Here is an 891,324-nt window from a genome sequence, read left to right as displayed (position 1 = left end):
ATGATGAGCATGAGGCAAAGCTGATTCATACTGTGCGTGGTATGGGGTACCGATTGGAGGCTGTCGATACAGTGCTTGATAATAATCCGTCTTACGAAGCTGGCAATATCTAATATGAAACACAGGTTGGACAATCGACGCTTGCCACTATTGTGGCGTACTGTGTTGTTACTCACGATATTTGTCGTTATGTCACAGATTATTATTTATATTTGGGTACAGCACTCTGTTAAGGGCCATTTTGAGCAAATGGACTCAGAGATTATCACCCATGCGGCTTTTAACCTGCGTAAGCAAGTGGCAGAGCCTAACAGCCATATAACCTCTCAAATGCTAACAAATTCTCAAGGCCTATTAAATAACCAGCCACCGTTAAGCTTGTCATCTGATACAACGTCATTTTCTGCAGAAGCATCAGAGGAGGCTGGTCATCTACATTCTTCTTGGCTAGATTACGATCTAAAAACGGTCATTGCTAACAAAGACGGACAGATACTGTCTAGCACCCCCAACAACTTTACTCAAGAGCTAGGGGAAGCGTTTAATCTGTTGTCACTGCGACAAGATAATGATAAGCAACAGTTTGTGATGAGTATTAACAGCAGATATTATCGAGCGATGGTCATTGAAGACGACAAAATGCTCGCGCTTATCGCGTTACCTATAGATGTACATCATCAGTATTTATTACAGTTCAATCGTCAGCTTAGTATGATTTTATTCGCCATTACACTATTACTCGTCTCAATCGCCGCATTGAGCGTGTATTGGGGTTTTGCGCCTTTGGCCACTATCGTACAAAAAATGAAAAGAATCAATCCTGAAAGGTTGGATGAAAGAGTAACTGTCAGTGACATGCCATTAGAGCTGCGACCGCTAGCAGAATCTTACAACTCAATGATGGTCAAGCTTGAAAGCAACTTTGAATCTTTGTCACGATTTTCAGACAATATCGCCCACGAGCTCCGCACCCCAATAGCGACGCTTAGTACACAAACGCAGGTCATGCTTAGCAAACCTCGTGAGGGTACTGAATACATAGAACAATTGCATCATCAGCATGATACGTTAGAGCAGTTATCGGTTCTGATTAATAATATGTTGCTGCTGGCAAAAACTCAGAAAGGATTAAGTGACTCGCAAATTAGTCACGTAGATACGGACAGCTTAATCACCAAGCTCGTTGATTACTATGAAATGATTGCAGAGGATCGAGGGATAACTTTTGAAAGATCAGGCGAATTTAAGACAGTATTAGGTGATGAAGGCCTATTGCAGCGGCTGTTTGCCAATCTGATGTCAAATGCCATTTATTACGCCGCTAGTGACAGTGTTATCACAATATCAGCTACCATTATTACCTCAGGCAGCACCCTTGATACGGCAAAGGAAGAGGCTCTATCCTCAAAGCAATCTTTATTAATAACAGTGACTAATCGCTTAGACAAGATGCTCAATCAGAGTGAAGCTGATAAGTTGTTTGAGCGATTCTATCGTCATGATAAGACTAGCCATCAGCATTCAGGCACAGGATTGGGATTGTCTATCGTTCAGGCTATCGCTAATGCACATAAAGGCAAAGTTGGCATCACGATTAAGGATGACTATTATTTTCAAGTCAGTGTAGAATTATTGACTGAGGGTTGAGGTCTGTGGAGCATTCAAATATTAGGACTGCTGATTTTAGCATCAGCCTTTCAAGGCAGGGCTATTTTTTGCCAATACCTGGCGAAATTGTCTACCCTAGAATGACTAGGCGTCAAAAATTTCACTGCGTATTGGCAAAAAATAACCACTGCCAGTACCACATTTGAATGCTCAACAGACCTTAATCTAAACCTTCGATAGTTGAGCATATAAATTTGATCTGAATAGATATAGCAGATTCACTTTAAAAAGAATGCAGTACTGCTGGGATAAATTTTTCGACGCCTCTAGAGGGCAAAACACGCAGCAAGCGAAAAAATTTTATACCAGCTGAGTGCTTTATTTTCCATATCTTTTTATATTGAACTGACTATATCGTTCTAAGCGATGTTGAAGAGGTCGAAAGATAATAAAAGCAATTCTCTGGAAAATACATACAGGTGCATCTTCCCATTGAACCGTCCCAGTATTGTCGGAGACTCAACATTCTGGGAGGATACGCCAATGATTTTCATCTTATACACCGATTAAAACGAGCTACTAGAAGAACGAGTTGTTTTTCTAAGAAGCTCGACAATCATTCTAGCGTATTTGAGTTGATGTTCTTTTATTTCAATTATGGCTATGTTTGATGCCAGTATACTTTTTAGAACACTACCAAATTTTCAAGCTTACTATTATTTTTACGCTGCCGAAGTGTCTAACCTTGCGGGTTGCATTTTACTTTCCTTGCTGTCCACTGCTGCAGTAAGATTTACTAAGAAGATAGCAATGGCTGCGATAATGCCTGGTATAGCGATAAACAAAAAATTCATCTGATGAGTTAGTTCTAAGGTGAGTAGCGCACCAGTTAGAATAGGACCTACGATAGCACCAATACGTCCAATCCCTGACGCCCAACCCATAGCAGTCGTGCGTACAGCGGTAGGATAATATTGAGCCACAAAAGTATAAAGTAGGATTTGTGAGCCGATGGTTGTAGCACCTGCAATCGCAATGAGCGTATATAGTACCATTTGAGGACTGTTGTAGCCAAGTAGGATTAATGCTACTGCCCCAGCGACAAACATAATAGTTAGTACAGGTTTTAAATGGAATTTATCAGCTAGGACACCACCACCAATAGCTCCAATCATCCCACCAATATTAAGTGCAAATAGAAACAACATACTAGCACCTAGCGAGTAACCGGCTTGAATCATTAGCTTTGGTAACCAGCTTGCTAAAGCATAAACCATCAGCAAACACATAAAAAATGCTACCCAGAACATAATAGTAGTGAATCCACGTCTGTTCAGAAACAATGCTTTAATTGGCGCGTCATCACCTTTGGTAGGTTCATCTAATACTAAAGTGGTAGATGGCGTAACTTTTTCTTGAGGAGCCAATTTTTGGACGATATTTTTAGCTTCACCTTCTCGCTTTTCTTTGACCAAATACATCAGGGATTCAGGTAGCATCTTCCAGATGATTGGTAATAGCAAAGTAGGGATACCCGCAATATAAAACATAATTTCCCAGCCAAAATCCAGAACCAAAAAAGACCCTAATAATGCTGATGTCATACCACCAATTGCATAACCGCTGAACATAATAGCGACTAAAGTACTACGCATACGTTTCGGTGCGTATTCAGATGTTAGTGCCACGCATATTGGCATCACACCGCCAATACCTAGACCTGCAATGAAGCGTAAAGCCGCAAACTGCATAGGCCCACTAGCGAAAGCACCAAAGAAAGTAAAGCTGCTGAATAGAGCGACACAGATCATAATTGTTTTTTTACGACCGATTTTGTCAGATAAAGTACCAAAAATCATGGCACCAAACATCATACCGAATAATGCTGCGCTAGCAAGAAAACCCGCTTGTACCGAAGTTAACGACCACTCTTCCATAAGCAATGGCAGGGCCACGCCATAAATAATGAGGTCGTAGCCGTCAAAGATAATAATCAGTAAGCACCAAAACAGGACTTTCCAATGAAAAGGTGAAAATTTGGCTTCATCAATAACTTTATTGATGTTTAAGGTTTGAGATTCCATTCATGTTCTCCGTTGATGATATCCTTATACGTGCTTTACAAGTTAGGGTTTTACAGGGGCTAAGTCAAAAACTATCTAGGTATTAATTGATACCTAAAAGGTATAGCTCTCTATATAACACGCTGTTGAAAAAATGTCGGCTTCCATCTTTATGAGAGGAGTGAGTACTCTCATAAAGTATTATGATACGAAGAATGATGCTTGCAGTGAGCGTATGTAAGACAACTAACACCAAAAAGTTTCATTAATTTCTATTATAAAAATACTGGATGCACAGAAAATCATCCATATACTAAAAAAATATATAGATGATTAAAAATATAAGATAAATAGATTAAATTAGCTTAATTAATCAACGCTAATAAATGTGTTTTTTAAAAGCATTTACTGGTGTTATTGTAGGTAATATCTAACATAATCACTAAACGCTTCAGGTTGTTCAATATTTGAGATATGCGAGGCATCGATAGTGGCGAGCTTAGCGTTAGGTATATGATCGACCATATATTGGCCATCGGCAACGGTCGTCACCGGGTCTTCAACGCCTGCTAACACTGTAATTGGCACACGAATCTCTTTTAACTGCTCACGAGTATCAGCGATAGATAAAGCCTCGCAGCAGCTTGCGTAACCCTCGCTACTGCCAGCCGCAAGAGCGCTAGACAATGCCGCGACTACATCTGGGTAATGATCGATAAAATCTGCTGTGAACCAACGCGGAGAAGCTGTGGCCGCGATAGGATCGAGACCTTGCTCACGTACCAATTGCGCACGATCTCTCCATGCCGCCTCATTACCAATCTTCGCAGCGGTATTGCATAACATCAAGTGATGGAAGCGGTCAGGGTGATTGATAGCCAACCATTGACCAGTCATACCGCCCATAGAAATGCCACAAAAAAACGCTTTATCGATACTTAGATGATCTAATAAATCAATCACATCTTGCCCAAGCTGGTTTAAAGTATAAGGACCTCTGGGTGCTGATGACTTACCATGGCCACGAGTGTCATAGCAGATGACAAAGTAATCGGCTTGTAAGGTATCGATTTGTGGTTGCCACATATGATAGCTAGTACCTAAAGAGTTGGAGAATATTAGGGCAGGGTTGCTGCTATCGCCAAAGGTGGCATAGTTTAGCGTGACACCTTTATTTTCAAATACAGGCATGATGAACGTCCTTGTTTTAACTGTCGGGTGATTAAGGTCTTCTTTTTGATTTATTAAGCTGGGTGTCTATTTTATTTTGAACGATTAATCAGCTCTCAACACGTTCAATAATCATTGCGATGCCTTGTCCAACACCGATACACATTGAGCAAATTGCATAACGCTTACTCGTTTTTTCAAGCTGGTTGAGAGCGGTTAAGATCAAACGTGCACCTGATGCGCCAAGTGGATGACCAAGGGCAATTGCACCGCCATTCGGATTGACACGTGCGCTATCGTCAGATAAACCCAAATCACGTGTGCAGGCTAGAGCTTGGGCGGCAAAGGCCTCGTTTAATTCAACGACATCCATATCATCAAGTGACAGACCAGTTTGCACTAGGAGCTTTTTCATCGCTGGTGCTGGGGCAAAGCCCATAATACGTGGCTCAACGCCTACCGTAGTTGAGGCCACGATACGTGCACGCGGCTTCAGATTGAATTCTTTAACCGCTTGCTCTGACGCTACTAAGAAGGCTGCTGCGCCATCATTGATTCCAGAAGCATTTCCAGCGGTTACTGTGCCATCTGCGATGACGATAGGGCGTAATTTGGTCAACTTTTCAAGTGTAGTATCAGCACGAGGATGCTCATCAGTATCGATGGTGAAAGGCTCGCCTTTACGTTGTGGGATAATGACAGGAGTAATCTCATCTTTGAAGAATCCTGACTCTTGCGCCGCTGCGGTACGTTGTTGGCTACGTAATGCAAATGCATCTTGGTCAGCTCGATTGACATTAAATTGCTCTGCAACATTTTCAGCCGTTTGAGGCATAGTTTCTGTGCCATATAGCTCATCAAGTTTTGGATTGATAAAGCGCCAACCCATGGTGGTATCTTCAAGATTTTGGCTACGACCAAAAGATTTTTCTGATTTACCCATCACAAATGGCGCACGGCTCATGCTCTCAACACCACCTGCAATAATTAGATGAGCTTCACCGGCTTTAATCGCACGCGCAGCTATCGCTAACGCATCCATCGACGAGCCGCACAAGCGATTAACCGTAGTTGCAGGAACTTGATAAGGTAGGCCGGCTAGCAATGACGACATGCGTCCGACGTTACGGTTGTCTTCGCCGCTTTGATTGGCACAGCCATAGATGACGTCATCTACTCGTACCCAATCGACATTAGTATTACGTTCCATTAACGCCTTGATAGGGATAGCACCTAAATCGTCTGCACGTACAGGTGCTAGACCGCCGCCATAACGACCAAAAGGGGTACGAATGGCATCGATAATATAAGCATTATTTAAACTAGTGATTGAATCAATCATGGTGATTATCCTGAGTTTTAATTGTTCTAGGCTTTTAGTAAGAGGGTTTTTTATTGAGTAGCGTCAATTAACATTGCACCAGTCAATGCTTGCAAGTCCAAAAAGCTCATATCATCGACCATTTCAGTGACTAGCAGTCCTTTATCAGTGACATCAATGACGCATAGGTCAGTATAAATCCGATCTACGCAATTTTTCCCAGTCACAGGGTAGGTAAGTTCGCTGACGATTTTAGGATCCCCAGTTTTGGTGATGTGATTGGTCATTACAAAGACTTTTTTAGCGCCGACGGCTAAGTCCATAGCACCTCCAACAGCGGGTATCGCATCCTCTGCACCAGTACTCCAATTGGCCAAGTCACCATTAGCAGCTACTTGAAACGCACCCAACACGCAAATGTCGATATGGCCACCGCGCATCATGGCAAAAGAGTCACCATGATGAAAGTAGCTACCGCCATCGAGCATGGTAACGTATTCTTTTCCGGCATTAATTAGCTCGGCATCCTCTTCGCCTTTGGCAGGTGATGGACCAAAAGCTAATAGCCCATTTTCTGAATGCAAAAATACGTCTTTATCATTAGATAAGTATTGTGCGATTTTGGTCGGTAGTCCGATGCCTAAGTTGACATAGGCTCCATCTGGAATGTCTTGTGCAGCTCGTTCGGCTATTTGGTCACGGGTCAAAAGGGTGTAAGAGGTATGGCTCATGATGACGCTCCTTATAATTGGCAGTATTTAGCGGTGGCTACGCTGCAGTATCAGAAAGTTCAGTACTAGTGCTAGCAGGTTGGACTTGCACCACGTGCTGCACAAAAATGCCTGGCGTAATAACGTGCTCAGGATCAAGCTCACCAAGATCAACCGTTTGAGAGACTTGAGCGATAGTCACGTCAGCTGCCATTGCCATGATTGGACCAAAGTTACGTGCAGATTTTCGGTAAACTAAGTTACCCCAACGATCACCCTTGTTCGCTTTTATTAAGGCAAAATCAGCTTTAATTGGATATTCCAAAACATAGTCTTTACCATCGATATGACGAGTTTCTTTGCCTTCTGCGAGTAGAGTGCCGAACCCTGTTGGTGTATATACGGCTCCAAGGCCCATGCCTGCCGCTTGAATACGGCAAGCCAAATTACCTTGTGGTACTAATTCCAGATCAATTTTGCCCGCATGATAAAGCTCATCGAATACCCATGAGTCTGATTGACGAGGAAAAGAGCAAATGATTTTACGTACCGCGCCCGTTTTTAATAATCTGGCAAGACCATGATCACCGTTTCCAGCGTTATTATTAATAATGACAAGGTCTTTAATACCTAAATTTATAAGGCCATCAATGAGTTCAGCTGGCTGCCCTGCAGTTCCAAAACCACCAATCATAATAGTGGCGCCATCTTTAATTTGGCTAAGTACATCCGTGATATTTTTTTCAGCTTTATTAATCATGTTTATGTCCTATACAAAAGTAATATTAGGTATTGCGATACTTCAGTTTTATGCATCTTAGAGACTGTCTTGTTGTTTTGACTGTTCTATTAATAAAAGTGACGTATATTTTTGCTTATGAAAATAGAGGTAATAATCGTTTTTTGCTTAAAACATAGTAAGCAATCATGCCGATAAGAATGCCCCAAAAAACAGAGCTTAATCCAAGAAAACTCATACCAGATGCTGTTGCTAAAAAAGTGATTAGCGCTGCATCTCTTTGAGAGTCATCTTTCATTGCTATAGTAATGTTGGTAGAAATAGCACCGATAAGTGCAAGACCGGCTAATGCTGCAACTAGCTCTTTGGGCAGCAAGCTAAATATCATCACGATGCTACCGGCAAGTAGTCCTCCTAATAGATAAAAAATACCGTTTGCTACACCTGCTATGTAGCGTTTCTCTTTTAATTCATGGGCATCCTTACCAGTACAAAGTGCTGCGGTGATTGCTGCTAGGACAATCGTAATACCCCCTACACAGGCGACTGCTAACGAAGCGAGGCTTGTAATACTGACGATAGGCTTGGCTGGTGTGTCGTAACCATTGAGATTAAGAATCGCCATGCCAGGTAAAAACTGTCCAGTTAAGCTGACAAGAATGAGTGGAATCGCAAGGTTGAATACGGCATTCCACGTCCACTCAGGCCATATCACAGTAGGTATGGTAAGGGCTAAATCTATATCGACAGGGTTCATTTTTCCTAATAGAACACTTAAAATGACACCGCATAGCAGTACCCAAATCATGGTATAACGTGGTGAAAAACGTTTGGCTACTAAGTAACAGCCAAGCATGCTAAACACGATAAATGGCATCGTATTAGTTGCTACAAATAACTCTAAACCAAATTGAAATAGGATGCCTGCCATCATGCCGGCAGCGATACCATTAGGAATCCATCTTAAAATTTTGTCAAAAGATCCAGTTGCGCCTACTAAAAAAATCACAATCGCTGATACGATATAAGCGGCTATCGCTTCATTAATACTCATATTCGGAAAGACGGTTACCAATAGTGCGGTACCAGGCGCTGACCAAGCAGTAATAATAGGGGTTTTATACTTAATGGATAAATAGATACCTGAGACGGCGGCACCTATAGATACTCCCCAGATCCACGATGCCATCATCGTTTCTGATACCTGCGCTGCTTGTGCTGCCTGAAAAAAGATAATCAATGGGCCAGCATAAGAGATTAGTACGGCCAAAAATCCTGCCACGGTGGCAGAGATTGACCAGTCGTCTTTCAATGTGTGTATTACGTTTGCCATATTGCTTCCTTGCAAATCAGCAGCGAGTAGATAGTTCTCTGTTCAATGCTATGCTACTTAATAACCTGACGAGAGAGATTAGCCTGCATCACCACCGCCTACAGGGATAGTGCTTCCAGTGATATAGGAAGATTCATCAGAAGCCAAAAATGCGATGGCATTGACTTGTTCATCTATTGTGCCGTAACGTTTCATAAATGTGCTGTCGATGGTTTGATCAACAACTGCGTTCATCCAGCCTTTCTCTTCATCAGTTAAAGGCTTTGTATTACGTGGAATCTTTCTAGGCGGGGCTTCAGTACCACCCGTTGCTACTGCATTAACGCGAATTCCATCACTTGCATGCTCAAAAGCAAGTGATGCAGTCATGGCGTTTATACCGCCTTTTGCAGTTGAGTAGGGTATACGGTTGATACCACGTGTCGCGATGGAGGAAACATTAACGATAGTGCCAGATTGTTGTTTGATCATCGTTGGCAGTACCGCATGGCAACACCATAATGTTGGAAATAGTGAGCGACTAATTTCTTTTTCAATCTCTATCTCAGAGAAACTGACGAATGGTTTCATCCATATTGCACCGCCTACATTATTGACCAATATGTCAATACGACCGTAGGTATCAAGTGCTTTATCGACAACATCCTGTGCCCCTTGATAAGTCTCAAGATCAGCTTGGATAGTCGTCGCATGCCCGCCATTTGCAGTGATTTCTGCTAACACGTCTTCTACCAAAGGTGAAAAGTCTGCCATGACTATCTTGCCACCCTCATTTGCTAAGCGTAATGCGACCCCGCGACCGATACCTTGTGCGGCACCCGTTACGACACATACTTTATTATCAAAGCGCTTACTCATTGCTGTCTCCTAGAGAAAAGTATTCTATCGCTGTATTGTTTTAGCTATATTACTGCTCACTAGGTGTGAACTTTTCATAATAAAAATTGCTAGGTTTGAGGCTACTTGTATCTAACCAATTACTAACGGCATCGACCATCGCCAGAGGACCACACAGATAGACATCAACATCGCCATCATTTAGCCAATCAGCTTCAACATGGCTGGTTACATAGCCTTTGCGTTCATGGACGCTTTCCTCGCTTGCTACACAGGTATAATAGTCAAACCAATCGTGGTTTTTCTTCACTTCTTCCAGTTTTTCAATCTCTATCAAATCAGCATCATTAGTAACACCGTAGACCATCTTGATAGGATGATGAGCGCCCGATATTTCTAAGCTTTTTAGCATCGATAAAAAGGGTGCGATACCTGTACCACCAGCTAAAAATACAGTAGGACGTACGATAGGACGTAAGTAGAAACTGCCGAATGGTCCTTCAAAGTCAATATCTTGACCTAGCTTGGCAATATCAGATAAAAAGGTACTCATCTTGCCATTTGGAATATTACGGACGACAAATTCAGCCTGATTGGTACTAGGCATTGAGCTAAAAGAGTAGGAACGTGTCTCATCAGAGTCAGGGATGGTGATATTGACGTACTGCCCAGGTAAAAATACTAAGGCATCTGGGTTATCAACTTCAACGCCGAAGTGAATGGTGGATTCTGACAATACATTTAGCTGCTGTAGCTTACCTTTGAACACAGATTTGCTGACTTTGCAGGCTTCTGATGAGGTTGGCACTTTAATGACGCAGTCGCTCTCAGGAATCATTTGACAGGTCAAGACGTAGCCATCATTAGCTTCGGTTTCGGTCAGCGCCTCTTCAATATACATATCAGGATGCATGTCATAGCTGCCCGACTCACAATGACAACGGCAGGTGCCGCAGGCGCCATCAAGACAATCCACAGGGATATTATATTTTTGACGATAAGCGGCTTCGGCGACGGTTTCATCCTCTTCGCATTTGATAAATCCCGTGATACCATCTTCAAACTGTAGAGCTATGTTGTATTCCATGAGAAACATCCTTTTTCAATATATGGCTACTGACTAACATCACTATATTTTTGGTTGGCTCGTTGATACTTCATAAATTACCAACAAGTTATTTCTAAATCTGATTATTTGTACTAGCTGGCAAGCATAAATAAAATCATGCGAACTCTAGACGTGATATACATCCATAATTTGATGTACGTAATCATCTTTTAATACGATGTATTTGTCCAAGATCTTTGGGCTAGCTTGATTCATGTCTATCTTGTATTTAGAGAACCCCCAATAAGTGTTGGTCTCATGATAACGATAAGACTTATTGATCCAGTTAAATCGGACGCTAACAATACCGTCATTATCTTCAAGTAATTCGATATTAGATAAGTTATGCGTGGTGCGAGTATCCGGAATGGTTGCAGAAGAACGCTCAGTCTCGATACGGAAAATTCGATCTTCAAGCCCGCGACGATCAGGGTAATAAATCAGAGATATTTCGCGTTGCGGGTTGTTTATTAGCTCGCCATCATCATCCCAACTAGGCATCCAAAACGGACATTCTTCGTCATAACAAGCCAGCCATTCTTCCCATTTTTTTTCATCAAGCAATCGTGCTTCACGGTACAGAAACTGACGCACATCTTCGATATTAACCGTTGCATTTTTCATTAGCGATATCCTTTTATATTTGTTCGTCCTGCAATAACTAGCAAGTTACTGGTCTAAGTAGGTAGCTAATATTAGCCTGCGCCATGTAGCTGCTGTTCTTGCTCTAGGGCTTTTTTCATCTCTTCATGCCAATATCGATGTTGCACGGTATACAATCCTTCATCTTCAGTCTTAGCTCCGCTTAACAAAGGCTTCAGGTCGATGGCTTTTGCACCTTCGTCAGCGCCTTCTATCCAGTGCTCGGAACCACGACACATGTCGTTCCATTCGAGCTTAATGCCGTTATAGCCTTGCTGGCATGAGCGGAATTCTTCTAAGTCATCTGGTGTTGCCATACCAGTTACGTTAAAGAAGTCTTCGTACTGACGGATACGACGAGTACGTGCTTCATCGCTTTCGCCTTTCGGTGCGATACACCAGATAGTGACTTCAGTTTTATCAACGGCTATTGGACGCAGCATACGGATTTGCGAGCTAAATTGATCCATGATATAGACGTTTGGATATAAGCATAAGTTACGAGAGCGTCCAATCATCCAGTCGGCCATTGCTTCACCATACTGGGCAACATAGTCATCGCGATACGCAAAATTAGGACGATCCTGCGGGTTTTCCCATTGAGTCCAGAGTAGTAAATGACCGTTCTCAAAAGAATAGAATCCGCCACCTTGACGACCCCATTTACCAGCGTTCATGGCTTTAATATTGTCTTCTTTTTTTGCTTCTTGCTCTTTGCGACGTGCTGTTGTCGCAGCATAGTTCCAATGGACAGCTGAAACATGGTAGCCATCAGCACCATTTTCAGCTTGTAGCTTCCAGTTACCATCAAAGGTATAGGTTGAGGTGCCGCGTAGTACTTCTAGGCCTTCTGGTGATTGATTGACAATCATGTCAAGAATTTTGGTTGAGCCGCCAAGCCAGTCTTCAATCGGTTCGACATCATCTTTAAGACTAGCAAACAAGAAGCCTTTGTAATTGGCAAGTTTGACTTGCTTTAGGTCATGAGAGCCGTCTTTATTAAAAGCGTCAGGGTAACCTGCGCCGCGTGGATCTTTAACTTTAAGTAGCTTGCCAGAGTTGTTATAAGTCCAACCGTGAAAGGGGCACGTATAAGTTGCCTTATTGCCTTTCTTATGACGGCATAATTGAGCGCCTCGATGAGAGCAGGCATTGATCATACAATGTAGTTCACCTTCTTTATTACGAGCAACGATGACCGGCTGGCGGCCGATATATGTTGTATAGTAGTCGTTGTTATCAGGGATTTGAGTCTCATGAGCCAGATAAACCCAATTGCTTTCAAAGATATGTTTCATTTCAAGCTCAAACAACTCTTCATTGGTAAAAGCACTGCGATGTAGACGATAAATCCCTTTTTCTGCATTTTCTTCTAAAAAATCATCGATAGCGATATCTGATCCTTCAGGTATTAGATTAATACGCTCGCTCATGGCTGTCTTCCTTGTAAATAACGGTGTTAAACGATGTTGGGGTATGACGCTTGATACGCCAACTGCATGCATATCAAGCGAAAATCTATAATATTTAGTAGTTGCTAACAGTAGCTAGGGATATTCAACAACTAAGCTTGCGCACGACGGCGTTCAACTTCACTGCCTTGTACTGGCTTATCGATGTCTTTTACTAAGTGAAAGTCAAAGTCGATACTGGCATAAGGCTTGTCCAGACCGTGCTCTTTTAACTTGTCAGCATCTTCTACCATATTTACTTTAGGGACTAATCCTTCACGACTAGCAAAGGCAAAGTCATCCCATAGGTACTCATCACCATCGATGTTAATTTGGGTCGTCAATTTGCGATGACTGTCAGCACTCGCGAAGAAGTGAATGTGTGCTGGACGATGACCATGACGTCCTAGTGCGCCCAATACCTTTTGCGTCATACCTTCTGGCGGCACTGAATAACCTAATGGGACGATACTGCGGAAAGCATAAAGTCCGTTTTTATCAGTGATAATGCTACGACGTAGGTTAAAGTGAGACTGCGACTCATCAAAGAAAGAGTAGTTACCTAAGCTGTTGGCATGCCAGACTTCTACTTTTGCATTTGATAAAGGCTTGTCATCTTCGCCATAAACGCATCCTTGCATGAATAAAACGGTACCATTCTCAATATCAGTGCCATCATCTAAACGCGCAAAGCCTTTTTCTTCTGGCGCACCAGCGACATATAGTGGGCCCTCGATAGTACGTACAGTGCCACCGTCAAGACCCGCCGCTTTTAAGTCTTCTTCAATCATTAAATCCATAAAGTGATCAAAACCAAGACCAGGGGAGAGTAATCCTGCCTCTTTGCCTAAATCTCCAATGAACTCAACCCCAGACCAGTATTCATCGGCCGTGATTTTCAAATCATTGATGGTTTGCATGAGGTCGGTTACGATACGTAAGACAATGGCTTGTATACGTGGGTTAACTTGTTCAGGAAAGTCAATTTTACCTTTGATGAACTGAGTGGCTAATGCTTCAATTTGGCTGCGTTCCATGTCTCTCTCCTTGTTGAGGACTATTTAAAAGGTAGTTATATCGAGTACTCTTACTCAAACTTTATTCACTCATTGCTTATTTTTGGCAACAGGTGTCCGTTGGTCTGGTATAGACCAATAATTGTTAAAAAATAGATTAAGGCGATTTTGGGGTGCTATTATTTGATTAACATCAACTGTATTAATGAAATCTAGTAATAGCGTTATAAGGCACTAACTATCATCATCGCGAATAGAAGAAGGATGACGAAGTAGAGGGGTGACTTCGACTTTCATATAAGGGTAAAGTGGTAGCGACATCATAATGTCGTGTAGTTCTTCATTACTTTCGACATCGAAAATACTAAAGTTAGAATACTCTCCCGCTAAGCGCCAAATATGACGCCACTTACCTTGTTCCTGCAGTTTGTGTGATAGCGCTTTTTCAGCTTGCTTAAGTTCATTAACTTGATCAGCATTCATATCTGTCGGTAACAACACATCCATTCTGACGTGATATAACATAATTATGTCCTTATATTTTATGGTTAGTCATATGGCTGATATTTGGTCTATATCAGCATTTATTTTACGGAGCTTTTGGCAGAGCACTATCAGACCCCAGTGTGAGAGTCGCTTACGTAAGTTCCTAACGATATAGGATTTGAGGATGATAAATTTGCTTGTCTGGCATAGTGATAGACTTTGTCATTATCTACTTCTATACCTAGACCAGCGCCAGTTGGAATAGTTAAACCAAAATTTTGATAATCAAGCGGCTGAGCTAGGATATCCTCTATTAATAGCAACGGACCAAACAGCTCCGTGTCAAAGTTCAGACTAGGATAAGTAGAGAACACATGCGCTGATGCAGCAGTACCAATGGGTCCTTCTAGCATCGTCCCGCCATAAAGCTCGATACCCGCTAGATGTGCCATTTGTCCAATGAGACAGGCAGCCTTCAATCCGCCGGCTTGATTGATTTTTACAGCAAAGACATCGGCACAGTGATCCGCTGCCAATTGAAACGCATTATATGGATCTTGCACGACTTCATCAGCCATAATAGCCACGTCGAAGTGTTCAGCTAAACGCTTTAACGCTGATTTATTACGCATCGATACTGGTTGCTCGATCAAATCAACGCCGCCGTCCTGCAACAGACTAATACCTTTCATAGCTTCAAGCTCTGTCCATGCTTGATTAACATCAACGGTGATGCGGCAATCGGGTAAAGCTTGTTTAATAGCTAACACATGGGCGACATCATCAAGGATAGGGTTGCTGCCTATTTTTAATTTGAAAATCCGATGTCTTCTTTTCTCAATCATTTGATGAGCTTCGGCGATGTCGGTATCAGTATTTCCGCTAGCAAGTGTCCATGCCACTTCGATACAATCACGGACGCGACCACCAATCAGCTCGCTGATAGGTAGGTTGAGTCTTTTGCCTTCGATGTCTAGTAGAGCAGTTTCAATCGCGCATTTTGCAAAACGATTGCCGCTGATGTGGGTGCTCAATAGCTGCATTGCTTTTGCTGTGCTTGTAGGCTTCTCTTTCATCAAGAGAGGGGTAAAGTAAGTATCGATATTGGTTTTGATACTATGAGGACTTTCTTCAGCATAACTTAAACCGCCAATCGTCGTTGCTTCGCCCCAACCTTCGTAGCCATCTTCGGTTTGGATATGTACTAGAACCAATACCTGTTCATTCATTACGGTACAAGCCAATTTATGCGCTCGAATAGTAGGTATTGGTACTAGTAAAGTATTAATTGAACGAATCATATCTGTCCTTAGTATAAAATTTTGGCTTCCTTATGCTTAATAAGAACTATAGGTGCTAAGTATTGATATGTCTAAGACCTATTTAGTCTTATTTTGATACCTTTTAGGTATTTTGTTGAAAGGTATATAACATGTTATGTTCTTTAGGTATGAATATTCTGTATATGAAGTAGATTGTAGAGAAGAAGGAAATAGAACGAATTAGGATAGAAACGATAGATAGTCAATCAAGGAAGAATAATGGAACTCAGGCATTTACGCTATTTCGTAGCCGTGGCAGAAGAAAAAAGCTTTAACAAGGCAGCTGCTCGTTTGTATATCTCGCAGCCACCACTTAGCCGGCAGATAAAACAATTAGAAGAAGAAATTGGCGTTACGCTTATCGATAGGGAGAACCGTCCCTTGAAATTGACTGAGGCTGGCGAGTTCTTTTATGATCACGCGATTCAAATTTTAAAAAAATCAGACGACCTACGTACCATGACTATCCGTAAGGGAAATTTTGATAATTCGCTTTCGATAGGCTTTGTGTCGTCTATATTGTATGGCATATTACCGAGAGTGATAGCGCGTTTTAGAGAGGTTCATCCGAATATTGAGATTAAACTGTATGAGTTGAATTCTTGGCAGCAAACGCAGGCATTGACAGAGGGCAAGATAGATGTAGGTTTTGGCAGATTGTTATTTGAGGATGCTTCTATTAGGCGAATGGTGCTTAGAGAGGAAGACTTAGTAGTTGCTGTTCCTATTGAGCATCCTTTATCAAAAGAAAAATGCAAAAGTTTGAGCCTTATTGATTTAACGAATGAAAATTTATTACTCTATCCAACAGCACCGAGGCCAAGTTTTATCGATTACGTATTGGACTTATTTGAAACTCGCAACTTGAAAGCGAACTATTTTATAGAAGTGCGTGAGTTGCATATTGCCTTAGGGTTGGTAGCAGCAGGAGAAGGGTTGACTATCGTACCAAAGACACTTGAGCACTTACGCGGTCAAGAGATAACCTATATACCATTTGAAGAGGGGATACTAACTTCGCCAATTGTGATGAGTATCAGGCATTTCGATAAGTCCGAACTATTAGAAACGCTATTAGATGTCACTTATCAAATTTATGATGAAGAAAGCTTTATTTATAAGCGTGAATATATTTAGAGGATTTGAAAAAACAAAGATAGACAAGTTTAATTAAGAGCTTTGGGTGTTGAAAGTTCTTGCTTGATAGCTATACAGTATTGATAAGTAGGGGTTGGGGCAATGATAAACTTTAAAAGGTATGCGTAAAAACTTGGTCAGCCAATGACTTGAAAAGAAATTTACTATGACCAAGTAAATGCATATCTACCATTTTTCTTATATTTCACCATATGTTTTAAAACACAACTATTTTAAAACACAACTATAAAAAACAATTAAGGAGCGATTATGCATATCACAGCGAATTTTGACGCAGGAAATATTGACGTTATCAATGCAGAAGACAAAAACGATATTCAATTAGCCATTCGTCCAGACGTTGGTGAAGCGTTTTTTCAGTGGTTTAACTTTCGTCTGTCCGGTCAGATAGGCGAGCAGTACGTTCTCAATATTATGAATGCAGGGGAGGCATCTTACCTTGAAGGGTGGGAAAATTACCAAGCAGTTGCGTCTTATGACCGTCAGGAATGGTTCCGTTTGCCAACCTCTTATACAGATGGCAAATTAACCATCGTGGCAGAGCTAGAATGCGAAACCATTCAAATTGCTTATTTTGCGCCCTACAGCTATGAGCGTCACCAAGATTTATTGGCGGCAGTACAAACGCATCCATTGGTAACGTTAGAGCATTTAGGCGAAACACTTGATAAGCGCGACTTGACGCTAGTTAAAATTGGTGATGGTGACAGTAATAGTGATGTGAATAAGCGCAATATATGGATTACCGCTCGTCAGCACCCTGGTGAAACGATGACTGAATGGTTGGTCGAGGGTTTATTGTACAGCTTGTTAGACAGTGATAATGCGACAGGCAAACAGTTACTAGACAAAGCAAACTTCTACATCGTTCCTAATATGAATCCCGACGGTAGCGTGCGCGGACACCTGCGTACTAACGCGGTAGGAACCAATTTAAACCGTGAATGGGAAAGCCCAAGCTTAGAGAAAAGCCCTGAAGTATTTCATGTGATTAATAAAATGAAAGAAACCGGCGTGGATCTATTTTATGATGTGCATGGCGATGAAGCATTGCCGTACGTATTCCTTGCTGGCTCTCAAGGGACGCCAAGTTATAGTGACCGTCTCGCCCAGCTACGCAATAGATTTTCAGACGTATTAAAACTAGCCAGTGCCGATTTTCAGTCCGAAGTTGGCTATAAAATTGATGCACCGAGTGCTGCCAATATGACCGTTGCAACCAACTGGGTGGCAGAACGTTTTGATTGCCTTGCTAATACATTAGAGATGCCATTTAAAGATAATAATAATCTGCCTGACGAAGAGATGGGTTGGTCACCAGAGCGTTCTATAAAATTAGGGGAAGCATCACTAATTGCAATTCTAGCTATCGTCGATGATTTACGGTAGGTAGTGATTCAGATGGATTATTTGGTAACCTCTGCTAAGTATAATTAGCCTTTATCCGTCCAAATATAAGTAATAAATAGGAGGGAGAAAATAATAGATAACCCAATTACAGTAAATAGTGCTCTTGAACATACGCAACACAGAGATCATAAAAAGCTTGAGCTGGGGGAGAGATAGATTTATTAGCGAGTTTAAAAATTCCGATCTGTCGGTTTAAAGAAGGGTCAATTAAATCTATCCAAACCAGCTCGGGTTCATTAGCAGGAAAGGCAAGCTTAGGTAACGTGGTGATACCCAGATCATTACGCAATAAAGAAAACAGCGATGTGATGTTTTCTACCGTATATCTTGCTCTGCGATTGAGCGCCTCGGCTGGTGTGTTTTCGAGCAATCTGCAAGTACCGTTATAAATAAATGGCTGCGACATAAGTTGCTGCCATGTTAGCCTTAGCCCTTGGGACTGATTTAACTCGTTGTTCAGTTCATTGCTTTTAAGACAGACTACTCCAATCGGGTCTGATATGAGTAGGGTGAAATCTATATTCGTTTGATCAATACTGGTGCAATTGCCCAATGCCAAATCTATCTCACCGGCTAACAATCGATTGGCCACACCAACAGAATTGTCATCTATCAATACAATCTCTATATCAGGATACTTTTTTGAATATTCGACCAGTACGCTCGGTAGTAGCTTGGTCACTAGCGACGGCACGCTTGCAATCCTAATTTTACCTTTATCACCAGCTGCGGATGCTTTTAAGTCATCTTCTAGCGCTTGATAAACGGTAAGGAATTGCTCCATTTTTGGTAAGCAGGTTTCACCAAATGGCGTCAATATGGCTTTGTTTCCCACTTCAAATAAACGCTGACCCAAGGTTTTTTCTAATTCTTTTATTGAGGCTGACAAAGCAGCTTGCGAACGGTTGGCGCGATCAGCCGCCGCACGAAACCCTCCTTCTTCCACGACAAATAAAAAATGACGCAATTGCTGTAGCTTCATATTCAGACCATCCAAGACTATTTTTCAATAACTTATCTTAAATGATAGATTAAATCTATCAAAACTCAAATTTAATTAGTTAGATTTATCGTTATGAATTGAGTAGGATGAGTCATATAGCAATTGGCAGTGATTAAATAAATCTCAGATCGCTTACTGCTGAAACCACTTATCAAAGGACATGACAATATGACGACTCACTCAAACAAACAGGCCGTTAAAACCTCGCTTTATGCGTCTAAAGCACCTTTGGAGTGGGCCATCACTAATAACGGAACATTGTACACTGCGCAGATTCCTATCGATGAAAATGGTGATGTGGTTGCAGGTGGTATCGAAGCGCAAACTCGCCAAACGCTAGACAATCTTAAGCACACATTAGAATGTGCCAATGTTGGCATGGATTCGGTATTACAGGTCATGATTTATGTGACCGATCGCGACTATCTAAAAACCGTCAATCAAGTCTATGCTGAATACTTTGAAGCACCCTATCCAAATCGGGCAGCGCTCGTGATAGCAGGACTGGCTCGTGAAGAGATGCTGGTTGAGCTGGTTGTATATGCCGCTGTGCCTTAATTCTAATATTCCATTTTTTAATACTTTATCAAGGAAGATCTTATGTCAGCTCACACCGCCCAACAGATATTGCAGCAAGACCCAACCAAATCACTTTATATTAACGGTGAATGGCAGGCGGGCGTAAATACCGTTGCCAATATTAACCCATCTGATATCACTGAAACTATCGGTGAGTTCGCCCAAGCGAGTAGCGATCAAGTCAAAGATGCCATTGCAGCGGCGCGTCAAGCCCAGCCAAAGTGGGAAGCGACTCCTTTAGAAAAAAAGCAGTCTATCCTACAAGCGATTGGCGATGAAATGATTGCTCGCTGTGATGAGCTAGGTACGCTGTTGTCTCTTGAAGAAGGTAAGCCGTTTGCGGAAGGTCGCGGCGAGATTTACCGCGCAGGTCAGTTCTTCCATTACTATGCCGCTGAAGTGCTGCGTCAAATCGGTGACAACGCTGATTCAGTGCGTCCTGGTGTTAAGGTCGAAGTCACTCGTGAAGCAGTCGGTGTGGTTGCCATTATCTCACCTTGGAACTTCCCAACCGCCACCGCTGTGTGGAAAATCGCACCAGCGCTAGCCTTTGGTAACACTGTCATTTGGAAGCCTGCAAATTTAACGCCTGCCAGTGCGGTCGCGTTGGCTGAAATTATTCATCGTCAAGGTATGCCAGAAGGTACGTTTAACCTGCTATTGGGTGGCGGCTCGTCAGTCGGTGATGCGCTCATTAATTCTACAGATATCGATGCGGTTAGCTTTACAGGTTCTGTACCAACAGGTCGCAAGGTCGCTGCTGCAACGGCACCAAACTTTATTCGTTGTCAGCTTGAGATGGGCAGCAAAAACGCCTTGGTTATCGCTGACGATGCTGATCTGCAAGTCGCTATCGATGCGGCAGTGGCTGGTGCGTTTGGTGGTTCGGGACAAAAATGTACCGCTTCGTCACGCCTCATCGTAATGGACAGTATTCATGATGCCTTTGTCGAAGGTGTGGTCGCAAAAATGAAAACCTTAAAAGTCGGCCATGCGCTTGATGCAGGTATCTTTATGGGTCCTGTTGTCGATGACAAGCAGCTGGCATCAAACATGGACTGGATCGAAAAGGCCAAACAGTCTGGTGCAAATTTAGCCTTTGGTGGTGAGCGTTTAGAGATGCCGCATGACGGCTACTATATGTCGCCGACGTTATTTACCGAGACGGACAACAGCTGGGATATCAACCAAGAAGAGGTGTTTGCTCCGCTGGCTTGTGTCATGCGTGTCAAGGATTTGGACGAAGCGATTGCCATGACCAATGACACGCGTTTTGGTCTGACGGGCGGTATCATTACCCAAAGCTTACGCAGCAGTGCGATGTTCAAAGAGCAAGTACAAGCTGGCTGTGTCATGGTCAATCTAGCAACTGCAGGTACTGATTATCACGTGCCATTTGGTGGTCGTAAACAGTCAAGCTTTGGCCCGCGCGAGCAAGGTCAATATGCCAAAGAGTTCTATACCATCGTCAAGACCGCTTATCAAAAAGCGTATTAGAAACCTTTTTGACAAGCATGTTAGCCGCTATCGACGCGGCAGGGTGTAAACACGCACTTAATAGCGGTCACTTATAAAAGTATTAAATGGAGTTGATATGTACCAAGACCATATCGTTATTGACGGATTACAGTATAGCCATTGGGATCGCGACTACTTCAAGATGCTACAAGCTAGTGGCATCAATGCGGTACACGCCACCTTGGTCTATCACGAAGACGCTCGCCAAACCACAACTCGCTTTGCTGAATGGCATGCACGCTTTGAGCAAAACTCAGATCTTATCTTGCCTGTGTACTCAGTAGCTGATATCAAGATGGCCAAAGAGCAAGGCAAAGTTGGCATCTTCTTTGGCGCGCAGAACTGTTCACTAATTGATGATGAAATTGGTTTGATTAGCGTGATGCGCCGCTTAGGTTTATTGATTATGCAACTGACTTACAACAACCAGAGCTTACTGGCGACGGGTTGTTATGAGCAGAATGACAGCGGTATTACCCGTTTTGGTCAGCAAGCCATCGCTGAGATGAATCGTGTCGGTATGATTATCGATATGTCACACAGCGCTGAGCGCTCAACGCTTGAGGCGATAGAAGTGTCATCGCGTCCGATATGTATCAGCCATGCCAATCCCGCCACGGCTCATGAGGCCCTGCGTAATAAATCGGACACCGTCATCAGTGCCTTGACCCAAGCAGGCGGGTTGTTAGGGTTTAGTTTATATCCATTCCATTTGCCAAATGGTAGTGACTGTACGCTTGATGATTTCTGTACCATGATTGCCAATTGCGCTGATAAGTATGGCGTAGAGCATTTAGCGATTGGCAGTGATTTATGTCTTAATCAACCACAAGCTGTACTTGAGTGGATGCGTAATGGACGTTGGTCAAAAGCGATGGACTATGGCGAAGGCAATGCCAGTAATTCAGGTTGGCCAGATACTTTGCCATGGTTCGCTGGCAAAGACGGTATGGAAAATATCTATAACGGTCTGCTCAAACATGGCTTTAATGAAAGTGATGCTGGAAAAGTCATCGGTCAAAACTGGTTTGATTTCCTTGGAAATGGCATAAAGCCTTTAGTCTAGCCAATTATTTTTAAAGTATTACTATTAATGAATGGGCGATCGACATTGCTATAAGACGACATGCGTTTTATAGCATAAAACCTTTTGAAGTAGACGGTGTAGCGAGATTGTTTAGATACATCATTATTGCTATGCACCTGATTTAAATAACGAAACGTTAGAATATGGAGCCACATCATGGCCGATTTAAAGGGATTTAATCAAGATGAGCAAGGACGCTCAGCGCCTGTTAATCAAGGAGCAAATGACACCAAAGCCGCCGCTATTTCTACCGATACATTAGGTCTCAAAAATCCAGCATTTTGGTACAGCGGTGGTTTCATTGTAGCTTTTGTCTTGATGGCAATCTTTGCAGAAGCGCGCTTAGCAAAAATAGTCGAAGTGGGCTTCTCGTGGTCCGTCAAAATATTTGGGCCTTTTTGGCAAATATTGCTACTAGCGACCTTTGTTATTGCTTTGGCTGTCGGTGCTGGTCGTACAGGTCGCGTGATACTGGGTAATTTACCTGTACCTGAGATAGACAGTTTTAAGTGGATGGCCATTCTTTTCTGCACACTACTGGCCGGTGGTGGGGTTTTTTGGGCTGCCGCCGAGCCAATCGCGCATTTCGTGTCAGCACCTCCTTTATACGGTGAGTCAGCCGACCTACAGCAACGCGCTTTTAATGCTTTGTCTCAATCATTTATGCATTGGGGGTTTTTGGCGTGGGCGATTGTAGGCAGTTTAACCGCGATTGTGATCATGCATTTGCATTATGACAAAGGCTTACCGTTGAAGCCTCGTACCTTACTCTATCCTATGTTTGGTGAGCGCGTACTCACAGGCCACACGGGCGCAATCATTGATGCTTGCTGTATTGTAGCGGTTGCTGCGGGCACGATCGGTCCTATTGGTTTCTTGGGCTTGCAGACCAGCTATGCACTCAATGAGTTATTCGGTATTCCCGATACGTTCACCACTCAGCTAATCATTATTGTCTTCGCCATCATACTCTATACGTTGTCTGCGATCAGTGGACTGACTCGTGGTATGCAGCTGCTCAGTCGCTTCAACGTCATCTTGGCTTTTGCACTGATGGTCTTTATCTTAATATTTGGTCCGACCAATTTTATTGTCAACGGCTACATTCAGGGTGTCGGCACTATGATTGACAACTTTGTCCCGATGGCGACGTTTCGTGGTGATGAAGGTTGGTTGAGTTGGTGGACGGTATTCTTTTGGGGTTGGTTTTTAGGTTATGGTCCGATGATGGCGATATTTATCGCTCGCATCTCACGTGGTCGCACTATTCGTCAATTGATTACCACCGTCTGTATCATTGCGCCGCTTGTCACCTGCTTTTGGTTCACTGTCGTTGGGGGCTCTGGCTTAGCATTCGAGATTGCCAACCCTGGTAGTGTCAGTAGTGCATTTGAAGGATTCAACTTACCTGGTGCGCTATTGGCCGTGACGCAGCAACTCCCATTTCCTTTGATTACCTCGATATTGTTCTTAATTTTAACCACAGTGTTTATCGTTACCACGGGCGATTCGATGACTTATACCATCAGTGTGGTCATCAGTGGCGAGCGTGAACCAAACGCCATGATTCGAACCTTTTGGGGCATCATGATGGGGGTGACGGCGATTGTTTTAATTTCGCTTGGCTCAGGTGGCGTGACAGCATTGCAGTCCTTTATCGTTATTACTGCCGTGCCAGTCTCTTTTGTATTACTGCCTTCATTATGGAATGGGCCACAGATTGCTCAGAAAATGGCACGAGAGCAGGACTTGTATCGTCCTAATCAGGTAGAGGTGAGACACAAAATCAGTGAAGCCGAAAACGCTCAAACGTCTAAAGAAAACATGACGCAAAAAACTGATTAAGGTTCTAGATCACCAAACGGTAAATAATAGACATCCTCATTGAGATTATTAACAAAGCTGCTGGCTCAGTATATTAGGTAAGGTAGTGACATTATGAATATGGTTTATGCAAATGATAAAAGTATCGACGTAAAGCCGCCTTTACTTAGTACAAGTTTCCGTACTCGTGATGTGATTATGGATGCCCAAAGACTGGGCGCGATGCATCAAACCCGCGTTAGCTTTGTGCGTACGTTATTGCGTAAGATTGATAGAGAAAAATGGACGCTCAGCACTCATTTGTGGGATTTGGATGAGAACGGCTATGGCAAGGTTATCTATCGTCTACATACCCCAGAGCATCTGTATCATCTGGTGGTGTTTTGCAATGAGCTGGCTGATGACGAGCGTAACGATAGGGTGATTGCCCAAAAATGGGATGTCACCTTTGGGCTGGTATTTGGTGAAATAAGCGAAGAATTACTGAATAATCTACAAGCCAACGTACCGCTACAAGAAGCCGGTCGTAACTCCAACATGATGATGGTGCTGGCACGAGCAAACAAGAGCGTGCGGGTCTTTGATCATATTGTCAGCTCACTTGCGGCTGGCAAGCAGCCTGAGATTGATGTACTCGCACAAGTCGGCTACATCCTGCGTACCACGGCGGTCTATGGCAATGGTAAGTTCGGTATTTATGATTTTAAGCCGTTAGATCATAGCGAGGACTTTAATCAGTCGTTTCGAGCGCAGATGTGTGCTGTGTACCTGCTACGTGAATTCAGCCTTGATTGGGTCGATTATTTGGCACAGAAAAAAGGTGGCAGCAACGCAGTCAAGCTGCATCCAGAAATCAAGCGTTATTTGGGCATTGGTAATGCCACCGGTCTGGGTATGGCGCCTTATTTAATCAATCATCCATGCGTCGTTGACCAATGGCTGACCACCCGTGAAGAGGCATTACAGGCGACACTGGTTTGCCATATTGAGCCTAAAGAAACCGCACATTTTGCCAGTCTAATCAAACGTGCTATTCAGCATTTTAACGAGATTGTCACTATTAATGAGCAGCAAGTCAAACGTAATGAAACGGTTGTTAGCGAATTAATTATTTTACAAAACAACTTGATGACAACTATTAATAATAATGCGACATGGGCGGATTTTTTACAGGCACATGACCATTTGAGCTTTGAAAGCCAAGAAGTCATTATTTCTTGCTTAATAGAGCTGTATCCTGAACGTGTCGATGCGCTGCTCGAAAGCGTCAATGCTGATGAAGCCTTATCGTTACCAAAAGGCAAAGTCATTCAGGATCTAATTGACGTCTTAGAGCAGCATTATCGCTGGGCCATTGATATTGACTTTACTCAGCCTGAGAATAGCCATTGGTTTTGGTATCGTTCCATCGATAAGGAAGAGCCACGTATGGGTATACGTGGTCAGGAGCCGGGTGCTGATCGTGAGCTGTCCTTGGATATCGCTCGCCAAGCCAATCATTTATATTTGGCTTTAAAACAAGCCAATTCGAAGCAGCTAATATCCGAGTTCATCTTGAATAAGCCCAAATATCGCTCAATTGCGCGCCGCGTCTGGACGATGGGGCATAAGCAGCTGGGTGATATTCAGATGAATGTCTTACACAAAGACGCGTTACCCATGCATCTATTACGGTGTAAATTATCGATGTTTGGGGCAACCAAGTTCGATCCCAGATCTGATCGCTGGGTCAGGATTACTTTGTTTCAAGGCGCGCCATTATTTGCAGAAGTAGGTAGTGATGAATGGTTGTTTCCTTTACTGCCTGATGTATCAATAGAGCAAGGAGGCTCTGACTTATGATGGTATCGCACAATGAAATCGTCACGATGGTATACAAAGCCTTTACTGGGCTGCACCGAGAGGTGGGGGAAGCTGATGTGATAGCCACTATGGTCGCCGAACTACAGATGGCAGGCTTGGATGGTATCAAACATTTTAATAATGCCACTCCTTATATCTTGACCGAGATTGATACGCCAATCGATATCGTCCATCAGGAAGAAGGTGCTATCCGTTTAGATCTGCATGGTAGTAGCTTAGCCTGTCACTTGCCGACCATCATTGACTATGCGCTTGAAAAAATGGGCGACTCAGCGCATTTTTATATTTATTTGCAGAACTGTCATAATCGCTGGTTGGCTTATAGCGAGTTGGTGGGACTGGCTGCCAAAGGCTTTGCTTGCTTGGCCAAATGGGACAATGGCTCTGTGCCTAAACATACATTGTTTACGTTAAATAAAGACTTTGTCTATCCTGATTTATACTTTTTTGATAAGGCACAGTCCAACTATAATACCAATGATATGGTCATTGAAATTGCCACGCAAAACTTTGATATCGAATCAGACATCCAGCATTTCGATCGTAAAATATCGACAGATGAATTGTTTGAAACCCATCAGCGCGCATGGAAAGAAGGCATCTATGTCGATGATGCGCAGTGGGAAACACTCAAAAAAACAGCCGCTGCCATATTGGTAGAAAACAGCGAGGAATCAAGTAAAGGCGCGGGAGGCGTATAAAGAATAAAAACATTTATTTTAGGTTATATGAGTAGCAACTGTTAAACATATTCGACGCGAGCAGTCAGATATTATTTAATTGACATACACCACGGCTAAATTCTGCAAAATGGTACCAATACTTCTACCAACGTTTGAACCTCTTTTCGGTCTGACTCATAGTTTCATTTATATAACTAACCCCTCCTTGTCTATCCTCATTTATGTATCGTATGCGTTTATTTGCAACGCTTACGTCTTGTCATTTTAAAAATGTTCTGCTAGGTTACATAACGATAATATAGTTATCTATATATAAAATACTGTTACAAAGTGCCAACTTCATACAGTTTTTATTAGATGATTTTTTATCTGCCAGAAATGTCAAAACGTAAGAGGTTGTAATCATGTTAGATTTAGCAAATATGACGCCACAAGAGGTCAGAGCATTAATTGGTAAGAACGAAATCAACAAGCCAACTTCTGGCATGTGCAAAGGTCACATACAAGCAAACCTAGTCATAGTACCCAAGAAATTGGCCTATGATTTTTTATTGTTTGCACAAAGAAACCCAAAATCTTGTCCTATTTTAGACGTAACAGATGTTGGTAGTTCGGAACCACGGCTGATGGCGAAGGGCGCAGACTTAAAGTCTGATGTCCCAAAGTATCGAATATACGAGTTTGGCGAGCTAGTAGCTGAGGTGTCAGATCTAACAGACTATTGGAGAGAGGACTTGGTCTGCTTTCTTTTAGGATGTAGCTTTTCCTTTGAGTCTGCCATGCTCAATGCGTTTATTCCTGTCAGACACATCGAAGACAATCACAATGTGCCGATGTATATCACGAATATAGAAACTGAGCCTGCAGGACAGTTTTATGGAAAAATGGTGGTCAGCATGCGACCGATACCTTATCCATTAATCACCAGAGCCGTACAAGCCACCTCTCGGTTTCCGCAAGTACATGGCGCGCCTATTCATATTGGAGACCCTAGTGTCATCGGTATAACAGATATCCATTCTCCCGATTTTGGTGATGCATCACTCATAAAGGAAGGTGAAGTGCCTGTGTTTTGGGCTTGTGGTGTGACGCCTCAAAGCATCGCAATGACCAGCAAACCTGAACTGATGATAACGCACGCGCCGGGGCATATGTTTATCTGCGACCCAAAAGATGAAGACTTGGCAGTTCTGTAATGTTGGGTGACAACGCTATTTTAAAACGCCATTTTAAAATGTAATGGCATCCAATCTTGTTTATCCACAAAGCTCTTAGTAAATAAAAATGTATCGCATCGCACAAATTTTTTATAAAAAACAATTATTCACTTTTACTCTAATGGAATAGCTAAGAATATGAATATTAACTTTACAGATCTAGAAAAGCTGATCAAAATCGCAGAAAGCGCTGACATACAATCATTAGAGGTGATCGATGGTGATGCACGCATCTCTATCATTTGTCAGGCTAATGGCAATACCCCTCACTCAAAAACTACTCATTCAGAACCACACACATCAACCTCCCACAATAACACTCCTAATAATACCAGTGCAGACAATAGCTCTATTGATGAAGCGGTGACGACAGAGGTCACTGATTCATCTTCATCTCAAGTATTGGCGCCTATGCTCGGCACTTTCTATCTTCGCTCTGAGCCGACCGCTGAGGCGTTCTTTAAGGAGGGCGATCAGGTAGTAGCAGGGCAGACCCTATGTATCATTGAAGCCATGAAAATGATGCATGAAGTGAAAGCAGAAGCTGACGGTACGATTCAAGAGATTCTGATTGAGGAAGGTGATGTCGTAGAATATGCACAGCCTTTATTTATTATAGCGCCAGACAGTTAAAGTCAATCAATAGCTACTCAATATTGTATAGACGCTGCACAAACACTGTATTTGACACTATATTTTAAGGGAATAAATATGTTCACAAAAATCTTAATTGCCAATCGTGGCGAGATTGCTCTACGTATTATCCGAGCTTGTAAGCAGTTGGGTATTAAATCCGTCATTGCGCATTCTGAATCAGACAAGGACTCATTGCCCGTACGCCTAGCCGATGAAAAAATCTGTATCGGGCCTGCCAATGCCACACACAGCTACCTTAATCAAAGAGCGCTGGTTTCTGCTGCAAAAATCACCAATGCACAAGCCATCCATCCAGGCTATGGCTTTTTGTCTGAAAACGCAGACTTTGCTGCCTTGATTGAAGACTCAGGTCTCACGTTTATTGGCCCAACGGCTGACAATATCAGAAATATGGGTGACAAGGTTGAAGCCAAAAAACAAATGACAATGGCTGGCGTGCCCTGTGTGCCTGGTTCTGATGGCGCATTGCCTGCTGATTCAGAGCAAGTTATCAAGATTGCCAGTGACGTTGGCTATCCAGTCATTATCAAAGCGGCAAGCGGCGGTGGCGGGCGTGGAATGCGCGTGGTCGAAAAAGAAGCCGACTTACTCTCTGCGATTTCTATGACGCAAACAGAAGCCAAAGCCAATTTTGGTAGCGCCATTGTTTATCTTGAAAAATACTTACAAGCCCCTCGTCATATCGAAGTGCAGGTCATGTCCGATACTCACGGCAATGCGATTTATTTAGGCGAGCGTGATTGCTCTATGCAGCGTCGTCATCAAAAAGTCATTGAAGAAGCGCCAGCACCTGGTATCACCGAAGAGCAGCGTCAGAAAATCGGTCAAGCCTGTGTCACAGCTTGCGAGCAAATGCAGTATAGAGGCGCAGGCACGTTTGAGTTTTTATATGAAAACGGCGAGTTCTTCTTTATCGAGATAAATACTCGTGTGCAAGTTGAGCACACCATCACTGAGATGGTGACGGGCGTCGATATTGTGCAAGAACAGATCAGAGTGGCTGCAGGGCTTCCATTGGCATACAAGCAAAGTGATATCGCCATTACCGGACACGCTTTTGAGTGCCGTATCAATGCCGAAAACGCGCAGACATTTTTGCCAAATGCTGGGCGCATAGACTACTGCCACATGCCAGCAGGGTTTGGTATCAGAGTGGATAGCCATGCTGAGTCGAACTACACTGTGCCGCCATCTTATGACAGCTTGATTGCCAAGATATGTGTACAAGATCGTTCAAGAGAAAAAGCGATAGAAAAAATGCGTGCGGCTCTATCGGAAGCGCAAATTACGGGCATTGATACCAATATTGGTCTGCATCAACGACTGTTTGAAGATGAGGTGTTTTGTGAAGGTCAAATGAGCATTCATTATCTGGAACAGTGGATACAAGATAATATATAAATCAGTTCTTGCCCGCAAAAGCGAAAACCAAATCTGACATTAGCGTCAGAAGCGTCAGAATCAAGATATAGTCGGTTCAATATAATTTGGATACCAGGAAGGCGAGTGAAAGTACTACAAGTCGTAGACTAAGCGAGCCTGACACCGTATCCAATTTATAGAGGATTTGACTATAGCAGATAAAAAATAATGGAGTACGTGCTAATGGAACTACAATGGCAACTATGCAGTGAAACCAATCTAGCGTTGTTTTTTCCTAAACCGATCACCTTAGAAAAACAACAAAAATGCTGGGCTTTATCAGACAGTATCCAGAAAATGCCAGAAGTCATCGAAGTGGTGATTGGTATGAATACGCTCAGTGTATTCATCGTGCCATTAACGTGGGCTGAGCTTACTACCTTTAAAGATAGGCTGTCAGATCTGCTCAATGATATCCCTTCAAAAACCATCCAAGGCAAGCACGTCGAGATACCAGTGCAGTACGGCGGTAAGTATGGCCCCGATCTAGCGGCCATGGCGAATGACCTAAACCTCTCGGTTGAAGCGGTTGTCGATCTACATACTAAAGCCACTTATACCGTTTACTTTATCGGTTTTCAGCCAGGATTTCCTTATCTTGGCGGCTTGTCTGAGTCGCTGTATTTCCCAAGGCATGCCATCCCTAGAACTCAAGTGCCGGCAGGCTCAGTGGGTATAGGCGGCGAGCAGACAGGGGTGTACCCTTTTGAGTCTCCAGGCGGTTGGCAGTTACTCGGCCAGACGGATACTGCTTTATTTGATTTAACCAAGACCTCTCCGACGTTACTTAACGCAGGCGATACTTTGACATTTAAAGCGATTGATATTCATCAATAAGCGATAAATAAAAGATGCATGAATCAAAAAGACAAAAAAACAGGTGGTATCAATGAAAGTTTTAACCGCAAGTGCCCTTGCCAGTATTCAAGATTCGGGACGACTGGGTTACCGAAGCATGGGTGTGGGTAGAAATGGCGTGATGGACAGCTGGGCGCTACAAGCCGGCAATGCTTTGATGAAAAACGAAGCCAATGAACCCGCTATTGAAATAGCGCTCGGTGAGCTAACCATACAATTTGAAGAAAGCGTCAGTTTTTGCTTAACAGGTGCTTTATACGAGGCCTATTTAGATGACAAACGTGTTCCTTGCTATTGGCGTATCAATGCAACAGCTGGGCAAACGCTCAAACTTTTGCGCCCGCTACAAGGCATGTATAGCTATTTATGTGTGCATGGCGGCTTTGATATCGAGCCAGTATTGCAGTCAGTTAGCACCAATCTCAAAGCAGGATTTGGCGGATTTGAAGGCAGATATTTAAAAGTCGATGACAGCTTAACGGTAAAATCCGAATCAAACCTGCCTGTCATTGGGGTGGCTCGACTTTCACCAACCGATGTCATTAGAGTTATAAAAAGCAGTGAGTATGATTGCTTCACTGAGTCGTCTCAACAAGCTTTTGAAAATCAGCCTTGGAAACTACAAAGCAGTAGCAACCGTATGGGTTACCGCTTAGAGGGAGCTACAGCGCTTGAGTTTAGTAAGCCAGTAGAAATGAGCTCACATGGCGTTGATATCGGTATGATTCAGGTGCCACCACAAGGACAACCGATTGTCCTAATGGCAGACGGGCAAACGACGGGGGGCTACCCCAAAATCGCAACCGTGATTCAAGCAGACATAGGTCTGATGGCACAGATTAGATTTGGCAAAGCCTGTCAGTTCGTCGTTGTGTCGTTAGAGCAGGCATTGCGTGAACAACAAAAAAGACAACATTACATCGATCAAATAAAGGAGTATGCCAATGAAAATTGATTTAAATGCTGATGTGGCTGAAGGCTGCGGGCAAGACGATAAGTTATTGACGATAGTCAGCTCAGCGAATGTCTGCTGCGGCTTGCACGCTGGGTCTTATAGCGAGATGCTAGCCACGTTGCAATTGGCAAAAGTAAACAACGTAAGCGTAGGCGCGCACCCTGGTCTAAACGATAGAGAAAACTTTGGTCGTATTCATCAGCCGTTAAGTGAAGCCGACTATCGTGCTTTATTGGTGTATCAGCTGGGCGCAACCAAAGCACTTTGTGACTTAGTCGGCGTGACTTTGGACTATGTAAAACCGCATGGTGCGTTGTACAACCAAGCGGCCATTGATGAAAATTTAGCAGACATTTTGGTCAGTGAAATCAAACGATTTGATCCAAGCCTAAAGGTCATGGGTCTGTCTGGTGGTTATCTGGTTAAGGCAGCCAAAAAACAGGGTCTAGAGGCGATATCAGAAGTGTTTGCCGATAGGAACTATGAAAAAGACGGCTCATTGGTCTCTCGTAGCAAAGACAACGCCCTGATAACCGACACAGACGATGCGGTTAAGCATGTGTTGCAAATGATTACTGAAGGGACAGTCACCAGTGTCTGCGGTCAAACCGTACCTGTAGAGGCGCAAAGTATCTGCCTACATGGGGATGGTGAGCACGCTATTTTATTCGCGCAAGAAATAAAGAAACAACTAGAGCTCAAAGGTATCACTATATCTGCCCACTAAATATCCGCACGCTAGGGCATGTCCTCAATTCAATCGATGGTCATCTAAATGGGTTAAAAATGGCTAAATCTTGCCAAACAGCGTCAAATAGCTGACTAATATCTCGATATTATCTGCGCTACTTTTCTTGTTTGACTGCAGTTTATCTCATTTTTACCACCATTTTTAAAATGAGGACACGCCCTAATCATTTGATTAAATAATCCCATATAGCACAAGGATGTTTATGAGCACTATAAAAAAACATAATACCGCCATTTTAGGCGCTGCCTTCCTGATGGCTACATCAGCAGTAGGGCCAGGGTTTTTGACCCAAACGGCCACATTCACCGAAAGCCTAATGGCAAGTTTCGGTTTTGTTATCTTAATATCTATTGTTATGGACATCGGCGTCCAGCTTAACGTTTGGCGCGTAGTCGCGGTCTCCAAAAAACGTGCACAGGAAATCGCCAACTTGGTGTTTCCTGGTGTCGGTTACTTGCTCGCGTTCTTAATCATTGCGGGTGGTCTGGCTTTTAATATTGGTAATATTGGCGGTGCCGGACTTGGCATGCAGTCCATGTTCAACATGTCACCCATTACAGGCGCCCTGATCAGTGGTGTGATTGCCGTCGCCATATTTTTAGGCCGAGAAACTGGGCCTATGATGGATAAGTTCGCTCAATTAATGGGCTTTATCCTGATTGTATTGGTCATTTATGTGGTCTTTAAATCTGATCCGCCATTAGCAGAAGCCGTCAGCAAAACCATCATGCCTGACAAAATTGATGCAGTCGCTATCGTAACGCTAGTCGGCGGTACGGTTGGTGGTTATATTACCTTTTCAGGTGCGCATCGCTTATTAGAAGCAGGCGTGAGCGGAGAAGAGAATTTAAAATCAGTGACCAGAAGCTCGGTCTCTGGTATTTTGATTGCCTCTGTTATTCGCGTATTTTTATTCCTTGCCGTATTAGGCGTGGTATCTCAAGGCTTTGCATTGGATCCCGCCAACCCAGCCATGTCGCCGTTTCAGTACATTTTAGGAAATGCGGGTAAAGTTATTTTTGGTATGGTGATTTGGGCGGCTTCTGTGACCTCGGTTATTGGTGCTGCTTATACCTCTGTATCTTTTATGACCAATTTCCATCCATTCATTGAAAAGCACAAACGCTACTTCATTATTGGTTTCATCGTGATCTCGACAATGGTGTTTGCCACTATCGGTAAACCGGCCCAAGTACTGGTATTGGTCGGTACGCTAAATGGTTTGGTATTACCTATCGCCATGGTCATCATCCTGATTGCCGCCTACAGAAAAAACATCGTTGGCAATTATAAGCATCCTATTTGGATTGCGGTATTTGGTTGGTTAATCGCCATCGTGATGAGTATCCTAAGTGTCATGACCATTGCTAAATATCTGGGCATGAGTTAAAAAATTAAGAGAAGGAATGTATTATGGATATAGAGCAAATAGCACGTGTGGTCAAACTGGTTGAAAGCAGTCAGCTGCACGAAGTCACGATTGCAGACAACGGGCAATCTATTACGGTGGTTAATAATCTAGGTGCGCAGAATAATGTTAGCGCTAATCCTATAGAGGCCACGCCTACTCATGAGCCTGAACAGACTGGTAGTGATGTCTTGCAAGTAGGTGCCACTTATGTAGGGCAGGTCTACTTAAGTGAAGACGATGCAACAGACGATCTAGTCAAAGAAGGCGACCACATTCAAAAAGGTCAGACCATTTGCTTCATTGATGAGTTGACTCGTTTGCAGCCAGTGATTAGTAATAAAGAAGGTGTGGTCACGGCAGTTTTGGTTGAAAATGGTCAGAACGTTGAATACGGACAGCCTATTTTAGACCTATCGGGCGTTCCTATTTAGACAGGTAGGCATTTAATATTCGTATAGGTGGTATTACCTAAGGCGGTTTCGATAGCTGACATTGATTTTTTATTGACCTATGATGTCATGCTGTCTCTTTTTTACATTGACCTGACTATAGCCTTTAGACTGGAGTTTTGACTCTGTTAGTTACCCTGCTATCACAAAGAGAATTTAAGCTATAACTATTTTGGTAGCAAAAACAGCTTTTGTTAAGCGAGCTTGAACCACAGAAAGAACAATAGAAAGGCCACTCAAAGGTGGCCTTTCTATTGTTGCAGTGAATCAATTACTGAGCATTGCGTTTGATAAACGCGAGCAACGGATCAATCACATTGTTGTTGGCATCGTCGTCAGCGGAAAGTATATCGTTATGTGCATAGCCTTCACTCATATATACTTCAAAGCCACCTTCTGACCCACCATAAGTTGGAAATGCGCTTAAATCTGCCGCGCCAGACAACATTCTTGGTGTCCCATTACACGTCATTGTGACACAAGGCGCGATTGCATTGGCAAAGCTACGCCAGAGCCCCGATACAGGTGTCAGACCGTTAGTACCACCAAAACCAATCACCGGCACATCAATCTTACGGGCTTGAGTTTGATTGACAATATCTGATCGGCCCCGTCCACCTTGGGCTATTGGTAATGATAATCTACTGGTATCGAGCCCTAAATTTGCACCACCTGCCGCCGCGTTGTTAGCAAGTAGCAAACCAGTACTAGGATAATACCAATCACTGTAGTTAGTACCACCGACAAAGAACGATGGTGCGATGCGCTTCAGATTGGTTGGCTCTGCCTCAACACCCCAAATCAAAGACTGATTCGATAGCATGGTCGGCGCAGGCCCATTGTCAACAAAGACTGAACTTGGCAAGGGCTGATCGTTATCTAACCATGTGAACACGCCATCAGCATTTGAATTGCCAATGATACCCATTGATAGTTGAATGAATGCTGGTGTGAGGATATTATCATCATCCTGAAAAGTACCTACAGCAGCGCCAGCGGTCACTGGCACAGGACGATCGACAAGGCCTTCTACCTGCTGATAGACACTATTTGTTTTGCCATTGCGATCTGCACCGAAACCTTGTTGTAGTATATTCTGGGTGCCATTAATCGTATCCTCAAATACCATTTGCATACCCAATACTTCAGTCGATGCCACTAGCCGCGGACTTAGGCCTGGTAAAGCAATATATGAGCTTATTCGACCTGCTTGCGCTGCTGCATAAAGTCCACCATCAGCAGCAGCTTCCACAGCATCTAACTGGGTATCAGAAGGAGGCTCACCTGCTAGCGCGCCACCTGAACCTTCCAGTAGTACCAGTCCTCGCAGCTTAGCGTAACCGGGCTCTTCAGCACCCATACCACTAAAATTAAAATCAGTCGCCGCATAACGTGCTACAAATCCCGTACCAGCAGAATGACCTGCTAAAAAGACGTTGCCACTACGCGCCGCTTCTCGTGCCAACTCGACCACCACATTAATATCTTGTGAATGAACTTGAGGCGTCCAATTCACCATAAAAGGAACGTCATTTTGCTCATAAAATTCAGCACGACGATTCAACTCAGGACTCAGATCTAGATCCAGCTCACCACCAAAAAGAGAGTCTAAAGCGATCTTAACATCTCTATTTTTTTCAGCAATATCCAGACCAGCTGTGTCCTCAAGTAATGTAGAGCGACGATCAAAACCCCATACCTCGACTGTCATTCCAGCAGCCTTCGCCTTTATCATAAGGTTTTCAGCCAGCCGGAAATAATTGTGCGCTGAGCCTAGTGTGCCGGGTACGGCAACTAGAATAGCGTCGGGCTGTTGATTGTCTTGATCAGCGAGTGCGTAACGAGTGTAGCGCGCTTGGTTGAGATCAGCGTTTGCACCTAAATGAGTGATGAGTTTGTGATTAGTGACGACTACGCCTGCCGTACCAGGGGTTTGTGCTGCTTTGGCAGGACTCGATACAGTTGTGGTCGATACACACATATCATTTACTTGAATAGCATTAAGTACCGAGGAACAAGGCTCAATTACCGAAGGTGTGCTAGTAATATTATTGTCATCATCAGAAAAACATCCTGTCAAAGCAATGCTAGCTGCAAAAATAGCAGCCGCATGAACGGCCATCGAAAGCTTATTCAGTCGCATTTAAATCTCCATTTCCGGCTAGACCGGCAACATTTCCGTATGTAGGATTTTTTATATCACATAATTATTACATTGTGTTAAATTTAAGTAATAAATAAAAAAATAACAGGTATAAAGAACGCTAGATTATGAGTCATAACTCACTGAATATTAAGTAATTTTACTCTTAAAACAGTAAAGCCATTTGCGCTAATTTTACAGCTAATGCCTGCTATCAAGTTTTATAAACAAACAATGACGTTTTAGTTATGCGCCCTGACGATGACAATCAAACTACATTTTTTTTGGCGATTTATGGCCTAAACTTTTTTAAATTCTATTTCCATGGCGCGCACAGCCCTGCGGATGGCACTCGACCAAAGCAGTATTTTGCTTATTCTCACTTATATAGTCAGAGCACTTTTAAACCGCTATGGTGTTACCCGTCCTAGATGTACTCAATGTACTATCTGCGGTCGGTCGCCTTGTAGTGATTCTAAAATTCCTTGACTATAGAATAATACGCCATAAAAAAGACAGCCTAGGCTGTCTTTTTTATGGCGTAATTTATTAGCGTAAGGCGAGGCGATATTGCCATCTCAAACTGAGTGAGAATAGCGAATATTTTAACGGTATTGAGCAAAAAAACCATTTGCCATTTGACCTGCCACATCCTCAGCCTATGTTTTGTCTGAAATAATGGCCGCTAAATATGGCTTACGCATTCAGGTATCAAAGAGGCGTACATTTAAATCAAAGGTGTGCTGATTTATTTTCACAGATAACATCCATGTAGATTTGAATAATACCTAACAAAAATCATCTTATAAAAACTGTTCGAATATACCATCAATATATCTGTCTACCGCTTCTGTATCATTACTTACTTGTGCATAAGTCCTCAAACCGATGAGTTGAATTTGGAAGTAGCGCGCCAGTTCGTTTGGATCTTTATCACTGCTTATTTCACAGTTATCGATGGCTTGCTCAAAGGCTCTAACAAAAGAGGTCTCCACACGTTCTAAAATGCTTGTCGCGTAAGCCAGTAACTCTGGGCTGTCGTTTTGTGTGAGCTCCGCGATGGTTTTGACCACCATGCACATGCCGCTGGGTGCAGTGCCTTTGCTACAGATAGTCACACTACGGACAAACCGCTTGAGGCCAGCTAGGACGGTTTTTTCTTGCGCAATGCCATTGGTAAGATTGACCGCCCCTTGCTCAGCATAGCGGTTTAAGGCTTCTTTAAACAAATTGTCCTTGTTACCAAAGGCGGCGTAAAGACTACCAGGGCGCATGTCCATGACCTCCTGTAAGTTTCTCATGGAGGTGGCGTGGTAGCCTTTTTCCCAATAAAGATTTTTGGCTTTTTCGATTACGTCATCACGATTAAACTTCGCTTGTTCACTCATCATGTTCACCTTAAAAGCTATTGTTTTATAAAACTGTTATCTTAAATTTTGGAAAACCAAGTATTATTGGTAGAGTTAATCTCAAACTACAAAAGCATAACCATTATAACGTGTTACTAGGATAACTGTTTCTTGCGTGCTGTGCCTATGTGCCTACGCCGACAGAGGCGATAAAAAATTATCCTAGCAGCACTGTATTGGTGCTAACCAGTTACTCCGGTTTTAGTGCCAACACTTTATCGATATCTGTCGCACTGTGACGGTTTTCCAGTTGTTCCCATGCTTCGCCCCACGTGCGGTTGACGATACGACCACGTTGTACTGCGGGACGCGCTAAGATAGCTTTTGCCCAACGCTGCACATGGGTGTAATCATCGACTTGCAAAAAGTCTTTTGCCTCATACTGATTGCCCAACACCAAGTTGCCATACCAAGGCCAAGTAGCAATATCGGTGATACTATACTCATCACCGGCAATAAATTCATTTTTTGCCAATTGCTTATCAAGCACGTCCAACTGGCGCTTGGTTTCCATGGTAAAGCGATTGATGGCATATTCAAATTTTTCGGGCGCATAAGCATAAAAATGCCCAAAACCGCCGCCCAAGTATGGGGCAGAACCATGTAACCAAAATAGCCAGTTAAAGACTTGGGTGCGTTTGCTGCCTGCTTTAGGTAGTAATGTATCAAACTTTTCAGCAAGGTAAAGCAAAATAGATGCCGACTCAAATACCATTTCAGTCTCTGAGACAGAGCGATCAACGAACGCTGGGATTTTTGAGTTGGGGTTGATATCGACAAAGCCTGATGAAAACTGATCGCCGTCGCCAATATTAATCATATGGGCGTCGTATTCTGCATCTTTGCCTAGCGCTAGTAGCTCCTCTAGCATGATGGTGACTTTTTGACCGTTGGGCGTGCCCATCGAATATAGCTGCAAATCATGCTTGCCGACTGGTAATTCTTTCTCATGGGTAGCACCGGAAACGGGGCGATTCACACTGGCCCATTTACCGCCACTCTCTGCATCATGCGTCCAGATTTTGGGAGGTACGTATTGGTTTTCCATTTTTATTATTCCTGTTTTTATATTCGAGGTTATTTAATATCTTTGGCGAAGTTTTGTGGATATAAGGCGCGTGCAGCTACGTCATCAAAATCTGATTTGAACTCAATGTCTTTGGCGATATTGCGAGCTTTATCAACCGCAGGACGAGTGTTTATACTAGCAAACCAACGTTTGAGATTCGGGTAATTGTCTAACCCTGCCTCGCCCAATACAAAGGCGGCCTTATCAACCCAGCCCCAAGCAGAGATATCCGCAATAGAGTAGGTGTCTCCAACCAAGTAGTCACGGCCTTCCATGTGCTTATCCAGCACTTCGTAATGACGCTCTGCTTCACGAAGGTAACGATTGATCGCATAAGGGTTTTTTTCAGGCGCTTTATGTCTGAAGTGTACTGATTGACCAGAAAATGGACCTAGGCCTGTCGCGACAAACATTAGCCATGACAGCATCTCGCCTCGGTCTTCTGGTTTTCCAGCAAGCTTGCCTGTTTTTTCAGCTAAGTACATCAAAATAGCTGTTGAATCAAAAACTCGGTGGCCATCGTCTTCGATAGCGGGCGCTTTACCGTTTGGATTAATCGCGCGATACTCAGGCGTGTGTTGCTCACCTTTCAAAGTATCTACCGGCATCAGCTCGTAAGCGAGGCCTGTCTCCATAAGATACAAAGCCACTTTCATTGGATTAGGCGTTTGGTGAAAATAAAATTTAATCATAATACTATCCTTAAAGGGTGAAAAGAATTTAGATGTCCGTCGCGTAGCTACAATAAACATAAATGAACGACCGTTCAAGTGTATTTTGACCAATTATTTGTTTTATTAAGGTCAACTGTAGCGATAATTTTTATTAAACAGACTTTTGTGGTCGTAATAATAAGGCGAGTCCAATCGCGACAAAAGCGGCAATGCCAGACATCATATAACTGATACTAAAGTCACCGGTAAGCTCTGCGAGATAACCTGCTGCCACTGGTCCGAGCGCCTGCCCACCCGAAAAAGCAAAAGTCAGCGCTGCAAGAGCACTTGCTGCCGCCGCAGGTCCGAAATAATCGCCAGCGGAGGCTGCCATAATGACAGGCACGCTCCAGACCACCAAGCCAAACAGAATGATGGACATATACAGTCCTAAAGTCCAATCGGTCAATCCGACCAGCAGATAAGCGATGGCCAGAAAGAAAAAAGCCAGAGCGAGCCCAAGACGTCTGCCAATGTGGTCAGAAATCCAGCCAAAGAGCATACCTGAAAAGACACTAAGCAGCCCAATCCATGCCCAGATACCACCTGCAGTCGCTTCGCTCAGTTGATATGAGCCAACCATGCTAGTCACGATAAAAGTCACGTAGACCATATAAGTGGCGCCATAAATAGCAAATATAATGCCCAAATGCACAAGCAGCTTGATATTGCTACGCTCTAGTTTTTTCTTATTCTTTACAGGCAAGGTTGGGGTGCGCCCAAAGGGACTTTGATTGACATCGTTTGGGTGGTTGCGAATCAAAGTGAAAGTAAGGCAAGCCACCACAACATTGATAACCGCAAAAATTAGCCAGCCTGTCTGCCAAGACAGTAGTGTGGAAACAGGCAGGAGTTTTGGGACGACAAAGCCAGACAAAATAATGCCAAACCCAGGACCAGCCATGACCAGTCCTAAAGCGAGACCACGGTGCGAAGGAAAAAACCAATGCGACATGACGCTCATCATAGGTAAAACCACGCCGCCACTACCAATACCAGTGAGCACATAAAGTGTGCATAGTAGAGGAAAGCTTGTGGTAAAAGCCATACCAAGCATGGAGGCAGCAATTAAGAGAAGGCTGGCCGTCCCAGTAGCTCGAGTACCAAATCGAGGTAGGATGAGCGGACTTAAAATAACGGCGACGAGATAGCCTATCAGGTTAGTAAACCCCAATATGCCGCTTTGAGTGTAGTTTAATTCCAAAGAAGCCGACATAGATGGCAACAGCATTCCAAAGGCAAATCGTCCTAAGCCAAGTCCGCAAAACATTGCCACAGCGCCTGTGGCAGCTACTATCCAAGCATAGTGTAATCCACCTAGTCTAAGGGGAGGCGTGCGACCTTGGTCTTCTTGTTGAATGATCCCATCATGCATTGTGATTCTCCGATAAGTGGAGAAGAGCAAATTTTTCGATCACAGTGCTCATGTTAGATAGATCGAATAAAGCGGTTATCTGGCTTAAAGTATTACCCATTTTACACACATCCTTTTGTGTTTAGGTCTCGTAGAATTTCCAAGCGACTGTGGCATGATCGTGATATAAGCAGCTTTTTCTGCTTCCTTAGCGACGGATATCGACTAGATCTCTCTAATCATCATCATGCACAATACAAATGAGTATAACTTTGCCTGAACGTTCGTTCAATAGGGTTTTACATAAGAAGCTAAATACTTCATGAATGACATAAAAAAATGCCAGAACATTTGAGGGACTGGCATTTTGATTACTACTTCTACGGTACAGTCTTCATACGGATGTCTTTCTACTATTACAGTAGTATTTTTCTTTGACATATAGATCTCTCAGTTGCTTGTTCGCGTTCAAATTTTCAAGGCAACCGTAAGTATTAATAAATCAGTGGTTGATCATTGAAGTTTTTAATCATTTCCTGCTGATACATTCATCCCAATATGGCGGTGTACCATAATAGTCTGCCATAAAATCAATAAAGCACCTGATCTTGTGAGGTAGCAGTTTTCTATGGGCATAGATGGCATATAACCCGATAGGGGTCGGTTCATATTCAGGTAGCACTATGACTAGCTTGCCAGCATTTAATGCTTTGCTAGCAATAAAGGTCGGTTGCAATACCAATCCAGCGCCTTCGATGGCTGCCTCTACCAATACGTCGCCATTGTTACTCCGAAAAACACTACTTTCCTTGAGTTGTTTGGCTTTTAGGTATTTGAAAACTTGTCCCTTAGTGTCTATATTCATATAGCTATAATGCAAATAGCGATGCGCTTCTAAATCCTCAAGTCGTTTAGGTGTACCGTGAATATTAAGATAGTCGGGTGATGCACATAAAACCACACGAATAGGTGCGATTTTTTTAGCAATAAGTGATGAGCTTTCAAGCTGTCCAATACGCAGTGCAACATCAAACCCTTCTTCAACAATATCGACTTTTCGGTCGCTTAGCTGTAGATCAACAGTGACTGAAGGGTAACGTGTTTGAAAGTCAGTGACCAATTTTGCCATATGCTTTAAGGCGAACGAGACGGGCGCACTGATTCGTAAGATACCTTTAGGGAGCTGCTGTAAACCGCCCAATTGCGCCTCCATTTCATCAATACTCAATAAAATCTGCTGCGCATGGATAAAATACTGGCTGCCAGCTTCAGTCACGCTTACTTTACGAGTCGTACGATTGAGCAGGCGAGTATGTAGCTGCTCCTCTAGTTTTGCAATATATTTGCTGACCAGTTGTGGTGAGAGCTGTGTAGTAGTTGCCGCCTTACTAAAGCTGCCCTCGTTCACCACCGCTACAAAGGTACGCATCGCATCGATTCTGTCCATATTACTTCCTACTACCAGTTAGTCATCGAAGAAATTATAAATGTTTTGTTGTTAATCATTCAATATTATCTATCTTACTCTTTTAATTTATTGATAGTAAAGTGTGTTCATTCCAATAGATCGAATAACTTTAAATAATAAACATGATGGAGTAATCATTAGTGAAAACGTCAATACTACATAAGGCTTTACTATCAAATGCTGGTGCAGCTGCTCTAATACTACGTGTACCAATAGGTTTGATTTTGGCCGCCCATGGCGCGCAAAAGCTATTTGGTTGGTTCGGTGGCAATGGGCTAGCAGGCACTGCGCAATGGCTGAGTAGCATGGGTATGGAGCCTGGTTTGCTAATGGCGATATTGGCAGGCGGCGCTGAGTTCTTTGGTGGTCTTGCATTAGTCTTGGGCTTACTCACACGACCTGCCGCACTGGTTGCTGCATTTACGATGTTAGTTGCGATCTTCTCTGTACATATCAGTAATGGTTTATTTGCCGCTGATGGTGGTTACGAATACGCCTTAGTCTTGATGGTCGCTTTGCTTGCTTTAGCCGTACAAGGTGGCGGTTCTCTTAGTATGGATAAAGCGTTATCAGAGAAAATAGGGTCGGTTAAATAACGATCGAAGATAAAACCTGCAAAAAATTGTGCTTTTTGAATCTCAATGTTGACACGTACCAGCGCTTTATTTGTCATTGAAATAAAGAGCAATGGGGTAATAGCTGATGGGTAATCAATCATAGCCAAGCAGCCCGTATTGTTTAATAGATAAAAAGGCTATCATAGGCCTCTTTAAATATTTGGGAATCAACGATGAAAAACATTTTTATTATTGGGTTAGCCACTATAGCCCTAGCAGGATGTAGTTTATTAAAGAGCGAAGCTATATCTGCTCCTCAAGTAAAAAATGAAGTGGCGACATCGGGACAGATAGAAACAGTAATCGGTTTGCCTATTCGGCCAGGAAATGTCATGGCTACTAGCGATGGTCGGGTGTTTTCTACCGTGCATCCGAACGATGGTGAACAGGGGGTGCAGTTATTTGAAGTGACTGGTGCCAACAGTTATAAGCCTTGGCCTTCAAATAAGTTTCAATCACCTAAAGGTCAGTACAGTGAAGCGACCATTGATACGCCACTAGGTATCACCAAAGATGATGCAGGTGGATTATGGATTGTTGATATGGGTCAGCACGTCGGTAAAACTCGTGTTTGGGGCTTTGATATTAAAACCGGTGCATTAATTAGCAAAATCGATATACCTACAGACATCGCACCAAAGAATAGCTTTGTGCAAGATTTAGTGGTTGATAGAAAGAACGGATGGATTTATTTGGCTGATATTCCCAATCCAGCTATTATTGCCATTGATATGAATACCAATGAAATACGTCGTTTTGGCAATCACGTCGCTTTACAACCCGAAGCTGACGCAAAAATGGTGATCAATGGCGTGGATATCATGCTAGGTGGGAAGCCGACAAATAATGGTATCAATCCGATCACGATGTCCGCCGATAATAATACGATTTATTTTGGCGCGATGAATGGTAAGTCTTGGTATAGCTTAGACGCGACCTTATTTAGAGCGAATGCCAGCGATGAACAGATTAGCAATAGCATTGTCCGTGTTGGTGACAAGCCCGTATCTGACGGTGCGACTACAGACAGTCACGGAAACCACTACTTTACCAACTTAAACGATAATGGCGTAGATGTGCTTGATAATAAAGGACAGCTAACATCGTTGGTAAGAGATAGTCGATTCGATTGGCCTGACAATGTGTCTTTAGATGCAAATGGATGGTTATATGTTGCAGTCAATCAATTACATAAAACACCACAGTTCACTGGCACTGTCGATCAAGGTCAGCCACCTTATTATATCTACAGAGTGTGGGTAGGTCGTTAATGTAGATACAGGTTATCTTGTTTAGGGAGTGTCTTCAATCTGAACGAAAGCGACTAAATGGGCTAAAAATGGCTAAATCTTGCCAAACTGCATCAAATAGCAGGTCAATATCCCAATATTATCTGCACTATTTTTCTTGCTTGGCTGCAATTTATCTCATTTTTATCACCATTTTCAAAATGAAGACACACCCTAGTAAACTAAATCATTTATTTTTGATGGAATATCAAAAACTATGCTGCGGAGAGAAAAGAAAGCTATTGCTGATAAGCCAGCTTGCAGAGCAAGGCAAACTGGTGAGTAAAAGCCGAATTTATAATCTATTTGTCATTTTAAAAAATCAGGATTCATAAAGGCAGGGTTTGGATAAGTATAAAATCCTTCGCCAGTCGCAGCACCCAGTTTGTTTTGATCGATCAACTAATCTTTTAGATACTTAGCGGCCTTGAATCTGACTGGGTTTTGAGTCGTTTCAGCGGCTAGTTTAGTGATGTTGTAGGCCGTATTGATACCTATGGTATCCAATATGCCAAATGGCCCTACAGGCGCGCCAGTCACTATCATCCACGTCTTATCTATTGTATGCGGATCGGCAACTTCTTTGGCTAGTAATTGCAGGCCTGCGTCTATGAAAGGCGCTAATAAACTGTTCATTATATAGCCGGGTTGCTCCTTATCCAGCGGTAGTGCCACCATGCCAATGGCGGTAGCAAAAGCAACAACATCATCAAATACTTTAGGATCTGTGCCAGGATGTCCCATGATTTCAGCGACATTATGCATCCAAATTTTATTGGCAAAATGTAGGGCTAAAAACTGAGCAGGTCGTCCCGTTGATGCTGCAAACTGGCTAGGGAGTAAGGTTGAGGTATTGGTAGCAAATATCGTTTTCTCTGGCGCTAGTTTGGCAAGTTTTTCATAGAATTCGATTTTAATTTTAGGGATTTCGGGAATGGCTTCAATCATTAGATCGGCATCTTTGACCGCTTCTGCTAGGTCTGAGGTATAGCTCAGATTTTCAAAGGTCTTGTCCAACTGCTCTTGCGTTGCTCCCAAATCTTTTCGAAATGCCTTGCTCATCAATGGAAACTTTGACTTTGCTTTTTCCAAAACCTCATCATTAATGTCATAGACACTGACATTAAAGCCATGGAATGCGGCTTGAAAAGCAATTTGATAGCCTAGGATGCCGCTTCCAGCGACCGTTACATTTTTATACGTCATTGTATTCATTTCCTAAAAGTAGTGGATATAAGTCGCTAGATAAATCTCTAAAACTTATAGACCTATTATTAAGTCAATTTACTTTATTATTCAACCTTCATTTCTATAAAAATATTAGGGTCGGTCCTCAATTAGTTGACCATTACATCTTGGTGATGGTTGAGTTTATTTATGATAAGTAATTCTTTCCGGTAATATTTGATAATAATCAAATTTAGCAGGTGCTACACTTAGATAGCTCTTTACTATGAACTGGAGAAACTCATTGCGCGCTATTCCTTATAAATCTATTGTTAGCGCACTATTACTCATAGCTGTCGCAGGTTTCTTAGTGTTTCGCTGGTGGCAAGGACCGCTGTTACCAAGCTATAAGTTATCTTCTATGCCTTTGGTACAGACGGTAGTAGCGACTGGACGTATCGTTGCAGTCTCACGTACTGAGATTGGTAGTGAAGTGGCTGGTGTGGTATTAGAACGACTGGTACAGGAAGGTCAGCAAGTAGCAGCTGGTGATTTATTGCTAGTTCTTAGCGCCGATGAAATTACCGCTCAAGTGCGTCAAGCAGAAGCAGAACTGGCAGAGCTGGTCAGTAGTAACCGTCCACAGGCAGCAGTGGATTTGGCCAATGCCGAAGTCGCATTGGCGCAAGCTAGCCGTAATGTCGAGCGGAGGCGTGAGTTAGCAGCCATCTCGGCCATTTCTGATGAAGAAATGGAGCAGGCAATCCAAGTGCAAAAACAAGCCCGTAATGACCTTGAAAACGCCCGCCTCAAAGCAAAGGCATTATCCACTGGTGGTGTAGAGGAGGACTTATTACGTGCCCGTATCGCAGCATTGCAGGCGCAGCTCAATAAAACGCAAGTACGTAGCAAAGTATCCGGCACTATCTTGACTCGTAATGTTGAGATAGGGGAGTTAGTACAGCCGGGTCAGAGCTTATTCACTATCGCTCTCGATGGTAATACTGAGATACGAGTACCGCTTGATGAGCGTAATTTATCAAGCCTAGAAGTTGAGCAACAAGCGGTCGCTATTGCTGATGCTTATCCTGATAAGCCATTCCCAGTACATATCAGCTTTATTGCGCCAAGCATAGATCCACAGCGTGGTACGGTAGAAGTGAGATTGGCTGTCGATCCTATACCTGAGTTTTTGCGTCAAGATATGACGGTATCAGTAAATATCGAAACGGATCGACGTGCAAAAGCGGTGGTGGTTCCTAATGATGCGTTAGCCAATGTCAAAAAAGACAATGCTGACGTTCTGCTATCACGCAATGGTCAAGTACAACGCCAGCAAGTGAGATTAGGATTGCGTGGGTTGTCAGCATCAGAGGTGCTCTCAGGTTTAAGCGCAGGCGATGAGATCTTGGTTGATGCCACTGCCTCACTAGCTGATGGCGCACGAGTTAGAACCGTTCAGCAAGCAGCCCCTTTTGCTAATACTGATGCTGACAAGATAACGACGGCAAATGATAAGAGCCAATCAGTGGAGACAGTCAATTGACGGCTTTTTTTGGTAGATTTTGGATTGATGCAAACATTGCCATCAGTTTTTTGCGCGAGGGACGAATACAGTCACTGATGATTACGTTGGGAGTGGCAATAGGTGTTGCGGTTATTATATTTATCACCGCATTGATTCAAGGATTGCAGACCAACCTTATTGATAGCACCCTTGGTAGTCAGGCACATATTCGCTTAGTATCGCCAGATGAAGTCAACCTAATAGCGCCGCCTGTTGATGATACGCTACAACTGATACAAGAGGACAAGCGTCCGCAGCGCCTGCGTTCAATCAATAATTGGCAGCAAATCACTGATACTTTAGATCAGCTGCCTCTCTTAACAGCAGTGTCACCAAACGTATCTGGGCCTGGTTTCGTACGGCGTGGTGAGGCATTAGAGTCAGTGATACTAGTCGGTACTGATCTGGAGCGCTATCAAAAAATCATACCACTCAGTGAGTATTTAATCAGTGGCGAGCTACGAGTGAGCGCAGATAATGTATTGATTGGCAGTGAGTTGGCTAAAAACTTGGGTGTAGAAGTCGGTAGCAAACTGCGCTTAGATAGCGGTCAAGATGATAGTAGTCGCGATAATAATTTCAATAACAACAGCGCTGTAGTTAATATCGCTGGTATATTCGAGCTTGGCGTACGAGAGCTCGATGCACGCTACGTTTATCTAGACCTAAAACAAGCGCAGTCCTTACTAAACTTGCCGGGTGGTATCACCGTTATTGATTTGACTGTTGAAGACATCTTTGAAGCAGAGGAGATCGCTGCGCAAGTTGGACGTTTGACCTCGCTGCAAGCAGAAAGCTGGATAAAGACCAATGCCCAACTGCTGAGTGGTCTCACTGCTCAAAGCCTATCTAGCAACATGATCGTAGGTTTTGTAGCGATCTCAGTGGCTTTTGGCATTGCCAGTGTGTTGTCGGTCAGTGTGGTTCAGCGTACGCGAGAAATTGGTATTCTACGAGCAATGGGTGCAACCCGACAGCAAATTTTGCGAATATTCTTGATTCAAGGGGCTGTATTTGGTTTGTTAGGCTCGATTGTCGGTAGTGGCGTCAGCTATGTATTGGTATGGTCTTTTAATACCTTTGGACCCAATATATTTACGATCCCAATATCGATAAACTTGATCTTAGTGACTATGTCGTTAGCAACGCTAACCGGTATTATAGCCGCCGCTATTCCAGCGCGGCGAGCAGCGGCACTTGATCCCGTGGTGGCTATTCGCTATGTCTAACAATGATTCCACAGACACTCTTAACAGCCGTTCTACTAATTTTCTTAATAAGACGTCAACCCTTATGTCCAGACAATCTCACGAAGTCTTGCGTTTAGAGGCGCTCAAAAAGTCTTATAACATCGGTCAGCCTAATGAGATTGAGGTGCTTCACGGTATTGACTTAACTATTGGTACTGATGATTTTGCAGCCCTGATTGGTCCTTCAGGCTCAGGTAAAAGTACTTTATTAAATGTGCTAGGGCTATTGGATCAGCCAACTAGCGGTGAGCTGTATCTGTTGGGTCAAGCAACCAGTGCTATGAATGATGCTGGTCGCACCGCTTTGCGCGGCAGTAGTATCGGCTTCGTGTTTCAGTTTCATCATTTAATTCAAGCTTTCAGTGCCTTAGATAATATCTTGATGCCTCTAACGCTAACACAGGGTCGTCCAGATAAATTCGCTATTCAAAAAGCGCGCGAGCTGCTAGCAGCGGTTGGTCTAGAACGCTTTGCTGACAGCAAACCTAACGAGCTCTCAGGTGGACAGCAACAGCGTATCGCCATTGCTAGAGCGCTTATAACTGAGCCTGCATTATTATTAGCCGATGAGCCTACGGGTAATCTGGATACCGTTACGGCCGGAGAAGTGTTCGAGCTTTTCCGAAAAGTCCATCAGGAACGTGATTGCGCAGTATTGCTGGTTACTCATGATCCGCGCTTGTCAGCATCCTGTGATCGAACGATTAACTTGGTTGATGGTCGTATTGATAGTGATACGTTGAATAATTAAAAAATGTAGGGTCTGTTCCACATTTGAATGTTCAACAGACCCTAATATTAGCGGCGTGCTTGATTAGATAAGTAACCGCTCATCATTACAATTCTTAATAAGAAAATTCAACCAATTTTATCCTACCATCATAGAGGAAGTTTTTATGAAACTACAATACGCAAATCTCCCAAGTTAATGTCTATAGATTTGAAAGCATAGGTCAATGTTATCGAAGATTATTATGATAGATTATTAGCATTGATAAGCGATGATTAATAAAGCTGCTAATATTCTGCCAAAACTAACTCAACAGCACACCGCATAAACCGACAACAGCTATAACACGTTGAATAATCAAGCTGTCTTGCAGGTGAGTGTTTAGATAGGTAGCAACCCCTTTGCCGACAGTATATAGACTTAGCATGGCAACAATCATACCGATAAAGAAGCCAGCAGTATTACTGTTGGCAGGAACTTCAATGGCATGTGCCGCACCATGGAACATAGCGAGTGCACCAAAGCCAACGATGGCTAAGTTATGCCATGTGTTTACTGATGCTTCGTCGCTTTGATTCGGTGCATGGTTAAAGTAGCGGCTCATAAGTGCTAGGGTTAATAAGACGATAGACAGTAGGATACCGAATTCAATAAACGTGCGGTTAAGGCTCACACTTAAACTCAACGCAAACCCTGCTACCAAACCAATGGCTAATGAGGTAAAGCCTTTTTTGAAGCTGTGCATTTGGGTAAATAGCAAGCCCATGCCCAGTGCTAGCATCAGATGGTCGAACCCAGTCAAAGGGTGCAACATACCAGACAACATTGAGTTGCTAAACGAGCCCTCTGCTACTATCAAGCCATGGCCTGGGTGAGCAAATGCCAGTGTCGGTAGCGTTGCCAACCATGTTAGCAGTGCTAAGCCACTGACCATTGCCGTTTTGTTAGTCAGGTTTTTACGTGTCATGGATTGTGAGGTTTTTATGGTCATGATAAATCCTTAATGTGTAAGCTAATCGATATGATCACTGTCTGATAATCTGCTTATCATTCAGTAGTTTGCAGAACCTCTATTTATGCCATAGCATGTGGCATTACAGGCATGGTCTTACGCTATGTTTATCATGCCTTTATCAAGGATAAAAGCAACGATGTCATCAACGCCTTCACCCGTTTTCATGTTGCTAAAAACCACAGGCTTATCGCCGCGCATTTTTTTGGCATCACGTGCCATCACCTCAAGTGACGCGCCTACGTAAGGGGCAAGGTCGGTTTTATTGATAATGAGCAAGTCCGATTTCATGATACCAGGGCCGCCTTTACGAGGGATTTTATCGCCTGCCGAGACATCAATGACATATAGCGTCAAGTCGGACAATTCAGGGCTAAAAGTTGCTGCCAAATTATCGCCACCAGACTCGATGATAATAAGCTCAAGACCTGCAAACTGCTGCTGTAATTCGGCGATGGCAGATAGGTTAATCGAGGCATCTTCACGGATGGCAGTATGCGGGCAGCCGCCCGTTTCGACACCGCGAATGCGCTCAGCTGGCATGGCCTCATGACGCGTTAAAAATTCAGAGTCTTCTTTGGTATATATATCATTGGTCACTACTGCCATATTGACGTTATCGCGTAGGCGTTGACACAATCTCAGCGTTAATGCCGTTTTTCCTGAGCCTACAGGGCCACCAATACCTAAGCGTAGAGGAGAGAGCGTCGTGTCTGAATGTTTGTTTTCGACTTTGGGTGTCAGTGCCATAAATAAAGTTCCTCAATAAGTGTTTGGGTTATCAGCGATTAAGAGCGAAATAGGCGGCTATATTGCCTTTCATGCTGGCAAGACAGGAGCGCTAAATTTGGTAGGTTAGCGGATATTTGTAACTGTTTATAAAGTAGATTTAGCCTTGATATCGCTATGTCAGAGCTATCTGCCATTAACGGCAGCCTTTGAGCGTACAAAAAGCTTTGCTCGACGCGAGCAGCCAGTGGCTGTACTTGTTGGCTTAGTAGCTGTTGCAGCTGCCAAATGATTCGCTGTCCTGCCATTTGTCCAAGCGGTACAGTCTTGACCGCAGCCAGCACCATATTTTCGATTTGACCAAAGGCGTAAGTGGTCATGGCTTGTACAGGGTTAAATTGCCAGTGCGAGCTAATATGGGCAAATAGTGGCAAAAACCCATGGGCGAGTAAGCTATCAGGTACATTGAGCTCAAGGACATTATCAAGCCATGCGGATAAAGACAGAGCCAATTGACTTGACTCATAGACGAATTCTTTGGTTTCGCGGCTAGCGTGGTAATCTGCACCTAAAGCATCAGCAAGTGCGACGTCCTCAATCATAAGGGCTTCAATAATGAGCGCTAGTAGCGGTAGCTCATAACGACATAATGCCAGCTCTAGATAATCACTCATAAAATCCATGCTACTGCTTTCATCATGAATAAGCCCTGACTCAATAGCAGGTTCTATGCCTTGCGAGTAGGTATAACTGCCAATAGGTAAGTTGCTTGACGCCAGCATGAGCAAACGTCCGGTCACATCTGCATGATTCAAATAATTCATACCTTGTGGTGTACTAGCAGGATGCTGGGAGTGCGTGGCATGATTAGTCATGAGAGTTGCCGTGGGTGTGTGAATGGTCATGGTTTTGATTGTGATGACTATGATTATGACCATGGGAGTGAGAGAGTCCGCCTTGATTGCCTTTATAGGCACCCGTCTCTGGCTCAAATGGCGCTTGTACGGTTTGGGTATGTAGGCCAAGTTGATGTAACATCGCTTCTAAAACATGGTCAGGCTCAAAGTAGAGGGCAGTAGGGGTCAGCATTAAAGGCACATGGCGGTTGCCTAAATGGTAAGCGCCTTTCATAAGGTCAAAATCATTATCGGCAGTCACTTCGATTAAAGCTTGCTTGGCAGCCATAATCTGTATTAAATTACCTTGATAGTCTGCTAGCACACTGCCATTCTTAATGGTTTCCGTACGTGGCAAATCAACACCAATGGATTCTTGATGCTGGGTTTCTGCTTTAAAACGGCTACGCTGACGGGTATCGAAATCTAAATATAAAAAGTTTTCTGCCTGTTTTTGCCTATCAATAATCGCCTGTTGTTCAGAGTTGAGGGTTGATGGATCAAGGCGTTGCGTATAAATGTTCATAATTATATTTATAGTCCGTTAAAGTAGATTATTCACAGCTGATGGGGAATTATCAGCACGACAATAAAAAGCAGCTAGAATAAAAAATAGCGCTGTGCCATTGGCAGATGCTCGGCAGGCTCACAGGTCAGTAGTTCGCCATCGGCATACACTTCATAAGTCTCAGGATTGACCTCCATCTGAGGACAGTAGCTGTTAAACTTCATGTCTTGTTTGCGTACCTTGCGAATGTTGTGTACCGCTTTGATGACCTTTTCTAACCCTAATTGCCTATCAACACCCTTATCAATAGCCGCACTTGACATAAAGGTGATGCAAGTCTGCGCTACTGTCTTGGGGAAGCTGCCAAACATGCTGCGATAGTGCACAGGCTGCGGGGTAGAGATAGAAGCATTGGGGTCACCCATAGGTGCCGCTGCAATCAAACCGCCTTTTATAATTAAATCAGGCTTGACACCAAAAAATGCAGGCGACCACAACACTAAATCTGCCCATTTTCCCAACTCCAGTGATCCTACTTCATCACTAATGCCATGGGTAATGGCAGGATTGATGGTGTATTTTGCGAGGTAGCGTTTGATACGAAAGTTGTCATTGCCGCTATCAGAATCCGTAGGACTTAGCATGATATTGTCTAAGGACTGCTCGGTTTTAGCTGATTGATCAGGAGCAAGGTGACCACGCTGGGCTTTCATCTTATCAGCCGTTTGCCATGTGCGAATAATGACTTCTCCCACGCGTCCCATGGCTTGCGAATCACTACTCATCATGGAGATGGCGCCCATATCTTGTAAAATATCTTCAGCGGCAATGGTTTCTTTACGAATACGGCTTTCTGCAAAAGCGACATCTTCGGCAATGGCTGGGCTTAAGTGGTGACAAACCATGAGCATGTCGAGATGCTCGTCAATGGTATTGATGGTGAAAGGGCGTGTAGGGTTGGTTGATGAGGGTAAAACATTGGTTTCGCCAATAGCTTTTAAGATATCTGGAGCATGACCGCCGCCAGCGCCTTCGGTATGGAAAGTGTGGATACAACGGTCTTTAAACGCGCCAAGAGTGCTATCTAAATAGCCACTTTCATTTAACGTATCAGTATGAATAGCCACTTGCACATCATATTCTTCAGCCACGCTAAGGCAGTTATCAATGGCTTTGGGCGTGGAGCCCCAGTCTTCATGAAGCTTAAGCCCGATAGCACCCGCTTCAATCTGCTCAACAATGGGGGCAGGTAGACTAACATTGCCTTTACCCAAGAATCCGATATTCATCGGAATAGCATCAGTGGCTTTTAGCATGCTGTGGATATGATAGGCACCAGGCGTACAAGTAGTGGCAAGAGTGCCTTCAGCAGGCCCCGTGCCACCGCCTAACATTGTGGTTACACCAGACATCAATGCCGTCTCACATTGCTGCGGTGCAATGAAATGAATATGACTATCGATACCGCCAGCAGTCAAGATTTTACCTTCTCCTGCGATAATTTCGGTAGCAGCGCCAATAGGTAACGTCACGTTAGGCTGAATATCAGGGTTGCCAGCTTTACCGATGCCACTGATACAACCCTCTTTGATAGCGATATCTGCCTTATAGATACCGCTGTAGTCCACAATCAGAGCATTGGTAATAATAGTATCGGCAACTTGCTCACCCAGCAGCTGTGACTGACCCATGCCATCGCGGATAACCTTGCCGCCGCCAAATTTAACCTCTTCACCAATGCTAACACTATCAATATCAGGCTGGTGATCAATATGACTGGTCAAATCATACTCAACCTCAAGCCATAAATTTGTATCTGCCAAGCGTACTTTGTCCCCTGTGGTAGGGCCAAAATGTTCGGCATAGATACGTCGGTCAATGCGTTTTTTCGAGGTATTCTGAGAGGTTTTAGGGTCTACAACGCCCATGACTTTGCCCGCAAAACCATAGATATGCTGTCTACCTGAGATGGCAACCAGCTCCACTTCGCGCGTTTGTCCCGGCTCAAAGCGTACCGCAGTGCCAGATAGGATATTGAGTCGATAGCCAAGCGTCGACTCTCGATCAAAGCTCAGTGCTGCATTGACTTCATAGAAGTGATAATGAGAACCGATTTGAATAGGGCGGTCGCCTGTATTGATTACTGCTATGGTTTGAACGCAGCGACCAGCATTCAATGCCATATCGCCTGCTTTAATCTTATATTCGCCTGCTTTCATCGTCATTTTTATTATCCTTAATCGTCTTATCGCATTAGCTACAATTTAATTTTAAAGCGTTTTTCGTTTTATACCATTTTACTAGTAGGTTACATCGTTTCTTAGTGCGATTTATTACTAGAGCAGAGACATCGCCATACACAAGCAAGTTATACGATGGGGTTATGTACCGTCACCAGCTTAGTGCCATCGGGGAAAGTGGCTTCAACTTGGACATCATGTATCATCTCTGCGATGCCTTCCATGACGTCATCGGCAGAGAGATAAGTGGCTCCTTCACTCATCAGTTGCGCCACGGTTTTGCCATCACGCGCGCCTTCCATCAGTAGCATGCTGATATAAGCGATAGACTCAGGATAATTAAGCTTGACGCCACGATTTTTACGACGTTCCGCCACCATACCGGCTGTAAATAGTAAGAGTTTATCTTTCTCTGTAGGATTTAATTGCATAAAGCTTCCTTAATAATTATTGTGCTTTAAAGGCTATTAACCGTTTTTAATCTTCATAAAGTAAATGTACTAAGTTAAATGTACTAAGTAGAGTCATTCTGGTTTGGTTCAGCATTGTTCAGGGATGAGATTAAGTGGGAGCACATGATACTAAGTGTCCCAAATTCTCGGTCGATGAGGCTCAAGCGCATACCATTTAGACCTGATAAGCTCGCGAATTTGGTAAAAAGCTTCAAAGCAGGCACGCACATCTGCCCCTAAATAACGGCAATTAATACCTTGAAAATTATGAGTACAATAAATAGGTAGTGACTGCGTATCAATGAGCTGGCGTATCTCGGTAATAGTGGCATCTAAATACTGACCAAGCTTGAGCGGATTATTCTGTAGTTCTGGCGCAATGACCTCTATACTAGGTATTGCCCAAAAAGAGCCATGCACATGTTGATTGTTCAGTCCTAACGGTGATGTAAACCAGCGCGTATTGGCTTGCTGGGAGGTGCACTCACTGACCAATAAATTACTCTCACGCCATATCTCTAAGCGGTTGGCATAATGACCATTAGCAAAAGTCTCTTGATACGCTTGACGTCCGAACACCGCAATATCCCAAGTCAGCAAACTTGCCGTTTTAGCCAAATAAAAGCGGTTATTGGCAGTAGAGATAGAATGATCGTAATAAATGCTTTCTTGTGGTAGCCATTCAAGGACAGCATAATCATCTAGGCGGGCGTCGATATGTTGTTCTGCGCTGACGGTATTGTTGAAAGTATTGTCGATAATATGGGAACAGGAGTTATCATAAAGGGGATGGTCGGAGTCGTTGCTGTTTGTCGCTTGAGTACCGTTGGTAAATTTTGATGAGTCGCTAGGTTTAGAGGATCGCAATGACTTGCGTTGTCCGTACCATTTTCCGGCTCCAGGGGTGGTAATCACCGCGTGACTGTTAGATTGTAGATTAAATGCTAACGTCAAGCGGTCATCATCGGCAATACCAGCAGGAGGATACAAAACATAAATATGGCAAATCCCTGTTTGACTGTTATCAGTACTGTCAGGCTCAGGATAAAGCGCGCGCTGCACCATGAGTGCGCCAGTGTGGGCACGATGACACAGCCGAGTTTTAGCAGTATTAGAGGCGCAGTCGAAATGGAGCTGTAGTGAGGATTGCCAAGTCAAAATTGTGTTTCCTTTTAGAAAGTGTCCTTTTAGATTGCCACCAATTCTTGAATATTATTTTTTGCCATGTCACATCCAGATCCATGAGCAACGACTTGTCCACGAGAGAGCACGGTATAGTTATCGGCAAGTTCTTCTGCAAACTCATAAAATTGCTCGACCAAAATGATGGCCATATCGCCTTTATCAGCAAGACTACGAATGACTCTACCGATGTCTTTAATAATTGACGGCTGAATGCCTTCGGTAGGCTCATCGAGTACCAGCACTTGAGGTTCAGAAGCAAGCGCACGCGCAATAGCTAACTGCTGCTGTTGACCGCCTGATAGATCGCCGCCGCGACGATGTTTCATCTCATCAAGTACGGGAAATATATCATATAAGTGTTTGGGTACTTTACTTGCTTTTCGTTGAGAGAATTTTGCCATACCAATTAGAATGTTTTCTTCAACGGTCAAGGTGGAAAAGATATCGCGTCCTTGCGGTACATAAGCGAGTCCTGCGCGTACACGCTGCTCGGGCGTCATCTTACTAATATCTTTACCGTTTAATAAAATTTCACCTGATTTGATCGGTAGGATACCCATCAAGCATTTAAGCAAGGTGGTTTTACCGACGCCATTACGACCCAGTACCACGCTACATTCTCCTACAGGGGCGGCGAGGGTGACATCACGTAAGATGTGACTGCCACCGTAATATTGATTTATGGCATTGACTTCTAACATATAAATACCTTTATTCTTTTTTAAACCAAGTATAAGAGCTACTATTTATTATCGACCTGAATGTATCATCGACCTAAATAGGTCTCAATAACGGCCTCGTTGTTCTGTACTTCGCTCAACGTTCCTTCAGCCAAAATAGCGCCATTTGCTAAGACCGTTACTGTCTCACTGATGGCATCAATGAAAGTCATGTCATGCTCAACCACGATTAAAGTATGATTCTTTTTGAGGCGCAGACATAACTCAGCGGTATGTTCGGTTTCGGCATCTGTCATGCCTGCCACTGGTTCATCAAGCAAAATAAGCTTTGGTCTTTGCATCAACAACATCCCAATCTCTAGCCACTGTTTTTGACCATGAGATAACAGTCCTGCTGGCTTGTTAATCAGATCTTTTAGGCGTATTTGATCAAGCGTTGAGTCAAGCGTATCTTGGATTTCTGCGTCAATACGAGTAAACCAGCTTTTTGACACTCGCTTATCCTTTGGCGCGGCCAGCATTAAGTTATCAAGTACAGTAAATTTCTCAAATACGGTAGGTTTTTGAAACTTACGACCAATGCCTGCTTCCGCGATTTCTTCGGTAGATAGTTTGGCTAAATTATGTATTTGACCGAAAAATGCACTGCCTTTAGTAGGACGCGTTTTGCCCGTAATAACATCCATTAATGTCGTCTTACCTGCGCCATTAGGGCCGATGATGCAGCGTAGCTCGCCTGCCTCAATGTATAAAGATAGATCATTGAGTGCACGGAACGAGTCAAACCACACGCTAACGCCTTCTAAATACAGCGCAATACCATGTCTCATATCCGGCCCTGATTTGGGAACAGGATGCGCCAAGCCTCCGCTATCTCCGCTATCTCTGCTATCTCCGTAATCTTCAGTCAGAGTAGTGACTGGTCGGGTAGGCGTGTTTTCTGCGACCGTTATGTGTGGTGTATTTTTAGAGTTTTTCATTGGATTATTGATACTAAGATTGTTTTTAACAAGCGCATCGTTATTAACTTTTTGGGAAGTAGCAACATTAGAAGTAGCAGCATTAGTTATTAACATTATTCTTTTTCCTTTTTAAAACGATCAAGTACGCCAATGATGCCGTTAGGGAGAAATAAAGTAACCACCACAAATAATCCACCTAGGATAAGCAACCAAAACTCCGGATAGGCGACGGTAAAATAAGTCTTAATCGCATTGATTGCACCTGCGCCTACGATAGCACCAATGAGTGAACCTCTGCCTCCCGCAGCTACCCATACTGCCATCTCGATAGAGTTGACTGGGTTCATCTCGCCCGGATTAATGATGCCAACTTGCGGTACATATAGAGCACCAGCGATACCAGCAATGACTGCAGACAATACCCAAGCAGAAAGCTTGTACCAAAGCGTGCGATAGCCTAAATACTGCAAGCGATTTTCACTATCACGAATGGCACCGAGCACGCGCCCATAAGGCTGGCTCATCAGATAGCGTAGTCCAAGATAGGACAGTAGCAGCGCTAAAGCAGTCGTAAAACACAGTACAGCTCTCGTTGAAGAGGCAGTGATGTCATAGCCTAGTAGCGTGGTAAAACCTGTGAAGCCATTATTACCACCAAAGCCTGTTTCGTTACGGAAGAATAATAAGGCTGCCGCATAGGTCATGGCTTGAGTAATAATCGAAAAATAAACCCCTTTGATTTTTGAGCGAAAAGCAAAATAGCCAAAGATGAAAGCGACCAAACCGGGAACTAATACCACTAGAGCCATCGCCCACCAGAAATGTTGAGTGCCTGCCCAATACCACGGCAGCTCGGTCCAACTTAAGAAACGCATAAAGTCTGGTAAGCCCGTGCCAGCAGTTTCACGCGTCAAGTACATGCCAAAGGCATAACCTCCTAGCGCAAAATAAAGACCATGACCTAAGCTTAGAATGCCAGCATAGCCCCAGACCAAGTCTAAAGCCAGTGCTACCATGGCGAGCGCCATTATTTTGCCAATCAAAGTTATCCAGTAAGCAGACAGGTGAAAACTAGAGGTTTCGGGTAATAGATGGAGCCAAGGCAGTATCAGTAGCACTAAAAAACACAAACCAATCAAAATGGCATTACGTGGGGAATCAGATAATAATTGAGTCAAACGCATGAGGTTCTCCTTAATCCACAAAACGGCCTTTGAGGGCGAATAAACCTTGTGGACGTTTTTGAATAAACAAAATCACAAGAACCAGTAATACAATCTTAGCCATCACAGCACCAATGCCGATTTCAAGCACCGTACCACTGACACCAAGACCTAAAGATGCCAAGACCGCGCCCCATACTTGCCCAACACCGCCAACCACGACGACTAAGAACGCATCAATAATATAAGTTTGACCTAAGTCGGGTCCGACATTGCCTACTTGCGCTAAGGCACAGCCAGCGAGACCTGCGAGACCCGAGCCAAGTCCAAAAGCCAACATGTCGATACGAGCAGATGAGATACCCACTGCACGTGCCATTTGCCGGTTTTGAGTGACAGCGCGCACAAACAACCCAAAGCGAGTCTTGTTAAGTAAGTACACCAGTAGCATAAGAATAATGATGGTAAAGCCGATAATAGCGATACGGTTGAAGGGAAGCACAAGGCTCGAGGACACTTGATAGGCACCGCTCAACCAGTCGACATTGCTGACTTCGACGTTTTGCGCGCCAAATATCATCCGAACCAACTGCATAAGAATCAGACTGACACCGAAAGTTGCCAGTAAGGTTTCAAGCTCACGACCGTAAAGCGGGCGAATAATGATTCGTTCGATAATCATGCCGATAATGGCACTGACTAAGAAAGCGACGGGTATAGCAGCAACCAGATACCATCCAGTCATACTAGGAAAATACGCCTGAAAGAGATTTTGCACCATATAAGTGGCGTAAGCACCAATCATAATGAGCTCACCGTGAGCCATATTGATGACCCCAAGCAGCCCAAAGGTAATGGCCAGCCCTAATGCCGCGAGTAGTAAGATACTTGCCGTACTAAGCCCCGTGAATAGATGACCTATCCAAGTACTGATAGTAATGCGCTGCTCAATACTATCCTCAGCGTCTAACAGCGCAGATTTGAGCACAGGATCGATATTATCTGCCGCCAATGCTTTTTTGACATCAACTAAGACTTGTGGACTATCGCTATCAGCAAGCACGGTAAGCGCGGCAATTTGGGTAGTGACGTCGCCATCTCTAAAATCAATCCTCGCTTGTAAAGTACTCAACGCCGTTTTGACGTCGTCGTCTTCCTCATTAGTGGCAGCAGTACTTATGAGTGCTGGATCTAGCTGTTCGATATTGTCCGCTAAGATGGCGACTGCCTGCACACGTTGCGTAGGATCGTTTGACTCAAGCTTAACCTTGGCTTGTCCAAAGACTAAGGCTGAGCGTAGCGTATTGGTCAAAGTCACTTGCGCCAAGTCACTCGGCCACTCGGTGGTCAGCTGCTTAGCAGGATAAGTAAATAGCTCATCTTCGCTGTTAAGTAGATAAGTTTGCCCACCATTGCCTTGGTATAGCTCATCGTTTTTTATCAGCTCAACTAAAGTATCCAAACTCTCAACTGATCCCGGCCACTGGTTGAGCATGGTTTGGCGCTTGGTGAAGTCAGCAGCAACGAACTGCTCGATAGCATCCCCTTTACTTACCGCAAGATCAGCAGGCGTAGTAAGAGACTGCTTGTTTTGAGCAAGTAAGGTGTCGTCTTGAGCAAGTAAGGTCTCTTCACTTACAGCATTGGATGTCGCTGCCACAGTATTAGTCGATAGTTTCTCGCCATGGCTGTGTACTACTGGCGTCTCGTGAGCATGGGCAGCTGATGTGATAGCAATGAGGAGGAGTAAAGATAGTAAGGCGATGATAAAAGTCTTATTAGAATAATTGGCTTGCGCGTCACTTTTATAATAGGAAGAGTAATGTGACATGATGGTTCCTTTTTTGCAGTCAACACTCCTCTAACCTCTACTGAAAAACTGTTTTATCAGTAGAGGAGCTAAAGGGTTGCTGGTATTGATACCATTAAGGGGCTAAGGGTTAGGGACTAAGGCTTGGGTTACCACAACCTTATTTAGGAATGTACTGACTCCATGGCTCAGCACGAATGACTTTTGGCGTTTTGCTGATCACATCGAACTGACCATCGGCACGGATTTGACCGATCATGACAGGCTTCCATAAGTGATGGTTTTCCTCATCCATTTTTAATGTATACCCTGATGGCGCGTCAAAAGTCTGACCTCCCATACTAATACGCACTTTATCGACATTAGTAGTACCTGCTTTTTCGACTGCTTGTTTCCACATATTGATACCCACGTAGGTGGCTTCCATGGGATCATTGGTCACGACCTTTTCAGCATTCGGTAGCTTATGATCTAGCGCATATTTCTTATACTTTTTAGTGAAGCCGCTGTTGACAGGATTTTTAACCGACATAAAGTAGTTCCATGACGCCAAATGCCCTTGCAATAAGCTGGTATCGATACCGCGAAGCTCTTCTTCTCCTACTGAGAATGCCATGACTGGGATGTCAGAGGCTTTAATACCTTGGTTGGCAAGCTCACGATAAAAGGGTACGTTTGAATCCCCATTAATGGTAGAGATAACTGCCGTCTTTTTACCAGTAGAGAAGCTTTTAATGTTGCCCACGATGGTCTGATAGTTGCTAAAACCGAAAGGGGTGTACTCTTCCATGATGTCTGTTTCAGCGATGCCTTTAGATTTTAAGAACGCACGCAGTATCTGGTTAGTAGTCCGAGGATAGACATAATCGGTCCCAAGTAAAACGAAGCGTTCTGCACTACCACCCTCTGGACTCATTAAGTATTCAACGGCAGGAATAGCTTGTTGGTTAGGTGCCGCCCCAGTGTAGAAAATATTTTTTGACTGCTCTTGACCCTCGTACTGCACGGGGTAAAACATAAGGCCATTTAGCTCTTCAACGACAGGCAGCACGGACTTACGTGACACCGATGTCCAACCTCCAAATATGACATCCACTTTGTCTTGAGTTAATAGCTGACGTGCTTTTTCAGCGAATAACGGCCAATCAGAAGCGGGATCTACGACGATTGGCTCTAGCTGCTTACCCAACACACCACCATTGGCATTAATTTCATCAATGGTCATGAGAGCAGTATCTTTTAATGAGGTTTCAGAGATGGCCATCGTTCCAGATAAAGAATGCAAGATACCAACTTTGATGGTGTCACCATCTGCCGCAGGGGTAGTAGTCGTCTCAGCTGTTTCTGTTTTTGTGGCTGTAGAATTGGTTTCAGCACTAGTTTCCGCAGGTTTCTGACAACCTATAAGGCTTAAGCTACCTACGACAGCTACTGCTAGTAGAGACAAACGTGATGTGAGTTTTGAGTCGATACGATAATTTGTACTTATAGGAGTAGCAGTGATAAGCGTTGGCAATAAAGACATGTATTTCTCCAAAAAGATAAAGTAGCAGCTTGGCAGGCCGAGTTAACAAACCATTCCTAACTGCTATTAATACTTCAATATTTATGCCATTCCAAAATACAAAATAAACGCACCAATATCGGTCTTTTTAGGAGATATTGCACTTTTTTCGCACCATGATGGTTTTTATGGTTTTCTATGCACCATCTGTGTCTGGTTAAAAAGTGACTTATACTGTCAATGTCAAATCCGTACAAACAAGCTTGGGAGATATCAATTACGCAGCTACAAGTTTTGTCAGCATAGTTCAAATGCCGATTAACTCCTTTTATTATCAAAAGATTAAATAGGTTGTTGTTGATATTATTGGCTTCATGCCTACGTTATTATATTGTGCTTAAAGGCTGGTCTAATATCAAAATGGCATCTCTGCCGACTATTAGATGTCAAAATATTATCGAGGAGATTACAAAAGAGGGGAAGATAGAGGAGGTATAGGCGGTAACCTATGTGTTAGTGATTTTCTATCAAGTCCATGGTGAGATAAAAGTGAATAGCAGTGCTTGGTGATTCATAAGTAGTTATTCATAAGTGGTTATCTACAAGCTATATTTATAGTTGCAGCTTGGCAAGATAAGCATTCTCCTAAAGTTAATGTTTACGGGATTAATAGCATAGGTCAGAATTCAGGACTATTAGAATTGTGGGTACTCCAAGTAGTACTTCCTGGCAATGTCATGGTAAAAGCCAAGCTTGAATCGACAGACCTATTCTTCATGTAACGCGGAGGGTAAGTGCTGTTATTGTTGCCACCATCTACTGCAAGGCAGACCGATAGATATCCTGCAGAGCCGCTAAACCGGTTATTTCAGGAACAACTCAAAAAATATTGTATATCGTAAAACTACGGATGAAATCGAGGAATTACTATATATTTTTCGGAGATACAGCGGCATACGTGAGGCCTTCGTACTCCGTTGAAACACGAGTACCTCCACCTCCTTCAAGTGTCTGACCAATATTGGTCAGTGAGCCGATGATGGCGGTGTTTCCAGTCGCACGCGCAAACTCGCAAGCCGCTGCAACTTTTGGTCCCATAGAGCCCGCAGGAAGATCAAGCTCACTTAAAGCATCTGGATGCGCCTGCAAGATACTTCGTTGTTTGTCAGTTCCAAAGTCTGTATAAACATACGCCACATCCGTGGCAATCACCAATAACTCACATTCAAGGCTACGGGCAAGTAACGAGGCACACAAATCTTTATCGATTACTGCCTCGACCCCTTGCAAACAGCCATCTTCATCAAATGCCGTTGGTATACCACCACCACCTGCACAGATCACAATCGCACCTTTTTCAAGCAGCCACTGTATGGGTTTCAGCTCAAATATCTTTTTGGGCTTAGGGCTTGCAACCACTCGCCTAAAATATTGACCATCGGCTTTAACAACCCAGCCTTTTTGCGCACTTAGCTTTTCTGCTTCCTCTTTTGAGTATACAGGGCCAATAGGCTTGGTTGGATTGTTAAAAGCAGGGTCTTTACGGTCGACTTCTACTTGAGTGAGTAGGGTAGCAATGGATGAGTCTCTCGGCAGGACATTCCCAAGCTCTTGCTCGATGATGTAGCCAATCATACCTTCTGTTTCTGCGCCCAAAACGTCTAATGGATAAGTATCGACTTCAGTGTAAGCCGCTCCTTGCAACGCAAGCAAACCGACTTGCGGGCCATTACCGTGAGCAATAACTAACTTGTTACCCTCCGTGACCTTGCTGATTTGTTCAACGGCCGTCTTAATGTTTTGGCGTTGGTTTTGAGCAGATAGCGGCTCTCCACGTTTTAATAAAGCATTACCACCTAAGGCAATTAGTAACCTCATGATATTTCCCTACGCATTGTCTTCAGTTAACGTCATATCAGGGCGTGTCTTCATTTCAAAAATAGTGATAAAAATGAGATAAATGGCAGTCAAACAAGAAAAATAGCGCAGATAATATCGAGATATTAGTCAGCTATTTGACGCCGTTTGGCAAGATTTAGCCACTTTTAACCTATTTAGATGACTATCGATTGAATTGAGGGCACGCCCCAGTAGCACGCGTTGCTAATGTTGTACATTAGATATTACCAAGCGCAGAGACCAGAACGGCTTTAATCGTATGCATACGGTTTTCGGCTTGCTCAAATGCGATGTTGTAAGGGGATTCAAATACCTCTTCGGTCACTTCGATACCATCTGCGAGCTGTGGGTATTTTTCAGTGATTTTTTTACCAACCTCGGTATCTGAATTATGAAAAGCGGGTAAACAATGCATAAACTTCACTTTTGGATTGCCAGTGGCTTTTATCAGATCCATATTGACTTGATAAGCCATTAGTCCGTCGATTCGCTCAGCCCAGCTCTCAATAGGCTCACCCATCGATACCCATACGTCGGTATGAACGAAATCAACGTCTTTTGCCGCCGTTTTTACATCATCGGTGATGGTAAGACGCGCACCTGATGCTTTGGCAAAGTCTGCACAAGTGGCCAAAAAGTCTGCTTCAGGCCACAACTCTTTAGGGGCACAAAGGCGTACGTCCATGCCCATCTTAGCGCCCATTAAATATAATGAGCGGCCCATGTTATTACGTGCGTCACCAAAATAAGCATATTTAATCTGATGGATTGATTTGTCGGTATGCTCACGCATGGTCATTACGTCTGCTAGCATTTGTGTGGGATGAAACTCATTCGTTAGGCCATTAAAGACAGGAATATCCGCATATTCTGCTAACTCATTGACAATCTCTTGACCGAACCCGCGATACTCGATGGCATCATACATACGGCTCAACACACGAGCGGTGTCTTTCATGCTTTCTTTGTAGCCGATCTGTGATGAGTTTGGGCCAATAAACGTCACATTGGCACCCTGATCATATGCCGCTACTTCAAAAGCACAACGAGTGCGGGTTGAGGTTTTCTCAAAGATTAGCGCAATATTTTTGCCTAAAAGATGCTTTTGTTCTGTGCCTGAGTATTTTGCTCTTTTGAGGTCACGAGCCATATCCAAAAGATAGGTAAGCTCACGTTCACTATGATGCATAAGACTCAGCAGATCACGGTTGTGAAGATTGAAACTCATGATGGTTCCTTAATTTTTGGTGTTTTTTTATATTGGTTCATATGATCAAATGATCTTTGAGTAATTAATAAGACTATAAAGTATCGATTTATCAATCAGCTGGATCGCGAATGATAGGACAGGTCATGCAGTGACCACCACCACGTCCACGGCCCAGCTCGGAGCTTGGAATCGTAATCACTTCAATGCCTTGTTTGCGCAGTAACGTGTTGGTATAAGTGTTGCGGTCATAAGAGATAACAACGCCTGGCTCAAGGGCAAGGACATTATTACCATCATCCCATTGCTCACGCTCAACTTCGTAGCTATTGCCGCCTGTCTCGACCACTCTTAATTTATCGACCCTTGCGGCTTCTTCTACCACTTTCAAAAAATGTCTGTCATCTTCGCGCACATCTATACCGTGTGGCTTGCTTTCATCAGGACGAATATGAAAAGTCGTAATATGATCTGTCACTGCTGGAAACACATTGACCAAATCAATATCGCAAAACGTAAATACGGTGTCCAAATGCATCGCAGAACGTTGCTTAGGTAGGGCCGCTACGATGACATGGTCAACCGAACCATCGATGAATAAAGTTTTGGCCAGTCTGGTAATCGCTTGTTGTGACGTTCGCTCACCCATACCAATCAGCACGGTTTTGTTGCCGATAGGCATGACATCACCACCTTCTAAACTACAGCCACTGAGATCTTCTTCAGTGTCATCCATCCAAATTTTGAAATCAGCGCCTTTAAAGTCTGGATGAAATTTATAAATAGCAGAAATAAGGAGCGTTTCTTGCTGGCGAGCGGGCCAGTACATCGGGTTAAGCGTCACGCCGCCATATATCCAGTTTGAAGAATCGCGAGGGAACTGAGTGTTTGGCAGTGGTGGCAATACAAACTCAGTCGTACCTGAAAGTGCGGATAATTTTTTGAGTGACGCCCCAATATCATTCGGTAACTCTTCAGTGGTGACACCACCAATTAAAAATGAGGACAGTTTCTTGTGCTCAAGTTTGGTCAACCAATCTCTCACTTCGCCCGCCAATAAAGTACCGACATGATTGTCAGTGATTTTGTGATCCATAATCCACTGCATGGCATCACTATTATCAAGGGTTTGTGCGAGCAGTTGATGCATCTCAACCACCTCAATATCGCGATCTCGCATCTTCGTGACCATATCATAATGATCACTTTTGGCCTTGCTCACCCACATGACATCATCAAACAATAAATCATCACAGTTTTGCGGTGTCAGTCTTTGATGGGCAAGACCTGGAGAGCACACCATAACTTTATGTAATTTACCGACTTCTGAATGAACACCTAAAGACTTGTCAGACATTTTTGTATCCTTATGCGGTTTGGGTGCAAGTATCTCACCACTGTTTAGAGGACGAACAATCTGAAAAAAGCAACTGATATGAAAATTACGACGAACGGATTTTTCTGGTGATTACAAATGAAAGCGCTTTATTTAGTATGGTCGTTACAAGCTTAACGTACCGCTGTACAGGCCATAGGCTGCATAGATGGCACTGACAGTAATGACTGCAAGCACCACTTTTTCGGCTGTATTGAACAGCTGATACTTGTGCTCTCTGCGTGCTTTTATATAGAGAACCACACCAGGAAGATACAATAAAGCGGATAGTAAAAAGTACTGAATACCAGCGGCATACAACAGCCAAATACTATAAAACAGCGCGGTTAACCCAATAATAATGTCTTTTGTGGCGCTCTCGGATGCTTTGTAACCCTCTTTGCGATAGGCCACCAAAAATCCATAGGCAGCAGAAAAGAAATAGGGAATCAAAATCATGGAAGTGGACAGATAAAAAATATTGTTATAAGTGCTTTTACTAAAGTAGGTGATGACTAAGAATAATTGTGTCGCTGCAGAAGACACCAATAGTGCATTTACTGGCACATCAACGGCATTTGTTTTATAAAAGAACTTCGGCATGGTTTCGTCTTTGGCGGCAACGAACAAAACTTCAGCACAGAATAGCGTCCAAGCCAATAAACCACCGAGCAGCGAGACGACCAAACCTACTGAGATAAAGGTAGCGCCCCACGGGCCAACGGCATACTCTAGCAAATAAGCCATCGACGGGTTTTTCATCGCTGCAAGCTCAGGGAGTGATCTAACACCCATCGCTAAAAAGTTAACCAGCATTAATAGTACTAACGTAAAAATGAATCCCAATACGGTGGCTTTGCCAATATCAGAGCGTTTTTTGGCACGTGCAGAATACACACTGGCCCCTTCAATACCAATAAATACCCATACCGTCACCATCATCATGTTTTTAACTTGATCAGGGACTGACCCTAGATCCGTCTCTCTGCCCCAAAAGTCGCTATTAAAAAGATCCATATTAAAGACCGTAAAAATAATGACAATAAAGGTGAACAGCGGTATCACTTTGGCGATGGTGATCAACGTATTGACTGAGGTAGCCGTCTGGATACCTTTAGTAATCATGAAGTTATATGCCCACAATAATACAGAGGCACCCACCAATGCAGTCAGGGTATTGCCATCTCCAAACACATTAAAAAAATAACCCAGCGTACTAAATATCAGCACATAGTAACTGACGTTACCCAACCAAGCAGAGAGCCAGTAGCCCCATGCAGAGTTGAAACCCATATAGTTACCAAAACCTGCCTGTGCGTAGGCATAGACCCCACTGTCAAGCTCAGGTTTACGATGTGCTAAATTTTGGAACACGAAGGCAAGCATCAGCATACCAACGCCAGTGATTACCCAGCCAATCAATGAGGCACCAGGGCTTGCGGTTTCAGCGATGTTTTGCGGCAATGAAAAGATACCACCGCCTATCATAGAGCCTACGACAAGAGCAATGAGTGCGGTAAAGTTTAGATTTTTCTCGGATGGATTATGCGTTGTTTCAGACATGGTGACGACCTTTTATTCTCTAATTGAGAAATATATGAAAGCAACAAAATAGATTTGGTCTTGAAGAATATTTAAAAACAGTATTTACTATATAAAAACCACAATATTAGCATGGAATATTGTGGTTTTGTTAGCTCAATGGCCATCATTAAAAATATTTATGTATCTATACCAGTTAAATAACTGTGATAACTCATGATAAAAATGTTTGCTATGGCAGCAGTGTTTGTACAACTAGTATCCTGAGTCGGTCAAAAAACTTGCAGAATTATATTAAACGAATTATAAGATGCTCAAAATAAATGCAGTTTCTGATGGTGTATTGAGGTGGTATCGAGTACCATAACCACAATAAAATTATGGATTTATTGGTATTTCTTACTAGGTCGTGTCCTAATCGGCCCAATATCTGATGAATCCACTGTATGCCGAACATCTTATATAAATCACTCACCATTCCGCCTTGGTGTAGAAATTGTCTTGTGCCCACACAGCGCCAATATTGCCAGTCATCGTGATCAACACGAGATGTGCTTGATCTGATTTCCTATATTCAACACGCCCTATACTAAAAAATCATTAAAATTTTTAAATTGAGGACATGCCCTAATACGGTTAAAAGACGTATGGGTTGGTTATTTTCTGTTTTATTTCCGCATATAAATAATATATAGGAACCGTTATGAAGAAAGCATGGGTTTTGATTCTATTGCTTGTCGTGGCCGCTGCTGCCGGTTGGTATTACTGGCAACAGCAGCAACTTGCACAAGCCTTACCACTAGGAATAGTAAGCTCAAACGGTAGGCTGGAGCTTGAGCGGTTTGATATTGCTAGCCTTTATCCAGGCAGAGTTGAGCAAATGCTGGTGGCGGAAGGGGAAGATGTCGATGTCGATCAGCTGCTTGTTAAGCTGTCTTCCTCGCAAAGCGAAAGTCAGTTAGTAGCGGCACAGGCAACCGAGCAGCGCGCACATGAAATGGTGTCACAGGCACGGGCGGGTCGTAAGCAAGGAGAGCAGGCAATGGCGCGTGCCAACGCCCAAATTGATGCGCAGATTGAACAGCAAAAAGTAGCCAAAATGGAGTTGGATAATGCCCGCAAGATGCGCCGCGAAGATTTGGTTTCAGACTCAGAAGTGACCAAACGCCAAGCGGCATACAATGGCGCGGTTGCGGTCGTGCAAGCGGCTAGAGCAGCGTACGCAGAAGCGCAGGCAGCCGTTCAACAAATCGATGCTCAAGTAGCGGAAGCAAATGCTGGCGTCAATCAGGCCAAAGCTCAAGAAAAATCTGCCGCATCGATGAATGACGATATGTTGATACGCAGCCCTAAAGCTGGCCGCGTGGAATACCGAATTGCTGAGGTTGGTAGTGTGATTGCAGCAGGCAGCAAAATGGTCAGCCTGCTAGATACAGAGGATGTGTCTATGAATCTTTTTTTACCTAATGGGCAGATGAGTGGCTTACAAGTCGGTAATGACGCGAGAGTCGTGCTGGATGGTCTGGATAGTGTGTGGCCAGCAAAAGTATCGTTTATTGCGTCACAAGCACAATTTACGCCCAAGTCAGTGGAAACGCAGAACGAGCGCGAAAAGCTCATGTTTAAAGTGCGTATCAAGTTACCTGTTGAGGTAGCCAAAGAATACAAAGGCCTACTCAAGGGCGGCATGACAGGTAATGGTTATGTGCGTAGCAATACCGACGTAGCATGGCCGAGCAATCTTGCTATAAACCTTCCCAGAAAAGGCCAATCCTAATTTCTCACGTTCGAGTATGACAGCAGAAAATGACGTCATAAATTATTCAGAGGGTTTTACAACCGAAGAGTTATCTTTATGAATAAATTAACGATACAAACTGAGAGATAACGTATGGATAGCCAACATACCGCCGTTGAAATTAACACTGTGTCGCATACATATGGCAAGACGGTTGCTCTTGATAATATTTCCCTAAATATTTTACAAGGGAGCACCGTTGGACTAATTGGTCCTGATGGTGTCGGAAAATCAACGTTGTTGTCTCTTATTGCAGGGGTCAAGGTCATTCAAAATGGCTCCGTGCAAGTATTCGGTAAGGATATGGCAGAAAAATCTGCACGTGAGGCGCTGTCAAAACATATCGCCTTTATGCCACAAGGCTTAGGACATAATCTTTATCCAACCCTGTCAGTATATGAGAACGTGGAATTTCATGCGCGACTGTTTGGATTGAATGCACATGAGCGCCATGTACGAATAGCCCGTTTGCTTGAGGCAACTGGGCTAGCACCGTTTCCTGATCGTGCGGCTGGCAAGCTATCGGGCGGAATGAAGCAAAAACTGAGCTTATGCTGTGCATTGGTGCACAATCCTGACTTACTGATTCTGGATGAGCCAACCACAGGGGTAGACCCTTTATCACGCCGTCAATTCTGGTCATTAGTGGCCTCGCTACAAGCTGAACGTCAAGAGATGACGGTCATCGTGTCGACAGCCTATATTGATGAAGCCAAAAATTTTGAATACCTGCTAGCGATGGATGATGGCAAGCTCTTAGCCAATCAGCGGACGCAAACCGTTATGACAGAGCTGAATGTCACGTCACTTGAAGAAGCCTACATCAAGCTATTGCCACCAGAGAAACAAACAAATGCAGGCGCATTGGTTATCACGCCATTTGTTCCTGATCCTGATGCACCGCCCGCTATTGAGGCAAAAAACCTAACCAAGCGTTTTGGAGACTTTACAGCGGTTGATAATGTCAGCTTTTGTATTGAGAAAGGTGAGATTTTTGGTTTTTTGGGGTCTAACGGTTGTGGTAAATCGACCACGATGAAAATGCTGACTGGATTGATTGATAAAACAGAGGGTTCAGCCAAATTACTGGGTCAATCTATCGATGCAAATGACATAGCGACAAAAATGCGTGTCGGCTATATGTCGCAGTCTTTCTCGCTTTATGAAGAATTGAGCGTACGTCAAAATTTAGAGCTGCATGCAACCCTTTATCAAATAGAAGGAGAGCGTGGACAGCAGGCCGTAAAGGATGCATTAGATAAATTTGACCTCAGTGCCGTGGCGGATACAGCGCCAGCCTCGTTGTCACTGGGTATCCGCCAACGATTACAGCTGGCAGCGGCTTGTCTACATCATCCCGAAGTATTGATTCTGGATGAGCCAACCTCAGGTGTCGATCCTGGTGCTCGTGATATGTTTTGGCGACAGCTATTGACGCTTTCACGAGAAGATAAAATCACGATATTTATTTCTACTCATTTTATGAATGAGGCCAGTCGATGCGATCGCATCTCTTTTATGCATCGTGGTCGCGTGCTGGTCGTTGGTACACCGACAGAGCTGACACATAATAAACAAGCAGAGGACCTCGAAGAAGCCTTTGTAGAGTATCTGCTCGAAGATGAAAAAAATGACACTGAACCCACCAGCCAAAACGACACGACTGAAAATACGCCAGCAGAATCAGCGATCATAGCGTCTGAACCTGATAGTCAAACCGACAAAACCGACACGCTTAAGTATTGGTTTGCCACTGTTTGGACATTTGCCACGCGCGAATTTAAAGAGCTATTACGCGATAAAATCAGGCTGTTCTTTGCTATCGTTGGGCCCATTATTTTGATGGTCATGACTGGTTGGAGTATCTCGTTTGATGTGCACGATTTACCTTATACCATACTGGATCAAGATCACTCTGCACAAAGTCGACAGTTGACGGAGTACTTTTCGGGCTCAGAATATTTTACATCTACGTCACCCGTAGACTCTATAAAGGCCGCTGAATACGCGCTTAGAAGCTCTGAGACGCAATTGGTCATTGATATTCCAGTGGATTATGGACGTGATTTATTGGCCAATAGACAACCAGAAGCGAGCTTTTATATTGATGGGACAGTGCCATTCAATGCGGCCAATATTGAGGGCTATGTAGGAGGGATTATGAGGATATATATCAAAGACCTTCTTCAAGATACTGGCTTGGCTATCGACTTAGACCCTGCCGCTGAAGTGGTTCCACGCTTTATGTATAACCAAGATTTCAAAAGTGTGAACGCGGTCATTCCCAGTGTGCTAATGATGATACTCATGTTGATTCCGGCAATGATGACCACGCTGGGTGTGGTACGTGAGCGTGAAGTTGGCTCGATATCAAACCTCTACACATCACCAGCCAGTGTGCCTCAATACCTACTTGGAAAACAGCTACCTTATGTCGTTCTGGGACTGATCAATTATCTCATACTTGTGCTCATGGCCATATTTTGGTTCAAAGTGCCCATAAAAGGCTCTTTTTTGGCGATGTCTTTTGGCGCATTGCTGTTGGTCTATGTGTCTACAGGACTGGGGCTTTTAGTGTCTAGTTTGGTTCGCACACAGGTTGCCGCCTTGTTTGTCACAGCCATCGTCACTCTGATACCCACCATTAACTACTCTGGGTTGTTGTACCCGCTCTCTAGTATGGACGGCATCGCTTATGCCATTGGGGTCGGGTTCCCCGCATCTTGGTATCAGCGTATCAGTATTGGCGGGTTTACTAAAGGACTGAGTTGGTCCAGTTTTTTGACGGAGTACATGGTTTTGACCGCTTTTGCCTTGGCATTTATCACATTTGCCTCTATTTTCCTGAAAAAGCAGGAGGTATAAGTGCAGACTTTTAAAAATATCTGGACGTTGACCATCAAAGAATTACGCAGTCTGTTTGGAGACAAGATACTGTTTCTCATGATTGGCTTCGTGTTCTCTGTCACTATTTATACTGTGGCAGAAGGCATCAATACGGATGTACGCAATGCGCCTGTCGGTATTATAGATTTAGACCGTACAGCCCTGACCAGACAAATTCGAGATGCCCTACAACAACCTTACTTTCTGCCTCCTGTCGATGTGAAACGCGAAGATGTCGATGAATTGATGGACAAAAGCAAGCTTATTTTTGTATTGGAGTTTCCACCTGAGTTTGAACGGGATGTGCTGGCTGGACGAAAACCGCAAGTTCAGCTGTTAATTGATGCCACCACCATGACTCAAGCAGGTATTGGGCAAGCCTATATTCTCCAAATATTTAATCAGGAAGTGAGTGATTTTTTAAAACAAGCCGATCCACCGTTATTGGTCAAGCCAGTACTGAACATGATATTTAACCCAAACGGAGACAGCTACTGGTACACACCAGTTATGGAAGTCTGCAATATGATTGCGCTCTTGGCAATAGGGTTGTCCGGTGCTGCCGTTATCCGTGAACGCGAACGTGGCACCATCGAGCATCTGTTGGTGATGCCAGTCAATACAACAGAAATCGTGATTTCAAAAATACTTGCCAATAGCTTGGTGATTTTATGTGCCTCCATGTTATCGATGGTTTTTGTGGTCCAGTATCTGCTTGGCATTCCCATTAACGGGTCGCTGCTTTTATTCGGTAGTGGTGTGGTCGTGTATCTGTTCTCCATATCTTCTCTCGGCATTATGCTATCAACCATGGCACCGAGTATGCCGCAGTTTGCCTTATTGATGTTGCCTGTCCTAGTCGTATCATTACTCTTATCTGGCTCTATAGCACCGCGCAGCAATATGCCCGAAGCGGCACAAATGATAAGCGAGTATTGGCCCACGACTCAGTTTGTCAGCTTTACTCAAAATGTTTTATTCCGTAATGCTGGCTTGGACATTGTTTGGCCTGAGCTATTAGTCATGACAGGTATCGGCGTCGTGTTTCTTATTTTTGCTTTAGTACGATTTAAAGCGATGCTTGAAAAGCTAGGATAATGTGCAAAACAGGCTGGCCCAATTTGGCTCAATAAAAGCCAGTCATATGTATACCGATATCCTAAGAGACGTCCTAGGGCGTGTTTGATATTCGACCATGGCACTGAATTAAAAATAATGATAGAGAATATAAGGAGGAGAAGCGCATGTTTCCATTATCCAAAATTGTGAGTTTGGGAGCATTGGTCTTGATCTTAAGCGCCTGCCAAAGCACACAGGTTGTACGCCAAAGTGACATTTCTATTCCGACAACATTTGACGAAAACAAAGCGGCGAAGGGCAGTCCAGAAATTAGCCACTGGTGGCGACAATGGCAAGATCCGCTATTAAGTCGCCTGATAAAGCAAGGCTTACAAGACAGCCCCGATATCCGTATCGCTAAAAGTCGTTTTACAGAAGCAGTGGCAATCAGTCGTCTTGCCACTGCTGATCTTGGGCCACAAGCTGGCGTCAATGCTTCAGCGGGCATTATAAATGGTTCGGCTCATCTATCTGCAAATGACAACCTCAGTCGTCTATTGGGTGCTGGTACAGCGCTGCTGGAGACGCACCAAGATATAGACAGCAGTCATGCTAATGCGGGATTCTCTGCTGCGTGGGAGCCAGATATATTTGGCAGAAAACAAAGTGATGCTGATGCCGCACGTTATGCGGCGTTGGGTGTACAAGAAAAAGTATATGGCGCGCAAATGCTACTGGCAGATCAAATTGCTGATCACTATTTTCAAGCCCGTGCCGCCCAGCAGCGTGAAGTCATTACCGCCCGCAATGTAGAGATATTGACGCGCTTTGAGCGATATATAAAAGGGCGTTTTCAAGCGGGTCAAGTCACCATGTATGAAGTTAATAATGTCCAAAGTAAACTCAATGCTATGCGTGCGAAGAAAAGCACAATCAATTCAGAGTATGCCATGCACGTACGTAGCATAGCCGTACTTATCGGGCAAGTACCGCAAGGTTTTGAGCTGCCTTCTACGACTGTGGACATTCTCAATCATCAACCGAGTGCGCCCAGTGGCCAAACGCCCCAAGGGTTGCTAGAACGTCGTCCAGATCTGCGTGCCTATGGTGCACAAGTCAATGCCTATTCTGCCAAACTGGCAAGTGCCAAAGCCGATCTGCTGCCACGTTTCTCCATTCGTTTTTTAGGTCAAGGCGGACGCATTGACGTTGACAGTGATGTGCCAGATTTGAAAGGTTGGGGCAGTATATTGAGTGTGGGTATACAGGTTCCCATTTTTACGAATGGTCGGATTAAGGCCAATATTGACAGCGCAGACGCTCGATTGCAAACGGCGCTACTGCAATATGATCGACGGCTACTGCGCTCGCTCGGTGAGGTGGATAATACCTATCAGGCGCATCAGGCTCTACAACAGCAACAAAAATTGCTGAATACGGCCTATCAGCAGTCTGCCAAGCGTGCCAGCGATGCCGAAAAGCTGTTTCGTTATGGTTATCAAACGTTAGATGAAGCTCTGACAGCGCAGCTCGACTCGGAACAAATACAAGAAAACTTGATTTACTCGCAGCTTGCTCGAGCACAAATGCTACTGAACCTTTATAAATCACTAGGAGGAGGATGGGGAGAGGATGTCACTGCGAAGGCATTGTAAATTTCGCTAACTATTTGCTACTGATTTGCTCACTATCTGCTCATCCCAGTAAGGCGGTGTGCCATAGTAGTCCATCATAAAATTGTTAAAATATCTGACTTTATGGGGAAGCAGTTTTAGAGAGGCTGAACCGCCCCGAGTATACCGGAGGCTGATTTACTTGAGTCAGGCAGTGATGCCTGACAGGATTAATATCATAATACCGTCTTTCAAATCAGACCTATATGCTCCATTGACCGTTTCAGCCAATGCATTGTCGTATGAACCACCAGTCGTGCCAACAGAAGCAATAATGCTAGAGTCAGTCATTTTATCCTTGATCGTTGCGTGTTTATATTTAACACTCCAGTATTTTACTGTTAGTAGTAATATCAGTGTCATTGTTAGTTTGGTTGCTGGTTATTTAATCCGTATGGCAGCGGTTAGAGCAAAGTGGCGACTACCCGTATTCCATTTGTTAGAAACTTCCAAATAAAATAATGATCCTACCGTTATAAGAGTTTCTACGAGCGAGCTGTGTTATTTTAGAGAGTCGTTACTATCTGTGAACATCTCATTTTTATCGTCATGTTCAAAATGAGGACACGCCCTAATACTACTATATAGTAAGCGTAATCTTACCCACTGCTTTACCTGATTCAAGATGGTCATGCGCGCGTGCTACCTCCCAAATAGAGTAGTTACTATCATCTATGATAGGCGTGATTTTGCCACTATCAACCAGCTCTGCAATCATTGTCAGGATACGACCGTGCGATTCATAGTTGACACCATGAAATAATGGAATGAGCACCAAAACACTGTGAAAGGATAAGGCTTTGAGAGCAACTTGCAATGGATCTGCAATCGGTAAAATAGTGGCGACATGGCCATTGAATCTAACGGCTTCAAAAGATTTTTGAATATTATCACCAGCCACCGTATCGAAAATTTTGTCAAAACCCACGCCGTCAGTATACATCGCCACATAGTCATCAACCTCCGCTGTTGTATAATCCACTAGATGATCCGCGCCTAGTGTTTGTGCTAATGCACGATTAGCAGGAGAGTAGGTAGCGGTGACTGTCGCGCCAAGTACTTTTGCTAGTTGAACGGCAATATGACCAACACCTCCTGTTGCACCATGAATCAAGACATTATCGCCTTCTTTAACATTCATTTTTTGTACGAGTGCCTCATAAGCAGTGAGTGCGACCAACGGCAGGGCTGCGGCTTGCTTCATATTGAGTGTTTTAGGTTTTTTAGCCATTAAACGCACATCAACTAACATAAATTCAGCAAGTGCACCATCAGTACCGTTGAGACCACCAGCCATACCATAAACTTCGTCACCAACACTAAATTCAGTGACGTCAGCACCTATTTCACTCACAATACCAGCTACATCACCGTGTAGTATCTCTGGCAAATTCTCCGACCAAGGCAGCTCGACTGAGCGCAGCATGGTATCAATAGGGTTCACACTAGTGGCTTTCACTTCCACAACCATATGACCTAGTGTTGCCGTTGGTTTTGGTTTTTCTGCCAATTGAAAAACTGCAGTTGTACCGATTTCTTTAATGATCATCGCTTTCATGCTATTGCCCTTTACTGGTGTGAATGTCTTATTGTTTGTTTCAGGACAATCAGTTTAGACGTTGCTAATCCAGCATGCCATTACCCAGTAAACAAATTACTTTTGCTTTTTGAGCAAGCCATGGTTACAGTTAAATGGAATACCTATCAACTTAATAAAGGAGTGGCGATGAGCTCAATAAATCGATTGGCATATTTCAATAGTGTTGTCGAAACCGGTAGCATTTCAGAAGCCAGCCGCATCTTTGATGTACAGCCGTCTTCCATTTCACGGCAGTTAGCGGTGCTTGAAAAGGAGTTGGGGGTACGTCTGCTGAATAAAACGACTAGAAACACCAGTTTGACTGAAGCGGGGCACAAATATTATGAATACTCTCAGCGAATTGTGTCAGAGTTTGATAATGCCAAAAGAGTCGTTAATGATTTACAAATAGCGCCACAGGGTAAGCTGAAAATCAGCATGACAGTCGGTTTTGGTGAAAGTATGGTATTACCGTTAATACCGAAATTTATGTCGTTATATCCAGATATTGATATAAAAATTGAGTTAACAGAACGGGTTGTAGATCTTATAGAAGAAAATATTGACGTGGCTATTCGAAGTGGACGTCTATCTGATTCGACCATGATTGCCAGACGCTTGGTATTTAATGATTTTCTGCTGTGTGCAAGCCCCCAATATTTAAAAAATAATGGTACGCCTTGTAGCATTGACGATCTAGCTGATCACCAATGTATCCGATATGGTTATAACGGTTGGAAAGAGTGGTTTTTGATAGCAGAAGATAGTAAGAAGTTGATGATTAATAGTCAGGTTTCAGTGAACTCCGTGAATGGTCAGAAGCAGCTGGTATTGAATCATACAGGTCTGACGCTAATCCCATTGTGGGCTGTTAAAAGTGAATTGGCGAACGGGTCATTGGTTCAAGTCATGCCAGATCATATTTTTAGTCCTTATGAAGAACTCAGTGCCACTTACGCTATTTATTTAAAGCGAGATATGGTCTCACCAAAAACACGCGTTTTTTTAGATTTTTTGGTAGAACACATGATAGCGATTTGAGTTTGGGTCTACAGCTTGATCGCACAAATTGTTATAGTCAACGACTGATAGATTTACTTTCATGAAGGTTGATGTTCTTAAAGACCGAGTATGAATAGTTTATGAAAAAATAGGAGCGCGCCCAATCCGCGGATTATTTCATATACGATATATGCCTAAGCACTCATGACTTGATGAATGCTTCTAAATTTAGAATGACTTATTATTCTTAAATATCAGCCTATGGAGCTTTCATGACATCTAAATTATTTATCAGCGGCTCAATTATGCTGGCCCTCGCTACACTGTCTGGACTGATGGAAAGCTTATTTTATGGTGACATTGGTTATGATGGCGTGCTTCAAGAAAGCTTGTTTTTACCTCTGACTTTTATTTTCTTAGCCTTAGCACTAATTCTTTATTGCTTATCACTAATCATGCAGGCAAAAACAAGTGTGACAGGTATTCAAATGAACTAGGGCGTGTCTTCAATTCACTCGATAGTCATCTGAATGGGCTAAAAATGGCTAAATCTTGCCAAACATCGTCAAATAGCTGGTTAATATCCCGATATTATCTGCGCTATTTTCCTTGTTTGACGGCAATTTATCTCATTTTTATCACCATTTCTGAAATGAAGACACGCCCTAAACACTTACTCTACAACCACATTCTCTACAACCACATTCTCTACAACCACATTTATTGTTCCCAAGAGAGCAATTATGATAAATGGATTTGATGCAAAAAAATTAATTCGCAAGATACGTATACAATGAAAAAACTAGGATGCTTTTTTCAAACAGTCTAACCAGAGGTATCTAAAGAATTCATCAAAGCAGTCACCACTAAATTGTTTACATTTTTGAGTGAAAAAACTACCTCGTCATAATCTGAAGGTAGCTCCGCAATGGGCACCTTCACAAAACCATCCTTTCTTATTGTGCTTTCGCTCCATGCAAATCCTACACCTAAGTTTTGGTAAACCGCATCGTAAACACTTTCTTGGGTGTTTACGATATACGTAGGGGTTATCTCTAAATTAATTTTTGCTAGTGCCTCATTTATAAGTTTTTGAGTGGTAGAGCCGTGCGTGCGGAATATGACGGTTTCCGACGCCAACTCAGTTAAGCTTATAGACTCTCTTGATGCAAAAGGATGGTTCGGTGAGCATAAAGCAACGAGCCGCTGGGTAGCACATTTCTTAAACTGTAACCTGTCATCTTTTGGCACATTTGCAAGAATGCCAACATCTACTTGACCGTTAACGACTCTACTGAACGTTTCATAGAAATTACCAAAATAGATTTCAGTCTGTAGCTTGGGATAGCGCTTACTAAACTGCCTGATAATTTCAGTGCCCGGCAGCGGGCTGCATAGAGCTACCTTTAATATAGCCGCTTCAAAGATTTTACTTCTTTGAATCAGCTGCTCTAGATCATCTTCAACTGCTCGTATTTTACTCGTTAACGACCCAAGCTCTAAGCAGTAATCTGTTGGCACAAGATGTCTGCCACGCTGTATAAATAGCTTAAATCCAAGGTTGTTTTCAAGCGTAGATAGTGCTTGGCTAATGGCAGATTGAGACACGCCTAAACGTTTAGCTGCCTGCGTGTAATTACCTTCCTCAAGCACAGAGTCTAAGATGTTTAGTTGATTATAAGTATAAGGTTTTTTCGTCATATGACCGCCGTCTTTCGTTTTGGTTTCAGAGATTGTCAGGCTTATCTCTGGGAAGTACGAGAAGTTATACACGATAAATAAGACTGAATGATTAAATGTATAAGTTAACCTTATATTTGACGCCAAACTGTCATATTCATCTTCTATATTAGTTACATGTAAACGATTAAAGCATTGAACAATTTACCTAAATGTATTTGCTTGAGCTATCACTCACTGCCAATACCAAAATATAAGTTTGGGCTTAAAATTATGTTAGAACTAAGAAATGTGACTAAGAAGTATGATGGTAAAGTTATTTTTGAGGATATCTCCCTAAAAGTGAATAAGGGTGAGATTGTTTCAATATTAGGCCCATCTGGCTGTGGGAAAACCACGTTGCTGCATATTATTTTAGGTCTAACCGATATTAGTTCTGGTCGACTTGCTTATGATAAGGAAGACATCACACGTGTGCCTATGAAGCACAGAGGTTTCAATATTGTATTCCAAGACTATGCTTTGTTTCCTAACTTGAATGTAAAGCAGAATATTGAATATGGGCTACGTAATAGACCTAACGTAAGTACGCAAGCGGAGGTTGATGAGCTGGTTGATCTTTTGGAGATTAAGCCGCATTTGAACAAGCGAATCAGCCAGCTCTCTGGTGGGCAAAAGCAGCGTGTTGCATTAGCGCGTACTTTAGTGATGAAGCCGAAAATTTTATTGTTAGATGAGCCTTTATCTGCTTTAGATGGAGTTATTAAAGAGACGATTAAGGCACGTATTCGTGAGATTGCAGAGCGTTATGAGCTAACCACTTTGATTGTGACACATGATCCTGAAGAAGCGATGACACTCTCTGATCGCATTTTGTTGTTATCAGACGGCAAAGTAGCTCAATATGCCAAACCATCAGAAATCATCAAAAACCCTGCCAATGATTTTGTTAAGAGCTTTATCTTAAATCAGCTCAATATCAAACGTCGTAATATCTTGAGCCTATTTGAAACGGACGATGCGCCAGCTGATCCATTAGAAAAATACACTCAAATGAGACCTGTGCTAGATGGCAGTTCAGTCACTGAAGATATCAATTCCATAATCCAGCGCACAGCTGCTAAATCCATTAAAGATACCTCCAAGGGTTAACAAAGGTTAATCGCACTAGGCCAACGCTGGTCTTTCAAAACTTACTTATTTTGCGCGTAGGTCATTATGAAACTTAATAACTCACCGCTAATGAAAGCTTCGTGGCTTTTCATTGGTGCGCTATTTCTCGTCTTTATGTTTGTGCCTTTGGGTAAAATGTTGGTGCTGTCATTTAATGTGGCTGATGGATTAGGTCTAAGCCACTATGTCGATATCATCAGCAGTAATGACTTCAGACAAGTGATGTTAAATAGTTTTTTTGTCGCCATTGTTAGTGCGATGAGTGCCACCTTTTTGGCATTTATCCTTGCCTATACGGTGCACTGGACTAACTTGCCAAAGGGTTTTAAACAAACCATTAAGCTTGCATCACTGTTTCCTATGCTATTGCCAACAGTGACTTATGGATTTGCCATTATTTACACCTTTGGTAAGCAAGGTCTACTTACTAAGATGATTGGCTTTCAGTTGTTTGAAGACATATATGGTTTCTATGGTATGTGGCTTGGCTACACCATCTATACCTTGCCAATAGCCTTTTTACTACTTAACAATACTTTTCAATATTTGGATAAGAAGTTCGTAATCGTATCAGAACTGATGGGCGATTCACGCTTACGCCAGATAGATATGACGGTCATTCGTCCTTTAATTGGTACGTTTGCAGCCGCTATCATTCAATGCTTCTTTTTAGCCTTTACTGACTTTGGTATTCCAGCCTCTATTGGTGGTCAGTACAAGGTTATCGCCACTGAGCTTTATACCCAAATATTGGGTGCATCTCCCTCGTTTGAAAAGGGCTCTGTGGTTGCCTTGTTTATGCTAATTCCCTCTGTCTTGAGCATTCTACTGCTTTGGTATGTGGCTCGATTTAATGTCAGGTATGACTCAGTAGAGCATTTTGACTTGCCCACCTCAAAAGTCAAAGACAGGATTCTGGGTGTGTTGTCCAGTGGCATTTTGATTTCACTATTATTCGTATTTGCTGTGATCTTCATCATTCCATGGATTAAGACATGGCCTTACGAGATGGCGTTTAGTACAGACACATTTACTAAGGTGATTGAGTCCTCGAACCTAATGCGAGTGTATAAGAACTCACTTATGGTCGCGACCTTAACGGCTATTTTTGGCACTATTATTACCTATGTTGCCGCGTTGATATACGAGCGCTCAGGGTTATTCAAGATAGGAAAGCTGACGATAGAAAGCTCAGCCTTAGTAACCAATACAGTGCCGGGTATGGTTATTGGTATTGCTTACCTGATGGTTTTCTCAGGCTCATCGATATCGAACACCATCTTTATTATTGTGATTAGTAATATCATTCATTACTTCTCAACACCTTATCTCATGAGTAAAAACGCACTATCAAAAATGAACTTAGGTTGGGAGACCACAGCTTCTTTACTTGGAGACTCATGGCTACAGTCTTTACGCCGAATTGTTGTACCCAACTCAATATTTACACTTATCGAAGTGGCCTCGTACTTCTTTATCAGTGCGATGGTCAGCATCAGTGCAGTGATATTCATTTCAGGTGCAAAGACGATGGTGCTGACTACAAAAATTGTTGAACTACAGCACTTCGCCCGCTTTGATGAGATTTTTGTCTTGTCGCTGATGGTGCTACTCACAAATATCACGGCATTAATATTCTTCGCAGTGGCGCGATACCTTTATACCAGAAGCATCAATGGCACAATAAAAATAAAAGTGAACAAGACCACAGTGACGACGGTCGCTTAAATATCTCAACACAGTTTAGGCATTGATGTTACGAAAACCAATTTAACTTTTAACCATTCAAATAATCAGGAACAACAATGAATTTATTTAGAACGATAGTAACGGGATTGACTTGTGGAGTTTTAGTGGCAGGTTGTGGATCGCAAAGCTCAGACGATACAGCTGGCGAGGAGGTGATTATTTATAGTAATGCTGATGAAGAGGCAGTCGAGGTTATTCAAGAGGTGCTTGATGAGGCAGGCTTTGAAGGTCAATACATATTTCAATCATTCGGAACAGGTGAGCTTGGTGGCCGACTATTAGCTGAAGGAAAAAATATTGAAGCTGACATGGTGACAATGAGCTCATTTTATATCGAAAGTGCTCAAGCAAAGAACCCAATGTTTAAAGCGTTAGCGTTTACGGCAAACCCACAGATTGCGACGCCTAATTACTATGCACCAATCCTTAGCTTTACGGGTGCCATTTTACTCAATACCAAAGAGATGGAAGCCAATAACCTTCCAGTACCTGCCAGTGCTAAAGACTTAGCCAATCCTATTTATAAAAACCAAATTTCTATGGTTGATCCAAATGGCTCGTCAACCGGTTGGCTATTTGTACAAGATATTGCTGCTGAATATGGCACCGATGTTGAAGGTCAACAAATCATGAATGCTATTCGTGAAAATGCAGGACCTAACTTAGAACTATCTGGCTCTGGTCCTCTTAAAAAGGTAATGGCAGGTGAGGTGCCTATCGGTTTTGGTTTACGTCATCAGGCAGTCGCTAATAAAGCAAAAGGTTTACCTATTGATTTTGTTGATCCCAGTGAAGGTAATTACACATTGACTGAATCGGTTGCTGTTATTGATAAAGGAGAGAAAACCAATCCTAAAGCAATGAAAATGGCTGAATTAATTGTCACTAAAGCTCGCCCAGGTTTATTAGAGATTTATCCAAATATTGTGTATGACGGCGAGACAGTAGCTGCTGAGAATCAGATTGATAATTCTAAGACCTATCCAGAGCCATTAACTGCCGAGCTGTTAGATAAGCACCGTGCTTTTTTCCATGGTGAGTAATTTTAGTTGAATCAAAATAATGCCCATTCATGCTTAGCTATATTAGTTCATAGGTTAAGCAAGTAGAGGGCTAATTAATAAAGATGTATGGGAAGAGCAGATATGACAATGAGCAAAATACTTTCTGATAAAACATACGATGTCGTCGTCGTAGGTGGGGGCATCGTTGGGCTGGCAAGCGCCTACGCCGCCTTTAAAAAGGGGCTGAGTGTTGCAGTTGTAGAACGCCAGTCTCAGAACAAAGATGCTTCTGTTCGTAATTTTGGATTTGTGACAGTTAGTGGTCAGCGTCGAGGTGAGCATTGGCAACGCGCCATGCACTCGCGTAATATTTGGGCCGAGATTGCGCCAAAAGCAGGTATTCAGGTAGAGCATATCGGTTTGCATATGTTAATGCAGCGACCTGAAGCGGTAGATGTTGCACACGCTTTTTTAAAGACTGAAATGGGTGAGGGGTGCCGACTACTGACACAGTCTGAAATTAATGAAGCCGCGCCTTATCTGAACAAGGGAGAAGGGGTGTTATATAGCCCGCATGAGCTTAGAGTGGAGTCCAATACTGCAATTGCTAAGCTGGCTCATTGGTTACAAGAGACGCAGAGTGTGGACTTTTATAATCATACCACAGTGACTTCGGTGGAATTACCAAAAGTGCATACCAGCCGTGGTGTCCTTAACGCTGAGCATTGTGTGGTCTGCCCAGGAGCTGACTTTACTGGCTTATATCCAGAAGTGCTCGCTAAGACCAAAGCTAAAATTTGCACGCTAAATATGATGCGAGTCATGCCCAAAAAAGCATTTAGATTAAATGCCGCTGTCATGTCAGATTTAAGCTTTGCCCGTTATGATGGATTTGCTCAGTTACCTGAAGCTACGGTACTAAAAACCTTACTTGACGATATTCAAAGTGCAGAGCGTCAAGCAGGTGTCCACCTAATTGTGGTTCAGTCTGAAGATGGCTCACTAATCATTGGCGATAGTCATGATTATAGTGATAGAGAACTACCGTTTAGAGACACTCGAATTGATGATCTAATCATTAATGAGTTTAAGCAGGTGATGGATATTGGCGAGATAGATATTACTCAGCACTGGTTGGGTGTATATCCAAGTGCGGACGAGGTGGTATTTAAGACATCACCTGAAAAAGGTGTGGTGGTCGGTGCAGTCACCAGTGGTACAGGGGCATCAACAGGTTTCGCATTTGGCGAAGAGTTAATTGAATTAGTATTGGAATCAAAGTAATGAATACAGTAAAGAATAATGTAACAAGCAGCAGCTCACATAGTGATAGTTTAAACAGTATTAAAAATAAATTTTTTGATATTAGACTCTGTGTGTTTGATATGGCTGGCACCACAGTAGATGAAGGTAACTTGGTCTATAAAACCGTATGTAATGCTATCAATGAAGCACTGATGCGCGCTGGCAAGTCAGATAAGCAAGTGAGTCTTGAGTTATGTTTAGAATATGGTGCAGGTAAAGAAAAACGCAACGCCATCCGTGATATTTTGGACATGCTAGATTTATCTGATGCTGATATTGAATCGTTAACGGATACGGCGTTTGCAGCCTTTAAAGTCAATCTTGCAACTGCTTATAACAAGGACACCTTATCTGAGTTTGAAGGCATGTCAGAGTTGTTCGAGCAGTTGAAGGCGAGCGGTCGTAATGTCGTATTGAATACAGGATATGATGCTAAGACTGCTAATAAAATTTTGACTATCTTAGGGTGGTCTGTGGGAGATCAAGTAGATGCACTAGTAACAGCCGATGACGTAGAAAATGGCCGCCCAGGTCCTGATATGATTACTCTTGCGATGAAGCAGTTTAATATCGAGAATTCACAGCAAGTATTAAAAGCAGGGGATAGTGGTATCGATATTGAGGAAGGCCAAAATGCAGAGTGTGGGCTGGTTTTAGGTGTGCTATCTGGTGCACAAAATGAGCAGCAGCTGGTGAAATATTCACCTGATGGAGTTTTAGACAAGCTGACTGATTTAAAGGCGCTTATTTAATTTAAAGCTAGGTCTAAGCTTCAAAATATACAACAGAACAGTAAAGCCATAAAAGTAATGACTTTTATGGCTTTTTTGATTTAGAAGGACTGTCCCAGATTCTGTGTAACTGCCGTTTAGATTAAGTGTTCCTGCCTAAAGGCTGTAACTTTAGACAGGTACTTGATATTAGAATACAGACTATTGAATATAAATCTCATAACACACCAAGCGTGCTCAATTGGCTTTTAGCGGACGCTAATCGAGCACTCTATTATTTAGCGTTGCGCTTGCTGTATCTTCTTGGTGCGTGTAATTAGCATGTTCCTAAGTATGTATATCTAATAAGTATGTATATCTAAGTTATGGTTCGTCGACCGGATCTATCGTCTCTAGCCTAGCTGGACTGGTATCATAAAGAATGGCTTTGACCAGTGATATTCCCATGAGTACCATCACAAAACTAAAGGGCAAGGCACCAATAACCATCGCCGTTTTAATCGCACCCAGTCCTCCGCTTATCAGCAGTACGCCAACAACCAATGCTAGTATTACGCCCCAAAAGATAATATGTGGGCGGCCTTTTGGACCCTCGTTACCACCTGAATTGATGGTATTGATAACTAAAATTGCCGAATCTAACGTCGTGACTAAGTAGGTCAGTAGCAAGACCAGAACTAAAATTGCCATTACCCAAGCAAAACCTGGGGACAACATCACATCAAGCATTGCCAATAATTGAGATTCTTGACCCACGCTTGAGATGGCATTGGTGCCACCTAGCGTTAAGTCAATCGCGGTACCACCCACCATTGAAAACCAAATAAAACACATCAGAGCAGGTAGGATAACGGTACCGAATAAATAAGTCCGAATACTACGACCACGTGAGATGCGAGCAAAGAAAACACCAACAAAAGGACCAAAAGCAATCCACCATGCCCAATAAAACACTGACCAGTCTTTTTGCCATGTGGCAAGCGTGTCACCGACCACCGTACCATCTGGCTGCCAAACCGTAAATAGCAGCTCAGGAAGTGCGACAACATAGTCAAACATACCTAAGAAAAAAGATTGTAAACCAAAGAATGTCGAACCGAATACTAAGAAAAAGGCAAACAGAACCAGACTCAATCCCATGTTGATGTTAGAGAGCCATTTCACCCCTTTACCTAGCCCAGAAAGCGCAGATAGGGTTGCTATACCAACGATAACGACCAGTGCAACGATAATGGCTGCCGTTGACGATGTGCCATCAGCATTCATCAACCATTCGCCCAAACCAACACGGTACATACTAGAAACGAATTGCTCAACCCCAAACCCTAATGTCTGCGCAACGCCCAAAATGGTTGCAATAACGGCAACGATGTCAATGGTATTACCGAGCTTACCTGATAGTTTTTGGCCGAATAATGGCGCAAGACCTGAACGAATGGTCAGCGGTAATTTACGTCGAAAAGAAAAATAGGCCATCGATAATCCGACTAAGGAATAACAAATCCATGCGCTGAATCCCCAATGTAGAAAGGCCCATTTATAGGCATAGCGTACATTGTCGGCACCAGAGGCTGTTGCCAACCCTTTGATCACTTCAGGGTTATTAGCAAAATGATACATTGGCTCTGCGGTCGCAAAAGTCAACATACCAACACCGATACCTGCGCCAAAAATCATCGAAAACCATGAAAAGTTGGAGAACTCAGGTTTATCTCCGGTGTCCCCTAAAATCAATCTCCCATAGCGCGGCACAACGGCCAGAATCAACGCCAAAATTAAGAAAAAGGCGACACATAAGATATACCATGTCGAAAAGTGATTGAGTAAGAAAGTATTGATCGATTCTAATATCGTCGTTGAATTATCAGGAAAGATGACAGCCCAAACAATGAGCAGACCCAGTAAGATTTTGGCGGTAATCGTAACGTCTTTATTAAACCCTTCATAAAAACCTTTTGTCGCCACTTTAATCGGCAATTTGGTTAAAGGTTTTCTGCTGCTATTTTTCATATCTAATCCTTTAGATGGTTTTCCTTTTGTTCAAATGAGCATCAAGCTGCACCGTCCTTTGAGCAGCTTAATTCCTATCATTTAGGGTGTGTCATCAGCCAGATACCAACCAACTTGCATCATGGTTAGCAGGGTACTCCAACTGATGACACTGCCTCATTTAACTTGGTAAAAACTCTTGACTCCAACTATCACTCAAATCACCACTGGCAATACTGGCGTCAATGTCTGCCTCGCTATAGCCAAGTTCTAGCATGATCTGACGGGTGGATTGTCCAAATTTTTCGGGTCGAGGCAGTGCGTATATAACACTATTCGATGGACGAATAGCATAAGGATCAAGCTGAGTCACTGTATGGCCACTTGGATGATCTTCATAAATTGAGAAAGAATAACTACCATTGTCAGTACCTGATGTGCCATCTGCTGTGCGGCTGTATTCAGCACGTAATGCATTGATATCCGCACAGACGACAGCCGCAATATCGGCAGCTTGCAGACGTTCTACCCAGTCATGAGCAGGCGCTTTTTGAAAGGTATTAGATAAGAAAGCGGCACGATCATTTTTATCCAGCTCACTGAAACCTTGTAAGTCTTCAACGTTTTCGAAGTTTTTTACATCGACTTCATACGCGTTTAATAACAAGTAGTTCCCTGAAGAGGTATAGTAAAAGCGCGTCAGCTCATCATGGCCGTTGGTTTCGCGACCTGATGGCTCATTGAATAACCCGCGTTTTTCAAAATCATAACAATAGGGGATTTGTAGTAGGGCGCTATTGGCGACCAATGAAGTACGACCACGTCCAATGCGGCCTGTACGATATTTTTGATAGAGCGCCACACCAATACTCATGGCGCCGCCAAAGCCGCACATGACATCAATAGTACCAACGTGTGCATGTTCTTCAGGAGTATCCATAGCACCGCCGCAACGCAACATGATGCCAGTAGACGCCTGTACCACATCGTCATAGCCTATGAAGTCACTACTCGGACCCTTACGGACACCACTAAAACAATCAAGCTTACAGAATATAGCATCAGGATTTAAGGCTTTTAAGCCTTCAGTATCCAAGCCCATTTTTTTGATTTGTGTGTCTGTTGCATTCCAAACAATAACGTCAACGGAACGAACCAACTTCTCGAACACTTCTCGTCCTGTGCCTTTGCTAATATCAGCAAGTATGGAGCGTTTACCGACCATTTGAGACATACCATAAATGACAGTATTCCAGCTGTCGTATAATGGAGAAGCAGAATCAAGCTTGATAACTTCTGCACCAAAACGCGCCAAATAGCAGGCAGAATGCGGGCCTGCAATGACGTTGCAAAGATCAAGTACTTTAATACCGTCTAACCAACCGCTTTTTTCATCAACATTATTGATTGAAGGCAACTTGGTTTTGATTGCCTTTAATTTTTTCAATGCACCTTCAAATTCGATAGGCTGCGGTGCTTTTGGTTGTAACATCAACTCGCCACATTCTTCTAACCACACAATTGGTCCTGGCTGAATCATCTTGCCATAAGTGGGATCATCAACTTCAATCATGAGTCCTGTTGTTTCTGCATGATCATCATGGATCCACTCTTGTAGCCAACGCTGCGGTGCACCAGGTATACCGCGTTTACCAAAAATCTTCTGCCACTCTTTTGACGTACGTAATAAAAATGCCACTTTCATTTTTTCGGCAATACGATCTGCCCAATGTTTTGGCATGGGATAAACCCCAAGCGATGTATCAGATGTCCACTGACTAGAAGGCAAATAAGTGTCTTCCTCCTCAGTCAATCCTTCCTCAAGTAATTCGTCGTATAACCCCAATACTTGCAAACAACGCTTGGCGTGATGTTTGTGGCTGGGGCATACAACGTAAAACATACGGCCATCTTTACACATGTAACTGCGGTAAAAAGGATCTAGCAGTTCCTGCAACGATTCGTAGTCCATATTCATGGGAATACCTTCAACGCGGCGACGTTGAATCTCAACTTCACGTTGGGTCAAATAGCGTTCAGGTAGGTTTTCGATATCGATTGAATTGTAACAAAGACCTTCCATCACAGCCGCAGCAAGTGGAACTTCAATAGCATCGCCAAGTCCCGTGTTTTCACGTGCTTGTAGTGCAAAAACAACCGAAGAACCTGCCAGCATTGCGCCATAAGCAGAGGGCAATGGTAGGGGTGAGAACGAGGGGTTAATGCCCATGAGCACACGGTTTAAACCCATGTCAGTAAACACGCCCGAGCTCGCTGCCACAATGCTCTCATAGGCACGTAACTCACGGCGATTTTCGTCATTCGATGCAAATCCAGGGATTGACAGTGTGATCAGCTGTGGCCGCTCTTTTCGTAGCGCGACCAGATCTAATCCCATTTCTGCCATTTTTCCAGGGCGAAAGCCTTCGATAACGATGTCACTTTCTAAAATTAATTGCCTAGCTTGTGCCAAGCCTTCATCAGTCTTAAGATCGAGTGTTAACATCAATTTGTTGCGATTCAATACCGCATTGGCTGGACTGTGCCACTTTGGGCCTGATGGCGGATCTATATGAACCACGGTTGCGCCTAAGTCGCCAAGCATCATACCGACAGCGGGACCGGCAATATATTGACCAAAATCGATGACTTTGACACCCAGTAATGGTAATTCAAAAGTTTCTCGCATAGTTATCTATCCTTAGAATTTTATGGTACGACTATGAAAAATTAGAATTCAGTCAGAGCACTTGCCAGTCGTCCACTAATGGAGAGAGTCAGAAGCAAGCAGCATTTTTTGAATACAAACGACTGCTTTTAAGCGCACTGATTATGCAGTGCGCTTAAAAGGTAAGGGCTTTATAATGTAGCGCCTTTATAATGTAGTGTTCTTAAAGGCTAGCGCCTTGAAAAGGCAGTGCTATTAAGTTGGCATAGAGAACTGTTTTTCTTCTCTCAATGCCGCACTAGGCCAGCGCTGCGTAATGGTCTTACGACGAGTGAAGAATCTCACGCCGTCTGGTCCGTACATGGCCAAGTCACCAAATAATGAACGTTTCCAGCCACCAAAGCTTTGAGACGCTACAGGTACTGGTAGTGGAATATTGACACCAACCATACCGACTTGAATGTTGTCAATAAAGTAACGCGCCGCTTCTCCATCTCTCGTATAAATACAGGTGCCGTTACCATATTCATGGTCGTTTATGAGTTGCACTGCCTCGGCCATGGTCTGCACACGCATCACCTGTAACACGGGACCGAAAATTTCTGCCTCGTAGCTGTGCATCTCTTTAGTGACATGATCAATCAGAGTAGGACCTACGAAAAATCCATTTTCATTGCCTTCTGGTGCAGCATCAGAGCCATCGATGATGAGCTCTGCACCTTGCTCGGCAGCACTTTTGATGTAATCTAAAATCTTAGATTTGTGCGCCGCTGTAATGACAGGGCCAAAGTCGTTGCTCTTATCTGAATGAAGCCCCAGTTTTAGCTCTTTAATAGCAGGCTGTAGGGCCGCAATCATCTTGTCAGCCGTTTCGTCACCGACGGCAATAGCAACAGATAGCGCCATACAACGCTCGCCTGATGAGCCAAAAGCAGCACCCAATAGTGAGGTGACGACGTTGTCTAAGTCTGCATCTGGCATGACAATCGCGTGGTTTTTTGCACCGCCGAGTGCTTGGCAACGTTTGCCTTGTGCAGCGGCTGTGGTATAGATGTATTCAGCGATAGGGGTTGAGCCCACAAAGCTAACGGCTTTAACATCTGGATGATGCAAAATAGCATCAACGGCTTCTTTGCCACCATTTACGACGTTGATGACACCATCTGGTAGGCCCGCTTGCTGTAAAAGCTGCGCGATGAAAAGTGTGGCACTTGGGTCACGCTCAGACGGTTTTAATACAAAGGTATTGCCGCACACGATGGCCATCGGGAACATCCACAGTGGCACCATCACAGGGAAGTTAAACGGTGTGATACCAGCGACGACGCCTAGTGGATGAAACTCACTCCAAGAGTCTATATCGGTACCCACATTGCGGCTGTGCTCGCCTTTGAGTAGCTCAGGCGCGCCGCATGCATATTCGACGTTTTCAATACCGCGCTGTAGCTCGCCTGCCGCATCGTGTACGATTTTCCCGTGCTCTTCGCCAACCAGTCTGCAGATTTCATCCGCATTTTGCTCTAACAGCTCTTTGAATTTGAACATGACGCGCGCGCGTTTTAGTGGCGAGGTTTTGCTCCATGCGGGAAAAGCCGCTTTAGCCGCAGCGACTGCTTCGCCAATTGTTTTTTCACCACCCAAAGCGACTTGCTTGCTGACATCACCAGTTGATGGGTTGTAAACGTCTTGAGTTTGGCTGTCATTGTTTGACAGGCTGCCGTTGATAAAATGTCCGATTGTTTGCATAAGTTTAATTCCTTTAAACATGTGAATAATTAGTAGGTTAATCGTAAATGAGGGCTTTTTAACTGACTGAACTCTCAGCAACAGTGTTGTCATTCCATAGCAAGGTATAGAGTTGGACCATTTCTTCTAGGGTAGGTATTCGAGGGTTGTTATTGGGTGAACCTGATGCAAATGCTTGCTCGCACATTGTGTTTATTAGCGCATCAAAATCTGCTTTTTGAACACCAAACTGTGCCAATGTGGGCACGTGAAGCTCATCATTTAAGCTTTTTAGATACTTGACCAAGCTAACGTTGGCCTGATCATCTGTCTCACTATGATCCGCTATGCCTAAGGCACGCGCGCAGTCCGCATAACGGTCAGGCGCACTAGAGATGCCGAATTCTGTAATGGTTGGCAATAACATCGCGTTTGATAGGCCATGTGGCACATGAAAAAAGGCACCAATCGGACGACTCATACCATGTACCAGTGCCACTGAAGAGTTGCAGAACGCAATACCTGCCAAGGTAGAGCCTAGCATCATCGCTTCACGGGCGGTTTCATCTTTGCCGTCGTGATAAGCGGTTTGGATATTAGGTCCGATTAAGCGTAGGGCGGCGAGCGCCTGTTGGTCGCTATAGGCATTACGTTTAGGGCTGATATACGCTTCAATAGCATGAGTCATCGCATCGATACCCGTATCTGCCGTGGTGCGCGGCGGTACGCTGAGCGTGAGGCTATAATCGATAATGGCTGCGACGGGCATAAACCCCATACCCACGCACAGCAGCTTTTCGTTATTAGCCTCATCGGTAATGATGGTAAAGCGTGTCACTTCTGATCCTGTGCCTGCCGTCGTCGGTATGGCAATAATAGGCAAGCCTGCTTCGTCCACTTGGCGAGGAAACTTATAATCGCGAATCACGCCGCCAAATTTTCCTAGAATAGCAATGGCCTTTGCACTATCGATAGGGCTTCCGCCACCTAGGGCAATCAGACCATCGTAATCTTGTGCTTTTACTTGAGACACGCCAGCCTCAATAGAGCTTTCAGTAGGCTCTGGCACCGTATCTGAAAATACATCGGCATTGATTTGTGCTGCTTTCAAAATGGTTTGAATGTTATCGACATAGCCGAGTTTAACCATCATCTCGTCAGTGATAATAAGGGGTTTTTTTACCCCTAAGCTGGCCAATATTACTGGCAGCTTTTGGCAGGCATCGCGTCCAATTTCCATCGTTCTTGGGAGCAGGATACTGTGTGACATAGTGACTCATCCTTGAATTAATGACTTCAGATATAAGCGTAGTAGGCAGCTCAATCGTCGCACGAACTATTCACAAAAGTGTATAGTATTTAAATATAAAATTCACATAACGATAAATATATTATCGATATGTGAAAGGTAACAGAATGTTTTTGTAATAGCAAGACGCAAAAGCGTAAATTTTATCGTTATAATAAATAAATTTATTTGCTGCGAGTCAGCCAGAGGTTTAAACCAAACAATGAGTAATACTAAAAAGAAAGGTTCAAGTGTTGAGCGCGTTTTGCAGATAGTAGAAGTGCTAGCCAGCTCGCAAAGACCAATGAGTGTCAGCGATCTAGCAGAAACATTAGAAGTGCCAGTGCCGAGTATGTATCGGCTATTGGATCAACTGCAAGGTCTTGGGTTTGTGCAGTTAGATTTGCCAGGGAAGGTAACCTGTGGAAAACGCACTTATAAGCTTGCCATGAACTTATTGCAAAACAGTGACTTTAAAAATGAAAGGTTGGCCATACTGAACGAGCTGTCAGCGCAAATAGGGGAGACGGTGGGTATTTCGATTTTACAAGACTTAGATGTGGTTTATATCGATCGCGTTATGTCGGATTGGCCATTACAAATATTCTTACCTTCGGGCACTCACGTACCTGTTTGGGCCAGTGCCAGTGGTAAATTATTGTTATCGCAGCTATCGGATGAGAAATGTACACGCATCGTTGAGAAAATGTCGTTACACGCACTAACGACTAAAACGCAGACCGATAAAAAGCAACTGATGCAAACGATTACTGCAACACGTGAGACGGGAGTAGGCGTGGATAATGAGGAGTTTATTCCAGGTATGGTCGCGTGTGCGGTCATGATTCCTAATGGGGATCAACAGGCATTTGCGACGGTGTTTACCCATGGGCCGACCGTGAGAAAAAGTCTAGAGGAGCTGCTCAGCTATGTGCCTCTTATGCAAGAGGCGGCAAATGAGCTGTCTGTTATTTTCAATCAAAACTATGAATAGACAAGTAGGCGCAAAGCAGGGTGATAAATTACTATGAGTGTTAGTTGATCTTATAGCAAACCCCAGTCAGGACCTAATCACCTTAGTAAGATAAAGAGTAATAAAAAAGGTTGGTAACGCTACATATAATGTGGTGTTACCAACCTTTTTTACTGCAAATCATATTTGGTAAGTAACAAGAGATCGAGTCATCTAGCTTAGTATATTTATAATTACTGTATTGCATTTAACTATGACATCACTACGATTTTGATATTTAAGAATAATTACTCTACAGCTATTTACTTTCCAGTAACCTCTTTCATAAATACTACTTAATACATCTCTGGCCAAAAAATTAATAGTGAAAAGCTATGAAACATAATTTTGGGCAATTTTCATATCTATTAATACTCATCTTAAAGCGAACCTATCTCTTAACAAATATCCTAATATTTTGTGGCATTACTTTTAGTCATGGTTGACAGACTTTATATCATTTTCCAATGGTCTATGATTTGAAGTAATCTTGACAGCAATCAGAACCATTACAGGGAAGTTTGTATGGCAAAATTACGACCAGTGACTTTTTGGCCCGCATTTATTTGCTTGGTATTAACCGTCGCTTACACACTCATTGATAAACAAAATTTTATCACGGGCACATCAAGCCTAAACACGATGATCATGGCTAACCTTTCTTGGTTATTCAACCTTAGTGCTTTATTCATGGTGTTTATCGCAGCATATGCCTTTTTTGCCCCAATCGGGCGCGTACGTATTGGCGGCGAAAGCGCCTCTCAAATGCTGACTCCATTTCGTTGGTTTGCAGTGTCGCTAACCACCGTTATCGCAATGGGCATTTTGTTTTGGTCTGTTGCCGAACCAGTGCTGCACTATCATGAGCCCCCCGCATATTTAGGCATCATTCCTGAAAGCCCTGAAGCGATGCGCTTTTCGATGTCTACTATTTTTGTACATTGGACGATTACCCCTTATTCAATTTATACAGTTGCCGGTTTAGCATTTGCTCTAGCCTTTCATAACCTGAAACTGCCATTTTCGATTGGCTCAATGTTACGTCCAATTTTAGGGCGCTGGGTTGATGGTGTTGGTGGTCAAGTGGTCGACGGTTTAGCGCTATTTGCTGTCGTACTGGGTATGTCTGCCACATTGACTTCTGGGCTATTGGTGATAAGCGATGGCATGGAGTCTGTACTAGGCATTCAGAAGAGTACCACTGGATATGCGATTATCGCTATCGTCATTATAGGAGCTGCGCTTATATCTGCTGCGTCTGGACTGCACCGCGGCATCCAAAACCTCGCTCGAATCAACACTTGGCTCTACTTTGTAGGCGCTATATTCATATTTATTGTAGGTCCCACGGCCTTTATCTTGTCACTAGGTGTTGAGTCATTAGGGGTTTATCTTTCTGACTTTTTTGCACGCAACCTAGTAACAGGCGCTTCGGGTAATGATCCTTGGCCAGGTTGGTGGACAGTGGCTTTCTTTGCCAGTTGGTTTGCTTGGGCTCCATTAAGCTGCTTATTTCTTGGAAAAATTGCTCGCGGCTATACAGTGCGTCAGTTCATCATGGTCAATCTGTTGCTACCATCTGCTTTCGGATTTGTGTGGTTCAGTATATTCAGTGGTTCTTCATTGTTCTTTGACACCACGATGGGCGGCATTATGTATCAAGCTTACCAAGACAATGGTTTTGCTTCGGTGATTTATGTGCTGTTCGATCAGTTACCTGGTAGCACCCTACTCAGTGTGCTATTTATATTTGCCTGCTTTATCACTTTTGTGACGGCGGCCGATTCGACGACCGATGCGATTGGTGGTCTGTGTATCCAAGGTGTTGATGCGGAAAACCTGACGTCTCCTATATGGGTAAAAACGATTTGGGGCTGTGCCGTGGCCTTTGTTGCTTGGATCAGTGCGAGCTTTATCGGCACTGATGCCATCAAAATGTTGTTCAATTTGTCTGGTGTACCCGGCATGTTGATTGTACTAGGTGCAGGATTTTCATTTTTAAAGTTAGCCCGTAGGGTTGAGATTAATGGCGATATTGTTGAGCTAAAACCAACGCTATCGGCTGATATAAAGAAAAACAGTGAGCCTTCACGCTCAATAACGTAAGCAGAGTGGCAGTAAAAACACGTTCAAAAATGCGGTAACCATACTATCTAGTAGAACTATATCTACGACTACCTTTAAGGATTAAACATGCAATATGTCAAACTCGGACAGTCTGGCCTAAAAGTATCTCGCCTTTGTCTTGGCACCATGAATATGGGTTCAAAAGAATGGAAACCTTGGATCTTTAACGAAAAAGAAAGCGAGCCGATCATTGCACATGCGCTCGATATGGGGGTTAACTTCATCGATTTAGCCGACTTTTACTCTCTTGGCGCTGGTGAAGAAGTCGTGTGTAACGTGTTGCGCCGTATCGCTCGTAGAGATGACCTGGTTATCACCACTAAAGTGGGATATGCCATGAGCAATGACATCAATGCACAAGGGCATTCACGAAAAAACATTTTCAATGCCATTGATAACTCATTAAAGCGTATGGGCATGGATTATGTCGATATCTATATGCTGCACTACTTTGATACTGAAACCCCAGTGGAAGAAACCATGGCAGCACTGAACGACATCGTATTGGCAGGCAAGGCACGATATATCGGTGTTTCAACTATGTACACTTGGCAGCTGGCCAAAATACTACAAGTTTGCGATAAAAATGGTTGGGCACGTCCAATCAATATGCAGTTGCAATTGAACTGTGCGTACCGAGAAGAAGAGCGAGAAATGATTCCGTTCTGTATGGATCAGGGCATTGGTGTGTCGGTTTTCAGTCCTTTAGCGCGCGGTATCTTAACCAGTGACTTGCAATCAACTCGCAATCAGACGGACTTCTTTACTGCAGAGATGTACAACGATCAGGCTTCTAAAGATATCGCACATTCAGTGGCCAAAATTGCCAATGCGCGTGGCTGCTTACCTGCACAAGTAGCACAGGCTTGGGTTTTAAATAAACCTGAAGTGTCTTCTATGTTGGTTGGCGCCGACACAGTGGCGCAGTTTAATAGCGCAGTGGCAGCCGTTGAGATGAAACTCACTGTTGAAGAGATATATGAGCTTGAGCGTAACTATACACCTTGTGACCTGATAAACGACTATACGTCAGGCAAGCGCATTCCACGTGTTGCTCGCCCAGAAAAATTAACTTTTATGGATCAAGTAGTTTAGATGTATTGGACTTTAAAAGCTATGGAGAGGACAGACGACTAAGCAGTCTTTAGTGGCAGACATCTCGTTTGACTCTCCAAACTGACAATTGCAATCAATCAAGGATATCTAAAAATGTCGGAGTATCAGTATCGCGTCGAAGAAGACTCGATTGGTTGTCTTGAGGTCCCAATCAACGCTTTATATGGCGTACAGACACAGAGGGCCATACGGTTATATCCCTTAAATGGTGAAAAACCTTTGGCAGCTTATCCTGAGCTGTTACAGGGGTTGCTAAAGGTCAAAAAACTGGCGGCTTTAATCAATATAGAAACAAAAGAAATCGACGCTGAGATGGGTCAAGCTATTGTGGCTACTGTTGACTATCTACTTGAAAAAATGCCCATGGAGCAATTTCAGGTGCATTCTTTTCATGGCGGCGGCGGCGTTTCTAGCAATATGAATCTAAATGAGGTTATTGCTAACGTCGCAAACCGCGATACCTTCAATCAGCCGCTTGGCAGTTATTACCCCATACATCCCAATGATCATGTCAATCTCAACAACTCGACAAGTGATGTTTTGAACACTGCTTGTCATTTAGCAGTGATTGATAAGAGAAAAGAATTCACGGGGACATTGCAAGGGTTGATTGACACTTTTGAGGTGCAAGCTGATAAGTGGAAAGAGGTGTTAAAGCTTTCTCGTACATGCTTGCAAGACGCTGTCGATATCAGTTTCGCCGATATGTTTGGAGGCTATCGCGCGCAGCTTAAGCGTCAAAAGCAACGGTTAGACAATAGTATCGATGAGCTTTACAAGATTAATTTGGGTGGCAATATTATTGGCCGCAAAGGAGATTGCTCTGATGCGTTTTTTGACAAAATAATCGGCAATATAAATGAGATGGAAGCATCAGATCGTTTTATGCACACCGATAATTTTTTTGATGCATCTCAAAGTTATGATGATTTAGCGAAAGTGGCTGCCGATTTAGATCAACTTGCAAGAGCACTGTTACGCATTGCGAAAGATTTTCGGCTGATGGCATCAGGGCCAGAGACAGGTTTTGGTGAGATTATACTACCTGCTGTGCAACCCGGTTCTTCAGCCATGCCAGGAAAAATAAATCCAACTGTCCCTGAATACTTGGTGCAGTGTGCTATGCAAGCTTGTGGGCATTGTTATGCGGTTCAGATGACGCAAGACCACGGCGAGTTAGACTATAGTCCTTGGCAGTCTATTATCATTAGTAACTTGCTCGATGCAATGTCAGTACTGACCAGTGGCATGCAGGCGTTTGATCAGCATTGTCTGTCTGGTATGGCGCCAGATATAAAGCGTAATAACGCTAACGTCAACACGCTTATCCCCACACTGATGCGTCTTAAAAAAACCCATGGTTATTCATTTACCGCACGTGTCTACAAAGAAACAGGCGGAGACCTAGAAAAGATTAGAGCGTATTTAGAAAAATAAAATACGATCAGAAGGATGAGTTTTTTGCACAACACTATGCGCTAATGTCAATTGCGACTCAACCAGTGTTCCTTCAGACTCATTAGTAATCGTGAAGATAGCAGCGAAAATGCTCTCTATCATGAAAAACCACGTTATAACGGAAAGTCACTTAAATAAAACATGGAGCATCACATGAATTCTAACGAAAATATTCCTTTATCTTGGGCTTATAACTGGCTCACCAGTCCTAAACGTCAGTACATTAATGGTGAATGGGTCGATGGTGCAAGCGATGTAAAGTGGGTCGTCACCAACCCTGCAAATCGTGAAGCACTATGCAGTTTTGAGATAGCTGATGCAGATCAGGTTGAATACACAGCGACTATGGCTAACCAGTGTCATGAGTCGGGCGTATGGGCAAAAATTAGCCGCCCACAGCGCGCCAATATGCTGCGTCAGATCGCCCAGTTGATTCGCGATAACACAGAAAAGTTATCAGTACTGGAGTCTTTACCTAATGGTAAGCTGTTTTCTGAGTCTATGGTAGATGATATTCCGACTTGTGCTGATATTTTTGAATACTACGCTGGCTGGACGGATAAATTTTATGGCGAAACTTCACCTGTTGAAGAGGGTTTTTTAAACTATACGATAAAAGAGCCAATAGGGGTTTGCGCACTGATAGCACCTTGGAACTTTCCTTTATATCAGACCAGCTTAAAGTTAGCCGCCGCTTTATCTATGGGTAATCCTGTCATCATCAAGCCATCAGAATATACCCCATTAACGAGCATTTTTTTGGTAGAGCTGATCCATGAGCATCTAGATTTTCCTAAAGGTGTGATCAACATGCTATTAACCAATGGCGAAATGGCAAATCAGCTTACCTTGAGCGACAACGTACACAAAGTTTCTTTCACAGGTAGTACTGACGTTGGCCGTAAAATCGTACAGAACTCAGGACTGTCTAATCTTAAGTCTGCCACTTTAGAGCTGGGTGGTAAGTCACCTTGTATCTTCTTTGAAGATACACCAGACCTAGATGGTGCGATTGACCGTGCCTTTACTGTCATGTTCTCCCATAAAGGTGAGAAGTGTTCAGAGCCGACTCGCTTTTTGATTCATGACAGTCTTTATGACCAAGTGGTTGATAAGTTAATCGTAAAGGCTAATGCTGTGAGGTGTGGCAATCAGTTTGATGAAACAGTCACTCAAGGGCCACAATGTAACGAAGCACAGTTCAATAAAATTTTAGAATACATAGAAATCGGTAAAAAAGAAGCCAAGCTTGTCGCTGGTGGTTATGCAGATACCGAGGGCGACAATGCCAATGGGTATTTCATTCGACCTACTATTTTCTCTGAAGTTAGCCAAGACTCACGCATTGCACAAGAAGAAATCTTTGGTCCTGTATTGTGCTGTACTCGATTCCATACGACTGAAGAAGCGGTAGAGATGGCCAATGCCACTGCCTATGGGTTAGCTGCAGGTCTGTATACCAGTGACGTGTCTCGCGCTCATCGTGTGGCAGAGCAGATTGATGCAGGTATGTTATTTATCAACCGTTACGGCTGTTATGGACTTGCTGCACCGTTTGGTGGTTTCCGTCAGAGTGGTTGGGGTAAAGAGATGGCCATTCATTCGTTGTCTTCTTATACCAAAACTAAAGGTGTGTGGGTGTACTTTGGTGACGGTTAGTCGCTAAGCGTTAATGATTATAAGTTTCGCAGCCGTGCTGTGGGACTCACCCCTCTAAAATAGTTTTGTTTTAAGGCCTGATATATTCAGGCCTTTTTGTGTTTAATAGTTTGTGACTGTTCAACACGCCCTAATGAGGGCTGATACGGATATTATCGTGAACAAAACAGCAAGTGGCTAGAATGCTTAGGAATAGCCGTTTTTGAGAAAGTAGCGTAGTATTATTATTTCATAGTGGAATATAATAAGCCAAAAACTACGAATTGCTTATGATGCTACATAATCAAACTCTCAATATAGCTTTGCTTAAGGTCACTTTATGCGTTCATTGCCCGCACTGACATCGTTACGTGTTTTTGAAACAGCAGGAAAATGCCTGAGCTTTACTAAGGCCGCCAGTCAGCTGAATGTCACTCAAAGCGCCGTAAGCAGACAAATTAAACACTTAGAGGACTATCTGGGCGTTCCTCTGTTCGTGCGTCGTCATCATCGATTGGAGCTAACAGCAGCCGGTCAACAGCTATTGAGCAAGCTTGAGCAGTCTTTTAATCTGATGGAAACGGCCGTTCAAGAGCTTAGGGATCCTAATCAACGTCAAAAACTCACGCTATTATTCCCGCCAACATTTGCGACTCGCTGGCTCGCACCAAAGCTTGCTGATTTCCATATTCATTCTCCTGAATTACAGTTATCTATCCATAATAATGACAGTGAACATAATATTTTTGACTGTCATATACGTTTTGGACGTACTGCTCGGCCCAATCACTATAGTGAATTGATTATGCTAGAGCAACACGTGGCCGTATGTGCACCTAATTTACTAGAGCAAGCTAAGCAACTAAACGGCAATTTATTACACATACTTCACGAAGGACAGCGGCTACCAGTATGGGAAAACTGGCTACAAGCAGCAGGTTTGACAGGAGAGGTCGATGTGAATGGAGGAATGGAATTTAGCACATTAGATCAGGTCAGTAATGCTGCTATTAATGGTGCCGGCTTTGCTATTGTAGACAAAAGAATGATCAGTCATGAGCTCAAAATGGGTACGTTGGTACCTTTTAGTCAGGTTGAAGTGAGCGGCCCTTATGGTTACTGGCTTGATATTAAGGCTGAACGTCAAGGGCTTGCTAAGGTTATCCGCTTTACAGAGTGGCTCAGGCAAATCAGTCCTGATTAATTATGCTCACTTTAATAGTGGATACTATAAGTCAGACAATCCTAGCTGATAGTTGTCTCGCTGCCTGAACCATGTTTTTTGAGTAGTTACGCGCATCTTGTGGATTCAATGTTTTACCGACAATTCCGGCACTAATCGCTGCGACGGCCTCATTACGTAGGTTGAGAATAGGCGTGGCGATACTGCTGACTTGACTGCCAACCTCATCATGAGTGACGGCATACCCTAATCTTCTAGTCCGTTCTAAATCTTCCTGTATTTGTTCCATACTGTCTTGAAGAGAGGGATTCAACTTCAGCTCTGCTTGGAAATAACTTGCCTGAAATTCAAGTGATCGCATTGCCAAAATCGTTTTACCTGATGCTGAGAGGTGTAATGGCATTGTCTGACCCACGTAAATATTGAAAGAACCACTGAGTGACGACTCAACTTTGGAAACAACGACTATTTTATTACCAATAGGAACACAGAGACAAATTGATTTATGGATTTCATTCTTTAAAATTTCAGCAATAGGATAAAAAAAAGGAATAATATTCTGTTTGTTATAGATAGTTGATGCAATTTGGAATATTTTTGAACCAATGCAGTAGGATTTATTGCGGCTTGGGTCTGGTGCTACCATCTGATGCTCAAGCATCGTATTAAGTATGCGATGACCACTTGCAATGGCAATGCCGGTTTCTTTACAAATTTCGGAAAGTGTTAAAGGATAAGCTGCAGATGCCAACAAATCCAAAATCATCATCGTACTATCTACTGCTGGTGCTTTAGATTTTTCTTTGTTCTGCATGTCTTTATCGACCTTTTTTCATATATAAAAAAATATTAGTGTGCTTTGCCGTCATAAACAGCTTAGTAAAATTGCTTTTTGCTAAATATTCTTTGCTCAGTCTTTTCTAAGCCTGATTCTTCTAGGGCATAATAAGCGTATATTTATATTGAATGCAAGCTGATCCTGAGCGTTCTTTCCCACAAATATACTCTGTTATTAACGAGTGTTCGTCTTACATAAGTATAGATGCAACTAACTTTATATTTAGCTAAACAACAATATGCATTGAAAAAATCCTAGTAAAACTATCTGATTGAAGGTAGAGACATCCTAGCCTATATGATGCTAAGCCCTTATAGATGTTAAATCGAGATATCTATCTTTTATTCTAAATCGTTGGTCATTTTCTAATACCTATACCTATACCTTTATCACTATCAGCCAATATTCGTATGCTTAGATCTATTAAGTAGGTCGTTTTGCACTCGAATAAATGAGCCACTTTACATTATTTAACACCTCCATCAATGCCTGACTACACCACATTAGTGTGTAACAGATTATGACTGCCTTCTATAAATTCAGTACTTATCTTTTGAAATATCCTCTTTGTTTAAATGAGGTTATTGCTTGCGTATAACCCTATATATTACATAAAATTCTATATATGGAAATATTATTTTAAATATGAAAAAATTATTGACAATTAATTAGAGTGAATCTAGGATGGTTCTAACAACAACTAGGACGTTTTTGACGACAAAAGGATCATAGTCATGAGAATAGAACAAAACTTTATCAACAATGAATTTGTAAGCTCAGCAAACCTTTCTACTATTTCTGTTTATAACCCTACCAACGAAGAACTCATTGCACACGTTCCTTCAACGACCTCAGAAGAGGCAATCAATGCTGTATCGATTGCAGCGGAGGCTCAAAAAGCTTGGCGAATACTGACAAGCGTTGAACGAGCAGCACATTTACACAAATTAGCTGATAGCTTGCTAAAGCATAAGCATCTCATTGGAAGCGCTTTGGCTGAGGAATCAGGTAAAAGCCTCGAAGATGCGACCAATGAAGCAGTGTATGCATCTGATATCACCCGTTACCATGCAGAATGGGCACGTCGTATTGAAGGCGAAATCATTCCTAGTGATACACCGTCGGAAAACCTGTTATTACAGAGAGAGCCAATAGGGGTCGTTAGCTGTCTTATTCCTTTTAATTATCCTGTCTACACTCTGCTGCGTAAGATTGCTCCAGCATTGATAACGGGTAATACGGTTGTCGTGCGTCCAAGTAACAACACACCTTGTTCAGCATTTGCTATTGCTAAAGCCGTGCAAGACGCAGGTCTGCCGAAAGGGGTTGTCAATATCTTAACCATGGATCACGCTACTGCAGAAATTTTATGCACACACCCTAAAGTTGGCATGATTACACTAACAGGTAGTGTGGGTGCAGGACGTAAAGTACTTGAATACTCACAAGTGAACATTGCTAAGTCTTCTTTGGAGCTTGGAGGGAAGACGCCTGCTATCGTTGAACCAGATGCCGACCTTGAAAAAGCAGCAATGGAAATTGTTGCCTCCAAAACGACCAATTGTGGTCAGCTGTGTACAGCGGTTGAGCGCGTTTATGTTCATGAAGATATTTATGAGAAATTTGTTGCGTTACTTCGCAAGCACATGAGTGAACAACAATTTGGTGATCGTTCTATAAATCCTAGTTTCATGGGGCCATTGGTTAATGACAATGCTCGCTTAAACATTCATCAAATGGTAGAGCGCGCTATTGATGATGGTGCAACGTTGGAAGTGGGTGGTTATATTCCTGAAGGTATAGGCCATTTTTACCCACCCACACTCTTAACCAATTGCCGCCAAGATATGGAGATTGTTCAAGAAGAAATCTTTGGGCCTGTTTTACCTGTATTGAAATACAGTAATTCTGATGAAGCGCTTGCTCTTGCAAATGATCACCAATTCGGTCTAGCCTCTGTTGTTTATACTGAAAAATATCGTACAGCAATGAAGATTGCTAACAATATTGAAGCTGGTGAAGTATATATCAACCGCACACCTGCTGATCCTTATCAAGGATTTCATGCAGGCTGGAAGCGTTCTGGGTTAGGCGGTGACGATGGAAAGCACGGGATGCTAGAGTACACCCAAACACGCCTCGTAGTTTTAAACTACTGATTTATTATCAGCCACAATTCAGCCATAAGTTTTTGGCGAGGTAATAAAAACCATGAATACGCTCATTCCACAATCTAAACCTGTATCTACAAACCAGAGTAGTAATCTCAAGCGTTACTTCCAATTTGCTCTATTGCTGTTGGCAGCTGGCGCAATTTACCCTTTGCTTTACCTGCGCCAAAACTTTGAAACTTCAATTTTAGAAGCCTTTCAAATTACCACTATCGACCTAGGCAACTATTATTCGATGTTAGGAATCGTCTATTTCCTTTCCTATGTTCCTAGTGGTTGGCTAGCAGATAAAATATCTCCCCGTATATTAATTGCTTTCTCAATGGCTTTAACAGGGGGGCTGGGATTATGGTTCGCCTCCATACCTTCCAAAGAAGTATTACCCTATATCTTCATAGCTTGGGGTATTGGGGCAGGTCTGACTTTTTGGGCCTCTATGCTAAAAGGTGTAAAAATGCTGGCTCGCCCAGATGAACAGGGCCGTTTTTTTGGTATTCTCGATGGAGGCCGTGGCCTTGTTGAAGCGGTTCTTGCGACTATTGCCATCAGCATATTTGCCTATGTTGTTGAGTCTCAAGGGCAAAGCAATACAGTGGCCTTAAAACAAATTATCTATATGTACTCTTTCGTATGTATTGGGCTTGCAATACTGACATTCTTGTTTGTGCGTACCGACAAGTTAGTCGATGATCCTAAAGACAAAAAAAGTGGTAGTGGTAATCTATTTATAGACTTAAAAACGCTACTCTCTATTCCTGAATTATGGATGGTCGCTGTTGTCATTTTTTGTGGCTATCAACTCTTTTGGGCAACATATTCTTTTTCTGCATTTATGCAAGAAGGCTATGAAATAACGGCAGTTACCGCAGGCTTTATCACAGTTGCTAAGCTTTGGATGCGCCCTATTGGTGGCATTGGTGCAGGGTTTCTTGGTGATAAATATGGCAAAGAAAATATTCTAGCAATAGCATTGATGGGTGCTTCTCTTGGTTTGATCAGTATGATTGCATTCCCTAACTTGAGCTCAATTTACTTGTTGCTGGCTGTCGTATTATTTATAGGGGTACTGACCTATGCCATTCGAGGCTTGTATTGGGCAATACTTGATGACTGCAATATCCCATTACATGTGACAGGACTTGCAATCGGTATTATCTCGCTGATTGCTTATACGCCAGATATATTCTTACCGCAAATCTACAGTTTTATCGCTGATCGCTATGAAGGAATGTCTGTCTATAATCTCTATTTTGGCTACATCGCAAGCATGGGATTAATTGGTACGGTTGCCATATTGAAACTGAAAAAAATGACTGCTAAGAAAAAATCTTTGTAACTAAATCTAAGCCACATCTATTCAAAAAATAATTGCTACTCAAAAGGACTTGTCATGAAAGCTGTATCTTGTGAAACACACATAGTCGCTACGCCAGCACCACATGTCGGTGGTATGTACTGGATTTTCGTAACCTTAAAAACGGCCTGTGGAATAGAGGGTGTGGGGGAGGTTTATGCAGCAACGTTTCACCCCTCAGTAATGAAGCATGCTATTGAAGATGTTTTCGATCGTTATCTGAAAGGATATGATCCCCATCATATAGAACGGTTTTTTCGTGAGGCATACTCTAGTGGCTTTACCCAAAGACCTGATCTGACAATGATGGGTATCATCAGTGGTCTTGAAATGGCTTGTTGGGACATTATCGGTAAAGCTGCAAACAAACCAGTGTATGAACTCATCGGTGGCAAAGTAAACGATAAGTTACGTTCATATACGTATTTATATCCTAAGAATAAAGAGGGTGATTACGATTATGATAGCGTAGAGCTGGCAGTTGAATGCGCTATCAAGGACATGGAAATGGGGTTTACTGCTCTCAAGTTTGATCCTACAGGGCCTTATACCGCTTACTCTGGACATCAGATATCACTAGAAGCGTTAGATAAATCAGCGACATTCTGCCAGCGTATTAGAGAAGCGGTGGGTAATAAATGCGATCTTTTATTTGGCACTCATGGACAGATGGTTCCTTCTTCTGCAATAAGACTTGCCAAAAAACTAGAGCCCTTTGATCCTCTATGGTTCGAGGAGCCTGTGCCTCCTGGACAATCTGAAGCAATGGCAAGCGTTGCTAGAAAAACCAGTATTCCCATCGCTACTGGCGAACGTTTGACAACGAAGTATGAATTTCACGATGTCCTGAAGTCTGGAGCTGCGTCTATTTTACAAATGAATCTCGGACGGGTCGGAGGGATTCTTGAAGGCAAAAAAATAGCCGCTATGGCAGAAGCTTATTATGCTCAAATAGCACCCCATTTGTATAATGGACCAGTAGGTGCTGCCGCTAGTATCCAATTAGCAACAGCAACGCCAAACTTTTTGATTCAAGAAAGTATTGGTACTTGGGATGGCTTCCACGCAGAAGTTTTACAGGAAAAAATCGAATGGAAAGACGGGTATATTATTCCATCTGATAAGCCTGGTTTGGGTATAGAACTGAATATGGATGTGGTTAAAGCACATTCTCCATACACAGGAAAAAAACTTCATTTATCTATGGATTCAAAACCATACGACTATAAAGAGCAATCTTGCACCAGCTGGAATAGAAAAACGGAGATTTAAAAATGGAGTATGATTTTATAGTCGTCGGATCTGGCTCTGCAGGATGCATATTGGCAGACCGATTGAGTGAGTCTGGTCAGTATTCGGTGTTAATTCTCGAGGCAGGAGGTAAAGACAATAGTCCTTGGATAAAAATACCTCTGGGTTTCGGTAAGACCTACTACAACCCACAATATAATTATATGTATTACAGTGAACCAGAAGAGGCCTTAGATAATAGAAAAATTTATGCGCCAAGAGGTAAAGTGCAAGGGGGCTCAGGTTCTATCAATGCTATGATCTATGTGCGTGGTCAGCCCACCGATTTTGACGACTGGGCTACAGCAGGTAATGAAGGTTGGTCTTACAAAGATGTTTTACCTTATTTTAAAAAACTGGAACAACATGCTGAAGGGGATACTGAGTACCATTCGTCTAAAGGTAAAATAGCCATCACCTCAATGAAAGAGGGTGCTCATATTATTTGTAGCCATTATTTAAAAGGCGCAGAAGAGCTCGGCTATAAAATTAATAAAGATTTCAACGGTGAGCATTTTGAAGGCGCTGGAATCTATGATATCAATGCTCGTAATGGTCAGCGCGACTCTAGTAATGCCGCGTATCTTAAGCCGGCACTGAAGCGTACGAATCTCAAAATTCTACACAATACTGTCGCAGAAAAAATATTATTTGATGAACAAAAAAAAGCGTATGGCTTAGCGATTTGTCGAGACAATAAGCGTGAAATCGTGAAAGTTAAACGTGAAATTATTGTAGCCGCAGGTGCCATTGACACGCCAAAACTATTACAATTATCCGGTATTGCAGATAAAGCATTACTGACTCAGCATAATATTCCGGTCGTTCATGATGCCCCTGCTGTGGGTCAGAATCTACAGGATCATTTGTGTGTTAGTTACTATTACCGCGCTAATATGAAAACTTTGAATGATGAACTTGGCTCTTTATTTAGTCAGGCAAATGCAGGCTTGAAATATATGTTGAATCGGACTGGTCCACTGTCTATGAGTGTCAATCAAGCAGGAGGGTTTTTCAAAGGCGATGCTAATGAGACACTACCAAATATTCAACTATACTTTAACCCAATGTCGTATCGGATACCTAATGATCCAAAAGCCAGCTTAATACCAGAACCTTATTCAGGTTTTCTGCTTGCTTTTAATCCTTGTCGCCCAACGAGCAAAGGGACTATCGAAATAGCTTCTTCTGATCCAGTACAACCCGCATTGATTAAGCCAAATTACTTATCAACTGAGAAAGATATTAGAGAAGTCATTCAAGGTAATAAACTGATTCGTAAAATAATGACTGCACCTGCTCTTAAAGCCATTACTGTAGAGGAAGTTAGCCCTGCAGAAGAGGTAACGGACGAAGATAGTATGCTGCAATTTTTTAGAAAAAATGCTGGCTCCATTTATCATCCTTGTGGTACCTGTGTGATGGGTCCTGATCCAAAAACAGCAGTCGTTGATAGTCGCCTGCGTGTGTATGGAGTCGAGGGATTGCGCATCATTGATGCCTCTATTTTCCCTAATATAACATCGGGTAATATTAATGCTCCAGTGATGATGGTCGCAGAAAAAGGGGCTGACATGGTATTACAGGACAATGTCAATTAAGCATATGCAAGAACTAGGGCGTGCCTTAAAATGACAAAAAAAGGTTGCTAACTCTATATTTTATATAGTGCTAGCAACCTTTTTAATGCTGTCGATGTTGAACTGTTAAAGCAATGCTTTGATATAGGTATAGTGCATTATCTGCGGGTTTAGGTGGTTGGGATACTGATCAACACGTTGATAGCCATTATTGTTGTAGTACTGATAAGTGCATAAAGTGTCTGTATGTAATGCATACGTGGTTACGCTCTGTGCGATGAGATAAGTCTCAAATGCCTGAATCAACGTTGCACCAATACGGTGGCGACGATAGTCTGGATCTACACAGAAGAATTGTAATTCGTTATCAAAATTGACTGTCTTTCGTTTCGTGCTAGCAGCCTCTTTTTCTTGTAAGTCTCTCAATACTTGTCGTCCTTGTTCAGACAGACTCAGCTTGTTTTCTATCTGATCAATAATGGGCTTATCATCGAATGACAAAGCTTTATGTGGATCTTGTTTAGTGATCCCTATCACCACACCACAAATGATGTCATCATATTCTGCAACTTTTATAAAAGTAGCATGATGATAGTCTTTAGCTAGAAATAGGGTAGCCAGTTGCTTTAGAACCCGCTTATCTGTGGCGCTAGTAAATACACTCAAATTCATATTGACGACAAAAAGGTCGACAATGGCTGAAAAGTCTTCAGGCGTAGCACAACGATATCGTATTGTCATAAGTTGCTCTCTTTTATCATTAAAAGTACTGGCGTATGCTTCTTGAAAAAGCATTCATACGGCAGCACCTTGACACTAACATCTGACTAATAGACATAGTTAGATGTTAGTATTTTTTACTTAATAGTTGTCCTATATTTACCACTCTATCTCACCTGTATTGACTTGACTGCTCAACTCTAAATCACTTCCTCCGGGCAACGCTGGATAAGCCGATTTCATGGTGGTAATCACTTTTTCTGATTGCTTGGAATCTTGTCTTTTTGCCTCGTCGAGTGCTTGCTCAAAAGTTTTTAGATAATTGAGGGTGAAATCAACAGCGTAGTCTTTTTTGAGTAGGTTGCCTGAATAGTGACCTGGTATCACGACATTCGGCTTTAATTGCTTCATTTGTTCTAACGATTGTATCCAAGCGCTACGAGCTTCTTTAGTTTGGGTATCAGCAGTCCACACATGCATGCCTGATGTTACCGACACGCCGCCTAAAACGGATTTTGACTCCGGTACCCACATGTATGCTTGAGGGGTTCCGAACGCTTTAATTTCAATTTTATGGCCTTCTAAGGTCAGTGTAGACTGATCAAGTGTTTGCGGTACTGTGACCTTGGTAGGCGCATGTTTGCCAAGGATTGGACCCCAATGCTTTAATTTTGCATCTTTAGTCGCCTCAATGTGTTCAACAATAGAAGGGCTAGACATAACCTTTACGTTAGGGAAAGCTTTGACTAAAGGCTGAAGACCGAAATAGTAATCTGGATCGCCTGCCGTGATATAGATCATTTTAAGGTCTTTATTGCTTTTTTTGATCATATCAACCAATGCTTCACCATCTTTGACACTAAACTGTGCATCGAACAAGATAGCATCTTTCTCACCACTTGCCAGTAAAGAGGTCACTGGGAAAATAGCATTTTTATCAGGTTTATATGCTTGTAGTTGTAGGTCGGCTGCGTTTGCTTGGGTTGCAAGCAGTAGAACACTGGCCGCCATAGAAGCTGTCATTAATTTTTTCATAATTCACCTGTATTTTCGTTTGAGTAAATAGACCGCGTTAATGGCGGTATTCGTTGTTAGTGGCTATTCTATTCGATTGTATTTCGTTTAAATACGCTATAATCCAGTGTTTACTGTTTCAGTTTTCGCGCAAATAAGGATGGATAAATGGATAGGCTGACCGCGTTACAAGTGTTTGTTACTATCGTCGAGCAAGGTAGCTTGAGCCGTGCGGCGGACAATTTAGACATGTCTAGAGCTAAGGTAACGCGCTATCTGACAGAGCTTGAGAGCTGGATGGATATACGCTTATTACATCGCACGACTAGAAGTCTGAGCCTGACTGCCCCTGGTGAGCAGACGCTTGAGGTGGCGTATCAGTTACTTGAATTGACCGATTCATTGGATCAGATACGCAATCAAAATACTTTGGAGCTAAAAGGTCAGTTGCGGATTACTGCTAGCCTTTCGCTGATTGATAGCCTTCTTATGGATGTGGTTGGTCGCTTTGTATCTCACTGGCCGCAGACAGCGATTGATATTCTTGCAACTGATGATTCAGTGAACTTGATTGATGCTCGTATTGACTTGGCGATTCGTATTACCAATGATTTGGAACCAAATGTCGTGGCTAGACGTATTGGGGAGTGTCAATCCATTGTGTGCGCTGCACCTAAATATCTAAAAAAGCGTGGAAAGCCTAAGGATGTACAGTCTCTTATTCATCATAACTGCCTATCTTTTGCTTATTTTGGACGATCTGCATGGGTGTTTGATGGGCCAAATGGACCAGAATCTGTCCCTATTTCGGGCAACATCAGCGCCAATATCTCTGAAGTCTTGCTTTCTGCCACGCTACGTGGACACGGGATCAGCTTGCAGCCATCTGGCGCAGTCAAATATTTGATTGCATCTGGACAACTTATTGAGTTATTGCCTGAATGGAAACCCAAAACTTTGGGTGTTTATATAGTTTATGCCAATCGAAAGCAGGTGACACCACTACAAAGAAAGTTTATTGATTTTCTCGCTGAAGAAATAAAGCATTCGCCTTACTGGTAGCAAGCAATGGATGAATATGGACTATTTATAAAACTCAATATTAGCAACATCACCTAAAAACGTTTAAATTAGCACTTAATTCCTCAAATATAATAGGTACGTAGACACTTCTGCAACCTGTACGCTTTCTCATGCTAAAACTCCTTATCCATACCTTATAACGAGTTCTGTTGTGAGCTTAATTATCATGAGAAGTGGAATAGCAAAATACTGCTTTGCAGCGACGTTAGACAAGAGCTATGATCGCAGTGAAACGAGAATTCAAAAGTGTTTAGTCTATAGATTGCCAAGATAGATGTGGTTTGATTATTATCGTCAGGTTGCATGACTAAAATGTCCCAAGTTTGATTGCAAGGATTCGGATGGCAGGGGTTATTTTCAAACTACAAACCAAATACGCAAATTTGCCCTGCGTAAGTAAAATATTTATTCGCTTATTTGCATCAGTACCAGTAAAATGCGCGAATGTTTTCTACACTAGTTTATGAGTAACCAATGATACGTTTAACTGAAATTAAATTGCCATTAAATCATGCACCTGAAGATCTAACGACGGCTATAACGACAAAACTTAAAATTTCTGCTGAGCAAATGGCGTCATTTGTGATATTTAAACGTGGTTATGATGCTCGTAATAAAAGAAATATCCAATTAATTTATACGCTAGACATTACACTTACCGACTCGGATTTGACCAATGATTTACTGGTTCAATTTGAGTCAGACAACCATGTTAAAGCAACACCAGACACCAGCTACAAATATGTAGGCGAAGCGCCAAAGGATTTAACTGAGCGTCCTGTTGTTATTGGTTTTGGACCTTGTGGTTTATTAGCAGGGCTTACTCTTGCCCAGATGGGTTTTAAACCTATTATTATTGAACGCGGTAATGAAGTCAGACAACGCACCAAAGACACCTTTGGCTTTTGGCGTCAGCGCAAATTAAACACAGAATCTAACGTACAATTCGGTGAAGGCGGAGCGGGTACCTTTTCTGACGGTAAACTATATAGCCAAGTGAAAGATCCCAATCATTACGGCCGTAAAGTCATGACAGAATTTGTAAAAGCTGGCGCACCAGATGAGATTTTATTTGTCAGTAAACCGCACATAGGCACTTATAAGTTAGTCACTATGGTAGAAAAAATGCGTGCCGAGATCATAGCGCTTGGTGGGGAAGTCCGTTTTGCGACTCGCGTAGACGACTTGCATATCACTGACTCAAAAGTAACTGGCGTGACACTCAATACTGGCGAAACCTTAAAAACTAACCATGTTGTTCTTGCTGTTGGTCATAGCGCCCGAGACACTTTTGAGATGATCCATGATAAAGGCGTATATGTTGAAGCAAAGCCTTTCTCGATTGGTTTTAGGATTGAACATAAACAGTCAACCATAGATAAAGCACGCTTTGGTGACAATGCTGGAAACGAAATACTTGGCGCTGCGGATTACAAATTGGTTCATCATTGTAAAAATGGTCGTTCTGTCTATAGCTTCTGTATGTGTCCAGGCGGAACCGTGGTTGCCGCAGCATCAGAAGAAGGCCGTGTTGTCACTAACGGCATGAGCCAATATTCAAGAAATGAGCGCAACGCCAACAGTGCTATTGTTGTAGGCATTGACCCAGAGCGAGATTACCCAAATCACCCTCTTGCTGGTATTGACTTACAAAGACAGCTAGAAACCTTAGCGTTTGAATTGGGCGGCAAAGACTACAGTGCACCAGCGCAAACCATTGGCGATTTCTTAAAAGGAAAACCAGACTCAGAATTAGGCGATGTAAAACCCTCTTACACACCAGGCATTACCTTAACCGACTTAAGCAAAGCGTTACCAGACTTTGCCGTAGATGCCATACGTGAAGCCATTCCAGCGTTTAATAAAAAAATCAAAGGATTTTCATCTGATGATGGTCTACTAACTGGCGTAGAAACCAGAACATCGTCACCAATCAGTATTAAACGCAATAAAGAATTCCAAAGCATTAATACCAAAGGCTTATTCCCTGCAGGCGAAGGCGCGGGCTATGCAGGTGGAATATTATCAGCAGGGATTGATGGTATTAAAGTGGCCGAAGCTGTGGCGAAATCGATGTTGAACATAGAGTAAGAGCGGCTTTAGGCAAACCCCAATATCAAACCTCTTACCTAGATAAAAATATGCGATCGAAAAAGCCTTTCAAGCTATGAAATATAAAGCTTGAAAGGCTTTTTTGTGTTCTTGGGATGATGAGTTGCTTTTGTGTTTTTAATGGACTTTTAGGTTCTAAGCGCTTGAAAATCAAAAGCTTTGGCTCCCAATATATTTTGTAAAAGTATGAATATAATTCACTATCTAATATAATACAACGAAAAATATTAAACTAAAACCAACTCAAAAGATTCTTATATTAAATAAGGACAATCTATTTATTCATAGTGATGCTAGAAAGTAACCAACATAGACCTACCTTTAGATGATTTTTGAGGCCCGAACATTACTAATATTTTCAAAAGATTGTTACTGCTTGACCCTTGACAACAGTTGATGATATATTTCGTAGCGTGGTGGATTCCAACCAAATTTAGGGTGTTTCGATAAATAATCTTAGGAATAAAAATAAATGATAAAAAGATTTGATCGGGCGGATGTTGAAAAGCTTTCACTAGAGTTTGCTAAAGAAATGATCGATTTTAGCGATGGCGGTAGTAATGCCATGATTGAAGATCATTTAATCAAGCGTGCTACAAACATGGCTATTGCTTGGCTTGAAGGAGAGGATTTACGTTCGAAAATGTTTGAGCAGCAATGCGCTAACTGGATCGATTTGGCTGAGGTAGATATTTCAAGCCTTAATTTAGAGTCATATAAAAAATATTGGTTTATAGCGCGCGAGCACGGTTCTACTAATCCTCTTGAGTTGATTCATGGTAAATTTATAAAGCCAGTTGAAAGTAAACTTGTAGATGCCGGAAAATACAACAAATACTATGCCTCGTTTGCTGATATTCAAGATGACAGAGGCACTAATTACATAGCTCAGTATATTATCCCTGCAGAAGATGGGGTGATATTTAATCAAGACTTTGAGCCACTAGCACCCAAAGGTGTAGTGGTTAAAAATAAAAGCTTTTCGTCTACTATACATATACAGCCGAAACACTAATGTTGGTGTAAGCGATGATAGCCCCTAAAATATTAATAAGTCATCTTGGTAATAAGGCGGCTTTTTTTATGCCTGATTGATTTAGTCGCGCTTAGCACACGCCATGAGGCACCAGTTAGCAGATGACGACTGCGACATACTATGTGAACCGCCCCGAAATTGTCGGAGACTTAACATTCTGAGAGAATACGACAATGAAAAGACAAACCTACACTCCTGAGATTAAAGAACACGCCGTTCGCATGTTGATAGAGGTAGCAGGCGACTATCCATCCGCTACACTTCTAGTATGACTGACTCTGGCATTATCGCTTCTGTCGGCACGACTGGCGATTCATATGACAATGCATTGGCTGAAACGGTCGACGGGCTTTATAAGTCTGAGGTGATGCATTATTTAAAAGAGAGCTAGAATGGGGTTAATGATGCTGAACTGGCAACTCTTGAGTGGGTAGGTTGGTTCAATAAAAAACGACTGCATAGTACGATTGGTTAGGTGTCACCTTTTGAGTTCGAAAAACGGTATTATGATGATTTAACCCTGTTATGCAAAGGTATCGTAAGTTATATAAAGCTAGGATGTAATATATTAAACAATCAAAAAACCCCACAGCGTATACGCTATGGGGTTTTTCGATTGCTTCTGATAATATTCGTTGGTGCGCCCACCAAGACTCGAACTCGGATCGATCGCTTAGGAGGCAACTGCTCTATCCTGTTGAGCTATAGGCGCATTATGGAGTGCTATTGTAAAAAAAAGCCTGTACAAAAGCAATGAGGAAAAGAAAAATAGAGACAATTTAAATTTATTCGCTGTTGCTTAGGGCATCAGAGACATCCACTGGGTTGTTGCCTGTTGCTTTTTTTGCCCGTGATGTTGGTTTGAACAAGTCATTTACGCTGTTTTTGTAGCCACTGATGTTTTCATAATCATATGTCTTCAATATGTCTTGCCCTACACTTGAAAGCAAAAAGTTGCGAAAGCTGATGGCAGCAGGGTTGTTTGTTAAAATGACACCATCAACTTTTTGTGTGTCTTTTATAGCATAGCTAAAAGAATTCAGGCGACGTGCTTCAGTATTATCCGTTACAGCTTTAGCAACATCTGTTTCACTCGCAACTTTATTTGCTTTCATGCTATCAGAGTTATCTTGAGCGGCACTATCAGTCTTAGCTTTGCGCTGGTTGTGCTTGCCTTGCTCGACGTCGATCTGGGTCTGTAAGGGTGACAGTTGCTCGACTGACAGACCATCATCAGCAATAATTATATCGGTATTGTTGATAACAGACATACCATTAGTATTGCCCTCTGGCAAAGTCAAAAGCGCTGTCGAAGGTACATAGCTTGCCAACACCTGCACATGCGGATAGCGGGTTTTAAAGCGAGTGATAACATGGTCTAGTGGGGTTTGCAAACTGTCCTCTACTTGCACATATAAAGTGCTATCGCTGGCAGCCTTAGCATCGTCTTCAGTTGTCTCAGTCATTGGTTCATTCTCGCTTGCCATAATGGGCAGCGGGTCTATGTTTTTACGGTTGCTACTCCACAGCCAAGTAAAGACAGCGATAAGTATAATCAGCAGCAGCAAAAGCAGGCCAGCCAATAGCAGCTTGTAGTCTTTCATATATTATCGTTCTTGTTTTAGTGGATTTAATTAAATCTTCAAATGGCATATAGTGAGTGATTTTCTGCTAAATATAAAGCTATTTATGCAACACTTCCTCTACCAAGTCTGCCAGCATATCAGCAAACACATCCTTTGCTTGCAAGTTATCATCTTGTTTGCGTGCTTTTTTAGTATCGCTATTTTGCACACGGCTCTGCTGTCCAGTGCTCTTGTTATTGACTGAGGGTGACTTGCTGTTTAGCGGGGCAGTAGAGTCAGTTTCGCCATTATTGATAGCGCCTGTCTTAGTATGCGCTGCTAGTGGTGATTCACCTGTTAATAGTCTGTCTTTTAACCATTTAAACCCATGTGCCTCCCACCATGCTTCAAAACGTGGCAACGTGCTACCACGTACCGCCACAGGTAGATCTAGCGTTCTCAATTTCTGCGCAAGTAGAGGATCGCTGATAGCTTGATGAATACTCAGGTAAAGTGAGCTACTATCGTCCTTATAGGGTCGTCTGTTCTGCCATGATCTGTCATCGATTTTCATACGTGGCAATTGCCACAACTCACCTCGATAATACACGACGTATAAGCGTTGTTTTGGATGGACAAAAATGGCATCAATGGGACGCAATGGCATAATATTAAGTAATCTCGTCAATAGAAAGTGTTATTTATATACAGGTTGTAAAGGTCAATTTAAAAACCGCAATGAAATTATTTCATAATAAATATGAATGATAGTATAAAACGACACTAAATGTCGCAAGCTTATTATAATGTCGGCATCTACACTAGTAAACGATAACCATCAATGGCACACTGATAGCGAGTTCGGCATGTCAACGTCATCAATGGCTATATAGAATTTGCTACTATGGTTGTTTTTGTTTATGGCCCTCATGCTAGCAGAAATGCATAACAGTAACGACCATCAAACATGGATTGATGAGTATTGATTTTTGTTTTGTCTGGACGTTTTATAGCGTTTGTGAAATTGGATACAGACATCCCATCTATAAATTAAACCTTTTTTATCAATCTTAGTATCTCACCCTTATTCCAATCAGATTGCCCTTCTATGTTTAAAATAATTCAATCGCACCGTACCGAAAACCTTGTTGATCAATTGCTTGTACAATACCAGTCCAAGGATCAGCCTGTTTTTGAGCCTTTTATTGTCATTGTGCCCTCAATGGTATTAGGTGACTGGTTGGATAAAACCATTGCCAGTCGCGCTGGTATTAGTACATTGGTGCGTACTAAGTTCTGGGGACAGTATCAATGGACATTGATGCAAGATGTATTGAGTCGCCATAATGCTTATTTACTAACGCAAAATCCTGAAGCGCAAACTCTGAATGTACCCGAAGTGGCGGTGTTGTCACCGACAGTAATGCAATGGCGATTGTTTGGGTATTTGACTTACTATCAAGAGTCGATTGTTAAAGATGAGAAGCATCCAGTCAATCCACTACTGGCGTCTTTGATTAATGAACCGCAGGCAGATGCTCAGCAGGACAATGTACGACAGGATAAGGCGCAACAAGATGCCCGTATTTGGCAGTTGGCAAGCGATTTGGCAAGAGTGTTTAACCGCTATTTGACCCATCGTGAGGACTGGTTGGCATTATGGTCACATAATAAACCGCTGAATGTGGATGAGTTGATAGCAGATAAAGATGCACTGTCACTGCGCTTTGATAAATATGCGCGTGGCACGCCTGAGTGGTTGGTCGAGCATTATGTTGAGTTGGAAGTTGCCCAAAGATTCTTGTGGTCGCATTTATTCGCTGATGTTCATCTACACCGTGTGGCACTTGAGCGCGCATTTTGGTCGGCCTTAAAAAATAACAAGGCAAATGAGCGTGACCAGTTGCCAACCATACTGCGTATCTTTACTATCCAGCAACTGCCACAGACCGAGTTAGACTTTTTGCAGAGTCTGTCGCAATACATGAATATCACGCTATTGCATTACAATCCATCAAAGCTGTTTTGGGCAGATATCGTCGATAAGTCTTGGTTACAGCGTCAGCAGATTATTAATCCTGAAAGTGTGTTTTTGCGTGATTACGGACACAGTTTGTTGTCGCGTCTAGGGAAGCAATCGCGTGATGCTTTTGCCATGCTTGCCAACTTGTCGGGTAATGAGCAGTACGACGATGCACTGGTTGAATGGCAAGATAATTTTGATGATACGCTGAGCATTGGTTCTAATAATGGTGTTGCTGCTGAGTATATTGATGATGCTACTAGCGCTCAAAATAGTCCAAGTTTGTTAAAGCGTTTACAGAACGATGTGTTAATGCTTGATGAGCAATCGACCCAGCAAGCAACGGCTGCTACAGTCTCGCAAGCAGTGAGCAAGCAACTAGAGTCGAGCTTTGATGAAGCTAAGCCAGCAACGGCCTGGTATGAAGATGAAGCGTTAGAGAATAAGCGCTTTGAGAAAGACCGTTTTTGGGCAATCTCTTCGCAGGATAATAGCCTAAGCATTCATTCGTGTCATAGTTTGCAACGTCAGCTTGAAGTGTTGCGTATCATGATTGGTCATTGGTTGAATGAACCTATCAAACTGGGTGAGAAAAAACGCCATATCTCTGACATTGTTGTGCTGCTACCCGATGTTGAACGTCATCATGCACTGATTGGCTCTATCTTCGTCAATGGTAAGGGTCAAGACGGTTTGACCTTGCCTGCCAAAGTGACTGGTGTTGTTGATGCTGATATTCGCCAGTTATGGGAAGCCATTATTGGTTTTTACAAACTATTGGGTAGTCATAGTGCTCGTTTTGAAGCGGCTGAAGTCTTAGACTGGCTCATGTTACCGCCTTTATTTGAAAGCTTTGGACTGACTCATGAGCAAATGAGCCGTGGCTGTGACTTGTTGGTAGAGGCAGGCTTTATTCGCGGTTTCGACGAGCTGCATCTTAAGCAAACTTTGGACAGTAATGATTACGACTATCGCTTTAGCTTTGCACAGGCATTAGACAGATTGACCCTAGGTCTGGTCATGCCAGAGGCTGAGTTGAGCAACTGCTTATATGCTCTAAATGAAGATGAATGGCCAAATACTGCATTACCAGAAATGACCTTGCCATTGCCACAAGTCAGCCTAAATGATGCGATAATCGTTGAAGCGCTTTGCCGAATCTATACTGGCTTGGTCGCGCGTCGTGATGACCATACACAAAAAATGAAAGCGGAAGATTGGCTCGATCAGATTGAGACACAAGTTATCCATCGCTACTTTGGCGATGTGGACCAAACGCGTACCATGCGCGCCATCTACAATGCGATGAATGGTTTTAAATCAAGTCTGCGAGCCAATCGTCACTATAGACAGTACGCTAGTGGTGATATCGACAACAGAGAAGTAGAGCAGAGGCTGGCAGGTGTGGAGCAGTTGCCGCTCAAGCTGAGCTTTATGCTAGACAGTATCGAAAACGAGCTTGAAAGTCAGCAGGTCAGTGCGGAGCCGACGGGGGTGATTACCTTTGGTCGATTCGGTGCACTAAGAAACGTGCCATTTGAGCTGGTGGTGATGCTCAATATGGATCTCTCTGAGTTTCCTGGGCGTGATCGTGACAACCGTTATGATTTGATGAAAGCGACCAATGCACGCCGCGGTGACAGAGTTAGTGAAGATGATGACAACGGCGCATTTCTAGATGCGCTACTGTGTGCGCGCAGTGCTTGCTGGATGTTCTATAACGGTCAAAGCTTGACGGACACCCATGAGCATCTGCCAGCCAACCCAGTGAGCGAGCTATTACAGTTTTTGCAAGGCGAGGTGCAATGGCAGGTGAACTCGCTGGAGACATTACCTGAGAATATTGATCCCACCACCGAGAGTCTCAAGCGTTACTTACCTAAATTGATTAAGCAGTGGCTAGTGACTGAGCATCCTGCATTGCCTTTTCATGAGAGTCTGTTTGAGACAGAAATGGAAGGCACTGATATTTTTGAGCAAGCGTCTCCTGATATTGATGCCAATGCTAAGGTTAATGCTCAGGATACCAGCCCTGTTGATATGATTGATGAGCTGGATACTCTATTAAATAGAGCCATGCGCAAAACCAAACTGGCTCAGAAAAAACAGTTTCCGCCTGCGCCGCTTTGGCAAGCGGTGTTTGATACATTGAAGGGGCGAGTGTCTAGTGAGCACAGACAACTGGTCGGCTTACCCACAAAGTCACAGTATGAGTCAATCGCTCAAGTGCTTGGTCAAGGCTTGGGTCAGCTAGGTCAAGTAGACAATCAAACCTTGTCTGCGTTGGTCGAACTATTGGCGCTAGATACGGTTGTTGATGCTAGCGATGTCAATAGCATGACCGAGGCGCTCATCCAAGATTTATCTGATAGCGTATTTAACATCGGAGAGATAGATATTGAAGGGGTGTTGGCTTACCAAGTGCGCCACCCTGCCAAAGCGTTCTTACGGTCTCAAAAAGTGCATGTGGTGCAAGGTGAAGAAGCGCTGTCGCAGCAAGAGCCGTTATTTTTAAACAGTTTAACTACCTATCAAATCAAAGATCATTTGATTAAACAGTTGGTTACTGATGAGGCTAAGAAGAATGATAGTGATGCAGCGGCTGAAAGTACCACTCCAATCCTGATGTATCAAAAAATTATGCCCGCTGGTGTCGCTCGCCAAACTACATTACCCAATCAACAAAAAAAACTGCAACAACAATGCTTGGAGTTCAAAGAGCAATTAATGGCTAATGGCTTTGATGAGAGCAGTATTCTCAACGAGAGTGGAGCAGATGTCGCTACAGTATTACAGCTATTGACGCCAACCGCCGAACATCCTGTTCAGATAGAACTAAAAAATATACTGAGTAGTACTGACAACGAGTCAAGTAATCAGACGAATATAGAGGGTATAGAAACACTGTTTAAGCTGTTGCCGAAAGTCATTAAGATAAAGGGCTCAGTACCAATATCAGCACCCATATCAGTTATTCAGGCAGGCGTGCCTTATGCTCAGCAATCGCCTAAGCAATGGTTAAATATACTGCCCAATTCTGCTAGCCCTAGGCATTTGCTTAAGTTTTGGTTGTCACATTTGTATTGGCAAGTGGCCAGACGTACTACTGCCGAGCAAGTGGTATCAAATGATGGCGTGAGTCTTTGGCGCTTCAATAAGGCCAGCTCGCAAGTTAGTAACTATAAAGATGTAATCGCATTTAAACTAAGCCCAATTGTCTATGAAGACGCAGTAATTGAGCTGATAAAATGGGCTATTTTTGGCAAATTAACGGGTCAAGTGCCCATTACGTTATTACCAGAATATGCACTTAATTACCTTGATAAGTATCTAACAACTGAAGAAGGTGAAGGCAATAGCTACTGGCCAAAACGTGCCGACTTCTCGGACTGGTTAAGACCTAACTATAACTCAGACACGGTATATGATACTTGCTCGCAGCATGCCATTTGGCAATATGTACTACGTGACCAAGATGCGTTTAAGGCTTTGTCAGCAGCGTTGACTACATTAGCTCAGCCATTATACGCGCCGATGTTTAATGCGTTAACTAACTTAGATGGTTAGCCCATTATCTAGAACAGCCTCTAATTAGTTTTTGCTATCTTGTTCTAATAAATAATAATTAAAAGTATGCGCCCATATGACAGACTTTACCGACCCAACCAATATCATTGACTTGTCTACACAACCGAATTTATTTGATGAATATTCAGATGAGCTGACTTTATCTGCTGTGCCTGAACGTAAAAATGATGTCATACCGGCAGTTGATGTTGATCTGACGGGCAAGCACCTAATTGAAGCCTCAGCGGGCACGGGTAAGACTTGGACGCTGACTGGTATTGTACTGCGCCTACTGATCGAAGCGCGACGTGCGCCAGAGCAAATCATTGCCACGACTTTTACTCGAGCTGCCGCTGCCGAAATGCGTCAGCGTATCCACGATCGTTTGGTAGATTTTTATCAGTTATTACAATGGGTCAATAGCCTAAGTGCTGATACTAGCAACAAAGAGAGTCTCTATCCAAACATACTACAAGTCATGCCTGAGAGTAATAAAGACGCACAAGCAGGCAATGATTCAGACGTAGACGCAAACGTTGAGACAGGTATTGACGATTTAAATCAAGACCTTGCTGCTGATAAGCAAGCGGCGGCAGAGAAACGTAAACAGGCAAAGAAAGACCGTGAAGGTTGGCTAGTTAATCAGGCCAAATATGTGCGTTTAGATGGCATTATGCAAGATCCTATTAACTTGCATCTAGTCAGTTATTTGCTAGATCACGTGTACAGTTACCCAATGGCGGAAGCTATTAGGCGTACCGCATTAGTACTAACTACCCTAGATAAGCTATTCGTAGGCACGCTAGATAGCTTGGCGCAAAAATGGCTGACGGAGTACAGCAGCGAAACTGGTCACCAGCAGGGTATGGGGATTATTGAAGACAGCAGTATTGAACAGGTGACTGACAGTATTATCCATGATGAGCTACGTCAGTTTCAGAGCCGTTTGTATTATGAGCAGCCTAAACTTTACGCGCTAATGGATCAGCAAGGTAAGCTGACTGCAGTTGGCGATCATAAGAAATATGTGACTCGATCGCTTAATTTTATCTCTGCGCCGATTGATGAGATTTTGGCAAGTGATTTTTCGTTTGATGGTTATGAGCGGCTTATACATACTATTATTGAACGTAGCGATGAGCTTGATATTTTCTTTAGACCTGAGGGTGAGTACTATGAAGTGCCAAAAGGACAGTTATTTAATAATAGAGATACTTGGCCAAAAATAATTGAAACATTACAGGATTTTGGAACAGCTGCTTATAAGTTTGTATCTGATAAAAAGAAGAAAACAAGCAAGTTAATTGAGGCTTTTCAAAAAACTGACAATATTGGTAATCAATTTCGTGTTCCTCAAGATGGCAAAAGAATTAATTTAATATTCAATGAGTTGCAGGTCGTGCGCGACTTTAAACGGTATATTGAACAAAGCAAAAAGTTAGACGAATACATAATAACTGTTTTAGCCAATCTTAACCGCCATATTGTGCTTGCTGTGCGTAATAGACTACCAGTAATTTTAGAAGAGCACGGCGAGACGACCTTTAGTTTGCAGATGGTACGCTTAAACCAAGCATTAACTGGTCGTCAAGGAGATAAGCTGGCGCGTTATATTCGTCATCACTATCCAGTGGCATTGATTGACGAGTCGCAAGATATCAATGGCGAGCAAGCCATTATGATTGAAAGCATCTATTTGCCAAAGAATAAGCGTAAACAGTCGGACAGTGATAAGCAGGCAACCACTAAGAAAACCAATCATGAGTTTCTGCTATTGGTTGGTGATCCCAAGCAGGCTATTTATGGGTTTCGTGGCGGTGATGTGGCCAACTATAACTATATGAAAGCCCAGTTTGATAAAAGTGCTCTTTGGACGCTCGATATAAATCGCCGCTCAAATGCGGGTGTGATTAACGCATTGAACTGTTGGTTTGGTATGGCGAATGCAACAACTGCTGAGAATAAGCTGTCGCAACTGGGTACTGGGATTCACTACCAACATATCAAAGCAGCAAAGCCGGAATATGAGCTGTCTTGGTTTAATGCGTCAGATAGGCTGGATGATGTACTGGTGACAGAGGTGCTTTCTGCTCAGCCAGTGAGCTTGTTGCACTTACCTTATGACAAGGACAAAGAGTTTGATTACGATGAACATGAGATAACAGCTCGCCATATAGCCACTTTGCTTAGTAGTGGTCAGACACTTAAAGGTAAGCCTATTCAGCCAAGTGATATTGGGGTGCTGGCACGTGCCAAAAAAGATCTGAAAAGGGTCGAAGATGAGTTAGTAAAACTTAATGTGCCGACCTTGACCACCAGTGACGTCAGTATTTTTGAGACTATTATGGCAGAGGATGTGGCAGCATTACTGAGTGCCATGCTATACCCGTATCGTCATGACATGATTAATCGGGTGTTGACCAGTCACCTATATGGACTGAGTATTAAAAACATCAAAGCCATGATGACGGACCATGAGTCAGGCGTTACTGAGGGCAGCAGTACGCCAAGCGCCCATTCAAACCATTCTAATTCGAAAGACTTCTCAACTAATGAAGTTACTGATACTAAAAAAAGCTATCAAGACTTTATTACCTATCTAAAAGAAGGTGCACAGCGTTGGCAGCACTTTGGCATATTATCGGCGCTACATTATTTATTAGATAAAAGCCCTGTGCAGCCGCAAGGCGTTTGGCAAGCCCTAGCTGCTCATCCAGAAGGTGACCGTCATATCATGGACTTGCGTCATGTGATGGACATCTTGGCGCAGTATGGCCTCGGTATGGGTGAGCATGAGCTACTGGCGTGGTTCAGACAGCAGATAGATACAGCACCCAACAGTGATTGGGCTAAGCAATATCCGCTACCGACAGAGTCTGGTGTGCAATTGATGACTATTCATAAGTCAAAAGGGCTTGAGTTCCCTATTGTCTATGTATTGGGAATGGGTGATGCCAGTAGGAAGTCTGGGAATAAAGAAAACTATGGGCTGTATCTATATAACGCGCAACAAGCGCCTTCAGCGCTAGTGCGGCAGTCGATAGAAGTACAGCAGTCGACAGATAATCAATCGGGTAATCAGCGCCGCTTCTCACCATTGCAAGGATCTGCTACTGTCGAGGGCTACTACACCGATATCGAAACACAAGAAGGTTTTGATGAGCTGCGCCGCCTTGGCTATGTAGCATTTACTCGGGCCAGTGAGCAGCTCTATGTAGTGTTAAAAGAGGCCTATAGAAATACCGATTGTGACCTAAGACCAGTGTGCCATTGGTTTGACTCCAAGGAGGCCAAGTTTGAATTACCTGATAGACTCAAAGGTACCATAGGCATGCTCAGAGGGCATAAGGTTAATGAGTTTTATGGCAATAATTACGCTAACTCAGCAGGCGTAAATGACAGTGTTCAGTTGGCTGCAACCAAGTCAAATGCTCATAAGCCTACAACAGAGGCTATTGAGTACGCGCCATTTGCTGAGGTGATGAAAACCAATTATTTTTATGGTTGGGCTAAGACCAGTTTTACCGCTTTGGCACGTCAGCTAGATGAATCTACACAAGCAATGGCAATAGTGGATGAGCGTATTGATGATGCGATAGACATTGATATGACAGAGTCTGCAGTTTCGAATATCTCTTTACTTAATAACGATGAATTTAGAGAACAAAACAGTGAACTCAGTCTCAAGTCAGAAGATGATATCCGCTTTACCTTTGTAAAAGGTGCCAATGCCGGTACGTTTTTACATGAGATATTTGAACAAATAGATTTCACCAATAAAGCTCAGTGGTCTCAGGTTATTGATAGAGCGATTAGTAGCTATCAGTTGCCGCTCATATATAGTAGTGCTGAACAACAGAGCCGCAGATCACAAGGCAAGAAACAAAGAAATAGTGATGGGTTTGATCTTGAGTCAATAGATACAACGAAGCATGAGGCATTAATCAATTGGGTTGAAGAGGTACTGCATGCGCCATTACTATCTTCCAACCAACCTTTGATCGCTCTCAGCAAAGGTAAGCGATTTGCTGAGTTAGAGTTCAACATGGGGCTGTCAGAAAGGTTTAAAGCACAGGATATCAGTAAGCTTTTCCAACAGTATTTACCTGACGAGATAGATAAGCACGTCACTTTAGTGCCACAAAACAAAGCTCATCTGTATCGTTATTTGCGTGGTGAAATTGACTTAGTGTATGAGCATGCTGGCAAGTATTATGTGGTCGATTATAAGAGTAATTTTTTAGGAAATAGCCTAAGCGATTATAATGAAAATACACTAAAGCAAGCAATGTCTAAGGCAGGGTATTGGTTACAAGCAGCGATTTATCAAGTGGCATTACATCGATTCCTAACCATGAGAATTAGTGATTATGTAGGTAACGAAGATAAGTACTTGGGCGCTGTAGAATATGTGTTTTTACGCGGTGTGTATGATCCAAATGCTAAAATCGCTGACACTACCTCTCAAGATAATAATAAACCCAGCAGTAACAACTTAGAGAATTATGGCTGCTATGGATTGGTCACTTGGGATATTCCCATCGACTTTGTTAAAGGTTTAGACGCACTATTTGGCCTGCCGGATTAATAAACTTTATATGACAATTAGATGGGCAAAAATTGTTATAACACTTAATTAGATCAAAAAGAGAAAAGCACGCGATGAGTAATAATAACAACAAGAGCAAGTCAGCCATTAGCTTACAAGAGAGTTGGGCCAGTAATCTCAGTGATTATATTTTGCTGCGTCGTCAGCAAACGCATGTAGCGTATAACGTGACAGATATAAAGGTAGAGGCTCAGAGTAAGCATATCGGTAAGGCAGAGGATAACGGCTTATTTACGGCTTTATTCGTTATGTTGGCCACTCATTTGGATGAGGGTCATACCGTATTGACCATTGAGGCAGCTGAGCATGACACGCCGCTACAAGGTCAAATTAATGGTGAGTTGGTCGCACTATATGCGTGGCAGCAGAACTTACTAGAGATGATGGCAACGCCAATACTCGCATTAATGGACGCTCAAATAGACGCGCCATCAAAAGATGACTCTTCAATTGAGCCACCATTATTTGGCTCATTAGATACTTTGTTTAGTAAACGAGCTCAGCTATGGGCGCAGCTAGCACTTAGCAATCATGAAAAAGAGATGATGGTCAAACGGTTTGATACGATTGCTATGCTATATCAGCGCCTAAAAAACACGGACTTAACGACTTTCCTTCAGTCAATTCACGAGCATACGTTATTTTCTGACGTTAATCTAAATACTAGTAATATTAAAAATAGCCTAAGTAAAAATAGACCTATCATATACCAAATACAAGAAATCGAAACAGATAATGAAACAAGAATATCGCTCACCTTTTGGTTACACCGTGCTTGGCAAGCAGAATTTAATTTAGCAAAAAATATCAACAATATCTTAAATCAGCAGGTAAGTCCTTTACATATAGCAATGCCTGAAAACCTTCATGAGCACCAAGTGAAGGCAATCAATGTTGCGAATAATAATGCGTTTAGTATTATTACTGGCGGCCCAGGTACAGGTAAAACATATACCGTGGCTCAATTGGTCATTGCGCTGCAACAAGCGACAGAGAGTGGGGGAGATGGGGATAAACATATTCGGTTCAGTACGGACAGTGCCAGTTTGGCATTGGCCGCACCTACTGGTAAGGCTGCCCAGCGAATGCAAGAGTCTCTACAGGCGGCTTTAGATGCAGCGAATGTAGAACTACAGTTGCAAGAAGCAAAAACCATTCATCGTCTGTTAGGCATTGGGCGGACAGGTAGACCTCGTTACAATGCTGATAATCCATTAGGTGAAGATATTATCATCGTTGATGAAGCATCGATGCTCGGGGTCGAGTTGGCCAATTATCTTGTGAGTGCGGTAAAACCAGGTGCAAGGCTGATATTATTGGGCGATGCGAACCAGTTAGCAGCAGTAGATGCAGGGGCAGTATTGGCTGATCTCTGTCGTATTCCACTACTGCAATCTATTCATGCAGAGCTAACCGAGAGCCGCCGATTTAGCGCTGATTCAGGTATCGGCAAGCTTGCCTCTCAAATTAACAAAGCAGAGGTAGATACGCAGGCCATTTGGAAGTTGTTAAGACAAGATGAAGCGTTGAGCTTTCAATATGTGAATACGCTACAAACGGAGTCTATATTAGATAACCGAATAAAAAATAGCCTAAGCAATAAAAAATTGTTGTTAGGAATCACCCATAATTACAATCCCTACGTAAATAAAATTCGAAATTTACTGGAAAATCCAATAGAAAAATTCGTGCCAGATTCAGTTAAAGGTACTATTACGCTATTAATGGAAATATTTAACCAATTTAGAGTCTTAAGCGCTGGTCATAATGGTGAGTGGGGCGATCATTATATTAATAACTATCTCACCCAGTGGCATCTTGCTGAGCTAAAACTACCATTGGGTCAAAACACATGGTTCCATGGTCGACCTGTTATGGTTTTACAAAACAACTATGAGCTTGGGCTATTTAATGGTGATATTGGTTTTTGTCTGCAGACCAGCAATGATAGAAGCCGACTAGAAGTGTTTTTTGAGAATAAAACACAAGGAATTGCGGTTAATTTACTAAATGAAGAGGTAATCGCCACCGCGTATGCCATGACCATTCATAAGTCACAAGGGTCTGAATTTGATCATGTAGCGATTACTTTTGATAATAGTCATGCAAGATTACTGAGTAAAGAGCTTATCTATACAGCAGTGACCCGTGCTAAACAACAAGTGACCATTTATAGTACCAAGCAAGCTTTCGAACGTGCTGTCAAAACACCGACTGAGCGCCATACAGGCTTGGCATTACAGTTTTCTAAGCTTTAATAGATAAGTATTACAGGACATGAAAGTACAAGATGTATAAAAGGAAGGTTAAAGTTGCATACCTTTGATAGTGTGCTAGATCATATCAATGAAATCATTTATGAGCCTCACCAATTCATTGTATCCTCGATTAAACAGGAGGTACAAAACTCTGAATACGCAGCAGGATTATTTACCTTATCCTCTCGGTCGGCTATTAAAACAGCTAGAGGTAGAGTGGCTAAGCAAACAACTACCAAAATAGGGCAGTTCGTTACCTTTTGGGAAAAGGACACCACAGGCATTAATCAACCTTTCCAATATGATCAATCACCAGACTTGTTAGTAATCACGACATTTAAAGACAATCATACATTTGGTCAGTTTGTTTTTCCGAAGCATGTCTTGCTTAAGCATAATATTCTTCAGTCTCATTTTACAAAAGGTAAGATGGGTATGAGGGTGTATCCTAGCTGGGATAAGCCAACCAGTAATACGGCTTTAAAGACTCAGAATTGGCAGCTCGATTATTTCTTCACGGTTACTGATACAGGCATACTACCTACAGAAAAAATACGAGCATTGTATGAGTTATAAAATCTAAGCAATAAAAAAGCATCCAATTTGGATGCTTTTTTAGAACTCAAATATTTTTAAGCATTTAAAGTATAAGACTTAAATTTTGCCTTCTTTGATTGCATAGATACCAGGCAGATGGCGCAAGTAGCCATGAAAATCCATACCACAACCATAAACATAACGGTCTGCAACATCAATACCCACAAAATCAACGTCAAACCCTTCAACTTTACGATCGTGTTGCTTATTGAGTAGGACGCAAGACTCGATAGACAATGGCTTTTCTTTACCCAGTTCTTCAACGATAGCTTTTAGAGTGATGCCTTCGTCAAAAATATCATCAATCAATAAAACGTGTTCGCCCTCGATGTTAACATCAGGCTTAAATTTCCAATCAAGCTCACTGGTACCTTCGTTATCACGATAGCGTGAGGCATGGATATAATGCATGCGATGATAGAAAGTAAGGTGAGTAAGCAGTTGACCGGCTGGGATAAGACCACCGTTCATAACGACCATAACGATTGGGTTTAAACCCACATAATGTAGGTTGAGCTGCGCTGCAAGGCGCTCATAAGCAGCGGCTACTTCGATACTGCTGATAAGGCACTCTGAGTTGCGTAGGGTTTTTTCAATTTCTTGATTACTAATTTGGGTCATGAGTTGCGCCTTGGATAAAAGTGCCGCCTATTTTAGCAAATTTTAGCAAATTTGCCCAACACTACCTTTTTAATAAAAATATAAATTTTATTATGATGGCTTTTTAACAATGAACGGACGGTAATAATTGGCCAAACGATTCAATGATGTATCAGGTAGGTCTGGCAATAACTTGTTCAGCGCCATGCTCATTCCTTTATCAATGGCGGCTTTGGCAACTGGCACAGACTTACGTTTAATCATGCCGAGCTTCAGCGTTTCAGCAAAGCGACTGACAAAATGGGTAAGCGTCTCTTCATTGACAGTTTCGAGTGCTGTTTTGAACTTCGCTCTATCCACATGCTCAGGTGTAATAGCGGCAAAACCTTCATCGATGGTCTTTGCATCTGAGTCTGACAGTTTGAAACCTATACGCTTGACACCTTCATTGTCGATAAATGTGGCACGATCCCTTAGAAAATGAAAGCTAGGAAGCACTTCTTCATTGTTTTCTTTACCCAATAAAATATTGAGTAGAGTATCGGTCGCACGCTCAATCGTTACAACAATTTTTCGCATAGAGGCTTGACGCTCGGGATTAGGAATAATATCTACCAAGCCAACCAATAAGTTATCTGTAAGGTCGCGAGCCGTCTGATGCGTAAGCGCATCACGATACGGGTAATAATCCACTTGCTCATTTGAAGCAATGACTTGCTCGGCCTCAATGATTAATGCTTTTAATTTATCTGAAGGTACGAATCCAAAATAATGTTCCATGATACTTCCTTTATTTGTTGTTTTTTATGTTTAACCAGCATTACATTTATCGTCAAATCGGTTATTATTTAAACAAAGTCTTTAATCTCAGGCTCATCACACGAGATGCGAATTAGTGAAATGCCCTAGTTATAAAATACATGACTTTTACATGACTTTGTTGATTGGCAATAGTTTTACAAACTGCTAGGATTTACCTAAACGATAGGTGAGCTGAGTCAATCATCGCATACTAATTTAGCATATTTTTCATATTTTAATTCAAAAAGCTTGAACTTATAAGGCTACCGATACTTGTCTAGGGAGAGATAAGATGAATAGTGCTATTGTACTGGTGTTCGCTGTGGCTGCTATGCTCTGCGGCTACGTGTTTTACTCAAAATTTATCGCCACCAAAATTTTAGCATTGGACAACAGTCGTCCAACGCCTGCACATACAATGAAAGATGGGGTAGATTATGTGCCTACCAATAAGTATGTATTATGGGGACATCATTTTACGTCAGTGGCAGGGGCAGCACCGATTATTGGTCCTGCAATTGCGGTTATTTGGGGCTGGGTGCCTGCCATCATTTGGGTGGTATTGGGCACTATTTTTATGGCTGGTGTGCATGATATGTCGGCCATTTGGGCGAGTATGCGCAACAGAGGCCAGTCGATTGGCTCTATCGCTGGTAATGTTATGGGCACACGTGTCCGTAGTTTGATGATGGTCGTTATTTTCTTATTACTACTAATGGTGAATGCTGTATTTGGTGTTGCTATTGCTAATATGATGATCAAAACTCCATCTGCTGTGTTACCAGTCTGGGGTGCCTTAGTGGTTGCCTTTATCATTGGACAGTGTATTTATCGCTACAAGATGAATTTGGTCTGGGTATCAATTATCGGAGTAAGTGCTCTATATGGGCTGATCTATCTTGGCCCTATGTTCCCTATTGTGTTACCTGAAACCGTCATGGGTTTACCTGATAACGCTGTCTGGATTCTTATTTTGTTTGGTTATGCGGCGGTCGCCTCATTATTACCTGTCTGGATGCTGTTGCAACCACGCGATTATATCAATGGCCTGCAGCTATTTGTCGGTTTGATTCTGCTGTATGCTGCTATTTTTATTGCTACGCCAAATATTGTCGCGCCCGCTATTAACACCGCGTTGCCAATTGGCACGCCGTCACTCATGCCATTGTTATTTGTGACAATTGCTTGTGGTGCGATATCAGGGTTCCATGGTTTGGTCGCGACAGGTACGACTTCTAAGCAGATTGATAAAGAAGAAGACGTCCGTTTCGTTGGTTACTTTGGCGCACTGGGCGAAGGTATGCTGGCACTGGGTGCAATTTTGGCTGCTACGGCAGGTTTTGCTACTCTTGGTGATTGGCAAGCAGTTTACCAAAAATTTGGTGACGGCTCTATTGGTGCCTTTATCGATGGCGGTGCGACCATCTTGAATGCGGGCGTCGGCATCGATATGGTGCTATCACAGACGATGCTGACGGTAATGGCTGCACTATTCGCAGGTACTACAATGGATACTGGCGTACGTTTGCAACGTTATATCTTCCAAGAAGTTGGTGAGATTTACAAGTTGCCTGTACTGAATAAAAGTGTCGTCGCAACACTATTGGCTGTCGGAAGCTGCTTGCTATTGGCATTTGGTGCCGGTGGTATCGATGGTGCTGGTGGTATGATTATCTGGCCACTATTTGGTACGACTAACCAGTTAATGGCGGCACTAACACTCATGATTGTCACTGTTATCTTGTTACGTAAAGGCAAACCAGTCTGGTATACCTTAGCACCATTATCATTTTTACTAGTTATGACCGTATTTGCACTACTGATTCAGCTCAAAACCTTCTTTACTGATGGTAATTGGCTACTTATCATTATGGACATCATTATCTTGGTTGCCACGATTTTAGTGACATTTGAGAGTCTATCGGTATTGCGTAAAGAGTGGTCGATACACAAGGGTAAAAGCGGCGACGCTTAAACGCTAAATCATACTGAATGTCTATCTAACAAAAAACGCTAGCAGCAATTGCTGGCGTTTTTTGTATCGGATAGGCATGATGGATTATAAGTATTAAATAAAATAAGAGGTCATTATGGACGACGAAAACACACCAAATGAGCTAGAAAATACCCAACCATGGTGGCAACGGTTTGTGGCTGGATTGAATGAGTTTTACCATGCGCCTTATCGACAGACGATGGCGCGCGCTGCTCGTGATGAAGAAGATTTTTTTATGTTGCTTATGTTTGCTGAGAGCTTGGGAATTGATAACCCAGCCAGCTTTTATACACTAGAGCTACAGCCATTGTTTTTAGAAAATTTCCACGAATGGCACACGCGTATGGGGATGGATAGATGTCCATTTGACCATGTTGGTTGCTGCTAAGAATTTGTTGATTATAAAAAATAAGTATTGATTGAATAACGAGATAAAAATATGGCATTACACCCTTTACATAAATTGGTAGAGCAGCTGGCGACACAACCGATTATATTTATCGGTGGGAAGGGCGGCGTGGGGAAAACCACCACTGCTGCTGCACTAGCCAGCTACTATGCAAGCCAGCAGCAAAAAACACTGATTGTTTCGACCGATCCAGCACATAGCTTGGGCGATGTGCTCAATATGCGTTTAAAGAACGAAAAAACTACGATATCACCTTATCTCGATGCCATTGAACTGAATCCTGACGTGATTGTCGATGAGCATTTTGCCCAAGTTGAACGCACAATTAAATCCTACGCCAATCCAGATATGATGCCAAAAATTCGTGAGCATCTACGACTATCTAAGTCGGCACCCGGCGCCCAAGAAGCAGCGATGCTTGAATCCATGTGCCACCATTTAGTCGAGGCGGCACATGCTGGTTATGATCATATAATATTTGATACCGCGCCGACAGGTCATACCTTACGATTGCTGGTACTACCAGAGATGATGGGTGCATGGACGGATGGTCTACTGGCACAGCAACGGCGACAGGCGAAACTGCGCTCGGTAGCAACACATTTGGACAGTCACAATCAAAAGGGCGATCAAACAGATAGCCTCAAAAACGATGTTACCAATCCGTTTGCCGCAAAGAAATCTGATCGCTGGGAGCAAGCAGTATCGGTGCTGGAGAAACGTAAAAAGTTGTTTAGTCAGGCGGGAGCACTGCTACATGACCGTAAGCAGACTGCTATTGTATTGGTTATGACCGCCGATGTCTTACCATTGGCTGAGACCAGACGTGCTATCGAACAGTTAGAAGACAGCAAACTCACGCCAGCAGCGATAGTCATCAATCAGCTCATCGCACCCGCACAGTCTGATGAGTTTTGGCGCCATCGTGCTGAGCGCCAGCAGCAATTGATGCAAGATATAGAGAGAATTTTTACCAAGTATCCGCTATATCCAATTTATCTGCAGCAAACTGACGTACGCGGCACTGAAGCATTGAGTGCGTTGTTAAATGCATAGAGTACATAGATAGTTCGCTAGCAATTTATGACTCACGCTTATACGACTGCAATTTCCCTGAAAGCGACCATGCCATGTCGAGCCGCAAACTTTGGGCAAGCTCTGCTTTACCACTACTGAGCGATGACCATTGCGGTTTGCCCCGTGCTTTTTTTAGCTCGCTTGGTAGCTTATTCGTTGGCCATGGTGTCACGTTATTGTCTTCTCCAGACAGATCGTTACTATCTTTATCACCTTTGTATAATAGCTGCGTGGCATCAGTCGCAGCGTGACCACGATGGCGTAGGGCAGTGAGTAAATCTATCGCACGAGTGGCGAGCAAGGTTAGGGTAGCAGGGTCAATGTATAAGCGTTTTACTCCAGTAATCCGGTCGGCGATGCTACTGGTATTCGATAATAGCCCACCTGCGATACCACCTATTGCCGCACCCAATCCCAACGTCGTGCCAAGTGCTGCCGCATCAATGCCCAATCCGAGCAGTGCACCAGCTGCCGCGCCCGATGTCGTACGAATTCCATAGCTTTTGAGCAGTTCAGGGTCAAAAGGATCTTGCTGATACGCTTGTAACTCAAGCGGAGTCGCTGCTACCGCATTATCATAAAATTTATATAAATTAAGCAGATTGTGCTGCATAGCGCGCTCACTTTGCCTAACGGCTTCTTGCATTTGCTGCAATACTGGCATCGGGTCGTCATCATCGCTAATCTCACGCACGAAAGCGGCAACGTTCAATAAAAAATCCGCAATGATGATATTAGCCTCATCGTATAGCTGTGCCCAGTCTTCTGTGCGTCTCTGCATGAGCTGTTCAAGCATCTCTGAATGGGTGAGCATGGTCGCAAGATTTTGCCACAAATGCATTTCATCTTCGAATTCAAAAGCGACTGAATCGAAGCGGGTAGAAATGTGCAGATTGCGTCTTGCCAGCATGGTCTGCCACTCATCAATATTGGCATTTTGGCTATCAGTGAAGTTGAACACCGGCATAACAGGTATCGCTGCCCACGATAAAATGGTGAGTTCATCCTTGTATTTACCCAACACTGGTTCACGAGCATCGACGACATAAACCGCCATATCACTTGCCAGCAATTGGCGGATAACTTTGGCTTCTTGGCTATAGTCCTCATTGCTACTTAACGCATCACCACCTTGAGCGATATCAGCTGCCAAAAATTGCTGTAGACGTTCAATACCATCGCGACGACTGGCGGTATTGTCTTCCAACCAATCCATCAATCCCGATGCATCTTCTAGACCTGGGGTGTCATATAACGCCACCAATACTTCACCAGTCTGACTATCGGTCAGTTGGGCGCGTTCGACATGGCGTGTCGTCGCGGCTTCGTTTTTGACTTCACCAAAATACACGTCACGTAATAAGGTGCGCAAAATAGAGGTCTTACCTGTATTGGTATGACCGACTACTGCCAATTTTAATGCCTCACCGCTGGCTATCGTGGTTTTCTTGCTCTCGCGAGTTGTTGAATCTTCTGCTTCATCAATAAAATTAGAACTGGTATCAATGGAAGTGGCGACGTTGGCTGTATGGCTAGCCCTGGTTTTATTAATGTTAATAGGCTGGGTAGGTGCTGTCGTTGAATTTTCTACGTTAATAGGCTCATCTTTTAATGCCTTGTCGGCAAAGAGACCGACAGGCTCATTCTTCGTTTTATTATTATCCATCATCTGATCCCGTATTATATTTATTAGAGTCTAGCGAAAATTTTAAAAAGTTATTATCGTTTTTTATTAAGCAGTATAAGTACTTACCAAGCCAATATTTCGTGCTGATAGAGCCGTTTGCCATTGTTGGTATCGCACATCTTGTTGCAAGGCGTCAGTAGTGTCAGACTCATCATTAAGTAGCTGCACAATCAGCCCGTCTTTAGCATGAGCCGCAATTTGATCGAGCTTGCGTAGCGTGCCACGATCAGGCAGTGCTTTGCTATGCATACCAAGCAAGACTTGTACTGGATGGGTCTTTAGATACACTGTTAATCGATCCATATCATCGCGGTCATCAACGATGCCGAAATTCTCTATTTCACTATTATCATCAGTATTGGCATCCAGACCTTTTTGCCACCAGTTATCTTGTTCTGAAGGATATTCCAGTAGCGCAACCAGCTTCTTGCCAGCGCTGACAGTTGCCTTTGGAGCGATAGGCGCCGCTACCTCAGTAAAATCGTTGGCATCAACCACATGACGCTGCCAAAAATTTAGGATTTTTTGATAATAAGGCAGCTTGATATCCAAACGCATTTTTTTACGACGAAACATGAAAGCACAAAACGCCCACGCTATCGCCCGTGGCACGATACCATACATCAGCAAACTACCAATTAACAAGCTTGCCCATTGCCGCGCGACAGACAATGGCATGGCATCAGTCACCAGTCGACTCTGCACGATAGCGGCATTGTCAGGTACACCAAATCCGACCATACTGGGCAGCCAGCCAAGCACTTGGGTGAGGGTAATCAATGCCTGATCGGATAGCAGCGTCGACTCCCAACTAAAGCTATATTGGCGCACGATCAATAAGAATATAATCGCAAAGAGCATACCGGTTAAGGTAGCAAGCCATAACTGATGACTAAAACGACCCAAATACCAGCGCATACCACTGTGCTGTAATTGACGCTCGTACAAGTCAACCGCCGCTTGGGTAATATCATCTTTGCCACGGATAAGATAACTGGGGCTAACAAAACTGGCAAACCCGCTGGGCGACTGACGACCTTGGTTAAGCAAGGTCATGACCAGCCAACCAGCCAGCATAAGGGTATGAAACCCAAGCAAACAGACCAAGACATAAAAGAAATTGACGACATTGGCTTGTAGTAAGGTAAATAACCCTAAAAACCCCGAGATACACCACACCACACTCATGACCACCATGATGCCTTTTATGCGTCCATCAATCTTGCCGAGTACACGTGCTAGCGCACCGTTACTATCGATACGTGAGGCACGGCGGTGCAGTTTTTGGACGGGTTTTCCATCCTCATTTTGCAGTTTTTCCGTGATGAGTAGCGGGTCAGTGGCAAAGACATGCTGCTGCGTCTCAAGCGTGCGTACCAGCTCAGTCAATTGATCTTGTGGTGAGAGCATAAGGTGATAATATCCGTATAAAGGCGTTCATTTAGAAGACAATTTTTAATTATTGTAGCGTATATATAATGGCAATTACTGCTGTTATTTTGCAGCGTCACAAACCAATGCTAACTAAATGAGTCATTATTAAGCATTTTTGTCATGGTAAAGGTGATAAAAATCAGCCAGAATGAATGATAGACAGGATAGTCATAACCATAAAGATAAGCCATACACTAGGCATGTCCTCATTTTAGAAACACAAAAAAAGGAATCGTTATGAGTACCAAAACTTATCTAATCATCGGCGGTACGGGTGGCATTGGCAAAGCCATGGTAGAGCAATTGGTAGAGAGTACGGCCAACAATAATGATGGAGACAACCTGAGCGTCTTTGCCACTTACCATAAGAGCGTTCCTAATTTTGCAGCGGACAATCTCTATTGGGTGCCCATGGACATCTGTGACGAACAGAGTATCAAACAAGCGGCGGATGTCATTAGCCAGCATACCAGCCATATTGATTGGCTCATTAACTGTGCAGGACTCCTACATACTGCGACGCAGCAACCCGAAAAATCACTACGGCAGATTGAGACGGATTTTTTCTTAATAAATATGCAGGTCAATGCCTTGGCCGGTCTGCTTATTGCTAAGCACTTTAAACCTTTATTGGCCAAATCTGAGCGTAGCAATGACAGTCCTGCCGTTTTTGCCACCATTTCTGCACGAGTCGGTAGCATCAGTGACAATCAGTTGGGCGGTTGGTATAGCTATAGGATGAGCAAGGCGGCGCTCAATATGGGCATGAAAAATCTGAGTATCGAATGGTCACGGTCGCTAAAAGATGTGTGCGTGGTGGTCATGCAGCCGGGGACGGTCAACACGCAACTGTCAGCGCCTTTTCAAGGTAATGTGGCTGATGGGCAATTATTCTCGCCAGCCTATAGTGCAGAATGCTTATTAGAAGTGCTAAGCCGCATGACGGCTGCGCAATCTGGCAGCTTTGTTGATTGGGCAGGGGAATCTATACCTTGGTAGCGCCAAACGATTGAATATTAAAATTGATTCAACTCAATAGAACAAAATAGGGCGTGTCGTTATCATGATATTAACGACACGCCCTATTTTATTGATAAGACAAGGATAAATTAAGCGTAAATCTCTAGGTGAGCAAATGCTTAGTTCGCCATAAACAAGTCCATAAACTCATGCACGGGTGTCTGCTCCAAGCGTTTTTGATCGCTGCATAACGCAAAAATAGCCTCGCAGCGACTGTCTATAAAACGCGTCGCCAGACTGGCTCGAAACTTGGCTTCTAATACAGGCAAACCTTCTTCACGGCGGCGTTTGTGACCGATGGGATATTCTACAGCGACTTTATCGGTACTGGTGCCATCTTTAAAGAACACTTGAATGGCATTGGCAATCGAACGTTTGCTTGGGTCATGATAGTCTTTTGAATAACGCGGATCTTCCTCTACCACCATTTTGCGGCGCAACTCATCGATTAATATATGATGCTGCTCATGGTAATCATCTTCATAGTTCTCTGCCATTAGATCTCCGGTGAGCAACGGCACAGCCACCATGTATTGCAAGCAATGATCTCTGTCAGCAGGATTGGCAAGCTCGCCTTGTTTGGAGATGATCCTAATCGCTGAATCATGCGTCGTCAAAACGATTTTTTCGATGTCATCAATTCTGTCTTCGATACGCGGGTACAAAATAACGGCCGCCTCGCATGCCGTCTGCGCATGAAACTCAGCGGGGAAGCTTATTTTAAATAAGATGTTTTCCATGACATAGCTGCCAAAGTCACGCTGGAAGGTAAAGCGACGCTCGCTTTCGGGTTTGGTGGCTAAGTCTTTATTGGTGTGGCTAAACAACACATCATAAAAACCCCACTGCGGTGCGGTTAGTGCGCCGGGGATACCCATCTCACCGCGTTTGGTGATATCTACCAAGCGTACCGCACGACTGGTCGCGTCACCTGCGGCCCAAGACTTGCGGCTTCCTGCATTGGGCGCATGACGATAGGTGCGTAGTGCTTGTCCATCGACGAGGGCTTGTGAGATAGCCGCCATGATACGCTCACGAGGTAGGTTGTAGAGCTTGGCGACGACCGCAGTTGAGGCCAATTTTACTAAGAATACATGGTCAAGACCAACGCGGTTAAAGGAATTGTCTAGTGCCAATACGCCTTGGATTTCGTGCGCCATAATCATCGATTCGAGCACGTCTCTCATGGTGAGCGGTGCGCGACCTTGGCTGACGTTTTGCTGACTAATATAATCTGCGACTGCCAAAATGCCACCGAGATTGTCTGACGGATGTCCCCATTCAGCCGCCAGCCACGTATCGTTATAGTCTAGCCAGCGTACGATGCAGCCTATGTCAAAGGCGGCTTTGATAGGGTCGAGACGATAATTCGTGCCGGGCACACGCGCGCCATTTGGGGTAATTTGATCGGGGCAATCGGGGCCCAAGTGCTTGGTGCATTCAGGGAAACGTAGCGCCAGTAAACCGCAGCCCAGTGTATCCATCAAACAGTAACGGGCGGTACTCCAAGCGTCATCACTGTTTTCGGAGTCTTTATCGATAGAGTAAGTTAAAACATAGTCGGCGATTTTTTGAATTTCATCGTCATATTCTGGACGGACGTTGCTTTCTACTGTCGCACTACTTATATCCGGATTGGTTGTATCTGAATTGGCATTTGACATGGTCGTCTCCTTTTCCTTGAGTGTGCTACTTCTTTAACCAATTATCTTGGTTATCCTTTTAAAGCAGTCATCATTTAAAAGTAGCATACTCAATATGGAACAACCAAATTGAATTATGTTAAGAATTAAGACGTTAGCAGCCGTTTAAATCATTAAATACAGCAGACCTAAAATAAACAAAGCGGCCATAATAAACAGCAAAAATCCCAAAATTTTGGTCGTCGTTGTCGCGGTATCCGTGCTCTCTTTTTTGACTTTGTTTTTCTTAGCAACGTATAGCACCATTTTCACATGCTCGATATTGTCCTCAAGATAATGCTCGCCTTCAGGCACAAAACCCAAAGACTCATAAAAGCTGAGTAAGTAAGCCTGTGCAGAGAGTATAATCGGGCGCTTCTTACCATACTTTTTGCGGCAATGCGCAATGGCTTGATTCATCATCTGCCGTGCTAGGCCGTCCCCTCTATGCTCTGATAATACCAGCACTCTACCGATGGCAGGCATAGACGTATGATTGGTCTTAACCGCGGGGTCGGCGACCGACAAATTGGACTTCAGCTTATTGAATTCAGGTGGAATGATGCGGCAATAGCCAATTAGCGTTTCATTTTTATGCGCAACTAAGTGCAGACAATCAAAGTCCACCTCATCCATATCTTGGTACGCACAGTTTTGTTCGACAACGAAGACCTGCGAGCGCGCTTTTAAAATATGATAAAGATCAACTGCGGTCAGCTCGTCAAAGGTTTTTATAGAAAATTCACAAGTCATAGTGGGCTAGCTTCTGGCAATAGGCGGTAAAATAATGGGCATTATAACGATTTAGGCAGGTATTAACCATTCCTAACCGTTTAGGGTCTGGCTGATCTTATCTAAGTTTAGGCTATCCGACATAGCGCTAAAGATTTCAAAATATTTGCCACGCTGGGCATAAAGTGCCTCGTGCGTACCGGTTTCAACCACGCGACCATCTTCTATCACGACCAAGTCATCAGCATCGATGATTTGGGCAATATTGTGTGAGACCATAATCACGGTGCGATCTTTTTTGATGAGATCTAGGCTTTTCTTCACTTGTTGGCTGGCAATCGCATCGAGGCTGGCGGTTGGCTCATCCAAAAACACAATAGGTGGGTCTTTTAAAAACATCCTTGCCAAGGCGATACGCTGCTGTTGACCGCCTGATAGGGATTTTGCGGTGCTCTCATAACCTTTAGATAAATTAATAATTTGCTCATGGATGGAGGCTTTTTTTGCTGCAATGATAATATCTTCATCAGTCGCATTCATATCACCATAACGGATATTTTCGCTAATCGTACCGGAAAAAATATGATTGCTTTGCAGTACCAAACCGATATTTTGACGCAATTCATGCGTATCGCAGTCGGCTAAATTATGCCCGTCTAAGCATATCATGCCAGCATCCGGCGCGTAAAATTTTACCAATAAGCTAATAATCGTACTCTTGCCAGCACCACTTAAGCCTACCAGTGCAGTGATACGATTTGGCTTAATAGTAAAGCTGACATCTTTTAGTGCTTGTGTACCGTTAGGATAGGTAAAATCAACGTTCTTTAGCTCAATGTGACCTTTTAAGTCTTTACTACTTCTGCCACTGATATTTTCAACTTGCTCGTCATCTTCTAATATCTCAAAAAAACCTTCGGCATAGGTCAGGGCGTTATTAATCTGATCATAGATGCGATGCAATTGACGGATAGGGGCCGCGACGTTTTGGAACAGCATGACATGAAACAAAATCATGCCAATCGTCATCTCACCTTTTAATACAAAATAAGCGGTGAGAAGAATGATAACCACCACACCAATCTGCTCGATAAAGGTCTTTATCGCATCATAAATAAAACCGATACTGCGAATACGCAGCTGATTATCTGTCATCTCTTTTTGAATGGTTAAATGCTTCTCCGCCTCAATAGATTCGCGGACAAAGGATTTCACTACGCTGATAGAGTTAATCAGCGAGATAACCAACCCACTCTTAGCTTCTCTATAGCCACGCATCTGACGACGAAAGCCTTGCAGACGCCGCGCTTGTTTTTGGCTGATGAAGAAATATATCGGAATGATAATAAGACCGACCAAGCCTATCCAAAAATTGGTCGAAAACATGATCATGAGTGAGACGATCGCACTGGCAAACAGCGGCAGCATATCGATAAAGAAGTTTTGCACTAAACTGGTTAAGCTACTGACCCCATAATCAATACGCGTTTGCAATTTGCCGCTGTCGTTTTCGCTACTGGTATAAAAAGCCATGCGATAAGTGAGAATGCGCTCAATGATTTTTTGGGACAAGTCGCGAGACAAGTTAATACGAATCTTTTCACCAAAAAAGCGCTGACCAAAAGAGATAAATATTGATAGTATTTCTTTGGTCAAGAGCACTGCACTAATAATCCCTAGCATCCGAAGACCAGCCTGCCATGGATCAGCAAGCGTGGCAATTTCGGTCAAGGTATCAACGGTATAACGCAATACAAAGGCGTTGACCTGAGCGGTAAACGAGCCAAGCACTGTTAGTATTAAAGTGGCGATAATTAAGGTTTTATAAGGCGCGGCAAATACTGCCAGTTTTTTGAGGATATCCCACAGCAACGCCCCCCGTTCAGTTTTCTTGATCGGAGGTTTCTTGTCTAGTGGCTTATCTAGTGACGTGCGGCTCGGTTGGGGAGAATTTGGCATAAACGCTTAACTCATAGGTATTAATATTTCACTAAATCGTATTTATATTAAATTTTTGAAATAAAGTTTAGTATTATATAGAGAGATTTTTTATTTCATTTTGGTGGATACCGTTTGAAAATCCTTCCTTACGTCTTAATCAGCCTTTTAGGTGGTGCTATTGTTCCGCTGCAACTGGCCATCGTCAATGCTTTTCGAGAAAGTACACAAGCCTCTCAAATACAATCTACCTTTTATTTATACTTAGGAGGTGCATTAGCTTCTTTAGTACTGTCGTATATAATGAGTGGAGGTATCAAGCCGCCAATGATCGAAAACGCGACGTGGTGGATGTGGTTGCCAGGATTTTTGGGCAGTTTTTATATCTTATTCATGTTTATTGCCGCGCCAAAGATAGGCGCAGGTAATACACTGCTTTGGGTGTTTCTTGGGCAAATGTATTTTGCCCTGATACTAAGCCAAACTGGATTGTTTGGCTTAGAGGTTAAAGCGATAGATATCTATAAAATCGCTGGCTTAGCCTTAGTTACTATAGGTGGGATGTTAATGATATATGGTGAGACGAGAGTTAACGCTTAAAAAGCATCCGCTGGTACAAAAACTTCACCAACCATGATACGCCTTGCTGAACGACTCATCGATACCTTTTTGGCTTGCCAGCGTCCATCAACCAGTTCAGTTTTGCCACCGACAAGCAATGTACCTGATGGATGACCAAAACGTACTTCATTAAGCTGCTTTTCAGATTGACCTTCACCAGCTGCCGCTTGATTGACGAGCGTGCCTTGTGTGGTTGCCGCGGCAGCAATAGCAACTGCTGCTGTACCCATCATGGCATGATGCAATTGCCCCATACTCATGGCACGTACGACTAAATCAATATCGCTTGCATCGACCGATTTACCACTAGAGGCCGTATAGCTCTGTGCTGCGCCCACCCAAGCGATTTTAGGAATGTGTTGGCTAGTCTGCGCCTCGCTCACATCTTTAAACAATCCCATTGCCACGCCGCCTGTGGCACGGATTTTCTCCAGCTTGGCAAGTAGCTCACCGTCACTGTTGATATCACCTTGCAATTCAGTACCCGTAAAGCCCAAATCTTCCGCTTTCATAAAAATGGTTGGGATACCTGCGCTAATAAAGGTGGCTTTGACACTATCAGCATCTAGACCGCAGCCAGTTACATCGAAGTCATCGACCAAGTTGCCAGTAGGGAACATATCGCTGGTGGCATCCACAGGGTCGATAAACTCAATTTTGACTTCAGCAGCAGGGAAGGTCACGCCATCTAATTCAAAGTCGCCTGTTTCTTGAACTTGTACTTTGTTTTGTGCATCTAAATAGACAGGTACATGCGCAATGATGGTTTTACCGATATTCTCTTGCCAAATGCGTACTTCACAAATACCACTTTCAGCACCTTCATCGATGCTGCTAGCAATTTTGTCAGCATCAACTAGACCCATATTAATGGCACAGGCACCAACGGCTGCGGTTAAGTTGCCACAGTTACCCGCCCAATCAATCATTGGCTTGGCGATATTGACTTGTCCAAACAGATAGTTCACGTCGTGATCTGATTTGTCAGAGGCCGATAAAATGACCGTTTTTGACGTGCTGGAGCTGCCATTACCTAAGCCATCGATTTGCTTGCCATAAGGGTCAGGGCTGCCGATGACACGTAGCAGAAACTTATCGCGCGACTCGCCAGCGACTTGGCAACGCTCAGGTAAATCGGATAATTTAAAGAAAGTGCCTTTTGAAGTGCCACCGCGCATATAGGTAGCCGGAACTGAGATTTGTGGGGCGAATTTTGGTTTTGATTTAGAATTGGTTTGGGTCACTGTATTAAGTCCTTTTTATATGGTTATAAGATTGGGTGTGGTTTAATCGACAAATAAACCCTAACGACTAAGAACGCTCGTTAATAATGATAGCGACAAGAGATAATCGTGAGGTAATTATCATCGACGGCATATACCAAACGATTGGCGTCATCAATGCGTCGGGACCAAAATCCAGATAGATTCTCTTTTAGGGGCTCAGGCTTGCCAATGCCATCAAACGGACTACGCTTGCATTCGGTGATGAGCTTATTGACACGTTTGAGTGTTTTTTTGTCTTGTGTCTGCCAGTACAAATAGTCCTTCCACGCAGCATTTGTCCATGCTAGTTGCTCACTCATTATCAGACCTTTTACGTTTATTAAAGCCTTTGAGTTCAAGCATTCTCAATGTTGCTATCCGTATGCTCACTATCATCGCTGCTACCATCACCTTTACCACAGCCTTCTGCCGCATCAATTAGCTCACGCGTAACAGTTTTGCCAGCTTTATATTGGGCAATAGATTCCGCTAAGTGCGCCGCATTGGCAGGAGATTTTAGTAGATAGACAGTTTCCATTAGACTATTGTAATAATCAAGCGACATCACCACTGCATCATCAGCGTCACGGCGGGTCACGATAGTGGCGTTGGCATCATCATTTACCGTGTCTAGGACGGACTTTAAGTGCTTTCTGGCTTCTGAAAAACTAACGACTCTCATGGCTTACTCCTTTCATGACATACTCTATAACTTGTACAGTATATAGTACATATTACGCTATTAAGTACAACCATTCAATATCATTATGACTTACGACTCTTTTGCCTCTGTACTATCTTTGATTAGAGTGAACTTGTCTTCGTGAGGCTGAATGCCCATCCGAAACGACTGATTGCCAGTCAAAAAAGCAGTCATCCAATTCCAAGTTGTTGCCAAACGATTCTTGGCAGTGCTGAGCGACAAGATATGAATAATCACCCATGCAAGCCAAGCTATGATGCCTTTTAAGTGCATGCCTTTTATATCGGCGACTGCTGTTAAGCGTCCAATCATCGCCATATCACCACTATGTTTATATTGAAATGGTTCAACTGTTTTGTCACTTAAGTATTTTCCAAGGTACGTACCCTGACTACTCGCAACCTGTCCCAATTGAGGATGACCATTCGGATAGTTGTCATCATGAGTCGCCAGTGCAATATCACCAAGCGCATAGATATCTTTGTGGTGTTGTAAGGCTAGATGACTATTGACAACTAGTCGATTTCCTCGACCATAATCGTCTGGATTAAGACCGTTTATAGGCTCGCAAGTGACACCCGCTGTCCAAATTAGATTGTGTGTATGAAGGGTTTTACCACTTTTTAGTGTGACTATATGACCATCGTAACGCGCTACAGGATCACTAAAAACAAGGTCAACTTTGAATTTTTCCATCTGTAATTGAGTATAACGTTGTGCCTCAGCACTCATCGGTGCGAGCAAAACGGGATCAGCCGTGACCAGCGTGATACCACCGACATTTTCTAGTAGCTCAGGATATTCTTTATGTAGCGTATATAAGCGAATCTCGGACATTACACCTGCCAGCTCAACACCACTAGGGCCACCACCTGCAATCACAATAGAGAGGTAAGGCTCACGCTCTGCTACTGGCAAAGAGGCAGCGTAATTAAATTGCGCCAGCATATGATTGCGAATACTCAAGGCATCCTTGATCGTCTTCATAGGCAGTGCATGGGCTTCAATATCTTTATTACCAAAATAATTGGTCTCAGCACCAGTGGCGATAATCAGGCGATCGTAAGACACATTGCCTGTATCAAGGGTCACGACTTTATCTTTGGTATTGATACGAAGGAGATTGCCTTGACGGTAGCGCACATTGTCATAATTTTCGATGAATCGTCGTAGCGGATAACTAATATCTGATGACGCTAAAAATCCAGCAGAGACTTGATATATCAGCGGTGGGAAAAAGTGATAGTCATTACGGTCAACTAAGGTGATACGATCAGCGCTATATTTGGCCAATTGCTCAAGACAACGAATACCGGCAAAGCCTGCACCAATCAAGACAATATGACGGCGGTTATCTGTTTTTGCAGTTAATTTTAGAGGTAGCTTTGGAGGTAATGATGCTTGATGACTGCTCAATGGCGGGTTGCTTTTATTCAGCTTGATTTCATTGTCTACGATAGGAGTGCTCATTATATTTCCTTTTTGTCTTTACAGTAATTTGTGAAATAACAAAAACTGATAAGAGGTCAATAAAACAATGCAATTATCAGGATAATACTTTGTGAACCAAACCAGTATATTATAAATCAATAGGGTTTGAAACCTATAGCAAGAGAACAAAGGCTGAATTTTGTTCATTAATTTAGCGAAAATTAAAAAAAGAGCCACTCTTAAAGTAGCTCTTTTTATCTCTACGTTTTAAAAAACTTGAAGCAAAGGCAAGGATTTACACAATATCTAGCGTACCCTCGATAAACTCTTTGGCAAAGCGTTGTAGCATACCGCCTGCGTTGTACATTTTGACTTCATCAGCCGTATCTAAACGGCAGATAATAGGTGTCTCAGTAGTGGTGCCATCAGTACGATGAATAACTAGCGTCATCAACCCGCCAGCAGAGACTTCGCCCGTGACATCAAAGGTTTCCGTGCCATCAATGTTTAAAGTATGACGAGTCGTACCTTCTTCGAACTGTAAAGGTAGCGCGCCCATGCCAACTAAGTTTTGACGATGAATACGTTCAAAGTCTTCAGCGACAACGGCTTCCACACCAGCGAGACGCACACCTTTGGCAGCCCAGTCACGGCTTGAGCCTTGACCATAACCATCACCTGCGATGATGATGAGCGGCTGCTCACGGTTCATGTAGGTTTCAATTGCTTCCCACATACGCATGACTTGACCTTCTGGTTCAACGCGCGCCAGTGATCCTTGGATGACTTCACCGCTGTCGTCGAGTACCATCTCGTTCAATAGCTTAGGATTGGCAAAAGTGGCACGCTGGGCGGTTAAGTGATCACCGCGATGGGTGGCATACGAGTTATAGTCCTCGGCAGGCAAGCCCATGGTATCAAGATATTCACCAGCCGCTGAATCACCCAAAATAGCATTCGATGGTGACATATGGTCGGTCGTGATATTGTCGCCCAATACTGCCAACGGACGCATACCTTTTAATTTGTTCATCGCTGCCATTTTGCCTTCCCAATACGGCGGACGGCGGATATAAGTGGTCATCTCGCGCCAGTTGTATAATGGGCTTAAAGCCTTGCCCGTGTCTTTTTTGGCCTCATCAAACATCGGGATATAGACGGCATTGAACTGTTCAGGCTTCACGGCTTCTGCCACGATAGCATCCACTTCGTCATCGTCGAACCAGATGTCTTTTAGGTAAACCTCATTACCGTTTTGGTCTTGGCCTAATGAGTCTTTTTCAATATCAAAGCGAATATTACCCGCGATAGCATAAGCGATAACCAGTGGTGGTGATGCTAAGAAGGCTTGCTTGGCATAAGGATGGATACGACCATCAAAGTTACGATTGCCTGATAAAACTGCGGTGGTGAATAGATCGTTATCGATGATTTCTTTTTCGATATCAGGATCAAGCGCGCCACTCATACCATTACAGGTGGTACAAGCAAAGCCAACCACATCAAAGCCTATTTGCTGCATCTCAGACATGAGACCAGCTTCTTCTAAGTACATCTTGACGGTTTTAGAGCCGGGCGCTAACGATGATTTTACCCAAGGCTTACGTAATAAGCCTTTTGCATTGGCATTACGGGCGACGAGGCCTGCGGCAACCATGTTGCGAGGGTTAGAGGTGTTGGTACAGCTGGTAATGGCAGCAATGATAACCGCACCATCTGGCATCAGACCGTCTTTTGGTTCAGGTAGTTTTTCGTCAGCGCCGTGGGCAATGCCTTTGGCAACCAAATCCGTGGTCGATACCCGTGCATGTGGACGCGAAGGGCCAGCCAGATTACGTACGACTGCTGACAGATCAAATTCAAGTACACGAGCATACTCGGCTTTTTCCATACCATCAGCCCAAAGACCTGTTTGCTTGGCATACTGCTCAACCAATTTGATCTGAGGCTCAGAACGACCCGTTAGACGCAAATAATCGATGGTTTGCTCATCGATATAGAACATCGCTGCGGTCGCGCCATATTCAGGGGTCATATTAGAGATAGAGGCACGGTCACCCACACTTAGCTGGCGTGCACCATCACCAAAGAATTCGATATAGGTAGAGACTACGCCTGCATCGCGCAAAAACTCAGTCATCGCCAATACTAAATCCGTACCTGTAATGCCTTTTTGCAATTTGCCCGTGAGCTTGACACCGACGAAGTCTGGCAGGCGCATATATGATGGGTTGCCTAGCATCACACTTTCGGCCTCAAGCCCGCCAACACCGATTGAAATCACACCTAGTGCATCAACCATGGGCGTATGGCTATCCGTACCAACAAGCGTGTCAGCAAAGGCCACTTCACGACCGTCTTTGCCTTTTACGACTTGTACCACTGGCGACATTTTCTCTAAGTTAATTTGATGCATGATGCCGTTACCAGGCGGTACGACGTTGACGTTATCAAAGGCATATTCACACCAGTTGATAAAGTGAAAACGGTCATCGTTACGGCGTTCTTCGATAGCACGGTTTTTCTCAAATGCATCTTTTTCAAAGCCTGCGTGCTCAACGGCCAATGAATGGTCAACGATAAGCTGAGTAGGAACGATAGGATTAACTTTCGATGGATCGCCACCTTGTTCAGCGATGGCATCACGCAAGCCTGCCAAATCAACAAAAGCGGTCTGACCCAAGATATCATGACAAACGACGCGAGCCGGATACCAAGGAAAATCAAGGTCTTGCTTACCCTGAATATGCTGGGTCAATGCGGCGGTTAAGTCTTCAGGTGGGCAACGACGAACTAAGTTTTCACACAGTACTTTGGATGAGTACGGTAGTTTGTCATATGCGCCCACTTCGATATTCTCAACGGCTTCACGGGTATCAAAGTAATAAAGGTCAGTATCGGGTAGTGGCTTTTTGAATTGCTCATTCATGGGTTGTACTAGGGCGTTGTCCATAAGTCACCTTTGGCGGTTGGCTGATTAATTTAGGTTAAAATTTTTTTAGCAAAATCATTGCTATGCCGTTGTTATCGCTAATGTTGTCATTAGTAGTGCTGGCAGGCTTTGCTAAAAAAACGGTATAAATTTGCAAGGGAAATAAAGGTAAGAATAAGAAAAGGTAGGGTGCGACCTGTGTACCTGAAAGTCGTTATTAATACGATGGAACACACCCTACCAAGCCAAAACTTACTTAACATTAAGTGCTAAATTAACGCGCACTCATATCTGGTACAGAACGCAACTCTTCACCAGTATATTCGGCACTTGGGCGAATGATACGGTTATTCGCACGCTGCTCAAATACATGAGATGCCCAGCCCGTCAAGCGTGAGCAGACAAAGATAGGTGTGAATAGTTTGGTTGGAATACCCATGAAGTGATAGGCCGACGCATGGAAAAAGTCAGCATTACAGAACAATTTCTTCTCGCGCCACATCACTTCCTCACAGCGTACTGATACGGGGTACAGCACTTCATCACCAACGTCAGCGGCCAGTTTTTCCGCCCAACCTTTAATCACGACATTGCGTGGATCTGACTCACTATAGATGGCATGACCAAAGCCCATGATTTTATCTTTACGAGCCAGCATCCCCATCATTTCTTCTTCGGCTTCATCAGGTGAGCTAAAGCCTTCAATCATATCCATCGCGGCTTCGTTGGCACCGCCATGTAAAGGACCACGTAAGGTGCCAATTGCACCAGTAATACAAGAATGGATATCAGATAGGGTAGAGGCACAGACGCGCGCAGTAAAGGTTGAAGCGTTGAACTCATGCTCAGCGTATAAAATAAGCGAAACGTTCATTACTTTGGTATGTAGCTCGTTTGGTTTCTCACCTTTTAGTAGATGTAGGAAATGTCCACCGATGGTTTCATCATCCGTCTCGGTTTCGATACGTACATTGTCATGCGTGAAGCGATACCAATAGTTAATAATCGATGGGAAAACAGCAAGCATACGATCAGCTTGGTCGTTTTCTTCGTCGAAACTCATTTCAGTCTCAAGGTTACCGAGCATAGAGCAGCCAGTACGCAAGACATCCATCGGATGGGCGTCAGCTGGGATACGCTCAAGCACGTCTTTTAGCGGCTGTGATAGACCACGTAGACCTTTTAACTTGGTTTGATACGCATCAAGCTCACTTTGGGTTGGCAGGTTGCCATAAAGCAATAGATAGGCGACTTCTTCAAAGATGCATTTGTCTGCCAATTCTGACACATCGTAACCGCGATACGTCAAGCCGGAGCCGGATTTGCCAACGGTAGATAAAGCGGTCTTGCCAGCGACTTGACCGCGTAGTCCTGCGCCTGACAATACTTTTGTTGATGGGTTCTGTGCTGCCATGATTAAATTCCTTTTGTGGGTAGCTTTTTTGAATTGAAAAGGGAGTATTTCTTACCGTTAATTTATGACTTACTATATCGCTGACTGACAGCTACGTAGGCTGTTCAGGCTGTGTGTCATCTAAATCGACATTGCAACGCTCAAACTCAGCTTCAATAGGCACATTCAATACTTCCATCGCGCTGCCTGCGCCTTCTGCATTGTTAATTTTCATGTACTTGACGCCAAGCGGTGATTCCATAAAGGTTTGGATTTCAGTCATTTCTTCTGGGGTGGGATCAGCCATTGGCGTTGCAACTTCCTCACCATTCATGACGCGCAATTGCTCATTGCCAAAAGCAATCAACTTTTCCCCTACATCTGAGGTATAAAACTTATCCAGCTCTTTTAACTCAGCATCGGTAAACTGACTTTTATAGAAGCTATCGACTTCGGCTTTGCCCAAGTCTTTGTCACGCGATTCAAGGCAGCTTACTTGCTCTGCACTGAGCGCACCGCTAGTGATAATCGGGGCGAACAACAGACTGTTGACGGTATCTAACGTAATTGTCGTCATCACAAGATCATCTTGACTGGCTGGCTGCGCAGCAGACGTATCGGCAACAGCAACGTCACTTGCATTACTGGTCGTGTCATCAGCGGTTTCTGGTGTTTTATCACAGCCTGTTGTGAATAACAAAGCGGCAAGCGTGCTGCTAAGTAGTGAAGCTTTTACAACAGAACTAGAATTAAAAAATGACATAAATAACCTAAAATTAAATAAAGACGAATTTCATAAAGATAAAAACACTCAGAGGTGATTTATCTCTACGGCGTTGTCAGGTGCTAACTATTAATGACTAACTACTTATTATCAGCGAACAAGTTATCTAGCGTTTGCTCAAATTCATGATAATTCAAGAAATCATACAGCTCCATGCGGGTTTGCATGGTATCCACAACTTTGTCTTGGGTGCCATCATTCAATAGATGCTGATAAACGTTTAATGCCGCTTTGTTCATCGCGCGAAAAGCTGATAGTGGATACAGCACCATATCAACACCAACGGCATATAATTGCTCCGTGGTATATAGATCCGTCTGACCGAACTCTGTCATGTTCGCTAGTACTGGGATATCAAGTACATCAGTAAACTTACGATACATCTCGATATCGGTTAAGGCTTCTGCAAAGATCATGTCAGCGCCCGCTTCTTGAAAGGCAACAGCGCGCTCAACGGCGGCATCAAGTCCTTCAACAGATAAGGCATCAGTACGAGCCATGATGACAAAGTCCTTATCCGTTCTGGCATCAAGAGCGGCTTTTAAGCGGTCAACCATTTCTGAGATGCTAACGATTTCTTTATTTGGGCGATGACCGCAGCGCTTTTGAGCGACTTGATCTTCGATATGTACCGCTGCCACGCCTGCTTTTTCCATTTTTCTGATGGTTTGGGCGATATTGAATGCGCCACCAAAGCCAGTATCAATATCGACAAGCAGCGGCGTATCAACCGCATCCGTAATACGGCGGGCGTCTTCTAGGACATTATCAAGGCTAGTCATACCCAAATCAGGTAAGCCGAATGAGGCATTGGCCACGCCAGCCCCAGAGAGATATAAAGCCTGATGACCGACCTGCGTCGCCATCATCGCTGTATAGGCGTTAATCGCGCCAGCGATCTGTAATGGTTGATTGTTATCATTTTTTTGTTTCATTGCACTGCGGAAGCGCGCGCCAGCGGATGGTGAGGTCATGTCGTAGTCCTTACGTGGAGGGATAGTGTTATCGTTGTTGTTGTTGTTGATTATACCCAATTAATCACCCCTGCAAAGGCTATGCATTGAATCGTTGTTTATTTATTTTAACAAATAAGTGTAGTATTTTTAAAAGTATTCATAAATAGAATAGCATTATGCGTTTTATAACGATCTGCTTGGTTGACTATTCATTTTTCTCAAGTAATCAAAATTCTTATCATTAATTTTTTACATTTAGTTACAATTATTGGAAGCATTATCGCTTTGTCTACTTATCAGTAGCCATTAAAAAAGCCCTAACAACTCAGCTATTAGGGCTTTTATGACATACAACTAGACGCGTTAGGTTATCAGTGTTTATTTAACCAAACAGACCCGCCAAATTAGCTAGGAATAATAGCGCAAAGCCGCCTAAGAAGATTAAGCCTGCAACTGATAGCGCATTCATGCCTGCCGATAGTTTTTGATGACTACGAACCAACGAGTAGTTTAACCAGCCAAAGATAGGCGCGGAGACAAAAGCGGAGATCATGGCAAATTTCAGCATAGAGCCTAATTGTCCAGTAAAGAAAGTGATAATAACCAAGCCACCACCGATGGCATAGGTCGTCCAAAAAGCAATTTGTTTTTTGGTGATTTCACTTTCGCCTTTAATCAAACGCCAGCACTCTGCATTGGCGCGACCGTAGCCATCCGCACAGGTAATCGTGGTGCCAAACATACACATAAAGGCGACGAAGGCGACCAGTAATCTCGACCATTCACCAATGGTGGCGGTATACATGTTAATCAGCTGATTGATATACGCACCGCCGACCAGCTCAATCTCTTGACCCGAGCCATATTGCACAAAGACACCAAGCGATAAAAAGAACAATGCCAAAATAGCAGAAATTGAATAACCAACATTAAAGTCCAGTAACCCTTGACGCTTGGTTGTATGGTCGGCTTTGACTTTAGCAGACGTCCACATAGAGGTAATGGCGGCAAATTCGAGCGGCGCTGGCATCCAGCCCATTAGCGCGACGATGAAACCCAAGGTCGCCAAATTCCAAGGAGAGGCAGCAACAAAGTCAACGGTCATCACTGTCGGCTTGCCAGCAGCAATAATCACGGCAGCGACGGTCGCCGTCGTCAGCGCAATCATAATCCACTTGGTCAGGCCATCGAGCAACTTATAATGTCCTGCTATCAAAAAGAACCAAGAAACGGCAACGATGATTAACGACAACGCCATCGTCGATAACCCGAGGGAGGCGGGGAGCATAAAGCCCAATATCACTGCGGCGATCAAAGAGACTGCGCCAGTACTGATGACGGCTGATAAAATGGATAAGATAAAGTAAATCCACAGATAGGCTTTTGAGCGTTTGGCATAGCCAGCGATTAAGCTCTCGCCCGTGTCATAGACATAATCTGTCGCGAAACGAAAGAACGGATACTTGAAGACATTGGCCAAAATAATCATGATTGCCAGCTGCCAGCCATAGATAGCACCCGCCTGCGTTGATGAAATTAAATGCGAGCCGCCAATGGCAGCCGTTGCCATTAGAATGCCAGGACCAAAGATGCGCCAACTAAAGCCTTCCTGGGCAGTAGCGCTATCAGGGTTGTTCATACGTTGTGTGGTCATAAATACCTCGAAATGGTTAAAACGGCAAATTATCACTTACCTGTGTCAGCTTGCCAATGATCATTAGAGAATCGGTCTATCACTTGCTTAAATATAAAACGATTCATCTTGTATCGACTTTAGCACACCAATGCTACTCAGGAGAACGATTATTCTAGTCATTATTACTATTTGTTTGCATTGCCATTCTTTTTAGTTAGCATAATCACTCCATAATATCAAGCATTAGGATTGATTATTTTTTGGCGGTTCTTTATAACACAATATTCATTCGATAGCTGATAATTTAAGGCTCTGACACAAATTTTTGCTGCCGGTAAGTGATGCCGCGCTGCTCATAGACATGATAAATGGCGACGAGCAAATCAGGTATTTTTGGATGCACAAAATCTTTGAGGGTGTGCAGAAAAATAGGCGAGGTGACGTTTTCATGAACCAAACGTTGATAGCTGATTTGTTCCGTGCGTACCGTTTGTAGGCTGGCAGGCACTAAGGTAATACCTTCGCCCGCAGCCACCAAACCAAGTGCGACTTGCAAGTCGCTCACTGTGGTGGTCATAAATGGCGAGATGCCATATTGTGCAAACAGATGTAGCAAAGGTTCGGTAATGGGCTCATTCAGCGGTGGCTGCTCACTATTGGCGTTTACCGTGCTACTTCCTGTATCAGCTGTTAATGTGCTTGCTGTCGTCGTCAAGACTGGCAGATGCGTTTGATGGTATAGAATCAAGCGGTTGTTTGCCAAATCAATCAAACGCTGCTCACGCACATGAGCCAACGGATGGGCTTTAGGAAGCGCCACCACATAACGCTCATGACGCAATAGTATCTGTTGAATCCATGCGTCCTGATGAGCAAAACGACCAAAACCAATGTCAATTTCACCACTTTTTAGGGCATCCATTTGCTGATAAGAGCTAATATCCTTTAAATTGACCTCAATATCAGGATTGGATTGCTTGAGCGTTGCAATTATTTCAGGCAGTAGTCCATACAGCACTGACGGCACAAAACCAATGTTTAAGACGCTGCTTGGCGCTGATAAGCGTTGCGTCATGCTGGTAACGGTATCAATCTCTGTCAGTATGGTACTGATTTTATCGTAAAAAAACGCACCCGCCTCAGTCAGATGGAGCGGTCTATGGTAGCGATCAATGAGTACCACGCCCATATCGGTCTCAAGCTGTTTGAGCAGGCGACTCAGACTTGGCTGTGACAATCCAGTTTTAGTCGCTGCTGCGCTAAAGCTACGCAAATCTGCAACAGCAATAAACGCATTGAGCTGTTTTAAATCCATATTATTGCGCCTGTTATGGTATAGGGTGTCTCTATAGAGATCGGTTTTTCATACGTATTCACTTTACTGTTTAAGAGGCGACGTATAAATATTAGTGATATCGAATAAATTATGCTTGAAGATAATGAGGTGAGCAACTATATTGAGGGTTGGTAACATTGTTACACTTGCGCAAGAAAAATTACAATTTCATTTTAGCAGTCATTTAACGCCAGTAGAATAAACTGGCTTGGTGTTATTCTATGAACGATGAAAAAAAAGACATCGGTACTGATTTTGACGAGGAGTTGGCCAAACTTGTTAATAAAAAATCGCGTAAGCTTGTCAAAAATAATATCTATGAACGCTTTATCAGTCGTGTTGACGGTACAGAAGATGACGATCAAAATGAAGGCAAGTCTGACCAATTAACGCCATGGGAGAATATACGACAATCTCCTAATTATGAGTCTTTAAGCTCAGAAGAATTGCAGTTTTTTGCCACCTCAGAGGATAATGAGGGGATAGACATTGATGTATCAGATACGACAACTACAGATGTCAGCTTTGACTTTATTAATGAAGAGGAAATATTTGGCAACGATGAGCCACTAGCAGATACGCCTCAATCATCAAATAAAGACTATCCAAATAGCTATGATTTGGATAAAAATTCAGACCTTGAACTAGACAGCCATCATGTTGAGCATACCAGTGATGATACTGATACTTTTCACCCAGCTCATAATGATGAGCAAGTGGTTGAAAGCAAAGTTGCTGAAAATACAGTCGTTGAAAACATGGCAGAACCTGCTAACAACGCAGCAGTAAAACCGCAGGGTAAGCTCGCCAGTAATAAAAAGCCTCTCATCATTGGCATTGCTATCGGGACATTATTGGCCGCTATTATTGTGTTAACCATTAATGCCAGTGGCATCTTATCTCCTTCGACAGAAGGTACAGTGTCTGACGCCTCTAAAGAGGTGGCGAGCGATATTGACACCAATGTCAGTAGCGATACTCAACCTAAGATTCAGGCTAAGGCAGCTAAGGCGACAGCCATCTCGAATAATCCATCAGTGACTGACGCTGAACCATCAGCAGCGACCAGTCCCAATCAAAATGATGCGCCATCAAGTGTCGCAGCGGATAAAGAGACAGAGCAGATAGTAGAAGCAACTACCGATGGCTTGGACAACGAAGCCGCGATTTCTTATGAAGATTTTAGGCAAGAATCGCAAAGTACGCTGTACCGTGAGACCAGTGATTGATGCTATCAACCAAATAACGCATTGATATTGATCAATGCTATTATCCAAATTATCTTAGAGAATTGTCTTAGAGAAACGACAGCCCAAAGTGATACTTTCGCAAAAAAAATGTACCGTTTGTCTGTCAGTCATAGCGCTCATACCAAAATAAGTTGAATAGAATCAATATATTTGTATTATTACGAATATACAACACGATTATGTGCCGTTGCTTACGAAGACTGACTTGGTATTGACTTATGGAAATTGCAGATAGTGAAAGTAGCCTTAATAAAGGCATGGAGTTACCTAAACATGGTGACATTGAGCTGAATATTAACAAGCGTACTCGTGATGTCTACGAACAATATTTGAAAAACACCATAGAAAACGTAGTTCAAGGGCAAGAGCCTATCTCAGAAACAGCAGATCGGGATACTTATAATTATCTCAATCAAACACCTATAAAAGCTGCATCCGAACAAACACAGCCAGTTCCCAATATCCCAAAAAAATCAGCAAGTGAGTCTCACAGCAATATCAAATTAATGGCTGTGACTGCTATAACCAGCGCCTTAATTATTGCCGCCACCGTCGTAACTCTTGATATGAATGGCATTTTAGTCGCTTTCTCTGAGCGCTCAACTTCGTTTATTGAGCAAACGCCAATAACGAGCACCGATGCGGCTGTTGCTGAAGATGAGCTCGTAGCAAAGGCAGTTTCAATAATCCAACATACCGTTGATGACAGTTTAAACACAGTTAATCATGCGGGTGCTCATAGCAATGCAAGAGATATCAACACAAACATAATAGTAGAGAATAGGTCTGTCAGCATTGAGCCTGCTATTACTTACGAGGATTTCATGGCAGAGGCGCAAAATCCCTTATACCGTGATAACGAATATTAAGCCCAGTTATTTACCAAGATTCAGGCTGAACAACAAAACGTACTATCAACCAATATAGTTAATTTTTAGAGAAACTATAAATGAGTTAATGGTCATTAAGGTCTGTTGAACATGCAAATAAAAAAAGCAGATATCATAATCGATATCTGCTTTTTTGTTTCTAAATTACTTTTTAAACAACAATTAAGCTTGAGGCGTGATTAAGTACTTTTCACCGGTCGCTTGCTTACCGTAAGCGGCGATTGATTGTAGTTTTAATGCCTCTGCCAATGACACCTCATGCGTATAGCTGCTGGCAAATGTCGTGGTGATTTCTTCTGCAACACGTTTGCGCATCGACATGACTGTCTTGGTGCCAAGTTTGCCTAGCGCATTGAACAATAAGAATCCATTAACACCCCAAGCAAAACCAAAGTTACGGTTCAATGTAATAGGGCCGCGGTTTAGGGCGCCATAAATATAAGCTTGTTTAAAAGTGTCAGACCCATAAACGCTGTATTCTTCTACATCACGAGTGATAGCAGTTTCCATACAGTTAAGAATATCGCTGCTTAACTGACCGCCACCGATAGGGTCAAATGAGATAGTGGCACCTGTTTCGATAATCGCTGCCGTTAAATCAGCAATGAAATTATCACTGCTTGAGTTGACCACATATTTTGCGCCCATATCACGCAATAGCGTTTCTTGCTCATCTCTACGTACAATATTGATCAAATCAATGCCATCAGCGATACAAATACGGTTTAACATTTGACCAAGGCTAGAGGCTGCCGCTGCATGAATGATGGCTTTATGCCCTTCAGCACGCATGGTTTCGACCATCGCTAACGCAGTAAGCGGGTTCACAAAAGAAGAGGCACCTTCTTTAGCCGTGGTGCCTTCTTTTAGTTCTAGGCAGCTTTGTACATTGACACAGTGGTATTGACGATAAGTTCCACCGCCAATCACAGCTACCGTCTTACCCATCAATGCTTGTGCGGCATCTGATGAGCCCGCTGCGACCACAGTCCCTGCGCCTTCATTGCCCACAGGCGTGGCTTTACCCACACGTGTTTTTAGCGATGGCATAAACTGAGCGGGGACATCAGCCGTGATGACTGGGTTTTCGTCGGTGCCTGATTGTACAGCGGTTGCCATATTGGCGGCGCTGAACATAACCCCCAAATCAGATGGGTTCAATGGGGCCGCTTCAATGCGCACAACGACTTCATCGGCACCAGGCTGCGGCATATCAATCTCTTGTAATGCCAATGTCAATTTGTTGTCTTCGCTGATGGTTGAAGTCAGTTGGATGTTTTTATCAGTCATAGGGTTTGCTCCTGCAAATCGTTATAGTTATTGAACCAATGATGGTATTGTATTGGCCCTATTTTTTGGTTATTGAATACAAAGGTTGTTCTGTAGTTAAGTACTTTTTAATATCAAACTAGCCAGCGTTTGCGGCTTTAATTTGGGCTGTCACATGCTGCATAAACTCTGGCATGTTTGCTAGACGACCTTCTTCTACTTGTTTGGCAGTATTAGACTCTTTCACAGCAGCATTCCACTCTTTCATACCTGGGATTTCTGCCAGCACATCCCAGTTAAGTTGGGTAGAGGCAAATGCGCTGACAATAGTATTCACATAATAAACATAGATGTCAGCCATCGTGAATTCGTCACCTGCAATCCAAGGCGAGAATTGACACAAGCGATTCAAGGCAATAATACCGCGGCTCAATACTTGGCGTACTTCATCCTTGACAGATTCAGGGGCATCAGTGCCTGAAAAAACATAAGGGATTAGCCTACGGCTTGGTAGCTCAAAATAAAGCTCTGATATCTTCATAATTTGACGCACAGTTGCGCGTTCTGCCGCATTTTTAGGATATAACGGCTTTTCTGGATAAGTTTCTTCTAAAAAATCACAAATAACGCTAGATTCTGACAAGTTAAAGCCATCAGGGGTTGTGATGGCAGGTACTTTGCCAACTGGGCTGACTTTCATCAACTCATCACTACTACCGTAGACAAGGTTTTCTTGGAATGATAGTTCTTTGAATAAAAGGGTGTGTTTCACGATATTGTAATAGTTGCTCGCAGCAAAACCATGCAAAGTAATCATAAGTCCATTTTCCATTGTTGATATAAAAGTTGTAATTTTTAAGTTAAACACATTATTACTGGTTTTAATATGGTTATATATAAGGTAAAACGTGAATCACTATTGTTATTAAGACAATAATAGAGCGAAAATACTCAAATATTTATTGAATGGAGAAATAGGTTGGATCAACTACGTGCAATACGGTATTTTAGTAAAGTCGTCGAAATGGGTAGTTTTACCAAAGCGGCAAGTGCCTTTAATGTGCCGCCATCATCATTGTCGAGACGTGTTTCTGATTTAGAAAAAAGTTTGGGCGCGACATTATTAAAGCGTTCGACCCGCATCGTTAAGCTGACCGAAGTGGGGCAAGTCTATTACAACGACGTGCAGCAGATATTGAACCAATTAGAACAAAGCAAAGAAACGGTTCGCAGCTACCAAACGACGCCAATGGGGCGTTTGCGAATCAGCTCGATGGTGGGTTTTGGTGAAAAAATACTGCTACCTTTATTAGATGAATTTAGTCTGTTATACCCAGAGATTGTATTGGATGTCAGTTTGAGTGATGAGCTGTCAACGCTTGGGCGTGATGATGTCGATATTGCGATTCGCGGTGGTTACGCGCCCAATGAGCGCGTGCTCGCAATCAGGCTGATGGACAATGGCTTTATTCCGGTTGCGTCCCCTAGTTATCTGAAAAAATACGGTATACCTAGCCATGTAATGGAATTAAAAGATCATAATGGCCTTTATTTTAAAGCACCAACAGGGCCAACGCCTTGGCTATGTCATGTGGATGATCAGTGGCATGATGTCTCAGGGCCTGCGGTAGCGATTTCAAATAACGGGCCGTGGCTGGCAAAAAAAGCTTGTGATGGTGACGGTGTTTTGATGTCAACTCAATGGGCATTAGCGTCATATCTTGAGTCAGGACAACTGATAGAACTAAACTTTGAGCATAGATTAACGATTACCCAACATGCTGATATGGCGGTGTATTTGTTGTACCAAAAACAGCGCTACTTAGTCCCAAAAGTAAAAGCTGCTGTGGACTTTTTAGTTGAGAAAATAAAAATCGATAATGAACCTATGATAAACGTATAAGGAAATAGATATGTATAGAGCACCCGTTGCAGTTGTCATTGGCGCAGGCGATGCCACTGGCAGCGCTGTTGCAAGACGTTTCGCGAAAGAGGGTTTTACCTTATGCGTGACCAGAAGGAGTGTCGAAAAACTGAGCGCTTTAGTCAGTGATATTGAAGCGGCTGGGGGAGTCGTCAAACCATTTGGTTGTGATGCGCGTGTCGAGCAAGAGATGGTTGAGCTGTTTGCTCATATTGAAAAAGACATTGGACCGATTGAAGTGGTGGTATTTAACATAGGTGGAAACGTGCATTTCTCCCTCTTAGAGACCACAGAAAGAGTTTATAGAAAAGTGTGGGAAATGGGAGCGTTATCTGGGTTTTTGACAGGTAGAGAGGCGGCGAAAGTCATGATTCCGCGTGAAAAAGGAACCATTATATTCACTGGTGCGACGGCTTCTGTGCGAGGTGCTAAAGGTTTTTCTGCTTTTGCTAGCGCTAAATTTGCGTTACGGGCTTTGGCGCAAAGCATGGCTCGAGAGTTGGGACCAACAGGCATACACGTGGCACATACTATTATTGATGGTGTGATTGATACCGCCTTTATCCGTGACAACTTTCCTGAGCGCTATGCCTTAAAAGATCAAGACGGTATATTAAATCCAGAGCACATCGCTGAGCAATATTGGCAATTGCATTGTCAACCAAAAGATTGCTGGACACACGAGCTTGATCTACGCCCATGGTTAGAAACTTTCTAAATGTATAACGTGCCGTTTTGCTTTAATCTTTTTTTCCGTTAAATACAATGCAGCTGATGCGCGGCGCTTCTAACAGCGGTATTCAATGGTATATGGGCGGAAAAACTGAATATGCAATCACAAGAAGTTATCGCCGACGTTCTGTCTAAAGCAGGGATTGATGCTACTGATTTTATGCATCATATTGGCCAGTCTGAGGTGAAAGAGCGCTTGAAAGCGATCACTGAAGAGGCGGTCACACGAGGGGTATTTGGCGCACCGAGTTTCTTTGTGAATGATGATATGTTCTTTGGGCAAGACCGCTTAGACTTTGTTGATGCTGCTTTAGGCGACTGGCAGTAAGGTTCGATGCTGGCATGCCCCATATGGCGCGGGTAGTTTTTATTGACCCTGCCCAAGATCCTCTAAAATAGCGCACTCTGCATTATCATCGCCTGCACAATATTTATCGCTAACTCTGTGAAAACTGAAATTTTTATGGAAATCGTGGTTTAATAAGGTGTTGAACACGGAGAAATAACAGCTTTTTCCTCCGTTGCTAATTTTACCAACTACTTTCAGCCTGTTAAAAAGTCGTAGTTTTTAGCTGTTTTAATTAACCGTTTACAAAGGTAACTATTGGTGGAATTATCAGAATACGAAATATTTGCCGTTTTGATGTATCATAAACCACCGAAATTTTGTTCAATAATGTTTTAGGAGAGTTTTGTGGCAATACCTGAACATGTGGAAGTCTTCAAAAAAGGCTCTCAAGTATGGAATGCTTGGAGAGATAAAAACCCAAATTTAAGCCCTGACCTTTCTGATATAGATTTCGAAAAAGACGTTCATACATATAAAGAAATGTATGATATGCCAGAATTCACTGGTTACAACCTATCGCATATGAACCTAAACCGTATAACAGCAAGAAACTCTTATTTCATACGTTGTTATTTTGCTGGTAGTACGATCAATTTCTCAGATATCTGCTTCTCTTTTTTTCAAAACTGTAGTTTCGAAGATACTAGCCTAGCCGTTTCAAAAATGGGTTCGGCTGAATTTCACGCATGTGATTTTACAAACGCAGATCTTTCATATTGCTCTGCGGAAGAAACAAACTTTTCAGGTTCGAAATTTATTTCTACTAAATTAAGTAATATGAGTTTAGTAAAAACGGACTTCACAGATACGGTTATTGACGAAGCTAGGGTTTATGGCATATCTGCTTGGGATTTAATTCTAGATGGTAGCACCCAAAGTAATATTTTAATTGAAGAAGAAGGAACATCAATTACAGTTCCAACTATTGAAATGGCTCAATTCATTTCACTGTTAGTCAATAACTCAAAAATCAGGGATATAATCGACACTATCACTTCTAAAGTTGTTTTGATTTTAGGTAGATTTACAGAAGAACGAAAAGTAGTTCTTGATACTATCAAGACTGAATTACAAAGTAGAGGCTATCTTCCTGTATTGTTTGATTTTGAAGGTCCGAGTAGTCGGGATGTAACCGAAACCATTATTACTTTGGCATCCTTAGCTAAATTTGTTGTTGCCGATTTATCAAGCCCTAAGAGTATTCCACAAGAGCTCACTCAAATAATCCCAAATTTTCCATCTTTACCAGTGCAGCCAGTGATAGAAAAGACACAAAAAGAATACGGTATGTTTGAACATTTTAAGCGCTACCCTTGGGTTCTTGAGCAGATTCAGTATTGTGAAAATGATATTCAATCATTAGTTGAAAAAGTCACTAAAAACTGTGAGAGCTATGTGGCAACTAAAGCCTAATAAGAAATTAAACACGTACAAAGACAGTTAGTTTTTGCTCCTTCGCCACTAATTTTAGCCTGATAACAGGGTATTACTAATGTCCGAAATCGGCACTGAGCTGACCGTCAATACTTGAACAGTATGAATATTTACTTCTATTTTAGTTGTGCAAAACAGCATGACCTAACGTTTTAACGCCTTCTAAGTTGGGAAGTGCCTGTTAAAGGCTCTATTTAGCTTGCCCTAGATCCTCTAAAATAGCGCACTCTGCATTATCATCGCCTGCGCAATGATCAAAAGAATTCTGTAGCGAGTTGACCATCTCCTGCAATTGAGTGATTTTTTGGTTTAGCGTTTCGATATGCTCTTGTGTCAGTTGCTTAACATCTGCACTCTGACGATTGGCATTTTTGCGCAGATACAGTAACTCTTTCATTTGCTTGGATGAGAATCCCAAGTCACGAGAATGTCTTAAAAAGCATAAGTCGTCTACCTCGTCTTTAGAATATAAGCGATAACCTGAATTCGAGCGATTTACTGTTTCTAGCAAGCCAATCTGCTCATAGTAGCGAATCATTTTGGTAGAGATACCTGATTGCTTTGATGCTTGACCAATATTCATATTTATCCTCCTAGGGCGTGTCCTCAATTCAATCGATAGTCATCTAACTGGGCTAAAAATGGCTAAATTTTGCCAAACAGTGTCAAATAGCTGGTTAATATCTCGATATTATCTACGCTATTTTTCTCGTTTGACTACAATTTATCTCATTTTGATCACCATTTTTTAAATGAGGACACACCCTAACTTAAAAAGGGACTTAAATAACAAAAGGGTTTAAATAACCTGTGTATTTAAACCCTATATGGATATCCTTTACGGTTCTACATTCACTCTGTAGCGGTTTAGTAGTTCGCTGACTATGCTTTAAAGTACTTGAGACGTAACGCATTACCCAATACGAAAACAGAAGAGAGTGCCATGGCACCTGCCGCAAAAATGGGTGAGAGCAGGATACCAAATGCTGGATACAAGACACCTGCGGCAATCGGAATCAAAGCAACATTATAAATAAAAGCCCAAGCCAGATTTTGTCTGATATTGCTGATGGTGGCTTTACTCAAGGCAATCGCGGTAGGCACACCTTGCAGACTACCTGACATTAGCACCACTTCAGCCGCCTCAATCGCCACGTCTGTGCCTGTGCCAATGGCCAATCCAACATCGGATTGAGCCAATGCAGGGGCATCATTGATACCGTCACCAACAAATGCCACTCGGCCATATTGTTCTTGCAACTGGCGTATTGCATCTACTTTGCCTTCGGGCAACACTTCTGCTACTACCTGATCAATATTTAATTTTGCCGCAATCGCTTGGGCGGTATGGCGATTATCACCTGTAATCATAGCCACTTTTAAGCCCAACTGATGTAGTGCGGCGATGGCGGCATGAGTCGTTTCTTTAATAGGGTCGGCAACGGCAATGATAGCGGCTAATTGCTGGTCAATAGAGACATAGAGTGGGGTTTTACCTTCTTGCCCCAAACGTAGCGCATCTTGCTCAAAAGGCGCGACATCAAGCCCCAATTGTTGCATATAACGATCCGCGCCAATATGAACCACTTGGCCTGCCACGTTTGCTTGAATACCCAAACCTGTCATCGCTTCAAAGTCAGCGATAGGTAGCAGCTGAATATTCTGTTGTTCTGCAGCTTGAACAATAGCTAAGCCAATGGGATGCTCAGACTTTGCCTCAACCGATGCCACCACACGTAAGACCTGTTCTTTCTCAAACCCTTGTTGGACTTGGAAATCCGTTAACGTAGGTTTGCCTTCAGTCAATGTGCCTGTTTTATCAACGGCAACCACGCTCACATCCTGAAGCATCTGTAGCGCTTCGCCTTTACGGAATAGCACACCCAATTCGGCACCGCGACCCGTACCGACCATAATAGAGGTGGGAGTGGCCAATCCCATTGCACAAGGGCAGGCTACAATGAGCACGGCAACTGCATTGATTAAGCCGAAGGTTAAGGCAGGGTCAGGGCCAAAAATCAACCAAACTATAAAGGTCAATGCTGATAAAAACATCACTGCTGGTACAAACCACATGGTGACTTTATCCACCAATGCTTGAATTGGTAATTTAGAGCCTTGGGCTTGTTCTACCATACGAATGATTTGCGCCAATACAGAATCTTCACCGATGGCCGTTGCTCGAATATTCACGGTACCGTTTTGATTGATAGTACCGCCGACCACTTGAGCGCCTGCTTGTTTTTTTACAGGAACAGGTTCACCCGTAATCATCGATTCGTCAATATAGCTGTGACCGTCAACGACTTCGCCATCGATAGGCACACGCTCGCCTGGACGAATCTCAACTATCATTTGTGCAGTGACGTCTTCTACAGGGACTTCAATGACTTTACCATCTTGCTGTACACGGGCGGTCTTTGCCTGCATGCCCACTAAGTGCTGAATGGCTTGAGAAGTACGACCTTTAGCCTTTGCTTCAAAATAACGACCTAATAATATCAAGCTTACAATCATGGCAGCGGCTTCGTAATAGACGTGCACCGTGCCTTCAGGTAACGCTTGCGGGATAAAGGTCGCTATTAGAGAAAAGCCATACGCTGCGATAGTACCAATCGCCACTAGCGAATTCATATCTGGCGCAAAACGCAATAAGGCTGGCACGCCTTTTTGATAAAAGCGTCGGCCTGGAAAGAGTAGTACCAGTGTGGTCAAAACAAACTGTATTAGCCAACTTTGCTGAGTGCCGAGGTTATTCACCACCCACATATGAAAGGCGGGAATCATATGCGAGCCCATTGCTAGAATGAATACGGGCAGTGACAACAGCGCAGAAAGCCCTAAATCTCGTTTAAGCTGCTTTTGCTCCGAGGCTTTTTTATCTTGTCGATCACTTTGGTCTTGTTCTACCAGTTTGGCCTCGTAGCCCGCTTTTTTAACGGCATCAATTAAGTCACTCGTTTGTATTTGAGCATCGCCTTTAATCCAAGCGCGTTCAGTCGCAAGGTTTACTGTGGCTTGTTGCACGCCAGCGACTTTGGCCAAGGATTTTTCTACTCGTCCAACGCAAGAGGCACAGCTCATGCCTTCTATTGATAGCTCGATAGGCTTGGTTTCAGTCACCTTATAGCCTGCACGCTCTACTGCTTTGTTTAACTGAGCTACATCTAAAGGCTGAGATGAGTAAACAGTCGCCTGTTCAGTGGCAAGGTTTACCTCGGCGTTTTCAACGTGTTCAATGTTTTTTAATTGTTTTTCAATACGTCCAACGCAAGACGCGCAACTCATGCCTTCAATGCTCAGCACTTCATGATAAGTAGGGGCTTTAGTATTTTTTGTTTTCATAACAACCTCTGTCGCTTTTAATTCTGTTTTTAATCTATAGTGACAGCATATAGGTTGACATCATGGTAAGGTCAAGCGTATTCCTACAATACTTTCAAGAAATTACTCCTAAGCCTTGCTGTAATGACGAAGTAAAGGTGCGGAAGGTTAAAATGAGAGGAGTTGTAGACAAAAAAGGAGGGTATTGCCGATAACTTATCTCATGGAAACAAGGTCGGTTCCCTAGTGAGGCCTTGAATCTTCGGCTGTAGGCTACGAGTATCAAGGGTTTGAATTATCGTGATAATTGCAGTGTACTTCACAGTGTACTTTCTGAGAAGTGACACAGAATATGGGGTATTCTCTATTAAGGTGAACCGTTCTAATCTTACAACAATCAAATAATATTGGAATCAATCTATGAGTCAAAAATACGCCATCCGTGCAATCTCTTATCCTTACGACAATTATTTTTTCACAGAAAAACCCGATAGTATCAACATTGATGAAGTTTTTGATAGCAAAGAGCAAGCACAAAATAGACTCAAAGAACTATTAAGTGACACTTATCGTGAGTATCAGGCAGTTGAACAAAATATACAATATGGCGAAACATTTGGCTCATTTGATATCTTTGCAGGATATGGATTGGAAGATGTAATTCAAAAACTTGAAAACTTCTATGAGCAAAGAACAGGTGAAACCCTAGAATCCTTTGAACAACTATTGACCCTGCCATTAACGGACGAAGACGTTGTCGAATTTATGATGGTATCGGGTATTAATCAATACGACATGATTCCACTTCTTGATGAGGAAACAGATTTATATGCGGTTTGGATAAACGGCGCCCAAAAATACTTTGGACAAATCTATGGGCAAACCATTACTCCTTTTAATAATAATTATTTAGCCTTTAATGGCGATGAAATGATGGCAGAGTTTGTGGCGTGTCTAGAAGATTACTGCCCGAAAGGTGAGCTTTCTGAATTAATTAATCAACCTCAAGCTGTAGCTAATCTTCTTAATAACGTAGGTTATATCCATTATTTTGAGGGGAATGAATCAATTTATATTGAACTAAATGATTACAGTTCAGGTCGTTATAAAGATATGTCTGAGTTAGTCCAATTAAATGCCTTACTCAAAAAACCGTGGTTTGAAATCAGACCTATTACTCCAACACAGCTACAGCAATTAAACACAGAATTTATTGAAAAAAATAATGCGATTATCTTGGGGCAACAATATTTTGCTAAAGCAGGTGCCGTTGATAATTTACGTTTTACCGATCAAGATGAAAAATATCAGGCGCAACTTGATGCCATCAGTCATTATCAGCAAGGCGTGAATTATGCTAGGCAAGCATTACTCACTGATGATAAACCCAACCAAGTCAAAGTAATGATATGCAATAACCTATATCGATTAGCCAACCTTGCCGGTAGTACTGCCACTCTGCTTATAAAGAAAGATGACGATAGTGATAAGCCGCGCTTTAGTCAGCAGTATCTACTGACTATTATGAATCACTGGCAAGTTGTGATTGATTCCTATAGCACCATGATGGCGATTGATGATATTAACTATTTTGACCATAAACTTAACTATGCAATTACTTGCTATACAGAATATACGCTACGTCTATTAGATATTTATCTTAAAAACGAGTTTGCTGATAAAGATAAATGCATGGCAATCTATCTACGTTGGTTATCAGAATTAGCAGACTTATTAATAATCAGCAGGGACAAATTTGGTGATGAACTATTGCAGCGTAATACGCCGGTATTAAAATTTGAGAATCAGTTAAAGGTGCCGATTATCAAAGGACTGTCACACCTAATGTTCAATGGTGGCTTAGACGCAGGTACGTTTGCAGATATTGTCAGCTACACAGACTCAAACCAAGCGGGGCAATATTATGAGATCGCCAAAAAAATGTTGTACCAAGCATTGTTAATAAACCCAAAAGCTGGCACTACTAAAAGCATCTTGAGTATGTATGTTCGACACTATCAAGCGGATAAACAACAATTTAACGATCAACTAGCTGCAGCAAAAGAAAAATTCCACGAATTTTTAGCGAAATATCCTGAATTTTTGGGCGAGATGTCATATAACAGGGCGTGTATAGCTGGGTTAGAAAATGATGTTGAAGAAGCGATTAAGTATTTAAAATTATCTGAACAAACAGACTATTTACCTAGTAAAGAACAAATTATTAATGATCAGGATTTTAGGAGTATTTCTGCACGTATGGAGTTTCAAAAATTTTTGTCGATGACTGATGAATAAAACAGTTATGGTTTAAAAGGTATACCCCTAGGGAACCAGTGATTTCGTCCTTCAAAGCTATTAACAGACTACTTAAAACAGACCGATATAATGGAACCACTAATAATAGACCGCGAGCCTTGATACTCTAGATCCTCCTTAACTAGACGTTTCTCAAATTGTGAAGCGTCCTTAGAAAATTGTTTATTAATATTCTAAATTCACAGCATCACCTCATAACTCGTACTACACCCTGAGGCATCAGGTTTTTCTAACATGCCTTTTTCTACCAAATCATTAATGTCTCTTAATGCAGTATCAGCTGAACACTTGGTTATCGTTGCCCATTTTTTGGTGGTCAGCTTGCCATAAAAATTCGTTAGTAAGGTATTGAGGAGGATGCGGAGATTGTCGGAGTTATTCGATGCTTTTTAAGTGTGCATATAGGTCTTACAGGTACGTTCTGTCATGTTTTGCTAAAGTTTATACCTGATTTATGATTCCGCAGCCCATCTATATAATTGGCCCAATCCTGCATCATTTGCACTCTGGTATCGATCTCATCAAGCCGGTTATAAGCACCGCCATGCGTGTCTTTGATTCTATGGCCCAGCTGCAACTCTGTCACGATGTCCGAATAGCGCAGTTCGGGTTGCTCCATCAGCAAGGTTTTGGCCGATGCCCGAAATCCATGAGCGCATTGCACATCCTTATATCCAAGCCGATGAAATATCTGTACTAGGGTTGCTTTGCTAATATATGAATTGCTTGAGGCGCGCATCGATGCAAATACGCACTCTTTATGACCTGTGATTGACTGTATATTCCTTAAACGTGCAATTACTTGTGTCGCTAATGGTACAACTAAGTGCGACACCATGTCCTCACGACCTTCGCCCTTGGTAGGGGAGAACGCCCATAGCTTATTGTCCCAATCTATATCCTGCCAGCGCATAGATCGCAAATCGATACTACGCACAAACACATAAGGCAACAGATTCATTGCCTCTATCGTAATGGCGCTTGCGCCTTTAAATGAGTCCATGTCTCGTAACAATATTGCAAACTTATCAGGCTTAGTGATGGCTGGCAAATGATTGCCTGAATGGGCTGGGGCAAGCTCACCGCGCGTGTCCATTGCCACATTTTTGTCACATAATCCTCGCGCTACCGCGAACGAAAATACTTTTTCAGTATAAAGTCGGGTACTTGCGCCAACAAAGGTGGCTTGGTTTTCATTGTTTTGAATGGCCTCGCATACACCCAAAATAATTTCGCTAGTGATATCATTCATTTTTAAGTCGCCAATCTCACGACACATATATCCTAGACACAAATCCCAAAACTTGAGGGTCGACTCACTAAACGAGGGCTTTTTAGCCTTACTATGATGACGACTCCCTATCTTGTGGTCTCTCCAAGCCTGTGCAACCTCAGCAAACGTGGCGTTTTTTAGATGAGCATACTTATTAACTTGTTCTTGTTGCTGTATGGCCTTGGGGTCAGAGCCTTTTGAGACTAGAGTGAGTATGGACTCGGCTTTATGCTTAACTTCATACAAGCTAATATCATCAACCTTACCAAGCATCATTCTAGGTCGTTTGCCGTCGATATGTGGATGCGAATAACGAAGGTAGTATTCTTTTTTGCCATTTGGGTAAATACGAACACTTAGACCAGAAGTGCCTGAAATACTGATTGAATAATCTTTATCTCGGCATTCAAGTTTATTGATATCGTTTATAGTATTGACAGCCATTATGTATATCCGTAAATGTTGCAGGTGGAATGTGTCCAAAATATTTATAAGTTCGTTTGAGAGTATAGTTTCTAAAACAATGATGACTACTGAAAGTCATACTTTGTATAAACTAAAAAGATCATTGGACACTGGTATGGACACTAATTATTACCAGATATATGAATAAAACTATTTATTATAGTAACTTAAGTCTTAATTATTCCCAAGGCTCACTTGGGGATGAATCTAGTATAGTGAAGATAGAGTGACTAAGCTATATCTCAATTGGCGTGCGGGCGATTAGTGAGTGGTGAGCACCATAAATATGGAGAAGCCTATCAAGATTTGCATTCGATAAAAGAGGATTTGAGCGCCTTTAGGCAAAAACGCATGCTCCTGTACTTGCACAGAATCACTTAATCAGGGTCATAGTACTGTTCTGTGCAAATTTGGACGGCATCAAATTCAATGCGTTAGATTTAAATAGCTCAGTGGGAACAAGAGCCATTTAAAAGACCACTAACTGCTTCTCTAATAAGTGACTCTCTAATAAATGATTCTCTAATAAATGATTCTCTAATCTGAAACACTTTTTGATGGTGCAAAGCGCAGAGTACTAGCGCAAAGTTATTATGACCCCTTTTATCAAAATAAAGCGCTCCGGTATTGTCAGAGATATAACGTCATTTATGCAAACCTAATCGTGACGCCAATATACTTTTACCACAACATCGGTACGACTGAGTTCTAGTCGCTCTCTCAACAATGGGCGCAGTGCTTTGGCAGTATTTGCTTCTAGTGCGCCCCAAACTTTATCAATCTGTAGAGGGTTGTCAGTTAAATAATCACCTAATGTACTGTCAATCAGCGTGGCTAAATCTGATCCTGAGTTTGGTTGATTGGTCACTATAGGCAATACGGTAAAATGATCATCCTTGCGGCTTTCAGTATCGCAATCATTATCAGTGTCACTGTCACTGTCACTGTCAGTATTTCTGTTGTCATTACCAATGTTATCAATGCCACTGCGCATTTTTACAGTATCAAAATAGCTTTGATCGTCTGCATCTTGCGTCACACAAATGACCAATGGTGGCGTAGGATTGTTCCATAGCTCCAGCAGTCGTGCTGCCGTTGGCATCGAGGTCTCATCAACAATCAATACCGCTTGACCGTCTCGTAAGTGCTCTACCTTTTCTGGAAACTCTCGTTTTGTGACAACGGTCTCGCCTGCTTGTAGTGCTGCTGCCCAGTTGCCACCAGACGTATCCCCATGCAAAAAAACATCGACCCAAACTCTTATCTCATCATCAGCTTGCCATGCTTTTCTTAAAGTGTAATAGCAGTGAGGACGAGCAGGGCATACGTTTTCCTTTTCGCTATCATTAGTGCTGTCAGTCATCAATGCATTCGTCATTGCATTGTGCTCTAAATCAAATAAATACGCGTAACCTGCTTCGTTAGTAGGTACTGAGGTCGAGATTGTTGTGCCCTTAGTATTTCTTAATTGAACATCATCATTTGATTGAGTGTCATCTAATGACGGCATGCTCAATTCAAGGCGCAGCATATTTTTGCTGACGTTATAACTGTTTTGTACATCAAATACTTGCTTGGTCAGTTTGATTGTTTTTTTGCCCAGCTTTTTATCTGCTCTTTGTTTTAGCAAGATATATTGGGCTTGTAAATCATCAAGCTGCGAGATAGGTGTGGCAAAATTAATAAAAAAAATCTGGTCATGGAGTGGGTTATCTTGAGCGTTAGTCGGTTGATACTTTGAATTTTTTTGGCGGGTTTGTATTGTAATGCCTTCAGCGTAAATATCGGTTATCTGTGCATCTACGCGATCCAATTCAGCTGTGGATAGTGAGGTAAATACACTCAAAAATCCGAGTAATTCATCGAGATGCTCTTCATTTATATGAGCGACGACACTGGCTATTTCAGAGTCATTTAATGAGGTGTATTGGCTGTTTTGGTTGTTGGCGTTTTCTGTAGTAGCTAAAAGCTGGTTAGTCATATAAATACTCGCAATCAACAGAGCGTTGAAATTAAAGTGAATGAGTTTTTAGGGCGTTTCCTCATTTTAAAAATGGTGATAGAAATGAGATAAATTGCAGTCAAACAAGGAAAATAGCGCAGTTAATATCGTGATATTACCCAGTTGTTTGACGAAGTTTGGCAAAATTTAGCCATTTTTAGCCCATTTAGATATTCATCGATTGAATTGAGGACACGCCCTAGTTAATGATAATTGTTTTTGTTATCATTTACGAGTAAAATCAATTCTTATTATAGTTTGATCTTCAAAAATTGGTCTATAACCAATGATCGATACACCATCATTCTTATGACATATTACTTTTATCAACAATGAGTGCTTATATGCTACGTGCAAACCAGCTGACTATCAGCCGTCAAGGAAATACTCTATTAGACAATGTGAGCTGTGAGATTGATACCAATCAACTGGTGGCTTTGGTTGGACACAATGGCTCTGGCAAGTCGACCTTGATTAAAGCATTGGCAGGCGAGATGGCAAGTAGTAGCGGCAATGTCACTTTAGATGAGCACAGTATCAATGACTACGGCAGTAAGGAATTAGCGCGGCAAATGGCATATCTGCCGCAGCAATTGCCAGAAGCGGCTGGATTCACGGTGCGTGAGCTGGTCATGCTAGGACGCTACCCACATCAGAAATGGCTACAAAAGCCAACTCAAATAGATAAAGAAAAAGTCTCGCAAGCATTAAAGTTGACTCAAACTGAAGCGTTTGCTGATCGAATCACGGCCACACTATCAGGCGGTGAGCGCGCTCGTGCTTGGCTCGCCATGTGTCTGGCACAGGATACCCGTTACCTATTGCTCGATGAGCCACTTGCTGCCCTTGATATGCATTATCAAATCGAGGTCATTCAGCTTATTCGTCGTTTGGTCGATGAGCAAGGCTTGAGCGTGGTGATTATTATCCATGATATCAATTTGGCCGCGCAGTATGCCGATCGAATCATCGCACTGAAAAATGGTCAGGTATGTCATAACGGCGATATCGCCAGTACCATGCAACCTACCGTGCTACGCGATATCTTTAATGTCGATATGCAGCTGCTCAGTCACCCCATTACTGGACAGCCTGTCGCAGTCGCTTAACCTCTAGTTTCTGCTGCCTTTTTTTAATTCGCCTACAAAGATATGCTTCTATGCCTCCCATTCTTTATACAGAACAATCATCGAAACGTTCAATAGTTACGCCTAAGCCAGTATCAGTGACGCCAGTGCCAACAGTGACAACACTGAAATGGTTCGCGCTCTCATTGTGCTTGGTATTGACGGCCTGTAATAACCAGACGTCCACACAAAACAGTAGCGATCAGCTCGATGAATTACCATCAAGCATTACCCCAGCAGCAGAAAACAGTCATAGCGATAGGATGAACATCGTCTCTCCTGACTGGGGCAATGCGGCGACGTTGACAGCGATGGGGCATGCACCAATTGCGACAGGTGATATAAGGGTGTGGGACAGATGGGTGGGAAGCCCTAAATTGCCCTCATCAACTGTAGATTTGGGTATCCGCTATCAGCCCAATGCTGAGCTAATCGCCCAACTGCCTGTTGATATGGTTATAGACAATTACTTTTATGAGCATGCGCGTAATTTATACGGCGATGTCCCTGCTGAGTCTGTGATGTCTGCCGCCAAAGGAGAGACGGCAACGTGGGCTGACTATACCGAACCGACGCGGGAGCTTGGCGTACTGATTGATAATCCAAAGATGGCTGAGGACTATATTGTACAAAGTCAAAAAGACATACAGCTAGCCAGTCAGCAATTGCAGCAGCGTTATCCAAGAGTCAAAAAGTTTGCGGTGGTGCAGTTTGCGGATGCTAACAATATGCGTATGTATGTGGCAAACAGCTTATTTCAACCTGCGTTAGAGCAAATGGGTAAAGAGCTTGTGGTATTGGGCAAAGGCAATAATTGGGGATTTGTGCCCATACGGATGGGAGATTTGGCGCAATTAGATGATGAGACTTGTTTATTAATTATCGATCCACTCAGTCCAATCACTAGAGCTGAAATTGATGATAGCTTGATTTGGCAGCGTTTAGGTTATGGCAATACCCGCTGTGTGGCGGAGCTACCACCAGTATGGATTTATGGCGGTATGTCGTCATTGGTCAGCCTAGCAAATAACTTGTCAGAAGTATCATTAAAAGGCGGGGATGTACTATGAGCGCCAATGCAGATACTCACAACAATCATATCAATAACAACACCGACAGTGCTCATACGATGACATCAGCTTCTGAAACCGTAACGACTCCAAAACTATTATCGTCGTCATCTTCATTGCCGCCACCGAATCAACCCAACCCCCAGACTTCTTTGTTTGCCAGTATGTCTTGGCGACTGTGGGCCATGCTCATCGGACTAGCGGCTTTGTCATTATGGAGTAGTTGGGTATTGCTAGATCAGCAGTGGACACGCCCAATTAGTGATTTGCTCATACCAAGCTCGCAATTGGATATTGCCAGTATGGCGATACAGCTGCATATAGTGGCGACCAGCGTAGTGGCGTTGTTGGCTGGCGGGCTATTAGGTGTGGTCAGTATTCTATTACAGCAATTGGTAAAAAATCCCTTAGCATCAGATACGACGCTAGGCGTCGGCGTTGGTGCGCAATTAGCCATGCTCATCGTCACGTTATTTTTGCCAAGCTTGGCAATTTATGGCGGACTTTATGTAGCCTTTGTCGGTGCTATCATCAGTATGGGTCTGGTATTTGCCTTATCAGCACCCAGTCGATTTAACCCATTGATTTTGATATTGGCCGGTTTGGTGGTCAATATTCTGCTGGCGGCCATAGCCAATGTACTGGTGTTGTTTTTTGCTGAGCGTAGCAATGGCATGCTGTCATGGGCGGCTGGGTTTTTGGCACAAAACAGCTGGCATACCAGTATCGCGCTAGTCATCACTGCTATTTTGATGGCGGTTGTATGTCTGCCATTACTAAAGCCATTAACGCTGATGAGCCTAGATGACACGCAGGCAAAACGTCTGGGTGTGCCTATTAATGGGATTCGCGCACTTGTTGTATTAATTGTCGCCGTTGTGACTGCTCTAGTGATTAGTGAAGTTGGTTTAATTGGTTTTATCGGTCTTGGTGCGGCAAGTTTGGTTAATGCGCTTGGCATCTCCGCGATTGGTAAGCGTTTGGCCACTGCCTTTGGGTTAGGGGCGCTGCTGTTGTTATTGACCAGTAATGTCGCGTTACTGCTTGAGCCGATACTTGATATGCAGATTCCAGCTGGTGCCATGACAGGTATCTTGGGTGCACCGTTGATTATTTGGCTAATTTTACGTCAGCGCCGCGAGCGGATAGAGATAGTGACGCCGATGCTTACCGGTAAGCATACATCCATTGCATTTTGGCGATGGGGTGTTAGTGTGCTCGCTGTCATCATGCTGGCTTGTTTGTTTGTACAAGATATCAATGGTTGGGGGCTCAGTACGGACTGGGCACTCACGCAGCAGTATCGCTTGCCTCGTAGTTTGAGCGCTGCGGCCACAGGCTTGATGCTGGCAGTCGCTGGTGTGCTATTACAAACTTTAACGCGTAACCCCATGGCCAGTCCTGAAGTGTTGGGGGTCAGTTCAGGTGCCGCACTGGGGGTGATTTTAGGGTTTTTATTATTACCAAGTTTAGGGCTATCTGCTGGAGCAGGGACGTTGCTGATTTCAGGACTCTCAGGTGCGATGGCTGTGCTGCTATTGATTATTTGGCTGGCACGCAGGGTCAGCTCAGGTTATTTATTATTAGTAGGTATAGGTATTGCCGCCATGATGGATGGGGTGATGCATATGGTCAAGCTCTCAGGAGACCCGCGTTTAGAAGCTATGCTCAGCTGGCTGTCAGGGACAACTTATAGCGCCCAGCCCAGTACGGTATGGTATCTCATTGGTATTGCCGCTATCTTATTTGTGCTCAGTCTGCTGCTGATAAAACCCTTGCGCGTCCTTGGCTTAGGCACAGGTGTGGCGCGTAATCTGGGTGTGGCAGTTACGCCCGTTACCTTGTCACTACTGGCATTAGTGGCAGCGCTTAGTACGGCCAGTACGCTTGCCGTTGGTCCATTGAGCTTTATTGGTTTGATGGTGCCTCACTTAGCTACTTCACTGGGAGCTGTAAAGCTTGAACGGCAATTGCCATTAGCTGCCCTTTTAGGGGCAGGCGTGATGGTGATAGCAGATTGGATTGGCCGTTATGTTATTTTCCCTTATGAGCTGCCTGCAGGCACGATTGCGGCCATTATCGGTGGTGGCTACTTTTTATGGCTCATTCGTAAGGTGCCAGCCTCAGCCAATAGATAACCGCTGTTTTAGATAGTTACTGGCAAATGATTTAGGCGAGCACAGATAGTCTAGAGCTATCTGTGCTGGGTAGCTGTGTGTCACTGATCGGTTGACGGTTTATGATGGTTTTCTTCATCTTTAATTCATCATTCTGAACTTCACGCTAACAGCTCTCTTTATCGTGTTAATCTACTGAAAAATTCGCAAACTGGGTTGACAGTCAGTTATTGGTAGTAGATACTACGCCTCATTAATAATAATGATTATCATTTACATTATTATTCAATATAATGAGCGTTATTTTAAGAAGTAAGCGTCAAACCTTACTTTCGAATGTTTATCCAAGACTACTGACAATAACAAGGCTGAAGCTATGGACACGATCTTATTAGACGAATCACGTGATAACGAATGCTACTTAAATCGTCAAGAACAATTTGAATCAAAGGTTCGTAGTTATCCACGTAAGCTGCCCTTTGCGATTCAATCAGCTAAAGGCGCTTGGATTACCGATGTGGAAGGTAATAAGTATATCGATTGCCTATCTGGTGCTGGCACGCTGGCGCTTGGGCACAATCATCCTGTGGTCATAGAAAGCATCAAAGCGCTGTTAGACAGCAATCTACCGATGCATACATTGGATATCACCACACCGTTAAAAGATAAATTCAGCGAGTTCATGTACAAGCTACTCGCGACCAATAGCGATGAGTATTGCTTGCAGTTTTGCGGGCCGACAGGCGCTGATGCAGTAGAAGCCGCTATCAAACTGGCGAAACAAGTCACGGGGCGTTCAGGTGTGGTTAGTTTCAGCGGTGGCTATCATGGCATGACACATGGTGCTCTGGCTGTGACAGGAAACTTGGCACCTAAACAAGGTATCGAAGGCTTGATGAGCTCGGTGCAGTTCTTACCTTATCCCAATATGTATCGCTGCGCGTTTGGCTTGCCTTTTGAGCAGAGCATTCATGCCCATATGAGCTACTTTGAAAGCTTCCTAAAAGATGTAGAGAGCGGTGTGGTAAAACCAGCAGCGGTCATTTTAGAAGTCATACAAGGGGAAGGCGGTGTCAACCCGGCACCCATAGAGTGGTTGAAGCATGTGCGCCGAGTGACAAAAGAGCTGGGTATTATGCTGATTATCGATGAAGTGCAAACAGGGTTTTGCCGTACCGGACGTTGGTTCGCTTATCAATATGCGGATATTGATCCCGATATGATTGTGATGTCAAAGGCAATCGGTGGTGGGCTGCCACTTGCGGTACTGGGCATCAAAAAACAATACGATGTATGGCAAGCAGGCAATCATTCTGGCACGTTTAGAGGCAATCAATTGGCGATGGCGACTGGCCTTGCCACTCTTAATTACTTAAAAGACAACAACGTTGCTGACTATGTTTTAGAAATAGGCACATGGTTCATGGCGCAGCTAAAAATACGCCAACAGCGCTATCCACAAATTGGCCAAGTCAGAGGACGTGGTCTCATGATTGGCATAGAGATTATCAATCCCAGCCTGCCCAAACAAAATGATGGCAGCTATCCAGCAGACAGCGATGTGGCTGCCAAAATCCAACAAGCGTGTTTTAAGCATGGATTGGTGATTGAAAAGGGCGGGCGCGGTGGCACAGTACTGCGATTATTACCGCCACTCAATATAACCAAAGATGAGCTGCAGCAAGTCTTGCAAAGGCTCGATATGGCGCTAGAGGACAATCAATAGTCTTGCCAGCGCTTTAGCATGATTCACACTTTTATAAAAAACTCTGATAACGACTCTAATAATAAGTCACTTATTTGCGATTTATACATCGTAGAATAAACAAGTGAGGACATTTTGCATTTATTAAACCAGCAAACCAGTGCGCAATATGTCACGCATATGCAAAAAACCAGCGCTGTCATCAAACAGTGGCTAGACGACAATAACGTGTATTTGGGCGGCACACCGCAACAAGTGCAAGTAACCAATGCCTTTAGCATCGGTGAACAAGGCCGAGACATCGACACGATACTCGCTGATATTCAAAGTAAGTTTTTACCCAGTTGTGTGTCGACGGCCAATGCGAATTGCTTAGCCCACTTACATCCACCCACACTGGTTATTGGTCAGATTGCTGAGATGATTATCGCAGCCACTAACCAAAGTATGGACTCGTGGAATCAAAGCCCAGCAGCGACCTATATCGAAAAAGACTTGATACATTGGCTGTGTCAACGTTGCCAGTTTAATAGCGATAGCAATCAAAAAAGCAGTAACGCTGGTGGTGTCTTTACCAGTGGTGGTACGCAAAGTAATTTGATGGGTCTACTGCTGGCACGCAATCAATTCTATAAGGCTAAGGGCGTTGATGTGCAAAAGGACGGCCTGATGGGTCAGCCTAGCGGCAACATCCTATGCTCAGACCAAGCGCACTTTTCTATTGAAAAAAACGCGGCGCTACTGGGCCTAGGCCAACGTTCCGTCATTAAAGTAGCGACCGATGCATCAGGCGCCATGCTGATGTCTGACTTACAGCATCAGATAGATAGTCTAGGCGCTGACAATGTAATGGCCATCATCGCAACTGCTGGCACCACCGATTTGGGTGCGATTGATCCTCTAATCGCTATCGGCAAAATTTGCCGTGATGAAAACATATGGCTACATGTCGATGCAGCATGGGGCGGGGCATTGCTACTATCACAGCGTTATCGACACTTGATTAACGGTCTGAATCAAGCTGACTCTATCACTCTAGATTTTCACAAGCATTTCTTCTTGCCGATTAGCTGTGGTGCTTTTCTCTTACGAGACAATCGAAATTTCGAGAGCATTCGCCATCATAGCGAGTATCTAAACTCTGCTGATGACGAACAGGAAAACATTCCAAACTTGGTCACGTACTCTTTACAGACCACACGCCGTTTCGATGCCTTAAAACTGTGGATGGCTCTGGACTTACTGGGAACGGAGGACTATGCAGCCTTGATTGATAGCTGTTTGGATACTGCTAAGCAGGCGGCACAGCTGATTGATGCAAATGAAAATTTTGTACTGGTACATGAGCCTATTATTAGCAGTGTTTTGTTTTACTTTACACCCAAAGATACCGCGCTATCTGATGACCAACTCGCACAGCTCAATCGCCACATTGCTCAAGCGTTATTGGTCAATAACATCGCCAATGTGGCCACCACACAGTTTAAGCAGCGCCTTTGCCTTAAATTCACCATTCTAAATCCCAATACCCAAATCAATGATATTGCAGACATCATTGAGCAGATGGCTATTGCTGGTTTTAACCGACTCAATTCTGACAACCTGAACGTTGATGGGAAAAAATAACATGATGCAGCATAAAACGCTTGATCGACTTACACTACAAAATCTAATCAATGCTTATTGTTTTGAAACTGGGCTCGGCGATATTATTGCCGTAGAACAGCAGGATGATATACAGAAGCAGGCCTCACAAAATAAGCCTCTATTAGTGCTAATGCTATTGCCTTCGAACACGGTAATGGTCGTACCTGTCGACAGAGTGAGCCAATTGGGTCAGCACCGTTTGGCGGGCACGCCGCTTATATTGAATAAGCAGGTAAGCATACGAGCAGACTCGAAACTAGACACGCAACTGGACGACCCTTTGCAAAACAGTCGATGGATAAAATCCTCCGCTATGAGCCTAGCGTCTTTGATTATTGAAGACATCGTGCATCGTTATAAAGACAAAGCGACGCTAGATGCCAATGGTGTATTAAAGCGCTGGATTGAGAGTTATGAGGGGTTGCAGATTATTTTAGAGCATCGCAATGATGAGATTGATGACATCATTGACTATCAGCAAGACTTTATTCAGACCGAACAAAACCTTATTTACGGTCATGCCATGCACCCTACACCCAAAGGCCGTGCTGGTTTTTATGGTGCCGAATGGGCAAAGTATGCGCCCGAGACCAGTAGCAAAACCCAGCTGCATTATTGGCTAGTGCACCCCAGCTGCATTACAGAAGAATTCGTAGATGGCGAGAGTATTACCACAGCGCTCAAATCAAAGCTACAAGCTGATATGAGTGGCTATCAGCAGCAACTTGTGGATGAGCATCCAGACTATAAGCTGTTGCCATTGCACCCTTGGCAAGCAAGGTTTTTGCAGCAGCAGCCGTGGTATCAAAAATTGCTAGAAAAAGGCCAATTGTTTGACTTGGGTGAACTCGGTTGGTATCTGCATCCGACTACATCAGTACGCACACTGGCGGCCTTTGATGCGCCTTGGATGTTTAAACTGTCGTTGTCTGTAGCGATTACCAATTCTGTGCGGATTAACCTGCCCAAAGAATGCAAACGCGGTATGCATGCCTGCCGAATCTGGCGTAGCGACTATGGTACTCAGCTCAAAACCGAGTATCCTACGATTGCGGTATTGAATGACCCTGCTTGGATTGCCTTACGTGTCGATGGAAAAATCATTGATGAGACTATTTGTATCTTACGTGATAATCCTTTTACAGAAGATACGCAAGTCACCAATCTTGCCAGCTTAAGCCAAGACCATCCAACCCGTTTCACCAACCGTTTAGAGACATTGTTTAAGTCTATCCATAAACGGACAGATGAACCTTTAGAACAGGTGGCTATCCAGTGGTTTGACACTTATTTGCAAGTTGGTTTTATACCGCTTATTCATATGTATTATCAGCATGGTATTGGGTTTGAGGTACATCAGCAAAACAGTCTGATCGAGCTAAAAGACGGCTATCCTACTAAATTTTGGGCCAGAGACAATCAAGGGTTTGGCTATATTGCAGAGTATGCCACGCCGCTCATTGACGCTTATCCCGAGCTGATTAGCGAAGGAGAGTGTGTCATTCCAGAAGACTTTGCCGACTCACGCTTTGCCTATTATTTAGTTGGTAACAGTATATTTGGTCTTATCACTGCTATTGCTCGTACTCAGCTTGTGAGTGAGGAGACATTAATTACGACGTTTAAAGAATGCTTAATGGCGTTAGAGCAACAATACCCGCATCGCTCGTTATTTGACTTGTTGTTGCGTAGTCCTACATTGCCGTTCAAGGGCAATCTACTCACCAGACTCTATGCGCTCGATGAGCTGACCGCACCTGTTGAAACCCAGTCTATTTATGTCGACATCCCAAACCCTATGATGACGTAGCACGTCATATTGGAACGGCAAAATTAGCACACGATAAAAGTTGGGCAACACAGAAATAACTATAAGAATGAACGTAATCACTAAGGGGCGACCGTGTTAGATATTATTGGTATTGGCGTAGGGCCGTTTAATTTAAGTTTGGCGGCATTACTGACAAAGACCGACGTAACCGCCAAGTTTTTTGAGCAAAAGGCTGAGTTTAATTGGCATAAAGGCATGATATTGCCAAACACTACGCTGCAAGTACCTTTTATGGCAGACTTGGTGACGATGATAGACCCAACCAGTCCGTATTCTTTTTTGAATTATTTGCATACTCAGCACCGATTGCTCAAGTTTTACTTTTTAGAAGAATTTAAAATTTATCGTAAAGAATATAACCATTATTGCCAGTGGGTAGCAGGGCAACTGGATAGTTTGAGCTTTGATGCGGCAGTGATAGACGTGGCGTTTGACGACACCAATGATGGATTTGTAGTGACCGTCTGTGAGCAGGGCACACAAAACACCTATCATGCTAAAAATTTAGTCATAGGCACGGGCACACAGGCCATGCTACCACTATCGTTGCAAGACATTGCCAAGCAAGCACCCAACCGTTGTATGCACACTGCCCATTTTGCAGACAATTTTGACTTAGATAGTCTAAAGCCAAATAGCGGTAAGGTAGAAGAGGGGTTACCCAAAGTATTGGTGTTGGGATCTGGGCAGTCCTCAGCAGAGGTGTATCGAACGCTGTTTGATCAGCAGTTTGATGGCGATGATAGTACTAATGACTACCCTAAGTTTCAGCTAGATTGGATGACTCGCTCGGCAGGATTTTTCCCCATGGAGTACTCCCCATTAGGCTTGGAGCATTTTAGCCCTGCATATACAGATTACTTTTATCATTTAGACTCAGCAACCAAGCCCCAAGTCACTGCCAAGCAAGACCTGCTCTATAAAGGCATGGGCTTTGAGACCATACGCGATATCTATCACCGTCTCTATGAGCGCAGTATTACCAATCAAGATTTGTATTCGACGTTAATGTCTAACTGTGAAGTAATTGAAGCAACACTGACAACAATGCTAGAAGCGCCAGAGCCGACAGACACCATAAAACTGGTAGTTAAACAGCGTGAGCAGAATCAAGATTTTACTGCTGAGTATGACTGTGTGATTGCTGGTACAGGCTATCGTTACGGTCTGCCTGAGTGTTTAAACACGATACTGCCTAGCATCGCGCACGATGAGTTTGATCAGCCAGTCATTGATAGAGACTATGCACTGAAATATGCATTGACGCATCAAAAAGACATCGCGACTGATGGCAAAATTTTTGTACAAAACCAAGAAGTGCACACCCATGGCGTTGGCGCACCGGACTTGGGGCTGGGTGCTTATCGAGCAGGGTGTATCGTCAATCAGTTGACAGGTGAGCAGACTTACGATACCGATGCCTTAAAAGTGTTTCAAAATTTTGGCGCGTAGTTTTTATAAGCATCGTATTTCATAAAAACCATATTAATCACATAACAATATAATTGTATAACAATCAGGAGCAAGTCATGCCGACCATCACCCAAAACCTACCCGATACTTTTAGTATTGAAGCTTATCAAAAGACGTTTGCATTGAGACCTGTCAAATACCCAGATGATATGCCATTGCTGTATAAATGGATGCATGCTGAGCATGTGGTTGATCAGTGGCAGCTACATCTCCCAATGCCGCAACTAAAAACCCATTTTGAAAAAATGCTGGCCGATGATCATCAGCGTCTCTACCTCATACTTTGTGATGATAAGCCGATTGGCTATACAGAGGTTTATGAGACGGCTCGTGACCGGTTGTCTCATTATTACAAAGCCAAAGAGACGGACATGGGCTGGCATATTTTGCTTGGCGATCCAGCGGTGGTTGGCAAAGGCTATCTAAAACCAACGGGTTTGATGATCAGCAAGTTTATATTTGAGCATACTGAGGCCAAAAAAATCGTGGGTGAGCCTGATAGCAAGGTTGAGGTGTATCAGTGGGTGGCCGATAGCTTTGCCTATAGAGTACAACGCCTGATTGAGATGCCAGAAAAGACCGCCGCCTTGTATTTTTGCAATCGCGATGAGTTTTTGGAATCTAGAGGTTATCTCAGCTTTTATGGTGCCACTGCTTAATGAGCAAAGCTCCTATAAATAAAGCCCCTATAAATAAGGCATCTACTAATGAATCGCCTATAAACGAAGCCTCGAATATTAGCAGTCATAGCTTGACCGACAAACAGGTACAGCAGGTATTACTGACATTACTACTCGGCGGTACGGTCGTCAGCTTTAGTAATAGCGCGCTTAACCCGGCTATTCCTGTCTTCATGTCTGTATTTGATGTCGATATTGTGATGGGCGGTTGGGTACTAAATGCCTATGTCTTGGCCATGAGCGTAGGGCTAATGCTGAGTGGCTACTTAAACAAAAAGTTCCCTTTTAAGCATGTTTATTTGGCGGCCATTTTTGGGTTTATGCTAGGCTCAGCCATTGGCATGCTGGCCTCTAGTATGAGCCTTGTTATCATTGCTAGAGCCATACAAGGGCTGAGTGGCGGTCTGATTATTCCACTTTCTATTGGTATGCTGTATCAGATTTATCCGCAGCAGCAGCATGGCAGAGTAATGGCGCTATGGGGCATTGTTATTATGATGTCGTTGGCGTTTGGCCCTTTGGTGGGGGCTTATTTGGTTGAGCAGTTTGCGTGGTGGACACTGTTTGCCATTACCTTGCCACTCAGTGCGGCGGTCATGACGATGGTGTGGTGGTTAATACCTGACATGCGCTCACATGATGAAAAAAGCCCTTTTGATACCATCGGGTTTATCAGCTTACTTACTTGGCTGCTGGCTATGATGGTTTGGCTGAGCACGCTGAAAATAGATTTTACTGGTGGCTTATTCAACAGTGATGGCTTATTAAAGATAGCTACCTTGGGTTTATTGTCTATTGGATTTTTACTGTCCGCGATGGTTTGGTGGGCCTATGAGCGGCGGCAGAAACATCCATTATTAAACGTGCGTTTGTTTAACAACAAAACCTATTTGCACAGTAATATCATCAGCATTAGCCAAACAGTCGGTTTGATGCTGTGTCTCTTGTTATTACCCGTGCTGATACAAGACGTGATGGGCGAGAGTGCTTTATGGACAGGTGTTGTCCTGATGGTCGCGACGCTCGTGGCCAGTATCACCACGCATTACGCTGGCAAGATGGTAGATAAGCAAGGTGCCAGAGGGATTGGCATCGTAGGAATTGCGATTAGTGCGCTGTCTACCTTGATGCTGGCATGGTGCTTGTATCAGCCCACACTTTGGCTATTAATGCTAATTATGAGTATGCGCGGTGTCGGAGTGGGTCTAGCATACCTGCCAACCACGACCGTTGGGTTTAGCAGTTTACCCAAAGACGCAGTCACTGAGGGAGCCGCACTTAATAACATCAGTCGCCGCATCATCTCTACCATATTTATCACGCTGTCCACCCTTTATATAGACAGTCGAAGTGCGCAGTTATTAGTAGCAGGTAGTAGTGATGGTATGGCAAGCGCGATCCAAGAAATACTGGTGGTCATCGCGGTGATTTTATTATTCACAATTCCTTCAGCGTGCAAATTACCACGATCCCCATAAACAAATACCCCGTATCGGGGTTTACTTTAACTTATTAACATAAATAATTATCATTCGCTTTAATACGTCTAAATTCATACTTTTATTTGATTCAATTTTCAGACAGGAAGCTTATATCTATGTCCAATCATCTAGCAAACTCTACCAAAAATAATAATAGTACAAATATCACTTATGCAACTAAACCGTGGCAAGCACCTGTTAATTCTCAAATTATCGCACGCGCTGAGCAACGAGTGATTAAGCAATTGCTACAAGCATTGTTATATGAAAATATTATTGATTTTGAATCTGAAAGTGCGAACACCGCTAATGACAGTGCTGATGATGGGGCACTGCTGAATTTTGTTATCAAGGCAGGTGATGATGTCAGTTATACCGCGCAAGGTTATATCCATTATAGTTTTGACATCATTCGTTTAAATGACTTGAATGTGCAGCGAGTGGTTAATAGTGTTGCCCAAGACGCTATTCTTGAGCATGTAATCAGTGATATCTTGCTCAACATTGAAGGTGCAGAACTCAAAGACAGCTTTATCAAAGAGCTGCGCCATACCTTAGTGAATGAAACACAGTCTCAGATACTGGCTTCTAATATACCTGTGCCTATTGATACGCTCACTTATGAGCAACTCGAAGGTTATTTGACGGCAGGGCATCCTTATCATCCGTGTTTTAAATCTCGTATTGGTTTTGATTTACAAGACAACTATGACTACGGGCCGGAGTTTGATCAAAACATCGACGTAGTGTGGTTGGCGGTCAAAAAAGAGCTACTGGTGAGCAATACCACTACCGGCATCGATATAAATGAATGGGTAAAAGATTATGTAGGTGCGGATGAATTTTCTGCACTCAATGCCAAACTCATAGAAGTACTTACAATCACAAATGAGACAGCTAATAATTATTGCCTAATACCTGCACATCCTTGGCAATGGCAAAACACCTTAATTCAAGCATTACAGCCACTGCTTGCCACGCAAGAAGTTATCTACTTAGGTAGTGCAGGTCATCAGTACCGCGCTCAGCAGTCTATTCGCTCACTGACGATGCTTGGTGATAGCGATGACAATGGTAACAATGACACTATTAATGATAAAGCCTACTTAAAGCTGAGTATGCATCTGATTAACACCTCAAGCACGCGAATATTGGCAAAGCATACCGTGATGAATGCGGCTGTTGTCACTACTTGGTTGAATCAACTGATTGCAGATGACAAGACTGCCCAAGCATTACCCATTGCATTTTTGGGTGAGACCGTTGGCGTCAGTTTAGACCATGAGGCGTTACGCGCGCGTGGCTACCAGCATCCAACTATGTACGGTGGGCTAGCTGCGATTTGGCGAGAAAACGTCAGTCAGTATCTATCAAAAGGGCAAACAGCATTCCCGCTCAATGGTGTCAGTTATATCAATGCTGATGGCTCGCATTTAATAGCACCTTTAATAGCACCTTGGCTTGATAAATATGGTGTAGAAACATGGATTGCGCAGTTAATTAAGGTCACTGTCACCCCTTTATTGCATATTTTATTTGGTTATGGTGTGGCACTAGAATGCCATGCGCAAAACATCGTCTTGGTACATGAAGATGGCTATCCCGTAAAAGTCTTGCTAAAAGACTTGCATGACGGGGTTCGTTATTCACCTGAGCACTTAACCCAACAACATCTGCGTCCAGAATTTTATAGCTTGCCACCTGCCCATGCTGCCTTAAATAGAGGCTCATTCATCGAGACCAAAGATACCGACGGCATTCGAGATATGACGGTTGCTTGCTTGTTTTTTGTGGCGTTGTCAGACATTGCGATTTTTATGCAGACGCATTATCACTATTCTGAAGTGGCGTTTTGGCAACAGGTTGCTGACTGCGTGACCGACTATCAAACCTCTCATCCAGAGCATCAAGTACGGTTCGACTTGTTTGATGTATTCGCTGAACAAACGCGCATTGAGTCATTGGCTAAGCGCCGATTATTCGGAGACAAAGCATTCCCGATTAAATACATCAATAACCCATTGTTTAAAAGTCGGGGGTAAAACGATGCATACATTATTTCCTGTGCAAACTTCTGCGCAAAACAGCCATCTTGATGTAAATCCTGAACCAGATATCGAGGCCATTCAATGGTCGCTGATTAGTCATTTGGTAGAGTGCTTTCTATTAGAGCAGTGGGTGGATGAGCACCTTATTCAAGTGACAACCATCCATGAGTATTTAGCAAATCATCAGACGACTCAAGCTCAAGACGCGCATCAATTTTTAGCGTTGCTACCACAGCAGTATCAAGACTTCTTTGACCAAGATAACCCATTAATGGTGATGAAGGTTGACCAAGATAGACAGTTATTACTACTGGTAGAGCCTGCTTACGCTTCACCGTGGCGATTATCTAAATCTTGTCTTCCTATCGTACACAACGTCAATGACAGTCTTAATAACAAGCGTCATATGGACAGTGCTTTGCTAGAGCCAGTAAGCTCAGCACAGCAGTTGTTAGATATCTTTTTATCAATGATGGATAGTGCCAGCTTATCTGATATCGGTGTCTTAAAGCTAAAAGAAAGCTTAGAGGCTTCTTTTATAGCTCAGCAACAGTCAGCGGTGGCAAACATCACGACGGCAGTTTGTCAGTATCCGCATTGGCATCAAACCTTAATTGCGGCGGAGCAGTGGGCTTCGCTGATGGATCGTCCGTTTCATCCATTGGCTAAAGGCAAGTTAGGCTTTACGGCAACAGAATACAAACGTTATATGGCAGAGTTTAACCAGCCCATTACGCTGGTATGGGCTGCCATTGCCAAAAGCCATGTCATGGTGGCAGAGCATGTTAAAGACATGACAATAAAAAATCCAGCGGCCTACCTTTTGGACGCTACGCAGCAGCGGAAATTAATGCGAGAGCTAGATGACAAAGGCATAGCGGATACGCACATTGCGATGCCCGTACACCCTTGGCAAATGACTCATGTAATTGATGACATGTATGCCGACGATCTTGCCAATGGCACAGTTGTCGCCCTGACTTTTGAAGCGCTCATCACTTATGCCAGCTCGTCCATGCGCAGTATGTTAATTGATGCTGATACGCCAAATAGCATTAAGCTGCCTATAGGTGTGTACGCACTAAACTCAAAACGCTACTTGCCAGCCCTCAAGCTGATCAATGGTGAAAAAAACCAAGCCATATTGATGCAGGCAAGAACAATAGACTCGGTACTATCATCACAGCTACGGTTATGGGATGAACGTCTGTGGTGGGGTTATATGTCTCCGTCTCATTTGCATGACAAAAGCGCTATCAATCCGCAATTTTATCAAGAAAAACCCACGCATTTAGGCGCGATGCTACGTCAACTGCCAGAAGATCTGTGTGACGATACGATTCAACTGTTACCGATGGCAAGCTTGGGTATGTTGGTATATCAGCAAGGTGTCAGCCATCACATTTTTGACGGGATTGTTCAGGAGGGCATTCATAGTACTAACCAGAATAGTAGTCAGGACAGTGCTCAAGAAAAATTGCCACAGAATAAAAAACCCGCTGTCATAGCGTGTTTTAAAAATCTTTGTGATGTATTTTTGGGGACTATGCTGCGCTGTTTACGCCTAGGGTTTGCGCCTGAGATGCATGGGCAAAATATTGTTATCGTATTAAAAGACAATCGTTTTACCAGTCTGTTATTGCGTGACCATGATTCCGTACGCATCCATCTATCATGGCTGGCACGTCAGAAAATAGCAGATCCTGAATATCTGAGCCCACCAGATTTTAAAAACCGTCTATATCGCGAGACGCCGCAAGCGTTAATATTTTATCTACAGTCGCTAGGGCTACTGGTTAATATTCGGGCGATTATCGAGTCATTGGTTGAGCACTATCATCTTAATGAAGATACGCTGTGGCACGAGGCAATGACTAGTATCGAGGAATCCTTAGTGACTATCGATTTTGATGACGATCAACGTCAGATACTTCATGACGAGTTATTAAGCAGTTCACACTATCCGCATAAAACATTGCTATTGCCTGTGATTGCACGTGGCTCTGACCCTCATGGCAGTATGCCAGCTGGTGAAAGCAAAACAACAAATCCGTTCAAGCGTGTTAAGAAAAGCCGCTAGCCAATTAACTCTTTTAACTAACTAATAGCTACTTAGTGATGCGATAAAAGTTATCGAGAAACAAGCAAAAGCTAAAAAGTGCGATAGTGAGAACACAATGAATGACATCGATATTCACGACCTTATAGACAGATATAAGGAGATAGGCACTTCAACCATTGGTCATCTAACGAGGGAAGGGTATTTACCAGATATTAAAGCTCTGAATCATTGCACGGCTACCATAGTCGGCCGAGTGTTAACAGTACAACTAACCTCTGACAACACGGATGTGATCAATCAGGCATTGATTCAAGCAGCGCCAAATGATGTGCTATGTATTGATGCTCAGGTATTGGGCGTCACCGCATGTTGGGGAGCACTGCGCACTTGTGCTGCTATCTACGAGAAGCTGTCCGCCGTCATTGTCATTGGACAGGCGACTGATTCGCTACAGATTCAGCAGCTGGGCTTCCCTATATTTGCACAAGGTATCAGTGCTGTGACGACATTTAAAAGCGATCAAGCACAAGGAGTATTAGCCTCTGATATTGCCTATCGCTTTGGTGAGCAAACAACGATTATCCGTTCAGGCGATATCGCTATGATGGATAATGATGGCGTGTTTATATTATCTGTTGATGTAGCGCAGCAGCTATTACCAGATTGCCAAGAGAAGCATAAAGAGGATGAGGTTAAGTTTCAGCTATTTTTTGAGGCGTATCGTAATAATCAGTTAGATAAGTTGTTTGAGAGCTAGGGTGTGTCCTAGTGAAGTTATCAAAAATTAGGTTTTAAGCTAAGCCGCAATCATCATAAGTAAGCACTTACTAACAAAGTATAAATACATATAGAAATAAAAACGATTATCATTTACAATATCGTTCACAAAGTTAGTACACACAGTATTGTTAGCTAAATATAACTGATACCACTATTTGACTATCCAACTAAGTGAAGTAAATATGAAAAGCCATCATCAAGTTGCTCTATCCGTTCTTACCCTTTGCATCAGTCAGCAATTATATGCACAAACCGATGTCAGTACTACGGGTGTTGCTGTCAATGCGGCTACGTCAGAAGCGTTGACCTCAAATTCAACATCAAATTCAACATCAAGTTCGGCATCAACTGAGACGCCCAATGTGACTTTAGACACTATCAATGTCACTGCTAAAGCCAGAACAGGTACGGCACTGGCGCAAAAAATTAGCGAGATGCCAGCCGTCACGCAAGTAATCACTGAAAATGAGATTCAGATGCAGGCAACGGGTGACCGTACCACTGGTGATATATTGGCGCAGCTGATTCCGAGCCTAGGTGCCAGTAGCGGTTCAACCAGTAACTATGGCACTACCATGCACGGTCGTCCAGTACAGTTTTTGCTGAATGGGGTGCCATTGAGCAGTTCACGTAGCCTATCACGTGAGCTAAATAGTATTGATTCTGCACAGCTTGAGCGGGTAGAGGTACTCTCAGGTGCTACCAGTATCTATGGTGCTGGCGCGGCAGGTGGTCTTATCAATCTCGTGACCAAATCTTTGGTCGGTTATGGTCCTATCAGACAAACCAGAGTCGGCGTCAGTAGCAGTCGTGGCTTTGAGTCAGACTCATTGGGTTATCATGTAGGACAAACCTTAGGATATGGCGGCGAGCGAGTGTATGGTCGTCTAGATGTTGATTACGATAGCAAAGGCGGCAAGTTCGATAGCAAAGGCAACCGTATCAGCCCAGATGTGAACCAAACGGACCAACAAGATACCGAATCGCTAAGTGTTAATGGTAGCTTAGGTGTAGAGCTCACTGACAGCCAACGTCTTGACCTTGCAGTGACTTACTATAAAGATGAGCAGGATACGGACTACGGCCCAGACTATGGTGATGGTTTGGGAGTATTGTTTGGCGCAAAACCTTCTTTAAAAGCCATCGATGGTGCCGACGTAGAAAACGAGCCTTATACCACTAAGACCTCAATGAACTTGAACTATAATAATGACGATATTGCAGGTTCAAGCTTAAGTGTGACGGGCTACTATCGAGACGAAAAAGGCCGTTTTTATCCTTCTGCCAAGAGCGCAGCAACCCAAGCAGCTGAAGTATGGCAGGCCAATGGTTTGACTGATGAAAAAACCGTGAACAAGCTTACCAGTGCTGCAGTATTTGTAACCCAGTCAGAAGCTGATATCGAAGTAATGGGTTTGCGGGCAGCCATGCAAACCGAAACCGAAATCGCAGGAAAAAAGACACTGTTTAGCTATGGTGCTGATTTCGAACGAGAAAACAGCGAGCAGACCTATTATGGTCAAAACCTAAACACCTTTCTTGCCAGTAATGGCTTGACCGCCCAAACCAATGGGCTTACTTATAATGGTGGACCAGATACTACCATCGATAAATGGGGCGCTTTTGTCAATGCAGATGTAGACATCACTGACAAATGGCATACCAGTGCTGGCGTGCGCTATCAAAAGCTTAAGTCAGAAACCGATACCTTTACGCCCATCTATGAGCAGCTGCTTGAAGAATATTTTAACGACCCTCGTATCAGTGGGACAAGCGCAGCTTATGGCATTGACTATCAAGCAGGCGACGTAGAAAAAGGCAGTACAGACCACGACAAAACCTTGTTTAATCTCGGTACTAGCTATCAGTTAACCCCAAATGATCAGATATTTGCCAATTTTTCACAAGGGTTTACCACAGCAGATATCCAGCGTGCGCTGCGTGATGTGCGTGCAGGTTTTGTAGTCAACTCAGACAATGTTCAACCAATTGCGATTAACAACTACGAGTTTGGCTGGCAAGGCAAGCATGGCGATACAGCAGCACGCTTGAGCGGTTTTTATAACGAATCAGACAAAGTCGTACGCTTTACTGACAGCTATACCGTAGAAGTTGTCGATACTGATGAGCGTGTTTATGGTGTAGAAGGGTCGCTCAGTCATGACATTAGTGATAAATGGCAAGTAGGTGGCAGTGTGGCGTACACCCGTGGTCAGTATGACAAAGATGGTGATTGGTTGGAGCTAGATGCAGTACGTCTAACACCGCTCAAAGGTACCGCATTTGCACAATACAACTTTGATGAAGGCAGCAATGTCCGCTTGCAGGCATTAGCGATAGGCGGCGATGATAAAGCCTTTAAAGACCAACAAAAAGACCCTGACTCTAGTGCCTTGCCTGTCACCGGCTATATGACACTTGATGTATTGGGACAAGTAAAAATGCCAGTAGGCCGAGTAGATTATGGGGTTTATAACTTGCTCAATAAGGACTATTTAACAGTCTATCATCAAACCACGTATGGAGACCTGAACCGCTTACCGGCATCAGGCACCACCTATGGCTTAAGTTACACCGTTGATTATTGAATAATAAGTACTCAAAAGCCTTTCATACTAATTGTTTGATAGTATGGAAGGCTTTTTTGTTTAGGGCGTGTCCTCATTTTAAAAATGAGATAAATTTTCTCTATTTGATATTATTTAATACTACTACTGTAATTGGAAAATAATATGCTTGAGCTAAAACCCAATTGTGAATGCTGTGATAAAGACCTGCCGCCTAATGCTACAAATGCGATGATCTGTAGCTTTGAATGTACGTTTTGCACCTCTTGTGCGGCTAATGTTTTAAATAACTATTGTCCTAATTGTGGTGGTAATTTAACTAGCCGCCCTATACGTCCTACGTCTTTACTTAAGCAGTATCCGGCATCATTAAAGCGTGTGGTCAAAAGAGACAGGTAAAATGCAGTTAAAACATAGCGTTTAGATGTCTATTCATTGCCATGCCATTTACTAGGGCGCGTCTTCAATTCAGTCGTTATCAATAAATGCGCTGCGTTATCCGCATCTGCTACTAAGTAAGAATAGCCTTCCTTCCCAGTCCTATCTTCACATTTGCCAATATCAATCCAGATAAGATGAGCATCATCGCTAGCATCTTCCACCATGTCACCACCTCTCCTGTGAACAGCACTGAGGTCGCCATACCGAATATGGGCACCAGTAGAGCAAAGGGCATAACCTTGGAGGCGGTATTTTGCGCCAGCAGATGTGCCCACAGTCCAAAGCCAATCAGGGTTGAGATATAGACTATAAACCCAAGCGATAGCCAAGACTTGAGCGATGCTTGCGTGAACGTCGCTAACTGCCATGCTTCGGTTTCGAATAGTAGAGAAGATAACGTCAAAATCACACAGGCGATCAGACCGCCCCATACCACCAGTGCTAGCGCAGAAAGTGCCGATGTCTTATTTGAAGTTTTATTGTTGCTATTGACAGGCAAGGCAGTAGAAATATTACTGGTACTCTGCTGCGTTGAGGCTTGTTTTGAAGCAATATTTCCAAAGCTCCAGCCTATGGCCGCAATCAAGATACAGATGAAGCTAACCAAGGGCATATCACCACCAAGGTTAAGCGCAATGACACCCAGTCCTAGCACACCGACTACCATCCCGATGATCTGCATGCGACTCACTGCTTCACCCAGTATGACAAAAGCCAGTAATACGGTAATAAAGATCTGAACTTGTAGCAATAACGCCGTTAGTCCTGCCGATGCACCCAAATGCATGGCGGTGAATACAAAAGCATACTGCATGACAAAGGTGCCGATCGCATAAATAAATAGCGTACGGTTGAATTTAGGTGGTTTGAGGAATAAAACCAACGGCACAGCGGTAAAGAAAAAGCGTAGGGCAGTGAGCATTAATGGTGGAAAGCTTTCAAGCGCCCATGCAATAAAGGTAAAGTTCACGCCCCATATAAAGGTAACCAATACGGCTAAGGCAATGTGGATTGGGGTCATAGGATTATCCTAAATAATGATTATTCGTTGTTGATGCACTCAACTATAGTTTAAATGTCCATAACAGACCCGATACAGTTTCACTAATGGTGAACAAAGTGTATAGTTATTCTCAGCATGACACTTCTTTTATTCATAAACCTCATATAAAAATAGGCGTCCTTCATTATGGTCGAAACCTATACACTCAATCCTAATTTAACCAAAACTGCTGCCGTCGCTGAATGGCTACAGCAGCGTATTGACTGGCAGATTTACTTGGCCAATCAGCGTGTTCCCTCGGTGCGAAAGTTAGCGAAACTATTAAATATATCAACCTTTACGGTGGTACAAGCTTATGAGCAATTGGTCGCTACCAACATATTAACCGCCAAACCCAGCTCGGGCTATTATGTCAATACGCAAGCACAAGTAGTCCAGCCCAATGATGATAAAAGAGTAGTCGTTAAGCACCCAGTAATAGATACGCGCTGGCTGGTACAGCAAGTCTTTAGTGATATTCCACATCATCGCTCGCCAGGAGTGGGAACATTACCGAGAGACTGGATACGTAATGATAAGATGGAATGGGCCATACGGCAGGTCACCCAGCAAGCCGATAGCTTTATCTATGATTATGGCAATGTTCACGGCTATCTACCGCTACGTCAACAGCTGGTTCAACACCTACATACGCTAGGCATGCAAACTAATGCTGACCACGTAATTACTACAGCAGGAGTGTCGCAAGCCGTGACCATGGTGGCGCGGCTTCTTACTCAATCTGGGGATACGGTGGTCGTTGATGGGCCGGGCTGGTATTGGCTATCAAGCTGCCTGCAACAACAGGGATTAAACGTCGTCTCTGTAGAACGTGACCATCAAGGGCCTAATATCGAGCACATGCAAAAACTGTTTGCCACGCATCGTCCTAAGCTATATTTAACCAACAGTGTGCTACATAATCCGACTTCTTATAACCTGCATCCTGCGCGAGCGCACCAAGTGCTCAATCTTATTCATGAGTACGACGCTTATATTTTTGAGGACGATTTATACGCCGCATTCGTACCGGGTGGCCAAGTGCTGCGTTATGCCAGTCTTGACCAGTTTGAACGGGTGTTTTATGCGACAGGGTTTTCAAAGTCGATGGCGTCCGGCTGGCGAGTCGGCATGTTGGTCTGTCCTGATAACTATATCGATGATGTATTACGTATGAAAACCTTGAGTAATTCAAATACGCCAGAATTTGGTGAACGAGTTTGTCATCATTTATGGACGCATGGTGAGTATCGCCGGCAGATTAAAAAAGTGCAGCAGCATTTATATAGCGCTCATGAAAGAATGCGCAACGCATTACCAGAGATAGGCCTTATCTACCCTGAGCATACACAAGCAGGTCTCTTTGTTTGGGTAGATACTGGACAGGATACGAGCCAGCTGGCACTAGATGCCTACAAAGAAGGCTGGCTGGTCGCACCGGGGCAATTGTTTTATCCAGATGCGAGCGCCTCAAGCCATCTACGACTCAATGTATCAACAACGGGCGATGATTTTTTGGCGTGGTTAAGGAAGTATTTAGATAATTAAATATAAGTAACTGCCTTCTATCAAAAATATAATTTTACCACTAGTAAGCAAAATAATAGTAAGCAAAATAATGTTCACACCTACCTAATTTATACTAAGCAAGTAGCAAAGACAAATGCTGGCAGGATTGTATCTTCTAACATCAACACAGTTGTCGCTAAAATTAAAAGCTACTGGTTAACACCTGATAAAACAAAACTTTTGTCATCATATTGTCATGACGGCATCGTATCCTTGAGCCCACTATAAATGGTGGTTGCGTATCACTGATGTCTTTATTCATTAAGTGATTCATTGATGTTGGTAGACGCATCAATATAAGGTTTATCTATGAGTGTTGCTGGTCGGCTTGGTAGTATTTCCACACGTATGCTGATTATTTTAGCGTTGGCTTTTTTACTAATTATCCTGATGGTGTACTGGGTCATCGAAACCCAAGCTAAGCCTCGCATACTGGAGATGACCTCAGAGACGGTGGTTGAAACGGGTAACGAAGCCATTAATAGCATTATGGCAAATATCAGCCACGTCGACGGACTGGCAAAGGCAGCCAGTGCGATGGCTGGCGGGTTACCAAAAGAAGACCGCCTTTATAAAGAAACCTTTGGCAATCTCATGCAACAGACCGATCAACGGATTGTGGGCGGTGGCGTGTGGTTTGATCCAAATATGTATGCTCAAAACCGAGAGCGCCAGTCGTTTGTGTGGGCGCGTGATGACTCAGGCAACATGCAGCCGTTAGAGTATTATAATCAAGTGCGCCAAACGCCGAGTCCCTATTATCGAGAGTGGTGGTACATTCCTGCGATGTACGCACGCCATGACCACTGTGTCTGGAGCCGTGCCTATGTCGATCCGCAAAGCAATCAGCCGATGATGACGTGTGCCAAGGCATTGTATGACAGTCGCAATCAGGCTTTTGATGGGGTAGTGAGTTTTAATCTGCTATTAGATAACCTCGATGACGCCATGAAAAAGTGGCAAGATAAGCTGGGTGGTTATGTCTTTTTGGTAGACTTGGACAATCGATTTTTGACCTTTCCTGATCAATCTATGGTCACGCAAGTGACTGAGGATAACCCCCAAGGCGAGATGGTAACTGCGCATCAATTGGCCGAGAAAAACCCTACCTTTGCACCTATTGCGGACAGCCTAGATAATATTAACCAAACACTCATCGATGAGGCCGTTGCCAAAGATGAAGGTCGTTATACGCTCGCGGCACGTAGTATTTTGAGTACGACTAACCTGAATAAAATCGGCGAACAAGAATCCAAGTTACTGTCAGCATTACTGCTATTAAATATTGACCAAACATTTAATTTGGTAGACAGTCACTTGATTGGGACCATCGCTGTGCCCAATGATTTTGTGTTGCAGCAGCCTGCCACCGCCTTTGTGTTTCGTATGCCGTTTACCTATTGGAAGATGGTCATCGTCAAGCCCAATAATGACATGATGAGCGTGGCAAATGCATTGTCAAACCAGCTGATTCAAACCATGCTACTGGGTTTTATTCCTATCTTGTTGTTGACCGCATGGGTGTTCCGTCGCTACTTTACGCGACCACTAAAGCACATGGCACTAGCAGTGGCTGATATGGGCACATTGATTGAGCAAAAAAAATATCAACAATTAAGCGCGCTTAAACTACCACACTCAAATGTCAGCGAAATTCAAATCATCAGTGAGCAGACCAATCAATTGATCGACCGCGTCGTTGAAAATGAAGGCGCACTTGCTGAAATCAATGTTCATCTAGAAAAACAAGTCGCCGCCCGTACGCAAGACTTACAGCAAGCCATGGATGAGTTAAAAGCCTCACAAGTGCATCTGGTGCGCTCTGAAAAAATGGCTACATTAGGTCAAATGGTGGCAGGCGTGGCACACGAGGTCAACACGCCGCTGGGCTACGTGCGTAGTAACATGGAGCTGGTCGGCGATAATCTTGTTCGTTTTGATGAGCTGCTACAACATACCGATCAATTATTGCAGGCGTTAAAAGCGCCAACTATCAACCAAGAGCAAGTCAAACAGCTGATAGAGCAAACGCTACAATGCTGTGAGGAAATCAAAGAAGATGAAGTCAGTGAAGATTTGACCAATCTAATTAAGGACGGACTGTATGGTGTTGATCAAATTGCTGAACTGGTCGTCAGCTTGCGCGATTTTTCTCGAATTGACGAATCTAAGGTAAAAGATATCGATATCAATGAGTGTATCAATACCTCATTGATTATGGCTCGCAATAACTTAAAAACTCTAGACGTCAAAACCAATCTAGCCGAGCTGCCGCTGATTCAATGTAATCCTTCACAAATCAACCAAGTACTATTAAACCTATTTAATAATGCCGCCCAAGCCATACCGAGTGATCATAAAGGGACATTACAAGTCACGTCGTCTGTGGATAAGGCACAGAAGTCTGTTGTGGTACGCATTATAGACAATGGATCTGGTATTAAAGAGGATGTTTTAAATCATATCTTTGAGCCGTTTTTTACCACCAAAAAAGCAGGCGATGGCACAGGGTTAGGATTGGCCATTACGGCACAAATTATGGAGCAACATGATGGCCGCATTGAGGTTAGCTCAATAGTCGGGGAGGGCACGACATTTACCCTCATGCTACCGATACAGTCTATCGCTCATGAAAAGAAACCTTCGCAAGCCTTATTTGAAAGTTAAGAGACTTCCAGCCACTTATTTAAAGAGAGCGTCATGCAAAAACCAAAAATCGCTTTTATCGATGACGAGCCGCGTATCCTGCGCAGCTTAAAAATGCATTTTCGCCAGTCACATGACGTATTTATTACAACCGATGCTACTGAGCTGATGGAGTATGTCAGCCAGAATGAGGTGCAAGTGGTCATCAGCGACCAACGCATGCCAGATAAGCAAGGTACGGAAGTATTGAGTGACATCAAAGCGGCTTCGCCAAATACTATTCGTATCTTGCTAACCGGTTATGCGGATCTAAATGCCGTGATGGATTCTGTGAATGAGGGCGAAATTTATCGCTATATCACTAAGCCATGGCAAAATGATGAACTTAAAAAAATCGTTAATAAAGCCACAGAAATTGCTCAGAAAACCCAAGAAATAACGCAAAACTCTACGGAAAAGGATGCGACTCAAAACCATGCTGATAGTGGTACTGTTAGCAATCGCAATATACTGGTATTAGATGACGATGAGAGCGTCTATCAACAAATAAAAAGTCATTTTAAGAGCGCTTATACCGTGAGCTGGGCCAGTAACCTTGAACAGGCCGCGAAGCTATTACAAAAAAAACGCTTTGGCGTCACTATTACGGATTCGACGCTCAATAAAGAAAATATTACACCCATCGTTTATGCCTTAAAAAATATCCAGCCAGATCTGATGGTTCTGATGCTGACGGAGTTCAAAGACGCTCATATGGTCATTGATTTAATTAACAAGGGTCAGGTGTATCGCTGTCTACCAAGGCCAACTAATTTATCTATCATGAGTATCAGTCTTGATCGTGCTTTTGATCATCACGAAAGATTGGTACAGCAGCCGATACTGGCAGCGCGCCACCATGTCGAAGAAGTGCCGGAGTCAGAGGCTTTTAACTTTTCTGAAAGATTGAAAGGTTTCTTTTCTAAATTCAGAGGTTGGCGCATTAGTAGATAAAAAGAATAGGGCATGTTAAACATTCTCTATTCATGGTTTGAAAAATCATCGCCTCATATAAGCCATTACATATAAGTGTCAGCTCACTAGGTACTAAATTGTATATAGACTTCATTTAACATAATATACATTATGCGAAAACAAACCAACGGTCTTAGAAGGTAAGTATCCTATATTTAAACACTGTCTTAGCTCAGATATTTCTGGTATTAAGTTCAACTGTTAACGACACGTTTCCTGCAAATATCTGCGTAAAGTTCTGCCATCCTCATTTAAACTTACATCTGCGACTTTGCAATCAGCAGTCTTATTATTAGCATCACATGACAACTCATAATAGATATCGCTACCTTGCGCCAAGCTAACCTGAACCAAACCTTGCTCAGTCATCGAAAACTTTTTGTCTTGTGTATAGTCAGGATCTTGAGAATCCCACAGCACATCATAATCGATATTGCAGGACGTTTTATTTTTATCAAAATAATTTTGTTCAAGTTGTATGGCTGCTTGTAAATCAGCATCTGCATATTGCTGTAGCGCAGCAGGATTGCTCAACCCTTGGTCATCAGCATCTTGTTGATACATCTTTGTGATGGTCGCAATCTTCATGGCAGCCATAACAGCTTGTTTCTGATCTGATGTTGTCACATCTGCTGTAGCGCTACCGACAGGCATCAGTCCTATGGTTAGCAGAAATATGAGTGATTTATATGTTGGCATGATGTTCTCTACAAGCTTTTACTCTATAAGTGTTACAACCTATTACATCATACCCATATTTGGACTCTGCTGTATTATCGTATCATTCAGGTTTACTTACCAAAAGAACCATTTCATAGCGCGCTTATGCTACTTTTTTATTTGTTCTCATGACAATTTTGAGTGATTTTTTATCTCTGATAATCGTGTTAAGGATGATTTTATGACGATATTACCTGCTTTTTTTAAGAAAAAATCTGCGACATTGGCTTCTAGTAGCCTTTTATTGCTTACTTTGACCGCGACTGGCTGCCAGTCCGTTTCTGAGTCCAGCGAAGCCATTGTGTCTCAACCAACCAGTAGCTCATCAATGCCTAGCAATGCTGATATCAGTCAGCAAACGCTTAAACAGCAATCATTGCGCATTCAGCACGCACTGGCTAATGGCGACTATGCCAGTATCACCAATGATATTCATCCCACACGTGGCGTCCGGTTCTCGATGTATGCTTATGTGCGCCCTGAGTCTGATAAAGTCTTTAGTCGCGGGCAGTATGCACAGTATCTACAACAGTCCAATATTCGCTTTACGTGGGGTGAAAAAGACGGCACGGGTGATTTATTGATCACGCCGCTACCTGACTATTTGAGCAATTGGGTCGCTGCTAGTGCATTTGATCAGAACGCAGAGATCAGTATTAATAGTAGTAAAGCTATGGGCAACAGTATTAACAACTTAAACAAAATATATCAAAATTCTGAATTCGTTGAGTTTTACAGTAATGGCAGTGAAAAATATAGCGGTATGGATTGGCGTGCGATGCGTTTGGTGTTTGAGGAATATCAAGGTAAGCGTTATCTGGTGGCTGTCATTAATGACCAGTGGACAGTTTAAAGCATATAAAAACGATTGACTGACCACTTTTGTAGGGCGCGTTTAGAATAGCAGACTACTCTACTTGGTTTATCATCATGGTTATATCCAAATATAAAGATATACGTTGCCACCTATGCTACAGGATTGTTGACAATAATCCTGTTTATTACCCTTCTAACGACAGCATATTCATAATCAGTTTAATCAAAGTCTCTTTTTGATTGGGGTCGGATTCAGCGACCAATAAGGTTAATGCCGCAAGCCCAGTATTATTGATGACCATGTCACCTTTATCATTCAGCAGTCGGTGATTACGGTGCAAAAAATCCACGAACAGAAAAGCGCCGCTGCGTTTATTACCATCAGTAAAAGGATGGTTTTTTACCATAAAGTACAGTAGATGTGCCGCTTTACTCTCGATAGTTGGGTACGCAGGCTCACCAAAGACAGTTTGTTGTAAATTACCCAATACACTATCCAAACCATCACCACGAGGCTTGGCAAATAATTCAGTCGCCTCACCCCTATCTATCAGCTGCGCTTTCAAATCAGTTAGCGCTGCCATGGCCTCAGCCGTACTGGGTAAGACACCACCATCTTGTCCTGCAGGACTATCCAGCAAACCTTCATCATAGCGCTGTAACCATAAAAACGTCTGCGTATAACGACTTATAATCTCAACCAGTCCGCGTCCTTCGTCGGTTTTAAGCTCGGGACTTTGTGCGGTTTTCTTGATTAGTTTTAGCGCTTGTTGCAATTCAGTAGAGTTTTTATCGAAGCGCTGTTGATTGAGCGTATAGCCTTGTACCAAGTACTCACGTAGGCGCTGTGTTGCCCAACGCCTAAATTGCACACCTTGAGGAGATTTTATGCGATAACCGACTGATATAACCACGTCTAAGTCATAAAAAGTCACCGGACGGTCTGAATTTGCAATATGCATTTTTTGCATATTGCTTTTTTCATCGATTTCTTCATCTTTTATGGCATTGGCAATATGACGAGAAACCACGGATTGGTCACGACCAAATAACTCGGTCATTTGTGCTTGTGACAACCAGACGGTCTCTTGCTCAAAACGTACATCTACTTGCGCCTTTCCATCAGCACTTTCATAGATCTCTACTGTTGACATGTCGTCATTTATAGCGTTAATCATCTCAGCTTCCCAATCCTAAAGCCTTCAATTGATCAGCCCGTATTGAAGGCTTTAGGTTCTGTACTCTTTATTCATAGTGGTGTTTGCTTAAAGAATTTCACCATAATCTCATAAATATCTGGATACGCGTCCACTAGCTTTTGCGGTGTCTCAAAAAACACTTCACTCAGAACCGCAAAAAATTCCGCAGGATTGGTCGTTCCATAGCGATCTAGCCCTGACTTGCGATGGGTTTGAAAGTCCTCAAAATCTCGCGCCATAATCTCAGTCCAGCGCGCAGGATCCATATCAGGTTGCATCGGTGGAAAACCGTTGGCGCGGCCATTCATCATATCAAGTTTGTGCACAAACTCATGAATCACGACATTATGACCATCGCGTTCGCCTGAATGTTTGGCATCTTTCCATGACAATATAACAGGACCTCGCTGCCATGCTTCCCCACTACGGTGCTGACTGCCTTCGTGGACGATACCAAACTCATCTACAGTAGTGCTGTCGCTTTTGTATGAACCTGGATAGATAATGACAGATGACCAGCCAGCGTACCATTCAAGGCTTAGGTTTAAGATAGGCAAACAGGCTTGCAGCGCAATAGACTGCCTAACAGCATTGGTTATTTCAAACCCTTGCGCACCAGTAATGGATTTATCAGCCAAAAACAAAGTCGCCAGCTCAAACAGATGCGTCATCTCGTCATTGTTTAATCTATCCAGTATCACAATACGCTCAGCCGCTTGTACCCAATCGGCATGGGTAAACTCGCTGTTGTCCAATATACGCTGTTCACGCCAGTCTTTTATAATGCCAAACATACACATCACCCCTATTCTTATAATATTTGGAACACATTTTTTATTACCACCTCTGAATATTATAGCGGTAACCAATAATACGCCATTATAATTGGTATATTGAAATATATAAGAAAAAAAACGCTGCTCATAAATCAATTATTGAGCAGCGCAGACTTACATCATACATTGATATTTAAAACTGATATTGCAAGCCTAGTTGTACTGAGCTGTCTTTATCGTCACGTGCAAAGGTGGTGTCGCCATTCAGATACGCATAAACGTTTTTATGAACCTTGTTACTCACACTCAGCTCAAAACGTCCATAATCGTCGTCTTTATCTGCTTGAGTGATGCTAACCTCTCTTGTCCGACCATCAGCTAAAGACGTGGTCGATAAATTATCTATTAGACCATCTTCAATCACATGCACATAAGCGACTTTGCCTTGAAGCTTGGCAGGCGTGCCCATCAAATTAAAACCATACTGTAACTGGTAACCAAGCTCTGAATCCCATGCCTCGCTAGAGGTATCATCAATCTTGAGCGCAGTGCGAGAATTACCATTGCCACTGGTATAACCCTCTATGTCTGTATCACTGTAATTGAGACCCAAAAAGGCACCATGGGCGATATTTTTTTGCATAAGAAAATTATATCCAAGCTCATTGTGTGCGCTAAACACATCGGCATCAGAATTACCACGTTCGCTATTGTTGATAATATTGATACCATCATTACCATCCAGCCTGACGGTTCTATTAACGTCCAAGTCATGCTTAGACAGACTTAAAGAAGTAGTATTCCACCAAGCTGTGTCTTTGCCGCCCAGTAACGAGTAGGCCTGAACACCATAACTCGTATCTTTTTTAATACCGTTTTCTACGCTTTTATTGTTTTGATTGGCCGCTTGCACACCTACGCCAACACGCCAGCTAGGTTGTATAACGTACTCGCCATATAGACCAATATTGGCACGAGTGCCTTCTTGTGCATTATCAGCGTCCACATAGCTTTGAGATCCATCTACCCAAACCTGAGCACGCGACTCATAATCCATTGGATTGGTGTTATCCATTGCCTGTAGCGCCAAAGCATTGGCACGTTCAAGCACAGCTGAATGTGAGTCGGTAGCATTAATTTTTAATGCGGCGCCCATTGTGTTTTGCAGAGTGATAGCGCTTTTGGTTGAGGCGATGATATCGGCATTCGTTTGCTCGACAATCAATTTACTAATGATACGAGAGTAGTCGCGCATTCTTTGTGATAGTCGTTCTGCGCCAAAGGCCGCCGTGAGCACTTCCTCATTGTCTAATGCAGGGTTATGCCACGTATAGCCGCCTGGGATATCTGGGTTTTCAGTTTGTGTATAACCATCATAGTCAGGCCCGAGGCTCCAGTTGGTTGCCTCAAATCCTACGACCTGCATGACGCTATCAAAAGACTCTTGATCACTACAGCACCCAACGCCATAAGGCTCGTATGGTTCTGTATTACCTGGTGCAATAATGGCTGGATTGACCTCCACTGTAATACCAAGCTCTTTAGCAATACGCAGCGCATTTTCACGCAAACTTACATTGGCAGCCACTTCATTGCCGTTATTGTCATAAGCATTTCGCCCTGCGTTGGCATACATTTTGTCGCCTGTAATCAGACTGTCTAGGTTAATCATACCCAGTGCGGTCGTTTTTTCTGCGTCCGTGAGCTGATTAACAAACGCCTTTGAACCATTGAGACCACCCTCCTCTGCACCAAATGCTACAAACTGAATGTCATGCTCTGTTTCAATGCCAGTCAGGTTTCTGGTCAACTCAGTTAAGACGCCAGATCCAGAAGCGTTATCATCCAACGCCTCTAAATTCTCATAATTTGGATAGGCGACGGCAGAATCATAATGTGCACCGACAAACAGCGTTCTGTTGGTATCAGCACTGCCTTTTTGAGTCACGACAACGTTATTGCTCGTTAACGTCTCACCTTTGAATAAACCACGAGGCGCTACGAAATCGAAAGTTTGGCGATTGACTTGGTTATTACTGCCATCGATGGTCATACGCTGCTGCATATAGTCAGCAGCTTGGACTTCTTTGTCAGAACCTGTATACCTGCCAGCATAATCGCGGGCAAGCGTTAACGCCGTTTCTTCACCATAAGTACCGTACTGAGCATCTGCAAATGTTTGCGAGCCTGTTAGCATTGTTAGAGCTGCAACGACTGAAACGGTAAGCGGTGATAAGATAGTATTCAAACGGCCTCTCCTTGGTCAAAGAAATGTAATCAATGTTAAAAAGTAACCTAAAAAAATATGGTTTACAAGACAAAAAATCCATGTTTACTTATTTATTTTTTTTGAATAAAAGAGCGGTTGATTGAAATGCCAATTGTCTGCTTATTATGAGTATTTATTGATTGCTGTTTGATATCTATACTGCTAATTACGATCGTCTTTAGAAGGGCTTTACTTTAGCTTTAGTTATGTCAACGGCATCCAACTGTACTTCTACCACTCGCAGAGCCATCGTCTTCCAATCTAAATCTATATCATGGGTAAACACCATATGGTGGCTGATACTTACATAGCCATGCACGATTGCCCAGATATCTAGCGCTATTTGTCGACGCTCCGTCGCGCTAGCATCCTCTGGCAAATAAGAACCAGCCACCCGTACCAATTTTGAGAAAGCACTATCTCTTGCTGCAATGGCCTCGCTTGAGGGCTGATATCCTGCATCAGACTCCCCAAAAATCAGCCGATAATGGGCCTCATGTTGCGCGCCAACATTGAGATACCCTAGGCACGCCTCTAGCACTTGCTCTTTGCTTGCCTTGCCTTCCGGAATGACATCCATAGCTTCACGGACTAGGTTAAATCCTTCAATGTACAGCGCATCTAATATGCCTTGCTTGCCTTGGAAGTGACTGTATATACCGATGGTGGACAATCCTGCGCGTTTAGAGATACCGCGCACGCTTAAGGCATCCCCGCCGCCTTCTAAGAAAAGCTCAGATGCTGCGTTTAGTATTTTGGTTCTGGCATCCATTAGATTCTCACTATCTCTTGACAATTATAACAGCGTTATTCTAGTATATAACACTGTTATGCACAAACGATTATGAATTGATTGTATTGATAAAAATTTAACTTGAGAGTAAGGACGCTATGAGTATTCAACAGCTAGAAACGGATTATCTAATCATTGGTAGTGGCGCGGTGGGCATGGCTTTTGCTGATGTACTGCTCACAGAGACAGATGCCAATATCATTATCGTTGATAAACATCATAAGCCAGGTGGCCATTGGAATGACGCCTATTCGTTTGTCACACTGCATCAGCCATCGTCTTTTTATGGTGTTAGCTCACGTGAGCTTTGCGGCGGTATGATTGATAAGATTGGTTTAAACAAAGGCTTGTCTGAGCTGGCATCAGGCGCAGAAGTTATGGCCTATTTTGACAAAGTCATGAAGCACACGTTTTTACCAAGCGGACGCGTGACATACTTCCCGATGTGTGAGTACAAAGGCGACGGCAAGTTTTCATCGTTGCTGTCTGATACCAGCTATGCGGTTAAGGTCAATAAAAAAATCATTGATGGCACTTACTTCAAAACTTCAGTACCAGCAACCCATACCCCTAATTTTAAGATTGCTGAAGGTGTGAAATTTGGCCCGCTAAATGACTTGCCGAGTATAACCACATCACATAATGGTTATGTCATTATAGGTGGCGGCAAAACAGGTATCGATGCGGTTTTATGGCTACTAGAAAATCATATCAACCCAGACCATATCACGTGGATTATGCCCAGAGACGCTTGGCTAATTGATCGTCAGAACACCCAGCCCTCTCGTGATTTTTTCACCCATACTATTGGAGCACAGGCCACTCAGGCAGAAGCAATTGCCGATGCTGAAAATATCGAAGACCTTTTTGACCGTTTAGAAAAAGGCGGCGTATTAATGCGTATTGATCCAAATGTACGCCCGCAAATGTTCCATGGTGCTACCATTAGTAGTGAAGAGCTTAAGCAGTTACGTAGAGTTGAAAACATTGTGCGTAAAGGACGCGTGACCCGTTTAGAGACTGACAAGATTTATTTCGGTGATGACAGCATTGCTACCACTCCCAACACAATGCATATCGATTGCTCTGCACGCGCAGTGCCAGTAACAGAGACGTACGATGTATTCAAAGGTGATACCGTGGTAGTACAAACCGTACGTACCTATCAGCCTGTATTCAGCGCAGCATTCATCGCTCACATTGAAGCCAATTATGATGATGAAACTGTCAAGAACGAGTTGTGCCAAGTGGTGCCAATCCCAAATCATGATACAGACTTTTTGGTTGGGCTCGTTAAACAAATGCAGAATCAGATGCGTTGGTCAAAAGAGCCTGCGCTACGTGAATGGATGATTAACAATCGCTTAGACGGTTTCACCAAATTGGTAGGTGCCAGCGAAGATACGCCACCTGAAGAGCTAGCTATCCTTAAACGTCTAAAAGAAGCAGGACCAAAAGCCGCTGCAAACATGCCCAAGCTCATGGGTGAAATTATGCAAATCACGGCAGCACGTCACGCCAACACCGCTAATGCCTAAAAAATGCTAGAACTGCCAATAATATCTATCAAGGAAGCGACTATGACAGAATTTCAAACCAACAAAGCAAACCTAACCCAAGCTCGCCTGCAAGAGACGCCTATACACACTCTTGGCGATGGTGAAGTACGCGTCAAAGTTGATCGCTTTGCTTTTACTGCCAATAACATTACTTATGCAGTCATGGGCGACCAATTACGCTATTGGCAGTTTTTTCCGCCAAATGGGAATGAACCCGAAAAATGGGGCATTATTCCAGTCTGGGGCTTTGCCGATGTTGTGGAGTCCAATAGCAATGCGCTGCCCGTCGGTGAGCGACTATTTGGTTACTTTCCGCCTGCCAGCGAATTGGTGATTACCCCCAAGCGAGTCACGCAAACCAGCCTGCTCGATGGTAGTGCCCATCGTGCCGAGCTGCCGCCTGGCTACAATATGTATCAGCGCGTCAATCATGAACCTGGTTATGACCATGCCAATGACAATCAGCGCATGCTACTGTTCGTATTGCACTTAACCTCATTCTGCTTGCATGATTTATTAAAGCGCAATGACTGGTTTGGCGCAGAGCAAGTGGTGATTATCAGTGCCTCTAGTAAAACTAGTATTGGCCTAGCCTATGGCCTCACTGATGATAAAGACGCGCCGCACGTTATCGGCCTCACCTCAAACCGTCATATAGATTTCGTCAATTCAATCGACGCCTATGACAGCGTATTGAGCTACGACACGCTTGAGCAGATTGACGCCAGCAAACCTACGGTCATTGTCGATATGTCGGCCAATACCGACGTGCTCAGCCGTCTACATAGACACTTAGGCGATAACATGCGCTACACTAGCAATGTCGGTCTCACGCATTGGGACGAACCGCGCCATGTAGACGGTATTATTCAAGAACGTAGCCAACAGTTTTTTGCGCCCAGTCATGTACAGCAATGCATGAAAGAATGGGGTCCTGAAGAGTTCAATAAACGCTCTATGCGCTACATCATGAATAGCACCGAAAAAACCAATGAATGGCTAAAGATTCAGGAGCTTGATGGAGTCAATGGCTTGCTAGAGGTTTATAAAGATATCTGCGAAGGTAAAATAGCTGCTGATGAAGGTTTGGTAGTAGTCATGGGTGATAATGAAAAAGACTAGGCTATAAAAGTCTGACTATAAAATTTATCGACTATTTATCATTAGCAAAATGAAAATAAAAAAGCAGAGAGCCTAGTCAACAAACTCTCTGCTTTTTTGTGCTTCATACACTGACTACAGACATACGCCCTACTCATAATTTTTAAACTTAAAAACTGTGGTTTAAATTTCGGTTTAACGTACCCAGCCTTCGTCTTTTAAATAACCATGTAATCCTTCGGCGAACTGTCTATAACCTGCAGCATTGGCATGAATTCTATCAGATTTTAATGCGTCATCTGATAGCACAGTCGACCAACCACTCGAATATAAAGGGACATCTTCAGCATCTGCAATGTCTTCATAAATAGGGTTGTCACTGGCCTTACCGAACAGCGCACTGGTACTAAAATAAGGCTGTGCCATCAGTACCACTGAAATGTCAGCGGATTTAAACTGATTAATCGTTTCGGTAATATTGGCACGCGTCGTATCAGGTGCAATACGCTGCAGCACATCATTTCCACCCACGCCAAGCAGTACCAAGTCAGGGTTTTGCTTAGTGATTTCGTCCACCCGAGCCAGCACATCTGCGGATGTATCGCCATTGACACCTGCATTAATGACTCTCCATTTGCTTAAGTCTGCAAGTACCTTAGGATAGGCAGTTTCTGGACTCGCGCCATAGCCATAAGTCAATGAATCGCCAAGCGCTATCACTGTGCTACCAGCGGGCAAGATATCTTGTTGTGGTTCGCTACCACAGCCAGTCACACTGATAGTCGCTGACAATCCTATACCTGCCAGTATTAAAGAACGATGGTATTTTTTCATGGTTTTATTGACCTTGTTCAACGATTTCTTGTCTTATTTAGTGGACTATAGAACACTTGTTTGTAATATCCTAATTCATAACATATTGAATATATTCCATTTTATTATAGAACGATTGTTGTATATTGCCCAGTAGACGTTGTATAGTTCATACAAGATACAGGCGCTATGTATGGCGAATTGACGCTATTGTCTGTCCACTATCATCTAGATTCTACCAAGGATACGTGTGGTATTTATGAATAAAAAATCATCTCAATCTCAGTCTCAGTCTCAGAGCCAAAATCAATCACAAGAAGACCAGTCGCAAGACCAAAGTCAGAATCAAAGCACAAATAAGGACACGGCTGCCCCTAAAACAAGTACAAAAGACAACGCTTCAGAGCCATCGCAAAGCCAATCACAGAATCAGTCAGAGGATACACCCGTCAAGAATTTAGCAGATACTCCCCCATCACGAGCACCAAGTTTTGATGAGCTCCAAACGGCTAAAGGTCAGTATCGCCCAGTTGCAAAAGCCGTTGGTAATTGGCTTGATAACATCAACATGGATGCCCTCAATTATCTAAACGAACAAGCAGAAAATATCTTTTATCGTAAGGGCGTTACCTTTACCGTCTATAGCGATGCCAAAAACATCGAGCGTATGATTCCGTTTGATATTATCCCCCGTATTATTGCTGCAAGCGAGTGGCGTCTGATAGAAGCCGGTTGTAAGCAGCGCATCACCGCACTCAATGCTTTTTTGCATGACATCTACCATGACCAAGCCATCATGAAGGCCGACATCGTGCCTGCCAGCTATGTCTATGCCAGCGGCTGCTATGAGCCTTGGATGATGGGTATTGAGCTTGACAAACCCATCTACTCGCATATCAGTGGTATCGACTTGATCCGTGACGAGTCTGGCAAGTTCTGTGTATTAGAGGACAATTTGCGTACTCCGTCTGGTGTCTCCTATATGCTTGAGAGCCGTAAAATATCAGAGACATTATTGTCTGATATGTTTGCTGACACCTCTATTATGGGCATCAGTGATTATCCCGACCGCCTCAAAGCCTGTCTTGCCAGCTCAACCTCCAAATATGATCCACAAGTTGTCATCTTGACACCTGGCCGCTTTAACAGTGCCTATTATGAGCATGCGTTCTTAGCACATGAGATGAATGTGCCACTCGTACATGGTTATGATTTGGTAGTTGAGGACAGTAAAGTCTATATGCAAGGTATTCGTGGCAAGGTACAAATCGATGTGATCTACCGACGCATTGATGACCCCTATATTGATCCGCTCGCTTTTCAATCTGACTCGATATTGGGCGTCTCAGGGCTAATGAGCGCCTATCGCGCTGGTAATGTCGTTATCGTAAATGCACCAGGTACAGGTGTGGCTGATGATAAGAGCCTATATCCTTTTGTACCAGACATGATTAAATTCTATCTAAACGAAGAGCCGATTCTGCCTAATATAGAAACCTATCAATGCCGCAAGCCTGATGAGCTCAAATACGTGCTTGATAATTTAGACAAGCTAGTCGTAAAAGAAACCCAAGGTTCGGGAGGCTACGGCATGCTTATTGGGCCGACTTCTACCAAAAAGGAGATTGAAGAGTATCGCCTGCGCCTACTTGAAAACCCAGCCGGTTTCATTGCCCAGCCGACTATTTCGTTATCGACCAACCCCACTGCTGTCAGCGATGGCATTGCGCCGCGTCACATTGATCTGCGTCCCTTTATCCTCAGTCACGGCGATGGCACAGTCGATATCGTACCGGGTGGCTTGACTCGTGTGGCCATGGTTGAGGGCTCATTAGTCGTCAACTCATCACAAGGTGGCGGTATTAAGGACACTTGGGTCGTCGATGACAGTCACCTACAATCTGAAACCAAAAAACCAAACGGTAATGGTCAAGCTGGCAAATACACGCCTGTGCCTTTAGATGCCAACAACTCAGATCACGCCAACTATTATGATCGTGTGCAGCCTAAAGAAGCAGGCTATGAGATGCTAGATGACGCACCGATGATCTTGCTACTTTCCACTGCCAGTCATCTCATATGGCTAGGCCGATACAGCGAGCGCCTGTATTACTATGATAATGTCATGAAGCAACTGGTCAAAGACGATCTCAAAAAATCACAGCTGAAGCATTTAATCAGCCATTTAGGTTTTGACGCGGATGCGGATGAATCGTTTAAGACCATGAAAGCGCAGATGCTGTCTGATCTGGAACGAAATATCATACCGAACATCGTTCAATCGATAGATGACAATGTGCAAGAGGCCAAAGGCGTCATTGGTAAAGACACGGCTGAGTTATATAATTTGATTAAGCGGCTTTCAAGTGCTGGTACTTATCGGGCTGCAACCTTGCAGCTACATGCATGTAACGCAGCTATGAAACAAGAGCATCCAACGGTGACCTGCTTCTGGCAATTAGGGCGTCATTTTGAGCAGCTAGAGCGGGCTGTGCTACTGGAAGAGGACTCAATAGAAGTCAGTCTTGAGTTTAAGTACTGGATCAATGAGCTGCCTGAAAACACGCGCTGGCGTGAGCTGACACGTCTGGCCAATCAGATGATTAGATCGAAGAAATTTAGTGATTTTCAGCTGATTAGCAAAGAGTTTAATATCATCTTGCGTCAAGGTGTCTAGTCGCAAGATGATTACAGGCGCTAATGATACAGTCGATTCCAGATAATTTGGATAATAGCAAGGCGAGTAACAGTACTACCAATAGTAGACTAAGCAAGCCTGACGCCATATCCGATCTATATGGGATTGACCATACATATGAAATAAACAGAAAAATAGGAAGCTATCATGAAACTTCAAATCAGCCATCAAACCAACTATTATTACGGCGAGCTTGCACAGCGCAGTGTCCAGTATATACGTATGACTCCCATGCAAATGCCGCACCAAATCATTCACAAATGGGAGGTGATGCTCCCTAAAGTGGCGACCAATCAAAAGGACGGCTTCGGCAATGACTGGCTCACGCTAAGCCGTAATGAGGCACATAATAACTTGCAGATGCAAGCGTCAGGTATCGTGGAGATTGATACAGAGACCAAACGTTTAGAGGATATGGCACATGTCCCCTATCTGCTCTTTACGGTACAAACACCATTGACCAAATGTTCACAAGAGATGCGTGAGTTTTCAGCACCCTATCTAAAAAACCCCACGCATGACAGCCTAAAGTCGATGGCCAATGCCCTTATCATGAAGATGCCGTTTGTGAAAGATGTGACTCATGTCGGTACGACAGCGACTGAGTCTTTTGCGACAGGCGCTGGCGTTTGCCAAGATCACACCCATGTGTTTTTAGGCTGCTTACGGGATCAGCATATCCCAGCCCGTTATGTGTCAGGCTATCTATACGACGATACCGAAAACCATATGGCCAGTCATGCGTGGGCAGAAGTATGGCTGGACGGTTACTGGTACACCTTTGATATCTCAAATCAGCTGTTTCAACCAAGCTCTCATGTCTACGTCGCCATTGGTCGAGACTATTTAGATACAGCTCCTGTCCGCGGTGTTAGAATGGGCGGCGGTTATGAAAACCTTTACAGTCAAGTATTGGTTTCGAGATTATCATAGGCTATTTTTAAGCCTATTCTACTAAGGATCAGTTATGACTTATTGTGCCGCTATACGTCTGAAAGAAGGGATGGTTTTTGCTAGCGACACACGTACCAATGCTGGGGTTGATCATATCTCAACCTTTAGGAAACTCTATCAATATGGCGTTGAGGGCGAGCGCTTTATAGTATTACAGACAGCTGGCAGCTTAGCGACATCGCAGGCGGTGTTTAACAAGCTGCAAAACGATATTGACCAGCGTCTTGAGAGCAATCTCAATACGGTCCCGACTTTATTTGATGCCGCGCAAATGGTTGGTGAATGCATGCGTGAAAAAATGAACCATGCAAAAAAAGTCGCTAATTCTAGTGTCGATGGCGCCTTTACCAGCTCTTTTATGCTGGGTGGTCAAATAAAAGGCCAGCCGCCTGAGTTATACATGATTTATCCTGCAGGCAATTGTATCAAAGCCACTGAAGACACCCCGTTTTTTCAGTTAGGTGAAAGCAAATATGGCAAACCCATTCTAGATCGTTCTGTCAGCTACAATACAGACGTAAGACATGCAGCCCGCGCGTTGATGCTATCATTCGACTCAACCATTCAATCAAACTTGTCAGTGGGCATGCCAATTGACTTTATACTGTATGACAATGACAGCCTGACCATGCCCACTGGCCGACGTATTGATGAGAATGATGAGTATTTCAACAGCATTCGCCATCAATGGTCAGAGGAGCTACGTCGTATTTTGGTGGAACTGCCTAAATGTCCTGATGGTTATTGGGGATAGGGATATAAAGGGCAAAAACTGTTTTAAATGAATGGTTAGGATCAACCGACAGACGTAGAAAAAGCAGCATAAATCGATCTTATGCTGCTTTTTTTATAACCATTTTTTCAAATTATAAGGTTATGTCACCACCAATCGCATTAGCTGCGTACTGATATAACCACCAAACGTGCCCACTGCATAACCCAAAATACCTAAAAATACGCCAACTGGTGCTAACGATGGATGAAAGGCCGTTGCGACAATGGGTGCCGATGACGCACCGCCAGTATTTGCGTTAGAGCCCACTGCTAGAAAGAAAAATGGCGCACGAATGACTCTAGCGACCGCAAAAATGATAACGACGTGAATACTCATCCACAATAGACCAATAAGTAGTAATCGCCACTGCGAGACAATACCTGCTAGATTGATTTGCATGCCAATAGCCGCAATTAATACAAAGATAAATACGGTACCGATTTTGGAGGCACCCACATGATCAAGCCTGCGAATTTTAGTAAAAGAAAAAATCACTCCTATTAAAGTGATAATCACCACCATCCAAAAGAACGAGCTGGCAAAGCTATACTGTACCGCCCAGCTATAAGGTGCAAAAAACTCTGCAATCTGACCACCTATGAAATGCGCCACCCCAACCATCGCAAAGCATAAGCCAAACATCACCATCAAATCATTCAGTGTCGCTGGACGCGTATGATCACGCTCGTAGCTTTCAACCGCTTTAATCACTTTATCGATACTGCTGGTATCCGCTCTCAATAGGCGATCTATCTTATCGCTATGCTTTGCCATGATTAATATCGCCAATAGCCACAATGAGGCATTGGTCGTATCGACCAAAATCATCATGCCAAACAAATCATCACTGACCCCAAATAGCTCCTTCATGGCCGCCTGGTTGGCGGCACCGCCTATCCAACTACCCGCCACCGCCGAAAATCCGCGCCACAGAGTGTCGTCGGTAAACATACTCGGCGACACCCACTTAGCGATACCCAAGCTAATCGGGCCACTGATGACAATGGCAATACTGGCAGCGAAGAACATCGCAATCGCTTTCCAGCCTAACCCCAATATCTTTGGCACATCCATTGATAGGGTCATCAATAGCAAACTTGCTGGCAGCAAATAAGTAGCAGTAAAACCATAAATCTGCGAACCAATACCGTCAGCGAACACACCCAAACTGTTCAGTGTGGCTGGTATAAAGCAGCACAGTACGATACCCGGCAATACCGCATAAAAGCGCTGCCAAAACTTACCGGGCAAACCTTGGGTGTAGAACACCAATCCGATAACAGCCATGATGATACCAAAGGCTAACGGCAAGCTATCAATGGCTAAATGAGAAATATCAGGCATCAAGGTACTCCGAGTTACAGCTAGCAAAAGTGAATCAGTATAGATAAGGCGAAAAACAGGTGCAAGCAACGATTGACTACAAAGATATATTTGTTCGTTTTGGCAGCTTATCAGTACTAGGGCGTGTCTTCAATTCACTCGATAGTCATCTCAATGGGCTAAAAATGGCTAAATCTTGCCAAACATCGTCAAATAGCTGGTTAATATCCCGATATTATCTGCGCTATTTTTCTTGTTTGACGGCAATTTATCTCATTTTTATCACCATTTTTGAAATGAAGACACGCCCTAGAGCGTGTCCTCATTGTTAGCCCATTTAGAGAATACTAGATTGACTTGAGAACACGCCATAATTGGATACACATAAAACCACCACGCACAAAAAAGCCAGATAACAAGTATCTGGCTTTTTGACGCTATTTTTATCCGATTAAGTAAGGATTATTTTATTAATAACCTTTATTAATCATCAAATATAACGGTATTACGAGTTGTTACTACGGTTACCGCCGCTTGAACGACCTTGACCACGGCTGTCAGCACGACCAGCTGGGCGACCTTGGCTGCCGCTTGGACGACCACGACCCGTTGCAGCACGCTCACCGCGTGGAACGCCAGTGCTATCACCACGGCTAGGAGCACCAGTGCGCTTGCCTTGATACGGCTTGCCACCTGAACGCTCATTTGGCTTACCAGATGAATCACGTGGCTTACCTTGATAACCGCTGTCATTGCTTGCGCGTTGACCGGTTGAAGCGCTGTCACTTGAGCGACCGCGAGCATTAGCAGGATTACCTTGATAGCCACCGCTTGAGCGACCACGGCCTTGACCATTACCGCCGCCACCGTTTGAACGACCACGACCACGGCCACGACCATTGCCTTTGTTTTCGCTAGGTACATAAGTCTTCTTAGGCTCCATGCCTTCAATGATACATACTTCCATTTTGCGATCTAAATAACGGTTGATCGCGTTTAGCTGTGGACGATCATCCATGCTACACAAGCTGATAGCGATACCAGTACGACCAGCACGACCACAACGACCAATACGATGGACGTAATCTTCAGTCTGACGTGGCAAGTCATAGTTGATAACGTGCGAGATAGCTGGGATATCTAGACCACGAGCGGCAACGTCAGTCGCTACTAGGATTTTAATTTTGCCATTACGCAAGTCTTGAACGATACGGTTACGCTTGCTTTGTGGCAAATCACCATGTAGGAAGCTTGCTTTATGACCCGCTTCTTGTAGCTGTTTGGCCAGTTTTTCAGTGCTACGCTTGGTAGCAGCAAAGATAATGATCTGTTCCATGTCTTGCTGGCAAACGATTTTGTCAAGCAAACGGTTTTTATGATCAAAATCATCACAGTAGTACACTTTTTCTTCGATATGTGCAGATTCTACTTTGATTGATACGCGCTCAGGGTTCTTAGTGAAGCTGGCAGCGATTTTACCTACTGGGCCATCCCAAGTTGCTGAACACATGATGGTTTGACGATCCGTTGGTGCAGCACGTAGGATATCACTGATGTCATCAGCAAAACCCATGTCTAGCATACGGTCAGCTTCATCAAGTACCAATACTTCTAGGTTTGACAAGTCAACGCGACCGGCATTGATATGGTCAAGTAAACGACCAGGGGTCGCAACGATAACTTGTACGCCTTTTTTCAAAGCAGTAATCTGACCGTTGTACGGTGCGCCGCCTACTAATGGCACACAGAACAAACCGCGCATATCTTTAGAGTAGGTACGAACGCTGTCATGTACTTGCTGAGCAAGTTCACGCGTTGGTGTTAGGATAAGTGCTTTGGTTAGTTTGTCAAAGCTAGTGGCGCGGCTTAAACGATCAAGTACAGGGATAACGAAAGCTGCCGTTTTACCACTACCGGTTTGCGCTGATAGGAGAAGGTCACGACCCGCTAGAGCAAAAGGAATGGCTTGTGCTTGAATAGGTGTTGGGTTTGTATAACCACTGCGATCAAGCGCGGTCAAAATTGGCTTGGCAATACCGAGGTCAGTAAAAGTAACTTGATTTTCGTCAGAAGCGTCAGCGTCAGTAGAAGCTGCTTCATTAGTAGTTGTGTTTTGAGTGGTGTCTTCGATAATGCCATTTTCAGCGGCGATTGCAGATAAGATGTCAGTCATGAGAATCCTTGGTAAGTATAAGCTGCTGTAAATTCAGCAAACTTGATGCATACCACTGATAACCGTTCACCACGCTGCTTTTATTAAGAGATTACCGAGCAATATGAAAATGTCGATAATCAGAAGCCAAGCTAATAAAGCTCTACTTCTTCAATAAATGCGTTCGTGCTGTCTGACGTATTTTGGTGGTAGTGCCGAGTGTCTTATCCTTGCCTGATATCAGCGCATTATCAATGCTTTGTCCAAAGCAGATAAAGGCAAACAACAACCAATCTAGACCATATTTCTATGGGCCAGTAGATAAGATATGAGTCAAAAATAACTGATATTTTTTAAAAGGTTATTTAAGTACACAAAATCATCGGCAACAATTACTTATGGTCATCCTAGACCCAAAATCGCAGGCGATGTTATCAATCTCATAATTCACGCTAGTCAATGCTAACGTGGCGACGCAGTATAGCACAGTACAAACACTATCTGTATCTATTTTTCCATTTACTATTAAAATAAGCGCTATATTCTTAATAACCAATCATTTATTTAATCAAGACATGCCTCAGCCTTTAAGTAAATGATTGGTCATTAAAATAAACGTCTAATGTTCTAGCGTAGAATTTTTACTTCTGTCACATAAGTTGGCATTTGCCATGCCCCGCCTGCTTCGACCATACGGCACAGCCCCGTAGTGCTCTCATGACTTTTTTCAAAAGCTTTACCTGTCCACATCCAGTCGGCTTTGGATAAGCAGTCACCAATCCCGCGACCTTTTTGTACCGACGTGATTTTACCTTTGTCGTAATCGGTTGCATTGGTGGTAACCAAGGTCGGCTTATAAGGTTTATTGTCATTTATCACCCAGACGCCTATGCCTGCATTATAAGCCCCTACCCAGCATTCGTGTTGTGCTAATAACTGCGTATTGTTCAAACGGCTGACACGCCATGAGGTTTCATCGAACAAATTTGGGCAGTCACTATCGGCATCTCGCATGGTAGTTTTCATCATTGCTGACAACTGCGAGGATTTCATCACAAATTTTTTGTTGCTGCTAGATATAGCAGCAGGGTTGGGTGCTACAAAACGGAGCGACGGTGCAGGCTTAGGTGGCAAGACACTACTATTGGGCTTTTTAGCATCATCGCTACGGATAAAGGCACTCGATGTGCCTAGGCGGCCCTGTGCCTCATCTGCCTTGAGCATGACAGCGCTAGCCCCTTTATCAGACAACTGCCAACGTGAGTTACGTAGTACCAGCTCGATTTTGCTTGATTTAGTCAAAGCATCTAGCAGTGCGGTCACCTGTGACGAGGTCAGCTCAGCATTGCCTGCTGCTGCGGAGAAAGGTTTGGTTTCACCCAAGTCTTTGCCGTCGATAACCAAAGAAATGCGATGGCGATTACCCAGTTGCATCAAGGCTTTCGCAGCGCTTTCTTTAGCACCGCCAAACTTAACCTGACCGTCTACGGTGGCATTGGCCCCCGCACGGCGCACCAGCAATACCGAGACGGGCAACTGGCTATTGTTTTCTGCTTGGTATCCTGCCAGCCGGCAAGTACGGGTATTATCACAAGCAACCTGCCAATCTTGGTTGGTAAATTCAACGGCGGCAGCATGAGCGTGGCTCATAGAGCTAAATGATGTGATAGTCAGTGCCGTCAGTATGGGTAATAAAATTTTGTTTTTTGACATTAATAGGCTTATTTTTGTTGTTGTTTTAGCTTTATTTGAAGAATGAGTCACATTTTTTGCATTAAATTTTTTATGAATATTGATATAGCAACTGGCATTGTGATCAGTTAACAATAATGGTGCACTTAGAACTTTATGCTTCTTCATAATAATTACTCATCAATAGAAGAATTATAAACACACGTCCTTTAAGACGGCGACCTGTTATCTTAACGTATCAATGTTTCTATCTGTTGTACTAATGTACCATTATGTAAAGATACAAGTATACTGCTAATTTAATATATCGATATATAAAGATAGCACTATCAATATGTTAAAAAACAAGGCTGATAAGCAAATTGCCTACCAGCCTTGTTTGACAGTCTCATTATTTTTATTTTTTTAATGAAGACCTATGATGCTTAATTACTTAAGCCATTGGTTTTAGTGACAGATCGACTGCCCGTTTTACCGCAGGACGCTCAGCTATTTGCTTCGCCCAGCGCTGTACATTTTTATAATCGTCGACCTGTAAGAATTCAGCGGCTTCATAAAGCTTACCCAAAACCAATTGTCCATACCATGCCCAAATAATGATATCCGCAATATTATAATCTGCCTCGTCATTGCCGCACATGTATGCGCTGTCTTTTAGGTGTTTATCGAGTACGTCGAGCTGGCGCTTGGTCTCCATGGCATAGCGATTGATGGGGTACTCCATCGGCTCCGGCGCATAAGCATAAAAATGACCAAAACCACCGCCTAAGAAAGGAGCACTACCCATTTGCCACATCAACCAAGACAGACAGTCTGCTCTCGCTTTACCAGCGGCTACAGGTATGAACTGACCAAATTTTTCTGCCAAGTACATTAAGATGGCACCGGACTCAAAAAGCGCAATAGGCTCGCCAGCGGTATCGGCAGAATGATCGACCAAGGCTGGAATCTTTGAGTTAGGGTTTATCCCCACAAAGCCCGAACCAAATTGATCGCCTTCTGAGATGTCAATTTTATAGGCATCATATTCAGCACCTTCAATACCAAGCTCGGCCAGCTCTTCTAATAAGATGTTAACCTTGACACCATTTGGCGTATTTAGTGAATAGAGCTGTAATGGTGCCTCGCCGACTGGCAGCTCTTTTTCATGACGCGCGCCAGCCGTTGGGCGGTTGATACTAGAAAATTTACCGCCACTTTCTTTATCTTGTGTCCATACCTTAGGTGGCGTATAAGTCGCTTCTTTTACATTATTATTGGTCGTTGATTGATTGTTGTCATTACTCATCAGAGATCCTATTTGTTATTGTGTCACAAAATATAATTTTACTAAAAATAGCCCGTTCAAGATAATTTGGATAAAAAAGCAGGCAAAAGCACTATAAACAGTAGGCTGAGCGAACCTAACGAATTATTTAATTCATGTATCCAATTTATATGAGACTGACTGAATGTGTGCTCTACTATAACGGCTATCTCTCAACCTATTAAAGTCCTGTCGTGTAATTAATGTAGTGGTTTTTAGGATAAAAAGTCCTTTGGTTACTTTGCTCACCTTTAACTACTTTGCCATTGTTTCTATACTACGCACAATTTAACGGTCTTTAGAGATAAAGGTAGTCGCTCACGAGCACGCTCTTTGAATACCTTAGCCTTAAGATATGGTGATGTCAGTATGGTAACGCTAACCTCCACACAAAATAAATACCTACCCTATGTGCTGGCGGTGGCGCTGTTCATGCAAATTTTAGACGCCACCATTTTGAATACCTCGCTACCACAAATGGCACAAGCACTGGGTGAGTCACCACTTAAAATGCAATGGGCTGTGATTAGCTATGCGTTAACCTTAGCTGTTTTTATACCAATCAGTGGGTTTTTAGCGGACAAATATGGCACACGTCGGGTGTTTTTATCCGCGATCATCATCTTCTGTATTGGTTCATTGCTGTGCGCGGCGTCACCAACCCTAGACTTTTTAATTGGTTCACGTGTGATACAAGGCATTGGCGGTGCGATGATGACACCTGTTGCTAGGTTGATATTGGTCAAGTCATATCCTCGCAATAAGCTATTGACCGTGATGAACTTTGCGGTGATTCCAGCATTGGTAGCACCCTTGGTAGGGCCAGTGCTCGGTGGTTATATCGTGCAATATGCCAGCTGGCAGTGGATATTTTTGATCAATATACCGATGGGTATTTTTGGCTTTATCATGGGGAAAAAACTGGTACCGGCTTTATTTGAAGATACTAAGCATTTAGATTGGACAGGGTTTTTATTGTTTGCCACTGCAGCTTGTGGGTTTACGCTAGCAGTAGAGTTTGGCTCACAGGCAGGACGAGAGCTATATGGATTGTTCTGTGGTTTGGGTGCAAGCCTGCTGATAGGTGCTTATATCTGGCATGCCAAAAGCCGTCAAGCGCCGCTATTCCCCTTGACCCTATTTGATATTCGTACCTTTAAGATTGGGATTACGGGTAACTTATTTACGCGCTTAGGCATTAGTGCCGTACCGTTTCTACTACCGTTACTATTACAAGTGGTGTTTGAGTACTCACCGTCGCAGGCAGGTTGGCTGCTGGCACCTATCGCGGTTGGGGCGATTGGTATCAAGCCTTGGGTGAGTAAAATTATTCAGCGTTACAGCTATCGCACGGTATTGGTCTACAATACATTTTTTATGGGTACGCTTATCATTATGTTAGCGCAGTTTAATGATGCCTCACAGTGGCTTTGGTTCATTCCTATTTTGACCGTAATGGGTGCTTGTAACTCTATGCAGTTTAGCGCAATGAACACCATTACCATCGGTGATTTAGAAGGCGTACAAACCAGTAGCGGTAACAGCTTGATGGCTGTTAATCAGCAGCTCGCGATTAGCTTTGGTATTGCCTTTGGGGCTGCGCTACTGAATCTACTACGTGAGCGGTTTGAGCTTGATACCTTGGCTGCGTTTCAGACGACGTATTGGATATTGGGAATACTAACGATTCTCTCAGGACTGTATTTCTTACGTCTCAAACCTGAAGATGGTCGCGGTTTGTATTAGGGCATGTCCTCATTTAAAAGCTGAAGACAAATGATGTCATAAACATACTCATAAATACCAGACACAAAAAAGCCAGTAGAGGTTTGAATGATATCAAACGCCTACTGGCTTTTTAATCGATGAAGGGCTTAAGCGATGAAGGACTAAGGCGCTTTGTCATCATCCATCTGTGATTGGATGTAGCGTTCTGCACCAATGCTTTCGATCAAGTCTTCTTGTGTCTCTAGCCAGTCTTGATATTCTTCATTGCCATCTTTGAGCTTCACCAATAGCTGACGAGATACATAATCACGATGTGTCTCGCACAAAGTAATCGCATCGGTAAGAATGTCGAATTTCTGTTTTTCTAAACGCAAATTGCAATCAATAATCTCTGGCACATCTTCACCCACCAGCACTTTACCCAGTTCTTGCAAGTTCGGTAAACCATCAAGTAACAAGATACGCTCGATTAAATCGTCTGACCATTTCATCTCAGCAATTGATTGATGGTATAGCGAGTCATTCAGCGCTTCGAGACCCCAATGCCGAGCAATCCGTGCATGCAAAAAATACTGGTTAATAGCGATTAGTGATTGACCAAGCACTTTATTGAGTGCACGAATAACGTCTTTATCCCCTTTCATAATATCTCTCCCTTTATTATTACCTAGTAAATTAAATGTCGTGTAACGCTATCGATAGCTATTAAACAAGATGAGGAGATACCTCAGCCATTTGACTTTGTAGGTAATTTGGTAGACCAATCATATCGATAAGACGCAACTGCTGCTCAAGCCAATGCGCATGATCTTCTTCAGTGTCTTTTAGCTGCACAACCAACATCTCGCGAGTGACGTAATCATGTTGTTCTTCACACAGCGCAATACCGTCTTTTAGATGCTGTTGCACTTCATACTCTAGATCAAGGTCAAGCTGCAGCATTTCAGGAACAGTGCTGCCAACGTTGATATCGTTGACTTTCATCTTTGGCGTGCCGCCGAGCATTAGAATACGGCGAATGATAGCCTGTGCGTGTAAGGTTTCATCTTGCATCTCATGATTGATACGGTCGTATAATTTGCCGTAATGCCATTCCGCATACATCTCTGAGTGAATGAAATACTGGTCACGAGCTGCAAGCTCGCCACCTAATAGAAAATTTAAATACTCAATAACTTTTGGGCTACCTATCATCACACGCACTCCTATATTTATTCGTCTTTCAGATTACAGTAATAGTAATAATACCTGTATTGATAGCATTATCAGTAACCTGCACGGTCAAATTGAAAACAACAAAAAATCTTCTAAATCAAGATAGATATAGTAGCATATAGACGCTGTATGACTTGTAACGTTATTAACTAAGAATACGATGCTAATTGAGAATCATAATTAGCCAGCTTTTTTGAAGACGCTCAATAGGTATTTGAGCAATATAGAGAAAGTTCAGTGCGGGATATAAGCATGATAATTGTCCTACCCTTTATAACAGCTAATTGAGCTATAAAGAGTAAACAGTGACAATAGAAGAGGTGGTTATTCGAAGGTAGGATTACTTGTCATGATCAAGCGTAAACGGTGTTTATCTAACAATCGTTAAACGGCATAAGCTAGGACATCTAATCTAGCATGGTGTTCATCAAGATAATCGTTGACCATAGGTTCGCAGCAGCCACAGCACGTTGCAACATCAAGGGTATCTTTTAGACCGTCAAGGGTATCGATGCCAGCAGCAATAGCGGCTTTGATTTGCTTTTCTTTTACGTCGTTACAGATACATACGTACATGTGCTTGCTCCTACGATGATTACTATATGCTTTGCTGAAGTACTTAAAAATAAATAGGTACTTAAAAATAAATAGGTACTTAAAAATAAATAGGTACTTAAAAATGAAGAGATATGTTTTGGACGATATAGGTTACTTGATGTTCAATACTTTATCTTATTAGTCGTTATAATAACGATAATTATTACCATTTGCAATAGCATTGACCTATCTGTTTGTCATAAATCTATCGCTATTGAGTCTTGATAAAAACTCAATTCATGTAACTGCATACACACAAACATGTAACCGAACATTTTTAACGGTATTAAATTGACGATGAAGTGTAATTTTGCTCACTTTTTAATCGATTTTATTGATAACTGCTGTTATATTGACATCCTATTAATAAAAGCTCTCTTGGAATTACCCTATGTCTGATAATAATTTTACGATACAACCTATCGAATTGTTTAAAGTTTTATCTGATCCGACACGCTTAAAAATCTTCCAAATTTTATTCAAAAAAGAGGCACGCTGTGTAGGCGCGTTGGTAGAAATATTGGATCAACCGCAGCCAACCATCTCTCGCCATTTAAACCATTTGAAAAAACTGGGTATTTTAAGTTGTGTTCGCGACGGTACGTGGATGTGGTATGAAGTAGCAGATGACCTGCCTGACTGGTGCCAAGATATCTTAGACATCACTTATGAGCAAACCTCACTTGGAGACTTAGACGGTGATATGCAAAAACTTGCGTAGTTACTATTAACTCGCGTAGTTACTATTAAGTAGTTACTACTAATAAGTGATTAGATGGTAATCGATTAGGATAGTAGGTAATTAGAAGCTATTCATTAAGCGTTACTATCTGCTGGGTTGGCCATTGTTATGCCCCTCAAGTTGACACTTACAAATAGCTTAGTCCATAAAAAAAGACCTAATAATTTAGGTCTTTTTTTATTTGCAAATGACAGCAACTGCACAGACTGGTTGTCTTAAACATAGCTAAAACTCGATGAGATATAGTCAAAATATCCCAAAAATGCTACGATACTGATGATATTAATTTTTTGTAGCCTCTGTCTGCATAGACACAGCAAGCAAGAAAAATTGATATCATCAGTGCGTGATATATCGATATTACTTTGCACTGACTATATGGTTTAAAGAAGTCTGATTATACTAAATCTAAAAAGTCGCTGACAAAAGCGTTAGCTGGATGGTGTATCAGCTCCTCTGAAGTACCTACCTGCTCAACATGACCATGATTCATCACCACAATCTCATCAGATATTGCACGCGCCTCTTCTTGATCATGGGTCACCATGATACTGGTAATACCAAGATCATGATGAATGTCTTTTAGCCAAGTACGCAACTCTTTACGTACCTTGGCATCAAGTGCGCCAAACGGCTCGTCCAGTAGTAATAACTTTGGTTTTACCGCCAGTGCTCGTGCCAGTGCAATACGTTGGCGCTGACCGCCAGATAATTGATGCGGATAAGCATTGGCAATCTGCGGCAACTGTACTAATTCTAGCAGCTCTGCCACCCGCTTATTGATATCAGCTTTGCTTGGGCGTTCGTTCTTTGGCAACAGCGTTAAGCCAAAGGCGATATTATCGGCGATATTTTTGTGGCGAAACAAGGCATAGTGCTGAAACATAAAGCCGATATGGCGTTTTTGAACCGGCGTGTTGGTAACGTCCAAATCATCAAACAATATCTGTCCCGAATCCGCATATTCAAGCCCAGCAATGATACGTAACAGTGTCGTCTTACCGCAACCAGAGGGGCCTAGCAAGGTCGTCAATTTACCAGTAGGCACAGTGATATTAATATTGTCTAAGGCAGTAAAATTGCCAAAACTTTTATTAACGTTCCTAATTTCGATGCTCATAATAGTGTCTCTTATTATATCTTTTGTCTTATCGTGGCAGATTGTCTTCGATTACTGTTTTATTAGTAGCTAAATATAAGTAGCGAACTATTAACAGCTACTTGAACCATTTACAGGCTGTTATCTTCGTTCTTTGCTACGGTGGCATTGGCACTCACTGGCAGCTCAGGGGCACTTGCCAGCCGTTCAGATTTGGCAAATTTACGCTCTTGTACTTTGGTCATGACTTGTTGTATCAGCAGCGTCACGAGAGCAAGCGCAGCAAGTAAACTTGATAAGGCAAAAGCCGCGGTAAAATTATAATCATTGTAAGCAATCTCAACCAAGAGCGGCATGGTATTGGTCTCACCGCGAATATGGCCCGAGACCACGCTCACGGCACCAAATTCACCCATTGCTCGAGCATTGGTTAAAATCAAACCATAGAGCAATGCCCATTTGATATTGGGCAAGGTTACATGCCAAAAAGTCTGCCAACCGGTAGCACCCAAAGTAAGCGCGGCCTGCTCTTCACTATCGCCTTGTGTCTGCATCAGCGGTATCAGCTCACGTGCCACAAAGGGAAAGGTCACAAATAGCGTTGCCAACACAATCCCTGGCACCGCATAAATCACTTGAAAGCCCATGCTCTCAAGCCAGCCACCAACGGTAGAGTTGAGTCCAAATAACAACACAAACATCAAACCTGCGACCACTGGTGACACCGAAAACGGCAAATCAAGCAAGGTTGTGACCAGCTGCTTACCTTTAAACTGATAACGCGTGACCAACCATGCAATCGCGATACCCATCACCATATTAATAGGTAACACGATAGCAGCGGTAATTAAGGTCAGCTTAATGGCTTGCAAGGCTTCTGGATCGACCAGCGAGGCAATGTACAGCTGCCAGCCACCTTTAAAGGCTTCGTAGAACACCGCAAATAATGGCACCACCAACATGATAACCATGAATAAAACAGCAATCGCGATAAAGGTACGTCTAATCCATGGGCTGTCTTTAGTCGCTGGATTACTTTGATAATCGTAACTATTGGATATCTGCATCTTAGCGAGCTCCTACACGGCGCGACAGTTTCCACTGTACGATGTTGATGGTCAATAAAATCACAAATGAGATCAGCAGCATAAATAACGCCACGGCGGAGGCACCCTGAATGTCAAACTGCTCAAGCTTACTGATAATAATGAGCGGTAAAATCTCAGACTGCATCGGAATGTTACCAGCGATAAAAATCACCGAGCCATACTCGCCAGTCGCACGAGCAAACATCATGCCTGCACCCATAAGTAAAGCGGGTAACAGCTCTGGTAAAATAACTTTGCGAAAAGTGGTAAAGCGATTTGCGCCTAATACCGCAGATGCCTCTTCAAACTCAACCGATAGCTCGGCCAATACGGGCTGTACTGCACGAACAATAAACGGAAAGCTGACCACCACTAAGGCGAGCCAAATACCGATAGGCGTAAAAGCCACCTGAATATCGAATTTATCGAACCATTGACCAATCAGACCATTAGGCGCGTAAAGAGTGGCAAGAGAGATACCGGTGACGGCGGTTGGTAGTGCAAAAGGCAAATCAACCAAAGCATTGATTAAAGATTTGCCCCAAAACTCATAACGCACCAGCACCCAAGCGACCAGCGTACCAAACACCATATTAGTAAGCATCGCTAAGAACGACATCCACAAACTTAATTTTATAGCAGCGGTCACTTGCGGCTGGGTAATGGTTTCCCAAAAGCCAGTCCAGCCCATTTGCGTTGTGGTATAAGCCATCATAGCAAACGGCAGTACCACCAGTAACGATAAGCTAAAGACGGTGATGCCCATGCTCAGACCAAACCCTGGCAGCACATTGCGCTGACGCAAACGGTTCAGCCACCCTTTGTTTCGCAGGGGTTTGTTGGCAGAAGATAGTGGTGCACTCATAGTAATGTCCTATTGCCTATCTGATGGTACTTATCGTAAAGACCACGTTTTATCAAATTTATTATTAGTACGCTTATGGTATAAAGGACACAGCGCGGGTGCCATGTCCTTTATATGATTGGACGTTACTTTAGAATTGCTGAGCTGGTAACGACAGTACGTTTAAAACATAGCAGACTGGCTACTGAGGGGCATTAATTGCTAACTGATCGAATACGCCGCCATCACTAAAGTAAGTGCTCATGATCTCATCCCATGACCCAAACGCATCGTTTGGACGGAAAGTTTCAACCGGTGGTAATTTGTCACCATTTTTATCAAGAACGCTTTTTACACTAGGACGTAAGTAAAGGTCAGCAGCCAATTGCTGAGCAGGCTCGCTCCATAAGTAATCAAGATAGGCTTTTGCTGCATTAGTCGTGCCTTTCTTGTCCGTCACCGACTTAACGATCGCAACAGGGCTTTCTGATTTGATAGAGTATTTAGGATAAACGATGTCAACTTTACCCGCACCGAAATCAGTGGCGGCAAGGTTGGCTTCGTTTTCAAAGGTGACGAGTACATCACCAATACCGCGCTGAACGAAAGTCGTTGTCGCTGCACGTCCGCCATTCTCATAAACTTTCACGTTTTTAAGCATATCTTTTACGTATTTTTTCGCTGGTGCTTCTTCGTTATTAAAGGCGTGTAAACCATAACCATAAGCCCCTAAGAATGCATAGCGACCGTTACCGGTCACTTTCGGATTAGCCATCACAATCTCAAGGCCATCTTTGGTCAAATCTTCCCAATCGTTGATGCCTTTTGGATTGTCTTTACGCACCAAAAATACGATGGTGCTGGTAAATGGCACAGCATTATCTGGGAATTTGCTTTCCCAATCTGACTCAACCAACCCTTTTTTCTCAAGCAATTCAATGTCTGAGCCTTGGTTCATCGTCGCAACATCCGCTTGCAAACCATTGGCAACTGACAGTGCTTGCTTACTTGAGCCACCATGTGACTGCTTAATTAGGATAGTGTCGTTTGGGTTCTCAGCCTTATAGTGCTCAACGAACAGCGGGTTGTAGTCTTTATAAAAATCACGCGCCACATCATAAGAGACGTTCAACAGCTCGATATTCTGACCTTCTGCTGTGCCATCAGCATTGGCAGTCGTATCTGCCTGCTCACTGTTGCTACAGCCAGCAAGTCCAAGTGTCAACGCCACGCCAGCGACACTTAGAGCGCTCAGCGCTTTGTTTTTTTGTTGATAACGAGCTGCGTATGTCATAAATACCTCAGAGATGTCTGTTTTTTATGTAATGCAGGTATGCTAACAGCGCCATCTTATTATGTTTAATGATGAATATGTGTATGTTATTGCCAAAATGGAATAACTGTATGATATAGATAAAGTTATCAATTACTTAAGGGTTGCCCTCTACTCTACCCGTGCCAGCTGATCGAAACGCCCGCCATCGACAAAGAATGTGTCCATGATCTGTGCCCAAGACCCGAAAACTTCGACTGGCTCAAAAGTGTCAATATCAGGTAGGGTGTCTTTGTGCGCTGCTAATACCTGCTCATTACTAGGACGCATATACATCTGTGCCATGAGTTCTTGTGCGGGGGTCTCCCATAAACCTTTGAGATAAGCGGTTGCGGCCTCAGTTTTACCGCCTTTTTCGGTGACAGCGGTCACTACGGCAACGGGGTTTTTAATAACAATCGAGTAGCTCGGATAAACAATGTCAACTTTTCCTTTTGCGAACTGCTTCACCGCCAGATGCGCTTCGTTTTCGGTAGTGATAAGTACATCACCTAGCCCGCGTTGGGTAAAGCTGGTCGTCGCTGCTCGTGCACCATTGTCGTAAGTAACGACGTTTGCCAATAGTTTCTTGATAAAGTCATCCGTTTTGGTAGGATTTTCCACACTTTCTTTGAATTGATGCAGCCCATAGCCGTAAGCGCCCAAAAAGGCATAACGCGCGGTACCACTGGTTTTTGGATTCGGGATGACCACATCAATACCATTACGCGCCAAATCTGACCAATCTTGAATGTTTTTTGGATTGCCGTTCCGTACCAGTAGCACCATAGTGCTGGTATAAGGAACGGCATCATTTGGCAGTGCTTGTTGCCAATCGGCTGCGACCAAGCCTTTCTCCACCAACAGATTCATGTCGCTTTCTTGGTTGAAGGTCACCACATCGGCTTGCAAACCATTGGCAACCGACAAGGCTTGCTTACTTGAACCACCATGTGACTGATTGATATCGATCTTACTGTCTGGGTTTTCTTTCTGATAATTCGCACTGAATAACGCGTTATAGTCTTTGTAAAAATCGCGCGATACATCGTAAGAGACGTTCAGTAAGCTGATGTCTTTTTGCGCACTGGCAGATTCTCCTGCCTCGTTTTGCGTGGCTTGCGTTGGGCTGCAACCTGCAATCAGCATCATCGCTGTCAATGCGCTGCCAATCATGAGGATGCGTGGTTGTACGCTTTGAGATAATGATGGGACACCCGCAATACTGCCAATGCGAGATGAGATTTTGTTGATATTAATTTGCATAAATGTTCTCTATAGTTTCGAGTTTCATATTTTTTAGTTTCGATGCGACCATTTTTTATTAAAATACTTATCACGATCTCAATGGCTATTGCTCAGTGAATTTGGCTTTTTGAATTCAATATTGAGTATAATGAGAGCCATGCTAGCAGCTTGTTTCATGAACGCTTAGTGACAAATTAGCTTATCGAGTGAAGCACTTGGCATAAGCAGGCAGGAGCAATACCTATCATTCACTTAACCACAAGGTGCGACCATATGATTCAATACCAACTCCGCTCAGTACTTTCTATTACGTTATTATTTGCCAGCCCTATTCTTGTTACCGTCAGCGGCTGTAGTTATATCAATGATAACTACGGTGCTAGCAAAGTGAAAAGTACTGCTGTTATGCCGACACCTGCTGTGCAAAAAGTCGTTGGTGACTATGCCTCAGAGAGTTATACGGCTCGCAAGCAAGGTTATGATTGGGTGGGTATTATGGTGAGACCTGACGGAGCGACAGACATTACTATAAAAGTGCGCGCCCGCAGTGATGTGAAAAAACCAACCTGTCATTTTGATGGTAAGGCGACCTTGCTGGGTCAGGATGATGCACACGGCATTATTTTTCAGACCGAGATAAATAACAGCAATGACAGCAATGACAGCAAGGTATTCTTTCAATTTAAAGACGATACGCTGACCATTGATAGCCCAGATAAATATGCATTGAACTATTTTTGCTCAGGTGGCGGTACGCTAGCCGGAAACTATGAGAAGCTTTCGGGTGCTTTAGAGCTGAATTAACATTCAATGACGTTCAGCTTTACTGTAGACAATAAAAAAGGTGCCAGACGATAAGTCTGGCACCTTTTTTTATGACTGATTTTATTTATCAACGATACAAATTAATTATACGGCTGATGCACCAGTGAGCTTAACCTCAGCACGCTCCTCACGAGCGATACCAGCATAATAATTGCGCAAAATTTCTAGCACTTCGGGGCGGCTAAAGTTCTCTGGCACCTCTTCGTCTTCTGATAGTGCTTTACGTAGCTTAGTACCTGACACTTTGACATGCTCAGAGGCGTCATGCGGGCAAGTCTTGTCTGATGCCATCGCATTACAAGCATTACACCAGAACGTCCAGCCAATTTTTAACGGCTGAGTGATCAGATCGTCTTTGCCAACGTGCTCAAAGATAGTCTGAGCATCAAAGGCACCATAATAATCGCCAACACCAGCATGGTCACGACCAACAATCAGATGACTACAACCATAGTTTTGACGGAATACCGCATGCAGTAACGCTTCACGAGGTCCAGCATAACGCATGTCTAGTGGATAACCCGCTTGAATCACCGTATCTTGTCTAAAGTAATTGTCAATCAACGTTTTGATGGCTTCTTGACGGACGTCAGCAGGAATATCACCTGGCTTGAGCGCACCTAACAATGAATGTATCAACACCCCATCACAAATCTCGATAGCAATCTTGGCAAGATATTCATGTGAGCGATGCATTGGGTTACGCGTCTGGAACGCTGCGACTGTTTTCCAGCCTTTGGCATCCAATATTTCGCGCGTCTCCGCAGGCGTTTTATAAATCTCTGGGTATAAGGCTGGGAATTCACCTTCGCTCAGCACTTCTACGCTACCTGCGATGTTGACATCGCCTTGGTTTAGCACTTGCTGCACACCCGGATGCTCAGAGTCTGTCGTGGTAAATACTTGCTGGCATTCGTGTTCTTTATCGATACTATAGGTTTCTTCAACCGTCAAAATGCCCATCACTTCACCATCTTCAGCGACCAACGCAACTTTATCACCTTGATTTAAGCTGTCGGCTGTGGCTGTTGGTGCAGATAAGGTGATTGGAATCGGCCAAAACAAGCCAGCATTCTCGCCGCTTTGTAAGCGCATATTATCAACCACACCCTGCCAGTCGGATTGATTCATAAAGCCGTTTAGCGGGGTAAAGCCGCCAATACCAAACATAATCAAATCGCCACGCTCACGAGAGCTTAAGGTAATCGTCGGTAATGTGCTGGCAAGTGCCAAGGCTTGATCACGGGCGTCGCCAGTTAACAATAATGGCTTAAGCTCACTGCTACCATGAGGAGGGACTAGTTTTGAAGCTGCTTGATTGAGGACTGAAGATGTCATATTGATTTAAAACCTTAATAAATGATTATACTTGGTAAATTGGCTTAGCAAATTGGCTTATAAATAGAATACGCATAGGCTACCTAACTTTCGTTATGAAAATTTATGCTGTGTTTGGATATGGATATGTCTTAAAGGAATTTATGTTTTTTGGCGCAAGCTTATATGATGTAAAGCTGAATTATTCACATTGCGATCGGCAACAAAATCTATTACACACGCAAATCATTTTCGTCGCTGCTTTTAAGTCTAAAAACAAAATTGAGATTACGTCATGTATCAATATAACTACGCTGACCAAACCTTGGTAGAGGAACGGGTCGCCCAATTTCGCGACCAAACTGAACGGTTTTTGGCCGGTGAGCTGCCAGAAGATCAGTTTTTACCCCTGCGTTTGCAGAATGGCCTTTATATCCAACGTTATGCGCCGATGTTGCGTATTGCTATCCCTTACGGCCTGCTAGCCAGTTACCAATTGCGTAAATTGGCAGAGATTACTCGCAAATATGATAGAGGCTATGGGCACTTTACGACCCGTACCAATATTCAGTTGAATTGGCCAAAGCTAGAGGAAGTTCCAGACATATTGGCAGAACTGGCATCGGTACAGATGCACGCCATTCAAACGTCGGGCAACTGTATTCGTAATACCACAACTGATCCTTACGCTGGTATTCATCAAGAAGAGATTGCAGATCCACGTCCCTATTGTGAAATTATTCGTCAATGGTCAACTTTTCATCCTGAGTTTGCCTTTTTGCCGCGTAAATTTAAGATTGCTGTTATTGGTACAGCCAATGACCGCGCGGCGACGCAAGTGCATGATGTGGGACTACATTTAAAAACCAATGAGGCAGGCGAGATTGGTTTTGAAGTATTGGTTGGCGGTGGTCTTGGTCGTACACCAGTGATTGGTAAAGTGATTAACGAATTCTTACCGCGTCAGCATCTGCTCAGTTATCTAGATGCTATTTTGCGTGTTTATAACCTGCATGGTCGCCGCGATAATAAATTTAAAGCCCGTATTAAAATATTGGTGGAGAGCATGGGCGGTCCTGCCTTTGCCAAATTGGTCGATGCAGAGTGGGAAGCGCATACCAGAGATGGCGCGCTGACCTTAACAGACGAGAATTTTGCCACTGCCAGCAGTTTTTTTAGCGAGCCTGATTATGTTGCCTTCGACGCTCTGCAAGCACAGTCTGATTTGCAGCAGCAACTCAATGCCGATAAAGACTTTGCCAATTGGTACAATCAAAATACGGTCGCGCATAAAGTGTCGGGCTACCGTGCCGTTGTTATTTCGTTAAAAGCAGGGTTGGTCGACGGAAGCTATGTGCCTTCGGGCGATGTCAACGAGCAGCAAATGGATGCCCTCGCTGACTTATCAGATAAATATAGCTTTGGGGAGTTACGCGGTACTTATCAGCAAAATTTGGTGTTTGCTGACGTGCAAACCGATCATCTGTATGAGCTATGGCAACAGCTGACTGAGCTTAATTTAGCGCGTGCCAATATAAACACCTTAACAGACATGATTGTCTGCCCAGGTTGGGATTATTGCTCGCTTGCCAATGCCACGACTTACAATATCGCTGAGCAAATCGAGAAACAGTTTGATGATCTCGACTACCTTTATGACTTGGGTGAGATTCGTCTAAACATGTCCGGCTGTATGAACGCTTGTGCGCACCATCATACGGGTGATATCGGTATCCTTGGTGTCGACAAAAAAGGCGAACACTGGTATCAAATCAGTTTGGGTGGTAACTCAAGCAGTGATGCCAAAATCGGCAAGATATTGGGCAAAGCAGTGCCAGCTGATGATGTCGCTACTACCCTACAAAAGATTTTGGACGTTTATTTAGAGCTGCGTGCTAGTAATGACAATGACGTAGAACTCTTTACTGATTTGGTCGATCGCGTTGGTATCGCACCATTTAAGGAGAAGGTCTATGGGTAATCATCATGTACTAAATAGTGATGGTGTCGATATCAGTCAGACTGATACTTGGCATGCGCTTACCACCAATGAGATACCAGATGGTATCGCTCTCACAGAGATATCGCTGCTCGAGACCTTACAAAAGCAAGAGAAGCTCGACGTTGTCCTACCACTTGCAGACTTGCTGGATGCTAAAGGCACGCTCGCTGGTGGACTATTGCAGCAAGTATATGAGCTGTTGGGCGAGCATACTAGCCGTCTTGGTGTTTGGATTACCTCAGACACTGATACTGATGCGCTGGCAGGATTGACAGACTTTTTGTTAAAGCAAGATTTGATTGTGATTCATGTGCCAGCCTTTACTGATGGGCGTGGTTTTAGTTTCGCGCAAACATTGCGTCAGCTCGGTTTTCAAGGCGAGATTCGTATGGCAGGCAAGTTTGGCCGTGACCAAATTGCGTATCTACTACGTGCGGGTGCCGACACTTTTGTACTTAGCGAGCACGATATGCAGTCTATCTCTGATATCAGTCAAGCGTTCAATGCGCTTGCCAGCAGTTATGATGGTCGCAACGCTGCCGACTTGCCGATGTTTTCGGGCGCTTAATATTGCTATTCAGTAGCCATTATTTACTTTTAAATATTTTGTTTATTTAACCATTTTTTATATTAACAACAATTAAGGAACGCATTATGAGCCAATTACACCCAAATCTAGACCTTGACCAAGCCAACCAAGCGCTACAAGGTAAATCACCAGAAGAAATCGTAGCATGGGCATTGCAGCAAGCTAAAAACCCAATTATCACGACGAACTTCCGTCCTTATGAATCTGCTATTTTGCATTTGGTCGCCAAGCAACGTCCTGATATTACCGTATTATGGGTAGATTCTGGCTATAACACCGATGCCACTTATCGTTTTGCTAATAAAGTCATTAAAGACTTAGGTCTAAATGTCATTACGTATATCCCTAAACAAACGGCTGCCCATCGTGACGCCACTATGAATGGTATTCCGGGGATTGATAACCCACAGCATGACGAATTCACGGAACAAGTGAAGCTTGAGCCGTTCCGCCGCGCACTAGATGAGCTAAAGCCTGACGTTTGGTTCAATGCCATTCGTAAAGATCAAACCGAATTCCGTCAAGGCCTTGATGTGTTAAGTCTATCAAAAGATGGCGTGCTAAAAGTAGCACCGTTGTTTGAAAAAGCAGATGCAGACTTGGATGTTTATTTAGACGAGCACAAACTACCTAACGAGCATGACTACTTTGATCCAACGAAAGTAGAAGAGAGCCGTGAGTGTGGCTTGCATACTCAGCTGTAATATCGACTGATTTTAGTTAAGCAAAAGCCCTCTCATAAACGAGAGGGCTTTTTACATTATGTATGGCTATTCCCTTTTCAATCAAAAACCACCTTTAACATGTCAAAAACGAATATACTAATGCCAATACACTAAGTGAGACGTCGCACGCGATACCTCATAATAGGGGTATATTTTACATTGAATAAATTGCTGGTGATGCTATGAACACCTTTCCGCTATTTTTTAAATTAGAAGACCGCAAAGTGCTGATCGTCGGTGGCGGCGATGTGGCGCTACGTAAGGCTGACTTGCTCAGCCGTGCTGGGGCTTGTATCACGGTACTGGCACCAACCATTATGGCTGAGATACAAGCATTGCTATCTGATAGCAAGCACCAACTCATCTATGAAAACTATCATAAAACCTATATGACAGGCGCGCGTGTCATTATCGCGGCGACGGATGATGAAACGCTCAATCATCAAATTCATGCCGATGCTACCGAGATTAATATTCCCGTAAACGTGGTCGATACCCCGCCTTTGTGTGATTTTATTTTCCCTGCCATCGTCGACCGTAATCCCATTGTGATAGGTATTTCTTCAAATGGTAAAGCGCCCGTGCTGGCACGTCTGTTGCGTGCACGTCTTGAGACCTTAATACCTCAAGGCTACGGCAAACTTGCCAAGCTGGCAGGCGATTTTCGTACTGAGGTAAAAAGCAAAATCCCAACCTTGACAGGTCGTCGGCAGTTTTGGGAGCGTGCTTTTGAAGGTCAAGTCAGTGAGCTGATGTTTGCGGGTAATGAAACCCAAGCGGCCGCCCAACTAAAAGCCGACTTGGACGAGACGGCTGCCAAAATTGATAGAACCAGCAATGCAGACACTCAAATTCCACAAACAGCGATATCGGTGACGGATTCAAAAGATCAGCCACAACAACATCCTGAACATTCAGCTGCAACGCCTGAGCAAACGCCTATCGGTGAAGTCTATATCGTTGGTGCAGGTCCGGGTGATCCAGAGCTGCTTACCTTTAAAGCGCTACGTTTAATGCAGCAAGCCGATATTGTCTATTATGATGCGCTGGTATCACCGCAAGTATTGGATCTATGTCGCCGTGATGCTGATAAAGTATTTGTCGGTAAAAAACGTAGCAACCACGCCGTCGCTCAGCTTGGTATCAATGAGCTGTTGGTCAATAGTGCGAAAGAAGGTCGCCGTGTGGTACGGCTAAAAGGTGGTGATCCCTTTATCTTTGGACGTGGTGGTGAAGAGATTGAAAGCCTGCGTGCCCATGGCGTCCCGTATCAAGTCGTCCCCGGTATTACCGCTGCCAATGCTGCCGCAAGTTACGCTGGTATTCCGCTCACCCACCGTGATCACTCGCAATCTGTGCGCTTTGTCACTGGATTTTTAAAGGCTGGCGCGCCCAATAGCAACTTTAAGAGCTTTTTAAATACGGACGAAACCGTGGTGTTTTATATGGGTTTGCATTCGCTGCCACGTTTGACTGAAGGCTTGATTGAGGCAGGACGCAATGCTGATACGCCAATCGCTATCATATCCAACGCCAGTATGCCAAACCAGCAGGTATTGACAGGGACGCTAGCAACCATTGTCGCCCAACAAGAACAAGCGCAACTGCCAACGCCAGCATTACTGATCATGGGTGATGTGGTCGCGCTACATCATGATTTGGCTTGGTATAATTTACAGAATCAGCAGCACAATCAAAACGTTAGTGACACCGCAAATAATTGGTTGCGTGGCGGTACAGCTGCGACACCTAAAGAAACAAGCTTGCAGCAGCAAGCACATGCCCTATCAATGGTGGCCAATCTAGCAACGCAGCAAGAAGATGGACTCGAGAAACTGGTTATTGATTAGCGACTCTCCTCAACTAAATCGAAAACTTAATCGATAGCTACCTAAAGGGGCTAACCAAAATAAAACCCTATCAATGATATTTGGTAGGGTTTTATTTTGGCAGCAGAGCAAACAGCAATAATTCTTGCTAGAATGAAGGCTGTCTCTTATTCATTATTAAGCTCAACTATGTCCACACTTGCCGATACCAAATCTATGCCTATTAAACCTCTCACTATACTTCATACCTCTGATTGGCATTTGGGACGACGGCTTTATGGTCGCATGCGTTATGAGGAGTTTGAGGCATTTTTAAGTTGGCTTGAAGAGACGATTAGCGCGCAAAAAGTCGATGTATTAATCGTTGCTGGTGATATTTTTGACACCATGACGCCAAGTAATAGAGCCCAAGCATTGTATTTTGAGTTTTTGGGTAGAGTGTCAAAATCCTGCTGTCAGCACGTAGTGATAGTCGCGGGCAATCACGACTCCCCTACTTTTCTAGATGCACCCAGTCAAGTGCTTAAGTTTTTAAACGTTCATGTGATTGGTACGGCCTGTGACGACTTAACCGACGAAGTATTGGTTTTAGGTGATGCAGATGGTATACCTCATTGTATTGTCGCCGCTGTCCCTTATTTGCGCGACCGCGATGTGCGTAGCAGCAGTGCTGGCGAGTCAGCTAAAACCAAAGATGCCAATGTCATCGCTGGTATTTGCGCGCACTATGATGGTGTTGCAGAGATTGCCACAGCCAAACAAGCTGAACTAGCTAAGTCGCATAAGCGGCACATCCCTATTATTGCGACAGGTCACTTATTCGCTCTTGATAGTAAAACAACGGAGGATGATGGTGTTCGCGATCTTTATGTGGGCAATCTAGGTCAAATATCAGCAAGTATGTTTGATGACTGTTTTGATTATGTCGCACTTGGTCATTTGCACGTACCACAAAGGGTTGGTAGCTGTGATCATATACGCTATTCAGGATCGCCTATTGCAATGGGCTTTGGCGAAGCTCGCCAGCAAAAGCAAGTATTACTGGCGCAGTTTGGTGCAGCGATAAATAGGTTTAATAATGAAGTGGTTAAACCTGAAGTTATTACTGATACTTCTGTTCACATTGAGAAAGCAGCCAGTCATTCAATGAATAATACGCAGTTTATGTATGACCTGTTTGCCTTTGATGAGTCAGTAAACGACGACACTACTAACAAAGGTGACGATAGCGATGAGAATAAAAATTCTGCTAGCTTTGGTGGACATGCTGATGCACAAGAACCGCTCTTTGAGAAAGGTTTGAGTGCGACGGTCATACCTACTACTAGGCTGCTTCATCATGACGATTCACGCAGTTTACAAGTTATTTCCCTTGCAATCCCTTGTTTTCAAAAATTGGCTCAGGTGAGTGGCGACTGGGAGCAGATAGATACTGAGCTTACGACACTTATGCAAAATGCAAAAAGTGTCTGGCTTGAGGTCATTTATACCGGCAACGCGATGATGACCGACTTACGTGAAAGAGTTAATGACCTTGTTACTGAGAGCAACGCTAACAACAATGGCATAAATAACATAGAGGTATTAAAAATCCGTAATATGCAAATTAAAGACAAAGTGATGATGCAAAATGCGTACAGTCAAGAAGCACTGCAAGACTTGAGTAATGCTGAAGTCTTTGAGCGCTGCTTGAATTCCCATGATATCGTTGACGAGCAAAAGCCTGCTCTACGTAATGCCTATCAAGAAATTGTACAAATGATCGTACAAGAAGATCTAAATGCTGAATAGCATCGATCGTCTATTTACTACCTTGTTCATGTCTAACCCCATTTATTTTAACTTTATCTATCCCGTAATAGAGTAACCAACTATCATGCGCATTTTAGAGCTACGCCTACAAAACCTCAATTCACTCAAAGGTGAATGGCACATTGATTTTACTGACTCTGCCTATCTTAACGATGGTATTTTTGCGATTACAGGGCAAACGGGTGCTGGCAAGACCACAATATTGGATGCTATTTGTTTGGCGCTATATGCCCAAACACCGCGTATTGAGACGATAAGTAAGAGTAGTAATGAGGTCATGACTCGCCAAACTGCCGAGTGTTTTGCAGAGGTTGTCATTGAAATTAATAAAACCCGTTACCGCTGCCGTTGGGGGCAACGCCGAGCGCGTAATAAAGCAGATGGCAATTTGCAAGATGCTACCCATGAAATCGCTAATGCCGATACTGACGAAATCTTGGATAGTGCCCTTAAAAAGACCAAGGCGCGCATCCAAACAATCACTGGTATGGATTTTGAGCAATTTACCCGTTCGATAATGTTAGCTCAAGGCGGTTTTGCTGCCTTTTTAAAAGCGAAGCCTGATGACCGGGCTGATATTTTAGAAAAGATTACCGGCACGGATATTTATGCCACCATTTCTATAAGAACGTTCCAAAAGATGCGTGATGAAAAGGCTGAATTGACTAAATTGCAAGCCAAACTTAGTGGCCTACAACTATTAACCCCTAGTGAAAACAATGAGTTTCAGACGCAGCTTGCCAGCTATCGCCGTCAACAGCATGATTATAAAACCACGATGGAGACACTCACTCAGCAAATTAATTGGCTCATAGATATCGAGCGCTTGCATCAGACTTTAACCCAGCAGCAGACAAAACTGATAGATGCTCAAAACCATAAAGCACAATTCGTTCCTGAAGCTAAGAAGCTTCACGCGGCGCTGCGGGCATTAGAGATTGAGGCAGAATTTAGCAAACTGTACGCGAAGCGAGAGCAGTTTAAAAGTTTGCAGCAGCAGAAGCTCGTGCTTGATAGTAAGATTCCCCAGCAGCAAGCTCAATTAACAGAAGCTAATGCTAAAGTCAGCAGCACCCAAATTGCTGAGCAGCAAGTAATTGCCAAATGGGAACGCGAACGCCCGATTATTATTGAAGTCCGTAAACTAGATCAACATATTAATAGCGTGCGACAATCATTAACAGATAAAAAACAGCAGCGTGATGGTTTAGCTGAGCGTTTGAGCCAACGACAAAAAGAACTTAACACCAAGCAAACAGTATTAACTCAGTTGCATGAGCAACAGAATAAGCAGCAAGATTATTTATCAAACCATGCGCAAGATGGCATATTAGCTAATAATGATTATGGGCTGGCAGGCTTTGGTCGCGATGCTAATACTCTAAAAACATTGTTAAATAAAAATGCGCTACGCTTAAGTGAGCATAAAGATAATCACACGAAATTAGCTGAACTCACGCAAACGCTTGATAACCTAGTTATCAGAATTAACGACAGCACCGTTACCACGAGCCAAACACAAAAGACACTTACTGAGCTTGAACACAAGCGCCAAGAGTTGCTAGCAGGAAAAACAGCCCATCAGTTACACCAACAAATCAACCAATTTAGCATGCAACAACAGCTCTTAGATAACATCAACCGCTTTTATCAGCAGGCATTAGCTTTGGACGCCGATATAACACAGTGTAATGCCGAAGTTGCACCATTAACGTCTAATATCGAACGGCATAGCCAAGAATATGAGCGTCTACAGACAGAGATAAAACGCTTACAACAGCATAAAAGTAGCCAGCACGCACACTTAGAAACCTTACAAACACTGGCACAGCTGCAAGATTACTTTTTAGCATTGCAAGATGGCATCCCATGCGCATTATGTGGCTCGACCGAACACCCTTATCATGACAGCCCGCCAGCAGAGTTTGCTAATATTATGAAAGCGGCGGCAGCTGGACAAGATATTTCTAAACATGAGCAAATCCAATGCATACGCATTGCCATAGAGGATTTGGATAAAAGTATTGGACAACACGATAATATATTACAAGATACACGTGAACAGCAGTTTCGAAGCCAAAGTGAGTTACAAGCATTGCATCAGCAAATTAAAAATCTGCACGAACAGCAAGCTAGTGCGCAAGCCCAAGCACAGGACGCTATCAAAAAATTAAAAATAACGATAGATAGTAGCGAGACTCAAAGCAATACATTAAAAACTTTTAAACAATTAGCAGCATCAAAATTGACACTAGCAACGCGTCTTAACGATTTACAAGAAGACAAAAACTACTTAGCAGTCATGATAGCTGATATCAATGACCGTTTAGGTCAATATGAGCACTTAGGAAGTGAAATTGATGCTCAGAAACTGCGCTTAAAGCAAATAGACGATGAGCAGATAACACTCAAACAAGCGCAAATCACGATACAATCTCAGCAATCTATCCTCCAGCAGCGCTTAGACAGTCAACGGCAAGATTCAGCATCGACGTTTGCGGAGATAGAAGTGCTACAACAGCAGATGACTACCCTATTACAGCCAATTAATTTTACATTGCCCATATCGCTAGTGGACAGTGTGACCAAGCAATATTTATTAGAGGTTGTCACTGTTGACGCCTGTATGTCTGAGCTGACCGCATTATATCGTCTACTACAAGATAAGCTGAAGGCATGGACGCAAGCACAAGATGGTGTCAATCATGCTCTACAGCAGATGGTAGTATTAACAACAGAGTACGATGCTTTAAGCCGTCAAGAAGTAGAAATAATCGAGCAGTGTACTGAGCTTGATCATACGATAGTAACGGAGCAACAGAGCTTTGATGCATTGACTCATGCTCGTCAAGAGCTATCTTCTGCACCTGATATTGATGCTATAGAGCAACAGCTGCAAGATACTCTTAAACAAGCAACGGCCAGCTTAGCTAATGCGCGCCAGCAATCTGAGACTGCGCATCAGCAATTAAAACACACTAAAAACTCTTGTGATGAGGTTGCTAATGCTATTAAAGAGAGCTTATTGCAACAGCAACAGCTTGATAAGCAGTTCGCACAGCTGCTAATCCAGCAAGATTTCGCTAATGAAGACAGCTTTTTAGCAGCCCAACTGCATAGGTCTGAGCGTGAGCAGTTACAGCAGCAAAATAATACCTTGAACAATAATGTGACACTGCTACAAAACCGTATTGCTGATAATGAACGGGCTTTGCAAGATAAAACACTAAATCATGATGGCAAGCAGGATTTAACTGACTTAACGCTAGAGGCATTACAGACACAGCAGAAAGAGACACAGCAGTACTATGACGATATCGGCATGAAAATAGGCGCAATCCAGCAAATATTGACCAATGACGCAGCCAATCAAAATCAAAATATTGAGCAGCGCCGTGCTATTGAAGCACAGCAACAACGCAGTCAGATTTGGGAGCAGCTTAATCAGCTAATTGGACAGTCCGATGGTAAAAAATACCGCACCTTTGCGCAAGGTTTAACATTTCAGGTGATGATAAGTCATGCTAATCTCCAGTTGGAAAAAATGAGCAACCGCTATCTACTTATCCATGATGAAGATAGTCCTCTCGAACTGAACATCATTGACAACTATCAAGGCGGTGATATTCGCAGTACTAAAAATCTATCCGGCGGTGAAGGCTTTATTATCAGCTTGGCACTCGCACTAGGACTATCACAAATGGCCAGTCACAATATTCGCGTAGATTCGCTGTTTTTGGATGAAGGCTTTGGCACACTTGATGAAGAGTCACTTGATATTGCACTAGACACCTTAACCAGTCTGCAACAAGAAGGTAAATTAATTGGTATCATCTCGCATGTACAGGCATTAAAAGATCGTATTCTTACCCAAATTAAAGTTGAAAAACTTTCAGGAGGATTCAGTCAGATATCTGGTCAAGGTTGTCAGAAGGTGCTAAGTTAACGCCGTTATTAAAAAATATCGTAACGATAAAAGCCATATATAGTCAGTGCAAAGTAATATCGATACATCACGCACTGATGATATCAATTTTTTGTAGCCTCTGCCTGCGCAGGAACAGCAAGCAAGAAAAATTGATATCAGCAGTATCGTCGCATTTTTGGGGTATTTTGACTAGAACATGACAGCCAACGTTTAATGACCATCGTTTATTGAATAATAAAAAACCACCGTTAATGGATAACGGTGGTTTTTTTACGATCATTTATTTTAATAGCAACTGTTTTGCTAGTTACTATTCTAGCTACTTTGTCACTAAGCCGCTCAGCTCACTCATGAGCACAGATAGCGTTGACAGACTGATTTGAATATCATCATTACTATCGAGCTTATGCATCTCTGTCGTTATCAATTCGAGCTGGTTTTGATGACGAGACTTCCATTCACTAAATGCTTGTTTTGCATCTGGTTTTGAGAGAACAGCATCCATCAATAGACGCAAGCTGCGTGATAATTCGTTCGCTAAGGCATGACGAGCACGGCGATCCCAATAGCCTTGTTGCGGTAAGGTCGCGATGTTATCCGTCATCCAATCGAGCTGCAAGACTTGATAGGCTTCAAAGTATAGAGTCGCAATCTCATCGACAGGACGTTCATACTGCTCGGCAAGTAACGCCGCATCTAGCGCATCGACATGGTAAGGCAGCATAGCAAACAAGGTGGCATCACTATCGGACAGATCTTTTTGCATTAGGCTATGAGTGTCTTCTTCTAAGTACTCTGCAAATTGCTGCTCAATGAACCCGCCTGATTTGGTTAATTTCTCAACACTATCCCTAAAGCGGCTAATCATATCAGCGACTTGCAAGTTTTGCCCAAAGGTATTGATGAACCAAACCACACCGCGCTCGAGCGCATCACGTAGACGTAGCTCAAGGTTAAGCAATAATGTCGCATCGACTTTATTGTCTAACGACTCAAGCGTGTTCCAAGCTTTTGATACATTAAAGACATCACGGCTAATCGCATATCCACGGATGATGGTCGCTAGAGATTGGTCTGTTTCTTCATAGAGACGGAACAATGCTTCGATACCCAAACGGTTGACCACACTATTGGTCATATAAGTACTGATAATCTCACGATGCAAGCGATGCTCAGTCATCTCATCAAAGAACCGTGTAGCCAGCTCATCTGGGAAGTACTTGCGCAGCTCATTGATGAAATACGGGTCATCTGGCAAGTCGGATAGCAACAAGTTGTCGTAAACCCACATTTTGCCATACGCCATGACCACTGCAAGCTCAGGAGGGGTCAAACCCGTATCTGCTTTTTGACGCTTGGCAATCTCTTCGTCTGCTGGCAAGTACTCAATAGCACGGTCAAGACGCCCTTCACCTTCTAGCATCTGGATGAAGCGCTGATGATCGCTTAAGTTAGCAGCGGCACGGATATGGCTGAGCTCAATCGCTTGCGGTTGTAGATAGTTCTGGCGCAGCACCAATTCTGCCACATTATCAGTCATACTTTCTAGCAGCTCATTACGCTGTTTTAAAGTCATATCGCCTTGTTCGACTACTTTGCCGAGTAGGATTTTGATATTGACCTCATGATCTGAGCAGTTCACGCCGCCTGAGTTATCGATGGCATCGGTATAAATGCGCCCACCCGTTTGTGCGTATTCGATACGCCCTTGCTGGGTGAAGCCCAGATTACCCCCTTCTCCAATCACCGCACAGCGCAGCTCATTACCATTGATACGCAGCACATCATTAGCACGGTCACCAACATCGGCATGGCTCTCGCTTTCACTTTTGACATAAGTACCGATACCACCATTCCAAATGAGGTCAACCGGTGATTTCATCAAAGCACTGATGAGATCGTTAGGGGCTAAGTTGTCTTCGCTAATATCGAAGAGGTCTTTCATTTCAGCACTGATAGCGATACTTTTATCTTGACGTGAGAATATACCACCACCTTGACTGATTAATGATTTTTCATAATCAGCCCACGATGAGCGTGGCAATTCAAACAAGCGCGCGCGCTCGGCATATGAGACAGCAGTGTCTGGATTAGGGTCAATAAAGATATGCAGATGGTTAAAAGCAGCGACCAGCTTGGTATGGGTTGAGAGCAGCATACCATTACCAAATACATCACCACTCATATCACCGATGCCGACCACAGTGAAGTCATCACGGTTTTGAATGTCCATGCCGCGCATACGGAAGTGACGTTTAACCGACTCCCAACCACCGCGAGCGGTGATACCCATGGCTTTGTGATCATAACCGACCGAGCCGCCCGAGGCAAAGGCATCATCGAGCCAGAAGTTGTATTCGGCAGACAAGGCGTTGGCAATATCAGAGAAACTTGCCGTACCTTTATCGGCTGCAACGACTAAGTACGGATCGTCTTCATCATGACGCACCGTATCGGCTGGCGGGACAATTTTTCCATCCACAATATTATCCGTGACATCGAGCATACCGCGTAAGAACGTCTGATAACAGGCGATACCTTCGGCTTGGAACGCTTCGCGGCCATCTGCCATAGATTTGGTCTTGACGATAAAGCCACCTTTTGAACCGACCGGCACGATAACCGCGTTTTTGACCATTTGCGCTTTGACCAGACCAAGTACTTCGGTACGGAAATCTTCCATACGATCTGACCAACGTAGACCACCACGGGCGACTTTACCACCGCGTAGATGTACGGCTTCAACGCGTGGCGAGTAGACAAATATCTCAAACATCGGCTTAGGTTTAGGCAAGTTTGGAATATCTGCTGCCAAAAACTTAAACGATAGGCGATCTTTACGCACACCTTCACTATCTGTTTGATAAAAGTTGGTACGCACCATTGCATTGATCAAGTCTAAGTACCAACGCAAGATACGGTCTTCATCTAGACTATCAACGTCTATCAATGCCGCTGTAATTTGCTCTTGAATCTGCGTGGTTTTTTCTTGGCGCGCCTCTTCACTATATTTAGGATTCATACGCGCATCGAACAAGCTGCTTAATGCCACACTAATGTCGCTGTTTTTGACCACAGTCTGCTGAATATAAGCACTAGAGAATGGTGCGCGGGCTTGCATCATATAGCGCTGCAAGGCGCGGAGCACGACCACATCATAAGTGTCTAGCTTAGTAATCAATACCAGCTCGTTAAAAGAGTCACTCTCAACACGTCCTGCCCAAATTTGCTTGAGACTCTCTTCAAATTGATTGCGCACCACTTGCATATTGACCGTATCGACATGTTCCAAGGTGAGCTCATACTCTTGCATCCAAATAGGCTTCTCAGGCAAGTCAAACTCATAGGTTTGCGCCGAAATTACCGAGACACCAAAGTTTTCAAGAATGGGCAATACTTTTGACAAGATGACTGGTTGCTCACGACCATAGAGCTTCAGGTGCAACTGATTACTCGCGTCACCTGTTGACTGATACAAGTGCCAAATCATTGGCTGAACGTCGGTTAACCCAGCCAGACGCTTGACATCTTCGACGGCAGTACGAGCATCAAAGCGCTCTTGGTAAGCGGCAGGTATATAGTTTAAAAAACGACGATTGAGTGCATTGGCTTGTTGTTCACCCACATTATCAAGTAGCATTTTTTGATAATGATCACCCCATGACTGCATGAGTGCCGATAGCTTTTCTTCTAGAGCTGCCGTATTCACTTCATTAACTTGACCGGGCACGGTGCGTACATGGACATGCACACGAGCGTGGGCAGATTCATTAAACTCAGTGGTAAAGCCAGATGACGTGCCACCGTAAGCATCTTTCAAGACATTTTGTACTTTAATGCGCAATTCAGTGTTGAATTTATCACGGGGAATATAGACCAAGCAGGAAACAAAACGCTGATAATGGTCGATGCGGCTGAATAGACGTAGGCTCTTTTTGTCTTGTAATTGGCTAATGCCAGAGACAATGGGATATAACTCTTCGACGCTGGCTTGAAATAGGTCATCACGTGGCAAGGTATTGATGACGTGCATCATCTTATGGTGTGCATGACCATCTCGTGGCAGGTACGCCATTGCCATTATTTTATTGGCTTTTTCGCGCAGTAGTGGTATTTGCTGGACGGTCAGCTGATAGGCTTGCGACGTTAGCAAACCGATAAATCGATATTCACCGACCAGTTTACCGTTGTCATCGAACTTATGAATACCCAAAAAGTCCATATATACTGGACGATGCACAGGTGAGACACGGCTTGATTTAGAGAGCATCAATACGCGCGGCTCAGTCAATAGCTGCTTGAGTACTGTTGGCAATTGGCTAAAGCTTTCTGACAGTTTGTCTTCTTCAGCGCCACGTAGCAGACCAAGCCCACTATTACCAATAGCAAATAAATCCAAGTCTGCATTTTTAGCGTTGGTAGCATCGCTGTTGACATCCATCATACTACCGCCTTCTAAGCGGTACTCACGATAGCCTAAAAAGATAAAATGATCGTCTAATATCCAATCCAAAAATGCTTGAATCTCTTTCTGAGAATAGAATACTTCTGGCAGTGGTTTTTTTGACAGTTCAGATTGAATAGAAGTCAGTTTTTCTCTCATTTGCTTCCAATCGCCAACGACCGTATCAAGCGTGTCCACTTTTGCTAATAATAGTTCTTGTAATGCCGCCAATTCTTCGTCGTCTTGATAGGCAATTTCGCAGTGAATCAAAGATAAGTGAGACGTGGCGCTTTCATGCGCGCCTTCAATATGAACGATATTGCCGTCATCATCACGCGCAACACTAATAATGATGTTATACGTGCGATGGACGTCAATACCTTGAGCCTCAAGACTCATCAAGATTGTGTCTACCAAGAACGGCCTGTCGTAAGCCACTATCTGTATTACTGTGTGTGAGCTGTGGAAATGCTGCTCTTCTGCCTTTGGATTTAAAATGGCGAGTTGTGGTTTTTTGCCATCATAAGATTTCAGTAGCGTAAAATGATGGAGTGCCATGCCAGCTAAATCAGTATTACTTATTGCCTCTGCTGTTTCCTGATGCAGCGGCTGGTAATAACTATGAATAAAATGATCAAATAGCGATTTGTCATTTTGTACATAGTTGGTGGCAATATCGCTTATCTGGCTTATGTGCTCTTTTGCGATACTTAGAGAGTTTGGCATGTTTGCTGTCCTTGTTATAAGTTTAGTACTTCAATTTTCTCTATCTATTTTCACTCATTAATCAATATCAATGACTAGCAACGTTTGAATATAATGAATCTTACCGATGTCAGATGGTAGTACTCCATTTGTGAGCTACCTTGTTATTATTGGCATCCTCTCCTGGTTTTTATTGCCTAACTTTTATAAGAGCAAACGGCTTGCTAGATTTGATACCGTTAATATGTTGAAGTGTAACGCACCTACGCTCATAGCTAAAGCGTACAACATCATTTCATGAATCAGCAACATGCCGATAACCTTTGCTCATGAGACAATGAGGCCTTAATTATTGGCGAATACTTGCTGGCAAGTGGATACTCATGGTAATCAAGACACTTTTTTTGTTAGAATATGACCGTATCTCTCAGAGTGTATGACTAACTCATTATTAACTTTAATGCTAAGGGCAAGACGTATGATGAATATTTTGGTGATTGGCTCAGGTGGTCGCGAACACGCGCTAGCATGGCAATGTGCAAAAGACGACAATGTCCAACACGTTTACGTCGTGCCAGGCAATGCTGGTACTGCCCTTGAACCTAAATGCCAAAACGTTGTTTTAGAGCCTGCACACAGTGAGGCAGATGAACACAGTGCTGTCATCGAGTTTTGCCAAAATAACGCCATCGATATGGTCATCGTAGGCCCAGAAGCGCCACTAGTTACAGGTATCGTCGACGCCTGCCGTGCTGCTGGCATCAAGGCTTGGGGGCCGACCGCATATTGTGCGCAATTAGAAGGGTCAAAAACCTTTGCCAAAGAATTCATGGCACAGAACGATATCCCAACGGCGGCTTACCAAGGATTTACAGATGCTGATGCTGCCAAAGCCTATATCGATGAACAAGGCGCGCCTATTGTCATCAAAGCGGATGGTCTAGCTGCCGGTAAAGGCGTCATCGTTGCGGAGACTGTCGAACAAGCACATGATGCAATCGACGATATGCTGGCTGACAATAAGTTTGGCGACGCTGGTAGTCGTGTCGTTATCGAACAGTTTTTACAAGGTGAAGAAGCCAGCTTTATTTGTATGGTTGATGGCAAAAATATCCTGCCGATGGCAACCAGCCAAGATCATAAGCGCGCTTTTGAAGGCGACACTGGGCCTAATACTGGTGGTATGGGTGCCTATTCTCCTGCACCAGTCGTTACTCAAGAGGTTCATGACAAGGTAATGGCACAAGTTATTCAGCCCGTCGTTAACGCTATGAATGCCGCCGGTCATCCTTATACTGGATTTTTATATGCTGGTCTCATGATTGACAAGGCAGGCGATCCGTATGTCATCGAATTTAACTGCCGTTTTGGTGATCCAGAGACACAGCCTATTTTAATGCGCTTGCAGTCTTCAATGGTAGATCTGGTCGCTCAAGGGCTGGCAGGTCAATTACCAAGTGATGCTCAATGGGATGCGCGCCCTGCCCTTGGTATCGTGGTTGCCTCAAAAGGCTATCCTGAAACTTCTTCAAAAGGTGATGTGATTGCTGGCTTGCCAGAGTTGGATGCCAATAGTGATAGTGCGGTTAAAGTCTTTCACGCAGGCACGGCTTTTTCACATGATAGCAATGCTGATACGGCAAATACGGGTAATAACAAAGAAGTTATTACTAATGGCGGACGAGTATTATGCGTGACGGCATTAGCAGATACTATCTCAGAAGCTCAACAAGCCGCATTGGCAGTAACAGGTGCAATCAGCTTTGATGGGGCGCAGTATCGCCGCGATATCGGTCATCATGCGATTACCCGCGAAAAAGCAAAGGCATAGTCCATTATTGACAAGGTTTCTGACGATGTTTGGCAAAATTGAGCCGTTTTAAGACTACTAAAATATATCAATGTGCTAATTAATGACACGCCCTAGTACTATGCTAGGTCGTGTTTTTTGCTGTATCTTTAAATCGATACAGACTTTTTACTTTATGAAGTCGTTTGTAGCAACAACATTGGCTAACGTGTGTAAACGTTCGAATCTTACTTTAGCTTACAAAGTAACTGCCAGTAGTCAACTAAGGCTTATAAACCGCCTTCTCTTTATATGATACAATTTTGTACCCGTTTGTACCTGCGCGTCGCATCTCTCTTGTATTGTAGGTTTTGAACCCGCAAATCAATACCAACTGGATGAATGATTATATTTATGGCAAATGATACGTCTAAACCTTCTAATAATAAGCAGTCAATTGACAACTTAAAAACCTCAGGGTTTGAGCGTCGTATGTCGATTGCCAAAACCTCTTTAAATATTGGTCGTCGTTGGGCAGGCAATAGCGTGTCTGGTATGTTTTTGAATAAAGAAGCGCGCACGGCACGTAACCAAGCTTTTATGGAAGCGCAGGCAAATTATGTGGCAGAAGAACTGGGCAAACTGAAAGGCTCAGTAGTAAAAATCGGTCAAATGTTGGCCATTTATGGTGAGCATGTATTGCCGCCTGAAATAACACGTGCCTTACAAACGCTTAATGATGATACGGCTACCCTGTCATGGCCAACCATCGAGCATACCTTGCGTCAACTACTGGGTGACAAACTCAGTGAGCTTGATGTAGATACTATCCCGATTGGTACAGCTTCTCTTGCCCAAGTCCATCGAGCCACGGTGTTAGCGACTGGTGAGCAAGTGGTGTTGAAAATTCAATATCCAGGGGTGGCAGACGCCATCAACTCTGATCTTGCCTTATTTAAGCGTTTGCTAAAAGTCAGCAACATTGTCCCGCAAACGCGCTCGCTCGATGCATGGTTTGAAGAGATACGCGACCTACTCCATCACGAAGTTGATTATGAGGCAGAGGCTGCAACCACTGAGCGTTTTTATGAGCGCTTAATAGATGATCCACGTTATGCTGTGCCCAAAATAAATCGCACTTATTCGAGCAAACGTCTGTTATGTATGTCTTATGAGCCTGGCATTAGCGTTGTTTCTGAAGCGCTACAGCTTTTGCCTCATGAGCGCCGCAATGCCATTGGTCAAGCAGCCATAGAAATTATGATGCAAGAGATTTTTGTTTGGGGCGAGATGCAAACGGACCCAAACTTTGGTAACTACCTCGTCCGTGTCAGCGATAATGAAAACGATATTGATAAGTTAGTATTATTAGATTTTGGGGCTATTCGCCAGTTTGATAATACTCTATTGACGATTGCTCATGGTTTACTAAAAGCTGGTTATCGTCATGATCATCAGGCGATGATCCAAGCCATGACTGGCTATGACTTTTTTGACACGATGAGTGAAAAAGTTCGTTCTGATATTGCCTCGTTATTTTTATTGGCAACTGAGCCTTTTAGTGATCCCGCGATGAATAGTGACATTCCTACTGAGTGTTTGGATGAACAAAATCGCTATATCTGGGCAAACAGCAAGCTGCATTCACGCCTCTCATCTGCTGCGACACGGGCGATGCAGTCTTTTGAATTTAATCTGCCGCCAAAAGAATTTATGTTTATTAGTCGTAAGTTTATTGGTGCTTATACTCTTTTAACAGTTTTAGACGCTTATACGGACTCTAATAAATTAGTGAAGCCTTATTTATAGTATAAAAATATGCGATTTTTGGACTGCCCTTTAGTGGCAGTCTTTTTTATGTAATCATTTTAATTGCTTAGGCTATCTAATATATAATAGAATTTGCCATCATGAATTATTTTTAATGGTTGCGTTATTTGCTTAGGCTATATTTTGTCTTTCACATTACTAGCATGCCAATCATCAAACCTCGTTTTATAGCCCTCTGGCTTACGCATCGTCAGCTCCCAACATGTCTCTCCGCGTGCTAGGTACTTTACCTCAAAGTGCGTACGCTCACTGTCTATTGGCACGTGGTGGCGAATATTTGGCAAACACCATACCGCAGAGGCTTGTTGCGCTGCATTATCCATATACGCTTCTATATTAGTCGCTAGCACCACTTCTCCGCCTACTTTTAGACGCGATAATAAGAACTCAAAAAATGGCATATTCAACCATTGTTGATTAGGATTGTGCTGTTCAGGGTTGGGGTATAGTATAAAAATTTTGGCAATACTACGGGGTGCGATCGCATGTACGATCCACGCGATGGCATCAGCATGAATAGCATTTAAGTTATCTACATTTTGCTGTGTGGCAAGTTTAGCAAAGGCTTCAAACTTATTACGAGTACGTTCAATGGCTATCAGCTGCTTGCCAGGATTCTGTGTAGCAAAACTGAGCGCGTGCTTACCCTTCCCTGCACCAATCTCTAGCAGTAAAGGGACATTATCTTCAATTTCGTTGATTATTGTTGGAACAATAAAGTCACGCGGTGCTGACAGTTTATGTGGTTGAAAAGCGCGGGTTTTCTGATGGGAAAGCGTTGGTTGTTGCATCATGATAAGATATAGCCCTGTGAACGATAACCTTTATCAAGGTATCAATTTGATTGTTAAACTATTGGCTTTGCTTAGATTGATTTGGTTTGATTTGGTTTGACATAGATAGACGGGTATTTGCCTTTTGTCATTCTTTAGCCCCATGCTATTATACCGATTCTCTTTCACTGATTGTACTTTTCCTAATAACCATGAGGATGGCCTCACTTATTATGACTGACTCTACTTCAAACACCTCCCCCAAGACCTATCCTTGTCCACGCTGCGGTACCCAGACGGCATGGCAAGACAATAAATATAAACCATTCTGCAGCAGTCGCTGCAAAATTATCGACTTAGGTGCTTGGGCAAACGAAGACTACACGTTACCTGCAGAGACCACACCTTTCTCTGACGAGCTATAACCTACACTTTTATTCAATTATTATACCAAGGATGTTTTACATGTCTGCTACTTACCTGATGCCCACTTATAATCGTCAACCAATCAGCTTTACACGCGGTTCAGGCAGTTGGCTCTATACCAAAGACGATACGCCATACTTAGATGCCTTAACTGGTATCGCGGTGTGCGGCTTAGGACATTGCCATCCACAAGTGACTGATGCTATTCAGCAGCAAGCAGGTACCTTAGTTCATACGAGCAACCTATTCGGTATCGATTGGCAAGAGCGCGCTGGCGAAGTGCTATGTACAGCAGCTCAAATGGACAGCGTGTTTTTTGCTAATAGTGGCGCTGAAGCAAACGAAGCGGCGTTAAAAATGGCGCGTTTATATGCATACAAGCAAGGTTTTAAACGTCCAAAGGTCATTGTAATGGAGCAGTCGTTCCATGGCCGTACCTTACTGTCCTTATCAGCAACTGCCAACCCAAAAGCACGCGAAGGTTTTTATACCTTGGACGATGACTTTATCCGTGTGCCCTTTGGCGATATTGCAGCGGTTAAGCAAGCCGCGCAAGCTCATGATGACATTTGCGCCATCTTTGTAGAGCCTATCCAAGGCGAGGGTGGACTCAATACTGCCCCCAATGGCTTTACTTATTTAGAAGAGCTGCAAGCAGAATGTGATGCTCATAATTGGCTATTTATGTTGGATGAAGTGCAAACCGGTAATGGTCGCACCGGTAAATATTTTGCTTATCAACATAGCAACGCTCGTCCTGATGTTTTAACGACAGCCAAAGGTCTAGGTAACGGTTTTCCAGTCGGCGCTTGTATGGTACGCGGTCGCGCTAACGGCTTGTTCGGTGCTGGTAGCCATGGCTCTACTTATGGTGGCACACCATTGGCCAGCCGCGTGGTCCATAGCGTCTACGAGGTATTAGCGAACAGTAATATCATGGAAAACGCAGTGACGGAAGGCTTATTCATCAGAGAAAGTATAGTCGATACATTGGGACAATATGGCGTTAGCAGTCGCGGCGCTGGTATGATGATTGGTATCGCGCTACCTGAAGAGTTGGATTGTAGCAAGCTGGTGGATCGTGCCCGTGACGAGCAAAATCTGATTATCAATGTAACTGGTGGCCATGTGGTACGCTTACTGCCACCGCTTAACATCAGCCGTGACGAAAGCACACAAGTGGCTGATCGTTTGATTGATTTATTAAAGCCGTTGTTTTAGCCCAAAGGTTTAGAGAAACAAACCCTATTTACAGTTAAAAAGAAACCTATAGATAATTGCTATCTATAGGCTTCTTTTTCTTACTACTGATCAAGCTTTATATGTATATAAATAGATTAAAAGTTAATTCGCATGGAAGTATTTTTTCAGCACTTCTAGACAACGCGTGATTTTAGCCGGCTGCTGATCGCGATTTAAAGTAACCGCATATAGCACAAAGCTCGGCAGCTGATAACCAGTCAATACTTCGACCAATTCACCACTTTCAAGCTCTTTTCTAATGTCCATTTCCATCATTCTAACCAAACCGTGGCCTTCTTTTGCCAAAGTTGTGGCCATAAACACATTATTGGTATAAATCCGTGAATTCAGTTTTATGCGCGATTTTTTGCCAGTTTCGGTCTGAATCATATCAATCTGATTGGCATCTTTCATGATTTCAATACAAATCAGCTGATGTTCGGCCAAATCTTTAGGGGTTTTAAGTTTTACATGTTGGCGTAGATATTGTGGTGAGGCGACAAGCATCTGGCGCACATCCGTTAAAGGATGGCTACTCAAACTAGAATCATTGATCGTTGGACTCATACGAATCGCGATATCGATACGCTCATCAATCATATCGATATAATGATTGTCTGCTAAATAAGTAACACTCAGGTCATCATGTGCCGCCATCCAAGTAGATAAGGCCGGCAAAATATGATTGACTCCAAGCTCAGGTGTTGTAGCCACACGCAAGCTACCTGCGAGCTCATCACGTAACTGATTGACTTTAATTCTACCTTGCTCAGCCGCACTGACCACGTCTTTTGCCGCTTCGTAAAAACTCTCACCCGCTTCCGTTAAACTGAGCTTACGAGTAGAGCGATGCAATAGTACGACACCTAAGTCGTTTTCTAACGAGCGGATTTGCTGACTGACTGCACTGGTAGTAATACCAAGCTCACGAGCTGAGCCACTAAACGAGCCATGTCCAACCACACTGGCGAACACAGCCATACCGCGTAAATTATCCAACATATTCTCACCTAAGCTGCGTTTTAATTTTTAGTATAACTTAACCATTATAAAGGATTTTAGTTTACCTTACAGCGATTAAATATACTGCTGTTGTTTGAATTAAGTTTATTTCATAAGTAATAAAAGCAAAAATATCAAGGCGATAGTATAACATCGACTTGATATTTTTTATGATATATTGTATCTATTAACTACATAAACTATTAAATAATATTAATAATCGTTTTTCTGACTGTTTAATATAACTGAACTTTGCCCATTTTTCCTTCGCCGCGCTCGGTCAGATATTTCATCACCGGTGTATTCATCAATTTTGATTCTGCTACCGTCTTTGCTTGTACCAAACGCTTTTGTTGACGACGCTCAGGTGTTTTGTCATCCGCTTGCATGACGCTACCATCAATTTGCAGACCAATATCTGCCTGCGTGAACTGCTGTTGCAGTTTTTCTGCCAGTTGCTGAAAAGTCACCTGCAAGTGCTTACTGTCAACGCTAGTAACAAAGATCGATTTGCCATTACATAGACCCATCATCATACCTTGACGAGCAAGTGCCAATTCGTCTTGTGCCAACATCTTGGCTTCACGAGCAGTTTGTAGCCAATAATCCCATTTCTCTGGTGTCCACTCGCCTATCAATTCTTGCGGTGCGCAGCGCAACAACGTGCGTGGATCATCAGATTCAGATAGTAATTGAGAATCATTTGCGTCAGGCTCAACAACGGGTTCAGGCTCAACAACGGGTTCAGGCTCAACAACGGGTTCAGGCTCAACAACGGGTTCAGGCTCAACAACGGGTTCAGGCTCAACAACGGGTTCAGGCTCAACAACGGGTTCAGGCTCATGAGCTGGATTAATACTTAACGCATTCTCATCAAAACTAGCGTTTGGCTGCTCAATACTGGCTTGCTCTTGATAGTCGATATTATAAGGCTGTAACGGCGGTATCGAAGTTGAATGGGTAATAGCTGCCTGCGTAGAAGTTGTATTTTCTATAGCTGGTACTTCAGATGATACAGAGCCATCATAAATAGGGCTTAGTACTTCATCGACTGGCAACGGACGAAAGGCTAACAAACGTAAAATGCACATCTCAAGCGCTTGCATCGGGGTACTGGCAAGCTTAACCCCTTCACGCGCTTGCACGACAATTTCATAATACAGTTGCAGGACGTCTGGGCTCATATGCTGCGCAAGCGTATTAATGTCTTGAGCTTGCGCCTCATTCACATTGAGAGCCACTTCAGGAAGCAGCTGGGTCAACGCCAATTGATGTAATAGCTCAGCCAGCCCATCAAACATACTCGTCGCATCAACCATTTGCGCGCGCATTTGCTCAATATGTGCAGCAACAGCAGACTTATCGTGATTATAGATATCGGTAATTAAACTGACCAAATCAGCCGCATCAATGAGACCAAGCATGGCATTTACAGTGACATCATCCAGCGCACCTTGACCGAAAGCAATGGCTTGATCGGTCAAGGATAAAGCATCACGTACCGAGCCTTTTGCCGCACTGGCCAATTGCCAAAGTGCCGGCTGAGTATAACCTACCTGCTCTTGGGTAAGGACATTTGCCAGATGCTCACTCAGCAACGTTTGCGGCAACGGACGCAGCACAAACTGTAAACAGCGCGAGATAATAGTAATCGGCAATTTTTGTGGATCGGTCGTCGCTAGCAAAAACTTTACATGTTCAGGCGGCTCTTCTAAAGTCTTGAGTAAGGCATTAAAACTGTGCGTAGACAGCATATGTACTTCATCAATTAGATAGACCTTGTAACGTCCTTGGCTTGGCGCATAAGGCACGTTATCTAACAGCTCGCGAGTGTCCTCCACTTTGGTACGAGAGGCCGCATCAATTTCAATCAGATCAATAAAACGACCTTGATCGATGGCGACGCAATTATCACACACACCGCAAGGCGTACTAGTCACCCCAGTATCACAATTCAGACATTTAGATAAAATACGCGCAATCGTCGTCTTGCCCACACCGCGCGTACCTGTAAAGAGGTAAGCATGATGCAGACGATTGTAATCGATGGCATTTATCAATGCTTGCGAGACGTGCGTCTGCCCAATCAATTCATGAAAGTTCTTGGGACGGTATTTGCGAGCTAAAACTTGATATTGCTGCGTCATAATAACTGCCAATATAGTAACTGCCAATGTGAAAAGTACAAATGTAGGTGAAGCATCAGATCAGCGATCTACAATATGATGAGTCTATGACTGCGATCTTAGCTCAGCCAATTGCTCGTATAAGCGCTGTGTGTTTGCGTCGATAGCCGAGCCATTTTGATGAAACACGTCAACATGCACCTCAGTATTGACGCTGTCTTCACAAGGTCTAACCTCTACGCCAATTAAGAACAAATGGTCCATCACCGGCTGCTGCATCTGTGAATTAAGCTCGAACAATAAATCCTGATGCGAGGCGCGAACCTTGTCTGCACTTAATGTGCTATTTTCATCTTGTGCATAAAACACCATCAAATAATGGCGACCAAATACATGATAAGAATGCTCATGACAAACATAACCATTCCAGTTTGAATCTTTATCAATCGTTCTATGCGCCAATATTTTTTCTATTAAACACGCATAGGTATACATTGACTCATCGACCAACACATCGACCTGCTCTTTTGGCAGTGGTGTTCCCGCCTCATAATACTGCTGAATCAAGCTATTAAATAGCTTGTACCACATGCGAGTATTCTTTTGAATATCGAGCATCAGCGCATTGGCAAAAGTTACTTGGTCGGGTTCTGCTGCTGTGAGCAAGCGCGGTTCCACTTGGTCTATTAACTGATGAGCGACCAACTGCTCTTGAACCTCAATGGCTCTTTGGTGAAAATCAGGCGACTGTAAAAATTGGGCGAGCAACATTGATTCGTCTTGAAACGTCTCAAAGCCAGCAAGCTTGCGGCGATGAAAGTCCAAATAAGCACTGAGATCACTCGGGGTCACCAACTGATTGAGAATGTCGACAAAGTTTTGATGACTAAATACTTGTAAGACACTCTCCTCATCGTCCAAGTCCAGCACACAGTCTTCGGCAAAGAACTGACTGCCATACTCGTAATTGACTGTATGGGGTTGTGACTCTGGGTTATCATTTTCATGCTTAATAGCAAGTGACGTCAGACCAATAAAATAAATCGCCTTGTTCGATGCCGACGCGTTTGCGTCAGCCAGTGCCTCGTCATTTTTTAGATAAAGCTGCGCATGACGCTTGATTAATTGATTAACCACTTCTTTTCGCCACTCACGAACCTGCGTACTGTCAACCTCTTGCTGATTGGCCTGCATCACCACGTCATTGACGATAAGGTAAACCGTCGCACCAGAAAACTCAAAAACAAAGTCATAACCCTGCAATAGATGCTGGGAATGGTTACTGTCTTCTTCTGATACATCGTACAAAGATAAGAAGCTTTGCCGAATCATCTGCTGCCAAACTGAGAGCGGTAGGTGCTGAGTGTCCATAATATCCCTATAAATGAGTGCTCATAAACCACTGAGCGTCTGTCATCAACGTTGCAAAACTCGCTCTATACTCAGTTCAGTAACAGCGTCATAGTCGGTTAAATATAATTTAGACACAAGGAAAGCGAGTGAAAGTACTACAAGTAGTAGACTAAGCGAGCCTGACATCGTATCTAATTTATATAGGATTGACTATATTTCATAATAAGTAGACGCTAGTCTAGTTGTCAAGCTTGCGACGCATATGTGGGAACAAAATCACATCACGAATGCTCGCTGAATCAGTGAGTAGCATGACTAAGCGATCAATACCTATACCCTCACCTGCTGTCGGTGGCAAACCATAAGACAATGCTTCGATATATTCTTCGTCAAAATGCATGGCCTCATCATCGCCCGCGTCTTTTTCAGCGACTTGACCACGGAAGCGTTCCGCCTGATCTGCTGGGTCATTTAGCTCACTAAAGCCATTGGCCAATTCACGACCACCAACGAACAATTCAAAGCGATCGGTAATCTCAGGATTGTCGTCACTACGGCGCGCGAGTGGTGAGGTTTCTGCAGGATATTCAGTGATAAAGGTTGGCTGGCGTAATTGATGCTCAGCGGTTTCTTCAAAGATAATTGTTTGCAGTTTACCCACACCAAAGCCATCTTTTACTTGCTGCTTGAGCGTAGTAGATGCGTACTCTGCTAGATACTCACGATCATTGATATGTGCCATGTCGAAGTTTTCGGCATATTTGGCAATCGCATCAGACATCGATAAACGAGCAAACGGCGCTTTTAGGCTGATGGCTTCTTCTTGATAAGTAATCTCAGTCGTATCTAAGATATCCATCGCCAACTCATTAAATAAGCGCTCGGTCAAATCCATCAAGTCATGATAATCCGCATACGCTTGATAAAACTCAATCATCGTAAATTCAGGATTGTGACGGGTTGAGACGCCTTCATTACGGAAACTACGGTTAATCTCAAATACTTTTTCAAAACCGCCAACCACCAAACGCTTCAAATAAAGCTCAGGCGCGATACGTAAATACAGTGGCATGTCTAAAGCATTATGATGCGTCACAAACGGACGTGCAACAGCACCACCTGGAATCGGGTGCATCATTGGCGTTTCAACTTCCATGAAGCGCTCATTCAACATGAATTTACGAATACCGCTGACGACCTGACTGCGAATCATAAACGTATCGCGAGTCGTCTCATTAGTCATCAAATCAAGATGACGATTGCGATAGCGGGCTTCCACATCTGCCAAACCATGGAATTTATTTGGCATTGGACGTAATGATTTGGTTAGCAGACTGATCTCTTCGATATGCACGTATAGATCGCCTTTACCTGAGCGACCGATATAACCTGATACACCTACGATGTCACCCAAATCTAGCGACTTAATGCTCGCACGCGTCTCATCATCGAGCTCTTTACGCGCGACATATAGCTGAATACGGCCGCTCATATCTTGGATGACAATAAACGAGCCACGGTTGAGCATGACTCGACCTGCTACGTTGACCTGTGTTTTTTCGCCATTCGCCGCTTTTTCTTCAATTTCTTGCTTTGAGACGCCGTCAAAGGCTGCTTGCAAATCTTGTGCATAATCGGTGCGTTTGAACGTATTTGGATAAGGCTGCTTGCCTGAAGCAGTGATATCGTCTAGCTTAGCTTGCAGCTGAGCAATTAGCTCGTTAGCGTCTTCTGGGGCTTGCTCTTGATTCTGATTGTTGTGCTTTGACATAACACTCTCAATATTATTAGGTAATTAAATGGATAAACGAAAACAGAAAAATTAAATCAATGCTTAGGGTCTGTTGAACATTCAAATATTAGGACTGCTGATCGCTAAAATCGCATCAAACTAGGCGTAAACCGACGATAATGTCGAGACCTTAGCTAGGTTTATAACAACGTTTGAGGTGATTTTAGCATCAGCCTTTCAGGGCAGGACTATTTTTTGCCAATACATGGCGAAATTGTCTAACCTAGAATGCTAGGCGTCAAAAATTTCACTGCGTATTGTCTAAAAAATAGCCACTGCCAGTTCCACATTTGAATGTTCAACAGACCCTATTATTATAAAAAAATGACATCATGATGAAAAATCATAAAACTGCCAATGTGTTGTAGGATTGGCTGCTAGTCGCCACCGCCGATACTCGCCATCAAATCAGCCTGATGCTCACGTAGTAATGAGTCAAGAATCTCATCCAAGTCGCCTTCCATAATAGAGTCGAGCTTGTATAAGGTCAGGTTGATACGATGATCGGTCATACGCCCTTGCGGGAAATTATAGGTGCGAATACGCTCACTGCGATCGCCACTACCGATTAAGTCGCGGCGCATCGAATCAGCAACATCGACTTGTGCTTGTACCTTAACCTGCTGAATACGTGAAATGAGCATTTTCATCGCTTGTGCGCGGTTTTTGTGTTGGCTACGCTCTTGTTGACACTCTGCGACTGTGCCCGTTGGAATGTGTGTCAAACGTACAGCTGAGTCGGTGGTGTTAACGTGCTGACCACCAGCCCCGCTTGAACGGAACGTATCAAAACGGATATCAGCTGGGTTGAGCTCGACGGTATCATCAATCTCAACTTCAGGCATGACTGCAACGGTACAAGCTGAGGTGTGCACACGGCCTTGGCTTTCGGTTTCAGGAACACGCTGGACACGGTGCACGCCAGACTCAAACTTTAGGCGACCATAGACGCTGTTGCCTGATACGCGAGTGATGATTTCTTTATACCCGCCATGCTCACCTTCGCTTGCAGACAGCACGTCCAATGTCCAGCCTTGGCTCTGTGCGTATTTTTGGTACATTCGGAACAAGTCACCGGAGAAAATCGCTGCCTCATCGCCGCCAGTTCCTGCACGAATCTCCAAAAATGCTGGCACTTTATCGTTAGGATCTTTTGGTAGCATCATAAGATTAAGCGCTTCTTCCATCTTTACGATGGTATCACGAGCATTATCAATCTCGTCTTGCATCATCTCTTTCATGTCAGGATCTGTCGCATCGGCTAGCATAGCTTCTGCATCGGCCTGATCTGTTTCTGCACCCACGTAGTTTTGCCATAAAGTAGTGATATCCATCAAGTCGCTGTGCTCGACAGACAATTCACGGAATTTATTATTATCACTAATGACACTAGGATCTGATAACAAGGCGGTGACCTCTTCATAACGGTCTACCATCTGGTCTAAACGCAGGCGTAAGGATTCTTTCATAAAAGGACTTTTAATTGGATGATAAGAGTAAGAGCGTGATTATAGCAAATTTTTCACCGTAAATTAAAACCTCTGAGTAATCTTGCTGCTATTCTAAGTAATTTTGCCATTCTATTGGCAGACATTCCTATCGCTGCTGAAATACCACCCTGTTTTCTCATCAGTTAGTGTCTATAAAATGCGATGCTAAAAACGTAGACATAAAAAAATAGCCAAGAAGGATCTTGGCTATTTTTATCGTTAAAAAAGATCTAGAATGAAACGCTACACTTTACGAACCAATACTGAGCCAATCGAATAACCTGCGCCGAATGAACAAATCACGCCCAAATCACCTGATGCTAACTCATCTTTATAGCGATGGAACACAATCATCGGGCTGGCTGAGCTGGTATTGGCAAATTCAGCAATGACGCTTGGGACAATCGCTTTATCTGCTTCTTTACCGATGACCGTACGTAGAATTAAATCTAACATATTGGCATTGGCTTGGTGTAACCACATCATTTTCACATCACTGGCTTGTAATTCGTTCTCAGTCAAATGCTCTGTGATGATCTCTGACACTTTTGGACAAACTTCACGGAATACTTTACGGCCATTTTGCAAAAACAACTTATCCGTGACTGGTTCTTTGATATCTGGATACATCTCAGTCTGTGCCGCTAAAAACTCTGAGCGATCCATAAAGCCGTATTCGTTTTTGATGTTAGTCGAAAACTGAGTAAATAGCTTAGAGTTAAGAATCTCATAACCTTTTGGCGTATCGAGATCTTCAACGATAGATGCTGTCGCTACGTCACCAAAGATAAAGTGGCTATCACGGTTACGCCAGTTTAGATGCGCCGAGGTAATCTCAACGTTGACCACAGCGATGCGCTTGGCCAAACCAGATACGATAGAACCGTGCGCTTGTGATAGACCAAAAGTCGCGGCACTACAAGCGACGTTCATATCATAAGCAAAGCCGCCAATCATACCGATTTCATTTTGAATTTCGATGGCAACAGCAGGATAAGTGCGCTGAAAGTTTGAGCAAGCAAGGATAATACCATCCAAGTCATTGGCCTCAAGTCCAGCATCTGCCAAAGCATCTCTAAGCGCTGCGGCACCCATTTCTGCCATGATAGACAGCTCTTCGCCTAGATTGCGATAAGGAATCACGGGAGCCATGATTTCAGGATCTAAAATACCGTCTTTTTCCATCACATAACGTGATTTGATACCCGATACTTTTTCGATAAAAGCGGCTGAAGAAGGCTCAAGTGCGGTCACAGTCTCTGCTGCTATCTCATCAGCATGCTGTGCATTATAATTTTCAACATACTGGTTAAATGACTCTACTAACTCTTCGTTGCTGATGCTATAAGGTGGGATATATAGGCCCGTGCCCGTGATACAAGTCGTCATGATAAGCTTCCTTGTCTACTACTGTGGTGCTTGGAATAAGCATAAAAGTGGAAAAATAATAGCCATTCAATTTCAGTGAATAACTGTAAACTTAAAATCAGTGCCTTTATTATGCCTGAATATTATAATTTTTCTAATACTTTGTTACAAATAATCTGTTTCTCGCCATAAATAAGCAAAGACTCAGTTCATTTTACGGTAGCTACGTTATAATTGGCGCTGTTTTACTCTGTACTATTCATCGAATAGTATTATTTAGCAAAAATATCAATACACGCTCATATCTAGGAAAGCTAATGGCAGAACTTCTCAATTGGTTATTTGGTCAATACGCTGACTACTCTACGATATTCATTGTCCTTGAACTGATTGCCGTCGTCTTTGGCGTGGCAAGCGTCTTACTTGCCAGCAAAACCAATATTCTGGTCTTTCCTATTGGCTTGGTCAGCACTGCGATATTTGTCTATTTACTGTGGAAGTGGCAGCTGTTTGGCGATATGTTTATCAACGCTTACTATACTGTGATGAGCCTATATGGCTGGATTAATTGGTCAAAGAATAAGAAGATTCAATCTGTCGAGCACAAGCAGTCAGACGATGCTAATAATGTCCGTATCGAGCACCTGCATGCAGGCGATATACCTATACTCTCTACTTTGGCAGCGGGAACGATCGGATTTGTAGCACTGATTTATTATTTCCGACCAGTGATTAATAACGGTTTTAGCTTCGATGGTGCAGTACTTGGACTGCATTTATTTACGTGGGTCGACTACACTGATATGCTCACTACCGCCTTGTTCCTTATGGCGATGTGGCTCATGGCACGGCGCAAGATTGAGCATTGGATACTGTGGATTATTGCCGATGCGATATCGGTACCGCTATACTTTTATAAAGGTTTTACGTTTACCGCGCTACAATATGTAGTTTTCACTCTCATCGCAATCTGGGCATATTATGAATGGCAACGACGCTATCGCATTCAATCTCACGCAGCATACGCCTAAATCTGTCATAAATGTCGCTGTTTTAGGCGCCGAAAGTACGGGCAAGACGACTTTATGTCGGGATTTGGCAGCACATTTTGATAGCCCTTGGGTATCAGAATATATGCGCACCTACCTACAAGCAAAGTGGGATGACGAGCAGCTGACTTGCACGTGGGATGATCTGCTACCTATCGCACAAGGTCAGATTGCATTAGAAAATAAACTGGCCAAACAAGTCGCTCAGACGTCCGATGCTAGCCATTATTTGTTTTGTGATACCAGTCTGTTTGAGCTAATGGTTTATTCCAATTGGTACTATGGCGACTGTCCTATCGCCCTTGAGCAAGCGGCATTGGAACATCATTATGATTTGATATTATTGACTGACGTTGATACGCCATGGGTGGCTGATGACTTGCGGGATAGTCCGCATCAACGTGACGAGATAAGCGCCTATTTCGCCAGCCAACTAAATAAGCACCAAAGACCATTCCAGCGCATTGGTGGCGATAGACAGGAGCGAGTTCAGCAGGTAGTAGCGCAACTTACTGACATTAGCAATATATAGCCTCACAGCAACTTTATTAGAGTGTATCAATAAACTCATCATTACTTTTATCTTTAAAAACCTAAGAGATATCCATGCTAAAAAAGTTTGAATTTTACTTAGAAAAAACCATATTCAATAGCCGCTGGATACTAGCGCCTTTTTATCTAGGGCTAGTACTAGGTATTATTTTATTATTTGTTAAGTTCGTTCAAAAAACATTTATGATGTTCAACACTGTATTTAGCGCTTCGGTATCAGATGTCATTGTTAATATATTAGTGCTAGTCGACCTCTCATTAGTAGCCAGTTTGTTATTAATCATCATATTCAGTGGCTATGAAATATTTGTCTCAAAAATTGACACAGGCGATCATGTTGATCGACCCAGTTGGATGGGGAAAGTAGATTTTTCTGGGCTTAAATTAAAAGTCATCGGTGCCATCGTCGCTATTTCTGCTATTGATCTTTTAAAATCCTTTATGGATATCCCTAATGAATTGAGTGAGGGTGAAGCAGACAAACTCATGTGGAAGGTCATTATTCACATGACATTCGTTCTATCCGGCCTGCTATTTGCGATTATGGACAAAGTGGTTGGCGACACCAAAAAGCACTGATTTTTATTATTCCACACACTCTCCATTGTTCTTACATATTTTTTCTTTATCACTCCTTTATGATTTTCTTTGAACCTATTGACTGTTATATGGACAGTTTTGGAATAAAGAGTCATATGAGGAGCTTTCATGCAAAAAACATTATTTACCAAATTATCTATCATCGCTGGGCTGTGCATTATTTTCGCCATCGGTCTCAATATGATTGGCTCGGTGATTTACGAGCGACAAAATTATGCCGCGTCAGTGATCAAAGAAATCGCCCAGCAGCATATCAATCCGCAAGAAGTCATTACACCATTTATTGCCATTCCAACTACTGTCACGCCTGAGTGTCAGATTACAGCGCCTGGTACAACCAGTAAATGTGCACCGTCCTACTCAAAAATTGAAACCATTTTTGCAAACCAAACCCAAGCAACACAAGATCTTGAGGTAAGCACTGATACCTATAAGCGCGGCATCTATCATGCGACCAGTTATGATGGGGCGTTGACATTTGACCAACGTTACATTTTTGATAAAGCCATCAGCCGCTTATATGAAGCGACGAGCCCGGCTAGTGCAGAGCAAAGCTCCGTCAATACACCTACCAGTAATAATAAAACGAAACCCAAAGAAACCATCATTCACTGGAATGAAGCAAAATTGATTATTCCAGTATCAGATCTGCGCGGCGTCGCGACTCTACCAACGGTGACCATTGAGCAAAAACCGATAAAAGCGACTTACCCGCAGACACCCTTACTGAAAAACCTGACCTATGTAGAAGTCGCTATTCCGCAAAACATATTGCAGCGTGCCACGAAAAACATGGCTAGCCAGCAGAGTAAAAGCAGACTCATTGCCACAAGCACCAACAGCGAGGCATTAGCCAGTACAGACATAGGCAGTCAGTCGCCCGATATTAAAGACAATCAAGCGACTGACATCATGATTGACTTGCCATTAGCGGGTATCAGCAATTTAAATACGGTTCCGACTGGACAAAACTTTAACTTAACGATGCGCAGTAATTGGCATGCGCCTAATTTCATTGGCAAGGCACTCCCTAACGCCAAGAAATTTACTGCTAACGGTTTTGAAGCCAGTTGGCAAAATCAGTATCTAACGATCGCCAACAATCAATATTTATCGCAGTGTCTTAGCACCGCTAACAACCGATGTGTCGTCATCAGTAAAGCCACTCTCGATACCAGCAGCCAGTCAATGACTCCTGATGATGCGATTACAGCAATAGAAGGTATTGTCACAGAAGAAGGCACTACCGTGACTGACAGCTACCAAAATGTGCGCCTGAACAGCTTTGGTGTGAGTTTTGCTGAGCCCAATGACGTATATTTACAGACCGAACGAGCGATGAAATACGCCTTATTATTAATCTTGGTCTCATTCGGCACTTTTTTCTTATTTGAAGTGATTAAATCCAGCCGCATCCACCCTATTCAGTACCTGTTGGTCGGTTGTGCGCTGTTTGTTTTTTATGTTTTATTATTACCACTTGCTGAGCAAATCGTTTTTTGGAAAGCTTATACCATTGCTGCCAGCGCCTGTGTTGGACTCATTGGTTGGTATACTTATTATGTACTGGGCGGCATCAAACGAGCCGCGATTTTTACTGCCACACTGGCAGGATTGTATGCCTCATTTTTCGGCATCTTAACCACTGAAGATATGAATTTATTGCTTGGTGCTGTTTTCTGTTTTGTACTACTCGCTTGCGTGATGGTCATGACCCGTAAAATTGACTGGTATAAAATCGCCTAACTTAGTTAGAGCATGCCAAAAATGTTCAGTCTAGGGCAGCCTTACGTTGGTATAACTTGCTAAATCTACCAACATAAGACTGCTCAATCTACTCATAGATAATTCAATATAGTTGTCATCTAATTCATTATCAATCTAATTCACTGTCATCTAACAATCTTGCTATTTAAGGCTTTTGCCCAGTCTCTACAGTCATTCTCACAGCGCTCGCAAAGCTGATTGGGGTCAGATAAGTGATTGACGTAGCCGCAATGCATACATGCATAATGCGTTCCTGACTCTATCTCTTCGACGGGTTGATACTGCTTAGGGAAAAGTGGCATACCATAGATGGTGTGATCAGGTGCATATAACAAGATACTAAAATTACCATCTGTCTCTAGCAAGCCAGTACGCACTTGACCCAGATGCTCAACCCCTTGTTGGCGCATTTCAGCAAAAAATTCATCATGGGACATTTTGCCCTTTTTAATTTTATCGAGTACCAGCATGCCGTCTTCTACAATGTAGAGCGACTTCCCTTCTAGCAGATCTTCGAAAGGCTGATATTTCATCATAGCCCAAGTACATAAACGATATAGCAAAATCACAATACTCATGATTAGGACTGCTTGAATAAGCGGCAAATCCTCATTGAACATTGGGTCACCTGCGATAGAGCCAAGTGATAAAATAATGGTTAGCTCAAAAATAGACAGTTGGCGCACGCCGCGCTTGCCAGTAAAGCGTAAAAACAAAATGATCAGAGCAAACATCACGATGACGCGTATCACAATTTCAGCGGCAAATGCCCACGTGGTGTCATAAATAAAAATACTTGCCCAATCCATATCTTTCTTTCCTTGTCATTTTCAAATCGAGCCTATTTATAAGGTATGTATCATTTTAATTTATAAGTTAGGGTTTTTGGTATTGCACTATACTACTTCCATTCCAATATAAGGCTCAACAATAAATTTTTGCTATAGTCGATCCAAGATATTTTAAATCAATTCAAGATGCTCTCAATCAATCCAAGATATTTTGGATACAAGGAAGGCGAGTAAAAGTGCCATAGATGGTAAACTGAGCGCGCCTGACACCATATAAATGTTCAACAGACTCTAGGGCATGTCCTCATTTCAAAAATGGTGATAAAAATGAGATAAATTGCAGTCAAACGAGGAAAATAGCGCAGATAATATCGGGATATTAACCAGCTATTTAACGATTTTTGACAAAATTTAGCCATTTTTAGCCCGTTTAGATATGATCAATTAAATTGAGGACACGCCCTAGTTAATTAAAACCAATTTAATGATTGTAGGAATTATTTTTGAAAGCCACGTTATACACGATTATTGCCTTAGTAGCATTTGCCGCAAACTCTCTTTTTTGTAGAATGGCCTTGGCAGAGGGATACATAGATGCGTGGAGTTTCACCATCATCCGTCTGCTTAGTGGTGCTATCTGTCTGAGCATTATTATGGGTGTTTATAGCTATAACCTACGACGTAAAGATTTAACCTTCAACAATCCACAAAATAAAGCTATTTTGAAAGACAAAGGCAGCTGGCTCAGCAGTCTAAGTTTGGTGGTGTATGCGCTTTGCTTTTCGATTGCTTATGTTGAGCTTGATACCGGAACTGGCGCATTGATTTTATTTTCAGCGGTTCAACTCACCATGATTGGCTGGGGTATTTACAAAAAAGAGCAGTTAAGTGCCTTGCAATGGCTGGCTTTTATCGTAGCAGTAGCAGGTTTTGTCTATCTTATGCTGCCATCAGCAGCTGTTCCATCCGTATTGGCAGCGACATTGATGGCCATCAGTGGCGTGGCATGGGGCATCTACAGTATACGCGGCAAAACCTGCGTATCACCGCTACGAGCCACGGGCTTTAACTTTATCAGAAGCCTCGTCGCTATTCCGCTACTACTCATCATTGGTATGGTTTATTTAAAAAACATGCCATTAGCCACTATCAGTATCGAGGGCATCTTATTGGCTTGCGCGTCGGGCGCAATTGCTTCTGGCATGGGCTACAGCGTTTGGTATATGGCAATGCCTTTATTAAAAAGCACTCAGGCGGCGGTAGTACAACTCTGCGTGCCAGTATTGGCTGCCATACTTGGTGTGGTATTTTTATCGGAGCAACTGACCCTACCGTTTATCCTAGCAAGTGCGGTCATCTTGGGCGCGGTACTGGTGTTTATCTTAAATAAAAAAACACTACAGACCGTGAGTTAATATTATGAGGCATGGTAATTCCGATATAAGATGACTTACTCTATGTCATACCCATCAAAAATAAGAATGCCAGTAGCATAAGTTACTGGCATTTTTTATGTGTGGTTATGACTATGTAACAGCCAATATACTCATAAATACTCAACTGGTTTTGGCTACCGTGTCTTTAATAATGATATTCTATCTAGGGCGTGTCCTCAACCTAAACAAAAGCGGCTAAATGAGAACACGCCCTAATAATCGGCTTCATTACTTATTACTAGGGTAGTTCATGAGTGAATCAACCAATAACAACTCATTTTATAAAAGACACACTTGGCTTGTCCCGTTAACTTGCCTGTTGGCTGGTGGCGCCTTGATAGGTATTTCCACCAATCTAGCGAAAGCGGCAGGGCAAATTGGCTTATCGCCACTCGCCTTTCTTTTTTGGTCGATTACTGGTGCAGCGTTCCTACTATCAGCCGTGGCGATTTTACGAAATGATTTGCCGCCGCTAACTGTCCGTAGCTTAGAATACTATTCGGTCGCTGCCCTTGTCAGTGTTGCAGGCTCCAACCTGATTTTATTTTCTGCAATTCCACAAGTTGGTGCAGGTTTTGTCGCTTTAATTATCGCTTTGCCACCATTGCTCACCTATCTTGGCGCGCTATTTATGCGTATGGAGACATTCAATGTCGTTCGCGCTATGGGCGTGGTGGCAGCGCTGAGCGGTGTGGGTGTCTTAGCCATACGCAAGTTTTCGGCTCCCGATGCCAGTATTTTCTGGATTTTACTCGCGCTGTGTGGCCCTGTTTTGCTAGCGATTGGGAATATCTATCGTACCTTGCGTTGGCCAAATGCGGCGTCGCCTAGTTCGCTGGCACCCGGCATGTTAATCGCAGCGGCTATTTTTCTAGGTGTGGTTGGCACCTTGCCGAACTTCTCACTTGCGGTGCCAACGGGCGCATTACTGCCTATTGGGTTGATTGTGCTACAAGCCTTTATCTTTGCTGGACAATTTTTATTGCTGTTTTTATTGCAAAAAACAGGCGGTCCCGTGCTATTAAGTTTATTAGGCTCAGTAGGTGCGATCGTTGGCGTGCCGGTGGCCATCTTTTTGCAGGGAGAAAGTCCACCAGAGGGTCTGTTCTTAGGGGCTTCCTTAATTGCCCTTGGCATCGTATTGGTCACTTGGGGTGGCGTAAAAATGATAGTAATTCCAGATAATACGCATCAGTAAGGCATGTCCTCATTTTAAAAATACGGATCATACCAAACCCAAAAAGTACGATTAGCTGTGTCAAACTCGCTTAATCTACAATGCGTAGTACTTATATTCGTTTTCCTTGCTACTCTAATTTTTGTGAATGGCATCACTTCTTGCTATTGCAACTTCATCTGAAAACCATATTTATCGATGACAAAAAGACGCCAGTAACCTAGGCTACTGGCGTTTTTTAGCAGTTTATGCAGGCTGCTTATAAGAGATTGTTGGTTTACTAGCATAAAACCATAATCGCTTTACTGCACAGAACTTATATTAGACAACGGTCACGTGTAAGCGTGCATCAACATTACCACGCGTGGCATTGGAGTACGGGCAAACTTGATGGGCCGCTTCAATCAATGTTTGCGCTTGTGCTTCGTCAATGCCAGACACTTCAACGTATAGATCTATATCTAAGTTATAGCTGCCATCTTGCTTCATACCAATACCAACTTGGGTAGAGGTTTTCGAAGCGGTGATCGGCAGTTTCATTTGTTGCGCCGTCAGGTTCAAGGCACTATCGAAACAGGCCGCGTAGCCCATCGCAAAAAGTTGCTCTGGATTAACACCCTCTTTGTCTTGCTCTTGAAAAGAGACCAAATCAAAGCCTAATGAGCCATCATCCAAGCCTGTATGTCCAGAACGACCACCGGTTGCTGTTGCGCGAGTTTTATAGAAAATTTTCATAATATATTCCTTGTTTGATGTTATTAGAAGTCATGCTTGTTTTGTTTCAATGGAGTTATTATAGGCACTCTCAGCTTAAAGCGTTAGAACAACCCTCCAGAATTCTTGCCTAATCCTATAAATAATTATATGATTAAGCCATTCATTACATCAAAGACATACTATAAAAAATATCGATCCGAGAAACACCAAGCTTATAAACTTTCAATCAACACCCCTTTATCTAAGATAACTATGATTCAGCCAACAACGATTGCGCAACTACTTAACATACTGCCCAAGAATCAGACCATCGAGTCTGCTATTCCGGGTTTATTTTTCTACTGTGCAGATAGACCCAATAGAACCGTCAGCTATATTCAAGAGCCTAGTATTTGTATTGTATTACAAGGTGAGCGAGAGATTTATTTAGGGAATGACTGCCAAAATTTTGATAATAGCAATTTGATGTTTTGCCCTGTAAACATTCCTCTGAGCATGCATGTCAAACATGCCTCAGTAGACAAGCCTGTTATTGTGCTGTCTATGAAGTTAGACCTTGCTATGATTAGAGAAATATTGGCCCAGATACCGCCCGCACGAAATACAGAAGAAAAGCATCTGGGTATAAAATGGCATTTGGATAATACGATACTTGCCGCCTTTGAACGACTCATCAACTTGCTCGATTATCCAAACGATCTCCAATTTTTATCTAAATTAATTCAACAAGAAATCTACTACCGACTACTCTCAGCACAGCAAGGCAATAAATTGCGGCAGCTCATCGTCAATGGCAGTCATACGCATCGTATCAGCCAAGCAACGGATTGGCTCAAAGCGCATTTGAGTGAACCCGTCATCATCGAAGAGTTGGCCAGTAAATGTGGCATGAGTGTTTCAGGGTTTCATCAGCATTTTAAAGAGATCACCCAATTAAGTCCGCTGCAATACCAAAAAAGCCTACGTTTGATGGCAGCAAGGCAGCTTATTCAACGTGGTGAATCACAAATTTCGCAAGTCGCCATGCAGGTAGGCTATGAAAGTCCCAGTCAATTTAGCCGTGAATATAAGCGCTTGTTTGGAGTCAGTCCGAGCAGTGAGCTTAATTAATACATCTAATAATCTGGCGCACACGTTATGAAATAACACTCAGACCTTGATGACTTTGGTCTTCTAGGTCAGCGTAGCTTTTGACTTCATTTTATTACTCTGCGTATTCATATCAAGGAGACACTTAGACGTCCCAATCGAATTATTTACGAAATGTTTTAATCCAGAAAATAACAGTTGACTTACCCTATATATTCATAATATAACATATATATAATTTATGCATTTAGGGCTATTAAAACACCGTTATTCCTAGGTTAATCACAAGCATATTTCGTGAGGAGGTACTATGATTCGTTTCAGTTACACACTCAAATGCTGGACACTAAGTACTGTCTTTTACTCGGTCTTTTACTTTTCCGTATTAATGACAGATCCTGATTTTGGTAAATATAACCATATGTTAGCGCTAAGCACATTGCTCTTCCCGATTTCCAAGCGGGCAATTGACGTATTGAGTGACTCTTTAAGGCTCGATTTCGATATGTTTGATGGCTTCTTATCACCCTTACTCATCAATATTACGATATGGCTGCTTACCCCTTTTATCGTCTTTTTAACATTTATTGCTTTTTTGGCTTATAGCATGGGCGTGGTAAAAAGAAATCTGAATCGTCGAAACTAATAGTCAAGATCCCCTAATACCACCTTGGATGCTTTATTCTAAGTATTTCTGAGCAAACAGTATTGGCTTGAATATTAGAGTTCACGTAGGGTGCGCTAAGTTCACTGATAAGAATCAGATCTAATGAAATTAGTGCGTAGAACGCACTCTTTTATTATTACTGGCTTGTGTTTCATCACAGCCCGTACTTATAGATATAGTTGATGCAAATCCTAATATTATCAATCTACCTTTAATCATTATTTTTTATCCTGCTCAAACACCTACGTCAATGTATTGAATAAAGTCCAAAAAACTCTGGGCCGTGTCCTCATTTTAAAAGTGGTTATAAAAATGAGATAAATTGCAGTCAAACGAGGAAAATAGTGCAAATAATATCGGGATATTAATCAGCTATTTAACAATGTTCAGCCATTTTTAGCCCATTTAGATACAATCGCTTGAATTTAGGACACGCCCTAGTATAAAAGAATAATAGCCCTTTAATTTAATCAAATATTATCGACTAAATTAAAGGGCTATACAATGGTCATATGTTGTCAATTAGCAAAATTTAAAACTCATATCGAGCCTTAACTCACTTTATCCCACATCTTGCTCAGACGCTTCGGTGATACCGCCATACGGGTTTTCATGGGTTGGGCGAATAGTTGAATACGATATTCCTCCACCATCCAGCGGTACTCGCTGATAGACTCATTGTTGGCGCGACCTGCCAGCCGCTCCATGTGCAAGTCCAGCGCATAGACACCATCTAGGTCGGCTTCGATATTGTGTTCAAGGCGCTCTATGCGAACCTCCAGCGCCTCTAGATAGCGCGGATACTGCTGCCATTGACTGTAATCCATATGATAGACAAAGTTGGCAAGTTGCAAGTCTTGCAACTGATCCTCGATGTCTTCAATAGACTCACCAAAGATCTCTCGATCGAGCATGAGCAAACTCTGACGAATGCGTTGCCAGCGAGTGTAGACGTTTTTGAGGGTTTTTATGACAGCTTGACCAGTCAATAAGAAGTTGCTCAACACAACTTCAAGTGTTTGCCCATACTCCTCTGGCGTGAACGGCAGCTCCTCGCTTAAGCCAACAGCGATATCATCAGCGCTCTCTGGCAAATCTTCACTATGATCAAATAAAATATAGTGCTCTTCCAGAGCGGCATCTAGCGTCGCATCAATAACAATGGTTTTTAAGGCTTCCATGTCGCCAAGGGGCGCAAATGCCAGTTTGAATATCTTATCAATTTGGCTGGTCAGCTGTTTTTTCTTGGCGCCAAGCTTGCCTTTGATTAAGGTTAATACCCCGATACGGTGCGCCTGCAATGCGGCGTTTACATCGGTATACTGATGGATCGATACCGCCTCACCTGCCTCGTCAGCGACCAAAGCGGCAAACTGTTTCATCACCACGCCTGCGCTATGATGATTTTTGCTAAAGGCAAAATGCTCAGGGAATTCGGTATGCGCGCCTTGCTGCTCATTCACAGCCTGTCTGGTCTCAGAGGCGTGGCGAATCTGTAGCGTTTGGAGATCGCGGCCTTTTTCTATAATGTGATTTTTATCATCGACCACACAGATTTGTGGCTGCAAATAGCGATCAATGGTAGAGGGATTAAAATTGTCTGCTGTAACCGACATAATGCCGCGACGGTTTAAGGCTTGGCAAAGCTGCTTGAGCAATCCTTGTCCACCAGCAGGTTGCAATTCATCAAACAAACTATCGGCAGTATCGGGAATCGGCACAATTTGACGGCGAATATCTTTTGGCAGTGACTTAAGTAATTGCAAGACCAACTCAAAGCGCCAACCGGGTACGCCCCATAACAGCTCAATAGCATCTAGCTGCGGTAGCGCCACAAGTGGCACGCGAATAGTCACTCCATCGTCATCACTCGCAGGATCAAAAATATAGCGTAGTGGTAATTTTAAATCACCCAGCTGCCACACTTCTGGAAAGTCACCTGTGGTCGGTGCCTGGCTATTGAGTACGTCGTCATCGGTGAAGAAAAGATGCTTGGTATCAGTTTTTTCAACCTCGGCACGCCAGTCTTCAAAAGCCTTGCGACTGGCGACATGCTCAGGGATTTTCTTGTCGTAGAACTGGTACAGCGTCTCTTCATCGACCAATAAATCACGACGGCGCAGTTTGTCTTCGATACGCTCAACATGAGCGATTTTGTCCATATTGTGCTGCAAGAATGGCGCTTGGCGACCCAAATTACCCGTTACCAAACCATCTCGGATAAAGATTTCTCGCGACTCGACAAGGTTGACTTGCTCATAATTGGTCAGTTGCTTACTAATAATAATTAGACCAAATAAACTAATCTGTGCGTAAGCTTTGACACGTCCCGTTTTCTTCGACCAATGCGGCTCAAAGTAGTGATACTTTAATAAGTCACCTGCCGCTGAAATAATCCATTCTGGTTCAATTTTAGCAACGGTACGCATAAAGACTTGCGAGGTTTCTACAACTTCAAACGCCATGACCCACGGTGGTATCTGTTTAAATACCGTACTCGCTGGGAAGATTTTGGTTTTTTGCTGGCGCGCCGCTAGATATTCACCACGACTTTCAGTCTTGTGGGCGATGGTAGACAACAGGCCTGTTAATAATGCGCGATGTAAATTGGCATATTTGACCGCTTTGATTTCTTCATCATCAATCGCTGTTGGATCGTTAGTAACGTTTTCTAACGTATCCGTAGTTTTTGCCTCTTTAACATCCGTAAGCTTAAGGTCGGTGACCATTTGCACCAACTGGCGATGAGTCTGACTCCATTCACGCACTCGTGGAAAACTCAGATAGTTTTTCTTGGTAAATTGCTTGCGTTGATTACCAGAGAGCTTATTGCCATCTTCATCGGTTTCAAACAAGGCTTTCCACAGACTTAGATAAAATAAGAAATCTGAGTCATCTTGGCGAAATTCTGCATGCTTCTGATCCGCTTGTTGACGTTTATTGGCAGGACGCTCGCGCGGATCTTGTACGGCAAGCGCAGCGACCACGATAAGCATTTCACGAATACAGTCAAAATCAGAACCAGCAACCAGCATACGTGCCAGCCTTGGATCAATTGGCATACGTGCCATCTTTTGACCAGTAGGCGTCAGGCTTAAATGATCGAGACCTTTTTTTGCTTTTGGCTTGTTGGTCTGAGAAGAGGCGACAGCTTCGCTTTTAGCCGTAATTGCCCCTAACTCATCGAGTAATTTATGACCGTCAGTAACTAGACGACTATCGGGTGGCTCAATAAACTCAAAATCATCAACGCTACCTAAACGCAGATTGGCCATCTGTAAAATAACCGAGGCCAAGTTGGTACGCAGAATCTCAGGCTCCGTAAACTCAGGGCGACCAGTAAAGTCCTCCTCGCTATAAAGACGAATACAAACACCCGGTGCGACACGACCACAACGACCTTTGCGCTGATTGGCAGCCGCTTGTGAAATCGCCTCAATCGGTAAACGCTGCACGCGTGAACGATATGAATAGCGTGAAATCCGTGCAAAGCCCAGATCGATAACATAGCGAATACCGGGCACGGTTAGCGCTGTCTCAGCCACGTTGGTCGCGATAACGATACGTCTGCCACGACCGGACGGCTGGAAAATACGCTGCTGCTCTTCATACGTCTGTCGCGCAAATAAAGGCAACACTTCGGTGTGCTTCGGGCCATGACGCTCTAACACCTCTTGTGTCTCACGAATCTCTGCTTCGGTCGCGGCAAATATCAGGATATCCGCTTGATCAGCATGACCTTTGCTTTGGGCGTCGCTAAAGCATTCCTCTACCGCAGCCACAACCGCACGCGGCAGATTCTCTTCAAAATCATCGTAGCTATCGTCGTCCGAGCTGGTCACCGGCTCATCGGTCAGCGGACGATAGCGAACTTCAACGGGGAAGCTGCGCCCTTCGACATTAAAAATCGGTGCGGGTACGTTACGTTTTAGCTTGTTATCATAACGACTGAAATATTCACTAAAGCGCTTGGTATCGAGCGTTGCAGAAGTGATAATGACTTTTAAATCAGGACGCTTGGGCAATAGTTTTTTCAGATAACCCATAATAAAATCAATATTTAAGCTACGCTCATGCGCCTCATCAATGATGATGGTGTCGTACTTACTTAAAAATCGGTCATATCCTAATTCAGCCAGCAAGATACCATCAGTCATGAGCTTAACGACCGATTGCGCTGTACCCTGCTCATTAAAGCGAATCTTAAAGCTAACCGTATTACCTAACTGCTCGCCCAACTCCTCAGCGATACGATTCGACACACTCCGTGCTGCCAATCTTCTTGGCTGTGTATGCCCTATTTGTCCAGTAATACCGCGACCTGCCAGCATTGCCAGCTTCGGTAATTGAGTCGTCTTACCCGAGCCTGTCTCACCAGCAATGATAATGACTTGATTATCAATAATGGCTTGTATTAAATCTTCTGCTCGCTGACTGACAGGTAAATCAAGGTTTAATTTGGCTGGCAAGTCCTGAGGAATACTATTGATACGCGCTTGCACTGCTTGCTGCGAGCGGGTTTTGATTTTGTCGTACTGCGCGCGTTTTTTGGCAAGAATATCTTCTGCTTTATCGTTTTTCTCGTTCGCGTTGTTATCCGATTTCTTATTCTTAGCAACAACAGCCCGCGCCAGCTCACGTTCTAAGCGGTTTAGATAATAGCTGTCCTTTGCCAGTACGGGCAGTTTTGCAAAGTTATTTATATCATTTGTTTCAGCTAAATCACTAGCTACGTTATTTAAATTCTCAGAAAAATCATTGTCTGCTAAATTTGAGGCATCTTCAGAGGTATTAGGCATATTTTGCTTAGGCTATTTATTGTTTATAAGTGGTTTGATTATGGGGGTAATTTGGGTCAGATTCAAGGTGGTTATAGTGCTTGCTTGGCAGCTGAGTCCTCTTTTACCTATTTTCAAAACGCTCATTTAAAATCTCTTCAAGCTCATCAGTCATAGGCTTGAATTTAAAATGTTCTGGCTCCATTTGAGCAATCAAAGCATACTGATCATTTTCAATCGAGTTATTCTCACAAGAAAAATGATTCATCTCTTGACCAGTGATAGTATTAATAATATAAAAGGTGGTATCGCCATCTTCAAATTGCGACAGCTGATAATAATTATTCGGATCCCTCATAATGAGTCTAGTACTATTTAAATAAGTCACATAATGGGCGTCCTCAGCAGCTTGCTGCGCCTCTAGCTTTAAAGGATTGCCTTGGGTGGCGAAATAATACTTGAGCATATAACCAATATCGCTATTAATCACATCCAAACGTAAATGCTCACCCTCTTGTGTGATGCACTGATAGATCATAAAAGGTTCATAAACCCGTGGTTCAGTAGCGACATTCTCGTCCACTATGCTCTCCCACTCCATCCCCATAATAGGCGCATCTAACATGAGGCTTCCATCCTCAGTCAATTTATACCCTGCTGGTACGTCTTGATCTTCGACCGTAAACTGGAGGTTTAACGACTCATTATTTTCTTTTCGAGCATTGTCAGTGTCGCTACTCAGTACCGCTGTAGTGTCGTCCGATTTGTCTTGTTTATTCTTTTTATCCCAGAGTGTTATAGCCACTAGGACAATAAAAATTCCTATCCCAAGGCCAACACCTGCGATAACCCACTTAACAAATCCTCTTATAAAATTTTTCAAATATACCAGCCATATTTTATTTTTATGAATAAATTATTTGTAAATTTAACCGTTACTCGTATGAATAATCTGCTGACTAGTAGCCGCTTGCATAAAGAAACTCTGCATCTTTTGTAGTGGCACCCTAGGGAAAGGTAGGTGTAGCGAGAGTATTAACTTTTCAAACCCTACCATTTCATCAGCCAATGCTTGAGCAGTGTCAGGTTGAATCTGCGGATTGTCATACAGATTATCAATTAGCCAAGTGAGTTGCGGAAAACTGGCATTGTCATGAATCTGATATAGGGCGGGCACTAGCTCATCAGAGATTTGGCAGCGCGTTTTGCGAATGATGCCGTTCTTAAAGTACATATTTAAAGCCATATTATGTCAACTTCCTTAAATTCTTAATACTGAGGTAACCGACGTACTCTTTGTCATCATCGGGATTTGCAAGTGCATGACTATCATGAGGAATAGGTTCAATTAAAATCTGTACATTTGAGATAAGATCATTAACGTTATAAATATCATCGACATCTACCGCAAATTTATCATCAATATGCGATGCGGCATTGAAAGGTGAATCTTTATCTTTAAAAGTAAATTCTTTATAAAATACACTTTGTTTGGCTTGTTTGACAGCATCGGCTTGAGTGGCAGCAACGATAAGTAGTTTATAATGAAACTCTTCGAAGCTCCCCTGCTGATAGCCGCCTAAATTAATAAAGAACAGTTTTAAACCATTATTGCCATCACTAGTTGCTGATTCGACTAACTTTATCGAGTGATTCCCGACCTTAGTAATAGCGCGATACGAGTCGATGTGCCATTTATTTTTGACTTCAGGCCAATGATGATTAATATCGTCTATCAACTCGCTCACCTGATTGGCCACGCCAAAAAACATGTCATGCTGCTCAATCAAACGACCTTTTGGGCGACCACCAAGTTGCACCATAAATAGTGTTGGCATCTTACACAGTCCTTATTAAATATATAAAATCCATCGTTAGTCTACTCAATGTTATCAGCTTGGTCTAAAGGCAGTTTGACCCTTCCTATAGTTATAACACCCGCCCTGTCCTTAGCGCAAACGCCCAATCTTCACGACCGTTCATTGCAGCCAATTTGGCCGCAGCTTCATAATCATAAGGCACTTTGATATGCTCAACTTGCCAGCTTGTATCTTGCTTAGTACTTTGTATAGTACCTTGCTCAGCACCAACGCATTTAATAAGTGCGTAACTAGCATGGGGCGAATAGGTTTGCATTTTATGAGCGATAGGCAAATCATCTTCATAGGCTGGATAACCAACGCTACCTGTATTGACTATCATTTGCCCTGTCGATAGCGTAACGGTACGTGGGATATGAGTATGACCACAGATGATAACGGCGCTCTCAATACCGTTAAGCAGTGCCAGAATATCTGCATCATCACGTACTATCGGCTGCCCTGTTTCGATATTCTCGAGCATATATACCATGTCATCCGTTGGTGACCCATGGCATAGATATATATCTTCACTCAAATGATAATCAAACGGCAAAGCCTGCATCCATTCAATAGCCGCTTTGGGTAAGTCCTCAAGGATAAAAGCCATGGTTGCGTTATCAGCAATATCTGCCGCTGTCGCTTCATAAATCTGTCTATCCTGATTCCCTCGAATCGTAATGATATCGTTCTGATGCGCCATTAGAAGCGCATAGGTATCTTTAGGCGCAATCGGTCCGTATAAAATATCACCCAGATTGACAATTTGATTGATATTGCGACGTTTGATATCAGCCAACACAGCTTCAAGCGCGAATACATTGCTATGAATGTCGGAAATAGCGGCTATTGTCGTTACTTGTTTATTTTTTGAATTACTCATCTATTCGCTCACCCAGTAAAAACTGCTTTACTACTTTAACCGTCGCTACGGAATCCTCTTCGTGTGGTACATGTCCCAAATTATCGAATATTTTTAGCTGGCTATTAGCGATATCTCGATGAAACAGTTTGGCATTTTCTACTGGAATCAGGTCATCTTGCGCACCCCATAATATAAGGGTTGGTAAATTTAATTTTTTGATTTGTGCTTGGTTTGCCGTGTTATCCATCTCCAGCAAGCGTCGGTTTAACGCCAGACGGTTGCCTTGACGCAAAGTCAAATCGTAATAACGATCCACCAAAGCCTCATCAACTTTACTGTCGTCCGCATAGACGCTTAAGATACTTTTTTTCACAACATCACGCGGTAGCACACGGCTAAGCAGTGGGGTCAGTATGGGATATTTCGCCAGTTTAAAACCAATAGGCACCTGCTTTGGTGTTGCAGGGTAGCCAACTGCATCGACCAATATAAGGTTATTAACCCGCTCAGGATATAATGCCGCAGTACGCCACGCGATTTTACCACCCAGCGAGTTTCCTGCTAACGTCACACGACCCACTTCTAAATGATCAAGCACATCAATGACGAACTTAGCATAATTGGCACTGTCATACTGAGTAGATTCATCGGTATAAGGGCCGGTCAAGCCAAACCCCGGCAGATCCATGCTGATGACACAATAGTCATCACTTAACTCACGCGTCCAGCCCTGCCACGTATGCAAACTTGCTGAAGTGCCATGTAGTAATACAATAGTTTTGGGCTGTCCCAAGGTTTTATCACTATAAAGATTAGATTTTATCTCATTTTTTATGGCATTTTTGCTCGGATAGGCCATGCATCTTGGCGACCTGATCACATGCGCCTGCATGCCTTGCACGTCTATAAACTCACTATTGGGCAGTTGCCAACGCTCTAGGTCGGCGACGCTTTTATCAGCCGCCCAATAGACTACGATTAAAGCCACCAATAAAACAAGCAGCCCCAAAACAATAAAGACCATGATTTTCGTTAGACGTTTTGCCATTTTTATTAAATCCGTTTAATGAGATGACGCTAATATGTGATGTTAATCTCGTTCAAACCTGTTATTACTTATAAACAAACAAATATTAAGTATTTTATACAGACATTCAGGCCAATAGTAAATAAAAAACCCGATGCTTGAGAGTAACTCAAACATCGGGTGTCATGGATTTATAGTCAGCTTATTATAAGGCTAAATTAGGAAAAAATACGCCCACAGCCCAACTACAAAGGTGGCGATGATATTAAGAATAATACCCGTCCGTATCATCTCTGACTGCTTGATAAGCCCCGTACCAAATACAATCGCGTTTGGTGGTGTGGCGACAGGAAGCATAAAGGCACAAGAGGCACCAATACCGATGACCAATACCAACACTTCATGTGGTAAACCCATCTGTTCAGCAATAGCAGCGAATACTGGTACTAATAACGCGGCAGAGGCGGTATTAGAAGCGAACTCTGTCAAGAAGATAATAAATGCTGATACCGCAATCATTACGATAATAAGTGGTGCCGAAGACAACGCATTGGCCACAGTCTCGCCCAGCACCAACGAGGCACCAGAAACTTTCAAAATTGTTGATAGTGCGATACCACCACCGAACAACATGAGCACACCCCAGTCGGTATTGTCAGAGACTTGTTTCCACGATACGAGCCCTAAGCTCACCACCGCTGCAGCTGCTGACAAAGCAATGACCGCATCGGTATCGGTGATATCAAGTGCCGCACCGATTTTTTTGGAGAATATCCAACTCAGTGCTGTCACAATAAAGACAATAATCGTCACTACACGAGGTTTATTCCACTCAATAGGTTCCTCTTCGACAAGGACGACCGTACGATTAAGATTGGGCTTCAGGAACAAATACATAGCGCCTAACAACAACGGCAATAGTACCAACATCATTGGAATACCGAACTTCATCCAATCGATAAACGCAATATCAAGCGCTTTTGCGGCGATGGCGTTGGGCGGTGAACCAACAATCGTACCCAGACCACCCAAACTGGCAGAGTAAGCGATACCCAATAATACAAACACAAACGTACCGCGATCTTTTTCGCGGTCAACCTGCGTCAGAATACCGAGTGCAAGGGGCAGCATCATCGCAGCCGTGGCAGTGTTCGATATCCACATCGACAAAAATGCAGTGACCCCAAATATTAAAAATACAGCCGTACCAAGCTTACCACCTGACATAGACAGAATTTTTAGCGCAATTTTTTTGTCCAATTGCTGTACATGCAAGGCGGCAGCCAAAGCAAAACCACCAAAAAACAAGTAAATCGTTGGATTAGCAAAGCTCTGCAAGCCAATTTCGGCATCGAATTCTGGAATACCAATCAGTGCACCAACTACTACCACTAACAGTGCAGTAATGGTCACATGTAGCGCTTCTGTCAGCCATAGCACACCGATGAAGAACAGCATAGCCAAGCCTTTATTGGCATTGATATCGAAAGGCAATACATTGTAAATAATCATACTGACAATGGCAGCGATAATAACCAGTATCAGCCCTTTGCCAGTTCCTTTTGGAAAGGTATCGGTAAACAAATACTCATTGCCATCATCAGGAAGATGGCTGTCTAACTTTTGCTCTGACATAACATATCCTTATTGTCCTCAAAGACGTTATAAAAACTAAAATATAAAGATGATTTTGAATCGTGACTGTTTTTTAACGATAACTTTTTAACGATAACCTTTTAAAGATAACGTCATCCTACTAAGAAATTTATGTGGTTAAGTGGCAACCCCAATGATATTCCGTTACATATCGTCACTAAACAAGCGCACATCGCATATGTACAACGAGGTAGCTCTATCACATACTTGATGGGTAGAATAAAAATGAAACGCCAATGAATATTTACTATTCACCTTTTCGTTGGCCGTCAATAAAAATAATCAGGAGCATGCTATGACAGACTCAAATAAAACAGACGCAACCACGAAGATGGCACCAACAGATATCAACCAAGATGGTCTTGATAAAAAAGACCAACAGCGTACGGATGATTCTGCCCTAGATATGATGCAAGGTATGCACGAACATGAAGACCATGACTCAGAAGACGATAAATAATTCGGTATAAATAGCTATAAAAAATAGCCTAAAAGCGCTTATCTGATGATAAGCGCTTTTTTAGTTGTGGTGGTCTCTGTTCTGGCAGATGATCTGAGGCATAGTTATAGACGAATGCCGCTGTCAGTACGATAGTGATCGGTACAAACAACGCGCCATAGCCGATCTTGGCATATAAAAACGCGCCCACTACCCCGCCACCGCAAAAGCAATACCAAATAATCGCTTGAAAACCCAATGTCGGTTTACTGATCGAGCGTCCTGCTAGCCAATTACCAATAGCAGCACCCATATCTGACGTTAGACCGGTTAAATGGGTGGTACGAATGACAGCGCCGCTATAGGTCGCCACCATCGCATTCTGTAATCCACACGCCATTGCCGCCGCCAATTGTCCAAAGTAATCATGTTCTTTATACAGCAGATAGCTGATCAGCAGTAACGCCGCTTCAATATAAAGCGCAGTGCCATACCGCCGTCCTAACTTCAATGAGGTTTGCCCAATGACAAAACCGCTCAATATTGCCCCTGCCAAAAATGACAACAACGACGCGCCAATATATAAAATACTGCGAGCATCAAAATGAGCAATAGCAGCAGCAAACAGACTCACGTTACCTGTGACATGCGAGACGGACAAATTGGTAAATCCCATCAACGCTGCCGTATTGAGGCAGCCCGCACTGAATGCCAGTACAGCCCCGCCCCACAGTATCCACCTTGGTAATTTGGTTATCATATCCACCACCTAAAGGCTTGTTACCGAAAAGCCCGTAGTATAACCAAAAAAGACAGCCGGTTGGCTGCCTTCTCTGTCATTACGCTAAGGGTTTATCATAACCAATGGCTCTTATGGCTTTTATAGTTCTCAAGAATTCATAAAACACAATAAATGCCAATTAAGACTTTTTAAATAATTACTGCTGTGGCTCATCAAGCATCATGAGCTGCTCACTGATGGCGACAGTATTAAATCCAGCATCAACGAACATAATCTCACCAGTGATACCTGATGCCCAAGGCGATAGTAAAAACAAGGCCGCGTTGCCCACTTCTGTTTGACTGACATTACGCTGTAGTGGTGCGATTTTTTCGCTGATATCGAGCATCTTGCGGAAAGACTTAATACCACTGGCAGCAAGCGTGCGAATAGGTCCTGCAGATATAGCATTAACACGTATGCCTTCACCGCCCATAGAGGTCGCTAGATAACGGACACTGGCTTCAAGACTGGCTTTTGCCATACCCATGACATTATAGTTTGGCAATACTGAAATACTGCCTTCGTAAGTCAATGTCAACATAGAGCCATGGCGCATTGCTAATAATTCACGAGCTTCTTTAGCCAAAGCGACAAAACTGTAGCTCGATATATCATGGGCGATATGACTGCCTTCACGCGTCGTGGCGCTAACAAAATCCCCGTTCAGCTGATCCATCGGCGCAAAACCAATAGCGTGTACCACGCCATCAATACCATCACCCCAATGGGCAGTCACTTGCTCAAAGCAAGCAGCAATAGACTCATCAGAGGCAACATCACACTCCAGTACCAAATCTGCTTCGAATTTTTCGGCCGCCATATCGACGCGCTTCTTAATTTTTTCATTTGGGTACGTCAGGATTAGCGAAGCCCCTTCACGGTGTAACGCTTCTGCGATAGCCCAGGCGATAGAAAGCTTACTTGCGATGCCAGTGACGACGAATCTTTGTCCTTGAAGTAGCATAATATTTCCTTTTTGAATCGATAGAAATTATCTAGAATCGATATTTATTTAGGGTTTTTAAGTGAGAAGTAGCAAGTGATAAAAAATGTAAACCAGAAGATGGCCCATTATACATGAATTGATTTAAGTAAACAGTCGTAAACTGTACTTGAATGCCGTTATTCAAATACACTCATATCAAAATATGATGCTGACAATGATGGTCAGTATATTTTAACAGGCAACATTGATAATAAAACCCATATACCGTTATCTTTTTACTGCTTATTTTCAAAAATTCAGCCATTAGACACGATTGCCATTGTGGTTTCGATGGCACCATCGGCACCCCTCTTGCGATTAAACGCTTAACTGCTCGCCACAGCAGTATGAAGTTAAGCAGATTTCGAGTATAATCACAGCCCTTCCCAGCTTGCATAATTTTTATAAGAATCCTTACATGATAGGATTCAACGTTAAGCTACACCCACATTTTGGATGGCTGCCAAACCTATGAGTAACACTCCCATCATAACCCCAGATTATAAAGAAAGTACCGAATCTTATCGCCAACTGATTGAATCAACTGGCGAAGACTTAGATCGTCCTGGATTACAAGATACGCCTATTCGGGCGGCAAAAGCCTTTGCTCATTTAACCCAAGGCTATCATCAAAGCTTAGATGAAGTGGTCAATGACGCAGTATTCCCATCGACCAACCGCGAGCTGGTGCTGGTGCAAAACATTGAGTTTTATTCGTTATGTGAACATCATATGCTTCCTTTTCATGGGGTTGCACATATTGGCTACCTACCGAATGGACAAGTATTAGGACTTTCAAAGTTTGCGCGTATCGTAGATATGTTTGCGCGTCGTTTACAAATTCAAGAAAACTTAAGTGAACAAGTGGCACAAACCATTATGGATGTGACGGGCTGCCGCGGTGTAGCCGTAGTGATGGATGCATCGCATATGTGTATGATGATGCGCGGTGTTAATAAGCAGCATTCAACCACACGAAGCACGGCGATGCTGGGCGAATATGTTCATGATAATCAAGCACGAAATGAGTTTTTGGATGCTGTACCTAAGCGCCAACCGGCATTTTAAAGTGGTGTTTTAGAATATTAAAAATAAAAAAGGACACTTATCAAGTGTCCTTTTTTTATGCAATTTAGATATTTTTAAAACAGAAATACTGTTAGCGCGTAGTAAACCAGCCTTAGCTAACTGGTTTTACATCATCTACCCAGTTGCCATAACCAGCAGCTTCCATCTCAGCTAGTGGAATAAAGCGCATTGCCGCTGAATTCATGCAATAGCGTTTGCCCGTTGGGGCTGGACCATCGTCAAATACATGACCCACGTGCGAGTCAGCGTAGCGGCTGCGAATTTCGGTACGGGTTGAAAAAATACCACGGTCTTCTTTTTCGACGACCACGTCAGCGCTCAACGGACGAATAAAACTAGGCCAGCCTGTGCCAGACTTGAACTGATCACGAGAAGAATACAGTGGCTCGCCCGATATCACATCGACGTATAGCCCTGGTGCTTTATTGTCCCAATATTCGTTATCAAATGCGCGCTCGGTACCCTCTTTTTGAGTGACTTTGTACTGAATGTCACTGAGCGAGTTTTTCAGCGTTTCCTGTGTTGGCTTCACAAATGTCTTCGGATTGAAGCCAGCACTTGCTTGAGGGGTTGATGACTTATTTGATGTTAGTTGCTGTACGCTACTAGCAGTGGGTTTGAACTGGTTAAAATCTAGCTCATAATCTTTGCCATAGACGCTTTCAATAAACTGGTATCGACCAGAATTAAAGGTATAAGCCTTATAGCGTAGCGGGTTCTTTTTGTAATAGTCCTGATGATACTCTTCTGCCGGATAAAAGGTGCTGGCAGGAACAATCTCAATCACTACTGGTTTTTCATATACACCAGAGTCTTGCAATGATTGCTTGGCAGCTTCTGCTATCTGCTTTTCTTGGGCATTATTATAGAAAATAGCGGGGCGATATTGCGTGCCTCGATCGACATACTGACCTTTATTATCAGTTGGATCAGCGATTCTCCATAGCGCCTGTACTATACCGTTATAGGTAATCTTCTTAGGATCATAATATACTTGCGCCGCTTCCGTATGACCTGTGCCACCTGCTGATACCTCTTTATAGGTCGGATTTTCAGCACTGCCACCTGTATAGCCAGACACTACTTCTACCACACCAGGAATTTTCTCATAGCCTGCTTCCACACACCAAAAGCACCCACCAGCAACCGTAGCCACTGCCAATCCTGGGGTTGTCGGTGCATAAGGGTTGGCAGCGGTGGTGTCTTTCACAGTAGGGCTGGTTTCGGTCGAGGCACAGCCTGCATAAAAAGCACTGCTCGCCATGATTACTAACCCAATGACTTTAGACGGTAATATACGATTCATAACTATCTCCTAAAAGGATTTCATTTAACTATCATAACCTCTAGGTCTCACCGAAGTATTCCTATATTGTTATATATATATGTACAGCACGTCCAATTATTTTTCAAAAAAAAGTCTACTACCTTAGGGTAATAGACTTTTTTTAATTTATCAGTCGATGATTATAAGCAGACTACAATAGTCTATGCTGCTTTATCGCTACTTTTATTTTCACCAGAACGACCTTCACTGGCTTGCATAATCTTGGTCAAGATTTCCTTGATACCAGACGCTGGCATATAAGTCGGAACTGCATAAGTATCGCTGACTTCTTTTGCAGCGGCTTTAGCAATACTGTCAAAATCACTGGTTTTCATGCCTTTAACCGTTGGATCAATGTTTAAACTTTTGATCAACTCTCGTACTTGGGCGATTAAGTTATCTGCTATCGCACCGTTGCCACTGCTGGCTTGACCATGTTTGACCATGCCTGTCTTCTTTGCCAATTCTGCCAGTCGTTTTTCACTCGCTTTACGATTTAGGTCCAGCACATAAGGCAAAACGATGGCATTCGCGCGACCATGAGGAATACTATAATATGCCCCTAATTGGTGAGCAATAGCATGAACATAACCTAGGCCTGCTTTGTTAAAGGCAATACCACCGTAGTGAGCTGCGATACCCATCTCTTCTCGTGCTTTTAGATCGCCACCATCTTTATAGGCCATTGGTAGATACTGCATGACTGATTTGACAGCTGAGGCCGCATAGTAATCAGTTTCTACACTTGCGTTTACGCTCATCCACGCTTCGAGCGCGTGTGTCAATACATCGATACCAGTATCCGCTGTGATGTGCGCGGGCATACCTTTCATAATAACTGGGTCTATAGCTGCAGCTAATGGCACCATTCTTGGGTCGATAGACAAGGCTTTTTGATGGGTTTTATCGTCTGATACCACTGCACCAAGCGTTGCCTCTGAGCCTGTACCCGCGGTAGTAGGAATGCAATACAATGGCATAGAAGGTTTTCTTGCTTTGAGAATACCGATAAGTTGTCTAGGTTTACAGTTATTACCTTGCGACATTGCAATCATCTTAGCCGCGTCAATGACTGAACCACCACCGATGGCCAGTATCGAGTCACACTTAGCGTCAACTGATTTGCGTAGTCCTTCTTCGACGACCTTAAAAGTAGGGTCTGGCGTGATACCATCATATAGCTGGTAGCTGATGCTTTTACTATCTAAATAATCGGTGACTTTGGCAGGTATACCAAGTTTATTTAACACTGCATCAGTGACGATAAATACATTGGTACTGCCTTCGTTAATGAGCATATCACATATCTCATCACAGGCAGTCTCACCGACGAATAGCATCGGTCTTCTTATCGGTATCACATAAGAAAAAGCCTTTAGCACTTTGGCGCGCGTTTTGGCAACCGCCAAGTAACCAGCGTGCTGTAATGGATTGTTATTTACTAATTTAGAAAGACTACTTTGCTTTTTACTGGGCATAAAAAATCCTTTTTTAATAATGCTTTAATGGCAATGATGACCATTTTGATCCGCTAACGATAAGCGATGCCAAAATAGGTAAATATATGGGTCACAAAAATATATCGATAGAGCAAACGAGTGTCTAAACTTATTGTACCACTGCATTTTTTAGGATGTCGCTATTATTATGAACTGGTATGTTCTGATTTTTGAGCCGTTTTTAGTTCCTGTTAAGTGGTACTCGCTTTTAATAACTGCTGAGCATATGGATGCTGTGGGTCATTAAATATACTTTCAGTGTGACCATACTCCACGCATGTGCCTTCTTTTAATACCATAATGTGCTGACACAGTGCGCGTACTACTTTTAAATCATGACTGATAAAAACATAGCTGATTTGCAGCTTTTCTTGGATTTCACGTAGTAAGCTGACTACTGTTACCTGCGTTGTACTGTCCAGCGCCGAGGTAGGCTCATCCAATATGAGTAGGCTCGGCTTCATAATCAATGCGCGCGCCAATGCAACGCGTTGACGTTGTCCACCTGACAGTTCATGCGGATAACGCTGCACAAAATCCGCCGGCAAATGCACAGTAGCCAGACTCTCCATGACCGCCTGCTGGCGCGCGACCTTGTCCACGCCTTGTACCAATAGCCCTTCTTCAATAATTTGCATAACCGTCATGCGCGGGTTGATACTGGCAAATGGGTCTTGAAACACCATCTGAATCTGTGAGCGGAACTTACGCAGCTCGCTCTTGGACAATGCTGAGAGGTCTTGCCCATTGACGACTATCTGCCCATTCACACGTGCTTGGTTGCTCAGTAATTGACTGAGTGCGAGTGCGATGGTGGTTTTGCCAGAGCCAGACTCACCGACGATGCCCAGCGCCTGTCCTTTTTGTAACGTCATATCGACATTTTTTACCGCATCAAACCAGCGTTTTGTACCACCGAATAGGCTTTTTTCAATCGGGAACTGTACTTTCAGATTCTTCACTTCTAGTACGCTTGATTGCTTATCTGCATTATCATCGACTAAAGTTAAGGCTTGACCAAAGTCTTGCTGAATAAGCGTACGGGTATAGTCGGCTTTAGGCTGACTAAATACCGCTGATGTTTGCCCCTGTTCAATCGTTTGGCCTTGGCGCATGACGACGACATCATCACTGTAACGCCTGACTAAATTGAGATCATGACTGATTAATATCATCGCCATATTATGCTGGCGCTTAAGATCATCTAATAGTGCCAAAATCTCGTGCTGCAAAGTGACATCAAGCGCTGTGGTCGGCTCATCGGCAATTAAGATATCAGGCTGCTGAGCTAATGCCATGGCAATCATTACTCGCTGACGCTGACCACCTGATAGCTCATGTGGATAACGATTCAACTTGTCAGCAGGATCCGTAATATTGACATCATCTAGCAAAGCGATGCTGGTTGCTCGCCATTGCTTTTTTGGCACGCCGCTTAGACGCAGTGATTCGGCAATTTGTTTGGCGACCGTATGTAATGGATTCAATGCGGTCATCGGTTCTTGAAACACCATGCCAATACGCTGTCCACGAATAGGTCGTAGTGCAGCATTACGCCCTTTGTCATTGGCTACCGGTAATGTAGACATGCCTGATGTGCCTGCCAGCTGAACCGCACCCGTGATAGTTAAACTATCTGGTAGTAGACCTAATAGCGCAAGACTGGCAATCGATTTGCCAGAGCCAGACTCACCAACGATGGCCAAGGTTTGCCCTTGCCACATCTCATAAGACAGTTCGTTGACCAGTTGGACGCCTGTAGCAGTTGTGATACTTAGACTATCTACTGTCAACATGAGCTTATCTTGTACACGGTCGAGCTTTTCATTCGACGTGCTATTTTTTTTATTAATCATGGTCATATCAAGAGCGCCTCGGATCAAACGCATCACGCAGCGCTTCGCCTACAAAGATGAGCAACGACAAGATAAAGGTCAAACTAAAGAAGCCTGACAAAGCCAGCCAAGGCGCATCGAGGTTGTTTTTCCCTTGCACCATCAGCTCACCTAGAGACGGTGAGCCGGGCGGTAATCCATATCCCAAAAAGTCCAGCGCGGTCAGAGCAATAATATTGGCCGTTAAGATAAACGGTAGTTGCGACAAGCTTGACGCTAAGGCATTGGGTAAGATATGTCTTAGCATAATCTGACTGTCCGACACCCCAAGATTGCGCGCGGCTCGCACATAGTCAAAGTTGCGGGCGCGCAAGAACTCTGCCCGCACCAAACCAACCAGACCCATCCAGCCAAATAACAGCATTAACCCAAATAACATCGTAATACTGGGGCTGAATAAGCTAACCAAAATAATAATCATAAACAGTTGAGGCATACCGCCCCACACTTCCATGAAGCGCTGCCCTGCTAGATCCACCCAGCCACCATAATAGCCTTGTATTGCACCGACGATAATACCAATTAATGCGCCCGCGAGCGTCAGTGCTAGACCGAACAATAACGATACCCGCATACCATAAAGTATCCGCGCCAGCACATCACGCCCCATGTCATCAGTGCCAAGCCAATTCTGAGCGTTTGGTGCTGCTGGATAAGGCAGACCCAACTCAACATTCGGCGTCTGATCGGCAAACGGAATAAGCGGCATCACATAAAAGCCCTGCTCATCAATCAGCGTTTGCACCGCAGGATCTTTATAATTGGTTTCGGTCTCGAACACACCGCCAAACGTCGTTTCAGGATAGGCTTTTAATACAGGAAAGTAATAGTCGCCTTGATATTGCACCAGCAGTGGCTTGTCATTGGCAATGACATTGGCCGCCATACAAATGACAAATATCACCGCAAAAACAAACAGTGATATCACCCCAAGCCTATTTTGGCGAAAGCGGTTTAGGCGTGCTTGCCAAATAGGGTTCAGCCGACGTTTTTTTGGCATAGAGACAGGAGATGCAGATGAAGGCGTTGAAGGTAATGGATGACTTGACATTAGCGCCCCTCAAAATCAATACGAGGATCGATTAAGTGATAACTCAAATCACTGATTAACTGTAATAGCAGTCCCACTAACGTGAAGATAAATAGCGTGCCGAATATCACTGGATAATCGCGCTGTTGAATGGCTTCGAAACCTAACAAACCCAAACCATCAAGCTTAAAGATAATTTCAATGAGAAAATTACCGGCAAAGAAGATACCAACGATAGCAGCTGGAATACCGGCAATGATAATTAACATGGCATTGCGAAACACATGCCCGTATAACACTTGCCGCTCTCCTAAACCTTTGGCACGTGCAGTAAGTACGTATTGCTTGCCCAACTCTTCTAAAAAACTGAATTTAGTTAGATAGGTCAAGCCAGCAAACCCACCAACCGTACTTGCCAACAGTGGTAAGGCCAAGTGCCAAAAGTAATCTTTCACTTTACCAAGCGCACTTAATTGATCAAAATTCTCGGAAGTTAATCCTTGCAGCGGAAAAATATTCCAGTAACTGCCCCCAGCAAAGAACACCAGTAGTATGACGGCAAATACAAAGACGGGTATCGCATGTCCGATAGCAAGCAGCATAGCAGTGAATTTATCAATCCCCGAGCCATGATGCATGGCTTTATAGACTCCAAGCGGAATGGCTATCATATAAATCAGCAGCGTGCTCCAAAGCCCAAGCGAGATTGAGACTGGTAGCTTTTCTATGATGAGATCAGTCACCGATTGGCCTTTAAAAAATGACTCACCAAAATCCAGTTGGGCGTAGTTTTTTAGCATAAGCCAAAATCGCTCGGGGGCAGATTTGTCAAAGCCATATTGGGCATTGATCGCAGCAACCATCTCCTCAGAGAGACCACGCGTCCCTTGATAAGTGCTGTCATTACCACCTGCACTGCCCGCGCCAATATTACCACCGAGCGCATTGTCTTTTGCACCTTGCTCGATGAGCGCCATTTGCTGCTCGACAGGACCTCCAGGCGCTGCTTGCACAATCACAAAATTCGCCAGCAATATCAAAAATAGCGTCGGTAATATCAACAGTAATCTTTTTAAGATATAACGACCCATAATGGCAGCTTCCTAAAATAAACAAATATGGGAACAGAAAAATTAGCAGCTAACACTTATTTAAAAAGCAATGATCTAAAAAACAGCTATCAAAGATGCATAAGGCTTTAAAAGTTATTTTTCAGCTCACGTAGCGCCGCAAATACCGTTAAAGACTTGTCATCATCGATAGTCACTTTGGATTTAACTCCTGCTATCACGCTCGGTTCTTGTGTGCGTAAAAATACATTTATTGCGCGTTCATGCTCTAGGGTCACAGGTAATGTCGGCACACCTTGTGCGGTTTGCGCCTCTGCTTGTGCTAAGGCTTGCTGCATTGCTTCGTTGTCAGGCTCAATAGATAGCCCAAAACGTAGATTGCTGGCTGTGTACTCGTGTGCAGGATATAGCAATGTCTCGGCAGGCAGTTCATTTAAACGTTTAAAGCTGTCATGCAACTGCTCAATCGTACCAGTAAAAACACGCCCACAACCGCCACTAAATAAAGTATCCCCACAGAAGCAATGTTTTTGTCCATCAATATCCAAGATATAAGCCATATGGCTGGCGGTATGCCCTGATATATCCCAAACTTGTGCAGAGCAGCCCCACGCACTGACTGTACTACCGTCTTTTATCGTTTGATCTTCATCAACTGTATGTTCACTATGTGCGACTAAATGCGTCATCGGGTAGGATTCTTGCAACTCTGCGACGCCCCCAATATGGTCGTGGTGATGATGTGTCGTCCAAATCGAGGTAAGTTCTAACTGGTTGTCTTCTAGATAGGCAACGACAGGTTCAGCTTGACCGGGATCAATGACAATCGCTTGCTTATTATTTTCATTAATTAATGTCCAAATATAGTTGTCGCTAAATGCTTTAATTGGGTGAATACGGATACTCATATTAAGTCCTTACAGATGATTGTCTTTATTGCAAATATCTTTTATCAATCTTTTTAAAATAAAACTTCAAGATTAAGCGTCATGTGGTTTATTGTTTTAAATACTGATTGACGCGTGCTTCTGCTTCTTTATCAACCCACCAGTAGTCAATACCGACGGCATTGGTTGGCAGTTTTTTAGTATGACGATATTGATCCCAATAGGCGACATTGGTGCCAGATTTACCATATAGCGGCACTAAATAATGCCCTGCGCGTAGCAAGCGATCAAGTACCTGAGTATACAACACAATCTCTTCACGATTTTCAGCGCCGCCCAACGCTGCTACCACTTCGTCGATAGCGGCATTTTTTATACCAATCGTATTATGATTGCCAGGCTCATCGGCAGCAGCGCTGCCCCAAAATGCTGCTTGCTCAGCACCAGGAGACAGACTTTGGGCAAATACATCGACAACCATATCATAATCGAAACGTCGCATACGCTCATAATATTGTGGCCCATCGACTTGGCGCAAAGTCGCATCAAATCCCAGACGTTTTAGATTACGAATATAAGGCAGCAATACACGGCCCATGGTCTCGCCTGTCATCAAAATCTCAATCTGAGCAAGCGATCCATTAGGCTGATATAACTTCATATCGTTATAATAAAACCCAGCATCTAACAAAAGCTGCCGCGCTTTTAGTAACCCTTCACGGTTAAAGCCGTTACCATCACTGGTGGGCAGCTGCCACTCCATTAATACGGCTTTACGTTGAATCGGCTCAAGCTTAGACAATAAAGGCGTTAATACCTGCATTTCTTGGCTAGACGGCGTACCCGTTGCCGCCAGCTCTGAGCCATGAAAAAAGCTCTGCAAGCGCTCATACTGCCCATGAAATAAGGTCTTATTCATCCATTCAAAGTCATAAGCGGCGGTCAGTGCTTGACGAACTCTAATGTCCTGAAAGATTGGGCGGCGCATATTCATGACCAAGGCTTGCATCGGTACTGGGTTCTGACTGGTGATCGTTTCTTTATTAATAAGACCCGCTTTTACTGCTGGAAAATTATAACCCGTTGCCCAGTTAGAAGCTTTGTTCTCAGGGCGGAAGCGATATTGACCAGACTTGAAGCCCTCAAAAGCAATCTCATCGCTTTGATAGTAGACAAACTTAATCATATCAAAGTTATAACGACCACGGTTGACCATCAGATCACGTCCCCAATAATTGGGATCACGTACATAGCTCACCGAACGCCCTGCATCGACTCGACCTAGCTTATAAGGCCCACTACCCATCAATGGCGTTAAGCTTATCTTTTCAAAATCAGCATCGATAGAAGATTTGGCAAAGATAGGAAACTGTCCAACCGTTAATAAGATTTCTTTGTTTTCAGTAGAGGCAAAGACAAATTTGACTCGTTGCTTATCTATAACTTGAATGTCTTTGATATCACTTAGATAACTGCGAATATACATCGGGCCCTTGTTCAATATCGCCTCATAAGTCGCTTTGACATCGCGACTGGTCACTGGCGATCCATCCCAAAAACGGGCAGCAGGATTGAGATGATATACAATCCAACTGGTGTCATCAGGATCATACGTTACCTTGCTTGCCAGCTGCGGATACATCGTAAAAGCTTCATTTAGTGAGCCCGTCATCAAAGTATCATAAAGGTAATCGGTACCAATCATCGCCACGCCCGTGGTCATCCATTTATTGGCAGCATTAAAGGTGCCACGCGTATCAAGTGAGAGCGTACCCCCTGTCGGCGCGTTTGGATTGGCATAGGGCATATAAGGCGCATTAACATATTCAGCAGTGCTGTTATGTGCAAGCGCAGTAATGGTAATTGGTGTCGCCATACTGGCTGGTATCCAACTCGCCATTGCCACTAACAAGACAGTTTTTAGCATGGTATTTTTTATCATAATAAAGTTATAACAAACCCCTCTGCTAAACCAAATGGATGTATAGAGAATTTACCTAATGACTGAAAACTCATCGCAGCTTAAATAAGAAGCAAACAAAAACATAAGCTATCACAACAGCTGAAAATTTTATCATAACAAACTTAGGTTTTTTAACCTAATAGTTTGCAGTGTTAGGTATAGCGCATCATCTGCCCTAAAACAATGATAATTCTCATAAAAAAAGACGCAGCTCATAAAGTTGCGTCTTTTTTCTCAAACCCGTACTGACTTAGGCGTGTTTTTTTTCAAATTCAATCATAAAGTCGACCAGTTGCTGTACCCACTCAAGCGGTACAGCATTGTAGATACTTGCACGCATACCGCCAACATCACGATGACCTTTTAGATGCAGTAAGCCTGCTTTTTCTGACTCTTCTAAGAATACTTTATCAAGGCTACTGTCTGCTAAAGTAAACGGCACATTCATGATAGAGCGATACTTAGGCGCAACTGGGTTGTTATAAAAACTGCTGTTATCAATTGTTCTGTAGAGCAAGTCTGCTTTTTGCTGATTGATTTTACCGATAGCAGCAACGCCACCCTGCTCTTCCAACCACTCAAATACCAATCCCGCCAAGTACCAAGAATACGTCGCTGGCGTGTTTGACATAGACTCTTTGTCAGCTTGATGCTCATAGTTCATTAGCAGCGGACACCACTCACTTGCCTGCCCTAGTAAATTCTCACGGATAATCACAATGACAAGTCCTGCTGGACCGATATTTTTTTGTGCACCCGCGTAAATCATCCCAAATTTTGAGACGTCAATTGGCTGTGACAAAATGCAAGAAGACATATCAACGATAATTGGTGCAGCAACGGTTGGCGGCTCAAATATCTGCAAGCCATGAATCGTTTCATTGGCGCAGTAATGGAAGTAAGCTGCATCTTCACTCAGATTCCAATCGCTTTGATCAGGTACATCGGTAAAGTTGCTTTCTTTGCCTGTTGCAACCACATTAGTCTCGCCAAGACCTAGTTTGGCATAGCGCGCTGCTTCTTTGACTGCTTTACCTGACCAAGCACCTGTCGTTAGATAATCTGCGCGCCCACCGTTTAATAGGTTTAGTGGAATCGCTGAAAACTGTAAGCTAGCGCCGCCTTGTAAAAATAGCACCTTATAATTATCTGGAATGTCCATCAACGAACGCAATTTAGACTCAGCTTTTTCAGTAATCGCCAGATACTCTTTACTGCGATGGCTTACTTCCATGACCGACAGTCCACGTCCTTGCCAATCCAGCAACTCTTCTTGAGCGCGTGATAATACGGCAGTTGGTATCGTAGCAGGTCCCGCTGAAAAATTAGGTACACGGTTAGGAGCAGCTTGGGTAGTCATAATCATTATCCTAAATATGATGAAATCATCGTTGTTTGTTGGAGCGTAAAAGTGACCTATCAAAATTATTTTAAAAGTGATTTTAGTTGTCTTTATTTACTAATGCTTTTTATTTATACAAATAACTTGCCAAAATACCAATGGGCAGTTGGGCAGATAGCTTAACCAGACAATCTCTCCCAAAGCTGCCGCTTTAAGCTGCTATCAGCAAGCATTTCCTCTAACGTGGGCACAGTCGTAAAGTGAGGATGCTCAAGCCCTTCAGGCAAGGCTGTCAATGCTGCCACTTTTATCTCCTCGCTACGACCAATCTTAAAGACATATCCAGCAAGACTGGCATTGGCAAGCTCAGCAGTATCCATACCTTCACAGATAGGAAAAGAGGTGGTCTCACAAGTGATTGATAGCGCTTGAGTGATATTTTTCCATAGCTTTTGACTGTCATTATTAAGTGCTTGAATATCAACCAAAATCACCCAATCGCCATAGCGACCACCTTGCAAATCAAATGGGGTGACTTTTTTAAAGCTATCATCACTATTTATATGAGCAATAGGACTTTGCCCGATAGCGGCTGTGGTTTGCTGAGTTATTTCGTCTACGAGAGACTTAACAGGTACGTCAGGAACACTCGTGTCAAAACTATAGGTGACAGGGCTTTGTGCGTCGGGTTGTGCTAATCCTATATCATTAGCATCATGATAATAGTGACTAATAGGCTCATCATTGACGAGCGCTGATACAGAATCAGCAAACGATATATTCGACATATCAACGTTCGCAGCAGCATTACCTTGCTGTTCTATACTTGATTGTTCGATGTTTATATCAGATGGCACAGCCTGAGTGCTAGTATTATATTGAGTGCTAGTATCCTCTGTAGGATCAGGAATAATAGGCGCAGAGATATCTGCCATATTAATAGTAGCTGAGCTTGGCTGTACCCATTGATTGATACCCATCATTGCTAAAATTTGACGCTGCTGCATACGATGTTGCAATACAATTAGCGGGTCTTGGATATCACTCATTCGACTCTACTATCCTACTTATCTTAAATGGGTTTACAGATTTTTAATGCTGAAAATAACGTTAAAAAAGCGTTTCAAACATTTCGCTCTTTGTCAGCCGAATAGGCATAGCGCTTCAATCAATTCAATTTATTAGAAAAGCTGCCGAACGCCTAGCCAATGCTCTGCTAGTAGCATCAAGCAATCGTGCTCATCTTGACTGACTATCGTATCGTGTAACATCACCGTATGCAATGTACTCAGCCATTGCCGATATTCATTATAATCTATTTGACTGCTATCCTGTTGCTTCTCTCGATAATTATCCTCAATCTGAGTATCTATGATGGACACCCTAGAGGTGGATTTTTGAAAGCTAGGTACAGCGTCAATGATGGCCAGTAGCTGGACGCTATTCAAACCTTGTGCCGTCAATAATAGCCATTGCAAATTTGCATCACTGACTTCGGTCAAAGTAATGTCAATCAAGCGCGCATGTCGTCTCAAATCCACAATATAGTGGGCAACACTGTCATTATTATAACCAAATAGCGAGCTATCTAGCCTCGATATCATTTGACCTTTGACATCTTTCGATAAGCGATAAGCCAATAAGGTAAGCATCGTTGTATCAGAAGCCCTAAGACCATCAAACACCTGACCTGACGGATCAAGTTGAGCAACGATACTGTCCGTGCCAGCCTGCAATGTTTGCTGCCATGTAGTCTGTCTATCTGTACTTTTATCGTTCAAAACTTTAGACAATATCGGCAACAGTTTCTGTAAATGCAGCGCCTGCCATAGCGATAAAATCGATGGTACTTGAGACACTGCATTCTCTGAGTGAGTGAATTCTGATTTAGCTATATCAGCAGAACCATCATCATTGATGATATTGTCAGCAAAATTTTGGCTTAAATCAGCCGTCAAGCAGCCCTGAAATAACTCAAATATGCCCTGCTGATAGCGCAACAACATCGTACGGCACTTTTGTTGCTGGACATAATGCTGGTAACTTTGATTGCTATGACTGCTCTCATGCTTCAGACGTAGCTCTGCAATCACGCTTTCTGATAGGTCGTGCTGACTCAAGTTCTTTATGGCAGTCGTGATTAGAACACTGTCCAATCGTCGATCAACACTCGCCACGGTTTCTATCAATTTATGGTCGATGGCATGCGGTAGAATTTGCGACTGGCAATTATTATCGGCTTTGTTAGTAGAAATCTCGTACCAAATGTCAACCAAGTCATAAGTACTTGTCGTTGCTAGAGCTTGACCCTGATGGCAAAGCATCACCGCTTCGATCAATGCTTGTGCACCTAAAGGATGATGACTGTGATCAAGAATGTACTGTGGTAGTGAGATTTTTTGCATATCATCGGTACTGACTAAATATTTCTTAGGTAAATCGCTGTCGGGTTTTGCCTGCCAAGGTTTTAATAGTTGATAAGTGCCAGCATCTTGCGACTTTACCTGTAACCGTCCATCAATGATTACATCTTCTGCTACAACAAAATCTAGCCCTTTTTCTTCTTTTACTACTCCACTATCCAACGCTTGAGTAGAGAGTGGTTCTGCGTAGAGCGATTGTTTGTTAGCATTTTCTTTTTCATTAACGCTTAGGCTATTTTCTTTTACTTTCCCCACATCCCCGAGTCGACGCTGCTCATATATCTCTTTTATTTTTCGCTGATTTATCTGTTTATCTTTAGCGACTTGTACCGCGAACTTATGATAAGCATCCGCATTAATAGCGCTCATACGCTCAGTCAAGCTTGGATGGGTAGCAAACCATGATACATCGCTTAAATCCGCCCCACTACTAGCAAAGAAAAAATGGCTGAGTCCATTGATATCAGCGATGCCAGACAAACGCGAGCCAAGCGAGTCTTGATGGATGGCTTTTAAGGTTTCTACAATCGCCGGCGAACGTGTCAATTGCACGCTAGTGGCATCAGCAAGTAGCTCACGCTGGCGGTTGAAGCTGTGCTTAATCAACTGAGCACTTGCCATACTAGAGAAGCTCAAGCCATGTAATAGCAACGTCCAAACACTACGCGTTGCTTGACGATCTATCACAGGTCTATTTTGCACCCATTTCGACTGACGCTTGGCTGAGGACTGCTTTTGTTGTGGTTGCTGCTGCCAGTAAGCGACCCACTCACTATGAGTGGTGAAGCTGGCGGTTTGCGCCTCGGTACTGCGTGCAAAATTATCAACTTGTCTCTGCGATAGAGACTGATGGGAAGTGATATCAGTATTTGAGGAACGATGATTGGAAATTGGATCACTCCAGTCATATAGTATTTGCAAGCCTGCCAATATCACCATCAGCTGTAGATTAAAGGTGGCATCACCATGCAGTATATGACCATATTCATGACCAATGAGACCATACAACGCCTCATCAGACAACTTATCTAGCGCACCTTGAGTGACGACCAGCACCATATCTTGACTATGACGACCAGCGACGAAGCCATTGATACCTTGCTCATCAGGTAATACATATAAGATCGGTGTACTCAAGCCTGAGGCAATCGCCAACTGCTGGGCAATTTCACAGTAACGACGATAGACTGATGGAAAGTCACGCTCATCACGCACGGCTATATGGCGTGAACTATAGCGAACTTTCTCCTTAGTTTCGTGTTGATGCGCGACCCCGTGGCTGTGCTCCCATGCTTCTTGACTATTATCGATGAACAGCCTGACCGCTCCTACTCGCTGAGCAATAGCGCGGCCACCTGCTCTCAGGCGGCGATACTCTAAGAAACTACCACCAATGAAACTACCTAATATCAAGATAATGACCAGAACCAATACCCAGTGAGATATACCGCCCGTAAATACAGTTAATAGTAGCCCCATGACAGCCAGCCCTACCGCCATATGAGCAAGTACAATCAGGAAAAATAGTCCATAAAGGAATAGACTGCGCCGCGTACGTATCCGCTGTTCACCGAAAAAATCCATCAGTTTAGGCTGCCTAAAGTTCGCCAAATTTATCTAAACCTCAGCCCATATTGACAATCGGTGCCTGAGCAATCGCTTCTCTATCTTCGAACACTAAAGGACTGAGTGGACGAAAGCCAAAAGTCGTACTGACGAGGTTATTGGGGAATATTTCACGGTCGTTATTATAAAACATCACGCTGTCATTATAATGCTGACGAGCAAAACCAATGCGATTTTCCGTGTTGGTTAACTCATCCATTAATTCCTTGATCATACTATCGGCTTTTAGCTCAGGATATGCTTCAACGACAGCAGAAAACTGACTCAACGCTTTAGACAACATACCTTCTGCTTTGGCAAATAGCGCCATATGATCAAGCGATTCTGGCTGATGCTTATTAGAGTCTTGTAGCTCTTGAGCATGATTACGCGCACTGATGACGCGAGTAAGTGTTTCTTGTTCATGGCTCAAATAACGCTTGGCTGTTTCGACCAAATTAGGAATCAAATCATGACGACGTTTAAGCTGTACATCTATCTGTGCAAAACCATTCTTTGCTTGGTTACGTGCGCGTACCAGCTTATTAAATATCGTGATGCCAAATACTACTGCCAACACCACAATAATAATGAATAGCCAAACAAACATCTTCATAATCGAACCCCAGAGTGTCTAGAATGTTAATAAAAGTTAATACATTGTATTTTAACCTATATTAATCAATGAAGCTTTGAAATTAAAGAAATTAAACGGGAAATCGAATGAAATTTTGGACAAAAAAAAGCCCTTTACAATGAAGGGCTTAATACATCATAAAAGCGTCTTTGATACTTCGTCAAAACTAATATCAAATTTTAGGCAAAAAAAAGCGACTCCATCAGCACATCCTCGGCACACATCATAACTATTACCGTTGCTACCTTCCGGTCCTGGCGGGATTCATAGAACAATGTTGCGAGGCTACCAATGGAGCCACCAGGTGCAAATTATACAAGGATTTTTTAATTTTACAACCCCTATCTTAAAACTGTTTGTTTTAGACGGGAAAATGACCCTGTAACTTAAGTCAGCAACTTAGCCCAGTAACTTAGGTCACAAAATTCTCACAGCAACTCACAGAAATTTTGCTATTTTAGTGAATGAAGTTGCACACATATCAATATTTAGAAAATAAGAGGTACAGCTTCTCATATAAAAACCCTTAAAATGAACTTAGGAGATAATAATGAAAAATACTTTACTTAATAAAGCAGCACTGGCTTCTGGTACAGTTTGTCTTATGACTGCAATGATGGGTAGTGCCCATGCAGAGCCAACAGGCTATGACCAGCTAACGTTTCAAACAGAAGTAAAAGAAGAGATCCAAAACGATGAAGTAAGAGCCAGCTTGTACAAAAAAGCACAGGCAGCAGATTCTAAAACTCTAGCCACAACGCTCAATACATCCATTAATAATGCTATGAAAATTGCCAAGCGCTACCCTAGCGTCACTGTCAGCACCGGACAGCAACGCACTTATCCACGCTATGACAAAAACGACAAAATCATTGGCTGGACAGGTCAGGCAAATATAGATTTGAAGAGTACAGATTTCTCAGCGACCAGCCAGCTCATTGCTGATTTACAAGAAACATTGGTTATGGACAATCTGAACTTTGGTGTCTCAGATACCAAAAAAGATGCTTTAGAGCAAAAGCTAATGACCGAAGCCTCTCGCGCTTTTCAACAGCAAGCCAAGAGCCTCACCCGCGCTTGGGACGCTCGTGGCTACCGCGTCGTTAATGTTAACCTGAATACAGGTAGCAACTATCCACGTCCAATGTATAGCGCCATGAGCATGAAATCAGGAATGGCAGACGAGGCAGTGCCAAGCCAAAGCTTTGAATCTGGTAATAGTACTGTATCAGTCACTGCCAACGGTACCATTGAGCTGACTAAATAATTGAGCAAAGTTCGTCCAATGTAAGATAATTAAGCAAAAAGAAAGGAGCACTCACTTACCATAGTGGCTGCTCCTTTTTTAAATTCTCAACAACAAAATAGCTTAAATAGTTTTATTACTCTAGGGCGTGTCTTCATTTCAAAAATGGCGATAAAAATGCGATAAATTGCCGTCAAACAAGAAAAATAGCGCAGATAATATCGGGATATTAACCAGCTATTTGACGATGTTTGGCAAGATTTAGCCATTTTTAGCCCATTTAGATGACTATCGAGTGAATTGAAGACACGCCCTACTCAGCACCTATACAGCTTATTTAGTAAAAGCATCATTGGTAATAGATTGATTGCTCTGTACTTTTTGTAAACTACCGTCCTGTTGGCGCAGTTTTAACATCACTTTTTGATGCCAAGGTAAATTCTGATAAGCCAAAAGCTGTTTTGCAATCTTCTTATTATTTTGCAAAGTTGTATTGTTTTGAATCACATAAACCGTGCGCGCGGCTTGTTGCAGCGTTTGACCTTTCACGCTTTGAATGACCGCCGTTATCGTATGAGCGCCTGGCAACGCATCTATCGTAGCAATCGTCGCATTTAGACCTTGAGCGACTTCGTTGCCGTCAAAATAAATACGGACACTATCACCTGCTTGCAGCGCAGGCTTAATTTGTAGTGCTACATTAATACTTTGCGCTGGACGCCGATAAGCACGTTCTTCGCTGGGCTCAGTGATAGCCAGTTGATAGTTGATTGGTGCTTTGACCGTTGCATCGTTGGTAGCAGGTATAGAGGCGGTTTGCGTGGCATTCGTAGCAGTCTGATTATCTCTAGTGCTATTATTATTTGAGCCACTCGTTCCATTACCTGTCGTCACTGTCGTCTGACTGACTTGTTTACCCACCTGCTGCTCATAGCTTTGCGGGCGATCAGTAAAGGTCACCTGACCTGTTTGCTCGTCGACCACTTTATAAATGGGTGCAGCATTTGCTAAAGGCGCACAGAGACTGGCTATGGCAGTGATCGTCAATAGCCCTACCTTCACATGGCCTTTCGAAACATTCAGTTTTGATAATGAAATCATAATCAGTCAACCTAATTAGTGTCTACTATTAATATACTTTTATAATAACCATTATGCGATACTTTCAAGTCGAAATCAGTAGTGATTTTGGAGAAATGTTATTCATTTATCTTGTGCGCTTTATTCGCAGACATAAAAAAACCAGCTAAGAGTTACTTAACTGGTTTTTATTCATTAAAACAATATTGAGTCTACGCTATAAATTAGCAGCTGTAATACATGTCAAACTCAACAGGATGTACAGTCACGTTCAGACGTTGTACTTCTTCTTCTTTCAAAGCAATAAACGCTTCTAGCATATCTTCAGTGAATACATCACCTTTTAACAAGAAGTCATGGTCATCACGCAACGCTTGTAACGCTACATCTAAGCTTTCTGCAACCGTTGGGATTTGTGCTTCTTCTTCTGGTGGCAAGTCATATAAATTTTTGTCAGCGGCTTCACCTGGATGCATCTTGTTCTGGATACCGTCAAGGCCAGCCATCAACAATGCAGCAAACGCTAGATATGGGTTAGCCGTTGGATCAGGGAAACGTGCTTCAACACGTACCGCTTTAGGGCTGCTCACGTGTGGAATACGAATAGATGCTGAACGGTTAGACGCTGAATAAGCAAGTTTAATAGGCGCTTCGTAATGTGGTACTAGACGCTTATAACTGTTCGTTGACGGGTTGGTAATCGCGTTCAATGCACGAGCATGCTTGATAATACCACCGATAAAGTACAATGCTGTTTCAGATAGACCAGCATACTCATCACCTGAGAATGTGTTTACGCCGTCTTTTGAGATAGACATATGTACGTGCATACCTGAACCGTTATCACCGACGATTGGCTTAGGCATAAAGGTAGCTGTTTTGCCAAACTGATGCGCAACGTTATGAACAACGTATTTCAATTGCTGAACTTCATCTGCTTTACGAACCATGGTGTTGAATGCCACACCAATCTCAGACTGGCAAGAAGCAACTTCGTGATGATGCACTTCAACTGTGCCTTCGCCAACGATTTCTTCGATGCGTTCACACATAACAGCACGCATATCGTGTGAGCTATCGATTGGTGGTACTGGGAAATAGCCGCCTTTAACACGCGGACGATGCGCCATGTTGCCCCACTCGTAAGTCTCGCCAGTCGACCATGCTGCTTCTTCAGCAGTGATTTTATGACTAACGCCAGACATATCGATTGACCATTTAACGTCATCGAATACAAAGAATTCAGGCTCAGGACCGAAGTAGGCAGTATCACCAATACCAGTAGACTTCAAATATTCTTCAGCGCGGCGAGCGATAGAACGTGGGTCACGATCGTAGCCCTGTAGCGTTGATGGCTCGATGATGTCACAAGTGACCACAACAGTGACCGCATCAAAGAACGGGTCTAGAAAAGCCGTTTCTGGATCAGGACGCAAGATCATATCTGACGCTTCAATACCTTTCCAGCCAGCGATAGATGAGCCATCGAACATTTTGCCATCTTCCATCACATCTTCGTCAACGCTATGCGCTGGGAAGCTGATGTGCTGTTCTTTACCGCGTGTATCGGTGAAGCGAAAGTCAACCCATTTAGCATTAGAGGATTGGATAAGATCTAATAGTTTATTCGACATGAATAGTCTCCGTTGTGTTGATCACTTGATTGCGATTTAAAATTATGAGTGCAGTATTCTTGTTCAAGAATGTTAGATGTGCTTTTGATACTGAAATAATGCATACGATATTCTGCTTATTATCAGCACTATTCAGCGTATTAGTCAAGATACTCATCTAAAGCGTTTTTTCAATCAGACCAACAGTCTTCTCAATGGTCTAAAAATACGCCAAGTCAATTCTAACGTTATTCTAGCAATATATAACTCATAATGCTGAACTCTTCAGGCACTTGTTAATAATTATTTTTAGACCTGTCTCTTTTTGGTCACAAATAATCATAACAGCATAACTGCAAGGGCTATGCCAACTCTCTAAGAAGCGAATGGTGTTGATAGCTGAAGCAACACCATTACTGATAGTAAATACAATGACTTATCATAAAAAAATATACATATATGAAGTCTGTTATTCAGATGATTATCTTTTAATACTTCTTATGTATAGCAATGAACCGCACTACCATTGCACCAAATTAGTGTGATTATTAATATAATAGTAATAAACTGCTTTCTTTTGGTGCGATTTAATATCTAGAGTTATTTAGTAATCCAATCATTATGCGCCATATTTGATAGAGCACGAAATAATGGTAAGATAACGGCATCCCACAGTAGCAGCTGTTACCCCTATAGTGGTATGGCATCAAGCATTGACAGTAACCCATAGCAGTGCAGGCAATAGCAGCGCAGACAAATTCAACTATAGAAACACCTAAAAATCAGTAAGTTGAACACAATGATTCTAATGATCGATAATTACGACAGCTTTACGTACAATATTGTACAGTACTTCGGTGAGTTGCAGCAGGACATCACTGTGTGGCGTAACGATCAGATTACCATCGATCAAATTAAGGTCTTAGCTCCCAATGCCATTGTCATTGGTCCAGGACCGTGTGACCCATCCCGCGCTGGTATTTCGTTAGCCGTCATTGAGACTTTTAAAGGTATTATCCCTATACTGGGCATTTGCTTGGGACATCAAGCCATTGGGCAGGCATTTGGCGGACAGGTCGTCAAAGCAGGTGAAGTGATGCACGGACGTCTATCCGCCGTTTACCACAATGGCACAGGCGTATTTTCAGGCCTACCTAATCCCTCACAAGTCACGCGTTATCATTCGCTCGTCATTGATAAGGTCAGTTTGCCCGATTGTCTTGAGCTGACCGCATGGACACAAAATATTGATGGCAGCATTGAGGAAATCATGGGTATCCGTCATAAAAAACTTGCTATAGAAGGCGTACAGTTCCATCCTGAATCTATCTTGAGCGAGGCCGGCTATCAGCTACTCAACAACTTTTTGCAGACTCATAATCTGGCTGTACTAGCCTCAGACAAGCTACCGCAAGTCGGTTAGTTTTGACTAAAGTACTTGCTTTGATTACTCTATTCCAAATCCCTTATAGATCCATATAAAAAATAAAATTAAGCGAGACCATAATGAGTACGACGAAAATAGAAGAAACGCACACGCCAGATAGTATTGAGAGACTGTCCGATACAGAAACACATCAACTGCTGACGACCGCTTTAGGTAGAATTTTTCAGCACATTGATTTGACCTTTGATGAGATGTATCAAGTGATGCTGATTATTATGCAAGGCAGATGTAGCGACGCTATGATGGGCGCTATTTTGACTGGTCTACGCATGAAAGGTGAATCCATCGATGAGATTACGGCATCAGCCAGCGCCATGCGTGCATTGGCGGCGAATATCGAACCAAAAAACTGTGAACATCTAGTCGATATCGTTGGCACTGGCGGTGATGGCGCTAATTTATTCAACGTCTCGACGGCATCGGCCTTTGTTGTGGCAGCTGCGGGAGCACAAGTCGCTAAACACGGCAATCGCGGGGTCTCTACTAGATCTGGTAGCTCAGATTTACTTGAGCAGGCAGGTATCAGTCTGTCACTCACCCCAGAGCAAGCAAAAGACTGTATCGAAAACCAAGGCATCGGCTTTTTGTTTGCGCCCAATCACCATAGTGCCATGCGTTATGCCAATCCTATACGCCGTGAGCTAAAATCGCGTACTATCTTTAATATTTTAGGGCCATTAACCAACCCTGCTGGCACACCCAATTTGGTCATTGGTGTCTTTACCGCTCAACTGTGTGAGCCTATCGCCAAAGTCATGAAAAACCTAGGCGCACGTCATGTCATGGTGGTTGGCGCAAAAGATGGCTTAGATGAAATCAGCCTTGCCACCTCTACCACTGTCGCTGAGTTAAAAAACGGTGAGATATCCGTTTATGAGATGATGCCAGAAGATGCTGGCATCGAATCACAGACACTGATTGGGCTCGATGTAGACTCACCAGAGCAAAGCCTTGAGCTGATACGCGCCGCTTTATCAGGCGCAGAAACCAACGACCGCTCAGTACTCAAAGCCCGCGATATGATTGCTCTAAATGCAGGCGCAGCGATATACACCGCAGGGCTTGCCAGCAACTATCCTAATGGTGTCAGCCGTGCTCAGCAGATCCTCCAAAATGGCGATGCGTTAATCAAGCTTGAGTCTTTAGCCAAATACACACAGCAGCTAGCGGCTCAGGATTAATTTGCAAGCACTAATGTAGTGCATTCATTACTATTACTATTACCATTACTGTCTATTTTCATCTAACGATATTCGGATACCAGCATGACCACAACCCATTCAGACATACCTTCAGTGCTACAGCGCATTGTCGCCACTAAAATAGAAGAAGTAAAAAAGGCTCAAGAGGTATTATCTCTTGAAAATTTACAAGCAAAGGTCGCAGCTGATAATAAACCGCGTCGAGGTTTTGCTCAGGCATTGCGAGCTATCAGTACTGAAGAGAACGGTATTGGTATCATTGCTGAGATTAAAAAAGCCTCTCCCTCTAAAGGTGTTATCAACCATAACTTCGCACCCGCGCTATTTGCTCAGCAGTACGAGCAAGCTGGTGCCAGTTGTTTGTCAGTACTAACTGATCGCGATTATTTTCAAGGTGATGACAGCTACCTTATTCAAGCAGCTAATACCTCAAGCCTGCCGATACTGCGTAAAGATTTTATGATTGATGAATATCAGATATATCAATCCTATCTAATGGGTGCAGATTGCATATTATTAATCATGGCTTGCCTCGACGATGAGCAAGTACAAGAGCTCCATGCCTTGAGTATCAAACTGGGCATGGACGTATTGATTGAAGTACATACCAAGGCTGAGCTTGAACGCGCCTTACAATTGCCACGCTCTGATCATAATATCTATGGTATTAATAATCGTGATTTGAATACTTTTGACGTTGATCTACAAACCACGCTTGACCTAAAAAATATTTTGCTCGAAGCATTGGCTACCGATGCTGATGGCACAGCACAGAAACCCCTTATCGTTACCGAGAGCGGCATTCATAGCAGCGGTGACATCCGTTTAATGCTGGAGCAAGGCATTCAGCACTTCTTGATCGGTGAACAATTTATGAAAACCGATCACCCTGGACAAGCGTTACAATCCTTACTTGCGGGCAGCGCAGCAGACGGGTAAAGTAACTCAATCAAGCTTCAATAGACACTAGATCGCTTGAACAATGCGTGTTCTATACGGATTGTTCAACCCTTTATTCATCCATCAACGATACGTTAACTTTTATGTCAAATTCTCTATTTTCAAAAGAAATGCAAGACCAACTCAAAGAGTTAAAAGGACAACTGAGCAAAGGCCGTGATACCGATTCACCTGAAGGTGAAGATCAAAAGCCTACAGAACCTGTCTCGTTACTCACCCAAAAGCAAGTCAAAAAGACTGTCAAACAGTTGGACAGTGAGCATATCGACGACGATAAAGTTCTGTTTATGCAAGCGATGCATGGCGTCAATCAGCTCGATGACAAAAACGTCCGCTCCCCTGCCAACGCCGCAAAAGCACGTAAACCTGATGCTGCTACACTTTCGAAACGTGCTGCCGCGCAAGGTAGTGAGGCTAGTGATTTAGGCGCTGGCTTATCAGATATGCAGGCGCTACTCAATCCTGTGGCTGGCGAAGCTTATTTGTCTTACAAGCAGCCGACCCTACAAAATAAAATTTTTACCCAGCTCAAACAGGGCAAGCTGCGTTGGTATGATGCGGTAGACATCCATGGCTGCACCATTGATGAAGCACGCGCTGCCATGACTCAACTGTTGAGCCAAGCGAAGCAAAATAATGAAACCATGGTGAAAATAGTCCATGGTAAAGGTAGCGAAGCTATTTTAAAAACTTGCGTCAACGGTTGGCTACGTCAATTGCCAGAAGTACTGGCATTTTGCTCTGCCCCGCCAAAAGATGGTGGCAACGGCGCGGTATTAGTACTGCTTAAAAAGCCTAAAACTGATGGCGAATAAGCTGCATCGTTAAACATAAAAAGGACTGCTTATTGGCAGTCCTTTTTATGTTCATTATCAAAACGACTATTTATAGTCAGTGAAAAGTAATATCGATACATCATGCACTATTGATATCAATTTTTCTTGCTTGCTGTGCCTACGCAAACAGAGGCTACAAAAAATTGATATCAATAGTGCAGTAGCGTTTCTAGGGTGTTTTGACTATACATCATTTTCAGCGTCCAACTTCAGCGGCAAGGTACTCACTTAGGATAAGACATTTATGAGCCTACAAACTATTGAAAACACTGAAGAATTAGAAGAGCATATCATTGCTTTGATTGCCATCGAACCAAGATTTGCTCCTGTTTATGAGCAAGTTGGTGTGCCCAGTCTTAGGCACAATGCAGGTGGGTTTGAGCAACTAATGAGAGCGATGGTGGGTCAACAGCTATCAGTAGCAGCCGCGGCCAGTATTTGGAAAAAGCTGGTTGCGGCAGGTTTGACAACCCCTCAGGCTATTGCTGAAGCGCAGGACGAAACGTTACGAGCACAAGGCTTATCTAGGCAAAAGATGCGCTATGTCCGATCCTTAGTAGCGCATAATATAGACTTTGCTACCTTAACAACCATGCCAAATGAAGCGGCTATAAAGACACTTACAGCAGTCACTGGCATTGGACGTTGGACGTTGGACGGCTGAGATGTATTTATTGTTTTCTCTAAAACGCGATGACATATTGGCGGTCGATGATTTAGCGATTAAAGTCGCAGCGATGACAGTATTAGGTCTGGCAGAACGCCCGACACCGAAACAACTAAAGGGATTGACCGAAAGCTGGTCACCACATCGTAGCGCTGCCAGCCTGCTTCTATGGTCATATTACGGCTTACTACGTGATAAAACTGCCGTACCTTTATAGTTCCCTATAATAGCTCCCCATACAGAATATCTGCCCCTATAGAAAAAACTCATTTTTAAGGCTGGTTCCATATAGAAAAACCAAATTTTCTTTTGGTGTGCTTAAATTTACTTTTTCTTAGCATACGACTTTTGTGTTTCAGTGCTTTAAGTGCACCTTCCCTGCTTACTGTTGCCATCGATGATTTCTGGTTATCACCTCTCGCTTTGTCGCTGCTTTTATTAATATCAACACTGCCGTTGTTACTAGAGTGATCATGATTGTCTAAGCTTACATTCGTTTCACCATCATCCGTCTTGCTACTGCTGTGTGATGTATCTTCTTCTACCGATTCAACTGTATTGCTTTCCATATGATGTTCAAGTTCAGCTTGATTGACAATCAACTGCTGTGTTGGCAAAGCATGCTCAACCTTATATTTTGCGACTTGGTTTAGTACATCAACGAATACCACGTTTTGCTTGTCATAGAACTCCATGACGTCGTTGGCATTAATGTAAGCTTGTAATTGAATCACATAGCAGTCTTGGCGCAGCTCTAAAATATTCACTTGGTTCCATTCATTATTGGTTAAATAATGCTCATTCAAAAACTCATCTAAATCCTTGACCATCTTAAAGACCACGTCGATATCAGCGGTACGCTTAAGATACAACTGATGAAAGAAGCGGAACATATCGCGTGAGGTAAAGTTCTCAATTTGCATGGACGAGAAGTCGCCATTGGGTACGGTGACGATGGTGCGGGTCAATGTGCGGACGCGTGATGAGCGAATACCAATATCAATAACTGTGCCTTCGTAAGTACCAAACTTACAATAGTCACCAATACGTACAGGTGAGTCTGCCACCACTACAACACTACCAACTAGGTTTTCGATCGTCTTTTGCGCACCAAGAGCTAACGCCAAACCACCCACACCCAGTGCGGCAATACCAGTGGTCAAATCAAAACCCAAATTGCCAAAAATAACAATCACTGCAAATATCAGTAATAGCGCTTTGACGACCTTACGAAGCAGTCCCAAAATTGAGACTCGCTCAGTATAGTTTTTCTTGTAGCTTAGATTTACCGCTCGGGTAAATATCGCATCGATCACTCGTAATAGTAGCCAAGTCAGCGCCAACCAGGAAGCAATATCCGTAAAGCGATTGACTGGCTCACGCAGGGTCACCGATACGCCTGCATAAACCATAACCTCTGATAGTATCAGTGCCATGATCACTACAGATAATGGCAATATTACCTTATTAGGTAATGGTAACGGTACACCGCGTATGTGAGGATAAGTGATTCTCAATAGATGGTACAACAGCCAAACCATAATATAAGTGAGGACAAAGCTGCTCACAATCATGGTTAGCGCTGCAACCAAGTCAGCCAATTGATAACCAAAAACCTTTTTGCCGTCCAGTGAATCAACCGTATAGCGAGATACCAAGGTCGGCTCAGTATTTTCTATCACTTCTGGCACTGAGCTGAGCGTATCACTTGAGAATTGCCAGTACTGATCATTGTTATTAGACACCACTCTTTCTAATAACAACGGCACACTTTTTTCACCGATATTAATGACACCGACGTTTTCTTGGCTGGGTGGCAATTGATCGGTTAAATTGCCTTCAAGCGTATTATTGAGCTGCAAGTCAGGTAAAAAACGTCCACCGGCATCGAGTGCTTGCTTAAACTGACGCACCACGGTGGTTGGATTGTCAGACTTTGATAAGTTAAGGTAATTGCTCGCCAATAAATAATCGTTTTCGCTCAAAGCACTAATGAATCCCTGCACCGTATGTCGCGGCGTATCTCGCCCAAAGGAATCAGGTATCGGCTCACTGCTCGTCTCACTAGTCCCGCCAAGTCCCAACACGCCAGCTTCAGCCGCGAAAGCAGCATTCGGCAGTATCAGGCTACACAATAAAGTCAGCAACAAGGTGGCCACTACCATGACTCTTGATAATGATGCTTTTAAGGGTAAAAGTAAGCTAGTAGGACTCATACGACGCTCAATAGACAAAACAAACCTCTTAATTTATAGATAGACATAGGTATAAAGAGAAAATTGCCTAAATAGCCAATGATCAACACAACCTGCCGCCATGATAGCAATTATAACTAACTGTCGTGTTTTTGATTACAAATTTTTCTACCGAAGAATGTTTCTAATGATAAGGAATTATTGGTACTGAGCACAGTTGCTAAGCAATAAACACCCTATACATCGCTTTAGAATGGCTCAATAATCAGCCATCATGAAAATTCCTCAGCTTATCATGAATAAATATTGGCTAAAACTGGTTTATAAAGCGCGCATATTTATAGATAATGAACCCTGTGTAACTTGTCTACTGTTTTTTGTAAATTTTACCTTCTTAACTTTTGCTTTTGTAACCTTGGGAATCATTATGTTGTTAACACGCTCTTCTTCGTCTACTTATTTGCGGTGCTGTATTTTAAGCGCACTTGGCGTATTTGCCGTAAATACAGCCATGGCTGTCACGCCATCTGACCCTGACTTAGAGACAGTCAATGATAGTGAGCTGCCACAAGTCGAGCTTGATAAAATCGTTGTGACAGCGACGCGTACGCCTACCAAAACCAGTAACGTAATCGCCCAAACTCGCGTGATTGATAGCGAAGAATTGCGCCGTTATCAAGGGCAGACAGTTTTAGAAGCACTGAAGCGTCAGCCTGGCATCAGTCACTATACAAGCGGCGGCATGGGCACCGTTTCCAATCTTTATATGCGCGGTTATGATGGTAAGCAAATCTTGGTACTTATTGATGGCATACGTTATAGCTCGTTAAGCACAGGTAATAGTGCCCTAAATTTACTACCAGCCGACCAGATCGATCGTATCGAAATACTATATGGTGCGTCAGGATCTAGTATTTATGGTGCAGACGCGATGGGCGGTGTGATTCAAGTATTCACCAAAGGCAGCAATGTAGATCAAAGCAGCATGTCGGTTACCGCTGGTGTTGGCTCAAATGATCAATACTTATACGGTGCTAGCGCACAATTCGTCAATGATACTGGCACCGCTTTGAGCCTTTCAGCCAGCCACAACGAAACAGATGGTATCAATGCAACGCTACCCGATCCTAGTAATGAATACGCCCCTTACAACAAAGACGATGATGGTTTCGAAAGTGATAACTTTAGCATTGCTCTAAATCAGCGTATCAATGATCAATTGTCAGTTGGGGCTAGTGCTCTGTATAGCGAGTCAACGACTTATTTTGATAATGGCGCTGCAGAGAATGTGTATTCTGATCAAGAAACGGGTGCGGCTCAAGCGTTCGTTGATTGGCGCTACCAGCCAGGCGCTTCGGTGAAGCTACAGTATGGGCACTCTATCGACAACATAGACACAGAAACCTATAGCAGTAACTATGATACAGAGCAAGATCAAGTTAGCCTAGTCGGTCAGCATGCCCTACCTATCGGTACAGGCATTTACGGTGCAGAGTATTTAAACCAAAGTATTGATACGACTGATTATGACGTTGATGACCGTGATGTGACCAGTGCATTTTTGGGTTATGTATTGGCTAATAATCAATTCGATGCACAAGCAAACCTACGCTATGATGACAACTCACAGTATGGTGATGAGACCACTTATAATTTAGGTGGCGCGCTACACATCAGTCCCAATCTACGCATCGGTGCCAGTTATGCTAAAGGGTTCCGAGCGCCTAGTTTCAATGACTTGTACTCACCTTTCGGTGGTAATGCTGAGTTGACACCAGAAACCAGTGATAACTATGAAGCTTTTATTGAATACGATACTCCTATTCAGTCTACTCGTTTGACAGGCTATCACAACAAAGTTGACGACTTAATCAGCTATGTCGCAAGCCCCACACCTAGCAATCCTTATGCAGGCTCTAGCGAAAACGTCGATGAAGCCAAAATCGAAGGACTCACACTAACATCAGATTGGATAGTCGATAATTACTTATTTGGTGGTAGCTATGACTACCAGCAGGCAGAAGACAATAGTGGCGGGAGCAACGATGGTAATTTTCTTGCCATTCGTCCTGAGCATAAAGGTCTGATTTACTTAGGCTATCGCTTATCAAGCTTTGATATTCGTGCCGAATATGAATATGTCGGTGACTACTATAGCAACGTTGCCAATGCAGAATCGCAGTTTGTCGATCATTATGGGTTGTTTAATATCAGCGGTAACTACCAGCTAACAGACAGCCTAACCATGGCAGCACGCTTAGACAATATTACTAATGAAAAGTATATTACTCTGCCTGGTTACGACACTGATGGTATCAACTATTTCACCTCTTTGACCTATAACTGGTACTAAGTTTTTCTTAGTACCCTTCAGACTGTCTGAACTGAGAATAAAAAAGGTCATCAATATCGATGGCCTTTTTTTAGTGCTCTATATCACCGATCGGCATCTTATGTTCCTATACCGTCAGCTATTTATGTTATCCAACAGGTGACAATCCATGACTCATCTATTACAATAACGACCTCCGAGAGGTGTTGCGCCATGACCATAGATATTGCATTGAGAGACTAAAATCATGCAAATTATAGGTTATGTTAGGCTCGGTTAACTGTCGAGCGCCCTATTTTGGTCGCTCACAGCGCAAACAACGGCACCTGCGTTTTTATTCTTTTTATCATACGTTAACCACTGATAGGAGCATATTATGGACGCAGTGTCTACTACACCATCTGCCCATACGATCGACCCCTCTTTCACTGACTATAAAGTCGCTGACATCAGCCTTGCTGATTACGGCCGCCGTGAAATCACCCTTGCCGAAGCTGAAATGCCTGCCCTTATGGGTCTGCGTCGTCGCTACGAAGCCGATCAACCGCTTAAAGGCGCGAAAATCGCTGGCTGTATCCACATGACCATCCAAACTGCCGTACTTATCGAGACACTAGTCGCGCTAGGTGCTGAAGTACGTTGGACGTCATGCAACATCTTCTCAACTCAAGACCATGCTGCTGCGGCGATTGCTGCTGCTGGTATTTCTGTCTATGCTTGGAAAGGCGAAACAGAAGAAGAGTACGAGTGGTGCTTACGTCAACAAGTTCATGTTGGCGGCGAAGCATCAGGTCAGCTTTGGGATACTAACTTAATCTTGGATGATGGCGGTGATTTAACTGCATTGATCCATAATGATTATGCTGAGCTTCTTGATAATATCCATGGTATCTCAGAAGAAACTACCACTGGTGTTCATCGCTTAGTTGAGATGTTAAACAAAGGTACGCTTAAAGTACCTGCCATCAATGTCAACGATGCCGTTACCAAGTCTAAAAACGACAACAAATACGGCTGCCGTCATAGCTTGAATGATGCTATCAAACGTGCTACTGACATGTTCCTTGCTGGTCGCCGCGCTTTGGTTATCGGTTATGGCGATGTGGGTAAAGGCTCTACGCAAAGCTTACGTCAAGAAGGCATGATTGTACGTGTCTCAGAAGTTGATCCTATCTGTGCCATGCAGGCATGTATGGACGGTTTTGAAGTATTATCGCCTTACATTAACGGTGATAACACTGGCGGCGCAGAAAACATCAACACCCGCTTGCTAGAAGATACTGACATGATTGTTACTACTACTGGTAACTACCATGTATGTGACAGACATATGCTAGCAGCACTGAAACCTGGTGCGGTCGTTTGTAACATCGGTCATTTTGACACTGAAATCGACACCCAATTCATGCGTGACAACTGGCGCTGGGTTGAGATTAAGCCACAAGTGCATCAAATCTTCCGCTCAGACGACGAAAATGATTATTTGATCTTGCTTGCTGAAGGTCGCTTAGTGAACCTTGGTAATGCCACTGGTCACCCATCACGCGTGATGGACGGCTCATTTGCTAACCAAGTATTGGCGCAAATGTATCTGTTTGAAGAAAAATTCGCTGACTTGCCAGCTGATGAGCGCACTGACAACTTATACGTCAGAGTATTGCCGAAGAAACTGGACGAAGAAGTCGCTGCTGCCATGGTTGCCGGTTTTAACGGTACATTGACGAAGCTGACGGATAAACAAGCGGAATATTTGGGTGTACCTGTCGAAGGTCCATTTAAGCCTGACGCTTATAAATACTAAAAGGAGCCAGACTGTGACTAAGCCTGCTTTCTCCTTTGAGTTTTTTCCGGCCAAAACCGAACTGGGTCATGAAAAGCTACTCAGCACTTATGATGAGCTGAATAAGCTATCACCTGCGTACTTTTCGGTGACCTACGGTGCTGGCGGTTCAACCCGTAACCGCACTTTAGATATCGTTCAAGCACTATGTGCACGCGGCGATACTGACATTGCGCCGCATATGTCTTGTATTGGTGATGATAAAGCAGAAATCGCTGAATTGCTTGAGCACTACAAAAGCTTAGGTATCAAGCGCCTAGTCGCGCTACGTGGTGACTTGCCTTCAGGTCAGGTGGGCATGGGTGAACTACCATTTGCTGTCGATTTGGTAAAATTCATTCGTGAACACTCAGGTGATCACTTCCATATTGAAGTGGCCGCGTATCCTGAGATGCACCCACAAGCGCGTAGCTTTGCGTTTGATGTTGACAATTTGGTCAATAAATATCAAGCGGGCGCCAATGCGTCGATTACCCAGTTTTTCTATAACGCTGATAGCTACTTATATTTGCGTGATACCTTAGAGCAGCGTGGGATTGATACCGTAACACAGCCACTAGTGGCTGGCATTATGCCCATTACCAACTCAAGCAATTTGGTACGCTTTGCCGATAGCTGTGGCGCTGATATTCCGCGTTATGTGCGTAAGCAGTTGGCTGACTTTGGTGATGATCGCAAAGCCATTCGCGAATTTGGTTTTGATGTGGTATATCGTCTATGTGAGCGTTTAATCAATGAGGGTGTACCTGCCATGCATTTTTATAGCATGAATAAGGTTGAGCCGAATAAGCGTTTGGTTGAAGCGTTGGGACTTACCGCTTAGACCTTTGTTGAACTTCTTGTTAAATGACTGGCATTCTTCGGAATGCCATTTTTTTCGTTTTACTTATGATCTATCTTGTCTTAACAACTGCTCTACATGACCTGTTTTATTTCCCAAATACCTGTGACAATACCTTTCCCTCCGCCACTCATATTCTGCTAACATGTTGAGAGGGATTATTGTTCAATTAAAGGACTAAACGACTGTGCGACGTTTTTTTTATGCTATCAGTAACGATCTGAACACCACCTTTCCTACCCTTAGTACATTATCTATTGGTGCTAGTGTCGAATTAACAGACAGCATCGTTCATCATTGGTGCCGAGTATTACGCGCAAATATCGGTGATCAAGGTATTTTGTTTGATGGCTTTGGCGGCGAATATCAGGTAGAGCTACAAGCGATTAGTAAAAAAAATGCAACGGCTACTTTGCTCAGTCATTCAATGGATGACCGCAGCGCCCCTGTATTGACTAAAATCGCCCTAGTGATGAGTCGCGGTGAACGGATGGATTATGCCATTCAAAAGTCCACTGAGCTTGGTGTGACTGCTATTCAACTCCTCAACAGTCATCATGGTGAAGTCAATCTCAAACCTGCCCAAGTCGAAAAAAAGCTGGCACATTGGCAACAAATCGCGATCGCTGCCTGTGAACAATGCGGCCTCAATCGCCCTCCTCTTATCCTTGCACCACTGTCTATCAATGACTGGTTACGTGATTCAGCGACCAACGCTACAGACACAGCAATATCTGTCAGCGCTGCGGTTAGTCCTATTGTCGCGACACTGAGTGAAGCCCCTTATTATAAAATATTAAACCAGCCAGCAGATAGCCGCTTAATGATGAGTGTGCCAGCAGCGGGACAACCTCTGCAACCAGAGACACTCTCAACCGCACTAACACAAGACAAACCCTACATTGAGCTGCTAATCGGTCCTGAGGGTGGTCTCAGTAATGACGAGTCAGTGCAAGCACAAACAGTAGGCTTTGCGCCTTGGCAGATCGGTAATCGCGTGCTACGAACAGAGACCGCGCCTGTCGTCGCCTTGGCAACGTTGCACGCGCTTAGCCATTAATCACCAAACGCCATTCTGTATATATGCTGATGGCTAGGTTAAATGAAGTGCTCTGATACAACGCTTCTTATTGCTTTGCAAACTGGGAAATAGCTTGAGCCGCTGAGCTTAGGTAATCCATATGACTGACGGTGGTTATTGCTAGCAATGACTGACCAATTTTTTAGACTTGACGTTGACTTAGTGAGTCCAATTATGACTACTTTTACCACCCTACCGCTCTCAGATAAGCAGCAATTGCTGACACAGTTATGTGAGCAATATGAAGACGCTATCTTTATTTTAGACGCAAACTTTCGTTATCTGTCGGTCAATGCTATTTACGAGATTATGATTGGTTACAGTGAATCTTTTTTGCTGGGGCGACCACTTGGTATATATGCGGCTGAGTTTTTATCAAAAGAAGAGCAAGCTATTTTAAATGATCTTACCAGTCATTTAGACAGTAAGGGATTCTATGAAATTGACTTTTCGATAGCGACTCGCTATGGACAAGTTCTGAATTGCCATATCACTTACCGAAGAATCTACGTAGGAGAAACGGGTTATTATATCGGTGTGGTGCGCGATATGTCGTCGGTCGTAAAAGACAGAAAACAAATGAATCATCTACTCAATTACGATCAACTGACAGGGTTGCCCAACCGCAAGGTTTTTTTGAGTCAGACCAGTGAGCTATTGTTAGAAAGTTATCAAGAAGTCGTGATTGTACGCCTAAACATTGATCGTTATCGTAACCTCGCAAGCCTACTCGGCCCCGACGGTATTAATACTCTCATAGAAAGCTTCGTACTACGGGTCAAAACCTTGAAGCTCGAAGATTTGCATTGCTTTTCACACTTTGGTGGTGATGACTTTGCCTTATTATTTGAATGCACTGATGCCAATTCCGTACGCAATCAGTTAGACCTCTTGATGCAAATGTGTGAGCATCCTTTTTTCGTCAGTAATGAGCCAGCAGAAGATACAGCCATTTATTGTCATATCTCAGTTGGGGTCAGTTTTTTCCCTGAAAATGATTACGAAATGATAGGGTTGTTGACCAAAGCTGAAAAAGCCCTACAGTATGTTAAACAGCAAGGTGGAGACGACATCTGTTGGTACAACAAGACCATCGATGAGGCAACTGCCAATAGTTTACAGTTGGAAGCAGAGCTTAGAGCTGCCACCAATGATGTTCAGTTTGTACCCTATTATCAACCGAAATTTTCCTTAGATACTGGGGCTATTACTGGCTTTGAGGCGCTGGTACGCTGGCAGCATCCCACTCGTGGGCTGCTAAAACCTGTTCACTTTATGAATGCCATCATCACGCACAAACTGTCATTTGAGCTGTTCTCACAAATGGCGACTCAAATTGCGGAACAGTTGTCTATTTGGCAAAAACTTGGCTTCGATCAACATATTTGTATCAACGCCGATGCTGCTGAATTTAGCCATCCTGATTTCTTTGAGATGGTGAGCAACTTATTTGTGCAGCACGACATCCATGCCCATCAATTGCATATCGAAGTCACAGAATCCTCATTAATACAGCGCCATGCCAATGTCAAAAAACAGCTCAATTTACTAAAAGAGTTGGGGATTTGTTTAGCGCTGGATGATTTTGGTACGGGTTATGCCTCTTTAAGCTATCTACAAGAGTATCCTTTTGACTTTATCAAAATCGATAAAAGTTTTATCTCTAAGATTGAAACGGATCGTACCCAATATGCGATCGTCAAGGCTATTTTAGAGTTAGCGGTGGCGCTTGATATGCAGGTCATCGCTGAAGGTATCGAAACCAAGCAACAACGCGATTTACTGTTAGACATGGGTTGTAAATACGGACAAGGCTATTGGTTTAGCAAACCCGTGACTGCTGATATCGCAACTGAAATGTTAACGCAGCAATATTTGTCTAAATGATGACACGCCCTAGTCAGTATTTTAATCGAGAATCAGCCAATCATTTTTTAGTCGATTATTATCATTATTTTTTCGCCTAACGTTGATTGCATAACGGATGCAAGGTAGGTTCATGACTTATCAGTGCTGTTACCAAACTTGTATAATCGCCTATGAAAGCCTATCTTTTATAGTGAATTTGTTAGAGCTTACTAAATATCAAACTGACTCTAACAATCACCATTCTTTTCAATACTATTTTATGCAATCGATACCTTAGATAGGTCTGCGACTTCAACAGACCATCTGGATATAGTCAATCCTGCATCATGCGCTAAACCCTAGCGCTGTCATAGGACGACCAGCTATTATTGATTGCATTACAAAAAGGACAGGAAGTTATGCAATACAAAGCACCTTTACGTGATATTCAATTCGTTATGCATGAGCTGCTTGATAGCGAAAGCCATTACAAAACGCTACCTGCATTTCAAGAAGCAGACCGCGAGCTAATGGATAGCCTATTTGAAATGGCTGCAAGCTTTGCTGAAAATGAGCTGTCACCATTGAACCAAAGCGGCGATGCGGAAGGCTGCAAGTTTGATAACGGCAAAGTAACGACACCAAAAGGCTTTAAAGAAGCCTATAAAGCGTATTGTGAGCTTGGCTTCCCTGCTTTATCTGCTGAAGAAGAATTCGGTGGTCAAAACATGCCGTTTTCATTATCAACGGTCATCAATGAGATGGTTGGTACGGCTAACTGGTCATTCTCTATGTACCCAGGCCTATCACATGGTGCGATCCAAACCATCGAGCATCATGGTACTGATGAGCAGAAAAACATCTATTTAGAAAAAATGATCAGCGGTGAATGGTCAGGTACGATGTGTCTGACTGAAGCACACGCTGGTTCTGACTTGGGTATTATCCGTACCAAAGCTGAACCAAAAGAAGATGGTAGCTATAGCATTACTGGTCAAAAGATTTTTATCTCAGCTGGTGAGCATGATTTAACCGACAATATTATTCACATTGTATTGGCGCGTTTACCAGGCGCACCTGCTGGCACAAAAGGCATCTCATTGTTTATTGTTCCTAAGATGACGGTTCAAGAAGATGGCAGCGTTGGCGATAGTAACAATGTCGTTTGTGGCTCTATCGAGCATAAAATGGGCATTAAAGCCTCTGCCACTTGTGTCATCAACTTCGATGGCGCAACAGGTTACCTAATTGGCCCAGAAAACCGCGGCCTACAGTGCATGTTCACCTTTATGAACGTTGCCCGTATCGGTACTGCTGTTCAGGGCTTGACTGCAGCAGAGTACGCGTTCCAAGGCTCATTGACTTATGCCAAAGATCGTTTGGCCATGCGCTCTTTGTCAGGTACCAAAGCACCAGAAAAAGTAGCTGACCCAATCATTGTACATCCAGCGGTCCGCAACATGCTATTGACCGAAAAAGCCTTTGCTGAAGGTGGCCGTGCATTGGTCTATTATCTCTCACATTTTGCGGATACCGTCGCAAAAGGTGAAGGCGAAGCGCTGAAATTTGCTGATCAAATGCTGTCATTGTTGACACCAATCGCTAAAGCATTTTTGACCGAGACTGGTCTAGAAGCGGCAAACCATGGTGTGCAGGTTTATGGTGGTCACGGTTTTGTCAGTGAATGGGGTATGGAGCAAAACGTGCGTGATACGCGTATCGCTTGTCTATACGAAGGTACGACTGAAATCCAGGCACTTGATCTATTGGGTCGTAAAGTATTGGGTTCACAAGGCAAGCTGCTTGCAAACTTTGTCAAAGTTATCCAAGACTTCTGTGATGAAAACAAAGAAAATGATGAGATGGGTCAATTTATCCGTCCACTAGTCAAGCATCTAAAAGAATGGGGCGACTTAACAGCGCGAATTGGTATGCAAGCCACTGAAAGCCCTGAAGCAGTAGGCGGTGCAGCGGTTGATTACATGTACTTCAGTGGTTACGTGACTCTGGCTTATTTATGGGCACGTATGGCACTTGTGGCACAAACTGCTATTGCTGATGGCAGCAGCGAGCCTGCGTTCTATGATGCTAAAATCAAGACGGCTCAGTTCTATTTTGCTAAATTGCTTCCACGTACCACCACACACGTAGAGCGCATCAGCACTGGTGTTGAGCCGTACATGTCGATGGATGTTGATCAATTTGCCTTTTAAGTAAGCCATCAATTTATCAAATATTTGTTGAATTAGCACCACTATCGTAATTTCGATCGGCAACATACCAAAGTATGTTGCCGATTTGCGTATTATCAATTCCTTTTAAGACTATTAAAGCTATTATTTCGCATGATAAATGTTTTTGGTGTACGCACAATTCACGAAGAAATACACAAGCTAAGCCTCTAATTTGCTAAACTTTAGCTATTAGCCATTAAGGTTAACTCAAAAAGAACAACCGATAATCTTAATGTATTTAATTTTTATTCATTTGAACCAAAGGACTGCTGATGGCTGTTTATAATGCCCCTCTTAATGACATGCGCTTCATCTTAAATGATGTTTTTAATGCGAATGCATTTTGGCAAAACAACGACAATTTGGCTCATGTTGACATGGACACTGTCGATATGATTTTAGAAGAAATGGCAAAACTGACCAAAAACGTTCTGCTACCCATCAACCGTAGTGGCGATGAAGAAGGCGCTACTTTTCAGGGTGATGGCGTTGTCACTACCCCAACAGGCTTTAAAGAAGCATATAAGCAGTATGCTGAGTCAGGCTGGGTTGGCTTAAGCGGTAACTCTGAATACGGTGGTCAAGGCTTTCCAAAAATGGTGACCATGCTCACCGAAGAGATGGTTTTTACCGCTAACCAATCGTTTGCCCTTTACCCTAACCTGACTGTAGGCGCGACGCTTTGCCTAAATGCAGCGGCCTCTGAAGAGCAAAAGCAAACCTATCTAGAAAAAATGTACAACGGCGAATGGGCTGGCACTATGTGCTTAACAGAGCCACATGCGGGTACTGACTTAGGCATCATCAAGACCAAAGCCGTACCTAACGATGATGGCAGCTATGACATCTCTGGTACTAAGATTTTTATCACGGGCGGTGAGCACGATCTAACTGAAAATATTATTCATTTAGTATTGGCAAAAACACCTAATGCACCAGAAGGCTCAAAAGGCATTTCGCTATTTGTTGTACCAAAATTCTTGGTCAATGAAGATGGCAGCTTGGGTGAACGCAATACATTGGCAGTCGGTTCTATCGAACACAAAATGGGTATCAAAGCATCTGCCACTTGTGTGATGAACTTTGATAGTGCCAAAGGCTGGATGGTTGGTGCCGAAAACACAGGCCTGTCCTCTATGTTCATTATGATGAACTATGAGCGTGTCACTATGGGTCTGCAAGGCCTTGGTGGTGCTGAGCTTGCCTATCAAAATGCGGCACTTTATGCCAATGACCGTGGTCAAGGTCGTAGTGATACCCAGTTGCAAAGCCCAGAAAAACCTGCGGATGCGATTATCCATCATGCCGATGTACGCCGCATGTTGTTAAATGCTAAGACCAATACTGAAGCATCACGTTGCTTTGCCATGTATGTTGCCAAGAACCTTGATGAAGAAAAGTTTAGTACCGATCCAGAAGCAGCCAAAGCGGCTTCCGCTCGCGTTGCCCTACTGACTCCAGTTGCCAAAGCATTTTTGACGGACAAAGCATTAGAAGCCACTATTGATTGTCAGCAAGTATTTGGTGGTCACGGCTATATCCGCGAATGGGGTATGGAACAAATCGTTCGTGATACGCGCATTGCCCAGATTTATGAAGGCACCAATGGCATTCAAGCCCTTGACCTACTAGGTCGTAAAGTGGCGCGCAATAACGGCAAATACGTCACTCATTTCTTAGGTGAAATTCGTGATTTTGTCAATAATATGCAAGCCAATCACGGCATCAAACAAGCCACACTAGATGCCGCTGATACGATTGAAGCATTGACTAAAACTGTGCTGAGCAACATTGGCGAACGTAAAAACGAAATCAATGGCTGTGCCGTTGACTACATGCATGCCTTTGGCTACCTGTGCTACTCGTATATGTTTGCGTTGATGGTTGAAGCTGCTGACGGTCAAGAAGGCGAGTTCTACACGAACAAAGCCAAACTTGCTGACTACTTCGTTGGTCGTGTATTGCCACGTATCGATGCGCATGCGCAAATGGTGCAAGCAGGTAGCGATCCTATGATGAACTTTGATCTTGACTACTTTGATGTACCTGCTAACTAATTAGCTGTATTTACTGTTTAATAGCCAAATAATCATGACAAAAGGGACAGTCTCGCTACTGTCCCTTTTTTTGCCAAAAATATTTTTTAAATAACTGCTAACAAAATAATTAACTATCGATGCATCGTTCCGATTAGAATAACGCAAAGCAAACTATCGCTTAAGTTACTTCATAGTATTACCAAGCTTGTAGTCATAACCTATAGTGTATACCAGATAATAATATTCAAAATCTAACAATAAAAACGGTTGAAACCACCATGATAAAGGATGCGACGTGCCAGAATTAAAACGCATTTTACAACAGATTACGGCGCTAAGTGATGTACCCGATCCTGCGGTACTAAAACGCTTAATAGATGAGCTACGGGTCACTGAAAAAGAGCCTGTCTTGGCCAATGATAACATTCAGAACCTCATTGATGTCATTCGTCAGCATCCAGAATATGGTGACGGCCTTGCCAGCTTTGTATTAAAGCTCATTATCCAATACCGGCAAATTGCACTCTATACCGATACTGGCATTATGTCGGATCAGGGATTTTTTAATAGTTTGCGCCGTTTAGTTGGCCATCGACTTTTGCCAATACTACCGCAAGAGGACTCCGTGGTTGAGTTGGTTGGTTACCTATTTAATAAGCGTTCTGATGAGCGTTGGTTGGCCAATATCGACAAAGAAAAATGGGATGAGCTGGTTGAATTATTGAGAGTCAAAGAAGAACACTTAGATCTAGTCGCCACGGCGAAAAACAGTATTTTAAACGCGATTATCATTTTATCTTATCGCATCAGCGGTCTTGGCTTGCATCCTGACTTGATGGATTCTTACCCGCAAATGCTGAACTACTCAGCCTCTTTTGTAGCGCAAAATCAAGAAGCCGTCTTATTCGTCAATCAATACAGGCAGGCGCATGAGCTTGATACTTTGACTGATATCACCCCCGAAAAAGCTGTCGATCCAGCGCCGTTGCTTGTCATGATTGAGCAATGCGAAGATATCGTTGCCACGGTTCGCAAACGTATTTATAAGACGGGTATTTCTATTCGACTGACCAATATGATGCTGCGCCTCGACCAAAGCTTGCAGCGTATGCGTATCTTGACTGAACTGGTGACTGATGATTATAACAAGCGTGATCTGGCCGTCATTGAACTGATACAAACGCTGATTACCACTGCCAATCGTCGCTATAGTATCGGTTATTTGATTGATAATAATACCAAACTGCTCTCGCGCAAAGTGACTGAAAACGCGAGCCGTGTCGGTGAGCATTACATTAGCACCGATAAATCTGGTTATCAGAAGATGTTTAAAAAGGCCTCTATCGGTGGCTTTATCATTGCTTTTATGGCGACCACCAAGATATTGGCTTATCATTTAGCCCTCGCACCAATGGGTCGGGCATTTATCAATAGCATGATTTATGGCTTGGGTTTTGTCTTTATTCATGTCATTCGCGGTACAGTCGCTACCAAGCAGCCTGCCATGACGGCGGCGGCTATTGCCTCCACTATATCAGATGGCTCTGGCAAGAAGTCTCATCAGCTAACTAAGCTGTCAGAATTGGTGGTCGATATTTTACGTACCCAGTTTGTCGCTATCATGGGTAATGTAATGCTAGCGGTACCGGTCGCTCTTATTATCTCTTTTGCTTGGCTGCAATATACAGGCACGCCGATGATTGATACTGAGAAGGCTGGGCATCTCTTGCATGATCTTGATCCTTTTCGCTCGCTCGCCCTTCCCCATGCTGCCATTGCTGGTGTCTATTTATTTTTATCGGGTCTGATCGCTGGTTATTACGACAACTTAGCGGTTTATAACCATGTGGGCGCACGTATACAGCGGCATAAGTTACTCAAAATCCTCCTGCCTAAATCATGGCTACAGCGCTTTGGTGGCTTTGTAGAAGCGAACTTGGGTGCCATCATGGGCAACTTTTTATTCGGGGTGTTCTTAGGCAGCACTGCCACTATCGGCTTTATTTTTGGCTTACCAATTGATATTCGCCATATTGCTTTTGCTTCAGCCAACTTGGCGCATGGACTGTTTAACATGTCCGCTGATGATATAAGCTGGAACGTCATCTTACTGTCCATTCTTGGTGTTGCTCTTATCGGTATCGTCAACTTGATGGTCAGCTTTTCCCTCGCCTTGTTCGTGGCGCTACGCTCAAAAGAAGTGCGCTTCTTTGAATGGGGACGTCTGACCAAATTGGTTTTTGGTCATATTATCAGTCACCCATCTGACTTTTTTTGGCCACGCGACAAACCGATGAAATATGCTCGTATCGATAGCCAAGGTCGTATGATATTTGATGATACTTCAGGGCAAAAAGGCGGCAAGCCTATACCTGCTAATTACGTTGTGCGCCGCTTATCGGACGTAAAAATATTGCCCAAATCCATGCAAGGCAATATGAAAAATGATCCAGCAGTGACTGACATACAGTATGACAATCAAACATCAGACAGTAATTTTGATCCTGAGATGACTAGTCGTGAAGCGTATAGCACCACCCATCCAACCATGGCCAAACAAGTGATCGATCTCGATGATGGTCTGATGGATGACAACCTCAATAGTGTGCCGTACACCGATGATATTCAATATGATAGAAGCACTAAGGCGCTTGATAGCTTTGCGACTAGTAGTAATGAAATAAGCCGTGATGAGGCAGACAATACTGACTCTGATAGCAAAGGTGCTGGCGATGCCAAAACCCCACTGCCAAAACCGAAAAAACCACCCAATCTGCCCAGTTAAATGGGCAGTTTTGGTGGTTTTGATGACACGCCCCAGTTAATGAGCTGCCATAGTTATAACGGATGACAATGAGCACTTGACGTTATTACTTCTTCGTCGCCCAATCGATAGGCCAATAAATAATTACCCCAGACACAGCCGCCATCCAAAGCGCGCGCATGTGGCAGATCGACCTCACCTTTTAACGCGGCCCAGTGACCAAATAATATCTTACGCGTGCGCGGTACTTGCCACTCAAACCACGGCAAAAAATCCTTTGGCATCGAATCATCTAAGCTTGCCGTAAAGCTAAATTCGAGCGTACCATCCTGCTTGCATAAGCGCATACGGGTAAAGTAATTGGCAATCGCGCGCATTTTGGTAAAGCCGTTGATACCTGTATGCCAATCATCGGCCGTCTTGCTATATAAGTGTGGCAACAACCGATCAAGCTGCTTTAAGCTGCCTCGTAATTGCGCCTCTAACTGCTGGGCATAGTCCGCTGCTGCTTCAATAGTCCAATGTGGCGGGATGCCAGCATGTACCAGTACGGTATTGGCATCAGGATAAGCCAGTATCGGCTGCTGACGTAACCAATGTAATAGCTCATCACAATCATCGGCAGCAAAAATTGGTGCGGTCTTGTCTTTTTTCTTAATTTTAGCGGCACCGCGCCAAACAGCGATCAGGTTAATATCATGATTACCCAATACGGTAGCCGCAGCGCCTTGCTCACAGAGCGCCTTTACATGACGCAACGTATTCAGTGAGTCTTCGCCGCGTGCCACCAAGTCACCTGCAAACCACAACTTATCTTGAGTAGGGTCAAAATCCAATGTTTCGAGTAGATGAAGATACGCCGCATAACAACCTTGCAGATCACCGATGACGTACTGGTGGCGAAAACTCATAAATCCTCTATCTTTTATGTGATGACTTTTATTCATATCTAGATAACTATTTTTGGATGATGAATTAATCTGCTACTTTGCCTGCCTGATTACTCAAATTGACAAAATCTTTCACACTCAAGACTTCAGGGCGTGCTTGTGGATCGATACCACAAGCGGCAAAGTCATCCTCGCTCAACGTCGGCAACAAGGTTGATTTTTTAAAAATAGCCCGTAAGGTCTTGCGACGATGATTGAAGGTTTCGCGTACCACAATCGCGAAATACTCTTCGTCTTCTGCCACAACCGGTTTATTAATGTGCGGTGTCAGGCGAAAGACAGCGCTGGTGACTTTTGGTGGCGGATTGAATGCGCCACGTGGCACAGTTAATAAATAATCCGTATCACAGTGGTATTGCATAATGACCGACAAGCGACCATACGTCTTGCTGCCAACGTCAGCAGTAATACGCTCGACGACTTCTTTTTGCAACATAAAGTGCATGTCTTGAATCACATCGGCATAACTGAGCAAATGAAAAAGTATCGGCGTAGAAATATTATATGGCAAGTTACCCACCACGCGTAGCTTACCGCGCTCCTCGCTATACAACTCACGATAATCGACATGCATAGCATTGTCTTTGATAATTTCAAAATTCGGATGGCTATTGGCACCGATACGAATACGCAGGCTATCCGCCAAATCACGATCCAACTCTACGACCGTCATCGCATCCACTTCTGCCAATAACGGCTCAGTCAGCGCACCCATACCTGGGCCAATCTCGATTAAATTGTCATCGCGCTCTAAGCGAATGCTCTCAACAATCTCACGGATAACACTGCGGTCATGTAAGAAATTTTGACCAAAGCGTTTACGCGGTTGGTGTTTGGCAGCCCGTAGGCTATTGGAAATGGTTTGGGCATCAAACGAAGTTTTGGACATAAAAGAGTCTTAATGTATAAAAGAGAAATGGGCTATGGCAGCAATATGCTGGTATTATAATGACAAATTATACCACAGCTCATAATTAGGCTGTGTTTTTGAGACGTTTTATCGATAAGCTACCCATACTTTATCGAAACAGATACAGTGAATTTTTCTACCCAACGTCATTTGTCATAACACCCGTTATGGGAATAAGATAAAAGTTATTAATGTGAAAGGTCAGCTTAATCTTTAGATTAAGCTGGGATGGTCTCGCGGTTTTTATTGAAAAACATTCTTAGTAATTATTGTGGGTAATTATGAGTCCAACCCTCTGCTACAATTTCCTTAACCGCTTGATCATAATGCTCTGGTAATAAATTATTTCTGTAGTAAATACTGTCTATGAGCTCTTCTGTAGTTAACCCACCTTTCAAACTATTAATCATTCTCTGATACGGCTCGCGAACTTCAGGCCATGACAACTCATCGCCCAGTACTCTACCAACATAAGTCATCATATAACTTTGAAAGGAAAAAGGTTTCTCTATTTTACCCTGTATAGCTAGACGGTATACAGGCTCGAAGGCTTCTAATACTGGTTTAATAACTTGTGTTTCCTTACTTACAGCTTTACTCACATCTTCGTCTGTCTATTGATCACGATATGTAGAGAAAGCCCCTATAATACCTTCTCTTGATTTCCAATTTATCAGCGCCGTTTTAAACTCAATAGCAGCTTGCTCTATTTCTGGTTTATTCATATTAAATGTTGTCATGTTATTTCACCTCTATGACGATATAGAAATAAGCATGGTTTCCTAGTGAGGACTTGAACACTAGGCTGTAGGCTATTTATATCAGTAGTCAAAGTCATTTATAGTAGCTCAGTGTACATAGCAGTGTACTTTTTATTATAAAATAGCGAACCCCCATGTACAGGATCTATATCAAGAACCAGAGCTTGGCCAACGCGGATGATAGTCATCAACTATGAAAGGATGGGTATGGCGTAAGCCGTTAGGTGTAGGAGATCCTGTAGCATGAACATGACCTTCTGGTAGATTGGCATGTTCGTGCTCAATCTCTTTTAAATCAATAGACGGCCATACTCTAAAAGCCGCCCATACCGCTAGTGCAGCAGCACCGCCTAATACCGCAAAAGCTACGGTCATACTGTAGCGCGCACCTAACCAACCCGCTAATGGATAGAACACTAACCAACTGACGTGAGACAAAGCAAACTGAGCAGCAAACAATGCAGGACGATCTTCCTGATGTGAGGATCGCCATAGCAAGCGTCCAGCAGGTGTCAGAGCAGCAGAATAACCCAAACCTAGCACGAACCATAAGGCCATAAGCGAGTTTTGTCCCATCATCAAGGTACCAGCGAACATACCCACCACAAGCAACCCTACACCGCTTAACATGACGCTGCGATCTGTCAGCTTACCCAATAAACTTGGCAAAGCCAGTGCCGCAATCATAGAACCTGCGCCAAAGCTCGCCAATGCTAATGCGACTGCACTCTGAGTGAGTCCCATACCACCTTGGATAATCACCACGGTATTTACAAAGACCATAGACGCAGCGGCAGAAACGGCAACATTAACAGCGAGTAATCCGCGCAGTCGAGGGGTCGCTAAATAGATACGAATGCCGCGCGTGGTTCTATCATAAATGCTACGGCGCGCGGGCATTGCATGCGCTGGTAGCGTGACCGATACGACCAATATGGCAGACGCTAAAAATCCCAGTACTGTTCCCGTAAATAGATTGTGAAAGCTCATTACTGTCAGCAATGCTGCCGCTAACATGGGACTGACTAGACTTTCCATATCGTAAGCAAGGCGTGAGAGCGACAAAGCTTTGGTGTAATCCGCTTCATTAGGCAGAACATCAGGAATAGTGGCCTGAAAAGTAGGCGTGAAAGCTGCTGAGGCGGCTTGCAATACAAAGATCAACACATAAACCTCCCAGATTTGGGAAACAAATGGTAAAAGCAGGGCGACACCGGCTCGTATCACATCTAGTGTCACTAGCAGCGTGCGTTTAGGCAACCGTTCGGCAAAGGCCGCTGCAATGGGTGCCACGCCAACATAGGCAATCATTTTGATGGCCAATGCCGTTCCCATGACGACCCCAGCATTATTGCCTGCCAAATCAAATGCCAAAAGGCCTAGCGCCACCGTAGCTAGACCAGTACCAATCAGGGCAATCACTTGCGCGGCAAATAAATGGCGATAAGTTCGGTTTGCAAAGATACTAAGCATGGAGTGTCTCTTTAAATCAGTCGGTTGATCTTATAAGTAACGAGTTATTTCCTTGAACTCCTCTATAGAGTCCTGCTGATCTTTGTCAACAGCCCCTAATAAGTCTTCAAGGCAATGATCTAAATGGTCTTGAATTAACACTTTTTTAGCTTGATGAATGGCATTTTCTACCGCTTGCAGTTGCTGCGCTATATCAAGACAGGTTCGACCCTCAACCAACATCTCTATCGTGCTGCTTAAATGACCATTCGCTTTTTTGAGGCGTGTGATTACGGCTGGATGAGATGCGTGTACGTGTGGTTTTTTCATAATGACAGTGTCCTTTCTCTAGAGAGCGCCATTATACCTCACAAGACTTGAGATTTTATGGTTGACATTATCCCCCCCTAGGGGATAGTATCTTACTCCTTAAGTATTCGATTTGCATTTAAAATTTTCATAATTTTAGAGTTTTTTCTAAAAAGCACATATTTCTAAAAAGCACATACACGTATTCATCACTCTTACACTATAGGATTCTTAATGTATAGCCATGTCTACAATAGGCTTCCAAGATCGCCATGGGCGACTTGGCAGACCCGTCTGTTAGTACTCTCAATACTGCTTATTTGTCTTGTTACTGGTAGCAATGAAGCGCTTGCTCATGCGGTAACCGCAGGGGATAAAGGGTATATTCAGGAGATTTCAGGAGTCAATATTCTGCCCTTCATGTACTTAGGCGCTAAGCACATGATTACGGGATATGACCATATCCTGTTTCTCTTCGGGGTCATCTTCTTTCTTTACCGTATGAAGCATATTGGTGTCTATGTGAGCCTATTTGCATTAGGTCACTCCGCCACGATGATTTTAGGCGTGTACTTCAACATCGGTATGAATAGTTACCTGATCGATGCGATTATTGGTCTCTCTGTCGTTTACAAAGCGTTAGACAATATTGGTGCCTTCCAGAGATGGTTTGGGTTTCAGCCAAATACTAAAATAGCGGTGCTTGTCTTTGGTCTTTTCCACGGCTTTGGGTTATCTACTAAGCTCCTTGAATATGAGATGTCGCCTGACGGTCTACTCCCTAACTTACTCGCCTTTAACGTCGGTGTGGAGATTGGGCAGCTACTGGCTCTAGCCATCATATTAATTGGCATGAGCTATTGGCGTCGTACGCTAAGTTTCATCCGTAACGCCTATACCGCCAACGTGGCTATGATGAGCGCAGGATTTATTTTAGTGGGCATGCAGCTCACTGGCTATTTAATGTCTTCTTAATTCAAGGGTTTTTAATATGTATAACAGTGATACTCCTTTACAAGCTGAACTTCCCACTTCAAAGCAGCTCGTCAAATCTACTATTTTAGCTGGCATCGCAGCAGTCGTTCTCTTATTTACGGTGGTTCTTCCCGCTGAGTATGGTATTGATCCAACTGGGATTGGTAGTGTTCTTCAATTGACAGAAATGGGACAAGTTAAGCAGCAATTGGCAGATGAAGCTGCCGCCGATGCAGCGGGTTTACTAGCAACTGACACAATGACGTCTGAAACACCAAATATAGATGGTGTGACTGAGCAAGCAATGAGTGCCACACCCGCTGATACTGCCATCGCAAGTGGTGAATGGCGCGATGAAACTCCCTTTACCTTGACGCCAGGGGAAGGAATAGAGATTAAAATGAAAATGGATTCAGGTGCCAAGACTGAATACTCTTGGGTCGTGACAGGCGGTGAGGTCAACTTTGATACTCATGGCGATGCATTAGGCAAGGCTATTAGTTATGAGAAAGGTCGCGGCGTTGCCGCTGATGAAGGGGTTTTAGAAGCCGCATTTACAGGCAATCACGGCTGGTTTTGGCGCAATCGTGGCGATTCAGATGTTGAAGTTATTCTGCGTACCCGTGGCGATTACAGCAGTATTAAAACGATGTGAAAACAGTAGTGGTTAGTGCGATCTTACTGTTGCCTACTTAGAAACTGAATTGTTTTATCAAATGTGTAGCAACACTCTAAATAAATTCTAGTGGTAGAACACATTAGGTCTGCTGCTAGGTTTATTTAAAATTGGATAGCAAGGGCATAGATGCTGCTACTAGAAGTTATGAGAGAGTTGATTGGTAGGATAAATACTAGACGATATTCTTATAGCTGCATCAAGTGCTTGTAGCTCTGACTAACCATTCCACCAACTCACGAGCAGGAGCGTCATTCAAACACTGTGGGCAATTCAGATAGGTCATTACGCAGTCGTTCAAATCAGTGAGAATATGCAGTAATAATCCCAAACCAATTATTTTATACGGCTTAGGTAAAAACAACATAGCTGCATATACTGCCATCGCATAATAAGTATGGAGTGGATGAAAGTTAATACTGCATCGATTGGGCGAGAAAATAGGTGTGGCTAGTAGGTGATCTAGATCCACTAGCATAGTTGCTAACAAGATCAAATATACGCGTTTATAGTCATTACGAAAAAATGTATAGGCGATAATCAACGGCATACCGAAATGTAGAAAATAATGGATAACGGTTTGAATCATCGTTTTTTCCAGCTCAAGATAGTTTGCAGTGGCACATCAATCTCAGATAAAACATAAGGCATTTTTCGCCTTCCGAATGCATATGAAATATATTCATCATACACTCACTTCCTCTTTATCGTACCTGTCCAGAAAACAGCTAGTCCTGTTAGGGTATACCCCAAGGGAACCAGTCATTTCACCCTTTAAACCTATTAACAGACCACTTAAAATAGACCGCTATAATGGAACCACTTATATTAGAGTGTTTTTGATGATGCATAGACAGATAGGCATTGCTGGCACTAAAGTGACCCAATACTGCGTGACAATTCTCGCTAAGGCACCAGTTTTATACAAGAGGTCTATTAATAAGCGATTTATCCGCCATCTCATTTGCCATCAATAATGCTTGGTATAAGCTAGTGGCACTTGCACCTCCACGTCCCGCTAAATCAAGCGCCGTACCATGATCGACCGAGGTACGAATGTAAGGCAATCCCAAAGTTAGGTTGACCGTATCACCAAAGCCATGCGATTTTAGCACCGGCAACCCTTGGTCATGATACATAGCAATCACTGCATCACAGTTTGCTAAATGTCTAGGCGTAAACAAAGTATCTGCTGGCATCGCCGTTGATATATTGACGCCTGCATCAATAAACGCTTGTAATACCGGATTGATAATCTCAATTTCCTCGATGCCCAAATGCCCACCCTCGCCTGCATGAGGATTAAGACCACAAACCAAAATGCGTGGCTGCATTAAGCCAAACTTCTCTCGCATATCATCGATGACGATTTGTACTGTTTGGCGGACATTGTCAGCAGTGATGGCGGCAGGAATATCTTTTAGTGCCAGATGCGTGGTGACGAGCGCCACTTTCATGGCTTGATTAGCAAGCATCATGACGACTTTCTCACAGCCACTTTGCTGCATAAAAAACTCGGTATGACCGCTAAACATCGTGCCATCGAGCAATTTTATACCAGCATCTATCAAGGCAGATTTTTGCAATGGTCCTGTGACGATAGCAGCGACTGCTTTTTTGGTTGCCAACTGATGGGCAACTGCTAATTGCGTGGCAACCATCGCTGAATTACTGATATTAATTTGTCCATGAACGACTGGCACAGCACAAGGCGTATTCAGCAGAATAAAAGCACTATCGCTGTTCAAAGTTTGCTGTGATAATTGACTTAAAAAATCATCAGTTTCTATATTTGCATCCATCGTTTGCCAAGCTGGACAGCTTTCGAGTACGCCTGCCATTACAAGTGTATCTGCGCGCTTTTGCATAGCGGTGCTATCTGCCGTAACCCAAATGGGACGTTCAAAATCTTGCAACTTACCTTCAGCCGCTAATAGCAGTACGACGTCCATACCAATGCCAGCAGGCTCACCTGTGGTAATAAGCAGCGGCAGTCTTTTATTCGTCATAACAATGACCTTATTTTAAATTAAGTAATTGATTTTATTGTATTTATAATTAAACCTACCATCTTCTGTATCTGGACGTTATATTCTATTTCACAGTCTAGGAATTTCTATAACTACGCATTTAGTTATTTATCTCGTCTAAAAAAAGCACATAATGTGTTAAACTTTCGCCTCTGATTGTAGCATTTACAAGCAAGCGCAAGACCGCCTTTTACTACTTTTTGCGTTTTAGAACTTCTTATATTCTGGCATTTTTACCATAGAGTATGCCTGACTTGTTTTGCTACATGACCAACCCACATTCTTATACCGATTTTTAACTCATTAGGCACTCATGGCAGATACTGAAAAAACCGACGACTTACTCAATCAAACCCCGCCGCACAATATCGATATTGAAAAGGCTTTGCTTGCGTCTTTGATGAGTATCGAAGAGGCGTACGATAAAATTGCGGATATCGTCACAAAAGATGACTTCTACGCTGGACGACATCAATATATTTTTGATGCCATTGCCCATTTAGCAGCCGTCAATGAACCTTATGATACGGTCATGGTACACGACTGGCTAGAAGCGCAGAAGTTACTCAAAGGTGCAGGTGGTGACAGTTACTTAGCAGATATTCTGAGCCAAAGTCCCGCCACTTTATTTAACCTCACAGCTTACGCTCAGCGTGTACGTGAGCTATCTACTCTACGCCAACTGATCACTACTGGCAATGAGATGCTAGCGCTTGCCTATAATCCTAAAAGCCAAAGTGTTAGTGATATTTTGGACAGTGTCGAGGGCAAAATATTTAGTATCAATGAGCAGCACAATAAACGTGCCGAACAACGTGGCCCTGTAGGCATCACCTCTGTGCTGACCAATGTCATCGATAAAATTCAAGAGCTTAAATCCAATCCCGACGGCATGATTGGGTTGCAGACGCCATTCGCTGAGTTGAACAATAAAACGCAGGGGCTGCAAGCAGGCGATTTGATCATTGTCGCTGCACGTCCCTCTATGGGTAAAACAACCTTTGCCATGAACCTGGCAGAAGGGATTTTATTTAACGAAGATTTACCGGTTGTGGTGTTTTCGATGGAGATGCCCGCAGAGTCTATCGTCATGCGTCTGCTGTCATCGTGGGGTGCAATCAATCAGACGCACTTGCGTTCTGGTCAAATGAATGAAGATGAATGGGCAAAAATGATGAACGCCATTCAACACCTCCAATCAAAACACTTGTATATCGATGACAGTACTGCCCTGCCACCATCTGAGATGCGCTCACGCTGTCGCCGTATCGCCAAAAACCATGATGGCAAGCTTGGTGCTATCGTGGTCGATTACCTACAATTGATGAAAGTACCCAATCTCGATGGCAACCGTGTGGGCGAGATTTCTGAGATTTCTCGTAGTTTAAAAGCACTGGCACGTGAGCTTGAATGTCCCGTCATTGCGTTATCGCAGCTTAACCGCAGTCTAGAGAACCGCCCTAACAAACGTCCTATCATGTCGGATTTGCGTGAATCGGGTGCGATTGAGCAGGATGCCGATTTGATTATGTTTATCTATCGTGATGAGGTCTATAATGAAAACTCAGACCACAAAGGTGTGGCTGAAATTATCATCGGTAAACAACGTAACGGCCCTATTGGTACGCTACGGTTAGGCTTTGAAGGTCAATTTACCCGCTTTATCAACTTAACGCCCGAGTACTATCAAAACGCCAGCTTTGAAAATGATGAATAACCAATCTTATAAAGTTTAAGTTTGATAAAGACGTAGAGGTTTGATCATCAATTAACAAATAATTTTTTAGAAAATAGCCAGTGCTGCATTAGCCAATTGATGCCGTACTGGCTTTATAACTTCATAATTCTACTCATAAAGAAGGCGATTATGCGCACCATTACTATAAAACCAAAAGCCATTACCCATAACCTCAATCAAGTAAAACAACGAGCACCGCAGTCTAAAGTGTTGGCTATGGTCAAATCAAACGCTTACGGACATGGCGTTGCGGCAGTCTTGCCAGCATTACAGCAAGCAGATGGCATCGGTGTCGCCACCTTAACTGAAGCGCTAGAAGCCAGAAAATTGGGGTGGAATAAGACCATAGGATTGGTAGAAGGTGCGTTTACCGCCGATGAATGGCAACAAGCGATTGATCATGAGATTAGCTGCGTGATTCACCACGGACCACAGCTAGAATGGGCCCTGCAAAACATTCCGCCAACTGGCAGTGCAACTAGAGTGGCTTGGCTTAAATACAATACGGGTATGAACCGTTTGGGTTTCAATGCTGAAGGCGTATTATCAGCAGCCCAGCGTTTACATGAAGCAGGCTATCAGCTGATACTAGCCACGCATTTTGCCAATGCTGATGACCATGACCACCCATTAAATGCGATGCAAATTCAGCGTTTCTCAGACGTATTATCGACTTTACAAAGTACTATTAGCCCAGATATCAAAGGCTCATTATGCAATTCTGCTGGTATCGTTAATTTTCCAGAGCACCATTATGATTGGGTACGTCCAGGCATCATCTTATATGGTAGCTCCCCTGTTACTGACCAAAGCGCACAGGAATTAAACTTGCAAGCAGCGATGGATTTTAGTGCTCAAATCATTGCGCTACAGACTGTCAGTGCCAATGATGCTATCGGTTATGGTAGTCGCTGGCAAGCCAAGCAAGACACTAGAACGGCATTAGTGAGTGTAGGCTATGGAGATGGCTATCCGCGTGTGGTCACAGGCGACGCTTATGTCACGGTCATCGATGCCGATAGCACCCAACACTACCGCTGCCCTGTGATTGGGCGTGTGGCCATGGATATGATTGTCATTGATATCAGTAACGCGCCTGAGAGCCTTGCTTTGGATAGTAAGGTGGTTCTTTGGGGCGATGCGCCGCGCGTCGATGAAGTCGCAGGACATGCGGGCACGATTAGCTACGAGCTACTGTGCCGCCTCAGCATACGTCCAAACCGTGTACTGGCGTAGTCATCGAAACCTATCAGGATTTAACGGTTAACTACTCTGTTTAACGTATTTGGTGAGCCATTGAATCTTGATAAAATTGCCCGTTTACATTGAAAGTAAATACGCTATACTAAAAGTTTGTTGTCAACCCAGTATACGCACTGACGCGATGCTATTGAACACTGATGACGTTTCACTGACTGCGATCGACTGCTAGGATTACTATGAGTTTGCGCCATTTTTTGACCTTATCTGATTTAACCAAACAAGAACTAGAAAACCTAATCAAACGTGCAAGCGAATTGCGTAAGATGCAACACGCAGGCGAGATCTATCAGCCTTTTGTGGGTCGTACGCTTGGCATGATATTTGAAAAGTCATCGACTCGTACCCGTATCTCGTTCGAGACAGGCATGGGTCAATTTGGTGGCAATGCCATATTTTTATCACCGAACGACACGCAGCTCGGTCGCGGTGAGCCATTAGAAGACTCAGCCCGCGTGATTTCTAGCATGGTTGATATCATCATGATTCGTACCTTTGGACACGAAAAAGTTGAAACCTTTGCTGAATACTCAAGTGTGCCTATTATCAATGCGTTGACCGACGACTACCATCCTTGCCAATTACTGGCAGATATGCAGACCTACTATGAGCATCGCGGTAGTATCGAAAACAAAATCGTGACATGGGTCGGTGATGGCAACAATATGTGCTCATCATTTATGCAAGCTGCCAATCAGTTTGGTTTTGAATTACGTGTGGCTGCGCCTTATGGATTTGAGCCTGATCCAAAGCTCATGGAGCGCTTCTCACATTGCGTCAGTCTAGTAGAAAACGTGCAAGATGCGGCAAAAGACGCCAATTTAATCGTCACCGACGTGTGGGCAAGTATGGGGCAAGAGTCAGAGCAAAACACGCGCGCGCGTCGTTTCGCGCCTTATCAAGTAACACCTTCTCTATTAGACAAAGCTGATCCTGAAGTGGTGTTTATGCACTGCTTGCCAGCCCATCGTGGCGAGGAAATCTCCCATGACATGCTTAACGACCCACGCTCTGTCGTTTGGGACGAAGCCGAAAACCGCTTACATGCCCAAAAAGCATTGATGGAATTTTTGCTAAAAGATAAGATCAAAATCTAAGAAATATAGCGATAAGCTATTTATCAACGAGTAAATATAAAAAAGGCACATCACATCTACAGTGATTTGCCTTTTTGTTTTTTGCTATAAATTCGGTACATTATGATCAAGAAATTTTAACGAGTAAGTGTGATTACCCCATTACTACCCGCTTTTAACAACACATCGGCTTGGTTGGCGGCAAAGATACCATTACAGACCACACCAACGATATTATTCAACTCTTTCTCAAGCGCTATTGGATTGCTCACATCTAAGTCATACGTATCTAAAATCACATTGCCATAATCAGTGACAAAATCATCACGGTAAACAGGATCGCCGCCCAGACGAGCTAGCTGCCGCGCCACATACGAGCGTGCTTGTGGTAATACTTCGATCGGTACTGGGAACGCGCGGCCTAGTATTTCGACACTCTTACTCTCATCGACCATACATATAAATTTATTAGATGCCGCCGCGACGATTTTTTCACGCGTGAGTGCCCCGCCGCCACCTTTGATCAATTGCAAGTGTTCATTGACTTCATCAGCACCATCAATATAAACATCTAGCGTACCAGCAAAGTTCAAATCTACTATTTCAATGCCAAGTGCACGAAGCTTATCTTCAGTCACTTGTGAGCTGGCAACCGCGCCAGCAAGCTTTAACTGCGGCAAGAGCTCAATCAAACAGTTGACCGTACTGCCTGTGCCTACCCCAAGTATCATACCGTCTTCGATATAGCTTAGCGCTGCTTTGGCGGCGGCTTGCTTCTGTGCTTGCTGATCACTCATCATAAATCCTTGGTAAAATAAACGTATCGTTTTAAAAAAGTAAATGGCAAAAGAGGTAAAATGCGCGGCTATTATAACCGATGACTTTAATGGATGTCAGCGTATAGCCGGTTCTGATAGCAAGATATCACGTCAATCTTTTACAATCGAGATAAATGTGGCAACCAAAAAACCAAGGCTAGCAGCGTGGCTAATAATACTGGCGGTGTAATAATTAGCCCGATTTTCATATACTGCCCCCAGCTTATTTTATAGTCTTTCTCTGCCAATACATGCAGCCACAATAAGGTTGCCAGACTTCCAATAGGCGTAAATTTTGGACCCAAATCATTGCCAATCACATTGGCATAAATCATCAACTCACGAGTAGAGGCAGGTACTTGCGCGCTATCAATCGCTAATGCGCCTACGAGAGTAGATGGCATATTGTTCATGACTGAAGCCACAATAGCGGAAAGAAACCCAGTCCCTAATGTTGCTATCAGATTGCCTTGCTTCCCTAACCAAGTTAAAACGTGAGCACCGTAAGCGGTTAACCCTGCATTACCCAAACCATAAACCACCAAATACATACCGATTGAAAACAACACGATCTGCCAAGGCGCTTTACGTACAATGTCAGACACAGAAATGACGGCGCCTCGACCACCTTGCCACCAGCGACCTGCGATTGCCATCAGTAGTAGCGCGGCGACTCCGGTGACGAGTGAAATAGGCAATCCCAAGGACTCCGTTGCAAAATAAGCAACCAGTAATAATGCCAATAGCGGAAAAGCCGCTCTAAAAACTAACGGATCTTCGATAGCAGACATTGGCGCGCTAAGATTGGCAATGACATAGTGTTTTGGGATTTGACGTGCATATACCACCCATAACACCGCTAATGTCGCGATGACAGAGACAATATTTACCGGCACCATGACCGCCGCATAACGTCCAAAGCCAATATCAAAATAATTGGCGCTGACGATATTGACCAAATTAGACGTAATTAAAGGCAGGCTGGCAGTATCAGCAATGAAGCCAGTCGCAATGATAAAAGCCAAAGCGGATGGCGGTGAGAACTTAAGACGTAGCAGAATAGCAATGACAATCGGGGTCAGTAGCAATGCCGCCCCGTCATTGGCAAAGAAGGCTGAAATGAACGCACCCAATATCACAATCATGGGAAACAACAACCGCCCTTGCCCATTGCCCAGTCTGGCCACATGTAGAGCCGCCCAACCAAAAAATCCTGCTTTATCTAAGATAAGCGAGATAATAATAAGCGCCACAAAGGTAAAAGTCGCATCCCAAACGATGTCCCATACCACACCGACATCTGATAGCTGCACCACACCGAAAGCCAAGGCGACCAATGCACCGCCCATTGCGCTCCAACCAATGCCCAATCCTTTAGGCTGCCATATCACCAAAGCCAAAGTCACGATAAAAATAATGAGTGCGAGCATGGAGCAACCTTATTTACAGCGTATTAATTGTATAGTCAGTGAAAAGCAATATCGATACATCATGCACTGCTGATATCAATTTTTTATAGCCTCTGTCTGTGCAGGCACAGCAAGCAAGAAAAATTGATATCAGTAGTGCCGTAGCGTTTTTAGGGTGTTTTGACTATATAAGAGATTAGATCGATTTTTGATTGACACGTTGCGACACTGCTTCAGCGTTTTCAACTCGTTCTGAATAGCGATCAGTCAGATAGGCTGAACGCCCACGCGTGAGCCAAGTGAACTTCACCAACTCTTCGCAGACATCCACAAGACGCAGGTATAAGGGCGACTTATCCATACGATTATCATCATTAAATTCTAAAAAGGCTTTAGGAATAGATGATTGATTCGGGATAGTAATCATCCGCATCCAACGCCCGAGAATACGCAATTGATTGACCGTATTAAAGCTTTGGCTGCCACCGCTGACTTGCATCACGGCTAAGGTCTTACCTTGGGTCGGACGTACGCCACCCAGTGATAACGGAATCCAATCGATTTGTGCTTTCATAATACTGGTAATGCTGCCATGACGCTCTGGACTGACCCACAGCATGCCTTCTGACCACTGCGCCAGCTCGCGTAATTCTTGTACTTTAGAGTGATTGCTATCAGCATCATCAGGCAACGGCAAACCCGATGGATTAAAAATCCGCACCTCGCAGCCATACCAACGCAGTAGACGGCTAGCCTCTTCGGCCGCCAGTCTAGAAAAAGAGCGCTCACGTAACGAACCATATAGCACCAGTATCTTGGGTGGATGTCGTGGGTCGTTTGGCGCAATCAAAGACTCAATATCAATAGGTTGTATATTGAGTGAATCAATATTGGGCAAGTCACTTAGATTATATAAGTCACTTAGATTAGACAAGTCATCTACGTCAGGTTGCCCTGTATTAACCTTAACCATGATGTAGAACCTCTCCATCTTCTTTAGTAAAGCTACTGACTGGATTCTCTAATAATTCAAACACTCGCTCTGAAGGTCGGCATAGCGCTGCGCCCTTATTGGTGAGCACAATAGGACGGTTGATTAAAATAGGATGCGCAATCATGGCATCGATAATCTGATCATCAGATAGCTCAGGATTATCTAATCCCAATTCATCATTAATGGCTTCCTTACTTCGTAATAACTCTCTTGGGGAGATGTTCATCTTTGCCAACAGCTCTACTAAGTATTCACGGGCTGGTGGAGTTTTTAGGTATTCCACGACTTCTGGATGCTCACCAGATGCCTTCATGATGGCTAACGTATTACGAGAAGTACCGCATTTTGGATTATGAAAAATTAAGGATGTCATAGCAATTTCACCTATTTTATCGATGTAATTTATTAAATGGGTTTGGCTTAGTATTAGGGCCTATCTTTATTGTCAGATATATCACTTTCACATCCGTTTAAACTGCTCATAAGTGATGCGCATAATTCTGGATGTCCTGCACAACAATCTTGCAATAGGAACTGCACAACGGCTTCCATATGCGACAGCGAGGCGCGATAGATTATCTGCCGGCTGTGCCGTTGAGAGACCACCCACCCCGCTCGTGCCAGCACCGATAGATGCGCTGACATGGTGTTATGTGGCACTGACAATTGACGGGCTATTTCACCCGCAGGCAGACCTTCAGGCTCTTGACTAACAAGCAACCTAAAAGCCTTAAGACGAGTATCTTGAGAGAGCGCAGCAAAGCTTGCGATAGCATTAGTTATTTCCATATGTCCAATAATATAGACATATGGAAATAATTCAATGTTTTTTAATAAAATATTTATAGACAACCAACCTCATCTTTCATCAAAATTTTAAATCATGCAAAAACTGCAATTGTGTCTTGCAAGATAGTTAAAATCAGCATAGGCTAATCTATTTCGTTTTTATATTCACTTTTTTAGGAATCATTATGCTGTCACACTGGGTACGAGCCATCTTGCAAGCCACCGTTTATGACGTTGCTATTCAAACGCCACTAGAAGCGGCACCCAAGCTGACCCAACGTTTTGCTAATGATATTCGTTTTAAACGCGAAGATTTACAACCGGTCAAATCCTTTAAATTGCGCGGTGCTTATAACCGCATCAGCCAATTGAGCGATGAGCAAAAAGCGCGCGGCGTCATTTGTGCTTCAGCGGGCAACCATGCACAAGGGGTTGCCTACTCTGCACGCAAATTATCGCTTAACAACATCATTGTCATGCCGACCACCACACCCGATATCAAAGTGGATGCGGTGAGAGCGCTTGGCGGGAATGTCGACTTACATGGTGATAGCTTTGACCAAGCCAACCGCTATGCGATTGATCGTGCTGAGCGTGAGGGCCTAACCTTTATTCCACCTTACGATGATGAGCTGGTCATCGCCGGACAAGGCACCATTGGACTTGAGCTGACCCAACAATGGCGTAATATGGATTACGTCTTCGTCGCAGTTGGCGGTGGTGGTCTCATCTCAGGTGTCGCCGCATTCTTAGGAGAAGTGGCGCCGCATGTCAAAGTCATCGCCGTAGAAGCGGAACAATCAGCCTGCTTAAAGGCGGCACTCGAAGCGAATGAACGCGTGAAACTTGAGCAAGTAGGACTCTTCGTCGATGGTGTGGCCGTTGCCCAAATTGGCGAGTTGCCTTTTGAGGTAGTACGTACTCAAAAAAGCGATAACTCGGGTCCTGTGGTCGAACCTGAGGTCGTTACTTGTAGTAATGATGAAGTCTGTGCTGCCGTCAAAGACATTTTTGAAGAAAACCGTAGCATCGTTGAACCCGCCGGTGCACTGTCTGTTGCTGGTATGAAAAAATACATTGAAGCTCATAATCTACAAGGTAAAAACTGCGTCGGTATCATTTGCGGCGCCAATATGAATTTTGATCGCCTGCGTTATATCGCTGAGCGTACTGAAATTGGTGAGAAAAAAGAAGCCATTTTTGCCGTAACGATTCCTGAGCAAACTGGGGCGTTCTTAAACTTCTGCCGTAGCCTACATGGACGTAATATCACTGAATTTAACTACCGTGCCGATAGCAAAAAATCCCCAGACTCGATGGAACCTGCGGCGATATTCGTCGGCATCGCCCTAAAAGAAGGGGATAAAGAGCGCAAAACCATCAGCAATCAGTTGGCAGACGATGGTTATACCGCGCATGACCTAACCGATGATGATATCGCCAAATCACATATCCGTCATTTGATTGGTGGTCACGCACATGTCGAAAATGAGCAGCTGTTAAAGATTGCCTTTCCTGAACGTCCCGGGGCGTTGCTTACTTTCTTAGAAAAGCTGGGCGATGATTTTAATATTACCTTGTTCCATTACCGCAATCATGGTGCTGCTGAAGGCCGTGTGTTGGTTGGTCTACAAGCCTCTGAAAGTAATTCACGTTTATTACAAGACGCCCTACTTGATATCGGCTATGACTGTACGACTATTACCGACAATATCGGCTATCAACTGTTTTTGAAATAAACAGAATAGCGATAAGCCATTCTCTAGCATGGCCGTTTTTTAATGAATTAGAAAACGGCCATTAATGAATTCGTAGAGGTTGTTCGTTTGTAGAAATCATTAACTTATAGTGATTATAATGTAGCGGTTATCAAACAATGTAGCGGTTATAAACAGGTACTGAACGATGATTAAGAAGATATTAATAACCGTTATATTGCTCGTTTTAGCACTTGTGGGTTATAGGATACTTCAACCTAAAGACGCCATGAACACTCCTACCCCTGAAGTTATGGCTGACCGCTCTGCTAATGGTGCTTTCACATCTACTGACTTCGATGATATACCACCAACCTATGTCGATTTAGAGGCAACTTCATCATCAGTTTCAGTGGTAAATCCAGTATTAGCGCCACAAACAGCAGTAGCAAGCTTTTCGTGTGACGGTAGAAAACATTGTTCCCAGATGACATCCTGTGCAGAAGCGACTTACTTCTCCAACCACTGTCCCAACACAAAAATGGATGGCAACCATGATGGCATACCTTGTGAGAAACAATGGTGTAAATGATTTTATATAAAGCATAAATTGAGCGACTGCTATGCATGTTCCTTCAATAGCTAAGTCGAAGCTTCCATGCTCAGCACTATTGGCGATGAAAATCTACTTTTACATATTTTAATAGCTTTCTGCTCTTTCAATTGGCAAAAAAAGCACCATTATTATCTTACTTTATTGATATCTATGAGGTTTTGATGAGTAAACACAATAAAAACCACAATCAACCCAGCCATAGCCAACCTGATGCTGTGCGTATGCGTCTTGATAAATGGTTATGGTCAGCGCGTTTTTATCGCACCCGTACCCTTGCCAAAGAAGCCATCGAGAGCGGACGGGTACATTATGCAGGTAGTCGTGTAAAGACCAGCAAAGAGATTGCCGTTGGAGATGAATTGAGTATTCGCCAAGGCTCAGCCACTGCAATGACTGAAAAAACCGTCATTGTCGAATCGCTAACAGCGCAACGTGGTAATGCAATTGCCGCGCAAGTATTGTATTCAGAGACTGAAGAGAGCGAAGAGCGTCGTGCTTATTATGCTGAGCAGCGCAAACTTGCCAACCTTGCCCGCCCTGATAACAAACCCAATAAGAAAGAGCGCCGCGACATACAACGCTTTAAGAACAAGCAAGACTGACAGCTATAGTCAAATCCACTATAAAAGTGTGACAGCGTTAACCCTGCTTGAAGTATGACCTATACCTATACCTCTGCATTCGGTTGCCTTGTACCACTTTCAAATTGAACCGACTATACTAACGTTAATAAATCATTCTATCTCTAAAAGCTGAGCAGCTTTTAGAGATAATCATTTGCGTGACCCTATTGTTTAGCTTCTACCCTTGCCATTCAAGGTATTAAGCGTTACGCTGATTACTTATTTATCTACTAGATAGCATGCTCATAAACCGCATCATCAATGCCGGTTTTTTATGGCATGTTTTTTTTGTTGTAAGAAAAGGTCATATTATGCTGATGAAAACTTGTACCCCATCGTCCGTATTATTGGTTTGTTTAGGGAATATTTGCCGGTCACCAACTGCTGAGGAAGTTTTTCGTCAGCAAGCGGCGATTGCAGGCTTATCGATCAAGGTAGATTCAGCAGGCACTGGCGACTGGCATATTGGTCATGCGCCAGATGAGCGTGCACAGCGCCATGCAAAAGCATACGGTTACAAAATCAACAAACTGGTTGCCCGCCAAGTAAGTGCTGATGACTTTCGTAATTTTGAGTTAATACTGGCAATGGACACGCAAAATTTAGCCGACCTACAAGCCATTAAAGACAGTCTATCGGATACAGATGACAATTTAGCAAAGTTGGCGTTATTCAGTGAAGAAGATCCTACTTATGGCGGCGATGACGTGCCAGACCCTTATAAAGGCGATAGTGATGCCTTTGAAGAAGTGATTGAACGGATTGAGTCAAGCGCACAGGCTTGGATCGAAAGTTGGAAGACTTGCTAGCGATACCGTCTATATTTATGCTACTTTTATAGACTGTATCCTTTATAATAAACACCGCATCATTTTTTGTTTATTTGCCCCATAGGCTATGTTATGACCTCAGCTGTGCATCTTGAATCCCGCGACCAACACCTTGTATCAACTGAGTTACCGATTGACTTATTCAGTGCGCAGTCGGTCGATTTGTCGCATGGTAATACCATGGCGTTGGCCTGTGTCGCTGACGCTGTCGTGACCTTGACAGATGAGGCGCAGCTAGACGTTTTTATGACAAGCTATGCCAATAATTCTGGGCATAAGCCATCGTTATTCGTCTTATCTGGCGGTAGCAACGTGTTATTGCCAGCAGAGTTAAATGCGGTGGTATTGCAGCCACAGATGCGTGGTATTCATCTGACTACTCAAACTGACGATTATGTTGATATTGAAGTGATGGCGGGTGAGAACTGGCATGATTTAGTGGTTCATACCGTTGAGCAAGGCTGGTATGGATTAGAAAATCTGGCACTGATACCTGGTCTAACGGGTGCTGCACCAGTACAAAACATCGGCGCTTACGGTGTCCAACTAGAGGACTGTTTACAATACGTCCGTGCTTATCATTTACCAACTCAAACGTGGCATCGTCTATCGCTGACAGACTGCCAGTTTGGCTATCGCGATAGTATTTTTAAGCGCACGCCTAATACATGGTTGATCAGCCGCGTTGGCTTTAGACTGCATACCGATACCAGCAGAATCCTAGCTAATTATGGCGATGTACAGACAGTAGCGCAGCGCTATGCTGAACAGCAACATCGTGAGCAACCCACTCCCGCCGACGTCATGCAAGCGATCATCGATATTCGTCAGCAAAAACTCCCTGATCCTAAGCAGCTGCCTAATTGTGGCAGTTTTTTTCAGAATCCTATTATTCCTCAAGCACAGTTTACTGCCCTACAACAGACTTATCCTGCTATCGTTGGCTACCCTATGCCCGAGGCAATGGTAAAGGTTGCTGCTGGTTGGTTGATTGAACAGGCTGGTTTAAAAGGTGGCGGTATCGCCCCTATTGTCACCCATCAGCAGCAAGCACTGGTGCTGACCAATCACACCCCTTATCGAGCCACCCAAGATGATGTGGCGACAGCTCAGCGCTATATCGCTGCTACCGTATATGAAAAATTTGCCATTCAGCTATCGCGTGAGCCTGTTTGGATAAATGCAGACGGCTCCATTGGGTATGATGAGCATGTGGTCTAAGCGGCTATTATCTAAGCGATTATGGCGATACTATTTGCGATCAGCCGAACGTATGGTGAAGCTGTTTCGCATCATTAACGTCACCTTTTTGCTCGGCTCAACCTCTGTCATTTTAGTGCTCATTAGCCTATTCACTCCGCTATTTTCGCAAGCGGTCGTTTATGTATTTATGCTTTTGCCATTGCCCAGCATGCCATCGGTCGCAAAGAGTTCTCCACCTACCGCTTATGTGGTTTTGGGTGGTGGTCTAACCAACGATCACGACAACCAAATTATCCTCAATAATTACAGTCTCAATCGTGCTCGTACCGCTGCCACTGCTTATCATGATTTACCCTTGCCTATTGTTCTCAGTGGTGCCGAAGCACCTTGGCTCGGTCAATGGCTCATCGAGCATGGCATTGATGGTCTGATAAGCGAAAACGCCAGTATGAATACGTGCGAAAATGCCCGCTTTACGGCTAAGCGCATTCCGCTACATCATGTTTATCTCATTACTGATGGCTACCATATGGCACGTGCCCGCAGACAATTTGCTCTAAATGGTATCAATAGCACGCCCATCGAGGCACCATTACCCGTCAGGCGTGACTGGATGAAACCAGCACAAAACCTGAGTCACTCACGGCGTGCCGTTTACGAAATCGCGGCCTACTTGCGAGATGTGATACGTCCGCAGATAGACTGTCGCCATGCGAATGACGTGACGTCCGAACAGCTATTGACACCCAGAGGTAATGCCGCAAAAACGCCTGTGCAATAACGTCAATAATTGGTTCATGCCATGGTTGATTGCCGTGACTTATATTTTCCAATGATTCGCTACATCACTTTTACCTCTACAAGTCATCCATTACACTGATGACAAGTGTATTATAATGTCAGAAACTGCTATTCAAGAGGTTTGCCATGCTCAGTATATTTTTATTAATTCCACTAAGTTTAATGCTGTTTGTGGTCGCCATCTGGGCAGTGCGTTATGCGGTCAAATCAAACCAATTTGAAGACTTAGACAATGCTTCACAACGCATTATATTAGATGATCGTCAAGAACGTCGACAAACCATGCAGGCTCACGAGCCGTCAGCACCAAGTACGCAAATTGACAGTACCATCCCAGTGGATGATGCTGTCAATGACCAATCAGCTCATACTGATATCACGGCGATTGCGCCTGCTGATATTGATAGCACACCCAAAACATAGCTTTAAAAACATTTTGCCTTTGCACGCCTTGCTGTTCGTTTTTTTTCAGTGACCAACTATAAAAGTAGGCTCACCTTTCGCCATTTTTAGGAGAAGTACCCCATGACCACAGCTTTACTCGTTGCGGCATTACTAATGGGATTTTTTGGTTCACCGCATTGCTTGGGTATGTGCGGGGGTCTGGTGACAGCGTTTGGTCTATCGATGAAAGACGTTAGCCCCGCCAAACGCCGCGCTCTTGTGGCCACTTATCATTTAGGGCGTCTTAGCAGCTACGCGCTATTGGGTTTAGTCGCAGGTCTGATTGGTACGACAGTATTAGAGCCATTGATGCGAGGCAATAATATGCCGCGTATCTTATTGGGTCTTGTGCTGGTTTTTGTTGGTGTGACCATGCTTGGCGCGCCATTTTTGACCAAACTTGAGCGCTATGGTATGCGTTTTTGGCAGTATCTCAGTCCACTGCGTCAAAAAGTGTTTCCTTTAAACACCTTTCCACGAGCATTAGCCGCTGGTCTGTTGTGGGGATTTTTGCCTTGCGGTTTGGTTTACGGCGCTCTACTGATTGCAGTGGTTGCCCATGACCCATTAAGCGGTGCAGCATTGATGTTCGTCTTTGGTCTGGGCACAGTACCAATGCTGGTTGCGACACACGAAACCGTTGGCTGGCTACGCGACAAGATTGGACGCTTTCGTCTACGCCAGATGAATGGCGCACTGATGGTAGTGTCAGGTATGGCCGTCATTGTCGTGCCCTTAGTCATGGCAAATATGCATGGTGGGCATGATATGTCCAATATGCATGGCGATCATATGCAAATGAATGATTCACAAATGATGGACATGCCCATGGATGGATCGATGAATCATGGCAGCCATTCTGCGACGACGACTGATGCAGATACCAATGCCCATCATGATATGAGCCAAATGAATCATGACATGACACCCCCTATGGATGACACCATGAATCATAGCATGCACGATATGGACAGTATGACCAGCGAAGCAGACATGCAAAATCATCATGAAGCGATGATAGAATCTGCTGAATAAAGAATCAAAAGTCATAATCAAAAAAAGCCCTTAACATCAATCATGACGTTAAGGGCTTTTTTATTCATACAAAGCTAGCAAGATAAAGCCTAAGTTAGGTCAATTACTCCTGCCATTGCTCAAGCGTAAACTTGGTATCTAAGTGCTTCTCTAATGCAGGCAAGTTAAAAGCATCATCTTCGCTAACGAAGCTAATACTGATACCAGTCTGTCCAGCACGGCCCGTACGACCAATGCGGTGTACGTAGTCATCTGGCTGATCAGGTAAGGTATAATTGACCACGTGGCTAATATCATCCACATGAATACCACGCCCTGCGACATCGGTGGCGACCAAGATAGAAGCATGACCATCTTTAAAACGCTGCAAGTATTTTTCGCGTTTTTGCTGAATGACATCGCCTGACAACATCACGATTTTGTATCCTTGACGCAACTTGTGATAGAGACGCTTCACTTGGTCTTTGCGATTGGCAAAGACAATGACTTTATCGACAGCGGCATCACTGATAATACGCTGCAAAGCTTCTAATTTTTGATCTTCTGTTAATAGATAAAAGTGTTGATCGACCAATTCACTGGTTTTATGCTCAGGCTCAATTTCAACAAATTGCGGCTCATGTAACCAACGATACGCCAAGTTCATCACATCTTGGTTGAAAGTGGCAGAGAATAATAAACTTTGGCGATCGGTGTTAGAAGGCATCCGACCGACCAAGCGCTTGATATCTGGAATAAAACCCATATCCAGCATGCGATCTGCTTCATCTAGTACCAGCACTTCTACTCGATCCAAATAGACCATACCTTTATTGGCCAGATCAATCAGGCGACCAGGTGTCGCCACCAAAATATCAACATATTGACGGTCAAGCTCGTGCTGCTGGGTTTCATAATTTGTGCCACCCATAATACAAACACTGTGTAGCGAAGTATATTTGGTCAGAGCGATACAATCGTCAAATATCTGCTGTGCAAGCTCACGGGTCGGTGCCATGATCACTGCACGTGGCTCACCTAGATAGCGCTCTTCATCATTGGTAAAAGGACGCTTGAGTAATGCTTCCATAATAGTTAACAAAAACGTTGCCGTCTTACCAGTACCAGTTTGTGCCTGTCCGATAGCATCTTGATTTGCCAAGGTGTGCGGTAATATCTGCGCTTGAATAGGGGTCAATTCAGTAAAACCTAAATCACTTACCGCGCGTAAGGTCGGTGCAGAGAGTGGTAAATCAGTAAACGTTGTGAAGTTACTCAAAAAATCATCCTTTTGTATGAATTGCTTGTATTTTTCAATCAGTGACAAGCTTATGCTAAGCCTTAGCCTCGCTGTATATCGCTACCAATAACAATAAAAATCATGCATTGGTAAGCATAAAAAAGCCAAACCCGATGCCTACCCTCACCCATAATGATGAATTAAAATCAACATAGGTAAGATAAGACGGGCTTGACTCAGTAGTATATCAGTAGTTTATCCAGACATTGCAACTAAACTGCGCTAATGACTGTCTCGACTACTCTTCTGTTTTTCTGACTTCTTCAGCTTGAAGGCCTTTATCACCTTCGACAACGCTGAATTCAACTTTTTCGCCATCTTTTAGAGAGCGATAACCATCACCTTGGATCGCACGAAAATGGACAAAAATATCTTCTCCGCTATCACGTTGAATGAAACCAAAGCCTTTTGAGTCATTAAACCACTTTACGATACCTTGCTCACGAGCTGACATAATTTACTTCCTAAAAAAGTCGCTTAGCCCCAAATTCCTTTGCAACATTGCATATAAACGGGGTCTAAGATTGTGAAATCAGAATTAAACCTTACTACGTTAAACACTATCGTCTGAATATATACTTAGCTGAACCCTGTAGATTGCAGTGTTTCGCCATTACCTTTTACTAATACCAAAATAGCTTTTATATTCACTATAACTTACGTTAGAAGGCTTATATAAAGCTCGCATTGATGGTGTTAGAGCACTAGTAACAAATTCGTAATATAGATTGCTTAAAAAATATCATAGCACGGGTTTTTAGCAACATAAAGACTTTTAGTATGGTTTTTAAAACTTAGATTGATTTTTCATGTAATTTTTTTATAACCTTACTGGCAAGCTGTTATCATAATGAAATAAGATTGGTTTTAGCGCATCGTTTCTTAATTTTTTAACCCTACTACTGATTATTAAGTTATCAATTATCCATACCATCCAATAGCGATAGAGAGCATTATGACGACCTCTTCTAAGTCAGCAGCGACATCAGAACCTGCTGGTCAATCAACAGAAATAGTGTTAACCCATAAATTATTATTGGTTAATGGGGTCAATCTCAATTTACTGGGCAAGCGTGAGCCGGATATTTATGGTCATATGACGCTGGCTGATATTGAGCAGCACTTAATTGACCGCGCGGCCAATTATGGTGTTAAGCTGATTTGCATACAATCAAATCACGAAGGTAAGCTCGTTGATGATATTCAGCATTACGGATTGCTGGCAGATAGAGCGGCACAAGTAGACGCCATCATTATCAATCCTGCTGCATTCACTCACACTTCGGTTGCCCTACGCGATGCGTTATTGGCCACACAAAAACCCTTTATCGAGGTGCATCTGTCTAATGTGCACGCCCGTGAAGCCTTTCGGCAGCATTCTTATTTAAGCGATATTGCAACAGGCGTCATTTGTGGCTTAGGACATAGGGGCTATCAGATGGCATTGGATTATTGGCTGACTAATATGTATGCGATAAACCTGACCGACTAATGCTTTATGGTGGATATTTATAGTAAAGTTGCTCAAATATATTGAGCAAATCATACAGAAAGAAAAAACTCATTCGCGCAAGACAACCTTATCTTTAGCACACGAGTCAAACAGCAATTGCTTACTCAAAATAATAAAATTATGGTTTGATAAATAAACCCCTGCATGGTGATATGAATGGCAAAATCGTCCGGAAAACGCTTTATGAAACTGGCTGGTATGACAGCCAGTATTGCTGGAAAAGCAGCTAAAAACTCATTAAGGCACCTCTCAAGTGACGAAGAAAAACGTCTGCAGGCACGCTCAGAATTGATGCAAGATGTGGGTATTCAAATAGCCGAAACGCTTGGTGAGATGAAAGGCGCAGTGATGAAAGTGGGACAAATTGCCTCACAATATAAAGACGTGTTTCCCCCTGAAGTGGCGACCGCTTTAGAGAAGCTGCAAAAAGATGCACCGCCCATGCCTTATGCGCAAATACGGGCACAAATCGAACGTGAGCTCAAATCCCCTGTCGATCAGCTATTTACCGTGTTTGAAGAAACACCATTTGCCGCCGCTTCCATTGGACAAGTGCACAAGGCTATTTTACCTTCTGGGCAAAAAGTCGTCGTCAAAGTACAGTACCCCGACGTGGATGAAAACTGTGATAGCGATCTCAAGCAAGTCCGTATGGCACTGAAAATCGCTGGCGTTCTAAACATGAGCAAGCAATTACAAGAGCAACTCTTTAACGAGATTCGCCAAAGCTTGCACGATGAATTGGACTATGTCAAAGAAGCCCACAACCTACAGGTCTTTGGTGCTTTTCATGCTGAGGACGAAGGGCTTATTATCCCTAAAGTCGTCAATAGCCATTCTACTAGGCGAATTTTGACGTTGACGGAAGAGATGGGTGAAACGTTGACAGTCGCTGCAACGTGGGATAATGAGATTAAACAGAAAATCGCTGAGCGTCTATTTCATTTTACTGCCGGCCAACTGTTTGGCTTATACCGCATGCACTGTGATCCCCACCCCGGTAACTTTGCGTTTCGTCATGACGGCAGTGTCGTGGCTTACGACTTTGGCGGCATTCGCAGCTATAGCCATAGTGAGGTTCAACTGTTTCGCCGCTTTGCGCAGCATGCTGTCAAAGGTGATGTCACCGCACTCGAGCAAGACTTAATCGCTCTTGATATTCGCCGTGAGGATGATAAAAATGTGCCAGGTGAATTCTATGAAAAGTGGCTGGCTATTGGGATGAAGCCGCTCTCCATTGCACCTTATCAAGAAGGGGCTTTTGATTTTGGCAGCAGCCAAGTTCATCACGAAGCAATCAGCCAAATGCGCACCTCATTAAAATACTTTGGGCAATTTCAACCTTCAGCCACGACGATGATGCTGGATCGAACCGTATCAGGACAATATTGGAACTTGGTCAATTTGGGTGTCGAGATCGATCTGTCACCGCTGGTTGCTCAGTATATAACCAATTAGTTGACCTAATTAGAAAAACGAGTGTACATTACACGTGCAATGCATGGCCGCAGCGATCACAAAAAGTGGCACTGACTGCATGGCCAAATTTTCCGCAATTCGGGCAGGTGATTGGATTGAGTTGTGGGCGCATATTCCGAGCCAGCTCAGAGGTAAAAATACCCGTTGGTACCGCAATGATCGAATAACCCGTAATCATGACCATGCTCGCAATCGCTTGACCTAACGGTGTTTTAGGTGACATGTCACCGTAACCGACCGTGGTCATGGTAACGACTGCCCAATAGATAGAAAGCGGAATACTGGTAAAGCCGTTTTCGGGACCTTCTACCACATAAATAATCGAGCCAAAAATTGTTACCAGTAAAACCAGTGATAAGAAAAACACGGTGATTTTTTGCTGACTGGTTCTAAGTGCCGAGGCCAAGAAGCCTGCTTGTTGCATATAGGCTTTAAGTTTGAGTACGCGAAAGATCCGCAAAATACGTAAAATACGTATGACCAATAAGTACTGTACGCCCACGAACAATAGACTTAAATAACTGGGTAAAACGGATAATAAATCTACTATTCCAAAAAAACTAAAAACGTAGCGAAAACGATTGGGTGCTGAAAACCAGCGTAAAGCATACTCAATGGTAAATAAAATGGTAAAAAACCATTCTGCATAGAAAAACAGCGTACCATATTGCAAACGCATATATAACACACTATCCAGCATCACAACACCAACACTGGTCAAAATCGCTATCAATAATACAACATCGAAAAGCTTACCCATACGGGTATCTGTGCCTTCGACAATGATATGAATGCGGTTACGCAAGTGAGTAATAGCTTCGTTATTTGGTTGCTTCATAGAGTCAATAGAGTCACAAGATCAATGGTTTTAAAAAACCGAACGATTTAGGCTAGCAGGAACAAGCTAAGATTGGTCAAAATGCGCAAAAGTGGTTTATAATACGCGACAGCTTATGAGTACCAATAGCTATTATCAGGTTTGATAGACAGTTATATAGGTAGCCATAATACAAAGAATAATAGTGTAGCAAAAAAGCACTGCTAACGACATACAAATTGTTAACTTGTAAGTAAGCCAATCACCTTAGAAAAACAGGTCAATCATATAATAAAAATAGCTCGTTAAGTGTCAAAAACCATCATTCATACTCTTTTTATTCACACCATAAATACCACGTAAAAATTTAAGGATGTCATATGGCAGGCCATTCAAAATGGGCAAATATTAAACACCGTAAAGCCCGTCAAGATGCGGTAAAAGGTAAAGTATTTACCAAGATTATTCGTGAAATTGTTTCTGCTGCCAAGCAAGGTGACCCCGACCCTGACAAAAACCCACGCTTGCGTGCCGTTATTGAAAAAGCATTATCAGTCAATATGACCCGCGACACGATCAACCGTGCTGTCGATCGCGGTACGGGCGGCGGTGATAACGAAAACATGGAAGAAGTCAGCTACGAAGGCTATGGCGTTGGCGGTGTGGCGGTGCTGGTCGAAACCATGACTGACAACCTCAACCGTACCGTCAGCGAAGTACGCCACGCGTTTACCAAACATGAGGGTAATCTTGGCACCTCAGGCTCAGTGGCCTATCTGTTTACTAAACGCGGTGAAATCACTTTTAATGATACAAGCTTAGAAGACGAAGTGATGTTGGTTGCCCTAGATGCTGGTGCGCTTGATATCGAAAATGATGGCGACAGCTTGCTGGTCATCACCGAATGGGAAACTTTCGGTCAAGTCAAAGATGCGCTTAATGCTGCAGGTCTCATCTCTGACAATGCGGAAGTGACCATGTCACCCTCAACCACTGCTGAGATAGACAATGTGGATGATGCCGAAAAAGTTATGAAAATGATTGATATGCTAGAAGACATCGATGACGTACAAGAAGTTTATAGCAATGTGAATTTCTCTGCTGACGTCATGGCACAACTTGAGCAATAGTTTTATCTCGTAACTATTTATGTCCATTGTCCCATCCTAAAATAGACAAAAAAAAGCTGCTCTTATATAGAGCAGCTTTTTTGGTTAGAGCTTCTTTAAAATCAACGGTTGGGGACAGTCAAACGCTGACCGCGCTGTAGCATGGTGTCGGCTTTTATTTTATTCATATCAGCCAGCTCTTGCGTTGATACCCCATATTTACGAGCCAAACCAATCAAGCTATCCCCTGAACCAACCGTATAGCTTACTGTCACTTTAGGCACTTTGATGGTTTGTCCACGTTGTAGCTGAGCATTGGTCGCAAGATCATTGGTCGCCGCCAAATCTTCGACTGAAACGCCAAACTGACGCGCCAGCGCGATTAAACCATCGCCTGATTTCACTTTATAGCTTTCAGTGTCGCCCAGTTTTTTGCCATTACTACTTGCTGTACTAGCCGTAGTACTGGCAGAACTGCTACTGCTTTGATTGCTGCTAGTAGAAGTAACAGGAGCGCTACCGCTAGCAGGAATGGTAATGGTGCGACCCAATATCAAATTGGAGTTGGTTTTTAAATTATTGGCTGCTGCCAAATCACCCAGGCCGATATTGTAACGTTGAGCGACACCCGTTAAGGTATCCCCTGATTTCACTTTATAACTGACCGACTTATCATTCAACTGACGATCAACCAACTCTTTAGACGCTGGGATTTTAATCGTTTGACCGCGTTGTAGACGTGCCTTAGCATCAAAACTGCTATTGACCGCAGCCAACTCTGCCGCACTGACCCCCACACTATTCGCAATGCCAATCAAGGTATCACCTGATTTTACTTTATAGTTGGTCGTTGATACTGAAGAGCTTGCGCTACTCGTTGAACTACTGGCACTAGTGCTGTTACTAGTAGAATTAAAGTCAACGCTGGCCGGTACTTTCAGTGTCTGACCCACATACAATGAATCAGTCGTGCCAATGTTATTAAGGCTCGCCAAGGTTTCAGTTGAGATGTTAAATTGGCGTGCTAGGGCAATTAGCCCATCACCTGCTTTCACTTTATAGTTTTTGGTCGCAGTCGACGACTTACTTGGTTTAGTCGATGGCGCAGCAGGTGTGCTTGCTGGAGCGGTCACCTTACCTGGTATCAACCACAACTTTTGACCTCTAAGTAAGTCAGCACGGCTGCTTAAGTTATTGTAGCTTGCTAACTGTGTCACAGACAAACCAAAGCGGTTGGCCGTACCAATTAGGGTGTCGCCACCTTGTACCACATAACTCTCAGGCTGGCTTGCTGCGGTGGCGCTACTGCTGCTTAATGGCTCAATAGTTTTGGCACTATACAAGTATAACGTACTGCCAGACAATAGCTTAGCGCTGGCATCTATTTGATTCCATTCAGCGATATCACGCCAGCTAACATCAGCGCGACTGGCGATATTTGATAAAGTGTCACCACGTTTTACCGTATAAGTGGTACGTGTGCCTTGTGGTTTTGGCTTACTGACTGATGTCTTTGGAAAACTCAGCTTTTTCTCTTCACCGCGTGCTTCTAGAATAGACTGCTGTGTCTGTACTGCAGAAAGATTGATATTACCATCCGCATTGATGACATTGGTCTCAGCAGTATTGCTTCGAATTTGATTGGCAATAAAGTCGCGCTCTTCTTTGCTTAGCGGTGGCTCTTGGACAATAGTGTTGTTTTGGGTGATCTGTGCAGAGGTGGTTGGTAGACTATTGCTACTTTTGAGCTCCGCGTTGATTTTGTTGGTTTCTGCCGTGGTCAAAGGCGGCTCAGTACGCACAGTATTGTTACTATAGACAGAGCTGCTCGTCGGCGTGACTGATGGTGAAATATAACTGGTCGTTTGCTGAGGCACACTGGCACTCGCCGCATAATCCGCAAGCGCACTGCCTGTAGAAGGCAATGACGTTCCCGTATAGGGCTTGCTATTGTAGCTTGGTGTCGTTGGTGCATTAGGATTCGTGTTGCTAGTAGCGATGACATTGCTACTACCGTTGCCTCTTAACGAGCTTAATTTTGCATCAGTATTGAGACTCACATCATTCGGAATGATAATACGCTGCGGACCTGAGGAATCCACACGGGCTGACGTCAGGGCAGTATTCAGCCTTTCTAGTTCGTCGTAACTGACGCCTGTCACTTGCGATACTTCGGTTAAGCTAACGCCATAATTCACTGGCACACTACGGAAATGCTGGCGGTTGGCGATAGCGGGCAGATAAACGCCATATTGCTCAGGTTTGGCCACAATTTCAGCCACTGCCAAAAAGCGCGGTACATAGTTCATGGTCTCAGTCGGTAATCTGAGTGACCAATAGTCAGTTGGTAAACCGCGAGCCGCATTGGCATCGATTGCTTTTTGCACACGACCAGGGCCAGCATTATAAGCGGCTAATGCCAGCTCCCAACTACCAAATTGATTGTGTAGAGCTGTTAAAAAGTCATAAGCAGCGCGTGTTGATTCGATGACATCACGGCGACCATCATAACTACTGCTTTGATTGAGACCATAAATACGACCCGTACTCGGAATGAACTGCCATAGACCTGCGGCAGCAGCACTACTGGTACCACTTGGATCATAGGAGCTCTCAATCACGGGCAGTAACGCAAGCTCAGTGGGAATATTACGACGCTCAGCTTCTCGTACGGTATGGTATAGATAGCGACTGGCACGCGCCGTTAAGCGATTTAGATAGTCCTGTCTGCTAGTAAACCAACCCTTCTGCCCTTCGATACGCTGGTTATAAACAGGCTGACCACCATTCATACGATAGCCCGCACGTAGGCGATTCCATAAGTCCCCGTATTGTTGAATAGCAAGCTTATTGCCTTCAACCATCGTCATATCGGTCGCTTCTAACAAATCCGCAAGCTCATCTAAGCTTTCAGCATCCAAAAATGCCGTTGAATAATCAGCATTAGTGCTTGGGTTAGCGACTTGATTGGTAGGACGTTTGGTAACCACAGCTGAGCTGTTGGTCATGCCCTTATTTTTCACCGCTGACGTATTACTACAAGCACTGATAAGTAAAGTCGTTACCGCAAGCGTCAATGGTAAGGCAATAAATGAGCGAGAGTTTGAGAGCACAGTAGACATGGTATTGGAAGTTTCCTAACGACAAGAATTGATAAGATAATATTGATGGCTAGTATAGTATGCAATGTTAAGCAAAGACTAGCCTAATATAAAAGATAATAATCAGCCATTACTCTAGAAGTTACAACGACATGCTAAACGTACATAAAAATTGCACGTTCGAGCTGGTAGCTAATATAGCTTTGAATAATTATCATCTTTTTTATAGCTCAGTGCTGAACATGCACGCTAAGCCCTAACTACTGATTATAAGTACTGAATCCTTAATTAATAGCCACTTGTGATACAGCGCGTAGCAGAACTGCATTGCCAGTAGACAACGTCAAAGTCACTCGCGAGGTAGTGACAAACGACACATTGCGACCGTCTTTTACCCAGCTTTCATTGGTCGTAACATTAGCCTTGGCCTGATTACCAGTGATGACAACGTTATCTACAGAAATATCGTAACGATAATTGGACGTGTCATTCCAACTGTTTTGCAGTAGTTTCAAGTAGGCATCTTTGTCTAAGCTGGTAGACTTACCTTTTCTTGATAATGAAATCAGCGCATCGTCAGAGACAAGACCGGCGACTTGATTGATGCTTTTATTATTCGCTGATGACTTCATGGCTGCTGCATAGCTTTGTACCAAATCTTCGGTCATGGTCGCGGCTTGCGCAGTGATGCTTACTGTGCTTGCCACAGCAACCACTGCTGTTGCGCCAGCACTTTTTAGCAATAGAGCCAACAGCCCTTTTCCCCATAGTCGTTTCATGATAATCCTTAACGATACCGTTTTCGTTGTTGTCGTTGGCATTAATTGACGTTTAGCACCTGTTTACTATTTAATTATAGATGGCTATAGTCAGTTCAATATAAAAAGATATGACAAATATAACGCCCCGCTGGACGCTAACCTTTTATTAACGCGTTTGCTTAAAACTTTTAACAGCATACTTTGTTAGTGATTTTAGCCTATCACTCAATTCTCACAGCCATGTGACACCCTGTGTAATTATTGCGAATATCATTTTACTATGAACGCCTTACACCTTTATTACCCTACAGCACTTATTGCTCTAAAGCACTGACCATACGTCAACTGTACTGTCATGACTCAGAAGCCCAATGTCTGGCGCATCAATGACAACGCTATAACTTACTCTCTGTATTACTGTCTTCATACTGCTCATCATCGCTCAGTTTCATGCCCAAACGCTCTACGCGTCTGTCCATCATTTGCCGTGCTAACGCCTGCATGTCTTCAACGCGGTCTATCTCATCCACAATCTCAAGACCCAATAACGTTTCAAACACGTCTTCTAAGGTGACCAAGCCTTTTACTTCACCGTACTCACCCACGGTAATGGCGATATGAATACGATTTTTTAGCATGAGCTCCAATAAATCAAACAACTTCATCTTTGAAAATACAAAGGTGATGTCTCGTTTAAATTGGGTCAACGGCTTATGCATAGCATGATTGACTTTCGCCAACAACATATCTGTTTTTAAGACAAAGCCGGTAATATTGTCCAAGTCACCATCATAAATCGGCAATCGTGAAAAAGTCAGTTTAGGACGATCAACCAGCAATTCAGCCACGGTTTTGTTTTCTTCAAACGCCAACATCACCGAACGCGGCGTCATGATATCTTCGACTTTAATAGCACCAAATGCGAGTAAATTGCGAATAATTCGAGATTCTAGTGGGTCGATCTGTCCAGACTCTTCACCGATACTAGCAAGCGCAGCAAACTCACGACGGCTAAACACATTGGTCTCTTTACCACGTACCAGTAGCTTAGTCAGACGCTCCGAAAACCAAATGACTGGGTAGAGTGCAACAATTATCGTGCGCACAAAGTAAGCAACTAAGCCGCTTAAACGGCGCCAATACATCGTTCCCAAGGTTTTTGGAATAATTTCAGAGAATATCAAAATAGCCAAAGTCATAATTGCCGAAAAGACACCAAACCACGTACTACCAAATACGATGGTGGCCTGTGCACCAGCGCCAATAGAGCCGAGTGTATGAGCGGCGGTATTCAAGGTCAAAATAGCTGCTAGCGACTGATCGATATTGTCAACTTTTAGCTGTTTAAGCATTTGCCCTTTTTTGGGATTGTTTTCTTGAATATCTGCAATATATGAAGGCGTCATGCTCAGCAAAACAGATTCAGCCAGAGAGCAAATAAACGAGATGCCAATAGCGATCAGCACAAACAATATGAGCAGCAGTACACTGGCAGCAGTCGGTTCTGCTAAGCCCTCAGCCGCCCATACCGCTTGTGGCAACATAAAAGTTGTCAATACAGTTAGCAGAGACAACGACTTGAAGCCCAAGCCTAAGCGAGGGTTATGGCGCATCGTCGGGGGAGGTTCAGCAGAGACGTCTTTACGACAAGCGCGTGGACGACACAAACGAGGTATAAACATAAAAGTGGTGGACAAGTTAGGTAACCTAAACATAAAAGAGAAAAAAGGAATCGAAAAAGATAATTAGCAGACTACATCAGACAGCAAACCATCTATGATAAAAAACTGGATAGTGCTAAATGGTCAAGTAATGCTGCTCTCATACCTTCTATTAGATACAATTATAGCCTAATAGTAGAGCGCACTAAATACAGGCAATCATTGTCTTTTGATAGTAGCACTGATGATGTGAATGCACAATAAGTCGCTATTTGTTTTTAAGCGGATAGTTTTAATGCAACTGGGTGCTTAAAATGGATAGTTTTAATAGTATTGTCTTGACCATACTTATTATATTGCATAATTCTGATGGTACTGAGGCATAGTTTGCATGAATTTAACCCTTAGATATTCCAAGTCAGTCTCCACTTCACAACACCCTATTTTATACACCAAAGAGATTGTAGGGATAAATATTGACTGCTAGTATGCCAGTACGTTAAGAAAAACATCCTCAGCCTATGATTAACAGTTACCAAGTCTAGGATTTTTTGTTACTATGCGTTTAATTTATTATTATCTATGACTCACTGAGAGAGATTATGTTGTTATTTATCCAAGCGGCCCATGCTGCCGAAACTGCCGGTGCTGCATCACTATTTGGTCAAATCTTATTACCTGTTGCTTTTTTTGCAATTTTTTACTTCTTAGTGATCCGTCCTCAATCTAAGCGCACTAAAGAACACCGTGCTATGGTCAATGCGTTGACAGTCGGTAGTGAAATCATCTTTGCTGGTGGACTAATGGGTCGTATCAAAGCATTAGAAGGCGATTATGCAGTCGTTAGCTTAAACAATAATACAGATATCAAAGTACAGCGTGCTTCTGTTATTTCAGTATTGCCAGCTGGCACTATCGAAAGCGTCTAATTATTGTCAATAGCTTTGATAATAATTAATGAATAGTTGTCATAGCTATAAAAGCAACCGCTATAAAAGTGACCGTATCTGATTTACGGTCACTTTTCGCTTTACCTTTTTACGTTTTATTATCATCGCGGATGATCGCAATGGTGCATCATGACGGCTGCTAAATAAGCACTCAACCATTGCTCTCACTAACTTCCCATCTGCTAACTTGTGGCCTGCGTCGCCAATAGTTTATCAACTTAAAGAAGTGATTATGCAATATCCCGCTTGGAAATACTTACTTATTACCGTCGTGCTAATTATTGCCGGTCTGTATGCTGCTCCTAACCTCTATCCTGATGAACCTGCGGTACAGATTACTAGTGCAGCAGCAGGTACGCAGCTGTCTGATGGTATCTTGACCCAGTCTCAAAGCTTACTCGAAGACGCTGGTTTGAACAATCATGACGGCACCTTTGAGGGCAACAGCGCGCTGGTACGTCTTGATAACCCAGTCGATCAGCTCAAAGCACAGGAAGTACTGCGTCAGAACTTGGGCGAGGACTATGTGGTCGCGCTCAACTTAGCGCAGACAACCCCGCAATGGCTACGTGATATCGGTGCTAGACCGATGAAGCTCGGTCTTGATTTACGTGGTGGTGTGCGTTTTGTGCTAGAAGTTGACATGGATAAGGCTCTCGATCAACGCCTGACCAGTGCCAGCCGTGATGTACGCCGTGACCTGCGGGCTGAACGTATTGCTATTAAAGGCATCAAAACTGAAAACCAAGGCATCGTGCTACATTTCGCCGATACAGACACCCGTAATCGTGCACAAAATGTCTTGCAAGGCTCGATGAGCAATACTTTTAGTCTACAGTCTTCTATTGATGACCAAGGCCCTGCCCTGATTTTGGTGTACAACGATGCAACGCTAGACGAAATCAATAGCTATGCGGTTAATCAAAACTTAACAACCCTACGCAATCGTATTGCTGAACTTGGCGTCACGGAGGCCTTGGTACAATCACAAGGCGCGAGTCGTATCGTCGTTGAATTACCTGGTGTACAAGATACCGCGGAAGCAAAACGAGTCCTTGGGCGCACAGCGAACCTTGAGTTCCGTATGGTGGCTGAGGACAGTGAAAACTACACGGGTGGCATTCCTCCTGCTGGTACCGAAGCATTCCCGTTTGAGACGCTTGATGGTCCACCGGTATTGTTAGAGCGTCAATCTATCGTCACAGGTGATAAAGTCACTAATGCACAGACGGGTATTGATGAGAGCGGCTCACCTGAAGTAAGTATTACGCTGGATAGTGCTGGCGGTAAGCTGATGCAAACCGCCACACGTACTGCTGTTGGTAAGCAAATGGCCGTCCTATTCATTGAAAATAAGCAAAGAATCACTTACGAAGAAGACTCAGCTACTGGCGAAACGGTCGAAGTACGTACGCCTTATGCTGAAACCAAAGTCATCAATCGCGCTAATATTCAAGCGGTACTCGGCTCCTCTTTCCGCATTACTGGTCTTGATAGTAGCGCAGAAGCGGCAGAGCTTGCACTACTCCTACGTTCAGGCGCATTAGCCGCACCGATGTACTTTGTAGAAGAACGCACTATTGGTCCTTCACTGGGTCAAGAAAATATCGATAAAGGTCTCTTCTCTACGCAAGTTGGTTACTTGTTAGTTTTTGCGTTCATGATTATTTTCTATCGTCTGTTTGGGGTCATTGCCAACGTGGCGCTAGCGATTAACGTCATTATCATCATCGCTATTATGTCAATTTTAGGCTCATCACTGACCCTACCCGGTATTGCCGGTATCGTCTTAACCATCGGTATGGCGGTCGATGCCAACGTGCTGATTTTTGAGCGGATACGTGAGGAGCTGGCAAATGGCGTCCGGCCAAAATCTGCCATTGTGGCGGGTTTTGATCGCGCCTTTAGTAGTATCTTCGATGCCAACATCACTACCTTATTGGTCGCCTTTATATTATTTGCGATTGGTACAGGTCCGATTAAAGGCTTTGCGATCACCTTAGCGATTGGTATTGTCAGCTCGCTATTTACCGCGATTTTGGTAACGCGTGCGCTGGTACAAATTGCTTACGGTAAACGTAAATCTATCAAACGTCTGAGCATCGGTTAGGAGAAACATATGGCGATCGATAAGAATAATCCTCTAGAACAGCAAAATAATCCAGATCGAAATGGCTCAAACGGCGATTCAAACAGTAACAGTACGCGCCGCCGTAACAAACCGCGTCGTGATGGTAAAGGTAGTAATACTAAAACCAACAATCCTACGACGGTGAAGTCAGACAAAAGCAAAACGCGTCGTGGCGGTCAAAATGCTCAAGAATTGACCACACAGACAAGTACGCCTGTCGACCAGACTCAATTGATGAGTGATGCCGCTGAGGACGCTGCTGCACAAGCTGAAGGCGGTATCAAAGCCGTTGGTAATCAACGTATCATTCCCTTTATGAAGATAGAAAAGCCGATGGCTATTTTATCGTTACTCATGGTGATTGGTAGTATTATCGCGATTGCCGTTAACGGTCTGAATCTAGGTTTAGACTTTACCGGTGGTGTTTCAGCAGATGTACGTTATGAGCAGCCTGCTGAGCAAGTAGAAGTGGTCAAAGCCTTGGCTGATAATGGCTTTGATGATGCTGTCGTACAATATCTTGGCACACGTCAAGAGTTACTGGTACGTTTGCCACCCCAGTCTGACAATATTGACGGACTCAATGCTAGTCTTAGTGCCGCGTTAGCATTACCTAATAACACGGTTGAAATCAGTAATGTGAATATCATTGGTAGCCAAGTAGGTAATGAAGTCTACTTAAACTCTGTTATGTCACTGGTTTTAGCCTTGGTCTGTATGCTTGGTTATGTCGCGCTACGTTTCCAGTTCAAGCTGTCTTTGGGTGCGGTGCTGTCACTCTTCCACGATGCTATCGTAACCATTGGTGTCTTTGCCCTATTTGGCTTTCCGTTTGACTTAACTGTTTTGGCAGCTATCTTAGCCTTGATTGGTTATTCCTTGAACGATACGATTGTTGTCTATGACCGTATTCGTGAAAACTTCCGCCGCGTCCGTGGTATTACACCGCGTCAAACGATTGATTTGTCATTAACAGAAACGTTACGTCGTACCATTATGACTATCTCAACTGTATTACTGGTTGTTTTAGCCATGCTATTCTTGGGCGGTGATGGTCTCTATTGGTTCTCGGTTGCGCTATTCATTGGTTTGCTGGCTGGTACTTATTCGTCAACGTATATCGCAAGCTCGATTCCACTACGTATGGGGCTATCTCGTGATGATTTCGTGGTCAAGGTTAAGCCTGAATTTGAAGAAGAAATCGTCACTTTTAATGACCCAAAAATGTTTGAACAAGACAATATTTAAAGCAACTTAGTTAAGTTAACCTTTAAACAAAAGAGTATTCAAACAAGCTTATAATCCGTTTTTCACTGTACGGAAGTAAGCTACAAATAAAAGCACCTGACTCATAACTAATGAGTGTTGGGTGCTTTTATCTTTATATACTGCTACAACCATAGCCATTAAGTATAAACGAGCCACCAATGCCAACTGTCACGCCATCACGCTCCATACCGCCGATTGATACTCGTTATACGCGTATTATCGCCATCGCATTACCGGTATTGTTGGCTAACTTGGCGATGCCGCTACAAAGCGTGATTGATACCGCCATTGTCGGTAATATGAATGACACTGCTAAGCTTGCTGGTATGGGGTTGGCCATACAGTTATTGTCTTTGTTACTCGTCAGTTTTAACTTCTTACAGTACGCTTCATCTGGACTATCAGCTCAAGCGTTGGGACAATCAGTCAGCCATGCTGACAGTGCTGAAAACACGACGACAAAACAGTCAAGTCTGATTGCTTCACCACTGCTGTCTATTTTGCAACGTGCCTTATTGTTAGCATTCATCATCGGCGCACTATTACTGTTGGCAAAGCCATGGTTGATTGATTTTGGCTTAAGAGCCTTATCTGCCAACCCTAACAGTGGACTTGCTGCCAAAACTTATTTGGACGTACGTTTTTGGGGCGTCATCGCTGAGCTAATGAATTTTGCATTTATCGGCTGGTTTGCGGGTCAAGGTAAGACACGTTACATGCTCTACCAACAAGGCTTTATCGCCCTACTTAATATTATTCTCACTCTATTCTTTGTCTACGGACTGCAAATGGGGTTGGTCGGTGTGGCGCTAGGTACTACTATCGCCTTTTGGTCTGGCGTGTTACTGGCCTTATGGTTGAGCCGTCAACATCTGCAGATATCTTGGACGGCGCTGTTTACAGCTGATCCTAAGCATTTTGCGAAAGAAAAAATGCTTAGGCTATTTTCGCTTAATAAAGATATCTTTATCCGCACGTTGATTTTAACGTTAAGCTTTGCTTGGATCACTCGTCTATCTGCGCAAAGTGGTGATGTAATTTTGGCTGCTAATGCTATTTTATTGCAAGTATTAAGCATTTCAGCCTTCGCCCTTGATGGCGTAGCAGTATCCGCTGAGACCTTGAGCGGTCAAGCAGCAGGACGACGTGATTGGCCACGGTTTCGTATTATCGTCAAACGTACTGGCGTAGTCAGCTATGGGCTTGCCATCATGCTAAGTGCCCTATGGTGGCTTGCCATGCCAACTTATTTGCAGCTTATGACCAATATTGAACCAGTCTTTGCCCTTGCCTATGACTACCATCTTTATGCAGTGCTATTACCGCTGGTCGGCGTTGGCGCTTATTGGTTAGACGGCATATTCTTTGGCTTAACGGCGGGTAATGTCATTCGTAACGCCGCCCTTATATTGGCAGTGGTCTTTTTCCCACTGAGTTGGCTACTGTATCAGCAGTGGGATATGACTGGTATCTGGCTTAGCGTCTGGTGTTTGTTGCTGCTAAGACTTATTATTCTTGGCGGATTTTTGTACCGTGCATATCGAACCGGTAGCTATGAAAAATTACAGCCCAATGTTTAGCATGGATGATCTAAAGATTTATTTACCTAAAAAATAGGACTTTCTTAGTCTTATCAAATAAAGACCGACCATCAATTATAAAAATACAGTCAGAAAAATCAGGATGTCATGTGACTACTCATTCAAATGAACTAAATCATCAACAAGCGGCTCACTATAATTGGACAGAAGGCTTTAAGAAGAGCCTGCCAGTCGCGATGGGCTATCTGCCTGCGGGCATCGCCTTTGGTGTGCTGGCGCAAGTTGCTGGCATCCCTGTGTGGGCAACAATTATGCTCAGTATTGTTTTGTATGCGGGCGCGGCGCAATATGCCTGTTTGCCCATGCTAAGTGCCGGTCTACCGATTGGTAATATTGCGACAAATATTGCTGCTATTAACTTGCGTCACGTATTTTATGGCATGCCATTGCTACAGTATTTACCGAAACAAAAACTGGCCAAAACATACTGCTTATTTGCCCTGACTGATGAGACTTTTTCAGTCATGACCAGTTTACCCAATGAGTCGAGACAAGCCCTGATCCTACCTATTAGTTTGTTTAATCAAAGCTGGTGGGTGCTAGCGAGTACGCTTGGTGTGATGATAGGTAGCACGCTCAGTGACTTAATACCACATTTGGATTTTGCCTTAGTATGTCTATTTGTCATTTTGGCTTATGAGCAATTTCAGAGCATCAAGCGCTATTTCCCTATCGGTATTGCCGTAATTGCTTTAGCCGTTGCCTCCTTATTTACTAGCAACTGGCTGTTATTGGTCGCGATTAGCATTTGTATGCTAATGATTTTGGCACGCGGGTTTTGGAGCAAACGCAGCCTAACAGGAGGAAGTCATGACCAGTAGTTATCTAATTTTTGCTACCTTTGCCATGGCTGCTGTCACTTTTATCACTCGCGCCCTTCCCGCCTTGATACCCAAAAATCTGCTGGATACGCCATGGTTACACCGCCTAAATGAAAGCTTGCCGTTATCCGTGATGGTACTGCTTGTTTTGACCAGCCTCTCTTACCAAGATTTATCAGCGCGCACTGGCCTGCAAAGTGCAGAGCTGCATTTACTAATGGCACAAATCGGCGCTTTACTTCTGGTATTATTGGTCTATCATTTGAGCCGTCAATTATTGGTCAGCATGGTTGTCGGCATTGCTGCGATTAATGGTTTGCTTTGGCTATTTACTCAACTGACTTAATCGCTAATAACTACTTATAGTCAGGTCAATATAAAAAAGAGACAGCGTGACTGGTATAAATTTTTTGCAGCTTCTGCCTGCGTAGGCACAGCAAGCAAGAAAAATTTGTGCCAGTCACGCATCATAATGTCGTGTACCCATTTTATTTAGTATCGACTATATTATGTTTCATACAACAATACGCACTTTTACTGTCTGCAATGAATTAACGGCACACTGCCGAAAAATTTGCTACTATTTAGTTTTTATTTTTATCATCTAGGTAATATAATTATGGCCAAGAATGCCCTACAAGCTCAACTTTTAAAAGCGGGATTGGTTGATAGCAAAAAAGCCAAAAAGATAAGTAAGCAATCTGAACATGCCAAGCGCACTGGTGATGTGTCCAATGTGGAAGCTAAAAAAGCGTTGGCAGCAGCCCAAGCGAAAAAGCTAGAGAAGGATCAGAAGCTGAATCAAGAAAAACAGCAGCTTTTAGAAGAGAAAATGCTAAAGGCCAATATCGTCCAAATGATTAGACAGCATCAAATCACTGATACACAGGGTGAGGTCAATTATCAATTTGTTGATCATGCTAAAGTCAAAAAAATCTCTATCACGCAAAAATTATACGATCAAATCGTGGCGGGTCATGTGGTCATTGCACGCTTGGAAGAAAGCTATGCCCTGCTTCCTCGCCCTTTAGCCGATCGTATAGATACAAAATTGGAAGGCTTTATGGTGGTGTCTAACGATACCTCAGACAATGCGTTAGCGGATGACGATCCTTATGCCGCCTATGTGATTCCAGATGACCTAATGTGGTAATCCTACCAATAAAGCGCTACATATTTCCCAATACCACCTCTTACCATAAATAGCGGCTTTCCAAAGAATATCGCTTATTTTAAGTCGCAAAAAAGGCTGGATTCTATCAAGAATCCAGCCTTTTTATATACAGAATTTTAAGTATGTAGCGGCTTAAAGCTCTTCTACACCCATCATATCTACGGGTGTATCAGCCACTATTTGTACGCCTTTTTTGCCAGTCTTAGCGGTATCACTGCGCTGCTCTTGCAGATGCTCAAGATAGGCTTCATTGATTTGCCCAGTAATATAGCAACCATTAAATACCGCACAGTCAAACCCTTCGACTTTGCTGTGTTTGGTGTCTTTTACCGCTTCGATCAAATCGTCTAAGTCTTGGAAAATCAAGCGATCAGCACCAATGATTTTACGCACTTCTTCAACGCTATGCCCTGAAGCAATAAGCTCGCTGCGCACTGGCATATCGATGCCATACACGTTTGGATATTTTACGGGTGGCGCTGCACTGGCAAAGAATACTTTACGTGCACCTGCATCACGCGCCATTTGGATGATTTCATGGCAAGTAGTGCCGCGAACGATTGAATCATCGACCAGTAAAACGTTTTTACCTTTAAATTCTAACGGTACAGCGCTAAGTTTTTGACGTACTGATTTTTTGCGTTGCTGCTGGCCTGGCATAATAAAGGTACGACCGATATAACGGTTTTTCATAAACCCTTCACGGTACTTGATATTCATCTTAAGCGCCAGCTCCATCGCTGAGGTACGCGAAGTATCCGGAATAGGAATGACCACATCGATGTCGTGATCTTCACCCCATTCTGCAAGAATTTTATCACCAAGCTTCTCACCCATACGCAGACGCGATTTATAGACTGAGATATTGTCCATAATAGAATCTGGACGAGCGAAATAAACATATTCAAAGATACAAGGTGTATACTCTTGCTGCTCAACACACTGATATGTATGCAGCTGATGGTCTAAATCAATAAAAATCGCTTCACCGGGTTTGACATCACGAATGATGGTAAAACCAGAGCCAGTCAATGCAACTGATTCTGAGGCAACCATATATTCTGTACCGCCATTGGCTGCCAAACGCTCACCAAAGATGAGCGGACGAATACCATTTGGATCACGGAAAGCAAGCAAGCCATGACCAGTAATCAAGGCAACGACACCATAAGCGCCTTCGCAGCGGCTGTAGACCGCTTTTACCGCTTCAAAAATATCATCAGCTGTTGGATGTGTTTTGCCCAAATTCTGCATTTCATGCGCAAGTACATTTAACAATACTTCCGAGTCTGAGTCGGTATTCAGATGACGACGGTCTTCTTTGTACAAGGCTTTAGCCAAGCTTTCAGCATTGGTTAAATTACCATTATGTGCCAGCGTAATACCATAGGGTGAGTTGACATAAAACGGCTGAGCTTCTGCACTGCTTGAGCTGCCTGCCGTCGGGTAGCGCACATGACCGATACCAAACTTACCAACCAGCTTCATCATGTGGCGATTCATAAAAACGTCACGTACCATGCCGTTTTCTTTACGCAAATAAAGCCGACCATCTTGCAAAGTCACGATACCTGCCGCGTCTTGCCCACGATGCTGTAGCATTGTTAAGCCATCATAAAGAATCTGATTAACTGGCTCATGAGCTGCAACTCCAATGACTCCACACATAGTTATATCCTATTTTGAACCACACATTAGTAAAACAATAACGGCATAATCTTGACAGTGTTTTATAAAAAACAACTATCTAACCCTTGCCGCTGACCTGATGATGTTGCTTAAGCTTAAAATATTGATGACAACTTCCTTGCTGATGTATAGTCGGCAAAGTCATCAATCATTCATAAATCGGAATTTATGAACCCTAAATGCTGTCAAATAACTTTTTATCAAGGATGAATTACAAAGACTCAGTCATGATTTTTGGCATCGCATTGTTTAGAAAATAATGCTCTAAAAACACAAGCTTTAAAGTGACAGTCTTTGGAATTTTAATTGGTAAAATCAAAATATATGTAAGTTTGGCATGTTAGAAATGCGGGCTTTAGGAACGAATAATAAGTCTAAGGCAAGTTCTAAGCATTAAGACTGGTTGACTTGATCCCAAGCCATACCAAGCACATCTGAGACCAAAGCTTTGCCCATCGGTGCATAAGGTAGTAGTTCAGGCGCGAGCACCGAGGTTTGCCATTGCGGCATTTGTACCAATAATGGTGCGCTAACACTAAGAACAACCAACACCATCAATACATTTTTGGCTGCCCCAAGGACACCACCTGCCATTTTGTCCACTACGCCCAAACGCAAGGTTTTTAGCACGCCTGAGAATACAAAAGCCACTAGATGCATAATCGCTAATATAACAATCACAACGATTAAAAAGGCCATTGCCATTTGTAAGACAGGAGCTTGTACAACACCTGATAACTGCGGAGCAACTGAGCCTGCCAAGCGTGTAGCAGCGATGAGAGCAATAAACCAGCCTACCAGACCTACTGCCGTCTTAATGAGGCCTACCTGAAAGCCACGCCATAAGCCAATCAAGACCACAATAGCAATCACGATGTCTAGACCACTCATATATAACGCCTCATTTTTAGTGGTTGTCTAACCTTCCATGGCATCGTAATAGCCACCAATCGCTTGAAGGCAAGACTGTACCAGCCCAGGACCTCGATAAATCAGCCCAGTATAAAGCTGTACCATATCGGCACCTGCTTCAATTTTTTTAACCGCTTTGGCACCGCTATCAATACCACCCACGCCAATCAAAGCTACTTTACCATCTAGCTGATCAGAGAATTGTTGTAAAATTTGGGTGCTAATGTGGCTCACTGGACGACCAGATAAGCCACCGGCTTGGTCACCATCTTGCAAGTCTTCGACACCGACACGGCTCAATGTGGTGTTAGTAGCTATCAAACCATCAATCTCAAAATCTAACAACTGCTGTGCAATATAATCCACTTGTAGTGGCTCTAAATCAGGGGCTACTTTTAAGACCAATGGCACATAAAAGCCATACTCTGTTGCCAATTGATTATGACGATTTTTAATCGTATCAAGTAGCTGAGTCAACGCCTCACCACTCTGCAAATCACGTAAGTTTTTGGTATTTGGCGATGAGATATTGACGGTAATATAGGAAGCGTGTGGATAAACCCGCTCTAAGCAATAGACGTAATCATCAGCGGCTTGTTCCACTGGCGTACTGGCATTCTTACCGATATTGATGCCGATATTACCTTTGTATTTGCAGCGTTTGACGTTTTCAATCAGATAATCAACGCCCTGATTGTTAAAACCCATACGATTGATAATAGCATCGGCTTGCTTGATTCTAAATAGTCGTGGCTTATCATTGCCTATTTGCGGCTTTGGCGTGACCGTACCCACTTCTATAAAGCCAAAGCCAAGCTCGGACAGTGCGTCGATATAATCGCCGTTTTTATCCAACCCTGCAGCAAGACCGACTGGATTATCGAATTGTAATCCCATACAGTCTGTGGGCTGCATCGACTGACCATATACCAAACCTAAAGCACGCGCTTTATGAGCTTTGTCTAATAAAGATAAAGTCATCTCATGGGCGTGTTCAGGATCCATCTTAAATAAAAAAGGGCGAAGTAAGGCATAAGACATAGTAACGACAGACCCTGCTCGAAAAGCAATGATGAATGAGAAAAACGAAAGAGGTTAAGCGCAGCGATTATATCAGCTTAACAGAAATAAGACCAAAGTTTCATACAGCAAATTTCTATTCCAAAAAGTCAATAAGCGCTGCTAAACACCGTATCAAAATGATATGAGATTGCCCATATTATGGCACAGGTCGCCCATCTGTTAAGGCAATCCAACCTCGTATAATACGATAAAGGTGCCAAATAAAGGTAAGGCCCATAATAATAAAACCAACACTGACCAATAAAAATGAACCGATGGCTATATTGCTGCTATCAGCAAGCATGCTGACGCCAAAGCCACCCAAAGCAAACGTGATGATAAGAATGCCTATGATAAACCAGACGATACTGTACCAAAATGTCTTGATTTGCCAATCAAAATGCGTGGCGAGCCATGAGCCGTCCGCATCGTGGCGCTTAGCATAATTCATGATAATCGGCACAACCCACAATAGACCAGCCGTGAAATAACTGATCACATACAATAGATAGGTGATGTGATTATAAGTGGTCAAAGAACGGCGTTTACTGTCACTCATGTTGCCGCTTATATTATCGTTTATCATGTGTCTTGATCCTTAACAGGTCATATTATAATCAGACGTCTTAGTCTTAGGGCGTGTTGACGCCGATTTTTATTTCTTTAAGCCTATGAAAATACTTTATAGAAAATACCCATCATTAAAGTGTGCCCTAAAACTTTAATTGTATCGGATAGGATGTTTTTCAATGAAGTTCAATTCAAAATATGAAGCAATAACAGCGGGTGAAAGTAATTTTAATAAAACACGGTTTACGCTGTGACTTTTCTTATGCAGAAAATCCTAAGCGTATCATCGGTTCAATATAATTTGGATAAAAGGAAGTCTGACTTATATAGAATTGACTATGATTCTAAGAAGTGACAGTCGCTTGTACCTCAATGGCTTTGGTGGTCACGTCCTGTTGCATCGAGAGTTGAGTAAATTGCCAACCTTGCTGCTCAAGTTTACCGAGTGCCGCACTCACAACCGCCTGACTGGCATTGGTAAAGCTCAGTTGAATTGCATCGCCAGCCGAGACTACTTGCGCATCTGTAATACCCGAAGTATTTAACAGCGCGCTGACAGTACTGGCAGGTGGCATAGCGGCTGCCCCATCTACAGTATTGACCGTATTACTATCAATATTACCCGCTTGCGCACGCAGCCAAAAATAGTCGGCAATTTGCTCTTGATACTCACTTTTGCTATCGCTTGCAGCTTGATGAACCGTATAACCGCCGTAGCCACCCACAAATAACAGCAGAAAAGCAGACAATATGGCCAATGCTAATTGATCGCGTGGAGACAATGCCTGCCAGCGTGATGATAGGACATTTTGATAGCTATTCACCCGCTCTGAAAAGGCGCTTGCTTTAGGCGCGGTGGTGCTACGTTTGGCACGGCGCTGTAATCGTTTCATTCTCTAACCTTTATTGCCAATAGTTTGCGATCAAGTGACTACTATAATACTTATTGTCATCAAAAATATATCAGTCATAAGAAGTTGGAGTTCTCAGCGAGCTTAAGATGCTGCTACCTTATCTGCACCAACGCTTTCTGGCGTAGTACCTTCTTCATTTATACTCACAGTAATTTGCCCACTAAACTGCCCTTGCTCATTGCTATTTACCCGTTCTAACTTGGCTGTTAATCCTTGGGTGAACAGGGTATTGGCAAATTTATCAAGGCTATCTCGGTCAGGTGCAATCAAAGTAAAGCTGAGCGCGGATGGTTGCATAACCAAAGACTGTGCCTTTAAGGAGGATTGCTTAATCAGTGGTGATATGCGTGATAGCACGGCTATATGTGGGGATGCTTGACCGTTGGTACCCAGTTTTGGCGCCATTTGCGTGGTCAAATTGGTGCGGGGGTTTAGACGTTCATCGGGAAACCAAGACTGATATTGATTAGTAATCGCTGTTTTTGTTGCCATCGTCGCTTGATTATATTGATAAAACTGCACCCCATCTGTCGCTATTTGCAGCACTAGGGCTGACAGCGCTACCATCATTGCCACACGTAGGTAAGGCGATAATTGCGAATCGGTTGATTTGATAAAGAAATTAAGGGCGTGACGTTCAGGGCTATCAATCGGCTTTGGCGTACTGGTTAACATAGTCAATAGCAGCTGATGATCTGCGATAAGCGCGGCTGTTTGTGCTGAAAAATCGGTGGTCGTTACTGGGTTTTGCAAATCGATACTAGGATCAGATTTTGTAGCATCAAGGTCTGAAAAATTGATATTATCAAAAGCTTCAATGCTTGGCACCACAGTCACTTCACTCAACTGCGGAAAGCGCTCAAAAATCAACGGTAAATAGCTGACCGCCATCCCTTGATATAATGATTGGCGTAGCAGCATCGTCTGGTCATCTTGATATAGAGTGATTTGCTGCCCCGCGCCTTCTTCTGGCACTGATAATAATAAAAAATCAGGCAGTAATGCCGCGATACTCATACCGACAAGTTTGGCACTTTGCTGCCATGCCTCAATATCACCCTGCGCGAGCGCATATAAATACTGGCTATCAGCAAGGCTGGTTTGCCGTATTGCCAATTGCTCAACAGGGGTCAAGGACGTCTCTTCAAATAGATACTGCTTACCGGTATTACCCAATTGCTTCAGCTGAGCACCATTAAGCTCGGTATCCACTTGTAATACGTGGCTTGACGGAAAGTACAAACATACTGTTTTATGGCTATTGGATTTATAGCTGCTATAAATGTCCTGCAACTGTTGCCAGCCAGCAACTGACTGCCATTGTTGTACGTCTTCATGCCAGACAGCTAGCGGACTGTGCTGCGCTCTTAACCAAACATGTAACACCAAGTGTGTCCTTAATTATCAAAGCCGTAAAATAACAAACTTATACGTTCTGTAAGCGCCCATGACCATGTTTATGTTTAAAACATCTTAATATTTTTAAACAGGGTCATGATGAATAATATCACTAGGGCGTGTTCTCATTTTAAAAATGGTCATAAAAATGAGATAAATTGCAGTCAAATGAGGAAAATAGCGCAAATAATATCGAGATATTAATCAGCTATTTGACGATATTTGGCAAAATTTAGCCATTTTTAGCCCATTTAGATACAATCGCTTGAATTGAGGACACGCCCTAATACCAAATAGTCGACTGAAGAGTGATGTCAATACGGTTGCTCAGGTACAAAACGATCGACCTCAGTTGCCATTCCAGACATGATGAAATCCATCTCAAATACTCGTGCTTCTGCCAAAGAAAACGACTCCGGATAATCACCCGTTAATAAGCCGGCAAGATTGGCGACGATAGACATATGACACACCACCACGAGACACTGCGCCTCAATCTTTGCTATATCGGTCAACGCACTATGGGCATCGTCAGAAGGCGTAATATTATCTTGTACTGTCGCTGGTATTGTAGGCGCACGCGCTTGCAGCTCTGCTAACGTTTGCTGCGCCCTATCATAAGGACTCACGATAAAACGATCGGGCTTATAATTGGTCGTGATATGTTCTGCGGTTTGCGCGGCTTGCTGCTGTCCAAAATTGGTCAGCTGACGAGCGCTATCTGGACGCGTTTCGTCTTCTGCTTGACCGTGACGCACTAGTATAATTTTCATAACTTTCCTTGTCTATAGCTTGCCTTTTTATAACCTGCTTTGCCACTGCCTGACCTTACACATTTTCAGCAATCATTTTACTTAGAGTCGCTGTCTTTATCGCTACTCTCGTTTTTAGAGGTACTATTGGCAGCTTTCATTTGCGCAGTAAGGGCAGCATTGCTATGGTCATGAGCCATCACGAACTCGACGTCACTACGAAATCCCGCTTCCATCAAATGAAGCGCCACACCTAATGCGGCTTTATCTTCATAAATAACCGCATAAAGCGCATGGGTAATCGGCATATAAATACCGTCTTTGGTCGCTTTTTCGTGGACTTGCTGAATAGTATTAACGCCTTCAGCAGTCTGACCCAGCTTTTTGACGGCGGCATCGATACTCATACCACGACCAAGCATATTACCGATGCGGTAGTTACGGCTTAATTCTGAGCTACAGGTTGCGTATAAATCACCAACACCTGATAGCCCTAAAAACGTCAGTGGATTGGCACCGGCTTCGACACCAAAACGACTCATCTCGGCCAGCGCGCGAGTTAATATCATGGCTTTGGTGTTCTCACCCACTTCGTAGGCAGCAGCCATACCCATTGCAATAGCATAGATGTTTTTGAGCGCACCGCCCAGCTCAACACCGCGAATATCATCGCTGGCGAACACTCTAAAGAAGGCACTATGCAGTGCTGCTTGTACAGCATGACGTAGTGGTTCAGACTCACTCGCAATCACTGTCGCAGACGGCATATTTTTCATAATTTCTATAGCAAGATTGGGCCCTGACATAACGCCAAAATTCACTTCAGGCAACACCTCTTTGATAATATCACTCATCATGGCAAAAGTGTCTTTTTCCATCCCTTTCGTTAGCGACACAATAGACTGCCCACTGATAAAGGGCCCGATGTTTTTCAGCGTTTCACGAAAGGCCAAGCCTGGTACTGCAATAAAAATAATATCGGTATCTTTGACTGCTGACGCTAAATCATGACTGTACTTCAAGCGATCATCAAGCTTGTGACCGGGCAGGTATTTCTTGTTCATCTGCGTTTTTTGCATCGCCTTGACGGTACGCTTGTTACGAACCCACAGCGTGGTATCACAACCATTACGCGCGGCTAGGTTCGCCATCGCTGTACCAAAACTACCACCGCCCAAAAATGCCAAACGCAGCTTGGTAGGATTACTATGAATCTCTGCCATGTTTTTTGCCACCGCAGACTCTACCGCACTAGGATCTAGCTTCTTACGGCCAATACCAGATTTACTAGCTCGTCCAATGATACCCGATAACAGACTGTTTTGTTTGTCAGCTGCTTTATTACTCTCATTGCTACTATTTTCATTGGTATCTTTGTTGGCATTGGTATTGCTGTCATTAGCGCTTGTCATATGCATGTATCCGTATTGACTGACTTATTATTAATAATATCTTTAGTGGACAGCTACTGAGACCAGTTATGTTTAATAAGTAACCAATCTTAGCTCGGTAGCACTCAAGTATGTTTATGGCTCAAAGCGGACCAGCGGCTCGATATCAATAGCTTTGCGTGTGGGTTCGTCTTTAGGGCTGGTGCCAGTATAAACAAAAGCCGTGACATAATCATCTGCACTTACGCCGAAATATGCTTTTATAGCAGGTTCGTTACACAGTAAGCCTGTGCGCCATACTGTGCTAAAGCCTTGCGCTTTTAAAGCCAGAATAAGATTTTGAACCGCAGCGCCTGCACTTAACATTTGCTCGAAATACGGTACTTTTTTGTGTTCTTGCATCTGAGTAACCACGGTAATCACAACTGGTGCACGCAGCGGCATCGTCTGCGTTTTTTGCACTGTTTTCTCAGAGAGCACCTCGCCCTCTTCTGTCGCCTTTGCTTTTGCTGCTTCGACGAGGGCACGCCCTAAATCATGACGAGCATCGCCCGCAGTCACGATAAAACGCCATGGACGCAGTTTTTTGTGGTCAGGCGCGGTCGCGGCACACCCAATCGCTTCTTCAATCTGAGCGCGCGTTGGTGCAGGAAGATCTAAGTTACCCACGCTACGTCTTGAATTGATCCAGTGAATGAGCTCGTCGCTAGTAAATGGCGTACTCTCAGTCGTTAGTGCTTTAATCGATATTTTTTCATTTTTCTTTACTTGATTGTCTTTTGTAGAATTAGTTTCGTCAGACTTATTCATTATTCACCCTTATTTATTATTGATATTGACTGCTACTGTTTATGTCAGCAGATTATCCCGTTATAAATATGATTAGACAATCGTAAAACCGTAAACGAAAAACCAAGCAGCCTTTACCCTCTCACTTTAAATAGCGATCATACCATCAAGCCGCATCTGCATTTTCGACACGGTGCTCCATTTTTAAATAATCTTCTGATTGCATCTCAAGCAAGCGCGAACGCGTCCGTTCAATCTCAAACGCCAGTTTTTCGCCTTGATACAGCTCAAGAATGGATTGCTCTGCTCGAATCAGTAATTTTACGCGGCGATCGTAAAACTCATCGACCAAATAAACAAAACGCCGCGTCGGATCACGCAGATCATCGTCCAGTGATGGTACTGAATCGACTAAGACCGTACTAAATTGTTTCGCGAGTTCAATAAAATCAGCAGCCGAACGTGGCTCCATACATAAATGACGGAAGTCGCAAAATAAAACATCTTCAGTGCGAGCATTAATCTTAATTTGACGACCATTAATAGTAATAGGCTCATTACTGATTTTTTGATTATTAGATAAACTCGCAAAACGGTTGGCCAACCAATGGTGGTTGGCTTTGGTCATGGGCGATTCATACAGCTCTGCTTGCTGCAACACGCGCAAACGATAGTCGATACCGGAGTCAATATTCATCACGGCGGTATGGTGCTCAACTTCAGCGATCGCGGGCATAAAGCGATCGCGGTGTAAACCGTCTTTATAGAGTCCTGCTGGCTCAATATTTGAGGTAGCGACCAATGTAATACCACGATTGAATAGCATGGTAAAGAGATCGCCCAAAATCATCGCATCAGAGACGTTAGAGACAAAGAACTCATCAAAGCAGATAATGACTGCTTCTTTATAAATGATGTCAGCCACTTTCTCTAGTGGATTACTTTCGCCTTGTATGGCGTTTAGTTCACGATGAACGCGCTGCATAAAATGATGGAAATGAAGGCGCATCTTGCGATCAATCGTCAAAGAATCATAAAACATGTCCATCATCCATGTCTTACCACGTCCAACACCGCCCCACATATACAGACCTTTTGGGGCAGTCGGCTTAGATTTTAAAAAACTAAAAATGCCTTTTTTTTGTTCCACGCGACTGGTGAGCTGGTGATGTAGCTCATCAAGATAGCTCATGGCCTGATATTGCTGCTCATCTCGAGTAAACTCATCGGTACTGACGGCTTGCTCGTAACGTTGCAATGGAGATAAACTCATAATACGACTCATCATTTAAAAAGGTAAATATTAGGGCGTGTTCGATCCTTCGATCATGACACTGACTATTTTTCAGGCGATTCGACATTAGAGATAGCAAGGCAATATTTCTAAGCGCCTATTTTCAACAAGGAAGCGGCATAAAAGAGTGCTGTCCCTACGGATTGATACTACCTCAGGTGGTGAAACTTATGAGGTTACTTGATCTTCAATGCTCATCAAAACTATGCTGTTGCAACAGTTTTTTTAACTCAGATAAGCGACCGTGAAAAAAATGTCCAGCGCCGTCCACGACACTGACTGCTAGACCTAAGCGTTCTGCAAATTTCTGCATATTATCAGGATCAATCACTTCATCAGCATTGCCATATATCTCAAAGGTTCTGTCAGCTGGCAAGCTTAAATCTTCGCTGTCGTTTTTTTCAACAGACGGAGCGATAAGAGCAATTTTAGTAATCTCAAAATCACTTAACCCCCAAACATGAGGGGCTTCGAGCACCTGCTCAGCCGCACGCGCAATCACGTAACCACCGAAAGAAAAGCCGCCAAGCCATAGCTTGCGCGCATTGGTTTGTTCTGCAATCCATTGTAGCACGGTCATTGCATCCACCACCTCACCTTCCGCATAATCATGCTCGCCAGTCGACTGACCGACACCGCGAAAGTTAAAACGGACCACGTGCATACCGTTATCACGCGCAAAGCGGTACATTGTAGTGACGACTTTATTGTTCATCGTGCCATCAAACAGCGGGTTGGGATGACAAAGCAGCGCCACCGTGTCGGTATTCGGATCGTTAGGATTGTCTTGTTGCCATAGCGCGTCAACTTCTAGCACGCCAGCAGGAGCAGGAATTAATGGCATAAAATTACTTAATAATTAAAAATGAATACCTCAATTATCCTAGATATGATTTTTATTTCAAGTGATTTGCTGTGTACGCCTCAGGTTTGTGGCAGGTGCACATGGTTTTATCATAAATAATAGCTTGGAACACTTAGGGCGTGTCATCAATTAGCACATGGATACATTTAGTGGTCTTAAAATCTAAATGATGACACGCACTAGTAAAATTAGGATAATTTTCTTGGCTGCAACAGCAGCATGTAATACAAGCGCAATACCGAACACAATAACTGCCTAGACACCCCAAACTGCAATAGGTTAGATTTAGTCTGTCTTTTAATAAACAAAATACTTGCCCTACTTGTCTTTAGTTTTTATGATTAATTTACAGGAAAGAGGAATAATTTATGAATACTGTTAATAAAACTGCCACCATCACTGCTACTTTGGCGACGGCTCTTATCTTAAGTGCCTGCCAGAGCACGCCTTCCTCACCAGTCATTCAACGTGCCAACTCTATTTACGAGACTACTGGGATAGCGGATAGCAAAGTAAAAGCTCAGCAAAATGCGCTTGATAGTGCCAAAAACACTTGTCGCAGCAAACAAGTGATTATCGTTGATGACAAAGTTGCTTATAATGGTATTTTAGATGAGCGCACGGGTCGTATGGTCGGACAAGCGAGTGCGGTTATTGGTTCTATCTTTGGCACTGGCTCACCCAATTTGTCACGCGATGATGATTATGAGTATAAAATCAACTTCCGATGCCAATAAAAGAACCATTATCAACTGACAAAGTTAAAGCATTCTACTAAACTTTGAAGCTAAATGAATGAGTTGATAAATACTTAAGTAGCCCTAGCTTTGCCTTGTGCTCAATAAAAATAACGGTATTTGGTGTAAAATATAATAGGGTTTGGCCAGTAAATCAGCGATGAAAATAATATATTGAGCGCTGACTTACTGGCTTTACTTTTTGTAGCTGCGCTTTTGGGGTAGACTACCCTACCTAATGTTGTACTCATTCTATTCAGTTTCTTAGTTTTTAGAATCCTTGTTTTTAGAACCCTTGTTTTCAAAACCCTTGGTCTACTATTATGCGCAAACCCAATCTTTCAAATACCAAACCAGCAAAAGTGTTAGCGCCTGCCAAGGATTTAGCGACGCTAGAAGCCGAACTGGCTGAGCAGGAAGATCATTTAGAAGACACGGTCTTGCGTTTGAGTGACTATTTGTCAGCGGTTGAGATGGTCATCAAGCAAACCTTTGACCACCGCGTATGGGTGAAGGCTGAAATTCGTAATCTGTCTAGCAAAGGCGGGCATTATTACTTTGAGTTGGCTGAAAAAGATGAGGAAGGCAAAGTAGTCGCCAGCTGCCGTGGCAACCTTTGGCGCTTTAAAGCTGCACGCGTATTGGCAAAATTTGAGCGGGCGACTGGCATGCCTCTTGAGCGCGATTTGACTGTATTACTCAAAGTCTCCGCAGGTTTCCATGCACAATATGGCTTCTCTATTACCATTGAAGACATTGACCCCAGCTATACCTTGGGGGATTTGGCACGGCAATATGCCGAAATGGTCGATCGCTTGACTGGTGAAGGCTTATTGCAGCTTAATCAACAGTTACCTGCACCCTTTGATATCGAGCACGTCCTAGTGATTGCTCCCGAAAAGGCCGCAGGTTTAGGTGATTTTCAAGCCGATGCGGATCGCTTAGCGAGTACAGGCGCTTGTCAATTTCACTACCATCACGCGACCTTTCAAGGCAATCATGCCCCAAGCGAGATTCGCCAAGCCATCGTCAGTGCTCAGCAACAATTCCAAGATACTTATCAGCATCTGCCTGACTTATTAGTGATTATTCGTGGTGGCGGCGCGGTGGGAGATTTGGCTTACCTCAATGATTACGAGCTTGCCGCACTGGTCGCTGAACAGCCTGTCCCCGTCTGGGTTGGTATTGGTCACGAGCGCGATAAAGTGATCTTAGATGAAGTGGCGCACAGCAGCTTTGACACGCCATCCAAAGTGATCGCGGCGATTAGTAGCCATTTAGCACAACTGGTCACGCAGACTTTACATTATCAAGCGCAAATCAAACAAGCCGCCCAGCGTCAACTCAATATCGCGGAGCAACAAACGGCGCGACAATTGAGCCAAATGCAGTCGCGCACCATCGGTCAATTAACTGCCCTGCAAAAAGACAGCGACTATGCGTGGCATAGTATTCAGCAGAGTGCACAGCGGCAAGTAAAGCAAGCGGCGAGACTGACAACCGAGTTACACACACAGACGCAAACCCTTGCACATCAGCAATTAGCCAGCGCCCATAACTATAGTAGCATCTATCAAAAAACCATTATGCAGAGCGCTCAGCAGCAGCTGATACAGGCACAACGTGATAGCGCCCATCTTCGTGATATCGTACTTTTGCACCGACCGTCTCGCGTGCTCAAGCAAGGCTATACGATGCTGACTGATGATAAAGACAAACAGATACTCACTAGCAGTACACAGCTTTATCCTGAGCAAACCATTCATATCGTCTTAAAAGATGGCAAGGCTAAAGCTCAGATTATTGATGTTAGTAGTGAGAGAAAAGCGACAGAAATCTCAGAGACACCAACTGAACCACACAATAATATCTAACGATTACTTATCTACTTACTTTTACTTTAAAAATCAGGAAAACCCATGACGACTCCTACTCGCAAGCGCAAAAAAGCCGCTCCAAAAACCTTTAAAGCGGCTTACGATATTCTAAAAACCAATGCGGCTGAATTGCAGCAACAAGATGAGCCTGATATCGACAATTTGATGACCACGGTGGAAGAATCAATTGCTGCTTACCGCGTTTGCGAGACACGCATCAATGCCGTACAACAAGCATTGGATGCCGCTTTTGCTGAAGAAGATAAAACAGAAAATAGCGACAGCTAGAGATAGGCTAATTCTCTATTCAGGTTCATCAACTTCGAAAACTTGGCGCAGATAGGCAAGATAAGTATCATTATTAATCATGGTCTTGCCTGGGCTATCAGACAGCTTAGCCACAGGCTGCCCATTGCACTCAACCAATTTTAGTACGATGTTAATCGGCGTGATGCCCATGTCATTGGTGAGATTGGTGCCAATACCAAAGCTGGTTCTGATACGCTCTTTGAAGTATTGATGCAACTCCCACGCCTTTTCAAGCGTCAAACCATCACTAAAGGTTAGAATCTTTGTCTTAGGGTCTATCTTTAGTTTTTGATAATGAGCAATGGCTTTATCACCCCAGACATAAGGATCGCCGCTGTCATGGCGCAGACCGTCGAAAAGCTTGGCGAAATACAGATCAAAATCACGTAAAAACGCGTCCATGCCAACGACATCGGTCAACGCAATACCCAAATCACCACGATATTCATGTACCCAAGATTCGAGCGCGGCTTTTTGTGAGTCACGCAAGCGTACATCCAATGCCTGAAAAGCTTGCATAAACTCATGCGCCATCGTCCCTATTGGTGTCATTCCGAGCTGCTTAGCTAAATAAACGTTAGAGGTGCCGCTAACAATTTTTGGCTCAGCTTTGTGCAGGGTTTCTACCACATGTGCCTGCCAGCTTTTGCTAAAGCGTCGACGTGTGCCAAAGTCTGCAACGATGAACGGCGGCTTATCTGTACTTTGTTGCTTTGCATACTGATGCAACAGCGCAACCTTGTCATCCAAGCGCCTTTGCCCCTCTTCTATCACGCTAGGGCTCGATAAGGCATTAAAATACAACTCATTGACGATTGCCAGCACGAATACTTCAAAGAACATCGCCTGAATCATTGGCCCTTCGATATCGATCAACAAGCGCCCTTTACTGTCTGTACTGACGGTAATAAAACGGCGCTTAAGTTTAAACAACTCTAAATAATCGACAAAATCAGAACGGATAAAGCGTAACCCACGCAAATATTCCAGTTCATCTTCTAAGAAGCGCAATTCACATAGCATATCTAATTGCTGCTCTAACGACTCTTTAATATCGGCCAGCGGATAGACCGCCTCACTATTATTACGGCAGCGAAACCGATAGACACCGTGGGTCTGCGGGAACTGGTGTAACATGGCTTGTAGCATGGTAAATTTGTACAAATCGTTATCCAATAACGAGGTAATAATGGGTGCAGAAGTGACCGTCATGTTACAACCTTAAACGCAAAAGTAAAAAATCCATATTGCTCAATAGCTAAGCGATACTGACTAAAAGATATCTTGGGGCTTCTAATAATAAATGCTCATGAGCCTTTAAAAGACCGTTCAGTATAACGATATTTGTTGTTTTTTGCAGGCGTGACTACCCCTAGCAGCAAAAATCATACGATGGCAAGCAACGTTTATAAAAACTGCTGCTTAGATTGGTATAACAAAGACGTTTAGAGTGACCTCAACGTGAATAAATCCATTATTAGGCTTTAGCACGCATAAATTGAGCGACATAGTCATCGGCAGGATTGTCTCTTAATTCGCTAGGCGTGCCCGTTTGCACCAAGCGACCACCATTTAAAATACTAATACGCTGACCCACTTTGACCGCTTCATCGATATCATGAGTAATAAAGACAATGGTCTTATTGAGACGGTCTTGTAGCTCAAGCAGCTGATCCTGTAGTTGGGCACGAATAAGCGGATCCAGTGCAGAGAACGCTTCATCCATCAGCAAGATCGGGTTATCAGTAGCTAAGGCTCGCGCCAGCCCTACACGCTGCTGCATACCGCCTGACAGCTCATCAGGGTAGCTATGCTCTATATTGGGCAGCCCTACCTCATTAAGCCAATGACGCGCAACTTCATGACGTGCTTCCACGCTCATCTTGCGGACACGTAACCCATAAGCCACATTTTGTATGACGGTCATATGCGGCATCAAGCCAAAATGCTGGAACACCATGCTGACGGTATTCTGACGATATTGCTGTAACGCCTTATCATCCAATTCTAGAATATTGATAGAGTCGCTTGAGTTGGTATCGTTTATCCCGTCTGTATCAGCGGTTACTGGTGCAGCAGCAGTCGATGAATTTTCTTTTGCTATGCCTTGTACTTTTGACGACAGGGTCTTGGAGTTAATAGTGGTGTCGACCCATATCTTGCCGCTGGTCGGATCAATTAAACGGTTAAGATGGCGTATCAAGGTCGATTTACCTGAGCCTGAGAGTCCCATGATGCAATGCAGCTCCCCCGCTTTAATCGCCAAATTAACATCATAAAGCCCGACTGAATAGCCAGTCTGCTTTTTGACAGCGACACTATCCATACCATCTGCTAGTAGTTTCAACACTGATTGTGCTTGTGACTCATTAGCATTATAAATTTTGCTGATATTCTCTAACTGGATATGATTCATAGCTTTTCTCATTATTGTTTAACCGATAGGACGTTTGCCAGCTTCAATGGTTTTTTGCCGCGCGCGTTTTCCTTGACCAAAAGCTTGGCTAATACGGTCAATGATAATCGCGACAATGACAATGGCCGTACCCGCCTGTAGTCCTTGACCGATATTGAGCGTCTGAATAGATTGCAAGACGTCTTCTCCCAGACCCGGTGCACCAATCATAGACGCCAGTACGACCATGGCAAGCGACATCATCACTGCCTGATTGATCCCCGCCATAATACTGGGCAACGCTTGTGGTAATTTGATCCAAATGAGTAGCTGAAAGTGGGTGCTACCGAACGAGCGCCCTGCTTCGATCATTTCGTGATTGACTTGCGTGATGCCCAATGTCGTCAAACGAATAAGCGGCGGCAAAGCATAAATAATCGTGGCAAATAATGCTGGCACTTTACCAATACCGAATAACATGAGCACGGGGATTAAATAGACGAAACTTGGCATGGTTTGCATCACATCCAATATCGGCGTGACAATTTTTCGGAGCAGACTGCTGCCCGACATAGCAATACCAATAGGAATCCCGATAACCACCGTCACTAAAACTGAGACGATCAATAACGCTAAGGTATCGATTAAAGCGCCCCACAGTCCAAATGCACCGATTAAAAACAGTCCTGCCCCGCAAGCAATGGCAAACCATACTTTGCGCACGCCAAACCATGCCAATACGGTCACCAGACCAATAATTAACCATGCTGGAATTACCGTCAATAGGCGCTCAATAGGCAACAACAAATAGGTCAAAGTGACGCTACTGATACTCCGAAACACATCACCATAATCTCTAACCACAGTCGCTAAGGCTTTATTAAGGGGTGTTTCAAGGGACCATGACGGAAAGCTGGAGGTTAATGCTAGGAAGGCGTTACTTGAGGTGGCGTCATTCAACGGTGTATTGACACTGGTATTGCCTGTGCCATCGTTCGTTAGATTAATACCTAAATTGGCAGCAAGATTTTCAGCGACTTCTTTGGGTAGCCACGCTTGCCAAACGTTTGGATTGGCACGTAAAAACTCAAGCGCCTGTTCATCACCACTGCGCTTGCTTTCACTCATCTCTAAAATTGCACTGTTTAGTTGGTCTGGCGTGAACTGTACTTTTTCAAAGGCACTTGCCAATTCAGGATTGTCATTGATAAAAGGCGTCGATGCAGCAATCTTAAGCGGGGAGACAGGAAAGCCAGAGACACAATCCAAGGTACCATCATCCAGTAACAAGTCTTGCCAGCACTCATCCTTATGGGCAGGGAACGCTAGCGGCGCAAAGTCGTATTTGGCGATGAGCCCCGTTGGCTGCCAATAGTAAAATAGTAGCGGTTTTTTTTGTTCAAATGCGGAGGCAATCTCAGCATCAAGTGCGGCACCCGTACCCGGATGAGCGTTGTTAAAAATCGCGTCCAAGCCAGTATTTTTGAGCAGGCGAGTGTTAAAAATCTCACACGCCCAGCCTGACGGACAATTCATAAACCGTGATTTACTAGGATCTTCTGGATCTTTAAATAACTCTGCGTACTTAGGCAAATCCTGATAGCGGCGCAGTCCCGGATTGTCATCCATGACATATTGAGGGACGTACCAACCTTGAGTCGCACCGCCCTGCAGCGTATCGCCAATGACCGCAACTTTGTTGTCATTGATGGCCTGCTCCATAATCGGTGAGCGCCCAATCCATTGTTCGCCGATGATTTGGATATCGTTTTGCGACAATGCGGTCTCGAGTGCAGGTCCTGCACCAGGTACTTCTTCAATCGTGCAGTCGTAACCACTCTCAGCAATATATTTGAGTATCCCAGTCGTAAACTGACCACTCTCCCAAGTCAGCGCGCCAAACTTGATCGGTGATGCACAAGCGGCTGACGCTGAGACCGGCAGTAACAACACGCTCATACACAGTAAACTTAACGCAATCCATTGGCGCATGGGATGTCCTATATGTCGTTATTAAAATGAGTTATTTCGATGTCAAAGTCAGGTATCAATATTAAGTTATGAACCACTTGGCTGATAGCAAATGTGGACTTAATCTTTATTTCTCATTAGAAATATAAACTTACCATAACTACCGTCTAGTAATATTAAGAAATGTAGCGACATATGAGAATGATTATAGATAACTATTGGCTAGGTTCAGCTTTCCCTTTATGTATAAAAAATATTATAAAGCCATCAAAAATAAATACTATAATCATCAAAATTTTGTTTTTTGGACAAAAAAACAGCACCTACTTGCGTAGATGCCATTGTTATTAAACGGACAATCTCATAGCATTTACTTCATCATAAACGCCATAGCTTTGTTAAATAAGCCGCCATAAGGTGGTAATAGGAAATTCATGCCATTGAGCTTATTTTGTACAAAAACAGGTTTCATATGACTTAAACGCTCAAAACCAGCTTTGCCATGGTACGCGCCTGTACCTGAGTGCCCAACCCCACCGAACGGCAAGTCGTGCTGCACCACATGCAGGATCACCTCATTAATAGCCAAGCCGCCTGATACCGTGTTGTCACGTACTTTTTCTATGTCGCTGTGACGCTCACCAAACACATAAAGCGCTAATGGACGTGGACGAGCATTGACGAAATCGATCGCATCATCGAGCGTATCATAGTGCATCAACGGCAGAATCGGTGCAAACAGCTCGTTTTGCATCACATCACTATCGGGTGCAGGCTCACTGATAATAACTGGTGGCATCAACCGCGTTTCGATATCATAGTCTGCGTCAGTTATCTTATGAATATTTTCACTAGAGACGCCATCTAGATAACCTTTGATACGCTTAAACTGCTCACCATTGATAATACGTGAGTAATCTGGGTTTTCGCTGATGTTTGGATAATGATTTTGCATCCACTCTTTTGCTAAGCCAATGAACGCTTCGTGATCTTTGCGCTGGATTAGGACATAGTCAGGGGCAATACAAGTTTGACCGGCATTCAGCGTTTTACCCATCATCACACGATTGACAGCCGCCTCTAAATTGGCGCCGTCCAATACGATAACGGGTGACTTACCACCAAGCTCCAACGTGACTGGGGTCAAATTAGGCGCAGCAGCAGCCATGACCTTTTTGCCTACTTCGGTAGAGCCGGTATACAATAGATGATCGAAAGGCAGCTTACTGAAAGCGGCAGCGATCTCTACTTCACCCAGTACAACACAAACCATATCGGGCGAAAAGTAATGAGCGATGAGATCTGCAAACACTTGCGCGAACTGCGGTGCTGACTCACTCATCTTAACCATGATTCGATTGCCTGCTGTGAGCGCATCGATGATTGGCCCGACGGCTAAGAACAATGGATAGTTCCATGGCACCATGATACCAACCACACCTAATGGCTGCGGCTGAATCTCATTATGAGCTGGCATGTATAATGCTGAAATAGAAGCGCGACGTGTTTTCATCCATTTTTTGCCATGCTTTTTGGCATGGCTGATACCCGTAAAACTGGGAACAAGCTCCGCAAATTGGGTTTCAGACTCACTGCGATAGCCAAAATCTGCGCTGATCGCTTGAGCAAGGTTGTGTTGGTTATCGCTCAGCATCATCTCTAAGTTGTCTAATTGAGTCTCCCGCGTCGCCCAATCATTTATTGGCTGAGCACGGCTCAATGCTTGCAATCTAGAGAACTGCGCTTGCATCTCATCGATAGTAGTCATAATACTAAGCGCTCTATCGGTACTGGCATGCGCCTGATTAGTGGTGTTCTGATTATTGTCTGTCATGTATCTTCCTTGTCATAAGCGTTAGAGTCAGCACGCTATATTTGATTGATAACTCTATATTTGTCTTTAAGCGCTAGTGGAAATAGCTGCACACGCGCATATCATTATAAAAACTAACAAGATTCCATTCGTTGCTGTTTAATGTAGCGCATTGACTAAGCAATGAACAGTGTCTTTGATTGACTGCTGGGTTTGTATAAAATACGTGTCGGTCACAGAGACAATAGCTGCACTGAATCATCATTTAAAGGATATATCGCCTTTTATAGTCTCTTTAATTATATTCTCTTTAATATTTAGGCTTTATAGTAGGTATCGATTAAAATTGTAGATATCTATTAAAATTTGGGCGGCAATCACAAAAACTGCTACACTCAGCATTGGGGTGTGTTGAACTTTCGCCACCGGTCAAAATTCGCCAATACTTTACACCAGACAACAATAAGACAGTCACGCTTATGCAAAATGTCACGCAGCAGACTCACAATACCTCTCTTCACGATACCCTTCTTACAAAATCGCTGTCGGCCGCCGATTATGTCTCTACCCATGATGCTATGCTAGCGCGCACCTTGGAGCGTATATCACTTAAAAAAGAGCAAGGCTTACGCACGCCTGATGAGCTATGGATTGTCGATCATAATGACGTTTACACGCTTGGGCAAGCAGGTAAAGAAGAACATATCCTGCAACGAACTGACACCCCGATTATCAAGACGGATCGCGGTGGACAGGTGACATGGCATGGTCATGGACAGCTGGTCGTATACTGGCTATTTGATCTGGACAGTATAGGCTGGAGTGTACGCAATCTTGTATCGCATGCAGAGCAAGCGATCGAGGACGTGGTAAATGACTGTCTACAGAACTCATTGTCATCTATCAGTGATAATATCAGCGCCCACGCTCGCCGTGATGCACCTGGTGTTTATTTATATGCAGATACTGATACTGTTGCTGACAATGATGCGCAAGCCCAGAACACTTCTCTGGATGACAAAATCATGCTTGGCAAAATAGCCTCATTGGGTTTTAAGATTAAGCATGGTTTTAGCTATCATGGTATTGCGCTAAATATTGATTGTGATTTATCGGCTTTTAACGCCATCAATCCTTGCGGTTACGCTGGCATGCAAATGCTACGCTTGGCTGATTTTTTGACCATACAAAAAGAGCCAGAGGCGCAAACAGCTCAGCACATGCATAATTCTTTGAGCTATGAGCAAGTGACCCAAAAGCTTATTGATAATATTGCCAAACGTCATGCTGGACTGATTGAGCTACGAGCAATTGCACCCAAGTGATTTTCTGAGGCCATTTTGCATAATCTTTTTTTGCATAATATCTTGCCCGCTTAGACTTAAGCATTATGAGAAAATTCAGACCAAACTTGCTATAATTGCATGCAGCACAAATCGGGCACAGTAATAATCTTACTGCTTGTCCAGCTCAATCCTTTGACTATCATTGATTATTCAAACACTTAAAACAAAAGAAAATTGGAGCATTTTATGGCAGATTTTAACAAAATTTTGGACGCCGGCGACGTAGATGGCGGCATTATCAACGTAGTAGTAGAAATCCCTGCTGGTAGCAGCCATAAAATTGAGTGGAATCGCGAATTGGCCGTATTTGAGCTTGATCGTATTGATCCACAGATTTTTGCTAAACCTTGTAACTATGGCTTTATCCCGCAAACGCTAGACGAAGATGGCGATGAGCTAGATGTGTTATTGCTTACTGAGCAGCCATTACCAACAGGTATTTTCTTAAAAGCCAAAGTAATCGGCGTCATGAAGTTTGTTGATGATGGCGAAGTGGATGACAAAATCGTTGTCGTACCTGCTGATGACCGTGACACAGGCAATGCTTACAACAGCCTAGCGGATCTACCAAAGCAGCTAATCAACCAGTTAGAGTACCACTTCAGCCATTACAAAGACCTGAAAAAACCAGGTAGCACAGTGGTTGAATCTTGGGATGATGTTGCAGAAGCTAAAGAAGTGATCAAAAAGTCTATCCAACGCTGGAAAGATCTATAATTTATCGAAGATTGGCAGAAATGCTGATAAAGATAACTATTAAAATACCGCAGTCATTATTATGATTGCGGTATTTTTTTGCTTGAATCTTGCTGATAGAAAATGGTTATAATGAACCACCGTACGACCTATTCACACTCTCATGTTGTAATAAGGACAATCATGTTTAATCCTGATCCTAGCGCAAAACCAGTCAATACAAAGTTGCCAAAAGCGATCATCATGATGATTGAAAAAAACAATTTGGTGATGGCGATCAAAACATTGGCAGCCGATGAAAACATCAGTATGGATGAAGCAAAGAGTAGAATCGATGCTTATGAGACGGCATTAAAGGTAAAACAACAGCAGAAATTAAATACTATTGCCAATAAGCAAGGTATTCCTAATCAAGCGATCAGTTTTGATAGAGAGCAAGCAGAGGAAGAACCAGATCGTTTAATAAAAAACCGTGTGAAAACCACTCAAACAGATCAAGGATTCAAAAGCCTACAGCGAGGTGTCGACAGCCAGTTGAATGATTTGGGCTATAAAAAACCGCTTTTACCGTATTGGGCAAAGCGGTTGCTAATCATTATCTTCATCATGACAGGATTGTTCTGGATATTGTGGCAAGTATTTGGCTAAATAAAAAATATTGGATTGTCATATTTTCCATAGAATTTTGTATTAATGCATGGCAGCTGCTTAACTATTTTTCTTTATAAGCGGCACTTAGAGCAAGCCTTTATAAAGGAAATAAAACCCTACCACAGTTAATAATATCGCAAAACATTTTTTTAGTAATGCTGGTGATAGTATATGCGCGACTTTCGCGCCTACTTTTGCGGTAAAAAAGCTCATGATACTAATGCCTAAAAAAGCATAAATATGCACAAAGCCAATAGTATTAGGCACATCTACTTGCTGCTGCATGCCAAAAATCATAAAGCCTAACGCACCAGCAATGGCAATCGGTAAACCACATGCTGCTGAGGTGCCGACGGCTTTTTGCATGACCACGCCATAACGCGTGAGATAAGGGACGGTTAAGCTGCCACCGCCGATACCAAAAATGGCAGAAGCGACACCAATAACTCCGCCTGCTGCTAATTGCTTAGGCTTAGACGGCAGTTCTGGATTAATATCATTAGAATGACTAGCGACCTGCTTTTTACCACCGAAAAACATCTTATAGGCGACCCAAAGTAAAAATACGCCAACGATAAGCTGAAGATATAGCCCAGATATTTGCCCTGCTATTCCCGCGCCCAAAAAGCAACCAATCGCTAGACCTGGTGCGAGATTTTTAAAGACCGGCCACATGACCGCGCCCTTTTTATTATGCGCCATGAGCGAGCTAATAGAGGTGACAATAATGGTCGCTAGTGATGTCCCTAACGCCAAATGCATGATATTGTCAGGACTGTAGCCCATTTGGGTAAAGACGATAAATAATAGTGGTACGATGATGGTGCCACCGCCCACGCCAAATAGCCCTGCAGCAAATCCTGCTAGCGCACCAATTATTAAAAAAATGAGTATTTCCACGGGATAGTTACTTCTCGGTTAAAGGATAGTTTTATAGTCGATGCTAAATAAAATGGATACGTTATCTGACAACGTAAAACTGATACAAATTTTTCTAGCTTGCTGTGCCTACGCCGACAGAGGCTACAAAAAATTCATTCCAGTTTTACTGTATTTTCTTTATATTGAGCTGACTATAGTTAGATGACCATTAAATAATCAATGTCAGAAAGTCAGCTTAAGCAATTTCTATTTGACCCACTTGATGATAGGCACGATTAAAATACACCAAACTTTCATCAGTACCACCTTGTGATACGGCGTGCTTAATGGCAACCACACGGCACATAAAGACACTGTGCGTGCCGACTTCTTGAATATCTTGAATTTCACAATCAAAACTGACAAGCGCATCCTCTAAAACAGGCGCACCTGTCGCTAATTGCGTCCAAACGCCCTGTTTAAATCGTTCTTCCGAACTTAATTTGGAGGCAAAGGCATTAGATATTGGCTCATGATGTGCGCCTAATACATTGACACTCAACGTTTTGTTTTCAAGAAAGTGGGCATGTGAGCGAGAGGTCTGATTCATACAGACCAGCAAGGTAGGCGGTGTGTCTGTGACGCTACATACCGCAGATGCCGTAAATCCATGAATACCAGAGCTACCTTTTGTGGTAACCACATTAACGGCACTCGTCAATAGCGACATGGCATCTCTAAAGTCGGTGGCTTCAATCATATCTTTACTCATCGCTGAACTCCTAAATTTGACTATGACTTATCTCTAAATGGCATTAAGACTACTTGATGGCCTACTCACAGTATTTCAATCAAACTGAATAAACAAACTTGATTAGACCTATCCCACCTATTGATAAGTGCGAGCCAGTAACTAAGCGCTCAGCTCTTGACGAATGATTGCCGCGCCCTCGCTCAACGCTTTTAACTTGCCGCGTGCTACCTCGCGAGGCAAAGGTGCCATGCCGCAGTTGGTCGAAGGATAGAGCTTGTCTGCATCGACGAATTGCAGGACTTTGCGTAGGGTATCTGCCACTTCTTCAGGGGTTTCAATAGTATTGGTTGCCACATCGATAGCACCGACCATTACTTTTTTACCGCGTATGAGTTCAATCAAATCCATCGGCACGTGCGAGTTTTGGCACTCAAGCGAGACGATATCAATGCTTGACTGCTGCAATTTTGGAAACGCTTGCTCGTATTGACGCCACTCTGAACCCAGTGTCTTTTTCCAATCATTATTGGCCTTAATGCCATAGCCATAGCAAATATGCACCGCTGTTTCGCATTTTAGACCTTCGATAGCGCGCTCTAACGTGGCGATACCCCAGTCATTGACGTCATCAAAGAACACATTAAACGCAGGCTCATCAAACTGGATAATATCCACGCCAGCCGCCTCAAGCTCTCTCGCCTCTTGATTTAAAATTTTGGCAAATTCCCAAGCCAATTTTTCACGGCTTTTATAATGACCATCATACAAGGTATCAATCATCGTCATAGGCCCTGGCAGCGCCCATTTGATAGGCTGATCGGTTTGCGCCCGCAAAAATTTAGCGTCGTCTACAAACACTGGCTTTTGACGGCTCACCGCCCCAACGACTGACGGCACACTGGCCTCATAACGATCACGAATCTTAACGGTTTTACGATTCTCAAAATCGACGCCATCTAGATGCTCAATGAAGGTGGTCACAAAATGCTGACGGGTCTGCTCGCCATCACTGACGATATCAATCCCAGCATGCTGCTGTTCTTGCAATGTCAAACGTAAGGCATCTTGTTTGGCTTCAAGCAGTTGCTCCCCTTCTAATGCCCAAGGTGACCAAATTTTCTCAGGTTCAGCAAGCCAAGACGGTTTTGGTAAGCTACCCGCTGTCGATGTTGGTAATAATAATTTCATAATTTTTAATCTTCTATAATGTTTATTTTTTTATTTTGGTGTCCAGTGAGGTTATGCTAGGGCGTGTCCTCATTTTAAGTCTCACAATCTAAATGATGACACGCCCTAGCTAGTTGACGATGTTTGGCAAGATTTAACCACTTTTAGCCCATTTAGATCGCTATCGGTTGAATTGAGGACACGCCCTAGGCAGCTTGTTTATCATCAGCGCGTTTTTGCACCGCTTCTTTTTGAAAAGTCTCGCTTGTCACCACATAGTTTGCCGCCCACTCATCAAGGACAGCTTGATACGGTGTGATGAACTCATCTTCCGTAAACTTACCTTGCGTCACTGCCATCTGACTGCGCTCTTCGCGGTCATAAATAATTTGAGTCAGTGAGTAATCTTGGTACTTTAAGCTTGGTTGATACACTTGAGCGGCGGTCGAGTTGGCATTGTAAATTTCAGGTCGATAAATCTTTTGAAAAGTCTCCATGGTACTGATGGCGCTGATTAGCTCAAGGTCGGTGTAATCACGCAACAAATCACCCGCGAAATAAAATGCTAAAGGCGCCACACTACCAGCAGGCATAAAATAGCGCACTGCTAAGCCCATTTTGGAAAAGTACTCATCAGTTAATGACCCCTTGTTCAAAGAGCCGCCATCTTGTCTGTATTCAGCCCCCAATACAGGATGCTGATTGCCCGTACGCTGATAGACTTTACTGCTTGACACACTCAGACAAATCACTGGTTGTTTATCAAAGTTGGCTTGGTAGGCCTCTGAGTTCAATAAATGCTGAAACAGTTTGCCATGCAAATCGCCAAACTCTTCTGGCGGCGCGGATTTTGGATGGTTTGCAAAGTGTTCTGGTAACACAATACTAAAGTCATAATCGCGCACATAAGAGGAGAAGCTATTGCCAATCATACCGTCAATACGCTTGTTTTCCTTATGATCCACAATCGTTGTTTTTAAGGTCTCAATGACTGGGAAGGTATGACCATTACCTTCGATATCCAAATCGGCAGAAATGATATCGACTTCAATAGAATAGCGGTCTGCGGTCGGATTATCCCAATGCGCTAGATCGTTGAAACGATTGTTTATCATGGTTAAAGTCTTGTGTAAATTCTCTTGACGATTCTCGCCACGTGCCAAATTTGCAAAATTCGTCGTCAGACGTGTGCTGTCTGCAGGTTGATAGTTTTCATCAAAACGAATGCTTGAGATGGAATATGTAAATTGTTTATTCATGGTAATCCCCTACCCTAATCTCATTAACTGAGATAAAACCAAATTTCTGTATGGGATGAATCATACCTAAAACATTACATGAATAAAAACGATACTATTTAAATATAACATGAATAAAATTCATTTTGATAATTCTAGAAGCATGAAATAGATTTGGATAGCGGAGGTTTTGATGGCTTACTCAATAAAAAGTTGAGCCTATCAAATCATTTAAATATATCAACTACGAGTATCTAAAACGTGACTTGATGTATGTGTAGAAGCGATCTAAATTGACTAGAGTAAAGAAATAAATATACTGAATTTCAATCCCCATAAGCTGTAATAAAAAGCAGGTGGCGACACATAATGATTTGATCTCACTTTAATAGTAAAGAGCATCAACATAGAAATGCTAAAAAAAACACTTACTTTGTCTACTATTATTTTCAAGACATTAAAAAAGGATACCGCAGTATCCTTTTTTTATTATTCAGAGCTAATAAAAGTTCTATTCTAGTGATGCTCACCAGGAAGAATTCTGGCAAAGGCACGCTGAGCAAGGTTTGGTTTTTTATCAGTAGTCAGTCCAGCGCGGGTACTTGGGAAAATACGATAACCCATCGATTGAATACCAACGTTGATTGCTGGTGCTAACGAATAAGTCGCCGACGCAAATTTGCCCATGTTGCTGGCAATACTGTTTGGTTTATGAACAATCGCTTTTGCGACCATCATCGCCGCTTCATCCGGCATCAGCGCAGGCATGTAACGATATAGCTTGGTTGGCTCAATCATCGGTGTGCGTACCAATGGCATAAAGATATTGGTAATCGTGACATTATCGCCTTTCACTTCAGCAGCCAAGCAGCGACTAAAGGCATCCAATGCCGATTTTGAGGCGACATAGGCGGCAAAACGCGGACTGTTTGCCAGTACGCCAATAGATGAGATATTAACAATTTGACCGGCTTGGCGTTCAATCATCGTCGGCAAAAATCCAAGAACTATTTTGACAGCGCCAAAGTAATTGATATCCATGGTACGCTCAAAATCATGGAAACGATCAATAGATTCGTGCACCGAGCGTCGAATTGAACGACCAGCGTTATTGACCAATACATCAACATGGCCAAAATCAGCCAAAATTTGCTCGCTGACTTTTTCAATCTCATCCATATTTGTCAAGTCACAAGGATAATAACTGGCCTTGCCGCCAAGTTCCTCAATATTCTCTTTTACTATTTTTAGCTTCTCTTCGGTACGTGCTAATAAAATGACATGAGCGCCGCATTCACTAAGCAAAAAGGCTGTACGTTCACCGATACCGCTTGAAGCACCAGTAATGATGATATGTTTGTCTTTAACCGCTTTGCTAATTGCCTTTTTTGAGGGAGTAGCCATAAAAAATCCTTTTTGTTTATTATATTCCCAATAGTGTGCAGCTCTAGAATACCAAAATTACATTGTAATTACTCGAAAAAGTACCAGTAAAATTTGATAAAAATAATTTTGTGAACTACTAGGGCGTGTCCTCATTTTGAAAATGGTCATAAAAACGAGGTAAATGGCAGCCAAACAAGGAAGCTAGCGTAGATAATATCGAGATATCCATCAGCTATAGTCAGTGAAAATCGATATCGATACATCACGTACTGCTGACATCAATTTTTCTTGCTTGCTGTGCCTGCGCAGACAGAGGCTACAAAAAATTGATATCAGCAATACCGACGCGTTTTTAGGATACTTTGACTATATTTGACGATGTTTGGCAAGATTTAGCTATTTTTAACCCATTTAGGCGTTTTCTTTCAGATTGAGTACACGCCCTAGTAAAAGGGCGGCAAATATACCATCCCATTTTTCCAGCTTTTTGGCTATAATTGTTTTTGCAATTTACGCATCATAAGGAGAACACACCTTGGTAGAAATACTGGCTCATTATATTGATTTCATTGCCAAAATCGTTGAAGTCATTGGTGTCCTTATTATGTTCTTTGGACTGCTTTATGCTTTTTATAGAGGCGTTCGTTCAACAGGTCGTTTCACCCATGACACCTATGTCGAGATCAGACAGACGGTTGGCAAGTCCATTTTGTTAGGGCTTGAAGTGCTCATTGCTGCTGACATTATGGCTACTGTCGTTACAGAGCCTACGCTGCGTAGTGTTTTGGTACTGGGGTTTATTGTGCTCATTCGAACTTTTTTAAGCTTATCTTTACAAGTAGAATTAGAAGGTCGCTTTCCTTGGCAACACTCCAAGTCTGTGCCTAAAAAAACATCAAAGACTAAGCATGCTGATGAGTTGTAATCAGTGATTCATAGCCAATAGCTATTTATGCCTTACTCATGAGCCTGTAAAAAAGCCTCGACCACACGAAACTGCCCAACGGTGCTCTCTTCGCCATACATTGCTTGGCGAAAGGCATTAGAGTTTGGAATGCCCGTCGTATACCAAGCAATGTGCTTACGGGCGATTCGGCAGCCGGAGTATTCACCATAAAAGTCATATAGCTCTTGTAAATGCGCCAGTACAATTTCTTTGATTTCGCCAACATTTGGCGCATCAAGACGCTCACCAGTACGCAAAAAATGCTCAATATCACGAAATATCCACGGCTGACCTTGTGCCGCTCGCCCAATCATCACAGCATCACAACCCGTCAATTCATAGACACGCTGCGCTTTTTGCGCGCTATCAATATCGCCATTGGCAATGACTGGAATGCTGATGCTTTCTTTAACCTCACGTATCAGCTCGTAACGCGCCTCGCCAGTATACATATCCTCGCGCGTACGTCCATGAATGGCAATGGCAGCAATCCCTGCTTGCTCTGCTCGCTTTGCAACGCGTAAAATGTTTTCACGCCCATTCTCATAGCCCAATCGTGTTTTTAAAGTGACAGGCGCATCGACAGCATTTACCGCAGCATCCAGCAAACGTGCTACCAAATCTTCGTCTTGAAGCAAGGCAGAACCCGCCAGCTTTCGGCAGACTTTTTTGGCGGGACAGCCCATATTAATATCGATGATTTGTGCGCCATTATCGATCTGATAACGAGCCGCTTCTGCCAGTTTGTTTGGGTCCGCCCCCGCTATCTGTGCAGAAATAGGGGCGATCTCATTATCGAAATTGGCACGGTATAGCGATTTTTTGCGTGCATAAAGCGCGGTATCAGCGATAATCATCTCACTGACGGCATGACCTGCGCCAAATGACTTGCACAAACGACGAAAGGGGTTATCTGTGACTCCTGCCATTGGTGCGACTATCAGACGATTTTCAATCGTCAAGCCGCCGATATTCAGCGGCTGCAATAAGGGATGATCGCTTGCAATCTGCGTTTGCGGAGTCTCAGAGACTGAAATATCTATAGACATAAATAACGGCTTACTTATTAATAAAAACAGGTCAATGAAATCAAGCCGTTATTCTAAGGGTTCATACGCATATTGCAAGCGATTCACTCGAATAACTTGCACCCATAAACATCAGTTTTTAAGCGTCAAACCAACTATTTATCAAACACACTGCCCTGCTCCAACGTAATGTCATCATCGTGCTCTTGCATACGCCACGGCAAACTGTCCGGTGACACATTTAGGAAGTGCAAATATTTTTCAAACTGATCAATAATATCGTTGATGACGGACTCTGTCTCATAGCCGTACAAATCATAGGTCTGACCACCACGGCGTAGATAAACCTCAGCACGATGATGATGCTCTTGTGGCAACTCACCTGCTGTACTTTCAGTATGGTAATCCGGCGCATCATGTTCAGATAGGCGCACTTCATACCAAAACTCGACATCATCACCGCGATGCAGCTCAAGCACGGCACGATTATTGACCGCATCATAATTGACATCAGTCGTCCAGCCTGTCTCTGCAAATTTGGCTGACACCTCTACCATTGAGGGCATAATCACCTCTTTGATATAGTTTAAAACCTTATCACGGGTTGGCTGATCAGTGATGTAATCGATACGATCGCGCCATGCTGATGGCTTAAGCAGGTGCGGTGGTAGTTTGCTGTCATTACCCAAGCTCTGGTTACGATGTCCTTCGATACGTAGCGCACGCCACATGCCAAACATCGATATCAATATAATAATCGCGAAAGGTAAGGCACTAACGATAGAAGCCGTTTGGAGTGCTGTTAGGCCACCGGCAAGCAATAGCGCAGCTGCCACCGCCCCTTCGGTCACTACCCAAAACGTACGCTGCCACCATGGCGTATCACTTCGACCGCCTGCTGCTAACGAATCAATAACCAATGAACCTGAATCTGACGACGTCACAAAAAAGGTAATGATTAATAGTATGGTCAATGAAGACACAAACTCAGTGAAAGGCAGGTTTTCTAGCAGTTTAAACAAGGCAATCGCTTGGTTGTTTTGTACCTCAGTAATTAACGAGGTATAACCATCTACCATAATCATATGCAATGCAGTATCACCAAATACGGCAAACCAAAAGAAAGTGAAGAACGTTGGCACTAGCATGACGCCAAGTACAAACTCACGAATGGTACGACCACGGCTGATTTTGGCAATAAACAAACCAACAAAAGGTGCCCATGCGATTGTCCAAGCAAAGATAAACAACGTCCAACTACCGATCCAATCGCTGTTTTCATACGCTTGCAAGCTAAAGGTGCGCTCGACAATATTACCCAAATAGCTGCCCGTATTTTCCATAAAGGCATTTAGAATAAAGACCGTTGGTCCTACGACAAACACAAAAATCATCAGCGCAGTCGCCAGTACCATATTCAATATAGACAGCCGCTTGACGCCTTTATCCATACCTGCCAGCACTGAGACCAGTGCAGCAGCGGTAATCAATGCAATAGCAATGACCTGTACGGTGGTATTAACTGGAATGAGGTCCGGTAACAGATAGTTGAGGCCAGCGTTAATTTGCGATACCGACAATCCTAAGCTGGTAGCGATACCAAACAACGTACCTACAATTGCAAACACATCGACAGTATGACCAATAGGCCCGTAAATCTTGTCGCCAATTAAAGGATATAACGTGGAGCGCATCGACAACGGTAAACCATGACGAAAAGAGAAATACGCCAGCGATAGCCCTACCACCCCATAAATAGCCCAAATATGAAAACCCCAATGAAAATAAGCAATCTGCATCGCTTCTTTTGCCGCCTCAATAGTCTGCGGATCAGACAATGGCGGGCTGGCAAAATGCATGACTGGCTCGGCCACACCAAAGAATAATAAGGCAATGCCGTAACCTGCCGAAAACAGCATGGCAAACCATTCAAGGAATTTATATTCAGCCTCAGCATGATCAGGCCCAAGCTTGATAGTGCCATAAGATGAAAATGCCAGCGCGATAATAAACATTAAAAACAGCGCGACTGCCAACATATAAAACCAACCAAAGGTATTGGTGGTGAATGTCAAAACAGTACTAAATAGTGCGCCCGCCGCTTCAGGATTTGCAGCAGTGCCAACCACCAATAAAATCATGATGACAGCAGCCGGTACAAACACTGGCAGTAAGATAGTAGAGCGAGGTAATTTACTCATAAAAAGTGATATCCTCAAATTAATACAGCTTTATTTTATGAAAAGGTTATTCGTAGAAGCAATACGAAACAGATATGCCTAACAAAATATAATTTGTATCACACTCTTTGCCTGAACCCCAGTTAAGCCCTTATCTTGTAACATTACTTTAACGATTGTTACATGACTATTACCAAGCAACAAAAAAGGCCGCTTGCTAGCGACCTTTTTATCTACTTTGAAAATCTCAAAACTTCTTCGTTAAAGACATATATTATTGAGCAGCAATCACTGCCGCAAGTTGCTTGGCAATTTCCGCCAGTTTTTCATGATCTGCTTGCGTCACTGCATGGCGACCCAACTCATGAATGCTCGATGGAATCAGGTGCACATGATAATGAAATACCGTTTGACCTGCTTGTGATCCATTCAACTGCATCTGAATAACGCCCTCACGCTCAAACACTTGGCGCTGCGCTTGCATGACCTTTTTGGATGTCATTAGTATTGCAGCGGCATAATCAGGTTGAAGATCTGCCAAATCAACCGCTTTTTGCTTAGGGATGACCAATACATGCCCTTCTGCTTGCGGCATGATATCCATAAAAGCGAGGGTTTTATCATCTTCATAAACCTTGTGATATGGGATATCACCGTTTAGCATTTTGGCAAAAATGTTGTTATCGTCATAATCAGCTTGTTGGTTAACTTCAGTCATTATTTATTCCTTTGATTATTTTATGATTTTGAGTAGTGAATATGCCATCTGCAACATAGTGGACGAAATACGGGTTAAGTACAAGCAGCAGATATAGTCAAAATACCCCAAAAACGCGACGATACTGCTGATATTAATTTTTTGTCGCCTCTGTCTGCACAGGCACAGCAAGCAAGCAAGAAAAATTGATATCAGCAGTGCGTGATGTATCGATATTACTTTTCACTGACTATAAGTGAAAAAATCAAATTTATTTTTGTACTGACAGACCATTCAAACACGCTAATTTATTGGCGAGCATCCCCTATTAAATGTTATATTAACCCCCTATTTTGCTAACGCTGGAGTTATGAATTTGACTGCCTTGCCGACTCAATTATCAGACAATACCACCACATCGCATGACACAGATACGCTATTAGCTCATAACCTCAACGACAACACAGATGCGCCTACATCTGCAAGCGATGAACAAATTGCTGTTGTCAGTAGCGATCAAAGTGACACTCAAAATAATAATCTCCTAAAGATAAATCCAAATACGATTGTCTTGGCAGAGGCTTTAACAGATACCACCATTAGCTGGCGGATTCATAATTGCAAAATTAGCAAAAAGACGGTCACGCAAGACTTGCCATTGCCGTTCTTATATCACTATGATAGCTTGGATGACGCTATTAAACAGACGCATCCGCTGACACCTACCTTACTCGCTCAATTTAACACACCCATGACTGCTGCTGAGGCCGCGACTCTCTTAGATATTTCTAATGATTTATTGTCCAGTCCTTGGCATGTCAAAGTGATTGGCTCGTTGGTGGTCTTTAGTGAGGCACTGCAGTTAGCCGTACGTCTACATTGGACCAATACGGGCAAAGAGACGCAGCAAATATATACCAAAGATGCAGAAGACGCGATGACGGCCGCTTTTAAAGACTGGCAGTTTTTTGGTCGCGTTGATGTTCTATATAAAAACGACAAGCAAACTTTAATGAGTATCGATGAGCAAGGCAACACTGAAGAGCCACTACTGACTATTGAAGCTAGCGCTGACTATCAACAACTACTAGCCTCTCATGCATTAACTGTCATTGCCAAATTAGAAGCGGATAAAGCCGAGCTACCATGGTTTGACACGGCAATTTTAGAACGCCTTGAGTAGTGTTTTAACCACAACTCCTTTATGATTGTCTATGCATTATTTTCAGTTATTCATAGCTAATGGTATGGTAACGAATTAGTATTATTCACTAGTACTCACTCTGCATAAAAAGCACACTATCCGCATCAAAGCTGATGCTGCACACGTTAATAAATCTCGCTTATTTGTAAGGAATATCACATGGATTATCGCTCAAAAACCTCTACTGGTGGTCGTAATATGGCAGGTGCACGTGCCCTATGGCGTGCAACAGGTATGACTGATGGCGATTTTGGCAAGCCAATTATTGCCATTGCCAACTCCTTCACCCAGTTTGTACCTGGTCATGTGCATCTAAAAGACTTGGGGCAAATGGTCGCTCGCGAGATTGAGCAAGCAGGCGGCGTGGCAAAAGAGTTCAATACTATTGCCGTTGATGACGGTATTGCGATGGGTCATAGCGGTATGTTGTATTCACTGCCGAGTCGCGACTTGATTGCGGATTCTGTTGAATACATGGTCAATGCTCACTGCGCAGATGCCTTGGTATGTATCTCTAACTGCGACAAGATCACTCCGGGTATGTTGATGGCTGCCATGCGCCTTAATATACCAGTGGTATTTATTTCAGGTGGCCCGATGGAAGCGGGCAAAATTCTAGCCAGTACGGTTGGTAAAAGTCACAATACCGATGGCAGTGACAGCAGTGCGGTTCGTAAGCTTGACCTTGTCGATGCAATGATGGATGCCGCTGATGACAGCATTAGTGATGAAGATGTCGCCGCAATTGAAGCCTCAGCTTGCCCTACTTGTGGCTCGTGCTCTGGTATGTTCACTGCCAACTCGATGAACTGCTTGACCGAAGCTCTAGGCTTGGCATTACCTGGTAATGGCTCGCTATTGGCGACTCACTCATTACGTCGCGAGCTATTCTTAGAAGCGGGTCGCACTATTGTCTCGCTTGCCAAGCGCCGTTATGAGCAAGATGATGATTCCGTATTGCCACGCTCAATTGCGAGCAAGGCTGCGTTCGAAAATGCGATGACCTTGGATATCGCTATGGGCGGTTCGACCAATACTATTTTGCATCTGTTGGCTGCTGCTAATGAGGCAGAAATTGACTTTAAAATGCATGATATTGACCGCTTAAGCCGCGGTGTGCCTTGTCTTGCAAAAGTCGCGCCTGCCTCACAAAAATACCATATGGAAGATGTGCATCGTGCTGGCGGCGTCTTCGCCTTGTTGGCCGAGCTTGATCGTGCAGGGTTACTGAAAACTGACTTGCCGACCATCCATAGTGCAACGATGAAAGAAGCGATTGATAAATGGGATATTATGAATCCTGACAATCTTGAGGCACGCGCACGCTATATAGCAGCACCTGGTGGCGTACGCACCACTGAAGCCTTCTCACAATCAAAAGAATGGTCAAACCTTGACGTCAACCGTGAGTCAGGCTGTATCCGCAGTGCCCAACACGCCTATTCAGCAGATGGCGGCCTTGCGGTACTGTACGGTAATATCGCTGAGCGTGGCTGTGTGGTCAAGACCGCTGGTGTCGATGACAGTATTTTAGTGTTTACCGGTCGCGCGCGACTCTTTGAGTCACAAGATGATGCCGTCGCTGCGGTATTGGCTGACGATATCGTTGCAGGCGATGTGGTCATCATTCGATACGAAGGTCCAAAAGGTGGCCCCGGTATGCAAGAGATGCTCTATCCAACGACTTATCTTAAGTCTAAAGGCTTGGGTAAAGAGTGTGCGCTACTGACTGACGGTCGTTTCTCTGGTGGAACATCAGGCCTCTCGATCGGTCATGCCAGCCCTGAAGCAGCTGAAGGCGGTGCAATTGGTCTGGTTGAAGAAGGCGATACTATCCATATTGACATCCCTAACCGTACTATCAATATGCAGGTAAGCGATGCAGAATTGGCCGCTCGCCGCGAAGTCATGGAAGCTCGTGGCCGCGATGCATGGAAACCCGTCAGCCGTGAGCGCCATGTTTCTCCTGCCCTACGTGCTTATGCGGCCATGACCACCAGTGCCGATACGGGTGCGGTACGCGATGTGAGTCAAGTTGAGCGCTAAGCCAAAAATCTTAATGGCTCGTTTTTAAGACATATTTATTAGCATTATCCTAAGCCTGCGCGATGCAGGCTTTTTTTTCACCAAAAAACAACGTAGCAGACGTTTCAATAACGTTTTTTTGCGGTAATAAAAAAATTTTAACGTCATGATAAGGCTTGGTGATGGCGACTCTGTTTATCGTTCATACAGGTTGTTTTAGATCAAGATAATTGGGACGTATTGAACGTTATGATTGAACACTATAATTTATTTTTATTGGTCTGCGGCATCGCCTTTTTATTAGGGGCTTTGTTTCCTATTATTTTTAAGCGGACACCCATCTCCTTACCTATGCTACAGGTCAGCTTTGGCTTGCTCATGGGTTATTCGTGGACGACATTGTCATTCTTGAATCCACTTGATAATGGTTTAATCGTCGAAAAATTAACTGAAATTGTGATATTGGTTTCTTTGGTTGGTGCCGGTATTAAGATTGATACTGAGCTGTCTTGGAAACTATGGCGCCCTACCGTACGCTTGTTACTTATCACCATGCCGATTGGCATCTTTGCCATGGCAGTGTTGGGGTATTATGCATTTGGTCTGAGTATGGGCGCGGCAATCTTGCTAGGCGCTGTATTGGCACCCACCGATCCCGTGCTGGCCTCTAGTATTCAAGTGGGGCCACCGAATACGGGCGGTGAAGATACGCCGCGCTTTACCTTGACCTCAGAGGCCGGATTGAATGATGGATTGGCATTTCCATTCGTTTATTTGGCCATTAAAATAGCAGAGGCTTTTAGCGAAGGTCAGCGTTTTACGGGTGAGATGCTCTGGTCGTGGTTTACTCATGATGTACTGTGGAAAATTGGTGCAGGCTTGGTGGTGGGTATTGTTGTCGGTAAACTATTGGCAAAATTGGTATTTTCAAAGCACAGCCACGAAACGACCATTTCTCAAGGTTATGTGGTCATTGCCCTAACACTAGTGGCATATGGGTCAGCAGAATTTATACATAGTTATGGTTTTATTGCTGTATTTGTCGCGGCTTTTGCCTTCCGGCGTTCAGAGCATAAACACAGTTATCACCACAAGCTCCATGATTTTGCAGAACAGTCAGAAGGTTTGCTCATGTCGCTAGTGCTGGTTGCTTTCGGCATGTTTCTTGGTCAAGGATTGCAGTCAGGTGTTGAGCTGACATGGCGCGTTTACATTGTTAGCTTCACTTTTTTATTATTGATACGACCCATCGGTGGGTTTATTGCCTTGTCAGGTCTGAACCTTCCACACGCCGAAAAGTATGCCATTTCTGCATTGGGGATTCGCGGTATTGGCACGCTATATTATTTGTCTTACGCGCTCAATCAAGGTTTTTTCGGCGAGGAAGATGCACTCAAATTATGGGTCGTCTGTTCGATTGTGATTTTGGCTTCAATTTTTATCCACGGTCTTAGCGCCACAAGACTTCTCAAAATAGCGCCCAATAAATTACATTAACCTTAGGGTCTGTCTAGCGCTTTGAAAGCTCCGAATCGACTAAGCTAAGCACGGCTTCCGTTAGGGCAAACTGACGCACATCATTGAGCATCGTGGTATCAAAGTTATGAATAAAAGCAAAGGACAATTGCTGTTCAGGGTCACACCAAGCCACTGAACCGTTATACCCCATATGCCCAAATCCTTGCTGGTTTGCCTTCAACATCTCACTGTCTACATTTTGGCAAATGCTAAACAGTCGATGATAACCCAAGCGCCAATCCATATTCGCTGGCATAACGGCATCTAGTCCTGTGACTTGCGGTGTCGATAGTTGCTCGAAAGTGGCACTATCAATAAGCGTGCATCCCTGCCATTTTCCTCCATTAGCCAACATCGCATAGATGGTGGCCAGTGCCTGCGCTGAGGCAACACCATTGGCTGCTGGAATGGCTGCCTGTAGTGTCTGGGGCTGGTAATAGTCAATAGGTTGTTTATTGGCAGGTATGAGTGCCGATTTATAATTTCTTAGATTAAGCTTGCTCGTATTGAAGTACAAACCATTAATACGAGCGGTGTCTAATATAGGTAAGTTATTTTTCTCATCATCCTGAATTGTATTTGCCGTTTCTTTATTTGCTAATGTTTGCTGCTGCCAACACCCATAACTGGGTAGATTTGCATAAGTTTGTAGCGTCTCTGGTGAGTCTGCTTTTATCGTAGGTTTATGACGCCTATTACCTAGCTGTGAGCTGTCCTCATTTGACCCAGCAAAGTTTTTGGCCAGCATCGCCACTTGATCGACTTTGCTAGCAGGCACGCCGAAATAACAACTGTCGGCGATACCCAATGGTTCAGTCAGATAATGACGCAGCGCCTCAGCCAATGACATCTCAGTGACGGCTTCTATGACGCCGCCTAATACCCAGCCATAAACTAAAGCACTGTAAGCGCTGTCATATAACTCGGCATCTTCAGGTGCAGTGACTGACATTGCGGCAATTTTGCTGAGCATCAACTGCCAATCGAGCAACGCTTCGCTGTCCGCGTCAACACTCTGAATAGAGAATAAATTGGCTTGATGCGACATAACGCTGCGTAGCGTAACAGTACTTTTATGCTGGGCAGCGAAGGCTGGCCAATAGCTGGCAATCGGCTCATCATAAGCAAGCAGCTGCTGCGAAACCAACACATGCACCAGCGTTGCCAATACGCCTTTACCGGTAGAAAAGTTAATCGCCAAGGTATCAGGCTGCCATAATATGTCCGGACGAGCCATGCCCACGCGCGCCTGAGCGATACATTTACCGTCCTGATAGACAACCACAGCACCGCCAGCGGGCGCGTCGTCAAGCTGTAAATCAGACAATAATTGCTGCATGCGTTTCTGAAACTCACCATCGATTTGCTGGTAAAGATTCTGATTGGTTTTTTTATTGTTGTCAGTCATGGTTTTCCTGCTCCATTTTTTATAATTGCTAAGTGTCAAAAAAACGCCGAAGTCTTAAAAGTCCCTCAGTGCCTTGATATTGAGCATCTATTTGCTCATAAAAAAGGCCACCTATTGGTCGCCTTTTTGTTACTCAGTGCTGCTCAATAACACTTTATCATCTTTATGTCTTAGCGCGGTACTAGCAAACGCTTATAAACTTCGTCTTCAAGCTTCGTCAAGCCATGGCTGCGACCACGCTCCATGGCAGTATCCATCTTACGACCACGAAGCCATCCTGCACGCAGAGCAATGGCGGCCCCTACTCGATTACCAGAGCCACAATGCATGGCTATTTTTTTGCCATGATGTTGGCGTAAGATATTATCAAATGCCAATATTTTAAGCTGCTTTAAGTCTGCAACGCCGTTGATAGGCAAATGCTCATAATGCATGCCAGCTTGCGCGACTGCTGCTGCTTCATCAAAGCTCAACTCGTCATTGGGCTGTAAGTTAATGACCAGCTCAACCCCAGCTTCGGCCAAAGCCGCTACTTTTTTCTCATCGAGCGCACCGCACACAATGGTGTTTGCATCAGGACGAAAGTAAGGGTCAAACATAGTGGCGAGATCGACACCATTATCTAGAACGTTATTATCAGTAACTGCTGGGCTATTAGGTTGATCTGCATTTATTGCTGCTGTATGTGAAGTCATAATTATAAATTTGTTCGTTAGATTGGGCTATTGAGATAAAAGCTATTTGGGTCACTGATGGTCATTTTACCAACGGCTCATTAATGGTTATTGTGCAATTTAACGACACCAGCCAAATGCGGCTTATCATTTTTAGAGCTATATAAACCAAATTCACAAGTATCGTCTGCATTGTCAAGCTGCGCTACTGGCTCAGCGATAAGCTCTACTTCAGCGGGTAAAAAGATAGGCAATTTGAATGAAACGTCAATCGTACAGGCGTCAGGTAGCTCGTCCATCATGGCAAGGCACTTCGCCTTTGACCACATACCATGAGCGATCGCTTTAGGAAAGCCAAACGCGCGCGCGGATAGCGGATGCAAATGGATAAGATTAAAGTCACCTGAAACAAAGGCATAACGACGACCGATATCTTCTGGCACTTCAAAGATGCTGTGCACACCGTCTGCGTTCACTTCTGGCTTCACCGTTACTGGACGCGGGGTGCTTTTTTTATCTTTGCTGCTGTCTGATTTTTTACTACGGGACAGATACGTTGACGTCCCTTCCCAAATGACTTCGTCCTCTGACTTGATCGTCGTCACGAAGTCAAACTGTTGACCTTGTGCATGGTCACGCAAGTTATCAAAGGCGACCGACATAGCGACAGTCTCACGCTCACCAATAGGACGATATTGAGTCACGCTATTATCCACGTGGACCAGACCTAGCATAGCAAACGGAAATGGCTCTTTGACCATCATGTTCATTTGCAGCGACTGTGACAGCACTGAAAAATAAGTAATGGGCACTTTACCATTATCAGAAAAACCGCAAATCTTACGATAATCATTTAGATTGCCCTGATCAATGTGCAGGTCATCCACATAATAGGTCGCTTGCGGCAGTTGATCTTTACTGATTTTGTCACTATTGCCAATAGGCAATAGGCTTTTCACAATATTGGCGTAAGTCGTATGCGCTTTTGGCAACGCATCATAATGTTTGTCTGACATAATAAATCCTAAGTGTGGCTCAAGCTGATTTTTTAATGCATATTAAAATGCTATGAAGTCGTTGATTAAGCCTATTATTGAACGATGTTTTTTATAAGTACTGGAGCCTGTCATCAATTAGCACATTAATACATTGATAGCCAGTCTCATAGCTATTCTCATGAACAGTATAGGCACTTATCACTACGAAAAACAATTTGGCTTATGGTTCCTGTGTTTTTATCATAAAAAAGCCACCCTTGGGCAGCTTTATTACAATTTATCAGCAATTTTTTCGTAAGCATATGTGAGGTAAATAAAAAATAATAGGTTATATCACATATTTAGTATGAGCAACCTCATCACTTATACCTACAAATAAATTAGGGCTATGTACTCAAGGCTATGCACCCAGCAAGCTTTGACCACAAACACGTACCACGTTGCCATTTAGACCGCCAGAAGCAGGAGATGCAAACCATGCGATGGTTTCAGCAACGTCAACTGGTAAGCCGCCTTGGCTCATTGAGTTCATACGGCGACCCGCTTCACGAATAGCAAATGGGATGGCTTCTGTCATTTGAGTTTCGATAAATCCTGGGGCAACAGCGTTGATAGTCATGCCTTTGGCATTGTCTTCTAGTTGCTTAGCAGTGGCATCAACCAAACCAATCACACCCGCTTTCGAAGTCGCGTAGTTGGTCTGACCCATGTTACCAGCGATACCTGAAATTGATGAGACGCAAACGATGCGCGCATTGTCTTTTAGGACGTCATTGTCAAGTAAATAGCGGTTCAGCTTAGCGATACTACCTAAGTTGATATTGATGACCATGTCCCACTTTTTCTCATCCATTTTTGCCAAGGTCTTATCACGCGTCACGCCAGCATTATGGATAATGGAATCTAGACCGCCACGATTTTGCGCCGCTTCTGCGATTTCTTTGCCTGCATCAGCACTGGTAATGTCAACGGTCAATACAGAACCACTGATTTCGCTGGCGACTTTTTGCAAGTCAGCTTGCTGCTGCGGGACATCAAGACAGATAACATGAGCGCCTTCACGAGCCAATACACGCGCGATGGCTTCGCCAATACCGCGGCTTGCACCAGTGACTAGCATGGTCTTGCCACCTAGAGGCTGTGTCCAATCGACATCAACGTTATCGCCTGTGCTGACACGTATCACTTGTCCCGACACATAAGCTGAGCGAGCTGACGTGAAAAAGCGCAAGGTTGAGTCTAAGTTTTGCTCTGCGCCTTCTTCAACGTAGATAAGTTGTGCGGTAACGCCGCGCTTAAACTCTTTACCAACCGATTTTACAAAGCCTTCAAGCGCACGTTGTGCCAATGCTGCTTCGATGTCAGTCAAGTTTTCTGGCGTACGGCCAACGATGATTACTCGACCTGATTGTTCTACGCGGCGAGCCACCGTATGGAAAAACTCATAAACTTCTTTGAGCTGATCGGCGTTGCTGATATTACTGGCATCAAAAAGCAATACTTTAAACTTATCATCGCCGCCCGTATTGGATTTAGCTTCAACACCCGCATCAGAAAGCGCATCTTTGATGTCATCACTGCTGTTTACATACACATCAGCATGTACATCTGACAAGATACGTGCAACAGAAGCACTCACGCTTTTATCATCGCCATTAGCACGACCAACCAAGACGCTACCGCGTACCAAAGGCTGGCCACTATCAAAACGGTCAAGCTCTACTGGCATAGGCAAGCCTAAGTTTTTTGCGACTTTTTTACCAATAGAAGATTGAACAAAATCACCATAACGGTCTGACATAATATAATTCCTATAACGAAAGGTTAAGATAAGAGTAAATGAAAAATGGAATTTGTCTTTTATAATCACTCATACAAACACCAACAAGTATAAAGACTCATCAGCATCATAATTATTTATATTTAGTAAATGGGTACAAAACTGCCTTAACTATACACTCACATGGTAAACAAGTCCAAAAGCCAACAATGTCTATAACAATCTGTAGACAAGCCAGTATACAAGACAGTCTCTTTTTTTAGATTTAAAAATCGCCATGTTGTGCTAAAATCAGACCTATAAGTTATGGCAAATGCATTTATCGATAACAATATATTATCAAACGTGCCGTTATGCAATGCTAATAATCAATACTAGCCAGTCTACGAAAGTTATCATTCTAAGAAATATCATGGCTGCTTTTATAGCTATCAGTGGACTGAGAGATTACTGAGCTTAAATAAGTGTCACATAGTTTGCTAAAGACATACAGTAAGGCAGCAAAAACGTCTTATGATACACAGCTAGACGGCATCATAAATGATAACATTTGCTCATTGCATTAAATCATTAAGTAATACCTGCAAGCAACTTAAGCAGTACATTTTAATTAGTAACCCTTTTTAAGGGCTACCTTCTTTTTTTCTGCCAATATTTTAAGGATAATATTATGAGTAATAAAAATAATCACCCTGAGAGTCCTGTTGTTGAAAGCACTGTCGTAAAGTCTACCGATAACAAATCAAGCAGTACCAAATCAGATAGCGCTAAGCCAATAGATAATGCTAAGCCAGATAGCAACAAGAAAGAAGCGACGGCTAAGAAAACCAGCAGCACCGACACTAAAACAAGTGCCGCTAAAGACACTACCAGTAAAAAAGCCGCTGATGATAAAGTCGATACTCCTGCTGCCAAAAAGACCGCTACCTCTGCTAAAAAATCAAGCGCTACGAAGCTTGCTTCTGGTCTAAACCGCGTCGCAATTTTAGGTGGCAACCGTATCCCATTTGCACGCTCAAACGGCTCATATGCAGACGTCAGCAACACAGATATGCTAACCGCTGCATTGAATGGTCTGGTTGAGCGTTTTAATTTGCAAGACGAAAAAATCGGTGAAGTCGTCGCTGGTGCCGTTATGAAACTAAGCCGCGATATCAACCTAACTCGTGAAGCCACACTAAACACCGATCTGAACCCACATACCCCAACTTATGACATCTCACAAGCTTGCGGTACTGGCTTGCAAGCGACCTTTGCTTCTGCTAACAAAATCGCCCTTGGTCTTATCGATTCAGCCATTACTGGTGGCGTAGATACTACATCTGATGCCCCTATCGCAGTTGGCGATGGCCTACGTAAAGTACTTATCAAATTGGGTGCTGCTAAAGACAACAAACAACGTCTAAAAGCATTAATGGGCTTAAATCCAAAAGACTTACTCGATGCGCCAAAAAATGGTGAGCCACGTACTGGTTTATCAATGGGTGATCATCAAGCCATCACTGCACTTGAATGGAATATCAGCCGTGAAGCACAAGATGAGCTTGCTTTTAATAGCCATCAAAACCTAGCGCGCGCTTATGATGAAGGTTTCTTTGATGACCTAATCACTCCATATAAAGGTCTAACGCGCGACAATAACTTGCGTCCGGATACCACTTTAGAAAAACTGGGTAAACTAAAGCCAGTATTTGGCAGAAAGAATGCTAACCCGACGATGACGGCTGCTAACTCTACGCCGCTAACTGATGGTGCTTCTTGTGTACTACTGGGTACGGATGAATGGGCAAAAGAGCATGGTCTGAAGCCATTGGCTTATATCGTCCATCAAGAAACAGCTGCTGTTGATTTCATTGGTAAATCTGGCACGACAGAAGGCTTATTAATGGCACCTGCATATGCCGTACCGCGTATGCTTGAGCGTGCTGGTCTAACGTTGCAGGATTTTGATTTTTACGAAATTCATGAAGCTTTTGCTTCACAAGTATTATCAACATTAACTGCTTGGGAAGATGAGAAGTTCTGTGAAGAGCGTCTAGGTCTTGACGCGCCATTAGGCTCTATCGACCGTAGCAAGCTCAATGTGAATGGCTCATCACTTGCGGCAGGGCATCCGTTCGCTGCCACTGGTGGTCGTATCTTAGCAACGGCTGCTAAATTACTGGATCAAAAAGGCTCAGGACGTGTGCTTATCTCTATCTGCGCCGCAGGTGGTCAAGGCGTGACTTGCATCCTAGAGAAGTAAATTTCTAGCTGAGGTAACTTGGCAATAAATAGCTGAAAGTTTTAAAACACCCTTTAATCAATGGATTAGAGGGTGTTTTTTTATGCCTATCTTCTCTCCATCAATAATTGTAAATTTGGTCAGAAACCGTCAGACAACACAATAATGAAACGTAGCCAACGCATAGCACTGCTAGCAGATATGATAAAGTAAGAATAATCAATAATAACCATGACATCATTTATCTGGAGCTTGATATGAGCAAAATACCCTCAGCGATTGAACCCAATTCATTGACCGCGCAAGAGCGTAATGAGCTCACCTCATCTGAGCAGGCCAATTTTATTGGTCGCATGGATAAGGAAGTCTTTGATGATGAGCTGCGCCGTAAGATGCATCAAGACTTGATTGATACCTATGACGAAGAGCTTGAGAACGAAATCGATGATTACATGCGAGACTTTCGGTTTGATGGTCGGGAAATGAGCGAGCAAGAAAGACTCGATCGCCGTATGTATTTTCAAGAGTTAGTACGATTACAGCGAGAACTTATCAAGTTACAAGATTGGGTGGTAGCTCGCGGTGAGCGTATTGTGGTGATATTTGAGGGTCGTGATTCTGCAGGTAAAGGTGGTGCCATCAAGCGTATCACTCAGCGATTAAACCCGCGCGTTTGTAGGGTCGCTGCCCTGCCTGCACCAACGGAACGTGAGCAATCACAATGGTATTTTCAGCGTTATGTGGCGCACTTGCCAGCCGCTGGTGAGATTGTACTTTTTGATCGTAGTTGGTATAACCGTGTCGGTGTCGAGCGCGTCATGGGGTTTTGTACAGATGCGCAGTATGAAGAGTTTTTTCAGTCGGTGCCCGAATTTGAGCGCATGCTAGTACGCTCTGGTATTCGCTTGGTCAAATACTGGTTTTCGATTACTGATGATGAGCAGCATTCACGCTTTATGAGCCGCATTCATGATCCTCTTAAACAGTGGAAGCTTTCAGCGATGGATCTGCAATCACGGCGGCGTTGGGAGGACTATACCAAGGCAAAAGAGACCATGTTTGAGCGTACTCATATCCCTGAAGCGCCGTGGTGGGTGGTCGAAGGTAATAATAAAAAGCGCGCGAGGCTAAATTGTGTTGCGCATCTACTGGAGCAAATTCCTTATAAAGAAGTGCCGCGCGATGAGGTAGAACTACCCGAGCGCAAGCGTGATGATGAGTACTATCGTGAGCCGATTCCAGACGATATGTATGTGCCGCCGCGTTACTAAAACACACTCCTGCATTGCTGAGCCTCACTTAACCCAGTTATATTTTGCTTAAAAAAACACCACCTTACGCATATATAAGGTGGTGTTTTTTATCTTACTATCTATCTTGAAACTCATCGTTATTTCAGTAGATAAGCGCACGAATAGACAGACACGCTACATGGTATAAGTAGACTGCAAACTGTCTATTTTACCAGCCAATAAGCGCTCGACTTCATTTTTGATTCTTTGCCCTGCGATATCAGTGCCAATCTGCACCGCAAAACCTGCAGGACGACCGCTTTGAACTTTAGAACTAATCCATACCACCTTACCATTCATCGGTAAGCGCTCGCTAGAGTTGGGTAAAGTCACCGCAATAAACACCTCATCGCCCAGCTTTTGCACGCGATCAGAGGAAATAAACAAGGCACCATTATTTACAAAAGATAAATAGCTGGCGTATAACGTTTCGATATCTTCCATATGGCAGGTTAGAATCCCGCCACGCCCTGGCATTGCCATAGTCAGCTTCCTTTATAAATGAGTTTTGAGGTATTTTATAAATGATAAATCATAGCTAGACCAACGCATTAATAGATCACCAAATAATAATGAACATCTTAATCTTGGTCTTAATCTTCTTAGTCCTGCTGCACTTAATTTCTAAAGTGGATTGACTATAGATAGGCCAATTCTTGCATTAGCTTATCATAGGCGAATTTTTCTTGCACATTTTGTTGTAGGGCAATTTTGGTCTGCTGTAGGCTAGCCGCAAAGCCTTCTAAACCACTGTCAGTAGGTTGATAAGTGTCTAATGCTACTGAGAGACTGATGTCTTTTTGCAGTTCGCTCAGTCCCAAGCAAACACGGCGCATATCAAGCAGCATCAGCTCAGACAGCTGGATAAACTCTATGATACTAAGCTGGGTTTGCCAATAATCGCTGGCTGCGATACTACTTCGTTTGCCACTACGTAGTGCTTGCCATGTTGTCAGCCACAATGCACGCTTACTATACCAAGGTGCCTGCGCCAGCGCTATCGCCGCTAAAGGCGCACCATTTGCCAGTTGGATAAGTTGCTCAATTGCCGCTGTTCCTACCGCTTCACGATTGACCGTAGATCCAAGCGCCTGCGTCACATATTCAACGGCAGTAGCAGGCTCAATGGTCTGAAGTGGCAGCTGTTGAACCCGACTTTTAATGGTCGGTAAAAGCTGCGCTGGCGTATCGCTGAGTAAAAATAAATGAACTTGTGCTTGCGGCTCTTCCAAAGTCTTAAGCAGCGCGTTGGCAGCAGCAACCGTCATTTTTTCGGCATGATCTAGCACGCAGATGCGCATCCCTTGCCCACCTTGGTAAATAAAAGGCTGCAATGCACGAATATCATCAACTTTTATTTTAAGAGCACTATTGCTAGCGGCTTTGGCAGATTTTTTGTCTTTAGCACTACTACTGGCAGCTTCTTTATTACTTGTATTTTCCACACTGACCGGCATACTGACGATAGGAAGCACTTGTAAGCTTGGATGCGTACCGGATCTGAGCCACTGGCAGCTCTCACACTCGGCGCAAGCACCAAATGGATGAGTATCACGCTGACGACACAACAACCAAGCGACCAAACGCCATACAAAAGCACGCTTGCCCATACCTTGCATCCCTGCTGCGAGCATTGCATGAGGCAAAGACTGTTGCGACGTTGACACCCGCTTGGTCAACTGCGACCACAGAGTTTTCTGCCACGGCAGTAACGGTGCAAAATAAATGCCATCTGACGTATCTAATGCACCTGTACTTTCTGTGAGGTCACTCATAAATTTTGCTCTATAGCTTTGCTTGATGACTGTACTTGACGACTATTATGCTTGATAAATGTGCCTGATAAATTAGTAGGTAGTGCGATTAGGTAGTGTAATAGTGTCACTTAGCAGGAAGTTTGTTTTTACTTAGGCTATTTAGAGAGAGGGTTTTGAAAATCCGCCAAGCTCATGCTATTTAAACGATCCAAATCTTCTTGAGTATCGACACCTGCTGGTAGCTGGCAAGCGGCTGTGGCAATAGCAATATGACCACCATTCTCTAAAACACGTAATTGCTCTAAGCTTTCAAGTATTTCAAGCGGCGTTTGCGGCCAATGCACAAACTGCTGCAATAGGCTGACGCGATAAGCATATAACCCTAAATGACGATAAGCATTTTTGGGCGGCTGCTTATTGCTCTCATTAGCCAATACGACATCTCGATCGCAAGGAATCGGTGCTCGGCTGAAATATAGCGCCCGTTGCAAATCATTAGCGTGCTGACTGACAACCTTTACCACTGATGGACGCATAAAAGTCTCGTGGTCATCAATAGGCTCACACAAGGTAGCCATCACGCTGTCATTGTCTGCTACCAAAAGTGCCTTTACCTGCTCTAATAATAGCGGCGGTACCAACGGTTCATCACCTTGCATATTGACCACAATATCATGCTCAGCCCAGCCTTTAATGGCAGCGACTTCAGCCAAACGGTCAGTCCCTGAAGCGTGCTCTGCGCTGGTCATCACCACATCAAAACCTGCATCCATACACACTTTTGCAATACGCTCATCATCGGTCGCAATACACATATCATCAGCGAAGTGTGCTGCCTGCGCCTTTTCGGCGACCCAAAGAATCATTGGCTTGCCATGAATATTTAACAAAGGCTTACCGGGTAATCGCGTACTCTTAAAGCGAGCAGGAACGACAATATGCGTTTTGGCGGGCGTAATGATGGGCGACATAGTTTATTCCTACAAAATCATTTAAATTCTAAGATTTACAGCTTTTCACTATTAGACATATCAATATTTAAAACGGTTAATTGCTGCTGTAAATTGTCATAACAACTATCCGATAACACCGCTGTTACTGGCAATATCCAGAGTCTACTTACAAGCTCTTTATGGTCATTGCTCAACGTTTGCGCCGCAGTTGCTTTTAATAGCAAAGCTCTTATTTTTACTGCATCTTTAGTGGTTATCACGACGGGGTATTCGCGATATTGCAACAATTCAGCCAAGCTAAACTCATAGTGGTCGGGATAAGGGTGACCTATAACCTCAAAACCAAGCGAGTGTAAAGTATCAAAAAACCGCTGCGGATAGCCAATACCGCTCACCGCATGGACTCTACTGCCCTTTTTAGGCGCATCAATATGAGCGTCAGCCAATACAGGTTGCCATAATAATTTCATGTCGTCCGCTTGCAGGTGCATGGACAGATGATCAGCTTGTGACTGCTGCTTGGTGTTTTTATTATGAGGCGCTGCACTGTTATTTGGCCCTTCATGATAAATAACCGTAGCACCTTCTAACCGTGACATTGGCTCACGTAAAAATCCAGTTGGGAGTAATTGCTTATTACCAAAGCCCCGTGCTGAATCGACCACAATCCATTCAATGTCACGTTGTAGGGCATAGTGCTGTAAGCCATCATCAGCAATAATGAATTGTAATTTAGGATGGGCATTCAATAAAGTAGTAATCGCTTGCTTACGATTGGGGCATACCGCCATGGGCGCATCTGTCATATTGACAATCAAACAAGGCTCATCCCCTACCACATTGGGTAAACTGGCGGCATCGACCAAAGCTGGCATTTGACTACTATCGCCACCGTAACCGCGACTGATAACACCTACTTTTACGCCTCGGTCTTGTAGGTAATCAACCAAGGCAATAATTAATGGCGTCTTGCCACTGCCACCCACGCTGATATTACCAATCACCATCACAGGAACTGGGGCGCGGTAACTGGATAGTAAGCCCATCTTATAAGCTTGACGACGCAGCATGGTAATGAGCCCATACAACCAGCTAATCGGCAATAATAGCCACAACCAAGCGGCTTGACGTTGCCAAGCACGCGTCACTGTCGTCTCAATGCTCATTCGTATTGGTCACTTTTTCATTAGCCTAGTGCTCGTTCACACTTTATCGTTCAAACCTTAGTAAAATCGTTCATAATCTTACTCAAAATCGCGCTCATACATTTGCGCATAATGACCTTGCAGCTGCATCAACTCGTCATGTGTCCCTAGCTCAACGATCTGACCGCCATCCATTACAGCGATACGATCGGCTGACTCAATCGTGGTTAATCGATGCGCAATAACCAGCGTAGTACGATCTTTCATTACGTTATCAAGCGCTTGCTGAATGTAATATTCTGACTCATTATCAAGCGCACTGGTCGCCTCATCTAAGATTAGAATCGGGGCGTCTTTTAATAAGGCGCGAGCAATCGATAAGCGTTGACGTTGACCACCAGACAGTTGTAAGCCTTCAGCACCGACCTCACTTTGATAACCGTTTGGCATCTTCATAATAAAATCATGAGCAAAGGCATCTTTTGCGGCACGTTCCACTTCAGCTTGGGTCTTATTAGCTAAGCTGCCATAAGCAATATTGTTGAAAACTGTGGTATTAAACAGGACTACTTGCTGATTCACCATGGCAATTTGGGCGCGCAAACTCTCTAACTTAATACTTTCAATGGGCATACCATCTAACGTAATCTGCCCTGAAGAGGCTTCTAGAGTGCGCGTCAATAAATTGACTAACGATGACTTACCTGCACCGCTTCGTCCCACGAGTGCAACCGTCTCACCTGCTTTTATATTCAATGTAAAGTCATGCAGGGCGACCGTCGAATCAGGATAAATCAAACTGATATTCTCTAACGACATCTCACCTGACAGTGCTTTGTTTATTGTACCTGTGTCTTCTTCTTCTGGCTCATCAAGTAGCGCAAAAATAGACTCACCAGCGGCAATGCCTTTTTGCAATTTTTGATTGATATCGGTGAGCGACCTGACTGGCTTGCTCAGCAAACCTGCTGCTGCAATGTATGAGATAAACTCACCAGCTGAAATGTTATCTATTACTGCAGGTCTCAATGCGAGCCACACCACAACTGACATCGCCATCGCCATCAATAGCTGTACCGCAGGCGTATTGATGCTATTGGTGACGACAACTTTCATGCCCTGGCGCAAGTTCTTTTTTGATGTTTTATCAAAGCGTTCAGCTTCGTACGCTTGCCCGCCGTAGTTTTTTACGACTTGATAGCCACCGATGACTTCATTGGTGATATGGCTGACGTTGCCCATCGTCTTTTGAATGCCTTTAGAGAGCTTGAGATAACGCTTGGATGCGATGCGAATGAGCCATAGTATGGGCGGTAGTACGACAAATAAAATCAAGGTCAAACGCCAATTGCTATACAGCAAAAAACCTATCAATGCCACGACAGTCAAACCATCACGCAGCAACGTCTTCATCGAGTCTGTACTCGCGGCGGTGACTTGTTCAACATCAAATATCAATTTCGATGAAATAGTCCCAGCGGGATTTGCCAAATAAAATGAGCTTGGCAAACGCAGCAGTTTATTGAACACCTCTACTCGCAACTCATAGACCAAGTTGCGCGAGACCAAAGCAGAATAGTAATTACCCAAAAAGCTACCCACACCGCGTACAAAGAACAGTCCGATGATCAGTAGGGGAAATAAGGCTTTCTTGCTTTGATCATTTTGGTTGATCGCATCAGTGATATATTGTAGTAACTTAGCAATCCAAATCTCTGTCCCCGCATTAATCGCAAAGCCCACGACCGTCAATAGCAGTGCCCACCAATATGGCTTTAGGTAGCTAAGTAGACGCAGTAATGTTTTATGCTTAGGCGGACTTTCTGAAGACACTGATACTTTCTTAATAGAAGTTTTTGCAGAGTCCGGTTGATAAGCTTGGCTCATAAAAGCCTCAATTTGAGTGTCATGACATGAATGGACTGTGCTAGTAGCACAGTTTTATAGTGGTATTTATATGATAATACAGCGCTTAAGCGTTTAAATAGTACAATTAAAAATCACAGCACAAACAGGATCAAAATATTATTGTGGTAAAGGCTGACCAAGTGGTACAACAGTACTAATATTTAAGTTCAAAAACCCTAGTTTGCCAGCGATATCCATGACTCTTACCACCGATTGATGGGTGGCGTTGGCATCTGCTGCAATAACGAATAGCATATCACGATTACTGCCCGCTTCTTGCTGTAGCATACTGGTCAACTCAGCCTCATTACTACTGGCAAGCGTAATGCCATTGACTAAATAACTGCCATCTTCTTGCACGGCGACTTCGATGCTGTTTTTCTGTTCGGTCAGTGCCACGCCTTCCGCTTCAGGCAGAATGATATTTAAACGACTAAAATGATTAAACGACGTTGCCAGCAGCAAGAATACAATCAAAAATAATAGACAATCGATCATTGGCGTTAAATTGATTTCAAGCGGCTCGACGGTTGGTTTTCTAAAGCGCATATCACCCTCTTTAAATGCTTAATACTCAGTTTTTCAATGAATGACTATTCATATCATGATGCGTAGTACTAATGAAATTATTCATACTACGACGTCATTGCAATACCATTATCTGAGCTTAAAACACTGGTTGAATGTTCATTACCTACAGTCTCATCCGATGATGCACGATGTGCTGAGGTCTTTGAACTAGGGTTGTAAGTATTTTCAAACAGTTGATAGTCATACAGCTCTTGAATCATTAGTCCTGCTTGGGTCTCAAACTGGGCATTGATATCAATGATACGGCGCTGAAAATAGCGATAGGCAACCAATGCTGGGATAGCCACAATCATACCAGCAGCAGTCGTAATCAAGGCTTGTGACACACCAGCAGCAAGCATCGTTGGATCTTGCATCGCGCCATCAGTAATCGCTAAGAACGACGAGATAATCCCCAATACCGTTCCTAATAGTCCGAGCAACGGTGCAATCGCACCTATAGTACCGAGCATATTGATGTTTTTTTCTAATTGATGCACTTGCACACTTGCACGGTTTTGCATATGCATCGTCATTGACTCTAATCCATACTGACGATAAAGCAGCCCTGTCGCTAAAATATCACCAAGAGCGGTTTTTTCTTTGACATTCATCAACTGGGTACGCCCGATATCGCCATTTTCACGTAAACGGGTAATCAGCTGTTCGCGTAATCTACTCGGGGCAACTTTATTAAATTGCAAGGTATGGCTACGCTCAATAATGATAACCAACGCCAATATTGAACACACCACAATCGGTGTCATCAGCCATCCACCCGCCTTTACCAACTCCCACATACTGACTCTCTTTTATATTTTTAAAAAATATGTTTTATAAAGATGGTTTGAACCGTTGTTATAACCTGACGGAAACTATCAAACCTGTGCTTCTATATGTTTAATCAAAGCGGCTAGCTGGTCTTGGCTGTGGAAGAATATCTCGACACTGCCCTGCCCGTCTTTTTTATGCTTAAGCTTAACTTCAGCACCAAGCATATCGGTCAGTCTTTGCGTTAGACGTTCAGCGTCACGAGACTGTGATTTTTCCGTACGGTTGGTTTTGGGGGCGGGCTGCAAAATTGACTTGACCAGCTTTTCAGCTTCTCGCACCGTCATGCCGCCATCAATGATTTTTTGCGCAATGATAGGCTGTTGCTCAGAGGACAATGCCAAAAGCGTACGCGCATGCCCCATATCTAGGGTGCTGTTTGCTAAATGGTCTTTTACTGTATCATGTAACTGGTTCAAACGTAGTAGGTTCGATACGGTCGTACGCGCCTTGCCAACAACTTCAGCAATCATCGCATGACTCATACCAAACTCTGTATGAAAACGCTGTAATGCGGCGGCTTGGTCAATCACTGACAGGTCTTCACGCTGAATATTTTCAATCAATGCCAGTGCAATAGCCAGCTCATCTGACAATGCACGCTCAATCGCCGGTATCACGGCTTTACCTGCCATTTTCGCCGCACGCCAGCGGCGCTCACCAGCGATGATTTCATGGGTAACGAATGCTTCGCTTTTGTCTTCGTTAGCCAGTAATGGACGAATAACGATGGGCTGCATCACACCATGCTGTTCAATAGAGGACGCCAATTCCATCAGCGCAGTTTCACTCATGTCACGGCGCGGCTGGTATTTACCCGCTTGTAGACGCGTGACATCAATTTGTACCAAGCTAATTTGGTCTTCTGTTCCATTATTGTCTGTGCCAGCAGTACGGGATTTATTGGCAGACGTTTTACTAGCCATTCGCGCTGACCGCGTTGTACGATTACGGTTAGTCGTGCCAGATCCTGTGGCATTTGCCATCGGTTTTTCATTGGCTTTTGTGCCTACAGTTTTGGCGGGCACACTGGTGTTGAGCATATCAGTATTTGATGTTTCAGCTGGCAAAGTGTTGTCACGCGCAGCCATATCGTCTTGCAAGGCAGAGGCGGTAATTTGCTTTTCTTTTTTGATTGACCCTAACAAGGCATCCAAGCCTCGATTAGCAGCCAACCCTCTTTTCTTCGCCATGATTACCTATCCTCTAACGCTAAAATAAAAGCCAAATAATTGTGAATGCGGCTTACTCATTACTATAGCCTACCCACTATAAAATCACTACGTCGTCAACCTCGCTGACCATACTCATGTATCGCTAGCACTTGGTTTGCTTGTATTGATATTATTTTAGATTGACTATAATAAATACGATGTTTAATACTATTTTTCTGTTTGGTCATTTTCCATTGTGACCAGTTTTTGCGCTTAGACACAAAAAACTAGCGGCTTTTTGATCACTGTTTCATCACTTCAGCAGCCAGTTTTTGATAAGCGCGTGCCCCTTTTGACCAGCGCTCGTAAGCGATAACTGGCAAGCCGTGCGCTGGCGCTTCTGCCAAACGGATATTTCTTGGAATGTGCGTTTTGTACATGATATCGCCAAAGTGCGCTTCTAATTCAGCAGAGACATCGCGAGCCAGTGTGTTACGTGAATCGAATAAGGTTCTGACGACGCCGCGAATATAGAGCTTTGGATTCAATTCTGTTAGACGTTCAATCGTTTGTGACAAGTCCGCTAGGCCTTCTAGTGCGTAATACTCACACTGCATAGGAATAATCACCCCGTCAGTAGCGACCAAGGCATTAATCGTTAGCAAGTTCAAACTAGGGGCACAGTCTATAATGACATAGTCGTATGGGGGTTTATTCGTAGCGACTTGATCATTGACCAACGCTGCCATCGCCGTCTTAAAGAGCTCATGACTGTTGGTTTTACTCATCAAGGTGATATCCATACCAGCCAAATCACGATTGGCACCGATCACATCAAACCCTGCTGGACTGGCAACAATGGTATCAGACAACGAGACGCCATCCAGCAACACATCAGCGATGGTCAGCTCTAATGCGTTTTTGTCCACACCAGTACCACTGGTCGCATTGCCTTGTGGGTCTAAGTCAATCAGCAGTACGTGCTTGCGCTTAGCAGCCAAGCTGGCGGTCAAATTTACCGCCGTCGTGGTTTTACCCACGCCGCCTTTTTGATTCGCAATTGCTATGATTTCCATACACTCACTCAATTTAATTAGGGTCTTTACTTACTGTATTTTACCGACTGTCTGTACTGTGTATCTGTGACCGCCAACTACTGATTGCCTGTTATTAATAGTCATTTTAGCAATCGCAATCTTTGGCGTTAAGCTTCTTATCACTATAATACAAATGATACTTACAATATAAATAACTCGCTTTGCATCCAGATTTTTTAGATATTATGCTATTTAAATACCAAGGTAAACGATGTTTCACGACTACAAGGTGCTCATAGCTTAGACATTTTTAGCAGACATTTCAATTAAATGCCGACTGTCATGCAGACGTGGCACTTTAAGCTTAATCGTCTTAATATGCCAGTCGTTATCTAGCGCTTGTAGCTCTTCATCACTTGGCGCTTTACCTTTCATCGCACACAGATAGCCGTTATCCGCCAGTCTTGGCTGCGCGACTTCGACAAAATCTATGAGGCTGGCAAATGCTCTAGAAGTAACCACGTCATAGCTGGCCTCATGCGCTTCAATACGAGAGGCAATAGGCTGCATATTGCTCAAGCCAAGTTCGCTACTGATTTGCTTAATAAAGCGAATCTTTTTTTGGTTGCTATCAAGCGCCGTACACTGCCGCTCAGGCTGACAAATCGCAATAATAACGGCGGGCAAGCCAGCCCCTGTGCCGATATCCAGCAGCGAGCCTGACGGTAAATGCGTTATAATAGACAAACAATCAATCACATGCTTGATCAGGGCTTCTTCTGGATCGGTGATGGCGGTCAGATTATACGCTTTATTCCACAATAAAAGCTGGTCTAAGTACAATAATAACGTGCGCTGCTGCGTCTCACTTAAGGGTAGACTTAGCTCGTTTATCGCTTGTGCCAATATATTGGCCAACGCTGGCAATTGCGCACCAAGCTTAACAAAGCCCGTAGGATCAATAGGAATATTTCCCGTACGAGCAGACGATGACGTGGTTTTAGCGGAAGCTGACATACAACGAGTTATCCAGTTTTGACATGTGAACCGACTATTTTATCATGCAGCCTGCCTATTGAATAGTTGCAGATTGCGCCAATGTGAGACATCTTATACTATCTGCGCTGCTATTGAGGCGTTATTCTGCTTTGATGGCATTAAACTGACCATCCATCTGCTGCTCTTTTATTCATTATTTTCAGTGACGCATCCAATTATGATACAAAACTGCGTTTAATGACTTATTTAAAACACCGCTATATCTTGTAAGATGTCTTTAATTAATAATAAAAAATTAAGCATAAAGACAAAATTAAGCATAAAGACATTGTGTAAAAAATAACCACTCTACCCTCTAAAAACAACCCACTTTTTTAAGACGACACACCATACGCCTATGACCGAACAAAAACATGCCCCCACGTCTAAAATATCAAATGACGCTAATAAAAAAGACACGACTAATATGGTAACACCTATTGCTGAATTGACTGACGCGCCGAAAGACGGCAAGCAAGCAACACTGGATACGCCGCACCCACTCTTTACTGAGGTTAAGCAGCGCTGCCTTGTCAGCGCTGAGCAACTAAAGCGGTATAGCGAACCAAATGAGCTGCCGACAGACACACGCACGGCACCAGATTTGGACGTTGGCTTTGGTCAGCAGCGCGCGCTAAAAGCCTTGCAGACGGCTTTAGATATTAAAGCCAGTGGCTATCATGTGTTTGCGGCTGGTGAAAATGGTTTGGGCAAGCGTACCATCATTAGTCGTTTGCTGACGCGTATTGCCGCAGATGCACCCACACCGGATGACTGGGTCTATGTGCATAATTTTACCGATCCACGCACCCCACTAGCCTTGCACATGCCTGCTGGTCAAGCCTCACTGTTGCAACAGCAAGTCAATCACTTATGGCAGCAAGCAAAAAAACGACTGAGCCAACGCTTCCGTAGCGACCAGTATCAAAGCAAAATCGAGGCCATCAAAAATGACACGCATCAAAAAGAAAGTCAGGCCTATGAGGTGCTCAATGCGGAAGGCAAGCAATATGACTTGGCGTTGACGTTTCGCTCCTTTGATAACAAAGCGGTGTTTGTCCATCCAAGCAAATTGGCAACAGAAACCGATCAAACCACGACTCAAAGTAATAATACTGATAATAAAGATGACAAAACCTCTATTAACAGTCAAAACACATCAGTAATAGGAGAAAGTAAGAAAGCCACCACTTCTAGCAACGATGCTGCTGACGATAACGAATATGGCAATAGTGAATACGAAGCTGAGCTAAGTAACTTTGTGCAAAAGAACCATATGCAAAAACGCCTAAGTCAGCTGACTATCGCCTTAGAGCAGTTAGAGGACGAAGCCAATGACGCTATAGAAGCACTGCATCGCAATATTGCACGTCGTGCCCTACAGCCTCTATTTACCCCTATTTATGAGCAGTTTTCCAGTCATCCGCTAATCGTTGATTATCTCAAAGCCGTATTTGCCGACATGGTTACGCATGTCGAGCGCATCGTCAATGGCGATGATGAAGAGTTTGTGACCGCAGTTCTGGCGACGACTCCAAGCCGCTATGCGGTCAATGTCATTGTCAGTCACACGCCAGACAGCGGCGCCCCTGTTGTCTTTGAAGATTTGCCGACGCATCTGAACTTATTGGGTCATGTTGAGCAAATCACCCAATTAGGCACGGTGACCACCGATGTCAGTATGATTCGAGCCGGTGCGTTACATCGTGCCAATGGTGGTTATCTACTGTTAGAAGCCAGTCATTTACTTGAGCATCCTTATGCATGGCAGGGTCTTAAGCGCGCACTACAATCGCGCAAAATCAAACTCTCGAGCCTTGAGCAAATGCTGACCTTAACAGGCAGTTTATCGCTAGCACCTGCGCCCATTGACCTTGATATTAAGGTGATTTTGCTTGGCGAAGCAGATTTGTATTATGAGCTATTAGAGCTTGAGCCTGAGTTTGATGCGGTGTTTAAAGTACGCGCTGATTTCCATGATGATGTGGTTCGCAGCAGTGAGCACGAATTGGCACTGGTCGCAAAAATGGCTGACATCATTGATTATGCCAACCTCTACCCATTTGATCGTAGTGCACAAGCCGCCCTACTAGAGCATTTAAGCTTACAAGCAGAGGACCAAGATCGATTAAGTTTGCACAGTGATTTATTGATTAAGCTGTTGCACGAGTCTAACCGTCATGCGCGTTTAGGCGGACAGGAAGTGGTCAGTGCAAAGCATGTGGTTCAAGCCATTGAAGATATGGACGAGCGCTCAGGATACCTGCGTGACCTCTATTGGGATGAGCTCAAAAACGGTCAGCAGCTTATCCAAACCACAGGCAGTGCCGTTGGACAAGTAAACGCCCTCACCGTGGTCAGCTATGCCGATAGTGAGTTTGGCATGCCAGCCCGCCTGACTGCGGTCATTCAACCGAATATCGGTACGGGTGAGATTCTCGATATCGAGCGCGACGTAGACTTGGGTGGTAGCTTGCACGCTAAGGGCATGCTGATTATGACCAGCTATTTGCGCGCATTATTTAGCCAACATCATGCGCTCAACTTCAGTGCTTCGCTCGCTTTTGAGCAAAGCTATGCACATATCGATGGCGATAGTGCCACCGTCAGCGAAGGCTGTGCGCTATTATCCGCTTTAGCAAACGTGCCGATTGATCAATCATTCGCCATTACCGGCTCTATGAACCAGCTGGGCGAAGTGCAAGCGGTCGGTGGTATCAACTCCAAAATCGCCGGATTCTTTGATGCGTGCCGCGAGCAAGAGCTAACTGGTCAGCAAGGTGTAGTTATTCCGATGGCCAATGTTAAGCAGCTCATGCTACGCGACGATATCATTGCTGCTGTCAAAGCAGGCGAATTTCATATTTATGGCGTCCATACCCTAAGTGAAGCATTGACGTTAATGACTGGTCTACCTATCGATACCATGAACAAAAAAGGTCGCTATCGTAAAGAGACATTGTTTGGCAAAGTCTTAAGCCGTTTGATGCTGTGGGATGAGAACCAAGATAACAACGACGATGATATTGATGACAAAAAGTCCAAAAAGAAAGATAAAAAAAAGCAGAAAGCAAAACGTCAAAAAAAACAAGACAAGAGAAAAAAAGAGAAACGTAAAGACAAGAAAGAGGACAATGAAATCGCGATGAATGACGATCAAGGTGTTAACCAAAGCATCAATCAAGGCATCGATTAAGAGGTCAATAATAATGATACTAAAATGTCCATCAATACCGTACAAGCTGATTGATAGAAAAATTTAGCCGTTTAAAACCACTTAATGACTCAATAGGCTAAATGATGAGACGCCCTAGACGCTACGATACTTTTCTGCGATGATAAACGGCTATTGACTCGTTAAAGATATCTAAAAACCGATTCGTGACTTCATAAAGGTTATCGCTTAATGACTGTACATTCTACTGACGCCGGCCTTCTCCAAGATCAAACAGACTCTATTGAGACTGCAAATACCGTAGCGGCTACGGACAATAATGTTTCAGAAAATAGCAGTGATAATCGCCACGGGGCAGCGACAACTGCACGCCAATGGCAAGTGCTATCACAGCTACAGCGCAATCGTTGGGTGGGCACAACCCACATCTACGAGCAGCTGATGATGGCGGGCTTTGACATCAGCCTACGCACTGTTCAGCGCGACTTAAATGCGCTCGCCAAACGCTTTCCCATTGAAAAAAACAATGCCAATCCGCAAGGCTGGCGTTGGTGCGATGATGCCCCATTACAAAGCTTACCGCATATGAATTTATCGCAAGCGGTTGCCTTTAATATGGTTGAAGCCAACCTGACTCAGCTATTACCCCCTGTTATTTTAGATGAATTATTTCCGTGGTTTGACCTAGCACGGCGGCAGCTAAAAAACAGCAAAGTCACCCACTCATGGATAGACAGAGTGCGTATCGAGCCTGCCACTCAGCCACTAATCGCGCCACATATTGATTTGGATAGCAAAGACAATATTTACCATGCGCTATTTTATCAATTACAAATCAAAGCCTGTTATACCCGTAGCAATAAATCGCAAGCCGGTGAATACATCCTAAATCCCATTGCTATCATTCAACGCGGCGTTATCATTTACTTATTGGCAACTCGCACGGATGATCCAGAGACTGTCATTCGCACCTTTGCCTTGCATCGATTTGCCAGCGTCGAGATCCTTGAGAGTTCGGCGAAAACGCCCGACGAATTCCAACTCGATACCTATCTGGATGCTGGTGGCATGGGCTTTAGCCATCCATTATTTCGTGAGCTAGCCGATCATGGCAAAAATACGCCTATTGAGCTACAATTCACCAAACAAGCAGGCAAGAGCCTCACTGAAAGCAAGCTTAGTGATGATCAAACGGTTACGTTAAATGACGGTGACACGCTGACCATTCAAGCAACAGTGAATTTGACCTCGCAGCTGGTCTGGTGGTTACGCGGTTTTGGCAGTGGTCTCTTAAATGCCAAGCCTGAGCTGCTGTATCAAGCCGTCTTGGATAAAGCCGTCTTGGATGAAACACTGGATAATCAATCGTGATGATTGAGTATCATGTTCAATTCAAACAATATGCAATTAAAATAAAGTCACTTAAAACATCAAAAGTAACAAGGAATACTATGTCGACCACTTCCCCGTCACCATTACTATCGGACAGCTTAAAAGGATTAGGGTTGGATGCGGGAACGTTATTTTTTGCGCTCAATTACGAGTTTACCAAGACTGAACCCAAAGGTATGCTAAAGCGTTTTAAAAAAAATGAAGGCGCGATTGATATTGATTTAGCTTGTGTGCTATATGACGAGCATTGCACTATTAGCGACATTGTCTGGTTCAAGAAGCTGCGTGATAAAGCTGAATCAGTAAAACATCAAGGTGACAGTCTCAATGGAAAAGATCGCGGCGATCAAGCCATGTATTTGGCACCGCTTGACCAAGAACAAATCAGACTCTATTTGGATAAGATTCCAGCACATATCACCCATATTGCTATGATTGCCAACTCTTACCATGGTCATCCGTTTTCGAGAGTCAAAAAAGGCGAAATTCATCTGAGCGATGACGAGGGCAATCATTGCTTTGAAGTCAATCTAAAACAATTGCCCCGTGATTGCACCACACTTTGGGTAGCGCATTTACGCCGAGAAGTAGATGATTGGCATCTCACGCTGCAAAATTTACCGCTCCCAGCCGAAGATTTGGCCATTGCAGCGCAGCAAGTCGCTCATGAATTGGCACGCGCACTCCCTATTCCGCAAGGGATTTAATGTCAGCAACTTAGCCATCTATCCCTACAAAAAAAAGGGTGCGACGTATTAATAACGTCGCACCCTTTTTTATTTAACCGCAGTGTGTCTAAACTTTAAGCAATCGCTGCGAGCATTACTTACAATGCCTCACCGCAATGTGGACAGAAATTCTTTTGTCTGGTCTCTACCTCTCTTTCTCGACGCTCCAGCTCTTGCTCTCGCAATACCTGTAGTACGATATTTTGTGCCTGTTCCTTATCTAGCCCAAGCTCACGGCGTATTTTTTCTACCATCATCTGATTCTGTACCAAATCAAAATCGCTATCGACCAGCTGTTCACGAAAGTGCTGCTCTAGTTCTTCACGGCGTTGGTTTAGCTCGTTTGCCAAACCCGTGGCGAGAATACCTGCAGGCAAGGCTGCTAGACCCACACCCAGTATCGTAATGATTGCACCCAATATTTTACCAGCGTTGGTAATGGGTATCACATCACCATAACCCACTGTCGTCAGTGTCACCACAGCCCACCACATCGCTTTGGGTATAGATTCAAACTCTTCTGGCTGTGCATGGTTCTCCACCAGATAAATACCACTAGAAGCGGTCACAATCATGATAATTAGAATGAAGATAACGGCTTGAAATGAGCCTTTTTCTTTACTGATTACCACCAATAAAATACGCATCGACGCAAAATAGCGCGTCAATTTAAGAATACGGAAAAGCCGCAAAATACGTAAGAAGCGTAAATCAATCGTGACAAAGAAGTTCAAGAATGCAGGCACAATGGCGACCAAATCAATCAATGCAGAAGGGCTTTTTAACCACTGCCAACGCTGACGCCAAGTCGTATTATCCGGCTTCGCTTCGGCAACGCTCCATAAGCGTAGCAAGTATTCGATAGAGAACACCACAATAGAGAAGTTTTCAAACCACGTAAAATAATTTTGGTAAGGGTAATACCACCGATCGACAGACTCCGCAATCACAGCTGCTACGTTAGTCATGATTAGAAATATCAGAAAATAATCGACATAGCGGCTAAAGAGCGTGTCATGCTCATCATTTTGCAAAATATTATAAACGAAAATACGCAAACGCCGTATATGTTGGAATTGCATGCGGTCCCTATACGGTGTAACACCGATCTTGTGATAATGAAGTAAAAATATTAAAGCCTGACTATCGCGCTCAACAACAGTACAAAGAGCACTCTATGTCAGTAACCAATCTTTTACTTATCCTGATTTTCAAGCATTTATTACCGTATGTTGGACAGAAGCTCTTAGAAAGAAGGTTTTATTAACAGCCTTCTGAGCCAGTAATGGTGAAAACAGCCTACTTATTAATACGAGAGGTTTCACTATGAATCACGATTATGCAAATTTTATATAATAAATGTAGACTGCAGCAAGTAGCAAAAGCCCTGTTATAAGAAAGGTGTACTGTAAAAATCGCTCGTCGGCGCGTAATTGTCGACTGAGATTTTGAGCAGGTAGTAGAAACAAACCACATTCTGGGCAATAAGTATCCACTTGATTTAACAGGATCATTGAACGTGCTTTCTGACAACGCAATGGCGAATTACTACAGTAACCCAGCATAATATCCCTTTACCTTGTTATTTATTATTCGTTATTCATTTGGCGCGGTTTATGTCCTGAACATAAACCTGACTACTAACTTACAACAATGAGAACTGTTTAACAAATATGTTTTTACGGACATTAAGTTTCTGTTCTAAATTGTCATTCCCTTAAAAATAGTAAGGTTTTTCAATTAAAACCTTACTAACAAAATGGTTTTAGTGTTAAAATAGCGTAACAATGTTACAGAGCAATCAACAAAGCCAACATTGTATATCAGTATTTAATGTCATCCCTCATTAAGTGCTTATCGATAATCTATTTTTGCACCAAGGAACCAAACGATGAAACTACAATCCCTAGTTTTAGTGGCTGCCGCATTTACCATGACGACTGCTTTTGCCGTACCTGCGGGTACATGGTCTGTGGCTGCTGGCGCTCATATGGTCAACCCTAAAAGTGATAACGGCACACTTGCAGATGGTACACTTTCCGTAGAAGTTGATGATGATATTCGTCCGACTATCAGCGGTGAGTACTTTTTTGCTGACAACGTCGGTGTCGAACTGCTAGCGGCGATTCCGTTCCATCACGACATCACTCTAACCGATGCCGATGGCAATAAAATTGATGCAAAAACTCAGCATCTCCCACCTACGCTATCTCTACAGTATCACTTCGATGGCTATGACCTGCCAATGAACGTCAAGCCATTTGTTGGTGTGGGGATCAATTATACAACTTTCTTTAAAGAAAGAATCTATCTTGGAAATGGTAACGACTTAGAGCTTGATGATAGCGTCGGCGTAGCCGGTCATGTCGGTCTTGACATACCTTTTGCCCCGACTGAAGCCTTCCGTATCGATGCACGCTATATGGATATCAAGACAGATGCTAGCCTAAATGGTAATGACATTGGCGAAGTCGATATCAGCCCTTGGGTATACGGCGTAGCATTCGTTAAACAGTTCTAAGATAGCAAAAATAGTATGTATACAAAAAGCCAGCGATTATGCTGGCTTTTTTGTGCCTATTTATTACGATCATTACTGTCTACCCTAACTACTGAGCATTTATTTATAAAAGCAGATAACGACCTATAAAAACAAATCATGACACATAAAAAAAGACCACCCATAGGCAGTCTCTTTCTTAATTGCTGATCAATTCTAGATCAGGATACGGCGCGGATCAGCCAGTAACGTGGCGATATAGCGGGTAAACACTGCGGCATCTGCCCCATTGATCACACGGTGATCATAAGACAGTGACAACGGCAACATCAAACGCGGCTCAAAGCTTTGGGTTTTAGCATCCCAACGTGGCTGCATGCTTGCCTCAGACACACCCAAGATACCCACTTGTGGCCAGTTGACCAATGGAGTAAAGGCAGTGCCTCCTAAATTACCTTGGCTTGATATGGTAAAGCTTGCACCTTGCAAATCTTTGGTCGTGAGTTTTTTATCACGTGCTTTGACTGCTAGCTCGCCAATCTCAATGGCGATTTGCTTCAGACCTTTATCTTGTACATTTTTGATGACAGGGACGATAAGTCCATCATCAGTCGCCACGGCAATACCCATATTAACGCTCTTACGCAAGATAACTTGAGTATTATCATCGCTTAAGTGACTGTTAAAACGTGGGTGCTGGGTCAAGGCGTAGGCCGTTGCTTTAACCACAAAGGCCAAAATAGTGAAACCAATACCTTCAGACTTCATGCCACCTTTTAGCTCACCGCGCAGTTTTTCCGTCTCGGTAATATCCGACAGATCAAACTGTGTGACTTGTGGCAGTAAGGTATTATAGTTAAGCTGCGGTATAGAGACTTTCTGCAGACGGCTAAGGTCTTGTGTGTCTGTCTCGCCCCAAATCTCAGTATTGCTCATATCTGGCAGTTTTGGCAGTCCTGAACTGATAGTACCACTACTTGCAGGTGCTGCTTTCTGTGTGGTCAAACTTTCTTTGACGTGAGCAAACAAGTCTTCTTTTAAGATACGTTCATTGACTGCAGAACCCGTCACTTGGCTAATATCAACACCCAGCTGCCGTGCCAGCTTACGCACTGCGGGACCAGCATAAACATCAACTAACTTCTCATTTACCTGAGTTTCGGTCAACTTGCTATCTGTTTTGCTAGCAGCTGTATCAGTCTTGGCAGCTTGCTTCGGCTCACCAGTGGTTTTTGGCTGAGCAGCGCTATCGTCTTTATCAGCACTGTCTTTGCTAACGTTATCTTTACTTACATTGTCGTCTGACTTAGCTAATGCTGAGTCTTGTGAATCAGAAGTGTCTGCATCACTGACAATAATGATGAAATCCTGACCATTGGCAACCATATCACCGGCTTCGACCAGTATTTTCTCAACCTTACCAGCGACTGGTGCAGGCACTTCAACCGACGCCTTATCAGATTCAATCAATAGGATTGATTGCTCAGCACTGACGATATCACCAACACTGACCATAATCTCAGAGACTTGCGCCTCATCGACACCTAGATCAGGTAATGCATGAGTGGTGGCTTTGCCAGCGTTAGACGCAGGCTTTGCACTAGACTCCGTTGCCGCAGGTTTGGCTTCAGCGGCAGATTCTGTCTCTGGTGCAACATTAGTATCTTTTTCGTCATCAGCTTTTTGATCGGCATCAGATGCGCTATCGCTACTCTCTTCTGCGCTGTCCGCTTCACTTTCAAGCTCAATCAGTACCATACCTTCACTGACTTGATCACCAATCGCAACGCTGATTTTGGTCACTTTACCAGCAGCAGAGCTAGGCACTTCGACCGAGGCTTTGTCAGATTCTAATAAAATGATGTTGTCGTCTTTTGCAATGACGTCGCCAACTTCTACCATAATTTCGCTAACTTCGGCGCTATCGACACCCAAATCGGGGGCTTTAATGTCCATGATTTATTTCCTTGTCTTATGGTTATTATTCTTTGACATCACCGTCATTAAGTAAAGTCGCGTCGGTCTTATCTTCAGCGCGGCCTTCATTACTGATTTCGTCATCGTCTTCAGCAACGAACTCAGGCACAGGGTTTGGATTGACGTTACCTGGTGCTGGCGCATCTGGAGAATGATCCGAATAAGACTGCTGTTGCCATGCAGGTGGCTGATCGACATCGATACCTAAGCTTGAAATCGCATCTTTTACCAGACGCATCTCAACTTCACCTTCATCTGCCAGACGCTTAAGCGTGGCAACGACGATGTGAGCAGCATCAACATTGAAGAAACTGCGTAGGTTTTCACGAGTATCAGAACGGCCATAGCCGTCAGTGCCTAGCGTCGTATAAGGACGATTGTCTGGTAACCAAGCACGAATCTGCTCTGAATAGTTACGCATATAGTCAGTTGCAGCAACTACGATACCTTCGTGCGGTGCCAATTGCTCAGTGACCCAAGGCACTTTTTCTTCATCCATTGGATGCAAGCGATTGTAATCATCACACTCCATGCCATCACGCGTCAACTCGTTAAAGCTGGTTACACTCCAGACATTAGAGGTAATATTAAACTCATCTTTTAGAATCTGTGCCGCTTTTTGTACTTCACGTAAAATCACGCCTGAACCCAATAGTTGTACTTGTGCTGAGCCATTGTCTTCAAGCAAATACATACCGCGCTTGATACCTTCCTCACTACCTTCTGGCATGGCAGGTTGCTCGTAGTTTTCATTCATTAGCGTTAGGTAGTAATAAACACGCTCGCCGTCACCATACATACGGCGCAGGCCATCATGCATCACAACTGCTAGCTCATAACCAAAGCAAGGATCATAGCTGACGCAGTTTGGTACTACGTTGAACAATATCTGCGAATGTCCATCTTGATGCTGCAAACCTTCGCCATTAAGCGTGGTACGACCAGCTGTTGCGCCTAACAAGAAACCTTGCGCTTGACAATCACCTGCCGCCCAAGCCAAATCGCCCACACGTTGGAAACCAAACATTGAGTAGTAGATATACATTGGAATCATCGGTAATGCGTTCACAGAGTAACTGGTCGCGAGCGCAATCCACGTACTCATTGCACCTGCTTCGTTGATACCCTCTTCTAACATGTGACCATCAATAGCTTCTTTATAACCCATTAATGCTTCGCTATCTTCTGGCGTATATTTTTGACCAACTGCAGAGTAAATACCCAGTTGACGGAACATACCTTCTAAACCAAAAGTACGCGCTTCATCTGGTACGATTGGTACCACACGATCTTGGATGTCTTTGTTTTTTAGCATAGCTGATAACAGGCGTACGAATACCATCGTCGTCGACTGCTCTTTGCCATTGCTGCCTTTTAATACACGGTCAAATATAGACAATTCAGGAATATTCAATGGAATATGTCCACTGCGGCGGTTTGGTAAATGACCACCCAATGCCTCACGACGACCTTTGAGATATTTCATCTCTGCCGACCCTTCTTCAGGACGGTAAAACGGTAGAGTCTCTAGCTGCTCATCGGTAAATGGCAAGTCAAAACGATCACGGAAATAGACCAGTGCGTCTTGATCAAGCTTTTTCACCTGATGCGATTTATTGACCGCTTGTGTTTGAGCAGATAAGCCGTAACCTTTGACGGTTTTGACCAAAATAACCGTTGGCTGACCTTTGGTTTTCATGGCTTCACTAAAGGCTGCATACACCTTCACTGGATCATGACCACCACGGTTCAAGCGTGCGATATCATCATCCGTCAAGGCATCTGCCATCTCTTCTAGCTCTGGGTATTTACCAAAGAATTCTTTACGAGTAAACTCAGCTGTACGGGCCTCGTATAACTGGTATTCACCATCGACCACTTCTTCCATACGATGCTTTAGCACACCCGTTTTGTCATTGGCCAGTAGACTGTCCCAGTTACCACCCCAAATAACTTTAATCACGCGCCAACCTGCGCCGCGGAATACAGACTCTAGCTCTTGAATGATTTTACCGTTACCACGGACTGGACCGTCAAGGCGCTGTAAGTTACAGTTGACTACCCATATCAGGTTATCCAGCTTCTCACGACCCGCGAGAGAAATCGCACCCAAACTCTCTGGCTCATCCGTTTCGCCGTCACCCAAGAACGTCCAAATCTTACGACCTTCTTTTTCTAGCAAGCCACGGTTTTCCATATAACGATGCACGTGAGCATGATAGATCGACATGATAGGACCTAAGCCCATCGAAACGGTTGGGAACTGCCAGTAGTCCGGCATTAGATAAGGATGCGGATAGCTTGATAAGCCTTTACCACCGACTTCACGGCGGAAATTATCGAGCTGATCCTCTGTCAAACGACCTTCTAGAAATGAGCGAGCATAGATACCTGGAGCAGAGTGACCTTGGTAGTAGATCATATCACCACCAAAGTGATCACTTGCCGCACGGAAAAAGTGATTAAAGCCAGTTTCATATAGTGTGGCACTAGACGCGAATGTCGCTAAGTGACCACCTAAGTCATCATCGTTCTTATTGGCTCGCATGACCATTGCTAAAGCGTTATAGCGAATCAAGGCACGAATTTTACGCTCCATACCCAAATCACCTGGGTACATTGGCTCATCTTCGACCGCAATACTATTAACATAGGCAGTATCTAGTCTATTAAATGGCAATCCCTCTTGTACCGCCATGTTGTATAAGGCTTTTAGCAAAAATTGCGCGCGATCCTTGTCCGCATGTTTGATGACAGACTCAAAGGCGTCCAGCCATTCTTGGGTTTCGGTGCTATCAGCATCCTTATAATAACTCATCTTTACTCATCCTTTTTTATCAGTCAGCCCTGTACTATGACAGGGTGTTGTTAAATCAACGTGTTATTTAATATAGTAATGTGCTAACGCTTTGCTGAATGACTTCCTTGTTACAGGTAGCAGGCGACAGGCCGCCGCTCCATCATGTGTTGCAGTCATATAAAGCTCAGGTGACAATATAACGCAACGACCCTTTAGCATCTTGAAGAAAAAGAAGCATAACAAAATCAAAACTCGTGCTATATATCTAATTATTAAACGATAATCACTCTATATTATAGGCGTTTATTGATGGGTTGTTTATGGCTGTAAAGAAATGGCGAAATGACAAGTATTTTTTAAATAAATAACGATTAGTTATTAAGTAAATATTTGATGGCTTTTTAAGAGAATATGCAGAATGTAACAATTTGAATGACAAGGAAAAATTCAAATAATTTGAGATAATCGCGATGTGTAAATATAAGATGTACAAAAAATAAGAAGTACAAAATATGAATAACTGTCCTACAAGTCAGAAATTTGGCATCTGGTCACAAAAAACCTGCCACCTATCCACTCTTTAAGACATTTTTTACAATTATTCTATAAAATAGTAAGTTACATGATTTATACATTCATCTGTTGAACTGGTAACAGATATGTTCGGTACGAATTCTAATCGTCAGTGTGAGTTTATAGGAATATTACTATGTACATCGATAAATACTTTGCAGGATCTAAGAGTATAGATTTGTTCCAGAAATATAAATTCATACTACTGACCTTAGTAGGGTTTATATCATCATTTTTAATCAGCTACTCATCCTATGCGATTGCACCAAACCCTGGCGCTGTGTGTTCTGCTGACTTCTCTCAAGGTAGCTTAACCAATGCTGATTATTCTAGCTTGGCTTCTGCAGTCAACACCAATAATTATGTGACGGTTGCAGGTAACGCAGCAGGTAGCATTCCTTTACAAATCAAGATAAGCACTACTGAATCCAGCTCTAATACCACATTAAGTAATTTTGGTGTCATTGAATCTGGAGGAGTTAGAGCGATTAATGTAAGAAGAACGTTCCCTAATACAACTGCTTTTACAGACATAAATCTTGATTTTCGCAATAGTATAACGGCGCAACCTATATTTTTAACTAATGTTGCACTTAGTGCATTTGACATTGATTATGCTAATAGTAATGGTAATACCTTTGACGATCTTATTCGAATTACAGGGGTTACTCAAACAGGCACTACGATTACTGGAACCTTGCAACCTATAGTTGGATCGAATATTATTTCTAACTTGAATCCACCAGGTTTGATAACTAGAACTATTGCTGATCCCAACTGTCCAGCTAAGGATTTAGGTACACAATGTCAAGGCTCTGTGCAATTCTCTGAACCTGTTACATCAGTGAGTATTCGCTATACAAATACGGGTTTTCTTCCAACTGCTACTAATCAAGAAATTGATTTCCGTGTAGACAATTACTGCTACGTTCCGCAGTATATCTTCTCTGGTACAGTATTTGATGATAACGGTGGTATTACGGCTGCGCAGGCCAGTGCGACCAATGCTGACATTACTACAGCTAGCAGTGCTTACGCCAATCGACCTAATTACTTCAACGGTAGGTATGATCCTACTGCACCTGAGACAGGGATTACAGGTAGTACAGTGCAATTAGCAAATTGTTCTAATACATCTACTACTTATCCAACACAATCAGTCATTAGAAATGGTGCTCCCGTGGGTGAATATCAAATTAGCATTCCTAAAACGACACTGGCTAATAATACAAATCTTTGTCTAGTAGAGAGTCGCACCGGCAATACTTATCCTATTCGCACTAGCAATGAGAGTAGAACCGTTGGGTTTGCAGCAACCACTTATAATTATCCGAACAACGATTTTGGTAGAGTCATTGCGGCAAACGCTGCATTGGTACTAAGAAAGGCTCAATACGTCAACAACTGCCCTGCAACGCTCAATTACTCTGATAGTACCCTAAATGTCTCAGGAAATACCGATCCTAGGACCGGTTTTAGTGAAGGCGGTATTAACGGCAATATCATACCTGGACAATGTATCGCTTATAGAATTACTGCTACCAATCGTGCAAATATTGACATTAACAACTTTGTGATGAAGGATGTTCTCCAAAAACAAGGTGTTGATGGCGCGACAGTTACATCCGTATTAGCTAACCCCGCACTTTCAACAACTGATTATACTACTAGCGAGAATCCAGCGATTGGAGGAAATGGTGAGGTGAAAACTAAATCTCTTACATTAACAGCTAGAGCTAAACGAGATTTTTACTTCAATACAAAATATGGCACTATTGCAAACAATCAATAATTTATCTTCTCTTAACACTTTCATCTCTCGTTAGTATCTCATAATAAAAGCCCTGTCTAGCCAGACGGGGCTTTTACCGTTTGTATACTTCAAAATGCCAGTTGTCGTTTTTGTGATGAATAATTGTATCAATTACGTGACAATAGAAAAAAGGAAGATAGATGCCTTCTAAAAATGAGAATCATATTAGATTGCAAGCTCCTCCATCACAACATACAACGTTTGCTATTCACTGATAGTCATGTTCTAAGAAAGGATTTTATATGAAACGTTTTAATCTCTTACACGGTATTTTATTGGCAACCGCTGCTTCTATTTCTTTATTGAATGTCGCACATGCTGATGATGCTCTAAAAATGGAACTGACTGCTAATCAAGTCATCAAGAATGCTGACGGTAAGACAGTATACTCCCCAGTGCGTACAGCGCCAGCAGGTACTGTCATCCAATACAAAGCAACTTATACCAATACCGTCAATAATGATATTAATGATCTGATGGTGACACTACCTATCCCTGCAAACATGACATTCACAGGTGAGGCAAACCCTGCCAGTGCACAAGCCAGCATCGATGGCAAGAATTACGCTGATATGCCTTTAATGCGTAAAATCGACGGCAAGATGATCAAGGTACCCTACTCTGAATACCGTACGCTACGCTGGAACATCAAGTTACTACCTGCGAAAAAGGCGGCGGCTGTTGCCCTTAATACTGTCGTTAATAAATAATCCTTCAACCTTATCAATTTAACTTTTTGGAGATCTACCGCATGAAACCAAATTCTTTTAAATATTCAGTACTAGCTGTTGGTGTTGTGGCGGCAATGGGTATCACTACTGCTAACGCTGCGACCCCTGCTAACGCTGCTACTTCAGGTGCTGCACCTATTAATAACCAAGCGACTGCCAGCTATAGCGTTGCTGGTATCGCTCAGCCAAACGTGGCGTCCAATACTGTAACTGTCAACGTTAGTGAAACGGCTAACTTTGCACTCATATCGACTGTTGATGATGGTAGCATTGGTAACGATACTGCTACCAATCAGACTGCTACGCCAGGTGGTACGACTAACTTTACTCATGCTTTAACCAACACGGGTAACGTGACGGATACTTATACCGTTAATACCACAGGTAATGACTCACCACTAGTAACGGCTTCTCCAGACTATGCTTTAGGTACTGCGCCTGTTACGTTTACTATTGTACAAGCAGATGGTACTGCTTTAACTCCTGCTCAAGTCACCGCTTTAAATGGTCAAGCACAGACAGGTAACATAACTAATGGTGGTACTATTAGACTACAGCCAGGTACTAGAGCTAATTTAAGCTATGCATCAGCTACGCCAGCCGCTCGTAATGGTAATGACAAAGGTGTGGGCACATTAACTGCGACGAGTACTTTCTTCACAAATAATGCTCCAGCTAGTGCGACATTGGTGAACGAAAACCAAACTATCGTTAGATTGCCTACCTTTAGAATCGCAAAAGCTGCGACTAGTACTGTCGATCTGACAGTGGCTAACCCGCAGATCAACTATAGTATCGTAGTGACTAACGCGACTACTGACTATAGTGCTGCTGCGACTGATATTGTTATCAGAGATGTTCTTCCTGCAGGTTTAAGTTTGCCTAACGGCGCAGCATCAGACGTGACCGTAACTGGTGGTCCTGGTACCGCTACGATTTCTACTATCAATGGTCGACGAGCTATTGATGTTGCCGTAGCAGACTTAGCCGTTGGCGCAAGTCGCACGATTACTTTCACGGTTAATGTTGATAAAACTCAGTATGCAGCTGCTAATAGTTCAGTAACTAACAACGTAGAAGTCTACGATAAGTTCGTCGGTCCAGTCGGTACGTTACCTGCTACTCCTGTAGTTGGTACTAACTATGACATTCTAGATAGTACAAATAACGCTATAGATGTTACTAGAGTTCCTCCTGCTGCTGATCAAGCAAATGGCGCTGGTGTAGATAGCGCTGGTGTGACTAACTTCACTAGACGAGCAGTTGTATTAGCTGCTCCATCGACTAGAGAGATTGCCCCTGCCTCAGGTACTGCTGGTCAAGCCACACAGACAACTACCATTACCAACAACGGTCAAGATACTGAAGGTACCAATACTAACCCATTGACTTTCACTATTGCTGATGGTGGCTTAAACGCAGCTGTCAGACCTGTTGTTGGTCCTATCAGTGTGACTTATACGCCGCCTGGTGGTGGAACACCTGTTACCACAACCATTCAACCTACTGTTGCTAATGGTAATACTTACACTCTCAACACAACTACATTACCCGGTGGTATTGCACCTGGTGGCGTACTAGCGATTAACTATAATGTGTCTTCAGGCAATGTCACTACTCCTGCAACTACTGATGATGCTGCTGCTGTCGGTAGCACTGAAACGACTATCGTAACTTTGACCCCTGCTGGTACTAATGCACCTGCTGCTACTTCAGTGACTGACACGACTAATGTCAGAGGCTTAACGTTAGTGAAGGCTCAAGCCTTAGATACGACTTGTTCAGGTACGGTTGCTGCAGGGGCGTTTGTTCAAACTGCTATTAATGCAACCCCTGATCAGTGTGTCATCTATCGTATCCAGGCAACTAACACGTCTTCAGCGGCATTAGGTTTCAACCTTAACGCTCTAACCATCTCGGATTTGTTATCTAACTTCTCAGCTGGTGCAGATTTAGTAGCTGGTTCACCTGCTACTTCTGCTACTGCCTCATCTACTGCAGGTACAGCTAGTACTAGTAGTACTGCGGTTCTTGGTAGCAACTATACCCTAGTTCCTCAGGGCGTTGGCACCTTGACCTTTAGAATTAAGATTAAAAACGCTCGTTAATTTTTATAATCTATAAGCCTTATAAGAGGTTTATAGATCAACGCTCTAGCTTGACCTAATCGATTTTAATGAGCCAAGCTAGAGAGTTACCACCCCAGCCCCTTTATGTTTTATTGGATAAGCGACTTATGACTCTATCAATTATGACACCGTCTAATCGTACCGCATTGTGTACAGCGAAGATCTCTGCGCTGTCATTGGCAATGTTGCTTATGCAATCGAATATCGCGATGGCAGCTGATGCCTCAAACCTTAACCTGCAAATCATCAATAATATTGCAAATGCTAGCTATAACGTCAATGCCGATAATAGTGTCGGTTTGAGTAGCACCTCTAACCAAGTACAAGTCAAAGCGTCTGCACTTCCTGAATTTGGTATTGATCTAACGAAGCAGGCAGTACAGACAGTCATACCCAATACTTCGGTTAATTGGGTCAATGTCTTAAGCAATACCAGCTACAGCAATCAAACGGTTGAGCTGACATTAAATATATCACCAACCCTTTCTAATTTAAAAGTTTATCAAGATTTAAATAAGAACGGCATCGTAGATAGTACTGACAGAGAAGTTATCTTTGACAACTTGAGCACTCAGATCATGCTTGGGCACAATGAAAGCATTCAGCTTATCGTACAAGCCTTGTCGGATCCTAACGGTAAAACTGATGATACTGCCGAGATTCAGATTGGTGCTATCGTTCTAGAAGATCCCTCAATAACTGCTAACGTTACTGACAAGCTCGTTATCGTCGAGCCTGAAATAAAATTTACGACCCCTAAGTTTGATAAAAATAAAACCACCTCTCAAATTGATGAAAACGTCTATATCAATGCCAGCTATGCCCAATGCAACGTTCAATCTGATAAGCCAGATCAAGTATGGATTACCATCAAGTCCTCAAAAACAGGCGATACTTACTCGCTTAGAGGAATAGAGACAGGTAATAACACGGGTAAATATCAGCTGTCCGCACCAACGCAAAAAAATGCTAACGCTATCAATGACAAGATCATCCAGACTTTGGCAAACGATACTCTGACAGCTAATTTAGAAGCTTGTATCAATCCTTTTGTCGATACTGGGTCTGAGCCATTACCGGACGATGGTTCTAACACGAATATCGACAACGTTCTCGTATATATTGATTACTTAGACTTAGATACACAAATCAATATCATTGATGACAATCCAACCTTAGCCGTCACCAAAGAGAGCGAAACAAAGAGCGCTGAGCTTGGTGATTACGTTAGCTATACTATTAATGTTGAAAATAATAGTGATTTCACCGCTTATGACGTACAGCTAAAAGACGCATTGCCCCGTGGTTTTGACTATGTAGCAGGTAGTGCTCGCGTTACTCCTACGACGACTATCAATGTCAATCAACCACAGACCACTGAGTTCAAAGCAGAAGGCAAATACCAAGTCCTGAACCTAGGTAACTTAGAGGCTCGCGAAACTAGAGAGATCACTTATCGCGTGCTAGTAGGTGCTTCAGCATTAGGTGGTGACGGTATCAACCGCGCTACCGCACAAGCTCGTAACAGCGAAACGGCTCAAGCCACCACTATAGTTTCTAGAGAAGCACAGTGGCAGATCGAAGTCGAACGCGGTGTCATGAATACAGATGGCATCATCATCGGTAAGGTTTATCACGACATCAACCGTGATGGTATCCAACAAAAAGAAGATGGCGAGCTTGGCGTCGCAGGCGTGCGCATTTATATGGAAAACGGTAACTTTATCGTGACCGATCCTGAAGGTAAGTATAATTTTTATGGCGTTAGTGCCAAGACTCACGTGCTAAAAGTTGATCGCACTACCATACCTAGAGAAACCGAACTGGTTACCCAAAGCAATCGTAATGCGGGTGATGCGGGTAGCCGTTTCGTTGACTTAAAATATGGCGAATTACATCGTGCCGATTTTGCTATCGTTGGTGGTATGGGCGATAGCACGGAACGCTTGAACGCAGAGCTTATTGCTCGTAGCAAATCTGTGAGCGCTAAGAATGATACCCTTGAGCAAGCCGTAAAAACTGAGCTAACTCTAGACCCTGATTACAATCGTGACTACGATGACAATGTAGAAGCGAGTGGCTGTAACGTCAATGGCGACTTAGACCTTGGTAATAACTGTGACTCTGCTATCATCAATGAAATGGTCAATCCAGCAGCCAATCGTATCGATATGGCCGTCACCACGGTAGCGCCACCAGTAGAAAAAGAGCTAGAAGAATACTTGAAAGAAGTGGCTAATAATGATGTCGCCTTTATCAACCTAAGCGAAGGTCAGCAGCTCAGTACTTATAAGCAAATGGTACAGGTCCAAGCGCCTTTAGGCTCTATTTTTACCCTTTATGCCAATGGTAAAGCGGTCTCAGAGCAGCAAATCGGCAAAACGGCTGAGCAAGAAAAGCAAAATGTGACTGCTTTTGATTACTATGCTGTTGACTTACAACGCGGAAACAATACCCTGCGCGGTGTTGCTACTGACGTAAATGGCAAAGTCATCTCTGAGCAAACTATCAAAATATTGACACCTGATAGTTTGCAAGCTATTAATTATCGTACTCAAGAACAGCTAGTGCCTGCTGATGGCGTGAGCGAATACCAGATAGTCATTAGTCTAAAAGATCGTGACAATCGCCCCTATATTGGTACTACTTCTCTTACGCTTGATACTAATATCGGTCGTATCAATTTGAAAGACAGCAGCAAAGACCAAGCCGGTACTCAGGTTATCATTGATGGTGGCGAGTTGTTGGTTTCAGTCATCGCCCCGAGTGTACCAGGTAAGGGTGAGCTGATTATTGATACCGGTAGTAGCAAGCAAGTGATTCCGCTACAGTTCACTGCTAAACTACGCCCTCTCATTGCTGTTGGTATCGTAGAAGGCGCTATTTCACTCAAAGATTTTGATGGCGGCAGTATTACTGATGCTCAAGGTGCATTTGAGCAAGAGCTTAATGATTTTGCTGGTAACGATGACTATACGGCATCTGGTCGTGCTGCGATGTTCCTCAAAGGCAAAGTACGCGGTGACTATCTGCTAACTCTCGCTTATGATAGTGATAAAAAAGGCGAGCGCCTATTCCGTGATATTGATCCGGGCGAATACTATCCCGTCTATGGCGATTCATCAGCCAAAGGTTTTGACGCCCAATCTACCAGCAAGCTTTATGTTCGAGTAGATAAAGGCCGCTCATTTGCCATGTATGGTGATTTGAAAACTCAAATCGATAACGATGAAGGCATCAAACTTGGTCAGTACAACCGTACGTTGACGGGTGTAAAAGCACAGTATGAAGACAACAATACTCGTGTTACTGCCTTTATAGCCGAGACCAGCACCAGTCAGCGCGTTAATGAAACTCGTGGTTTGGGTATCTCAGGTCCTTATCCATTGGCTGAAAACTTTGACGCCGTATTAGAGAATTCAGAAACGATCGAGGTTATTACTCGCGATGCGAATAATCCAGGTTTAATCGTCAACCGTGAAACCCTTACCCGCTTTGCAGATTATGAAATTGATCCTATTAGCCGCAGCCTATTCTTAAAAGCCCCTATCGCTAGCCAAGATATCGATGGCAACCCTATTTATCTACGAGTCACTGTAGAAGTAGACGAAGGCGGTGAAGAATACTTGGTCGGCGGTATCGCTGCCAAGCAACAACTGAATGCTAAAGTGGCTATCGGTGGTAGCTATGTCAACAGTGACGATCCACTTAATAAAGAAGAGCTAGCCAGTGTCAACAGCGTTATCAAATTTAGCGATAAGCTAAAACTGGTTGCCGAATACGCAATGAACAAAGCTGAAAACCCAAACTTTCAGCCAAGCAATCAGATTAATGCCGATCTTTTAGAAGGTAACGATGTCGAAGGCGACGCACTACGTATCGAGCTTGACTTTGATAACAAGAAAAACACCCGTGCCAAAGCTTATTATAACGATACAGACGAAGGCTTTGTCACTGGCGCCTCGCCGCAGACAGCTGGTCGCACTGAATCTGGTGTTGAAGTTACTCATACATTAAACAACAAGCAAACAGCACTTAAATTTGAGGGCGTACGTACTGAAGATCATACGACCGAAGCCAATCGCGAAGGTGTAGAAGCAAGCATTGAACAGCGTCTAAGTCAGAATATCGTTGGCGAGATTGGGGTGCGCTACTACAAGCAAGATGCGACTGCCGCCTCACGCAATACCCAAGCCGCCACTGACGTGCTAGATGTCACCGATGATACAATATTCAACGATGACATCATCAATCAATCAGCACTCAATGGCGTCAGTAACGCTGACAAAGATATCGAAGGGACGACTGCCCGCGCCCGTCTGACAGCACGTTTGCCGAAGCTGAACAACTCGTTAGTGTTTGCCGAATATGAGCAAGATATTGACAATAGCGAACGTAATGCCACCTCTATCGGCGGCGAGACGCCACTGGGTAGCTTAGGTCGCTTATACGCCCGCCATGACTTAATTAATAGTTTGTCAGGTAGCTACGGTCTAGATGATTCTGATGAGCGTCAGCGTACGGTCGTGGGATTCGATGCCACTTATATGAAAGACGGTAAGGTTTACAGCGAATACCGTATGCGTGATGCAATCAGTGCACGCGAAGCAGAAGCAGCTATCGGTCTAAAAAACAAATGGTATGTCCAAGAAGGTCTGACCTTAAGCACACTATTTGAGCGTGTCGAGTCTTTAGAAGGTGAGGAAGATAGCACGGCAACCGCAGCGGGTGTCGGTGTTGAGTACCTAGCCAAAGAAAACTACAAGGCTTCAGGGCGTTTAGAAAAACGTTGGGGCGACACCAGTGATACCCTTCTCGGCAGCGCGGGCATTGCTTATCGTTACACCGATGACATTACTTTATTAGCAAAAGACATCTATTCACAAGTAGATTACAACGATGGTCATCGCACCATCAACCGTTTCCAGCTTGGCGCTGCATATCGTGATTATGATAGCAATCAGCTCGATATGCTTGCCAAGCTTGAGTATCGTCTAGATGACAACGCGACTGGTGACAACCCTTATCAAAAAGATGCGATTGTTTGGTCATGGAGCGGCAATTACCATCCGACTCGCCCATTAACGCTATCAGGTCGTTATGCGGGTAAGTATACAGAATATGATGCTGACGATATCGTCAGCGATAACACAGCTCATGCTGTCTATGCACGCGGCTTATATGACATTAGCGAGCGCTGGGATATTGGCTTACAAGCAGGTACTTATTGGAATAAACAAGCGGATGATATGTCTTATATGCTGGGTGCCGAAGTGGGCTATAGCCCAATGACCAACCTTTGGTTATCACTCGGCTACAACTTTATGGGTTTTGAAGATGAAGACATCGCTTATGATGATAGCACTCAAGAAGGTGCTTACTTTAGACTGCGCTTTAAGTTCGATGAAGACTTATTCAAACGTGAAGACCCACGCAAAAACAAACGTTTGACCAGTAATTCTACGTTATAATTTAAATGTTACAATGTTACTTTGCTATTATTCATCGGTTAGTGACTCATAAAGTCAGTCTTAATAAGAGTAAATATCCACACTTATTACCTTAATATAAGGTCAGTATTATGTTGTACTCTGCGATTAAAGCAATAACTTACAAACAGCCTATCTATACTGCGCTCTCAGCAGTATTACTACTGGCAACTGCGTCATCAGCAGTGGCAGCAGACAGCCATACTCAAGCTACCACTCTACAAGCCAATGACTATTGTGATAGTGAATTGCAAAGCGAAACGCCTGCTTATAAATATCAAAGCACGCATCAACGTGCTATGCAGTGTATGCTGACACAATTGAAAGAGTATCAGCAAAAAAGTATGAGCGCACGTCAGCAATACTTTGCTTATAAAGCGCAAGCTTGGCTGACCTATGCCATCCATCAAGACAGCATGAATAGTCGCTCAACTGCTGGGCTACAAGCAGCACAGTTTGCAGAAACCATACTACACGCGCTAAAGAATGATACGATACAAGACATCAGCCTGCATCAAGACATTCCTTCCAACTCAGCCTTGATGCGACCCGATCTGTGGGCAACCCTAAGCGCCCTAAAAGATAGTGACGGTATTACTTCAGCACCACGTGAACTGGCGTTCAGTGAGGTTTCTCTCATCTGGGCAGCGACCAATCAATGCGAGCGAGGCTGGCGCGAGTCAGGCAGCCACTTTCGCATGGCAGACCGTTGGCTAGAGCAAGCGCGTGAAGCCTATGTGAATGCCAATGATTCGCAAACCAACGTTGCTTTGCAGAATCTAATCGTCAGCTATTATGAGCAATATGCGCCTTTAGATACAAGTACTGATATTTGCCGTGGGCAAGTATTAACGCCGATCCGTTAGACCTATCATAACCACAATGAGCAAAGACAGTAGACACAAAAAATCCGACATATGATGTCGGATTTTTTTATTTACTTAGGGCGTGTCATCAAAATGGCTAAATTGCAGAGAGACTAGCGATTCTTACGTGGTAGTTTTTCTGGTAGGTAGCAACGCAAGTAAGCAATAAATGCGGTGTTCGCTTCTTGAATATACTCATTGGTAATGCTTTGATGACGGCGATAAGATAAGGTAAAGATAGCATTTACAATACTATAGGCGATCAATAGCGTGTCTTGAATGTCGTGGAAACTCGGCATCTCATAACGCTCTGACAAACGCTTATAAACCAAATCAACGATTTGATGATCGATATCTTCGCCAAAACTATCGCCTTCAAAATCAGGCGTATTGGTGTCATAAACGAGCTTGGCTTTGGTTTTATCGTTATGGAATATCGTCACACACTTATCGATAAGTGCCGTCAAATAACCCTGCCATCTGTCATAATTACCGATATCGACCGTTTCTACTATTTCTAATATTTCGATTGCATTCAAAAAGCGTAATGCTAAAAATATTGCTTCGATATTAGGGAAGAAGTGGTAAGCAGAGGCTCTTGGAATGCCGGCTTCTTCACATACAGCAGCCAAAGTAATGTCATTAATAGCTTGTGTTTCGCTCAACTTTTTGGCACCAGCCAAAAGTTTCTGACGGCGTGCACGGCCTTGCTGACTGGTGAACTTGAATTTATTCGGTACCAGTTTTTTTGCCAGTTCCGAGTCTACCAACACATCTTCAATCTTTTCGTCTTTGTTTTCGCTCATTATAAATCTCTTAATGTTGTGCCCTATCTTTATAAATATGGTCTTCATTGGACAGTATTCATTCTAAATCTAAGAAAGACTGTTCGTTAGTTGGTAATACGGGCTAATATTACCGCTCTATATTCAATGAAGAGGCATCATAAACGCTTGTACACTATCAAGCAAGGGACATGCATGGGTTAAAAAAGAATGTATCAATTAACAACATAATAGGGTTAATCATGAAGTTTTATTTTCGCCCTTATAATACCATGATCGATGACTCTATCGGCATAATCCCACTTCAAATGGTCATTAAAATAGTCAACTCGTTCAACTTGACCAAGCGCAAACTTGCTATCAGGCAAGAATTCTTCTGAAACAAACAACTGATCAATCACTTCTGGCATACCTTGATAGATATGGGTATACGCTACATCTTTCATCCAGCCATAACGCGCTTGGACACGAGCGGCATCAAACAAGGCAACATCACGCATGCTTTTGTCGTAATTCACTTCGCCAGTTTCAGTCATCAATTGCGTGGTCACACTACCCGTGACATCGTTCATATCACCGAGTAAGATTAAGGGCTCGCGAGTATGCTTTAAGCGTTCGATAATAAACATACGGATGGAGGCCGCTTCTGCTGCCCGCATACATAAGCTACGAAGTTTGGCACGAATACGAATATTGGGGTCATCCATATCTTCTAGCAAATTGCCAGCTTCATCACGTAAGAAAAAAGCGCGCTTGCTTTTAAGATGAGCCGTAATAATAGTAATCGGTTGCCCGAATGCATTGACTCGCAATACCAACGGTGGGCGATTAAAGCGTTTATAAGGACCGATATCAGGAATATCAATCACCGCCTTTGGTGCCACCTCTTCTAATAAAGTTGTCTCTAGCTGCTCAAAGCGACTAATAATTCCCACTGCAGGCGTATTTTGCGCCCCTCTACCTTGAGTATAAGGGCTCGCACTATCATTGCTTGCCAGCGGAATAACCACATGTTCAGGCTTAAATCCTAACGATACCGCCAGCGCTTCTAACGCCTCACTGTCCCATACTTCTTGTACGGCAATGATGTCGGCATGGGCTTTTACTAATAAGTCACTGATACCACGCAGTTTATTTTCATACTCTTTATTGCTATATGGCTCAGCATTTTCATAGTAAGTACGATTGGGATTGGCAAAATTTAGTAAATTAGCAGTGGCGATATAAAATTGTTTATCAATACCTTTATTGGCAGAGTAAGTCATAAAAATCCTAGTGCTATTTGAATAGTATGCATTATTATGAATAAACAACGCAACTTGTTCATGATAATAGACCGCCCGTACTAAATCTGTAGTGTTTCGTATTGCTTTATCCTGCTACTTAAAACTCAAAAAATCGATCAACTGATAACGTAGCGAATACTTGCTCAATCAAAGTCATAACACTAAATATTTATATGTATGTTACATCTGTACGTAGTTAGCTGTTTAACAGATTGGCTAATCACATTCTTTTGCGAGCCAATACAAAGGCGATACTACCAATCATAGAAGCCATGACACATAATATCAACAGCTGCACGTATTTGTGCTCTGCGCCAAATACTGGTGCCATCACTGTGATATAGCCACCGTTTTCTAACATATAGACAATACCAGCCATGAGCGCTGATACAAAGCTCACTATAATGGCCCAAGGTTTGACTTCCCAACTTGACCAAATACTAAAAAACACGACAGGTGCTAAAAACAAGGAAACCGTACCACTAATAGCCACCGCATCAAACAGGTCTTTGCTACCAGTTGCAATGAAGACCAAGCCTGCCAGCAAAAATCCTAACATGATTAGTCTGCCATTTCTAACAGTTGGCTTTACCAGTTTCATATCAATGACTATCAATTTTGCGGCACTGGCATACGTAGAATCTAATGTTGATATGGCTGAAATAATTAAGGCGAAACTAAACAACATCATTACCGCTGGTGAGAATAGCGTATTGAGCGTTTGCGTCACTTCAGTGGCACCGCCTGCATTGTTCAGCTGTGCGAATACACCTAGCAAACCAAACAGAAGGATACAAGCCATTGAAATAGGAGCGGCATAGTAAAATGACTTTTTGGTAGTCGCCCTATCTGCTAAAAATCCTCTGTCAGTCATAACAGGATCATGAGCGGGATAACTCCATATTTGGATAAATGCAACCATCAATAATATCCATCCCTTGTTGTCAGCGGTATTGGAGGAGCTGATAATGTCATCGAAAGAAAACAAGGGATGTGCAAACATAGCAACCGACAGAACAGCAATGGCGACGATCGTCAATAGCGCTTGGGCAACATCTGTCTTTAACGCCGTGTGCAGCCCACCAATTGAAGAATAAATTAAGGTAGCAACCGCTATAATCAGTATTAGATAATTCTCATTAAAGCCCACGAACAAGGTGGTGATAAACCCAAATACCAGTAAATTGCTGAACACTTCACTCACTAATCGAAAACCAATCACTGCATTATAAAGATGCTCACCAGTTGCCCCAAACTTGACTTGCATGAATGTCTGTATGTTATTGAAACCATGTTTGAATCGTAAGCTATCGACAATATGCGCGCCAGTGATAAAACTAAAATAATACATCCCATAAGCCAAAGTACCAGCGATACCATAGAAAAATCCCAAAACGGCCGCATTCATGAGCGACCGTGCAAATATCCAGGTAGTGACTTGAGACAAGACCAACGTCCAAAGACTGGGTGGCTGACCTTGTAAAGACTTACCTTGATAAAATTTGGCGATATCAGGAGCAAGCTCACATGTTTCAGAAGAAGAGTCAGTCATAGTAGCTCTATGGGTTGTTAAGACATCATTAAGATTACCACAACTACCAAGGTTTCAACATGCAAAAAAGCCTCTAGAGAATACTCTAGAGGCTTTAATATAACTACAATTGCTAAAGGTAAAAACTCAGCTATAAAAATACGGAAATGCTGAGGTTTTCTATGTACTAATGTTACGACACACGATTCCATGCATCCTGTGATGCTCTACGTGCCTCATTCCACTCCATGCGTGACTCACCTTTCACTTCATGCCATGAACGCTCCAAATCTGCTTCATGATCTTCAAAGCGAGCGTCCGCAGGATAGCGAGCGCGGTTAGCATAACCTACCGCATAAGCTGGATGTAGGTCACGATCAAAGTCATGCTCTTCTGTATAATAGTCGGCGTTTGCATGTTCTGCACGCCAGTAAGCTTCTTCATGGGTTGGATCAATTGCTTCAGCTGCTGCATGACCTGCACCGCCACCAACGATAGCGCCAATAGCACCGCCGATTAACGTACCGAGTGGTCCTGCCATCGTACCGATTGCCGCACCTGCAGCTGCCCCACCTACACCACCAATACCAGTGCCTACTGGATGTGAGCCTGGCTCACCTGTGATAATGTCAGCATTCAAGTCTTGCTTGGCTTCTTTTGACATATGTTTTACTTCACTGCGATCAATTTCGTCATGGTTACTCATAATATTATCCTTAAATTATTTGTTATATTTTAGAGTTATTAAGTGCTAAAAATTAGCGATGTTGCTTGAGTCATTTTTTATTTGATTCATCTAAAGTATAGAAATTTATGTACAAGAACAGATAGATAGATTATGTAAACTGTGTCCATATTACGATTGTGTTGCGTTACAGCCTGTATCTTTCTCAAGGTTTTGTACGATGGATTTATGCTTTGAGTAATCACAAACACATGATGCCGCTAGTTTCAGCAAAAAACCCTGTCTACATCTGCATTAACGACCTTGCGATGGCTCGTTGCCATTTATAGAGGTGCTGCTCGCGTTCATCAGCAGACATACTCGGCTCAAATACTCGATCGACTTGCCATGAGGATTGCATCGTTGCTTCATCGTACAATCCCGTCTTTAGACCAGCAAGGAGCGCTGCACCTTTGGCAGTAATTTCCGTGTCTCTGGGACGCAGTACGGGGACGTCTAATAAGTCTGCCTGAAACTGCATGAGCAAATCATTATTGGCAGCACCGCCATCGACTCTCAGTTCGGTTAAGGGATGCGGGCTGTCTTTTTGCATAGCGATTAACACGTCATACGTTTGGTAAGCAACTGCCTCCAACGCGGCACGGGCAATATGCGCTTTGGTCGTGCCGCGGCTCATACCTGTAATACTGGCACTGATGTCCGAGCGCCAATAAGGTGCGCCAAGCCCTGTGAATGCAGGGAGCAGCACCACATCTTCACTACTATTGACCTGCCGCGCTAAGTTTTCGACCTCACCACTTTGCTGAATCATCCCCAGATTATCACGTAGCCACTGGACGATTGCCCCTGCCATAAACACACTGCCTTCTAGCGCGTAGGTGACTTCTTTTTTGGGCGGCTGTAGCATACGCTTGCCAGACTGCACAATTTGATCAAAGGATAAATTGTCAGGGCGCAGCGTTGTCGTCTTTCGTTGCCACGCTATCGTCGTCAATAGCTTATGCTCGCTCAACTTTGGCTGTTGACCGATATTCATCAGCATAAAACAGCCCGTCCCATAGGTGTTTTTGGCCATGCCAGCATCGAGGCAGCCTTGGCCAAAAAGTGCTGCTTGCTGATCGCCTAATACTGCCTGAATAGGGATTTGCTTGGCAAATAAGCCTTTTTTTGTTTTGCCAAAATCACCATCGGATGGCAGGACTTTGGGTAAAATATTCATGGGAATAGCAAAACGTGCACACAACTTCTCCGACCATGCCAGTTTATGAATATCATACAACAGCGTCCGTGAAGCATTGGTCACATCAATAACATGTTCACCACCTGTCAATTTATAGATAAGCCAACTATCAATGGTGCCGACTGCCACCTCGCCTTTGTGTGCTCGTACGCTAAGCTTGGGGTCATTTTCGAGCAGCCAAGCGATTTTACTGGCACTAAAATACGGATCTAAGCGTAAACCGGTGATTCGCTGCACTTCGTGTGCCATGTCATCGTCTTCATCCGTGCTACCGCTATGAGCCCCACCACCCGCGCTTTCAGCGGCAAGCGTTTTGCAGTAGCTTGCAGTACGGCGGTCCTGCCAAATAATCGCAGGTGCCAAGGGTTTGCCCGTTTGCTTGTCCCACATGACAATAGACTCACGCTGATTGGTGATGGCGATGCTAGTGACATCGGTAGCGAGCAGCCCTGCTTGGTTAATAACGTCATGCGCACAGCTAATCTGAGTTTGCCAAATCTGCTGGGCATCTTGCTCCACAAAGCCCGCTTTGGGTGTCTGTAATGTGGTTGGCTGTTGCACCATTTTGATGGGACGCGCATGATCATCGTATAATATCGCGCGACTCGAAGTGGTGCCTTGATCTAAAGCCAAAATATATCCTGCCATTACTCATATCCTTTACTGGTCTTATTTATTCTATGATTGATAGTTTATATCATTCTCATATTTTTATATTCAGCGGTTTTCATAAATAAATTAACCTACTTAAATTTCTACCAGTTAATAATATCAATAGTCGAAACATAACCTTCATTATTAATAATTAGCAGTAAAACCAAAGTAATGAAATACAAAAAATCATTTAATTATCAATTAGTTAATAGATGAAAAATTCATGATATGATCACGGTTATGTTCTGATAGTTTAATCAATAATAATGCTATTATAAAAGCCAAAACCATTTCTTTACCACATCAAGATTGACTATACAATAGACAACGACAAGATATTGAGGCTTGACCCGTCACGGTTGTGTGTCTAGAGTGTACCCGAATTATGCATGACAAAACTTTAGTTATGTTTTTTGTATTTTGTTTTCCCTTATATTTGCAAAGCGAGAGAAAGTAAGACAAAACATCCTGCTTTTATAGAACTGACTATAATAAGAGCATAACGACGCTAATATGTGGTCGGCTAAAGTGATGAGTATCGCGCGTTGTTTTAAAAAATCTTGCATTCTAATTAATGGCTTATGTGACTTATGAAATTTGCATTATCAACTCTGTCTACTGCTGTGATGACGGTTATGCTCATGGGGCTGTCCGTCGCTACCTCAGCAAACGCTAACATGGATAACGTTGAGTCACAGAATGACGTGCCACCAGTAACGGTAACCCAGATCGTTGACGCTGATGATGAACGACAAACTGGCGCTGCGACGGCTGTTCAGACGGATACAACGTTGTCAGTGGGCGATAATACTGTCATCAATGACCCTGCATCCACCACCATGCATAGCCAAGGCGTTGAGCAACAGAGCCGCCTAGCCACGCTTATCGATCCTATCACGCACAAAGCGGTTGATAATAGCTATCCCTTAGAAGTCTCTAGCTTTTTGAGTCTTGAGCAGGCGCAAAATATCTTATTGCAAGTCTCACCAAAGTTAGCAGCCAATGAAGCCGCCATTGCCGCGAGTCAATATCAGACCGATGCCCTAAAAACCATAGACAATCCGCTGGTGTTTGCCCGCGTATCGGCCAGTGCCTATCATGTGGAAGAAGACATTGATTTATCATCGCTCAAAAACGGCATCGTTAATGAGATCAATAATAGTGTAGATGAGGTTATCCCTCCTATTCCACCAACCACAGATTTGCCAAATTTTGGTGAATTGGTCGGTGAGCGTCTCCCAGAGTCTTATGATTTTAATCGTTCAGGCTCAACGACGGGCGCAGGTATTGGCGTTGTTTGGCCTATTTACACTGCTGGGCGGACAACAGCGTTAACAGGCGCGTCCGATGCCCGCACCCAAGAAGCGGTCGCGGACAGTCTATTAGACAAAAACGAGCTTTATAACACCTTGATTGAGCGCTATTTTAAGGCGCAGCTGGCCATCATCGCTGCCTACTTGCGTGAAGACGCTTATGATACCTTGCAGCAGACCGATCATATGGCAGAGCGCCTGTTTGAGGAAGGCTTTATTTCACGCGTCGACAGACTAGAAGCACAGTCTGCTTTAGCAGATGCCAAAAGCGAATCGGTCAATGCCAATAACGATGCACGCCTTGCGATGATTGCTTTGCAGCGGCTATTACGTACCGACTATCGTATCAAACCGACCACGCCTTTGTTTGTCTCCAGTCGCCCGCTACCTGATGTGAGTTATTTCCAAGACTTGGCACTTGCCAATCATCCAGGGTTACAGAAAGTCGCCGCCAAACGCGCACAGGCTCAGCAACTTCATGCGTTATCAGATACCGGTTACAAGCCTACGGTTATGCTGTACGGCTACGGACAAGTCGAAAAAGACCCCAGTTGGGTCGCTGGTATCTCTGCCACTTGGAAGCTATGGGGTGGACTCGATAAAACAGCATCACTGGCATCAAGTAACGCGCAAATACGCCAAGCGGATCTCTCTGAGATTGAAGTCAGTGACAATCTATTGTTATTGGTCGAAAAAAATTGGCACGATATAAATAATGCCCAGTCACGTTATCAAGCATTACAGAGCAATGTTGACTTGGCAGCAGAAGTATTGCGCTTGCGTCAGTTGGGTCTCCAAGAAGGCGTAAATACGACGGTCGACGTGGTTCAAGCCCAAACGCAGTCTCTCAAAGCACGAACTGAACAAGCACAGGCAGCCAACAGCTATGTGCAAGCGCTTGCCGCCCTCATGCAAAGTTGTGGGACGCCACTGGCTTTTAACACCTATCTTAATGCGGCAGATATTCAGCTACCTATCTTGTATAGTGAATGATGATTCCGTGTGAAGAGTAATAGAGCGTGTTGATAAGCGCTTATATTGATGATAATTAAATGGCTAATGGCTAATGGCTATATTATTACTGACCTTACGATACTACTAACCCTAGCTCTACTGTGAATAAGCGTTTTATGAAAAAATTAACTTCTAAAGTAACCAATTGGCTGCCGCATCTACTTCAGACATGGCGTATAGCAAATAGCCCTAATGTTTGGGCACATTGCGCGAACGTAGGCTTTTTTGGTTTTTTGTCTATTTTTCCAGCAATGGCCGTGTTTGTACTGATTTATGGTCTCGCTTTTTCACCTGTTGAAATGCAAGAGCAGATTTCACTTTTACGTTCGTTTATCCCTGAATCTGTATATGAGGTTCTTAATTCACGCTTAAGCGAGCTGGCTTCTAACACTGCATCAAAACTGACTTTTGGTTTGATTGTATCGACGCTACTAGCTCTTTATGCAGGCTCCAAAGGCATAAAATCCTTAATTATCCTGGTTAATCTTGCCTTTCATATCACCCAAGAGCGCAGCTTTATACAAGGCACCATTCGAGCACTTAGTTTAACTTTTGCTGCCGTTGTGGTCTTGATTATAGCCATCTCCTCTATCGCTATTATTCCTTTGGCGGCGGCTTATTTTCCTTTTCCGCAAATCGCTAAGACCATTGCGCTTTGGAGTAGATGGCCGATATTGGCTGGCATTATATTCTTAAGCTTCTTAAGCCTATATCGTTTTGCGCCAAACCGTGACGCCGTAGCGCTAAAAAAATTGGTGCCAGGCGCTGCCTTAGCTACTGTTCTCTGGATTTTATTGTCCGTGTTATTTTCGATTTATGTGCAAAACTTTAATAACTATAGCGCTGAGTTTGGTGCGCTTTCAGCAGCGGTAGTCATTATGCTGTGGCTTTATTATTCAGCATTTATTGTCGCTTTTGGTGCTACTTTTAATTTTGAAACTTTAGAAAACTCTAAACCTTATGCTATTCGAGTGTACTAGGTCAAAACGACTTTACCCTATCCTTTTCACTCTCAACTTTATTGCTTTAGGAATCTCACTGTCATGACTGAATTTCCAAACGAATCAGACGACTCACGCAAATCAACTGATTCGACTGATGAGTCCACGCTGTCTCATAATGATCAGCCGTCAGTCGATTCTGTAGAAGACATACCTGACGTGGAACCAGAACAGGCAACACCTACGTATCGTGATGATCCTAAATCTGACAAGTCTGCCATGATAAAAAAGGCGCTGCTTGTCTTATTCGTGCTGATTGCATTGGGCGTTATCGCTTATGGCTTGTATACAAGCAATCAAAGCAGCGAACCTGACGTCATTACCCTACAAGGGCAAATGCAAATGCAGCAAACCTCCATCGCCGCAAAAGTACCGGGGCGTATCGCTCAGATTATGGTCACTGAAGGGGATGAGGTGACGGCTGGTCAGCAATTGATTGAGATGGATTCGCCTGAGATTAATGCAAAGATTAATCAAGCGCAGGCTGGCAAGCAAATGGCACAGAGTCAGCTTGATAAAGCCGAAAATGGTGCCCGTCCGCAAGAGATTGCCCAAGCAAAAGCAGCGTGGCAAGCCAATAAAGCGGCCTCGGATTTGGCAGAAAACACCTATCAGCGTGTCAATCGACTCTATGAAGAAGGCCTTATGGCGCGGCAAAAGCGCGATGAAGCCTATGCGCAGTATCTTGCGACCCAAGATCAAACCGAAGCGGCACGCTTGCAATATGACTTGGCAATGGAAGGCACGCGTAGTGAAGACAAATCCGCAGCTACCGCACAAGTGGCTCAAGTCGATGCTCAGCTAGATGAGGCATTGGCTGCAAAAGAAGAAGCCAACTTAAAAAGCCCTATCGCTGGTATCGTGGATAACGTGATAGTCAGTGCTGGTGAAGTAATCGGTCAAGGTGTGCCGCTATTAACGTTGGTCAACACCAATGACCAATGGGTGGTACTGAATGTCACCGAGACCTATTTGAACCAGTTTGCCATTGGTCAGCAATTTACTGGTACTATTCCAGCGTTGTCATCAGCAGACAAACCCTATAGCAAGCTATTTACCGTCTACGCAACCTCTACATTGTCTGACTTTGCGACGTGGCGACCCACCAATAATGATGATGGCTTTGATGTACGTACCTTTGAAGTCAAGGCGCGACCAAGTAAACCTGATGCGCGGATTCGCTCGGGAATGAGTGTCATCGTCCGTATCAATCCAACCCTTGCTAATCAGAGCCAAGAATAAGCCATGCGCCTAACTCAGCTTAGCGAAGCTTTTATACGTAGTGCCGCCTATGAGCGGCGTTTTTTGGCCAAAAATTCTTGGGATTTTGCCATGGTGGCTTGGATACCCTTGGCGACAGTACTGCTGATTTGGTGGATTTTTTCGCAAACGCAAATTACCAATTTGCCTATTGGGGTGATTGACCAAGACAATAGCCCTGTTGCCAATACCGCTGTGCGCTATCTAGAGGCCAGTCCTGATATCACTGTCAGACAGCTTTATCGCTCGCCAGCCGCTGCTGAAGCGGCAATCCTGCAACGAGATATTTATGCAGTCGTGATTATCCCTGAAGATTTTTCGCGTAATATTTTATCCAATAAGCCAGCGCCACTGATTTTACAAGTAAATGCTCAGTACGGTACACACTCTGGGATTATCCAAAAAAGCGTCCAGTCCGTCGCTGCCACCTTATCCGCAGGCGTTGAGATACAGCGTTTGGTCAAGCAGGGCATGGCACCCTCGCAAGCGGCGATTGCTTACTCACCAATCAGTATTCAGCGCATCAGTTTGTTTAATGCGGCAACCGACTATCAGCAGTTTTTGGCCTCCACTGTTATTCCTGCACTGTTGCATATTTTGGCAATGGTCATTGGGGCAACGACGATTGGACGTGAGTTGCGGGATAAACGAATCGGTCACTGGTACGCTTTTATTGATACTGGTCGTCCCGATTTGACGGCACTCATAGATAGTGAAGCACTGTCTACGCTCGACAATAAGCAAACACGTAGCGATGACCCTGAAACATCGACAAGTCTCAAAAAAAATAAGCAAGTAAGTATTGCCGTCTTAATATTTGGCTTATTGGGCAAATATTTTTGGCCAATGCTTGCTTATAGTATATGGTCTGCATTGGCACTATGGCTTGCCACACCGCAACAAACGGTCGCTCTCGCCTCAATGGTTGTCACTTACATCGGGCTGATACTATTGATGATGCTGTCATTTTGGCTAGGAGCCATCTTTACTTTGAATTCATTTTCATTGCGTATGGGCTTATCCGCTACCGGTTTTATTTCCGCGCCTTCTTACGCTTTTGCAGGTGTCACTTTTCCTTATATCGCTATTAGTGATAGCGCGCAGCATTGGTCGAACATCCTACCGCTTACCCATTATCTAAAACTACATATCGCGCAATTACAAATGCACGCACCCGTTGCCATATCGTTGCCGATCATTTATGGCCTGACGCTAGCGACCTTGATTGCTATGGGCTTGACTGCCGTACTAAGCAAGCGCGCATTGGCGCGTCCTGAACGTTGGGGAGCACGCTAATGTCGCCATTATCAAAAAACAAGCCACAAAAAAAACCTACTCAATCAACCACTTCGTCATCGTCACAGAGCTTCTTAGGCAGTTTTTTACAGACTCTCAAAGATATCTTTACCGATAAAGGCGTGGTTTTGCTTTTAATTATGGCTCCTATTATTTATGGTTTCTTTTATCCATGGCCGTATTCTACTGAAGTCGTCAATCACGTACCCGTTGGCATTATCGATAAAGACAATAGCAACTTATCTCGTACCATTGTCCGTTATGCGAGTGCCAGCCCGCAGCTGAACACACAGCGATTTGTTAATGAGCAAGATGCCATCGAGGCCATGTGGTCGGATCAAATCGCTGGCTATATGGTCATCCCAAGTGGTCTTGAGCAGCAAGTGTTGTCTGGTAAAGCAGCTAGCGTGAGTGTGCTCGGCAATGGTGGCTATTTTATCTTGAATAAAAACGTACAGCTGGGCTTTTTAAAAGCGGTCAGTACGGTATCGGCTGGTATTGAAGTGAAAAAAAGCGTGGCACAAGGCGCATATTCGCCTACCGCTGCCAAAAGCACTCAAGCCGTGCCCCTGCAAATTATTCCTTTATACAACCAAACTGAAGGTTATGGCGCTTATGTAGTGCCAGCGGTATCCATTATTATCTTACAGCAGACATTACTCATGGCCACCGCAATGCTGATCGGTACTTGGTATGAGCAGCGCCGCCACATGACTACGATACGCGGCTGGCTAGGACGTATTGGTGCACTCAGCATGTTGAGCTTTATCATCGGCTGCTTTTATTATGGCTGGGCGTTTGAGCTCCATCATTATCCACGTGGACAAAATATGGCTGGCAGTTTGTTATTCTTGCTGCTATTTTGTCCGACCGTCGCCACCCTTGGTTGCTTGCTGGGACTGTGGTTCCGGCAACGTGAGCGCAGTATGCAAATTTTAATCTTTAGCTCGTTACCGTTATTTTTTATCAGTGGCTACCCTTGGCCTGCCGACCAACTCCCTGAGATACTACAGTTGGTACGTTGGCTGGTGCCGACTACCCCTGCTATCAACACCTCTGTGCAGCTAAATCAAATGGGGGCCAGTGTCGCTCAAGTCGCTATGGGCTTTTATGCGCTCGCAGGCTTGTGGGCATTTTACTTTGCGTTACTGCTGCTGTTTCGCTGGCGTACCTCACAAAAACAATTGCCTCATAAAGTTTCGATAAAAATATAACAAGTCAGCCGATTGTCAATTTTCCCATCCATAAATAAAATCGTTTTTCTTAGACTTATTTCAGGACGGGATATATTCGTAAAAAAGGCCAAACACTTAAAATGTTTGGCCTTTTTTGGGTTTATTTGTATGATAGGCATTTGCTTTAAACTAAGTTTTGCAAGTGACGCCTTCAAGCCCTAACAAATATTCTTTCTTATCCAGCCCGCCCGTATAACCACCAAGCTTACCATCGCTAGCAATGACGCGATGACAAGGAACGATAATACTAAAAGGATTTTTGCTATTGGCATTGGCCACCGCGCGAAACCCTTTGGGATTATCCACATTTTGCGCCAGTGTTGCATAGCTGATTGTCTCGCCATACCCAATATCTTGTAATGCTTGCCAAACTCGTTGCTGAAAATGGGTTCCTAAGCTTGCATCTATAGGCAAATCGAAATTCTGACGATCCCCTTTAAAATAGGCCTTTAATTGTTCGATAGCATTTATGAGTAATGCTTGGGCAGGCTCACTTTTGCTTAGGCTATCGTTATTAATGAACGTAAAATTCTGATCGGCAAGGCCGTAGTGCTTTTTAAGTTTGGGAATAGATTTTGAGCGGTGCCAAGAGTTACCTGCCAGCAGCCAATTGACTTCAACCAGTTTAGGGCTGCTATGCTCATTGACACTCGCAATCAACGTCAATTGATGTGATCCAAAAACTGCTGTAGTAACTATCATGACTATTCCTTTCAAATGATTATATTCCCAAGAGTCGTTTATTGGCTAAAACGACCTATCGAGCGCTATTCTTTATCATCGGTTTCGAACAAGGCAGCGACAAATTGTTTTGGACTAAAGGCGCGTAAATCATCAATCGACTCGCCAACACCAATATAACGGATAGGCACATCTGTGGTTTCGGCAATATTAAAGACCACACCACCTTTGGCAGTACCGTCTAACTTAGTAATTGTAATACCCGTTAATGGCACGACTTTGTTAAAGAGTTCTACTTGGTTAATGGCATTTTGACCCGTGCCAGCATCGAGGACAATCATACCTTCGTGCGGTGCGCTTGGATCGGCTTTACGCATGACGCGTACGACTTTTTCTAGCTCCGCCATGAGATGCGTTTTGTTTTGCAAGCGCCCAGCGGTATCTGCTATCAGCACATCAATGTTTTTTGCTTTGGCAGACTGCATGGCATCAAAAATGACAGAAGCACTATCAGAACCATGACCTTGCGCCACGACTGGAATGTTATTGCGCTCACCCCAGATTTGCAGCTGTTCAGTCGCCGCAGCTCGGAACGTATCACCAGCAGCCAGCATGACAGATTTACCCTCGCCTTGTAGACGCTTGGCAAGTTTACCAATCGTAGTGGTTTTACCGACCCCATTGACGCCCACGACTAAAATCACAAAAGGTTTTTTGCTGGTATCAACCACCAACGGCGCAACTTTTGGCGTTAAGATATCAACCAGTTCCGTTTGCAATGCTTTATACAATGAATGCGCATAAATCAAATCCCCACGAGCTGTCTGCTCAGTCAAGCTTTTGATAATACGGTTGGTCGCGTTGACACCAATATCAGCAACCAGTAGCTGATCTTCAACTTCTTCTAACAACTCATCATCGATTTCTTTGCCACCGATCAGGATACTGACCATACCTTCGGCTAGATTTTTACGTGATTTACTCAGCCCTGTTTTCATCCGATTAAACCAGCTGCCTTTTTTCTGACTTTCTTGAGTCTCTGCTACTGGCTCTTTTGGCATGGCAACTTGCCCATCGCTATTAACAACGGGGGTCACGCTTGGACTATCTCCTAATTGCTCCTGTAATGGCATGGTTGGAATCGTTGAAGCCGTATTGGTCTTGCTGCTAGCTTCTGTTTCTTTGGCACGCGAAAAGCTTTCAGAGGAACTTTTAGGTACGTTATGCTCTTCTGTCATGACAATCGGCGTGGCTAAAGCGATACTTTCAGCAGCATGGGCGCTTGAGACGTCTTTGTTTGTAGTCGTCTCTTGATTTGTCACATTATCATGATGCTTATCAGTCACCCTAGCATCGTCTAACGGTTTAGTAGGTACGCTATCCTCATCAACGATGGGCATAGATTGCACCGGTAGACTGGGTAAGGTAATATCATCGTCATCTAAGTCATCGAGACCACCGTCAAGGTTAATGACTACACGATTGCTATTATTTGGGTTATTCATAAGCTTGCCCTAAAAGTTATCATTATTAGTAAGATGTTTATTTTAAAATTGATCGGTATATTGTCAGTTTTCTACCATTCAAATGATAGATTATTTTTAGCCTAGTTTAGCATAATTCAAGTTGCGCTCAGCCTTTACCCTACCAGACCAACGCTAAATAGTAAGAAGTGATCAGACAGGCCAAACGGTTGAGAAAGTTTAGCTTAAGGTTTGGACACAAAAATCTGACCCTTAGCAGGCGCAACTTCGCCTACTCTTAGCGAACTTTATTCAATAACTTTCTACTAGGAACCACCTATGCTATCGTCATTAAATTGCTATAAAAAAATAACCTCTATCAGCGCAGCTCTGCTAATAGCTACCATCGCATTGTCAGCGACTGGCTGTAACACAACATCAGAGTTCAAACCGACGGCTAGCGTAATGGTTGGCGCACACAAATCGCTATAACGCTGGCGATTATTATAGTTAGCAAGCACACATTCAGTCATCTTTTTATATAAGCAGAACATACCATGTCCTCGACTTTACCACTACACGTTTTACGCGTTGCTGGCGCTTTGGCTATAGCAACTACTCTTGCAGCCTGTCAAACCAATACTGTTGGTACTCCTTCGTCAGCGGATGGAAACGCGCTTGTCAAAAATCCAGCCATGCAAGGTGCGGCGCAGAACAAGGTAAATCAAAATCCAGACAGTAAGGACGATCAACAGTCGTCAGCGTTGTCCATGGATATGTCAGGTCGGCATGAGTATCAGTTAGAAAACGGTCTAAAGATCGTGGTAAAAGAAGACCACCGCGCACCCGTCGCCATGACCCAGATTTGGTATCGAGTAGGCTCGACAGACGAGCCGCTTGATAAAGGCGGACTCTCGCATTTGCTAGAGCATATGATGTTCAAAGGCACCTCTAATGTATCGAGTGACGATTATGAACGTTTAATTGCTAAATTTGGGGGCGTTAACAATGCCTTTACCAGTTATGACTATACGGGTTACTACGAGCTATTCCCAGCCAACCGCATGCCGCTAGCGCTAGAACTCGAAGCCGATCGAATGAAAAACTTAATCTTCGATGACAAAGAATTTACCAAAGAGCACCAAGTGGTCATGGAGGAGCGACGCCAACGTACCGATGACAACCCACTGGCCAAAGCTTATGAATCATTCCGATTGTTGGCACTGCCTGATAGCCCAAAAGGTGAATCTGTCATTGGCCCTATGAGTGAGCTTGAATCCATTACGCTCCCAGAGCTAAAAGAATGGTACAAGACTTGGTACGCACCCAACAATGCGACCTTGGTGATTGTCGGTGATGTCGACCCAACAGAAGTATTGGCACAAGTCAAACGTTACTTCGGTGAGCTAAAACCAAGCAATCTGCCCAAACGCCCTGCTGTCAGTCAAAAAGGCTTTCGTGGTTATCAGCAAGTTGAGTCTGAACAAGCGGTACAAGTACCTGTTTTGCTGATGGGTTATAACGTGCCCAGCCTCGTCACTGCCGGCACAGCCAATGAAAAACAAGCTTACGCGTTATCGTTGGCACAAGACGTATTGGATGGTGGTCTGTCTGCTCGCTTAGAGAGCCGACTGATACGCGAACAAGGCCTGCTCACCACAGTTGGCACCTCTTATGACTTGCTCGATCGCGGCGATGGACTGTTTTTAATTCAAGCGACACCGCGTGAAGGTGTTAGCTTAGAACAAGCGCAGCAAGCCATACTCTCTGAAATAGAAAAGCTTAAAACCGATCCTATTGCTGCTGACGAAATCAGTCGTGCCAAAACCAATACAGTCACTGGATTGGTCTATGCGCAAGACAGCATGGAAGGTCAGGCACGCATGATTGGCTCGCTACAGTCTATCGGTCTCGATGACAGGCTGCTTGCCGAATTACCAGCCAAGCTCGATGGTGTCAAAATCTCTGATATTCAAGCGGCCAGTAAAAAGTACTTGGTCAAAGATAATTTGACCGTCATGCATGTGATACCGCCTACTGAGCAAGCGTCTAAAGAAAAAGCATCTACAAAGCAAATAAGCCAAAAAATGGTAAGCAAAAACAAATAATAACAACATGCTGTCAATATTTTCACTGATAAGCCAATGCTAAAGACCTTATTAATAAGAAGAAAGCCATGACTCAGACTACTTTTCTCATGAATACAAAAAAAAGCCCTTTATTGCCGTTAGTAAAGCGCAAATTTAAACCTCATTTCGAACCTGGGTTTAAGCAGCGTTCCTACTTGAGCCTAAGTATATTATTAGGTTTGACAATATTGACGACCACCGCTCAGGCAGATACCACTGGTAGCGAAGACTTTCGCACGCCATCAGCTGCCGTTGATATAAATGCACCGATAGCAGCACTATCAACACTTACAAGTGTCGCTGATGCTAAGCCATTAAAAGTCACAGTTCCAACCATTCAACAGTTCAAAACCAAAGCTGGCATCCCTGTACTCTTTGTACGCACCACTGCCCTGCCCATTGTTGATATTGATTTACGCTTTAATGCAGGTAGTGCCCGAGATGGCAGCATACGCAAAGCCGGTTTTGGCATCGCCAATATGACTGCCACGATGTTGGAACAAGGCTCTAAAAGCTTAAATGAAAATGAGTTCACCCGCGCTGTTGAAACCTTGGGAGTGAATTTGAGCAGTAGCGCCTATAAAGATATGTTTATCGTCTCGCTACGCAGCTTATCCGATGACGAACATCTACTGCCTGCCGTCGACTTGATGACTCAAATGCTGAATGAACCGGCGTTTGATGCAGATATCCTAGCACGTAACAAAGCGCGACTATTAGTCGGTTTGCAGCAGCAAAAACAAGACCCCAATAGCCTTGCGAGCATTGCTTTTAACGAAGCCTTATATGGCGACCATCCTTACGCGCACCCTTCCGTTGGTACACTCGACAGTGTACCGAGTATTGAAAGAAAAGAATTGCTCGACTTCAAAAATCGCTATTTGGTGGCGGCAAATGCTTCTATCGCGATGACGGGTAATTTGACTTTAACCCAAGCCAAAAAGCTTGCTGACGATATCACGGCTGACTTGCCAGTCGGTCAAGCAGCGACAACACTACCTGAGCCCAAACCACTGACAAAAGCGCAGCATATTCACATTCCTTTTCCGAGCACCCAAACGACCGTACTTATGGGGCAACTGGGCGATAAGCGCGCCACCGATGCTATCGCACAGCAGAAACAGACCAACTTTGCCGTGGGTAACGAAGTGCTGGCGGGCGGTGACTTTAATGCGCGGTTGATGACCGAAATCAGACAAAACCTTGGCTATACCTATGGTATTTCAGGCTCAATGAGCCCGATGCTGGCGCGAGGCCCTTATCAGATTGGGTTTTCAACACGTAATGATAAAGCCCGTGCTGCCATTGACGCCAGCTTAGATGTCATCAATGATACTTTGGATAACGGTATTACTAGCACTGAGATGCGCTTGACGACTGACAATTTAAAGAACAGTTTTCCGATGGGTTTTGCCAGCAATGCTGGTATCAATAGTTTACTAGGAATGATGAATTTTTATCAGTTGCCCAAGAATTATCTGACCAATTATGTGAGTCGTATTGACCAAGTACAATTACCAGAGGTTAATAAAACCATGCGCGATACGCTCAAGCCGGATGATTTTTTGATTGTCACGGTTGGACAAGAGGATCCTTGGAAGACTAATAAATAATGCTTATCAATAATAATGAGGATCAAAAAAAGCACTTATAAAAGTGCTTTTAGGCAAATCATTGAGAATTGTCTAGGGCGTGTCCTCATACAAAATAATGAATAACGTTATAAATCCCAGCTATTATGTAAAGTAATTAGCTTCAGTAAAGTTAGCTAGTGATGGTGATGTTTACGTCATAGCTTAAGCGATCGGGTTTATGAGTCACCCCGACATAATTTAAACGAATCACATGTTTATCATAAGATTCGACTTGATAAGAACCATTGGCAAAGTTATGCATGGTTGGCACAATTAGCAACGTCTCGATTTGATCGGTATTGATATCGATGTTTATGCTTTGACCCCTCTCTGGGTATAAGTAATAATCACAATAATTCGATATCATGACCTCCGCAGTACGGACAATAGTGTCATCGTCGACGTTTTTTTGTAGTAGTTTTGGGCATACATCAGGACGTTTGGCAGCGAGACGTGCATAAGAGTTTTTAATGTTTTCTTCGATGTCTTTTGCATCCGAGGCATTTACGTTAGGCAAACTATTTTCAGAAGCAGTGTTCGGGCTACAGGCGCTAATAAACAGAAGAGACAAAATCACCGAGCAACATAGCCCTGTATACATCTGAGTTGAGCGCAAAGTGCTTTTTTTCGGTTTTTCTGATTGATTTGATCTTTCTACTCTTAAGTACCACTTTTTCATAAATCCCACTTACTATAAACTAGGCTATATTTTTTGACATAATACAGCATAGTTTACTGAGATAAAAAGTGATTTGTATAAGTATAATAGGATAACTATATAGTCGGTTCAATCTAAAAGTGGTACAAGGCAACCGAGTGTAGATGTATATTTAATACCTCAAGCGAGGTTAACGCTGTAACGCTTTTATAGTGGATTGACTATAGTCGTTTTGACTATGCGAATAAAACTATCAATAACGACATGATGAACTGCTGCTAGCATGATTAAAGCCCCACTTGCGATAACCCTCAGTATCCAAATGAATAGCACCCGTGGAGTACAGTCCTAGCCCAAAGTTATGAGACTGACCCTGATATTGCCAAAACTGACATAAGCCATCTTGCATGGTACTAAGCAGCCATGAATTATCTTCGTACTCCGGCACCCAAATATCTATAGCACCCGCAGTCATATGTTTGCTGCTATCTGCCCCGCCAGCACAGTCATTGAGTCCAGGACTACGGTAAACTGAGCGTATCTCACTACTGGCAGGTAAAATACCTTGATTCTTTAGCTCACTATACAGTCGTAGTGTGGGAACTATATTGGCCCATAATTCTTGCGGTGGCAGCTGATAAGGCTCATAGCCACATTTATCCCAACTACGTGCCGTCGTAAGCAGCTGAGATAATGGTGGTACATTATGCGCACCCACTCGTGCGTTCAAATAGCGTTGATAATCAGCGACTTGGCTAGCACGGTAGCTATTGCTGTTTAGCCAGCCGTTAAAGTCGATACTGGTAAAATTGTTATAAGTATTATTACTGGTGCTGTAAGTGGAAGGATAAGTCGTATTATAGCTAGGCGTACGTCTATTGATATTGACGCGTTTGTTTTCTTCGATGGATAAGCTGGCGTCAAAATCGAAATCACGTTGTTTTTGCTGAATTAGCCCTTGCATGCTATCGCCCGCTATCGCATTTGCTCCACTTAACCTTGTTGCTCCACTTAACATAGTAACGCCTGAGTTATAGCTTGTCGCGTTCGTGGAAGGCCTGATATAAGCATTACTGCTGCTATTGCCACTACTGCCTCCTTGACGGACTTCGATACGACGCTCACTGTTGTCGCTCACGATAGCCGCATGAACACTAATACTACTGGCAAAAACCAATAGGGCGATAATAGGCTTATGAATCTGCCGATAGGCATGGTTCTTTTTATTGATCATTGCAAGAAGCTACCGCTAAAAACGTTTTATCGATACTATCAAATTTTTGGCAAGCAGGCTAAACTATCGCTTCTAATTCGTAGCCACCTATTCGTAATTAACACTTATCCTCATAATTTTCATAGTTACGTGACTTTATTACTGATGTGTTACTTTATCTGCTGGCACCTATTGGAATGAACCTCTTGTAATCACTGATTTATCACACATTTATGTCAAATTCGACATCTCTTTTACGCCAATTGCCAGTCACACTTTGCCTATGTCTTCTAATCCGCAATATCGTTTTTCACGTCAGAGCCACCATTTCGGTCAAGGTCATGCGCCGTCGCTATGGCAACGTATCCATATCGATCCATGGTTGACCCTGCTTCTATTAACAGTTTGCTGCATTGGCTTAACGATTCTATATAGCGCCTCGACCCAAGACAATAGCATGGTCATACGCCAAATGGTCAGCTATGGCGTGGCATTTGCCGTGATGTTTACCATGGCACAAATACCGCCAAGTATTTATCGTACCTTTACGCCTGTTTTTTATGTACTTGGACTCGTACTACTGGTACTGGTAGACATCATTGGTGAGGTGCGCATGGGGGCACAGCGCTGGATTAACCTGCCAGGATTTGGCAGCGTGCAGCCTTCAGAGTTTATGAAACTTGGTATGCCGATGATGTGTGCCTGGTTTTTGTCTAAGCGCGATCTACCTCCATCAGCATCAAGTATCGCCATCACTTTAGCCTTGATCATCGTTCCGGTGTTATTGATTGCCAAAGAACCTGATCTAGGTACTTCACTGTTAGTTGCGGCCAGTGGCATCTTCGTGCTTTTTTTAGCAGGTCTGTCATGGCGGGTGATTTCGGGCGCGGCCGTCTTAGCGATACCCCTCATCGCCGTCGCTTGGAATTTTTTGTTACACGACTATCAGCGTACCCGAGTATTGACATTACTCAATCCTGAAGCAGATGTACAAGGTGCTGGCTGGAACATTATTCAGTCCAAAACAGCCATTGGTGCAGGTGGACTGACAGGCAAAGGCTATTTAGAGGGCACGCAGTCGCATCTACACTTCTTACCAGAAGGCCATACTGACTTTATCATCGCGGCTTTCTCTGAGGAATTTGGTCTGTTGGGCGTGATGTTATTGATGTTCGTTTATGCCTGTTTACTCACACGTGCCTTATATATCGCTTTCACCCATCCCGATGTGTATAGCAGGTTATTAGCAGGCGCGGTCGCCATGTCATTTTTTGTTTATGTGTTCGTCAATGTCGGTATGGTCGGCGGTATTTTACCTGTCGTTGGCGTACCCCTGCCTTTCATTAGCTACGGCGGCACCGCAATCGTCACTTTAATGGCGGGATTTGGGCTGCTGATGTCCATTCATACTCATAAATCTAACTAACAACCATCATCTAATAACTCTGACGGTAAAAATGAAAAAATAGAATGCGAGTCAGTTTTAATGACCAAAAACTGGCTTTATTTGTAATTAATACTACAGATATTCTTGATATTATCCATTTTCCTCTAAAGCAGTTATTCATCATAAGTTTTTGATATTATTGAATTATTAAAAATAAAATTGCTATCTTTCCTCGTCAAAAGCGTGCTTATTGTCAATCTACACTGATAGGTTTTAATCCTTGTTTTTTACAAATAATTGCGTTAACCTCGTTTTACTGTGTTTTGCTACATAACCCGTACAGAGCTACTAACAAACTTAGCATTTAATTATATTTTAGTTATAGCTCGTCCGTATAGTTAGCAAATCCGAGATTTCAGGCTTTCAAATCGACTACTTAATTAACGCTTTAATAACAAAGTAATACGTAATACACTTCAAAACGTTTATTAATTTAGCAATACATGGAAGTTTGTTTATCGGATATGATAAATGTCGGTACTGACCATTTAAACTTTAGTTATCCAACTATTAGAGTCGGTACTTAATTAATATTGTTAACTATCATTTGAGCATATCGTAAACGTTTCGGTCATTTACTACTGCAATGCATTTATGATAACAAAATGAAAATTATCATATGTTAGACCCTATAAAAGCCATCTTTTGCATCAATCCTGATTAGAATGACCGATTGATACATAGGCTTTAGAGCTTGCGACACGATTAGATTGGTCTAAGTCTGTCACACTCGATCTAAGATTTTTAGAGTTAGGTTTTAATGTATAAGTTATAGAGGTATTTATGAATAAGCGTTTATCTGGTTTACTTACAATGTCAGTATTTCTATTTGCTGGCTCTGCAGTCGCATCTAATGCCAATGCGGTAGAAGCAAAAACCACCCTTGCAATGATTTCGCAAGATAACGCCTCCCATATCGACCGTGTACTCGGTGAGCTTAGTCGTCAACATGATGGTGCTTCAAGCTTGGTTAAGTCTGCCCGTCAGCCTACCTCATTAGCACTTAGCAGCTCACTCTTAGCGAGCGATACCGCCCAAGTAAGCAATGACGAAGATGTGTTAGAACGCTTAACAGCAGTCGCGTCTAACTCAGTAAGCAAATTTAAGCAAACCGGTTTGGCATCTTGGTACGGCCGTAAGTTTCATGGTCGCAAGACGGCCAGCGGTGATACTTTTGATATGAATGCCCTAACAGCGGCGCATCGTTCACTACCATTAAATTGCTATGTGAAAGTCACCAATAAAACCAATGGCAAAAGCGTCGTGGTAAAAGTTAATGATCGCGGTCCATTCCACGGTAATCGGGTAATGGATTTGTCTTATGGTGCTGCCAAGCAATTAGGTATCACGAGCAAAGGGGTTGGTAACGTCTCGATTGAGCGTGTTTCAGGACCTTAGTTCTAAAACAACAGCCTTCTTAATTAGAATAAAAAAACGCCTAACCATGATGAGTTAGGCGTTTTTTGTTTGAGTTTATCTTTTTTAGTCGAACACCGAAGAGTATCTGTTTATAACTCAAACGCGCTTTCGATAGCATCATCGAGACGTTCAACGGCAATTACATTAATGCCTTTAAACTGAGGAGCATCCTTTGCAGGCGCATTGCCCTTAGGAATAATAGCGTGCTTGAAACCATGCTTCATCGCTTCTTTCAATCGCTCTTGACCATTAGGGACAGGGCGTATCTCCCCAGACAAACCCACTTCACCAAACACGGCTAAGGATGAAGGTAAAGGCTTTTCTTTAATACTAGAAGCACAAGCCAATAATACAGCCAAATCTGACCCTGTTTCTATGACCTTGACACCACCGACTACGTTGACATACACGTCTTGTCCACTGGTATGAATGCCACCGTGACGATGCATAACTGCTAACAGCATGGATAAGCGTTGAAAATCGAGGCCTAATGCCATACGTCTAGGCTGCCCTTGCGAGTCATCAACCAAGGCCTGTACCTCGACCAGTAGCGGTCTCGTACCTTCACGACTGACCATAACGACCGACCCAGCCACGGGCTTATCATAACGGCTTAAAAATATCGCTGACGGATTGGCGACTTCTTTGAGTCCCATATCGGTCATACCAAAAATACCCAGCTCGTTAACCGCACCAAAACGGTTTTTAACCGCGCGAATCATCCGAAAGCGGGAGTCTGACTGTCCCTCAAAATACAATACCGTATCGACCATATGCTCAAGTACTCGTGGGCCTGCTAACGTACCTTCCTTGGTCACATGCCCCACTAAAAACAGCGCAGTGCCCGTTTGCTTAGCATAGCGTGTCAAAATAGCGGCAGATTCTCGAATTTGACTGACGCCGCCCGGAGCAGAATTGATGGCATCTGTATAAATAGTCTGAATAGAATCAATAATAGCGATGGCTGGCTGCTCTTGAGTTAAAGCCGCACAAATAGTCTCGACATTGGTTTCGGCCAATACCCGCAGCCTGTCAGCAGGCAGATCCAAACGTTTGGCACGCATAGCAACCTGAGCCAGTGACTCCTCACCGGTCACGTAAAGCGCACTACCTGCCAGCGAATCAGCACGAGCCATATTAGTCGCTGTTTGTAATAAAATAGTGGATTTACCAATACCGGGGTCGCCGCCTATCAGTACAACAGATCCGGCGACTAATCCACCGCCGAGCACACGATCAAACTCACTAATGCCAGTGGGCAAGCGCGTATCTAGGCCGACGCTGACAGCATTAAGGGGCATGACCGCACTATGGGTACCAGAATAGTTCCCTGTAGGTGTGCCACTGCTGCCTGTGTTACGAGGCGCTGCACGACCAGCATTAGGCTTAGCAGTACTCTTATTATGATGCGGCATACTGACATTAGGCGCTTCGACCAAGCTGTTCCATTCCCCGCAATCCGTACACTGTCCTGCCCATTTGCCAAAATGCGCACCGCAATGTTGACAGACATAGCTGCTTTTATTTTTTGCCATAATGTATGAGCCTTATTCAGACGATCAATAATAAAATATCAGAATGCTTTTGTATAAGTGTTTATATAAGAATAGTTTTATAAGGAAGAAGCCGTTTAGATGATATAGTCGATACTAAATAAAATGGATACAAGACATTATCATGCGTGACTGGTACAAATTTTTCTTGCTTGCTGTGCCTGCGCAGACAGAGGCGACAAAAAATTTATACTCGCCACGCTGTCTCTTTTTTATATTGACCTGACTATAGGCTGTGTAGCAGAAATGATAATGAATACGATATAAATGATGGTCGTTGGCATAAAAAATAGCAGAAACTTTATGCCAACCTATAGATAGTATAAACGAACGAAAACAGCGATTAACTGACAGGTTTATACCTGAAAATCTTTACCTAAATAAACAGATTTTACCAACTCATTATCTAAGACGTCAGACGCTGTGCCTTCAGCAATAATAGCGCCTTCTGAGACGATATAAGCTTTTTCACAAATAGCGAGCGTGTCGCGGACATTATGATCCGTGATTAGTACACCAATACCACGATTTTTTAGCGTTAATATCACGTCTTTAATATCACCAACAGAAATAGGATCAACGCCCGCAAAAGGCTCATCGAGCAAGATAAACTTCGGGTCAGCGGCCAAGGCACGAGCGATTTCACAACGGCGACGCTCACCGCCTGACACACTCATCCCTAAAGATTTGCGCACGTGTCCTAAATTGAATTCACCAATCAATTTTTCAAGCTCTTGGCGCTGCTCACTAGCAGTTAATTCTGTACGAGTTTGCAAGATAGCCAAGATATTGTCTTCGATAGATAATTTACGAAAGATTGACGCTTCTTGCGGTAAATAGCCAATGCCAGCACGAGCGCGTTCATGCATGGCATATTTGGATAAATTCATATTTCCTAGAGTAACGCTGCCTCTGTCCATGTTGACCAGACCTACTACCATATAAAAACTGGTGGTTTTACCCGCACCGTTTGGTCCTAGCAAGCCAACCACTTGACCTTGATCAACAGAAAATGAGACATCTTTGACGACCCAACGTTTGCCATAACGCTTACCTAAGTTTTTCATACTCAAGCGCTCGACAGGCTTAGCATTGTTAGTGGGGGCTAAAGCGTCAAAACTTTGGTTATCACTCATAATTTACTCATAACTTACGCATAGTGTTGTCGAAATAGTGTTGTCGAAATTTAGGTGCTGCTACGCAATTGCTGCTATCACTTAGCGTACGCCGCTCTGGCTATTATTGCTGCTGGGTGGGAAAACTAGCTCCACGCGTTGATTGCCACCAGCAGTCGCTTCTACATCACCTGCCTTTAAGCTATAACGAATGACATTGCCCGCAAAACTGGCACCAGTTTGTACCAGCTTTGCATTACCCGTCAAAGTAATAATACCAGTAATCGCATTGTAGTCGATCTTATTGGCCTGACCTTTTGCCAGACCTTTCTCTTGCGTGACCACTTGCTGCATGGTGGCTGGTCGCCCAGTCGCTACTGCAGAGTTGATACTACGACCCTGTGATAGATTGACCGTGATATTATCAGCGGTCATCTTAAACGTACCTTGAGTAATAATCACACCACCCGAATAACTGGTGACACCGGTACGCTCACTATAAGTAGCTTTATCTGCCAACAGTTTAATCTGCTGATTGGCGTCTGATGGCAGCGCATGACCATATAGTGGTAACGCTAGCAACATGATGACTGGTAGCGTGCGCAGGCTAGAAGAGACTTGCATCGAGCGAGTCGATAATGAGCGCAAAGTAGGCAAAAACTTAGATTTCATAAACATTACTCGTTTTATTATTAGTAGTTATAGTCAATCCAAAATAATATCAATACAAGGAAACCGAGTGCAATCGATACATGAGTATGGTCAGCGAGGTTGACGCTGTAGTGATTTTATCGTGGGCAAACGATAGGATTTGCAAACTTCATGCTAGCTATAGTCAATCCCATAGGGCGTCAGACTAACTTTCACTGATTATATGGTTTTGAATATCTCCTTGGGCAAAGATCATTTCAACTAGAATAATGCCTTGTCTTTACGATCAGCAGGAGAAAAATTAACCGCCACTTGACCGAACTCATATTCACCAGTCTCCAGATTGGCTTTCATGCTCGATGCTTCAAATCGATTCATCCCTTGCTCAATCTTGACCATTTCATCACTATATACTTGGCCTGACTTGGTGTTACCTTTGAGCGTGCTGCCCGTCACTTTAATGGGTTCAATATCTGATGTCCCATCGGCTTTGTCTTCACTAACTAAGGTAAAACCACCAGACAAGCTCAATTCACCAGTCTGCTGACTGATGGCAGCGCTACCCGCTTCGATACGATAGCGCTGCTCATCTGAGGGCTCCCAATTCATTGTGATGCCTGACATCTCATCTTCGTTAGTTGCCGGATTGTGCGTCAATGATTCAGCAGTAAGCTCATATTCAGTGTCGCCTTGCTCATTGGTTTGCACCGCCTTAATATCAGTTGCTTCATAATCAACATCGGTCGCTTCCATGCTAACTGGCGGTGATATGTCTCCTTGCTGCTGAAAAAACCAGCCAGCAATACCAGCAATAATCAGCGCTAAAACGATTAAAACACGAGTATTCACGATAAGGTATCCTGAGTTGGTGCCTCATCAAGCGTATAATGCGCGATAAAGTCTTTATAATGGCCATGACCTTTTAAGATAAGATCACATATTTCACGTACGGCGCCAGTACCGCCTGCACGTGTGGTCACCATATCGCTGCGCTTAATTACTTCGGCATGGGCATTGGGCACTGTTGCCGCAAATCCCACAGTTTGCATTGCCTTAATATCTGGCAAATCATCGCCCATATAAGCACAATCAGCCGCTGTGATATTGAGCGCAGGATCAAGGGTAGATAGCAGCTCATTTAAGGCAATCAGCTTGTCATCACGACCTTGCACCACATAATCCACACCTATTTCAATGGCGCGCTTATCCACCATGGGGCTGCTACGACCCGTAATAATAGCAGTCAAAATGCCATAACGTGCTAACGACTTAATGCCAACACCATCGTGCACTGAAAACTCTTTGGTCTCAACACCATTGGCGTCATAGATGATTTGACCATTTGACAAAATACCATCAACATCTAATACCAATAGCTTAACTTGTCCGGCTTTTTTTATTAAGTCTTGCATGAGTTATCCTTTCTTAAAGACTTTCTGGCTCTATAATGCGTGACTGGTACAAATTTTTCTTGCTTGCTGTGCCTACGCAGACAGAGGCTACAAAAAATTTATATCAGGCACGCTGTGTCTTTTTTATATTGACCTGACTATAGATAATGCTTACTTAACACCCGCTTGTAGTAAATCATGAACCGTAATAATCGCTTCTAATCGATCTTTCTCATCGATAATCAATAGCTGACTGATACCATTTTCATTCATGACACTCAGAGCGTCTGATGCTCGCATGGTTTTGCTGATTCGGCGTGGATCGTTAACCATCACATCGCGCATCGGGGTTTGTAGATCGATGCCTTTTTCTAAACCGCGGCGTAAGTCACCGTCTGTAAATACCCCAACAACCTTATCATTATCGTCAGTGACCACTGTCATCCCTAAGCGCCCAGCAGACATAGTAAAGAGCGCCTCTTGCAATGGTGCTTGTTGATTGATAAGTGGCAAATCTTCTGACTTGGTATGCATCAAATCTTCGACGCGAGTGAGCAGTTGACGACCCAACGCCCCTGCTGGATGCGATAGAGCAAAATCTTCTGAAGTGAAATTACGCGCATGTACTAAAGCCACTGCTAACGCATCACCTAGCGCCAATGTAGCCGTGGTGCTGGAGGTAGGTGCAAGGTTCAGCGGACACGCCTCTTGCGATTTGCCTAGGGTCAATACAATATCAGCTGCACGCGGTAACATGCCACGCTTATCACGACTGATACTAATCAACGGAATGTTTAAATGCTTAACCACGGGCAATAGCATTTTAATCTCGTCTGACTCACCAGAGTTAGAGATGGCAAGCAACACATCGCCTTTCACCAGCATGCCCAAGTCGCCATGCCCAGCCTCCCCAGGATGCATAAAGAAAGCGGGCGTGCCAGTAGAAGCAAAGGTCGCGGCGATTTTGCGCCCTATCAATCCTGACTTACCCATACCAGTGACCACTACTCGACCCTTACAAGCCAAAATAATATCGCAAGCCTGCGCAAATCTGTCGTCTATCTGTTCTGTCAGTAGTGCTAACGCCGATATCTCAGTATTGATCGCCTCGATAGCGGTACTAATATATTGCTCATGGGTCAGATTGCTTTGGCTATTACTCATGCATCAGCTCTATGTTTATAATGAATCAATAAGATATTTTACTATACTCTGAGCAATATTAATAATGCCCTGCAAAATCCAGTACTAACGTCAAATCGATATCAATGCTAAGTAGTTATTATACGTCTATTTATACAAAAAAAACCCACTATAGCAGCAGGTTTTGATTAAATATATCAAGTCGAGATAACGCATCTATCTATAGGTAAATAGGCAAAATAGGCAAAATACTTCTTGTCTATTTATCTATGATTTGTTATTTATTATCAACTTAGTTGTTATCATCAGATTCGTCACTTGGCTTGTTTTCAAAGTTCGCATTTTCTGCTGGTGGCTCAAATCCACGGTCTTGACCAAATCCGCCACGCTCAAACCCGCGCTCTTGACCCTGTCCAAAGCTACCACGCTCAAAGCCACGATCTTGACCTTGGCTAAAACCGCCACGGTTAAAGCCACTACGGTTCGAGGCAAAACCACGCTCTTCAAAACTACCGGTGCTAGCAGGGTTGCTACCACGTTCAAAACCCCCACCTTGATAAGCGGCTGGCGCTGCACTTTGAGGCTGGGCACTGGTCGTTGTCGTTGTGCTGCTACGTGGATTACGTGCTGGTACAACCGTCGAGATGGCATGTTTGTATACCATTTGACTCACTGTGTTTTTGAGCAATACGACATACTGATCAAATGACTCGATCTGACCTTGCAATTTGATACCATTGACTAAAAAAATAGAGACAGGAATGCGATCTTTGCGCAGCGAGTTCAAGAACGGATCTTGTAAAGTTTGTCCTTTTGACATGAAATCTCTCCTAAATATTATATAATTATGTTTTAAGCGCCAATTATTTTAAGTGTTGCTTGAATTATAATGGCAAAGAGTAGATACAATAATAATTTTTCTTTATAAAACGTATCTAAATAAACATCGGTTCTTCTTAAGTGATTCCACTTTATCGCGAATACATTATTATTGTAAAAAAATTAAGTAACCACTTGTTTCATAAACTGTTTTTACCAACAAACGTTAGACAATAATTATTGGCAAAGTCATGGTATTTCTACAAAATACATCACTTTTCTGGTATTAAATTATAGCAGTTATTCACGTTATACTTTGAAACTAATTGTCATTACTTTCTCATGTACTTGTGAAGCGTTGCTACTGTGTTGTGTTTCTAAGAAGATAGTGTAAAAACAAGCCAATAAACTTACTAGGCCATATCCTCAATTCAATCGATGGTCATCTACATAGGCTAAAACAAATAGTCTCTTGCCTGTGCCATCGTTGTAAATACCTTCATCTCTAATGCATGGTTTGTGGGGGCATTCGCATCGTTAAATGAGTCAGATTTTGTTGCCGTGTCTATTGCATTATCAGGCAATTGTATTACTTTACGCAGCCAAGTGTACTGGCGCTTTGCCAACTGCCTTGTCGCATATAATGCCTTATTTTGCATTTGCTGACAAGCAAGCACCTCGGTTTGGCTATCGGACAAACTTGATGCAATCAGAGGCTGAGACATTTTGTCCTGCTTTGTTTTTTGATTTATCGACTCATCTAATGCACTAAAAGCCTCATAGAAAAGCGCTTTATCTAAATGCGGTTGCTCAAATATTGGATGATGAGTATGTACAAGGTACTCTAGTACTTGCCGATAACCAACGCAGCGCATAGAAGGTAAGTTCGGTGTCAATGGATACTCCTCAAGCAGTCCGATTACTTCAGCCACCAGACCCTCACTCCACATGATGTCTAGACGCTGGGCGATACGCTCATGCAACCACGGACGATCAGGCATCACTGCCAATACGTGCCAATTCTGATTGGGGTTATTTGCTAATGCTTGTTTGGGTTTGCATTGCCACTCACTTATAGAAATATCCGTTTGTAGATATACCTCAATAGCGCGAGTAATACGCTGAGTATCAGTGGCATTAAGACGCTGGTGACTTATCGGATCAACCTTACCCAAATACTCATATAGCGCGCTAATACCCTCGTCCTGTCGCCATTGCTCTACTTGCGCGCGAATGCCGTCATCGCTATCAGGTACAGGGGATAGTCCATCCAGTAACGCCATGTAATACATCATGGTACCGCCTACTAGCAACGGTATCTTACCGTTCTGGTGACAGCTATCAATCAAACGGGCGACATCGCTGACGAACTCAGCAACGCTATAGCTCTGCATAGGGTCAATCATATCCACTAAGTGATGAGGATAACGCGCCAGCTCATCAGACGTAGGCTTTGCCGTACCGATATTCATATCACGATATATCAGCGCCGAGTCTACTGAGATAAGCTCATAACGACCTGTATCGTATAGCTCATAGGCCAGTGCTGTCTTACCACTCGCAGTTGGCGCCATCAAGCAAACCACGCTATTATCCGCTAAATTGGGACTCAAGCTATAAGATAAGCTGTCAGATGAATGTCGCATAGGTTGCCTTTACTAATGAGATGGTGGGTAGCAAAAATATAATTTGGCGCTACTGTTTGTTCAAAGATGAGAACATTGCCGCTACTAATTGATGACTGTCTATGATTTTGATTGCATTGTCAGTGATTAAGGAGTCAATATCTTCTATAAAAACGATCAAGTCTTGCGCAGACATTTGCGAGCTTACGGTAGCGAGTTGTTGATTGATATATGCTGGGCTCTTTAGTACCTCGTCTTTTTTAGAGACGTTATTACTCAGTACCTGCGACTCAAATAACACACTTAGCTTTGACTGCCACTCTGCTGCACTAATCAGCATACATTGTGCTTGATGGTAAAATAGTAACCAAGGCAGCGATTTACTATCCATGTCCTTAGCATTAGCAGATTCGGTTGCTATGTCATTTAAGTGGGTAATCATATCTAAGCAGACGGGCAAAGGCTTACTTGCTATTGATGAACTATTTAAAGTCTCAGCACTATTGGTAATTGACATTATGCTGCGCGCTTTGAGGCTCTGTGATGACGATTCATCACGATAAGACATTTCTGAATAGGACTGTTTTGAGCGTTGCAAAAAAGGCTTGCTTAGAATAGGACTACTTACTGACAGTTGGTATAACTGTTTAGGCGCTTGTACTTGCTGGCTTTGTCTTGAATGGGTCGTAGGCGATGCGTTGCGCGGTGTCATAGTAAAAGACTGGCTTGGAGAATTGTTATAGTCTAGCACCTGTCTATCATAACTGGTGGATGTGACCATATCCATCGTAGTAATGGTTTTCAGTTTTGTATGAATGGCATGGCTTAAATGTGCCATAACATTATTTAATGGACTGATCTTGATACGCTGTTTGGACGGATGGACATTGATATTAAGCCATTGAGCCGGCAAATCAAAATAAAGGGCATAACCGATGCCATCTAAATGAGCACTCTGCGCGAGTTGACGAAGCTGATTGCTGATGATCGGCTCTTTGACCAAGCGACCATTGATGTACAGTAGCTTTGGTAAGCTGTCCTGCTGTTGCACCTGCTTATTAATAGGCCACAACCAACCATAGATACCTGCTTGACTACTAGAGCTTGTACTATCCATGTATTCTGTAGACGGCTGCCACAAACTGGACAAATCAATCGTTACTTCAAGTGCGTTCACTGTGAGCTCTGCACTCGTGGCTTGCTCTAGCCGTGACAATGGTAAAGGATTGGCACTGTTGCCTGCAGCATTAGCACTGATAGATCCGTCGCTTGTAGGCATCGAATTTGCCGATAGCACACGTGCATTTGAAGACAGTGACAGCCGTTTTTTATTGTCATGAAAGAGACTAAGCGCTACATCTGCTCGCGCCAAAGCCACTTCGCGCACGATCGTTTCGATATGACCAAACTCGGTCGCAATAGATTTCAAATTGCCGCGACGGGCTGGTACGTTAAAGTATAAATCCTTAACCGTAATGGTCGTGCCACGATGATGCACAACTGGTATCATTTTTGGTATGTCATCTAACACACCCGCGACCTGCAACTGGCGACCGATACCACTGTCATCATGGCTACTGGTTAGCGTCAACCGAGAAACTGCTGCTGTTGCAGCCAATGCTTCCCCGCGAAAACCCAACGTCGTAATACCATGCAAATTAGCCACATCCGCGACTTTGCTGGTCGCATGACGGGTAATCGCCATGACCATATCATCAGGATGAATACCAACGCCATTGTCGATCACCTCAATCATACCCATGCCGCCTTGGGTAATATGTATCTCAATATTGGTGGCATCAGCGTCAATCGCGTTTTCAAGCAGCTCTTTAACCACTGCGGCTGGGCGTGTCACGACCTCACCAGCTGCCAATTGATTGATGAGCAGCGGCGATAGTTTTTTGATGCGGGTATTAAAATGATTGTCTGGCATTTGCGGCATTAATAGGTATCTTTATTTTGCGTAGTGATAATTTGCGTAGTGATAATTTGCGTAGTGATAATTTGCGTAGCGATAAGTAATGCTGGCGAATATTGATGACTTATATTGATGACTTATATTGAAGGTATAACTAAATCTTAAAGGATGATAGATCCAAACCTTGCGCTTGTCCTGCCTTCGATAGTCGCAGCTCAACGTGACGGGACTCTTTATCTTTACCACTGCTATTGGCTTGCGTCATATCGATAAACAAAATCGGCGGTGGTAAATAGCTGTCCGCACGACTTGCCCATTCAATAATGACCAGCGCATTTGGCTCATCCAGATACTCATCGAAGCCTATAAAGGACAACTCTTCTGGGTCTTGCAGACGATACAAATCCGCATGGTAGACGGGCTTGATTGAGCCATCTTTTTGCTCGATACTGTTTTGCTCGATGCTATAAGGCTCGACCAAGGTATAAGTCGGGCTTTTGACGGCACCTGTATGCCCTAGCGCCTGTAACCAATAACGAGTCAGAGTAGTTTTACCTGCCCCTAAATCACCCGCCAACCACACACTGCCCGTCAATGGCAACGCTGCTAATTGCGCAGCCAAACGCTGGGTATCGTCTTCAGAGTACAGTGTCAATGTTTTGACGTTTTTGTCTTCTGTTGTACTATTAGGCATCAGGCTTACCTGCCTGTACTTGCGTCTGTACTTGCATAGTTACCGTTGGATTAGTAAAGCTTTCACCGCGAATCAGTTTGGCATACAGATCGGTGTCATGCCATTCGGCACTGACTTGGTCACTGAATTCAAAGTCCTCTAAATTAAGCTGACCCATTTGCTCATTGGCCACATCATCAGCAAAACACTGGGCATAACCCGTTGCGGTTTCGTGCGCAATCACCGAGTAGACGCTGACATCAGACTCACCGTTTTGCATTTGGGTTTGCTTGAGAATTTCTTGCGCCCAAAAGAAGATGACTCTAGAGAACTGCTCTGCTGATGGCGATACCGGCAAGCTTATCCAGCGCGCGCTGAATTTTTTGCAAGCAGCGATATATTCAGGGTCGTCTTTATTCCAAAAGCAAATCGCATGATCAAAGCTGTCGATAATATCCTTGATAGACGACTTTAATAGTCCAAAATCATAGACCATTTGCCCATGATCCAAGCGCTTAGCCTCAAGAATCAGTTCAATCTGATAGCTATGACCATGGATAGAGTGTTTGCAGCGCTCAGAGCTACAATTACGCACAATATGTGCATTTTCAAATTTAAAAAGTTTACGGATACGCATAACAATCAACCAAAACAGTAAGCATCTTTGTGCTAAATAGGAATATTATAAAAGTTTGCCGCGACGACTCATCGGCTTGTGGCTCATTATAGCAAATCGTGATGTATCCGTAAGTAAGCACTTACGAATACTAATATTGATACTGGTATTGATTAAACGCATCGTTTGAACATATCTTTAGCCGACAATCTGACTGAGATATTCTAAATTTCAATATAAAAGAGGCGTTGAATAAAATTTAGCCAAATAGAATGACCGCATTGAAGCGTAGGGAAATTGTGCTATCGCTATCTATTGCACAGTCTTAGAGCTATACTCAATCTAGTACGCAGCATCTGCGTCAATTGTAGCCATTCCGCCCGCTAGTCAGCCAATCTGGCTTATGGCTGTATAAGCTACCTAAAGAGGAAAAAATCATGAGTAAAGGTCAAGATAGTAAGAAAAATGTGAAAAAGAAACCGCTATTGACGGCAAAAGAAAAGAAAGCCGCCAAGCAATCTAAGAAAGATGACAGTGGCAGTATCTTAGGCAAACATTAATATTGGATGCATCACTACGCTAATTAAAGCTATGCCAATCGAACCCCACGGTTTGATTGGCATTTTTTGTGTTAGGCGCTGCATTGATATTAGGGCGTGTCCTCATTTTAAAAATGAGGATAAAAGTGAGGTAAATGGCAGTCAAACAAGGAAAATAGCGCAGATAATATCGATATATTACCTAGCTAATTGACGATGTTTGGCAAGATTTAACCACTTTTAGCCCATTTAGATCGCTATCGGTTGAATTGAGGACACGCCCTAGCCACTGCGCGGTGCAAACATAATAATTGCCATGCCTAACAATGCAACCGCAGACCCTACGATATCCCATGTGGTCGGCCTGATACCGTTCACCGTCCACAACCATAAAATCGCCATCACAACATACACCCCACCGTAAGCCGCATAGACTCTGCCTACAGCGGTTGGATGTAATGTCAGCAACCAAACAAAGGCTGCCAGACTCAGCACGCTGGGAACAAGCAGCCAAATGGACTTACCTTCTCGCAGCCATAAATAAGGCAGATAACAACCAATAATCTCTGCTAATGCGGTCAGTGCAAAAAGCCCTAGTGTCTTTAATTCTGTCAAAACCCGCTACTCCTCGACCGTGATAAATCCTGTCAAATACTGCACGGCATTGCCGGAAACAAGCACCCTATCTTTTGCAACAACACAGTCTAGCACCCCGCCTCTATTTGACGCCTGATAAGCAACCAATTCATTTTTATTCAAACGCTCAGCCCATAATGGTGCAAGTCCTGTATGCACTGATCCAGTCACTGGGTCTTCATCACCGCCATTGGCTGGCCAAAAATAACGTGACACAAAATCGTAGTCTTTAAACTCAGCAGACTTAGCTTGGCATGTCACCACCACATCTAAAGGTGCGAGCTGTTTTAGCTGCTCGTTATCACGCTCTACGTTTAATACATCGCTTTCAGAATTATAAATCACGAAATAGGCTTGGGTATTTTTATAGACTTCAACTGGTGCAATAGACACTCCTGCCAGCAAACTATCAGGGATATTGTCGACTTTTTCAGGTTTAGTATTGGGAAAGTCCATTTGTATTTTGCCAGCGTCTGTTTGCACGATGGTCAATATCCCAACGGCGTCGGCTGAAAATTTAATAAAGGCTAAATTAGGATTTTTCTTAAATAACACAAAAGCAGATGCTAGCGTTGCATGACCGCAAAAGGCAATCTCAGTAAGCGGTGAAAACCAGCGGATATGATAGATATCTTTACCATCACTCTCATCTAAAACCAAAAATGCCGTCTCAGACAAATTGTTTTCAAAAGCAATCGATTGCATTAGATCATCAGCGAGCCAGCTATCGGTGATAATAACGGCTGCTGAGTTACCTTTAAAAACGGTATCAGTAAAAGCATCGATGACATTGATTTCTAGTTGCATATCTGTCTCTTATTTTTGATTGAGCCATGTCCTCATTTTAAAAATAGTGATAAAAACGAGGACATGCTTTATTAGGGTCTGTTGAATATTCAAATATTAAAAACCTTCCAATACTATCTTACCAATCGTTGTACCCGACTCTAGCGCTTGATGAGCCGCGCGTAGATTAGTCGCATTGATGACACCCATGTTTTTGCCAACCGTGGTTTTTATGTAACCCTGATCAATCAAGTCAGCGACACGGTTTAATAACTGACCTTGTGCTGCCATGTCCGAGGCTTTGAACAGTGAGCGGGCAAACATAAACTCCCAATGAAATGAGAGGCTTTTGAACTTAATTTTAGTGATGTCTAACTGCTCAGGATCATCGATTATCGCTATTTTCCCAAAAGGCGTCAAGATATCTATATAGGTATCGAAATAGCTTTCAGTACTCTGAAGGCCGGCGACATGGGTCACAGGGCCAATGCCCAACGCTTCGATTTGTGCCGCTAATGGCTGGCTATGATCAATCACATAATCCGCCCCCAGTGTCTGCACCCACTGCTTTGAGCGCTCACGTGAGGCTGTCGCGATAATGGTAGCGCCCGTTAATGTCGCTGCCAGTTGTAGCAAAATAGAGCCCACCCCACCTGCAGCGCCCACGACTAAGATAACCTCATTAGACTTGCTATTATCAGTGATTGGCTGCTGTTTAATGGTTAAATGCTCAAATAATATCTCCCATGCCGTGATAGTGGTCAACGGCAATGCTGCCGCTTCATTATTCGACAGACTTTTTGGTTTCATACCAACGATACGCTCATCCACCAATTGATACTCTGCATTACTGCCTTGGCGATCGAGCTCGCCTGCATAGTAAACACTATCACCAACTGCAAAGCGTGTCGCCTTCTCACCAATGGCGACCACTTCACCGACTGCGTCCCAACCAATGACTTTGTGGCTACCGTCCTCGGATGGCATGTTTTGGCGGACTTTATAATCGACAGGATTGACCGCGATAGAGCTAACTTTAACTAATAAATCAAAACCTTCTGCGATAGGCTGTGGCAATTCGATATCTTGCAATGAGTCCGTGTGAGTAATGGGTAAAGACTGTATAAATCCAATGGCTTTCATCATGCTGCTCCGGTTCGTTAAGTGGCTGCCATCATAACGCTGGCTTATGGCAAGATAAACAGGGTAATATTTGATACATTATCAAATAAGAATTGAGAATATGCTGTTATCTGATCTCGAAGTTATTCTAAAAATCGCTGAACATCGCAATATCACGGCAGCGGCAGCGCATTTAGACATGCGTGTGGCAACTGCCAGTGCTGCGCTCAAACGGGTAGAAAAAACATTGGGCGCTGAAATATTCATTCGTACCACGCGTCAATTACGTCTATCGAGTGCCGGAGAGCGCTACATTCCAGAATGTGAAAAAGCACTCTTATTGCTTGAGCAAGCTAGGCAAAACATCAAAGAAGATCTCGATATCGTCGATGGTGAGCTGCGCATTGCACTGCCTTCTGATTTGGGGCGCAACATCGTTACACCATGGCTTGATGAGTTATTAGATCATCACCCAAACATGAGCTTGAGAACCGATCTAAGCGATAGTCATATAGACTTTTATCGTGACTCTGTAGACATGGCATTACGCTATGGTTCGCCAAAAGATGCCAGTCTTTACGGCTTTAAGATTTGTGATGTCCCAGGGTTGCTTTGTGCATCGCCAGCGTATATAACACGTCACGGCATACCCCAGCATCCGCATGAGCTACCGACGCACAATGGGTTGTTTTATCAGCTGTACGATATCACTCACGATGTGTGGGAATTCACCAAGAACAAGCAAGTTTATAAAATAAAAATGAGTGGCAATCGAGCCTCTAACGATGGTGATCTGGTCAGGCGCTGGTGTGTCGAAGGAAAAGGACTTGCTGTAAAATCCTGCTTGGATGTTTCGAGTGACATATCAGAAGGCAAGCTGATTCATATCATGACCGACTATCAAGCAAAGCCAAGCGAGCTTTGGCTCATCTGCCCAAGTAGGCAATCGATAACCCCTGCGGTCAGACTGCTCAGAGATACCTTAAGAGAAAAATGTAAGGATCTTTTGAGTCGTTTAGCCATATAGTTTGCACGCTATGCTTCACTTTTTTTGCACAGTGTTCGATGGGCAGTCAAAAACAAAAATACTCAAATTTTAATAACGCTATTGTATAATGCACGGCCTACTAACATACCCCATCGCTAGGAAGCTGACATGATTGTCCGCCAAACCCCCAATGCCCTCAAGATATTTTTTACCCTGCGCGGCTCCATCATTCCAAAAGTCTATCGGCAAATTCTGCTGATTACTATTCTTAGTACACTCATAACGATCATTCAGCACTGGCTTCCTGACTCGTTTCCTTATTATGGTATGGCGATGTTTACCTTGCTCGGAATCGCGTTATCGTTATTTCTTGGGTTTCGGAACAATGCCAGTTATCAACGCTGGTGGGAAGCTCGGGGACTGTGGGGTCAGCTGGTATATGATTCCCGCAGCTTAACGCGTCAAGTGCTGTCTTTTATAGATGATGACACCGATGCTGGGCGTGATACTCAACGAGCGATGGTATATCTAACCATTGCTTTTGCTCATGCTGTGCGCCACAGGCTACGTGGTACGTCACCTTGGGAAGATATAGAGACATTTGTAGCGTTAACGCATCATGACAATATGCGCCAAGCGAAAAACGTACCTGATTATATAATGCGCCTCATGGGTAAGCAGCTCGGTGACATTCGGCGGCAAGGACTGGTGTCTGAGCAAGTCATCCAAAACATGGACGAGCGCCTGACATCTATGACGATTGTATTGGCGGCTTGCGAGCGCATTCATAATACGCCGCTGCCATTTGCTTATATGCTGTTGGTACATCGCACGACCTATCTGTATTGCATCCTGTTGCCTTTTGGCTTGGTGGCCTCACTCGGTTGGGCCACTCCGTTGATTTCTGCTGTAATCGCTTACACCTTCTTTGGTTTGGATGCCCTTAGCGAAGAGCTAGAAGAGCCTTTTGGCTTGGCAGCTAACCAACTACCCCTGACTGCCTTATCACGCACGATCGAAATCAATCTGCGAGAAGCATTAGGAGACACGGATATCCCGCCTGATATCGCGCCTATCAATGGCTACTTACCGTAAGTCGCATCAGCAATTGAAAACTTAGCTGTCCAAATGTATGATGCCATTATACTTGGTGCATCCCTTGCTAATAATGCATGAGTTCGTCTACCATCTGCTTACTCGCATTGATAAAAGTAAGTGAACACTATGAATTACCAAACGCTACGTCACCATTGCCCAACTTGGGATGATTATATTCAGCACGACTTTGTCAAGCAACTAGCAGCAGGTACGCTCGCCCCTGACAGCTTCCGCCACTACCTCGTCCAAGACTACTTGTATTTGATTCACTATACCCGCGTGATGGCGCTGAGCGTGTACAAAAGCGACACTCTGGCGCAAATGCGCGTCGGTCAAGCAGGCATTAATGCCATGCTCGATATGGAAATTGGCATGTATTTGGACTTCTGCCACCAATGGGGCATAGCGCTTGAAACCGTCGAGAATGCGCCTGAATCTACTGTAACCATCGCCTATAGCCGCTATATATTAGACGCTGCCCTGTCAGGCTCACTGGCTGAGCTGTATGCTGCTATTGCCCCTTGCTTGATGGGTTACGGCGAAATTGGCAAACGCATCAAAGCCGAAGGGTTTATCACGGGCAATCCCTATCAGCCATGGATTGATGTATTTTCTAGTGATGCATTTCAAGCGATTACCGCACAGAACGAAGTGCAGATCAATGAACTACTGGCACAGGCTAGCCCCGCTCAAGCAGACAAGTTCCAACAGTTATTTAATACTGCTTCACGTATGGAAGTGAATTTTTGGCAGCAAGCATTAGATCTGTCATAACTCGTATTTTTATAGCAAATTTAACGTCACGTACTATTCAATATAGTTGATTCAATTTAAAAGAGTGACAAGCCAACCGAGTGTAGATGTATGAGTAATACTTTAAGCGAGGTTAACGCTGTCACTCTTTTATAGTGGATTAACGATACAACAAAAAACACTCAAGGAGAGATATCATGGCAGCATTTGATGAACACGCAAGCGCGTACGATAGCTGGTTTTTTGACAATCAAAACTTACTGACCAGTGAGCTAAAATTAGTTGCCCATTTCTTAGATAAAGACAGTGAGATATTGTCTATCGGTTGTGGTAGCGGATTATTTGAATCACTACTAGCAAAAGATTATGATATTCATATCAAATATGGCATTGAGCCTTCTAAAGACATGGCCGCCGTCGCCGAAAAGCGCGGATTGCAAGTAGATATCAGCCCTGCTGAAACTTGCGAGATTGAGCCCAATAAGTTTGACATTATTATGTTCAACGGCAGTGTCAGCTATATCAGTGATTTGGATGTCTGTATTAAAAAGGCCTTTGACGCATTAAAGTCTGGCGGCAAATTGATTCTGATCGATGTACCAAAAGAGAGTGGCTTTGCCAGCTTATACAATTTGGCCAGCTCGTTAGGCACTTGGGAGCATCCGCTACTTGCGCACATCTCCCCTGCTGACCCTTATCCTATTGAACTGGTAAAGTCAGCCAATTGGCGCACCTCAAATGAAAAAATCGCGCTGATGCAAGCCAATGGTTTCGTCGATTTTGAGTATGCGCAGACCTTATTGACCCATCCAATGTATGCCAATGATAAGGTACAAGAGGTCATCGAAGGTTATGACCGTGGGGACTATGTGGCGGTTTGTGGTTATAAAAGATAAGCGGTCACTGTCCATACCCTGTCCGTAACGTAGCCGAAGGTTCGACATACCCTAATGTACTGTCGTCGCTATCACAGGACTTGAATAATAGGCTTAGTGCCACTATAAATGGGCAATAAAGCTCTTATCCAAATATAGTCAAATCCATATGAATCCGCTACATCGTCATCCGCGCTAAGCATACTAATGTATAACTTGCGCTCGGTTTACTTGTATCGAAATTATTTGAATTCAACTATAGCTCATATTTAAAAAAACGAGGCAAACATCATGAGTGATGATTCAAAAGATACTGATAATCAAAACACCAAAGACGTCACCATGACGGATCTGACACCCAATGAAGGTGTCTTAAAAGGCAAAAAAACCGACATTCAAAATCCAGAGCTGTGGGATTTTCCAATGAACTACCCTTTGAGCATCATTGGTCATGAAGGCGAGCATGAAAGCTTGCTTAATGAAGTCAAGCTGATCCTCGGTAGCCAGTTCCCTGATTTTGATTTGGCTTCTATAGAAGTTAAGCCATCTAAAACGGGTCGCTTTCATTCAGCGCGTGTCAATTTATACCTCACAGCAGCCGATCAAGTGAATACACTTTATGCGTCACTTGATGATGCAAAAACGGTTCGTATGGTCGTATAAACAGGTAATGGGTGTTTAGAAAAAAACAACCCCTTTTCCGTCCAAATCGTCACTCATATGTTATTACTAGATATAACATATGAGTGGCGATTTTTTATGGTTTGGTGTACAATCTGCGCCCGCATTATTGCCGCTCTGATCACTATTATCAGTCGACAATTTACAACAAAATAAAAATCAAATCGTCACGATATTTTTACAAAAAATTTATGATGAGCGCATTTGCGTCTAACCCTTATCCCATCGTCCTTTGCCCAAATCTGGACAGCTCACAACCTCGCAGCAACATAGTTTTAGTCTAAAATCAATATAGTATTTTCAAAATTTTCCCGCTATATTGTGCCTACCAATTAACAAACACGCTATATGTAGTACTCAGTGATTTTAATCATCATTATGAGTAGCGGTAGTTTTTTGCCTAAAAAAACCAGCTATCGTAACCCAGCATCGTAGCGTTATAAAGAATGTTTGCCGCCGATTCAGCGCGCAGCATCACAATAAGCAATCAAAATAGAGGCCAGCATGACACATATTGACAAAATCCAAGTAACCAAACGTGATGGACGTTTAGAGCCTATTGATTTAGACAAAATTCACAAGGTGATAGCGTGGGCCGCTCACGGCTTGGACAATGTGTCTGTATCACAAGTTGAGCTAAAGTCGCACATCCAGTTTTATGAAGGTATCAAGACTCGTGACATTCACGAAACCATCATCAAATCTGCTGCTGACCTTATCTCTGAAACGACGCCTGATTATCAATATCTAGCGGCTCGTTTGGCTATCTTCCATCTGCGTAAGATTGCTTACAATAGATTCACGCCGCCACATCTATTCGATCACGTTACAACGCTGACCAATGCTGGTAAATATGATGAGCATATCCTAGCTGACTATAGCCGTGCTGAATTTGACGAGTTAGAAGAGTATCTCGATCACTGGCGTGATATGAACCTTGCGTATGCGGCTGTTGAGCAAATGGCAGGTAAATACCTCGTCCAAGATCGTGTTAGCAAAACTGTCTTTGAGAGCCCGCAGTTTTTGTACATGCTGGTCGGTATGTGCTTGTTTAGCCGTTACGAAAAATCAGAGCGCATGAACTATGTGAAGCGCTTCTATGATGCGACTTCAGAATTCAAAATCTCACTACCAACGCCTATCATGTCTGGTGTGCGTACGCCATCGCGTCAGTTTAGCTCGTGCGTATTGATCGAATGTGGTGATAGCCTAGACTCTATCAACGCGACTACTAGCGCCATCGTACGCTATGTATCACAGCGCGCTGGTATCGGCATCAACGCTGGTCGCATCCGTGCCCTTGGTAGCCCTATCCGTGGCGGCGAAGCACAGCACACTGGCTGTATTCCGTTCTATAAATTGTTCCAAACTGCGGTGAAATGCTGCTCACAAGGCGGCGTCCGTGGCGGTGCAGCGACCCTGTTCTACCCATTATGGCATCTAGAAGTTGAGTCATTACTGGTACTCAAAAACAACCGCGGCGTCGAAGACAACCGTGTCCGTCATATGGACTACGGCGTACAGTTAAACAAAACGATGTACACGCGCCTCATCAAAGGTCAAGATATCTCGCTATTCTCACCAGGTGATACGCCGGGCTTGTATGATGCGTTCTTTGAAGATCAAGACAAATTCGAAGAGTTATATACCAAGTACGAGAACGACCCTGCTATTCGTAGCCGCCAGATCCCAGCAGCCGACTTGTTCAGCCTAATGATGCAAGAGCGCGCCAGTACTGGTCGTATCTATATCCAAAACGTCGATCATTGCAACACGCATAGCCCATTTGACGCGACGGTTGCCCCGATTCGCCAGTCAAACCTATGTATGGAAATCGCGCTACCGACCAAGCCACTTGATAATATCAATGACGAAGAAGGCGAAATCGCCCTTTGTACGCTATCAGCGGTGAACTTGGGTAAAGTCGAAAACGTCAGCGATATCGAAGAGCCAGCCGAGCTAATCGTCCGTGCGCTTGATGCCCTGCTCGACTATCAAGACTATCCAGTCAAAGCCGCCCAAAACGGCAGTATGCGTCGCCGTACGCTCGGTGTGGGCGTGATTAACTATGCTTATTACCTTGCTAAAAATGGCGTACGCTATTCAGATGACAGCGCGCTTGGTCTGACCCATCAAACGTTTGAAGCATTGCAATTCTATCTCTTGAAAGCATCAAACAAATTGGCAAAAGAGCAAGGCGCTTGCCCTGCGTTCAATGAGACGACATATTCACAAGGTATCTTACCGATTGATACGTACAAAGCCGACTTGGACAAAATCTGCCAAGAGCCGCTACATCTAGATTGGGAAACGCTACGTGGCGAGATCACTGAGCACGGTCTACGCAACTCTACCCTAACCGCCTTGATGCCGTCTGAGACCTCTAGTCAGATCGCCAACGCGACCAACGGTATCGAGCCACCACGTGGTCTGGTCTCTATCAAAGCGTCAAAAGATGGCATCTTAAAGCAAGTCGTGCCTGAGATTGATAAGCTAAAAGATCAGTACGAGCTACTATGGCAAATGCCAAACAATGACGGTTACCTAAAGCTGGTCGCTATCATGCAAAAGTTCGTCGATCAAAGTATCTCTGCCAATACCAACTACGATCCTGTTCGTTATGCTGGCGGCCGTGTACCGATGAAGATATTGCTAAAAGACTTGCTAAACGCTTATAAAATGGGTGTGAAGACGTTGTACTACCATAACACTCGTGATGGTGCGAACGATGCCCAAGCGGATATGGAAGATGATTGTGCTGGCGGTGCGTGTAAGATTTGAGAACCGTTAAAAAATTGCACTGCAATTTTAGGTTCGCAAGAGAAATTCTTTAAATAGAATTTCTGATGGATGGCGGGGTTGGCTGTTAGGTTAAGCTCGTTATCCACCATTAATATATAGTTGAAAGGCTTTAAAATTTGTTTGGTACGACAAGTATCAGGCAATAAAAATGGCAAAGACGATTTCTCATCTTTGCCATTGGAGATACTAAATATTGGCGTATTTAATATCAGGAAGTTAAGACTATCGACTTTCACAAGTGATAAGCAAATAGAATAACGTTCCGTTCTTAGGCAGCTATTCTAATTTAAAACTTACCCCTTGTCCAAAGAAACCGTGAATTGATAGTCGAAAATGTTTCAGCTCAGGAGAAATGAGCATGGAAAAATATCGTGATATCGGTGGTAACTCTGGTATAAGCGCATATGAAATCGGTGACGATTTCATAATTGTGTGCTTTGCGAAAGGTGGTGTGTATCTGTATGACTATTTCACAACTGGCTCTTACCATGTCAATAATATGGTAAGACTGGCTAGAATGGGAAATGGACTTAATGGATACATAAACTTAAACGCTAAATATACTTATGCTAGAAAAATAGCATAGGCATTTGGTCTGACCTCAATGGTTTAGTGTTCGGGTGTTTAGGCACCTTAACACTATTAAGTATAAGTGGCTAAGAGGAATAACAATTTGACGATGCTAGTTAATGAAAAATATCATGTGAAAATTAACGATTGGCAAGATATTTTCACAATGAATAATTACACTGACTCTTTAGATCCTACAAAGGAAAAGCTGAAAAGAGTTATTAATAAGTATACGCTTCCGACCAAAGGAAAGTGTGGACTCTCAAACTGTGGCACAGCTCATAATAATGGGTATATTGTTGAAACTGACACAGGCAAGCTAACAAACGTAGGACATATATGTGGTAAAAATCACTTTGGTGTTAGCTTCCAAACTTTAGAGAAAAATTTCAACAGAGAGTATAGAGATAGGCAAGCGAAAGAAAAAATAGCAAGCTTCAAGAGTAATTCAAACCAATACCTTGAAAAAGTAATAGCTACAGAAAATACGTATGGAAAGATTAGTCATATTCATAAGCTGCAGCAGTTTTTTACTCATGCTTCAAAAGGCTGTCCCTCATCTATCCTTGAGATGATCAAGCTTATGGTGAAAAACAGAAACCCTACTATTTATAAGACTATAAAGCTTAGCAAAAAAGAATATGAAACCTTAAAGACTAGTGGAGTGAAAGCACCATCAAGGTATAAAGAGATACCTATAGGCACTATTGATGGCTTAGCATTTTTATATAATGAGAATAATCTGAGAGTGTATGCTGAGGACTTCAAAAACCCTTTGGATGAGCTATTGAACCTAAATATCAGTTCCTTAAGTAGCAGTCAACTTGATAGATGGTCTAAGAAAATCGGTGAGTTTGACCGTACAATTAACCAAACCCATGAGATAATGATAGACAGTAAAATATTTCTTGATAGGAGAAATATTTTAAAATTTAGAAAGTTAATACCTGATGACGACACCCAATTTATATATCTTATAAAAATCCTAAAAGACCAGTTTGACATTAAAAACTAGTCGTAGGGTGCGCCCAGCGCACTGATGATATATAAATTTTCAAGTAGATTGGATAAAAATGCAGCCACCTTTATCAATTAGCTATAAAAGCTCAGCTAGTGCAATAATTTACCGTGATGGTGGCTCGCTTGAATTAAGATTCACCGCAGATGACGATAGAAGTTATTGTATATTTATGGAAGTCGTTGGTGAGTCGCCAGATGATTGCAAACGCTACCATCCGCCGATGCTATTTAAAGAGTCATTCGACATAAATAACAGTAAGCCCGAAGACTTTATCAGCTATTTAAATTGGCAACAGATTAAAGGCTTGATTAGCGAAATTAGAATGGATATCGGTCAATATTTCGAGAAACATGCTGATTGTGCACATCTCGGATTAATTGAAAATATCGCGAATAATAATGGCTGGCTTATTAATTAAAATACTTTGGCTTTACCGATATAATCAAAACATACAGACAGAATAAAACGACGGAGGTCATGTGCAATATACCGCAATCATCAAAGACGGTGGTTTGTTTATCCCAAACGTATTTTCAGACCTAAACGATGGTGGCTCGCATATCGTACAAGTCGAGGTTGATATTGCAGAGGTGCGTCAGCAGTTAGGTGTAAACGTCGCACCAAAGGCAACCGTTACCAAAAAAACCGTGGCAAAAGCAGCCAAAAAACCAGCATTAAGAGCCACTAAAAAAGACTTAAAAACAGCAGAAGAGTCTGATGTGAGTACCCTACGTAAAAGCGCACTTGATGAATTAGAAGCACTAGATGATAGTGAGCTGAGCGAGATATTCAAAGCCTATATGAACGATGGACAAGAGTCCTCACAGATATCGTTAGAAAACTTGTAATACAATCGAATGAAAGCCAGTCACAACTATATAAATCAATAACCGTATCAATTATAAAGGCAGTCTCATGACCTACTCGATTTTTTCACAGACACCAAACAATGCGCTAAAAGAGCCGATGTTCTTTGGTAATCCAGTCAACGTAGCGCGCTATGACCAACAAAAGCACCCTATCTTTGAGCAACTAATCGAAAAGCAACTGTCGTTCTTTTGGCGTCCAGAAGAAGTCGATGTGTCAAAAGACCGTATGGACTTTGGCAACCTGTCCTCGCATGAGCAGCATATATTTTTGAGTAACCTCAAATACCAGACCCTACTCGACTCTATCCAAGGTCGTAGCCCAAACGTGGTGCTATTGCCGCTCGTGTCTATCCCTGAGCTAGAGACTTGGATTGAAACATGGTCATTCTCTGAGACCATTCACTCACGCAGCTACACCCATATCATTCGTAATATCGTCAATGATCCAAATATTATCTTTGATGACATTATGAAAAACGAGCACATCTTAGAGCGTGCCTCTGATATTGCCCAATATTACGATGATCTGTACCGTAACTCGCAGCTATATAGCTTGTATGGCGCTGGTACGCACAACGTCAATGGCGAGGAAGTGACTGTCGATTTAAGATCACTAAAAAAGCAGATGTATCTGTGTATCGTCGCGGTCAACGTCTTAGAAGCCATTCGCTTCTATGTGTCATTTGCCTGCTCGTTTGCCTTTGCCGAGCGTAAGCTGATGGAAGGTAATGCTAAAATCATCAAGCTGATCGCGCGTGATGAAGCGCTGCATTTGACGGGTACGCAGCATATGCTTAACCTCATGCGCAATGGTCGTGACGATCCTGAGATGGTCGAGATTGCCGCAGAGTGTTATGAAGAAAGCATCGAGATCTTCCGCAAGGCTGCCGAGCAAGAAAAAGAATGGGCAGGTTATCTGTTTAAAGATGGCTCGATGATTGGTCTGAATAAAGACATTCTGTGCCAGTATATTGAATTCATCACCAACTTGCGTATGGAAGCGGTTGGCTTGCCAGCCGTGTTCCCGAACTCTAAATCAAACCCGATTCCATGGATCAATACTTGGTTGTCGTCTGATAATGTGCAAGTAGCACCGCAAGAGACTGAAATCAGCTCTTACTTGGTTGGTCAGATTGACTCAGACTTATCAGACAGCGACTTTGATGACTTTGAATTATAAGAGCTTTGAGCTGTAAAATTTGAGCTGTAATAGTTTTACGCTTTAATAGTGTTTTAGGCGTCAACAGTACTTTAGGCATTAATAGTATTTTACGCTTCGATGGCTGTAGGATATAGCAGCAAGATACAAGATAGTCAAATCCAAATAGGATGAATTATGACGTGGGTAATGACCAGTAAGCAGCAGTTTTACTTGCATGACGATGAGAGTCTGCTCGATGGACTGCTGCGCACCGGACATGAGGTTAATTATCAATGCCGCGAGGGCTATTGTGGGAGTTGCCGAGTCAAACGTATCGCCAGCTCACATACGGTCGACTATCCATTTGAGCCACTCGCGATGATTGACGAGGATGAGATACTGCCCTGCTGTTGCCGTGTGCAAGGCGTTATCCATATCAATCATGAGCCTATCGTAAAGTAGAGAAAGTAAGCACAAAAAAAGTGCGCTATCTATATAAGATAGCGCGCTTTTTTAGTCTATTAGCTAAATGAATATGCTGTCTCATAAACACATTATGAATCAGCACATGGTTATGACAAATTACTGTGCTGCGGTGTCTTGTTCAAACAGCTTCATCAGCTCTTCACGCATACGATCACGCTCAGCCTTTGACATCATGGGCGCTTCTTCATCGTTCTGAATGCTTCGCTCGGGCATCTCGCCCTCTTCCATTCCGCCTATGCTTCCCTCTTGTAGGACGACAGGACGTTCGACAGGTTCTTGTGCTGGGCGCTCTTCTAGCATTATTTTTACTTGGGCATTTTTACCTTGGCGTAGTATCTGTGCATCAAGCTCAGTATCTGGCGCTTTGCGAGCAACGTACTGAATCAAAGTATTGGCATCTGTCATTTCCACACCGTCGATTGTCAGGACGATATCGCCGACACGTAGACCACTCTTCGCCGCTGGACTTTGATCGATGACGTTTAGCACTTCTACGCCTGTTGAGGTCTCAAGCTGCGTTGGATCACGTAGCTGTGATTGGATCTCGATACCTAGCCAGCCGCGACTGACCTTGCCATCTTTAATCAAAGCATTCATTACTTGCTCAACCAGCGCTGTTGGAATGGCAAAACCAATGCCCATCGAGCCACCAGAGCGCGAGAATATAACCGTATTGATACCCACTAACTCGCCGCGAGCATCGACCAGCGCACCGCCTGAGTTACCTGGATTGATCGCGGCATCAGTCTGGATAAAATCTTCGAACTTATTGACACCCAGACCCGTACGTCCAGTCGCTGAGATAATACCTTGGGTCACGGTCTGACCGACACCAAACGGATTACCAATCGCCAGTGCCAAATCACCCACGCGAATAGGATTTTCGCGGAAGCCAAGTGGGGTCAATCCTGTCATATCGACCTTGATCACTGCCAAATCGCTATCAGGGTCGGTACCGATGACTCTGGCACGGCTCTTACGACCATCGTTAAACGCGACTGTGATCTCATCTGCCTTTTCGATCACATGAGCATTGGTCACGATATAACCATCTTCTGATACGATCACGCCTGAACCTAAGTTGGTTGACCCTTGGTCTTGGGAAGGCCCACTATGATCTTCAAAGAACCGGCGCAGGATAGGATCATCCATATACGGATGCTCTGCCATCGTCTGGGTAGTATAGATATTGACCACGGATTGCGAGGCACGGGCAACCGCATTATGATAGGAAGAGATAGGTGCTGGCGTATCTGCAACTGGTTCTGACGCTTGCTGCTCCGCAGGTGGGGTTCTTGGTGGCTCCCACGTGGCCTCCGACGTCGACTTCATACTCGTGAACAACCAGATAAACGCTGCCAACACTAGCAGCAATAAGACCCAAGGTAACCATTTTAATAAAGACGCCTTGTTATTGGTGTTCCGGGATGACGACATATAAAACCTCTATAAATTTAATGCACACAGACAGTGAAAAACGAAGTGAGCCAATGGTAACTACTGGGCTGCTATTGACCCATTAATCGTGTGATCAATTGCTCCATCAGCTAGGCAGACTCACATGTATAAATTATAACCGCAATACTGTTAAATAGTAACGTATCGTGTACCATTTCAGTTATCCAGCTTATCTGTTTGCTTACACCAGCATGTTAAAATAACTCTGATAAAGAATTAAACTAAAAACAGCCCTTACAAATAACTCATAATTTTTGCTCGCTTGATCGACTGCACTTTACTGCACATATTTCATTAACGATAGGAAAACATAATGACTGCAAATCATACGACAGCTGAATCGAATAATCAAAACATCAGCGTCCAGACATTGACACAGTTCTGTGACGACTACTTATCCGCTAGTGTGTTTAAAGACTATGCGCCAAATGGCCTACAAGTCGATGGTGGACGTCCGATCCAGCGTATCGTAACCGGTGTAACGGCTTGTGAGGCCTTGATTGACGCTGCCATCGCTGACAATGCCGATGCCATCATGGTACATCATGGTTATTTTTGGAAAGGCGAACCTGCCCCTCTCACTGGTATGAAAGGTCGACGTATCCGTAAATTGATGCAGCACGGTATCTCTATGATTGGCTATCATTTGCCCCTTGATGCGCATCCGATCACTGGTAATAATGCAAGACTCGCTGACATGTTAGATATGACGATTACTGGTGCGCTCTATCCTGCTGAGTCACATCCTGTTGGCAACATCGCCACTTGCACACCGCAAAGCGCGGATAGTCTCATTGCAACAATTACGCAAGCATTAGGGCGTACACCGCTACATATCGCCGCCGAGTATAATTCTAGTAAAGATGCAGAGAATAATAGGCCTATCAAACGTGTCGGTATTTGTACGGGCGGCGCGCAAGATATGATTGAACAAGCTGCCACGATGGGCTGCGATGCGTTTATCTCTGGTGAGATATCAGAACGTACCACGCATATCGCGCGCGAGCTTGGTATTGATTACTTTGCCTGTGGTCATCATGCAACCGAACGTGGCGGCATTCAAGCGCTAGGTGAGATAGTTGCTCAGAAATTTGGTTTGCCAGTGACTTTTATTGACATCGATAACCCAGCTTAGTAATTAGAGTTAGTCATTAAATTCAGCCGTTATAAAACCACCTCAGTAGTAACTGAAACATATAGTGTAAGAAAGCCCATAATATTAAGTAGGTTAATCAAGTTTTAACCAACGTAGCAATAATGAGGGCATTTCTTACCGTCTATAGTCCAATTATTAAGTTTTATCGCTCTTTTCTTAACTTAACTTGAATAATCCATTATATAACCGCATATTAGTACTTGAAGAAAGAACGTTTTGTCATGAAACTTCCCATTTATTACAGCTTCCGGTTATGGCACTAAAATAATGCTGGTAGTCATTTAAGACTTTATCATGCTATAAGTGATAAGGCTTTAAACTGCTATCCATTGAAATACTATGTTTGCACTATATATTTTAGCAACATGGTATTTTTTTATTTTTAGTGTCGCGATGATGGTATTAAATCACCTGTTTGATAAAAAGCGACACAAACTATCAAGCTTGGTTATTTTACTTACCCTTATTGCTGGACAAAAAACTTTAGCAGCCAGCTATCCTATTACTAGTGAGTCAAGGTATAGCCAGCCATTAAAGTTAGCATCGTAAAAACAGATGAATGTATTTGCTTAATTAGCAAATGATTACATCAAGATTTTGCACGATGTCTTTGTCTCAATGACTTAATCATGACCTTACCTGTGTTTGACATATAGTTGTTTGGCCACTAGCCATATTTAGTTATCGATGAAGGAATCATCTGATTTATATCCTTCGTGTCGTTGTGCGTCCAGTTTTTAAAATTAATATAAAAACATTATTTTAGAACGCTTTGATGACGCACCGATAGCTGGCTGACGACAAACTACCCCACTAACTCTTAGAGAGAGTACGCTAGTGGCGCTATAGTCAAACAAGATAGAGTGGCATTTTTCCTATGAAAAGGTGCGACTTTATTTAAGATGCGATATCGATATATGTCAATATTATGGTCATATATTCGTACGTGTTTTTGCGGTAAGAAGGATGGCTAAAACTAGGAGACATCCATGCAGCGTATTACTTATCGTGTAAAAGTATCTGCGCAAGGGGCCAAACGCCGTATCTCATATTTACTGCGTCCATCTAAACGCCTACTGAACACTAAAAGTAACCTCGTTACATCCGTTAACCCTGTTACTTCAAGTCGTTTTGCCAGAACCAAAAAACTGGCACAAGTTTCTAGTATTGCCCTGCTCTCTTTACCAGCTGAGAGTTTTACTACCATGGATTCACAAGTGCCAACTTATGATCATGTCATGCTGGAGAATACCTTGACCATCGCCGCTGTCCCTGGAGATAGCACTTATTTTGCGACGGATGGTTTTCAGCACGGCTTCGGTTATGATCTGGTACGTACCTATGCTGATGAGCTGGGCGTAGATGTCAATCTAAAAGCCTATGCCAGTGAAAAAGCTGCTCTCAGAGCGGTGAAATCAGGTAATGCTGATATGGCGTTGACGACAGCCAGCACCCAACTCAAAAGCCAGCTAAATTTGTCTTCTGTCAATGTTAGCTGCGGTTATGATGCCAGCTTGACCAAAAACGGTTTACATCCCAAGGTCAGCTGGACTTTCAATTCAGCCAATGATCCGCTATCGCAAAAAGCCAGTTACTTTTTATGCGACAGTATCAAGCTTGAAAACACCCAAAAGCTAGCGGCTTTTTATAATCAGAACTTGCTAAAAGATGCTTATAGTCAGGATCACTTCCAAAGAACGCTTACGGAAAAACTGCCTGATTATCAATCCTCGTTTGAAGAGCAAGCGCGCAACTACAATCACGACTGGGAGTTGCTGGTGGCGATGGGTTACCAAGAGTCACATCTGGACGCCAATGCGGTATCGCCAACAGGTGTACGCGGGCTCATGATGCTGACCAACAATACAGCAAAAGCCATGGGCGTCTCAGATCGCGTCGACCCTTATCAAAGCATTGGTGGTGGCGCACGTTACTTAGAGCAAATGAAGTCAGACTTTGCCGATGTACCCAAAACTGACCGTATTTGGTTTGCCCTTGCTGGCTATAATATGGGTCCGAATGCGGTAAAAAGCATTCAACGTAAACTGAGAGCTCAGGGTATTGATGACAAAAGCTGGGCAAATATCTATGCTTACCTTGCTGAAAATAGAGCGTCCAACAGCCGTTATGGGCAAGCGATGCACTACGTTAGCAATATCAGAAGCTATCTTGAGACTATTAAAACTCAGACTGTTTAAGTAATTGCCTTTTAAGTGATTGTTTTTTAGTCTCGTTTTGTCAGCCTTATTGTGTGAGTCTCGTTCTAAAACAGAGTTAAAAAAACCTTTTTGGTGAATTCATTTTAGGATGGAATACACAATAAAAAAAGCGCCTAACGATATCGTTAGGCGCTTTTTTATTATTATTTCAATATTTACAACCGTTTAAAATACGCGGTTAAGACCATTTAGCGCCGCGACGCGATAGGCTTCTGCCATCGTTGGATAATTAAAGGTCGTATTTACGAAGTACTCAAGCGTATTGTTACACTTCATGACCGCTTGTCCAATATGGATAATCTCTGAGGCATGGTTGCCGTAGCAATGAATCCCCAATATCTCAAGGGTCTCACGGTGGAATAATATCTTTAATACCCCTGTACGCTCACCGATGATCTGGGCGCGAGCGAGATGCTTAAAGAAGGCTTGTCCGACTTCATAAGGTACTTGCTCATCCGTTAGCTCCTGCTCGGTCTTACCGATACTGGAGATTTCTGGAATGGTATAAATACCAGTAGGAACGCTCGAAACTGGCTCTGCGTCGCTATCACCAACCATAAAGGCTGCCGCACAGCGACCTTGGTCATAAGCAGCAGAAGCCAGAGATGGCCAGCCAATCACATCGCCAGCTGCATAGATATTTTCGATATCAGTACGGTAGGTATCATCCACTTTTAGCTGACCACGACTATTGGCTTCTAAGCCGATAGCCTCCAAGTTTAAGCCTTCCGTATTACCTGAGCGACCGTTAGACCAAAGAATCGCATCAGACTTGATTTTTTTACCACTCTTTAAGTGCAAAATCACACAGTCATCGTGAGTCTCAAGATGATCAATCTCTTCGTTATTGCGGATAAGGACGCCAAATTGTCTAAAATCATGCGCTAGCGCATCACTGATTTCACTATCTAAGTAGCTGAGCAGCTTGCCCTGATTGTTGATCAAGTCGACTTTGTAGCCCAGACCGGTAAAGATAGAGGCGTACTCGCAGCCAATCACCCCAGCACCATAAATGATGATTTTTTTGACCACATAATCCATTTGCAGGATTTTATCCGAATCAAAAACGCGCGGATGATTGAAATCTAAAATCTCAGGACGATAAGGGCGGCTACCAACAGTGATGATGGCTTTGTTAAAGGTAACGGTTTCAAAGACATTTTCATCAAGCTCAACACGAATGGTATGCGCATCGGTAAAGCTTGCCCAGCCATGAATCACTTCAATCTGATTGCGCTCATAAAAGCGAGTATGGGTGCTAACTTGATTGCGTATCACTTTACGAGCATTCGCAAGCACCTTGTTTAGTGGTACTTGGTGATACTCCATCGCCTTGGTAAACATAGGATCACGGCGAAAGTTAATCAAGTTAAATACTGATTGGCGTAACGCTTTACTCGGAATCGTGCCGACATGAGTAGAGTTGCCCCCGACTTGCTCACGCGGATCGATAACCACGACTTTCTTGCCTGATTTAGCAAGCTTCATGGCGGCCGCTTCACCAGCGGGACCCGCGCCCAACACCACCGCATCATATTCAAACTGATGCTTGTCGCCCTTGATACGCTCAGAGTCTCTAGTAAATCCTGACTTTACATCAATACGGGTATCGTCTAGCGGATTGACCAAGTCAGGGTGGTGCATGATGTCGTCGGTGACTTGCTCATGTGTTTGTTCGATTTTTTCTTTTTTGTTTTTGTCTTCCGTATGTTCAGGATTTGGCGCGGCGCCGCTTTTTTTATTAGATACTTCGGTATGAATGTCTTCACCAGTGTCATTGGTAGCATCGCTAGTATTTTTGCTTCCCATTGTGTCCTCTTTATTTCTTTGTTTGTCTGTCTTTAGGCTATGAATGAATCAATGCAAAGATGCGTCAGGGTCATGCTGCTAAGGAGTGCCCACCATACGTTGTGATAGGATGTTTTGCAATGTCCAATGCCCTGTCAAGCTTTGTTTGCCTTCATCTATTTGTGGACGTGCACTAATTATATACTCGGTACCAAGGCTCGGTTTAAAATCATCGATCCAATCATAAGGAATCTGAAACACGCTGCCATCTTTGCTCGATTTGGCCAATAAGCACTGCATCGGTAATGCTGAAGCACACGCCACACGATTTGGCATGACAGTAAGCGTTTGCGCTTCACCCAACACAATCGTTGGAACATAACGGGGCTCAGGTACCGGCTCACGTGCAAATGGCGAGGTTTGACAAGCACTAAGCAAAGTCGCCGCGCTTAATAACAGGCTAGTAAGTAATAAAGGTGTCTTTCTAGACTTATAAGATGAACTCATAATATTCTCTATATGGTAAAGGCATTGTTTTGAGTGAAATTGTTCTATATAAAATGGTACAAATTATTTTTGTCAACGCTAACGTCTTATTAGCCATTAGCATTAACCAATACGGCGTTTAAGACCCGTCATCTGTAAGATACGTGTGGCAATTTCTTCAACCGACATCTCTGAGACGTCTAAGCTAGGAATACCGTGCGTGATATATATACCTTGTATCGCCCGCTGCTCTTGCTGACACTGCTGATAGCTTGAATAACGACTGCCTGCACGGCGTTCTTGACGAATTTTGACCAAGCGATCGGTATCAATGAGCAAGCCAAACAATTTGTCTTTGTGCTCACGCAACGCTTTTGGTAATTGATTGTCGTACAAATCATCTTCGGTCAAAGGATAGTTGGCCGCACGGATACCGAATTGTAAGGCTAGATATAATGACGTTGGGGTTTTGCCCGAGCGTGAGACTCCAACCAGAATAATATCGGCCGCGTCATAATGACGTGTGCGTGCGCCATCGTCATTGTCCAAGGCAAAATGAACCGCGTCGATACGTTCCTTATAGGTTTCGGAATCGACATCATCGTGTGCATGACCTGAGTGTCCATCTGGCTCCACCCCAGTCTCTTCGGCAACACGACCAATCAAACCCTCGTACATATCTAAGTTACAGCTGGTCGCTGAGTTGATTTTTTCGCGAATTTCAGAGTTAACAATGGTATCGAATACCAAAGGCAACACACCATCGCGTTGATAAGCCATGTTAATTTGCTCAACAGCGTCTTCGGCGCGCTCTAAACTATCGACATAAGGCAGTACACGCGTCTCAAAAGGAACGGAAGCAAACTGACTTAAAATAGCACGTCCAAGAGTCTCAGCCGTAATAGCCGTACCATCAGAGATAAAAAATGCACTTCTTATGGTTTGCGAATTGTCTAAGTTCAACGCATCATGATTTTGTATCGTCGGCTTATTTTGTTCAGATAGATTGCTTGAGTACATAACTTTGATACCTCGGTTGAAACCCTAATATTGGCCTGTGACTGGCTTATTTTTTTGACTGTCTTTTGATCAGTCATCATATTTTAATGATTGATTCAATTATTCGCGCAGGGCGTTTCACTTTTCATTATACGCATAATAGAAGCTCAATAGAAATCAATGTTGTCGATAAGCGACGACAAACACCCCGCTCTTTCTTTCGATATTGTCCTGCACAATTTCGTTTTATTGACTATGTAAGTCCCAATATAAATCCCAATATAAGTCCCAATATTATGTTCTATATATAGTGGTAAAAATCCTAGTAGTACTTTTGGACAGATTTTACTCATATTTAGGGGTTTTGATGACAATTATGGCACCCTATTATTTCGGTAGCATTGACATTTTGGCTCGGTCTTAAAAGTAAAACCGTCAGGCTGCTGACGTAAATTATGTAGCAAACCCGACAATTTGTATCTTTTTGACGAATTTTTTGGTTCTAGGTCTCGAAATTATCCAAATATAGGGGTATAATTGACCGTTATAATCTTTACTAAATAACCTTATTTTCTGGAGTTATCATGGCAGCGCAATCTACAGCACTTGTAATCAATCTTGATCAGCTAGGAAAAGACGACATTGAGATGGTCGGGGGTAAGAACGCCTCATTAGGTGAAATGATCAGCCATTTGTCTGATTTGGGTGTTAGTGTTCCAGGCGGATTTGCCACCACTTCAAATGCATTTAACCGTTTTTTGAACGAAACTGGCTTGCTTGACAAAATCAACAGCGAGCTAAAAACATTAGATGTTAATGATGTAAAAAAACTTGCAGAAACGGGTAAAAAAATTCGTACGTGGATTATTGAGCAAGAGCTGCCAAGCGATCTAGAGCAAGAAGTGCGTCAGTCATTTGAAACCATGAGTGGCGGCGATGACATCGCGGTTGCTGTCCGTTCTTCTGCGACTGCCGAAGATTTGCCAGATGCCTCATTTGCCGGTCAGCAAGAGACTTTCCTAAACATTCGCGGTATTGATAACGTTCTGATTGCCATTAAAGAAGTATTTGCGTCTCTTTATAACGACCGCGCAATCTCTTATCGTGTACATAAAGGTTTTGAGCACGAAGGCGTTGCATTGTCTGCTGCTGTACAGCGCATGGTACGCTCAGAGACCGGTGCTGCTGGTGTGATGTTCACGCTAGATACAGAGAGTGGTTTTGATCAAGTGGTCTTTATCACTTCAAGCTATGGCCTAGGTGAAATGGTCGTACAGGGTGCGGTTAACCCAGATGAATTCTATATCTCTAAGCAATTGCTCGCCAATGGCAAGCCTTCGGTTATTCGCCGTAACCTAGGCAGCAAGCATAAGAAAATGATCTACGGTGATGAAGGCAGTACGACTAAGTCTGTCAAAACCGTTGATGTTGAAAAACAAGATCGCATGCAGTTCTCGCTATCTACCGAAGAGCTTACCTCACTTGCCAAGCAAGCGATGACCATTGAAAAGCATTACGGTCAAGCGATGGATATCGAATGGGCAAAAGACGGCGATACCAATGAAATCTTTATCGTTCAAGCCCGTCCAGAAACCGTAAAAAGCCGCCAAGACAGCAATGTCATGGAACGTTATATCATCAATACAACTGATGCAAAAATCTTGTGCGAAGGCCGCTCAATTGGTCAACGCATTGGTGCGGGTAAAGTACGTATCGTTAGCAACCTAAACGAGATGGACAAAGTACAAGACGGCGACGTCCTCGTATCAGACATGACCGATCCAGATTGGGAACCAGTCATGAAGCGTGCCTCTGCCATCATCACTAACCGTGGTGGTCGTACCTGTCATGCAGCTATTATCGCCCGTGAGCTTGGCGTACCGGCTATCGTCGGTTGTGGTAATGCAACTGAGCTGTTGGTTGATGGTCAAGATGTCACTGTTTCTTGTGCCGAGGGTGATACTGGTTTCATTTATGAAAGCCAAATTGACTTTGAAATACAGACCAACTCTGTTGAATCTATGCCAGATCTTGCCTTCAAGATTATGATGAACGTTGGTAATCCAGATCGCGCCTTCTCTTTCACCCAAATGCCGAACGAAGGTATTGGTCTTGCGCGTCTTGAATTCATCATCAACCGTATGATCGGTGTGCATCCAAAAGCTTTGCTAAACATGAACAGCTTGCCACGTGAGATATCACAAGCAATCCAAGAGCGTATCGCTGGTTATGCTTCACCTGTTGACTTTTATGTTGATAAATTGGTCGAAGGCATCTCAACACTAGCGGTTGCCTTTATGGATCAGCCAGTTATCGTTCGTATGTCAGATTTTAAATCAAACGAATACGCTAACTTGCTTGGTGGTAAGTTATACGAGCCGTCAGAAGAAAACCCAATGTTGGGCTTCCGTGGTGCCAGTCGTTATGTCTCTGATAACTTCCGTGATTGCTTTGAGCTTGAGTGTAAAGCCCTAAAGCGCGTACGTGATGAGATGGGTCTGACCAACGTCGAAATTATGATTCCATTCGTCCGTACCGTTGACGAAGCCGCCCAAGTTATTGAGTTACTCGAGAAAAACGGTCTAAAACGTGGTGAGAACGGCCTACGCATCATTATGATGTGTGAGCTACCAACCAACGCGTTATTAGCAGAAGAGTTCCTAGAACACTTCGATGGCTTCTCTATCGGCTCTAACGATTTGACCCAGTTAACGCTTGGTCTTGACCGTGACTCAGGTATCGTCTCACATCTATTTGATGAGCGTGACCCTGCTGTTAAGAAGTTACTGTCTATGGCGATTGATGCTTGCCGCAAAGCTGGTAAGTATGTCGGTATCTGTGGTCAAGGTCCATCAGACCATCCAGATCTAGCATTCTGGCTCATGGAGCAAGGTATCAGCTCAGTGTCATTGAACCCTGACTCAGTACTAGATACTTGGTTCTTCTTAGCTGGTGAAGAAGCAAAGTAAGCCGTAATTTAAGTCACAGCGGTAATTCACACAGTCATTGAAGATACAACCATTAGGGTCTATTTGAAAAATCTTGAATAGACCCTAATACTATGTCTTACAGTAGCGACTTAATATATGACTAACTATGCAGGCAATTATGCAGATTTTCTTAGCTCGAAATAACGTACAAGCCGGTCCATATAATTTGGATCAGCTCAATATTATGCTGGCGTCTGGTGAGGTTTTACTGGATGATTTGATCTGGCACGAAGGCTTAGACCAATGGCAGCAAGTTGGCAACTTGACGAACAATCAAGGGGTTTATCGACCTACTAGCATTAGCAGCCCTGAGGTTAATGACTCTATTGTCAATAATGTCACTGTGTTTCCCGAAGATACTGAAACCAGTAGCACTAAAGACGGAAAAAGCGTGTCGTTAGACCGACTATATGGTAAGCCTGAACGTCCAAAAGACAATGCCAAAGCAGATATGACCAGCAACCGTCATCACACACCGCATAATAATGTGTCATTAAATAAAACGGCTGCTAATAAGAATATCACAGCCAAAGATAAAGTCGTTGGCGATGTAGTACTAGCCCCGATCATGTCACGCATATTGGCAACTGCGCTCAATGGCTTATTGTACTTGCTAGCCATCTTTCCACTTGGATTAGCGTTAACCAAAATGGATGTAGACTATAGCAAGTTTCAAAATATCCAAGACATGGATGCCGCTTATCAATATTCAATGACGCTGATGGAGAGCCTTCCTAGCAGCACATTGATGATATCGCAAGTCATGGTTTTTGGCTTGTTTGCGTTACAGTTAGTATTTATCACCATGCGTGGTCAATCACTGGGCAAGCTGATTACAGGTATTCGCGTCGTGGATCAAACCACGCATCGTCTGCCTTCTTTTATCAAGCTTATCGGCACACGTACTTTGCTGTTGTTTATTATTTACAACTTACTGTTTTCATTCACCAGCTTTTTAGGTTTTGTGATTGTCGCCATTCATTATTATATGGCCTCAAAAAGCCCGCAAAATATCGGCTGGCATGACAAGCTTGCCAAAACGTTGGTGGTAAAAGCAGATAGCAGTCAATTGGTAAAACAGCCCAAAGTAAAATAACAACGTTTTGAGCGTTTTATCAAAACTAAGTCTTAGATGATGTTAAAAAAGTAGCATTTCATCGTGGCTTTTTATTGATACAGATCATTGATACAGAGAAATTTACTGTTTTCATATTTTTATTGGCAGCTACGCAACGATTAACCTTTGTGTTAATCGTTGCGTACTGTTATAATACGGCGCTTTATAAACTAAGCTTTTTTCCTATTATATTTTGTTATATTTGATGGGAATACAGTTTACCTTATAAATCTCCTTGCTATTAACATAGGGTTAATAGCTACTAATCCGTAAGGAGTCATAATGCGACATTACGAACTGGTGTTAATTGTACACCCAGACCAAAGCGACCAAGTGGTCGGCATGGTTGAACGCTATATCAAGTTAGTTCAAGACAACAACGGTGTTATCCATCGTTTAGAAGATTGGGGCCGTCGTCAACTGGCTTACCCAATCAACAAGATTCACAAAGCTCATTACGTTCTTTTCAACATTGAAACTGACGGTGAGACTTTGGCTGAGCTTGAAGAATTATTCCGTTATAACGACGCGATCATTCGTAGTCTAGTTATGCGCCGTGACGACGCTGTCACTGAAGAGTCGCAGTTAGCCAAGAATGCCGATGAAAAACGCGCACGCAAAGCAACTACTCGTCGTCCAGACAGTCGTGAAAACGATAATGACGACAACGACAACAGTGAAGACTAATTAAAGGAGAATACTCATGGCACGTTTCTATCGCCGTCGCAAATTCTGCCGTTTCACTGCTGAAGGCATCACTCACATCGATTATAAAGATGTTGAATTGCTAAAACAGTATATCAGTGATAATGGTAAAATCGTACCAAGCCGCATTACCGGTACATCTACTAAATATCAGCGTCAACTAGCTACTGCTATCAAGCAAGCTCGTTATTTATCGCTACTTCCATACACTGATAACCATCAGGGTTAACCGTTAACTAGGAATGACTCATGCAAATTATTTTGTTACAGCGTATCGTCAACCTTGGTAAACTCGGTGAAACTGTCGATGTAAAACCAGGTTACGGACGTAACTTTCTTATCCCATTGGGCAAAGCTCTACCTGCTAATAAAGCTAACATTGAAAAGTTCGAAACACGTCGTGCCGAACTTGAAGCTGAAGAAGCGAAAGAAGTAGCTGTTGCTCAAGAACGTGCTGATGCATTGACTGACGTTAATGTTATCATGCGTGCTAAATCAGGTGACGAAGGCAAGCTATTCGGCTCTATCGGTACTCGTGATATCGCTGAAGCATTGACTAACTCAGGTCTAGAAGTAGACCGTGCTGAAATCAAGCTACCTGAAGGCACACTACGTCAAGTGGGCGAATATAATGTTGATATTCAACTACATCATGACGTTACTGCTAGCATCTTAGTCACTATCCTATCTGAAGATGGCGATGACCAAGATACAGCTGAAGAAGCTACAGACGAGAATGACAACTATTCTGAAGAGTAATCTTTGAAATAGTTAGACTCAGTCTATAAAAAGCCAGCAACCTTGTGTTGCTGGCTTTTTTTATGTCAATTCATTCAGCGCACACATCGACTCAATCTCTTAATCCAATGACTCAGCCAACACTTCATAGATCCTAGCATCTGATGCTTGTGCGACATTGAAACGCATAAAATGCTCAGCGTTCTGAGCTTGACTAAAGACATTGCCCGGAGCCAATAACACGCCCTTTGCTAAGCAAGCGTTTGCCAATTCAGCCGCGTTGTTACCATCAGGTAACTGACACCAAAGAAACATGCCAGCTTGTGGTAATAGACAGGGCACTATACCCAATTTAGCCAAGCGTGGTAACGTTTGCGAGCGTGCTTTTGCCAAGCGTAGATGCATAGCATTCATATGTTTTCGGTAACCACTATCTGTCAGTGCAGATAGAACCACTGCTGCCGCCAACTGCCCACCACCAAAACCTGTGGCTATTTTTAAGTCTAATAGACTCTCTACCCAAGCAGTTGGTGCCGCAATATAACCGCAGCGCAATGATGCAGATAAGGTTTTAGAAAAGCTACCGATATAGAATACTTGCGATAAACCATCTAATGCTGCCAACCTAGTTGCTGGAGTAATCTCAAAGTCAGCAAAAATGTCATCTTCAATGATATATAACCCAGCGGATTGTGCCAGTTGCAACACTTTATAAGCTGTGGCTGGTGACAATGTAGCGCCCGTAGGGTTATGTATCGCGGCATTGGTTATATAAAGGCGCGGCTTATGCTCATCTAATACTGCAGCGAATACATCAACATCCGGCCCAGTAGAGGTGTAAGGTACTCCTACCACCTTTACCCGATGTGCTTTTAATAACGCATGAAAATTAAAGTAACAAGGATCATCTACGACTACGGTATCACCTGGTGTCAATAAAAAACGACAAATCAAATCTATGGCCTGCGTACCAGACTCAGTCAACATGACCTGCGACGGTTCCGCGTTTATCCCCAAACCTACCATACGCCTAGTAAGTAGTTGGCGCAATTCTAATAATCCCAATGGCGTGGCATACTCGCTCATCACACTCGCACTGCCCTTTGCCACACTACGCAATCCGCGACGCATACCTTCTTCATATAGCCAGTCAGGCGGTAACCAGCCACATCCTGGCTTCAAAGCATTATCAGAAGTTTCAAGCGATTGCCTCGACACCCATAACGGATCTACGGCTCGATCAAGCTTTGGAGCAATATCTGCCAAGGATAGTGGCAGTGTAGACTCGGCAACGTAAAATCCAGCACCCGGACGCGAGTATATAACCCCATCAGCTTGCAGCCGCTCATAAGCTTCTACGACTGTCGACGGTGAAAAACTGTGATTTTTAGCAGCAGCGCGTACCGAAGGCAAACGTGTACCGGGCAGGTAGATGACAGTAGCAATCTTTGCCTTTACATCCGCTATTACCACCTCAATACGAGTCGATCCAATTTTCATAATTCTCTATTCTCTATTCTCTATTCTCTATTCTCTATTCTCTATTCTCTACCATGCCATTATTTATGCTTTACCAAGTCATGCTTCGCCGAAAAATTTATTATGCTTGGCTACCGTGAGTTGGCTCAAAGTCAGATAAATCTAAAATAGCATTTATCTGGTTTCAATAATGAAACCTAGTAATACCAGCCTACCTTTAGTAAATACGCTTCATACTGTATGGGCCATTGACACCAAACAGTTCGGTATAATTGTACTGTATTGTACGTAGATAACCTACCAAACATTTGCTTTAATCAACGTATAAAAAATACAGTGGTAGGTTTATGAAAAACACAACTCAAGGTTGGATGAATGGGTTTATCGGCGTCGTTATCTTTGCAGGCTCTTTACCAGCTACCCGCTTAGCAGTAATGGGTTTTGACCCTCTATTTTTGACTGGAACGCGTGCGACGTTAGCCGCGTTGCTCGCTATCGCCGTCTTAATAATATTCAAACAGCACCCACCCACCAAGGCTGACCTACCCGCTCTAAGTATTGTCGCTCTAGGTGTGGTCATTGGCTTTCCTTTATTAAGCGCACTGGCTTTACAGCATGTCACCTCGGCACACGCCATTGTATTTTTAGGAATATTACCGCTATTCACTGCTATATTTGCCGTTTGGCGCGGTGATGAACGCCCACCCGCTTTATTTTGGTTATTTGCCTTGTTAGGTAGCACCTTTGTCGCTGGTTACGCGGCTATGAGTAGTAGCCATACGCCTTTGTTGGGAGGCTTACTAATGCTAGGCGCTGTCATCGCTTGTGCTCTAGGTTATGCAGAAGGCGCACGGTTATCACGCACCCTTGGCAGCTGGCAGGTGATTAGTTGGGCTTTGGTTTTATCATTACCAATGCTACTTCCCGTCACGTGGCTAACATGGCCAAAGACATTCACAGGCATCAACATTGCCGCTTGGGCAGGATTATTCTACGTGTCTTTGTTCAGTATGTTCATCGGATTTTTGTTTTGGTATCGTGGATTGGCATTAGGGGGTATTGCTGCTGTTGGGCAATTACAGTTGCTACAGCCTTTTATGGGTCTTATGCTAGCAGCAGGATTACTACATGAGACCGTTAGTCTTGGCATGGTAATAAGTACATTGGGAGCATTAGCTTGTGTGCTCGGCGCGAAAAAATTTGCGGTGTAGATAACTTTTATTTATGAAAACCAATCGTTCACTATTAAAAATCAGATAACATAGAGACCCCTATATGCTAAAGTTTGTATGCTCAATCGCTTACTATTGCACCCACTTTTATAATGATATTTTTCAGAAACAAATAAGCTAAAAAACATATACTTAACAATAAGATACTCCTTATTAAAGCCTCTTTATTATTACTAATTAAGTTGGTATTATCATTTTATCTTTTTATAAATGAGATAGAACTATATGATAAGCACTGACGATAAATTACTCTGCACACAAGGTAATGACTTTTATTTAGAAGGCGAAGTTTATACTGTAGGTAGAATCGTTAACAATAAGTACTTCCAGTTGCTAACTGGTAGCAACGATGATCATTGGTATGCCACTTTGGGTGACCAAGGGATTTATGTGAGCTTCGATTCTATGACTGCTCAAAGCAGCAAGGCTTGGTTTGATAAAATAGCTTAGTAAAATCCTTATTCCCGTATTTATATATTTTGCCTAAGAAAATTTGTATACGCCTGTCATGCCTTTATAGCCATTTTTTTACTTCCTCAATGACTGTATACACTCTGTTAGAGAGCGCATGCTGCCGTCTTAACGCAAGGTATAGCGTCTCGCTAACGGCAACTGGCAGATAATGACTGTTGATAAGCTCAGGCTTTGGATAAGCTGCCACCGCATGCGCTGGTAAAACAGTAAAGCCAATTCCCTTACTGACCGGCTCTAAAATTAGACCAATTTGATTAGAAAAGCCTTTTTTATCAAAGTCATTGATATGCTGGAATTGCTCATAATTGGCAGTCAGTAGCATGCCTGCATGATGTGAACCGTCTGGATGATCGATAAAGCCAAGCTCAGTGAGCTGCTCCCAGCTCGGCTCTACCGTGCTCGCTGGTGTCACCAGTATCAACGCTTCTTGCGCCATAGGCTGGCAACTGACTGTCTCATCATCTGAGATATCCGTCATAAAACCAATATCAATCTCGTGATTGGCAAGTGCTCGCTCGATATCAGAATTGGGTGCAAAGCGATAATCAATCACCAATTTTGGATGCTGCTGCTGTAACGTCAACAGCTTTGGGTATAGCTTAAGTCCGACACTTCCCGGTGACATCAACCGTACCAATCCTTCATAAGGTGGATCCTCGCCAATTCGCTGCTCCAGATTGGATAAGCGCTGCAATATATCTCCTGCCTCCTTATAGAGCTGCTCACCTGCATTGGTCAATGAGAATTGCTTTCCTTGTCGAATCAGTAAATTCATATCCAACTGCTCTTCTAGCTTACGTATGTGCTGGCTCACACCAGACTGCGTCATATACAGACGTTCAGCCGTACGCGTAAAGTGACCAACTTCCGCGAGCGTACAGAAAGTACGCAACCATGTGATATTCATCATTACATTTCATACTTATTTATATAATATTTGATAATTTTACATAATGACTGTGCGTTTGTATACTGGCCTCACGTTAAACAAGAGTACAGCAAACAGGAGCACAAGCTATGAACAACGTTTATCCAAGAAGCTTTTCGCACATCGGTCTTTCAGTACCTGATTTGGACGCTGCCGTAAAATTCTATACTGAAGTGATGGGTTGGTACACCATCATGGAGCCAACTGAGATTGTTGAAGATGACAGTCCGATTGGTGAAATGTGTACTGAAGTATTCGGTTCTGGTTGGGGTAGCTTCCGTATTGCGCACCTATCTACTGGTGACCGTATCGGTGTTGAGATTTTTGAATTCAAAAATCAAGAAGACCCTGAAAACAATTTTGAGTACTGGAAAACTGGTATCTTCCATTTCTGTGTTCAAGATCCAAATGTTGAAGAGTTGGCTGAGCGTATGGTTGCAGCAGGCGGTAAAAAGCGTATGGAAAAACCACGCTACTATTACCCTGGTGAAAAGCCATATCGCATGATTTATATGGAAGACCCGTTCGGCAACATCGTCGAGATATACAGCCATAGCTACGAGCTTATCTATAGCGAAGGCGCATACTAAGCTCAGTATAAATTTGGCTTATATCTGACTGAACAACTAATAGCGTACTCATGACCTGAGTGCGCTATTTTTATTTGCGTGCGTTGTCTATCATTAATCTACCTATGCTCAATTGCCTTGCGCTCACTTTAAACTATAGTCAAAGTACCTCAAAAACGCTACGATACTGCTGATGTATCGATATTACTTTTCACTGACTATACTTTAACTGGGTAGCACTGAAGCAATCGTTTACGTAAAAGATGAATGCAGATGATGGCTTTCCACTCATCGAAAATATAAAAATACATCGGCATAAAAAATCCCAGCACAAGGCTGGGATTTTTAGCAAATATCTAAAGCGTGTTAATCATTAGAGTCTACGATTTTTGGTGGACCTGTAAGTAGGTCTTCATCACGGAATTCATTAGCAGAATTGTGCTCTGCTGACTCCTCAGTCGTGAACCATTGCTGATTACGATACAGTATCAAACGATCTCGGCTCAATCCACGTAGCAATGAATACATCATCACAACGATCACAATAGCAAAAGGAAAGCCCGAAACAATAGAGGCCGCTTGCAGTGCACTTAAACCACCTGCTGCCAATAATACAGCGGCGATAACGCCTTCAGCACCTGCCCAAAATAAACGTTGAATCTTTGGTGGATTGGTATCGCCACCTGAGGTCAGCATATCAATAACAAAACTGGCTGAATCTGATGAGGTCACAAACCACAGTACAATCATGACTACAATGAGTAGGTTGACCGCCTCTGTTAGTGGATAAGACTCCATTAACTTAAAGATAGCACTACCGGTATCTGCTTTAACGGCTTCGATAAGACCCGGACTGACAAGGTTAGGATCTGCCGCTGCCATCAGCTCCATATTCACCGCAGAACCACCAAAGGCGGTAAACCACAAGAATAGAATCGTGATAGGAATTAATAAAACCCCTAATATGAACTCACGGATGGTGCGACCTCGAGAGATACGGGCAACAAACACCCCAACAAATGGTGACCAACTAATCCACCATGCCCAATAAAAAATCGTCCATGAGGATTGCCAGTTTTCCTCTCCACTATAAGACTCTGTCCAAAGACCTAGTGGCACAATTTCATGCAAATAGTTGCCGATATTTTCTACAAAACTATTAAAGATGAACTGAGTAGGCCCGAAGATAATCACAAAGCTGAGCAATATCACCGTGAAGAATATATTGGTATCACTAAGACGCTTAATGCCTTTATCTAGTCCCATGAACAAGGATAACCCTGCTAGCATAGTGATAAAGCCGATCAAAATAATCTGCACCGTAATATTATTGGGCACACCAAACAGTGTCTCAAGACCAGAGTTAATCTGTAAAACACCAAGACCTAACGTGGTCACTACCCCAAACATCGTACCAAATACGGCAAGCGTATCGACCGTATGACCCCAACCACCGTAGATTTTTTTACCCAATATTGGATACAAGGTGGAGCGGATAGCCAATGGTAACCCTACTCGATAATGAAAATAAGCCAAGGATAGCGCGACCATGCCATAGAGCGCCCATACATGTAGACCATAATGCAGGAACGAGATGTTCATCGCCTGCTTAGCAGCGGCGACTGTTTCCGCCTCTCCTAATGGTGGAGCCATGAAATGATACAGCGGCTCGGCTGTGCCCCAATAAAGCAGTCCAATACCGATACCTGCTGAAAACAGCATACCAATCCAAGAAACCAGATTGTACTCTGGTCTCTCATTCTGATGACCAAGCCTGATATCGCCATAGCGGCTAAATATCATATAAATACTCATGACTAACGTTAAATTGACCACCACAATAAAGAACCAGCCAAAGCGTAAAGAGACAAATGCTTTTGCTTGGTTAAATACCACTTCTGCTTGTTCGTTGAATAATGCCCCAAAGATAATGAAGGCAAGTATCAAAATCGCTGAAGTCAAAAATACAGGTTTACTTACCCGCGGAAAAGGGCCTAATCGGCCAACTTTTACATGATCCATAAGTATATCCCCAAAAAAAGTGCGTAACCATACCAAGGTATGAACGAATTATCAAATATAACGCTTTGTAAACACTGCCAAATGTATAGAAATGGTAGTAACACTTCGGTAATAATTTTCAACAATTCGAATTTATACTGAATAAATTTAAATATCTTTATCCAATAAAGAAGCCCCAATTTACGAATAAATTAGGGCTCCTATTAAAACAGCTCAAATGACTATTTTACTTATTAGTCACCTTTCACTATCTTGGGTGGCCCTTTTAGCAAATGCTCATCAACGAATTCGTTCGCTGAATTATGGTCTGCTGATTCATCCGTGATGAACTGCTGCTGCGCTCGATATAGAATCAAGCGATCGCGACTAAGACCACGTAACAATGCATACATCATGACGAATATCACTAAGGCAAATGGTAGTCCTGCTACGATAGCCGCCGCTTGTAAGGCAGACAGTCCACCAGCCGCTAGCAAGATAGCTGCGATAACGCCTTCTGTGGTTGCCCAAAACAAGCGCTGTATTTTTGGTGGATTGGTATCGCCACCAGCAGTCAACATGTCAATGACAAAACTGGCTGAGTCTGATGAGGTTACGAACCACAGCATAATCATCACTACAATCAGTAGCGTAATTGGTTTTGCCAATGGATAGTACTCAACCAATTTAAAGATTGCACTACCAGTATCTGCTTGTACCGCTTCAACCAATCCTGGACTGATACCAGACACAGCAGAGGCAAGCTCCATGTGAACAGCAACGCCACCAAAGGTCGTAAACCAGAAAAACAAAATCATCATAGGAATGAGTAGTACACCAAGTACAAACTCTCTAATCGTACGACCACGAGAGATACGGGCAATAAAGATACCAACAAATGGTGCCCAGCTAACCCACCATGCCCAATAAAATATCGTCCAACCACTCTGCCAATCCGTTCCACTATAAGACTCGCCCCACGTACCTAAAGGAACAATCACTGTCAGATAGTTGCCGATGTTTTCAATAAAGCTATCAAAAATGAAAAGTGTCGGCCCTAAAATAACCATAAACGCCAATAAGACGATGGTGAAACCAATATTGATATCACTAAGTCGCTTAATACCTTTATCTAGACCCATCAAGACCGAAGCCGCTGCAAGCGCTGTAATGAAAGCGATCAAGCCAAACTGAACCGTAAGACTGTTAGGCGTACCAAACAGCTTTTCGAGTCCAGAATTGATCTGCATCACCCCAAGCCCGAGCGAGGTGACCACACCAAACATCGTACCAAACACGGCCAAGATATCGACAGTATGTCCCCATCGGCCGTAAATTCTTTTGCCGAGCAAAGGATATAAGGTTGATCGAATCGATAATGGCAAGCCACGACGGAAATGGAAATAGGCTAAAGACAGCGCCACAATCGTATAAATGGCCCAAGCGTGTAATCCCCAATGCATAAATGAGATATTCATCGCTTGCTTTGCAGCTGCTACCGTTTCGGCCTCGCCCATTGGTGGTGCCATAAAGTGATACAACGGCTCCGCTGTACCCCAGTAGACTAGACCAATACCAATACCTGCAGAAAACAACATACCAATCCACGAAAACAGATTGTATTGTGGTCGCTCCGTTTGATTGCCTAGCCGAATATCACCATAGCGACTCATTGCTAAGTAAATACAGAGGGCAAGCGCTGTATTGACTAGGATAATAAATAACCAACCGAACTTGTCAGTAATAAAATTTTGTAAAAAACTAAAAAGCGCCCCTGCTGTTTCCGTAAACAAAGCGCCAAAAATAATAAATCCGACAATTAACAACGTCGATGTTATAAACACAGGTTTACTCACCCGTGGAAAAGGTCCTAATCTGCCTACTTTTACTTCTTCCATGTGCAAGTCTCAAAATTCAAGGAACATTACCTTAACAAAATAGGCCTTAACTATCAATCAATTACAAAATAAAACTTGATAAAACCTTCAATTTACTCTAAAAGACTTAACAATTTTTTTTAGAATAACTACATAAATATAAAATCAAAATTGGTTTTATTACGATATTACTTAGGCAGTAGTCTAAGTAATTGCCCCCCATTACCATCTTCCAATGCCCACACTTGCCCATCTACTGCCAGCACACTGCGGATACGTTCGCCCATATCGTAGCGATAGCGTTCAGCAGCGGTGTTGCCTTCATTGAAGCTGACTACGATAAGTGCCTTAGAAGATAAGCCACTAATCAGCGCATTGCCTTGCCAACTAGGAAAGTCATTATGACTACCCGCCGCGTATATGCTGATGGAAGATGGAGATATGACTGGCGTCCAAGTAATTTTGGGTGCAGCAAACTCAGGCTTGGTGTCATGATCAGGGATATCAATACCTGAGTAATTGCGTCCATTGGACACAACTGGCCAGCCATAATTATTACCTTTTTCGATGAGATTGAATTCATCGCCGCCTCTTGGCCCCATTTCATGTGCCCAAAGCTGTCCACTGTCATCAAATGTCATGCCAAGCACATTACGATGACCTATCGTCCAAAACTGCTTGGCGATGTCATTCGTATTGTCCAAAAATGGATTGTCTGCTGGGATAGAGCCGTCAGCATTTAGGCGTATAATTTTACCCAAGTTGACACTCATATCTTGTGCTGGGGTTTTTTCTTGACGCTCGCCTGAGCTAATATATAGATAGCGTCCATCAGGTGAAAACAGCAATCGATGGCTATAGTGTCCTTGCCCTTTTACTTTTGGAGATTGCTCCCAGATTGGCGCAATGACTTGTAACATTGGCGTATCTGTCTCTAGTCCTAAGAGCGTTGCCTTGATGACTTTGGCACCAAATGTATTGCTGTCACCTCCCGTGTCTGCTTCCACATAGCTGAGATACACTGTATTAGAAGTAGCGAAATCTGGTGCTACTATGATGTCTCCCAATCCACCTTGGCCACCATAAGCGACTTCGGGAACACCCTCGACCCTCGTTTTGGCACCCGTCGCGGTATCTACAATAAACAGCTCGCCTGTTTTTTGTGTCACCAGCAATCTAGGAGATTTGCTATCTGTACTTGGTAATGCAGCCATAGCCCAAGGCTCATCAAAGGTTGCAATCTCGGCCGTAGAAAAGTCAGGCTTGTCTACGCTGACTTGAGCATCACTAACTTTTACATCGGCTTCAGAGGTTTGCGTCTCTTTAGATTCTGCCGCATCGGGGCTGGTATCTACCGATGAAGGCTTGGAGCAAGCCGAGGTGCTGAACAATAAAGCTGCGATGATTAACGGCAATGTCAAAGGTTTGCCTAGACGTTCAATATTGGTTGTCATCATTTTTCCTCTTTATCCAATTTGCACTTATATTATTAGGGTCTGTTGAACATTCAAACATGGAACTGGCAGTGGCTATTTTTTAGACAATACGCAGTGAAATTTTTGATGCATAGTCGTTCTAGGTTAGACAATTTCGCCATGTATTGGCAAAAAATAGTCCTGCCCTGAAAGGCTGATGCTAAAATCACCCCAAATGTTGTTGCAAACCTAGCTAAGGTCTCGACATTATCGTCGGTTTACGCCTGATTTGATAAAAGGTTTGGGGCAATTTTAGCGATCAGCAGTCCTAATATTTGAATGTTCAACAAACCCTAGTCACTTATTTATAGCATAGTCCTGATATTTAAATAGTAAAAGAATAGTAGCGCAAAACGCGCCCCTAAACGCAAAAGCCCCTTATCTACGCTCGCAGATAAGGGGTTGATTTTGAGAGTATAGTTAGCTCATAAAAACTTCAATGCTAAATTGATTAGCTCATTCTTAGCTTATCAAAGGTCAGCTTGTCATCAGAGCCAACATCGACTTTGATGATATCACCAGCGACAAAATCACCAGATAATAACTTCAATGACAGTGGATTTTCAATCTCTTGCTGAATGGCACGTTTGAGCGGACGCGCACCATACACAGGATCATAACCGACCGCGACCAACTTGTTCATCGCATCCGCTGATAGCTCGATATCCATCTCACGCTCATGCAAGCGCTGACGCAAACGATCCAGTTGGATAGTAGCAATACCTGCCATTTGTGACATACCAAGCGGATGGAAGACCACAATCTCATCGATACGGTTGACGAACTCTGGGCGGAAATGCTGACCAACTGAGTCCATAACCTCCGCTTTGATATCCTCGTAGCTTTCACCGACCATTTCTTGTATTTTATGCGAACCCAAGTTGCTGGTCATAATAATCACGGTATTTTTGAAATCCACCACACGACCTTGTGAATCCGTCAAACGACCATCATCCAATACTTGTAGCAAGATATTGAACACATCAGGATGCGCTTTTTCTACTTCATCAAACAAAATCACACTATAAGGCTTACGGCGAACAGCTTCAGTCAACGCACCGCCTTCCTCATAACCCACATAGCCTGGAGGCGCACCAACCAATCGACTGACACTGTGTTTTTCCATGTATTCACTCATGTCGATGCGCACTATCGAGTCTTCACTGTCAAACAAGAAGTTCGCCAATGACTTGGTCAGCTCAGTCTTACCGACACCCGTAGGTCCAAGGAATAAGAACGAGCCTGAAGGACGATTCGGATCAGACAAGCCAGCTCGGCTACGGCGTACCGCATTGGCTACCGCTTCAACTGCTTCATCTTGACCGATGACGCGCTCATGGAGTTTCTCTTCCATTGCCAGCATTTTTTCACGCTCGCCCTGCATCATTTTGTTGACTGGGATACCCGTCGCAGCCGCAACCACTTCTGCAATCTCGTTGTCTGTGACTTTATTACGTAGCAGTTTTACCCCACTACCTTCGCCTATCTGCTCTTTTTGTTCTGCCAAGTCAGACTCAGTGATACGGCGCTCTAGCTGCGGAATGGTTTCGTATTGCAGCTTGCTCATGGTCTCATAATCGCCTTCACGACTGGCTTTGTCATACGCAATACGGGCTTTATCCAGCTCGTCTTTTAGCTGCTGACTGCCTTTGACCAGTGCTTTTTCTGCTTGCCAAATTTCATTGAGATCAGCGTACTCTTTTTCTAGCTCTTCAATTTGCGCATTGAGTGCTTTACGCTCTGCTTGCGCACCTGCATCTTCTTCGTTTTTGAGCACTTCACGCTGCATTTTTAGCTGAATCAAACGGCTATCAAGCTTACCTAACGATTCAGGCTTGCTGTCCATCTCCATCCGCAAGCGACTCGCGGCTTCGTCGATTAAGTCAATCGCCTTATCTGGCAACTTGCGATCAGTAATATAACGGTGACTCATCCGCGCAGCAGCAATAATGGCGCTGTCTTGAATATCAACCCCGTGATGCAGCTCGTAACGCTCTTTAAGACCTCGCAAAATCGCAATAGTGTCTTCAACCGTTGGCTCATCGACCAACACTTTTTGAAAACGACGCTCAAGCGCGGCATCTTTTTCGATGTACTTGCGATACTCATCCAATGTCGTCGCTCCGACGCAGTGTAGCTCACCACGTGCCAATGCTGGTTTTAGCATGTTGCCTGCGTCCATCGCCCCTTCAGATTTACCTGCACCGACCATGGTATGCAGCTCATCAATAAATAAGATGACGTTGCCTTCTTGCTTGGCCAAATCGCTCAATACGCTTTTGAGGCGCTCTTCAAACTCACCGCGGAATTTTGCGCCAGCGATTAGCGCGCCTAAGTCTAACGACAGCACTTCTTTGCGACGTAGACCTTCTGGCACATCACCATTAATAATTTTTTGCGCTAAGCCTTCGACGATAGCCGTCTTACCGACACCCGGCTCACCGATAAGCACAGGGTTATTTTTAGTACGGCGTGACAGCACCTGAATGGTACGGCGAATCTCTTCATCACGACCGATAACTGGATCTAGCTTGCCAAGCTCTGCTTGTTCAGTCAGATTAATCGTATATTTATTGAGTGCATCACGCTGATCTTCTGCGTTTTGGTTATTCACCGTATCATCACCGCGTAGCTGCTCAATCACGACTTTTAATTTGTTTGCTGTTACGCCAGCACTTTCAAATATCTTTTTAGTTTCGCCCTGCTCAGCGAGCGCCAACATCACCCATTCAGTGGCGATGAAATCGTCGCCTTCTTTTTGCGCTTGCCGATCGGCCAAGTTCAAGATTTTGACTGAATTTGGGTTTAAGTTAACGTCACCTGTCGGCTCCGAAATGGTCGCTTGATTGTCCAATGCCTTTGCGACACCGTTCTTTAACGCTGGAATAGACGCACCTGCTTGTTGGCAGATAGACAAATTAGATTCATCTTGCAGCAATATGGCAAGCAGATGCACAGGATCGATACCTGTATGATCGCGACCTAGGGCTAGGCTTTGTGCTTCTTGAATAGCGGATTGCAGTTTTTGGGTAAATTTCTCAAATCTCATATTCACATCCTTTTATAATTAGTATTTACAGCAGATGCTTTATAGTCTAGCGACTACTGTTATCTGTCATTTATATAAGGTATATATGTTCTTATTTCAAGCCAATTATCGAATAAAACCTTACTATAAGCAATGATATTTAGCATTGACTATTGATTAATATCATTTAAGTATATTTTTAAGAGGGGTTTAAAAGGTATGAAGGGGGAAACAGTACTATAAAAAAGCGAGCAGAAGGCAAGTAAAAGTACGACAAAGAATAGAATAAGCGAGTCTGACACCCTATCTGATTGATATAAAATTAGGCCGTGTCATCGAAAATTCAATCGCTCTACTCTACGATTTCAATCGTAGTACCTACCTTGACTGCAGCCATGATTTCATCCATCTCATCATCGGTCACGGCGATACAACCATCTGTCCAGTCGCGTTTTTGATTGAGCCATGCTAAATGACCAAAGCCATTCATCTGACCATGAATCATAATATCACCGCCCGGATTGACACCAAGTGATTTGGCTTGCGCTTTATCAGCCGCATTTGGATAACTAATATGAATGGAGCGATGGGCAATAGAGTTTTCATTTTTATAATCTAAAGTATAGTTGCCTATGGGTGTACGTTCATCGCCTTGTTGCTGCTTGTGTCCTATCGGACTGTCGCCCAATGCAATATGATAAGTACGAATTACATCATCGCCACTCAATAATTGCAAACGGCGTTCAGATTTATCGACAAAGACTTTATCGATAATAACGTTATTAGCAATGGGTTGCTTTTTTTCTACAATATGCTTAACCGCAGCAATGGCACTAGTGCTAATAATAGCAGCAAGGCTAATTCCTATTGCAATCAGTAGCCAATTTGCACGCTTGCTAGCATGTGGAAGAAAAAATGACATAGGCTTTAATCCTTATAACCAACGCTCAATAACAGTGAGTCATAATATATCAAAGCACCATGCCAATTTTTGTGAAAACTTCGTGAATCATATCGCAAAAATCTTATTTTTTTATAAGAAACTAGGGTCTGTTGAACATTCAAATATTAGGACTGCTGATCGCTAAAATCGCATCAAACTAGGCGTAAACCGACGATAATGTCGAGACCTTAGCTAGGTTTATAACAACGTTTGGGGTGATTTTAGCATCAGCCCTTCGGGGCGGGACTATTTTTTGCCAATACATGGCGAAATTGTCTAACCTAGAATGACTAGGCGTCAAAAATTTCACTGCGTATTGTCTAAAAAATAGCCACTGCCAGTACCACATTTGAATGTTCAACAGACCCTAATATCATTAGACCATACGAATGGCACCATCGAGACGAATGACTTCACCATTTAGGTAGGCATTATCAATAATATGGGTGACCAGTTTGGCAAATTCATTAGGATCACCCAAACGTTTAGGATAAGGCACGCCAGACTCTAATTGCTCACGCGCCTTTTCGGGAATCGAATCCATCATTGGTGTGGCAAAAATACCGGGTGCAATAGTCATCACTCGAATGCCGTGACGTGCCAGCTCACGAGCCAGTGGCAACATCATACCGACGACGCCAGCTTTGGACGATGCATAACTTGCCTGCCCCATTTGCCCGTCAAAGGCCGCAATAGACGCAGTATTAATAATAATACCTTGATCTATATTCTTTTCTACGTTATTGGCATTAGCCACTCTTTTGGCAATACTAGACGCGACTAAGCGCGCTACGTTAAATGAACCGACCAGATTAATATTAACCCCGCGGCTAAAAGCCTCAAGATCTGCTGGATTGTTTTCGCGATCTAGCAGCTTTTGTACGACAGCGATACCTGCGCAATTGATCGAGCCGTGGAGACCGCCGAACGCTTCTTCAGCAACAGCAACAGCCGCTTGCACCTCATCACCACTTGTGACATCACAACGTACAAAACGTGCGTTATCTCCCAGCTCGTTGACCAGTGCTTGCCCAGCTGATTCATTCAAGTCAGCAATGATAACGTTGCCACCTTGAGCAACTAACGCACGAACTACCGCTTCGCCTAAACCTGATGCACCACCTGTGACCAAAAAGCTGTTTTTTTGAATTTGCATGAATGTTCCTTAACTATTTATTATTTGATATTTGATATTTTCATTGTTAATCAGCTTATGTTAAATAGCTTCACCATAAAAAATCTCTATTTTAACGAAATGCTATCTAGGGCGTGTCATCATTTAGATTGTGAGGCTTAAAATGAGGAAAATTGCAGCCAAACAAGGAAGGAATTGCCGTAAATATGAACATATTGACAAGATTTCTGACGATGTTTGGCTAAATTTAGTCATTTTAAGACCACTAAATGTATTCATATGCTAATTGATGACGCGCCCTAATACTATATATTGCAAAACGCCCTTATCCGGCAGATAGACTGCGCAGCAAAAAGCGTTGAATCTTACCACTTGGGGTTTTTGGTAGTTCGCTCACGAACTCGACCTCACGCGGATAAGCATGAGTCGATAGACGCTTGCGCACCAAATCTTTAATTTGCTGAGCGATTTCTTCAGAGCCTTCAATGCCATCTTTTAACACCACATAAGACTTGATTGTATGTCCACGCACTTCATCTGGCACGCCAACTGCTGCTGATTCTGCAACCGCTTCATGCTCTAATACGGTATTTTCGACATCAGTAGGCCCTACACGATAACCTGCGGTAATAATGATGTCATCATCACGTCCTGAGAACCAATAGCTACCGTCACTATGACGCTCAACCACATCGCCTGTTAAGTAATAATCATCTGCAAAGGCTTGCTTCTCATTCCAGCTGTACCCTTGGAAATAAAACGCGGGTGACTGACTGACCACAACGGCTAATTGCCCTTGCTCGCCATCGGGCAGTACATTCATATCATCATCTAATACGACGAGCGTATGCCCTGGCAGTGCCATACCCATAGAGCCAACTGGACACTCATGCGCCAGTGCATGATGAGCACAGCACGTCATGCCTGTCTCTGTTTGCCCATATTGGTCTTTCACTTGACACGTCAGATAGGTTTCTACCCAGCTTACGACTTCGGTATTGAGCGTTTCCCCTGCTGAGTTGGCACAGCGTAGAGATAACTTGGCATTGGTATCCTTATGAGCGTCTTCATCAACATTGTCGAAAATGCCGCTGGATTTCATCATTCGGAAGGCGGTTGGTGAAGAGGCCAAATTGGTGATCTGATGGCGCACCATAAAATCACGTGTATTGGCAGCATCAAAGCCCGCTTCATTAAAATACGTAGTAACGCCAAGTAATAGAGGCCCTGTGATTGCGTAGTATAGACCGTACGCCCAGCCTGGATCCGCCATGTTCCAATAATGATCATCTTCACATAGATCAATGGCATAACGCATATACAAGTAAAAGGCAGGTAACGCTGCTAACGGGACGCTCACACCTTTTGATTTACCAACCGTGCCTGAGGTAAACATCTGCAAAAATGGTGCATCCGTATCTAGCGTGACTGGCTCTATCGTTTGCGACTGTGCTTCCATAGACTGGCTATAGTGATCATCACCCCATGTCTGAGCATCCGCTACATTGCCAACCAATACCATTTTGGTTTGCTCCGCCAAATCTTCAAATTTGCTACGGTTATCTAAATTGGTAAATACAACCTTGGTGTCGGCCTTGTCCATCCGATATTTGATCGAATCATAACCAAAGGCGGTAAATAACGGCTGATATACGGCTCCGATGCGCCATGTTGCCAATACCACAGTGAGCAGCTCAGGCGTACGTGGTAGCATAGTCGCCACTTTATCACCCGCTTTTACGCCATACGACTGTAGTAAGTTAGCAATTTGAGCGCTCGCTTTATCAAGCTCACCAAAGCTCATGCGCGTTATATTGCCTGTAGTATCTTCGTGTACTAGCGCGGCATTGTCAGCGCGGCCATCACGTACATGACGACCACAGCAGGCCATATAGGCATTTAAACGATCATCTACATGCTCGCCAAAGATTTCTGACAGCAGTGTATTCATGTCGAAGTTATTATAATAATCGGTATAGTTTTTTGGCGTAACTGAGGCGTCTGTATCAGCGATCGTAGCGGTTTGAGAGGCGGTGTTCATAAGCTAATCCTTTAGCAATAGCAGGTAACGGGTAAAATGGTGTTTATGATTGTAAAACGGCCACATCCTATAGACCGTTTAATATGTTCGTATTTATCAGACTCTATTAGTAACGCATTTTTATACTTATTTCAATACATAACGTATCATTTTTATTTTATGCAGATAAAAATTATCTATAACTCATTATTATTAATGAGTTATAGATAAGCAGAGAAAACTACGATAGTCATGTATGACAGCCATTCTTGAACCATTGATTAAAACATCAGTACTGGAGTATCAGCACTTAAACATAAATTCCTAAACGCCTATATTTAAAAGGGTACACTTAAACGTCAGCGCTCAAGAATCCTAGTAAGGCTTTCTCTTCACAACTTTGATATTTTTTCGTCCGTCCACGGCGGGCTTGTTTGTAAGACTCAAAAAACTGCCCTGCCAAAAAACGTTCAATGATAATGGGATGAATATACGAGGCACGGCATACGGTCGGCGTGTTGCCCAACTCTGCTGCCACGCTTTTTACCATATCAGTGACTAATTGCTGTCGCTCAGCGCTTTCTGGTGCACTTGCAAGTATACTAGCGCCTGCTATCGTTTGTAGCTCGTCATGTAGGTAGCTTGCCGCGAGCACACTTGCCATCCATGTGCGAAAATCCTTTGCACTATATAGCTTGCTTTCGCAGTCCATGCCGCACGTATGCATGCGTAAGTAGTCATTGATATCGCTACTGTCGACGACTTGCTTATGTCCATCGTCATCTAAGTATTTGAATATCTGATAGCCCGGTAGCTCAGAACAGGCCTGCACAATATCTATCAAACGCTCGTCTTGCAGCTCAATATGATGCTCCTTTGCGCTTTTTCCGACAAAATCAAACGCCAATCCAGTGTCTGTTTCACTGACATGCTTACTACGTAGCGTACTCAGCCCATAACTTTTATTTTGCTTGGCATAGCGACTATTGCCAATACGAATCAAGGTGGTCTCAAGTAACTTAACCACTGCGGCGAGCACATTGGTACGTGACAATGATTCTGCCTCTAAGTCTTTTTCGACCTGTGCTCGTAGATTGGGTAACGCCTCTGCGAAGCCTATCATCGCATCGAATTTGGCTTGATCACGAATGTTATTCCATGACGGATGATACAAATACTGCTTACGGGATTTTTCATCTCGTCCTGTCGATTGTAGATGGCCTTTTTCATCTTGGCAGATCCAAACCTCTGACCACATTGGCGGTATCACCAGCGCATCAAAACGCTGGCGCAGCGCTTTATCTTTGACCGTTTCGCCCGTTGCATCACGGTAAGTAAAACCACGACCCCAACGTCTGCGCGCATAACCTGGTTCATCGTCACTCACATAACGCAGATTAGCGCGGCTGGCAAGATACTCATAATCATGGCGTACATCTCTTATCATTGTTTGCTCGCCTGCCTTAGTCATAGAGTCCTACACCTTTGAAAAGTAATTTTTTTAGCATAATTAACTGCGATTATTTTTGCTGTTTATTTGACACAGACAAAGTGTAATCCTGTGTAAAAACTGCACCATAAAAATCTTATCAATTACGATTTACTGAGTTATAATTAAACATATGTCCATCAATAAAACTGAGTAAAAACCTATGGAAAATCCTTCTATAAAAATCACGCCATTATCTAATGCAAATTACGACCTTTGGTTAGTGTTGTGGCAACGCTATCTAACATTTTATGAAACTCATTTGCCAATGAGCACGACTGATACAACATGGCGCAATTTGCTAGATAACAATGTACCTATTTATGGATTTGGGGCATGGCAGGATGATACGCTGGTAGGTATTACCCATGTGGTGCTGCATCCCAATACTTGGAATAGTACCGAATGTTGCTACTTGGAGGACTTGTACGTTAATGAATCTGTTCGCGGGCAAGGCGTAGGACGCACATTGATTGAACAGATCTATGACTTTGCCAATAAGAAAGACTGCAACCGTGTCTATTGGAGCACTCAAGAAGGCAACATTGCAGCGCGTAAACTCTATGACGCAATCGCCACCCAAACGGACATGGTGCAATACCGTAAAAACTTATAATCTTGATTAGGACGTGTCTTCAATTCACTTAATAGTCATTTAAATGGTCATCTAAATAGTCTAAAAATGGCTAAACTTCTCTCAAAAAATACTCACAAAAAAACGCCAAGTATAAAATACTTGGCGTTGATTGTTCTGATAAGACTAAAACTTAGAGACTATTATTTACCATACACACACAAATAAGCGGTTTCGACTTCTACTTTTACTTGGAACTTCTGATTGGCTTCAACGGTAAATTGCTCGCCAGCATTAAAGGTTTGCCACTCGTCACTCTCTGGTAGCTTGACGGTTAGTGCACCGCTGACCACACTCATGGTCTCAAATTCGCTGGTGCCAAATTCATATTCACCAATAGACATGACGCCGACAGTCGCAGGCTTAGTCGCTGTCTGAAAAGCAATAGAAGTTACTTTATCATCAAAATAATTATTAACGCTTGGCATAATTTTCCTTAATTAAATATTGATTAATATTTTAAAACGCTCTTTATAGTCCCGCTTTTAGACTTGCTTCAATAAACTGATCAAGGTCGCCGTCTAGTACCGCACCGGTGTTAAAGGTTTCGACGCCAGTACGCAAATCTTTAATACGCGAGTCATCGAGCACATAAGAGCGGATTTGACTGCCCCAACCGACGTCGGACTTGCCATCTTCAACCGCTTGCTGGGATTCCATACGCTTTTGCATCTCTAGCTCATAGAGCTTAGCACGTAGCATTTTCATCGCGGTGGCTTTGTTACCATGTTGGCTACGCTCGTTCTGACAAGTCACTACCACGCCACTTGGCTCATGCGTAATACGCACCGCAGAGTCAGTCGTGTTCACATGCTGACCACCTGCGCCCGATGAACGATAAGTATCGATACGCAAATCCGCTGGATTGATGTCAATTTCGATATTATCATCAATTTCAGGCGAGACAAAAACGGCAGCAAATGAGGTATGGCGACCATTGTTACTATCAAATGGTGACTTACGTACCAAGCGATGCACGCCGATTTCGGTACGCAACCAACCAAAGGCATAGTCACCTTTAATCTCAATCGTTGCTGACTTAATACCCGCGACGCTACCTGATGATACTTCTATAACGTCAACCTTGAAGCCATGCGCTTCCGCCCAGCGCGTATACATACGCAGCAGCATCTCTGCCCAATCTTGTGCTTCGGTACCGCCACTGCCTGACTGGATATCTAGGTAGCAGTTATTCGGATCCATCTCACCGCTGAACATCCGGCGGAACTCTAAATCAGCAACGCGTTTTTCAGCATTATCCAGCTCGCTTTGCACGTCAGCAAGCAACGACTCATCTTCTGCTTCTACCGCCAGCTCTAGCATCGCAGACGCATCTTCTAATGTGGTCTCAAGCGAAACGACGACATCGATGACCCCATCAAGATGACTTTTTTCTTTATTAATTTTGGTCGCACGCTCTGGATCGTTCCAAATATCGGGGTTTTCTAATTCTAAATTGACCTCTTCTAAGCGTTCTTGCTTGCCATCGAAGTCAAAGATACCTCCGCAAATCCTGCCCACGCTCTGATAAATCTTTAATTTGTTCTTGATACGGATTGATTTCCATAAATATTCCTGTTTTTTTAAATAAGTGTCTAACGAATCTGCCGCTATTTTAAATGAGATTGATGCTAAACGCTTGGCTAATTATGATTGCCTCTACGTTAACGCGCTTTAGGTTGCCTAAATTGACCAGTCTTCCACTGCCCAGCGATGCGCTAACGCATGTGCATGTAGGGCATCATCAGGTGACACACAAATCGCCACATCTGCCCATTCGAGCAACGGAATGTCGTTTTTAGAGTCTGAGTAGGCATAGGTTTTATCAAAGCTCACGCCTACTGATTTTTGCTTATCAAGCCATTTATTAAGATGGTAAATCTTACCTTCTTTAAAGTTAGGCTGGTCTGTTAATTTACCAGTATAGCGTTCGTTTTTTATTTCGAGCGGGGTCGATAACACATTGGCACCTTCAATACCGAAACGTTTGGCAATGGCAGAGACCACGAAATCATTGGTCGCAGAGATAATGACCACATCGTGCCCTTGCTCAATATGCTGACACAATACTTCCATCGCTTTTGGACGAATATGCGGCTCGATTTCGCTTTTGATATAGTCTTCACGCAGCTCATGCAACCGCGCCAATGGCAATGTGGTCAAAAATTGCGCGACAAATTCATTGTATTCTGTGGCATCTAGCGTACCTTCGATATACTGTTCATAAAATGCTTGGTTAGCCGTGCGATATTGCGCCTCATCTACCAGTCCATTATTGACGATATACTCACCCCATAGATAGTCGCTGTCGACATCGAGTAGTGTGTGATCTAGATCAAATAGTGCCAGTTGTTTTTGTGGCTTTGGTTGGTTTTGTGCTGGATTTGCCTGCATGGTGAGACCTTATCGTTGTTTGCTAAAAAATACCAAGAACTGAAGAAAAAATATAAATAGTTTAGGACACGCCCTAATAAGACCGTCAATTAAATCACGGCTCAAATCGAACCAGCACTATCCTATCCCGTTAATCCGGCATCGCTATTTCAGTTAGACCTTCCTTATAAGTCTCACAGAGTTCAGCATAGTGGTGTGCTGACATTTTTAGCATGGCGGCTTGCTCATCGGTCAGCGTCTTGACGACTTTTGCAGGCGCGCCCATCACCAGTGAATTGTCTGGAATAATCTGACCTTCAGTAATCAAGGCTTTGGCCCCAATGAGACAGTTTTTGCCAATTTTGGCATTATTAAGTATCACAGCACCAATGCCAATCAAACTGTTATCACCGATCTCGCAACCATGTAGCATGGCTAGGTGACCAACAGTGACATAATCGCCAATGTTGGCTGCGATACCTAAATCAGTATGAATCACGCTGTTTTCTTGCACATTGCTATAATCACCAATATGAATGTGACCAACGTCGCCGCGTATCACTGCACCAAACCAAACGCTGGCTTTATGCCCCAAATATACATCACCGATCACTTGTGCTGAGTCTGCCACCCAACCGTTGAATGGCACTGCAAACTTAGGGGTTTTGTCTAAATATTGATAAATCATAACGATTCCTTGTCATCTTCATTATAGTTATAAAAATTGGGTTTATCGCTGCGCTGTCCATTGTGGCAAAGCCCACTGCTAAAATCCAGCGCTATTAATGGACGCTTGATTTCGAATTTGATAAAAGAAGAAATAACTTATGGCTACTTAGGCTATTTTCTGATTTATTGTTATTGCCTATATAATGACTATTAATCCAAGGAATCGGCTAGCCATAGCACCCTATTTTGTATATAATACGCAAAATCTGTGCCTAAGCGAGCGGACATGATGCAAGTTACCTATTCACTATCTAGTGGGTTTTGTAGTTTTCATCAATAATGTCTTCTCGCTTTTTTGTGGAAAAATTTTGTGTATCGCCCTTTTATTACCTTTATATGGCAATAGTCAGATACCGTAAATAAAGGGATACGGAGCAATATTTCGACCAGCAAAACATGATGGCACTCACCAATAATAGCGGAGGCAACCCTTGAATTCATCGGCAGAAATACAAGCAATTTTGGCATTAGCAGACGGTACGATTTTTCGTGGTATCAGTATCGGCAGTCTCGGTCATCGTGTCGGTGAGGTGGTTTTTAATACAGCCATGACAGGGTATCAAGAAATCCTAACTGACCCAAGTTATGCGCGTCAGCTGGTCACCCTCACCTATCCGCACATTGGCAATACTGGTACCAATAGCGAGGACACAGAGTCTGGCAATGGTCACAAAGTATGGGCAGATGGTCTTATTATCCGTGATGCCACGATGGTTACTTCAAATTTTCGTAACTCAGAGTCATTAAGCGACTATTTACAGAGTCATGATACCGTCGCTATCGCTGAGATTGATACCCGTCAATTGACTCGTCTACTACGTGATAAAGGCGCTCAAAACGGCTGTATCATGACCGCCTCTAACGGCGAGACTATCAGCACAGATGACGAGCAGCAAGCCATTAAACTAGCGCAAGCATTTGCTGGTATCGAAGGCATGGACTTGGCAAAAGAATGCTGCACTAAAGAGAACTTCGAATGGACAGCGGGTTCATGGGACTTATCAGATACCCTACTTAACCGTGATGCTGTTGGTAGTCACGATAGTGGTACAGGTGGTTTCTTTAAGCAATTAAACACGCACGTTGAGCACAAATTCAATGTGGTCGCTTATGACTTTGGTACCAAAACCAATATCCTACGTATGCTGGTTGATCGCGGCTGCCATGTGACCGTTGTACCAGCACAAACGCCTATCGCAGATGTGTTGGCGATAAATCCAGACGGTATCTTCTTATCGAACGGTCCTGGTGACCCTGCTGCTTGTGATTATGCCATCGATGCGGTACGTCACATTATTGAACAAACCAATATTCCAACGTTTGGCATCTGCTTAGGTCATCAGCTGGTTGGACTTGCCAGCGGTGCAAACACCATCAAGATGAAAACAGGTCATCATGGCGCTAACCATCCAGTACAAGACTTGGCAACTGGCACGGTTATGATTACCAGTCAAAACCATGGTTTTGCGGTTGATGAAGACACGCTACCGGATAACGTTAAATCTACCCATCGCTCATTGTTCGATGGTACTAACCAAGGTATTGAGCTGACCAACAAGCCAGTGTTTAGTTTCCAAGGTCACCCAGAAGCCAGCCCTGGTCCGCATGACTGCGCGCCATTATTTGATAAGTTTGCAGATATGATGGCAACTGCTAAAGCTTAAGCCATTACTGAAAAAAAAGATAAGCAAGCTGCCTGAATTCTTGGATCATTAATAATGGTTCAAGCGGCAGCATATAAAACCATTATGTACACCTCCATTAAAACATCACTTAAACGAAGGTAGCCCTAATTATGCCAAAACGTACCGACATAAAAAGCATTCTTATCATTGGCGCAGGCCCTATCGTCATCGGCCAAGCATGTGAGTTTGACTACTCAGGCGCGCAGGCGTGTAAAGCACTAAAAGAAGAAGGTTACCGCGTCATCCTGGTCAACTCAAACCCTGCGACCATCATGACTGACCCTGCCATGGCGGATGCCACCTATATTGAGCCAATTACTTGGCAAACGGTTGAGCAAATCATCGCCAAAGAGCGTCCTGATGCTATTTTGCCAACGATGGGCGGACAGACTGCCTTAAACTGTGCATTGGAGCTTGATAAGCATGGCGTATTGACCAAGTATGACTGCGAGTTGATTGGCGCGACCAAAGACTCGATCGAGATGGCAGAAGATCGCAACTTGTTTGATAAAGCCATGAAGCGTATCGGCCTTGAGTGCCCACGCGCTGAAACGGCTGAAACGATGGAAGAGGCCTTTGCTACTCAAGAAAAAATGGGCTATCCGTGTATCATTCGTCCTTCATTCACGATGGGTGGTTCAGGCGGCGGTATCGCCTATAACCGCGATGAGTTCATCGAGATTTGCGAGCGCGGTTTTGACTTGTCTCCTAACCATCAATTGCTCATCGATGAGTCATTAATCGGTTGGAAAGAGTACGAGATGGAAGTGGTTCGTGACAAAAACGACAACTGCATCATCATCTGTGCCATCGAAAACTTTGACCCAATGGGTGTGCATACAGGCGATTCAATCACCGTTGCGCCAGCACAAACCTTGACGGACAAAGAATACCAAATCATGCGTAATGCTTCATTAGCCGTACTACGTGAGATTGGTGTTGAAACAGGCGGCTCAAACGTACAGTTCGGTATCAACCCTGATACGGGTCGCATGGTCGTCATCGAGATGAACCCACGCGTATCACGTTCATCAGCATTGGCATCAAAAGCTACTGGCTTCCCGATTGCCAAAATCGCGGCTAAATTGGCCGTTGGTTATACACTAGATGAATTGCAAAACGACATCACGGGTGGCAAAACGCCAGCCAGCTTTGAGCCTGCGCTTGATTATGTCGTCACCAAAATCCCACGTTTTAACTTCGAGAAATTTCCACAAGCCGATAGCGTGTTATCAACGCAGATGAAGTCGGTTGGTGAAGTCATGGCGATTGGTCGTAACTTCCAAGAATCGATGCAAAAAGCATTACGTGGTATGGAAACCGGCAATGATGGTTTTGATGAGCAAATTGACTTTGCCGCTATCAAAGACGGTAGCCTTAGTACTGACAAAGCTCGTAGCGAGATTCATAATCGCTTAACCATTCCAACGCCTGAACGCATTTATTACATTGCGGATGCTTTCCGTATCGGTATGAGCGTCGATGAAGTCTTTAACTTAACCAAAATCGACCCATGGTTCTTGGTACAAATCGAAGACATCGTGAAGACCGAAGCGCAAGTTAAAGCGTTAGGTTTTGGCGGCTTAAATGAGAAAAACCTACGCAGCTTTAAGCGTAAAGGTTTGTCAGATTTACGTTTGGCTAAATTGCTGGGTGTCTCACAAAAGCAGCTACGCAAAAAGCGTTGGGATTTAAACGTTTATCCAGTCTATAAGCGTGTCGATACCTGCGCGGCAGAATTTGCCACCAGCACCGCTTATATGTACTCAACGTACGACAGCGAATGTGAAGCCAATCCAACCAATAACAAAAAAATCATGGTCATCGGTGGTGGTCCAAACCGTATCGGTCAAGGTATCGAGTTTGACTATTGCTGTGTGCACGCAGCCCTTGCCATGCGCGAAGACGGCTACGAGACCATCATGGTCAACTGTAACCCTGAAACGGTTTCAACCGATTATGACACCTCTGACCGTCTCTACTTCGAGCCAATCACTTTAGAAGACGTGCTAGAAATTGTCCGTATCGAAAATCCTGATGGTGTTATCGTACAGTTTGGTGGTCAAACACCTTTGAAATTGGCCCGTGCTCTTGAAGCTGCTGGCGTCAAAATTATTGGTACGAGCCCTGATGCGATTGACCGTGCAGAAGACCGCGAACGCTTCCAACATATGATTCAGCAACTGAATCTTATTCAACCAACCAATGCCTTGGCGACGAGCTTAGAAGATGGTTTGGTCAAGGCAAAAGACGTTGGCTATCCATTAGTTGTACGCCCATCATATGTACTTGGTGGTCGCGCGATGGAAATCGTCTACAACGAAGATGAGCTCAGACATTATTTGCGTACCGCGGTACAAGCCTCTAACGAAGCGCCAGTATTGCTCGATCGCTTTTTGGATGATGCCATCGAAGTCGATGTTGACTGTGTCAGCGACGGCACCGATGTGGTGATTGGCGGTATCATGCAGCATATCGAACAAGCGGGTGTTCACTCTGGTGACTCAGCCTGTTCACTACCGCCTTACTCATTATCTAAAGAGTTATGCGATGTCATGCGCGCGCAAACGGTTGCCATGGCAAAAGAGCTTGGCGTCATCGGTCTGATGAACGTACAGTTCGCGGTAAAAGGCGAAACGGTTTATATCTTAGAAGTAAACCCACGTGCCGCCCGTACCGTACCGTTTGTCTCTAAATGTATCGGTACGTCGTTAGCACAGATTGCTGCTCGCTGTATGGCTGGCACCTCGCTAAAAGACCAAGGATTTACCACTGAAATTGTTCCGGCATTCTTTGCAGTAAAAGAAGCGGTATTCCCGTTTGCTAAATTCCCTGGTGTTGATCCAATCTTGAGCCCTGAGATGAAATCAACCGGTGAAGTCATGGGTGTGGGCAAAACCTTTGGCGAAGCATTCTACAAAGCGGTCATCGGTAGTAATGAGCGTTTGCCAGGCTTGCCGACTGAAGGCGAAACCAAAACCGTCTTTATCTCGGTGCGTGATAGCGACAAAGCGCAAATCGCCCCTATCGCTCGTCAGCTCGCAGGCTTTGGTTTTAACATCGTCTCAACCACGGGTACGCAAAAGATATTGAGCGACGCCGGTATTGAGTGCAAGCAAATTAACAAAGTCACTGAAGGTCGCCCGCATATCGTTGACGCCTTGAAAAATGGCAAGATCGACCTTATCATCAACACGACTGAAGGTAAGCAGGCACAAGAGGATTCATTCTCTATTCGCCGTAGCGCGCTACAGGGCAAAGTATTCTATGTCACCACCTTGGGTGCGGCAGATGCGGTTTGTAAATCTTATGCGATTGACTTGCCATTTGAAGTTTACAAACTGCAAGATTTGCATGAGCAAGCAAAGACTATTGACGTGGCTGAATAATTTCAGTAGATTAAGCATAACCGTTAGGCTTACTCAATCGCTTATTCGAGACTGATTAATCGTTTTAACATGACAACAGTGCTTAAAGACGATACCTTTGACATGGTAGAACCAAAAAGCAACATGGTAGAACCAAAAAGCAACATGATAGACCCAAAAGCATAGTGGCTAAACTGCGACTATGCTTTTTATTACGTAAGCTTAAGTGCGTATGGTATTGAAATTAATGACTTATAATTGACAGATAATGTATTTGTCAAACACGCTCAACATCACCCTTTTATATTTTATACCCATTGCAATAATCCCAACACCATCTCACTATTCACTAGGAGTAGGAGGTGGTGTGGTGTTATTGGTTTAAGGAAAAAACATGCAACGTTATCCCATGACTCCGCAAGGACACGCGGCTTTAGAAGCCGAATTGAAACAGTTAAAAAGCATCGACCGTCCACGCATCACCGCTTCTATTGCTGAAGCACGTGAACACGGCGATCTCAAAGAAAATGCTGAATATCACGCCGCTCGCGAGCAGCAAGGATTTTGTGAAGCCCGCATTCGTGATATCGAAGCCAAGCTTGGCGGTGCTCAAGTCATCGACCCAGCGACGTTAACGCAAGAAGGTCGTGTGGTGTTCGGTGTGACCGTGGTCATTGAAAACATGGACACCGAAGAAGAAAAGCAATACAAAATCGTTGGTGATGATGAAGCCGACTTTAAAGCGGGCAAGATTTCGGTCAACTCACCGATTGCTCGTGGTCTGATCGGTAAGTTTGAAGGCGATGAAGTACGTATCGAAACGCCAAAAGGTGTGGTCGAGTACGAATTGATGAAAGTTATCTACGACTAGCGCGTGTCCTCATTTTAAAAATAAGGATAAAAGTCTATTGCTACCTTTATTAACCGTCACTTTTAGACAGCAGCTCTTTTTATAACGACTGAGATAACCACTGAAATAATTATTAAAATAATCACCCACTGAATAGATCCATCGATCCGCCAAAAACGATACGACTCACACAATGCCGGTTACACAATGCCGCTTTTCTAGTCTATTTGTTTTAGCGCATAATTGTTTGAGTTTGCAGTGTGGCGCATTTTTGCTGCACTTTTTCTGAAAATAATGATGGATTGATAGTTAATACTGGCTATCGTCAGTACTGATACCCTCGTTATTTGGCATACTTTATGGTGTCATTTAACGGGGGTTTTTTATTTAGATGTGATTTATTGTTGTCTGTAGTTGATTCAATTTAAAAGTAGTACAAGGCAGCCGAGTGTCGAGGTATATTTAATGCTTCAAGCGAGGTTAACGCAGTCATACTTTTATAGTGAAGTGACTATACTTACTGTTATTTTTGAGGAGTCTATTATGACCATGAAATCTTATACACCAACAGCAATAACCCCTACTGTATCGGCACTATTAGCAGGTATAGTACTTGCTGCATCTTCAGCGCATGCCGCACCTGAATTGACTATTAACGCATCTGCTGGCGGTAGCACCACTGTGGTCGAGCAATACTCTGATGGCAAAACAGCCACTATCACTGCGACACCGAACGGTATCACCATGCAGGATGGCATGCCTTATGCGGTGACTCAAGTAACGACTGTACCACGCTATGTGGTTCGCCAAGGTGTTAATAATGGTATAAACAATACGGTCATTACTCAGGGCAGCACAACCGTCACTAGCGTACCTGTGACCAATCGAGCGACCAATACCGTCTCCAATGTCGACGTTATCACTACGCCCATCAGTACCGTGACCCAAGTATTACCTGTTGCAACTGCTACTCAGTTGCCTGTTCTTAATGCACCAGCGACGACAGTCATCACCAATCAACCAGTAAGCAATCAAATAACGACGACTACTTTAGACACTTTGCAGCTGACACCAACGTTTAGTACACCCGATGTCGTTAATGCACAAACCAAAGTCATGAAGATACTAAAGAATGAAGACGGTCGTGAAATGGCCGTGCCTGCCAATCATATCGCCCCCGGTGACGTCATCGAATACCACACTACTTATACCAACACCACCGCGCAGCCAGTCAATGAAATCAATGCGATGGTGTCATTACCAAATGGTGTGCAGCTGGTGTCATTAAACAGCCCTCTACCAACGCTTGCGACAACGGGTGGCGATAGCTATCAAACCATTCAACAAGTGGGCAATACTGTCGTTATCAAAGAAAACTACTCTGGACTAAAATGGAACTTGGTCAACCTTGGTTCTAATGCAGCCCAGACTGTCGTTATACGTGCGAAGGTTCAGTAAATACAGTAATAGAACTTAATAAATTCTAAATTTTATAAAAGGTCTTGTGGACTAGTCATCTAGTCTACAAGACCTTTTTTTGTGCCAGCGGCTTGCTCATGGATATGGTAAAACACTATTTTAAGCTTAAGATGTAACTGCTTGATGCAGTGGCAGAAATAGCTGAGCTTTTAGAAAATATCATTTTTCTTTATATAGAATAGGGCGATTGATTAGATTATTAAGTTTTGTCATAAACAAAATAAAACCAAAACCGAAGATTGAAGTAGTAAGCACTCCTATCATGTTTTGATCGAAAATCAAACTTTTGGTGTCTTTATAAGTTATCTGAAGATCCTCCTCTGCTCCCTCAATGTCTAAACTTACTAATTGCGGTAACTTATTCGATGCGCCTAAAAAATTGGGCTGATGGTACCAACCAACTCTTGCGTACTTACCAAGCCTAGGTTCAAGGTATGTAGGACCCATACATGACCCAGAGTTAATAAACCCAAATACATTATAGCTACAGCCATAAAGCGTTACTTTCTTGGGATTTTCGATAGATTGTAAGGCTATACTAAATCCCGTATCAGTGACGAGACCCTCAGTATATTGCAGCTCCGACTCTTGCGGAAAACCTCTACCTTGCCATTCCAAAAAATTGAGTACAATGAAGAAAGATACAAACGAGACATTTAGAAACGTATCAAACTTTTGAGATGCTGATTTTTCTTTAAATTTTTTAAGCATAGGATTTTCTTTAAAATATTATTTTTACGAGTTTATAGACTCAAGGTTAGAATGGCTACTGGAAAAGTGGCTTATGGATGAAGCTACAAAGCTTAGCTTCTGAATAAATGCGAAGCCAATGTTTACCATCTTATATATTCACAGTACGACACTATCTGTCGCATTGTTTGCCAAATTCTCTAATAATTACAGTGACTTGCAAACCAATTTGTTAAAATAACAACCTATAAATGAATTGGTAAATATCGCTTATGGCCACCATCAATTATGAACGACTACAAGGCAAGCTTAATATTTTAGCGGACGCTGCTAAGTATGATGTCTCTTGCTCATCCTCCGCTGGTACGCGCAAAAACCAAGGCGGTGGTCTTGGTGATGCCTCAGCAACGGGTATTTGCCACAGCTATACCGAAGATGGGCGCTGCGTCAGCTTGTTAAAAATCCTCTTAACCAATCATTGTATTTACGACTGCGCTTATTGCACCTCGCGCAAAAGCAATGACACCCCACGTGCTGCCTTTAGTGTTGAGGAAGTCGTTGATTTAACCATGCAATTTTATCGTCGTAACTATATCGAAGGGCTTTTTCTCAGCTCGGGTATTTTTAAAAGTGGTGATTATACGATGGAGCGCTTGGTCGAGGTTGCCAAGATATTGCGTACGCGCGAGCGATTCAATGGCTATATTCACCTAAAAACCATTCCAGGCGCGTCAAAAGAGCTGTTGTTAGAAGCAGGGCTTTATGCCGATCGCTTAAGCGTTAATATCGAAATTCCGACTAAATCGGGCTTAGCTTTACTCGCCCCAGAGAAGTCACATGATGAATTAAAAGCACCAATGGAAACGGTAAAAGAAGAAATCATTACCATCCGTGAGAGCCGTAAAACGCATAAAAAAGCACCGAAGTTTGTGCCAGCAGGTCAAACCAGTCAAATGATTGTTGGTGCGAGTAATGAAACCGATTTGCAGGTGATTCAGCTATCGAGTCATTTTTATAAGCAATATGATCTCAAGCGTGTTTACTATTCCGGCTATGTGCCGATGTTATCTGACAGTCGCTTGCCAGCGATTGGAACGCCAGTACCGATGGTGCGAGAGAATCGTCTTTATCAGGCCGACTGGCTGATGCGTTTCTATGGTTTTGGCGCGCATGAAATCGTCGAACAAGACTCACCATTTTTGGATTTAGATTGCGATCCAAAATTGGCTTGGGCAATCCGCCATCGTGAGCATTTTCCGGTTAATATTCAAACCGCGACTTATGAGATGATTGTGCGCATCCCAGGTATTGGTACCAAAACGGCTAAAAAGATAGTGAAAGCACGCAAGTTTAATCAGTTGACGCTATATCATTTAAAAAAGATGGGCGCGGCGGTCAACCGTGCCAAATACTTTATTGCCACCACCGGTAAAAATGAACACCTCGCCCATTTAACCCGTGATAACTTCCGTCAATATGTACTGGCACAAACGCAAACTAAGTATAAAGATCAACGCAGTGGTCAGTTGGCGCTGTTTTAATAAGTACGGTTTTGATTGCCACTATTTTAAATAGGAACATAAATGTCACAACTGATGCAAAGCCCTGACTATATTGTCGGTCACTTAACGCCAAGTATTGTGCTTTATGAGCCAAGTTTTGAGGGTTGGCTCAGTGCCGTTTTTTATGTCTATGCCAATCGGTTACAAGAAGATGAATCCCTACAGTTAATTGCTCAAGATTCTTATGTGCCCTCATTGATCTCTGAAGCGAGCAGTGTTGCTACAGATGAAGACCATGCTGAACGCGTATTAACCAAGCTACATAAGCTATTGGGGCGTTCAGGTATGCGAAATATTCTGTGGGGATTTTTATCAGAAAAAGACAATATCGGTACGATATTGTTTCAGGTGATTAAATACGCCATTGACTATCCTAGCCGCCATATTATGGAAGACCTCGGTAACCTGAGTGTCTTAGAGTTAGTACAAACGGTCAAATCTGTCGGTCGTGAGAAGCATCGCATGGAAGCGTTTGTGCGTTTTGAGCATACGACCGATGATATTTATTTTGCCCGCGTTGAGCCTGACTTTAATGTGTTGCCCCTCATCGGAGAGCATTTTCGTCAGCGTTATCAAGACCAGCATTGGGCTATTTACGATCTGACTCGTAACTATGGCATCTATTATGATAAAAGTAATAGTACGCCCAAACGCCCCGCTGCCCTACAAACGATCACTGACCTTGATGACGCGGTATTACGCAATCCTGCCAGCATCCATAGTCCTGACGAGCAGCGCTATCAAAAATTTTGGCAAGGTTACTTTACCAACGTCAATATCAAAGAGCGCAAAAATCCTAAGTTGCATAAACAGTATCTACCGCAGCGCTATTGGAAATACTTGAGTGAAAAGCAAGTACTACCCAATGCTGAGCACCTGCAAAAACGACGCTAACGGCTCCTATAGGCTTCTAATCCCAGCATTTATACTTATATATTTTAAAAACCAGCTGTCTGTCATCATCTTTTTATCTTGATGGTTGAGTTTTTAGCGCTTTTAACTGACAATAGCAAATTGATATTACTAACCGGTGACCCACGCTATTATGAAAGTTATGCGCTTACTGTCGTCTTTGAAGCATGATGAATCCGAGCGCGGCATTTTTCATCTTGGGCGTGCATTGGTCAAAAATGAGCACACGTCTATCATTGTCTCAAGTGCTGATGAAGACAATGATTTGGTTAGGCGTCTCAAACGTGATGGCAATATATACCATCAGCTACACATGAATAAAAAATCTTGGCTGTCGTTGCTGCAAGTCTCATCGCTTCGACATCTGATTGAAAAGTACGAGCCTGATGTGATTCATGTACATTCGCGTACACCGGCATGGATATTACATTTGGCACTGCGCCGCGCACGAGTCAGGCGTTTGCCAAAGTTGGTCTCGACCATGTATGGTTTTTACCCTATTAATAAATACTCACAAGCGTTGCTCGATGTCGACACGATTATTACGGTGTCTGATAGTGTCACCAACTATCTAAAAAAGGGACTGCGCCGCGAAGATGTCGATCCTACGATCATTAAGCGCATTTACCGCGGTATTGACACCCGTCGCTATCCTTATCGGCACAATCCATCTGTCTATTGGCTACGGCACACTTTCGCTGAATATCCTGAGCTTGAGCATAAAAAGTGGCTGGTGTTTCCGACAGTGATTGGTAATGAATACGGTCAAGAATGGCTCATTGATATATTGGGTAATCTGCAGGAACAGTTTCCTAATATTCATGCCATCATTATGGACGATGATTTTAGAGATGGTGATGTCGCGCATGAAGATTTTCGCCAACGTAGCAATACGTTGGAGCTGGCTGAGCGCATTACTTATGTGGGTAGTAAGCGTAATGATATGCGGGAATGGCTATCGGCGGCCAACATCGTCATGGCGCTTGCAAATGAGCCTGAATCTATTGGTATTAATGCCCTACAAGCCATCCACCTAGGCACGCCCGTTATTGGCTGGGATCAGGCAGCATTTAGTGAAATTCTACAGCCGCTCTACCCGCAAGGCTTGGTAAAAAAATACAATGCCAATGCCCTATGCAAAGCCGTTAGGAACCAGCTAGAAAGCGTAACGCGTCCAGAGATGACCAACAAATTTACCATGCGCGAGATGATCGAAGAAACGCTGGCGGTATATCAAGGTCTGTATGATGATGCACTTGCAGAAGAACAAGCGAAAGCCGATGCCATAGCGGTACGACGAATCAAAAAAAGTCTCAAAAAACCTGCTAAGCCTATTCTTAGTGTCGCCGTCAAAAACGTCGAACCCGTCAATAAAAATGCAACAGTCAAACTGAGCAAAGAAGCGTCTAAAATAGTGGATACAGCAGAGATAGCCGAAGACCATCAAGAGCCATAGACGCCATGTATCATTCAATACATGTAAAAATGGACATGCTCTTTTTGACAGTACATTTTAATTAAAAAAGGCCACTTCAAAAATAGAAGTAGCCTTATCAAAACCAATAAAGTATATAGCATGGGTTTAATACGTCGTTGGTGTATGTGCGCTGACAATGCGGGTCACGCTATCGGTGGGATTGATAAAGGTATGCGGCTGAGTGGTATCAATCACGTAGCTGTCGCCCTGATTTAACAAATAAGTACTTTCTTCGATACGGATAATAATCTTACCTTCGATAACCGTACCAATCTCCTCCCCTTCGTGAGCAATTTTTTCTTCGGTTGAGCTATTGGGTTGATAGGTCTCAATCAAAAACCCTAGGTTTCTTGTCGTACTGCAGTTATATACTTGTTTTAACGACACTCTGCTATTGGGTTCATTGAGCTCTAATAAATCCTTTGGCGTCACAATGACTCTAGCCCTAGGCTCCTTCCACTCGTCGCTAAAAAACGTGGTCAGATCAGAACCTAGTACTGTCAAGATAGCCTTTAGAGTATTGACCGCTGGACTGACCTTATTGCGTTCAATAGAGCTAATAGACGTGTTCGTCAATCCAGACATTTTGGCCAATTTACGTTGCGAGTAACCTTTCGCTAGACGCAGCTGGTTAATCTTTTTGCCAATGTCTTCCTTCAACGACTCATCTGTTTCAGAAGATGACGCCGTGTCAGCATCCATCAGTTCATCATCGATATCATCTATCTCGATATCAACTATATCTTTGTCATCGACACTATTAACATCGCTCTCAATATTATCAATATCAGTGACGGCAGTTTCTGCCTTACTTTTAGTCGTGCTATTCAGTTTGTGGTTCTCTGGCATGGTGAATAAATTCCGTGAATAGAAATTTGGACAAGTTATCTTGCACATAATTTAACTCAGGATGCCATTGTACACCAATCATAAATGGATGTTGCAATAAGCTGATCGCTTCAACCAAGCCATCAGGCGCTGATGCCTCAACCAATAAACGCGCGCCTACTTTATTGATTGCTTGTTTATGTAGCGAGTTAACGTGCCATTTTTCACCAAAGGCGGCAAGCCTGCCATTTGGTTGAATAATCACGTAATGAACTGGCTGATACTGCACTTCAAGTGGCTGAGTATTGTCCTCTAAATGCGGCTCATAAAACCCATCGACTTCACGCCAGTCAGGATGCAGCGTGCCATTAAAATGAACGTTCATCTCTTGTAAACCTCGGCAAACTGCCAACAGAGGCATGTTTCTTTCATCTGCATAAGCCAACAATTTGAAACTCAGCTCATCACGGCCTAAGTCTTGTTTTGCCTCGACGTGCGTCGCGCCATAACGAGTTGGCGCGACATTGCTGTAACTGCCCGTCAATAAAATCCCGTCTACCATTGCGAGCAACGCATCAAAGTTTTCGCTATCGGCAGCTGTGTTCGGCAGCAGTATGGGATTGCCACCGTAGAAGTTTACTGCATCGATGTATTTTTGATATACCGCCTGTGCTGGCTGTCCATCAACCATCTTATGACAGGACACAATAGCAATAATAGGTCTGGAATTTTTCATATTATCTTCCTTAGTTATAATGAATAGACTTAATCCATCCATATTATTTATATCCCTTATTTAGCTAAAATTTAACATAATGACTCACAAAATGTAAACTATAAACTTCATTAATATCGATATTAGTACTAAAAATGCCTTTTTGGGTTATTTTAAGATAATTTTAAATAAAAATTGACAACTATAGTTTTCATCCATATATTGGAAGTCATTACCGATATTGCTAAACAGAGATTAACTTTTAGTTTTAATAATACTATTAAAAAAATTATCTCTAAGTGGCTAATACCATTGATAAAAAATGTCGGCTTTGGTGAAAACGCATCATATTCAGTTGACCATTTATCAAACGCTTATTTATTAAGTATTCGTTATAAATGTCACTAACAGTGCATTCAGACCTAATAGCAAAGATGTAGCAGCAACAAACCCAGCAATTCTAAAAATTCATAGGAAGAATAGACATGATGACAACCAATGGAATGGTCAAATCTGCACACAACACAGAATACGTCTATGTTGCAGCAGGTGATATCAATGGCTTGCTTCGTGGTAAGCGCATCCCTTTTGATCAAATGGAAAAAGCAGAAAACGGGGCAATCCGATTACCTCTGTCAATCTTGGGTGTCGATATATGGGGCGCGGATGTTATCGAGTCTTCCCAATGTAATGGCGATATCGATGCCATTGCCCGTCCAACTGGCCGTGCTGCCTATCCGCTTCTCAATACCAGTGCACCTTCATCGCTGCTACCCATTTGGCTGTATACCGAAGACAATGAGCCTTATTACGGTGATGCCCGCCATGTTTTGGACTATATCAGCAAAAAATTCAAAGCATTGGGACTGACGCCAGTGATGGCAACCGAGCTAGAGTTTTATTTGGTTGACTATACCGAGGGAGAGACACCTAAGCCTCCCATTCGCCCCAAAAGTGGATTAAGACTGAATAAAACTTCTATTTTAAGTATCAATGACTTACTGCAATTTGATGAATTCTTAGATGAAGTCTATGAGCAATGTAATAAACTCGATATTCCTGCTGATGCAGCACTGGCCGAAAATGGTTGTGGTCAATTTGAAATCAATTTATTACATGTGGACGACCCATTAAAAGCCGCTGACGATGCGATTTTATTTAAACAAGTGGTCAAAGCCGTGGCAGCTCGTCACAAGCTCACCGCTACCTTTATGGCAAAACCTTTTGGTCTACAGTCTGGTAATGGCTTTCATGTGCATTGCAGCTTATTAGACAAAGATGGCAACAACGTCTTCGATGATGGATCAGAGGAAGGCTCAGATATGTTGCGTCACGCGGTCGCTGGTCTGCTAAAGACCATGTCAGATTGCACTCTATTATTTGCCCCACATGTGAATTCTTATCGCCGCTTTACACCCGGTACGCTAGCGCCAAACAATGTGTCGTGGGGTTATGAAAACCGCACCGCAGCCGTGCGTATCCCTGGTGGTGACTCAAAAGCGCGCCGTATCGAGCACCGCGTATCCGGAGCCGATGCCAATCCTTATTTGGTCTGTAGCGCGGTACTGGCAGGCATGTTGTATGGCATCGAAAACAAGCTGGAAGCGCCTGAGCCCATTAATAGCATTACTTACAATGCAGCAGAACTTAAGACCTTGCCACTAGACTGGCTCTCAGCCATCCGTCAGTTTGAAAGCAGTGATATCATTGATTCCCTGTTCCCAAGCGAGATGATTGAGCTGTTGATCGCGGTCAAAAAGCAAGAAGCCAAACGCTTTGCTCAGCAAGTGACCAACCTTGAATACCTCACCTATTTACAGGATGTTTAATATGTCAAATAGCAACGCTACACCGACTACCAGCAAGCCGTCTAATAACACACGCAATATCCCGCATTATTCAGACAAAGGGCAATACCCTGATAGCTATTATGCGGCCAGTCGTAATCCAAAGCCGGATAGACCGACGCTAAAAAATGACATTCAAGTAGAAATCTGTGTGGTGGGTGGCGGCTACAGTGGCCTATCAACTGCTCTGCATCTCATTGAAACCGACCACGAAGTCGTTGTCCTTGAAGGTGCGCAGATTGGTTGGGGCGCATCAGGTCGCAATGGCGGGCAAATCGTCAACGGTCTAAATGCTAGCCTGCAAAAGATCAAAAAATCTTACGGGCAAGAAAATGCAGATTTCGTCGGTCAGCTCGTGACCCGTGGTGGCAAAATCATTCGCCGTTTTGTCCGCGACTACGATATCAGCTGCGATCTCAAAGAAAAAAATATCTTTGCAGCATTGAATAATGGTCAGCTAAAAGATTTACAAGAAACGCATGCACTGTGGGAAAGCCACGGTATGCATGACCGAGAAATGCTAGACAAAAATGGCATTCAAAAGCATATAAAATCAGATGCTTATGTAGGCGGCGTCATCGATCACTCTGGTGGACACTTTCATCCACTAAACCTTGCATTGGGTGAAGCAGCAGCTATCGAACAAAATGGCGGCACGATTTATGAGAACACCTTAGTGGTGGATATTGAGTATGCTGACGATGCTATCAAAGTCATCACCGAGTTTGGCACCGTAACTTGTAAGCAAGCGGTGCTGTGCGGCAATGCCTATCTCAATAAAGTTATCCCTAAACTGACTGACCGTGTTATGCCCGTATCGACTCAAATTATCGCCACCGAGCCGCTGGGTGATTTAGCAGACCAGTTACTGCCAACCGATGTTTGTGTCGAAGATGTTCGCTATATTCTTGATTACTATCGTCTCTCAGCAGACAAGCGCATGTTATTTGGCGGTGGTACAGTCTACGGTGGTCAAGACCCCGCTGACATCACAGCTAAAATCAGACCAAATATGAATAAGATATTCCCAGAGCTACGTGATGTCAAAATCGACTATGCGTGGAGTGGGAACTTTGCTTTGTCTTTTTCTCGCGTACCACAAATGGGCAAACTACATGAGCGAGTATATTTCGCCCATGGTTATAGTGGTCATGGCGTGACAGGTTCGCACTTATTTGGGCAAATCTTGGCTGATGCCATCAATGGTAAAACCAAAGAGTTCGATGCTTTTGCACAAATTCCTTGGATTCCGTTCCCAGGTGGTCGAGCGCTGCGAGTCCCTTACTCGGTTATGGGCTCATGGTGGTATGCGCTAAAAGATACCACTGGCATGTAAACGCATGAAAGCCTTGAATAATAAACATTGAACAAAGTGTTTTTATTTTTAAAGCTGTCGTTACATTAACCTATCATAGCAACGGATTGCTGTGATGGGGCGCGATAGAAAGTTGGTTCGCTACTGTCCTACTGTCTGTCGCGCGTCAACCATAGAATAGAGCTTGTTTAAAAAAACAATGAGGTTTTACAGGGAGCGTAAATATGAACATGAAGCTCAATGATGCTGTCGAAAGACAGTATCATAATAAGCGAGTATTTCTCACCGTCATAGTAGCCGTCGTCATCTATCTGGCTTTTGCTTGGCTATCTACCAGCCGTGCCCCAGACCAATCTTGGGGTGCATTATCTTTACTACCAACATTACTAGTATTAGTCACTGCCATTGTCTCTAGGCGACCATTTGAATCCATGATCGCAGGCTGTGTCGCTGGCCTCGTGATGCTCAATCCTTTTGATTTGGTCTCCCCTTTTGCAGACAACATGTCGATGGTGCTGGGTAATGAGACCATTATTTGGATTGTTCTCGTCTGTGGTCTGATGGGTGGTCTTATTCAACTGCTTGAAATTAGTGGGTGTCTAGATGGCTTTAGTGAATGGCTACAAAAAATCATTAAGTCGCGCCGTCAGTCATTATTGGCCACCTTTGCTTTGGGCGTCGTGGTTTTTATCGATGACTATTTGAACTGTCTAGCAGTATCTACCTCCGTCAAAAAACTCACTGATGTCTATAACGTCTCTCGTGAGAAGCTTGCTTATATCGTCGATTCAACCGCCGCACCGATGTGTATTATCGTGCCTATTTCTACTTGGGCAGTCTACTTTGCAGGCCTTTTAGAAGAAAACGGTGTGGCTGGCGATGGTGAAGGTATTGGGCTTTATATCAGCGCGATTCCTTATATGGCGTATGCTTGGTTTGCACTTTTGATTGTATTCTTGGTCGCGTATGGCATTTTGGGTGACTGGGGTCCGATGAAAAAAGCCGAGGCACGCGCCAAAGCGGGTAATCCTGTTCCGGAAGCCTTTGTCGAAGAGCAACTGATCTCAAACGTCCAAGCCAAACGTAAGCTATCGTTCAAAGCCAATATCGCAAACTTTGCTTTCCCAATGATTTTGTTAATTGTCTCTACGGTCTACTTTGAAGTCGATCTATTACGCGGTGCATTACTGACCTGTTTTGTGACCGTCGTTGTCTATTGGATGCAAGGCATTTTAAGTTTTGAGACGCAAGTTGAAGCCATTTTTAAAGGCTTTAAAGTCATGCTCTATCCACTCTCAACCGTCATTGGTGGTTTTTTCTTAAAAGCCATTAATGATGAGCTTGGTATGACCTCATATGTGATTGAGGCTATCACGCCTTATATGACGATTATTATTTTCCCTGCCGTCATCTTTGCCGTCATGGCTTTCTTAACTTTTGCGACGTCATCAAGCTGGGGTTTATATGTCCTTGCTATGCCCATTGTCTTTCCAATATCGCTCGCTCTAGGCGTTAGCACCCCACTTATGATTGGCGCATTGTTATCTGCTTCTTCATTTGGTAGTCATGCTTGTTTCTTTAGTGATTCATCGCTACTTGCCGCGCAAGGGGCTGGCTGCTCCCCCATGCAGCACGCTTTTACCCAGTTCCCCTATGCCATGCTCGGTGCGGGCTTATCCGTCGTCACCTTCTTAGGCTTGGGTTATATGATGGCTTAAGCCAAACTTAACGCTATTATTTTAATCATTGATTAGCGGGCAGTGAGAGATGGTTCGTTAGTCAGTCAAAACAAGCCTTTTATATGGTACTCACTAATAAATACGATAAGGATTTAGATCATGCGAAATGTTACCGTTGCTACGACTCAAATGGCATGTGGTTGGGATATACAACAAAATATTGCCACTGCAACTGAGTTGGTCACCAAAGCCGCCAAAGCGGGTGCCAATATCATCTTGCTACAAGAGTTGTTTGAGACGCCCTACTTCTGCCAAGTTCATGACTTTGATTACTTTAAGCTGGCAACCTCAGTTGAGGATAATGCGGCCATCAATCACTTCAAACAGTTGGCTAAAGAGCTGCAAGTGGTATTACCGATTAGCTTTTATGAAAAATCAGGCAATACCTTTTTTAATAGCGTGACCGTGATTGATGCCGATGGCGAGATACTTGGCACTTATCGTAAAACGCATATACCAGATGGCATTCCTTATGCCGAAAAATTTTACTTTACCCCCGGTGACACAGGATTCAAGGTTTGGCAAACCAAGTATGCCAAAATCGGTGTCGGTATTTGCTGGGATCAATGGTTCCCTGAATGCGCTCGTAGCATGGCATTGATGGGTGCAGAAATACTGTTTTATCCGACTGCGATTGGTGATGAGCCAACATTGGACATCGACTCAAAAGGTCATTGGCAGCGCTGTATGCAAGGTCATGCTGCCGCTAACCTCATGCCAGTCGTAGCAGCCAATCGTATTGGCACTGAGACGATTACTCAAAACGGAAACGATAGCGTCATGGCGTTCTACGGTAGCTCGTTTATCACGGATGGTCGCGGTGAGATCATCCAAGAAGCATCTAAAGATAAAGAAGAGATACTTAGTACGACTTTTGACTTAGATCAACTGGCTATCGAACGTCAGCAATGGGGCGTTTTCCGTGATCGTCGTCCATCAATGTATCGCACGTTGCTGACTCATGGATAAGGTTTGTTAACAAGCAAACTCACTCGCGCTATCGTCAAATAAGGTGCTCTATATGTCATTATTACCGAACCGATTAATCACTGGCTCAACACCACAACAAGACGGCTTTTACATGCCAGCAGAATTTGAGCCGATACAAAAAATATGGATGGTATGGCCTTACCGTGCTGATAACTGGCGACAGCAAGCCATTCCTGCTCAGAAAGCTTATGCTGATGTTGCACTGGCAATTAACAGATTTTGTGAAGTTGGTGTACTGGTCAATCCTGATGATTATCAATCATGCCGTGACAGTTTACCTGCTGATATCGACGTCATATCGATGCCCAGCAATGATGCTTGGGCGCGTGATACTGTCCCGACATTTTTAATCAATGAAGCAGGTGAGCTACGCGCTTGTGATTGGACATTCAATGCATGGGGCGGCGACTATGACGGACTATATTCGCCGTGGGATGACGATGATAAGCTGGCTGAACGCTTATGTGACCATCTAGATATCAAACGCTATCGAACGGATGACTTTGTTATGGAAGGCGGCGCATTTCACGTCGATGGTGAAGGCACTGTTCTGACTACGCGCATGTGTCTGCTAAGCCCAGGGCGTAACCCGCACCTAACCGAAGCTCAAATTGAAGACAAGCTAAAAGCCTATCTTAATGTGCAAAAAGTGCTGTGGATTGATGACGGTATTGATCCTGATGAGACTACAGGTCACATTGACGATATCACTTGCTTTGCGCGCCCTAGTGAAGTGGTTTGCTTGTTTACTGACGACCCTAAGCATCCGTTTTATGAACCAACACAAAAAGCCTATGAGCAGCTCTCAAAGATGACTGATGCAAAAGGCAGACGTTTAAAAGTCCATAAGCTATGCTGTACAAAAAACTCTGTCACCTTGCCTGAACATTATGATATTGAACAATCTGATGATGCCAAGGCGCGTCATACTGGTGATGTTTGTATCGCTTCATATGCCAACTTTTTAATTTGTAATGACGCTGTCATCGTACCGCAATATGATGATATAAATGATGCACTCGCCATCGAGCAGCTTGAAAAAGTCTTTCCTCAACATCAGGTAGTGGGAGTACGAACGAAAGAGATTGTGTTTGGTGGCGGCAATATTCATTGCATTACGCAGCAGCAACCAAAATCATCAATTAAAAGCAGCAACTAAAAGTATTAACTAAAAGCAGCCGCATAAAAATATAGACCCAAATGGATTTTGAACCCAATAATATTTTAAAAAAGGACATAACTATGAGCGATTATCAAGTCAATAACCCAGCCACTGGTGAAGTAGAAGCCACTTACCCTACCGCCACTGAACAAGATATCCAAAACGCTATTGAGCAAGCAAATAATGCTTATCAAGACTGGCAAAAGACCTCGCTTAGCGAACGTAGTGCATTATTAAATAAAATAGCTGACATCTATATTGAGCGCCAAGATGAGCTAGCACGTATCGTTGCCAACGAAATGGGCAAGCCTCTCGCACAAGCAAAGGGTGAGCTCCAACTGGTTGCTCAAATTTATCGCTATTATGCAGATAACGGTGAGCAACTATTAGCACCAAATACCATTGATGTGGATCAAGGTTCTGCCTCAGTAGAAAAGCTCCCAGTTGGCGTTTTACTTGGCATCATGCCATGGAACTACCCGCATTATCAGGTAGCTCGTTTTGTGGCACCAAACGTGATGGCAGGTAACACCATTATCCTAAAACATGCGCCGCAGTGCCCTAACACCGCAGAAGTTATCGTTGATATTCTAAAAGACGCCGGCTTACCTAGTGGTGTGTATAACAATGTCTTCGCTACCAACGATCAAGCAGCGACTATTATTGAAGACACCAGAGTGCAAGGCGTCTCGTTGACAGGTTCTGAACGTGCAGGACAAGCGGTTGCAAAAGTAGCTGGTGGCGCCCTCAAAAAGGTCGTTTTAGAGCTTGGTGGCTCTGATGCCTTTATCGTTGCGGCGGATGCTGACATCGAGCAGGCCGTACAAGGTGCAATCGTAGGTCGTTTTGGTAACACTGGACAGGCTTGTAATGCTGCTAAACGCTTAATCATCGTCGAAAGCGTGTACGACCAGTTTGTTAAAGGCTTTACCGACGCCGTACGTGGCATGACCCTAGCTGATCCACAAAATGAAGATACTTTCATTGGCCCGATGTCTTCGAAGGCGGCAGCAAACAATTTGCAAGAGCAGTTAGACAGTGCTGTCAAAGCCGGCGCAACGGTATTAGTCGAGGGTGGCATCGTTAAAGACAAGCCAGGTGCTTGGTTTGCCCCTGCGGTATTGGCAGATGTTGATGACTCAATGGATGTCTATCGTCAGGAACTATTCGGTCCTGTCGCCGTTATCTACAAAGCGAATGACATTGCGCATGCTATCAAAATTGCCAATGACGTACCATTTGGTCTAGGTGCTTCCATTCAAACTCAGGACGCAGCATTGGCAGCAGAGATTGCTGAGCAATTAGATGTCGGTATGGTGACTATCAACGCGCCTTCTGGTAGTGAGGCCAATACCCCATTCGGCGGCGTTAAACGCTCTGGATTTGGTCGCGAGCTTGGTACCCTTGGTATCACTGAATTTTTAAACTATAAGTTGATTCGTGATAAATCGTAATCGATAGCGTTTTTCTTAGATAAACAAAAAGCCTAACATTTAATGTTAGGCTTTTTGTTGAGTGATCATTGATGAAAAAATATCTTATCGAAAAAATTAGCGCTTAGGTGGGTTATCTTTTAACCACAATTGATTGACGATTTTTAATTCACGCAGCTCTTCTGCCATAATCGACTCACTAATGCCTGGATATTTCACTCTTGCATAGCCATATAATGCAATACCTAAAACAGTCCAACCAAAGAAAATCCACCACTCAATGGCGGTTAGTGCCGATGGCATACCTGGCATATACAACATCAACATACCAATGCTGAGCGCAATCGTGACCATACCGACAAGCTTGCCTGCGGGTATTTTGAATGGACGTACCATATCAGGCTCGCGGTAGCGTAGAACTAAGAATGATATCGCCACACAGGTATAAGCAATAACGATACCAAAACCACCTGCATCTACGATCCACACCAGCATTTTACGACCGAACAATGGCGCTAGTGTCGCTAAACCACCAATTAATAAGATTGCATTTGATGGCGTATTATATTTTGGATGCAGCTTGCTTAAGAAGGCTGGCAACATACGTGCTTTTGACATGGCATAAAGCAGACGACTACCACCGATCAAGAAAGCATTCCAGCTTGACAAGATACCCAGTACACCGCCAATAACCAACAAGATACCTGCCCATTTTCCTTGCCACGCATTGGTCATCGCATCAGCAGTAGCGAGGGTTGAGTTTTCTGCTTGTACCAGTGGTAAAGTCGTGCCCACACTCCAAGCGATACCCACATACCACATCACCGCAACAACGATAGAGAGAATCAAAAACTTGCCAATATTAGGACGAGTCAAATCAATCTCTTCTGCTGCTTGTGGAATGACATCAAAGCCCACAAACATAAAGGGTACCATCACGATAACAGCCATGACCCCTGCGGCACCGCCAATAAAGGCTGGCGCTTGTATAGAATTTGAACTCTCAGGATTGAATAAGACGGCACCGATGAACAGTAACGTACCAACGAATAAAATGCCCAATACCGCCGTTTTTTGGAACCACGCACTGACTTCCATACCACGAATATTGAGCCAAGTCACAATGATTGAACCCAACATCCCGACGCCTACCCAAGTAGCATAGACGTCCCAACCTGCAATCGTCCAGAGATAGCCTTGATTATAATTGGGGATAAAATATTCTACGACTGTCGGCAAGGCAACCGCCTCAAAGGCGACCACTGAGAAATACCCGAATAAAATACTCCATGAGCAAATAAAGGACACATTTACCCCAAGCGCTCGATGGGTATAAGTATGCTCACCGCCCGTAATCGGCATGGAGGCCGCCAGCTCAGCATAAGTCACACCAATCAGTATCACTGCCAAACCACCGATAAAGAACGCCAGCATTGCGCCCCACGTACCGGCAGATAAAATCCAGCCGCCAGCTAAAACCACCCAGCCCCAGCCAACCATAGCACCAAATGCTAAGGCGATAATATCTAGCGTCCCTAACGTTTTTTTTAATTCAGACATAACTTGCTCCTTGTCTGTGTGTCATCCGTGTTAACCCTTTACGGCCACACTATGTTTTGTTTAGTGGGATAGCACCCATCATAATTATCATATATACCTTTTGATCCAAGCTGTTACGTACTACTTGTTCGATATTCAAATAGTACAAACAGCAACGGCGTCTTGACTTGCAAGGCGCCGTTGTAAAAAATGTACTCAAAGCGAGTGCCATAGGGGCAATCTTGCTGCTCTATCAACTATTGGCTCGATACTTATTAAGCCGTTAAGATGCCTTTAATGATATCAAGACCCTCTTGTAGCACTTCATCTTCGACCGTCAGTGGCACCATCACACGAATGGCATTACCATACATACCACAAGACGCTAGTAGCAAACCTTGCTCGAATGATTTTGCTTTCAGATTGTTTGCGGCTGCGGCATCAGGCTTGCCTTCGCTATCGATCAATTCAAACGCTAGCATTGCACCTTTATGACGAATATGACCGATACTGCTTAGGTTCAAGTCCTTTAAGAAAGCTTCGATTTTGTCACCAATCTCAATGCTACGCTCAAGCAAGTTTTCTTCTTCGATGACTTCCATGACCGCAAGCGCTGCCACACAAGCAAGTGGATTGCCAGAATAAGTACCGCCCAAGCCGCCTACTTGCGGAGCATCCATGATGTCAGCACGGCCGATGACCGCAGAGATAGGATATCCGCCTGCCAAGCTTTTAGCAGCAGTCATCAAATCAGGCTCAACGCCTAATTGCTCAGTGGCAAACAACGTACCCGTACGGGCAAAACCACACTGTACTTCATCAAAAATCAAGACGATGCCATGCTCGTCACAGATATCACGCAAAGATTTGGCAAATGATGGTGTCACTTGATGGAAACCACCCTCACCTTGTACTGGCTCGATAATCATCGCAGCCACTTCACTAGGGTCGATATCTGCTTGAAAAATCATCTCAAGACTATGCAATGCTTGCGCTTCGGTGACGTTCAACTCTTCTGCTGGAAACAACGCATGAAACACAGGACCTGGCATCGGGCCAAAGTTCTTTTTGTATGGCAAGACTTTACCAGTCAAGCTCATACACATCATGGTGCGACCATGCCAACCACCAACGAAAGAGATGATGCCTGGACGACGGGTTTTAGCACGAGCAATCTTGATGCAGTTTTCAACCGCTTCTGCGCCAGTGGTCAAAAAGAAAGCTTTGGTATCACCGCTGATAGGGGCTTTTTCACACAGCTTTTCAGCCAAATCAACATAGCATTCATAGTTAATCATTTGTGCAGCAGTATGGGTAAATTTGTCGAGCTGCTCATGGACACGCTGGGTGATTTTTGGATGGCTGTGACCGGTGTTCAATACTGAAATACCACCAACAAAATCGATATAACGATTGCCTTCCACGTCCCAAACTTCTGAGTTCTTTGCTCTTTCTGCAAAGATAGGAAAGGCAACACCCAACCCTGTTGGTAAAACAGCTTTGCGGCGCTCAAGTAATGATTGATTGGTAGTCGTCATAGAAATGTCCTTTTCTTTGTTCGTAACATAAGTGCCATCTAGTGATTGGCGGTTTGTAATGATGGGCGATTTAATAAATATACGAGGGATATCAAAGAGCACTTCTCTCAAAGCACCAAAAACATCCCAATGTTATTAGCTGATATCAGAACACCAGTATTTGGTCGTGACATAGTCTTCGATACCGTATTTTGAACCTTCGCGGCCAAATCCAGACTGCTTCACGCCGCCAAATGGGGCAACTTCGGTAGAAATCAAACCAGTATTGTGACCGATGATGCCGTACTCCAGACCTTCGGTAACGCGCCATGAGCGTGCATAGTCGCTACTGTAAAAGTAAGCAGCCAAGCCATAAATAGTATCGTTAGCAGCACGGATAACTTCTGCTTCGTCTTTAAAGGTAAAAATGGTCGCAATCGGTCCAAAAATTTCTTCAGAGGCGATGTCCATATCACTGCTAATATCTGTAATAACCGTTGGGTTATAAGTCAGTTCTGAAGCGGCGTTGACACTACCGCCAGTGACCAGTTTTGCCCCTTTATCTAATGCATCTTTGAGCAAGGCTTGTACTTTATCTAACGCTTTTTTATTGATAAGAGGGCCGATATCGACGCCTTCTTCTAAACCGTTACCCACCTTCAACTCAGCGACTTTTTTGACAAAGACGTCTAAAAATTTATCTTTGATGCTGTCTTGCACGTATACGCGGTTGGCGCAGACACAGGTCTGACCAGCATTGCGATATTTAGAAGCGATTAAGCCGGTAGCAGCTTTTTCGAGATCGGCATCATCAAAGACGATAAATGGCGCGTTGCCACCTAACTCTAACGATAGCTTTTTGATAGTCGGCGCACATTGTGCCATCAGCGTACGGCCTACTTCTGTAGAGCCTGTAAATGACAATTTATGAATGCGGGCATCACCCGTTAAGATCTCACCAATGACCGAAGATTTGCCAGTGACAACTTGAATGACGCCAGCTGGAATACCCGCTTGCTCAGCTAATACGCCTAGCGCCAATGCAGAATATGGTGTCTCAGTAGCAGGTTTGACGATAATCGTACAGCCTGCTGCTAGTGCAGGAGCAACTTTGCGCGTGATCATCGCCGCTGGGAAGTTCCAAGGCGTGATAGCGGCACAAACACCGACTGGCTGCTTAAGGACGACGTGACGTAGCTGTGTGCTATTAGCAGGAATCACATCACCATAGACGCGCTTGCCTTCTTCGGCAAACCAGCGGATAAAGCTATTGGCATAACCTACTTCACCACGTGATTCAGTCAGCGGCTTACCTTGCTCAGCGGTCATGATGATGGCCAAGTCTTCTTTATTGGCATCGATCAGATCAGCCCACTTTTGCAATAACTCTGCACGCTCTTTGGCGGTTTTTGCTGCCCAGTCTGCTTGAACGTCATGAGCATAAGTAACGGCTTCGTTGACATCTTCTGCGGTGAGGCTTGGTACAGTGCCAATGAGGTCGCCGTTAAAAGGATTGTTTACATCAAGCACAGCGTCATCACTAGCAGCATGCCAGCCGTCTTTAATAAAGCAGGATTGTTTGAGTAAATCTGGATTTGATAGGGTTAGCGTATTTTTTGGCATCGTAACACTCCATGTTGGTCGTGATTTGCACATTTATTTATTATGGGTAAGCTATTGAACAATGTGGCGATTTAAAGTGGCAGCTAAAAACGATGCCATTTTAAAAATACGGCAACACCATCCATTGTTGAATAGCTCATTACAAGAGAATAAAATCAAACGGTCAGTCAGTAATAATTATTGCTCATCTGTAATTTGTTCAATATACTGAACGTTAATTCTATATATGAGACATCATTATAAGAATGATGCACCACTCTTTGCAACCTTTATTAAGATTATTTTGAATATTATCTTCACTATTTCTATTTTTACTTTCTGATAGGCAACTTATGAGCACAACAGCCGTTCCAGCATTGGACAAAACTTTTCAAATCTTAGATTTAATTACGGCAAGTCAACAACCCTTGACTGCCGCTCATATCGCCAAGCAATTAAAACTGCCGCGTAGCTCAACCCACAATATATTGCAAAGCTTATTGGGCAAGCATGTCATCTATAAAGATAGTGACAGCCGCTTTCACTTAGGCTCCTACTTGATGTATTGGGCTGGCAAGTATGAGCAGCAGCAAGGTGTCATACAGTTATTTAAAGACCTCATCGTCCAACACCCTGTCTTGCTACAACATACTGTAACCTTGTCTAAATTGGACTTGGGCGAAGTTGTTTTTTTAGCTTGTCACGAAACGCCTGCCCCACTTGGTTTTACCTTCCGCGCTGGTGTGCGCGTACCGGCAGTATTTTCAGCGACTGGTAAAGCGCTGTTGTCTACGCTCTCAATGCAAACCATCGAGTCCTTGTACGAAGGCATCTTTCCTCAGCCGCTCACACCAAATGGTGTCGATAACTTTGTAAGCTTATCTGCTGAGCTAAGCGCCATTCATGAGAGTCGTATTTCACTCGATGACGGGCAATTACGCGAAGGTATGTACTGTTTGGGCACTTATATCCGCAATGCTTCAGGCAATGCCGTTGCAGGTATGGCGGTTAGCTTTTTGCAGGCAGAATACGAGTCTAAGTATGCTGAGGTGAGTGCTGTGCTGATTGAATTGGCTGAACAAATTGAGCAGCGTTTGGGTTTTAAGACGGAGCATTTGGCTTAGCTTTTTGAGCAAAAAATCAAAAAGCTAACTTGGTATTTAGTCGATGCCATTTAAATTGAGGATATGCCCTAAACAATCCCATCCGCTTTAAGCTTAGCAATCATCTCACTGTCGTAGCCTAAATCAGCAAGCGTGCTATCGGTATGCTCGCTCAACTGGGGTGGTGGCGTACGATAGCTGACAGGTGATGCGGATAGTTTGATAGGATTGCCCAGTGCGCGTACTGGACTGCCTTGCGCGGTGAAATCAACTATCATCTCACGTGCCAGTGCTTGCGGCATGGCTAACGCTTCAGCTACGTTATGAATCGCACCGCATGGAATGCCTGCTTGATCTAAAACCTCTAGCCAATAGGTGCGTGGCTGCTCAGAAAACTTATTAACCAGCTCATCACATAGCAGCGTACGATTGGCAACGCGTTGTGGATTGGTCGCAAAACGGCTGTCAGTATGCCAATCGACTTTTAATACCTCACACAACTTGGCAAACTGGCTGTCATTACCACACGCTAAGATAAAATGTGCTTCACCCTGACCAGCAAACACTTGATAAGGCACGATATTGGGATGCTGATTACCCAATCTCGGTGGTATCTTATCTGAGGCCAAATGATTCATACCGACGTTAGCTAACATCGCCAGCGCACTATCTAAAAGTGCAACGTCTACCTGTTGCCCGAACCCAGTAGTCTCACGAGCAATCAAAGCTGCTTGAATACCAATCGTCAGCTGTAAGCCTGCAAACAAATCGACAACTGCGACACCAACCTTATGCGGTTCGCCATCACTCGGACCTGTAATGCTCATTAGCCCTGATAATCCTTGGACAATATAGTCGTAACCGGGGCGTTTGGCATCTGGTCCTGTCTGCCCAAAACCCGTCAATGACGCATAAATCAGACGTGGATGGTCTTGTTTGAGACTGTCGTAATCCAAGCCGTATTTTTTCAGACCGCCGACTTTAAAATTCTCGACCAAGATATCACTGTCAGCGATCAGTTGCTTAATGATGGTCTGCCCTGCTGGCGTGGTAATATCTACCGTAAGAGATTTTTTATTGCGGTTAATAGTGGCGTAGTAAGCGGACGTATCATCGCTGAATGTTGGCGGTGCCCAGTGGCGCGTTTCATCACCGATATGAGGACGCTCAACTTTGATAACTTCGGCACCAAGATCAGCTAACACTTGCGTACAAGAAGGCCCTGCCAACACTCTCGATAAATCGAGCACCTTAATACCATGCAATGCGCCCTCTGGCATATTAGCCATATCAGTCATAATCATCCCTTATTGTGTCGTGTGTTCTTTGATTTTTTGATCATAAAATTGTTCTTCATCATTTAGCTGCTTAACGGTTAAATCATGAAGAACAACTGAAAAACGTACGCTACTGCCTATAAATGCTTCGTAAAAAGCAAAACAATAACGTACGTAATAAAATACAGGTGTACCAAACACTTTTAACTTAAAATCAGTTTAAAAGAATGCTTGAATACCTGTCTGTGCACGGCCTAGGATAAGCGCATGGATGTCATGTGTACCCTCGTAAGTATTGACAGCTTCCAAGTTCATCACATGACGAATGATATGGAACTCATCAGAGATACCGTTACCGCCATGCATATCACGAGCGATACGAGCGATATCAAGCGCCTTGCCGCAGTTATTACGCTTAATGAGTGAAATCATCTCAGGCGCTGCGTTGTCTTCATCCATCAAACGACCAACACGTAGCGCGGCTTGTAGACCTAAGGTAATTTCAGTCTGCATATTGGCCAGCTTCAACTGTACCAGCTGCGTTGCTGCCAATGGACGACCAAACTGCTTACGATCTAGCGTGTATTGACGAGCCGCTTTCCAGCAGAACTCAGCGGCACCCATTGAACCCCAAGCGATACCATAACGGGCTTTATTTAAGCAGCCAAATGGCCCTTTTAGACCACGAATATCTGGGAAAGCATTGGCCTCAGGGACGAATACTTTGTCCATGACAATCTCGCCCGTGACTGAGGCACGTAATGAGAATTTGCCTTCAATCTTCGGCGCTGACAGACCTTTCATACCTTTGTCTAAAACAAAACCACGAATCTCGCCAGCATTATCTTTTGCCCAAACGACAAATACATCAGCGATAGGACTGTTGGTAATCCACATTTTATTACCCGTCAACTCATAACCGCCATCGACTGCGCGCGCACGAGTAGACATCGATGACGGATCAGAACCCGAATCTGGCTCAGTCAGACCGAAGCAACCGACATATTCGCCTGAAGCAAGCTTTGGCAAATAACGCTCTCTTTGTTCTTCGGTGCCATATGCCCAAATAGGATGCATCACTAGGCTTGACTGCACGCTCATCGCAGAGCGGTATCCGGAGTCAACTGCTTCCACTTCCTTGGCAATCAGACCATAGGCAACACTGGATAAACCAGCACAGCCGTAACCTTCGATAGTCACGCCAAGTAAGCCCATTTCACCCATTTGACGCATGATATTACGATCGAAATTTTCATTACGATTGGCTTCAACGATGCCCGGCATCAGCTCTTTTTGAAAAAACTGACGGGCGCTGTCCGTGACCATGCGCTCTTCTTCAGTGAGCTGGTCGCGTAATAAAAAAGGATCTTCCCAATCAAAGCGTGGGCTGGTAGATGTTGCCATGTGGATCTCCTTGATATCAGTCATCCTGACTGACGAGTAGTGATTGATACATCAATTGGTTTAACAAGTCATTGACTTAGTTATTCCGCTGTGCGAAACTTAGTTTCATAATTTAAAACCATTTAAGCAAAATTTAACCACGCTGTAAACCTTTATAAAAAAAAGATGAGCATAAAATGACAACACCCTTATCGACAGCTACCCCGCTACTGAGACGAATGCATGGAATAATGAGCCAAAGCAAGGAGGATAATGACCGACAATTTGTGACGGCACTGGGTCGCGGATTGATATTGCTGGCCGCTTTTGAGCATCATGAACGACTCACCCATCAGCAATTGTGTCAGATGACAAATCTACCAAAAGCGACCGTTACTCGCCTTATCCATACGTTGACCACGCTTGGGTTTTTACGTACGAATGAATACGGACAGTATCAATTGGGCAGTAGTGCTGTACGGCTAAGCGTCACCGCGTGGAGTCGCCATGATATGGTCTCGTATGCTGAGCCACTATTACGGCAATTCGCCAGTAGCAATGAAGTATCGGTGAATTTGGCAACCGAAGTCGAAGGTGAGATGCGCTATCACGCCTGCTGTCGTAGCCCTGCACGCTTATCGGTCAATTTACAAGTTGGCTCAGCCGTACCCGTCGCACGTACTGCTATCGGGCGCGCCTTCTATGCGGCAAGTACGCAAGCGAGACAGGCTGTGATCAGTAGCAATCTAAAAGAGCATTTGTCTATAGAGGATTATAACCACGCACAAACTGCCTTAGCCAACGCGGCAGAGCATTATGTGGCGCATGGCTATACCGTGTCAGATGGGGAGTTTTCTACTGACATATTGGCAGTCGCTGTTGGGGTGTATGATGTCGCGACAGGACAATACGCTTATTCGCTCAATGCCAGTGTGCCAAGCGCCAACTGGAAAGCAGATGACTATGCCGCGATGATAGTGCCAAAGTTGCAGGCATTGGCTGAGCGGATTGGGAGTGGTGTTTAAACATTTGAACTATATATAGTCAGTGAAAAGTAATATCGATACATCATGCACTGCTGATATCAATTTTTTGTAGCCTCTGTCTGCGCAAGCACAGCAAGCAAGAAAAATTGATATCGGCAGTGCCGTAGCGTTTTTAGGGTGTTTTGACTATGCGTACTAAAGCATATTCTGTCTAGCCATTAGACCCAACCCTCTTCCAAAAGCTGCTCAGTATTACTGACTTTGAACTCATCACATAAATTATAAAATGCTATTGGGTCTTCAATATTATCGAGCAACTCTCGTTTATTGAGCGCCACAAACAGAGCCAATGCATAAGCTGCGCAATGGATGGATTTTTTGGGATTAAAGGTGATGTCAGTAAAGGCCTGATATTGCATCACTTCCTCGTGCAGCTGAGGATTTTGCTTTAGGGCATTTACATACAGCCAATCATAAAACACGGTTAACGGCTCTACACCCCACTCCATACCAAAATAATTATAGCCGGTGAGTTCTCCTGAGGTGGTTAATCGCTCGTCCTTTCTGGCTTGTCTTGGCGGTACTGTCAGCAAGTCAAGGTAAGGCCCACCGTCCTCAAAAACCATACTGGCTTGAAAGGCATTTTCGACACTGTATTGATTGCCATCATGCTCATCAGTGATCTTTAAGCTGAACGGGCTTAGTGGAAAACTTAACTTATTGCCAGATTTGCTCGACAGCTCTAACACTTGCTTAAATCCATATTTTTTACGAATGACTTGTTGCAGGTCATTGATGGACTTTTTCTTTTGTCTAGTTGCAAATCCCACATGCCGCTCAAACCTAACCATATCCGTTTTTACCAAATTGTCACTGTTGACTTTGGGCATGAATACAGGTCTGTGTTCTACAGCGTTTTGTGCTTGTTCCATAGCGATGTGCCTTATTGATGATTCTGAATATATAACTTTGCCAGATTACCACTGTCTTGGTACAAATCATAACCAACTTGATCGGAAGTACCAGACTTATCTTTCAGGCTATTCAGCATCATCCAATAATTTATTAAGCTCGTCCACCATGGCATCATCTATGATGCTGTCTTCTACATAGCTTACGATCTCATCTATGGTCGTCAGATCCATTTCCCGAATATCCAAGCTCGCTAGCTGCTTATTAATAGAGTCTAAACTGTCATTGTCTTCAGAGTCGTCCAATAAATCCTCTTCAAATCTACCCCTCACAAACCAATACATTTTTTCTAGCACAGTGTCTTTTTTGGTTAAAGTAGAATAACCATCGCCATAAATAAATAAATTAAAATGATAAAGTATCTCTATATCATTAATAAAAAAAGTACGCTGACACTCTAAAGTATAGGCTTGGATTTCTTTGTCTTCGACACCTTCATCATTTTTATTGTCTTCATCATACTCGATCGCTTCCTCTACCAATCCGCCCAGTATTTGATAGTCGCCTACTTTAATTTTATGATTGTAAATGATAGAGGAGTCTGCGATTGCATCGAAAATAATAGCACTAACATCCAGCGTATTATTATCGATGTCATAAAATCTTTTTAGCGCGGGCAAAAACTCAGTTAGCTTGTCTTCAGGTACTGGGATCAAAAACTGCTGCTCGTATATTTTAATCATATCTTCAGGCGCATAGGTATTGGCAGTATCAGTCTCGTTTCTACCTGTGGGCTGTAAAGGTGCAAAATCATACGGGTTACTATTGGTCATTTAGGATTGCCTTTTTATTTGGGTTAGCAGTAATAGATGTCTACTATTAAAAAATAATATGCGTTTCGATATGTGTTTCTATATGCGCTTCTAAGGGCATATAAACCTCTCAATATATGCTTAGAATGTATGCGAGTATTGTCGCTTATTTGGACAATTTTAGATAGGCAGCGATAGATATACCACTTGAATTATTTTCATAAAAAAAGACCTTGCCCATCAATCAGGCAAGGTCTAAACGTTAAGCTGTCACGCTAAGGCTATTTTTTAATTATAAAAACAACAACCCTAACCCAATCACAACGCCACTGACGACCAAAACAATGACACAAAAGCCCATGATGTCTTTGGCTTTTAGTCCAGCGATTGCCAGTGCAGGCAACGCCCAAAATGGCTGAATCATGTTTGTCCACGCATCGCCCCATGCGACGGCCATGGCAACTTTCGCGGGGTCACTGCCAAGCATTTCCGCAGCTTCCAGCATAATTGGCGCTTGCACTGCCCATTGTCCACCACCCGAAGGGACGAAAAAGTTGACCAATCCAGCACTTAAGAATGCAAAAAGTGGCAGTGTGTCTGCTGTCGAAACGCTAACGAATGCTTCTGACATAACGGCTGCCAAACCAGATGCTGTCATCATGCCCATAATACCTGCATAAAACGGAAACTGAACGATGATAGCGCCTGCGCCTTTGACCGCTTCTTGAACGGCAATCAAATACTTGCGAGGCGTTCCGTGGAATATGATGCCAAGGAACAAGAACATAAAGTTGACCAAGTCGAGCGTTAACGCAAAGCCGTTTTGTACAAAATAATAGACGATAAAGGCAAGCCCCAATGCGCCTATGACCATCGATAAAATCCAACTGTTTTCTAAACGTTCTGCTGGTGTCATGTCCGATTTTGCCGGAAGCTTTTCAATGACGGGATCAGCCAAAACCTTTGGATTTACGGTAACGGTATCTTCTCTTTTTGGCATCATTAAACGGTTTAATAACGGGACAATAATGACCAGCGCAGCAACGATAATTAAGTTATAACCCGCAAAGATAGTCGCAGTCGTCGGAATAATACCAATTTTGTCAACGAAAGGATGGCCTTCTGTGGCAATCGATAGAGGAATCGAGCCAGAGAATCCAGCATGCCAAATGATAAATCCTGAATAAGCACTGGCAATCAATAAACGGTAATCAACATGTTCAACACGCTTTGCCAATTCTTTGGCGAATAACGCACCGATAACTAACCCAAATCCCCAGTTGATCCAGCTCGCTGCCAGAGAAACTAAGGTTACCCAAATAATAGCACTACCTGGCGACCGTGCAAAACCGGCAAGCTTGCCAAGCCCTTGTTTAAATATTGGGCTGCTTGCCAAGACAAAACCAGTGACGAGCACCAGCACCATTTGCATTGAAAACGCGAGTAACGCCCAGAACCCTTCACCCCAATATGCCACCATCTGTACAGGCGAAGAATCCGTCAGCCCTAAGCCCATACCAAAAATGACGACAGTTAAGATAATGACAAACAGAAATGGATCCGGTAAATACCTCTCCATCAAACTGTTCGAAAAACGTGTAATTCCTTTCATTTTACAACTCCCTTTGTATATAAATTCGAACGTCGTCCATAATCCTAAGGTTACCGCATTATTGCTTTGTATTCTTACTCATTCAGCAACAATCGGCTTTTATTATTCTGTGTCAGCTTTTTACATTTTCTTTATTATTTTTCAAAAGAAAAAGTCTTTGTAGAGCCGTATCGCCCCACAAAGACTTCCAGTCATGAAACCTCTTGCACAAATCATTGAGAGCCTTTGTGAATCTATTAGAGAGAGTCAATGAACAGGTATCGTCTAAAAATTTATTGCTATAATTTATTGCTATAAGAAGCTATATGCTAAGTTTTTCAGATAAGTCTATTAAAGTCCTAATGTTAAGAAAACCAGAAGATTCACGCTCTTGGTATCAAGAAGGAAAGACCACTATATCACTCTCTTCTTGCCAAAGGGGAAACTTGGTCATGGCTTGCAAAAAAAGTGGCTGCTGAAGCCAGTGTTGTAGCCATCGCTGTAGATTCGGGTAAGGTAAGCTATAAAAGACATCGCGATCCACATGGGCAAATTGGCGGACAAAAGGCATGATACCAATATCGGCAATGGTCGGGCTATCCCCCAGTAAATATGAGTTTTTAGTCAACAGCTCTTCTAAAACCTGTAAAAATTCTTCACCTCGTTGTCGATACTCTGTCTGGGTCATCTCAATATGACGGTCAGCATATTTATAGCGATCCAGCCAATGCTTAAACTCATTGTCGTTTTGATCGAGCAGAGTATTACTTTGATGCAAGACCGCTGCATTGAGTAATCCCTGCGGATCTGTCTGCTCAAGCGCCCACACCATTATGTCGCGACTCTCTTCAATCACCACACCATCAACAAGCTGCAAAACAGGGACGGTGCCTTTCGGACTAATAGCCAGCATCTGGGATGGTTTATTTTTCAGAGCTATCTCTCGCAGCTCTACCTGCAACTCAGCAAATAAGATACCGAGTCGGGCGCGCATGGCATAAGGACAGCGACGAAAAGAGTATAGGTGATGTAGTGAAGAAGTCATGGATATTTTTCGCAGTTGAATTGAGGTCAATGTGCTCAGAGTTGGAAGACTATTATCTTACTACTTATTGCTTTTCACGATAAATAGTATGGAAAATATCTTTCACCTGCTTATGATAACAATGCGAACACTAATCCTCAATGATAGGAGACAAACGTTTCATCTCTCTATCAAGCTAAAAAACCAAATGAAACCTATTGCCTTCAAATATAGTCAAAATACCCCAAAATGCTACGATACGGCTGATATCAATTTTTTGTAGCCTCTATCTGCATAGGCACAGCAAGCAAGCAAGCAAGAAAAACTAATATCAGCAGTGCGTGATGTATGGATATTACTTTTCACTGACTATATCTGTTTTAAACATGTCATCAGCGAGTCTCAGGCATCTTGAATACAGAATTCAATTGCTTTTATTTATTTTAGGATATAGATTCAAGGAAACTTTACGAAAAAAATGATGTATTCATCGCCTTAAAAACAGTCAAGGATGACCTAATGAACAATAATTCAACGCCGAATGTAAAAGACCATGTAACCGAACAAGAATGGCAGATGCGAGTCAATCTGGCGGCTTGTTATCGATTGATTGCCTCGTATGGTTGGGATGATTTGGTTTTTACTCATATTTCGGCACGCGTACCAGATACTGAGGATGAATTTTTAATTAACCCCTACGGTTTATTGTTCGAAGAGATTACTGCCTCTAATCTGGTCAAAGTCAATCAAGCTGGTGAAAAAGTGTCTTCATCAGCATTCGATATCAATCCTGCCGGATTTACCATTCATAGCGCCGTCCATGAAGCCCGTAACGATGCCCACTGCGTGATTCATCTGCATACCAGCGATGGTGTCGCTGTATCTACTCAGCAGCAGGGCTTACTGCCTATCTCACAGCAATCCTTATTTCCATTATCTAACTTGGCATATCACGATTACGAAGGTGTCGCCTTAAACCCTGAAGAAAAAGTACGTTTAGTCGCTGACCTTGGCGAGGCCAATTTTATGATTTTACGTAATCATGGCTTACTCACTTGTGCCAGCACGGTGGCGGATGCTTTTTTATATATGTATATCATGCAAAAAGCCTGCGAGGTTCAAATCAAGGCACAAAGCGGCGGCAGTACATTGACCTTGATATCACCGCAAATATTGGCTGGTATCCAAGCGGCATCCAAGCAAGTGACCAAAGAAGCCAATGGTGACATTGCGTGGCCCGCCTTATTAAGAAAACTCCGCCGCACTGATCCGTCATTTGAGGAGTAACCTTCGATGATAACACTGAGCGAATGGCAACAGCAGGGACAGCTTGAATCTATTAATGGTCAGCAGATTTTTACCCGTCAGGGCGGAGACAAAGACACGCCAGCCTTACTGTTGATTCATGGCTACCCTAGCGCCAGTTGGGACTGGGAAGGTATGTGGGATAAGCTCACTGAGCATTATTATGTGATTACTCTGGATATGTTGGGGTTTGGCTTGTCTGATAAACCCAAAAACGTGCGCTACTTAATCAGTGAGCAAGCTGATATTTTTGAGACTGTTTTGCAGCGTCTTGGTGTCAAGGACTATCATATTTTGGCGCATGATTATGGCGATACGGTTGCACAAGAATTATTGGCGAGACAAGTTGATGACAGTAGTGATAGCAGCGACAGGCACATTGCCAGTGTATGTTTTTTGAATGGTGGCTTATTTCCTGAAACTCACAAACCCATTCTGATTCAAAAACTGTTGTTGTCGCCCTTAGGGCCTCTGCTATCCAAATTCATTAACAAGCGAAAATTCGCGGACAATTTACAACACATATTTGGACCTGCAACACCGCCAACCCCTGAAGTCATCGACACATTATGGCAGCTGTTAACACACAATAATGGTTTAGCAGTGATGCACAAGTTGATTGACTATATCCCTCAACGTCAACAATACCGTGAACGCTGGGTAGGCGCGATTATCAATAGCAACGTACCGGTTAAACTGATCGCAGGTGCCAAAGACCCTATCTCAGGTCAACATATGATTCATCGTTATCGTGAATTGATTCCTCATGCCAATACCACAGAAATGTCAGCATTGGGACATTATCCGCAAATCGAAGATGCCGACGCTATCAGCGCTGAATATCTGACATTTAGGAAAAGTGTTGGATAAAGCATCAGTGATGAGTGTTGGCAAATGTGATAAGCCATTCGCTAATCACGCTTTGTTAGCCGATTTTGTTTTATTAGCCGATTTTCTGAGCTCATGACGCAATATCTTACCGACTGTCGACTTGGGTAATTCATCAATAAATTCGATCTGTCTGGGACGTTTGTACCCCGTCAGATCTTCTTTACAGAACTGCATGATTTCATCTTTTGTCAGACTGGCATCCGCTTTAACGATAAAGACTTTGACCGACTGTCCCTGTAACTCATCATCGATACCAACGACGGAACATTCAGCTACTTTAGGATGTCGCTCGATCACGTTTTCCACTTCATTAGGATAGACATTAAAGCCACTGACGATAATCATGTCTTTTTTGCGATCATAGATTTTTACGTAGCCCTTCTCATCCATAGACCCGATGTCACCGGTCTTTAGATAGCCGTCAGCGGTGAAGAACCCAGTATTGTCGATATTGTGGTAGCTTGCGATGACATTGTCACCTTTAATACATATTTCCCCAACCTCACCGACTTCTAAAACCGTCTCATCCTCATCACGAATATTAATATCTACACCAGGTAGCGGCATGCCGATGCTGCCGTTGAACGCTTTGTTGGTAAAGGGATTGGCCGTGCCCACGCCAATGGTTTCTGACATCCCCCAGCCTTCTAAAATAGGATGACCGGTTGAGTCGAGCCATTTTTTGGCGGTTTCTGGCGTCGCTGCCATGCCCCCAGCCAAAGAGAGTTTTAACTCAGAAAAATCAATCGTTTTAAACTGCGGATGTGCCATCAAGGCCTGATATAGCGTATTTACTGCTGGTAAAAGATGGAATGGCCGCGAGTTTAAAGTCTTTATAAAACCATCAATATCGCGCGGATTGGTAATGAGCGTCAGGTGCTGCCCCACTCTGAAACCTAGCATAGCAACCACAAAAGCAAAGATATGATAAAGCGGCAAAGCAACAATGGTATTCATTTGCTTATCATCGTCCACATCAGCATACACAGGCTGAAACCATGCCTCAAACTGCGAGGTTGCAATCTCTATGTTGTGATGACTGACGATAATACCTTTAGCTTTGCCTGTCGTGCCACCTGTATACGTTAACAGCGCCACGTCTTTAGTATCCGCGTCAGGTCGGGTATAGCTCATGTTTCTACCCTTTTTTAGGACAGACTTATAGCTTTGTACTTGATACTGAGCATTAGATTTAAGTGAGTGTGGCGGGACTGCTTTTTTAATATATTTGGCAGCCAAGTCGACGATTTTGCCTTTGACAGTGCCCAGCATATCCCCGATATCGCTATAGATAATGGTTTTTACACCCGTGTCATGGACAATTTTTTCGAGGGTTAAACAAAATGGGGTCAAAATAAATATCGCTTTACAGTCAGAATCGTTCAATTGATGCCTCAACTCACGTGCCGTGTACAAAGGATTAACGAGGGTAATGACCATTCCTGCCCGTAGTACACCGATGACGATGGGCAGATATTGATTGACGTTCGGCATCATAATGGCTATCACCGATCCTTTTTCTAGATTAAGTCCTTGAATCCAAGCGGCAATAGCTTTAGAGGTTTCATCGACCTGTGCATAGGTATAAGTGACACCCATGTTGGTGATAAATTCCTGTTGAGAAAATTTTGCAAAAGAGCATTCAAACAGTTCTAGTAATGACTGGTTTGTCGCTGAGATATCAGACACGACGCCTTTCGGATAGTGATCTATCCAAATTTTTTTCATCATAACCTTCCTTGGTCATTGGTCATTAATTTTTTGGAGAGAGCTAGGGCGTGTCATCATTTAGATTGTGAGGCTTAAAATTTAACCATTTTAATACCACTAAATGTATCCATGTGCTAATTGATGACACGCCCTAGCTATGAGATATAGTCAAGGAATTTTAGAATCGCTACAAGGCGACCGACCGCAGATAGTACACTGAGTACATTTAGGGCGGGTAACACCGTAGCGGTTTAAAAGTGCTCTGACTATAGCTATAAAATCAATATCCTCTCTTACTGCCAGCCGGATGTAGCACCATGCTCATCTTGATGTGCAAATAAGGGATGCGCTTGGGCTTCCTCTAGGGTCAGTACTGGGGTCACGCAGACATCTGCTGCCGCAAAAGTTTGTTGCCAATGCTGAAGTGTTTGACTGGCAAATTTATCGCTTACCGTCTTAGCCGCCGCTTGGCTTTCAGAAGTGTTAGGCATAACGCCAAGTTGCCAATGGCTATTTTTGAGCGCAGTCAAATCTAATACTTCACACAATCCTTGCCAAAATTTTAGCTCTAGCGAGCCAACGGCCATATGACGCTTGTCTGCTGTTTTGTACAATCGGTAGCAGGGTAATAAACCACCCAAAAAATCATGCTGCGGTGCTGGCTTTTGTCCTGAGAAGCTCTTCACCAGCGCTCCCGTTGCCTTTGGCATGACCAGATGCTGATACAAGCTGTGCGTCATACTGACGGTAATATGACGACCTTTGCCGGTACGCTGGGCGGCGAATACAGCAGCGAGCAATGCAATCACAGCGGTATCACTGCCGCCTGCCAAATCTGCAAATTGCACGTTAGGCATCGCCTGCTCGCCAGTGGCAGTCTTTAGCTGATCAAGCACGCCGCTCATCGCCATAAAATTAATATCGTGACCGGCTTTATTAGCCCAGTCATGAGTGATCGCTTTATCTGCTGTACTGCCACTCGCCACGCCATAACCAGTGATTGATACCATCACCAGCTGAGGATTAATCGCATGCAATGTTTTGGCATCTAATCCCATGCCCTCTAACACATCAGGGCGAAAGCTGTCTAACATCACATCAGCATCTTTGAGATGCGCTTTGATAGCGTCAATACCTTTGGGATCACGAAAGTCGTATTTTTCGGTGGTTTTACCATGGTTTAATGCCTTAAACAATTCGCCAAAGGCTCTGGCAGGATCGCCATTTTTGGGCTCAATTTTAATAATTTCTGCGCCCAAATCGGCAAGCAATCGCGTAGCAAAAGGCCCTGGCAAGTTGCGAGTCAAATCGACCACTCGCAACCCCTGTAAACAATCTGCCATAGAATGCGCTATTGTATTAGCCATCTACAAACTCCTCGCCTTTTTCGGCCATATCCACAAGAATCTGCGCAGGTTCAAAACGCTCACCATATTTGCTAGCAAGCTCATGGCTGCGTGCAATGAATGTCTCTAGACCCATCGAATTGATAAATTGCAGAGTGCCGCCTTGATGTGGTGCAAACCCCCAACCAAAGATTGAGCCGATATTGGTATCAGCGACAGAGCGCACGACGTTTTCTTGATAGCATTTAGCAGATTCGTTGGCTTGAATAAACATCAGACGATCAATCATATCCTGCTGAGTTGGCTGCTCATCCTTGGTGGGAAAAAGATTGGTCAACTCAGGCCATAGTTTTTTGTCACCGTTTTCTTTATAGTCATAAAAACCTTTGCCGTTCTTTTTTCCTTCTCGGTCATGCTCATTGACCAGCGTTTTGAGTATCTCGTACGAGGGACGCACAGTGATGGTTTTGCCTTCAGCTTGCATATCCAGCTGCTGCTGTTCACTCACGTGCAAAGCCAGACTTAATGACACCTCATCTTGCAATGCCAGTGGCGGCATGGGCATACCTGTTTTCATGCCAGCGACCTCAATACTGCGCGGATGGACGCCCTCTCCTAACATTGCAATACCTTCTGACACATAGGTACCAAATACGCGCGACGTATAAAAACCGCGACTGTCATTGACGACGATTGGTGTCTTACCAATTTGAACGACATAATCAAACGCTTTTGCTAAAGTGCTGTCGTCAGTTTGCTCGCCCATGATAATCTCAACCAACGGCATCTTGTCGACTGGCGAGAAGAAATGCAGACCGATAAATTGATTGGGACGCGTGCTGGCTTTTGCCAATCCAGTGATAGGCAATGTTGACGTATTAGACGCATAGACAGCAGTGTTAGGAATCACCGCCTCAGACTGCTCAGTACACTTGGCTTTAATCTCACGGTTTTCAAAGACGGCTTCGATAATCAGATCGCAGTCTGCCAAATCATCATAAGACACTGTCGGCTTAATGCGATTGAGTAACGCTTGCTTTTTCTCTTCCGTTGAGCGTTTACGGCTGATGGCTTTATCCAAAATGGTGGCAGAATAGGCTTTACCTTTTTCAGCGCCCGCCATTTCGGTATCTAGAAGTACCACTTCTATGCCTGCTTTGGCTGAGACATAAGCGATACCTGCACCCATCATGCCAGCACCTAAGATACCGACTTTTTTGGTTTGTGTCCGCTCAAAACCATCAGGACGTGACTGCCCTTTTTTGATGCTGTTTAGCTGCGTCCATAGCGTGTTAATCATATTTCTAGATTCAGCAGACAGCACACAAGCAGCGAAGTAACGTGACTCAAGCTCAAGTCCTGTATCTATATCCACTAAACAGCCTTCGAACACGCAAGACATGATATGGGTAATCGCAGGATAGTTGCCATGTGATTTTTGATTGGCCATAGCAGGCGCGATAGAAAATATGGGTACGACTTTGGGGTGCTTACTATCACCGCCGGGGATTTTGAAGCCTTTCTTATCCCACGGTTGCTGCGCTGTAGGATTGGCTTTTATCCAATCTGTCGCCTGCTTGAGCATATCTGCTTTGTCAGTGGCAGTGGCATCGATTAAACCCATGTCTTTAGCAGCAGCTGGACGCAGCTCTTTACCTTGGGTCATCAGCTCTAAAGCTGATTGAATACCGACCAATCGCGGTAAACGCTGAGTACCACCACCACCCGGCAGCAAACCCAATTTGACTTCAGGTAGACCCAGTTTGGTTTTAGGCGAATCAATCGTGATACGATAATGACAGGCTAATGCCAACTCCAAACCACCGCCAAGTGCCGTGCCAGTTATGGCGGCGACGACAGGTTTACCTGATTTCTCTAGTTTGCGTAAGCTAGCTTTCAGGTCTTCGGCCAGCTCAAAGGCTTGTTCAGCGGTTTTAATACTGGCCAATTGGTCAATATCAGCACCGACGACAAAGGTTTCTTTACCAGAGGTCAGAATCAAACCTTTGGCGGACGCATCGTTAATAAAGCTGTCTGTCATCACCGCAAAAGTATCGGTAAAACCATCGCCGATGACATTCATTTTGCGACTGCTTTGGTCAATCGTGACGGTGATAATGCCATTATCAGATTCGGCAGAAAAGTTATTCAATGCATTGATGGCATCTACGCTGTTTATGCTCATATTAAGTCCTTCTTATATTATTTTATGTCGATATAAATCACTAAAAATCTCTTAGCTCTGTCCATTAACCCATTAACGCTATTTATTAGCATTATCTATTAGCGCTATACGCGCTCAATAATAGTCGCAATGCCCATACCGCCACCGACACAGAGTGTAATCATGGCCGTTTTTAGGTCGCGACGTTCTAATTCGTCAAGGACAGTAGTCATGAGCATCGCGCCCGTGGCACCAAGGGGATGACCCATAGCGATAGCGCCACCATTGACGTTGACGATATCAAGCGAGATGCCGAAGTCATCGGCAGTATTGAGTGGCACGGCAGCAAAAGCTTCGTTGATTTCCCATAGGTCTATATCTGAAGCTTGCATACCCGCTTTTTTGAGCACTTTTTGGCAGGCAGGCGTTGGCCCTGTCAGCATAATGGCGGGTTCCGAACCAACAACTGAAGCCATCGTGATTTTGGCACGAGGCTTGAGACCAGCTTTTTTACCAGCGGCAGCGCTACCGACTAAGCAAATTGCTGCGCCATCGACAATGCCTGATGAGTTACCCGCATGATGCACGTGATTCACTTTTTCAATAGTGGTATACCTGTCCAAGATCACGCTATCAAAGCCCATCTTGCCCGGCATAATAAAGGAGGGATTGAGACCTGCTAAGGTCTCGACATTGGTATTGGGACGGATGGTTTCGTCTTTATCCAATAGCGTCATGCCATTGATATCAGTGACAGGAACGACCGATTTATCATAATAGCCCTGCTCCCACGCATTCGCAGCGCGGCGATGCGATTCGCTGGCAAAGGCATCGACATCGGTACGACTAAAGCCTTTCAGCGTCGCTATGGTATCTGCACCAACGCCTTGCGGGACAAAATGCGTCGCTTCATTAACGCGTGGATCCATATACCATGCACCGCCGTCAGAGCCCATCGGTACGCGGCTCATCGACTCTACACCGCCTGCAACGACCATGTCCTCCATGCCTGACATGACCTTGGCGGCAGCGAGATTGATAGACTCCAGACCTGACGCACAAAACCGAGATAAAGTAACGCCCGCCACACTTTGCGCCCAGCCAGCATCAATGACGGCAATACGGGCAATATCAGAACCCTGCTCACCAACGGGTGTCACGCAGCCTAGCACCACATCATCAACCAAACTGGTGTCCAAATGATGCCGCTGTTGCATCTCTTTTAATAGCGTACGGGTCAGCCAAATTGGTGACGCCTGATATAAGGAGCCATCCTTTTTACCTTTGCCGCGCGGAGTACGGATAGCATCATAAATGTAAGCAGTCTCAGTCATAAAAATCCCTTTTTTTCTTTTTAAAAAAATAGCAATGATGGCAATCTAGTCGCCATGTTAAAACCAATAAGCAGAGTCAATGATTAGAATAAATAATTAGATCAGCCAATTACATAAAGCGTGACGCCAGCTCTTTCATGATTTCATTGGTGCCGCCGTAGATTTTCTGTACGCGGGCATCGGCATATAGGCGAGCAATTGGGTACTCTGTCATATAACCATAACCGCCAAACAGCTGGACGCATTCGTCGATCACATCACACTGCTTTTCGGTCACCCAGTATTTAATCAATGATGCCTGCGGTACGGTCAATTTACCTTCTAACATGGCATCAACAGCGGCATCGCACATAGTGCTGGCAGCGAGATAATCGGCGTAGCATTCTGCCATTTTAAAGCGCGTATTTTGAAACTTCCAAATCGGTTTGCCAAACGCTTCCCGACCTTTGACATAATCTAGCGTCAAATTAATCGCCAGCTTCATCGCACCAACACCCGTTAAAGCAATGATTAAACGCTCGCGTGGCAGCTCTTGCATCATTTGAATAAAACCCATGCCTTCGGCAGTGCCCAACAGATTCTTTTGCGGCACACGCACATTACTAAAGAATAACTCCGACGTATCTTGTGAGGTCAGACCAATTTTGTCGAGATTACGACCACGTTCAAACCCTTCTACCTTGTCCGTTTCTACCACGATAAGCGAGACGCCTTGCGCGCCTTTTTCCCGATCGGTTTTGCACGCGAGCAAAATCAGGTTGGCATGCTGACCGTTGGTGATAAAGGTTTTTGAGCCATTGATAATATAATCATCGCCATCTTTTACCGCATAGGTTTTGATGTTTTGTAAATCTGAGCCAGTACCAGGCTCGGTCATGGCAATCGCAGCCACATACTCACCCGTCGCCATCTTAGGCAGCCATTCTTGTTTTTGCGCTTCTGTGCCATGACTCAAGATATAGGGGGCGACAATCCCTGAATGTACCATGCCACCGAACCCTGATTGGTTGGCTTCCGCCTGTGCGTATAACAGCGCCGCTTCATGACCGAAATCACCGCCGCCGCCGCCATACTCTTCAGGTATAGAGACACATAAGAAACCGTTTTCACCTGCCTCTTCCCACGCGGCACGGTCTATCATGCCATTTTTGCGCCATTGTTCATCCTTTGGCTCCCAACCTTTGAACATTTTAAGCGCACTGTCATAGACCATTTCGTGCTCTTCGGTCATCCAGTTTGGGGTAAATTTTTCAATACTCATGTTGTCTATCCTTGACGATGGGAAGTTGCTATCGGTTAATATAAAATGCTATTGAGCATAAATATATCACTTATGGTAATATAAATTACCGTTTGGTATAATCTAAACATTCTTTGTATTTGTTGATATTCAAGACTCATACTAAGATAGTGAAAGACAATACGCAACCTACCAACAAACAATGGTAATTCATATTACCTAATAAAATTTTAGCGTATCAAACGATTAAATAAATGGCTATCGAACTGTCTAAAACCCCCTATCTTAAAGGAATGATAAAGCATGCAATCCACGAATCAGATGCCTAACATGACTGAGAGCCGAGCACTGGCACCTTTATCAGATATGCGCCCTGCGACTTTAGAAAAAATTGAAAAAGCGGTTCGTAAAGTGTTTGCAGGTTTTGATGCTAACGAAGTGACGATGGTGCAAATTGCGAAGTCTGCCAACGTCTCATTGCAGACCCTCTATAAATACTTCGGGGACAAACAAACGCTATTCAACACGGTGATGGATATCGTACTCGGCAGACTGGCGGCACGCATCATGGATCATTTGCAAGGCATTGACAGCGTGCAAGATCGCCTGCGTAAGACGCTATGGGTATGTTTTGACTTCGTAGACTCACATCCTGATGCGGTTATGGTGCTGTCATCGGTATCGGTATCACGCATTCGTCACATTGCTATTTATGAGAATAAGGAGCTGATTGGGGCATTTTTGGAGGTACTAGAAGACGGTCAGAAACGTGGTGTATTGAACGACACCGTGCCGCTATATATTCTGTTCGATGTGTTTATGGGTTTTATCAGCCGTTTGGGTTTGATGCACATCATGCGGCAGACAAATGCCCCGATAAATAAAGAATTTGATGCGCTGTTCGTCATTTTATGGCGAGCCATATCTAAGCCTGAAGCATAAACGGGCTTAGATAATTTACGAAAACGAAAAAGCCTCACTATCAAGTGAGGCTTTGCTCTGTTTAAGAGCTTATTTGCGCCGATTTTTAGACCTATGATGTCATCGAGACTCTCAAACACTACTAGACTTTGGCAATCCATACGCTATTCTGTTAACCACTTCATTATTGTGCTCAACCGTCAAACGGTAGCCTTGGATGATGCCGTCATAAGGTAGATTGCCTTCATAATACTGATAATGCTCACGGATACCTTTTTTCACTATCGACGCACGCTCGCGCTCGCTCAGTTTGGCAAATCCATCCGGCAACTGCACTTGAGCCAACCGAGAAGCACCATCACGGGACATCCAATTTGCGCCCGCAGTAAACGTAAAATTCACATCGGCTCGTAAGCTATATTCGGGTAAAGAATTGGAATAATGCGCTAAGTCATGCTTAATCTGAGCGATATCTTCTACAAATGGCTGGTACGGTATCTCAAGTATGTTAAACAGCTTTGCTAAGAATTCATCGGCAGTAAAGTATTTATCCATGTAACTACCATCAAGCCCCAGATACTTATTCGACAATACATGACGTAAGCGATCACAGGCAGGTATCGTGTGTTTGAGAGGATACCCCATGGCTTTGATGATGGCTTGCGAACGCAGCTCAAGCGTGTCTATTTGATTGACTGCATATTGCGCGAGAGGGTGGCGCGGGTGATAACGACGAGTATATTTGGATTGATTGGTAGCGTGGCTTGTAAAGTTGGACACCTTAGACTCCTGTAACTCCGACGAAAAAGTATAAAACGAGCCCATATAGGCAAATAAAATTAGGCACAAATGAGGATGTCGGAGTACAGGCTCATGCGCTTTACCAGAATTGTTTTATATCGTGCTGGAAGTTGCAAGGTTCGTATGCCACCATTAATTATAATAACGGACGACGATACAAAGCTGTTAAACCCACGATAGATCAGCTAGCGATGATAGCACATCAGCTGCTGAAAGATAAATACAGATATTGTTCCTCTTTTCTTACACCTTTACTGTTGTCAATACTCACCCTATATCTTCCTACTGTAGCCAAAAAACTATCTAATGATTTTTAGACATTGCCCTGCATGATAGAGCGTCAGCCCTACTTCAGTAAATCCAGATTTCATCGCACCCAATGCTATCTTTGACTCTTCCAAGGTTTTAAATGGCAATGGAATACTGGCTCTGTCTCCAGTCAAGATATAATCCGCAAAGCATTTTCCCATGAGCGTACCAGTGGTAATGCCACGTCCATTGTAGGCAGTCGCTGTCAATAATCCTTCGTCAGGTTCCAAAACGCGGAAGATATGATCTTGCGTAAAGCCAAAGTTACCGCACCATTCATATTGCCAGTTAAATGCTGGCAAATCAGGATAATAGCTTTTTTGCACAGCGTTCGCCCATGACTGATAGAAGGATTTTGGTTTAAGTTGCCTGCCACCCACCGTTCCCAATAACAAGCGATCATCTTTGTCACGGCGAAAGCTCGATAATGCCAAGCGCGTATCCCATGCCCCTGTTTTGTACGGTAAAATACGATCTGCTACTGCTCCACTGAGCGGCTCAGAAGCGATCTGATAATAAGCGACGAGATAAAAAGTCTTAGTAATTTCTGTCCATTCGCCTTCAGTGTAGGCATTGGTCGCAATAATGACGCGCTCAGACTTGACCCGCGCTTTGGGAGTTCTTGTGTACCAATGACCATCTACTTTCTCCAGCGCCTCGACAGCGGAATGCTCGTAGATGATTACGCCGAGACTGGTCGCGACTTTTGCGAGTCCTCTGACATAAGCCAGCGGGTTGATAGTACCTGCACGATGATCTAGTAGTGCTTTATTGATACTTTTGGTGCCGCAATATTCATGGCATTTGCTGCCAGTTAACACCTCAACATTCGCACCGCGACGGCTCAACTGCTCGTATCTGACATCGACATCGACTTCACCTTTGGCGTTATGTGCCATATGGATATTGCCGGCTTGGGTGGCTTGCGCGTCGATATTATAACGTTTGATTAGGTCAAATACTAAGCTTGGTGCTTGTCCGAGCGCTTCTGTGAGCCGCTCGCCAGCCGCTTCACCTAGCGCAATATTTAAGTCATCAGGGCGTGCCCATGTCCCTGCATTGACCAGCCCAACGCTTTTCCCTGAACCGCCACTACCAATCGTTTGGCTCTCAAGTAAGATAACCTTGACGCCTTTTTCAGCCAAATGAATCGCAGCCGATAGCCCTGTATAACCGCCACCAATGATACAAATGGTCGCTTGAGTGTCGCTACTCATCTGACTATAGGACTCAATATTGGGGGCAGTCATGTTCCATAAACATTGCTCTTGTAACATCTCATACTCCCTTGTGTCACACGTCACTAATTGACGTTGAGGTAGCCGTGTCGAGCTTTTCTACCGAAGGCTCTTCACGCGGTATAAACTTATCAAGGAACGCCCATAACAAGCCAAACAAAGGCGACAACCAGCAAGCAAAAGCAAAAGGTGCATAAGTCAATGTCGCTATACCAAGGGTCGCAGCAACAAAGCTACCGCCCATGTTCCAAGGAATCAGCGGTGACAACAGCGTGCCACTGTCTTCAATAGAGCGCGTGAGTGTCGTGCGCTTATAGCCCATTTCTTTATATTTGTCTTTTAATAAACGCCCTGGCAGCACCAACGTCGTATAAACGTCGCCGATTAAAGTACCGACACCGAGGACGCTGGCATAAGTCGTCAAAATCAAGCCGATACGCGATTTTACTGCCTTGTCTATTTTTGCCATAATGGCTTTTAAGGTGCCGTAGTGTTCAAGCGAGCCGACAAAAGCGAGTGCAAAGATGGTCAAGGTAATGACCCATGTCATTGACATGACGCCGCCTTTTGATAGCAATTTATCAACCACTTCAAAGCCCGTTTCACTGACAAAGCCGTTTTGTAAAACGTTAAAAATATCACTGACCCCAACGCCTTGCATAAAAAACGCAATAACTGATGCCACGACAACACCGCCCAAAACGGTTGGTATCGCTGGCATTTTCATCACAGCGGCAATCACGACCACAAGCGCAGGTAATAAAGTGATGACACTTAAATTGTAATTGTCAGCCAAATTGGTTTGTAAGGCTTGGATAGAAGATAAATCAATACTGTCATCGCCATAACCCATGCCAATCCATGCATAGAGCGCTAAGGCGGTAATCATGGCTGGGACAGTGGTCGGTAGCATACCTTTGATATGGTCCCAAAGCTCCACGCCCGCTGCCGCAGGTGTCAGGTTAGTGGTATCTGACAATGGTGACATTTTGTCCCCGAAAAAAGCACCCGAGACAATAGCACCGCCTGTAAAATGCGCTGGAATGCCAAGCCCCATACCGATACCCATCATCGCCAGCCCTACCGTACCGACTGTACCCCATGAGGTACCAGTGGCAACAGAAATAATGGCGCAAATAATACAAACTGAAAATAAAAAGGAGGAAGGAGAAAAAATACTGAATCCATAGTAAAGAATGGTCGGCACCGTCCCTGCAATAATCCATGAACCAATGAGCATACCGACGCCCATCAGAATAATCATCGCCGGTAAGCCGATTTTAATAACTTTTAAAAACCGCTCCTCCATACCCTGCCAGTCACGACCACGCATCTTCATAAATAAGCCAGTGATTAAAATGCCACAGGCTAATGGAATGTGCGGGGTAAAGTCTTTAAATATGAAAAACTGCACCATAAGAATCATGGCAGTCAATACGAGAGGGGCAATATCAAGTAAGAAGCTAGAAGACGGACCGTAGCCATCATCAGCGGGGTCATGCGGTTTGTCATCGATCATGATAATTCTACCTTCCTTAGTAGTCGTCAATGGTCATTACAACCAATCCTTGATTGCTTATAGTTTTTGGTGTGCCAAACATATATAAAATATGCTTGGCAATTAACGCTGAACACCTTATTTTTGACCACTTATGATGAGTCATTTGTGCTTAACCATTTATATATGAACAATCAATTACCTTGAGTGTTCAAACATCTTCATATCAACCAAAACTAATGCCTTGGGCAAGTGGTAGCTCTGTTGAATAGTTGATGGTGTTGGTTTGGCGACGCATATAGGCTTTCCATGCGTCTGACCCTGACTCACGTCCACCACCGGTTTCTTTTTCGCCACCAAATGCACCGCCGATTTCAGCGCCACTAGTGCCGATATTGACGTTAGCGATGCCGCAATCACTACCGCGATCACTGAGGAAAGTTTCCGCTTCACGCAAGTCATTGGTAAAGATACATGATGATAATCCTTGTGGCACATCGTTTTGCATCTCGATTGCCTCATCAAAGTCTTTGTAGGTCATGACATATAAAATAGGCGCAAACGTCTCACTTCGAGCAACGTCATTTTGCTCATCAAACTCTACAATGGCAGGCGTGACATAATAGGCATCAGGGTATTTATCTGCTAGTACGCGCTCCCCGCCTGTCACTATCCCACCCGCTTCACGAGCCTTATTCAAGGTCGATTGCATGTTATTAAAACTGTCTTCATCAATCAGTGGGCCGACCAAATTGCCTTCGAGAGGATGACCAATGCTGACGGTTCCGTAAGCTGATTTGATGCGTGGCAAGATATCTTCTTTGACAGACTCATGGACGAAGAGACGGCGTAATGTGGTGCAACGCTGACCCGCTGTACCAACCGCTGAGAATATAATGCCGCGTAGCGCAAGGTCTAAGTCGGCAGTCGGTGCCAAAATCATCGCGTTGTTACCACCAAGCTCAAGCAAGCATTTACCAAAACGCTCAGCGACTTTAGGCCCGACAGTTCTGCCCATGCGTGTACTGCCAGTCGCACTGACTAAGGCAATGTCTTTGTTTTCGACCATGGCATTACCGATATCCGTCTTACCCAATATCACTTGAGACAAATGATCTGGTGCATCACCGAACTTTGCCAAGGCTTTTTCGAACATGGCCTGACACGCCAAAGCAACCAAAGGGGCTTTTTCTGATGGCTTCCAGATGACAGGGTTACCACAAACGATGGCAAGCGCTGTATTCCAAGACCATACCGCTACAGGGAAGTTAAAAGCAGAGATAACACCGATGACACCAAGCGGATGCCACGTCTCACGCATGTGATGACCTGGGCGCTCTGAGGCAATCGTCAAGCCATATAGCTGACGTGAAACGCCGACAGCGAAGTCGCAAATATCGATCATTTCTTGCACTTCACCTAGGCCTTCTTGTTTGATTTTCCCAGCTTCAAATGATACGAGCATGCCCAAGTCTTCTTTATGCTCACGCAGCACTTCGCCCAGCAGACGAATCAATTCTCCACGCTTGGGTGCAGGAACGACACGCCATTCCTTAAATGCTGCTTGGGCGTTTTGGATTTTCTTATTGACCTCATCAACACTATCTAAGGTTATCTTGCCGATAACTGTCCCATCGATAGGCGTATTGACTTCAAAATCGCCATGTTGATATTGTTCTTCTTTGACACCCATGGCTGACATGTATTGCTTAATCATATTCAATCCTTTGTATAGTGATTTGTAATCTCTTTGGTCGACCTTTAAGCTACCTTGCAATACTTTAACTTGCAAAATAATAATTTTCTTACCCTCATTCCATTTTGGAATGGCGAATAAATAAGATGACTGCTCTTGTCTTTTACCTACCGTTTCCTAAAGAAATTAGGCATTTTTCCAAGCTTCTATTCTGTATATCTTCATACAAAGCAAGCTCATCATAAACATTGGTACCAAGGGCTTGCTCGAACTCCTGTTGGTTTGATTTGCCATCATAATTGCTTTGCTTGTCCTGCTGAAGATTGGACTGAAAAATACCAGCCGCACTGACTGGCAAAAAATCTTCATAGACGATAGGCTCAATACGGATAGCGCCTTGGTTAATCAGAGCATTTACTGCTTGTCTTGAATTAACCATTTCTAGATTAGACATATCACTGTTGATATCCGCAGCACTATCGACTGGTTGATAATAAAAATAAGCAAATTCCTTATCATGCATCGTCTGGTAATCATCAGGGAAAGCGGTAAATACCTCGGCTAAAATTCGATTGTATTGAACTGCATTGGTCTCATTTGGAGTGGCTCCTAATTGATGGCGTGCTTGACTAAGTAGCTTGTCATATAGCGCTCTACCTTTTGGCGTTAATGCCACACCGCGCTGCTCAATCTCACCAAACCGTGCAGTATGGCATCCTTGCTCGTACTCGCCATCCACATTTTTAAAACTAACCGCTTCCTCTAACGCCTTAAAGCTCGTTTGTCTTAATAAAATCGGACATTCCCGTTTTGGTGGCCCTTCGATAATCGCTTTTGGCGGCATGCCTTTTTCCTGCATGCTTTGCTGTACAGTATCTATATCTAGTGTTCTAGGCGTTAAATGATTGATATGCGGACCTTTAAAGCCGACGACATCAGCAATGAGGCCATGCTGCGCTAATAAGCGCTGATATAGCTCTTTTGAGACTGGCGTTTTATCATGCCAGCGAAAGGTTTCTAAAGCTTCTTTGATAAACTGCTCACCTTCCTCTGAGGTCAAACCGCCCTGCTCTTCAAAGCGCTCAATCAGGCTGATGACAGTATCGGTAAAGATATTGCGGTTGGCTAAGGCGTTTGATGCTTCTTGTTTTAGTGCGTCATCATCAATTAAGTCTAGACGCAATAAAGAAGTGAAGACTCGAAACGGGCTTTGATTTAAGGCTTGCGCGTCAATCGCTCGAAAAGCTGTAGAATGCACGGGCACGCCAGCGGGTGCCAAATCGTAATAGCCAACAGGGTGCATACCCATCACGGCAAAGAGCCTGCGCATCATACTAAGCTCGTGCGCTGTGCCCAATCTAATTGCCCCGTGGCGCTCCATACTGAGTCTATCAATCTCTCCGGTATGCTCCAACTGCTCCTTAATATCAGGATGCTTGGTGAGAACCTCGGCATTCACCTCAGCGACTAAATCGAGCAAGTCACCATATAGCGGAACCTCGGTTTGGTACATGGCTGACATCGCCATAGAGAACTCGTGACGAATAGCGTCGCTGCTGATAAGTATATGATTCACAGATAGATATCCTTATTAAAATCTTAAAAAATTTTGTTACTCTTAACTTATTAACTAGGGCGTGTCATCATTTAGATTGTGAGACTTAAAATGAGGAAAATTGCAGCCAAACAAGGAAGAAATAGCCTTTAATATGAACATATTGGCAAAATTTCTGACGATGTTTGGCTAAATTTAGCCATTTTAAGACCACTAAATATGTAAATGTGCTAATTGATGACACGCCCTAAGCTTGTCCGACAAAAAATTATGTCGTTGCCATTAAATTATATCGTTGCTATTTCATCAGAGCCTATTATCAGGAATCGTACTTAACACTTCTTTTAAAACATTAAGACCGGCTTGCAGGGTTTCAGGCTCGATTGTTAGTGGCGGTAGTAGGCGAATAATATGACGATATTTACCGCTAGGCATCAACAGCAGACCACGCTCGCGCGCTTGCGTTAATACATACGTCATCACGCTTGGATCGACATCGTGTTCAGGATGTCGCAGCTCGATACCGCGCATCGCACCGATACCAGTGAGGCCAAACAGCCAAGGTGATACACCCTCTTGCTGCCATTGGTTCACCGTCTGCTCAATGGTGTGGGCATAATGTTTGGCAGACTCCCACACCGCATCGTCTTGCATAATATCCAACGTCGCATTGGCGGCAGCACACGCGACCGGATTACCCGAATAAGTACCGCCTAGACTACCTTTAGGCAAACCATTCATTATGCTGGATTTGCCTATCACTGCGCCTAAAGGCAACCCACCTGCGATGCTTTTGCCTAGCAATATCATGTCAGGCTCAATCCCTAAATGTGTAAAGGCAAATGGTGTGCCCGTACGACCGTAGCCCGATTGAATCTCATCCATAATGAGCAAAATGCCTTGCTCATCACAAAACTGGCGCAGATACTGAGCAAACGTGGGTGACATTAAGTGAAAGCCACCCTCGCCTTGTACTGGTTCTACAATGATGGCACCGATATTATCGACATCCGTTTCTACAGCAAATAGACGTTCAAGCGCATCGATAGCCTGCTGATCGCTCACTTCATTATCTGGACTAGGAAAAGGAATGTGGTAAACGCCACCTGCCAATGGTCCAAGCCCCCGCTTATAAGGTGCGACTTTACCATTTAGATTGACCGCAGCCAGCGTGCGCCCATGAAAGCCACCATCAAAAGCAATGACACCCACACGACCTGTCTTTAGGCGGGCAATTTTTATGGCATTTTCGGTGGCTTCTGCGCCGCAGTTAGTCAACATACCTGATAGCTCGCCACTCATTGGAATCAGCTCACAAAGCCGTGGCATAAAGGTTTGATACGGCTGATGGGCTGCCGCATTGTAGGCATAATGAATAAGTGATTGGGCTTGATTGATAATCGCAGAGACGATATGAGGATGACAATGACCAAAATTTAAGACCCCGATACCACCGACGAAGTCGATGTAGCTGCGGTCATAGCTATCCCAAACTTTGGCATTTTTGCCTTTGGTGAGGGTCACAGGATGCACCATCGTAAAAGCGTCTGTAACGTTATAGTGCGTATCCATTAAGCATCTCTCATCTTCCTTGAGTGTGATGCTCATTTCAGCAAAACCGTACCGATTCAGCAAACGAATAATAGTTGTGCTGGCATTCCTTTTTGTCATTGCCAACCAAAAGACAATCTTAAAGCGTGTTAAAAATTACAATTATTTGACCACTGTTAGCCCATTTAAATCCCTATAATCAGTTTAAAATAAATCGATACATTAATAGTTATGTGCGACTGGTATAAACTCCCTTTGCTTGCTACTATCACAAAGGCTACGAAAAATTCATCCCAGTTGCCCTGTATCTGTTTTAAAGTGAATCCACTATATCAATTGAATTAAGGACATGCCCTAGCATCAGCTCGTGTTGATTTGAGGTTTCAAGATACGCTGACACCCATTCTAAAATAACTTTCACCTTATGCGATCTGCCTAAAGACAAAGGATAAGTTATATAATAAGACCCCCGTCCTTTTGCCGCATAGCGCCATGCCGTCACTAGCGTCCCTGATTGTAGTTCAGGAGCGACCAAACGCAGTGGTACAAGTGCGATACCATAGCCGAGCAATGCGGCCGCAATACACGCATGAAAAGTATCAAACCGTGGGCCGATAAACGTCCCATCAATACTAATGCCTTGCTGCTTGAAATACTCATACCAAGCACTTGGGCGCGAGCTCAACTGTAGCAACGTACAGTTATCTACATTGCTCGTACAAGGATTTTTATCATGCAAGTATTCAGGTTGGCATACCGCCACACAATACTCGTCAAACAGCTTAATCGCCTCCATCCCGCCCCAAATACCATCACCATATAAAAAGGCAATATCGACGTTTTGGTCTTCAGTAAAAAATGGCCCAACTTGCTCTTTTATATCTAAATTAATCAATGGATGGGCTTGGCTAAAGCCACTGAGCGCAGGTAACAGCCAGCGAGAACAAAAGGTTGGGTGTGAGGCAATCTTAAGCACTTCTACATTGTCACTATGCGACATCAAACTGGTGGTTGCCACCTCGATATGTTTGAGGATTTCCAACACCTCAAGGTAATAAGTCTTGCCAGCTGGTGTCAATGAAATGCGGTGCGGTGTACGATAGAAGAGTGAGATTTTTAACATCTCCTCTAGCTGAGCGACCTGCTTACTGATGGCACTTTGTGTCATATGCATCTCTTGCGCGGCATTGGTAAAGCTCAGATGCCGTGCAGCCGTTTCGAAACACTGTAGAGCAGTCGTCGATGGATACTTTCTAAAAGCAAGCGGCTTATTGGTTTCGGTTTTCATAATTTGTTTTTCTTTTATTTTTGGTATGAGGACACGCCCTATTAAAATGTAAAAACAGGGATAATTCATACAGAGATGACTACCTATTCGTGCACGCTCAAATAGCATGAGAGAATAGGTAGCCATCATTATTTAAGCGCTGATTCGCCTTGATTATTGTATCAGTCTACTTGAGCTTGCTTCTATTGATAAAAGCATTATTTCACTGCCGGTATGTTGTCGGCAGTCAGTGTCGACTTCCTAGAGGCTAATGTCAAAAACTAATGTCATATCCTATTCATTTTGTGAATACCGACGCTCATTATCAAATAATTACTTTAACTACGGCGACTGACTTGCTATCTTGCCTGCCTTCTTTTCATCATTGCGATGTATTTCTACCCTTATTGTTAAGCGAATAAATCACTTTAAGCTAACTTTCACTATTAGCACCTTCTTTATTTGTATTGGATCTTATGAAACCTAACATTGAGGTGAGCGCAAATGCTCGCCGGACTCAGTATTTTCAAGTATTCCTAATGGGCGTCAGCGCCTTTATTATGAATACCACCGAATTCGTCCCTGTTGCTCTATTAAGCGACATCGCCCAAGATTTTTCTATCACCACGGCAGAGACGGGCTGGATGTTGACGCTGTATGCGTGGATTGTCGCGGCCATGTCATTGCCATTGATGCTGCTGACCAGTCGCTTTGAGCGCAAGCGTTTGCTGTTGGCCTTGTTTGCGGTATTTATTGCCAGTCACGTATTGTCAGTATTTGCGTGGAGCTTTGAAGTGCTGCTCATCAGCCGAGTTGGCATTGCACTCACGCATGCGATATTTTGGTCCATCACCGCAGCGATTGCGATACGTGTGGCACCGGAAGGCAAAAAAGCACTGGCGCTTAGCGTGCTTGCGACCGGTACGTCATTAGCGATGGTGTTGGGTGTGCCTTTAGGACGCGTGGTCGGTCAATGGTTTGGCTGGCGCGCGACTTTTGGTGGTATTGGTGGGCTTGCCCTTATCGTATTTATTCTGCAAATGAGACTGTTGCCCACGCTGCCTAGTATGTTTGAAGGGTCTTTTAGAAAGATTCCAGAACTGCTCAAAAACCCCTTATTGGTCTGCCTATATCTGCTAATTTTACTGGTCTTTACCGCGCATTATACGGCTTACTCGTATATCGAGCCTTTTATGCGTCAAGTCGGCTCAATCAGTGAAAACGCCGCAACGGTTGTGCTGTTATTGTTCGGTGTCGCAGGGATTGCGGGTAGTGTAATTTTCAGTCGTTGGGGTGATAAATTCAATACTAGATTAATGCTGATATCGACGATACTGATACTACTGTCTATGCTCACGCTGTTGTTTGCGGTGACCTCAATATGGGCGCTCAGCCTGATTGCCCTACTCTGGGGCGCGGCGCTCATGCTGCTGATTATCTCCATGCAAGCCAAGGTCATCATGGTCGATGTCAACGCGCAGGATATGCTGATGTCAATGTTTTCAGGCATTATCAATTTAGGTATTGGGACGGGTGCACTGTTCGGAGGCTATGCAGTAACGCATATTTCACTATCGAGCGTGGGCTATGTAGGGGCGGCTATCGCGGTTATGGCATTGCTACTGATGCTATTTATGATAAAGCGCTTTCCTGAGTTAAGCAGAAGACTTGGTTAGCTAAGGGCAGATTAACCAAAGTTCATTCAGCGCACAAAAAAATGCCAGCCACTTAGATGGGCTGGCATTTTTCTTTTTGGTTAATTGTGAAAATCCACCTTAAAATCAGTCTATCTAAAAATCCACCTTACCGCGTAATACTTTTGTTTTACCACGCTGAGTTTTTTGATCGACACGTTTACGCTTAGCATTTCTGCTTGGCTTGGTAGGTCTTCGCGTCTTATTGACGTAAGTAGCTTTGTTGATAAAGCTCTGTAAGCGCTCAAACGCATCAATTTTATTACGTTCTTGGGTACGAAATTGCTGCGCCTTAATAATGAGCACGCCTTCTTTGGTAATTCGGCTGTCTTTACTATCAAGCAAACGCTGCTTATTTACATCACTCAAGCTTGAGGCATGGATATCAAAACGCAAATGAATCGCAGAAGATACTTTATTGACGTTTTGCCCGCCTGCGCCTTGCGCACGTATGGCGCTAATCTCTACGTCACTGTCATTTAGACTAATGGTGTTGCTGATAAAAATCATAGGATGCTTTTATAAATAATTGATAGTTATGATTAATGATAAACCATTATAAGCTACCTCGCCACTTGCCAGCTCTCCCACTTCAAAAATCCGCATGTCTTAAAAGCAGTTTTTCAAAACTTACAAGCTGAAATTCAGAGATGAAACCTCATAAATGTTATTGTTTGGCATTGCTATGTCTGTCATCTGTCTGTAAAGCGTAAGCCTACCTAAGGATTCGATGTTGACATGCTAGGATGGTTTCAAATTGCCAAGATGTTGCTTAAGCCAAGACATTGCTTAATTAGCTAACTATTTAGCAAGCAGTTTCTTAGCCAAAACTTTACCCGTCTTCTGCACACTAAAGCTAAAAATACGATTTGATAGGAATAACTGTTTTATGACCACTAAAAATAAAAAAGTAAAATCCACTGCAAAAGTTGATGACAAGGCCATTAAAAATATCGCTTGCGACCCAGCTCACAGCATCCAAGTCAGAGGCGCAAGGGTTCACAATCTAAAAAACGTCGATGTTGATTTGCCGCGTAATGCCCTTGTGGTATTCACGGGTATATCAGGCTCAGGTAAATCTTCACTGGCGTTTGGTACTCTTTTTGCTGAGTCACAACATCGCTATCTTGACTCAGTATCGCCTTATGCCAGACGCTTAATCGATCAAGTGGATCAGCCTGATGTCGATTCGATAGAAGGCTTGCCGCCCGCTGTTGCCCTGCAACAACAACGAGGTACGCCGTCTGTACGCTCATCGGTCGGTAGCGTAACGACGATTTCGAATGGCTTACGCATGCTGTACTCGCGAGCGGGCGAATACCCCGCTGGTCAAGGCATACTCTACGCCGACGCGTTCTCTCCAAATACGCCAGATGGCGCTTGCCCTACTTGCTCCGGTATTGGCCGCGTGTTTGAGGTGACAGAAGAATTGCTAGTTCCTGACAATACCAAAACCATTCGCGAACGCGCGATTGCCGCTTGGCCACCTGCATGGCAAGGTCAAAACCTAAGCCGCATCCTGACCACACTTGGCTACGATATTGATAAGCCGTGGAATACCCTGCCCCAAAAAACCCGTGATTGGATTCTCTTTACCGATGACACCCCAGAAGTCCCTGTCTATCCAGAGTACAACATTGAACAAGTACGTGAGGCTATTAAAAAAGGTGAAAAACCCAATTATAAAGGGACGTTTACCAGTGCTAAGAATTTCGTCTTGCATTCTTTTGCCAGTACGCAAAGCCCGCGTACCAAAAAGCGCGTTTCCCAGTTTATGCAAATCTCTGAATGTCCAGAATGCCATGGCAAAAAACTCAAAAAAGAATCGCTATCGGTGAAGTTCGCGGGTCTTGATATTGGTGAACTGTCTCAATTAACCCTAACTGAAATGGCGCTCAAACTTCAGGATGCTGCCAAGACCAAACCGACTGATAATATGCCAAACCGAGAAAAGGCCATTGTTGCTCAACGTATTGCCAGTGACATCCTGTCTCGAGTTGAGGCTCTGACCACGCTAGGCTTAGGGTATCTGTCGCTTGAACGTACTACACCTACTTTGTCTCCGGGTGAACTACAACGCCTAAGACTCGCTACCCAAATTCGCTCTAAACTGTTTGGTGTGGTCTATGTGCTTGACGAGCCGTCTGCTGGATTACATCCTGCCGATACTCAAGCGCTATTGGGCGCACTGGATGAGCTGACAGCGTCTGGTAACTCGTTATTTATTGTTGAGCACGACGTCAGCGTGATTCGGCACGCCGATTGGATTGTCGATGTGGGGCCAAAGGCTGGAACCCATGGCGGCGAAGTTATTTACAGTGGCCCTGTAGCAGGCTTGCGGGACGTTGCGCAATCACGCACAGGACAGTATCTTTTTGAGACTGACGGGGCGGTTGAGCATACCCCAAGAAAAGCGAAAGCCTCGCTACAGTTGGTCAATATCGAACGCAACAACTTGCAAAGGCTAGATGTTGCGTTTCCATTGGGAGTGATGACAACGGTGACGGGCGTATCAGGTTCGGGCAAATCAAGCCTAGTCAGTCAAGCGCTGGTCGATCTCATTTATAGTGAATTAGGGCAGAAGACAGTCATCGAAGCGCCGACTGGCGAAGCTGATTTACTAGAGCAAGAGCTAGAAACTCAGACCAGCGGTAAGATTGCTGATGGTATGGAGCACGTAAGTCGATTGGTGACCGTCGATCAAAAAGCCATCGGTCGTACGCCGCGCTCAAACCTTGCCACTTATACCGGCCTGTTCGATCATGTGCGCAAATTATTTGCAGCAACGCCAGAAGCAAAGGCACGACGTTACGATGCCGGTCGATTCTCATTTAACGTTAAGAAAGGCCGCTGTCCAAATTGCGAAGGTGTTGGATTTGTGAGTGTTGAGCTGCTGTTTCTACCAAGCGTTTACTCGCCGTGCCAAGTGTGTCATGGGCAACGCTACAATGATGAAACCCTTGAGATTACTTATAGAGGCAAAAATATCGCTGACATCCTCGATCTCACTGTCGAATCTGCTTATGAATTCTTTGTAGACGAAGCACCCATACTACGAGCATTAGATGCGTTGCTAAAGGTCGGGCTTGGTTATCTCAGGCTTGGTCAGCCAGCAACCGAGCTTTCGGGCGGCGAAGCACAACGTATTAAGCTTGCCACCGAACTGCAACGGACACAACGAGGAGACACGCTTTATATCCTTGATGAACCAACAACTGGCCTGCATCCTTCGGACGTGTCGCTATTAATGACACAATTGAACGGACTCGTTGACGCTGGTAACACTGTGGTTATGGTCGAACACGACATGCAAGTCGCTAGTAACAGTGATTGGATTATCGATATTGGGCCGGGCGCTGGTGATAAAGGCGGTCTTATTGTGGCAGAAGGCACACCAGCAGAAGTCGCAAAATCAAAAGCCAGCCGTACCGCGCCTTTTTTGCTGTTTTAGTCTGTTAAGGCACATTTTATCAAAAACCTTTTATCAACTCAGCAACTGACGGCAGCGCTCAATCACGGGCGCATCGACTATCTGACCTACTATTTTAAACACTGCATCTGCACCGCTCGCAAAGGCTTTTGCTACTTTATCGATTCGAGTCGCTGGGACAAATAGCCACGTCTTTGTATTTATATCATTGTTTACCATTTCATTATGATGAGGCTGTCTTTTATCTTTAATAGAATTTTTCATAGTTGCTTTTATTGTTGCTTTTATTGTTGTTTTTATTGTCGCGTTTAGGGTCTGTTGAACATTCAAGTGTGGAACTGGCAGTGGCTATTTTTTAGACAATACGCAGTGAAATTTTTGACGCCTAGTCATTCTAGGGTAGACAATTTCGCCATGTATTGGCAAAAAATAGCCCTGCCCTGAAAGGCTGATGCTAAAATCACCCCAAACGTTGTTGTAAACCTAGCTAAGGTCTCGACATTATCATCAGTTTACGCCTAGTTTGATGCGATTTTAGCGATCAGCAGTCCTAATATTTGAATGTTCAACAGACCCTATAGTTATCCTCACGATTGATCGCCCGTAGTTATCAGTCTATTTGGGGTGAGAATTTATGCTATGGCTTTGATTTTTTGCTATGGGCTTTGCGGTAATGACTCGGTGACTGCCCATAACGCCGCTTGAATGCACCACTAAACGAGTGATCCGACGCGTAGCCTACCAGCTCGCTAATCTTGCTAATTGAATATTGCTCTTGCCGCAAAAACCTTGCTGCCAGTCGCAAGCGATAATGACTCAGATATGCCAGCGGCGTGATGCCAACTGACTGTTTAAAGCGCTCATTGAGTCCTGAGCGCGACAGCCCTGATGCTTTCGCTAAACCCTGTAGCGTCCAAGCATCTTCTGGGTAGCGATGCATCAGATAGAGGGTATTTGATAGATAAGGATCTTTTAGGGCAGCCAGCCAATTACCGTTTTCATCTCCATTACTAGTGGCATTATTTTCACCGCTGTGGTCAGCATCATTGTCTCTTTGCCACGGATGGTTAATCCACGATGGCGTCCTGTCTAGGGTATTATCCGTAGTGTGGTTTATGCTGTCTTTAGACCCTGATGCCATTTCTAGCTGTTCGACATACTCGCGTATACATTCAATCATCAACATGCCAGCCAAGCGCTCAAGCATCGTGGTCTTGCCGGGGCGCTGCAAGCCCACTTCTAATAAGAAAAACTGCAAGCCAATATGCACCACATCATTATAGGCCGAGTGCTTTTGGGTCACTGGCGGTAAACTGGCAGGCAAAGCGGATAATAAAGGTCTGGCCATATCAGCATCAAACTGACTGCGTACCACAATGAATTGTGCCTCATTATCTTGCACATGGTTACTTTGAGCATGATTAGTTTGACCGCTATTTGTATTGTCAATCTCTAAGCCAATCTGACCTTCAGTGTGTGCAGGCATGATTGTTTTAGCCGTAAGATTAGACACCGTTGGCGCTGATTGACACGCATAGCTGCCTTGTGTGGTCAACATCATCATATTGTTGGCTGTGATCACTTGCCTGTCATTATTATCATTGCCATAGCACAGATGCACCTCGCCACTGATAACCACGATAAAGGTCAAATAATCCTGTCTACTCTGTACCAGTTGCCAAGAGCCGCGCGCTTTGACAGTGATATATTGCACTTTTTGTAAATGCATCTCATCAAACAGTCGACTTAAAATATCCATATTTTAGACCAATACTAGGGTGTGTCATCATTTAGATTGTGAGGCTTAAAATGAGAAAAATTGAAGCCAAACAAGGAAGGAATTGCCGTAAATATGAACATATTGACAAGATTTCTGACGATGTTTGGCAAAATTTAGCCATTTTAAGACCACTAAATGTATCAATGTGCTAATTGATGACACGCCCAAACTACTCGCTTTGAAAAGCGTTATCAACGTTAATTACTATAGTAGATACTAAATAAAATGGGTACACGACATTATAATGCGTGACTGATATAAATTTTTTGTAGCCTCTGTATGCGTAGGCACAGCAAGCAAGAAAAATTTTACCAGTCACGCTGGATCCCTTTTATATTACCCTGACTATATCTATTTATACGCTATGTATAAGCCCCCAACATAACGAAGTCCGACAATTAAATCTGAATATATTTGCATTTTTGGACGCAAAGTGAGATTTTTTTGTCAATCAACGCCGTTTTAAATGCTATCAGAGATCATAATAAATGATCAGAATCTTGATTGATAATACATAAACGAAATCGTTAAAGGTGGCTATCAAGGAATGTGGCTATCAAGCACCGCGTAAAATCACGATAAATAATAGACTAGGTAAGTCTGACACCATATCTGATTTACAGAGGACTGACTATACAAGGACCGTATAATGACTAAGACATTAGGCGCTAAAGAACATGCCATCATTCAAGATGCAATGGATAACTCACCATGGCGCGACCCAAAAAGTCGGTTTTGGCTGTGTAGTCCATCACTGCCTCTATTAGGCTGCTTGTTCGCGTTAGGATTACGAGATCAACAGGGCTTTGATCTCAAAAATACAGCGCTGGCTTGGGGAGGCACTATCTTGATCCACGGTATCATCCCGTTGGCGGATGTGTTGGTCGGTCGTGATGATAGCAACCCACCTGATAGCGCTATGCACGCGCTTGCCCAAGACCCCTATTATAAGTGGATTGCTCATGCTTTTATACCGCTACAATATATGGCTTTTGGTCTGCTGGCCTATCAGTATGGTCAGCGAGAGTTGCCTTGGTATAATCGTTTAGGAGTGGCATTGACGGCAGGAGTCGGCAGTGGTATTGCGATTAATACCGCGCATGAACTTGGCCATAAGTCTGACCACCTAAACCGTACTTTGGCGCGTATCAGCCTTGCGCCAGCGGCCTACGGACATTTCGCCATAGAGCATAATTTTGGTCATCACCGCTGGGTGGCGACCCCAAAAGACCCAGCCAGTAGCAAGTACAACGAAAGCTTTTGGCATTTTTTGCCACGCACAGTGTTTGGTGGTCTACGTTCCGCCATAAACATTGAAACCGAGCGGCTCGCCCGTCGACATAAAGGCTTTTGGAACAAAGACAACGAGCTGTTGCAAGGTTGGGCGATGTCGGCGACGCTTTATGCCTCTCTGTATGCTGCTTTTGGCAAAAAAATCCTACCCTTTATTGGTTTGCAGGCAGTATATGGCTTTAGTCTGTTAGAAGTGGTGAATTATCTAGAGCACTACGGTCTGCTCAGAGAGCAAGACGACAACGGGCAATTTGAGCGCACGCAACCGGAGCACAGCTGGAACAGCAATCACACCGTGACCAATTTGTTTTTGTATCAATTACAGCGCCACTCTGATCACCACGCGCATCCAAGCCGCGCCTATCAATTGCTTAGACATTTTGAGGAAGCCCCGCAACTGCCGATAGGTTATGCCACAATGATTATGCCCGCCTATATCCCGCCACTGTGGTTTGCTATTATGAATAAGCGTGTCAGAGCACATTATGATAATGATATGAGTAAAATTAATATCCATCCCAAACCATTGAGTCCATTAATGCAGCGGACGACGAATATCATTGAAAAAGGCTTACAGCGATTAAATCGCCTCACATCAAAACGTGCGAGTAGATAAATTTAAAGTAATGAGCTGAAAGCAATGAGCTAAAAGTAGTGAACTAAAAGTAATGAACGTTGAGACATAAAAAAACACGTTATTGAGTAACGTGTTTTTTATTATAAAAATATAGCGATAGTGATAAACGGATTAAGCCAACATGCCGCCATCAACGACTATCGTTGCGCCCGTGGTATAACTTGAGGCGTCAGAGACTAGGTACAATACCGTGCCAGCCATCTCGTCAGGATTAGCCACGCGTCCTAATGGAATCGCATGGAGCGCCATTTTTAAGACTTTATCATTGGTGGTCAATGCTGAGGCAAACTTAGTATCGGTCAGACCAGGCAACAACGCATTGACGCGAATGTTCAATGGGCCGCATTCTTTGGCAAAAGATTTGGTCATGCTAATCACAGCCGCTTTAGTGATTGAGTAGATGCCTTGCTTATCACCCGCGACCAAGCCATTGACTGAGGCGGTATTTAAAATCACCCCACCGCCCTGCTCGCGCATCATCTTACCTGCCGCCGTCGACATAAAGAAATAACCACGAATATTGACTTCGACAGTCTTATCAAAAGCGGCTAAGTCCGTATCTAAGATATGCCCGTAGTAAGGGTTGGCAGCAGCATTATTGACCAAGATATCGATTTGACCAAACTCGCTTTTAATGTGCTCAAAAATCGCATCAATCTGATCCATATTTCCGACATGGCACGCAAAGGCACTGGCTTTGTGACCATCAGCGACAATGCTATCGGCGACTGCTTGGCAAGCATCAATCTTGCGGCTAGAGACAATGACGTGCGCGCCTCTTGATGCCAATAGACGGGCGATAGATTCGCCAATACCGCGACTAGCACCTGTGACCAAAGCAATCTTGCCCGTTAAATCAAATAAATCTTTCATTATTATTCCTTATGTTTTGAATTAGCTATTCAGTCTTTTATCGTAGATACTTAATAAATTATAGTCGAAAAACTGCAAGCTCATTACAAGGCAGCCGAGCGTAGATAGTACGAATAGTACATCGAGCGAGGCTAACACCGTAATGATTTAGCAGTTATTTGACTATTAAGCCAGCATGCCACCATCAAGGGTAAACGCATGACCATTCATAAAGCTGCTTTCATCGCTCGCGAGCCATGCAATCGCGCCGGATACTTCATCAACTGTCCCTAAACGGCGTAGCGGGCTGGCATTAATTGTTGCTTTTTGCGCGCGCTCGCCCATCTTCGCCATGGTATTTTGCACCATAGGGGTATCAATAAAGCTTGGACAGACGGCGTTAAAGCGAATATTGACGCGCGCATATTCATGAGCAGCAGACTTCGTCAGTCCCATCACGCCATGTTTGGCAGCGCTATACGCTGACAGCAATGGTGCAGAACGCAGCCCTGCGATAGAGGCGACATTAATCACGTGACCGCCGCCATTGGCTGCCATACAAGTAACAGCAGCACGCATGCAATGCCAGACGCCTTTTAGATTAACGGCAATATTACGGTCAAAATCATCATCACTTAGCTCATGCATCGGTGCAGGCTGATGGTCGATGCCCGCATTATTTACCACGACATCAAGACCACCCAACGTTTCCATGGCAAAGGTAAATAATGCACGTACTTCGTCGCCACTCGTCACATCAACTTTTTTAAAGACGATACTATTGCCCGCATCTTGACCTTGCTTGGCAACGGCAGTGCCCATCTCTTCTGCCATATCACCGATAACGACTTTTGCGCCGCGACTGGCTAACAATAACGCACTTGCCGCGCCGATGCCAGACGCACCGCCCGTGATTAAAATTCGTTTACCAGAAACGTTACTGGCTACGTCTGATGCAATTCCATTTGTATTCAGTGTCATGATTTATCCCTCTACCTTAAGTACCAGTTTGCCGAAATTTTCACCTTTAAAAAGCATCATCAGGGTATCTGGGAAAGTCTCGATACCTTCAACGATATGATCTTTTACTTTCATATCACCTGACTGAATCCAGCCAGCAATCTCTTTCATCGCGATTGGATACTCTTTAATATTATCAAAGACCACGATGCCTTCCATACGGGCACGATTGACCAATAGGGATAGATAGTTTGACGGCCCTTTTACCGCTGTGGTGTTGTTATATTGGCTAATCGCACCGCAAATCACGATACGCGCGCGCAGATTAATTTGGGTAAGGACGTCATTTAAGATATCGCCGCCTACGTTGTCAAAGAAGACATCGACACCGTTTGGACAGGCTTGCTTTAAGCCTTTTTTGACATCCTCATTTTTATAATCTACTGCAGCATCAAAACCTAGCTCATCGACTAAGAATTTACATTTCTCAGCACCGCCTGCGATACCAACGACACGGCAGCCTTTTAGTTTTGCAATCTGTCCAACCAAACCACCAACCGCACCCGCAGCACCAGAGACGACCACCGTCTCGCCAGCTTTTGGTTGACCAGTTTTTAATAAGCCAAAGTAACCGGTCATACCTGGCATACCGAGCACGCCTAAGTAATAAGGTAAGGGTGCAAGGTTTGGGTCGACTTTGTATAACCCAGTACCATCACTGACCGCATACGACTGCACGCCATTATGACCACAGACATAATCGCCGACGGCAAACTTCTCATGCTTACTTTCAATGACTTCGCCCACGGTACCCGCGCGCATGACATCACCAATTTGTACTGGTTCGATATAAGATTTGGCGTCGTTTAACCAGCCACGCATCGCTGGATCCATCGAGATATATTCAATTTTTATCAGTAACTGACCGTCTGTGATAGTCGGTAGTTCTGACTCAGTATAATCCCAAGTCTCCGCACTCGGTGCGCCAACAGGTCTTTCTTTTAAGCGCCACTGCTTATTCATTGTTGTCATTATTTATTCCTTTAAATTTTTATAAAAAGCCATTGGTATCGTTTGCTTAAAAAGAGTTTATTCAAAATAAGCCAAATATATTAAAAAGCGTTCTTCTGGGATAAATTTTTCTCGCTTGCTGTGCGCTTTGCACTCCAGAGGCTTCTAAAAATTCATCCCAGCATCACATTAGTCGTATTGTTCAGGCATGTTCTTATGTTGAAAACATTCCAAACAATCACTTAAAACCATTCTGCTTGCATATTGGTACATACCGCATTGTCGTTATTTAACAGCTCGATATCGCGATTGATTAACGGCAATTCCCAATCGATAAAGTATTTTGCTGCTTGTAATTTGCCATGATAGAAATTCTGCTTTTCAACGTCGGTTGTATCACTTAACAACTGTTCCGCTTTGCTAGCTTGGCGAATCCAAATCCAGCTGACCACGATAGAGGCAAAAATATTCATCAATGCTTGTGCATTACCAGTCAACGTGATGGCTTTTTCCGTTTGCAGGATTTTACTTAAATGCACCAATACTTCATGCAGATGACCCATATAAGGCATCAATTTACCGGCAAGTTTATCAGTCTCGGGCGTGGTAATGCTTTCTAAGTCTTGGGTAATTTCACGTTTGAGAATTTGAATACCAAGACCCTTGTTTTGCCATAACTTACGGAATGACAAATCTAACGCTTGCACGCCATTTGTGCCTTCATGAATGGGATTGAGACGATTGTCACGCCAAAACTGCTCGGCTTGATACTCGCGCGTATAGCCTGCACCGCCCAATACTTGAATGCCTAAATCATTGGCTTTGGGACCATATTCAGATGGCCATGCTTTTAACACTGGCGTGAGCAAGTCCAATAACTCTGATAGCTCAGCTTTTAGTGTTGCATCTTCACAGGTATTGATACGGTCAATCAGGTTTGAGCCGTATAAACACAGTGATATGCCGCCCTCGCTATAGGCTTTTTGCGCAAGCAACATACGCTTCACATCGCCATGCTGGATAATCGCTGTTGCTGCATCTTCAGGCTTGTTATTCGGTGCAATTCTGCCCTGCGTTCTATCTTTGGCATAATCGAGCGAGTATTGATAACCACGATAGCCGATCATCGCGGCACCAAAGCCCACCGCGATGCGCGCTTCATTCATCATCTTAAACATGTAGCGCAAGCCGAAATGCTCTTCGCCGATAAGATAGCCATAGCACTCGCCTGCATCGCCAAAGCTTAATGCTGTAGAAGTCGCGCCTCGATAGCCCAGCTTATGAATAAGACCCGTTAAATGCACGTCATTACGCTCGCCTACTGATGAATCATCATTCAGACGATACTTCGGCACGGCAAATAAAGAAATACCTTTGACGCCACCAGGACCGCCCGGCACTTTAGCTAATACCAAATGCACAATATTGTCAGACAATTCGTGATCGCCTGCTGAGATATAAATCTTGCTGCCTTTTACGCGATAGCTGCCGTCGTCTTGTTTAACGGCGGTAGTTTTGATATCGGCAAGCGATGAGCCAGCATGTGGCTCAGTTAATGCCATCGTGCCGGTAAATTCACCCGTTAGCATACGCGGCATAAAGGCATTTTTAATCTCATCACTGGCGAAATGTGAAATGACATTAATCGCGGCTGTGGTCAAAAACGGATAAGCCGTCGTTGATGGGTTGGCCGCCATAAAATAGCCTGCCACTGCTGTCATAACCGTTTCGGGTAATTGCATGCCACCATCGTCAAAGCTATAACGACCCGCTATAAAGCCCGACTCACGAAACGCATCAAAGGCGACTTTTACGTCACTTATCATGCTGACTTTTTTGCCATCGAATTGTGGCTCGTTTTTATCTGCCACATGGTTATGGGGCAAGAATAAATTGGTCGCGATTTTATTGGCGGTGTCGAGTACCGCATCGAAGGTTTCGCGGCTGTGTTCTGAAAACTTCGGATGCTCGGTTAAATCCTCAGTGCCCAATACATCATATAGTTGGAACGGTAACTCAAAGTCATTGATAAGCGTATCTGCTGCCATAGTATTCTCGTTAACTCATTAAATTTGGTGATTCATTGATATTAATCTAATTTAACGCCTTGCCGTATTGTCATTTATGACATAATTATGGTCAAATAAGACATCCTCTCTAACCTATAGTGAGTGAGTTTCAAATTACGTATCGTGCAGCTGGTGAATATTAGCCATAAATTTGCATATACTTAAAGGAGGCTAAATTTTGCCCTACTTCAAACCGTTTAAAGTGATTATCGTTGGCTTCGATGGCGTGCTTGGCAGTGTGCTCGCTGGGGCGCTAGATTTATTTTCGTTTACTGGCGTCAGCTGGCAACGGTTTTTGGATGAGGCAGTAGAACCAAGGTTTGACGTGCAGATTGCAAGCTTAGGTGGCGCGGATATCAGATGCAGCAACCGTTTAATCATGCGCGCGCATTGCGATATTCAGGAAGTCACAGAGTGCGACTTACTATTAATTCCAACCATTGGCGATTCAATTGATAAAGTATTGAGCCAAAATAGTGAGTTAATTCCACACATCAAGCGACTGGCGAATACCAAGGCGGATATCGCTAGTAATTGTAGCGGGGCTTTCTTTTTGGCAAAAGCAGGCTTGCTCGATGGCAAAGTAGCGACCACTCATTGGGGCTATGCCAGTAAGTTTAAGGCAGATTTTCCACTGGTTGATTTGCAAGAGAATCAATTTGTCACTCAATCAAAGAATCAATCAAAGAATCAATCAAACAGCCAGCCAAAAAGTGATTCAGCACACCAATCAGGCAACATATTTTGTGCGGCAGGTGGTAGCGCCTTTTATGACTTGGGATTATTATTAATCGAGCGTTATTGCGGGCGTGAGATTTCTACCCAAGTGGCAAAAACCCAGATTATTGATAGTAAAAGAGGCAATCAAAACAGCTATACCAATGTGACATTGCATAAACCACATTCAGATCAGCTGGTTAAGCAAGTACAAGAGTTTATCGAGGAAAACTTCAAGCAATCTATGCAGGTGAGCAATTTGGCAGCCATGGTAAGTATCACGCCGCGCACCTTAAACAGACGCTTTCAATCTTGCGTGGCGATGCGTCCGATTGAGTATATTCAAGCGGTGAGAATTGAGCAGGCAAAGCGCTTACTGGAATTGGGCGATGTGACGATAAAATCGTTATCGGAGCAAGTTGGTTACGATGATATTTCCTCATTCACTAGGCTTTTTAAACGCGCTACTGAACTGACCCCGAAAGAATATCAGGATAAATTTTCACGCTTAGCGATTTAACTTTATAGTAGATTTTTTAGAAGTAATACGTTGCTGCAACAAATTTATTACAGCAACAATTTTATATAATTAATTCGATATAAAAACGATACAGCGAGACGAAAAGTTGTTTTTCGCAGCATCTGTCGGCGTAGGCACAGCACGTAAGAAAAACAACTTTTCATTGAGCGACTTGATAGTTACGTATCTGATTTATTTAGATTCGACTATAGACCTAAATTTTATTGCCACAAGCCTTCGACATGAATGGCGTCCGACTTAATAGTGGGATAATCGCTAAATACTAACTGATAGCCACCGACTGTATTGGCGCTAATCTGACACATCACGCCAAGTGGAAAGCTGTGTTTCTGACCAATATGACCAAAGCGCATGCCGCTATAAATCGGCAATCCTGTCAGCTTATGCAATTGACGAATTACGGTGGCGACATCATAACGCTTGTCATAACTGTCCTCACCGCTACCCGATAACGCGCCAAACACGATGGCTTGCTGATCTTTAAATACGCCTGCCAAATACAAATCATACAGCATGCGCTCAATACGATAGGCTTGCTCGCCGACATCTTCTAAAAATACGATACCGCCAGCAATCCGTGGTACATACTCACTGCCTGCCAGCGCCGATACGACACTCAAATTGCCACCCCAAATAGTGCCCGTTATCGTTTTTGGCTCAGAACTTGACAGAATACTCGGTAAATTTGGACTGGTTAAAGACGCATCTGGTATATTGATAGTCAGATTTGGATTGGTTAATGCTTCCACAAATTGTCGACAGCTGACTTGGTCGGGTTTGGTTTTGCCAAACTCACTATAAAGCATCGGTGCCGCAAGCGAGCTCATGCCTCCTTTTGCCAGTAGCGCACACTGAATCGCGGTCACATCGCTAAAGCCCGCCAGTATCGTGCCACGCTCCTTCATAATACGACCAAGCGTCGACCAATCCACCATCGGCAATAAACGCACGGCACCATAGCCACCACGTACACCAAGTAGCAGTTTAGGTGCTGCGATCGCACCCGTAGCGATGTTTTGCAAATCACTCGCGCGCTGCGAATCCGTACCTGCAAAGCGCAAATACTGCCGTTTGGTAATCGTAGGATTGTCGACTTTAAAGCCCGCACAAGCCATGCGATCTAACGCCAATTCATTACGCTCGTCACTACCACCGACGTTGGAACTGGCAAAAAGCCGCGTCTCAATATTCGGCGTGATACAACTCGTTTGCGCCTGCAACGTTTCGGGCGCTGCTTGTTGTGCTTGTCCTGATGGCAGGCTCTCATCCATCAACGCCGTTGGCAGATCATCTTTGGTCAGTTGCGTACTGCTATTTTGCTCAGTCGTATTAGCCGCCAGCGCTTGAGTGATGCTTTGGGTCGCTAACAGCCCTGCCCCTGCGCTGATTCCGACTTGACGTAAAAACTGGCGACGATTCAGCTCAGAAAATTTCTTGGTCATTACTCTACCTTTTATGCCATGCAGTTAAGGTCTGTTGAACAGACGTCTTTAGCACACGTTAAATATTTGTTTTTATAACATCTCATAAAACTGGATTATAACGCAGGTTTGGACAATATCGCGTTTTAGGATGGTTTAGCTAAGCTCAATCTATCCTTTCTATAGTCAACAAAACGCTACAGAATCACTCACAGCCTTATTTGGATGAAGTGACGACTCTTGTTATAGTAAAGGGCGTTCAATAGTCTTTAACAAAAAATAAGGAATATAAGTATGGCTGACAAAGAGAAAGATGATAAAAGTCTGATAGACAGCATCAAGCTCATCTTGGGTAAAGAAGATAAAATAAATGACCAGCTCGAAAACGGTCGCGGCCTTGAGCGTTATACCAAGGATTTGCTACTGCTGATGAGTTTAGTTAAAGATTATTATCAAGGCAACTATCGCAACATTCCCTACAAAACTATTTCTGCGGGAGTGGTCGGTCTGCTCTATGTGCTAAATCCTATTGATATTATTCCGGATTTTATTCCCTTTATCGGTCAAATCGATGATGCGTTGGTACTGAAATTTTGTCTCAAGCTCATGGAAAAAGACTTGCGCAAGTACAAAACTTGGAAAGATCAACAAACAGCCTCTAAAGATGAAGAGTCTAACAAAGATGCTGCCTCAAAGCCGACCGATAAAAAGCTAGAAGATAAGACTAAGGGCACCGAAAAAAAAGCCACAAATAAAGAATCTAAAAAGTAGTGATAGCTTTCTGATAATCGATATTAACTACATATCCAGAGTGCTTCTTTAAATTAACATTAATAATAAAGAAACGGTCAATGAGCTATTCATTGACCGTTTCTTCGTATTAGGGCGCGTTCTCAATTCAAGCGATTGTATCTAAATGGGCTAAAAATGGTTAAATTTTGCCAAACATCGTCAAATAGCTGATCAATATCCCGATATTATTTGCGCTATTTTCCTCGTTTGACTGCAATTTATCTCATTTTTTATCACCATTTTTAAAATGAGGACACGCCCTAGATTAACGACATCTTTATCTATTTTACCTTTTCAAAATTTTATCAATCCGGCACATCATAACGAGCTTTTTCGGGATTAAGACCGAATGAATATACAAAAGTCGCAACGAGGCTGTTTATAATGATGAACGGGAAATCGATAGCGGTATGTCCAAGCACGTAGCGACCGATGAGCCATGAGACAATCAGCATAACAATAAAGAACCCGCCCAAATACGCCAAGATAGCTGGATGCTTAAGATTGTAAGGCTGCTCAGGTTCAGGTTTTTTGTTTAATACATAGGTTCTTATCGCCCAACCAGCCGCATAAGAAAAACCACCCAACACCACATAACTAAAAAAATTCATATTACCTGACTCTAATGACTTGACTACTTATGAGAAAAGACTGCTTGTAAGAAAAGACTACTTATGACAAAAGGTTGTCTATAATCGATGACCTGTGCTTAGCTGCCTGTACCGACATTATCAATAATAATATTGGCATGCGGATTGGCTAAAATATCAGTATTAACGTCATCACACTCTACGCGATAGATAGTATTGGCACCGCGATAAATATACGACAAATACTCACTGTCCAGTAGCGGATCGATATTGGCATAGACAGGCTTCACATGAGCCAGTACCAGCACTCTATCGGGACGGCCAATGACAGCATCAACATTATCAGGATCTATAGAGAAAAACGTGGGTATCTCGCTACTTTCGAGCACTTCTAACGGCTCGGCGTCATCCCAGACGCGCCCGCTACTTGCCGGCTCTTTCATTTGCATCATCCATGTGCCACCCTGCTGACTGACTTTTATTTGCGCAGGCTCATCATGACTGACCGTATAGCAGCCTTCAAAGACAGACAGATCTGCTGCCGCTTCAACTACGTCGGTATCGGCTTGGGTGCTAGTATCATTGCAAGCGCTCAACAGTAACGCGCTACTCGCAGTGACACTGACCATCAACAGCGTTAATCTTTTATAAAAAACGTTTGAGCGTAAGGACATAATAGGGTTATCCTGCATTCGTGCATTAAAACTTTTAGGAAGATAGGAAGAAAGCTGTCGTTAATCAGTACCGTTCGTAAATTATGAGGAAAAAGCAGCCATTGAAACTGCCCTTTAAGTAACTATCCACGCTACTTTAGGATGTTAGTAGGCTGATACTCATGCCGTCAGAGGCTCGTTTCCTTACAGCAATTCTGCCTATTTTAACAGAAAACGAAAGGCTTACTATTATGATATGTGGTTTTGCGATTTTGTGCATTACGATTGCCCATATCAACGATAGATTTGTTATACTCAAACGCATTTGAATGATGCGCCACCACTGTTTTGATGGCGCTCGAAAAACCGCTTAATTCTATCCTACGTTAATCACTTATTAGGTCATACATTTTTTATGTCAGACAATCGCTCTTCTACGCCACATAGCCATAAAGACCACGCGATTGATCCGTTGGCCGCCAAAACAAATACCACGGTGGCCTACACTGACGGCGCCTGCAAGGGCAACCCGGGTGCTGGTGGTTGGGGCGCACACTTGATATTTAGTGATGGGCACACGCAGGATTTATATGGCGGCACGAAAGAAACCACCAATAATCGCATGGAGTTAATGGGTGCGATACAAGCATTGACCCATAGTCCACATGAGCACAATCTCGAGATTTGGACAGACTCTAGCTATGTCAAAAAAGGCATTACTGAATGGATTGAAGGCTGGAAAAAACGAGGCTGGAAAACAGCCAGTAAAAAACCCGTTGCTAACCAAGACCTTTGGCAACAATTAGACGCGTTATGCCAACAGCGCGACGTTGACTGGCATTGGGTGAAGGGTCACGCTGGACATGCAGGCAATGAAAAAGCGGACGAGCTGGCAAACTTAGGCGTGACGTCCAGCAGTGAAGGTTTATCGACAAGAGATGCGCAAGAAATGGCTAAAAAAAAAGAGCAAATAATGCCTAATAAATCGCAAAGCATCTCTAATCAAAGCGCCTCTAGTAATGATGACTGGCTAAAATATGATCCGTTAGGTCTTGATATTGATGACGAGCTTGACGAAGAAGTGCTTGATGAAGAAGTGCTTGACGAAGAAGTTCTCAATGACGAACCATTCGACAACCCTCTATTAGACGAACAAAGCCATGACAATGCTAGCAAACCAATGAGTACCACAGACATGCCAGAAGCCCAGACGATGACGACTGACACCATAATGAATAATGACAATCCAGATACGCCGACTGATGAGCCAAAATTTGACGGTGACACCAGCCGTGCCAATCCATACTTTAAGCCATTGCTACCCAAGCCAATAAACCGTCACCAATCTGATCGTCAGCTGATTATGGATACCGAGACCACGGGGCTGGATCCGCAAAAAGGCGATCGTGTCATTGAAGTCGGTATTGTCGAGATGATCGGGCGCAAATTCACTGGCGAAAAGCTACACGTTTATATCAATCCTCAGCGCGGTATGGATGAAGAAGTGATTCGCATTCATGGTATCTCTGAAGCGTTTTTAACCGACAAACCCACCTTTGATCAAGTCGCTCAGTCGCTTTACGACTTTATGGATGGTGCCGAAATCATCGCTCATAATGCCACCTTTGATATGAACTTCTTAAATATGGAGTTTGGTAAAGTTGGGATGAATGACTTTGCACAACGGGTAAAAGTCACTGACTCGCTAGTCATGGCCAAACAACAATATCCGGGGCAAAAAAACACCCTAGATGCCCTCGTGCGCCGCTTAGATGTTGGTAAACAAGACCGTTCATTCCATGGGGCATTATTGGACTCCGAGATTTTAGCCGAAGTCTATCTGGCGATGACTGGTGGACAGGTCACCCTCGCTATCGAAGAAGACTCTCTAGCAGACGGTGGACAGACAGCCCATGCTCACTTTGCCAACTTGGCCTCTTTATTACTAGCATCACCCACTGATGAGACAGCCAATCAGAGTTGGTATAGCGAGTTAGCCGAAGAATATTCTGAATTAAAAGCCAACATATAGCATGTGATTAAAATAACCTTTTATACTGACATTTGGATACTGTATAGTTTTGATTATCATCATGAGCGTTATCGGTTACTCATAAACGCCTGTTAAATCATCGTCTAAATGATCGCTATTTTCATCAGTACGTTATGGAAAAATAACTATGAACCAGTCTGCACAAATGAAATTAACTGCCCCAACGCTTAGTGTTACTGACTTTAATCTGCCATCGCTACATCTGTTGCATGATGAAATTATCGTCACCCTTAAAGACACTGAGATTCATCTGAGCGAATTTAACGATGACAATAGTCAATCTCCTTTATTATTAGACTCTATCACTGTGCTAAAGCAGCTGTCTTGTATTTTTGAGTTGATTTCTTTGGTTGGTGCAGAAGTGTTAAATACCGCCATCGTCAATGGTCTACAGCGCCTTTATAACAGTGGTGATAATAACGATACTGCGTTGATTATGGATCTGTCAGAAGCCATCATGACTCTGGATCGTTATGTGGAATTTGTGCTATTGACTGAGTCAGTAGAGCCAACTTTGCTATTACCTATCATCAATAAGCTTAATGCTCATGGACAGCTCGCGCCTATCGAAGCAGACTATTTTGCGACATTTGGTAGTAGTAGTGTCATTATTGCCAACCCTGAAAAGAACTTTCAGCCGCTACAAGAGCTTAATCTCGACAGTGAGCTGCTGACCTATGCCTATCGTAGTGGTCTTGGGATTGCACTGCTCAATCAAGATGGCGTAGTGAGCCAAGATGCTCAACAAAATCTAGATGCCATGAGTGCTGCGTGTGCGTTGATAGCCGCTCATAGCAACAGTCTATTCTGGCAAGCCGCTACTGCTGCGGTCACTGATCTCGCGACTATTTTGCCACTTAACCTCAGCCAAAAGCATACGCTCATTTATCTAGAGCAGCAGTTCCAAAGCTATCTACCCATCATGGACACGCGTTTTGCTGATTTGGTCAGTTTTGCCTGTCAGCGCGATAACGAAGCAGCAAAACTGCTGCGTGAACAATATGCGGCCAATCAATTAGAAGGCCCACAGCGCGAGCAAATGAAGCGCTTTTTATTCGGTCCTAATCGTGCGCTGACAGATACGTTGAATGCTATCATTCAGACGCAAATCAATACGATTAAAGAAGATGTCGATAGCTACGCGCGTGGTGATTCACTCAATCCTGCTGATATGCAGACAGCACAAATTATCGAGCAGTTGACGGTACTGGGCTCAGCATTACGCTTGTTGGGACTGTCAAATGCGGCGACCAGCCTGAGTGCAGCAGCAGACGCAGTAAGCAAGTGGCGCATACCCTCACCTGAAGATTTTGATTATCTACTCTTGGCATTGATGCATGCTGAAAACGCTACTATCGCCATGGCCGAGATGCATACCCCAGGGGCGATCTACTTGCCACTCAATAACCCCCATATCTCGTTACATCAGCTCAATACAGCTTATGATACTTTAATACAAGAAAGCCGTACTGCCATTGCTAGTGCCGAGCAAGCGATTAACGATTACTTATCTGAGCCTGAGCGCGATATGCTCAACATTCAAAACATACCTGAGATGCTACGTCAAGTAGCCGGCGCGGTACGCTTTTTACAACTGCTAACACCGGCCAGTATGCTGAGTCAATTGGCCAACTATATACAACAACGTATCGAAAGTGGCAATCGCATCGACGACAGCACCTTAGCTTATATCGCTGACGTGATTATGGCTGTTGATCATCATTTAGATGGTTTTGAGCACAACCGTCCAGTGAGTAAACAAGCGCTTAATGTTGGTCAACGAAGCTTAAGCCAATTACTAGCCGCTTAATGATTTTAGCGGCATCTGTGCTGACGAGTGATTTAAAACTTTTACTTTAAACAAGTTCGTACCTTATTTGCTACGTACTTGATTTAGACCGTTTGGAAACCTGCTTATGACTCGCGCTTTTGTATTTAGTGATGATACTGTACTCTGCCACCAAACGATCAACGGCTGGTGGCCATTGTACATCCAACTACCACCGTTCAATAACAGTGGCAAAGAGCCACAACCTACCTATCAGATAGGCAACGTAGCGCTACTCGAAAGCCTAGCACCAAGTCACTGGCAGTCTGAGGCTAATAATAGTATCAATGATGGTACAGAGAGTTTGGTTGCGACTGAGTCTGGTTCTGGAACTACCGAGGACGCTGCCACTTTCACTGCGCAAGCAGCCAATGCCATTACCTATGATTATGCAGTAGCGCATGATATCGCATTGCCTATGATTGCAGAGGGCAGCGGGAACGCTTTTGTGCCGTATCGACAGCTTATCACGCAGTTACCTGCCGCCTTATCAGCTCAGATTAGCCAAGCCATACAGCTGTTACGCTGGCAGACAGATACGCAGTTTTGTAGTCGCTGCGCATCCCCAGTCGTTCATGCCACAGCAGATGAGCGCGCCATGGTCTGTCCAGTATGCCGATTACGCCAATATCCCCGTGTCCAGCCTTGTGTTATTACGGCTATCACTCGACCCAATCCGCAGACGGGAGAGATGCAAATTTTGCTCGCCCATCATCACCGCTATGGAGAACAAAAGCGCCCCCTAATGTACGGCTTGATTGCAGGTTTTGTAGAAGTGGGTGAAAGTTTAGAGCATGCGGTTGTGCGAGAAGTAGCAGAAGAGGTCAACATCAGCCTATCAGATATTCGCTATGTCAGCAGTCAGCCATGGCCATTTCCTTCTAATTTAATGCTTGGTTTTCGCGCTTCTTATGCGGCTGGCGATATTGTAATACAAGAAGAGGAGCTGTCACACGCCGATTTTTTTGATCTCTCTAATTTGCCCAAAATACCGTTTAAGGGCAGCATTGCCTACGAGCTGATCGCCCAGATTGCTCATGAACAAGGCATCGCACTATAGTAGATTGAATATCTACTATAATACAAGCGCCTCACTTTAATGTCTCTATCCATGTTAATAACTCCAGTCTTGATGACCGATGTTAAGGTTTTTAATTAAATGCAAAGCAGTAGTAATATTCGTCTAATCAATCTGCCCATACTGTTCGATACCTTGAATATCGAAACATTACCTGCTGATATGCAAGCAAAAATTGCCCTTATTGACGCCTGTCTGCCGCAGACGCAGTGCGGTCTGTGTGAACATCCAGACGGTTGCCTGCCTTATGCTACCGCTATCGTAGTAGATAACGAGCCGTACAATAAATGTGTGCCGGGTGGTCAACCGGTTACTGATGCTATTGCGCAAATCGTGACTCTTGACAGCGATGAAACAACCCTCAAAGCCGCGCCATCTCAGTGGCCGATAGACGCCACATCGACGCGGCCGACCGAGGTACGCGCCGTCATCCGTGAAGATGACTGTATCGGTTGTACTAAATGTATACCCGCCTGCCCCGTCGATGCTATCGTTGGTACTGGCAAGCACATGCACACTATCTTTACGGACTTGTGCACGGGCTGTGAGCTTTGTATCGCACCTTGCCCAGTTGATTGCATTGATTTGGTCACGATTGAGCGTGAGCTGTCTATCTCTGAGCGCGAGGCAGAACAAGAAGACTTAAGGCAGCGCTATCATACTCATCTTAGACGCGTCACCGAGCAGCTTGCTGATAGTAGCAATAGTAGACCTGTGGTCAGCATGGTCGAGGCAAAGCTGAATAATGCCGCCAGTCAATCGTTAAATATAAGTGAAGCACAAGCAAAAAACACCATTGCAGCAGCCAAGCTACGCAGTAAAATCAAAAAGCTAGAAAAACAATTAAGTGCTCGTCCAAATGAGAGCAAACAAACGGATCTTGACGCATTGCAAGCCGAACTTGCGCAGCTATGACTATTTCATAAATACGTGCATTATATAGTGGATTCACGTTAGAAATGTTCAACAGACCCTAGACTAATTAATGGTAAAATACCATGAGTAAAACCGTCAAACACAAAACTGCCGATACCCCACCATCGCGGCGCATGCCCAATCGTGACGTCCGTCCATTCTTTGAAAAGTTGGCAGCGATGATTGATGAGCCAGTGACGGAATTACATTATAAAAGTAATTTTGAGCTACTGATTGCAGTCATCTTATCTGCACAAGCGACGGATGTGAGTGTCAATATTGCCACCCAGAAATTATATCCAGTGGCGAATACCCCTGAGGCAATCTTGGCATTGGGTGAAGAGGGTTTAAAGTCCTATATAAAAAATATTGGCTTATATAATGCAAAAGCTAAAAACGTCATCAAAACCTGCCAAGATTTGATTGAGAAGTTTGATAGTACCGTTCCTGATAATCGTAAAGACTTAGAATCGCTCGCTGGCGTTGGACGCAAAACTGCCAATGTGGTCTTAAATACCGCTTTTGGGCAGCCAACTATGGCAGTCGATACGCATATCTTTCGCGTGGGCAATCGGACCGGCCTTGCCACGGGCAAAAACGTATTAATCGTTGAAAACAAGCTGGTCGAACGTATCCCAGACGACTTTATCGTAGATGCGCATCATTATCTGATTTTGCATGGCCGCTATACTTGTCAGGCTCGCACACCCAAATGCGGTGCTTGCCCTGTCTATGACGAATGTATGTTTAAGGACAAAGCCAAGTTTTTGGAACTGTAGTTTTAAGGACTGTAGCTTTTAGAATTATAGTTTTCAGGATTACAACCACTCTTTATTTAGAATTGAGGAAGCCCAATGCATACGCTGACCGCCCTACTATTTGACGATTTTGAGACCTTGGATCTATTTGGACCTATCGAGATGTTTGGCTGCTTGCCTGAGCATTATCGTCTGCAATTTGCCTCGCTAAGTGGTGGTATCATTCACAGTAAACATGGCGTTGCGATGCAAACGATTGCTGTCACAGAATTGGCGTATCAGACTGATATTGTATTGATGGTTGGCGGAATGGGTACTCGCCAGCAGATCAATCATAGACCGTTTTTGCAGGTGCTTACCACACTGGTTGAACACGCTGATTGGGCGCTTAGCGTTTGTACGGGTAGCGCATTATTGGCTAAAGCTGGTGTTTTGGATGGCAAGCGTGCAACGTCTAATAAGCTCTCATGGCAATGGGTAATAACGCAGTCTGATAAAGTTGATTGGGTAGAGCAAGCGCGCTGGGTCGTAGACGGCAAGTTTTATACTTCTTCAGGGGTTAGTGCTGGTATGGATATGGCGCTTGGCTTTATCGCTGACAGACATGACATAGAGACGGCTCATCAGATCGCTAACTATACTGAATATCGCTGGCAAGAAAATAGCGATATTGATGACTTTTACCATGGTTAATCCAATCCATGCCCAGTTACTTCATAATACTATCCATCGCTAGAGTTTTAACTCGATTCACGGTAAAATGTCATAATTTTTTGATTCAATTTTGCCTTATTTTTCCGTTAACATTTAATCCTGACTGAGTTTATAGATTACAGTCCTTGCCATTAAGCGATCCAACTATGCGCGAATACAACTTATTTACCTCAGAATCTGTGAGCGAAGGCCATCCTGATAAAATGGCTGACCAAATCTCAGACGCTATTCTTGATGCCATCTTACGTGAAGATCTCCATGCCCGCGTTGCCTGCGAAACCTTGGTTAAAACCGGTGCCGTGATATTGGCTGGTGAAGTGACCACAACGGCAAATATCGACGTCGAACGTATCGTGCGTGATACTGTCAACGGTATCGGTTATCACCATTCTGACTTGGGTTTTGATGGCGAGACGTGTGCGGTTATTAACATGCTGGGTAAGCAATCTCCAGAAATTGCCCAAGGTGTCGATCGTAGCGATCCTGAAGAGCAAGGTGCAGGCGATCAAGGCTTGATGTTTGGCTACGCCAGCAACGAGACTGAAGTATTGATGCCGGCCGCTATTGAATATGCTCATCGCTTGATGGAGCGTCAGTCTGAGCTACGCCGCGCTGGTGATCTGCCATGGTTGCGTCCCGATGCCAAGGCGCAAGTTACCTTAAAATATGATGGCACTCGTCCCGTTGCTATCGATGCTGTCGTTCTATCGACCCAGCATGATCCCAGTATCTCGCAAGCAGATTTGCAAGAAGCGATTATGGAATCTATCATTAAGCAAGTATTGCCAGCAGACCTACTGCATGCTGGCACACGCTACCACATCAATCCCACGGGCAAATTTGTCATTGGTGGGCCGGTTGGTGATGCTGGATTGACAGGTCGTAAAATCATCGTTGATACTTATGGTGGCATGGCACGTCATGGCGGCGGTGCCTTTAGTGGCAAAGACCCTTCAAAAGTAGATCGCAGCGCTGCTTATGCTGTGCGTTATGTTGCCAAAAACATCGTCGCTGCTGGGCTGGCTGATCGCTGTGAAGTGCAAGTGAGCTATGCCATTGGGGTCGCTGAACCGACATCTATCTCGGTCAACACCTTTGGTACCAGCAACATCAGCCATGACGAGATCATTCGCCTGATTCGTACCCATTTTGATCTGCGCCCTTATGGCATTACCCGTATGCTGAACTTATTGCAACCTATGTATCAGCAGACTGCGACGTTTGGGCATTTCGGTCGTCCCGGCTCTGAAACTGCCTTTACGTGGGAAAAAACGGACAAAGCTGAAATCTTAAAAGCAGACGCAGGCTTGTAAAAATACCACGTTATGTCCCTTAGTCTCTTATAAACAGACCGTCTTTATAAATCTAAAATTACCGATACTTATTAGGAGTCGCTTATGTCTCAAGACAATATTCAAGATAACAACATTCAAGACAGCAATGTTGATGCTAGCGTTGAAATCACCCCTGAAATGCAGGCGTTTTATCAACGTGCAGATGCCATCATCGGTATCGCCAACAGTCAGTTGGGTTCTGATGCTCATTCAGGTCAAGTAGGCGCGTCTTTGTTGTATGCTGCCGCACGTTATAGCGCGTCAGTTGCGTCTATTGGCTTTGTAAAAGGTGACGACTTTGCCAAAGAAAAAGACGATATTGTCGAGTTCTATGTCAAACAATATCGCCAAATGCTAAGCGACAACTTAACCGATTATGCACAAAACTTTGATAAATACGTTCAGCTAAATCAAGATGATAAAGTCGCTAAATAAGTCTTTTTAAACACTTAAAGCATAGCAATTATGCTTTAAGGCAGGCTTAAAGATCATTAAACATTAAACCCAAGCCTAATTGTAGGCTTGGGTTTTTTATTAAGCCTGGATAGTTAAGCATGCAGTCCATCCAATTTAAAAGAAATACAAGGCGACCGAGTGTAGATGTAATACTTCAAGCGAGGCTAATGCTGTCACTCTTTTATATAGTAAAAATACCCCAAAAACACTACGATACTGCTGATATTACTTTTCACTGACTACATATTGAGCACAGCATAAAAAAGGACATGATATCGCTATCATGTCCTTTTTATTTAATATAAATACTACGTTCAGTCTACTACTCAGCAGCGATAGCGATCATCTCAACTAATAGCTCAGGACGTGCTAGTGCTGACTCGCCACAAGCACGGGCTGGAGGCTGAATGCCTTCAAACCATTTATCATAGACTTCATTCATTGCTGCAAAATCCGCCATGTCTTTGATCCAAACCGTCACTGATAGTAGTTTTGATTTATCACTACCGACTTCTTCTAGCAGCGTTTGGATTTTTTCTAAACACGTCAAAGTTTGTGCTTTGATATCGTCTTCTGCGTTGCCCACTTGACCACATAAATATACGGTCTGGTTGTGGACGACAATTCTGCTCATGCGTTGAGTGCTGTGTAGTTTTTTGATCATTTTATATACCTTCAAATTATTGATTTAAGTCTGTGCTAAATCTATCAAATGCACTATTTTTTCGAAAAACGCTGGGCGCTAAATGGCGCAACATCTACCAATAACGGCTTGTCATGAATCATCTCTTCAACGAGACGCCCTGTCATAGGCCCTAAAGTGAAGCCCTGATGACTATGACCAAACGCAAACCATAATTTGTCATGCTTATCCGCAGGACCAATAACTGGCTTCATATCTGGCATACAAGGACGTGATCCTGCCCACGCTTCAGATTCTACCGCGTCTTCTAATGGTAAGATTTTACGAGCCAGCTTCAATACGGTTTTTAATTGTCCAAAATTCTTTGGCGCATCCATCGTCGTCATCTCAGCGCCCGTCGTGATACGGATACCTTGCTGCATCGGCCCCATCACAAAGCCTTTGTCCATATCAAACATACTGTGATTGATGGTGTTTTTTTCCGTCACTTTGAAATGCTGATGATAGCCACGCATTGGGAATAATGGCAGATTATAACCAAGTGGTTTAATCAAGTCGTTCGACCAAGGACCCGCGGCGATGACCAATTTATCACTATAGTACGTATCGTTATCAGTGATAACTTTCCAACCTTCGCCGTCTTGTACGATTTCTTTGACATCGCTTTCTTTGATAGTGCCGCCCATCTCTTGGAAGTTTTTCGCATACGCTTTGACTAGCGAGCTTGGGTTCGATACTTGCCAAGAGTTCTTCCAATGAATCGCTCCAACGAAACCTTCAAAATTGGCACTAGGTTCCATTGCTTTTAGTTCTTTAAGGTTTAGGACGTTATGTTCAACACCTTGGTTGCGAGCATCAATGGCTGACGCTTGTGCTTCTTTAAACGTCTCTTCAGAACGATGCAACTGTAACCAGCCATCACGCGTGATGAGCTCGTCAGCACCAGATGCTGAAATCATTGTCTGATGCTCACTAGTACAATGCGCGATCAGCGTCTGCCACTCTGATTCGATTTGTTTGACAGTCGCAGGTACAGAGTATTTCCAGTACTGTAATAGCGCTTGATGGTAACGCAGAATCGCTGGTATGCGATAGCGAATGTCAGTGCCTTGGTTCGGTAATACTCTGATCATCTCAGTCAACTGACGAGGAAAAGGATGGGTATGAATGGCTTCACGCTGAATCAATCCAGCATTACCATAAGAGGTCTCTGAACCCGGCAGTTTCTTGTCTAGCATCAATACTTGTGAACTATTTTTTTGTAGATGCCACGCAACTGAGGTGCCAACCATGCCTGCACCGATAACGATCACTTCATAGCGCATAACCTATCCTTTTTTTAGGGTGTTAATACAGAGTATCAAATATAAGGGTCTAACAGAATTAGGTGGTAATAGTAACGCATTAGGACAAATTTTAAACCCTTATCTGACGGACTTTTTTGTTATCTAATACTTTTAGTTATATATTCGCTAGATAGGTATTTTTAAATGGAATAACGTGGCAATTAAGTGGTCATTGACGGGTTATACGAAAATATATCTAATGAATTAAGGCATCTTTAAAGTCATGAGTAGCAAGTTGCTTAGAAAGTTACGTAGAAAGTTACGTAGAAAGTTTAGTCAGTGGAAATTGCATCTGTTATTAATCTATCATCACCACACCGGCTCGTCACTTTCCTTAATCAATTTTAATCAACTTTTTAACTATCTTTTTGGACAACTTTTCTATGAATACCAATTTGAACACCTCCTAGGTAGTGACATTAATTTCTGTGCTATAGTTTGGTCTTTGTGTTTTCAGTGAAGTAATCGCTAATATTTTTGATGATTTGGAAGATTTAATAAATGAGTATTTACGCACAAAGACTGGCCTCTCAGATTGAATTCATCAAACAGTGTGCTTTGATGAAAAAAGCGCCTACTCAAGACTTTACGAAGCACAGTGACTTCACTTGTACAGAAGAGCAAGTATTAAATCTGCCTGGTATCAGCCTAAATATCATAGATGGTAGCTCTGAAGAGGTTTGGCTACGTCTAGAACGGTTACGTGAAAACTCAGCGCCTAAACCTAGCAGCTCACTGTTAGCAAATTGGTTAATATTTCCAATAAAATTCGGCGATCAGCCTTTATTGCAAGAAAAAATCAATGTACAAAACCTAAAAGATGATGTTGCTATCGCTCATGAAGAAGCATTCACACCATTTGAAGTCGAGGATAACCATCAGGATGAGACATTAGAAATAGAAGAAAAATTATCAGAAAAAGAAGTTTATTTAAAAGATTTTTCTGAAAAAGAAACCCTGCAAAATGAATTTAACGATTATCTCAAAAACATTTGGAAGCCTTGGCTAGTGCAAGAGAAGCTTGTACGCCAAAGCATTGCTTTATATGCAAAGTTATTTAAGCTCAATCAAATGCTACAAGGCAACCTAGCTGACGAATCGCTTGAGCTGGTTTGGGGTGTCGGTGTTGCTATAAGAAAAAATACTGTTAATGAACAGAACAACGAGCAAATCAAGTATCCATTATTAACACAATCTGTAGAAATTGTCTTAGACCAAAAGACAATGGCTTTACTTATAAAGCCCAACCCTTCTCCTTCTACACTGGAGACTGAACCTTTCTCCATGGATGAGAACCAAGGTTTGGCCAATCTATTAAAAGACAGTAAACAATTTTATGAATCGGAGGATGTTTTACTAAATCCGTTTTTGCCAAGTAGCTATGAGCCTATTTTAAAATCAGCTGTTACTTTGCTTGACTCGTCTGGCGTTTATCAGCCAGATCATACTAGTGCAGATGATCGAAAAATACCTAAAGCGCAGAACAACCTAATCGTCACTGATACTTGGGTTGTTATGGCGCGTCCTAGAAGCAATAATATATTTTTGCAAGATTTAGACAAGTTCGCCATTCAGCTTGAAAATAGCGATGACCTTCATTTACCAAGTGCGCTTATAGCAATGCTGACCGAGCCTGCTACAGAAAATAAAGAAATCATACTACCCGCTTATCGTGGTTTATCTATGGTCAGCGGCAGTGAAAATTATACAGACACGCCAGCTGAGCTATATTTCCCTAAAGCATTCAATGATGAACAAGTACAAATCATACAGCAGTTGGATGTTCACGATGGTGTGGTCGTTCAAGGCCCACCTGGTACAGGCAAAACCCATACTATTGCCAATGTCATTTGTCATTACTTAGCACTTGGCAAGCGGGTACTGGTCACGTCGATGAAAGACCCCGCGCTAAAGGTACTACAAGGACAACTGCCTGAATCTATTCGCCCGCTCGCTGTTAGCCTGCTGACCAGTGAAAACGAAGGTTTAAAGCAGTTTGAACATACCATCAAAAAAATATCGAGCGAAGTATCTAGTATCAATCGCGAGGCCTACAAAAAAGACATCCTCATGTTTGATAATCAAATCGATACCATCCATGCACAGTTAGCCAGCACTGACCATAAAATTACGGCTTGGGCAAGGTTAAACCTTGATGATATTACTATCGATAATGAAACGATCAAGCCTATAGATGCCGCGACTGAAGTGGCTCAAAACAGACAGCTTATCGAAAGTTTTCCCGATAAGTTGGGTATAGAAGAGAACTTTAAGCCTCGATTTACTCATGCTGATATCACAGCGCTAAAAGACGCAAGAGTAAACCTCGGCCATGATTTGAGTTATTTTAATAAAAAAATTCCTGCTGTTGCAGACCTGCCGCCTACCAACGCTATAAAGCAACTTCATATGGATTTAAGTTACCTCAATGAGTCGCAGGAGTCTGAAAAGCAAGGAGCGCTACCAAGCTTAATCAATGACAGTGCTAGCACGATAGATATTGCTCAAGAAGTCGCTTCTCATACATCTCGTTTAACTGGTCTGCTGCAAAAAATTGCAACTGCTGAACAGAGCTGGACGACGGATATTCAGCAGCATTTAGCTAATGAGACTAAGCAAGACATCATCGGCCATCTCACTATACTGAACGATGAAATCAAAGTGCTTTTTGATGAGAGAACTATTTATTTAACCAAACCTATTACAATGACTGATGATTTTGATAAAAATCCAGAGCTCGTTGACGCGGTTCAAAACCTATCTGAAGGCAAAAAACCATTTGGTCTCGCTGGGATTTTTGGTAAGTCTGCTGAGAAGAAAAGCCTTGAGTCTATTACGATAGTCTCATCAGCACCATCAAGTACGGCAGATTGGCAGTATATATCCAGCTTTATAACGTTTAGAAAAAAAGCTCAAACGCTTATCCTTCGCTGGAATGCCCTATCAAATGAGCTGTCCTTACCAATATTTGAGGTGGCGCCTAATAATCTGTCTGCGTTACATTCAGCCGTTCATCTATATGATGAAATCATTGCTAGTAACCACTTGCAGCACAGCATCAAGCAGGCGTTAAGCACTATATTCATAGATTGGGATGTTATTTCTGCAGCATCGTATGACACAGATATGTTGGCTGAGATTGAAAGTGTTCTTAAACAACACTTAAAGAGACATAATCTGTCTGAAAGTCTCACGTTAAAAGAGACATTACTTAATAACCTCGCTGACTGTAAAGGCAATATCAGTGAAAAAATGGCGGCATTTGTCACTCAAAAGATTGGTGATCCGAGTTTATCTGATGATCGACTACAAACAGACTATCAAGAGCTGTTAAATGAGCTGCAACGCGTGAATAACCTTGCAACAGACTTACAGACAGTCGCTGACGTTACCCAACTCATTGAAGATAACGGTGCACCACTTTGGGCAAAAAAATTACGTTTTGAACTTCATAATAATTCTCAAGACACCTTGGCATCAGATAACTTGCAACCTGACGACTTACTGCCTGATAACTGGCAGCAGATTTGGCGAATTGGTAGACTGACAAGCTTTATCGACAGTATCGATGGTCGCAAGGAATTGGTTCAACTGGCAAAAACTCGTGGCAATTTAGAAGTAAATCTGGCACGACTCTATCAAGAAGCCATCACCAAAAGAGCATGGCTAAAAGTTGCAGAAAATGCGACACCAAACGTAAGAGCATCTTTAGAAAAATATCGCTCTGCCATTATGCGTATCGGTAAAGGAACGGGAAAAGGCGCGCATTATTACCGCCGTGAAGCCCGCGAAGCCTCTGCGGGAGCAAGTGCTGCTATCCCGTGTTGGATTATGCCGCATTATCGTATTTCTGAATCCTTACCAGCAGAATTTGGCAGTTTTGACTTGGTTATCATCGATGAAGCGTCCCAGTCTGATTTAACGGCGTTGCCAGCAATCATGAGAGCCAAGAAAGTTCTAATCGTTGGTGACGATAAGCAAGTGTCACCAGAAGGTGTCGGTCTCGATATCGAAAAAATTCGCAATCTGATGTCACAGTATCTGAGCAACCAAGTCCCTGTTTATCGCTCACAAATGTCACCTGATCGTTCAATCTACGATTTATTCAAAGTCGTTTTTGCAGATAGCAGTGTGATGTTAAAAGAACATTTTCGTAGTGTGGCACCTATCATTGAATTCTCAAAGCGTGAGTTTTACAATCATGAGCTGATACCTTTACGTAAAGCCAAGCCCTCAGAGCGCTTGGACCCGCCATTGATTGATATTTATGTCACCGATGGCTATCGTCTTAAAGGCTCTGATATTAACCCATCAGAAGTCAGATTTATTGTCGATGAAATCAAAACCCTCGTCTCTGATCCAGCTTACAAAGGTAAAACCATTGGTGTTGTCTCATTGCTAGGCAATAAGCAAGCGCATAATATTATGGAGATACTCAATAAAGAGTTGGATGAAGCAGTAATGACTGCTTTTGACATTGCTTGCGGTGACGCCAGAACCTTTCAGGGTAAAGAGCGCGATATCATGTTTTTGTCATTGGTGGTGGCACCCGGAGCGGCCCATGCACAAACGAGAGACACTTTCGCCCAGCGTATGAATGTCGCTGCTTCAAGAGCGCGCGATAGAATGTATTTGGTACGCAGTATTGAACTGGATGAGCTTAGCCAAGCTGATTACTACCGAGCAGAGCTTATCAAACATTTTCAAGCCCCTTTCATGCAAGATGAAGAAGAAGTCTCTGATTTGCGTGATAAGTGTGAGTCACTTTTTGAAACAGAAGTCTTTGATCTTTTGGTTGAGAGAGGCTATCGAGTGGTTCCGCAGGTTAAGGCTGGTGCATATCGAATCGATATGGTTGTCGAAGGTGAAAACGACAACAGTCTAGCCATTGAATGTGATGGCGATAGATATCATGGGCCTGACAAATGGGACAGCGATATGCAACGTCAGCGTATTTTGGAGCGTGCTGGCTGGAAATTCTGGCGCTGCTTTGCCTCCACTTTTGTAACCCGTAAAGATGAAGTTATCCAAGATTTATTAGCAGAATTGGAACGTTTAGAGATTTATCCAATCACTACCGACACAGCATATAGCAGCTCGTATGTTGAATCTAGAGTCGTCACGACTGTTGATGCACCACAGATCGATATTGAAGCTAACATTGATGCCAATATAGATAGTGAAACGGAGACTGACGCTTAAATATATAAGATTCGGTCAATGCTATGGCGTGTCACCATTTAAACGGTAAGGCTTAAAATAAGATAAATTGCAGCCAAACAAGGAAAGTAGCTCAGATGATATCGAGATATTGACTAGCAGTTTGGCAAGATCTAGCCACTTTTAGGCTCTTTCGTTCAGATTGAGGACACGCCCTAATAGAATCAATAATTTCCTGATAGCTATTTACGATATTAAATATAGGTAGCGCCTTCTCTACAACTTCTCTTGAAGGTGAGAATAAGTATCCATGAGTGGCTGCGCTTAGCATCGTAAAATCATTAAACGCGTCGCCAATCGCTATACTATTTCCCAATGATAAAGGATATTTTTCTATAATTTCATGTTTACCATATTGTCGACTGTATAACACTTTATTAATATAACCTGCACTATCAACTTGTAAATGATGACAATATACGGTATCCACTGGAACTTCGAGCTGCTGCAAGAATCCTTCAAGTAATTCATGAAAGCAGTCTGAAACGATTTTAATCTCAAAACCTTTCATCTTTAATGCTTGTAGAAACTCTTTTGCTCCTTCAATTGGATTAAGTTGCCCGATAATACTTTGTATTTTTGGTAGCGTGATCTGATGTTTTTCTAGAACAGCTATGCGATATATCATCAGTTTTTGATAATCCTCTACTTCCCTTGTTGTGATGCTAAGCTCAGATATATCTAGGCGCTTAGCTAAAAACTTCCATATTTCTGGGACTAAGACACCTTCCATATCGATAAAGGCTACTTTATTCATTTTAACTCTCCTTAATTTAAGTTTGTAAAGAGCAAAAACACACCTAACAACCCTAATATGAAACCAATGACTCGATTGATTGCCACTTGTTTATTTAACATTTTTTCTCTTAGAGTACGCTGAGAGAACAATAAAGCCACTAGAGCAAACCATATGAAATGAGCTACCGACATGAACAGCCCATAACCGATCAAAATAGATTTTGGAGTGATAGCGCTAACAATTTGTGTATAGGTGCTAATAACAAACAAGGTAGTCTTAGGATTCAAGGCGTTCGTAAAGAAACCATATCGTAACGCTTGTGCAGAACTGATGCAGGTAGAAGAACCTACATCCTTTACAGGTTTTTGTATAAATGTTTTATACCCAATATAAATGAGATAAAACGCACCAAGATATTTTATGATAGTCAAAAAATTGGGCGCAAACTCCATTACAATGGTAACGGCCAACAAGGTATAGGCGACATGTACTAATACTCCTAACGCTATACCAATAGAAGTTAATACACCAATAGAGCGCCCATATAAGTAGCTATTTTTGGTCACAATAGCAAAATCAGCGCCTGGACTGATGACAGCAAGAATAGTAATCATAATAACGGCTAAAAATTCTGTCATTTGTCTATCTCTATGCTTCTATTAGCTATATTTCCTGTGTTTTTCACACTTACCTCATGTAGTTATTCAATTCAGTTGTATCTTCCTATATTTCTTAGTAAACTAAAATTGAGTTATTTACATGAGTATTTATGAGTTTTTGGCATGATAGAAAAGATATCATTAAATTCGCTAAAGTTTTTTTATTACGTTGCACAGCATGGTAGCGTGACGTTAGCATCTCAAAAATTGTTTGTGACACAGAGTGCAGTGAGCAAACAGATTAAAAATCTAGAAGATGCTTTAGGTCTTATTTTATTTGATAGAGTGAACAAGAAGCTTGTACTTACCCCAAATGGCAGCTTACTTTTCGCCTGTTGCCAGCAAGTTTTTGCAAAATTAGACGATTGCCTTGTTGATTTGAAGAATCAACAATATGAAAAGAAACAATTGGTACTATCCTGCGAACCTACAATTTCTATGAAATGGTTGATACCGCGTTTAGCTGAATTTAACTCGCTAAACTATGGCTTTGAAATTGTGTTACTGACGGGCGGTGGAATCATAGACTTTCAAGGGAAATCTATCGATATTGCCTTGCGCAGAAACGATTTTGAATGGGACAAGAATATATTTCATGAGAAAATTATTGAAGAATACATAGTGGCTGTTCGCAACACTAGAACGGATCAGACAAATACGCTTTTACTTACTTCTTCTCGACCAAATTTATGGCAACACATAAACAAGTCTAAGTTGGTGAGTAGTGACATTTTATCGTACGAACACATGGTGTTAGAGCATTTCTATTTGTGTATTGAGGGATGTTTAGCTGGTTTAGGAACAGCTATTGTTTCAATATTTATGGTGGAAAAAGAAATCTCACATGAATTTTTAGAATTGGTACATCCTCCCGTAGCGGACAGTTCTTCTTATCATTTATTGTCCTATTACCCTTTTTACGAAGATGAAAGAAAGGTGATATTCAAAAACTGGCTGAAAACAGAGATGCTGATTAGCAAGGTACAGTTTATGGAAAATTTGAAGTAGATCTGGAGCTTACTTAAATTCTATTTATTTGCTTATACTTCAACGATAGGCACATGCAGTCATTTATTAAAACTACCTTTTAGTCTGAGACAAAAGCTCATCTATACGCTAAATATCAAAAGAGCATGACTAAAAGTCGTAGCGGTAATACACTTCAAACATCACCACCACACTGGATCGTCACTCGCCAGCGTCTCTAACAGTTTTTTAGAGCTTTTAACCTCAACTTCATCGGCAGATAGCTCCGCGATAAATCTTGAAGGCTTATCGAAATACCCTGAATAACTGGCGAAGTAATCAGGCGCAGTCAGATACAGTCTGGACTTGGCTCGACTACAGGCGACATAAAATAATTTTCGTTCCTCTTCCAACTCTTCAAAGTCATCTAGCGAGCGATGATGTGGCGTGATGCCATCGACCAATGAATTGACAAACACCACTGGCCACTCCAGTCCTTTGGCACTGTGGATAGTCGAGATAGTGACTTTATCGTTGGCATTTTCATCAGGTTGACTGGTTGTCGCTACCGAATCGTTGGGCGGATCAAGTGCCAAATTTTCTAAGAAATCATCAAGACTGCTGTGCTCCGTTGCCAAATTTTTGAGCACCCGGAAATCCTCGCTGCGCTCACGCCAATTCTCTTCAATCGTTTTTAGGATAGGAATATAAAAACCTAAAATCAGCTCAATGATAGTCTCAACCGACTCCGCTTGTTGCGCTTTGGTCAAGGTCGTATGAAGCGATTCTAACTGCGGACTTTTTTTGCTAAATTTCGGTAGTAATAATGGCTCAAACGAATTGTTATCCGCATTAATCGCTTGAGTCAAACGCGTCGCGGTGACTGCTCCAACTCCTTGGAACAAGGTCAAAATTCGATGCCAAGCAATGGTGTCATTAGGATTATAAAGAATTTTTATAAAAGCTAAGACATCTTTGACATGACGGCGCTCAACGAACTTAATACCCCCTACCACGATAAATGGAATATGGCGCTCCATAAATTCTAACTGTACATAATTAGACTGAAAAGACGTGCGACACAGTACCGAAAAATCATTGTAATCGTAGTCTGTCTTGTGCTCGATAATCTTATCGGCTATATATTTGGCCTCTTTCGTTTCATCACTTAAACGGCTAAAGGTTGGTTTGTTGCCCGTTATGCTCGCGTTTGAATACAGCTGCTTTTGATACCCTAGCGTGATTTGCGCGGACAAAGCATTGATATAATTTAAAACAGCGGGCGTACTACGATAGTTTTGCTCAAGCTTAATAAGATTCGCCTCAGGATAAGTCTCACCGAACAGTAGAATATTTTCGTAGTTTGCGCCGCGAAACGCATAAATACTTTGATTGTCATCACCGACCACCATCAGCGAGACCGAGGCAGGTGCACAGATAAGATCAATCAGCTGCTTTTGCGGAATATTGGTATCTTGATATTCATCAACCATAATATAGCGGTAGTTTTCTTGTAGCAGCTGACGGAATTTGTCGTTAGACTTTAGATGACGCACCACTTGACTGATAATATCGTCAAAATCATACAAATGATTGGCGCGTTTATACTCATGAAAGTCGACAGCCAATTGCTCAATGATAGGAATATGAATAGCAATATCAGGATAATTATCTTCGATCAAATTACGAATAGGAATGCGCCGATTTCTAGAGGTTGAAAAGATATTCTGTAAGGTTTTCTTGCGTGGAAAGGCCTGTTTCTTAGTTTGGGCAGGGTACTTCTTTTCTTTATAAATCAAGTCAATCGCGTCCTCAGCATCTCCTGTATCTAGAATAGTGAAGCGCGGATTGATACCCAGTAGCCCTGAATATTGACGCAGCAGCCTATTGCAAAACGAGTGAAAGGTGCCACTGGTGATATCGTTTAGCGCTTTACTGGTCGGCAAAACATCCTCGGATAACTGCTCGTCAGATAGGGTGTTAGTGAGCAAGGTTTTCGCGCGACTTTTAATCTCGTTGGCAGCCTTACGAGTAAAGGTCAGTAGCAATATTTGCTTAGGAGGCACACCATTCTCTAATAGATAACTGGTGCGATACGTTAAGGTTTTGGTCTTACCAGAGCCAGCACCAGCGATGACCAATACCTTGCCATCGATAGTAGTGGCTGCTAACAATTGGTCAGGATTGAGCTCACTGGCGTAATCTACTTTTAAGCCTAAATCACTATTTAATCTTTTCTTCAGCAGCGCAACATTTGCAGCATCATCAGCGTCGATTAGATTGGCTTCTAACTTTTTAATCGCTTTTTCAAGACGCGCAAGCTTGGGCTTAATCTCCATAAAGTTCTGCGGATAGTGGTAGCGGTGCGTGTCAAAAATAGTGGGTGTCATTATAGGAATTTGCCTTTCATTTTATTTTAGCCGCCTTTATCTGTATAAAGCACCTAATACGTAGCAGTTCAGAGATTTAGCTAATAGATTTAGCTAATAGATTTTGATGTTAATGATTTTTGCTGTTAATGATTTTTGCTGTTAATGATTAAGATTGTTAGTAAAGTTTAGCGAGTTATAGGTACTCACCTTTAATACGCTTGTCGGCCAAATTATTATTTTATAGTACAGCTTACCATAATTGATAAAACAGCAAAATTGCTGGCGATGACTAGGACAGACTCGGACAAAATCTTAGTATACCGCACAACAACCTCACCCCTATTCCGGTAAATTTGCTACAATATGCCCAATTTTGATTTACCATTTAGCTAAGTTTTATAATGACTAATTACTAAGTTCTATGGGGACTAAGTAGCAAGTCTTATATTAACTAAGTACCAACTGATTTTATTCATATATTGAGAGCATGTTATGGGTTTTAATTGCGGCATCGTCGGCCTACCAAACGTGGGTAAATCCACCTTGTTTAACGCCTTGACCAAAGCGGGTATCGCCGCTGAAAACTTTCCGTTTTGTACCAAAGATCCCAACACGGGTATTGTACCAGTACCAGACCTACGCCTAAAGAAACTGGCTGATATCGTCAATCCTGAACGTGTACTACCGACGACGATGGAGTTTGTGGATATCGCAGGTCTAGTCGCAGGCGCGTCAAAAGGCGAAGGCATGGGTAACCAGTTCCTAGCCAATATTCGTGAGACCGATGCGATTGCTCACGTAGTACGCTGTTTTGATGATGACAACGTCGTTCACGTTGATGGTCGCGTTAGCCCTATTGATGACATCGAAACCATCAATACTGAATTGGCATTGGCGGATTTAGAAGCCGTTGAGCGCGCTGTGTTTAACTTAACCAAAAAAGCCAAAGGCGGCGATAAAGACGCTAGCGCCATGCTTGATGTATTCAAAAAAATCGAACCATTGTTAGCAGACGGTCAAGCGGCTCGCGCGGCAAACCTTGATAGCGATGAGAAAAAACTCATCAGAAGCTATGGTTTGATTACCCTAAAGCCAACCATGTATATCGCTAACGTCTCTGAAGATGGCTTTGAAAACAACCCTTATCTAGATGCAGTACGCAACTATGCCACTGGTGAAGATTCTATCGTCATCGCCCTATGCAACCAAATCGAATCTGAAATTGCACAGCTTGATGAAGACGACAAAAAAGACTTCCTAGCTGAGATGAATATGGAAGAAGCCGGTCTTGATCAAGTCATTCGCGGTGGTTATGACTTACTGGATATGCAGACTTACTTCACTGCTGGTGTCAAAGAAGTACGTGCTTGGACTGTCGCTATTGGCGCAACCGCACCGCAAGCTGCTGGTGTGATTCATACTGATTTTGAGCGCGGTTTCATTCGTGCCGAAGTCATTGCTTATGATGATTTCATCGAGCACAACGGTGAAAAAGGCGCAGCAGCGGCTGGTAAATCGCGTCTGGAAGGCAAAACATACATCGTGCAAGATGGCGATGTGATGCATTTCCGCTTTAACGTTTAACGCTCAAAGTTTAATAAAGCGAATTGCGTGTTTACACAGTCTTAGTAGAGAACAACCAAAAGTCAGCCTTTGTGCTGGCTTTTTTCATTATAATAACGTCTGTTATCTTCAAAAACAGCAAATCCGCTGAAAACAATTATTAAAATAATGATAAAAATAACGGATTATAAACTATGACGGCTCATATTTATCAATCGCTTAACAGCAGTGCACATTGGGCACAACTATTTAGTGCGCAGCGCTTGGGCAGCCACAAAAAAGCTCCAGCGCAAGACAGCGCGCGCTCATCCTTTCATAAAGACTATGACCGACTGGTGTTTTCGCACTCTTTTCGGCAGCTCAATCAAAAAACCCAAGTCCATCCATTGACCAATCAGCTAGGTATTCATACGCGTCTAACTCATTCGCTTGAGGTCTCATGTATTGGACGCTCATTAGGGATAATGGCGGCAGAAAAACTGCATGACAAATTAGCCAGTGGTCTACCAGCAGGCGTCTCGCCAGCCGATGTCGGTGTGATTGTTCAAGCAGCCTGCCTCGCCCACGATATTGGTAATCTGCCTTTTGGTCATGCAGGAGAATACGCCATTCGCGATTGGTTTATGCATCCTGACCGTCAGGCTATTTTGCAAAATCTGAATAATAATGAGCAATTAGATTTACTGGCATACGAAGGCAATGCGCAAGGGTTTCGGCTACTCGCCCGTAATGAGCATCATCCTGATAAGGGCGGTATGCGCCTCACTTGCGCGACGTTAGGTGCCTTTATGAAATACCCTTGGCTAGCGACGCATAGCAATCATGTTTCTGAAAGCACTTCTCCAAGTAATTCGCTCACCAATGTACAAAAATTTGGCTGCTTTTATAGTGAAGCCTCTCAGTTAGAAGAATTGGCAGCGTGCTTGAGCCTACCACGCTCGCCGCAACATGATGGTTTTGCGCGCCATCCCCTCGCCTATCTATTGGAGGCCGCAGATGATATCTGCTACGCGCTGATAGATTTAGAAGATGGTATCAATCTGAATATGCTAACCTATAGCGAGGTCGCCACGATATTTTATGAGTTGATTGGTGAGCGTCCTAGTAGCGTGAGCTTGCCAGCGCATATGTCTGTCAGGCAAAGCCTAGCATCACTGCGAGCACGTGCTATGATGCGCTTGGTCAACACTGTCACCGACGCTTTTGTCGTTAATAGCGAGGACTTGCTGGCTGGTACACTGCAAGGCAGTCTATTTGCACATTGTGATGCAAATGTGCAAAGTGGTATTAATCAAGCCAAACAATTGGCGCGTGAGCAAATATTCAATCACCCAAGCAAAGTGCGGATGGAATTGATGGCGAACCAATGCTTGCATCGCCTCTTAGATGCCTTTATACCATTGGCTTGGACAAACGCAAAAACTGCCCCGATGTCATTTGAGCAGCAGCGACTGCAAAAACTCCTCCAACCGCACCTCGATGAGCATCGACGGGTACTATCCAATAATATCTATCACAATATTTTAAATATATTGGACTTTATTACTGGGATGAATGATCATGAGGCTTATAGATTGGCGCAGGAGCTACAAGGTCATTGGGGTACGATGGTCTAGGGCGCGTCCTCATTTTAGAAACGGTCACAGCGTTCATCTCACCCAATGTACTCAGTGTAATATTTGTGCTTAATTGCCCGATACTCACTATAAATGGCTTTGACTATAAATTAACACAGGTTGCGTATTTCAGTCGTATTTCTGCGCTGAAGTGAGTATGATAAACCTCTATCGGATAATTTTGAAATATTATGAGCAGTCGCGAACAAAAGAAACTTCAAACCAGGCACGCCTTCTTTAATGCCGTGCTCGATCTCTGTATGACAGGGCAGTCTTTTAGCTCCATCAGTCTCAGGCAGGTGACACGTGAGGTTGGTGTCGTGCCAACGGCATTTTATCGCCATTTCGATGATATGGAATCGCTTGGGCGGGCGCTGGTGGTTGAAGAATTGGGCGGGACACTCGCCATATTAAGCGACAGTCTACAAATTGGCCGTAGGCGCAGCTTTGATCGCCAAATCGCCAAGAGTATTCAGCTGTTTTTATATATGGTCAGCGAGCAGCCTTGTTATTGGCAGTTTTTGGTCAGCGAACGCTATGGTGGTTCAGAGGCCGTGCGCAAGGCCATTAATGAATTGATCAAAAAGCATGGGCAAAGCTTAGCAGAAGATTTGGCCTTACAGCCCGCCTTTACTCATATTGATGCCTATGATTTACGCTTACTGGCTGAAGCAGGGGTTAATATGTTTTTTTCTTGGATTATCGATTGGTTAGAGCTGACGTATACTGAAGATCATGATGACGAAGCTGATTTGTCTGAAATTGAAACAAAGAAACAGCTGATGCTACATAACTGTACTCGCCAAGCACAAATGTTGTTTTATGGCGCATACAACTGGAAGTCTACTGAAGAGACTCGCCTGAGCGACGACTAAGTAATCTCCGCAAACCTTTGAGTGCTGATTAAAAACTCGGCCGAAATGCCCACAGACGCTGCGTAATAACCTTAATTGACTTCGCTGTTTTGCTCTTATTGTTATTACCCGTGCTGTTGGCATCATTGTTATTAGCAGCATTACTATTGTCGGTCTCACCATCATCAGTGGCAGCTTTGCTAATCAAGACAGTAGCAAAACGTTGCCGTGTTTGACCAGTATTCGCACTATCTGTCGCCGTGATAAGCGCCATAAAAGCTTGACTGTCAACGGCTAACAATGGCGTTAATGCTGCTCGCTGCTCTGCATTAATGCCTCCCAATTGTGGCAATTGCCACAATTCATCAATAGATGGCAAGACCTGCTTGCGCCTCATCTCGGTCAACCCACGCATCTGCTCGCTAGTCACACCGTCCACCAAAGACGCCAGCAATTCAGGGCTGGCGGTATTGACATTGATAGGCACATAATAAGGGACGGCAGTAACGTAAGGGCATAGCGCCGCCAGTACTTCAGCGCCTACTCCTCGAACGTCTTGTAGCTGATCGATGCTAAGAAATGGCTGGTTCGGTAATGTGCCATCTACTGCCCCGCTGCGCTGCTGCGAATATACCACGCTCTCATCACCGCCATCTTGATAGACCTCACCATCTACATCTTGATAATCCAGTACCGCAATGGCGATATCGGGCTCTAGATTTAATTGTGTTAAGAGTCTTTGAAAGACAGCCAAGTCTGCCGTATTAACCACACCATTCTGATATAAGTTATTAATATTAAAACGACTGGCCTCGTCGCGCAGTTCGATGCTAATGCTATGATTATCTAAGGCATAAGGCGGTATTGGCTGCGCCCAAATATCTTGCTCGCTATCCGTATCATTGAGCTTATTATCCGCACGAATCAAGGTGACTGCCAACTGCTGACCGGCATTAATGTCTTGTAATAACTGATTCTGATCAAATAATAAGCCACTACGCCTGATAGCAATTTTTTGACTGGCAAGCATCGCCCCTGCGACCACCGTAATACTAACCACCAGTAGCAATATAGTCAGCAGCGCTACCCCGCGCTGAGAATGCGCTGTCATTGACATAAGCGACCTCTCTGATTGGTACAAGGGCACATTTTCAATACCTTATAAATTAGCATTGCCCACACCAGCGTTAGCAGTATTGCTACCATTAGTATTATCGTTATTGCTGCCATTATCGTTGCTGTTATCATTTTTACTATTAGGTGTATTTTGCATACTACTACGAGGGAATGGCTGCGGCGCAAGTGCCCATTGCCAAGTGATAGGCATATCTTGATAAGTGAAGCTGACAGCAACACCTTTTGGTAATAACTTAGCCTCAGCTTGGCTACTCGCTGTATTAGTCGTTTGCCCAGAGGCGCTATTCGTATTGTTGTTATTGCCACTGTTTTCGTCAGGGAACTTTGTCGCTATCTCTGGTAAATAGGCCTGCCAGCGTGCTGCGGTCACCCCTTCCAACAATACACTATCCAAACTAACGCTATCAGGCCCCGTTGCGAGGCTGGTATATTGACGGCGAATCAAGCGCTCATCGGCAAAAATATATTCGACGTGCTGCATACTGGTACTGCTTTGGTAGCGTGGGTCAGGATCTGCAAAGCGTACGAAGCTGACACGCTCGCCATCTAGGCTCATAAAAGGCTCAGGCTCTATCACGTTGTCTTGGCTGCTTTCGTTGCCACTATTTGCGACACTAATATCTTGAGTACGGGTATCTTGAGCACGGGCATCTTGCGTCGTGGGTAACTGATAAGGGATAATTTGCCCCATATCTTGTTGTAGCTGCAAATAGGCATATTGCAAGACAGCCAGATTATCAGCATGAAATTGTGCGCGCTCACGGGCGCGGTTCACACTATCAAACACTTGCCAACCAGCCACTGCCAGCATCGCAAATATTGCCATAGCGACCATCAGCTCAAGTAAGGTAAAGCCGCGCTGCTGTCTCACGGGTTACCTCCACTTGAATTTGGGTTCGCTAAATCCAAACTACCCACATCCTGTTCTGTATTACTTAACAACACCTTAATATCCGTCACTGTGTTGCCTGTCTGTCCATCGATAATAGGCGCGACAGCGATAGTAACTTGTTTCAATGCTGGGGTAATGGTATCACCGACTGTCATCACTACTTGCCAATCCCGACCTTGCGCATTAAGCGTTTGGCTGCGATTGGCGGTCAGCCATGTCTCTTGAATCTGTAGATCAGCCGCCGCATTTTGAGCAACGAAATGAGCCAGCGTACGGGTACGCAACACATCAACCGAGCTGAGATACGCACTGCTGGCACGGCTAGCAGCGACAGCGACGACAGCTAAAATCGCTAATGCGACCATCACTTCAATTAAGGTAAAACCGCTTTCGCGTGTCGACTTTAAAAAGGTATCTTCGCTAGGCCTAGTAGCCGAATTGATAGGCAATTTTGATAACTTAACCATCAGCTACAGTCCTTGTCCTAACGACATACTACCGTCCGGCATGATGGTAATTACCTCACCCACCAAACGCGAATTATGACGTACTTCGATCGTTACAGGCGTTGCTTGCCCGGTGCCAAACCAGAGTATTTGAGGTACCGTCTGATCGGTAAACCAAGGCTGTAGCGTCTGATTTTGTCCAGCATTTACAGCGTTGCCAGCATCTAAGCTTTGCACACTCAAACTAACCCCATCAGGCATTTCAGGCAACGTGACTTCTGGTTCAACCTCCCAACTTGGCGTTGGTATTTCGCCTTTCGTACCCGACAAATCTGTAGACAATTCCATAGCGTTTTTGGGACGGCTGTCCGTACCGTCTGAGGTGATATCAGCGGTTTGATAGGCAATATAAGGATTCGATAAGGTGACGATGACCGGATTTAATTGACTTTGTTTATTCGCTTGCAGGCTTAAGCCCATTGGCTGCATACGCTCAGCTGATAACAGCCGAACGTAACTCAATGAATCGGTAAGGTGTTCATAAAAGGCACGGTTTTTTCGGGACTCACTACTACCAACTGACAAGCTCATCATGCCAGCAAAGATGGACAGAATCACCACCACTACCACGATTTCAACGAGGGTAAAACCAGCTTGCGCATGGGTGTTTTTTGATATTTTAGAGGATAAAACGGGAGGAGTTTTTACTATAGCGACATTGCAGCCGGTACGAGCGACCGAACTATTAGCCTTTTCAGTATATAGTAAGTGTTGACTTGCTAAGCCTAAATGGCAAGCGACCACTGAACTGGACTGAGTCTTAGCAGTGACCGGCATATTGCACCTATTGGCCTATGATTAGGGTCTGTTATATAAAGTGGTAAACATAGCAGAGTGGTAGATATAGTAGGCTTACACAGAGCGTAATTTCTTGAGAGTTCTCGTCACTCAAACCTTGGCAACTTTGGCGTGTTGCAATAAAAATATTGCAACACGGATGCTTTTAAATTTATGTAAACGACTACAGGCTCTAGTAATTGGTATTTCGATGTTCTTCTGACTCAGTATCAATTTGCTCTACCAGCTCTTGCATATCTTCATCCATGACTTCTTCGTCGTCGGCAGGATAATGACTAGGCAACTCAAGCATTTGCTGGACAAAAGCATAACGCAGGGTATCACGGCGACCCAAGTAGCGCTGATAAAAGCTTGAGTTTAATAGTCCCGCACCGCCTTGACCCATCGCCCAAATAGAGGACAAATAGTCACGCGTACTCAAGTTACTGTGCTCATCCTTTAGATAAGCACTGATGATATCAATCAGACGCTTCATACGCTGACGACGAATATCATACAGCTCGCCAAATAAACGATTAAGCCCCGTCACCGATGCTGCTAAACGCTCTTCGATTTGATTGAGTAGCATGGCTTTTTGTGGATTAAACAGTTGCTGAAAAATCATACGAGCAACGCCTGCCGAAGGACAATCATCAATTCGATTAATCTCAAACAACTGCTCTTCATAGCGGATAATAATACGCAAATAGAGCTCATCTTTACTGGAGAAATGCTTATATAGCGTCCCTTTAGCTAAGTCTAGCTGATCCGCCAAACTGTCTAAAGTGATATCACCATCGCCTGACTCAAGTAGCAATTGCTCTGCCATCGCTAAGATATTTTCTTCTCGTGCCTTGAACTGATGCTGACGACTCATAATCTCTCCTAAAACCTGACAAGATTAAACATATGACCCTCGTATGGATTAGTGCGTCGGTGACAAGCGTATGAGGTCATACAAAGTCTACTCGAAAACCACCAAAGGAGATATGCTTATGTTTGCTAAATAGTCATTCATAATCATATGCTTACGCTCGGGATAATAAGTACAAATAGCGTAAAGTAATAAGACTATCTAATAAATGACTGAGTGGTCATAGCATAACGATTTTAATGGTACTGTGCCAGTAAATTTTCAAAGTTTTTTGCGGTCAATGCCCCAACCTCATCACTACTACAACCATACATATCTGCCAAACAACTTGCCACGTAGGGTACATAGGCTGGCTCGTTGGGTTTACCACGCTTAGGTACAGGTGCTAGATAAGGACTGTCGGTTTCGATAAGCAGTCGGTCTCTAGGCATGTTTTTTGCGGCATCTTTGATGGTTTGTGCGCTTTTGAAACTGACAATACCTGAGAACGAGATATAAAACCCTAAATCTAGCGCCCGCTTGGCTGTCTCCCAATCTTCGGTAAAGCAATGAATGATGCCGTGCTCAGCGCCTTCCGCCTTTAAGATATCAATCGTATCTTCTTTGGCATCGCGCATATGTATGACGAGTGGTTTTTTCAGGCTTTGGCTTGCATGAATATGACGGGCAAGGCTGGCTTGCTGCTCTTTTTTATTTTCAGTTGACCAATAATAATCCAGCCCCGTTTCCCCAATCGCCCATACATGGTCGGCATCAGCCGTTTCGATCAAACGCTCGACCGTCGCTGATTGCAAGATACTGATATCTTCACAAGGATGGATACCGACGCTCATGCCAAGATTTAGCGTCTCATCGCCATAGGTGCTGACGATATGGGCAATCTCATCATATTCAGCAAAATCACACATAATCGCCATTGCCCGAGTGACATTGGCGGCTTTCATTGCGTCAATCGCACCAGACAATTGACCATCATACTTGGTTAAATCTAGACGATTAAGATGGCAATGGCTATCAGTAAACATAAATACTCTCGTTAAGAAAAATGAATAAATAAAAAATATTAGGGATAAGTCTTCAAAGTGACAATCGTATTGATAACAATCGTATTAGTGATACTCGTATCTATTGTCCCAAAGGCAGCTGTTTTCAAGTAAAGTTTAGCGGTACACTATCCGAGGTATGGTTAATCGTGTCTGAAACGGTATCAAAACTGACTATATTCTTGACATGAGTTTTGACATGAGCCTTGACATGAGTCTTGATATAAAGACAGCTAACCAACCATAAAAGCCATGCGCTAGCGAAAACATTACGCCTTCTACTCACTTCTCATAAGCCTTTTATTATGAACCACAAAAAAACCATCAGCCTTTCTCCAATCATAAAAGCATTGTTACCCAAACGGTTATACAAAAAGCGGTTTTTATTACAAGATAAAGGGCACGATAATCATATTAGCATTGCTAAAGACGCGCGCATCATTGGTAATTCGACCATCACTATTCGTAAAGGTCATGACAATCAAATCACTATCGGTCAGGGTGGCAAATTTAATCAGTTAAAAATTGACATCAATGGCAACCATAATCAAGTCACGATTGGAGAGCAGGTTAAGTTTTCGGGGCAATTATTGGTTGTCGGTAATCATCTGCATATTTATATCGGTCATCATACCACCGCTATTGATTGCTATATTTTGGCTCGCGATAAAAGTGTGACCATTGGTCAATCATGCATGATATCACGTGGTATCGAAATTCGAGCGACTGACGTTCACAAGGTCTATGATATAGACACTAACGCGCGAGTGAATAAGGCACATACAGACGTCATTTTAGGAGACCATATTTGGATCGCCGCCAATGTGACCATCTCTAAAAACGTCTCTATCGCCAGCGGTTGTATCATTGCAGCAGGGGCATTTGTCAATAAACCAGTCGAGACGCCCAACTGCATGATTGCTGGTACACCAGCCAAAATTATTCGTCAAAATGTACGCTGGGAGCGTTAAATAATCAAGTCATAAAGCGACGTTTTACCACAGCGAGCATTGGCTATTTAAGGTCAATGCAATGGCACTACTCGCATCACCTCTTCTAAGGTTGTCACGCCTTCACTGATGCGCTTTGCGCCCGATAAGCGCAACGGCTGCACACCTTCGCGATACGCTTGCTGCTTTAGCACGTCCAAATTGGCATCAGCAGCGACCAGTTTTTTGAGCTCATTCGATAGCGGCATAATTTCATACAGACCGATTCGACCTTGATAGCCTGTATGACGGCAATGCTCGCAGCCCTGCGCCATATAGATTTGTGCTGGCACGGGCGCGCGCCAAGGCTGAACCAATTCCTGCCATTGAATTGCAATTTCACTATCTGGAGTCACGTCCAGCGCTTTTTTGCAGTGCGGACATAATGTCCGTAGTAGACGCTGTGCCATGACGCCTAATATGGTCGCTGAGGTTAAAAACGGCTGAATGCCCAAATCATGCAAGCGAGTGAGTGAACTTGGCGCATCATTGGTATGCAACGTCGAGAGCACCAAATGCCCAGTCAGTGATGCTTGCACTGCCATATTGGCAGTCTCAGCATCGCGAATCTCACCAACCATAATGATGTCTGGATCTTGCCGCATCAACGAGCGAATACCATCAGCGAAGTGCAAATCAACCCCTGGATTCACCTGCATTTGGTTAAAGGCTGGCTCAATCATCTCGATCGGGTCTTCAATCGTACAAACATTGACCTGCTCAGTGGCGAGCTGCTTAAGCGTACTGTATAACGTCGTGGTCTTACCTGAGCCAGTCGGACCCGTGACCAAGATAATGCCGTTTGGATGCGCAGTCAGCTCATGCCAAGTATCAAGCTGCTTACCTGACAAACCAAGCTGAGCAAACGAGCGCACCAGCACTTCTGGGTCAAATACCCGCATGACCAGTTTTTCGCCAAAAGCAGTCGGCATCGTCGATAGGCGTAGCTCAGTTTCTAGACCCTTTGGCGTACGGGTTTTTAGCCGTCCATCTTGAGGTTTGCGCTTTTCTGCGACATTTAGTCGTCCTAAGATTTTAATCCGCGCCGTCACCGCGACGATAATAGCCAATGGCATCTCGTAGACGGTATGTAGCACGCCATCAATACGAAAGCGCACTTTTCCGGTCTCACGGCGAGGCTCTAAATGAATATCGCTGGCGCGCTGCTCAAAGGCATATTGCAACAACCAATCGACGACTTTGACAATATGTTGGTCATTGGCATCAGGATTGGTATTGTCACCCAATTGCAATAATGCCTCGACATTGGTGACATCCGCCGCCGCCCGCTTGTGGATGCTATTTGCTCCTGCAATCGCTTGCGTGACTTGATAGAACTCTTGCCGATAGCGGTTGATCTGTTCAGGATTGATAAATACCGTACGAAAACTTTTAGACTTAATGAGCTTTTCAATATTGCCATGCCAATCACTATAAAAAGGCTGGTCGGTGCCGATGACGACTTCATCAATTGTCACCTCAATCGGCAAAATATGCTGTGAGCGCGCATACTCAAAAGACATCAACTGCGTGACGGCTGGCACATCAACTTTTAAAGGATCAATACGTACGAGCGGCATATCTGCTTTGACAGCCAGCCATTCATTGAGCCATGGCAGTGTCAATTTCTGTTGTTGCTCATTATCCAAAGCATGTCCATTGGGTAAGCCAAATTCACTAATCGTGAGGAGCGGATGCTGCGCCTTATCACGACGACTGGTAATCACCAAATTGTAGCCACGCTGATCAATCACCTTATCCGCCAATAATTCATCTAGGCACCAACGCAAATCAATCACGATCGAATACTTTTGAGCAGACATATTTTTCTTCTTTTATTAGAATTTTTTTGCAAACTAACCGTTTTATAATGTCGATAAATTGGTATAAATAAAAACGACATACAGAACGCGCTACTCTCTCACGCTACAAAACCACTGCTACAACGTCCGTGATCTGCAACTGTCCCGATTCTATTAACTGAAAACTGACATCGACAGACTTATAGCGCATAACAAACTGTTTATTTACTTCGGCACGGCGATAGGCAGGACGTGGATCTTGTGCAATTAATGCTTTGATAGCATCGATATCAGATCGTATGAGTTGCGTTCTTACCTTGTCAATGACTGCCGCTACCGTATATGGTTCGCTAGGTTCTTTATAAAGCTGTTGATTGACCACCATTTGTGTAAATTGATGGTAAGCCAACTCCGTTATAGTCACATCTAATGACGTGGGTGCAGAAGGCGCAAAGCCACTTTTTGCATGCGCTAATGCATCACTATAAGCCACATAAGGTTTGATATCGATAATGGGCGTGCCATCTATCATATCAGCACCGCTGATAATAAGTAATACTCGACCTTGTACTATTTCAATACGCTCAAACTTGACCACAGACAATCCCAAAGCGGATGGTCGGTACATACTGCGACTGGCAAATACCCCTATTTTCTGATTGCCCCCAAGCCTTGGTGGTCGAACTTGCGGGCGAAAGCGGCTGTCTGCTTTATTTACCTGTTTATCTTTACTCTCGTGATTGGTTTTATCCACATAATTATGATGAAACTGCCAACTGATCCAAATATGACTAAATGCTTCCAAACCAATAAATGCCGCTGGCGTGTCATAAGGCGCTAGCATCTCAATCACACTGGTCAAGGCCACCAAATTCGGTTGCCTTGGCGCGCCAAATTTCTGTGAAAGCGGCGCACGATGATAGCCAATAATAGGTGCTCGATGATGGTCATCCAAAGATGCATTATGGTCAGACATATATCCACTCCAATGATGGCAAACGGCCTTTATTAAGACAATTGGCCCAATCATACAAAATTACTCACTAACGATATTCCATTTTATCATGCTACATAGCGGCTGCTAGACAGATTTTTATTTTAAAGTTTGGTATTATGATCGAGAAATTTATTGAGAATGGCTTGCATTCATACGACAGCGGTATTGCTCATGAGGATAAAAACCCTCGCTATTACTGTACAATTCCTAGGGCGTGTCCTCATTTTAAAAATGAGGATAAAAGTGAGGTAAATGGCAGTCAAACAAGGAAAATAGCGCAGATAATATCGATATATTACCTAGCTAATTGACGATGTTTGGCAAGATTTAACCACTTTTAGCCCATTTAGATCGCTATCGGTTGAATTGAGGGCACGCCCTAGTATGAAAGTGGAAAAAAACCTTATAAATTGATTCATAAATTTATGACCTTATTGGTTTATAGATAACAGATATTTCAAAGTATGAGCCGTTATTAGCAATTTTGATGATTACCCATTTATATATTGTTAGCCCCCAAAACATATCATTGAAAATTTCAATTTAATACTCATTTACACTTAACGATAAAAATAGTGATTTATTAACGAGGACTTTATGTCAAAACTTCGCACCGAAACGGTCACAGAGGTTCATCATTGGAATGATGCCTTATTTAGCATCAAAACCACACGTGACGATGGTTTGCGCTTTCGCAATGGCGAGTTTGCGATGATTGGTATCGTTGTCGATGGCAGACCACTCTTGCGCGCTTATTCGATTGCTAGCCCTAACTACGAAGATCATCTAGAGTTCTTCTCTATCAAGGTTCCAGATGGTCCTTTGACGTCACGCCTACAGCACATCAAGGTCGGCGATGAGCTGTTGGTCAGCAAAAAGCCCACGGGCACGCTCGTCTTAGATGATCTACTACCAGCCAAACATCTTTATATGCTGTCGACTGGTACTGGGCTTGCGCCATTTTTGGCCTTGGCACGTGATCCTGAAGTCTATGAACGCTTTGATAAAGTCATCATGGTGCATGGTGTACGCCATGTCGATGACTTGGCTTATCGTGATATGTTCGAAAATGAGCTGCCCAACGATGAAATCTTCGGTGAATGGTTCCGCGAGAAGTTTATTTATTACCCAACGGTTACTCGCGAAGAATTTAGAAACCAAGGCCGCGTTACCGATTTGATGAGATCAGGCAAACTCTTTGAAGACATTGGTTTACCGCCAATTAACAAAGACGATGACCGTGTCATGATATGTGGCAGCATGCCGTTTAATGCGGAAGTCTCTGAGATTTTAGATGGTTTCGGTCTCACTGTGTCACCACGCATGGGCGTTCAAGCCGACTATGCAGTCGAAAGAGCGTTTGTCGGTTAAGATTAATTTGATTAAAAGCACGATTATTATAAATAATTCTTGACGCTCAAAAATAGGCTGCTATAATACGCAGCCTATACAGAGTTAACCCTGTAGCCCAATTCAATAAAGTTCGCATTATAAACTTTGTTATCTAACATGCCAGTGTGATGGAATTGGTAGACATGACGGATTCAAAATCCGTTGCCTATAAAGCGTGTCGGTTCGAGTCCGACCACTGGTACCATTTTTAAAATAAAAAAGCCTCCCTATTCGGAGGTTTTTTTATGCCTATAAAATAACTCATGCAGCAGCTCTTTACTGATATATGGTCGATACAAACAGCTGCATTAATAAAAGCACATTAACGCTCAAAACCTTCAAATAAAAGTTGCTGATTGCCGTTATTCCTTTTGCATGAATAGGTTCAAAAATATCGCTGTAACTCATTCATATACCTAACAATCAATAGCAAAAGAACCATAATATCAGGTAAAATAGTGGTCATGACCGCTTCTATAAACCCTAGCCCGCGTAAGATTATTCACATCGACATGGATGCATTTTATGCCAGTGTTGAACAGCGCGACTTCCCTGAGTTACGCGGCAAGCCCTTGGTAGTGGGCGGCGACCCAAATGGTCGCGGTGTGGTGGCAGCCGCGAGCTATGAAGTGCGTAAATTTGGTGTGCGGTCTGCAATGTCCTGTTATGAGGCACGCAAACGCTGTCCAGACGTGGTGTTTGTGCGACCACGCTTTGATGTCTACCGTGCTGTCAGCAGTGATATCCGCAGTATCATGCACCGCTTGACCCCGCATGTTGAACCCTTATCTCTAGATGAAGCTTATCTCGATGTTACTGGCTTGCAATTCCAGCAAGGTTCTGCGACTTTGATGGCTAATTGGCTACGGGCGCAAATCTTAGAACAGACCGGATTAACTGCCTCTGCGGGGGTATCGTTTAATAAGATGCTGGCCAAAATTGCTTCTGATATCAACAAACCGAATGGCACAGCGATTATCACCCCAGCCGATGCTGATGCGTTTATCAGTACGCTACCTATTGAGCGTTTTCACGGTATTGGTAAGGCAACTGCTACGCGCCTCCATGCGATGGCCGTGAGCAATGGCGCTGATCTTCGACGCATACCAGCCGCCGTATTGGTGCAGGAGTTTGGCAAACGTGGCCAGTTTTATCACGATATTGCTCATGGTCGTGATGAGCGCCCTGTCAAATCTGAGCGAACGCATAAATCTGTGGGTTCTGAGACCACATTCCGAGACAATTTAAGTGATAATGACGCACTAAGAGCCCAAATCTACGAGCAAAATGACGATGCGTTTGGACAAATGCAAAAAAAACAGCTGATTGCTTATACCATTACCCTAAAAATAAAATACGCAGATTTTACTCAAATTACGCGCTCACACACCTTATCGACGGCATTCTCCAATGCTAACTCTGCTCATTATTGGCTTGATAAGCTATTTTTAGACATTCCACGTGACCTTCCTATTAGGTTGGTTGGGGTTACTTATTCTTCATTAACTCCTGCCACGCAATTACTGCCACAGTTAAACCTTTTTGAATAACCTAATGAATTTCTAGTGTTAAAGCAGTAAGCTGCTGTCTATTGTTTGTAGTAAATGCTTAGGCTATTTTAATAATTAAAATAGCTTTTATACCAGTTTATCCTTTCGCAAACTATCCCTTCATATGCTCATTTCTGCTACAATTACGCCAAAATTCCTATCTATTCAAAGACTGATTATGACTGACTCTCGCCCTGTAGCTGCCGATAGTAATACCGCCATTCATACTGATACAAACGCTGATATATTAGACTATTTAAGCGTAGACGATTACGATTATGAGCTACCAGATACTCTGATTGCTCGCTACCCGTTGTCAGAACGCTCCGCCTCAAAATTATTATATCTGCCTGCCGACCATCGTGGTGATAGGGTCAGTCAAGCCGAAGATCGTTTATTTGCTGAATTACCTGATCTATTAAATGCAGGCGATTTGATCGTATTTAACGATACCAAAGTCATGAAAGCGCGCTTGTTTGGTCAAAAAGATACCGGTGGCAAGGTTGAGGTATTGATTGAGCGTTTGGTTAATATCTCGGATTTGGACATAACGACTCTGCATTTAATGGCGACAGATGAGCAGCCAGTTACGAGAGAACATGTCGCGCTTTGCCATGTGAAAGCCAGTAAAGCCCCCAAGCTTGGTCAGCGACTGGCGCTTGCGGATGGTCATATGGGCTGCGTGATGATTGGTCGCCAAGACAATTTATTTATCCTAGCATTTGACGCGCCTATTTTGCCTCATCTAGAGCTTTATGGTGAGTTGCCCATTCCGCCCTACTTTGAGCGTCATGCTGATGCCACGGACAATACCCGTTACCAAACGGTCTTTCATGATCCAGCCAAACTTGCCAGCGTTGCCGCACCCACAGCCAGTCTGCATTTTGATGAGAGTGTATTAAGCAAGCTTGCAGCAAAAGGGATCAATACAGCATTTGTCACGCTACACGTTGGCGCTGGTACTTTTGCCCCTGTAAAAACCGATAATTTACTCAACCACACCATGCACAGCGAATACGCACATCTACCACAACCGACCGCCGACCTTATCAATCAAACCCATGCGAATGGCAAACAAGTCATCGCTATTGGTACGACGGTGACGCGCGTACTCGAAACAGCGTATCAAAAAACAGCGGCTGACGGCAAAGCACTTGCTAGCTGGTCAGGCGACACCGATATCTTTATTTATCCTGGATTTAAATTTGGAGTCATAGATCGTTTATTGACTAACTTTCACTTACCCAAGTCTACCCTATTGATGCTCGTATCAGCATTTGCAGGCAAGGCCGCTATCGAACAGGCGTATCAACATGCTATCCAAGCTGAATATCGCTTTTTTAGCTATGGCGATGCGATGCTCCTTGATAAAAAAATCAGGTAATACCTTTAAAGTTGCAACATTATTGGGCATTATTAGTCAACGTTACTTTTTAGTAGCTACTAAAAAGTAACGTCTATGAAATAAACTGGTAAACTAAAGCGTATTTTGTTATAACAGCACAAGTAACTCACACTCTAAGGGCTGCACATGTCTCGTCATTTATCTCATCGCTTGACTACTGTAAATTGTGCGGTGTCGATGGCGTTACTTTATTCAATAGGCTCTATTGCTATATCGTCTAGCGCGCAGGCAGCAACGATTGGTAAGACTGTCGTAACCTCTGCGCAGCACGAGCCCCTAGCAGCCAGTATAATCGTGACTGATATTAAAGCCGCTGAATTTTCAGCCAGCTTAGCGAACCCTATTATTTATCAACAAATGGGGCTTACGCCAACGGACTCAATGACGGTGAGTTTTAGACCCACGTCAGCGAGCAGCGGGCAAGTTTTGATCAACACCACGCAACCCATTTCTAAGCCTTTTGCCGATGTGGTCTTAGCCATTAATGACGGTGGTCAACGCAATGTCATTCCCAAGACATTGCTCATGCCTCTTGATGACAGCATACCTATTAAGCCATTTAACAAACCTTCTAAAAATATCGTGACCGGTGCAAAGAAACCCAATTTGCCTATCATTTCAGCTACCAACGCCAAACCGTTGACGGTTAGAAAAGGTGCGCCGCCGCCACTGATATCAACACCTAGAGCGGCGACAGCGACAGTTACCTCAAACTTGCCAGTAATAGCCACCTCTGCACCGCAGAGCAATCGTCCTATCTATGCCCCAAGTCGCTTGGATAATGGGCGTTTGAATGCTAGCAACAACGTCATGACAACGGCTGCTAGCGCTGTAGATATCAGTCCTGTTGACAAGGCAACTAGCAACCCTGTCGAAAACAAAGTAATGATCAATAAAAGCATGGCTGACAGTACAACAGCAAATAATAATAAGACAATTGCTGGAATCACTGACAAACAGTTCGATATTTTAAATATACAAATCATAAGACAGATACAGCCTAGCAATAAGACCAGTACTGGCATCATGGCCAACGCTCCTGCATCGCCAATGCCGAATAACAATGCTGCCAGCACTGCATCAATGGCAAAATCAGATTCTAATAGCGCTATTACTACTACTGCACCAAGCAGCATCCCCTCTAGCGCTGTTGCCGCAGGGTCGACTACAGTGAATAGCAATACTGCCGCTACAATTAACACAGCAACCAATCGCGCTACTAGCACGTCCGTTGACTATCAAGTACAGCGCAACGATAGCTTATGGGTTATTGCCCAGCAAATTGCCCAAAAAAATAACCTAGACGTTCAAACGGTCATGAAACAAATTCAGGCACAAAACCCGAATGCTTTTATTAATAAAGATGCAGATCAACTAAAAGCGGATGCTAAGCTGAGCTTACCCAATTATGAAGTCGTGCCATCACAGCAAAACTTGGAAGCGGCTATTAATGCTCAAAGACAGTATAGACTGAGCGCAAACACCCCTACCGTCAAGAAAGCAGCGCCCCCAAAACCAGCGGCTAAAACGACAACTGAGGCAGCGTCTGAGACGACTCAAGCAGCTCAAAACACTGAAAGCCCTGAAAAGCCAGCCGCCACTAAAACTCAGACATTACCAAAAGCGCGTTTTTCTGTGCTCGCACCTAGTTCTAATACTGATAAAAATGGCAACGCCGATGGCAATAATGCTAAAGCAGCAACGGCCACGGGCAATGGTCTCAGTACAGAGACCTTAGCAACGCTCAAAGCCTCTAGACAAGGAGCTGCGTCACAGGCACAGCGCCTGTCAAAAACCAACAATATGCTTGACGGTTATACTAGTAAATTGCAATTACAAAACCAAAAACTGGCGGAGCTTCAAGCTCGTCTCAAAAAATTACGCAATCAATAATTGCCTGACTGATCAGCGCAGTGTGCTGCAACAGTGATCGTAGGCGTGGGAGTAACTATGGACAATATGCTATATATCATCGCCGGACTGGTACTTATTTTAATCATAGCCGTCTTGGTAATGCGCAAGAACAAGGCGCAGAAGCCATCAGCACCTACGGCTGTGCAGGCCGACAAGAATTTGGCAGCCAGCAACCCAGCGACTACATCTGGAGCCAAGCAGCGCAGTCCTACGCAGCAAAGTGCTGATAACGAAGGCAAATTTGATAACCTATCGGTTGCGCAGCGCTTTATAAATCAACAGCGCTATGACAAAGCCATTGAAACACTCAGTCGTGGTCTCATAGAAAAACCCAATGACAGTCAGTTATTGCTGAAGCTCTTAGGTATATACGCAACTACCAATCAAACGGATGACTTTTATCGCGTCTATGATGACATTAAAAATCACAGTGACCCAAAAAGCATCGCACAAGCCGATGAACTAAAATCATTACTCACTGAAGAGCAAAACCAAGCAGCACAGTATACGGTAGCGGCAAAAGATACTCAAAATACTGACTTTGAAAGTTTGGATTTTGACTTACCTGCCAGCCAAGTCGTCAATACACCGACTGTTCAAGATACGGTTACTGCTGAAGATAGCGTCACACCTCTAATCGATGAACCTACTGAAAAATCAGGACTGTCTGATGACTTTAATGATGTCAATCCTACTGTTGAAAATGTCGATGACACGTTTGACCTGACACTTAACGACCTAGAAAGTGATGGCGACGAGCCAACCGCTACTAGCGTTATGCCTGTCAGTCAGGTCGACATCGTCGAAGAGGAAAATCTGACTCTAGATGCTAGCGATACTACGCCTATCATTCAAGACAACGATATCAGCGACTTTGATTTTGGCCTTGATTTGCCTGAGCAGACGGATAATATTACTGAACCTTCTGTCAGCTCCACTACTGACAGTGCGCCTCAAGACATCATGTTAGAAGATGAAGACTTTGTCTTAGATTTTTCAGACTTAGAGGCTGGTGTGGATACAGATGCTGCCAAGGCGACTGGTGAAACTACAACAGATGTGACTCAGAATAGTGACGACGACTTTGTATTGTCTTTAGACGATATCGATGAATCAGTTACTATAGACAATGTCTTAGAAAGTGAACAGCCTACTCTTGCAGAAGATAATGATCTAGGTGATTTTATCCTTGAAGAGAACAACTTTAAAGACAATGACCTTGAAAACAATGATCTTGAAAACGACAGCTTTGAAAACAATAATTTCGAAAGCAATGACTTTGAAGACAGTAGCTTTGAAGATCAGCCACTTGATAATAATGCTTTAGAAAACACTCATATTGAAGCATCAAGCATGGCACCAACTGCGCCATTGACGTTTGAAGACACATTAGCAAACGATGATTTTGATTTTGACTCGCTAGCAGATGCACCAACGGCGACGACTCCAGTCGATGTTGAGTATGATGTAAGTACAGTGGACAGTGAGATTGTTACTTACAATGAAGTCGAAACAAAAGAAGATTTCTCTTTACGTTTTGCCGCAGACTTTGATTTTGTTAAAACCTTGGATAGCAATCAAGTCACTTTAGACTTGGCTGGTCAATATTTGCAATTGGGTGAATATGACAGTGCCAAACGTTTGTTAAACGAAGTCATGACTCAAGGTAATAGCGAGCAGCAGCAACAAGCTCAAACGCTACTTGATCGTACTGCATAGTCAATAAGCTCTTCTAATATCAGCAAGTATCCTCTAATCATTTAGAATAAATACTTGCTGATTTTTTTTGCATTTAGCCTTTATACTATCTATCATCATATTACCTATCATTACCAAGCTCTCTCGTCTCTTTTTTGCCTTCCTTGACTGTGCCAATATTATGCCATCACCTGCTATGACAAAAAACTTATCCGACCCCATTCAACTCATTTATGCTGGTGGCACTTTTGGTAGCTACGGACGACCCTTAGCACCTTTATCAGCAGAAATATTTCTACCCACATTGCAACAACTGCTAGTTGAGCAAGATAGTTCGGGCAATCTACCTCAGATTTCATGGCTTGACAATACCCTAATTAAAGACAGCAGCCAGCTCACACCCAGTGACTTTATACATTTTTACACGCTCCTGATGAACGCCTATGCACAAGGTGACAGACGCTTTGTATTAATCACTGGTACTGACACTTTAAGTTATTTAGGGGCATTTTTAGCGGAAGCTTTTGCGGGCAGCGATATTTGTGTCGTTGTGACTGGAAGTATGCGCCCATTGTTAGACAGTGAGGTTTTGCATAACTATAGCGTCGATGCGAACAGTGACGCGTGGGACAATCTGACGGATGCCTTAAAACTGGCAGCAGCTGGTGAATCTGGTGTTAAGATCTGCTTTAGTGGTGAGTCATGGCCAGCACAAACGGTGCAAAAGATACACAGTCACGATCTGATGGCATTTACCGGACATTCTCGAGCGGCTTATCCGGCCAATAGCTATATCAGAACGTTACCAGATACACGACGGCAGCATTGGCTGGATGACCAGTACGATATAATTGATGCTATTCAAAGTCGCGCTGAGCAAGTACGCATCCATGCTTTATACTGTTTGCCTAATGACACTGAGGTGATGAGCCATCAGCTACAAGCATTATTGTCGCAGCCACCCTCTGGCATTATGCTATTGGGGTTTGGTGCAGGCAATGTTCCTTATTCAGACGCATTAGCAGCAGCTCTACAGCTTGCTTATGAGCATGGACATATGGTGATATGTGCCAGCCAATCGCCTTTTGGCGGAGTGAGTGACAGTTATGCTGCGGGTAGTTGGCAGTATGACTATCATGTGATAGCCGGTGGGCGCTTAACGATTCCCGCTATTTACGCTCGCTTATTGTGGCTATTACTGCGTTATGACAGTCCTGCCAGACGTCGACAGCGCTGGTTAAATAATGTCAATCAAGCTGGTACGACCATCAAAAAACGCTAACTGACCACTACCTCCTACTCAACTGTATACATTCTGAACATACCATGACTGAGATTAAGCATATAGCGTCTGACGATTCACCCATTTATACCTTAGCGATTGCGGTTGAATTTTTGGGTACTCATTACCACGGTTGGCAACGTCAACGAGAAGTGCTCGGCGTCCAACAAGCGCTAGAGACTGCCATCGGTAAGGTCGCCAATGAACCGGTAGAAGTAATCGCTGCTGGTCGCACCGATGCCAGCGTGCATGCCAGCAATATGATTGCCCATTTTACTACACGCGCTTATCGACCTACGCAAAATTGGTTGCGCGGCGTCAATAGCCTGCTGCCCGATGACATCGCCCTGCGCTGGATTCAGCCGATGCCAGCGGACTTCCATGCGCGCTTTGGCGCCATTGCTCGCCGCTATCGTTATATCACGCTCAATCAAGCACAGCGCCCCGCTATTTTGAATCATCAAGTAACGCACATCTATGAGCCGCTTGATTTGGCAGCGATGCAGTTAGCTGCTGCCGATATCGTTGGTATTCACGATTTTAGCAGCTACCGCGCGGCCGCTTGTCAGTCTAATCAGCCAGTACGAACCGTCAGTCATGCTAGGTTATTTACTCATGGCCAGTTTATCGTTTTTGACATCCAAGCAGATGGCTTTTTGCACCACATGGTGCGTAACTTGATGGGCACCTTGTATGCCATCGGCAAGCACCACTTAGAACCGGCAGATTTTTTACGCATTTTAGCCAAAAAAGACCGTACCATTGCACCGCCTACCGCCTCTGGTGATGGGTTGTATTTTATTAATGCCTACTATCCTGAACGCTTTCAGAAGCTATTGCCTAACGCTCCTCTGACACCCATTTGGTTGAATTTACCTGACTAGATTGATATAAGCTGGTATACATAACGGTTACAAGCTGTCAAGTAAAAACCTATGGCTGTATTGCTTTAATCAGCAAACTTACGTATAATGTCGGCTTATTTTTAATTGATTGATACAAATTATGGCAAAAGACGATATTATTGAATTTGAAGGCGAAGTTATTGATACCCTTCCAAATACATTGTTTAAAGTTCGTTTAGAAAACGGACACGAGATCATTGCGCACATCTCAGGTAAGATGCGTAAGCATTACATTCGTATCTTGACTGGTGATAAAGTTAAGGTCGAAATGACGCCTTATGATTTGTCCAAAGGTCGCATTACTTATCGTGGCAAAAACTAATATTATTATCAACTAGAATGGTTATAACAGCATTTGTATCGAAACCTTTCATTTACGAATAAACGGTTTTGGCTAATATAAATTCTTGAGTGGTTTAACTGATAATAATAATGACACTGCTAACCTACTCATTATTGCCTATCATATTCTAGTTGCTGGTTTTGCCATAAAAAATACCGCTATTTAACAGCGGTATTTTTTTGTCTGGCTTTTAGGATTATCTAGGGCGTGTCCTCATTTTAAAAATGGTCATAAAAGTGAGATAAATTGCCGTCAAACGAGGAAAATAGTGCAAATAATATCGGGATATTAATCAGCTATTTGACGATGTTTGGCAAAACTTAGCCATTTTTAGCCCATTTAGATACAATCGCTTGAATTGAGGACACGCCCTAATACTGAACCGTTACTTAAACTCTACTGTCGCACCATTTTGAATGACGCCTAACAGCGCTAACGCATCCCAGTTAGTCAAACGGACACAACCTGCTGAGGCTTGGCGACTGATACGAGCAGGATCGGGCGAACCATGAATACCATACGAGGGTTTGCTTAGCCCAATCCATACCATTCCCACAGGATTATTAGGGCCAGGTGGAATAATCGCCTTACTGCCGTCATCGGCAGTATAGGTATAATTGGGCTCATGCACTTTTACTTCTACGGTGTGCGTGCCTGTTGGCGATGGTGTCGCCGTGCTACCTACAGTGGTTGGATAGCTGGCAACCAAGTTGTCTTGCGCATCGTAAGCATAGAGGGTTTCGGTCACTCTATCAGCGACCACGCGGCTGACAGGCTTGGTATTAGGGTCACCAGGATTGTAGACGGTGATGGTTTCGCCTACGCTAAAACTGGCAGTGGGATTGAGCGATTTTAGATACTTTTCACTAATATGAAATTTTTCTGCCAGCCCTTCGGTCACACTTTCGTAATACATCCCCTCGAGCTTGGCTTTTTCTTTTGCCCCTGCTGGGATAGTGGTGGTTTTAATATTAACGTCCGCCTCAGTCAGCTGATAGCTCACCAATACTGGTTGCGCCATCAGCTTGTCGTTTTTAGTCAATGCTTGCCACGTTTCTGTATTCAACGTTTCTGTGACCGTCAAGCCATTGGCTTTTTGAAATGCTTGCATGGCTTTGCGGGTATTTTTGCCCCAATAGCCGTCAACAGGACCCACGCCACTATGCTGCCAATTTAATAATGCTTGTAGCTTGGTGCCAGTATTGCGATTAATATTCATCCCCGCCTGCCAATTGGCGCTATTCACTTTTTGAGCAATCTCTGGTAAATTTTCTGTGCTATATTTAATCGTGGGTAAAAATTTATTCAGTGATACGGTAGTTTTACTCTTGCCTGTCAGCTTTTGACTAACGCCATTGGTCACTGGACTCATGTCAGTGGACTTATCTTTCACTGTACTACTAGTCGCTTCCATGGCAGGTGTATTGGTAGCAGACTTATTAGTAGCAGATTCATTAGCAATAGTGCTGTTAGTGCTATCGCTAGTGTTAACAACATTATTACTGCTACTTGATGGCGTGCTTTCATCGGTCGCTGTCATATTTTCAGTGGTTGCTGCCACGCTTTGACCTATGAAAATAGTGGTTGATAAACCGATCGCCAATAACGCAGTGCTTATTTTTGTCAGTTGATACATGTGGTGCTCCTAAAATTATTATTTGTCTTATCAAAATTTCTTTATCAAGTTTTATTGCTCTAATCTACTATTGATCTCTATCGTTTTAATTCTTTATGAGCAGTCTTTGCATGAATAAAGGTTATTACTGCTTGCTGATAAGTTGTTTATATTGCCATATTCCCTTGTGAGCATATAACAGCTTTGTGTTACTAAGCGCCTTATCCTGCGGTGTCTGTGTTAATACGACGTCCATTTGACTAAAATTATTAGGCCGTGTCCTCATTCTAGAAATGAGGACACGGCCTAATGTATTTTTCGGTACTTTTTTTAAGTCCAGCTAAATCCTTGGCGCATAAAAAACCCATAAACTGCTGAGCAATTTATGGGAGTTGATATCGAAATAAGACAGCTAAAATATGGTGGAAACCTTAGCAGCTATTAGCGTGGTTTTTTATACCAATTTAGCCAACACCGCTTGCCCCATTTCTTTGCAGCCTACTTGTTTTAAGGCGGCTTCACTGGCATCTAGAATATCAAGGGTGCGCAAACCATCATCAAGAACATCACTGACAGCCTGCTCAATCGCTTGGGCAGCTTGTTCTTGCTTAAAGGTATAGCGTAGCATCATCGCGACAGAAAGAATCGTAGCTAATGGATTGGCTTTGTCTTGACCAGCAATATCAGGGGCTGAACCATGACATGGCTCATACATACCTTTGCCAGCGGCATCAAGACTGGCAGACGGTAGCATCCCGATAGAGCCCGTCAACATAGCCGCTTCATCAGACAAGATATCGCCGAACATGTTACCCGTTACCATGACATCAAACTGTTTGGGATTTTTGATCAGCTGCATACAAGCATTGTCAGCATACATGTGCGATAACGCCACATCGCTATAGTCCGCTTGCTGCATCTCAATCATTGTCTGCTTCCACAGTTCAGTGACTTCTAGGACATTGGCTTTATCTACCGAGCAAACTTTGGCTGGCGTACCTGCTGCCTGTGCGCGTGTTTGCGCCAATTCAAAGGCGACCTTACCGATACGCTGAATCTCACTGGTGCTATACACCATGGTGTTATAGCCTTGTTGCTCACCGTTTTCCAACGTGCGGATACCGCGTGGCTCACCAAAATAAATACCGCCCGTCAATTCACGGACAATCAGTAAATCGAGACCTGAGATAATCTCAGGCTTGATACTAGAGGCATTGACAAGCTGCGGATACAGCTTTGCCACACGTAGGTTGGCAAACAAACCCAGCTCACTGCGGATTTTAAGCAGACCACGCTCAGGGCGTTTGCTACGCTCGATACCATCCCATTTAGGTCCACCAACTGCACCTAGTAATACGGCATCAGCAGCACGCGCACGCGCTAGTGTCTCATCTGGTAAAGGCTCACCCGTTGCATCGACTGCCACCCCACCGATTAACCCAGATTCAAGGGTCAAACCTAACGAAAATTTCTTATTAATCGCTTCGAGCACATCAACAGCTTGAGTCATGATCTCAGGGCCAATACCATCGCCCGCTAATGTTAAAATCGTTGCCATACTGATCCTTTTGGGTAAGTAAGTTTTTATAATAGGTACTGCTAGCGCTGTATTACCGTCTTCTATAAGACCACCACTATCGATAATAGACCACCATCAATAATGATAGCCATCACAGTAGAGGTTGTTGTCTTTAATTAAGCTAGGTTTTGTAGAACCATCCAATTGAAAGTCTAGGTATCAAGCCACGGCTTTTAATGGAGTGGACTTTTTCTCAATAATACTGGTCTCTACAAATTCCCCTTGATGCTCAGCGCCCAGCTGTTTACAAAAGCGCCGCTGCAAATTACTGTCTAGCGACAACTCAATGCATAAAGGCTCAGGCGATGCCGTGTCTAATAAGCTCCCTGAGTTGTCGCTAGATTTTTTTTGATAAGCATGTAACTGATAAGTGCCTGGCTCGACGAAATCATGAATAATCGCAAAACGTTCAACGTAGCCGACGTTATTTTCTGGATAGAAATTTACCTGTACTTCGCGTTTTGCAGGTTTGACCCGCGCGTAATAATTGGTCAGTCCTGGCATACCAGAAGCAGACAACGGAACGATTTTGACAGCATCTTTATTAGAAAGTGGCGTCATGTCGATGTTCATCTGTGCTCGTGCCCGCTGATCGGTTTTATTCATAGGCATGATAACCAGCATGTCAGGACTGACCGGCTCGTGGGTATCCGGTGCAATTACTAAGGTTTTATCTATCTGCACAATTTCGCAGTGGTAGGTGCCTATGCAAGAAATATTCACTTCACCCGTGATAGGTTGAATATTTCCCACTCGCACCTTGGCACTATCTGCCTTGTCTATTTGTTTATAGCCCGTCAATGACTGACAGCCTGTTAACAATAAGCTTACAGCGACAGCCATACTTGTCCAGACAGCATAACGTTGTTTATTCATAATGACGGCTACTATTTAATATGGAAGATGAATTACCCTTCATTCTAGCCAGTTCATCACGATAACTCAACGCTGCGTTACTATTGTTCATCGGTTTTTTATAGCCACTGGTCTATGAGTTATTCTCTACGCGCGTACTTGATTAAATATCCAAGGCGTTTTTTGCATCATTTGATGCTCGTAGTCTTTGATAGCATCACTTTGCTGTAGCGTTAAGCCGATATCATCCAACCCATTTAGCAAGCAATGTTTGCGAAATTCATCGACTTTGAAAGGATACTCTTCCCCAGTTGAAGTAATGACCACTTGGCGCTCAAGATCGGCGGTTAGCTCATAGCCTTCGTTAGCAAGCGTATCTTTCATTAGGGTATCTACAATTGCCTCGTCCAAGACAATTGGTAGCATGCCATTTTTAAAACAGTTGTTATAAAAAATATCAGCAAAGCTTGGCGCGATCACCGTACGAAAGCCGTATTCTGACAATGCCCATGGCGCATGCTCACGACTAGAACCACAACCAAAGTTGCGGCGTGCCAGTAAGATAGTCGCGCCTTGGTAACGTGGCTTATTCAATACAAAGTCTGGGTTAATCACTCGCGTGCTATTGTCTTGACCCGGATAGCCTTCGTCTAGATAGCGCCAATCATCAAATAGATTGACACCGAAGCCAGTACGTTTAATAGACTTCAAAAACTGCTTTGCAATGATTTGATCGGTATCGACGTTTGCGCGATCGAGTGGGCAAACGATACCTGTTTGGGTGTTATAAGCTTGCATAATAATTCCTGTCAATTATATTTTTATTGATGCGTATCAGTCTTAAAACGTACGCACATCCACAAAGTGACCCGCTAATGCTGCTGCTGCTGCCATTGCTGGACTGACCAAATGCGTACGACCACCATTGCCCTGACGACCTTCGAAGTTACGGTTAGAGGTTGAAGCGCAATGCTCTTGTGGCTCAAGCTTATCGGCATTCATGGCAAGGCACATCGAGCAACCCGGCTCGCGCCACTCAAAACCAGCCTCAGTAAACAGAGCATCCAAGCCTTCTGCTTCGGCTTGCAGTTTAACTTGACCAGAACCCGCCACGACGATGGCTTCTTTAATATTGTCCGCGACTTTACGACCTTTAATCACGGCGGCGGCATCGCGCAAATCTTCGATACGCGAATTGGTACACGAACCAATAAAGATACGATCAAGCTGGATGTCAGTGATTTTTTGGCCAGCATCTAAACCCATATAGGTATAAGCACGTAACCAACCTTCTTCTTGCGCTTCATCGGCGGCTTGATCAGGCGTCGGTACTGACTGTGTGATATCAACAACCATTTCAGGAGAGGTTCCCCAAGAGACTTGTGGTGCTATTTGACTACCATCCAGCTCAACCACCGTATCAAATACTGCGTCATCATCTGAATACAAGGTACGCCAGTAAGCTTCCGCTTGTTCCCACTGCTCAGTGGTTGGTGCATAAGGACGGCCTTTGACGTAATCAATGGTCGTGCCATCGACCGCGACCATACCAACGCGAGCACCCGCTTCGATGGCCATGTTACAGACGGTCATACGACCTTCCATACTCATGTCTTCAAAGACTTGCCCTGCAAATTCAATGGCATGCCCTGTCCCGCCAGCGGTACCAATTTTGGCAATAATAGCAAGTACCACATCTTTTGAGGTTACGCCAGCGCCAAGCTTACCCGTGACACGGATTTGCATATTTTTTGATTTCTTTTGAATCAAACACTGCGTTGCCAACACATGCTCGACTTCTGATGTGCCGATACCATGCGCCAAACAACCAAGTGCACCGTGGGTTGCAGTATGCGAATCACCACAAACCACGGTCATACCAGGTAAAACCAAACCTTGCTCAGGGCCAACCACATGCAAGATACCTTGACGGGCATCATTGATGGTGAATTCAGCAATATCAAACTTAGTACAATTGTCATCTAAGGTGAGTACTTGTAAACGCGACACTTTATCCTTGATACCTGCGACGCCTTCTAAACGCTCCTTGGTCACCGTTGGCACATTGTGATCGGGGCTAGCGATGTTAGCCGACAGACGCCATGGCGCTCTATTGGCCAGATCCAGACCTTCAAAGGCTTGTGGACTCGTTACTTCATGCAGTAGATGGCGGTCGATATAAATCAGGCTCGAACCATCATCACGCTTGGTGACTTCGTGAGCATTCCAAAGTTTGTCATATAACGTTTGACCGGCCATGTTGCTATCCTTTATTAGTTGCTAATCACTGAATCTATTTACCCGCTCACACAACAGCAAGCGAGGTTTTTATTGAAATTTTTATCTAATTGACACTTTTATCTAAAGACACGCATTTTATTTATAAAGTGACGTTATATTACTGACGCCTTTCATAATAAACTTAGGGTCTGTTGAACATTCAAATGTGGTACTGGCAGTGGCTATTTTTTAGACAATACGCAGTGAAATTTTTGATGCCTAGTCATTCTAGGTTAGACAATTTCGCCATGTATTGGCAAAAAATAGCCCTGCCCTGAAAGGCTGATGCTAAAACCACCCCAAATGTTGTTGTAAACCTAGCTAAGGTCTCGACATTATCGTCGGTTTACGCCTAGTTTGGAGTGATTTTAGTGATCAGCAGTCCTAATATTTGAATGTTCAACAGACCCTACTATTCATCAAAAATATTTTTCACAGATCATACTTATTAAATTGGTCTATCACACATCTATATCAACACCAATTGATGGGTTTTCAGGTAAATTGATAAAACTGGCCATCAATACAGGCGTTAAACGGCTAATTACCAAGTTAATAGAATAAATACGTCTTGATACCTTGTGATTATAGCAGGCTAATCCTATAATAATAATTGATGATTTTTACGTAGTCGCAAACTTTTATTTCTAATACATTGTGACTAGGTCAGCCAACTTTTATTTATAGCTCGCTACGCAGCTAAGGACATCGGTTTGAATACCACAAATTTGACGACATTCGTCACTGTTATGCACACAGGCAGCATCTCAGGCGCAGCAGAAAAGCTTTTTATTACTCAGCCTGCCGTCAGTAAGCGTATCAAGAATTTAGAAGACGAATTTAACATTACGTTGTTTGATACGGTCGGTCGCGGTATTGTGCCGACTCAAGCCGCTAGTGAAATGCTGCCGCACGCCAAGCGCTGGCTCGACGATTATGAGAACTTCAAAATCAATTTACAACACTCTCAGCACATTGTGTCAGGTAAATTGGTCATTGGCACCAGCCACCATATTGGCTTGCATCATTTGGCTCCTGTGCTCAAGCACTTTATTCAAGCCTATCCTGCGGTGCAGTTAGAAGTTCATTTTGTCGACTCTGAAACGGCGCACAAGGCGGTGTTAGATGGTGACTTATCATTAGCATTCCTAACGTTGCCACCTGTCTACGATAAGCGTTTGACGTATCACACGCTTTGGTCAGACCCACTCTACTTTATGACCGGCACTCTATCGCCTTTAGCGACCAAAGCCAATGTCACTTTAGAGCAATTGGCCCGCTATCCCGCTATTTTGCCCTCTGCCAATACTTTTACCAGCCAAATTACCTTAGCTGAGTTTGCCAAGCATAATCTAAAACCTTATGCCACCATGAGTACCAACCCACTTGAGTCCATTCGGATGTTGGTTTCTGTTGGCCTAGGATGGTCAGTATTACCTCAAACCTTGGTCAGTCAAGATTTAGAGCGCATCAATATGGCAGATAATATTGAGCTACAGCGTTACCTCGGTGTGGTTATCAATCCAAAGCTGACTCGCTCTAGTAGCGTGACTGCCTTATTAGACTTGCTTGCCCCAATTGATTGAACGGCTTTTAGTAAGTAGCAAATGATGGTTTAAAACCGAGCTTGGCTTTGTATAAAGCTTTACTTTACAAAGCCAAGCTCGGTTGTTCGCATTTTTAACAGCCATACGTTATAATGCGTTTGGCTTTGTTTTTTATAACATAAATTTACCAGAATAACACTGATAGTCATATTTTGAAGACTTCGAGTAATATATGATGGTAAACAGTAGGTTTAATGGTTTTAAATGATTGATTATATAAGTGAGTAGCATTTGTAAAAAACTAGCAGATAAGGGCGATAGACAAGATTGCGATTGAGCCACGCTTGTTGTCCTCTAATCACTATTTTATGAATATTACTTTTAAAACAGTATCAATCATATAAAACTAACAGAAAATACTGACTAAAAGTCAAAAGCCATTATGTCCTACTTAATGGCTTTTTTTGTCTTTAAATATTTTTTATAAACATCATCTTGTGATGACTTAATTTTATATAGTTAAAATAATTACAGCCAACAACGTTGGTTAAGGACAGTTTATATGAATGGGATTTCTAGTGGCGTGCTGATATCGTTGGGCGCCTACTTCTTAGTGATGATTGGGATTGGCATTTACGCTTATTTTAAGCAAGCCAATGATACTGAAGGCTACATGTTAGGAGGACGTAATTTAGGTCCCGCAGTCACTGCATTATCAGCAGGGGCGTCGGACATGTCAGGTTGGTTGCTCCTTGGCCTACCAGGCTATATGTATGCCGATGGTGTCGTAAGTATGTGGATCGCACTTGGTTTGACACTAGGTGCCTTATTGAACTATATCATTGTGGCACCGCGCCTTCGCGTTTATACCGAAGTCGCTGACAACGCGATTACCTTGCCTGACTATTTCGCCAACCGCTTTGAAGATAAATCGCACATGCTGCGTGTCATATCAGCAATCGTTATCATCTTATTTTTCACCGTTTATACCGCTGCAAGTCTAGTAGGTGGTGGTAAACTCTTCGAAAGCTCACTCAACTTATCATATAGCACGGGCCTTTGGGTAACTGCTGGTGTTGTCGTTGCCTATACCCTATTCGGTGGTTTCTTAGCGGTATCGATGACTGACTTTGTACAGGGCGTCATCATGTTATTTGCAATGGTGATCGTACCAGTTGTTGCCTTTACAGATCTTGGCGGTATATCAGCAACGACTGAAGCCGTTCGAAACATTGATCCAAGTTTATTAGATGTCACCAGTGGCATGACTATCATTGGTATTATCTCATTAATGGCATGGGGGCTTGGCTACTTTGGTCAACCACATATCATCGTTCGTTTTATGGCAATACGTTCGGTCAAAGACGTACCAATGGCCCGTAATATCGGTATGAGCTGGATGGTTGTCAGCTTAATTGGTTCTTTAATGACAGGTTTTGCTGGTCGTGCTTATGTACAAAAAACCGCAATGACCTTGGATGATCCTGAGACCATATTCTTAGTCTTTACACAGTTTTTATTCACACCGCTGGTTTCAGGGTTTTTATTAGCCGCTATTTTAGCTGCGATTATGAGTACCATTTCATCGCAGCTATTGGTGGTATCAAGCTCGCTGACTAAAGATGTCTACAAGCTATTCTTCGATAAAGATGCTCCTGAAGCACGCCAAGTACTAGTGGGTCGTATCTCAGTTGTAGCGGTAGCGGTCGTATCTATCTTGCTCGCCTCTGATCCCGATAGCTCAGTATTGAGCTTAGTTTCTAACGCTTGGGCAGGATTTGGTGCAGCATTCGGACCCTTGGTTATCTTCAGCCTAATCTGGCGCGGTATGAACCGTAACGGTGCGGTCGCTGGTATGGTAATTGGTGCCTTAACTGTTATCCTGTGGATCTATGGTCCTTTCGAGATGAATGGTATGGCATTAAATAGCTGGTTATATGCTATCGTTCCAGGCTTCATCTTAAGTACCATTGCTATCTTCGCGGTTAGTATTATGACTGGCGGTCCAAAACCTTCAGTAACTGCTAAGTTTGAAGAAATGGAACTGAACCTTAATAAATAAGTAAATAATCTTATCACTATCAAAAAAAACCTCGCCATGATTGGCGAGGTTTTTTATTATGAGCAATTATATTAGGGTGTGTTCTCATTTTAAGAATAGCAATGGAAATAAGTACATGCCCTAGCTAAATACACGCCCTAGCTATAAGGTACTAAAAGGTCTTGGTTAACAATATGGTTGCCGACTTCTCATCGCGATCATCATAATAATCAAAGTTACTGGAAGTCTGATCATAATCAAATACCAGTCGCGGTGTCAGACCATAAAAAGTTAAGTCACGCTTCCAGACTTGTAAGCCTAATGAGGTGGTCTTGTCTTCTCTTGTCGAGCCAACTTTACCACCGACAGCATTGTAGTAACCATTTAAAGCACCACTACCTGCTGGGTAAGAGTCAGACGGGTCATCGTACTCTTTTACAGCGTAGCCCGCTGTCGTTAGGGTAGAAATACCTCGCTTCCACTCACGACCCCAACCAACGTTTACAGAGTTGCGGTCATAGCTGATAATGCTAGATTTGGGTACGTCGTTTTGATAATTACCAAGACCACCATAAAAGTATTCTTTGGCGTCTTTAATATAGAATGCATTTAGACCCAAAAACTGTCCGTCAGTCTCGCGATTTTTATTGTCGTCATCTTCAAACGTTTCTTTAGATAAAATGCCAGTCGCTGATAGCTTCAGCTTAGGTTTTACCCAGCGAGAACCACTAACAGTGACGCCTTTACGTAGACTATATGGCTCTTCATCATAGTATCGTTTCGTCACAAATGGCGTGAGAGAGAGATCATTTTTGGCATCATCATAACCGACACCAGCAGAAGCCGTGAATAAATAGTCGTTATAGTCAGTCTCATCCCAATAGCCTTTTAGTGAGGCATTACCACCCACCGTGGCATAAAAGTTATCGGGTAAATTAAAGCGTTTGTTTGCACTGGCTGATACTTGAATACCATTGGCTGACTTTTGCTCAACTGAGTTGCCTAATTGAGATTGGATAGTCTTTGATGGCGCATCATTGATGTTATCATCCTTGACGTAGCTGGCAGAGGCATCAAAACGCCAGTTTTCGAGACTGTTTATCTGAGCCAATGAGCCTTGAACCCTAGCTATAACAGGTGCCGGTAAGTCGACTGATTGTAGCTTTAAGAATTGGTCTTTCGCGGCGGCATACTGTTTGTCTGCTTGCAGAGCCAACGCCATATTCAGGCGTACTGGGTGGAAGTCTGGGTCTGCCGCTAGCATATTACGATAGATGGCGATGGCTTGCTTGTTTTTAGCTTCACTACGATATACGAGTGCATCAGCAAAATTAATAAGCATCGGGTCATTGGTTTCTAGTGCTTTATAATGCGGCAATAATTCTTTGACGGTTACCATATCCTGTGCAGCCAACGCATCGTTTAAATACTTGCTAAATGCTGCTGGATTGGCTTTTAAGGCTTCTAAATTGTAAGCGGTGGCGGCAGCAAGTTGCTGACGACTTCTGATAGCACGTTGAGCCTCTGTATCTGAGACGACGGTAGAAGGTGCTGTAGGGTCTGATACAGCAGTTTGGTTCTCACGCTTGAGGAGTTCGGCAGCTTGGTCAAGCTCTGGTTCTATCTCTTCTAAGACGGGCTCTGCTGCCATAACCGATAGAGGAAAAGCCATTATAGATAGCAGAATTGAAGCTGTTAAAGGTTTACGTATATATCGATTGTTCATAGGTATCCTTACCAAATTACGATCTGTAAATTTCCAAACTTAATTATCCTAAGGGATTTTGATGGTTTAAGCGAGAGAAAAAGCGCCCCAGGACGCTTTTTCTTTACTCTATATAGTCACAGCGATTTATTGCTTTTCAGCACCAAAGGTTCCTTGGAATTTGGTACCTGTTCCAGCAACATCACCGCTACCACCTGGTACTGAAGCATCTTGATAAATACCCCCTAAGAACTGAGCTTCTTTACCGTAGAAACCGCCAGCGGTGTCAATGCCATTTTTATTGCCAGCAAAGGTGTTTCCTGTAATATCAGCATCGATTTTTATTTCGTTGCCAGCTGGCATGTACTTATAGCCCGTACCAGTAAATGAGAGCGTACCATCAACTGAGCCATTAACGAAGTCGATATTGAAAGCAGAAGTCCCATTGACTGGGGCAGTAGATGCATTGTCAGCCAAATGAATGTTTTCAATATAAGTTGCCATACCTTGGTATTGCGCCTTACCTGCGTTAACATTCTTAAGACTTTCCATACCTGCTTGAGAAGTTAAATAACCTTCTACATAGACATTAGCAGCGCGTGAGACATCTCCTGCAATTGAGTTTAAATTGCCATAAACATGACCGACTTGCATCTGTGAATCAAAGTTCTTGTAGACAGCGTTATATTGGTAAGTCGGATTCAAACTACCTCTACCTGCTTCAACTTTCTGCTCACCACTTGCAGCCGTTAAATTGACAGTGATAGGCTCTAACACAGTATCTGGCTTGACCATGTCAGCAAGCACTTTGCCTTTACTGAAGCTAGTAAAGTTATCACCTTTACGATTATCTACTGGCACCTCAGAACCATTTTCTATTTTTAGTTCAGTCCAAGCCGATTTATCGTCGCGAATTTCAACATAGCCGATAGCATTATCAAGCTGACCTTGACCCAGTGGTAGCGTTTTCTCTTTACTACTCAGCGCCGTAGATTGGAATCCAGTCATTTTAGATTCTGTTGGGTCAGGCACTACTTCAACTGTTGGATCTACTTTAGAAGCACCATAAGTACCTTTGATATAGTTATCTTTAGTCTCTCTTTCGTAGACACCGCCTAGTAGGCTAGCACCTTTACCGTAGAAACCACCGACAGTATTGACAGCAGCACCTTGCTCACTAGCAAAGATATTATTAGAGATAGTCGCATTGATATCAACCTGCTTGTCAGCAAATTCCAGCTCGCCTTTCACTGATTTGGCGACAAAGTCAACATCGAACTTAGAAGTACCATCGACTGCGATTTTTCCACCTTCTGCATAGGTAGCCACCCCTTCATAATTGGCCTTACCTTCATTTACGTTGGCTAATTTGTCCATATCACCAAGGTTAGTGGCATTACCTTGGACATAAGTATTAGACAAATGGCTCTTATACAATATGCCATTTTTGATGTCACCTTCTAAATGTCCAATCTGCATTTGGTTATCGAAGTTTTTATACACTGAAGAGTAATTCATATCTCGATTGTGAATAGTCCCCCCTAAACGACCTTCAAATGACGTGCTGCCTTTGTGCTCTTTAAAACCGTTATTGCCTGTACCATAAGTGTTGTCAGCAGCGCCATCATTTGCGCCTCTTAACTTCACATCAATTGGTTTTAGGGAAGCTCTGCCATCAACTTCGTTAGCATAAACCTTCAATTGGTTATAGCTATTGGAGTTGTTGTCAAAAATTCCGTCATCAGAGCCTACGGAAGTACTTTGGAAACCCGATACTCTTGAATCTGGAGCCGTAAATTTATTAGCGGCTTCTAACGCTTCAGCTTCTGCAGCCTCTGCTCTCGCTATGGCTTCATCTCTTGCTGCTTCAGCGCTCACTTTAGCATTTAAAGCTTCAGTTTTAGCATTCTCTGCTTCAATCTTAGCCGCTTCTGCCACAGCTTTGGCGCTCTCTGCTACTGCTTGAGCCTGCAGTGCTTTTTCTTTAGCCTCTTTTTGTGCTTGGGCATCCCCTACTGCTTTTTCAGCCACTTTTTCAGCCGAAATTTGAGCCTGTTCCGCAGCCATTTGAGCCGTTTGCGCAGCAATTCGGGCAGCGTCGGCTTTAGAAGCAGCTTCTAATGCAGCGCCTTCTGCAGCTTCGGCGGCTTCAGCACGAGCCAATGCAGCAGCAAGACCACCATCTCCTGTACCAGCATTTGCTAAAGCTTCTTCAGCGGCCGCCAAGGCTTCTTGCGCCTTGGTAGCATCAGCTTTGGCTTTGTCTGCAGCAGCTTGGGCATTGGCAGCTTGGGCATTGGCATTAGCGATAGCAGCTTGCGCCTTATCAGCATCAGCTTGCGCCTTTTCAGCTGCTTTTTCTGCTGCGGTTTGTTTGTCACTCTTTGCACCATAAGTACCTTGAGCGCCTTTACCTTCGTAGACACCGCCTAGATACTGAGCATCACCGCCAAAGAATCCACCTTCGGTACTGTAGCCTGCGTTGGTATCTGCAGTACCTGAGAACTGATTACCATTGATGCCCGCTGTTAAACCAATCTTACCGGCTTTATCGAAGGTGAGATCGCCTTTAACGTTTTGAGCGACAAAGTCAGCAGTAAATACTGATTTACCAAACTCGATGTCATTACCGATGCCTAGTTGACGATACGTGGCATCTCCTGTGTAGCCAACTTTACCTTCCGTCGGCATATTAGCCGCTTGGGTGGGATTACCAACGACAGCTACGCCATTTACAGGAATGTCAGTGCCTTGTAGGTTTGCTGCACCATCAATATGACCGACGCGCATGTCATTACCATAGTCTTTATAGACTGAGGTGTATTCTAATGGCAACTCACCTAAAGCTGTTGTGATAGAAGTATTGTCATCATGGCTCTTGAAACCGTTGGCAAGCTCGGTATCTCCTTCACCTGAAATATTAACGTCAACTTTGGGCAGTAGATCTCCAGAAGCTACGTCAGCGCGAGCTATGACATTATTTTCACCAATCTCAAAATCACGTGTCGTTACTACAAAATCGGGAAGACCGGCAACTGATGTACCAACGTTGATAGATTGAGCACCAGACTTCTCCGCTTCAGGAGCATTCTTGATCTTAGCTGCTGCTAAGGCATCTTCAGCCGCTTGTTGGGCAGATTGGGCAGCAGCGACTTGAGCGGCAGCAGCAGCGGCGGCTTGTGCTTGAGCTTGCTCGGTAGCAATGATTTTAGCATTCGCCGCGTCAAGGGCGGCTTGGCGACGGTCTACTTCTGCTTGCAGGGCTTCGGTGTTACCACCACCTGAAGCTAATGCATCTGCCAGTGCTTTTTCGGCTGCGGCTAAGTCGGCTTGTGCTGTTACCAACTCACCTTTAGCTTTATCAGCCTCTGCTTGGGCAGCAGCGGCTTTTTGTTTTTCAGTTTGGGCTTGAGCTTGAGCATCTGCAGCCTGTTGATTAGCAAGGTCTGTTTTGGCATTGGCTGCTTTCACTGCTATGTCGGCTTTGGCTTTAGCTTCCGCTGCTTCTGTTTTAGCTTTAGCTTCTGCAGCTTTAGCAGTGTTAGCATCAATCTCAGCTTTATCCGCTCGTACTTTAGCATCGGCTACTTGTTGGTTGGCTGCGGCTACTTTTTTATCCGCTTCAACTTTGGCCTCACCAACAGCTTTATCTGCTGCATCTTTCGCAGCTTTGGCAGCTGTTTCTGCAGCTATTTTTGCAATCTCGGCAGCGGCTCTGGCATTTTTTGCAGTCTCAGCGGCTTCTAATGCAGCTTCTTCTGCGGCTTCAGCGGCGGCGGCACGTTCTAGAGCGGCTGCTAGCTGATTTTCACCATTACCAGCATTTGCTAAAGCTTCTTCAGCAGCCACCAAGGCTTCTTGCGCCTTGGCAGCATCAGCTTTGGCTTTTTCGGCAGCAGCTTGGGCAGCAGCAGCTTGCGCCTGAGCGGCAGCGGTTGCCGCTTGAGCTGTTTTAACATCAGCTTGCGCCTTGTCAGCTGCTTTTTCTGCTGCGGTTTGTTTGTCACTCTTTGCACCATAAGTACCTTGAGCGCCTTTACCTTCGTAGACACCGCCTAGATACTGCGCGTCACCACCGAAGAACCCACCTTCGGTACTGTAGCCTGCGTTGGTATCTGCAGTACCTGAGAACTGATTACCATTGATGCCCGCTGTTAAACCAATCTTACCGGCTTTATCGAAGGTGAGATCGCCTTTAACGTTTTGAGCGACAAAGTCTGCGGTAAATACTGATTTACCAAACTCGATGTCATTACCGATGCCCAGCTTGCGATACGTGGCATCTCCTGTGTAGCCAACTTTACCTTCGGTCGGCATGTTGGCAGCTTGGGTGGCATTACCGACTACTGCAACGCCATTCACTGGTAGCTTATTTGCACCAAGAGCTGCTGCACCATCAATGTGACCGATGCGCATGTCATCGCCAAAGTCTTTATAGGTTGAGGTATAAGTTAATGGCAGTACACCAAGGGCGGTTGTAATATCAGTGCTGTCGTCGTGAGATTTAAATCCGTTTTGTAAGTTGGTGTCATTCGTACCAGAGGTGGTGATATTGACGATTGGTAATAGACCACCTGAGGCAGTGTCTGCTCGTGCTTCAACACTGTTTGCGGTAGTATTAAAGTCACGACTAGTAGCGGTAAAGGCATTAGGTAAGCCAGCAGCTGATGGGTCGATGTTCAATGACTGAACACCTGATTTAGTGGCTTCGGGCGCATTCTTGATGGCGGCTGCTGCCAAGGCTGCTTCGGCAGCTTGTTGGGCTTGCTGAGCAGCAGCGACTTGAGCGGCGGCAGCTTGTTGAGCAGCTTGAGCAACAGCTTGGGCCTCTTGGGCTTGAGCTTGGGCTTGCTCTGCTAATTTTGCTTTGCGCTCGGCTTCTTTCTGTAAAGCCTCCGAACCACCACCATTTGCTAGAACTTCTTCTAAAGCTTTTTCTGCTTCTAATTTAGCAGCTTCGGCTTTAGCACGAGCGGTTTCTGCAGCTACAGTTGCTTTTTCTGCTTCTGTTTTAGCTTCTTCTGCTGCTTTTGCCTTTGCTTCCGCGGTCACTTTGGCATTGGCTTCTTGTTTGGCTTTCTCCGATTCTGTTTTTGCGATAGCTTCAGCCGCTTTTACTCTTGCTTCTGCAGCCTCTATCGCCGTCTTCGCTCTAACCTCTGCTTCTTTAGCTTTGTCTTCTGCGACTTTTACTTTTTCTACTGCTTCTGCGGCAGCTTTTTTAGCCAAGTCAACTTGTGATTTAGAGGCTTTTGCGGCTGCTTCAATTTTAGCTACAGCTTCTGCTCTTGCTGCTTCTGCTGCGATTTTAGCTTCTGCCGCTTCTGCTTTAGCAGTGGCAACAGCTTTAGATGATTCTACTTTAAATGTCTCTTCAGCGGTTTTAAGTGCATCTTGAGCAGTTTGTGCCGCTTTTTTAGCAGCATTTATTTCTGATTTTGATGCATTTTCTAAAGCATCAATTTTTTCTTGTGCATCTTTTTTCGCCGTGTCTAGTGCTTTGGTAGCTTCTGCCAATTTAGTTTGTGCAATTTTTGTCTGACTCTCTGCAATTACCGCTTTAGCTTCTGCATCTTTGGCTCTAGCCTCTGCTGCTTTGATAGCTGCTGTATCATCACCAGTTTCACCGCCACCAGTTTCTCCATCTTCCACCCCTGGTAAAACAGGGGTTGGTTTTGGAGCAATAGAGTTATCTCCTCCACTCGTTGAACATGAGGCTAGGATCATAGCAGTCAAAAGAACAACACTAGCTTTGAGCGGGGTATTTAATTTTTTTGCTGTTGATACAGCCAAGATTGAATGACGGTCAAGTGGCATTCGAATTCCTCCATGAAAGTTTTATGAATATTCCGTTAAACATAACTTTTATCTACTAACGCGTATAGATAAACAAATTACATACAAAAAGTCAATAAATAAAAATGAAATAATGTCCACTGTAACTTTTAGTTACTAATTAATATTTATTAAATAGAATATATAGAAATCATGAAGAAGGTTGAATGTATGTACATGACTATTGCTTTACTAATATTGCATACCAAAAATTCAAATTGATAACCACCATTTATGAGCAATCTATAAAAGTGATTAGATAGAGGCAATAGTTGAACTATATTTCTTTTATAAAGCTAAAATAAGTAGAATACTCTTGGTTTATGTCTATAAAGGCTATGAAAATATAATAATCTCTGATTATTGACGTATTTTTATCAAAAAATTCTGAATAAATCTGATCAACTGTGACAGAAATGCCTTATTAATATTTTTTAATACTCAGGTGACATAGTGAGTGTGTGAGAGTCGTCACTTTCAAATGATTGGGAGATAATAATAAGTTATGACTGACGGACTAAAATACTGATTATATACTCGATATATACCAACATATTAATAGATAAAAATAAACAATAGTTTTTCTTTAAATAAAAAATATCTTTTTGTTGTAAAACACTCCCTTTAATAAAATAAACATTAATCAACTAAAAGAACATCTGTAAACTGAAATAATGATTGCTTTCTCAGTTTATCATCTACAAAAAAAAGCGCCCTAAGGCGCTTTTTTTTACAAACTGTCAGACTGATTTATTGCTTTTCAGCACCGAAGGTACCTTGAAAAGTTGTTCCAGTTCCTTGTGCAGTACCTGTACCTGCTACATCGCCAGGTTGCGCTTCTTGGTAGATGCCGCCCAAGAAATTAGCATCCTTGCCATAAAAACCACCTGAGGTTTGAACGTTGTTAGCAGCATTTGTACCAGCAAAGGTATTGCCTGTAATATCTGCATTGATACCAATATTTTTATCAATATCAGCAAAGTTTAATGTACCTGTTAAAGAATCATTAACGAAATTGACATCAAAGTTGGAAGTACCATTCAGAACTGGATTGATAGCACCGCCACTGGATAAATGCAAGTTATCTGCATAAGTCGCAACACCAGCATACTGTACTGTACCTTCATTGATATTATTCGCAATGTTATACTGACCTAGCGCTTTTAGGTAATCCATATCGGCTTGAGCAGTACTGTTACCCACTACATAAACGTTGGCATAACGTGATTTAACTCCCGGTGCGATACCCGAACGCTTATCTAGGTCGCCATATACGTGTCCAATTTGCATCTGTGAGTCAAAGTTCTTGTACACAGATTGATAAGGTAGGGTTAGATCAGCAGTCGGAGAGAAAGAGATGCCTGTTTTTACATCTTTGAAAAGCACTTCGTTTGCTATAGCTGATTTCTTAAAGCCATCTGTGTTAGCGACATTAACGTCATCAGCCCTAACCGTCTGAAGCGTTAAGTCCTGTACAGTAGTATTAAACTTATTAGGCTTAACGATATCAAGACGGGCTTCGATAGTGTTGTACGTCAGGTTGTCAACATTACTGTCTTCGATAATAGTAGGTGTCTCATCCTCTCCACTACCTGTCGTAGTTGTATAGGTTTCATTGTCATTAACAAATTGACGGAAACCGATAGCGTTCTGAGTACCTAAACCTTCTGCACTACTCAAGGTGTTGCTCATGATGCCGGTTGCATCAACGTTAGCGGCTACATCTGGATTAGTAGGTGACGTTGGCGTTGGCGTTGGCGTTGGCGTTGGCGTTGGCGTTGGCGTTGGTGTTGGTGTTGGCGTTGGTGTTGGCGTTACGGCTTCATTTTTCTCAGCACCAAAAGTACCTTGAGAGTCATTACCTTCATAGATACCACCGATGAAGTTAGCATCTTTACCGTAGAAAGCACCTTCAGTATTGTAGCCATTGTCGTCAGCTGCAGTACCTGAGAACTGATTACCAGTAATATTCGCTGCTAAGTTAATATTACCAGCTTCAGCAAAGTCCAGTTTGCCTGCCACATTCTTCGCAACAAAATCCGCTGTGAATGCTGAGGTGCCATATTCAATAGCATTACCAGGACCTACTTTACGGTTGGTTGCATCACCGGTGTATTCAAACTTACCTTCAGTAGGCAATGTCGCTGTTTTATTACCAACAACTAGAACACCATCTACTGGAATCTGATTACCTAAAGCACTAACTGCACCATTGACATGGGCAATGCGAAGCTCATCATCATCACCAAAATCTTTATAGGTTGAGGTGTAAGTTAAGTCGTCTGCTGCTAATACTTGACCAGTACCTTCATAAGATTTAAAACCGTTTTCAGTATCAGCATCGCTATCACTTGATAAGGTCACTGCTGCTGGTGCTGGTACGATTCCTGTCAAAGCTTGATCAGCACGAGCATCAGCATCAGCAGTACTACGAATATCAAAGTCACGAGTGCTTACTTCTCGAACACCAGCAAGTGCTCCTGTATTTACGTATAAATGCTGTGCACCTGTCAAATCTGCTTCTGCTGCAGAAGTATAATCTGCAGGCGTTGGCGTTGGCGTTGGCGTTGGCGTTGGCGTTGGCGTTGGTGTCGGTGTTGGTGTCGGTGTTGGTGTTGGTGTTGGTGTCGGTGTTGGTGTTGGTGTAGGCGTTGGTGTAGGCGTTGGTGTAGGCGTTGGTGTAGGCGTTGGTGTAGGCGTTGGTGTAGGCGTTGGTGTAGGCGTTGGTGTAGGCGTTGGTGTAGGCGTTGGTGTTACGGCTTCATTTTTCTCAGCACCAAAGGTACCTTGAGAGTCATTACCTTGGTAGATACCACCGATATAGTTGGCGTCATCACCGTAGAAAGCACCTTCAGTATTGTAGCCACCTTTTTCGCCAGTGAACTCATTACCGTCTATGCTTGCCCCTAGTTCAATATTACCAGCTTGCGCAAATGTCAGCGTACCGGCAACGTTCTTCGCAACAAAGTCCGCGGTAAAGGCAGAAGTACCATATTCAATAGCATTACCAGGACCTACTTTGCGGTTGGTTGCATCACCGGTGTATTCAAACTTACCTTCGGTCGGTAGAGTCGCTGTCTTTTTACCAACGGCTATCACACCATCTACTGGAATTGTACTACCTAGTGCACTAACACCACCATCGATGTGAGCGACACGCAACTCATCATTGTCACCAAAGTCTTTATAGATTGAGGTATAAGTCAGGTCACCGGCAGCCAGTACGTTACCAGTGCCATTATAAGATTTAAAACCGTTTTCAGTATCAGCATCGCTATCACTTGATAAGGTCACTGCTGCTGGTGCTGGTACGATTCCTGTCAAAGCTTCGTCAGCACGGGCATCAACATCTGAGGTGCTACGAATAGCGAAATCACGTGTGGTCACTTCTCTCACACCTGCAAGCTGACCTGTGTTCACAGATAAGTGCTGGACACCTGATAAGTTTGCTTCTGCTTCAGAGCTATAACCTGGCGTTGGTGTTGGCGTTGGTGTTGGTGTTGGCGTTGGCGTTGGCGTCGGTGTCGGTGTCGGTGTCGGTGTCGGTGTGATTACTGGACTATCATTAAAGATATCACCTAGTTTGTACGAATTATTATTATCGCTAGCACACGAGGCCAATATCATTGATGTCAAAAGTACGACACTTGCTTTTAATGGGGTATTGAATTTCTTTGCTGTAGAATTAGCTGAGATTGAATGATGGTTAGGTAACATTCGTATTCCTCCATGGATTATAATGAGATATTCCCTTTATATTCAACTATTTATATAATAGCTGAATAATTTTGCAGATACTAAAAAGTAGCTTGACCAGTCAAAACTTAATGGTCTATTACTTTTGAAGAGAGATGACTTTCAACTTCGATAGTAACAACCGACTTAGTAGTCTTCTTTATTAATATCTATAATTTTATTTAAAACATTGCAGCTTATTATAAAGCTCACCCATTACAACTCGATAAGCTTTATAAAATTTCAATCAAAATAAGAACTAAGTTTAAGAATGAAGTTACTGACTCTGATAAGACAGTTTTACACCAGCGATGTAACCATCGTTGTCTTCAGATTTACTAACGATACTGCCGTTCGGTAACTGTCCAGTCGCATCACCAAACTTCAAGTATTTTCCACCGACAGATACGGCCCATTCAGGAGTGACATTATATTTAACCCCACCACCGATACTATAGAAACCATCAATAGTACCCAATGAACTGACAGGATCACCTGCACCAGAGTCATAACCAACCACAACAGAACCCGCTAATTTTTCGTTGAAGCGTTTAGCCAAACCAACGTCGACTTTCCATTGGTCTTTGTCATAAGACAATAGTGGTAAGCCACCAGCAACGGCTCCTTTAGAGTAGGCATTATAAAGAGGAGGCACAATACTAAAGTCACTCCAAGGCACCCAGCGTACATCTAATGTGCCTAGCAGCTGATATTTTTCACTTAAGCCCGTCTGAATGTTTAAGTTAACTGACTCTGGTGTGGTCACAGTTGCTTCGGTAGTCGCATCAGCACCAATAGCTGCCGCCAATTCAGGCGTGATTATATCGTTAGGATTAAGTTCATTATATTTACCGATAAATACACTTTTTATAAGATCATTATCTAATAGAGGTACTCTTTCACCTACCGCGGTTTTATGATCAATTTCCGAGCGATATGTTAACGCTGCATTTAAGGCAATCTCTGGTTTACTATAGGAAAGACCAGCCGCCCAACCATAGTCAGTGTCTTTATTGACGTTGGCATCATAACCTGTCAATGGACCATATGCTTGGCCACGTAAATGCACTTCTGCTTTTACTTTTTGTATCACTGGACCACCATATACTTGGAAGCCGTTAGATTTAAAACCTACCAAACCTGTCCATGATTCAGTATGAACGCTAACGTTGGTGTTTTTATCATAATCAGAATCTAGAACAGCTGGATTAATGAATTCATTAGGAAATGCAGTTCCTGTTGAAGAATCTACGATTGTCTGTTTTCCTGGTTGAGATACAAAAGCATTATCTCCTGTATACTCTACTTCTGCTCCAAAAGGCTCATCATAGAACACACCAATACTAATACTGTCATTAATATCCGTTTTTACACCATAGCGAGCAAAAGTATAAGGATCGTCGGTAGCATTACCCGTATTTACACCCTTTTCGTACTCATCTTCGTTAGAGGTAATACCAAGACGAGCACCGTTTGCGATTGCCCCAGCATTATCATTAACTGAAACATCCGTGTTGATGTAAGCATACTCAATCTCGGCATAAGTACCAGGGTTAAAAAAACCTTTGATGTCTTGACCTGAACGATCAAGACCAGCTGCTTGCGTCAACGATGCAGCTGACAGTGTAAGTAGAGCGAGAGTGAGTTTAGAGATAGGGAATTTTTGAGACACTTGATATCCTCCATGAATAAAATAACTGGCAAAAAGCTTAATTACGGTATGACTTATATCAGTAATTGAAACCTGTGCTGTGCAATCCTTTGCCAAACGACTTAATTATTTAACTAGCAGACGTAACTACCGCTTACGCAATATTACCTTTCATTGTTATCAGACATCACTACTATGTAATACAACGTAACTGATTTCAGTATCATAATTAAAGTTTGCTGCTATAGCAATACCCTTTTCGACTTTTTCCAAAAATAGATTTATGTTAATTAAAATTTTTATATATTTGCGGTATTTAAAAGCATCTAATAATCGATTTGATGAAAAACGATAGAAAAGGAATATGGTTATTCTTTACTACTTTCGTACAGTATTGATAATTAAGACTATTTTATTTAATTTTTTCCCAACAAAAAAAAGCAGCCACAATGGGCTGCTTTTTTTTGTTAAATCTAGCACTTTAAAAAAAGTAACAAGTGTTCACTGATTACTGCGCTTGATAAGAAAGCTTCACGCCAGCGATATAGCCATCATTGTCTTGGAAATCGGCAACGATTTTGTCAGTTGGTAGAGCACCTTGAGCATCACCAAACCATAAGTATTTGCCACCAGCTGATACTGCCCAGTTTTTGGTGACGTTATACTTGGCGCCAAGACCAACACTATAATAGCCATCGACAGGACCTAATGAAGTAGTCGGATCACCAGCACCGCTATCCCAACCAACCGTACCACTAATGGCAAGTGCTGGTGCTACACGCTTAGCCAAACCCAGCTCGACTTGCCACTGATCGTCTTCATACTCGACCAAGTTTAAACCATCATCCGCATATAATGGATTATTCTTACTAACTTCGTTATATAACGGTGGCGTAATTACGAAGTCACTCCAAGGCACCCAACGTACTTTTGCGGTGGCTAATGTAGTTGGATTAATACCAGTTTGGAAGTCAAAGTTGATTGATTCAGGGGTTGTAATCTCGTAATTACTACTCTGAACGGCAGCCGCTGGATTACCCGCTAAAAGCCCAGCTAATGGATAGGTTTCAGAGATCTTTATATCATGATCAATCTCAGAGCGATACGTTAGCGCTGCTTTTAGTGCAATCTCAGGTTTACTATACGACATACCTGCTATATAACCATAATCCATATCAGGATTACTATTTGAAGTGTAACCGGTAGCAAGATCGTAAGCACTGCCACGTAGTCTTACTTGTGCTTCGATACGTTGAGCAACCGGACCACCATAAACTTGGAAGTTTTTATTAGCGCCAAATTTTGCGCCAAGAATAGCCGTTAAGTTGTGACTGCGAACCTCAACTTTAGTGGTTTGGGTGTTGGAGAGCTGAGCATTAGCATAATTATCAAAGCCTATTACTGGAGCCAACCCTGCTTCGCCAGCTGCAATATCCGCCTGACCTTGTACAATTTGTGGACGTAAAACTGCTTCAAGCGCTGGATTGTTCTGAATAGCTGCTTCTGCTTGTGCTACCTGAGCTCTCGCAGCCGCTAAACCTTGTTGAGATTGGTCAACAAAATCACTTAATTCTTGAGCATTGGTAAGACTAACACCTGGTACTGCTGGGTCCAATCTTGTTGCGATTAGATCATTAATTGCAGTAACTGGTGAACCAGTAAAATTACTATCGCCAGTATATTCAGCAGCGGCACCAAAAGGCTCGTCATATAGGACACCTACACTAAACGTATCATTGATATCTGATTTTACGCCATAGCGGAAGAAGTCATAATCTTCAGAAATATCACCAGTTTCGTTACCTTTAACGTAAGCTGAGTTATCATCTCCGACATAGGCATTATCTCTACCACTGACATCAGCATCGATATAGGTATAAACCGCTTCGGCATAAGTGCCATCTTGAAAGAAAGCAGTGACGTCCTGACCTGAACGATCTAGACCAGCAGCATTCGTCATGCTGGCTACAGAAATAGTAGCAATAGCTACCGCAAGGGTTTTTAAGTGAAAGGTAGCGCGCATTATGTATCTCCAAACATCCTAGTTGTTTAACTGTCCTACAAATCTAAAATTGGCCATGGTGCACGCAAATTCAAATTATAAAAACAGTGTCCTGATTTCGATAATAATGGCTTTTTGACACTAAAACAACACTTAAAGCACTTTATTTCCTAAATATGACTGAACAGTACAGATTACATGTAACTGACATACTAAACACTTGTTTCTTTTAGTAAAATTATCTTTTGAATTTACTTTTTACTAGACTAAAATCGTCTTTTTCTTCATGCTCAGTCATCAAGAAGCATACCCTGATAATAGAGTGTACATATTTGACTATCCTTATTTTGAGCAAAAAAAAGCGACCCGCTTAGGATCGCTTTTTTTGCTGCTAAATCGTCAAATAGATAACCAAACTAGATATGTTTTAGTTTGATACTATTTCGCTTGATAAGATACTTTTACACCAACTGCGTAGCCATCATTATCTTCGAACTTACTAACCACTGATTTGGTTGGTATTTGACCATCAGCATCACCAAACCACAGGTACTTACCACCGGCAGACACCGCCCAGTTCTCAGTGAGGTTGTATTTTGCGCCAAGACCAGCACTATAATATCCCTCGATAGGGCCTAGCGAGGTCACTGGATCACCAGCACCACTATCCCAACCGACCGTTCCAGTAACAGCTAGTGCTGGCGACAAACGCTTGGCAAGACCCAACTCTACTAACCATTGATCCTCATCATAGCTGACTAAAGATAAACCTTCATCATCACCCGTTGAACGCTTGCTGACTTCGTTATAAAGGGGTGGCACGATTGCAAAATCAGTCCAAGGTACCCAGCGTACTTTTGCGGTCGCTAACGTTGTCTGATTGATACCTGTTTGAAAGTCAAAGTTGACTGACTTAGGTGTGGTGATATCAATTTTGTTACCCTGAACAGGATCGCCACCCAATGCGGCAACTAGTGGATAAGTCTCATCAATATTCAAGCTATGATCGATCTCTGAGCGATACGTTAACGCAGCTAGTAGAGCAATCTCAGGCTTGCTATAAGAGACACCGGCTAACCAACCGTAATCTTGGTCAGAGCTGATATGAGTGGTATAGCCAGTAGCAGGACCATAAGCACTACCACGCAGTGCTACGTCAGCCTGAACTTGCTGCATCACAGGGCCACCATATACTTGGAAGTTTTTATTTTCACCAAGTTTCATACCTAAGATACCAGTAATACTTTCAGTGCGGACTTCAACATTGGTACCTTCGTCGTTAGCTAGGCGACCATCAGCAAAACCTTCTAACTGTTCCAGTTGGCTTAATTGTGCTTGACCTGCTGCCAATTGTGTCTCACCAGCCGAAATTCCTGCTAAACCAGCATTGATCTGCGGACGCAATACAGACTCAAGCGCTGGGTTCTGATTAACAGCAGCCTGAGCTTGTCTAATTTGCTCTCTCGCTTCATTTAAACGAGTTTCAGAAGCATTTAACTGCTTGTTCGTTCCTTCAACTAAATCTTTTAGTCCTTGAACATCAGTAACACCCATACCACCTAAACGCGATGCTATAATGCTATTGACTGCAGCAGTTGGTGTACCGACAAAGTTATTATCACCACTATAATCAGCAGCAGCACCGAAAGGCTCGTCGTATAAGATACCAACACTGAATGTATCATTGATATCTGCTTTTACGCCATAACGGAAAAAGTCATAAGACTCAGCGATATCATCGATTTTTTTGCCTTGCTCATAAGCCTTTTTATCAGGACCGACATAAGCATTGTCATGGCCACTGACATCACCATCAATGTAAGTGTAAACCGCTTCAGCGTAGGTACCGTCTTGCAAAAATGCGGTAACGTCTTGTCCTGAACGATCAAGACCAGCAGCACTAGCAGCGCTAGCGACAGAGAAAGCAGCAATAGCTACTGTAAGGGTTTTTAGGTGAAAGGTGGCCCGCATTGTGTATCTCCAAACATCCGCATTGTTTTACCGCCGTACCAAAAATTGCTAAGTAGGCAGCAGCTAAGGAGAAGGATACTAATGTCTTTTTTACCTTAAGACAACTGTAAAAATACATTATTACCGAATTATGACTAGACAGTCATCGACCATTAACCATATTCAAAAGTAAGAATATATTCTAAATAGAGACAGCTTCTCTTATTTTAACAGTTTTTAATAATGCGGTGGCCTATCAGACATAACATCAAATGGAGCAATTCCTCCTTCGGTATCTTGGCTTTCAACTTGCTTGTAAATAAGCTGCAATTGACGTTGTACAGTCTGAATATGCTTGTCTTGCCGAGCGATAACTTCATCGAGTCGCTCTACCGTTAGCTCTAGATGAGCCATGTTCATCTGCAACTCAATCACTTGAAGTTGTAGATCGCTTTGGGCAGCAGATGAATTGCCTTGAGGATTGATTAAAGGTGTCGTTGGTGGAACAGATTGATCCATATTTTTCTCTAAGTGATAGCATTCATATACTGAATTTGCTGGAATATTCATTTTTGATTGATGACCGTGAAATGCTAGCAATTCATAAGCGATGACATGCATAGCATATTGACTACCAACAAATAGCAATAAAATAGTACTGATAAACCATTTACTCGCACTACAGTCAGGTGGTGGCATGTTATACTGCTGCCAATTTTGCAACAACCCCTACCTCACTATTATATAAGCTTAAGATATTTTATGGCACTGATACATCTAAAAGATATTCACCTCGCATTTGGCGTGGCTCCCGTTCTTGATGGCGTTGATTTTGCGATCAATGCTGGCGAGCGTGTGTGTTTGATTGGTCGCAATGGCGAAGGCAAATCCACTCTGTTTAAGTTGATCAATGGCTCATTGCAGCCTGATAGTGGTGAAGTCATCATCAATAGTAGTGTACGTGTTGCGATGCTTGAGCAAGACGTACCAGAAACCAGTGGCCGCATACTGGATATCGTCATGGGTGGTAGTCGTCGCACTGCTGATCTGCTGGTTAACTATAATAAGCAAGTTGATATGTGTGCCAATGGCGATATGGATGCCTGTGAGCGTATGGCCGACTTACAGCATGATATCGATGCAGTACATGGCTGGGATTTAGAGCGTGATGCCACTCGCCTTATTACTACGATGGGACTTGATCCAGATGATGACTTGTCGTCGCTGTCTGGTGGTCGTAAGCGCCGTGTACTACTTGCGCGCTCACTAGTTACCAAGCCTGATGTGCTGCTTCTCGATGAGCCTACCAACCATTTGGACGTTGAGAGTATCGAATGGTTAGAGCGCTTCTTATTGGATTGGCAAGGTTTAACACTATTGTTCGTTACCCATGATAGAGCATTTGTGAATAAACTGTCGACGCGCATCATTGAGCTTGATCGCGGTCAGTTGACCAGCTATGACGTAACCCAAGGTGAAGGTGGCTACGCACGCTATCAAGAATTAAAAGAGCTACAGTTATTGGCTGAAGAAAAAAATAACGCGAACTTTGATAAAAAATTGGCGCAAGAAGAGGTTTGGATTCGTCAAGGAATTAAAGCCCGTCGTACCCGTAATGAAGGCCGTGTCCGTGAGCTAAAAGCCTTACGTGAAGAGCGTGGCGACCGCCGTGAGCAAGTGGGCAATGTAAACATCACCATGGGTCAAGGCGAAAAAAGCGGCAAGCTCGTCTGCAAAGTTAAGAACTTACATCTTGAGTATGATGGCAATGTATTGGTTGATAACTTTACGACGACTATTATGCGTGGCGACAAAATCGGTATTGTCGGGCCTAATGGTGCTGGTAAAACCACACTTATCAAAGCTCTACTCGATATGTCTGACGATGAAGTCACCAAGACAGGCAGCGTTGAGCTAGGAACCAATCTAAAAATCGCGTTTTTCGATCAGTTACGTGATCAGCTAGATTTAGAAGCGAGTGTTGCACAAAACGTCTCAGAAGGCTCAGATTTCGTCGAAGTTGGCGGTCGTAAGACACATATTATGAGCTATTTGCAAGATTTCTTATTTGCTCCAGAGCGTGCACGTACACCTGTTAAGGCATTGTCTGGTGGTGAACGTAACCGCGTCCTACTTGCCAAGCAACTATTGAAGCCTGCCAACATTCTAGTACTCGATGAGCCAACCAACGATTTGGACATGGCGACACTTGAGCTATTAGAGGAATCAGTCGCAAGCTTTGGTGGTACGATTTTGCTCATCAGCCATGATCGCTCATTTATGGATAACGTCGTTACCTCAACATGGGTATTCGGCGAAGATGAAGATGGCAAAGGGATCGTCAAAGAGTACGTCGGTGGCTATCAAGAATATCTGGTACAAAAAAATCGTGAACAAGCAGCACAAGCTGCTAGAGCGCCAGTAAGTAATACAAATGCAGCAAATAAATCAGCTAGCAAGCAAGCCGTAGCAAAACCCAGTATCACAGCCAAAAAGCTCAACTATAATGAACAGCGTGAGTTAGACAATTTGCCAAAAGAGATTGCAGTGCTTGAAGCTGAACAAAATGAGCTGCAAGAAAAACTGGCTGACGGCTCATGGTTTACTAAAGACTTTGATGCAGCAACAGCAGCTAGTGAGCGTTTACTAGTGATTGAAGATGAAATGATGAGCAAGCTTGAGCGCTGGAGTACACTTGAAGGCTAGGATGCGTCGCTAAAACGTACCTTTAAGTACCTTTGAAATAGACACATTCCATGAACTGATATTTTAAGTTTCTATCCATGGCATATTTAAAGGCTAAAATAATCATCACGCTATTAATAGTGTGGTGATTATTCGTTTACGACCACTTACACAGAGATTAGGGACTGAAAGTTAGTGAACATTCCCTCAATTTCAAGTATCATTCGCTATTGCTAAATACCCTTATTAATTATAAGGTCATCGCGCTGACAAACCTTGCTGGCATAAAAACAGTAACGATACGGCGATATCCAAGCCATCGTGGACAAATAATGTTGTTCAACCTCATACTATGCCCTATCAAGGTTGCTTTATTTTTAACGCAATAATTTATTTTATGACCAAAATAGCTTAGAATAGCAACAATTAGCAAAATTAGGCACAGCTAAAGTGGCTTGATATTGTATCTATATTTTTTAAGCCAATATTCTCTAAGCCACAAACCCAGTGTGGGATAATCCCATTTCATTCACCTGGAGGAAGTATTAATGAGCCATGCCGAAGGCGTTAATGTAAAACGCCGTAGAGTTCTTATTGCCTCGACTGCCGCGATTGGTGCAGCTGGGGTAGCTGCCTTGGCAACACCTTTTGTCCGCTCTTGGACGCCAAGCGCTAAAGCTGAAGCTGCAGGGGCTGCAGTGACCCAAGATATCGGTTCTATCGAAGATGGACAAATGATTGTCATCAAATATCGCGGCAAACCTATTTATGTGGTTAAGCGTACCGAAGATATGATTGCAGGATTAGAGTCAGTTAAACCATTACTGTCTGACCCAGACTCTCTTGCCTCTTTACAGCCTGAATACTGTGCGAATCCTACGCGCTCTTTAGAACCAACTGTGTTGGTCGTTGAAGGCGTGTGTACGCATTTGGGCTGTGCGCCGAACTATCGCCCTGACGTTGGTGCCGCTGACTTAGGCGGTAATGACTGGTATGGCGGATTTTTCTGCCCCTGCCACGGTTCTAAGTATGACTTAGCAGGTCGCGTCTTTAGTGGCGTTCCAGCACCGCTTAACTTACCCATCCCAGATTATAGTATGGATGGTACCATCTTGACGGTTGGGGAGGCTTAATATGAGTATGGGTAAAAAAATCATGCACTGGGTGGACGCGCGCTTTCCGGCGACCGAAACCTATGAATATCACATGTCCAAGTACTACGCACCAAAAAACTTTAACTTTTGGTACTTCTTTGGCGTGTTATCTATGGTCGTACTGGTCAACCAATTGGTGACGGGTATCTGGCTAACGATGATGTACAACCCAAGTGCCGAAGGGGCATTTGCGTCTGTTGAATACATCATGCGTGATGTGAAAGGCGGCTGGCTTATTCGCTATATGCATTCCACTGGCGCCTCGGCGTTCTTCGTGGTGGTCTATCTGCATATGTTTAGAGCCTTGCTTTACGGTTCGTACCAAAAACCACGTGAGCTTATTTGGCTCATCGGTATGGGTATCTATCTAGCATTGATGGCAGAAGGTTTCTTCGGTTACTTGCTACCTTGGGGCAACATGTCATTCTGGGGCGCACAGGTTATCTTGAACTTACCTGCCGCGTTGCCAGTGATTGGTGACGGTCTTGCCGAATGGGTACGTGGTGATTATATTATCTCCGGTATCACCCTAAACCGCTTCTTTGCCTTACACGTTGTCGCTATTCCTTTAGTGCTCGTGGGCTTGGTCTTTATGCATTTAGTGGCACTGCATCATGTGGGTTCGAACAACCCTGATGGCATCGACATTAAAAAGCTAAAAGATAAGAACGGCGTGCCATTAGACGGTATTGAGTTCCATCCGTACTACACCGTTCATGATATGGTTGGTATTGTGGTGTTCTTTATCCTGTTCTTTGCAGTGGTATTCTTCTTCCCAGAGGGCGGCGGATTCTTCCTTGAGCCACCAAACTTTGAGACAGCGAACTCGCTGAAGACGCCTGCTCATATTGCACCAGTATGGTATTACACGCCATTCTATGCCATTTTACGTGCAGTCCCTGACAAGCTGGGTGGTGTGATTGCGATGGGTGGTGCGATTGCCGTATTGTTCTTGATACCATGGCTCGATAGATCGCCGGTACGCTCTATACGTTATAAAGGCATTTTATCTAAAATTGCTTTAACCGTGTTTGCGATTAGTTTCTTAGTTTTAGGTTACTTAGGCGCGACGCCAACAACACCAACAGCAACATTGATGGCTCGTATCTTCACTGTCTTGTATTTCTTGTTTTTCTTACTGATGCCAATTTATACCTCTATCGAGAAGTGTAAACAGCCACCAGAACGCGTTACCGGAGGTCACTAATGAGCACGCTAATTAAATCCCTAGCTGGTTTAGGCTTAGGCGCGGCACTGACTTTGACTGCTGGTACTGCACTGGCAGCGGGCAGTGGGTGTGGTACATTCACCAATGCTGAGGGTGTCGAAGAGCACTTGCTCTGTAGTGAAGCCCCTATTGACTTTACCAATAAAGGCTCACTACAAAACGGTGCCAAGACTTTTATGAATTACTGTGCAGGTTGTCACTCAGCACAGTATGTTCGTCACTCTCGCATCGCTAAAGATTTAGAGATTCCACCTGAGCTAGTCGAAAAATACTTGATGGTGACGACCGATCAGATCGGTGATCATATCAATGCTGAGATTGACCCTGAGGTTCAGGCCTCATGGTTTGGTGCTGCGCCACCAGATTTGTCACTTGAGACAAGACTGCGCGGCGATGACTGGGTATATACTTACCTACTATCATTTTATGAAGATCCAAGTCGTCCTTGGGGCGCCAATAACCTAGTGCTTGCAAACGCTGCAATGCCTCATGTCTTGCACAACATGCAAGAAAAATTGAGTCAAGAAGAGTTCGAGTCTGAGGTTGGTGATTTGGTTAACTTTATGGCGTGGATGGGTGAGCCTGCTCGTCACGACCGTCAAGTAATTGGTTTCTTCGTCATTATCTTCTTATTGGTTTTACTCATCCCAGTCTACTTGCTCAACAAAGAGTTCTGGAAAGATGTAAAATAAATAGAAGTAGATAGTATAAAAACCAAGCATTATATAAGGCACTACTTCGGTAGTGCCTTTTTTATGTTTTGATGGTTTAATATTTAATGAAAACTCAAGACATCAGACAAATAAAGCGCTCATCAGCAACATTTACGCGAGTTACCTTGATAAACACAGCGACTTTGTTTACGATGACAACCTTCACTATTAACATTAGGCTTTCATGATTGATGCGAATGACATTCCCAGTAGTCAGCTGATTTTATACGCTGATGACGGCTACGACAGTCATGTAGTACGCCTATTACTTGAAGAAAAGAAGCTCGCTTATTATTTATCACGTTTGCATTCTGAGCGTCCTGAAGATTTGACTGAGCTCAACCCCTATCACACCTTGCCTGTTCTGCAACAGCGCGAGATTGCACTCTATGAAATTAACGTCATCTTTGAATATCTTGAGGAACGTTATCACGCCAATAAATTGCTGCCTGACACTCCACAAGAGCGGGCTCAGTTTCGTCAATTGGCATGGCGTATACAACGTGATTGGTTGGTGCTCGGCAAGCGACTGCTTATGCATCCAGATAGCTTTAACAAAGCACAAGCTGCCTTGGCAAAAAAGCAACTCGCTGATTCATTGATTACCTTGTCACCGCTGTTTGCTCACAAGTCTTACTTTATGGCGGATGAGTTTGGTTGGTGTGATGTACTACTCGCGCCTTTATTATGGCGACTTGAGGAGATGGGCATCGAACTACCTCGGGCTATTAGTCGTCCGTTGTTTGACTATCAAACGAGAGTCTTTGAACGCAGTAGCTTTCAAAAAAGCGTGCGTTAATTAGGGCCTGTCTTCAATTTACTCGATAGTCATCTAAATGGGCTAGAAATGGCTAAATCTTGCCAAACATCGTCAAATAGCTGGTTAATATCCCGATATTATCTGCGCTATTTTTCTTGTTTAACGGCAATTTATCTCATTTTTATCACCATTTTTGAAATGAAGACACGCCCTAGACAAATATAAAAAGCTGTCCTAGAATAAATACCAATAAAACAGACGTTAAGTAGCCTTTATCCTCTGATAAATTGCTGAAATAACTGTCTTTTAATTATAAAATATCATTAGTATAGGAAATCATCAGATGAGCGAAACCACCTCTATTACTCCGACCCGCCCCTACATGGTACGTGCGCTATACCAGTGGATAGAAGACAATGACCTGACTCCCTATCTGATGGTCGATGCAACGGCTGAAAACGTGCAAATTCCAACCGAACACGTGCAAGATGGTCGTATTGTCTTGAATATCGCCAGCCGCGCCACTGGTAATATGAGTATGGAAAATGACTATATACATTTCAGTGCGCGCTTTGGCGGCGTGTCACAAGATATTTGGGTACCACTGACGGCGGTGCTAGGTATTTATGCGAAAGAAAACTCGCAAGGGATGTTTTTTGATCCCAATGAATATGACAATTATCAGCCTGAAGGCGATTCACCAGTTGCTGCTAAGAAAAGCCCAACAGCAGCACCCAAGCCGAAACGTGATAATAAAGCAGGCTTAAAAGTCTTAAAATAGTCGGTTTTTCTACCTAAAAAAGCTGGTCGTATTGAATACGGCCAGCTTTTTTATTGTCAGTCTAAAAGTGTAACGGCTTTTAAAACGCTTAGATTTTTGGCGCTTGGGTTTTTAACACTTAGGTTCTTGGTAAAGTCACACCGCGCTGGCCTTGATATTTACCACCGCGATCTTTGTAACTGGTCTCACATACATCATCAGCATCACTTTGGAAAAATAGCATCTGCGCCACGCCTTCACCCGCATAAATACGCGCTGGCAAATTGGTGGTATTACTAAACTCTAGAGTCACATGCCCTTCCCACTCAGGCTCAAGCGGCGTGACATTGACGATAATTCCGCAACGGGCATACGTTGATTTACCCAGGCAAATCGTTAATACGTCACGTGGAATACGGAAATATTCCATGGTGCGTGCCAATGCAAAAGAGTTGGGCGGAATAATACATTCGTCACCGACGATATCAATAAAACTTTTTTCATCAAAGTTTTTAGGATCAACGACGACTGAATGCACGTTGGTAAAGACTTTAAACTCAGGGGCACAGCGCACATCATAACCATAGCTTGACGTACCGTAGCTGACCAAACGCTCGCCTGCATCATTAAATCGTACTTGACCCGCTTCAAACGGCTCAATCATGCCATGTTCTTCGGCCATTTTACGAATCCAGCGGTCAGATTTGATAGACATTGTTGTTCCTTAGCAAATATTTAATAGCGACGATTATACGGAATTGAAGGCTCAATTTATAGAGCAATGGCGACTTTAAAATTAATACGTCCAATAGCCTAATTATCATCAACCTATATTTTACAATCTACCATTTGGCAAAGTGATCTTCTGCTAAGCCCATCACCTTATCAAACTTAATCACCTCATTTTTGATGCGAATCTCACCACTATAAAAGCCAAGCCACTGCTCGAATATACTGGCAAGCACACCAAAGTTATCCGTCTTCTTATAAACGGTCATCGGTGTAAAGGTTAAGTCAATATCCACGTTGCTCCAGCCTAGATTCTGATGATAGATACGCCAAGTATTTTGCACGGATGTATCCCAATCTTTACGTATAAATAGCACTGGTGGTAGATAATAAATCTGCCCATCCAGCCAGCACGCATTTTCGCTAACCCCTGTTTCATTGACACCCATAGATAGGTTCAACGTAAAATGACAACCATCGGGCAAATAGTGATTAATACAAGTCCAGAACCAATTGGTCTTGTGACGCATATAGCCGAGCGTCCAATCTAGATTGGCAATAGTCGTTTTGGAAAAGTGGATTTGTTTGGCTTGAGTATCAGTGTTAAATTTTGAATTGGCTTTAATAAGCAAATGACCAGATATGGCTGTTAATGGTTCTTTTTGCGTAAACGTCCAGCCACGCCTGCCAGTTGGTGTGCAGATAGCCAGTGGCTGCGCTTGCCGCGCCAGTGTCGCATTGAGTGCAAGATATTGACTGTCCAGCGCTACCTTAATTTGTGAAGGCATAAAATCTAATGTCACGGTTAAATTCGCATGGACAAACGCCATTTGCCCTTGATGACAATCACCCTCCAATAACGTATGACGAGTCAACGGCTGCAATGCTTCACAAACCTCCAACTCATCCGTCTCATCGTTGTAAAGATAAACAAAAGCACTGGTTGCCAGCTTAATCGTCGCCAATGCTAGACAGATTCGATAAGGCGGCTGAATAATTTGGATAAAACAGAATTGATTGGCCTTTAATTCTTTGCGCCAATTTGGTAAGGTTTTTTGTGAGATAAGATGGCTGTGATAGTCCAAATAATTGATATTTTTGACGTGAGCAAAGATGCCAAAAGTAGGCTGACCGTTTTGAATAAGCTCATTGAGAACAACTGGCTTAATGCAGGTGGTTAAGTGTTGTTGGTTTTGGTCGTTGCGACTTTGATTCATGATTAAGGCATCCTAGCCATAGTTCATTGAGAAACTACCTGTCCTTGGTAGCTGACTGCGGTACTTATAACGCTTCTTTTTGCCTGCCTTGACGCTGCCCAAATTGCCTCTCTCACCGCTTTAATCTCTATCGACGTTAATCCATCTGCCAGCTCTTCAGTCACATTGGCTACGGCAAAACCATTTATGCCAAATGGATGTTTGAGAAATTTAAGCAGTAGATCAGTCAGCGCCTGTAATGCTTTAAAAAAATCGGCAATCACCATTCGGCGATTGCTAAAATCAGCATGGACTTCATAGCGTTTGCTACTCCCATCTTTATAGTAGCAAACGGCAATCAATTGATTGTTTGAGAGTTCAATCACATATATCGGTGGGCGGAATAATTTCAGTAACCTATACTGTTTGGGAATATTGTCTAAATGACGTTGATAAATCGATAAGCTCACAATATTCCCTTTTTAAAAATCTAAGCCCTTCAAACTTTACTTACTTAGGCTATTTAACTATTACTAGAAGCCATTAAAAACCATTAAAAAATACGCTTATCATCGATAGGCTTGGCAAATTTATTAATATTGGCTTCAATATTTTTAGCAATGCTCATATAGTAAGGTGCAAATTCATCATCGGCTAAGACACTTGGCTCACCTTTATCCACTTGTGCACGAATACCGCTCGCTAATGGCAACTGACCTAACAGCGGCACTTGATATTGCTCAGCGATTTTTTCACCGCCACCTGTGCCAAAGATAGCTTCGGTATGATTACAGTTGCTACAGGTATGCAGCGCCATGTTTTCGACCACGCCAAGCACTGGTATATTGGTTTTGTTAAACATCTCAACGCCTTTCTGCGCATCAAGTAAGGCAATATGCTGCGGCGTCGTGACAATCACGGCGCCCGTTACGGGAATGCGCTGTGCTAGCGTCAATTGGATATCACCCGTACCCGGTGGCATATCAATCACTAAGTAATCTAGCTGCGGCCAATTGGTTTGATTATACAGCTGCATCAAGGCACCAGTGGCTTTTGGTCCGCGCCACGCGACAGGCGTATTGTCACCGTCGAGCAAGCTGCCAATCGATAGCATCGCCATGCCATGCGCATTGATAGGAACGAACTGCTCATTTTCTAGCTCAGGTCTGACATTATCGACGCCCAGCATGGTTGGCATACTAGGGCCGTAGATATCGGCATCGAGCACGCCAACACGGTTGCCCAGCTTTTGTAATGCCAAGGCGATATTGACGGTAGTTGTTGATTTACCAACACCGCCTTTACCTGACGCCACCACGATAATATGACGAATACGCGGATGCGCTGTCAATGATGCTTGTGTCGGTGCGGCTTTGGTAATCGGCGGTTCGGCATCAGTTGTCTTACTACCAGTCGTTTCTGACGACTTGCTTTGGCTGTCCATTGCATTGGTGGTCTTGGGCATTGCCTTCGGTAAGCTTGATCCTGTCCCTTTCGCTGGTGCTGGCAGACGGACATTCATGTGAATCGCTTTGATACCGTGCGGATGTAGCAGCTGCCCGAGCTCTTGTTGGATGATTTCAGGGTTACTATTTACGGGAAGACGCAAATCTAAGGTAAGCTGATCGCCATCGCGCTCAAGTCCTGTGACCATGGTGGCAATGCTAATGGTACCTACTTCGTAACCAAGCAGTACCTTGTCCACAGCACTATCGCGCTCTGCCCGCTGCTCTGGTGTTTCTGTTTTTTTGGTGGAGGTTTTCTTCATAAAGTTAAACATAGTGACCGTTACTGCCTATACAAGTGGTTAGGTATGGTAAAAACTCAGTGAATACTGTCGTAAATAGCGTCAACAATATAGCTCATGAGCATGTTAGCCAAACCTTTTATGATGACAGTGTAGCTGAATTGGACGCATAAAAAAACCACAACGCCAGTAGGACTGACGTTGTGGTTTACATAGTTATATCTGTATATTAATTCATAAACCAACCATGACTGGCAACGATAGACTGACCCGTAAATACATTGCTTGGGAATGCTGCTAAAAATAGTGCCAACTGAGCAATGTCTTCGACCGTCGTGAATTCTTTGTCGACAGTATTGACCAACATAATATCATTCACTACGGATTCTTCGCTAATGCCTTTTTCAGCCGCTTGTTGCGGGATTTGTTTTTCGACCAAAGGCGTTTTGACAAAGCCAGGACAAATCACATGCGCGCGCACATTGTGCTCGGCACCTTCTTTTGCCAATACTCGGCACAGTCCAAGTAGTCCATGCTTAGCAGTCACATAAGGCGCTTTAAACATTGATGCTTCATGCGAATGCACAGAACCCATATAAATGACCGTACCGCCTTTATCGTCTTTGTACATATGCTGTACGGCAGCTTTGGTGGTCAAAAATGCCCCATCTAGATGAATAGCGAGCATTTTTTTCCAGTCGTCAAATGCCATTTTATTGATTGGGTCGATGATTTGAATACCAGCATTGGAGACGAGAATATCAATCCCACCAAAGGTATCAACTAGCTGCTGCACACCTGCGTTTACCGCATCCTCTGAAGTAACATCCATGGCAATTGCCAATGCACGCCCACCAGCCGCTTCGATAGCAGCGGCTGTTTTCTGCGCTGCTTCAAGATTAATATCTGCAATACCAACCGCAGCGCCTGCTTTTGCATAAGTTTCAGCAATGTCACGACCGATACCACTTGCAGAGCCAGTGACCAACGCTACCTTCCCTGTCAAATCATGCTGTAATTGAGTCGCCATCTTTTATATCCTTTCATTACATAGCTTTTCTGAATACTATTATTGGGCAATGCTTACTTATTGGGCAATACTCACAGGCGTTTTTTCTTGGAGTTCTTCGAAGCTGACCCCGTCTGCCAGCTCAACTAACTTCAAGCCACTGTCAGTCACATCGAGTACCGCAAGCTCAGTAATGATACGATCAACGACCCCTTTACCCGTTAATGGTAGCTCACAATTGGCAAGGATTTTTGGTTCTCCGTGTTTGTTGACTTGCTCCATCAACACAATGACTCGCTGCACGCCAGCGACTAAATCCATTGCACCGCCCATGCCTTTGACCATCTTTTTGGGAATCATCCAGTTGGCCAAATCCCCTTTTTCCGAGACTTCCATCGCGCCCAATATTGCAAGATTGACATGACCGCCACGAATCATCGCAAACGACTCTGAACTACCAAAATAACTGGCGCCTGGTTCTGCGGTCACTGTTTGCTTGCCAGCGTTAATCAAATCAGCATCGACATTGTCTGCCGTTGGAAACTCGCCGATACCTAGCAGGCCGTTTTCTGACTGTAGCCAGACATCCACATCTTCAGGAATATAATTGGCAACTAGGGTTGGTAGACCAATGCCTAAATTTACGTAATAGCCATCTTCTAATTCTTTTGCGGCACGCTGTGCCATCTGCTCTCTTGTCCATGCCATGGTAACTTCCTTATTTTTATAACCACCCCAAAAAATATGATTAGCGGTGTCAAACTCGCTTAGTCTACTAAATGTAGCACTTTCACTCGTTTTCCTTGCTACTCCAATTTTCGGAAATGGTATTACAATATTTTATTATTAATGTCATCTTTTAGAAATATTTCGACAACGCTATCAATTAAGCGCCTTCGGCTGCCTTGATTGTCGTCTTTTCGATACGCTTTTCAGGGCTGTTATTTAATACAATACGCTGCACAAAGATACCAGGCAGATGCACTTCATCAGGATCGAATGTGCCAGTCTCTACAATCTCTTCTACTTCGACAATGGTAATTTTGCCTGCCATGGCGCAGTCTGGATTGAAGTTACGGGCAGTTTTGTTAAACATTAAGTTGCCCGATTTATCTGCTTTTTGCGCTTTTATTAATGACACATCAGCACGCAATGTATGCTCAAGCACATAAGTGCGCCCATCAAAATCACGTGTTTCTTTACCTTCAGCTACCAGTGTGCCGACACCAGTTGCTGTGTAAAATGCAGGAATACCTGCGCCGCCCGAACGTAGTTTTTCAGCCAACGTTCCTTGCGGGGTCAGCTCAACTTCTAACTCACCTGCCAAATATTGACGCTCAAACTCTTTGTTTTCACCCACATAAGAGGAGATCATTTTTTTTATTTGGCGCGTCCGTAGTAACAGACCAAGACCAAAATCATCGACACCTGCGTTATTACTGATACAAGTTAAATCCTTCACCCCACTATCGTGCAGGGCTTCGATTAACGCTTCAGGAATACCACACAGACCAAAGCCGCCGATAGCAAGGGTTTGCCCATCACTAACGATGCCTTTTAGTGCTTCTTCGGCACTGCTATATACTTTTGATTGACTCATACTGAACTCCTTTTTTATTTAATATTTTATATGCAGCTTTACTTATGCAGCTTGACTAGGGCGTGTCCTCATTTTAAAAATGGTGATAAAAATGAGAGCACCCCTTAACATTCAAAATTATAAGAACTATTATTTAAAGTAATACATTCTATATCGGTATATCATATATAAAACACTTATGCTAACTTAGCACATTATTCTCATAGCGACTAGAGGATATCCATAAGTCAGAAACCATAAGGAAGAGCGCAGCCGCTGAGTGTATCGCCTATCAACACTTCATCAGTACAAATATGCATGACATAACAACCATTTACCATGCTGTACTGTTGAATTTTACCATTGACTCCTATTGATATGCTCTAAATACTCGCTACTTTAATTTTGCCAAGGAGGGCCATCATGTTTAGTACACTTGCTATTGTCATTACCCTATTATTACTCATGTTCTTTGCTTATCGCGGTTATTCTGTGCTGATCTTAGCACCGATTATGGCGACATTAGCCGTCTTACTGTCAGGAGATTTTTTAAGTACGATCCCTGCCTATACTGATGTATTTATGGGTGCATTGAGTGGATTCTTACTCAAGTTCTTCCCTATATTCTTGCTGGGTGCACTGTTCGGGCGTTTGATGGCTGACTCTGGCGCGGCAACCGCCATTGCCAATACGGTCGTCGAAAAGCTCGGTGCCAGCAAAGCCATTCTTGCTGTGATTTTGGTCTGTGCCATTTTGACCTACGGCGGTGTATCGTTGTTTGTTGTGGCTTTTGCTATTTATCCAATCGCCAAAGACTTGTTTAAAGCCGCTGATATACCTAAACGCTTAATTCCAGCCGCCATTGCCCTTGGGTCATTTACCTTTACGATGACGGCATTACCGGGCACGCCAGCCATTCAAAATGCCATACCGATTCCTTATTACAATACCAACGTATTTGCCGCGCCTATTTTGGGTATCATCGGCGGTACTATCATGTTTATCTGTGGTTGGTTGTGGTTGCAATCACGCGCCAAAAAAGCCAATGCAGCGGGCGAAGGCTATGGTCAGCATGATGATGAAGATGTGGGCGGTGTTGGTGCAACTGCAAAAGAAGCTGAGGTATTAAGTACTCACCAAACCTCATTTACGGTTGCTATGATTCCGCTGGTATTGGTCATCGGCTTGAATGCCTTATTAACTTATGCAATTTTTCCTTCGATAGACTTCAGTAGTCTACAAGCCCAGTTTCCAGACCTAAATATCGCAGGCTCACTTGGACTGTGGTCGATTATCATCTCATTAGTCTTGGCTTGTGTGGTGCTAATTTTGCTGCGTATTGGTCATTGGAACAATCTACAGAAAACCATTAACCGTGGTACTTATGATTCTATGTTGCCGATTTTTAATACCGCATCAGAAGTGGGTTACGGTGCAGTTATCGCCTCATTAGCAGGGTTTCTTATCATTCGTGACAGCATTCTAAACTTGACTCCTGATAACCCGCTCATCTCAGAAGCGGTCGCTATGACCACACTTGCTGGCATTACCGGTTCATCGTCTGGCGGTTTGAGTATTGCGCTGTCGACATTGGGTGAAGATTATCTCAGAATGGCAGTTAATGCTGGTATCGACCCTGAACTAATGCACCGTGTGGCCGTTATGGCAGCGGGTGGTTTGGATACGCTGCCACACAGCGGCGCGGTCATTACTTTACTCGCTATTTGTGGTTTAACCCACAAGCAGTCTTACTTAAACTTAGCCATGGTTACGATGGTCATTCCATTAGTGGCTGTGGTCGCTGTTATTACCTTAGGTACCATGTTTGGCTCATTCTAAGCTAGCTTAGTTATTTACTATTACTGACTACTGGTATCTAAGCGAATAATGGATAAATAAAAAACCCACTTGGCAAAATGCTTGGTGGGTTTTTTGTGGCTGCTCTATAACCATTCTATAACTATCAAATACGGCGCAAGCCTATTGTTTATGGCTGACAAACGATAAGTAATTACTAAGGAATATCACAAATTTATCTGAATTACGGTATCATAGGCACACTTTTTGAATTTTTATTATTTTTAGTATTGATAACATCGCATCGACGAGCGACTAACTGCTTAAGATGTTCGATAACTAACCCGTTTTTATAAAAATATAGGTGATTTTGTGCGTGAGATTCTAGTAACCAGTGCGCTGCCCTACGCCAATGGCTATATCCATTTGGGGCATCTTGTAGAATATATTCAGACTGACATTTGGGTGCGCGCGATGAAAGCGCAAGGTCATCAGGTTACCTATGTCTGCGCGGATGATGCACACGGTACGGCGATCATGCTCAAAGCTCAAGATAACGGCATCACACCAGAAGAGCAGATTGCGACAGTTAAAGCTTCACATGAGTCCGATTTTGGTAAGTTTTTGATTGATTTTGATAATTATCATTCAACCCATTCAGAAGAAAACAAGCATTTCTCTGAGCTGATTTATCGTCGTCTTGATAGCGCTGGACATATCAGCACTAAAGATGTCGAGCAGCTTTTTGATCCCGAAAAGCAATTGTTTTTGGCCGATCGCTTTGTCAAAGGCACTTGCCCTGAATGCGGATCAGCTGACCAATACGGTGACAACTGTGAAGTATGTGGCACCACATATAATGCCACCGAACTTAAAGACCCACAGTCTACGCTATCGGGCGCGACACCTGTGCTCAAAACCTCTAAGCATTATTTCTTTAATTTGCCAGAGTTTGAGCAGTTCTTAAAAGATTGGACACGCAGCGATAACCGTTTGCAAACCTCTGTTGCCAACAAGCTACAAGAATGGTTTGAAGCCGGTTTAGCCACTTGGGATATCTCACGTGATGCGCCCTATTTTGGTTTCCAAATTCCAGATACGCCAAGCGATGAGCCAGACAAATATTTTTATGTATGGCTAGATGCACCAGTTGGCTACATGGCAAGCTTTAAAAACCTATGCGATAAGCGTGCAGGTACAGACCAAGCGCTTGATTTTGACCGTTACTGGATGCAAGAAAACGAGCACAAAACCGAAGTCTATCATTTCATCGGTAAAGACATCGTTTACTTCCACGCCTTGTTTTGGCCAGCGATGCTAGCTGGTAGCGAACTCCGCACACCAACTGGCGTCTTTGCTCACGGCTTTTTGATGGTCAATGGCGAAAAGATGAGCAAGTCACGCGGCACCTTTATCAAAGCCGAAACTTATGCTGAGCATTTGCATCCTGAATACTTGCGTTATTACTTTGCCAGCAAACTGTCTGACAAAGTTGAAGACATTAACTTAGATTTAGAAGACTTTATGCAAAAGGTCAATTCTGACTTGGTTGGTAAAGTCGTCAATATCGCCAGTCGTAGCGCTGGATTCTTGGTTAAGAAGTACGACGGCATGCTGTCAGAAGTTTGCGTCGAGTCAGAGCTATTAGAAGACATCACCAAAACGGGTGATGAAATTGCTGCTGCCTACGAGAACCGTGAGTTCTCACGTGCCATGCGCTTGATCATGCAGTGTGCAGACAAGGCCAATGAATACATTGATGACAAAAAGCCATGGTCACTGGCCAAAGTTGAAGGCAAAGAGCAAGAAGTTCAAGATGTCTGCTCGGTCGCGATTAATATCTTCCGTCAATTGATGGTTTATCTTGCTCCTGTCCTACCTGAACTGACTGCCAATGCAAAAGAGTTTTTGAACATTGATAGCTTAGACTTCGCAAGCCGTAACCAATGGTTGCTGGGTCACAAAATCAATAAATTCAAACCACTCATGCAGCGTATCGAAGAAAAAGATGTTGCTGCGATGGTTGAAGATTCTAAAGCATCATTAGCTCAAGCAGACGCTCCTGCCGCGACTGAAAGTAGCAAGCCTGCCGCAAAGGATAAAACACCTGCAACAGATGCGGATGCTGAACAAACTGACTATATTGGTATTGACGATTTCTCTAAAGTTGAAATGAAAGTGGCTCACGTTGTTGCCTGTAACCATGTAGAAGGCGCGGACAAGCTATTACAGTTCACCTTAGATGTAGGCGAAGCACAAACACGCAATGTGTTCAGCGGTATCCGTAAGTTTTATGAGCCTGAGCAATTGGTTAATAAGAAAGTCATTTGCGTTACCAACCTTGCGCCGCGTAAGATGAAATTTGGCGTATCAGAAGGCATGGTACTATCGACTGGTGATCCAAAAACGGGCTTAACAGTCGTTACCTTGCCTGATGCTTGTATCGTCGGTGATGTGCTTGCTTAACCGTGATTTTTAGTAGTAAAAAATAAAAAAGATGCCCTAGAGGCATCTTTTTTATGGTTGATTTATAAAATGGTTAGGGTCTTATATTTATCTGGTTAAAACATCGATGATCTGCAACGTATCATTAATCACCGTCACAATATTGTTTTCCGGGGTGCGAAGACGGACGTAACGATCATCATAACGGTCTAAAACGACAGAACGATCGTAATCTCTTCTATCAATATTGCCGACTACTCTGTAACCATATTTATCAAGATCACGCTTAAATGAGGCATTCGAGCTAGCATTGCGATAAGCGTTGATATTTGGTTGAGCATTGCCACTATGCTTGTAATCTTTACTAATATGAGCAGAGTTACCCTTGGCGTTTCCGTGCCCATTACCGTTACCATTTCCATGATTGTCTTTTGCCATAGCAGGCAAGCAAATTAATGAAGTAGCCGTGATACCGGCAATGGTTAATAGTTTAAAATTAGCAGTGTTCATATTATTATCCTTAAAATATTCATTCGAAAAAACTTAAGGAGATATTAGAGTGTGCTGTACATTCACCACGCCAGCATAATAATGGAATGGTAAAAATTTTAGACTCACAATAATTCTCGTATCAAAATTAGCTTACGTTAATTATAAAGTGAGTTCGTAATAGGTGCGTTGCTAGCGTGTAGGCTTTTTAATTGTAATTCTATTGAACAAAAAAATGTCCTTAGTGGCATCTTTTTTTATAGCAGTCTCTAAAATATCAAAAAAAAGTTATGATTTTCATTCTATCTATCACCATAACAAACGCAAATTAATTTTTTATTGCGATAAGTTACATTGCTGTCATAATATAGCCATCATGATCAAGGAATCGATCACCTCAATGTTAGCCTACTATCGCAGAATTGACATCACAGAACTGATATTACAGAACTGATACTGCTGTCATTCGGCTGACCTGCACTCTCTAACCTATGAGCCAGACTAATAATGACCATTGCTTCTACTCTACGCCTAAGCCTATGCAGCATTGCCATCAGTACGCTCGGCCTAATCGGCTGCTCAAATACTGACGATACGGCAACTACTGATAGCACGACAACGACAGATAAACCAGCCAAAACGCTGGCCATCACGCAGATTGTTGAGCATCCATCGCTAGATGATATGCGCCGCGGCATCATTGATGAACTAGCAGATAATGGTTATATCGAAGGCCAGAATCTGACTATTAACTTCCAAAGCGCTCAAGGAAACACGGCAACTGCTGGACAAATCGCCAAACAGTTCGCAGGAGACAATCCAGATGCTATCGTGGCTATCTCTACCCCGTCAGCACAATCGGTTGTGGCATCCACCACAAGCGTGCCCATTGTATATACAGCGGTTTCAGACCCACTTGCAGCCAAGCTCATCAATGCAGATGGCACTCCATTTCAAGATAACTTGACCGGACTGTCAAGCCAGTTGCCATTAGAGCCACAAATTGACTTATTACAACAAATCAAGCCCAATGCCAAAACCATCGGTTATGTGTATAGCCCTGGTGAAGCCAACTCGGTAGCACTGCGTGATAGGCTAAAAGAGATGTTGCCAACGCGTGGCTTGTCTATTTTAGATATACCTGCCAATCGTCCAACCGATATTGGTATGGCAACGCGCAGTCTACAAGGGCGCGCTGATATCATTTATACCTCAATGGACAATAACGTGGCCTCTGCGTTTGAAGCCATGACACAAGCGGCAAATGAGCTAAAAATGCCGATTGTGGCCTCTGATGAGTTTAGTGTACAACGCGGGGCGACGGCTGCTTTAGGCGTTAATGACTATGACTTTGGTCGCAAGACCGGCAAAATGGTTTATAGAATTTTAAATGGCGAGGCTGTCAGCACCATCAAGCCTGAGATCATGAATGACTTAACTTTATATGTCAGTCCGAAGCACGCCAAATCACAAGGCGTTAACCTATCAGCAGAGATGATGAAAAACGCTGTTGATGTGGATACCAAAGCAAAAACTGATAGTAAGTAGCCAGCAATAAGAGCATCAACAAGCAGTAAACGCTTAATAAGTACGTTAATTATTTATGTATGGACACATTATTATTTTTAGGAGTAACACCCATGTTGTATCAGAATCGTTTTGCTAAAGCCTTACTATGGGGCGGTGTTTGTACCGCTATTTTGACCGGTTGTAGCCAGTCAGCAGAAGACACCACAGCTAATGATGGCGCCGCCACTGGCGATGCTGCTACCGCCATGAAAACGGTTGCCATTACTGCCATTGTTGAGCATCCAGCCCTTGATGACGTGCGTAAAGGCGTGATTGAAGAGCTTGCTGAGGCAGGCTTTACAGAAGGTGAAAACTTAACTGTTAATTTCCAGAGCGCACAGGGTAACACGGCAACCGCTGGGCAGATTGCCAAGCAATTTGTTGCAGACAACTCAGACGTTATCGTTGCCATTGGTACACCATCAGCACAATCGGTTGCGGCAGCTACCAGCACTATTCCTTTGGTATTCTCTGCGGTGACTGACCCAGTAGAAGCCAAATTGGTATCAAAACTTGATGGTTCTGGCACCAACGTTACTGGCGGTTCTGATGCGCTCCCTTATGAGCCGCAAATTGCCTTGATGCGCCAAATTATTCCAAGCTTAAAAAATGTGGGTTACGTTTATAGCCCAGGTGAAGTGAACTCTACTATCATCCTAAAAAATCTAAAAGAAAAACTGACCCCAATGGGCATCACCGTACACGAAGCCCCTGCCCAGCGCAGTACTGATATTGCCATGGCAGCCCGTAGCTTAGAAGGCAAGGTTGATATGATTTATACGTCAACCGATAATAATGTGGTCTCTGCTTACGAGTCACTATTTCAAGTGGCTAAAGAAAGCAAAATCCCCCTAATTGCCTCGGACACCAGCTCTGTTGCACGTGGTGCCATTGCTGCATTAGGCGTTGATTATTATGCCCTTGGTCGCGAAACAGGTAAAATCGTGGTGCGTATTTTGAATGGCGAAAAAGCAGGTGATATCCCTGTTTATACCCCTCAAGCGCTTGATTTATATGTCAGTCCAAAAAATGCTAAAGCGGAAGGCATCACATTGCCACAAGCAGTTATCGATAAAGCAAAAGAAGTGGTAGAATAGCGCCCTCTGAATATAAGCATCATGTTAAACGATTATATTAATGGTTTAATTCTAGATTGTTGCTTATATTTACTGCTATTATTTCAGTATAAAAATGACCCAGCTACTGGTATATGAGCTGGGTTATTTTTAATGTGATATAAGCATTAAAACCGAATTTCGAACCAAGGTATTTTATGCTCATTCCTCATAGGAAGATGTTTTGGTTTACCCTAACCGCAGATTGCTTAATCTGTTAAATTCACCGCTTAGCCGTTTAGATTACTCTAGATTATAGAAAGCACTATTCATTGCTGCTTGCCTGTTTATCTATGATAATAATCGCTAAACGCTTGATTATGACTTACTGATACCTTATGTCTTTAATTGCTTTTTTTGGTGCACTTGAAAGTGGTCTGATTTACGGCCTCGTCGCACTTGGCGTACTTATCTCATTTCGTACTCTCGACTTTCCCGACTTAACGGCAGACGGTAGTTTTCCATTAGGGGGCGCAGTCGCTGGTATCTCTATCGTTGCTGGTGTCAATCCTTGGCTGGCATGTGCCTTTGGTATGCTGGCAGGCTCGGTCGCTGGTATTGTCACCGCATGGTTGCATGTTAAGCTTGGCATATTGCAATTATTGGCCAGTATTTTGGTCATGGTGGCACTATATTCAGTCAACCTACGTATTATGGGCGCACCAAACTTGCCGCTACTGGGTGAAACTACCGTATTCAGTACGCTAGTCACCGATGGTAATGGCTACTGGATGCGCTGCTTAATTATTGGCGTGGTCGTTATCGCCGCAAAGTTGTTGCTGGATTGGTTTTATAACACCGAAACTGGACTGTCCATGCGTGCGACTGGCTCTAACTTGCGCATGGCACAGGCACAAGGTATCAATACCTCATGGATGACCATCATCGGTATGGCCGTGTCTAATGGTTTGATTGCTCTTGCAGGGGCGCTATTCGTACAGACTCAGGGCGGCGCGGATATCTCTATCGGTATCGGCACAATCGTCATTGGTTTAGCAGCCGTCATCATCGGTGAAACGATTATTCCTGCCAAACGCATTTGGTTGATTACTATTGCCGTGATTATTGGTGCCATCCTTTATAAACTATTTATTCAAGTGGCACTATCAAGCGACACATTGCGTAGTATTGGCTTTGGCCCGCAAGATTTGAACTTGATTACTGCCCTGCTGGTGGTGTTCGCATTGGTGTTACCAAAAGCCAAAACCAAGTTTTTGAGCCGTAAAGTACGGGCTTAATATCAAACGATTAAAGCGGTGATAGGCGATAACCATCCGCCAAGCTTGAAGCAAATATAAGGAATAACGATTATGATGCAAGCCACAGATTTGCGGTTGACCTTTAATCCCGGCACACCCATCGAAAACCCTGCCCTGCGTGGTATTAATTTAAACATCGCTGACGGTGAATTTGTCACCGTTATCGGTACCAATGGCGCAGGTAAATCAACCTTTTTAAATGCAGTAAGTGGTACGACACGCGTCGATAGCGGTTCAATTCTGCTCAATGGCATTGATGTCACCAAAAAAACAGCTCATCAACGTGCTCATTGGGTAGCTCGTGTGTTTCAAGACCCGATGGCTGGTACGTGTGAAGCATTAACCATTGAAGAAAACATGGCGTTGGCCTATAAGCGCGGTGGTAAACGCGGTTTGAGTTTTGCATTAAACCCAAATAACCGTGAACTGTTTCGAGAAAAGCTGGCTGTGCTCAAGCTTGGATTAGAGAATCGTCTAACAGATCGTATGGGGCTGTTATCTGGTGGCCAACGCCAAGCGGTAAGCTTACTCATGGCCTCACTACAGCCATCCAAGATACTTTTGCTTGATGAGCATACTGCCGCCCTTGACCCTAAGACAGCCGCCTTTGTGTTAGAGCTGACCGATAAAATCGTCACTGATAATAAACTGACCACCATGATGGTCACGCACTCGATGCAGCAAGCCTTGGCACATGGCACCAGAACTGTCATGCTACATCAAGGACAAGTGGTGCTAGATGTGGCAGGAGATAAGCGTCAAGGCATGACGGTGCATGATTTGCTCGATATGTTTGAGCAAACGCGCGGTGAGAAAGTGGAAGATGACAGCTTGATTTTGAGTTAAAGAATTCAGTTAAATAAATCTAAGCTGAAAAATAGAAAACGCCTGTTCCATAGCAGGCGTTTTTTGTTATCTATAGTTAATGCTTGTACAAACTTTTCATTAGTCACTATATAGTTGTTATATATCAGTACCCACTTATCATTATTTATCTATGAGGTCTGTCATGCGCAAAATTCCTGTTTATACTCACCCTGCTGCTGGTTGGCCTGCTCTAATTTCCTCCACTCGTAAACTGATGGACTATCAAACTTTTTTGCGTGGCAGTGTCAGCGTATTCAAAAGCAACCAACCTCAAGGTGGCTTTGATTGTCCAGGCTGTGCATGGCCCGATCATAAATCGCATAAAATGCTTGATGTCTGTGAAAATGGTATCAAAGTGCTGGCAAGTGAAACAATGACCACAAAGGCAGACGCTAAATTCTTTTTAGACCATACTGTCACTGAGCTACAGAAATGGTCGGGCTACGAGCTTGAACATATTGGTCGCCTATCAGAACCAGTATATTATGATGCAACGCAAGACCGCTATATAGCGATTTCTTGGCAGGCCGCTTATGAGCATGTCGCTGAGCAGTTGGGACAGCTTGATTCGCCTGACGAAGCATTGTTCTATACTTCAGGCCGTGTCACTAATGAGCCTGCATTTTTATTTCAATTATTCGTCCGCTGCTTTGGAACCAATAACCTACCAGACTGCTCTAACATGTGTCACGAACCAACTTCGGTCATGCTTGGCAAGCAATTAGGCATCGGTAAAGCAACGGTCAAGCTAGAAGATTTTGAGCAAGCCAAATTGATACTGATGTTCGGCCAAAATCCAGCGACCAATCATCCTCGTATGCTTGAGATGCTTGCCCACTCTCACGAGCAAGGATGCCGAATCATCTCGATAAATCCTATGCGTGAACAAGGCTTAAGTAAATTTAGAAACCCGCAAAAACCGACACATATGGCGGCGGGACAGAGCGATGACATGGTCGATGAGGTCGTTCAAATTCAAATCGGTGGCGATGCGGCTCTACTGACGGGTCTGGCTAAATGGCTGATTGAGAATCATAAAATTAATACTGATTTTATTACCACCCATACCTCAGGTTTTGAGCCATTGAAACAATGGTTGACCGAACAATCATGGGCAGATATTCAGCTTGGTTGCGGCATTTCTCAAGCAGAAATTATCAATCTTGCTAAGCTCGTAGCAGACAGTCCAGCGACTATTTGCACTTGGGGCATGGGCATCACCCAGCATGTACAGGGAGATGACAACGTCGCTATGATTACCAATTTGCTATTGCTGATGGGTATGATAGGTATCGACGGTGCAGGTGCGTCACCTGTGCGAGGTCACTCCAACGTACAGGGCGATCGCACCATGGGTATCCATGAGCGTCCCAAGCAAAGCTTACTTGATAGCTTGGAACGTGTGTTCGGGCACCCAATGCCACAAGACAACGGTCTTGATGTCGTTGCAGGGGCAAAAGCGATGATACAAGGTGATATTAAAGCATTCTTTAGTATGGGCGGCAACTACTCGGTTGCAGCGCCTGACTCAAATAACATCCAACAAGCATTAACCAAAAACAAGCTTAACGTTTTTGTTGGCACCAAATTAAATGAAACCATGCTGTATCCGGGTGAAAACAATCTCATTTTACCTTGTGTCGGTCGTACCGAACACTTAGTCACGGCTAAAGGTGAGCAGTTCGCTACGATTGAAGACTCGATGTGTCAAATAGTACCGACTCAAGGTAGCCTAAAGCCCATTAGCAATACGCTAAAATCTGAAGCTCAGATAGTTGCCGATATTGCGACCCAGATGTTCGGCTCTGACTCGTCCATTCCTTGGCAAGCGATGGGAGAAGACTTCGACTTGATTCGTGATTATATTGCCCAGGCTATCGATGGCTTTGAGAACTTTAACGTGCGTATCCGTGAGTCTGAGCGCGGTTTTCATTTATATCATGCGGCGCGTCATCGCGTATGGAACACCGATAGCGGCAAAGCACAGTTTGAAGTACCAAAGTATCCGATTACTTATGTCGCAGGCCAAATGGCAGAAAAGACATCGGCGTTTAAAGTTGATGCCCAAAATACTGATGATAGTCAACATTCGAGCCAGAAGGTTTGGCAGTTAACCAGTGTACGGAGCCATGATCAATTCAATACCATGATATTTGGCTATCAAGACCGTTATCGTCAGACCAATCGCCGTGATGTTTTGTTCATGCATCCTGATGAAATGACACGATTGGGATGGCAAAAAGGCGACAGTATCATGGTTTCGCGCCAAGACAGCCATGGTGAGCAACGCACATTGGGGCCTTTGGTACTTACCGACATGGATATCGCTGCCAACGCCGTGGCTACCTACTATCCTGAATGTAATGACTTGTTTGATTTGGACACGCATGCGCCAGACTCTCACATTCCCGCCTACAAGTCTGTTACCGTCGTCTTAGAGCGCGTCAATGCAGGCGAGCTGGAGGCTTCTGCCTAATAAACGTGTGCAAGATGAAAGGTGAGTAATGTTAATAATGATAAAAGGCTGTCAGCATTCATGATGGCTAAATTAAACACTCAAGCTTCAGCCATCGACATGCCTGAAGCGACGGCAGAATCTACTGTGACACCACTATCGCGCGCGCATTTGGTACAAAAACATTATTATGCGCCTACGGAATCAAGTGGTAGCCAGCAAACGTATATTGAAGATCAATCGGCAAATTTGGTCGTAGAAGCAGCGATTTCTATTATCATTAACGGCATTCATTATGCCGTATTGATGGCAAGTCCTTATCAGTTAGAATATTTAGCGATAGGTTTTTTGTTCAGCGAAGGTCTGATTCAACACAGCCATGACTTATTAGATTGGGAAGTCACCCAGCTGACAGACGTTGCAAGCTATCAAAGATTTACTCAACACTCAGATGAAGACGATACGGCTGGTTCCTTTGGGCAAACTTTAGCACAGTTGCAGGACTACGATATTTATGTGGTGGAGCTGACCTTAAATCAGCGCAGTCATCAGCGCATCCAAGCCCAACGGCGGCAGCTGGCAGGGCGTACAGGGTGCGGCATGTGCGGTATCACGGGCTTAACACAAGCGCTGCCCGACTTAAGTATCTATCGCCAAGACAAGAAAAGAATAAAAGTAGATACCCCAAGCCTTGGTGACCTATTAGAAATACGGCAAAAAGTCGATACCATGCAACATACTCACCAACTGACAGGCGCTGTCCATGCAGCGGCAACTATGCAAGGACAACACTTGCACCTCTTTGAAGATGTCGGCCGTCATAATGCCCTCGACAAGCTCATTGGTTGGCAGCTGCAACACAAGGCAGATATCAATTGCGTGGTGATGACCTCGCGCCTATCGATTGAGCTGGTACAAAAGTCTATTCGAAGTCACGTACCTTGGCTGATCGGCATGTCTGCACCTACCAGTACTGCTGTGCGTGTTGCTGAGCGCTATGGCTTAGGATTGGCTGGATTTTTACGTGATAGCAGAGTCACTTACTATTCAAATCATTCCAATGGATAAAGTTTGAGGTTAACGACGTAATAGGTTACCCTACCCTCACGAACATGTTACATACACTTAACAGATCTGTAGTTTTATTTATTAATGCTAAGTTCATTGTGCTGATTATGCACACAGTATTGGATTTGGTATTTAAATTACAGGTGATGCATCCATGCGATAATTGAGTAAAAATCTCTTAACTATTGCTTATTACAGCTGATAAGGCTGTCTAAATCGAGCTCAGGTCATGTAATCATGGCTTAGTGCTTATTCGTAATTCCGCTATAGACGCTCATCACATGAGCTTTTTTAGCACTCAGCTGCCTTTGTGTATGCCTATTCATAGCGTCATGGTTTATCCATTAACTGACGCCTATCGAGAGTAGCCCCTATCATTTTGATTTAACACGATGTGTGACATCAAAACTAGGGCACGACGCTTAGCACTTGCTTAACATTACAGTTGCTATTTTTGCTATTTATATTAGCCACATACATTTGGTATGAGGGCTTTTTAGACTATGTCGTATGCTAAATAGTTTGGAATAGATAGTTTTACTAAACCTTATTTACTTAAAACAATTGCGAGGTATGAGTTTGAAAACTGAGTCATTGTTTCAATTTTCGGCGCTCACCATTATTTTATTATTGGTGGCGTTTTATGGTGGTACATATCTGCTGTCTTTATTAATTAAAAAAGACAAAGAGACAACTTCCGGCTTTATGGTCGCAGGCCACAATGTGGGCTTTGGGATGGGCGCGGCAAGTATGACCGCGACCTGGATTTGGGCAGCCTCATTTTACGCTGCCGCCACCTCTGGCTATAAGTATGGCGTCTCTGGACCGATACATTACGGCTTTTGGGGTGCATTGATGATTTTGTTCATCTACCCTTTTGGCATGCGCTTTCGTGAGCTTGCTCCCAACGGTCATACTTTAGGTGAGCTTATCCACGCCCGCCACGGCTCATCAAGCCAATTAATTTTAGCCATATCCAACCTTATGGGCAGCTTAATTAGCTTGATGGTCAACTTTACCGCTGCTGGGGCATTGGTGTCAGTATTGTCACCATTGTCGTTCCAAACAGGGGTAATTATCGCGGGTGTCGGGGTATTGAGCTATACCTTAACCTCAGGGTTTCGCGCCTCCGTCTTTACTGATTTTGCCCAATTGGTCGCTTTGATGGCGATTGGTGTCATCATCATTCCAGCGGTGCTATTCTCCATGGGAGGTCCTGCAGTGATGGTCAGCGGATTATCGAACTTGACCTTAGAGCAGCAGGATTTCTTTTCTTCTGAGGCATTCTTTCAGCAAGGGGCACCGTATTTTGTCGCGGTATTGGCCTATGCTATCGGCAACCAGACCATTACTCAGCGCTTATTTGCGATTGATAAAACCAAGATTAAGGCGACATTTATTACCGCTACGGTCGGCTATGCGGGTATCGTCATTGGGCTTGGTATGATTGGCTTGATGGCCTTGACCATTGGTATTGAACCACTCGATGGCAATATGAACAACCTGATCCCGCAAATGGTCAGCACTTATCTGCATCCCGTCTTCATCGCATTATTCTTTATTCTGGTCATTGGCTCGTTATCTTCCACAGCTGACTCGGATTTATCGGCGCTATCAACCATTATGATGGCCGATGTCTACGGTAAAAATATCGCCAAAAAAGGTCATGTTAAACCTAAAACCATGATGCTCGTCGGTCGTGGCACCATGATTGTCGCGACGGCAGCGGGACTTATCTTTGCCAGCTTCAAGCTTGATATTCTCGTAATGCTGGTATTCGTTGGTGCCTTGTGGGGTGCGATTGTTTTCCCTGTTATCGCCAGTGTATTCTGGAATCGTGTCACTAATGCCGCCTTTACTTCAGCAGTGATTGTCGGGCTCCTATTATTCTGTGTGGCGCGTTTTGAGTTGATACCCATCGTTGGCATCACTGCCCTATTCTTTGAAATCTTAGCCAGCGTTGGTGGTGCAGTTGTCATCGGTCTGATGGTATTTGGTTTCTTAGGTCGTAAGATCGGCATGGGCGCGGCTGCTATTACACTGGTGCTGATGTTAATCTTTGCCACTGGGTTTCTACGCCAGTACATGATTTTACTCGCTTCACTGACGGCTTACGGTGCCAGTACTATCGTTTGTGTAATCGTCAGTCTCATGGGCGATGAGCATTTCGACTTTGAGTTGATTAAGCAGCGCGTAGGCAATTACGATAAAAAATCGGAAATACCATCGTCACTTAAATCTTAAACCAAAATCGTTTTATCCGAGTAGTGATTAGTTAGCAGTATATGGCTAATCGCTATTTACTTAAGAAATATTATAAGGAGATATCATGGACAACGTTTTTATCTACGGCTTATATATTTTAATTTGGCCCGCCATTACTCTTGGGGTACTGGTGTTGATTTGCACCGCCACCTATCGCGATATCAAAAAGGCCAAACGTGACAATAGGGATATTGTTTAGCACATTATATTTTAAACAATCATTATTACACGCTAGTTTACTGACGGCTTGAAAAGGCCTATTAACAGTATAAACGCTCCTAAATTGGGGCTAAATATAGACAAGATAATAAATAACCTGCTTTTAACTAAAAAATGACTTGTAATTTACTATATTTTTGCTAATATAGGCCACCTTGATTGGCTGGATGGCAGAGTGGTCATGCAGCGGACTGCAACTCCGTTAACGCCGGTTCGATTCCGACTCCAGCCTCCAATTATTTATTAACTTTACGTTAATTTTGGCTTGCATTATTATCACAACCGATTATAATAGCGACCACTTATCTAGTAACTAGATGGTCTATCAGCTAGCTTACGTTAAAGATAAAACAAGTTTTGCCCGGGTGGTGAAATTGGTAGACACAAGGGATTTAAAATCCCTCGCTAGCAATAGCGTGCCGGTTCAAGTCCGGCTCCGGGTACCATTACATAGTCCTATACTATCTTATAGAACAGCTAAAGCCCCTGATATCAGGGGCTTTGTTGTATCTGGCGTTCTATACTGTCCTATGAATCTATCCTAATCCATGCACTTTGAGTATACTGTCAAGTATACCGAGTTTTGAGTCTACTCATGGAGATCTAGGATATGGAAAGAAAAGCCATCAGTTCAGACCGAAGCATTAGCAGCCATAAGCCTGAAGATAAGAAGTACTTCGTTGCTGTCAAAAACCATCCTAAACTATTCTTAATGGTGCGTCCTACTGAGACTAAGTCATGGATGTATCGCTACTACCCGCCTTCAAATCCTAAGCAAAGCATTATCTCCATAGGTATATATCCAAGCATCTCTTATGCTCGTGCCTGTGAAGTTTGGCGTGAATATGAAGACCTACTAAGCAAAGGTATTGACCCAAAATTTCATCGTGAAGAAATAAAGAAAATACTTATTAGTATAACTAAAAACTCTTTTAATCACTTTGCATGGGAGTACTTTGACAGTCTAGATCAGACTCAGAAGAGTAATACTCTCATTCGTAAGAAAGGTCGTCTTGAGCTTATATGCAAATATATTGGTGACGAGCCAATCAGCGAGATAACCTCTCCTAAAATGCTTGAAGTCCTGTTAGACATTCAAGCCAACTCATTAAACAAGAATGGTAAGCCTACAGATAAGGCTGAACGCTGTGCTGGCATTGCCAGTGATGTGTTTATCTATGCTGGGGCACGAGGCTTCTGTACGAGCGATCCTGCGGCGCTCATTAAGAGTCAGTTGGCTAAATCAAGTTACGGTCATCGTCCTGCAGTTACTAAACCGAAGGACTTGGCTAAATTACTTAAAGCTATCGAGACAATAGAAGGTGACCCAAACACCATAAACTCCCTTAGGCTATTAGCACTTCTCTTTGTTCGCAATGGTGACCTAAGGCGTATGCGCTGGGCAGATCTAGATTTAGAGGCTGGCAGGTGGCAATTAAAGCCATTGAAGGGGCAAGGCAAGGTAAATATGGTTAAGGACATGGACGTTCCCTTACCTCATCAGGCTGTAGCTATATTGCGTGAGCAGCATAAAATTAACGGTCATACTGAATACGTATTTTTTAGCCAGACGGCAAAAAAGCATCAAATCATCTCTGATGCTACCGCCAACAAACGTCTAAAGGATTTAGGCTATAAAGACATACATTGCGCTCATGGCTTTAGAGCGACAGCAAAGACCATCTTACAAGAACAGTTAAAGTATCCGCTTGTGCTTGTAGAGATGGCATTGGGTCATACAACTAAAGATCCTAATGGCACGGCATATGGTCGATTTGAATACATAGATGATCGTAGTGATATGATGCAGAAGTGGGCTGACTATTTAGACGCTTTGAAAGAAGGTAGAGGTACGGCAGAGTTTAGAGCAGATGCCAAAGACGAAGCTGATTCTACCGCCCAACTGCAAGCGTTAATTGTGGAACTAGGCGAGGAAAAAGTTCGTGAACTTCTTAAACCTTGAGTTAAAAATATTCTAAATAAAGCTTAGTATGAACATATTACACAGTACTGCTTAAAAAGTGCGACAAGAATTTTAAATTTTACAGCTCAGTTATACGTTTTATTGTCAACAATCATAATCTTAGGTGGCTACCTTGAATAGTGTTATTTTTTCTTTTTTTTCTGGTGCAGGCTTTTTAGACTTGGGTTTCGAAAAATCTGGTTTTGAAGTTGTTTTCGTCAATGAAATTGATAAGTCTTTCATATATGCTTATCAATATAGTCGTCAAGTTATGGGTATTCCATATCCAAAATATGGTTATCATGAATACTCTATTGATCAATTCTTAAATGATAATGGTGAGCATCTATTAAAAGAAAATGTGAATGAAGAAAAAAAATTAGGAAAACTAGTTGGTTTTATTGGCGGGCCTCCATGTCCTGACTTTTCAGTAGGCGGTAAAAATAAAGGAAAAGATGGTGAAAACGGTAAGCTATCCAAAACGTATATAGATTGTATAAAGAAGTTCCAGCCCGATTGGTTTGTTTTTGAAAACGTAAAAGGTTTATGGCGCACTAAGAAACATAGAGAGTTCTATGACGGCTTAAAAAAAGAGCTCTTAGCTGAGGGTTATGTCTTACAAGATAGGCTTATTAACTCTCTAGAGTACGGCGTACCGCAGGATAGAGATCGAATAATCCTTTTTGGCTGTAAGGCTGATATTGTTAAAAATAAAGATGCTTTTCCATGGGAAAGCCATATGAAATATTCTAAAGAAGATATATCAAGTTACGATTGGCCTGATAGAAATCCATTCGAAAGCCAACCTACTATACCGGCAGGGGTTCCAGAAGAACTAACAGTACAACATTGGTTTGATAAAAATGATGTGCCAAACCATCCAAATGCAGAAGCACATTTTACTCCTAGAGCTGGCCTAGCTAAATTCCTAGTAATAGACGAAGGCGACACTTCTAAAAAGTCTTACAAACGCTTGCATAGGTTTAGATATTCACCAACAGCAGCGTATGGAAATAATGAAGTTCATTTACATCCTTTTAAAGCAAGAAGGTTGTCAGCAGCAGAGGCTCTATCAATTCAATCTTTACCCAAAGGTTTTGAGCTGCCCCAAACTATGACTCTTAGCGCTATGTTTAAGACTATAGGTAATGGTGTACCTTTCTTATTTTCATATGGTATTGCCTCAACTATAAAAGATTATTTGGAAGAATAAATCATGTTGTCAGAAATAGAAAAAGGCCAAATACAGCAATGGATAGACAATTTAATAGGTAAAGAGCTTAGTTATATCTCTAGATCTAAAACTGTCATTATTGAAAGTATTGACTGGGCTGATGGTGGTAGAATTAATGTAGCAAGAGATGAAGGTAGTATCACAATAAGATGGGAACGCATTGAGTCTGTAATAAACAGATTAAAAGACGGAAATCCTATTCATGTAGATACTGTATTACGATCTAGTGGTAATGATAGAACAATAATTGAGACAGTAATAGCAAGCCTCCCTCATGTAGGATATATGAAGCCTAATCAAGGTAGAAATAATTCTAGGAATAAAGTATTACAGTGGATGGATGGTGAAGTTCATCCGCTGGGTGAGCTACTCGATGTAAGTGATGAAACGTATGCCCACTCATTGATCTCAGCTAATAATACCACATCAATTCTATCGGAAAAAATAATCGGAAAATTTGTTTTTGAACTCCTAGTATTTTTGACTAATAATCAACTTGAGTCATCTCTCTTCCAATACTTAATAGAAAAAAACCTAAACTCAAGAAGCTATAATATTGAGCTAAATGATCAGCGACTAACATCCATTTTTAAAAAATCAGATAAACCCATCCCTGAAAACGAGCTAAAGCGAGGAGATAAATTACGTTTCTTTGCCGAACCTATTAAAGTAGGAACAGATTTATACTATTTATCTAATCAGTGGACAGATGGCACTGACTCTCGATTAGATATACAGACGTTAATTACCATATTTAATGAGCTTTATGATGATTATAAAATTCTAAAACAGAATGAAAATTATGTACTAATTCAAACATCGCAAAAAGAGCAAAAACCTCTTCCTGATAATATAATGCCCCTGTCCAAACCCTTCCTACTGTTAGCTGGTATTTCCGGTACAGGTAAAACTCGCTTTGTCCGTGAGCAAGCCAAAGCCACAGGCAGTATTAGTGACACTTACTGCCTGACCTCCGTACGTCCTGATTGGCATGAACCTAGCGATATACTTGGTTATATATCACGCTTAGGCGGTGATGGTAATGCTGAATATATTACCACTGATGTACTACAGTTCATCGCCAAAGCATGGCGTGCGATTGTTGATGCAGGTCTTGAGCTAGAGCCTGAGGGTAACGGTCTCGCTGTCATAGGTGAAAAAAGCGAGCTTAACCAAGTACTGCCTTACTGGCTATGCTTAGATGAGATGAACTTAGCCCCTGTCGAACAATATTTTGCCGACTATCTTTCCGTTCTAGAAACTCGTGAGTGGCGATGGGCTGAAGAACAATTCACTTATTACTGCGATCCGCTTTTAAAGTCAGGGACCATTGGGCAATTAGAAGATAAAAGCAAACTACGTGATGCGTTAGGTTTTGCAGATGGGCGGTACGATGATGCTTGGGACTTGTTCTGTGAGCATGGGTTAGGTCTGCCCTTTAATTTGATCGTAGCTGGGACAGTCAATATGGATGAAACCACACATGGCTTTTCGCGTAAAGTCATCGATCGTGCTTTGAGTTTTGATTTTGGTGATTTTTTTCCCAATGATTTTGATCATTTCTTTGAACCGACGGTCACTCATAACGCCTTGAGCTACCCTATTGACTCTCAAGCCTCTATCGATCAGTTACCGCCCATAGATAGTGATGGCAGTAAGAGCATTGATTTTCTGAAATCAATCAATAAAGTATTAGATGATACACCTTTTCAACTGGCTTTTAGAGCATTGAATGAACTACTGCTTGCTGTGATTAGCACCTATCCTGAAGATGAGAAGCAACTGCAAGCTGTATGGGATGACTTTTTGATGTGCAAAGTATTGCCGCGCATCGAAGGAGATCATGACAAGTTAGCAGTTATAGATGATTCCGTTAGCAGTCATGAGAAGTCGTTACTCACAGAATTAACCGCTATCTTAAAGCAAGAACTTGTTGATATTTGGTCTATGGAAGACGATCAAGATAAACTACGTCCTGATTTATATCGTAAAGACATAGATGGTAGCGTCTTAAATATCACTTGCCGTAGCAAGGCTAAACTGGCTTGGATGCAACAACGTTTAGAGCGTTCTGGCTTTACTAGCTTTTGGCCATAAAACTTGCAATTATAGAATAGATATAGCAAAACCAATGGAGTAATAATGCCAGATCTGTTAAGGATACAAACCCCTGATTTTGAGCTGTCCATTTGGTGCAATGACATTGAGAAACGTCAAAAGACCTATCAGTCTACTTTAGAGAAACGTGAGGCCATAAGCGATCATAATGCTCAACCATCTATAGTGCGCTTTTCTCCGCCCTTAGATATTCTCAACACTGATTTTATGGATAAACCCTTTGCTATAGAAGGCAGCTCAACTCCTTCGGGCTTGGTAGAGTCTTTAGAATTAGATGATTTTATCTTTTTTGAGAACCTTCAATATCAGTTTGAAGTCATCTTTACTGGTGACGTGGAAGAAGCGTATCTGAGCCATCGTAGCCACGCTATTAACAAGAGCTTTCGGTTTATTAAGGCAAATAAACAACGTTCAACGCTAGCACGCCTAACAGGTACGATCAATACTGCAAATGATGTTGGTTGGCTACGCCTACCCTTTAATTACATCAAGTCATCTCAAACCCTTAAAAGTACCATTGCTTTTGAAGTGCTACCTACTAAGATGAGTTTGCATGATGACTTACCTAAGATGTATCAGGCTATTGATAATTCCTTTCCACTTTGGCGATTTAGTTTGGTCGAAAAGACGGAACAAGATAGTGCGCAAACCAAACAACGCCATCAATTTCCACTGCTTTGGCTGGCAAACTTCAGCCATTTACGTCATCAACTGTCTCATGCCTTAAAGGTTATCAGCCAAGCACCGCATAGTCGCTTACAGGCTCAAACGTCTTATACTAAAGCTGCGAGAATAAAAGGCAAAATACCTGCGCGATTAGGAGAAAAAATAAAGGAAGATCTCGATAAGGGTCTGCATGAACAGCGTTATCGAGTCACAAAAAAACAGCTCAGTGTTGATACTCCAGAAAATCGTTTTATCAAAATGGTTGTATCCACTACCAAAAAACGACTGGCTGATTTTGAGCATAAGCTTAGACAAGATAATAAAAAGTCAGTCTCTCAAAGACTATCACATGCATTCTTAGATGAGCTTAATCAGTGGCAACAACCCCTACAAAAGATGCTAAAGCAAGGCTTTATGGCTAATGTTGGTAACTATAATGATCATGGTCGAGAATCATTGGTGTTGCAACAAAAGGTGGGCTACAGTTCAGTATATAGAATTTGGCAAGAGTTAAAATTTTACTTGGATGTGTTTGATAATCAATCCAGCATTTCCATGAAATCAGTTGCAGAAATCTATGAGGTGTGGTGCTTTCTTACTTTAAGAAATATCCTAATAGATGAGTTAGGTTTTAAGGAAGTCGCTACTAAGAAACAAGAATTACAACTTAAGAAGTTTTTTGAATATCAGCTAAAAGATGGATTTGCTGGTGCATTTAAATTTGAACGTGATGATGGCGTTAAAGCAAGATTGGCTCATGAACCACCATTTAATAAAACCACCAAAGCGATTCGAACTTATTCCGTCAGTCAAAAACCTGATATTTTATTAGAAGTTACCTTCCCTAATAATAGACAGTTTATCTGGTTATTCGATGCAAAATACCGTATAAAAACCAAAAACAGTCAGTACGATGATGTCAATCAAGATATCGAAGTGACTGATTATGTACCTGATGATGCTATCAATCAAATGCACCGTTACCGTGATGCATTGATCCGCGTTAATGAAAGCAAACACAAGAACGGTGTGGATAAGAGCCGTCCTGTTTTTGGTGCCTTTGTGTTATATCCTGGCTATTTTGATCAAATAAGTGAAGCCAACCCTTACTCTGATACTATCGATGAAATAAGTATTGGTGCTTTTGCGTTATTACCTAGCCTAACTCAAAACAGTACAGAAGCTGATAACAGCTGCTATTGGCTACTAAATTTCTTACGTCAAAATATCGGTAAACGCATTTCTAGCGATGTATCAGACTTAGCTCCCCCTCAATACAAGTCCAGTATGGAAGAGAATATTTACTTACAGGATGCCGTGCGTATTCCGTACGATGGTATGCGACAAATACTATATCAAGACTTAACTCTAACGCTAGCTGTAGATAAAAGTGATAGCAATTATGGGCTTGTTAAAGACGGTACTGTCGCGCTTTATACTTTATCTAAAAATAGTCTATTCACTAGATATGACTACCATATTTTAAAAGAAGTTCGCTATTTAAGCTTAGCTCTATGTTCTGATCTCGACTCTAACTGTTGCGACATTGAATATGCATGGCCTGTGAAAAAAATGGTCGCTCTCACAGACCATTTTATTTTTGAGCTTGATCAGCCGTTAAAGTTACAAAGCAAAATCAATAACGTACCTGACTCTACTCAACAATACTTTAAGCTGACCACTTTAAGATGCTTGCAAAGCGTCAGTGACTTCAACGATATTGAACCAGTATATCAAGAGTTCTGTTCCAAGATAACGGTCTCATAGCAACCAATCGTAGCTCAAGTCAAAGCAGCCGTCATAATAAAATTTATTTGAGTACAAATTATTTATAAAAAACAAGGAAAGCATCAATGTCAGATTCTACTTTATGCTCCGCTACTGAGTTTATCAATAATAGCAATCTGAACATTAATGATCCATTTGAGCTTGGATACTCCTCTATATCTGTAGCTTACTACAAGCAAGCAAATCTGGAACGAGGACAAGGTAATGAAGCTTTAGCTAATGCGTTACAACTTGCTTCAGATATCTGCTCAATGGCAATCAATCCAAGTAGTCCTAACGACCCTTTTAAAGCTGGCACCACTTACTCTGATGGAAATACTATTCAGCGATCAGCTATTCCAGATGATTTAACAAATGAACAGCTAGATTTCATAGCAGATGTTTATACCAACATAACAGACCCTATGATTAGAGCTCGCTTTGCTGACATACTTTGGTTATGCGCAAGTCCAAGAAAAGTCGATTACGCACAAGCTGCTATAGAAAGCTATATGCAACTTCCGATCGACCCTGAAACATGGCACCCTGATATAAAACAGTGCTGGGAGCGATGCGTTCAGTTAGCTAGACAAACAAAAGATCGTCAAAAAATACAAAATATCGAGTCAATACTAAAAATTGCTTTTGAAAAACATTACTCAGATAGCCATTTTATGAATCTCTGGCTTGGTGAGATGATTGGAGATCACCATCTACTTAGAGATGATCTGACAAGAATTGCAGAAGAGCTATGTGGTCATGGTATAAACCTTTTAAATTCAGGTAACTATTGGCAAGCTCGTGATCATCTTGATGTGGCTGAAAAGTTTTTTAGGGCTCAACAAGAAGATGATAAGTGGCTAAACTGTTTGCTCTTGTCAGCTGAATGCTTTGTACTTGAAGGTGACTCTCAAGTAACAAATAATATTCAAGGTCAAATGGCTGCTAATCATAGCTATGAAAATGCTCTTCAGACTTATCGAAAAGTTCCAAAAGCAAAGAGAAGTTTGTACGCTGTTAATGAGAAGATGGTTTCTGTCAGAGATAAGATTATTGAAACAGGTCACAACATATTAGATGAAATGCCTGTTTTTCAGCTACCTAGTGTTGATATAACTGATACCGTTAAGGCGTCTATAGAGCATGTATCAGATAAGCAAGATCTAAATCATGCTTTATTATATTTTACTGCCTTTCCCTCTCCCATATATAAAGACCTGCGATCTCAAGCCTTAGAAAGTCACCAACAGTATTTTCTGAGTAGCTTGTTTGGTAACATTCATTATTCTGGAGATGGGCGAGTTACTGCTAAAACTCCAGCATTAGGTCTTGATTACAAAACAGAAGAAGAAAGCGAACCAGTAATATTTAGTAAAATGACTCAAGACTTTCAGTTAAACATACAGTTTATGGTGCAAGGAAGCATCGTCCCAGCATTAAACCAAATTCTTATGGATTTTAGAGTAACAAAGGAATACTTAATACAGCTATGTGAACTTTCACCCATAGTTCCTGAAGGTCGAGAGTACCTTTTAGCTAGTGCTCTATGGAGCGGTTTTGAGCACGACTTTAGAAACAGCATTCATTTACTTGCTCCTCAAGTCGAACATATAGTGAGAATTTGTTTAAAAAATAATGGCGTTCATACCACTACTATCGATAAAGGTGGTATTGAAAATGAAAATGGTTTATCAACATTACTCAAGCATGAGCAAGCTGAGGAGGTACTAGGTGAAGACCTACTGTTCGAATTAAAAGCTGTCTTCACCGAATCTATTGGCGCTAACTTACGCAACGATGTTGCTCACGGTTTACTGAATGATCAAAGCTCTGGTTCTCAAGTATCGGTTTATGCGTGGTGGATGATTTTGAGATTGGTAGTTAGGTCGCTATTTGACTCTAACACATCTAATGTTGAATAAATTGTTTAAGTCTAAAGTCCAAGTACGTTATTCACGGAATAATCTTTAATACTTAAAAAGTACCCCTTCATAGTCATCCGATCAAAGCTATATACATGAGCATGTGGCGCTTCTTTACATCGTCCTACTAATGGTTGCTTTTGATCAGGCTTACCATTCGCCAACTCTATTACTCCAGAGCAAATTGGACAGACTGCAGTGAACTCTGTAATCCTTGCTATGTTGAGCTTATCTTTGTTTCGGTACATCTCAATATCCGTATTATCAGCGTTAATGTTAGCAAAGAACATAGGTGCTTTAATCACGCGATGTCGAGGTAACGACTGTAAGGGCATAAGAAAATATCGCCAGTTGAGATAAGCAAAAGGAATAAATACCACAAAAACCATGGCTTGCCAAAGTTTAAAGCTGGGTAAATCACTCAATAATAAAAGGACTAATATTGAGTATATAACAATAACAATATCCAGCAGAGCACTTAGCATTAATAATAACATAAGCGAGATTCCGCTTACACTCAGCATCTTAAGCTCACCCTTTTTGAAGAAAAGCCGAACAAGTAAAGAGAGCTTAATATCAGAAGTAGCTTTACGCTCATAAATGATACTACTTACATCCTCAGTATCTTCGAGCTCTTCATCAGACTCTACAACAGAAGATTCATCTATCTGTTCCTGCGCTACATCCTCACTTTCGATAACCTCAATATCCATCCATATCAATGTTTTATTCTTTGACCCACCCCCTGATGCTGAAGTGACAATGATTGGCTGATATCCTAGGTCTATAAATGCTCTTTTACAATCCGGTTGGTCGTCAATAAATGCTGCCAAAGTGAGTTCAAGCTTCGACGTCTTAACCGCATTTTTAGCAGTCTGACTGTCTACTCTTTTTTCATCAATCTTTTTTGCTTTAGCATATATCTGTTGCCTTGACATTTTCTCAGGCTCAAACCCTTCATCTGAATATTCAATTTTTCTCAGCTGCTCATTGACGATAATCTGTAAATACTTATCCCAAAGGGTGTCACGAGGGTAATTCAAAAGCTGATCATGCAACTCATTAAATACTGTTAAGTGCTTGTTTTTCATATTATTGTACCGGTTAAGCCTCTGTTGGACACCTAATAGATAGCTGTTTTAGAACTCAATTTCACCTCATAATTACCTCACTCCTAACCAACTAACAAAAGGATGGTAACTATGTCAATGTCAATCGCTGTTAATGAGCAAAAGCAAATCGTCAATGTTAAGCAAGTCGAGCGAGGTCTAGCTTGTATGTGTTTTTGCTTTGAATGTGGTGAGCCCGTAGTGGCTCGTAAAGGTGAAAAAAATGAGCATCATTTTGCGCATCTCAACAATAAAGAAAGTTGCACTATTCACCCTGAAAGTATCCTACACAAGTTTGCTAAACAAGTCATTATGGAAGAGAGGTATCTAACACTGCCCTCACTACCTGATGACGAAAATAGTGAGGATAAAACTTGGGAATTTGATCAGCTGATTGAGGAACAAGCTGTTGGCTGTATTCGACCTGATATAGTCGCAACGGTTGACGGAGAAATGATGTTTATTGAAGTTGCTGTGACTTCTTTCATCGATACCGATAAAGCGGATTTTATTAAGCAATTAGGTATTAAGACCGTTGAGATCGATTTGAGAGAAATTATCACGCAAGGTATTGAATTGCCAAGTGAGGAAGCCAAAGATTATATTCTAGACTGTGTCAGTAATAAGCAATGGATATTTCCAGCACCGAACTCATTAACCATACCAGTAACTCCTACGCCATTACCTGAGCCTCTCTATAATTGCCAGAGCAGCACTGATGAGAATAGCAACGGAAGCTTTGATAAGGGCTATACCATTTATCGCTTTACCATCAAACATGCTTGGGTAGATGTCAGGGTCTTTAATTCAGGCATGGTGTCCATTAAGTGTGTGACCTACAACCATGATGTTATTGAGATACTCAAGCAATGGCGTAACGAAGGCGGTGGTCAATACAATCAAAAATATAAGTCATGGAATTACTTCAAACCGTTTTCAGATACTGTCTTTCAACGACTACAAGAAATGGACATGACTTTTACTGCTTAAATATGCCCCTACTTGATACTACGGAGAATAAGATCATGACTCTTACTACAATACTACTAATTATCATCTTGCTAATGATGACGCTACTGGTATGGACTATACAGCGAATACAATTGCAAAATAAGGCTCTACTAGAGAGCGAGCGGGATATTGCGCAAATTAAGAACGATATGCTTGAAAAAGAAGCAGGCTTTCAACAGCGATTAGATAAAGATATTAAAGAGGCGCAAAAGCGTTCAAACAATATGCAGCGTAATGTATTGAAAGGTCAAATTGGTGAACAATTCACACCCTTTATCACTGATTTTCCTTATAACCCTTCAGACTGCCGATTTATGGGGGAACCGATTGACTATGTCATCTTCCAAAATTTACACGAGTGCGCTGATGGCAACGTACCTATCGAGAACGTTCAACTTATTATTGCAGAAGTTAAAACAGGAAATGCGAGACTCAACCAGCGACAGAAGATTATTAAGCAAGTAATCGAAAATGGGCAGGTGAGCTTTAAGGAGCTTAGGATAAAACACTGCGAAAATACGGAAGAGATGCACGTTCAGGTAAGCGCATAAATGAGCCTAATTATACTTTTTGACTCTTACGTAATTTACTAGTATTTTTCGATGCAAATAATAATAAATAAGACTAATTACTAAAAAAGTCTTTTTACTTAATCTCTAGAGACAAGATTAAGTAATTGATTTATATAGTTTTTTTATTTTAAAATAGTCTATAAATAGTCTTTTAATTGAAAAGACTATTTTTATTATTCTATTGGACCCGAATATTATACTGCTGAAAATTAATCTGATGTTGGGTATATCCTATAACCTTGGATATTTCAGACAGCTTTTATTTTTTACTTACTACGCTAGCTACGACGAACCATTTTTAGCTTTAGCAAGCTGCCAAGTTCATCTCTATTATTTTTTCGATCTAGCTTAATTTTTATTATTACACAGTTGTTTCTCTTTGGTAATTATCATAGAGTAAAACTTTGTTCTTTAATATATAATGCTCTTTTAATAAACATCAGTTGGTAGGACAAACAATGAAGTTACTCTCGTATGTTGCATGTTTCGCTGTATGTTCAGTAGTAACTCAAGCTCAAGCCGGACCAACGATCAGAGAGTTTATGGACTCTAGTGAGAGTAATGCTTATTTTAATTGCGCTTACAAAGGTAAAACAGCTACTAAAAAATGCTTAGTGACCCATAGCTACATTAAATCGAGTGCTCATCCTAACCTTAAAGAGTTCTATGGGCCTAATGAAGCTCTAAAAGTTATAAGCATTAAGTGGCCAGATAGTGATATAAGCCGTTATGCATATGTAGACAGTATGGAGATGGTAAATTTAAACAATAAAGAGGGCTGGGGATATAGGCTTAGAGACAAAGATGATAAAAACGGCTGGGGTGTTGATTTATCACGCGGACTTTTTATTGATAAAGCTTCTAGCAATAAGGATCATATCCGTCTGTGGTAAGGATATAACTAACGCTTTAAAAGCGTTACTACTTTTATAATGATGCTGATGAGTAAGTAATTTTTATCAGGAAAATAAGGATGTCACTTTGAGAAATAAACTTTTAAAAATCGCTATGGGTATTAGCTGTGCCGCTATGTTTTCAGTAAGCCATGCCGATGTTGCTACGATGAATAAGTATTATAACAATCCAAAACTTGCTCCTAAGATCAAGCGCTGTAACAGCAACCAAGATTGCAATGCTTTTTATGCTTTATCTAAACAATGGAAGTCTGTTCCTAACTGTTTTAAAACTGCTTACGGTCCAGACTGCGAGACGAAAAAACAAGCAAAAGACGGTGATGGTTATGGCTTATGGAAAGGTGCTAGTTTTAATAATGATCGCTCATCAACCTTAGCTTCATCTGCTGAGGAAGTTTTTTACAAGGGTGGTTCCGCGAGTAAGGCTGACGAGCGAATTTTCGCTGAAGGTTTAGCTGTACTCTATTATTTAGATTCTAAGAAATAGCTTTAAAAAGTATATTAAGTAATATGACCTACTTATTTGATATCTATAAATACGAGTAAACTAATCTTACCATCATAAATCACTCTCAATTTTATCAGAGACTAGTTATATTTCACTATCACAACTGACCTTAATTCTGGTATTTGAACAACAAATCGAACAAGGATTGTAATAATGAAAAGTGTTTTGTTAGGATGTACTGTTGCTCTTGCGCTTTTAGCTGGCTGTGAATCTAACGCAGGTAATAAGTCAAGTGACATAGTACTATCTGAGGAGGCAGTAGGCTCGGAATTCTCTCAGGAAGGACCAGAAACAGAGATAGTAAGCAAACTCCAGTATGATTCGAATGGCATCATTGTCTGCGGAGAAAACAACGATGGAGTTTGTACCGATGATGTACTCCAAGATCTACGTACTACACAACTACGTGAGCAGCATGATGCTAGTACTACACCCTTATCAGAAGTAAGTAATATTACTATTGATAAGGGTGATGACGACTCCCATGATAATGCTACAAGAGTTGACTACAAAGAAATAACGGGGCCACTAACACCTGCTCAAGCGGCACACATTGATTATCTAGTTGACAATGATCTTGAAACCTCACAAGAAATGATAGACTTACTCAATGATTTTACACTCGATGGTAGTGAAGAGAGTTCTTTACGTAAATTCATTATAGAACGTTCACGTTATAAAGATGGGTATGATGCATCGGAAGACTGTCGTAACCCAGACTTAACAGAAGCTGAGTACGCTAACGCTTGTACTTAATGAGTGGTAGATGGATGACAATACTAAACAAAAAAATAAGCCACTAGCGGTGGCTTATTTTAAATTACTGCCTATCGGCAAAGCCTATCAGCTATCTTATTATTAATCCACTCTGCAACCTCACTCGCTACCCATACTACCCTAACCTGTGTCAGCTGTACCTTCTTAGGAAAAGTTGGATCGTAACGATCAGATTTCTCATTAACCATCTCATAAATCGTAGAACGACTAAGACCAGTATAATGGCCAACATCTTTAACACTCAATAATTGCGGTATATGATTGCATTGCTCGATCACTGGCTGTGCTGTGTTTAAGTTTTCCATGATTATCTCCTTTGTAAGTTAATGAGAATCTTTCTTCTCATACAGTTACGAAGTCCCATATTTTTTTACGGCATCCTATTGAGTCCAAGGGTTAGCTTTAAATGAAGCAATAAAAAAAGAGCTGAATGAATCAGCTCCTTCTTATGCCGTCTATCCTTACCACTGCTTTAACTTATAGCTGTCACACTCTCCCTTAGACTTCTTTCAATATTACCGACATTGTAGGGAGCGATACTATTTTGCAATCCTCCTTGATGATTGCTATTAGCATCATCCATCTCCACAGGATAAAACTCATCCACCACCTCCATTGCATCTTCGCTATCGACACCAAAGCACGAGTTCACATAACCTTGTTTCGCTGCTGCCTCTAGTGCTGCTTGATCAAAGCCATGTTCGCTCAGCTCCCGATCAATTGCCCCAGCATCTTGTACCGCTTGTTTGAGTGTCACATCATCACGTAGCGTTAAATCCACAAAGTAGATCGGAGTTCGATAGCTTTGCGTGGTGCTTTTACCTCTAAGCGTGAGTTGCAACGGCAAACATGAAAGCTTATTGCCTGATACTGCTGCAAAGTAGCTTAAGCGTGCTGATAAGGTACGGATGCTATTAAAACCTGTAGTTCGAAAGATAAACGTACCAAGCTCATCGTCTTCACTCAGATTTGCGTACAGTCTGCCATACGGCTTACAAGCACCACCTTGTGCTAGTGGACAACGTTCAGGGGATGGGCATGGTAGTTGCTCGACACCATTATTGGTTCGTCTCTGACATTGCTCACCGTCACCAACGCATAGTGGACGGCCTGTTTGTCTATCGAACAGTGTGTATTCTGCTCGCAGGTTTAACTCAGGATTATTAAACAACATGCGTACAGGAATCTGTCTGAGCTTACCGTCGTTCTTTGCGCGTAGCTTTGCATCAAGTGGATGATTGATCCAACCGTCTTTGTTCTGCACTTGACTGGTGATAGTGAATTGATCGTCTTTGGCAGGTAAACGCTTGCCATCTTTTACGATGACACGCCCGATGCTGATACGACCTAAAACTGGTGGAGTAATCGTTAGACCTTTAATCATGATGGTATTCCTTATGTATTTAATAGAATGTGTTTGGCCATAAAAAAGCCCACCTGTGCTAGGTGGGTGGTTATTCGCTTGCTTTGATTAATCAGCTTTGACTGATTGGTTGCCGCGCTGATGATTGAGTGATCTTCAGCTCAGTCATTAAGCACAACGAAACGTCTGCTGCCTTGCTTTGTTTTACCGAACTTAGCTAACAACTCAGGATGAGCCTTGATTACAGCCTTGCTATCAAGACCGATACTGTCTTTAGAGCGCTTCCATGAGATCGCACCTTTCTCAAACACGGCAACTTCATTATCGGCAATCAGCGTTTGCAGCTGATGCTTCACTTGATCATGACGCTGCTCTAACTCTTGCATATAGTCACGGTAGCTCAGTAATTGCTCAAACAGTTTGTTAGCACCGTCATCATCCGTTAGATCAACCTTGCTTGACGGCTTAGCGGTTGGATACAGCTGCTTTAATGCCCGAGCTGCAGATTCTGAATGGTCAGGTGTGGGCGGTGTGTCGGTTTCCACATATTGCCAGAACAGAAGCTCATGCTCGATGATAGAGTCAATTAAGCGCTCATCACGTTCAACCTTATATATCTTGGCTTCATGTCCACACAGTAATACGCAGATGTGCGCAGCAGCTTTACCTGTGACTGCCAGTTGATGTTGTACTTGGCATGTCACATACAACGGCACACCATTCTTCCAGAGCTTGGCCCCATGTTCACCAGCCGTTTTACACTCTAGAATCTGTACCTCATCATTGCCTGTAATAGCATAGTCTAGGTTGGCGAGCATAAAAGCTTTGTCAGGATCAGGATGCTGCAAGATGGCATTGACGCGACGTACCTTGTTACCAGTATGTTCTTGATAGTATTTAGCCACCATCGGCTCTAAGGTATTGCCCCAATAGAGTGGTGAATATCCTTCAATGCTTTCATCGATGTTTGATGCCATACGTCCTGTCTTGATCATCCATAGCTCAAGCATCGACAAATACGGATGAATACCACAGGCGGCAGCGGCGTCAGAGCTGCCAATGCCTTGCTTACGAAACTGTAGCCAGTCTTCACGGCTCAAAGATTTGGTATTGACCAGGCGTTTAGCGGTAGTTGTAGAATTAACCAACGGCTTAGCGGATTTATTCTCTACCTTGGTCTTTGGTATATCTTCGATACCATGCTTAGTTTTTATTGGCATTTTAACTTTAACGGTTGCACGCTTGGCCTGTCTTGGCTGAGTCGTCGTATTTAATGCGATTAGGTTCATAGTGAATTCCTTAGTAGAGTGGTTATTGATTGATATCAAATTAAAGTCATAAAAAAACCACGCTCAAAGGCGTGGTTGATTGTTTGTCAGATTAGAACATCATTGGTTAAGCAAGCATCAATAGCGATTGCTCTAATCCTTTCTGTTTCAGCTTAGCACCAGCACCGAACCAAGCCGAGTTCAGGCGGTTGTCAGTGTTCATCGCACGCCTTTCATGATCCACGTACTCAGTAATGCTGCACAGCAAACCATAGGCGGTATCACTGGCTGCATCGAGTGTGGCACCGCGACCTTGACCGTTAAACATCTTCATGACCTGATTCATCGCTTTAGCATTAGGCACGGCATCCTTCTCTTTCTTAGCACTGTTAAACAGAATGATGTCATTGTCTTGATCGTTAAACACACGGCTGAGATAGTTAGCCGCTTCTGCTTGGGTCACACGGCGCTCAGATAGCTGTTTCATCTCATAGCTGTGCTCCTCCCACTGCTTCACTGACACGCCCAATTGCTGTTTGACCTTGTCAGCATCAAAGGATGTGGAATGCGGCACTTTCACCACACCGCCATTGCCGTTGGCAAGGCTGATCGCTAGTGTGTTGTTACACACCACACGGATGGAGGTGAACTGAGCGGTAGTCGCTAACGTGCCGTCACAAGCGGTTGCAAGCAGCAAATAACCATTACTCACATCCTTACCCTTAAGCGTTGCTGACTGGCCTGTACGGGCCAATGCCCATAGCTTACGACCACCCTTTAGCACACCAGCCGTTTCCAGCTCAAAGTCAGACTGCTCGGTAAGATCACGATAGAATTCTAGAATCTCACGAGGTTGTACTTCCTGATAACGTTGACTAACCACCGATAGCGGCTCGAAGTTATCGCTACGATATAAAACCTTCTGCTCAGCAAAGGGCAAGATCAAATTATGCCCTTTGTCATTATTAGCCATGTAACTAACATCCGATGACTCAATACGCCAGTCCATACCGGCTTGTTTTGCCCAGACCTCAAGTGGCTGCTTAGGTGCCAGCTCATTACCCAGACCATGCCAAGGGGTTTCACCAACGTATGCCATTGATTCTATTAAATGTGCCATGAGAATATTCCTTTTAGACTTGATTAGAATTATGGGTTAGATAGATAGGTTAAATGCTGAAAGTTCTTGAGCAGGTATTGCAGGTATAATGGGGCTTTGCTGCCAAAACGAGTAAAGGGGGCTGCTGTAGCTTATCTTTAGCCAAGCTAATCGCTGAGGCAAGGGCTGTGCCTACTACCACACCGATTGCTGAATTGATTTTGTAATACCTACAGATACTCACACCAAGACCTGATAGGGCAGATTGTGAGCACAGTTGCTCAAAGATATTAAAGGGACTGTCAGTATCGGTAGTGCTTCTTACGTTTGCTGAATGACAGTGTGGGCAGATCGGTCTCATAAATAGCTCCTTTTAGATTGCGCATAAAAAAGGCCTGCGATTAAGCAGGCCTTTGATTAGGATAGATTGGGGTTAATAAACAGGTAGCTAGGCTTCCTGCCTTATCTCATACGGATAGTGTATATCTAAGATTACTTAGATATAGCCAATCTATTTAAAAGTATTTTTGTTAAACTGGATTCAAGAAAAACTTATAACAACATCACTTTCCTCAATAGATACCTTTCTGGCGAACACAATATTTATTTTTTTAAAATAATGGGTTATATCATTTGATGTATCACTAAAATCAAGAGTAAGCTAGAACCATAAAAACTATGTATTTCTTTTTTTTATGCTTTTGCCAAAGGTACGCATACCAGGTAGCTTTACTTTAAGACGTTGGTAGCTATCATCTGACTTAAATGGTCTGGTTAAATATAATGCTGCGTTGACGGCATTCTCAACTTCCTGAATATTACTCCGATGAATCATGCCTATACCAAGCGTATTTTTATATTCAAACCGCTTTTTATAATTAGGAGTGTGTAAATTAAAGAAATACCCTAACCCCTCTGTAATATCTTGCCATTTTTCTCCCACTTTCATAGCCAAATACGTATCGCTATAATGCTCTGAGCCATCATAAACTAGCAATAGATGACAGTGAAAACTACCGTTTTCCTCTCCTTGCTCTAAGGACCAAGCATTTAAAAGCAAGTCTCCAAAACAAGTTTTTTTATTACCTATGAAATCCCGCAGTTTCTGCATGTGAGCATCAAAATCGTAAATAGTAATATGGTCACTAACTTCCTGAAAATACTTTAAGTCAACACGTACAAAAAGCAGTCTAGATCTTTTAATAAAAAGTTTTCTTATATTATTTTCAAGCTTATTGGAATTGCTTATTCCTTGTGAGTACCACTTATTATAGTCATAATCAATATGGCTTTTATAAGACAACAGTAACCGAATAAAATTCTCAGTCAAACTGTTATTCCATGAAATATTGAACGGATAGGAATCACCAACAATAGCGTTGGTGGTATTTATAAAAGCATTAATTGGTTGTGAGTATGCCAACTCGTCATCTAAAATTGTCACGAATGGATAATACAGCCTATTCAATTCACTTTTAACGTTCTTAAGCGAAATGCGTTGATATATTATATTTCTAACGAGAACATCAATATCTGACACTATTTTGGAGTTATTGATCGAGTTATACATCGTGATTATCATCCTTATAAATTTGTATTCATAAGTTAATAAGATTTAGTAATTTTATAATTATAATTACTGAGAGAGTAGCTCTCAGTTTAGAAAAACATATCTAGTGTGTATATTAATAATATATATACCCGATCTGTAACATGGTATTGAAGTAGACTATATCCTAAGCAGAGCTAAGGATTTAGCTAAATCCGATCATGAGCTACCCTTTAGTATAAGGAAGTGGTTCGAATGGAGTTAGAGTTATAATGAAGTTAATTTGGCATAGAAATCCCCGTACAGCATCTATAACGTAAAGGTGTAGCGACCATATTCTCTGACAATATTCTGACCAAAAATACAGCATATAATGACCATTTTTTGCGATATAATAGAGCTTATTTTATTGATTTTGACTACGTAGAACTAGGTAAATTTCGATCCTTATATACTTTAATCATGGATGTAATTTTTATTATGGAAGAACCTCAATTAAATAAAAATACCTTTAATAAAGAATACATAACAAGCAAAGTAAACCAACTAACGGCTCATGAATCATATTGGTGTTTATATTACTTAAATCAAATGAAACCGATAGAAAAAGTTTTTTTAGTAAAGGATGATAGGAATTGCAAGAAAAAACTGGTTACTATTTTAGAAATAAGAAGGTACTCACCTATTAGAGTCGACAAGTTGCTAGTTGAGATGTCTGCTATTATAATTCCACAGAGTCATATTAGCTGGCTTCATGGAAAAGATAGAGCAACATTGTGGTTTGTAATGGCATTAAGATCGTCTGATTATAAAATAAAATATATAACTACTCGTGAAGAGATAATGACAGCCAATCACGATATAACCTATTCGAAGAATATTTACTATTTCTCTAGAAAAATAATAGACCCTAAGGATTACCAATTAGAGTATACAATTCATCAAAAAATAGCTGTGCTGAATAGACTTAGAGATATTTTTATTCTAAGTAAGATTAGAGATAATGAACTTGAATGGTTAGATAGAAAGGATAGAAAACAAATTGATTGGGCGTATAGATATATGCTGAATAAGAGAAGTAAAAACAACATTTTAAATACTTATCTTGGTGCAAGTGATTATATTTATTTTGATATCGATGAAACTGCTAGTCGATACAATCATATCTTAGCTTCGTTTGATTACATGGGTTTTACTTTCCTCAACTCTACTACTATCTCTAGCCCCGTACCCTTAAATCACTATACCTTTGAAACAAGAACTAAATTTATAAGAACCATGAAAAATACATGGCAAAAACAAAAATCAAGATTAAAGACTCTAAAGGATATCGATTCTAATATTAAGCTCAATAACCCCACTACAAAAACCTCAAAAGGCGTATATATCAATAAACAAATATTAAAAGAACAAGCATTTAAAGCTACCTCTACAGTTTATAATACAAAAAATTATAGCTGCCTTGGATACTATGAGAAACCCCATCTTAGTCTTTTTGAAACTGAGCAAACTCTACAAGTTCAAAATAATACTCATGAATCTCTACTAGTCGATTGTGAGGGCAACGATATAATAAATATAAACGTTCAGGTTAAAGCGTTAGACTTACCACCAGATATTGAAGATTCTGTTTGCATTATTAATGCTGAGCCAGTCGTGAATGCTGAACAGAACCAATCTGATGATAAGACTGTGAGTTTGGATAACGCTGACGATACTGCTACTGAAAACTCAATGGATGAGGCAATCAATCGTCATGAAGATATTATTCCACCTCCAAACATTTCTACGATGGAAACCAATGATCCAACAACGAAACTACAGGCTATTGACAGTAATTTAGCTTCAGCTAAGACTCTTCACAACATTGATGATAACATGGCTGATGATGATCCTTTTTTGGTAAACGCTGAACTGATAAGACAAAAGACTGGAAAAACATATATAAACTAAGTAGCAGCTCAGTACTGGTAAGGAATTGTGAGATTTGTATTACGAAATTACTATAAAATTGAAAACCAAATCTTAAGTATACCTACAAGTGTACTAATTTATAATAAAAAATATTTACCCATATATATCAACAAGTTAAATATCAATACTGGTTCCGGCTCCGGGTACCATTACATAGTCCTATACTATCTTATAGAACAGCTAAAGCCCCTGATATCAGGGGCTTTGTTGTGTCTGGCGTTCCATACTGTCATGCTCTATCTATCCTAATCCATGCACTTTGAGTATACCGAGTTTTGAGTGTACTTATGGAGATCTAGGATATGGAAAGAAAAGCGATCAGTTCAGACCGAAGTATCAGCAGCCATAAGCCTGAAGATAAGAATTACTTCTTTCTTATCAAGATTCATCCTAAGCTATTCTTAATGGTACGTCCTATCCAGTTTATAATTATAAAAAAACCAATGAAACCGCTATGAACATATCATGGCAGTTTCATTGGTTATATGGTCTTTAACGCTAAAACTTATTAGCCAAATACTTTCATACGTTCTTCAACAGGCTTGAACGCTTTATCACCTGCTGGCTGCTCGATTGCACCAAACACCATTTGCGCATTAAGCTCCCAATCTTCAGAAATACTCCACTCCTCAGCGACTTTTTGATCAATGACTGGATTATAATGTTGTAAGTTTGCACCGATATCTAGACTAGCCAATGCTGTCCAGATCACATACTGATGCATAGCACTGGTTTGATGCGACCAAATGGGGAATTTATCGGCATATAAGGGCGCGGCTTCTTGCATATTTCTTACAACACCTTTGTCTTCAAAAAATAAGACGGTTCCTGCACCTGCTTTAAAGCCAGCGATTTTGTCTCTTGTTCCTTTAAATTTCTCTTCATCACCAACGATAGCTCTTAGCATCTCTTCGGTCATATTCCAAAGCTTGTTATGCTCATCACCAAACAACACAACGATACGAGCTGACTGTGAATTAAACGCTGATGGCGTGTGCAAAATAGCATGTTCAACCAATTTCACTACGTCATCATTCGATACTGGTAATTGATTGCTTAGCGCATAAATTGAACGGCGTTTCTCAGCTAATTGCTGTAAATCTTGTAAGTTTGACATGATTTTCTCCAGTGGTTTTGTATGAGTTAAGGTTAGATATAAGGTATCAAAACAGATAATAATTAGCCTTTGAAACCTTTAGGTAGTTCAGGCGCAGGCAAACGCTTCATATCAGAGTCGACATTACCGAAACGCTCATGGCCATTATTCCAATCAATAATAGATTGCTCAATCTCTGCTTTGTTATCAGCAACGAAGTTCCACCACAGTAGCACTGGGTTATTAAGCGGTTCGCCGCCGATGAACATGATACGTGTCCCCTTTTTGGCAGCCAGTTTAATACTTTTGCTATTGGCGACATCGCTATCATGAAAACGGAATAATTGATCTTGCTGACAGACCTTGCCTTCAGACTCTATCTGCCCTTCTGAAACTAAGATACCGTACTCAAAGCCTGACTCTAGACTCAATGTCGCTTCGCCATCTTGCTTGAAGTACACATCTATACCGACCAGCTTTGAGTATTGGATGGTAGGTGCTTCAAACATTTCACCCAATACATTGGTATAACTACCTGTCGTCAGAACCATCTCTGCATTGCCCTCGCTCCACGTTGGTAGCTCAGGATAGTGATGAAAACTGCGCTCAATCTTCTGGTCAGTGGGCAGTGCAATCCATAGCTGCACCATACTGATACCACGTGCTGCATCTTTCGAACCGCCCGTATCTGGAAAGACACTTTGTTCAGTATGACTGATACCTTGGTTCAAACCCGTACCTGCGGTCATGACATTGACTTGGTTTTTGGTAATGACTTGTGCGTTACCTAAACTGTCTTTGTGTAGCACTTCGCCATTTAACATCCAGCTAAAAGTTTGCAAATTGGTATGCGGATGGCGACCAACCTGCATACCTGCGTCATCTTGGTCAAAATCAGCAGGACCTGCATGATCTAAAAAGCACCACGCACCGATAGGCTTTTTGCCTTTGTTAGGTAATAAACGCGCAATTGGAATACCGCCGACATCAGCCAATCTTGGCTCTAACGTTTGAATACTCATGAACTAACTCCTTTTTTGATACTTTATTTTCACAAATAATGAGCGTAGAAAAGTATTAAAAAGTCATAGGTACTTCCATGATTAATACTTTTGAGTTCTCTAGAACGTCCATAGTCATGCTTTTAGTATCCCAGACACCTAGACCGTCACGCGTATTTAACACGTTATTGTTAATGGTCACACTACCTTCAATCACGAAAACGTACACGCCATTGTTCGCATCATTTAGCGTATAGTTTTGAGTGACTCCTTGCTCAAAGTCACCCATACTGAACCATGCGTTTTGATGAATCCAGACGCCAGCATCGTCAGCGTTTGGTGACAATACTTGATTGAACTTATTTGGTTGCATGATGTCATCCATGCGTACTTGCTGATAACGAGGCGCTACGTTCATTTTGTTTGGAATGACCCAAATCTGTAAGAACTTTACATCCTCTTTGTCATCGCCATTCATCTCACTATGAGTGATGCCTGTACCGGCTGACATAACTTGGATTTCACCCGTTTCGATAATGCCATTGTTACCAATGTTATCGCCATGACCGAGCTTACCCGATAGTGGAATACTGATAATTTCCATATCGCGATGTGAGTGCTTGCTAAAACCTTGACCACCAATAACAAAATCATCGTTAATAACACGTAGCGCACCAAATCCCATACGTTCTGGATTGTGATAATTCGCAAAGCTGAAGGTATGTTTGCTTTTCAGCCAGCCATGGTTTGCATCGCCACGAGAGTTTGCTGCATGATAGATAGTTTTCATAATTTATCCTTAGTTATTGGGGAGTTAAACATGTCTGAAAATTTACTATTAACGAACTTGTCTAAACAATGGAACGATTATAATTGTTGTTTAAGAAGAGATACACATCGGTAAATGCAAATAACTATTCTTATTTTTAGAACAATAAAACTCTTAATATGGCGTACCATATTCATGGTATGGCTCTATATACCTAATTACATTTACGATATAAGGAAGCTTAACGATGTCAGATAAACCATTATTGAATTATGATGTAATAGATAATACAGATCAGAAACGTTTTGAAATTCACGTTGATGGGCATATCGCCTTTGAAGATTATGAATTTTTTACCACCAGTCAAGGTGAAGATGGCATTGCTTATACCCATACTGAGGTGCCCGAAGAGATTGGCGGACGAGGTATTGCAGGTTATCTTGCTAAATCAATACTAGATGATGCAGCAGCTAAAAACCTGAGAGTGAAACCTATTTGCCCATATATCAAAGCCTACATAGACAAACATCCAGAATATCAAGACAACTCGGTATTTCACAAAGCAACGCCTTAAACAATGTTTATCAGTGATAACCATGTAGATGACATAAAAAATGCCCTATCCATCAAGATAGGGCTTTTTTATTGTCAAAAGTCAAAGGTTGATATAGTAAGACACAAGACATCAGTCTTGAAAATCCACACTACTGAATAGTAATGCGAGGCTCCATTACGTTAGAAAATACTAGGCGATACTTTGCAAGAATGCTTTATCACGTGCCATTACTGACAAATACAGTACGGGTAGTACAAACAATCCGACTGCCCAAAAATTTAGCTGAATATATAAAAGTGCACCCAGTAACGCCCCGACTAGAAAGCTAAAAACCAATGCTGAGCTGTGCGTCAGTTTTTTACCGTTATCTGCGGTACGATTGATCAAATAATCGGTCAGATTAATACCCAGTTGCGTGGTATTACCCGTCATTAACACAGTCGGACTCATATGCTTAATCACCGTTTTGCTGGCTGTATTACGAATAGCCAACGCAATCAAACCCAAGCCCCCTGTTATTGCCACAGTGATGTCCCCTGCATCCACAAAAGGCTGGTAGTAAAGACCAGCAATCATAAAGGCTATCAAAAAAACAGCTTCTGCTAAAAACAAACGGCTCAGCGTTAGCTGCTTGTTTTTACTATGATCAATAAATATCTTGGTCACCATGACCGTTAGAATAAACAATGGTAAAGCGGCAAGCTTAATCCACAGACCTTGCTCACCTTTGACCAATCCACTACCCGCCATCACTAAGTTACCAGTGACATGCGCGGTAAAAAAACCAAACAAGGTGATAAAACCAATAGTATCAATAGCCCCACCCACCACGGTTAATAGTACAGGCGTTTGATAACGCTGCCAAAAACTCGGCGGTTTTGAATGTGGTGACACTGCTTGATCATCGTTAGTGGTATGAATAGCGGTGTTGTCAGGATCGTTAGAGATTAATTTAGTCACCCAGTTTCCCTGCAAAGTCTACAAAATCAGAAGCGAAGCGTTGTAAGAATTTTTGTGTGAGTTCAGTGACACTGCCATCTTCATTTAAACTGTCAGTTGCCCGACTTAAATAAATTTCGGGATCAATCATCATTTGTGCCGAAAGCATTTGCATACTTTTTCTGACATCAAGTCCACTATTGATACCGCCAAAGCTACCTGGTGAGGCCGTCACTACCGCAACTTTCTTATGTGTCCAAACACTTTCTTTATAAGGACGCGAAGCAATATCTACGACGTTTTTTAAAGCCGCAGACATTGTACGATTGTGCTCTGGAGTGACAATCAATACTGCATCAGCGTCTTTTAATTGCTGACGTACACGCTCGTAGCTATCAATCGTTGTATCATCATAATCTTGGTTATAAAGCGGCAAGTCTGCGATATCCACTTCTTTGATATTCACGCGGTCAGGCATCTGCGACACAATATATTCTGCAAATTTACGATTGATGGACTCTGTGCGTAAACTCCCAATAATCAGTGCAATATTGATGGATGCGCTCATAGCAACTCCTTAATGATGATAAAACCTGATGAGTGAAGCATTTACTATACTAAATTTTATGCGTCTTACTATTCTCAATTGAATACGCACCTGCGCCATGGACAAAAATCATTAAGAAGCCGCCAGCGATAGCAATGTTTTTCATAAATGGATTCATTTGTGATTCATCGATCCAGAATTGATGAAAAATAAGCGCCGATACGATGTTAAAACCAACAAACAACACAGCTATCAGGCGCGCTTTAAAGCCAAGTAGAATGGCGATACCGCCAAATAACTCAAGCGCAATAACGAAAGGTAAGAGCATTCCAGGGACGCCCATTGCTTCCATATAACCTTAGGTAGCAGCGTAACCTGTTATTTTGGTAAAGCCTGAAAAAATAAAGATCATGGATAAAAATAGACGGCCAATTGGCGTGCTTAGCTGTTGTAATTTGTCCATAGTGATGCTCCAGTAATGAGTACGTTTGTTTAAATAGCTTTTATTTGATTAGGAAACACAGTAATTGTAGTCGTTGCTTATAGATAGATAAACCGTGATAATTATAAATGTAAGTTCTTTTTTTAAGAACAGTCAAGGAGTAGCTCAAATGGGACAACTAGAGGATATGGCAATGTTTGTCCGCATTGTCGAAGCAGGGAGCATTACCAAAGCCGCAGAGCAACTGAACATCGCTAAATCAGCTGTAAGCCGTCGACTAAAGGAATTAGAAACACGATTGGGCAGTCAGCTCATTAGCCGCACCACGCGCCAATCGAACTTAACACAAGCAGGTGAGCAGTATTACCAAAAAGTCGGCAACATACTGAGTGAAGTAGACGCGCTCAACGAAGAAACGAGTGGTGCTCCGACTCGTATCGAGGGCACGCTAAAAATGACCGCGCCATTATCGTTTGGCTTGATGCATCTGAATGACGTTATTGATGAATATGCCAATCAACACCCTAATCTGAATTTTGAGTTAGATTTTTCTGATCGACATGTGGATTTGGTCGAAGAAGGATTTGAGCTGGCCATTCGTGTCAGAGAGATGCAAGATTCTAGCTACCAAGCCAAACGTCTCGCACTCATTCGTTATGCATTGTGCGCCAGTCCTGAATATCTGGATAAAATGGGCACACCAAAAACGGTAGAAGAGTTGGCAACGCATAAAATCTTGCAATATGGTCTGAGTAAATCTAGCACGATAGAATTGATAGATGAGCAAGGCAAAAAACATGAGATAGAGGTTAACTCAAAAATAAAAGTCAACAACGGTGATTTTTTGCGTGAGATGGCAGTGAAAGGCCAAGGCATTGCCTTTTTGCCAACCTTTATTACTTATCAAACCTTAGCAAGTGGTGAGCTAGTCCCTATCATGCAGCAGTACCAGCTGCCCACACTAAATGCCTATGCGGTCTATCCAAAAAATCGATTTTTATCTCAGCGTTGCCGTTATTTAATTAATCTTATCGCTGAACGCTTCGGTGATGATCCTTATTGGGATAGGTATTAGTTTTTTGATTGTTCAAATTATATCTATTGGAGCATAGTGAATGATTCGTGTACCCACGATCCATGCTAGAGACCCTAATGAGCAACATCGAGCCTCTAGTACGCTTGAGTTATGATTTGATCTTGTCATTGTCATTGTCATTGTCATTGTCATTGTCATTGTCATTGTCATTGTCATTGTCATTGTCATTGTCATTGTCATTGTCATTGCTGTTGCTGTTGCTGCAAGCGGGCTTCATCACCGCTTACTTGAGCATGACTTTTTTGGATTTTTAACTTTTATCATGGCTTTTTTTATATTGTAGAATGCTTGGACGAGCTTTACTTGGTTTGCCTCAGAGTATGATCCTGATGATTGGTATTACCGTCTCTCAGTAATGTTGCAAATGTTTGGCTCATTAATGATTGCCGCCAACATCAATCAGTTTTTTGAGCAAGGACTAACATGGATAGGCGTTACTGGTTACGCGATCATGCGATTGGCTAGCTGTAGTCAGTGGTGGCGTGTGTATCAACAAGTAGAAGGCCACAAGTTTAGGTGTACGGTTTCTTCGGCATGGCTCACATTGCTGAATATGCTGGGCAATACGGGGACGTATGGCGGTGGTGATGCGATCTTATCTATCAGCAAGGTTTCAGTCTCCCTGCTTATATTTATTCTTCAAATTAGGGACTGTAGTAGATCACCACTAACTAGCTATTATAAGCGACCATCGCCCAAGCAAATAGACTGACGTTAATCGCTATCGCTATTATCCATCTGATATTTACTTGCCAGTTTTTACCTCGAAATGCCCTCTCCGCTTCTGGTGTAATTGGTTGAATAGGATATGGGTTATCTTGACCATCCCATGTCAGTAACTTCTTAATGTCAGGATGTAATATGGCTTGTTCAGTACACTGGTAGTTATTGCCTTGTAATAAGTAACCAAGCGCATATATTGAGCTGATTATAAGCATAACGATGCCGCCAGCGCCTGAATGCTGCGTATTGAGAATACCGTATTTGCGAAAGACAATATCACTGCAGGCAAAAAGTGACTTACTGGTGTCTACTGGATAAGCCTCACAGAACTTAGGATTGATTGGTAAATCGGCGGCATCACCTTCCATATAGGTGCGGATAAACGCCCAGTGTACACGTGGGTCAACACTAACATCATGAGGTTTTATATGATGAGTAATCTTTCCTGTATTAGGATCTGCGATATATAGATTTAGCGGCGTATAAGCAGTATTTTGTTTGATGGTATGAATTTCAGGAATAAGGTCTTTATAATCTACTATCTTTAATTCAAAAGGTTTAAAAAACTGTAATGAGGGACGATAGTAATACACTAACTTCTGCTCTTTTTTTAGAAAGTAGTATTGAATGCGGTACGGATGCTTTCTGATAAATTGATAGAAGAGTAAGAAAAGAGGAGTACCAAACACAAGTAGCCAGAAAAAAGTAAGTATTATATCAAATAAGTCAAAATTACCATTTATAAATACAACTTCTCCAATATCTTGCAAAAAATAGTTACCTAGCCAAAATGTAGAAAAATAAACCCAGCCTATGCAGAAATACCAATACCAAAAGTAGCTAGGTAAGAAAGTCATATAATCAGGATTAATGTTGGCAATCTCTTTGTTAAGATGCTCAATGTCTTCTCCTTCTTCTAATAAACCTTTATTTATCTCGCTACTATAAGGGCTTTCAAGAACTTCTTGTAGCTCATTAATATGTTTAGAAAAATCATCGCGTAGTTGCATTCAAAGCCTTCTTGTTTTCATCTAAGCAATCACACTAAATGAAACCAATACAGCAGCTTATAGGCCAACCCTGTGTCATATCCCTTGATTGCCCCTATCATGTCAATAAAAAATGCAAAAACAAATAACATGATGATACCGAATAAAATAAGCGCGAGACTAAAGACTAGCTTTTTCCAAATGGGTTGATTGGCATCTTCAATATTGCCTTCGGGCAAGTTTTTGTTTAAGTCATACGGATCGTTAGGATCTATCTGACATTCAGCTTCAATCTCAGGACTAAACTTGGGGGTGATGCTTGTGTTAATAGATAATAAACGTCCCATGTAACGTAGCCAAGCAAAAGGCATTAGTAGATATTCTGCTAATACCAGTCTAAATGTACCTGGATTCTCTTGATTAACATGACTAGCGTGATAGCCTAGCTTGACTCTTTGCAAAGACACTAGTGGAGTTTCTCTCTTTTCATGTACAGGATGAACATAGCGAACAGCGCTTTTAACTTCTTTAAATTGCTTAGCGTTGCCTTCCATATATCTACGAACAAACTCGAAATGTCCTAGCAATGTACCTTCATCATGCCTATCTGCTCCTAAACTATTAACAAACGGTAAGCTAAACATCCCCGTAATAGTGACGCCATCATCAGCTAAAGTAATACCACGCACATCACCACCGTCTTTGTAGGTAGTGGCCATATAGAATTTCAGGTCATCCCAATCAAAAACCTGTACTTGTCGATTGGCTTGGCGAACATAAACCTTGCGTGTTTTTCGATTAAAACGAATGGGAAGATAGGTATAGCTGAATAGCTCCGTTGAGAGTAAAGCCAGTAAATAAATAAAAGCAACTATAAAGGCTAACGTTATGGTACTGGCTAATATTCCTAATAGAAAAGAGCCTGTTAAGAACTCGTCATACAATATAACAAAACCTAAGTAAATGACACCTGATATTAGTCCTAAAAAAAATAAACTGCCAAACGTGACATCACCTCGTATTCTATCCTGACGGCCTACTAGCTCCATATAAGTTGAATTAAACTGTACGACGGTGCGCTGCGGATAAAGCGGTACGTCATAATTTTGTGTTTTATCCAACCATTTAAAGTCCTTAATTTCTTGAACTTGTCCGCCTAAACCCACACCGAAATTACCACCGAATTTTTGATTAATTTCTTTATAATTAAGTTTTGCAAAGGGGTTTCTTCCATTAATATCTATCATTTAATTGTCCTGTAGATCGATATCGTCACCTACCACAGCACGATCAAACTGCTCTAATGTATGCTCAAGTGACCAACCAGCGCTCTCGACTCCCCAAATACCAAGATTAAGCCAATTCTCCATTCCTGACTTTTTCCAATAGCCGATGAATAGAGTGACACCAATAAAACCAATAAGTAAGACTACACCAATACCTGTTGCTGTTGCTCCTAAACTTAATGTTAGAAGTACTGTTGAGCCAGCTCCAGTAGCTGCTGAACCATAATAAGCCCACATCATAGTTTCGTTATCATTTTCTTTAGCATCAAGAGCTGATTTTATATCAAAGCCAGCAAATATTGCCGCACCGCCAAGACTCAAACCTCTTGCAACCACTGACAAAGATTTTGCTGATCGCTCGGCCGTTAATACTTTTTCATTTGATACTAAATTACCTGCTCCACGTTGAAGTTTTAGTTCACTTGCCATTAGTTGACTGGCATTACCACGAAGCTCCAAACTACCAGCTAGCAGTATCATCAATCCTGCGACTGCTTTACTGCCTTCTACTAGTCTGTCTTCTTGAGTTTTTGCTTGAAAAAATGCACCTACTAAAAAGACACAAGCCACTGTTTGTAGCATAGCCCCAAAATAATGGGCTCGGACAGCTTGGTCTACTCTTCGATTGGTAATATCTTCAAAACGTTTGTAATTTTTGTAACTTTGGTCGTACAACTCAGGCTCAGTGTAGACTGATTGGCCTATAGTTTGTCTCAATGTATTTTTGTCAGGATATGCTTTATTGCTACTCTCGTAGACGTTCATTCCTGCTCTAAGTTGATTTTTATCTATATAGTAGATAAAACTTTGGCTAATGGTTTTGTTGAGTCTAGCAGCCTCTCCTGAAGTTTTAAGTGCTTGATCGATACTTTCACGTATTCTAGTAGGCAGATTACCACTACCTGCGATGTGCATAACGCCATTTATCAACGCTTTTCTAGCATCAGCGTAGCTGCCTTGCCCTCTAACTACGATTAAGGCTTTTTCGTGGTGATATCCAAATAAATACTCCTTAGTAGATATCATTAGTCCAGACAAAGCCTGACCTGTACGATAGTCTTTCATAAAGGGAACTGCAAGCTGCTCTGCTAGGCTAACAGTTGCGCCTACTTGTCCGGCGACAGCATCGTACCTACCAAATACCGCAGCCGAGCCAGTATATAGCAACCCTGACCATGAATTGGTCATAATCTCTGTCGTACTAACCCCTGCCGTAAGAGATGGCATTCCATCAATATAATTGACGACTTGATCTTGGTTAAAGGCCAAGGCACGTGCTAGGTAGTTATCTTCGTCACTGGATTTTTTTTCTGTTAAGTGTAAATCATATAAGTCAGCTAATGCAGGTATGGTAGCAGTCGAGCCTAAAAACTGCTGAACAGTAAGTGTGTAATAAACACAACTTCCCTCATCATTTTTATCAAAACAGTGAGTCATCATTGTTTTTAATTCTTCGCCTTCGAACACATCTTTATAAGCAGCAGCTAACATCTCTAACAAGGTATTAAGCTCATTTTGACGCTGTTCAGACCTTACTTCAAAATCAGACAGCCATCCGTTCATTTCACTTTCACGAATTAGCTCGCTATAACTCGACCATGCTGACTGTCGTTGCTGCTCCAAAAACCTTGAGGCACCTTCTCGTTGTCTTTGCGCTTCTGCTTGCTGCTCTGCTTCACTCGGGCCATCTCCTTCCCATCTTGGTATCGGCCGTAAATAATTGTTATGCTCATTAACTTTGCCTATATGGCGTTGTGCATGAGCTTTTGCTCTTTCATCAACATTATTTTTTAAAGTGTTGATGAGAGTCGCTACTGTATGACGATAAACTTCATCTTCAGTAGGTCGAGAAGCAAGCTTTGCTTGTATCATAAACTCGTTTAAATCAATTAATTTACCAACAGGATCATTAAATTTAACCGAAATAGCTGTACCACTTACTTTAACCTTACTTAGCTTATCAAGATAATTAAGTGTTTCCTTTGACTTATCTGGATTATAAGGTCTTTTACTAAGTGGATTTATAAGACCATAATATTCGTTAGGAAAAAACTGCCGAGTTGCTTCATTGGCGTCATTTTCATTATTCCACACATTGTAATATTTAGAACTTTGTAATTTAGCGCCTGAGTGATTTTTACTACTTGATGGCTTAGCAGTTACTGGAACTTCAATCATATTATTAGTTTTAGCATCATCGACATTTTTTTGATGTCTTTTGATGACTTCCTTATTCCATTTAACAGGACTATAGGCTAACCATAAGGTATCTATATCCTTTTGCGAATTTGGTATTCGAATAAAGCTTGATAAAGCTATACAATCATCACCTTTGTGACAAGCGTAGTCTACAGTTGGCAACTCAGGTGTGCTCGCTATATTGTGTACATTGAATTGTTTCAAATAACGCCCTTGAGTGATTACATACCCGTACCACTCTCCTTTATTATCAATGATATAAATATAACCTTCATTGACCAATCTACTGACTATTTCCAAATTATTTTCCAAATATATATATCCTGAACGCATAGGAAATATTGCAATCCCTTCAGTCAAACATTGCTCACATCTCTCTGCCATGACCTTGTTCCTTATCTTTTAATTATCTAATGTCACTAAACCTGATTGCTCATAGCATTCATACAGCCATCGGTTCATCATCGTCATACGATCAACAGGATTGGTCAGATGTGTTGCGGCTGTCAGTTGAGCATTCGCTTTGTCCAACCAGCTCAGCAGTGTACCGTAGTGATTAAGTATCAAATTGCTACTCTCAATACCTTTTTTAGCGAAGAAACGATTAAGCATGCTGATATTATCCAACTGGGTTTGGCTCAATGGACAGTAGCTTGACAGACGTTGTACTGATCTGACTTGCTGAGGCTCATAATAATGAAGGTTGTTTAAACTGTGCCAGTGGTCATCTAATGGCAACCAAAGCCGCTTAGGGTAGCCATAGCGATTGGTAATGTAGGCGTGCTGTGCTAGTGGTAGTAGATGAATCAATACTTGTGGATCTAAATAGCGAAGAAGTTTTTTTTGACCACTTTTTTGGATGATTTGATTCAATCCTAGTAAACGAGCGATTTGCTTAGCATCTGGTTTGGAGGCTTCTACATCAGTTGTATTAACTATTGGCTGCTGCCATTCAGGCTCGTCTGGTAGATACTCTTTTGCACTGATTCTTATTTTATATGCCCTTATATTAGGGGCAGTATAATCTAGTAATGTGAGTATGCCATGATGACGAGATAGCAGCTCACACTGCTGCAAATGCATCTCTAGGATATTACTGATGTCTGAGCTTAGCGTGACCATGACTGGACTATCGATCATATGGTAGCTAAGCAACTCTTGCTGTAATGAATGTATAGCGTCAGGGAAGGCAGAATTAATCTCGCCGATCAGCTCTGTCTGGCTATGATGAACAATCATGACATCAAAGGTACTGAGCACCCTAGCGTCAAGCGTTTGCGTCTGTAAGCTTACGCTTAATGATTTTTCTGGTTGGATATTCATTATGCTGTCATGCTTTTATATCTGCGTGTGAGATTGATTTGAGTAAAAGTCATTTTTATTATAAGTCGGTACTAGCAGCATGATTGTCCTCAGCCTGCTCTGACAACTTCTCACAAGCTTCAAACTGCATTTGCTTCATCATTAGGTTTTTAGCCTCACCACCCCCGCTACCCCAATCCACCTTACTCGCCTTGTAGCCCACTTGAGCAGGCGTGATAAACGTCACATTACCACCTGATATTTCAATGCCACTGCCTGCAGCTTTTAGAGTCAGCGTATCAGGCGCGATGATCTCAACACTGTCACGGCTATGGATGCGCAGGACTTGCTCACTATCAAGTCGCATCTTGCTTTGATGCGCTTGTATGGTCACATCGCCATGAGCGGCAGTATGGGTTTGCGCTTTATTGCTGTAGTAATGAATATCGCCTGCCACCAACTGGTTCATCTGCGTTTGGCTGTGATGATGGGTGCTGTCAGTTGCGTGGCTATGCGTGCTTTGGGTACTGGTATGCTGACTGTGTTGTCCACTGAGCAGTGCCAAATGACGCTGGGAATCAATGAGCAAGTTGGCTTGTTGCCATTGACCCGCATTATCTAGCGCGCTGTCATTGGTATCTTTGCTAAATTGGGAAAATGGGGTTTGCGCATCTTCTTTACTGTTGCTTTGCTTGTTATTACTACTATCCTCTAGTCCCACTGGTTGATGGGTGTCAGCCAGCTGCGCGTAGGCTTGCTGATGTTGGTCAGCGGTTTGTAGCTTACCGTGACTATCATGACTCATATGAGGGTTTGACTGACTTCCTGACGCTTGGCTACTGATATGAATGCCAGTGCTGCCTTGCACGTTGGCAGCGGCTTGGGTCTCTAAACTGATGCCTTGCCCACGTGCTTGACCACGGGTATGGTCGCTATGCTGATACAGATGACCAATGGTTAGACTGCTTTGATAGCTACTGCTATAGACGTTAATCTGCGGACTGTCAGGATGGGCGTCAAACATGAGTTGGTTATAGCCGTTAATAAGGCTGTCTTTGGTGGCCTCGCCTGTTCGGCTGCTATCGATACTTTGGGTCTTGATACCATCAATAGGATGAGCATGGCTTTGATTGATGAACCAAGCGGGACTGGTGGCGTCAAGGCTACCTGAGTCACTGACGATGCTATTATGCTGAGCATCAGTATTGCCTTGCCCGTTATGGGTACTGCCAATGATGATGGGATGGGTGATGTCACCACCGATGAAGTCGATAAGGACATGCTGTCCATGACGCAGAGGATGAGTCTGTCCCATGTTGTCGGCAACGAGGTGACTAGCAATGGGTATCCAGTGCGCGCTATCGTCTCCTTCGCTTTGCCAGTGATATCTGATATGCGCACGGTGATTGCGGTCATGAGTGATAGCGCTGCTATCGGTGTCAATAATACTGGCACTCATAAGACCTGTCAGACTCGGATGCGGGTGTCCAAGCTCGCTCAGCTGTGCGCCATATGAAATATGGTGATGATGTGGAAACGGTAGGTAGCAGGCAGTGATATGATGGACGTTGTTGTCATTGTCGTCATCATTGTCATGGTTCGCATTGGGCTGTAAGGTAATAGGATCAAAGGGCGCAGCGCCGAGCCAGTCTGCTGGTATGTGGTTATTAATGTGCTGATGAATAGAGACCAGACTGATCGGATCCGTTAAATAAGGATTACCATCGATATGATGCGCGCTTGGCAGACTTAGATGACGAGTATTACCAGTTAGGCTGCCTAGATTGGCCAGCTGCTCAGCGTTCTGCTGATAGCGGGTGGCAAGTGCGGTGAGTCCATCATCGTTTAAATAACTATGACTGTGCAAAAAGCGCTGATGCGTGCTGCTTGATGAATCGATAGGTTGCGCGCTACTGCTACTGCCGGTATAGGTACTCATCAAGCGACTGTCATAACGATGTAGATCGCTTTGCTGAATATGCTGGGCAATACGGGGACGAATGGCGGTGATGCGATCTTGTCTATCAGCGAGATTGGCAGGGTTTTGACTGAGAATGCTTTGAATGTCATTGGCATCAGGGCGCAGTATTTCGCCATTATGAGGAAGTAACACTAGCGTGTGACTATCCGCTTCATGACGGTAATAACCTGTGATGCCGTAAAGTGCTAATTGTTGAATAAGGTAGGATAAATCGGTCTGATTATACTGTACGCTGTGCTGAATATGATAGTTGCTGTCATCACTGAGGCGCTCGTCAATCTCGATGTCCATATCATATGGGCTAATAATATCTTTGATAAGCTCGCTTAAACTTAGATGATGATGACGGCGATTATGACTGTTCAGGCGTAATTGGCTTACCGTAGGTTCGCAGATAATACGGTAGGCAGCCATACCACTGTTGCTACCGAAGGCAACGGCTTCGGTGATGATACCGTGACGGGTTTGGTTTGGTAGTAGCGTGTCGCCCGTATGCCAATGTATCGAGAGACTTTGCCCTAGCCATTGTTGTATATCCAGTCCTGCTTGTGGGTGCAGTAACGTAATGCTAATACGGTAGCCACTGAATAGAGCGAGCTGACGGTCGGTATAGCTTTGGACACGTTGGTCGTGATGATAAGGGCTTGGGTAGGCATCAGGTGATGGCATCAGCGCGGGCTTACTCCAAACGCTGTCAGGTAATGGCATACCTAATAAGCTCTCAACCAAGTCAGCCTGTTGAATAATACTGGTGGCAATATCAGGATGGGCACTGCTAAGTTGCACATGCCGCTTTGTTTGAGTCCATACCATGACAAGCCCTTCTCTATCTAAAGGTTTAGCGATCAAAATTACAAAGTAAAAAGTAATGCAAGCATTGAAATTTAACCAACAGTTCTATCAATCAAACTTTAATTTAATGATCATCGTCAGAGGAATCACGTTTGGGCTGAATACCAATCATGTCAGACAGCATCGATAATTGATCTTCGTTTTTGATGATATGAGTGAGCCATTGATCCAGTGGCATATCGGCCCAATCAATCGCCCGACCGAGTAAAAAAGTCACTGGGCTGTGCGGCTCATTGGTTGCAAAATACTCTTGGATTTGAGCCAGCAATTTAAGCGCTTGCCGACGATTGCTTTGATGATCGCGGTTACTAGGATTAAAACTGGTTGAGCTAATATTATTTGTGCTGGCTGATTGTCCATTGCCATCCGACATCACAGGTTCATTGGGATCAATCAGGTCGACATTATCGGCTTGGCTCTCTTGACCCATACTATGAGCAGTATCAGAATACTCTGGTATCAATGGACGCAAATGCTGCGTCAGTGCAATCAATAAATCCGTCACTGGTGCGAAGACTGGCGCATCCATACCCATCAGATCATTGAGCTGATCGGTCAATGTCTGCCACTGCTCAGTTACTTTATTAAGATTGCTCATCAGTGCTTGTTGCCAAGTCTCACTACTGGTCTTGATGGCGTGGTTATAGTCACTCAGTGTCAATTGGTTAGATGTTTCGCTATCGGGGTTTTGCTGACGCTGCTTATCATGATCACGCGCGGTTAGATAGTAATTGTAGTTGTAGCTCTCGGCCTTTGTATCAGCCAGCGATAGTTGTTTGATATCATCGGATAGTGCCTTGACGAACCACGACAGCAGCCCTGCTCTGATATCCATGCTGTCTTCTTCACCATCTAATGGTGGATACATGGTGAGCCAATATTCGTCATTAAATGCTTGCAGTACGCTCAGCCCATGACTGATGCCTGCTAAATGATTGGTGTGACTCAGTGCATCGACGTACCACAGTGCCAGCTTCATGTCTTTACTGGTATCGCTGAGCAACTCAGCACATTGGTTTTTGACAAAGTCCCAGTCGGCGACTTTTAGCTCAGTGACCCAGTTGCCTTGTGCCAGCAGTGGGTCATCCTCTTGACGAGCCGCAACGATGGCATCGATACGTGGATCAAAGATGAGATCTTCACCCACCCCATGATGGCTGCCATCGATAGGCGCGATAAGGGTGTCAATATCGGTTAGTAAGGAATTACCCATATTCATTATAATAAATCCTTCTTAACAGATTTTTTACTGATGGTTTTTTTCACTGATGGCTTTTTTACGGCAGCCTCTTTAGTAGCAGCCTCTTTAGTAGCAGGCTCTTTAGTAGCAGGCTCTTTTTTAGTAGAAGATTTTTTGGTAGCTGGCTTCTTAGCTGCAACTTGTTTGCTAGGCGCTTTACTCACGTCACCTTCAACCTCACTGTACTGCGCCATATGATTGAGCGCTACAACAGCATCAGTATCGAGACGATAGGCAAAATTATCATCCTCATCGACGAATACCGTCATTTTCTTTAGCACACTTTGACTGTCATCATGGGCCAGTAGCTGACCCGCCAGCTGCGGTAGCAAGGTATGACTGATAATAGCATCGGCGTTACGTGCACCAGAATCGACCTCATGACAACGTGATAAAATCAGCTCAATCACCTCATCGTCAATGACACAAGGCACATCGTAATTATCACGGATGCGGCCAGTGATTTTATCCAGCTTTAGGCGAATGATTTCTGCGAGCGCGTCATCCGTCAATGGATAATAAGGGATGACCGTTAGACGACCCAAAAATGCAGGCTTGAAGGCTTTGTATAAATGTGGATTGATGGCTTGTTTTAGGCTATCACTGTCTGGCAGGCTAAAATCAGTGATGGCTGGATCTGTATTGATGCACGCTTGCATAATCTGCGCTGAGCCAATATTACTGGTCAATAAAATAAGGGTGTTTTTGAAGTCAATTAAACGCCCCTCGCTGTCTTCCATCACCCCTTTATCGAAGACCTGATAAAACAAATCCAACACGTCTGGATGTGCTTTTTCGACTTCATCGAGTAGGAGCACACTATAAGGACGGCGGCGGATGGCCTCCGTCAATACCCCACCTTCACCATAGCCAACATAACCTGGCGGCGAGCCTTTTAATGACGCAACACTGTGCGCTTCCTGATACTCTGACAAGTTAATGGTGATAAGATTACGCTCACCCCCATACAGTACCTCTGATAGCGCCAACGCAGTTTCTGTCTTGCCCACACCGCTTGGCCCGACTAGCATAAATACGCCTTGCGGGCGGTTGGGGTCATCTAAGCGCGCTTTTGCAGTATGAATCCGCTTAACGATAGCCGCCACAGAGTGGTCTTGCCCAATGACACGTGCTTGCAAGGTATCAGCCAAATTTAAGATATGGTCTTTCTCATTCCCTGCCATATCGTTAAGTGGAATCCCTGTCCAATCCAAGATAATTTGCTTAATCACTTGTCTATCTAATACAGGATGAATGAGGCGATGCGTTTCTTGTATTTTTTTTAGTGCCTGCTCGATACTTTGATACTCAGCTTGTTTGTCTAAGCGCTCCTTGGCACTAAGCGTATCAGAGCCACTTATCTTGCCATTCAATTGCTGATTAATTGCATCAAGCTGATCATTAAGCTCGCGCTGTTCGTGCCAGCGAGCTGTCATGTCAATAATGCTTTGTTGATTCGACTGACGCTGCTCATCGAGTACCGCTATTTTTTGGCTGACTTTTTCTTTTTCGTCCACACCGCCGATACGCTCAAGCTGCTGACTGAGATTATTGATATGCTGCTCTAATTGCACGCCTTTGGCTTGTAGCCTATCCAGCTGATTGGGCATGGCTGTCTTTGATAAGCTCACCCGTGCCGCTGCCGTATCTAATACGCTGACCGCTTTATCAGGTAGTTGTCGATCACTGATATAACGTGCAGATAATTCAACCGCCGCTTGTAACGCATCGTCATCTATTAAAATACCGAAATGCGCCTGCATCTTGGCACTCAAACCACGAATCATCGCCACTGCCGTTTCAATATCAGGCTCATCGACTTTGACTACCTGAAAGCGACGTGATAATGCAGCGTCTTTTTCAAAGTATTTCTTGTACTCTGACCACGTCGTCGCCGCAATGGTTCTAAGCTCACCACGAGCCAGCGCCGGTTTCAGTAAATTAGCCGCATCGTTTTGACCTGCCTGCCCGCCAGCGCCAATCAAAGTATGTGCTTCATCGATGAATAGGATAATTGGCTGTACCGAGGCTTGTACTTCTTCGATGACTTGCTTGAGACGGTTTTCGAACTCACCTTTGACACTCGCCCCAGCTTGCAATAGCCCCATATCGAGACTACGTATCGTCACGTCTTTGAGCTGATCAGGTACTTGACCGGCAACTATCTTTTGCGCCAAGCCCTCCACCACCGCTGTTTTACCCACGCCCGCTTCACCTGTCAAAATTGGATTGTTTTGACGACGACGAATCAAAATATCGATCAGCTGATGAATTTCAAACTCACGGCCTATCACTGGATCTATTTGCTCTGCACTGGCTTTAGCAGTCAAATCATAAGTATATTTATCCAACGCAGGGGTTGGCTTAGCTTCAGCTTGCTCAGCGTCTAAAGGTTCTTGATTGTTAGTATCATTGTCTACACTATCATCAGCACCCTTATTCACGCCTTTATTATTGACGCCTTTATTGCTGCTTGACCCACTACCCTCAGTACTACCAAGACACTGGCGTTCATAATCATCTTTTAGGGTAAAACGATCAATATACTGTAGCTGTTCAGGGAGGGTTTTGAGTAATGACTGATAGCGCTCATACGCCAATAGCACGAGCAATATGTGTCCAGAGCGGATTTCGAGTGGGCTGTTATTATCATCACTTTGGCTATGTTGGCTACTGGCTAGCTCCCACGCATCTTCTAACAATGCCATCAACCCTTGACTAAACACAGGGGTCGAGCCTGTTGCCTGACTAAAAGTACTGAGCAAGTCTGTGATGTCTACTAGCAATGCCTGCTGATTGATCTTATTAAATTTCAGTATTTGAGCCACGTCATTGTGCGGCGTGGCAATCAGTTCATGTAGCAGATGGACGGTATCAACTTCACGATGCCCGTTATTGATACAAAGCCTAGCTGCCTGCTGCAAACACTGTCGGCAGCTCGGGCTCAAGCGGGTAATTACAGCTTTTAACTGGCTCATAAACCTTTTCCTTTGGCATTTTCAATAGACTTAACATTATTTTTATAAAACTGGTGTATGGCTCTTAGGGCGTGTCTTCAATTCACTCGATAGTCATCTAAATGAGCAAGCAACTTATCTATCTATTAACCATAAAACATTTACTGAATAGGCAACGCGTAGCGAGTGTCATCATAATGCTGAGTGGCGGGCTGCGATACCAAGAAACCACCTTGCCCCAAGCCGCCAAAACCACTTTCAGACAACGACAAAGGGGTGATATATTGCTTGTCTAACTCCAGCTGCATTTCGACCGCTAAGCAGACACCGCACCATTTACGGATAAAATCGATAATGACGCGATACATATCCCCTGCAGGCAACAGTCTCAAATAACGCTTGGCATCCAACTGATGAAATACGATTCTAATTTTGCTATCGAACTGTACAGCCCGCGCGCCGCAAAATGTAGATATCCCAAGTGCAGCATGTTGACCACCGAGTGCGGTCTGCTCACTTGCTGGTAAATCAAACCACTCTGGTACGAACTGCTGAACGCTGACCGTACTATCTAAGAAGTGTGACAATACATGCGCCAATTGGTCAGCGGTCAAACGTCCGGGGGCAATCATGCCAGCATAAGCAATCAAGCTATCGATTGCCGTTAGCTTTTTCGGCTGCCGTGCCAGCGCTCGCAAGCTCAACAGATAGCTGTCTTTTTTATTATTTATCTCATACTGTAGTGGCAAGTTATAAAACCAGCTCGCTTCGACATACAAATCCGTCAATCGATGGTTAAATAAATCTAAAAATGCCGGTGCGGCTTTATCTTTTGCATGGTGTACTCGCGAGGCCAAATGATCGGTATACATCGCGGGCAAAGCTGATAATGGGCCTGTAAGTCCGATAACTGCTGGACAAACCTCTATCTGTCTGGCCATTAACGAACTGACATTTAATGAATTGTCCTTTATTTGGCCATCCTTTACTGAACGGCCACTGTCTTCCATATTGTCTTGAGCAATGAGCGCCATCGACTCAATTTCAGCTTGCGGATACGCCAATGACAACGAGGCACGGTAGCGCACCTCGATAGGGGCATGCCCCATACCGACTTCATGCTGAACCAAACGCAGTGCTTGCAATAGCTCATAGGATTGCGGTGCCGCCAGTAAATCCGTTAAATAAGAGGACTGAGACCGCTGCGTGGCTGACATCTGTATATCTCCTCTTTGGTAACGGCATCACTGATGGCAACCTCAACGAAGCTGTTTAAGCTGGCGTGATAGCCAAAAACATGAGCCAATAAATGGGCAAACTGGCGGATACTCACTCCAGCAAAATTCTTTTGGTTAATCTGAATATTAATGACCGTACCGCGTACAAATCCAGGTTGCGGCAAGCGCTGAATCCGCTGAGCTTTGATACTGGTGGTGACAGAGACGATGCCTTCTACCAGCAGTTTATTAGAGGCAGATTGAGTAATATCATAGAGCGACAGATACTCTTTCATCAGCTCAGCATCTTGGGCAGCAAGTGATAAAAAATTCAAACTGATCAGCGATATTAGTCGCCAACGCTCCTCACCAGTGTATTCAAACCGCGCCGTTCTGGTAGGCTGCTTTAATAATGACAGGCTACTAAAGCCCGTCATCCCTTCACTAAACAAATCACCTCGGCTTTGACCGAACACCACTTGCGCGGGCAAGTCTCTATTGGTGCATAGCAAAGCAGCACTTATGCTCACCGCACCTGACACATCCTCACGCTGCTTTTCTACAAACATAATCTGATATTCAAAGCCCTGCTTAAATTCAGCCATATCCTTATCGCGTTTGATATGATAATAACGACCGTCATCTTGCTGCTCATAGTGATTGAGCGCATAAAATGGATGATACTCACGTTGTATCAAACGATTATTACTTTGCTTGGACTCTATGACTTTATTGACCTCATAAATCTCATGTTGAAAAAGCGCACGAGTATCGGGCACCAAATCATAATAGATAGAGCGATGAGTGACTTGAATGGGCTTGGCGGCTGCCTTGAATAGATTGACCACGGGCGTACAAAACAGCTTAATACTGCTGGCACTCAGTTGCTGCAAGTTTTTTAAATGGATGGTGTTTTTTTTATCAAACTTAAAATAACAGCGAATCTCAAGACCAGTGCTATCAATTTTTAAATTGGGACAAACACGGCCAAGATTGAGGCGTAAGAAATTGAATTTTTCAGGGAAATAAAAATACTCTTTTAATAATGCAGAGGCAGCATTACTTACTCGATGACTAGGAAGAATTTGCTGCTCAGGATCGAAGCCTATAATCTCAAACGGACTACCCGTTATCTTATTGACCTGCCTACCATGAAGGTGCGTTTGTTTCACATCACACCCTAGCAGATCCCACAAGCTGGTGCCTTGACTGGCATCCTCATCTATATATAAATCTAGCGAATGATTTAACAAAGCCTGATAGTCGAAGCTTGGATTAAGACCTTTGAATTTAATGCTAATGCAGCCGTTAAGCAGTCCATGCTGATTATCGTATACTTCTTGGCGTGTCTCAAAATCGACGCTATCTATCTGTAGCGGTAGCAACGTCACGTCTTGGGTTGACTGAAACTGGCAAGGCGTGCCGTTTATTTTTTGACTAGCAAACATACTTTTTTTAGGCACTAAAACAGGCTCACTCATCGCATTGCCCTGCACGCCTAGGTTAAACTGTGCAATAGAGACTGATGGAAAAGGCTTAAGATAATCGGGATAAACGACTTCAAGTAAAGACTCGGTAAAGTCTGCATATGAATCATCTAGCTTTTTATTGATGCGCGCACTAATCAGTGAAAAAGCCTGTATCAATCGCTCAATATGCGGATCATCTACCGTATCGTGACCCATCAATAACCGATTGGCAATTTTGGGATACTTTTTGGCAAATTCTTTTGATTGCTTATTAAATAAACTAAGCTCATGCTCAAAATAAGGAAGTAGACTGTCCATGATGCCTCAATATAGTGATCGCTGTTAACTGTAAAGATTGAGCGGTAACACTGGTTATTTCATTAAATTAATAATGACTATTTTATTAAATAACGCTGAGAGCTTGGCTCAAAGAACGCATCGAAACTGACCAACTCTTGGGCAGGATAAACTTTCAGTAACGCTTCAATTGAAAAACACAGCTGATTGACATCAACAGCGCCAATATCTAGCGATACTCTGACATTCTGCAGACGACTGTCTTGCTGCTCGACTGTCTGCGCGATTTGTCGGCAGATATAATCACAGTCTGCAGGATTGGCACTACTCAGTCCCACAAAGTCCAATATGCCAAAGTTTAGTATCGATGAGCGTACATGTTGATAGGCTTGCAGCTTACTCGACACCACACAGCGAGTATTTAATAACGCTTCTAGGTCTTGGGCTACTGAAGACTTTAACTCATCAATATTAAGCCTGCGAACCACGAGTTCATGCGCTAAATGACGAGGCTGGTCATCGAATAGTTGCTCAAATAAATTTGGGCGAAACCCAACTTTATGATTAGAGGCGTTAGCGGCGTAATTCATGGATACAGTCATCCTCATTTAAGAAAATAAAAAAGAAAGGCCTAGATATAAACCTTTCTTCATTGACACAATAAATGAATAACACTTAACACCAGTTTAGGCAGTATAAGTAGCAGTGTTATTGGCTAATGACCACTTCTTAGTCACAGCACCTTTAGCAGTACCATCGATATCTTGCTGGGTGTAAGTCCACTCAACAGCAGCATACTTGATACCGACTTTTTCGATTGGCACGCCTTCAGAGCGGACAGTTGGCTCAACGCTAGCAATGAGCGCATGCTTAAGCTTTACTTCAAGATATTTAACACGCTTATCACCGTTGGCACGATAAAAGTCAATTTGAATTTCATCAAAAGTATAGCCAGCAGAACATGCTTCCCATAGCTTAGGACTGGTCGAGTCCAAATCTTTCATAAAGGTCATATCGGCATGTTCACAGCGCTCAGAAGTGTGACCACCAACGCTACTTGCTGTCGCTGATTTTGGCTGACGGATCAAGTGATCCCAAGTATTTACTTCAAGCCAACCTTTATGCTCGCTGTCACGAGACTCACCGTCAATTTTGTACTTACCACGGAACTGAATATAAATATCTTTCATATCACACACCTTGTATTGAAAAATTTAAATTTAACGTTGGATTTTAATAAACGATCAGCTGTTGCTAGACTGCGGCAGTTGAGTGACCAGACGCAAAGAAACAGACAATTCGTCAAGCTGAAAGTGTGGTCTCAAGAAGACCACGGACTTGTAGACACCAGGTTTGCCTGGCACTTCTACAACTTGTACAGAAGCTTCGCGCAGTGGGTACTGGGCTTTTGCTTCTTGTGAGGCTCCGTCATCTAGCAAGACATAGCGAGAAATCCAATCATTCAAGAACGACTCAACATTACCAGGTGCTAAGAAACTACCTACCTTATCGCGCATCATTGCCTTTAGATAATGAGCAATACGTGATACTGCCATGATATATTGCAACTGAGTCGACAGTACCGCATTGGCATTAGCATCATCGTTTTGATACGTTTTGGCTTTTTGAACTGATTGCGCACCAAAGAAGGCGGCATAATTGGTATTTTTGCAATGGACTAATGGAATGAAACCCAAGTCACTTAACTCTTTTTCGCGGCGATCGGTAATCGAGATTTCCGTTGGGCATTTAAGCGCCAAGTCCCCTTCATCAGTCTTAAAAGTATGGACCGGTAAACCTTCAACCAAGCCGCCACCTTCCACACCGCGAATAGCGGCACACCAACGATAGTCAGAAAAGGCAGAAGTCAATCGTGAAGCAAAAGCATAAGCGGCATTCACCCATAGATAATCACTGTGATCATTACCAGAGACTTCTTCAGTGAAGTTAAAGCCTTCTACTACTGTGCCATCTTTGGGATCATATGGCAGACGACCTAAAAAGCTAGGCACTGTCAGCGCCACATAGCGAGCATCCTCTGACTGCCTAAAGGCGCGCCAGCGTATATATTCAGCCGTTTCAAATATCTTTGATAAATCGCGTGGGCGGCCAATATCAGTAAAGGAATCGAGTCCGAACATCTCAGCGGAAGCCGCCGATACAAACGGTGCATGGGAAGCGGCCGCAACATGAGACAACTGCTCGAGCAGATACATATCAGCATTTTGGCGAGTAAATTCAAAATCGCCAACGATTGCTGCATATGGTTCACCACCGAAACTACCAAACTCTTCTTCATATATTTTTTTGAACAGCGTGCTTTGGTCAAAATCAATTGAAGATTGAAAGTCTTTGGTAAGCTCGCGCTTAGTGGTATTCATCATGCGTATCTTAAGCATGGATTCAGATGGGGTTTGGCTACATAGATAATGTAGACCGCGCCAGCTAGACTCTAGCTTCTGAAACTCAGGTGCGTGCATAACAGTGGTCAGCTGCTTAGAGATCAGCGCATCAATTTGCGCAATACGCGCGTCAATCGATGCGGCTAAATTGTCTGATAATGTCACCGTGCCTTGCATGACTTCATTGGCCAGCTCGGCGATTTGCGACTTCGCGCGGTTTTTTTCATCATCGGACTTGGCAACATTACTTTTATTGACGATTTCTTCGAGTAAGTCATAGCTTTCACTATTCAATGGATCCGTTGCTATCTGCTGCTGGGCTTGAGCATTCATCGTTTAATCCTCACCGTCAGTTTGATTTTGTTCCGCCATTTTCTTGACTTGTTCAGTGTTCTTAAGCACATCATCCAATAGGTCTTCAAGTTTTTCGTTGGCAGATATTTTGTTGCGTAAATCTGCCAAGCGATCTCGTGCTTGTACCAGTTGCTTTAATGGCTCAATTTGATCAGCAACCGCTTCAGGGCGAAAATCGTTGATACTATTGAATGCCAAATCAACCGCGAACTCGCCGCCTTTGTCACTCAAGTCATTGCTTACTCGGAACGTCGCACGCGGTGCTAGACCAGACATCACCTCATCAAAGGTATCCAAATCCACTTCGACAAATTTCTTGTCTTTAAAGCGCGGTTGCTCAAGGGTAGAATCTCCTGAAAACTCTCCCAACACCCCAACGACAAACGGAATTTCTTTCGTTTCGATCGCATCGCCCACTTCAACGTCATAAGTCAAATGCACCCGAGGAGCACGTACTTTTGCGAGTTTCTTTTGCACACTATCTTGATTAGCCATAATAAGTTGCCTCAGCAGTTTCTGGTTTCAACGTAATATACTGAATGGATCAGTAGATTTGGTGTTGCTACTTCTAGGGGATGATGGTTTAGCCGGTCTCTGAACGGGCTTCGCTTTTGGCACTGGACGTGACTTCTGTTTCACTGCTGCTTTTCTTTTAACAGGGGCGGCTTGTCTTTTGACGGCTGCGCGGCGCTTCGCGTTGGACACGTTTTTGCTTCTAGTCGATCGAGCCTTCACCACAGGCGCAGGTGGTTTTGGCAAAGACTCATCATAGTTAAAACCGTAGACTTCACCATATATCTTGCTAAGCGCGTGCTGATACTCAGTTAAAAATGCCGTATCCATATCATCCGTCAAGTAATCTGACTGTAATTGGCTCTGTGAGACAAGAGCACTGCTATTTATAAGGATGCTTTTGAGCGTGGCGGTGCTTTGACCTGAGTCCATTGCTTCGCTCGCTGCGTAGACAGCATAAGCATGATAGCCATTGTTGGCGTAAATCTGAGCCAACAGCTCCCAAGCCAAAGAATCCTTCGGATTACGAGTTAGCCTCTCATTTAAGTTGGCAATCAATTGATGCAACTGCGGTGATTTTGCATCCGCATTTTTAAGGGCAGCATACTGGTTAATGACACTTGACCCTGGATCTTGCTCTTGTATCGAAAGCTCGCTATGGGCTGTACCCATAACCGATACCATAATAAGTAGACCGGTCAAGATCGTCTTAGGTATTTTATTAGTGACTTTGATAGCGTTTTTAATACTTGTCATCGTAAATCGGTGCTCGCTATTATTAATATGAGATATATGCATCTGTTGACTCGATAATGGTTAATCAGCCGTACTAACCAAGGTCGTCATATTGGTTAAAGTGTCTTTGAATCTCGCTTTATCATTATCGTTCATCACCGCATTGTCACTATAAGCGTCAATATTACTCTCCGTTACTTTGACCGCAGAGAGCATAGCAAGTTGACGCGCTCCTACCAGCTGATCATCGAGACTTAATGCTTCGGTTGCAGCTCTTAATGAACGGGCGTACTTTTTTGATTGATAATTGCTTTGAGCAATGGTCAGCCATTGCTGGGCTGTCACTGCACGCCCATCATCGACTTTCATGGCATCAGAAAGATAAGAGAGTGAAGGCTCATCCAACTGCTTAGCCACTGTTGGCTTAGAAACCGTTAAGGGCTGTGTGTTCTTCTTCGCGGCGCCACCGCACGCCGTCAGTAACACACTGGCACTGAAAATCACAGATAGCAGACCTATCCCTTTCAGCTTAGTACAATCAATAGAATTCATAAGCAAATCATCATCATTAAAACAAAAAGAATAAGAAAAAGTATGACGTTATAATAGAATATATTTAGAACTAAAGTTCTTTAATGAAAAACTTATTGCAAATCGATTATACAGATACTTGACAATATTTCAATAAACTCTATACTTTTATTAGTATATATTTTAGCAGTGCTTACTTTTAAGCGACCGACTGTACCCTTAAATCTGCAGTCACGGGAACCTCCCTTATGCCTTCGCAAACCGCTCGTCTACACCAGATTACCGTTGAAACCAATAATATACCCATTACTACCTTATATCCTGCTGCATTCTCTTGGTCAAGTACCATTGATAAAGCGGCTACTAGTCAGCTATTGTTCTATTCGCATGCTTTTTTAGATTCAAACTCTTGTTTATCTTTGATAAATACATTTGTCTGCTTAAACACCCTTTCGGTTTCCCGTGAACCCACTCATCGCACTGGGCTTATTAAAGCAGTCAACTACCAGCATTCAGATGGCGCACTGCATTTTTACACTTTAGACATCGTCAGCCCCGATTGGCAATTAACCCAGTGCATTCATACTCGTACTTTTATCAATCAATCTACGCTCGACATCGTCACTACCCTCTTTGCCGACTATGAATTTGATTGGCAGTTATCTGAGACTTTGCAGGCATCAGAGCGCCTGTCTTCTCAGCTTTCTATGCGCACCCAGTCGGATGTCAGTGATTGGGAGTTTATAACCAGGCTACTTGCTGATAGTGGTGTCAGTACCCTATGGATATCGGGTGATTCATTAGATAATTTAGGCTGTCTGATGCTACTAAGCAGTTTTGATGAGATAGAGTTACTACCATTAGACTATCGTTATGCCCAGTCTTCTATCCAGTCAGGACAAGATACGGTTAATGAGCTACAAATGAGGTCGCTGCAACTGGGTAGTCAGACGGTGATAGTAAGAGCAGATGGCTTAAGCGCGGATACCATTTATGAAGGCCAAGCCGCTGATGAGTCAGCGCTAGCAACAGATGACACGACTGTGCTTTTAAGCGCGCCCTCACGCGTCGATAGCGATAGCGCAGCGACGGTGTTGGCACAGCAATGGGTGAATGCCAATCGCTGTCAGCGTGAACATTACCAAGCGGCTGGTGCGATGCGAGGCATGGTGGTCGGTAGTCCTGTGAGTATTCATAATTTACCTACTATCAGTCGTTTGACTAGCTACTGTATCAGTACGCAGATGGTTGGGATTGAGCCGGACAGCGACAGCGTGTCTTATCACAACCAAGCCTATATCAAAGAGTGGTTACAACGTACTACGCAACAGAGCGGGATATTCATCCCCGATCATGGCTACGATATTGCTCGTGACACTGGGGTCTGGGTATCAGCGACTTTGCTTGACGCCGCAATCCCCTACGCCCCTTATCCCAGCAACTTGTTCTTTGCCAGTCATACTTATAAAGGGTTGACCCAAGCGCGTACTGGCAGCGCTACTACACCAAGTTATGACTCTAGTGTCACCGATGACAACCTACAACAAACCATCACGACCCCCGTCTACTCAGGCATCAGCCCTCACGACGACGGCACTACCCCGCCCCTGCGCGCATTGCAACTGTCATCCGGTAGCAGTCATGGCTGGCAATTCGCCCCACGGCTTGGACAATCTGTCCTGCTTAACCATTGGTACGGCGATATTGACAGTCCAGTGATTAGCAGATCGCTCTATGACGGTATCGGTATGGGCGATGTGGACGCAACAGACATCACCACTCGCGATGCGGGATTATCTAATAGACACAACCTACAAGGCGGCGCGTCTCCTAGATGGCATGGCGGTGGTATGGGTCACTCACAGATCAGTGACGATGACGGACACAGCGGCTGGCTATCGGGTATCGCCCAGTATGGGCTGACCTGCGACTCTGAAGTGGCCATGAGCTTTGATGATACGCCAAGCAAGATCGGTCTACAGTGGACGGTTAATACGGGCAGTAAAGCCAATGCTGATATGCCAACGATTACAGAGCAAGCGACCTTTGCCCCTGATGAACATGTATTAGAGCTTGGCATACTGCGTCATCGCTATAGCAATCATCAATCATCAGATAGTGGACAAGGTATTAATCTAGCAACCGACCATGGCTTGCAAATCACCGGCGATACAGGTGTTCTACTCTCCACCTTTGATATCAGACACAGTCAGTCAGAGCACGAGTCGGCATGGGTCAATGATGCAGGACAACGCCAGTTAACAATGGGCACTGAGCTGAGTGAAACCTTTAAAGAGGCAAAGCAGGCACATTTGCAATCAACCGAGGCACTTAGTAATGCCAACCAAACGATAGAAGCCTTTAAAACCAGTGCGCAAGTGATCGATGAGACGCTAAATACAGAAGTCTTAGGCGCAGCTGATGTGATGCTGGTGAGCAAAGACAGCATCCTCGCATCAGCAAGCAATACCCTATGGACGGCGAAAACAATAGTCAGACAATCAGGCAGCACGCAGTCGGATGTGGTGGCAGGTAATTATACGCTGACGGCAGATAGTATTGATTCGCTCTCTGGGGTTGGTGGTGAAGCGAGCGCATCGGGATTACATGTGAGTGCGAACACTAAACCACTAGCGATACAGGCACAAGGCGGTGAGTTGCAGCTGCACAGTCAACAAAGCATGACGATTGGTAGTGAGGCTGGACAGGTGAATGTGTCGAGTCCAAAACGTATTAAGCTGCAAACCAGTGCAGGAGCATCCATTACGATCGATAAGAGTGGTATTAAGCTGGTGTGTCCGGGGACGATTAAAGTTAAGGCGGTGAGGAAGAGTTTGGTGGCGGGGGCGAGAGTTAATTACAAGCCTTTAGAGTTTTTAAACTCTCCTCCTTTTGCAGTTCAGTTTAGTTTTATGAGTTTACTAGGTAAAGGGATTGAACAAGCTAAAGTTATTCTTTTTAACCCAGACACTCATGAGATTATTTCTGAATCAGAAACAGACAACTCAGGTATGACTATGCTATTACAAGATGATAATCATATGAAATATGATTCCTTAATTGGATTTGATCAGTGGTCAAGTCATTTTGAAGATGAAGATATTGAAGGCGAAGATGAGGATGAGGGTATTATTTTAGGTGAACATGGTTCTCAAGAATCCTAATTAAGGCTGTATAATGACTAAAAAAACACATATTGTAAAAAAAGGTGACACACTCTGGGGCATAGGTCAATTTTATGGCGTTAGTGTCAAACAGTTAGCTGATTGGAATAATATTAAGGGTAAGAAAATACATCAATTAAGTATTGGTCAAAAAATATTTTTACACCTTGACGAAAGTGAAAGTTATGATACGACTTTAAGAATAAAACTTTTAGACTCTGCTTTTAAACCTATCAATAAAGCTACTCTTCAACTCGAATATGATAGTAAATGCGAAAATATCGCAATTACTAAAAGTATAACAGAAGATATTTTGATCAAAGATAGACATGCAGGTATCAAGATCTATTTTTTAAATATCCATAAAAAGTTTCAATTAATTTCTCATCACACTATTCTTCCTTTAGGGAAAAAAAGTTTGACTTTAACTTCAAGAATGATGAAAGTTTCTGGGAGTAATCTTCCAGAAAAAGGGCATCAATTAGAAAAGCTCAAAGACTTAAGTAAAGTCTTGGAAAAAGAAAACCAACAACCAACTCCTCCTGTTCAAAAAGAAGTTGAAAGTCAGTTGGATGGCAATAAAAGCACTCAAACTGATAAGTCCAAAACATCAAGTAAAGCTCCAACAAAGACTAATAATCAAAACTCTTCTGTAAAAGATCACAATGAAGTAATTCGTACAGATGGCGGCACTCCAACCCATGTAGTAGCAGATTTTTATAATGACGAAAATTTAAAACTTCATCCAAATAATGAAATATATCGTCAATTTATAATTAGTGCAGCTAAAAGGCATGGCTTTGATGCTCCTACTACAGCTGCAATAATTAATGCAGAATCAGCAAAAATAGGCAGTGGTTCATTGAAAGGTCGTTGGAAAGCAGATTCTCAGAATAGTACAACATCAGCAGGCGGTATGACTCAAATGTTAGATGGTACTTGGCGTGACATTTCCAAAAGGTCTGACTCACTGCTTTATAAGTACAAACAAAAGCATCCTAAGCTTACAGATGCGAAATTTCTAAAACTTAAATATAATCCTGAACTTTCGATTGATGCAGGAATGGTCTACGCTAAAATGAATCTTGAGACTCTAGGAAAACGTTTACCTATTAATAAAATCACTAGTAAAGCTGATTTAGCTAAGATAGCTTATCTTGCTCATCATGATGGACCATCAGGTTCTGAAAGACTAATAAAAAATGAGTACACAAGTAGTAGCTTAATGAGAAAAAAACTCATTATACAAATAGGGGAAAAAGACAAGTTTAAAAAGTATATGAAAGAAGCTAATCAAAATGGTGTGAAAGCTTATCAAACTTGGATTAGAGATTATATTGATTCGTACATAAATGTTAAAAATTTTATGCATAAAATTTCTGATAATATCTGTATAAATAGTCTTGACGCTATTATTGTCATTTTGGAAGGTGTTTCATATAAAAGTAAGAGTAATGAAAAATGTATTCCTGCTCCTGCTCCTGCTCCTGCTCCTGCTCCTGCTCCTGCAAAAAGCACTACTAATGTGGGTGGAGGGAATCAATGGCGAAATCCACTTGATACCTGCCAAGTTAGACGTTTCGGTTATGGTTCTGCTCCATTAACTTATAAAAGCAATAAATATAGCAAAGAAAATTTAGCATTAGCTACAAATGAAATATCAAGACACGGTAGAACTTCCAAGCGTCATTCAAAGTTACATCAGGGAAATGATTTAGAAGCAGCTCTCAACAGTCCCGTATACGCAGTTTGTAAGGGACGTATCGTATTTGCCACTTCATATAGTAGCTATGGTAATTCGATAATTTTACAGTGTAATGTTGATGATCTACCAGTAAGTAAAAAGAATATACTAAGAAATAAACTCGATTTTAAAAAAGATATTGTATATTTCATATATTGCCATTTAAACAAAATTAAAGTTGACAAAGATGAGTTAGTTGAAGATATTTCCCAGCCGATTGGTCTTAGTGGTAATTCAGGCAATGCAGGAAGTATGACCTCAATATCTAAGGGTTCTCACCTTCACTTTGAAGTCAGAGATGAAGTAAGTAAATCGTTAGGCGCAACAGGACTTAAATATCGTTATGATCCTTTTCCCTTATTAGATAATTGTTCGACTATTGAAAACGGAGTCCAATAAAATGAATATTAAATTACTTTTTTTATCAATGAGTATTTGCCTCAGCGTCACTGCTTGTAGTTTTGGTGAAGCGAAGCAAAATAGTGAAGAATTATCAGATAGAAAATCTGAAAGTAATCTTATAAATCAGAATAAAAGTCAGAATAAAAATTCTATAGCACAATCATACAATGATGTTCACAAGACTGTTAGCAATGAAGTTACCAATATACTTGATATTGATCCTTTATCAGATAATGTTAATCTTGAAGTAACTGATGACATTTTTATTCGTGCAATAGACTATCCTCTTAGTCAATATAATAAGAAACTATTAGTTAAAATACATTCAGAAGATCCTTCAAATAAAAACTCTAAACCAATTGCCATTGTAACCAATTCAGATAATATTAAAGTTACTCAAGTCCCTACAATTAACGAAGACCAAAAAGAACTTAGAAAAGTATTTAATAATAACTTCGATGTATATTTTTTATCAGGGAAAAATAAAAAGAAACTTAACGTTAGTTTTAAGAACAAAGAATATATTCACATAAGCTCAAGTTATTCTGACACTAATATCTCATTACTCCATATTGAAAGTGAGGGTTCTACTTTGCGTCCTGAAGAATATGCATGGAGTTCTTGTTTGTTTATTTATAATAAAAAGGTAAATAAATTTGTGGAGTTTTTTCCTGAAGGTTGCGTCAGACAAGATATCAAGCGTACTGGAGTTACGAAAAAAAATGATTATGAAAGAGATGAAGTGTATTTAGATGAAGTAAAAGTAAAAAATGGAATTTATACAATAAGTTTCAATAATTTACCCAGATTAAAAAATTCTCAATTTAATTTTAGTGAAGAAAAAATTCTAACATACAAGTTTAAGTTAGATTTAGAGAATGATAATACTCAATTTCAACTAGTAGATTGTGACTATCGTTATAAAAAAAATAATCAGCTGGTGAAAGAACATAGAGAATGCGATTATTATTTAGAGTAAGTTATATTTTCTTATAATTAACTATAGTCAGTTCAAAATAAAACTGTTATGGCCAGGACAAATATCATAAAACAATTTAGATAAGTCATTTTGCATCCAGCCTTGACGTAGAAACTTCACCTGTGCCCATTTCTTTTCGATAGGGTTCAAGTCTGGGCTGTACGGCGGCAGCCAAAGAATACGATAACCATGCCTGTTCAATAGCTTTTGAATACGTTTATTTTTATGAAACTTGGCATTATCCATGACAATCACGCATTTGATTTTAAGGCTTGGAATAAGTGTGAACTTGCACCAATCATAAAATATATTGCTGTTAATGTTCTGTTCAAAGTAATTCAGTGCAAACAACATCTTTTCATACAGAGCACTAATGACGTTGGTTCGTTTTTTTGCTTGCCAGTTGTAGCTATCAATACAAGGTTTGCCTATCGGTGCATAGCCATAAGGACGAATAGTTTCAGCCTCAAAGCCACTTTCATCCATGTACACAATGGGGTAGCCTTGCTGCGTAAAGCTATTAAGCTTACTCCGATACTTCGCTCTTTTTATCAGACACGCTTTTGGATGTTCCAAGGTCTTTTTTTTGACTGATACCAAGGCGCTTTAAGGCATGATAAATGCCTGTTTTACTACAGTTTAAACGACGTGCTCGCTCATCCTGGTAATCATCAGGATGTTCTTTGACATCATTAAGTAGCACGTCATCTAGTATTTTATAGGGTTTGGTTTGCCTAGTCGTTCTGCTATGAACAAGTCTCTTCCAGTTTTGTATGGTGGTTGGGCTGAGATTATAGAAAATAGCAGCTTCAGCAAAGGTCATGCCGTCATCTATACTTTTAAGAACTTGTTTACGAAAATCTAGTGAGTAAGTCATGGTCTTTATAATAATGTCATTTTCTTTATTTATTGTAGGATGTAACTTTGATATCTCACAGCCTCAAGCAATTAGTGGAAAGACAATAGTTAATAATGAAGATAAAAATAAATATTCAAAACTCATAGAGGAAGTAGATAAAGAAGTTAGTTATATTAAAATGGAAGCATCCAATTCGGACGAAAGTAAGATAATCAAAGAAACAAAACTTCCGTTAACGCTTAATAGTTACACAAATTGCAATATGGAAAATGATAATACTTTTTGTAAAAATAGGTTTCCAACTTATGATATTAAGGTTTTGCCTATTAATTTAAAGCAAGGCTACGCTGATATCAAATATATAGACACTATATTAAAACTTCCAAATATAAATGACATAGAAGTCTATATTTTAGCTAGAAATATGACAGATGTTGAAGAATATACGATAGTTACTTATAATAAAAAAATAATTGATAAACTATTGATCGGAAAGATAGGTTCAGCTGATAATTCTGATAGAAGATTTTCTATTAGCGAAAATTATAAAAATATAGAAATTAATTTTAATGACAAATCTAAAAATTATAAAGTGAACAATTCAGGAAACATTTTAGGAATCTAAACTATTAAATCTTTTTCGAATATTAGCACAGCTCAATAAGGCAGCTATAGTTAATTCTTTATTAAACATATTTTTAAACTACTTGCAGTGCATTGATATACTGAATCAACCAAAATTCTCACTAAATTAAAGATAAAAGAAAAACAGTCTATGAACTTATCAAAGAATATTTATAAGACTGTAAGTGCATTATTAATCACTCTGTGTTTACCTGCATGTCAGGAGGATACAGAAGTTTACCAAACCTTATGCGTTGACTCAGATACTACAATTAAGAACGATATACCTAAAAAGGGTATCTTGTGGTCATTAGCTAAGGATGATATCAAACATTTGATTCCAATGCTCACCAAAGAGTCACCTCGAAACATTTACGTCATGAATTCTATTACAACCTGCGAAATGACATTTGAAGATATTGAAGTAGATAAAAGCATTTGTAATGTTACCTTAAATGCTGGAGCTTACGGTCATGCAGAATGTAATAATGGCTCTAAATTCAGCTTTGGATGTTACGAAAAGGATTGTGATCAATACTTCCTATTTCCTTTCAAAGATGAAGGAGGAGTTGATTTAGAGCCTCGTCATTTAGATTTGCGTGAACCTATTAGTGGTAAAACTCATGTTGAAAACTATAAAAAATATCTTGATACAATGAATAAGAAATCAGTCAAAAATAAACTAGCTGTAAAAGTTTATTTTGAGAATTCAAACTTAGATAAATCAAGCTATGTTATTCGATATGTAGATAAAGCATCGCCACTCAAAAACAGCATCCAAGAATATTTGAACGGCTTAACGCCAGAAGAACAAAAACTAGGATTTGAGTCAAGTAATTTTGGCAACAATAGCTCCATAGTCAAAATTGAGGACAATATCGCTAAAATTCACTTTACTGCTGATAACTTGGCCACAGATTTGCGCTCGCCCCAACAGGTTATAGACTTTAGCCATTCTATATATATGATCGCAGATCAGTTTGAAACTGTTAACGAAACAGAGATATGTGTTAATGATACCTATAACTACCAAATGGCTTTTTTAGCTAATGAAGAGCCGATTGACTGTCCCTTCTAATTTCAGAGCTTATTTTTCTTGAACCGCCCCGAATATATCGGAGACAGATTTACTTGAGTCAGGCTGCAATGCCTGACAAAGTCAAATTCTCACAATACCGTCTTTCAAATTCAGCTGGCTTTAAACTTACCAACCTTTCAATACAGGCGCTAAACCCAACCTTTTTCACGAAATTCTTTTAACACCTTTATAAACACCTCCATCTCATCAGGGGTGCCAAGCGTCAAGCGATTGAAGCCTATGACAGGTGGAAACTCGCGACCAACCTTAATGCCACTCTCTCGCATTCTATCGATATAAGTTTTTAAATCGCCTTTTATTTCATGAAAGATAAAGTTAGTTTGTGATGGTAAGTAGCGAAGTCCAAGTTCATCTAACACTGTTTCGATCATTTGACGTGATTGATTGGTATTGCGCAAACTTAGCGCTAAAAACGCTGCATCATTCAACGTCGTAATGGCAGCAACCGCACCTGATAAGTTGGTATTGTCCATAGACATAAACGCTTCGACAGTCTCAATAGCTTGCGGGTTAGAAATCGCGTAGCCCACTCGCATACCGGCTAAGGCACATAACTTTGAAAAAGTATGAATAACAATGAGGTTGTCGGATATTCCTTGTTTTAACCACTCAATCCCACTCTCGAAGCTTGGATCTGTCACGTACTCTAAATAAGCTTGATCTAATAAAAAGTAATGGTTATCTGGTGCATTACTTACCCAATTTTTGAGTTTTTCCGTTGATGTAATGATGCCAGTTGGATTATTTGGATTGCAAATATAAAGTAGGCTGATGCCATCAAAATCGTCAGCAGCCCTTTGTAGTTCATCAAAATCATAATCATAGTTTTCAGCGGTCAATGGTATCTTAACTACCGGCACGCCAATAGAATTTGCATACATCTCTGCACAATCAAACGTTGGTACCGGAATGACCATCTGGAATGCTTTACCTTCTTTTAAGGCTTTGTGTTGCAGCATTTGTATGACCGCTCGCATATTTTCAGTCGAGCCATTGCCTAATGAGATTTGGTTTTCTGCCACACCATGGATGGTGGCAATTTTGCTAATGAGCGCAGCGCGTGGATTATCTGGATAACGAAAGCCCTCACCTAAAGACTCTATAATGGCTTGTTTGGCAGAGTCTGACATGCCTAGTGAGTTTTCATTCGCATTTAATTCTAAGAATTTGTTATTTTGCATGATGGATTATGTGCCTCAACGTCCGTTGTTATAAGTTCATATTGCTCATTGATATCATATTAAGGGGCATTTGGTATAAACACAAGTTTTGTTACAACCAAATTTTAGTTATTAATTTATATCTATAAAACCCTTCCTTTTAGTCCTAATATTGGTTCAATTCAACACAAGAGACTGTGACTTGTCATCACCTATACTGCTATGAAAAATATAGGACGCAAATTATTAAAAAACACTTTCAAGCTATGGTCATTCAGCCTTTTTATTCTCTTCATAGATATCGGGTGCGGCTTCAAATACTAGCCAACCTTTCTTCATCCAACGCTCTATAACTTCCTTAGAAACAATGTGAATCAAGTTAGCTAACGGTTCATGAGGATCGTTTTGGAAACACCAAACTCTTAATTTCACATTGGGTAATTTTTCATCAGCATTCATCTCAAACACAGCTTTGATATACTCTGCATCTGAATCAGCTAAAGAATGACCCCAAAAGATAACTTCATAAGGCACATCACTTAGAGATTGACCTAATACACGTTTAATATTTAGATCTTCATGGTCAAGGAATTGGTAGTCAGTATCATTAATTAACTTTTGATGAGTTTTAACAAAACCATAAACTTTATATTTTCTAAGACGTTCATCCTCCAGATCACTTATACCTAATACAATTTTACGACTGTTAGTGCTGCCATGAACATATTGAACCTTATCAATAGTCAATAATTTGACATCAGAGTACAAACGTTCAAATGAGTTAGAGTAATTGAAAGTAAATATTGCTTGTAGATTCTTATTCAAGTCACCAAACCTTACAAACTCATTTATTGGCTCAAGCTGATTTACTACTAGCATGATATACATCTTAAAAATATCATTAAAGCCATCTAAATGGCTTAGAATTTGTCTTAATACCTTATTACCTTCAAACTCTAAATAGCTATCAGAGTACTTTTTTAGAAAATTTATATCTATAACGTTTTTGAAATATTCCTTGGTGACTCTTCTGGCATAAGGTGAATTACTCTCTTTTAGCTCTTTAAATTCCTCTAAGCTTATTCCACTACGTTCAATAGTATTCGAACGAAAACTATTTGGATTATATGTATCCTCAGCTTTAAAATATAAATCATCTATCAAATGAAAATTTCTTAAAGTGTTCTGCACAAACGTCGTTTGCAATTTAAAATTATCAAAAAATGCTTTATTGACTTGACGATAATTGTCAGCTAATACATCTGTAGCTTTTATAGTCAATGTTTCATTATCAATATTAGAATATAAACTTGTATTATCTGTGAAGTAACCAATTGTTTTTTCATCGAAACTCATTTCAAATAAATCACACATTTTCACCAGTAAACTTTCGATTTCGTTCTCAAAATCAATCCACGTATCTACACCAGTTAAATGATGCTTAAAATGCTGAAACCAGCCGTTATCTTTTAACTTTATTTGCAAATCCTTCACAGTATCAATCGACAACCTCAAGTCATCTGTTTTATACAACTCCTTAGTCTTGCCAAAAAAATCCTTGTCTCTATCAGAACATTGTCCTGCAATATATTTCTGAAATAAATGATCAAAACCAAGCTCTTTTTCTTCTTTCCAAGATTCCACAACCATCATTGCATCCATGAAATGCACATATGCAGTTGGCAGATAATGAGCTAAATCAAAACCATTACCTAGTACGAATATTCTTTTTGTGTCCAATTTTTATTCTCCTTTTTATCATCCAAAAAGAAGGCGAGCTAACTATCCGTTAACCCGCCTACTGTTTTTATATTCTAAACCTTACCATCTAAATCAAATGCGCCTTTAATTCAAGCACTTTATCTCGCGTTTTCGCGGCATCTTCAAACTTCAAGTCACGAGACATCTGTTTCATAAGCTTTTCAAGACGATTGATTTCTTTGGCTAGCAAATCAGGACTGCGTAAGATACTAATATCCACATCAGGCAGATTGCTCTTGATGGGAATCACTTGATTGTCATTGGCGTTTTGATCGTCGCCCGTATCAATTTTATCGGTAATACTACGACGCGCACCTTTCGGTGTGATGTTATGCTCAAGGTTAAATGCCACTTGTTTTTCACGGCGACGGTCGGTCTCGTCTATCGCCTTTTGCATACTGTTGGTAATGCGATCAGCATAAAGAATAGCTTTACCATTGATATGACGCGCAGCACGACCAATGGTCTGAATAAGTGCACGCTCAGAACGCAAAAAGCCTTCTTTATCGGCATCAAATATCGCGACCAATGATACTTCTGGCATATCTAACCCTTCACGCAATAGGTTAATGCCGACCAGTACATCATGCACGCCTGTACGCAGTTCATGGATAATCTGCATACGCTCAACGGTATCAATGTCAGAATGCAGATAAGCAACTTTGACATCATATTCTTTTAGATAATTGGTCAAATCCTCTGACATGCGTTTGGTCAATGTGGTAATTAATACGCGCTCATCTTTTTCTCGGCGCTTGGTAATCTCTGATAACACATCATCGACCTGCGTCAATACAGGACGAATCTCAATCTCAGGATCAATCAAACCCGTTGGACGGACGACTTGCTCAACGACTTGCTCACTATGCTCAAGCTCATATAATGCTGGTGTGGCGCTAACGTAAATGGTCTTAGGCTTGATACGCTCCCACTCTTCAAACTTCATCGGGCGGTTGTTCATGGCACTTGGCAGACGAAAGCCGTAATTCACGAGGTTTTCTTTACGTGATCTATCGCCTTTATACATCGCGCCAATTTGCGAGACGGTCACGTGTGACTCATCAAGGAACAGCAGTGCATCTTCTGGAATATAATCAAACAACGTCGGCGGCGCTTCCCCTGATGGACGGCCAGAGAGATGCTGCGAATAGTTTTCGATGCCATTACAGTAGCCAAGCTGCTGTATCATCTCAAGGTCATATTGGGTACGCTCTTTGAGACGTTGTGCTTCTATCAGCTTATTGTTATCACGGAAATATTCTAGACGCGGCTCTAGCTCAGCGCGAATCGTATGACTGGCAGCTTCTAGTTTATTGCGCGGCGTCACATAATGCGATTTTGGATAAATAGTAATACGTGGCACGCTACGTACCGTCTTACCTGTTAAAGGATCAAACCAAGTGATTTTTTCCACTTCATTGTCAAATAAATGCACACGAACAGCCAATTGCTCAGATTCAGCAGGATAGATATCTAACAGCTCGCCACGCAAGCGATATGTACCACGACCAAAATCTAGCTCATTGCGCGTATATTGCATTTCAACCAAACGTTTAATGGTAGCGGTACGATCTATCTGATCACCGACCACGACATGCAGTAGCATTTTTAGATAACTTTCAGGATCACCCAAACCATAAATACACGATACAGAAGCTACAATAATCGCATCACGGCGCTCTAATAGAGCACGCGTCGCTGACAGACGCATCTGATCGATATGATCATTGATGGCGCTATCTTTTTCGATAAAGGTATCACTCGCTGCGACATAAGCTTCAGGTTGGTAATAGTCATAATAACTGACGAAGTACTCCACCGCGTTATTCGGGAAAAACGACTTAAATTCACCATACAGCTGAGCGGCAAGGGTTTTGTTGTGCGCCATGATAATCGTCGGACGCTGAGTCTCAGAGATGACCTTGGCCATGGTATAAGTCTTACCAGAACCCGTCACCCCCAATAACAACTGCTCATTCATACCAGAATTAATACCATTGACCAGCTTTTTGATCGCTTGTGGCTGATCCCCTGCTGGTTCAAAATCGGTGACCATCTCAAAGGCACGACTCGATATTTGCGTCCCTGACGCATTAACACCACTAATTTCAGCTTCGCCTTGGAGCTGAGTGGCCAATTGGTTTAACTGACGCGATGAGCGCGGTTCGGGCATACGCATAATGGCTTTCTTCTTCTTGAGGTTTATAACAATATGGGGTCTGAGCAGCGGTTTTTAAAGGCTTTTTAACGGATAGTGACGAGGCTTATCTTATGATTACAACGATATTCCACAGCCCGAAGTGTAAGTGTATAAAGATATTTTTTATCAAAGAATCAATTTTTTATTAGGTGATAAATCTTATATTGTTATAAAAAACTCACACAATCTTGAATAAAATTACAAAGATTTTCATGGTTAACAAACTCCTTACACGACCACCTCATAAAGCCTAACACTGAAGGGTTCCATCACAGATTTAAGCTGTTATTATTCATAACGAATCAACAAGCACTACTAATACAAAAACCAAATAAGAAACAAGTGACCTATTTAATTCAATAAAACAAAATACATAACGGAGTAAGATATGAGAGAACGTTACGCAAGTGGAATTTCCGATGAAACTGCCAAAAAAATGATCGATGTGTTAAACGCTAACTTAGCAAATGTCATTGATTTAACTTTAGATGGCAAACAATGCCATTGGAATTTACAAGGTACTGGCTTTATCGGTGTGCATCAATTATTAGATGACACATCAGATCGTATCCTTGAAGTATCAGATACTATCGCAGAACGTATTGTAATCTTAGGTGGTCAGCCAAATGGTTTGGCCAGTCGCGTGGTAAAAGAATCTATTTTAGACGATTACCCTACTGACATTACCGAAGTAGATCAACATGTTCGCGAGCTGACGAGCCGCTACAAGAAAGTCGCGGAAGCTTTGAGAGAAGCGATCGCTACTGCTGGTGATGCAGGCGATGAAGACACAGCTGATTTATTTACAGAAGCCAGCCGTATTATTGATAAAGATGCATGGTTCATCGGTGCAAATGCGCCAAGGAAATAATACCGTTAAAAATTTAGTTGATTATTAACGTTATTATATTAAGTGCGAAGTATTATATGAAGTAAAAATAGAAAAGGTCACCTGATTGGGTGACCTTTTTTTATGCACGCATATTCTACCATTTTCTATTTCAGGGCTTTTAGTTCTTCTATCATAATGGGCAAAGCTTTCTTTAGCTCGGCTGAAACATTCTGTGTCATAATAGCTCTGACATCTTTCGCATATTCTTGCATCATAATAGGCTGCTTTTCTATTATGCTAGCCCCTAAGTCGCTTTCGTAAAAATCGATTTGAGCGTCAACTTCTTCTTGAGTAAAATACTTTTTTACAGCACTAACATACGCTTGAATTTGTGCCTCATTGATAGTTTCAATATACTCATCATCAAATATACTACTACTATAATTAGAAAAAACTTTGATTAGTTTTTGACGTTGGGCAGTACTCATGTCATCAGTCACAAGGCTAGACAACATAGAGTCATTAACTATTTTTTGTAAACTATCTTTCGAGGACATCTGTTTAATTGTTTCATTCAAATGTGTGACATTTACTAACTCTCTCACTGACTTGTCAGTAGGTACCGCAGCCTGTGCAAAGAGCGTCGGTACTGCCATCATAGTAGCGACGCTTAAACCAAACGTCAGAGACACCAAAGTATTTTTCAAAATATATGTCATATTATCACCTTATTTTAGTATCTAGTTTTTACTGCTAATTATCGTTGTTATCTTAGCCTAATTTTTCGAATTAGATCCGTATAGTTATTAGATCCGTATAGTTATTAGATCCGTATAGTTATTAGACCCGTATAGTTATTAGACCCGTATAGTTAAGAGTAACTGGAGTCTATTGAACCTTCAAATATTAGGACTGCTGATAGATAAAATCTTACCAAACTAGGCATCCATCGACGATAAAGTCTAACCTAGAACGACTAGGGCGTGTCCTCAGTTTGAAAATGGTGATGCAAATGAGATAAATTGCAGCCAACCAAGGAAAAGAGCGCAGATAATATCAGGATATTGACCAGCTATTTGACGCAGTTTGGCAAGATTTAGCCATAGTAGTTGTTAATAGCACCGTCATCTAGACTATCATGCAAAATCTTGTTTATTAGCCAAATAATTTTCCGGCAAAGATAACGTTTTGGCATTGGGTACAGACAGTGTCAAAATAGCTTCTTGAAAGATAGGATTACATCGAAACAAATTTTCAATGTCTTCAAATTTTTGCGCGATTTCTTTTTCTTTTTGATTGCCAGTGATGTCTACTGCCGCCACCATAAATATTTTCTTGGGTCCCACCCACTCTAGGTGTAAGTAAGAAACACTATCAATATCTGCATGATTGAGCAGCTCGCTCAACGCATAGGAATGCATCCTATCAGACACCTTGTAACCAATCAAAAAATCCCGATTACGGCTGATCAAAAAGATAGCGACCACGCCTAATAATAGCCCGACGACGATAGAACCTAGCGCATCCCAAAAGGGCTGTCCGGTATAAGCATGCATACCCATCGCAGCCGCAGCGATAACCAAGCCAACTACAGCCGCTAAATCTTCAAAAAATACACCGCGTAAAGTGGGGTTCGACGTATCGACCACATAACCAATAGCGCTGACATTAATCGCTTCACCATGTTTTTTACTTTGCAGGTACGCCTGCACCAACGAAAAGCCTTCTAGCACAAAGGCGACTGCTAATATAATAAAACCAATGGTATAGTCGGTCTCGCTCTCAGCCGCATTCCACTCGGTGATACCAGTATAAATGGAGACAATGGAACCCGCCATAAAGACGCCAAATGCCGCAATCATCGACCAGACGTATGACTCTTTACCGTAGCCGAGCGGATGACTTTCATCAGCAGGTTTGACGGATTTTTTTTCGGCGACAATTAATAAAGTGCCGTTACCTGCATCTGCCCAAGAGTGTGCTGACTCTGCAATCATAGAAGCAGAACCTGTCATAAACGCCGCTACAGTTTTGGCAATAGCAATGATGAGGTTGGCCCCGACGGCAATCAAAACCGTCGTCAATGAGGCAGAATGCTGTTCTTCTTTGTTGGTTGCTGACTTAGAACCATCAAAGCCGGAACGAGAATTACCATCAGAAGTGGCGTCGTTAATGAGCGTACCAGCACCTCGAGCACGACTATTGCGGCGTACTGACTGATTAGGAGTAAGAGTAGGAATATTTGAATGGGTTTTTGATGGCTTCAAACTCATAATAGTCTCAGTAAAATAGCGAATATTTAACCACTAAGCTGGAAACCCTTGGCTACTGTGTCATGTTACTTAGCTTGATTGTCATGACTGCTGGCTAGCTCACCAATCATATTCTCAATATCACAGCTAGGACGGTGTGAGCTTTGCATACGTAGGTTCTTACGTTCTAAGCCTGCATCAAAACGACACTGCTGCATCAAATTTTTGATATCAAGCGGCGGCGCAGGAGTTGGTTTGCCATTGTCATCGATGGCGACCATCGTAAAGTAGCAGCTATTGGTATGACGAACCGTACGCGCCCGCACATCTTCTGCTTCGACACGTATGCCCACTTCCATCGACGTTCTACCCACGTAGTTGACGCTCGCGGCAAAGGTCACCAGCTCACCCACATAGATTGGCTCACGGAACATCACCTGATCAACCGATAGCGTCACCACATAGTTGCCGCTATAGCGACTGGCACAGGCATAAGCGACCTGATCGAGCATTTTGAGTAAATCACCACCGTGTACATTGCCGATGAAATTTGCCATATCAGGGGTCATTAGCACCGTCATATATAGTTCATGGTTCAAAGGGGCTTTTTTGGCGGTGGAGGTAGTATTGTACTGGGGCATAACATTCCTTACGGTGTTCTAAAATTTATTGGCCTTGAGCGACCAAACGGGTTTTGATCACTTGCCTTCAGTAATTTTTTATAAAGATAACCATTCTCATAGTCTATTATAATAGTTTCCATTATAGCAGTCTATTTTGAGTGGTTTGTAAATAGGTTTAAAGGGTGAAATCACTGGTTCCACTTGGGTATACCTTAAAAGATCCAATCAACGGTACGGAATCGCCAAAATTGTCGGGGATTCCGTGCTCTGAGATATAGTCAAAATACCTCAAAAACGCGACGATACTGCTGATATTAATTTTTCGTAGCCTCTGTCTGCACAGGCACAGCAAGCAAGAAAAATTGATATTAGCAGTGCGTGATGTATCGATACTGCTTTTCACTGACTATAATGTAAAACGGTATACCCGAACTGAAAGCAAAGCGCTATTTGCATAAGCATTAAATTATTAATACATCTATTAGAATAAATGAGAAACCCTATAATGAAACAACCCTTTCAAACCCTGTTAAATCAAGTCGGACTTACCGCTTTAGTGACAGCATCATTACTATCTGGAACCGTACAAGCAGCAGATAACAATGACCATCTAAAGAGCACAGTTGATCAACAAGCCAAATTACTAATGAATGAGCATAATATTTCAGGAATGGCTTTTGGTATTATTGTTGATGGTAAATCACATCTCTATCATTATGGTTTGGCTGACAAGAAAGCCAAAATACCTGTCTCAGAAAACACTATTTTTGAGCTAGGCTCAATTAGTAAGACGTTTGCTGCTACCTTAGCCAGTTATTCAGAATTAAATGGCACACTTGCATTAGAAGATACCGCTGACAAATATATTCCTTACCTAAAAAACAGCGCCATTGGCAACACCAAGCTTATAAACCTAGCCACCTATTCAGCTGGTGGTCTACCGCTACAAGTCCCTGATGACGTCAAAAACAATGAAGAGTTGCTCCGTTACTATAAATCTTGGCAGCCTGTATTCCCTATCAACTCAAAGCGTTTATATTCCAACGCCAGTATCGGTCTGTTTGGCTATATATCGGCATTGAGCATGGACGCTGATTACACACAATTGATGGAAGAAAAAATACTGCCGTCACTCAATATGCCCAACACCTTTATCAATGTGCCTAGTGACAAGATGGCTGATTATGCATTTGGTTATAACACTGCTGGCGATGCTATCCGAGTCAATCCTGGCATGTTAGACGCTGAAGCCTATGGCATTAAATCCACCATTAAAGATATGACGCATTTTATGGCGGCGAATATGGGGCTAGTACCGCTGGATAAAGATATTCAGCAAGCACTAAATAATAATAGAAAAGGTTACTATCAGGCGAGCACTTTTACACAAGGGTTAGGATGGGAGATGTACCCTTATCCTACTCAGCTAGATACCTTACTCGAAGGTAACTCAATGGATGTGGTGCTAAAGCCTCAAACCATTACAATAGACAATCATCCAACGGCTGTCTTAAATAACGTCTGGGTCAACAAAACAGGTGCTACTAATGGGTTCGGTGGATATATTGCTTATATTCCTGCCGAAAAATCAGGCATTGTCATTTTGGCAAATAAAAACTATCCAAATGCAGATAGGGTCAAAGCAGCCTATACGATTTTAGAGAGTGCGATGACTCGTTAATTAATCTTGAGTCACAAAGCAACCTTATAGAAAACAGCCTTTCATAAAAAACCCAGCTAGATGCTGGGTTTTTACATTCAACTTTTAAGAGCACCCTTCGACCAAATAAATCGCTTCTGGTATACCGATATCGATGCTTTCTACCTCACCTTTTAATAGATTTTTATTGTCTGCTGTCCACTCAGACGCCTTAATCGTAGAATCACTCAGCTTTTGACCGCCCTTGATATGATATTCAATTTGTAGGGGCAAACTGTACTCTTTATTCTTAAGCTCAATATTTTCGTCTCTTAATGATTCTCCAAGTGGGCTTTCTTTTGTCATTTTGAAATTGATGTTAGCAATCAGGCTATAGTAATCACCATCAACCGCATATTTATCGACCTCGTAGCTAAGCTCGTCATTATGTGCTTTCATAACGTCTGTAGCGGAATTGCCAATATTGATGTCTTTATAAAACGCTATGCTTGGATCCTGAATACTGATCAGGGCAACTTTACCATCTATGATTTGATATAGCACAGAAGCACGTTCACCGTACTTTTTATCGACATAGCTCAGTTTCGGATTACTGACGTAATAGCACTGTTTGTTATCGCTCTTTGCTTTGGTCATTCCTAGGCTACTTAGCAGCTCAGGGGTAATAACCTGACCGAAGCTTAACTTTTGATACCCTGACGGGCTGACGGTTTGCTCATTAGCTATATCTGCTGCTTCGTTAGTTTGTTCTTTATCCATAACACTCGTATCTGTAAGCGCTGGATTGACAGACATCTCATCATTCTTAGCCATGTCTTTATCTACAGTATTCGTTTGCGCAGTGCCGTCATTATTCGAAGATGAGGGCTGTGAGTCACAGCCTATCATCAGTTGGACAGTACCGATTAGTAAAGTAGAAATCACTGCCGTCTTAATTACTGGCAATGACGATGTTAAATGAAAAATTAACATGGCTGAACTCCATACCAGTATTTCGACTATTTTGAAATGATTTTATAAGACAGAACCTAAACTTTACGCGGCTCAAACTTCAGCGCTCTCTACCCAAGAAAACGCTTCCATGATACTCATCCATTGATCGTCTAATCCCGCTTTTAGCAATAATGGCTCACCAGTGACCGGATGGCTGAGCGCTAAAGTCTGGGCATGTAGCAGCATACGTGCGCAGTCGTATTGAGTACGAAAAAATCGATTGTGCCGTCCGTCACCGTGGCTGGTATCGCCCACTATATGATGGAATAGATGTCTCATGTGCCGGCGCAGCTGATGCTTGCGACCGGTCTCGGGGGTTAAGCGCATTAGACTATAGCGGCTAGTTTCATGCTTTTTTGACACCGCAAATAGCAGCTCAATTTGAGCCAAGCTCTGCCAATGGGTCACCGCCTCTTGAGCGGGCTTGTCCAAGTTGGCAAATTTATCGGCAATGGCATCGGGCTTAAAACTTAATGCATAATCAACGGTGCCCTGCTCTGGCATAAAGCCGCGCACTACGGCTAAGTATTGCTTAGAAACCTTATGCGCAGTAAAAGCCTCGGTAAGACTGCGCGCCACGGCTGAGCTCTTGGCGAACAACAATACGCCTGATGTCGGCTTGTCTAACCGATGTACCGGAAATACATGGCAACCTACCGCATCACGGGTGAGTTGCATGGCAAAGCGGGTCTCGCCTTTATCCAGCCAACTGCGATGCACCAATAGACCCGCCTCTTTATTAATCGCCACCAGAAATTCATCTTCATAGATAATTTCTATTGGGTTAGCGATTTGATTGATGGTGTCACTTTCGATATCCATGTTTTCAATGCTCATATTTTAAATACTATTATTTTAAATATGGTAATTATATATCTACTGTCTTTTATATATACCCTTTTTATTGCCCTAATAAATTTGGACTGTATTTCAGAGAAATAGTCAGTATATAAATGATGGTTAGCTCAACCAATGAAAACGGTACGCCAGCCAAGCAACGATAGCGCTCACTGAGCCAGTTAAAATTCCGCCCCACGCAAAATCTACTAACGCGGTATCTAAGGTAAACCCTTTATACAAAGCTAAATTGGTAAAGTCATAAGTTCCATATGCCATCAGTCCTATCAGACCACCCAGTAAGAAAATATGACCAACAGACGCTCCTGCCTTGATTTGCGGATACAGAACCAATATACAGAGTGCCAATATATAAAACATATAAAACACGCCAGCGGCCGTCATATTGGGCTCATCAGCCAATAGATGACCGATACGCGACTCATAAAAAGCCCCTTTCATGGTCGTAAGCCAAACCGCATCAACGCCCAAAAATATGACAACAGCAGCCAGATAGATAAATACGTAAGCCATAATAATATCCTTTTATAAGGGTTGCTCAGCATTAGACGCTTTTGCACCAACACGCAACCTTGTGTCAAACAATAGGTTAAGCGAATACCTTGTCTGCCGCTGGCAAATCAGAAAAATGCAGCGTATCGATGTTATTTGGTTTGACCGCTGTTACCTGTACCACGCCGATGGTGCGCTCCAAAAACCCGCCTTCACAGTAGCAGAAATAAAACTCCCACAAGCGGATAAAGGCTTCATCATAACCGAGTGCTTTGATTTCGTTACGCTGCGCCATAAAAGCTGTGCGCCAATCACGCAGGGTATAAGCATAATCAAAACCATAATCATGCAATTGCTTGATAACCATATCGGTCTGCTCAGTAAACTGGGTATTGAGCTCTTGGTTGGACAATAGACAACCACCTGGGAAAATATGGGTCTGGATAAAGTCGACTGAATCGATATAGTCTTGATAGTTCTGATCATTAAAGGTAATCGCTTGCAGCACCATCAGCCCTGTTGGCTTAAGCAAGCTATTACACTTAGCAAAAAACGTCGGTAAAAATTCATGCCCGACCGCTTCAATCATCTCGATACTGACCAATTTGTCATACTGCCCAGTCAGCTCACGATAATCCTGCTTGAGAAGGGTGATTTTATCAGACAGTCCAGCAGCTTCGACTCGCTGCTGTGCCTCGTTATACTGCGCATCTGAAATGGTCGTTGTCGTTATATGACAGCCGTAATGCTTGGCGGCATAAATAGCGAAACCGCCCCAGCCAGTACCGATTTCAATGACATGGTCGTCAGCGCTCAGTTGTAGACGCTGACAGATAAGTGCTAGCTTATGTTGCTGGGCATCGCTCAGTGTCGTATCAGGCGACTGATATACTGCCGACGAATACATCATGGTATCGTCTAAAAACCGCTCATACATATCATTGCCCAAATCATAATGCGCTAAGATATTAGATTTTGAGCCAGATTTATCATTACTACGCAGTCGGTGCTTGGCTTTTTCAAAAGTTTTGCTGACCGCAGCAAAGCGGTTTTCTAACTGGTTAAGCACGGCTAAGTTGCGCGCTGCCAGTCGAATCAAGCCGGTAAGATCATCCGTATCCCACTCACCATTGATATAACTGTCTGCTAGGGCAATCGAGCCACCAAATAGCAGCTGACGATAGACGGCACTATCATGAATCATCAAAGTCACATTTAAAGGATGGCGACCCACTGCTGAGCTGCTCATCCCTTCAGCGGCTTTGCTACCAAAGCTTTGCTCTTTAGGCGCGTGCTCATCGAATGCTTCGATCAACGTAATACTGCCGAACTGCACGTGCTTTAACGCGCGAAAGATTAACTTTCGTGCCAAATTATTAATACGGTCATTGACTGGTCGCAATACGGCACTGTCATTGACGGTTTTATTAATACGTGCGGTAAATCTTCCTAATGTCGAAGCTGGATTTCTGTTGGTCGGTCGTGCTGACATCGTCTACTTATCCTTATCTAAAGGCCTTATGTTTGGACATTAGGCTCTTGAAGTCGCGTGGCTTAATTCTGAAACTTGATTTCAATTCTGTACTGAGTTTTACATTGATACTGAATGTTAACTTTGCGCTGGTTAAACACTGTCTTTTTTATTAGCCGCTTGCTGCTGTTTGCTATCGGCTAGCTTTTCATCATAATTAATATAAGGCACTTTTTTAATCGCATAGAGCTTAAAAGCATGCCAATAAATACGCGTTAACGACGTCATATTCATCAGCGGATTTTTGCGCAAGCTATCACGCACCGTTGCCTCGGTCATTGGTACGCCAGACATCTTGATCCCAGTCTTTAGCACCTCTCCCCGCTCGTCGCTAATATCGATGGCAATGCGCACTTGTAAGCAGTTATCTGGCTGTTGTTTAACCTGAACCTGCCAGCGATAGAGCTGGTCGATAGGATTAAATGGTGAGACATGAAAGTCTTTGTCATGGCAGAATTCGGTATCCGTTCCATCTAATGGGAATCCATAATAGTGACGTTTATTCCATGGTGTATTAGAGACCTCAGCCAATAAATGCGTTGGCTGTTGCTGCTCATTAAAGCCCAGATAAAAATTTACGGGGCTAAAGTATAGGCCAGCATTGCGGCAAACGACCAAGCCCAGCATGTCACCACTTGGCGCGCTACCAGCATGGGTCATAAAAGCCTGATGCAGTCTTTGCTCAAGCTTTTGATAGCTACTGACGTTAGCTAATTTATTGTTGGCTACTCTATTATTAGCTTCTTTACTGTTTTTAGCATCTATATTGAGCGATTTTTTGGCATCATTTGGATCATTATTTTCACTTAGGCTATTTGGCTCTTGCGAACTTAATTCTTGTGATATGCCTTGTAAATAATCATCAGGATAAAACTGCTGTAACGCCTTTTTTCCTGTGGAGAATAATGGCAGTCCTTTTAAGCGCTTACGTTTACCAAAGCCTGCTGTATCGACTTCAGGAAGCGCCTGCCCTGCTGCTAACGCGCTAATATTGACACCCCAATAGCGATACGGATACACAAACTTATGCACATTTGGCAGTAGCCGACTGTGCCACGTAGTCCCATGAAATAACTGGTGCGGCAAGCTGTCAGAGGTACAAGGTAACTCATGCTCTGGCATTGCGTGAGACGGATGCGCTGGGGTCGTCATAAGACTCTCTTTTATTTCACTCATTACTATGCTGCTCGGCTTTACGTCGACCAAATAAGCCACTTTTTTTCTTTTGTGTAGAGTCAATAGCGGCAGACTGTAAACGGTTAACGTAATCAACCAATTCCTGATTGGTCGTTGCCGTCACTACCTGACGCTTCGTCAGTTTACGTGACTGTCTATCGGCTTTTACTGGCAAGTCTTTGTAACGAAACGGTGTGTGTGCGCTATCGCTATCCGGCAAGTGACTTGGGTCAACTTCATCTTTTATGTCAATATTATGCCCAAGCGCTTGGCAAACTCTTAGACCACTACGCACGCCATCTTCGTGAAAACCATTGAACCAATATGCGCCGCAAAAATGCGTATGCAAACCACTGCCAGAGATATCTGACCAGTTACTTTGAGCATCAATCATCGCTAGATCAAACACGGGATGGCTGTAATCAATGCGTTTAACAACCTGCCTATCGTCAATATTTTCATTAGCTGCAGTTGGATTCAGTGTGACCAAATAATTATGCTTTTTGGTCAAGCGTTGCAGAATATTCATATGATAAGTGAGTACAGGTTTTGAGGCGGCCTCTACGCGCTCAGTCTTTGTAGAATCAGTCTTATCGTCTATCAGATAATTCCAGCTTGCCCACGCTAGAGGTTTTTTCGGTAAAACATTGCTATCAGTGTGTAGGACAGCCGTATTTTTGGTAAAGCGGAAATGACTTAACACGTCAGCTTCATCGGTACTGGCATCTTTTAGAATCTTGAGCGCGGTATCTGCATGACAAGCAAAGATAACGTCATCAAACACAAGGTTTTCGATACGGTTATCAGCATTATCTTTGTTCTGAACCGTCAATAATACTTTATCACCATCACGAGCCACAGACTGTACCGGAGTACTGACTCTTACCTTGCCGCCTGCTTTAACAAAGCGTGGAATCAATTTATTAACATATTGTTTAGAGCCACCTTTAATCGTAAACCATTGCGGGCGGTTAACCACATCGAGCAGGCCGTGATTGTCAAAAAACTGGGCGAAAAACACCAATGGGAAATCTTGTACTTCGTCCAAACTGGTTGACCAAATAGCCGAAACCATCGGCAGTAGATAGTTATCGGTAAACAGCTGACCATAGCGTTTTTGCGCTAGATAATCGCCCAATGTTTGCGCAGTAAAGCCGCTGACATCTTGCCCCTGTGCACGCGCCGCATCATAATCTTGACGCAGCTGCTTGATATGCTTATTAAACTGTAGGATATCTTTGATAAATTGCCAAAACTTAGGATTGAGGACATTTTTGCGCTGCGATAATAGTGTGTTGAGTGTATGACCATTATATTCAAAATGACGCGCGATATTTTTTACTGAAAAGCTCATATCCGTTGCTTGAAACGGCACTTGTAACTCATGAAGCAAGCGAAAAAAGTTGGGATAAGTACGCTCGTTAAAGACAATAAAGCCAGTGTCTATCGCGCTGTTTTCTACTTTACTGTTTTTTGCTTTTTTGCCATCTTGTAGCGCCACATCGATGGTATTTACATGCCCACCAATATAATCATTGGCTTCAAATATCGTCACCTCATGCTCTGCTATCAGATAATGAGCACAAGTCAGTCCTGACACCCCCGATCCGATAATAGCGATACGCTTTTTCACGGGCGCATTAGCTGAACCTTTAAAGGCGTTGGGCTGTTTTTTATTGGTTAACCCTGTATTCGTACTAGCACGCTTACGACGATTGAACAGCATAAAAGCATTCCTTTCTATATTATTTTTGCTATTTTTGGATAAGCGATATTTTATAAATCTCAAAGTCTTATTTTTTATTCATTTTTTCACTGACCCGTTGCCAGACTAGATCTGGCAATGTACCTAACGCTTTTAATGGTAAGGTAAGTTTTTTGGGAAATTCGATTACATCATGCCCACTGGCAATACCATCGCGTATCGCTTGGCTTGCCTGTTTTGGTGTCTGTATAAATGGCATAGGAAAATCATTTTGTTTGGTCATCGGTGTTTCGACAAAGCCCGGAACCACTAAGCTCACCGATACACCCTGCGGGGCGAGACTAATCTGCAGGGTTTTCATTAAATAATGGATAGCAGCCTTTGAGCTACCATAAGCTTCCGCACGAGCAAAAGGCACATAAGCAGAGGCTGAGCCAATACCGACCAAGCGACCTTTTGAGGCAATCAGCTTTGGCAACACCCCTTCGATGGCGTGCGATAACGTGCCCATATTGACTGACATGACTTTCATAAACACACTACTGTCAAAGTTTGGCATGTCTAAATATTCACACATGCCAGCACCGCAAATCGCCACATCAATCTGGCTAATCTTGTCAAAGGCTGCAATGACTTTTTCTCGATCCATGAGATCCAAATCAATCGTCTCTGCCCCTAGTGCTTTCAGCTCAGCCAGCGCTTCATCATCACGTCCAACGGCATGGACATGATGACCGTCTAACAGATAGTCTTTGACCAGTTGCTTACCAATACCTGAGGTCGCGCCAGTGATAAGTATGTGTTGCTTTTCGGGAGCGTTTGTCATCGTTAATATCCTTTTTAACCAGTTTTATCATATAGAAATCTTAACCGCCATGATGCATTAATCGCTCATTTTTTATGTTTATTGATAGTGAGTATTAGTAGCATTTACATTAACCAAGCATGGCGCTTATTTACCAAATCTAAATAATTATAGTATAAGGCTGCATCTCTATTGTTGTGACTTCGCAATCAATGACGCACAAGTCATGGTATCAATGTGACATATACTTGATCAAACAAAGGTTAAAACTCTCTGCAAAAGCGTCATTTTCTGTTACCGCCTCTATGAGACAGCGTAATAGCAGCATGCTACAATGCCAAAACTGGCAACCTTTATACTGAGCGCTAACGACTTATTATTCAGTAATAGCCATGTATTATTCGGCGATGCCTGATATGCATAATAAAATGACGCTAAAAACGCTTAAACCATCTTATAACGTGTCCTGATAACGCTTAAAACGTTATATAATTACCAGCAGATTTTCACCAACCCACTCCCATACAAAAAGGAGCTCTCATGAGCGAATTGCAATTGTCTGACCGTGTCAACAACATCAAACCATCCCCTACCTTAGCAATCACCAATAAGGCCAAAGAGCTAAAAGCCTCAGGCAAAGACATTATTGGTCTAGGTGCTGGCGAACCTGATTTTGATACGCCAGAACATGTCAAAAAAGCAGCAATCGATGCCATCAATGACGGCTTCACCAAGTACACTGCTGTCGATGGCACCCCAGAGCTCAAAAAAGCCATCATTGAAAAGTTCAAGCGTGATAACGACATCAGCTATGAGCCAAACGAAATCTTGGTATCGGTCGGTGGTAAGCAGTCCTTCTTTAACCTTGCCCAAGCTTTTATCAATCCTGGTGATGAAGTGATCATTCCAGCACCATACTGGGTCAGCTATCCTGACATGGTCATCATCGCAGAAGGCGTGCCAGTTATTATTAAATGCCCAGCTGAGCAGGACTTCAAAATTACCCCAGAGCAATTAGAAGCTGCCATCACTGACAAAACCAAAATGCTGGTATTGAACAGTCCTTCTAACCCAACGGGTATGATTTATACGTTAGATGAGCTAAAAGCCCTTGCTGAAGTGCTTAAAAAGCACCCACAAGTCTATGTGGCCTCTGACGACATGTACGAGCACATTCGCTGGACGGGTGATAAGTTCTACAATATCTTGAATGCCGCGCCTGAGCTTAAAGACCGCGCGATTATCCTAAATGGCGTGTCAAAAGCATATGCGATGACTGGCTGGCGTATCGGCTATGCTGGTGGCCCTGCTAAATTGATCGGTGCGATGAAAAAAGTACAATCACAATCAACCTCATGCCCAACCTCTATCAGTCAAGTCGCCGCCGAAGCTGCTATCAGTGGTGATCAAAGCGTACTAGAGCCTATGGTCGCGGCATTTGAAAAGCGTTGTGATTTGGTCGTTGATGGTCTAAACGCGATCAAAGGTATTACTTGCCTACGTCCTGATGGCGCATTTTATGTCTATCCTGATATCAAACCACTCATCAAAGCCGCTGGCCTATCGTCATGTACTGAATTCTCAGAATGGCTTTTAGAAAAAGTTGGCGTTGCGGTCGTTCCTGGCGATGCCTTCGGTCTGGGTGGTTATATGCGTATCTCTTACGCCACTGATGAAGCGACGCTAAAAGACGCCTTATCGCGTATCGAAAAAGCGGTTGCTGATTTAGACGTTGCTGAATAACGATTATAGTTAAATCTACTATAAACAGTAATAAGCATTAGAAATATGTAAATAAAAAAGACGCCCGCATAAACGATATGTGGGCGTCTTTTTTATTGTGGTTTTAACCACTATCGGTAATGAAAAACGTCTTAAAAGCCTTCATCATCCTATTAAAAATCATTAATGTTGCTAATTATGCAAAAAAAGCTTGACGTATTTTTTATCTTTGCTAGAATACGCCCCACTTAGCAAGAACTCGTTAGAGACTTTCTAAGCTCGTTGTAAGCCATTAAACACTTACAGCTTATTCTCCAATAGCTCAGTTGGTAGAGCAACGGACTGTTAATCCGTGTGTCCCTGGTTCGAGCCCAGGTTGGAGAGCCATATTTTAGTAGTAAATTTTTTGAGTCATCTTTGATTCGATTATGGCATTTGCCAAGACCCTCATCACTTTGATGGGGGTTTTTTTATGGGTGTTATTTATTGCTTTATGTTTTAGATATTACTAAAAACATTTTACTACCGACTCATGAAAACGACCGTCAGTACTTATAGTCAGTCCAATATTAAAAAGATACAGCTGGACTGGGATGAATTTTTTGCAGCCTCTGTCGGCATAGGCACAGCAAGCCAGAAAAATTCATCCCAGTTCCGCGTTATTAAACAACGTATCCATTTATTTAATATTAACTATAACTAACGGCCGTATTTTAAATTATTATCGGTAACTATTTCTCGGTAGATATAAGGTAAATATCCCTCATTAAATATCTCTCGGTAAATACAAGCAGTTACGGCAAGAAAATTGAAATATGCGCTTGTTCTTTATTTTCTTGGATGACGTTATCATAAGCTGAGAGTTGATGATCCGTGAAGCTATTGGTCAGATACCACATGGTCGTGAATATCGCGGTCAATAGCACTGCCATTACGGCAACGATGATCCATAGCGGTGTCTCACTGGTCAGTGTGTGTTTAATCTGATCAGGAATCGCCCAAAATGGCGAAAACTCGTTTTTATTACCACGCAAATGCTCAATCTCATCACCCAAACGCGAGATAAGATAGCGAATTTTTTCTGGCGCCTCTAAACGATACTTTCCTTGAAAGCCAAGTAGCATCGCATAGTGATAGACTTCTAACGCTGGCAGACGCCTCTCCCCTTGTTCACGCAGACCATCCAAGCGCTCAAAGAACTCATTGCCAGCGATTTGCGAACCAAACAAATCTAACTGTAAAGGGTTTAGCTCCCAAGCGTCCTTTAACGTTTGAAACTCCGGCTCTTGCGACGTCATGATTGTTTCATCAATCAGCGCACAATAAGCGTACTTGGCTTCGTGAATATCTTCTGACAAAAAGCCTTTTTTACGAGCGTTCATTTCGAACTTATCTAAAAACTCGTATATTTTTTGACGGAACTTACGCGGTTCGGTACTAAAATAATGATTACGCAATAAAAAAACCAAGTAAAAGCCGTCATACATGATATCAACCAGCGACTGGCTACTGATACGTCTATCAAGGCCATTCGCTGATACCTTTGATGCCACCTCGCCTGAATCTAGCAATGAAGGCGCAGAACCCGTTGAATTATTTGCTGACATGATCGTTCCTAATACTTATTATTTGAAATACAACTGAATAAAAGGGTTTGGTTAAAGATTATCCGTAAGCGAAAATTGAGTGAGATATTTTAGATATGAACATCAATTTCTCATAAACCCTTATTCATAAAATTTCTCAGAAAAACTACTGCACAATGGCCATCAGCTCTATTTTTAAGTCATCAAAGCCGTTCGGTACATAAATACAGATAGACTCAGACTTAATCATCTCATCATACAGCTCACCGACTGGTTCAATAGTGAAGTAGCTAAAGCCTGGTCTTACCGGTATCGCACTAGGTACTTGGGTGACATGCGAGACTGGCGACCCCGGTAGTGCTGATAGTACCCGCTTCTCTACCGCGTCTGGCGTTGCCACTTTAAAGCGTCTTGGCACGATATCAATGAGTTCATGCATCGGTAGCGATGAGCTAACAGACAGATACAGCTGTGAGCTGCGAGTAATCTTGTCACTGCTCAGCTCCCCTGTGTAGTAAGACGATTTATTTTGACGCAAAGGAATAGAGATAAAGTTGCTAGCAATCACCGTATTGAGCAGCTCACGAATGATCAGAATGATATTAATAAAAGACTCATTGGCATTGTTATGCTGATAGGAGGGCAAATCACCTACTTTATATAATGAGCTAAAGGTCGCCAATTGACTGGCAACATTCAATAACGCCTCATAAAGCCGTTCTGGATGTAGTTTGGCATTATTGTATAAATGGCTGAGCTGAGAGTATGCGGTATTCAGCGTATGTAAAAGCCAAAAAGACGCAATATCTGATGAGCGAAACTCCAACAAATCATTGTTAGATTGACGATGATGGTCATAGAGAGAGGTGGACTTGGTATTAATCATCGTCATCAAGCGATAGACTTGGTTGACCAATGCAGGATTACTGGTGATATGGACGCTAGGTACAATATAATCCTCGTCCACTTGGTAGACACCTTGGGTGGTACGCAGCAACTTAGCAACTAGTAAAGAGACAGTATCTTGACTGGGCGCTTGAGCAGAATGGCTCAGCTGCAAGCTTGGCGACAGTTGAATAACATCGATCATCGCTTCGGCAGCTTGACTGTACAGGTCTTGTGCCTCGACCGTATTTCTCACATAGCGTGCTGGGTTATCGCTTTGTTCTGTCTGTATATTGCTACCGCCACTATGAACAATCTCAAGGCTCAAAAACACAAATATCTCATCGTCGTTACTGTGAGTATCAAGCGTGATTGGCTTTGGCAGCGCATCGGTACGTGGCGCTTGATAGATAGTGCCGTCTGGTAGCACACCGTAGATGCTTTGGAAGCTTAATAAATTGCTCTCTAGCAACTGCTTATCAATTTGTACGTCTGCTATACCATAAGCATAAGGGTGCATCAGTGTCATACTTAGTGCACGTTGCGAGTTATGATAGCTGTCTTGAATCTGAAAATGCTGGGGTCTTAAAAACAGCCCCTCTCCCCATAATACTCTATGTTTACTCAAGGCTATCTCCTACAGGCAGCTAACCAGCGGTTGCTGATAATATTTAAGTTTGGTGGTAAAGTCAGGCACTAACTCTGGATTGACGCCTTCTTTGATATTGATATCACAAGCGCCAACATTTAAAACCAGTGCTTGGTCAAAATCGATACTATCAAGTGGTATCAATACCTGCGAGCGTTTTTGCGTATGTCTCAGTCCAACTTTGATGGCAATAAACTGTGCATCCTGTGGAATACTTAGCTTAAGACTCGTGGCACGATTGGGAATGACGCTAACTTCTTTAGCAGCCCGCTCCTCTACCTCGGCGAATTGATTCTCTTCTTCTAAAAATCCAATATAAGCCGTACTCGCAGTGCCTTGTTTGGCACGTCCAGCATTGGCATTAGCCGCAGGCAGAATTTGCAGAGTAATACTTTGGCGTTTTAGCTGTTCTTGTAATGCTTTTTGCTCGTCATTCATTGACTCAAGCCTTTGTTGCTGCTGCTCTAGTTGCGCTTTTAGATTTTGCAAATCTTCATTCATTACCGTGCTTTTATGGCTAATAACGTCTTTCATGCTATCGATGACGGAGGCTTCGTTAGTGGTGCCTGACTTGCCAGCCAGTACAGACGCAGTACTATCAGACTTACTAGCACCACTGAGGCTACATCCTGATAGCGTGGTCGTTAATACACAACCAAGAGCCACTGCCGCTATAGATAATTTCATACATTTGTCCATATTATTTCTGTATTTTGCTTTGTTATTGTCGTTATTGACTGGTCAAAATCTCTGCCATTTGCGGGCGACCAAGCACGCCTTTTTTGCGCAGCTCAACATGGCCCAAATCCATCATACGCCAGTCGCCACCCCACACTAGTCCAGCCGATTTTGCTACTTTACCATATAACTTGTAGCCCTGCATCGCCCATGGATCCTTTTCAGTAATCACAATTTTACCATTTCTAATAAAGGCGCTATCGCCTGCTAGACCAAACTGATGATAGCTCTTATAAGATCCTGCCTTGGTGACATTTGGGCCTTTTTTGAGTAAGCGTGCTTGCCTTCCCGGACTGCGATAGCCCTCTAGCAGCACCATGTCATAACCATACTGATCACTCATCACCTTATAGACAGTCAACAGCCGTTGGACAAACTCAGAGTTCATCTTATTCCAATTACGGTCAGCATTTCTGATGTTAATGTGCCCATTGCTGATATGCGATGCCAAAATATCACCCGAGTAGCCCGTACTGTGGTCTTGGGTATTTAAATCAGACAGGTCAGGTTCAGGGAGCATTAAAGGCCTTTGTATTGGTGACGCGTCCGTCGCCACCTCTGGCCAATAGCCCTCGTCGGTTTGCGTGGCTTGATAGCTGGCAATCTCTGCTTCTAGCTCAGCGAAAAGCTCGGCGGGCGGCTCAGGTGGTGGGCGCAAACGCTCCCCGACCAGTAGTTGACTGATTTGCGAATTGGCGGTATTCAGTGAGTCATCTTGAGCATGATAAACCTCAAGAGAGTTATGCGTAATCAGAAAATAACACCCCGCTGTCGTCGTGAGAATGGCTAAGACAGATAAAACAGGAACGATAGCAATGCTGTGATACGAGATACGTGGCACAACTGGCAGCTTGAGCGTGGGGCGTCGAAATTTAATCGCTGAGATGCCTTGCCAAGCAGTGCTCACCTTATTAAACAGTCGCTCATACAGCTGACGATCAAAAAGCATGATAATCACTGTAATGGAGACAAGCGTAAAAAGGATAACGACCAAATAAATCATAAGGAAAACAATGGCACAGTGAGGCATAAAGAAAAATAGCGGGCAAAGTATTGGAAAATACTAATGTTCAGCCATCAGCATGTCGTAGCTGGCTATTATATAGACAGATGAGATGTTTTTTTATAAAAAACCCAACTTAATTGTATTTTTTATTAACTGGCTATATTGACTAGTGATATAGCATGGCGATGAGCAAAAATCGAGAATAAAAACCATTCTAAGCTATTTAACCAAGCAAAGTAATGATACATGGTAGCGAGAAATCTTCAAATACCATAAACTACCTCTAATAAAATTATGTAGATAAGGGGTATAGCAAGTGGGCGTAAAAAAGCTAATAACTTATGGGCGCTATGCTCTTGCAATTTTTTTAGTCATTTATCTATTATTGGTTTGGATGTACTTTAAAGATAATACGCTGCAACTTACCTCTGCAAGACTTCTACTATGGTTTGTAATTATTCCAATAACTTTGTTTGGCTTTATCATGTTTATTAGATGGCGACAAAAAAAATCAGAAGCAGAAAAACCAGATCTGGCTCAGAAAGTAAGCAAAAAAATGAAGATTCCACCTATCTATTCCTATCAATTGTTTATAGATAGTAGTATCTGTCTACCCGAAGGGACTGATTGGTCTGAGATTATAGACAATGATGACGATCTCACAGTATTGAGTGAGGCGCTATCAGACTTTGACGGCTTACCAATATTAACCAAGCCGATTGAGGGTGTCTTCACCGAACAAGCAGCGCTCTACGCTTACGATGATGAGCTAGATAACGAAGCATATCCTAAAGACGCGGCTGAAAGCCTAAATGAGCTAACCTTGCGTCTATGGGCATTGATTGATAATCAACTTACCGCAAGTGATGATGCACTAAGTGTACTGGCTCAGCATTTCGAGCGCATTATGCAACAAAATATCCATGAGCCAGATTCCGCTCTCAGTATCCATCCAGAATGGCAGCAACACTATATCGCGAGCGCACAGGAAGACACTTCTGCAGATGCCAACCTCCCCGTTATTTCACTGTCTACGTTGTCTGTTTATTTGTCTATTCCTGAACTGGCTGATGCTAATTATCTGGTTGAAAGGCTAAAACAGCAATTGGCAACCTATGGTATTCCCGAGCAGCTACTCACTATTCAGACCATCATCGCTGATGAAGACCCAAATGTTCCTAATAAAAATACTCGTCATACAAATTCTTCTCATAATAGCCATGACGGTGCTGATAAAGAGACCTATCAGCCGCTGCAATTTATTCATGAGCAACTTATTGCCTTGACCAAAGCTTCAACCCCCGAGATTTGTCTTTTTATCACTGTCGACTCGCAGATTAATGAGCAATGGCTTGAAGCAAACTTATATGCAGACAACGCCTCCAATCTCTTACTTACCGAAGCCGGTGTATTGCTGATTTTTTATAACAAAGCCGCCAAAGACCTTCTCGATCTAGATCACAAGGTGCGTTTTTCCATGACTGAAATTGGCGATGCGCTACCCAATGACGCCAGTAGTATGGCCGCTGAAGTACCGAAGCAGGCTTATAACAATACTCGCCAGCATTATTTAGCAAATTTAAAGACGATAAAACAGCTGTTACTAGATAATTCATTTGCTCTATTAGATCGCCATGACGACAAAACCAAGGTAGAAGAAAAAAAGTCAGCGCAGGCCATTGACAATAAAACAACAATGACAGATGCATTAAGTGAAAATAGCATCACCCTCTTGTCAGACATTAATCCAGCAACACAACCCTACGACTTATCCCTACTTATGACATTTATCGATGAATTTATAGCGCAAGGGGCGCTAGTAAATGACCACCATTTAGGGCATTATATGCCTCTGAACTCATGGTTACAGCCTTTTTTAAGTCTCGCACTGTTAGTCAGCGCCGCCAAAGACCAGCCACAGGAGTCTGACATTAAACTCCTTATTACCCAACATAAGCGCTGCTGCGTAGTATGGCTTGCGGAATCCAACCAAACGCTTTAGCCACTTTTAGTTCAGTTAATATTGCTCGTTTTATCGCTTATATCAGTCATTGTTTATGATGAAATGATGACTCTCTATTATTTCAAGATCACATTAGGTAGCAGGCATGTTCTCAAGGTTTTTTCATCTCATCTACAATCCAAGAGTGTTATTGGTCTTAGCTATCATAGTCGCTCTGGTCTTACTCTATGATTATGTCGCGCTACAAACCTTCTTCGTCATTATCGGTGTCTCCATAACCTGTCTGCTACTAGCATGGTTTGGCTACTACTGGTGGAAAAAGCGTAAAAAGGCGGCCGCTGAGCTCGCTGATTTAGTAGAAGACAATAACGATGAAGGCGCTAATAGTGTCAATAGTAGTGCCGCTAAAGACGAGAATGCACAGGAAGTACAGGCCTTACGTCAGCAAATGCAAGACGCCATTAAGACCATTCGCAAGTCAAAAATTGGCGATCAAACTGGCAAAGCTGCATTGTACGAATTGCCATGGTATATGGTCATTGGTAACCCGGCAGCGGGTAAAAGCTCGGCGGTACTTCACTCTGGGCTAAAATTCCCGTTTATGGAAAAAACCAACAAGCTGTCGGTACAAGGTGTCGGCGGTACTCGTAACTGTGATTGGTTTTTTTCTACTGAAGGCATACTACTCGATACCGCAGGACGCTACTCTGCCTACGAAGATGACCGCTCAGAATGGCTGTCGTTTTTAAACCTATTGAAGAAGAACCGCCCCAAAGCGCCTATCAACGGTATTATTATCGCCGTTAGTATCGCTGAGCTTACCAAAAATGACCCCAGTTACGCACTGGACTTGGCCAAAAACCTGCGTAGCCGTGTGCAAGATTTAACAGAGCAATTAGAAGTTTATGCCCCCGTTTATGTGGTCTTCACAAAAATGGATTTGGTATCAGGCTTCCGTGACTTTTTTAATGATTACGAGCAAGAAGAGCGCGGGCAAGTATGGGGCGCGACGATTCCCTATCCCGAAGACCCTGATAGCATCAATATCAGCGATGTGTTTGAAGAGCATTTTGGCGTGCTGGTCAACGGTCTAAAAGACCTTAGCACCACTAAGTTGTCTCTGCGTCACCAACGTACGGTATCTCCAAGTCTGATGACTTTTCCCATGGAATTCCAGTCACTGCGTCCGATGATTAGAACGCTGATGCACGCCTTATTCGAAGACAACCCTTTTCAGTTTAAGCCCATACTACGCGGATTTTATTTCACCAGTGCCTTACAAGAAGGGCAAGTCAGCAGTCAAATGACCTTGCAGATGGTGCAAAATTACGACCTGCAACCGCCAGCAGTGCCTTTAAGTGCTCAGCAAGAAGCTGCTGACAAGCCTTACTTCTTGCATGATTTATTTTCTAAAGTCATCTTAAAAGACAAGCATTTGGTCAAACAACATAAAAACCGCAACAAGCGTAGCCATCGCGCGCTGGCCACCCTCGCCTCTGTGGTGGTGTTATGTACAGCGGTTGGTTTATGGACTTGGTCTTATGCCAATAACAAGCAATTGACTGAACGTGTAGAGGCTGACTTACAGCAAGTCGCGCTGATGCAAAAAAATGCTAATGGTGATTTGCAGTCGCAACTTGAGTCGCTTACTATCCTGCAAAGCCGAATAGAGCAACTCGAAGGCTACGACGAGGATCGTCCGTTGTCGCTGAGCTTTGGGTTATATCAAGGAGATAAGCTCAAGAAAAAACTGCTATCTGAATACTATAATGGTGTAGGCATTATCGTGTTAGCGCCTACCAAACAAAACATTGAAAGGTTTCTGACCGACGTCAATACGAATGCGGCAGATCTAAAGGTGCAGGAGGCAGCAACCTCAGCAGTCGAATCCGAAACCGTGAGTAACGACGCTTATATACAATCTGACCCTACCGACGTAGAGGATGCTTATAATGCGCTGAAAGCTTATCTGATGCTGGGCAATCATGAGCACTTAGAAACCAGCCATTTGAGCGATCAGATGACACGTTTTTGGCGCACTTGGCTTGAGTCCAACCGTGCTGATATGCCACGTGACAAGATGATTCGTCAGGCTGAGCGCATCTTAAGCTTTACGCTTGCTCATGTCGACGACCCCGCCTTTCCATTGATTCAAAATGACTTGGGGCTGGTGGATAAAACCCGTACGACGTTGTCTAAAGCCAGTAAAGGCCAGCCTGCCCGTGAGCGTGTCTATTCTGAGATTAAAATGCGCTCCTCTGCTCGCTTTCCATCGGTGACTGTCGCACAAATCACCCAAGACAGTGCCAATGAAGTACTGCTAGGCAGTTATGTGATCTCCGGCACCTTTACCAAGCAAGCATGGGAATCGTTCGTGAGTGATGAGATCGATAGAGCTGCTACCAATAGAGTGGTTGCCGACGATTGGGTACTTGCGACCAGTAGCAAAGATGATTTGACACTGACAGGCAGCCCTGAGCAAATCCGTCAATATCTGGTCAATCGCTACAAACAAGAGTACATCATTGAGTGGAAGCGCTTTTTATCACAGGTCTACATCCGTGATAGTAAAGGCTTCGACGATCATGCGCTCTTATTAAATCAGCTGTCTAACGCCACCGAATCACCGCTGAAAACACTATTTGAGACGGTAGATCGTCAGACCCAGTGGGACAATAAAGCCGCAAACCAACCCGCAGCGAATGGCTCCAACTCTCGGCGCTCATTTGTCAATTGGTTCAAGCAAACGATCCTGCGTCAAAGCCCAGCTGAGCTTCGTCAAGCAGAAGCGGCGATGAATAATGGCAATAATAACAGTACTAATGAGGCGGCCATCCCTGCCAGCACCGGCATGGTAGCGCAGGAGTTCTCCTCAATACACAACCTAGTCACCCCAAGAGAGGACAATCAAGACTTATCGCTATTAGACAACTATTTGGCAAGCTTAGGAGATATTAGAACGCGGTTCAATAACATAGCCCGTAGCGATGATATCGGTCCTGATGCCTTGTTATTTGCTTCGCAAACGCTCAGCACTGAAGGCTCAGAGATGACCAAGTCCTTGCAGATCTTAGATGAGCAAATACTTAGCCAAGCCAACTCTGAAATAAAACAGCTGGTACGTCCATTATTAAGCGAGCCGCTAACTCGCTCATTTACGATGCTCCTCACCCCGACTAAGGCTGAGATTAATAAAGTCTGGCAAGCACAAGTATACAAGCCCTTTTTGGATAACTTGGGCAATAAATATCCATTTACCGCCAATGCTAACTTGGAGGCAACCCCTGCTGAGATTGGACAATTCTTCGGGGAAGATGGCTATGTCGCCAAGTTCGTCAACGAAACCTTATCGCCCTTTATCATCCGCCGAGGCGATCAAATCTCAAGTAAAATTTGGAATGGTGCAGGCTTAGGTCTGAATCCTAAGTTCGTCGCTGATTTTGGCAGATATTTTGTCAACTATACCGGTGGCAATGCCGGAAGCTCTTCAGGTGCGAGTGGTGGCAGTGCCACTGCCAATCAAACCACATTCCAAATCATGCCTTTACCGGTTAGCGGTTTGACCGAATATACGATCGTCGTTGATGGACAGCAGCTGCGTTATCGTATGGGTACGCAAGCATGGACAACGTTTGTATGGCCAAATCCAAGTAGCCAACCAGGAGCCAGCATCAGAGCCAAAAACTACGATGGCAAGGATTACACCATATTTGAGGAAGCTGGTAGCTTTGGCGTTGAAAGACTGATCAATAGTGCTCGCCGCACTGAGCTTGGCGACAATATCTTTGAGATGGCATGGTCAGGTGATGGCATCACTATTCCGGTACGTTTTAGAATCATCAGTGGTAGCAGTAGCACAGCCAGTCAAGGGCGCTCTAACAACCCCTTTACTGGTATGAAACTCCCTAACGAGGTGATTGCCCTTGGGGTCACACGTACGGCAAGACCTGTTACGGACAACAGTGCAGCGGCTAATACCTCTAATAGTAATAATGCTCGCGAATCAACCGGTCAAAATACTGAGCAAACGAGCACAGCCCCTTCAGTAGCAGGCGTGTTGAACTTGGCTCCTAGTACAGACGCCAATACAGATGTCAATACCAGTGCTACTACGAGTAACGCTCAGAACACTGAGGACAATAGTGGCAATGGCGCACAAACTGCCTCGTCTCCAACTACGGCTACCTCTGAGCCGCGGGAGTCAACGCCATGACTCCTGAATCACTACCCTTAGTTTATTTTGGCAAATTACCAGCTCGTGGAGACTTTATTAGGGCGCGCGCTCATATCGCTGAGACCAATGCGATTGATCAATGGGTCAGTCAAGCCTTGGCTATATCAGAAAACTTATTCAGTGACGCGAGTGACTCGTTGATAGACAGCCCACCGACGAACAACATTGCTTTTTTGAACTTTAGTCACGTAGATACGGTATCTAACGAGATTATTACTGGCGTCCTGCTTCCTAGTCATGACAGTAGCCATAGAAACTATCCGCTTATCGGTTTTGGTGTGCTTCATCTCGATAAACCAAAAAGCTGGATGAACTACCTACCCGTTAAGTCATTAACGCTGTGGAATGAGACTTATGAAGTCCTGAGCGTGGCTAAATCTAAAACCGATAGCGCTGAGGTTATGGCGGGTCTGAACGACGGTCAGCTTACCGTCAATAAAAACGCCAGTACCCACTATTACGATTTTATCAATACCACCACATTGCACGACATCGCGATATTGATGAACATCAGTAAATCACAACTGATACAACAAATCATAGCCACAGGCTTGTTATTCTTACCGACTTATAGCAAAGGCTTTAGCGGTCTGAATAAAGCCATATACTGGACTCTGACCTCCGATAGAGAAAATGCCATACATATGGCGACTTTTTGGCATGATCTTATTAGCGGTTTTTATCAGCCACACCAGCTTTATCTGAATACGTATCTGTACCGAGTTTCAAACTGCTACCGCCTACTCCTGAGCTTTACCAAGCCGGACGGTCGCATGCTTAGCCAGCTGGCAAGTAGTGAGGACAGTCATCCCGATGATTGGGTAATCATTGCTCATAGTGACTGGACACAAAGCTATATCGATGAAGATATCGGCTTGACTCGGTTTAACAAAATATTGTTGCAAGATGACCTTTATCTGTACGATACTAGACAACTGTTTAAAAAAACCTTCTTGGCACAGTAGCTATTCGATAATTGGTCGTTAACAAGCATGCTCTCAATAACAGTAAGATTAGAAAAGGTATTTTTATGCTAGCCCAAGTCTCAACCACAATACCTAAATTAACACGTCGTAAAAAAAGCCTATTATTCGCTGCTGTTACTTTGTCTATGAGTGCTGCGGTGTTTGCGGCTCATAATGATGCTCATATTAATAATAGCCCTGAAGATGTGCCTGTGGTCATTAAAGGTGTCGTGGCTACCAGCTCGGATAAGCAGCAACTCCTTGAAAAGCTAAAGGCGCAATACCCTAACAAGCCCGTCAGAGATGAGATCGAAGTGCGTTCTAACATTAGCATACCGACCAACTGGCAACAGGTAGCGACCGCTATTATCGATAGTGATATCTCCAATATCCGTCAGGGTCGTATTGATATTCATGGGACTACCATTAGCTTGCATGGCAAGGTGAGCAGCATTGAGCAAAAGCAAGCCATCCAAAACCGGATACACACGCGCCTCACCGATCTTTACCAATTAGAAAATCAATTGGTCGTCGTAGAAGGTGAGCAGCGACTTATCGATGACACCTTGGGCAACCGTATCGTCGAGTTTGAATCCGGCAGCGCCAAGTTGACCTCAATGGGTCTGGGTATTCTAGACGATATGGCTGGCGTCCTGCAGCGAGTTGGCGATAAGCCGGTGACCATCATTGGACATACCGACAATGTGGGCAACCCAAGTGCCAATCTGGTCTTATCTAACAAGCGTGCCGAAGCGGTTAAGCAATACCTCATCGGTCGTAACATTGATGCGGCCCGTCTAAGTACCGCTGGTAAAGGTGACGCTGATCCTATCGCGAGTAATGACAATGAAGAAGGACGCACTCGTAACCGCCGGATCGAATTTACCCTTGGTGAATAACGCTGCTATATACGTTGATTGTGGCAGCTAAGCACTGATGCTTATGATGCCGTCTCTGACACAAGAGGGACTACCCCTATGTTACGCTTGACCAACACCGTGCTTCCGATGCACCCTGATAGGCTGTATGCGATTGAAGGCAATAGCCAAGCCCCTTACGCCAGTGCTCGACAAGATATGGCTGCTCACCGAGCGTGGCTACAGAAACTGACTCATGCTCATGAGGAAGCGCACATCATCGCTCAGCTAAACCCCAACGGCTGTCACCAGCACGAGCAGCACGGTATTGATACCTATCTATTACACGTCTATATCCATGAGCGCCATCATCCCCCTTTCACACCGTTGACGGCTTTAATCGGTAGCCCATTAACCTTGAGCTTTGATACTCCGAGCGGATTGACCTATCGTCATCTCCATATCACAGCCATTCGTCAATTGGATCATGATGGCAGTTATGGCTATTACCGTCTGCTGGCACAGCCGATTACCTATCGCTTGCATCAGCATCTACATAGTCAAATAGACACCAACTTATCTGTTTTTAATATGGTTTCAGAGCGCCTCAGCACACTAGATGTGGACGTGGTCGATGACAGCAGCAATGGTGAAAATGATACGAACTGGATACCCGCTCGCATGACTCAGTGGCAAATGAGTCACTGGTCGCATATTTGTGAGCGGCTCGCGCGTCAAGGTCTGACGGCTTATCTGCGCCATGAGCAAACGGACGATCACAGCCCGCCGAAGCTCATTATCACCTCCGCCCATCCCAGCGATAGCGACGGTATCAGCGTGAACATTGGCGCATTATGCTATCAACAAATATTACACGACCGTGTCCATACGCCTGTCTTGGCCATCAGTGAGCAGGTCATCACCCAACCAAACTCAGTAACGATGCAGCGTTTCAATGCAGCAAATGTCGCACACCCAACCCAGTCAGCCGATATTACGACGAGCAATAGTGAGGATAAAGAAAACAATCAAACGAGTAGCCATTCACTCACTTTAGACAGCCCAGCCGCCTTTGCACCAGTAACCGACACCGAGAGTATTGATGATGCCAGCATAGTCGCTCACAGCCATCAAAGCAGATATAGCGTCTATCACGCCCTCGCCCATGCCACGGATTTGAGTGTTGCTGATACTTTTATGCTTGTCGATCACAGTGCGCTCAATCAACACTACCGTGCTACCCATATCGTTCATTTGGCACGCAATAGTCTGGCGCATGTGACTGGACTCACCATAAGCCGCCGCCATCATCAGCGTCATGCTTCCAGTTTAGAAGCTGGCATTCATTTAACCCAGCTTCGCCTCATTACCGCTGATACTCCATGGGTCGGTCCTTTATACAGCAGGCATGCCCTACCACCGATGACGGGGATCTCTGAAATGCAAAATGAGATGGATAGCCGTAACCATATGACGCCCACGCGCAGCTATTTACTGGATAGTCCAGCTCAGCCTATCAATCGCCTTGAGGCACAAGCGGGCGCTAACTATGGCACACACTTCACCCATAGAGCGGACGACCAAACTCTGATGCAATCTATCGGCGATAGCGAGCATCTGATTAATACGGGTAGCTTATTATCATCAAGTCGCCCTAGCTTATTTGCCACAGACAACGAACAAGCGGTTGAAAGCGGTTATCGCAACACGGGCAACGGCCTGTCTGAATGGGTGACTGACCATCGCACAGAAAAAGCTTACTCTCAGCTAAAAGTAGACAGTGCTGGGATATCTGCCAGTCTAAAAATGGGCATTATCAATCCATCAGATACCGCCAAACGTCAAGGCATCAATGCGGCTACCAATGCCCAAATCAATATCAAATCAGGTGAAGCGCTCGTCCTCTCCACTCAACCGCAAACCCACGCTCAATCTGGACAGCATAACTACCAACAGCATACCCCGACTCTGACCCAAACGAGCCTTGGCGGTCAGCATCTAACGGAGCGGTTAACGCAACTAGCAACAGGACTAGGCAGAAACGTTAAAGACCATGCCAATATTAAGACTCAGTTAGAGAGTATCGCCAAGGAACAAGACACTAAAACCCATCAGCAAACACCTTACACGCTAATCGACAGCGCAGCAGACACAAGTTATGTCAGCGAAGATACGCTGATTCACAGAAGCATGGGTGAGATGATTAGTACTACGCAAACGGACATGATGATTGGTAGTGGCGATAGCCATAATCAAGTCAGTAGTGAGTCACTCAATATAGTAGCCGATGGTCAGTTTAGCATGACCAATGCGAAAGAGAATATCACCCTCTCAGCGCATACAGGCAAACTGGAAGCGACTGCTAAGCAAGATGTAAACATCGCCTCTTCGACCAAAGCCGTTGAAATAGTCGCAACGAATAAGATTACGCTGACGGCGGGTGGTGCGAGTATTACTTTGGATGGGGCTAATATTACGATATCGGCAAAGCAGTTTACGGAGAAAGGTGGTAAGCATAGTAAGACTAGTGGTGGAACGGATGGTTTGGGGTTGGCGGGGTTGCCTAGCATAATTCCTGATAAAAAGACGCTGATGGATGGTGTTTATAGTTTGGCGTATCAGTTTTTGGATGACGATGATGAGCCTTATACTAATACGTCTTACACTGCTATTAATAAACAGACGGGCGAAGAGTTCAAAGGTGTCACTAATGAAGACGGATGGTCAGAGCGCTTTCACTCTAATAGCGAAGATGAGATTGAGGTTCATCTAGAGCTTGGTTGGCAGGATGATGAATTAAAAGGTGCAGAATAATGAGTCAAAAATCTAATGGTAATACTGGTCCTTCTGATCCTTTTAAAGTGCTTAGGATCAGCCGTCGTGAGTTTACGGTTCATTTTAGACAGCCAACCGACATGGCTGGACGTTATGGCTTTGACTATCCGCGAGATGCTGACAGATATCCAATAGAAGAGGTAACAGAACCCACAACAGGTAAACGTACTCACAAAGCATTATTTAGAGGTAATCTTTCTAATTTTAAAGATATTTACCTCAAAAATGCTATGTACTCACCATTTTTACATAAATACAATTACTTACCTGCATGGTTGGCTATCTTTCCTTATACCACTAACAGTGTTTATAGAGGCGGCTCATCCATGCATAAAGATGGAGTAAAACTAGATATTGAGCTTCAACAACTAATTGGAGACACCTCTAAACTATCAGCCAGTAAATATACGAAGCTAGAGTTTGTATCTTCAAACCCAAGTAAGCTTACTGTTTCGCCTTCAAGTATGTCAATTAAAGACTTTATCAGTCGAGGACATAAAACTACCGTAGTTGATAGGGCTAATAAGAAAGCTCGGAAGGATTATATTCTCAAAAGAGCGATATTGATTAAGGGAGTAAAAAACCAGCCACTTAGCAAGCATGAAAGTATCACTGTTTACGCTATTTCTGCTAACTCGAAAGACTTAGTAGGAGAGTTGATGGTTCATAAAAATAGTCAGACATACAAAGCCGATTTAGTATTGGTGCCTACTAAAACATCTACAGGTATAAACAAAAAAGCCTCAGAATCTATAGAATGGTATTTGAAATACAAATCATTCAACCAAGCACTCATAAGAGCAGAGATTAAAACTGAAGAGCCATTCGATTTGAACAAATTTGATACTAACACTGATATAGAGTCTTATATAAAGCGTGCAAAGAAGAATAGTCATACTCCTAAATCAGCAAGTGATGGAATTATTACTGCATATGATAAATATGGGCTGGGAAAACATGAAGATAAGAGTGGTAATATTTTATCCATTAATCAAAAAGGGCATAAAAAAACTTACATTTTTTTATTAGATTTTGATATAACAGGCTTAAATGGTCGAGCACCTCCAGATTATTCTACTGGGAAATTTTCATTTGGCAACGTTGTTTTAATTTTCAAATCAGGTCTAAGCAATTATGAGACTTTAGTTCATGAAATAGCCCATAGCCTGGGAGTACCCCACATATTTGAGCCTAGCTTTGCTAACCAATATAAATTCTATCAAGGGTTTAGTGATAAAGTGATGGATTATACTTGGCAACTTGGTACTGGAAGCGATAATCCAAATTCACGTATTTCATTTGCAAGGTATCAGTGGAATCTAATGCAAAAAGATCCCAGTATATACAAGCTATAAGAGGTCTATATGAAAAAAATAAAGCTCGCACTTACTCTAGTAATTACTGCATTATTTGCTGCCTGTGACGCTACCTCTTCTGACTCACTCACTCTCGATTCAGGTAAAGCATTCAAATCGACTGTACAACTGGATGAAAAGAGCAGCGCTGAGAGCGTATTATCCTCTGATATGGAACCCCAGATCCAAGAGGATTTCAATACAACAGACTGGGCTCCGCTTATTACCAGAACACCGGCAAAACAAGCTCATGAACCATTTTTCCTACCTGACGAAAACGTAAAAAAGATTAGAGATTTCTTTAACAAAAACCAAAATAGAAAACAAATAAAAAACAGACAATTTGAGGAGACTGCATATGGTTTTTTTAGTGTCATTCAGTATTATGATGACACTATCTTAGATTACTCGTTGGACAAAGTGAATAATAAATATTTTGTCAAGATGTCTAACTTAAGAGGTAACTATCAACCACATGAACCGTTTAATAACACCCATAAAGATGCCGTATATAAAATGTTAAATATAAGCGGGGCAGATAACCCTGAAATATTTTTTCAACAGCTCATAAGTAGCCCTAAGATTACCAAATATAAAGGATGTACTGTACAACAAAAACAATCGAAGTATGCGATGGTGGATTTGACATCATGTGAGTTTGACAATAGAACAGATTTGTCTTTGTATAACCCTAAATCTAAACCTTAGAATAAGGCAAATCATACCAAAATAGCTACGCCAGTCATGTAGCAGTTTGATGGTGAAGAAGGATAAAAATATAAAATCCTATTATTCAAGCAATCAAGGCATGTTTGGTATTATGTTTAAAAAAATTTTCATTACTCTAATCTGCTTTAGCTTTCTTTTCTTAGCTACTGCTTGCCAAGCAGAAAAAGAGGCTGTTATGCCTGATAAACCCATTGAAATTTCATTAAACATGACTGCTAAAGAGTTATACGACACAAACCCTGAGTATAAAGCTTTTCAAGAAGCGGACGCTCAGCCTATGGGCGTTACTTTCCAAGGTTACGACTTTCCAGGATATAAAGAGCCTACTGTCATTATTAAATATCCTAATGGTGAGTTAAGTATTGACGGTGTTATGTCAGTCTTGGCTTACGACGATGACGAACAAGCAAATTACAAACTCTCAAAAATCAATCTTGGCTTTTTATTCAACCATAAAGTAAGCGGTATATCAGACGAAAACGCTTATAAAAAAATGATGTCTTTCTTTAAACAGCTACAAGATAAAGGTTGGACTTATGCTAAAAATTTAAGTGAACCTCGTTTAAGCCCTAAAGACAGCTTTACATTTGCCACAAAAGAAGGTGGAAATGACTTTAATCTTGATTACACCTACCCTTTGAACTTTGAGCAATGGATGCAGCTCAGTGATTTACAAATATGGCAACTGCGACATGGTACAGATGTATTTATGAATATTAGAATAAATAGGCAAAGTGACCCTGAAACAGGCAACCGTCATTACCTGATTAGCTTAGATGTTTTCGATGAGTTGGAATTAATAAAACAAGGTGTAATGGACAAAATTCATGCTAGAGATTAGAAGGTAGTCGCTAATAGACATAATTCATGCTATTTGAGTGTCTTTGACCATAAAAAGTCTTTAATAAACCGTAACTTACGATACTCATTTAGCCCATGATGACTGTGTAATTGTCGCTTAAGCTCACTGAATAACCCTTCGAGAGAATTAGTGGTATTTGGTAGGTCTAAATGCCCATATTCTTAATAAGTAAACAACCAATCGCTATTGGTCCTTAAGCTACGATAAGCACTTCTAAGACGCTTGTGGGTGTACCACGTTCTGCCAGTATCCTCATTGGTACTACGTTCATTAAAATAGGCTTCATGAGTCAGATACCAGTGATCTAAGCGATTTACAAAGGCATCTTTATCAAGCTGTTTTATTTCTAAAGTAAGTCGTCTGAGCTCGATACTGGCACTATTCTTAGGGCGACGTGTTAAATAGCGGGTCACTATTTGCACTTGATGAAACTGGCACATCTGGCAAGGGATGCGGGTGAATAACGTCCTCAGTCCTCGTCTACCATCACAGGTGATGCTTTGTATATCAACGCCTAACGATACTAGATGATCAATTCCCTGCTTATAAGCACTATTGGTTTCATGACTGACTATCGCATAATTAAGAACGGTTCTAGTGGTGTTGTCCATAAAGACCATTAAACCAAACTTGCGACCAAAGTAAGTGGTGTCCATGATGATATTAGCAGTCTCAGGACGTTTAACTGGATACTCAATACTGACTTTATCTAAGCGTCTTTGAATGGTTTTAAGACTACAGTGATATTTATCCGCCAGTTGTTGGTAGGTCTGTTTTCCTTGCGTATATTCAGTCCAAAGCGTTCGGTTATTAGGTCTTTTGCCACCTAAAAACTGCCGCCTGCAAGCTAGATATTGATACTGCTGTTTGCCAAGCTTACGTCCATTCTTCTTGGTGTGTTTATCACTACAAAAAGGGCAGTTTTTTGATTCATGGCGTTGATTCCTTGGAAATATAGACAGTATATAGCGTTAGACCCTACGTCAGCATGAAAAATGTTCATTACACCTAAAACAAATAATCCCTAATAACTATGATGAATCTTTGCCTAAAGAATATAGTAAGCTTTATGGTGGACTTCCTGAAGCTAGACTTTTTTTCGAGACTAAAGCCATCAAAATGGGATTGAAGATTCAGCAAGATCAACCTGACTATACTTTACCACTAGTACTTAAAGAAACAGGCATAGATACTAGTGAGTTTGTCTCTATCGACCCTTATAAAATAACTTATGAAGAGTTTATGCAGCGTAAAGAAGCTGGCGAAGACATGACTCCTTATTATGAAAATAAAACCAAAGCCAATAAACCTGAAATTACCAGTCAAGCAAAAGGACGTTGCCTAGCTGGTCAGCCCTGCCCTAAATCAGGCTACTGGTTCACGCAAGCAAAATCTGACAGTCGTGCTTACTTTAAGCAAGGCGACATCATGCCAGACTATCCAAACAATAACTGGGGTCAAGTTATTTGGCATTTTGAGGGTGAAAAAGGTTAGTTTGTTATTATGTTACTTAGCCACCTTCGGGTGGTTTTTTATATTTATTACTCTCCACTCAAGATCAAACCCACACACAATCTGGACATTACAACCATCAACACTACATACCTACTCTGACTCAAACCGCACTGGGTGGTCTAACCCCTTTCGTTTGATCCATCCTCATGCTTTTTGAGCCGCCATTTAAGTTTTACTGCATTTGCCAATCAAATGGCATTTGATGATGACCACGTAACGCCATCATTAGCGTCTGTTGCATCTGCGCCAATACTTCGTTGGTATACGGTATAGCAGGGACACCCCATACTGGATTTGGCCATTGCATATCGTTCTGATAACGGACGATATGATGAAAATGCAGCTGCGGTACTTGATTGCCCAGTGCTGCCACGTTCATTTTGTCGGCTTGAAAGGTCTTGGCCAGTTGGCTTGATAACCAGCTTGACTCACGCAAAAACTGTACTTGGTCTGCCTCAGACAGCTCATATAACTCTTTGATGCCTGATACTCGTGGCACCAATATCAACCAAGGAAACTGGCAATCATTAATTAGACGACAAGTCGATAAAGGGAAATCCCCCACTAAGAAACTATCAGCAGCAAGTTTATGATGAAGTTGGAACATAATGACGGTTCTCTTGTTATGACACTTGAATAAAAGGAAATGAATTAAAAACTTAATGGGTTATAGCCAGTTCAATATGAAAAAGATACGACAAATAAAGCATCCAGCTGGGATGATTTTTAGAGCGAATCGACTGTATAAAGATAATAGGCTAAATATAGAATGGTGCTATTTTATCAGTTATCCAGTTGATAAAATAGCACCATGACTGATTGCCTTGGAATGTTCGTTTGGCGTAGCATAGTTGACGCCTGTACCTGCTAAGCCGTTGCTTAGAACAAAGCTAAACAGGCTCTGTCACCATATGCTCACTAAAGTAGCGTAATAGCTCTTGTATCACAGTGACGCGCTGCTGCGGTGTTGCCAGTTTATCGGCATCTTGGTAACGAACACCAGACGCACCATTCATACGATAGCGCTGTCCATTGCTCTGAATCAATTTAATAATCGCTAACGCATCAACGGGTGTATCAGGCGCAAATTCCAACGTCATACTATTACTATTGGCATCAATTTTATTAATCTTTAGTGGCTCGGCTTGTATACGCAGTCCGTGAATGGCAAAAAGCTGCTTGGTTTGATCGGGTAATATACCAAAACGGTCAATCATTTCGGTACGGATATCAGTGAGCGCTTCTTTATCATCGGCATTACTGATACGTTTATAAAACAACAAACGCTGATGCACATCGTGTAAATACTCTTCTGGTATCAATGCCGAGCTATGCAGATTAATTTCGCTAGTCAGTGACAATGGCGTACTCAAATCAGGCTCTTTACCCGCTTTAATCGCTTTTGTCGCGCGCTCCAGCATGTCCATATATAAACTGAAGCCAATCGCCTGCATATTACCGCTTTGCTGCTTACCAAGTATCTCACCAGCCCCGCGAATCTCTAAATCTTCACTTGCCAGCATAAAGCCTGCACCCAAGGTGTTAGCTCGTTCAATGGCATGCAATCGACGCTTGGCATCGCCTTTGAGACCTTTAATAGATGGCACAAGTAAGTAACAATAGGCTTGATGATGGCTACGACCTACACGACCACGCAGCTGATGCAATTGCGCCAAGCCAAACTTGTCAGCGCGCTCAATGATAATGGTATTGGCATTCGGCACATCGATACCGGTTTCAATAATGGTCGAGCATATCAGCACATTGAATTTTTTATGATAATACTGCTGCATTACCTGTTCAAGTTGGCGCTCTTGCATCTGTCCATGAGCCACACCTACTCGCGCCTCTGGAACTAGCTCGCGAATGGTCTCAGCCATACGTTCGATACTGGCAACATCGTTGTGAAGCAAATACACCTGTCCCCCACGCAGTAGCTCGCGCAAGATAGCCTCTTTCATTAATGCTTCTGTTTTTTGCATGACAAAGGTTTTGATCGCCAGACGACGAGCAGGTGGCGTAGCAATAATCGACATATCACGCATACCGGAGAGCGCCATATTAAGCGTTCTAGGGATTGGTGTCGCTGTCATCGACATACTATCTACATCGGTCTGAATGGCCTTGATACGCTCCTTATGACGCACACCGAAGCGATGCTCTTCATCGACAATCATCAGGCCCAAATTAGAAAACTTCACATCGGGCTGTAATAACTTATGCGTACCGATAACAATATCAACTTTACCAGCCGTCAAGTCAGCCAATACCGTATCTTGATGCTTTTTACCGCCAAAACGCGACAGCGTTTCGACTCGTACCGGCCAATCAGCAAAGCGATCGCGAAAATTGTCTTCATGCTGACCTGCCAGCAAAGTCGTCGGTACCAATACCGCTACTTGATAGCCAGCACTAACCGCAATGAACGCAGCGCGCATAGCCACTTCAGTTTTACCAAAACCCACATCACCGCAGATAAGGCGATCCATTGGTTGGTTTTGTCTCATATCCTCCATAACGGCATGGATAGCATTGGCTTGATCGGGTGTTTCTTCAAAAGCAAATTGACTGGCAAACAGCTCATACTGTGACGAGTCGATTTTAAAGTGAATACCAACTTTGGCTTCACGCCTTGCTTGCATATTTAGCAGTTCAGCAGCGACATCATGAATTTGCTCCAAAGCTTTTTGCTTGGCTTTGTCCCATTTGCCGCTACCGATTTTATGCAATGGCGCAAGTGCAGGATCACCGCCACTATAACGACTGATCATTTGTAGATTGGCGACTGGCACATAAATACTGGCATCATCAGCGTATTTCAAATGAATAAACTCTTGCTCGCCATCACCCACATCTAGTGTAATCAGACCATTATAGCGACCGATACCGTGCTCGATATGCACCACAGGGCTGCCTTCGGTTATCTCGGTGACGCTTTTAACCAAAAACTCTTCTGACACACCGCTTTGACGACGGCGACGCGTTTGCAGTACTTGCCGACCAAATAATTGTGTCTCACTAATCAGCACCAAACGCTCAGGAACATATACACCGCGCTCAATGGGTGCAACGGTTAGCCCAACCTGCGGTAGCTTTTTAGCATTAAGCCCAGTAGTTTTATCAGCGGCTAGAAACGCCTCAAAGCTATCATAAGCTTTGATATCTATTTTACCTTTAAACAGCTCAATGAGAATCTCACGGCGACCTGCTGTTTCGGCAACGATTAATACTGGTGTCGCCGTTTGCGCTTGTAGCGCTAAAAATTCTAATAACTCTGTGAGAGGTTCAGCTTTTTGATGGTTCACTGATAATTGCGGTGGCTCTAGCGCGCTTAACGTCACCAAGCCTTGCTGTTTATTTGCCGCAAGTGGCAGTTGTGGCTGTGAATCTGACTGTTGTTCAACCTCTAACAATGCATCATCGCTATCAATCGCAGCGACATCCGTCATGGTAGCCAGCTCATTGCGCGCACTTAAAATCACGCGTGGATAGTGGTTGAGGTGCTCGTTTAAAGTATTTGATAATAAATACAACAATTCAGGGGCGACAATAGGCTTGTCAATATCATGACGACGCTCTTCATAACGGCGCTGAATCTGTGACCAGTAATCTGCTTGCTTTTCGTTGATTAGCTCATCTGTTATAAATAAGGCATCGCTTGGCAAATAGGCAAATAAGCTACTCTCCGCCTCCCAATCCTTTAAATCAAAAAATAATGGTTGGTAGTATTCTAATCCGCTACTGGCGATACCTGCCATCACATCTTTATGCAGCTCAAACTTACGACTACTGGCACTAGGGAACATGGCAGCAAAGTTGGTGCGGAAAGTCTCACGCCCTTCATCGAGCGGAAACTCTTTCGCCGGTAGGATTTGGAATTGCTCAATAGGCTTTGAGATATCTGGCAGTTTATGCAGTAGCGATAGTGACTCTTTGCCCATACTACTGTCATTGCCGCTCATCATCGTTTTGAGGTCATCGACAGTCAGTGTGCGCTGGGTTTGCGGATTAAAGAAGCGAATGGTCTCGATTTCATCGTCAAACAAATCTAGACGTAGCGGAAATGGCTGACCCATCGCAAAAATATCAATGATGCTACCGCGTACGGCAAATTCGCCCGGCTCAAAGACATTCTCAACCGCACGGTAACCTGCCTTTGCCAATAGACCGCGTTGAGTGTTGATATCAAATCGATCACCCACACTCAAATCAAAATGCTGCCCAATCAGCCAACTTGGCGGGGCGACCCGATGCATCAAAGCTTGAACCGAGATGAGCAGCACCCCTGTCGTTGGCATATCGGTTAATAGATTGATACGCTCACTGACAATATCTTGATGCGGGGACAGCTCATCATAAGTCAACGTCTCCCAATCGGGGAACACATAAGCATCGACCCCGCAAAATGCCAATTCCGTCTCTATCTGATTGAGCTGGTTTTGGTCACGGGTTACCACAACCTTCAAACGGTCAGCAACATCCCATAGCGGTGTTTGTACCAGACTTGCCAACCATAAACTGCTGACGGCCCCATGCACAGGAGCCAGCCAACGCCGCTGGGCATTCTGGATAGGAAACAACTGCTGGTTAATCGGGTCAAAGGCGTCAGTCAAAGCAGTGATAGGCATAAAGGATAGGATCAATGTTAAGAGTCAGAAAGCTATTATACGAATATTTCAGCAATTACCAAAATTTATGCCGTAACGGTTTGTCACTTAGCATTTTTATTAAAAAACCAACAGCTAAATAGTTGATAAAAATCATATTCGTACATAAAGACAGGATGATTAAATGTAAAAACCTCAACGGTTAAGCTGAGGTTTTCGAGTTATATTCATTAAGCTGTTTTTAAATTATAAGCTGTTTTTAAATTAATGGCTTGTCGCTAGCGATAATGCCATTATTATCTGCGTAGACAAACATACCAGAGTTTAGCGTCAAATCACCAAAGCTAATTTCAATGTCCGTCTGGCCTTCATCGCGGCGATTCGACTTGCGCGGGATACAACCAAGCGCCATGACCCCGATGTCCATTGCTGCCATATCATCGACATCACGAACACAGCCGTACATCACGACCCCTGCCCAGTCATTATCAATCGCTGACTGCGCAATCATATCGCCTAACAGCGCGCAACGCATTGAGCCACCACCGTCGACCACCAATACTTTGCCATTACCGTCTTGGTCTTTACCATCGCTGTTCAGTAATGACTTTACACGGCTATTGTCTTCAAAGCATTTCACCGTCACGATTTCACCGCAAAATCTGTCTTTGCCACCAAAACGATGAAACGACTTGCCTTCGATATTAGGCAGACATACCTGCGACTCAGGATTGGCATCCAATAAATCACAGGTCACAAAGTTCTCTTTATTCATTGCGGTTGATTCTGGCATCGTGTCTGACATGATCAAGCTCCCTAACTACTTATGATTGATTTTAACTTTTTTTGATATACTACTTAGGCTATTTTTTCACTCTGGTCATCGCCAGCATCTGCTTATTTTCGATAATATTAGTATGCTTAATTAGCGGTTCCGTACGGTATTTACTACGCTGATAAATATCATTGGCGCTCATCGCCATTGCACTAGCGACGCGCTTGGCAGAAATGGGATGCAACGATAAAGACTCTGACAATAACGGTGAGATAAGTTTAAAGGCTTTTTGACCAAGGCTTTCAAGCGGACGTCCCTTGTGTTTGCCAAGTAACAATGACGGACGAAAAATCACTAGCTGCGCAAAATCTAATGCGCTAATTGACTGCTCAGTTTCAGCCTTTACTCGATTGTACAGAAACCGACTGTCGATATCGGCGTTCATTGAAGACAATAAAAAGAAATTTTCAACGCCTTTATCGCGGCATAGTTTGGCAAAGTTCATATTATAATCATGATCGACTTTTCGAAACGCTTCGTCACTGCCAGCCTGCTTTTTTGTGGTGCCGAGGCAACTAAAGGCATCTGTCGTTCGATCAACACCCACACTGACAAATATTTCGCTTAGATTGTCGAAGTCATTGACCTGATAAAAGCGCATACTGGCATTGATGTAGCGTGGCGGATGCCGTGCAATCACAATCAACGTGTCGTAAAGCTCACTCAACTGTTTGACAAGGTGTTCCCCCACCAATCCTGTCGCGCCAATCATAATTGCTTTTCGCTGCATACCTTATCCATTTATATAATGTTAGAAAATCCATGATTATGAGAAGACATATCCGTAAAGACAGATTGCTCCTCTATCATACCTAAATTAACAGATAACTGAGCTCATTAAGCACAGTTTATTGTAAGAGATTTTGTCAGTGATAGGTATGACTTGGCAACTGACTTTGCTCTTAATAGCCTAATAAAGTAAAATATTAGCAAATAGTCTAACTACTTTGAGCATTAACCATCAAATATATTGTTCTAAGCGCAATAATTTGCTAAGATAACCGGCTTTACACGTCAACGCTGTTTAATTATTCCAAACAGTTCTGACGCTTGCGATGATCTATTGATATTAGATACCCTATTAATATCAGACATCGACATCATGTTTGGCGAGAGGCTGCTCGTCACCGATGATTGTTAAACCCATTATTGCAATCAACATTCATATTTTTATCTGTCTTTATCAAGGAGATACGCGTGGCTAATACTGCACAAGCTCGTAAACGCGCCCGTCAAAACACCAAACGTCGTCAGAACTCTGCGTCACAACGCTCTATGGTTCGTACTTACTTAAAACGTGTTGATGCGGCAATCGCAGCTAAAGATTATGACGCGGCTACCGAAGCTTACAAAAAAGCGGTACCGGTTCTTGATCGTATGGCTGACAAAGGTATTATTCATAAGAATAAAGCTGCTCGTCGTAAGAGCCGCCTAAACAAAACAATCAAAGGCCTTCAAGCTTAAGATTTGTCCTGTTTAGACCGTAAGCATAAAAAAACCTTGTCACTGGTTCTAATACTGGGGCAAGGTTTTTTTATGCTATTCTTTTTTGTACATAGATATTTAGGAGAGGCTCAGTGGAATCAATGACTAAGCGTGCAATCGTGATCGGTGGTTCGTTAGCTGGGCTGTTTTCAGGGACACTATTACGCTCTATCGGCTGGCAAGTAGATATTTACGAGCGTTCTGCTCATGATTTGGATAGCAGAGGCGGTGGTGTTGTTTTGCAAGCTGATGTCGTGACTGCTCTTAAGAAGGCGGGAATTGCGACAGACAAGCTAGGCGTCGATGCTCTTGAGCGCTATTATCTGCAAAAAAATGGCTCAATTGAAAAAATGGCCATGCGTCAGACGCTCACCTCTTGGAATATTCTCTATCGCTCGATGCGAAGATACTTTCCAGATAAGCATTATCATCAAGGTAAAGTATTAGCGCAGGTACAATCAAAAGGCGCTAAGGTAACAGCTGTCTTTGTTGATGGCTCTTGTGAAACTGGAGATTTATTGATTGGTGCTGACGGGCCAAATTCAACTGTGCGCCAACAGCTTTTGCCCACTTATGAGCCTCAATATGCAGGTTACGTGGCTTATAGAGGTTTGATCGACGAAGCTGACTTAGCGCCAGAAGTGGCTAAGATATTTACTGAACGGTTTGTATTTTATGACTTTCCAAACTCGCACATTTTGGCCTACGTCATTCCTGGTGAAAACGAATCGCTGGTTCCAGGAAAACGCCGATTTAACTGGGTTTGGTACGTTAATTATGATGAGAAAACGGAGTTAGCTCATATACTTACCGACAAAAACAGTAAATGTAGAACGCATTCTGTGCCACCAGGAATGATGTCGCCTGCTGTTGATCGAGCAATGCGAAGCTACGCAGATCTTGTACTCGCTGACCCCTTCAAAAAATTAGTAGCCGCGACTAAAGAGCCTTTTGTACAGTCGATTTTAGACTTAACAGTGCCGCAGATGGCTTTCGATAGAATGGCACTGATAGGAGATGCCGCTTTTATTCCTCGGCCTCATACAGCAGCGGGTACAGCAAAAGCAGCAGCAAACGCTATTTCGTTGGCAGAGGCACTCGTTGACCATAGTCATAACGTTCCTAAAGCCTTACAGGCATGGGAGAGCAATCAGCTATCACATGGCATGCAATTATGGAAACAGGGTCGCAGTGTGGGTGATCGTTCTCAGTTTTCTTATGGTAAAAGCCGAACAGAGGGATAAAAAATAAAATTCGACTGATTTTCCATTTTTGAGATGAATGAGTCAAATTTATGCTTAATAAGCATAAAACCCCTTAATAAATTAAGTCCACTTCACTTTTGGTGGCAGCAATAATTTGCTAGGATGAAAGCCAGCAGCACGGTAACCGTCTAACAAAGTACTAACAGGGCGTATATAAACCTCACCACGCCAGATAAAATAAGCATTCGCCTGATCAAAGGGCTTGTCATCGAACCATAAAAACACCCCTTCCATCATCTTAGGCCAATCATTCCAATCGATTTCGGTCACATCAAGCATTACCGCCAAAAAAGCTGATAACAAAGTATCATGACTAACAGCGAGCATCAAATGCCCGTGCTGGGGCTGATGTTGATAAAAGAGCGATAAAATATCAAGACCACCTTGATAGGCATTTTTAGTCCCTTCAAGATTGCCTTGTAAAAAACGATTAATAAAGTTAAGCACACCAATTTCTTTGAATACGACATTGGCAATCTCAGGTTCAGTCACCAGACTGCCCGGCTCCACCAGCAATGATTGATGAGCAATATGACGCTGTAATCCCGCCCCTTCTTGCATCAATTGTGCTGTGTCAATGCAGCGCCCAATCGGACTGGAGATGCTATCGACATCGAGCGAATACGGCAGATGTCCTGCTAGCCAACGCCCCCAAGACTTGGCCAATATGCGACCTTTAGGCGTGAGCGGCAACTGATAACTGGCAAAACCGTTACCATCAGAACGCTCGCGTAGAGAGTGCCTAGTAAATAAAATCAGTCGCTTATTATCAGGTAATAAGCTGACCGAAGAGATCATACTATCAGGTAAATGTGACGGCGCAGGCGCACTTGGCGTGTGACTCGCAAACTTATCTACGGATAGTTTTGACTGGGTATTAATAGGATATTTGCTCATGCTAGCAAGCCTAGCAGATTTTTTATCAGGAATGAACAAAATATAAATCCAGTTGCAATATAAGCAGCGATAATGAATGGACTTTTAAGACCAATAATGAATGATAGACTATTTCAGGATGCGCTAAGCCATTGCTAGCGATCCAACGTATTTATACGAAAAACGGCTCAACCAATATCAATGACTTTATCCCAAGCAAAGGCTAATGCTGTACTACTCACCTCATTTGGATAAGCGCGTGGATTGACAATCACTCGGGTATTACCAATACGATAGTCAAATGCTTCGTGCGTATGTCCATGCACCCACAGCGTAGGCGCCCAAGTTTCATGCATCCAGCCAGATAAATCACTGACGAACGCTGCATTACTAGGTAGGCTAGCATACTTCTCAGACACTGATAATGCACTGATGCTATGATGACTCATCACTATCGTTTTTTTGCCCAGTGTTTTCGCGGTTATCAAGGCTTGTTGTAACCATTGACGCTGCTCAGCATGCAATTGCATAGACAGCTCAGGTGAGAATAGCTGATCACCAGCATATATTTGCGTATAGTCCCGCATAAAGCGTTTAGCAGCGACCATAGTGTCCTCATTCGCTTGGTACTGATAATCAGTCCACAGCGTACACCCTAAGATGCGTACTTCTCCGATGTCAATATGCTGACACTGAAGCACGCGCATGCCTTTGGCTAAGGTTTCATCGTAATTATCCCATGTTGCCAATTTCTGATCGAAATTTAGCACATCTTCTTTGAAGTACTCATGATTTCCCGCGATGGTAATAAGCGGTACCTGTAAACGTGCAGCTTGCTCTTGTAGCCACGGCATGCCGCTATCACTATTAGCGGTGTCACCAGCGACCAATACAATGTCTGCATCGGTCTTAGGAATATGCCCCATCGGATGCAATTGCCGGGCATAGCTGTCAATGTGTAAGTCACTTAATATCTGTAATTTCATATTATCCAACATCATTTAGTGGCGTTATTATTAAAAATCTAATTAGCGATAAACGCTCATAATAGTAATATTCATATTTAGTTAGATGAACATTTTTGATATGGCCATTATATTTTAGAAAGGTTGTAAGCATAAATTTAAGTAGTGTAGCAGCTTTTCCTTGTCCATCAAAAAGTAAAAAGACAGCCATTTAGGCTGTCTTTTTTCTTGATATCTATTCAAACTCAAATACTTTGAAGTATCTTTTGTAGTTTAGCGGTAGGATTTTGTGCTTGGGTAATAGAGCGTCCAATGACCAGATAATCAGAACCCTCCATCAATGCTTGACTCGGCGTACAGATACGTTTTTGATCATCCGCACTGTCCTCAGCGAGTCGGATGCCAGGCGTGACCAGCTTAAAGTCTTTACCACATAAAGCCTTAAGCACTTTTGCTTCTTGGGCAGAACACACCACACCATCTAGACCAGCTTGCTTGGTCAATTGTGCTAGGCGGCTGACTTGCGCATCTAAACCGTCTGTGATGCCCGTTTGCATCAATGCTTGATTGTCCATAGAAGTCAGCACAGTGACGGCAATCAACAAGGTCTCAAAACCATTATCTAGTAAACGCTGCTTGGCCAATGACATCGCCTCTAAGCCCGCGCTTGCATGGACATTAACCATCCATACGCCAAGCTCAGCTGCCGCCAATACTGCTTGAGCCGTGGTATTGGGAATATCGTGGAACTTTAAGTCCAAGAACACCTCAAAGTCACGCTGATGCAATGCCTTGACGATATCAGGGCCACAACGAGTAAATAGCTCTTTACCCACTTTTAATCGACATAACGTTGGGTCTAATTGATCAGCTAGCGCCAAGGATGCATCCAAAGTCATGTTATCTAAAGCAACGATGACTGGAGAGTTAGTTATATTATTCATGGTTTTGCCATATATCAGAGTTATCAAAGCATTATATTTTTAAAATTAGCCGCGCCACCATTATCAAGCCGCTTAGTCTCGCTTATGCTTAATCAAAGTAGAACCTTCATCTATATTAACTGCTGTATCTTGAGTCTGGGTCGCCGTTGTCCCGTAGACCGCATCTTCTACTGTTGGTGCATTTGCTTGACGATCAATAACGACATTGGCTTGGGTCAATTGCTCTTGCAAATGATTGTTGGCCTTGTTAAGGCGTGAGATTTCCCACTTATTTTGTAAGACGCGGAAAATAAGCAATGCTAGCAAAATACCGATAATTATACCGAGTATTAAACAGAGTATCAGCAGCAGCCCCAAATTCATCGTCGGTGCTTGTGAGAACAGCAAGTTTACGCCAACCTCAGTATTATTTGCTAATACCAAACCAAGCGAATAAGCAAAGCTTAAAAACAGTAATACAAACAGTAAAAAGCGCATGAAAGATACCTCGGTTTTGAATGGAGCTAACAGTTTAAAGATAGCATTCTAGAGTGCATCATCAATTAACACATCTATGACCAATACTAATTATTTGCTACTTTATCATTTACGGCTTCACGTAGTGCTTTACCCGGCTTAAAATGCGGAATAGCTTTGGCAGGTACGGGCACGCTTTCCCCTGTTTTTGGGTTGCGCCCCATACGAGCGCGGCGATGATGTAGACAAAAACTACCAAACCCACGAACCTCTACCCGACCATCATTGGCTAAAGTATGGGTCATCAAATTTAATATTTCACGTACTGCATCATCTACAACTGTGTCAGTTATATTTTCACAATTCGCACTCAAATTACTAATAAATTCGGATTTGTTAATCGCTTGCTGCATTATGACGCTTGCCCTGTTGATTAATGGATAAAATGACGGTGAGTCAAAATCTGGTTTTTACGATGACTATTTATAGCATTATACTGAATTAACTTAGAAACATCTAAAGTCACAACTGCTTCTATAAGCCGATATTATTTATATAAAACTAAATCCGACTGATATATTGTTACTCAATGTTGCAAATGATAGCGGATATTAGGATAAATGGGAATAAGAGTTTGTCTGTTTGAGCAAAAACTTCCATTACTGATCACGTTATACAAATTTAATCATAAAAAAAAGCGACCGGAGTCGCTTTTTTTACATTACTTTTATATCAATAGCTTAGCAACTTACTGCATTTGTTCTTTGATCAAGTCACCAATTGTTTTTGGCTGTGCATCAGTTCCTGGAGCAGCAGTCGTGCTAGTGCTACCAAGATCTTTAATCGCTTGACGCTCTTCAGCTTCGTCTTTCGCTTTGATAGACAAGTTGATGTTGCGTGTTTTACGATCAACACTGATGATTTTAGCTTCAACATCATCACCAACCGTTAGATGCTTAGTCGCATCTTCAACGCGGTCACGTTGAATCTCAGAGGCACGTAGATAAGCTTCTACTTCGTCAGCAAGTTCGATAGTAGCACCTTTAGCGTCTACTTCTTTCACTTTACCATTAACGATAGCACCACGGTCATTGTTGACTAGGTATTCGTTGAATGGATCAGAGCTTAACTGCTTAACGCCTAGGCTGATACGGTTAGCTTCTGCATCTACAGACAATACCATTGCTTCAACGGTGTCGCCTTTATTGTAGTTACGGATAGCATCTTCGCCAGTTTCGTTCCAAGAGATATCAGATAGATGAACCAGACCATCAATACCACCGTCTAGACCGATAAAGATACCGAAGTCAGTGATTGATTTGATCGTACCAGTGATTTTATCACCGCGCTCATGTTTCTTATCAAACTCATCCCATGGATTGGCTAGAGTCTGTTTGATACCTAAGCTGATACGACGACGTTCTTCATCGATATCAAGAATCATTACTTCAACTTCATCGCCCACTTGAACTACTTTTGATGGGTGGATGTTTTTGTTGGTATGATCCATCTCTGACACGTGTACTAGACCTTCGATGCCTTCAGAAATCTCAGCAAAACAACCATAATCAGTTAGGTTAGTAACGCGTGCTTTAACAACGCTACCCACTGGGTATGTGCCGCCAACGTTATCCCAAGGATCAGTACCAAGTTGTTTTAGACCTAGGCTAACGCGATTGCGCTCACGGTCAAACTTCAATACTTTAACTTTTAGGTCTTGACCAACTTCAACCACCTCAGATGGGTGCTTGATACGGCGCCATGCCATGTCAGTGATGTGCAATAGACCATCGATACCACCTAGGTCAACGAATGCACCGTAATCAGTAAGGTTCTTAACGATACCTTCGATCTCGATACCTTCTTCAAGCTTGTTCAATAGCTCTTCGCGCTCAGCTGAGTTTTCAGCTTCCATAACTGCACGGCGGCTAACCACAACGTTGTTGCGTTTTTGATCAAGTTTGATGACTTTGAATTCTAGCTCTTTGCCTTCAAGATGCGTGGTATCACGGATAGGACGTACATCTACCAATGAACCTGGCAAAAACGCGCGTACTGAACCGATATCTACGGTAAAGCCGCCTTTAACTTTGCTAGAAATAATACCTTTAACGATCTCATCATTGTCAGAGATTTTCTCAAGGAAATTCCAAGTCTCAACGCGTTTGGCTTTTTCGCGTGACAGTAAGGTTTGACCCATACCGTTATCAACCGCTTCAACCACAACATCGACACTATCGCCAACTTCAACTTCAAGTTCGCCTTCTTCGCTTAAAAACTCTTCACGAGCGACGATACCTTCAGACTTAAGACCAGTATCTACTGTAATCCAATCACTATCGATGGCTACAACAGTACCTGTGATAACCGAGCCACGCTCGATATCAAGACCTGTTTCTTCGATGCTCGCTTCAAATAGTTCAGCAAATGATTCCATTATGTCTACCTTTGTATAGCCGTATCCTGTCCAGCACAGTACGGATCAAATTTATGACTATATAAAACGGAATACTGGTTTTATATCCTACATAGTCATATAAAAAAACGTTTGTTGCTAATAAGCGCATTATTCATAAACACAATGTTTATAGAGCTCATTAGCAACAACTGTCTTGTGTTATTAAAACGACAACGTTGTTCTAATCACTGCTTATCCGACATACTATAATTTTATACTAAAATCAAAGATATAGGAAACTATTTAGTGCTCAATATGTTGTTTCTATTAGCTATTAAAGCAGACACCCTGATTCTGGCAGTGTTTTTTTATCTGCTCATAAACCGCATTTGCATCTAGCATCGAGCTATCCAATACTAAGGCATCGTCTGCTGGCTTTGATGGTGCTGTCGTACGATTTTCATCACGATCATCACGGGCTTTAATCGTCGTTAATATTTCCTCAAAATCTGCTACTTGTCCCGCTTCCATTAGCTGTGTGACACGGCGCTTGGCACGTGCTTCCGCGCTGGCAGTCAAAAATACTTTAACGTCAGCATTTGGGAACACCACCGTACCCATATCACGACCATCAGCCACTAGGCCTGAACGGGTTGCCATGTCTTGTTGTAGCGTTAGCAAGGCATTACGAACCTTTGGATAGACAGCCACTTGTGAGGCGTAACCACCAATTGTTTCGTTACGTACTTGCTCACCCACTGCTTCGTCATTCACGATGATATCGACACGGCCTGACTCATTGTTAGGCACAAAAGCAATGTCTAAGCTTTGTGTCAACTGCAATACAGCCATCTCATCAATCACTTTACTAGCATCGGCAGTAATCAATCCTGCTTCAAACGCCTTTAGACCAACGATGCGATATAAAGCGCCTGAATCTAACAGCTGATAACCCAATGCTTGTGCCAGACGCCAAGTTACTGTGCCTTTGCCTGCGCCACTTGGACCGTCAATACAAATAACAGGATAACGCACTGGCTGCGCTTGGCTATTATCATTAGTAGGTGTAGAGACGGTCATAGGACTCACTTATCACTTAATAGTAGGCACTGCTTATATGGCTGCTTTTATATTAAAAAGCACATTAGCTAGAATGCTACTTATGCAACAGTAACAACGCAATATTTACTTAATTATCAACTGCTTGTTAGACTACTAACTTATTAGCAATCAAATAGGGCGATATTATAGCAAAAAAACCACGTTATCACTAGCCACAAGACTGATATCTTGTTGAATGTCTGTTTTAGGGTCTGCTGAACATTCAAATGTGGCACTGGCAGTGGCTATTTTGTAGACAATACGCAGTGAAATTTTTGACGCCTAGTCATTCTAGGTTAGACAATTTAGCCATGTATTGGCAAAAATAGCCCTGCCCTGAAAGGCTGATGCTAAAACCACCCCAAACGTTGTTGTAAACCTAGCTAAGGTCTCGACATTATCGTCGGTTTACGCCTAGTTTGGGAAGATTTTAGCGATCAGCAGTCCTAATATTTTATATGTTCAACAGACCCTAATTGTTAATGACAGTGTTTTTACTTTTTTTGGCTGCGCGGCGACGTTCACGAAAAAAATGCTTTAGCATCTGACTACTATGCTCACGGCATAAACCTTTATCAACTTGAATAATATGATTATAAAAAGGCTGCATGGCTAAGTTCATTTGACTGCCTACCATCCCCGCTCGAGGTTCGCTCGCTGCATAGACCAGTCTACCCACACGGCCATGAATGAGTGCGCCAACACACATCGTACAGGGCTCTAAAGTCACGTACAAAGTTGTCTGTAATGGCAGGCGGTAGTTTTCTAAACGCGCGCACGCATCCCTTAGTGCAACTATCTCAGCATGAGCAGTCGCGTCATGGCGTCCAATTGGCTCATTGAAGCCTTGTCCGATGATCTGCTGATTGTGTACCAACACTGCGCCTACTGGCACTTCTCCGAGTGCAGCCCCTTGTTTAGCCAGTAGCAATGCTTTTTGCATCCATTTAACGTCTTGCAGCGACCAAAATGTACTGCTTGCAAGTGGCATTTCTACTTCAATAGCGGCCAATTGGCTAGGTATTAACGGATGAGAGTGTAAATTTATCATTAGATTATTTGTTATCTATTGTGGTAATTGCCAGTCAATTGGTGTTTGTCCATACTGTACCAAGTAATCATTGGTTTTAGAAAATGGCTTGGAACCAAAAAATCCACCACGATTGGCAGCCAATGGTGAAGGATGCACAGCCGTTAAGATTAAATGTTTTTCAGTATCGATATACTTACCTTTTTTCTGTGCTTTACTGCCCCACAATATAAATATCGTGTGCTCCGTTTGTTCATTGACCACATCAATCACGGCATCGGTAAACTGCTCCCAACCTTTATTTTGATGGCTATTCGGCTCACCTTCTCGCACTGTTAATGAGCTGTTCAAGAGTAAAACCCCTTGCTGCGCCCAATACGTTAAATCACCATGCGCTGAGTAACTGGTGCCGATATCATTGGCCATTTCTTTGAGTAAGTTATTAAGTGACGGCGGCTTGGGAATCGCTTTGGGCACAGAAAAAGATAGCCCCATTGCCTGACCTGGACGATGATAAGGGTCTTGTCCCAAGATAACGACTTTAACCTTCGATAAAGGGGTTAGGTTAAAGGCATTGAACATCAGCGGTGCAGGTGGATAAACACTCTCATCTGATTGGTACGCTTCCTTTAAAAAAGCTCGTAGGTTATCCATATTATCAGAGGTTAATTCATCTGCTAGTGCCGTTTTCCAGTCTGCTGGTAAACGTACATTGTCTAAAATCGCTTGCCTTTGCTCTGGGGTCTTCGTCGGCTGTTCGTCAAACAGTTCCATGGTACATCCTTATTATATTTGTTATGAATAATTACTTCGCAACTATAGTTAAAATATCCTAGAAACGCGATGGTATTGCTGATATTAATTTTTTGTAGCCTCTGTCTGCGCAAGCACAGCACAGCAAGAAAAATTGGTATCAGCAGTGCGTGATGTATCGATATTACTTTTCACTGACTATAGCGTGGTTTAAAAGTTGATGGTAACAAAAAACGATATGAGGTTTGTTGATAAATTATAGCAATAAAAAAACGGCTACCACAGAGATATGGTAGCCGTTTTTATAAAGCTAATGTAAAACCGTTTAGCTGGCCAATGATTCAGAGTCTGAGCGCGGCTCATGGGTCTCAACGACTGTTAAGATAATCCGACTATTCGCTGAACCTTTATCCGATACCTTATCCAGTTTCATAGTAGCGCCATCTTGCTCATCGCCCGCTTCAGGCTCTAAGGTAAGATGAACAACCCCACCGTTAACCAAATCTCCAAACAAAATCATACTTGCCAATGGTTTTTTGATTTCGTCTTGAATCAGACGCTGCATCGGACGCGCACCCATCAAACGGTCATATCCTTTTACAGCCAAGTAATCACGTACTTCATCATCAATCTCTAGCGTGACTTGCTTATCATCAAGCTGTACTTGTAGCTCGACCAAGAATTTATCGACCACTGACACCACCACTGATGTATCTAGTGAATTGAACTGAATGGTTGCATCTAAGCGGTTGCGGAATTCAGGGGTGAAAACACGTTTAAGCGATTCTGTATTATCACGGCTATGATCTTGCTGGGTAAAGCCCATCGAAGAGCGACTAATACTATCAGCACCCACGTTGGTGGTCATAATGACAATCACTTGCTTAAAGATAGCGACACGACCGTTATTATCCGTCAACGTACCATGATCCATCACTTGTAATAACAAGTTGAATACATCAGGATGCGCTTTTTCAATCTCATCAAGCAATAAAACACAATGCGGATGCTGATTGATTTTTTCAGTAAGCAGTCCACCTTGATCAAAACCGACATAGCCGGGAGGCGCACCAATCAGACGTGATGCGGTATGGGCTTCCATATATTCTGACATATCGAAGCGCACCAATTCTACGCCTAATAATTTTGCCAACTGACGCGATACTTCTGTCTTACCAACCCCTGTCGGACCGGCAAACATAAATGAACCAATTGGCTTATCTGGCGCTTTTAGACCCGCACGAGACAATTTAATGGCATCTGCCAAGGTCTCAATCGCTTCGTCTTGACCAAATACTAAATGCTTAAGATCACGATCTAAATGCTCAAGAATACTCTTATCATCACTTGATACCGACTTGGGCGGAATACGCGCAAGCTTGGCCACGATAGCTTCAATGTCTGCCACATCGATTTTCATCGGTGGTTTTTTCTTAGCTTTCGTCGCTTTTGACTCATTAGATGATTTAGCACGATCATTGGCTTTTGCAGTATTGGCTTCATCCTGCATTTCATTATCGTCGTCATCACCGGTTACGTCATTATGAATATCGCTCTCAAGACCTTCAACATCGGCATCAATCTGCGCATCGAAGTCTTGCTCCAAATCAGCAATGAAGCTTTCTTCTGCTTCGATATCATCGGTATCCGGAATCACGCCTAAACGCTTATAAGCACCAGCTTCATCGATAACATCAATTGCCTTATCAGGTAAAAAGCGCTCGTGAATATGCTTGGCCGATAACTGTACAGCGGTGACCAATGCTTCATCTGTATATTCAACGTTGTGAAACTCTTCGTAACGCGGTTTGAGACCCCGTAAAATATCGATACTGTCATCGACACTTGGCTCTTTCACATCAATTTTTTGAAAACGACGCGAGAGTGCATGGTCTTTTTCAAACACCTGACGATACTCAGTAAAAGTCGTTGAACCAATACAACGCAACTCACCGTTGGCAAGTGCCGGTTTGATTAGGTTAGACACATCCATGTTGCTACTCATTGAAGAGCCTGCACCAATAATCATGTGAATCTCATCGATAAACAAGATGGCATTAGGCTTTTTCTTCATTGCATCAAGGAGCGATTTCATACGTTTTTCAAAATCACCACGGTACTTAGTACCGGCGATGAGCGAACCAATATCTAAGCTATAAATCACACAGCCGTTAAGTGGCTTTGGTGCTTTATCATTGATAATTAACCATGCCAAACCTTCAGCGATAGACGTTTTACCAACCCCTGGCTCACCAACCAACAATGGGTTATTTTTGCGGCGACGACAGAGTACTTGAGCAGCACGCTCAATCTCAGAAGTACGTCCAATTAATGGATCGGTTTTACCTTCTGCCGCACGCTGGTTTAGGTTAGTAGCGAACTCAACCAACGGATCTTTGCTGGTTTTTTCAGAAGCACTACGACGTTCTCCAGTCGTAGAAGCACGAGGCTCTGATGGCTCATCTTTATCTTGACCATGTGATAAATACTGGGTCAGCTCAAGACGACTGATACCTTGTTTTTTGAGTAAATAAACAGCGTAAGTATCGTGCTCGGAAAACATAGATACCAAGATATCTGAGCCTTCGACCAAACGACCACCACCAATAGACTGCACATGAAAAATAGCACGTTGCAGGATGCGATCAAAGCTTTGGGTTGGCTGTGGTGATTGCTCCGTTTCTGCATCTACCGTTGGCGTATGCTTATTGATATAAGCCTCGAGCTCGGTACGTAGCGTTGAAACATTTGCATTGCACGCCGTTAATGTGTTGGCAGCATGCGTGTTCTCTAACAGTGCCAACAATAAATGTTCAACAGTGAGATACTCATGCGATTTTTGGCGCGCAAGTGTCATTGCTAAACGCAAAGAAACTTCAAGATGACGACTTAACATAAGGACTTCCTACGGTTGTACCTATCTTATAAATTGATAGCTTTATGAATGAGTTAGGTAGTAAATCAGGGCGATAGATGTATTGTTCAAGGGCAATGTTAGTGTTATTAAGAGACACGACCAAACGATGATTGAAGTGTACCGTGTATCATTTAGTGAGTGTTTCGACCTATCTAGCAATGATTGTGATAATTCATATTCGCTTTTCTTTATCTCAACATGATACTCAAACATAGTCAATCTATTAACGCATACTAAAATGTATCTAAGCATACTTTGTGAGGGGATGTTGGAGACGAGAAAGTCAGAAAATAACGAATTACACAAATGAGAAGTTGAGAATAAAAAAGATCTTATAAAAATAAGGGCGTAAATAATCAGGGTATTAGGAACATAGCGAAATGCTAAAAAACTGAGCGCAAGACATCCATTTATCACACGACGTTATGTTTAGTATATAAGGCTATTTGAGATAAAAATCAAGATCAAAGCAGAAAGAAGACTGATTACCTAGGAGAGGTATGAGGGCTGATTTGCGGTGAAGTAATAGTAGAACTGCCTAGTAAGAAGGCTTTTAAAAAATATTACGGGTATATACTCTTGGAAGTGGCAGTATTAAATAGCTGATTAAATAATATCAAACAAGGTGAAAAGCTACGAAAAAATAAAACCGTTGTGGCGGCTATTCACCCTGATGTGGTTCAATTTGAGTCAATAAAGGATAGCCTTCGCGATGAGCCAAACTGTTTACCTTTTTGGCTTTGGTTTCAGCGATATCTTTGGGATAGATACCAGCAATACCTTTACTGCTGTTGTGAATCGTCAACATCACTTCAACGGCAGAATCAACACTGTGGCGAAATTCCGACTGTAAAACATAGACGACAAATTCCATCGGCGTGTAATTGTCATTATACATCACGACCGCATACATCGGCGGCTTTGCCACTTCTGGCTCGGCCACGAGCACGTCTGCTTGTGGCGACGTCTCATCCTCTGGCGCACTGTCTTGAGCACGCTGTGCAGGTATGTTAGGAAAATGCCAATCGAAAACGGTTGGCCTAGCTTGTAGAGTCATAGGTTTTATCATAATAAAAATATAATTATAAGGTAAATTCTAAATAAAAAGGAGGTTATACAGAGAGGCTATTTGGTGCACAATTGGCATGTAACAAAGCACCTTTGCTTCCACTTAGCTGCTATCAGTAGCCATCATGTTTAACTAGCTTTGGCTCATACCATCAAATTTCAAGTGATTATTGATATTTGAGTAATAATCAAGGTTCAATAGGACTTTCATCGACTTCTGGCAAGTCTAAAAGGGAGAGCGGCATATTGTCGACCCTATCGCCAAGCCTCCAATCATACAGCTGTTCTTTTTGTTGCCCACCAGCTCTTAAAGTCAGTTTAGCCTGTAAAGGCTTAAAGCCTGATGGCATCATGAAGCGACCACGAATACGTACAATACCTTTGATCGAATAACTGGCAGGATCTAGTGGTACTTCCACAAAGTCATCATTGTCAATTAATGTCAAAATTGGCGTTAAACGTTTGGCAGTGCCATCTTTGCTCAGCATACCGACATCAAAACCATACTCGAAAGCGTTCTCGGGTAACGGCTTAATATTGGCGCCAATTATCTGTAATGGCATGCCACCATTATCACTAATCACCTCAGTATAAAGCTCATTAAGCTGGGCAACTTGTTTGTTTTCAATGGTTAATTCTTTTTGTGTGGCGCGTAACTCTTCTAAATTCGTCAAACTTATCGCCAGCTCTTGCTTAGCAGTGGCGGCTTCACTCGTGGCAATCTTATTGCTAACACGTAGATCTTTCAGCTCGTTAGTTGCCTCAGTGCTGTTGATAATCGCTTGTTTGGTCTCAGTTTGCATCGCATGAAAGCCGCGCTGATAGCCAAGCTTGTGACCAAATACCAACCCAACGATAGCTGTCGCTAATATGGCCACGACAAAAAGCGCCAGTACCAGTGTCGAAGCACCTGTTTGGCTCGCACTGAGACTGTTCCGACTATCGATAGTGCCATTACTGACTTGTAAAGAATGTCGGCTACGCTCCAATTTATATGAAATAGCGTCTTGGCACGATAGACGTGCTGGCTGTGAGCAAAAGCGTAGTACAATCTTAACACGCATTTAGACAGTATCTCTTAACAGTAAGGGCAGGTTATTATAGCGGAATTTATAATCAATACCTAGCACCATCAATATGAACGATGTGACAATAAAAAAATGAGGTAACTTAATAGGTTATGTTTGATCCCTCGACCATGACAGTGCTTATTTATGAACGTTCAACACGCCCTAATATTAAGGAACAATAGGCGCGAAATTCAATCCCAGTGATTCATCAAGACCAAACATTACATTCATATTTTGTACCGCCTGCCCTGCCGCGCCTTTTACTAAGTTATCTTGCACCACGATAACCGTCAGTTCAGCACGGTCATTGTCTTGATGTACCGCAATCCGCAGACGGTTGCTGGCACGTACACTGCGCGTATCAGGATAAATACCCTTTGGCATGACATCAATAAACAACTCTGACGCATAGCACTCTTCAAATACTTGTTGCCAATCGATAGCCGCGCCTTCCTCAGTCATCTCCATATGGATAGAACTTAACATGCCACGAATCATTGGCACTAAATGCGGTAAAAAGCGAATGCGATGGCTAAACTGACTGTCTAATAGCTGCGCAACTCCTTGCTCAATCTCTGGCAAATGGCGATGACCTGCAACGCTATAAGTTTTGAAATTGTCTGTCGTTTCCGCATAATTAAGCGCCAAACTTGCCTGACGTCCCGCCCCTGAAACACCAGATTTGGCATCAATAACAATACGTGCATCGATCAAGCGTGCTGCTTGCTTGTTTTGCTCGTCAATAATGGGTTTTAGTCCCAAAATAGCCGTGGTTGGATAACAGCCAGGGTTCCCTACTACTAAGGCGTTTGCAAGCTTGTGGCGATTGACTTCAGGTAGACCATAAACAGCTGTCTTCAATAACTCAGGGCAGGCATGCGACTGTTGATACCAATGCTCAAACTCTGTCAAAGACTGGAGACGAAAATCAGCCGCTAGATCGATGACTCGCACACCTGCTTGAGTCAACGCTTCCGCTTGCTTCATCGCGACACCGTGTGGCGTGGCAAAAAATACCACATCACATTTTTGCAACGTTGCAAGTGTATCATCACCCAAGTCACTAAAGACGATGTCTGAGATACCGCGTAAGCTTGGGAATATCTCATCAGCACGTGTACCAGCTTCGCTACGTGACGTTAGCAAATCAATAGAAACTTCAGGATGAGCGGATAGTAAGCGAATCAGCTCAATACCTGTATATCCTGTGCCACCGACGATTGCTGCTGAAATCATAAGATATCCCCTTTTACTCAATAATGTAATTGCTAGCTATCGCTATAGCTGGATTTTAACTTTATAAGTCAAATTTATCATAGCATTTAAATACCCCAGTGGCTAAATAGCAGAGTAGTTAAATAAAACGGTGATTAAATAAAACAGTGACTAGATTTTATAATCATGCACGGCATCGATAAACGCTTTGGCATTATCAGGGTTGACCCACTGCGTAATACCATGACCTAAATTCGCCACGTAGCCGGTTTTTTCGCCGTTAGCATAGGCATCATCAAGCATTAATTTTACTTCTGAGCGGATGGTTTCAGGAGAACCATACAAGGTTGCTGGGTCCAAATTACCTTGAAGCGCTTTGCTAGCTTGTAGTTTTTTATGCTGCTTAGTCAATTGACGCTGACTCTCAGTCAATGCCTGACGCGCACGATCAAGCGGCATCGTCCAATCTAGACCTAAGGCATCCGCTTCACTATCCGCTTGGATATCTAGCCATAGTCCGCCGCCCTTGGTGAATAATACCACTGGTATATCAGGGTGACGCACTTTTAGCTCAGCGACGATGCGCTTATTATAAGCGTGTGAAAAATCGATAAACTGACGATGACCAAGCGCACCGCCCCAGCTATCAAAAATCTGTAGTACCTGAGCACCAGCAACGACTTGCGCGTCTAAATAGTCAATAACAGACGTAGCAAGCTTATCTAATAATTGATGCAAAAAAGCAGGATTGCTATACAAAAAGCCTTTGGTATAACGATAATCCTTTGAGCTACCGCCTTCAATCATATAAGTCGCTAGTGTCCACGGGCTGCCAGAAAAGCCAAACAAGGGGACTTGGCCATTAAGCGCTTTGCGAATACTTGTCACCGCACGCATGACATAATCAAGAGAGTCATTCACATCAAGCACAGGCAATCTATCTAAATCAGCTTGCGTACGAATAGGGTGTTTAAACTTCGGCCCTTCTCCAGCTTCAAAATACAAACCCAATCCCATAGCATCAGGAATGGTCAGAATATCACTGAATAAAATAGCGGCGTCCAAATCATAACGACGTAAGGGCTGCAAAGTGACTTCAGTTGCGCGGTCAGTATCTCGGCACAAGCTCATAAAATCACCTGCTTCAGCGCGGGTGGCTTTGTACTCTGGTAAATAACGACCTGCTTGACGCATCATCCACACTGGGGTGGTATCTATCGTCTCAAAACGAAATGCGCGTAGCAATCTGTCGTTTTTTAAAGGGGCAAATTCTTGCTGAAGCGAGTTGCTATGGTCTGAAGCACTCATGTACAAATCTCCAAAGCAGCACGGTATTCATTGTTACTATTTTCAATGAATACCGTGCTGGATAAAATAAGTTGAATATAAAGGATATAAAACGCGTTGCACGTTGGATAATCAAGCTTTCATTCAAAGACACATTTTAGTCAACGCTGTCTTTCAATCCAAAAACGTCTCGTATCATTAAGTAATACTGGTTCTTAGATTTTTGAGTGCTCGTTACTTCTAAATACTGATAAATACCTAAATAAATACTGATAAATGCCTACATGTTGACAGTTTTCAAACGTTGATAAGTCATGCTATGACGTATATAAGCTATCAACCGACACATCACTATGACTCATCAGAACCTGCAAACAGGCCATATCCAAATTATATAGTTGGTTCAATATAATTTGGATATAAGAAAGTGGAGCGAAAGTGCTATAAAAAGTGCTATAAATAGTAGACTAAGCAAGGCTGACACCGTATCCAATTTATATAGGATTGACTATACCGTCAATGCTAAGTTGTCACGATGTACCATGACAACGCGCTCTTCATTACTACCGAAAATTTTATCAAAGCTTTCGGTACGCTCACGAGCCACACGTCGCGCATCATGCGATGAAAAATTCACTTGCCCGACGGCTATACGTTCGTTTGTATCTTGATCAATAATCTCTACCACATCGCCTTCGTCAAAACCGCCGCGCACTTCTACGACCCCAACTGGCAGCAAGCTTCTATTGTGTTCAGTCAGCGCTCTAGCTGCACCAGCATCGACAATCAAGCTACCTGACATGCGCAGATGCGCTGCAAGCCATTGTTTGCGAGCAATGATTTTGTCTTCTTCGTTGGTAGTCAGTAATGTACCCACTGCCTCACCTGAAACGACACGAGTGATAACATCATCAATAGCACCGCTCACGATAACGGTTGGACACCCACCCATCGCTGCAAGACGACCAGCACGGATTTTGGTCAACATACCACCGCGTCCGAGCTTGCCACCATCCCCTGCGATATCAAACAAGTAATCAGCCATCGCCCGCTCTTGACGAATCATTTTGGCATCAGGGTTGTCACGTGGGTTATCAGTAAACACACCGTCTTGATCGGTTAGGATAATATACAAGTCAGCATTGACCATCGCTGCTGCCATTGCACCTAACGTGTCATTATCACCAAATTTGATCTCATCAATAGTGATGGTATCGTTTTCATTAATGACAGGTAGTACGCGCCATTCTAGTAATTGCGTCAGCGCACCCGTCGTATTAAGGTAACGGCTACGGTTGGACAAATCATCATGAGTCAGTAGTAACTGTGAGCTTTGAATACCATGTTGGATCAATGCTGACCACCACGTCTCAATCAGACCCATTTGGCCAATAGAAGCGCAGGCCTGTAGTGCAGCTAGTTTCTTAGGGCGCTCCTCAAGGTTCATACGTACCACACCTTCAGCAACGGCACCTGACGATACCAGTAGCACCTCCACACCTTTTTTGTGCAGCTTAGCAATCTGTTTTGCCCACTCATATATGGCAGTACGATCTAGCCCTCGACCGTTATTGGTTAATAACGATGAACCAATCTTGACAATAACGCGCTGAATATCAAAGTTGCGAGTTTGCTTAATAAACCTTGCCTCTTCGGTCGTGTTTTCTATGTCACCTGCCATATAAACTCCTGTTTCTTTTATGGATTAATTACGGGGGTTAATTTAAAAATCAGCTCAAACGAAATAACTTAGGGAACGTATACGACTTCAACACCATCGTCATCGTCATCCAGTTCGTCTTCGTTGACTAAGTCTGTGCCTTCACGCGCCGCTTTGCGAGCCGCACGATATGCTTCACGCTGGGCTTCAGTATTGAGACGCACTTCTGCTTCTAAACGCTCAAAACGCGCTTTTTGTGCTTCAGCGAAGATAGGATCTTCTAGTTCACGCTCACGCTCACGCTCAATCTCATTCATTAAATGATATTTAACTGCATCAGTCCCTTCGCCCATTAAAGTTGACGTGCGAAATACATCGCCTGTCCACTCAAGCTCGGCGACAATATGAGTACAAAGCTCATCTAACTCTTCGTCAGGCACCTGATCAATTTTGTTTAATATCAAAATCTGGGGCAAGTTGGATAACTCAGGCGAAAAACGCTCAAGTTCATTCAAGATAACACAAGCGTTGGCTACCGGATCGCTGCCATCAATTGGCTTTACATCAACCACATGTAACAGACGACGAGTACGAGCCACATGTTTTAAGAAACGAATGCCAAGTCCAGCACCTTCTGAAGCACCTTCGATCAAACCTGGAATATCTGCCATCACAAATGAGCGATGACGACCGATATCAACCACACCTAGATTCGGAACGAGAGTGGTAAACGGATAGTCAGCAACTTTTGGTCTAGCAGCAGAGACTTGACGAATAAAGGTAGATTTACCAGCATTAGGCAAACCAATCAAGCCAACATCAGCCACAACTTTTAGCTCAAATTTAAGAACTTTTAACTCACCTTCAAAACCAGACGTAGCCTTACGTGGTGCTTGGTTGGTCGAGCTTTTGAAATGGGTATTACCCAAACCACCATCGCCACCTTTGGCAATCAGTAACGTCTGATCAAGTTCAACCAAGTCACCCAACACTTCGTCAGTTTCGGTATCAACTACTGTGGTACCGATAGGTACTGGTAAAAACAAATCATCGGAGCCCTTGCCTGAACAGTTTCTACTGTGGCCATTCTCTGCTCGCATAGCATCGTGACGACGGGTGTAACGATAGTCCACTAGGGTGTTGGTGTTATCCTCTGCAATGACGTAAATATCTCCGCCCTTGCCACCATCTCCACCATCAGGTCCACCACGTGGGACATACTTTTCTCGGCGAAAACTGGCGATTCCGTTACCACCGTCACCTGCTTTTACCGTTACGACGGCTTCATCAATAAATCGCATCTTACGTTCCTTAATTTACCATCCAGTTTATCAACTGGTTACAGTCAGCGACTGTATTTTAGGGTATAGCTATGTGTTTGTGTGGTTATAAAAACCAATAATTTTAAAAACTAATTTAAAAAATATTTGCGACCCGTGTGTGAAGCCGCCCTTGGTAGTCATTATGACAATAACACCCGATAACCAATCGGACTATCGGGTGCTTAAGTACTGCATCTAAAAACTAGCGCATCTAAAAACCGACGAATCTATACGGATTGCAAGGTACTACCGCATAAATGATATCACCTTAGACTTTTTATGCTGGAATCTGAGTGTAGCTGATTCCAGCCATTTGCGTCGCCAAACGCAATACTTGCGTACTATAGCCGACTTCATTGTCATACCAAATGTAAACAATGGCATGATTATCCGTCAAAATAGTTGCTTGAGCATCGATGATACCTACATGAGTCGTGCCAACAAAATCCGTTGATACAGCTTCTGTAGAGTCAGTATAAGCAATTTGCGACTGCCAAGTGCTGCTGTTAGCCATCTTGCGCAAAAATTCATTTAACGCATCAGCGCTTTTTGGTGCTGTTTTAAGGTTCAGATTCAAAATAGCTAAACTGACATTCGGCGTTGGTACACGGATAGCATTACCCGTTAATTTACCACTTAGTTCTGGCAATGCTTTGCCAACTGCTTTTGCTGCGCCAGTGCTGGTAATCACCATGTTCATAACTGCACTGCGACCACGGCGATCTGCTTTGTGATAATTATCGACTAAGTTTTGATCATTGGTGAATGAATGGATGGTCTCTACGTGACCGTTTTCGATGCCATACTCATCGTTCAATACATTAAGCGTTGGGGTAATAGCATTGGTCGTACAGCTAGCAGCACTCACGATCGTATCGTCGCCAATAGTATTATTATTCACACCATAAACGACGTTTTTAATATCACCACCAGCAGGTGCAGTTAACAGAACTTTTTTCACACCAGTAGATTGTAGATGCTTGCCAAGGCCTGCTTCATCTTTCCAGATACCTGTATTATCGATGACCAAAGCGTTGTCGATACCATAAGCATTGTAATCGATTTCACTAGGGTCTTTAGCATAAATCACTTGCACAAAACGACCGTTGATAACCATGCCGTTATTGTCATCATCGATACTAATGCCACCCAAAAATCTACCATGAATCGAGTCACGCTCAAGCAATGAAATACGCTTAGCCAAATCACCAGCAGCAGCTGGACGTACAACGATGGCTTTTAGTTGCAAACCTTTTGCGCTTGACGCTTGTGACAGTAACAAACGGGTCAAAATACGACCAATACGGCCAAAACCATACAATACAACATCCGTCGCGCCATTGACGGCACCTGCATTATTGACAGATTTTAGTGCAGCTTGTACGTCAGTGTCATTAGCAATCAATTGACCAACATCAATACGAGCAGCTTGAATGTCTTTGCTCTCTGCGATGACTTTTACCATTGCTAACGTGTCAGCGATATCAATAGACTTAGCACCATGGTCGCGCAGTGCTACTTTTTGGTGTAGTGCTAATATCTGACCAACTGAGGTAGTACCTAGCGTTTCGCCGAACAATGTTACTTGTACATCTTGCTCATTATAGAGCTTATTCAATAGCCCCATAAGCTCGATCGCTTGTTGCTCTTGGTTGTTGTAATTGCTCAAGTGCTCTTGATGTAGTTGGCGTAAGGTATCAGCATTGCTCACGAGAAACATCCTTATGATCAGTAAAGTATTATGAAAAAGTATCAAACAGATAGATTAAATTTAGTCTAAGTAGCTACTCAAATAAAATGACAGAATAACATTCATGTCAATCATTTTCATCAGAGTGTTTAGGTCGCCTAGATTTTAGCTTAAAACGCTCTATTTTGCCAGTGCTAACCGATCAGCAAGCACTTATAACGCGTTTTGAGGGTATATTTAATAGATTATAAAAACAAAGGCAGCTTATTACGCTACCTTTTGATAAACACAAATATTTTAGACGGTTATGGCACCAGAGTAACCGTTTGATTACTGTGCGCTGTCAGTTTAAATTCTTTTAAATCATACCCTTGTTGTTGGGCAATTTGGCGATACTTTGCGTAAGTTTCCTGACTGATATTGGGCGACCGTGCCAACAACCATAGACTACCTTTATCGGGTGTACCGACCAAAGCTGTCTTGTAATCCGGATCCCGTGCCAACACCCAATAATCAGCGCGACCAACTGGCAGCCAGCGAATCCATGAGGGCAAGAACGTGACTTTCAATTTGCTACCCGTATCGTCAGCAGGTTTTGCCAACCCCTCAGCTACAATGCCTGAACCATCTTCAGCCTGACACTTATTAGTGACTATAATTCCTGAGCCATCTGTTTTTTCGGTGTAATTAGCAGTGACATCACTGGCACAATTGCGCTGAAAATACATCGGCAATCGACCTATCTCATACCACGTACCTGCATATTGTTTGAGATCCACACTATCGACGGTCGTCGGTACATTGGCAGAACTATGCATGATACTGCTAGGCTTCACCGACAATGTCTCTGTTGTCGCTTTATCAGTCGTCGCCGTAGCAGAGGTTTTATTGGCAGACATTGTAGCCGGCAACGGTGCGGCATATGCCGAAAACGCTGCCAACGGTATAATAATCGCTAAGGCAATGCCGGTATGCTTGATAAGCCCGTTCATGAATATGCGCTCCGGTATTTTTTTGTATGAAGTAGTAGTCAATGATAAATCATCGGTTTTTTGGGGTTTTTCTTTTGAAGTATCAGCGTAATCTTCTGACTTAAATGCGTCTAATTCACTGATTTTTTGTGCTTGTTTCTTCTGCACTTTTTTATAGCCACTGGTTTTTTTATAGCCGCTGATTTTTTGAGAGCCACTGACTTTTTTGTAGCCATTGGCTGTGTCAGAATCTTCTGGATCACTGTTTTTTGGATCGTTACTGCCGGTACTGCCGTTTTCAATCATAGCAAACTCTTTTGACTGTGTAAGGCTTTTGTCGATACTCTTGTATCCAAAATAGCTGTCTTGCAGAGACGTATCTCTTGCCAAATGGTCTGAACGTTCATCGTCATAACTGTCATAGCTAGCATCGTTGCTAGCACTATTGGCATGTTGCCCACTATCATGAGGATAACGAGCCTTTGATTGGCTGAGTTGCTGCGCTTGAGAACCGGCTGCCTGTGAATCAGACCATGCTGACTGAGGTAACTTATTGGTTTTCATAGAGGTACCATTAATTAGTGGTGATAGTTAAAATTGATCAATTATCAAATGATTACCATTTAATTTCTTGCTCAAACACACTGCTAATGTGAAAAATAATACGAGTAAAATTAAATGTTATTAGAAGTAGTGAAGATAGCTTGACCCAATTGTTGGCTTATAAACACTAAAATCGTCATTTATAAAAAGTAGCGTGGGCACTTTCTAAGCGTGGGTACTTTCTAATGGACACTTTCTAATTTGATAGCTCATCTTAATGGCAGCACTACGATTAAAACAGTGTTGCAATGTAGGAAAACGCAACGGTTTGTAAGTAATTCTATGTTTGTGCTAAAGAATAAACACAGAGTTACTGGCTGGATAAATATAGAGAAGATCCATTACTTGAATGAACCTTTTATGACAAATACCCGAGAAAAATAAAGATACGACCTAAAAAAATCGCTAAATAAACTGACGAATACCTGCCACGCTGATACCACCGTACTGAGCGACTCGCTCAATCATGGCAGGTGACAAGCCACCCAAGCCGATGACAGGCATATCTGCCAGCTGTGCCAGAGTTGACCAATCTGACCAGCCTAATGGTGCAGTATCAGGGTGAGTTTGGGTCGCTAATAACGGTGACAGAAAAATACCGATAACTGGTGGTAGCTGCTGCTGTAAACGAGCACTAGAAAGCTTATTGGCAGCATAAATACTAGCCGCATCATGACAACTGACTATCAATGGTCGATCGTTAAATAACGTCTGCTCACCTACAGAAATGTGCTCCCCATTATTAAACCATGTCATGAGCGCAGCCTGAGAGAGTTGATGAACAACGACTTGATGAGCAACGATTTGATAATCCGCTTGCACAGATTGCATGTGATGATCAAAAGGCAGAATCACCTGAATATCTGGACGCAAAGTCATCAATTGCTTGGCGCAATTATCTACACCTGACTCCTTAACTCGAATGTATAACCAAGCATGAGGCGCTACCTTTTCCTCATGGTAAGTCAACCATTCTGCTGCTGGATTGGGCCGATCACTAAAGTGTGCCAAAGGATAAGTAATCGCTATCTGAGTTGGTAGTCGCAACCATTCAAGAATCGTTTTATTGGCAGCAGGCAAGTGATACTCTCCCGCCAATAGCGCAGATTTATTGACCCATTTTAGCGCCTGCCCTTCTAAGCCATAGCGAAGATGGCGATGCTGTTCGTACTGTAGCGCTGTCAGCTCAATATTATAGACCTGCAAGCTTACTTGCTTATCCCCGTAATCATGATGCAGTCGTCCAAGTTTGACGACAGTATTGTCGTGGATATCGATCCCAGTTTCTTCAGCGACTTCGCGTATTAATGCCTGTTTTGCGGTTTCATTCGCATCAATCTTGCCACCTACAAACTCATGACGATTACCCTGATGTTGAGCCGCATCGCGGAACCCAAGCAAATACTGTGCTTGATAATGGATAACAGCGACAGCGACGTTTACAATTTTTTGATGACTCGTTGCTGGGATTTTTGAGGGGTTTGGCATAATACTGTCCTTAAGTGCTTATTTCATTGTTTGCTGATAATAACTTGAAATGGTGGTCTGCTATGGAATCAAAAGGTCGACAAGACTGGTGAAAATGCACTTGAGATGGGTTTTATCACCACTGATTCATATAAGTTTACATAATAACTGCATTTTATTTTATCAATTACCTTGCAAAAAAACTCAATCTAAATGATAATTATTATCGTTAATAATTATTACTCTCTGATGTCGACTACTCAACTGTTTTATCAAAAGGAATTTACTATGAGCATGGTTATCTCTCGTTACTTGAACTGCCGCGAAAACCGTCTACCAACTTTACAATCACAGCATCTGTTTGCCTTGACCAAAGAAGTACGTATTGAGCACGAAGGTGAGGAATATCGCTTACGCTTAACCCGCAACAATCGCTTAATTTTGACCAAATAGTCAAAATTAAACCTCAATAAAAAACGCCTTTCGATGAAGGCGTTTTTTATTGGATGGCGTTTTATTAGGTAGAATATGGTAAGTGCTATCGAGCCACTATTGCAATTCATTGATGAATAAGCAACGGATGACAGTGTTACCTAAAACTGCCAACTATAGACCACATCAACTGCGTTCTCTGCCGCTGACGTTGCCTCGACGTAAATGCGACGGGTCAATTGGTAACGGACAGATAAGCTATTCTGCGCATTAAAGACACCCACACCGTAGCGAATATATAAGTCAGGGGTCACGTAACCGGTGACATTGACGTTGGTGTCTTCACTACCGCCAGAAGCATCAACGGTCAGGCTTTGTAGACCAAAAGCTTGACCAATCTGGTTGGTCAAGTTGCGTGTACCACTGAGCCCAAAGCTCAGGCCAGCAGCGGCTAGATTATTAGTCACTTGTGACTTGAAGCCTTGCTCACTGATTTGTGTGGCGCTCTTATTATCGATACGACCCGTTACCAAGGCATTCATTGCTTGCTGCTGAGTAAGACCAGCATTGTTAAAGACAATAATATTTGGGCTCTCAGTACTGCCTTTAACGCGCACGCCAACTGTTTTTCCACTAATGGTTTTGGCGGCCTCAATACTCAAGTTAGGCTTCATGACATCCCCATTGAAGCGTACCTGACCATAGTTAAGCTCTAAACTCTGACCAAAGGCATTGATATTGGTACGACGTGATACCTGTACCACCCCTGTGGCGCGCATAATACCCGTGCCGTTTTGAGTGATATTGATAGCACCTGCCAAAGGAATAACGGCACCAAATCCACGGAAATTAATGTCATCCCCTAAATCTACGCCAATATCGGCATTGATCGACCAAGGTTTTGAGATAGCCAAAACTTCGTCGATATTACCAATAAGACGACGATCAAGGACGACCACATCTTCAGTTTGCGTAATGATGTCTTCACTGGCTTCTGGCGGACGAATGGTCGCCGACGGCACACTGATAGCACCTGTAATATTGACGTAACGGTCGCCTGGACGCACGATGATATCGATATCAGGATTAATCTCAGCCAATAGCAATGGTGGCTGGGTCAGTACTAGACGCTCACCAGCGATACTCAGTTTGGCTTGTAGTTTTTGCTGCCAGTTTACCGTTCCGGTTAGCGTGCCGCTGCCCGTACCACTATTAAAGGTTCCATCAACAGTCGCTTGCGTGCCACGAATTTTAGCATCGACATTAACTTTTCTTAAATTGACAGGCAGGTCGAGCATCGCGATACGACCATTAGCCAATTTAACATCGCCATAGAACTGTGGTTTATCCAATGTGCCACCCACACCACCCGCCATGGTGATATTACCTTCGAGTACGCGCATACCGGGGAAGAAAGGTTTGAAAATCGCTAAATTGAGCTCATTAAGCACCAATGCGCCCGAGATGGGTTTAGGATCTTTATAAGGATCGACAATAACTTCCGCATAACCACGTGCCCCGCGACCAGTATTGATGTCTGTACGCAGTTTGAGACCCTCAGGTACTGACAAGGCAATCAGTGATACACGCTTATATGACAAACTTATAGGAGCGCTATCACCATCTTGGAGCAAGCCGATTTTGCCATTGTCAGAATATAAAGTGGTATTAATAGTCGGTGGACGACCGCGTTGCCAACCGACAACCGCTTTACCATTGATCTGACCATGCCAATCAATATCTTTAGGTAGAAATACTGAAAATAGCGAGGTATCTAGCTTTTGTAGCACTACGTCAACCTGACCACCAGATGGCGAAGCGATTAATTTTTCACGCAAACACAGCTTGCCAGTTTGATCTGCCGCCTGCCAACAGTGTGCGGCAAGTTGCACTTTAAGCTCACGGTTATTGCCATTCTGATTGTTGGGCAAATTGACGATTAATTGCGCTGGCTGTAGTTGGTTCAACGTGGCATATCTAGACTTGACGCGACCTTTACCAATCACCCCAGACCAACTGAGTGTGTCGCGATTAAAGCCACCTTTGAGTCTTGCCGCAATATCAAGTTGCTCATTCGCGACGTTTAGATCGACCACGTGCGACTTTTCAGTACCATTAAAAGACGCATTAACGCTTTTAAAACTTTGTCCCGCAGCATCTAAACCTTCAGCGCTGACAATCAGCTGACTTGGGCTATTTGCTAAGTTGACGATTTTGCCGCGAATACGACCTTGACGCAATATAAAACCTGGGAGCGCAATACGCTCACCGACCAAATCAATATAAATAGTGGGCAAGGCTTGTCCAGCAGGTTGCGATAAGGTCGCACCGCCGGTCACTTTACCGGTCAGCTTATTGGAGAGCTGATCAAGACTGGTGATATTAATCTTGGTTTGTAATTGCTTGGCATTGCCATTAGCAGTGATGTAGTTATCACCCCAACGTAAGACGAGGTTATTGGCATTTAAACTGTCGATTAAGGCGTTCACTTGCTTATATTGTGCTTGTGCATCTTGCGTTTGCAGACGCTTAAAGTAACTCGCCAAGTCTTTTGGCAGACGCATTTTCGCGGCTAAGCTGCCTTTTGCACTAAGCGGCTGACCTTTTAACATGCCGGTCAAGTTGATTTGTTTGATATTAATGGTTTGCTGGGTGTCACTCCAGCGACCGTCGGTATCTATAGTACCAGTGATAGCGCTTGGCGTACTCTTGAGGAAATAACCTAAATTAAAGCGATTCATTACCGCCTTAATATCCCAAGCGATACCTTTACGTACATCGACAGTGCCGCTAGCATCGATACTACCTGCAGCGCCGACATGACGGAAGCGTTTGATACGAATGAGTTGAGCATCGCCACTGGCATCAATGGTGAGTTTGCCTGCTGGTAATTGCTCGGCATCTAATACACCGTTAAAATTTACTGCAAAGCGATTCAATTTACCTTTAGCATTCGCGTTGTTCTTGGATGCAGTTTGCCACTCACCATTGGTTTTTAGATCACCAGTAATAATGGCGGGATTATTGGGTAAAAAATAACCCAAATTGAAGTTATCAAAGCGACCATCCACTGTCCAACCAATATTTTTACGCAAATCGATGACACCTTTTGCATTCACTGCGCCAGCCTCACCCTTGTAATTGAGCTTGCGAATACTGATCAGCCTTGGTGTGCCTGCCGCATCAATAGACAGACGGCCCTTTGGCACATCCGCAGTATCAACCTGCCCATCAAAACGCGCATCGAACATAGACAGCTCGCCACCAACGATATCGACTTTGGCATCACCGCCACCAGTGATGCCGATAGCACGACCGTCTTGCGTGGCATCAAGCTGCGCCTGCAAATCGGTATTGTTTAAATTAATAATATGACGCTGACCCTTGACCCCGCTTTTGGTGATATTCACTAAGCGACCACTGGCATTAATGCTGCCCGTCAGACGCTCAAGCGGTAAGTCACTACGATACTCTTTGGGCAATAAGCCATTGGTACGGGCATCAATTTGCCACGTCAATGGGCGCTGCTTGCTCGCCAGTTGGATCTGCCCTGTACCCGATAGGTCACCGACGACGCCATCATAATTAAGGCGATTAATATCGATAACGTTACCCACTTTTCGGACACGTACATCGTAGTTGCCTTTGGGAGCGGCATTCAGCTCATTGATCACCGCATTGGCATCGATAGAGAGGGTCGAACCGCGCACGATGACATCCGCTTGACCGCTTGGACTATCGATATTACCGATGTTAGGGACGTTACGACGGGTCAGATTTTGCCAAGTGGCATCGATATATAAAGGCGCTGCCTGTTTGATCTTCGCAGAGGTCTTACCTTGGGTAATATTGGCATTAATATGCTCGCCATCACGCTGACGGAAATCTGCGTCAACTTCTAAGTTACCCGCGCTGTTCTGTTGTTGATAATGTAGCGATAGTCGACCGTTTAGTTTTTGCGGGGCATAGGCTTTGAAATCGGCATAGTCGTCAGGAATAACACGGCGAATATCGAAGTTGCTACCGGTCACTCGTACTTTTGCATCGAAGCTATCTTTCCAATCTAAAATACCTTGTAATATTAAGTTTCCAGCTGGAACCTGAGCATCCAAACGATCAATGCGCAGTTGGCTATTGGCAATCACTGCCCGCCCTTGATAATGCCCTGAGGGGATATCTTTGGCAGTCAATTCGGTATTGATACGCAGGCGTATCTCAGAGATGACACCTGAGGCAGTGGCCGTGCCGCTTTTTAAACGAATATTTTGGCTTTCAGCATAAGGAATCAAAATATCATCCCATTGCAGTTTTGCTTGAAGTGGCAAATCCTTGTCCAATGCCTGTACGACAAAATCACCGCTGACATCGCTATCATTATAGCGACTACGCACTTTGCCGACAGTACGCTTTAAACTGCCTGTGGCAGTGATATTTAGCGGATCGATATAGGCTTTGTCTAAAGCACTCACTTCAGCAATAGCACTCAAATCTAACGGATAGTCACCTTGAAGATCAATCTCACCTTGTAAAGCACTGACTTTGACAATGTCCGCATAGCGTAAGTCACCACGACCTACCGTGACCATGCTGCCAACCCATGTTAAGTCACGAGCGGTAATGTCATGGACGATGATAGGGTCTTTCGTCACTTGCTTATAGACAATCGTTTTTATTTTTGCTTGATCAAAACGCAGGTTCACCGGTAGCTTGAGCGTTTTATAATCGAAAGCCTCACCCGTTGGTGGTTTTTTATTGATAATCTCAATACGTTGAATGTCGGCATCCCGTAGATGGACTTCTTTTGCAAATACTGCACGCCAGCCTATTTTGACATAGGCTTTATCTACCCGTACTTCAAGGTCTTCGGTCGCCTCGATATCGATATCCGTGACCAACAAACCATCACGTAAATTACCGCGCCCATATTTGAATTTAATACCCGTTTCGGCACTGATCTTTTCTAATAAGAACTTGGTACCTGATTCAGTACCAGCCGCATAAAAAAATACGGCGAACATAATTGCTAGCACAATTAGTATGAGCACCAGTAGTTTGAGCAAAAAAGACAGCGGATACCAACGTCTTACAGCACGGGCATCTCGTTGCGCCGGATCTTCATCCGATGAATCATTAGGCGGGGTATTTTCGGTCAACATCACACTCAACTACGTTAAAAAATGATTATCAACAATCGCTAAAAAACGATTGACGAGGCTCTTATAAAGGCGATCCGATAAAGAAGTGCAATCGAACCGGAATACTCTCTTCTGTCACACCAGCAGCGACATCAACCCGCACCACACCGACTGGCGATGCCCAGCGAATACCAACGCCAACGCCGACTTTGGTTTCAGTCTCGAAGTCTTTGTCATAGGCGTTACCCACATCGGTAAACAACGCACCGCGGAAGCCAGGTCTAAATTCATAGTTATATTCGGCACTACCAACGGCGAGGATTTGTCCACCCGTCAGATAGCCTTTGTCAATTGGCGATAAGCTTTCATAATCGTAACCGCGAATACTTTGGTCGCCACCCGCGAAGAAGCGCAACTTGTAAGGCACGTCATAAAAGTCATCGGCCCAAATGTAGCCGGTATTGAGGCTACCAAGAACTTGGTGTTTATTATCATTACCAAAACTATATATACCGCTGACACCCGCACGCACAATTGCCAAATCCGTATCGCTTAATGCCTTTTCAGTTCCTGCTTCAATAGAGTAGTACTGACGGATACCACGAGTTGGATTGGTTGCACTATCCACATCCGTTTTATTCATACCATAGCCCAATAACAGCGCTTGTTGCTGCGGGCTAGAAGAGGTAAAACGTATGGGCAGATCTTCTAAGTTGGCCTCATCCACCCCCGTCTCTAACTCATCTAAACGGTAACGCACAGAGTAGCTACGATTCCAGCCACTGTCACGGCGAATATTACGTGCCAATGCCGCTTTTAGCGTTCGGGTAGACAGATCAAAGTTGCCTTCGCCTTGATCGATGACTTCCTCTTCATAAGTCAGGCGAGCATCTAACTTATCATTAAGCGGATGCTTCCACGGTCGGCTGGCATAGACCGAAACATTCTTAGTAATTCTAGAGACTTCTGTTTCTGCCCCTGCCTGATAGCCTTGACGATTGAGTAGATTGTAATCTATCTTCGCCGTGGCACGTACGCCCGTATCGGTACCATAACCAATACCTACTTGGGCATCGCGTGGCTTACTGGCAGAGACAAAGACATATAGTGGGACTTTTTTACTTTCTCGTACTTGTTGCGGCGTTTTACGTCCTGCCAGCGTTGGTGGTACAAAGTTTTCATCCGCAAGAATGCTTTTTTCATCCGGAAATATTTTTTGTGCCACATTGCTAATAGAGTCACTGATTTTACCTAAAATCGTGTCTGTCTCTTGGTCTTTTTCGTCTAATACCCGATCATCTGGTAGGCGACTTAAACGATTGGCTTTTTGTTTAATGGCTTGAAGTTTTTCCAGTGTTTGCTCGTCTGCCTCAAACTCAATGGCAGCGATATCAGCCGGATTGACTGTTTCTCCACTGTTGGCAGTGTTGGTACCTTCACTGCCATTTGCCTCATCATTGTTTTGCGCAGTGCCATTTTGCACAGTACCATTCGTATTACTACTCTCTGCCCCATTATTTGCTGCCGCTACACCATCGATAATTTCTGAAGCATTGACCTCACCATCAACATCGTTGTCAAGAGTATTGGCGGGTGCATTATCAAAAGCTAAAGTACTGTTTTCGCTGCTTTCATTGGGTGGCAAAATGGATTCGACATTCACAGTGTTGAAATAACGCGTCGCCGATAAATCGTTACTAAATTTGGTAATATCGGGGCGATAGAACGGATCACCGGGTTTAAAATCAAACAACTGCTGCAATAATGACAATTCGACAGGTAGCTTATCAGGGTCGCGGGTCAGAGTATTGGTCGCTGCATCATAAGTAAAAAACACCACATCATCGTATTCATAACGGTCGCCCGTGTTATAAACCAGCGATATATCAGCGGTGTTGTCTGGCAAAATAATATCGACTGATTTGTTTAACCAATATTGGTCGAAATAGCCATAAGTATTGCTGAGTGACTCAAGCGCTGCTTTACTGTTTTTATAGACGCGATGGTTAAATACATCGCCTTCTTGCGGTGGCAGCTCTTTTTCTAACGCTTGATATTCTTCTTGCGCGCTACCTTCGCCACGAATCTCGACAATACGACTGTCCACAGTGACCGGCTCGCCTAAATCCTCAATAACCACCTCAATGATGTCGCTATTGGGTTGGCGCAGACGTAAGGTCACATCGTAATAACCAACGGCTTTTGCGGCATCTAATGCCGTTTGACGCAGACGCGGTAAAGCTGCCGTAAAGTCAACGACAGATTGGACGGTCGTGTCATCAAGCGCCGCCTTAATATTCTTAATCGGTTGCGTGTCTTCGTCTGCTTCGATAACTTTTGGTTGAGTGTTAGTCGCATCGTCAGCAGCGACTTGCTGCAAGTAAACCGTTGTCTCTACATGTGGTAGCGCTAGAGCACCATCATTAAACAACCTATCATAGAGCCGCTTAACGATATTGGTTTTTTTGCGAGACAGCGCCTTAGGCTTTTTGGCCTGCAAGATACTTTGATTGACGGCTTGGGTTTCGGACTGATAATCTGGCAAATAATCATTTGGATTGATGATATCTGATTGTTCGCCTTCCTCTCCTATCACATTATCTGCACTAACTGACATCTGGTCATCGATAATAATATTATCGTCATCAGCGCTTCCACTACTGACAGCATCGCTTACGTTAATGGGTCGTGCCATGATTTCAGCGGTCTTAGCTTGTTCAGCCGCCGTCTCATTTCTTCCTAACGTATCAAGGTTGTTCGGTGCTGGCAAGTTGGTGGCATCGAGACTCACGTCTAAACCGATAGGCGGGTTGGTATCGCTTAACGTCGCGATAGGCGCATCAAAGTCGCTGTCGTTATTGCTAATACCATTCATGCCATTAATATCAGTGCTAGTAGCGGCGCTACCATTATTGATACTGTCAATGTCTTGCGCATTTTGCCTATCTAGCGCTGCCAGCTCGCGATCAATTTCCTCAGGCGTCATCATCTGATAGCCTTGCTGCTGAACTGTCTCGGCTTGCTGCAACAAATCCTTATTGGCAACGTTCGCCTGCGCGTCACTCAAGTCGTCTACATCATAAAGCTCATTATCCAAATCATTGTCATTGATATTGTCATTATCGACATTATCATCAACACCTTGCTGATTTGCAGATGCTTGCTTAGATAGTGAATTTTGCGCGTCTGGCTCTTTAATGCCAGGCTGCTTATTGCTTAGGTTTTGCTCTCTATAATCATCTAATACTGACTTATCAATGATGCCTTGTTCCACGGCTCTTTTTAGTCGCAAGGCATCCAATGCGATATCGAGCTGAGTGTCTTCAGTAGAAGATGGCTCACGAGGGGTTGGGGGCTGTGAGGGTGTTGGTGGTTGGGCTAGTGTCGCAGTACTGGCGGTTGACCGGCTGGCTGTATTTTGCGTGTCATCATTCTGAGAACCAGCGTTCTGACTATCAATGATTTGACTGCTAGTATCGATACCTGTTGTGGTCTCAGCCAATGCCATAGGCGCGATGCCAAAGCCCACCAAACTGGTCGCTAATGCACTAAAAATCGCAGAACGCGTAAAATAAGTACGCGACAACGCCGGCTGCAACTCATCAATCGCGGCATATTTAGAGGGTTTGATATTGTTCCCGTCATGACTGGTTAACGCATTACACTGCGTAACTGACAAGTGGCGCGCTAGAGTTGAAGGCTGCTGTTCCATGTATACTTATTTCCTATCACCTCACGCGGCACAAGTCACTGACGATAGACTCATCAGGTATTACCGGTGAATAAACTTATAACAGTTAGCTGAGATGCTCTATGGACTACCGTACTTTTTTATTGCTAAGTTTTAGCGCTGAACGTCTATCATCTAAACTTGCTAGCATAAAATAGGTCGTTTTAAGTGATACCGAGTCTTGAGTCTCATTGATACCTTCACCTCATTGATGCTTTCACAAGGTAACCCTTCAAAAGACAACCATGTAAAATTACAAATCATAACTTAGTTAATTATGAAATCATAGCATCGGGCGCATGTATTTTTATCAAAGCCTTGCTATTATACGGCTTAATATTGATAAAACCTATGCTATATTTCGATAAGTTTTTGATAATATTGATAATTGCTTGCACCTCAAAAGCTGCGCGCAGCCCTTATTTTTCATCTATCAGCCGCGATCCATCTGTAGGAATCTTCATGGCCAACCAGTTTCAGTTATTTAAGCGCCGCCGTTTTAGCGCCATGTTTTTTACCCAGTTTTTGGGGGCGTTCAATGACAATATTTTTAAACAAGCACTCATATTAGTACTGACTTATACCGCTGCCAGTCAGTTGGGCATGGAAGTTAGTATTTTAAATAACTTAGCGGCAATGCTATTTATACTACCCTACTTTCTATTTTCGGCATTGGCGGGACAAATCGCTGATAAGTTTGAAAAGTCAAAGCTCACGCGCTTTATTAAAATGCTTGAGCTGGTCATTATGGCGATTGCTGCTGTAGGCTTTGTCTTTGAGTGGTACGGCTTATTATTTGTGGCGTTGTTTTTGATGGGCACACATTCAACTTTTTTTGGCCCGATTAAATACGCTTACTTACCGCAAGCGATGAAGGAAGATGAGCTCGTCGGTGCCAATGGTTTGTTTCAGATGGGCACCTCACTGGCTATCCTCATTGGTATGATTGTCGCCGGTATTTTGACCCAGCTATCGCAATCCCTTTATTGGATTAGCGCCACCGTATTGGTCGTCGCTGTTTTGGGTTATCTAGCAGCCCGATATATTCCTACGATGCCCGCCATGCAGCCGACGCTCAAGATTAATTGGAATATTTTTACCACCAGCTGGTCGACGGTACGCTATTTATACTCGCTGCCTTTCTTATTCTTTGTCATTCTTGGCAACAGCTGGTTTTGGTTTTATGGCGCGACGTTTTTGACCCAAGTACCAGAATTCAGCAAAGTCATTTTGCATGGCGATGAGTCAGTGGTTATTTTCCTATTAACGTTATTTTCTGTTGGTGTGTCGATCGGGTCTTTGTTATGTAAAACCTTGACCAAAAACCAAGTCAGTTTACGCTTACTTCCTTTTGGTATTGCTGGTTTAAGTATTTTTGCTATCGATTTGTATTTTTCCTTGTCAGGACTAAACATTGACGTTAACACTGAGACGTTACTGGGTATTGGTGATTTGTTTGGCGTGAGTGGCAGTTGGCGCGTGTTTGCCGATTTGTTCTTTTTAGGGTTTAGTGGCGGCTTATATATTGTCCCTTTATATGCGTCTATGCAGGCTTACGCGCCCAAAAGCCACCGCGCACGTATCGTTGGTGCCAACAACATTTTTAATGCCATCTTTATGGTCAGCTCAGCGATTTTTGCGATTGTGGTGCTCAACACCTTAGGATTGACGCTACCGCAATTATTCTTGGTCACTGGTCTGCTAAACATTGCTTTTGGTGCGTTTTTATACATTAAGCTGAACAAACACGTGAAGCATGCGGTCATCCAAACTCATGATGATGAGCTTAGCCGACAAGATTAGATGCTTCGAAGATCTAACGAGCATGAGTAGAGTTGGTGCTCGCTGAATCATGCAGCCGATAATAGTGGTGCCGATAATTTGTATTGTTTGCTATAGTAATGTGCATGAACAGAATATGACTGCCTTAAAAAGCAAATAGCCTTAATAAAAGTATTTTATTGATAAAAAATAAAGCCATCAGGAGTGAATCATGGCCCTGCGTCCCTTATCCAAAATTGACCAGTTATTACTTGGGGTTGACAAGGCATTGCGAGCGGTTGTTCCGCACTCAAACCCCAGTACCCGTCCATTGCCCGTCAGTAATAACGATATTCCTGAGCTGACGATTACGGAGGCGCGTCACGTGGCAGGACTGATGCGCATCAATCATACTGGCGAAGTATGTGCGCAAGGTCTATATCACGGTCAAGCCTTTGCTGCCAAAGACAATGGCGTCAAGCAAGCCATGCAGCATTCAGCCGAAGAAGAAGTCGATCATTTGGTGTGGTGCGAGACACGTTTAAAGGAATTAGGCAGTCATGCTAGCCTTTTTACCCCATTGTGGTACGGCATGTCCTTCGGTCTTGGCGCGGTAGCAGGCACTATCTCCAACGAGTTTAGTTTGGGGTTTGTCGCCGAAACCGAGGCGCAAGTCAGCGAGCATTTGCAAGAGCATATCGGGCAATTACCCGTCCATGATCAGCGCTCAAGAGAGATACTAGCGCAAATGGATATTGAAGAATTGCACCATCGCGAGCTGGCACTAGCAAGTGGCGGCGCGGCCTTATCACCACCAGTGCGTCAGACCATGCGCTGGATGGCAAATCGGATGAAAGCCACGGCTTATCATCTGTAAATGCATAGTGAGTAGCGCCTCTCATAGGGCTGACTGAATTATTTAATTTAACAATCCTACTACTGATAGCATTCTGCTTAATTTGCTAGGGTATTAGAAATTTGCAAGATTGCGCGCCAATAATACAAAACATTTTAGACGATACAAAATAGCTTCGATAATACAAAACAACTATCAATCGATTGTAAATAACGACTTAATACACAAGGTAACGACTTTTATGAAAGCCATCAACCACTCTAGCTTGTCTACCGACTCATCTACCAAAGCGCCTAAGTTTGCGACCTTGACCGCCTTAGCGGCTGCCTGTGCCATGATGTTGTCTGCCCCTGTTAATGCGGCAGAAACTGACAGCACAGCTAGCACAGTCGCTGCTGTCCCTAGTGCCATGGATTCAAGCAGACGCGTCATTCGTCTTGCTAAGCCAAATGCTAACGCTACTGCCAGTACGGCTCAAACCGACGTAGCGGCAAATATGGCAACGGCAAATAGTACCCAGCAAAACAATGCTTTACCAACTGGCACTCAGCAAAGTCAGCCGCCACTAAACACTGCACAGTCAGCAGCAGTACCGCAGGCACCAGCAGTAGCAACTCCGGAATTGACAGGGACGACTCGTGTGTACGAGCGTGGACCAATGACAGCAACCGGTATTGACCTTCGTGGTGGTCAGCTATCTAATATTCCAACCCCGCAAGTGCAACTTTCAAGCGTTAGCTTTGTACCGACAGTGTTGGTTCCACAGCAGAAAGGTTTGGGTACTGATAAGCTTGACGTTAGCTTGCTAGATGACTTTATTGAAGACGTCTCTCCTAACGCCCGTCATTATCCACCGAACTTTCCTAATCGCTCACAACGTCACTATACTCGTGAAAAAATCAAAGTATTAACCGAATGGATTGAGCCTTATGCCCAATCGCCAAATGCTTCTTATGATGTGCTACTTCGGGCGGCCAAACTCAATGGTATGGGACGTAATTTAGACTTAGGCTCAGACTATACGGTACGTGGCGGCAAATATGTCGACCGTGCCATCAAGATCAAATCTGATAGTGGTGAAGCCAACTTCTTGTACGGTATGATGTTATCAGAAGGCGGTGGCTTCAAAGAAGGTCAGAAATACCTAGACCGAGCCGTCTCTTTGGGCTACACCGAAGCGGAGCAGAGCTTGGCGCAGTCAGATTTGTTAAGTGATCGCCGCGATAATGCTCTAGAGCGTTTGCGTCGTCTCGAGCAACAAGTCCCTAATAATGCGGTTATTCGTCAACAAATTAAGCTCGTTGAAGATGGCAAGTTTTATATTTGGGACATACCAGCGCCTGATATCGACGTGAAGCCAGGAGCATAAATTCAGTTATTAACTTCAATTATTAAAAAATAACTTAAAACTAAAGTACGTAGCGCCTTCTTTTTGTATTGGTTTGATATCAATATAAAAAGAAGGTTTTTTTTGGCTCAATGCTAGGGCCTGTCTTCAATTCACTCGATAGTCATCTAAATGGGCTAAAAATGGCTAAATCTTGCCAAACATCGTCAAATAGCTGGTTAATATCCCGATATTATCTGCGCTATTTTTCTTGTTTGACGGCAATTTATCTCATTTTTATCACCATTTTTGAAATGAAGACACGCCCTAGTCATTGTTGCTTTTTCTTTTACTTTTGCTTATTCAAATAACCTCTTTAGCCATTCAGGCTAAAAGTTTGATACGTTGTCGTCACACTCATTTTATTCTAAATATTATTAAACAAAATTTTACTATGAATTTTGTCCATTACACCTGAAGTTTCAAATAAAATAGTGAAATCCAAAAAGTTGCGCTACACTCGTTTTATTATATTGACGACCTATGATGACTATAGGCATGACTATTATTTATTGGAATTACCTATGACCTTCACTCGCCCTGTCAGTAATCCGGCAACACACGCTACTATAAAAATAAAACCTGTCATTCTATCAGGGCTCATAATGGCAATGGCACTATTACAAGCTTGTAGTACCGTATCGGTTGAAAAGCAAGCATCAGCGAAGACCATTTCTGCACAGCGCGGCAATATCGTCACAGACAATGAGCTCAGTACTGACACAGCGTCAGCCTTGCTATCAGCAGGCCTCAACGAACAGGCCTGTTTTCAACAGTTTGATTTGTGCCTAATGCAGCTCACTGACAGCATGCTAAATGAAAATTACCGTCCAGCGCTGGCTGTGTTTTCAGAATTACATTATGCCAGAGCTCGCCAGCTTGCCGACTCCAAAGAGTGTCAAAATGCCCTCACTCGTCCGCCGCTTGATCCTTATTATGCCAACGCGCCTCTGAGTGATGATGAGTCCGATAGTCAGCAGCAGAGCACAGACGAATGCTTGATCAACTACCAAAGTCAACTGTTTGATGCCATCAAATCCAGCTATACCTATCTGTTTTATGACAGTTTGGCACATGACTTTGAAGGAGCAGATAAAGTAAAAAGTCAATCTCAGGCAAAAAACCGTATTCCAAGCGATATTGACATCCAAACTCAAGATATTTATAACGCAGCCAGCAATGACGTCATTACCCAACTATATCAATCGGTAGATGGCACAAATAAATTGATGGGTAAGACCAAAGTGGACTATCTACCAATGAGCACGGCGTCTCAAGATACGAGCAAACAAGAAGCGATCGCAAACCGAGCATCGTTAAATGGCAAACCTACTGACCAGATCGAAGTGATGAAGGTGCAAGTAGACCGTTATAATCTCAATATATTTATGCCCAACGAAAGTAACTATCTAAAAAACGCACAAAAACAAACCTCAGCGCTCGCCGACTTGGTGTCCACTTATGAGCTGCGTCTCTCAGGCCTCAACTCAATCAGCAAACGTCCAGGACTGGGTATTAGCTTAGTCGCTTCATTGGATGATCGCTATACCACGACTGTCCGACAGCTGCTGGTTTCATCGCTATCGGGGCAGCTCAATAAAGATACCGTTGACGGAAAAAAAGATGATAGCGCGCCCAGCTCACGCATCTATCCTACAGGGCATTTGTTGATGACGGGCTTAATTAAGCCTGCGGGAGATAGCGTCCTTGATACGCTCAGCAGTCATCAGCTCGATATTCATTTATACAATCCTTATCGCAGCGAGAGCGCCACTATCTTGGGCGATGACTATCCACTGGCAGCGAACTTCTCTGCTGGCTATGGACTATGGCTGGCAGAAAACCAGCTCGATGGCGTCGGTTACTTAAACCTAATCACCCGCCAAAAACAGGCCAGCTTACCCAAGCTGTTTATGCTAGAGCCTTACGATCCTGATAAACGGGTAATCATTATGGTGCATGGCTTGGCGTCTAGTCCCGCCACGTGGGTGAATTTGACCAACGATATTTTCAATGATGATAAGTTGCGTGATAACTATCAGGTATGGCAGATTTTTTATCCGACCAATTTACCTATTTTAGAGAACCGTTATCAAATTCAGGAATTGATCAGTAGTACGTATCAACAGACCGATCCTGAAGGACAAAATCGTGCCAGCAAAAATAGCGTGATTATCAGTCATAGCATGGGTGGTATCATCTCCCGCATGATGCTGTCTGATGACAATTTGGCCAACAACTTAGACGCTTTAGAGGATAAAGACTTACTCGAAAACAGCAGTAAACGACGAGTCGATGACATGCTGAAAAAAGCCTTTGCTAACGACGATCTGCGTAACCGTTTTGAGCTACACACCCTGCCACAAGTCGATACTGCCATCTTCTTGTCCTCACCCTTTCAAGGCACAGACTACGCTGATCGCTGGTTTACTCGAGCGCTAAGGCGCATCGTGTACTTACCTGTGGGATTGGTCAAGACTGTCACCGATAACGTGGCCACCCTCGCCATTCAGGGCGACTTGGCGCAAAACCCCTTGGGTGCTCTGTATTTGCAGAATGGTGCCAGCCAGCTAAGCGATAAATCGTCTTTTATTCAGCTAACCAAAGACATCAGTATAAATGACCGCATTACTTATCATTCGATTATCGCTAATAACGATGCCGATATCACTAACGGCTTGGCGCAAATGCAACCCGGTGGTGCAAGAATTGACTTATCCCAAGAAGTATCAGAAGAGGACAGTAGCGAGAATGCAAGTAATGGCCCTGCATCTGAATCTGAGTCAATCAGTGAACCACTCGTCGCCGCTGTGACTGTCGATGAAGATATCAGCCAAGCACTGACCGAACGCTTGTCAGATGGTATCGTCCCCTACACCAGTGCCCATCTCGAAGGTGCCGCCTCTGAAACCGTCATTAATGGCGGTCATAGCATCCAAGAAAATCCACAAACCGTACTAACGCTGCGACAGATTTTGCATGAACAGTTACAGCAATGATGTCAGCCTAATTGATCAGCCGAAAGGGCATTTCTTCAAGGAAGTTTTGGTGACTGTTAGGTATGCGACCAGCCCCATGAGTAGCTTGCGTGTATACTTATGGTGGCGCATACTATATTCATCTTAACTGACAGTCATACATTAATTTATAGGGATATAAATTACTTCATTCAGCTAAACAGTCTTAGCTTAGCCGCATTTGATACATTGATATTGGTTGCTAACTAATACTAAGCCATTGCCCGTAACACTTGTCATCCTGCTTTACGGACAGTTACTTGAGCGTGTCATGGAAGCCAGCGCTATTCAGCTAACAGATAAGGGTAACCGTTTATGTTCGCTACGTTTATGATTGACCAGCTTGATGCGCTGACGCTCGCGCGCATTCAGTTCGCTTTTGTCATATCCTTTCATATCGTCTTTCCTGCCTTTTCTATCGGACTTGCCAGCTTTTTGACAGTCCTTGAGTTTCGATGGCTCAGAACGGGCAAGCCCATTTATGCAGAAGTCTATAAGCATTGGGTCAAGATATTCGCCGTTGTTTTCGGCTTGGGTGTGGTTTCAGGTGTCGTTATGTCCTACCAGTTCGGGACCAACTGGGCCGTATTCTCCGATAAAGCCGGTAATGTCTTAGGACCACTGCTCGCCTATGAAGTATTGACGGCCTTTTTCTTAGAAGCATCCTTCTTAGGTATTATGCTATTTGGTTGGGGACGTGTCAGCAAACGCATGCACTTTGCCTCAACTGCCATTGTCGCCATTGGTACGCTGATTTCAGGCTTCTGGATTTTGGCAGCCAACAGCTTTATGCAAACGCCTCAGGGCTTTATGATGGGTGCGGATGGCTTGCTCTATCCAACCAATTGGCTTGAGATTATCTTTAACCCCTCATTTCCTTACCGTTACGCTCATATGATGACCGCGGCGTTCTTAACTACTGCCTTCGTCATTGGTGGTATCGGCGCTTATTATCTCCAATCTAAAAAGCATACTGAACATCGCCAGCATGGCCGCGTCATGCTTAGTATGGCGATGGTTATGGCGATTTTTGTCGCGCCAGCGCAGGTGTTGATCGGTGATGAGCATGGTCTAAATACCTTGGAGCATCAACCAGCCAAAGTGGCAGCGATGGAAGGTATTTGGGAAGATGAGCGCGGTGCTGCTTTGCGCTTATTTGCCATTCCTGACCAAGAAAACCAGACCAATAAATATGAAGTCAAAATCCCTTATGTCTCTGGCTTGATTTTGACCCACTCCTTAGATGGTGAAGTAAAAGGTCTTAAAAACTGGGCACCAGAGGACCAACCTCCCGTTATTATTGTGTTTTGGGCGTTCCGTATCATGGTTGGTATTGGCATGTTAATGGTGCTAGTGGGCTTATTCAGTCTGTACAAATTCTTCAAAAAACAACAATTTGACCCTAAAAGTGTGTGGTTTCACCGTGCTTGGATGATGATGACACCACTTGGTTTTGTCGCTCTACTCGCCGGTTGGTTTGTGACCGAAACAGGGCGTCAGCCATGGACAGTATACGGCGTCATACGTACAGCTGAGAGCATGTCACCGCTTGCCGCACAGCAAGTAGCAACCACGCTGATTGGCTTTATCATACTGTATATCTTCGTGTTCGGTGCAGGCAGTTTTTATATCCTACGCTTGATTGCGCAGGGGCCTAAGCCTTATGAAGATCCAGCAGATGATAATTTCTATGAGCACTCTATCACCGAAGGTCAAGGCCGCACGCTTAGTGGCGATAAGAAGGCGAGCGAAAAAACAGAGCATGATGACTCTGAAGATATCGACGCACCTGCAAATGATGTCGATGATGGAGGGTTACGCTAATGTTTAATTACGGTGATGTATTAGATTTACCTTTAATCTGGGGCGGATTGATCGCCCTATCCGTCTTCATTTATGTGCTGTTGGATGGTTTTGATTTGGGCTGTGGTATCTTGTTTCCCTTTGCCGGATCAGATAAAAACCGCAGCCGTATAATGAACTCTATTGCTCCTTTTTGGGATGGTAATGAGACATGGTTGGTATTGGGCGGTGGTGGTTTATTCGCCGCCTTCCCAGTCGCCTACGGCATCATTATGACGGGTCTCTACTTGCCTGTAACTGCGATGCTATTCGGACTTATTATGCGCGGGGTGGCATTTGAATTTCGTTTCAAAGCCTCTTCACGTCGTCATGTATGGGATACGTTCTTTTTCGTCGGCTCAGTAGTGGCAACTTTTTCGCAGGGTATTATGCTCGGTGCCTTGGTACAAGGCTTAGAGGCGAGCAATCGTCTGTATACTGGTGGCCCATTTGACTGGTTCACCCCCTTCTCTATCGTCTGCGGCTTTGCCATGATAGTTGGTTATGCTTTGCTTGGCTCTACATGGTTAATCATTAAAACCGAACATAAGCTGCAAGTATGGGCACGTAAAGTGTCTGGTTGGATATTATCAGCATTGGTATTGGCGATGATTGTCGTTACCGTGTTTATGTATTTTTCAGATATCGAGGCCCTTGAAGGCTGGTTCAGCTTACCGGGTGCATTATATCTAGCGCCAATGCCAATTATCGTGCTGCTGCTGTTCTTTTTCATGCGTAAAGATTTACGGACTGAACGTGAGTATCGTCCGTTCTTATTGACCGTCGCACTGTTTTTGATGGGTTATATTGGGGTATGTACAGCGATATTCCCTTATATCGTACCGTATCAAATGACTATCTATGAGGCGGCCGCTGCCGATACCTCACTGTCCTTTATGCTGATCGGGGCCGGTATCATGTTGCCGATTATCTTGAGTTATACCGCGTTTGCCTATTACACTTTTAAAGGTAAAACAGGTCACGAGCATATGTATTAAGCGTAAAAATAGCACTCGCTACGGTTCGTATTTACCACAGCGAGTGCTTAAGCCAACAAGCGTCTTAATACGTCAATGGAGATGAGTATGAAAAAACTCAGTAAAAAACAGTCGCAATGGGCATGGTTCATTGGTTTATATATAGCAGGGTTTGCCGTTATTTTTACCATTGCCCAATTGATAAAATTGGCGATGGGTGTGTAAACCCTTCCTTATTTCGCTAAAAAAAACAAAAACGCCGCATTGATTTATAACCAGTGCGGCGTTTTTTATGATCTTCGTTAAAGTATGGTCTCTTAAAGTACTATTACTGAAAATTATGCACCGCGATGGTTAGCCACGCCATTTCTGTCAATAAACTCATTTACCTGCGCCAAACGCTCAGGCGTCCCAACATCTATCCAATTATCAGTGATGACTTCCGCCGTAATTTGGAATTTGGGCATGGCTTTCCTGAGCAGAGGTGCTAGCGCTGCCGGTTGCCCTGTTACTACGCCATCGACCAATCGTGGTGACACCACACTAATACCAGCAAAGGTATATTTGTCTGCCTCGCCAATCGGCTGCTCACTAGCCAGACCATTATTGATCGCAAAATCACCACCGTTGTTATGCTCTGGATTGTCAATCAATAATAGATGCGCCCGTTGATCAGCGCTCAGGGTATAGTCCCGCAACTGAGCAAAATCATACGTTGTCCAGACATCGGAGTTGACTAAAATAAATGGCTCATCTCGCAGTTTACCGGTTTGTAATGCTTGAAAAATACCACCTGCGGTCTCTAAAGGCTCATCATCTTCTACTGACCAATGCAATTTGACCCCGTACTCGCTACCATCACCCAAGGTATCCATGAGCTTGTCAGCAAGCCACGAGGCATTAATCGTAATATCGGTAATGCCTGCTGCTTGTAGCGCCTTAATATGCCAAACAATCAGCGGCTGTCCACCTACTTCTACTAAGGGCTTAGGGGTTTGAAGTGTTAACGGATGCAAGCGCGTTCCCTTGCCAGCAGCCAAAATCATTGCTTGCGTAATCGTAGACATGCACGCTCCTTATTCAATTTATAATGAGAGAGATAGATGCAACTTATTATCCATCTCTATAACGAGGAAAATTTCTCTTGATAAGCAGGTGATACCTGATCTGCAAGCCATTGATTAAATGGCTGTAGCGCTTGCTTCATCGCCTCATTGCCATGCTCAGCAAGCCAATTTAACTCAAGCAGTAGATCGCGCATGACTTTGGGGATATCAGCCAAATAACGGTCTTTACCATCACGCTCAGACAAACGGATAAAGATTCCTAGTACCTTAAGATGCCGCTGTACGCCCATCACATTCATATCATTCTCAAGCTGTTCAGCACTATCGGCGGTGGTGAGCGCCGCCTGTTGTTGCAACTGCCAAAAGTCACGAATCCAACCAGATATTTGATGCTCTGGCCATTCAACATAAGCGTCACGCACCAATGACACCAAATCATAGGTATAAGAACCAATCACCGCATCTTGGAAGTCAATCACGCCTAAGCGCGAGCGGTCCGCTTGATCTTGCATCAGGTTGCGACTGTGATAATCACGATGCACGATCACTGCTGGCTGCTGTAGAACCTCTTGTATCAATGCCGTTTTTAGAGTGTTCCATAGCTCATTATCGAGTTCGACCCCGATATAGGGGATAAACCAATCACTGAATAAATCCATTTCGCGGTTCAATAACGTGCTGTCGTAATCAGGCAATTGGTACTGAATTTTTGCAGTCTCTACCGGCACGGTCTGTAGCGCCACCAAGGTCTGCATGGCCAATTGATAATGATCATTAATCTGCTCAGGTGTCGCATCGACGAGCAAATGCGCAAATTCTATCGTGCCAAAATCTTGCAATACCAAAAAGCCCTTTGCTACATCTTGCGCAACCAGCGTCGGCACATTGATGGCGGGCGCCATCAGCTTTGCAACATTGATAAACTGCTGCAAGGCGTCTTGCTCGTCAGCAGAATCCATGACAATATAGCGCGCGGTGGCGTCATCCTTATCAGCCAATTGGATACGGTGATATTGGCGGGCGCTCGCATCACCAGGCAAACTATCGAGCACAAATGCTTGGTCGGCAAACACTTGCTGCAACCAATTCTCTAGCTGCTGTTGGCGGTTATTCTTGTCGCTCAGGGTGGCGTTCAAAGGCATGGTATCAGTCATAGAGTACATCGCAGGTTAAATATAAGTCGTAAATCATTAAAGTAGTGATAAGTCAGGCAAAACCTTGCTAAAATAGTGACAGCTTGATTGACAGTATCTGTTGTAATGTAGGTATTGACACATAGTTTTATCAATGTTGCCCAGCAATTTTCAAGAAAACAGCTTGGCAATGTCATAAATTTTGGTAAATAGTGTAGCTGATTTGGTTTTTTTTGACTATGATTAGTCGTCATTATATGTAAAACAGCCAAATTTTTGAGAGTATATGATTAATTCCTGATTTTTTAATCATTTATGAACCACTAAGTTTTTAGTCATTTATGAACCGCTAAATATAGCTAAAACATGGCTATTAAACTAAATATCGTAATCCAATAGGCTCTGCAATCATAGGTGTGCCCTTGTTATATTCTCCGCTTTACCAAAGCATCCGTTTGGTTTTATTCGGTGCCTTAGGCTTATCGAGCTTGACCGTCAGTGCAGCGCTCACCAAGGCTGACACACAGACAACTGCGCCATTAGCCACCGATACTGTCAGCAGTTATGTCTCTGACCCAGCCGGCGATGTCAATACCGATGCCAGCTCCAATACCAATACCAAAGACAATATTAACACCATCAATCAAGATATTAGTTACCCGCGCGTCAATGCACAGAATAGCGCTTATGAAACAGTAAACGAAGAAACTGTAAATGTTGCTCCCGAAGCTAGCAACGCTGCTTTAATGGCTAATAGCACACTTGATAATAGCGATTTAGACATCACTGAAATCAACGACAATAGTGATACTATCTCTGACGTACAGGCACAGAGAAAACCCCTAACGACCATCGGTGACAACACCAATCCAAAAAATAACGATCTGCGAGTGGCTGACAACGCTAGCAATACGCTGAAACCGATTGATGACAGCGATTCAATCGATGCCAGCGATGAGAGCATTCAAAACAGCTTGCTGCGTTTGGCAGAATTTTATGAGCTGACCCCTGATACCGATTTATCAACCCTAAATACGAGTGATAGTACTTTAGAGTCTGAACCAGATAATATCCAAAATAATTTATCACCTGCCACGCAAACCATCACCAAAGTGGGCAAAAACTTACGGCTGCTACCAAACGTCATCGATAGTGCCCAGCGCTGCGAAGGCCGATGGGTCTATCCGCAACAAAATGCTAATTATCAACGAGCCGTCAATGAAGCGGCGATGGATAATGGTCAGGCGGCGACCAATCTAAATGGCGTGGCTAATAATCGAGCGCCTTTATTTGCAGAGTCCGACTATGGTTATTATGACAATGTCGACTATGCGGAGCTATCTGGTAACGTGATTGTCGATCAAGGCACTCAGCATATTGAAGCTGATAGTATCTTGTTAGATTTGAGTCGTGGTGTTGCCGCTGCGCAAGGTAAAGTCATGTTTACCGATCAAGCAACTGGCAATCAAGTAACCCGTGCTAACACTAGAAACACAGGTACAGGCAGTATCACCGAACAGGCAGCCAAAGGCGGTCTCATTGGTGTCGCAGACAGTCTGGCTTACAATACTGAAACCGGACAATCAACGGCTAACGATGTGGCGTTTGCGAGCGTAGAACTCCAAGCACACGGCTATGCCAAGCGCCTTAATCGACCTAACGACAGCCAATATGAGCTAGATCAGGTCATGTTCAGCACTTGCCCACCAACTGACCGCAAATGGCAGTTCGATGCCAAAAGTATTGATTTGGACACGGAGACTGGTCGCGGTGAAGCTTACAATACGACTTTCCGTATTGCGGATGTTCCGGTGTTTTATCTGCCTTATTTTAACTTCCCCATAGACAGCCGACGCAGTACAGGGTTCTTATTACCGAATGCGAGTATTAGTAGTGAAAGTGGGCTTGAGGTTGATATCCCCTACTATCTCAATTTAGCACCCAATTATGATGCGACGATCAATACTCACATCTATAGCGATCGCAACCCTATGCTCACAGGTGAGTTTCGCTACTTAACCGAAAATTATGGCGAAGGGATTTTTAACGGTTCATATTTGCCAAACGACAAAAAATATGATGACGAAGATCGCACCAGCTTTTTTTATGATCATTATTGGTCATCTACCAGTATTCCGCGCTTAAGTGGTGATGCTAAATACAGCTATGTGTCAGATGAAGATTATATTAACGACTTTGATACTTTGGGTTTATCAGACAACACCTTAAACTTGCCACGTCGCGCTCGACTTAATTATTACAACGATTATGTCAACGGTGAGCTGAAGGTTGAGACTTTCCAAACGCTCAATGCTTTTACCGATAATGGTGAGCCGTTAGAAGACAAAGACAAGCCTTATTCACGCTTACCACAGCTCAAACTTGACTATCGATTACCGTGGGCAGAGCGTTTTGATATCACGGGTGTGCATGATTCTGCTTATTTCAAAAAATCTATCGATGATGGTTCTGAGAATGAAAAAAGTGGTGCGCGGGTCTATAACAAAATCAGCGCTGTTTATCCGATGGAAAAATCATGGGGTTATATTAAGCCCAAGCTGAGCCTACAACATCTGTATACCTCATATGACGAAGACAGCCTCGCGGACAACCAACTTAGTGAAGAAGATGGTAGCCAATCGGTATTTGTACCGCAAGCCAGTATTGATGCAGGTTTGCACTTCTACCAATCAGGCTCACCCTTCGGTGCCTTTGACGATACCATGGGTGGCTATCGCCTATTAAGTCCACGATTGAAATACACCTACTCACCATTTAAAAACCAAAACGACATCCCTAACTTTAACACTCGTATCGCCTCAATTAACTACGAGCAGTTATTTTCAGACAGTTGGTTTTTAGGTCATGATCGCTTGCAGGATTTGCATTCTATTACCCCTGGGATTAATTATCGTTACATCGATGCAACGGGTGTGACACGTTTTGATGGTAGCATTGCTGAGCAGTTTTATATCGATGATGGTCGCGTGACCCTTGAAAATCAACAACCTGTCTTTAGCTCTTCCTCTTCAGGAATGGTTTGGGATACCAGTACGCAACCCTACAACAATTTTTGGGTGGATGTTAGCGGTGCGCTAACCGATGATTATGACTTGAATTATGTTACGACAGAGCTACGTTATCAGCCATCGGATAACAGTTTGTTTAACGTTGGGTTTGTTAAGCGTCAGCGCGATGAAAACACCAATCAATTGCCGCTGTCTGCCTTTACTGCTTCAGCCGTGTTCCCGATCAATAACAGCTGGCGAGTATTGGCTCAAGGTCAATACGATTACAATCGTGATAAAATGCTCGATTCGCTAATCGGCATCGATTATGAAGATTGCTGCTTTGGTTTTGCCGTTTACGGTCGTCGTTACTATAATGACCTGAACGTCAAAGACAAGCCGACACAAGCGATTATGGCAGAGATTAGATTGAATGGTCTTGGTAACAATAGCAGCCGTTTGACACGATTGCTCGCTGATAAGGTCTTGGGCTTTGAACCCGTCCAGACTGCATGGAAAGACTAACAAGGCGCAAATAATGCTATATTAAGGCATTGTTTTCGTCATTATTTATATAACCTTGTTTGTAACCCTATTATGGGCAACCTTAGACAATATTTGCTTATTAAAGATATTAGATAGCGTTGACCGACTACCATCCGATGCGATGACATTGATGAGGAGCATCATGAGATTTTTTTCTTTACGTCAGACCAGCCGAGCCGTACTGCTTTCTATGAGTATGAGTGCAGGCCTTGTACTTAGTTTCAGCGCGCAAGCTGCCACCGTTAATTCTGCAACAGCATCTAAAACAAATGCTAGCGCTGAGCAAAGTAACGTCAATCGCTTGACCCCAGCAAACAGTACCGATGGCATCATTGCTTTGGTCAATGAAAATGCTATCTTAAAAAGCGACTTGATTGATGCGATCACCCAAACACAAGCACGGGCACAAGCTGCTGGTGAACCGATTGCCAATTCAGCACAGCTACAGTCTGAAGTGTTAAATGCTCTCATCTTGCGTGAGCTGCAGCTGTCACTGGTCAAACGTGTGGGTCTAAATCCTAACGAAGCCGATATCAATCAGCGTCTTGGTCAAATTGCTCAAGCTGAAGGGCTTGGTAGTATTGCTGCTTTACAGCAACGCTTAGACGCCGACCAACCTGGGAGCTACGCGACCCTACGAGCCAAACTCATTGAAGATGCCGCCATTCAGTCTTTGCAGCAACGCCAAATCAGCAGTCGTGTGCGTATTAGTGAGCAAGATATCGACGCATTTTTGGCTTCTCCAGAAGCCAAACGTTTGAACCAAAGCGAGTACCAAACTGTTCATGTACGCGTCCCTTATATGGATGACTACAGCCGACTGTCAGAAGCCCAGCGTGCTGAAGCACTCAAAGTGGCTCAGGCATTGCGTGCACGCTTATTAGAACCAAATGTCGACGTGGCTGCAGCCGTTACTGCCAGTCAAGGCAGCTACGCTATCCCTATACAAGGTGGCGATATGGGCTTTCATAAAGCGGCATCGCTACCGACAGAGTTATCGAGCGAGATTACTAAGCTCGATGTCGGCGCAGTGAGTGCCCCGCTATTGACACCTGAAGGCATTGATATCATTAAGCTTGCTGATAAAAAAGAAAGTGATAAAATGCTCATACCGCAATGGAACACTCGTCATATTTTGATCAAAGTCGATGAGCTACAAACGGATGCCCTTGCTGAGCAGAAGATTAATGATCTGTATGAGCAACTACGCAGCGGCGCTGACTTTTCTGGTTTGGCATCAACCTATTCGGATGATCCAGGCTCAGCAGGACGCGGTGGCGATCTGGATTGGGTAAGCGCAGAAGATATGGTCGGACCATTTGAAGCAGTGATGAAAAACACAGCAGTTGGTGATTATTCTGCTCCTTTTAAGACCCAATTTGGTTGGCATATCTTAAAAGTAGAAGGTAAGCGTCAAGAAGATGTTAGTGAGCAATATCGCCGTAACATGGCACGTCAAGCGTTATATCAACGTCTAGCACCACAAGCCAAAGAAGATTGGCTACAAGAGCTACGTGCTGGCGCTTATATTCAGGTGCTTGGCTAATTGCTTGACGAGACGCTAGCAAGCTGAGCATCAGTAAAATCTCTAAATCAAAAAAAGGGTATATGCCATTGCATGTACCCTTTTTTTGTATAAACAACGCATAGGCTTTTTTCTTTTACCCTAAGGCATGTCTTCAACTCAAACTATCGTATAGTCAAAATACCCCAAAAACGCGACGATACTGCTGATATCAATTTTTTGTAGCCTCTGTCTGCGTAGGCACAGCAAGCAAGCAAGAAAAATTGATATCAGCAGTGTGTGATGGTTCGATACTACTTTTCACTGACTATATCTAAATGCTCTCAAACCTTGATATGCTAGAAGCTGAGATTTATCAACTAATAGTGACACACAAAGAAAAGCCCCGAACCTAGGGCGATTGGTTCGGGGCTATGGCGCTTCATATTATTGTTGTTATTTCTTCCTTGTTGACTCATCCTAAGTCACAAACAGTATCCTATAAGACAGCGGGCTGACCTGTGCTTTTATTGATACGGTCTCAACACTGCATCCATGCGTATCCTTGTGTTGATGGTGGTATTTTAAGGCAATCAGTTTGATGCGACTAGAGGCTAAAGACCTTATTTAACGTAAGCATATGCTTACGTCATGATAGCGCATTTCACCCCGTCACTTAGGTTTGCCATTACCCAAAACTTCGCTGCTCTTCTCTGTGCTCATCTGAGACTTTTTTGCCTTCTTTTTTGCCTTCTTCAATTTTGTTTTCTGTCTCTTGGATATCTTCTGCCTGTGCCGTGGGGGCATTACCTTCTTGTCGACTTGTTTCTTCTGGCTCGTATTGTAAGGTTGTCATAACAGGGAAATGATCGGATCCTACAGATGGCATACGCTGGATATCGACCACTGTAAAGCAAGCACTATGGAAAATATGATCTAACGCCCAACGTAAAAATGGATAACTGACATGGAATGTATTGATAAAATGACGACCAATACGTGGATCTAATAGTCCTGAGATACGCTGGAAGCGACGAGTTGTCTTTGACCATGCCACATCATTGAGATCACCAGCCAGTATCGCTGTTTGATTTTTTTCTTTGATATGCTTGCCGACCATGAGCAGTTCGGCATCACGAGTCGTTGATTTGTCCGCTTCCGTCGGGCTTGGCGGCATAGGATGCAAACAATACAGCCAAATTACTCGGCCGCTTTGCAATCGCAGCTGCGTGTGGATAGAAGGAATATCATCAATCATCAGATATTTGATTTCAGGATCTATCAGCTCAAGCTTAGAATAAAGGTGCATACCATACAGATTATCCAGCGGGACTTTTACGGTATAGGGATAGTCTGGCTCGATTTGGTGTAATGCTTGTTCCCATTTTTTATCACTTTCTAGCGTAATCAAAATATCCGGCTGTCTTTGCTTGACCAAATCGACCAATTTTTGCATTTCATCATTAGGGGTTAAGACATTTGACACCATGATTTTTAATTGATGATTTTGGCCATCTGGCTTGCTCTTGGCACTTTGTACTTCTTTTTTCCATAGTTTGGTGTAAGGCAATACCATTCTAATCTGAAAAGCCAAAGTGAGACTTAAGGCAACGAACAATAACCACTGCCCCAGCTGCCAGTCTGACCAAAATACCAACATGCCAATCCAAGCAATGATCCCAAGCACCATTATTTGAATACGGGGAAACTCAACGCCGCGCACCCACCAATTATCAAGAGGCAACCACCCCCAAATCGTCACAAACGCGATAAGTCCAGCTAACCACTGCGCGCCATAATATAATAATGAGAGATCCATAATATGTATTAACCATTTATTGAGTTGCTGGCTGAGCCAATGATTCATATACTCATCGTCAGCCAGTGACTAACGTTTGTATCATGATTATCTTTGATAAGAATAGATGCTTATACCATTCACAAAAATTAGAGTAGCAAGGAAAACGAGTGTAAGTACTACGCATTGTAGACTAAACGAGTTTGACACAGCTAGTCGTATATTTGGGTTTGGTATTACTTTAGCATTTCATCAGTCTATCGCCTACTACGGAGCGTTAATATGCTCAGCTGACCATAAAACGTTACAATGTCAGCGCAGTCACGATACTGAGCTTGTTATACTTTTCGTCATTTTTTCTCAGACTTTATGTAATATGAACACAGCAGATCTCATAGTAGGCTCATGATGATAACGTAAAGTTATAGTGAACATAGTTATTAGTGTATGAAAAACAGCCAAAATCTGCTAAAACGCCTTGCTTTTTATGGTCATTCACGGCATTGTTATCGGCTGGCAATGCAATAAATAACGGTAAAAAAGGATTAAGATTCATGAGTGATTTAACAGTAGGTTTGGTAGGCTGGCGCGGCATGGTTGGTTCCGTATTGATACAACGTATGCAGCAAGAAAAAGATTTCGACGGTATCACGCCGGTATTTTTTTCAACCAGTAATGCTGGTGGTGATGCGCCAAGTTTCGATGGTATTCAAACCAGCCAACTAAAAGATGCTCATGATATTGACGCACTAGCAGCTTGTGATGTAATTATTACCTGCCAAGGTGGCGACTACACCTCAAAAGTTCATCAACCACTGCGTGCTAGCGGCTGGAATGGCTATTGGATTGATGCCGCAAGCACTCTGCGTATGGAAGATGACAGTATCATCATTCTTGATCCGGTCAATCGTAGCGTCATTGATAGCGCCTTAGCCAATGGTCAAAAAGACTTTATCGGTGGTAACTGTACGGTATCACTCATGCTGATGGCTATTGGCGAATTGTTTAATAGAGGCTGGGTAGAATGGGTCAGCGCGATGACTTATCAAGCAGCGAGTGGCTCTGGCGCCAACAACATGCGCGAGCTCATCAACGGCATGGGCGTGCTACACGATGCGGTCAAAGATGAATTGGCTGATCCTGCGAGCGCGATCCTTGAGATTGATAAAAAGATCGCCCAGACCCAACGCTCAGAGGGCTTTCCTAAGCAGTACTTTGGTGTACCACTCGCTGGTAGCTTGATCCCTTATATCGATGCACAATTAGAAAACAAGCAATCCAAAGAAGAATGGAAAGGCGGTGTCGAAACCAATAAAATCCTTGGTAACTCTGAAGCTGATAAGATTGCTATCGACGGTATGTGTGTCCGTGTTGGCGCGATGCGCTGTCATGCTCAAGGCTTGACCATCAAGCTCAAAAAAGACATCCCGTTAGAGGAAATCGAAGCGGCACTAAAAAGCAGTGGCAATGAGTGGTTAGATCTAGTCGAAGATGACAAAGAAGCCACCATGAACCGCTTAACACCAGTAGCAGTAACAGGAACTTTGACAGTCGCGTTAGGACGCTTGCGTAAGCTCAATATGGGCCCTGAGTATCTAGGCGCATTTACCGTTGGCGATCAACTATTATGGGGCGCAGCTGAGCCATTACGCCGCATGCTAAACATTATCCGCGAGCAAAAAAACTAAGCTGGCTTTCTTAAGAATTCAATACAAAAAAGACAGCATCTGCTGTCTTTTTTATGGGCGCTATTTAACTAATACTTTAGCAAGTACGCTTACTGATAACGAATCATCACCTCATTACGGCGTAAAAATGGGAGTGTCCATGGCGTGTCATAACGTGCCAGTTCAGGATCACCTGTAGGCGTTAGATTCTTACTTTGCATCCAAGTGCGCAACTCCTCCGTCTTATCATCCACTTTACTGCTTCCGGTAAATCCTGAAAATTTGATAACGCCGTAAGTTTGAGCAGGCACTTCGATTATTTCGACCTCTGGATTATTCGGTTTTGGTAATGTCTGCATTGTATACTGACTCGGCATCACAAAACGTACGCGCCATTTCCCATCAGTCTGTTGCATGTTGACTGGTGCCGTCATTGCGATTTCTTGTGACGGCTGCATCTTAACTGGTGCTGTCATACTGATTTTGCCACTGCCACCAGTCGGTGCAGTGTTGTTACCGAAAATAAAATCGGCTAATACTTTAAACCCTTTATTGCTGGCATCTTTTTGATCTCCAGTTACCAGTGTTTGAGCCACCAATTGTGGGTCATAACGGCGCAGTTCAAAATCTTCCGACTGACTTATTACGGTGTAATCAGGCTCTTCAACGGCCATAGCAACTCCTGGTATGAATAATAAACCACTTAATAGTAGAGGAATTGTTTTTGTCATATTGCATCTCCGGCATCCAAATAGAAAATTTGATGATGATTTTTTATCATTAGTTTATGATCTACTGTACCAATTACTTTGTAATGCTGTCTGTGTGTTTCCGTAATACCCTCTGTGTTCTTTAGGTTATAGCACGATCATATCGAAGATTTATATTATCGATAAACAAACATCCGTATCCAAAAAAACTGCTAACAATGCTATAATTAGCGCCATTTTCATAGCGTAAATAGCGATTATCATATGCAATTTGTCTTACATAAAACGGCCAGCGGCGAGACGCGTGCACGCCGTGGTACGGTTCATCTCAATCATGGCGACGTGCAAACGCCTGCTTTTATGCCTGTCGGTACTTATGGCACGGTCAAGGGTATGTTGCCACGTGATATTGAAGCCATTGGCGCTGATATCGTGTTAGGTAATACCTTTCATTTATGGTTGCGTCCGGGTACTGAAGTCATCGATAAGTTCGGTGGTTTGCATAAATTTATGCATTGGAATAAGCCTATCCTAACTGATTCAGGCGGCTTTCAAGTATTCAGTCTGGGTGCCATGCGTAAAATTACCGAAGAAGGCGTAGATTTTAAGTCCCCTATCGATGGCGCTAAAGTATTTTTATCACCAGAAAAATCGATGCAGATTCAGTACAGCTTAAACTCAGACATCGTCATGCAATTCGATGAATGCACGCCCTACCCAGCGACTCATGATGAAGCCAAAAAATCGTTAGAGCTCTCACTACGTTGGGGACAGCGCTGCGTTGATGAGCACAACAGACTGGGCAGCACCAATGCGCTATTTGGCATTATTCAAGGCAGTATGTATGCCGATTTGCGCCAGCAGTCGCTCGAAGGACTGCTCGATATCGGCTTTGATGGTTATGCCATTGGTGGTCTATCTGTTGGTGAGCCAAAAGACGAGATGATGGATGTTTTGGACTATATTCCAGATGCGATGCCAGCCGACAAGCCTCGCTATCTGATGGGTGTTGGTAAGCCTGAAGATATTGTCGAAGCAGTCCGTCGCGGCGTTGATATGTTTGACTGCGTCATGCCGACTCGTAACGCGCGTAACGGTCATTACTTTGTTACAGGCGACTTAGACAATGCCGGCGTTGTACGTATCCGTAACAGCCAATATCGCAATGATGAAGGTACATTGGACCCAGAGTGCGACTGCTACACTTGTCAAAACTTTAGCCGTGCCTATTTATATCATCTAAACAAGTGCAAAGAGATGCTAGGCGCGCAGTTGGCGACTATTCATAACTTGCGCTATTACCAACGTTTGATGCAAGGTATTAGAGACGCTATTGAACAAGACAAATTTGATGAATTCGTCACTGAGTTTTATAGCAAGCGTGGACAAGCGGTTCCTGAACTAAACTTACGCTAATCATATTTTTTGAAATAGTTATAAATACAAAAAGGGCTTAAGAATTATCTTAAGCCCTTTTTAGTGTGTTGCTTTTATTATTTCTAATTAATCAGTACTAGCCCATTAACGAGGTTACAAATACCACGATCACAGCAATTGGTGCTACGAACTTAGCGACAATTTGCCAAAGCTGCCAAGCACCATTCGATAAGCCAAGCTCTTGTTGAATAGTACGTTGATCCATTTTCCAAGCAAGGAAAATAATCGCCGCCAGACCCGTCAATGGCAATAAGAATTTGCTGGTAATTTTGTCCAAGGCATCAAAGATACCATTACCCATAATCGTAAATTCAGACCATAGATTAAATGATAATAAAGCGGCGATGCCCAATAACCAAATCACTGTACTTGCAACGATGGTTGATACGGTACGATTCATCGGAGTACGTTCTTCTAAAAACTCAACCGTTGGCTCAAGTAATGAGATAGATGAGGTAATAGCAGCAAAAGTAATGAGTAAGAAGAATAAGGTACCAATGATCGTACCTGCGCCCATACTACCGAAAGCAATCGGCAAGCTCACAAAGATAAGACCGGGGCCTGAAGCAGGATCAAGACCATTGCTAAAGATAATTGGGAAGATGGCTAAACCAGCTGCTAAGGCAATGACCGTATCCAAAATAACCACGGTACGTGCAGTCTTAAGCAAATTCACTTCTCGACCCAAGTATGAGCCGTAAGCAACCATGATACCCATACCAATAGATAGCGTGAAGAAAGCATGTCCTAAGGCTGCAAGCATAACGTCAGCGGTCAGCTTGCTAAGATCTGGCGTAAATAGGTAAGCTACTGCTTCACCAAAGCCACCATTTATCACGTTATAACCCACGATGACAAATAAAATCACACCTAGTAGCGGCATTAAAACTTTGGCAGTGGTTTCGATACCTTTGGTCACACCAATACCAACAATCAAAGCGGTCAGCGCCATAAATACGGTATGCCAAATCGTCAGCGTACCAGCTGAAGCGAGCATGGCATCAAAGGTCGCAGCGACAGAATCACTATCTTGACCTACAAAACTTCCCGTACCTACTTTAGTAATATAATTGAGCGCCCAACCACCGATCACACTATAAAAAGATAGGATCAAAAAGCCGCCCAAAATACCAGTGGCCCCAACGATACCCCAACTGCGTGACTTACCTTCGCTTGCGGCTACGTCTGCAAAAGTATTGACTGGGTTTTTTTGCCCACGACGACCAATCAACCATTCAGCAACTAAGATAGGAAAACCTACCAGCGCGATACAGAATAAATAAGCAATAACAAAAGCTGAACCACCGCTTTCACCAACCATATATGGAAATTTCCATATGTTTCCTAAACCTACTGCCGAACCAACCGCTGCTAATACGAAGCCAAAACTTGAGCTCCACTGTGCATGTTCTTGTTTATTGATAGCCATTTTTTCTGTCCTCGTGCTTCAATTAATGTCGCTTATAATCTTCCATGATTATTTTAAATAGTCCTCCGTACCACAGACTATCTAATTAACGCTTCAATGTGACGCGCCTAGCAACATTATGAAAGAATTGTTTACAATATCGTAAACGCTCAGTTTCTGCTAAGCGACCAAAAAAGTCAAGTAGTCATAAACATAAAAAGCCATAACAATTGGCTATGGCTTTTTATGTTTATGACTATCTAACAACCGTTTGGTTCATCGAACCTTCAACAAGGTAATGCTCTAACTTTCTATCCGTACACTATCTATCACTTGGTTAGCGAACGACACCCCGACGACTTTTTTGCAAAGAATCAATAAGCAGCTGAATTTTTGGCTCTTTCGGTAATAGCTCTTGCTTTAGAATTTCAAGCGATTGAGCCGTCGTTAAGCCTGATCTAAAGATCGTGCGATACGCTTGACGTAAGATGTCAATCGTGTGCTTAGACCAGTCTTTACGGCGCATTCCTTCTACATTGAGACCATGAGTTTTTGCCGGATTGCCAGACACCATAGTAAAGGCTGCTACATCTTTTAAGATTAAACTGGCACCGCCCACCAAACTATAATCATCCACGGTACAGAACTGATGAATACCTGAGTTACCACCGATAATCGTATGATCGCCAATCGTTACATGGCCTGCGATACCAACATTATTAGCCAGTACGTTATGATCACCAATCAAGCAGTCATGAGCGATGTGCGTATTAACCATCATCAGGTTGTGGCTACCAATTTTGGTCAGTCCACCATCTTGGGCTGTGCCACGATGTAAGCTACAAGCTTCTCGAACGGTATTATGATCGCCAATCTCAAGCCAAGTACGCTCACCTGCATACTTCAAATCCTGTGGATCTTCACCGATGCTGGCGAACTGATAAAACTGATTGTGGCTGCCAATACGGGTAAGTCTTGCCACGACGACATGCCGATGCAGCGTCGTATATGCACCGATCGTCACCTCGTCGCCAACAATACAATAAGGACCGATGATAGCAGTCTCATCAATCTGAGCGGACGGTGAGATGAGTGCTGTTGGATGGATCTGACTCATAATTTAGGCCTTTGTATCATCTGATGCAAGTAAATAGTAAAACAAATACAACCAATTTAACTTTATAAATTAAGCCAATACCCGTTCAGATTATAATGATTAGTGGTTAGTACTATCGCCGATATAAGCGTCAGTCTTTGAACGATTGAGCCAGTCTTCACCCCAAGATAGTGAAGATAAATTATTGCTCTTGGCGGGCAATCATGACTTGAGCACTCGCAGCAAGCTCATTTTCAACATGTACCGTACAATCGAATTTATAAATACCGCGCTTTTGCATAACCGTTTTGGCACGGATAATCAGTTGATCACCAGGAATGACGCGGCGCTTAAAACGCACCTTATCCACCCCTGCAAACAGATATAGATAGCCATCTTCGGCAGTCAATCCGGCACTAATAAAACCCAATACGCCAGAAACTTGCGCCATGGACTCTACCATTAATACCCCTGGCATAATCGGTTCATCAGGAAAATGGCCATTGAAAAATTCTTCATTAATGGTCACGTTTTTGATACCAGTAATGCATTCCCCAGGCTGACAAGCGATAATTTTGTCTACCAACATAAAAGGATAACGATGTGGCAAATAATGCTTGAGCGTATGATAGGTTAGCGGCAACGTCAGACCTTGCTCCGCTAAGCTTTTGATGTCTTCGTCGGATGGGATATCGATATGGGTACTGCTCATAATGACGCTTCCTTGCTATATTAAAAAAGCTGTATGTAAAAAGCTATGTTAAAAAATTTATGGATGACGAACTTGTATAGGCACTATTCACTGCCGAGCTGACGAAAGCGTACAGCGGCACGGCGCCACTTAGCAGTCGGCATGGCAGCTGTTCCAGAGGAATATGACCCTGCGACCTTAATTGACTTGGTCACCATAGTCATTCCCGACAACGTCACATCGTCGGTGATATCAATATGACCAGTGATACCAACTGCCCCACCGATAACACAGCGTTTGCCAATACTCGTGCTGCCCGCAATTGCCGTGTGAGCAGCAATAGCCGTCCCATCACCGATGTGCACGTTATGGGCAACCTGTACAAGATTGTCAATAATAACATGATTGCCAATTACCGTGTCATCAATAGCACCGCGATCAATACAGGTCTGGCTACCAATACGTGCATGGTCGCCGATGATCACACGACCAAGCTGAGCGATGCGCTCCCAGCCCGTAATACTCGGGTCTCTGGTTGGGGCAAAACCAAAGCCTTCAGACCCTACGCTGACGCCAGCATGCAGCCTAACATGATTGCCAATGATACAGTCATGGCCGATGACGACTTGCGACTTGATAAGGCAATCAGTACCGATAGTACTGTGGGGTTCGACGACCACATGGGCATCAAGACGACTGCGCGCACCAATGCTCGTATTTTCCCCAATCACACAAAATGGACCAATACTGACGTGTTCACCAATGATCGCGCTATCCGCAATGACCGCACTAGGATGGATACCAACCTCTGGCGTTTGACGAGCAAACAGTTGACTGGCACTCGCATAAGCTAAGTAAGGCGCTGCCACTACCAGCGCTATCGACATTGCTGGTACTTGGTCACGGTATTCAGCAGTGACCAACACTGCTGCTGCCTGAGTGTTGGTCAAGCTAGAGACGTAATGAGAATTTGCCAAAAAGCTTAATTGTGCATCATTAGCAGTGGTTAAACTACCAACACTGTTGAGTGTCAGCTGTAACTGTTCAGCACTAAGATCAGCCTTATTAATGATAGGCTGACGCTGCTCAATCCGCGTGATAAGTTGCTCAATCGTTATCATAGTTGGCATTAACATTAGAATGAATAAAAGGATCATCAAGTTGAAACATCAACTCGATGACCTATGAAGATCAGATTTTTGATTGATTTATAATATTGACTTAATATAAACCATTAAACTAAGCTAATAAGCGCTGGCAACTTAGAACGTGCTACCAATCTGGAACTGTACTTTCTCAGTCTCATCACCTTCTTTATCACCGAACGGTACGGCATAACTCAGTGAAATTGGACCGATTGGCGTATACCAAGTCACACCCGCACCCGCACTATACCGCATATCATTATCTTGCGTTAATAGCTTTATTTCACTGCCATCTGAATTCTTGGTCGGGTCACCCGTATTGGGGTCAATAAACGTACGATCTTCTTTACTCGTGGTATCAAATACTTGACCACCTTCAGCAAATAGCACTGGGCGCACTTGATCTGCCCAATCACCTTTAAATGGCATTGGTAAGATCAGCTCACTACCAAAGCTGACCAAGGCATTACCACCGACCTCTTCGTCTTTAAAGCGGCTGTCACTATTAATCGCGTCAAAATAGCCTTGTGATTTAGGACCTAGCGTTGACGCTTCATAGCCACGCACCGAGCCGTAACCCCCAGCATAAAAGTTTTCGTAGAAAGGTAAGTCATTGCCGTAACCGAGCTTGGTATAACCACGTGCGACTAAATCCTTATAAAGTGGATAGTACACATTGCCTTGATAAACGAGTTTTTGATAATTGGCATCACCAAGACCAATGGTCGCGTCAACCGTATGACTCATACCTTTGGTCGGAAATACTGGGCGATCTAAAGTGCTGTAATCCCAACCAAACAGCAAGTTATAGGTCTGATAGTCGTTTTTGAAACCAGTACGACCTTCGAAGTCTCCAGTAAAGTTTTCAAACGATCCGCCATCATCGATAATTTGTTGTACGTTTGATACGCCAAGGAAGCGACCACCACGTACTGAGGTATTATCAACGTTTAGACCAGCACTAACACGCTTGGTTTCATCGACAGGATAGCTATAGTTCAGCGTAGCACCATAAGAATCGGTGACATAGTTACTGACGTTTCTGTCATCATATTTGGTTTCGCGATAATAGGCACTCAGACCCTGAGAAACACCGTTTTCGGTGAAGTACGGATCGGTATAACCCAAGCTATAAGAATCACGAGTTTCTGAACGTGATAGCGCCGCTTTAACGCGGTTACCCGTACCCATAAAGTTATTTTGCGTTAAATCTAACTGAAAAGTAACACCGCCACTTTGCGAGTAACCGGCAGCAATCGTTGAGCTACCAGAAGGCTGCTCTTCAACCGTAAAATTCACATCCATTTGGTCTGGCTGATTCGGTACTGGCTTCACATCGACGTTGACTGCTTTAAAGAAACCTGTACGCATCAGACGCGTACGTGACAACTGAATTTTTTCGCTAGAGGCGAGCGCCCCTTCCAATTGACGCATTTCACGACGCAGTACCACATCCTGAGTTTTGGTATTACCCGTAAAGTTAATACGGCGCACATAGATAGGACGTGCTGGATCGATATAATAATCGACATCGACCATTTTAGTATCATCGTTAATACGCGGCACTGGTCGAATTTGTGCTAAATAATAACCTTCATTCCCGTAACGGCTCTTTAGAGAAGCAGTCGTGGCATCAAGCTTGGCTTGTGAATACTTTTCATTCTGCTCAAAAGTAACCAATTCTTTAAGCTCATTGGTCTCAAATGTCGGCTTACCTAAGAAATTCACTTCCCCAAACTGATATTGCTCGCCTTCACTCAAGCTGACTTCAATAAAGACGCTGCGTTTGTCTTCACTGATATTGAGTACCGCATTATCCACGTTAAAACGCACATAACCATCATTCTGATACAGCGCTTTCAAATTCTCTAAACTGGCAGCCAGCTTTTCTTTTGCGTAGCGATCAGACTTAGACAGCAAACGTGTCCATGACGACTCTTTGACAGCGAAAACGTCTTTAATCTCTTCGTCACTAAAATGTGTGTTACCAATAACATTGATATCAACCACTTTAGCAGGCTTACCTTCGATGAAGCGCACATCAAGCTTGACACGGTTGCCATCCAGTAGCGTTTGATCAACTTCGATATTACTATTGTAATAACCTTGGCTAATATATTGCTGCTGTAGTTCATTGGCGACGCCCTGCAATGTCGATTGCTTAAGTACACTACCGACTGACAGACCAGCGTTGCCAAGTCCTTGCTCTAGACCTTCTTTTGGAATGAGCTTATTACCTTCGAAACTGACCTCAGCAATAATTGGACGCTCAACGACATCAAATCGTAGCTGACCGCCTTCGACACGGCTTTGGATGTCGGCAAAGTTATCAGTCGCATATAGCGCCTTAATACTGGCTGCCAGACTACTATCATTCGCCGTGTCGCCTACCGAAATAGGTAAAACCGGATAGAGACTATCAGGAGTTAGGCGTTGTAAACCATTGAAACCGATGTCAGTGACCACAAATTCTGCCGCCTGTACAGGCATACTCATCATCGCTACAACTAACGGCAACCCTGCCGCGCTCATAAATAAAGGCGTACGCATAAACACTATCCGTCAATAAAAAACTTGCTGAAGTTAAGTTAAAAAGCACATGTTGTCTAGCCCAATCCGAGTGAAATCATTCGCTCACTCGCGGGAGACTCAGGACACTTTATATAAAACGCATCATAAAATAAACTAAAAATTACGATTAGTACAGAGACAGCGATACAAAAGAGCGCAGCACGCCTACCAATAATCAGCGCAAGATACGCGCAAAACCATTAGTGTATCGCGGCTTACCCTTTAGGCTGCTCTGTAGTCTATCAAAACAGCCGACTGATATCATTACCAATTGCTAACACCATGAAACCTGCCAGCAAGAGTAAGCCGATATTTAGCCCTGCCATTTGTATCCCTTCCGAGAGAGGCTTACCACGTATCAGCTCTATGAGATAATACACAATATGACCACCATCTAACACTGGAATCGGTAAAAGATTGAGTACGGCGAGGCTCAGGCTAATCAAAGCAGCGGTGGACAATACCATCTGCCAACTGATATCAAAGCTTTGTTTGGCGACTTTAGCAATCGTAATAGGCCCTGATAAATTGTCCAGACCAATCATACCTGAGAGCATTTTGCCCATTGAGCTGACTGTCATCACTGCCAACTGTTCTGTCTTTTCAAATGACTTAACCAATGACTCACCAGGACCATACACGACGGTGGCTTTATAAGCATCGGGAATGACAATCTCAGACTGCGCTACCATAGCACCAATTTGTCCAAAGTCATTACCTAGATTGTCTTTTTTACCTTGCGGCATAATCTGTAATTGAACAGATTTTCCGTCACGCATGACCATAAAATTAAGCAACGTTTCAGGATTATCGCGGATGATACGGGTAGCACTAATCCAATCTTTGATTTCTGTATCATTGATAGCTGTGATGCGATCACCGACTTTTAACCCCTGCCGACTGGCAGCACCATCAGCACTCAGATCACCAACGATAGGTTCAATATCTGGCTGCCATGGTAGCATGCCAAAGCTGGTTAGCGCGTCTTTACCTTGCGATGTGCCTTGCATAAATGTTTTAACGGGTGCTTGATAAGTCTTCGTTGCATTGGAAGCTTGTGACTCTGATTGCAACGTAATACTGACGTTGTCAGTCTCGCCCATCCGTCCAGCAAGGCGATAATTAATACCTTCCCACGTTTGCACCTCATGACCATCAATCGCAACGATTTTATCACCAACGGGCAGCTGTGCTATAGCCGCTGGTGTATCAGGTAATACTTGCCCAATCTTCGTCGCCAACTGCTCTGATGGCGTCATAAATAACACCCAAAACAACGCAATCGCGATGACAAAGTTCATGATAGGGCCAGCGGCAACGATGGCAATTTTTTTTAGCGGATGCTGACGATTAAAGGCCAAATGTAGCTCATCTTTGGCTACCTCGCCTTCACGCTCATCCAGCATCTTGACATAACCACCCAGCGGCAGCGCTGAGATACGATAATCAATGCCGCTCTTTTTGCTCGTCCAGCCAAAGAGTTTGGGACCAAAACCGATAGAATAGGTCAATACTTTAACGCCGCAGAGCCGCGCTACAATGTAGTGCCCCCATTCATGTAAGGCAATAAGCGGACCTAAGACAAATATTGCCGCAAGGAGCGTTAATAAAAACGTCATGATCTTTTCTCAGTATTTTATCTTAGCATGTTCTATTAATATCACTTTTAAACTAGGGTCTGTTGAACATTCAAATGTGGAACTGGCAGTGGCTATTTTTTAGACAATATGCAGTGAAATTTTTGACGCCTAGTCATTCTAGGGTAGACAATTTCGCCATGTATTGGCAAAAAATAGTCCTGCCCTGAAAGGCTGATGCTAAAACCACCCCAAACGTTGTTGTAAACCTAGCTAAGGTCTCGACATTATCGTCGGTTTACGCCTAGTCTGGGGCGATTTTAGCGATCAGCAGTCCTAATATTTGAATGTTCAACAGACCCTAAGAAACTCTTGCTACGATTATGCCAACTTTGCCACAAGTTTGTCAGTAAGATGGCGCGCTATCTTATCGATTGTTAATATATCTTCTATGTCAGCCGTGTCGTTTAATGGTGGTACCTGTATGTCATTTAAGGCTTGCTCATTAATATCAGCAATATCCGTCAAACGAATCTGACCGTTCAAAAATGCAGCAACGGCAATTTCATTAGCAGCGTTAAGCACAATCGTTGCCTGTGTGCCTGCTTGCATGGCTTGACGGGCAAGACGCAAACACGCAAACTTCTGCAAATCAGGCTGAATAAATTCTAGAGCACTTAGCGCAAACAAGTCTAAAGGCTGCGAGCCGCTTTCGATACGATCAGGGTAACTGAGCGCATGCGCAATAGGCGTTTTCATGTCTGGGCTGCCGAGCTGCGCCAAAAAGCTGCCATCGCTATATTCTACCATTGAGTGGATGATACTTTGTGGATGAATGATCACATTTATCTTATCTTCAGGCAAATCAAATAAATGACAAGCCTCAATCAATTCAAGCCCCTTATTCATCATCGTTGCAGAATCGACCGATATCTTTTGCCCCATTGACCAGTTTGGGTGTTTCACGGCTTCAGCGACGCTCGCTTGCTGCATCTGAGCAAATGACTGCTGCAAAAATGGCCCACCAGATGCGGTTAACCATAGCTTACGGACACCATGGTTTGGCTGGTGAATTTGGGTGTTATCTCGTTGAATAGCGAGCGGCAGACACTGAAAAATTGCATTATGTTCAGAATCGAGCGGCAGCAAGGTGGCATTGTTTTTTTTAACGGCATTTATCATTACCTGACCTGCCATTACCAACGCTTCTTTATTTGCCAATAAAATACGCTTGCCTGCCCGTGCGGCTGCCAAAGTAGAAGGCAGACCAGCTGCGCCAACAATAGCAGCGACAACGGTATCAGTTTGCGAATCGGTAGCAATATCGACCAGCCCTGCTGCCCCGCCTACCACATCGATATCAAGACCTGCCGCGCTGAGACGCTCAGCAAAGTCATCCACTGCGGCTGTCGGCACACTGACGCGTTTGGGCAAAAACTGCTGGCAGAGCGCAAACAATTTGTCTAAGCGGTAATAGCCTGATAGTGCATAGACTTGGTAATTAAGCGGTTGCGCCGCCAAAATTGCTAGCGTGCTATCGCCAATCGAGCCTGTTGCGCCTAGTACGGCGATGCGTTGCGTCATAACCATCGGTGCCCACAATATTGTTACTGTTAAAATTTAAATAAAAAATCAGGAGAATTAATAAGGTATGAATAACAGCAAAGCATCGATGCTAGATCATGTCGATGCTTTATTATAATAGATAAAACTAAGATGTTGGCAAAAACCAGTCGTCAAATCAGACTCAGCAAATCAATGAGCCTGCATCAGTCTCTTAAACGACGATGAGACCCAGCTGCTGTATCGCCCAAAAGCCAAGCGCAAATATTGGCGTGGCAGACAATAGCGAATCAATACGGTCAAGTATCCCGCCATGCCCCGGTAAAATCGTTCCTGAGTCTTTCACATCAGCACGGCGCTTGAGCATTGATTCAAACAAATCACCGAGTACAGAGGCAAGAATAGTGATGGCTGATAGCGACACAAATGCGATTAACGGTACACCAGTTAATTGCAGTTTGAAGACACTAATAGCAACCACAACTAGCAGACCAGTCACAAGACCGCCAGCCAACCCTTCCATGCTCTTGTTAGGTGAGACGTTCGGTGCCATTTTTCGGCGACCGAGCTTGCGACCTACAAAATAAGCACCACTGTCCGCACACCAAACCAGTAAGAATACGTAGAGTAGCCACCATGCTGACAGCTGCCACAAATAAAACATAGCCGTAATCGATGCGGTCAATATAACTGCACCCATCAACGCTAGTTTCTTTCCGTACCAATTGGTGTGCGTCGGGAATACCCTGACCCAAGATAGCGCCATCAACCATATAGCGAGTGAAGCCACCCACCAAAACAGCCAAGTTACTTTGAACATCAGCGAAACTAAAGTCAGTACCAATACCAATACCACAAACACCGCAGGCTGGCGCCACTTTGGCATCAGCTTTGTCCATTCATGCGCTGCAATAATTACGCCAATAGCCAATAATGGGGCAAACAAGATAGGGGTTTGGCTCGCAAACATTGCAATACCAACGATAATAACGAGAACAATTGCCGTTTTAATTCGTTGCCACATACTTGTCGAACCTTATAATAATGAAAAATGTCTGGTCAAAAAATGCCTTATATAGTAGCTAATCTACAATAGCCTACTAATGGCGATTGAGACCAATTAAAGCGGTTTGTGACTGCACAAGCAAGTAATATTAATGGCTTGATAGATTTTTCGAATACGCACGTTTTAAAACAGTGACTGTGTTTCGTCAATAAATGCCAGCGAATATGCTACAAATTTAATAATGAATCACGTCATCATGAACCACTCGATCCTGACTAAATCAGTGGCTTTAGCGCTGCTGCTCTGTCACTATCTGCTCGCTGGTTTTGCCAAAACGGCGTTGACGCTGTGCGAACTCTGTGACCATCGTTGCCAACTCATCGGCAGTAAAGTTCGGCCATAATGTCTGGGTAAAGAACAGCTCAGCATAAGCTGATTGCCACAATAAAAAGTTAGAAATTCGGTACTCGCCGCCCGTCCGCACCAACATATCAACTGCAGGCGCATCGGCTAATTGCACATAGTTACCAAGCATTTCTTTATCAATTTCTGCAGCGCGCAACTCACCGGCTTCTACTTGCTGTGCCAGCTGTTTTGCGGCATTAGCGATGTCCCACTGCCCCCCATAACTAATGGCAATCACCAATGTCATGGCTTCAAAATGAGCCGTTTCTGCTTCTGCATCTGCCATCAATGTCTGTAAATCATGACTAAGCTGGCTACGGTCACCGATGAAACGCAAGCGAATGCGGTACTCATTCATACGCGGCATCTGCTCATGAATGGTCGATGTTAGCAGCTGCATCAATAGCGCCACCTCGCTAGGGGGACGTTGCCAGTTTTCACTGGAAAAAGCAAATACTGTTAATACTTCGATATCCGTATCGACACAATACTCCACGATAGGATCTAGCGCATCTTTACCCGCCACATGGCCTTGGCCTTTACCGAGCGCATTGGCTGTACCATAGCGATTATTACCATCCATGATAATGGCGATATGACGAGGAATGAGTACAGGAGCCAAAACGGTGGGAGTAGACATGGGCGATACGACTTATTGTTGAGGTAAAATAATGTATTGAGGTAAAACAATCATAACGCGCTCTATCGCATTAAAAAAGCGTCATGCTTAAGATTCATAAACTTATCATAAACCAGTTTAGAGCTAATGAAGATTGGAAAACCATTTTTGTAAACTGTTAAGGCCTATTTGCGAGCTATTAAAGAAACGTTATAAAACTCTGTGCTTATGTCATCACAATCCATATAGCAATAGACAGCCAATAGTGATTGACCATTAGCTGTCTATTATTATGATATTGTCTGCATCAAAAAACTTAATTTTTAAGCGCTTGATTTATTTTTTATTGATAAAAAATAAATCAAAGACAGTGCTTAAACGTCCATCAAATCGCTTTCTTTTTTGGTCAGACTTTTATCGATAGTTTCGATATATTTGTCAGTGATTTTTTGAATATCATCACTGGCACGACGTTCGTCATCTTCTGAGATTTCTTTTTCTTTGGCCAGCTCTTTGATGTCATTCATCATATCGCGGCGGATATTACGGATAGAGACTCGGCTGTTCTCTGCTTCTCCACGCGCAAGCTTTTGCATATCGCGACGCGTTT

The 891,324-nt window shown here is 43.3% G+C and carries 685 protein-coding genes, 5 tRNA genes, 1 other RNA gene and 7 pseudogenes (1 of these 698 only partly in view); 314 read left to right on the top strand and 384 right to left on the bottom strand.

Going from position 1 to position 891,324, the window contains the following annotated elements:
• Window positions 1-114 precede the first annotated feature (114 nt).
• Window positions 115-1,647: an ATP-binding protein gene (locus tag IE130_RS04800; RefSeq protein WP_189582396.1), complete on the top strand. Its 1,533-nt coding sequence runs from the start codon at window positions 115-117 to the stop codon at window positions 1,645-1,647.
• 683 nt (window positions 1,648-2,330) lie between these two features.
• Here the strand turns inward: IE130_RS04800 and IE130_RS04795 are convergent.
• From IE130_RS04795 to IE130_RS04735, 13 genes are all read right to left on the bottom strand, one after another.
• On the bottom strand, window positions 2,331-3,692 hold the full coding sequence (locus IE130_RS04795) for an MFS transporter (RefSeq protein WP_189582393.1): 1,362 nt from the start codon (window positions 3,690-3,692) through the stop codon (window positions 2,331-2,333).
• 393 nt (window positions 3,693-4,085) lie between these two features.
• On the bottom strand, window positions 4,086-4,862 hold the full coding sequence (pcaD, locus tag IE130_RS04790; RefSeq protein ID WP_189582390.1) for a 3-oxoadipate enol-lactonase: 777 nt from the start codon (window positions 4,860-4,862) through the stop codon (window positions 4,086-4,088).
• Window positions 4,863-4,950: 88 nt separating this feature from the next.
• Window positions 4,951-6,183, bottom strand: a complete 1,233-nt coding sequence (pcaF, locus tag IE130_RS04785) for a 3-oxoadipyl-CoA thiolase (protein WP_189582387.1) — start codon at window positions 6,181-6,183, stop codon at window positions 4,951-4,953.
• A 50-nt stretch (window positions 6,184-6,233) separates the two neighbouring features.
• Window positions 6,234-6,893, bottom strand: a complete 660-nt coding sequence (locus IE130_RS04780) for a 3-oxoacid CoA-transferase subunit B (RefSeq protein WP_189582385.1) — start codon at window positions 6,891-6,893, stop codon at window positions 6,234-6,236.
• 37 nt (window positions 6,894-6,930) lie between these two features.
• On the bottom strand, window positions 6,931-7,632 hold the full coding sequence (locus tag IE130_RS04775) for a 3-oxoacid CoA-transferase subunit A (RefSeq protein WP_189582382.1): 702 nt from the start codon (window positions 7,630-7,632) through the stop codon (window positions 6,931-6,933).
• Between the two features lie 115 nt (window positions 7,633-7,747).
• Window positions 7,748-8,944 (bottom strand): benzoate/H(+) symporter BenE, encoded by a 1,197-nt coding sequence (gene benE / locus IE130_RS04770; protein WP_189582379.1) that lies wholly within the window; start codon window positions 8,942-8,944, stop codon window positions 7,748-7,750.
• A gap of 78 nt (window positions 8,945-9,022) precedes the next feature.
• Window positions 9,023-9,802, bottom strand: coding sequence for a 1,6-dihydroxycyclohexa-2,4-diene-1-carboxylate dehydrogenase (locus IE130_RS04765; protein ID WP_189582375.1), 780 nt, complete (start codon window positions 9,800-9,802; stop codon window positions 9,023-9,025).
• A 49-nt stretch (window positions 9,803-9,851) separates the two neighbouring features.
• Window positions 9,852-10,877, bottom strand: a complete 1,026-nt coding sequence (gene benC, locus IE130_RS04760) for a benzoate 1,2-dioxygenase electron transfer component BenC (RefSeq protein ID WP_264997170.1) — start codon at window positions 10,875-10,877, stop codon at window positions 9,852-9,854.
• A 138-nt stretch (window positions 10,878-11,015) separates the two neighbouring features.
• On the bottom strand, window positions 11,016-11,522 hold the full coding sequence (benB, locus tag IE130_RS04755; protein ID WP_373299614.1) for a benzoate 1,2-dioxygenase small subunit: 507 nt from the start codon (window positions 11,520-11,522) through the stop codon (window positions 11,016-11,018).
• A 62-nt stretch (window positions 11,523-11,584) separates the two neighbouring features.
• The gene (benA, locus tag IE130_RS04750) at window positions 11,585-12,964 is read right to left on the bottom strand and encodes a benzoate 1,2-dioxygenase large subunit (RefSeq protein ID WP_189582368.1); all 1,380 of its coding nucleotides are present in this window, start codon (window positions 12,962-12,964) and stop codon (window positions 11,585-11,587) included.
• Between the two features lie 131 nt (window positions 12,965-13,095).
• Window positions 13,096-14,019: a catechol 1,2-dioxygenase gene (catA, locus tag IE130_RS04745; protein ID WP_189582365.1), complete on the bottom strand. Its 924-nt coding sequence runs from the start codon at window positions 14,017-14,019 to the stop codon at window positions 13,096-13,098.
• Between the two features lie 213 nt (window positions 14,020-14,232).
• Complete coding sequence (gene catC, locus IE130_RS04740; RefSeq protein ID WP_179799432.1) at window positions 14,233-14,523, bottom strand: muconolactone Delta-isomerase; 291 nt, start codon at window positions 14,521-14,523, stop codon at window positions 14,233-14,235.
• Between the two features lie 89 nt (window positions 14,524-14,612).
• On the bottom strand, window positions 14,613-15,785 hold the full coding sequence (locus IE130_RS04735; RefSeq protein ID WP_189582362.1) for a muconate/chloromuconate family cycloisomerase: 1,173 nt from the start codon (window positions 15,783-15,785) through the stop codon (window positions 14,613-14,615).
• Between the two features lie 240 nt (window positions 15,786-16,025).
• Between IE130_RS04735 and IE130_RS04730 the strand changes: the two genes are divergently transcribed.
• Complete coding sequence (locus IE130_RS04730; RefSeq protein WP_189582359.1) at window positions 16,026-16,943, top strand: LysR family transcriptional regulator; 918 nt, start codon at window positions 16,026-16,028, stop codon at window positions 16,941-16,943.
• A gap of 270 nt (window positions 16,944-17,213) precedes the next feature.
• The gene (locus tag IE130_RS04725; RefSeq protein ID WP_189582356.1) at window positions 17,214-18,353 is read left to right on the top strand and encodes a M14 family metallopeptidase; all 1,140 of its coding nucleotides are present in this window, start codon (window positions 17,214-17,216) and stop codon (window positions 18,351-18,353) included.
• 106 nt (window positions 18,354-18,459) lie between these two features.
• Here IE130_RS04725 and IE130_RS04720 read toward each other — a convergent pair whose 3' ends face one another.
• Window positions 18,460-19,356 carry a LysR family transcriptional regulator gene (locus IE130_RS04720; RefSeq protein WP_201574517.1) on the bottom strand — a complete coding sequence of 299 codons (897 nt, stop codon included), beginning with the start codon at window positions 19,354-19,356 and terminating at the stop codon, window positions 18,460-18,462.
• 189 nt (window positions 19,357-19,545) lie between these two features.
• On the opposite strand from IE130_RS04720, the gene IE130_RS04715 reads away from it, so the two are divergent.
• The 14 genes from IE130_RS04715 to IE130_RS04650 all read left to right on the top strand — a co-directional run bounded on the left by IE130_RS04715 (window position 19,546) and on the right by IE130_RS04650 (window position 34,633).
• Entirely contained in the window at window positions 19,546-19,935 is a 390-nt protein-coding gene (locus IE130_RS04715) for a RidA family protein (protein ID WP_189582353.1), read from the top strand.
• A gap of 42 nt (window positions 19,936-19,977) precedes the next feature.
• Window positions 19,978-21,453: an aldehyde dehydrogenase family protein gene (locus IE130_RS04710; protein WP_189582350.1), complete on the top strand. Its 1,476-nt coding sequence runs from the start codon at window positions 19,978-19,980 to the stop codon at window positions 21,451-21,453.
• A gap of 97 nt (window positions 21,454-21,550) precedes the next feature.
• A complete protein-coding gene (locus IE130_RS04705; protein ID WP_189582347.1) occupies window positions 21,551-22,540 on the top strand; it encodes a membrane dipeptidase in 990 nt (329 codons plus the stop codon).
• Between the two features lie 177 nt (window positions 22,541-22,717).
• Window positions 22,718-24,406, top strand: coding sequence for a BCCT family transporter (locus IE130_RS04700; protein ID WP_189582344.1), 1,689 nt, complete (start codon window positions 22,718-22,720; stop codon window positions 24,404-24,406).
• 93 nt (window positions 24,407-24,499) lie between these two features.
• Window positions 24,500-26,227, top strand: a complete 1,728-nt coding sequence (locus tag IE130_RS04695; protein WP_189582341.1) for a hypothetical protein — start codon at window positions 24,500-24,502, stop codon at window positions 26,225-26,227.
• Window positions 26,224-26,949, top strand: coding sequence for a DUF3726 domain-containing protein (locus IE130_RS04690; protein WP_189582338.1), 726 nt, complete (start codon window positions 26,224-26,226; stop codon window positions 26,947-26,949). The genes IE130_RS04695 and IE130_RS04690 overlap by 4 nt, the downstream gene beginning before the upstream one ends.
• Before the next feature lie 386 nt (window positions 26,950-27,335).
• A complete protein-coding gene (locus tag IE130_RS04685) occupies window positions 27,336-28,127 on the top strand; it encodes a putative hydro-lyase (RefSeq protein WP_189582334.1) in 792 nt (263 codons plus the stop codon).
• Between the two features lie 159 nt (window positions 28,128-28,286).
• Window positions 28,287-28,781 (top strand): acetyl-CoA carboxylase biotin carboxyl carrier protein, encoded by a 495-nt coding sequence (gene accB, locus IE130_RS04680; protein ID WP_189582331.1) that lies wholly within the window; start codon window positions 28,287-28,289, stop codon window positions 28,779-28,781.
• A gap of 78 nt (window positions 28,782-28,859) precedes the next feature.
• A complete protein-coding gene (gene accC / locus IE130_RS04675; RefSeq protein ID WP_189582329.1) occupies window positions 28,860-30,206 on the top strand; it encodes an acetyl-CoA carboxylase biotin carboxylase subunit in 1,347 nt (448 codons plus the stop codon).
• A gap of 204 nt (window positions 30,207-30,410) precedes the next feature.
• Window positions 30,411-31,064 (top strand): 5-oxoprolinase subunit PxpB, encoded by a 654-nt coding sequence (gene pxpB, locus IE130_RS04670; RefSeq protein ID WP_189582326.1) that lies wholly within the window; start codon window positions 30,411-30,413, stop codon window positions 31,062-31,064.
• A gap of 52 nt (window positions 31,065-31,116) precedes the next feature.
• Entirely contained in the window at window positions 31,117-32,040 is a 924-nt protein-coding gene (locus tag IE130_RS04665) for a 5-oxoprolinase subunit C family protein (protein WP_189582323.1), read from the top strand.
• Window positions 32,030-32,767, top strand: coding sequence for a 5-oxoprolinase subunit PxpA (gene pxpA / locus IE130_RS04660; protein WP_189582320.1), 738 nt, complete (start codon window positions 32,030-32,032; stop codon window positions 32,765-32,767). Before IE130_RS04665 ends, pxpA begins: the two co-directional genes overlap by 11 nt.
• 226 nt (window positions 32,768-32,993) lie before the next feature.
• Window positions 32,994-34,181: an NRAMP family divalent metal transporter gene (locus tag IE130_RS04655; RefSeq protein WP_110923445.1), complete on the top strand. Its 1,188-nt coding sequence runs from the start codon at window positions 32,994-32,996 to the stop codon at window positions 34,179-34,181.
• 23 nt (window positions 34,182-34,204) lie between these two features.
• A complete protein-coding gene (locus IE130_RS04650) occupies window positions 34,205-34,633 on the top strand; it encodes an acetyl-CoA carboxylase biotin carboxyl carrier protein (RefSeq protein ID WP_189582317.1) in 429 nt (142 codons plus the stop codon).
• A 289-nt stretch (window positions 34,634-34,922) separates the two neighbouring features.
• Here the strand turns inward: IE130_RS04650 and IE130_RS04645 are convergent, their stop codons facing one another.
• From IE130_RS04645 to IE130_RS04620, 6 genes are all read right to left on the bottom strand, one after another.
• Window positions 34,923-36,794, bottom strand: coding sequence for a hypothetical protein (locus IE130_RS04645; protein WP_189582314.1), 1,872 nt, complete (start codon window positions 36,792-36,794; stop codon window positions 34,923-34,925).
• An 803-nt stretch (window positions 36,795-37,597) separates the two neighbouring features.
• Window positions 37,598-38,182, bottom strand: coding sequence for a TetR/AcrR family transcriptional regulator (locus IE130_RS04640; RefSeq protein ID WP_189582311.1), 585 nt, complete (start codon window positions 38,180-38,182; stop codon window positions 37,598-37,600).
• 211 nt (window positions 38,183-38,393) lie between these two features.
• Entirely contained in the window at window positions 38,394-39,251 is an 858-nt protein-coding gene (gene yghU / locus IE130_RS04635) for a glutathione-dependent disulfide-bond oxidoreductase (RefSeq protein ID WP_189582308.1), read from the bottom strand.
• 29 nt (window positions 39,252-39,280) lie between these two features.
• Window positions 39,281-39,964, bottom strand: coding sequence for a glutathione S-transferase family protein (locus tag IE130_RS04630; protein WP_189582305.1), 684 nt, complete (start codon window positions 39,962-39,964; stop codon window positions 39,281-39,283).
• A gap of 133 nt (window positions 39,965-40,097) precedes the next feature.
• The gene (locus IE130_RS04625) at window positions 40,098-41,360 is read right to left on the bottom strand and encodes an MFS transporter (RefSeq protein ID WP_189582302.1); all 1,263 of its coding nucleotides are present in this window, start codon (window positions 41,358-41,360) and stop codon (window positions 40,098-40,100) included.
• Between the two features lie 508 nt (window positions 41,361-41,868).
• The gene (locus tag IE130_RS04620) at window positions 41,869-42,786 is read right to left on the bottom strand and encodes a LysR family transcriptional regulator (RefSeq protein WP_189582299.1); all 918 of its coding nucleotides are present in this window, start codon (window positions 42,784-42,786) and stop codon (window positions 41,869-41,871) included.
• Between the two features lie 161 nt (window positions 42,787-42,947).
• Here IE130_RS04620 and IE130_RS04615 point away from each other — a divergent pair, with 161 nt between their 5' ends.
• Window positions 42,948-43,403: a DoxX family protein gene (locus IE130_RS04615; RefSeq protein WP_189582296.1), complete on the top strand. Its 456-nt coding sequence runs from the start codon at window positions 42,948-42,950 to the stop codon at window positions 43,401-43,403.
• A 194-nt stretch (window positions 43,404-43,597) separates the two neighbouring features.
• Complete coding sequence (locus IE130_RS04610) at window positions 43,598-44,695, top strand: L-dopachrome tautomerase-related protein (RefSeq protein WP_189582293.1); 1,098 nt, start codon at window positions 43,598-43,600, stop codon at window positions 44,693-44,695.
• Window positions 44,696-45,115: 420 nt separating this feature from the next.
• Here IE130_RS04610 and IE130_RS04605 read toward each other — a convergent pair whose 3' ends face one another.
• Entirely contained in the window at window positions 45,116-45,919 is an 804-nt protein-coding gene (locus tag IE130_RS04605; protein ID WP_264997165.1) for a 3-hydroxyacyl-CoA dehydrogenase, read from the bottom strand.
• Window positions 45,920-46,184: 265 nt separating this feature from the next.
• On the opposite strand from IE130_RS04605, the gene IE130_RS04600 reads away from it, so the two are divergent.
• The 3 genes from IE130_RS04600 to IE130_RS04590 all read left to right on the top strand — a co-directional run bounded on the left by IE130_RS04600 (window position 46,185) and on the right by IE130_RS04590 (window position 49,448).
• Window positions 46,185-47,426, top strand: coding sequence for an efflux RND transporter periplasmic adaptor subunit (locus tag IE130_RS04600; RefSeq protein WP_189582590.1), 1,242 nt, complete (start codon window positions 46,185-46,187; stop codon window positions 47,424-47,426).
• Entirely contained in the window at window positions 47,423-48,676 is a 1,254-nt protein-coding gene (locus IE130_RS04595) for an ABC transporter permease (protein WP_227676125.1), read from the top strand. The genes IE130_RS04600 and IE130_RS04595 overlap by 4 nt, the downstream gene beginning before the upstream one ends.
• Before the next feature lie 64 nt (window positions 48,677-48,740).
• The gene (locus tag IE130_RS04590) at window positions 48,741-49,448 is read left to right on the top strand and encodes an ABC transporter ATP-binding protein (RefSeq protein WP_189582290.1); all 708 of its coding nucleotides are present in this window, start codon (window positions 48,741-48,743) and stop codon (window positions 49,446-49,448) included.
• A 283-nt stretch (window positions 49,449-49,731) separates the two neighbouring features.
• Here the strand turns inward: IE130_RS04590 and IE130_RS04585 are convergent, their stop codons facing one another.
• The 16 genes from IE130_RS04585 to arcD all read right to left on the bottom strand — a co-directional run bounded on the left by IE130_RS04585 (window position 49,732) and on the right by arcD (window position 68,612).
• On the bottom strand, window positions 49,732-50,418 hold the full coding sequence (locus IE130_RS04585) for a HupE/UreJ family protein (RefSeq protein ID WP_189582287.1): 687 nt from the start codon (window positions 50,416-50,418) through the stop codon (window positions 49,732-49,734).
• A 117-nt stretch (window positions 50,419-50,535) separates the two neighbouring features.
• Window positions 50,536-51,189: an urease accessory protein UreG gene (gene ureG, locus IE130_RS04580; protein ID WP_189582284.1), complete on the bottom strand. Its 654-nt coding sequence runs from the start codon at window positions 51,187-51,189 to the stop codon at window positions 50,536-50,538.
• Between the two features lie 38 nt (window positions 51,190-51,227).
• On the bottom strand, window positions 51,228-52,043 hold the full coding sequence (locus IE130_RS04575; RefSeq protein ID WP_189582282.1) for an urease accessory protein UreF: 816 nt from the start codon (window positions 52,041-52,043) through the stop codon (window positions 51,228-51,230).
• On the bottom strand, window positions 52,036-52,590 hold the full coding sequence (ureE, locus tag IE130_RS04570; RefSeq protein WP_189582279.1) for an urease accessory protein UreE: 555 nt from the start codon (window positions 52,588-52,590) through the stop codon (window positions 52,036-52,038). Before ureE ends, IE130_RS04575 begins: the two co-directional genes overlap by 8 nt.
• Before the next feature lie 74 nt (window positions 52,591-52,664).
• Entirely contained in the window at window positions 52,665-54,797 is a 2,133-nt protein-coding gene (gene ureC / locus IE130_RS04565; RefSeq protein ID WP_189582275.1) for an urease subunit alpha, read from the bottom strand.
• A gap of 143 nt (window positions 54,798-54,940) precedes the next feature.
• Complete coding sequence (gene ureA, locus IE130_RS04560) at window positions 54,941-55,243, bottom strand: urease subunit gamma (RefSeq protein ID WP_010200554.1); 303 nt, start codon at window positions 55,241-55,243, stop codon at window positions 54,941-54,943.
• A gap of 150 nt (window positions 55,244-55,393) precedes the next feature.
• Window positions 55,394-56,422, bottom strand: a complete 1,029-nt coding sequence (locus IE130_RS04555) for an urease accessory protein UreD (RefSeq protein WP_189582272.1) — start codon at window positions 56,420-56,422, stop codon at window positions 55,394-55,396.
• A gap of 29 nt (window positions 56,423-56,451) precedes the next feature.
• Window positions 56,452-57,150 carry an urea ABC transporter ATP-binding subunit UrtE gene (gene urtE / locus IE130_RS04550; protein ID WP_189582269.1) on the bottom strand — a complete coding sequence of 233 codons (699 nt, stop codon included), beginning with the start codon at window positions 57,148-57,150 and terminating at the stop codon, window positions 56,452-56,454.
• Window positions 57,151-57,215: 65 nt separating this feature from the next.
• Window positions 57,216-58,205 carry an urea ABC transporter ATP-binding protein UrtD gene (urtD, locus tag IE130_RS04545; RefSeq protein WP_189582266.1) on the bottom strand — a complete coding sequence of 330 codons (990 nt, stop codon included), beginning with the start codon at window positions 58,203-58,205 and terminating at the stop codon, window positions 57,216-57,218.
• Window positions 58,205-59,275, bottom strand: coding sequence for an urea ABC transporter permease subunit UrtC (urtC, locus tag IE130_RS04540; RefSeq protein ID WP_010200558.1), 1,071 nt, complete (start codon window positions 59,273-59,275; stop codon window positions 58,205-58,207). The genes urtD and urtC overlap by 1 nt, the downstream gene beginning before the upstream one ends.
• A gap of 10 nt (window positions 59,276-59,285) precedes the next feature.
• Window positions 59,286-61,085, bottom strand: a complete 1,800-nt coding sequence (gene urtB, locus IE130_RS04535; protein WP_189582263.1) for an urea ABC transporter permease subunit UrtB — start codon at window positions 61,083-61,085, stop codon at window positions 59,286-59,288.
• A gap of 139 nt (window positions 61,086-61,224) precedes the next feature.
• The gene (gene urtA / locus IE130_RS04530; RefSeq protein WP_189582584.1) at window positions 61,225-62,535 is read right to left on the bottom strand and encodes an urea ABC transporter substrate-binding protein; all 1,311 of its coding nucleotides are present in this window, start codon (window positions 62,533-62,535) and stop codon (window positions 61,225-61,227) included.
• A gap of 960 nt (window positions 62,536-63,495) precedes the next feature.
• A complete protein-coding gene (gene arcC / locus IE130_RS04525; protein WP_189582259.1) occupies window positions 63,496-64,446 on the bottom strand; it encodes a carbamate kinase in 951 nt (316 codons plus the stop codon).
• 238 nt (window positions 64,447-64,684) lie between these two features.
• Entirely contained in the window at window positions 64,685-65,695 is a 1,011-nt protein-coding gene (locus tag IE130_RS04520) for an ornithine carbamoyltransferase (RefSeq protein ID WP_189582256.1), read from the bottom strand.
• A gap of 91 nt (window positions 65,696-65,786) precedes the next feature.
• The gene (arcA, locus tag IE130_RS04515; RefSeq protein WP_189582253.1) at window positions 65,787-67,031 is read right to left on the bottom strand and encodes an arginine deiminase; all 1,245 of its coding nucleotides are present in this window, start codon (window positions 67,029-67,031) and stop codon (window positions 65,787-65,789) included.
• Between the two features lie 144 nt (window positions 67,032-67,175).
• A complete protein-coding gene (arcD, locus tag IE130_RS04510) occupies window positions 67,176-68,612 on the bottom strand; it encodes an arginine-ornithine antiporter (RefSeq protein WP_189582250.1) in 1,437 nt (478 codons plus the stop codon).
• Between the two features lie 682 nt (window positions 68,613-69,294).
• Between arcD and IE130_RS04505 the strand changes: the two genes are divergently transcribed.
• The 4 genes from IE130_RS04505 to IE130_RS04490 all read left to right on the top strand — a co-directional run bounded on the left by IE130_RS04505 (window position 69,295) and on the right by IE130_RS04490 (window position 75,989).
• Window positions 69,295-70,368 carry an HlyD family secretion protein gene (locus tag IE130_RS04505; RefSeq protein WP_189582247.1) on the top strand — a complete coding sequence of 358 codons (1,074 nt, stop codon included), beginning with the start codon at window positions 69,295-69,297 and terminating at the stop codon, window positions 70,366-70,368.
• A 114-nt stretch (window positions 70,369-70,482) separates the two neighbouring features.
• The gene (gene rbbA / locus IE130_RS04500) at window positions 70,483-73,254 is read left to right on the top strand and encodes a ribosome-associated ATPase/putative transporter RbbA (protein ID WP_189582244.1); all 2,772 of its coding nucleotides are present in this window, start codon (window positions 70,483-70,485) and stop codon (window positions 73,252-73,254) included.
• Window positions 73,255-74,373, top strand: a complete 1,119-nt coding sequence (locus IE130_RS04495) for an ABC transporter permease (protein WP_189582241.1) — start codon at window positions 73,255-73,257, stop codon at window positions 74,371-74,373.
• Between the two features lie 146 nt (window positions 74,374-74,519).
• A complete protein-coding gene (locus IE130_RS04490; RefSeq protein ID WP_189582239.1) occupies window positions 74,520-75,989 on the top strand; it encodes an efflux transporter outer membrane subunit in 1,470 nt (489 codons plus the stop codon).
• Window positions 75,990-76,154: 165 nt separating this feature from the next.
• Here IE130_RS04490 and IE130_RS04485 read toward each other — a convergent pair whose 3' ends face one another.
• Both IE130_RS04485 and IE130_RS04480 read right to left on the bottom strand, forming a co-directional pair.
• Entirely contained in the window at window positions 76,155-76,298 is a 144-nt protein-coding gene (locus IE130_RS04485) for a hypothetical protein (RefSeq protein WP_189582236.1), read from the bottom strand.
• A 289-nt stretch (window positions 76,299-76,587) separates the two neighbouring features.
• Window positions 76,588-77,565, bottom strand: a complete 978-nt coding sequence (locus IE130_RS04480; protein ID WP_189582233.1) for a zinc-dependent alcohol dehydrogenase family protein — start codon at window positions 77,563-77,565, stop codon at window positions 76,588-76,590.
• 168 nt (window positions 77,566-77,733) lie between these two features.
• On the opposite strand from IE130_RS04480, the gene IE130_RS04475 reads away from it, so the two are divergent.
• Window positions 77,734-78,627 carry a LysR family transcriptional regulator gene (locus IE130_RS04475; RefSeq protein ID WP_189582230.1) on the top strand — a complete coding sequence of 298 codons (894 nt, stop codon included), beginning with the start codon at window positions 77,734-77,736 and terminating at the stop codon, window positions 78,625-78,627.
• Between the two features lie 233 nt (window positions 78,628-78,860).
• Window positions 78,861-79,085, top strand: coding sequence for a hypothetical protein (locus IE130_RS04470; RefSeq protein WP_189582227.1), 225 nt, complete (start codon window positions 78,861-78,863; stop codon window positions 79,083-79,085).
• Window positions 79,086-79,413: 328 nt separating this feature from the next.
• On the opposite strand, the gene IE130_RS04465 is transcribed toward IE130_RS04470, so the two are convergent.
• A complete protein-coding gene (locus IE130_RS04465) occupies window positions 79,414-80,289 on the bottom strand; it encodes a LysR family transcriptional regulator (RefSeq protein WP_189582224.1) in 876 nt (291 codons plus the stop codon).
• 252 nt (window positions 80,290-80,541) lie between these two features.
• Between IE130_RS04465 and IE130_RS04460 the strand changes: the two genes are divergently transcribed.
• From IE130_RS04460 to IE130_RS04440, 5 genes are all read left to right on the top strand, one after another.
• Window positions 80,542-81,420, top strand: a complete 879-nt coding sequence (locus IE130_RS04460; protein WP_189582221.1) for an ABC transporter ATP-binding protein — start codon at window positions 80,542-80,544, stop codon at window positions 81,418-81,420.
• Window positions 81,421-81,486: 66 nt separating this feature from the next.
• Window positions 81,487-83,169, top strand: coding sequence for an ABC transporter permease family protein (locus IE130_RS04455; protein ID WP_189582218.1), 1,683 nt, complete (start codon window positions 81,487-81,489; stop codon window positions 83,167-83,169).
• Window positions 83,170-83,246: 77 nt separating this feature from the next.
• Window positions 83,247-84,233: an ABC transporter substrate-binding protein gene (locus tag IE130_RS04450; protein WP_189582215.1), complete on the top strand. Its 987-nt coding sequence runs from the start codon at window positions 83,247-83,249 to the stop codon at window positions 84,231-84,233.
• A 102-nt stretch (window positions 84,234-84,335) separates the two neighbouring features.
• A complete protein-coding gene (locus IE130_RS04445) occupies window positions 84,336-85,478 on the top strand; it encodes a TIGR03364 family FAD-dependent oxidoreductase (protein ID WP_189582212.1) in 1,143 nt (380 codons plus the stop codon).
• The gene (locus IE130_RS04440) at window positions 85,478-86,251 is read left to right on the top strand and encodes an HAD family hydrolase (protein WP_189582209.1); all 774 of its coding nucleotides are present in this window, start codon (window positions 85,478-85,480) and stop codon (window positions 86,249-86,251) included. The genes IE130_RS04445 and IE130_RS04440 overlap by 1 nt, the downstream gene beginning before the upstream one ends.
• A 342-nt stretch (window positions 86,252-86,593) precedes the next feature.
• Here the strand turns inward: IE130_RS04440 and IE130_RS04435 are convergent, their stop codons facing one another.
• From IE130_RS04435 to IE130_RS04420, 4 genes are all read right to left on the bottom strand, one after another.
• On the bottom strand, window positions 86,594-88,240 hold the full coding sequence (locus tag IE130_RS04435) for a BCCT family transporter (RefSeq protein WP_189582206.1): 1,647 nt from the start codon (window positions 88,238-88,240) through the stop codon (window positions 86,594-86,596).
• 160 nt (window positions 88,241-88,400) lie between these two features.
• Window positions 88,401-90,908 carry a CoA transferase gene (locus IE130_RS04430; RefSeq protein WP_189582203.1) on the bottom strand — a complete coding sequence of 836 codons (2,508 nt, stop codon included), beginning with the start codon at window positions 90,906-90,908 and terminating at the stop codon, window positions 88,401-88,403.
• 234 nt (window positions 90,909-91,142) lie between these two features.
• Window positions 91,143-92,633 (bottom strand): CoA-acylating methylmalonate-semialdehyde dehydrogenase, encoded by a 1,491-nt coding sequence (locus tag IE130_RS04425; RefSeq protein WP_189582200.1) that lies wholly within the window; start codon window positions 92,631-92,633, stop codon window positions 91,143-91,145.
• Between the two features lie 58 nt (window positions 92,634-92,691).
• Window positions 92,692-93,882, bottom strand: a complete 1,191-nt coding sequence (locus tag IE130_RS04420) for an iron-containing alcohol dehydrogenase (RefSeq protein ID WP_189582197.1) — start codon at window positions 93,880-93,882, stop codon at window positions 92,692-92,694.
• Between the two features lie 241 nt (window positions 93,883-94,123).
• On the opposite strand from IE130_RS04420, the gene IE130_RS04415 reads away from it, so the two are divergent.
• The 4 genes from IE130_RS04415 (at window position 94,124) to IE130_RS04400 (ending at window position 99,592) form a co-directional block, all read left to right on the top strand.
• Entirely contained in the window at window positions 94,124-94,894 is a 771-nt protein-coding gene (locus IE130_RS04415; protein WP_189582194.1) for an IclR family transcriptional regulator, read from the top strand.
• Window positions 94,895-95,437: 543 nt separating this feature from the next.
• Entirely contained in the window at window positions 95,438-97,018 is a 1,581-nt protein-coding gene (locus IE130_RS04410; protein ID WP_189582191.1) for a BCCT family transporter, read from the top strand.
• Window positions 97,019-97,105: 87 nt separating this feature from the next.
• Window positions 97,106-98,134 carry an aldo/keto reductase gene (locus IE130_RS04405; protein ID WP_165597708.1) on the top strand — a complete coding sequence of 343 codons (1,029 nt, stop codon included), beginning with the start codon at window positions 97,106-97,108 and terminating at the stop codon, window positions 98,132-98,134.
• Between the two features lie 114 nt (window positions 98,135-98,248).
• Window positions 98,249-99,592 carry a lyase family protein gene (locus IE130_RS04400; RefSeq protein ID WP_189582186.1) on the top strand — a complete coding sequence of 448 codons (1,344 nt, stop codon included), beginning with the start codon at window positions 98,249-98,251 and terminating at the stop codon, window positions 99,590-99,592.
• On the opposite strand, the gene IE130_RS14315 is transcribed toward IE130_RS04400, so the two are convergent.
• The gene (locus IE130_RS14315) at window positions 99,581-99,715 is read right to left on the bottom strand and encodes a hypothetical protein (RefSeq protein ID WP_264997164.1); all 135 of its coding nucleotides are present in this window, start codon (window positions 99,713-99,715) and stop codon (window positions 99,581-99,583) included. The two genes, IE130_RS04400 and IE130_RS14315, sit on opposite strands and share 12 nt — an antisense overlap.
• A 51-nt stretch (window positions 99,716-99,766) precedes the next feature.
• On the opposite strand from IE130_RS14315, the gene IE130_RS04395 reads away from it, so the two are divergent.
• Together IE130_RS04395 and IE130_RS04390 are read left to right on the top strand one after the other, a co-directional pair.
• The gene (locus IE130_RS04395; protein WP_189582183.1) at window positions 99,767-101,272 is read left to right on the top strand and encodes an aldehyde dehydrogenase family protein; all 1,506 of its coding nucleotides are present in this window, start codon (window positions 99,767-99,769) and stop codon (window positions 101,270-101,272) included.
• Window positions 101,273-101,591: 319 nt separating this feature from the next.
• A complete protein-coding gene (locus IE130_RS04390) occupies window positions 101,592-102,455 on the top strand; it encodes a LysR family transcriptional regulator (protein ID WP_189582180.1) in 864 nt (287 codons plus the stop codon).
• A 31-nt stretch (window positions 102,456-102,486) separates the two neighbouring features.
• On the opposite strand, the gene IE130_RS04385 is transcribed toward IE130_RS04390, so the two are convergent.
• Window positions 102,487-103,248: an IclR family transcriptional regulator gene (locus IE130_RS04385; RefSeq protein WP_057760139.1), complete on the bottom strand. Its 762-nt coding sequence runs from the start codon at window positions 103,246-103,248 to the stop codon at window positions 102,487-102,489.
• 758 nt (window positions 103,249-104,006) lie between these two features.
• Here IE130_RS04385 and aldA point away from each other — a divergent pair.
• Genes aldA through IE130_RS04365 form a run of 4 tightly spaced genes read left to right on the top strand, consistent with a single transcriptional unit; the run spans window position 104,007 to window position 109,688 of the window.
• Complete coding sequence (gene aldA, locus IE130_RS04380) at window positions 104,007-105,431, top strand: aldehyde dehydrogenase (RefSeq protein WP_189582176.1); 1,425 nt, start codon at window positions 104,007-104,009, stop codon at window positions 105,429-105,431.
• A gap of 52 nt (window positions 105,432-105,483) precedes the next feature.
• Complete coding sequence (locus IE130_RS04375) at window positions 105,484-106,779, top strand: MFS transporter (RefSeq protein ID WP_189582173.1); 1,296 nt, start codon at window positions 105,484-105,486, stop codon at window positions 106,777-106,779.
• 54 nt (window positions 106,780-106,833) lie between these two features.
• Window positions 106,834-108,069, top strand: a complete 1,236-nt coding sequence (locus IE130_RS04370; protein WP_189582170.1) for a mandelate racemase/muconate lactonizing enzyme family protein — start codon at window positions 106,834-106,836, stop codon at window positions 108,067-108,069.
• Between the two features lie 2 nt (window positions 108,070-108,071).
• On the top strand, window positions 108,072-109,688 hold the full coding sequence (locus IE130_RS04365; RefSeq protein WP_189582167.1) for a GMC family oxidoreductase: 1,617 nt from the start codon (window positions 108,072-108,074) through the stop codon (window positions 109,686-109,688).
• Between the two features lie 105 nt (window positions 109,689-109,793).
• On the opposite strand, the gene IE130_RS04360 is transcribed toward IE130_RS04365, so the two are convergent.
• Window positions 109,794-110,408 (bottom strand): GNAT family N-acetyltransferase, encoded by a 615-nt coding sequence (locus tag IE130_RS04360; RefSeq protein ID WP_189582164.1) that lies wholly within the window; start codon window positions 110,406-110,408, stop codon window positions 109,794-109,796.
• Window positions 110,409-110,546: 138 nt separating this feature from the next.
• Window positions 110,547-111,422: an MBL fold metallo-hydrolase gene (locus IE130_RS04355; RefSeq protein WP_189582161.1), complete on the bottom strand. Its 876-nt coding sequence runs from the start codon at window positions 111,420-111,422 to the stop codon at window positions 110,547-110,549.
• A gap of 147 nt (window positions 111,423-111,569) precedes the next feature.
• Here IE130_RS04355 and IE130_RS04350 point away from each other — a divergent pair, with 147 nt between their 5' ends.
• From IE130_RS04350 to IE130_RS14160, 4 genes and pseudogenes are all read left to right on the top strand, one after another.
• Entirely contained in the window at window positions 111,570-112,463 is an 894-nt protein-coding gene (locus IE130_RS04350; protein WP_189582158.1) for a LysR family transcriptional regulator, read from the top strand.
• Window positions 112,464-112,958: 495 nt separating this feature from the next.
• Complete coding sequence (locus tag IE130_RS04345) at window positions 112,959-114,575, top strand: NAD(P)/FAD-dependent oxidoreductase (RefSeq protein ID WP_189582156.1); 1,617 nt, start codon at window positions 112,959-112,961, stop codon at window positions 114,573-114,575.
• A 493-nt stretch (window positions 114,576-115,068) separates the two neighbouring features.
• Window positions 115,069-115,611: a hypothetical protein gene (locus tag IE130_RS04340; protein ID WP_189582153.1), complete on the top strand. Its 543-nt coding sequence runs from the start codon at window positions 115,069-115,071 to the stop codon at window positions 115,609-115,611.
• Window positions 115,612-115,852: 241 nt separating this feature from the next.
• Window positions 115,853-116,104: pseudogene (locus IE130_RS14160) on the top strand (integrase core domain-containing protein); the annotation flags it as partial.
• 164 nt (window positions 116,105-116,268) lie between these two features.
• Here IE130_RS14160 and IE130_RS04335 read toward each other — a convergent pair.
• The 3 genes from IE130_RS04335 to IE130_RS04325 all read right to left on the bottom strand — a co-directional run bounded on the left by IE130_RS04335 (window position 116,269) and on the right by IE130_RS04325 (window position 117,864).
• Window positions 116,269-116,344, bottom strand: a tRNA-Arg gene (locus IE130_RS04335).
• Between the two features lie 73 nt (window positions 116,345-116,417).
• Complete coding sequence (locus IE130_RS04330; protein WP_189582150.1) at window positions 116,418-117,236, bottom strand: hypothetical protein; 819 nt, start codon at window positions 117,234-117,236, stop codon at window positions 116,418-116,420.
• A 79-nt stretch (window positions 117,237-117,315) separates the two neighbouring features.
• Window positions 117,316-117,864: a hypothetical protein gene (locus IE130_RS04325; RefSeq protein ID WP_189582146.1), complete on the bottom strand. Its 549-nt coding sequence runs from the start codon at window positions 117,862-117,864 to the stop codon at window positions 117,316-117,318.
• 441 nt (window positions 117,865-118,305) lie between these two features.
• Between IE130_RS04325 and IE130_RS04320 the strand changes: the two genes are divergently transcribed.
• The 4 genes from IE130_RS04320 to IE130_RS04305 all read left to right on the top strand — a co-directional run bounded on the left by IE130_RS04320 (window position 118,306) and on the right by IE130_RS04305 (window position 130,230).
• Window positions 118,306-122,787 carry an exodeoxyribonuclease V subunit gamma gene (locus tag IE130_RS04320; RefSeq protein ID WP_189582144.1) on the top strand — a complete coding sequence of 1,494 codons (4,482 nt, stop codon included), beginning with the start codon at window positions 118,306-118,308 and terminating at the stop codon, window positions 122,785-122,787.
• Between the two features lie 76 nt (window positions 122,788-122,863).
• On the top strand, window positions 122,864-127,375 hold the full coding sequence (locus tag IE130_RS04315; RefSeq protein WP_189582141.1) for a UvrD-helicase domain-containing protein: 4,512 nt from the start codon (window positions 122,864-122,866) through the stop codon (window positions 127,373-127,375).
• A gap of 74 nt (window positions 127,376-127,449) precedes the next feature.
• Window positions 127,450-129,654: an exodeoxyribonuclease V subunit alpha gene (recD, locus tag IE130_RS04310; protein WP_189582138.1), complete on the top strand. Its 2,205-nt coding sequence runs from the start codon at window positions 127,450-127,452 to the stop codon at window positions 129,652-129,654.
• A gap of 54 nt (window positions 129,655-129,708) precedes the next feature.
• Entirely contained in the window at window positions 129,709-130,230 is a 522-nt protein-coding gene (locus IE130_RS04305) for a MepB family protein (RefSeq protein ID WP_189582135.1), read from the top strand.
• A gap of 78 nt (window positions 130,231-130,308) precedes the next feature.
• Here the strand turns inward: IE130_RS04305 and IE130_RS04300 are convergent, their stop codons facing one another.
• Together IE130_RS04300 and IE130_RS04295 are read right to left on the bottom strand one after the other, a co-directional pair.
• Window positions 130,309-130,872 (bottom strand): hypoxanthine-guanine phosphoribosyltransferase, encoded by a 564-nt coding sequence (locus tag IE130_RS04300; protein ID WP_189582132.1) that lies wholly within the window; start codon window positions 130,870-130,872, stop codon window positions 130,309-130,311.
• A gap of 90 nt (window positions 130,873-130,962) precedes the next feature.
• Complete coding sequence (locus tag IE130_RS04295; RefSeq protein WP_189582129.1) at window positions 130,963-131,631, bottom strand: hypothetical protein; 669 nt, start codon at window positions 131,629-131,631, stop codon at window positions 130,963-130,965.
• Window positions 131,632-131,944: 313 nt separating this feature from the next.
• Here IE130_RS04295 and IE130_RS04290 point away from each other — a divergent pair, with 313 nt between their 5' ends.
• From IE130_RS04290 to IE130_RS04280, 3 genes are all read left to right on the top strand, one after another.
• Window positions 131,945-133,627 carry a carbon starvation CstA family protein gene (locus IE130_RS04290; RefSeq protein WP_189582126.1) on the top strand — a complete coding sequence of 561 codons (1,683 nt, stop codon included), beginning with the start codon at window positions 131,945-131,947 and terminating at the stop codon, window positions 133,625-133,627.
• Between the two features lie 115 nt (window positions 133,628-133,742).
• Complete coding sequence (locus IE130_RS04285; protein ID WP_189582123.1) at window positions 133,743-134,036, top strand: cory-CC-star protein; 294 nt, start codon at window positions 133,743-133,745, stop codon at window positions 134,034-134,036.
• A gap of 51 nt (window positions 134,037-134,087) precedes the next feature.
• Window positions 134,088-135,113, top strand: coding sequence for an ArsA family ATPase (locus tag IE130_RS04280; RefSeq protein ID WP_189582120.1), 1,026 nt, complete (start codon window positions 134,088-134,090; stop codon window positions 135,111-135,113).
• 25 nt (window positions 135,114-135,138) lie between these two features.
• Here the strand turns inward: IE130_RS04280 and IE130_RS04275 are convergent, their stop codons facing one another.
• Window positions 135,139-136,800, bottom strand: a complete 1,662-nt coding sequence (locus IE130_RS04275; protein ID WP_189582117.1) for a GTPase/DUF3482 domain-containing protein — start codon at window positions 136,798-136,800, stop codon at window positions 135,139-135,141.
• A 66-nt stretch (window positions 136,801-136,866) separates the two neighbouring features.
• Window positions 136,867-138,231 carry a DUF2868 domain-containing protein gene (locus IE130_RS04270; RefSeq protein WP_189582113.1) on the bottom strand — a complete coding sequence of 455 codons (1,365 nt, stop codon included), beginning with the start codon at window positions 138,229-138,231 and terminating at the stop codon, window positions 136,867-136,869.
• A gap of 261 nt (window positions 138,232-138,492) precedes the next feature.
• Between IE130_RS04270 and IE130_RS04265 the strand changes: the two genes are divergently transcribed.
• Window positions 138,493-139,254 (top strand): SDR family oxidoreductase, encoded by a 762-nt coding sequence (locus tag IE130_RS04265; protein WP_189582110.1) that lies wholly within the window; start codon window positions 138,493-138,495, stop codon window positions 139,252-139,254.
• Between the two features lie 140 nt (window positions 139,255-139,394).
• Here IE130_RS04265 and IE130_RS04260 read toward each other — a convergent pair whose 3' ends face one another.
• The 3 genes from IE130_RS04260 to IE130_RS04250 form a co-directional block, all read right to left on the bottom strand.
• The gene (locus IE130_RS04260) at window positions 139,395-140,939 is read right to left on the bottom strand and encodes a bifunctional 2-methylcitrate dehydratase/aconitate hydratase (protein ID WP_189582107.1); all 1,545 of its coding nucleotides are present in this window, start codon (window positions 140,937-140,939) and stop codon (window positions 139,395-139,397) included.
• Between the two features lie 144 nt (window positions 140,940-141,083).
• Window positions 141,084-141,710, bottom strand: a complete 627-nt coding sequence (locus IE130_RS04255; RefSeq protein ID WP_010200440.1) for a GNAT family N-acetyltransferase — start codon at window positions 141,708-141,710, stop codon at window positions 141,084-141,086.
• 72 nt (window positions 141,711-141,782) lie between these two features.
• Window positions 141,783-143,648, bottom strand: a complete 1,866-nt coding sequence (locus tag IE130_RS04250; protein WP_189582104.1) for an ABC transporter ATP-binding protein — start codon at window positions 143,646-143,648, stop codon at window positions 141,783-141,785.
• Window positions 143,649-143,762: 114 nt separating this feature from the next.
• Here IE130_RS04250 and IE130_RS04245 point away from each other — a divergent pair, with 114 nt between their 5' ends.
• Window positions 143,763-144,227: a DMT family transporter gene (locus IE130_RS04245; RefSeq protein ID WP_189582101.1), complete on the top strand. Its 465-nt coding sequence runs from the start codon at window positions 143,763-143,765 to the stop codon at window positions 144,225-144,227.
• Here the strand turns inward: IE130_RS04245 and prpF are convergent.
• From prpF to IE130_RS04195, 10 genes and pseudogenes are all read right to left on the bottom strand, one after another.
• On the bottom strand, window positions 144,224-145,492 hold the full coding sequence (gene prpF / locus IE130_RS04240; RefSeq protein WP_189582098.1) for a 2-methylaconitate cis-trans isomerase PrpF: 1,269 nt from the start codon (window positions 145,490-145,492) through the stop codon (window positions 144,224-144,226). The genes IE130_RS04245 and prpF overlap by 4 nt on opposite strands.
• A gap of 80 nt (window positions 145,493-145,572) precedes the next feature.
• Window positions 145,573-145,833: a Txe/YoeB family addiction module toxin gene (locus tag IE130_RS04235; protein WP_189582095.1), complete on the bottom strand. Its 261-nt coding sequence runs from the start codon at window positions 145,831-145,833 to the stop codon at window positions 145,573-145,575.
• Between the two features lie 104 nt (window positions 145,834-145,937).
• A pseudogene (locus tag IE130_RS04230) lies at window positions 145,938-146,195 on the bottom strand (type II toxin-antitoxin system Phd/YefM family antitoxin); the annotation flags it as partial.
• 90 nt (window positions 146,196-146,285) lie between these two features.
• Window positions 146,286-147,686: an NAD(P)/FAD-dependent oxidoreductase gene (locus IE130_RS04225; protein WP_227676124.1), complete on the bottom strand. Its 1,401-nt coding sequence runs from the start codon at window positions 147,684-147,686 to the stop codon at window positions 146,286-146,288.
• Window positions 147,687-147,942: 256 nt separating this feature from the next.
• Window positions 147,943-150,576, bottom strand: coding sequence for a Fe/S-dependent 2-methylisocitrate dehydratase AcnD (gene acnD / locus IE130_RS04220; protein WP_189582578.1), 2,634 nt, complete (start codon window positions 150,574-150,576; stop codon window positions 147,943-147,945).
• A 277-nt stretch (window positions 150,577-150,853) separates the two neighbouring features.
• Window positions 150,854-151,993, bottom strand: coding sequence for a bifunctional 2-methylcitrate synthase/citrate synthase (gene prpC / locus IE130_RS04215; RefSeq protein WP_189582089.1), 1,140 nt, complete (start codon window positions 151,991-151,993; stop codon window positions 150,854-150,856).
• A gap of 91 nt (window positions 151,994-152,084) precedes the next feature.
• Window positions 152,085-152,735, bottom strand: a complete 651-nt coding sequence (locus IE130_RS04210) for a DUF2059 domain-containing protein (protein WP_189582086.1) — start codon at window positions 152,733-152,735, stop codon at window positions 152,085-152,087.
• A gap of 101 nt (window positions 152,736-152,836) precedes the next feature.
• Window positions 152,837-153,730, bottom strand: coding sequence for a methylisocitrate lyase (gene prpB, locus IE130_RS04205; protein ID WP_010200405.1), 894 nt, complete (start codon window positions 153,728-153,730; stop codon window positions 152,837-152,839).
• A gap of 364 nt (window positions 153,731-154,094) precedes the next feature.
• Window positions 154,095-155,366: an NRAMP family divalent metal transporter gene (locus IE130_RS04200; protein ID WP_010200402.1), complete on the bottom strand. Its 1,272-nt coding sequence runs from the start codon at window positions 155,364-155,366 to the stop codon at window positions 154,095-154,097.
• Between the two features lie 286 nt (window positions 155,367-155,652).
• Complete coding sequence (locus tag IE130_RS04195) at window positions 155,653-156,663, bottom strand: LysR family transcriptional regulator (RefSeq protein WP_189582083.1); 1,011 nt, start codon at window positions 156,661-156,663, stop codon at window positions 155,653-155,655.
• A gap of 242 nt (window positions 156,664-156,905) precedes the next feature.
• On the opposite strand from IE130_RS04195, the gene IE130_RS04190 reads away from it, so the two are divergent.
• Window positions 156,906-157,913, top strand: a complete 1,008-nt coding sequence (locus IE130_RS04190) for a hypothetical protein (RefSeq protein ID WP_189582080.1) — start codon at window positions 156,906-156,908, stop codon at window positions 157,911-157,913.
• 239 nt (window positions 157,914-158,152) lie between these two features.
• The gene (locus IE130_RS04185; protein ID WP_189582077.1) at window positions 158,153-158,803 is read left to right on the top strand and encodes a hypothetical protein; all 651 of its coding nucleotides are present in this window, start codon (window positions 158,153-158,155) and stop codon (window positions 158,801-158,803) included.
• Window positions 158,804-158,986: 183 nt separating this feature from the next.
• On the opposite strand, the gene IE130_RS04180 is transcribed toward IE130_RS04185, so the two are convergent.
• On the bottom strand, window positions 158,987-160,114 hold the full coding sequence (locus IE130_RS04180; protein ID WP_189582074.1) for a zinc-binding dehydrogenase: 1,128 nt from the start codon (window positions 160,112-160,114) through the stop codon (window positions 158,987-158,989).
• A 118-nt stretch (window positions 160,115-160,232) separates the two neighbouring features.
• Complete coding sequence (locus IE130_RS04175) at window positions 160,233-160,910, bottom strand: glutathione S-transferase family protein (protein WP_189582071.1); 678 nt, start codon at window positions 160,908-160,910, stop codon at window positions 160,233-160,235.
• Window positions 160,911-161,072: 162 nt separating this feature from the next.
• On the opposite strand from IE130_RS04175, the gene IE130_RS04170 reads away from it, so the two are divergent.
• From IE130_RS04170 to IE130_RS04155, 4 genes and pseudogenes are all read left to right on the top strand, one after another.
• Window positions 161,073-161,996, top strand: a complete 924-nt coding sequence (locus IE130_RS04170) for a LysR family transcriptional regulator (RefSeq protein WP_189582068.1) — start codon at window positions 161,073-161,075, stop codon at window positions 161,994-161,996.
• A gap of 10 nt (window positions 161,997-162,006) precedes the next feature.
• The gene (locus tag IE130_RS04165) at window positions 162,007-162,735 is read left to right on the top strand and encodes an SDR family oxidoreductase (protein ID WP_189582065.1); all 729 of its coding nucleotides are present in this window, start codon (window positions 162,007-162,009) and stop codon (window positions 162,733-162,735) included.
• Between the two features lie 75 nt (window positions 162,736-162,810).
• Window positions 162,811-163,077 (top strand): annotated as a pseudogene (locus IE130_RS04160) (DsbA family protein); the annotation flags it as partial.
• 366 nt (window positions 163,078-163,443) lie between these two features.
• A complete protein-coding gene (locus tag IE130_RS04155) occupies window positions 163,444-164,511 on the top strand; it encodes a pentapeptide repeat-containing protein (protein WP_189582062.1) in 1,068 nt (355 codons plus the stop codon).
• 211 nt (window positions 164,512-164,722) lie between these two features.
• On the opposite strand, the gene cueR is transcribed toward IE130_RS04155, so the two are convergent.
• Window positions 164,723-165,115 carry a Cu(I)-responsive transcriptional regulator gene (cueR, locus tag IE130_RS04150; RefSeq protein ID WP_189582059.1) on the bottom strand — a complete coding sequence of 131 codons (393 nt, stop codon included), beginning with the start codon at window positions 165,113-165,115 and terminating at the stop codon, window positions 164,723-164,725.
• A gap of 299 nt (window positions 165,116-165,414) precedes the next feature.
• A complete protein-coding gene (locus tag IE130_RS04145) occupies window positions 165,415-167,877 on the bottom strand; it encodes a heavy metal translocating P-type ATPase (protein WP_189582056.1) in 2,463 nt (820 codons plus the stop codon).
• A gap of 399 nt (window positions 167,878-168,276) precedes the next feature.
• Between IE130_RS04145 and IE130_RS04140 the strand changes: the two genes are divergently transcribed.
• Window positions 168,277-170,154, top strand: a complete 1,878-nt coding sequence (locus IE130_RS04140) for a TPR end-of-group domain-containing protein (RefSeq protein WP_189582053.1) — start codon at window positions 168,277-168,279, stop codon at window positions 170,152-170,154.
• A gap of 445 nt (window positions 170,155-170,599) precedes the next feature.
• On the opposite strand, the gene IE130_RS04135 is transcribed toward IE130_RS04140, so the two are convergent.
• Entirely contained in the window at window positions 170,600-171,892 is a 1,293-nt protein-coding gene (locus tag IE130_RS04135; RefSeq protein WP_189582050.1) for a tyrosine-type recombinase/integrase, read from the bottom strand.
• A 679-nt stretch (window positions 171,893-172,571) separates the two neighbouring features.
• A complete protein-coding gene (locus IE130_RS04130; protein WP_189582048.1) occupies window positions 172,572-173,894 on the bottom strand; it encodes a DUF2470 domain-containing protein in 1,323 nt (440 codons plus the stop codon).
• Window positions 173,895-174,259: 365 nt separating this feature from the next.
• Here IE130_RS04130 and IE130_RS04125 point away from each other — a divergent pair, with 365 nt between their 5' ends.
• The 14 genes from IE130_RS04125 to IE130_RS04060 all read left to right on the top strand — a co-directional run bounded on the left by IE130_RS04125 (window position 174,260) and on the right by IE130_RS04060 (window position 194,902).
• A complete protein-coding gene (locus tag IE130_RS04125; protein WP_189582045.1) occupies window positions 174,260-175,024 on the top strand; it encodes an ABC transporter ATP-binding protein in 765 nt (254 codons plus the stop codon).
• A gap of 50 nt (window positions 175,025-175,074) precedes the next feature.
• A complete protein-coding gene (locus tag IE130_RS04120) occupies window positions 175,075-176,112 on the top strand; it encodes an ABC transporter substrate-binding protein (RefSeq protein WP_189582042.1) in 1,038 nt (345 codons plus the stop codon).
• Window positions 176,109-178,250, top strand: coding sequence for a Fe(3+)-hydroxamate ABC transporter permease FhuB (fhuB, locus tag IE130_RS04115; protein WP_189582039.1), 2,142 nt, complete (start codon window positions 176,109-176,111; stop codon window positions 178,248-178,250). Before IE130_RS04120 ends, fhuB begins: the two co-directional genes overlap by 4 nt.
• Before the next feature lie 355 nt (window positions 178,251-178,605).
• On the top strand, window positions 178,606-179,955 hold the full coding sequence (locus tag IE130_RS04110; protein ID WP_189582036.1) for a diaminobutyrate--2-oxoglutarate transaminase family protein: 1,350 nt from the start codon (window positions 178,606-178,608) through the stop codon (window positions 179,953-179,955).
• A 114-nt stretch (window positions 179,956-180,069) separates the two neighbouring features.
• Window positions 180,070-181,560, top strand: a complete 1,491-nt coding sequence (locus IE130_RS04105) for a pyridoxal phosphate-dependent decarboxylase family protein (protein ID WP_189582033.1) — start codon at window positions 180,070-180,072, stop codon at window positions 181,558-181,560.
• A gap of 1 nt (window position 181,561) precedes the next feature.
• Window positions 181,562-183,391: an IucA/IucC family protein gene (locus IE130_RS04100; RefSeq protein WP_189582030.1), complete on the top strand. Its 1,830-nt coding sequence runs from the start codon at window positions 181,562-181,564 to the stop codon at window positions 183,389-183,391.
• A 93-nt stretch (window positions 183,392-183,484) separates the two neighbouring features.
• Window positions 183,485-184,864: a lysine N(6)-hydroxylase/L-ornithine N(5)-oxygenase family protein gene (locus IE130_RS04095; RefSeq protein WP_189582028.1), complete on the top strand. Its 1,380-nt coding sequence runs from the start codon at window positions 183,485-183,487 to the stop codon at window positions 184,862-184,864.
• A 77-nt stretch (window positions 184,865-184,941) separates the two neighbouring features.
• Entirely contained in the window at window positions 184,942-185,544 is a 603-nt protein-coding gene (locus IE130_RS04090) for a GNAT family N-acetyltransferase (RefSeq protein ID WP_189582025.1), read from the top strand.
• Window positions 185,544-187,043, top strand: coding sequence for an MFS transporter (locus tag IE130_RS04085; protein ID WP_189582022.1), 1,500 nt, complete (start codon window positions 185,544-185,546; stop codon window positions 187,041-187,043). The genes IE130_RS04090 and IE130_RS04085 overlap by 1 nt, the downstream gene beginning before the upstream one ends.
• Before the next feature lie 119 nt (window positions 187,044-187,162).
• A complete protein-coding gene (locus IE130_RS04080; protein ID WP_189582019.1) occupies window positions 187,163-189,088 on the top strand; it encodes an IucA/IucC family protein in 1,926 nt (641 codons plus the stop codon).
• A gap of 4 nt (window positions 189,089-189,092) precedes the next feature.
• Window positions 189,093-191,174: an IucA/IucC family protein gene (locus IE130_RS04075; protein ID WP_189582016.1), complete on the top strand. Its 2,082-nt coding sequence runs from the start codon at window positions 189,093-189,095 to the stop codon at window positions 191,172-191,174.
• A gap of 97 nt (window positions 191,175-191,271) precedes the next feature.
• Window positions 191,272-191,913: an RraA family protein gene (locus IE130_RS04070; protein ID WP_189582013.1), complete on the top strand. Its 642-nt coding sequence runs from the start codon at window positions 191,272-191,274 to the stop codon at window positions 191,911-191,913.
• A gap of 205 nt (window positions 191,914-192,118) precedes the next feature.
• Window positions 192,119-194,524, top strand: coding sequence for a TonB-dependent receptor (locus IE130_RS04065; protein ID WP_189582010.1), 2,406 nt, complete (start codon window positions 192,119-192,121; stop codon window positions 194,522-194,524).
• Between the two features lie 144 nt (window positions 194,525-194,668).
• Entirely contained in the window at window positions 194,669-194,902 is a 234-nt protein-coding gene (locus IE130_RS04060; protein WP_189582007.1) for a DUF1272 domain-containing protein, read from the top strand.
• Between the two features lie 112 nt (window positions 194,903-195,014).
• Here IE130_RS04060 and IE130_RS04055 read toward each other — a convergent pair whose 3' ends face one another.
• Window positions 195,015-195,965 (bottom strand): EamA family transporter, encoded by a 951-nt coding sequence (locus IE130_RS04055; protein ID WP_189582004.1) that lies wholly within the window; start codon window positions 195,963-195,965, stop codon window positions 195,015-195,017.
• Window positions 195,966-196,133: 168 nt separating this feature from the next.
• On the opposite strand from IE130_RS04055, the gene IE130_RS04050 reads away from it, so the two are divergent.
• The 3 genes from IE130_RS04050 to IE130_RS04040 all read left to right on the top strand — a co-directional run bounded on the left by IE130_RS04050 (window position 196,134) and on the right by IE130_RS04040 (window position 201,194).
• Window positions 196,134-197,534, top strand: a complete 1,401-nt coding sequence (locus tag IE130_RS04050; RefSeq protein WP_189582001.1) for an aminotransferase-like domain-containing protein — start codon at window positions 196,134-196,136, stop codon at window positions 197,532-197,534.
• Between the two features lie 330 nt (window positions 197,535-197,864).
• Complete coding sequence (locus IE130_RS04045) at window positions 197,865-200,222, top strand: PAS domain-containing sensor histidine kinase (protein ID WP_189581998.1); 2,358 nt, start codon at window positions 197,865-197,867, stop codon at window positions 200,220-200,222.
• Between the two features lie 33 nt (window positions 200,223-200,255).
• Complete coding sequence (locus IE130_RS04040) at window positions 200,256-201,194, top strand: response regulator (protein ID WP_189581996.1); 939 nt, start codon at window positions 200,256-200,258, stop codon at window positions 201,192-201,194.
• A 222-nt stretch (window positions 201,195-201,416) separates the two neighbouring features.
• Here the strand turns inward: IE130_RS04040 and IE130_RS04035 are convergent, their stop codons facing one another.
• Window positions 201,417-201,914 carry a hypothetical protein gene (locus tag IE130_RS04035; protein WP_227676123.1) on the bottom strand — a complete coding sequence of 166 codons (498 nt, stop codon included), beginning with the start codon at window positions 201,912-201,914 and terminating at the stop codon, window positions 201,417-201,419.
• A 202-nt stretch (window positions 201,915-202,116) separates the two neighbouring features.
• Here IE130_RS04035 and IE130_RS04030 point away from each other — a divergent pair, with 202 nt between their 5' ends.
• Window positions 202,117-202,788 (top strand): hypothetical protein, encoded by a 672-nt coding sequence (locus IE130_RS04030; protein WP_189581993.1) that lies wholly within the window; start codon window positions 202,117-202,119, stop codon window positions 202,786-202,788.
• A gap of 148 nt (window positions 202,789-202,936) precedes the next feature.
• Here IE130_RS04030 and IE130_RS04025 read toward each other — a convergent pair whose 3' ends face one another.
• The 4 genes from IE130_RS04025 to IE130_RS04010 all read right to left on the bottom strand — a co-directional run bounded on the left by IE130_RS04025 (window position 202,937) and on the right by IE130_RS04010 (window position 207,767).
• Entirely contained in the window at window positions 202,937-203,929 is a 993-nt protein-coding gene (locus tag IE130_RS04025) for a virulence RhuM family protein/type II toxin-antitoxin system death-on-curing family toxin (RefSeq protein WP_189581990.1), read from the bottom strand.
• Between the two features lie 71 nt (window positions 203,930-204,000).
• Entirely contained in the window at window positions 204,001-204,744 is a 744-nt protein-coding gene (locus IE130_RS04020) for a M90 family metallopeptidase (RefSeq protein ID WP_189581987.1), read from the bottom strand.
• Window positions 204,745-204,919: 175 nt separating this feature from the next.
• A complete protein-coding gene (locus IE130_RS04015; protein WP_189581984.1) occupies window positions 204,920-206,974 on the bottom strand; it encodes an autotransporter domain-containing protein in 2,055 nt (684 codons plus the stop codon).
• Window positions 206,975-207,173: 199 nt separating this feature from the next.
• Window positions 207,174-207,767: a TetR/AcrR family transcriptional regulator gene (locus tag IE130_RS04010; protein WP_189581981.1), complete on the bottom strand. Its 594-nt coding sequence runs from the start codon at window positions 207,765-207,767 to the stop codon at window positions 207,174-207,176.
• Window positions 207,768-207,886: 119 nt separating this feature from the next.
• Between IE130_RS04010 and IE130_RS04005 the strand changes: the two genes are divergently transcribed.
• Together IE130_RS04005 and IE130_RS04000 are read left to right on the top strand one after the other, a co-directional pair.
• Entirely contained in the window at window positions 207,887-209,326 is a 1,440-nt protein-coding gene (locus IE130_RS04005; protein ID WP_189581978.1) for an NAD(P)-binding protein, read from the top strand.
• 42 nt (window positions 209,327-209,368) lie between these two features.
• Window positions 209,369-210,469, top strand: a complete 1,101-nt coding sequence (locus IE130_RS04000; RefSeq protein WP_189581975.1) for a DUF2855 family protein — start codon at window positions 209,369-209,371, stop codon at window positions 210,467-210,469.
• A 174-nt stretch (window positions 210,470-210,643) separates the two neighbouring features.
• Here IE130_RS04000 and IE130_RS03995 read toward each other — a convergent pair whose 3' ends face one another.
• Window positions 210,644-211,282, bottom strand: a complete 639-nt coding sequence (locus IE130_RS03995) for a GDSL-type esterase/lipase family protein (protein ID WP_189581972.1) — start codon at window positions 211,280-211,282, stop codon at window positions 210,644-210,646.
• Between the two features lie 238 nt (window positions 211,283-211,520).
• On the opposite strand from IE130_RS03995, the pseudogene IE130_RS14150 reads away from it, so the two are divergent.
• From IE130_RS14150 to IE130_RS03980, 4 genes and pseudogenes are all read left to right on the top strand, one after another.
• A pseudogene (locus IE130_RS14150) lies at window positions 211,521-213,146 on the top strand (circularly permuted type 2 ATP-grasp protein); the annotation flags it as partial.
• Between the two features lie 141 nt (window positions 213,147-213,287).
• Entirely contained in the window at window positions 213,288-213,938 is a 651-nt protein-coding gene (locus IE130_RS14455; protein WP_489434896.1) for an alpha-E domain-containing protein, read from the top strand.
• Between the two features lie 168 nt (window positions 213,939-214,106).
• Window positions 214,107-214,892 carry a transglutaminase family protein gene (locus IE130_RS03985; RefSeq protein WP_189581966.1) on the top strand — a complete coding sequence of 262 codons (786 nt, stop codon included), beginning with the start codon at window positions 214,107-214,109 and terminating at the stop codon, window positions 214,890-214,892.
• A 34-nt stretch (window positions 214,893-214,926) separates the two neighbouring features.
• Complete coding sequence (locus IE130_RS03980; protein WP_189581963.1) at window positions 214,927-215,667, top strand: proteasome-type protease; 741 nt, start codon at window positions 214,927-214,929, stop codon at window positions 215,665-215,667.
• 120 nt (window positions 215,668-215,787) lie between these two features.
• Here the strand turns inward: IE130_RS03980 and IE130_RS03975 are convergent, their stop codons facing one another.
• The 4 genes from IE130_RS03975 to yghU (IE130_RS03960) all read right to left on the bottom strand — a co-directional run bounded on the left by IE130_RS03975 (window position 215,788) and on the right by yghU (IE130_RS03960) (window position 222,143).
• Window positions 215,788-217,032, bottom strand: coding sequence for a DUF819 family protein (locus tag IE130_RS03975; RefSeq protein WP_189581960.1), 1,245 nt, complete (start codon window positions 217,030-217,032; stop codon window positions 215,788-215,790).
• A gap of 484 nt (window positions 217,033-217,516) precedes the next feature.
• A complete protein-coding gene (gene csdA, locus IE130_RS03970) occupies window positions 217,517-219,184 on the bottom strand; it encodes a DEAD/DEAH box helicase CsdA (protein WP_189581957.1) in 1,668 nt (555 codons plus the stop codon).
• A gap of 606 nt (window positions 219,185-219,790) precedes the next feature.
• Window positions 219,791-220,876, bottom strand: a complete 1,086-nt coding sequence (locus IE130_RS03965) for a DUF1176 domain-containing protein (RefSeq protein WP_227676122.1) — start codon at window positions 220,874-220,876, stop codon at window positions 219,791-219,793.
• A 412-nt stretch (window positions 220,877-221,288) separates the two neighbouring features.
• Complete coding sequence (gene yghU, locus IE130_RS03960) at window positions 221,289-222,143, bottom strand: glutathione-dependent disulfide-bond oxidoreductase (protein WP_189581951.1); 855 nt, start codon at window positions 222,141-222,143, stop codon at window positions 221,289-221,291.
• Window positions 222,144-222,530: 387 nt separating this feature from the next.
• On the opposite strand from yghU (IE130_RS03960), the gene IE130_RS03955 reads away from it, so the two are divergent.
• A complete protein-coding gene (locus IE130_RS03955) occupies window positions 222,531-223,907 on the top strand; it encodes a DHA2 family efflux MFS transporter permease subunit (RefSeq protein ID WP_194618533.1) in 1,377 nt (458 codons plus the stop codon).
• Between the two features lie 143 nt (window positions 223,908-224,050).
• Here the strand turns inward: IE130_RS03955 and bfr (IE130_RS03950) are convergent, their stop codons facing one another.
• The 3 genes from bfr (IE130_RS03950) to IE130_RS03940 form a co-directional block, all read right to left on the bottom strand.
• Entirely contained in the window at window positions 224,051-224,533 is a 483-nt protein-coding gene (bfr, locus tag IE130_RS03950; protein WP_189581946.1) for a bacterioferritin, read from the bottom strand.
• A gap of 61 nt (window positions 224,534-224,594) precedes the next feature.
• Window positions 224,595-225,083, bottom strand: coding sequence for a bacterioferritin (gene bfr / locus IE130_RS03945; RefSeq protein WP_010198016.1), 489 nt, complete (start codon window positions 225,081-225,083; stop codon window positions 224,595-224,597).
• Between the two features lie 405 nt (window positions 225,084-225,488).
• Window positions 225,489-225,680 (bottom strand): (2Fe-2S)-binding protein, encoded by a 192-nt coding sequence (locus tag IE130_RS03940; protein WP_010198018.1) that lies wholly within the window; start codon window positions 225,678-225,680, stop codon window positions 225,489-225,491.
• A gap of 412 nt (window positions 225,681-226,092) precedes the next feature.
• Here IE130_RS03940 and IE130_RS03935 point away from each other — a divergent pair, with 412 nt between their 5' ends.
• The gene (locus tag IE130_RS03935) at window positions 226,093-226,422 is read left to right on the top strand and encodes an ArsR/SmtB family transcription factor (RefSeq protein ID WP_189581943.1); all 330 of its coding nucleotides are present in this window, start codon (window positions 226,093-226,095) and stop codon (window positions 226,420-226,422) included.
• Window positions 226,423-226,840: 418 nt separating this feature from the next.
• Here IE130_RS03935 and IE130_RS03930 read toward each other — a convergent pair whose 3' ends face one another.
• From IE130_RS03930 to IE130_RS03910, 5 genes are all read right to left on the bottom strand, one after another.
• Complete coding sequence (locus IE130_RS03930) at window positions 226,841-227,563, bottom strand: sulfate/molybdate ABC transporter ATP-binding protein (RefSeq protein ID WP_010198021.1); 723 nt, start codon at window positions 227,561-227,563, stop codon at window positions 226,841-226,843.
• A 110-nt stretch (window positions 227,564-227,673) separates the two neighbouring features.
• On the bottom strand, window positions 227,674-228,609 hold the full coding sequence (cysW, locus tag IE130_RS03925) for a sulfate ABC transporter permease subunit CysW (RefSeq protein ID WP_010198022.1): 936 nt from the start codon (window positions 228,607-228,609) through the stop codon (window positions 227,674-227,676).
• Window position 228,610: 1 nt separating this feature from the next.
• Window positions 228,611-229,495: a sulfate ABC transporter permease subunit CysT gene (cysT, locus tag IE130_RS03920; protein WP_189581940.1), complete on the bottom strand. Its 885-nt coding sequence runs from the start codon at window positions 229,493-229,495 to the stop codon at window positions 228,611-228,613.
• 181 nt (window positions 229,496-229,676) lie between these two features.
• Window positions 229,677-230,768 (bottom strand): sulfate ABC transporter substrate-binding protein, encoded by a 1,092-nt coding sequence (locus tag IE130_RS03915; RefSeq protein ID WP_189581936.1) that lies wholly within the window; start codon window positions 230,766-230,768, stop codon window positions 229,677-229,679.
• A 150-nt stretch (window positions 230,769-230,918) separates the two neighbouring features.
• Complete coding sequence (locus tag IE130_RS03910; protein ID WP_189581934.1) at window positions 230,919-232,052, bottom strand: sulfate ABC transporter substrate-binding protein; 1,134 nt, start codon at window positions 232,050-232,052, stop codon at window positions 230,919-230,921.
• Between the two features lie 255 nt (window positions 232,053-232,307).
• Here IE130_RS03910 and IE130_RS03905 point away from each other — a divergent pair, with 255 nt between their 5' ends.
• Window positions 232,308-232,838 carry a hypothetical protein gene (locus IE130_RS03905; protein WP_189581931.1) on the top strand — a complete coding sequence of 177 codons (531 nt, stop codon included), beginning with the start codon at window positions 232,308-232,310 and terminating at the stop codon, window positions 232,836-232,838.
• A 105-nt stretch (window positions 232,839-232,943) separates the two neighbouring features.
• Here IE130_RS03905 and sat read toward each other — a convergent pair whose 3' ends face one another.
• The gene (gene sat / locus IE130_RS03900; protein ID WP_189581928.1) at window positions 232,944-234,197 is read right to left on the bottom strand and encodes a sulfate adenylyltransferase; all 1,254 of its coding nucleotides are present in this window, start codon (window positions 234,195-234,197) and stop codon (window positions 232,944-232,946) included.
• A gap of 274 nt (window positions 234,198-234,471) precedes the next feature.
• Here sat and IE130_RS03895 point away from each other — a divergent pair, with 274 nt between their 5' ends.
• The 6 genes from IE130_RS03895 to IE130_RS03870 all read left to right on the top strand — a co-directional run bounded on the left by IE130_RS03895 (window position 234,472) and on the right by IE130_RS03870 (window position 245,079).
• Window positions 234,472-236,157 (top strand): nitrite/sulfite reductase, encoded by a 1,686-nt coding sequence (locus tag IE130_RS03895; protein WP_189581925.1) that lies wholly within the window; start codon window positions 234,472-234,474, stop codon window positions 236,155-236,157.
• Entirely contained in the window at window positions 236,150-236,746 is a 597-nt protein-coding gene (locus tag IE130_RS03890; RefSeq protein ID WP_010198042.1) for a DUF934 domain-containing protein, read from the top strand. Before IE130_RS03895 ends, IE130_RS03890 begins: the two co-directional genes overlap by 8 nt.
• An 86-nt stretch (window positions 236,747-236,832) precedes the next feature.
• Window positions 236,833-237,471 carry a phosphoadenosine phosphosulfate reductase domain-containing protein gene (locus IE130_RS03885; protein WP_189581922.1) on the top strand — a complete coding sequence of 213 codons (639 nt, stop codon included), beginning with the start codon at window positions 236,833-236,835 and terminating at the stop codon, window positions 237,469-237,471.
• 203 nt (window positions 237,472-237,674) lie between these two features.
• Window positions 237,675-239,342 carry a siroheme synthase CysG gene (cysG, locus tag IE130_RS03880; RefSeq protein ID WP_189581919.1) on the top strand — a complete coding sequence of 556 codons (1,668 nt, stop codon included), beginning with the start codon at window positions 237,675-237,677 and terminating at the stop codon, window positions 239,340-239,342.
• Window positions 239,343-239,510: 168 nt separating this feature from the next.
• Window positions 239,511-241,112, top strand: coding sequence for an exonuclease SbcCD subunit D C-terminal domain-containing protein (locus IE130_RS03875; protein WP_227676121.1), 1,602 nt, complete (start codon window positions 239,511-239,513; stop codon window positions 241,110-241,112).
• A gap of 85 nt (window positions 241,113-241,197) precedes the next feature.
• The gene (locus IE130_RS03870; protein WP_189581917.1) at window positions 241,198-245,079 is read left to right on the top strand and encodes an AAA family ATPase; all 3,882 of its coding nucleotides are present in this window, start codon (window positions 241,198-241,200) and stop codon (window positions 245,077-245,079) included.
• Between the two features lie 301 nt (window positions 245,080-245,380).
• Here the strand turns inward: IE130_RS03870 and IE130_RS03865 are convergent, their stop codons facing one another.
• The gene (locus IE130_RS03865; RefSeq protein ID WP_189581914.1) at window positions 245,381-250,231 is read right to left on the bottom strand and encodes an NAD-glutamate dehydrogenase; all 4,851 of its coding nucleotides are present in this window, start codon (window positions 250,229-250,231) and stop codon (window positions 245,381-245,383) included.
• Between the two features lie 460 nt (window positions 250,232-250,691).
• Here IE130_RS03865 and purD point away from each other — a divergent pair, with 460 nt between their 5' ends.
• Both purD and IE130_RS03855 read left to right on the top strand, forming a co-directional pair.
• Window positions 250,692-252,041, top strand: a complete 1,350-nt coding sequence (gene purD / locus IE130_RS03860) for a phosphoribosylamine--glycine ligase (RefSeq protein ID WP_189582569.1) — start codon at window positions 250,692-250,694, stop codon at window positions 252,039-252,041.
• A 372-nt stretch (window positions 252,042-252,413) separates the two neighbouring features.
• The gene (locus tag IE130_RS03855; protein ID WP_189581911.1) at window positions 252,414-253,808 is read left to right on the top strand and encodes an ABC1 kinase family protein; all 1,395 of its coding nucleotides are present in this window, start codon (window positions 252,414-252,416) and stop codon (window positions 253,806-253,808) included.
• 137 nt (window positions 253,809-253,945) lie between these two features.
• Here the strand turns inward: IE130_RS03855 and IE130_RS03850 are convergent, their stop codons facing one another.
• Window positions 253,946-254,623, bottom strand: coding sequence for a class I SAM-dependent methyltransferase (locus tag IE130_RS03850; protein ID WP_189581908.1), 678 nt, complete (start codon window positions 254,621-254,623; stop codon window positions 253,946-253,948).
• A 212-nt stretch (window positions 254,624-254,835) separates the two neighbouring features.
• Between IE130_RS03850 and IE130_RS03845 the strand changes: the two genes are divergently transcribed.
• Together IE130_RS03845 and IE130_RS03840 are read left to right on the top strand one after the other, a co-directional pair.
• On the top strand, window positions 254,836-255,027 hold the full coding sequence (locus tag IE130_RS03845) for a DNA gyrase inhibitor YacG (protein ID WP_010198061.1): 192 nt from the start codon (window positions 254,836-254,838) through the stop codon (window positions 255,025-255,027).
• A 40-nt stretch (window positions 255,028-255,067) separates the two neighbouring features.
• Window positions 255,068-256,249 carry an aspartate aminotransferase family protein gene (locus tag IE130_RS03840; RefSeq protein WP_189581905.1) on the top strand — a complete coding sequence of 394 codons (1,182 nt, stop codon included), beginning with the start codon at window positions 255,068-255,070 and terminating at the stop codon, window positions 256,247-256,249.
• Window positions 256,250-256,372: 123 nt separating this feature from the next.
• Here the strand turns inward: IE130_RS03840 and IE130_RS03835 are convergent, their stop codons facing one another.
• The 6 genes from IE130_RS03835 to IE130_RS03810 all read right to left on the bottom strand — a co-directional run bounded on the left by IE130_RS03835 (window position 256,373) and on the right by IE130_RS03810 (window position 265,422).
• Complete coding sequence (locus IE130_RS03835) at window positions 256,373-257,272, bottom strand: LysR family transcriptional regulator (RefSeq protein WP_010198065.1); 900 nt, start codon at window positions 257,270-257,272, stop codon at window positions 256,373-256,375.
• A 236-nt stretch (window positions 257,273-257,508) separates the two neighbouring features.
• Complete coding sequence (dnaX, locus tag IE130_RS03830; RefSeq protein WP_189581902.1) at window positions 257,509-259,419, bottom strand: DNA polymerase III subunit gamma/tau; 1,911 nt, start codon at window positions 259,417-259,419, stop codon at window positions 257,509-257,511.
• Window positions 259,420-259,503: 84 nt separating this feature from the next.
• Window positions 259,504-260,769 carry a hypothetical protein gene (locus tag IE130_RS03825; RefSeq protein ID WP_189581899.1) on the bottom strand — a complete coding sequence of 422 codons (1,266 nt, stop codon included), beginning with the start codon at window positions 260,767-260,769 and terminating at the stop codon, window positions 259,504-259,506.
• Between the two features lie 220 nt (window positions 260,770-260,989).
• A complete protein-coding gene (gene lysS / locus IE130_RS03820; RefSeq protein WP_189581895.1) occupies window positions 260,990-262,522 on the bottom strand; it encodes a lysine--tRNA ligase in 1,533 nt (510 codons plus the stop codon).
• 398 nt (window positions 262,523-262,920) lie between these two features.
• Window positions 262,921-264,012, bottom strand: coding sequence for a peptide chain release factor 1 (gene prfA / locus IE130_RS03815; RefSeq protein ID WP_189581893.1), 1,092 nt, complete (start codon window positions 264,010-264,012; stop codon window positions 262,921-262,923).
• A 264-nt stretch (window positions 264,013-264,276) separates the two neighbouring features.
• Window positions 264,277-265,422, bottom strand: coding sequence for a beta-ketoacyl-ACP synthase III (locus tag IE130_RS03810; RefSeq protein WP_189581890.1), 1,146 nt, complete (start codon window positions 265,420-265,422; stop codon window positions 264,277-264,279).
• 296 nt (window positions 265,423-265,718) lie between these two features.
• Here IE130_RS03810 and pnuC point away from each other — a divergent pair, with 296 nt between their 5' ends.
• The 4 genes from pnuC (at window position 265,719) to creD (ending at window position 269,348) form a co-directional block, all read left to right on the top strand.
• Entirely contained in the window at window positions 265,719-266,432 is a 714-nt protein-coding gene (gene pnuC, locus IE130_RS03805; RefSeq protein WP_189581887.1) for a nicotinamide riboside transporter PnuC, read from the top strand.
• Window positions 266,383-266,982, top strand: coding sequence for an AAA family ATPase (locus tag IE130_RS03800; RefSeq protein ID WP_189581885.1), 600 nt, complete (start codon window positions 266,383-266,385; stop codon window positions 266,980-266,982). The genes pnuC and IE130_RS03800 overlap by 50 nt, the downstream gene beginning before the upstream one ends.
• 74 nt (window positions 266,983-267,056) lie before the next feature.
• Complete coding sequence (locus tag IE130_RS03795; protein WP_189581882.1) at window positions 267,057-267,581, top strand: TIGR00645 family protein; 525 nt, start codon at window positions 267,057-267,059, stop codon at window positions 267,579-267,581.
• Between the two features lie 129 nt (window positions 267,582-267,710).
• A complete protein-coding gene (gene creD / locus IE130_RS03790) occupies window positions 267,711-269,348 on the top strand; it encodes a cell envelope integrity protein CreD (protein WP_189581879.1) in 1,638 nt (545 codons plus the stop codon).
• Window positions 269,349-269,494: 146 nt separating this feature from the next.
• Here the strand turns inward: creD and IE130_RS03785 are convergent, their stop codons facing one another.
• Window positions 269,495-270,178 (bottom strand): DUF421 domain-containing protein, encoded by a 684-nt coding sequence (locus IE130_RS03785; protein WP_189581875.1) that lies wholly within the window; start codon window positions 270,176-270,178, stop codon window positions 269,495-269,497.
• Window positions 270,179-270,663: 485 nt separating this feature from the next.
• Here IE130_RS03785 and IE130_RS03780 point away from each other — a divergent pair, with 485 nt between their 5' ends.
• Together IE130_RS03780 and IE130_RS03775 are read left to right on the top strand one after the other, a co-directional pair.
• Window positions 270,664-271,575 carry a DMT family transporter gene (locus IE130_RS03780; protein ID WP_189581873.1) on the top strand — a complete coding sequence of 304 codons (912 nt, stop codon included), beginning with the start codon at window positions 270,664-270,666 and terminating at the stop codon, window positions 271,573-271,575.
• Window positions 271,576-271,846: 271 nt separating this feature from the next.
• Entirely contained in the window at window positions 271,847-272,794 is a 948-nt protein-coding gene (locus tag IE130_RS03775) for a DMT family transporter (protein WP_189581869.1), read from the top strand.
• A 300-nt stretch (window positions 272,795-273,094) separates the two neighbouring features.
• Here IE130_RS03775 and IE130_RS03770 read toward each other — a convergent pair whose 3' ends face one another.
• On the bottom strand, window positions 273,095-273,508 hold the full coding sequence (locus tag IE130_RS03770) for an organic hydroperoxide resistance protein (RefSeq protein ID WP_010196208.1): 414 nt from the start codon (window positions 273,506-273,508) through the stop codon (window positions 273,095-273,097).
• 234 nt (window positions 273,509-273,742) lie between these two features.
• Between IE130_RS03770 and IE130_RS03765 the strand changes: the two genes are divergently transcribed.
• Both IE130_RS03765 and IE130_RS03760 read left to right on the top strand, forming a co-directional pair.
• Window positions 273,743-274,600 carry an AraC family transcriptional regulator gene (locus IE130_RS03765; protein WP_264997159.1) on the top strand — a complete coding sequence of 286 codons (858 nt, stop codon included), beginning with the start codon at window positions 273,743-273,745 and terminating at the stop codon, window positions 274,598-274,600.
• A gap of 289 nt (window positions 274,601-274,889) precedes the next feature.
• Complete coding sequence (locus tag IE130_RS03760) at window positions 274,890-275,225, top strand: hypothetical protein (RefSeq protein WP_189581866.1); 336 nt, start codon at window positions 274,890-274,892, stop codon at window positions 275,223-275,225.
• 572 nt (window positions 275,226-275,797) lie between these two features.
• Here IE130_RS03760 and hrpA read toward each other — a convergent pair.
• The 7 genes from hrpA to IE130_RS03725 form a co-directional block, all read right to left on the bottom strand.
• Complete coding sequence (gene hrpA / locus IE130_RS03755; protein ID WP_189582562.1) at window positions 275,798-279,949, bottom strand: ATP-dependent RNA helicase HrpA; 4,152 nt, start codon at window positions 279,947-279,949, stop codon at window positions 275,798-275,800.
• Between the two features lie 199 nt (window positions 279,950-280,148).
• The gene (locus IE130_RS03750) at window positions 280,149-280,907 is read right to left on the bottom strand and encodes a hypothetical protein (protein WP_189581863.1); all 759 of its coding nucleotides are present in this window, start codon (window positions 280,905-280,907) and stop codon (window positions 280,149-280,151) included.
• Window positions 280,908-280,952: 45 nt separating this feature from the next.
• On the bottom strand, window positions 280,953-281,270 hold the full coding sequence (locus IE130_RS03745; RefSeq protein ID WP_189581860.1) for a hypothetical protein: 318 nt from the start codon (window positions 281,268-281,270) through the stop codon (window positions 280,953-280,955).
• Between the two features lies 1 nt (window position 281,271).
• Window positions 281,272-281,862: a DUF1543 domain-containing protein gene (locus tag IE130_RS03740; protein ID WP_189581857.1), complete on the bottom strand. Its 591-nt coding sequence runs from the start codon at window positions 281,860-281,862 to the stop codon at window positions 281,272-281,274.
• Window positions 281,863-281,953: 91 nt separating this feature from the next.
• Window positions 281,954-282,766: a metallophosphoesterase family protein gene (locus tag IE130_RS03735; RefSeq protein WP_189581854.1), complete on the bottom strand. Its 813-nt coding sequence runs from the start codon at window positions 282,764-282,766 to the stop codon at window positions 281,954-281,956.
• Window positions 282,759-283,796: an alpha/beta fold hydrolase gene (locus IE130_RS03730; protein ID WP_189581851.1), complete on the bottom strand. Its 1,038-nt coding sequence runs from the start codon at window positions 283,794-283,796 to the stop codon at window positions 282,759-282,761. Before IE130_RS03730 ends, IE130_RS03735 begins: the two co-directional genes overlap by 8 nt.
• Window positions 283,797-283,988: 192 nt before the next feature.
• Window positions 283,989-285,410, bottom strand: a complete 1,422-nt coding sequence (locus IE130_RS03725; RefSeq protein WP_189581848.1) for an SLC13 family permease — start codon at window positions 285,408-285,410, stop codon at window positions 283,989-283,991.
• Between the two features lie 316 nt (window positions 285,411-285,726).
• Between IE130_RS03725 and IE130_RS03720 the strand changes: the two genes are divergently transcribed.
• Complete coding sequence (locus IE130_RS03720; protein WP_189581845.1) at window positions 285,727-285,891, top strand: hypothetical protein; 165 nt, start codon at window positions 285,727-285,729, stop codon at window positions 285,889-285,891.
• A gap of 28 nt (window positions 285,892-285,919) precedes the next feature.
• On the opposite strand, the gene IE130_RS03715 is transcribed toward IE130_RS03720, so the two are convergent.
• Window positions 285,920-286,630 carry a YoaK family protein gene (locus tag IE130_RS03715; RefSeq protein WP_189581843.1) on the bottom strand — a complete coding sequence of 237 codons (711 nt, stop codon included), beginning with the start codon at window positions 286,628-286,630 and terminating at the stop codon, window positions 285,920-285,922.
• 178 nt (window positions 286,631-286,808) lie between these two features.
• Window positions 286,809-287,618 (bottom strand): enoyl-ACP reductase FabI, encoded by an 810-nt coding sequence (locus IE130_RS03710; protein ID WP_189581840.1) that lies wholly within the window; start codon window positions 287,616-287,618, stop codon window positions 286,809-286,811.
• A 492-nt stretch (window positions 287,619-288,110) separates the two neighbouring features.
• Here IE130_RS03710 and folE point away from each other — a divergent pair, with 492 nt between their 5' ends.
• Window positions 288,111-288,707 carry a GTP cyclohydrolase I FolE gene (gene folE, locus IE130_RS03705; protein ID WP_189581837.1) on the top strand — a complete coding sequence of 199 codons (597 nt, stop codon included), beginning with the start codon at window positions 288,111-288,113 and terminating at the stop codon, window positions 288,705-288,707.
• A gap of 112 nt (window positions 288,708-288,819) precedes the next feature.
• Here the strand turns inward: folE and msrB are convergent, their stop codons facing one another.
• From msrB to ffs, 12 genes are all read right to left on the bottom strand, one after another.
• Window positions 288,820-290,034, bottom strand: a complete 1,215-nt coding sequence (gene msrB / locus IE130_RS03700; protein ID WP_189581833.1) for a peptide-methionine (R)-S-oxide reductase MsrB — start codon at window positions 290,032-290,034, stop codon at window positions 288,820-288,822.
• 182 nt (window positions 290,035-290,216) lie between these two features.
• Window positions 290,217-291,533, bottom strand: coding sequence for an iron-containing alcohol dehydrogenase (locus IE130_RS03695; protein ID WP_189581830.1), 1,317 nt, complete (start codon window positions 291,531-291,533; stop codon window positions 290,217-290,219).
• 212 nt (window positions 291,534-291,745) lie between these two features.
• Window positions 291,746-293,410 (bottom strand): ABC transporter ATP-binding protein, encoded by a 1,665-nt coding sequence (locus IE130_RS03690; RefSeq protein ID WP_189582558.1) that lies wholly within the window; start codon window positions 293,408-293,410, stop codon window positions 291,746-291,748.
• 7 nt (window positions 293,411-293,417) lie between these two features.
• A complete protein-coding gene (locus IE130_RS03685) occupies window positions 293,418-294,449 on the bottom strand; it encodes an ABC transporter permease (protein WP_373299613.1) in 1,032 nt (343 codons plus the stop codon).
• Between the two features lie 50 nt (window positions 294,450-294,499).
• Window positions 294,500-295,570 carry a microcin C ABC transporter permease YejB gene (gene yejB, locus IE130_RS03680; protein WP_189581824.1) on the bottom strand — a complete coding sequence of 357 codons (1,071 nt, stop codon included), beginning with the start codon at window positions 295,568-295,570 and terminating at the stop codon, window positions 294,500-294,502.
• Window positions 295,571-295,677: 107 nt separating this feature from the next.
• A complete protein-coding gene (gloB, locus tag IE130_RS03675; RefSeq protein ID WP_189581821.1) occupies window positions 295,678-296,457 on the bottom strand; it encodes a hydroxyacylglutathione hydrolase in 780 nt (259 codons plus the stop codon).
• Between the two features lie 88 nt (window positions 296,458-296,545).
• On the bottom strand, window positions 296,546-298,378 hold the full coding sequence (locus IE130_RS03670; protein WP_189581818.1) for an extracellular solute-binding protein: 1,833 nt from the start codon (window positions 298,376-298,378) through the stop codon (window positions 296,546-296,548).
• A 271-nt stretch (window positions 298,379-298,649) separates the two neighbouring features.
• Window positions 298,650-299,759, bottom strand: coding sequence for a 3-phosphoserine/phosphohydroxythreonine transaminase (gene serC / locus IE130_RS03665; protein ID WP_189581815.1), 1,110 nt, complete (start codon window positions 299,757-299,759; stop codon window positions 298,650-298,652).
• Window positions 299,760-299,920: 161 nt separating this feature from the next.
• Window positions 299,921-300,790, bottom strand: coding sequence for a hypothetical protein (locus IE130_RS03660; protein ID WP_189581812.1), 870 nt, complete (start codon window positions 300,788-300,790; stop codon window positions 299,921-299,923).
• Window positions 300,791-300,922: 132 nt separating this feature from the next.
• On the bottom strand, window positions 300,923-303,748 hold the full coding sequence (locus IE130_RS03655; protein ID WP_189581809.1) for a M48 family metalloprotease: 2,826 nt from the start codon (window positions 303,746-303,748) through the stop codon (window positions 300,923-300,925).
• Window positions 303,749-303,788: 40 nt separating this feature from the next.
• The gene (locus IE130_RS03650; RefSeq protein ID WP_010201928.1) at window positions 303,789-304,385 is read right to left on the bottom strand and encodes a LemA family protein; all 597 of its coding nucleotides are present in this window, start codon (window positions 304,383-304,385) and stop codon (window positions 303,789-303,791) included.
• A 218-nt stretch (window positions 304,386-304,603) separates the two neighbouring features.
• Window positions 304,604-304,700, bottom strand: an RNA gene (gene ffs, locus IE130_RS03645) — signal recognition particle sRNA small type.
• Between the two features lie 256 nt (window positions 304,701-304,956).
• Here ffs and IE130_RS03640 point away from each other — a divergent pair.
• The gene (locus IE130_RS03640; protein ID WP_189581806.1) at window positions 304,957-305,673 is read left to right on the top strand and encodes an SIMPL domain-containing protein; all 717 of its coding nucleotides are present in this window, start codon (window positions 304,957-304,959) and stop codon (window positions 305,671-305,673) included.
• Window positions 305,674-305,985: 312 nt separating this feature from the next.
• On the opposite strand, the gene IE130_RS03635 is transcribed toward IE130_RS03640, so the two are convergent.
• Complete coding sequence (locus IE130_RS03635) at window positions 305,986-306,753, bottom strand: DUF4124 domain-containing protein (RefSeq protein ID WP_189581803.1); 768 nt, start codon at window positions 306,751-306,753, stop codon at window positions 305,986-305,988.
• 203 nt (window positions 306,754-306,956) lie between these two features.
• Complete coding sequence (gene glnA, locus IE130_RS03630; RefSeq protein WP_010201934.1) at window positions 306,957-308,366, bottom strand: type I glutamate--ammonia ligase; 1,410 nt, start codon at window positions 308,364-308,366, stop codon at window positions 306,957-306,959.
• A 778-nt stretch (window positions 308,367-309,144) separates the two neighbouring features.
• Here glnA and IE130_RS03625 point away from each other — a divergent pair.
• From IE130_RS03625 to IE130_RS14145, 6 genes are all read left to right on the top strand, one after another.
• A complete protein-coding gene (locus IE130_RS03625) occupies window positions 309,145-309,768 on the top strand; it encodes an anthranilate synthase component II (RefSeq protein WP_189581800.1) in 624 nt (207 codons plus the stop codon).
• A gap of 83 nt (window positions 309,769-309,851) precedes the next feature.
• Window positions 309,852-310,973 carry an anthranilate phosphoribosyltransferase gene (trpD, locus tag IE130_RS03620; RefSeq protein ID WP_189581797.1) on the top strand — a complete coding sequence of 374 codons (1,122 nt, stop codon included), beginning with the start codon at window positions 309,852-309,854 and terminating at the stop codon, window positions 310,971-310,973.
• Between the two features lie 84 nt (window positions 310,974-311,057).
• Complete coding sequence (gene trpC, locus IE130_RS03615) at window positions 311,058-311,933, top strand: indole-3-glycerol phosphate synthase TrpC (protein ID WP_189581795.1); 876 nt, start codon at window positions 311,058-311,060, stop codon at window positions 311,931-311,933.
• A gap of 104 nt (window positions 311,934-312,037) precedes the next feature.
• Entirely contained in the window at window positions 312,038-312,769 is a 732-nt protein-coding gene (locus tag IE130_RS03610; protein ID WP_010201940.1) for a Smr/MutS family protein, read from the top strand.
• A gap of 265 nt (window positions 312,770-313,034) precedes the next feature.
• Complete coding sequence (locus IE130_RS03605) at window positions 313,035-313,454, top strand: DNA-3-methyladenine glycosylase family protein (protein WP_227676120.1); 420 nt, start codon at window positions 313,035-313,037, stop codon at window positions 313,452-313,454.
• Window position 313,455: 1 nt separating this feature from the next.
• Entirely contained in the window at window positions 313,456-313,674 is a 219-nt protein-coding gene (locus tag IE130_RS14145; RefSeq protein ID WP_227676119.1) for a DNA glycosylase family protein, read from the top strand.
• Between the two features lie 55 nt (window positions 313,675-313,729).
• Here the strand turns inward: IE130_RS14145 and IE130_RS03600 are convergent, their stop codons facing one another.
• Window positions 313,730-315,622: a mechanosensitive ion channel family protein gene (locus tag IE130_RS03600; protein ID WP_373299612.1), complete on the bottom strand. Its 1,893-nt coding sequence runs from the start codon at window positions 315,620-315,622 to the stop codon at window positions 313,730-313,732.
• A 457-nt stretch (window positions 315,623-316,079) separates the two neighbouring features.
• On the opposite strand from IE130_RS03600, the gene IE130_RS03595 reads away from it, so the two are divergent.
• The 8 genes from IE130_RS03595 (at window position 316,080) to IE130_RS03560 (ending at window position 330,652) form a co-directional block, all read left to right on the top strand.
• The gene (locus tag IE130_RS03595) at window positions 316,080-318,005 is read left to right on the top strand and encodes a TonB-dependent receptor plug domain-containing protein (RefSeq protein ID WP_189581789.1); all 1,926 of its coding nucleotides are present in this window, start codon (window positions 316,080-316,082) and stop codon (window positions 318,003-318,005) included.
• A 355-nt stretch (window positions 318,006-318,360) separates the two neighbouring features.
• Complete coding sequence (gene ahcY, locus IE130_RS03590; RefSeq protein WP_189581786.1) at window positions 318,361-319,785, top strand: adenosylhomocysteinase; 1,425 nt, start codon at window positions 318,361-318,363, stop codon at window positions 319,783-319,785.
• Window positions 319,786-319,798: 13 nt separating this feature from the next.
• Entirely contained in the window at window positions 319,799-320,647 is an 849-nt protein-coding gene (locus IE130_RS03585; RefSeq protein WP_189581783.1) for a methylenetetrahydrofolate reductase, read from the top strand.
• Between the two features lie 205 nt (window positions 320,648-320,852).
• Window positions 320,853-321,725 (top strand): 16S rRNA (uracil(1498)-N(3))-methyltransferase, encoded by an 873-nt coding sequence (locus IE130_RS03580; protein ID WP_189581780.1) that lies wholly within the window; start codon window positions 320,853-320,855, stop codon window positions 321,723-321,725.
• Window positions 321,726-321,920: 195 nt separating this feature from the next.
• Window positions 321,921-323,633, top strand: coding sequence for a putative bifunctional diguanylate cyclase/phosphodiesterase (locus tag IE130_RS03575; protein WP_227676117.1), 1,713 nt, complete (start codon window positions 321,921-321,923; stop codon window positions 323,631-323,633).
• A gap of 380 nt (window positions 323,634-324,013) precedes the next feature.
• Entirely contained in the window at window positions 324,014-325,807 is a 1,794-nt protein-coding gene (locus IE130_RS03570; protein WP_189581774.1) for an acyl-CoA dehydrogenase C-terminal domain-containing protein, read from the top strand.
• A gap of 293 nt (window positions 325,808-326,100) precedes the next feature.
• The gene (locus tag IE130_RS03565) at window positions 326,101-327,885 is read left to right on the top strand and encodes an acyl-CoA dehydrogenase C-terminal domain-containing protein (protein ID WP_189581771.1); all 1,785 of its coding nucleotides are present in this window, start codon (window positions 326,101-326,103) and stop codon (window positions 327,883-327,885) included.
• Window positions 327,886-328,162: 277 nt separating this feature from the next.
• A complete protein-coding gene (locus IE130_RS03560) occupies window positions 328,163-330,652 on the top strand; it encodes a site-specific recombinase (RefSeq protein ID WP_189581768.1) in 2,490 nt (829 codons plus the stop codon).
• A gap of 53 nt (window positions 330,653-330,705) precedes the next feature.
• On the opposite strand, the gene IE130_RS03555 is transcribed toward IE130_RS03560, so the two are convergent.
• The 6 genes from IE130_RS03555 to IE130_RS03535 form a co-directional block, all read right to left on the bottom strand.
• The gene (locus tag IE130_RS03555; protein WP_189581765.1) at window positions 330,706-331,542 is read right to left on the bottom strand and encodes a symmetrical bis(5'-nucleosyl)-tetraphosphatase; all 837 of its coding nucleotides are present in this window, start codon (window positions 331,540-331,542) and stop codon (window positions 330,706-330,708) included.
• A 64-nt stretch (window positions 331,543-331,606) separates the two neighbouring features.
• A complete protein-coding gene (gene rsmA, locus IE130_RS03550; protein ID WP_189581762.1) occupies window positions 331,607-332,470 on the bottom strand; it encodes a 16S rRNA (adenine(1518)-N(6)/adenine(1519)-N(6))-dimethyltransferase RsmA in 864 nt (287 codons plus the stop codon).
• 287 nt (window positions 332,471-332,757) lie between these two features.
• Complete coding sequence (locus IE130_RS03545; RefSeq protein WP_227669829.1) at window positions 332,758-333,093, bottom strand: hypothetical protein; 336 nt, start codon at window positions 333,091-333,093, stop codon at window positions 332,758-332,760.
• A gap of 12 nt (window positions 333,094-333,105) precedes the next feature.
• The gene (locus tag IE130_RS14310; protein WP_264997158.1) at window positions 333,106-333,231 is read right to left on the bottom strand and encodes a hypothetical protein; all 126 of its coding nucleotides are present in this window, start codon (window positions 333,229-333,231) and stop codon (window positions 333,106-333,108) included.
• Between the two features lie 171 nt (window positions 333,232-333,402).
• Window positions 333,403-334,725 carry an MFS transporter gene (locus tag IE130_RS03540; protein ID WP_189581759.1) on the bottom strand — a complete coding sequence of 441 codons (1,323 nt, stop codon included), beginning with the start codon at window positions 334,723-334,725 and terminating at the stop codon, window positions 333,403-333,405.
• A gap of 30 nt (window positions 334,726-334,755) precedes the next feature.
• Complete coding sequence (locus tag IE130_RS03535) at window positions 334,756-335,034, bottom strand: metal-sensing transcriptional repressor (protein ID WP_189581756.1); 279 nt, start codon at window positions 335,032-335,034, stop codon at window positions 334,756-334,758.
• Between the two features lie 213 nt (window positions 335,035-335,247).
• On the opposite strand from IE130_RS03535, the gene IE130_RS03530 reads away from it, so the two are divergent.
• Window positions 335,248-335,988, top strand: coding sequence for a HupE/UreJ family protein (locus IE130_RS03530; protein WP_189581741.1), 741 nt, complete (start codon window positions 335,248-335,250; stop codon window positions 335,986-335,988).
• Window positions 335,989-336,004: 16 nt separating this feature from the next.
• Window positions 336,005-336,643: a transmembrane anchor protein gene (locus tag IE130_RS03525; RefSeq protein ID WP_189581738.1), complete on the top strand. Its 639-nt coding sequence runs from the start codon at window positions 336,005-336,007 to the stop codon at window positions 336,641-336,643.
• Window positions 336,644-336,863: 220 nt separating this feature from the next.
• Here the strand turns inward: IE130_RS03525 and IE130_RS14140 are convergent, their stop codons facing one another.
• Together IE130_RS14140 and pdxA are read right to left on the bottom strand one after the other, a co-directional pair.
• Window positions 336,864-337,253, bottom strand: coding sequence for a DUF6122 family protein (locus IE130_RS14140; RefSeq protein ID WP_227669830.1), 390 nt, complete (start codon window positions 337,251-337,253; stop codon window positions 336,864-336,866).
• A 331-nt stretch (window positions 337,254-337,584) separates the two neighbouring features.
• A complete protein-coding gene (gene pdxA, locus IE130_RS03520) occupies window positions 337,585-338,673 on the bottom strand; it encodes a 4-hydroxythreonine-4-phosphate dehydrogenase PdxA (protein ID WP_189581735.1) in 1,089 nt (362 codons plus the stop codon).
• A gap of 334 nt (window positions 338,674-339,007) precedes the next feature.
• Here pdxA and dnaB point away from each other — a divergent pair, with 334 nt between their 5' ends.
• The 3 genes from dnaB to argF all read left to right on the top strand — a co-directional run bounded on the left by dnaB (window position 339,008) and on the right by argF (window position 342,789).
• Window positions 339,008-340,411 carry a replicative DNA helicase gene (gene dnaB, locus IE130_RS03515; RefSeq protein ID WP_010198448.1) on the top strand — a complete coding sequence of 468 codons (1,404 nt, stop codon included), beginning with the start codon at window positions 339,008-339,010 and terminating at the stop codon, window positions 340,409-340,411.
• A 150-nt stretch (window positions 340,412-340,561) separates the two neighbouring features.
• Window positions 340,562-341,668, top strand: coding sequence for an alanine racemase (alr, locus tag IE130_RS03510; RefSeq protein ID WP_189581733.1), 1,107 nt, complete (start codon window positions 340,562-340,564; stop codon window positions 341,666-341,668).
• A gap of 203 nt (window positions 341,669-341,871) precedes the next feature.
• Window positions 341,872-342,789 (top strand): ornithine carbamoyltransferase, encoded by a 918-nt coding sequence (argF, locus tag IE130_RS03505; protein WP_010198425.1) that lies wholly within the window; start codon window positions 341,872-341,874, stop codon window positions 342,787-342,789.
• A gap of 116 nt (window positions 342,790-342,905) precedes the next feature.
• Here the strand turns inward: argF and rpiA are convergent, their stop codons facing one another.
• The 5 genes from rpiA to IE130_RS03480 all read right to left on the bottom strand — a co-directional run bounded on the left by rpiA (window position 342,906) and on the right by IE130_RS03480 (window position 346,778).
• Window positions 342,906-343,565 (bottom strand): ribose-5-phosphate isomerase RpiA, encoded by a 660-nt coding sequence (gene rpiA / locus IE130_RS03500; RefSeq protein WP_189581730.1) that lies wholly within the window; start codon window positions 343,563-343,565, stop codon window positions 342,906-342,908.
• A 140-nt stretch (window positions 343,566-343,705) separates the two neighbouring features.
• The gene (locus IE130_RS03495; protein ID WP_189581727.1) at window positions 343,706-345,016 is read right to left on the bottom strand and encodes an arsenic transporter; all 1,311 of its coding nucleotides are present in this window, start codon (window positions 345,014-345,016) and stop codon (window positions 343,706-343,708) included.
• Between the two features lie 175 nt (window positions 345,017-345,191).
• On the bottom strand, window positions 345,192-345,968 hold the full coding sequence (gene arsH, locus IE130_RS03490; protein ID WP_189581724.1) for an arsenical resistance protein ArsH: 777 nt from the start codon (window positions 345,966-345,968) through the stop codon (window positions 345,192-345,194).
• The gene (gene arsC / locus IE130_RS03485; RefSeq protein ID WP_010198418.1) at window positions 345,961-346,362 is read right to left on the bottom strand and encodes an arsenate reductase (glutaredoxin); all 402 of its coding nucleotides are present in this window, start codon (window positions 346,360-346,362) and stop codon (window positions 345,961-345,963) included. The genes arsH and arsC overlap by 8 nt, the downstream gene beginning before the upstream one ends.
• A 53-nt stretch (window positions 346,363-346,415) precedes the next feature.
• The gene (locus IE130_RS03480; protein ID WP_189581705.1) at window positions 346,416-346,778 is read right to left on the bottom strand and encodes an ArsR/SmtB family transcription factor; all 363 of its coding nucleotides are present in this window, start codon (window positions 346,776-346,778) and stop codon (window positions 346,416-346,418) included.
• Between the two features lie 185 nt (window positions 346,779-346,963).
• Between IE130_RS03480 and ilvA the strand changes: the two genes are divergently transcribed.
• From ilvA to IE130_RS03440, 8 genes and pseudogenes are all read left to right on the top strand, one after another.
• Entirely contained in the window at window positions 346,964-348,517 is a 1,554-nt protein-coding gene (gene ilvA / locus IE130_RS03475) for a threonine ammonia-lyase, biosynthetic (RefSeq protein ID WP_010198415.1), read from the top strand.
• A gap of 409 nt (window positions 348,518-348,926) precedes the next feature.
• Window positions 348,927-349,067, top strand: a pseudogene (locus IE130_RS14305) (excalibur calcium-binding domain-containing protein); the annotation flags it as partial.
• Between the two features lie 185 nt (window positions 349,068-349,252).
• Window positions 349,253-349,693 (top strand): RNA-binding S4 domain-containing protein, encoded by a 441-nt coding sequence (locus tag IE130_RS03465; RefSeq protein WP_189581703.1) that lies wholly within the window; start codon window positions 349,253-349,255, stop codon window positions 349,691-349,693.
• 332 nt (window positions 349,694-350,025) lie between these two features.
• Window positions 350,026-350,523 (top strand): low molecular weight protein-tyrosine-phosphatase, encoded by a 498-nt coding sequence (locus IE130_RS03460; RefSeq protein ID WP_189581700.1) that lies wholly within the window; start codon window positions 350,026-350,028, stop codon window positions 350,521-350,523.
• A gap of 93 nt (window positions 350,524-350,616) precedes the next feature.
• Window positions 350,617-351,765, top strand: coding sequence for a UDP-N-acetylmuramate dehydrogenase (gene murB, locus IE130_RS03455; RefSeq protein ID WP_227676115.1), 1,149 nt, complete (start codon window positions 350,617-350,619; stop codon window positions 351,763-351,765).
• A gap of 34 nt (window positions 351,766-351,799) precedes the next feature.
• The gene (locus tag IE130_RS03450; protein WP_227676114.1) at window positions 351,800-352,528 is read left to right on the top strand and encodes a YdcF family protein; all 729 of its coding nucleotides are present in this window, start codon (window positions 351,800-351,802) and stop codon (window positions 352,526-352,528) included.
• A gap of 146 nt (window positions 352,529-352,674) precedes the next feature.
• Window positions 352,675-352,971, top strand: a complete 297-nt coding sequence (gene ccoS, locus IE130_RS03445; protein WP_189581694.1) for a cbb3-type cytochrome oxidase assembly protein CcoS — start codon at window positions 352,675-352,677, stop codon at window positions 352,969-352,971.
• 102 nt (window positions 352,972-353,073) lie between these two features.
• The gene (locus IE130_RS03440) at window positions 353,074-354,027 is read left to right on the top strand and encodes a sulfite exporter TauE/SafE family protein (RefSeq protein ID WP_189581691.1); all 954 of its coding nucleotides are present in this window, start codon (window positions 353,074-353,076) and stop codon (window positions 354,025-354,027) included.
• 103 nt (window positions 354,028-354,130) lie between these two features.
• On the opposite strand, the gene IE130_RS03435 is transcribed toward IE130_RS03440, so the two are convergent.
• Both IE130_RS03435 and IE130_RS03430 read right to left on the bottom strand, forming a co-directional pair.
• The gene (locus IE130_RS03435; RefSeq protein WP_189581688.1) at window positions 354,131-355,285 is read right to left on the bottom strand and encodes a DEAD/DEAH box helicase; all 1,155 of its coding nucleotides are present in this window, start codon (window positions 355,283-355,285) and stop codon (window positions 354,131-354,133) included.
• Between the two features lie 259 nt (window positions 355,286-355,544).
• On the bottom strand, window positions 355,545-355,760 hold the full coding sequence (locus IE130_RS03430) for a cold-shock protein (protein WP_010198374.1): 216 nt from the start codon (window positions 355,758-355,760) through the stop codon (window positions 355,545-355,547).
• Between the two features lie 501 nt (window positions 355,761-356,261).
• On the opposite strand from IE130_RS03430, the gene aroQ reads away from it, so the two are divergent.
• Both aroQ and IE130_RS03420 read left to right on the top strand, forming a co-directional pair.
• The gene (gene aroQ / locus IE130_RS03425; protein ID WP_189581683.1) at window positions 356,262-356,798 is read left to right on the top strand and encodes a type II 3-dehydroquinate dehydratase; all 537 of its coding nucleotides are present in this window, start codon (window positions 356,262-356,264) and stop codon (window positions 356,796-356,798) included.
• 177 nt (window positions 356,799-356,975) lie between these two features.
• The gene (locus IE130_RS03420; RefSeq protein ID WP_189581680.1) at window positions 356,976-358,277 is read left to right on the top strand and encodes an ABC1 kinase family protein; all 1,302 of its coding nucleotides are present in this window, start codon (window positions 356,976-356,978) and stop codon (window positions 358,275-358,277) included.
• Window positions 358,278-358,305: 28 nt separating this feature from the next.
• Here the strand turns inward: IE130_RS03420 and IE130_RS03415 are convergent, their stop codons facing one another.
• Window positions 358,306-359,136 (bottom strand): ion transporter, encoded by an 831-nt coding sequence (locus IE130_RS03415; protein WP_189581677.1) that lies wholly within the window; start codon window positions 359,134-359,136, stop codon window positions 358,306-358,308.
• 359 nt (window positions 359,137-359,495) lie between these two features.
• Here IE130_RS03415 and IE130_RS03410 point away from each other — a divergent pair, with 359 nt between their 5' ends.
• Window positions 359,496-360,245, top strand: a complete 750-nt coding sequence (locus IE130_RS03410) for a YebC/PmpR family DNA-binding transcriptional regulator (protein ID WP_010198357.1) — start codon at window positions 359,496-359,498, stop codon at window positions 360,243-360,245.
• Window positions 360,246-360,346: 101 nt separating this feature from the next.
• Here the strand turns inward: IE130_RS03410 and IE130_RS03405 are convergent, their stop codons facing one another.
• The 3 genes from IE130_RS03405 to IE130_RS03395 all read right to left on the bottom strand — a co-directional run bounded on the left by IE130_RS03405 (window position 360,347) and on the right by IE130_RS03395 (window position 365,768).
• Window positions 360,347-363,346 (bottom strand): LysM peptidoglycan-binding domain-containing protein, encoded by a 3,000-nt coding sequence (locus IE130_RS03405; protein ID WP_189581673.1) that lies wholly within the window; start codon window positions 363,344-363,346, stop codon window positions 360,347-360,349.
• Window positions 363,347-363,609: 263 nt separating this feature from the next.
• Window positions 363,610-364,104, bottom strand: coding sequence for a hypothetical protein (locus IE130_RS03400; protein WP_189581670.1), 495 nt, complete (start codon window positions 364,102-364,104; stop codon window positions 363,610-363,612).
• Window positions 364,105-364,481: 377 nt separating this feature from the next.
• A complete protein-coding gene (locus IE130_RS03395) occupies window positions 364,482-365,768 on the bottom strand; it encodes a CNNM domain-containing protein (protein WP_227676131.1) in 1,287 nt (428 codons plus the stop codon).
• 581 nt (window positions 365,769-366,349) lie between these two features.
• On the opposite strand from IE130_RS03395, the gene yajC reads away from it, so the two are divergent.
• The 7 genes from yajC to IE130_RS03360 all read left to right on the top strand — a co-directional run bounded on the left by yajC (window position 366,350) and on the right by IE130_RS03360 (window position 373,672).
• Window positions 366,350-366,676, top strand: coding sequence for a preprotein translocase subunit YajC (gene yajC, locus IE130_RS03390; protein WP_189581667.1), 327 nt, complete (start codon window positions 366,350-366,352; stop codon window positions 366,674-366,676).
• A gap of 253 nt (window positions 366,677-366,929) precedes the next feature.
• Window positions 366,930-368,807, top strand: coding sequence for a protein translocase subunit SecD (gene secD, locus IE130_RS03385; protein WP_189581664.1), 1,878 nt, complete (start codon window positions 366,930-366,932; stop codon window positions 368,805-368,807).
• A 9-nt stretch (window positions 368,808-368,816) separates the two neighbouring features.
• Window positions 368,817-370,076 carry a protein translocase subunit SecF gene (secF, locus tag IE130_RS03380; protein WP_189581660.1) on the top strand — a complete coding sequence of 420 codons (1,260 nt, stop codon included), beginning with the start codon at window positions 368,817-368,819 and terminating at the stop codon, window positions 370,074-370,076.
• A 179-nt stretch (window positions 370,077-370,255) separates the two neighbouring features.
• Complete coding sequence (locus IE130_RS03375) at window positions 370,256-371,677, top strand: MATE family efflux transporter (RefSeq protein ID WP_189581658.1); 1,422 nt, start codon at window positions 370,256-370,258, stop codon at window positions 371,675-371,677.
• 110 nt (window positions 371,678-371,787) lie between these two features.
• Entirely contained in the window at window positions 371,788-372,519 is a 732-nt protein-coding gene (locus IE130_RS03370; RefSeq protein WP_189581655.1) for an AzlC family ABC transporter permease, read from the top strand.
• Complete coding sequence (locus tag IE130_RS03365; RefSeq protein WP_189581652.1) at window positions 372,509-372,865, top strand: AzlD domain-containing protein; 357 nt, start codon at window positions 372,509-372,511, stop codon at window positions 372,863-372,865. Before IE130_RS03370 ends, IE130_RS03365 begins: the two co-directional genes overlap by 11 nt.
• 273 nt (window positions 372,866-373,138) lie before the next feature.
• Complete coding sequence (locus IE130_RS03360) at window positions 373,139-373,672, top strand: DUF2058 domain-containing protein (RefSeq protein WP_189581649.1); 534 nt, start codon at window positions 373,139-373,141, stop codon at window positions 373,670-373,672.
• Between the two features lie 153 nt (window positions 373,673-373,825).
• On the opposite strand, the gene purF is transcribed toward IE130_RS03360, so the two are convergent.
• The 11 genes from purF to IE130_RS03305 form a co-directional block, all read right to left on the bottom strand.
• Window positions 373,826-375,361 (bottom strand): amidophosphoribosyltransferase, encoded by a 1,536-nt coding sequence (gene purF, locus IE130_RS03355; RefSeq protein ID WP_189581646.1) that lies wholly within the window; start codon window positions 375,359-375,361, stop codon window positions 373,826-373,828.
• Window positions 375,362-375,775: 414 nt separating this feature from the next.
• A complete protein-coding gene (locus IE130_RS03350; protein WP_010198340.1) occupies window positions 375,776-376,273 on the bottom strand; it encodes a CvpA family protein in 498 nt (165 codons plus the stop codon).
• Window positions 376,274-376,300: 27 nt separating this feature from the next.
• Window positions 376,301-377,335 carry a quinone-dependent dihydroorotate dehydrogenase gene (locus IE130_RS03345; RefSeq protein ID WP_189581643.1) on the bottom strand — a complete coding sequence of 345 codons (1,035 nt, stop codon included), beginning with the start codon at window positions 377,333-377,335 and terminating at the stop codon, window positions 376,301-376,303.
• A 178-nt stretch (window positions 377,336-377,513) separates the two neighbouring features.
• Entirely contained in the window at window positions 377,514-377,942 is a 429-nt protein-coding gene (locus IE130_RS03340; RefSeq protein WP_189581640.1) for a DUF4870 family protein, read from the bottom strand.
• A 328-nt stretch (window positions 377,943-378,270) separates the two neighbouring features.
• Window positions 378,271-378,819, bottom strand: coding sequence for a type II secretion system protein M (locus IE130_RS03335; RefSeq protein ID WP_189581637.1), 549 nt, complete (start codon window positions 378,817-378,819; stop codon window positions 378,271-378,273).
• 102 nt (window positions 378,820-378,921) lie between these two features.
• Window positions 378,922-380,226, bottom strand: coding sequence for a type II secretion system protein GspL (gspL, locus tag IE130_RS03330; protein WP_189581634.1), 1,305 nt, complete (start codon window positions 380,224-380,226; stop codon window positions 378,922-378,924).
• A 326-nt stretch (window positions 380,227-380,552) separates the two neighbouring features.
• Entirely contained in the window at window positions 380,553-381,011 is a 459-nt protein-coding gene (gene sixA, locus IE130_RS03325; protein ID WP_189581631.1) for a phosphohistidine phosphatase SixA, read from the bottom strand.
• Window positions 381,012-381,088: 77 nt separating this feature from the next.
• Window positions 381,089-382,402: an NAD(P)H-dependent glycerol-3-phosphate dehydrogenase gene (locus tag IE130_RS03320; RefSeq protein ID WP_189581628.1), complete on the bottom strand. Its 1,314-nt coding sequence runs from the start codon at window positions 382,400-382,402 to the stop codon at window positions 381,089-381,091.
• Between the two features lie 114 nt (window positions 382,403-382,516).
• Window positions 382,517-383,191 carry a nitroreductase family protein gene (locus IE130_RS03315; RefSeq protein ID WP_189581625.1) on the bottom strand — a complete coding sequence of 225 codons (675 nt, stop codon included), beginning with the start codon at window positions 383,189-383,191 and terminating at the stop codon, window positions 382,517-382,519.
• Window positions 383,192-383,336: 145 nt separating this feature from the next.
• Window positions 383,337-384,443 carry a cell division protein ZapE gene (zapE, locus tag IE130_RS03310; RefSeq protein WP_010198312.1) on the bottom strand — a complete coding sequence of 369 codons (1,107 nt, stop codon included), beginning with the start codon at window positions 384,441-384,443 and terminating at the stop codon, window positions 383,337-383,339.
• Between the two features lie 208 nt (window positions 384,444-384,651).
• Window positions 384,652-385,308 carry an alpha/beta hydrolase gene (locus IE130_RS03305; RefSeq protein WP_189581622.1) on the bottom strand — a complete coding sequence of 219 codons (657 nt, stop codon included), beginning with the start codon at window positions 385,306-385,308 and terminating at the stop codon, window positions 384,652-384,654.
• Window positions 385,309-385,697: 389 nt separating this feature from the next.
• Between IE130_RS03305 and IE130_RS03300 the strand changes: the two genes are divergently transcribed.
• From IE130_RS03300 to xseB, 3 genes are all read left to right on the top strand, one after another.
• The gene (locus IE130_RS03300; protein WP_189581619.1) at window positions 385,698-386,066 is read left to right on the top strand and encodes a hypothetical protein; all 369 of its coding nucleotides are present in this window, start codon (window positions 385,698-385,700) and stop codon (window positions 386,064-386,066) included.
• 323 nt (window positions 386,067-386,389) lie between these two features.
• Window positions 386,390-387,940, top strand: coding sequence for an exodeoxyribonuclease VII large subunit (gene xseA, locus IE130_RS03295; protein WP_189581616.1), 1,551 nt, complete (start codon window positions 386,390-386,392; stop codon window positions 387,938-387,940).
• A gap of 45 nt (window positions 387,941-387,985) precedes the next feature.
• Window positions 387,986-388,231, top strand: a complete 246-nt coding sequence (xseB, locus tag IE130_RS03290) for an exodeoxyribonuclease VII small subunit (protein WP_189581613.1) — start codon at window positions 387,986-387,988, stop codon at window positions 388,229-388,231.
• 15 nt (window positions 388,232-388,246) lie between these two features.
• On the opposite strand, the gene pncB is transcribed toward xseB, so the two are convergent.
• The 4 genes from pncB to IE130_RS03270 all read right to left on the bottom strand — a co-directional run bounded on the left by pncB (window position 388,247) and on the right by IE130_RS03270 (window position 394,452).
• Window positions 388,247-389,464: a nicotinate phosphoribosyltransferase gene (gene pncB / locus IE130_RS03285; protein ID WP_189581610.1), complete on the bottom strand. Its 1,218-nt coding sequence runs from the start codon at window positions 389,462-389,464 to the stop codon at window positions 388,247-388,249.
• Between the two features lie 265 nt (window positions 389,465-389,729).
• Window positions 389,730-390,668, bottom strand: a complete 939-nt coding sequence (locus IE130_RS03280; RefSeq protein WP_189581607.1) for an ATP-binding cassette domain-containing protein — start codon at window positions 390,666-390,668, stop codon at window positions 389,730-389,732.
• 18 nt (window positions 390,669-390,686) lie between these two features.
• Window positions 390,687-392,639 carry a glycine betaine ABC transporter substrate-binding protein gene (locus tag IE130_RS03275; protein WP_189581604.1) on the bottom strand — a complete coding sequence of 651 codons (1,953 nt, stop codon included), beginning with the start codon at window positions 392,637-392,639 and terminating at the stop codon, window positions 390,687-390,689.
• A 349-nt stretch (window positions 392,640-392,988) separates the two neighbouring features.
• Entirely contained in the window at window positions 392,989-394,452 is a 1,464-nt protein-coding gene (locus tag IE130_RS03270) for a coniferyl aldehyde dehydrogenase (RefSeq protein ID WP_189581602.1), read from the bottom strand.
• A gap of 458 nt (window positions 394,453-394,910) precedes the next feature.
• Between IE130_RS03270 and lipB the strand changes: the two genes are divergently transcribed.
• From lipB to IE130_RS03255, 3 genes are all read left to right on the top strand, one after another.
• A complete protein-coding gene (lipB, locus tag IE130_RS03265) occupies window positions 394,911-395,756 on the top strand; it encodes a lipoyl(octanoyl) transferase LipB (RefSeq protein ID WP_189581599.1) in 846 nt (281 codons plus the stop codon).
• A 207-nt stretch (window positions 395,757-395,963) separates the two neighbouring features.
• Window positions 395,964-396,494 (top strand): inorganic diphosphatase, encoded by a 531-nt coding sequence (locus IE130_RS03260; RefSeq protein ID WP_110923013.1) that lies wholly within the window; start codon window positions 395,964-395,966, stop codon window positions 396,492-396,494.
• Window positions 396,495-396,656: 162 nt separating this feature from the next.
• On the top strand, window positions 396,657-397,121 hold the full coding sequence (locus IE130_RS03255; protein WP_189581596.1) for a hypothetical protein: 465 nt from the start codon (window positions 396,657-396,659) through the stop codon (window positions 397,119-397,121).
• Window positions 397,122-397,208: 87 nt separating this feature from the next.
• Here IE130_RS03255 and IE130_RS03250 read toward each other — a convergent pair whose 3' ends face one another.
• From IE130_RS03250 to IE130_RS03230, 5 genes are all read right to left on the bottom strand, one after another.
• Window positions 397,209-398,024 (bottom strand): sulfite exporter TauE/SafE family protein, encoded by an 816-nt coding sequence (locus IE130_RS03250; protein ID WP_189581593.1) that lies wholly within the window; start codon window positions 398,022-398,024, stop codon window positions 397,209-397,211.
• Between the two features lie 217 nt (window positions 398,025-398,241).
• Window positions 398,242-398,745 (bottom strand): flavin reductase, encoded by a 504-nt coding sequence (locus IE130_RS03245; RefSeq protein WP_189582547.1) that lies wholly within the window; start codon window positions 398,743-398,745, stop codon window positions 398,242-398,244.
• Window positions 398,746-398,898: 153 nt separating this feature from the next.
• Window positions 398,899-399,927 carry a methionine synthase gene (locus IE130_RS03240; RefSeq protein ID WP_189581590.1) on the bottom strand — a complete coding sequence of 343 codons (1,029 nt, stop codon included), beginning with the start codon at window positions 399,925-399,927 and terminating at the stop codon, window positions 398,899-398,901.
• 185 nt (window positions 399,928-400,112) lie between these two features.
• Complete coding sequence (locus tag IE130_RS03235; protein WP_189581587.1) at window positions 400,113-401,165, bottom strand: DUF1852 domain-containing protein; 1,053 nt, start codon at window positions 401,163-401,165, stop codon at window positions 400,113-400,115.
• A gap of 495 nt (window positions 401,166-401,660) precedes the next feature.
• Window positions 401,661-402,548: an SDR family NAD(P)-dependent oxidoreductase gene (locus IE130_RS03230; protein ID WP_189581584.1), complete on the bottom strand. Its 888-nt coding sequence runs from the start codon at window positions 402,546-402,548 to the stop codon at window positions 401,661-401,663.
• Window positions 402,549-403,065: 517 nt separating this feature from the next.
• On the opposite strand from IE130_RS03230, the gene IE130_RS03225 reads away from it, so the two are divergent.
• Window positions 403,066-403,455 (top strand): DUF1622 domain-containing protein, encoded by a 390-nt coding sequence (locus IE130_RS03225; RefSeq protein ID WP_189581581.1) that lies wholly within the window; start codon window positions 403,066-403,068, stop codon window positions 403,453-403,455.
• A 32-nt stretch (window positions 403,456-403,487) separates the two neighbouring features.
• On the opposite strand, the gene dusB is transcribed toward IE130_RS03225, so the two are convergent.
• The 3 genes from dusB to IE130_RS03210 form a co-directional block, all read right to left on the bottom strand.
• Window positions 403,488-404,525, bottom strand: a complete 1,038-nt coding sequence (dusB, locus tag IE130_RS03220) for a tRNA dihydrouridine synthase DusB (RefSeq protein WP_189581577.1) — start codon at window positions 404,523-404,525, stop codon at window positions 403,488-403,490.
• 134 nt (window positions 404,526-404,659) lie between these two features.
• Window positions 404,660-406,705: a BCCT family transporter gene (locus tag IE130_RS03215; RefSeq protein WP_189581574.1), complete on the bottom strand. Its 2,046-nt coding sequence runs from the start codon at window positions 406,703-406,705 to the stop codon at window positions 404,660-404,662.
• Window positions 406,706-406,958: 253 nt separating this feature from the next.
• Window positions 406,959-407,402 carry an HIT family protein gene (locus IE130_RS03210; protein WP_189581570.1) on the bottom strand — a complete coding sequence of 148 codons (444 nt, stop codon included), beginning with the start codon at window positions 407,400-407,402 and terminating at the stop codon, window positions 406,959-406,961.
• A gap of 349 nt (window positions 407,403-407,751) precedes the next feature.
• Here IE130_RS03210 and IE130_RS03205 point away from each other — a divergent pair, with 349 nt between their 5' ends.
• The 3 genes from IE130_RS03205 (at window position 407,752) to IE130_RS03195 (ending at window position 412,107) form a co-directional block, all read left to right on the top strand.
• Window positions 407,752-408,564 carry a hypothetical protein gene (locus tag IE130_RS03205; protein WP_189581567.1) on the top strand — a complete coding sequence of 271 codons (813 nt, stop codon included), beginning with the start codon at window positions 407,752-407,754 and terminating at the stop codon, window positions 408,562-408,564.
• Between the two features lie 180 nt (window positions 408,565-408,744).
• Entirely contained in the window at window positions 408,745-410,631 is a 1,887-nt protein-coding gene (gene ilvD / locus IE130_RS03200; protein ID WP_189581564.1) for a dihydroxy-acid dehydratase, read from the top strand.
• Window positions 410,632-410,859: 228 nt separating this feature from the next.
• Complete coding sequence (locus IE130_RS03195) at window positions 410,860-412,107, top strand: cation:proton antiporter (RefSeq protein ID WP_189581561.1); 1,248 nt, start codon at window positions 410,860-410,862, stop codon at window positions 412,105-412,107.
• Between the two features lie 13 nt (window positions 412,108-412,120).
• On the opposite strand, the gene IE130_RS03190 is transcribed toward IE130_RS03195, so the two are convergent.
• The 4 genes from IE130_RS03190 to IE130_RS03175 all read right to left on the bottom strand — a co-directional run bounded on the left by IE130_RS03190 (window position 412,121) and on the right by IE130_RS03175 (window position 417,009).
• Complete coding sequence (locus IE130_RS03190) at window positions 412,121-413,536, bottom strand: serine hydrolase domain-containing protein (RefSeq protein WP_227676113.1); 1,416 nt, start codon at window positions 413,534-413,536, stop codon at window positions 412,121-412,123.
• A 170-nt stretch (window positions 413,537-413,706) separates the two neighbouring features.
• Complete coding sequence (locus tag IE130_RS03185; RefSeq protein WP_189581558.1) at window positions 413,707-414,231, bottom strand: protein tyrosine phosphatase family protein; 525 nt, start codon at window positions 414,229-414,231, stop codon at window positions 413,707-413,709.
• A gap of 80 nt (window positions 414,232-414,311) precedes the next feature.
• Entirely contained in the window at window positions 414,312-415,226 is a 915-nt protein-coding gene (locus tag IE130_RS03180; protein WP_189581555.1) for a MaoC family dehydratase, read from the bottom strand.
• 382 nt (window positions 415,227-415,608) lie between these two features.
• Window positions 415,609-417,009: a 3-oxoacyl-ACP reductase gene (locus IE130_RS03175; RefSeq protein WP_189581552.1), complete on the bottom strand. Its 1,401-nt coding sequence runs from the start codon at window positions 417,007-417,009 to the stop codon at window positions 415,609-415,611.
• 649 nt (window positions 417,010-417,658) lie between these two features.
• Between IE130_RS03175 and IE130_RS03170 the strand changes: the two genes are divergently transcribed.
• Window positions 417,659-419,233 carry an acetyl-CoA C-acetyltransferase gene (locus IE130_RS03170; protein ID WP_189581549.1) on the top strand — a complete coding sequence of 525 codons (1,575 nt, stop codon included), beginning with the start codon at window positions 417,659-417,661 and terminating at the stop codon, window positions 419,231-419,233.
• A 236-nt stretch (window positions 419,234-419,469) separates the two neighbouring features.
• A complete protein-coding gene (ppk2, locus tag IE130_RS03165; RefSeq protein WP_228293107.1) occupies window positions 419,470-420,483 on the top strand; it encodes a polyphosphate kinase 2 in 1,014 nt (337 codons plus the stop codon).
• A gap of 156 nt (window positions 420,484-420,639) precedes the next feature.
• Here ppk2 and IE130_RS03160 read toward each other — a convergent pair whose 3' ends face one another.
• The 10 genes from IE130_RS03160 to rsmG all read right to left on the bottom strand — a co-directional run bounded on the left by IE130_RS03160 (window position 420,640) and on the right by rsmG (window position 430,876).
• On the bottom strand, window positions 420,640-420,987 hold the full coding sequence (locus IE130_RS03160; RefSeq protein WP_189581546.1) for a PilZ domain-containing protein: 348 nt from the start codon (window positions 420,985-420,987) through the stop codon (window positions 420,640-420,642).
• A 155-nt stretch (window positions 420,988-421,142) separates the two neighbouring features.
• The gene (locus IE130_RS03155; protein ID WP_189581543.1) at window positions 421,143-422,279 is read right to left on the bottom strand and encodes a DNA polymerase III subunit delta'; all 1,137 of its coding nucleotides are present in this window, start codon (window positions 422,277-422,279) and stop codon (window positions 421,143-421,145) included.
• A 137-nt stretch (window positions 422,280-422,416) separates the two neighbouring features.
• A complete protein-coding gene (gene kdsB / locus IE130_RS03150; RefSeq protein WP_189581540.1) occupies window positions 422,417-423,232 on the bottom strand; it encodes a 3-deoxy-manno-octulosonate cytidylyltransferase in 816 nt (271 codons plus the stop codon).
• A gap of 35 nt (window positions 423,233-423,267) precedes the next feature.
• On the bottom strand, window positions 423,268-424,380 hold the full coding sequence (gene lpxK, locus IE130_RS03145) for a tetraacyldisaccharide 4'-kinase (RefSeq protein WP_189581537.1): 1,113 nt from the start codon (window positions 424,378-424,380) through the stop codon (window positions 423,268-423,270).
• Window positions 424,381-424,458: 78 nt separating this feature from the next.
• Window positions 424,459-426,246 (bottom strand): lipid A export permease/ATP-binding protein MsbA, encoded by a 1,788-nt coding sequence (gene msbA / locus IE130_RS03140; protein WP_189581534.1) that lies wholly within the window; start codon window positions 426,244-426,246, stop codon window positions 424,459-424,461.
• A 138-nt stretch (window positions 426,247-426,384) separates the two neighbouring features.
• Entirely contained in the window at window positions 426,385-426,816 is a 432-nt protein-coding gene (locus IE130_RS03135) for an ExbD/TolR family protein (protein ID WP_010198193.1), read from the bottom strand.
• Between the two features lie 86 nt (window positions 426,817-426,902).
• Window positions 426,903-427,637, bottom strand: coding sequence for a MotA/TolQ/ExbB proton channel family protein (locus IE130_RS03130; protein ID WP_010198190.1), 735 nt, complete (start codon window positions 427,635-427,637; stop codon window positions 426,903-426,905).
• A gap of 78 nt (window positions 427,638-427,715) precedes the next feature.
• The gene (locus IE130_RS03125) at window positions 427,716-428,861 is read right to left on the bottom strand and encodes a ParB/RepB/Spo0J family partition protein (protein WP_189581531.1); all 1,146 of its coding nucleotides are present in this window, start codon (window positions 428,859-428,861) and stop codon (window positions 427,716-427,718) included.
• 263 nt (window positions 428,862-429,124) lie between these two features.
• The gene (locus IE130_RS03120; RefSeq protein WP_189581528.1) at window positions 429,125-429,898 is read right to left on the bottom strand and encodes a ParA family protein; all 774 of its coding nucleotides are present in this window, start codon (window positions 429,896-429,898) and stop codon (window positions 429,125-429,127) included.
• Window positions 429,899-430,159: 261 nt separating this feature from the next.
• A complete protein-coding gene (rsmG, locus tag IE130_RS03115; RefSeq protein ID WP_189581525.1) occupies window positions 430,160-430,876 on the bottom strand; it encodes a 16S rRNA (guanine(527)-N(7))-methyltransferase RsmG in 717 nt (238 codons plus the stop codon).
• 448 nt (window positions 430,877-431,324) lie between these two features.
• Between rsmG and IE130_RS03110 the strand changes: the two genes are divergently transcribed.
• From IE130_RS03110 to IE130_RS03100, 3 genes are all read left to right on the top strand, one after another.
• Window positions 431,325-434,093, top strand: coding sequence for an AAA family ATPase (locus IE130_RS03110; RefSeq protein ID WP_373299593.1), 2,769 nt, complete (start codon window positions 431,325-431,327; stop codon window positions 434,091-434,093).
• Between the two features lie 210 nt (window positions 434,094-434,303).
• Window positions 434,304-435,443: a helix-turn-helix transcriptional regulator gene (locus tag IE130_RS03105; protein ID WP_201574405.1), complete on the top strand. Its 1,140-nt coding sequence runs from the start codon at window positions 434,304-434,306 to the stop codon at window positions 435,441-435,443.
• A gap of 80 nt (window positions 435,444-435,523) precedes the next feature.
• Window positions 435,524-436,171, top strand: a complete 648-nt coding sequence (locus IE130_RS03100) for a TerD family protein (RefSeq protein ID WP_010198180.1) — start codon at window positions 435,524-435,526, stop codon at window positions 436,169-436,171.
• Window positions 436,172-436,290: 119 nt separating this feature from the next.
• Here IE130_RS03100 and IE130_RS03095 read toward each other — a convergent pair whose 3' ends face one another.
• The gene (locus IE130_RS03095) at window positions 436,291-437,274 is read right to left on the bottom strand and encodes an ion transporter (RefSeq protein ID WP_189581520.1); all 984 of its coding nucleotides are present in this window, start codon (window positions 437,272-437,274) and stop codon (window positions 436,291-436,293) included.
• 809 nt (window positions 437,275-438,083) lie between these two features.
• On the opposite strand from IE130_RS03095, the gene IE130_RS03090 reads away from it, so the two are divergent.
• Window positions 438,084-438,713, top strand: a complete 630-nt coding sequence (locus tag IE130_RS03090) for an OmpW/AlkL family protein (protein WP_010198177.1) — start codon at window positions 438,084-438,086, stop codon at window positions 438,711-438,713.
• 195 nt (window positions 438,714-438,908) lie between these two features.
• Here the strand turns inward: IE130_RS03090 and IE130_RS03085 are convergent, their stop codons facing one another.
• Both IE130_RS03085 and aceE read right to left on the bottom strand, forming a co-directional pair.
• Window positions 438,909-440,648 carry a 2-oxo acid dehydrogenase subunit E2 gene (locus IE130_RS03085; RefSeq protein WP_189581517.1) on the bottom strand — a complete coding sequence of 580 codons (1,740 nt, stop codon included), beginning with the start codon at window positions 440,646-440,648 and terminating at the stop codon, window positions 438,909-438,911.
• 25 nt (window positions 440,649-440,673) lie between these two features.
• On the bottom strand, window positions 440,674-443,487 hold the full coding sequence (gene aceE, locus IE130_RS03080; RefSeq protein ID WP_189581514.1) for a pyruvate dehydrogenase (acetyl-transferring), homodimeric type: 2,814 nt from the start codon (window positions 443,485-443,487) through the stop codon (window positions 440,674-440,676).
• 691 nt (window positions 443,488-444,178) lie between these two features.
• On the opposite strand from aceE, the gene IE130_RS03075 reads away from it, so the two are divergent.
• The 5 genes from IE130_RS03075 to IE130_RS03055 all read left to right on the top strand — a co-directional run bounded on the left by IE130_RS03075 (window position 444,179) and on the right by IE130_RS03055 (window position 455,070).
• Window positions 444,179-445,834, top strand: coding sequence for a hypothetical protein (locus IE130_RS03075; RefSeq protein WP_189581511.1), 1,656 nt, complete (start codon window positions 444,179-444,181; stop codon window positions 445,832-445,834).
• A 263-nt stretch (window positions 445,835-446,097) separates the two neighbouring features.
• The gene (locus tag IE130_RS03070) at window positions 446,098-446,565 is read left to right on the top strand and encodes a hypothetical protein (RefSeq protein ID WP_189581509.1); all 468 of its coding nucleotides are present in this window, start codon (window positions 446,098-446,100) and stop codon (window positions 446,563-446,565) included.
• A gap of 41 nt (window positions 446,566-446,606) precedes the next feature.
• A complete protein-coding gene (locus IE130_RS03065) occupies window positions 446,607-448,694 on the top strand; it encodes a beta strand repeat-containing protein (RefSeq protein ID WP_189581506.1) in 2,088 nt (695 codons plus the stop codon).
• 128 nt (window positions 448,695-448,822) lie between these two features.
• Complete coding sequence (locus IE130_RS03060; RefSeq protein WP_189581504.1) at window positions 448,823-454,186, top strand: DUF11 domain-containing protein; 5,364 nt, start codon at window positions 448,823-448,825, stop codon at window positions 454,184-454,186.
• A 110-nt stretch (window positions 454,187-454,296) separates the two neighbouring features.
• Window positions 454,297-455,070 carry a hypothetical protein gene (locus IE130_RS03055; protein WP_189581502.1) on the top strand — a complete coding sequence of 258 codons (774 nt, stop codon included), beginning with the start codon at window positions 454,297-454,299 and terminating at the stop codon, window positions 455,068-455,070.
• Between the two features lie 113 nt (window positions 455,071-455,183).
• Here IE130_RS03055 and IE130_RS03050 read toward each other — a convergent pair whose 3' ends face one another.
• The 5 genes from IE130_RS03050 to glpK all read right to left on the bottom strand — a co-directional run bounded on the left by IE130_RS03050 (window position 455,184) and on the right by glpK (window position 461,245).
• Entirely contained in the window at window positions 455,184-455,876 is a 693-nt protein-coding gene (locus tag IE130_RS03050) for a TetR/AcrR family transcriptional regulator (RefSeq protein WP_010198157.1), read from the bottom strand.
• A gap of 215 nt (window positions 455,877-456,091) precedes the next feature.
• Window positions 456,092-457,120 carry an endonuclease/exonuclease/phosphatase family protein gene (locus IE130_RS03045; protein ID WP_189581499.1) on the bottom strand — a complete coding sequence of 343 codons (1,029 nt, stop codon included), beginning with the start codon at window positions 457,118-457,120 and terminating at the stop codon, window positions 456,092-456,094.
• A gap of 241 nt (window positions 457,121-457,361) precedes the next feature.
• Window positions 457,362-458,693: an SLC5/6 family protein gene (locus IE130_RS03040; RefSeq protein ID WP_189581496.1), complete on the bottom strand. Its 1,332-nt coding sequence runs from the start codon at window positions 458,691-458,693 to the stop codon at window positions 457,362-457,364.
• A 172-nt stretch (window positions 458,694-458,865) separates the two neighbouring features.
• Entirely contained in the window at window positions 458,866-459,378 is a 513-nt protein-coding gene (locus IE130_RS03035) for a hypothetical protein (RefSeq protein ID WP_189581493.1), read from the bottom strand.
• Window positions 459,379-459,640: 262 nt separating this feature from the next.
• Window positions 459,641-461,245 carry a glycerol kinase GlpK gene (gene glpK / locus IE130_RS03030; protein ID WP_189581490.1) on the bottom strand — a complete coding sequence of 535 codons (1,605 nt, stop codon included), beginning with the start codon at window positions 461,243-461,245 and terminating at the stop codon, window positions 459,641-459,643.
• 596 nt (window positions 461,246-461,841) lie between these two features.
• On the opposite strand from glpK, the gene IE130_RS03025 reads away from it, so the two are divergent.
• The 5 genes from IE130_RS03025 (at window position 461,842) to IE130_RS03005 (ending at window position 468,349) form a co-directional block, all read left to right on the top strand.
• A complete protein-coding gene (locus IE130_RS03025; protein WP_189581487.1) occupies window positions 461,842-463,557 on the top strand; it encodes a TolC family protein in 1,716 nt (571 codons plus the stop codon).
• Between the two features lie 137 nt (window positions 463,558-463,694).
• On the top strand, window positions 463,695-464,558 hold the full coding sequence (locus IE130_RS03020) for a YihY/virulence factor BrkB family protein (protein ID WP_189581485.1): 864 nt from the start codon (window positions 463,695-463,697) through the stop codon (window positions 464,556-464,558).
• Between the two features lie 63 nt (window positions 464,559-464,621).
• Window positions 464,622-465,821, top strand: coding sequence for an HlyD family secretion protein (locus IE130_RS03015; protein WP_189581482.1), 1,200 nt, complete (start codon window positions 464,622-464,624; stop codon window positions 465,819-465,821).
• A 3-nt stretch (window positions 465,822-465,824) separates the two neighbouring features.
• Complete coding sequence (locus IE130_RS03010; protein ID WP_189581479.1) at window positions 465,825-467,135, top strand: ABC transporter permease; 1,311 nt, start codon at window positions 465,825-465,827, stop codon at window positions 467,133-467,135.
• Entirely contained in the window at window positions 467,135-468,349 is a 1,215-nt protein-coding gene (locus tag IE130_RS03005) for an ABC transporter permease (protein WP_189581476.1), read from the top strand. Before IE130_RS03010 ends, IE130_RS03005 begins: the two co-directional genes overlap by 1 nt.
• Before the next feature lie 150 nt (window positions 468,350-468,499).
• Here IE130_RS03005 and IE130_RS03000 read toward each other — a convergent pair whose 3' ends face one another.
• The 3 genes from IE130_RS03000 to IE130_RS02990 form a co-directional block, all read right to left on the bottom strand.
• Window positions 468,500-469,072, bottom strand: a complete 573-nt coding sequence (locus tag IE130_RS03000) for a methylated-DNA--[protein]-cysteine S-methyltransferase (protein ID WP_189581473.1) — start codon at window positions 469,070-469,072, stop codon at window positions 468,500-468,502.
• Between the two features lie 65 nt (window positions 469,073-469,137).
• Window positions 469,138-470,112 carry a signal recognition particle-docking protein FtsY gene (gene ftsY / locus IE130_RS02995; RefSeq protein ID WP_227676130.1) on the bottom strand — a complete coding sequence of 325 codons (975 nt, stop codon included), beginning with the start codon at window positions 470,110-470,112 and terminating at the stop codon, window positions 469,138-469,140.
• Window positions 470,113-470,873: 761 nt separating this feature from the next.
• A complete protein-coding gene (locus tag IE130_RS02990) occupies window positions 470,874-471,068 on the bottom strand; it encodes a hypothetical protein (RefSeq protein ID WP_189581470.1) in 195 nt (64 codons plus the stop codon).
• Between the two features lie 3 nt (window positions 471,069-471,071).
• Between IE130_RS02990 and IE130_RS02985 the strand changes: the two genes are divergently transcribed.
• Both IE130_RS02985 and IE130_RS02980 read left to right on the top strand, forming a co-directional pair.
• Window positions 471,072-472,622, top strand: a complete 1,551-nt coding sequence (locus tag IE130_RS02985; RefSeq protein WP_189581467.1) for a M16 family metallopeptidase — start codon at window positions 471,072-471,074, stop codon at window positions 472,620-472,622.
• A gap of 209 nt (window positions 472,623-472,831) precedes the next feature.
• Complete coding sequence (locus tag IE130_RS02980) at window positions 472,832-474,256, top strand: M16 family metallopeptidase (protein ID WP_227676112.1); 1,425 nt, start codon at window positions 472,832-472,834, stop codon at window positions 474,254-474,256.
• A gap of 151 nt (window positions 474,257-474,407) precedes the next feature.
• On the opposite strand, the gene IE130_RS02975 is transcribed toward IE130_RS02980, so the two are convergent.
• Both IE130_RS02975 and IE130_RS02970 read right to left on the bottom strand, forming a co-directional pair.
• Window positions 474,408-474,956, bottom strand: a complete 549-nt coding sequence (locus tag IE130_RS02975) for a hypothetical protein (protein WP_189581461.1) — start codon at window positions 474,954-474,956, stop codon at window positions 474,408-474,410.
• A 232-nt stretch (window positions 474,957-475,188) separates the two neighbouring features.
• Entirely contained in the window at window positions 475,189-476,169 is a 981-nt protein-coding gene (locus tag IE130_RS02970; protein WP_189581457.1) for a D-Ala-D-Ala carboxypeptidase family metallohydrolase, read from the bottom strand.
• Window positions 476,170-476,431: 262 nt separating this feature from the next.
• On the opposite strand from IE130_RS02970, the gene rodA reads away from it, so the two are divergent.
• Window positions 476,432-477,574 (top strand): rod shape-determining protein RodA, encoded by a 1,143-nt coding sequence (gene rodA / locus IE130_RS02965; protein ID WP_189581454.1) that lies wholly within the window; start codon window positions 476,432-476,434, stop codon window positions 477,572-477,574.
• A 1,077-nt stretch (window positions 477,575-478,651) separates the two neighbouring features.
• Window positions 478,652-478,993 (top strand): annotated as a pseudogene (locus IE130_RS14385) (septal ring lytic transglycosylase RlpA family protein); the annotation flags it as partial.
• A gap of 110 nt (window positions 478,994-479,103) precedes the next feature.
• On the opposite strand, the gene radA reads toward IE130_RS14385, so the two are convergent.
• The 11 genes from radA to IE130_RS02905 all read right to left on the bottom strand — a co-directional run bounded on the left by radA (window position 479,104) and on the right by IE130_RS02905 (window position 490,539).
• Window positions 479,104-480,549, bottom strand: a complete 1,446-nt coding sequence (radA, locus tag IE130_RS02955) for a DNA repair protein RadA (protein ID WP_189581451.1) — start codon at window positions 480,547-480,549, stop codon at window positions 479,104-479,106.
• Window positions 480,550-480,923: 374 nt separating this feature from the next.
• A complete protein-coding gene (gene lptB, locus IE130_RS02950; protein WP_189582532.1) occupies window positions 480,924-481,634 on the bottom strand; it encodes an LPS export ABC transporter ATP-binding protein in 711 nt (236 codons plus the stop codon).
• 150 nt (window positions 481,635-481,784) lie between these two features.
• Window positions 481,785-482,267: a lipopolysaccharide transport periplasmic protein LptA gene (gene lptA, locus IE130_RS02945; protein ID WP_373299611.1), complete on the bottom strand. Its 483-nt coding sequence runs from the start codon at window positions 482,265-482,267 to the stop codon at window positions 481,785-481,787.
• 327 nt (window positions 482,268-482,594) lie between these two features.
• Window positions 482,595-483,182 (bottom strand): LPS export ABC transporter periplasmic protein LptC, encoded by a 588-nt coding sequence (gene lptC / locus IE130_RS02940; protein WP_189581448.1) that lies wholly within the window; start codon window positions 483,180-483,182, stop codon window positions 482,595-482,597.
• Window positions 483,179-483,745: a KdsC family phosphatase gene (locus tag IE130_RS02935; protein ID WP_189581445.1), complete on the bottom strand. Its 567-nt coding sequence runs from the start codon at window positions 483,743-483,745 to the stop codon at window positions 483,179-483,181. The genes lptC and IE130_RS02935 overlap by 4 nt, the downstream gene beginning before the upstream one ends.
• Before the next feature lie 150 nt (window positions 483,746-483,895).
• The gene (locus IE130_RS02930; RefSeq protein ID WP_189581442.1) at window positions 483,896-484,888 is read right to left on the bottom strand and encodes a KpsF/GutQ family sugar-phosphate isomerase; all 993 of its coding nucleotides are present in this window, start codon (window positions 484,886-484,888) and stop codon (window positions 483,896-483,898) included.
• 271 nt (window positions 484,889-485,159) lie between these two features.
• Complete coding sequence (gene hfq, locus IE130_RS02925; RefSeq protein WP_189581439.1) at window positions 485,160-485,687, bottom strand: RNA chaperone Hfq; 528 nt, start codon at window positions 485,685-485,687, stop codon at window positions 485,160-485,162.
• Window positions 485,688-486,141: 454 nt separating this feature from the next.
• Window positions 486,142-487,332: a tRNA (adenosine(37)-N6)-dimethylallyltransferase MiaA gene (gene miaA, locus IE130_RS02920; protein ID WP_189581424.1), complete on the bottom strand. Its 1,191-nt coding sequence runs from the start codon at window positions 487,330-487,332 to the stop codon at window positions 486,142-486,144.
• Between the two features lie 49 nt (window positions 487,333-487,381).
• The gene (gene mutL / locus IE130_RS02915) at window positions 487,382-489,253 is read right to left on the bottom strand and encodes a DNA mismatch repair endonuclease MutL (protein ID WP_227676111.1); all 1,872 of its coding nucleotides are present in this window, start codon (window positions 489,251-489,253) and stop codon (window positions 487,382-487,384) included.
• A gap of 130 nt (window positions 489,254-489,383) precedes the next feature.
• Entirely contained in the window at window positions 489,384-489,923 is a 540-nt protein-coding gene (tsaE, locus tag IE130_RS02910) for a tRNA (adenosine(37)-N6)-threonylcarbamoyltransferase complex ATPase subunit type 1 TsaE (RefSeq protein WP_189581421.1), read from the bottom strand.
• Complete coding sequence (locus IE130_RS02905) at window positions 489,916-490,539, bottom strand: 6-pyruvoyl trahydropterin synthase family protein (RefSeq protein WP_189581405.1); 624 nt, start codon at window positions 490,537-490,539, stop codon at window positions 489,916-489,918. The genes tsaE and IE130_RS02905 overlap by 8 nt, the downstream gene beginning before the upstream one ends.
• 416 nt (window positions 490,540-490,955) lie before the next feature.
• Here IE130_RS02905 and IE130_RS14295 point away from each other — a divergent pair, with 416 nt between their 5' ends.
• Window positions 490,956-491,078 carry a hypothetical protein gene (locus tag IE130_RS14295; RefSeq protein ID WP_264623036.1) on the top strand — a complete coding sequence of 41 codons (123 nt, stop codon included), beginning with the start codon at window positions 490,956-490,958 and terminating at the stop codon, window positions 491,076-491,078.
• A gap of 261 nt (window positions 491,079-491,339) precedes the next feature.
• On the opposite strand, the gene IE130_RS02900 is transcribed toward IE130_RS14295, so the two are convergent.
• The 3 genes from IE130_RS02900 to IE130_RS02890 form a co-directional block, all read right to left on the bottom strand.
• Window positions 491,340-491,672: a YnfA family protein gene (locus tag IE130_RS02900; protein WP_010198099.1), complete on the bottom strand. Its 333-nt coding sequence runs from the start codon at window positions 491,670-491,672 to the stop codon at window positions 491,340-491,342.
• A gap of 6 nt (window positions 491,673-491,678) precedes the next feature.
• A complete protein-coding gene (locus IE130_RS02895; RefSeq protein WP_189581402.1) occupies window positions 491,679-492,500 on the bottom strand; it encodes a PhzF family phenazine biosynthesis protein in 822 nt (273 codons plus the stop codon).
• Between the two features lie 96 nt (window positions 492,501-492,596).
• On the bottom strand, window positions 492,597-493,622 hold the full coding sequence (locus IE130_RS02890; protein ID WP_189582521.1) for a zinc-binding alcohol dehydrogenase family protein: 1,026 nt from the start codon (window positions 493,620-493,622) through the stop codon (window positions 492,597-492,599).
• A 100-nt stretch (window positions 493,623-493,722) separates the two neighbouring features.
• Here IE130_RS02890 and IE130_RS02885 point away from each other — a divergent pair, with 100 nt between their 5' ends.
• From IE130_RS02885 to yfaE, 12 genes are all read left to right on the top strand, one after another.
• Entirely contained in the window at window positions 493,723-494,628 is a 906-nt protein-coding gene (locus tag IE130_RS02885) for a LysR family transcriptional regulator (protein ID WP_189581400.1), read from the top strand.
• A 129-nt stretch (window positions 494,629-494,757) separates the two neighbouring features.
• On the top strand, window positions 494,758-495,684 hold the full coding sequence (locus tag IE130_RS02880) for a bestrophin family protein (protein ID WP_189581397.1): 927 nt from the start codon (window positions 494,758-494,760) through the stop codon (window positions 495,682-495,684).
• A 129-nt stretch (window positions 495,685-495,813) separates the two neighbouring features.
• Complete coding sequence (gene tenA / locus IE130_RS02875; protein ID WP_189581395.1) at window positions 495,814-496,461, top strand: thiaminase II; 648 nt, start codon at window positions 495,814-495,816, stop codon at window positions 496,459-496,461.
• A 176-nt stretch (window positions 496,462-496,637) separates the two neighbouring features.
• Window positions 496,638-497,336, top strand: a complete 699-nt coding sequence (locus tag IE130_RS02870) for a class I SAM-dependent DNA methyltransferase (protein ID WP_189581393.1) — start codon at window positions 496,638-496,640, stop codon at window positions 497,334-497,336.
• A gap of 321 nt (window positions 497,337-497,657) precedes the next feature.
• Window positions 497,658-497,978 carry a YbeD family protein gene (locus IE130_RS02865; RefSeq protein WP_051000722.1) on the top strand — a complete coding sequence of 107 codons (321 nt, stop codon included), beginning with the start codon at window positions 497,658-497,660 and terminating at the stop codon, window positions 497,976-497,978.
• Between the two features lie 522 nt (window positions 497,979-498,500).
• The gene (gene nrdA / locus IE130_RS02860; RefSeq protein WP_189581392.1) at window positions 498,501-500,777 is read left to right on the top strand and encodes a class 1a ribonucleoside-diphosphate reductase subunit alpha; all 2,277 of its coding nucleotides are present in this window, start codon (window positions 498,501-498,503) and stop codon (window positions 500,775-500,777) included.
• Between the two features lie 379 nt (window positions 500,778-501,156).
• Complete coding sequence (locus IE130_RS02855) at window positions 501,157-501,384, top strand: hypothetical protein (protein WP_189581390.1); 228 nt, start codon at window positions 501,157-501,159, stop codon at window positions 501,382-501,384.
• 87 nt (window positions 501,385-501,471) lie between these two features.
• A complete protein-coding gene (locus tag IE130_RS02850) occupies window positions 501,472-502,383 on the top strand; it encodes a hypothetical protein (protein WP_189581389.1) in 912 nt (303 codons plus the stop codon).
• 58 nt (window positions 502,384-502,441) lie between these two features.
• Window positions 502,442-502,807, top strand: coding sequence for a hypothetical protein (locus IE130_RS02845; protein WP_189581387.1), 366 nt, complete (start codon window positions 502,442-502,444; stop codon window positions 502,805-502,807).
• A gap of 61 nt (window positions 502,808-502,868) precedes the next feature.
• Window positions 502,869-503,237 (top strand): hypothetical protein, encoded by a 369-nt coding sequence (locus IE130_RS02840; RefSeq protein WP_189581385.1) that lies wholly within the window; start codon window positions 502,869-502,871, stop codon window positions 503,235-503,237.
• Window positions 503,238-503,304: 67 nt separating this feature from the next.
• Window positions 503,305-504,438 carry a class Ia ribonucleoside-diphosphate reductase subunit beta gene (gene nrdB, locus IE130_RS02835; protein WP_189581383.1) on the top strand — a complete coding sequence of 378 codons (1,134 nt, stop codon included), beginning with the start codon at window positions 503,305-503,307 and terminating at the stop codon, window positions 504,436-504,438.
• Between the two features lie 156 nt (window positions 504,439-504,594).
• Window positions 504,595-504,861 (top strand): class I ribonucleotide reductase maintenance protein YfaE, encoded by a 267-nt coding sequence (gene yfaE, locus IE130_RS02830; protein WP_110922985.1) that lies wholly within the window; start codon window positions 504,595-504,597, stop codon window positions 504,859-504,861.
• Window positions 504,862-504,981: 120 nt separating this feature from the next.
• Here the strand turns inward: yfaE and IE130_RS02825 are convergent, their stop codons facing one another.
• The gene (locus IE130_RS02825; RefSeq protein WP_189581381.1) at window positions 504,982-506,322 is read right to left on the bottom strand and encodes a S1C family serine protease; all 1,341 of its coding nucleotides are present in this window, start codon (window positions 506,320-506,322) and stop codon (window positions 504,982-504,984) included.
• Window positions 506,323-506,656: 334 nt separating this feature from the next.
• On the opposite strand from IE130_RS02825, the gene IE130_RS02820 reads away from it, so the two are divergent.
• Both IE130_RS02820 and IE130_RS02815 read left to right on the top strand, forming a co-directional pair.
• Window positions 506,657-507,478, top strand: coding sequence for a Nif3-like dinuclear metal center hexameric protein (locus tag IE130_RS02820; RefSeq protein ID WP_189581379.1), 822 nt, complete (start codon window positions 506,657-506,659; stop codon window positions 507,476-507,478).
• Window positions 507,479-508,488: 1,010 nt separating this feature from the next.
• On the top strand, window positions 508,489-509,697 hold the full coding sequence (locus IE130_RS02815; protein ID WP_189581371.1) for a transglycosylase SLT domain-containing protein: 1,209 nt from the start codon (window positions 508,489-508,491) through the stop codon (window positions 509,695-509,697).
• 186 nt (window positions 509,698-509,883) lie between these two features.
• Here the strand turns inward: IE130_RS02815 and sthA are convergent, their stop codons facing one another.
• The 3 genes from sthA to ppsR form a co-directional block, all read right to left on the bottom strand.
• Window positions 509,884-511,527 (bottom strand): Si-specific NAD(P)(+) transhydrogenase, encoded by a 1,644-nt coding sequence (gene sthA / locus IE130_RS02810; RefSeq protein WP_227669838.1) that lies wholly within the window; start codon window positions 511,525-511,527, stop codon window positions 509,884-509,886.
• A gap of 78 nt (window positions 511,528-511,605) precedes the next feature.
• The gene (locus IE130_RS02805) at window positions 511,606-512,013 is read right to left on the bottom strand and encodes a DUF4377 domain-containing protein (protein WP_010198794.1); all 408 of its coding nucleotides are present in this window, start codon (window positions 512,011-512,013) and stop codon (window positions 511,606-511,608) included.
• Window positions 512,014-512,115: 102 nt separating this feature from the next.
• A complete protein-coding gene (ppsR, locus tag IE130_RS02800) occupies window positions 512,116-513,012 on the bottom strand; it encodes a posphoenolpyruvate synthetase regulatory kinase/phosphorylase PpsR (RefSeq protein WP_227669839.1) in 897 nt (298 codons plus the stop codon).
• Window positions 513,013-513,575: 563 nt separating this feature from the next.
• On the opposite strand from ppsR, the gene ppsA reads away from it, so the two are divergent.
• The 5 genes from ppsA (at window position 513,576) to rplI (ending at window position 518,562) form a co-directional block, all read left to right on the top strand.
• Window positions 513,576-515,960, top strand: a complete 2,385-nt coding sequence (gene ppsA, locus IE130_RS02795) for a phosphoenolpyruvate synthase (RefSeq protein WP_189581369.1) — start codon at window positions 513,576-513,578, stop codon at window positions 515,958-515,960.
• 127 nt (window positions 515,961-516,087) lie between these two features.
• Complete coding sequence (locus tag IE130_RS02790) at window positions 516,088-517,077, top strand: RDD family protein (RefSeq protein WP_189581367.1); 990 nt, start codon at window positions 516,088-516,090, stop codon at window positions 517,075-517,077.
• A 303-nt stretch (window positions 517,078-517,380) separates the two neighbouring features.
• On the top strand, window positions 517,381-517,785 hold the full coding sequence (gene rpsF / locus IE130_RS02785) for a 30S ribosomal protein S6 (RefSeq protein WP_010198801.1): 405 nt from the start codon (window positions 517,381-517,383) through the stop codon (window positions 517,783-517,785).
• A gap of 16 nt (window positions 517,786-517,801) precedes the next feature.
• Window positions 517,802-518,032, top strand: a complete 231-nt coding sequence (rpsR, locus tag IE130_RS02780) for a 30S ribosomal protein S18 (protein WP_010198808.1) — start codon at window positions 517,802-517,804, stop codon at window positions 518,030-518,032.
• A gap of 20 nt (window positions 518,033-518,052) precedes the next feature.
• Window positions 518,053-518,562, top strand: coding sequence for a 50S ribosomal protein L9 (gene rplI, locus IE130_RS02775; protein WP_010198811.1), 510 nt, complete (start codon window positions 518,053-518,055; stop codon window positions 518,560-518,562).
• Between the two features lie 99 nt (window positions 518,563-518,661).
• On the opposite strand, the gene IE130_RS02770 is transcribed toward rplI, so the two are convergent.
• Entirely contained in the window at window positions 518,662-520,041 is a 1,380-nt protein-coding gene (locus IE130_RS02770) for an aminotransferase-like domain-containing protein (protein WP_189581365.1), read from the bottom strand.
• Window positions 520,042-520,367: 326 nt separating this feature from the next.
• Between IE130_RS02770 and IE130_RS02765 the strand changes: the two genes are divergently transcribed.
• Both IE130_RS02765 and IE130_RS02760 read left to right on the top strand, forming a co-directional pair.
• Window positions 520,368-521,231 carry a DMT family transporter gene (locus IE130_RS02765; RefSeq protein WP_189581361.1) on the top strand — a complete coding sequence of 288 codons (864 nt, stop codon included), beginning with the start codon at window positions 520,368-520,370 and terminating at the stop codon, window positions 521,229-521,231.
• Window positions 521,232-521,477: 246 nt separating this feature from the next.
• The gene (locus IE130_RS02760) at window positions 521,478-521,702 is read left to right on the top strand and encodes a hypothetical protein (protein WP_189581359.1); all 225 of its coding nucleotides are present in this window, start codon (window positions 521,478-521,480) and stop codon (window positions 521,700-521,702) included.
• Window positions 521,703-521,766: 64 nt separating this feature from the next.
• On the opposite strand, the gene IE130_RS02755 is transcribed toward IE130_RS02760, so the two are convergent.
• Window positions 521,767-522,636 (bottom strand): LysR family transcriptional regulator, encoded by an 870-nt coding sequence (locus IE130_RS02755; RefSeq protein ID WP_189581356.1) that lies wholly within the window; start codon window positions 522,634-522,636, stop codon window positions 521,767-521,769.
• A gap of 107 nt (window positions 522,637-522,743) precedes the next feature.
• Here IE130_RS02755 and IE130_RS02750 point away from each other — a divergent pair, with 107 nt between their 5' ends.
• The gene (locus tag IE130_RS02750) at window positions 522,744-523,244 is read left to right on the top strand and encodes a lactoylglutathione lyase family protein (RefSeq protein WP_110923075.1); all 501 of its coding nucleotides are present in this window, start codon (window positions 522,744-522,746) and stop codon (window positions 523,242-523,244) included.
• A gap of 345 nt (window positions 523,245-523,589) precedes the next feature.
• Here the strand turns inward: IE130_RS02750 and IE130_RS02745 are convergent, their stop codons facing one another.
• From IE130_RS02745 to IE130_RS02710, 8 genes are all read right to left on the bottom strand, one after another.
• A complete protein-coding gene (locus IE130_RS02745) occupies window positions 523,590-525,245 on the bottom strand; it encodes a BCCT family transporter (RefSeq protein ID WP_010198721.1) in 1,656 nt (551 codons plus the stop codon).
• A gap of 233 nt (window positions 525,246-525,478) precedes the next feature.
• On the bottom strand, window positions 525,479-527,122 hold the full coding sequence (locus tag IE130_RS02740; protein WP_189581353.1) for a BCCT family transporter: 1,644 nt from the start codon (window positions 527,120-527,122) through the stop codon (window positions 525,479-525,481).
• 167 nt (window positions 527,123-527,289) lie between these two features.
• Window positions 527,290-528,555: a PQQ-dependent sugar dehydrogenase gene (locus IE130_RS02735; protein ID WP_189582512.1), complete on the bottom strand. Its 1,266-nt coding sequence runs from the start codon at window positions 528,553-528,555 to the stop codon at window positions 527,290-527,292.
• Between the two features lie 472 nt (window positions 528,556-529,027).
• Window positions 529,028-531,625 (bottom strand): ATP-dependent chaperone ClpB, encoded by a 2,598-nt coding sequence (clpB, locus tag IE130_RS02730; RefSeq protein WP_189581350.1) that lies wholly within the window; start codon window positions 531,623-531,625, stop codon window positions 529,028-529,030.
• A gap of 331 nt (window positions 531,626-531,956) precedes the next feature.
• Complete coding sequence (locus IE130_RS02725; protein ID WP_189581347.1) at window positions 531,957-532,526, bottom strand: L,D-transpeptidase family protein; 570 nt, start codon at window positions 532,524-532,526, stop codon at window positions 531,957-531,959.
• A 397-nt stretch (window positions 532,527-532,923) separates the two neighbouring features.
• Window positions 532,924-533,703, bottom strand: coding sequence for an SDR family NAD(P)-dependent oxidoreductase (locus IE130_RS02720; RefSeq protein WP_189581344.1), 780 nt, complete (start codon window positions 533,701-533,703; stop codon window positions 532,924-532,926).
• A 304-nt stretch (window positions 533,704-534,007) separates the two neighbouring features.
• On the bottom strand, window positions 534,008-535,723 hold the full coding sequence (locus IE130_RS02715; RefSeq protein WP_189581341.1) for an AMP-binding protein: 1,716 nt from the start codon (window positions 535,721-535,723) through the stop codon (window positions 534,008-534,010).
• Window positions 535,724-536,054: 331 nt separating this feature from the next.
• Window positions 536,055-537,173, bottom strand: coding sequence for a DNA topoisomerase IB (locus IE130_RS02710; RefSeq protein ID WP_189581338.1), 1,119 nt, complete (start codon window positions 537,171-537,173; stop codon window positions 536,055-536,057).
• Window positions 537,174-537,354: 181 nt separating this feature from the next.
• Here IE130_RS02710 and IE130_RS02705 point away from each other — a divergent pair, with 181 nt between their 5' ends.
• On the top strand, window positions 537,355-537,807 hold the full coding sequence (locus IE130_RS02705; protein ID WP_189581335.1) for a GNAT family N-acetyltransferase: 453 nt from the start codon (window positions 537,355-537,357) through the stop codon (window positions 537,805-537,807).
• Window positions 537,808-537,968: 161 nt separating this feature from the next.
• Here IE130_RS02705 and ppnP read toward each other — a convergent pair whose 3' ends face one another.
• The 4 genes from ppnP to IE130_RS02685 form a co-directional block, all read right to left on the bottom strand.
• The gene (gene ppnP / locus IE130_RS02700; RefSeq protein ID WP_189581333.1) at window positions 537,969-538,253 is read right to left on the bottom strand and encodes a pyrimidine/purine nucleoside phosphorylase; all 285 of its coding nucleotides are present in this window, start codon (window positions 538,251-538,253) and stop codon (window positions 537,969-537,971) included.
• 43 nt (window positions 538,254-538,296) lie between these two features.
• Window positions 538,297-539,392 (bottom strand): peptide chain release factor 2 gene (gene prfB / locus IE130_RS02695; RefSeq protein WP_141629700.1). Its coding sequence is split into 2 segments (ribosomal slippage): window positions 538,297-539,319 and window positions 539,321-539,392, totalling 1,095 coding nucleotides; the frame shifts between segments, so codons are not numbered across the junction.
• 116 nt (window positions 539,393-539,508) lie between these two features.
• Window positions 539,509-540,219: an HAD family hydrolase gene (locus IE130_RS02690; RefSeq protein WP_189581330.1), complete on the bottom strand. Its 711-nt coding sequence runs from the start codon at window positions 540,217-540,219 to the stop codon at window positions 539,509-539,511.
• A gap of 130 nt (window positions 540,220-540,349) precedes the next feature.
• Window positions 540,350-540,886 (bottom strand): gamma carbonic anhydrase family protein, encoded by a 537-nt coding sequence (locus IE130_RS02685; RefSeq protein ID WP_189581328.1) that lies wholly within the window; start codon window positions 540,884-540,886, stop codon window positions 540,350-540,352.
• A 472-nt stretch (window positions 540,887-541,358) separates the two neighbouring features.
• Here IE130_RS02685 and carA point away from each other — a divergent pair, with 472 nt between their 5' ends.
• From carA to IE130_RS02665, 4 genes are all read left to right on the top strand, one after another.
• Window positions 541,359-542,591 carry a glutamine-hydrolyzing carbamoyl-phosphate synthase small subunit gene (gene carA / locus IE130_RS02680; RefSeq protein WP_189581325.1) on the top strand — a complete coding sequence of 411 codons (1,233 nt, stop codon included), beginning with the start codon at window positions 541,359-541,361 and terminating at the stop codon, window positions 542,589-542,591.
• Between the two features lie 131 nt (window positions 542,592-542,722).
• Window positions 542,723-546,001 (top strand): carbamoyl-phosphate synthase large subunit, encoded by a 3,279-nt coding sequence (gene carB, locus IE130_RS02675; RefSeq protein WP_189581309.1) that lies wholly within the window; start codon window positions 542,723-542,725, stop codon window positions 545,999-546,001.
• 373 nt (window positions 546,002-546,374) lie between these two features.
• Window positions 546,375-546,851 carry a transcription elongation factor GreA gene (greA, locus tag IE130_RS02670; protein WP_189581294.1) on the top strand — a complete coding sequence of 159 codons (477 nt, stop codon included), beginning with the start codon at window positions 546,375-546,377 and terminating at the stop codon, window positions 546,849-546,851.
• A gap of 522 nt (window positions 546,852-547,373) precedes the next feature.
• Window positions 547,374-548,288, top strand: coding sequence for a hypothetical protein (locus tag IE130_RS02665; RefSeq protein WP_189581291.1), 915 nt, complete (start codon window positions 547,374-547,376; stop codon window positions 548,286-548,288).
• A 180-nt stretch (window positions 548,289-548,468) separates the two neighbouring features.
• Here the strand turns inward: IE130_RS02665 and IE130_RS02660 are convergent, their stop codons facing one another.
• On the bottom strand, window positions 548,469-549,020 hold the full coding sequence (locus IE130_RS02660) for a hypothetical protein (RefSeq protein WP_010198672.1): 552 nt from the start codon (window positions 549,018-549,020) through the stop codon (window positions 548,469-548,471).
• Window positions 549,021-549,271: 251 nt separating this feature from the next.
• Between IE130_RS02660 and IE130_RS02655 the strand changes: the two genes are divergently transcribed.
• From IE130_RS02655 to IE130_RS02645, 3 genes are all read left to right on the top strand, one after another.
• Window positions 549,272-550,540, top strand: coding sequence for a putative DNA modification/repair radical SAM protein (locus IE130_RS02655; RefSeq protein WP_189581288.1), 1,269 nt, complete (start codon window positions 549,272-549,274; stop codon window positions 550,538-550,540).
• Window positions 550,541-550,582: 42 nt separating this feature from the next.
• Window positions 550,583-551,455 carry a TIGR03915 family putative DNA repair protein gene (locus tag IE130_RS02650; RefSeq protein ID WP_189581285.1) on the top strand — a complete coding sequence of 291 codons (873 nt, stop codon included), beginning with the start codon at window positions 550,583-550,585 and terminating at the stop codon, window positions 551,453-551,455.
• Window positions 551,456-551,606: 151 nt separating this feature from the next.
• Window positions 551,607-552,929 carry a glycosyltransferase gene (locus IE130_RS02645; RefSeq protein ID WP_227676110.1) on the top strand — a complete coding sequence of 441 codons (1,323 nt, stop codon included), beginning with the start codon at window positions 551,607-551,609 and terminating at the stop codon, window positions 552,927-552,929.
• 126 nt (window positions 552,930-553,055) lie between these two features.
• On the opposite strand, the gene IE130_RS02640 is transcribed toward IE130_RS02645, so the two are convergent.
• The gene (locus IE130_RS02640; protein ID WP_189581282.1) at window positions 553,056-553,799 is read right to left on the bottom strand and encodes a cupin domain-containing protein; all 744 of its coding nucleotides are present in this window, start codon (window positions 553,797-553,799) and stop codon (window positions 553,056-553,058) included.
• Complete coding sequence (locus IE130_RS02635; protein WP_189581279.1) at window positions 553,774-554,514, bottom strand: gamma-glutamyl-gamma-aminobutyrate hydrolase family protein; 741 nt, start codon at window positions 554,512-554,514, stop codon at window positions 553,774-553,776. The genes IE130_RS02640 and IE130_RS02635 overlap by 26 nt, the downstream gene beginning before the upstream one ends.
• Before the next feature lie 464 nt (window positions 554,515-554,978).
• Between IE130_RS02635 and IE130_RS02630 the strand changes: the two genes are divergently transcribed.
• The 6 genes from IE130_RS02630 (at window position 554,979) to IE130_RS02605 (ending at window position 563,000) form a co-directional block, all read left to right on the top strand.
• Window positions 554,979-556,322 carry a glutamine synthetase family protein gene (locus tag IE130_RS02630; RefSeq protein WP_189581276.1) on the top strand — a complete coding sequence of 448 codons (1,344 nt, stop codon included), beginning with the start codon at window positions 554,979-554,981 and terminating at the stop codon, window positions 556,320-556,322.
• 1 nt (window position 556,323) lies between these two features.
• Window positions 556,324-557,676 carry an NAD(P)/FAD-dependent oxidoreductase gene (locus IE130_RS02625; protein WP_227676109.1) on the top strand — a complete coding sequence of 451 codons (1,353 nt, stop codon included), beginning with the start codon at window positions 556,324-556,326 and terminating at the stop codon, window positions 557,674-557,676.
• Window positions 557,677-557,879: 203 nt separating this feature from the next.
• The gene (locus tag IE130_RS02620; RefSeq protein WP_189581273.1) at window positions 557,880-559,373 is read left to right on the top strand and encodes a Na+/H+ antiporter NhaC family protein; all 1,494 of its coding nucleotides are present in this window, start codon (window positions 557,880-557,882) and stop codon (window positions 559,371-559,373) included.
• Between the two features lie 120 nt (window positions 559,374-559,493).
• Complete coding sequence (gene aguB / locus IE130_RS02615; RefSeq protein WP_189581271.1) at window positions 559,494-560,363, top strand: N-carbamoylputrescine amidase; 870 nt, start codon at window positions 559,494-559,496, stop codon at window positions 560,361-560,363.
• 52 nt (window positions 560,364-560,415) lie between these two features.
• Window positions 560,416-561,543, top strand: coding sequence for an agmatine deiminase (gene aguA / locus IE130_RS02610; RefSeq protein WP_189581267.1), 1,128 nt, complete (start codon window positions 560,416-560,418; stop codon window positions 561,541-561,543).
• Window positions 561,544-561,626: 83 nt separating this feature from the next.
• The gene (locus IE130_RS02605) at window positions 561,627-563,000 is read left to right on the top strand and encodes an NAD-dependent succinate-semialdehyde dehydrogenase (RefSeq protein ID WP_149408753.1); all 1,374 of its coding nucleotides are present in this window, start codon (window positions 561,627-561,629) and stop codon (window positions 562,998-563,000) included.
• A gap of 96 nt (window positions 563,001-563,096) precedes the next feature.
• Here the strand turns inward: IE130_RS02605 and IE130_RS02600 are convergent, their stop codons facing one another.
• From IE130_RS02600 to IE130_RS02590, 3 genes are all read right to left on the bottom strand, one after another.
• Window positions 563,097-564,539 (bottom strand): APC family permease, encoded by a 1,443-nt coding sequence (locus tag IE130_RS02600; RefSeq protein ID WP_010198643.1) that lies wholly within the window; start codon window positions 564,537-564,539, stop codon window positions 563,097-563,099.
• Between the two features lie 254 nt (window positions 564,540-564,793).
• On the bottom strand, window positions 564,794-566,056 hold the full coding sequence (gabT, locus tag IE130_RS02595; protein ID WP_189581264.1) for a 4-aminobutyrate--2-oxoglutarate transaminase: 1,263 nt from the start codon (window positions 566,054-566,056) through the stop codon (window positions 564,794-564,796).
• A 135-nt stretch (window positions 566,057-566,191) separates the two neighbouring features.
• A complete protein-coding gene (locus IE130_RS02590) occupies window positions 566,192-567,658 on the bottom strand; it encodes an NAD-dependent succinate-semialdehyde dehydrogenase (protein ID WP_189581261.1) in 1,467 nt (488 codons plus the stop codon).
• A gap of 332 nt (window positions 567,659-567,990) precedes the next feature.
• On the opposite strand from IE130_RS02590, the gene IE130_RS02585 reads away from it, so the two are divergent.
• The gene (locus IE130_RS02585) at window positions 567,991-568,761 is read left to right on the top strand and encodes an IclR family transcriptional regulator (RefSeq protein WP_189581259.1); all 771 of its coding nucleotides are present in this window, start codon (window positions 567,991-567,993) and stop codon (window positions 568,759-568,761) included.
• A gap of 68 nt (window positions 568,762-568,829) precedes the next feature.
• On the opposite strand, the gene IE130_RS02580 is transcribed toward IE130_RS02585, so the two are convergent.
• Entirely contained in the window at window positions 568,830-570,038 is a 1,209-nt protein-coding gene (locus tag IE130_RS02580; protein ID WP_189581256.1) for a CaiB/BaiF CoA transferase family protein, read from the bottom strand.
• A 198-nt stretch (window positions 570,039-570,236) separates the two neighbouring features.
• Window positions 570,237-571,421 carry an acyl-CoA dehydrogenase gene (locus tag IE130_RS02575; RefSeq protein ID WP_189581253.1) on the bottom strand — a complete coding sequence of 395 codons (1,185 nt, stop codon included), beginning with the start codon at window positions 571,419-571,421 and terminating at the stop codon, window positions 570,237-570,239.
• A gap of 230 nt (window positions 571,422-571,651) precedes the next feature.
• On the opposite strand from IE130_RS02575, the gene IE130_RS02570 reads away from it, so the two are divergent.
• Entirely contained in the window at window positions 571,652-572,425 is a 774-nt protein-coding gene (locus IE130_RS02570) for an IclR family transcriptional regulator (RefSeq protein ID WP_227676108.1), read from the top strand.
• A gap of 179 nt (window positions 572,426-572,604) precedes the next feature.
• Here the strand turns inward: IE130_RS02570 and IE130_RS02565 are convergent, their stop codons facing one another.
• From IE130_RS02565 to IE130_RS02550, 4 genes are all read right to left on the bottom strand, one after another.
• Window positions 572,605-573,318: a DarT1-associated NADAR antitoxin family protein gene (locus IE130_RS02565; protein WP_189581250.1), complete on the bottom strand. Its 714-nt coding sequence runs from the start codon at window positions 573,316-573,318 to the stop codon at window positions 572,605-572,607.
• 108 nt (window positions 573,319-573,426) lie between these two features.
• Window positions 573,427-574,131 (bottom strand): hypothetical protein, encoded by a 705-nt coding sequence (locus IE130_RS02560; protein ID WP_189581247.1) that lies wholly within the window; start codon window positions 574,129-574,131, stop codon window positions 573,427-573,429.
• A 271-nt stretch (window positions 574,132-574,402) separates the two neighbouring features.
• Window positions 574,403-575,722, bottom strand: a complete 1,320-nt coding sequence (locus tag IE130_RS02555; protein WP_189581244.1) for a short-chain fatty acid transporter — start codon at window positions 575,720-575,722, stop codon at window positions 574,403-574,405.
• A 376-nt stretch (window positions 575,723-576,098) separates the two neighbouring features.
• Window positions 576,099-576,746, bottom strand: coding sequence for a glutathione S-transferase (locus tag IE130_RS02550; protein WP_189581241.1), 648 nt, complete (start codon window positions 576,744-576,746; stop codon window positions 576,099-576,101).
• A gap of 498 nt (window positions 576,747-577,244) precedes the next feature.
• On the opposite strand from IE130_RS02550, the gene IE130_RS02545 reads away from it, so the two are divergent.
• Window positions 577,245-578,012, top strand: a complete 768-nt coding sequence (locus IE130_RS02545) for a class II aldolase/adducin family protein (protein ID WP_189581239.1) — start codon at window positions 577,245-577,247, stop codon at window positions 578,010-578,012.
• Window positions 578,013-578,018: 6 nt separating this feature from the next.
• Window positions 578,019-578,900, top strand: coding sequence for an alpha/beta fold hydrolase (locus IE130_RS02540; RefSeq protein WP_189581236.1), 882 nt, complete (start codon window positions 578,019-578,021; stop codon window positions 578,898-578,900).
• 45 nt (window positions 578,901-578,945) lie between these two features.
• Here the strand turns inward: IE130_RS02540 and IE130_RS02535 are convergent, their stop codons facing one another.
• The 5 genes from IE130_RS02535 to IE130_RS02515 all read right to left on the bottom strand — a co-directional run bounded on the left by IE130_RS02535 (window position 578,946) and on the right by IE130_RS02515 (window position 586,736).
• Window positions 578,946-580,652 carry an AMP-binding protein gene (locus tag IE130_RS02535; protein WP_227676107.1) on the bottom strand — a complete coding sequence of 569 codons (1,707 nt, stop codon included), beginning with the start codon at window positions 580,650-580,652 and terminating at the stop codon, window positions 578,946-578,948.
• Between the two features lie 272 nt (window positions 580,653-580,924).
• Window positions 580,925-581,998, bottom strand: coding sequence for a CaiB/BaiF CoA transferase family protein (locus tag IE130_RS02530; protein WP_189581233.1), 1,074 nt, complete (start codon window positions 581,996-581,998; stop codon window positions 580,925-580,927).
• Window positions 581,991-584,162, bottom strand: a complete 2,172-nt coding sequence (locus tag IE130_RS02525) for a 3-hydroxyacyl-CoA dehydrogenase NAD-binding domain-containing protein (protein ID WP_189581230.1) — start codon at window positions 584,160-584,162, stop codon at window positions 581,991-581,993. Before IE130_RS02525 ends, IE130_RS02530 begins: the two co-directional genes overlap by 8 nt.
• A 104-nt stretch (window positions 584,163-584,266) precedes the next feature.
• Window positions 584,267-585,475: an acetyl-CoA C-acetyltransferase gene (locus IE130_RS02520; protein WP_189581227.1), complete on the bottom strand. Its 1,209-nt coding sequence runs from the start codon at window positions 585,473-585,475 to the stop codon at window positions 584,267-584,269.
• 109 nt (window positions 585,476-585,584) lie between these two features.
• A complete protein-coding gene (locus tag IE130_RS02515) occupies window positions 585,585-586,736 on the bottom strand; it encodes an acyl-CoA dehydrogenase family protein (protein WP_010198593.1) in 1,152 nt (383 codons plus the stop codon).
• Window positions 586,737-587,018: 282 nt separating this feature from the next.
• Here IE130_RS02515 and IE130_RS02510 point away from each other — a divergent pair, with 282 nt between their 5' ends.
• Window positions 587,019-587,657 carry a TetR/AcrR family transcriptional regulator gene (locus tag IE130_RS02510; protein WP_010198592.1) on the top strand — a complete coding sequence of 213 codons (639 nt, stop codon included), beginning with the start codon at window positions 587,019-587,021 and terminating at the stop codon, window positions 587,655-587,657.
• Between the two features lie 111 nt (window positions 587,658-587,768).
• Here the strand turns inward: IE130_RS02510 and IE130_RS02505 are convergent, their stop codons facing one another.
• The 7 genes from IE130_RS02505 to IE130_RS02475 all read right to left on the bottom strand — a co-directional run bounded on the left by IE130_RS02505 (window position 587,769) and on the right by IE130_RS02475 (window position 597,572).
• Entirely contained in the window at window positions 587,769-588,416 is a 648-nt protein-coding gene (locus IE130_RS02505) for a hypothetical protein (protein ID WP_189581224.1), read from the bottom strand.
• Between the two features lie 320 nt (window positions 588,417-588,736).
• A complete protein-coding gene (gene amaA, locus IE130_RS02500) occupies window positions 588,737-590,023 on the bottom strand; it encodes an L-pipecolate oxidase (protein ID WP_189581221.1) in 1,287 nt (428 codons plus the stop codon).
• A 16-nt stretch (window positions 590,024-590,039) separates the two neighbouring features.
• Window positions 590,040-591,503, bottom strand: a complete 1,464-nt coding sequence (gene nhaC, locus IE130_RS02495; protein ID WP_189581218.1) for a Na+/H+ antiporter NhaC — start codon at window positions 591,501-591,503, stop codon at window positions 590,040-590,042.
• Between the two features lie 205 nt (window positions 591,504-591,708).
• A complete protein-coding gene (gene amaB, locus IE130_RS02490; protein WP_189581215.1) occupies window positions 591,709-593,199 on the bottom strand; it encodes an L-piperidine-6-carboxylate dehydrogenase in 1,491 nt (496 codons plus the stop codon).
• 142 nt (window positions 593,200-593,341) lie between these two features.
• On the bottom strand, window positions 593,342-594,754 hold the full coding sequence (gene hglS / locus IE130_RS02485) for a 2-oxoadipate dioxygenase/decarboxylase HglS (RefSeq protein ID WP_189581212.1): 1,413 nt from the start codon (window positions 594,752-594,754) through the stop codon (window positions 593,342-593,344).
• Window positions 594,755-595,039: 285 nt separating this feature from the next.
• The gene (locus IE130_RS02480) at window positions 595,040-596,305 is read right to left on the bottom strand and encodes a 2-aminoadipate transaminase (protein ID WP_189581209.1); all 1,266 of its coding nucleotides are present in this window, start codon (window positions 596,303-596,305) and stop codon (window positions 595,040-595,042) included.
• A gap of 292 nt (window positions 596,306-596,597) precedes the next feature.
• On the bottom strand, window positions 596,598-597,572 hold the full coding sequence (locus IE130_RS02475) for a LysR substrate-binding domain-containing protein (RefSeq protein ID WP_189581206.1): 975 nt from the start codon (window positions 597,570-597,572) through the stop codon (window positions 596,598-596,600).
• Window positions 597,573-598,027: 455 nt separating this feature from the next.
• Between IE130_RS02475 and IE130_RS02470 the strand changes: the two genes are divergently transcribed.
• Window positions 598,028-599,227: a sugar transporter gene (locus IE130_RS02470; RefSeq protein WP_189581203.1), complete on the top strand. Its 1,200-nt coding sequence runs from the start codon at window positions 598,028-598,030 to the stop codon at window positions 599,225-599,227.
• 114 nt (window positions 599,228-599,341) lie between these two features.
• Here the strand turns inward: IE130_RS02470 and arfB are convergent, their stop codons facing one another.
• Window positions 599,342-599,755: an alternative ribosome rescue aminoacyl-tRNA hydrolase ArfB gene (gene arfB / locus IE130_RS02465; protein WP_189581200.1), complete on the bottom strand. Its 414-nt coding sequence runs from the start codon at window positions 599,753-599,755 to the stop codon at window positions 599,342-599,344.
• A gap of 379 nt (window positions 599,756-600,134) precedes the next feature.
• Between arfB and uvrA the strand changes: the two genes are divergently transcribed.
• On the top strand, window positions 600,135-602,696 hold the full coding sequence (gene uvrA, locus IE130_RS02460) for an excinuclease ABC subunit UvrA (protein WP_189581197.1): 2,562 nt from the start codon (window positions 600,135-600,137) through the stop codon (window positions 602,694-602,696).
• A gap of 33 nt (window positions 602,697-602,729) precedes the next feature.
• Here uvrA and IE130_RS14135 read toward each other — a convergent pair whose 3' ends face one another.
• Together IE130_RS14135 and IE130_RS02450 are read right to left on the bottom strand one after the other, a co-directional pair.
• Window positions 602,730-602,939: a hypothetical protein gene (locus IE130_RS14135; RefSeq protein ID WP_201574440.1), complete on the bottom strand. Its 210-nt coding sequence runs from the start codon at window positions 602,937-602,939 to the stop codon at window positions 602,730-602,732.
• 373 nt (window positions 602,940-603,312) lie between these two features.
• Window positions 603,313-604,434 carry an AraC family transcriptional regulator gene (locus IE130_RS02450; RefSeq protein WP_189581194.1) on the bottom strand — a complete coding sequence of 374 codons (1,122 nt, stop codon included), beginning with the start codon at window positions 604,432-604,434 and terminating at the stop codon, window positions 603,313-603,315.
• Between the two features lie 670 nt (window positions 604,435-605,104).
• Here IE130_RS02450 and IE130_RS02445 point away from each other — a divergent pair.
• Window positions 605,105-606,364: an alkane 1-monooxygenase gene (locus tag IE130_RS02445; RefSeq protein ID WP_189581191.1), complete on the top strand. Its 1,260-nt coding sequence runs from the start codon at window positions 605,105-605,107 to the stop codon at window positions 606,362-606,364.
• A 132-nt stretch (window positions 606,365-606,496) separates the two neighbouring features.
• Here IE130_RS02445 and IE130_RS02440 read toward each other — a convergent pair whose 3' ends face one another.
• From IE130_RS02440 to IE130_RS02425, 4 genes are all read right to left on the bottom strand, one after another.
• A complete protein-coding gene (locus IE130_RS02440) occupies window positions 606,497-607,258 on the bottom strand; it encodes an SDR family oxidoreductase (RefSeq protein WP_133105365.1) in 762 nt (253 codons plus the stop codon).
• A 165-nt stretch (window positions 607,259-607,423) separates the two neighbouring features.
• Window positions 607,424-608,218, bottom strand: coding sequence for an SDR family NAD(P)-dependent oxidoreductase (locus IE130_RS02435; RefSeq protein ID WP_189581188.1), 795 nt, complete (start codon window positions 608,216-608,218; stop codon window positions 607,424-607,426).
• A 3-nt stretch (window positions 608,219-608,221) separates the two neighbouring features.
• Complete coding sequence (locus IE130_RS02430) at window positions 608,222-609,229, bottom strand: NADP-dependent oxidoreductase (RefSeq protein WP_189581185.1); 1,008 nt, start codon at window positions 609,227-609,229, stop codon at window positions 608,222-608,224.
• A 221-nt stretch (window positions 609,230-609,450) separates the two neighbouring features.
• The gene (locus IE130_RS02425; protein WP_189581182.1) at window positions 609,451-611,256 is read right to left on the bottom strand and encodes an acyl-CoA dehydrogenase; all 1,806 of its coding nucleotides are present in this window, start codon (window positions 611,254-611,256) and stop codon (window positions 609,451-609,453) included.
• Between the two features lie 199 nt (window positions 611,257-611,455).
• On the opposite strand from IE130_RS02425, the gene IE130_RS02420 reads away from it, so the two are divergent.
• Window positions 611,456-612,514: a GlxA family transcriptional regulator gene (locus IE130_RS02420; protein ID WP_189581179.1), complete on the top strand. Its 1,059-nt coding sequence runs from the start codon at window positions 611,456-611,458 to the stop codon at window positions 612,512-612,514.
• Between the two features lie 221 nt (window positions 612,515-612,735).
• Here IE130_RS02420 and IE130_RS02415 read toward each other — a convergent pair whose 3' ends face one another.
• Window positions 612,736-613,977 carry an LD-carboxypeptidase gene (locus IE130_RS02415; protein WP_189581176.1) on the bottom strand — a complete coding sequence of 414 codons (1,242 nt, stop codon included), beginning with the start codon at window positions 613,975-613,977 and terminating at the stop codon, window positions 612,736-612,738.
• Between the two features lie 273 nt (window positions 613,978-614,250).
• Here IE130_RS02415 and IE130_RS02410 point away from each other — a divergent pair, with 273 nt between their 5' ends.
• A complete protein-coding gene (locus IE130_RS02410; RefSeq protein WP_189581173.1) occupies window positions 614,251-614,727 on the top strand; it encodes a YkvA family protein in 477 nt (158 codons plus the stop codon).
• Window positions 614,728-615,053: 326 nt separating this feature from the next.
• Here IE130_RS02410 and IE130_RS02405 read toward each other — a convergent pair whose 3' ends face one another.
• Both IE130_RS02405 and IE130_RS02400 read right to left on the bottom strand, forming a co-directional pair.
• Window positions 615,054-615,359 carry a hypothetical protein gene (locus IE130_RS02405; protein WP_010196130.1) on the bottom strand — a complete coding sequence of 102 codons (306 nt, stop codon included), beginning with the start codon at window positions 615,357-615,359 and terminating at the stop codon, window positions 615,054-615,056.
• A 98-nt stretch (window positions 615,360-615,457) separates the two neighbouring features.
• Window positions 615,458-616,012 (bottom strand): hypothetical protein, encoded by a 555-nt coding sequence (locus IE130_RS02400; RefSeq protein WP_227676106.1) that lies wholly within the window; start codon window positions 616,010-616,012, stop codon window positions 615,458-615,460.
• Between the two features lie 394 nt (window positions 616,013-616,406).
• On the opposite strand from IE130_RS02400, the gene dnaQ reads away from it, so the two are divergent.
• The 8 genes from dnaQ (at window position 616,407) to IE130_RS02360 (ending at window position 625,106) form a co-directional block, all read left to right on the top strand.
• Window positions 616,407-618,023 carry a DNA polymerase III subunit epsilon gene (gene dnaQ, locus IE130_RS02395; RefSeq protein ID WP_189581170.1) on the top strand — a complete coding sequence of 539 codons (1,617 nt, stop codon included), beginning with the start codon at window positions 616,407-616,409 and terminating at the stop codon, window positions 618,021-618,023.
• 148 nt (window positions 618,024-618,171) lie between these two features.
• On the top strand, window positions 618,172-619,854 hold the full coding sequence (locus tag IE130_RS02390) for a hypothetical protein (protein WP_189581167.1): 1,683 nt from the start codon (window positions 618,172-618,174) through the stop codon (window positions 619,852-619,854).
• 106 nt (window positions 619,855-619,960) lie between these two features.
• Complete coding sequence (gene nudC / locus IE130_RS02385) at window positions 619,961-620,932, top strand: NAD(+) diphosphatase (RefSeq protein WP_189581164.1); 972 nt, start codon at window positions 619,961-619,963, stop codon at window positions 620,930-620,932.
• Between the two features lie 99 nt (window positions 620,933-621,031).
• Window positions 621,032-621,865 (top strand): RnfABCDGE type electron transport complex subunit B, encoded by an 834-nt coding sequence (locus IE130_RS02380; protein ID WP_189581161.1) that lies wholly within the window; start codon window positions 621,032-621,034, stop codon window positions 621,863-621,865.
• Window positions 621,866-621,999: 134 nt separating this feature from the next.
• Window positions 622,000-622,644 (top strand): endonuclease III, encoded by a 645-nt coding sequence (gene nth, locus IE130_RS02375; RefSeq protein WP_502945371.1) that lies wholly within the window; start codon window positions 622,000-622,002, stop codon window positions 622,642-622,644.
• Window positions 622,645-622,719: 75 nt separating this feature from the next.
• The gene (locus tag IE130_RS02370; RefSeq protein ID WP_189581155.1) at window positions 622,720-623,316 is read left to right on the top strand and encodes a DJ-1/PfpI family protein; all 597 of its coding nucleotides are present in this window, start codon (window positions 622,720-622,722) and stop codon (window positions 623,314-623,316) included.
• Window positions 623,317-623,483: 167 nt separating this feature from the next.
• Window positions 623,484-624,650 (top strand): methionine adenosyltransferase, encoded by a 1,167-nt coding sequence (gene metK, locus IE130_RS02365; protein WP_010196152.1) that lies wholly within the window; start codon window positions 623,484-623,486, stop codon window positions 624,648-624,650.
• 84 nt (window positions 624,651-624,734) lie between these two features.
• A complete protein-coding gene (locus tag IE130_RS02360) occupies window positions 624,735-625,106 on the top strand; it encodes a DUF3144 domain-containing protein (protein WP_189581152.1) in 372 nt (123 codons plus the stop codon).
• 343 nt (window positions 625,107-625,449) lie between these two features.
• Here the strand turns inward: IE130_RS02360 and IE130_RS02355 are convergent, their stop codons facing one another.
• The gene (locus tag IE130_RS02355; protein ID WP_040642715.1) at window positions 625,450-625,788 is read right to left on the bottom strand and encodes a RidA family protein; all 339 of its coding nucleotides are present in this window, start codon (window positions 625,786-625,788) and stop codon (window positions 625,450-625,452) included.
• 56 nt (window positions 625,789-625,844) lie between these two features.
• Complete coding sequence (locus IE130_RS02350) at window positions 625,845-627,095, bottom strand: NAD(P)/FAD-dependent oxidoreductase (protein ID WP_189581149.1); 1,251 nt, start codon at window positions 627,093-627,095, stop codon at window positions 625,845-625,847.
• Window positions 627,096-627,617: 522 nt separating this feature from the next.
• Here IE130_RS02350 and IE130_RS02345 point away from each other — a divergent pair.
• Window positions 627,618-632,318, top strand: a complete 4,701-nt coding sequence (locus IE130_RS02345; RefSeq protein ID WP_189581146.1) for a PDDEXK-like endonuclease domain-containing protein — start codon at window positions 627,618-627,620, stop codon at window positions 632,316-632,318.
• 91 nt (window positions 632,319-632,409) lie between these two features.
• On the opposite strand, the gene thrH is transcribed toward IE130_RS02345, so the two are convergent.
• Window positions 632,410-633,093: a bifunctional phosphoserine phosphatase/homoserine phosphotransferase ThrH gene (thrH, locus tag IE130_RS02340; protein ID WP_189581143.1), complete on the bottom strand. Its 684-nt coding sequence runs from the start codon at window positions 633,091-633,093 to the stop codon at window positions 632,410-632,412.
• Window positions 633,094-633,104: 11 nt separating this feature from the next.
• Complete coding sequence (locus tag IE130_RS02335) at window positions 633,105-633,713, bottom strand: LysE family translocator (RefSeq protein ID WP_189581140.1); 609 nt, start codon at window positions 633,711-633,713, stop codon at window positions 633,105-633,107.
• Between the two features lie 144 nt (window positions 633,714-633,857).
• Between IE130_RS02335 and IE130_RS02330 the strand changes: the two genes are divergently transcribed.
• Complete coding sequence (locus tag IE130_RS02330) at window positions 633,858-634,742, top strand: LysR family transcriptional regulator (RefSeq protein WP_189581137.1); 885 nt, start codon at window positions 633,858-633,860, stop codon at window positions 634,740-634,742.
• A gap of 161 nt (window positions 634,743-634,903) precedes the next feature.
• On the opposite strand, the gene IE130_RS02325 is transcribed toward IE130_RS02330, so the two are convergent.
• On the bottom strand, window positions 634,904-637,090 hold the full coding sequence (locus IE130_RS02325; protein ID WP_189581134.1) for an ATP-dependent helicase: 2,187 nt from the start codon (window positions 637,088-637,090) through the stop codon (window positions 634,904-634,906).
• 474 nt (window positions 637,091-637,564) lie between these two features.
• Between IE130_RS02325 and ychF the strand changes: the two genes are divergently transcribed.
• From ychF to IE130_RS02310, 3 genes are all read left to right on the top strand, one after another.
• Window positions 637,565-638,656 carry a redox-regulated ATPase YchF gene (ychF, locus tag IE130_RS02320; RefSeq protein ID WP_189581133.1) on the top strand — a complete coding sequence of 364 codons (1,092 nt, stop codon included), beginning with the start codon at window positions 637,565-637,567 and terminating at the stop codon, window positions 638,654-638,656.
• Between the two features lie 173 nt (window positions 638,657-638,829).
• On the top strand, window positions 638,830-640,251 hold the full coding sequence (locus IE130_RS02315; protein ID WP_189581130.1) for a deoxyguanosinetriphosphate triphosphohydrolase: 1,422 nt from the start codon (window positions 638,830-638,832) through the stop codon (window positions 640,249-640,251).
• Between the two features lie 191 nt (window positions 640,252-640,442).
• On the top strand, window positions 640,443-641,126 hold the full coding sequence (locus tag IE130_RS02310; protein WP_189581126.1) for a TetR/AcrR family transcriptional regulator: 684 nt from the start codon (window positions 640,443-640,445) through the stop codon (window positions 641,124-641,126).
• Between the two features lie 28 nt (window positions 641,127-641,154).
• Here IE130_RS02310 and gspK read toward each other — a convergent pair whose 3' ends face one another.
• From gspK to IE130_RS02280, 6 genes are all read right to left on the bottom strand, one after another.
• Window positions 641,155-642,222 (bottom strand): type II secretion system minor pseudopilin GspK, encoded by a 1,068-nt coding sequence (gene gspK / locus IE130_RS02305; RefSeq protein ID WP_227676105.1) that lies wholly within the window; start codon window positions 642,220-642,222, stop codon window positions 641,155-641,157.
• A 42-nt stretch (window positions 642,223-642,264) separates the two neighbouring features.
• Window positions 642,265-643,113, bottom strand: coding sequence for a type II secretion system minor pseudopilin GspJ (gspJ, locus tag IE130_RS02300; RefSeq protein WP_189581122.1), 849 nt, complete (start codon window positions 643,111-643,113; stop codon window positions 642,265-642,267).
• The gene (gene gspI / locus IE130_RS02295) at window positions 643,110-643,601 is read right to left on the bottom strand and encodes a type II secretion system minor pseudopilin GspI (protein WP_189581120.1); all 492 of its coding nucleotides are present in this window, start codon (window positions 643,599-643,601) and stop codon (window positions 643,110-643,112) included. The genes gspJ and gspI overlap by 4 nt, the downstream gene beginning before the upstream one ends.
• A 3-nt stretch (window positions 643,602-643,604) precedes the next feature.
• On the bottom strand, window positions 643,605-644,417 hold the full coding sequence (locus IE130_RS02290) for a prepilin-type N-terminal cleavage/methylation domain-containing protein (RefSeq protein WP_189581117.1): 813 nt from the start codon (window positions 644,415-644,417) through the stop codon (window positions 643,605-643,607).
• A gap of 193 nt (window positions 644,418-644,610) precedes the next feature.
• Window positions 644,611-645,294, bottom strand: coding sequence for a TetR/AcrR family transcriptional regulator (locus IE130_RS02285; protein ID WP_010196194.1), 684 nt, complete (start codon window positions 645,292-645,294; stop codon window positions 644,611-644,613).
• A gap of 233 nt (window positions 645,295-645,527) precedes the next feature.
• Window positions 645,528-646,316, bottom strand: a complete 789-nt coding sequence (locus IE130_RS02280) for a TatD family hydrolase (protein WP_189581114.1) — start codon at window positions 646,314-646,316, stop codon at window positions 645,528-645,530.
• A 323-nt stretch (window positions 646,317-646,639) separates the two neighbouring features.
• Between IE130_RS02280 and IE130_RS02275 the strand changes: the two genes are divergently transcribed.
• Entirely contained in the window at window positions 646,640-647,305 is a 666-nt protein-coding gene (locus tag IE130_RS02275; protein WP_189581111.1) for an acyltransferase, read from the top strand.
• Between the two features lie 53 nt (window positions 647,306-647,358).
• Here IE130_RS02275 and tfpB read toward each other — a convergent pair whose 3' ends face one another.
• Window positions 647,359-649,146 carry a type IV pilus assembly ATPase TfpB gene (gene tfpB, locus IE130_RS02270; protein ID WP_189581108.1) on the bottom strand — a complete coding sequence of 596 codons (1,788 nt, stop codon included), beginning with the start codon at window positions 649,144-649,146 and terminating at the stop codon, window positions 647,359-647,361.
• Window positions 649,147-649,249: 103 nt separating this feature from the next.
• A complete protein-coding gene (gene tsaA, locus IE130_RS02265) occupies window positions 649,250-650,101 on the bottom strand; it encodes a tRNA (N6-threonylcarbamoyladenosine(37)-N6)-methyltransferase TrmO (RefSeq protein ID WP_189581105.1) in 852 nt (283 codons plus the stop codon).
• A gap of 618 nt (window positions 650,102-650,719) precedes the next feature.
• On the opposite strand from tsaA, the gene IE130_RS02260 reads away from it, so the two are divergent.
• The 9 genes from IE130_RS02260 to infA all read left to right on the top strand — a co-directional run bounded on the left by IE130_RS02260 (window position 650,720) and on the right by infA (window position 660,590).
• Window positions 650,720-651,493, top strand: coding sequence for a ferredoxin--NADP reductase (locus IE130_RS02260; protein WP_010199805.1), 774 nt, complete (start codon window positions 650,720-650,722; stop codon window positions 651,491-651,493).
• A gap of 140 nt (window positions 651,494-651,633) precedes the next feature.
• Window positions 651,634-651,719 (top strand) — tRNA-Leu (locus tag IE130_RS02255).
• 259 nt (window positions 651,720-651,978) lie between these two features.
• On the top strand, window positions 651,979-653,064 hold the full coding sequence (gene dinB, locus IE130_RS02250) for a DNA polymerase IV (RefSeq protein ID WP_189581102.1): 1,086 nt from the start codon (window positions 651,979-651,981) through the stop codon (window positions 653,062-653,064).
• Window positions 653,065-653,242: 178 nt separating this feature from the next.
• Window positions 653,243-654,448, top strand: coding sequence for a tRNA preQ1(34) S-adenosylmethionine ribosyltransferase-isomerase QueA (queA, locus tag IE130_RS02245; protein ID WP_189581087.1), 1,206 nt, complete (start codon window positions 653,243-653,245; stop codon window positions 654,446-654,448).
• A 147-nt stretch (window positions 654,449-654,595) separates the two neighbouring features.
• Entirely contained in the window at window positions 654,596-656,362 is a 1,767-nt protein-coding gene (locus tag IE130_RS02240) for a type IV pilus assembly protein FimV (RefSeq protein ID WP_189581084.1), read from the top strand.
• Between the two features lie 57 nt (window positions 656,363-656,419).
• Window positions 656,420-658,102 (top strand): motility hub landmark protein FimV, encoded by a 1,683-nt coding sequence (locus tag IE130_RS02235; protein ID WP_189581082.1) that lies wholly within the window; start codon window positions 656,420-656,422, stop codon window positions 658,100-658,102.
• A 160-nt stretch (window positions 658,103-658,262) separates the two neighbouring features.
• Window positions 658,263-659,363: an asparaginase gene (locus IE130_RS02230; protein WP_189581079.1), complete on the top strand. Its 1,101-nt coding sequence runs from the start codon at window positions 658,263-658,265 to the stop codon at window positions 659,361-659,363.
• Between the two features lie 44 nt (window positions 659,364-659,407).
• Complete coding sequence (gene truA, locus IE130_RS02225; protein ID WP_189581076.1) at window positions 659,408-660,247, top strand: tRNA pseudouridine(38-40) synthase TruA; 840 nt, start codon at window positions 659,408-659,410, stop codon at window positions 660,245-660,247.
• A gap of 121 nt (window positions 660,248-660,368) precedes the next feature.
• Window positions 660,369-660,590, top strand: coding sequence for a translation initiation factor IF-1 (gene infA / locus IE130_RS02220; protein WP_021814850.1), 222 nt, complete (start codon window positions 660,369-660,371; stop codon window positions 660,588-660,590).
• Between the two features lie 406 nt (window positions 660,591-660,996).
• Here the strand turns inward: infA and IE130_RS02215 are convergent, their stop codons facing one another.
• From IE130_RS02215 to leuC, 5 genes are all read right to left on the bottom strand, one after another.
• Window positions 660,997-662,247 (bottom strand): L,D-transpeptidase family protein, encoded by a 1,251-nt coding sequence (locus IE130_RS02215; RefSeq protein WP_189581073.1) that lies wholly within the window; start codon window positions 662,245-662,247, stop codon window positions 660,997-660,999.
• Window positions 662,248-662,680: 433 nt separating this feature from the next.
• Window positions 662,681-663,784 carry a 3-isopropylmalate dehydrogenase gene (gene leuB, locus IE130_RS02210; RefSeq protein ID WP_189581070.1) on the bottom strand — a complete coding sequence of 368 codons (1,104 nt, stop codon included), beginning with the start codon at window positions 663,782-663,784 and terminating at the stop codon, window positions 662,681-662,683.
• Between the two features lie 180 nt (window positions 663,785-663,964).
• Complete coding sequence (locus tag IE130_RS02205) at window positions 663,965-664,681, bottom strand: hypothetical protein (protein ID WP_189581067.1); 717 nt, start codon at window positions 664,679-664,681, stop codon at window positions 663,965-663,967.
• Window positions 664,682-664,807: 126 nt separating this feature from the next.
• Window positions 664,808-665,458 carry a 3-isopropylmalate dehydratase small subunit gene (leuD, locus tag IE130_RS02200; protein ID WP_189581064.1) on the bottom strand — a complete coding sequence of 217 codons (651 nt, stop codon included), beginning with the start codon at window positions 665,456-665,458 and terminating at the stop codon, window positions 664,808-664,810.
• Window positions 665,459-665,500: 42 nt separating this feature from the next.
• Window positions 665,501-666,919: a 3-isopropylmalate dehydratase large subunit gene (gene leuC / locus IE130_RS02195; protein WP_010199851.1), complete on the bottom strand. Its 1,419-nt coding sequence runs from the start codon at window positions 666,917-666,919 to the stop codon at window positions 665,501-665,503.
• 734 nt (window positions 666,920-667,653) lie between these two features.
• On the opposite strand from leuC, the gene IE130_RS02190 reads away from it, so the two are divergent.
• Together IE130_RS02190 and putP are read left to right on the top strand one after the other, a co-directional pair.
• On the top strand, window positions 667,654-668,526 hold the full coding sequence (locus tag IE130_RS02190; protein ID WP_010199853.1) for a LysR family transcriptional regulator: 873 nt from the start codon (window positions 667,654-667,656) through the stop codon (window positions 668,524-668,526).
• A 523-nt stretch (window positions 668,527-669,049) separates the two neighbouring features.
• On the top strand, window positions 669,050-670,549 hold the full coding sequence (gene putP, locus IE130_RS02185; protein WP_189581061.1) for a sodium/proline symporter PutP: 1,500 nt from the start codon (window positions 669,050-669,052) through the stop codon (window positions 670,547-670,549).
• A 151-nt stretch (window positions 670,550-670,700) separates the two neighbouring features.
• Here the strand turns inward: putP and IE130_RS02180 are convergent, their stop codons facing one another.
• The 7 genes from IE130_RS02180 to IE130_RS14130 all read right to left on the bottom strand — a co-directional run bounded on the left by IE130_RS02180 (window position 670,701) and on the right by IE130_RS14130 (window position 688,105).
• Window positions 670,701-672,254, bottom strand: coding sequence for a surface lipoprotein assembly modifier (locus IE130_RS02180; protein ID WP_189581058.1), 1,554 nt, complete (start codon window positions 672,252-672,254; stop codon window positions 670,701-670,703).
• A 126-nt stretch (window positions 672,255-672,380) separates the two neighbouring features.
• Window positions 672,381-678,050 carry a transferrin-binding protein-like solute binding protein gene (locus IE130_RS02175; RefSeq protein WP_189581055.1) on the bottom strand — a complete coding sequence of 1,890 codons (5,670 nt, stop codon included), beginning with the start codon at window positions 678,048-678,050 and terminating at the stop codon, window positions 672,381-672,383.
• 768 nt (window positions 678,051-678,818) lie between these two features.
• Window positions 678,819-681,785: a transferrin-binding protein-like solute binding protein gene (locus tag IE130_RS02170; protein WP_189581040.1), complete on the bottom strand. Its 2,967-nt coding sequence runs from the start codon at window positions 681,783-681,785 to the stop codon at window positions 678,819-678,821.
• Window positions 681,786-682,080: 295 nt separating this feature from the next.
• Entirely contained in the window at window positions 682,081-683,475 is a 1,395-nt protein-coding gene (locus tag IE130_RS02165; RefSeq protein WP_189581037.1) for an outer membrane protein transport protein, read from the bottom strand.
• Window positions 683,476-683,962: 487 nt separating this feature from the next.
• Window positions 683,963-685,477 (bottom strand): outer membrane protein transport protein, encoded by a 1,515-nt coding sequence (locus tag IE130_RS02160; protein ID WP_189581034.1) that lies wholly within the window; start codon window positions 685,475-685,477, stop codon window positions 683,963-683,965.
• Window positions 685,478-685,894: 417 nt separating this feature from the next.
• Window positions 685,895-687,427 (bottom strand): OmpP1/FadL family transporter, encoded by a 1,533-nt coding sequence (locus IE130_RS02155; protein WP_189581031.1) that lies wholly within the window; start codon window positions 687,425-687,427, stop codon window positions 685,895-685,897.
• Window positions 687,428-687,643: 216 nt separating this feature from the next.
• Window positions 687,644-688,105 carry a SlyX family protein gene (locus IE130_RS14130; RefSeq protein WP_227676104.1) on the bottom strand — a complete coding sequence of 154 codons (462 nt, stop codon included), beginning with the start codon at window positions 688,103-688,105 and terminating at the stop codon, window positions 687,644-687,646.
• A gap of 63 nt (window positions 688,106-688,168) precedes the next feature.
• Here IE130_RS14130 and IE130_RS02145 point away from each other — a divergent pair, with 63 nt between their 5' ends.
• The 6 genes from IE130_RS02145 to IE130_RS02120 all read left to right on the top strand — a co-directional run bounded on the left by IE130_RS02145 (window position 688,169) and on the right by IE130_RS02120 (window position 694,727).
• Window positions 688,169-690,112 carry an ATP-binding cassette domain-containing protein gene (locus IE130_RS02145; RefSeq protein WP_010199884.1) on the top strand — a complete coding sequence of 648 codons (1,944 nt, stop codon included), beginning with the start codon at window positions 688,169-688,171 and terminating at the stop codon, window positions 690,110-690,112.
• 527 nt (window positions 690,113-690,639) lie between these two features.
• Window positions 690,640-691,224, top strand: coding sequence for a ubiquinol-cytochrome c reductase iron-sulfur subunit (petA, locus tag IE130_RS02140; protein ID WP_189581028.1), 585 nt, complete (start codon window positions 690,640-690,642; stop codon window positions 691,222-691,224).
• Between the two features lie 22 nt (window positions 691,225-691,246).
• Window positions 691,247-692,452, top strand: coding sequence for a cytochrome b (locus IE130_RS02135; RefSeq protein WP_026037242.1), 1,206 nt, complete (start codon window positions 691,247-691,249; stop codon window positions 692,450-692,452).
• Window positions 692,452-693,165: a cytochrome c1 gene (locus tag IE130_RS02130; RefSeq protein ID WP_189581025.1), complete on the top strand. Its 714-nt coding sequence runs from the start codon at window positions 692,452-692,454 to the stop codon at window positions 693,163-693,165. Before IE130_RS02135 ends, IE130_RS02130 begins: the two co-directional genes overlap by 1 nt.
• 205 nt (window positions 693,166-693,370) lie before the next feature.
• Window positions 693,371-693,985 (top strand): glutathione S-transferase N-terminal domain-containing protein, encoded by a 615-nt coding sequence (locus IE130_RS02125; protein ID WP_010199892.1) that lies wholly within the window; start codon window positions 693,371-693,373, stop codon window positions 693,983-693,985.
• 304 nt (window positions 693,986-694,289) lie between these two features.
• Window positions 694,290-694,727, top strand: a complete 438-nt coding sequence (locus IE130_RS02120) for a ClpXP protease specificity-enhancing factor (protein ID WP_010199894.1) — start codon at window positions 694,290-694,292, stop codon at window positions 694,725-694,727.
• Between the two features lie 118 nt (window positions 694,728-694,845).
• On the opposite strand, the gene dcd is transcribed toward IE130_RS02120, so the two are convergent.
• The 7 genes from dcd to IE130_RS02085 all read right to left on the bottom strand — a co-directional run bounded on the left by dcd (window position 694,846) and on the right by IE130_RS02085 (window position 700,987).
• The gene (dcd, locus tag IE130_RS02115) at window positions 694,846-695,421 is read right to left on the bottom strand and encodes a dCTP deaminase (RefSeq protein WP_010199897.1); all 576 of its coding nucleotides are present in this window, start codon (window positions 695,419-695,421) and stop codon (window positions 694,846-694,848) included.
• A gap of 127 nt (window positions 695,422-695,548) precedes the next feature.
• Window positions 695,549-696,652: a DUF2804 domain-containing protein gene (locus IE130_RS02110; RefSeq protein WP_189581022.1), complete on the bottom strand. Its 1,104-nt coding sequence runs from the start codon at window positions 696,650-696,652 to the stop codon at window positions 695,549-695,551.
• A 23-nt stretch (window positions 696,653-696,675) separates the two neighbouring features.
• On the bottom strand, window positions 696,676-697,101 hold the full coding sequence (locus IE130_RS02105; protein WP_189581019.1) for a hypothetical protein: 426 nt from the start codon (window positions 697,099-697,101) through the stop codon (window positions 696,676-696,678).
• Between the two features lie 83 nt (window positions 697,102-697,184).
• On the bottom strand, window positions 697,185-698,411 hold the full coding sequence (gene apbC, locus IE130_RS02100) for an iron-sulfur cluster carrier protein ApbC (protein WP_189581016.1): 1,227 nt from the start codon (window positions 698,409-698,411) through the stop codon (window positions 697,185-697,187).
• Window positions 698,412-698,607: 196 nt separating this feature from the next.
• A complete protein-coding gene (locus tag IE130_RS02095) occupies window positions 698,608-699,408 on the bottom strand; it encodes a 3-hydroxybutyrate dehydrogenase (protein WP_189581014.1) in 801 nt (266 codons plus the stop codon).
• A 57-nt stretch (window positions 699,409-699,465) separates the two neighbouring features.
• Window positions 699,466-700,095 carry a CoA transferase subunit B gene (locus IE130_RS02090; RefSeq protein WP_189581011.1) on the bottom strand — a complete coding sequence of 210 codons (630 nt, stop codon included), beginning with the start codon at window positions 700,093-700,095 and terminating at the stop codon, window positions 699,466-699,468.
• A 178-nt stretch (window positions 700,096-700,273) separates the two neighbouring features.
• Window positions 700,274-700,987 (bottom strand): CoA transferase subunit A, encoded by a 714-nt coding sequence (locus IE130_RS02085; RefSeq protein WP_189581008.1) that lies wholly within the window; start codon window positions 700,985-700,987, stop codon window positions 700,274-700,276.
• A 402-nt stretch (window positions 700,988-701,389) separates the two neighbouring features.
• On the opposite strand from IE130_RS02085, the gene IE130_RS02080 reads away from it, so the two are divergent.
• Both IE130_RS02080 and metG read left to right on the top strand, forming a co-directional pair.
• Window positions 701,390-702,805: a GntP family permease gene (locus tag IE130_RS02080; RefSeq protein WP_189581005.1), complete on the top strand. Its 1,416-nt coding sequence runs from the start codon at window positions 701,390-701,392 to the stop codon at window positions 702,803-702,805.
• A gap of 330 nt (window positions 702,806-703,135) precedes the next feature.
• Complete coding sequence (metG, locus tag IE130_RS02075) at window positions 703,136-705,229, top strand: methionine--tRNA ligase (RefSeq protein WP_189581002.1); 2,094 nt, start codon at window positions 703,136-703,138, stop codon at window positions 705,227-705,229.
• A gap of 87 nt (window positions 705,230-705,316) precedes the next feature.
• Here the strand turns inward: metG and IE130_RS02070 are convergent, their stop codons facing one another.
• Entirely contained in the window at window positions 705,317-705,718 is a 402-nt protein-coding gene (locus IE130_RS02070; protein ID WP_189580985.1) for a hypothetical protein, read from the bottom strand.
• Window positions 705,719-706,204: 486 nt separating this feature from the next.
• Between IE130_RS02070 and IE130_RS02065 the strand changes: the two genes are divergently transcribed.
• The 15 genes from IE130_RS02065 (at window position 706,205) to IE130_RS02000 (ending at window position 726,184) form a co-directional block, all read left to right on the top strand.
• Window positions 706,205-707,245 carry an ABC transporter substrate-binding protein gene (locus tag IE130_RS02065; RefSeq protein WP_189580982.1) on the top strand — a complete coding sequence of 347 codons (1,041 nt, stop codon included), beginning with the start codon at window positions 706,205-706,207 and terminating at the stop codon, window positions 707,243-707,245.
• Between the two features lie 92 nt (window positions 707,246-707,337).
• Window positions 707,338-708,363, top strand: coding sequence for an ABC transporter substrate-binding protein (locus tag IE130_RS02060; protein WP_189580979.1), 1,026 nt, complete (start codon window positions 707,338-707,340; stop codon window positions 708,361-708,363).
• A gap of 356 nt (window positions 708,364-708,719) precedes the next feature.
• Window positions 708,720-709,619 (top strand): ABC transporter permease, encoded by a 900-nt coding sequence (locus IE130_RS02055; RefSeq protein WP_189580976.1) that lies wholly within the window; start codon window positions 708,720-708,722, stop codon window positions 709,617-709,619.
• Window positions 709,620-709,691: 72 nt separating this feature from the next.
• Window positions 709,692-710,486, top strand: coding sequence for an ABC transporter ATP-binding protein (locus tag IE130_RS02050; RefSeq protein ID WP_189580970.1), 795 nt, complete (start codon window positions 709,692-709,694; stop codon window positions 710,484-710,486).
• Between the two features lie 163 nt (window positions 710,487-710,649).
• Window positions 710,650-712,983: an FdhF/YdeP family oxidoreductase gene (locus IE130_RS02045; RefSeq protein WP_189580968.1), complete on the top strand. Its 2,334-nt coding sequence runs from the start codon at window positions 710,650-710,652 to the stop codon at window positions 712,981-712,983.
• A 63-nt stretch (window positions 712,984-713,046) separates the two neighbouring features.
• Window positions 713,047-714,030, top strand: a complete 984-nt coding sequence (locus IE130_RS02040; RefSeq protein ID WP_406947609.1) for a formate dehydrogenase accessory sulfurtransferase FdhD — start codon at window positions 713,047-713,049, stop codon at window positions 714,028-714,030.
• A 594-nt stretch (window positions 714,031-714,624) separates the two neighbouring features.
• The gene (locus IE130_RS02035) at window positions 714,625-716,274 is read left to right on the top strand and encodes a sodium:solute symporter family protein (RefSeq protein WP_201574434.1); all 1,650 of its coding nucleotides are present in this window, start codon (window positions 714,625-714,627) and stop codon (window positions 716,272-716,274) included.
• Between the two features lie 85 nt (window positions 716,275-716,359).
• A complete protein-coding gene (locus IE130_RS14125) occupies window positions 716,360-716,494 on the top strand; it encodes a putative transporter small subunit (protein WP_210539970.1) in 135 nt (44 codons plus the stop codon).
• 181 nt (window positions 716,495-716,675) lie between these two features.
• Window positions 716,676-716,749: transfer RNA gene (locus tag IE130_RS02030), tRNA-Cys, on the top strand.
• A 124-nt stretch (window positions 716,750-716,873) separates the two neighbouring features.
• A tRNA-Leu gene (locus IE130_RS02025) sits at window positions 716,874-716,960 on the top strand.
• Between the two features lie 164 nt (window positions 716,961-717,124).
• Window positions 717,125-718,477, top strand: coding sequence for a tyrosine-type recombinase/integrase (locus tag IE130_RS02020; protein ID WP_189580966.1), 1,353 nt, complete (start codon window positions 717,125-717,127; stop codon window positions 718,475-718,477).
• Between the two features lie 133 nt (window positions 718,478-718,610).
• Window positions 718,611-719,690 carry a DNA cytosine methyltransferase gene (locus IE130_RS02015; RefSeq protein ID WP_189580964.1) on the top strand — a complete coding sequence of 360 codons (1,080 nt, stop codon included), beginning with the start codon at window positions 718,611-718,613 and terminating at the stop codon, window positions 719,688-719,690.
• 3 nt (window positions 719,691-719,693) lie between these two features.
• Window positions 719,694-721,808, top strand: a complete 2,115-nt coding sequence (locus tag IE130_RS14120; RefSeq protein WP_201574401.1) for an McrB family protein — start codon at window positions 719,694-719,696, stop codon at window positions 721,806-721,808.
• Between the two features lie 45 nt (window positions 721,809-721,853).
• Entirely contained in the window at window positions 721,854-724,262 is a 2,409-nt protein-coding gene (locus IE130_RS02005) for a restriction endonuclease-like protein (RefSeq protein ID WP_189580962.1), read from the top strand.
• Window positions 724,263-724,348: 86 nt separating this feature from the next.
• Window positions 724,349-726,184: a DUF7380 domain-containing protein gene (locus IE130_RS02000; protein WP_189580960.1), complete on the top strand. Its 1,836-nt coding sequence runs from the start codon at window positions 724,349-724,351 to the stop codon at window positions 726,182-726,184.
• Window positions 726,185-726,195: 11 nt separating this feature from the next.
• On the opposite strand, the gene IE130_RS01995 is transcribed toward IE130_RS02000, so the two are convergent.
• Window positions 726,196-727,275, bottom strand: a complete 1,080-nt coding sequence (locus IE130_RS01995) for a hypothetical protein (protein ID WP_189580958.1) — start codon at window positions 727,273-727,275, stop codon at window positions 726,196-726,198.
• Between the two features lie 111 nt (window positions 727,276-727,386).
• Between IE130_RS01995 and IE130_RS01990 the strand changes: the two genes are divergently transcribed.
• The 5 genes from IE130_RS01990 to IE130_RS01970 all read left to right on the top strand — a co-directional run bounded on the left by IE130_RS01990 (window position 727,387) and on the right by IE130_RS01970 (window position 731,054).
• Window positions 727,387-728,283, top strand: coding sequence for a competence protein CoiA family protein (locus tag IE130_RS01990; RefSeq protein ID WP_189580956.1), 897 nt, complete (start codon window positions 727,387-727,389; stop codon window positions 728,281-728,283).
• 35 nt (window positions 728,284-728,318) lie between these two features.
• Complete coding sequence (locus tag IE130_RS01985) at window positions 728,319-728,855, top strand: Holliday junction resolvase-like protein (RefSeq protein ID WP_189580953.1); 537 nt, start codon at window positions 728,319-728,321, stop codon at window positions 728,853-728,855.
• 479 nt (window positions 728,856-729,334) lie between these two features.
• A complete protein-coding gene (locus IE130_RS01980) occupies window positions 729,335-729,769 on the top strand; it encodes a hypothetical protein (protein ID WP_189580950.1) in 435 nt (144 codons plus the stop codon).
• Between the two features lie 88 nt (window positions 729,770-729,857).
• A complete protein-coding gene (locus IE130_RS01975) occupies window positions 729,858-730,277 on the top strand; it encodes a hypothetical protein (protein ID WP_227676101.1) in 420 nt (139 codons plus the stop codon).
• A gap of 174 nt (window positions 730,278-730,451) precedes the next feature.
• The gene (locus IE130_RS01970; protein WP_189580947.1) at window positions 730,452-731,054 is read left to right on the top strand and encodes a hypothetical protein; all 603 of its coding nucleotides are present in this window, start codon (window positions 730,452-730,454) and stop codon (window positions 731,052-731,054) included.
• Window positions 731,055-731,125: 71 nt separating this feature from the next.
• On the opposite strand, the gene IE130_RS01965 is transcribed toward IE130_RS01970, so the two are convergent.
• The 6 genes from IE130_RS01965 to IE130_RS01940 form a co-directional block, all read right to left on the bottom strand.
• Window positions 731,126-731,380: a helix-turn-helix transcriptional regulator gene (locus tag IE130_RS01965; protein WP_189580944.1), complete on the bottom strand. Its 255-nt coding sequence runs from the start codon at window positions 731,378-731,380 to the stop codon at window positions 731,126-731,128.
• 167 nt (window positions 731,381-731,547) lie between these two features.
• A complete protein-coding gene (locus IE130_RS01960) occupies window positions 731,548-732,459 on the bottom strand; it encodes a recombination directionality factor (protein WP_189580941.1) in 912 nt (303 codons plus the stop codon).
• A gap of 140 nt (window positions 732,460-732,599) precedes the next feature.
• Entirely contained in the window at window positions 732,600-733,727 is a 1,128-nt protein-coding gene (locus IE130_RS01955; protein ID WP_189580938.1) for a YqaJ viral recombinase family nuclease, read from the bottom strand.
• Between the two features lie 106 nt (window positions 733,728-733,833).
• Window positions 733,834-734,826, bottom strand: coding sequence for a DUF932 domain-containing protein (locus tag IE130_RS01950; protein ID WP_189580934.1), 993 nt, complete (start codon window positions 734,824-734,826; stop codon window positions 733,834-733,836).
• A 49-nt stretch (window positions 734,827-734,875) separates the two neighbouring features.
• Window positions 734,876-735,166 (bottom strand): hypothetical protein, encoded by a 291-nt coding sequence (locus IE130_RS01945; RefSeq protein WP_189580931.1) that lies wholly within the window; start codon window positions 735,164-735,166, stop codon window positions 734,876-734,878.
• A 315-nt stretch (window positions 735,167-735,481) separates the two neighbouring features.
• Window positions 735,482-736,375, bottom strand: a complete 894-nt coding sequence (locus IE130_RS01940; protein WP_189580928.1) for a YagK/YfjJ domain-containing protein — start codon at window positions 736,373-736,375, stop codon at window positions 735,482-735,484.
• A 459-nt stretch (window positions 736,376-736,834) separates the two neighbouring features.
• Here IE130_RS01940 and IE130_RS01935 point away from each other — a divergent pair, with 459 nt between their 5' ends.
• Window positions 736,835-738,307, top strand: a complete 1,473-nt coding sequence (locus IE130_RS01935) for a hypothetical protein (protein WP_189580925.1) — start codon at window positions 736,835-736,837, stop codon at window positions 738,305-738,307.
• A 529-nt stretch (window positions 738,308-738,836) separates the two neighbouring features.
• Here the strand turns inward: IE130_RS01935 and IE130_RS01930 are convergent.
• From IE130_RS01930 to IE130_RS01920, 3 genes are all read right to left on the bottom strand, one after another.
• Window positions 738,837-739,445: a nitroreductase family protein gene (locus IE130_RS01930; protein WP_189580922.1), complete on the bottom strand. Its 609-nt coding sequence runs from the start codon at window positions 739,443-739,445 to the stop codon at window positions 738,837-738,839.
• A gap of 62 nt (window positions 739,446-739,507) precedes the next feature.
• Window positions 739,508-740,446 (bottom strand): pirin family protein, encoded by a 939-nt coding sequence (locus IE130_RS01925; RefSeq protein WP_189580919.1) that lies wholly within the window; start codon window positions 740,444-740,446, stop codon window positions 739,508-739,510.
• A gap of 55 nt (window positions 740,447-740,501) precedes the next feature.
• On the bottom strand, window positions 740,502-741,215 hold the full coding sequence (locus IE130_RS01920; RefSeq protein ID WP_189580916.1) for a pirin family protein: 714 nt from the start codon (window positions 741,213-741,215) through the stop codon (window positions 740,502-740,504).
• A 226-nt stretch (window positions 741,216-741,441) separates the two neighbouring features.
• On the opposite strand from IE130_RS01920, the gene IE130_RS01915 reads away from it, so the two are divergent.
• Window positions 741,442-741,768, top strand: a complete 327-nt coding sequence (locus tag IE130_RS01915; protein WP_189580912.1) for a GNAT family N-acetyltransferase — start codon at window positions 741,442-741,444, stop codon at window positions 741,766-741,768.
• Window positions 741,769-741,939: 171 nt separating this feature from the next.
• Here the strand turns inward: IE130_RS01915 and IE130_RS01910 are convergent, their stop codons facing one another.
• Genes IE130_RS01910 through IE130_RS01900 form a run of 3 tightly spaced genes read right to left on the bottom strand, consistent with a single transcriptional unit; the run spans window position 741,940 to window position 743,588 of the window.
• Complete coding sequence (locus tag IE130_RS01910; protein WP_189582475.1) at window positions 741,940-742,644, bottom strand: YoaK family protein; 705 nt, start codon at window positions 742,642-742,644, stop codon at window positions 741,940-741,942.
• Between the two features lie 58 nt (window positions 742,645-742,702).
• The gene (locus IE130_RS01905; RefSeq protein WP_201574399.1) at window positions 742,703-743,257 is read right to left on the bottom strand and encodes an NADPH-dependent FMN reductase; all 555 of its coding nucleotides are present in this window, start codon (window positions 743,255-743,257) and stop codon (window positions 742,703-742,705) included.
• A 49-nt stretch (window positions 743,258-743,306) separates the two neighbouring features.
• Window positions 743,307-743,588 (bottom strand): DoxX family protein, encoded by a 282-nt coding sequence (locus tag IE130_RS01900; RefSeq protein ID WP_265090133.1) that lies wholly within the window; start codon window positions 743,586-743,588, stop codon window positions 743,307-743,309.
• Between the two features lie 259 nt (window positions 743,589-743,847).
• Here IE130_RS01900 and IE130_RS01895 point away from each other — a divergent pair, with 259 nt between their 5' ends.
• The gene (locus IE130_RS01895; RefSeq protein ID WP_189580909.1) at window positions 743,848-744,753 is read left to right on the top strand and encodes a LysR family transcriptional regulator; all 906 of its coding nucleotides are present in this window, start codon (window positions 743,848-743,850) and stop codon (window positions 744,751-744,753) included.
• Window positions 744,754-744,862: 109 nt separating this feature from the next.
• Here the strand turns inward: IE130_RS01895 and IE130_RS14290 are convergent, their stop codons facing one another.
• A complete protein-coding gene (locus tag IE130_RS14290) occupies window positions 744,863-744,991 on the bottom strand; it encodes a hypothetical protein (protein WP_264997144.1) in 129 nt (42 codons plus the stop codon).
• Between the two features lie 81 nt (window positions 744,992-745,072).
• Between IE130_RS14290 and IE130_RS01890 the strand changes: the two are divergent.
• Window positions 745,073-745,486 (top strand): annotated as a pseudogene (locus IE130_RS01890) (low temperature requirement protein A); the annotation flags it as partial.
• Here IE130_RS01890 and IE130_RS01885 read toward each other — a convergent pair.
• The 15 genes from IE130_RS01885 to IE130_RS01815 all read right to left on the bottom strand — a co-directional run bounded on the left by IE130_RS01885 (window position 745,446) and on the right by IE130_RS01815 (window position 765,842).
• Window positions 745,446-746,507 carry a hypothetical protein gene (locus IE130_RS01885; protein WP_189580907.1) on the bottom strand — a complete coding sequence of 354 codons (1,062 nt, stop codon included), beginning with the start codon at window positions 746,505-746,507 and terminating at the stop codon, window positions 745,446-745,448. The pseudogene IE130_RS01890 and the gene IE130_RS01885 sit on opposite strands and share 41 nt — an antisense overlap.
• Window positions 746,508-746,536: 29 nt before the next feature.
• Entirely contained in the window at window positions 746,537-747,733 is a 1,197-nt protein-coding gene (locus IE130_RS01880) for a DUF6708 domain-containing protein (RefSeq protein WP_189580904.1), read from the bottom strand.
• Entirely contained in the window at window positions 747,734-750,355 is a 2,622-nt protein-coding gene (locus IE130_RS01875) for a T6SS effector BTH_I2691 family protein (RefSeq protein ID WP_189580901.1), read from the bottom strand.
• 18 nt (window positions 750,356-750,373) lie between these two features.
• Complete coding sequence (locus tag IE130_RS01870; RefSeq protein WP_189580898.1) at window positions 750,374-751,294, bottom strand: hypothetical protein; 921 nt, start codon at window positions 751,292-751,294, stop codon at window positions 750,374-750,376.
• Window positions 751,295-751,352: 58 nt separating this feature from the next.
• On the bottom strand, window positions 751,353-754,067 hold the full coding sequence (locus IE130_RS01865) for a contractile injection system protein, VgrG/Pvc8 family (protein ID WP_189580895.1): 2,715 nt from the start codon (window positions 754,065-754,067) through the stop codon (window positions 751,353-751,355).
• 103 nt (window positions 754,068-754,170) lie between these two features.
• Window positions 754,171-755,325: a type VI secretion system protein TssA gene (gene tssA / locus IE130_RS01860; protein ID WP_189580892.1), complete on the bottom strand. Its 1,155-nt coding sequence runs from the start codon at window positions 755,323-755,325 to the stop codon at window positions 754,171-754,173.
• On the bottom strand, window positions 755,325-758,324 hold the full coding sequence (tssH, locus tag IE130_RS01855) for a type VI secretion system ATPase TssH (protein WP_189580877.1): 3,000 nt from the start codon (window positions 758,322-758,324) through the stop codon (window positions 755,325-755,327). The genes tssA and tssH overlap by 1 nt, the downstream gene beginning before the upstream one ends.
• A gap of 140 nt (window positions 758,325-758,464) precedes the next feature.
• Window positions 758,465-759,520 (bottom strand): type VI secretion system baseplate subunit TssG, encoded by a 1,056-nt coding sequence (gene tssG, locus IE130_RS01850; RefSeq protein WP_189580874.1) that lies wholly within the window; start codon window positions 759,518-759,520, stop codon window positions 758,465-758,467.
• Window positions 759,484-761,307, bottom strand: a complete 1,824-nt coding sequence (gene tssF / locus IE130_RS01845) for a type VI secretion system baseplate subunit TssF (RefSeq protein ID WP_189580871.1) — start codon at window positions 761,305-761,307, stop codon at window positions 759,484-759,486. The genes tssG and tssF overlap by 37 nt, the downstream gene beginning before the upstream one ends.
• A 77-nt stretch (window positions 761,308-761,384) precedes the next feature.
• The gene (gene tssE, locus IE130_RS01840; RefSeq protein ID WP_189580852.1) at window positions 761,385-761,876 is read right to left on the bottom strand and encodes a type VI secretion system baseplate subunit TssE; all 492 of its coding nucleotides are present in this window, start codon (window positions 761,874-761,876) and stop codon (window positions 761,385-761,387) included.
• A gap of 96 nt (window positions 761,877-761,972) precedes the next feature.
• A complete protein-coding gene (locus IE130_RS01835) occupies window positions 761,973-762,476 on the bottom strand; it encodes an Hcp family type VI secretion system effector (protein WP_025651832.1) in 504 nt (167 codons plus the stop codon).
• Window positions 762,477-762,530: 54 nt separating this feature from the next.
• Window positions 762,531-764,021, bottom strand: coding sequence for a type VI secretion system contractile sheath large subunit (gene tssC, locus IE130_RS01830; RefSeq protein ID WP_189580849.1), 1,491 nt, complete (start codon window positions 764,019-764,021; stop codon window positions 762,531-762,533).
• A 3-nt stretch (window positions 764,022-764,024) separates the two neighbouring features.
• Window positions 764,025-764,537 (bottom strand): type VI secretion system contractile sheath small subunit, encoded by a 513-nt coding sequence (gene tssB, locus IE130_RS01825; RefSeq protein ID WP_010199981.1) that lies wholly within the window; start codon window positions 764,535-764,537, stop codon window positions 764,025-764,027.
• A gap of 27 nt (window positions 764,538-764,564) precedes the next feature.
• Complete coding sequence (locus IE130_RS01820) at window positions 764,565-765,311, bottom strand: tetratricopeptide repeat protein (RefSeq protein WP_189580833.1); 747 nt, start codon at window positions 765,309-765,311, stop codon at window positions 764,565-764,567.
• A 60-nt stretch (window positions 765,312-765,371) separates the two neighbouring features.
• Complete coding sequence (locus IE130_RS01815) at window positions 765,372-765,842, bottom strand: hypothetical protein (RefSeq protein WP_189580830.1); 471 nt, start codon at window positions 765,840-765,842, stop codon at window positions 765,372-765,374.
• Between the two features lie 227 nt (window positions 765,843-766,069).
• On the opposite strand from IE130_RS01815, the gene IE130_RS01810 reads away from it, so the two are divergent.
• The 3 genes from IE130_RS01810 to IE130_RS01800 are packed head-to-tail and all read left to right on the top strand — an operon-like array spanning window position 766,070 to window position 772,110.
• Window positions 766,070-768,985, top strand: a complete 2,916-nt coding sequence (locus IE130_RS01810; protein WP_189580827.1) for a contractile injection system protein, VgrG/Pvc8 family — start codon at window positions 766,070-766,072, stop codon at window positions 768,983-768,985.
• Between the two features lie 13 nt (window positions 768,986-768,998).
• Complete coding sequence (locus IE130_RS01805; protein ID WP_189580824.1) at window positions 768,999-771,128, top strand: LysM peptidoglycan-binding domain-containing protein; 2,130 nt, start codon at window positions 768,999-769,001, stop codon at window positions 771,126-771,128.
• 1 nt (window position 771,129) lies between these two features.
• Window positions 771,130-772,110 carry a hypothetical protein gene (locus IE130_RS01800; RefSeq protein ID WP_189580821.1) on the top strand — a complete coding sequence of 327 codons (981 nt, stop codon included), beginning with the start codon at window positions 771,130-771,132 and terminating at the stop codon, window positions 772,108-772,110.
• A gap of 27 nt (window positions 772,111-772,137) precedes the next feature.
• On the opposite strand, the gene IE130_RS01795 is transcribed toward IE130_RS01800, so the two are convergent.
• Together IE130_RS01795 and IE130_RS14115 are read right to left on the bottom strand one after the other, a co-directional pair.
• Complete coding sequence (locus IE130_RS01795; protein WP_264997140.1) at window positions 772,138-772,686, bottom strand: IS630 family transposase; 549 nt, start codon at window positions 772,684-772,686, stop codon at window positions 772,138-772,140.
• Window positions 772,637-772,933 carry an IS630 transposase-related protein gene (locus IE130_RS14115; RefSeq protein ID WP_308430249.1) on the bottom strand — a complete coding sequence of 99 codons (297 nt, stop codon included), beginning with the start codon at window positions 772,931-772,933 and terminating at the stop codon, window positions 772,637-772,639. Before IE130_RS14115 ends, IE130_RS01795 begins: the two co-directional genes overlap by 50 nt.
• Window positions 772,934-773,000: 67 nt before the next feature.
• Here IE130_RS14115 and IE130_RS01790 point away from each other — a divergent pair, with 67 nt between their 5' ends.
• Together IE130_RS01790 and IE130_RS01785 are read left to right on the top strand one after the other, a co-directional pair.
• Window positions 773,001-773,594, top strand: coding sequence for a hypothetical protein (locus tag IE130_RS01790; protein WP_189580818.1), 594 nt, complete (start codon window positions 773,001-773,003; stop codon window positions 773,592-773,594).
• Window positions 773,595-773,744: 150 nt separating this feature from the next.
• Window positions 773,745-774,671 (top strand): hypothetical protein, encoded by a 927-nt coding sequence (locus IE130_RS01785; RefSeq protein ID WP_189580816.1) that lies wholly within the window; start codon window positions 773,745-773,747, stop codon window positions 774,669-774,671.
• Window positions 774,672-774,820: 149 nt separating this feature from the next.
• Here the strand turns inward: IE130_RS01785 and IE130_RS01780 are convergent, their stop codons facing one another.
• From IE130_RS01780 to uvrB, 3 genes are all read right to left on the bottom strand, one after another.
• Entirely contained in the window at window positions 774,821-775,873 is a 1,053-nt protein-coding gene (locus tag IE130_RS01780; RefSeq protein ID WP_189580814.1) for a pyridoxal phosphate-dependent aminotransferase, read from the bottom strand.
• Between the two features lie 249 nt (window positions 775,874-776,122).
• Window positions 776,123-777,592, bottom strand: a complete 1,470-nt coding sequence (locus IE130_RS01775; protein ID WP_189580812.1) for an AbiH family protein — start codon at window positions 777,590-777,592, stop codon at window positions 776,123-776,125.
• Between the two features lie 88 nt (window positions 777,593-777,680).
• The gene (gene uvrB / locus IE130_RS01770) at window positions 777,681-779,792 is read right to left on the bottom strand and encodes an excinuclease ABC subunit UvrB (protein WP_189580810.1); all 2,112 of its coding nucleotides are present in this window, start codon (window positions 779,790-779,792) and stop codon (window positions 777,681-777,683) included.
• A 409-nt stretch (window positions 779,793-780,201) separates the two neighbouring features.
• On the opposite strand from uvrB, the gene dps reads away from it, so the two are divergent.
• The gene (gene dps, locus IE130_RS01765; RefSeq protein ID WP_189580808.1) at window positions 780,202-780,684 is read left to right on the top strand and encodes a DNA starvation/stationary phase protection protein Dps; all 483 of its coding nucleotides are present in this window, start codon (window positions 780,202-780,204) and stop codon (window positions 780,682-780,684) included.
• 125 nt (window positions 780,685-780,809) lie between these two features.
• On the opposite strand, the gene IE130_RS01760 is transcribed toward dps, so the two are convergent.
• The 3 genes from IE130_RS01760 to IE130_RS01750 form a co-directional block, all read right to left on the bottom strand.
• Window positions 780,810-781,364, bottom strand: a complete 555-nt coding sequence (locus IE130_RS01760; RefSeq protein ID WP_189580806.1) for a DUF2059 domain-containing protein — start codon at window positions 781,362-781,364, stop codon at window positions 780,810-780,812.
• Between the two features lie 417 nt (window positions 781,365-781,781).
• Window positions 781,782-782,918, bottom strand: a complete 1,137-nt coding sequence (locus IE130_RS01755; RefSeq protein ID WP_189580804.1) for a cation diffusion facilitator family transporter — start codon at window positions 782,916-782,918, stop codon at window positions 781,782-781,784.
• 65 nt (window positions 782,919-782,983) lie between these two features.
• Window positions 782,984-783,538, bottom strand: coding sequence for an acyl-CoA thioesterase (locus IE130_RS01750; protein ID WP_010200010.1), 555 nt, complete (start codon window positions 783,536-783,538; stop codon window positions 782,984-782,986).
• 487 nt (window positions 783,539-784,025) lie between these two features.
• On the opposite strand from IE130_RS01750, the gene ampC reads away from it, so the two are divergent.
• On the top strand, window positions 784,026-785,201 hold the full coding sequence (gene ampC / locus IE130_RS01745) for a class C beta-lactamase (RefSeq protein WP_189580802.1): 1,176 nt from the start codon (window positions 784,026-784,028) through the stop codon (window positions 785,199-785,201).
• An 84-nt stretch (window positions 785,202-785,285) separates the two neighbouring features.
• Here the strand turns inward: ampC and IE130_RS01740 are convergent, their stop codons facing one another.
• From IE130_RS01740 to IE130_RS01710, 7 genes are all read right to left on the bottom strand, one after another.
• Entirely contained in the window at window positions 785,286-786,152 is an 867-nt protein-coding gene (locus tag IE130_RS01740) for a hypothetical protein (RefSeq protein WP_189580799.1), read from the bottom strand.
• A 72-nt stretch (window positions 786,153-786,224) separates the two neighbouring features.
• The gene (truC, locus tag IE130_RS01735; RefSeq protein ID WP_189582469.1) at window positions 786,225-786,995 is read right to left on the bottom strand and encodes a tRNA pseudouridine(65) synthase TruC; all 771 of its coding nucleotides are present in this window, start codon (window positions 786,993-786,995) and stop codon (window positions 786,225-786,227) included.
• 138 nt (window positions 786,996-787,133) lie between these two features.
• On the bottom strand, window positions 787,134-787,544 hold the full coding sequence (locus IE130_RS01730; RefSeq protein ID WP_189580797.1) for a DUF2177 family protein: 411 nt from the start codon (window positions 787,542-787,544) through the stop codon (window positions 787,134-787,136).
• Window positions 787,545-787,620: 76 nt separating this feature from the next.
• Window positions 787,621-789,015: an SAM-dependent methyltransferase gene (locus tag IE130_RS01725; protein ID WP_189580785.1), complete on the bottom strand. Its 1,395-nt coding sequence runs from the start codon at window positions 789,013-789,015 to the stop codon at window positions 787,621-787,623.
• 132 nt (window positions 789,016-789,147) lie between these two features.
• Window positions 789,148-790,206 carry a DUF1365 domain-containing protein gene (locus IE130_RS01720; protein WP_227676100.1) on the bottom strand — a complete coding sequence of 353 codons (1,059 nt, stop codon included), beginning with the start codon at window positions 790,204-790,206 and terminating at the stop codon, window positions 789,148-789,150.
• 16 nt (window positions 790,207-790,222) lie between these two features.
• The gene (locus IE130_RS01715) at window positions 790,223-791,956 is read right to left on the bottom strand and encodes an NAD(P)/FAD-dependent oxidoreductase (protein WP_189580778.1); all 1,734 of its coding nucleotides are present in this window, start codon (window positions 791,954-791,956) and stop codon (window positions 790,223-790,225) included.
• Between the two features lie 67 nt (window positions 791,957-792,023).
• Window positions 792,024-792,761, bottom strand: coding sequence for an SDR family NAD(P)-dependent oxidoreductase (locus IE130_RS01710; RefSeq protein WP_189580775.1), 738 nt, complete (start codon window positions 792,759-792,761; stop codon window positions 792,024-792,026).
• Between the two features lie 519 nt (window positions 792,762-793,280).
• Between IE130_RS01710 and IE130_RS01705 the strand changes: the two genes are divergently transcribed.
• Together IE130_RS01705 and IE130_RS01700 are read left to right on the top strand one after the other, a co-directional pair.
• Entirely contained in the window at window positions 793,281-794,483 is a 1,203-nt protein-coding gene (locus IE130_RS01705; protein ID WP_189580772.1) for a pyridoxal phosphate-dependent aminotransferase, read from the top strand.
• A 290-nt stretch (window positions 794,484-794,773) separates the two neighbouring features.
• A tRNA-Asn gene (locus IE130_RS01700) sits at window positions 794,774-794,849 on the top strand.
• A gap of 407 nt (window positions 794,850-795,256) precedes the next feature.
• On the opposite strand, the gene icmH is transcribed toward IE130_RS01700, so the two are convergent.
• The 4 genes from icmH to IE130_RS14110 form a co-directional block, all read right to left on the bottom strand.
• Complete coding sequence (gene icmH, locus IE130_RS01695) at window positions 795,257-796,069, bottom strand: type IVB secretion system protein IcmH/DotU (RefSeq protein ID WP_025652084.1); 813 nt, start codon at window positions 796,067-796,069, stop codon at window positions 795,257-795,259.
• 145 nt (window positions 796,070-796,214) lie between these two features.
• Window positions 796,215-797,561, bottom strand: coding sequence for a type VI secretion system baseplate subunit TssK (gene tssK / locus IE130_RS01690; protein WP_189580769.1), 1,347 nt, complete (start codon window positions 797,559-797,561; stop codon window positions 796,215-796,217).
• A 9-nt stretch (window positions 797,562-797,570) separates the two neighbouring features.
• Window positions 797,571-798,269 carry a hypothetical protein gene (locus IE130_RS01685; protein WP_189580755.1) on the bottom strand — a complete coding sequence of 233 codons (699 nt, stop codon included), beginning with the start codon at window positions 798,267-798,269 and terminating at the stop codon, window positions 797,571-797,573.
• Between the two features lie 43 nt (window positions 798,270-798,312).
• Window positions 798,313-799,269, bottom strand: a complete 957-nt coding sequence (locus IE130_RS14110; protein WP_201574397.1) for a M15 family metallopeptidase — start codon at window positions 799,267-799,269, stop codon at window positions 798,313-798,315.
• A gap of 541 nt (window positions 799,270-799,810) precedes the next feature.
• Between IE130_RS14110 and IE130_RS01675 the strand changes: the two genes are divergently transcribed.
• The 8 genes from IE130_RS01675 to IE130_RS01640 all read left to right on the top strand — a co-directional run bounded on the left by IE130_RS01675 (window position 799,811) and on the right by IE130_RS01640 (window position 813,105).
• Window positions 799,811-801,328, top strand: coding sequence for a hypothetical protein (locus IE130_RS01675; RefSeq protein ID WP_189580752.1), 1,518 nt, complete (start codon window positions 799,811-799,813; stop codon window positions 801,326-801,328).
• 106 nt (window positions 801,329-801,434) lie between these two features.
• Entirely contained in the window at window positions 801,435-805,502 is a 4,068-nt protein-coding gene (tssM, locus tag IE130_RS01670) for a type VI secretion system membrane subunit TssM (protein WP_189580749.1), read from the top strand.
• Window positions 805,499-806,488, top strand: coding sequence for a type VI secretion system-associated protein TagF (gene tagF / locus IE130_RS01665; protein WP_189580732.1), 990 nt, complete (start codon window positions 805,499-805,501; stop codon window positions 806,486-806,488). Before tssM ends, tagF begins: the two co-directional genes overlap by 4 nt.
• A gap of 65 nt (window positions 806,489-806,553) precedes the next feature.
• Entirely contained in the window at window positions 806,554-807,387 is an 834-nt protein-coding gene (locus tag IE130_RS01660) for an OmpA family protein (RefSeq protein WP_189580729.1), read from the top strand.
• A gap of 78 nt (window positions 807,388-807,465) precedes the next feature.
• On the top strand, window positions 807,466-810,159 hold the full coding sequence (locus tag IE130_RS01655; protein ID WP_189580726.1) for a DUF2345 domain-containing protein: 2,694 nt from the start codon (window positions 807,466-807,468) through the stop codon (window positions 810,157-810,159).
• Window positions 810,159-811,535, top strand: coding sequence for a hypothetical protein (locus IE130_RS01650; RefSeq protein WP_189580723.1), 1,377 nt, complete (start codon window positions 810,159-810,161; stop codon window positions 811,533-811,535). The genes IE130_RS01655 and IE130_RS01650 overlap by 1 nt, the downstream gene beginning before the upstream one ends.
• Window positions 811,536-811,544: 9 nt before the next feature.
• A complete protein-coding gene (locus IE130_RS01645) occupies window positions 811,545-812,243 on the top strand; it encodes a hypothetical protein (protein ID WP_189580720.1) in 699 nt (232 codons plus the stop codon).
• 52 nt (window positions 812,244-812,295) lie between these two features.
• On the top strand, window positions 812,296-813,105 hold the full coding sequence (locus IE130_RS01640) for a hypothetical protein (RefSeq protein ID WP_189580717.1): 810 nt from the start codon (window positions 812,296-812,298) through the stop codon (window positions 813,103-813,105).
• Between the two features lie 182 nt (window positions 813,106-813,287).
• On the opposite strand, the gene IE130_RS14440 is transcribed toward IE130_RS01640, so the two are convergent.
• Window positions 813,288-814,082: an IS256 family transposase, variant Zn-binding type gene (locus tag IE130_RS14440; protein ID WP_415635593.1), complete on the bottom strand. Its 795-nt coding sequence runs from the start codon at window positions 814,080-814,082 to the stop codon at window positions 813,288-813,290.
• Between the two features lie 163 nt (window positions 814,083-814,245).
• Between IE130_RS14440 and IE130_RS01630 the strand changes: the two genes are divergently transcribed.
• Window positions 814,246-814,620, top strand: coding sequence for a hypothetical protein (locus IE130_RS01630; RefSeq protein WP_189580714.1), 375 nt, complete (start codon window positions 814,246-814,248; stop codon window positions 814,618-814,620).
• 193 nt (window positions 814,621-814,813) lie between these two features.
• Here IE130_RS01630 and IE130_RS01625 read toward each other — a convergent pair whose 3' ends face one another.
• The 4 genes from IE130_RS01625 to IE130_RS01610 all read right to left on the bottom strand — a co-directional run bounded on the left by IE130_RS01625 (window position 814,814) and on the right by IE130_RS01610 (window position 820,813).
• On the bottom strand, window positions 814,814-815,248 hold the full coding sequence (locus tag IE130_RS01625; protein ID WP_189580711.1) for an HIT domain-containing protein: 435 nt from the start codon (window positions 815,246-815,248) through the stop codon (window positions 814,814-814,816).
• 283 nt (window positions 815,249-815,531) lie between these two features.
• Window positions 815,532-819,269 carry a transcription-repair coupling factor gene (mfd, locus tag IE130_RS01620; RefSeq protein WP_189580708.1) on the bottom strand — a complete coding sequence of 1,246 codons (3,738 nt, stop codon included), beginning with the start codon at window positions 819,267-819,269 and terminating at the stop codon, window positions 815,532-815,534.
• A 238-nt stretch (window positions 819,270-819,507) separates the two neighbouring features.
• Window positions 819,508-820,023 carry a ribonuclease E activity regulator RraA gene (gene rraA, locus IE130_RS01615; RefSeq protein WP_227676129.1) on the bottom strand — a complete coding sequence of 172 codons (516 nt, stop codon included), beginning with the start codon at window positions 820,021-820,023 and terminating at the stop codon, window positions 819,508-819,510.
• An 88-nt stretch (window positions 820,024-820,111) separates the two neighbouring features.
• Window positions 820,112-820,813, bottom strand: coding sequence for an NAD-dependent epimerase/dehydratase family protein (locus IE130_RS01610; protein ID WP_189580705.1), 702 nt, complete (start codon window positions 820,811-820,813; stop codon window positions 820,112-820,114).
• A 467-nt stretch (window positions 820,814-821,280) separates the two neighbouring features.
• On the opposite strand from IE130_RS01610, the gene rpsT reads away from it, so the two are divergent.
• Together rpsT and IE130_RS01600 are read left to right on the top strand one after the other, a co-directional pair.
• Window positions 821,281-821,547 (top strand): 30S ribosomal protein S20, encoded by a 267-nt coding sequence (rpsT, locus tag IE130_RS01605; protein WP_010200097.1) that lies wholly within the window; start codon window positions 821,281-821,283, stop codon window positions 821,545-821,547.
• A 122-nt stretch (window positions 821,548-821,669) separates the two neighbouring features.
• Entirely contained in the window at window positions 821,670-822,812 is a 1,143-nt protein-coding gene (locus IE130_RS01600; RefSeq protein WP_189582463.1) for an FAD binding domain-containing protein, read from the top strand.
• A gap of 81 nt (window positions 822,813-822,893) precedes the next feature.
• Here the strand turns inward: IE130_RS01600 and IE130_RS01595 are convergent, their stop codons facing one another.
• The 19 genes from IE130_RS01595 to IE130_RS01505 form a co-directional block, all read right to left on the bottom strand.
• Window positions 822,894-823,730: a histidine phosphatase family protein gene (locus IE130_RS01595; protein ID WP_189580702.1), complete on the bottom strand. Its 837-nt coding sequence runs from the start codon at window positions 823,728-823,730 to the stop codon at window positions 822,894-822,896.
• A 167-nt stretch (window positions 823,731-823,897) separates the two neighbouring features.
• On the bottom strand, window positions 823,898-824,695 hold the full coding sequence (locus IE130_RS01590) for a metallophosphoesterase (RefSeq protein ID WP_227676098.1): 798 nt from the start codon (window positions 824,693-824,695) through the stop codon (window positions 823,898-823,900).
• 224 nt (window positions 824,696-824,919) lie between these two features.
• Window positions 824,920-825,618, bottom strand: a complete 699-nt coding sequence (gene pyrF / locus IE130_RS01585) for an orotidine-5'-phosphate decarboxylase (RefSeq protein ID WP_189580696.1) — start codon at window positions 825,616-825,618, stop codon at window positions 824,920-824,922.
• Between the two features lie 72 nt (window positions 825,619-825,690).
• Window positions 825,691-826,095 (bottom strand): lipopolysaccharide assembly protein LapA domain-containing protein, encoded by a 405-nt coding sequence (locus IE130_RS01580; RefSeq protein WP_189580692.1) that lies wholly within the window; start codon window positions 826,093-826,095, stop codon window positions 825,691-825,693.
• An 86-nt stretch (window positions 826,096-826,181) separates the two neighbouring features.
• The gene (locus tag IE130_RS01575) at window positions 826,182-826,487 is read right to left on the bottom strand and encodes an integration host factor subunit beta (RefSeq protein ID WP_010200120.1); all 306 of its coding nucleotides are present in this window, start codon (window positions 826,485-826,487) and stop codon (window positions 826,182-826,184) included.
• A 335-nt stretch (window positions 826,488-826,822) separates the two neighbouring features.
• Window positions 826,823-828,511: a 30S ribosomal protein S1 gene (rpsA, locus tag IE130_RS01570; RefSeq protein ID WP_189580689.1), complete on the bottom strand. Its 1,689-nt coding sequence runs from the start codon at window positions 828,509-828,511 to the stop codon at window positions 826,823-826,825.
• Window positions 828,512-828,799: 288 nt separating this feature from the next.
• Window positions 828,800-829,552, bottom strand: a complete 753-nt coding sequence (cmk, locus tag IE130_RS01565) for a (d)CMP kinase (protein ID WP_189580686.1) — start codon at window positions 829,550-829,552, stop codon at window positions 828,800-828,802.
• A gap of 493 nt (window positions 829,553-830,045) precedes the next feature.
• On the bottom strand, window positions 830,046-830,564 hold the full coding sequence (tadA, locus tag IE130_RS01560) for a tRNA adenosine(34) deaminase TadA (protein ID WP_189582460.1): 519 nt from the start codon (window positions 830,562-830,564) through the stop codon (window positions 830,046-830,048).
• A gap of 75 nt (window positions 830,565-830,639) precedes the next feature.
• Complete coding sequence (locus IE130_RS01555; protein WP_189580683.1) at window positions 830,640-831,377, bottom strand: uracil-DNA glycosylase; 738 nt, start codon at window positions 831,375-831,377, stop codon at window positions 830,640-830,642.
• Between the two features lie 304 nt (window positions 831,378-831,681).
• A complete protein-coding gene (locus tag IE130_RS01550) occupies window positions 831,682-834,252 on the bottom strand; it encodes an AAA family ATPase (RefSeq protein ID WP_189580680.1) in 2,571 nt (856 codons plus the stop codon).
• Between the two features lie 682 nt (window positions 834,253-834,934).
• Window positions 834,935-835,330: an ATP-dependent Clp protease adaptor ClpS gene (locus IE130_RS01545; RefSeq protein ID WP_010200136.1), complete on the bottom strand. Its 396-nt coding sequence runs from the start codon at window positions 835,328-835,330 to the stop codon at window positions 834,935-834,937.
• A 199-nt stretch (window positions 835,331-835,529) separates the two neighbouring features.
• Window positions 835,530-836,405: a hypothetical protein gene (locus tag IE130_RS01540; protein WP_189580677.1), complete on the bottom strand. Its 876-nt coding sequence runs from the start codon at window positions 836,403-836,405 to the stop codon at window positions 835,530-835,532.
• A gap of 174 nt (window positions 836,406-836,579) precedes the next feature.
• Window positions 836,580-837,647 carry an N-acetyl-gamma-glutamyl-phosphate reductase gene (argC, locus tag IE130_RS01535; protein WP_189580674.1) on the bottom strand — a complete coding sequence of 356 codons (1,068 nt, stop codon included), beginning with the start codon at window positions 837,645-837,647 and terminating at the stop codon, window positions 836,580-836,582.
• Between the two features lie 150 nt (window positions 837,648-837,797).
• Window positions 837,798-838,934: a uroporphyrinogen decarboxylase gene (hemE, locus tag IE130_RS01530; RefSeq protein WP_189580672.1), complete on the bottom strand. Its 1,137-nt coding sequence runs from the start codon at window positions 838,932-838,934 to the stop codon at window positions 837,798-837,800.
• A gap of 487 nt (window positions 838,935-839,421) precedes the next feature.
• Window positions 839,422-840,594, bottom strand: a complete 1,173-nt coding sequence (gene proB / locus IE130_RS01525) for a glutamate 5-kinase (RefSeq protein WP_189580669.1) — start codon at window positions 840,592-840,594, stop codon at window positions 839,422-839,424.
• Between the two features lie 68 nt (window positions 840,595-840,662).
• Window positions 840,663-841,874 carry an Obg family GTPase CgtA gene (gene cgtA / locus IE130_RS01520; protein ID WP_010200157.1) on the bottom strand — a complete coding sequence of 404 codons (1,212 nt, stop codon included), beginning with the start codon at window positions 841,872-841,874 and terminating at the stop codon, window positions 840,663-840,665.
• A gap of 298 nt (window positions 841,875-842,172) precedes the next feature.
• On the bottom strand, window positions 842,173-843,615 hold the full coding sequence (locus IE130_RS01515; RefSeq protein WP_189580666.1) for a glyceraldehyde-3-phosphate dehydrogenase: 1,443 nt from the start codon (window positions 843,613-843,615) through the stop codon (window positions 842,173-842,175).
• Window positions 843,616-843,890: 275 nt separating this feature from the next.
• Window positions 843,891-845,120 carry a lipocalin family protein gene (locus tag IE130_RS01510; RefSeq protein WP_189580663.1) on the bottom strand — a complete coding sequence of 410 codons (1,230 nt, stop codon included), beginning with the start codon at window positions 845,118-845,120 and terminating at the stop codon, window positions 843,891-843,893.
• Window positions 845,121-845,564: 444 nt separating this feature from the next.
• A complete protein-coding gene (locus IE130_RS01505) occupies window positions 845,565-846,647 on the bottom strand; it encodes an NUDIX domain-containing protein (RefSeq protein WP_189580660.1) in 1,083 nt (360 codons plus the stop codon).
• A 273-nt stretch (window positions 846,648-846,920) separates the two neighbouring features.
• Here IE130_RS01505 and hemP point away from each other — a divergent pair, with 273 nt between their 5' ends.
• Window positions 846,921-847,079, top strand: coding sequence for a hemin uptake protein HemP (hemP, locus tag IE130_RS01500; protein WP_227672156.1), 159 nt, complete (start codon window positions 846,921-846,923; stop codon window positions 847,077-847,079).
• 140 nt (window positions 847,080-847,219) lie between these two features.
• Here hemP and IE130_RS01495 read toward each other — a convergent pair whose 3' ends face one another.
• Both IE130_RS01495 and IE130_RS01490 read right to left on the bottom strand, forming a co-directional pair.
• Window positions 847,220-852,214 (bottom strand): translocation/assembly module TamB domain-containing protein, encoded by a 4,995-nt coding sequence (locus IE130_RS01495; RefSeq protein WP_189582457.1) that lies wholly within the window; start codon window positions 852,212-852,214, stop codon window positions 847,220-847,222.
• Window positions 852,215-852,275: 61 nt separating this feature from the next.
• The gene (locus IE130_RS01490) at window positions 852,276-855,905 is read right to left on the bottom strand and encodes an autotransporter assembly complex protein TamA (protein WP_189580657.1); all 3,630 of its coding nucleotides are present in this window, start codon (window positions 855,903-855,905) and stop codon (window positions 852,276-852,278) included.
• Between the two features lie 480 nt (window positions 855,906-856,385).
• Between IE130_RS01490 and IE130_RS01485 the strand changes: the two genes are divergently transcribed.
• From IE130_RS01485 to IE130_RS14380, 7 genes are all read left to right on the top strand, one after another.
• A complete protein-coding gene (locus IE130_RS01485) occupies window positions 856,386-857,726 on the top strand; it encodes an MFS transporter (RefSeq protein ID WP_189580654.1) in 1,341 nt (446 codons plus the stop codon).
• A 196-nt stretch (window positions 857,727-857,922) separates the two neighbouring features.
• Window positions 857,923-858,561, top strand: a complete 639-nt coding sequence (gene coq7, locus IE130_RS01480) for a 2-polyprenyl-3-methyl-6-methoxy-1,4-benzoquinone monooxygenase (protein WP_201574432.1) — start codon at window positions 857,923-857,925, stop codon at window positions 858,559-858,561.
• Between the two features lie 220 nt (window positions 858,562-858,781).
• A complete protein-coding gene (locus tag IE130_RS01475) occupies window positions 858,782-859,909 on the top strand; it encodes a RodZ family helix-turn-helix domain-containing protein (RefSeq protein WP_189580648.1) in 1,128 nt (375 codons plus the stop codon).
• 542 nt (window positions 859,910-860,451) lie between these two features.
• Window positions 860,452-862,926, top strand: a complete 2,475-nt coding sequence (locus IE130_RS01470) for an esterase/lipase family protein (RefSeq protein ID WP_189580645.1) — start codon at window positions 860,452-860,454, stop codon at window positions 862,924-862,926.
• A 333-nt stretch (window positions 862,927-863,259) separates the two neighbouring features.
• Window positions 863,260-864,768 carry a cytochrome ubiquinol oxidase subunit I gene (locus tag IE130_RS01465; RefSeq protein ID WP_189580642.1) on the top strand — a complete coding sequence of 503 codons (1,509 nt, stop codon included), beginning with the start codon at window positions 863,260-863,262 and terminating at the stop codon, window positions 864,766-864,768.
• A complete protein-coding gene (gene cydB / locus IE130_RS01460; RefSeq protein ID WP_189580639.1) occupies window positions 864,768-865,784 on the top strand; it encodes a cytochrome d ubiquinol oxidase subunit II in 1,017 nt (338 codons plus the stop codon). Before IE130_RS01465 ends, cydB begins: the two co-directional genes overlap by 1 nt.
• Window positions 865,785-865,871: 87 nt before the next feature.
• A complete protein-coding gene (locus IE130_RS14380; RefSeq protein ID WP_373299586.1) occupies window positions 865,872-865,988 on the top strand; it encodes a DUF2474 domain-containing protein in 117 nt (38 codons plus the stop codon).
• A gap of 113 nt (window positions 865,989-866,101) precedes the next feature.
• On the opposite strand, the gene murU is transcribed toward IE130_RS14380, so the two are convergent.
• Together murU and IE130_RS01450 are read right to left on the bottom strand one after the other, a co-directional pair.
• Complete coding sequence (gene murU / locus IE130_RS01455; RefSeq protein ID WP_189580636.1) at window positions 866,102-866,830, bottom strand: N-acetylmuramate alpha-1-phosphate uridylyltransferase MurU; 729 nt, start codon at window positions 866,828-866,830, stop codon at window positions 866,102-866,104.
• Window positions 866,831-866,886: 56 nt separating this feature from the next.
• On the bottom strand, window positions 866,887-867,984 hold the full coding sequence (locus tag IE130_RS01450) for an aminoglycoside phosphotransferase family protein (RefSeq protein ID WP_189580633.1): 1,098 nt from the start codon (window positions 867,982-867,984) through the stop codon (window positions 866,887-866,889).
• Between the two features lie 401 nt (window positions 867,985-868,385).
• On the opposite strand from IE130_RS01450, the gene IE130_RS01445 reads away from it, so the two are divergent.
• Both IE130_RS01445 and IE130_RS01440 read left to right on the top strand, forming a co-directional pair.
• Window positions 868,386-871,496, top strand: coding sequence for an LPS-assembly protein LptD (locus tag IE130_RS01445; RefSeq protein ID WP_189580630.1), 3,111 nt, complete (start codon window positions 868,386-868,388; stop codon window positions 871,494-871,496).
• Window positions 871,497-871,659: 163 nt separating this feature from the next.
• Window positions 871,660-873,063, top strand: a complete 1,404-nt coding sequence (locus IE130_RS01440; RefSeq protein WP_189580627.1) for a peptidylprolyl isomerase — start codon at window positions 871,660-871,662, stop codon at window positions 873,061-873,063.
• Window positions 873,064-873,709: 646 nt separating this feature from the next.
• Here IE130_RS01440 and IE130_RS01435 read toward each other — a convergent pair.
• Window positions 873,710-874,888, bottom strand: a complete 1,179-nt coding sequence (locus IE130_RS01435) for an endonuclease/exonuclease/phosphatase family protein (protein ID WP_227676096.1) — start codon at window positions 874,886-874,888, stop codon at window positions 873,710-873,712.
• 485 nt (window positions 874,889-875,373) lie between these two features.
• Between IE130_RS01435 and asd the strand changes: the two genes are divergently transcribed.
• Window positions 875,374-876,507, top strand: coding sequence for an aspartate-semialdehyde dehydrogenase (asd, locus tag IE130_RS01430; RefSeq protein WP_189580624.1), 1,134 nt, complete (start codon window positions 875,374-875,376; stop codon window positions 876,505-876,507).
• A gap of 89 nt (window positions 876,508-876,596) precedes the next feature.
• Here the strand turns inward: asd and IE130_RS01425 are convergent, their stop codons facing one another.
• Window positions 876,597-877,160 (bottom strand): SOUL family heme-binding protein, encoded by a 564-nt coding sequence (locus IE130_RS01425; RefSeq protein WP_189580621.1) that lies wholly within the window; start codon window positions 877,158-877,160, stop codon window positions 876,597-876,599.
• Window positions 877,161-877,460: 300 nt separating this feature from the next.
• On the opposite strand from IE130_RS01425, the gene tgt reads away from it, so the two are divergent.
• Window positions 877,461-878,612, top strand: a complete 1,152-nt coding sequence (gene tgt / locus IE130_RS01420; RefSeq protein ID WP_010200213.1) for a tRNA guanosine(34) transglycosylase Tgt — start codon at window positions 877,461-877,463, stop codon at window positions 878,610-878,612.
• Window positions 878,613-878,709: 97 nt separating this feature from the next.
• Here the strand turns inward: tgt and IE130_RS01415 are convergent, their stop codons facing one another.
• From IE130_RS01415 to frr, 10 genes are all read right to left on the bottom strand, one after another.
• Window positions 878,710-880,062 carry a sodium-dependent transporter gene (locus IE130_RS01415; RefSeq protein ID WP_010200218.1) on the bottom strand — a complete coding sequence of 451 codons (1,353 nt, stop codon included), beginning with the start codon at window positions 880,060-880,062 and terminating at the stop codon, window positions 878,710-878,712.
• A gap of 316 nt (window positions 880,063-880,378) precedes the next feature.
• Window positions 880,379-881,158: an acyl-ACP--UDP-N-acetylglucosamine O-acyltransferase gene (lpxA, locus tag IE130_RS01410; protein WP_189580617.1), complete on the bottom strand. Its 780-nt coding sequence runs from the start codon at window positions 881,156-881,158 to the stop codon at window positions 880,379-880,381.
• A gap of 181 nt (window positions 881,159-881,339) precedes the next feature.
• Window positions 881,340-881,849, bottom strand: a complete 510-nt coding sequence (gene fabZ, locus IE130_RS01405; RefSeq protein ID WP_189580613.1) for a 3-hydroxyacyl-ACP dehydratase FabZ — start codon at window positions 881,847-881,849, stop codon at window positions 881,340-881,342.
• Between the two features lie 83 nt (window positions 881,850-881,932).
• A complete protein-coding gene (gene lpxD, locus IE130_RS01400) occupies window positions 881,933-882,949 on the bottom strand; it encodes a UDP-3-O-(3-hydroxymyristoyl)glucosamine N-acyltransferase (protein ID WP_189580611.1) in 1,017 nt (338 codons plus the stop codon).
• A 141-nt stretch (window positions 882,950-883,090) separates the two neighbouring features.
• Entirely contained in the window at window positions 883,091-885,523 is a 2,433-nt protein-coding gene (gene bamA, locus IE130_RS01395; protein ID WP_189580608.1) for an outer membrane protein assembly factor BamA, read from the bottom strand.
• A gap of 263 nt (window positions 885,524-885,786) precedes the next feature.
• On the bottom strand, window positions 885,787-887,163 hold the full coding sequence (gene rseP, locus IE130_RS01390; RefSeq protein WP_010200235.1) for an RIP metalloprotease RseP: 1,377 nt from the start codon (window positions 887,161-887,163) through the stop codon (window positions 885,787-885,789).
• A 339-nt stretch (window positions 887,164-887,502) separates the two neighbouring features.
• Window positions 887,503-888,711, bottom strand: a complete 1,209-nt coding sequence (gene ispC, locus IE130_RS01385; protein WP_189580605.1) for a 1-deoxy-D-xylulose-5-phosphate reductoisomerase — start codon at window positions 888,709-888,711, stop codon at window positions 887,503-887,505.
• Between the two features lie 187 nt (window positions 888,712-888,898).
• Window positions 888,899-889,708, bottom strand: a complete 810-nt coding sequence (locus tag IE130_RS01380) for a phosphatidate cytidylyltransferase (protein ID WP_010200237.1) — start codon at window positions 889,706-889,708, stop codon at window positions 888,899-888,901.
• 271 nt (window positions 889,709-889,979) lie between these two features.
• On the bottom strand, window positions 889,980-890,735 hold the full coding sequence (gene uppS, locus IE130_RS01375) for a polyprenyl diphosphate synthase (protein ID WP_189580603.1): 756 nt from the start codon (window positions 890,733-890,735) through the stop codon (window positions 889,980-889,982).
• A 353-nt stretch (window positions 890,736-891,088) separates the two neighbouring features.
• On the bottom strand, window positions 891,089-891,324 hold the 3' end of the coding sequence (gene frr / locus IE130_RS01370; RefSeq protein WP_010200239.1) for a ribosome recycling factor. The gene runs 319 nt beyond the window's last position; only the last 236 of its 555 coding nucleotides appear in the window; its start codon lies beyond the right edge, outside the window — the gene reads right to left on this strand; the stop codon is at window positions 891,089-891,091.

The organism is Psychrobacter glaciei (assembly GCF_014652895.1).
GTDB lineage: Bacteria > Pseudomonadota > Gammaproteobacteria > Pseudomonadales > Moraxellaceae > Psychrobacter > Psychrobacter glaciei.
This window is presented reverse-complemented; position numbering and strand designations above follow the sequence as displayed.

Coding starts and splice junctions, on each gene's coding strand:
- IE130_RS04800 (WP_189582396.1), top strand. CDS start 115: ATGAAACACAGGTTGGACAATCGACGCTTGCCACTATTGTGGCGTACT.
- IE130_RS04795 (WP_189582393.1), bottom strand. CDS start 3,692: ATGGAATCTCAAACCTTAAACATCAATAAAGTTATTGATGAAGCCAAA.
- pcaD (WP_189582390.1), bottom strand. CDS start 4,862: ATGCCTGTATTTGAAAATAAAGGTGTCACGCTAAACTATGCCACCTTT.
- pcaF (WP_189582387.1), bottom strand. CDS start 6,183: ATGATTGATTCAATCACTAGTTTAAATAATGCTTATATTATCGATGCC.
- IE130_RS04780 (WP_189582385.1), bottom strand. CDS start 6,893: ATGAGCCATACCTCTTACACCCTTTTGACCCGTGACCAAATAGCCGAA.
- IE130_RS04775 (WP_189582382.1), bottom strand. CDS start 7,632: ATGATTAATAAAGCTGAAAAAAATATCACGGATGTACTTAGCCAAATT.
- benE (WP_189582379.1), bottom strand. CDS start 8,944: ATGGCAAACGTAATACACACATTGAAAGACGACTGGTCAATCTCTGCC.
- IE130_RS04765 (WP_189582375.1), bottom strand. CDS start 9,802: ATGAGTAAGCGCTTTGATAATAAAGTATGTGTCGTAACGGGTGCCGCA.
- benC (WP_264997170.1), bottom strand. CDS start 10,877: ATGTTTCTCATGGAATACAACATAGCTCTACAGTTTGAAGATGGTATC.
- benA (WP_189582368.1), bottom strand. CDS start 12,964: ATGAGCGAGCGTATTAATCTAATACCTGAAGGATCAGATATCGCTATC.
- catA (WP_189582365.1), bottom strand. CDS start 14,019: ATGGAACGCAGCCAAATTGAAGCATTAGCCACTCAGTTCATCAAAGGT.
- catC (WP_179799432.1), bottom strand. CDS start 14,523: ATGTTATATCACGTCAGAATGGATGTGTTGTTACCGACAGATATGAAT.
- IE130_RS04735 (WP_189582362.1), bottom strand. CDS start 15,785: ATGATTCGTTCAATTAATACTTTACTAGTACCAATACCTACTATTCGA.
- IE130_RS04730 (WP_189582359.1), top strand. CDS start 16,026: ATGGAACTCAGGCATTTACGCTATTTCGTAGCCGTGGCAGAAGAAAAA.
- IE130_RS04725 (WP_189582356.1), top strand. CDS start 17,214: ATGCATATCACAGCGAATTTTGACGCAGGAAATATTGACGTTATCAAT.
- IE130_RS04720 (WP_201574517.1), bottom strand. CDS start 19,356: ATGAAGCTACAGCAATTGCGTCATTTTTTATTTGTCGTGGAAGAAGGA.
- IE130_RS04715 (WP_189582353.1), top strand. CDS start 19,546: ATGACGACTCACTCAAACAAACAGGCCGTTAAAACCTCGCTTTATGCG.
- IE130_RS04710 (WP_189582350.1), top strand. CDS start 19,978: ATGTCAGCTCACACCGCCCAACAGATATTGCAGCAAGACCCAACCAAA.
- IE130_RS04705 (WP_189582347.1), top strand. CDS start 21,551: ATGTACCAAGACCATATCGTTATTGACGGATTACAGTATAGCCATTGG.
- IE130_RS04700 (WP_189582344.1), top strand. CDS start 22,718: ATGGCCGATTTAAAGGGATTTAATCAAGATGAGCAAGGACGCTCAGCG.
- IE130_RS04695 (WP_189582341.1), top strand. CDS start 24,500: ATGAATATGGTTTATGCAAATGATAAAAGTATCGACGTAAAGCCGCCT.
- IE130_RS04690 (WP_189582338.1), top strand. CDS start 26,224: ATGATGGTATCGCACAATGAAATCGTCACGATGGTATACAAAGCCTTT.
- IE130_RS04685 (WP_189582334.1), top strand. CDS start 27,336: ATGTTAGATTTAGCAAATATGACGCCACAAGAGGTCAGAGCATTAATT.
- accB (WP_189582331.1), top strand. CDS start 28,287: ATGAATATTAACTTTACAGATCTAGAAAAGCTGATCAAAATCGCAGAA.
- accC (WP_189582329.1), top strand. CDS start 28,860: ATGTTCACAAAAATCTTAATTGCCAATCGTGGCGAGATTGCTCTACGT.
- pxpB (WP_189582326.1), top strand. CDS start 30,411: ATGGAACTACAATGGCAACTATGCAGTGAAACCAATCTAGCGTTGTTT.
- IE130_RS04665 (WP_189582323.1), top strand. CDS start 31,117: ATGAAAGTTTTAACCGCAAGTGCCCTTGCCAGTATTCAAGATTCGGGA.
- pxpA (WP_189582320.1), top strand. CDS start 32,030: ATGAAAATTGATTTAAATGCTGATGTGGCTGAAGGCTGCGGGCAAGAC.
- IE130_RS04655 (WP_110923445.1), top strand. CDS start 32,994: ATGAGCACTATAAAAAAACATAATACCGCCATTTTAGGCGCTGCCTTC.
- IE130_RS04650 (WP_189582317.1), top strand. CDS start 34,205: ATGGATATAGAGCAAATAGCACGTGTGGTCAAACTGGTTGAAAGCAGT.
- IE130_RS04645 (WP_189582314.1), bottom strand. CDS start 36,794: ATGCGACTGAATAAGCTTTCGATGGCCGTTCATGCGGCTGCTATTTTT.
- IE130_RS04640 (WP_189582311.1), bottom strand. CDS start 38,182: ATGAGTGAACAAGCGAAGTTTAATCGTGATGACGTAATCGAAAAAGCC.
- yghU (WP_189582308.1), bottom strand. CDS start 39,251: ATGGAAAACCAATACGTACCTCCCAAAATCTGGACGCATGATGCAGAG.
- IE130_RS04630 (WP_189582305.1), bottom strand. CDS start 39,964: ATGATTAAATTTTATTTTCACCAAACGCCTAATCCAATGAAAGTGGCT.
- IE130_RS04625 (WP_189582302.1), bottom strand. CDS start 41,360: ATGCATGATGGGATCATTCAACAAGAAGACCAAGGTCGCACGCCTCCC.
- IE130_RS04620 (WP_189582299.1), bottom strand. CDS start 42,786: ATGGACAGAATCGATGCGATGCGTACCTTTGTAGCGGTGGTGAACGAG.
- IE130_RS04610 (WP_189582293.1), top strand. CDS start 43,598: ATGAAAAACATTTTTATTATTGGGTTAGCCACTATAGCCCTAGCAGGA.
- IE130_RS04605 (WP_264997165.1), bottom strand. CDS start 45,919: ATGACGTATAAAAATGTAACGGTCGCTGGAAGCGGCATCCTAGGCTAT.
- IE130_RS04590 (WP_189582290.1), top strand. CDS start 48,741: ATGTCCAGACAATCTCACGAAGTCTTGCGTTTAGAGGCGCTCAAAAAG.
- IE130_RS04585 (WP_189582287.1), bottom strand. CDS start 50,418: ATGACCATAAAAACCTCACAATCCATGACACGTAAAAACCTGACTAAC.
- ureG (WP_189582284.1), bottom strand. CDS start 51,189: ATGGCACTGACACCCAAAGTCGAAAACAAACATTCAGACACGACGCTC.
- IE130_RS04575 (WP_189582282.1), bottom strand. CDS start 52,043: ATGACTAATCATGCCACGCACTCCCAGCATCCTGCTAGTACACCACAA.
- ureE (WP_189582279.1), bottom strand. CDS start 52,590: ATGAACATTTATACGCAACGCCTTGATCCATCAACCCTCAACTCTGAA.
- ureC (WP_189582275.1), bottom strand. CDS start 54,797: ATGACGATGAAAGCAGGCGAATATAAGATTAAAGCAGGCGATATGGCA.
- ureA (WP_010200554.1), bottom strand. CDS start 55,243: ATGCAATTAAATCCTACAGAGAAAGATAAACTCTTACTATTTACAGCC.
- urtE (WP_189582269.1), bottom strand. CDS start 57,150: ATGTTAGAAGTCAATGCCATAAATCAATATTACGGTGGCAGTCACATC.
- urtD (WP_189582266.1), bottom strand. CDS start 58,205: ATGTTAATAACTAATGCTGCTACTTCTAATGTTGCTACTTCCCAAAAA.
- urtC (WP_010200558.1), bottom strand. CDS start 59,275: ATGCGTTTGACTCAATTATTATCTGATTCCCCACGTAATGCCATTTTG.
- urtB (WP_189582263.1), bottom strand. CDS start 61,085: ATGTCACATTACTCTTCCTATTATAAAAGTGACGCGCAAGCCAATTAT.
- arcC (WP_189582259.1), bottom strand. CDS start 64,446: ATGAGGTTACTAATTGCCTTAGGTGGTAATGCTTTATTAAAACGTGGA.
- IE130_RS04520 (WP_189582256.1), bottom strand. CDS start 65,695: ATGAGTTTCAATCTTCACAACCGTGATCTGCTGAGTCTTATGCATCAT.
- arcA (WP_189582253.1), bottom strand. CDS start 67,031: ATGTCTGACAAGTCTTTAGGTGTTCATTCAGAAGTCGGTAAATTACAT.
- arcD (WP_189582250.1), bottom strand. CDS start 68,612: ATGTCTGAAACAACGCATAATCCATCCGAGAAAAATCTAAACTTTACC.
- IE130_RS04505 (WP_189582247.1), top strand. CDS start 69,295: ATGAAGAAAGCATGGGTTTTGATTCTATTGCTTGTCGTGGCCGCTGCT.
- rbbA (WP_189582244.1), top strand. CDS start 70,483: ATGGATAGCCAACATACCGCCGTTGAAATTAACACTGTGTCGCATACA.
- IE130_RS04490 (WP_189582239.1), top strand. CDS start 74,520: ATGTTTCCATTATCCAAAATTGTGAGTTTGGGAGCATTGGTCTTGATC.
- IE130_RS04485 (WP_189582236.1), bottom strand. CDS start 76,298: ATGACTGACTCTAGCATTATTGCTTCTGTTGGCACGACTGGTGGTTCA.
- IE130_RS04480 (WP_189582233.1), bottom strand. CDS start 77,565: ATGAAAGCGATGATCATTAAAGAAATCGGTACAACTGCAGTTTTTCAA.
- IE130_RS04475 (WP_189582230.1), top strand. CDS start 77,734: ATGAGCTCAATAAATCGATTGGCATATTTCAATAGTGTTGTCGAAACC.
- IE130_RS04470 (WP_189582227.1), top strand. CDS start 78,861: ATGACATCTAAATTATTTATCAGCGGCTCAATTATGCTGGCCCTCGCT.
- IE130_RS04465 (WP_189582224.1), bottom strand. CDS start 80,289: ATGACGAAAAAACCTTATACTTATAATCAACTAAACATCTTAGACTCT.
- IE130_RS04460 (WP_189582221.1), top strand. CDS start 80,542: ATGTTAGAACTAAGAAATGTGACTAAGAAGTATGATGGTAAAGTTATT.
- IE130_RS04455 (WP_189582218.1), top strand. CDS start 81,487: ATGAAACTTAATAACTCACCGCTAATGAAAGCTTCGTGGCTTTTCATT.
- IE130_RS04450 (WP_189582215.1), top strand. CDS start 83,247: ATGAATTTATTTAGAACGATAGTAACGGGATTGACTTGTGGAGTTTTA.
- IE130_RS04445 (WP_189582212.1), top strand. CDS start 84,336: ATGACAATGAGCAAAATACTTTCTGATAAAACATACGATGTCGTCGTC.
- IE130_RS04440 (WP_189582209.1), top strand. CDS start 85,478: ATGAATACAGTAAAGAATAATGTAACAAGCAGCAGCTCACATAGTGAT.
- IE130_RS04435 (WP_189582206.1), bottom strand. CDS start 88,240: ATGAAAAATAGCAGCAGAAAACCTTTAACCAAATTGCCGATTAAAGTG.
- IE130_RS04430 (WP_189582203.1), bottom strand. CDS start 90,908: ATGCGAGAAACTTTTGAATTACCATTACTGGGTGTCAAAGTCATCGAT.
- IE130_RS04425 (WP_189582200.1), bottom strand. CDS start 92,633: ATGCAAACAATCGGACATTTTATCAACGGCAGCCTGTCAAACAATGAC.
- IE130_RS04420 (WP_189582197.1), bottom strand. CDS start 93,882: ATGTCACACAGTATCCTGCTCCCAAGAACGATGGAAATTGGACGCGAT.
- IE130_RS04415 (WP_189582194.1), top strand. CDS start 94,124: ATGAGTAATACTAAAAAGAAAGGTTCAAGTGTTGAGCGCGTTTTGCAG.
- IE130_RS04410 (WP_189582191.1), top strand. CDS start 95,438: ATGGCAAAATTACGACCAGTGACTTTTTGGCCCGCATTTATTTGCTTG.
- IE130_RS04405 (WP_165597708.1), top strand. CDS start 97,106: ATGCAATATGTCAAACTCGGACAGTCTGGCCTAAAAGTATCTCGCCTT.
- IE130_RS04400 (WP_189582186.1), top strand. CDS start 98,249: ATGTCGGAGTATCAGTATCGCGTCGAAGAAGACTCGATTGGTTGTCTT.
- IE130_RS14315 (WP_264997164.1), bottom strand. CDS start 99,715: ATGATAGAGAGCATTTTCGCTGCTATCTTCACGATTACTAATGAGTCT.
- IE130_RS04395 (WP_189582183.1), top strand. CDS start 99,767: ATGAATTCTAACGAAAATATTCCTTTATCTTGGGCTTATAACTGGCTC.
- IE130_RS04390 (WP_189582180.1), top strand. CDS start 101,592: ATGCGTTCATTGCCCGCACTGACATCGTTACGTGTTTTTGAAACAGCA.
- IE130_RS04385 (WP_057760139.1), bottom strand. CDS start 103,248: ATGCAGAACAAAGAAAAATCTAAAGCACCAGCAGTAGATAGTACGATG.
- aldA (WP_189582176.1), top strand. CDS start 104,007: ATGAGAATAGAACAAAACTTTATCAACAATGAATTTGTAAGCTCAGCA.
- IE130_RS04375 (WP_189582173.1), top strand. CDS start 105,484: ATGAATACGCTCATTCCACAATCTAAACCTGTATCTACAAACCAGAGT.
- IE130_RS04370 (WP_189582170.1), top strand. CDS start 106,834: ATGAAAGCTGTATCTTGTGAAACACACATAGTCGCTACGCCAGCACCA.
- IE130_RS04365 (WP_189582167.1), top strand. CDS start 108,072: ATGGAGTATGATTTTATAGTCGTCGGATCTGGCTCTGCAGGATGCATA.
- IE130_RS04360 (WP_189582164.1), bottom strand. CDS start 110,408: ATGACAATACGATATCGTTGTGCTACGCCTGAAGACTTTTCAGCCATT.
- IE130_RS04355 (WP_189582161.1), bottom strand. CDS start 111,422: ATGAAAAAATTAATGACAGCTTCTATGGCGGCCAGTGTTCTACTGCTT.
- IE130_RS04350 (WP_189582158.1), top strand. CDS start 111,570: ATGGATAGGCTGACCGCGTTACAAGTGTTTGTTACTATCGTCGAGCAA.
- IE130_RS04345 (WP_189582156.1), top strand. CDS start 112,959: ATGATACGTTTAACTGAAATTAAATTGCCATTAAATCATGCACCTGAA.
- IE130_RS04340 (WP_189582153.1), top strand. CDS start 115,069: ATGATAAAAAGATTTGATCGGGCGGATGTTGAAAAGCTTTCACTAGAG.
- IE130_RS04330 (WP_189582150.1), bottom strand. CDS start 117,236: ATGAAAGACTACAAGCTGCTATTGGCTGGCCTGCTTTTGCTGCTGCTG.
- IE130_RS04325 (WP_189582146.1), bottom strand. CDS start 117,864: ATGCCATTGCGTCCCATTGATGCCATTTTTGTCCATCCAAAACAACGC.
- IE130_RS04320 (WP_189582144.1), top strand. CDS start 118,306: ATGTTTAAAATAATTCAATCGCACCGTACCGAAAACCTTGTTGATCAA.
- IE130_RS04315 (WP_189582141.1), top strand. CDS start 122,864: ATGACAGACTTTACCGACCCAACCAATATCATTGACTTGTCTACACAA.
- recD (WP_189582138.1), top strand. CDS start 127,450: ATGAGTAATAATAACAACAAGAGCAAGTCAGCCATTAGCTTACAAGAG.
- IE130_RS04300 (WP_189582132.1), bottom strand. CDS start 130,872: ATGACCCAAATTAGTAATCAAGAAATTGAAAAAACCCTACGCAACTCA.
- IE130_RS04295 (WP_189582129.1), bottom strand. CDS start 131,631: ATGGAACATTATTTTGGATTCGTACCTTCAGATAAATTAAAAGCATTA.
- IE130_RS04290 (WP_189582126.1), top strand. CDS start 131,945: ATGAATAGTGCTATTGTACTGGTGTTCGCTGTGGCTGCTATGCTCTGC.
- IE130_RS04285 (WP_189582123.1), top strand. CDS start 133,743: ATGGACGACGAAAACACACCAAATGAGCTAGAAAATACCCAACCATGG.
- IE130_RS04280 (WP_189582120.1), top strand. CDS start 134,088: ATGGCATTACACCCTTTACATAAATTGGTAGAGCAGCTGGCGACACAA.
- IE130_RS04275 (WP_189582117.1), bottom strand. CDS start 136,800: ATGGATAATAATAAAACGAAGAATGAGCCTGTCGGTCTCTTTGCCGAC.
- IE130_RS04270 (WP_189582113.1), bottom strand. CDS start 138,231: ATGCTCTCACCACAAGATCAATTGACTGAGCTGGTACGCACGCTTGAG.
- IE130_RS04265 (WP_189582110.1), top strand. CDS start 138,493: ATGAGTACCAAAACTTATCTAATCATCGGCGGTACGGGTGGCATTGGC.
- IE130_RS04260 (WP_189582107.1), bottom strand. CDS start 140,939: ATGTCAAATGCCAATTCAGATACAACCAATCCGGATATAAGTAGTGCG.
- IE130_RS04255 (WP_010200440.1), bottom strand. CDS start 141,710: ATGACTTGTGAATTTTCTATAAAAACCTTTGACGAGCTGACCGCAGTT.
- IE130_RS04250 (WP_189582104.1), bottom strand. CDS start 143,648: ATGCCAAATTCTCCCCAACCGAGCCGCACGTCACTAGATAAGCCACTA.
- IE130_RS04235 (WP_189582095.1), bottom strand. CDS start 145,833: ATGAGTGAGCAACTAGCATGGACAAATGCTGCGTGGAAGGACTATTTG.
- IE130_RS04225 (WP_227676124.1), bottom strand. CDS start 147,686: ATGAGCACTCCTATCGTAGACAATGAAATCAAGCTGAATAAAAGCAAC.
- acnD (WP_189582578.1), bottom strand. CDS start 150,576: ATGAATGAGCAATTCAAAAAGCCACTACCCGATACTGACCTTTATTAC.
- prpC (WP_189582089.1), bottom strand. CDS start 151,993: ATGGCAGCACAGAACCCATCAACAAAAGTATTGTCAGGCGCAGGACTA.
- IE130_RS04210 (WP_189582086.1), bottom strand. CDS start 152,735: ATGTCATTTTTTAATTCTAGTTCTGTTGTAAAAGCTTCACTACTTAGC.
- prpB (WP_010200405.1), bottom strand. CDS start 153,730: ATGACCTCACCATCCGCTGGCGCGCGCTTCCGCAGTGCAATGAAACAA.
- IE130_RS04200 (WP_010200402.1), bottom strand. CDS start 155,366: ATGACCACACAACGTATGAACAACCCTGATAGCGCTACTGCCCAGGAA.
- IE130_RS04195 (WP_189582083.1), bottom strand. CDS start 156,663: ATGGATTTAAAACAGCTCAATGCGTTTATTGCTGTTGCAGATTTGCGT.
- IE130_RS04190 (WP_189582080.1), top strand. CDS start 156,906: ATGAACGATGAAAAAAAAGACATCGGTACTGATTTTGACGAGGAGTTG.
- IE130_RS04185 (WP_189582077.1), top strand. CDS start 158,153: ATGGAAATTGCAGATAGTGAAAGTAGCCTTAATAAAGGCATGGAGTTA.
- IE130_RS04180 (WP_189582074.1), bottom strand. CDS start 160,114: ATGACTGATAAAAACATCCAACTGACTTCAACCATCAGCGAAGACAAC.
- IE130_RS04175 (WP_189582071.1), bottom strand. CDS start 160,910: ATGATTACTTTGCATGGTTTTGCTGCGAGCAACTATTACAATATCGTG.
- IE130_RS04165 (WP_189582065.1), top strand. CDS start 162,007: ATGTATAGAGCACCCGTTGCAGTTGTCATTGGCGCAGGCGATGCCACT.
- cueR (WP_189582059.1), bottom strand. CDS start 165,115: ATGAATATTGGTCAAGCATCAAAGCAATCAGGTATCTCTACCAAAATG.
- IE130_RS04145 (WP_189582056.1), bottom strand. CDS start 167,877: ATGAAAACAAAAAATACTAAAGCCCCTACTTATCATGAAGTGCTGAGC.
- IE130_RS04140 (WP_189582053.1), top strand. CDS start 168,277: ATGAGTCAAAAATACGCCATCCGTGCAATCTCTTATCCTTACGACAAT.
- IE130_RS04135 (WP_189582050.1), bottom strand. CDS start 171,892: ATGGCTGTCAATACTATAAACGATATCAATAAACTTGAATGCCGAGAT.
- IE130_RS04130 (WP_189582048.1), bottom strand. CDS start 173,894: ATGACTAACCAGCTTTTAGCTACTACAGAAAACGCCAACAACCAAAAC.
- IE130_RS04125 (WP_189582045.1), top strand. CDS start 174,260: ATGCTACGTGCAAACCAGCTGACTATCAGCCGTCAAGGAAATACTCTA.
- IE130_RS04120 (WP_189582042.1), top strand. CDS start 175,075: ATGCCTCCCATTCTTTATACAGAACAATCATCGAAACGTTCAATAGTT.
- fhuB (WP_189582039.1), top strand. CDS start 176,109: ATGAGCGCCAATGCAGATACTCACAACAATCATATCAATAACAACACC.
- IE130_RS04110 (WP_189582036.1), top strand. CDS start 178,606: ATGGACACGATCTTATTAGACGAATCACGTGATAACGAATGCTACTTA.
- IE130_RS04100 (WP_189582030.1), top strand. CDS start 181,562: ATGATGCAGCATAAAACGCTTGATCGACTTACACTACAAAATCTAATC.
- IE130_RS04090 (WP_189582025.1), top strand. CDS start 184,942: ATGCCGACCATCACCCAAAACCTACCCGATACTTTTAGTATTGAAGCT.
- IE130_RS04085 (WP_189582022.1), top strand. CDS start 185,544: ATGAGCAAAGCTCCTATAAATAAAGCCCCTATAAATAAGGCATCTACT.
- IE130_RS04080 (WP_189582019.1), top strand. CDS start 187,163: ATGTCCAATCATCTAGCAAACTCTACCAAAAATAATAATAGTACAAAT.
- IE130_RS04075 (WP_189582016.1), top strand. CDS start 189,093: ATGCATACATTATTTCCTGTGCAAACTTCTGCGCAAAACAGCCATCTT.
- IE130_RS04070 (WP_189582013.1), top strand. CDS start 191,272: ATGAATGACATCGATATTCACGACCTTATAGACAGATATAAGGAGATA.
- IE130_RS04065 (WP_189582010.1), top strand. CDS start 192,119: ATGAAAAGCCATCATCAAGTTGCTCTATCCGTTCTTACCCTTTGCATC.
- IE130_RS04060 (WP_189582007.1), top strand. CDS start 194,669: ATGCTTGAGCTAAAACCCAATTGTGAATGCTGTGATAAAGACCTGCCG.
- IE130_RS04055 (WP_189582004.1), bottom strand. CDS start 195,965: ATGACCCCAATCCACATTGCCTTAGCCGTATTGGTTACCTTTATATGG.
- IE130_RS04050 (WP_189582001.1), top strand. CDS start 196,134: ATGGTCGAAACCTATACACTCAATCCTAATTTAACCAAAACTGCTGCC.
- IE130_RS04045 (WP_189581998.1), top strand. CDS start 197,865: ATGAGTGTTGCTGGTCGGCTTGGTAGTATTTCCACACGTATGCTGATT.
- IE130_RS04040 (WP_189581996.1), top strand. CDS start 200,256: ATGCAAAAACCAAAAATCGCTTTTATCGATGACGAGCCGCGTATCCTG.
- IE130_RS04035 (WP_227676123.1), bottom strand. CDS start 201,914: ATGCCAACATATAAATCACTCATATTTCTGCTAACCATAGGACTGATG.
- IE130_RS04030 (WP_189581993.1), top strand. CDS start 202,117: ATGACGATATTACCTGCTTTTTTTAAGAAAAAATCTGCGACATTGGCT.
- IE130_RS04025 (WP_189581990.1), bottom strand. CDS start 203,929: ATGATTAACGCTATAAATGACGACATGTCAACAGTAGAGATCTATGAA.
- IE130_RS04020 (WP_189581987.1), bottom strand. CDS start 204,744: ATGTTTGGCATTATAAAAGACTGGCGTGAACAGCGTATATTGGACAAC.
- IE130_RS04010 (WP_189581981.1), bottom strand. CDS start 207,767: ATGGATGCCAGAACCAAAATACTAAACGCAGCATCTGAGCTTTTCTTA.
- IE130_RS04005 (WP_189581978.1), top strand. CDS start 207,887: ATGAGTATTCAACAGCTAGAAACGGATTATCTAATCATTGGTAGTGGC.
- IE130_RS04000 (WP_189581975.1), top strand. CDS start 209,369: ATGACAGAATTTCAAACCAACAAAGCAAACCTAACCCAAGCTCGCCTG.
- IE130_RS03995 (WP_189581972.1), bottom strand. CDS start 211,282: ATGAAAAAATACCATCGTTCTTTAATACTGGCAGGTATAGGATTGTCA.
- IE130_RS14455 (WP_489434896.1), top strand. CDS start 213,288: ATGCTAGATGACGCACCGATGATCTTGCTACTTTCCACTGCCAGTCAT.
- IE130_RS03985 (WP_189581966.1), top strand. CDS start 214,107: ATGAAACTTCAAATCAGCCATCAAACCAACTATTATTACGGCGAGCTT.
- IE130_RS03980 (WP_189581963.1), top strand. CDS start 214,927: ATGACTTATTGTGCCGCTATACGTCTGAAAGAAGGGATGGTTTTTGCT.
- IE130_RS03975 (WP_189581960.1), bottom strand. CDS start 217,032: ATGCCTGATATTTCTCATTTAGCCATTGATAGCTTGCCGTTAGCCTTT.
- csdA (WP_189581957.1), bottom strand. CDS start 219,184: ATGACTGACATCTTATCTGCAATCGCCGCTGAAAATGGCATTATCGAA.
- IE130_RS03965 (WP_227676122.1), bottom strand. CDS start 220,876: ATGTCAAAAAACAAAATTTTATTACCCATACTGACGGCACTGACTATC.
- yghU (WP_189581951.1), bottom strand. CDS start 222,143: ATGAGTAATGACAACAATCAATCAACGACCAATAATAATGTAAAAGAA.
- IE130_RS03955 (WP_194618533.1), top strand. CDS start 222,531: ATGGTAACGCTAACCTCCACACAAAATAAATACCTACCCTATGTGCTG.
- bfr (WP_189581946.1), bottom strand. CDS start 224,533: ATGAAAGGGGATAAAGACGTTATTCGTGCACTCAATAAAGTGCTTGGT.
- bfr (WP_010198016.1), bottom strand. CDS start 225,083: ATGATAGGTAGCCCAAAAGTTATTGAGTATTTAAATTTTCTATTAGGT.
- IE130_RS03940 (WP_010198018.1), bottom strand. CDS start 225,680: ATGTACGTATGTATCTGTAACGACGTAAAAGAAAAGCAAATCAAAGCC.
- IE130_RS03935 (WP_189581943.1), top strand. CDS start 226,093: ATGTCTGATAATAATTTTACGATACAACCTATCGAATTGTTTAAAGTT.
- IE130_RS03930 (WP_010198021.1), bottom strand. CDS start 227,563: ATGAGCATCGAAATTAGGAACGTTAATAAAAGTTTTGGCAATTTTACT.
- cysW (WP_010198022.1), bottom strand. CDS start 228,609: ATGCAGATATCCAATAGTTACGATTATCAAAGTAATCCAGCGACTAAA.
- cysT (WP_189581940.1), bottom strand. CDS start 229,495: ATGAGTGCACCACTATCTTCTGCCAACAAACCCCTGCGAAACAAAGGG.
- IE130_RS03915 (WP_189581936.1), bottom strand. CDS start 230,768: ATGACATACGCAGCTCGTTATCAACAAAAAAACAAAGCGCTGAGCGCT.
- IE130_RS03910 (WP_189581934.1), bottom strand. CDS start 232,052: ATGCAAATTAATATCAACAAAATCTCATCTCGCATTGGCAGTATTGCG.
- IE130_RS03905 (WP_189581931.1), top strand. CDS start 232,308: ATGATTCAATACCAACTCCGCTCAGTACTTTCTATTACGTTATTATTT.
- sat (WP_189581928.1), bottom strand. CDS start 234,197: ATGACATCTTCAGTCCTCAATCAAGCAGCTTCAAAACTAGTCCCTCCT.
- IE130_RS03895 (WP_189581925.1), top strand. CDS start 234,472: ATGTATCAATATAACTACGCTGACCAAACCTTGGTAGAGGAACGGGTC.
- IE130_RS03890 (WP_010198042.1), top strand. CDS start 236,150: ATGGGTAATCATCATGTACTAAATAGTGATGGTGTCGATATCAGTCAG.
- IE130_RS03885 (WP_189581922.1), top strand. CDS start 236,833: ATGAGCCAATTACACCCAAATCTAGACCTTGACCAAGCCAACCAAGCG.
- cysG (WP_189581919.1), top strand. CDS start 237,675: ATGAACACCTTTCCGCTATTTTTTAAATTAGAAGACCGCAAAGTGCTG.
- IE130_RS03875 (WP_227676121.1), top strand. CDS start 239,511: ATGTCCACACTTGCCGATACCAAATCTATGCCTATTAAACCTCTCACT.
- IE130_RS03870 (WP_189581917.1), top strand. CDS start 241,198: ATGCGCATTTTAGAGCTACGCCTACAAAACCTCAATTCACTCAAAGGT.
- IE130_RS03865 (WP_189581914.1), bottom strand. CDS start 250,231: ATGCCAAACTCTCTAAGTATCGCAAAAGAGCACATAAGCCAGATAAGC.
- purD (WP_189582569.1), top strand. CDS start 250,692: ATGAATATTTTGGTGATTGGCTCAGGTGGTCGCGAACACGCGCTAGCA.
- IE130_RS03855 (WP_189581911.1), top strand. CDS start 252,414: ATGGCAAATGATACGTCTAAACCTTCTAATAATAAGCAGTCAATTGAC.
- IE130_RS03850 (WP_189581908.1), bottom strand. CDS start 254,623: ATGATGCAACAACCAACGCTTTCCCATCAGAAAACCCGCGCTTTTCAA.
- IE130_RS03845 (WP_010198061.1), top strand. CDS start 254,836: ATGACTGACTCTACTTCAAACACCTCCCCCAAGACCTATCCTTGTCCA.
- IE130_RS03840 (WP_189581905.1), top strand. CDS start 255,068: ATGTCTGCTACTTACCTGATGCCCACTTATAATCGTCAACCAATCAGC.
- IE130_RS03835 (WP_010198065.1), bottom strand. CDS start 257,272: ATGTTGGATAATTTACGCGGTATGGCTGTGTTCGCCAGTGTGGTTGGA.
- dnaX (WP_189581902.1), bottom strand. CDS start 259,419: ATGACGCAGCAATATCAAGTTTTAGCTCGCAAATACCGTCCCAAGAAC.
- IE130_RS03825 (WP_189581899.1), bottom strand. CDS start 260,769: ATGGACACTCAGCACCTACCGCTCTCAGTTTGGCAGCAGATGATTCGG.
- lysS (WP_189581895.1), bottom strand. CDS start 262,522: ATGTCAAAGCACAACAATCAGAATCAAGAGCAAGCCCCAGAAGACGCT.
- prfA (WP_189581893.1), bottom strand. CDS start 264,012: ATGAAAGAATCCTTACGCCTGCGTTTAGACCAGATGGTAGACCGTTAT.
- IE130_RS03810 (WP_189581890.1), bottom strand. CDS start 265,422: ATGACGACTTGTATCACGGGCACGGGCCTATATATCCCACCTTATAGC.
- pnuC (WP_189581887.1), top strand. CDS start 265,719: ATGGCAGAACTTCTCAATTGGTTATTTGGTCAATACGCTGACTACTCT.
- IE130_RS03800 (WP_189581885.1), top strand. CDS start 266,383: ATGAATGGCAACGACGCTATCGCATTCAATCTCACGCAGCATACGCCT.
- IE130_RS03795 (WP_189581882.1), top strand. CDS start 267,057: ATGCTAAAAAAGTTTGAATTTTACTTAGAAAAAACCATATTCAATAGC.
- creD (WP_189581879.1), top strand. CDS start 267,711: ATGCAAAAAACATTATTTACCAAATTATCTATCATCGCTGGGCTGTGC.
- IE130_RS03785 (WP_189581875.1), bottom strand. CDS start 270,178: ATGGATTGGGCAAGTATTTTTATTTATGACACCACGTGGGCATTTGCC.
- IE130_RS03775 (WP_189581869.1), top strand. CDS start 271,847: ATGAGTGAATCAACCAATAACAACTCATTTTATAAAAGACACACTTGG.
- IE130_RS03770 (WP_010196208.1), bottom strand. CDS start 273,508: ATGAAAATTTTCTATAAAACTCGCGCAACAGCAACCGGTGGTCGTTCT.
- IE130_RS03765 (WP_264997159.1), top strand. CDS start 273,743: ATGATTCAGCCAACAACGATTGCGCAACTACTTAACATACTGCCCAAG.
- IE130_RS03760 (WP_189581866.1), top strand. CDS start 274,890: ATGATTCGTTTCAGTTACACACTCAAATGCTGGACACTAAGTACTGTC.
- IE130_RS03745 (WP_189581860.1), bottom strand. CDS start 281,270: ATGGCTTTAAATATGTACTTTAAGAACGGCATCATTCGCAAAACGCGC.
- IE130_RS03740 (WP_189581857.1), bottom strand. CDS start 281,862: ATGCCAACACTATTTATGGTGCAACTTGGTGGTCGCCCAAAAGGTCGT.
- IE130_RS03735 (WP_189581854.1), bottom strand. CDS start 282,766: ATGAGTAATTCAAAAAATAAACAAGTAACGACAATAGCCGCTATTTCC.
- IE130_RS03730 (WP_189581851.1), bottom strand. CDS start 283,796: ATGGCAAAACGTCTAACGAAAATCATGGTCTTTATTGTTTTGGGGCTG.
- IE130_RS03725 (WP_189581848.1), bottom strand. CDS start 285,410: ATGTCAGAGCAAAAGTTAGACAGCCATCTTCCTGATGATGGCAATGAG.
- IE130_RS03720 (WP_189581845.1), top strand. CDS start 285,727: ATGACAGACTCAAATAAAACAGACGCAACCACGAAGATGGCACCAACA.
- IE130_RS03715 (WP_189581843.1), bottom strand. CDS start 286,630: ATGATAACCAAATTACCAAGGTGGATACTGTGGGGCGGGGCTGTACTG.
- IE130_RS03710 (WP_189581840.1), bottom strand. CDS start 287,618: ATGCTACTTCAAGGACAAAGATTCGTCGTCACTGGCATCGCAAGTAAG.
- folE (WP_189581837.1), top strand. CDS start 288,111: ATGAGTAACACTCCCATCATAACCCCAGATTATAAAGAAAGTACCGAA.
- msrB (WP_189581833.1), bottom strand. CDS start 290,034: ATGAATCGTATATTACCGTCTAAAGTCATTGGGTTAGTAATCATGGCG.
- IE130_RS03695 (WP_189581830.1), bottom strand. CDS start 291,533: ATGCCCAGTAAAAAGCAAAGTAGTCTTTCTAAATTAGTAAATAACAAT.
- IE130_RS03690 (WP_189582558.1), bottom strand. CDS start 293,410: ATGATTAATAAAAAAAATAGCACGTCGAATGAAAAGCTCGACCGTGTA.
- IE130_RS03685 (WP_373299613.1), bottom strand. CDS start 294,449: ATGCCAAAAAAACGTCGGCTGAACCCTATTTGGCAAGCACGCCTAAAC.
- yejB (WP_189581824.1), bottom strand. CDS start 295,570: ATGGGTCGTTATATCTTAAAAAGATTACTGTTGATATTACCGACGCTA.
- gloB (WP_189581821.1), bottom strand. CDS start 296,457: ATGAGTATCCGTATTCACCCAATTAAAGCATTTAGCGACAACTATATT.
- IE130_RS03670 (WP_189581818.1), bottom strand. CDS start 298,378: ATGATAAAAAATACCATGCTAAAAACTGTCTTGTTAGTGGCAATGGCG.
- serC (WP_189581815.1), bottom strand. CDS start 299,759: ATGACTACCCAAGCTGCTCCTAACCGTGTACCTAATTTTTCAGCGGGA.
- IE130_RS03660 (WP_189581812.1), bottom strand. CDS start 300,790: ATGAGTGATATCCAAGACCCGCTAATTGTATTGCAACATCGTATGCAG.
- IE130_RS03655 (WP_189581809.1), bottom strand. CDS start 303,748: ATGGATTTTTTCGGTGAACAGCGGATACGTACGCGGCGCAGTCTATTC.
- IE130_RS03650 (WP_010201928.1), bottom strand. CDS start 304,385: ATGAAGATGTTTGTTTGGCTATTCATTATTATTGTGGTGTTGGCAGTA.
- IE130_RS03640 (WP_189581806.1), top strand. CDS start 304,957: ATGAAAAATACTTTACTTAATAAAGCAGCACTGGCTTCTGGTACAGTT.
- IE130_RS03635 (WP_189581803.1), bottom strand. CDS start 306,753: ATGATTTCATTATCAAAACTGAATGTTTCGAAAGGCCATGTGAAGGTA.
- glnA (WP_010201934.1), bottom strand. CDS start 308,366: ATGTCGAATAAACTATTAGATCTTATCCAATCCTCTAATGCTAAATGG.
- IE130_RS03625 (WP_189581800.1), top strand. CDS start 309,145: ATGATTCTAATGATCGATAATTACGACAGCTTTACGTACAATATTGTA.
- trpD (WP_189581797.1), top strand. CDS start 309,852: ATGAGTACGACGAAAATAGAAGAAACGCACACGCCAGATAGTATTGAG.
- trpC (WP_189581795.1), top strand. CDS start 311,058: ATGACCACAACCCATTCAGACATACCTTCAGTGCTACAGCGCATTGTC.
- IE130_RS03610 (WP_010201940.1), top strand. CDS start 312,038: ATGTCAAATTCTCTATTTTCAAAAGAAATGCAAGACCAACTCAAAGAG.
- IE130_RS03605 (WP_227676120.1), top strand. CDS start 313,035: ATGAGCCTACAAACTATTGAAAACACTGAAGAATTAGAAGAGCATATC.
- IE130_RS14145 (WP_227676119.1), top strand. CDS start 313,456: ATGTATTTATTGTTTTCTCTAAAACGCGATGACATATTGGCGGTCGAT.
- IE130_RS03600 (WP_373299612.1), bottom strand. CDS start 315,622: ATGGTAGTGGCCACCTTGTTGCTGACTTTATTGTGTAGCCTGATACTG.
- IE130_RS03595 (WP_189581789.1), top strand. CDS start 316,080: ATGTTGTTAACACGCTCTTCTTCGTCTACTTATTTGCGGTGCTGTATT.
- ahcY (WP_189581786.1), top strand. CDS start 318,361: ATGGACGCAGTGTCTACTACACCATCTGCCCATACGATCGACCCCTCT.
- IE130_RS03575 (WP_227676117.1), top strand. CDS start 321,921: ATGACTACTTTTACCACCCTACCGCTCTCAGATAAGCAGCAATTGCTG.
- IE130_RS03570 (WP_189581774.1), top strand. CDS start 324,014: ATGCAATACAAAGCACCTTTACGTGATATTCAATTCGTTATGCATGAG.
- IE130_RS03565 (WP_189581771.1), top strand. CDS start 326,101: ATGGCTGTTTATAATGCCCCTCTTAATGACATGCGCTTCATCTTAAAT.
- IE130_RS03555 (WP_189581765.1), bottom strand. CDS start 331,542: ATGAGTTTTCGCCACCAGTACGTCATCGGTGATCTGCAAGGTTGTTAT.
- rsmA (WP_189581762.1), bottom strand. CDS start 332,470: ATGTCCAAAACTTCGTTTGATGCCCAAACCATTTCCAATAGCCTACGG.
- IE130_RS14310 (WP_264997158.1), bottom strand. CDS start 333,231: ATGACAACATTTAATATGAATAAACCAGAAATAGAGCAAGCTGCTATT.
- IE130_RS03540 (WP_189581759.1), bottom strand. CDS start 334,725: ATGCTTAGTATCTTTGCAAACCGAACTTATCGCCATTTATTTGCCGCG.
- IE130_RS03535 (WP_189581756.1), bottom strand. CDS start 335,034: ATGAAAAAACCACACGTACACGCATCTCATCCAGCCGTAATCACACGC.
- IE130_RS03530 (WP_189581741.1), top strand. CDS start 335,248: ATGTATAGCCATGTCTACAATAGGCTTCCAAGATCGCCATGGGCGACT.
- IE130_RS03525 (WP_189581738.1), top strand. CDS start 336,005: ATGTATAACAGTGATACTCCTTTACAAGCTGAACTTCCCACTTCAAAG.
- IE130_RS14140 (WP_227669830.1), bottom strand. CDS start 337,253: ATGATTCAAACCGTTATCCATTATTTTCTACATTTCGGTATGCCGTTG.
- pdxA (WP_189581735.1), bottom strand. CDS start 338,673: ATGACGAATAAAAGACTGCCGCTGCTTATTACCACAGGTGAGCCTGCT.
- dnaB (WP_010198448.1), top strand. CDS start 339,008: ATGGCAGATACTGAAAAAACCGACGACTTACTCAATCAAACCCCGCCG.
- alr (WP_189581733.1), top strand. CDS start 340,562: ATGCGCACCATTACTATAAAACCAAAAGCCATTACCCATAACCTCAAT.
- argF (WP_010198425.1), top strand. CDS start 341,872: ATGAGTTTGCGCCATTTTTTGACCTTATCTGATTTAACCAAACAAGAA.
- rpiA (WP_189581730.1), bottom strand. CDS start 343,565: ATGAGTGATCAGCAAGCACAGAAGCAAGCCGCCGCCAAAGCAGCGCTA.
- IE130_RS03495 (WP_189581727.1), bottom strand. CDS start 345,016: ATGCTCGCACTCATTATTTTTATCGTGACTTTGGCTTTGGTGATATGG.
- arsH (WP_189581724.1), bottom strand. CDS start 345,968: ATGGTTAAGGTTAATACAGGGCAACCTGACGTAGATGACTTGTCTAAT.
- arsC (WP_010198418.1), bottom strand. CDS start 346,362: ATGACATCCTTAATTTTTCATAATCCAAAATGCGGTACTTCTCGTAAT.
- IE130_RS03480 (WP_189581705.1), bottom strand. CDS start 346,778: ATGGAAATAACTAATGCTATCGCAAGCTTTGCTGCGCTCTCTCAAGAT.
- ilvA (WP_010198415.1), top strand. CDS start 346,964: ATGCTGTCACACTGGGTACGAGCCATCTTGCAAGCCACCGTTTATGAC.
- IE130_RS03465 (WP_189581703.1), top strand. CDS start 349,253: ATGAGTAAACACAATAAAAACCACAATCAACCCAGCCATAGCCAACCT.
- IE130_RS03460 (WP_189581700.1), top strand. CDS start 350,026: ATGCTGATGAAAACTTGTACCCCATCGTCCGTATTATTGGTTTGTTTA.
- murB (WP_227676115.1), top strand. CDS start 350,617: ATGACCTCAGCTGTGCATCTTGAATCCCGCGACCAACACCTTGTATCA.
- ccoS (WP_189581694.1), top strand. CDS start 352,675: ATGCTCAGTATATTTTTATTAATTCCACTAAGTTTAATGCTGTTTGTG.
- IE130_RS03440 (WP_189581691.1), top strand. CDS start 353,074: ATGACCACAGCTTTACTCGTTGCGGCATTACTAATGGGATTTTTTGGT.
- IE130_RS03430 (WP_010198374.1), bottom strand. CDS start 355,760: ATGTCAGCTCGTGAGCAAGGTATCGTAAAGTGGTTTAATGACTCAAAA.
- aroQ (WP_189581683.1), top strand. CDS start 356,262: ATGACGACCTCTTCTAAGTCAGCAGCGACATCAGAACCTGCTGGTCAA.
- IE130_RS03420 (WP_189581680.1), top strand. CDS start 356,976: ATGGCAAAATCGTCCGGAAAACGCTTTATGAAACTGGCTGGTATGACA.
- IE130_RS03415 (WP_189581677.1), bottom strand. CDS start 359,136: ATGAAGCAACCAAATAACGAAGCTATTACTCACTTGCGTAACCGCATT.
- IE130_RS03410 (WP_010198357.1), top strand. CDS start 359,496: ATGGCAGGCCATTCAAAATGGGCAAATATTAAACACCGTAAAGCCCGT.
- IE130_RS03405 (WP_189581673.1), bottom strand. CDS start 363,346: ATGTCTACTGTGCTCTCAAACTCTCGCTCATTTATTGCCTTACCATTG.
- IE130_RS03400 (WP_189581670.1), bottom strand. CDS start 364,104: ATGAAACGACTATGGGGAAAAGGGCTGTTGGCTCTATTGCTAAAAAGT.
- IE130_RS03395 (WP_227676131.1), bottom strand. CDS start 365,768: ATGTTTATACCTCGTTTGTGTCGTCCACGCGCTTGTCGTAAAGACGTC.
- yajC (WP_189581667.1), top strand. CDS start 366,350: ATGTTGTTATTTATCCAAGCGGCCCATGCTGCCGAAACTGCCGGTGCT.
- secD (WP_189581664.1), top strand. CDS start 366,930: ATGCAATATCCCGCTTGGAAATACTTACTTATTACCGTCGTGCTAATT.
- secF (WP_189581660.1), top strand. CDS start 368,817: ATGGCGATCGATAAGAATAATCCTCTAGAACAGCAAAATAATCCAGAT.
- IE130_RS03375 (WP_189581658.1), top strand. CDS start 370,256: ATGCCAACTGTCACGCCATCACGCTCCATACCGCCGATTGATACTCGT.
- IE130_RS03365 (WP_189581652.1), top strand. CDS start 372,509: ATGACCAGTAGTTATCTAATTTTTGCTACCTTTGCCATGGCTGCTGTC.
- IE130_RS03360 (WP_189581649.1), top strand. CDS start 373,139: ATGGCCAAGAATGCCCTACAAGCTCAACTTTTAAAAGCGGGATTGGTT.
- purF (WP_189581646.1), bottom strand. CDS start 375,361: ATGTGTGGAGTCATTGGAGTTGCAGCTCATGAGCCAGTTAATCAGATT.
- IE130_RS03350 (WP_010198340.1), bottom strand. CDS start 376,273: ATGAGTGGTCTAGACATCGTGATTGCTATTGTGGTCTTGATTGGCTTA.
- IE130_RS03345 (WP_189581643.1), bottom strand. CDS start 377,335: ATGTCTTATGCCTTACTTCGCCCTTTTTTATTTAAGATGGATCCTGAA.
- IE130_RS03340 (WP_189581640.1), bottom strand. CDS start 377,942: ATGATAAACGATAATATAAGCGGCAACATGAGTGACAGTAAACGCCGT.
- IE130_RS03335 (WP_189581637.1), bottom strand. CDS start 378,819: ATGAAACGATTACAGCGCCGTGCCAAACGTAGCACCACCGCGCCTAAA.
- sixA (WP_189581631.1), bottom strand. CDS start 381,011: ATGAAAATTATACTAGTGCGTCACGGTCAAGCAGAAGACGAAACGCGT.
- IE130_RS03320 (WP_189581628.1), bottom strand. CDS start 382,402: ATGACAAGCGCTAATGACAGCAATACCAATGCCAACAAAGATACCAAT.
- IE130_RS03315 (WP_189581625.1), bottom strand. CDS start 383,191: ATGAATAAGTCTGACGAAACTAATTCTACAAAAGACAATCAAGTAAAG.
- zapE (WP_010198312.1), bottom strand. CDS start 384,443: ATGAGTTTATCTCCATTGCAACGTTACGAGCAAGCCGTCAGTACCGAT.
- IE130_RS03305 (WP_189581622.1), bottom strand. CDS start 385,308: ATGCCATTAATTCCTGCTCCTGCTGGCGTGCTAGAAGTTGACGCGCTA.
- IE130_RS03300 (WP_189581619.1), top strand. CDS start 385,698: ATGAATACTGTTAATAAAACTGCCACCATCACTGCTACTTTGGCGACG.
- xseA (WP_189581616.1), top strand. CDS start 386,390: ATGCGCAAACCCAATCTTTCAAATACCAAACCAGCAAAAGTGTTAGCG.
- xseB (WP_189581613.1), top strand. CDS start 387,986: ATGACGACTCCTACTCGCAAGCGCAAAAAAGCCGCTCCAAAAACCTTT.
- pncB (WP_189581610.1), bottom strand. CDS start 389,464: ATGACGGTCACTTCTGCACCCATTATTACCTCGTTATTGGATAACGAT.
- IE130_RS03280 (WP_189581607.1), bottom strand. CDS start 390,668: ATGAATCATATCCAGTTAGAGAATATCAGCAAAATTTATAATGCTAAT.
- IE130_RS03275 (WP_189581604.1), bottom strand. CDS start 392,639: ATGCGCCAATGGATTGCGTTAAGTTTACTGTGTATGAGCGTGTTGTTA.
- IE130_RS03270 (WP_189581602.1), bottom strand. CDS start 394,452: ATGACAGACAATAATCAGAACACCACTAATCAGGCGCATGCCAGTACC.
- lipB (WP_189581599.1), top strand. CDS start 394,911: ATGCAAAATGTCACGCAGCAGACTCACAATACCTCTCTTCACGATACC.
- IE130_RS03260 (WP_110923013.1), top strand. CDS start 395,964: ATGGCAGATTTTAACAAAATTTTGGACGCCGGCGACGTAGATGGCGGC.
- IE130_RS03255 (WP_189581596.1), top strand. CDS start 396,657: ATGTTTAATCCTGATCCTAGCGCAAAACCAGTCAATACAAAGTTGCCA.
- IE130_RS03245 (WP_189582547.1), bottom strand. CDS start 398,745: ATGATTGAAGCCACCGACTTTAGAGATGCCATGTCGCTATTGACGAGT.
- IE130_RS03240 (WP_189581590.1), bottom strand. CDS start 399,927: ATGAAATTATTATTACCAACATCGACAGCGGGTAGCTTACCAAAACCG.
- IE130_RS03235 (WP_189581587.1), bottom strand. CDS start 401,165: ATGAATAAACAATTTACATATTCCATCTCAAGCATTCGTTTTGATGAA.
- IE130_RS03230 (WP_189581584.1), bottom strand. CDS start 402,548: ATGGCTACTCCCTCAAAAAAGGCAATTAGCAAAGCGGTTAAAGACAAA.
- dusB (WP_189581577.1), bottom strand. CDS start 404,525: ATGTCTATAGATATTTCAGTCTCTGAGACTCCGCAAACGCAGATTGCA.
- IE130_RS03215 (WP_189581574.1), bottom strand. CDS start 406,705: ATGAGTAAATTACCTCGCTCTACTATCTTACTGCCAGTGTTTGTACCG.
- IE130_RS03210 (WP_189581570.1), bottom strand. CDS start 407,402: ATGACTGAAGTTAACCAACAAGCTGATTATGACGATAACAACATTTTT.
- IE130_RS03205 (WP_189581567.1), top strand. CDS start 407,752: ATGAATTTGACTGCCTTGCCGACTCAATTATCAGACAATACCACCACA.
- ilvD (WP_189581564.1), top strand. CDS start 408,745: ATGGATTATCGCTCAAAAACCTCTACTGGTGGTCGTAATATGGCAGGT.
- IE130_RS03195 (WP_189581561.1), top strand. CDS start 410,860: ATGATTGAACACTATAATTTATTTTTATTGGTCTGCGGCATCGCCTTT.
- IE130_RS03190 (WP_227676113.1), bottom strand. CDS start 413,536: ATGACTGACAACAATAAAAAAACCAATCAGAATCTTTACCAGCAAATC.
- IE130_RS03185 (WP_189581558.1), bottom strand. CDS start 414,231: ATGACTTCACATACAGCAGCAATAAATGCAGATCAACCTAATAGCCCA.
- IE130_RS03180 (WP_189581555.1), bottom strand. CDS start 415,226: ATGTCAGACAAACATTATGATGCGTTGCCAAAAGCGCATACGACTTAC.
- IE130_RS03175 (WP_189581552.1), bottom strand. CDS start 417,009: ATGTCAGACCGTTATGGTGATTTTGTTCAATCTTCTATTGGTAAAAAA.
- IE130_RS03170 (WP_189581549.1), top strand. CDS start 417,659: ATGAGTAATAAAAATAATCACCCTGAGAGTCCTGTTGTTGAAAGCACT.
- ppk2 (WP_228293107.1), top strand. CDS start 419,470: ATGAGCAAAATACCCTCAGCGATTGAACCCAATTCATTGACCGCGCAA.
- IE130_RS03160 (WP_189581546.1), bottom strand. CDS start 420,987: ATGGCAATGCCAGGGCGTGGCGGGATTCTAACCTGCCATATGGAAGAT.
- IE130_RS03155 (WP_189581543.1), bottom strand. CDS start 422,279: ATGAGTGACCTCACAGAAAGTACAGGTGCATTAGATACGTCAGATGGC.
- kdsB (WP_189581540.1), bottom strand. CDS start 423,232: ATGTCGCCCATCATTACGCCCGCCAAAACGCATATTGTCGTTCCTGCT.
- lpxK (WP_189581537.1), bottom strand. CDS start 424,380: ATGAGCATTGAGACGACAGTGACGCGTGCTTGGCAACGTCAAGCCGCT.
- msbA (WP_189581534.1), bottom strand. CDS start 426,246: ATGAGCCAAGCTTATCAACCGGACTCTGCAAAAACTTCTATTAAGAAA.
- IE130_RS03135 (WP_010198193.1), bottom strand. CDS start 426,816: ATGCGCTTTAGAAAACCAACCGTCGAGCCGCTTGAAATCAATTTAACG.
- IE130_RS03130 (WP_010198190.1), bottom strand. CDS start 427,637: ATGTGGGAGTTGGTAAAGGCGGGTGGATGGCTGATGACACCGATTGTG.
- IE130_RS03125 (WP_189581531.1), bottom strand. CDS start 428,861: ATGGCGAAGAAAAGAGGGTTGGCTGCTAATCGAGGCTTGGATGCCTTG.
- IE130_RS03120 (WP_189581528.1), bottom strand. CDS start 429,898: ATGGAAATCATAGCAATTGCGAATCAAAAAGGCGGCGTGGGTAAAACC.
- rsmG (WP_189581525.1), bottom strand. CDS start 430,876: ATGTCAGCTTCCGCTAAAACCACGTCATCGTCTGCTCGTACGGGAAAT.
- IE130_RS03110 (WP_373299593.1), top strand. CDS start 431,325: ATGGTAACACCTATTGCTGAATTGACTGACGCGCCGAAAGACGGCAAG.
- IE130_RS03105 (WP_201574405.1), top strand. CDS start 434,304: ATGACTGTACATTCTACTGACGCCGGCCTTCTCCAAGATCAAACAGAC.
- IE130_RS03100 (WP_010198180.1), top strand. CDS start 435,524: ATGTCGACCACTTCCCCGTCACCATTACTATCGGACAGCTTAAAAGGA.
- IE130_RS03095 (WP_189581520.1), bottom strand. CDS start 437,274: ATGCAATTCCAACATATACGGCGTTTGCGTATTTTCGTTTATAATATT.
- IE130_RS03090 (WP_010198177.1), top strand. CDS start 438,084: ATGAAACTACAATCCCTAGTTTTAGTGGCTGCCGCATTTACCATGACG.
- IE130_RS03085 (WP_189581517.1), bottom strand. CDS start 440,648: ATGGACATTAAAGCCCCCGATTTGGGTGTCGATAGCGCCGAAGTTAGC.
- aceE (WP_189581514.1), bottom strand. CDS start 443,487: ATGAGTTATTATAAGGATGCTGATAGCACCGAAACCCAAGAATGGCTG.
- IE130_RS03075 (WP_189581511.1), top strand. CDS start 444,179: ATGTACATCGATAAATACTTTGCAGGATCTAAGAGTATAGATTTGTTC.
- IE130_RS03070 (WP_189581509.1), top strand. CDS start 446,098: ATGAAACGTTTTAATCTCTTACACGGTATTTTATTGGCAACCGCTGCT.
- IE130_RS03065 (WP_189581506.1), top strand. CDS start 446,607: ATGAAACCAAATTCTTTTAAATATTCAGTACTAGCTGTTGGTGTTGTG.
- IE130_RS03060 (WP_189581504.1), top strand. CDS start 448,823: ATGACTCTATCAATTATGACACCGTCTAATCGTACCGCATTGTGTACA.
- IE130_RS03055 (WP_189581502.1), top strand. CDS start 454,297: ATGTTGTACTCTGCGATTAAAGCAATAACTTACAAACAGCCTATCTAT.
- IE130_RS03050 (WP_010198157.1), bottom strand. CDS start 455,876: ATGAGCGAAAACAAAGACGAAAAGATTGAAGATGTGTTGGTAGACTCG.
- IE130_RS03045 (WP_189581499.1), bottom strand. CDS start 457,120: ATGACTTACTCTGCCAATAAAGGTATTGATAAACAATTTTATATCGCC.
- IE130_RS03040 (WP_189581496.1), bottom strand. CDS start 458,693: ATGACTGACTCTTCTTCTGAAACATGTGAGCTTGCTCCTGATATCGCC.
- IE130_RS03035 (WP_189581493.1), bottom strand. CDS start 459,378: ATGAGTAACCATGACGAAATTGATCGCAGTGAAGTAAAACATATGTCA.
- glpK (WP_189581490.1), bottom strand. CDS start 461,245: ATGGCAGGATATATTTTGGCTTTAGATCAAGGCACCACTTCGAGTCGC.
- IE130_RS03025 (WP_189581487.1), top strand. CDS start 461,842: ATGAAATTTGCATTATCAACTCTGTCTACTGCTGTGATGACGGTTATG.
- IE130_RS03020 (WP_189581485.1), top strand. CDS start 463,695: ATGAAAAAATTAACTTCTAAAGTAACCAATTGGCTGCCGCATCTACTT.
- IE130_RS03015 (WP_189581482.1), top strand. CDS start 464,622: ATGACTGAATTTCCAAACGAATCAGACGACTCACGCAAATCAACTGAT.
- IE130_RS03010 (WP_189581479.1), top strand. CDS start 465,825: ATGCGCCTAACTCAGCTTAGCGAAGCTTTTATACGTAGTGCCGCCTAT.
- IE130_RS03005 (WP_189581476.1), top strand. CDS start 467,135: ATGTCGCCATTATCAAAAAACAAGCCACAAAAAAAACCTACTCAATCA.
- IE130_RS03000 (WP_189581473.1), bottom strand. CDS start 469,072: ATGATAGTTACTACAGCAGTTTTTGGATCACATCAATTGACGTTGATT.
- ftsY (WP_227676130.1), bottom strand. CDS start 470,112: ATGCCAAAAGAGCCAGTAGCAGAGACTCAAGAAAGTCAGAAAAAAGGC.
- IE130_RS02990 (WP_189581470.1), bottom strand. CDS start 471,068: ATGTTCTGCTTATATAAAAAGATGACTGAATGTGTGCTTGCTAACTAT.
- IE130_RS02985 (WP_189581467.1), top strand. CDS start 471,072: ATGTCCTCGACTTTACCACTACACGTTTTACGCGTTGCTGGCGCTTTG.
- IE130_RS02975 (WP_189581461.1), bottom strand. CDS start 474,956: ATGAAAAAGTGGTACTTAAGAGTAGAAAGATCAAATCAATCAGAAAAA.
- IE130_RS02970 (WP_189581457.1), bottom strand. CDS start 476,169: ATGATCAATAAAAAGAACCATGCCTATCGGCAGATTCATAAGCCTATT.
- rodA (WP_189581454.1), top strand. CDS start 476,432: ATGTCTTCTAATCCGCAATATCGTTTTTCACGTCAGAGCCACCATTTC.
- radA (WP_189581451.1), bottom strand. CDS start 480,549: ATGGCAAAAAATAAAAGCAGCTATGTCTGTCAACATTGCGGTGCGCAT.
- lptB (WP_189582532.1), bottom strand. CDS start 481,634: ATGAAAAACTTAGGTAAGCGTTATGGCAAACGTTGGGTCGTCAAAGAT.
- lptA (WP_373299611.1), bottom strand. CDS start 482,267: ATGTTGCTAGCGTTACCACTATATGGTCATGCGCTGCCATCAGACGCC.
- IE130_RS02935 (WP_189581445.1), bottom strand. CDS start 483,745: ATGCAAGACTTAATAAAAAAAGCCGGACAAGTTAAGCTATTGGTATTA.
- IE130_RS02930 (WP_189581442.1), bottom strand. CDS start 484,888: ATGAGTAATAGCCAAAGCAATCTGACCCATGAGCAATATATTAGTACC.
- hfq (WP_189581439.1), bottom strand. CDS start 485,687: ATGTCAAAAGGACAAACTTTACAAGATCCGTTCTTGAACTCGCTGCGC.
- miaA (WP_189581424.1), bottom strand. CDS start 487,332: ATGCGACATTCATCTGACAGCTTATCTTATAGCTTGAGTCCCAATTTA.
- mutL (WP_227676111.1), bottom strand. CDS start 489,253: ATGCCGCAAATGCCAGACAATCATTTTAATACCCGCATCAAAAAACTA.
- tsaE (WP_189581421.1), bottom strand. CDS start 489,923: ATGCCTAATAGTACAACAGAAGACAAAAACGTCAAAACATTGACACTG.
- IE130_RS02905 (WP_189581405.1), bottom strand. CDS start 490,539: ATGCGTATCCGTAAACTTTTTAAATTTGAAAATGCACATATTGTGCGT.
- IE130_RS14295 (WP_264623036.1), top strand. CDS start 490,956: ATGAGTAAAGGTCAAGATAGTAAGAAAAATGTGAAAAAGAAACCGCTA.
- IE130_RS02895 (WP_189581402.1), bottom strand. CDS start 492,500: ATGCAACTAGAAATCAATGTCATCGATGCTTTTACTGATACCGTTTTT.
- IE130_RS02890 (WP_189582521.1), bottom strand. CDS start 493,622: ATGAAAGCCATTGGATTTATACAGTCTTTACCCATTACTCACACGGAC.
- IE130_RS02885 (WP_189581400.1), top strand. CDS start 493,723: ATGCTGTTATCTGATCTCGAAGTTATTCTAAAAATCGCTGAACATCGC.
- IE130_RS02880 (WP_189581397.1), top strand. CDS start 494,758: ATGATTGTCCGCCAAACCCCCAATGCCCTCAAGATATTTTTTACCCTG.
- tenA (WP_189581395.1), top strand. CDS start 495,814: ATGAATTACCAAACGCTACGTCACCATTGCCCAACTTGGGATGATTAT.
- IE130_RS02870 (WP_189581393.1), top strand. CDS start 496,638: ATGGCAGCATTTGATGAACACGCAAGCGCGTACGATAGCTGGTTTTTT.
- IE130_RS02865 (WP_051000722.1), top strand. CDS start 497,658: ATGACGGATCTGACACCCAATGAAGGTGTCTTAAAAGGCAAAAAAACC.
- nrdA (WP_189581392.1), top strand. CDS start 498,501: ATGACACATATTGACAAAATCCAAGTAACCAAACGTGATGGACGTTTA.
- IE130_RS02855 (WP_189581390.1), top strand. CDS start 501,157: ATGGAAAAATATCGTGATATCGGTGGTAACTCTGGTATAAGCGCATAT.
- IE130_RS02845 (WP_189581387.1), top strand. CDS start 502,442: ATGCAGCCACCTTTATCAATTAGCTATAAAAGCTCAGCTAGTGCAATA.
- nrdB (WP_189581383.1), top strand. CDS start 503,305: ATGACCTACTCGATTTTTTCACAGACACCAAACAATGCGCTAAAAGAG.
- yfaE (WP_110922985.1), top strand. CDS start 504,595: ATGACGTGGGTAATGACCAGTAAGCAGCAGTTTTACTTGCATGACGAT.
- IE130_RS02825 (WP_189581381.1), bottom strand. CDS start 506,322: ATGTCGTCATCCCGGAACACCAATAACAAGGCGTCTTTATTAAAATGG.
- IE130_RS02820 (WP_189581379.1), top strand. CDS start 506,657: ATGACTGCAAATCATACGACAGCTGAATCGAATAATCAAAACATCAGC.
- IE130_RS02815 (WP_189581371.1), top strand. CDS start 508,489: ATGCAGCGTATTACTTATCGTGTAAAAGTATCTGCGCAAGGGGCCAAA.
- sthA (WP_227669838.1), bottom strand. CDS start 511,527: ATGGGAAGCAAAAATACTAGCGATGCTACCAATGACACTGGTGAAGAC.
- IE130_RS02805 (WP_010198794.1), bottom strand. CDS start 512,013: ATGAGTTCATCTTATAAGTCTAGAAAGACACCTTTATTACTTACTAGC.
- ppsR (WP_227669839.1), bottom strand. CDS start 513,012: ATGTACTCAAGCAATCTATCTGAACAAAATAAGCCGACGATACAAAAT.
- ppsA (WP_189581369.1), top strand. CDS start 513,576: ATGGCAGCGCAATCTACAGCACTTGTAATCAATCTTGATCAGCTAGGA.
- IE130_RS02790 (WP_189581367.1), top strand. CDS start 516,088: ATGCAGGCAATTATGCAGATTTTCTTAGCTCGAAATAACGTACAAGCC.
- rpsF (WP_010198801.1), top strand. CDS start 517,381: ATGCGACATTACGAACTGGTGTTAATTGTACACCCAGACCAAAGCGAC.
- rpsR (WP_010198808.1), top strand. CDS start 517,802: ATGGCACGTTTCTATCGCCGTCGCAAATTCTGCCGTTTCACTGCTGAA.
- rplI (WP_010198811.1), top strand. CDS start 518,053: ATGCAAATTATTTTGTTACAGCGTATCGTCAACCTTGGTAAACTCGGT.
- IE130_RS02770 (WP_189581365.1), bottom strand. CDS start 520,041: ATGAAAATTGGATCGACTCGTATTGAGGTGGTAATAGCGGATGTAAAG.
- IE130_RS02765 (WP_189581361.1), top strand. CDS start 520,368: ATGAAAAACACAACTCAAGGTTGGATGAATGGGTTTATCGGCGTCGTT.
- IE130_RS02760 (WP_189581359.1), top strand. CDS start 521,478: ATGATAAGCACTGACGATAAATTACTCTGCACACAAGGTAATGACTTT.
- IE130_RS02755 (WP_189581356.1), bottom strand. CDS start 522,636: ATGATGAATATCACATGGTTGCGTACTTTCTGTACGCTCGCGGAAGTT.
- IE130_RS02750 (WP_110923075.1), top strand. CDS start 522,744: ATGAACAACGTTTATCCAAGAAGCTTTTCGCACATCGGTCTTTCAGTA.
- IE130_RS02745 (WP_010198721.1), bottom strand. CDS start 525,245: ATGGATCATGTAAAAGTTGGCCGATTAGGCCCTTTTCCGCGGGTAAGT.
- IE130_RS02740 (WP_189581353.1), bottom strand. CDS start 527,122: ATGGAAGAAGTAAAAGTAGGCAGATTAGGACCTTTTCCACGGGTGAGT.
- IE130_RS02735 (WP_189582512.1), bottom strand. CDS start 528,555: ATGACAACCAATATTGAACGTCTAGGCAAACCTTTGACATTGCCGTTA.
- clpB (WP_189581350.1), bottom strand. CDS start 531,625: ATGAGATTTGAGAAATTTACCCAAAAACTGCAATCCGCTATTCAAGAA.
- IE130_RS02725 (WP_189581347.1), bottom strand. CDS start 532,526: ATGTCATTTTTTCTTCCACATGCTAGCAAGCGTGCAAATTGGCTACTG.
- IE130_RS02720 (WP_189581344.1), bottom strand. CDS start 533,703: ATGCAAATTCAAAAAAACAGCTTTTTGGTCACAGGTGGTGCATCAGGT.
- IE130_RS02715 (WP_189581341.1), bottom strand. CDS start 535,723: ATGAACACCGCCTCTCAAACCGCTACGATCGCTGATACAGACGCCTCA.
- IE130_RS02710 (WP_189581338.1), bottom strand. CDS start 537,173: ATGACTAAGGCAGGCGAGCAAACAATGATAAGAGATGTACGCCATGAT.
- IE130_RS02705 (WP_189581335.1), top strand. CDS start 537,355: ATGGAAAATCCTTCTATAAAAATCACGCCATTATCTAATGCAAATTAC.
- ppnP (WP_189581333.1), bottom strand. CDS start 538,253: ATGCCAAGCGTTAATAATTATTTTGATGATAAAGTAACTTCTATTGCT.
- IE130_RS02690 (WP_189581330.1), bottom strand. CDS start 540,219: ATGCAGGCAAATCCAGCACAAAACCAACCAAAGCCACAAAAACAACTG.
- IE130_RS02685 (WP_189581328.1), bottom strand. CDS start 540,886: ATGATTTATCAATATTTAGACAAAACCCCTAAGTTTGCAGTGCCATTC.
- carB (WP_189581309.1), top strand. CDS start 542,723: ATGCCAAAACGTACCGACATAAAAAGCATTCTTATCATTGGCGCAGGC.
- greA (WP_189581294.1), top strand. CDS start 546,375: ATGCAACGTTATCCCATGACTCCGCAAGGACACGCGGCTTTAGAAGCC.
- IE130_RS02665 (WP_189581291.1), top strand. CDS start 547,374: ATGACCATGAAATCTTATACACCAACAGCAATAACCCCTACTGTATCG.
- IE130_RS02660 (WP_010198672.1), bottom strand. CDS start 549,020: ATGCTTAAAAAATTTAAAGAAAAATCAGCATCTCAAAAGTTTGATACG.
- IE130_RS02655 (WP_189581288.1), top strand. CDS start 549,272: ATGGCCACCATCAATTATGAACGACTACAAGGCAAGCTTAATATTTTA.
- IE130_RS02650 (WP_189581285.1), top strand. CDS start 550,583: ATGTCACAACTGATGCAAAGCCCTGACTATATTGTCGGTCACTTAACG.
- IE130_RS02645 (WP_227676110.1), top strand. CDS start 551,607: ATGAAAGTTATGCGCTTACTGTCGTCTTTGAAGCATGATGAATCCGAG.
- IE130_RS02640 (WP_189581282.1), bottom strand. CDS start 553,799: ATGCCAGAGAACCACAAACTGAATAGCACGACTAAAAGTAAGGCAGAA.
- IE130_RS02635 (WP_189581279.1), bottom strand. CDS start 554,514: ATGAAAAATTCCAGACCTATTATTGCTATTGTGTCCTGTCATAAGATG.
- IE130_RS02630 (WP_189581276.1), top strand. CDS start 554,979: ATGATGACAACCAATGGAATGGTCAAATCTGCACACAACACAGAATAC.
- IE130_RS02625 (WP_227676109.1), top strand. CDS start 556,324: ATGTCAAATAGCAACGCTACACCGACTACCAGCAAGCCGTCTAATAAC.
- IE130_RS02620 (WP_189581273.1), top strand. CDS start 557,880: ATGAACATGAAGCTCAATGATGCTGTCGAAAGACAGTATCATAATAAG.
- aguB (WP_189581271.1), top strand. CDS start 559,494: ATGCGAAATGTTACCGTTGCTACGACTCAAATGGCATGTGGTTGGGAT.
- aguA (WP_189581267.1), top strand. CDS start 560,416: ATGTCATTATTACCGAACCGATTAATCACTGGCTCAACACCACAACAA.
- IE130_RS02605 (WP_149408753.1), top strand. CDS start 561,627: ATGAGCGATTATCAAGTCAATAACCCAGCCACTGGTGAAGTAGAAGCC.
- IE130_RS02600 (WP_010198643.1), bottom strand. CDS start 564,539: ATGTCTGAATTAAAAAAAACGTTAGGGACGCTAGATATTATCGCCTTA.
- gabT (WP_189581264.1), bottom strand. CDS start 566,056: ATGACGACTACCAATCAATCATTACTTGAGCGCCGCAAAGCTGTTTTA.
- IE130_RS02590 (WP_189581261.1), bottom strand. CDS start 567,658: ATGCCAAAAAATACGCTAACCCTATCAAATCCAGATTTACTCAAACAA.
- IE130_RS02585 (WP_189581259.1), top strand. CDS start 567,991: ATGAGCACAACAGCCGTTCCAGCATTGGACAAAACTTTTCAAATCTTA.
- IE130_RS02580 (WP_189581256.1), bottom strand. CDS start 570,038: ATGACTGATATGGCTAATATGCCAGAGGGCGCATTGCATGGTATTAAG.
- IE130_RS02575 (WP_189581253.1), bottom strand. CDS start 571,421: ATGGCAACATCTACCAGCCCACGCTTTGATTGGGAAGATCCTTTTTTA.
- IE130_RS02570 (WP_227676108.1), top strand. CDS start 571,652: ATGAGCCAAAGCAAGGAGGATAATGACCGACAATTTGTGACGGCACTG.
- IE130_RS02565 (WP_189581250.1), bottom strand. CDS start 573,318: ATGGAACAAGCACAAAACGCTGTAGAACACAGACCTGTATTCATGCCC.
- IE130_RS02560 (WP_189581247.1), bottom strand. CDS start 574,131: ATGACCAATAGTAACCCGTATGATTTTGCACCTTTACAGCCCACAGGT.
- IE130_RS02555 (WP_189581244.1), bottom strand. CDS start 575,722: ATGAAAGGAATTACACGTTTTTCGAACAGTTTGATGGAGAGGTATTTA.
- IE130_RS02550 (WP_189581241.1), bottom strand. CDS start 576,746: ATGACTTCTTCACTACATCACCTATACTCTTTTCGTCGCTGTCCTTAT.
- IE130_RS02545 (WP_189581239.1), top strand. CDS start 577,245: ATGAACAATAATTCAACGCCGAATGTAAAAGACCATGTAACCGAACAA.
- IE130_RS02540 (WP_189581236.1), top strand. CDS start 578,019: ATGATAACACTGAGCGAATGGCAACAGCAGGGACAGCTTGAATCTATT.
- IE130_RS02535 (WP_227676107.1), bottom strand. CDS start 580,652: ATGATGAAAAAAATTTGGATAGATCACTATCCGAAAGGCGTCGTGTCT.
- IE130_RS02530 (WP_189581233.1), bottom strand. CDS start 581,998: ATGGCTAATACAATAGCGCATTCTATGGCAGATTGTTTACAGGGGTTG.
- IE130_RS02525 (WP_189581230.1), bottom strand. CDS start 584,162: ATGAGCATAAACAGCGTAGATGCCATCAATGCATTGAATAACTTTTCT.
- IE130_RS02520 (WP_189581227.1), bottom strand. CDS start 585,475: ATGACTGAGACTGCTTACATTTATGATGCTATCCGTACTCCGCGCGGC.
- IE130_RS02515 (WP_010198593.1), bottom strand. CDS start 586,736: ATGAGTATTGAAAAATTTACCCCAAACTGGATGACCGAAGAGCACGAA.
- IE130_RS02510 (WP_010198592.1), top strand. CDS start 587,019: ATGCAATCCACGAATCAGATGCCTAACATGACTGAGAGCCGAGCACTG.
- amaA (WP_189581221.1), bottom strand. CDS start 590,023: ATGTTACAAGAGCAATGTTTATGGAACATGACTGCCCCCAATATTGAG.
- nhaC (WP_189581218.1), bottom strand. CDS start 591,503: ATGATCGATGACAAACCGCATGACCCCGCTGATGATGGCTACGGTCCG.
- amaB (WP_189581215.1), bottom strand. CDS start 593,199: ATGATTAAGCAATACATGTCAGCCATGGGTGTCAAAGAAGAACAATAT.
- IE130_RS02480 (WP_189581209.1), bottom strand. CDS start 596,305: ATGGATACGCACTATAACGTTACAGACGCTTTTACGATGGTGCATCCT.
- IE130_RS02475 (WP_189581206.1), bottom strand. CDS start 597,572: ATGAAAACCGAAACCAATAAGCCGCTTGCTTTTAGAAAGTATCCATCG.
- IE130_RS02470 (WP_189581203.1), top strand. CDS start 598,028: ATGAAACCTAACATTGAGGTGAGCGCAAATGCTCGCCGGACTCAGTAT.
- arfB (WP_189581200.1), bottom strand. CDS start 599,755: ATGATTTTTATCAGCAACACCATTAGTCTAAATGACAGTGACGTAGAG.
- uvrA (WP_189581197.1), top strand. CDS start 600,135: ATGACCACTAAAAATAAAAAAGTAAAATCCACTGCAAAAGTTGATGAC.
- IE130_RS14135 (WP_201574440.1), bottom strand. CDS start 602,939: ATGAAAAATTCTATTAAAGATAAAAGACAGCCTCATCATAATGAAATG.
- IE130_RS02450 (WP_189581194.1), bottom strand. CDS start 604,434: ATGGATATTTTAAGTCGACTGTTTGATGAGATGCATTTACAAAAAGTG.
- IE130_RS02445 (WP_189581191.1), top strand. CDS start 605,105: ATGACTAAGACATTAGGCGCTAAAGAACATGCCATCATTCAAGATGCA.
- IE130_RS02440 (WP_133105365.1), bottom strand. CDS start 607,258: ATGAAAGATTTATTTGATTTAACGGGCAAGATTGCTTTGGTCACAGGT.
- IE130_RS02435 (WP_189581188.1), bottom strand. CDS start 608,218: ATGACACTGAATACAAATGGAATTGCATCAGACGTAGCCAGTAACGTT.
- IE130_RS02430 (WP_189581185.1), bottom strand. CDS start 609,229: ATGACAACAATGAATAAGCAGTGGCGCTTAAAAGAAAGACCTGTTGGC.
- IE130_RS02425 (WP_189581182.1), bottom strand. CDS start 611,256: ATGGCAGCAGATACGCTTATCAATGACTTTGAGTTACCGTTCCAACTA.
- IE130_RS02415 (WP_189581176.1), bottom strand. CDS start 613,977: ATGACCAAGAAATTTTCTGAGCTGAATCGTCGCCAGTTTTTACGTCAA.
- IE130_RS02410 (WP_189581173.1), top strand. CDS start 614,251: ATGGCTGACAAAGAGAAAGATGATAAAAGTCTGATAGACAGCATCAAG.
- IE130_RS02405 (WP_010196130.1), bottom strand. CDS start 615,359: ATGAATTTTTTTAGTTATGTGGTGTTGGGTGGTTTTTCTTATGCGGCT.
- IE130_RS02400 (WP_227676106.1), bottom strand. CDS start 616,012: ATGTCCTTACGCTCAAACGTTTTTTATAAAAGATTAACGCTGTTGATG.
- dnaQ (WP_189581170.1), top strand. CDS start 616,407: ATGTCAGACAATCGCTCTTCTACGCCACATAGCCATAAAGACCACGCG.
- IE130_RS02390 (WP_189581167.1), top strand. CDS start 618,172: ATGAACCAGTCTGCACAAATGAAATTAACTGCCCCAACGCTTAGTGTT.
- nudC (WP_189581164.1), top strand. CDS start 619,961: ATGACTCGCGCTTTTGTATTTAGTGATGATACTGTACTCTGCCACCAA.
- IE130_RS02380 (WP_189581161.1), top strand. CDS start 621,032: ATGCAAAGCAGTAGTAATATTCGTCTAATCAATCTGCCCATACTGTTC.
- nth (WP_502945371.1), top strand. CDS start 622,000: ATGCCCAATCGTGACGTCCGTCCATTCTTTGAAAAGTTGGCAGCGATG.
- IE130_RS02370 (WP_189581155.1), top strand. CDS start 622,720: ATGCATACGCTGACCGCCCTACTATTTGACGATTTTGAGACCTTGGAT.
- metK (WP_010196152.1), top strand. CDS start 623,484: ATGCGCGAATACAACTTATTTACCTCAGAATCTGTGAGCGAAGGCCAT.
- IE130_RS02360 (WP_189581152.1), top strand. CDS start 624,735: ATGTCTCAAGACAATATTCAAGATAACAACATTCAAGACAGCAATGTT.
- IE130_RS02350 (WP_189581149.1), bottom strand. CDS start 627,095: ATGCGCTATGAAGTGATCGTTATCGGTGCAGGCATGGTTGGCACCTCA.
- IE130_RS02345 (WP_189581146.1), top strand. CDS start 627,618: ATGAGTATTTACGCACAAAGACTGGCCTCTCAGATTGAATTCATCAAA.
- thrH (WP_189581143.1), bottom strand. CDS start 633,093: ATGAATAAAGTAGCCTTTATCGATATGGAAGGTGTCTTAGTCCCAGAA.
- IE130_RS02335 (WP_189581140.1), bottom strand. CDS start 633,713: ATGACAGAATTTTTAGCCGTTATTATGATTACTATTCTTGCTGTCATC.
- IE130_RS02330 (WP_189581137.1), top strand. CDS start 633,858: ATGATAGAAAAGATATCATTAAATTCGCTAAAGTTTTTTTATTACGTT.
- IE130_RS02325 (WP_189581134.1), bottom strand. CDS start 637,090: ATGACACCCACTATTTTTGACACGCACCGCTACCACTATCCGCAGAAC.
- ychF (WP_189581133.1), top strand. CDS start 637,565: ATGGGTTTTAATTGCGGCATCGTCGGCCTACCAAACGTGGGTAAATCC.
- IE130_RS02315 (WP_189581130.1), top strand. CDS start 638,830: ATGACGGCTCATATTTATCAATCGCTTAACAGCAGTGCACATTGGGCA.
- IE130_RS02310 (WP_189581126.1), top strand. CDS start 640,443: ATGAGCAGTCGCGAACAAAAGAAACTTCAAACCAGGCACGCCTTCTTT.
- gspK (WP_227676105.1), bottom strand. CDS start 642,222: ATGTCAATGACAGCGCATTCTCAGCGCGGGGTAGCGCTGCTGACTATA.
- gspI (WP_189581120.1), bottom strand. CDS start 643,601: ATGGTTAAGTTATCAAAATTGCCTATCAATTCGGCTACTAGGCCTAGC.
- IE130_RS02290 (WP_189581117.1), bottom strand. CDS start 644,417: ATGCCGGTCACTGCTAAGACTCAGTCCAGTTCAGTGGTCGCTTGCCAT.
- IE130_RS02285 (WP_010196194.1), bottom strand. CDS start 645,294: ATGAGTCGTCAGCATCAGTTCAAGGCACGAGAAGAAAATATCTTAGCG.
- IE130_RS02280 (WP_189581114.1), bottom strand. CDS start 646,316: ATGTTTACTGATAGCCATTGCCATCTTAATCGTCTAGATTTAACCAAG.
- IE130_RS02275 (WP_189581111.1), top strand. CDS start 646,640: ATGAACCACAAAAAAACCATCAGCCTTTCTCCAATCATAAAAGCATTG.
- tfpB (WP_189581108.1), bottom strand. CDS start 649,146: ATGTCTGCTCAAAAGTATTCGATCGTGATTGATTTGCGTTGGTGCCTA.
- tsaA (WP_189581105.1), bottom strand. CDS start 650,101: ATGTCTGACCATAATGCATCTTTGGATGACCATCATCGAGCACCTATT.
- IE130_RS02260 (WP_010199805.1), top strand. CDS start 650,720: ATGTCAAAACTTCGCACCGAAACGGTCACAGAGGTTCATCATTGGAAT.
- dinB (WP_189581102.1), top strand. CDS start 651,979: ATGACCGCTTCTATAAACCCTAGCCCGCGTAAGATTATTCACATCGAC.
- queA (WP_189581087.1), top strand. CDS start 653,243: ATGACTGACTCTCGCCCTGTAGCTGCCGATAGTAATACCGCCATTCAT.
- IE130_RS02240 (WP_189581084.1), top strand. CDS start 654,596: ATGTCTCGTCATTTATCTCATCGCTTGACTACTGTAAATTGTGCGGTG.
- IE130_RS02235 (WP_189581082.1), top strand. CDS start 656,420: ATGGACAATATGCTATATATCATCGCCGGACTGGTACTTATTTTAATC.
- IE130_RS02230 (WP_189581079.1), top strand. CDS start 658,263: ATGCCATCACCTGCTATGACAAAAAACTTATCCGACCCCATTCAACTC.
- truA (WP_189581076.1), top strand. CDS start 659,408: ATGACTGAGATTAAGCATATAGCGTCTGACGATTCACCCATTTATACC.
- infA (WP_021814850.1), top strand. CDS start 660,369: ATGGCAAAAGACGATATTATTGAATTTGAAGGCGAAGTTATTGATACC.
- IE130_RS02215 (WP_189581073.1), bottom strand. CDS start 662,247: ATGTATCAACTGACAAAAATAAGCACTGCGTTATTGGCGATCGGTTTA.
- leuB (WP_189581070.1), bottom strand. CDS start 663,784: ATGGCAACGATTTTAACATTAGCGGGCGATGGTATTGGCCCTGAGATC.
- IE130_RS02205 (WP_189581067.1), bottom strand. CDS start 664,681: ATGAATAAACAACGTTATGCTGTCTGGACAAGTATGGCTGTCGCTGTA.
- leuD (WP_189581064.1), bottom strand. CDS start 665,458: ATGCAAGCTTATAACACCCAAACAGGTATCGTTTGCCCACTCGATCGC.
- leuC (WP_010199851.1), bottom strand. CDS start 666,919: ATGGCCGGTCAAACGTTATATGACAAACTTTGGAATGCTCACGAAGTC.
- putP (WP_189581061.1), top strand. CDS start 669,050: ATGAATGGGATTTCTAGTGGCGTGCTGATATCGTTGGGCGCCTACTTC.
- IE130_RS02180 (WP_189581058.1), bottom strand. CDS start 672,254: ATGAACAATCGATATATACGTAAACCTTTAACAGCTTCAATTCTGCTA.
- IE130_RS02175 (WP_189581055.1), bottom strand. CDS start 678,050: ATGCCACTTGACCGTCATTCAATCTTGGCTGTATCAACAGCAAAAAAA.
- IE130_RS02170 (WP_189581040.1), bottom strand. CDS start 681,785: ATGTTACCTAACCATCATTCAATCTCAGCTAATTCTACAGCAAAGAAA.
- IE130_RS02160 (WP_189581034.1), bottom strand. CDS start 685,477: ATGCGCGCTACCTTTCACTTAAAAACCCTTGCGGTAGCTATTGCTACT.
- IE130_RS02155 (WP_189581031.1), bottom strand. CDS start 687,427: ATGCGGGCCACCTTTCACCTAAAAACCCTTACAGTAGCTATTGCTGCT.
- IE130_RS14130 (WP_227676104.1), bottom strand. CDS start 688,105: ATGCCACCACCTGACTGTAGTGCGAGTAAATGGTTTATCAGTACTATT.
- IE130_RS02145 (WP_010199884.1), top strand. CDS start 688,169: ATGGCACTGATACATCTAAAAGATATTCACCTCGCATTTGGCGTGGCT.
- petA (WP_189581028.1), top strand. CDS start 690,640: ATGAGCCATGCCGAAGGCGTTAATGTAAAACGCCGTAGAGTTCTTATT.
- IE130_RS02135 (WP_026037242.1), top strand. CDS start 691,247: ATGCACTGGGTGGACGCGCGCTTTCCGGCGACCGAAACCTATGAATAT.
- IE130_RS02130 (WP_189581025.1), top strand. CDS start 692,452: ATGAGCACGCTAATTAAATCCCTAGCTGGTTTAGGCTTAGGCGCGGCA.
- IE130_RS02125 (WP_010199892.1), top strand. CDS start 693,371: ATGATTGATGCGAATGACATTCCCAGTAGTCAGCTGATTTTATACGCT.
- IE130_RS02120 (WP_010199894.1), top strand. CDS start 694,290: ATGAGCGAAACCACCTCTATTACTCCGACCCGCCCCTACATGGTACGT.
- dcd (WP_010199897.1), bottom strand. CDS start 695,421: ATGTCTATCAAATCTGACCGCTGGATTCGTAAAATGGCCGAAGAACAT.
- IE130_RS02110 (WP_189581022.1), bottom strand. CDS start 696,652: ATGAATCAAAGTCGCAACGACCAAAACCAACAACACTTAACCACCTGC.
- apbC (WP_189581016.1), bottom strand. CDS start 698,411: ATGTTTAACTTTATGAAGAAAACCTCCACCAAAAAAACAGAAACACCA.
- IE130_RS02095 (WP_189581014.1), bottom strand. CDS start 699,408: ATGGCGACTCAATTACAGCATGATTTGACAGGGAAGGTAGCGTTGGTC.
- IE130_RS02090 (WP_189581011.1), bottom strand. CDS start 700,095: ATGGCATGGACAAGAGAGCAGATGGCACAGCGTGCCGCAAAAGAATTA.
- IE130_RS02085 (WP_189581008.1), bottom strand. CDS start 700,987: ATGAGTCAATCAAAAGTATATAGCAGTGCCGAAGAAGCACTAAAAGGC.
- IE130_RS02080 (WP_189581005.1), top strand. CDS start 701,390: ATGTTTAGTACACTTGCTATTGTCATTACCCTATTATTACTCATGTTC.
- IE130_RS02070 (WP_189580985.1), bottom strand. CDS start 705,718: ATGAACACTGCTAATTTTAAACTATTAACCATTGCCGGTATCACGGCT.
- IE130_RS02065 (WP_189580982.1), top strand. CDS start 706,205: ATGACCATTGCTTCTACTCTACGCCTAAGCCTATGCAGCATTGCCATC.
- IE130_RS02060 (WP_189580979.1), top strand. CDS start 707,338: ATGTTGTATCAGAATCGTTTTGCTAAAGCCTTACTATGGGGCGGTGTT.
- IE130_RS02055 (WP_189580976.1), top strand. CDS start 708,720: ATGTCTTTAATTGCTTTTTTTGGTGCACTTGAAAGTGGTCTGATTTAC.
- IE130_RS02050 (WP_189580970.1), top strand. CDS start 709,692: ATGATGCAAGCCACAGATTTGCGGTTGACCTTTAATCCCGGCACACCC.
- IE130_RS02045 (WP_189580968.1), top strand. CDS start 710,650: ATGCGCAAAATTCCTGTTTATACTCACCCTGCTGCTGGTTGGCCTGCT.
- IE130_RS02040 (WP_406947609.1), top strand. CDS start 713,047: ATGGCTAAATTAAACACTCAAGCTTCAGCCATCGACATGCCTGAAGCG.
- IE130_RS14125 (WP_210539970.1), top strand. CDS start 716,360: ATGGACAACGTTTTTATCTACGGCTTATATATTTTAATTTGGCCCGCC.
- IE130_RS02020 (WP_189580966.1), top strand. CDS start 717,125: ATGGAAAGAAAAGCCATCAGTTCAGACCGAAGCATTAGCAGCCATAAG.
- IE130_RS14120 (WP_201574401.1), top strand. CDS start 719,694: ATGTTGTCAGAAATAGAAAAAGGCCAAATACAGCAATGGATAGACAAT.
- IE130_RS02005 (WP_189580962.1), top strand. CDS start 721,854: ATGCCAGATCTGTTAAGGATACAAACCCCTGATTTTGAGCTGTCCATT.
- IE130_RS02000 (WP_189580960.1), top strand. CDS start 724,349: ATGTCAGATTCTACTTTATGCTCCGCTACTGAGTTTATCAATAATAGC.
- IE130_RS01995 (WP_189580958.1), bottom strand. CDS start 727,275: ATGAAAAACAAGCACTTAACAGTATTTAATGAGTTGCATGATCAGCTT.
- IE130_RS01990 (WP_189580956.1), top strand. CDS start 727,387: ATGTCAATGTCAATCGCTGTTAATGAGCAAAAGCAAATCGTCAATGTT.
- IE130_RS01985 (WP_189580953.1), top strand. CDS start 728,319: ATGACTCTTACTACAATACTACTAATTATCATCTTGCTAATGATGACG.
- IE130_RS01980 (WP_189580950.1), top strand. CDS start 729,335: ATGAAGTTACTCTCGTATGTTGCATGTTTCGCTGTATGTTCAGTAGTA.
- IE130_RS01970 (WP_189580947.1), top strand. CDS start 730,452: ATGAAAAGTGTTTTGTTAGGATGTACTGTTGCTCTTGCGCTTTTAGCT.
- IE130_RS01965 (WP_189580944.1), bottom strand. CDS start 731,380: ATGGAAAACTTAAACACAGCACAGCCAGTGATCGAGCAATGCAATCAT.
- IE130_RS01960 (WP_189580941.1), bottom strand. CDS start 732,459: ATGATTAAAGGTCTAACGATTACTCCACCAGTTTTAGGTCGTATCAGC.
- IE130_RS01955 (WP_189580938.1), bottom strand. CDS start 733,727: ATGAACCTAATCGCATTAAATACGACGACTCAGCCAAGACAGGCCAAG.
- IE130_RS01950 (WP_189580934.1), bottom strand. CDS start 734,826: ATGGCACATTTAATAGAATCAATGGCATACGTTGGTGAAACCCCTTGG.
- IE130_RS01945 (WP_189580931.1), bottom strand. CDS start 735,166: ATGAGACCGATCTGCCCACACTGTCATTCAGCAAACGTAAGAAGCACT.
- IE130_RS01940 (WP_189580928.1), bottom strand. CDS start 736,375: ATGTATAACTCGATCAATAACTCCAAAATAGTGTCAGATATTGATGTT.
- IE130_RS01935 (WP_189580925.1), top strand. CDS start 736,835: ATGGAAGAACCTCAATTAAATAAAAATACCTTTAATAAAGAATACATA.
- IE130_RS01930 (WP_189580922.1), bottom strand. CDS start 739,445: ATGTCAAACTTACAAGATTTACAGCAATTAGCTGAGAAACGCCGTTCA.
- IE130_RS01925 (WP_189580919.1), bottom strand. CDS start 740,446: ATGAGTATTCAAACGTTAGAGCCAAGATTGGCTGATGTCGGCGGTATT.
- IE130_RS01920 (WP_189580916.1), bottom strand. CDS start 741,215: ATGAAAACTATCTATCATGCAGCAAACTCTCGTGGCGATGCAAACCAT.
- IE130_RS01915 (WP_189580912.1), top strand. CDS start 741,442: ATGTCAGATAAACCATTATTGAATTATGATGTAATAGATAATACAGAT.
- IE130_RS01905 (WP_201574399.1), bottom strand. CDS start 743,257: ATGAGCGCATCCATCAATATTGCACTGATTATTGGGAGTTTACGCACA.
- IE130_RS01900 (WP_265090133.1), bottom strand. CDS start 743,588: ATGGAAGCAATGGGCGTCCCTGGAATGCTCTTACCTTTCGTTATTGCG.
- IE130_RS01895 (WP_189580909.1), top strand. CDS start 743,848: ATGGGACAACTAGAGGATATGGCAATGTTTGTCCGCATTGTCGAAGCA.
- IE130_RS14290 (WP_264997144.1), bottom strand. CDS start 744,991: ATGAAGCCCGCTTGCAGCAACAGCAACAGCAATGACAATGACAATGAC.
- IE130_RS01885 (WP_189580907.1), bottom strand. CDS start 746,507: ATGCAACTACGCGATGATTTTTCTAAACATATTAATGAGCTACAAGAA.
- IE130_RS01880 (WP_189580904.1), bottom strand. CDS start 747,733: ATGATAGATATTAATGGAAGAAACCCCTTTGCAAAACTTAATTATAAA.
- IE130_RS01875 (WP_189580901.1), bottom strand. CDS start 750,355: ATGGCAGAGAGATGTGAGCAATGTTTGACTGAAGGGATTGCAATATTT.
- IE130_RS01870 (WP_189580898.1), bottom strand. CDS start 751,294: ATGAATATCCAACCAGAAAAATCATTAAGCGTAAGCTTACAGACGCAA.
- IE130_RS01865 (WP_189580895.1), bottom strand. CDS start 754,067: ATGGTATGGACTCAAACAAAGCGGCATGTGCAACTTAGCAGTGCCCAT.
- tssA (WP_189580892.1), bottom strand. CDS start 755,325: ATGAATATGGGTAATTCCTTACTAACCGATATTGACACCCTTATCGCG.
- tssH (WP_189580877.1), bottom strand. CDS start 758,324: ATGAGCCAGTTAAAAGCTGTAATTACCCGCTTGAGCCCGAGCTGCCGA.
- tssG (WP_189580874.1), bottom strand. CDS start 759,520: ATGTCAGCCACGCAGCGGTCTCAGTCCTCTTATTTAACGGATTTACTG.
- tssF (WP_189580871.1), bottom strand. CDS start 761,307: ATGGACAGTCTACTTCCTTATTTTGAGCATGAGCTTAGTTTATTTAAT.
- tssE (WP_189580852.1), bottom strand. CDS start 761,876: ATGAATTACGCCGCTAACGCCTCTAATCATAAAGTTGGGTTTCGCCCA.
- IE130_RS01835 (WP_025651832.1), bottom strand. CDS start 762,476: ATGAAAGATATTTATATTCAGTTCCGTGGTAAGTACAAAATTGACGGT.
- tssC (WP_189580849.1), bottom strand. CDS start 764,021: ATGAATGCTCAAGCCCAGCAGCAGATAGCAACGGATCCATTGAATAGT.
- tssB (WP_010199981.1), bottom strand. CDS start 764,537: ATGGCTAATCAAGATAGTGTGCAAAAGAAACTCGCAAAAGTACGTGCT.
- IE130_RS01820 (WP_189580833.1), bottom strand. CDS start 765,311: ATGACAAGTATTAAAAACGCTATCAAAGTCACTAATAAAATACCTAAG.
- IE130_RS01815 (WP_189580830.1), bottom strand. CDS start 765,842: ATGAATTCTATTGATTGTACTAAGCTGAAAGGGATAGGTCTGCTATCT.
- IE130_RS01810 (WP_189580827.1), top strand. CDS start 766,070: ATGCCTTCGCAAACCGCTCGTCTACACCAGATTACCGTTGAAACCAAT.
- IE130_RS01805 (WP_189580824.1), top strand. CDS start 768,999: ATGACTAAAAAAACACATATTGTAAAAAAAGGTGACACACTCTGGGGC.
- IE130_RS01800 (WP_189580821.1), top strand. CDS start 771,130: ATGAATATTAAATTACTTTTTTTATCAATGAGTATTTGCCTCAGCGTC.
- IE130_RS14115 (WP_308430249.1), bottom strand. CDS start 772,933: ATGACCTTTGCTGAAGCTGCTATTTTCTATAATCTCAGCCCAACCACC.
- IE130_RS01790 (WP_189580818.1), top strand. CDS start 773,001: ATGTCATTTTCTTTATTTATTGTAGGATGTAACTTTGATATCTCACAG.
- IE130_RS01785 (WP_189580816.1), top strand. CDS start 773,745: ATGAACTTATCAAAGAATATTTATAAGACTGTAAGTGCATTATTAATC.
- IE130_RS01780 (WP_189580814.1), bottom strand. CDS start 775,873: ATGCAAAATAACAAATTCTTAGAATTAAATGCGAATGAAAACTCACTA.
- uvrB (WP_189580810.1), bottom strand. CDS start 779,792: ATGCGTATGCCCGAACCGCGCTCATCGCGTCAGTTAAACCAATTGGCC.
- dps (WP_189580808.1), top strand. CDS start 780,202: ATGAGAGAACGTTACGCAAGTGGAATTTCCGATGAAACTGCCAAAAAA.
- IE130_RS01760 (WP_189580806.1), bottom strand. CDS start 781,364: ATGACATATATTTTGAAAAATACTTTGGTGTCTCTGACGTTTGGTTTA.
- IE130_RS01755 (WP_189580804.1), bottom strand. CDS start 782,918: ATGAGTTTGAAGCCATCAAAAACCCATTCAAATATTCCTACTCTTACT.
- IE130_RS01750 (WP_010200010.1), bottom strand. CDS start 783,538: ATGCCCCAGTACAATACTACCTCCACCGCCAAAAAAGCCCCTTTGAAC.
- ampC (WP_189580802.1), top strand. CDS start 784,026: ATGAAACAACCCTTTCAAACCCTGTTAAATCAAGTCGGACTTACCGCT.
- IE130_RS01740 (WP_189580799.1), bottom strand. CDS start 786,152: ATGTTAATTTTTCATTTAACATCGTCATTGCCAGTAATTAAGACGGCA.
- truC (WP_189582469.1), bottom strand. CDS start 786,995: ATGGATATCGAAAGTGACACCATCAATCAAATCGCTAACCCAATAGAA.
- IE130_RS01730 (WP_189580797.1), bottom strand. CDS start 787,544: ATGGCTTACGTATTTATCTATCTGGCTGCTGTTGTCATATTTTTGGGC.
- IE130_RS01725 (WP_189580785.1), bottom strand. CDS start 789,015: ATGTCAGCACGACCGACCAACAGAAATCCAGCTTCGACATTAGGAAGA.
- IE130_RS01720 (WP_227676100.1), bottom strand. CDS start 790,206: ATGACGACCCCAGCGCATCCGTCTCACGCAATGCCAGAGCATGAGTTA.
- IE130_RS01715 (WP_189580778.1), bottom strand. CDS start 791,956: ATGCTGTTCAATCGTCGTAAGCGTGCTAGTACGAATACAGGGTTAACC.
- IE130_RS01710 (WP_189580775.1), bottom strand. CDS start 792,761: ATGACAAACGCTCCCGAAAAGCAACACATACTTATCACTGGCGCGACC.
- IE130_RS01705 (WP_189580772.1), top strand. CDS start 793,281: ATGAGCGAATTGCAATTGTCTGACCGTGTCAACAACATCAAACCATCC.
- icmH (WP_025652084.1), bottom strand. CDS start 796,069: ATGTCAGCAAATAATTCAACGGGTTCTGCGCCTTCATTGCTAGATTCA.
- IE130_RS01685 (WP_189580755.1), bottom strand. CDS start 798,269: ATGAAATTATCTATAGCGGCAGTGGCTCTTGGTTGTGTATTAACGACC.
- IE130_RS14110 (WP_201574397.1), bottom strand. CDS start 799,269: ATGCTTTTTGATCGTCAGCTGTATGAGCGACTGTTTAATAAGGTGAGC.
- IE130_RS01675 (WP_189580752.1), top strand. CDS start 799,811: ATGTTTATTAGATGGCGACAAAAAAAATCAGAAGCAGAAAAACCAGAT.
- tssM (WP_189580749.1), top strand. CDS start 801,435: ATGTTCTCAAGGTTTTTTCATCTCATCTACAATCCAAGAGTGTTATTG.
- tagF (WP_189580732.1), top strand. CDS start 805,499: ATGACTCCTGAATCACTACCCTTAGTTTATTTTGGCAAATTACCAGCT.
- IE130_RS01660 (WP_189580729.1), top strand. CDS start 806,554: ATGCTAGCCCAAGTCTCAACCACAATACCTAAATTAACACGTCGTAAA.
- IE130_RS01655 (WP_189580726.1), top strand. CDS start 807,466: ATGTTACGCTTGACCAACACCGTGCTTCCGATGCACCCTGATAGGCTG.
- IE130_RS01650 (WP_189580723.1), top strand. CDS start 810,159: ATGAGTCAAAAATCTAATGGTAATACTGGTCCTTCTGATCCTTTTAAA.
- IE130_RS01645 (WP_189580720.1), top strand. CDS start 811,545: ATGAAAAAAATAAAGCTCGCACTTACTCTAGTAATTACTGCATTATTT.
- IE130_RS01630 (WP_189580714.1), top strand. CDS start 814,246: ATGGGATTGAAGATTCAGCAAGATCAACCTGACTATACTTTACCACTA.
- IE130_RS01625 (WP_189580711.1), bottom strand. CDS start 815,248: ATGTTCCAACTTCATCATAAACTTGCTGCTGATAGTTTCTTAGTGGGG.
- mfd (WP_189580708.1), bottom strand. CDS start 819,269: ATGCCTATCACTGCTTTGACTGACGCCTTTGACCCGATTAACCAGCAG.
- rraA (WP_227676129.1), bottom strand. CDS start 820,023: ATGAATAAAGAGAACTTTGTGACCTGTGATTTATTGGATGCCAATCCT.
- IE130_RS01610 (WP_189580705.1), bottom strand. CDS start 820,813: ATGCAGCGAAAAGCAATTATGATTGGCGCGACAGGATTGGTGGGGGAA.
- IE130_RS01600 (WP_189582463.1), top strand. CDS start 821,670: ATGACTAAGCGTGCAATCGTGATCGGTGGTTCGTTAGCTGGGCTGTTT.
- IE130_RS01595 (WP_189580702.1), bottom strand. CDS start 823,730: ATGAGCAAATATCCTATTAATACCCAGTCAAAACTATCCGTAGATAAG.
- IE130_RS01590 (WP_227676098.1), bottom strand. CDS start 824,695: ATGAAATTACAGATATTAAGTGACTTACACATTGACAGCTATGCCCGG.
- pyrF (WP_189580696.1), bottom strand. CDS start 825,618: ATGAATAATATAACTAACTCTCCAGTCATCGTTGCTTTAGATAACATG.
- IE130_RS01580 (WP_189580692.1), bottom strand. CDS start 826,095: ATGCGCTTTTTACTGTTTGTATTACTGTTTTTAAGCTTTGCTTATTCG.
- IE130_RS01575 (WP_010200120.1), bottom strand. CDS start 826,487: ATGCAGCAAGCGATTAACAAATCCGAATTTATTAGTAATTTGAGTGCG.
- rpsA (WP_189580689.1), bottom strand. CDS start 828,511: ATGGAATCATTTGCTGAACTATTTGAAGCGAGCATCGAAGAAACAGGT.
- cmk (WP_189580686.1), bottom strand. CDS start 829,552: ATGACCGTCTCTACACCTACTAATGATAATAGCCAAGCGCAGCCAGTG.
- tadA (WP_189582460.1), bottom strand. CDS start 830,564: ATGCCACTTGCAAGCAGTACATTTTGGTCGCTGCAAGACGTTAAATGG.
- IE130_RS01555 (WP_189580683.1), bottom strand. CDS start 831,377: ATGGAACTGTTTGACGAACAGCCGACGAAGACCCCAGAGCAAAGGCAA.
- IE130_RS01550 (WP_189580680.1), bottom strand. CDS start 834,252: ATGTTAAGTCGTCATCTTGAAGTTTCTTTGCGTTTAGCAATGACACTT.
- IE130_RS01545 (WP_010200136.1), bottom strand. CDS start 835,330: ATGACTCTACAAGCTAGGCCAACCGTTTTCGATTGGCATTTTCCTAAC.
- IE130_RS01540 (WP_189580677.1), bottom strand. CDS start 836,405: ATGCGTGTTAAGATTGTACTACGCTTTTGCTCACAGCCAGCACGTCTA.
- argC (WP_189580674.1), bottom strand. CDS start 837,647: ATGATTTCAGCAGCAATCGTCGGTGGCACAGGATATACAGGTATTGAG.
- hemE (WP_189580672.1), bottom strand. CDS start 838,934: ATGAGTGCTTCAGACCATAGCAACTCGCTTCAGCAAGAATTTGCCCCT.
- proB (WP_189580669.1), bottom strand. CDS start 840,594: ATGGCAGGTGACATAGAAAACACGACCGAAGAGGCAAGGTTTATTAAG.
- cgtA (WP_010200157.1), bottom strand. CDS start 841,874: ATGCGATTTATTGATGAAGCCGTCGTAACGGTAAAAGCAGGTGACGGT.
- IE130_RS01515 (WP_189580666.1), bottom strand. CDS start 843,615: ATGTTTCTCGTGAGCAATGCTGATACCTTACGCCAACTACATCAAGAG.
- IE130_RS01510 (WP_189580663.1), bottom strand. CDS start 845,120: ATGAAAACCAATAAGTTACCTCAGTCAGCATGGTCTGATTCACAGGCA.
- IE130_RS01505 (WP_189580660.1), bottom strand. CDS start 846,647: ATGCCAAACCCCTCAAAAATCCCAGCAACGAGTCATCAAAAAATTGTA.
- hemP (WP_227672156.1), top strand. CDS start 846,921: ATGGTTATCTCTCGTTACTTGAACTGCCGCGAAAACCGTCTACCAACT.
- IE130_RS01495 (WP_189582457.1), bottom strand. CDS start 852,214: ATGTTGACCGAAAATACCCCGCCTAATGATTCATCGGATGAAGATCCG.
- IE130_RS01490 (WP_189580657.1), bottom strand. CDS start 855,905: ATGGAACAGCAGCCTTCAACTCTAGCGCGCCACTTGTCAGTTACGCAG.
- IE130_RS01485 (WP_189580654.1), top strand. CDS start 856,386: ATGGCCAACCAGTTTCAGTTATTTAAGCGCCGCCGTTTTAGCGCCATG.
- IE130_RS01475 (WP_189580648.1), top strand. CDS start 858,782: ATGAAAGCCATCAACCACTCTAGCTTGTCTACCGACTCATCTACCAAA.
- IE130_RS01470 (WP_189580645.1), top strand. CDS start 860,452: ATGACCTTCACTCGCCCTGTCAGTAATCCGGCAACACACGCTACTATA.
- IE130_RS01465 (WP_189580642.1), top strand. CDS start 863,260: ATGTTCGCTACGTTTATGATTGACCAGCTTGATGCGCTGACGCTCGCG.
- cydB (WP_189580639.1), top strand. CDS start 864,768: ATGTTTAATTACGGTGATGTATTAGATTTACCTTTAATCTGGGGCGGA.
- IE130_RS14380 (WP_373299586.1), top strand. CDS start 865,872: ATGAAAAAACTCAGTAAAAAACAGTCGCAATGGGCATGGTTCATTGGT.
- murU (WP_189580636.1), bottom strand. CDS start 866,830: ATGTCTACGATTACGCAAGCAATGATTTTGGCTGCTGGCAAGGGAACG.
- IE130_RS01450 (WP_189580633.1), bottom strand. CDS start 867,984: ATGACTGATACCATGCCTTTGAACGCCACCCTGAGCGACAAGAATAAC.
- IE130_RS01440 (WP_189580627.1), top strand. CDS start 871,660: ATGAGATTTTTTTCTTTACGTCAGACCAGCCGAGCCGTACTGCTTTCT.
- IE130_RS01435 (WP_227676096.1), bottom strand. CDS start 874,888: ATGAATCATTGGCTCAGCCAGCAACTCAATAAATGGTTAATACATATT.
- asd (WP_189580624.1), top strand. CDS start 875,374: ATGAGTGATTTAACAGTAGGTTTGGTAGGCTGGCGCGGCATGGTTGGT.
- IE130_RS01425 (WP_189580621.1), bottom strand. CDS start 877,160: ATGGCCGTTGAAGAGCCTGATTACACCGTAATAAGTCAGTCGGAAGAT.
- tgt (WP_010200213.1), top strand. CDS start 877,461: ATGCAATTTGTCTTACATAAAACGGCCAGCGGCGAGACGCGTGCACGC.
- IE130_RS01415 (WP_010200218.1), bottom strand. CDS start 880,062: ATGGCTATCAATAAACAAGAACATGCACAGTGGAGCTCAAGTTTTGGC.
- lpxA (WP_189580617.1), bottom strand. CDS start 881,158: ATGAGTCAGATCCATCCAACAGCACTCATCTCACCGTCCGCTCAGATT.
- fabZ (WP_189580613.1), bottom strand. CDS start 881,849: ATGAGCAGTACCCATATCGATATCCCATCCGACGAAGACATCAAAAGC.
- lpxD (WP_189580611.1), bottom strand. CDS start 882,949: ATGATAACGATTGAGCAACTTATCACGCGGATTGAGCAGCGTCAGCCT.
- bamA (WP_189580608.1), bottom strand. CDS start 885,523: ATGCGTACGCCTTTATTTATGAGCGCGGCAGGGTTGCCGTTAGTTGTA.
- rseP (WP_010200235.1), bottom strand. CDS start 887,163: ATGACGTTTTTATTAACGCTCCTTGCGGCAATATTTGTCTTAGGTCCG.
- ispC (WP_189580605.1), bottom strand. CDS start 888,711: ATGGTTATGACGCAACGCATCGCCGTACTAGGCGCAACAGGCTCGATT.
- IE130_RS01380 (WP_010200237.1), bottom strand. CDS start 889,708: ATGTGGCAACGAATTAAAACGGCAATTGTTCTCGTTATTATCGTTGGT.
- uppS (WP_189580603.1), bottom strand. CDS start 890,735: ATGTCTACTCCCACCGTTTTGGCTCCTGTACTCATTCCTCGTCATATC.